Raw genomic sequence first — 922,746 nt, forward strand, 5'->3', positions numbered from 1 at the left:
GTTGAACTGTAAATCCTCGATCGCCTCTCGGGCGCTTCGGTTGGGCCTGTAACCGTAGCTGGTTTCCACGAAGTCCGCCTCGAAGATCGTTGACAGGATCTTGGCACAGGCCAGTTGCAACAGCCTGTCCTCAAGCGCCGGGATACCCAGCGGCCTCTCTTTACCGTTCTCCTTCGGAATGTAACATCGCCGCACCAGTTTGGCACGGTACCGCCTCTGTTTCAGTCGCTTCGCCTGTGCCTTGACGTTGGCCTCCAGGTTTTCCTTGTAGGCCTCCGCCGTCACTCGATCCACACCGCTGGCTGCGTTTTTGTTCAATTCCGCCCAGCAACTTAAAAGGAATCGGTAGTTCAGGCACCGGTACAGGTTCTGAAATCGGTGTTTTGCACGCTCTTTAGACTTAATTGCTATTCCCCGCAGTGAGGTTGGCTCGTATTTCTCCAGCCCGACTTTGTCCGGTACGAGTTTCCTTTGCGGGCTACGTACTTCCGTCAGGTCCTTCCCCATGTGATGGGCTTTCCCCACCTCTGAGTAGTATGCCTGATAAGACACCCCATCGGTATATAGAGGTCGGTCGGACGGCCGACTTTCCTCCCACCAGGGACTCAACATTTCAGCACTGTAGTGTACCATGCTTTTCCTGGAACCTTTGAGGCTTCCCGAGTTCTGCGACGCATCTCTTCCTGCATGCCACGGCCTGATGACTCCGGCGGACCTCCACATCCTCGCCAAATCGGATGCTTCTGTTTTGCCTTCGGCGCACGTTAAAACCCTCGGCGTCCGCAAGTTGCATTTCGAAGCTGTACCAGCACTTCAGGGTGCGCGATCACCCCTGCGGCCTACAGGATTCTCTGCCTACGCTTAGTCCATCTTGTTCGATACCCTCTTCTCCATTGATCGTTCAGTGGGGTGAGTCCTTCCGCGAATGGCACCGGTTTTTCCCGGGTCGCGGCTCGTTTCCAGCCGAAAAAAACATCGGCGTCCGACACTTACAATGATCGGTGAGTATCTCCGCCATGGACCCAAGGCTCGATACGGGTGGGTGGCTAACCCTTACAGAAAGCCATTACTGTCTTTCCTCCCGACAGGGACTTGCACCCTGCAAGATGCGCCGAGCTTTGCTCGGCGCGATAACGTAATCTTAAGGGGCTTTTGCGTAGCGGCAGCGCAGCAAAAATCCCGCTTAAAGCAAAGGTTATCTGCCACCTTTTATTTTTCTCTGAAAAAACTGTTTTATTTGATCATAATCGGTATCTTTTAAACTATTCGCGTATGGTTGCATAAAGGCTCTCCAATCTTCAGGTGTTATATTCAAGTATTCATGAACTACCGACAGATCCATGGAAACCATTAAAATGAGAAGTTGGTTTTTCTTGAAGCGGAAATAAGACACCTTACCATCTTTAATTAATTCAAATCCGCCACCTTTATATCCTGGACTGTTGGGTGGGTAATCAAATGCCTCAAATGATCCCCAAGGTGCATCTGAAATAATCATGTAATATAACTTACCTGCATCACCACCATTTACAATAAAATTGCCACTTTCATATTTCCAAGAGCTTTGTCCAATTGAGTGTTCACCGCCACCTTCACCTATCTTTCCTCGGTATTCATAAGCGTTTTTTTGAGAACATGCCATAATACAAACCAAACTAAAAATTATGATTATATGTTTGACCATTATTTACTTCAGACATATAATGGTTAATGATAAGCGGCGGCGACGAATTGCTTAAAGAACACCGCAATTTTAGTTTTTGTTTTTCAAATTTGTGTAGACATTTTTTCCGTCCGATTAATTAGTTGGTTAGGTGTCTTCATTATTTGAGACACCACATTTTAAATATCTGAATGCGTCACCATTTCTGGTGATTCCTTATCGTTTAATTTGTTAACCGCTTGAACAAATACTTTCTTTTAAAATTTGCATATTTAGAAATTTTATCGTTGCTTCTTCTCTTTTGATGTTGTTTTTCTTCATGATTTTTTCGATTAAATGAACTCCTGCATTATATGTGAAGTTCAGTTCGCCATTTATGATTTCTTTATCGTTGATGTACGAATGGTGTCTTGTTATTAACATTAAATTGATGCAGCCATCAATGGCTATTGTGATTAACAGTGCAGCAAAAAATTTCATCTTAGATTTCACTTTTGACACCTATTATTGATATTACTTAGACGTCTGATTTACATGTCATCCAACCGTATTCTAAGAAAGCAAATATAATTCCTTCTCTGCAAGAAATCTTTCAAATTGGACAAATACCTTATAATATCTATACCATAAAGCGTTTTGCTGTTTTTTACCTTTTGCAATCTATTACAAAAAACGTCTATTTTACGTCTCATTTTGGATGGATATATTGACGTCTATTTTACGTTCCATGATTAAAACCCACCATTAAAATCGCTCTAAATTATTGGTATAATATTCAAAATAATCGCCGGTAAATGTTCGCCAGATGATATCAACTTATCCAGGTGACTACGGAAAAAATGTTAGAATGGACACTATTAGTCAACATTCCGGGTAGATACTAAAACATAAAGGCCGCTTGACAAATTTTATCGGCCCTTTTCATATCGAGTGCAGATGATTCCTATAAAATCCAAGCGATAGTTGGTTTTGCAATGATACAGAGTACAACACCCGTATATCAAATTTGGCTTGATCCCAGATATATTTAATTTATCTATCTATCGGGCTAACCGGTGAATAGAGCATACGATATTTTCAGACAGCAACAAGACAGATTTATTCAATCCTAAAACCGATTTAACTGATGTGTAATGAAAAGGGGTTACTGAAAATAGGCTTCAATGGATACTACGGTGGGAATAGATGCTTTTGCTACGCGTGTAAAAATCTGCGAAGCCTTTTTACTGTGTGTTCGAAAATGAAGACCACCCGGGTGCCTATCGCCCCCAGGTGGTTTTCAACTTAGGCTATAGAAACATTTTCCCCGGATTCATCAGCCCCTTTGGATCAATGGTCGACTTGATCTGTTTCATCAAATCATACCCTTCTCCATGCTCCAGTTGCATGAACTTGCGCTTTCCGATGCCGATGCCATGTTCGCCAGTACAGGTGCCGCCCAACTCTACGGCCCTATGGACAATCGTATCATTGATTTCCTCCAGGGCCGTCCATTCCCGTTCGTCGGATGGATCGCCCACCATTACCACATGAAGGTTGCCGTCTCCGGCGTGACCGAAAACAAAACCCAAGGCTTTTTTCTCATCCAATTGCCGTTGCGAGAAGACAACCATCTCGGGATAGTCGGAGATGGGTACCGCGGCATCCACGATAATGGTTTCTCTTCCGGGAAATGCCCGGTGAATGGTCTCCCAGGCCTCGTGGCGCGCCCGCCACAACTCCCTTCTCTCTTTCTCCGTCACGCCGGTTTTAAAGGTAACGGCACCGCCGTCCCGGCACAGTTCTTGGGCCAGATCGGCGGTCTCTTTCAGGGCTGCCTCGCTGATACCGTGAAATTCACAAAACAGGGACGGTTTCTCTTCGATGCCGAGGCTCTTTTCCCGGTTCATCAGGGCGATGAGTTCCGGTGTGAGCAGCTCCAGTGCTGCCGGTTCCAGTCCCGATCCCATCAACACCGCCACGGTCTTTGATGCCGCTTCCAGAGTTTCGAATGTGACCGTCGCCGCCAAATGAACAACGGGGATGCCGGTCAGCTTCAACGTGGCTTCGGTCACCACGCCCAGCGTTCCCTCGGACCCGACAAAAAGCCGCGTAAGGTCGTACCCGGAAGAAGATTTGTGCGCTTTTCCGCCGGTATGAATCACTCTGCCGTCGGGGAGCACCACCACCAGCCGCATCACATAGTCTTTGGTGGCACCGTATTTGATGGTTTGCACACCTGAGGCGTTGTTGGCGATCATCCCCCCAATGGTGGCATCGGCACCCGGGTCCGGAGGAAAAAAAAGACCCGCCCGGGCGGCGTTTTTGTTGAGCGTTTTGCGAAATACACCGGGTTGAACATCTGCCTGAAGATCCGCCGGCCGAATGGCAATGATCCGGTCCATCCGGGTCATGTCCATAACCAAACCTCCCATCACCGGCAAAGGGTTGCCTTCGGTACTGGTGCCGGCTCCCCAGGGGGTCACGGGAATGCCCTGGGCATAGGTATAGACAAGTATGGCGGAGGTTTCCTCTGTTGTCAGCGGCCAGATGATACCAGCGGGCAGCTTGCCCTGGTGAGGAGAAATATCCTTGGTATGCATTTCACGATTGGACTGACCGGTGGAAAAGCGATCCGGTTCCACAAAAGCGCTTAGGGCGCCTATTTGTTGTTGGTTGAATTGATCCATGTTCTTCTCCCGGGAATCACTACTGCTTCAGTTCGTCTAAGCCTTCATACTCGCCGAGGCAATTCGGGTTGGCCAGGGCGTCGCGGTTGGTCACCGGCTTTCCGTGAATGACGTTGCGCACGGCCAGCTCCACCTTCTTCATGTTGATGGTGTAAGGAATCTCCTGCACCTGGATCACCTTGGCCGGCACATGGCGCGGGCTGCAGGCCATCCGGATGGTCGTCTTGATCTCTTTGATCAGCGCGTCATCCAGTTCGACGCCCTTGGCCAGGGTGACGAACAGAACTACCCGCACATCGTCGTCCCATTGCTGGCCGACCACCACGCTGTCCGTCACGGCCTCCAGCGATTCCAGGGCCGTGTAGATATCGGCGGTGCCGATGCGCACCCCGCCCGGATTGAGGGTCGCGTCGCTGCGGCCGTAGATGGTGATGCCGCCGGTCCTGCCGTTGACGCTGATAAAATCCCCGTGGGTCCAGACCCCCGGATACTTGGTGAAGTAGGCGTTCTGGTATCGCTCGCCGTCCGGGTCATTCCAGAAGTAGACCGGCATGCTGGGAAAGGCCGCTGCGCAGACCAGTTCGCCGGTTTCGTCGGTGACCGGCACACCGTCGTCGTTAAAGGCGTGCACCTTGAGCGCCAACCCGGGCCCCTGCAGTTCTCCGGCGTGGACCGGCAGCATGGGGTTGCCCAGGGCGAAACAGCCGTTGAGGTCCGTGCCGCCGCTGATGGAGGCCAGCTGCATGTTGGATTTGATTTCGCGGTAGGCGTACTCGAAGCCCGATACGGCCAGGGGCGAGCCGGTGGAGCAGATCATGCGAAGCTTTTCCAGGTTGCAGTCGCTGCCGGGCTTGTAGCCGGCCTCGTCCAGGGCCGAGATATACTTGGCGCTGGTGCCGAAAATGGTCATCCCAACCTTCTCGGCCAGCTTCCAGAGCACTTCCGGGCCGGGATAAAAGGGCGAACCGTCGTACAGCACCAGGGTGGTCCCCACGCCCAGGCCGCAGACCAGCCAGTTCCACATCATCCAGCCGCAGGTGGTGAAATAGAACAGCACGTCCTCACGCCGCAGGTCGCAGTGCAGGAGGTGTTCTTTGAGCTGGTTGGTCAGAATGCCGGCATGGCTCTGGACCATGCATTTGGGTTTGCCCGTGGTGCCGGAAGAATACATCACGTAAAGGGGATGTTCGGCCGGCACCTGCACGAATTCGATCTCGGCTGGCGTGTAGGGGGCCAGAAAAGACTCCCAGAAAACGGCGTTGGGCACCTTGGACAGATCCGGCTGATCGGTTGTGTAACCCACCACGACCACCTTTTCCACCATGGGAAGCTGCTTTAAGATGCCGCCCACCTTTTCGAGGCTGTCGAAGGATTTGCCGTTGTAGAAATAGCCGTCGGCCGTAAAGAGCACCTTGGGTTCGATCTGGCCGAAGCGGTCCAGCACCCCCTTGATGCCGAAGTCCGGGGAGGACGAAGACCAGATGGCGCCCAGGCTCACCGCGGCCAGCATGGCAATGATGGCCTGGGGCATGTTGGGCATGAATCCGGCCACCCGGTCGCCCTTCTGGACGCCGGCAGCCGCAAGGGCCTGGGCCATGCGGCTGACCTCGTCGTACAACTGCTTGTAGGTGTACGACACCAAAGACTGGCCTTCTCCCTGGAAAACCAGGGCCGTTTCGTCGTCCCGGAAGCGCAGCAGGTTCTCGGCGAAGTTCAGTTCGGCGCCGGCAAACCATTTGGCCCCGGGCATCTTGCCGGGATCGTCCACCACCTGGTCATAGGGCTTGCTGGCGATGATGCCGGCAAACTCCCAGAAAAGGTTCCAGAACTCAGGGATGTGGTCCACGGACCATTGCCACAGCTCCCCGTAAGTGGAAAGGGAAAGGCCGTGGCGCCGGTTGACCTCGTTCATGAAGCGCACCATGTTGGACTTCCCGGTAAAGGCCGCCGATGGCTGCCAGAGCTTTTTCGGATCGTTCATGCTGCCTCCTAAATAACGATTTTACGGGTTGGGCCAGATTTGATGAACTCGTAAAAAGTGCCCGGCTCGTCATGCCGGACTTGATCCGGCATCCAGAATGTATTTAAACAACTGGATTCCGGCCTTCGCCGGAATGACGATAGGATGGAATTATCGACTTTTTGCGAAACCATCAGATTTGTAATGAGAATAACAGCCATCAAGGCTGTCGTTCAAGTTCCTCTTTACTAAAATAGGCGTTATGCCTTTTTAAAATTAAAGAAGCGCAGGCTGCGCAAGGAAGCCCCTCCCCTCTCTATCAAAGAGGTTACGAAAAATGCCGAGCGGGACACCATCCTTCTGGCGCTAAAGGAATCGGGAAACAATAAGTCCGAGGCCGCCCGTCGGCTGGGTATACACCGAACACAGTTGTACAAAAAGTTACGCAAATATGGGTTGCATATAGGAAGCGTCGGCTAAAGTTAATGAGGATTATCCACTTTTCACCAGCAATTCCCGCCGGAAAGGAAGCTCCCTTAGCCGGACGCCGGTGGCCTTGAATATCGCATTGGCCACGGCCGGGGCCACCGATGGGAAAACAGGTTCACCCACTCCTCCGGCCTTGAGATCGTTTTCCGCAATGTAGACTTCAATTTCAGGTACTTCGGAAATGGTCAGCACCCGGTATTCGTCATAGTTGGCCGTCTTCACGCCGCCGTCCGAAAAACGGATCTTCTCATAAAACGCCGTGCTCAATCCCATAATCACCCCGCTTTCGGCCTGGGCCCGGATCGCGTCCGGATATACGGCGGTACCGCAGTCTATCGCGCAGACGATCCTGTGCACGCGGATGCTCCCTTTTTCTCCAACCGACACCTCGGCCATGTGGGCGGCAAAAGATTCAAAACATGCGGTTACGGCAACGCCTCTTGCACGGCCTTCGGGAACCGGCAAATTCCACCCGCCTTTTTCGGCTGCCAGGGATAGCACACCATGGGCCCTGGAGCCTTTTTCCATGTGCGCCAATCGGAACGCAACCGGGTCCTTGCCGGCGGCATGGGCCAGCTCATCCATGAAAGATTCCACGGCAAAAGCATTTACCGAGTACCCCACCGAACGCCACCATCCCACCGTAATGGGAAGGTCCACCATCGCATAGTTCACATTGAGGTTGGTGAAAGCATAGGGCATATCCCCGAGGCCATGAACCGCATCCGGGTCGATGCCGTTTTGCACCGCCTGGGGCATCAATCGGCTCATGACCGATGGGGCGGCCACCTTGTGCGACCAGGCAATCACCTTTCCGTCTTTATCCAACCCGGCCTTTATGTTGCATTGACTGGCCGGGCGGAACCGGTCGTTGGCGAAATCGTCCTCCCGGGTCCAGATCACCTTGACCGGGCGGTTCAGGCTTTTGGACAGCAATACCGAATCGACAACTGCATCCTGTTCTCCTCGCAAGCCGAAACCGCCGCCAGCCGGCAGGGTCATGACCTCCACCTTTTCGACAGGCAGGCCGGTAAGTTTGGCTGTGGTCGACTGGGTAGCGGTTTGCCCCTGAGTGGGCATCCATATCCGGCAGCGCGTTTTTTCCACGTGGGCGGTGCAGTTGATGGGCTCCACTTGGGCATGGGAGATGTAAGGCAGTTTGTACGACTGCGCTAAAGTCTTGTCGGCATTGGCCAAGGCCTTGGCCGTGTCGCCACGCTTTTCAGCCACGGCCCCCGATTTCTCAAGGTGGGCCTTGAAAACCGCATCGATGGCGTCATCATCGAGGTCTGGATGGGAAGCGCCGGACCACCTGACATCCAGCGCTTCTCTTCCCTTTATAGCGGCATACGTCGTTTCCGCGCATACAGCTACCCTGCCCTCCAGGGGAACTACGTTGACGACCCCTTTGACTGCCAGGGCCGCCTTCTCATCATAGGATTGAAGCGAGGCGCCATAGCGGGGCGGGCGGGCTACCACGGCGATGCACATGCCGGGCACGTTGAAATCCATGCCAAAAACGGTTTTCCCCATGACCTTTTCGGGAATATCCAGGCGCTTTCTCGGTGTGCCGATAATGCGGTACTCTTTGGGGGCTTTCAGGGTCGGATTTTCAGGCACCGGGCGCTTTGCGGCAGCCTGAGCCAGTTGCCCGTAGGTGAGGCTGCGTCCGTCCGGATGAAGGACCTTCCCTTCCCGGGCAACACATTTTTTCCCGTCAATCCCCCATTTCCCGGCAGCCGCCTCGACCAGCATCTGCCGGGCGGCGGCGCCGACCTTACGGAGAAGATCCCATCGATGGCGGATACTGCTGCTTCCACCGGTCGCTTGTGCATGCCACACGGGACTTTTAAAGGGCTCGGCGGCAAGGGCCATTTTTACCTGCACCGTTTCCCAATCCGCGTCCAGTTCATCGGCAATAATCATGGGGATGCCGGTATGGGTTCCCTGACCGAGATTGGTCTGGCCCACCCAGACAGTAACCGTGTCATCGGTCGAGATTTCCAGAAACGCATGGGGCTTGAACGGCAGCGATGAAGCGCCCCTTGCCAAAGATGCATTGAACAGGCTTATGGAATTTGAAAAAGTGGCAGCGGCAATCACCAGGCTGCTTTGCTGCAAAAACGTTCTTCTCGTCATTTCGCTTTTCATGGTCTACCCTCCTTGTTTGGCAGTCATTTCGGCAGCCAGTCGGATGGCCTTTTTCATCCTGGGATGCGAACCGCATCGGCAAATGACGTTATCCATGGCTTCAGCGATCTGTGCTTCGGACGGATTGGGAACCCGGGAGAGAAAATCGACGGTCTGCAGCATGATGCCGGGTTGGCAGTATCCGCACTGGGGCACCTGTTTTTCGATCCAGGCGACCTTGACCGGGTGATCGTCGGGCAAGCCCTCAATGGTCGTTATATCGCTTCCTTCAGCATCTTTAACAGAGACGACACAGGAACGCTGGGCTTCACCGTTGATGAGGACCGTGCACATGCCGCATTCGGCAATGCCGCAGGTGTATTTCACGCTGGTAAATCCCAGGTTGTCCCGCAGAACCCACAGCAATGGGGTTTCAGGAGAAACATCCACCTGCTTCTTTTCACCATTTACCGTTAACGTAACCATACGCCCTCCTTTGTTGTATGATGACAGGGTAGTATAACAGAGACGATCGCATCCGATCAAATTAGAGATTTATGAGGCCACTTCCTGTTTATCCACAGTTATTATGACCCGTCGCATTCGACTTCATTTTTGCTTGTCGATTTCGATCTCATTCTGCAGAACCCGGTAGGTTTGGATAGGGTAGTGAAACCCCTTAACTTCAATTGTGCCGACCTCCTTACAGGGAATTGATTCTTTAACCAGCGCCCATGTAGCGTGGGAAATATAAATTTCCCCGGGCTCACAAGCCTGTTCCAAACGTGATGCCAGATTGGTATTCAGACCGATGGCGGAATATTCCATAAAACCTTCCGATCCGTAATTGCCGACATTGGCCATGCCGGAGTGGATGCCGCATCGAATCTGAAACGGGAACTGGACGCCCTGATTCCACCATTTCTCTCGCAACAGGGTCATCCTTTGCTGCATTTCCATGGCCATATTCAAACAGGCTAATGCATCTTCTCGCACCCCTTTTGTATCCGGCGCACCGAAGATGGCGTAGATGCTGTCGCCGGTGAACTGCGGGATGGTGCCGCCCCACTTGCGGACGATCCGGGCCATCTCTCCCAGGTACTCGTTGAGCAGTCGCGCCACGTCCTCGGGGTCGGATGCATCGGTAAACTGCGTGAAATCCTTGATGTCGGAAAAGAAAAGCGTCAGCTTCTTTCGCTGGTGGGACAGTTCAGCCGTAAACTCCCCCTTGAAAATTTTCTCGGTCACATTCGGATCGATGTACTTTGAGATCTGCGCCTGGGCTTCATAAAGGCGTTGATTGGCTGCCTTCAATGCTTGCGTTCGCGAGGCGACTTTTTCTTCCAGCCCGTTTTTCAGATCGTTTATCGTCTCCCACTGCATGCGCATCAAACCGTAGGTCATCAGGAAACATAAGTAAATCGGACCGATGGAGTAGAAGCTGTGCACTTGAAGACCGAAAAAAGGAAGAACGATACCAAAAAGAAATCCGTAAAGGTCAAAACCGAAAAATGCTGCAAATGTAATCTTTCGTATCCGCTTTTCTATCAGGTTTGACGTCGTCTTGATTCCTTTATAGAGGATGAAAAGTGGACATACCAGCAGATAGATGTTGAAGCTGATGTACGGAATGAAAAGCGGACCATACGTGTGCTCCCATCCGGTGGGGGAGTGATATGTCGGCGGGGCGATCAGCAGATCGGTAAACACCAGAACGAGCAAGCAGCTCGTTATACACGCATAGATAAACCATCGGTGTGCGGCAATCGGAATCCCAGCCAAGTTCTCTTTCAATCGCTCATTACGATCGGAAATCTGAAGAATGTATTCGATTTCAATAATAAAACTTAAGACACCGAAAAAATAGGGCCACTTGTTCCAGAAGGCGGCCTGCGCCTCATTTGAAGAAAGATGGAGCATGCCACTCGCGCCGTTGGCCAGGGCCATTCCCAAACAGAGCGCAAAGAGGAGTCGGTTGCGATTTTCCCGCGCGTCCTGAAAAATTACGGCCAGGCTCAACATCAACAATAGGGCGAAAGCGATTATCGGGGGCAGGGCAAAAGGATTCATGACCGCTCAAACTCCCAATGGTCCGGTTTTCAAGATTTCCATGGATGCGTGTGGCAGACAAACAAGTGACCGGGCGGGAAGGCCTACGCGCCCTACAGCTTATTCATTATTCGGGCATTACGGCAAGCCATTTAGACATGGCCGGTGTCCGATCAAGTAAAAAAGAATTACCTGCACCGTAAAGCCCGGACAACAAATCCTTACCTACCACAATAGCACTATTTTTTCCAAAATCGAAGACTGATCGGTTGCACCTTGAATCTGCTCTCCTTACAAGAAGATGAAAATATTTTCGGGCTTAATCTGTCCATGTTATTTCCCTTTATGGATAGAAAGTCATTTACCCACACGCTTTGCAAGTTCCGCCGGATAGCGATCGCCGGAGACCTCGATCTTGGCGAGGGCATCATTCAGGTCTTGAATTTCTCCCTCAGTCAGCTCCACCTCCGCTGCACCCAGATTCTCTTCCAGGCGATGCATTTTGGTGGTACCGGGAATGGGAACGATCCATGGTTTCTGGGCGATTACCCAGGCCAGCGCGATCTGAGCCTGGGTGGCGTTCTTGCCGGTGGCGATCTCCTTGACCAAATTTACCAAGATCTGATTGGCTTCCAGGTTCTCAGGTTTGAACCGTGGCACGATGCTGCGGAAATCATCATTATTGAAGGTAGAATTTTTATCGAATCTGCCGGTGAGAAATCCCTTGCCCAGCGGACTGAAGGGAACAAAGCCGATCCCGAATTCTTCCAGGGTGGGCAGCAGCTCTTCTTCGGGCTGGCGCCACATCATGGAGTATTCGCTTTGGATGGCCTTGAGCGGCAAGGCGGCATGCGCCCGGCGAATCGTCTCCACGCCCGCTTCGGAAAGCCCCCAGTGTCTGACCTTGCCCGCTTTGATCAGTTCAGCGACCGCTCCGGCGACCTCCTCGATGGGCACCTTGGGATCGACCCGATGCTGGTTGAACAGATCGATATGGTCCGTCCTGAGCCGTTTCAACGATGCATCGGCGACTTCACGAATTCGCTCCGGCCGGCTGTCCTGCGGCTTGTGCGAGTCGCCGTCCTGGAAGCCGAATTTGGTGGCGATCACCACCTTGTCGCGCACGGGTTCAAGCGCCTCGCCGACCAGTTCTTCATTGGTAAACGGTCCATAGCACTCCGCGGTGTCGAAAAAGGTGACGCCACGGTCAACGGCCGTGTGAATCAGCGCGATCATTTCTTTCTTGTCCGCCGCCGGACCGTAGCCGAAGCTCATGCCCATGCACCCGAGCCCGAGTGCGGAAACTTCAAGTCCGCTATTTCCCAATTGTCGTTTTTGCATTGTATTCTCCTTCCTTAAATATCCAATAGCATGCTCCCCATCCATTCCACGATTTCCGGATCGCGATGATCAAGGAAGCTGATAATTGCCTTGCCAACGGCCGTTTCATTCATGCAGGCCGCTCATCTCCCTCATCTGCAGAAGACGGCGGGACCACCAGACGCATGCAAAACAGGCACCCAACCCCACAAACCCCGATCACCCAGCCCATGGGCCGGGGCGTGCCGTCGGCGAACGCGCCGACCAGACCGGAGCCGACGATCCCGCTTCCGTATTGAATGGCTCCGATCAACGCGGAGACGGCACCGGCGCGCTGCGGAAAGTCGGCCAGGGCGCCCGTGATGGAGTTGGCGACAACAAAGCCGGTCGTGGAGACGAATACGAACAGCGGCGCGACCAGACCCCAGAGCCCGCCCCAACCGGTGCCGGCGGCAAGCGCTGTGATCATGGCGGAAAAGGCCGCGATAACCGTGCCGATCAACAGCATACGGTCATAGCCGAGGTGAACCACCAGACGGGAGTTCAGGATGTTGGCGCCCATGATACCGATTACGCCGATGCCGAAGAGCAGGCCGTAAAACTGTGCCGGCACATGGTAGTAGTCGATATAGGCAAACGGTGTTCCTGCGACATAGGCGAACATCCCGGCGTAGAGGAAACCGCCCGTCCCCGCGTATCCCAGCAGACGGCGGTGGCGTATAAGCTCGGTGTAGCGCATCATCGCCAGGCCGAGGGATTCGTGGTTGCGCCTCACAACCGGCAGTGTTTCCGGTATGGTGAAGATCATCGCCAGGGTCACCAGTCCAATACCGACCAGGGTCCAGAATATGGCGCGCCAGCCTGCCATGGCAACGATCTGACCGCCCACCATCGGCCCGATGAGCGGGGCGATCGCCATCACGGTGATCAAGGTCGACAACATCTGCGCCGCCCGGTTGCCTTCGTAGAGATCGCGTATCATCGCACGGGACAACGCCACGCTGGCACAGGCGCCCAGGGCCTGGACCAAGCGCCAGCCGATCATTGCCATGGCATCTCCTGCGAGTGCGCAGCCGGCCGAGCCGACCACAAACAGGAACAAGCCGATGGCCACCGATATGCGGCGGCCATAGCGGTCACTGATCGCCCCCCAGAGCAGCTGCCCCAGACTGAAGCCGATGAGATAGCCGGAGATCGTGAACTCGACCATGCCTGCATCCGCATGCAGAGAGCGCCGCATCGCCGGCATGGCGGGCAGGTAGAGATCGGTGGAGATCGAAGCGAACCCCATGAGCAGACTCAGAACAGCCAGCACATACCAGCCCGGAGCGGCCAGCAGCGCAGTACTGGTGTCCCCGTGCGAATTTGGACGAATGGATTCAGACATGATAACCTTATTTCAAACTTTCCATAAATAAACACGCAAGCTTGTCAGTTGAAACAAATTATAATTCTCCACGGACAAATTCGGAATATCCGATCCTACCAGAATATTGCCTGTTCCTGCATGGACCATGGTTTTTTTAGGATACAATCATTCGAAATGTTGTCTAAAGCTAAAAATCAGGGCAACTTCACTTTCGGTGGCGGAGAGCCGGTACAGCCGACCTGCATAAAATGATTTGACTAACCGCACTTAGTTGTATACACAACATTAATATGACGTTTTCATATGATCGCAATAAATCTCTGGGGCATCTGGCCGGGCTGACAAGCCGGCTGCTGAGCCAAGCGCTTGCCACGCGGTTCCAGGCGGCGGATATTGACATGACCGCTGAACAATGGGGCGCCATTCTCGTGCTGTTGGACGGTGATGCCATAACGCAAAAGCAGCTTGGAGAGCAGCTATACCTTGAAAAGTCCAGTGTGAGCCGCTTGCTGGACGGTCTCGAGCGGCGTGGCTGGATTGTGCGAACCAAGGACCCGAAAGACAGCAGGCAAAAACTCGTAGCAGCGACGCCAAAGGTCCTGGAAACGGCCGAACGTTGCGCAGTCATCGCCACAGCCCTTCTGGAAGACGCCCAGCGCGGCATGACCGAGGAGGAGCAGCTGGTCTGCCGGTCGTTCCTGTCGCGAATCATCGCCAACCTGCATGAATTGACCGGATAGGCATACGATAAAAATGAGCTAAATTGTTGCATATACAACCTTTAAGGAGGCAAAATGACCGTGCAATCGATACTCGAAGAGACCCAAACCTTTCTGGAACATCTGGGTCTGAACGAAGAGCCTTTTGGTGTGTATTACGACGACGTCAAACCAAAAAAAGCCTTCGGCCCAAAAACCGGTGTACCCATCTCCCGGGAATCGGAGGAAAAAGGTCAGGTGGACATGCAGGAAGTAATGAAAACTTTCTCCTGCGTTATCGGCAACATCTGGCTGGCCAGAAAAAAGAAATGCGCTGCCTTTATTTCAACGGAAGAGTATGGATGTCTCGGTGGGGTTTTCTACTGTTCCATGATGAAACCCAACCTCAGGTTCATCGAACATTACGTGACAACGGGCTTTGAAGGGACACCCGTTCAAGGGGAGCGATACCTCCCCTCGCCCGAGTCCATGAGGAAGTTCCTTGAAAAGGTCGACCCCCGCAAAGCACCGGCAAAATACTGTATCTTCAAGCCCCTATCCTTATTTTCCGACAACGAGGAGCCCGAATTTGTCATCTTTTTTGCCCGGCCCGAAGTATTGACCGGCCTTTTCGTCCAAACGACCTTCACCACGGGAGAGGTGGACTGTGTGGCCAGCCCCTTCGGCGCCGGGTGTACCAACATCCTGGCCTGGCCGCTTTATTACAAGGAAAAGGGGCTGGAAAAAGCGGTGCTCGGCGGTTTTGACCCCTCGGCCAGAAAATTCCTAAAAACCGACGAACTGACCTTCACGGTTCCCTGGTCCCTGTATCAAAAAATGCTGAAGGCCCTGCCGGAATCCATGTTCAATGTCGACGGGGAATGGACGTCCGTACGAAAAAAAGTCGATCGCAGTGCAGCGGCCTGGGGAGAAAAGGAGTAAGCATGCCGGCTGTGTGCAGCACGTCTTCGTGGAAGGCTGCGGGACCATGGCGGCCGGCCAACCCATCGTTTCACTGATGAACCTTTCCACATTGGTGCAGGGCCATCGGAAAATTCATTCAGTTCAGCGAGATGCCTGAAAGCCGGCTGCAAATTTCCATGAGCTGATCCTGCCGGCTTTCGTCACAGGCAATGGGATCGGGCGGCTGCTGCCGCATGTGGTGGAAGTATTTGCCGCTGACGCAGGCCGCCGCGTCGCCGGAAACCGCAAGCCAGACCTGGGTGCGGCACCCCTCATCGAGATCATCCGGCGCATGGGGGCCGCCCATTCGGGTCGGCACCCAGCCCGGGTCCACCGCGTTGGAGAAAACATCCGGCCAATAACGCGCCACCGCAAACGCCAGGAGCAGGTCATGCAGCTTGGTTTCAGCGTAGGCTGCCGAGCTGTTCCACGAACGCCGTTTCCATTGAACATCCGAAAAATCCGCGTTTGCGCCACGATGCATACTGGAACTGAGGTAAACCAGCCGCTTGGGCCGCTGGATAAGTGCGGTCAGGATATAAGGCCCCAGGGTGTTGACGGCGAAATGGCGGGAAAGCCCGTCTTGCGTTTCAATGCGACGCGGTGCGCGATAATCGGTGCCGGCATTGTGAATGACGGCATCGAAACGACCGATCCGGTTGACCTGCTCGGCGATACCGCAGGTCTGATCGATGCTCGACAGGTCCCCGGTCAACACCGCTTCCGCTGCCGGCAGCCGGCGCCTTGCGTCGGCCTCACGCGCTGAATTCCTCGCATGTAAAACGACCCGGTGCCCCCGGGACACCAGCAACTCGGCAGCCAGGAACCCCAGGCCATCGGTGGCGCCGGTGATAAAAACAAGTGACATGACAATCGCCTTTTTAGGCGGCGAATCCGTCGATCTTTGCTTCGCCGCGTTTGATTATGGGGCCGAGGTCTTCACAACCCGTATCGTACCGGACATCCCGCGAATATATTCGCTCCCGGATACGGCATGTCCAAGGGTATACAACCCTGCCGCACCACCGAAACGTCCGTAAAACATCACGACGTCTCCCCAGGGCGCATAGTAGGCGAGCGTTCCAGTCTCATGCGCCGCCGCTTGCGGGGTGTCGGCGGTATCGAGCTTCTTTGGCGGATAGAAGATTTTCTCGTTGCTGCCGTAATTTTCCACTTCGATGCGCAATGGCAGCTGGGCGTAGAGGCTCTTTGCCGCCGCACTGTTGTTGAGTTCGAACACGGTGGTGTTTCCGTTTGCCGTTACACTCAGGTTCATAACCGCTTCAGTTTCCGGCATATTCGGTTCATCCTTTTCAATTCGTGCGCTGCCTGACATTTTTGCGATCTCCTCGATTCCGGTTACGTTGATGCCCAGCCGGTGCATTTCATCGCCGGCATAAAAATCCTTGTAGAGCATAAATACATCGCCCCAAGGTTCATAGTAGCTCAGCTCTCCCTTTTTCCCGTCATGATACGCCTCACGAGCGGTTACGTTCAGCTTTTCGGGCGGATAGAACATCCACTGGGCATCACGAAAATTGGTGAGGTCCAGCTCCAGCGGCAGTTGATCGTAGAATTCTTTTGCGGCAGCGGTGTCATATAGCCGAAAGGTTGCCGTGTGCCCCCTGGACGCAATCTTGACCTGCATTTCCGATAAGGGCAACCCATGCACCTCATCGGCGGGGGTAGTCGCTTTTCCCTCTTTATCTAAAAAAGCAACGAGCGTGAAAAGCATCAAGCCGGCCATAGTTACAGATAAAAGTTGTTTCACGGGGTTCCTCCTTTCAAACGCCACCAACTGAAAAACGGTGATGGGTTTTCATCCGGCATTACCGGCTCGCCGATTTCGGGTGTCAGAAGCCGGTATGATTGGTTTTGGCATGCTTCTGTCAGACGTTTGAAGGGCTCGTCCCAGGGATGATTGGCAATGGTGAACCGGCCCACATGGGCGGGAATCAAAGCTCGGGCACCAAGGTCTTGGGCGGCCCGGGCCGCCTCCTCCGGCGTCATGTGGATATAGGACCAGCGAGGGTCGTACTGCCCACAATCCAGGAGCACCAGGTCAAACCCGCGAAATACATCTCCGATCTCGGAAAAGTGCGGCCCGTAGCCGCTGTCTCCACTGAAAAAGATCCGCAGTTTTGGGGTCTGGATGGCAAACCCCGCCCAGAGCGTCTTATTCTCTTTGAACAGTCTGCCCGAGTAATGCCGCGCAGGCAGTACATGAACGGAGAAGTCCTTTCCCAGTGCGATCTCTTCCCACCAATCCCCCTCACGGATCGTATCCACGGGGTAATCCCAGTACTCGAAATACGTTCCGACTCCCAGGGGGCAGATCACCTGCTTCACCTTTGATCTGAGCGTCAGAACCGTAGAATAGTCCAGGTGGTCCCAGTGGTCGTGGGAGATCAGCAGACAGTCGATCTCCGGCATATCTCCGGCGGCATAGATGGTGGTGCCGTCGAAGGCCCTGTTCATAAACGAAAAGGGCGCCGCATGGTCGCTGAAAACCGGATCGATCAAAATTCGTTTGCCACCGATCTGGACGAACCAGGATGAATGACCCAGCCAGACCACGGCATCTGTTTCCGGGTTCAGCGCCTTCAAATCTGTCTTAACGACCGGTACCAGTGAATCCGGGATCAGCCGATCATTTTTGTCAAAAAAACCGCTCCAGATGACTGAAGCCAACCCGACATCTGTTGAGAACTTGGGCGTGGGTATCCGGTTTTGAAATTTTCCATCCCTGTAATTGGATGACCCCTGAATGCGGTCAAGGCGACCCCCTTGGGGAAGTTTGCCGAATCTGGGCTGGTCGAAAACGGTACAGGCGCCCAATGCGAGACAGATGGCAACGATCAGAAGAAAACCCAGTGTGGCAGTTAATCGTTTCCCCATATTCTACCTGTCCAAGTCAATGGTGACCTTGATGGTGCTCCCCAGATCCCTGACGGCCTGGATGTCAGTGCTGATTTGTCCAAGGATAACCAGGTCTGGATTCCCTGAAGAAGCCTCTTTCGTTTCAGTGAAAATCACAAAATCCCGGCCGGGAATCCAATAGGCCAGATCTCCGCTGCGATACCCTGCCTGCACATCTTTTTTTTCATAATGCATTGGCGCAAATCCGCCGCAATAATCGACTGGACCGCGGTTGAGGGAGACGGTCACAGGCAGCATCGCCGCCAGATCCCTGGCCGGGGCGGTGTTATGCAAAATGGCCGGAATCACGGTATTTCCGATGGTCAGTGTAATCTTGGTGCCGTTTTCATTAGAAGTCTTCGAGCCGGCATTCGAGGCGTGCACCGTGCTGCAGCCGGCAAATGAAAGCAGCATCAGCATAACTGCGGAAAAAGAGAGAAGCGATTTCATTGTTATCTCCTTTTGCGCCTTATATGGTATATCCTGGTTTTTTAAAAAGCGCATCCACTTTTTTGCGAATCAGCGGATCATAAACCTTCTCTTTCCAGTCTTTCGGGTCGATTTCTTCAATGGCGACTGAAATCGATCCTTCACCAGAACCGGTGATGTTGACAACGTCTTCAACGATGGCGTCGGTCAACTGCCTTTTTTTGTCTTCCGGCGTTCCGGCCCGGATTTTTACCGTAACATGCGGCATGTTTCTTCCTTTTCCTTTTTCACGATGGTAAAGATGCACATCTGATAATATTTTTTCACATGGAATATCCCGGCTTCTTGTAAAGGTTTTCCATGTTCCCCCGGATTTCCGGATCGTATACCTTCTCCTTCCAGTCACCAGAGGAGATCTCTTCGATGTCGACCGAAACCGATTCTTCGCCGGATCCGATGATACTAACAACATCTTCAAAGATGGCGTCGGAAAGCCGCTGCTTGATCTGTTCAGACCTTCCGGGCCAGAGCTTTACAATCACATGTACCATGTCGTTCTCATGGTACCCTTCCGAAGCGAACGTTTGACCCGTGTTTTCCTTTCCGGGAAGAACCATCCCCGTCAAATCGCACACGGCTAAGGTTCCCAGAGCGACCGCGCTTTTTTTGATAAAACCCCGGCGTGATAATTTATTCTCCATCCGTCGTCCTTTATCTTATTGTCAGGCGTTTCGCCCCATCGTGTACGCCTGTTCGAAAGCGGGGCTATCTTTGGCGGCGCCTTCGTCCCATGCTCCGGTAACGGCCATGACGCCTTTGTCTTTAACGCCGCTAAAACTCCTGGTGAAAACTCTCAGGCTTTCAACGGAGCTTTCCACCTGAGAGCTCCCACCGGCGCAGGAAACCGCGAAATAGACGTCTTTGTCCCGAATCATGGTGTAAATGGGGCACACCCTGTCGATGAAGACCTTCATCCGACCGTTCATCATGTGAAAATAGACCGGGGTGGCAAGCACCATGATGTCGGCAGCGAGCATTTTTTCGTGAATTTCGGCCATGTCGTCTTCCAGAACGCATGAACCTGGATTATGGATGCAAGCCAGGCACCCGGTACAGTGGTCGATATTTTGCTCCGACAGCCGGATTTTCTCCACATGGTGACCGGACGCCTGCGCTCCCCGCATGAACCTATCACAAAGCGCATCGGAGTTGCTGTTTGCTCTGGGGCTTGCCGAAATAATCAGTATTTTTTTGCCTGGGGCGTTGTTTCTTGCGGCCTGTGCTTCCGATGACAGGACAGTGGAGGCCATCCCCGCAATAAAAGGAGCTGCTGCCATGGCAACACCGGCTTTAAGAAAATCCCGACGTTCATGGGAGACAGCCGTTCGTATGTTACCCATGCGCTTGTTTCTGACCTCCATGTCCGACCTTCCTCATATCGTAGATCTTATTTCCTGCTGCTCAACACCTCGGTAAGGATATTGCGGGCGCTTTCGGCCTGGGCCTTGCCCACCTTGGCGCCCAGTACGGAGATGAAGCCGTTCATCTGAGCTTCGGTCAGGCCGGTATTCATGGCCGCGCCAAGGTGGAATCTCAGTTGCCCTTCGGTGCCGGTCATGTTGGCCAGGGCCGAAATGGTGGCCAATTCCCTGTCCTTATGGCTGATCACATCACGGACAAAAAGATCTGCAAACAGGTGTTCTTTCAGGAACATATCCATGGCGGGCGAGAAGACCTGCCACTTGGCCCCGGAAATATCTGTTTCCCTTCCGGCAAGTTTGGCCCTCACTTTGGCCCCGTAAGCGTCCCTGTTAAAATCCGCCGGAACGGGGCCGGCCTCTTTGCCCACCGTATCTTCGATGCCGTTTGCCTTCCGTTCGTCCACGACCCCCATAAAGGCGCCCATGGCGTTCAGGCTGCGGGGGAATCCCGTATAGGCATACAGGTGGACCAGGACTTCCTTGATTTCATTGACCGTCAGGCCATTGTCCAGTCCTTGATTCAATACCGGTTTCAGCCGGTCCATATCTCCACTGGCGGTAAAGGCCGCGATGGGAATGATGCCCTGCTGTCTTTGATCCAGGGATAGAACGTTTTCCTTATGTTTCTTTTCCAAACCCAGGGCTGCTCCCGGAATCGACAGGGCAATTGCGATGAAAAAAGAAATAACAGCTGATTTCATGGCGACCTCCTTATTTTCCAAGGTACTGCTCATCCGTGACCTTTTCCTTCCAGATGACGTTCTGGCCATCCAGAACACCGGTAAGGACCAGATGGGTCATGGGGGAGTCAGGCGTGGCACCGTGCCAGTGATCGATGTCGGGCGGGCACCAGACGGCGTCGCCGGTCTTGATTGTAACAATCTTTCCATCGCGCGTCCCGGTCAGGCCGACACCTGCGGTCACAACCATATGTTGTCCCGCGGGATGGAGATGCCAGGCGGTTCTGGCGCCGGGCTGAAACGTGACATAGGCCCCTGAGTAATGGGCGGTTTCATTGGAAGGAAACACCATATCCACCTGAACGTCACCGGTAAACAGGTTGTCCGGCCCTTTGAAAGACTTCTGGGTCCCGGCCTGAAATATCTCCTGTGTAGCCTTGCTTGAACCGGCATAGGCGGCTGTTGCGAAAAAAGTCAAAATAGTTGTTAGTATTGTTAGTTTTTTCATATTGTTATCTCCTTTTTTTTAAGGGAGGGGTATATTTATTGATATACGGGGAACACGCTGGCCTCCCCATAATCCTCGATGCGTTCCATGTTTTTCAACCGCTCCATATCTTCTTCAGAGATAGCAAAATCTACGTCCGCATTGTCTTTCATGTGGTCCGGCTTTGCGGTCTTCGGCAAGGGAAGGAGATCAAGCTGCAAGGTATAACGAATGCAGAGCCGTGGCACGGAAACGCCATATTTTTTCGCCATTTCGGCGATTTCCCCGTTCTTCAGGATCTCTCCGTGTCCAAAGGGAGAATAGGCCTCCACAAGCATGCCCTTTTCCTGAGAATATTGAATCAGCTCTTTGGGTGTGTTGCTGATATGTGCCAAAATCTGATTGACCATGGGTTTGACAGAGCAGGACTCGAGGATGTTATCGATGTCCGCTTTTTCAAAATTCGAAAGACCGATGGCGCGAAGTTTCCCGGCTTCATAGGCTTCTTCAAGTGCCCTCCATGCTTCGCGGTTTCCTTCAAAGTAAGGATCGGGCCCACGGAATTCCGTCCATGGATACGGACTGTGAATGATCATCAGATCAAGATAATCGAGCCCCATGGTTTTAAGCGACGTATCAATCGATTCAACAGCCTCTTTATAGGACTTTACTTCCGCCGCAAGTTTGGTGGTCACAAACAGGTCCTCTCTGTTTACACCACACGCCCGGATACCCTCTCCAACACCGGCTTCATTCCCGTATGCCTGGGCCGTATCAATATGCCGATAGCCGATTTCAACCGCATCCTTCACGGCCTGGGCGGCATTTTGATCGGGTATAAACCAGGTTCCAAGACCCAGTTTCGGGATTTCAATTCCATTGGACAGCGTATATGTTTCTTTCAGTATCATACTGTGACCTCCTTTTATTTGATTAAAAAAGGCTCCATGTTTACTGGTCTTACGGATCGTTATCTGCCAAGATTTTCGGTAAAAAAGGATTCCAGTTTGTCAAACGGTATCATATCGGTCCGGTCGTACAGATCAATGTGCCTTGCGCCCGGAACAATGACGAGTTCCTTTGGCTCGGCAGCCATTTTATAGGCATCTTCTGTGAAGTATCTTGAGTGGGCATTCTCGCCCATGATGAATAGAATCGGTCTTGGCGAAATCGTCTCGATGGTGTTCAACAAAGGGAAATTCATGAAAGCCATGTTGCTTGTTTGCGTAAACGGGCCGTGTGATCTTGGATGATGGCCACGCTCCATGGCGTAGTATTCCCAAAACTCACTCGAAATGGGATCCAGGCCTTCCGGAATGGAATCGGCCGCTTCACTAGGGAATCCCGGGGGCAACAACGGACTGCCGTTTTCAAAATCCTTCCAGCGCTGCTCTCCAAGCTGGTCGAGGGTTTTGCTGCGCTGTTCGTCAGGCATCCCGTCTTTCCACCCGTAGCGGATAACACGGCTCATATCGTACATGCTTGCCGTGGCAACGGCTTTGATGCGATGGTCTACCTGCGCTGCGGTGAGGGCAAATGCCCCGCTGCCGCAGATGCCGATCACGCCGATTCGGTTTCTGTCCACAAAGGGACGCGTCCCCAGAAAGTCCACGCCCGCGCTGAAATCTTCAACGAATATATCGGGCGAGGACACGTGTCTGGGCATACCGCCGCTTTCGCCATTGAATGATTCATCGAAGGCCATGGCGACAAATCCCCTTTCTGCCATGGTCTGGGCATAGATGCCGGCACCCTGCTCCTTGACGCCGCCATAGGGTGTGCCTATGAGAAGTGCCGGATATGTTTTGGATTTATCGATGGTTTTGGGCATATACATATCCGCGGCCACGGTGATTCCGTATCTGTTGGGATAGGACACTTTTTCTTGAATCACCTGGTTGCTTTTGGCAAAGGTCTTGTCCCATTTCTGGGCGCCGACCGTCATGGAAGCGCACCCCATGAAAAAAAGCGAGACCACAACCGCCAAAAGCGTTCGAATGTAGCAAGTCCGTGTTGACTTCATTTTCATATTAAATCCCCTTTCATTAAGAATAATTGTTATCAATTTAAACTTTATAATAATACCCGGACGGATGACTTTGAATACCTGATCCTGCCAATAGATTGCCTATTCCTGCATACAATTCTATTTTCGTGCGACTGCCCATGGACGGGATTCACTCCGGTCAAAAGAGTGGGTGTTCATGGTCTTTGCTATTGTGCAGTCACCTTGTCCATCTTATCCCCCGGGCGGTGAGAATAGTAATGGAAACACTACCGTGTTTGCGTTTTCACCTGCAGACATCGCAACCGTAACCCGTTAAGAACCGCTTGAGAAGTTGGTTGCGTTTTTCGTCATCGACAACAAGGATCGTCCAGGCCATGGCAGTGTCCTTGGCGTCGCCACAAACGCCATCGCGCTCATCTGTAGTATGATATTGTTTCGTGGGAATCGTAGAAATGGTTTTTGCACAAACAAATGATGACTGAACCGAAACAACGGAGAGAAGAAGGGTTGCAGGTAGAAGCCTGCAACCCTTCTTTTGGCTTTAGAAGCACTCTTTCAAGATTTTCAATATTTCTTCAGTAGTAAGCTTTTTATATCCGCCTTCCAGAATAAATGTAGACTCGGCAATCTTCGGAAGCATTTCTTCCGTTGCTCCAAGCGCTTTAAGCGACGTCACGATTCCACACTCTTTACAGAATGCCTCGAGTGCATCGATACCCTCTTTGGCAATCGCTTCTTTTGATTTTCCTTTAGCGGCAATTCCCCACACCTCAGTTGCAAAACGCGCGAATTTATCAACGCCATGGGGGTAAATGTGCCTGTAATAAGGAAGGGAGACTGCAGCAAGCCCCATACCGTGCGCACAGTCCGTATACGCGCCGAGCTGGTGCTCGATCATGTGAACCTGCCAGTCCTGTGCTTTGGACAGTCCGGTCATTGTATTTAATGCAAGGGTTGCATTCCACATGATGTTGCTGCGCGCTTCATAATCTTCCGGATCTTTCAATGCCGCACGGGCATTGTCGATTGAGGAACGAAGCAGCGCCTCGATGAGATAGTCGGTTGTATTGCAATCATCCCCGGTGAAGTACTGCTCCATCAGGTGGGACATGGTATCAAACACACCGCTGACCATCTGGTACCGAGACACCGTATAGGTGTACTCAGGATTGAGAATAGAAAATTTTGGGTATATATCAGCAGGAAAAACTCTGCCGGCCTTTATTTTTGTCTCTTCATTGGTAATCACCGAGCCGCCGTTCATCTCGGAGCCTGTTCCAACCATCGTAAGAATGGATGCGACAGGAACCGTTTTGTTATCCACCGGCTGGAATTGAAGCCAGTACTTTGTAAACGGATCGTCGTCGCAATAGGCGGAAACAGAGATGCCTTTGGCACAGTCGATGACGGAACCACCCCCAACGGCCAAGATAAGGCTGACATCATTCTTGCGGACCAGTTCGCAGCCTTCCAGCATTTTGCTGTATGTGGGGTTGGGCATAACACCGGAGAGTTCGACAACCTTTTTTCCCGCTTCATTCAGGGTAGCGATAACGTTGTCATAGATCCCGTTTTTCTTGATGGCTGTCTTTCCGTAAACCAGAAGAACCGTCTCTCCATACTGTTCCAATTCTCCTTTAAGGTTGGATAACGATTCTTTCCCAAAATGAATGGTCGTCGGATTATAGTAGGTAAAATCTAATTTCATGGTCATATCCTTTTTTATTTAAGTTGATTGTATTCCTCGTCCGAAACCGGTTCCAGCCATTCGTTAGATCCGCCCTCAGAAGGTACTTCCACGGCCACATGGGCAAACCAGCTGTCTTTGGCGGCCCCGTGCCAGTGCCTGGTTTCCGGCGGGATATTGACGACATCTCCTGCGCGGAGTTCTCTGGCCGGTTTTCCTGCTTCCTGATACCAACCGCGCCCGCCGGTCACCAAAAGGATTTGGCCCCCTTTGTGATGGACATGCCAGAAGTTGCGGCAGCCCGGCTCAAAGGTTACGTTGCCGATGATCACGCCTTCCAGGGAAAGCATGTTCAAATAACTTGTCCCTGTAAAATAACGGGCGAACGCTTCATTCAGTTCCCCTTTCGGGAAAATGCCTTCCCCGGTAAACGGGGCGTCCGCCTGGGTTCTTGATGCTGTTGACGTATCGGAATTGTTTTTTAATGAACACATAATACCTCCTTGGGTAACCAATAGTTTTTTTAACGATGTTGTTTTATTTCCTGGAAGATAATCCCATGGTCCTCAACCAGTCGCGGATGGCTGCCGGGGTAAGGCCGTCTCCCCTGTTGTAAGCACCGAATCCTTGTTTGACAGTCGCGTTCGGGCACAATGCTGCGATATCCTTCTCGAAGGAACCGCCCCCGCCGCCGCCATGGGTGTGAAACGAGATGACGGTCTTGTTTTCCAGATCCAAGCGGTCAACAAAAGAGGCCAGCGGTGGCGCCATGGTGCTGCACCAGATCGGGGTTCCCAGGAACACGACTGAATAAGACGTCATATCCGGCATGGCTTTCAGATCCGGCCGGAAGCCCGACCGGATTTCCTCCCTGGCCTGTTCCACCGCAGCCCTGTAGTCTGTGGTGTACGGCGGGACAGGTTCGATCTCAAATAACGTTCCGCCGGTTTCCTGCTTTATCATTTCGGCGATTTTTTTGGTGTTTCCGGACCAGGAATAATAGGCAATCAGAATATCGTTTTTCACTGTCGTTTTTTCCCTTTCACCTTATTTTGAGCCTCCAAAACCTGTTCAAGGACCCCTTTGGCGTTAAGCGCAACCTCAGGACCGCAACAGGCGTCAAGAACCGTCAGGAAATCATGGAGCTGTTCCGGGGTTATTCCATTGTTCAGGCTTATGGCATAATGCGACTGGAGCTGGCTGTTGACGCCTTTAATGTTTGCCAGAGCAGCAATGGTTGCCAATTCGCGTTCACTCCAGTCGAGCAAGTCGCGCTGAAAAATGTCGCCGAAAAGATGGGCCTTGAGAAACCGGTCAATGGCCGGGGCAAAATCGAATAGAGGGCCTGTGACCGCCTGTCCCACCAGTTTCGTTTGATTTTCCGTGCCGAACTCAAGGCTGCTTTTGTCGGCCGGCAAGGGGCTCGCTTCTTTGCCCACCTCGTCCTTGCATCCTTTTTCCTTGCGGGCATCCAATACAGCCATGAACGTGCCGATGGCATTCAGGCTTCTGGGAAAACCGGCATAAGCGTAAATCTGAACGAGAATTTCCTTGATTTCATTCACGGTCAGACCGGCATCGAGCCCTTTTTCAATACTCGCTTTCAGTTTGTCCAGATTTCCGCTGGCTGTAAATGCGGCGATGGGGACGATCGCTCGCTGTTTCGTATTGAGTTTTGTCTCCATTGTGTGTGCCTCCAATGTTATGCGTTTAACCCCATACTGAATATACGTCTCCACGAATTGGCTTTAAATGCCTGTTTCTGTCTAAATTTTGCCTGTTTCTGCTTCCGGGTGTGTTTTTGGTTGATTGAAAGCTTAATTGTTGTCTAATTTATGCTTAAATAGAAGGAGGAACGTTTCATGTCAAAACTGGTGGAACTGCTACAGAACTTTCCGGAAATCAACGACGGACTTTTCGAATCGGGGCTCAAAGGGGTTCGTCTTTTCAAAGAAACCAAGCCTCTCCCCCGACAGCCGCTGATCTATGATCCGGGGATCTGCATCATTGCCCAGGGTCAGAAAACCGGCTACCTGGGTGGCCGGACGTTTCAGTATGATGCCAACCATTACCTGGTCACCACCGTGACCATGCCCTTTGAATGCGAGGCCTTTGCAAGCCCCGAGAAGCCTTTGCGCGGCCTGTTTATCGATATCGACATGGCCCAGTTGAATGACTTGATCGGCCGATTGGGGCTGGAACTGGAAATCGAAAATCACCGTGAAAAGGGACTGCCCCGCGGGATTGGTCCGGCCGTCATGGACGACGATATGGCGGATGCGACAGCAAGGCTGGTCAAGTGCCTTCAGTCAGAGGTGGAAGCCGAAATCCTGGGTCCGGGCCTGGTTCGGGAAATTCTTTACCGGGCGCTTTGCGGCACTCAGGCTCCACTCCTTTATTCACTGGCCATGCACAGCGGCACGTTTTCCCAGGTGGCGCGCGTATTGAAAGTCATGCAGGACGAGTATGCCGGGAAACTCGACGTGGAAAAACTGGCCGGCAAAGCACGCATGAGCGCCTCGGCATTTCACCGGGCTTTTAAAGAGATCACATCGGATTCCCCCATGCAGTATCTGAAAAAAATCCGCCTGGCCAGAGCCAGGGATCTGATGATGCAGGAGAACTTGAAGGCCTACATTGCCGCCGACAAGGTAGGATACGAAAGCTCATCCCAGTTCAGTCGTGAATTCAAGCGCTATTTTGGTCAAAGCCCGGCAGAGATGATGAGAGAAGTGCGCGCTGCATGACGTGAAATAGATTTTGCTGCAGGAGCATCTATATAGCAAACCCACCTCGTGCCAATTCGTCTAAAGAATATTTCGAAATTCATAGAGGTCCAACTGAGAGCTTAACCTTTTAAGGGTATTTATTTGAATAATTGACACTATCCCAAAACTGTTGTTAACTTTATTTGTTCAACCTATTATTCCTAAAAGCCAAACCCATTGCAAAATCGGGACGGAAAACCACGGGTCTCAATAATCCCGTTGCGTCGCTGATATTCCTGAACTTGGGTTAACCTGAGACAGCCGGGCTGCCGACAGTGACATCGTCAAAGTCACTAGAGGAGCAGTTCGGCTTTTTTTGTTAGCGCACCAGGCAAAAAGATCTTATGAAATCTGAATAAAGGAGGGAGTAAAATGCCACAGCAAAACAAAGGAATGAAGAATCAATACGACGTTGTTGTGATCGGCGCAGGCATCGGTGGTTTGACGTGCGGTGCCTTCCTTGCAAAGGAGGGGATGAGCGTTTTAATAGCCGAACAGCAATCCAAACCCGGCGGCTACTGCACATCTTTCCTTCGCAACGGATTCACCTTTAATGTCGGATTTGACTTTTTCGTAGGAGCGGAAAGAGGTGGTATGTTTGATAAGCTGTTAGATGAATTGGGGCTTAAAGATGAAATGCAATTCGTTGATCTTGCTCCTCCCTCCAGGATTGCTGGCAGCGATTATAATCTTCCTCTGACACCTCTCGAAGATCTGGCCGCAGAGTTGAAGAAAATGTTTCCAGGTGATGTCCAAAATATTGATACGTTTTTTCAAGATTGCAAAGCCGTTACAAGCGAAATACTTGCATTGGCAGAGCCGTCCCCCGACTTGCTCGGTATTGGAGGGAAAATAGGAGTAATGATCAAATTTCTGTTCAAGTCTCCTAACGTCAAGAAGTATGGCGGGCAATCTTATCGAGAGGCACTTAAAAAGTATTTCAAAGAGCCGAAGTTGAGAGCGATTCTGGCCTCCCTCGACCATTATGATCCAGGATGGGCCGCCACGGAGCCAATGAAGGTAGTGGGTTTCCCCGCTTTTCAATATCCCAGGGGAGGATCTCAGGCATTGGCGGATGTTTTTTCCAATGGTGTGAAAAAGCACGGCGGGGAATTGGCCTTAAAGTCCACGATTACCAAAATCATGGTTGAGAATGGCAAGGCGGTTGGTGTGCAGCTCGGAGATGGCAGCAGGGTCAATGCACGGTATGTCGTATCCAATGTCGATGCCAGGCAGACTTTTCTACAGCTAATTGGCGAGAAATATCTGACCTCGAAGTTTGTAAAGGAATTGAACAATGAGCGCCTTTCGGCTCCCGTCTTACTGGTCTCTCTGGGAGTTGATATGGACCTTAAAGCGATGGGCTTTGACGGAACGTCAATCGTTTATAATCGCAGCGATAATGTCGATGATGTCTGGGGCGGTGATCCTGAGAAGTGCTCGCTTTGGATAATGATGCATTCACTCCGTGACCCTTCCCACGCTCCTGCGGGTAAGGCAACCGTTCAGCTTATGACACAATTTCCCTACAATTATATGGATTACTGGAAGAGAGAGATGAACGGCACGCGAGGTAAGGAATATTCAGAGATTAAAGATGCCCTGGCCAGCAAATTAATCGTCGCAGCAGAAGAGGTCGTCCCACAGCTTTCAAAACACATCGTATGCAAAGATATTGCTACCCCTCTAACCTTCGAGCGCTACACCTCGAATAGTGAAGGCGCATGCTATGGTTGGTTCCCTGGCCCGAAGGGTAAGTTGCGAAGTCAAAAAACGCCGATAAAGAACCTTTACCAGGCGGGGCACTGGACGTTCCCTGGTGGTTCAATATTTGCCGTTGCCTTGTCAGGTAGAAACGCTGCCCGTTTAGTTCTAAAGGATACGAGATAATGTTCCCGCATGAGTATCTGCAAAACAATGGAGACCCGATACCAATCTGCTCGGGTCTCCACATCGCTGCTTGTTAAGCCGCTGTTACGGCGATTTGCCGTGGAACGGCCTTTTCCGCCTTGGGCAGGGTCAGGCGCAGCACCCCGTCCTGGTGTTTGGCTTCGATCTTGCCCTGGTCGATGACCTCTGAAAGGGTGAACTGGCGGGAATAGCGTCCGATTTCAAACTCGATCAGTACGTCCGATTCATCCTTTTCCTCAAACGGTTTGACCTCTCCGGAAATGCTCAGCACATTGTCGTTCAAGTCGATGGCGATATCTTCGGAAGCCACGCCGGGCATGTCGGCCAGCAGCGTGATCTCTTTATCGTTTTCAAAGATATCCACGTCCGGCGTAAAGACCACGCCGGGGCGTGTCTGCTCGGCTGGTGCGGCCACTTCCTGTTTGTCTTTTACCTGAAGCTCTTTGGAATCGCTCATGGCTGGTCCCTCCTTTCAAATATCCAGGATTAATGGATGGTGATCTGTTTCGGCTTGGCCGCCTCGGCTTTGGCAATGGTTACCTTCAGCATTCCGTTGGCCAATTTGGCGTCCACCTTGTTCGCGTCGATATCGCCGGGCATTCCGATAGTACGGGAGAACTTGCCGGCTTCGCGTTCGCGGCGGTGATATCTGACGTTTTCCCCTTCGGAGGCAATCGTGCGCTCACCCGAAATGGTAAGTTTCCGGCCGACGGCCTGAATATCAAGAGCGTCAGCCTTGATGCCCGGCAGCTCGGCCCGGACATAATAACTGTCCGCATCTTCCGTGAGATTGATGGCCGGAAAGACGCTGGCAGGCCTCCAGCCCAGACCCGGCCTGCCAAGCAGACCCTGCGTCAAGCGATCCATCTGGCGGGACATACGCTCCAGTTCGGCGAACGGATGACGCCAACCCATTGTCGGATAATTCAAAATTCCTCTTGCAAACATGGCTGATCCTCCTTTTTTGGTGTTTTCCGTAGCAGGGCAAGGTTCCCCTGATTGTTTGCTCAATAACGTTTAGGCGCTCTGGATTTCGATTTGTCTTACATCCGCCTGCGGAGTCGCCTTTCTGGGCATGGTTACCATCAGGACACCCTTCTTGAAGGCGGCCGAAATGCCATCCTGGTCGGCATCTTCCGGCAGCGACAATACCCGCTGAAAAGATCCGTAGCTGCGTTCCATGCGATAGTAGTTCTTTTCTTTTTCCTCGGATTCCTGCTTCTTTTCACCCCGGATGGTCAATGTATCGTTGACAATCTCAACCTTGACATCGCTTTCATTTACGCAGGGCACCTCCACACAAACGGTGTATTCCTTGTCCGTGGCGCCCAGATCCAGAGTCGGCTTAAGCATGCCTTCGTTAAGGCGCGGCCGCAACGGGCGGTTGAAACTGAATGGCGACAACTCGAAGCCGCGAAGCGTCTGATCGAAAAGCCGGTCGATCTCCTGATGGAACCGGGCCAGCGATCCGCCAAGGACCGGGTGCCGACCATCAGCCGAGGACCGCTGGATCGGCACGGACTTGCCGGCATCCTCTTCTTCTTTTCTAAACCAGTTCCAGGGTGTCCACTTTTTCATACTCATGGCGTACCTCCTTTCCGATACATTACTTTTTTATTTTTATTTTATAGTAATTTTTTATTTCTGATTGTCAAGATGGCGATTTTATTTTTTAGCATTGGTGAGATGTTCTTTCAGGACATATTGATAAAGGTTAACCTGCATGACTTAGCGAACCTTTCAGGCTTGGGCCAAATCTTGAAATTCAGAATAATGGTTTTATATTTTATTACGAATATCAAAAATTGTATTTTAGTAATGCAACTGGCGGTGCAACATGGACGAATCGATCAAAAAAAAGGAAACCGACGCGCCGTTGCAGTCCACCGGGATTGCCGATCTTTTGGGTAAAAAATCGGTGCGGGCCACGTTTCGGCTTCACCCGACGGCGGTCGAACTGATGAGCATTATTGCCGCCCAACTGGGGTTAAAACAAAAATCGCTGTTTGATTACCTGATGGAGGATACGGATGCCCTGCACGCCGTTGCCGAATTGCGGCCGCCCGACACGAAGATTAAGGAACAGCGGATTCAAAAGACCTTTGTCGTCAGCCAGCGATCCTTAGCTGCACTGGATACAGTTGCCAAACACGCCGCGACTTCGCGGAACGACCTGATCGAAAAATCGATCCAGCGACTGCTGCCGGTTCTCGAAAAAGAGCGCCTCCGGCAGCGGAAGCGCACCATGGCATTGTCCCAAATCGCCGGGCATTTCAAACAGGGCAAGGCGCTTTTGGATGATGTCAGGGCAATGGTGGGAGAAGACGATTCGCTATATCAGTCCCTTGGCAGGGTGATGGATGCATATGGAAAGACCGTTGACGATATTCAGAAACGGATCGACAAGGGAAAACGCATATCCGAGTTTTCTCTTGATGCTTTGAAAGAGACCGACCGGAACTTCGAGTGAAAACACATCGAACGAATGGGCTTGGTTGAAATGATGGGCTTGAATAGATTTACGAAATCGAAAAACCTTAGGGAGGGAAAGCGAAATGCATGGCTGTGAAAACGAAAAAGTATTTGCTGGAATCCATCCGCCGGAGAAGGATACAACGGGATTTAAAAATCAGGAATCCTGGAAGAAAACGCTGGTGCTGCATGATTTTGGAGAAGCAACGGATATCGTCGAATTCGATCAGGTCCGGCCGGATCAGATTCCAGGGTACTGAGGCCCCTTTTTTCCTTATATTGTGGAAATACCCAGGAGTCTTCAAATGGCCAAAAGTTACTATGCCATACTGGGCATCTCTTCCATGGCAACCGCTGATGAGATCAAAGCTGCATACCGACGCCTGGCCAAGACCTATCACCCCGACTGTTATCAGGGCGGCAGCCATTTGTTCAGGCAGATCCAGGAAGCCTATCATGTTCTGGGAGATGCTGAAAGACGGCGCCAGTACGAAAGACAGATTCGTAAATCGCCCGTGCCAGAGGGTCCAAAGTCATACCCCGAGCCAGAGCCGCTGATCCCCAAAAACCGTTCGATAAAGCCCGAAGAAATCGCACCGATGCAAGCCTTTCAAACCTTTGCACCGTCACCTGAGCCCTTTTTTGATAGGATGTGGAGCAACTTTTCCAGCCTGCTTTCACCCGGATTTGGACGAACAAGAAAATTGACCATGGAAATACCCGTCAGCCGGGCGCAGGCACGGTGTGGTGGCACCATCAACATCTTTGTACCGGTAAAAGCTCGCTGTCCTTTATGCCAGGGGCACGGCCGCATCGGTGTCTATGCGTGCAGCAGGTGCGCGGGGGAAGGATCGATCTCGGGAGAAATGCCCATAGCCATTTCACTTGCCCCCGATATCCCAGACAACTATGAGGTAATGATCCCGCTGGATCGATACGGCATCCGAAACCATCGAGTTTCGATCATCTTTCGAATAGTCGAGCGTAAGCCCTTGTAGGCGATTGTCGAGCTTGCCGCAGATTCAAGGCAGGCGTCGTGGCGCTATGGTCGGCTATGCGCCGCGACGTCTAACGCCGAAGATGCGGCCAATGGTAAAATCAGATCGGCAATCCAGTAGGGTTTCGCCTTTTGAGAAGCAAAACCGCAAATAAATTCCCGAAACCATGAGTTTCGCATATTTTTCAAAAAAGGAGACACGCCTGCTTTAGAAAAGCCATCAATGCCTGACAACAGGCTTTTCAAGCAAGAAAAGGGCGCTTCGCATCCCCCTTTTTGCTCCACCTGGTGTACGGCTCACGTACCACAAGTCTCACGCTTTGGGTAACAGTCGCATCCAATCACGATGGATGCTGCTGCACGGCTTGCAGTTGATCCCCCATCCATAGACAATGTACTTTTAATTGACAAAAGTACGTACATTTGATTTATTTGGTTAAACAAACACAAAATTGCATCCTGCGGTCAAAGCATAAAGCGTATCGGTGGCATTACCGGTAATAATTCCGGTCTAAACGCGACTGTCTATGGATATAAAATTTTTCCAGTTGCAGGTATCTGCAAACCCCTGGCTCGCCAATCCCAAAGCGCACACCGGCCTGCTAAACGCTGATTTTAAATCAAATTGTCCAATAACACCCAAGGCGGGCAAATTTTCACGGGCAGATCGTGATGACATCAATCGATCCATTCGCTGAATTCAAGCTCCAGTATCGCTATAAAAAACGGCTTACCGGGGATAATTCCATTTTTCATTGGAGCGTTGTCATGAAGCAAACCCATATCGCTTTGCTGAGTATGGCGGTCTTTTTTCTTTGCGGTTGCGAAAGCGAAAAAATAAGTCCGCATGTGGTCGAGATGTCCGTCGAATTCACCTGGAAGGGCCTGAAGCCATGCGGTTGGGGCAATCCGGAGATCCGTATCGGCAGCGTACCGGGGGATACCAAATCTCTAAAGATCAGCATGTACGATCATGCCTACAGCCATGACCACGGGATCGTGCAGATGCATTACGCCGGAGAAAGGATCATCGCCAGGGACCGTTTTAAAAAGATCCAGGGGCCCTGCCCGGTTTATAAACCCGGCCGGTATGAGATCACGATCAAGGCGATGGATGCTGACGGAACGATCATCGCCATAGGAAGTTCGGTAAGGTCTTACCCGGAAGAGTGATGAAGCATTACAAAGGAGGCATAAAATGAAAATTCGGTTATTGAGATGCTCACAAATCGCTCTCTGCCTGTTGATCGCTATTATTCAGGTCGACGCCAGGGCGTGCACGACTTTTCAGCTCAAACATGCAGGCCAGGTGCTTGTCGGTAAAAATTACGATTGGATGGTGGAAAACGGTTTGGTTATCGTCAACAAGCGTGGAGTCTCAAAAACCGGGTATCAACCCACCGCGGAAAACTCCGGGCTCGATACACCGGCAGCCTGGACTTCAAAATACGGCAGCATTACGTTCACTCAATACGGTCGGGAGTTGGGTCCGGGTGGGATGAACGAAGCCGGTCTTGTCGTCGAATCCATGGGACTTTTCTGCAACACACCGAACCGAAAATATCCGGAACCGGATGACAGGGAATCCCTTCTGGCCGGGCAGTGGCGTCAGTACCAACTCGATAATTTTGCGACTGTCAAAGAAGTGATCGACAGTGATGCCACACTGAGAATCAGGCCACAAAAGGGAATTCACACCCATTTCATCATCAGCGACAGGCAAGGCAATTGCGCCACTATCGAATATCTGGACGGAAAAATGGTCTGTCACACAGGCGAGACATTGCCCTATCGTGCCTTAACCAACAACACCTATTCGCACTCACTGGACTACCTGAAGAAAGATACGATCCCTGAGCCGGACATGTACAAATCCATCGAGCGATTCATTCGCGCCGCTAAAATGGTCGAAGAATACAATCCGGAGACTTCGGCAGCACCCGTCGACTATGCCTTCAAGATCCTAAAAAGCGTCAGTTGGAGCATAGACCGGGAGTGGAAGGGCATTCCATATCAAAGCAACACGCGATGGAGCATCGTCTACGACCAGAAAAACCGGCTCATCCACTTCAAAACCCATGGCAATCCGGAGATGCGCAGCATCCGGTTGGATGCATTTGACTTTTCATGCAAAACGCCTGTTAAAGTACTCAACGTAACCGCTACCCTTTCCGGGGATGTATCGGGGAAATTCGTCGACTATACGCGGCAGGCCAATCGGGAATTGATTGAAGCCGCCTTCACCAAAACCGTCTTTTTCCCGAGATATTCTGCCAGGCAGTTGGATATCCTTGCCGATTATCCGGATACGTTTGGCTGTGAGCAATGAATGAAATAATCGCCTGTTTCAAGCTGGTATGCACTACTTGTCCACGTTTATCGCCAACTGGGATACGATGACCGTAGCAGAGATAAAACGGCGGCCAATTACCGTAAGGCCTATGGATTCGATCTGAAGCCCAAAGAGGTTGGATGTGCATAAAGGGATAAAAAAGGACATCGTCACCATCATCATTTTTTCCCTGGCCGCTTATCCCGTAGTCGTAATGGCCGCCCACTTCTCCCAAAGCTACGCAATTTTCCAGTCCCGGGGTCCCTCGTTGTCGCCACCCCGGCATCTGGAAATCGATGAACGATTTCTGGCCACCCCCGACGGGCAGCGATTGTATGCCTGGTGGCTGCAAACCGGTGATGCGAAGAAAACCGTCCTCTATTTTCAGGCCAACGGTACCAACATCAGCCAGAAAATCTTCCGGATAGAGACGTTCAAGGAGATGGGCGTCAACGCCCTTTTGATCGACTACCGGGGATATGGGAAGAGTACGGGCAGGATCAAACAGGAGCAGCATATCTATACGGACGGGCAGACGGCCTGGAACTACCTGGTTGACGAAAAACGGATCGATCAGGAGGATATCATCGTTTGGGGGCGATCTTTGGGCGGGGCTGTGGCGAGCGAGATCGCCAGGGGCAAAAAAATTGCTGCTTTGGTTCTGGAATCGACTTTCCTCTCCCTGGATACCGTTGCCCGTAGACAATACTGGTTTCTTCCGACAACCAGACTGCTGAAGTATCATTTCGAAAACGGCCGCAAACTGAAACAGGTTCGCGCGCCGGTCGTCATCATTCACAGCATGGAAGACGATTACGTTCCGTTCAGCCAGGCTCGCAAGCTGTACGAGGCCGCCTCGGAGCCTCGCTATCTGATTGAGACGACCGGCTCGCACATCGACAGCTTCGACCGTCAGTGGGCGTTTTTCGGTTCGTCAGCAAATCGCTCCGGCAACCGTCAGCAGGTTTTGTTCAGGGTGATGGAATCCATCGGTCTGGATACCTCATCGCCCACCAGACACACTACAAGATCTGACTGAGAAACAGCTTGGTCCGGTCGTGGGTGGGATTGGTGAAAAAATGCTCCGGGGTGCCTTCTTCCACGATGGCCCCGGCATCCATGAAGATTACACGGTCAGCCACCTCGCGGGCAAAGCCCATTTCGTGGGTCACCACCACCATGGTCATGCCTTCCTTGGCCAAAGTTTTCATGACGTCCAGCACCTCCCCGATCATCTCAGGATCCAGGGCCGATGTCGGCTCGTCGAACAGCATTACCTTGGGATCCATGGCCAGGGCACGGGCGATGGCCACCCGCTGCTGCTGACCGCCGGAGAGTTGATCCGGGTAGACATTGATCTTGTCGCTGATGCCGACCTTTTCCAGAAGGGCCATGGCTTTTTCATGGGAGGCGTCGCTTTTGCGCTTGCGAACTACTTTTTGGGCCAGCGTCACGTTTTCCAGCACGCTCTTGTGGGGGAACAGGTTGAAGGACTGGAACACCATGCCCACCTCGGCCCGCACCTTGTTGATATCGGTGCGCTGATCCAGGATATCGATGCCGTCGATGAAAATATGTCCGCTGGTGGCTTGCTCCAGCCTGTTGAGACACCGCAGAAAAGTACTCTTGCCGGATCCCGAGGGGCCGATCACCACCACCACTTCACCGGCCTTGATACTTGCGGTAACATCGACCAGGGCATTGATTTCGTGGGGAGCGTAAAAGGTCTTATATACATTTTTTGCCTGTATCACGATGTGGCCATCCTTCTCTCAAGATATTGCACGTACATGGAAAGGGTAAAGGTGAGCACCAGGTACAACAAGCCCAGAAGAATATAGACTTCAAAGGGCTGGAGTGTCGCCGTAACCGCTTCCCGGGCCGCCTTGGTCAACTCGCGGATGGCGATAATGCCCAAAAGCGAGGAATCCTTGATCAGACTGATGAACTGTCCGGCAAGGGGCGGCAGGATGCGGCGCATGGCCTGGGGCAAAATGATGTAGCGCATGGACTGACCATAGCTCATACCCAGGCTGCGGGCCGCTTCGGTCTGTCCACGGTGAATGGACTGGATGCCCGCCCGCACGATTTCCGAAACGTAGGCGCCGGCAAAGCAGGCCAGAGAGGCGACCCCGTACCAGAAGGCCGGGATCTGTCCGATGCCGTAGGACGCAAGCAGGTCGTTGATCAACGTCCCCAACACGAAGTACCAGATCAGGATCTGTACCATCAGCGGCGACCCCCGGATCAGTTCCACATAAACAATGGACGTCCATCGCAGGGCCGGGTTGTCGGAGATGCGCATCAATCCGCTGATGACGCCGAGGATCACGCCGAATATCGTGGCCATCACACTGATCTGCAGCGTGATCCACAAACCGATCATCAAAAGGCCGGCTTTCCATTTCTTGTAGCTGGCCAGGGTGTCGCCCGGGGAGATGAATTCGCCTTCGCTCACCTTCACGCTGCCGGCCGGTGCGGTGTAATCCTCCTCCTCGTCGAGTCCCTTGACGGTGATGATCGCCTTTTTGCCATCCTTTACGATGGAAGACACCTCCCCGTCGACGGTAGAGGTGACATCGATATCGTCCTGGTAGGCAAAGTAGATGGGGGTCCGGTTCCACCGCCAGTTATATGCGATCTTCTGGGAGGCATAATAAAACAGGCCCAGAAAAACCAGAACACCGAAACAGAAAATCATGACCCAGCGGTTGTAGTTGGCGGGCCTTCCTGTTATGCGCTGACTGTTTTCTTCACTCATGTTCAGATCTTCTTCCTGCCGGGGGTACCGGTCGTAGAAAAAAATGGGACCAAGCGATCCGGTCCGGACGACACAGGCCGGCCGTGGTTTACCGGCCGGCCTGTGTGTGGATCATGATCACCGATCGATCGTCGTCAGGATATTATTGGAGTTCTTTTTTCCAGTCGGCGCTCAAAATCCATTTGCTGTAGACCTTGTCGTAGAAACCATCTCCCTTGCACTGCCTGAGAAAATTGTTCAGCCAGTTGAGGAAATCGGGATCACCCTGGTTAATGGCCCATGCCAGCGGCTCATAGGTGAACGGCTTGTCCAGGAATACGGTCTTGCCCTTTCCCTGGCTGGAATAGAGGATGCCGATGAAAGGCAGGTCGTAGACCAGCGCGGCGGCCTTGCCGTTGATCACTTCCATGCCGGCCTCGGCTTCGGACTCGAAGCCTTTGTAGGTGGCCTTGGGAATCATGCGTTTGATGGCCTGCTCACCGGTGGTGCCCATACGGGAGGTAAGGATGTATTTGGGGTCGTTGAGATCCTTGTAGGATTTGACCGTGCCCTCGTATTTGTTGTTGAGGAGGATGGCCTGTCCCACGACGATGTATGGATCGGAAAAATTGACTTTCAGGTTTCTCTCCTGGGTAATGGTCATGCCGCCCATGATGATGTCGAATTTGTCGGTGACCAGGGCGGGAATGATGCCGTCCCAGGCAGTGTTCACGGGAACGAACTTGACGCCCATGGCTTTGGCCATGCGCCGTCCGAAGTCCATGTCGAAGCCGATAAATTCGCCTTTTTTGTTTGTCATTTCAAAGGGCATGTATCCGGATTCGAAACCAACCCGCAACTCGCCTCTTTCCAGGATCTTCTGAATATGGGATTTTTTGGCCAGCTCGATATCCGCCCCCAAAGCCGTCCCCATGCAAAAGGCTACTGCGGCGACAATTGCCAATGCGGTAAATAAACCTCTTTTCATACGTGTTCTCCTCCTTGATAGATTAAACAGAGCAAGACCGCTCCTCTGCGGCCGGTTCCACCGTGGCGTTACAACATCTAAAACGTCGGAATAAATTTCACTTCGGCCATTTAAAATGGGATTTGCCGTTCCTCAGAAAACCGAGGACCAAAAAGACAACTAACTTTTACAATAAGTTACGCACAAAGTAAAGTATTGATTGTTTGCCTCCGCATCCCTGCCGCAGCACCCTATCGGCACACTCGCTGAAAGCGGCGCAGCAGCCCTTCGCTGATCGGCGTCTCCCGGGCACCCTCCAGCAGGCCGCTGACCTCGCTTCCCTGGGCCGCAAGATCGTCGGTAAACCGCCGGATGTAACAGCGCAGCACCTCGGCATTGAATTCGGGATGAAACTGAACGCCCCAGGCGCACTCTCCCACGGAAAAGGCGTGATGCGGATCCATCTCGGAGGAGGCCAGAAGGGTCGCGCCGACCGGCAGCTGTACAACGCTCTGGGTGTGGCAGGCCTGGGCGTCGAAAACGTCCGGCAGCCCCTGGAACAGCCGGTCTGCCTTGGCCCGCCCGCTCAGTCGAACCGGCACCGTGCCGAACTCTTTTCCATTCGGGTTGTCTCCCACCACACCGCCCAGTGCGTGGGCCAGCAGTTGATGCCCGTAACAGACCCCCAGCACCGGGATCTTTCGGTCCACGGCGTCCTTGACCCAAAGGGCGGTCCTTTCGCTCCAGGGATGTTTTTCGGTAACCATGTCGTGGCTGCCGGTAATGATCACACCGCCCAGCGACGCCAGCGGCGGCAATTCTTCCCCGGCCTGGGGGCAAACAATATGGATGGGTCGCGATGCCTGGTCCAGGCGCCGGAGGAACCAGTCTTCGAAGTCGCCGAAGCGGGCCGCCATGTCGGGATAGGTGCCGCCGGTCTTGACAATCAGGATGGGTTTCATGGGCAAAGCAAATCCTTTGATTAAAGCCACTGTCAGTATCGATTCGTTTGGGTGTTGTCAATAACCGCCTGGCGATCGGACAGGACAACCGCATTTGGATTTATTTTCTGCTTTTCGCAGGCACGCCTGTATCGATACGAATTTCGAAACCGCTTTTCTGTATGTTGCATCGGTGTAGTGGCGGGGTTTATCCCCGCCTTTGAGGTTTATCCCTCCTTTGGGGTTTATCTCCGCCTTTTCTAACCGGGCGCGGATAAACCGCGCCCCTACGCTACGTCAAGTCAACAATATGGATACCCCCGATGATCGAAACATCCTCCCATCGATCCAGGAAACGTTTTTTTTACTTTATTTTCAAAATTCTATACAGCGGCTTATACCTCGCAGCACACGACAACGGCCTTGACTAAAGGCGCATCCGAAAGATATGAAAACAGACAAATCGTTTCCTTATTCTTGACGGATTCGTAAAAAGTCCCAGGCTCGTCATGCCGGACTCGATCCGGCATCCAGAAAATATTGAAAAGACTGGATTCCGGCCTCCGCCGGAATGACGAAAAAATGAAAGTGAGTACTTTTTACGCGTTCGTCATTCTTAAAGGAACCCTATCTTTTCAACACATCGATCACCTGCTCAGGAGGGCTGAATGCCGTTACCATCCAATATCCGCCTTGATAAAATGCTCGGACACCCGACGGTTGCCGACGCCGTCGCCGACGACAACCTGGAACTGAAAGAGAGAATTGCCTATCAGCCTCCGGCATGCGAGGTTTTCCGGCAGCCCTTCACCCTCCTGGAGACGGACGACCAATACCGTTTCGAGATTGACAAGGAGGCCAAACGACAGCTTGCCCACATCATCGGCAACACCGTCCAGCGGGTCAAAGGGAGTGACGACCTGAAGGATGGGGAAAAGGAGAACTACAGGCAGCCGCGCAATATCGGCATCGTCTTTTCCGGCGGCCCTGCCCCCGGCGGACACAATGTAATTGCCGGGCTCTTCGATTCAGCCAAGCGGGCCAACCCCCAAACGAAAATATTCGGATTTCTGATGGGACCCGACGGCATCATCAACGGAGACTGCGTTGAACTGACCCGGGAACTAGTGGACCGCTACCGCAATGTGGGCGGTTTCACCATGATCAAGACCGGCCGCACCAAAATCGACAACCGCGAGAAAATGGACTTCTCCCGGGAAACCTGCAAGCGTCTGGGACTGAACGCCCTGGTAGTGGTGGGCGGAGACGACTCCAACACCAACGCCGCTTTCCTGGCCCAGGAGATGTTCGACGACGGCATTCAGGTGATTGGCGTGCCCAAGACCATCGATGGCGACATCCAGGTCCGCGACGCCAACGGCAAGGTGCTGTGCGCCATGTCTTTCGGGTTCCACACCGCCGCGCGCGCCTTTTCCCAGGCCATCGCCAACCTGTGCACCGATGCCAGCTCCGATGTAAAATACTGGCATGTCTGCAAGGTCATGGGGCGGGTCGCCAGCCACCTGGCACTGGAGGTGGCCCTGCAGACCCACGCCAACATGACCCTGATCGGCGAGGATCTCGCCGACTACGTGGATAACGCCAGACTGGAAAAAGCCGCCGAACAGGGCGTGGTGGACTACACCGCATATGGCATGACCTTACGGCATCTTTCCCGGGTGGTCTGCGACGCCATCATGGACCGGGCCGCCGTGGGAAAAAATTACGGTGTGCTGGTGGTTCCCGAAGGCGTTCTGGAGTTCATCAACGAGATCCAGACCTTCATCATCAAACTCAACACCATCATTGCCGATTACAACAAACTGCACGACCGGGATTTCCACACCGCTTTTCTCACCCTTGAGGATAAACTCGAATACCTGCGCCGGCTGGTGCGGGGAATCCGCAAGGACATCTCCTACAATGTATGGAATGCCCGCGACGACGAACTGTTCAATGACATTCCCGCCTTTTTCCAGGAAGGCCTGCTCACCGAGCGGGACAGCCACGGCAACTTCCAGTTCTCCCAGGTCAAGACGGAAAAGGTGTTGCTGGACCTGGTCAAGGACTACCTCGGTCTTCTCAAGGAGAAGGGCCGCTACAAGGTCGGCATCGAGGAAGCCCAGTTCACCAAAACGTTGGAAAAAGGCGGTCTGGATCCCGAACTATACGGTCCGATCCTTTTCGAAAACTGGAAGCAGGCCCAATACCTGATGATCAGGCAAACCATTATTTCCAAAAAAACCCTGAAAGCGGCATTGGTCAAGGCCGACATTTTAGGCGACGAGGATTCCGTGCCGGCGCCCATCGAGACCATTTACGAGCAGTCGGTTCCCAAGTTCAAAACCCAGACCCATTTTTACGGCTATGACGGACGGGGAAGCGACCCCACGCGGTTCGACTGCATCTACACCTACAATCTGGGGCAGACCGTGTTCAGCCTGATCGCCAACGGCGCCACCGGGCAGATGGCCGCCATATTGAATCTGGAGCAGGATTTTGCCCGCTGGCGCCCCATCGGCATCCCCATCGCGCCGCTGATGCACCTTGAGGAGCGCAAGGGCAAACTGGAACTGGTGCTGGAGAAAAGTGTGGTGGACGTCAAGGCTCCGGCCTTCAGGGTCGTCAAGGCCTTTCGTGAGAAGTGGCTTGCCGCTGCCGCCGACGGAGACCACTACCGGCATCCCGGCCCGATCCGGTTTACCGGCAGCAGCGAGGAAGACCGCCCCATCACGCTGCTACTCAACGCCATGGCAAAAAATCTTGTTGAACCGGAAAATGAGACGGCCGGATAGGAGGGAATTTCTTATAGAAACGCTCCTATAGCTGCCCGGTTGTTTAGTTGGCTGGGGGGAACTGGATCAGTATCTTGTCCACGATTTTCTGCATCGCGGCGGCGGCATCCTGGGGGGTTTTATAGGTTCTGAACCGGTAGGTGCCCACGCCCCGCCACAACAATTGTCCGGTATCGGCCTTATGAATGTCGATGGTCAGGCGGCTTTCGTCGTATTGTCGGATACTGGTTTCGGTGCCGATGCCACCGTACCAGGGATGGTAGTACCCCCCGTAGCCTATCGTGGTGTGAGTGGTGTCGCTTTCGATCTTTCGCTCGACACCCAGACGATAGCTCAAATAAATCTCCGGCCTTTCGCTGGTACGGGAAATTCCCCGGTTTTCCAGGTTATTGCTCACTGCGGTACGGATTCGCTGGTCCAGCAAGGGATTGTCAATGCGAATATCCCCGGCCTGTGGCTGAACCGCTTCACGCCACTGCCAGGTGCCGTATCGCGAAAGATCCGATAAGGGATCGTAATCCTGGCTGACCTGGACATTGGTGCAAGCGGAAAGCAAAAACAGTACAATGACAATCGAAAACGCTCTCATCTCGTCCTCCCCCTGTCTCTTCACGGGTAAATTTAAAATAATGCAAAACGGATTCGATTGCAACGTGAGGGCGAGGTGATCGCTCCATTTAGATCAACCCACTGATCGAACCGGAAGCTGGAGAAGACGATTATGGACGCCATCAAGATCATCGCCTTGCCCCTGGGACCCTTTCAGGTGTTCACCTATATCCTGGCCTGTCGAAAGACCGGCGACTGCGCCATTATCGATCCGGCCGGCGACCCGACGGCCATTGTCGCTGCCCTTGCCCGGGAAAAGGGAACGCCCCGTATGATTCTCAACACCCATGGCCATCCGGACCACGTGCTGGCCAATGCGGCCCTGAAGGAAGAACTGGACGTACTGGTCTGGATGCACGCGGAAGACAGCGGTCTGTATACCGACGCACCAGGCGTCACCGAACTCGAGCAACAGACCGGACTCACCGTCGACACCACAGCGGACCACATGTTTTCCGATGAAGAACGAATCGTACTGGGGGAGGCCGAGATTCGGGTACTGCACACACCGGGACACACCCCGGGATCATGCTGTTTTCTAGTGGACGACCACCTGTTCACCGGTGATACCCTTTTTGTGGGCGACGTCGGTCGGACCGATCTGAAGGGCGGATCGCTGGAGCAACTGATCCACAGCATCGAGACCAAGCTTTTGGATCTTCCCGACAACACCTGCATCTGGCCGGGACACGATTACAATATCGATACGTCAATACCCCGAGTAGAAGCACCGACAACATTGGGTAAAGAGAAGCAGGAAAACCCCTACATCACGGATTTCATTCTTGATCCTTAGATTGACAAAAATGAAAACCGGTTGAAGGTATTACAACGCTACATTATCAAAATATCACGTGACATTGCAGATTATCAGTGTTAGCCACCGCCGAATAAATTTAAAAATGAGGTTGAAGCCTCTTTCTATTCCTTTAAAATCTGGAATTAACAAAAAATGCACTCGAAATCTGAAAGATATCGAATCATCTTATCCCGTATTGCGGCTGCCGCTGTTCTATTTTTCATTTTCACCACAAAAAGTGTGTGGGAAACAAAAAACGAAACAATAACCTTCTTTTTGTTCCTTATGGGTATGATTCTTGTTGGAATTGCCTCGTTGGGCAGAATGTGGTGTTCTTTGTATATTGCCGGCTACAAAGATGACAAATTAGTGACAGATGGGCCATACTCAATTTGCCGCAATCCTCTTTATTTTTTCAGCATGATAGGGGTGATTGGGATTGGGTGCGCTACGGAAACATTTACTTTTCCAATCGTGTTTATTTTCCTATTCGCGCTCTATTATCCATTTGTTATCAAAAGTGAGGAAAGAAGGCTTCAACAACTCTTTGGTTCAGTATTTGAGCGGTACTCGAAAAAAGTTTCTACTTTTTTTCCACGACTTTCCACTTTTTCTGAACCAGAAGAGTATGTTGTAAAACCTGCTGTGTACCGTAACCACATTTTCAGTGCATTATGGTTCGTTTGGATCGTAGGGGTGCTTGAAGTGATTGAGGGGTTGAGGGAAATCGGCGTATTGTCCTCTTTGTGGACACTTTATTAAACCATGATGGCGGGCCTTCAAATCAACCACAAAAATTTCGGAGATAATTCTAAAAATGCTCTGTGGTGTATTTCCGGAGCTTGGGTGTTGGTGATATTAATCGCCTTTGTCTCCATAAAAATACTGTAAACGTTCACAGGGTACCGCATCTTCTTTTTTCCCGGGCACTGATATGGTTGACAGTTGTCAAGAGAAAAAATAACTCCCTGCCAACTGTTTTTCAGCGGTCCTTGTCAGTGCTATGTTCCAGGGCACTCAAAGGAGCGGAACCAGAGTTGCGACGGTTGATCACTCTGATATTCGCGGATTGGATACCGCATGACATAGCTTCGTCGTGGAGCTGCCTCGGTCTTGATTCGGGAGTTCGGCCAAACGACCTATCCAATAGTGCCCTCGAGGGTTCTCCTGACCGTGGTTGCGCCCCTGTAACTGCCCTGGAACGTTGTTGGATTTGTTTGTTAAATGATCTCCGTTAGATTGTTGCCAGTTGTTCTTTGATTATCTGTTTGGGTTAGTTGTTTGCCGGTACTTCAATTTCATTTGCGATTGCCCACATGAATCCGCATAGTTCCCGTGCAATGGCCGTTACGACAACTTGTTTCGCTTTTCCTTTGTTCCATAGTCGACGGTAGCGAGAGCAAAGCCGGAGTTGCGCCTTCCACGAAATATCACAGACGGATTCTGGCAGGCCTTCTTGTCGTTTGAGCAATGCCCGGCTGACCCGGGCCGGCAGCCGATATGCCCAGGCTGCCTCGGTCAGGACACGGCGGACATGTCCATTTCCAGCTTTGGTAATCGGACCGCGCTTTGTTTTTGGACCACTGGAGTGCTCCGACGGCACCAGACCCAGATAGCTCATCAGTTCGCTTGGTGTTTGGAACCGTTTCAGGTCGCCGATCTCGGCAACGGTCGTGGCCGCCACAATTGTTGAGACACCGCGCATGCTCTGAAGTGCCTGAACAATTGGGTACAGCTGCCATTCGGGCAGTAGCTGTTGGATTTGTTCGGTCAATCGTTGTGCGCGTTCTTTGCATTGATTCACGGTGCCGATATACTCTTGCAGGACGACCTGTTGGGACTGATGAGGCATCTTGATGTCAGACAGCCAGCGCATATGGGCTATGCTCCACGGCGATCCACCCGTATAGCGGATCCCACTGCGAAGGAGGAAAGATAGCAGACGATGTTTACTTCTTTTCTCGTCATTTTTTACATCTTCCCTGGCTCGGGTCAAATCCCTGATGGCTTCGTCTTCGGCACGGGGAACGTAGACAGCGGTAAGGTTGCCGGAACGATGCAGACGGGCCAGCATCAGAGCATCGCGACGATCATTTTTGATTTGGTTTCCACTGGGCTTGGGAATCCTGGATGGTGCGACCACATCACAATCGAATCCCTGATCGGAAAGATGGCGATAGATCTGATAGCCACAAGGACCGGCTTCGTACACAAAGTGTAGTCGGTTGCCCGTGCTGACCAGTTTGCGAACGACCTTGTCCAAGGTGGAAAGAGTGCCATCGATTTTGCCATAATGACGCACTTGTCCTTTACGGCCTTCGTCAGCAATTGCGATATCAATGGAATTTTTATGGACGTCCATACCGATAAATGTGTTATGCTTTGTCATGACCTGCCTCCTTGATTTTGGCTCTGTGTTGGGGTTTATCAGACGACATCCAACATAACCCACGTTTGCAAGGATGGCAGGTTTTTTTATCCGGGATTGCTGCGGAGTCCAGCGAAAATCATCATGGCCGAGAATGGGCCCCTAAAAATGCTCGTCGGAGGTCATGATGGATTTTCGCGGGTTGCTCTCATAGATTCACCGTGTTGCTCGGTCTAAACTGTCAACCATTATGTCTTGAAGACTGACCATACGGCTGCGTCCCCGGCAGAACCTTCGACTATTGGCTAAAAGAGGACGTCTTCAAACGCAAAGGAACGGATTTCATTCTCGATCCGTAGCCCGCTGCCGCTGCCTTTCCCATTTCCGCCGCCGAACAATTGACAACCACCCAAATTATGTGTATATGCGCAATAAAAGGTTTTAACCAGCCATGTTCCATTGCAGCAGCTTTTCTCACTACAAAAAAGGAGGAAAAAAATGGCGAAAGTGTTGGTGATGAGATACGACAAAGGCAAAGTTCCCCCATCCGCCGTGACAGACGAGTTCAAAAAAACACTCGGTGGGGCGTTGGGTAAGTATCTGGAAGAAAATCCGCAGGTCAAATTCAACGGACTCTATGTCAACGAAGAGGGCACGGGAATCTGCGATTGGGAAGCGCCGGACGCACAAGCGGTTAAAAAATTCATCGACAGCGCTGGTGGCTCTTACGACGAAATCATCGCCGTAGACAAACTGCTGTAATTCGAAAGTATCAGGCTTACCAAAGGTCGTATCGCATAGCGGTGCGGCCTTTGTAATTTGTACTATACCGTTCGATCGAGCCGGTAAAGCACCGGAACGAGAATGAGCGCCCCCGCGAGCATCCAGGTCGGGCCGAAGATCCACAACCCCAGGGGAATGGCCAGGTAGTAGCAGCGCATGCCAATCGTATAATGCAGGCTGGCGTGATTGACCACCTCAACCACGAACTCATGGCTGGCCACGCCGACATGCTGGTCGGGAAGCCCCAACCCGAAGCCGGCGTGGTTGAAATAGCGGATGGCCAGGGTGAAATTGAAAAAGCCCAGAAAAAAGTCCACCGCCAGCAGCATCAGCTTGGCCACCCACAAGGTTTCGCTACGGGTGCCGACAATGTTTAGCGCATGGGAGATCTCCTGGAAGCCAGCTGGGCGCAACACCGTGTTGACAATTCCCAGCGCGATCAGGATCGCCGTGGAGGCCAGCAGGCTGGAGGCCATCACATGGTTCCTCAGGGTCTGAACGGCGAGGATGTCCCGGCGCTCAGCCATGATGGTTTCGACCCATTGCTGCCGCATCAGGTTGGTCATTCCAACGGCGGTGGTTTCGGGGCTGCGCTTCACTTTGATGTATAAGTGAAGATGGTACAAGCAAACCACCATAATGGAGATGCCCACTAAAATGGCTTCGTAACGGTTCATGGTCCCTCAAAGGGGGAGAAAAGGTGCGGGTCGGCCGGTTTGCCGACAGACAGGCGCGCAACACATATGCTCACCTCTTTTAGCATGTTGGCGTTGCCGGTTCAATGCAAAGCCTGCCGACAAGGCGATACACCCCGACAACATGTTGGCTTTGGAGTAAAGGTGAAAAGAGGGGATTCAGTGACAATTACGCACCCAATAACGATTCCGATTTCGATGTGGAGATGTTTGCAGCGTGTGCCGCATCGCTATCATCGCGAAACAATACGCCTGCCATGTGGCGGCCAGATTGGTCCGATAGCCCTGCCAGACAAAATCGCTATCGAAATCGGGATCGAGCTGTTACCTTTTGCACATTGCATAACGTTCCCTGTTAACAATTATGCCAAGGGATTAAGCGTAAGACAGGGGATGAGGACGGCCGGCTTACCCTCGGGATCCGGGAGGTGTCGGCCGCTGCCCCGGCGGCCTCACCCGATCACCGGCAGTTGAAGTTGTCAGGCACATCACAGCCTGTCCCGATATTCACCCGCAAGGCCATAACCTTGCGCGCCCTCATTCACCAACCCGGAGCACTGCCCGGATCGGTGAAACCGTGCGGGAACCCAATGCGGGTTCTGTTCGTCAGGATCGATCCGGCACCTCATCGCCGGTTTTCAAAAGATCTCGCGCGATGGCCTCTTTGTCCTGAATGCCGTTTTCGCTCACAAAAAAATCGATCAACCGCAGATCGACGGTGTCGTGGGAGTGGGTCACCAACTGATAGGAAATGTCATCGTGGGTATGGTCCACCACCTTGCGGTGGATCTGCTGATGGGACGAAGGACGGTGCGAAAACTTCAGCGTATTGGCAAACAGATAGATCGGCAGATGATTGAGATGGCACAGGCTCAGGATGTTGGCCGAACCCACGGCGCACACCACCTTCATGTCCTCGGTGATGGACAGCGCCTCCATAAACACCTTGTTGCTCTGCTCGATATAGTGGATCAGGCCGTACTCGGGAACGATCTCCATATCGATGTCCGCCTGAGAAAGGGATTTGATCAGACGCCGGGTCTTGGCCAGGTCCTGTTTGAGCACGATTACCTTGAAATTCTTATTCAGGTCTTTCCGTACGCGTTTGAGCATATTGGTCACATCGTGGCCGAGGGTATGCACGATGATCGTATCGCCTTCTTCGACGCAGGTCAGCCCGTGTTCGATCGCCTGGTGGACCTTGGTCTCGATCTTGGCGTGCTTGGCCTGCAAAATACCGATCGCCCGCTGCTTTACCTCTTCGATGGTTTCACCTCCCGCCTTTCGGACATCCTCTTCGAACTCTTCGATCAGATGGATCAGCGGAATCACCTTCGGTTCGGTGTTCTTGATGACTTCGGACAATTCAATATAAAGTGCCCGGGCCTCGTCCATGCTGCAGCGCACCGCGCGGATCGACTCCACGAAGGCTTCAAGGGCCATCATGGTGACCCTGGAGGAGCCCACGGTGTCCTCATGGTCCCGAATCAGGCTGCACAGAATTTTTTTGTCTTCCGGTTTCATAACGATATCCATAAATAGAGCATCAGATAGCCCGAGGCGATCGTCAGGGTGATCAGGGTGATGACCACGCTCTTGCGGGCAAATTCGATAAAACTGATTTCCTGTCCGAATTTCTTGGCCATCCCCACGGAAACGATATTGGCCGAGGCCCCGATCATGGTCAGGTTGCCGCCCAGACAGGCTCCTAAAGACAATGCCCACCACAGGATGTTGTTGGGGATGGGGTTGCTCTCCAGCATCAGCCGGACGATGGGGATCATGGTGATGGTGAACGGGATGTTGTCCAGAAAGCCCGAGACGATGCCCGACACCCACAGCACCGTCAGCACGATCACATAGGGGTTGTCCCCCACCCGCATGAAAATGTTGCGGGCGATCCATTCGATGACGCCTTTATGCTCCAGCACGCCCACCAGGATGAACAGGCCGGTGAAAAACAAAAGGGTGCTCCACTCGATCTCTTCGAGCATCTCTTCCACATCGATGCGCGTGATCACGAACAGAATCATGGCCACCAGCATGGCCACCACCCCGGGAGAAAGCTTGGTGACGGTCTGGGTGACGAACAGCAAAATAGCCAGACCCAGGCAGGCCAGCCCCTTGGTCAGGAAAACGGCGTCGATTTTTGTGTCCAGAAAATTGTAGCGAATTTTTTCCAGCAGCAGTTGCACCGAAAAAAGTTTGGCCAGACTGGTGTCGATGGGCTTGAATTTGTCCCGGTTGGTGGCCCAGAGGTAGACGATGGCCACCGCAAAGCAGGCCGTTACCGGCAGGGTGAGGTTGAGCATGAACTGGTTGAAGGTCAGGCCCACCTTGGAGCCGATGATGATGTTGGGCGGATCGCCGATCAGGGTGGCCGTACCGCCGATATTGGAAATGATGGCCTGGCTGATCACATACAACTTCGGGTCCAGGCCCATGCCGGCAGTCAGCTCGATGACGATGGGAACGATGATCAGCACCGTGGTCACGTTGTCCAGAAAGGCGGACAATACGGCGGTGACGATGGAAAAGAGGATCAGGATCTTGAGCGGGCTGCCCTGGGTCATCTCGGCGATCCGGACCGAAACGATGGTGAAAAATCGGGTTTTCCGGAGAATCGCCACAATGGACATCATGCCCAGCAGCAGCATGATGGTTTCGAAGTCGATGAACTCCACGGCCTGGTGTTCGCTGACCACGTGCAGGGTGATCAGCACCATCACGCCCAGCAGTGCAGCCACGGCCTTGTTGACCAGTTCGAAGGTCAGCGCCACATAAACGAGCAGGAAAACAACAATCGGTATCAGGGTTTCGTGCATGTACAGTCCTTCTTATCGGCGCCGACTCCGGCTGCCGAAAAAATTTACGCTTTGAACACAACCATCGGTAAAAAAACCGCTCTCCATGAGCGGTTTTTCATGGCCGATCGACAACTGGCGGCCGGGACATCACTCGGACGAATCCAGGGCATGCATTTTCAGGCAGGCGTCATTGACCCCCAGGTCGCAGGCCGACTTCAGCGCAAGGATTGCGCGCTGCTGTTCATGCAATCCCAGGTAGGCGGTTGCCTTAGCCATGTAAAGTGCACCCCAGCGAGGATATTTCTCTTCGAGGTGATCCATGTAGATGATCGCCATGCGCCAGTGGCGGTTACGGATGTAGCGGTAAGCCCTTGACAACTCCAGGGCCGGGGCGATGGCCGGTTCTACCACAGGCTCCAACTCCTCCTTCAGTGAAAAATTGGCCTCCTCCTTCTCGAGCGAATCGTTTCTGATTTCGGCTTTTGCAAAGTCCGTCAACGAGAGAGAACTCTTTATCTTGACCGTATAGGTCCGGCTTTTATCATCAACCGAATTTTCAAGCAATTCCGGATGGATGGCGTCCGCCACAAGGCAGAAGACCTCCATTTGACGGTCTGCATCGACCATCAACAGGCCCGCATTCGTCAGCCGGTCGGCTGACAAGCCGACGGCCTTTTGCTTGGCGCAATAAAGGGCCAGCGCCTGCGCCGTTTCGGAAGTTTCATTCAAACCGGCCGTATAGGAGCAGCCCGTCACGATCGCCATGGGCCGGTCACCGGTTCCTTCCCCGGCCAAAGCGATGCCCGGGGGCGGCACCGGCATCAGAACAACCAGGCAAACGGTTAAAAGCAAAATCGACCGCGTCATCGCGTCAATTCAGATGGACCGTCGCCTGAGGCCCGCTGACCAGCATGTTGTTGGTCAACGTGTTTTGGGCGGTTTCCATCTTGCTCCCGAAAAAAAGATTGTTGATCAATCCGTGTCCATAGGCGCCGGAAAGCGCCAGTGAATCATGGGGCAACGCATACAGATTGTGGCTGAAATCGCCATTGGCAAACCGATATTGGCGCCGACAATGCCGGTTGAGCGCGTCTTCAAGACCTGCGTCCCGAATCCTCGATTCGTAGTAGGCCTCATCGCGCTCAAGCTGAACAAACAGGTCCAACGGATATCCGGACCGTTTGGAGATCTGGATGCCCGATCGCAGTGCGTTCAACGCGGATTCCGAGCCACCGAACAAAACGGAAACGCTTTTCCAGGGTTTGAACACGGGTGATGTCATCAATACGGGAAAACTGGCGGTCCGGATAATTCGTCTGACCTTGGGTCCGATATATCCCAGACCGATTTTGGACGACAGATCACTGATACTGCGTGGACAGGACATGAAGTCAAAATACGTCGGAATATCCGGCAGGTCGCTGGCGGTTCTGTTTTTGGGGTAAAGGAAGTGCGGTTTCAACCCGGCTTCGGCGGCAAGGGCCCGGGCCCTTTCAGCCGCCGTTTCCGGGTCGTTTAAATAGGAACGATCCAGGTCGATCTGTACGGCTTCGTGGTCGAAGTACATCATGAAACGGATCGCATCCGGGATGTAGATCGTCAATTCCAGGTCCAGGGTCCGGCAAAAATAGATGGACTGCATCAAGGTTTCCCGGCCCAGCGGGGTATTTCTGAAAACGTGGAACAAATTGGCAAACATAACAATGATCCATCGGTGTAAGTTTGGCTCTTTATTGGTTCATGGGCATTTTCCGGCAGGTGGCATTTTAGTCACGATTGTTCGACGGGGTTCAGCACCTTGGTCGTTCCATTGCGCCGTAATTGGAGTTTGAACGTCGATCCGTTGTCGCTCCAGACTTGATGGATAAACCATTTTTGGGCCTCGCCGCTCTCGGTTTCCACCTTGAGTTCGACGGTGTTGGACATTTTGTCGACCTTCTCGATGACCGCGGAGTAGACATGCCCGTCTACGGTCAGGGACGGAGCGTCTTTGGCCAGGTCGATCACGACCGTGTCACCCTGGTCACCCTTCCAATGACCGGTCATCTGGGTTTGCAGATCCTGGGATCCGGCGCCGCTGCTACTGCAGCCGCTGAGGATCAACAGAAAAAAAAGTGGCAAAAAAACGATCAGGGTAAAAACCGGGGCATTCAATGGATGTCTCATGGAATTCCTCCTGTGGGTGTGAATCGGGTTTTGTGCCGGGCCGCTGCTTACGACAACGGCCTTGCGAAACCAATGGTTGGAAACGGTCCTGTAAAAAATTACGATTGAAAATGAATCCTTTGGGGCGACCCGGGGTTGGGTCTGCAAACGATCGTAAGGAATCGTCCGTTCAACAGATCAGGGATTGGTGGGCAAGGTACAACGGGGTGAAGGATTGCTGGCGTTCGCTGACCGGTCGCGGCATCGGACCGGCTTCAGGAATGAAAACAGCCAATGATTTTTTCGTTTTTATCGTCACCGGGTCGAGGTCCGGCAGGTCGGTTTCGGCCGATAGGGGGAGGCTCCAGCGATTGATCAAAAAATCGTTTCCGGTTGACAAGGGCGCATGCAGGCAGCCGGTTTTCGGACTGGGGGCAAACGGTTTGTGGTGATGGCAGCAGCCTTGGTGATGGCAACTGGAATCTTTAAGGGCGTGGTAGCCTCCTCCGGCCGTCCCACCCATGGTCGAACACTCGGCCATGACTCCCATCCCGGTGGTCAGCAGGGTCAGCAGGATGATCACCGGAAACCACTGCCGCAAGCCGTCCGCCCTTCGGCGGCGGGCATTCGCACGGGGTGGTTTGAATGGCTTGGAAAAGGAGTTCACGGTGTTCATCCTTCCCGTCATGGCAAGTTGTTGCCGGTGGCATCCCCGGCCGCACTCAAGCGACCGGGGACGGGGTCGGCTACCCAAAAAGTTCATTATCAATATCTATAAGTCTTAAATTGCCCATTTTCAAGCGGTGCTATTTTTGGCCATCATCCAGACGTGCCAGGGCCTTGAGCAGTCCCAGCGGAGACTGATGCATGGAAAGTTGCTGAATTGCAGCCATCTTTTTCTCATGCCGCTCGAACTTCTTCTTCATCCTGGCCTCGTAAGCCTCCTGGAGCGACTCCACCAGCTTGTCGAAATCGTAGGGCTTCTCCAGATATTTGAACGCGCCGAGCTTGGTGCACTCAACGGCCGAGTCCACCGTCGCGTGTCCGGTAAGCATGATGATTTCGATGAATTTATGATTCTGTTTGAGGATTTTCAGGACTTCGGTGCCGTCCATGCCGGGCATCTGCAAGTCGACAACGGCCACGTCGAAGCCGCCCTTCTTGGCTGCGGCGACGGCGTCGTCCCCGTTGTCTGCCGTCGTGACGTCGAAGCCCTTGATGGAAAGCCGTTCGGAAACCGCCTTCAAAAATTTGACTTCGTCGTCAACCAAAAGAATTTTTATCGTGTTGTCCGTTCCCATGGCATCCTCCGGCTGCTTAGTATGTTGAGTAAAGATGGCCCATGATGTTTATTTTGCATCTTTTTCGGCAGCAATGCAAAAGAATTCCTGCCCTCGGCCTCTTTGTGCTGTTCTAAAAAAATGAAAATTCAACCCGATTTTGTTTCCGTTCGTGTTTGGTGAATTTTCTCTTTCGCCGCCTTGATGGTCTTGCTCAGTTCTTCGATATCGACCGATTTCGACAAAAATGCGAAGGCACCCAGTTCCATGCATGTTTTTTTGTCGGCTTCCGATCCCTGGCTGGTCAACACAATCACCTCGATGGCCGGATGGGTCTCTTTTACCCGGCGAAGCACTTCGATGCCGTCGATCCCGGGCATCCTGAGGTCCAGAATCATCACATCGGGCTCGTCTTCCTGGTTCACCAGGTTGAGGGCGGATTCGCCGTCGTAGACCACCGCGGAATCCAGTTCTCTCATCATCAGACGCTTGGACAGGGTCTGCACATATTTTTTCTCGTCGTCCACCAGCAAAATCTTCGAGGGAACATCGAAATCCTGGCGCCGATAGACATCGGTCTGGTAATATCCCGGCCCCACCTTGGTCTCAACCGCGGTTGCCCCCGGCACCGTCAGGGCGATCTCCTTGAGTTCCTCTTCAAGACGACTTAGCCTCAGTACGTGCTTGTTAATGGTCAGGGTGACCAGTCCGTCCTTGACCTCCACCGTGACGTCATGGCCCTTTTTAACCAGGGCGATTTCCACGTTGGCGGCAATCATGAAATCGTCGACCGCGGACCTGGATGGACCGGCAAGCTTGAACACGGGATTGGCGATTGTTTGCTCGATCGTCATCGCGATGTCTTCCAGCGACGTTTTGTCGGTCGGCAGGCAAATGTCGTAAAGCGAAGGGCTCCACGGATCATATACACCGTGGAGCATATGCACCCACGCGGCAAATTGCACATCGTCCCGGTGGACAATCTTATTGGCCTCGGACGAGGAAATCTTCAGTTCCTTTTCAGCCGTGGCGACACGAAAGGTCATGTCCGCAATCAAGCAGATCCGAAGCACGTGGCTGATGTCCGTCGGAATCAATTGACCTGCAAAACCGCCGATAATCAAGGCGTCTTCGGCAAGGTAGGTTGCCAGGGCCATCCGCAGGTAAGCCAGCGAGCGCTCCCGTTCACGTGTCAGCCGGTTGAACACCGATACCTTGTCGGAAAAAACGCGCACGATTTTATTTTCGGGGATGCCGGAAAGACGGCTGGCCTCGGCAACGATGTCTTCATCGGTCAACTTTCGGTAGCCGGTACGCGAAGCGATTTCCTGGACGATCTGTTTCTCGTTGCAGTAACTGCCGCTGAACACGGTAATGACTGGCATGGATAACTCCTTTATTTAAGCTTCAACAAGTTTGCAATCGTTCAACAACGGACAGTTCGCTTCCGGGTTGTTCTCGTGAGCGATTCGATGAACGGCGACGATTCCTTTTTCCAGGGTCGGAAAGATATGATCCTTGCCGATTCTTTCGAGAAAGTGCGTGCGTTCGAAGACCTCCATAACCGCCTCGTTGACCCCGCACATGGAAATGTCGATGCCGTTGCTTCGAACCCGATCCACGATCAGCGACAAGGCCTCCTCACCCGATGAGTCAATATCGTTGATGCCCTGGGCAGCAATGAGAATATGGTTGAGTCCTTTTTTGGTCTGGATCATTTCGGTGATCGTATCCTCCAGGTAGCTGGCATTGGCGAAAAACAGCGGCCCGTCGAAGCGGACCAGGCTCACATAAGGGCACTCATCGAGATTATTGGTGGTCACGCAGCGCAACTCCTCATCCTCCGACCGGGACAAAAAGACCACCCTGGGGCGCATGCTTTTGTATAAGAAAACCCCCAGAGAAAGAACCACACCGATCATGATCCCCTTGTCCAGATGGGGGGCGAACACCAATGTACTGACAAACGAGATGATCGAGATGGCCCCGTCATACCACTTGGCCTTCCAGGCATGGATGAAACCCGAAACATTGAGCAAACCGATAACGGCCATCATGATGACGGCGGCCAACACGGCTTGAGGTAAATGATAAAGCAAGGGTGTAAAAAATAAAAGCACAATCACCACCGCCAGGCTGGTAAAAACGCTCGACAACCCGGAAACGGCCCGGGCCTGAAGGTTGACCGCCGAACGAGAAAACGAGCCGGATGTGGGATAGCTTTTACCGATGGACCCGAGAATATTACCGAGCCCCTGTCCGATCAACTCCTGGTTGGGATCCAGCCGCTGCCCGGTTTTACCGGCCATGGCCTTGGCAATGGCAATCGCTTCCATGAACCCCAACAGGGAGATAATCGCCGCATACGGCAGCAGGTGCAGCATGACGCCGACATTGATTTTTGGAACACTCAAGGAGGGCAACCCTCTGGGAATGGTGCCGACCACCGCACCGCCGCCCATCATTTTAAGCTTGGCCGTATCCAGCGTCTCGTTGCCGACTTTGACGCGCCACGTGCGCCCGTCGCTTTCAAGACCGGCAGGGACTTTGCCCTGCTCATAAAATTTTATGGAATCATCGTCCTGAATGACACCGGCAAAAAGGATGGCGCGCAACTGTTCGCGGTATTGGTGAACCTCTTCCTTCATATGGTTGATATTCAGGTTGGTCACCTCCAGCATATGCTCGGCATCCAGAACGCCGACTTCATCATGGCTCTGCTTGGCTTTATTGGATGCTTCGCCGAACTGGGTACGATCTTCGGCAAGAGGGGATATTGCCGTGAAGGCCCTGTTGAATTCCTCGATCAGGTGGCGGGCTTCGGCAGATTCTATGGCGTCGATACCGACAAATTGGTCATGCTGAAAACCCGTGGACCATGAGATCGCCGTGGTAATGATAACGGCCACGAGAACATTGGGAATTCGGGGCGACAGCCATTTGAGGCCGTACATGATGCCAAAGGCAAATGCGCCGATCAACAAGGTCGGCCAGTGGGTGTAATGGATCGCCGCTTTAACCACATTGATGATGGTCTCGTAATGGTGCGGTGCATTGTCCACATAAACGCCGAACATCTTGGAAAGCTGAGACGAGGCGATAATCAGGGCAGCGGCGTTGGTAAAGCCGTTGACCACAGGATGAGACAGAAAGTTCACTACCAGCCCCAATCGCAGGACGCCCAGAGACAGCTGAAAGATGCCGACCATCAGGGCCAGCAAAATGGCGTAGGCAATGTATCCGGGGCTGCCAATGGTGGCCAACGGTGCAAGGGAAGCCGATGTCATCAGTGACACGATGGCCACGGGTCCGGTGGCCAACTGGCGGCTGGAGCCGAACAAAGCGGCAACCATGGGTGGCAGAAATGATGCGTACAATCCATAATAGGCGGGCAGCCCCGCAAGCTGGGCATAGGCCATGGATTGCGGAATCAGGACGAGGGCCACGGTGAGACCGGATAGCGCGTCTAGCTGCAACGATGCCTTGTCGTAGTTTTTAAACCACGCCAAAAAGGGAAAAACCTTTACCAACATGTGCGACTCCTATACTTGAAAAATATTAACTTTCCGACAAAGATCCATTCCCGATTGTCATGGGCACGAAAATCTCCAACCGATCCGCTTTGCTGTCCCAGTCGATGGCGACACCGATGGATGCCGCCATGGTCTTGAGCAGGGCATCCGGAAAGCCTTCGAATCCTCCGGGCCCGAAGCCCGAAAAGAGGATTTTCCACCCCTTTTCATCCGTGCTCCCGACAACGGAAATCGTCAGCTCGCTGCCGGCGCTGATTTTCCTGAAGGCATTGGCCAGGGTTTGATATACGACGGCCTGCAGCAAAAACGGACAGGTGGCCACCATCGGCGCCGGTCCGTCATAGGGAAGGACATCGACCTTTCCGGCAAAGCTCAGATAGCTGGAGAGGTTGACCGAAAGATCCAGTACCTCCAGGATATCGACGGATTCGACGGGATGGTCGATGCTATGGGAAAAGCGGTTCATCTGCCGGATAACGGAAAATCCGCGCTGGATTTCCTCCACGATGCTTGCCGTGCAGTCTTTCAGCATATCCGGCGCAACCGGCGCCCCTGACGATGCCATGTCGGAAAGATCGCCAAGCAGCCCGGCCGTCTCGGAAATGATGGCCATCACATTTTTCAGCTCATGAGAGATAGAGGCGTTGACCCTGCCGAAAAAAGCCAGGCTCTCATATCCAAACCTGTCCACGGTGTCGTTCATTGGTTTTCCTCAGCCTGCGATATTGTTCTCGAACACGGTAGCCGATCCGATTCGGGCATCTATGGCAGCCTGGTATCAGGCATCGGGAAGCAACCGGTTCAGGGTTTCGATCAACTGTTCGATTTTGAGCGGTTTGGGCAGACATTCCCCGGCCGTAAGACACCCCGTTTCATAATCCGTACCGGATCCATGGCCGGTCAGGAAAACGAACTTCATCTCCGGGTCCACGGTACTTAGCCGGCGTTTCAATTCAACGCCCCCGATTCCGGGCATTTTTACATCCAATACCGCCACATCGAAGCGGTTTCCCGCCTCGACCTCAGCCAGGGCCTTTTCGCCGGAAAAAAAGACTTGTGTCGGAATGCCGCGCAGTTCGAGACGCTTGGATAGCATCAGGGCAAACTTTTGTTCATCATCTACCAATAAGACCTTCATGCTAAAGTTTCCTTTTCGGCATTGATGGGCAAGGTGACCACGAAGGTCGTACCTTGACCGATTTGGCTATCGACCGTAATGTTTCCATGAAGTTTCTGGACCAAACCATAGGTGATGGAAAGGCCCAGCCCGGTGCCCTGCCCTTCCTTTTTGGTGGTAAAGAACGGTTCAAAGATCTTTTTCAGGTTTGTTTCGGAAATGCCGCAGCCGTTGTCCCGGATGGACAACCGGACGTGTTCGGCACCATCCGCCCGGGCCTGGATATCCAGGAAACAGCCGTTGTCGATGGCCTGAAAGGCGTTGTTGACCAGGTTGAGAATAATCTGCTGCAGCTTGCCGCGATCGGTTTCGATCAGCGGCAGCGTGTCCGGAATATCGACGTGGATGGCAATATCGCGGTACTCGGCCTCCTTTTTGTGAAAATTGATCACATCGGTGACCATATCCTTCAATTTGATGGTCTGGTTCTGGACATCGAAACGCCGGGCAAATCCCAACAACTGCCGCGTAATGGTACCGCAGCGCTCCACGGCCTCGATAATGGAATCGATATTTTCCAGAAGCTCGGGATCGTCTTTGTAATCTTTTTTCAGGGTGAACAGGTCCTTCACATAACCGGCGGTTTCATTGATCAACGCCAAAGGGTTGTTGATTTCATGGGCCACCCCGGCGGCCAGTTGCCCGATGGATGCCAGTTGGCAGTTCTGCTCGGCCATGGCCATGGTTTTGGCCTTTTCGCTGTCGGCCTGGAAAATCTTGTTGACCATGAACGAAGAGGTCAGCGTGATCACGACGACGAGTACCAGTGCGCTTAAAAACAGAAACCAGTTGATCTGACGACGGAGATCCAGCCAGACCTTCATCATGCCGGCCTTCTTTTTGACCACCATGAGAATAAAGGAGGTCGGCACGATCTTGGTGGCAATGTAGGCGTAGCCGACCACGATCTGCTGACCGCTGGAATCTGTTTTCATCATCGAACGGGTTCGCTCGGCAAAGGGCGGCACGGCAATGGTCATGCGGTTCGAATCGCTTTTGTAGAACGTGGAGGGCGTCTGCAGCACCCCCTGGTGGTTGACGAGGAAGATATCCGCATGTTCCCCGGTTTTGTAAGATGAAAGCGTCTGGATGAGCCTTTCGGTTTCCAGCGTCGCCCGCACTACGAAAACGTGGCCGTCCGGCCGGGTGGATTTGACCGCCACCACGATATGGGGAACATCGCGATACCCGGAAAAAATCTCACTGACACAGGCATCGTTTTTAAGGCAGTCCTTGAACCAGGGCTGATCGCTGTAGTCCTTCCCCTCCAGGTTGAAGGGGCCGGCGTAGGCGACCTGGGTGCCGCTGTCGGCGATCACGCTCATGTCGGTCAGTCCGCCGAAACCCAACTTCAGATTCTGCAGCACCTCCCGCAATCGTCCGGGATCGGTCAGGCGGTCGTAGCCCATTTCGTTGACCGTGAACGTCAGGGCGGCCAGCCGTTCCTCCAGAAAAAACGTCACGGCACGTCTGGCATTGGAAGCCACACGCTCGGTGCGCAGCAGCGATTCGGTATCGATGGAACGCTGGATGAGTTGATAGTAGATGAGCGTGATGACGACCAGGGGAACCAGGGCCGTGGAGATCAGGATAAAGATTCCCATGCCCCAGATCTGCCGGTAATCCTGGAACGTGCGGTAAAGACTGAGGTGGTCTTCGCCATTCTGCTGAAAACGAGGCCAGACGGCGTTCAGAAAGCTGCTTTCTCCTCCCGTCATGGCGTTTGCTCCTCGAGTCGGTCCATGATGGCCAACAGTCGGTCGATGTCCAGCGGTTTGTTCATGAACGCATGGGCGCCCACCTCCATACACTGCTCCCGGTCCATCTCGGTGCCGTGGCCGGTCAGAATGATGACTGCGATCTCGGGGCGGCACGTTTTCATCCGTTTCAGCACCTCTGTTCCGTAAAGATCGGGAAGACGCAGATCCAAAATGACCATCGGGTAAAAATCCTGTTTGACACAATCGATGGCCGTCTGGCCGTCGTAGCAGACCTTGCAAACCATTCCGCGCAATTTGAGTCTTCTGGCCAGCATGTCCGCATAACGACGCTCATCGTCAACAATCAGTATATCAAACTGTTTCATTATGCAACCTTATTTTTGTTGACTGCCCGCTAAACATACTTTATATGAAACATATATATGACGAAGTTTAATTTGTAAACACTTTGTAACTCATTTCTTAAAATATGCAACGTTTCATCCTCATGGGAGGAGTTCGGAAATGGCCCCACGGAAAAAACGAATCCTGCTGGTCGATGATGAAGAAAAATTGATCCAATCCATCGCCCGGCGCCTAACTGTCCTGGGATTCGAGCCTTACACGGCAACCAGCGGCATGGCGGCCATCGACATGGTCATGCAGCAGCCCGTCGACATGGCCATTGTCGATCTTCAAATGCCCGAAATGGACGGACTGGTGACGATCACCAAACTCAAGGAGATCCACCCCGCGCTAAAAACCGTCCTGCTTACGGGCCATGGCAACGACAAGGTCAAACAGGCCACTGAATCGCTTAACACCCTCTATTTCGAAAAGGACGAGATGGGGGATTTTTGGAGTTTCATCAAAAAACTGAACACTGACGGCAACGTCGTGGTCATCCGTCCTCCGGAATCGGCGGGTGCCGTGGGCAACGCATCGGACCGGTTGGCGCCCAACGCAATCGAGATCCATTCCCCCCATCGCTATGCAGATGGCGGGCACGACCGTTCGACGGCGACAAGGGAAATCATGCATTCCGACGATTCCGCACATTTATGGATTGTCGGCGAGACGGTGGCCATGCAGGATTTGAAAAAAGCCATCGAACGGCTCGCACCGCTGGATTGCGCGATCATGCTGACGGGTGAGGACGGCACGGGCAAGGAACTGGCCGCACGGGTCATTCACGCCCGAAGCGGGCGCCAGCGGCAGCGTTTTCTGGCCATCGACTGCGGCGATCTGGGCAACGCGCAATTCGTACGCCAGTTGATCGGCAACGAAAACGGCGACTTGAGCGAGGCGCTTTTGTCACGACGCGGCATTTTCGGCGGCGACCCGGTGGGCAGCCTCTTTTTCGATCGCGTGGAAGCCCTGCCCCGTCCGATGCAGACGCAACTGCTCAAGGCCATCGACGCCATCGAACGCGCCAGGGCTGCCGCGGGCCAGACCGGCGCCCTGGATGTGCGCATCCTGGTCGCCGCGGAGTCCAATCTGGCCCGGATGGTCGAAAGCGGCCGTTTCGATGCCGATCTGTATGACCGACTGATCTTCTTCAACCTGGCCATTCCACCGCTGCGGGCGCGAAAGGACGACATTGCGCCCCTTTGCAGTTTCTTTTTAAAGAAAACCAGCGAGGACCTCGACAAACCATTGGAAAAAATCGCTCCTGAAGTCATCGACATCCTTTCGGATTACGACTTTCCGGGCAACGTCCGCGAGTTGGCCCACATTATCGAGCGGGCCGTCATCATGGCCGGCGGAAATGTGATCGAGCGGGAACACCTGCCGGCGCGATTTCTCGAAACGGCCGTAAAGGCCTCGCCAGCGCCGGATGAAAACTTCGCCACCCTGGCCCAGTTGGAAAAACGCTACATCGTTGATGTGCTGAAAGCCTGCGGCGGGAACAAGTCAAAAACCGCAGAGATATTGGGGATCAGCCGGGCGGCCCTGTGGCGCAAGTTGAAACAGATCAAATCCAGCGAAAACCCACCCCAATGACCCCTGCCGAATTTTCAATCTATTGCAAAAAGCAACGGTTGCTGTAATTTTTTGCAATATCTTTTAACTTATTAAATTTTAATTATATTTTTTTATATCAAGCAAAGTGTTGCAAATTGTAGCGGTACGGCAGGTTTTCACCCGGCGCCACTTCCGGCAAAAAAATATATTTTTTCAACAGGTTAAAACGAAAGTTCGGGGATTGGTATAAACGTTGCTCGAAATTTGCTGGTTTCACCTTAAAAACCATCAACCAAGGAGCGGCGATGACGATCCACCTGTGCATTCACGGAGATGTATTCACCAAAACCCGGAAAATTGTCGACTGGATGGTTTCGCGTACCGGTTGGCCGGTCGTTTCCGACCGCGACCTGATCGAAGCGGCCGGACACCGTTTCAACGTACCGGCAGGTCGATTAGAACGATGCATCAAGGCCCCCGACGGAATGTTGAATCGGTTGACCCACGGCACCGAACGCGCAAAAGCCTACTTGAACTCGGTCCTATTGGACAGGCTGGAAAAGGAACCGACGATATTTCATGGATCCATGGGACTGCCGATCACCAGACAATTGCCCCAGATACTGAACGTGCTGGTCACCGCCCGTCCCCGCTTTCGTTTGCAACGCGCCCTTCATACAAAATCTGTGAGCGAACGCCAGGCCCGACATATCATTGATCGTCGGGACAGAACGGATTTCCAGTGGCTGCGTCATACGTTCCGCAGCGACCCATTCGATGCCGAAGCCTACGATCTGGTCATCCCTTCGGACCGACTGGGCACCGAGACGGCAGGTTGTCTGATTCTGGAGCGTTTGATGCAGGCTGAGATTGCCGCATCCAACGACGCAACCGATTGGCTAGACGATTTTAAAATGGCGTCCAAAATTCAGGTTCTCCTATCCGAAGGCGGGTATCCGGTATCCGTTGCCGCACAAAAAGGCCACATCCGAATGACCGTCGATCGCCCGGTGCTCTTCCTCGATCGACTCGCGAAGAAGCTGGAACGACAGGTCAGCCAGATAGAAGGCGTTCAGCAGGTGGAAACCCGGGCCGGCCGCTATTTCTTCCAGGCCGACATCTATCGCCGCTGCCGATTCGACCTCCCTGCCGAAGTGGCTTTCAACTGCTTCACCCGCTGTCGCCAACACCTTCACGAAAATGCGGCAGCCGAATTTTCGGCATTGGCACAGCGGCCGCAGCGGCATGATCATGCCCGTCCCATTCAACAACTTGCCCCCACTGCATCTTCGTGACGCCAAGGACCTGCAGCTTCCCGCCTTTCGTCTTCCATACATCCATACAGCCATCCCGGCTGCCTCTGTTCGCACCGATGTATGGACGTTGACATCGCTTACGATCCAATTATACAACCCCCGACTGACAAGCCAGGCTCAGGAAAAAGTCCATGACGATCAGTATCCGAAAAAAAATAACGATCAGCTTCATCCTTTTCATCATGGTCAGCACGATGATCTGGTTTCTCAATTATTACAAATACCAACTGATCACCGAAAAGCTGCAGATCATCGAAAAAAAGGATCAGGTGTTCAACCTGATCCTCGAAGCACGACGTTTCGAAAAGAACTACTTCCTTTTTCACAATGCCGAAGATCTGACCCACTCCGTCGACTATGTCAAACAAGCCGAAGCACGCCTCCAGGAGGTTATCGCCGTTCATGGACGCTACACGCTGGAGCGTGATCTGGAAAAAAGGCACCAGATGCTGCAACAGTACCTCCATGCCCTGCAAAGCATCACGGCCAAAAGCGGCACCGAGCCCCTTTCTGCTGCGCAGGGCAGCGGTGCCGATGAAATCGCGCAGCATCAGAATGGTCGCATCCGCGATCTGGGACGCCGCGTGACCGACGACTTCGAATCCATCCTCAACCGGGAGCGCCGGTCGGTCATTCAACTGGTTCATGAATCCGGTTACTATCTTTACTTCGCATTAGCCGCGATTTTCGTGCTGACCTTCGGCATCGGCGTATTCGTCTATTTCAACATCAACAGGCCGCTTGAATCCATTGAAACCGCCATCCGTAAAATCGCAACGGGCACCTATGCCGGTATTCCGCCCATTTCCAGCGGCGATGTTTTCGACTCTCTGGTCACCAGCCTCAACCATATGATTCAGGAACTGAACCGGCGCAATGAGCAACTGATACAAAGTGAGAAGTTAGCCTCCTTAGGAACACTGACCTCGGGGGTCGCGCACGAACTGAACAACCCGCTGAACAACATTTCGACTTCGGTACAAATTCTTCTTGAAGAATGGGAAGAGGAAAACACGGAGTTCAAACACGAACTGCTGGAAGAGACCGAAAAGCAGATCGAGCGGGCCAGGGATATTGTCAAGGCACTGCTGGAGTTCTCCCGCAAGGGTGCATTCAACCCGAAACCAACGCAGTTCAAGGAACTGATCAACAAAACGATCCAGATGATCAAAGGCGATTTGCGGTCCGATATCAACCTGGAAATCAACGTTCCCGAGGATATTTGGGCGGATCTGGATGCCCAACGGATTCAACAGGTGCTGATCAATTTGATTCAAAATGGGTTGCAGGCCATGGAAGATGGCGGTAGCCTGAAAATCAGCGCCGAGCAGCCCGCGGGTGAAGACCGCTTTTGCTTTCGGATTGCGGATTGCGGTGTGGGCATTGAAAAGGATGCGCTGGGCAAGATTTTCGACCCGTTTTTTACCACCAAGCCGGATGGACGCGGCTCAGGCCTGGGCCTTTCGATCAGCCACGGCATCATTGAACAGCACAAGGGCCGCATTCTGGTGGAAAGCCGGCCCGGCGAAGGGACAACGTTTACCGTATGTCTACCCAATCGACTGACTTCGAAGATGGAAGCATAGCCCCGAAAGAGACCTTGCTGGTCGTTGAAGACGAGGACCTGGCGCGCAAGAATCTGATCCACATCCTCGATCGCGAGGGCTACGATGTCATCGGCGCGGAAAGCGGTGAAAAGGCGGTTGCACTGCTGAAAGAACGATCCGTCGACCTGGTCATCACGGACTTTAAGATGGGGCGGGTGGACGGCCTGCAGGTACTGGAGAAGTGCAAGGCCCTGCAGCCGCTGGTCGAGGTCATCATTGTCACCGGCTACGCCACCGTTGATTTGGCGGTCAAGTCCATGAAGGACGGTGCGTTTTACTATATCGCCAAGCCATACAAAATCGACCAGGTGCGCAAAATTGTCAGCGAGGCGCTGATCAAGCGCCGCCTTCAACTGGAAAACCAGCGCCTGCGAAAGGAACTGGAGAACAACCGTCCGATGCCGGCCCTGATCGGCAGAAGCCAGGCGATGGAGAAAATTCGAGAGACCATCCGGCAAGTGGCGCCGTCGGACACGAATATTCTGATCCTGGGGGAAAGTGGTACTGGAAAAGAAATTGTCGCCAAGGCCATTCACCTGCTCAGTAATCGCCGATCCAAGCGTTTTGTGGCCTTCAACTGCGGTTCGTTTACCGAGGAGTTGATGGCCAATGAACTTTTCGGCCACGAAAAAGGCGCCTTTACCGGCGCGGACCGCGAACACGCCGGCCTGCTGGAGGTCGCCAACGGCGGAACGGTATTTCTGGACGAAATCGGCGATATGCCGCTGACCATGCAGATCAAATTGCTGCGTGTCATGCAGGAGCGGGAACTGTTGCGGGTGGGCGGTGTCAATCCGGTTCCGGTGAATGTGCGCTTTCTGGCGGCGACGCATCGCGACCTGCACGAAGACGCACGCTCCGGTCAGTTTCGTCAGGATTTATACTATCGCCTCAACGTCATTACCATCCATATTCCGCCGCTGGCCGAACGCCGGGAAGATATTCCTTTGCTGGCCCAGCGATTTCTGGCCCGCATGGCCGGAGAAATGAACAAAGAGATTCATGGGATGGATAGCGAGGTGCTGGATCTGCTCACTCAGTATAGCTGGCCGGGCAACGTCCGTGAACTGGAAAACGTTGTTGAACGCGCGGTGGCGCTGACCACCTCCTCCTCCATCGGCGTGGAACAACTGCCCGCCCATGTTCGCAATCTCACCATCGAGACCTATCGTCGAACCGGGAATGCCATCCCCACGCTGGAAGAGCAGGAGAAACGATATATTGAATGGGTGCTGAAAAAGACCGACGGGAACAAGACCCATGCCGCCAGGATCATGGGCATCGATCGGGTTTCCCTGTGGCGCAAGCTCAAGCGTTATGGGTGGGATGAAAACTGAGCCCGGTAAGCGTTCACAGGGTGCCGCATCTGCTTCGTTCCCGGGCACTGAAGGTTGACCAAACCGTCTGCGTGCCCGGCGCCTCACATCTGCGGCACCCTGTAAGCACTTACTGATCAGGCAGTTGCGGTACATTGGGAATTTCAACCCCGTGAACGCGTGCGAGCCAGGCAGGCATCAAACGGTATAGGGCGTGTCAACGGCGCAATCGATTTCCTTGACACCGGGGATAGAAGACACCAGCCCGATGATTTTCTGGTAGAGGTCATCGCGAATCTGATCCTGTACCTGATGCTGGATTTCAGGGCCGGCGACGCCCGATGCTTTGATCTTCTGACCCTTGACCCGCAGGTGAACGATTCCGTCACGGCAACGAATATCCGCTTTGCAGACATCCTTGATGGCGACCTTGACGTGATTGGTAAGGGCCAGGTCCAAAAGCGCCGACGACGAAGCGGGTGTGGCCTGAAAGCTCTTGCCCGTTGCCGTCCGGCATACGATGTCGCAGGCATCGGCAACGGTCAGTCGGCCGATGTGAAGGACCAGGTCATACAGCCGGGGATCGTTCGCATCAATCCGGTAAATGCTTCGGTACCATTCGACGCGTTCCTCATCCTCCCGGTCGATCCGTGCGACGGCCACGTCACGGGTAATCTGTTGCCGCTGCATCAGCAGATTGATGCGCGCTTCCATGTCGGCAATTACCCGCACCTTGAGAACATGATCGATGCCGTCCAGAAGAATCTGCCCGGCAAACCCGTGATAAACCACATTGTCCTTGACCACGTGCTCCAGAAGGGCAGTCTGGATGCTGTCTATGAACCGCTGACGCACATGCGTGATCCGCTCCATCAGTCCAGGCGCATCGTGCAATGAGGCAAACAACTTTTCTTCGGGGAGATCGAACGTCCGGGACGCTTCGAGCAAAACCTCCTGGCTGATGCATTCATAACCGAGTCGTTTGGCCACAGCTTCGGCAATGTCCTTGCCATGGCTGAAACAACCCCGGGAAATGGTGATGATGGCCATGATCGGTCGCCCCGCTATATCCCGTAGAAGAAATAAAGAATCGTCAACTCCACGACCAGAAACAACAGGGTCATGACGACGCCCGCCTTGGCGTAGTCGACGGTCCGGTAGCCGCCGGGACGCATGATCAGGGCGTTGACCTGGTGGGTCGGCAGCACGAAGGTGTTGGATGCAGAGAGGCCGACCACGAGGGCGGCCATACGCGGGTCGGCACCGGCCATCATGGCCATGTTCATACATAGTGGAACCAATAGTACCGTGGCCCCCACGTTGGAGATAAACAGGGTAAAGCAGGAGGTCATGATTCCCACGGCAGTGAGAAGTACAATGGGCGACGGATGCCCCAACAGCCCGAGCACCTTGGTGGCAATGAAGGCCGCCGTCCCGGTTTTTTCAAAGGCCATGCCCAGCGGAATCAGCCCGGCCAGCAGAAAAACGGTCATCCAGTCCACGGCCCGATAGGCTTCATCGACACTGAGAACGCCGGTGACGATCATCCCCAGGGCCCCGGACATCAGGGCTACAGAGAGCTGGATTTTAAAGGCAATGATCTGAATCAGGGCCAGGGCCAGCCAGAAAACAGCCAGCTTGGCTTTTTTAGGCCTGAGGATTTCTCCTTCCAGAGGCGTGGCAAAGGTCAGCGCACGGGGCTGCGGCTGGTTTTTTACCAGATGGAAACGCTCCCAGGGGCCCTGTAAAAGCAGGGTGTCCCCCATGCTCAGGGCCATCTGGGTCAGCCCCGTGTAATAAATTCGATTGCCTTTGAACAAAGCGATCGGGTTGAGACTGTAATGGTCCTTGAAGTTGACCTCCCTCATGGTCTTGCCGATCAACTCCGAACGGGGCGAGACCACGGTTTCGGCCATGCCGGCGCTCGTACGCGCAAGGCTTTCGGCAAAAATTTCCATTCCGTCTTTCAACGTCCAGCCCAGTTCGCCAGCCATGCGCCGCACGTTTTTCTCTTTGCCGACCACGGCAATGGCGTCTCCGGCCTCGATTTCGTTGTGGCTGCGGGGAGTCAGGTTGATCTGCCGTTCTCCGGCATGGTGAATGGCCACCACCGTCAAGAGAAATTTCGATCGGATATGAAGTTCCTGCAGCGTTCGGGGACCGGCAAAATCGGAGGGTATGTCCAGTTCAAACGTGTTGCCCAGGGCCTTGTATTCTTCCATCAATGCCGCTGTCACGCCGCGATCGGTCTCGCCTTTGGCGGCCGGTAGAATAAATTTTCCGAATAGCAAAAAATAGATGATCGCGGTGATCAGCAAACAGATCCCGATGGGCGTCTGGGTAAACAGGCCGAACGGCGCCAGTTTTTCTCCTCCCAGCACCATCAGATCGTTGAGTAGAATCGTCGGACTGGCGCCCACCAGCGTCAGCGTGCCGCCGATAATGGCACAGAATCCCATGGGCATGAGAATCCGCGAGACAGGGATTTCCATGCGTTTGGCAATGCGCTGGGTCGCCGGCATGAACAGCGCCGCCGCGCCGATGTTCTGCATCATGGAAGAGATGACGCCCACGGCCCCTGAAATCAAGGCGATTACGCGACTTTCACTGTTGCCGGCCAGACGGATAATCGGGCCGGCAACCTGGTTCATCACGCCGGTTTTATCCAGCCCGGCACCGATAATGATTACGGCGATAATTGAACACACGGCGTTGCTGCTCAGGCCCACAAAGGCTTCTTTGGCAGAGATCAGGCCGGTCAGCGGCAGCATGACCATCATGATGATGCCTACGACATCCACCCGTACCCATTCGAACACAAAAAGGACCACTGCAAAGGTCAGCATGATGATGGTCAGAATCATTTCCGGGGTCATTCGACAAACTCCTCTTCTTCAATTGCCACCACATCGCAAACTGCGGGAACACCACCTACCTCTCGTTGCGAAACCAGTAACAGAGGCTGAAAGCAATCATGATCAATCCAACCGACAGAATAAAATGGCCGCTCATTTGAATTTCCCCCTTAAATCATGGAATAAACCAACAGCTCGCGTTTCGGCCGACTGCTCTCGGCAACACGGTCCATCGCAACCTGCGGCTGCTCATCGGCGATCACGAACTCGATGTTGTCATACTCGTTTTGCAGACTGGCCAAAGCCTGTTCCGGCTCATCGAATTTGACCACATGAACAAACGGAACCCTCTCGGCTTCGGCAGCTTGGCGGAAGTCCGCGGCATTTTTCTCCGAGATGGATCGGAATTCCTGGCAGAGTTTGTTGCGGGAGGTTGAAAACAGGCTGAAGGAATCGCAGGAAAGCGGGGCGCTGTTCAAGGCCAGGATCTCGTAGGACATCCGCCTGGCCATATCGACGGCATAGCCGATCACTTCATCGGAAAACATGCTTTCATGCCCCATGACGACCAGACGGCCTTCTATCCTGTCGACACGATTTTCGCCTGCGGCCGCGCCAGCCTCGATCATTTCCGCTGTCGACCGTTCCATCGTGTTGGCCTTCGGGTTGGCCACTGGTTCGGAAAGATCGGTCCGGGTGCCCTTTTTTGCCCTTTTAAATGGATTTCGCATGGGGTCACACCTCCTGGTTGATTTGGATTTCAACGAGCCTTTTTCACGAGCACGAGGGGAATGGCCAGCCTTGGCATTTCCCCTTTTGCCTTGCTGCGGATGTCAGTTGGATGCCGATCCGAACAGGGATCGAACACCGTCAGTACAATTTCGCCGTGCTTGCGGACATATCGCTCAATAATGGTGCCGGTCGCCCCGCCAGCCACCTCGCAGTGATACACGACAGGAGGATTCGGGCGGTCGGGAAGCCATTGCTTCAGTCGATCAGCGGTTTCGTTTCCCGGTGTCCCGTCCGCTTCAGGCACAGCGGTTTTCGCGCCAGCCGGCATCCCCTCCCGGGATATTGTCTTATGCCGTGCCGGAATTCTTCCTGTCCTTTCCTGGCGCTTGCCACTGCCCACGGAAGATGACGATTGCAAAATATGCAACACCTCCAACCGGGCCGCCATCCGCCTGCATAGCAACAGCGCGTAATCCAGCGCTTCCGGGTCGGGAGGCATATGATCGGTGGCAAAAAGAACGGTTTTCATCGGTCAATTTTTTTCTGTATTGATGCGACCTGCATCGGTTTTTGCTATATTGTACCTATCAATTCATATGCCATGAATTCAGGGCAAGAATAACATACTGTTATTTTATGTTATTTTTATTTTTCTCGACCGAAAAGAAAACAGGTGCGAAGTGTTGCTAAATGCAACGCCGAATTGACATTCACAACTATTTTATTTGTTTTCAGTAGGTTGTATTCTGTTACAAAAAATCGAATATCGTTGCATATCGCAACGGACAGGCTTTAATGACAAATGCATAAAACCGCCGACAGCACCTAAAAGGATATGACCGCCAGCCGTCGTTGCCGGGTGAAGTGGACTCACTTAAAGGAGACCCTATATGCGGATTTTCAAAAAAGAGGCGCCACCGGAAGTTCAGGAGCCGCAACCGTCTGAAATGGACCGGTTCCGAGTGGCGGTGCGCGAAGCCGGTATGCCCGCGGACGTTGTTGAGACCACCCTCAAAGAGATCGATCGAATCGCCAAAATGCCGTCCGGAAGCGCAGAGCACACCATCGGGGTCAACTACCTCGACTATCTGACCCACCTGCCCTGGAACCGGACGACCGAGGATTGCCTCGACCTTAAGACCGCCCGCCGGATTCTCGATGACGAACACGACGGTTTGCCGGAGATTAAAAGTCGTGTCATGGAGCACCTGGCGGTTAAAATCCTGCAGTCCGAGCGCCGGCACAATATCCTGGTTGTGGACGACGAAAAAATCACCCGCAGGAATCTTGAGCATGTGCTTTCCAGGGATGGATATCGGGTGAATACGGCGGCCAATGGATTGGAAGCCATCCAACGGTTGAACGAGCGCGCCTTCGATGTGGTCATCACCGACCTGAAAATGGAGCATGCCGACGGCATGCAGGTGCTCGATGCGGCTAAACGGAAAAATCCCCATACGGAGGTCATTGTGATCACCGGTTATGCAACCGTCCCTGCGGCGGTTTCGGCCATGCGCAAAGGCTCCCATCATTTTCTGGCCAAGCCGTTGAAGCTCGATGAAATCCGCAGCACGGTAAACAGCGCCTTGCAACCCAAACAGACCCGACTGGACCATCGTGGACCGGTGCTCTGCTTCGTAGGGCCGCCGGGGACGGGCAAAACCTCACTGGGGCAGTCCATTGCCAGAAGCATGCAGCGCCGGTTCGTACGCATCTCCCTGGCGGGAATGAAGGATGAAGCCCAACTGCGGGGACACCGGCGCAGCTATGTGGGGGCGCTGCCCGGACGCATCATCCAGGAAATCCGTCGCTCGGAAACCAGCAACCCGGTATTCATGCTCGACGAAATGGACAAGATCGGTCAGGAATTCAAAGGCGATCCAGCCGCAGTATTGCTTGAAGTGCTGGATCCGCAGCAGAACAGCCACTTCATGGACCACTACCTCGATCTGCCATTCGACCTGTCCAAAGTGATGTTTATCGCCACGGCAAATACCGTCGACGCCATCCCCGAGGCGCTTGTCGACCGCCTGGAGGTGATCGAATTGTCCGGCTACAGCGAAAAAGAGAAAACCCGGATTGCATTGAACCATTTAATTCCCCGGGCGATCGAGGAAAACGGCCTCGATCGCCGCGAAATCGGCTTTGATACCAATGCGGTGGCCCGAATCATTCGCGAATATACCCGTGAAGCAGGCCTGCGTGGCCTTCAGCGGCAAATCGCCAGCCTGTGCCGAAAAATCGCCCTCGAGCAAGTTGACCGTGAAAACGGCTCGTATCCGGTAACCGTCAACAAAGAAATGGTTGTCGAACTTCTTGGCCCCCCCCGCCATACATTTGAAGTCAAGCAGGCCAAAGACCGCGTCGGCGTCGCTACCGGTCTGGCCTGGACACGGACGGGCGGCGAAATCGTTTTTGTCGAGGCGACCAAAATGCGGGGGACCAATCAGTTGATTTTAACCGGCTCGCTGGGCACGGTGATGAAAGAGTCGGCCCAGGCAGCCATGAGCTACATCCGCAGCCACGCGGACCGTTTCAATATCCCGGATTCGTTTTTCGAAAAACATGATGTCCACATCCACATTCCTGCCGGGGCGATTCCCAAGGATGGCACGTCTGCCGGGGTGACCATCGCCGTGGCGGTGCTTTCCATGATTACCGGACGGCCCTGCTGCCGGGAGGTGGCCATGACCGGCGAACTGACGCTGACCGGTCGGATTCTTCCGGTTGGCGGGATCAAGGAAAAATTGCTGGCCGCCCACCGTGCGGGCGTTCGCACCGTGATCATTCCCGCCAAAAACAGTATCGATCTCGAAAGGATGGGTGAGGATATGAACACGTCCTTGACCATTGTCCCCATTGAGGACCTCTCCGATGCAATTGAAAAGGCCCTGGCAGCGGTTCCGTGAAAATTGAAGATTGAATCGTCTCCAATCGTTAGCTATAACAAACCAATGAAACCCCATCACTACGAAATGAGCCGAATCAAGCATCGGTGCGCATGAACGAGCCATCACTGTTATCATACCTGTCCATGCGGCTGCTCCGCTCGCCGGCACGGGTGTCGATTCTGGGGTTCGCTGTATTGATCGCCATCGGCACGCTGCTGCTGATGGTGCCGGCCGCATCCACGGGAACGTCCTTGGGGGTCATCGACGCCCTTTTCATGTCCACATCGGCCAGCTGCGTCACCGGCCTGTCGGTCCTGGATATTTCCCATGGGCTGACCCGCTACGGCCAGTTCGTGATCCTGGTCCTGATCCAGTTCGGCGGGCTGGGTATTCTGACAATTTCCACCCTGGTGCTCATGATGGTGAGAAAACGCCCGACCCTGTCCGGCCAGGCCCTGATCAAAGACACATTCACCTACGGTGAGGGCAAGCAGACCGCCTCTGCCGTCCTCAAAGCGATCTTCGTGACCGCCTTTTGCATCGAGGCGGCCGGGGCATTGGGTCTCTACCTACGCATGGCACCAGAAACGGGGTGGGGACGCGCCGCCTATCCGGCCGTGTTCCATGCGGTCAGCGCCTTTTGCAATGCCGGTTTTTCCCTTTACTCGGACAGCTTCGTCGGGTATCGGGAAGATTGGGCCGTCAATGCCATTCTGAGCGTCCTGATCATCGTCGGCGGCATCGGTTTCATTGTCATCGCCGACGTAAAAAAGCGCTTCATGGAGCGAAAAACTGTTGTCCGACGCCTGAGCCTGCACAGCCGGGTGGCCCTGACGGCCAGCGCCGTACTGATCCTTGTCGGGGCGGCGGCCATTCTGGTTATGGAATGGAACAACACCCTGGCCCCCTTAAGCGTGCCCGGACGAATCATGGCCGCCCTGTTCCAATCCATCACCGCCCGAACAGCCGGATTCAACACACTGGACATCGGCATCATGGCCAACGAAACACTGTTTTTTCTTTGCATCCTCATGTTCATCGGCGCCTGCCCCGGCTCCTGCGGCGGCGGCGTCAAGACAACCACCGTTTTCGGGCTCTGGGTGCTGGGCATCTCTCGTCTGAGGGGATACACGCATCCCCAGGTGTTCCGTCGGACCCTGACCGAGGCCAGCATTTCCAAAGCCACCAGCGTGGTCATGGTCAGCATGGCGGTGATCACCCTGGCGATCATGGTGCTGATGATGAGCGAGTTGGGCGGCTTCTCCCACACCCAGACCCGCGGCCGGTTTCTGGAACTTTTTTTCGAAGCCTTAAGCGCCTTCGGCACTGTCGGGCTTTCCACCGGCGTAACGGAAACGCTCTCTGAAATGGGCCGCATCACCATCGTCGCCCTCATGTTTATCGGCCGGCTGGGCCCCATGGTCATCGCCCTGGCCGTCAGTCGTGAACGGATCAGCCGGGTCCACTATGCAGAAGAAAACATCATGATCGGATAATCCAATGAAAAAACAGTTTGCCGTTATCGGACTTGGAAATTTCGGTTTTTATCTCGCCACCGAACTGTTTAAAAAGGGGCATGAGGTACTGGGCATCGACATCAACCCCAAGATGGTCCAGGAGATCCGCGATTGGGTCAGCCGGGCCGTCATCGCCGACGCCACCGACCCCCAGGCCCTGAAGGAGCTGGAACTGAAAAAAATGGATGCCGTGGTGATTTGCATCGGTTCGATCCTCAACAATTCCATTCTGGCCACCCTCAATGTCAAGGATCTGGGCGTCAAACGGGTGGTGGCCAAAGCCGTCAGCGAGGCCCACGGCCGCATCCTGCGCAAAATCGGAGCCGACGAAATTTATTTTCCGGAAAAGGATCTGGCCCTGACAGCGGCCCAACGGTTGGACAATCCCAATGTGCTCGACTACCTGCCTTTCATGGAAGGGTACAGTATCGTCCAGTTGGCGCCGCCGTCCTCCTTTACCGGCAAGAGTCTCATCCAACTGGATCTGATCAACCGTTTGGGCATACAGGTCATCGCCATCAAGGAACTGGTGCCCGAGAACGTGGTCCTGATTCCCACCGGCCATTTCGTTGTCAAGGAAAGCGATGTCCTGATTCTTCTCGGCCCCGACGATGCCTTGAACGGTTTGCAGGAGACATAGAAAAACCATGGGAAAAAATATCGGTTTCATATCGACGCGCTTTGCCGGAACGGACGGCGTGACCCTGGAAGCCAGCAAATGGGCGCAGGTACTGCGGTCCATGGGGCATAACTGCTACTGGTTTGCCGGCCAGTTGGACAAGGATCCGGCCATCAGCATGCTGGTTCCACGGGCCTTTTTCCAGGATGAAAAAAATCTTTGGATCAACGCCCGCATTCTCGGACACAAGCGCCGGGACGACATCGTAACCGATGCCATCCACGAAACAAAGGTGCTGCTCAAACGCCACATTCGGGAATTCATTCAGAAATTCGATATCGACCTGATCATTCCCCAGAACGCTCTGACCATTCCCATGCATGTCCCTTTGGGCATGGCGATCACCGAAATCATCGCAGAAACCCAGATCCCCACCATCGCCCACCATCACGATTTTTACTGGGAGCGCACGCGCTTTGCCGTCAACGCCGTCAACGACTACCTGCGCATGGCCTTTCCCCCCAACCTGCCGGGCATGGAGCATGTCGTGATCAATTCGGCGGCCCAGGAGGAACTGGCGCTGCGCACGGGGTGTTCTTCGATTATCATCCCCAACATCCTGGAGTTCGAACATCCACCGAAAACCTCCCCGGCCACGCGGTCTGCCATTCGCTCGGAACTGGGGTTTAAAGAAGAAGATATCGTCTTTCTCCAACCGACCCGCATCGTTCAGCGCAAGGGGATTGAACACGCCATCAACCTGGTCAGGGACCTGAACGATCCGCGCTGCAAACTGCTCATCTCCCATGAGGCCGGCGACGAGGGGTACGAATACGCCGAGTGGCTCCGGCAGGAAGCCCGGGAAATGGGCGTCGACCTGCGTATGCTAAACATCAGCATGCGGGACCCATGGAACGACACCGGCGCCGGGCACCCGGCTAAATCGCTGCTGGACATCTATCCCTGCGCCGATTGGGTCACCTACCCCAGCCTCTACGAAGGATTCGGGAACGCCTTCCTCGAAGCGGTCTACTTCCGCAAACCGGTCCTGATCAACCGCTATGCCATTTTCGTGCGCGACATCGAACCCAAGGGATTCGATCTCATCGCGATGGACGGTTTTTTGACCGAGAAAACCGTGAGCCAGGTCCGTGATGTGCTCGGATCAACGCAGAGAATCCAACGGATGGTGGAGCACAACTTTGAAATCGCATCCAGGCACTATTCCTACGGGGTGCTGCGCCGCTGGCTGAACACCCTCATGGTCAACTTCTTTGGATTCAAATCGGAAAATCAAATGGCCCAATGAATCTCTTCCGTCACATACGTCAGCGCCTGCTGTATAAAAGTGCGCTGAAAAATCGCCGGGATCGGATAAGAGATGAAAACCTGGCCCTGATCGATCATCTGATCGAAACCTTCGGAGAACAAATTCCCTACCTGACCAGTTATCGCCACAAACTGGTCCCGCTGATCCAGGCTGCCGGGCGTTACTTCGACAAACTGATCAATCTGATTCCCGGCCCCGTAGCCTTGGACCCGGATCTGTGGGACCGCGATCCGGTGGTTCATTCCATGTTTGTATCCGGAAAGGAGGCCGGCGGATTGATCGCTGCCAGCAAGCCGTTGCAGCGATTTTTTCGGGATTCGGCTGTCAATGCCGCTTGCGCGCTGCTCACCGCGCAAAAAAGAGAGAAAAGCGTTTCCGTATCGGAACAAACCGGTGAAATCTTTCGCCGGGACGTAATGAAAAAGGCCGTTTTTTTCGAAGGGCATCGAATTACAGCGCCTCGGGACACGTTGGCCAAGTCACGTCTTGAGGTTCGATATGGGTTGTTTTCCGATCTGTTCGCCATGGCGGCCGAGAAAATTTCCGAAATCAATGAGATGAAGGCCCGGTTGGAAGCCGAACACGACGAGTTGGCGGCAAAGATGGCTTTCTACGCCGAAGGAAGCGACCAGCAAAAAGAATTCGGCGTCATCCACGATGAAGTCGAAGGCAAAATCAAAACCCTCGGCAAATCACTGAGTTCGCCGGGGGATTACATTGCGCACCTGCGGGAATTGCTCCGTGAACCGGAACGTCAGATCTCAGCCGGATCCGTTTTTCTCAAACTGGATCGAATGGGGATCGTGGCGAACGATTCTTCAGCAAAAAGAATCGACGAGTTCTCGCTGGCAGAATTCGAATTGAGCAGCGGGAAAAAGTGGGTGGCCACCTGGGTCAGCGTCGGTCGGACGGCAGTGCCTGCCGGGCCGCTCCCCGACGGCGGGAAAGGAGGTTCAAGATGAAATCTTTGCGCATCGACTACAACGAATCCGATCAAGCCATCGAAGCCGTTGAAAAGGCCTTACCGGAGCCATGGGATTCCGTTTGTGAGAAATACGACAACGATGTCCATCGAATCTCGGACGTCGGCGACCGGGAGCCTTACACCGCAGTATATGCCTGCTACGACGAAAACAATCGGCCGGTTTACTACCTGGTGGAAGAGGATGCGGCCCTGATGAGAATGCGGAGAAAAACCTTTCTCGACAAACTGGGCCAAGATCGGAAATGAGTGCCGCCCCCGTTGCGGATAAATGGTATGAATTGCCAAAGGCCCTGGCCGGCAAATGGCGACCGCCGGCCCTTTGGCCCAAAGCGGCGGGTGGGAGCCATCGGGATTGACGGACCCCATCTTTGCCGGTGGATCGATGTTCCAGGAGCTTTTACCCGCCGTTGATTTTATTGCGCAGCTTGCCCGAACATTTGAACGTAACGACCTTGCGCTCGCGCAGGATCAGATCGGAGCCGGTGGCCGGATTCCGGCCCCGTCGCTTCTTTTTTTCCTTCACGCAAAATTTTCCAAACCCGGAAACGAGCACGTCGTCTCCACGTGCCAGCGTTCCCTTGATGATCTCGAGCAGGGATTCGACCGTTTCAATGGATTTCTTCTTGGTAAATCCCAGGTCGTTCACCTTCGCGACGATATCGTTCTTGGTCAATGCCATAGCGCCTCCTGAGCGTGCGGTTGCCGGTTGCCTGGCCGCATCTTTCCGGCAGGGAAGTCTTTCGAGCACGATCCGGTTACCCTTGTCCGTCGGTCTCCGGCTTGTCTTCGGGAATCACCCGGGCCACCTTTTCCATGATTGCGTCCACCGTGCTCATGATTTCGTCGATCTCCATTTTAAGCGTTTCATCATCCTTTTCGGCCATTTAGGTAAACTCCTTTAGTACTCGTTCATTTTCAAGCGTGTGCAGGTTCGCGACGAAACGACATTTCAGCGCGGATAATTACCGTGGTCGAAAACGTAATCGTAGCAGTATGCCTGGTATTCGCGGTCCACGGTGACCGCCGGCTCCGCTTCCGATTCCGAATCCACGGGTTTCTCCAGGTTCGCCAGCCATATTTTCTTGGCATAATCGTAGAGTACGTCCCGAATGAGTTCCGGCCGTTCGCTGACCTCCGGATTGTTCCCGACAAAACGCAACACGCCGTCGATTACGGTTTTGACGTTTTGGATATATTCGCTGGCATCCACACGACGCTCGGTTGCGAATTCCAGAAACCTGTCCAGCGTCGCTTTGGCGGTCCCCTCTACGGCATCAATACAATTCATATTTACCCGATCCTGTGCGCCGCTTCAAATCCGGTTCCCCCGCGAAGCGCCATGGGCTTCAAATTATCGCTTTGTTCAATAAAATCATACAGCTATTAAAAATATACGCAAGATCGGATGATGTCAAGCGCCAAAGGATGACCGCCCATGGCAACCGCATTTGAAGCCCGTATTATTGCTCTGACGTAGTTTAGGGGTGCGGTTGATCCGCTACCGGTTGACAAAGGCGAGGATAAGCCCTAAAGGCGGGGATAAACCTCGCCACTACGGCTATGCAACACACGGAAAAACGGGTTCCAAATCCGTCCGTTACTGGCTCAACCGGCCTACACCTCGGCCAGGACATCGTCGATTTCGTCTAAAAAGCGGCTGCGCACGTTGAACTGGCCTTTGCGGAAATTTGCGGAGGTGAGAAACAGGCAACGTTCCGCCCGGGTCACGGCAACGTACATCAGCCGCCGCTCTTCCTCCAGGTCCTCTGCGCGGTCCATGGACCGCCAGTGGGGAAACAGTTGCTCTTCGCAGCCGACGACGAATACCGTGTGAAACTCCAGACCTTTGGCCCCGTGGACCGTCGAAAGGTTCACGCCGGAAGACTCTTCCTCGTCTTCCTTGTCCTCTCGGACCAGGGCCGCCTCTTCCAGATATTCCACGATGGTCTCTTTTTGCGAGGCGGCATGGATCAACTGGTCGATATTCTCCTGCCGGACGGTGAAGTCCATGGAATTGGACCGGGTATAGTTTTCCAGGTGCTCCATGTAGCCGGTTTGGGCAATGGTGCGGGTAATGGCCTCGGCGGGCGACAAATCCCGAATCTCGTCCAGCAGGCCCAGCACCTGGCTGAGGCTGTTGTATAGTTTGGGCGTCAGCACCCGGTCTGCCACTGCCTGCCGGGCGGCCTCCTGCAGGCTCATGTCTCCTGTGCGCATCTGGGCGATCTTTTTCACCGTCCCGGGTCCGATGCCCCGTTTGGGCGTATTGAGGATCCTTTCGAAGGCCGTGTCGTCCTTGTTGAACACCGCCGCGGTGATGTAGCAGTTCAGGTCCAGGATCTCCACCCGGTCGAAAAACCCCTTTCCGCCCATCATATGGTAGGGAACCTGGGACCTGCGAAAGGCTTGCTCGAACGGCAGGGAACAGAATTTGGTGCGGTAGAGCACGGCCATTTTCTCGTAGGGGATGTTCATGCGATTAAGGCTGTGGATCTTGTCCGCCACCCAGAGGGCCTCCTCCTGGTCGGTATAGAACTCATGCGTCTCGACCACGCCACCCTCTTTGTCCGAAAAACAGGCCTTTTCCATGCGGCTTTCGTTGTGATTGATGACGCAGTTGCCCAACTGGACGATTTCGTCGGCACTGCGGTAATTTTGCTCCAGGCGGAAAATGCGCGCTCCCGGATATTTCTTTTTGAAGGAGAGAAAATGGCCGACGTTGCTCATGCGAAACGAATAGATGGACTGCCAGTCGTCGCCCACGGCAAAAAGATTTCCGTTCGTCAACAACAGGGCGGTGATCTCTTCATTGAGATCGTTGGTGTCCTGATACTCGTCGCAAAGAATGTAGGCGAACTGCTTCTGGTAGCGTTCTCGTACCGCATCATGGTCCCTGAGCAGGTTGCGGGTGAGCAGCAGAATATTGTCGAAATCCACGGCATTGGCTGTCTTGAGGACGGCCTCGTAGCGTTCGTACGCATCGATCAGACGAATATGGCCCTGCCGGGGGTGCTGATCGAAATAGGCGCCGGGATGTCCGCTGTTCTTGGCGTTGGATATCTGGCTCAACACCGCCCCGGTGTGTTTTTTATCGTAATTGAGGGCCAGCAGGACCTCCTTTACCGTCTTTTGCTGGTGATAGGCGGTAAACACCTGCAAAGGATTCGAGTAGCCAAGCAGGTGAGCATGTTCCTTCAGGATCTGGAAACAAGCGCTGTGGTAGGTCCGTACCCAGGGAAAGCGCTGCATCCCCATACCGGTCATGTGAATCAGGCGCCCTTTCATTTCGTCGGCGGCCTTGTTGGTAAAGGTGATGGCCAGGATTTGCTCCGGCGGCAGTCCCGATTCCACCAGGTGGGCGAATTTGGCGGTCAAGGTGCGGGTTTTTCCAGAGCCGGCACCGGCAACCACCAGGGCCGGCGAGCCGGTATGTTCCACAGCGGCTTGCTGTTGGGGGGATAACTGCATGGGAATTCCTCTCCTGAACGTCAATTGAACCGGTCACAAACGGCGGTTGCAAGGGCAATAGAGGTTGCGCCAATCAGGCGGTCCAAAAGAAACGGGTTCCCACAAAAAGGCTGGGGGAACCCGGAATGGTCAATGGAGCCACCGCGCGGACTCGAACCGCGGGCCTGCTGATTACGAATCAGCTGCTCTACCAGCTGAGCTACGGTGGCAAAATTGCGAAAATCCTACTATCATTCTGCCTTACAGATGGTCAAGCCGTTTCTTCAAGCCGGGTAAAAATACCCCAAGTGGATATATATGTCCGGTTCCCGCGATCCTGCGTGGGAAACCATGCCAACCAAAATAGAATGATGCCGAAAAACAATCAACCCTTTCCTGACTTCAGGAAAAACTGAATTTACCCGCAGACAGGAAAACCCGGCGTTCATCTGCGTTGCTTGACGAAGTCCGGATATAATTCTTGCATGCATTGCGGGCAGATACTGTGAGTGAACAGGGCTTCGGAATGTTCACCAATGTATGCTTCGACCTGGTGCCAATACCCTTCGTCATCCCTGATTTTTTTGCAGGATGCACACATGGGTATGATTCCTCTGAGAACCTTGATTTCGGACAAGGATCTCTTCAAATCTTTCCAGCGCCGAATCCAAAAAATCAACAAAGCAATCGAAAGGAAGAAAGATACCGTCAGCAACTCATCGATTTCAAAAAACTCATGATCCCATGAAATCTTAACAATTTTTTCCAAGATATCGAAAGTTGCTGAAAATGCATAAACAGTAACGCCAAACACTAAAATCAGAACGATTTCGAAAATCTGTTTGCGCCTGCTATCTTCTTCAGAAAGATTATCCTGCTGTATTTTCATGTTGGATTTTCCTTTTCGCCAACGATGGAGATTTCGGATAGCAAACCAAGTCCGCCAATAGTCCTTGGCCAAGTGCTCACTTTCAGCTCATATCCGAAATCCGAATCTTTTTTCGATGCAATGCGTTAAGCTGTTTTTTTGAGCAACTGAATAATCATTTTGTCTACCAGGACGATTGGAGCTGACTTAATTTTTTCCCCTAAAAAATTGGAAATTTTAAGTACGACATCAGAATCGAAAGCCATATCATAGTAGTCGAATATTGATTCAAACAGGTCATCTTCGTTTTTAAATATCCATTTTGCTGTAAAAAATTCTGATGTTACAATCGACAGGTCGCTGTTCATTATCGCTTGTTGAGCAAGTATTTTCTCATTATTTTCATTATGGAGAAATGCAAAAACCCTTTCTATTTCTCCTTCGATTACAGGTTCGATCACAAGAATATTTCCACTTTTTTTTAACACCCTTGCGGCTTCACGAAGGGCTTTCCGGCAATTCTGATGGTGCAATGAAAGCGTGAATATTACCCCATCAAAGAAATTATCGGCAAAATTCAGTTTTTCTCCAGACCCAACGCTAAAATCGACTCCCGGAATGTTGTCCCTGGCAATTTCAATCGCATTTTCATCCGGGTCTATCGCAACCAATAATTTGGTTTCTTTGGACAATAAAGCGGAAATGCGTCCAGTACCGCATCCGATTTCGAGAACCTTCTTATTCTTCAATTCTGAGTACTTAACGATATTTTCGTATATTTTTTGACCGCTGTACTCTTTCATAGGGTTTCTTTCAGGAATTCAAGCTGATCGGCGACGATGGTGGTGAACATTGGCTCCACATACGGTTGAAAGTGCCCGGTTTCATATTGTTTCAGGTGAACGTTGGGACATTTGGGGCACACATCGACAGCGGGCTTGGCTGGGGTTGTCATGTCTTGGGTTCCAACCTGAACGAGGACCGGTATCCTCAGTTCAGGCAATGCCCGAATGGGTGAATACAGACCGATAAACAGCGCAAAGCGCGCTGAAACCCGTCGATCGAACGGGTGACCGCCGGGAACGAGATTCAGATAGCCGGTCGACTCGCCGGGCGCATTCATCAGGGCAAGCCGGCCGGGCTCCGCGCTCGATAGCACGTAATGAGGCTTCAGCCCCAATATCCCGCGAAGCCCGTCATAAAACCCGTGAAGCGTTAAGGTAAGCAGTTTGGACAGGCTGCTTTGGCGCAGCGATGCAAAGCCGCTCAGGTGCGGTACCTGGGCGATAACGGCAGCGATATCCGGCGCCATGGACGCCACTTTGAGAACGTGCCCGCCACTGAGCGACGATCCCCACAAAACGATCTTTTTTTGATCAAGATTGGGCTGGCGGCGTGCAAATTCGATGGCGGACAGCCAATCTCGATGCTGCTTTCCGATGTCCAGCAGTTGGCGCGGCCGGCCATCGCTCTCCCCAAAATGCCGGTAGTCGAAAACCAGACAAGCATACCCGGCTGCCGAGAATCGCTCGGCATAGGCATCCAACCTCATTTCTTTAATGGCGGCCAGTCCATGCGCCATGATCACTGTGGGAAATGGACCTTCTCCTTCCGGAAGGAACAACCACGCAACGCATTTGAGGCCCTGCGACTCGAAATGGATCGTTTGTTTCATGGATTATCCAATTTCCTATGGCAGATACCTGTAATGGCCGGTGATTGGATACCTGAAGAGCATGTCTTCCAGTTTCGGGCCGCGGCCAATATTGTGTACAATCTTCGGTGTATTTGTTTTGGGGTTGTATTGGTCGGTTACTATTCCGATATGCGGCAGGTTTCCGGGAAGCATCCAGGTGACAAGGTCTCCGGGAATATAATCTTGAGGGGTATCCGTTACGCTTAATTCTTGACCATGCCGTGAAAAGAAAACCTGCAAATTGGGTACGCGCCGATGATCGATATTCGGGTCCGGTCCATTTAGCCCCCAGATTCGTTTGGAAGGATATTCAGAGAAATTCCTCTTCATATCGAGGTGAACCAACTCCTGCAAATCGATGCCCAGTTTCCTGTAGGACCGTATAACAACATCTGTGCATACACCGACATCTTCCGGGACATCTCCACCTGGATACTTGATGGCGTAATAACGGCCATCGTAAACCACCTGATGGTGGGTTCTCTCCAATGCAGCTTCAATCAATTCGTCAGTTGATATGGCAAGAGAGGATATGGGTTGTAGCAAAAATAATAAAATCAGGATTTTGGTATATCTTTTCATTTTTTCGCATCTAATCGCATTATCACGGTCGGTACCCCCGCAGGATTGAGTCCACCATCCTTGATGTCAGTAAAGCCAAAGTCCAGATATAGTATTTTAAGCGGACATATTACCGGACGCACTTTTAATGGAGCAACGCCCCCCACCATTATTTCGCCCACGGCAGAGCGTATTCAGGGTGTACCGCAGTGAAGAAGGGTAAAATGTAACAACGATATCAGTTTTTTCCAACCCCATCATGTTTAATCATTGATCATCCCCGCTTTATCCCTTAAAAACGGGCCACGTGAAGACTCCGGACAGGTGCCGACGTGTTTTGGGCGGCCCTGTCTCTATGCGATAGAAAGATCCAAGATATTGTTTACAGATCAAAATCAAGTAAAAATGGCATCCGAAAAGCTTGCAGCGGATATCGCAGCTCGCACGGGCCCTGTTGTTATCTCCGGTGTGGACGGCAGCGCCTGCGCCTATCTGGCCGAAACCATCCGCAGCCGGCTGCGGTCGCCGGTGCTGCTGGTGACCGAATCGGCCAAAATCGCCGAGCAGCGGCAGGCGGAAATCGATTTTTTCAGGGGAGAAACCGGCTCGCCGGCGGTTGTTTTTCCGTCCTATAATATTTCGCCGTTCAAATTCATGTCCTACCACAACGAGACCGCCGCCCGTCGCATCCGGGCGCTGTGGTCCCTGATCGAAGGCCGTCGCGAACTGGTGGTGACCACAGCGTCGGCCCTGCGCCAGCGGCTGATGCCCAAATCCGTGCTTACCGGATTCGCGGAATTGATCATCGCCGAAGAGGAAATCGAGCCGGACCGTCTGGTGGCCAATCTGGCGGCCGGCGGCTACACCCGCAGCGTCGTTGTGGAGGAACCCGGAGATTTTTGCGTCCGCGGCGGCATCATCGACATCTTTTCCCCGTTGTACGACCGCCCTTTGCGCATCGAGTTGTTCGGCGACTTTGCCGAAACCATCCGCTTTTTTTCGCCGTCCAGCCAGCGCAGCCAGGAGCATGTCAACGAAGCCGTGATTCTGCCGGCCCGCGAGGTGACCCTGGAAAAGGATCGCCTCAACGAAATCGTCGGCCGTTTCCGGGCTCGGGCCCTGGAGCAGGAACTGCCGCGCACCACCATGCGGGACATCGTGGAGCGCATCAAGCAGTGCGGGGTGTTTCCCGGCATCGAAAGCCTGACTCCGTTGATTTACGACCGCATGGACACCCTGTTCAACTATCTGCCGGACAGCGCGGTTATTGTTGCCGAAAACCCCGCCGGTCTGGCCGGGGCCGCCGAAAAAAGCGCCCAACTGGCCCAGGTCAACTACGAAAAGGCCTGCGACGATGGGCACCTGTGCGTGGAACCGTCGGACCTGTTTTTAAGCTGGACGGAAATCCAGGACGAAATGGACCGGCGGGAGTCCGTATCACTGGTTCAACTGGCGGTTTCGGGCAGCCAGGGCCGGCTGGTGATCGAGGCGGAAACAAGCGACAATAGCGACCTGGCCCGGGCCATGGACCAGGCCCGAAAAACCGAACAGCCGGCCGCTCCCCTGCTGCAGTGGATCGAAAGCCACCGGGATGCGGGCCATGCCATGGTCATCGCCTGCCAGACCCGGCGTCAGGGCGACCGTCTGGCATCCATCCTGGCGCCCCACGACGTCCGGCCGGTCTCCGGGGAACCCTTTCCCCGGAATCCGCTGGCGGGTCGCATCGCCATCTGCCAGGGGCGCCTGTCCACCGGATTCGTCTGGCCGGCGGACAGCCTGGCGGTGGCCACCGAAACCGAAATCTTCGGATCGCGAACCAAACGGCCCCAACGCTCGACCCAATCCGTGCGCACCGAACTGCTGGCCTTTTCCGACCTCAAGCAGTCAGACCTGGTGGTTCACGAAGAGCACGGCATCGGGCGCTACGAGGGGTTGGTCAAACTGAACCTGGAAGGCACGGTCAACGACTACCTTTTGATCGTCTACCGTGACGACGACCGGCTCTATTTGCCGGTAGACCGCATGGGCCTGATCCAAAAATACATGGGCGTCGAAGGCATGATGCCGGCCCTGGACAAGATGGGCGGCAAATCCTGGGAGCGCGCCAAGGAAAAGGTGCGCCAGTCGGCCGAAAAGATCGCCGGCGAACTGCTCGCCATCTACGCCAAGCGACGGGTCAACGCCGGTCACGGCTACGGCTCTGCCGACAGCCATTTCGGTAATTTCGAAGCCGACTTTCCCTACGAGGAGACCCCCGACCAGCTCAAGGCCATCGAAGACGTCCTCGCCGACATGCGCAGCCCGAGGCCCATGGACCGGCTGGTGTGCGGAGACGTGGGCTACGGCAAGACCGAAGTGGCCCTGCGGGCCGCATTCCTGGCGGTCAGCGAAGCCAAACAGGTGGCCATACTGGTGCCCACCACCGTTCTGGCCGAACAGCATTTCGCCACCTTCACCCAGCGCTTCGACGCCTACCCGGTCAAGGTGGCCTGCCTGAGCCGCTTCCGCACCAAGGCAGAGCAGCGCCGCATCGTCGAACAGATCCGGAAAGGCACGGTGGACATCGTCATCGGCACCCACCGCCTGCTGCAAAAGGATGTCGCCTTCGCCGACCTGGGGTTGTTCGTCATCGACGAGGAGCAGCGCTTCGGCGTCCGTCACAAGGAAAAAATCAAGCGTTTGCGGACCACGGTGGACGTGCTGGCCCTCACCGCCACGCCCATCCCCAGGACCCTGCACCTTTCCATGATGGGCATCCGTGACATCAGCGTCATCTCCACGCCCCCCGAGCAGCGGCACGCCATCGTCACCTACGTGTGCGAGTACGACGACACCGTGATCGGCGAAGCCATCCGCAGCGAACTGGCCCGCGGGGGGCAGATCTTTTTCGTGCACAACAATGTCAATTCCATCGAACGCATGGCCGCCTACCTCAAGCAGCGGGTGCCCGAAGTCCGCCTGGACGTGGCCCACGGCCAGATGGCCGAAGACGACTTGGAAAACGTCATGATGCGTTTCATGGCACGCGAGTTGGACATGCTGGTCTGCACCACCATCATCGAATCGGGCATCGATGTGGCCACGGCCAACACCATCCTGGTCAACCGCGCGGACCGTTTCGGCCTGGCCCAGATCTACCAGCTGCGCGGCCGGGTGGGCCGCTCGGACGAACAGGCCTACGCCTACCTGTTCATTCCCGAGGAGAGCCGGCTGGGCAAGGATGCCCAGAAGCGCCTCAAGGTCCTCATGGAACACAGCGATCTGGGCTCCGGCTTTCAGATCGCTATGAACGACCTGAAAATCAGGGGCGGCGGGGCCATTTTGGGGGCGTCCCAGTCCGGTCACATCGCCGCCGTCGGCTACGACATGTTCCTCAAGCTCATGGAAGAGGCCGTGGCCCAGTTGAAAGGCGAACCACTGACCGAGGGGCTGGAACCGGAAATCAATCTGCCCATGTCCGCCTATGTGGCTGAAGACTACGTGGACGATATCGACCAGCGGCTCTCCATTTACCGGCGCCTGGCCAAGCTGGGCAGCCTCAAGGACATTTCCGACATGAAGGCCGAACTGGTGGACCGTTTCGGCACCTTGCCGGAGGAGGCCGAGAACCTGCTGCTCAAAATCATGCTGCGGGTGCTTTCCGTGCGCGCCGGCGTCCAGCGGTTGGATATATTCGGCCAGCAGCTCGTCCTGGCCTTCAGCGAGGCGCACCAGCAGCGTCCCTTGGGCATTGTGGAAATGCTGACCGCCGGCAAGCAGCACTACCAATTCACCCCTGACCATCTGTTTAAGGCAACGCTCGCCAAAGGTCATCCCCGGGCATTGCTGGCCCAGGCCAAAAACATCTTGATCGAAATAGCGCAACATGTTAACTCGTGAACGTTTATGAGAAAAATATTTACAAGGGTTGCAATAAGTTATAAACGCGCTCGATCCTGGCTGGCGCCATCGCAACCATCGGTGGCCGTTGGTGCCAAGTGGATCATTCTGGGCGCACTGCTTTTGACGGCGGCCGCCTGCAGCCAGACGGACAGCACCTCGCCCCATGAGGCGGTGCTGATCCGCTCCGACCAACAGACCGTCACGCGGGCCCAGTTTGAGCGGGCCTTCGAAGCCGCCCGAATCGCCTACAGCGACGAGCGGGTCGTGGATCCCCGGGCCATCACCCACGCCCGTACGCGACTGCTCCACCAGATGGCCGAGGAGTTGATCGTCAACCGGCGGGCAGAGGAACTGGGGATCGTTCTGGAAGAGGCCGAACTGGAAGCGGCCATACAGAAAATCAAACAGGACTATCCGGAGGACGCTTTCGACGAGATGTTGCTGGAAAGCGCCATCCCCTATTCCCTGTGGAAGGAAAGGCTACGGGAACGGCTGCTCATGGAAAAGGTCGTGGACCGGGAACTGGTGCAGTCGCTGGAAATTACCGCCGGGGACATCGAAGCCTACTATAAGGCGCACGAAAAAGAGCTGGCCGCCAGAACCGAAGCATCACCGGAAACGGATCTGGAACGGCACATCGTGGAGCAGTTGCGGCGTCAAAAGGTGGAAGCCGCCTACCCCCAATGGATGGAGGGACTGCGCCAGCGCTACAAGGTGGAAATCAACTGGGAATTATGGGAACAGCTTCAACCCTCATACGCGAGGGATAAAGATAGCGCCGCCGGCTGATGCCCGGGCGGCATATGGGATAAAACACCATGGGAATCAAGTGCAGGCTTTCGCTGGCCGGTCTCGCCGGAACGCTGATGCTGGTATTCGCAGCCACGGCTACGGCCTCGGCGGCCGCCGAGGTGATCGACCGGATCGTCGCAGTGGTCAATGAAGACATCATCCTGCTTTCCGAACTGCGGGAACGCATGGAGCCCTTTGCCCAACGAATCCGCAGCCAGGGATACGACCTGGAAAAAGAGCGCAAGATGCTCTTTCAGGTTCGTGAGGAGATGCTCAATCGCCTGGTGGACGAAAAGCTTACCGATCAGGAAATCCAGCGCAACGACATCCAGGTGGACGAAGCGCAGATCGACAATACCATCGAAAATATCAAAAAGACCAATTCTTTCACCGACGAGGATCTGCGCCGCTTTTTGGAGCAGCAGAATATGACCATGGAGCAGTACCGCGACAAAATTCGGGAGCAGGTCCTGCGAACCCGCCTGGTCAATTATGAGGTCAAATCCAAAATCGTCATCACCGACGAAGAGATTCAGAGCTATTACGACAGCCATCCCGAAATTTACGGAGGGAAAACCTATTATCACCTGCGCAATATTCTCATGGCTGTTCCGAAAAATGCTACCGATGAAGAAAAGCAGACGATCAGAAATCGGATGGAAATCCTGCGGACCCGCATCCAGGAGGGAGAGTCCTTTGCCGATCTGGCCAGATCGTTCAGCCAGAGCCCCACGGCCAATGACGGCGGAGATCTCGGAGAATTCGAGATGGAAACCCTCTCCCCGCTGATCCAGGAGGCCATCGACGGATTGAAGCCGGGCGAAACCACAAAAGTTCTGGATACGGATCTGGGGCTGCAGCTGTTTTACCTGGAAGCCGTCAATCGAAGTGAAGGCAAGCCTATGGAGAGCGTCAAGGCGGAGATTCAGCAAAAACTGTTTACAGAAGTGGTGGACAAGAAATTCGTCTCCTGGCTCGATGAGCTGCGCAGTCAGTCGCACATAAAAATCGTCAATTAAAAACCGCCGGAACCGCGATGTTTGCCGTATCGTAAGGCCTGTTAATGGAATCCGAAAACAATCTGGAAACATTCGGGAGCTATCTGCAAAGCTTCCGGATCAAACGTGAATTGACCATTGAAGAGGTCGCCGCAAAAACGAGAATAGCGGCTCACTGCCTCAAGGCCATCGAGGCCGACGACCACGAGCATCTTCCACCGCCCGCTTACGTCAGGAGCTTTATCCGGACGATTGCCGACATCGTGGGCGCCAATGCGGACCTGGCGGTCAATCTCTATCGGGCCGACCTGAAGCAGCAGGAAACCACCCGCAAGCTGCAGCTCAGACGCCGGGCCAAGCTCGGTGCAGCCAAACGCACGCTGCTGGCGGCAGCACTCATCGTCGGCATCCTGCTGCTGCTCCGGTACACCGATATCGGAATGAGTCCGACGCCATCGGGTGAAAGCGCGACGACCGAGCGTTCATTTTCGCAGCCGGCTCCCGGCGAAGAATCGGAGGCGGCCGGCCGCGGCCTGGTGGCCGCAAAACCCCGGGAAAAGCTCAAGCTGAAAGTCATCGCTGTTGAGCAGACCTGGCTGAAAGTCATCGTTGACGGGCAAAATGCCAAGTCCTACAAATTGAAGGCCGAAGAACGCCTGGAACTGGAAGGCAGCAGCGATTTCAACCTGATGATCGGCAATGCCACCGCGGTGAAAGTTTTTCTCGACGACCGGCCGGTAAAGATCTTTGGCGGCAGCGATCAGGTGGTCAGTTTGAAAATCCCGTAACCGGCAACCGGTTGCAGCGAAAGATCGAACGTGTCATAACAACGGATCGGAAGCGAACAAGCCAACCCGCTCGACAACCCCCTAAACGTTATTAAGGGCCATGCAACAGGACCGGCAGAAAATCCTAACCGTCAGCGTCAAACGTCTTTTGCGCCGGGGTGCCACCAGCCGCCTTCGCAAAATCGTCAACAAAACCCACGGTGCCGACCTCTCCATTCTCTTTCGCAGCCTGCCGCTGCCCGACCAGCGGTTGCTGTTCGACATGATCGACGACGTCGAACAGAAAGGGATCCTTTTCAGCGAACTGGACGAGGATCTGTTCATCGAACTCATCGATGGTATGGATCCGGATGCGGTGGTAGGCATCCTGGAAGCCATGCCCAACGACGATGTCGCCGACCTGCTGAACCAGTTGCCCGAAGAAACCGCCAGCAGCCTGCTCGAGCGCATGAAAAAAGAGGGATCCGACGAAGTCGAGGATCTCATGCGCTTCGACAAGGACACGGCCGGCGGCATTATGAACACCGACTTCATCGCCCTGAATCAGGAAATCACGGCCAAAGAAGCCATCGAACAGATTCAAAAGGAATTCGCCGACGTCGAGATGCCCTTTTATCTCTATGCGGTGGATGAATACGGCAACCTGGTGGGGGTCTGCTCCTTGAGGCAACTGGTGGTGGTCAAGCCCTATACCCCGCTGAAAGCGTTCATGACCACCGAGGTCCTTTCCGTGCAGACGCACATGGACCAGGAAGAAGTGGCCAAGCTCGTGGCCCGCTACGACATTCTGGCTGTCCCCGTGGTGGATGACAGCAATCGTCTGGTGGGCATCGTCACCGTGGACGATGTCATCGACATTTTTCGCGAGGAGGCCACCGAGGACATCCTGAAAATGGCCGGTGTGGGCGAAGAGTTCGTGGAAACCAAGAGCATCTTCAAAAGCACCCGCATCCGCTTGCCGTGGCTCTTTGCCAGCTGCCTGGGAGGCATTTTCGCATTTTACGTGATCGGCCATTTCGAAGACAGCCTGAGCAGGATCACCTACCTGGCGGCCTTCATTCCGGTAATCATGGGCATGGGCGGCAATATCGGCACCCAGTCCTCGACCATCGTGGTGCGCGGTCTTGCCACCGGCCGACTCCATATCCGCGACATCTGGTCGGTGGTTGGCAAAGAACTGGCCATCGGATTCATCCTGGGAATGGTTTACGGGTTGTTGATCGGATCGGTGGCCCAACTGCAGTACAGCACGCTGATGCTGGCCCTGGCGGTTTGCCTGGCCGTAGTCTGCTCCATGTCCGTGGCCGCATTGGTGGGCTCCTGCGTGCCCATGCTGCTGGCCCGCCTCAACATCGATCCGGCCGTTGCCACCGGACCGTTCGTCACCACTTCCATCGACATCATCAGCGTCTATTTTTACTTTTCCATCGCCACCGGATTCCTCGGCATATAAACGACCATGTCCAGTTTGAACACCCCGGCCATTCTGCTTCGCCGGATCGAATACGGCGATTACGACCTCATCGTCACCCTGTTCACCCCGCAGGGGGGCAAGACCAGCGCCATTGCCAAGTCGGCCAAAAAAAGCGTCAAACGATTTTCGGGCATTCTGGAACCCTTTTCCCGCCTCGACGTCGTTTTGGCCAAAGGCCGCGGCAAGGGTTTGCCGGTTCTCCAGGAGGCGTCTCTCGAAGAACCGTTTTTCAAGATTCGAGAAGACATCGTCAAAACGGCCTATGCCAGCTACTGGTCCGAACTGGTCTACCTGTGGATGGCGGAAGGTGAACCCTTGGAACCCCTGTACCAGTTGATCCTGCATGTGCTGGCGGAACTGAATCGCGGCGGCACGCCTGTTGAAGTGCTGAGTATCCTGTTTCAGATGCGGTTTCTTTCCCTGGCGGGATTCCGCCCCAATTTCGACCATTGCCACACCTGCAAGAAAAATCTGGACCAGATTCGGGATGCCGTGGTGGTTTCGGACCCGGCCAGAGGCGGCATTGCCTGTCCGACCTGCATGGGTTCGTCCAACGACCGGCCCAGAATTTCAAAGGGCACGTTGAAACAGCTCAACTGGACCGACACGGGTGACCTGGAACGGGCCGCCCGGGTCCGTTTCACGGCAGCAGCCATTGCCGAGGGGCTGACATTTCTGGAATCTTTCGTCCCGTTTCATATCGGCAAGTCGCCGAAAAGTTTGAGGGTGCTGCGGACGGTGAGAAAGGAATTGGAGAAGCAAGTTTTCCGTTTTACGTGTTAAATCGACAATCATCCTTTGCTTAACACTTAACTCTCAACATATTTATTTTAATTGAAATCGTAACCATGAAACTCGGAAACCTCGCCCCTATTCTTGACAGTCAACCAATCACCGCCTCCGCCCCCTGCCGGGTCGACATCGGAGGCACCCTGGACATCGGGAGCTTCCACTATCCGTTGCGGCACCAAAAACCGGCAACGGTGAACCTGGCGCTGGACCTGCGCACGGAGGTCCGCGTGCAGGCCGGCAGCGACAGGCGCATCCGGATTGCCTCGGCGGGATTCGAGGACGCGGTTTTCGGTCCTGGGATGGCCCCTTACGACCACCCGTTGGGGTTGATGTTCGCCGTGGCCGACTATTTCGGCATCGAAGGGGTCCATATCCGCATCCGGTCCGCATCGCCGCCCAAAAGCGGACTGGGAGGATCCTCGGTGGCAGCCGTTGCCCTGATCAGGGCCTTGTCCATGGTCCGGGAGAAAATGGACGGCGAGGAAATGTCCCCCGACGGGACGGCCCTGCTGGCCCACGCCGTCGAACAGGGGGTGGCCGGTGTGCCCTGCGGATTGCAGGATCAGCTTGCAGCCGCTTTCGGCGGGGTCAATGCCTGGACCTGGACGGCCGATCCGGGGCGTTTGCCCTTCATCCGCCGGCCGTTGGTGACGGGGCAGGACCTGGATCGTCTCAGCCGCCATCTGCTGGTGGCGTACCTGGGAGTGACCCATGTTTCAACAGATGTCAACGGGACCTGGATCCGACAATTCATCGACGGCAGCCACCGAAAAGAGTGGGAGGAGATTGTCAGCCTGACCCAGACCTTTGCCGACGCCATCCAACGCCTGGATATGGACATTGCCGTCGAGGCCATGAACCGTGAAACGGCGATTCGCAAAACCATGACGCCCCGGGTGCTCGATGACCTGGGCGATCGCCTGGCAGCCGCCGCTGTCCGGTTCGGGTGCGGTGCCCGCTTCACCGGCGCCGGCGGAGGCGGCTGCCTGTGGGCCCTTGGCGATCCAAACAACCTGGCCGAACTGAAACCCAAATGGGAACGACTGCTTGACCGGCGATCTTCGGCGGGAATCCTCGACTGCCGGATCGACGCCGAAGGGGTCCGCTGAATGCCTTCAGACAGAAGCTTTTTTGATCAATACAGAAGTGTAGTGACTGGACTCATTCCCGCCTTTGTTTATCGGGCGCGGGTAAACCGCGTCTACGTTGCGTCAACGCAACAATACGAATTCTAAATGCAGCCCCCCTGGCACGAGCAAATCGCGCTCTTGTGAAATACGGGCGATAATGCTACGAAAGGCGTTTATCGGGCCGTGACTCCGGTCCAAAATCCCCGGGAAACATAAAGTTATAGAATAGATTGACTATCGATATTTACAATTGAGGAAACCCGCATGAATTTTCAGGATGTGATTCTCACAATGGACAGATTCTGGGCGCGCAAGGGCTGCGTCGTGGTTCAACCCTATGACCTGGAAGTGGGTGCCGGCACCTTTCACCACCACACCACCTTGAAAGCACTGGGACCCGAGCCCTGGAACGTGGCCTATGTACAGCCGTCCAGGCGCCCCACCGACGGCCGCTATGGAGACAACCCCAACCGCCTGCAGCACTACTACCAGTATCAGGTGCTTCTCAAGCCCTCGCCCACCAATGTCCAACAGCTTTACCTGCAGAGCATGAAGGCCCTGGGCGTGGATCCGCTGGAGCACGACATCCGTTTTGTCGAGGACGACTGGGAATCGCCCACGTTGGGCGCCTCGGGACTGGGTTGGGAGGTCTGGCTGGACGGCATGGAGTGTACCCAATTCACCTATTTTCAGCATGCCTGCAGCCTGGAGCTGTCTCCCATTTCCGTCGAATTGACCTACGGACTGGAACGCATCGCCATGTACCTTCAGGGAGTGGACAATGTCTACGATCTGAAGTGGAACGACACGGTCACCTACGGCCAGGTGCACCACCAGCAGGAAGTGGAGCAGTCCACCTACAATTTCGAGATTGCGGACGTGGAAATGCTGCTGGACCTGTTCAACAAGTATGAGGCCGAGGCCCAGCGGATCATTGCCGACGGGCTGGTCCTGCCGGCTTACGAGTTCACGCTCAAATGCAGCCATACCTTCAACCTGCTGGATGCCCGGGGCGCGATCAGCGTCACCGAACGAACCGGATACATCGGACGGATCCGCAACCTGGCCCGCGCCTGCGGCACGGCTTATGTCAAGCAGCGCGAAGCCATGGGATTTCCGTTGATTAATAGATAAGAGGTGATCATGGAGACTTTACTGCTCGAAATCGGTGCCGAGGAGATCCCGGCAGGTTACATTCAGCCGGCGCTGGACGCCCTGGCCGCAAATCTGCTGAGCCGTCTGGACACCGCCCGCATCGGCCATGGCCAGGCCCTTACCTGCGGCACGCCCCGGCGGTTGACGGTAACCGTGGAACAGGTAGCGCCCAAACAGGAAACCGTAACCGAAGACCTCATGGGTCCTCCGGAGAAGATTGCCTTCGACGAGGCGGGCAATCCAACAATGCCCGCCAAGAAATTCGCCGAGAAAGCGGGGGTGGCCCTCAAGAGCCTGAAAGTGGTCCAGACCGAGAAAGGCCGGTATCTGAGTGCCCGCAAAACCCTGCGCGGAAAGGCCACCGTCACGCTGCTCAAGGACATCCTGCCCGATGCGATTCTGGCCACCCCTTTCCCGAAAAGCATGCGATGGGCGGATCTTTCCATCCAGTTCGCCAGGCCCATCCAGAGCGTCGTGGCGCTTTACGGCACCAAGGTCGTCTCCTTTGCCCTGGACGGTAGCATCAAAAGCGGTCGCAAGGCCCTGGGCCATATGTTCATGAGTCCGGGAAAAGTCGCCATTGCCTCGCCGGACACCTACGAGGCCGCCATGGAACAAGCCAATGTCGTCGTGGACATCGACAAACGCCGAAAGATGACTGCCGCCGCAGTGGAAAAAACGGCCGTCTCCATGGGAGGGCAGGTATTGGCCGACGAAGAACTTCTGGACATCGTCACCAACCTGGTGGAAAAGCCCTTTGCCACCGCCGGCCGATTCGATGACGTCTTTTTAGAAGTACCCAAAGAAATTCTCATCACGGCCATGCGTGAACACCAGAAGTATTTTGCCGTGACCGATGCAGCCGGCAAACTCATGCCCGGTTTTATTGCCGTCAACAACACCCTCACCCGGGACATGAACCTGGTGGCCACCGGCCATGAACGCGTCCTGCGGGCCCGGCTTTCCGATGCCCAGTATTTTTACCGGGCCGACGTCAAGGTACCCATGGAAACCTGGGTGGAAAATCTCAAACGCGTTCTTTTCCAGGCCAAACTGGGCAGCTTGTACGACAAGGTGATGCGGGTGAAAACCCTGGCCGCGTGGCTGGCCGATGCCGTCAACCCCGCCGAAAAAGAGAAGGTGACCCGCGCGGCCCATCTGTGCAAAGCCGACCTGGTGAGCCAGGTCGTCGGCGAGTTCGCCAAGCTTCAGGGTGTGATGGGACGCATCTACGCCACCGTCGCGGGGGAGAACTCCGACGTGGCAGCCGCCATCGAAGAGCACTACCGGCCGACCCACAGCGGCGGGCGTCTGCCCGAGACGGAAACCGGCGCCCTGCTCTCCGTCGCCGAGAAGATCGACTCCATCTGCGGATGCTTTTCCGTGGGCCTGATTCCCACCGGCGCCGCCGATCCCTATGCCTTGAGACGCCAGGGAATCGGCATCCTGCAGATCATGAGAAGCCGCAACATCAACGTCTCCCTGGCCGATCTGGTGAATAAAGGGGTGGCCCTGTTCGCCGACAAGAGCACCGAGCCGGCGGAGAAAACCGCATCCGCAGTGCTGACCTTTCTTAAAAATCGCCTCGCCCGCCTGCTGGCCGACGAAGGACTGGCCAAAGACGTCATCGCCGCGGTGACCAGCGTTTCGGCCGAACGGATACCCGATGTGGAACGCCGGGTGGCGGCCCTGCAGAAACTCAAAGGGCAGGCGGGCTTCGATCCGCTGGCCGCGGCTTTCAAGCGTGTGGAGAACATCCTGAAAAAAGCGGATCTGGATCAAGATGCAGCGGTAGACCCGGACCGGTTTGCCCACGCTTCGGAAGGGGCGCTGCATGCCGCCAGCCAGACCGCCGCCGGTCAGGTAAAAATGCTTATGGAACAGGGGAATCTGGACAGCGCCCTTGGCGTTATCGCCGGCCTGCGCGAACCGGTGGATGCCTTTTTCGACGACGTCATGGTCATGGCCGACGACCCGGCCGTTCGCCGCAACCGTCTGGCCCTGCTGGCATCCATTTCGGCCATCTTTGGTCAGATTGCGGATTTCTCGCAGATATCGACCTGACCCGGCGCTGCCGATTGAATCGAACAATTGGAAATTGAGGCATTCAGGGAAAAAAAGTCGAACCACTAGATAATTCCTCAATTCCATAATCCCTCAATCCCTAAACTATTATGGAGGTGTTATGCCTTTCGATCCGGATAAGGATAAAGTTCTCAAAAAGTGGCAATGCCCGGAAACCGGCCTGGTGGTAACCATCAACCGCTATGACCAGGGAGAAGCCAAGGTGCAGATCGGCCCCCGCATTCTCAAAAAGAAGGACGGCAGCGACCGCGCCCCGGTCAAGGCCGGCCGTCTGACCATCGAGGATATCCTCTGGCTTTACGACACCATGGACGACATCAAGGACGAGTTGACCGACCTGCAGCGCCCCGATTGATTCATAACAAGTTATCACACCTGCAGGCAGACTCAGTCCATTGCGTTTGCCTGCAGGCATGATTCAAAATCTCCCCAAGGGGCCTCCATCCAGATCCAGCGGACCTGACCCAATTTGTAATGCATGTCTATGGTTCGAGATCAAGTTTTTGGCAAGGCCAGAGGGAGGAAGCTGTATAATGAATACCGCGACGACCGATAACGCAGTCCAAAAGCTTGATCTCGAACCATAGACAATGCCTGACCGCCGCGCTATTGTTAATCCCGTAAAAGGAAAAAAACCGCCGGACACCGGCTCTTTGGCCATTGTGGCGGCCACCGGGGCGGACCTGCGCCTGCTTGCCGAGCTGGCCAGGATCCCCGTGGTGGATCGCCGCAAGCTTTACATGAGCGACCTGCATGTCTGTGCGGACCCCGATAGCCAGCTTCGCTACAGCCTGATCGGCCCTTTGATCGGCGCCCCCTATGCGGCCATGATCGTCGAATCGCTGAAGGTCTGGGGCGTAAGTACGATCGTCTTTATCGGCTGGTGCGGGGCTGTATCCGGCGGCGTCAAGGCCGGGGATGTCATTTTGCCGGACAGCGCCATGGTGGATGAAGGCACCTCCGGCCACTACTGCGACCCTTCATGCCGGGTGGCGCTGCCTGCCCGCCAACTGGTGCATCAGGTTCGGCTGTCCCTCCAGCATCACGGCGCGTCTTTTCATGAGGGAGCCGTCTGGACCACGGACGCCATTTTTCGCGAAACCGTGGAACAGGTGAAATATTACCAGTCAAGAGGTGCGCTGGCCGTCGAAATGGAAATGTCGGCCATTTTTACGGTGGCCGCGTTTCGCGAAATGGAAGCGGCCGGAATCCTGGTAGTTTCCGATGAACTCTCCGATTACACCTGGCGCCCCGGCTTCAGAACCCCGCAGTTTAAAGCGGCCCGGGAGAGAGCCTGCCGGGCGGCGTTGACCCTGGCGAATGGAATTGCGACGGGGAACGGTGATCGGTGACCTGTGATCGGTGAGAACAAACGATCCGGTAGGGGCGAAAAATCTTACGCCCCTAAAGCCTTATTAAAAAACCAAAGCAGATGAAAAAATCCGACATCAACGAACTCGTCGACCTGTTGCATTCCTACAACCAGGCCTATCGCCAGGGCGCACCCCTGGTCAGCGACGCCGAATACGATCAACTGGTCGAACAATTGCGCGCCGTGGCGCCGGACCATTCCTTTCTCCAGGCCGTGGAACCCGAGCAGTTCCCCGGCCGCCGGGAAGTCCGCCACCCCGTGCCCATGCTTTCCATCGAAAAAGCTTACACCCAGGATCAACTGGAGCGCTTCGTGGCCCGGGTGCAAAAAGAGGCCGACGCGCTCGGCATCGGACCGGTCGAATACCGGCTGACTCCCAAACTGGACGGTCTGGCCGGCCGGGATGACGGCGACATCTTCGCCACCCGGGGCAACGGCGAAGTGGGCTACGAGATTTCCAGTGCTTTTGCCAAAGGCGTGGTTCCCATCGGCGGCCGCGGCCAGGGTGTGGGCGAAATCGTTGTGGTCAGATCCTATTTCGAGCAGCACATGGCCGAATTCTTCGAACACCCGCGCAACATGGTGGTGGGCATCGTCTCCTCGGACACCCTCAACGAAAACGCCAAACGCGCACTGGATGACGGCATGGTCCATTTCTACCCGTACAGCCAGGTCAAACCGTCGATCGTCGTTGACGGGAAAAAACTGATCGAACAGCACCGGCAACTGGTCGACGAAATTCTGTCCGGGGTGGATTATCCCACCGACGGAGTGGTTACCGAAGTCACCAACGAAGAACTCAAGCAGCGCATGGGTGCCACGGCCCACCACTACCGCTGGCAGATCGCCATCAAGACCAAGGGACAGACGGCCGAGACGACCGTTGTCGACGTTCAGTGGCAGGTGGGACGCACCGGCAATATCACCCCGGTCATGATCGTGGAGCCGGTACCGCTTTCCGGGGCCACCATCCGTCGCGTGACCGCCCACCATGCGGGCAACATCCGCGATTTGGGCATCGGTCCCGGCACAAGCATCGAAATCATCCGCAGTGGCGAAGTGATTCCCAAACTGGAAGCAGTCGTCGAGGCCAGAGGAGAAGTGCATCTGCCCGATACCTGTCCCAGCTGCGGCCTGCTCTTGAGCTGGCAAAACGATTTTCTCAAGTGCACCAACCAACACTGCCGGGCGCAGATCGAGCAGCGCATCAGCCATTGGTTCCGGATTCTGGGCAATGCCGACTGGTTCGGCATCAAGACCATTCAGAAAATTGTGGACAAGGGGCACGACAGTCTGGAAGCGGTCTACCGGCTGAACGAATCGGATTTCGGGGAAATGGGCTTCGGCCCCGTCCAGTCGAAAAACCTGGCCGAGGCCATCGCCATCAGTCGGACCAAGCCGGTGGAGGACTGGCGTTTTCTGGCCGCTTTCGGCATCTCCAACCTGGGCACCGGGGACAGCCGCAAGCTGCTGGCCCACATTCCGCTGGAAAACGTCCCCGCCATCGAGCCTAAAGACCTGATCGACATCAAGGGGTTCGGTGAAAAGACCAGCCAGAGCATTGCCGCAAGCATTCGTGACATGGCCGGCACCATCGTCCACATGCTGGACCTGAATTTCAATCTCCAGCGCACACCGCTGGTTGCCGATCAGGAAGCGGTGGACAGCCCCATTGCCGGCAAGGGCATCGTCTTCACCGGAAAAATGATTCACGGCGACCGTCAGACCATGCAGGCCCGGGCCAGGGAACTGGGTGCCCGGGTGCAGACAGCTGTCAGCGGCAGTACTGACTATCTGGTCTGCGGCGAGAAAGTCGGAGCCGCGAAAATGAACAAAGCCGGAAAACTGAAGGTGGCCATCCTCACCGAGGATCAGTATCTGGAGATGCTCGGCAATTCGTGAGAAGAGAAAAACGCTTTTCCCTGTCGCCACTGAAGAGCCCTTAACAGGACATTCTCCCATGCCCCTTTCCGATAAAACCGCCGCCGTGATCCTGGCCGCCGGATTCTCCTCGAGGATGAAAGTCTTCAAGCCGTTGATGAAACTGGGCGAACGCCGTGTGCTGGATCGGGTGGTCGATCTCTATTGTCGGGCCGGCATTGCCGACATCCGCGTGGTGGCCGGCCACCGCAGCGGCGAGATCCGGGCCGCCCTGGCCGGCCGCCCCGTGACCGTAGTCGAAAATCCCCTTTACGCCGACGGCATGTATTCCTCGGTGGTTGCCGGAGTAAAAACGCTGCCAAGAAACATCTCCTTTTTTTTCATTCATCCGGTGGACATTCCCCTGGTTCGCCCACACACTCTGACTTGGCTGCTGGATGCCGCCGGCAACGACCCGTCGCCGGTGGTCTACCCCGTCTTCGACGGGCGGCGGGGCCACCCCCCGCTGATCCGCAAGGACCTGGAGAACGCGATTGCCGATCATGACGGCCAGGGGGGGCTGAGGGCTCTATTGAGCCGTTTCGACGCCGAGGCCCGAGAAGTTCCGGTGGCCGACGAAGGCATATTGCTGGACCTGGATACCCAGTCCGATTACCAAAGCCTGACCGCCCGCTTGGAGCCCGGCAATCTTCTCACCGAAGCAGAATGCCGGGCGCTGATGCGCGACGTCCAGGGACTGCCTGCTGCCATCGTCCATCACTGCCGGCAGGTGGCCCGAGTGGCCCGGGCCCTGGCCGAGGCAATCAATGCCCGTGGCGGCAGCCTCGACATCGGCCTGATCGACGCCGCGGCCCGGGTGCACGATGTGGCCCGGCTTGAAAAAAACCATGCGCGGGCCGGCGCCCGCCTGCTGGAGGCGATGGACTTTGGCGACATGGCCGCCGTCGTTGCCGTCCATATGGAAATCCGGGTGACGCCCGAGGCCCCACTGGATGAAGCCCAGATCGTTCATCTGGCCGACAAACTGGTCGCCGGCCGCGCCGTCGTCGATCTGAACCGGCGGTTTGACGCCAAACTCGAAAAATTCGGCCAAGATCCGCAGGCCGCCAAGGCCATAACAAGGCGGCGCCAGGCCGCCCTGGACATTCAGGCCAAAGTGGAGCGGGCGGCCGGCAGTACCATTTCCCAACTGCTGGCACCCCTTCATGAAAACGCCGATACCGCAGGCAGGGATGGCTTATGAAAAACATCCTGACAAGCTGGCTGGCAGACGATGGTGAGAAAAAGATTTTTCTGCTGCGCCACGGATCGCTTCAAACCGCGGACAACGAAAAGCGCTTCATCGGCCAGACCGACCTGTCGCTGAGCGAAAAAGGACGCCGACAGGCCAAGTTCTGGAGCCGGCAGTTGATCGACTGGCCTTTAGACGCCATCTTTTGCAGCGATCTTCAGCGGTGCCGGGAAACCGCCGACGTGATCGCCCAAAAGAACCGTGCCGTCATCACGCCGCTGGCCGAATTCCGGGAAATCAACCTGGGCCAGTGGGAGGGAATGCGCTTCGATCAGGTCAAACAATTGTATCCCGATGCCTTTGCGCAGCGGGGCCGGGACATCGCCGGGTTCCGTCCGCCGGGCGGAGAGAGTTTCAACGACCTTCAACAGCGGGTGGTTCGGGTATTCGAGCGGCAGGTCGGGAGAAACGACGGCAACCTGCTTTTCGTTGGCCACGCCGGGGTCAACCGCGTACTGCTGTGCCATCTTCTGGGCATGCCGACGGCCAACCTCTTTCGCATCGATCAGGGACCAGCGGCCCTGAACATTCTCGATCGGCGGCCCGGCGGCATCCGGCCGCAGTGCGTGAACCTTCTTCCGGACCCTGATCTATGAAAGCCAGGCATGCAAGGTCCGGGTTCCAATGCCGACCGTTTCGATTGGATGCCGGCATCGTCGGCATTTGACCCCTCCCCTTTCCTGCCTTATTTTTCCAATCAGTGTCCGTCCGGAATTAGGCAAATTTGGTCCATTGATGTCATTCCCATGCAAGGCGGGAATCCATTATTTTCAAATAGTTATAGACTCCCGCCTGCGAGGGAATGACATGTCTGGAGACTCTTTACGAGCCCGTCAACCATGAGGTCCGATGGAATCGTTTCAACTGATAAAACCCTACCTGGCCGCCAACCGCTATCGGATTCTTTTTGGCCTGCTGTGCCTGATCGTCGTGGATCTGCTTCAATTGTTCATTCCCCGGGTCATCAAACGGGCGGTGGACGATCTGACACTCATGCAGACGGATCACAGCAGCCTGCTGGAAGATGCCCTGATCGTTGTCGCTTTGGGGCTGTGCATCGGTTTTTTCCGTTTTTTCTGGCGCCGCTGCCTGCTGGGAACGGCCCGCTTCACCGAAGAAGCGCTGCGCAACCGGCTGTTTTCTCATATCCAGACCCTGTCGCCGGCTTATTTCGACCGGATGCGCACCGGCGACATCATGGCCCACGCCACCAACGATATCCAGCAGGTGCGCATGGCCTCCGGAATGGGGCTGGTGGCTTTGAACGACGCGCTCTTTTTAGGATCGGCGGCCATCGGGTTCATGATTTACATCAATCTCGAACTGACCCTATACGTCCTGATCCCCATGCCCTTCATCGTAATCGGCACCCGCTTTTTCAGCCGGCGGATGCATCGCCGCTACAAGCGGGTACAAAACGCCTTTGCCGAGTTCACCGAAGCGGTCCGGGAACGGTTTGCCGGCATCCGGGTGATTTTGGCCTACAACGCCCGGGCAGGCGAAACGCGCGAGATCGCCCGAATCTCCAATGCCTACGTGCAGGAAAACATCGACCTGGTGAAAATCACCGGCAGCTTTTTTCCCCTGATGGTGATGCTCACCAACCTGAGCCTGGCCATCGTTCTGTTCCAGGGTGGCCGCGAAACCATTTTCGCCCGGATCACACCGGGCGATTTCGTGGCCTTCATCAGTTATCTGGGCCTGCTCACCTGGCCCATGATGGCCCTGGGATGGGTGACCAACCTCATCCAGCGCGGCCGGGCCTCCCTGGACCGGCTCAACGGAATTTTTCAGACCCGGCCGGAACTGCCCGAAGCCCCGGATGCCATCCGCCTTTCCGGATTCGAGCGCAGCCTGACCTTCGACAACGTCCGCTTTACCTACGATCCCCAGCGCGGACGGGTTCTGGACGGCATTGACCTTGAACTGGAAAAGGGTCGGACCCTGGGCATTGTCGGCCCGCCGGGCAGCGGCAAAACCACCTTGATGAATCTTTTGATCCGGCTGTACGATCTGGATTCGGGAAGCATTCGCATCGACGGCACCGATATCCGTCAGCTGCAGATCCAGTCCCTTCGCTCCCTGATCTGCATGGCCCCCCAGGAACCCTTCCTCTTCGCAGGCACCGTGCGGGAAAACATCACCTTCGGTGCAGGCGAGGTCTCTGAAAAAGAGCTGCACCGCGTCACCCGTTTGGCAGCGCTGGACACTACCATCGGTGAACTGCCCGACGGCTTCGACACCGTTGTCGGAGAAAAAGGCGTCATCCTCTCCGGCGGACAGAAGCAGCGGGTGGCCCTGGCCCGGGCCCTGCTCAACGAGGCTCCCGTCATGGTTTTCGACGATCCGGTCAGCCAGGTGGACACCCGCACCGCCGGCCGCATCGTGGCAACCCTGCAATCCATGTCGGGTAAAAAAACCGTGATCGTCATTTCTCACCGCCTGTCGGCCGTGCGCCATGCGGACCGCATCCTGGTGATGGACAGCGGGCGTATCGTCAGCGCTGGCAGCCACACCCGACTGATGGCCGAGGGCGGTTACTACGCCCGGGCCTGGCGCCTGCAGGAGATCGAAGATGCGGTTTGACTACGGATACGAGGAAGAAAAGCGCCTGGGAAAATCCTATGACTGGAAACTGCTGCGGCGGATGTTTTCCTACACCACCCCCCACCGCGCCAAACTGGCCCTGTCCGTTGTTCTGGTGGTGGCCATCACCCTGCTGGAGCTGTCGGTTCCCTATATCACCAAAGAAATCATCGATCGTCATATCGTTCCCCGGGAGCGCATCTCCGACGGCCGGGACGCGGCCGCAAAGAAGCCGGTGCAGCGTCTTCGGGTGGACATTAATGATCCGGTCGTCGCCAAGGTGGTCCGGCAGCGTCCGGAGCTGTTTCGTGTCGAAGACGGGTCTGCAACCATCGGTCTGAAAGACCTGACGCATCTCGACCGAAGCTCCCTGAGCCGGCTGCGCCACGAGGATTTTTCGGGCCTGCTGCGCATCGCCCTTCTCTTTCTGGCGGTGGTGGTGTCCATTTTCGGATTCACCTTTGCCCAGAACCTGATCATGGAGCTGGCCGGCCACCGGATCATGCACGATCTGCGGGTAACCCTCTACGGGCACATCCAGAACATGCCCCTTGGCTTTTTCAACCGCAATCCGGTTGCCCGTCTGGTCACCCGGGTGACCAACGACATCCAGAACATGCACGAGCTGTTCACCTCCATCATCTCCATGGTATTCAAGGACATGTTTCTGCTGGTCGGCATCGCCGTGGTTCTGGTGGCCATGGATTGGCGCCTGGCGCTGCTCAGCTTTGTGGTGACGCCGGCGGTTGTGGCAACCACCTTCGGATTTTCCCGCCGGGTCCGGGACGTATTTCGGGAACTGCGCATCAAGGTGGCCGAAATCAATACCCGATTTTCCGAAACCATTGCCGGTATCAAGGTGATCCAGACGTTCGGCCGGGAAAAGGAGAACTTCGACGCCTTTCGGCAAACCAACCACGAAAACTATCTGATGGGGATGCGCCAGATCAACATCTTTGCCGTTTTCATGCCCGTCATCGAGATGCTGGGCGTCACCGCCATTGCCATTGTGATCTATTACGGCGGCGGCCACGTGCTGGACCGCACGGTGAGCATCGGCGCACTGGCCGCCTTTATCGTCTATATGCGGATGTTTTTCCGTCCCATCCGGGACCTGGCCGAAAAATACAATATCCTGCAAAATGCCCTGGCCTCCGCCGAACGGATCTTCCTGCTTCTGGACACCGCACCCGGCAACGGGGCAGACTTACAACGGTCGCCAATCAAAGGGCCGCTGGATCGGATTCGTTTCGATTCGGTGTCTCTGGCCTACACCCCGGGAGAACCGGTCCTGAAAAATATCGATCTGACCATCGACGCCGGAAAAACCATTGCCGTGGTGGGCGCCACGGGATCGGGAAAGACATCTCTGGTCAACCTGATGGTGCGTTTTTACGATCCCACTGCCGGCAGACTTCTCTTTAACGGCATCGACGGCCTGAGGATCGCCCCCGAAGCGTTGAGACGCCGCATTGCCCTGGTCATGCAGGATCCCTTTCTGTTCACCGGCACCCTTAAGGACAATATCTTTTTCGCCGCCAACGGACTTACCGACGAGCAGCAGGCGACCATTTTGGAGACCTCCCGCTGCAAGGAACTGGTGGATCGTTTTCCGGACGGCCTGGACACCCGGATTACGGAGGGTGGCGCCTCCCTTTCCAGCGGCGAGCGCCAGTTGATCTCGGTGGCCCGCGCTTTTTCCATGGATCCGGAAATGATCATTTTGGACGAAGCGACCTCCTATGTTGATTCCCACACCGAAGTGCACCTGCAACAGGCCATCGCCAACCTGATGCGCGGGCGCACCTGCGTGGTGGTGGCCCACCGACTCACCACGGCCCGCAGCGCCGATCGCATCGTGGTGCTCAACAAAGGCGTGATGGTGGAATCGGGCAGCCACTCGGATTTGATGGAGAAAAGGGGCACCTATTACCGGCTCTATCGGTTGCAGGACGATTGAACTTACAGCCGCTGCCCTGCCTGGCAAACCGTACTTTGCACCCTCGGGCAACCATCGCCTGATTTTAAAATTGGTAGCGTTGCTGGATGGTTACCTCCTGTTAAAATGAATTTGGATGCGGTTCACACAGGCGACATAGGTCTTGCCAAAAGCGGCCCGACATGGTACGTTGACGGCGTTTTTCCCGATTCCCGGGGAAAGTTCGATCTTTCTGATCTTGCATCAATCCGACAATGATTCAAATCTATGCGTCAACCGTGCAGGGGGTCCTGTGGGTGGGCAACCGGACCCCGTCGTTAATCATTAACTTACTAAGGAGGATTGGATAGATGGCTTACGATGCGGTTAATATGGCGGACTGGCAGATTTCCGAAGCAGCCGAAGAAAACATGCCGACGCCGGAACAGTGGCAGGAGAAGCTGGGGCTCCAGAAAGAGGAAATGCTTCCCATGGGGCGTCTGGCAAAAGTCGATTTTCTGAAAGTCATCGATCGACTGAAAGACAAACCCGACGGCAAGTACATCGAAGTGACCGCCATCACCCCGACCCCCCTGGGTGAAGGCAAAAGCACCACCTCCTGCGGCCTGATGGAAGGTCTGGGAAAACGCGGCGTCAACGTGGGCGGTGCCCTGCGCCAGCCCTCCGGCGGACCCACCATGAACGTCAAAGGAACGGCGGCCGGCGGCGGCAACTCCCTTTTGATTCCCATGACCGAATTCTCCCTGGGACTCACCGGCGACATCAACGACATCATGAACGCCCACAACCTGGCCATGGTGGCGATGACCGCCCGCATGCAGCATGAGCGCAACTACAATGACGAGCAGCTCGCCCGCCTGACCGGCATGCGCCGCCTGGACATCGACCCCACCCGTATTGAGATGGGCTGGATCATCGATTTCTGTGCCCAGGCCCTGCGCAACATCGTCATCGGCCTCGGCGGCCGTTTTGACGGCTTCACCATGCAGAGCAAGTTCGGCATCGCCGTAGGCTCCGAGCTGATGGCCATTCTGGCCGTGGCCACCGACCTGGCCGACCTGAAAGAGCGCATCAACAACATTACCGTGGCTTTCGACAAATCCGGCAAGCCGGTCACCTGCCGGGACCTGGAAGTGGGCAACGCCATGGCCGCCTTCATGCGCAACACCATCAACCCCACCCTGATGTGCACCGCCGAGTACAACCCCTGCTTCGTGCACGCCGGCCCGTTTGCCAACATCGCCGTGGGCCAGAGTTCCATCATCGCCGACCGCGTCGGCCTGAAGCTGTTCGACTACCACGTCACCGAGTCCGGCTTCGCCGCCGACATCGGCTTCGAGAAATTCTGGAACGTGAAGTGCCGCTTCTCCGGCCTCAAGCCCCACGTTTCCGTACTCACCTCCACCATCCGCGCCCTGAAGATGCACGGCGGCGGCCCCAAGGTCGTAGCCGGCAAGGCCCTTGACGACGCCTATACCAAGGAGAACCTGGAACTGGTCGAAAAGGGTATCGAGAACATGGTCCACATGATCGGCGTTATCCGCAAGGCCGGCATCAACCCGGTGGTCTGCATCAACCGCTTCTACACCGATACCGACGCCGAATGCGCTATCGTACGCAAGGCGGCCGAGGCTGCCGGCGCCCGTTGCGCCGAGTCCAAGCACTGGGAGTTGGGCGGTGAAGGTTCCCTGGAATTCGCCGACGCCGTTATCGATGCCTGCGAAGCGGGCAACGATTTCGATTTCCTCTACCCGCTGGACATGAAACTGCGCGATCGCGTGGAAACCATCGCCAAAGAGGTCTACGGCGCCGACGGCGTGGATTGGGCTCCGGAAGCCAACGCCAAGGCCGAAATGCTGGAAAACGATCCCAAGTACGCCGACTTCGCCACCATGATGGTCAAAACCCACCTCTCCCTGTCCCACGACCCGGTCAAGAAGGGCGTGCCCAAGGGATGGCGTCTGCCCATCCGCGACGTCCTCATCTACTCCGGCGCCAAGTTCCTGTGCCCCTGCGCAGGTACCATCAGCCTGATGCCGGGCACCGGCTCCAACCCGGCTTTCCGCCGCATCGATGTCGATCCGGCCACCGGAAAGGTCACGGGTCTGTTCTAGAACGACCGTAACCGATTAAATCCACAACGGCCCGGGCGCATCGCCCGGGCCGTTTTTGTTCCAAATGATTGACAAAAATACAAAATCGCTCTTACAATGGGGGCCAGCCGATAACGCCGCAATCAGGGAAACCGATGGAAAATATCACCGACGACGCCATCCGCAAAAGCATCGAGTCCACCATCATCGAGACCTTCGACGCCATGATGTCCATGCCGCTGAAGGCCGTTGCAGAAGACGAATCCCCAAAATTCGATGCCGGCAAGACGATGGTCGGTGCCATCCATTTTGGCGGTGAAGTGGTGGGGGTAATGAGTTTTACGCTTACCGAAGACTTCGCCCGCACGGTCACCGCCGCCATGCTGGGCATGGAGGCGGAGGAAATCGAGGGAACGGAGGAAATCAACGACGTAATCGGCGAGCTGTCGAATATCGTTGCCGGAAACCTGAAATCGGAATTTCTCGATCAGGGACTGACCTGCGTCATCTCGACCCCTTCCATCACCTCGGGAAGCGATTTCAAGATCGATCCCATCAACATCGCTCCGCCGATTTCGTTCGTTTTCCAACATGCCGAGGAAATCGTCCATGTAGAGCTTTGCGTCAAGGAGGAAGTCGGCGCCAAGGAAGACATCAAAAGCGACCTGTCCAGCGAAGCGATCATGGAGCGGATCTCCGGTGTGGACATCAAGGCCGCGATTGTCAATTCGGTCATCGATGTATTCTACACCATGCTGGACATGGAGGTGGAGGCCATCCAGGAAGTGCCGTCCTCCTTCACCGAAGAGAATCGTACCGTGGGATCGGTGACTTTTGCCGGTGAAGTGGACGGGATGTTCAACATCCAGGTCAACGACAACTTCGGCAAGGCGATGACCGCCGCCATGCTGGGTATGGAGCCCGAAGAAATCGATAGCGAGGAAGAGGTTTATGACGTAATCCGCGAAGTGAGCAACATCATCGGTGGAAATCTCAAATCCAAATTTGTGGATGTCGGGCTCTCCTGTGTGTTGTCCACGCCCGCCATCACCAACGGCCGGGACTTTAAGGTAAGCCCCACCAATATCATCAAACCCGCGCGGTTCCTGTTTTCTCACAAAGACAGTGTCATCATTGTCGAAGCCGGCGTCAAACAGGATAAAACGGCCGCTACGCTTCCAGAACAGGCCCCTGAGGAGCATGTCCCTGCAGAAGAGGGAAAAGAGGCTGCCGCGGAAACAGTTGCTGCGGCCAGCGCCCCCCAGACAGCCCCATCGAATCAGGTCGATGAAACGGTTCCATTCAACAACCTCGATCTGGTGATGGATATCCCCTTGCAGGTAACGGTTGAATTGGGCCGTTCTCGCAAGCGCATCAACGATGTTCTCAGGATGGGACCGGGATCGGTGGTCGAGTTGGAGCAGATGGAGGGGGAGCCGGTTGACATTTTGATCAACGAGACGCTGATTGCCAAGGGTTTTGTCGTCGTGGAAAAAGAAAAATACGGAATCCGAATCAGCGAAATTGTCAGCCGCAAGGAGCGGATGAAGAGCATCCGCTGACTCACCGTGCCGGTCAATTCATATTGTTGTTGGCAACGATCTCTTCGTACAGAACCAGGTCCATCAGGCCCAACTCCTCGGCGGGAACCTTCTCCGAAAGCCGTTCGAGCATATTTCCCTGCGTGATTTCGAAATGAGGCATCAGCGCCACACTATCCGCCGTCAGGTTGACAACGGCATAGCTGTCTTTCCTGCCATGGCGCAGTACGTCGTCGATGGCCACATCCCAATCACCGGACTGGATTGCCCGACTGACAACGGCCTGGAGTTCTCTGAGGTTTCCCGGCCAGCGATGAGTGTGCATCCTGGCCAGGTGGGCGGCCGTGGGGCGTGGGAAAGTACCGCGGCCATCCCTCAGCGCCAGTCGTTTGAGGAAATATCCCACCAGGCTTCCGATTCTTTCGGGGCATTGCCGAAGCGGCGGGATGTGAACGGTGACCCCGCTGAGCAACGCACAAAGGTCCGGATGAAAGCTGCCCTCCGACACGCAGGATTCCAGCGGGCGGGTGGCCGTGGAAAAAATGGCCAGATGCCGTTGCGGTCCACCCGATCCTGAACCGGTTGCGAGAAATTTACGTTTCAACAAAGACAGCAATCGCTCCTGGAGCCCGGCAGCCAATTCATCGACGGCGTGAAAATAGAGCACCCCCTGATGAAAAAGACGGAAAAGAGAAAAGCTGCTGCGCTGCGGATGTACAGAAAGCTCTTGAATGCAGGGCGAATCTTCGTTTTCGCCAGGATCGGACAGCATCGGACAGTTGACTTTGATAAACGGGTATCCGCGCAAAAAAGAGCGGCTGTACAACAGTTGGATGACGGCTTCCTTGCCCAGCCCCTCTTCTCCGGAGACCACCAGACCGGGACTGGCGCTTCCCAGCGTTTCGATGATCCTGCCGAGAATAGCGGCATTGTCGTTGCTCATCAATGGCGTTACGTCGCGCATCATTGCGTCCAAAGGGTTCGGGTCTGAGTATCGTGTGGCCGGCTAAAACAGCCTTTTACTTCCAGGCCGTTGAAGGTTCGGCGATCCTGATCGGGTGGGACGTTTAATGGATTAAAATGATGGGATTCGCTGCAAAAAGCAACCCTTAATTAATATGTAAAAAATACGCCCAATATATACGAATAAAACGGGAAAAATACGCATAATCAAATCGTTAACGACCGCCTTTTTCCGGGTTTCGCCAATGGCATGGAGTTATTCCCGCATTTATGAGTACAATCCGTTTGCCGTTGACAGATGCCATTAAACATGATTTCTGAGAATCTCTCAATAATCGGTCGCTTGGCGTTCGTGCTCGGAAAAAGCGGTCATCCACGATGACACTGATCCGTGGCGCATCGAACCTTTAGAAAGGAGAAACCAATGAAAATTCTCGTCGGCTATGACGGATCCAACTCGGCCAAGGATGCCCTGGCTCTGGCGAAAAAACACGCCGGCGCTTTCGGAGCGGAGGTAATGGTCATCGCATCGCTCACCGGAGGAAGTGTCACCCACGCAGTGGAAGTGGAACACGCCACGGAAGACCTGGAATGGGCCAAAACGTTTTTCGATGACGACAATATCCCTTGCACAACCAAACTCCTGGTCCGCGGCATGACCCCGGGCGAGGACCTGGTCGACTATGCCGGCGAAAATGGAATCGATGAAATCATCATCGGCATCAAACGCCGTTCCAAGGTCGGCAAGCTGCTTTTCGGGTCCAACGCGCAGTATGTCATCCTCAAGGCGCCCTGCCCGGTGGTCACGGTAAAATAGCGTCTGCTTCCAAGTGTTTTTCTATCGACGAAAGGATGTTGCGTGATCGTTGCTGGCCTGACCGGCGGCATCGCCACCGGAAAATCGACCGTCTCTAATTTTCTTTCCGAAGCCGGCGCCCGAATCATCGACGCCGACAAGATCGCCAGAGAAGTCGTTGAGCAGGGAACCCCGGCCTACGACGAAATTCGTGCTTTTTTCGGAGAAGAAGTTCTGATGCCCAACGGCGATATCGACCGCGAACGTTTAGGAGATATCATCTTCAACGACAGCGACAAGAAAAAGCGCCTGGATGCCATTGTCCACCCGCGAGTCTTCGAACGTTCGGCAGTTCTGATCGCCGAAATCGCAGCCAGTGAACCCGACGCTGTCGTGATCCTGGACATTCCGCTGCTGCTGGAAGCGAACATGGATCGTGATCTTACGGAGGTGATCGTTGTTTACGTGCCCGAAACGATGCAACTTCAGCGGTTGATGGCCCGGGACGGCATCGACGAAAAGGCAGCCATGGCGCGGATCCGCTCCCAGATGCCCATCGAAGAAAAACGCAAACAGGCCACCTGCGTCATCGACAACAGCGGCAGCCGCTCCGCATGCCGGCAACAGGCCCTGAAAGCCCTTGACCGTCTCAGGCAAAAAGCAAGCGAACCCGGTTGACAACCGCCTTTCAATCGGCAACACTTGCATCGGCTTTCGAAAAACCTTAACCGTCCGTTTTCGTTTGACACTCTTCCCACCCTGCTTTATAGTAAAAAAAATTTTACATGCGAAGGGCTCTCGTGGACAAATGCCCGCCGTCCGATTAGGTAGAAAGTGTTCGAAACCACCCGTCTTGGTTCGATCTTGCCAGTGTTATGAACCCTCATTTCGGCAAACTGCAAGCAAAAACCACGGTCAGCGCATTCGTCGGAGATGTACCGGTGTGTAATGGTGAATACGGAGGTTGTCCAGCAATTCCATGCGACATTCAAATGCGAGCCGTAAACGGATTTGTGAACGTCATCTTCAGCTTTTAACGGAACTGTCCCGGGCTCTCGGGGAAAAAGACCGTTACACCCAGGCCCACGGGTATCGGGTTGCCCGGTATGCAATGCGTCTGGCAACCCGGCTGGGTTTTGGCCACCGGGAGGTGTGGGACGTGGGTATCGGCGGGCTGTTTCATGACGTGGGCAAATTGGCGCTCAGCGACCAGATCTTTACCAATCGGGAGACCCGGCTGCCTGCCGAACTCAAACGCGAAGTCCGCTGCCATCCGCTGATCGGCGCCGCCCTGCTCAAGGACATCGACTATCTCGAACCCGTCGTCGATCTGGTTCTGTTCCACCACGAGCGGGAAGACGGCAAGGGGTATCCGTTCGGCCTTACCGGCAGGGAAATACCGCCAGGCGCAAAAATTATAAGTATTTCCGACTGCTTTGACGCCGTAACCACGGACCGGCCCTACCAGAAGCGCAAATCGATTCGAGCGGCATTCGAGATCCTTCGAAATGGCTGCCGGCGCTATTTCTGCGAGGATTATGTGGAGACCTTTATCGAAGAGATCGAGGAAAACGGCATCGAGCTGGAAAACGGAACCGATCCGCTGCTGGCCGATGAACTTATCCGGTCGGCAACGGCTGGAGCCGGCACCATGTAAACCGCCATTTAAACACCGCGCTTGGGGAAAACGATGGGCAACGGGCCGTTTGCGGCCTGTTTTTTTTGGTCAAACGAAAAGAGAATCGAAACGTATGGATCGGCATTTTTTAACGGAATTGAAAAAACGGCGGACATTCGGCATCATCAGCCATCCGGACGCCGGAAAGACAACACTGACGGAAAAACTGCTCATGTTCGGCGGGGCGATCCAGATGGCCGGGGCCGTGAAGGCCAAACGGGCCGGACGCTACGCCACCAGCGACTGGATGGCCATAGAAAAAGAGCGCGGCATCTCCGTAACCACGTCGGTCATGAAATTCAACTACAGCGACTGCGAGATCAACCTGCTGGATACGCCCGGCCATCAGGACTTTTCCGAGGACACCTACCGGGTGCTCACCGCCGTGGACAGCGCCCTGATGGTGATCGACAGCGCCAAAGGCGTCGAGCCCCAGACCGAAAAGCTCATGGAGGTGTGCCGGATGCGCAACACCCCCATCATGACCTTTATTAACAAACTGGACCGGGACGGGATGACGCCACTGGACATTCTGGGGGATATCGAAGACAAGCTGCAGATCGAATGCGCGCCCCTTTCCTGGCCCATTGGCATGGGTAAGCGTTTTCGGGGTGTCTACAACCTCCATCAGCGGCAGCTTCACCTGTTCCAGCCCGGCGGCCAGACCCGCCACCAGGAGGGGATTGTAATCACCGATCTGGCCGATCCCCGGCTGGAGGAACTTTTGGGAAGCCAGGCCGAAGAGTTGCGCGAAGATGTGGAACTGCTGGAAGGGGCGGCCAACCCCTTTGAGCTGGACCAGTACCTCAAGGGCAGCCAGACACCGGTGTTTTTCGGCAGCGCCATCAATAATTTCGGGGTGCGGGAGATGCTGGACGCCTTTGTCGAGATGGCGCCCGGGCCCATGGCCCGCCCCACCACCACCCGCGTGGTAGCACCCGAAGAGGCGCAGTTCTCCGGATTCGCTTTTAAAATCCAGGCCAATATGGATCCGGCCCACAGAGACCGAATTGCCTTCGTACGGATCTGTTCGGGCAAGTTCACCCGCGGGATGAAGGTCTACCAGACCCGCATCGGCAAGCAGGTCACCCTGGCCAATGCGACCATCTTCATGGCCCAGGACCGCTCCCACGTGGACGAGGCCTACCCCGGTGACATCATCGGCATCCACAATCACGGCACGATCAGCATCGGGGATACGTTTTACGAAAAAGAGCCCCTCAGCTTCACCGGAATCCCCAACTTCGCGCCGGACCATTTCCGCCGGGTCCGCCTGAAAAACCCACTCAAGGCCAAGCAGCTGCTCAAGGGTCTCACCCAGCTGGCCGAAGAAGGGGCGGTCCAGTTTTTCCGCCCCCTGTCGGGCAACGACTATATCCTGGGCGCCGTCGGAATTCTTCAGTTTGATGTGACCATGGCGCGGCTCAAGGCCGAATATGGGGTGGACGCCGACTATGAACCGGTGTCCTTCGCCGCCGCCCGGTGGGTTACCTGCGAAGACAAGAAGCAGTTGGCCTTATTTGAAAAAGAGAAACAGGCCAGTCTGGCCAACGATTCCCAGGGGAACCTGACCTATCTGGCCCCCAGCCTGTGGCGCCTGGAAAACGCCATGGAGGAGTGGCCGATGATCGGTTTTCATAAGACCCGCGATCTGGCGGTGTAAATTATTAGAAAATTTCTTTATGGGTGAACTCGCTCACCTCGCGGCGTTTGGGTGCGCTGCCCGTTTTGGCAGGGTACCCCAGGGGAATCAGGGTGACCAGTTCATAGCCTTCCGGGACCCGTATCACCTCCCTGGCACGGTTATGGTCGAACAGGCCGGCAATGACCGTCCCTAAGCCCAGATGGTGGGCCATGAGGCAAAGGTTCTGGGTGGCCAGGCCCAGATCATACATCATCCATTCACCGAATTTTGTGGTTTCCAGATCCTTGTAATAACCCGAGACTTTGGTTCTGGCGCACATGGCCAGCAGCACGGGCGCCTGAACGATGGCCTTGACGGCCGGGTTGCCTTTGGGAGGAAACGCGGCCTGGAGCTGCTCTTTTATGGCCGGGTCGCGGATCACGACCACTTCCCAGCACTGGCAGTTGGTCCACGAAGGTGCCCAACGGATCGCTTCCAGGATCTGGTTCAGCGCCTCTTCCGGTACGTCCCGGTCTTCGTATTTTCGGATGCTGCGTCTGCCTTGGATGATCTCCAACAATTCCATCGTCTCAATCCCTCCTCAAAAAAATTCGGGCTGCCATCGGCCCAGACAGCCGCAACAGGAAATCATTCAGCCGATATTGAACTTACCTGACTCGATATAAGGCACATCCTCCACATCGATGGCGGCAACGATCTCCTGGTTGAGCCGCTTTTTCATTTCCGCAACAATGGGGCGCCGTTTATTGACGGTCATGGCAAAGGCCATGGTCTCTTCCATGAGCGTCTCCATGGGCGCCGCTTTGGTCATGATATGATGCTCCACACACTGCTCGGCGGTGAGCCGGGCCCCGGTGTACTGCATGGTTTCGACCATGTACCTGGGCATGGCCTTTTTCAAAAGGGCGTTCATTCCCGGCAGAAAGGGAATTCCCAGATCCACTTCGGGAAAACAGAAAAAACCGCGGTCCGAACGCATGAAGCGGAAGTCGAACGCGCAGCACAGAATGGCGCCGCCGGCAAACGCATGCCCGGAAATCGCGGCGATGGTCAACAAAGGATAGGTGGCGATGCGTTTGAACAGCCGATTGAGCAGATAAAAGAAATCCTTGGCCCGGGCGACATCTTTGTTTTGAATCACCGGAACCAGCCATTCCAGGTCGATGCCGTTGGAGAAAATCTTTTCGTGGGAAGAGGTCACCACCAGGGTGGTGGCTTCGGTATTTTCTTCGATATCGTCCAGCGTATCCAGAAAGGCATTGAGAAAATTCGGGTTGAACCGGTTTTCTCCGTCATTTAAGGTTACCGTCGCTACATGCTCGTTTACCGCGTACGACACCAGTGTCATCGTCTGCTCCTTGAATGTTCGGTTGTTGATCGAAGGTCGTCGAAGTCGTCAAGCCTTATATCAAGGCCGCGGCGCCGGAGCAAGTCAAAGGTGCCCCGGCAGCAGGGCGACTGCATCTGGCTTTCTTCTCCGAGTATTGCATCGCTGTAATGGCGGGGTTTATCCCGGCCTTCGGGCTTATCTCCGTTTTTGCAAACCGGGCGCGGATGAACCGTGCCCCCTAGATTACGTCAGAGCAAAAATACCGATTCCAAATGTGATTAGCCTGGCACGCGCGCACCATAAAAAAAGGCGGCCTTTAACAGGCCGCCTTTTGTTCATTCGATCCGCTCGATCAGGCGCAACAGGAACCTTTGGTTCCACAGCTGGTGCAACCGGCACCAAAATCGATGCCGCAGTCCAGCTTGAATCCGTACATCTGGAAATCCACTTTGATCGGCTGCGCTTTTTCCAGGAACTCCGTATTGACGATAAATTCAAAACCGTCGACGTCGAACTTCGTATCCGCTTCGGTAAGCTCATCCAGAGCCATGGCCAGGCCGGGGCCCCCTCACCCGCCCTCATTGAGGAAGATGCGAATGGGCTTGACCTCTTTCCCTTTGAAATACTCGGCAATCTGCTGAACTGCCGGCTGTGTGACTTCGAGCATGATGTCCTCCTTGAAAGTAAAAAATCGGTTCGTATTTCATTACGATCCGAAAACCGCCAAAAGGTTTCAAATGGTGACCTTAACCACGCTTATCGATTTTGTCAATCCCGATTCGAGTCTGCATTGACAGGCTCGAATCGTCCTGCCGCAGCGGGCAATACCCGGTTTGATTGCAGACGTGGTCGGCAAACCCCAGGCCGGCCTCTTCGTACAGGTTGTAGGCCGCATCGATGCCGGCCTCTTTCAACAACTCGATTTCATCCTCGTAGCGCACCGAGGCCACTACCTTTCCCTTAAAACCAAGGTCTTGCAGTTGCCCAACGGCAAACTTGCTGGTTTTCGGATTCGGTATGGCCAGCATGACCACCTGAATCCGGCTGTCCGCCAGGTCGATGCGCTCCCAGAAGTCGCTGTCGTAGGCATCTCCGTAAATAACATTCCTTCCGAGTTCCCGGTGCCTGCTTACGGTTTCCATGCAAAAATCCATCCCCATAACCACGTCTCCGTAGCGACGGGTCATTTCATCGTAGGCCGCCGCGCCGACGCCGCCCCTGCCGATGATGCCCACCTCGGCTTTGCCGGGATGGATGGGTTCGTCTTCCTTCAACCGTACGGCCGTTTCAAAGCGCTTCAGGCGGCCGGCCATCCGCGAATAGATCGTGTGGGCCGCGGCGTTCAGCGGTGCTGCCAGAACGAAGGTGAACGACAGCGCAATGGCAACGACCATCAGCCAGTCGCTGTGGATCCATCCCTTGGCGGCCCCGATGGATCCGACGATCAAACCGAATTCGCTGTAATTGGCCAGGCTCAACGAGGAGAGCATGGCGGTGCGGGAGCGCAGCTTGAATCGGGTGAGGATTCCGAAAAACAATACAGCCTTGAAGGGTATGGCCACAGCCAGCAGCAGCGCAGTTCCCAATGCGGTCCAGGTAGGTGTTCCCGAAATACCGATATTCAGGAAAAATCCGACCAGGAACAGATCCTTGAAACTCAGCAGGCGTTCGGCCAGTTCGGAGGCCTTGCCGTGATTGGCCAGAAGCATGCCGAATACTAGCGCTCCGAGGTCGCCCTTGAGGCCCACCTGCTCGAAGCTAGCGTATCCGGCAGCGGCCATCACGATGCCGAAGAGCATCAGCAGTTCACCGTGTCCGCAGCGGTCCATGAAGCGTTCCAGCAGGCGGCGCAGGACAAAAAGCGCCGCAACCAGAACCAGCGCCCACAGGGACGGCATTTTGCCGGTGGAAGCCGCCAGGAAGACGACGGCGACGATATCCTGCATGATCAAAATGCCGATAGCTATGGCGGCGTGGCGGGACGGCATCTCGTTTTTGGCCTCGAACACTTTTACCGCAAACACGGTGCTCGAAAAACTCAGGGCAAAGGCAACCAGCAGGATGCCCGGCAGGCTCAGCGAACGAAAATACGGCAGCGCGGCGACGGCAAGCCCAACGATTCCTGCACCGAGCACCGCCACCGTGATCAGCATGTGGATCGTAGCACCGGCCCACACCTCGGGTTTTCCCAGGCTTTTCAGCTTCAGCTTCAGTCCGATGGTGAAAAGCAGCAGCGTGACGCCGGCATCGGCGATATTTTCAAGGGTTTCACCGCCCTGGACGTCGAAATGGTTGAGGGCGAAACCGGCGGCAAGATAGCCCACCAGCGGCGGCAGGCCGATCCTGCCGGCAGCGGCGCCGAAAACAAAGGCAGCGATAATCCAGAGTGGCTCCATAACCAGGCGGGCTCCATCTTATAATGCGGCAGGCGAATAGCATCGGTTTTACGAACAGGTGTACTAAAGGATACGGCGACGGTAAACCTCCAGCGCGTCGGCGGCAAAGAGAACGAAAATCACCTTTTCGGGCAAATCGTGGACCGCCAGATAGGCACTGCAGGTATCCACGGCAATCTTGCAGGCATCTTCCATGGGGTATCCGTACACCCCGCAGCTGATGGCGGGAAAGGCAATGGATCGAACCCCCTTTTCCCGGGCCAGATCCAGGCTGTTGGTGTAGCAGTCCGCCAGCAGGCGTCTGTCTTCGGGCCGCCCCCGGTAGACCGGCCCCACCGTGTGAATCACATACCGGGCGGGCAACCGGTAGCCTTTGGTAATCCGGGCTTCCCCGGTGGGACAGCCGCCGAGGGTCCGGCATTCGGCCAGCAGATCCGGGCCGGCGGCGCGATGAATGGCGCCGTCCACGCCCCCGCCGCCCAACAGCGAGCTATTCGCCGCATTGACGATGGCGTCCACGGCCAGAGCGGTGATGTCGCCCTGGCGGGCTTCCAGGCGATCTTTCGGGTTTGTCGGGTTCATTGGCTTCCTCTTATTCACAAATCGTAAAGCGTCTCGTCCTTACTCGGCGGCCGGCGAACCGCCGACTTCACACCCTTTTTCCCGGGCAGCAAAAACGGGTCTTCACCCTCCAGCAGATCCCCCATCTCCGCTTCCACCTGCTCCGGGTCCTCACCGTTTTCCATGCGCCGCAGGGCCTCCTGCATGCTGTCGCCCAGCTCCATTCCGGTCATGTCGGTAAGCTTGCGCATGAGATTGGCGGCCTGACGGGGATCGTTCTCGTCGATGCGGTCCGCTTCGCCGGCCAGCATCTGCATGGCTTTTTCCATTTTGCCCTCATCAAAGGGCAGGTCCTCGCCGTCATCGCTCTCCTTGGCCTTGCCGGTGAAAGCGAATGCCGACATCTGCCGCTCCAGGGTGCGGGTCTTGCACCGCGGACATTTGGGTTTCTTGGTCGTGTTGATGGTGCGCGAAAAAAAGTTGAAAAGGGTGTTGCAGTCCGGGCAGTAAAACTCGTAGATCGGCATGTTCACTCCATCATCGATTCATATTTGATGCTAACAATTTGTTTATACGGTCAAACGGGGTTGATTGGAAGTAAGGAATAATAAAGCGCCCGGCCGGTCCTGTCAACGGTCCCCGAAGGCCTTGAAACCGGCGGACGACCGCAGTTGACTTGGTATCGGGCTTCTGGTATGGCAGCCTCCAAATTGAGCGGATTTCTAAAAGGCCCGATATCTGCATTATCTCTACCCCTGAAAGGAAAAGAAATATGGAAAGAACCCTGTCCATCGTAAAACCCGACGGCGTGGCCCGCGGCCTGATCGGAGAAGTCGTCAAACGCCTGGAGGCCAACGACCTGAAAATCATCGCCATGAAGATGATCCAAATGACCAAGGCCCAGGCCGAAGGATTTTATGCAGTCCACCGCGAGCGGCCCTTTTTCGGCAGCCTCACCGACTTCATGACCTCAGGACCGGCCGTGGTCATGGTGCTGGAGGGAGACAACGCCATTGCCCGCTACCGGGATCTCATGGGCGCCACCAATTACAAGGAGGCGGCCGAAGGGACCATCCGTCGCGATTTGGCCACCGATATCGAAAAGAATGTGGTCCACGGCTCCGATGCCCCGGAAACCGCGGCATTTGAAATCGGATACTTTTTCAACGCCTTTGAAATCAACCCTCGATGACCGTTGGCGTCACCCGGGAAAACATCGCCATTGTCCTGCAGCGGCCCCGGTATCCTGAAAATATCGGGTCCGCTGCACGGGCCATGTGCAATATGGGATTCCACCGCCTGATCGTCGTGGATCCGGGCATCTGGGACGAGGAACGGATCCGGCGGCTGGCCACCCACGCGGCGGGAGCCGTGGTCGACGGGATCGAGCGATTCGACGTTTTGTCCGACGCACTGGCGCCCTTCGGCCACGTGGTCGGAACCACGGCCCGACTGGGCGGGCAGCGGCCCGTTCTCAAATCTCCCGAGGTGCTGGCCGAAAAGCTCATCGACCTTTCCAGAAACAACCCGGTGGCCATCGTGTTCGGCTCGGAAGACCGGGGCCTGACCAACGAGGATTTGAAATACTGCCACCAGCTGGTCAACATCCCCACAACGGGCTTTACCTCCCTGAATCTCTCCCAGGCCGTCATGGTGATCTGCTACTGCCTTGCCACCGCCACCCGATCCGATCCACCCGCCTTTACGCCCCGTCTGGCCAAACGCATCGAACTGGACCGGATGTACGAGGAACTGACCGAAGCCCTGGTCCGGATCGAATACGTGCAGCCGGACAACCCGGACTACTGGATGTCGCGCCTGCGCCGCTTCTTTGCGCGCCTGCCGCTGCGGGCCGGCGAAGTGGGCATCATCCGCGGTATCTGCCGGCAGATTTTGTGGTATGGCAACCGGAGGTATGAGGAAGGATCGGTGGATGGGAAAACGATGGAGGATGGACGACCGCTTCGCTAGGATGAGGGAAGACATCCCTCATCCCTCATCCCTCGATCCCTTCACCTTACCGCAAGCCACCACACGACCCCCATCCAGCGTCAGCCGGTGGGTGATGCACGCCGGGATCTCCGTTTCATGGTGGGTCACGAACAGCAGGCCGGTATCGCCGCCGACACCGATGCCGGCCACCCGTTCGAGAACCTTTTCACGGTTTTTCGGATCCAGACCGCTGCAGGGCTCGTCCAGAATCAGCAGCTGCGGAGGCTTTACCATGGCCCGGGCGATGAGGATCATCTGCCGCTGTCCCTGGGAAAGCTGGTCGAACGGCGTTTGGGACAATGACGACAACCCCAGCCGCTCCAGCCAGTCGGCGGCCACGGTCCGCTGCACGGCGTCGCACCGGCGATACAGGCCCACGGAATCGAAAAAGCCGGAACAGACCACTTCCATGGCCGGCATCCGTTTCTGATAACCGCTGGCCAGATCGTGGCTGACCACGCCCAACCGGCGGCGAATTTCCCCCAGGGTCTGCTCCGCCCCTCGCGATTCACCGAACAGACGGATGGTATTGGCGTACACCTGCAGGCAATCTCCGGTAATCAGCTTGAGCAGGGTGGATTTGCCGGCGCCGTTGGGTCCGGTGATGGCCCAGTGCTCCCCTTTCCTTACCGTCCAGGTCAGCCGTTCCAGAATCACGGTTTCACCGTAACGCACTGTTACACTGCGCATGTCGATCAACGGTTCGTCACCGGGATTCGAAGGGCTCTGTCCGATTTTCGGAAGGGATATGGGTTTGGGCCGTTTTTTGGGTGGGGGGCTTGCGGTTTTGCTGCGTAAAAAATCGTCGGCAAGATTCACCATCGGCCCGGAGGCAGCGATCCGGCCGTCATCGAGGGTCAGCATGTGGGTGGTGGCGGCCAGCCTCTCCTCGGGACGGTGAACGACCAGCACCATGGGCAGGCCGGAAACGGCCAGTCGATCGAGCATGGCCGTCAACTCCCGCCGCCCCGACGCATCCAGGCCCTCGAACGGTTCGTCCAGGATCAGCATCTTCGGTCGGCGAATCAGCTCGCGGGCCAGGAGAATCCGGCTCATCTCACCGGTGGAAACGGCCATCAAGGGCTTGTCCAACAGCGCCTGCAACCGCAAAATTCCATGGATATCGGTCAGGTCCTGCCGCGTTCGACCGGCACCACAATCCCGGGGACGCTTTAAATCCAGCCATTGGCCCACGGTGGTGGCATCGTGGTAGCGGCCGGCAAAGCCCCTGGCATGGTCCAGACTTCTTTCGCGCAGCCACAACGCCCGGCGGGCATCGCTGGCCACGTAGGCGATGGCCTCCGTGGGCGCAGCACCATCTAAATGATGATAATGAATGTTGCCCCGAACGACGGGCAGCCGGCCGGCGATGGCTTTGGCGAGAGTGGTCTTTCCGGCCCCGTTGGGTCCGGCGATGACCCATTGATCCCCGGCTTCGATCCTCCAGGACAGGCCGTCGAACAGCCAGCGGTCCCGCAGCCTGACGCTGATTGCATCGACGGTGATCAAAGTGCGGTTCTTCTGGTTGTCCGGGCAATTGGCGTGCATGGAGCGGATCGATCAGGCGTCGTGAAGGGCACGGACCACGGCATCTCCCATTTCACGGGTACTGACGGCAGGGCCGCCGGCGGCGATGTCGGGTGTGCGAACGCCCTCTTCCAGCACCCGGGCCACGGCGACGTCGATGGCGTCGGCGGCATCACCGCGATCCAGGCTGTAGCGCAGCATCATGGCGGCGGAAAGAATCTGGGCAATAGGGTTGGCGATGCCCTGCCCGGCGATGTCCGGGGCGCTGCCGCCGGCCGGCTCGTAGAGGCCGAAACCGCTTTCGCTGATGCTGGCCGAAGGCAGCAGTCCCATGGAACCGGTGATCATGGCGCATTCGTCGGAGATGATATCCCCGAACATGTTGCCGCACAGCAATACGTCGAACTGGTGGGGATTTTTCACCAGCTGCATGGTGGCATTGTCCACATAGATATGGTTCAGGGTCACGTCCGGGTACTGTCTGGCCGTCTCGACGACCACTTCCCGCCACAGCACCATGGTGGTGAGCACATTGGCCTTGTCCACGGAGGTGACCCGGTGGTTTCGCAGCCGCGCGGCTTCAAAGGCGGACCGGGCGATGCGTTCGATTTCCCGGCGGGTGTAGACCATGGTGTCGAAGGCGCGTTCGTCGGGTCCGCTGCCTTCCCGGCCCTTGGGCTGGCCGAAATAGATGTCGCCGGTCAACTCCCGCACGCAGAGAATGTCGAATCCCTGCCCGACGATGTCGGGATGCAGCGGGCTGGCCCCGGCCAGGGCGGGGAACACCTTGGCCGGACGGAGGTTGCAGAACAGGTTGAAGTTTTTGCGCAAAGGTAGCAGCGCGCCCCGTTCCGGCTGCCGGGCCGGAGGCAGGGATTCCCATTTGGGGCCGCCCACGGACCCGAAAAGTATGGCATCGCTCTTCTCGCAAAGCTCCAGGGTGGCTTCGGGCAGGGCCTGGCCATGCCGGTCGATGGCGATGCCGCCCACATCCGCATTCGTGCAGGCCAGTTCAAAGGAGAACTTTTCCTGGGCCGCGGCCAGCACCTTGAGGGTTTCTTCCATCACTTCGGGCCCGATGCCGTCTCCCGGCAAAACAGCGATCTTGAACATATGCAACCATCCAGATTTATTTAAAATGTTATAGACAGGCGGCGATCATAAAAGGTTGACATCGCTTTGTCAACCGTTTGGATCGGTGCATTTTCAGTCTTCCAGGGTCGACAGGTCGCCATCGGGAAGCCCCAGTTCGCGGGCCTTGAGCAGGCGCCGCATGATCTTGCCGGCCTTGTTCTTGGGAAGATCGGTTTTAAAATCGATCTCTTTGGGCGCCACGGCCGGACCGAGTCTTTTGCGGGCGAACCCGATCAGTTCCAGCCGCAGTTCGTCGCTGGCGGCGTGTCCCGGCTTGAGGGCGACAAAGGCCTTGACCAGTTCACCGACAAGCGGGTGCGGCTTTCCGATCACTCCGGCCTCGGCAACGGCGGGATGCTGCATGAGGGCACTTTCCACCTCGAAAGGCCCCACCATGTGGCCGGAGGTCTTGATGATGTCGTCGGCGCGGCCCACGAACCAGAAATATCCGTCCGCGTCCCGCCTGGCCAGATCTCCCGTCAGATACCAGCCGCCGACGAAACACTTGCGGTAGCGCGCCTCGTCGTGCAGGTAGCCCCTGAACATGGAGGGCCAACCGGGCCGCAGGGCCAGCTCGCCCTGAACGTCGGGCGCATCGATCACCTCGACGGCATCGTTGCCGGTGCGCCGGACGATGGCCGCCTCGATTCCCGGCAGCGGCCGCCCCATGGAACCGGGTCGGATCTCCATGGCCGGGAAATTGGCGATCATGATGCCGCCGGTTTCCGTCTGCCACCAGTTGTCATGAATCGGCATGCCCAAGGCTTTTATCCCCCAGACCACGGCCTCGGGGTTGAGCGGTTCGCCGACGCTGTGAACCACGCGCAGATGTCGCAGGTCATATGTCCGGACCGGCTCGATCCCCATGCGCATCAGCCTGCGGATGGCCGTGGGCGCCGTGTACCAGACGCTCACTTTTCGGCCGGCCAGGATGTCGCACCACCGCCCGGCGTCAAAATCAGCCTCGTCGACAATGTTGGTGATTCCATGCAGCAGCGGCGACAGGATGCCGTAGGAAGTGCCGGTGACCCAGCCGGGGTCGGCGGTGCACCAGAAGACATCGCCGGGGTGAAAATCCAGGACGTATTTGCCGGTCATGTAGTGGGTGAGCACGGCGTTGTGGGCATGCAGCGCGCCCTTAGGCATGCCTGTGGTGCCGCTGGTGAAATGCAGCACAGCGATATCCTCGGGATCGGTATGCGGGATAGTGTAGGCTTCGGAAGCCTCGGCCATGAGCCGGGGCAGGGACAACAGGCCGCCTGCCCCATGGTCACTGGCATCCACCAGGAGCACATGTTTCAGCTTGGGCAGCCGATTCCTCAGTGGTTCCACCTTGCCGCGGTAGTCGGCCTCGGTGGTCAAAAGAATCCTGGCATCGCCTTTGCTCAGCCGCTGATAGATAGGCTCCGGGCCGAAAGCGGAGAAAAGCGGGCAGAAAACGCTCGTGTTTTTGAGCGTTCCCAGGGCCGCGATGTACAATTCCGGGATGCGGCCGGCCAGGGTGCAGACCGTATCGCCTTTTCCGAGGCCCAGTTGCCTTAGAATATTGGCAAAGCGGCTGGTCTGCGCTTTGAGATCGCCGTAGGTAACGGCCCGGGAAGTGTCGTCGCGGCCCAGCCATTGAAGGGCCACGCGGTTTTTACGTTCTCCGTCGGCATGACGGTCCACCGCTTCGTGGGCGATGTTGAGCCCCCTGCCCTCCGGCAGCCCATCCAGCTCGCTGCGCATGGCCTGCCAGGAAAACGTGTCCCCGGTTTTCTCGTAATCCAGCAGGTTCGGGCGCTGTGGATACGATTCGGGGTTCTTGTAAATGGGATTGAAGACCAACTTTGCAGTTTCCTCGGCAGTGTCCGGGTGTGATTGTCATTTGTCGTATTTCAACGTTAACAGCGCTTAGAAAAAGATTACCTTGCGCCAATCAATTCTGTCAATTTTTCAGATGGCGTCAGCACAATCCGAATAGCCAGTCGTTGACGGGGTCGGACAACCTCTCTATACTCGTTTCGCGCACACATCCGATTGACAGTTGCCATCATCGCCGATTTTTCGATGGGGAAAGGAAACACCGCCATGCGTAAATTCAGGCGGAAATACTATGACGTCTTTTCAAAATTCTATGACCGGTTTATCGCCCTGCACGCCACCGATCGGCAGGGCGTCTTGCGCGACGTTCTCGCCGAGGAAACCGGCGCTCGGCCCGGTGACCGGGTTCTGGACATCTGCACGGGTACCGGGGCAACCCTGGCATCTCTGGCGGATCGGGTCGGCAAGACCGGTCTGGTCGTGGGCCTCGATTTCTCTTCGGGAATGCTGAAGGCAGCCTGCAAAAAATCAAGGGACAACCATGAGGTCTGCCTCGTCCAGGCGGACTGCGCCCGCCTGCCGTTTAAATCCGGCGCCTTCGCTGCGGTCACCTGCTCCCATGCCTTTTATGAACTCAAGGGCGCCACGCAGGTCGACACCCTGGAGGAAATCAAGCGCTGCCTTGCGCCGGGAAAGCCCTTTTTAATGATGGAGCACGAAGTGCCGGAAAACAGGTTTGTGCGCCTGTTGTTTTATATCCGGCTGAGGTCCATGGGCCGGGAAAGAGCCACACAGGTCCTGAAGCATGAAAGGGGATTTTTAAAGCGCTATTTCAGCCGTGTCCGGCGATCCGTTACCATTACCGGCAAATCGAAGCTTTACATCTGCAGTTGACGGCGGTTCTTTCCAGATAAATCGTCAGAGTCGGCAGGATGAGAAAAACGACGAGATCTCATTTCTCCGAATTGAGAAAAACCTGCATGTAGAAGTGGTCCCCTGCCCTTACCGTTTTCAGCGGCACCATGGGGACCTTTTCCACCAGCTCTTCCGGTGAGGTTCGATTTTCAATGGCCGGGCCGAAGGGCGTTTCCTTCTTTTCGATTTCGACGATGGCCAGCCTGGCATCGGGTTTCAGCAGCCGCCTGGCCTCTTTAATAAATGCCGTCAATTGGGGCCGGGAAAGGGCATGGATCACAGTGGCGGCGTAGATCAGATCGGCGATGCGATCATCCAACCCATCGAGTTGGGCGATATCACTCTGGATCGCTTCGATGTTGCCGCCTTCGGTTTCCTCGGAGAGCTTTTCGATGAAATAGCTGTCCCGGTCAACGGCGTAAATCTTTCCCGATAAGGTGACCACCCGTGAAAAGATCCTGGACATATACCCCGTACCGCAACCGGCATCGATAATCGTCTGGCCCGGTTGAATGTCCAGGGCTTCGACGATGGTTTCCGTGTCAACCAGGCCTTCCGTAAACTTGCGCATGAAAAAGCTCTTTTTTTTCCGATGAAGCCGGACCCGGATCGGACTGTTCGAGCCTTCCGCGGCCCGATGTCGAAATTGTTCCTGGATGGAAAACCGAACGATCCGCCGCGCATCGTTTTGCAACAGGTACTGTTTTTCAAAATAATCCTGCAGGAAACGACTTGTCAACCCACATCAAGTCAACACCAAGCCCTTGACACCAATCGAAATATTTGCGATTCTATGCGCAACCTTCCTTTCATTTCCTTGAATCTATTTTCCTCAAAAGACGGGGCAGCTAAATGACGCTAACGAAAAATGAGATCGTCGAACAGATTCAGAACCAGCTTGGTTTTTCCAAAAATCGGTCCAAGGAAATCACGGAGACGTTGCTGGAAATCATGAAATCGACCATGGAATCCGGTGAAGATGTCCTTGTTTCAGGCTTTGGCAAATTCTGCGTAAAGGACAAAAAGGAAAGAAAGGGGAGAAATCCGGCCACCGGCGAAGATGCCATCCTGCCGGCCCGGCGGGTGGTGACGTTCAAGTGTTCCGGCAAGCTGCGGCAACGGGTGAATGGGGATTAGCATGCGCGGCCGGATTGCCGGTATAGGAAACGTTTTCCGAACGCTCAGGATCAACGCATCTTCTTTTGGCTGAGCCCCACCCCGACGATAACAGCCGCGGCGGCCCCACTCTGCAGCCCGTTCAAGGACTCTCCCATGGCCAGCCAGCCGATGGCTACGGCCGTCACCGGCACCAGGTTGATAAAGGCCGATGCCCGCGACGCCGGAAGACGGCTCATCGCCCAGTTGTACAGCCCAAAAGCCCCCAGGGTGACCAGCACACCGAGAAACAAAATGGCGGAAACCAGGGGCACCGTCCAGCAAATTCCCTTCCCGCTGAACAATAAGACCAGACCCGGCGAAAAAAACAGGCTTCCGGCAAGCACCTGAAGGCCGGTCAGCAGCCAGGGATTGTAGCGCCCGCTGAGCTGTTTGACCAGGATCATGTTCATGGCTGCACTGGCCATGGCGATCAGTTCCAGTCCGTTGCCCAGCAGCGGGTTGGGCGCCGAAGCGGTGCCGGCTCCTGACAGGCTCAGGACAATGACGCCGGCCACCGAAATGAAAAGGCCGGCAAACGTAGCCCTGCCTACCGGCTCGCCCAGCATGAGCCAGGCACCCGCGGCCACCAGAAGCGGCACCAGTGCGCTGATGACACCGGCCTGGGAAGAGGTCGTGTATCGCAGGGCGTTGGATTCCAGCAGAAAGTAAAGGCAGGGCTGCAGCAGCACCATGGGCGCCAGCCGTTTCCAGTCCCCCCGGCGATAGCTCGTCGTTTTCAGGCGGCCGGCAAAGGGCAGGATCACCGCCAGCGCAATGATCATGCGCAGCCAGACCACGGACAGCGGATGCATCGCCTGCACCGCCATCCGCATGGCGGCAAAAGAACCGCCCCACAATCCAACCGCGGCCAGCAGGGCCGCGAAGGGTAAAACCGACTGGATGTCGATCGGAGTCCCGGCGCCGGGTGCCAATGCTTTTTCCGTCGATGCTGCTTTCATACGATTTCCTTTTTCTGAATCAATTCCATCCTGAAAAAGGAGTATCATGCAGCCGTGGGGAACGATTGCAGAATGTTGCTTTTTTTACGCTGCCGCCAAGATTGATGAATTCGTAAAAAGTCGAAATTCTCATTTTTTCGTCATTCCGGCGCAGGCCGGAATCCAGTCATTTCAATGGTTTCTGGATACCGGATCAAGTCCGGCATGACGATGCTGCGACTTTTTGCGAGTCCGTCAAGATTGGGAGAGGTATTGCCCGGGGGTAGCCCCGGTATACTTGCGAAAGGTGTTGCTGAAATGGCTCTGATCGGAGAACCCCACGGCCAGGGCGGTCTGCACCGGTGCCAGGCCCTTGCGCAGCAGTTGCCGTGCCCGGTCGATCCGCCGCAGGGTGCGGAAAAGGTGCGGGGAGAAGCCGGTTTCGCGTTTGAAGACCCGCAGAAAATGGTAGCGGCTCAATCCCGCCTCCTGGGCCGCATCTTCGAGGGAAACCTTGCGGTCGAGGTTTGCGGACAGATAGTCCCTGGCACGCTCGATGGCGATGCCCTCCCTGCGGCTGTCGGTACGGGCAGGCTTGACATTGCCATAGTGGGTCACAAGATGCACCATGGCATCCATCACGGCGGTCTCTTTTTCCAACCGGCCGGCAGGCCCCTGAATCACCCGGCAGAGTCGCTGCAGGCGTTTCCACAAAAGCGGGTCCCCAACCACCATGCATGCGAATTCCGGTATGGCAACCGGTCTTCCCGTGATTTCGGCGGCAGCCGCGGCCATCCTTTTCATGTTGAAATAGATCATGCGATACGTCTGGCTGCCGCATGCGGGCACCCCGGAGTGAATCTGGCCGGGATTGATCAGGGCGACCTGCCCCGGCGACACCAATGAGTAGGATTTCTCCGGCCCGAGGCAGTATGCACCCCCGGCCATCATCATGCCGACGGCATAAATGCCGTCGTGGGCATGATTCGGAAACACATGCTTGCTGGCGGACACCTGGCAGATCTCCAGGTCGGCGATCTGCGCGTCCCGCCAGAAAATTACATTTTTCGCCGCTTTCATGATTGTACGCTTAACACGAATCGGATGCGAAGGCTTGTAAAAAATTGCTGTCGGGGCGAAGGACCGTTTGCCCAAATCCTGTTCACTTCTTGAGTTCGACCTTCACAGCCCTGCCAAGTTGTTCCATGGTGTATGGCTTTTTCAAATACTGCCCCACACCCAGCTTTTGCACCTTTCGAACCCGCTGTGTTTCGGAGTAGCCACTGGCAATAATGGCCTTTTGACCCGGATGAGAACCGATTATCTCTCGGTAAGTGTCAAGACCATCCATACCTGGATCCATAATCATATCCAGGACAACCAGATCGGCCGAATGAGAAGACAGGTATTCGACGGCCTTTTCGCCGCTGGATACGGCAGTGGTTCGATAGCCGAGTTCGGTCAGGATCATCGAGGCAATAACCCGTTGCTCTTCTACATCGTCTACAATAAGAATCGTTTCGCCGTCTCCCCGCAAATCCCTGATTGTCAACGGGTCGTGACGCTCTTTCTCGATGGGGTCGCGGGTTATCGGAAAATAAAGCATAAAACGGGTTCCGGTTCCCTCTCTGCTCTCGACGTCAATATAGCCTTTGTGGTCATCCACCGTTCCCCACACGACAGCCATACCGAGCCCCGTGCCGCTCCGGCCCATCTTTTTTTTGGTATAGAAGGGTTCGAAAATGCGGCTTAAATCATCAGACGAAATGCCCACACCCGCATCGGCAACGGTGAGAACTGCATAATCGCCTTCGGCAACCTCGCTGTACCCCCTGATCGGCAGGTCGACATACCTGTTTTGCGTGGACACGACAATAGACCCGCCGTTGGGCATTGCCTCCGCTGAATTGGATATCAGATTCATCACCGTTTTGGAAAGATGGACGGGAGACCCGGAAATATTCATCAAATTCGGATCGAGGTCGGTTTCGATCGTTACCGATGGATGAAACGACAGGAGTTTGCTGTGTTCGGGGCTGTCCAGGTAGTCCGAAACGATTGTATTCAAGTTTACGGTTTCCGTTACGACAACCCCTCTTCTCGCCAGGGTCAGCAGATCCTGTACGATCGCTGCAGCACGCTTGCCGGCATTCAATATCGTCTCGATCGGTTGTTTCATATCGCTGTCGGCGGACAAATTCATAAGCAACAGTTCAGGATAGCTGACGATTCCCGAAAGGATGTTGTTCAGATCGTGGGCCACTCCGCCTGCCAGCGTGCCAATGGCTTCCATCTTTTCAGCGCGGTGGAGGCGATACTCCAGTTGCTTCTTCTCCGTTTCCGCCTGTCTGCGCTCGGAGGCATTTAACGCCAGCGCAACCAGATCCGAGATGGAGCTGACAAATTGAATCCCATCGATTTGCCACTGCCTTTTCTCTCCCATCTGTTCGACGCAAACAACACCCACGACCTTGCCATGAACCAATATGCTCACGTCCAGCATGGAGACAATGTCGTATTCCGGCAGGTAACGCACAGCGAACTCTTTTGTTCTGGGGTCATTATAGGCATCCGGTGCACAGATCACCCGGTCACGATCCAGGGCTTCGAAATAGACGGGATTATCTTCCGCCAGCAGCTCACCACCACTGGAGTAAGAGGCCGAACTCAAGGAATAGCACTCCAGCAGTTCAATTTTTTTGTGGCTCCGATCAAACATCCACACACCGCACCGTTCCACACCCATCGTTTGGGCAGCGGTTTTCACGATAAGCCGCAAGGCATCGTTGACGTTGCCCAGGTAAATCGCCTCGTTTCTGGCCAGCCTGACAAGGCTGTCGTTCTGTTTTCGGAGTCGCCTTTCACTTTCCTGGAGGACCGTTTCAATTGTTCTGCGCTCCGTAATCTCTTTCTCCAGTTTCAGGGTCCTTTCCTTGACCCGCACCTCCAGATGGTCACGATGCCGGGCAAGGGCCTGTTCTGCTCTCTCGCGCTCTTCAATTTCTTCCTGTAATAAAACATTGACCTTTTCAGCGGCCTCCCTGGCGGCCTGAATTTCTTCTATGGATTGCGCTACGCTGTCGGCCATGTCGTTGAACGCCTGAGCCAGCTGCCCCATCTCATCCGAGGATTTTATTTCCAGGCGATGCCCCCGCTCCCCCCTTTGAAAACGCCCGATTCCCTGGATCATTCCGGTTATCTTTCCGGTAAGGGTGGCCGCCATCCAGATGGCAATAAAAATAACGATGATAATCATCAGCGAGGTGTAGAGCCCGAGGTCTCTGGCCGTACCCTTCAAAGTGCCGGCCATCGAGGCTTTGTTACGCTCCGATTTGGACTTCAGGCTAGACTGGTATGTCTTTTCGATGGCTTCGATTTCACGGGCTGTCCGATTGGCGGCCCGGTGAAACTCGTCCACATTGGCGCCAATGGTCACATATCCGAATCCCCGGGGGTGTTCTCCATATCGGCCTGTGGAATAGGGGATCGCCGCGGCGGTGGTCAGTTTCCACAAACCGCTCCAATAAATCAGAAACGAGCCCGATCCGCCATGCCGGGTCAAATTGTGCCATCCGGAACACTGAGGGGCAAAATTGAGAAACCGTCCGTCCAGGCCGATCAGGCCCGCTTTCGTCAGCGGCGCCGCCGGTTTCTTTTCCAGAGACTGCATCTTGAACCGGGGCGCATGTTCCAGGAACCGATGGATCGGCAATTGGCTCTTCTGCCAGCGGGTGTACAATTCCTCGTCGAGCCACGGTACGGCAGGTTCGCCCGTGGAAGGGTCGTATCCGACGATAAAATAGTCCCGGGGGTGGGAAATACAGCGCCCCAGGTAGTCCCACATAAAAGCATAATTGCCGCTGCCGGCATCCGATATGGGGGAGTACCGCGCTTCTGTTGGAATAATATGATCCGTAAATTCCATCACATGCACATGGTCAAGGGCCAGTGTGACGTACCCGGTTATCTTCCCGTTGTTTACCACCGGCGCGGCCCAGCGGATAATGCCCTCGAACCGCTTGCCGACAGGATTCTCTTTGCCGGCATATCCGGACGATTCGGGGGCAAAGGGGATTCCCCGCGCCTTGGCCCTGGCCCTGGTGTAAGGGCCGACCAGATGCCCCTTGACATAAGCCCCGATTACGTCGGACACGTAGATATCGCCGGGCTTGAGTTTCTTCAGGTCGCTAAAATACGTTTCCGCGCTGCAGTAAGTGTTTTCCTTTCCGCTGATGTCGCGCAGGCGGCTGTCCATGCGCTTTGAGGCGGTCACTTTGATTTTTTCATGTCCGGCAAGGTCGACAAACGTCATCTCCAGAAACAGCGGTCGGTGCTGAACGATTTCGCCCTCTTCCGGAAAGCGATAGTGAAAATCGGTACGGTTGTCCCGGTTCTGCGATATAACCGCAAGGCCATGTGCCGTCGATTGTCCGGAGGGGATCCAGGCTTGGCCGGTGTCATCCATCACCCACGGGTAATGATCGATTACCGGTCGGCTGTGGCGACTCAGAAATTTCCGATAGGCCGCTTCGGAAGGGGCTAAAGATGCGGCATACGCGATGTCCCGATCGCGATCGTATAAAAAGGCTGCCACGGCCCTGGCGGTGTCCGTTGTCAACCGTTCGATCGACTCCCTGGCCTTGACATCCAGGGCCCGAATCGAGTTTTCCGTGGATAGCTTCCCGATCTGTTCGACAACGGTCCTGCTTTCGGAAACCATCTCCCCCACCTGCCCTTCAACGGTTAACGCCAGGTGGGACACGGCCTCCCAGGCAAACCATGCCAGGGCCACAAGAGGCAGTACTTTGATAACGATAAAAATTGCGATGAGCTTATCTCGGATGCCGGGCCGATAGGGAATCATGGATTTCCTCGCGTTAAGCTCCCAGTAATTGAGGCGATCAGCGGATGGACCATATCAATTTTAGTATCGGCCTTTTTCATAAAACATGAACCAGGAAAATCGGCAGGTTATTTTAAGTTTGAATGGACGCTTTTGCGCGGATGGCCTCGGCCCAAACGATTCTTCGTACCCGTTCACGGGGTTGAAAGGCCCAATGTACTGCAACTGCCTGAACAGTAAACGTTTACAGGGTGCCGCAGGTGTGAGGCGCCGGGCACGCCGACGGTTTGGTCAACCTTCAACCGCCCGGAAACAAGGAAGATGCGGCACCCTGTGAACGCTTACGATCCTTCTGCCTTCGTCCAGGCAATAAGCGCTTGATTAATCGGAAGCGTTTGTTAAGACTTGGCCGGACGTTAACCGACACATGAAGAGGACCAGATGGGAACGGATGAAACGATCGCCGTAGAAAATTGGCACATGCCTCCCTTTTTCAAAAAGATGCCCGTCTCCATCGACAGGGGCGAGGGGGTCTATGTCTGGGACGAGGAAGGGAACCGCTATCTTGACCTGACCGCAGGCTGGGGTGTCACCTCCATCGGGCATGCCCACCCTGTCATTCAAACCGCCCTGGCGGACCAGGCCGCGCGCATTGTTCAGAATCCGAATTCCGGCCTGACTTACTCGCCGGCACGTTCGCGGCTTTTGTCGCTCATGGCGAAGATCCTGCCGGAAAACCTGACACGGGTATTTTTCTCCAACAGCGGCGCGGAAGCCAATGACGCCGCTATCAAACTTGCCCGAAAAATCACCGGTCGTCGAAAAGTGATCGCCACCACAGGCAGTTTCCACGGCCGCACCATCAGCACGGCATCGGCTACGGGCCAGGCCAGGCACCGCGAAAAGTACAATCCGCTCATGCCCGGTTATCTGTTCGTTCCGTTCGATGATCCGGAGGCGATCCAACGCACCCTCGACGACGATGTCGCGGCGGTCATCGTGGAACCGGTTCAGGGCGAGGGGGGCGTTCGCATACCGTCAAAAGGATATCTGAAGGTTGTCTCTCAAATTTGCCAGGCAAACGGCACGCTTCTGATCGCAGATGAGATCCAGACCGGTTTTTGCCGCACCGGCCCAATGTTCGCCATCGGCGAAACCGGGGCCCGGGCGGATTTTCTAACCATGGCAAAAGGAATCGCCGGGGGGTTCCCCTTCGGCGCATTCGCCATGTCCGAAGATCTGGCAGGCCGGGTGGAGGCCGGCGATCATGGCGGCACCTACTGCGGCAACCCGCTGGGTTGTGCCGTAGCCTGTGCGGTGATCCGGTACCTGGTCGAAAACAGTATCAGCGCCCATGTTGCCGAACTGGGGCAATATGCTCTCGATGAAATGCACACCTGGAGAAAAACCTGTTCCGGTGTCGTCACGGATGTTCGGGGCAAGGGCTTGCTGCTCATCGTCGAATTCTGCGATGAAGAAACGACGGCCAGGATTATGGAGGCGTGCTTATCCCAAAGACTCTTCGTCTGCCAGACCCAGGGCAATGGCATCCGCGTGTTCCCGGCATTGAACATTGGCCGTGAGCAACTGGAGGACGGGCTGGCCACACTCAGGCGGGCAATCGATATGGGTGCACAGAAAAAGGGCTGACAGCATCGTTTGCCGTGTTCTAACCCAACACGTCTTTTATCGCCTGACCCAACTCATTGATGCCCACGGGTTTTTTGATGTATTTGGCGGCACCCGCCCTGAGGGTCCGCTTGACATCTTCGGTCTCGGCGAAACCGCTTAAAATGATCGCTTTCTGATCCGGTTGGATTTCCTTGATCCGGTCATAGGTTTCCCGGCCGTTGATCCCGGGGTCCATGATCATGTCGAGAAGCAACAGGTCGATGCCGCCGTGTTCCCGGATATATTCGACGGCCGCCTCTCCGGACGATACGCAGCTCGTTGAAAAGCCCATTTTCTCTAAAATCTGGCAGGTGATTTCCTGCTGGTTTTTGGCATCGTCGACCACCAGGATGCGTTCTCCCTGTCCATAAACGCTCTCGATTTGAAACGGGCGCATTTCGCCTGCCGGCATCTCCCGAGTAACATGGCAGTAAATATCGAAGCGGGTGCCCTCGTTGCTGCAGACGATGTCGATATAGGCGCCGTGGTCCTGGACCACATTCCATACCAATGTCAGGCCAAGACCGGTACCGCTGCGGCCCATGACTTTCTTGGTGTAAAACGGTTCGAAGATCCGGTCCAGGGCTTCACGGTCCATCCCCGGCCCGTTGTCGGCCACAGTCAGTACGACATAGTCTCCTTTGGGAATGTTGCCATAGCCCTTTGCGGGGCGATCCAGGCAGCGGTTGGCCGTGGAGACCACGACCCGTCCGCGGCCTTCGATCGCCTCTGCGGCGTTGGATACCAGATTCATCACGGCCTTGCCGAAATGAAGCGGTGAGCCCTTGATATTGAGAATTCGATTGTCCAGGTTCGTTTCCACCCGGACCTTCGGATGAAACATCATCAGCTTCTTGTACTCCGGGGATCGGACGTAGTCTTCGATGGTGCGGTTGAGGTTCATCACCTCCTTTTCGATGGCCGCCCCCCGGGCCACGGTCAGCAATTCACTGACAATGGCCGCCGCACGCTTCCCGGATTCCTGAATCGTCTGGATCGGCCCGCGAAGTTTGCTGTCTTCGGGCAGTTCCATGAGAAGCAGCTCCGGATAGGAGACGATTCCCGAAAGAACATTGTTCAGATCGTGGGCCACGCCGCCGGCCAGCAGGCCAAGGGATTCCATTTTCTTCAGGCGGGCCACCTTTTCTTCATTTCTCTTGCGTTCCTTTTCTTCTCGCAACCGCTCCGAGATGTCTCGCAGAACGGCCAGGACGGCGGGGCCGGTCTTGTAGTGAATCTCGTTGGCATTGATTTCGACTGTGGATTGGCTGCCGTCGTCCCTTTCGATGCCCACGATGACTGAATTCTCGGTAACCGCAGGATCAGTGAAGGAATCGTAAAACTGGTTAAACCTCTCTTTGTCGTTCTCGGCAATCATGGCCGTGAAGTCTTCAATGGTCCAGCCGATGGCCGATTTGCCGAGCAGGGATCGGCAGGCAGGATTTTCGAAAACGGCCGTATCGTTCTGCTCCACGAGGATGCCGTCATTAACGAATCGGGTAATCGTACGGTATTTATCTTCGGACAGGATCTCATAAGACCTGCCGGCAACGATCCAGAGCACGAGAAGACTGAAGACAAAAAAGCCGTATTCCATAAAATATTGAAATGCCGGTACACCCAGGGCGGCCATGCCGTCATGGATGCCAAGCAGCGTCCAGATGGCAATGCCCGAAACGCAGGCTCCCTTGTAACGCTCGCCGGGGTCCTTGCACCTTAGCCAAATCGCGATCGCGCCCAGGCTCGACAAAAAACCGTACAATACGAAAAAAGCGCCGTATGGCCCTAAGTCCGGTTCGATGTATGGCTGCGCCAGGCCCGTAAAATGACGGGCAACGAATCGTTCGGCGATCAAAAGGTCTGTTTTCCAGATGAGAAGCATCAAAAACAGATGGAAGCAACCGGCAACCTGGTGATAGCGCCTGGCATCGACTTTAAAGTAGGCAAACGTAAATCCGTATAAAAATTGGATCAGGCAAACGACCGCTGTCCACTCCAGTCGGCCTGCCCACTGATTTGCCGGCCCCGGAGGGCAATTGTATTCGAAGAATACGCCAACGGCGTAGAGCATCGCCGAAAAGGAAATTCCCAGGCTCCAGCCATAAAGCGTAAATCTTGGTTTCTTACAAAGGAAGACTGCTTGAAGAACCACCATTACCAGAGCCAGTATGGCAACCGATAACGAGCCGGCGGATTGCAATACGATTTTTTCCACGTTCACTTCCTGTCCCTCGGCAACTTAACGTCCGAATTCAGATGCAGTTTCAGAAGAGATCTATCGCGAGCCGTCATTTATCGATTGGAGCGGTTTAAATCATTCTTTTTAAATCGCTCTTTTCATGATTCGTCAGTTACCCTATGGGCTTGAAGATTCGCATGGGAACCTGAATCGAAAAATGGGCAAAACCATGGAAAGAGGTCTTGCCCATCAAAATGATTCGAGCGGAAGGCGTTCCTTGGCCGTGGAATCTTAATCCCCTTATTTTAAAAAGATATCGGCAATTGGCGGTCGGGCTTTAACGAAATTTGAACACCTGAAGCCAAGCCATTCAAATCAGGTCCGAAAACAATTGATTCTTTCGAAAGAATCATATAAGCAAAAAGCAATTTCCGAACATTTTACGCATTCTACGAAAACACCCCAGGAGCATGGACGATGGGCCATACGAATGGAATGATAGAAAGCGAAAAAGGCGGAACATTGACCGCGATGCTGCAATCCATCGGCGATCACATCAGCATCATGGACACCGATCTGAACATCGTATGGGCCAATGATGTTGCCAAAGAAAAATTCGGCAACGAAATCATCGGCAAAAAATGCTACCAGGCCTACCACAATCGCTCAAAACCCTGCGAACCATCCCCTTGCATCAGCAAGCGAGCCATTGCCGACGGCAACATTCACGAGCATGACACCGAGGTGATCGATAAAGACGGCCGTATCATCTGTTTCCATTGCACGGCCAACGTGGCGTTGAGGGATGAAAACGGAAATCCGACGCGGATCATCGAAATTTCCCGGGACATCACCGAGTTCAAAAAGGCAGAGGCGGAAAAAGACCGGCTGATCGGGGAACTGCGGGAAGCGTCCGAGAAAATAAAGACCTTGAAAAAATTGTTGCCGATATGTGCCTCCTGTAAAAAAGTCAGAAACGACCAGGGGTACTGGCAGCAGGTCGAGGTTTACCTTCGCGACAATGCGGAAATTCTTTTCAGCCATAGCATCTGCCCCGAATGCTCCAAAAAGCTGTATCCCGATCTCGACAGTTAAAATGCACTTTTACCTAAACATCCGTTAATGACCTGCCAATAAAGAAATCAGGCAATTCTCTTTTTCAAACGCCAAGGCCATGCTTCAAGATAGATTTTGATATAATATCATATAGTTGTACTATTTGTCAGTTATCCTGCAGACTGGAGAATACATCGAAAGGATGTTGAGCGATGCTTTACAGCGACAGCGTAGAAGACTCACGGCTATATTTCCGCCTTGCCCTGGAGGAGATTGGCAAATTCGGCCTTCCCATAGACCCTCTGAATTATTGCATCTGGTATGAGTATTTCTCAGAACGAAACAGTGACCTCAACAGATTCATCGACAATTATCTGAAGCAGAACGGGACGTTTTCATCGGAAGTCAGCAGGAAACTATTCAATCAGTTTATATTGAATGGAAAAGAACCGCTGAACGAATTGGTCCAGAATGAACTGAAAAAAGTTTTTTCGAACCTTTTTCGTTCCATCGAGACGACCCATCAGACCTTTGCCGAATCCGGGAACAACCTCGACGCCATGAGCCAGACCCTGGATGCCGGCATCACCGAACCGGAAATCAATGCCGTCGTCGAGCAGATCAAAAAAGAGATCAAAAAACTGGAATCTTCCAGCGGTAATTTTCAGGAAGATATTCAACATGCCAATCGTGAGATCGAGACCCTGAAGGAAAAAGTTGCGCGCTATAAAAACGAAGCGACAAAAGATCCGTTGACCAAACTGGACAACCGCCGAAGCTTCGATAAAAAGATGAAAGCCGCCCTGGATGAAGCCAATAGAGAAAAAAGCTCGCTGTGTCTGGTCATCGCGGACATCGATTATTTCAAAAAAATAAATGACACCCATGGCCACCTGGTGGGAGACAATGTTCTGCGCATGGTTGCATCCACCATGAAGGAATCGATCAACGGCAATGATACATTGGCACGAATCGGCGGCGAAGAATTTGCCATTCTGCTGCCGCGCACACCTCTGGATGGCGCCGTGAAACTGGCCGACGATATTCGGGCGAGCTTCGAAAAACTCGATTTGAAAAAGAAAAGTACGGGTGAGAGCCTGGGCACGATCACCATGAGCTTTGGCGTTACGACCTATAAGCATTCCGAGGACGCAGATGAGTTCATCCATCGTGCCGACCAGGCGCTTTACCAGTCCAAGGAATCGGGAAGAAACAGGGTCACCGGTCAGTAATTTTCGAGAGCACCCTATCTTACGGTGAGCATCGGAATCGCTTTAAGAAGCTGCGCCGCTTTTGGCCTCACGCTAGAACGCTGGGCCGTTTTTTGTTGTTTCACGCAAAGGCGCTAAGAAAAAAAGACAAAATCAAAACATACAGGTCCTGATAGCAATATTCACTTGAAATACTGGCTCAAAACAACAGCCACAGTCGCCGTTACTGTAATCAAAAAACCTTTCGCGTTCTTTGCGGCTTCGCGTGAGCCTCATCTTTTCGCCCGAATTCGTATAACCGTAAAAATGATTGCAGCGGCTAAAACGCCTGTGACGACGACCAATTGAATCAATCGTAAAAGAAAATGGTCGATCAGTTGTTTGCCGCTATCGAGAGAACGATCAACGAGTCGGTCACCAATTGCCTCTATCTCGACCAGGGTCGCTTGCCGTTCGGATACGAGCGTTTCGATCAGTCGGGTCAGTTCAGACCTCAAGTCTTCGGTTGCGGCAAGACGTTCCTGTGTCAGATATACCAGGGTCGCCTTGCGCTCCTTGTCTACCTCTGACAACGTTGCGATTCTCTCTTTTTGGATGACGATCTGAAGATCGTGCATGAGATTTTCAACAAGGCCTGACGGATTCCACTTGTTCTGGATGTCTTCGGAAGTTGCGGCAGGTGGTGATTCTTCTTTTGTCTGGTAAGAGGCTTCCAGGCCAAACGTGGTTCCGGCCATCAATAAGATCATGGCAAGGGTGATGAAACTGAATTTATTTATCGAACGCATACTGTCTCCTTGTTTACGGTTTCTAAGTGCTCCTGTTCAAAATGTTGATTTCCTTTTCCTTGCCGCCCCGCACCTTCCCTCGTGAAAAGGTATCATCCATCGGACTTGCCAGCCATGGGGAGACGGCTGGGCACCATAATTGGACCTCAATTTTTAGATAGGGCAGATCGGAAGTTGGAAATAAAGCCAGAGGTGCTTTTTACCAGATAGCAGTGTTGTATATTGGAAGCATGATACAAATACGAATGGCTGTCAAATTCAAAGGCCAGGGTTCATGATACCAGTGGGCATACCATCAGCATCATCCGGCAGGTTTCAAAATGCCGGCAACGGCCGATGAAAGCCGAAACTGTCGATCGATCTTTTTGGAATCATCTACGCGTTCCAACAGGACCATCTGCAAGCCGTCGAGCTGCAGTTTTTATAGAAAAGTTGCCTCACGCTAAGACGCTAAGAAAAAAAATGGGCTTGATAACGATTCGAAATGCTGTGGCCGAATCTACAGCCAATATCACCCTTACTGAAATCAAAAAAAATCTTCGCGGCTTCGCGTGAGCCCTCCTTTTATCATCCTTCTTTGCGATTTTGCGCCTTCAAGTGAGTTTCTGGCATATGATTTGTTTACACTCTGTTTAGAGTATGCATTATTTCTGACTTCCATTCTATCATACTCTCACCTCCTCAGACCCCAGCACGAAATCAATAGCCTTTCGTGCTGGGGTCTTTTCCTTTAAAATCCGCATGCAAACGACATCGAAGGGGAATGTTGAGTAAAGGCGAAGATCTCTTTTCAGGTAGGTGACGGTTGTCATCAAATTTCTCATTGCATGCAAAAAATTATTGCACCTGCAATATTTCTATTTCGGTTGTGAGAACAGGCCTTGATTGAGTCCCGCCCTCCTTCGCGCTTTTTGCGGCTTCGCGCGGGGTCGGATCTTAGAGTATCTCCCGCAAAGACGCTAAGCCGCCAAGAAAAAACTAAAAAACGGCTTGGTCACAACTCGAAACACTGTGGCCGAATCGAAAGCCAAAATAGCCCCTACTGAAATCGAAAATCTCTTTGCACCTTTGCGCCTTCGCGTGAGACCTGTTTTTAACCGCCCTGAGGGTTCTCATTGGATGGGCGCTACATCCCGATCCACCTTCCAAGGTATCGCAATAGAGTATACGGCAATTCAAAAATCTGAACAAAAACGTTTTTAGGCCTGGGATTTACCTGTTTGCCAAGCTTGAAGTCAGGGCGAAACCGGGCTCCGCAATTCGGGCAGGCCATCAGGACCCCGCCTACGTCCTTGGGGAATCGCAATTGCTGGCCGCACTCGGGGCAGGTTCTGATTGTATTGTCTGTCATCTGTCGGTCCATTTCATAGCTGGTATCGCTGGTGGGGCGGTATACTTTTTCAGGTATTTATCTACTGGTATTTGCCGGATCTTATTTTGTCTCACGCAAAGGCGCTAAGATTAAAAAAATGAACGCGTTCATTTTTTTATTTTTGAGAGCTTACTGTAAATGCCCTATGCTTTTTCCGACAGGCCGTCGGTATCCATTTTTCCTTCGCGTTCTTCGCGGCTTTTTTGCCTTTGCGTGAGGGACAGCTTTCCTGAAAAGACTATGCAAAGCATATTTTCCGGTGTCGCGAAAGATTTTCCTGATCCGGCCAGAAACGCTCGGCCTCCGGCTTGAAAATGGGTCGATCCTCAAGGGTAAAGATATGCCCCGGAATATTGCTGTCGATGCGCACCCGCTGGGAAACTAAAACTTCGTATTGTTTGCCGACGCTCATCAGCCCTTCGTCGAAAGACCAGTGGCACAGCCGGCACAGGCACAGCCCGTTGCTTGGCAAATCATCATGGCTTTCGCTCCAGGGTACGATGTGGGCGGCCTCCACCACGGTATGACCTTCGGGTGTGCGCATACGGATTCCGCAAAATGCACAGCGATGGTCGTAGAGACTGACGATGGCCCGGCGGAACCCTTGGTCGCGAACCCGTTGGTTCTCCGGTGCTTCATCGGCAAAGCTCTCGGAAAGCTCTTTGATGCCGGCCACGACATCTTTGGCGTATGCGAATGCCGACAGGTTTACGAATGCCTGTTCGTGCAGCAGCGGCTGAATTTCTGGTGCGAAATAGGTTTGGATCAACACGGATCGCAGGATTTCCCTAGTCACCGGATCGACCAGAAATCCGAATAACGCATCATCCATCCGCGCACCAGTGAAATTCTTTCGCAACCAAACCATCGACGGGGTACGGAACGGGTCCGGAATGTTCAAACTCGAATTGGGAATCAAATGCCAAAAGCCGTCGCTCTTCATGAAAAAGTAGGGATAAGCCATGCTTGAACTTTTTCCGGGTGGCATAACCGCATTCCAATACCCGTTCCATGTATCGACCAGTTCAAATGAAGGCTCGATGAAATTCTCTGTGATCTGCCCCTGAGCGATCAGATCCATGATCGAAAGCAGGAGAAAGGGCTTGTGGGGCGCACGATGGCAGGTGGCAGCCGACCATCGATGGCGGCTTTTATCGGTGTTGAGGCGGGAAAACTTATTCAGGTATTCATCTACTGACATCTGATTGCATCCACGCGCCGAGACAGTTTCTGGACGATCCTTTTCATCTGGCTTGCGTCAATCCCCTCTTCCTCCTCCAGGTTCCAGTATTCCACAAACTCATCCGGATCTTTGGCAATCGCATTCAGACGGGTTTGCACCTTTTCGAGCCAGGCATCTTCATTCTCGCAGTCGTAGCTCAACACGCCGAGTTCGGTTTTCAGCGTATCGCACGCCTTCGCTGCATGAACGATAATGGCGTATGCTTCGTCCGACAGGTCATCGGTATCCATTTGCTCTGTCCCCATATGGCTGATTTTAGCTCGACTCCGAAAACATAAGAATACCCACCGCCTCGATCAATTATTGATAGGCGTGTACACCGCCTCGAGGACGGGCAACTCCCACTGATCCACTCTGATTCTATCCTGAAAACCTTCTGCGGGATCATCACGCTCACGCTTTAACAGTGCGACGACTCTCAATTCACCGATTTGATCTGCACGCCGGGACCATTTATCGGTGCCTTCTTGCGAGAGCCTGCTAACGCAGCAGCCATCCGCATCGTGTATTTCAATCCCGGAATTATTCAGATGAAAAGCAACTTTTTTTCCGGCCTCCAGGCGGGCCAATTGTTTGTGGATACGGTGGCCCCTGTTAAAACAACCGGCAAAATCCATATAAATTTCGCTCAGGCCGATCAGCTCGTATCGTTTGTTTTTAAATCCATTGCCGATGGCAGCATCAGCGTAGGTTTTGGATAGGGTAAAAGAGCCTCTGATTTCTTTTAGGAACGGGTTGGGGCGGATAGGGATTTTCATGAGGTGCAACGTCTCCTCAGCACGTGTCATACCCACATACATGACGCGTCGCTCCTCTTCCCATTCAGCCCTGTTTCTCTGCCCTGCCCAGTCGCCGTCCAGAATAAACACATGCGGGAACTCCATACCCTTGGACGAATGAATGGTGCTGAGAAATATTCCTTGTCCCAGAACCTTCTCCCGACGTTGTTCCGCCGTGAATTCATAGAATCGGTCGATGGCCCGGCTGACCGGAAGGACGCTGTCCGAAGTTTCGTCACGATAGTTGTCGAAAAACAGGTCGACCAACTGCCACCAGATGTTATGGTTTCGATTGGATTGGACACCATTGAGCATCTCTATCAATTCAGTGGCACGTAAGTTCATCTTCTCATTGGCGGTCAACAATTCCAGCACATGATGAACCTCTCTTACCCGGTGAAACGGCAACCCTTTTTCCAAGGTTGTCCGAATGGGATAACCGCTGTCTTCCAGAATCGATCGCACATTCGCCAAAGGCATTTTTGTCCGGCTGAGGATGGCGAAGTCATGCCACGCCAGGCTGGGATCAATCGTCCGCATGCGATCGATTTCAGCTTTTATGTAAGCCGCTTGATCTTGAGGATGATTTACGGAAACGATCTGCACAAGACCCTGTCCGACGGGGTCGATCAACGCCCACCGCCCCCCCGGCCGATTGGATTCTCGCCCGCCGTTGATGCGGATCGGGTGGTTGCCTTTCATACGGTCGTGGTTGACTCGGATCAGGGTATTCGCGGCCGAAATGATGTGCCTGCTGGAGCGGTAATTTTCAACGAGATACACCACGTCTTTGCTGTAGTCTTCCTGGAAGCGCCGAATAAAGCGGATGTTTGCGCCGCGGAACGTATAGATATTCTGATCGTCGTCGCCCACGGCCACTATGGCCAGCCGGCTGTCCTCCTCTGCAAGCGACCTGCCGGCAATGGCAGACACGAGGTCGTACTGATCCTCGTCGATGTCCTGATATTCGTCCACGAGGATGTGGCTGTATCCGGCCAGCAAACGATCCCGATGTTCATCGGCTTCTACGCCTGGAATATCCTTTTTCCCATTCAGCAATTTGACGGCATCCTTGATAATGCGGTCGAACTGGATGTTGTCCTGGCTGTATTCGGCAGCCATATCGCGAATGGAAATCCCGGCCAAGCGCATGGCAACGCCGTGATAGGTGGCGATGGTAACCGCATTGGCCACCTTCCCGACCAAGGCACGCAGTCGCTTTTTGAGCACCATGGCAGAGCTGTGGTTGAAACAGAGCACCAGAATCTGGCGCGCCGGTATTCGCTCCACCTCGAGTAAATAGGCACAGCGATGCACGATAACCATCGTCTTGCCTGATCCAGGGCCGGCCAAGATGAGCATACTGTCGTCCACAGGACGCCCCACAACCCCGATCTGAATCGGGTTGTGCAGGTTGTCGACGATCATACGGAAGGACTCGGCCGTCGTGGCCTTGTCCAGCAGTTCTTGGTCCCCTTCGAAATATTTATTGATGAATTTCACACGGCCTAAAGTGAAATAATCCAGAACAAGCGTCAACGCAGGGGCAATTTTTTCAAGGGCCAGGGTCGCATAGCGCATCATCACGTGGACTTGAAGTCTCTTTTCCTGGTAATGTACGGCCAACGGCTTATAATCACCCTTGCTGTAGTAACGTCCTTTGGCCATCTCTGCCAATCGCAGCGTCATGGCCTGCCTGAGAACGGCCAATCCACCCTGCAGTTCGATAACGTGCTGTTCGTGCAGGAACATCAGTGCACGCTCCATGGCCGGCAACACTTTTTTGACTTCGGTGCTCAGTGCCAGATCCGACTTGATCGCAGCCGACAGGTCGTCGCTGGTGAAAGTGATTTGTACGTTTCCCGTAACCTTGGCGCCGGTTTCTGCAGCCTGCTTGTTAACCAGTTCGATCAGCTTTCGTAATATTGCGTTGGCGACATTTTGCCGTAGAAAAATCGTTTTGCGGATGTTATCCCAGCTGCGTCTTAGCCTGACCCGGTAGTGGTGCCGATCCACATGGCCGATTTCAAAGCTGCCAGTCGACGCGGCAAAGCCTTTGCCGTCATAAGATATGCCTTTGATCAGCAACCTCAAAACGTCCGGGCTGGTCGGGCATCCCTCGTTGGTTAGTTTCTGGTTCAAGCGGCGGATATCCAGCTCGACCCAGTCTCCATTTTCCGCGTCAGGATCCTCGAGCTGCAACAGGCGGATCAGCTTGTCTTCGATTTCGCAAACCGCCTGGTACGTTTTACGGGCGTTGTTCTTGCCTTTTGGACGAAAGGTTGCCGACAACATGAGCCCCTTGTCGATCAGCCTGGCATCCGACATATCATGCAAGGCCGAAATGACGATCTGGGCGGCGGTCTGCCCGGTTTGCCGTTCCATAGCCTGGAGCGTTTCTTTTTCGGTAAACAGCGCCTCTGCGAGTTCGTCAGCCCGGATACCGCGATCTTTCGGGCTGTTGATGATCTGCTGCAGGATGCCGAGCCAGAGGTGTCTGGTTTGAGGTGCGATGTTGAGCCGGTTCATGATTTCTGTGGCCGCTTCGAACGAATCGACCAAGGGCTTGCCCTGGAAAGCTTCCGTAAGGTTATGGTTGCGTTGCAAGAAACCCGCTCGCTCTAACCAGGCGATGGAGGCCCTGATTTTAGTGTCCCGAAACTCGGGTTTCAGTTCCTTTATGTCGGCCCAATCTTCATCTCGGATGAGTTCGTCTGTGGTGACGATGATTTCGCCATTTTCGTTTCTTTTCTTGCGCCGTAAGGCCCGCAGTGTTCGAGCAATCTCCTTCCGCCTCACTTCCGACAAAGATCCCATGCTAAACTGCAGCTTTGCATCCTCCTCGTCGTATAAGAGAATGCAGCGTGCCGGTTTCAGGTCCCGGCCGGCACGACCGGCTTCCTGGATGTAGTTTTCCAACGATCCGGGCATACTGTAATGGATCACTAAACGGATATTTTCTTTGTCGATACCCATACCGAATGCATTGGTGGCACAAATGACGGGGGTATGCCCGGCGATAAAGGCGTCAATGATGCCGCGTTTCTCCTTTGAGTCGATCCCGGCGTGAAATGCCTCGGCTACCAATCCCTGATGGAGGAGGAATTCCCGGATTTCCTCCGTATCCTTGCGTGTGGAAGCATAGACGATGATGCCCCCCGGATCGTCGTTGGAATCCAGATGGTCCTGGATCATCTCGTGGGTTCGTTGCAATTTTTCCGCTTTTGAGAGGGGAACAACTTCAAAAGAAAGATTTTGCCGTTCGACACCGCCTTCGTAGAGCCGGAGGTCCTGGCCGAGTTCCTCACGAAAGTGGTTCCCGATCTCTTCGGCAACGCTTTTTTTTGCGGTGGCCGTAAAGCAGCCGACCGGCGGCACCGGCTGATTCTGCTCCCTGGCGAATTCCCGGATGAAGCGCGCTGCGTAGAGGTAGTCGGGCCTGAAGTCGTGCCCCCATTTGGAAAGACAATGCGCCTCGTCGAACACCCAACTGCCGATTTCGCGCTGTTTGAGAACATTGCGGACGCTGACGCTGCGCAGCTGTTCCGGCGAGATGTACAGAATGGCGGTATCCCCCAAACGGATTCTTTCGAAGATCTCTCCCCGTTCCGGTAGCGTCTGCAACCCGGAAACCGATTCGGCAAATAGCGTTCCCGTCTTTTTAATAAGGTTGTCTACCTGATCCTTCATCAATGCCTGCAGCGGAGATATAACGATGGTCAAGGTTCCACGGCGCCAGTAGCGCACCAACGCGGGCAATTGGTAGCAAAGTGACTTTCCGCCGCCGGTTGGGAGAATCCCCATGGTGGGCCGGTCTCCCATGCAGCCGCACACGATTGCCCGCTGTAGGCTCTCGCCTTTTTCCGTTTGTGGCGCTTCTCGGAACGAAGGGTAACCGAAAAATCGGGTAAGCTGACGTTCGGGATCATGGTTTTCCACACAAAATTTGCAGTCGTTTTCGCCGCAGGGAATTTCTCTCAACGCCTTAATGATGGCAGGGATTTCAGGAAACCGGTATCGGACCCAAGGGGGGAGCACTGAATTACCGCCGGCGACCTGTAACCAGGCCAGGCAGAACGCGACTGCCGGCCGTTTTGTGTCGTCTGCCAACAGGGATGGAATCGTTTGCTTAGCGGTATGGGTGCATACTTTTCCGGATGTCTGTCTGAAGAAAGTATTCAGGGCTGATTCCGGATCTTGAACGGAGTTTGCGGCGGACAGCAACGCAAAAACCGTGGATAGTCCTTTGCCCGAAAAGCCATTGAACGTACTATCCTGAAAGCAGTACCGGTATAAATCGATTAGTTCCGGGTTTTCCTTGGCCAGGCTTTGAAAACTTTTCCACTGGTCTTCAAAAACGGAAGCTGCAAGTCTGGCGTCTTCAACGGGATTGTTTATGGTTGCCCGAACCAGTTTATAATCCTTTACCAGGCGATGATAAGGGTTTTCGGGAAAGGCGATGGGAGACAGATAAAGGGTGTCGATCACCGGTTTTTCAAGAAAAGCGAGCCACGGAAAAGAGGCCTTCAGGACGGGAAAATCGTGCCCGAGCAGATTGTGACCCAAAATGAAATCCGCATCCTGGGCGATTTCTGCGAGCTGCTTTAATGTGTCCCGCGAGCCGGCGTTCTTCTTTTTTTCGAAAACGCGACCGTCGAGGATGGCACCAATGTGCCGAATCCTGCCCGATCGCGTCGTTTCCAGATCGAGCAACAATGTCTTGGATAGCAATTCAGAAAAGTCCATCTGCGAAACAGTCGTTGATAGACCATCCCCTTCTAATACGGATTCTAACGATTTTCATGTTGATTAAATCACAGGATACCATTCTGCTCTTGTCTCATATAGTCGATCAAACGAGTTATAAACTGATTTGGGTAGCTTGATTTCTATACACCCACAAGGACTTGGTGGATAACAGGTTTGAGATTCCCTTCTTTAACCAAATGAGGGATTTTCATTGGGCATTCACTCCATCCAGAAAGTAAGCGCCAGATATAGTTGCTTGCCTTGAAAACTTCTCCCATCGCTGGATCAGGTGTGCTGGTTTGGGCCTTAGATCAGCTCTTCGCGGGATCAATATTTTTGTATGGTGCAGGCCTTTTAAACCGTGTTGAAGCATTGGGCCATCAATTTCGTTTAGCAGGTCCTCTCGAATGACAATTCTGTAATCGGGACGGATACCAATAAACATGTTGTCGAAAGCGGCGTGGTGAAGCTTGCAAAGTGCGATGCCGTTGTTGACGACGGGATCACCACCCGGCTCATTATCAGGTATAATATGGGCAGCATCCAACAACTCCCTGTGCCTAAGCCGGCAAAAGGCACACTGGTCTTTGTAAGCAGCCAGGACTCGCTCTCTGAAACCCCTTTGATGAAGACGATGCTTCACGCCATAGGTGATATATGAGCGGCGAGCTTCATCATCAGAGTCGGCAATATAGGCTGCCGTGCCTAAATGTGGCTTCTGTCGCCGCAAGTAGGTCATGTCATCTACGGCGACCGTGAAAGTCAAATCACTTGGATTGTCTCCAACGATAAATACAGGCCAAACGGCGAGATATTTTCCGGGGATTATACCGTGAAAATAAACAAGCGGAACGTTATGCAATAGAGCGTTTCTTAAGCCGACATTTTCGTGGTGATCAGGATCTTGTCCTCGATAACGGTAAAGTAGAAATCCATCAGGATTGAAACTATCACTGTAAGGGCTTTTTGGAGATGTCGTAATGCTCAGCGGGATCTTCGGTAGGACTCTGGGCTTGAATATTCCTTGGGGGCCGACCAAAGGAACGCGCTGACCGTGATATACGAACCCTTCGGATAGCAGAGTGCGGGGCAGCACATCACCGTACTCGGTTTCGCGAGCTTTCAGCCAATCGAAAGCCGCCATTCTTACCTCGTTATCAATACCAATTGTCGGGTTATTCGACACTTTATGGTACCCTACAGAGGCCTAAAACAACTGGGAAATTACAGGGCGCCTTTGCCTCTTAAACTTCAGATTCTTCCATCTAAAATTAAAAGCATCACACAAAAATCACTTTCCACTCGTTCTTCGCGGCTTCGCGCCTTGCGTGAGCCTAATTTTACTCAGCTGCTGTGATGCAGTGCCGCCCTGGCCAAAAGAGGCTACCACGTCCCTTGTCAGATGGGGTCAAAAAGGACAGCGATTGGATTATTTTTTCTGCTTTTGGGTTGAAATGCGCCAGGGTGTTCGGCAAAAAATCGTTTCTGTTCCATTAACGTCCCAATCGTCTGTCCAATCAGTTACCCGGCGCATCAGGCCATTGAATCGTGGCCCGCATATTCACGGCAGCATCGGTTTGTTTCCCCTGGCCCCGGATCAAGGCACTGGAAAAATTCCAAACAGATGTAACGAGAAAATGTGCAAAATAGAAATAATATATATGGATTAGGGTGTCAACGTTGTTTGGATTCAGGCATAACCCGAAAATATAGTGAACATCATGATCTCACGCAAAGACGCTAAGAGTTTTAAATCAGTCGCGTTTGAAGCTGTTAACATAGGTCAGCACCATCTCCTCGATTTTTCCCTCTTTTTTTAATTGCAGAATTTTTTTGTTTATCCGGGGAATATAACGGACAAAGGGAGATTTTTTTGAAAATCCGATGCAGTTTTCGTTTGTTGCAATCGTCATGTCCAAAATCTCAATCCGATCGGACACCCCCAATCGATTGCTGATGGCAATGATATCGTACAGCTTGTCAATGCCATAATCGGCCCTTCCTTTTAAGATCATTTTGATGATCTGATCCAGTGAATTAACCTTTTGCAGATTCAGGTGTTCGGCGGAAAATCTATCGAATGCCTCCCCTTCACTCCGTCCCCTGACGGCAAGGCCTCTGTACCCAATTAAGTCTTCGCGTTTTTTAAAATTAAACGAATGTCCTCGCCTCACCAGCACCTTGGTGTCGTGGGTACCAAAAGGGATCGAATACGAGATGAACCTGGCACGCTCGGCATTGTAGAAAATCGGCGCAACAGCATCTATTTCCCCATCTTTAATATACTCCAGCAACCTCATCCAGGGTAATGGCACGGTTAGGACTTCAACGTTATAGTCCCTGAAAAGCAGTTTTATCAAATCGACGGCCGGGCCCTCCAATCCATCCTCTGTTTCATTTGCAAAGGCGTTCGCCATCGGTGCGGAAAAAAGAAGCCTTTCCTGGGAATAGGAAAAATCAGCTGAAAAGAGTACGATACATAAAATTAGGACATAAAAGTGGAATCCATAATTGGCAAATCCATCTTTTAACTGGATTCTACTTAATTGTGGAAGGACACGCATCCTTGGCCTCCCCTCTAATTTCAGATGATCGGAAAGGGGCTTTCTGTTTTCACCAGGTGCATAGAAATAATGTGCGAAAAAAGGATAAAATATGCGGATTCGCCTGTCAACGTTGTTTGGATTCAGGCATAACCCGAAAAACCAGTGAACATTATAATCTCACGCAAAGACGCTAAGATCTAAAGATCCTGACAAAATCAGTATTGGAATAACATGATATCCGTGTTATTGTGATTTCATGATAATTCGCTTCAAAAACAAAGCTACTGAAGATATTTTTAACGGCAGGGCCTCGAAGTCTGCAATGAAGGCCTGTCCAAAAACGTTGTGGGAAATTGCATGCAGAAAGCTCGATCAATTGGATTCCGTGGTGAATTTTGACGACCTTCGCGTCCCACCGGGCAACAGATTGGAAGCGCTTTCAGGAAACAGAAAAGGTCAATGTAGTTTTCGTATCAATAGCCAATACCGCATCTGTTTCATCTGGACCGAGAATGGTCCGACAGATGTCGAGATCACGGACTACCTCTAACGCATCATCGAGGACTAATAATGATTAGAATACCGACCCATCGCACACCGACCCACCCCGGAGAGATGCTGCTGGAAGAGTTTCTGAAGCCGATGGGCATCTCTCAGCGGGAACTGGCCAACGCGATAAAGGTTCCCTATCAGCGGATCAATGAAATCATCAATGGCAAGCGCGGCATCACCCCCAGCACGGCCCTGAGACTCGCCAAAGCGTTCGGGGTTTCATCGGATTTCTGGATGAACGTCCAGTTGCGCTGGGATCTCTATTTTGCCAAAAAGGCCGAGACTGCAGCCCTGGATGCCATCCAGCCGCTACCCCAGGCCCATATGGCAACAAATCCCATGGAGGCACAGCACTGATCCGGGTTGTATCGATTTCTATCTTTCGCGGCCATGGACCGCCCATAGAAGGTCCCGTAGTATTGTTATTTCGCTGCTTAAATGCCCTTGCTCGCGCCTTCGCGTGAGCCTATCCTTTCAAATGCCCTTCTTTGCCTCTTTGCGCCTTCGCGTGAGCCTTACATCAGGTGGTTAACAAAGGCTTCTTCCAGGAAAGGGAAGTCTTTTTTGGATACCCCAAAGCGGGCATAGACCGATGGCCATTCGGATAAAAACGTCTGCTTGAGGCGGTCGATGATCTGCCGGCCGTCTTCCGGGGGCAGGCCGAAGACCGGGCAAACGGAAAGTGCATTTTCCAGGGTCGCCCGGCGGCTGCCGTCCATGCCGACGCCCAGGGTAAGGTTGCGGGGCACACCCGGCCCCATATCCGGTTGAGGAACGACGTCGTATGCCGGTGAAAGCCGCCAGCCGTGACCGGGCTGGTGAATGAATCCGTGGTTGCGCAGATGATCGTCGGCATTGTTGCACAGGATATTGAAAACCATCCGCATGAAAAGCTGTTTCAGGTCTTCCGCCACATTCGGTGCCGCCACATACTTTCGCATCTGAACGGCGATCTCCTGGTAGCTACCGGTGTCGATCCGGTCGGTGGCCAGCAGGGTGGCGGCCGAGATAAACGGGATCGGGTCGCCCGAAGCGTCGCGGTCGAAGCGCTCGATCAAAAATACGTCCCGGTCGCCCACCGTCAGAACTTTCGAATCCGGCACATCAATTCGGCAGCGGGCGGCCAGGCGAAGGTTGGCGTGCTCGATCCGGCAGGTGTTCCACGCTTCACGCTCCCGGCCGAACTTGGCGATCCATTGGCGGCCGCCGTGCAGCGTGGGCGCCTTGGGTTGCGCACCACCCAGCGAGCTGCCGCGCAGGAGAAACCGGCGATGCCGGGGCGACAGGGCTTCCCCCTGATCGATCCGGTCCGCCGCCGCAATCATGTCCGCCAGGTCAAGGGTTGCGCCACGGGGCGGATAGTTTTCCCAACCGGGATCGATGGGAGCCGGTCCTTCTTCCAGGGAACGTCCGAACCCGAGGGCACCGGTTCGATTTTCCACCGGCAGAGCGGTGAGATATTCGAACTCTCCCGGAGAGCGGGGCTCGGCCGCCCGGTCCAACAGATGTCTCCCCCAGCCGTCCGGCGCCGCGTCCCGGATACCGCCGAACAGCGGGCAGGCAGGCGTGGAACGAAACAGGGTTTCTCCTAAAGGAAGCTGCACCGGGTCGATGGCCATGGCGTCCGGACGCTGAAGGTACTTGCGACCGTACTGGAACGTGGAAACGATCTGACGGCCGTCTTCGAAAATTGTCAGATAACCGCACGGCAACCACGTACCGCCCAGATGGATGAATACATAAGCACTGTTTTCTCTGGCCATGTTCACTCACCCTTCTTAAAATTCAAAAATTCAAATCCACCTTGCCGCTGGCAGGCCGTATGCGCCGGGTTTTCTCATGGCGCTCCCGGTCCAGAATGTTGCCCACCGTATCGTCTTCAGGACCGGCCAGGCGGGTCAGGTCGTTTTCCAGCCCCAGCGCCAGAAGGGCGGCGGCCAGCACGCCGAGACTCACCCCCGGGTCACCGGATTCAAGACGACCAAGTGTCTTGCGGGTCACGAACATGCGCCCGGCCAGGTCCTGCATGGTCATCTTGCGCCGTTTGCGGGCCAGCCGGATCTGTTGGCCCACTTCGGTCAGCTTCTGTTTGACGGCCAGGGGCAACCCGTCTTTCCCAAGCGTTTTGTGAGTCATATTATACCCATTTTGTTTAATTATGGGTATTAAATAACGCATTTTATTGGTTGTCAAGCGGTTTCGGCTATCGTTCCGGGTCACTGCATTTGGAAATGGGCTTTGTTCATCACCCCTCACCTCTCAAGGGGCGAGGGAGTGCGTGCCGGTAATTGCGGAATCTCCTCTGTCTCAGGCAAAGACGCTAAGAAAAAAGATAAAATCAAAATATTCTTTTCCTGACAGAAAAATTCACTGAAATGCTGTGGCCGAATCCAAAGCCGTAATTGCCGTCAATATAATCCAAAAAAACTTTGCGTCTTTGCGGCTTCGCGTGAGTCTTGCTTTGAATCGCCCTTCTTCCCCCCCATTGCATCCGATTCCCATTCATCCCCCAGATATGCTATGAAATACACGATGACAGCATAAAACAAGATTATAGTCGGAGGAAAAGGTGAGCACGAAAAAATCCAGAACAGCGGCCCGGTGGTTTTTCGGAATCCTTGCATGCTTCGTACTCATGATTGCAGCGGGCGGTTGGGCGCTGCTCAGGCAGAAAACGGTCGACGATTTTCTCGGAGAATATCCTTCAGGCGCAAAAGAAACCAAAGCGCAAATCATCAACGCCTCGGCCCCCAAACCCAATGTGATTGTGATCGTAGCCGACGATCTTGGCTATGGCGACATCGGCGCCTACGGAAACAAGGTGATCAAAACGCCGAACATCGATTCCCTTGCGGCCGGCGGCCTGCGGTTCACCAGCTTCTACGCCTGCAATTCAATCTGCGGCCCTTCCCGGGCCGGTCTGCTCACCGGCCGCTACCCGTTCCGCTCGGGAATTATCGGCAACACCTACCCCAAGGGCGAAGCCCTGGGAAAACGTGCGGCCAGACGTGCCGGGGTTCTTCTCAAGGAGCTGGGGGTGCTGGACATCCGTGAGGATTACGTGGCCCGTGGAATTTCGGAGCACGAACTGACTTTGGCCGAAGCCCTGAAAACCGCCGGCTACCAGACCGGCGTCATTGGCAAATGGCACCTGGGCGATTATTCCAGCGATCCGCGCTACAATCCGGTCCGACACGGTTTCGACAGCTACCTGGGGGTGCCTTACAGCAATGACATGCTACCCTTGCCGTTGTACCGGAACGAATCCGAGGTCGAAGCGGACATCGGCAACGACGAGGATCAGGCCCGTCTGACCGGGCTGTACACGGATGAGGCGCTTCGATTCATCAAAACGGCGGACGAACCGTTTTTCCTTTACCTGGCCCACACCTTCCCCCATCAACCCCTGTACGCCTCCGCAGCCTTCAAAAACGGCTCCAAAGCCGGCAGGTTCGGCGATGCGGTAGAAGAAATCGACTGGAGTGTAGGCCGCATCGTCGATCTTCTCCGAGAACGGAATATCGAGAAAAACACGCTGGTCATTTTCACCAGCGACAACGGCCCCTGGTACGAAGGCAATCCCGGAGTATTCCGCGGCAGAAAGGGCCAGAGCCTGGAAGGCGGCTTCAGGGTGCCGTTCATCGCCAGGTGGCCGGCAAGAATTCCCTTCAATGCCGTCTGCGAGGCCGCGGCCATGAACATTGACCTGTTTCCCACCCTATTCGAACTGGCCGGGTTGAAACTGCCGCAAGACCGCACGATCGACGGGCAGAATATGCTCGGGCTTTTAACCGGCGAGGATGACCACGACACCCACGAGGCGTTTTATTTTTATCATTACGACCAGCTCGAGGCTGTCCGCTCCGGCAAATGGAAATACTACCGGCGGGTGAACCGCTACACCTGGCCCATCCCCCTGGATGCGGCCAAAATTCCCAATCAACTGGGCAGAAAACAGATCGGTGACCGGTGGCCCCTGCTCTACGACCTTGAATTGGATCCAGGCGAATCCTACAACCTTCGCAGAACCCTCCCGGATGTTGCCGCGCAGATGGAAAAGCGGCTTGAATCGTGGGAAAAGGCCAATCAATCGAATTTGCGCGGGTTTGCTGAAGACCGAATGTAATGGTTAACCAGTGCCCGTCCAGAAATAGGAAAATTGGGTCGAGATCGAGGCGCACGAAAAATTTTACCGGAGTCATATGGTTGATATTTCGAGGATAAAATTTTTCGCGCAACAAAGATATCGGGCGAATTGGCCATTTCTGGATGAGCACTAACTATTTTCCCAATTCGCTTTTTATCGCCATGCCAACATCTTTGATGTTGTATGGTTTTCTGATGAACTGTCCCACGCCGATGTCCAGCGCTTTCTTCACACGCTCCGTTTCGGCAAAACCACTGGCGATGACCGCTTTCTGCCCGGGTCTGATTCTTAATATTTCTTCAAACGTTTCCAGGCCATCCATCCCGGGCGGCATGAGCATATCCAGAATCACCAGATCCGCTGTGTTTCTAATCAAATAGGATATTGCATCCTCGCCGCTCGATGCGGCGGCCACGCTATAGCCCAATGTAGAAAGAATATTCGATGCGATCTCTCTTTGATCGTCCAGGTCGTCGACAATCAATATCCGTTCGCCATTTCCCCTGAAATCGACTTCGTCCGGTCTTCGGGCGGCTGACGGGGCGTCATCCTGGCTTGCGGGAAAATACAGTTTAAAGCGCGAACCATTTTTCCCGTCGCTTTCCACATGGATATGGCCATGGTGATCCATGATCGTCCCCCAGACAACGGCCAGGCCGAGTCCCGTTCCGCTTCTGCCCATCACCTTTTTCGTGTAAAACGGTTCAAAAATTTTCTCCATGTCGTCCCTGGATATCCCCGAACCGGTGTCCGCAATCTCCAGCAGAACGCACTCGCAGTTATTTACCCCGTCAACATCCTCTAAACACGCTTCACCCGTTTGAATGTTCGCCGTCTTTATCCTGATCTGCCCCCCGTCCGGCATGGCCTCTGCGGCATTGGACACAAGATTCATCACGGTTTTGGACAGATGAACGGAAGAACCGGAGATCGGTTTCAACGGTTTCGCCAGATCCGTTTCTATGGTCATCTTTTTGTGAAATGACTTAATTTTCATGCATTCCGGACTGCCGAGAAATTGCGTGACAATGTCGTTCAGGTCAACATGTTCCTTGCAGGCCACACCCCGCCTTGCCAATGTCAGAAGGTCCTGGACGATAACGGCGGCCTTCTCACCCGATTTTTTGATGATCTGGATAGGCTTTTTTAAGGAACTTTCTTCCGGCAATTGCATTAGAAGAAGATCCGGATAGCTTACGATACCCGAAAGAATATTGTTTAGATCGTGGGCAACGCCTCCTGCAATGGTACCCATAAACTCCATTTTCTGGGCGTTCTCCAGTTTCTTTTCGAGTTCATAAAGATCCGTGACATCGCGTGAGATAATCACGCAGCCCGCTATCCGGTTGCCGGAATGTGCGTATGGCGTGCAAACAAGATCCATGTATCTGCGGCCAAGCCCCGGAAAACGAATCCAGGTTCTGAATTTGACCACCTGGCCGGAAAAAGCCCTGTCCAGTCTTTTCTTATGGATTTCGGCAGGAAAGATGTCACCCACAATATTCCAGATGTTTTTGCCGATCACTTGTATGCGGGATTTCTGCAGCACGCTGAGCGCCGCATCGTTAATGGCCTGATAGGTATAAGACAGATCGATCATTGCCATATGGTCGGTTGACGACGCCACGATTCTCTCGTATTTGCGCAGCTCCTCCTCGGCCTTCATTCGTATCTCGACTTCATTTTTCAGTTTTACGTTGGCCGAGGACAACTCTCGGGTACGCTTTTTTACTTTGATTCGAAGCGTCAGGTTGGTCAGGGCAAATAAGATCAATAAGGAGGCAATGCCAATGAGTGTGTACTTGATCGGGTTGGGCAGAATCCATTCCGTCGGTGCGACGAGCCAATGGTTCAGCGTCTGGCTGTAAAATGGGTCCTTTTCATCGTGCATCCGTTGCAGGTGACTGTCGATGACAGAAAGCAGGCCACTTCCTGAATCCTTTGGCGACGCAAATCTTACCTCGATGGGGTTGAACATGATCGACGTTTCCTGAACAGGAAAGTTGCCCTTGTTCTCGATACCATAAAGCCTGTTGACAACCCCGGCCTGGACCCGATTCGCTTCGATCAGTTCAAATACGACATCGTATCCATCCGCCTCGATGAATCGGCAATTCATATTGAATTTCGATGTCAGCTCTTTAATACCAAGAAAATGGATATCTTCCATTTTTACGGCGATCTTTTTTTGATCCAGATCCAGGATTGAACCGATGTCAGAGCCTTTGGAGACATACACCTGCCCCCAATTCGTAATTACCGTTTCATATGTAAAATCGTATCTCTTCGCCCGCTGTTTCGAATAGGCGATCGCGGTCATCAGGTCGATCTCGCCGGTCTTCAGCCTGTCGATGCATTCCGGCCAGGATCCATATACATAATCCAGGGTCCACTGCTCTTTTTCAGCGATGTGCTCCAGGATATCGACAAAGATGCCTTTCGCTTTTCCGTTGTTATCCATAAATACAAGCGGTTTATTATCATACAGCCCAACCTTGACCGTTCTGTCCGCCCCGGCCTCGGGCGCTGCCAGGAATTGGAGCAGCACCGACAGAACCGCAAAAGCGACCAGACCTTTTTTTAACTTTTTTATAAATACAACCTTTTGATAAATATACATATCCTTCTCCGAATGTCAGATCGTACCATATCTCCTCCTTTAAGGCGGGAACAGGAACCAGGCTAATTCGGCGGCAATTACAACATCAATGGTGGGCTGGTGGGCTTGATCGAGGAAGAACGGCCAGGGATCGGCTCTCGATGGCAACAGGCAGCGCCAGGAAGAAATCAATCAGGGCACAACATATTGCAGGGATATTCTTTTTCAATAGTACCAATTGAATTCTTTTAAGATACTCCTTCTTTTATTGTTCCAAAAAAGCCTTTTTGGAAGCCGAAAAGAAGGACATGCAAAGAGGCGAACCTATGTTGAGTCCCAAAGAAAAAGCCCCCAAGATTTTATCTTGAAGGCTTTCAAGGATTTAAAATCCAAAATTTTCTGGCGCGCCCGGCAGGATTCGAACCTGCGGCCTACGGATTCGAAGACAGGGACTTCGAGCTTTCTAACCTCCTCATTTTACAGTAACATACTGAAAGCATGGGATATACAATTTCTACATTTTTGCCGATTTTACACATTTTAGCTGTGTAAATTTGCTCACTATCTCAGAATTTTTTGCACACTAAATCAGAAAAATAGATTAATGCGAAATCAGAACGCAGAAAACCTGAGCGAATTGGTTAGAACAACTCGTCAAGCCAAATTCATTTTTATTTTTAAGCTTTTATCACCCCTATTAATGGATTTTTAGGCTAACGTTTTATGCCAGTGGTGATGGAACCTAATCCAATAGACACAATGGTTCGTGGTCTACTTTTTTCGAAACACTTTGGAAATTAGCCAGTTTAAATTAATGCCCATACCAAAAAAATTCGGTTTAAGCTCAAACGCATTTAACCATTTAGAAGTTTTTCGTTTTATATTTTTCGAGCTTTCGATTTCGGAGTTTATTAAAGTGTCGACAACCAAACAATTCTGCATTATACGCTTATGGACATCCTTTATTTCTACAGAATTTGGATAACCTTTCCCTCTAAGCCTTTGATCGATTATCGCCATTCTATTAAAAATTTGACTTATCATTCCGTGAAGATGTAAACGGCAAGACTCAAGCGCACCTTGAACCAAAATATTTCTCTCAATCGCCTTTAACCTTGTCGTCTCAATCAAATCACGACTACGCTTTTTGATGTACGCATCGATAAATCCATTCCAAAAAATGAGAACAGCAGACCCGGAATACTCAACTCCAGATATCGAAATAGAACCACCATAAACTTTTTTTATTTGTACACCTTTTGAATTAAAGAACATCCACGGATCAACAGCATCCTTTAGAATAGCCTTTGTCACCTCTTCTACATCGGCTTTAATTATTTCATTTAATGGTGATAATTTCATTGTCGTATTCTGTTAACGATGGGCAAATGGAGCGGTGGCTTATTACCGTCGGTCGCAATGTCTTGGTTATGGTTTGCTTTGCTTTGTCTAATTAAAAGCTACGTTGATATAAACACTAAATACTGCTCGACTACGAGTAGCTTTAAAAAGTGTATTTCAGCGGTAACCATGCTCTTTCTACGCCCACTTAAAGGATTTAACGATTGTTGGTTTAAATAAAAACTATAGTATCATTGAGATATTTTCGTGCATTTGATGCACTTTTTGTACAACGTTTCAATAATTACAAAATCCTTAGAGTTAATTCTATGTAATTCTGAAGATTCTATATGAACAAGTATTTTGGCTTTTGATCCTTCACGTAGAAGCATTTCCGTTTCATATATCGATGCGAAGTTATCGTAACTTCCAGAGTTGTATATTTTCTTCGTGCCAAGGTTAATTAGTCCTGAATCAGTACCTCCACCGGCTAACACAATGCCTGTTAAAATAATATCTTTACCTGAAAAATCTTCACCCGCTATGACCCTATCTATCATTTCACCGATTTCTATTTCGATTTGTTCCGCAAATGAGGGTGTGATAACGGTAATGATTAAGACAAGTATTAGTGAATTTATTTTGTGCATTTTCAATCTCTTTTTGGAATTATCTATAGTTTCTCTTCTTTGCTGAAGGTCTATATCACCATCAGCCCATTTGAGCTTTCCGCTTCAGCGTCGCCGCACATCTTGCCGTCTGATGAATATGATAGTTAAACGATATTTCAATGTAATTTCAGTTAAGCATATCGAACCAATTTTTAATTGTAGAGGAAAGAGTGCCAATTGTTGAAGCATTTCTATTTACCCAGCAAAAACCTCTTTGGATTAGGCTTTTACGCTGAGAAGGATCTGCCTTTTTAAGCTCATCCAAAAGATTTTCCAGTTCATTTCTTTCTTTTTGAGTAACTCCTTTTTCTTTGAGGGAATCATGTATACTTGAATAATCCCCCACTTGAACATTTGAGGATGTTACATCACCCAAAATTCCTTTGAAAGATTTGATATTATAAGTTACTGACCCAGCTTTATTAATTTCTTCAATAGAAAAGGACATTCCGTCACCTAAAATGCCTTGATTTTCAAGTTCTAAGCTCCAGTTTAATATTTCATTTCTGACTGAATCTAGTATTCTAAATATTTGAGACCGGTCAACGAGTAAAGTTGGTACCATCCCCAACCGGAATTGTTCGCTGTGTGAAAATAATTTCATGATCCAATCATGAGGGAGAGGAACTTGTAAAACTCCACCTTTTTCTTTTTCATGGATCAAAGACTCAAGCTCAGAAATAGGCTGTCCAATATCCCTTTTTGAGATTGCCTCCATGGCCTCCGAATTTTCCATAACTACTGGTATCCAGCCATTGTATGGATTCCATGCTTTCAATGAACCCTTTACATTGCGGTATGAAGGAATAATGGCTTCCTTTTGATAGCCTTTCATCTCAGAATCAATCCAACTTTTGAAATCATTGATTTTCAGTTTTTTCGCAACAACCAAAGCCTTTCTTAAAATATCTGAGAGGCGACTATTAGGGTTCATTGCTTCACTTTGGAGTTCAAGAACAAGTGATTTCATTTATTGTCCTTATGCGCTTAACAGTTTCATGTGTGAGGCGATAGGAATAGGCGTCTTTCCAACCAAGTTGTTAGCTATCGTTCATACCTTTTATCCATCTGACAATATCACTATAGTTCTTTAGATCCATTGCCCACTTAGTTGTGTTAATTGCATTAGCGAATTCTTTTGCATCTCGAGTAAAGAATGAAGTAGTTGCCAAAACCGACTTATTAGCACCTTCTTTTGTTTGAACTCCATATAGGTTCCTTACTATATCAACACGCACTGGGTTACTGACAGCATACCGCTTACATTCAATTATGTACTTAGATTTAATTCCTAGATCAGCCCTAATTGCTATAATGTCCCTTCCACCATCTCTGGTCTTCTTTGTGAGTTCAACCTTAAAGCCGTGTTTAGCGAAAATCTTTGCAATGATTTCTTCGAATTTTCTTGGACTAATTTGGTAAAGTATCCTCGGGTCTTTTGTAATTTCAGTGATAAGTGAAAAAGCACTGTAATTGAGATCCGTTATGATCTTTTGTTTTTGAGGAAGATATAGAAGAGATTGTTCGTTAAAAGAATATATTTTTTCATCAAGATCAAGGTCATCATCAAAATCAAATTCAATGTCATCAAACCCACTTAGTAATTCGCCGCCAGAGACAAAAACTTCACTATCATTCAACATCCCTATTGGGTATTCTGATGCTTCATATGTAATTTCAATTGTGTTTTCACAATTTGGACAGGTAAAAACTGAAATGCCTGAATAAAATGTTTCTGGTCCCATATTTCTTTCCTCTGAGCCATGGGAATCTACATATATATCAGCTCCAGAAACAAAAAAGCTACTGGTGCATCAATGTCGTTGAATTAAGAAATTGGTTTATACGCGGTGCTAAATTTTCGGCGACTTTTCTTTTTAAAGGCCCTCGGTTCGCTACGGCCAGGCCGGATCTCGTTTAACACACGTACGATTAGGTTTTGAAGTTTCGACACATTGTCACGTAGTAGATTTTGCATCCGGTTGAACAATACGACAATGTGGTGGCGCAGCATCGCCAATACATTGGTAACGTTGGCTTTGTACGAATAAAGGCGTCCGGACGAAATCGTTTTAATCCGGTCACTGACGCTCTGGATAAGAATGGCCGCGAAATTTTTGGTGAATACCTTGGCGTAAAAGTCCTGATAGACCGAATGAACCGTTTTGCCGCTGAAATTTTCGATTTGGATGCGTGACTTCATAATTTTATAGTCTTCTTCCACCGGCCAACGCTGGTGATACAAATCACCGAAAATCTCCACCGGGTACTTTCCCCGGTCGGTTAGCGAGGTGATCAGGACTTCGCTCTCGCCTGTTGGCAGATCTACCCGCACCAGGCGAAGTTTTAGCGGTTTTTTATCCAATTCGAATTCGGCGCATTTACGAGCCGAATTGGGAGTGCAGGATAATTTAACGATTCGGTCTGGCTCCCTGGATTGCAAAAACGCTTTGACAACTTTGAGTTTATTACACGATACACGGGCACAGACATTGGCGTTACTTGCCACGATAAGCTTGAACAGCCAAAAACTTTCATAGCCGCGGTCCAGCAGCATTAAGTCCTCTGGACCGAGATGAGCACAATGAGCGGCGGCCAGTTCTCGTTCGCCAATACATTTTGAGGTGATCGACGCGGCTACCGAAATATTGTTTAAAACATCGTATAATTGCGAGACGCGCGCTTTCGGGCAAGGATCGCCCTGTCGCCCATGCCATTGACCGAAATGTTCGACAACCGGTTTTGCCGTGGGCAGGGTGCACAGCGTACCGTCGGTAGCCAAAAGAAAGAACCCGTTCCAACGGTTTGGCGCAAAGCGCATTTGGCTCAGACGTACCAGATAATCGTTGAGTTCGATAAAGGCCATGTGGCTCAGCTTTTCTCGGGCTTTGGTCAATGCGCTTTTGGAAGCCAGGGGCTCGGCGATGTCCGACCCTTTCAGGTTCTTGTTAAGATGGTACAATTCGGTTTCATATGCCGCCGCGGGCAAATTGATCATGTAGTAAATGAGATTTTTAAAGGGCAAGGCCCGGTTGCGGGTAAAGTCTTCGGGCCGATTTTTAAATCGATTGCAGAAATCTTCGGATTCGATCAAATTTTTTAAAGATTCGATTATATCCGGCACAGTTCGGGCATTTCAGTCTCCATGCCAATTTCTCTTTTTTCCGCAATCATTTTTATCTCCTTTTGGGTTTTTGGGTTGATATATTTGGCAGCTAATATATCATTAATCATTCAAAAATACAATGGGTTATGCGTGGCTGAGGCTTAATTCAACGACATTGACTGGTGCATTTAGAACATTGAAATTCAGCTTCACCTGACAATTCCATTATTTGTCCTCCATAGAACAAGTAGACGTATGCTCCTTGCGCTCCACTGTAGGAAAAGCTTTGGCAATATGTTTTATTTCTCGTTACTACATAATCGATCAATTTCATTCAGCAACGCTATTACATCAGATCGCGCATGGGCAAAAAAATCAGCATTGGCTTCAGAATTATCATGAATTTTAGGGACCAACGCGAGAGCATGATCGTTATAGCCCGAATGCGTGGGTCCACCGATAGCAATTGCTTCAAATGGAACATCTATTTCACCAAAATAGCTTCCGCCAATATCCCCAACTCGTACTGGGCCAAAGGCAGAAAAGGTGCTATAACAACCAGAACTTCTTCCTTCTGTCGAACGCAAAACTCTTTCTCTAATTGCCTCGACATTGATATTTTGTTGTTGATTGTTTGAATAGCCTTGCTCAACTAAATGTTTCGCTTCACTCGGCCTAGTGGATAAGGATGATACTTGAAAGCGAATTCCGCCTTCTATTTCCGCTATTCCACCTAAAATGTGCAACAGAATATCAAGCATCTGCTCACGGGGTAGCGCGAACCACTCACCCTGCATTCTTTGTGCTTGTTTTTCTAACAGTTTATGAAACTCTCGTTCGAAATCTTCAGGATACTGACAGGTAAAAGCTGATAGCAAATCCAGTTTTGAGCCATTTCCAGTCTGCAGTTGACGTAAACGATCATGGGGGTTGGTGGTGGTATAACCCACCTTAAATAGATGTTGCCCCATTTCCTCAATAATATAGATCCAACCACCCATGTTATAACTCCTTCATTGCAATTAGAACCGAATGCCAGTGTCACGGGCGGCATGGTTCTCGCCGTCCTGTGAACACAGTTGTTACGTTTCCGACAGCTCAGAAACCACTCCTTGATCAGAAACGATTAAAATTCTTTGAAAATCATGCTTTTCTTGTATGTTCTTTATAGCCATAGAATAGGTTCCGCTATCCGCAAGCCAGTAATCATTATACAGCGCTAACCATTTTGGCCCCGAATGTGGAATGTTTTTGCATTTTAAAACTTTATCATGAATTCGATCTGCTAAGATTGCGACTGCGTTGCTGAGAATGTGGGCTTGAGAATTGTCATTTACGATCGCGCCAACAATCTTTTTATTTGAATGGCGCCTTTTTGGAATAAAGATAATCTTAATTTTATGACCCAATACACTTGTAGTTTGACTGCTACCTTCTTTTATTGGTTTTGCGAGTACTGATTCAACTAGTTTGAAGAGTTCTTTTTTGTATTTTCGAGCATTATTGACAGGTAAATGCAAAACCAGGAGTATATCAATATCCTGGGGCACTTTATTTTTAAGCTTTGAATCAAGTTCATTGCATAAGTTCACTCCGAATGTATCCTGAGTATTCCTGTTTTGCATTTCACCGTCCTCACCAAACACTACAGGTGACAACCTTGTGATTTCTACAGCAACTTTTTCACCGTTTATTGTCAAATAGATATCTGGTGGGTCTTCACCTTCCTGATATGTAACACCTTCTTTGCCAAGAAATTTTACCAACGATTCACTAACGAATATTTCATCTGGTTTAAGCGCCATTTAGCTCGATTCTTTGTGAAACGTAACGATTAAGAGTTGTTGCGGCGCACAGCCGGCGCAAAATGTTTAGTTGAAACTTAAAAATTATACTGAATTCTGCTTTTTGTTACCAAAGCACCAAAAATTACAAATTTGAAAATCTTGCCTATGAATGGAGCACTTCGAAAAGGCTAAAGCCATCCTACTATAACCTACTGTGTTGTCAACATTTTCAATTAAATTTGGTTCTGGATCGCCTTTTGCTGAAAATATTGCCAAGCTGTATAACATGTCTATCGCGGCACTTATATTGAATTCAATATAATAATTCGCGGTACTTATTTTGACGCTTTTTGAGCGTTTTGAACGGATGTATCATTGACTGTTTCAGAATCAAAAATTAGAAACTAACAGTTCCCTGCCATTGGTTTGCTTTCCCTTAGAAACCGTATATTTCAAATCAACCGACCTAATTCCAAACCCGCTGAACACGTCCCGAATTTCCGGATGATCATTGATGCTCAAGATGAACTGGCTCTTAATCCCGGCCAGAACGTCCGCCATCTGCTGATAGTCGGACAACTCAAGATTGTGCTCGTAAAACGGCGCCTTGTAGTAAGGCGGATCGCAATAAAACAGCGTCCCCGGCTTGTCGTACCGCCGGATAAAATCCTCCCAGGGCAGATGCTCTATCGTTACTCCTACCAGCCGTAAATGGACCGCAGATAGCTCCTCCTCCATGCGCAAAAGGTTGATGCGCGGTGCATGCATGGGAGCCGTGCCATAGACCCGGCCTTTGACCCTCCCGCCGAAACAAAGCCGCTGCAGGTAATAATAGCGGGCCGCCCGCTGGATGTCGGTCAAACCGCCGGCAGCCTGCTGGCGCTTCCAATCCTCGAACCATTCCCGCGACGAAAGCAACCATTTAAACTGCCTTAAAAACTCCTCCAAGTGGTTCTGCAGCACCCGGTAAAAAGCCACCAGGTCGCTGTCCAGATCATTGATCACCTCATATTTCGATTCCGGCTTTTTAAAAAACACCCAGGCCGCGCCGGCAAATACCTCGCAGTAGGCTTTATGCTCGGGCATCATATCGATAATTGTTTTCGCCAGTTTCGATTTCCCGCCAATGTACGCTAATGGGCTGTTCACGGCCGCCTCCTTGTGCATTCGAATCGACGTGTGATATTAAACCCGTGCGTTTGGTCCCTCCAGCGCACCGGGCCGTCTGATTTCAGATGTCTGGTTGTCCTCGAGCAGCCATTCGCCCCGGGGATGCTCCAACATCCACCGGGGCGGCCCAACCCTTCCTAACTCGACCTGGCGGCCTTCACCGCCGCCTTGAGCCGGCGCTTGAGATCCTTGTCGGCGTTCAGAGCCTTGTTGAAATGTTTTTCATTGTTCCGGGCGATCAAAAAGGTAACGCCCACACCGATACCGATTCCCAATAAAATCCATCCTGCTGCTGCCATTTTTCCCTCCTCTTGGTTGATGAATAAAACGCCTTTATTCAGGCCGTTTATAAATTTTTGCGCCCAGATTTTGCGTCCATCCAATCTCTTCGGAATACTGGGCGTACATGCTTTTGATGGCGGCCTCCAGGGCGCTCGAACGGCTCAGATTTGTCGGATTGACCCCATCCGTGCCATCGTCGAACCAATCCGCCTGGGCCATGATGTGGATCTCGTAGCTTTCCTCGTGATCGACGTCGCCCGTGTAACTTCCATCGACCCAAATATCTCCGCCGCTCGCGGACTGGGTTGCCTTTTGGATCAGGATTCCGAAAATCTGAGTGATTATTGATTCGTTGAATCGGGTCGCCTGGATGTAGGTCCCGTCAAGGACGAACGTTTGATTGACCGCATCCCAATGGTAGTCGGTCTTTTTTTCCTGATAGCAATAGGCATCGAATTCTCCCAAATTGATCGGCTCCGTCATGCCTAACGGGGTGTGTATCCGTAACTTCGATTGGCCCGTCCGCCATCGTTCCGCGTCGCACTCGACGTCCGGTATCGAACCGGGATGAACCGTTGACGATTGTTGATAATAGACCCAATGCTCCAGCCGCATGATTCCGTAATGCTCCTGGTTGATCCGATCCCGGAGTCGCCGCGTGTAAAAGAAAAAATTGGAGTCGGAGAGCGCCGGCGCATTCGCGCCCAAATCCACGTTAATCGAATAAAAAAGCGACCGCGTGTCGTTATAATCGGACGAGTTAAACGTCGGATTATACCAGACCCCTGACACATGGCTAGAGGCTCCCGCGCCCTCCATATATTCCGTGCAATAGGTTTCCGGCCATTCTCCGGATTGGGAAAGGGATTCATATTGCGTCATCTTGTATTCCCCGTCGTAATCGAACTCGGACGGGTATTCTCTCATCAAAAAATTAGAGTAGTTTAACAGATCGTCAGGCCAATAAACTGTCCCAGGCTGGCCGCCCCAAGAACCTGTCTGAAGCCCATCGGTATCCACCGTCTGGTAGACCTGCTGAGAATCCGGCCAGTCCTCTTCGAACCGCTCGAAAAAAAGTTCCAGATCGTCCGAAGAGGCCGGCCATGTGACCCCTTCCAGCGTCGCATCATGGGCATAGTCGTCGGTTCTCGGGTCCCAGACGATATAGGCCCCATCCTGGCCGTCAGCCGCGACAACGATCACAACGAACTGATCGCCGCATGCCCTCGGCTCTTGCTTAAAACCGATAACGGTCGCCTGGGCATCGGTACGATAGGGCTCCCATTTGACGATCACCGTGTCGCCATCCTCGAAGGCCGCAGCGTTGCAGGACATGTATTCAATGGGCACGTCATCCAGGGCGTTGACCGCGTTGATGTCCAGATCCTGGATGCTGCTGAACAGCGGATCGAAAACCACCCGGCAGGTATTTTGGATCTCGTCGATATTGTGGATCGTCGCGTATCGATAGGTCGGGCGCCATTTCTGGATGGCGGGCATGATGGCAAAATTCAGCATGGCGTCGGCCACCGGCAAGGTAAGGAAGGGAACGGCCTGCCCGTCCAGGGATTGTACCCAGACAGCGCCGTCATCGTAGCCCGGCCGGATGTTGATCCCGTTTTTCGCCTCGGCGCCGGGCTCGATGGTGCCGACCTCCCCGGTTAAGCCCTCGGTGAAATCCGCGCACCAGGCCGTGGTCCGATAGTCCATGTCTTCGATGATCGCATCCAGTTCGGCGATCCTTTTTTGAAGGGAGGATTTTCTCAATTGAAGTGCGGCCAGAATATTCGGATCGCTTTCTTCAGCGATTCGGGCATCTACGTTGGCCAGGGCCGCTGCGAGATGGCTGTGTTTTAATGCAGCCGCTGCGGTGTCATGCTTAACCTCGATGGTGTATTGCCCATCCCCGATCTCGTTTATGATCTCAGCTTTGCCCATCACCCGGCCTCGACCACATCGACGTATTGCCGCGTCGGTGACAGCAGGCAAACGATGCTGCCCACTGTCATCTCGTCAGACCCATAAACCGCAGTGTCTCCGGGCCGCAGATAGAAATCGGGCTTGGCGCATCGGTACTGCCGACGGCCGTCGGCCATGACGGTTTCGGTTTTGACGCCTTTCAGGGCGACTACGCTCGGTGAGAGATAGGTCCGGGTCCGGTAGCCCACCAGCGTCATGCTTTGGCTGTTCCCGCCGCGATCTGTCCGGTCGCTGTAATAATCGACCCGGATCAGCTCTTCCCGCAAAACCTCTTCGCCCTCGTCGACGGCCGCCATGTCGACCACGATCTCACCGTTCGGCCTGGCCGCGATTGCCGCAGCCGCCGCAGCCGTGTACACGATGGACAATGCAAGATAGGATGGCTCTCCCGTTCGCATCCGCAGCTGGAGCGATTTCAAACCAGATAAATCGTAGTCCTCCAGCCCGTCCGCCGCTCCGGTCATGCGCGCATGATATCGGTAGATCAGCAGCAGGTCGCCGTATTGGGCCATCCATTTCGTCAAATTCAGCGCCCCGGCGGTCGCTCCGAACAAAATTCCTGCCTGGCCGTTGGCGTTGCGAACCAGACCGCCGCCGGCAACGGCGGAAAGAACGAAGCCGGCACTTCCACCGACCTGCTTTTCGAAATTAACGCCGGCAGTCGCCCCGAAAACCATCCCGGATGGGGCACTCTGGAAAGACGAAACTGTTTCGACTCCGGGCGCGTCGTTCAATGTGAACCCGGCCGTTCCCCCGACGCCATCAAAACCGTCGGCGTAGACCACCGTGAAATTATCCCAGAGGCAATAGGTGTCAGTATAAGTGATGTCGCGGAACGTGAGATAAATCCAGATGTCATCGGTCGAGACCGTGCGGGTCCACATGGTTTGCCAGAAATAGCCGTTATCGTACTTTTCCAGCTTTAAACTGCTTCCCGTCCGCGTCACACGCAGGGTTGCAACGGTATCGTTGTTTGACATGATTCCGGTAGTTCCCGGCGACCCGGAAACCCAAAAGTTGGCCGCATAATCATCGCCATAGGCCCCGAAAAAACCATAGTTGTTCGAGTCCATATAAAGATAAATAAACGACCGCTGCGCCGTGGAAGAATGTTGGGAGAAGTCCAAATCAACGGTGAACTGGAAGTTGCCGATGAGTTTGTAGTTGGTCCGGACGTTGGCATGCCGCCCGGAGGTCGAACTGGCGAACTGCTTGAGCTGGTTGCCGGAGATCTCGGAAACGCCGTCGGCAAGGGACAGCACGGAGAGCGCGGCATTTTCATCCCAGAACGCCGCGTTGGGGGCGTCGCCGTCCACACCGCTGAAATCATCGTTGCCGTAAACTGCCATTATGCGTCATCAGCTCCGGTGACCGTGACAAACACCTTGATGACATCGTCATCAGAAATTCCGGTGACCGCCCCGCCGGTAAACTGCACCACCGGACCAAGGATGGCGCCGGAAGCGGCCTGATCGCCCTTGGTATCGTCGGATACCAGGGCCGCGCCGTAAATGGTCGCATCGGTGCCGTCCATCGTGAACTCGGCCTTGGAGGAAGTGTTGCTGATGGACTTGCCCGATACGCCATCCTCCGACCAGGCCGGCCGGGTGCTTTCGTCGTATCCGTCGGACTCGGTAAATCCGGGCGATGCATAGGTATCGGTTGCCACCGGTGTGTGATCGTCAGAAAACAGGAGGACATACCAGGCGGTTATCGGGGTGCCGCCCGACAATGACGCGTCAAGAACGTGGTTGATGAACTCGTCGGGGCAAAGGTTTTCTTCGATCCGCTCGGCCAGCATCTTGTCACCACGCCAATGCTGAACCACCCAACGGCTGCCGATGACAATTTTTTGATGAGAATTTTTCATTGGATAAATTTCTCCGAAAAATAGATGGTGATCCTGGAAACGCCGTCGCGGGCGGCTTTCAAGCCATAGATGTAGCCGATATAAACACCGTCCCAGTAGGAGACCCGGATCTGGCTGGCGTTTTCGAACAACGACCGGATAACGGCGATATCGGTATCGGACAGCCGGCATTCGGCAACCAGGGTGCGGTCGATCTCGCTGACGCCGTAGTGAGAAAGTACGCCGCCGCCGTCCAGGGTCTTGTCCCGGCTGATTCGGGCAGTGTTTTCATAGGTCGCGGTGAGCTGATAGTTGCGGATGCGCAGATGGCCGGCACTGTCGGCAGTGGTCTTGCTGACAAAAATCATGGCGCACCGCCAAGCAAAAGTTGATCGAGCCCCTCCTGGGTGGCCCGGATCTGAAGCCTTCTTAAAAATGTCCAGATAACCATCTCTATATCCGGCTCCATCCCATCGCAATTGACTGTGATCATGCTGTCCCCACGCTGAACAGCCTCGGCTTTTGCATCAACGTACTTGGCCTGGGCTTCGGTCAATTTTTTCTGGGATTCGAGGGCTTCGCGCTCAAGTGAAACTTGTTCTTTGAGGATGTCCTGTAAAAACCATTTCTCTGACATGGACCCTTCAAAGCCGGCCAGGTCGGAAAACATGCTGGAACTGGCGTCCGCGATGGCCGCAACGCTTTCGCCGGCGGCTTCAAAGGCTGCTTTCATAGTCTCGGCGTTGGCCTCGACCTCGGCGATATCGAGCTTGGCCTTGAACTCGATGGCTGTCTGAAGGGTTTCGGCTTGGGCCTTGACCTGGGCGATCTGTAGATCGGTTTCGATTTCGAGGCGTTTGACGGCGGGGATGGCCTCTTCGATCTTTTCCTTTGCATTGTCGACCTGGGCGGTGTCGACCGGTACGACAATCGTTTCCCACTGGCCTGTCTTCTCGCTGTAATATTCCAGCGTCTGCAGTTTTTTCTCTGCATCGGCCGTGTCGATATCGACGGCCTTTTCCTCTTCGACCAGGATGCCCAGTTCCCGCATCTTCTCGGTCAACTCGGCCGTGGAATCGACGGCGTCGTCCATGCTGTTGACCAGTGCCAGGTTATCTTCATAGGTGGTTTCTGCTGCATCCTCGGCCGCCTCGGCTCTTTCGGCCATTACCTGACTGAGCCGCTGCTCGACCTCGATGGCCTCCTGGCGGACGCGCTGGGCCTCTTCTTCTACCCCGAAGACGCCTGTGTATTTGTCGATGAATTTGAGTACGGACTGGGTGGCCGTGTCGACCTCGGGGACCAACTCGCGGTAAAGCGTACCGATCTCCCATCCAATGCCGAATGCGGCCGCCGCGCTACCAACTACCTTTAGCGCCGATGCGAGGCCGCCGGAACCCACCAGGGATGTGGTTAATTTGGCAACGGAACCGGTAGACAAAACATTGAGCACTCCGCCCATGCCCTTGATTGCTGTGGAAACGGTCGCAATCGGAACGGATATGGCCGTCACCGCTGCGCCGATGCCGGCAATATTCGCAGCGGTCGTTTTCGTGCCTTCATCGAGGGAGTTGAACCAGCCGATCAGATCGCCGATTCTTGCGGCAACGGCCACAAAGATCTCGCCGAGCCCTTTGCTGAAGTCGACCAAACTTTCCAGCGAATCCACCACCCGCTGGATACCGTCGCGCAGGCTGTCCGCATCGCCGAAATCGATGTCGTCAAACAGGCTCGTGATGAGATCTTTTATCTCTCCCAGCGAATCCAGGAAACCGGAATAGTCAACGCCCTCCAGCGCCTCGGGCAGGTTTTCTGCAATCTGTTCCAGCTTGGCTGCGATCCCATCGAGAAAATCGTTTAAGGCATCCAGGATCGGTTCGAAAGCGCCGGCGTCCACGGCATCCTCGAGGGCGTTCAAAACGGCCGTGATGCCATCGACCGCACCGGTACCGGCCGTCTGGAAGTCGTCGCCAATGGAAGAGGAAAGATTCTTGAATCCCTGCACAAGCCGGTTGACCGCCACCTCCGGGTCTTTCAACCGCTCGGCCACCTCTTTGGCGGCGGACCCGGTCGCGTTCATGGCCACGGCGGTGATCTCGGTCGATTTGCTCAGGCCGTCGAACACCTCCACCATGCGGGCGCTCTGCTCGATACCCACCAGCTGCTGGGTGACGAACAGCTTCTGCGGCTCGTCAATCGTCTGGAAAGCCCTGGCCACATCATAGAGAATATCCTTGCCGGACCGCAGCTGCCCGTTGGCGTCTTTTTGTGAAACGCCGATGGAGGCCAGGGCCTCCTGCACCGGTTTACTGTCGTCGATAAGTTTGAGCAGGCCGGTTTTCAGGGCCACGGCCGCCTCGTCGCCGGACCGGAATACCTCGATCACAGGGGTGACGACGCCGGCGGTCTCCTCCATGGAAAAACCCATGGTGCGGGCGATGGGAGAAATCCCGGCCATGCCCCGGCCGAGCTGTTCGATGTCGGTGGCGTAGTTGTTGGAAACCTCGTTGAGGATGTCGATCAGCCGCCGGGCATCCTCGGCCGGCGCCTTGAACCCCTTCAATGATGCGATCAGGATTTCGCTGGAGGCGGACGCTGCCAGTTCGCCGGCAATGACCAGGTCCATGCCGTCCTTGGCCAGGGTCATGGCCCCCTGGATATCGAAGCCGGCCTGTTTGTAGCTGGCCGTGGAACTGAGGACCGAGGCCGCCGACTCGCCGTATTCGTTGGACAGGCCCTTGGCACTGACCTTGGCGGTCTCCAGGGCCTGCACATTATCGCCGGCAACCTTTTTCAGTTCGGTGAAAGCGCTTTGAAGTTTGGAGGATTCGCTATAGGCATAGGCGATCCCCGCAGCGGCCATCGCCGCCAGTACCGCATCGAGTTTGACAACGGCGCTGGTCACAGCGGCGAACGGCTGGGCGATGTCGCGCACATTGCTGCCCAGACTGTCCATGTCCTGGCCCACGGCAGAAAACGTCGATCCCGTGCGATTGGTCGCCAGGATGAGCAGTTCGATTTTTTTGGTCAGGCTGTTGGCCATGGTTCAAGTCTTCAATTCTACCGCGCCATTTTTTTCCGGAACCGATGCCACAACATCCGCTCCGTCTCCGTCAGATACCCGTGAGGAAAAATATCGGGTATCACTTCGAAGAGAAATCGGTGCCCTCCGAATCCGCCTCCGGAGCACATGGTGAGGGCGTCCTGCACCCGAGGGGTGGCCCAGAGGCGTTCGATTCCCCCAGCGGCACATGCCCCAGGGAAGTCAGCCGATTGATGGCGTTGAACAATTTAAGAAAAGAATCGATGTGAAATTCAGCCAGTCGCACCGCATCGCTCTGCTCCAGCTTTACCGATGCGCACCCGAACTGCACATAGGCGATGGCCTTGGCAAGTGCGTCCGGAACGCTGGACCCGCCAAGACCCAAAGCCTCGAGCGCCGCCTCAATGGCCTCGGCGCCCTTGCCGTCGGCCAGCTTTTTGACCAGCCCTTCGAGATTCTTGTTGACGGCCACGCGCTGCTCGGCCCGATAAACTTCCGGGCCGGTCAGGTTCTGGACGACGATTACCGGCTTTTCGTCATCGTCGAAAAAGGCGGCCAGGGCCGGAACCGGCACCGGTTCTGTACGCCGCTCGTATTCCGTCGTTCGGTATTTTTCGATATTAAACGGCATGTCTCCTCCGGAACATTCTCTCTACGATGAGAACTCCACCGACGGTTTTTCGCAGTAAATGGTGCAGCTGATCTTGTTGGGATTGCCCGAAGGAAACTCCCGGTCGAACGCCAGCAGCCCCTGGGTCAGCATGTAGGGCAGCTTGTTGGCGTCCGGCCACCATTTGACGGTCACCGTCTGGTTTTTCTCCCGCACGATGCCATCGGTGATGCCGTCTTTCACGTACAGGGTAAAAGAGGCGTCGCCGACCGAGTCGGCCTTCATCGATCCGATGGCGCCGGAAACGCCCGATCCCTCGTAGACGGCGGTGCTGGATTTGGTGACGCCCATCTCGGCCGGTTTGAAATCGGCCACGTTCTGCTGAACCGTCAGGCTGGGTGTATAGAATTTGATGTACACCCGCTTGGCCGCAGGGCCGGTATGGATCGCCGGCAAGGGCGTATTGAATTTTATGTGGGCGTTTTTCTCAGCAGCCACTTCGGCGTAGCTGCCCTTGCCCACGTTGTGCTCCTCGAAGCCGGGAATGTCCGCATATTCGGCGTGATCATTGGGCGCCTGGTAGATCTCGGACTCGGCAATGACGGCGCTGGACTGGCTGTTCATGCGAACCTGTCCCAGTTCGACGGCATCCTCCGGGATCAGCGGCGGGCCGCCGGCGGCGCCACGGGTTTCTGAAAACTCGGTACCCTCGGTGCCCTCGACTTCGTCCAGGCCGCCAACGTCGGTCATGATGATTGACGAAATCTTGAAATTTTCGGTGGACGGCCGGGTCACCGCCTGGCTGCCGGCCGCAACAGAGTGCTCGACGCCCTTGGAATAGGCCGTAAATGCGGCCACGGTCACCGTGTCGTTGGCTGCGTTGGGAGAAAGCACCCGCTGCCCGGTCACGATCCCGTTGGGCCGCACGTCGGGCTCGTATCCCGAGCGCCCGCTCCACAGGGCGCCAAGGTTGAAACGCTGGTGGTCGCCCGAGTCGGCCATAACCGAGAAGTCGGTCAGGGTGCGACTCAACTCGACCGCTACCTTTCCTCGTTGAGATGATGACATTTCGATCTCCTTTGGTTCCACAAGGGATGCCGTCCGGCGGCCCTTGCGAGGTTATTTGCTACGAACTGGTGTACTCGGCTTCTATGCGATAGTTCAGGCCGTAAACGAGCAGCGGGCCGGAGGCCATGATCAATCGTTCCCGCACCGGCCACAGCTCTCCCACGTTCTCCACGATTCTGCCGATCAGCCGGTCCCGCACGGCCTCGATGATCAGGTGGCACGCCTCGGCGCCGTCCGCCCGGCTGCGGTGATTCTTGGCGATGAGCACAACCGTGAAGTTCATGGTGTGCTCGGCCAGGATTTCTTCCATCTTTCGGTCTTCGAAACTGGCCCCATCGTAAAGCACCCACAATGCCGGCAACCGCTTGGGATTGGTTTTCAATTCGTCGATATCCCCGGCGAACTGATCGACACCGCCGGCGGCTTCAGAAATGTCACCCAGGGCCGTGATGATATCGTCGATGCTTTCCTGGATCAGGGCGGTCAACTCCATTGGATCGACGCCTTTTCCCCTGCCCGGTTCAAACAGATCGATGGGCGCCCAGCCTTTCAGGTATTTGCTGCGCTCCTGGGGCCGGCGGGCATATTCGTCCATCCAGTTGGCCACCATGCAATGGGCCATTTCCATTGTCAGGCACTTGCCACCCACCACTTTTTCGTAAACCTTGCGGTGGAGTTTTTCGCCGCGCATCAATCGCGGCGGCTTGTTGGCGATAGAGGTGCCGGTGTAGGTGGGCGCGTCGCGCTCCATTTCTGCCATAACGCCGAAAAAACGCTCCACGGTTTTGGATTGGCCGTGATACGCCCATGCAAATATGGTCTGGATGCCCAAATTGCTGTAGATGCCGGAAAGACCGGCCTGTTCGAGATCGGTATCGAGGCCGGTGCCCTGGAAGTACTTGGATTTAAAGGCTTTGCCATTATCCAGATAGACCACGCGCGGGATCTTGCCCAGCATGAGGATCGCCCGGCGCAGCGCGACCGAAATGGCGACGGTGTTTTCCGTGGGGGCGATCTCCCAGCCGCAGGGCATGTTGGACCGCATGTCAAAAAACGTGATCAACTGCATCCGCTCGATCTTGCCGGTCCACGGATTCAGGATCTGGAAGTTGAGTTTATGGCCGTCGGCCACCAGGATGTCGCCCACGTTGATCAGTTCCGGATTGCGCTCGATGGAGTAGCAACAATTGTCGTTCCAGTATTTCTTGCCATGGCGCTGAAAACACCAGATGTCATAATTGTGGGCCTTGAAATCCATCAGCCAGCGCCGGTAGGTGTCCGGGCTGTGACCGTTGTCGATTCCCAGTTCGGCCATGCGATTCTTGGCTTTGCGGATGATTTCGGAAATCAAACGCTTGTTGGGATGCAGGGCGATCTGGAGGATGACGGTGGCCTGCTGGGCGGTGACGATGGATTTGCCGCGCCGCCACCGGCCCCGGCGGTCGGAAAGATCGCCGCCGGCCCGAATGGTGCGCTTCCAGCCCTCGATGGTTTTCCAGGAGACCGGTCCGACGATGGCGTGGATCTCCTCGAAGATCAGTCCGGAATTGTATGCCAGGATAAAATTGTCACGGGCCACGGCCTTGTTGCCATGACCGGCGGCGGCCAGGGTGCGGGTGTATTGCAAAAGCAGGTCGGTCTTGGCACTGAATACGGCTTTTTGCTTCTCGGTCATCGCCGGTACCGGCGTTTTCTCCGGTGCGGCCATCGGAAGGCGGTTCGTGGATGCCGCCGGCAGGTTGCAAACCAGTTCCCTATTATAAAGGAGGCGGATGTCCTCGGGCAGGCTGTCGACGGGGTAATGCTTGATCTTGCCACCACGGCCGGTTGATAAGTTAAATTTCCAGCCCTCCTTAAGCGCCCGTTTTCTGGCCGCCCTGACGGTCACGCCAAGCAAGTTTGATATTTCTTTTGCCGTGAGTGCCTGCATGATCAATCCTCGATAAAACGCCTCAACCGTTCGATGAACTCGATCACCTTTTTACGGTCGATCCCCTTGAAATTGTTTTTCTTGGCGGTAAAGAGTTTTTCCGTGATCGTCAGGAATGCTTCTACAAAGTCCTCGGGCAGTTCGCGTGCGGCCTGGGTGATTTTCGTTCCGGTCCGTTGGAGGGTGACACCCAATTTTTCGTTGACCAATTTCTTGACATGGGCGCCGGTGGGTTTTCCTTTCGGGGAGGTTTGGACGGCACGCTGCCAAACCTCGATCTGTTCTTCCGGTCCGGAAAGCTTCGCCATCGACCGGATCTGGCGTTCGTTTGATGGCAGGCAAAGAAACGGGCTGATATCCGAACCGGAAGGTGGATTTTGTAACCCATGGGTGACATTCTCGAACACATTGGCGGCATCGATCAATCGATAGGCGGTCTGCCTGGATATCCCGAACTTGGATTCCACATAGACCTCAAAGGTCGGATGGGTTTTGCGATAATATTTTTCCCCATGGATTTCCCGCAGTGCGAGGCCGCTGTCGAAGGGGCCTTTCATGCCTTCGAAAACGACCCTCTCAAGTTCCTCCAGACGGTTTTGTTCTTGCTCCGTCAATGGATCGACCACTTCAACTTCGCTGTTTCCCATGTTCACCACCTTTTTATGCGATACGGTTATCGATCATATGTTCAGGACAACCCTTCTTGCGCAGGTACGCCAGCACCCGTTCATCGTCCTCCTGGCCTCGTATGGTACGCCAGGTCGCCTCCATCGATGCGCCGGTAATCATCACCACGTCGCCGATGGAAATGTTATGTTCCCAAAGCCAGCTGGAGACCGCATTTCTAGCCATCAGGCCACCTTTTTCCTTTCGGGCCAGAATTTCTGACCCAGGCGCCGTTCGATAAAGTCCCGGATTTCCTGCGGCCGGCGCCTGCCGTTCACCACCTGCGAGATGTATTGCCGAGACACCCCCAGTTCGTCGGCCCAGTCGGACATCTTTTCGCCCTTGCGCAGGGCAATGGAACGGATGCGCCTGGCGGTAACTTTCCGGCCGATGCTTTTTTCATCGTCGCGGTCGTCTACATAAAGGGTGTAGGTGATTTTTCGTTTGCGGCTCATCTAAAGCTCCGATTCGATTCTGCGGACAATCCGATTTTTCTCCTTGATGTCCATTTTTGCCTTGGCCCATGAGAGCAATTTTTGTTCACGGTCGTCGACGATTCGAAGCCCCAACGGACGCGCCAGCGTCTCGATTACCGAACACCTCTCAACGGCGGCACAAAAAACGGGCAGCGCCTTCAAAGGGATGCTCCGGTTAAGTTCATTGGGATTGAGCCATTTTTCGAAGGTTTCGACGGTCAGGCGTTTGCAATTGCCACTGACCAGGCATACGCCGAAGCGTGCGGCCAAGTCGTTCATACGGTCCACGATCTGCTCTCGGGATAATCCGCATTCGCGGACATCGGTGTTCATGACCTGTTTGATCGGGCGGATCACATTCAGGGTGGGTTGGTCGAAGAGACCGAGTTGGATGGTGATGGGCTTGTTCATCTTGTCCGCCGATTCGATCCAGGTTGTCCGTTTTTTACGAAGACTCGGACATTGACATTCCGGGCTCATCTAAATTAGAGTAAGACCGTCGCTAACTTGTATAGCACTAAAAATAGTTATAGGCCCTATTTTTCGGTATGTCAACCCGATTTTTAGGTTCCTGCTAATTTTTCCAGCTCTTCCGACCTGTACCAATTACAACTTAATGGAATATTTGAAGAAAAAATGACAGTTCCTACTTCGAAAACCGGTTCCCACTTTAGTTCCGACTTTCATAAAGAAAGTGGGAACCCAGATTTCGGAAAAAGACTGACCTCAAAAAGAAAGCTTATAGGGTTGAGTCAGGATGCATTAGCCCTAAAAATAGGAACAAGTAAAAGCACTGTACAAAGGTATGAAAAAGGAGAGCTTCCAAAAGGCGACAAGCTTTTAGCATTATCTTTTACCCTTGATTGCTCATTAGATTGGCTACTTAAAGGCGAGGGAGGCCCAAGCGAGCCATTTATTGATGATGAAAAGGCACCTACCAACAACATCCACGACTCGCAAAATTTTCACATTATTCAGGAATTCGAAGATCAAGAATTCGCGCTGGAGATCAACCAGGCCCTCATGGTCATGGAAAAAACCTCCTTAAAGGAGTTTTACAAGCTGGGAGGGTATATCAAGGCCCTGTCGGGAAGCGGGATCGAGATACGTACTGATTATAGCGGTTCCCAGAATAAGCAATATGATTCCGATGTCTGGGATGGCACCGAACGCAGATCGGGGAAAGATCGTCGCAAAACAGTAGGTAAAACTGACGTCAACCCGGAATAATAATACTCTGCCAGGATAGGTAATCTAAAATAGTGCTCAATTATCATTGCTCTCCTTAAATAAACCTTGGTTCAGTAAAAATCCGGAATACTGTTTAAATTTCTGGCTGAACCTGTTTTTGTTTTGAAATCTCGAAAGGGTAACGATTTGCCCTAAAATTGGCTCATTTTTTAGCGAAAAGTTGGTTCCGGGTAATTCTTTTCAAACGCAGTATAGTTTTCTCTCCAACTATTTAATTCAAAATATTATTTATTTGATTCCGGACACAGATTGCTGGTTCCGGTTATAGTCACGAGCACAGATGGAAATGCCTGGAACCGGCGCGAAATCAATAAAAGGTTTTCTGAAGCGATCTATCACTTTTGGCATAGGATAGTTACAATTGGGAAGGCTGTTTTTCGATATTTGTGTTGTTACCGAACTCAATTGGTAAAAATCATGATCTTATGAGTGAATTCCAGCAAAACTATAGAGGGAAGGCCTTCAATATGAAAATCACACATATTTTCAGTTTTCTTGTCCGCCCGGAAAAAGGTCAGGAAGTGCAATCTGAAGTTGGAGGGACATCAATACCGCTCGAGGGCAATCTGTATTATATGCTATTGACTATATTTGAACGAGCAACTGAGGATTGTAAAATAGATATAACTTTTTTGCCAAGTGGGGATGGAATTCAATTCAACCAGCGTAGGTCCGAAATACTTGATGTAATCAAACATCGAGACATTAAGCATGCACAGCTCCTTGCAAAACACCTTCAGTCAGTAACGACAAAAAGATCAAAATTAGGATTGTTTTTTATCGTTCTTGGAAGAGATGGGGGGACAGAACGAATTTACTTGTCAAGGTTCCCTGCAGATTTTGGTATCGTTGCTGAAGAAACGCAGAACGAGTTACATGTCGAGTTGATTGAGCAAGTTTTTATGAAAAGCGAAAAAAGCTATAAAGCCGTTGTTTTTGACGGCACAAATGCAGACTCTGATTTTTGGATAGGGAAAGCGATCGACAAACAAGTCAACGACAATTCTGTTTCTATCTCAGGGTATTGGATAAAGGAATTCCTGAAAGCTGATTTTCGCACCACTTCAGCTGCAGGGACTCGCAGGTTAGCAAAAGCAATTATGGAAACCATCAATCAGACGAACGATCTTGAAATTAAAGAAGAACTCACATCCGCGGCAAGACTTTCAAGATCATTGGCTAATAAGATAATCAGCATGGATAACTTTGCTGATAAATTTGGACTTTCCGAAAAAACTAAGAATGCGCTAATATCAACACTTCGAAACAGGAATCTTCGTTTTGATCAATTTAAGTTTTCTACCAGTGAATTTAGGAAACATGTCAGATTCCGATCTCTTCAAATCAGCAACGGTGCGATTTTAACCGCTCCATTAAACAGTTTCGATCAATGCTTTACAAAGCAATGTATTGCTGATGATAGCGACGAATATTTATTTAGCACGCAAGGTACCATTGTCGATGATCGCTTAAGAGCTAAAAAATCATGAAGAGCTTACTGGAGTTATATACAAATCGATATAATAATATATTAGTCCCCGCCGCCAAAGGTATAAAAGGACTTCTAATTGATTATTTTGAGGACTTTGAAAGAATTGACCGAATTTCAGCTAGAGCAAAATCTATAGATAGGTTTATGCAAAAAGCTCAAAATGAAATTAACGGGAAACCGAAATACTCAGATCCATTGAATCAAATTCAAGATCAAATTGGTGCACGCATTGTTACATTCTATAAAAAGGATGTTGATCGTGTAAGCGAAGTAGTACTTAAATATTTCAGACATATAGAACTAACCTCAATTGTGCCTGATTCTGATGCCGAATTTGGATATTTCGGCAAACACTTTATTTTGATAATTCCTCCAGATGTGTCTGAAGCGGAAGTTTCCGGTTGCCCAAAATTCTTTGAATTACAGGTAAAGACTCTATTTCAACACTCTTGGAGCGAAGCGAATCACGACCTCGGTTACAAACCGAATTCAGATTTATCTTCGGAGATCAAAAGGAAGATCGCATTTACATCAGCTCAAGCATGGGGCGCAGACGAAATTTTCAACGATCTTTTTTTAAGAATGAACCATATAGAGAGCTGATTCTCGCGCCGCCGTATCAAACAATCTTTGGAAGCGATCCCAAAAATCAACCCAAAACTAAATCGTGCGAAAACGGGTCGGACCGCGCTAACCGACAGGAATTTAATTAGTAACGCTTAAAAATCACGCAATTTTTAGCCTTAAACGGCCCTTTTAATGCCAGCGCATAGATCTACCATGATAGTTTTACTTTAATATTTTAGAGCCATAAATAGGCATATTGGAGGTGACTTAAATGGGAAATTTAACAGTAGGTGAATTAAAAAAGAGACTCTCAGTTTACAAAGATTCTGCCAAGATATCGTTTGCCGGAGGATTGACTTTCTATCAATTGAAGACTTGGTCAGACAACGAACTCTTTGTTGAATTCAACGAACCAGAAGGTTATCTTTCAGACGAGTTTAGAAAGCGAAATCCTGGCGTCAAGGTTGTATTTATTGATCCCACCGGGGCAAACTGTAGCGCGTCTGGAATTATAGGTGATGTAGACGTTAGTGTAAGGTAATTAGTTATTGAGGCAGATTAACAGAAATGGGGCCATGCTAAGACCCACCGCCGAAGGATGTTAACAAGATGTCTATATAATATTCCCATGCAGCACGTAAAATGGACGTCTATTGATTATCAATTTTAGAGAATCATGGAAGAAGAAATGTACCCTGGCTTCGAATTACACTTTGAAATGACAATGAGATCATTCCTGGGAAATAAGGCGGATCATATTGCCGGTCAGGCGTATAGTCCTCAGGTTCGAAAAAAGTGGTATCGAAAAGCACTCCTAAAAGCCCAGAAGCAGATAATGTCTATTGATACATCCACATCCCATCGGGAGCAACTTAATACATGGTGTGAAGCGGCTTTAAAGGTCTTAGGAGAACGTAAATTAGATGAATATAAACTACTAATTTATTTGTTTCGTCTAATAAGTGCACTATTGGGATTTCGTGGTTTGAAAGGGGTAACTCTATATTCAGCATTTTTTTGGCAAAACAAAGGACAGTATTATACTGAGCAGCTTAATTCCGTTGCTGACCCAATGATTGATTATTATGATATTGAAAATTCCGTTTCTATAAGAAAAGAGCTCGTTAAAGAGCTAAAAGAGCGAGGCTTATCGGATTTTAAAATCGCACAAGTGTTGAACACAACGGAGTATCAAGTAAAAAAAATGAAAAATAATCTCTAACCTCGCCACGCACATGGCCTCGCAGTGGCGGGCCTCCTTGGCTTTGGCATAGTTTGGTCTTTAACTATTTTTTGCGGAGTCCGGAAACCCTGCTCGCATTGGTGGCGTTGTCCAAATTTCTGAGATAGTGTGCAAATATCGCAAAATATTTTGCGTTTTCAGGTCATTTTTCTGATTTTTAAAATTCGTCGAAAATCCGCTCCATACCCGCTTGTCAAAACATCACCACCACGCCAAAAACACCGACATTAAAGCATATCCATCCGAACCAGAATCCCATTGAATCCCGCCAAATCCCGTCAAATCCCGCCTATTCGTTTTGCTTAGATAGTGTGCGTGCGGTAAATGGATATAAATTTCCACGCTAAATCAGAATTATTCCCACGCTATCTCAGAAAAATACGGGCCTGCAAATACTGAACGCAAAAAACCTGTGCGAATCGTAATAAACGGATCGCCAGGCTGATTTAGCCGAGTTTTTGAGCTGAAATCCTCCCTAATAATTTGTGATCAACAGCTCCCTACCGGCGGTCTGCTTGGCCTTCGATACAGAATATTTCAAAACCACCGGTCTGATTTCGAACCGGCTAAAAACCTTCCGAATTTCCGGATGGTCGTTGATGCTCAAAATGAATTTGCCGTCTATGGTTGCGAGAACGTTGGCCATTTGCTTGTAGTCGCCGAGTTCCAAATTGTGCTCGTAATACGGCATTTTGTAATATGGCGGATCGCAATAAAACAGCACCTCCGGACGGTCATATTTGCCAACAAAAACGTCCCAGGTAAGGTGCTCGATGGTAACGCCGACCAGGCGAAGGTGAACAGCTGACAGTTCCTCCTCGAGGCGCAACAGGTTAATCCGAGGCGGATGCATGGGGCCGGCCCCAAACGTGCGGCCCTTAACCCGTCCTGCGAAGCAAAGACGCTGCGTGTAATAATAACGGGCGGCCCGCTGAATGTCGGTCAGGCCGCCAGCAGCTTGCTGGCGCTTCCAGTCCCCGAACCATTCTCGAGACGATAAAATCCATTTAAACTGCTTTAAAAATTCTTCGAGATGGTTCTGCAGCACCCGATAAAAAACGACCAAATCACTATCAAGATCATTGATCACTTCGTATTTCGAAAAAGGCTTTTTGAAAAACACCCAGGCCGCTCCCGCAAAGACCTCACAATAGGATTTGTGATCGGGCATCATGTCGATAATGGTTTGAGCCAATTTCGACTTACCACCAATATACGCTAATGGGCTGTTCACGGCCGTCTCCTTGTGTATTTGAATCAACGTGTGATATAGCCCTGATGCTTCACCCAAAGCATTGGGCCGTCTGATTTCAGATGTCTGGTTGAACCAAGGCAGCCATTCGCCCTGGGGATGTTAGCGCATCCACCAGGGCGGCCCAAACCTCCCTAACTCAACTTGGCGGCTTTCACCGCAGCATTAAGTCTGCGTTTGAGTTCCTTGTCGGAGTTCAGCGCCCGATTTATATATCTCTGGTTGTTACGGGCTACGAAAAAGGTTACTGCCACACCGAGGATAACCCCGGCGAGTAAAAATCCTGCTTCGATCATTTTTCTTTCGTTTGGGTATTTAACCCTCATCGCCAAACACCTAATGCAACCCGCAGCCAGACAGACTGACGCCGGTTAGTTGGGATGTTGATTCTCCGAGCGTGATCTCATATCCGCTCGATGGATCATTGTTTGAGTCAACCACAAATACATAAACAGTATTGTTGGTAGAAAAACCACCTTCTCGGACTGTAGCCGTAATTGATGAGTCGGACCAACTATCAATTGTGGCAATAGCGAGTTTAGTGCAGGATGTATAAATGGCATTGTTTCCGATTTCCACCCTGGCCGCTGCGTTATCTCCCGCAGCTATATAAATATCATCGAGGACATAGTTGTAGGTCGGATATGATGTTGACGCAAAATAGCCTGGAAAATTAATCCGGTCGAAACCAACGGCCATGTCACTTTCATCAAACCAAGCTACATCATGGTTTTCGTAGAATGTATGCCCGGATGAACTCACCGCTCCAAAAAACTCTCTCGACCCGGAATCGGTCGTTCCATTTCCTTTAAACCAAACAGACCACCTTACAGGCTCGTCCCACACCCACTGTTTGTTCGCTGCTGTGCTGCGCCCGGTGCCAGAACCCTGTCGTGGACTACCTTGGTCGTTAGAGTGAATGGTTTGCCAGTTGCCGCCACTATCAACTCCAGGCACCCACATATCCGGCTCGTTGTCCACACTCCAACCATCTGCGGTATAAAAAAACCATGCGTGTTTAACATTGGGAACCCCGTCGAGAGCTTCTTCTGTTGACGCCCCCGGCCACCTATAACCATCAGGCACATATGCAATTGATGATATGAATATTTCTATTTGGGTTGATCCAAAAATAAATCTATTTTGGACGGCCCCTGCCAGCCCGCAATGTCGGCTGCCCATATTGTTTGATAATGCAGGATCCGACCAGCCTTCACCGGGCCTCTGATTCCACGATCCCGTTACGGCAGCATCCGTGCTGCTAAATGTTTCATCATCTGACCCATCAGAAAAGTCGTCGAACAAGACAATTGTCGGTCCAGAGCCAAAGCTGGACCCGGATATCGTTATCTGCCGGCCGTTTTGAAACGTACCGCTTACACCCGTAATCGCAGGTGCAGCCATCGCCGAAGTGTATAAAAGACTAAAAAGAAGCGTCAGAAATATCCGTGTCATTTTCTATCCACCAATCTATGTGCATAGTCCCAGACCCAGCGTTAAATATTCTCACCCGAGCAAGCTGCCCTGTTTCGGTGCCGTCTATTGATTGTGTTCCTCCCGACCACGATGAGCCATCCGTTGACCACCAGACCTGAAATTCCGCGTTTCCTCCAGTTCCCTGTTTTACTCGCAATTTCCAATAAATTGTCGCTGGTGGGGAACTGATCTCGTTATAATTAATTTGCTTGGTCCCTCCGGTAGCCGTGACTTCCCAATCCTCATCATTTTGTATGCCGAGGATACCCAGTTGATTTGATGACCCGTCATAAAGCCTGACTGTTACTCCTGTACTGGAGTAGGATTCCGTAATACGCCACAGGAAAGCACAATATGTTTCACTTCTGGGCGTAACCGCTATTGATATATGCTCTCCCGCACCGAGTTCAATACACTCATCACCCTCCATGCTCAGCCCGGTAGTGCTGTAGTCATAATCAGGGGAACCAACTTCATCCGTCCAATCATCGTCATCTGCCTGTGTCTCAACTCCGTTTAAATGTACAAACGTTTGCCCACTCGCAACCGCCTGCCAACCACTGTCATAATAATAGCTGTCGCAGGTTTCCCACGAATCACCATCATAATAATAGCAATCGACCTCCGTGTCCCAATCCGCCCCGTCATAATAGTAGGTGTTAGCACAAACGACCGCTGCGAATAAGAGAATGGCTAATGCGATGAGTTTTTTCATTTTCCACCGCCATTAGGTATCATTGATGGAGGCACGCTGGTTTTAGCCTTTTCCTTTTTGGTCTCGGCAATTTGCTTCAGTTCTTTCCGCAGCACCGCCGCCTTGTTGCGTCGTTCGATGGATTCTTGCTTGGTGACTTTGAGAGATAGCCGCGTAATTAGAGATTTTAGTTGAACACTCTCGTCAAGCAACGCAGCGTGCTGAGCGGCAAGGTTCTCATACTTCAGTTGCCAGTTTTCTTCGGCCCATGCCGTGCCACAAAAAATCAGGAATACAATTAATACTCGAAACATATGTCCCCCGTTGCCGGACTGCCGATGCCTGTCCGGTCATCTGATAGAAAAAGACGGTTTACATTGCCGTCGCCGTTGACAATGAAAGCGCCGGATGCGCCTACCGCATTACCAAGAGCAGAAAGCACATTCGCCCCAAAGTCCGTCGAGTTGGGAACCGCATTGCCGCCCTCGGTAAGCGTATCAACTTCTAAAGATGTTCCAAGGTCGTATGCTCCAGATGCCATTTGATCAGGTCCAACGCCATCGTCCTCAATCATTGCTCCATCGAGCTTATCTGACCCATTATCCCACTGATTCGCTCCAACCGTAATATGCTTGCCTGTAGCAATTTCAAGGTCTTCTTCAAGGTTCAGATCAATTTTGATTTCCATCTGAGCGTCAGATTGGTCAACCAACCATGCGGTTGTGCGTGTGCCGCCGCTCATGTAAGTAGCCCAAATATCCGAGTCCTCGCTATCCTCGGTTGTCGTGATAAAATTGGCCCAAAAACCACCGGCCTCTTTGTCTGCGTTTTCGGAACCGGCACCGTCTGAATCGTTGAGGATCACATAAGGATCTGTGGAGGAATTCCAGATTGTGATATCATCTGGAACTTGAGCGTCAGTTACAGCGCCCTGCAAATCAGCCAAATCAAGCACACCTTCAAGGGCCGTTTCGAAACCCGCAATCGCCGCCATTGTCGCATAGTCTGCCGCAGTAACCAAAGACAAGCCGTTGGCACTCACAACATTTTCAGCCGACAACCCGGCTTCCGCCTCACTGGTCAAATAGGTGGCGTCGGTTGGCGCACCGGACCCACTTGGCCAAGAATCGTCAATGGCCTCGATCAGTTCGTTGAGCGTATCGTCGTCGGCATCGCCAAAGTTGGTATAGGAGTTTCCAGGAGTCAGATCCGTGAAGGCAGTATCACCAATGGCCGCCCCGGTCGCCATTGCCGTGACGCCGGTTTGTAAGATACTAATCGCTCCGGACACAGACACCGCCTCGATCCGGCTATCACCAACACCATCATAAATCAAAATTTGGGAGTTGTTCATGCCGGTGATTTCTGCCGTGATGCCGTCCAGAGTTGTATCGGACCCGCCAGCGCCCTCGACCGCTGTTTCCAGGGCTTGCAGGGCCGCTTTGATCGTCAAGTTGTCGTCTATCGTGCTGCCGTTGAACTCGCCCAGGTGGGTTGACCCTATGGCCACGCCCGAAAGAGTGACAAGATCGTCGGCCTGTAATGCGGCAACGGCAGCAGCCGCAGTGCCTGCGGCATCATACGATCCAGACAGGTCCGGAATATCACCTGCCTCAAGCCCGAATGTGACGGTGGCCCCGGAAAGATCCCAAGTGCCAGTGGGCGTCAGATCCAAACCATTTATGGTTGTCGTTAAAGTCAGCCATAAATCCCAAAGATCGTCCTGGCTAACAGCATGTGTGGTGTCCGCGTTGAAATTTCCCTCGGTAAAGGCTTCGTCCTGCACTTCTGCTGACCCTGCGGCTTGGGTATCCACACTAACCCATGCCGATCCAGACCACCGGCAGGTTACGACATCAGACCCGCCGCCCACGGTACAATCTGTTGCCCCGTCACCGTCCGTGACCTCGATCCGATCACCCGTTGTCGGAGATGTTGGCAGGGTGGCCACGGTGCATTGACCAATACGATAGGTAGTCCCTATAGCTAAATGCGTCACTCCTGCCTTGGTTTTGTACCCGGTACCGTCTTTTTCGAACGGGGACTCATCTCCCGGAGGCAAGGCCCATGCGTTGGTAACGCATATGGCCATCACGAGTAAAATTAGAGTAAAAAGTGCTTTTTTCATCTCACACTCTCCAGATAAAGGGTGAGCTGCTCACCTTCCCCGGGCGACGTCAGACCGACTGTCAGACCTCCATAAATCGACAAATATCCGCCGGACTCGGTGTAACTGGCCACCTTGACCAATTGGGCCGTCGTTGTGCTGCGGTCGGCGATGGTGGCACTTTCCATGGCATCGGTAAGGGTGACGGTGTACTGTCCAGATAGCGTGCCGATAGGCACCGTCTTGAGACGATATGAGTAAAGCCCGTTGACCAGCTTCTTGTCATCTCCATTCAGGTACGAAAACAGATCGAAGTTGGTACTCGAGGCGTCGGCCGTGAGATCTATTTTTACCAAGGCCTTGCCTTCCGCCTTGTTGTATTTGATAACGGAGGCGGCGATTTCCCATTCGGCCATCACAGGACCGGACGGTAGTGTAAAAAAGCATAATGCGATGAGTATCAGCAGCGTTCGTTTCATGACGGTCCTCCCTCAAGTTTATTTTGCTCGATCAATTTCCTGCTTTTTTGCATGTCGTCCAGAACACCGATCAGGGCCATGACAGCCGGGTCCGGCTTTGGGCGGCCGTTTCCGTTATGGTCAGTTTCGGTCATGTTGTTGCGAAAGGACTCGGTCGCCTGTTGATTTCCCAGCAGCAATGCGTTCGTGTGCCAGTGCAGCCGGGCGCGATACAAATCCAGACATTCCGCGACTCGAACATTCCCGCCATCTTTGGCTTTCAGATCCGCCTCCACCCATGCCGGACATCCGTCCTCTCCATTCCATGAGCGCTGCGGACAACCTTTTTTAAACTCTTTCAGTCCTCTGATGCACGGTGGTTTTCTCATCTTAATCCTTGGTTGCGGCAATGACTTCCTGGTAGTACGGAGGCGAAACCGAGCTAGTAGAAAACGGGTTGCTGCCTTGAGCCCCGCTGCTGATATAAGTTCTATCAAGGGTGGTCAGATCAGATGGCTTTTTCCATGCGGTTGCTCCGGATCCGGAAGCCACGGTTACCTCCTCGACAAAGGCCTCATAATTTTCCGTATCCGCTCTTATGGCTTTCAATGTTTCCGGATCGGTCGCATGGTAATCATAAATAAACATGGTGTGCCGGTGATCATTCAAATCATGGCTGTGCCCAGCTTGCGGATTGATATCTCCTCCGCTGCCGATATCCCCTGTTGCGGCATAGCAGAGCATGGCGTTGTCCTGCCAGTCGTCTTTACGCGTCCATCCGGTCGGCGCGGTATTTTGCCCGAACGCCGCGATACAGGTGCCGGCTTCGATATCTCCGGCGATACGGGCCGCTGCCTCTGCGGCATCGCCGGCTATCCTTGCTGCGGTTTCCTCGTCGGACGCAGCCTCGAAATACTGCAGCCACCGGTCCATAACCCGGAACGCCCAATTGAAATATTGGAACGGCGGTTTTTCCAACTTCAGCCAACCGGCCAATTTTTTGGCGCCGGATGGCTCGATAAATTTATCCGGGTCATCATCGGTGATCCACTCCAAATGCCCGGTTGTCGGTTTATCCGCCACGTTTTACTCCTTTTCTCAATTCACTTCTGCATTTTCGATCCCATTGACTGTCGGCGTTTCCGTCCAGTTTACCGTTGGTCCGGATGCGGCCTCCTCATCATAAACGTAGGCGCCTATGGGCCAACCCTCCGTGTCCATGCTTCTCGCGTCGATAATGATCTGATCCGGATCGGTGTCGTGGAACACTGTATCCGGTCCAAAAGCAAAGTCCCAGGGAATTGGATACGACTGCCCTTGGATCGTCAGTGTTGCGATATTGCCGCTCCCGAGATCCGCGCCCTGATCTATCAAAACGGTGCTGCTGGATGTCAGCCTGAAATCTCCTGCCGCCATATTACTAAGATAGGGATTGCCTACAGTATTCGTATCTGCAACTTGGCCCTGCAAGCCATTGTTGGTGAAACTGAGATCCGACCCGGCATCGGTTGTGTTGTCGTAAAGCCGCACAAAAATGCCGGTAGTATCCGGATCATAAGCGTGATTATTCCCTTGAATTATACCAGTTCCCGCGTCATCCAAATTGTCCCGTTGGCTCATAAAACGATAATCGGTCCTATTCATTCTGGCTTCGATTATCAGATTGTTACGAATCTTCGGCCCCTGCTCAAATTGATCTGCGTTGCAAGCCCACTTAATTCCCGAGTATGAGTAAGAGGTAGAAGGAAACCCACCCGCATATGTCCACCCAAGAGAAGCATCTTCGGTTGCGGGCCTATAGATGGTGTTGTTAAAAGCCCACATATTGACAAAATCGTCATGGCTCCCATTTTTTACTGCCGCATAGTTGATTCCCGAAAACTGGATGGTGTCCAAAATATTGGAAAAAACATATCCATTTATCACATCGAGCCCATTTAGCTCGAACGTCCCATCAAAAGCTTGCGAAACGTTAATACCCATCCCGCAATTTTTTACCCGGTTCCCATAAACAAAAAAGTTTGCCGGATCGTAACCAATAGAAATGCCGCCAGCGGTACCCCAATCTTTATCGTCAGCGTGGATATTGAGAACATTATTAAACCTGACAATAATTGGGCCTTCTGCCGTCAAGGCGGCATCACCTTTAATGTCTATGCCTATCCTATGATTCTGTTGATACCAAATATCGCGTACGATATTATATTCAACCAAAGCGTTGCGAACATCGTTCAAGTACATTCCCACCTGATTATAATCTGTGCTTTCCGCGTGCAGGTAGTTGAATGAGATAATTAGATCATCGACGTTATCAAGGCCCATGTGAGGCAAAACGGTGTAGGTATTATTGGGAGCCAGCTTTCCGATGTCATATAGATTGTTACCGTTATATCGACTCCCACCAATCGTCAGGTTATCCACAAAATCGTCTTGGCTTCCGGAGTTGGATTTTAAAACGGAAATGCCACGACCCATTAATGAGTAAAACGTACTGTTTGTGATTGTGCTCGTGTCTACGTTTCCATCATAAAGAACTCCGCTCACCGTCCGGTAAAACGTGCAATTATCGATGTCGATATTAGTAGCTTCGTTGGCGGTCGTACCGTAAATATAGATCCCCGAACGAAAAACCTTTGCGTCGCCACCGTTGGGAGAGCTGCCACCCACCGGGTCCGTGGTGGATGTCCAGGCAGTGGTCTGGCCATCGAAATCGATGTTTTTGAAAATAAGAAAATCCTCACCGGTCACATAGATGCAGCCACGATAATGGGATAGATCGTCGTCACTATCCAGACTCCAATAACCATCGGGCGCGGAGGCGTCGTAGGCGCTTGCATTTCCATCATACGTTACAGGATTGCCGGACGTGCCGCTATTGGGAACCGAAAACATTTCGGTGAAAGCCCCAGTAAAAATCACCGTATCGCCAGCCAGATCGGCAAAATTCCCCGTTCCAGCTTCCACAGTAGATTTGCTGGCACGGTTGGCGTAGTCGTCGCCGGATCCGTCACCAGCACTCGATTGAGCAGCCCAAAAATTGGCCGCGAAAACTGGCTGAACGGTAACGAGATAAACAAGCAGATATATGAGATATCGTTTGATCATTAGATGGGCACCTTAACGCTCACACGCGGCATCATATAGAGAAAGACATCGCCAGTTCCGCCACTACCATCAACCTGCAAAATAATGGCAACCCTGCACACGTCATCGCCGGCCGTGGTGGGTTTCACCAATGTCTGTAAGCCGCCCCCGGTCGTACCGGCATACAGGGGCTTGCCTTCATCCTGGTTGCCCGTCAGGGTCGTAAACCCATCCCGCCGCGCAAGCATACCCTCCACGCGCACCGTGATACTGTTTCCGGTTGTGGCCGTGGAAACCGCCACGCCAATCATGGGAAAGGTTTCCTTGTCCGTAGCCGTGACATCGGCGTCGAAAAGAAAGATGCGGCCGCCGTCATTCACACCATCGTTTTTGAAATAAACCTGGGGGAATCCGGAAAAACTGGCCAGATTGATATCCTCGCCGGCGGTCAGGGTGAGATAATCCACGGCCATATATTCGCCATCGGAAAGACTGCTCAGCGTGCCGGTGACGCCGGCCGCAACATACCCCTGGGCTTCGGCTTCGGTGGCGATCTGCGTGTTGGTCACATCCTCGAGCTTGCCTTCGTCATCAAGCTCCGATTCTTTCAAAATCGGCCCGTCGTCGGGATCCCATTTTCTCCACACCCCCTGGGTGGAGAAATCGTCGGGCCGGATAATGTCAGGGCTTGATTCGGCATCTGTGCCGTCCGCATCGAAGAGGAAGACTTGATAGGTAACCGTTGTGCCGCTGATGCTCGCCCTTACTGCCACGTCTCCATCGGAGAGATTCTCGTAATTCGGAGACCCGTAGCCCGTAATGTCCAGGGCGTCCAGGGCGCCGACGCCGCCGCCGGTCAAAGACGTTACGCCCCAAAGGTTGGCCGCCTGCCCTTGGGTCGCTACCAAAAGGATCAGCAAAGAAAAAATTGAAAGGATTTTTCTCATTTTAATAGTCCTTGAAAGTTATTCCGCCCGTGTCCTTGAAAGCGATGCCGCCCGTGTCCTTGAATGAAATAGCCACCCTTTCGGATGTCATCTGGATATAGGCCAATTCTCCGCCGGATGTCGGGTCGTCCACATCGCTGAATCCGTTGACCGTCGGATCGTCCGGATCGAAGCCGAAAGCGTTGGTGGGCGAAAAAATGATCGCCAGAAAATTCACCTCGACGCCGGCGGCCGACACCTTCTGCATAAGGTCGTAAACGAACTGGCTGATATCGCCATCGATTGGTTCGTCCGCATATAGATCGACCTGCGCCGGGTAGACCTCGACCACCCGGATGGTCTCGGCCTGGGAAATGATCCGCCAGACGCTGATGATATCTTCCAGCGTTCCCCGGCTGACCAGTTGCCCGCAACGCGCCTTGAGGAGGATGCGGTAAATGGCATCGCTCCAGCCGGCCCTGGGCGTGCCCACGATCCGGCCAATGCCGTCCAGCTGGGCGCCCTCGGAGTCGTCGATGCTCAGGCGCCCAGTCAGCGACGCAACGGCATCCTCCACCCCCTGCACCGGTTGCCCGTAAAGCGCCTGAATCAGCGCGGCAATATTCGGGCTGTGCCGGTACTGCATCAACAGCCGGGCCTGGGCGTCGGCCGTATGCGTGGTGATTGGAACAATCATGATGTCGTCACCGTGATGTTGCCGTGGGTCCAGGAGGACATCTCAACATCACCGCCCGACCCGTCGTCGATGTCCACGTTGTCGTCGCCGGTCGGTCCGGAATCCGTGCCGATCCTCACCGTCACATCGGTGATCCCGGCCACTTGGGCCAGCTGGGCCACCAGGCTCGGATAGACCACGATGTCCACTCCGGCGCCCAGATCATTTCCCCATTCCACCAGCAGATCTTTGATGACCGCATCGCCGTTGTCCGGGTAGTCGTCGTCAACCGTCAGGTCCAGCTCCAGGTAAATCGGGACCAGCACCGGCCTGGAAAACCGGCAGGTGTGGGTATAACCCTGGCTGTCCACCACATCCACGGATATATCGCCGTGAGGGCGAATGCCGGCCGGCTTGGCTTTCAGCATGAGCGTATCCGCAATCTCCTGATCCCGGTCGGTGACGCCCCCGGCCTGATAAACCACCACGGCAATCGATTTGGCCGGGATGCCGCGGGCGTCCGTTTCCAGCGTGTAGTTCTCGAACACGCTGCAGTGCTCGATGGCGGCTTTGGTGGTATCCTCGTTCAACGCCAGAATGGCCTTGCGGATCGCCTCGGTCGGCCCGGCATGGGATATCTGCAGGTTGTCATTTCTGCGAATTCTCAGCTCCGCGTCGGTTTCCAGGTCGCGCCCCTCGACGGCCGCGTTGGGATTGGTGACGCTGTCCAGCCCGGAAATCGGTGTGTCGATGTTGGTCAGCGCCCCGGCAGACACGGAAATGGGTCCGGTTTCGGTGGCGATGCAGTCCACCGTGGCGCTGCCGCCGGAAAGGGTCGCCTCTTCTTCGGTTTCGAAAGTCACATCCGGCGCACCGTCTACCGAGAGGACCGTTCCTGCCGGAACCACGGTGCCGTCGGTTCCGGACAGGGTGACGCCGGATATCCGGCTGTACGCCGCCGGCAGCCGGGTATGGGCCGTGATCGATGCACAGTGGTCCAGGCTGATGCCGTCGGCCGAATCCGGATACAGGGCGTTGTAGAGATCCTGCAGCGCCTCCCAGAGCAGGGCCTCGCGCTCGGCGAAAATACTTTTCAGCTGGCCGAACACGGATGGTGCGGTCGTGTTGATGTGCACCCCGAACGCGGCCCGGAGAGCGCCCTCGATCTCCGCTTCGCACTCGTTGATGGTTTTAAGGACAAACCCTTGCGCTGTCAGGCCGCTCATGGCACCACCTCTTCGAAGTAGATCTGCTCGCCTTCCTCATTGATCGCCCCGAACGCCACTTTCAGCTGCCGGGTCCGGGAATCCGCCAGCAGATCAAACGCAGTCAGCTCAACGATGCCCGGCGTATTGATAATGACCGATTTGAAAATGCCATCCAGCACCACCGGGTTGGATTGCTTCACGAGAACTTGCTGCAAATAGGGTACGCCCTCGCGCAGGTCCCGGAACCATTCACCCATCCACGTCTTCAGCCGCTGGGCCAGGTGTTGCTCGATGGCGTCGCCTTCGGTCACCTTGGCCAGATCGCGGTTGGAGACGATCAGATCCCAATTGCTGTCCAGGGCCAGGTCCACTATTCGAGGTCCCCCTTACCGGTCAGCGCCCCGCCCAGGCTGTCCAGAAACGTGCCAGGTGTGGCATTTCCGTTGGCCGTGATGTGGTCAACGATAGCCGTACAGATCACCTGCCACTGTTGCTCGAGGATCGCCTTCTCATTGACGTCCAGCATGCCGCCCGGAACCGTGGCGGCAATCGCCGCCGCCACTTCCGAACCCATCTGGTTGCCGTTCATCGCCATCGCTATGTCCTCTTGATCGTTGCCAGCCGGCTGCGGTCATCCTGCAGTGCTGTGATGGTCGTATGGTAAAACGGCATGGCGCCCGCCGCCGTTATTACCCTCGCATCGATCAGATGTCCGATGAGGCTGTCCACGATGGTGAGAAATTCCTCCGACGCGCCGGAAATGGAGATTTTCCCGGAAGGTTCCATCTCGATGCGCATCTGATTATTTTGCAGCACCGTATTGGCGGCGCTGGTATCGGATAGCGGGTTGCCGAACGGTCGCAGCCCGGGAATAAAAATCGGATCCTTGATATGATGAATCCGGGCATCGGACGGCGCTACGATCTGTCCGCTGCCGGCCAGCCAGGCGTCCAGACTGCGGTCCGCGAACACCAGCATGCCCAGGTCGCCGGATGCCACCGGAAGATGCAGGTAGGCACTGCCCCCCGCCGCCGACGGCCACTGCACCGGCACGTCCGTGATCACCGGAAGTTCCGCCCGGCCGCTGTCTCCTTCGGAAAGTTTCTGAATATACTGTTTTTTGAAAAGCGGCTTGACGTTGGCCTTCTGAGCAGAATGATCGTATTTTTCGATGCGGGCGGGAAGGCACACGCGCAGGTCCAGCATCTGGCGCCGGATAGCGTCCATGATGACTTTGGCCATCGTCTTGCCCGCTTTTCCGCTCATAGGGTCACCGCCACGCCTTCAGCGTACCAGCTCTGGCCGTGGGTATCGCCGACGAAGTCCACCGCCTCCAGTTTGTACAAACCGTTTACGGATTGATTCTGATCACATTGAATTTTTACCAGTCGGCCCGGTGCGATGCCGGGAAGAATCAGGGCCGTGAACTCAATCCCGGCCGTTCCTTCGTTGACATCGCGCAGCACGGGCACGCCCACCAGCCCGGTGGCGGGCGTAAGCAAAACAGCCTCTGCCGGCAGGGCCTGGTTTTTGGGCAGCACCTGCAGCGTGTTATTCTGGATCGACCACTCCAACCCCTGGTTTTTGGTCAGCCGATCCATCGCGTCTTTGCTCATTTCGGATAGCACGTCACCGCGCTCCGTTTTTTTGGACTCGATCCCGATCATGGAACCCAACGCCACTTTGCCCTGTTCGACGAACGACTTGGCCACATCCTGCATGATGGCTTTCATGTCCGTGCCCGCCGCGTAACTGCGGTCCACGTGCACGCGCCGGATTGCATTGCGGCCGTCCCCGCATTCGATGGTGGTCACCCAGTCGGCGCCCTGGCGGGAAACGTAGGCGCGGGCGACGTCGCCGACGTAGAGCGTTTCCAGGCGGTCCCCGTAACCGGCCTCCAGCATCACGAACGCATCCTCTTTGCTCACCATCGCCCGCGAATTTTTCGATAGGTTGTACAGGGTGATTTTGGCCGTGTTGGGAAAGCTTTCCGAGTTCTTCTCGATCTGGAACACCGTGCGCAAACCAGTAATCTTGAGGGCCTCGCCGCTTTTGCGGCTGCCCAGGGTAACGGCGCTATTGCGTTCGAAAAGCCGATCACTCATCCTCGGCCTCCACATAGATCAGCTTGACGTCCTGGCCGAAATTCTCCCGGTCCGGCTCGCCGTATGTGTCGACGAAGTTGACCACGAACAGCCGCCCCGGGGGGAATGCGGCGTCGGAATAATGGGCCAGCAGGTCCACACCCAGGCGAACGGCCCGGCCGGCCAGAAGAACCGTCTCGTCGGCGGCCAGCAGGTCCAGGAACCAGGCATCGGCCCGAGTGTTGTACCGCAGCCGGAATCCGTACACCGTGCCGTCCAGTTCGATGTTGAAACTCTGGTAGGGCGTATCCGCCGCAACGGGTAATGCCACCAGGCCCATTACTCATCTCCAACAATCAGTTGATAAAGCCAGCTGGCGTACTTTTCCTCGGCGTCGCTCAGCGTCGAGGATTGCTGCCGGCCGGCCTGCTTTTCGGAAGATCCCAGATCCCGCGTATCCTCGCTCAATGCCTCCCTGGGCACCGCCACCGTCTCGCTGTTGACGATCCGGACTTCCCGGAAGGAAGCCGAGAAAACCAGCGCCCCGGCATTTTGCGCCGTGCGCAACGGAGAAAACCGTTCCATCACCATGTTCGTAAATGTGGCCAGCCCCGACACGATGGTCAGCAAAACTTTTTTCTCGTAAATTTCCTCGAATACATCCAGGGCCGCCCTGGCCGGCTTCGGCGATGCGGCCACCATGCGATTGCCCAGGATAACCGCCGCCGCCGTGGCCACGGTTTTCGCCGGTCCGGAAAAAATCCCGCCCACGATGCCGGCGGCATTGCCGATCATGGCCGTGGTCAGGTTGATGGGCGAATCGCTCACTGATCCATCGATGTTCAGCGTCCGGCCCTTTTGGATGATGTGGTCCGAGATCTCGGAACCGTCCTCCACCGCGTGGGCCGTGGCATGGGCGTCAAGGGAAAACCGCTCGCTGTGCGTGCAGTCCACCTGCAGCAGCACGCGTTCCGCATCGCCGGTGTTGTACTGCAGGGTCAGCCGGCGCGGAAAAAAAACGGTATGAATGCTTTCGAAGGCCATGATTCACTCTGCCGTTGCCGGCTCCAGATATCCGGAAGCGTCCTGGAGCATTCGCTGAATACCATCCGACACGCCGCTTCTCACCGCGCCGGCCACTTCCGATGCCGGCGTGCCTTCAGGGACGCTGACGTTGATGGGCGCATTGACGTTAACACGCTGCCGGTTGTTGACAATGCCGGCAGTGGAGGCAGGCGCATCGCCCGGCCCCATGCCGAATAGCGAAAAAATATCTTGTATCTTGCCGCCCATCCATTTGGCGCTCGTCTCCAGCGGATCGTCGATAAACTTCGTTACTGCTTCGATTTTATCTAGGATGGGCTGTAGAATCTCCTTGATGATAAAATCGTAAATGCCTTGAAAGATCTTAAAAAGCTTATCCTTCCATTCGATTGCTTTTAACCGAACCGTCTCGAATGCCTTCTTGAAGTTCTCAACGAGCAACCCGGTAATGGACTTGTCTCCCTGGATGTATCGATAGATATCCTCGAGCACCAGGGTGATGCCCGCTGCGGCTGCGGCGATGGCTGCCGGAACCCATGCGGCCGGACCCAGGGCGGCCAACCAAGCGGTGATGGCGGACAGGCGCACCGCCGCCAGCGCCCGCACGATGGCACCGAGCCCCATCAAGACATTGGCAATGGCAGAACCGGCCCAAACCGCCATGAACAGCCCGCCTGCGATCCCCGCCAATCGCATGGCCCGCTCCAACCCTCCGAAGCGGTCGACCAGATCGGAGAGAATAATGTAGAGCACCCGGCCGACATCGATCATGCCCCGGATAAACTGGGTCAGCGCGCGGATCGCCCCTTGCAGGTTGGCCTTGATGATCTCCCGGTGCGTCGCCACCCACAGGCGGAACTGCTGCAAGCCCCGTATCATCATGGGCAGCAGGCCCACGCCCACGGCATTCTTGATACCCACCAGCACCAGCTGCGCCCGGGTCATTTCGTCATTGAACGTCTCGGCGTTGCGGGCATCCGCCTCCCCGATCACGAAGCCCAGGGAGCGCGCGTCGGCCCGCATCTCCCGCAGGGCTGCCCCGCCGTTGCGCAGCATGTTGACCATGCTGACGCCTTCGGTGTCGAACAACTTGAAGGCCAGGGCCACCCGCTTGCTGGGGTCTTCGATTCGCGCCATGCCGTCGGCAATGTCCTCGAGCAGATCGGCGCTTTTTCTCACACGTCCTTCGCCGTCCGTGACGACAACGCCCAGCTCCCTGAGGGCGTCCTTGGCCACGCCGGTGCCCTCGGCAGCCTCGGCCGCCCGGCGGGTCATGCGCTGGAGGCCGGTGTCGAAGTTGGTCTGGGCGATGCCGGACAGCTCGGCGGCATAGCGCAGCTCCTGAAGCGCCTCGACGTTCACTCCCAGCTTGTCGGCCGTCTTGGCCGCCTGGTCGCCAAAGCCGGCCACCTGTTTAGTCAGGCCAACTAGGAGCCCGGTACCCGCCGTTACCACCGCGCCCAAACCAAAAATCATATGCTTTGCGCTTCGGACCCCTTTTTCCAATTTATTGAGGTCTTCGTCTTTAACGTCGAAGCCGATGCTGACGAACAGATCGCGGATCTTCATGATTGTTTGCCCCTGCGGTTATCGACCGCCCACCGTTCGGCCTCGGACTGGATGTCCAGGGCCTCGTGGGCGTCGGCCAGGTCGCACAGCGACCAGTGGGTCTCGATCTCTTCCAGTGTGGTGATCCGGGCCGCCACCGGACGCCACAGATACCAGTTTACGTTTGTGGGTCCGGGGTCATAGCCGCCAGCCTGGCCACCAGGTCCCTGGCGGCGCCGGACCATTCGTCGAAAAAATCCGAGTACTCCGCTTGCAGCGCCGCGCCGACCACCTTGAACAGGTGCGGCAGGCGCCCCTTGAAAATCGAATCGAAGTTCCGGGACACTTCTCCGCGTCCCTTGCAGATCGCCTGGGAGAGAAGATCGTCCACGATGCCTTCGACCTCGTTTTCGTCGATACGGTCGCACAGCGCGCCCATTATTCTGGAAATGTCCAGGTCGGCATCCATGAGGCTTTTGAAATTGGCCTTGGCACCGTCCGCCACGGCCCCGGCAGGTGCGCCCACAATCTTGAAGATGCGCAGCAGCAGCTTCATGGACTGCTTGGGCGGCATCTGGTGAAACGTGTACTCATGGTCATCGATGATTTTTACGACGGCTTCTCTTCCCATCAGTTACCTCCCACGGTGAACTCGGCCAGCGCGCCCTTCAACGTCCACTCGCGTTCCCCCGACTCCTTTCCAAACTCGCTGCCCGCCTGCCGGATCACGGTCCCCTCGGGCATGGCATACAGGGAATACCCGGAGCTGTCCTTCACCACGCATGAAAGCAACGCATCTGACTTCTCATAGGCGGAAAGAACGCCGTTGTCCTGTGATGTCTGTGGCAACGTGATCTTAATGGCGCCCAGGGTGTTCAGGTTTTTGGTCCGGGTCGCCTCGCCGGACGTGCCGGCCGAAAACGACCAGCTGTCCTCGTCGCGTCCGACCACGACCTTGTTCCAGCTCTTGATGATCGATCCGCCTACGATCAGGCTCACCTGGTCGGGGTTGTAGGTTTTGGTCTCCATGATGCCTCTCCTCGTTTTCTATGTCCTATCGCCTATAGCCCGATCTTTACAGTGTCAGCTTGCCGGCGATGCTCACCTTGTGCACCGCGTAGGCCAGCGTGGCGGCGAACTCCACGTCGTTGAGAAAACGCTGGGCCTTTTCCAGCGGGTCGAGGGCGTCGATGTCCGGCATGGTGATGTCGACGGTGCCGGCCACGAGAAAATCGGCGTCAACAGCTTTTTGCAGCCGGTATCGCAATTCGGTCTCAATCACCGTCAAACCCTGCACGGTAAAGGGAATCTTGTTCGCGTTGATCAGCTTCAAGTAAATACCCTCGGCGATGCGCGCCTTGAGCCAGTCGCACCCGCGAATGGTATCGATGTACTCTCCGGATGCCATGACGCCTTCGCCGGAAATGATATTCACGCCGGCCACGGTTTCGTAAAAATTGGCGCTCTTGGCTTTCAGGTTGGTGACGGCGGTGGTGGTCAGATCGTCGGCCGTGATCCCGGAAAGCTGTTTGAATTTCCAGGTGATGGATCCGGGGTCCTCGGGCAGGCAGCGTCCCAGCCAGGCCCCTTCCGGATAATTGGCGTGGTCGGCGCTGTACATGATCGCCGTTCGGTCGTAGGCCGCCGCCTGAAGGGTGGAAGCGATGTCCGTGTCCGCACTGGTGATCATGGCCGCTTCTGCGATGCAGGCGATGAAGATCTTGTCGCGCGGCTCGATCCAGGCCGCCGCCGCCGCGATATCGGCGATCTGATCGGACTCCTCGCCGTCGCGGGTAAGCATCAGGGCGTACCAGTCGCCATGAGCCTCCTGCATGGCCGACAGTTCGTCTCCCAGGGTCTCGGCCGTATCGTAGCGGCCGATAACGATCTGCTCGGGCCGGATGTCCTGGCCGAACAGGGCCGCCGCCGCTTTCCATTGCTCCGTGGTCGTCTCGAAGTCGGCCTCGATCGCCTCGATGGAATTGTAAACGCGGTACCGGTCGGTGGTTTCTCCCTCGGTGAATTCGGCATTCGCCAGCGGCCCGAATACCAGCGGCGTGCCGAATCCGGCCTGGGTGATCTTGGCCGTCTCGCGGGTGATGTTGACTACGACAATGTCGTTCAGTTGGGTTCCCATGATTTACTCCACCTCGATGGTTATGGTTTGGTCGCAAACGCCGCTGGAGATGCCCACCTTGTGGATTTCTCCCGGCGTATCGGTTGCAGCCTCGGCCCAGGCGATGAAAATGTCGATCACCGCCCGGCCTTCGTGCTGGGTGTCCATCAGCGCCGTGATGTCGCGCGGGCCGTCATGGCCCCACACGGCAAACCCGGCTTGCCTTAGGGTCGTCTGGTGGGTCGGCAGCTGCAGGGCGTCTTCGACCGCAACCGCCATGACCAGGGCATTGTCGCCGAAAGTGCTCACGCTCAGCGTAGCCAGCTTGCGCAGGGCATGGGCAAAGGTGTCCTCGGCATCCCACCGCTGCTCTCCCGGACCGGTGGACTGCGGTCCGGCAATGATGTCCAGGGAAGCAAACGGCGCATTCGGACGCTGGCCGCCCTCATGCTCCCAGATGACCGTGACGCCGGTTAAAATCGCCTGAATCCAGGCGTGCAACGCGTTTTCCCGTGCGGTGCTCAGCCGCTGCATTATTGCTCCTCGACGCGCATCAGCCGCGCCTTGTAGTGCGGCTGGTTGAACGGGGTCCAGTCCTCGACCGCCTGGACTTCGTATTCGATGCCGTCTCCCCGCTTGACAACATCCCCGTTCTCCAGGGCGAAGGCGGTGTAAATCTTGAGCGGCTGTCGTTCGCGGTCGCCCTCGGGCAGCTGCTGCAGTTCCCTGCCGGACAGCGGCTGGATGTTGCCGGAGGCCGAATGATCGGTGGCCGTGCCGTCCACCCAGCGTCCGTTCACGTAGCTGCCGGCGGCCTTTCGGGTGACGGTGATGGTTTCAACGGCCAGCTTCATAGTTTTACCTGGTGGTTGATGGCATCTCTTAAATGGCCGTCGTCGTTGAGCGGCTTAGGTTTGGTGCGGCCGCGCCGGATCTTGGCAGCCTTGACCGAGTCCGCGTTTTCAACATAGGGCTCGCCGCCGGCCAGAATTTTATTAACGACCTTGCCAACAAACCAGATCCCGAGGCGGTTCAAAAACGTCTTCTGATTTCGCTTGCCGGTAACGATGTCCACTTTGGCCTTATCCACGATCTTGCGGACATTCTCTTTCTCTTCGTCCAGCGTCGAACGCAAAAACGAGCGCTTCGGGATCGTGACGTCGTGATTCTTGCCGGCCCGGTCGGTCCCGAACTCGTTGGCCCCGGCGATGATCACCATTTCGGAATTCTTCTCGCCGAAAACGCCCACATCGACACGGCCGTGCAGCTTTTTCACCTGCCGCTCGAAATCCTCCATTCCGCTGTCGATGATCGTCACGCTCATGGTCTCACCGTCATGATGCCGGCCACCGTGCAGCGCCGCAGCCGTTTGTACTCGCGGCCGTACTTGGTTTCGTCCAGGTCATCGGCGTTGCTCCCTGGGACGGCATAGGTGGTGGAAACGTCGCCGGTTTTCTCGCTGGCCACCGCAGGTCCGGACTCGGATTTGGCGATCATGGACAGCTTGTGGGCCGCCAGGTAGCGCTGGGCCATCTCCTGTTTCGCCCCCCAGGCCGATTCGGTGATCAGCGTCGCCACATCGGCCAGGATGAGGTCCCAGGAAGCCTGGGACGCCCCATCCAGTTCGGGCGCGATGGCCAGCACGTTGGCTGCGTTGGTGTCGGACACTTACGCCTCCGCTTTTTTCTTCTCGATCTCGGCGATCTTTTCCAGCTGATCGTCGATGGCCGCCAGCACGGTCTTGCGCTGGCTGCCGGATGCCTCGAAGGACCGGTATTCTTCCAGTTTGGCCACATCCGTAGTTCCATCGACCAGCTCGACGAAATCCTTGGCCGTCAGGTCGTCAAGGCTCACCGTTTCGGTGGTCTCGGTCGGCTTGCCCACGGGAACCAGGAAGTTTCCGTAATGGTGTTTCCAGTCCTCTTCTCCGGCGGTTTTCAGGACCGCCTCGAAGATTTCCGGATCCACGTTGTTGTTGCCGGGATAAAAAGATACCTCACCACGGGCCTTGCCCTTTTTCCAGGGCAGATGGGTCAAAGTCGGGCTTGTGTTAACGACGATCATGTCACCCTCCTGTAAAACGGCCCCGGCCAGACGCCGGGACCAGTGTCTGTCGAAATTTCGGTTAGATGCCGGTGAAAAAGAGAAACGCCAGCGGATAGCGAACCACCACGCCGCCGATGCGCGACTCTCCGGGCACGATCATTTCCAGGCCCTTTTCCTGGGCCGGGTAAACGGTCAGTTCCATCGGGATGCGCAGCTCGAAATTCTCGCGGGATTTCTCGTAGATCACCGCCCCGTCCTTGGTGCCGGAAACAAAGGCGTTGTCCAGCTCGCCATACATGGGCTCGATGGTTTTGAGACCGAACTTGTCGGACTTGGAAAGGATGAACTCCAGAATCGTCACATCGCTTTGCGCGCTGCGCGGCGTGCCGGCGATCAGATCGTACTGCTCGTTGGGCAGCAGCATGGTGTCCGCCTCATGCACGCCCTTGGATTGGCTTCTTACCTTGGCGGTCATGAGACGGACGTCGGTAATGATTTCGTCCGGGGTCTTGCTCGCCCAGTCGGGCGTGCCGGCATCGCCGTTTAGGGCCGCCAGCGTGGGAATGCTGCTGTTGGTCAGAAAGCCGGGAATGCCGCTGGCCGAATGGCCGGTCCAGGCAATGGCGGATTCTTTCTCACGGATGCCGCGCCGCTGGGCCGCAGCCTTTTCCGTTTCCAGGCCCACGCCGGCCATCATGGCGGCCCGAATTTCCTGTCGATTGTAGCCCACGGCGATACCCAGGGAACGAACCGGATGGGACACGCTCTTGCCGTAAACATCGGCACGGGGCAGGTCCTGGCTGTAATCGGAAATGATTTTTGCCATGCCCACACGGTCGTACATGATGTACGTGATGGTTTCGGCGCCGGGGTTGTCGCGGTTGGACACCGGGATCAGGTAGCGGTACTTGAGTTCCCGCTCCTTGTAACGGTAGATCTCGGCTTCCACCGCTTCGAGCTGGCGCGCCGTGAACAGCGCGGCGTTCTGATCGATGGCGTCGAGAAAGACTCTCACTGCGTCAATGCGAATCATGATTTCTCTCCTCGCTAAAAATTCAAATCGGGCTGGCCGGTTAGGTCAGGTTGAGATCCAGCAGGGCCAGCTCCCCGGCCGCCGCGTCGGTAACGAACTTGGCGTTGGGCAGGGCCACCGCATCGGTGCCGTCGGCATCGCTGCGGAACGCGCCCAGCTGCTCGCCGGCTCCGGCAACAAAGCGGACGAAAGCCGCGCTCTCGGCCGTTACCTCGTCTTCCACCGGAACCCATACGCGGCCTTTTTTGATCACCGGCATGACGTCGCCGTCGGCGTAACCTTCGTCCTGTGGCTGGGTATGGCTGCGCACAACCACGCCCAGGCCCACCAGGCCGGTCACCTCCCCAGTGGCATCGGGCAGAACGGCCAATCCTTCACCGCTGCCCTTGGTGACGAACACGCCGAAGGGAACGGTGTCCCCATGTTCGTTGGTGTAAGTGATGATGTCGGACGGGCCGATATCGGCAATTTGCCCGGCGAGCCCGACGGCCATAGACGATCTGACTTCTGTCTGCATGATATACTCCTCGGCGTTGCGGTTTAGAGTAAAACTACCGGGCTACGATCATTCGTCGGCGCCGTCGAACAGCGCGTCGGACTTTTTGATGAACTCGGCGCGGTGGTCGACTTGTCCCGCTGAGCTGGATTCCTTGGCATCCGAAATGAACCGGGCCAGCGGCTGATCCGCACCGTCCTTTTTGGCAGCCTCCAACAGCTCGACCACCGCGTCGAAACGGGCGTTGATGTAATCGTCGGACTTCTCATCGGCCTTGAAATCCGGCGCCTGTTTCTGGATCACGGCCACCTTCACGGCCTTGTCGTCCAGACCATCGGTTTTGATTTCCAGCTTGCCGGCGACCGCCTCCAGGGACTTGCGGTCGGCAATGATGGCCTGCACTCGCTCTCCGGCCGGATCGCTCAGGGCTTCCACATCGGCTTTGAGCTTTGTCTGTTCAGCTTCGAGCGTATCGATCTTGGCCTGGGCCGCTTCGTTTTTCTTGCCCATATCGACAAGCTTGGCTGCCTGGGCCTTGATCACGTCAACGGCTTCGTCCAGCTTGGCGGACAGCCGGGAAAGAACGCTCTGGGCTTCTTTGGGCACTTCGGCCTCGATGGCATCCATCGTGAAACCATCAAGCTTCAATGCTTTGCGGATGAACGTAAACATGGGGATTTCCTCCTTTTGATCGAGTTTGAGTTTTACTTTCTCACCCGCGCGCCCCTTGGCCACGATGGCCACATGGTTGTAGCGGATGTTCTTTTGAACGGCGTCGTAATGGCCCTCGGTCTTGTGCTCTCCTGCAATCGGTTCGACATCTGCATCGTACCCGCAGGACAGCTCCACGCCTTCGCCCCGGGCATGCATGTCTCGGGCATACTGGATAACGGCCTTGTCGGTAATTTTCACCCGGCATTTGACCACCTCGCCGTCGTGGGTGATATTCTCACCAGTCACCCCCACCTGCAGACCACGAATATTTTCCGTGGTGACCAACTTCTCTTTGGGATGCAGGAAGGTGATGGGCTGCATGGCCAGCGTGGCCAGGGATTCGTCGGCAAACACTGCCTCCGGCGGACGCAGTTCGCGGGTCAGCTTTCCATCGTCGTCGTGGTAGTCGAACACGCCACTGCGGGTGACGAACGCATCGCAGACCAAATAGCCCTCGGGCGTGATATCGAAAGCGCTCGTCTTGCGGTCCAGCCGGATGGTGATCAGGCGATGGGTTTTCATGCGGCCTCCTTGACCTTGGCCTGGTATTCGATAAATTCGTCCAGCACCGGCTCCGCCGAACACCGGCACTGAAAATCGTCGCCGGGATGGCCGGTCTCCGGCGGATCGTCCCAGCGGAACCTATTGCCGTCTTTGCGCAGGTGGGAGGCCCGGTCCGCGCCGTCCTTGGTCGACCGCCAGATATACTCCTCGACCCCGGCTTCGACCTGGCGCAGTTCAGTCAACTTGCCGTTGAGTTTACTCACCTGGTCGCGGGCGATGAAGCGGGCGCGTCTTTTTGTGGTGTCCAGCTTTTGCCGGATCGCTTTTTCGATGGTCCGCGTACTGTCGCCTGCCTCTACCCGGGCCATCACCAGGGTCTGGATATCCTTGGCCCCCTTTTCGGTGATATCCTTGATCATGCCGGTGTTCTGCAGCACGAAGGCTTCCAGCTTCGGTCGCAGCCATTTTTCCTGGCGCAGCACCGGTATGCCCAGCACCGCTTCGAACTGCCGGTCCACCTGGTTGCGGTTGAATTCGCTGGTGCGGTCGGCAAACTGTTTGGCCACTGCACCGGCCGCCGCGTCCGTCACCCGGGTGGCCACATTCAGGCGAATGCCGTCAAACACCTCGCCGATTAGGTCGCCGTAGCCGACGTCAAGGCGGAAGGCTTTGCCGTCGGCCCGCAAATCGCTGTCGCGGGCCGCAAGTATTCTCGGCAGGGCGGCAGGCAGGGCTTTGCTCACTTCGTCGAAAAATGGGGCTGTCACGCGCAAAATGGCCGCAAAATAGGCCCGCTCGATGGCCCTGGGGTGCAGCTGCGCGGGCGGGCGCCGTTTTCTCGGCATGCGTTTGCCCGCCGCCTGCATAACGGCCCGTCGGGCACGGATGGAAGCTTGCTTTTGGGATGGTGTCATTCGTCACCTCCCCGGTCGTCTTCTTCCTGCGAAACTTTCTCCACCCCGTCCTCATCCGCCTCGGTCGACACCGTGGTCTCCATGCTGTAGCCGTCGGCGCCGAAGCGGGATACGGCCACTTCCTCGGGAGTGAGCACCTGGTTCAGGATGTAGATCTGGTCGGTTTCGGCCACGGTCTTGCGCGTGTCGGCCTTTTCCTTGTCCGTGGGCTGCCACAGGGGCGCGAACTCGAACGACCACCCCCCCGCCGGGGCCTTTTTCTCGGCCCGCAGCAGCTCGATCAGGCACGTCACCGGACCCCGCAGATGCTTTTGCTGGTAAGCCTTGATCCGGTCGTAGTAATTGCGCGTGGTCTCGTCGGCTCCGGACAGGGTGCCCAACTGCTGGCCGAACAAGCGCGTCTTGGGAATGTCCGACGCGGCCGACACCAGGTCCATGTACTTGTCCAGCAGGTCCACCAGCCCGGTGATGGGCGTCTGCATCTTGTCGAACTCTTCATTCTCACCGATCAGGGAAACGCCCAGGGAGGACATGTTCGAAACGGCGTACTGGATGCGCGCCTGCAGCGTGGCCTCCTCGCCGTTGGCGATCATCTCGGCCAGGTTGGGGATCTTCAGCGTTTTGGTGATAAAATCCTGGAAGAGAACGGCCACGGCCTGAATGCTGATGCCGAACTGCTTGAGCTGCTCGTTGATGGCAATGATCACGGAATCGTGCCAGCCGTTGTTCTGGATGCGCAGCCGGTCCGGCAGCCAGGCCCCGTCGAAACGGATCACCCGGGATTCGTGGATCACCGCGCCCGAACTTATGGGCGCCGCGTTGGCGGCCTGGAGGCGATAGGTCTCGGGCAGCCCGAAATTGGGCGCCAGCGGGTCGTCGTACAGTTTGGCCTGGGACAGCTGCCAGCGGTCCAGCACGGTCAGCGAGCCAACCCGCTTGATGCTTTTTGCGTTGAGCGGTTCCTCGGGGTCCTGGCCGTCCGTTGCTCCGACGATGACCACCGCCCCGCCGTGCAGCCGGGAAAGACGCAGGGCCTCCTCGAAGATCTGCCAGGCCTTCAACTCCTCCATGCGTCGAAGGATGCGGGCGCCTTCCTCCGGATCTTCGATGGCAAGATTGATCCGCTGTCGGCAGGCATCCTCGGGCAGGGCGTTGACGATCCGGCGAGGCAACCAGAAAAAGCGGTATAGCTCGTCCAATTCTATCTGGCTCAGCACCAGTCCGCCCATGAAGCGGGTTCGCTGCAGTGGATCTTTTGAGCCGCCGAATCCGGAATAGGCGTTCACGTACACATCGTGCCGGGTATGGGTCGGCTTTCCGCTGCGGGCCTCGAAGGCGGCGATTTTGCGATCCAGGTCCGTCATGCCACCATCCTCCACATCATGTTCCCGAGCCCGCGTATGCCGCGCTTCTTGATCGCATCGGCCACGGTTCCCATGCTGCCGCGCTGTAGCAAGGATACAGCGCCCTCCAGTCCGTCCGGGCCGTCGTCGTTGACGTTTTTATTGAGCAGATAGATGAGCTGCTCCACCAGGCGGTCCTGGTCGCTGTGGCCCTTGCGGAAACGCAGCTTGCCGAACTCCACCAGGTAGGAAAGTGTGCCGATGATCCGGGCCTCCTTGTTGGTGCTGTGCACCTGCGGCCGCCACGGCAGATATCGCCCGGTCTCCTTGGCGTAATTCTGGATCGCCTCGTGGAGAAAATCGTGGAACATGTTCTCTTCGATCCCCACCGGACCGGAATATTCGTCGTGTTGGCGGTAGGCGGCGGCGAACATCTCTGACGGGCTCGCGTGGCGGATCCAGGCGTGCAGCACGTAAAAGATCATGGTTTTGCGGTCCAGGCCAACGGTGATGCAGGCCTTATAGTCGTTGTTCTCGCCGCTCTTGGCGCTGGGGTCGGTGAAGCTGGCCGTGCGCAACTCCAGGCCGGCGATCTCCTCGATTTCGTAATAGGTGAACCAGGTCTCCGGGAACGGAGAATTCTCGGCGCCGGTGAGGTTACGCATCTCGGCATTGAAGTCCACCGTGCCCATCTGCCGCTGCTTTTTCTCCAGGCGTTCGGCCGGCCACAATGCCGGCCACAGGGGCCGCTGGGTCGGCTTGCCGTAATCGATCCAGCAGTCGTAAACCTTGGAAACGTAAAGCTTCTTGCCGTCCTCGTCCTTGGCGGCGATCAACTGGGAAATAACGCTTTTGGGATGGAAAAGGTTGCCGACCATGTTGGCCGTGTAGCCGGTTCCCATGCTGCCGATCACGGCCCGGATCAGCCACCGCTTTCCCTTTTCCACCTGTTTGGGATTCTCGACGTTCTCGTCGTTTTCGAAATCGTCGATGATGGCCCGGTCCGGCCGGTGCTGGCGGTTTTTCAGGCCGCGCACCTTCTCGCTGCGCCCCCGGGCCAGCACCCGCACGCCGTTGGCCGTGGTGAAATCGTTTTTCTTCCAGACCTTGCCGATGAAATCGCCGAAGTCGTGACGCAGGCGCGGGTTGTCCTCCAGTTCCAGACGGATCGGCAGGGTAAAACCGCTGGCCTGGTCGTTGGTGTCCGACACGATCAGGATAAACCAGCGCAGCTGGTAAACGATGTCGTGGATCGGCAGGCCCAGGGTGAAAAACGTTGACTTGGCGTGCTCGCGGGGAGCGCCCAGAAGAACCAGGGCGTCCCGTATATCGGTCAGCTCTTCCCACTCCTCGTGGCATTCGGCGAATTCTGACGGAAAATAGTGGGGCAGATAGGTCTTGAAAAAGTACAGCAGGTCGTACTCGGCGCGCATCTTGCGCTCCGCCTGTTTTTCCGGCGTGTCGTTTTCGAACGGCGAGACGGACTCGGCGATCCAGGCTTTCAGGTCGTCGGCCCACCGGTCGAAACTCAGTTCGGTCAGTTTAGGACGCTTGCGCATGCTGCTCCTTGAACCGGTTGACAATCACGTCGAAATTTCTCGAAAAAACCTTCAGCCCCTGTGGATCGACGTCCTTGAGCGTTTCCGCGATGAATTCCATGTCTTCCAGAAAGATTTTCGGGCGGTCGACCTCCACGATTTCGACGGCATCCTTTTTCTCGCTGTCCATCTGCAGCTTGACCACCTTCAGGGCCGCATATGCCTTCTGGGGGTCCTTGGAATCCACCGCCTTTTTGAGCATGGCGTCTCGCAGTTTGACGAGCTGCTCCTTCAGGGTGCGCTTGTTTTTCAGGTGCTCGACCCGCTTTTGCCGCCAGTTGCTCTCCTTGGACCAGCGCTTTAGCTGGGTAACGGAAACCCCGGTGGCCTCGGAGACCTGTTCGTAGGTCTTGCGCGCCTCCACGTACAGGTCCTCGGCCTCGAACCGGATCTGGAGGTCAATTTCCTGTGCCATTGATTTCCCGAATCCGTTCCAGGGTCCGCTCCAGGGCCTTCAGGCTCATAACCAAAGCCAGCCGCTGCAGTCTGTATTTCAGCAGGTATTTAGCCATCCTTACGCCCTGAAAGATTGGTCGCCATAACGCCCAACTCCTTGACCAGGTCGACCAGCATGCCGGTCACCTGGTTCATGAGGATGCGGTAGCCCTGCCACAGCCGCCAGATGGCGTAAAACGCCACGACGTTGACGGTAAGGCTCAGCAGCAGGGCCGCATCCTTGCTGCCGGCGACATCCTTGATCCAATGCCAGTTCACGAACGGCTCATCTTGTGCTTGAGCGCGCTGGTCTCGGCCACGTCCCTGGCCGTTTCGCTTTGCCGCTTCAGGTCGGCGGAAACATCGAACATGTCCAGGGCGCGCTCGAATTCGTTGGCCGTCTCGTTGTCTACCCGGCCCGACGACAACAAACGGCTGGCCGTTTCCATGAACCGGCTGGCCAGGCGATCCCTGGGCGTCTCTTCCCGGTGGATTTTCTCGCCGCCGTCTTCCAGCGCAATCATGAGCTGATCCAGCCGGGTATTCAGGGCCTGGGCCAGGTCCTCGACGGACTGCTCGATACGCGACAGCTCTCCATAGTAGCGGCCGTTGGTGCCGAGATACTCCAACACCGCGCGTTTCAGATTTTGGATTTTCTGGATGCTTTGCCGCGTCATCTTTCCTCCTCGACGAAAAGTATGATTTATCCGCGAATGGCCTTGATAGCCCCTTCGATAAGTCCCGTTTGTGTGTCGCCTGATTTGGCCCGCTTCTCCTTGCCACGATCCCAGGTGGCCACGCCGAGTATGGAAAGCCACCCCACCCAGACCCATTGGGGCACATCCGGCACGGCCTTGCCCAGTGCGGGCAATGCGAAGTAAATCAGCAGCACGGCCAAGGGAAACGTGAAACCGTTGAACGGCCGCCAGGTATACTGGGGCCATTTTTCGCTTTTGCTTTCGGCCTGCATGGTCTGGTTGACCGACGCCAGTTTCTTGGCCTCGATCTCTTCCAGCCTGGCCTCGTGTTCCATTGCCTTGACCTGCAGTTCAACCATCAACGCCGGATCAGCGGCAATTTTTTCGGCCACGGCTTCGATGGCGACCTCCGGACCGTCACCGGTAACGGCGCGCATCAAGCCTTCCAGGATAGTTCCGGATCCGGGAAGAAACAGGTTGGCGGCCATTGGGGCCACTACTTTCACGCCATCGATGATCTTCTCGAGTACGTTGCTCACGACAACCTCCTATTCGGCCAGGCGGTTCAGCCATCCGGCCAGGAACCGCTGGTTGCCAAGTCCGTAGTAGTAATTCCCCGCCTCGATCCGCAGGGCCATGAGCAGGGCCTGCGGGTGTTTGAACGAGTTGACTGCACTAGCGGTTACCGGACCCAGAATAGAGTCGACACGCAAACCGGCGCCGAAGCGGTTGGCCGCCTTTTGAAGCAACAAAATAGTCCTTGCGACCCCGATGTTAACGCTCAAATCGAACGCCTTGGCCGCGATGCCGGAGTTTTCGATCTGATCGAATCCGGGTGTGTTCCAATAGTCGCGCCGGTAGATGTCGATGGCTTGCTTCCGGGTCAACTTCGAAATGGAAAGATGAGGATACGCTTTTTCCGAAATTCCATACTTGGTTTGGCCGCCCGGATCTTTCGAATCGTTGACGTAGCCGCCCTCATGAGCCAGAGTTTTTTCGATGGCGATCCCAAAATTCGAAGGCATTACACTTCTCCAAAAAAGCCGGAAACAAAACCTCGTTTATGATGGCAATCATAGAAGCGGAAAACAGGAAGGATCAATAGGTCGAGGGCACTACTGTCCCACTACGCGGGACAGTAGTTGGTTTTGGAGATGTTTTTGATCGAAAATCAGGTGAAATTGGGACGGTGGGATGGCTTTTTATAGCTTGGAAGGTTCTTTTTTCGTATTTTTTGCATGTCTTCAACGCTTAGGACCGGTTCCAAATCCCCTCCGGATCGCTCGGAGAAATCCTCCGCCGGAAGTACCGCGCCCGCACGCTCCCTGCGGTTGAAATTTCTCTCGTCCCCTTGATCTATTTCATCAGCCAACTGGTATGCGACCTTCCGAAGATAATTGTGCTTGGTCAAAGGCAGATCCCTGGGTGGGCGCTGGATAACCCGTTCCATTGCATCGGCCCACGCCATGATCTGGTTGGCCCGGGCCGGGCTCCGGTCCCACTGGATGCTCGCATCGGCCACCAGGTCTTTCAGCTCCTTCAGCAGCTTCAGGGCCTTTGTCCAACTCAATCCGCGCCCGGACGTCGGCCGGAAAAGCGCCAGGTAGGGAATCGCCCGGCGGCTCACTTCCGTGGGCAGTTCGGCAACGATGAGCATGCACTGACGGGCATTGGCGTCGTTCGACCATGCCTCGGCGCTGTGAACCGCGCCACATGAAGGGCAGGTCAACTTCACGGATTCATCTCCCAGGTGTCTATCGGGAGGTTGTACTGCTGGATCACGGTGTTGAGACGAATCCAGTATTTACGGTCCGACTTTTTTTCGAGGATGAGCACGACTCCGGCACGCCGTCCGGTCTGGATGGAGTAATACAGGGCCTGGCCGATGGATTCCGCCCATTTGTTTCCAAAGTCGAACTCGATGGCATGGGAGGCGGTCAGACAGTCGCAGCGGGTGCGGTCCGCCAGTATCACCTCCGTTTCGCCGCCTTGTGCGTCGCACCATCGCTGCTGGTACCAGCTTTCCGGTTGCTGTCTGGCGGCGATCACGGCGGAACAAAAAGAGGCATAAACGGCCAGGGCGACAACCATCATGGTCAGTCTGAATATCATTGTTTGCTCCCTTTCGAGAAAAATTTATCGCACGAGCGCTTGCCCGGCGGTGGCTTATCAGGATCGTCATCGGCCCATTTCTTCCAGACCGTGCAGTAGGCCCACAGTCCGACCGGTCGCCGCTTGAAGCTGTAACCACCGCAGTGCATGCAGATCTTTTTATCTATTTTGCACGGTATGTCCAAGTTATTAAGCGGGTGTAATTGCCTACGTAAGATCCAACCGCTCAAACGGTCCAAGATGCTCCCGAATTAATTTCATTTCGGGGGAATGGTTGAAGTAAATATCGAACACAGCATCACCGTGCCACATCTTCAAAACCTTGACGCATTGGATTGGGGCATCGCGGCATTTTCCCCCGCCTGGATTCTGTTTGCGGCCCAATCTGGTTCATTCTTAACCATTTCTGTGATCGAGCACGGGTTGCCGTTAAAATCGTGATAAACCTTTTCCAGATCCATATTCACCTCCGGGTAGTTACCGACTACAGTGATGATTGTTGAACAGATGCGCCTCAAGATCGACCTCGCTGTCGAATACTTCGGCGCATCCGTCACAAATCCATTTAGGCTCCCAACCTTCGCAACAATCGGTGCCGTAAGCGGGGGCGCATGGATCTGGATTCTGGTCGTGGAGGCATCGGTTTGATGGCCTATCCCAATACACACAACTATCGCAATTTCCTTCCATTTTAATCTCCAAAATTAGCAGCCGAAACAGCGCCCATCACCCAACTCGAAAACCTCAAATCCATAGTGCTCTCCGAGTGGGTTATTGTTGCCTGCTGTTACGGCATCGGTTTCAGTTTCAAACATCGCCAGATCCCCATCATCGTTCTCGACCATCGGAAGTACGCTTCCGTTTTGATGGTTGAGTATGACGAAAAACGGTTTTTCAATCATGGTTCTAAATCCTCCGATTTTAATGTTGGCCAAGGTAGCTACCGACCTTTGTTTGCCGCTGCTTCGAGCAGCGCCCTATCTCCTTCTGACGGATCTATGTCTTTATAAAGCCAATCTTTTAAAACGCTAAAATCGACACCGGATTTATCCGAAACCTGCCGTAGGCACCCCTGGAGATCGTAAAAACCGACAATCAATTTGAGACCGTCTTTGATCGGCCGGCCATGTGCAATCCCGCAGAACCAATTTCGTTTTTTGGTTTTTGCGTGTCGCACATGGCATAATCCGGTTGATGATTCATATCTATCGACAATATATATTCTCCCGTCCATAGCCTCAAAGTGTTGGCCTTTTTTGAACAATTTTATCTGCACCAATCCAGATTCCAGCCACTTCTTTTTTTCAACAGGATCGTTGCATCGTTTTGAGTACATATCCATGTTCTAAATCCCCCGAATAGCTAATCTTCGTTAGGTGTTAAATCGTCAACGGACAAAAAAGCATATCCGTAATAACCGCACTGGGACTGGTCTTTACAGCATACATTTACGTCAATCAGTTCATCGTCGTGCGCGGCAAAAGTCGCATCGACTGTCAATTCTCCACCACATTTTGGACATTTCATTTTTCTACCTCCATTAGGTTTTTAGTCATACGATTTACCGAAGTTGATTTTCATCAATAGCAGCCAATAATCGCTTAACCGCCCGGTCGGCAAGATCATCCGGTCTTTCGTAGAATTCGAACTCTTCATGAATAGGAGGCGGCGCCCAAACGATTTCCCCTTCCTGCGCAGATTCAGCGACCTCGACGATGATCTTCTTCAGGTCGTATTCCAGCATCGTTCGTTGGCTTTTGTCCATTGCTACCACCGTATTCCAATGGAATAATTACGCGCCACGACGCCGGCCTCGAAAACAATGGCCGTCACCTGGAACACCTCTCTCCATTCGGGATCGAGCATGCCCGCAATCAACCAGCTTGCCGCCAGCGTCGAGCCCATATAAATATCCACCGCCTGGTGTGACGGATGACTGCCCAGAACACCGTTGCGCTCGAGGAAATCGTCGTTCGATGCGATCTCGTGCGTCTGCATCCAGTCCGCACAGTGAACCGCCGTATAGGCTGCCTGCCGATAGGTGTCGGCCCGGGTCCAACCTTCGAACGGGTGGGACGCGCAGCCGGCCATGAAAAGCAGTTGAAAGACAACGATAAGTAATGGTATCCATCGTCTTGCCATGATAGCCGTCTCCTCAGATTGGTTGTTGTGGAGCCCTGGTCGGCGCTGCAACGCCGTCCAGGGCAATTTTGTTTAAGGCTTTTGGCTTTTGGAAATTAAAATATCCCGCGATCCACCAAGCTCCCGGCAATCCTGTCGGGAGATGGACGATCATTTTCCACAAGAATATCGAGCAGCCGACATTCCGGACACCCGTCCGGATTTGGATAAAATATCTCTCCGCACCGGGTGCAGCGAACCTTTATCTTGTCTGCCGGGATTCGACAGGGAGCGAGCGGGCCGATGATGTCCATGTGGTTCATTCCTCCGATCCTTCCAAAACGCAAACCACCCCGTCATCCAACCGTATGGTGATATGCCGCGATATGGTTTGCAATGTGCGATAGACGGCGCTGCGGCTCATGCCGAGTTCGTCCTGGATTTTTCTCACGGTGATGCGTGGGTGTTCCTGGAGCAAAAGCACCATTCGGACGGTATTTCTGATCGCACTGGCCATTAAATATCCGCTATTCCTGTTCGCTATGAATTTTTCAACTCGTACGAAAACAGGGCTTTCTTGACTCTCTCCGTTCCCAGCCGCGCCAATGCCGCGTCATTGAATTGTTCAACGCGGTCCCAATCGACGGTCTCCTTGGCGATCCGGATCGCCTGTTTCATCCCGGCTGCCTTGAGCTTTTCCAGCATGCCCTTGATCCGCTTCACGCGCGTTTCATCCTTGATCATGACCGAGCCGGCAGCCAGATCGGCACGCTCGCCGGCGCCAAGAATGTCGAACCGGTAGGCCTTAACCACTCTCTCGAGCCGGTTTTCGAGGCTGGACAGAACCTTCTTTTCCCGCTCGATATCGGCGCCGTACTTCTTTTTTACGGCTTCGATTTTTTTGGCGGCCCTTTTGGCAGCAGCGTCCCGCGCCGCAATCGCCCTGGAGATGTCCTCCAGGAGCGCGTTTGCGATGGCGGCTTTATCTTCTTTGCTTTTACTCATCTCGGGCCTCCAGTTCGAGCTGCATCTGCCCCAGGTATTCCGGCAGGCTGATTTTCCGGATCTTGGCGATGCGGGACAGGATCCCCAGGGCGCGCTTTTTGTGCTTTTCGCAGTACGCCCTGATCTCACTGTCACTGGCCGCCAGCCAGTATCCGCCGTTCGTGGAGGATACCTCGCTGCAGATGGCCATCCCGGTGGAGCGCAGTTCGGTAATGATTCTCCTCAGCGCCTTGGTTCCGTTGATCCTGTGGCTGTAGGTCTGTCCGAACACGTCCTCGTACAGCGCCCCCATGCCGATTTTTTTGTTCGGGCCGACATGCTCGATCATGATCCGGATCAATCGGTTCTTGGCATCTTCCAGTTCTGCACTGGTCATTCGTTTGACGCCCATGACACCATCCTCCTATGTTAGTCGTACAAAAAGCGGCAGCTCGCATCGTAGGCCGCCTCGAAACCGGCGCCCACCGGCCGGTACAGTTCGTCGCGAAGGTCGCGGGGAAGCCGGATATAGCACCGGTAACAGAATGCCCGGCCCCGCTTTTTCTGCCGCTCACATTGACATTGCTCGCTCTTTAGCGCGTCGATATAAAAGAGCTTTTCGTCCCTTTTTGTCCGGCTTTCTCTTTTTCGGTTCATTGATTTTGCCCTCTCCGGGAAACCCGTTGCGCTGCTCGTAGTTCTCGCGGCTCAGCACCGTCACGGCACGGTTTTCGAACTCGTCCACCTTGATCACCACATCTATGTCCGGGTGCCAGTAGATGGCAAAGATCCGGTACGGGCTCCCATTCTCATCGTAAAGGTTACGGCACGGATGCACCGGTACCGATTCTTTCAATATCCTTTTAATAAGGCGCCTGTTCGGCCAGTTCCCGACCCGTTCCAGCCAGTTTTCGCAAAAGTGCTCCGACAGCCGGATCAACATCGGGACGTCTTCTTTTTGGCTTGACACACCCGGGCCTGGTGGTAGCTCAAGGCCGCTACCAGGCTGTGCAGTTGCTTGGCGTTCAGCCACCGATAGGATGCGACCGGACGGCCATCCTTGTTTTTGAACATGCGCTGCGCCATCGCATCCACGTAAGATTCCATGAGCCCAAGCTCGTTGCGGATGGCCGTAATCTTGCCGATCAACCGATCCTTACTGCTGGCAGGCCTGTTGAATTTCCGATGGGGCACAAAACCTAACTTCTCGAAATGCTCCATCGCTTCAGTGAGCATAGCCTGGGTCAGATGCCTGGAAGAGGTAACGCCCAAACCTTCAAGCAATGCCGTTCTTTCAAGCTTCGTCATGCCGGTTTTACTGACAGCCGTGTTGAACAGTTTGACCTGCCCTTTACTGATAAAGCCCATTTTGATCCTCCGTTAACTGTTCGTCGGTTTCCTTCCTCCTCGCCGAATCGACGACATCGATACCCAGGCGTGGCTGTTCGATGATGTAAGCCAGGGGCCGGGTCGATGCCGATCCGCAGTGAGGACAGCGGCCGCTGACCGGATTCGGGAACACGGTCTCGCAGTCGAAGCACAATGAGGCATGCTCCAGCTGGATACCCGGCCGCATGGCCTCGACCGCTTCAAACGACGGTTCGGTCTGTTTCCGCAGACGAATCAGTTTTCTCATCAGGCACCTCCTGCCCGGTTTTGGTGTCTATGATTACCGGCTGAATCCCACGGTAGCCGGAAAGTTGCGATTTTTCCTCCAGCGCTGTTTTTTTTTGTTTGTACCGCTGGATGGAATAGGCGCGACTTCCCACTCCGACCCGCAGCAGATAACGCTGATAGGGGATATAGTTTTTTGGATCACGGAAGAGATCCACCGTTTCGATTACGACGGAAACTATCGGATTCATTGCTTCACTTCCCGGCGATCACCGCCATGTCGGCGATGGCCGCCTGTCCCTTGTTGATGGCAATCTGAGCGGCCGATAACGCCGCTTCGGCCTCTTTCTGCTTTTCCCGCAGCCGCCGCAGCTTCTCCGCGTTCTCCTCGTTTCTCACCAGGTTGGGGCCTGGATCTTTGATCATCCGATATCTCGAGGGCTTATTATTGGGCATATCGATCCGCCGCAGATTCCCGCGCCTCACCAGAAATCGAAGGTATTCCTTGGCCGTGATTTCCGAAACTTCGCAGTTGGCCACCAGGTCGCTGGCCATGATGTTTTCGGTCCGATTGGCCCGGATCAGCCTGAGCATGCAATTTGTCTTGTCCGCAGGACGCACGCCATTTTTTATGCCCTGGTATCTGTAGATCCCCGGCCGCACCCGCACGACTTCCTTGCGTTTCATGAAATCGCGAATGGTTCTGTAAACGGGGCGCTTCTCTTGATCCGACACCAGGTCGAGCCGCGCCGCGATCTCCTGAATCGAAACCTCATCGCGATCCTTCAGCTCGATCTGCATGATCTCCCGAACTCTCTGGGCAAACGATTTCGGCATGAAAATCCCCTTATTTCTTGGCCCAATGGATGGCCGACTTGATGGCGGCGCCGGCGATCTCCGGCGTGATGACATCGCTGTTTTTCGCGTTGGCGTACTGGATCGCGTACTGCACAGCCCGTTTGACCAAACGGAAGTTGCCGTCGGACGTATTCTTGGTGCCGGTTTTGTGCAGAATGGCGGCCACGTCCGCATTGATCTTGACTCCGGCGGCCTCCTTGGCGAAGATGATCACGTCGCTGTGTTTCATGGGGGAAAACATCACCGGATCGAATGTCAACGTCCATCCGCGTTCATTGGGCTGCATGAAAGGGATAAGCTTGCGCTCGCCAATCAGAATGAACGGACAAAGGCTCGCTTTCGTAAAATCGCGCATCAATTCGAGATGCCCGTTTTTAAGCCGGTCCACCTCGTCGATGAAAATTACCGCGTCCCGATTTTCAAAAAGGTAGTCCATGATATCGCGGTAACATCGCCCTTTTCGGTTCCCGACATTCTCGATACCAAGCTCCCGACACAGGTCCCGCAGGAATTCGAGTTCGCTGGAACGCCATATCCACGTGGAAGGAAGGTAAACCGTGTTGGGGTGATTGGCGTAATACCATTTAGCCGCCTCGCTCTTCCCTAGTCCGGCCCCACCGCAGATCATCCCGAAACAACCTTCACCGGTATCCATCTGGATATCTTCCATCATCATTAGAACGTTCCGGACATTCTGGGTTTGGATAAAAACCGAGTTGGACATCTTTAATCCTGACATTGGGACTCCTTTCATTTGTATTTATTTTCACCGACGCCCTCACATCGCATCCGCGATAACCGCTTCTTTCTTGCGAACCTCTTCCCAATAATCGTTCTTCTCAAGGCTGCGATACGCCGGTGTCTGCTCGAAATACCGCATAAACGCCATCCACTGCTTCGGGATCATCACCCCCCGGGCGTCAAGGCGCACCAGCTGCTCGTACCGGTCCGGTTCGTCCATTCGATCCAGGTCGGCGAAAACGTTCACCGGCTCTTTTTCCTGGGATTCGAAATACTCGGCCGCTTCCTGCTCGATGCGTTTCTCTTCTGCGGCGGTGAGCTGTTTGGGCGCGGTTTCCCGGTCGATCTTCAGGGGGCCGGTGGGCGTCACGCCTTCGCGCAGCAGCTGCTGACGGTGGGCCGGCAGCACCTCTTTCTCCAGCAGCATCTTCGATAGTCCGCTGGCCAGCTTGTACTGGTGATTCTTGATAGCGATCTGCTGCTCAAGCTGGGCCACATCCTCGGCGGTGCCCAATTGCTTGGCCGCCGGGTGGGTTTTCTCCTGTTCGTAGGCGATACAGATAAATTCTCCGTCTTCGTATACGGCGATATAGCTCGGGTCCTGGAGATCGTAGCGGATCTCCACCTTGTGGTGGCGTCCGTACAGATCGTTGTGGTAGTAAAAGCGGCCCATATGGGAGATGCGGCTGGCCCGGATTAGGGCGTCTTTCCGGGCCCACATCAGGGCGGTCAACGCCATCGGGTCGACGCCTTCACCGCGACCGGGCTCGAACAGGTCAACGGGTGCCCATCCCTTCAGGTATTTGCTGCGTTCCTGCGGCCGCCGGGCGTATTCGTCCATCCAGTTCGCCACCATGCAATGGGCCATTTCAATGGTCATGCATTTGCCATCCATGATTTTTTCGTAAACCTTGCGATGGAGTTTTTCTCCGCGCATCATTCGCGGCGGCTTGGTGGCAATGGAGGTCCCGCTATAGGTGTCCGAGTGCCGCTCCATCTCGGCCATCGTGCCGAAAAAGCGCTCGACCGTTTTAGACTGCCCGTGGTAGGCCCAGGCGAAAATGGTCTGGATTCCAAGATCGCTGTAAATACCGGACAACCCGGCCTGTTCGAGGTCGGTCTCCAGGGCAGTCCCTTTGAAATATTTGGCCTTGAATGCCTTTCCGTTGTCCAGGTAGACCACGCGCGGGATCTTGCCCAGCATCAGGATCGCCCGGCGCAGGGCCGTGGAGATGGCTGCGGTGTTTTCGGAAGGGGCGATCTCCCATCCACAGGGCATATTCGAACGCATGTCGAAAAACGTGATCAGCTGCATCCGGGTCGGCTTGCCGGTCCACGGATTGAGAATTTCGAAATTCAGCTTGTGCCCGTCTGCAACCAGGACATCGCCCACGTTAATCAGTTCCGGGTTGCGCTCGATGGAATAGCAGCAGTTGTCGTTCCAGTATTTTTTACCGTGCCGCTGGAAGCACCAGATGTCGTAATTGTGGGTCCTGAATTTCTCGATCCATCGCCGGTAGGTATTCGGGCTGTGCCCGTTGTCGATCCCCAGGCCGGCCATGCGCTTCTTGGCCTCCCGGATCACCTCGGCGATGAGGAGTTTATTGGGATGCAGCGCCACCTGGAGGATGATCGTGGCCTGCTGCGCGGTGATGAGGGTCTTTCCTTTATGGGCCTTGCCACGCTTATCCGCCAGGTTCCCGCCGGATCGCACGGCCCGTTTCCATCCTTCTATGGTTTTCCAGGATACCGGCCCGACGATCTCGTAAATTTGCTGAAAGATGAGACCGCCGTTGTACGCCAGCATGAAGTTTTCACGGGCCGTGGCCTTGTTGCCGTGTCCGGCGGCGGCCAGGGTGCGGTTGTACTGCAGCAGCAGGTCGGTCTTTGCGCTGAAGATTTCCTTTTGCTTCTCGGTCATGGCCGGCACCGGTGTTTTCTCCGGCGCAACGGCGGGAAGGCGGCTGCCGGATGTCTCCGGCAGGTTGCAGACGCGCTCCTTATTATATAAGAGGCGGATATCCTCTGGGAGATTGTCTACCCGGTAATGTTTTGCCGGTCCACCTCGCCCCGAAACGAGATCATATCGCCACTTCTCGTTCTGAGCCCGTTTATTGACAGCCCTGACGGTGACGCAAAGCAATCCGGATATCTCTTTTGCCGTGATCGCCTGCATATCAGCCCTCGATCAACCGTCTCAACCCGTCGAGCATATCCAGCATCTTCTTGCGGTCCACGCCCACAAACCGGTTCCGCTTGGCCTCGTAGATACTCTCCGTGATAGTTTTGAAGGCGTCCCGGAACGTTTCCGGCAGATCTTCCATCACGTTCTTGATCTTGCCGCGCAGGGTCTCGCCGCCGGTCTGGCCGCGCATGGCCTGTACCGCCCAGATCACATGCCGGGCCATGACGGTCTTTTCTTCCATGTCTCGGGCGCGATCAATCGCCAGCTTCCAGGCCCTGGGTTGTTCTTCCGGTTCGAGTTTGGTCAGCGGCCGCACCAGCGCCTCTTTTTCTGGGAAAAACGGAAACTCAATGTCCGCATTGCGGACATTCTCGACCACCTCGACGCCGGATGTCAGCTGGTAGGAAGTGGATCGGGCGATGTCGAAACGGTCCTTGACGTATTGTTCCCAGCTGTCGTGGGTGGTGCGATACAGTTCGCGCTCCTTGATTTCCTTGAGGGCCAGGCCGACCTGCATCCATGTGACCAGGTTGTCCTCGACGATTTTTTCGAGTCGGTCCCGGTCTGCCCATTCATCCCTGGTCAGCTGCATCACATCCATAGTTCCGTTTTTCATGCCCACCACCTTTTTATGCGTTACGATTGTTGATTAAATTTTCCGGACACCCCTTCTTCCGCAAATACGCCAGCACGCGCGCATCGTCGGCCTGGCCGTGAATCGTGCGCCAGGCCGCCTCCATCGATGCGCCGGTGATCATCGCCACATCGCCAATGGAAATGCTGTTCCTGTAAAGCCAGCTGGCCGCGCTATCCGGTTCTATCGGGGTCGGCATCTCTATCCCTCTATGGAAATGATGGAAGGAACAACGGCACCGGGAATGCCGACGAGATGTTTTGCGACGGCCAGGCAGCCCTCGCAGCCGCATTGGCATCCGAAAAGGATGTCGACATAGAGCCCGTCCGACTTCCCGCACAGGATCCCCGAAATCCCTTCGTACAGCTTTTTCTGGCAATCGCCGCACGGGACGCTCCAGGGAGAATCTTCAGGAAGATCGTCTCCACGGTCTTTTTCAGAAAATTCCAGCACGTTTACCGAATCGCAAATGGGACATTGGTTGATGATTCCGATCATGATCGCACCTCCTTGGTTGTGGTTTCAGACCAGAACGTCTGTCCCAGTCTGGCCTCGATGAAATTCCGGACTTTTTTTGGCGTACGCTTACCGTTGACCACCTGCGAAATATATTGCCGTGAGACGCCCAGCTCGTCGGCCCACTCGGACATCTTTTCACCCTTCGCCAGGGCGATGGAACGGATACGCCTGGCGGTCAGTTTCCGGCCGACCGTTTTTGAGTTGTCGTTTTCGTCTATATATAGAGTGTAGGTGATCTTTCTTCTGCGTGTCATTTACAGCTCCGATTCCAGTTTTCTTACCGTTCGGTTGTGCTCCCGGATTGCCATCTTGGCTTCGGCCCAGGAGAGTAGTTTTTGTTCATGATCTCCGATAACCCGATTTCCGATTGGCCTGGCCATGACATCGAGCACGGAACATTTCCCCACCGCTGCACAAAAAACCGGTACCGCCTTCAGGGGAATCTGCCGGGATGGCGCGTTTGGATTTAGCCATTTTTCGAAAGTCTCAGTGGTCAGCCGCTGGCTGTTTCCATTGGTGAGGCAGACTCCGTAGGCGTCGGCCAGGTCATTCATCTTGTCGACAACCTGGTCGCGGGACATCCCGCTGCTGAGAACGTCTTTATTCATGACCTCTTTGATTGATCGGGTCACATTCAGGGTGGGCTGATCGAAGAGTCCGCGTTGGATGGTGATGGGTTTATTCATCTTGTCCGCCGATTCGATCCGATTTGTCCGGTTTTTGCGATTACTCGGACATTGACATTCCGGGTTCATCTAAATTAGAGTGAAACCGGTGCTAACTTGTGAAGCACTAAAAATGGTTATAGGGCAATTTTTTTGGCCAGTCAAGTAATTTATTGGTTCCAACTTTATTTTTGACGTAATTTTTTAAACTGTTCTATAAGTTGTTGAGACAATAGAAAATATATGTCTGTTCCCACTTCGAAAAACGGTTCCAGCTTAAGTTCCAGCTTTCAAAATGAAAGTGGGAACCGAGAATCGTTTCATTTTAGACTTAAAAGAAAGCGAAAAGAGTTAGATATTAGCCAGCAAAAATTGGCTGATATGATAGGTGTTACTAAAAATACAATTCAAAGTTGGGAAAGATCTACATTTCCAAAAGGCGACCACTTAATTACGCTTTCGACAATATTTTCTTGTTCTACGGATTGGCTGCTTAAAGGTGAGAATGATACCAATGGAAGCCAAGTGGCATATATAGACTATGCCACGCAGCTTGTGTATGAAGTAGAAAAGGAGGTGAAAACTAAATTGAACGACAGCCAGCGCAAGGCGGTGGTTGAAATTTTGCGCAAAGAGATCGACAGGCGCAACCAGGAATCCAAGGATCAGATCGCCAAGCTATTAACATCGTTCATAGTTCGTGACTGAAAAGGAGAGTGGTGATGGAAGATCTCAGGGGCAAGCTAAGAGAGGCAATTGTCAGGAACGCGGATAAAGCGGAACCAACTATTGAAAAGGGTCATGTTGCCGTCGGCAATGGTAATATTCAGGCTGGTGGAGATGTTAATATTTCCAATAATGAACGAAAAGTAGAACGGGTTAACCGCCTTCCGGAATGTGATGACATCGATGCCCGGCAAAAGAAATTTATACAGGACAAAATCTATCAGCTGGCCGACCGCGATGTTAAAAAGGGCGCGGATACAGGTAAGGCCCGGTCTTCCTGGTGGTCACGTCTTAGAAACAAATTCTATGTAAATTCATACACCTGCCTGAAACAATCCCAGTTCGACGACGTAATGAAATGGCTCGACCAGCAGGTTGGAATGACCAGGTCGAAGCTTCGCAGAACCGACAAATCCACCTGGCGCAAGGAACTTTATACGGCCCTTAATGCAAAAAAAAGCCAGCTTAAAAAAACAAAAGAATGGCTTTACGATCAGGCCTATGAAATCACCGGAAAACGTGTTACATCCCTTAAAGACTTGAACGATACCAACCTCAAAAAACTGCATCAAATTCTTTTCAGCCGTTACAAAGGTGTGGGCTCACGCAAAAAAATCCGCTAATATTGTTGATTTTAAAGGAGGCCCATTTTATGCAATTTTATTCAATAGAAAATAAAAACGATATTGGTATATCAATTAAAACAATTTCAATCGTCTCAGTGTTTATTTTATTATTTTTAGGGTGTGAAACTATCGTCGAAACAGAGGTTAGCCTGCAAGATCTTTTAAATTCAAAAACAAAAATAATCAGTGGAGACCTTTATGTTGAAGTGGCTGCTTGCGCCAGCCACGAAGATTCTCGCAAACCTTCTAATGCTGCTGTTCAGGCCCAACAAACAATTCCGATAATTTTCGAAGGTGCTGAATATATAGAATGTTTTTCAAAAAGTTTTGATTCTTTCGCGCATTTTAAAATTCCTATAGTTATCGACAAAGATATTGATGGAAAATTTGCATCCAATAAAAACGTAAATATCATTTCTAATAAAAATAACTTATTATGGATTGGGATACCACCAGGAATTAAGAAAAAGATGGAGAATTTCAAAGAAGAAAGTTTTGGCGCGACTTCATTCGATCTCAAAGTTAACGTTATGATAAATAATGATACGGGAAAAGATCATCCTTTTAAAGTGGTATCCGCCTATATAGATGGTCATCCATACGTTTATGGTGATTTGACGTCGCACAAAAACAGTAAATTTCTTGTTACATTATCCGACGTATCGGTAGACCAAGCTTTGAAAGATGGAAGGGCTTTAGTTTTGTTGCATTGATAGATAATGGCAATTTTTCTGTTATCAACGGAGGCTGAAAATGGCGAACTGCCAGTCCTGCAACTCCGAAATATCCCCCGGGAGCCGCTGGTGCTCCATCTGCCACACCAACCTTAAAGATCCTTTAATCGGCCGACTCGCTTCCCCAGGAAGACGCCTTGGCGCCTATTTTTTAGATGTGATAATATTTGGGTGTTTAATTGGGTTTTCGATAGTACCGGTCGCCGGAATAATTGCCCATGAAGAATTATCCGACAACCAGGTCATTGCTGTGCTTATCTGTGGAATGTTGTTTTTTGCTGCGGTTCTTTGGACACTCATATTGTTTAGAAACGGGCTGACCCCTGGTAAGAAATTCCTTGGCATTAAGGTTATCAAAGAGGATTGCGGCCGCGCTGGCTTTATTACCATGCTGATACGGGAGGTGATCGGTAAATCAATATCGAGCCTAATTTTTTCTTTGGGATTTTTATGGATACTTTTTGACCGTGATAATCAAGGCTGGCACGACAAATTAATGAACACCTATGTAATACAACCGGACAATCAAAAACAGCTCGTCAAAGCTCAAGATAGTATTTAACAGATCACGACGCTTCCACGCTATCCATTTTTCTGAGATAGCGTGGAAATCTGCCGAAAAATTTTTCAAAATCCACCCATATTTCTGATTTATCAAAGCTCACCATTTTCGACCTGCAGCACAGTACCACGTCAACGCACAAAATCATACAAACCCGCGCCAACAGTGAATCAACGCACCACATCTGTACCCAAAAAGTGCCACAAAAAGACCATCAAATCCAGTAAATCATATTGCTGAGATAGCCTGGTCCCCCATACGAAACTATCAACAAGGGATGGGGTAAGGTGCCCGAATGGGTCTTTGTAAGCAATGCTGGGAATCCATTGGATATAAATAGCTGGAGAAGGCGGGTCTTTTACAAGGCCATTGAAAAGGCAGAACTCAGAAAGATTAGGGTGCATGATATCAGGCATACCTATGCGAGCTTGCTGATTCAGGCAGGTGAATCATTGGCGTATGTTCGGGATCAGCTCGGACACCATAGCATCAGCGTCACCGTTGACATCTATGGGCATCTTACACCAGGAGGGAATAAAGCAGCAGTTGACCGCCTTGATGATTCAACTCCGGAGCAACCATCCGCAACCTATGCGCAACCAACGAAAAAAGGGGCAACCAGTAAATGGCTAACCCCTTGATTTTATGGCGCGCCCGGCAGGATTCGAACCTGCGACCTACGGATTCGAAGTCCGGCGCTCTATCCAGCTGAGCTACGGGCGCGAATGGCCTTTTAAGGCAACGTAGGGTTACTTCTTTATACCATCCCAATGCGGGGCACAACCCCTTTTAGGGATTTCAATGAACGCCAGACATCGAACGTCCAACTACGAACAAGGCATGCTGTCGTTTTTGACCATTTTGAATCTTCGAGAAAAAAAGGCCCGGAACCATCGAACGGTTCCGGGCCTCGTTTGTCAGGATTCAACCCAAACCAGGCTTGGGTTTAACTGCCTTTATTTGGCTGCCGCGCGGGCTGCTGCCAGCCAGCCATCCCAGGTGGCTTGGTTTTTGGAAATCCACTCAGCCACGTGGCGCTCGATGTCCTTCTGGGACTTTTCACCCTCGTTCATGCGGGTGTTCTGCTCGTTGATGTCGATCAGCGGCAGGGTCAGTACTTCAAAAAATTTCTTCGCCGCCGGATTCTTGGCGATGAACTTCTTGTTGGCGACAATTCGGATGTCGGAGACGACGAACCCGAGTTTGATCGGATCGGTTACGGCCCCTTCCACGCCGGAAACGGTCATTCTCTCGACGGCGGCCTTCTGGGAGTCCTTGGGGATAATCTCGGGAACGTTGATCCACATGACGTCCTTGCCGGGTTTCAGCTTGAAGATCGTCCAGTTGGGAGCCCAGGTGTAAAAGAAGATGGGCTCACCGCTTTTGTAGGCGCCCAGGGCAGCAGCCATGCCGGCTTCGTAAGAAGCCTTGACCGGATTGACGTACTTGTCCAAGTCATACACGGCCATGTGGTGGGCAATTACGTTTTCGCAGCCCCAGCCCGGCGGGCAGGCGGTCAGATCGGCTTTGCCGTCGCCGTTCTTGTCAAAGGCCTTCATGACTTCGGGACGTTTGAAATCGTCCAGGGATTTGATGTTGAATTTATCCACTTCCCTCTTGGACACCAGATACCCCTGCAGCCCGCCCGCTTTGACGACATATCCGTACTTGCCGGCCTTGTCGTAAAAGTTTTTCGGCAACTGGCTGTCATGGTTGGGGAACCAGCCATTGGTCCAGTAATCCACATCGCCAAGGGCCACCGATTTGTAGAAAATGGGATTCTGCAGATCTTTGGGGGCTTTGGCCTTGTAGCCGAGTTCTTCCAGTCCACGACGCACCAGGGCTTCCTGGAAGAAACCGGTATTCCAGGTGGCGCGTGCCGGCTGAACCGTTACGCCTTTGCCCGGCATGTCCGAAGCGGCCATCACCGGCGGGGCGATCACTGCCAGACTGACTGCAACACAGCAAACGAGTAAACTTTTCCACACTGCTCTCATAACTCCTCCTTGTTTACGGTTAATTTCTCTGAGCCATGGACTGCGTAATGCGGTCCAGAACAATAGCGATCAATACAATTCCCAGCCCGCCGATGACGGCGCGCCCGATATCCAGGGTGTTGAGTCCCAGAATCACCGGCGATCCCAAACCGCCGGCGCCGATCAGCGCGGCGATCACGACCATGGAAAGGGCCATCATGATGGTCTGGTTCAACCCTGCCAGGATCGTCGGCATAGCAAGTGGAATCTGCACGCGGCGCAGCACCTGCCACCGGCTGGCGCCGAAGGCCTCGGCGGCCTCCACCAGCTCGGGATGGACCTGCCGGATACCGAGACTGGTCAGCCGGATGATGGGGGGCAGGGCGAAAACGATGGTTGCCAGCACCCCGGCTACATTGCCCACGGAAAACAGCATCACGATGGGTACCAGGTAGACGAAAGCCGGCGTGGTCTGCATGGCGTCGAGCACCGGCCGGAGAGAGGCTTCGAACCGGTCGCTGCGCCCGGCCATGATGCCCAGGGGGACGCCGACGATGGCGCAGAAAACCACCGAGGAGAGCACCATGGCCAGCGTGGTCATGGTTTCGGCCCACAGCCCCAGCAGCCCGACGAACGTCAGGGTCACGGCTGAGAAAATGGCCAGGCCTTTTCCCGAAAAGCGCCATGCGGCCAGGGTAATCAATGCGATGATGATGATCGGATGAATCCAGTTGAGCCCGGCGTCGAATCCGTTCAGGGTGACTTCCACCGGCCACTTGAGGGCCTGGAAAATATCACGGTAATTGTCGACCAGCCAGTCAACGAAATGCGTTACCCAAGCATCTAAGGGAATTACTGAATCTTGAAACATAATCGGTTACCATTTTGTTTTGGTTGTGCGGTTATAATGAATCCAATCAAACCATTTTTCATGCGGTCGCGGTCTCGACCTGTTCATCGAGGCTCTCTTCGGCCCGATGAAGGGTTTTTAGAAAGCGGTTTTTGGAAACCACGCCTTTGTAGACGTTGTCGTCATCCACGACCGGCACCGGCCAGCTGTTGGACGCCACCAGCGGCAGGATGTCCTGCATGGAGTCGTTGATGTTGACCGCTTTGCCGTTTTTGATGAAGGCCTGCTCGAGGGGGCTGTCGGAGGCTCCGTTTTCCATGCATTCCTGAAGCGTTTCCGAAGAGACGATCCCCAGAAAGCGCCGGCGTGGATCCAACACATAGCCGTGATCGCGGTCGCTTCCGCTGAGCAGTTCGTGGGCGGTCCGCAGACTTCCGGTTTTGGTTACGATGATGGTGGGATGAGTGTCCCGGAGAATGTCGCCGGAAGAGATCACGTTGGTGGGGTCGACACCCCGGAAGAAGGCCCGCACGTAGTCGTCGGCGGGATTTTGAAGAATCTCTTCGGGTGCTCCCACCTGGATCACCCGCCCGCTCTCCATGATGGCGATGCGGTCTCCGATCCGCAGGGCCTCGTCGAGATCGTGGGAAATAAAGACGATGGTGCGCTTCTGCTCTTCCTGCAGCTTGAGGAGTTCGTCCTGCATTTCGGTTCGGATCAGCGGGTCCAGCGCCGAAAAGGCCTCGTCCATGAGCAGGATGTCCGGATCCACGGCCAACCCCCGGGCGAGTCCCACGCGCTGCTGCATGCCGCCGGAAAGCTGGCTGGGATACGATTCCTCCCAACCGGCCAGGCCGACCTGATCAAGGGCGTCCTTGGCCCGCGCGTATCGTTTTTCCTTCTCGATGCCGGCCAGTTCCAGACCGAAAGCCGCATTGTCGATGACCGACAGGTGAGGCATCAGGGCGAAGGACTGAAACACCATGCTCATGTTGTGGAGACGAAACTTGACCAGTTCCTTTTCGTCCATCTCGACGACATTCTTGCCGTCAACCAGCACCTTGCCCGCCGTCGGTTCGATGAGCCGGTTGAGCATCCTGACGATGGTGGATTTGCCCGAGCCGGACAGCCCCATGATCACGAAAATTTCTCCAGCTTCGATGGAAAAGCTGGCATTGTCCACGCCGACGGTCATGCCTGTTTTTTCGAGGATGGACTCCTTGTCTCCCCCTTTTTTGAGCATTTCCATGGCCTTACCGGGCTGATTGCCGAAAACTTTGTACAAATTCTCTACTACGATTTTTTCCATACGGTTCGATTCCCTCAAAAGGCGTTTGGCGCAATTTGAGCCTTTCTGTTAATTTGAGCTGACCTCTCTGTCGAACGAACTGGTTTCCAGAAATGGCGCGGCATCGATGGCCTTGGCCTCCATGAGGACCACCAGGCGCTGGAGAACGCTCAATATCAGCATCTGTTCCCACTCCTGCAGGCCGGTAAACCGCTCGACGAAAGTCTCCTGCATCAAAGGGGGTGCATTTTCGATGGTCTGCCGACCCAATTCGGTCAGACGCACCAGGCTGCGCCGCTTATCGTTCTCACTGCGCTTGCGCGTCAGCAGTTCACGTTTTTCCATCCGCTCCAGAATGCCTGTCACGGTTGCCTGGCTCAGGCTTACCGCAGTCGCGATTTCACCGGGCGTAATTTCGTTCCTGATCGCGATTTCCCGTAAAATCATGAGCTGCGGACCGGTCAGCCCGACCCGTTTGACAAGCTTCTTCGAATTCATATCAATGGCGCGGATGATTTTTCGAAGCGCGATCATCACTTTGTCGCTGATGATCGAATCGCCGGGGATGATCGCAGAAGGATCGGTCTCCATTTTATTTTGCATTCTAAATTTTTCTCGTTCAATAGAAACCGGTTCGCCCGCATAAAAATATTTTGTTCACTAAATAAAAATGTCTGGAAGCGAACCCTCTACATTCAAAGAGAACTACAACTACCATGAAAAAGAGGGTTTTTCAAGGAAATTTCCAATAAACGTGCTGAAGGGCTGCCCAGCCTATCTTTACTGATGAAAATAAAAATCGGCACCATCGCGGGAAAAATACATTTAGTATTGAAATGATTTAAAACCACCGTATCGTAGTAAAAAGGTGGGGTCTGGATGAGATACACCGGTATCGGGCAGTTGGATGGCCGGAGACGAGGGGTGCAAACCTTGCGGTGCCTCAAAAAAAATGCAAAAGCCATTGCAACCCTCGAGCTGCAATGGCTTTTGTTGTTTTGTGGGGTGAGTGATGGGACTTGAACCCACGACCCTCAGGGCCACAACCTGATGCTCTACCAACTGAGCTACACCCACCATAAGAATCACTCTGATTAACAAATCGTTTTGCCCATTTCAACCCCAATTTTGACGGCGTCGTTCGAAAAATGACTTTTTCCGCTTCTATCGAATTCAACCGCCTCGTTCATATCGACCGGACTTTGGCGGCGGCGCTGAATCGGGTCCATAGGTATTGACCCCAAAGCCCTTGTACTATAAACTTCGATGGTTTTTTGTGTGTTCATCAACCATTAAAATTTCGATCCTGACGAGGTAGTGACTTGACCCGATTTCATGTGTTCGTAATCAGGGCCATCCTGGGGGCCGGATTTGCCGTGCTTCTCTCGCGGATGTTCTACCCCGATGCCAATCTCGTTTACGTGGCCGGACTGGGCATCATTCTGGTGGGGCTGGCCTATTTCGCGGAGTATCTTAGAAACCGCAAAAAAAACTGATGCTTCCGTAAAAGGGCCGATACCTGCGCACCGCGTTCGTCCCTCGTCACGACGGAGAGCCTTACGCCTCGGGACTCGCAACCCTTCTTTTCCCGTCCGGTGTTTAGCGGGAGGCCTCAGCCCTTTTAAAAAACCATTTTAAACCGGATGCCCCTGGATCGGGTCCGGGGCAGGATTATCGAGTCCGGCACGACGCGATCAACGGATTCAGTCGCCGAAAAAAAGACTTCGCCATGAAGGAAAAAAGCTCCGGAGCAAAACCATCGTGAAACAGATTATTCTCGGTACCGCGGGACACATCGACCACGGCAAAACCAGCCTGATCAAAGCCGTTACGGGCACCAACACCGACCGCCTCAAGGAAGAGCAAAAGCGCGGCATCACCATCGAACTGGGGTTCGCCTCCCTGGACCTGCCCGGGGGTCAGCACCTGGGTATCGTGGACGTGCCCGGCCATGAAAAGTTCGTCAAAAACATGGTGGCCGGCGCCACGGGCATCGATATTGTGGCCATGGTGATCGCCGCCGACGAGGGTGTCATGCCCCAGACCCGGGAGCACATGGAGATCTGCACCCTTTTGGGGGTACGGCATGGCATGGTGGTACTGACCAAAATCGACATGGTGGACGAGGAGTGGCTGGAACTGGTCACCGAAGATATTCGCGAATTCACCATGGGAACCTTTCTGGAAGAGGCCCCTGTCGTTCCGGTCTCCTCGGCCACCGGCGAGGGCATCTCCCGCTTCATCGAGCAACTGGACGCCCTGTGCAAAAACGTGCCGGAGCACACCAGCACCGGCCTGTTCCGGCTGCCCGTCGACCGCGTCTTCTCCATGAAAGGCTTCGGCACGGTCATCACCGGAAGCCTGATTTCGGGCCGGATCGGCGTCGGGGAGAGCATCATGATCTACCCCGGCACGACAGTCTCCAAGGTCCGGGGAATCCAGGTGCACAACCAGGGCCGGGAGTTCGCCGAGGCCGGCATGCGTACGGCCATCAATTTCCAGGGCCTGGAAAAAACCGCAATCAACCGCGGGGACATCCTGGCCCGTGAAAACACGCTGGTTCCCAGTTACATGGTGGACCTGGAGATGCATTTTCTTTCCAGCAACAAAAAACCCATCAAGAACCGCACCCAAGTCCGCTTTCACACCGGAACCAGCGAAATCATGGGCAACCTGATTCTGCTGGACAGAGAGGAACTGGCTCCCGGCGAGACATGCGTGGCCCAGATCCGCCTGGACGAGCCAGTCAGCCTGGTCCGCGACGACCGCTTCGTGGCGCGCAGCTATTCGCCCGTGCGCACCATCGGCGGCGGCAAGGTGATCAACCCCATCCCCGTCAAGCACAAACGCTTCCATCAGGATGTCGTCGATGCACTGAAAAGCCTGGCCGAAGCCGATCCCGAAGGCATCATCGACCATCAGGCCCACATGGCCGGACCGGCCGGCGTGACCTTCGCCGAACTGCTGCTGATGACCAACCTGCCGGCCAAGGCCCTTGACGCCACCATCGCGAGCATGCTCAACAGCCAGACCATCGTGCTGGTGGACAAGGAAAGCCGACGCTACGTGCACCAGGAGACCTTCGACGACTTAAAGCAACTGAGCCGGACGGTGCTCGAAACCTACCATCGCGAAAACCCGCTCAAAACAGGCATCTCCAAAGAAGAGCTGAAGTCCAAGTTCCCCCACGACGCCGGCGGCAAGCTGTTTACCCTGGTGCTCAACCGGGAGATCAAGGACAACGGGATCGTGCTGGAAGATGACCGGGTCCGCCTTTCGAACCACGAGGTCTCCCTGCAGGTGGATCAGCAGGAACTCAAGCAGCAGATCCTGGATGTCTACCGGCAAAGCGGATTGACGCCGCCTTATTTCAGGGAGATCGTCAAGCAACTGGACGTGGAGCCCAAACCGGCCAAAGGAGTGCTGGAACTGCTGATCGGCGAAGGGGCCCTGGTCAAGGTAAAGGAAGATCTTTATTATGATCGACCCACACTCGAGAATTTGAAGCAGAAGCTGGTCGACCACATCGTCGCCAAGGGAGAAATCTCCACCCCGGAATTCAAGGATATGACTGGAGCTTCCCGAAAATATGTGATACCTTTAATCGAACATTTCGATGCCACCAATGTCACAATCCGGGTGGGAGACATCCGCAAACTCAGAAAAAGGCAATAAAACCGCTGCCGGCGCAGAACCGCCGGCGGCTCGACCGTTATCGGAGATCAGCCGTCATGGGAAACGAAGCCAAGGGATTCGAGTTCAGAAAGTTCGCCACACCGCGCATTATCGGAGGAATTGTCATTGCCATCGTCGTACTGTGGGCCCTGATCCTCATCTTCGGATCCTCGGATGTTCCCTCTTCCAGACAGACTGACAGTGAGCACGCTTCCCCGACCGTAGCCACCGGACACGAGGCGGAAAGCGAAGCCCCCGCTGTCCACGAAGCGGCCGCTTCCCACGAAACCGGGACGCAACCGGAATCGCAGGCCGCCGGCCACGGCGAAACCTCCGGCAAAACGGCCGCCGTTCACCAGACCACCGACAGCCAGGCGCACCAGGCCACGGCCTCCCATGACACGGCGCCGGCCGGCGAGACGAAAGTGCATTCGCAGACAACGGCCGCTGCAGAGCGCCACGAAACCGCCGCCAACAGTCACGCGGCCAGCGGCGCGGCTGCCGAGTCGCACGAAACCGCCAACGGCCATCCGGCTCCTGTCCACACGGCAACCCATAAACCCCAGCCCAAGGGCGTGGCCTTTGTCGAGGCATCCATCAAGCCGCTGCAATACGAACTGGAGGAGCGCTGGTGGGGTTGGCGGCCCAACGACATCATCAACGTCACCGACAATGTCAACAATTTCCAGATGGGCGTTCTGGAAGTGACCCGGCGCACCACCGTGGCCCTGGCAGAGCGCATCTCCCGGACGGGCACCACCGACTCCTTCGACGAGAACCTGGAGCAGGCCATGAACTGGTTCATGGTCAAAGCCACCAGCTACTGGTTTCCCTCGGCGGAGTCCAAATACCGGGAAGGACTGGAAGAGTTGGAAGCGTACCTGGAGAAACTCAAAGCAGGCAAAGCCACCTTTTACACCCGCACGGACAATTTGATTCCCCTTTTGGCCTCCTTCGAGGACCTGCTGGGAAGCTGCGACGAGAATCTGGTCAAGCGGATCAACGAGGACGGTTCGCCGGTGAGCTTCTTTGCCGCGGACGACTACTTTTTCTACACCCAGGGCGTGGCCAGCGCCATGGGTACGGTGCTTGAAGCCGTGCACCACGATTTTCTGCTGACTTTAGAGTCGCGCCACGGCACCGAACTGTTGCACCACGCCATCGTCTCCTGCCAGCAGGCTGCGGAGCTGGATCCGTGGATCATTCTGGACCGCGACCTGAGCAGCATCTTCGCCAACCACCGGGCCAACATTGCCGCACCCGTCAGCCATGCGCGGTTTTATCTGGGGCAGTTAATCAAGACGCTGTCAACCTAAACCCCGCAGAAGGGGCCTCTTGCGGCCCAGACCTTTGTTCTCGCTCTGTCGAAATCCTCAACGTAGCGCTCTACGCCTGTGGAACATCCCGTGGCTTTTGCGGGGCGGTTTCGACTATCGTTGCGACCTCCGTCTGAATCACAAGACACCCCTTCTTCCCAGACGAACGGCGTTCCACAGGTAGCTTAAAACCACTTGTTTAGCGGAGCGCCTTCAGCCTAAACCGCTACAGCCGGTCCACCTACTCCAGCATGATCTGGACCACACTCTCCATAAACCGCATGCCCCGCCGGGTCAGCCGGACCTGCTCTGCCGACGCATCGATCAGTCCCTCAGCGGCAAGTTGCGCCGCCTGTTTCCCGAAAAGATCATTAAAATCGGATTGGAAGCGTGAGGAAAAGAGTTTCGTGTCGATGCCCTCGGTCTGCCGCAGGCCCAGGTATACCGCTTCGAGGATCTGTTGCTCCCGGGTGAGTGTTTCCCGGCCCGCCTCGGGAGAAGCCCCCCGCTGCAAAGCGTCCATGTACTCGTCCAGCGTGCTGCAGTTCCACCGGCGTGTCGCCCCCGACAGGCTGTGGGCATTCGGGCCGAACCCCATGTAATCAACAAAATTCCAATACTTGCGATTGTGTCGGGAGCGCAGGTCGAGTCGCTCCGTTTTACAGACGCGGGCGTAATTGGAAATTTCATATTGTTTGTAACCGTGGGCTTCGAGGAAATCGGCCGTGGCGGAAAACAGATCGCCGGCAATGTTTTCGTCCAACGGCCGGACCCGCCCTTCCTCCACCCACCGCGCCAGAGGGGTTCCGGCTTCGATGGTCAGGGTGTAGCAGGACAGGTGTTCCGGGGCCAGTTCGACCACCTTGGCCATCTCCGCTTCCCAGGCCTTTCGGGTCTGTCCGGGAACGGCGTAGATCAGGTCCAAGCCGACATTGTCAAACCCGGCGTCCCGGGCGTGGCGATAGGTGGCGATGCCGGTATCGGCGCTGTGAATGCGTCCCAGAAAGGACAGGATATGGTCGTCTGTGGATTGCAGGCCGATATTGAGCCGATTGACGCCGGCCCGGCGAAATGCGTCCAGATCCAGCCGGCCGACGGTTCCCGGATTGACCTCCAGGGTCACCTCGGCGTCTTTAGTTACCGCAAAGCGGGCGTGGACCTCATCCAGAATCCGCTCGATCCGGCGGGCGGACAACAGCGACGGCGTTCCCCCGCCGAAGTAGACCGTATCGGCAAGGGATATCCGGTGCCGCTGCATGTCCATCTCGGTCGGCAGCGCCTTCACAAAGGCATCGATGCGGTCCAGGGCGGTGACGGAGTAAAAATCGCAGTAGGGGCATTTGGCCCGGCAGAAAGGGACGTGGATGTATATTCCGGCGGGCTGGGCGGTCATGGTTTAGAGTTTCGGGTTCAGGGTCTAGAGTTTAGCGTTTGGGGTTGTAGGCTCAGGGTTTAAGGTTCTTCAACCAGAAACGCTAAACCCTAAACCAGGCAACCGGTTCCTCAGCCGCCCCCCCGCCCCAATTCCAGCCCAAGATCCAGGGCCTTCTGGTTCATCTCCAGAAAGCCCGAAGGAATGCGCGTTTCGAGCACCTTCATGATCGACTTGGGTCGCACCAGGTCGGTCAGGCCCACCACCGCGCCCAGCATGCAGATGTTGAACACGATGGGTTTGCCGATCTTCTCCATCACGGTCTCGTACATGGGCAGTTGGTGCTGGCGGGCGTCCACCTTGAGCTGGGGCTGCACATAGCGCGGATCGGTGAGCAAAATCCCGCCGGGGCGGATGATGTCGCAAAACTTGTTGTAGGCCTCCTGGGTCAGGCACACCAGTACGTTGGGCTGGATCACCTTGGGAAAATTGATCGTACTGTCCGAGACGATCACATCCGAGCGCGTGGCTCCGCCGCGGGCCGCCGCACCGTAGGCCTGGGTCTGCACCGCCTCCAGTCCTTCGTGCAATACCGCAGCCTCGGCCAGGACGATCGCGGCCGTGATCACTCCCTGGCCGCCCGATCCCGAAAATACCATTCTACATCGTTCCATCTATTTTCCCCCCATGGCCCGCTCGATGATTTGACTGTACTCGCTGCAGTATTCCGGACGATCTTCCTGAACGAAGATGCCCCGCTCGATCAGATCCGGGTTCTCGGCCTTTTTCTTCGAACCGATGGGCGTGGTGATCTCTTTCATGCGCTTCATCATCTCCACCGCGCTGCCCAGTTTGTTCTTGCGGCCGAAGTAGGTCGGACACTGGCTCATGATCTCCACCACCGAAAAGCCCTCGTGAACGACGGCCTCGCGGATGATGTCCGCCATCTGCGTCACGTGATAGGTGGTGGTGCGGGCCACGAAGGTGGCCCCGGCCGCTTTGGCCATCTCCACCACGTCGAACCCCTGGTCGATGTTGCGGTACGGCGCCGTGGTGGCCATCATGCCCGGGCCGGTCAATGGAGAGTACTGTCCGCCGGTCATCCCGTAGATGCGGTTGTTCATCACGATGGCCGTCATGTCGATGTTGCGCCGGGCCGCGTGGATGAAGTGGTTGCCACCGATGGACAATGCGTCCCCGTCGCCCATGGGCACGATCACGTTCAGCTCCGGCTTGCTCAGCTTCACCCCCGTGGCGAAGGCCAGGGCCCGGCCGTGAATCGTGTGCAGGGTGTGAAAGTCCATGTACCCCGAGATGCGCGACGAGCAGCCGATGCCCGACACCATCACGATCTCGTTGCGGCTCATGCCCAGCTTTTCCACCGCGCGGATCAGCCCGTTGAGCACGATCCCGTGGCCGCAACCCGGACACCACAGGTGCGGAAAAAACCGCTCGCGGATATAATCCTCGACTGCCATCTATACCCCCTTGCCCTTGATCAGGCGCAGTATGTTCTTGATGTCCGTGGGCGTGATGAAGCCCCCGTCGATGCGGTTGGCCAGAAACACCCGATCGGGATGCTTCACCGTACTTTTGACCATCTGGCACACCTGGCCCATGTTCATCTCCACCACCACCGTGGTTGCGGCATCGTTGCAGTACTGCCGGATCACGTCGGCCGGAAAGGGCCACAGGGTCTGCAGTTCCAAAAGCCCGATCTTCTGTCCCCGCCGGCGCAGGCTCTCCACGATGTGCAAAGCGCTTCTGGCCGACGAACCGAAGGAGACCAGCACCGTCTCGGCGTCCTCCAGGTAAAAGGTCTTGTAGTGCGCCATGCGCTCCACGTTGTTTTCGATCTTGTCCACGATGTGGCGCAACAGCCCGTAAACGATCTTGGGATTGTCCGAGGGAAAGCCCCACATGTCGTGCACCAGTCCGGTCACGTTGTAGCGGTGCACGTCCCCGAAATCGCTCATGGGCAGCCGGCCGTCCTCCCGGGGCAGGTAGGGATGGTAGTCCACCCCCCCCTTGACCGCCGTGCGCAGCCGCTCCACCAACGGGATCTCTCCGGGCTCGGGAATCGTAAGCTTTTCGCGCATGTGACCCACCACCTCGTCGAACAAAAGAACCACCGGCGTGCGGAAGGTCTCGGCGATGTTGAAGGCCTCCACGGTCATGGCGAACACGTCCTGGTGGTTGGAGGCCGTCAGGCACACGATGCTGTGGTCCCCGTGGGTGCCCCAGCGCGCCTGCATCACGTCCCCCTGGCTCACGTGGGTGGGCACCCCCGTGGAAGGACCGCCGCGCTGCACGTTGACGATCACGCAGGGGATCTCGGCCATCACCGCGTAGCCCAAGGCTTCCTGCTTGAGGGAAAAGCCCGGTCCCGAGGTCGCCGTGAGCACCTTGTGACCGGTGAGCGACGCCCCGATGATGGCGCACATGCTGGCGATCTCGTCTTCCATCTGGATGAACTTGCCGCCCTTTTGGGGCAGTCTTGCCGACAGATGCTCGGCGATCTCCGTGGACGGGGTGATGGGATAGCCGGCGAAAAAGTCCAGCCCGGCGTACAGCGCCCCTTCCACGCAGGCCTCGTTGCCCTGGATGAATTTGATTTGTTTACCCATTAGGTACCTGCCTAAAGTTGTGTTCTTTTGATTGGATTATCGGCACCGAAAAAAGCTGAGGTCGGATATCGGAGGTCCGAGGACTGAGATCGGAAATCCGACTTTCGTCTTCTGACTTCTGTCCTCTGTCATCCGTCCTCCGTCACCACCTCGATGGCCAGATCCGGACAGCGCAGCTCGCACATCCGGCAGGCGATGCAGTCTTCCAGACGAACCGCCACCGCCTTGTCCTCCTTGTCCAGTTCCAGAACCTTCTTGGGGCAGAATTCTACACAGATGCCGCACCCCTTGCACCAGTCCCGGTTGATCCGGTGCGCCTTCAACTTTGGTTTTGCCATAACTTCCCCTATATGTTTTCTGCTTCCAGCGCGACGTGGGTAACGCCGCTTCGATTTGCCGCCCTCTTAAAAGCTGGGCCGGTCCTTGTCAAGAGATAGTGGGGATGGAATCGAATATTTCGCATTTTCTGACGAATGCTATGCAAGCGAATACCATTTTTTGCGCTCCTCCCGCAAGCTCTGCCCGGGATGTCTCCCCGGAATGCTACCGAAATCCGGGAATAGTCCGAGCCCTGTCCACGTTGGTATCATCGGTCGGCAGCGTCGATTCTTGAATGATCGGATAAAACCGCTGGTTTCAAAAACTGGAAGCGGAGTCGGTCTCCTGGGGAAATATTTTTCCGGGATTGAGGATGTTGTGGGGATCCAGCGTCCTTTTGAGCTGCCGCGATAGGGCCAGGGTGGGCGCATCGAGGTTGAGGCCGATGTACGGCTGTTTGGCCAGGCCGATGCCGTGTTCGCCGGAGATGCGCCCGCCGAGTTTCACCGTGGCCTGGAAGATGTCGTCCACCGCCCGTTCCATCTTGGGGACGTCCGCCTCGCCTCTTGTTCCGCCCATGACATTGACATGAATATTGCCGTCGCCGGCATGGCCAAAACTAACGATGGGCAGATCGTAGCGCCGGGCCGTCTTCTGGATGGAGTCGATGATTTCCGGGATCCTGGATCGTGGAACGACGATGTCCTCGTTCATCTTATAGGGGCTGATGCTGCGCAGGGCCGGGGAAACCGCCCGCCGGGCCCGCCACAACTCTTCCTGTTCGTCCTTTTCCCGGGCAAGCCGAATCTGCAGGGCGCCGTTTTCCGTGCAGACACGGCGCACCCGTTCCATGGGTCCGGCGATGCAGTCGGCATCGCCGTCCACCTCGATCAGCAAAAAGGCCTGCGCTTCTGCCGGCAGGCCGACGGGGGCATAGCGCTCCACGGCCTGCAGCGATGGAGCGTCCAGAAACTCGAGGGTGGTGGGAACGATGCCCCGGCCGATGACATCCGATACCGTGCGTGCTGCCGCGGCCATGGATCCGAAAGCGGCCGTCAGAGTCTGTTTGGCTTCGGGAAGGGGCAGCAGCCGCAGGGTGGCCAGGGTGACCACGCCCAGGGTGCCTTCCGAGCCCACGAACAGGGTGGTCAGATCGTAGCCGACGACGTCCTTGGCGCAGGCCGAACCGGTGTGGATCACCTCTCCTGAAGGAAGCACAACTTCCAGCCCGCGCACGTAATCCCGGGTCACACCGTATTTTACCGCGCGCATGCCTCCCGAATTTTCTGCAATGTTGCCGCCAATGGTGGAAAAGGTATAGCTGGCCGGGTCCGGGGGATAAAACAGCCCCTTTTTCTCCACGGCGGCCTGCAAATGCGCCGTGACCACAGCCGGCTCCACCTCGGCCACCAGGTTGTCGGTATCGATGGATCGAATCCGGTTGAAGCGGTTCATGGCCATCACCAGTCCGCCGGCCACGGGCAGCGCCCCACCTGAAAAGCCCGATCCAGCTCCTCTGGGGACCACCGGAATCCTATGGGTGTCGGCCAACCGCAGAACGTCGGCGACTTCCTGCGTCGTTCCGGGAAAAACAACGGCCTCGGGCAGATATTGGGCCCGGGTCGCATCGTAGGCATAGCAGAGGCACTCCTCCTGAGCGTCGGTAAAATGGTCGGCGCCGACGATGTCCCTCAATGCATCTTTATGGCTGCTTTTCATAGGCATGGCAGTGCTGACCATCCTTGTTGATGGGTTTGAATGTTGCAGCAAGCATGGCAAGAGTCATCGCAGCGATCAACAAAAAAGTGACGGCACCGTAAAAAGCCCGATATCCGCGTTACGCTTCATCCCTTGTCACTGCGGAGTACGTTCAGGTACGCCTCACTCCTCGGGATTCGCAAGCCTTGATATCGAACTTTTTACGATGCCGTCTGAAAACCGGCATTTTGCGAATAAGTAATAAAACAGTTAGCGATTCCGGATCTCTTCCAACGTCTGCTCGAAATGCGCTTTCAGCGGGCCGCCGCATTCGATGGCCTGTCCGGCCGCTTGCAGGGCTTCATCCCTGCGGCCCTGCTCCAAAAGCACCTGGGCCAGGTTGTTGAACAGGACTCCCTCGCGGGGAAATTGTTCGATGGCAGCCCGAAAGTGCGCCTCGGCAGATGCCAGGTCCCCCGACCGGTACAGGCACACCCCGATCCCCACCGTTGCCGCCAGACTGTCCGGCCAGCGTCCCAAGGCGGTGCGATATGCCGGCAGGGCGATTTTCCAGCGCCCCATGCGCTCCAGGTGGCTCACGGCCGCCAGGTAGTCCGTTTCTTTGGCGGTAGCCGGCAGCCGCGACGGCGGCAGCACCAGCATTCCCCAGAAGCCGCTGCGGGCCCAGGTTCTCTCGAAGGTTGAAAAAGCGGTAGGCTTGAAGGGTGTGGTTCCCGAATGCAGGATCACATCGCCGGCGGCGGCGTCCCATCCGACGACAACCGCATAATGCCAGAGGGGAATCCATGAAAGGCCGAGGTTCTGGAGGACGACAACGGGGTGGCCGGCGGCAACTTCGTCGATCAGGTCCGCGGGTTCGGCCAGCAGGCAGGCGATTCTGCCATGCCGCCGAACGGCAGCGATCATGGCCGACTGCAGGCTGCCTTTGCGGGAAGGCGTGAAGACTTCAACGCTCAAATCCTGGGGCGAAACGCTGACTCCGCTCCAGTTCAGGGCCATGGCCAGGGCGGCCGGGCCGCACTGATGCACCTTTTGAGGATAAAAAGGGATTTCAGCAATCAGATAGGGATCGGGCAGTCTCCCCTCGGGCCGGGGCCATCCGATGCCGGTCCTGCCGGCGCAACCGGACAGCACAACAGCCAGGACCGCAACGACGAGCAGGCGCATCGAAGCCGCCTTCACCGTTTCGATCCCGGCTGGCTGGATTTAGATGCGCTTTTTCTTAACAAAGGGAAAAAGATCCGTATATCCCATGATATCGGTAATCAGAAGAATCACGAAGATGACGATGGAAGCGATGAGAATCGCGCCAAGGGCATCCCCTCCCGCCGGCAGCTGCTCGATCCGGTCAGCCAGGCGGACGACTTCGGCGTCCGAAAGGCCGGCGACGCGGGCGGTCGCCTCTGCCGGATCGATCCCCTGGGAGACCAGGACGTCAACGACATCCTGCCGCGCCAGAAAGGTGCTGACCTGTGCCCGGGCAGCCTCGACCCGGGCCGCGTCCAGGACAGTCTCCGTGGGGATCATCCTGGCCAGTACGGTCTGGCAGGGGGAGCAAAGAACCATCATGAAAATCGCCATGAAAAGACTGACCGGCTTTAGCGCTTTCCTTACTTTTCGCATCGTTACCTCTCCTCTTTTCTGCGTCCGCCATCAACCGGGCAGACGCCGGTGTAAAGGGACGCACCTGCAGCTTTTTTTTTTGAAAAAGGCAGCCGTCGTTTCGGGGGTGGACGTCTGCCCGGCACCTCCTGAAGTCAGGCTTCTAGAAGCCATAAAGCCTTAAAAATGTCAAGCTGCATCCATGGCAGGTGCAGCATGACATTTAAAAGGAACGGATGAATGCCAAATGTAAAAATACAAAGGTCAATTGATGGATTCAATCGATTAGACAGGACAGTCGAGCATCATCGAATTCACGGGAAAATGCTACCTTCTTATAACTATAATTACTAAAATAGCTATAATATATAAATTTTAAATACGATTATTTAACAGATTTTTATAGTTTTTATAGTTTTTATATTTTTTTTCTTGACAACGAAAATCAATCATGGCTTATATAGTTCAAGACCTGTAAAAGATGCGCAATCGCCCCGCTCCCTGTTCTCGCCCCGCTATCGCCGTACATTCTTTTCGACTGCGAACACGTTCACTGCCATAGGGACATTAATAGACCAATCAATACGGTTCACCGAACTTGACGCTCGGGCAGGTCTGACCGCTTTGCAACCATACGCGATTGAAGGAGGGATTGAACATGGAGGACACACTCACCGTCTTCAAGGCCAGCAAGTATTGCAATGTTTCCTCGAAAACCATCATCAATTGGATCGAGGCCGGTCACATCAAGGCCTATAAAACCGTTGGCGGACACCGCCGCATCAAGCGCATGGACATGGAGAATTTCATGCGCCGCCAGGGCATCCCCATTCCGGAGGCGGAGGGTGCCGACGAACGCCACCGCATTCTGGTGGTGGACGATGACCCCATCATCGTTGAAACCATTGTTCAGGCTTTGGAGGAAGACGAGTTCGACTATGAAGTGATCAGCGCTTCGGATGGTTTCGAGGCCGGCTTGCAGGTCAACCACTTCCATCCGCACCTGATGATCCTGGACATCATGATGCCCGACATCAAAGGCAATGAGGTCTGCCGAAAGATCAAATCCAACGAGGACACGCGCGATATCAAGATCATCGTTCTTTCCGCGTATCTGGATGAGGAAAAATTCAAGGAAATGAAAGACCACGGTGCCGATGTATGTTTCTCCAAACCCCTGCCCCTGCCTCAGCTCAAAGAGGAGGTGGCACGACTGCTGGAACTGAAATAGACGCCCGCGACGGGTTTCGGCCATAAATAAGGAGGCGTAACATGAAACTCAAGGAAGCGCTTGAAAAAAAGAAATTTGTGGTCACCTCGGAAGTCCAGGCCCCCATGGGCGACGATGATCCCGAAGCGCTGGTGGAGAACCTGAAGCGGGTTCGCGGACGCATGGACGGTGTCTCCATTGCCGAAGTGGAGCTGGAAGGCGTGGTCGGCGATAGCATCCGCACCTGCGAACTGCTCAATGCCAATCGTTTCGATGCCATCTATCAAACGACGACGAGGGACAAAAACCGCATCCAATTGCAAAAGGACCTCACCTTGGCCAACGAATCTGGCGTGGAAAACCTGCTGGTATTTACCGAAGACTATCGTATCTCTGGCGAAAGCCTCCAGGAGACCATGTTCTTCCACGTGGATTCGGGCAAGCTGGCCTCGGTGCTGGAGCATCTGAAAGATGGAAGAACGGTGGATGGGAAACAACTGGAAAAGAATATAGAATTCATCATGGGCTCCGGAGTGGAATCCGTCTGGGGCAAGAATGTGCCCAAGCAGGGCATGCAGGAGATGGAGACCATGCGCGAAATGGGCACCGGCTATTTCCTGACGACTCCCATTTTCGACCTGGACCAGTTCCAGAAGTTTCTCAAACAGGTCAAGACATTTGACATCCCCGTGATCGCCGAAGTGATGCTGCTGAGAAACGCCGCCATGGCCCGCTTCATCAACCGGCACTTCAAGGCCGGCCTGATCCCGGATTGGGTGGTCCAGAAGCTGGACAAGGCTCCCGACAAGAAAAAAGCGAGTATCGAACTGTTCGCCGACACCATCAAGGGGCTGCGCGATATCTGCGACGGCGTACACATCATTACTTTGGGGGGGATCGATAAGATACAGCCCTATTTAGACGCAGCCCGCATCAGGTAGATAGCCGTTTCGTCCGAAGGCTGAAGGATTTTTTCGAAAGAGATGTTTTCCCTATAAACCACAGCCCTCAGCATGAAAAACTATTCTTTCCCGGGAACACCGCCGTGGCCCGGGAACCTTGCATCGTAAACTACAGAACGCTCAGCCTGCAGGCTGCATCCGCCGGCCCTTTTCGATCATCCCGACGGTATCCGGTTATTGGCCGGCCCCTCTCACGCGAATCGCTCATCCGTTGCGTCGTCAAACGGCACCAATCCGGCAAAACTACGGCCGAATGGCCGAATACATCGGCCGTTTCGCCTTTAGACTGAAGATGGAAAGTCGGAAATCAGAGGAGATACACACGCCAACTGTCTTCTGAACGCTGACTTCAGTCTAAACGCCTTCAGCCTAAAAACCTAATAACGGAGGTTCGAACCATGCCCCAACCGATCGAACTCGACGACCTGGAATGCGAATTCAAGGACGAGGTATTGGAAAAGGTACCCGATGCCCTGCTGGACTTGTGCATGACCTGCGGGACCTGCACGGGGGGGTGTCCGGCGTCGGGGCTGATGGACATGGACCCGCGCAAGCTTCTACGCATGGTCAACCTGGGCATGGACGAGCAGGTGAAAAAATCCAATTGGGCCTGGGTCTGTACCATGTGCGCCCGCTGCGTCAATGCCTGCCCCATGAAAATCAACATCCCTAAACTGGTCTACAGCATGCGTGGATCCTGGCCCCGAAATAAACGGCCCAAGGGCATCCGGGGTTCCTGCGACCAGCACATCCGTGCCGGCAACGCCATGGGTGTTCCCACCGACGACTTCATCTGGACCGTGGAAGACGTGGCCGAAGAGATCCGCGAAACCCAGCCCCAGTTCAAGGACATACAGGTTTCCGTGGATCGGGTCGGCGCCCATATGGCCATTAACCAGAATTCCCGCGAACCGGTCACCGAACCGGACGAGTTGAGTCCGCTGTGGAAAATCCTGCACCTGGTCGGCGCCGACTGGACCTACCCCTCGGTGATGTGGGCCGGGGAAAACTACTGCCTTTTTCTGGCCGACGAAGAGGGCTGGCGCTACATCATGGAGGAGTTCGTCGACCACATCGACAATACCCTGGGCTGCAAGCTGGTGGTCAATACCGAGTGAGGTCACTCCTACTTTGCGATCCTGGAAGGATTGCGCAAATTCAACATCTCCCACAAGTTCGAATTCACCAGCATCATCTCTCTTTACGCCGGGTGGATCCGTGACGGCAAACTGCCGGTCAACAGCGACTGGAACCGGGATCTGAAAATTAAATTTACGGTCCAGGACCCCTGCAACATCGTGCGTAAAACCGAGCGCCAGACCATGGCCGATGACCTGCGCTTCGTGATCAAAACCATCGTTGGCGAGGAGAACTTCGTGGATATGGTGCCCTGCGGCGTCAACAACTACTGCTGCGGCGGCGGCGGCGGAGCGCTCCAGGGCGGTTTCCCAGAAGAACGACGGGCCTACGGCAAAATCAAATTCGACCAGGTCATGGCCACCGGCGCGGATTACGTCATCGCCCCGTGCCACAACTGTCACAGCCAGATCGAGGATGTGGGACACCACTATGGCGGAAATTACCGCGTGGCCCATATCTGGACCTTCATGTGCCTGGCCATGGGCATCCTGGGCGAAAACGAACGCAAATATCTGGGACCGGATCTGGCGGATTTCGGGCTGTAAACGGAGGTCGGAGGTCGGAGGTCGGAGGTTGGAGGTTGGAGGAGAGAAGTCGGAATTCGGACTTCGGACCTCAGCCTTCCGACTTCTGACCTCGAAACGCTGACATCTGACTTCGGAATTGGAGGATACATATAATGGCGAAGCAAACTATCGGTTCTGTATTGGTCGTCGGCGGCGGCATCGCCGGTATCCAGGCCTCGCTGGACCTGGCCGATTCCGGATACCACGTCGTTCTGGCTGAACAGCGTCCGGCCATCGGCGGTGTCATGGCCCAGTTGGACAAAACCTTTCCCACCAATGACTGCTCCATGTGCATCATTTCGCCCAAGCTGGTTGAGGCCGGACGCCACCTGAACATCGACCTGTTCACCATGACCGATGTGCTGTCGGTCGAGGGCGAAGCCGGCAGCTTCACCGCCACCTTACGCCAGCGGCCGCGCTTCATCGACCTGGAAAAGTGCACGGCCTGCGGCGAATGCAGCAAAGTTTGCCCCATCGACGTGGCCAATGATTTCGACCAGGGCCTGCGCACCCGCAAGGCCGCCTTCAAACGCTACCCCCAGGCCATGCCCAGCGCCTATGCCATCGAGAAGAAAGGCACGGCGCCCTGCAAGGCCGCCTGCCCGGCGAATCCCAGCTTCCAGGGCTGTGTGGCCCTTATGGCCCAGGGAAAATACAAGGAGGCCTTCGAGTTGTTTCGCAGCGAACATCCCTTTCCCGGCGTCTGCGGACGGGTCTGCCACCATCCCTGCGAGACGGCCTGCACCCGGGCCAGGGTAGATGCCCCCGTGTCCATCATGGCCCTGCATCGCTTTCTGGCCGATTGGGCCCGGGAAAACGGCGTCCAATTCATCCCCGAAAAAAAATCCCGCCGGTCTGAAAAAGTGGCCGTGGTGGGCAGCGGGCCGGCAGGCCTGGCCTGCGCCTACTTTCTGGCCATCGAGGGGTTTGTTGTGACCGTGTTCGAAAAAAGGAAGGTATTGGGCGGCATGCTGACCCTGGGCATTCCCGCCTATCGCCTGCCCCGCGATGTCATCGACGACGAAATCGCCGTGCTGCGGGAACTTGGGGTCGATTTCAAAACCGGTGTGGACCTGGGCCATGACGTCACCATCGGCCAGTTGCGCGATCAGGGGTTCAACGCCTTTTTCATGGCCATCGGTTCCCAGGAGTGCAAGCTGCTGGGCATTGAGGGCGAAGACTACACGGGCGTGTGGCCCGGCGTGGACTACCTGCTGCGCGTCAATTTGGGCGAAAAGATCGACCTGGGCGACCGCGTGGCGGTAATCGGCGGCGGCAACGTGGCCATGGACGCCGTGCGTACGGCTCTTCGCAATGGGTCAAAAGCACCCTTTATCATCTACCGCCGCAGCGAGGCCGAGATGCCGGCCAGCACCGAGGAGATCGCTGAATGCCGGGAGGAAGGCATCGAGATCATGACCCTGACCAACCCGGTGCGGGTCGTTGCGGAAAAAGGTCGAGTTACGGCCGTCGAATGCATCCGGATGCAATTGGGCGACCCGGACGACTCGGGACGACGCCGGCCGGAACCGATCCCCGGCTCGGAATTCACCATCGATGTGGACGCGGTGGTGCCGGCCATCGGCCAGGAATCGGACTGGGCCTGCCTCACCGACGAGTGCGCCTGCACCCTGAGCGATTGGGGTACCATGAACGTGGACCCGGTTACCCTGCAGTCCGAGGACGCCGACATCTTCGCCGGCGGCGATGCGGTCAGCGGACCGGCCACCGTCGTGGAGGCCATTGCCGCAGGCAAGCGGGCCGCCGAATCGATCCGGCGGTTACTCAGCGGCGAAGACCTCAAGGAAGGCCGGGATGGCGAATGGGCCATGGTGGAGGATGTGGATCTCTCCACGGCCGTGCCCATCAAACGCCAGGCCATGCCCATGGCCGCATCCGATGCACGCCGGGCCACCTTCGACGAGGTTCAACTGGGCCTGGACGAAGCGATGGTCCGACAGGAGATACAGCGCTGCCTGGCCTGCGGCGTGTGTTCGGAGTGCTACCAGTGCGTATCGGCCTGCCTGGCCGGAGCGGTTTGTCACGACATGACGGAACAGATCCGGACGGTTGAAGTTGGCGCCGTCATCCTTGCGCCGGGCTTCGCACCCTTCGATCCCTCCATTTACGAGGCTTACAGTTACGCCGGACACCCCAACGTGGTCACCAGCCTTGAGTTCGAGCGCATCCTGTCGGCCTCCGGCCCCTACGAGGGCCATCTGGTGCGGCCCTCGGACGGCCAGGCGCCCAGGAAAATCGCCTGGCTGCAGTGTGTGGGTTCCCGGGATCTGAACGCCTGCGACAACGGCTACTGCTCGTCGGTCTGCTGTATGTACGCCAACAAGCAGGCCGTCGTCGCCAAGGAGCACAGCGAGCGCGAACTGGACACGGCCATCTTCCTGATGGACCTGCGCACCTTCGGCAAGGATTTCGACAGATACGCCAATCGCGCGCATGAGGACCAGGGCGTGCGGCACATCCGCTCGCGCATCCACTCGGTCTTTCCCGCCGAGGGCGACCGGCTGCGCATCGTCTATGCCACCGAAGGGGGCAACAGCGTCGAGGAGAATTTCGACATGGTGGTCCTCTCCGTGGGTCTGGCACCCAACCCCGATGCCGTGGCCCTGGCCGATCGGCTCGGCATCGAACTGAACCATTACCGCCACGCCCGAACCGACTGCCTGACGCCGGTGAACACCAGCCGCGAGGGCGTCTTCGTTTGCGGCGCCTTCCAGGAACCCAAGGACATCCCGGCTTCGGTGATGGAGGCCTCGGCGGCGGCGGCGGCGGCATCCGGCCTGCTGGTCGATGCCCGCTGGAGCCTGACCCGCAAACGACAGCTCCCTCCCGAACTGGACGTCTCCGGCCAGGGGCCGCGCATCGGGGTGTTCGTATGCAACTGCGGCATCAACATCGGCGGCATCGCCGACGTGCCGGCGGTGCGCGACTATGCCGCCGGACTGCCTCACGTGGTTCACGTGGAAGACAACCTGTTCACCTGCAGCCAGGACACCCAGGACCATATGAAACAGATCATCAAGGAAAAGGGCATCAACCGGGTGGTGGTGGCGTCCTGCTCTCCCCGAACCCACGAGCCGCTTTTTCAGGAAACCATCCGGGACGCCGGCTTGAACAAATACCTGTTCGAGATGGCCAACATCCGAGACCAGAACACCTGGGTGCACATGAACAACCCGGACCGTGCCACGGCCAAGGCCAAGGACCTGCTGCGCATGGCGGTGGCCAAGGCGGCCCATATCGAGCCCCTGCATCAGGTGAGCCTGGCTATCGACAAGACCGCCCTTGTGATCGGCGGCGGCGTGGCCGGCATGGAAGCGGCCCTGGCTCTGGCCGACCAGGGCGGCGATGTGGTCCTGGTGGAACGATCCACCGAACTGGGCGGCGTGGCCAATCAGCTCAACGCCACCTGGCAGGGCGAACTCATCGCCCCATATCTGGCAGCCGCCGTCGAACGTGTGAAAACCCATCCACGCATCCGACTTTTTCCGGCTACCCGGGTTGTCAGAACCGGAGGCAGCATCGGCAATTTCGCTACGACCCTGCAATCGGTCAACGGCAGCCAGGCGGAAACGCAGGTGACCCACGGCGCCACTATCCTGGCCACGGGGGGCGGTGAATATCGGCCGTATCAGTACCTGTACGGCGAGCATCCCGACGTGCTCACCCATCTGGACATGGACGCGGCCATGGCCCACCGGGACAAACGCCTGGCCCGGGCCAAAAGTGTGGCCTTTATCCAATGCGTGGGATCCCGGGACGACAAGCGCCCATACTGCAGCAAAATCTGCTGCACCCACAGCCTCAAAAGTGCCCTGGCGGTCAAAGCCCTGGCCCCCACGAAAAAGGTGACCATCCTCTACCGCGACATCCGCGCCTACGGCTTCCGGGAGGACCTGTATAAACAGGCCCGGGAGGCCGGCATCATCTTCATCCGCTACGAACCGGAAGCGCCGCCCCGGGTATCCGCCGATGCCGACAACCGCCTGGTCCTAGACGTCACCGACCACGTGCTGCGCCTGCCGGTGCGCCTGAGGCCCGACCTGCTGGTGCTGGCAACGGGCATCGTGCCCAATGCCAACCGGGAGCTGTTCGAAATGTTCAAGGTGCCGGTCAATGCCGACGGCTTTCTGGTCGAAGCCCACGCCAAGCTGCGGCCGGTGGATTTTTCTTCCGAGGGCATCTTTCTGGCAGGGCTGGCCCATTACCCCAAGCCCCTGGAGGAAACCATCGCCCAGGCCAGGGCGGCCGCCGCCCGGGCCATGACCCTGCTTTCCCGGGATGCCATCATGGTGGGCGGGGTTGTCGCCACAGTGGATACCGGCAAGTGCGCCGCCTGTTTGACGTGCCTACGGGCCTGCCCCTACAACATCCCCCGGGTGGACGAACACAGCCACGCGGTCATCGATCCGGCCATGTGCCACGGCTGCGGCACCTGCGTGGCCGAATGCCCGGGCAAGGCCATCAGCCTGGCCCATTTCACCGATGAGCAGATGATCGCCAAAATCGAAGCCCTGTTTCTGGCGGCTTGAGTCGGAAGACGGAGGACGGAGGACAGAATTCGGAGGACGGAAAACAGATGACAGAAGGCGGAGGACCGACCTTCGAATTAAGGGATTCGGGAATTGGTCGAGCGGCTTCCAGCCGCGACCGCTTTCAAACCGGTGAACAGTGATCGGCGATCAGTGAACGGAAAACCCCAAACCCTGAACCCTGAACCCCAAACCGCTAATAATGGAGGAACCATGACCGCTACTGCCGTTACCCCCCAGATCCTGGCCTTCTGCTGCAGGTACTGCTCCTATGCCGCCGCCGACCTGGCCGGCTCCATGCGCCTGGACTACCCGGACAGCGTCAAGATCGTGCAGGTGCCCTGCACGGGGCGGGTGGACGTGATCCACCTGCTCAAGGCTTTTGAAGCCGGCGCCGACGGCATTTACGTGGCCGGCTGACTGGAAGGCGAATGCCATTTCCTGGAAGGAAATCGACGCACACGCAAAAAGGTTGACTGGATGAGAAAAACGTTGGAAGAAATCGGCATCGACAGCTCACGGGTACAGATGTTCAACCTCTCCTCGGCCATGGCTCCCGAGTTCGCTCGCATCGCCCGGGAGATGACGGAAACCGTATCCGAATTGGGGCTGCTGACAGATTCATAAAAAGTGATAAGGCTTTTTTATGGACGTCTCCCAAGCTCATGAACTGACCACGGTACTGGATGCCATGGCCGACGGCATCTACATTGTCAACGACGATCATGTGGTCGAATTTATGAACAAGGCCATGATCCGGGTATTTGGTGACGGCGTAGGCAAAAAATGCCACCAGGTGATCAACCATACCCCCACCCCCTGCCCCTGGTGCCGGGCCAGGGAGGTCTTCGACAATCGACGCAACGTCCACGAAGAGGTTTACGTGCCTTTGGTGGACAAAACCTACGATCTGCTGGAGATCCCGATCCACAACAATGACGGCAGCGTCAGCAAGCTGAGCATTTACCGGGACATCACCCACCGCAAGGACCAGGAGTACCGGCTCAAATCGTCTCGGGAAAGTTTTCGCAGCCTTTTCGAGCATGTCGCCGTTGGCGTTTACATCAGCAGCAAGGAGGGCAAGTTCCTGGACGCCAATCCGGCTCTGCTGGACATGCTGGGATATGAGAACAAAAATGAATTTCTCGACCTGGATCTGGCCCGGGAGATCTATCTCAAGGCCGAGGAGCGGACCCGTTTCCAGCAGATGATCGAAAAAAACGGTCGGGTCATCGACTACGAAGTGGATTTTCGCAAAAAGGACGGCACCCCCATCACCGTGCTGCTCACGGCCCACGTGCGCTACGATCCCCAGGGCCAGGTGCTGGGCTACGAAGGCATCTGCGTGGATCAGTCCCAACGCCAGAAAATGGAACGCGAGCTGAAAAAGGCCCACGATTTTCTCAACAACATCATTCAGAGTTCACCCAATGCCATCATAGGCACCGACATGCGCGGCAACATCATCATCTGGAACCAGGGCGCCGAAGAGACCTTAGGATACCGCGCACCTGAAACCATCGGCGCCATGAACGTGGTCGAACTCTATCCCGAAGGCATGGCCCGCAGAGTGATGCAGATGATGCGAAGCGACGACTACGGCGGGCGGGGAAAGCTGCGTGCCTACCCCATGACCTTCCGGACCAAGGACGGCCGGTCGGTGGAGGGCAGCCTGTCGGCCAACATCATCTACAACGATGCCGGCCGGGAAATGGCGTCGGTAGGCATCTTCGTGGACCTGGAGGAACAGCTGCACATGGAGCGCAAGCTGCATAAGACCCAGGAGCAGCTTTTACAATCGGAAAAGCTGGCCGCCATGGGCCGGCTCACCTCCCAGATCGCCCACGAACTCAACAATCCGCTTTACGGGATCATGAATACCCTGGAACTGATGAAATCAGAAATTCCGGTGGGCAACAAGCGCCGCAAACTGCTGGACATGAGCCTGTCGGAAACCGTGCGGGTCACCGACATGCTGCGCAAGATGCTCTCCTTTTCCAAGCCAGATCAAGAGGAGCGCACCCCGGTGGACATCAACACCATCCTTGACGAAATTCTCCTGCTGCACGAAAAGCAGCTGTGGGAGCACTCCATCAAGGTGGCACACCACTTCGCCGAGGGGCTCGGCAAGGTCAACGCCTCCAAGAACCAGCTGCGTCAGGTATTTTTAAACCTGATCTCCAACGCCCGTGACGCCATGCCCGAGGGCGGGCGACTGACCGTGGCCACCGAGGGCGACGACTATTTCGTGCACGTCACCGTGGCCGACAACGGCGTCGGCATTAAAAAAGAGCATCTGGACCTGATCTTCGAGACCTTTTTCACCACCAAAACCGACAGCGTCAAGGGCGTGGGCCTGGGCCTGTCTGTCTGCTATGGATTCATCAAGGACCACGGCGGCGACATCAAGGTGGACAGCCGGACGGGTGAAGGTACCACCTTTACCATCTCCCTGCCGGTTTGTCGCCAACCGTTGCCCACCGCATAGAACGTTTTCAGAACAGCAGCAGCGTTTCGCCCTTTTCCGGCATGTAAAAATGCCGTTTCTCATCAATGAGATTGCCCCGGTTATAAAGCAGGATCGCTGCAATCCGATGCCTTTTCGACCTCATGTGAAGTTGATCTATCGGCATGTTCATTTCTGGCAGTCGCAACTGATGTTGCCGGCAATGATTTCCTTCCAGTCATCAAGCACATCGTGCGTCCAGCAGTCGTCGGCCCCAGCAGCTTCGCGCATGGTCAGGGCCAGTATGTAAGCCAGTTCCTTGACCGTAGCGCCGGCCTCAAGCGCGCCCTTGAAATGCTTCAGCACACAGGGTTTTGAGCGCCCCTTGATGGAAAGGGCAAAACAGATGAACTGATATGTTTTCTCGTCGATCGTGCGCTTTTGTTCGTACAGCGCGTCCATCTGGTCCAGCATTTCTGCAAATTCCGGAAAAAACTCGGCAAGCATTCGCATAACTATGCATCCATTCGTTATATTGCAGCGGCGAATCCGAATCGGATCCGCATGCATCAATCAAAGTAGAAGCCCGAGGGGTAATCGGCAAGCCGGGTACGATTTTCCGGTTCCATTACGCTTCAAAAAGGTCTGATTCCACCAACCGACACAACATCTCGTATGGCTTCTGATTATTTCATCCATCCGATAACTTCTTCCTTTTTGGGAATCTTTCCTACCGATTTGACGTCGCCGTCAACCACCACAGCCGGCGTGCCGAAAACCCCATAACCGGCAATTTCCATAACGTCGGTCACTTTTTCGACGGTGGCGTCGACGCCGCTTTCGGCAACGGCGTCCATGACAATCTTCTCGGTCTGTTTGCATTTCGGGCATCCCGGCCCCAGTACTTTTATCTCCATATCTTTCTCCTTTCATAGTTCACGGTTCACCGTTCACGGATCGTTATCCCATGATACTTCCGAAAATCAGGCCGCTGACGGTGGCCATGACGACCACCAATGCGACGAACGCCACCGTCTTTTTGGTTCCCAGCACACTGCGGATCACCAGCATGTTGGGCAGGCTCAGGGCCGGGCCGGCCAGAAGCAGGGCCAAAGCGGGTCCCTGGCCCATGCCTGCACCGATCAACCCCTGCAGGATGGGTACTTCGGTGAGGGTGGCAAAATACATGAAGGCACCCACCACCGATGCGAACAGGTTGGCCCACAGGGAATTGCCCCCCACCAGGCCGCTGATCCATTGGGAAGGGATCAGGCCTTCGGATCCCGGACGGCCCAGCAACAGGCCCGCTACGAGCACGCCAGCCAGCAAAAGGGGCATGATCTGCTTGGCGAAATCCCATGAGGCCGTAAACCAGGACTCGGTTTCCCCGCGGGTGGTGGTCAGCAGGGTGACAAACGCAACCAGACCGACGGAAAAGGCGATCATCGGCAAATGGGGAAGCGCCAGGGCCGGGATCAGTACGACCACAGCGGCGATGACCAGCTTGTATACCTTCACCCGCATCCAACGCACCATCAATATGCCCAACAGGAGCGCGAACCCGCCGGCCAGCAGCCACTTTACGGCAAACACGGCCGACCAGAAGCCGCCCGCCTGTTCCGGACGGCCCCAGGTTGCGGAAACCAGCAGCCCGATCATGGCGGCGAACAGCAAGGTGGTTTGCCACAGGGGCCGTTCTACTTCAGGCGCGGGCATGTGCATGGCTGCTGCCGCTTTGGCCTCTTCTTCCCGCCTGAACATCAGATGCATGAACAGGCCGATCACCACACTGAAGACAACCGCGCCAACGGCCCGCGCTGTGCCGATTTCGGGCCCCAGAATGCGGGCGGTGAGGATGATGGCCAGCACGTTGATGGCCGGTCCCGAGTATAAAAAGGCGATGGCCGGCCCCAGTCCGGCGCCCCGCTTCCAGATGCCGGCAAAAAGCGGCAGCACCGTACAGGAGCATACCGCCAGTACGCTGCCGGAGACGCTGGCGACACCATAGGAGAGCACTTTGTTGGCGCCGGCGCCCAGGTATTTCATTACCGCTCCCTGGGAAACGAAAACCGCTACACCGCCGGCGATAAAAAACGCCGGCACCAGGCAGAGCAAAACGTGCTCCTGGGCATACCACTTGGCCAAAGCCAACGATTCGATCACCGAACCGGTGAAGCGCGTGCTGTCCACCGGCAGAAAGAAGAACAGCAGGAAGCCGCCGACGATCCAGGCCAATGGTTTCCAGATCTCTTTCCAGTCGATCAGGCTGGGTTCCTCGGGTTCGACCGCGACATCCGAGGGTTGGACGTTGCTATTGGATGAGGCCACGGATAGGGTTTCGCTCATGATACGTTGCTCCTGGATTTTTCCGGGTTCCTGCTGTCAGCAGGTGCCCAAGACGGTCATTGTTTTCTTATATCGTGATTTATTCATATAAAAGAGACAAAAAAAATCAGTTCCTGTTCAGGATCTGGAAGCGATCGATCCCCTCTATGCCGTCCATCAGTGTGCTGATCTCGTCCGCATCGTTCAGCCAGTGGCGCAGATTTCCAAGAATCGACGCGGCGTAAGGGCTCTGTCGGCCGTCGGCCAGGGTGTAATTGACCCACAGTCCGTCCTTGTGGGATGCGGCCAGCCCGGCATCCTCGAGAATCTTCAGGTGCTTGCTGGTTGTGGACTGGGCCGTGCCCAGGGCAGTCTGCAGTTCGCATACACACATGGAGCGACGCTCCAGAATCTTGAGAATTTTTACCCGGGTGGGATCGGAAAGGGCCTTCATGACCCGGACAAACTCTTTCATACAACCTCCATATCGCTTTTTTGGAATATATAGGCCTCACAGGCGGGATTGTCAACGGAAAAAAACATGAGGCCTGAAGCGATGCTGTTGATGCACGCTTACCGGTTGACCGGTCGATGGCGGCAAATGGCCGGGACGATCCGCTTCGCAATGCGGCGCAGCGGCCGGAATTTGAAAAAGCGGATCAGGCGGCTGAAACCGCCCATGACCCGGCCGATCTCTTTTTCGATGGAGGGCTCGACCCGGCAAAAGGAGATGATGCAGCGTTCCGGCCGCAGGTCGTCAGGAAAAAGGCAAGGCCCGACACCGTTTGCAAGAAAAATGCAGTCGGAAGGGAAAAAGTCTTCGCTGGAGAGGCAGGCGGCAATGGCCGGTTCGAGCTGCGGCACCATGGCCAGAATGTAGACCAGATCCCACTCGGTGACGATATCGGCCGGGCGAATGTTGCGGCAACACAGCCCCTGGCACCGGTCCACGCACGCTTGCAGCAGGGGGACTGCCTTTTCGCTCAGGGCCTGCTCGGCGCGCCGGATTTCTTTGCAGATCTCCAGCAGCCTGGCCCGTTCATCGGCTTCCAGTCGGTCGATCTTCTTTTTGGCGGCCCTGAAGCTGTAGTCGAGTCCCATGGGGTTCTCTTTTTAAGGCGCAAAGCAAATACGCTAAACCAACTTCGCTTTACTTCCCCCTCACCCTGTCCCTCTCCCTAAGGGCGACGGAACGTTTTCACAACCTTGGTCAAGAAATGGGAAAATCCTCATTTTTCTACCAGTGCCCGGTCGAAACGGTAATGTCAATGCCGTTGAAAATGGGTAGCTGGAGGTTCAGGCCAAGGCCGCAGCGAGGTTGAAACCGGAGGCGTAGCAGCGCTACGTCGAGGATTTCAGCCGAGTGAGAACGCCGGCCTGGGCCGCCAGATGCCAATTTTTATCGGCATTAGATGAAGCGTTTCATTATTTCGTCAATCATCTGGTCCACATTCTCCGGCCCGATGCCATACTGCCGGCAAAAGGCATCGACCTTGGCCCGCCGCTTCGGGCTTTCCAGGTCGGCCACCCGGCTGAAGATACCCAGGCGCCGCCCCACCTGGAACAGGCACTGGTCCTTGGGGTCCAGGGCCAGAAAGCCGTCCAGCACGGCCAGGATGCCCGGTTTGGCATCGGGCAGACGGCCTTGCACCTCTTCGAACAGGTTGAGGATGTGGTCGCTGACGATCATGCTTTCGATGCCGTCGAGGGTCTCGATAAACAGGCGGATCTCGCGGACCATTTCGAGATCGTTGAGTTTGATAAATTGTCCGGAACGCTGCAGCTCGGCCAGGGGGATCCCGCCGGGGATGGCCAGGGTGCGCAGGCGGATGAAATCCGGCTTGATCTGGTTCAAGGCGTCGGCGGTTTCAAGGGCATGGTCGCGGGAAAGGTCGCGCCCCCCCAGGCCCGGCATGACGTATTCGGACAGTTCCATTCCGGCCTTTTTCGCCTTTCTGCCGGCTTTGATCTGGGTCGATTTGTCCACCCCTTTGCGCATCTGCTTGAGGACAGCATCCGAACCGGACTCCAGGCCGATGTGAATCCGGTTTAGGCCGGCTTCGCGCATCGCCTTTAAATGGTCATCGCTGATGCGGGCCACGGTGTGGGAGCGCGCGTAAGAGGTGATGCGCTCGACCCAGGAAAAACGGGATCGAATGTGGCGCAGAATTCGGATCAGGCTGTCGGGCCTGATGACCAGACTGTTGGCGTCCTGGAGAAAAATGGAGGTCATGCCGCCGGCGAACCAGTTGAATGCCGCGGCAAACGCCTGCTGGTCGTGTTCGGCCAGGTTTTGAGCGTGCAATTCGATTTCCTGGTGGGAAATCCGCCCCTGCCCGTCGGCAAGCTTCCTCAGACGGTCCACATGGTGGTGGACGTCATCGATGTCTGCGATGACATGGTCTTCGGGTCGAACGGAAAACCGCGTCCCTTTGTAAACTGGACAGAAGGCGCAGCGGTTCCAGGGACAGTTGCGGGTCACCCGGATCAGCAGGCTGCGCGCCTCGCTGGGCGGTCGTATGGGGCCCTGCTCGAAACCGTGGTAGCGCTCCCGTTTTTCGGTTTTCGGTGTCATAACGATCATTCTCCTGTACCATAGCGATGCGTTTTCCTGTATACCTTGCCATCCAATAAAATGGAACTCCATTGCCATCATGTCAAAGATTGACCTTCATTCTCCTTTGACAACCATCGACAGCATGCCTTATGGTAGCTTTTTTGGAATGATGACCCATAGGAAGTGTTGGTGAATGTTCAGAAAACTGCTTTTTATCCTTTTTGCCCTGGTCTTTGTGGCCATCTGCACAGCCGGGCTGTTCTACATGCACCTGATGTCCTGGGCGGATCGGCCGGCGCAAACAAATGCCGCGGAAAAGCTGTTTACCGTCGCTCCGGGACAGGGGTTGGGAAAAACCGCTGATGCGCTGCGACAGGAAGGGCTCGTTTCCGACGCCCTGCGTTTCACCATCCTGGCCCGACTCAACAAGCAGGACAAACAGATCAAGGCCGGAGAGTACATCTTCTCGCCTGCCATGACACCCAACGAGATCCTGGGCCAGATGGTGGAAGGCAGGGTTCACCTGTACCGGGTCACCATCCCGGAAGGGTTCAACATGGTTCAGATCGCGGCCACGGTGGCCGCAGCCGGCCTTTCTACGGAAGCGGACTTTCTGAAGACGGCCCGCGATCCGAAAACGGCCGAATCGCTGAATATCCAGGCCAAAACCGTTGAGGGCTACCTGTTCCCCGACACCTACTATTTTCCCCGGGGATTGGACAGCGCCACCATCATCGCCACCATGGTCAAGCAGTTCGAAGCCGCTTTCCGGCCCGAATGGCGCCAGCGGGCCGAGGCATTGGGACTGAGCGTTCACGAAGTGGTCACCCTGGCCTCGATCATCGAAAAAGAGACCGGCGCTCCCGAAGAGCGCCCCCTGATCGCCTCGGTGTTTCACAATCGCTTGAAAAAGGGCATGCGCCTGGAGACCGACCCCACCGTGATTTACGGCATCCCCGATTTTGACGGCAACATCAAGCGGCGGCATCTGGAAACCTACACGCCGTACAACACATACAAAATAAAGGGACTGCCCCCCGGCCCCATTGCCAGCCCGGGTACTCTGGCCATCGAAGCAGCCCTCTATCCGGCCCAGTCGGACTACCTCTACTTCGTTTCGAAAAAAGACGGCACCCATCACTTCTCGAAAACGCACCAAGAACACAAAGCTGCCGTGAGAAAATACCAGTTGCGGAGGAAAAAGCGCTGATCATGAAAGGCTACGTTCAAATCTACACCGGCGACGGTAAGGGCAAAACCACCGCCTCGTTAGGACTGGCCCTGCGGGCGGCCGGTGCCGGCCTCAGGGTTTACATCGCCCAGTTCATCAAATCCGGCGACTACAGCGAAATCAAGGCCCTGGCCCGCTTTGCGGAGACGATCACCATTGAGCAGTTCGGCCGGGGCCGGTTTATCAAAGGGAAGCCTGCACCGGAAGATGTGGCCGCCGCCCGAAAAGGACTGCAGGCGATCCGCAGCGCCCTGGATTCTGGTGATTACCAGGTGGTGATCATGGAAGAAGGCAATGTGGCCGCCGCCTGCGGCTTGTTTGCCGTCGATGAGATCCTGGATATCATGGCCGGAAAACCGGAAAATGTGGAACTGGTGATCACCGGCCGCAACGCCGATCCCCGCGTCATCGAAAAGGCCGATCTGGTCACCGAGATGAAAGCCGTCAAACATTATTATGAGGCTGGGGTGCCGGCACGGGTCGGGATAGAAAAATAATAAGCGTTCACAGGGTGCCGCAGATGTGAGGCGCCGGGCACGCAGACGGTTTGGTCAACCATATCAGTGCCCGGGAAAAAAGCAGATGCGGTACCCTGTGAACGCTTACAGGTTAGGCAGTTGCAGCACATTTGGCATTTCAATCCCGTGAACGCATACGAAAAATAGATACCATGCACTTGGACTCACCCGGTAACAATCAGAATTATACAGCCCCCTGCCTCGCCGTCTTCGGCACCGGATCGGATGTAGGCAAAAGCGTCATCGGCGCAGCCCTGTGCCGGGTGTTCGCCGACCGGGGTGTACGGGTGGCGCCTTATAAAGCCCAGAACATGTCCAACAACTCCGGTGTCACGCCCGAAGGGCTGGAGATGGGCCGGGCCCAGATCGTCCAGGCCGAGGCGGCCGGCATCGCCCCCCACGTGGACATGAACCCCATCCTGCTCAAACCCACCAGCGACGTGGGTTCCCAGGTGGTGCTCCTGGGCGAGGCCATCGGCAACCAGACGGCCATGGCCTACCACCGGGAAAAGACCCGTCTGGTTCAAGCCGCCAACGCGGCCCTGGATCGGCTGCGCCGACGATACGACCTGATCGTCATGGAAGGCGCCGGCTCCTGCGCGGAAGTCAATCTCATGGACCACGACATCGTCAATTTCTCCGTGGCGGAACACGCCGACGCACCGGTGATACTGGTGGGAGACATCCACCGCGGCGGAATTTTCGCGCAACTGGTCGGCACCCTGGAATGCCTGCCCCGAAACTATCGAGACCGGGTGGCCGGATTCATCGTCAACCGCTTCCGGGGCGATCAACGGCTGTTCGCCGACGGCGTTTCCTGGATCGAAGAGAAAACCGGCCGGCCGGTTTTCGGGGTGCTGCCCTGGTACGATCACATCCGCATCGATCCGGAAGATTCGGTGGTCATCGAACGTCCTCGCTCGGTCTCCCCCGATAGGGACGGAAAACCGGCCGTGGCCGTCATCCGCATTCCCCACATCTCCAATTTCAGCGATTTCGACCCGTTGGCGGACATTAATGGCCTGCAGCTTCATTTTTTGGAGACACCCCAGGATCTATCGGCCTTTGCGGCTGTGATCCTGCCCGGATCCAAAAACACCCGCTTTGATTTGAACTGGTTGAAAACCAGTGGATGGCAGTCCCGCCTGGACGCCTTCTATGCCGAAGGCGGCCACGTTACCGGGATTTGCGGCGGCTATCAGATGATGGGAACAAGGGTTCATGATCCCGACGGTCTGGAAGGTCCGCCGGGCGAGACTCCCGGGCTCGGTCTGCTACCTGTGGAAACCGTCCTCCAGGCGCCTAAGACCACAACGCTGACCCGCTTTTCCTGGGACGGCATCGAAGGCACCGGCTATGAAATTCACATGGGCCAAACCCGCCGGCAAAAAGGGCGGGACCTGCTGTGCATCGCCGAGCGCAACGGAAAGGCGGTGGATGACGCCGACGGTTGCCTGACGGACGACCGGCGGGCCATGGGTACCTATGTCCACGGCCTGTTCGACACACCGGATCTGATCCGCCGGTGGCTTGAGGCAGTGGGCCTGAAAGGCATCGATGTACCGGCCACCGGTGGACTGGCCGCCAAACAGGAGCAGTATACCCTGCTGGCCGAGCATTTTCGGCGGCATATCGATGTGGATCGGATTGCTGCGCTTATGGGTATCGATTGGGCGTAAATACCAATACCGACTTCGATGAAACCGCAAAACGTGGAAGCGGCGTCCTCCCCGCGATATGTTCCGGCCCCATCGCTGCGGGGACGCCGCTCCTACGACGCATTGGAGTACTTTGCATCAGTTAAAGTTGATGGACTTGTAAAAAGGGCCAGACTCGTCATACCGGACTTGATCCGGTATCCAGGACATATTTACAAGACTGGATTCCGGCCTCCGCCGGAATGACGAAAAAATGGGACTTGATACCTATTACGAAACCATCAAAGTTCAATATTCAAAAGGCGAGTTTTAAATCAATTGCAATGATCAAATCTAAAATCTCTAACAATTCTAAAATTCTCATCCTCGGCGGCTGCCGCAGCGGCAAAAGTTCTCAAGCCCTGCAACTGGCCGAGAACATGGGGCCGCGCCGTATCTTCGTGGCGACCTGCGTGCCCCATGACAAGGAGATGCAGCGCCGGGTGGACCTTCATCGGCATGAACGCGGTGACAGTTGGACCACCCGGGAAGTTCCCCTGGATCTGGCCGGTACCATCCGCAAGACCGGATCGTCGGCCGATGTGATGCTGGTGGACTGCCTGACCCTGTGGTTGAGCAACCTGCTCATGGAAAACGATGATGAGGCCCGAATAAAAGAATCGATCCGCGACCTGGCCCAAGCCGTGGGTTCGGCGGCCTGCGGGGTGATCCTGGTTTCCAACGAGGTGGGTGCCGGCATCGTTCCCGAAAACCGGCTGGCCAGGCACTACCGGGATCTGGCCGGATGGACCAATCAGGCCATGGCCGCCGTATGCGACCGGGTGGTGTGGACCGTAGCCGGTATTCCCGTGACCATCAAGCCTTCTCCTCAGGAGTGCGCCCCATGAATGCGCTGATCGCCTCGCTCCAGTTCATCAGCGCCCTTCCGTTGGGAAGACCGCGCCCCTTCGATCCAAAGGGCATCATCGCCGCCTTCCCCCTGGCCGGTCTGGCCATCGGCCTGGTGCTGGCCATCTGCGACCGAATCTTCGTTGCCTTCTGGGCGCCACCGGTGGCCGGCGTTCTGGACACGGTGCTGCTGGCCGCCGTCACCGGGGCCTTGCACCTGGACGGGCTGGCCGACATGGCCGACGGTCTTTACGGACGCCGCGAACGCGAAAAAGCCCTGGCCATTATGAAGGACAGCCGGGTGGGTGCCATGGGGCTGGTGGCCGTTGCCTGTGTTCTGCTGACCAAGAGCGCGGCGCTGGGCCATGTGGATCACGCCCGCTTCCTGGCCTTGGTCCTGGTCCCGGCATACGCGCGCTCGGCAATGATTTTCGGCATCCATTTTCTGCCCTACGCCCGGGGTAGGGAGGGTACCGGCAGCCCCTTTTTCGAAACGCCCTTGGCGGCCAGGGATTTCATCTTCGTCGCCGTGCCGGTGGTGCTCTCCCTGTTTCTCGGGTGGCGCGGCCTGCTGCTCAACCTGGTTTTCGTCCTGGGTACGGCCGGTCTGATCATCCTGTACCGCCGCAAACTCGGCGGCATCACCGGCGACCTGCTCGGCGCCATGACCGAGGTTCTGGAAGCCGCTCTCTTCCTGGCGGTGTGTGTGAGAGGAGCCCCATGATCGGCGGCCACGGCGGCAACATCTACCAGTTGGCCCGGCGCCTGAACTGCGAGCCGTCCGATATCTGCGACATGAGCGCCAATGTCAACCCTTTAGGCCCCATGCCTGAGCTGGTCGAGCATTTGAGAGAATGCCTGCCGGCCATGGCCTCCCTGCCCGAAGTGGACGCCGGAACCATGGTTAGGGCTTTTGCCGATTACCATGGCATCGATCCGGCAACCGTGACGGCGGGCAACGGCACCACCCAGTTGATCTACCGCATTCCCCGGGCCTTTGGCGTCAAAAAAACCCTGGTGATCGGTCCCACCTATGCGGACTACCAGGACGCCTGCGCCATGCACGGGGTGGCCTGCGAGCATTTGATCTGCCGGGAAGCAGACGATTTCATCCCCGACATGGATGCCGTTTGCCGGTCGGCGGCTTCAGCCGGTCTGGTCTTTTTGTGCAATCCCAATAATCCCACCGGTGCGATGGTCGCCAGAGAAGCGATTGCCGACTTGTGCCGCGCCCTTCCCGGCACGGTTTTCGTCGTCGACGAATCCTATCTGCCCTTTGCACCACATCCGGAAGAAGTCACCCTGATTGGCTCGGACCTGCCCAACCTCATGGTGCTCAACTCCATGTCCAAGGCATTCAGGATCCCCGGCCTGCGCATCGGTTTTGTCAAGGCGCCGGCAAACCTGCTGGAAAAACTCAACGCCTTTGCCCTGCCCTGGTCGGTCAACAGCCTGGCCCAGGTTGCCGTCCAGTGGCTAATGACCCACCCGGATGCCGTGGAACCGTTTCTGGCCGCCACCCGAACCATGATAGAACACGAGAAAGGACGAATAGAAGAAAGTATCCATCAGAAGAATGGTGTCCGATGTTTCCCTTCGGCCACCTCCTTTATTCTCATGCATCTGCCCCGGGGGCTCAAGGCGGCCGCGGTATGGGAACATATGGCCACCCAACGCATCCTGATCCGGGACTGCGCCAATTTTACCGGCCTGTCCGACGAATTCATCCGCATCTCCATGAAAAGCGAGGACGAAAACCGGCGGGCCGCCGACCTGCTGATCGAGCTGTTCCACGACCACCATATCCAAAGGAAGGTCCATGGGAACTGAAGCATTGGTCCTGGCCTTGACCGTTGCCGTGGTGCTGGACCTGTTGCTGGGCGATCCGCTGTGGCTGCCCCATCCCGTGCGCTGGATGGGCAAGGCCATCAATGTCCTGGAACCCCGTTTCCGGCGGCTGAATCTCTCAGTCCTTTACTCCGGAGCACTGATGGCCGCCGGCCTGGTTCTGGCCGTATGGATCGGATGCCTGCTGCTGGTCGCTCTGGCCGCGAAGCTGCATCCCGTAGCCGCCGTCGTTGTCCAGACGCTGATGATCTATACCTGCATCTCGGCTCGCGACCTTCGAGACGCCGCCCTGGCGGTGGCCAAGGCCCTTTCGGAAAAAGGCCTGGCCGCCGGCCGCCGAGCCGTGTCCATGATCGTGGGCCGGGAAACGGATCGTCTGGACGAAACCGCCGTAACCCGGGCAGCGGTGGAAACCGTGGCCGAGAACCTGGTTGACGGATTCGTATCCCCCCTGTTCTTTTTCGTACTGGGGGGCGGCCCGCTGGCCATGGCCTACAAGATGATCAACACCCTGGATTCCATGATCGGGTACAAAAACGACCGCTACCTGCTTTTCGGCCGTTTTGCCGCCCGTCTGGACGACGTGGCCAACTATCTGCCCGCCCGCATCAGCCCCCTGTTCATCGCCCTGACCGCCCAGTCGATCGACAGGACGGGACGAATCGCCTTGTCCACCGCCTGGCGTGACGGGCGCGCCCATGCCAGCCCCAATGCCGGCTATCCCGAGGCCGCCTTTGCCGGCGCACTGGGGCTGTGGATGGGCGGCCCCAATTTTTACCACGGTCGGTTGGTGGACAAACCGGTTATCGGTAAAGGCCTTGCCGACGCCCGGCCGGTTCATATCCGTCGGGCCTGCCGGTTGATGCTGGCCACGGCGATGCTGGTTTTCATGGCCGCCGCGGTGGCGGTTTTGCTGTTGGCAGGATTTTGCTAACAACGTAATTAGGAATCCGGAAATCAATACTCAAATCACAAAATCCAAATCTCAAACAAATCCCAATTTCCAAATCTCAAATTCCAAGTCATCGGTGTTTTGCCCGTTTGAGATTTGATGATTGTTTTTTGGAATTTATTTGAAATTTGGTGCTTGTCATTTGTGATTTGAAAGGAAAGCACGCCATGCCCAACCAAGGCAACCCAAAGCATTTTTTTCCCCCATTGACCACCGTCTGCAAAAACCGGTTCCCCTTTCCCGTTGCCTGCCCATCCTTTGTCTATCCGGCGGGATACGAAGAGAATGTGTGCCGCTTGGCCCCCTTCGTGGACGAGATTCAACTGCTCTTTTTCGAAAGCGAGCCCCGAAGCCTTCCCACGCCGGCGTTAATACAGGAACTTTCGGATCTGGCTGCCAGCCACGACATTGCCTACCATATTCATCTGCCCTCGGATATCTATCCCGGCCACCCCGACCCGGACGAACGCCGGCGGGCCGTGGTAGCCATTCATACGATCATGGAACGCTGTCAGGTTCTCTCTCCCTCCACGTTCACGCTGCACCTGGAACGCAATCCCGCCGGCACCGAGAATCTGCCGGTTGAGCGTTGGCGTCAATACCTGCTCGAAAGCCTGGAGCGCATGCTGCCGCAAAAGACGTCACCAGGGAAAATCTCCGTGGAAACCCTGGACTACCCCCTGGAATGGGCGGCACCTGTCATCGAGGCCATGGACCTTTCCGTCTGCATGGACATGGGCCACCTTCTGGTGCACGGTGAAGATCTTCAGGCTTTTTATGAAAACTGGAAAGACCGCATCACCGTCATCCATCTTCACGGGGTTGACGGAAGCGAGGATCATCTGGCCCTGGACAGACTGTCCGACGAGCGAATGAGAACGGTTCTTGGGCTTCTGCAGGCGCTTAAAAAGGTGGTGGTCATAGAGAATTACTCCTACCCACGGTTGAACGCCTCGCTGGCCTGCCTGGCTGAGGGCTGGTCCAGGACAGCGAACAAAGGGATGTAAATGGCCCAGAGCACACAAAAAGTGGAACTGCTGGCGCCGGCCGGTACGCCGGAGAAGCTGGAAATCGCCATTCACTATGGCGCCGATGCGGTCTACCTGGCCGGCAAGGCCTTCAGCCTGAGAAATTTCTCGGCAAATTTCTCGCCGGATGAAATGCTGGCGGCCCGACGGCTGACCCGTGAACATAACGTACGCATGTACGTGGCGGTGAACGTCTACCCGCGGGACAGCGAGGAGCAGGCCATCACCGACTATCTATATTTTCTGAAAACCGTTGAACCGGATGCCCTGATCGTCGCCGATCCCGGCATCTTTGTCCAGGCGCGGCGGCAGTTGCCGCAGACCCCTTTGCATGTGAGCACCCAGGCCAACACCACCAGCAGCGCCACGGCGGCATTTTGGAAGGAACTCGGCGCGGTGCGGGTCAACGCTGCCCGGGAACTGAGCCTTGAGGAGATCCGGCAGATGGTTTCCCGCAGCGGCATGGAGGTGGAGGCCTTTGTCCACGGGGCCATGTGCATGGCCTACTCGGGACGCTGCCTGCTGTCCAGCTATCTCACCCAGCGGGACAGCAACCGCGGCATGTGCAGCCAGCCCTGCCGCTTCCACTACACCGTCATGGAACAGACTCGGCCCGGTAAACATTTTCCCATCGCCGAGGACTCTCGGGGCGCCTATCTTTTCAACTCACGGGATTTGTGCATGATCGAACATCTGCCTGCGCTGATCAATGCCGGCATCCGTTCCTTCAAGATCGAAGGACGCATGAAAAGCGTTCACTACCTGGCCGGGGTGGTCAAAGTCTATCGCGAGGCCATCGATGCCTGGTACAGCGATCCGCAAGCCTTTCGGGTGCAGGAGCACTGGCTGACCGAATTGGCAGCCATCAGCCACCGGGGATACTGCACCGGTTTTTATTTCGGTGATCCGGACCAGACCGCGGCCAATCTGGACAACCTTGTCCTTCCCGGCTACCGCTTCGTGGCCCAGGTGATCGGGCCGGCGGCCCATGGCGGCGTGAGGGTGCGGGTAAAAAACAAAATCGTTGTCGGCGAGCAGGTTGATGTTCTCTCTCCCGGCGTCGCCGCCCGGCGGGACGTGATCCGAAAAATTACGGACGAATACGGCATTTCCCGGCCCCTGGCCCAACCGGGAGCAGAGGTGATTGTCCATCTCGATACGCCTCCCGAGCCGATGGACCTGATCCGCCGCCCGGAGGAAGAAGAGGAAACAAAAGGCTCATGATCGTCGTTGCGGACAACCTGCGAATCACCCTGCCGAACATTGGCAAAGCCGTGGACCTGCTGGATCCGGAGCCGATCCGGCAGTTGGCCGAAGCCTGCAAGGCTGCAGGCGCCCGGGCCATGGATATCAACAGCGGCCCCCTCACCCGCAACCCCGCCGAGAAAATGACCTTCCTGGTTCGCAGCGTAAAGTCGTGCGTCGATCTGCCACTGGTGTTGGATACCACCAACCCCGATGCCATGGCCGCGGGACTGACGGCCTGCAACGGCCGGGCGACCATCAACGGGGTCTCCCTGGAACCTGAGAAGTTGAAGCGCATCCTGCCCCTGGCCCGACAGACGGACGCCGACCTGGTTGCCTATCTCCTGCGTCCCGACGGCCACGTGCCGGCAGACGCCGCCGGACGCATGGAGGCCGCCGTGCAGCTATTCGCCGAATGCGAGAAAGCCGGCATCACTCCGGACCGGCTGATCTTCGATCCCATCGTGGCGCCTCTAACCTGGCAGGACGGCAACCGCCAGAACATGGCGGTGTTGGAAACCATCCGAACCCTGCCCGATCTGCTGGGAACGCCCGTTCGGACCATGGCCGGCCTGTCCAACCTGACCACCGGCGCCCCCGATGCCGCAGCCCGCAAACGCTACCAGCAGGCCTTTTTGCCCATGCTGGCCGCCGCCGGAACCGACCTCATCCTGATGAACGTCCTCGACCCGGATCTCATGCGCACCATCGAAGCCTGCCGCAACATTACCGCTGAAAGCATCTTTTCCTGGCGGTGAGGATAGGCCCCGCCAATTGGAAATATTGGATGGGTAGGCAAATCAACTGAATTTGATTCGAGACTTGACTCAGATCTAGTTTATATTCTAATTGAGCATTGTCGTTTGAACCACCAAGCACCATGCACTTTGGGCAGAACAGGATTTTTAATGGCGTTCACCCGAAATTTTCACCGAAAACTCAACTTCGCTTTCACCCAATGCCATGGGATTCTCGATGACAACAGCCTTCGCATTCATATTCTCAGTTACAATATCGAAGCCAAGGGGATGAAAAACATCCGGGAGATCGCAGACGCCCGCAAACTCGACAATGCATCGAAAATCACCGTCAAAGGACTTCTCGAACTGTCCGAACTGGCCAATGAACGTGCCGCCGGCAAAGACGGCTTGCTCGCCATTGTCGTTCCCGACAACCCCATGTTCGAAAAAATGGCTGAACTTTACGGTTATGCGATCGGTGATCAAAAAAAAGAGACCCGCAGCTTTCGCGATCCAAGAGAGGCCCTCGCCTGGCTGGGATACGAAGGGAACGATATCGAAAAACTTCTCCGTTTCATGAGAAGGCATCAGGTGTAAAAACGCCTTTTGTCTATCATGAAAACATGCCAAAAAAAAGAGATAATTCTATTTTTGCGAATCATCCGTCTTTAGACAATGCGCTGCGATGGTCTTGTGTCGGGGGATCTTCGTCCAGTTTGTATTCAGGGAATGGTCACCACCAGTTTGCCCCGGGTATGTTTGGTTGCCTGCTGGCGATGTGCATCGGCAATTTTTTCCATTGGGAGTACGTCGTGAATGACCGGCTTTACCACGGCTGTCTCAACCCATTGACGCAGCGTTGCCAAATCTCTGATGTCCGGTCGAACAATTACCAATCGAGCGCGCTTTCCGGGGGTATCCTTCGTACGGTCCACCGCTGCAATGACTTCAGGGCGTAGCACGGTTGACACCCAGACACCATTCTCCGAAAGGACCGGCTCCACGGTCTCGAAGAGCCGGTTCCCGAAAACATCGAAGAAGATATCAAAGGTCCTGCGGCTGTTGGTGATGTCGGTCTGATGGTAGTCATAGCAAATGTCAGCGCCCAGGGTTTTAAGGAGGGTGTGGTTGACGGTGCTGCCCATCGCGGTAACCGTCGCTCCAAAACGTTTGGCGATCTGTACGGCCATGCTGCCGACACCGCCGGAGGCACCGTTAATACAGACCTGCGATTCAGCCCGGATTCCACCCTCATCGCGCAGGGCCTGCATGGCGGTTAAAGAGACCAGAGGAAGTGCCGCCGCTTCCTCAAATGACAAATTATCCGGTTTTTGACTGAATTGATGCACCTTAACGGTAATGAATTGAGCGCAGGTGCCCCCTCCCCAGCCGTCAAGCATTCCGTACACGGGCAGGCCCGTTTCGAAGCCTTGCACCTGGCTGCCTTTACCGACAATTTCACCGGCGAAATCAAACCCTGTCCGCATGGGAAAATCGTTTCCGGTCCGTTCTTTAAAATAGCCCTTGCGAATAAATATATCCTTTGGATTGATCGCCGCGGCCTTGACCTTTATCAGCACTTCGTCTTCCATTGGGGTCGGGGGGTCGATATCGGTGATCTCAAGCACGTCAGCGTCACCAAATGAACGAAACACAACTGCTTTCATTTTTAAATCTCCTGATCGACCGGTTTAATCGCGAATGGGTGATACATACTAATCCCTCATCAAGCTTACGAGCCTCTCTTTAAGCCCGCCTTCCAACATGGTTGCCTTTTGGGTTTTAACATCCACCATCACGAAAGTAACCTCGGCGTCAGCTATCACATGTTCATCTTTTTTATTCTTGACTTGCTGATACAAGATTGCCGATCGGCTTCCCCATTTCTTCACATTCGTTTCCACCATCAGCAGGTCATGGAGAAAAGCAGGCTGCCGAAAGTTAATGTTGATATTTACAACTGTTAAAACAAATCCCTCCTGAGCTAGAACTTCAAGCCCCATTTTATGATCAAAAAGCGCCCAACGCGCCTCTTCTAAAAACTCCAGATAACGGGCGTTATTGACATGGCCAAATACATCCATGTGGTATCCTCTTATCATTATTTCAGTGGCGCCCATTATCTCTCCATTTTAATGTTTTTTTAAAAAAGGGCATTGGTTACCACAAGTCAGTCGGCAAGCTGAACCGTTCCGGTTCCTTTGGCAACCAACTCACGATTTTGGTTGAGCATCAACAGATCGAATTCGATCTGGGTGTCCGCCACTTGCTCATGAATTTGTTTAACCACTCCTGAGCAGGTCAAGGTGTCTCCCGGAACAGCGCTTTGGAGAACTCTCCATTCCAGTCGCAGGATGTCTGCACAATGATGCATCCCATTTTCCAGAAGTTGAGCGAAATAATTGCCGATCAATCCACGTTGGACAACCACGTCGGGCAGCCCTTCATCTCTTGCCTTCTGGCGGTTGTAATGGATGACATGCCGATTCCATGTTATGGCGCTGTACATGAAAATTTGTTGATAATCGGGTTTGATCACCAAGCTTTTCAATTCCGTCCCAACCATCCAGTTTTCTTTTTTTATGCCTTGCTGTTCCATGATCGACTGTAACTATCGGCGTTTAATGAAAGTGGTCACCTCTCTGGCCGCCAACTCATTCATTTGTTTGTAAAAGCAGGTTTCATGGACGATAAAATACAAGCGGCCTCTTTTTCCCTGCTTGGTATAAATATCAGTAATTTTAGATTGAACGATTATTTTATCCCCGGGTTTGAAACGGATGAAATTTTCAAACACGCTTCCGCCGCCCACAAGCTTTCTGGCCGGTATGGGGATCGCCGCTTCGATCGGCGATCCGTCCAGCTGGAGCTGCTCGGGAGGAACGTCTTCAAACCCGAATGCCTGCCCGAACAAGGGCGGTGCGACGATCGATTTGAACCGTGTCCCTTTAGCATATTCTTCATCGTAATAGAGCGGATTGGGGTCACCGATGGCTTGAGCAAATCGTCGGATATCTTTCTTGGTGACCAGATATTCTCTTCGTTTTTCCACTCCGATCAACTTGAAGGCAGCATCCGGTATATCATCATTCATCTATAGTTTCTTCTTTCAACCGATTGGAACTGAACGTTATAGATCGCCAATTGCCTCGCTCAGCTCAGGCAGAAACTCGAGTATGTCGGCTTCGATGCCCACGTCGGCCACCTGGAAGATCGGCGCCTTGACGTTCTTGTTGATGGCCACAATAAACGGAGAGCCCTTGATCCCGCCCATGTGCTGGAAGCTGCCGGAAATCCCGCAGGCCAGGTACACCTTGGGCTTGACCGTCTGGCCGGAAGTGCCCACCTGGCGGGATTTTTCCAGCCACTTGGCATCCACGATGGGACGCGAGCAGGATACCACTGCGCCCATGGCCTCGGCCAGTTCCTGGGCGATTTCGATGTTCTCTTCGTCTTCGATGCCGCGGCCCACGGATACCAGCACGTCTTCCTTGGTGATGTCCACGTCACCCACTTCGGCTTCCACGATTTCCAGGAAGGTGCGTTTGGCCGAAAGGTCGCCCGCATCGCCAGATTTGTCTTCCACGCTGCCGCCGGCGGATTTGCTCTCGTCCGGAGCGAAGGCGCCGGGACGCACGTTGATCACAGCACCGTTGGAAATGTCGGCGCTCACGTGGGTGCTGACCATGCCGCTGTACTCCTGGCGGATGACCTTCAGGGTGCCGCCGTCGGCGCCTTCGATGTCGACCGCGTCCGAGACGAAGACCGAATCCAGCTTGATGGACAGGCCGGGACCCAGGTCCATACCGAAGGTGTCGTGAGGCATCAGGATGATGGCATCAGCCGGCAAAACATTGACCAGCAGTTTGCGCACCACCTCGGCGTTGGGATAGGCCAGCGCCTCGTTGCTGTATTTGAACACCTTGGGATAGGTGGCGGCCACTTCGTCGGCCACCTTGTCGCAATCGGCGCCTGATCCGGTCACGATGGCCGTTACGGCCGCACCGGCATCGATTTTCCTGGCCGCGTTTACCAGTTCCAGGGCCGAATCGTCGGCCACACCACCCTTGTGTGTAATGTATGCATAGATATCCGCCATTATTTCAACCCTCCTTTGGCCTTCAAGAGTTCAATCAGCTTGGCAACGATCTCTTCGGTGCTGCCTTCCAGCATCTCGGCGCCCTCGCCCAGTTCAGGCACGAAGTAATCCAGGCGCTTTACCTTGGCGCCATCGGCGCCCACGCTGGACGCGTCCACGCCCAGGTCGCCGGCGCCCATCTCGGGGATCTCCACCGAGGCCACCTTGCGGATGCCGCGGATACCCACGTAGCGCGGTTCGTTGATGCCGGTCTGGATCGACAGCACGCAGGGCATTTCGATGCTGTTCATCTCCTGGTTACCGCCCTCGATCTCGCGGCCCACCTTGAGCTTGTCCCCGTCCACCTCGACCTTGTTGACCAGCGAGGCGTAGGGGTAGTCCAGCATGGCGGCCAGCATGCCGCCCACTTCGCCGGCACCGTCGTCGGCCTGGGCGCCGGTGAGGATCAGGTCGTACTTGCCCTTTTCCACGGCCGCCTTGAGCAGCGTGGCAATTCCTTTACCGTCCGAGCCTTCGAAGGCGTCATCGCACAGCAAAAGTCCGTTGTCCGCGCCCATGGCCATCTCGCGGCGCAGCACCTCTTCGGACTCGTCGTCGCCCACGGTAACCACCGTAACACTGCCGCCCACGTTGTCGCGGATCTGAATGGCCTCTTCCACCGCGTAATTGTCCCATTCGTTGACCGAGTAAACCAGGTCGTCGCGTTCGATATCGCTGCCGTCGCCGTTGACTTCGATCTCGTTCTCAGCGGTATCGGGAACCCGTTTCACACAAACTAAGATTTCCATTGTGATACTCCTATCTCAGGCAATTAAAATAAAAAGAAGGAACACCTTTTCCTTGTTTCAATCGTTCAAACACCTTTTCATCATCGGTTTTCCGGTGATCAGTATGGAAGTCATAGCCAACGAATAAATGATTAAAAATGTTATCAGTGCAGGATGATACTGATGGTAATGATCATAGATCAGTCCTGCACTGTATGCACCGATTGCGGCTCCACACGATTGACCCAGAGAAATAATGCCCAGCAGAACACTGAATGACTTCAATCCGAAGAACTGACCCACAGCCAGCGGCTGAAGCACAAGGATCCCCCCCATCCCAAAACCAAAAATCATTGCATAGATCCAAATTGTCAAGTTACTTCCCACGTTCAATAGGATGAAGATACCCAGGCACTGCAGAAGATAGCTGCTCGTGACGACCCATCGAATTGGAAACAGATCCGCCATTTTACCAAAACAGAACTTTCCGATACCTCCCATACCGGATGTCAGACCCAACGCAGCTGCTGCCAATCCATAAGAAATTTCCTTTTCAGCCATGATGGCGACCTGATGCTGCAATACGGCCATTTGGGCCATCGCACCCAAAAAAAAAGTAATAACGATACCCCAAAAAGATGACGTTAATAACGCATCTTTGAACGCAAGACTGTCTTTGGTCCTTTTTCCGAAGGGTATCTTTTCCGGAAAAACTGGTTCACTATCATCCGTTTTTTCACGAATTATGAAAATCGATAGCGGGATAGCAACGACCCATATCAGAATGCCCAGAAAGACGAATGAAATACGCCAACCGTAATTCACGTTAATGTGACCGATTAATGGGGCATAGACGAACCCACCTGCCGACAGGCCCATATAGGCCAAACCAATGGCTGTTCCTCTATTTCGCTCAAACCATCCTGCGATAACCGTACTTACCGGTATATAACCCATTGCCACCAAGTGGACAGCCAGCAATGCATACAAAATATATAAATAAAGAATATCCTGGATGAAGCTTATCAGGACAAAACACAAGCCTGCACCACTGGCACCGAACAACATAACCTTTTTGGCACCGATCGACTGTACCAGACGGCCAATAAATGGTGATACGCACCCATTGACTAAAAGGTAAATTGAAATGGTAAGTGCAATCGCCGAGCGACTCCATCCGAATTCATTCTCGAGAGGTTTGATGAACACACCAAAAGAGTAAAAACCTGAGCCGGCAAAACAAAAAAGAATGATGAATCCGGCAGCTACGACATACCATCCGTAATAAGAATTCGTTTTCGAGGTTTTCACATTGGCCTGTTCGTTTTCAACCAGTTGATCTGATGCTTGACCGAGCCAACCGATACGTTGATCGCTTGACCCGTCACCCCTGAAGATTCATCGGAGGCCCGAAACAACGCCAGGTTAACCACTTCTTCGGCATATAGAATTCGTCCCATTGTGGTATGTGTTGTTTCGAGCTCTTTAATATTTAATAGTTTTGCTTTCTTTCTCCGCTCCAATTTTTAGGCGGGTTAGCAACTTCTCCGTGCGGACGGGCCCGAGACAAATCGAATTGACGGTGAATCCGGATTTTGCATGATCAAAATTGACGGCTCTGGTAAGTCCGATCAACGCATGTTTGGAAACGCAATAAGCCGAGGCATAGAAAAAGCCTTTCTTGCGCGCCGAAGATGAGACATTGGCGATACACCCATATTTTTGAGCAACCATCATCTTTGAAAATGCATTTGTCAGCAGATAGGGAACATTTAAATTCAGAAAAAGACTCTTCTTTCAAAATCAATCGTCAAATTCTTCGATTGTTTTGGGATTTTAGCTGCTTCCGATTCAAATGTTGTTCACGAGGATGTGAAGAGTCTTAAATTCAGATTTGACCGTCTCAACCAGTGAAGCAACGCCTCTTGACTTCCAAGATCAACGCTCAAGCCGGGCGAACGGACGCTAGTCGGTTTCGCGAATGGCTAAGAGAACAGTGATCAATCCATCCTGAACGGCATCGTTATCTTGATTAATCAGTTCCTTTTTAAAGGTTAGAATTCCCCTTCTTCCATCGGACGTTTCACGCATTTCTTCGACAGTTTGTTCTACATGGATAGTGTCACCGATAAACACGGGTTTTTTGAAATTCCAATTGATATTCAGCAGGGCAATAATACTGTTTCCGGTGAGAAAAGAGGTAAGTCCTGCCTGAAAAGCGATGCCTATCATTCCGTGAGCAATCCGTTTCCCGAAAGCTGTTCCCTTGGCGTATTCCTTGTCTATGTGCAAGCTGTTATGGTCCCAGGTCAAATTTGAAAAGTTTACAACATCCGTCTCGGTTACGGTTCGGGCTTTAGAAATAAATTTCTGTCCTTGGGAGAAATCATTAAAATAAAGTGAATCAAGCATCTATTTTCTCATTGTTTTAATTTAAAATCATTAAGATTTTTTTCCACGGCGCCCGTTGTTTAACTATTCTTTCGATTCATTTAACTAATATTCTGACCTCCACGGAATCTTCTTCTTTTTGAATAATTGCATAAAAAAGAAAATCCATAATATCCTCAGTATACGATGGCAACGCTTGCGCGTTCTACTATCATGGCCATGAAGACAAATATTCTTTGATTGTAGTATGTTGTCGCAAGCGGGACACGGCTTACGACCGGTCCCGCGTCACGACCCAGACCAGCATTGAGGTATCGGCGATGGCTAATTTTCGCCTATTGGGGAGCTAATTTTACAGCATTTCGTTTTTCCAACGCCTCCACTTCTGATTCCGTGTAGCCCAGATCCAAAAGCACTTCACGGGTATGTTCACCGATGCGCGTTCCGCATCCGGCCGGGGGATTTTCCATCTTGAAGCTGGCAAACTGGACCGGTGTACGGGGCAGGATGCCAGTGTTGCCGCTCCGGAACGTGTGTTCGAATATGAATTCATTGGCCCAGGCTTGGGGATCTTTCGTCACTTCGGAAAAATGCTTGACTCTTTCATAGGCAATGTCCGCCGCATCCAACAATGCGGCCCAATCTTCGGAGTCTTTCGATAAAAAAGTGGTTTTGAGGATCTCATACAGCGTTGTGTTATTTTTAATCATAGCAGCCTTGGTGCTGAAGCGGTCGTCAGCGGCCAATTCCGGCCGATCGATCACTTTTTCGCAGAATACCGGCCAATATCGTTCATGGGCCAGGATGGACACAAGAAGCCATCTGCCGTCCTTGCATTGATAGGTATGCCCCACAGGATTGGTCGGCCGCGACAGGTAGCGCGGGAAGGTGTCACCATATTTCTCTTGGGTGGAGGTAATCATGCAACTCGTTCCAAAAATGGCGCTGCCGAAAAGGGAGATGTAGACTTTGTCGCCCTTTCCGGTTCTTTCCCGGCGATACAGTGCCGCACAAATACCGCCGGTAAGGGTTGCCCCGGTGATGTGGTCGCCGAAACCATACGGCGCGGTAAGGGGCACATTGTACTCGGCCGGGACAAAATCGATCATGGCGCCGCTGCGCGCCCAATAGCAAACCACATCGAATCCGGCCCGTTCGGAATCCGGTCCTTTCTCGCCGTACCCCAGCAGGTGGCCATAAATCAGGCGTGGGTATTTCGGGGCCAGGTCTTCATAGGAAAGATGAAGTCTATCCAAAGCATCAGGGCGGAAATTGGTCACAAAAATATCCGCTTTGGAAAGCATGCGATCCATGATTTCCTTTCCCTCGGCGGTTTTAATATTCAACGCAAGAAATTTTTTGTTGAGATGTTCCAGATCAAAAAGCGGATTTTCATCGGGATTGCATGGCATATTGTAGTTCATCCCGTAATAACGCCAAACATCACCTTCGATTTTCTCGACTTTTACAACATCGGCGCCCCAGTCGGCCAGCAGCTTTCCTACTGCCGGCGCGGCTACGAATTCGGAAAAATCCACGACACGAACACCCTTCAACGGCAGATCATCATTGCGCATTTCATTTTACTCCTGATTCAATTGGGTACAAACACGATTCAGCGGTCAAGTGGCTTATAAGAATTGTATTATTGATTTTTCAGGACAGCGATCACGCAGGTCCCCGTCGCCGTGGCGAGCTTATTGCCGGCGGCATCGCTGAGGATTCCGTCGGCCACCCCGATTTTCCGGGAAAGATGGACGATGCGCCCCTCGGCGGTAAGGGTTCCATTATCGGCAAACACGGGTTTGAGAAAATGGAGTTCCAACCCCACCGTGACGACATACAAACCGGCTTCGAGAAGAGAATGTATGGCAAAGCCCGTGGCCGCATCCAGGATGCTCGCGGAGACACCACCCTGGACGATCCCTGAGCTGTTCAGATGGTTCCGATCCGGTTCGGCAACAACCTGTACCATCCCCTCTTCTGCATGGGCGATGCGCATGGCCATGGTTTTAAAAACCGGTGGATCCGGAAGCTCTCCGGTTACCCGTTTTCGTAGATACGCCAATCCTGATAGATGCGAAGGAATCATTTGTTTTGATCAGGTCTCTAATTGAGGGAACCGAACCCCTTGCCTTCCCGGATCAATTGTTCAAGTAGGGGGGCCGGGGCAAAATCGTCGCCTAACTGTTCCTGAAAGGCCTTCATCCGATCAAGAATTTTGTCCAACCCCACCAGGTCCGCGTAGAACATGGGACCGCCTCGGTACAGCGGCCACCCGAAGCCTTTGACCCAGATCACGTCCAGGTCACTGGGCCGATGGACAATCTTCTCTTCGAGGATTTTGGCGCCTTCGTTGATCATGGGATAGATGCAGCGTTCAAGAATCTCATCGTCGCCGATCTTTCGGCGGACAATCCCCTGTTTCTCGGAAAATTCGACGATCAAATGGTCGATCTCAGGTGCCGGTTCGGGCCGGTGGCTTCCCGGAGCGTAGTTGTAGTATCCCTTGCCCGCTTTAATCCCCAATCGTCCGGATTCGCAAAGCAACTCACGGATCGTTTCGCTGCGGGAATCCTCACGGCGCCATCCCAGATCGTTGCCAACCAGATCGTACAGGGCGAATGGCCCCATGGGGAAACCAAAATCGAAAAGCACCCGATCGACCTGTTCCGGCAAGGTCCCTTCGAGGATCAGGCTGTCGCACGCCCGCTTGCGTTGAAAGTACATCCGATTGGCGGCAAATCCATTGCAAACGCCCACCATCACGGCAATCTTCTTCAGTCTTTTGGCCAGGGCCATGGCAGTCGCCAGAACCGTTTTGTCGGTCTTTTGCGCCCGCACGATTTCGATCAACCCCATGACATGGGCCGGGCTGAAAAAATGAAAACCGAGGACCGATTCAGGCCGTCGGGTCCGGGCCGCAATCTCGTCGACATTCAGATAGGAGGTGTTGGTGGCCAGAATGGCGTCCGGCTTGCAAATGGAATCGAGCTGAGAAAAAATGTTCTGCTTGAGTGCCATCTCCTCATAGACCGCTTCGACCACCAAATCCGCATCCGCCAAATCTTCAATTTGGGTGGTACCGGCAATGCGGCCCAACCGTTGGTCGATTTCGCTGTCGTCAATTTTTCCTTTGGCTGCCGCCGCCGTGTAATGCTTGCGGATGCCTGCCAGCGCCTCATCCAGCAGTGCGCCTTCGGCCTCCACAATGGTGACGGGAATGCCTGCGTCGATCAGACTGATGGCGATGCCACGGCCCATGGTACCGGCGCCGACAATTCCAGCGGTTTGAATCTGCCGCACGGGCGTTGTCTTCTCGATATCGGGGATCTTGGCCGCCGCCCGTTCGGCAAAAAAATAGTAGCGCTGGGCAGCGGACTGATCGCCGGCCCTGAGTTTCAGAAACAATTCCCGTTCGAACCGACAGCCCTCGGCAAACGGAAGTCGGACGGCGGCTTCCACCGCCTTGATGCAAGCTTCGGGGGCCTCGAAACCGCGACGGGACTTGGCGATCTGCCGTCGATAGTCTTCGAAAAATTCGGGTTGTTCGCGAATGGCATCGATTTTATCCGTCATGGCACTGACACGCACCAGCGGCTTGCCTTCTTCCAGCACGCGATGGGCAAACGCTAAGGCGGCATCGGCCAGATCGTCTTCGACGACCGCATCGATCACACCTTCGGCAAAAGCGGTTTGCGCATCCATCGGATCGCCGGCCAGGATTCTGTTCAACGCCTTTTCAGGGCCGATCAGCCGCGGCAGACGCTGGGTTCCCCCGGCGGCCGGTATCAATCCCAGCTTGACTTCAGGAAGTCCCAACTTGGCCGAAGATACGGCCACGCGAAAGTGGCAGGCCAGGGCCGTTTCCATGCCCCCGCCCAGGGCGGTGCCGTGAAGAGCGGCGATAACGGGTTTGTCGCTTTGGTCGATGCGATTGAGCGCGTCCGGCAGATGTGGTTCCACCGGCGGTTTTCCCATCTCCTTGATATCGGCCCCGGCGCAGAAGGTGCGCCCCTTGCAAATAATGACGATGGCGCGGATCTCATCGTCACTGACGGCCAGGTCGATGCCGTCGGACAATCCCTTGCGCACGGGGTACCCCAGGGCATTGACCGGTGGATTGTCGATCCAGAGCATTCCCACCGACCCGATTTTTTCCAGCGATACCGCTTCGGTAATGGTCTGCATGCTGATTACTCCCGATGAAAGTATAATTGAAGCTCCCACGCGGGGCATGGGAGCGAGGTGTGGTTTACTGAAGTTTCACAACAACCGTTTGACTCAACTTCTCTTCCCGTCCGTTGCATCAATCAGGAAAGCCTTTCGATGATCATCGTGCCGGACATCCCCTGGGCCGCACACAATGTGATCAGCCCGTAACGCAAATCTTCGCGTTCCAGTTCGTTGAGCATGGTGGCCAGCAGGATACCACCGGTGGCGCCCAGGGGGTGGCCCATGGCAATGGCGCCTCCGTTGACGTTTACCTTCTCCTCGGGAATGCCAAGAGTTTTCATCCATGCCAGAGGCACGCTGGCAAAGGCTTCGTTGATTTCGAAGCGATCGATTTGATCAAGGGTCAGGCCGGCGCGCTTCAGCGCCAGGCGGGTACCGGGGATGACGCCGTCAAGCATCTCGGTGGGATTGACGCCCCAGTTGGCGTTGGACAGAATACGGGCCCTCGGCTTGAGACCGAACTCTTTGGCTGCGTCCCCCGACACCCACAGGGCCATGGAAGAGCCATCGCAGATTCCGGAGGAAGCGGCGGCATGAATTACGCCGCCCTCTTTGAACGGCCTCGGGAGGGCGTTGATCTTCTCGGCCGTGGTTCCCGGTTTGATGTTGCTGTCCCGGTCCAGCACCTGAGGATTGCCGTCCTGATCGGTGTAGGCAATCGGAATGATTTCGTTCTTGAATTTTCCGGCTTCCGTGGCAGCGTGGGCCTTCTGCTGGCTTCTCACCGAGAACGCGTTGATCTCTTCCTGGGAGATGCCGTACTTCTCGGAAATGATCTCCGCAGACATTCCCTGGGGAACGATCTTGTACTTTTCGCGGATCGCATCGGTGATCGCCAGGCGTGCCGGGTCGTTGCGATCCGACCCCAGAGGCACCCGGTTCATGTGTTCTCCGCCGCCGGCCAAAACAACATCGTAATCTCCCACCCGGATGGAAGCATTGGCAAAGGCGCTGGCCTGCAGGGAGCCGGAACAAAATCGGTTCAGGTGAACCCCGGATGTCGTTACGGGAAGCTTGGAGGCCAGCACGATCCAGCGGGCGATATCCTGGGCCTGCTCCTTGACCGCGATGGTGGTTGAGTAAATCAGGTCTTCGACCTTCTCGGGCGGCACGGAGGGATTGCGGCCAAGGATTGCATCGACGAGCATGGCCCCCAGCGAGGTCGGGTGGATTTCGGCAAATTCGCCAATGAATCCTTTTTTGGGTCGGCTCAAACGTCCGCGGCCGGTGCGAACCGCGTCGATCAGATAACAATCTTGCATGGGTTGTCTCCCTTATTCGTGGAAAAATTAACGGATATAAGCGGTAAAAGGAACAGGCCCTTCAATCCTATCGCTTTTTCTTGGCTTTGATTTCATCCAGCATCTGGCATACGGCAGCGTAGTGCTCTTGGGTCTGACAGCTCTGCTGGAAAGCGGCGGACTCGTATTCCAACGTCTGCTGCATAGTCGACTGACTTCCATGACGCAGCAAACGCTTGGACATCTGCAGCGCCCATGCCGGCATTCGTGCGATTTCCTCGGCCATGGATTGGGCCTCGTCGAGCAGTTTCTCAGGGGGAACGACGCGGTTGACCAGGCCAAGACTCAGGGCTTCGTCGGCGTCGATCATCCTTGCCCGGAAAACCAGCTCGGCCGCTTTTCCCGATCCGATCAACCGCGGAAGAAAATAAGAGCTGCAGAATTCCGGAGTGACACCCAGTCTGGCAAATGCGAAACTAAACCGGGCTTTGGTGGAGGCGATGCGGATGTCGCAGATCAGCGGCATGGTTGCCCCGAAGCCGACGGCCGTCCCGTTGATGGCGACAAGAATCGGCTTGGAAAAAGTCATCAGCGTCCGGGGAAGACGCAGGCGGTGGGAGGCATCCTGCGATCCTTCCCGGGTAAACGTTTCATAGCGTTCTTTCAAGACGTTCAGGTCGATGCCGGCACTGAAGGCCCGCCCGCTGCCGGTCACGACGAGAACACGCAAATCCGGGTCCGTTTCCGCCTGCAAGAAGAAATGCAGCAATTCTTCGCGCATCTCGTCGGTGAGAATATTGAGCACCTCGGGCTGGTCAAGATACAACGTCTGGACATGACCGCTGCGTTCGATTCGAATCGTTTGATAATCCATCGATTCTCTCCTCAGGAAGAATGTTTCAGATGCTCATGAACAAAGGCACCTGATCTTCGAGTTCGGCAACGATTCGTTCACGGTGGAATTCCGATCCACCGAGGTCGAACTCCATTGACTTGGTGCGCAGGTGATACAATCCCACATCCATTTCCTCGGTGAATCCGATAGCGCCGTGAATGGTGATGCCGTCGATGCACATCTGTTCATAAACCGTGTTGGCCTTGACCTTCGCCATCGATACCAGGGTCTTGCATGGCTCGCCGATGTTGAGGAGGGACGCCGCTTCATACACCAGGTTCTTGAGCCCCTCGACCCAAATAAAGTCATTGGCCAGTTTGTGCTGAATCGCCTGCAGGGAGCCGATGGGTTTGCCGAACTGAATTCTCTCCCTGGCATATCGGCTGGTCAGATCCAAAACCGCCTGGGCGCCGCCGGACATCTCCGCGCACTTGAGAACGGTTGCATACTGAAGGAGGTATTCGACGATTTCCCATCCGGTATCCGACTGTCCCAGGATATCGGTATCGGAAACCTGCACGTTTTCGAATATCACTTCGTATTGCTGATTGCCCGCGCCGGTGGGAATCATGGTTTTTTGAATGCCGGGCGCATTCGCGTCGACGATGAAGACGCCAATCCCTTCGCGCGGATCGTTTCCGTTTCCGGTGCGGGCCACCACCAGAAAGTTTTCGGCGGCGTTGGCAAAGGGCACGAACAGCTTGGTTCCGCTCAGAACATAGCCGTTGCTTTCCTTGACCGCCGACATTTCAATGTGTTCCGGTCCATAATCTGCCGCCGCTTCCATCAGGGCCAGGGTCCATATCTGTCCGTCCACGATGGCCGGCAGCAGTTTCTGTTTCTGTTCATCGCTGCCGAACTGCATGATTGGCAGGGCACAGAGGACCACCGTGGCAAAAAACGGCGACGGCAGCAATTTGCGTCCCGCTTCTTCCATGAAAATCATCAATTCGATATATTCGCCCCCCATGCCCTCATACGCTTCGGGAACGGCTAGCCCCAGATAGCCGAGTTCGGCCAACTGGTCCCATAGTTTGGGATCATATCCCCGGGCATCGACGGCAAGTTCGCGAACCCTGTCCGAGGGGCATTCTTTTTTAAGAAACTCCTGGATCGACTTTCGCAACAACGCCTGACTCTTTGACCAACCAAAATCAACCATGTCATCCCCCCATCAATATGCTTTCGGCAACTGCAACGCAGACCTGCCGATAATGTTTCGCTGATTGTCCGTGGTGCCGCCGGCGCTTGCGTATCCCGTCCAGCGGTAATAGAGTCGCTCCACCCGTCCTTGAATCTTGGACCACTTGCTGTCGACCAATAGGGGATCCACCTGCGTATAGGCGCCGATGATCTCCGTTCCGATCTTCGACAGCTGGTCATTGATCATGTCCCGGAAGGCCTTGTCCCTGGGCGGCTCCCAACGGACCTTTTTCCCTTTGCTCATTTTCCAGACGGTTTCATAGGCCAGCACCTTCAAGGTTTCTATTTCTATGGCGACGTCGGCGAGTTTCTGGCGAATAGCAGGCCTCTTGATGGCGCCGGTCTCTTTCGCATATTGGACCATCTCATCGAACAGGCGTTTGCTTTCGCCCAAAGCGACCAAGGCCTGGTTGCCCCTTTCAAAAGCCAGGGAGAGCATGACTTGGCGCCACCCGTCGTCTTCAATCCCGACGAGGTTCGTTTCCGGGACACGAACGTTATCGAAAAAAACCTCGTTGAAAATATGCAGCCCGAAAAAACTCTTTATCGGCCGTATGGTCACACCTTCGCTTTTCATATCGACAGCCAGGAGGCTGATGCCGTCGTGCTTCCTCGGGGCATCGGGGTCGGTGCGAACGGCAAGCCAGCACCAGCGCGACCGATGGGCGGCGCTGATCCAGACTTTCTGGCCGTTGACGATATACTCATCGCCTTTTTTTTCTGCGCGGGTGGAAAGGTTGGCGAAATCACTGCCGGCATCCGGTTCACTGTATCCCGTGCACCAGACGCCGTCGGCCTCCCCGGAGGAGATGAGCGGCAAATGCTTTTTCTTCAGCTCCTCCGATCCATACAGCATGATGGACGGCCCGACCCACCGGATCCCACTGACGCCCATGCCGTATCCGGGAATACCCCAATAACCGACCTCCTCCAGATAGACGGCCTGCTCCCAATCAGAGGCGCCCATCCCGCCGTATTCCTCCGGCCAATTGATCGTCAGCCACTTTTTTTCCGACAATTTTTTGGCCATCGACATGGCAAACGCCCACTCCTCGTCATAGTGTTCCTCCAGGTAAGGGACCTGATCCAAGGGCAGGTTCTCCTTGACGAATTGCCGGATCTCCTCCCGCAACTTGCGTTCTTTTTCTCCAAACTGAAAATCCATAATGGTTCTTCTCCTTTTGGTGATGCGCTCAACCGCAAGATGTCAATCAAGCGTCCGTATTGCTCTTGACGACGCCCTCTTTTTCAAGGTTGTCGATGGTGCTTTGATCTAATCCCTGTTCGCTCAAAATTTCGCGGCTGTGCTGACCCGGCCGGGACGGCAGCCGCCGCAGGGTTCCCGGCGTCATAGAAAAGCGTGGAACGACACCGGCCTGAACCGATCGGGTACCGTCGACATCGATCTCTTCATGGATCATTTTTCGGTAAACGTACTGACGGTTGCTGCAAACCTCTTCCATATCGAGGACCGGTGCATAGCAGACCTCCTTGTCGTCAAGCAGGCGATCCCATTCGGCACGGGTCCGTGTTGCGAAAATCGACTGGAGCGTCTCTACCGTCTCGCCGCTGGTATCTTCCTTGCGGTCGATCAGGTCCTCCCGGTCGAGCAGCCGGCAAAGGGTTGCCCAAAACTTGGGCTCCAGCGCTCCGATGGTGATATACTCGTCGTCCTTCGTACGATAGATATTGTAGCAGGGGGTGGCGCCCAGGTTGCGGTATCCCTGGCGCACCGGTGCTTTGCCGGCGTTCGAATACTCCAGAAAGGCCAGCGGATTGAGCGCCAGGGCGCCATCGGTCATGGAGACGTCGATATGCTGACCATTGCCGGTCTGCTGCCGGTGATACAGCGCCGCCATGATCGAAAAAGCGGAAAGCATGCCGCCGCCGGCGATATCGGAGACCTGGGTGGCGAATATCACCGGTCCCGTATCCTTTCGGCCGTTGAGGTGCAGAAGGCCCGCCGTGGCCGCATAGTTGAGATCGTGGCCGACACGCAGCCGGTCGGGCCCGTCCTGGCCGTAGCCGCTGATCGAGCAGTAGATCAGGCCGGGGTTGGTTCTTTTAAGCGTGGGATAATCTATTTCCAGCCGTTCGGTAACCCCGGGTCGGAAGCCCTCGACGAACACATCCGCATCCGCTACCAGCCGGTAGAGAATTTTCCGTGCGCGCTCGTCTTTGAGGTTCAGCGCCATACTGCGCTTGTTGCGATCCACGTAGAAATTCTTTCTTCGCGGTCCCAACGCCGGTCCGGAAGGCTGTTCGACCACGATCACATCGGCACCCAGGTCCGCCAGCAGCATGGTTCCGAAAGGCCCAGGCAGCATGCGGGTCAGGTCGACAACTTTCAGCCCGTCCAAAGGTCCGGCCGGTTTTTGCCGATTTTTCTCGCTCATCGTCGATCCTTTGTTATTTCCGGTTGAATCCCATTCTCAGGCCGCCGTCCAGACGGATAGACTCCCCATTGAGATAGGTGTTTTCGATGATGTGACAGGCCAGTTTTGCGAATTCGGACGACTTGCCCAAACGCGCCGGAAACGGCACCTGTTTGGCCAGGCTTTCGAGAATATGTGGCGGGTTCTTGGCCAGCAGGGGAGTATCCATGATGCCCGGCAGAATCGACATGACCCGGATGCCGTTGTTGGCGAATTCCCTGGCCAGCGGCAGGGCCATGGAGACGATGCCGCCCTTGGTGGAGGCATAGGCCGACTGTCCGATCTGGCCGTCAAAGGCCGCGATGGAAGCGGTATTGATGCATACGCCGCGTTCGCCCTCTTCGTTGGGCGTGTTCTCCATCATCAGCGGCGCCGCCGCCCGGATCAGGTTGAACGTTCCGATGAGGTTGATGTCCACACGGGTGGTGAACCACTCCATGGGCATGATCCCTTTTTTGCCCGATATCTTCATGGATCCGCCTAGTCCGGCGCAATTGACGATCACATGAACCGTTCCGAACTGCTCTTTGATCTTCCCGATGACCGTTTCTACAGCTTCGGTTTTAGATACATCCAGTTGAAAAAACGAACCATTGTCCCCGAGTTCGTCGGCAAGGGCCTTGCCTCTCTCCTCGTTCAGGTCCAGGATGGCCACCTTCCCACCGGCGGCGGCAATGGCCCGTGCGGTGGTTTCGCCCAGTCCCGAGGCGCCGCCGGTAATAGCGACGATACTGCCTTTGATATCCATATTTCCTCCTTGTTCGATGATCGCTTAGTAGTTGAGACAGGTTCCCTGCTCTGCCGGCCTTAGGGCCGGCGGTTCGTTCCTTCGGCAAAACGTTTTTTCAGCGGGTTCTCCGCCTAACGCAAAAACTGTTTAAAGGGGTCGTAAAGCCTGAGAATATAGAGTTCTTCCTGACTTGGCGCCTCCATGGCTGTCAGATGCTGGCTGACGACCAGATCCCACCCCACATGGGAACGAATTTTTGCGACCGCTTCCTCGGCATTCGCAAAACCCGTCGGACCGGAGGTGTAGTAAGTTGTCAGCACGAGTTCCTCTTCTCCAGGCGGCTTTTCGAAGATGCCGTAATCGGTCGCCACGCAGCGTACGTTCGTTCCCGGCGAGGTGATATAGTCGACATTCTCCTTGAATTTCCCTTTTCCCAGGTAGGCGGTTACCACCACGGCTTTGGAGTTGGTGGCCACATCATTGCCGCCGCCCGAACCCAACAGGTGCATCTTGCCGGGGATGCAGGTGGAATTGAAGTTGGCCAGCCGGTCCACCTGGGCAGCGCCGAGGGATCCGAGGTTCATTCCGTTGGGCACCATCTGACCGAGAATGTTCAGGATATCGGAGGTCATGATGCAGGTCGGCGTGTTCTTGAAATTAAAAATATAAGGATCTCCCGGACGGGGTTCATATCCGTAATAACCGACCTCGGCCATGATCTGCACGGCATGGCCCGTATCCTGCAACTTGTGCGATGCCAGCCAGGCCGATAGATTGGCGGCCCCGACGCCGGCCAGGATGTTTTTCAGCTTCAGTTCCCGGACCAGTTCGGCCTGTTTGCGGGCCGCGGCAACCAGCATCATTTCAGAACCGAGAAAAGAATCCGCTCCGACGGGAAGTTCCCCATGCCTGTCATTCTCTCCCAATTCTCCTGTTGCGGCGGACAGGGTTTCCTCGAACCACACGTTGGCTTGGGCCTTTCCTCTCAGCCGTTTGACTCTTTCCGCACCCAGTTTTTCGATAAACGCGTCATGGGTCTCGCACGAGAGAATCCATTCGTCGATCCATTCGATCAGTGCTTCTTTTCCGCGGCGGGCGGCCCAATTCACCTCGTACATGTACTGGTAATCTTCGGCGTACTGGGTCAATTCGGGTACGCCCACATTGGTAACCCCTCTAGGATGGCTGCCCATGGGCAGTTCGACAACGGCCTTGACGATACTGGCCGGTATTTTTACCAGATGGTTGTTGCGCCTGAGGTAGTCGGTGGATACGATGGCATCGGTGGAGAGAATTACACCCTCTTTGGCCGCGTATGGCCCCAAAGCGCTCTCCCCCAAGGGGGCGGTGATGATGGCATTGCCCGCACAATCGCAGGCGGCCACATGGATGAGGCTGATGTCCGGTCGATAAGCGGACACCAGCCCCACCTTGTCTTTCGAGCCAAAGGGGTCGTCAATTTCCTGGAACGTTCCTGCCGCCTGGTTGTCCGCAGCCATCGTGGTGCCGACCATGGAACGGGTCACCAGAAAAGGCAGCCGCAGGGCGCCGGCCAGAAGGCGTTCAGCATAGCTCAGAATGCTCCAATGCTCGATTTCCACGGCACCGGAAAGCCAGGCCTCGTTGACAAAGGGGTTGGGCGACGGTGAAGGCCACAGGTCGCCGACCAGGGTCGTGACGACTTTTTTCAGCATGCCACCCAAAAAAAGGGCCACACACGAATCGGCGAAGGAAAGCATGGCAATTTCGAATTGCGGGTCTTTCTGCCAGTATTGCCGGATTATTTCGTGCATGAGCCCGTATGGACGAGAATTGGTATGGGCCATGTGGATCTTCTGTCCGGGGCGAATATGATCGGCAATGGCTTCGGCCAGAGAGACCCGTTTGTCTGCATCGCATTGGGGCAGATTTCCGAGAAACCGCCGCTGCAATAATTCGCGATAATCCGCATCCATGGGTATTGCTCTTTCTCTTTTGCGGTTGCTTTATTATTTGCGTTCGACCACCATGGCAATGCCCTGGCCGCCGCCGCCGCAGATGGTCTCCAGTCCGTATCGGACCTTGCTCCGGTTCATTTCGTGCAGCAGGGTCACCATGCGCATGACGCCGGTGGCGCCGATGGGATGGCCCAGGGAAATGCCCGATCCGTTCACGTTGACCTTGTGGTCCATATCTTCTTCCGATACGCCCATCAGCTTGGCATCGGCCAGCAGTTGAACGGCAAAGGCCTCCTGGATTTCGATCAGATCCATGTCGTCGATGGTCAGCCCGGCTTTGTCCAGGGCTTTGTTCACGGCCGCAGGAACCGCCGGATAGGTCAGGGTCGGATCGGCGCCGGCGACTCCGAAAGAGGTTACCGTCGCTAAAGGCGTGAGCCCCATGTCCGCTGCTTTCGAACGCGTCATCAGAACAATCGCCGCAGCGCCGTCGTTCTCTGTGGAAGAGTTGCCGGCGGTACAGATGCCATCCGGATAGACGGCCCGCAGCTTTGAAAGCTTATCCATAGAGGCGTCCGGACGGGGCGGTTCGTCGGTATCGACGATGGTGGTCTGTCCTTTTTTGCCCGGAATTTCGACGGGGACGATCTCGCCTTTAAACCGGCCGGCCTGGATGGCTCCGCAGGCTTTCTGCTGGCTGCGCAGGGACCACCGGTCGGCCGCTTCACGGGTGATGCCCTCTTCCTTGGCTGCGATCTCGGCCCAGGACATCATCGAGTTGAGTTCTCCGAACCGTTCGATGGGTTGGGACATGACCCGGGCCCGTTGGATACGGTCGAAAAGCGGCAGGCCCCACATGGGCAGGGCACCGTGGCCCCGGGGCATGAATCCGAATTTGGGATCGACTTTTCCACCCAGGCCCTTTTTGACATACTCGCCGGGGATGTAGAGTTCCGCACGGCTCATGCTTTCGATGCCTCCAGCAACGGCGATGTCGGCATAGCCGCAGAGGATTTTCATGGTTGCAAAACAGATGGCATCCAGACCCGAGCAGCAGCGGCGGTCCAGGGTGATGCCTGTGGTCTCCACCGGCCAGTCGGCCGCCAGCAGGGCCATTCGGGCGATGTTGACCGATTCGCCGTTCTGATAAGACTGGCCGATAATGACGTCGTCCACGGTCGCCGGATCGACCTTGGCCCGCTTGACCGCTTCGTTTAAGACCAGGGCGCCGAGCCGATAGGCCGGAAGATCGGATAGTCCACCCAGATAGGCCCCGATCGGAGTTCTTACCGCACTTACGATTACGACATCTTCCATTTTTCCCTCCACGCGTTTCGGGTCGTTCCGAAACCGGTTGTGAGCTGTTTTAAATATCTATTCGCTTTTCGCCCATCGGCAGCGGATGGATTCCGCCTGGTCCATGATTTTACGGAAATACTCGGCTACCGGCAGCGACTGTTTGACCAGACCGGCGGCCTGCCCGCAAGCCCACACGCCACCGTCCAGATCGCCTTTTCGATAGGCCTCCAATCCGCGTTCGCCTTTCATTTTGGGGAGGATATCCTCCAGGGGGGCGCAAGCTGTTTCCAATTCCAGCACCTCCTGCGCCGTACGGTTGTTGAACGCGCGAACGGGCTTCTTGACGGAATTGAGCAGCAGGCAGGTCGAGGTTTCGTCGGCAGCGATCAGCGCCTTTTTGAAGCTTTCATGGATGGGGCATTCCGTGGTGGCCATCAGCGCCGTACCGATGACGATGCCCTCGGCGCCCATGGCAAAAGCCGCCATCAGGGCACGCCCATCCGTGAAACCGCCGCCGGCCACTACCGGGATGGAAACCGAGTCGATCGTCTGGGGCAGCAGCACCATGGTGGTGACCCCTTCGGCGCTGGGGTGTCCGCCGCATTCGGTTCCAACGATGGTGAGCATATCCACACCCATTTTCTCCGCCTTGACGGCATCCTTGCGTCGTGCGCATTTGTGCATGTGGATCCGCCCGCCGCGCTTCAGGCGTTCGAGGTATTTTTCGGGGCTGTTGCCCGCCGTCTCGACGATCGTCACGCCTTCGTCATCGATGGCATCCAGCATATCCTCCACCGAAAAGGGGCGCAGGGAGGGGAACAGGTTGATATTTATAGCGAAGGGCTTGTCGGTTAGTTCCCTCACCTTTCGAATTTCCGCACGCAGGTCTTCTTTGGAAGCGAAGGTCGCCGAAGTGATAATTCCCAAACCTCCGGCGTTGCTGACTGCCGCAGCGAGTTCCGCCCGGCTCAGCCACTGCATGGCGCCGCCAATGATCGGCAGTTCGATGCCAAGAAGTTTGGTTACTCTCGTTTCCCACATGGTTTTTCTCCCGTTGGGCTGATTCCTGATTCTAAGTCTTTTCACTATATGCGTTCATGATTCATGCTGCAGTTGAGCCGACTGCATCATCTTCTACCGAATCCCATGCGCAAGGCGCCGTCCAGCCGGATCGATTCACCGTTAAGGTACCGGTTGTTAATGATGTGAAGCGCCAAAGCGGCGTATTCTTCTACCTGTCCGAGCCTCGAAGGAAAGGGCACCTGCTTGTTCAGCCGCTCTTTGGCCTCCGGAGGGAGCGTTCCGAGAAGGGGCGTGTCGAAAATACCCGGCAGAATCGTCATCACACGGATGCCGGTGTTGGCGAATTCCCGAGCCAGGGTCAGGGTCATGGAAACGATGCCACCCTTTGAGGCCGAATAGGCCGCCTGGCCGATCTGGCCGTCGAAGGCGGCGATGGAGGCCGTATTGATATAAACGCCTCGTTCCCCACCTTCATCAGGAGGATTTTCGCTGATGAGGGCAACCGTTGAACGGACCAGGTTAAAGGTTCCGACCAGGTTGACATTGACGATATTGGGGAACCATTCCGGAGCGACCAATCCTTTCTTGCCAAGGATGCGGGTGGAACCACCGATGCCGGCGCAACTGGCGACAATATGGACGGTCCCGAAAGCGTTGCGGACCTGCGCGACAGCGTCGTCCACCGATGTGTGATCGGCGACATTGGCCGGCACGAAGATAGTTTCGCCGCCGAGTTCCGCGGCAGCCTTGGCGCCGTTTTCGGCATTCATATCGAAAAGAGCCACCTTGGCTCCGGATTGGACCAATGCCTGGGCCGTGGCCTTCCCCAATCCGGAAGCCCCGCCGGTTACGATTGCAACTTGATTCTCGGTTTTCATAAAAACTCCTTTTCAAAAGATGGAATTTTATTTTGATAATATATTTTATAAAATTTTATATCAAATAAGTTTCCGTTCGGCAATTGAATATTTTAAATTCCTATAAAGATGATGAGAAAACGGTAAGCGCTTTGAAAATCTGCTTCTTGAAAGAGCGTATCACGGCAACTGCGGATTCACATGAAAAGACGGTAGCAAAAATTCGGTTATCAACCTCACGCGTGACAAGATTGTTTCGCATCAATTACACCATCATGCTCGACAGCCAAAGCGCTAGCTGCGGAAATATCATGACCAGAGCCAGGCACAGGCCTTGGAGCAGAAGGAAGGGTACGATTGCCACATAGATGTGGGCCATGGTTACGGAAGGCGGCATGATACCCTTCATGATAAACAGGTTCAAACCGAAGGGCGGGGTGAGATAGCCCATTTCCATGTTGATGACAAAGAGAATGCCGAACCACAGCGGATCGAAACCCAGGTCTATGATGATGGGAACGAACAGCGGCCCGCAAAGCATCACAATGGCAGCGGGATTCAGGAACATCCCGAGAATGAAAAAGATCCCCTGCATGAAAATAACGATCCACCAGCGCCAGATATCCAGCCCCGTCAATGCTTCGTTGATGACATCGTGAATTCCGGCCACGGCAATAAAATGAGAAAAGCATGAAGCACCCATGATGATCCACATAATCATTGCGTTCGTGGATAGTGTGGTAACCAATGCCTTTTTGACATTCGCATAGGTTGCCCTGCCGTAGGCCGCCATACACAAGAAGGCGCCGAAAGCACCGATACCGGCAGCTTCCGTGGGTGTTGCAACCCCGGTGTAAATCAGACCGAGAACGAGGAATATGAGCAGCACAGGTAAAGCAAAGCCCTTGAGCGCAACGATTTTTTCCCGAAGCGAAAAGGATGTATCCACGGGCGGCCCCATCTCCGGTTTGATCCAGCAATAGATGGAGATATAGCCGATATACAAAAAGATCAGCAGGATTCCCGGCAGTACGCCTCCCATAAACAGCTTTCCAACCGAAACTTCGGCGACGCCCGCATAAACAACCATGATAATACTCGGCGGTATCAGGATTCCCAGCGTTCCACCAGCCATGATGCTTCCCAGCACCATGGACCGGTCGTATCCCCGCTTCATCATGGAGGGTGCGGCAATCAGCCCCATGGTTACGGTGGCCACGGAACTGATGCCGGACATCGCACCGAAAATACCCGAGATCACCACCGTGCCCGAGGCGAGACCACCCCGAACCTTTCCCGCCCACCGGTAGATGATCTCGTACATGTCATCGCCCATTCCGCTGCTCTGCAGGAAGTTGGCCATCAGCAGAAACAAGGGAATGGCGATGTATATGAAATTATTGCTGTTTGCAAATGTGGTACTGACCACCATGTAAAGGCCGGACCAACCCCAGACATAGATGGTTCCAAAAATCGCAAGCCCCGACATCGTAAAAGCAATGGGAAACCCCAGTGCAAGCAAAAGAAACATGACTACGAGAATCGCGAAAGACAGCATCAAAACATCCATCAGGCGCCCCTCCGGTACGTGGCTGTGTATTTACGTATCGCCTGCAACCGGTAATTGCAGACCGATACACGAGATCTATTTGCTATTTTCTTCGATAAGAACTTGAATATTTTTGATGTACCTTGCAATAACCTGCAAGAGCAGCAACAGGCCGCCCAGCGGTATCATCAACCATACCGGCCAAAGAGGTAAAGCGGCAATCGAGTCCGAGCGCTTCATGCTCGAAAGCACTCTCCAGAATTCGTCTCCCCCGAGCCAGATGAGTATGACACAGAGAAGAACGGTAAGCGAATAGGTTACAATTTCAACCCAGGCCTGGGTTTTCGGTGTCATGTTGGGATAGAATAAATCGACGCGGACATGCCCGTCCCGCAACAGGCAATACCCACCGGCCAGCATGCTGATGGCGCAAAACATGTATTGCGTCACTTCCATGGACCAGAAAGTAGGGGCGTCGAAAAAATAGCGAACGATCACTTCGTAAACCACGAGCAATGTAAGTAACACCAGAATGCCGGCGGATACGACCTCGGTGATGAACGTGTTGATGGATGCAATGATTTTCGAGATTCCGTCCATGAATTTCAACGTCTCCTTTTCACGTTAAACCCACCCAATCCGGATCATTTTGTGTTTGCGCAACAAAAACAATAAAGGACGTTGCACGAACCGGACGAATCGATATCAAATGACCGGGATTGGGCGGTCTCAAAACATTTATTTTTTGGACTTCAGAAAGTCCTGGATTAACTTCACCTGCTTGGCACAGTTTTCGGAACGCTTGGCATGCTCTTCGTACAACCCATTGGTCGCTTCATGAAATTTTTTCTGCTCCTCTTTGGACAGTTCTATGGTTTCCACCCCATGCTTATTGTTAAAGGCTGCGATGTTATAATCCTGGGATTCGCAGAAGATAAACGAAAAATACATCGCTTCTTTTCCAGCCTGTTTCAACGCCATCTGATTTTCTTTCGACAACTTTTCCCAGGTGCGCTTACCGACAAACAGGTCTACGAACCCCGGCGAATAAGGGGGAGGAGAAGTCACATAACTGACCACTTCGTGCAATCTGTATGCTTTGGTGGCATAAATCGGAAAAATCAGACCATCGATGGTGCCCCGCTGTAATGCAATATATTGCTCGGCCGGTGCCAGATTAACGGGAGTCGCGCCTAGTTTTTGGGCAACAGCGCCCAGCATTCCTGCGGCTCTCAGCTTTTGCCCTTTCATATCCTCCAGGCTTTTTATCGGGGTTTTCGTCATGATGCCGAAACGTCCGGCCGCAACCGGGGCCAAATAGTAGAAATCGTATTTCGCCGAGGTTTCCCTCCAGAATTCGAGATATCCGGATTCCCAAAATTCGAGAGCTTCCACCGAATTCTTCCATGTATAAGGCAAATAAGTGCCGAAAGCTTCCTGGACCGTTCCGGAATAGTACAAGAGACTTGCGATGCCGATGTCGATCATCCCCCGTTCAACAGCCGTCAGCAATTCTTTCGCACCGGATAGCTGACCGGGAGCATATACTTTAACTTCAACCTCTCCATTGGTATATTCTTTTACTTTTTCCGCCAAATAGTTACTGGTTTGTCCTGCGATACCATTCAACGGGTAGATGCATTGCAGTTTCAACGTCGTTTTCGCCAATACGGGTTGAAGCCAGAATAAACAAATCGACATTGCCAGAACGATCACCACTGCATTCTTTCTCATTTTCCTCTCCTTTTTCGATTAGGGCTTGATTGGGCTTACGGTAAAAACTCTTCATCTTTCATTTGGAAAACGATCAAATAAAGGCACAGGGTCAAAAATATACGAGCCGAACACTCCCTAATTGCCGTTTGGATATGGTGTAGCGGCAACCTAAAAATCCTTGCGTCAATCATCTACCGCCAGTCGCACTGCTTAAAAAATCGTAAAGCTTGAGCCGATTGGCTTTTCCACTGGCAAGCATGGGCATCTCATCCAAAAAAATGACGTCGCGGATCTTCTTATAAGGAGCGACGCGACCGTTGACGAAGTCCATGATCTCCTTCGCCGTTGCCGTCGCGTCGTTTTTCAATTGAACGAAAGCGATGGGCAGTTCACCGACAACCGGGTCTTTTTTCCCGAGAACGACACAGTGCTTGACGTCACAATGGTCGAATAATACATTTTCGAGCATGCTCGGCGCGATATTGTACCCCTTGTACTTGATCAGCTCTTTCTTTCTTCCCGTTATATAGAAAAAGCCGTCTTCGTCCATTTTTCCGATATCGCCGGTATACAGCCAGCCATCCCGATATGCACTGGCGGTGTCTTTGGGTTTTCCGAAATAGCCTTGGGTCACGGTCGGCCCTTTCTGGATCAACTCGCCCTCTTCACCAACCGGCATCTCCGTGAGCCCGTCAACCGGATCGACGACCTTGATCCAAGTAAATGGCACGGGAACGCCGACCGACACGCTCTTCTTAAAGCCGTTTCGATTGGCAAAATTCTTTGTCGACGTCATCGTACCTTCGGTGAGCGCCCAGGCCTCGCTAATTTTACCACTGATGCGCTTTTCGAATTTTTCGGTCACGGCTTCGGGAACGGTCGAACCACCGACGGCCCATGTACGTATGCACGAAATATCCTGAGTTTCGATATCCGGACGCGACAGGATCGTCGAAAGCATCATCGGCGCGCCGCCGCCAAAGGATATTTTGTAACGTTGAATCATATCCAGCATCGAGTCCATATTGAAAACCGGCAAATGGATAAGCGGCAGCGCAGACATGAGCGGGTACATCAGGCGGCCCAAAAACCCCATCATATGCGTCCACGGAGGCACCGAAAGAATCCAGTCGATTCCATGGCGCAAGGGAAAGTCCCAGTCCGTGGAAAGGTCCTTTTCAAGATTCGTGAACTTCAAAAGCCCGTCGGTGTCCTGAACCGGGAATTGACCTGTGAGCGTCGATCCGTAAACAATGCAGGCCGAAACGACATTGTAATGGGAAATCATGACGCCTTTTGGATAGCTCGTCGTCCCTGAGGTATATAGAATGGAGTAAATATCCTTTTTCGGCTCGATTGTGGGCTCGATCAGGCTGTCATCCGAAAAAATGTCGCAAAAACCGTAAAACGGTGATTGGTAATCTGGGGATTCTTTTTTTAGCAAAGAAAGTTTCAGTTCCTGGTCGTGTGAAAAAACGATAACGCTTTCCATGGCCGTTTTTTTCTCATCGACCAGATCCCGAATCACTGGCAGCAATTCATCCGAAACAACAACGACTTTGGCTGCGGTATCGTTAAGTTGATACGCGACTTCATCTTTGATCAGTAAGGAATTGCATCCCACGTAAACGGCGCCGACCATGCTGATGGCAATAATTGCGACGGCTACCTCGGGACAATTGCGGGCATAAACGGCCACCATGTCGCCTTTTTTTACTCCCATCTTATTCTGCAATCCTGATGCAAACCGCTCACACAGTTCTTGAAATTCCACGTAGTTAACAATGAAATTTTCAGGTTCGTAAACCAAGGCGGTTGTCGATGGATAATACCTGGCGGAAGACCTCAGCCCCCAGTGAGCCGGTATTTCGGGGAGAACATATCCTGCATCGAGGGATCTTTTTATTTCCTCAGGGTACGCTGCAAACCATCGCGCGTTTTTTATTTCATCGGAACCGGTACGCATGGGTCACTCCTTAAAATTGTCGGATTGCTCGTTACGTTCTCTCGGCAAGTGGATGTATCGTTTCAGGAGGCTCTTTATTATCATCGATCCATTTGTATAAATATTGCCATTTTACTTATTTTGCCCCGTCTACGTTTATGGCTCCAAAAATTTTTAGTATGGAGAAAGAAGAGGGGATTATGCCGCAAAGTAGGTTGAATTTCCAAAAAAATGGGCAAACGGCGGTGTTCTGGAAGGCAGCATTGGATATGTTTTTCCGCTTAAAAATCAAAGGAGACCGTCCCCCTAAAATCATCGGAAACAGATAGAATAAAAGCCCCTGAACCTATAACTTTTCGACCTGAATGTTTTTTATACAATATTTTATAAAATTTAATATAAAAAAGATTATTTCTTGTCAAGTCTATTTTTAATTTATTTATCCCAATTGCTATTTAGGGTTTCCTGAATTAAAGATAAACACTTGAAATACTATACATTTTATGGTATTGAGGATCGAGCTAAATGCAAATATAACCACGCTTTACCCCTCAAAACCCTTGCACTTTTCTCGGTCCTATCATGTATCGACATAATCAAAAGCAGCTGGAATTCGAAACTTTCGAATTGCCTTTCGGCGGAAAACTGCGAAGCGACAATCGCTGGGTGAAATTAGCCAAGTTTATTCCATGGGGTCAGTTCGAACCGGCCTACAGTAAATCGTTGACCAACTCCGGTTTGGGCCCTCCGGCCAAATCGGTAAGAGTCGCCTTGGGCGCCCTGATTATCAAGGAGCGCTTGGGAACCAGCGATGAAGAGACGGTAGAACAGATCCGGGAAAATCCGTATCTCCAATACTTTTTAGGCTACAAGGCCTATGAGGACGAAAAGCCCTTTGATCCGTCCCTGTTCGTATACTTCCGCAAGCGGTTTGGCAAAAAGATGCTGGCCAAGATCAATGAGTCGATTGCCCGCAAGGCACTTGAACAAGAAAAACAATCGAAAGACCGTTCCCAAACCAAAAATGACGATGATTCCACGCCTACAGGTGGAGGTAGTGAAAACCAGGGCAAATTACTTCTGGATGCCACATGTACCCCCGCGGATATTACTTTCCCAACCGACCTCAAGTTGTTGAATACCGCCCGGGAGAAGAGTGAAGGGATCATTGATATCCTACACAGTCCATTCAAGGGGAAATATCCCAAACCGCGTACCTACCGTAAGTTAGCCCGCAAAGCGTTTCTATCTGCAGCCAAAAGCAAAAGATTGTCAAAGAGCAAGAGGCGTAAGGCCATTCGGAAACAGTTGGGATATCTCAAGCGCAACTTGAAAAGCATAACCAAGCTATCCCAACGAACGCCGCTAACGAAGCTCAGTCCCCGTCAGTACAAAGAGCTGCTGGTCATTCACGAAGTCTATCGCCAGCAGCAATGGATGTATGACCAGCATGAAAATCGTATCGATGATCGCATCGTCAGCATCAGCCAACCCCATGTGCGTCCGATCAAACGGGGTAAGGCCGGTGCGGCTACCGAATTTGGTGCCAAGATATCGGTCAGTCTCATCAATGGCATTTCATTCGTGGACCGCATCAGTTGGGATGCCTTCAATGAATCCGGGGATCTGATCGATCAGATCAAGGCATTTCGAAAACGATTTGGGCACTATCCGGCATCGGTTCATGTGGATCGGATTTACCGTAACCAAGATAATCGCCGGTTCTGCAAGAAACATGGAATCCGCCTTTCGGGTCCCCCGCTGGGCCGGCCACCGGCCGCTGTCGAGATACAGAAAGAGATCAAAAAGCAGGTCCGTCAGGATGAGCTCGATCGGATCCCGATCGAGGGAAAGTTCGGCCAGGGCAAGCGGCGCTTCAGTCTATCCAGAATCATGTGTAAGCTGGCAGTGACATCCGAGACGGCGATCGCGGTATCCTTCATCGTCATGAACTTGGAGAAATGGCTGAAAGGCCTTTCTTCTCTCTTTTTTACTTCCTCGTTGCTGTTCATGGTCCATATCAGAGTGCTTCAGAGACGATTTAACGGGCTTTTGGGTCGATTAGTCGGTAAATATTTTCAGGCTAAAATGCACCTGTCACTGTTGAGAGGGTGAATTTACCCATGCTAATGCGGCATCTTTACTAATTCAGGAAGCCCTATTTATGAATAGTATTCAATAAAATTTCAGCGGTTTTTGCGCAGCAGAAAATCGATTGGCTGTATGTTAAGCCGGCAATATCGCTCTATTGCCCACCGAAACTTATATTTTAACCGTTCAGGCTGCATACGCACTCAAGCAGGGGATCGGGTTGTCAGTTTTTTTGTCTAATAGAAGCAGGCAGCCTCATGACTGCCTGCGGAACAGATCAGCCTTACTTGGGCATGGAAAACACATCGTTGAGAGGTTCGACATCTTCTGTCCATACCGCATTCCATTCCTCAATATCGATAACCGGTGTGGTTCCCACAATCTCTTTGAGATATGAAATTTGTTGGTCGTTCATGGGATATTTGGAAATCTGATCCAAGGCGTAAGCTGCCATATCGGATACATATAACCCGAAAAGCTGGTTAACGGTCCTCTTATGAATATCGTTGTTGTTTGCACCTTCGAGAATTAGCTGACCGTAAACGACCACTACAAGCATATGGCCGAGGTTAAGCATATAATCCATCTGTCTTTTGAGTGCTTTTTCAATGGGGCACTCCAGAAATAATTTTTCTAAAATTTCGACCTGTTTGTAGAGTTGAGCAACGTTGGGCATATCCAGATATTTTTTATAGGTTTTGCTGTAATCATTAAACTGGATCGATGCGATGCTTCCATATGTCTGATTAAAAAGGTTGTTGTCATCACAAAGGTCCACTCGGACGGGAATATCGGGATATTCTTTATGGTTGCTGAAAAAGCTTTGAATACACTTGATAACAAGGCTCATATTCACATGCGCCGTTCCTTCTAATCGTGGCGGCCCCTGGATATCTCTTGTTGCCGTTTCGGTATAGGTATCTTTTTCGAAAGCCTTGGCCGAAGCGGCATCGAGGATGTTGGTCATCACCTTAACGCCTTCAAGGCCCGTCTTCATTTTAACGATCGGATTATAAAGAAGATATCTTCTGTCTTCGGATGAGCTGCACCGAAAGTAATCGCAAGCTCTGTAAACATACAGACGCATTCCGAGAAGACGCAGGTACGCTTCTGAATAGAAACGGCGGATATGAACCATATCGGTAACTTTTTTACCGTAGAGAATACGGTTATATGAATGACGCAGGGATTCATAGAAAGAGTGCGTGCAGATACCGATAGGTGAAACGCCAACCATGAACTTGCCGATATTGATAGCGGCCAGGGCTTCTTCCCATGCTTTCTTACCGAAAGCGTAAACATCCTCTTTAGGAACGGGATAGTCTACAAGACGATATTCGCCGACATAGCCTGATCCATAAGTTGACGTTCGAATTCTTTTAACATCGTTATAATGCGGATGCTGTGAATCCGCAGCAAACATCACCCACTCATCCACGGTATCCTTAATTTTCGCAAATGTCGTTGTGATGGCGACGTTTGAAAAACCGATGTAATATTTGGAGCCGTCAGCACGATAATTGCCGTCCGGCAATTCCGAAATACACATTTCGTTCGAGTACAGGTCGGCGCCGTGCTCCTTTTCTGAAATACCATAGGCGAAGATACGGCCTTCTTTAAGTTTTTGCGCGGCCCATTTCTGAACCTTTTTGTTCGTTCCCATCCAGATGGGAGCAAGACCGAGCATGGTGACTTGGAATGGATAGCGGTTGCCGATCCCATAGAAAGCGAGAAGTTCGTTGAACTCGGTAATCCGTCTTAAATCGAAATAAGAGTTTTCGTCACCGTGTTCCTTAGGCGTAAGCAGACGGGCAAAAATTTGATTCTTCGCCTGAAATTTCAGCATGTCATAACAGACTTTATAGTCCGCGTCATCCTCGTTGAGGTTGTCCAAGCCTTTGTCTTCATAGTACTTTATGACTGACCTGAACATCTCCTTCGTTTCGTCATCATGATGTTCACCGGCATAGGTCTGTGGATTTAAGAGATAATTGGCCCCCATATCGTTCCTCCTTTAAATTCATGGCTTATGCGGAAAACCATCATGCATTTTTATTTCTTTGAGATTGGCAATAATGGTTTACTCATTAGCGTTTGGTAAAAATGTCAGTTCTTGCCTATCCTCTTTTTCTGCCGGTAAATTTTGACTTGTTTTTTATTTCAGTGTGTTTGGGAAAGCGTTCAAACTTCTATAAAAGATAACATCTAAGCCCCTCTTCCTCTCGAAGCGTTTCCAGGCATTGATTGCAGGAGATGCAACTCGCCCTTTCACTGCCACCGTTAAGCCAGCGATTGGGGAGATCGGGTTCGCGGATCAACGGCCGGCTCAATGCAACAAGGTCGGCATCGCCGCAGCAGACGATTTCATCCATTAACGACGGTGTTTTCATTCCACCGACGAGGATGATCTTCGCCCTTTGCATTTTTTGTCGGAAGGCTCTGGCGAACCTGCGGTGATATGCTTCATCAGCGACAGTTCCAATCCGCTTACGGGCCTCTGGAATCCGTTCCGCCCGCCAGCCAATGTCTTCGGGATCCCGGGTAATCGTTTCCCACATGCCACTGCTGATCTCCAGAGCGGCATAACCGGATTCCTCGAAAATTTCTCCGAGTTCGAGCGCCTCGGCAAGCTCAATGCCTGATTCCAAAAAATCGCAGGCATTCATTTTAACCAACACAGGAAAATCCATGCCAATTAGGTCTTTGGCCTGCCGAATGATCTCTGTCATAATCCGGGCCCGATTCTCCGTTTTCCCTCCAAACTGATCTTTCCTGTGGTTGGTATGGGGCGAGAGGAAAGAACTCAACAACCAGCCGTGCGCGGCATGAACCTGAACAGCGTCGAAGCCGGCTCGCTTCGCGTAACCAATGGCAGCAGCACTTTTTTCGATAAAGGCTTCGATCTCATGGCTTTTCATCTCACGCGGCATTCTTTCAGTAAAAGGCTCAAGAATGGGCGATGGTGCAACCGGTTGACGATCGACGGTGGCAGGCAACTGCCTGCCGGTATGACCGATCTGCAATGCCACCTTACAGTCATTGCCGACCCCATGAATCGTTTCGGGTATCTGTTTTATGGTTTCCAGGCAGTCTGCACGGTCGACAGCGATCGTACGAGGCAGCTTCCCATCCTCTTCAGGGTACGTCAAACCGGTTATGATCAACCCTACGCCCCCGTTGGCCAACCTTTTGTAAAAATCGAAATAAAGTTGTGTCGGTTTGCCATCCGGATCGGCCTTGGCTTCGTATGTCGCCGAACGGACGAGTCGATTTTTCAATGACATCGAACCTATCATGGTAGGCGAAAATAGATGAGTAAACTGGGTGGCCACAATAGTTAATTCCTGTGAAAAGAGAAGTATTTATCAGTTTTTCCGTCACAGCGTGCAGCGCAGCAACGATGCGTCCCTGCTCTTACAACGTTACGACCCTAACATTTTTCAGGCTGCCAACCATGTGTTCCATATTGGATCGGACAGGAAGCGCTCTGTTCATGGAAAGCTTTTTTTCACGTAAAATATTTTATAAAATTTTTTGTAAACATTGCTAAGTTATTATTGAAGGCTTGTCAAGACAAATCTTGAAAACCTTCTACGTATCCTCTATTTTTCGTTTGAGTTACAAATAGTTAAATCATTCCTGATAAAAAATGGGGAGGGGAAGGAAGGTGACGACATGTTTCTCTCATGTGCGCATGGCGTGAAACAATTTTGTCGTAAAGTTGGGAAGGCGTTTGAGCTTCTATAAATGATGACAATCGCTGCTATAATCCGGGCTTGATTGTCCGTTGTCCCTCCAGATTGAATTTACAAGGACACCACCCTACCGTTTTTCAGACTGTCAATCATATGTTCCATACCGGATCGAATGTGTTCACGAACGAGTTGAATGGTTTTTTTTTCATCCTTTTTGCTAAGATACTGCAACATATCCCGATGGTCTTTTATTATTTTTTTAATCCGCTCTTCAGAAACGTATTCCGCTCTGTACTTTAAATAGATACGTTCCATAACCGTCTCGAGAAGATCGACCATGACCTGATTTCCTGATGCCTTGGCTATCGTCAAGTGGAAAGAGGCATCTGTCAGCATCATTTTTCTCCGATTCGTCGGTACCGTACTGTCCTTTTGAAGCCGAAACGACTCTCGAATCGCTTCAACTTTATCTGCAGTTAATTTATTGATCGAAATCGGAATCAAATAAACCTCTAACGCCTCTCTTGCCTGATATAGTTGCCTGGCCTCGGTTTCGGTTATTTCAGCAACGAAAAAGCCCTTGTTCTGCTCATATCGGACCAGTTTTGCATTTTCCAACCGGTGTAATGCCTGCAGCAAGGGGGTCGTGCTCACATTTAACTGCCGGGCCAAGTCCTGAAGGATCAGTTTCTGCCCGGGAGAAAGATCCTGATTGTACATCATGGTCTTTATCTGGGTATAAAGCGTCTCAATGGATTTTCTTTTGGAAGGGCCTTTTTTCCGGGGTTTGCTCTGGGATTCTACGGTTGCAGTTGCTCTCATTGCTCGTTCACCTGATTAAATATCATTTATAATATATTTTATAAAATTTGATAAATGCGCAAAAAATGGACCACCTGTCAAGCCGAATTATTGAATTGTAAAAATTCAGTCTGAACCTGTGCAGCCTGATTTTGCCGTTTGTCAGGTAAAAAACTTGATTTAGCCATAGATCATTTTTAGATTGGACGTTACTTCACTTTTCCGCCGGCCTCATGAAACCGCTGCGTGATTGTGTCGGTCAGTTCAGCGGCGGTATCGAGCAACTCGGCCACGGCATCCTGACCGTTTTCACGGGACTGGGCGGCCCACTTGCGGTAATCCTCGGCGTGATGATCGTTGTGCTGGATCCAATGGTCCAGTAATTTGACGAGCTTTTCCGGAAAAGATAGCGCCCCGTGGCTGTGGGTGTGGGTGTGATCGTGGTCATGGTCATGGTGGTGATCGTGATCGTGGTGATGATGATCGTGTCCGTGGTCGTGATCATGGTGGTGGGACATTTGCATTCTCCTGTGCGCTTGGGTGAATCGCCGAATCCAGCCTGCCGTCCTTTTTTCTCAGCTTACACAATTTATGCCCCCGCGATCCCGAAGTCAACCACCCGATGTCGCGGTTTTTTCAATCCGCTCTTGCCTATGAGAGCGATGGCAGCTAAAACCGAAACCATCGGCAAGGCACCGCTTCTATACAACGGATCTGGGACACGATGGGCAACCGCAAACCTTTTAAAATCCGAACCCTGATCGCCATTACCGCCCTGGTGGGCCTTTTCTCGGGCGCCACGGCGGGCGCATTTCTGGCCCTCACCCGGGACCTGCCCCAGATACGGGAGTTGGAAAACTTCGAACCTTCGGCCGTCACCCGCGTCTATTCGGCCGACGGGGTGCTGTTGTCCGAACTGTTTCTCGAAAAGCGGATACCGGTTCCCATCGATCAGATGCCCGCAGCCTTGAAAAAGGCCCTCATCGTGACCGAAGACCGCCAGTTCTATTCCCACAGCGGCATCGATCTTAGGGGCATTCTTCGTGCCATCGTCAAGGACATCATGGCCGGACAATTTGTCGAAGGGGCCAGCACCATCACCCAGCAACTGGCCAAAACCCTGTTTCTGACGCCGGAGAAAACCCTTGGCCGCAAGATCAAGGAAGCCCTGCTGGCCATCCAGTTGGAGCGGCGCTATACCAAGGGCGAACTGCTGGCCCTGTATCTGAACCAGATCTATCTGGGCAGCGGAGCCTACGGCGTGGAGTCGGCTGCCCGGCTGTTCTTCGGCATACCCGCCTCCCGGATGAACCTGGCCCAATGCGCCCTGATCGCCGGACTCCCCCAGGCGCCCTCCAGATTCAGCCCCCTGGTCAATCCCGATCTGGCCAGAAAGCGGCGCAACCTGGTCCTGACCATCATGCGCAGCCAGGGCATCGTCAACGAGACGCAGTACCGGCAGGCCATTTCCGAACCGGTGACGGTCGGATCGCCCCAAAGGGTCCAGGGAAGCGCACCTTACTTTCTGCAGTATATCAAACCAGCCTTAGAAGCGGCCGTCGGTCCCGACCTGTTGTACAAAGGTGGTCTGACCGTGCATACCACCTTGTCCCACCGTTTTCAGCAGGCGGCCGAGCAGGCCGTAAAGACGGGGATTGACGATCTTTACAAACGAACGTCACAGGGTAAAGAGAACAGCGTTCCGCCCCAGGGGGCACTGGTTGCCCTGGACGTGCGAACCGGCGGCATCCTGGCCATGGTCGGCGGCAGGGATTTTTCCGAAAGCCCCTTCAATCGTGCGGTGGATGCCAGGCGGCAGCCCGGATCGGCCTTCAAACCCATCGTTTACGCCCTGGCCATCGCCCGCGGCTTCACCCAGGCCAGCCTGGTGCTGGACGCACCGGTGGTTTTCAAGGGAGGGCCGGACAACGCAGACTGGCGGCCGGAGAACTATTCGGGCCACTACCTGGGCGAGATGACGTTGCGCCGTGCATTGGCACTTTCCAAAAACATTCCGGCCGTCCGTCTGGCGGAACGGTTGGGGCCGTCGGACCTGGTGCAGTTCGCCCATAAAATGGGCATTCAGACGCCCCTTTCACCGAATCTGTCCCTTGCTTTAGGGACCGCCGGCACCCATCTGCTTGAACTGACGGGGGCAATGTCCGTCTTTCCCCAGGGAGGCAACCACATCGCCCCCTTCGGTGTCGCCGAAATTCTGGATCGGGACGGCGACGCTCTCTGGCGGGCCAGGCCCGCCGTCCGTCCGGTTCTCACCACCGTCCAGGCGGCCATCATGGTGGACATGCTCCAGGGGGTGGTTCAGGAGGGAACCGGAAAACGGGCCCGTCGATTGAACATGCCCGTGGGCGGCAAAACCGGCACCACCAACGATTTCAAGGATGCGCTCTTTTTGGGATTTTCTCCGGAAGCAGCCTGCGGGGTCTGGGTGGGTATGGACGATGCGTCGCCTTTGGGCGACAGGGAGACCGGTGCCCGGGCGGCCCTGCCCATCTGGATCGATTTCATGGCTGCCACCCGTCCGGAATCAACACCGCTTTATTTCGATATCCCGGATGGCACGACTAAAATTTTCATGGATCCCGTCACCGGCCGCCGGGTGAATGAAACCGAGAAAAATGCGGTCCGGGCCTTGTTTGCAAAGGGGACGGAACCGTCTAAAAAATAGGTTTATTTACGTTTTATGGGTTCCTTTGAAGTCGAGTTTCCGGCGGGCTCGTAAAAAGGCCGAGATCAAGGCTTGCGGGCCGCGACAGCGAGCGTGAGCGAGCGAACGGAAAATCGATCTTCCTCCTTTCGGCGAACATTTGTGTTCCATCCTGAGAATACCGCAATCGCGGGTGCCGAAGGCAGCGTACTCTGGCGTACGCCGCAGTGACGAAGGATGGGTGTAACGCCGATATCGGCCTTTTTACGAGTCCGTCAAGTTTTGACGGCACGGGCAGGGAGGACAATCTTCCGTTTCTCGGGGTCGCTCTGCTGGCGGTAGAACGTGGCCGTATGGCCGATAAGGCCCACCATATCACAATTGACGGCCTTTTCCAGCTTCTGGATCATTGCCGTCTTCTTCTCTTTTTCCTTGAATTCTACAAATTTCACCTTGACCAGTTCATGGCGATCCAGGGCCTCATCCATGGCCTTGACCAAGGTCGGCGAAAAACCCTTTTGCCCGACGAATACAACCGGTTTGAGGGAATGGGCCAAACCCCGAAGAAATCGTCTCTGGAAACCTTTTATTTTTTCCATGCTAACGTCGCCGTATACGCTGGTGGATCGAATTCACTTTGCCGGCCATTTCATCTACCTTTTCCTTGATATTGGCGACATTGGCATCCGTGCTGATGAGGATGCTCTCGATGGAATCCACGTCGGAAATCAGCTTTGCGCAAGCCTGCCTCGTCTCCTGGATCGTGCCGTTCAGGTAAAACAGAAAACCGGTCACAGCAATCATCCACAGTGCCATTACGTAAACTTTCCACTCTCTTTTCACATGAGCAGTAAAATTGTCCATGTTTTTTCCTTTTTTCCCGGGCAGTGATGCGTTCCATCCGGTGACTGCAGTTAACGCCTTTTCATTTGGAACGGTACCGGTTCTGCCGGCACATTTCAAGTCATTTATCGGCAAATTGTCTTTACTCAGGGAGTATGGTAAAAACGATGCATTGACGATACCAACCAAAAAGGATCTGCCATGACAATCCAGGAAGAAAAGAGAGACCGTTTTGCCGGCAGCGACGGCAAGAGTATTTTTTATCGCCGATTGATTCCGGAAAAGCCGCGCTTTCGGGTTGTCGTGTCCCACGGTCTGGGCGAGCATTCCGGGCGCTATGGCAACGTAGCCGAGGCCTTATTCCCCATAGGAGCATCCCTTTGGATCCTTGACCATCGGGGCCACGGCCGAAGCCAGGGAAAACGGGGCCATGTCAGCAATTTTGGGGACTATGTCAGTGATTTGAAAACCATGGTGGCCATGGCCGCGGCCGAGGGCAAGGGCAAGGGCGAAAAAATGATTCCGACCCTTGTACTGGGTCATAGCATGGGCGGTTTGATCGCCCTCTCCTATGCCAGGCAATACCCGGAAACGATCGATGGCCTGGTCGTTTCTTCTCCCCTTCTCGGTGTGGAGCCACAGCCTCCAGCCGCCCTGCAGGTGATTGTCCGCCTCTTATCGGTTCTATGGCCGACGCTCTCCTTGAGCAACAAACTGGACCCGACCTTCATCAGCCACGACAGCGACCAGGTGGACGCCTATGTGCAAAGTTCTTGGGTGCATGACAGAATCACTGCCCGGTGGTTTGTCCAGTGTATGGCCGAGATCCAGCGAACCGTCGCCGCCCCGCAGGAAATCCGGGTGCCCGTTCTCATGCAAATTGCCGGAGACGATCATCTGGTGGACTGCCAGGCGTCCCTGTCCTTCTTCAACGCATTGACGGTATCCGACAAAACGTTGTGCCACTACGAAACGCTTTACCACGAAATTTACAATGAGAAGCTCCCGGACCGGGAAAAGGTACTGGCAGATTTGAAAAAGTGGATCGGCGAGCGATTTGTGTAGCCCTTCCCCGGCTTGGTTCAATGCGCTACAAGGCAGGCTCGTCAAGAGACGTATTTCCGACGGCTTCGTAAGAAAACCAAGATCTCCCGCTAAACATCAGACGGAACAAGAAGGCTTGCGGCCCGCGATAGCGAACGTGAAGCGAGCGAACAGAAAATCGATCTTCATCTTTACGGCGAACATTTATGTTCCATCCTGAGCAAGGAGACGTAATTTGGCGTACGCCGCAGTGACGAAGGATGAAGCGTAACGCCGATATCGGCCTTCCGACGAAGTCGTCAAGTATAGATCAGGTTGAGGTTGATTGGCGGATACTTCCTCACCCCGGGTTTGGGCAGTACATGTTCGGTACCGACGGTAAGCCAGTTCACGTCGGGATTGATCTCCCGCAGCTTACCGTCGTCCGGCGGTCTGGAGTGGTCGGTATAGGCATAGGTAGCCAGAAAGATGCAGACATTGTATTTGCCCTTTTTGGCAATGACGTAGTTCTTCTTGAACGTCCGGGGAGACATCCGCTGGGAATCGGCGATCTGCCGGATCTCGTCATTGGAAAAACGCATCAGAGCGGCTTTGGACACGCCGCGTTCGGAAATTCGATACAGGGCACGGGATTCGCTGCTGCCGGCATAAACCGTGGAAATGCAGGGAATGCGCTTTAAGTACTGGGCCGCCACCATGGCAGCCGTGCGGCGCCCGCCCACCATCACCGGCATCCCATAGTACTCGAAAAGTTTGCGCTGAACCACTTCGGCGTATTTGTCTCCCTTCTCGTACAAATCCTTGGAGATATAGCGAAGGCTCTGGGCCAGGTCCTCGGCGGCATCGGCAATGGGCCAGTCGATTCTCACGTGAAAATGCGTCAGGCTGTAGCGGTTCGCGGACAGGGTCGTGGGGTCGCGTTGGATGAGCAGCGCGTAATCCACCGGCAGCAACACATTGAGAAAGTCGTAAAACTGCGCGGCATCCAGATACTTGTGCGTCCGGTCGAACTTCTCGGGAAGCGGCAGGGACTTGGATTGCAGCAAGTTGGTCTTGGTGGGTTTGTTCACATCGAAAAAGCGGATGTATTTTTTGTGCGCCGCGGGGATGACATCCTCCACGAAAATGACGAGGAAGGTTTTCTGGCTCTCGTACTCGATGCCGGGAATTCTGGCCCGGGGTTTGAGTTCCCGTTTTTCGATGAAGGGATACGGCAGCTTACGGTCTGTGAACTGCCGGTAGGACTCGATCAGCGCGTAGTTCAGCATAAACTGATCCAACTCGTCCCGATACAATTCGTAGTAGGATCTCCGTAAACGGTTAAACTGACTGAGTTCTTCTCTAACACTCCAGAAGGCCAATGCGACTCCCCTCGAGGCGGATTGGGGGTTAGGGCTCGCGCAAAAATAACTTCACATTTTGAAAGCCGACGCATCCCACCCGCCTTCGTTGTGAAAATGCGACATATTCCCAATATGCCTTGCATTTTCACGCCTTGTCGGCTGGGCGCCTAAGCTACCAAATCTGTGAACTTATTTTTGTGCGAACCCTTAGCAACTGCAGTGGGTGCGATGCTTAGTGTTGTTTTTATTAATTAACACAAACAAATAGGAGGGTCAACGGTCTGTGCCGCTTTTTCCGTTGAGTTTTTCGAGCCACCGATAAATGGCGTCGCGAAAACGAATCGTCAGGAAGGCCACCAGCGCCGTCACTGCAAAAACAACGGCAAATACCACGTAGTTCTTTTTGAATAAAAAGTCTCCCTGAAGGCTCAGCAACAGCGTGCCCGGTATGCGCCCGACGGAAGCAATGATTAGAAAGACCTTGAGAGGAATCGCGGTGATGCCCAGAAACAGGCACAGATAGTCCTTGGGAAATCCGGGAAAAACGAACAGGATGAACATGACGATGACCCCCTGCCTCTTGGCCAGGTGATCGAATCGCTTCAGGGTGGGATCGGGAATCCATCCTCTGACGTAGCGCTTCCCGAGAAATCTGCCGATGCCAAAGTTGATCCAGGAACCCAAAGACAAAGCCACCGTCGAATAGAGAAATCCCTTGAAGCTGCCAAAAAGATAACCGCCGATAAATCCGGTGGCCTCACCGGGCACCGGTGCGATGATGACCTGAAGGATCTGAATCCCCATGAAGGCAAGGGGCGCGCCGTCGCCGAAAGCGGTGACCAACTGCTCGATCCGATCACGGTCCGCAAGAAAACGATAAGCCGTCATCAACCCGCTGGCGATCTCATGGCGGAACAATACACCCAGCAGAAGGGCAGCCAGCGTGCCACCGGCGACCCAGTACCGTTTCCTGGCGATTAGTTTTTTCAAAGGATCATCCGAGGCAGTCGCTTGCCGATTTACTTTTAATGAACTCCCAAAAAGTCGCATTTCCGACGGATTCGTAAAAAGGCCGAGATCGCTCCAGTGACGAAAGATGAAGCGTAACGCCGATATCGGCCTTTTTACGAATCCGTCAATTTTCGGTTCAGCGGTCTGTCAGTGCAGCCACACCAGGCAGTTCTTTTCCTTCCAAAAATTCCAGGGATGCACCACCGCCGGTGGAGATGTGGGTCATCTGGTCCGCCAGACCGGCCTTTTCCACCGCCGCCGCAGAATCGCCGCCGCCAATCACTGAAATGGCACCATTGCGGGTCGCCTCGGCCATGGCGTTGGCCACGGCATAGGTGCCGGCGGACGTTGCGTCGATTTCGAATACGCCCATGGGTCCGTTCCAGACGACGGTGCGGGCGTCGCCGATAATCTTCTGAAAACACGCCACGGTTTCGGGACCGATATCCAGGCCGAAATGGTCAGGGGCTATGGCATCGACTGCCGTCGGGACCAGTTCTCCTAAGGTGCGCGCTGAAAAATCGAAGCGGTCGCTGCAAATGCAGTCCACCGGCAGCACCAGTTTGTCGCCGCCCTTCTCCATCAGGGATAGGGCGAGGTCCAGCTTGTCCGCCTCCACCAGGGAGTTGCCAATCTCCAGTCCCCGGGCCTTGAAAAAGGTATAGGCCATACCGCCGCCGACAATCAGGCGATCCACTTTGGGCAGAAGGTTGTCAATGACATCGATCTTCCCTGAGATTTTGGCGCCGCCCAGAATGGCCACGAAGGGCCGTTCGGGCTGCTGCAGAGCATCGCCCAGATAGGCGATCTCCTTTTCGATAAGCAACCCCATGGCGCAGGGCGAGATGTAGCGGGTGACCCCGGCAGTCGAGGCGTGGGCCCGGTGGGCGGTCCCGAAAGCGTCGTTGACATACTGATCGCCAAGGGCGGCCAGAGATCGGGAAAAGCCTTCGTCGTTATCCGTCTCCTCTTTGTGGAACCGCAGGTTTTCCAGCAGCAGCACGTCGCCTGAGGAAAGGGCACCGGCGGCCGATTCGGCGGTGGGTCCGACACAGTCGTCGGCAAAGGCAACCGGCTTTTGCAGCAAAGCTTGCAGGGCTTCGGCGCACGGTTTCAGGGACAGTTCCGGCACCCGCTTGCCTTTGGGGCGTCCCAGGTGAGACATCAGAATCAGTGCGCCGCCCTTTTCGAGAATGTACTGGATTGTGGGCAAGGCGGCCCGCAGCCGTTTGTCGTTGGCCACACGCCCGTTTTCCAGAGGAACGTTGAAATCTACCCGCATGAGCACGCGGCGACCCTTTAAGTCAAGATCGGAGACAGTCAATTTCGCCATAATATGCTCCTTCCTTGTATGATTTTTTATTCAATTGCGGAGTCAGACGATTTCGTCAATTTTACTTTTTGGACTGTTTTTTGGCAGCCAGCGCTTTTTTGCGGGACCAGCGTTCGAAGAAGCCCACCGTACCGGATTCGTAGGCCCGGTCCACCATCTCCTCGCGAACGGCGATCCCGCCCTTTTCCTTCATGGCTTTTCTCAGGCACTCGGTCTTGTAGACACAGACCATACAGGACTCCGGGGTCTGTCTCAGACCGGCTTCCCCCAAGGGAAATACGGCTTCCAGATCTCCGAAGCAGGGAGGAAATTTCTGGCGGTTTACGGTCATGAGGTTTGTCTCTTTCCATGGGAGAGGGCTTCGCGGCGATCCACTTTTATCCCGGGTGCCTGTCCCATTCGCCGATCTTTACGGCGGCTACCGGTCTTGGAGGTCGGCTTTGATTCGGGCCACGTGGCCCTGGTCGGCAAAGCTGTAATAACCTTCCCGGCCGATGATCAGGTGTTCGTGAACGGTAACGTCCATCAGGGCGCAGGCCTCGATCAGTTTCCGGGTGATGGCCATGTCGTCCGGCGAAGGTGCCGGGTCGCCGGAGGGATGGTTGTGTGCAAAAATCACGGCGGCGGCACCGTGGGCCATAGCGGCTTTGACCACTTCCCGGGGGTAGACCGCACTTGCGGTCACTGTCCCCGTAAAAAGGATTTCGTCGGCGATCACCCGGTTTTTGGCATCCAGGTAGATGGCCATGAAACACTCCTCTTTTTTACCACGAATGGTCTGCTCGAGATAGTCGAAAAGGGCCTTGGAGTGGGTGAGCGCCTGCTTGCCTTCGATGTGCCCCTTCAGGTAGCGCCGGCATACGGCCGGTACCAGCTTGATGCCGAAAAGATTGATCGGGCCGATGCCCGGCACCCGGCACAGATCGGCCGGTTCGGCGTCCAGAACCCCCTGCAGGGTCTTGAATTGTTTCAGCGCGGCTTTGGCCGCATCCTTGCAGTCCTTTTGCGGCGTGGCCAGAGTAAGCAGCAGCTCGATGACCTCGTAGTCGTGGAAGCCGTCCAGCCCGGATTTGAGGAAACGATCACGGAGGCGCTTGCGATGTCCGGCACCCTTGTGCGGCATCTTTTTGGTATCCTCTGTCATCGTTCCTCACTCCTCTGCACCAATACTGCTTCAGAGCGATTATCGAGCTTGCCGTAGATTCAAGGAAGAGGTGTTGCCGCTTTAATAAGCTATGCGGGAACGCCTCTGACACCGAAGATGCGGTAAGATCGGCAGTCGCTCAATTTTCGTCCAACTCCTGCTTTAGATCCCGCGTCATCAGCTGGTGCAGCGCCGTTTTGGGATCCAGGTCGTCGTAAAGCACATGGTAGACGGCATGGGAAATGGGCATTTCCACTCCCAGCTTGCGGGACAGGTTGTAGACCGAGCGTGCGGTTTTCACCCCTTCGGCCACCATGTGCATCGCCGCCAGCAGGTCATTGAGTTTTTTTCCCTCGCCGATCTGCTTGCCGATGGTGTGGTTGCGGCTCAGGTCGCCGGTACAGGTCAGAATCAAATCGCCGGCGCCGGCCAGCCCGGTAAAGGTTCTCGGCTGGGCCCCCATGGCCAGCCCCAGCCGGCGGATCTCCACCAGGCCGCGGGTGATCAGGGCGGCACGGGTATTGAGTCCCAGCCCCAGCCCGTCGATCACCCCGGCAGCGATGGCAATCACGTTTTTCACGGCCGCGCCCAGTTCCGCACCGACGACATCGTCGATGGTGTACACCCGGAAATAGGGTGTGGCGAAGGTCTGCTGAACCAGGGCGGCCGTATCTGTGTTTTTGGAGGCCGCCGTCACCACGGTAGCCATCTTGCGGGCCACCTCCTTGGCGAAGCTGGGTCCGGTCAGGATGGCCAGCCGGTCGTCGGCAAGCCCAGGAATCACCTCTTTCAGCACCCCGGACATGGTCAGGTGGGTCTGGTTTTCGATGCCCTTGGAGGCGCTGACCACCACCGTATCCGATCCGATGGCATGGCCGCAGCGCTCCATGGTCTGGCGGGTAACATGGGAGGGCGTCACCACCAGCACCAGCTTTTTGCCGGCCACGACCGATTCCAGATCGCCGCTGGGACGAAGGTTGTCGGACAGCCTGACGCCGGGCAAAAAGCGCTGGTTCTCCTTTTCCTCGACCATCTGCTGCCGCACTTCATCTTCGTAAACCCAATGGTCAACGGCAAGGCCTTTATCGGCCAGCAGGTTGGCCAGGGCAGTTCCCCAGCTCCCGGCGCCCACGACGCCGATGGGAAACGCTGTAATCTCCTCGTTGGTTTTCATCTTCGCTGTTCCCTTGAAGGTTTAACCGACGCTTTCAGAACCGTTGCCGGCGTCACCGTTTTCTTCTTCCTTTTCCGCCAGTCCGGCAGCGCTGACCACCCGTTCGCCCGGCGCCAGATCGATCAGCCGCACCCCCTGGGTGTTGCGGCTGATCACCGATGTGCCGGAAACCGGGATGCGGATCAGTTTGCCTGTATTGGTGACCAGCATCAGGTCGTCTTCGTCATGAACCAGAATAATTTTGACGACCTGACCATTGCGGTCGCTGGTTTTGATGGTGATCACCCCTTTGCCGCCCCGCCGGTGAATGGGGTATTCGTCGATGGAGGTCCGCTTTCCGTAGCCGTTTTCGGTCACGGCAAACAGAGTTTGGCCATGCTGCAGCACCTCCATGGCCACGATGCGGTCGCCCGGGGACAAACTCATGCCGCGCACGCCGCGGGCAATCCGGCCAGTGGGACGCACGTCCGATTCGTGGAAGCGGATGGACTTTCCTCCGGCGGTTCCCAGAAATACGTTCTGGGTGCCGTCGGAAAGCTTGACGGCAATCAGTTCGTCTCCCTCGGCCAGTCCCAGTGCAATGATGCCGCCCGTCCGGGGACGGGAAAAGGCCATCAGATCGGTCTTTTTGACCGTTGCGTTGCGCGTGGCCATGAGGACGTGCAGGCCCGGCTCAAATCCGGGAACGGCCAGAACCGCGGTCATGTGCTCGCCCTCGGTGAAATCCAGCAGGTTGACGATGGCCTTGCCCCGGCTCTGACGACCGGCCTGGGGGATGTCGTAAACCTTGCACCAGTATACCTTCCCCAGATTGGTGAAGAAGAGAAAATAGTGGTGGGTGGAGGCCACGAACAGGTGGGAGACATAATCCTCTTCCTTGGTGCCCATGGCGGTCTTGCCTTTGCCGCCGCGCCTTTGGCTTTGATACAGGGTAATGGGATTGCGTTTGATGTAGCCGGTGTTGGTGATGGTCACCACCATGTCTTCCTCGGCGATCATGTCCTCGATGGTCAACTCGCGGGTGTCGGTAAGAATCTCCGTGCGGCGCGCATCGCCAAACTCTCCTTTGAGGATGTCCAGCTCGTTCTTGATGATGCCCAGCACGAGCTGTTCGCTGCCCAGGATCTCTTTGAAACGGGCGATATCTTTGAGCACGGCCTCGTACTCTTCGACAATTTTGTCCCGCTCCAGGCCCGTAAGACGCTGCAGGCGCATGTCCAGAATCGCCTGGGCCTGGATCGCGCTGAGGTTGAACGCGTTAATCAGGCGCTCTTTGGCTTCCGGCGGTGTTTTGGATTCTCGGATCATCCGGACCACTTCGTCCAGATTGTCCAGGGCCACCTTCAACCCTTCGAGAATATGGGCCCGGGCCTCGGCCTTGTTCAGATCGTAGCGGGTGCGTCGGACGACGACTTCCTTGCGATGCAGGACAAAATTCTCCAGAATCTGCTTCAGATCGAGAATTTCCGGACGGTTGTTGACCACCGCCAGCAGAATGATCCCGAAACTGCTGGCCATCTGGGTGTGCTTGTACAACTGGTTGACGACCACGCCGGACATGTGGTCTTTTTTCACGCCCATGGCGATGCGCATGCCCCGCCGGTCGGACTCGTCGCGCACATACCGCAGACCCTCGATCACCTTATGCTTCATCAGTTCGGCGATCTTCTCGATCAGCCGCGCCTTGTTCACCTGGTAGGGAATCTCGGTGACGACGATGGTTTCCTGTCCGGTTTTCTTGTCTTCCTCCACGTTCACCCGCGCACGCATACGCACGATGCCCCGGCCGGTTTCGTAGGCGTCCCGGATGCCCTGGATCCCGTGAATGACACCGGCGGTGGGAAAATCCGGGCCCGGAATGTGGGCCATGAGTTGCGCGCAGGTAATTTCCGGATCGTCGATCAGGGCCTTGATGCCCTCGATCACCTCGGCCAGGTTGTGTGGCGGAATGTTGGTGGCCATGCCCACCGCGATTCCGGACGACCCGTTGACCAGCAGCGCGGGAAACTTGGCCGGCAGCACCGACGGCTCCTCTAAGGACTCGTCGTAGTTGGGGATGAAGTTGACGGTTTCCTTGTCCAGGTCCTCGAGCATCTCGTGGGCCAGGCGCATCATGCGGACTTCCGTATACCGCATGGCGGCGGCCGGATCACCGTCGATGGAACCGAAGTTGCCCTGGCCGTCCACCAGGGGGTAGCGCATGGAAAAATCCTGGGCCAGGCGGACGATGGTGTCGTAAACCGCGCTGTCGCCGTGGGGATGGTATTTACCGATCACGTCACCGACGATGCGGGCCGATTTTTTATACGGCTTGTTGTAATCGTTTTTCAGGTCCCGCATGGCATACAACACACGGCGGTGAACGGGCTTGAGCCCGTCACGCACATCGGGTAGCGCCCTGCCGATGATCACGCTCATGGCGTAATCGAGGTAGGATTTCTTCATCTCGGCTTCGATGCTGATCTCGGGGCTCTGTACAACTTCGCTTAGGTTGTCGTTCATGTTCTTAGGTTCGTCCTTGCTTTGACCTTACCGCCAAACCGCCGGGCCGTGTACCGGCGCGGCCGCCTGTCCGGTCAGGGTTGGGAGTGTTCGATCAAATTCTGGTAACTGCTGTGGTAAATCTCGGTAAATGTAAGAAAGGCGGTGGCGATCAGGGGCCCGTAGATAATGCCCAAGATGCCGAAAAGCTTCAGCCCGCCGATGATGGACAAAAAGACCAGCAGGGTATGCATCTGAACCCGTTTTCCCACCACCTTGGGTTTCAGAATATATTCCACGCCACCGGACAGCAACAGATAAAATATCAGAAAAAAAAGTCCGGTGCCGATGCGTCCTTTCAAAAAAAGAAAAATGACGGTTGGGACAAACACCACGCCGATGCCGATAATCGGCAAAAAGGCCAGAAGGGCCATGATGACGCCCCAAAGAAAAGCCGATTGCAGGCCGAAAATCCAGAACAACGTGCCGCCGGCCAACCCCTGAATGACGCCGCAAAGGCCGTTGCCGATGAGGATGGCGCCGGCCATGCCACTAAACTTTTCAATCAGCCGCTCGTCCTGCTCCTCGGGCAAGGGGGACAGATCCATGAGAAATCGCACCAGTTTCGGACCGTCGATGAGCAGAAAAAAGATGACCAGCAGCATCAGAAAAAAATTGACCAGGAAAGAGAACGTGTTGGAGGCAATGGCCCGGGCCTGGTCGTAAAGAAACAGGCCCACGACCCTGCCGATATCGGAAATGGTGTTTTTCAGTTCCTCACCGGTAATTTCGATGTCAATATTGGCCAGCAGCGGATTGATGCGTTCCAGCATGGCGCTGTTGGTAAAATGGGCGGTAACGAAGCTGGACAGGGCCGGGCTCCTGGCCAGTTGCACCAGTTCGTAGGCCTCCTGGGTCAGCACCCCGACGAAGAAGACAATAGGAACGAACAGAATGAAAAAAATCAACATGCAGGTCAGAAAAGAGGCCATGCCGGGACCGATTTTCTCAAAGGACGCGATCTTGCGGTAGACCGGGTAAAAGGCGCCGGTGACCACCGCCCCCAAAACGATGATGGAAAAAAAGGGCGACAGCAACCACCCCATGAGATAGATGGAGATGATAAAACAGGCCAGAAAAAACCAAAGTATCCGATTTTGGGAGGTCCGATCCTCCATGGCTCCTCCGGAATCCGGCCGCGGCGGCAACCGGCCAACGGAAAATCGGGGGTTGCGGTAAAACAGGCCGCCTCAAAGGGACGGCCGGCAGTTATTTTCGCGATTCGGATGCGGTGTTTCGGTTTACCGGCACAGGGCCCAACGAAATCTGCGCAAACGCCTTGGCTAAACGAAGAGGAGGCATTTGCGCAGAAATGATAACGAACGCGTCAGACTCGGACGGTCGGATGTCGGTCGAAATTGCCGTTGAAAAAGAGAAACGACGGCTTACTTGCTGACGATGGCACCGGCGAAAAGGTAGAGCAGTATCTCATAGACAACGACCGGTACGTAGCTGCCGGCCATACCGTAGATAATGCCGCCGCCGATAATGGCAGGCACCATGGTAAACACCAGAATACCCAATTTTCTGCTGATATCCATACTCGACCGTCTCCTTAAGCCGGTGTTGCGCCATCGCTGGCCAGAGCGTTGATTCCGTTTGCCTTAAGCGATCTTTCTCTATCAATAACATATGAAAAAGTAAAGAAAAAAATCACTTTTCGACCACCATCGCCATCCCCATGCCGCCGCCGATGCACATGGTGATCAGGCCAGTGGAATAGCCTTTTCGTTTCATGTGATGCATGGCGGTCACCATCTGTCGGGCGCCGGTGCAGCCGATGGGGTGGCCCAGGGAGATGCCGCTGCCCAGTTCGTTGGGGCGGTCAGTGGCGATGTCCAGTTCACGCATGCAGCCAATGGCCTGGGAGGCAAAGGCCTCGTTGAGTTCGATCATGTCGATGTCGGCCAGGGTCATGCCGGTGGCGGCCAGCAGCTTATTGACGGCCGGAACCGGTCCCAGTCCCATGTAGGCCGGATCCAGACCGCCGGAGCGGAAGGCTTTGATTTTGACGATGGGCTCCAGCCCCAGATCGGCAGCCTTCTCGGCGCTCATCAGCAGAACGGCGGCCGCACCGTCGTTGATACCCGAGGCATTGCCGGCCGTCACGGTGCCGTCTTTTTTAAACGCCGGTCTCAGTTTGGCCATTTTTTCCATATTGGTGTCCATGGGGCGTTCGTCGGTGTCCACAACGATGTCCCCCTTGCGGGACTTGATGGTCACGGGCACGATTTCTTCGGCGAACAGCCCCCCGGTGATGGCGGACCGGGCGCGGTTGTGGCTGAGAACGCCCAGTTCGTCCTGTTCCTGACGGCTGATATTATAAAGGCTGGCGATGTTTTCGGCGGTCATTCCCATGTGGTATCCGTAAAAAATTTCGTACAGGCCGTCGAAAACCATCAGGTCGTAGATGTCGCCGGTACCGGTAAGCTCCATTCGATGTCCCCAGCGGGCCTTGGGCAGTGCCATGGGCGCCAGGCTCATGTTCTCCATGCCGCCGGCCAGCACCACATCTGACTCCCCGGTCATGATGGCAGAAGCCCCTAAAGCGATGGCCTTCAGGCCGCTGCCGCAAACCTTGTTGATGGAAAAGGCCGGCGTCTCCTTGGGAAGCCCGGCGCGAATCATGGCCTGCCGGGCGGGGTTCTGGCCCTGGCCCGCCTGGAGCACATTGCCCATGATGACTTCATCGATGGATACCTTGAGCGCATCGTCGGACCAGTCCATGGCATTTTTTTCCAGTTCGATAATCCCCTGGTCTTTCAAGGCCTTTGGTGCCGCCGCCTTCAGGGCGTCGCTGGGATAGGGCGCAATGCCGGCTCTTTTCACGGCTTCCTTCATGACGGTGGCACCCAGATCCACCACCGGGACACTCTTCAGGCACCCCCCGAACGATCCCACTGCAGTCCTGGCTCCGCTGACAATGACGACCTCTCTCATTGCGTTTTCCTCCTGTTGTTGATTCTTGTCGGTTCAACTGATATGCATGAATAGTAAAATCGATTGTTTTTCAAACCGAACGGTTTTGCTCATTATCACAGAATCCGCGAAGGTGTCCAACACGAAATGAAACGCCGCCTCTTTGCACCGGCCGTCCTTCTCATCGGCCTGCTGAGCGCTCAGGTCGTGGCCACCGCCCACGTCTACCTCTCCAATCTGGACCTGCTGCAGACCACCGAGACGGTGATGCGCGCGGGCTACCTGGTCGTTCCCAACGCCGTTGTCGCCCAGCGGCTCGGTTCGCTGGCCACCGCCATGGCCGGGGGGCTGTTTTTTACCCTGAGCATCGGTGCCGGCCTCTCGTTGGCCACCCTGGGTGCCGTATGGCTCTGGGACCGGGCCTTCCAGCGCCGCGTCAAAGCCACTTTCGCCTGTCTGCTGGTGTGGGCCTGCGGACTGATCGTCGTCAACGGCAACGGCTGGAACCTGGTGGCCACCACCTACTGGGTGGTGGTGCCGCTGGTGACGGCCGTCGCAGCCATCCAGTTGCTGCCGCCCCGAACGACCCTGCTTTCCCCCCTGGGCGTCTTGTGGCCGGTATCCGCCGCCATCGTTCTGGCCCTGCTCTGGGGAATGGTGATGGACCGTCACATGTTCACCAATATCCGCGACCATCTGCTGCTGGGCAACCGAGCCGGGCAGGCCGTCACCGCCGCCTACTACGCCTATACCCTTTTCCCGGCCGAGGCGTTCAAATCCCTGGAGCAAAAACAGATCCGCACCTGCGTGCTGGACCGTTCCCTGCCCCGATCCCTTCGGTCGCAACTCGAACGTGAGCTTCGCTCCCGGGACTATCTGCCCGTGGCGGCCGGCCATCCGCCCGATCTGACCATTGCCCGGAACAGCGAGTCGATGCAACTGGATCTGATCAGTGGGCATCGAACCGTGTTTCAGGTTTCCGAAAAAGAGCTGCTCACCCGTCCCGACGAGGTGCTGACCCGCTATTCCCGGGAACTTGACCGCGACGGCATGTTCCGGAAACTGACCCTGACCTGCCTGCTGCTGGGCTTCCCGCTGGTCCTGTTTGCATTCCTGTTCAGCCTGCTGAGTTGCCTGCCGGATCTTTTTCTGACCGTCAACCTGTCCAACGTCATCGCGGCCGTCGTCTGTATCCTGGTGGGCGGCATCCTGCTGGTACCGGTCTACCAGGGACATTCCGCTCCCCTGGCAGCCAAGGATTCCGCCGCGGCCCTTTCCGCCGCTTCGGCCACCGCACGCATTGCGGCCCTGCGGCAGGCCTGCGATGACCGGCGGGACGTTTTCAGGCAGGCCCGGAAACAGGGGCTCGAAAAAAGCCCCCATGTGGCCGTACGCTACTGGCTGGCCCGCAGCCTGGCCTATTCGAAACGTTCGGGCGCCCGCGCCATGCTGCTCGACCTTGCCGACGACCCGGTCCCCGTTGTGGCCTGTCAGGCGCTGTGGGCCATGGGGCAGCGCAAGGATCGGCAAGCGATCCCCGAAATCGTCAAACGCATCGACGCTTCTTCCCACTGGTACATCCAGATGTACGCCTATCGCGCCTTGAGGACACTGGGATGGGTTCAGCCCGAATCTCCACAGCTTTTCTACTGAAATCGCTGCTGGCCGTGGTCGTCGCAGAGGCAGCGGCCACCGCCCTGGCTGCCGTTGTTCCGCTGCCCCGGCTTTGGCTGATTGCCGCGACCCGGACGGTGCAATTGGCCGCGGTATTAATCCTGGCCCGCAGGCAAACCGGAGGATGGCAAATGCTGGGACTGGACCGCATCACCCTTGTCCCAGGCATTCGACACGGGTTGATCTGGTCGGCCGGTTTCGCCGCGGCCGCCGGGCTGATGTTTCTGGGCCTTTTCATGGCCGGCGAAAATCCCCTTGCCATGATCCGCTCGCCGCTGCCGGCGTCCCCGGCGGACAAGGCGCTCTTTTTCTTCGTGGGTGGAATCGTGGCACCGGCGGCCGAAGAAGCGGTCTTCCGCGGGTTGATTTTCGGATACCTGCGACGCTGGGGACTTATTGCGGCCATCCTGATCTCCACCCTCTTGTTCGCCGCCTTGCACTTGCCGACCATTCCTGTCACCCAGATATTAGGCGGCGTGGTCTTCGCCATAGCCTATCATACCAGCGGCAGCCTGGTGACGCCCATCGCAATCCACACGCTCGGCAACCTGGCCATTTTCACCCTCTCCCTAATCGCGGCTTGACAGTTTCCGACTGTTTTAATAGCATTATTTTCTGATGCTTTTGCCGACATATGTTGAATACGGATCTCCATTTCAGTCGGAGACCTCATCCCGGATATTTTGTGAATTCAAATGAGCACCGAAAAAAAAGACAAACAACATACCGGATTGGCCACTCTTTTCGACGGAGTTGAACTCAAAAGCTTTTTCATCAATTACCTGTGGTTCATTATCGCCGTCGAAATCCTGATTTTCCTGGTATGCTTTCTGGGCAATCTGGGCCCGGAAAAAGGCCCCTTCCCCTGGAAGTTCTACTTCTATGTGTCCTTTATCACGCCGGTAGCCATCACCTTCCTGCTGGGCGTTTTCATCCTGGGCTTCAACCACTTCATTTTCGGCAACACGCCGGTTCCGGGCGAAGATGGGGTGATGGGCGCGGATGTGGACGAAAATCGATCCAAGCTGTTTCAGTTCAACCTCTTTCTCACCCACATGAAAAAGGTGCCCTTTTTGCCGGCGCTGTTCACCCTGGTCGCCTGCACGGTGCTGTTTTACAAATTGGACGCCATTTTCCTGTTTATCTTCAATGCCGGGGAGAAAATGGTCACATACAGCCTGATCGCCTGCGGCGTGCTGCTGGCGGCGGGCCTGATTTTCGGCATCGCCTGGATCGTGAGCAATTACAAACTCAGCAAAAAGCATATGGAGCACGAGTACCGTTACCGCAACGACGTCATGGACAAACTCGGTTTTCTCATCATGGAAGACGATACGGTCATCGACAAGAACGGCAAGCTGATCAGCCAGAAGCAACCGCTTTTGCCGGAATCCCAGCAGTTGTCCGAAGAGCGGGAAACCCTCAAAATTATGCCCCCGTCCAAATAGCCGGGCCGTGATCGGGCGGCCAGTTAGAATCACTGCGAAAGCGATGCAAACGAGCCTTTCCCGTCTTTATCCACGCCTCGCGCCACTTCGTCGTTTGACGGTCAATGAAAACGGATTTGCCGTCAACCCGGTGGCGGCCACCATCTTTTTGGGGCTGGTGCTTATCGTCATCACCTACTCGGTCCTGGATCAAAGCGGAGCCTTACACCGCCTGGGCCCTTACGGACCGTTGCTGCCCATGCTGGTCATCGCATGGCTGCTGGTGGGGATCTACTTTGTTGCCAAGCGCCTCAAAAGGCGATCGGCCCGGATCCGTATCAAGGGACCGCTCTTCATGCGATCGCTCATGGACGACTGCCTTGAACGGACCTGCGGTATGCTGAAAAAACGTCTCGAAGCTCCCGAGATCTCTTCCACCCGGATTCTCAACGACATCCTGACCGACAAGATGCTGCACATCTGCACCACGGACTGCCTCCGCTTTTCCGACATCCGCCGGCAAATTGAGGGCAGCGGGATGAAAGGCACCCGGGACCTGGAATTCTCCTGTCTTTTCCAGACGGAGGTGGAGTACGGAAAACGGGAACTGCCCGGCGAAATCCGCCAAGTCGCCGACACCGTGGCCCGCAGCCGACCGGATCTCGAAGAACTTCTGGAACGGCTCAAAAATGCCCATCGCAACCTTTGCGCGGGCACGGGAGATATTCTGACGCTCCTGCCGCCGGACCCCAAAAAGGTGGAACGCCTTCGCGCCGACCACCGCTACCGTCCGCCGACCCCGCAACGAGCAAAACGCATGGCCTTCGCCCTGGAGACTCTAGCCTATCTGAAAGCCACCCGCCACGAAAACGTCAACCCCATGGACCGCAGGCGCTATGACACCGTGGCCGCCGAGATCATCCCCTGGCTGGCCGACGCCGTCAACGTTTACAAGAGCGCCTGGCAGGATCTGGTGGATGCCTACGAAGAGCCGCGCCACGATCACGAAAATCCCTAATCGACCGGAACCGTCCATGTTTGCCTTGAGCCAGGAAGCGCTTTACGAAGAGGAGATCAAAAAAAGCCGTTTCATCGTCAAGGCCGCCGGCGTTTCCAGTCCCGAGGCGGCCATGGCGTTTCTGGAAAAGGTGCGCGAAACTCGGGCCACGCACAACTGCTGGGCCTATCGCATCGGCCAGGAATACCGATTTTCCGACGACGGCGAGCCCGGGGGAACCGCGGGCAGGCCGATTTTGAACGCCATCGAAAAGCAGGACATCGATGGGGTCGTGGTGGTGGTGGTCCGCTATTTCGGGGGGATCAAACTGGGCGCCGGCGGACTGTCCCGCGCCTACGGCGGATGCGCGGCCAAATGCCTGCAGCAGGCCAAACTGGAGCGAATCGTCCCCAAGGCGCAAGTTCACTTGCAGGTCGGGTTCGACCATATCGGCTCCCTGTACGCCATCATCGACCAGTTCGGCGCGATCAAACTCGCGGAAACCTACACGGACAGCGGCCTGGACATTCGGCTGCAGATCGATCGGGCCAAACGTCAGACCCTGGTCACGGCGCTGGCCGACGCCAGCGGAGGCAGCATCCGGTTGCTGGAGGGATGCTAACCCGCAACGACGCTTTATTTTCCCCTTTTTTCTACCTTGTAACGCGCAATGGTTTTTGTTAGACATATCCGGAGCAACAATCTGGCTCATAGATGATTAATATTAAAGGGAAAGGTAGTGCCCCATGAAAAAGCCGTTACTGTCCACGTGGGAAGGGTGGTCCGACCAACTGATGAACCTGATTGGGGAACATGCAGATGCGCCTACCGAGCTTGCCCCTTTCAAAGCGCTGCTGGGATGGAAAGGTCTTGTGGTTTGGGACGATAGCGTTGATCCAGTGGATCTGCTGCGCGCCTATATCGAAAAGGTGGCCCAGGAATCCTGCGGACAATGCACGCCCTGCCGGGAAGGCACCCAGCGGATGAACCTGATCATGAACCGGATTTGCGAAGGACAGGGACAACCGGATGACCTGGCTGAGGTCCGTCGGCTGGCATGCTTTATCTCCGAATCGGCCCGCTGCGGTGTGGGCCGATGCCTGGCCCCGCCGACCCTGGAAATCATGGACCGCTATGCCGACGAATTCGCCGCTGCGGTGAAGGAAAAACGCCGCAGCGAACCGCAGCTGGTCGAAGCGACAGTTACGGCACCTTGCATCAGTGCCTGTCCCTCCAACGTCGATATTCCCGCATACGTCGAAGGCATCCGCATGGGACAATTCGACGAGGCCCTTGCGCGCGTAAGGGAAGACTGCCCCATGCCGGGCACCATCGGCCGGGTTTGCGTTCGCCCCTGCGAGCAGAATTGCCGGCGCGGGCTGCTGGACGAGCCGATTTCCATCCGCGCCCTGAAACGGTTTCTGGCCGACAACGAGATCCGCACCGGCGCCAAGCCGTTAAAGCAGCCGCCCGCCGAGTTCAAATCCGATAAGGTGGCCGTCGTCGGCGCTGGCCCGGCGGGGCTGGCGTGTGCCTACTATCTGGGGACCATGGGCTACCGGACCACGATTTTCGAAGCCCAGGAAAGGGCCGGCGGAATGGCCACCTACGGCATCCCCTCCTATCGGCTGCCCGAAGATATCATGGATTACGAGGTCGCCCGGGTGGAAGAAATGGGCGCCGAGATCCGCTATGGCGTGAATGTCGGCGAAGACGTCACCGTGGAGGAGCTGGGCCAGCAGGGATACAAAGCCGTATTTTTGGCCGTGGGCGCACCGGAATCCTCCAAGATGCGCTGCGAAGGCGAGGATGCCGGGTACGAATGCTTTTTGACCGGGATTCATTTCCTGGCCGAAGTGTCCCGGGGCCGGCAGCCGGTGGAGGGGAAAAAGCTGGTGGTCGTGGGCGGCGGCAATGTGGCCATGGATTGTGTCCGCTCGGCCCTGCGCACCGGCTTTACCGATGTGAACCTGCTCTACCGGCGCACCGAGGCCGAAATGCCGGCCGATCCTCAGGAAATCGTGGAGGCCAAGGAGGAAGGGGTCAAATTCCATTATCTGGTCGCGCCCGTCAGCATCGTGCACACCGACGGGAAAGTCTCCGGATTGGAGGTCCAGCGCATGGAACTGGGCGAACCGGACAAATCCGGCCGTCGTCGACCCGTGCCGGTGGAAGGCTCCAATTTCGTGATCGAATGCGATGCGATCATACCGGCGGTGGGACAGATCTGCGTGGTGGACTGTGTGCTCCCCGAAGAAAATAGCCTGACGGCCTGGAAAACCCTCATCGTCGACCGCATGACCTTCCAGACCCGCACCCCCTCCGTTTTCGGCGGCGGGGACTGCATCACCGGCCCGGCCACGCTCATCGCCGCCCTGGCCGCAGGGAAGAAGGCCGCCAAATATATTTCTCAATACATCGAAGGCGGCTCCTGCCAGCCGACCGTGCCGGACGTCCTGCAAACCCTGGTCAATGGCAGCGGCGTATTCGAGCCGGATGAGAAATTCCCCTTCTGCGGCATCACCCACAGCGCCCACCCGCCGGTCCTGCCCGCCGAAACGCGGATCGACGATTTCAGTGAAGTGGAGGGCTGTCTGAGCCTCAGCCAGGCCATTGCCGAGGCGGACCGCTGCCTTCGCTGCTATCGTATCGCCGTGGCGGTCCGATAGCCCCGTTGAGAAAATGACAACCGGTCAGGCATTGGGAGGTTAGCCGGCAGCGCCCTGCCCCGATGCCTGACCGAATCCTGCCTGCATGATCACCAGGATTGCCGACACGGCCTGATTGCAATAGCCCGCCAGCGGCGTCTTGAGTTCTGCGTGTTTTCGGATTTTATTCAGACCGTCTAATCCGCAACCTACCGACATACCCCACATGCTTTGCGTTATCCTCTCAACGTAAAAAATAACACTCACATCCACTCAATGATTCTACTGACAATAAGGTGTGTATAGAAACCGTTTGCGGTTGCCGGTATTGTTGAAAATCTCTTCTTTTACGGTCGGCTGGCAAAACAGAAGAAGACTAGGCGGCGTATCGAAGGTCATGGAGACTGGGACAAAAAGGCCTTGTCATATACCTCGCGAAAGCTCCGTATGGTATCTTTGTCGAGCCATCTCTCGATGTTTTGACGAAAGGATTCGGTCTTTCGTTCCTTCAACAAAATGGCGTTGATTCGATCGATGATCGCCCTTCCGGATTCCGTTTTCGAGCAGCCGACACAGGCTGGCTGGAAGGTTCGCGACTCGTCGATTTCAAGGCTGCAAAGGTCTTTCAGGGTCGTTTGCCTCGCATTGAGATCGTAAAGAGATACTGGTGGGAATTCGATGAGATAGCGGCCAGGGGCGTGCTGGTCTCCGAAAAGATCGACTCGAATCTTTCGATAAATTCATTTCGATCCGCGTCGTCTTTGAAAATAGACTTTTGTTCAATACCACGGATGATCAGGTGGTAAAGCGCGCCGGGTGCATCGATGCGGGATTGACGGGGCATGTGTGTCTTTTTACAAGTTGGCTCTGGTTCTGTCAATTTATATATTTATGGATGTCCCTAATTTTACTAACAAATTGACAAAACAAGGTTTCACTGGCATTTTCTGTTTTATTGGAATAATTTCAGTTGATACCATTTCGAAAGGAGTCCCTATGGAAACAGTAATAAAAGAACTTCGGGATCATATCGCGATCCTACGATTGAACAGTGGTCGTGCGAATCCAATCAGTTCGAAATTGGTTGATGAGTTATCAAAGGCACTAGTTGAGATAAAAGGTGTCGCAAGCGGATTAGTACTTTGTGGCGGGGATAAATTTTTTAGTGCCGGCTTCAACCTGCCTGAACTGTTGACGTTGGATAGACAAGCAATGGGCAATTTTTTTGAAAGGTTCAATCATTTGTGCATGGAACTGTTTACTGTTCCCATCCCTACAGTTTGCGCTCTGTCCGGTCATGCAGTAGCTGGCGGTAATATTCTCGCGCTGGCATGCGATTACCGATACGCGGCAGCCGAAGACAAAAAGATCGGCCTGAACGAAGTGAAACTGGGTCTTCCGGTCCCCTACCTGGCAGATATGATGCTTCGTCACATCATCGGCAATCGCTATGCTACGCATATGATCTACAGCGGCGAGTTTATGACTTTTTCAGATGCCAAAATTGTCGGTCTGGTCGATGTAATCGGCTCAGCAGATGAACTTGAAGACTTTACGCTGGACCGTCTTTCCCGGATTGCAAACCTTCCAAACCAGGCATTCTCGGCCGCCAAAGCCAACAAAGTTGAACGGATAAAAAAAAGGTATGAAGAATACTACCAATCCAAAAACGATGAATTCCTTGATTGTTGGTTCAGCGATCCAGCTCAGAAGAACCTTCGGGAAGCCGCTGCGAAATTTTAACAAAAAGGAACAAAAAGGGGACAATCTATATTCCTTATTATGTATTGACAGAACCGCGAACAGTCTCATTTTTTGCATTTGACGATCCCGATAGTAACCGCACATGTCCAGAAATCGCCCTAAACGGCGTACCAATTGAGGACACGCCATGAACATTGTCTTTTTGTCCCCTCACTTCCCAGAACACTATGCGGCCTTTTGCAGTCAGCTCAAAACTGCCGGGGCCATGGTCCTGGGCGTTGCCGACGCTCCTTACGAAGTCCTTAGCCCTACCGTTAGAGAGGGCCTCACCGAGTATTACCGTGTGGACGATATGCACGACTATGATCAACTGGTACGCGCTTTAGGGTTTTTCACGCACAAGTACGGAAAACTCGACCGGTGTGAATCTCTCAACGAATACTGGCTGGCCACCGAGGCGCGCTTGCGGGACGACTTCAACATCATGGGGATTCGTGGTGACCAGATCGATGCCATCCGACGCAAGTCGGAAATGAAGAAACGTTTCCGCCAGGCGGGTGTGCCGGTTGCCCCCGGCCGGGTGGTCAATGACCTTGCCGAGGCCGAAGCCCTCATTGCCGAGACCGGTTACCCGGTGGTTGCCAAACCCGATGCCGGCGTGGGGGCCTTGGATACCTTTCGTCTGAACTCGGACGACGACCTTGCAGCACTCTTCGCGGCCCCCATGCCTACAGACTATATCCTGGAAGGCTTCGTGGAAGGCACCATCGTCAGCTTTGACGGCCTGGCCGATCGGGAAGGCGAACTGGTTTTCGCCACGGCGCATACCTTCAGCCAGGGGATCATGGAAACGGTCAACGAGGGACGACACATCAGCTACACCTCACTTCGGGAAATTCCACCCCGCCTGGAAGAGCTGGGACGACGCTGCGTTGCAGCCTTCGAGGCGCGCGAACGCTTCTTCCACATCGAATTTTTTCATCAGGGCGGAGAGGACTATGTAGGTTTGGAGATCAACATGCGCCCACCAGGTGGGTTTACAACCGATATGTTCAACTACGCCTGCGACATAGATATCTACCGCACCTGGGCCCGCCTGTTGGTCCATAATGAACGGACGCTGGATTACGAGCGCAAGTACCATTGCACCTATGCCAGTCGCAAAGACGGCATCCCGTACCGAAACAGCCATGCAGAAATCATGGCGTGTTTCAATGTCGAGATCGTAAATGTGTTCAGCGTACCGGGGGTCTTCAGCAGTGCTTTGGGGGATGTGGGATATATCTTCCGTTCAGAAGAGATGGGGCGGGTGCAGGAGATCACGGACTTTATCCACGCAACGCAGTAAGAAAGAGAACAACCAATGCATATCGAAGAGCACCGCTGGCACAGCCCGCACCTGGGACGCGAGATGTCCCTCAAAGTATATGGTCATTGGGGTCGCCCCCTGATCGTATTCCCCTGTTCTCGGGGGCGTTATTTCGACTATGAGGGGATGGGAATGATCGATGCCATCAGCGGTTTCATTGATGCCGGGCGTGTCAAGCTCTTCTGTGTTGACAGCATCGATGCAGAATCGTGGTATGACTTCAGTGTGGTACCCGCGGTGCGCAACGCCCGCCATGAAGCCTTCGATCACTATGTCACAGGCGAGGTAGTGCCTTATATCCGCACCCATTGCCAGGACCCTCAGGCGAACATTCTGACCAATGGCTGTTCCATGGGTGCCTACCACGCCGTCAATTTCTTCTTAAAGCATCCAGACATCTTCGGCGGAACCCTCGCCCTGAGCGGCCTTTACCGTTTGGATCGCGCCGAGTTCGGATTGCAGGGTCACGAGCTTGAACCCGTTTACTTCAACTCCCCGTTGACCTATCTGCCGGGCATTGACGACGGCGTCATCCTGGATGCTTACCGCCGCAGCCAAATTGTGATCTGCTGCGGCCAGGGTGCATGGGATGAAGAGGCCCTGGCCGATACCCGCGACATGGAACACATCCTTAAGACCAAGCAGGTGCATGCCTGGATCGACATCTGGGGATTCGATGTCAACCACGATTGGCCCTGGTGGTTCAGACAGATGAATTACTTCTTGGACAAACTGACTTGAGCCTGACCGACAACATGCGCTGAGTCGCTAAAATGGCTTAAACCGCCTTTTTCGGCTCTAAAAACATCGATTTAAGACCGAAAAATGGCCTTGTTTTTGACCTGATCCTGCGCCAATTAGTCATCCAGCTTGGTCCGCCCCCTTCTATACAATCATTGAGCATTCACAGCGAAAACTGGCATGTCCCCACAAGCTGCCTGTTCGCACCCCAACCCGTTGCATCCTTCTGAAAGCAAAAGGAAAAGCCCCTGCAGAAGTATGGACTGCAGGGGCAGATACACTACCGTTTCTTACTGGTTGAAGTTATTAATGCGGTCGAAAGCAAAACACCACGGATTCCTACATGGATGAACCGAGCTTTGCCTTGTCTTTGCCTCAGCAGAGGTGAGTTCGGCTCTGAAGGAGCCGCAAACCGTTAGTACCTCGGTTTCACCCGGGGAACTCTATGCTTTTGGGAAAATTTCATTTTGGCAACCACGCCGGCATGGTCGGAAGGCCACAAACCGTTGGGAGTCATGTCTTTACCATCGTCACCAACTACGATGGATTTTACCTTCTCGATTTTATAGCCATTTGGTCCAACAAAAATATGATCAATCCGCGTAGTTAACTCAGCAGTAGGGTCACTTACATATTCATCGAATCCGCTGGTGTATCCGTCATCATATTTTTTCTGTAGCAGCCAGGAATCCAGGTACCCGGCTTCAACAGCCTGCATGTAGGGTGGAACATAGTCCAGCCCCTCATATGAGCCTGATTCATCGTCTGGAGAACTGTTGAAGTCACCAACCATGATGACCTGTTTTGGACCCCAAAAAGGTAGATAGCCGATTGTTCCTAACAATTCCTGCATCTGCAAATTCTGAAAGTATCTAAAAACACTACCCGGTACACTTCTAATTTCAAGGTGGGTATTCACAAAGCGGAATGCCTCTCCTTTAATATTCAAATCAACTACAAGGTAACCACGTGTGAATGCAACCGGTGTTCCGCCGACGTCTAATCCAAGTTGAGCCGCGTAGTTACCTTTCACAACAAGCTGTGATGCCAATGGTCTCTTTACCAAGATCATATCGTGGTCTACCAACCTTACATCAGAAAGTCCGGTTTTTGATTGCATATCCACCATTGGCAATTCGATGTCTGCATTGGTTACGGCATATGCGTCATAATACAAACCTCGTGCTTCCAGAGCGTCATTTAGTACCGTATAGAAATCGATGAAGACGTCTGTTGCCTGAGTTGGATTATCTGAGAAAGAATCACCAGGCGTCTGTGTGTAGTATGTCGAGGCCTCTTGTATGCCAATAGCATCAGGTTTGGTCTTGAGAACCTCATCGGCAAGGGCTTCGGCTCGATCATAAAAATTGGTGTCCTGTACTGTTTCAAATACCGCTGCAACAACGTATGGTATTGAACTAGGATTCGTCTGTGCAGCCTCTACAACCCTAAAAATATCAGCGCCCAAATATAGATTTCTGGTCATCACCTTTACTTGGGTTTTGTGGTTGCCGCCTTTTTTAGCAATTGCCGAAGAAAGAGGACAAATTAGGCCAGCGACCACAAACCAAATCAGCATTAATTTTAATTTATGTAATGAATTCAACATAATGACATCCTCCTTTGGCATACATTTTGAGAAGTCAAACACCGCCGATAGAACTAAGCAAAAGCTGCTTGGACAAATCAAACGAAGCAAGGCTTCACTATGGAAATTAGGCGTTTTGAAGAAGACAGTCTAAAAAGATGGAATGAAAATTTTTACCACGGCTTCAAAAAAAATTGCAATGCCAAAGATGTCAATTGTATGTGAGCATTGGTCTCCCTAATGAATAATCAAGTAGGATGGTGTCCCAACAGTCTTTTTTCATCATCTGACCCCATTGAATTGGCAAATATGAATCGGCGGTTATCAAACCTGAAAGCATGGGGTCAAGCAAGCATTTTTTCGATCCGACCGCGTCGCCTGGGTAAGACTTGAGTGCGGCCTGCCGCCCCGCACGACCGCTGAAAATCAGAAAGCCATAACTTTGATCGACAAATAGGTTGACCGGTATTGTTCGACAACAAGCCGGACCTGGGGAATCCTGGGGTTTTTTTGCATTTCCAACCCAAAAAAGTCACAAGCTTGACTCCGAAAGCTTTGTAGCGAAACCGGCCAGGTTGGAAGTATGGTTGGAATCCAATATTTACAGGCATTAAAAAAAGGCACTTAAAATTACTTGTAAGCGCCTTATTTTATTCATGGTAGCGGGGGCAGGATTCGAACCTACGACCTTCGGGTTATGAGCCTCTTTGATAGTAAATTCAATAAGTTAATATAAATGCTGTATTGACGGGCTTTCCCTTAGATTCCCAATTGTTAAAATTATTAAGTGCTACGAGTACTTCCTTTCAATAATCGCAATAGCCGCAATCATAGAAAATCAAAGTGTCCCAAATCCGTCACAGGTTCTATCGATGTCTTCCGTGGGATTGACGCCTAAAAATATTGTCAAATTGCACCATCCTCAGACATCAAGTCGCAGTGTGTACCACCAGCACCCCGCTCCCCCCTATGACGATCTGCCCTTCTGTCACGATATGCCAACCAGGTCAGTTCCCATACCCTGTCCGGATCTTGATGTACGATCGGTGTGGCCCTGCCTTCGCGCACGTTTTTACCACCGTGCCAGATTGTAATGACAGCAACACGGTTTTCCATCCAGGTAAATGGATGCGTTGGTCTTTCATCAATCAAAAAACCCCTGTAAATTCATCGAAAAATGGTTCTATTTAGAGGTTAAGGCCTAATCCACTTAAGGGAATCACATAAAGTGCGTATACAATAACATTACGTATCTCGCGGATATCATTGGAACGTGTTCCACAAGTATGGACCTCTTTTTGCCATGACAACGATACCAGATTAGCCTACAACGAACTGTTCAATTATGACAAATATAAAAGTATCGTGAAATAAAAGTTACAAGCTTTTCTATACTATAGGATCGTAACTTTTAAGTAGGAGGTGGAACCAACTGATTGTATAACTGTACCCAGTTTACTCTAATGTTATGATGGAGATATAATTTTATTTCTTTTACAAAGTCATGGTCATCTTGACTTAATAAATATAATAAATATTGATAATCTTTGTACTGTTTTGAATTTATATTTAAGCAGCCATATCTTAGCAAGTCCTGAATTTTGTTTTCACAACCACAACGTAAACAATAGCCTTCAATTATTCCATCTTCTTCATCAGCATCAATAACTTCTTTATGTGATTGAACCATACAAATTGGACATCTAATTTGTGACTCATGACATCTAGAAATAAATTTTCTTAAATTTTCTAGGATGTTAATATCAATTTCTTTCAAGAAATACAATGGTATTCCACAATGTGCACAATGTTTATTATTCTTATCATTTGATAGTTTGCATTCAGGGCATCGAATGTTAATCAGTTCACCGCATCTGGAACAAAAATTTTCATTTATTTCTAAAGGCTTTTTACATTTAGGACATTTCCCCTCCTGAATATAGCCGAATTCCTCAAAAATTAGACTTGTCGAATAGAAAATATATTTTGCTTCCAATGAAGAAACGAATTCATCTTTCTTGGAGTCAAGATGAGTGCATTTATTTCGAATAATAATATACAGTTTAAAATCGATTGTTTTTGTTATTATTGGGTCAATATTTAAGTAATATTTAACATGTTTGAACAAATTTAACTTGCTATAACAGAATGAATATGTCATTTGCCCTAAAGTATATTTTTCAACATCATCGCGATTAACTCTCTCCTCTTGTTGTTTTTCAAATTCAAAGAATAAATCCTTTACAGAGTCTTCTGCTTTGGTCTTTATTTCATTATAGATATTCTTTATTAAATGTTCTAATATAGAACCACATGTTCTAATTGATTCTTCATAGTGACCTTCTGCAAGGTTTCTCTTCGCTCTTTGAATCTCTTTCGAATATAGCTCAGAACTCATTTCATCACCATTGCTTGTAATAACTTCCATTAAAAATAATATTGTGGCGGAATCACAGTTGTAGAACCACGAATCAATATCGTCAGTATGAACAAAAATTTTATTTTTAGTATAATGACTTGTTTCCTTGGCTGAAGCCATGGAAATGAGTCATTTTTATCCCGGCCACCGCATCACTTCATCAATAACCGGCTCCGAACGGGCAGGGTAAAATGATCGTACCCAAACCATCCCCGCCTCCTACCTCGCTCCCCCTACCCTCTTCGAACTCTCTCACTGTTGCAGCAGCCACCCATGCATCCCGCATATCTTTGGGACCAGGCGAACAGGCAGAAAAATCGCCATCTATGCGGACATCCGTGTTGCCTTGAAGTAGTGTATAAGAGGCGGTAGGAAACACCTCATGAATCGTAGCAAGTCCCTCAAGGGCTCCATATAGACTGAAACCAAGCTGCATCCATTCCGGGGCTTCATCCTTCAGGGGTGTCCACTGGGGGTTGGCGATTCGATGTGCGCTAATGACGACTTCACAGTGCCGGCCGTTTCCCTTTTGGGTAGTTCGCTCTTCCCATTGTCTTCGGTTGCCGCTCCAATACCACTTTCGAGGTGATACCAGCGGCATTCGTGGAGCATCGATACCAACAACGACTTGGCCGGATCCAGATAATCGCTGCACCAAACCGATAGTATCTGCCTCAGCGTTTGGAAACCAGCCGGATTCGACTAAGGAGCCGGCATTGTCGAGGACAGCATAGCAGCAGTTCCGGCGGATTTGGATGTCGAAGCCAAGATACATATTACACAAAAGAAGATGCAGATATCACAATTCACCTTTGAAAGCCTTATCGAGGATACTTGGGAGCATAGCATCCAGTTCAACAGCTGATTTGGCTTGGAGGATTTTCAGCGCATCTATCTTGTTTTGGAGTTCATCAAGAGCATCGACAATACGTTGTTGCTCTTCTATTGGAGGAAAAGGAATGACGAATTGCCGAATAAAGGTCAGATTTAGATTTCCTTGAGAAAACCCTCTACCAAGTGTTCGCTCTTTTGATGCTCGTGCTCCATAAGGCGAGTTTAGCCAGTGTACCAAAAACTTGCGATTTATAAATGAATTTAGTGGCTTTATTAGGCATAAACTGACATAAATTGCAAAATCAATACTCCTATCAATCAACGCAGTTTCACCTATACCTGCCCCAACCCGGGTCATTAATATATCCCCAAGTTCGGGTTTTACTTTCGCCACATAACTCTCATAATCATCCTGGGAGACGTATCGGTGTACTTCAGGAATAAATTTATAGGGTTTCACATTCTGGGCAGACAGAAAAATTCGTCCATTGTCGGTATACATCGGCGTTTGATGAGTGCCATCTGTCACCGAATGGCAGATGTTTTCTAATCTAATCCATGTGCTTTGAGGGGGTAAAATAAAAGGAATTTCTTCATCACAAATGGTAGGCAGATGAGGTGGTTTCCTTATTACCTTACTATCTACTAATGTCTGTTTTTCTTGTTTTAGTTGCTCTATTGTATCTCTGACAGGCGTATCATTAGGGGAACTAAATTTTCGGGTTTCAAAAATTGTTCTAAAAGCGGCGACCCTAAAATTATCAATCGTTTGTCTGGTATTACCTCGTAATTCTTTTGCTTCTTCCACCTTCCCAGCCAGCCGTTCTATTTTTGCGACTATGCGACGTTGTTCAGATAGAGGAGGGAGAGGAATCTCATAAGCAAGAACTTGTTGTGGCCTGATTGCTGCGTAGTTAGTTGACCCCTGGGCTTTGACCTGGTCTCGAAAAAATGGGGTCCTAACATAACAATCGAGAAAACCGCCCTCTATCTTGTCAGGATTCAAACTATAGAGAAAATAATGGCTACTGACTATAGCCTCATCAAGTTCAGGTGGCACGATTCCAAACCCACCAACTTTCGCATCTATTTCAGCCACTAGTAGTTCACCAGCACGACAAACTTGTTGCTTTTTGGTCTTTATTGTCAAGCCTTCAACTTCGTCACGAAGCACTATTCCCTTCGCATGCAACTGAACACGGCAGCGCTTGTATTTTTCTGTGTCGTCAATCTCAACAAACTCTTTTCTATGCTTTACTACTTGGCCGAGATTGATTATTGGCCATCCATTTTCGGTATGGCTCATTGGCATTCCTTCCCAAGTTCTGTTCTGAGTTCCTCCATAATCTTGATAATGCGATGTTCCTTTTCCAAGATGTTAGCCGCAAGTTTATCTGGAGGGAGGTGTTCTAAAGCCTCGGCGCTGTTAGGGTTTTTCTGGTCCAGATTACAAGAGAAAAGATTACCATCGGTATCGTATTTCAGAACATCACCGGCATCAACACTCCATGCATGGTCGTTCTCTTCACGGCTGTCTTTTTTGAACCAGGTGATACAATTGACGAATTCCTCGAATTGCATGGGTTTGGTTTTGGTATAGTTTTTTCGGCCCTCTGGTAGGGGGATTTCGTAATACCAGATGGTCTCAGTCAGGCCGGATCGGTCAAAAAACAACAGGTTGGTGGGGATACCGGTATAAGGTGCAAACACCCCGTTCGGTAGCCTCACGATGGTATGTAGATTGAACTCTTTTAGCAGATTCTCTTTAATGCGAGCGCAGACACCATCACCAAACAACGTACCGTTTGGCACAACGACAGCTGCACGCCCTGGCTTACCATTGTTTCTTTCCGGTCGTTTGAGCAGGCGCATGTGGAGTTGAAGAAAAAGAAGCGCTGTTTCAGATGTTTGAAGGTCATCGGGAAAATTGGATTTTATGCCGGTCTCTTCCTCACCGCCAAACGGAGGATTGGTCAGGATGACATCAACACGGTCCTTATCACCGATTTCCTGAACCTTGACGTTGAGGGAATTGTCGTAGGTGATGTAGGGATATTCCAAGCCATGAAGCAGCAGGTTCATCTGACACAGCATATAGGGCAAGGGTTTGGCCTCCTGGCCATAGATAGACCGCTCGTGAAGGATGTGCCTGTCCTTTACACTATGGCATTGCTTACCGAGATGGGTGTATGCCTCCACCAGAAAGCCGCCGGTACCGCAAGCAGGGTCCAGGACGCTTTCTCCAAGTTTGGGGTCGCTGACCGCCACCATAAACTGAACCACCGGTCGCGGTGTATAGAACTCACCACTATCCCCGGCCGCATCACGCATTTCCCGTAGCATCGTTTCATACAAGTGGCTGAGGGTATGGATTTCCTCCGACGAGTTGAAATGAATGCCGTTGACCTTATTAATCACATCGCGAAGCAGGTAGCCGCTAACCATACGGTTTTGGACACCCTGGAATACATTGGCGATAACATCCCGGCGGTTGCGCCCATTTGATGAATGAAGCGAGCGCAGATAAGCGAGAAGCCCGATTCCTTTCTTGCCATCGGGCCGCATAGCCTCATCCTGATTTACAAAACGGATCAGATCGTCGCCTGTAAAACCGTCCTCTGGAGCAGCCCAATCCCGCCAGCGGTATGGTTTTTCAATGTCCGGTTTGTATTTATCACCAGACAGCTGGGCTTCTTGCTCCCGGAGTTGCTCCATGTCATCCAGAAACTTGAGAAACATTATCCAGGTGAAAAGGGGTAGACGGTCCAGGTCGCCATTCAACCCTTTGTCCTTACGCATGATGTCTCTGGCGGATTTAATGAGTGAACCGAGTTGTTGTGCTGTGGTCAGTGGTTGGGGGGCTTTCTTCGCTTTTCGTCCTCTTGGCATTCTCTGGTGTCGCTCCTGGCTCAATCAGCGGCTATTCTTTATGCCGCGTACAGTTCCTGTTGAAGTTCGTTTACGGCATCCCTTAATATTTCCGGTCCGCCAAACAGTTGGATGATTTCACCCACATTGCCTCTGTCAGAAATGGGAGGCCCCTTCAATACATCAGGAAGGGTGAACTCGGCAATGCCGTATTCGGTGTATTTGTTGAGCAGGTCTTCAAGCACTTCACGGGCTTTCGGTGCGTATTTGTCAAAAAAATCTTTCCGGTCCTTGCGCAATCGGTCCGCTCTCTCCCGCCGTGTTCGAAGCGGGGCGTTGAACGCCACATGACACAGCAGGTCAAACGGGTCCGCTTCGGGTTGTTTGGTCTGTCTCATCAGTTCATCGAACTCAATTCCTTTTTCAGCCAAGCCCTCAATGATTTCTTTTCTATCCACCGGATTCGCCCACTTCTGGCGCAGCTCTGCAGCAGTAGGATAGACGTTCCTGACCTTGTCTGCCGTGTAATCCGTGTATTTTACAACACGCAACTGCTTACCATCGGCATCGAGTTCATAGACGAGTTGAGCGGCAATTTCGACGGAACCATCGTCCACATAAAACTTTCTACGATAACCCTCTCCCGGCGGATCGGCTATCCGCGGCTGGTCATCAATAATGCCCGTTTCCATCTCCATTGAATCCGAGGGCTTTTCAGGCTGGACAACCTCGATTTCCGTGGTCTCTCCCTTTTCATCAATGGTTTCCTCCTTGACCCAAACAGGGTCGCCATCGAAGTCAGGGTCAGCAAAATGTCTGGTTGCGCTGCCGGTATAATCCAGAATGTTGAAATAGTATTTACCATAATCGTCACGGACACGCGTGCCTCGGCCGATGATTTGCTTGAATTCCGTCATCGAGCCAACCACGCGAACCAAGGCGACATTCTTGACCATCGGAGCGTCCACACCCGTTGTAAGCAATTTAGATGACGTCAGAATGACTGGTGTGGGCTTTTCCAACTCCTGAAAACGGCTCAAGTGTCCTCGGCCAATCTTGCCTTCGTCAGATGTCACGCGGCATACATAATCGGGATAATCCTTCACCAAATCAGCATTCAGATTGTTCAGCGCCCGGCGCATTTCATCAGCGTGTTCTTGGTCAACGCAAAACACCAAAGTTTTCCCCAAGCGGTCGCCAGTCTTTTTCATAAAATCGGCAAGATGTTTGGCGATGGCCTCCGTACGTACCCGTAGAGCAACGATTTTCTCAAAATCCTTGGTATGGTATTCCTCATCTGGAATCTCACGACCATAGCGGTCCAACTCGCCTTTACTGGGCCTCCAACCGGCAGCATCGACGGTGGAAACAACCCGATGAACTCGGTAAGGAGCCAGAAACCCGTCATCTATACCATCCCGCAGGCTGTAAGTATAAATCGGATTGCCAAAGTATTTGTACGTGTCGCGATTATCCTGGCGCAGCGGTGTGGCGGTCATGCCCAGTTGGTGGGCCGGTTCAAAGTATTCGAGGATTTCACGCCAGTTACTTTCATCGCTAGCGCTGCCACGGTGGCACTCATCTACGATAATCAAGTCGAAAAAATCAGTCCCGAATTCACGATACAACCCCGGTCGGCGTTCATCTCTTGCCAGCGACTGATACAGAGCAAAATACATCTCACGGCTTTTCACAAACTGGCCGTTTTCTATTTTATGTCGAGCCTCGCCAAATGGAGTGAAGGTTTTATCCTTAGGGTCGTCAACGAGGACGCTCCTATCCGCAAGATAGAGAATTTTAGGACGCTTGTATTCACCCAAACGGTTCCAGCGGCTTGACCATAGTTTCCAGCAGATCTGAAAGGCGACCAGTGTTTTGCCTGTCCCGGTCGCCATGGTGATGAGAACGCGCTTCTTGCCCTGGACAATCGCTTGAACGACGCGATTGATGGCTATCTCCTGATAATAACGAGGCCTACGTTTGGCCTCCAGATAAGAAGCGGTCAATAGTCGCGTAGTTTGCTCTTCAGTAAGTCCCTGGCTGGCTTTCTGGCGATTCCATAGGTCCGATGGTCTTGGGAAAGCACCCAGTTTGGTTTCTTTGCCTGTCAGGAAATCAATCTCGATTATTTCGGTGCCGTTGGTGGCATAGGCGAAGTTGAGCCCAAGGATTTGCGCGTATTCCTTGGCCTGTTGCAGACCGTCGCCGGCCGATTTGTAATTCGCTTTGGCTTCAACGACGGCTATGGGAAAATCACGGGTGTACCGGAGCAGATAGTCGGCACGTTTCTGTTTTCCCCTACGGATTTTACCACCGGATACGATAATGCGGCCATCGGTGAAAGTGCGCTGCTCCGTAAACGAATGGGGTTCAGAGTCCCATCCAGCATTAATCAATTTTGGCAGAATGAATTTGCGGCAAGTATCGGCTTCTGTGAGGCCAGTCATTACAACCCCCCTATCCCCTTTCGCAAAACACAAAACACCAGGGTTCAAAATCACATCACTATTTATGGGTTGAACTGGAATTGTCTAAAGATTCGATACGTTACCAAACTATCTCGTTACAATCAAATTTAAAACACAGTTTGGTTGACTCTGATATAAGAACTCGTCCTTAATGTTCAGTATCTTTCGGCGGATATGGGTCATTTCCCGGAGCAATGGTGTCTTTGCTTCGGATTTTTCCATTAATCCCCTTTACAGTAAGTTCCCCTCCACCACTGGTTTTCAACATACCCTTTGCCTTACCAATGGCCTCTTTCTGTGTTGAATGGACGCTCGAAGCTCTTTCTGAATCATTGCGCTTGTTGACCCATTTTCCGTCGTTTCTCTTGTAAATAGTACGGTCTCTACCTTTGCTCACTGTTTTTCTCCAATTATTTTGAAGTTATGGATTCAAACACCATAGAGCAATTCTGCCAAATCTTTATTGTTAAAACTTAAAGCGTCTGCAATCTTCTCAATGGAAAGACCATTTTCAGAAAGCAGGTTCACCGCCTTGTTGATTAATTGCGGATTCTCGACCGGAGGTTCCGCTGGTTCTTTTTTACGCATATTTTGTTTATTCATATTCATGAAAGCACGCCTGTAGGTTGCCTCAGAGATGCAGCCAATCTTTTTCGCACGATGTAATAACGCCGCTATGGAGACCTTCCACCGCTTTTTCAACTCAATAAAGTGCCCCCAATCTCCCCAGTTCATTCGGCGTGGACATTCAGGGAGAAAAGAATCGAGCGGCAATAAAAAAGCACTGGCGAAGGCGTCCGCCTGTCGTTCAAGCTCTTTATTCCCTGGAATCACATCAGCATGCATTAACAAATGCCCCAACTCATGGGCCAAATCAAACCGACTGCGGCTTGAAGAACCTTTGTCCGAGCTAAGAAAAATGCAAGGGCGGCCTGAATTCCAAAGAGAAAACGCATCAAGTCGTTCAGAATGGCCAGGAATCAGAAAAATGAGCGCTCCATGGCTTTCAAGCAGATCCACCATATTTTTGATAGGTCCTTTGCCGAGTTTCCACTTCTCCCTAACAGTTGTTGCATATAGTTCGATTTCATTAAATTTTTGAAGGTGCTTTTTTACAGCGATGTTTGAAATATCTTCAGATGGAAACTCAACATGTTCTTCAAGAAATTGTACCAACTCGATTAATAAAGTTCCTGCTGCAAGGACTCTATGCCTTTCTTGTTGAGAAGAAGTTCTAAGGCTTCTGAAATGACAAATATCAGTCGGTATCGGCTTAGCATCGCTTACCTTATGCTTAAAAAAATCAACTGGCACTCCAAGAGTCCAGCTGATTTTAACCAGTGTTTCTTTGTTTGGCCGAACGCGTCCGCTTTCAAATTGAGTGACTGCGCTCGGTGTGATTTCCAGCTTTTCAGCAAGCTCTTTTTTCTGGAGCCCTCTGAATTCCCGAGCAAGGGTTAATTTTGCCGGACTGAATTGGTTAAGTGTGCTATAAATCGCCCCCATTTGTTTTTTCCTCTTTCTTTCTCGGCTTCAAGCGAACAGTCGCAGGTTCAATAGGTGCTTCTTCAGGGAGTTCTTGAGTTGAGGATGTAAAAAGATCCAGATTGTCTGTTTTCCACAATAATTCAGAATGTCCCCAATTCATGATTCGTCCGTTTTCCTCATGTATCGGTACACATAGATAAATTGAACAGACACCATCATTGGGATTCCCGATATGGGCCAGTACAATGTTTAATTCATCAATGCCTCGACATGTACTGGGGCCATCATTTTCGAAGCCGGGTAAAACCATCTGTATAAAATTAGACCGCGCCAATTGTCCTGCGGCCCGATTGTTGTTGGGAAATGATGTAGCGATATCCTGTCCTGGATCAGTTCCAACTCTATGGCAGGCAAGAATACATGAACCAATTTTCAACCTGAAGTCAGGTCGTTCTCGAATCAGCTCTATCGGAGATTCTTCTGGTTCAGCGGTAGCTTTTAGCTCGTGGACACAAAACCAATACAGATCATGTCCAAAAGTGCTGTTATTGCTTCCCGTCGCTGTATCGTAAGCATCTATAGCGGTGTCATATGCTTTTTGAACAGCATTAATAAAAAGGTTTCGGATTTCATCTGGAATTTCATTCCTCAGCCGTTGAGCAAAATCTTTCATTGTTTCTCCATCAATACTGAGTTGAAGCAAATCTGCATTAATGGCAGATTAATAGCAGACAAAATGCGCAATTTCAAGACATAAATTAAGTGAAATGTAATTTTATCGGTTAATATTTAATCATAAACAAAACTTTTGGGTTACCGAATTGGACAGCGCTGTCCAGAATTAATGGTCACCGGTAAGGGTATCGTGGTCGGACTGAATTTTCGGCCCATATCTATCGTGACAACCTCCCAGTATATGTGGGAGAAGCTATTCCGCCATTTTTTCTTTATAGCCGCCACCACCCCTTTCCCATAGCCCACATCGTCCAACCGTCCAATACGCCTTCATTGTCCAGTCCTTAAACAGCAATCCGTTCCATCTGAAGCACCCGTCCATCCAGGGGCTCACGGCCGGCATATAGCGGCGATTATTTAAAGGGTAAATTTATCAAGAAAATGGTGAGTATCTGATGATGAATTGGATAGTTACGCCGTTTTTCAGGCCAAAATAGTGTAACCTGCGAAATCGATTTGGGAGTTTTATCGGCAGGAATAGCGCCGAGAAAACCGTAGCTCAGCCAATCATGAACCGTATCAGGGGCGGCTTGTCATTGCGACAGGTCGCCTTTTCCATTTCAAAACCAAAGGAGACCGTCATGTCAAGAATCGTAGAGCTCTGCCAACTCGTTGCCCGTGCCATTAACCACGACACTTGGGACATCCCTAAAATAAGCGACGGTGATCGGTGGCGGAATATCGAGAATCCCAACTTGGTTGAAAATCCCAACCGTGTCAATGGTCATGACTTTTTCGAGGATGCCATTTTCCGCGCCAAACGAATCATGGAAAGACGGGGATGGAAGACGGAACTCACCGACACCCAGGAGCAGTGTCACGAGCACCTGATTTACCAGCATTTTCGGTTGAGGTGCTGGAAAAATTCATAACCAAACTGAAACAAGCATTGAGGGCAGTTGCTGTTATTTTCCACCAGCGGCTGTTTTTTTTATTGAAAGGAGGCCCATCGTTGAAACAGCTATCCGTCAAACCCTACGTGCAGCGGGACCTCTTCCCCGCATCATCCGACCCGCCAGTCAGCCGATCCATTTCCGTTTACCGCGTATCCCTGGTCAAAGACGAATCCGTATCCTTTGGGAACGTTCGGCTTGCCAATTCCCAAGAGGCCCAGGCTTTGATTCAGAACCTAATTCTGACCAAAGGACAGCCCGATAGAGAGCAGTTCGTCGTGACCTTGCTCAATTCCAAGAATGAAATAATCGGACTGAATATCGTGTCCGTGGGAGGCCTTTCCTCGGCCCCCGTTCATCCTCGCGAAGTCCTGAAGCCCGCTATCCTGGCCAATGCCGCAGCAATGGTTCTGGCCCACAACCATCCTTCCAACGATCTCGAACCATCACCCGATGACATCAACGTTACCAAAAAAATTATCCGGGCGGCCGAAATCGTCGGCATCCAGGTCCACGAACACCTGATCATCAGCATGGAGGACGACCGCTACTACAGCTTTGCCGATCAAGGCATCATCGCCCGGATGTATGCCGATCTTGCCTGATCCCGCCTCTAATATCGACCGCGCAGATTATACGGATCATTAGTATCCACAAGTCTCGTGGTAAATTCTCTACCCGTTCGCTCAATCTTCGGTATCACATCGTTACTATCCAGCCTTGGGCGTTCGTTGAGCACCCCGCCTTGATAGAGCTTGGGTTTCATTCCCTTCGGCCACTTCTTTTTACGTTTTCCCATTTTTCATTCCCCCTTGTGCTTCTGTTCATTTGCAGGACTGGAGCCTGGTAGACTGTACTGAATGGTCGGCCAGCGCTCCTACCTATCCAAAGGTCAGATAAACGGGAGGGGTATTAAGTCCTGTGTGGTGCGTACCATGGTTAAAAGAACAATCCTTCTAATCCAAACTCATAGTTCTTTAAAAAAGCTGTGGCAACAACGACAATCACTTATCAGCAGAAGCATTAGGCTGTAACTGATCAAGTTGATACATGCTCCGGTTCCAGTCCGTAGGCAACCAGAGTCCACCTTCTTCTCTTGGTGTATAATCACTAAGCCATGATACAACATCATCTCCATCACGTAAGTGAAGCCTGCAATCGCGAAGTCGGTTTTCTTGTCTCTTAACATCCTCTGTAAAAAGGCTTGAAGTTACTAAAAGCGAATGATCAACATCTGCTCGGCGCGCGGCACCGATGACAGCGTTAACGATATCCAACCCAATGCGACGTGTTCGTGCATATCGCTTGCATTCAATCAAGTACTTAGTCTCTACGCCCAATTCGTCGACCCTAATGGCGATTAGGTCTGCGCTCTGATTGCGAACCCGACCGGTGAGATCGACAATAAAGCCTCTACTTGATAGAATCTCAGCAACCATCTTTTCAAATGCTTCCCACGCCATCTGGTCGATAACTTCGGGATGTTTTTTTAGCCACAAAATGTACTCTGTATAAACCTCTTTGACTGATGTTACCAGATTCGTCGAAAGCTTTGCTATCCGCGGTCGTAATTGATCCCAAGCAACCAGAAATAAATTGACATATTCAGGATCAGGTGATCTATCCCAAAAAACGTTTTTGATAAAATCTTCGAAACTCACCGCATCTCGAAAAGGCATCCAATCAATGTCCTGATCGCGTACTAACTCGTTCTTAGCGTAAATGAGAAGAGACTCATGAAGTTCCTCTTTGGTAACATGAATATTGAAATAAGGATGAATATATTTAGCAACCACCCTATAATTGGCATCATTAATTTTATCCGCTATATTTAGTGATGGTTCCAAGAACTTCCGCCATAATAGTCGTAGAATTGGGGCACATACTTCTCTACGCATATCTTCCTTTCGGAATTTAAAATCAGAAGCTCTTTTTCCGATTTGATTAAGTTCTTTTTCAATCTCTTTATAGCGCCCAGGGTTGACCATAAAGACCTCCTTAAAGCTCCTTATGCATTTAATGTAAAGCTGTGTGGCTGCGTGGTTAATGATGAGTTCAATTTGAAACGGATTGCCCAATCAACATAAATATTAAGCGAAAACCATGAAAATTCAAAAGCATTTTGCAAGGTATTTAGCTACATGGACTACTAACCCACCAAACCTTATCACCGCCCGATCTGATTCCACCATAGCCCCCCTATAATCCACTTTCCCAACCCCAGGCGACCCCGTCAACCAGTCAGGTCGCCTTTTTTGCGTCTAAAAAAAGGAGGTCCGCTTATGTCCTACACACCCGAACTGTCCCTAAAATCATCCTGCATACTGCGCCGTATCGCTTGGGCTCTCGGCATTCCCATGACCCAGGCTATCGGACGCGTATTCGAGCACCTGCCCCGCATCTTGGACAGGAACATGGTCTGTGAGGCCTGCCGGGATAAAAGCCGGTGCCCCCAGTGTGCCTTCTGCAAAAGCAACCAACAATCCACAGAAAGGAGGTGATCCACACCACTTGAATCCGCATCGCTATTTCCGGTGACACCCGTCACCCTTCCATCCATAGGCTCGGTCATTTTGGCCGGGCCTTTTGTTTTTCTGAAAGGAGAAAATCCATGAAAAGAGAAATCCTCGAACAACCTTTTGGCCCAGAGCAGATCAAGCAGCGTGAAGGCAACTTCGGCAGAATGCTGGACTACATCGAAGGGCACGAAGTAACGGGAATTGGACGATGAGGACGATGATTACTGGACGATCATTAACAAACGTTGGTAAACGTGAACCGACGACCCCATAAGAAAGACGAAATCATGACATCAAAAGCAATGGAAACGATCAGGTGTCCTGCCTGTGGTTCCCAGCAGAAAATTGAGTTATATGAGACAATCAATGCCATGGATGATCCTGGCCTGGTTGAAAGACTACTGGCCGGTGAAATCAATTTGTTCACATGCGCCAGCTGCGAGCACCGAGCCCGGGTAGAAGCACCATTGTTGTTCAACGATTTGAAAATAGGGTTGAAGATTCAGTATTTTCCGGCGATATTGTTGGACAAAGATCCTGAAAACCTTTGTAAACAGTACTTTGGGATGATGACCGAGATGAAATCCTTTCAAAAGGAATTCGACTTTATGGCTAAATCGTTTAGGAATCAAAGCATCTATATCGTATTTTCAATGGAAGAGATGGTCGCTCAAATCAAGTTCCGAGCACTCCTCTACAAAAATAAAAGCTGAAACAGTGCCCGGACAGTGCTGTCCAATACGGCAAATCGTCCAAGGCAACCGTCCGGCTCAACTTGTTGGATACTAAGCCGATAATTGAGTCTGGACGGTTTGGACGATGAAACGATGCAAGACCTCATAAACGTATCATGGAGTCAGAACCCAGCAAAAAAAGCGAGCGGTGAAGAGATGACACAGGAATGGACAGTAAACGATCAATTTTTCCCTTTTGTCTGTGAAAGCTGTGAAAAAGAACTTGAAGACCATGAGATCATCCGATCAGCAGGATCGTATGGCTATGTAAATCTCACGAATGGTGAATTCACCTATATTGGTCTGATTTGCCCAATGTGCAACCATATCACGCTCCAGAAATATAGATCCAACTCCATCAAAACCGAGATGGATGACTTATTCTTCGCTCAGCAGGCCTATATCGCTTTCATGCCGGATGAATCGATTGAATTGTTTACCAAAGAGTGTAACGATTTGTTTTTAGTTCCAGACAAGACGCCACAATTAAAAGCTATCGATTATCCTATTGATCTGATTGACCAACATTCATCTAAATGGCCGTATAATAAATTCCTTTATAGAATTAGTGAAGACGACTTAGAGGTCATCATAAATTGGGAAAATAAAAATAATAGGAAAATCCTACCAAGGATTATATCTACCATTTCACCTTACCACAAGACAGAGTGTCTAATATCTTATTTGGATGATCCGGAATCAGAATATAGCAATCCGATTAGCGCAGAAGAGATCTATCTAATTCTATTCCACCTGGCGAGAGATAAATATCTTTACGCAGAAGAGACGACGATTACAGAAGAAATATTTAACAACCTTTCTATTCATTTTGTAGTTAATCGCAATTATAGTTATCCTGATGATTTTAAAAATATCTGCACTGACATACTAAATGAATATTTTCAGAAAAGAAGCAATTTTGATTTTGAACAAACATGGAAGAAAGATTTTTTAGATAAATATATTAAAAAACTTTTTTATAAAAAAGGGTACTACAGATCAGACCAATATTACAAGGATAAGCAAGAATTCGAAAAAATCCATGGAAAAGTTTTCAAAGGTCCTTATAAAAAGATAGATGAATCGCAACAGTCAGAGATCATGACCTGCCAAAAAGTTGTCACACAGATTGGTATAGAACCGATAGAATTGAGTAATTACATTTCCAGTGGTGACCTTCCCGCATATTATGGCAATCATGTTTATTATGATCCTCAAGAAAATGTAACACAAAGTGCTTTCATTGATCCAGAGAAATTTCTCTATTTGAGCTCGGAAGTCGATGAATTGTTATGGAGGCATCCGGAGCTTAAGCATAGTGTATCAACCAGTCCAAATGAGAACGAGCTTTCTTCTGAAGACAAGGATGCTGTTGAATACGAAAAGGTTGAGTATGAAAAAAAGAAATGGGATGAATCGCTCAAAGCAGCTGTCGCTATAGGATTCGAGTGCGCTAAAAATAGCCCAGTGTTTAATGTTGAAACATTGATCAGCAGCGTTGATAAGATATTTCCAAACCTTCCCGTTTCAAGTATTGAGACCATCTGGAGATCTCTTCCAGGCAATAATCGAAATGGTGATATTGATTGCATCTCAGGCTATTTATTAGAACGTAAAAATTTAGAAAGAAATCATTATAAATCAGCAAAAAGCAATGATGGGGTTAAACGAAACATAAAAAACAGAAGAAAAAAAAGAAAAGAATTGTTAAGTTCAATAAAGACCGCGATTGATTTTTCTTTATATATTTTTAATGAAGACAAATCTATGCGTAACGAAGATATTGATAAAATGCTACAATCAATGAACAAGTTGTTAACAACCGGTGCCATGATGAAAATCAGAGATGCACTTCCAGAAAAATATCGTAGAGGCAGTGGTGAATATCAACGCAAGAAAAAAGATGATGAAGACTTTTATGCATTAAATGAATAATGCATAAACACTCAATCCAAATAGTTCTATCTATCCTTCACAACCTTAATCAATAAGGTTCGTTTCTTTACCTCCTCCTGTTGCCTTACTACGTTCGGATAAAGGCATTTTTTATCAACCATTATTATAGGAGGACAATGCCATGAGTAAAGTTAAGTTGGGTTTCAGGGAGTGGACCAAGTTCAGTGTGAATTGCTGTTCGGGATGCTCCAACAATTGCAGGTATTGTTATGCCAAGGGGATGGCCGTTCGATTTCGACAGTTGACCGTCGAGGAGTGGCCGCTGGAGCGTATCCGTGAAAAGGATGTCATCAAACCGCAGAAGTCCTATGACGGTCGCGTGATGTTTCCATCCTCGCACGATATCACTCCGGCCAATTTGGATGCCTGTATGACGGTAATCGGCAATCTGCTGGGTGCTGGCAATGAGATTCTGATCGTCTCAAAGCCTCGGTTTGAATGCATCGACCGGATCTGCAGGGAATTTCAGGCCGCCAGCGACCTTTGCTGTAGCACCGCAACGGGTGCTGGCTTCACCGTCCGCACTTTATATACAACCACAGGACAAGAGCTTTTCATCTTTAAGCGCCCGATAATTTTCAATGGAATTTCTGACCTTGTTACAAAGCATGACTTTGCCGACCGAGCGTTGGTCGTGACCCTGCCGCCAATCAGGGCAGAGAGTCGACGTCCCATGTCTGAAATCAAAAGAGAATGGCAAACCTTACGTCCCTATGCCTTGGGTGCACTGTGCGATGCAATAGTGGAAGCCCTGAGAAACTACGATCATGTCCATTTAGATCGTGCACCACGCATGGCCGACTTTGCCAAGTGGGTGGTGGCGGCAGAACCGGCGCTGCCCTGGGAACGGGGTCAATTCATGGTAGAATACGAGAAGAATCGTCTCGAATTGATCGAAGTGGCCATTGAGTCTGATCCAATCTCCCTTTCGGTCATGGAGATGATGAATCGATTGGAGGGCAATAAGTGGACTGGAACGCCCACAGGCCTGCTCAAGGAATTGGCCGGTTATGTCCCAAACAACGGTGCCAGGAAAAAGAATTGGCCGCAAGCACCGAACATTTTTACCAACCGCCTCCGCCGTGTTCAGACTTTCCTGAGGGCCAAGGGGATCGAGGTCGAGCATACCAAATCCGGTAAGCGTCGCATTACCCTGAAGATGTGGAGCCAAGGGGCTTAGGCTCATCTCCGCCTAAATTTACCGAGAGCTCTGCCGGTGTAATCCGGCGGGGCTCTTCATTTATCTATTGGGTTCGCGCCTAGTTCGCGATCCATTCAACCACTTTTTGCCAACAAGGAGAATTTCATGAAGACAGAACAGATTGCTGTATTTCCGATGGTTGAAGCTTTCCAAGAACCCTGCAGTCAGTCTCACGAGCCGAAAGGTCTGGGCCAGACTGATTCCAAAGGGCGATGCTCACTCATGATCCACAACGATGCCGGCGAGGCATGCACAGCCACGTCCTCGTTGATCGTATCCGCCAGCCGCAAGACGGATATCCCAGCCCATTACAGCGACTGGTTCATGGAGCGACTGCGGCGGGGACACCTGATGGTCAATTTCCCGATCAAAAGGTACATCTCCTTTGCCCGGACCCGCCTGATCGTCTTCTGGACTAAAAACCCGCTGCCCTTGATGCGACATTTGGACGAAATCGATGCCAAGGGCCTCAACTATTATTTCCAGTTTACCCTCAACGATTACGAGCAGGAAGGCTTAGAGCCCAACGTCCCGCCTTTGGCTGAACGGATCGACACGTTTAAAAAGATTTCGGACCGGATCGGCAAGGAAAAGGTCATCTGGCGTTTCGATCCACTGATACTGACCGACACCATCGACCGGGAGCGGCTCATCGGCAAGATCTGCTCGCTGATGCAGGCACTGGCTGGTCATACCGAGAAAATGGTCTTCAGTTTCCTGCATCCGGCCACACACAAAAAGGCCGAACGGAAGCTTGAGAAAGCCGGAATCAACGCCAAGAGCTTTTCGGATGACGAAAAAGCCTATGTGGCCTGGCATATCGCGGAGATGGCCGCTGAGAACGGCATTCAGGCGGCCGCCTGTGCCGAGGCAATGGATCTGGCACCTATGGGTATAATCCGGAACAAATGTATCGATGACGGGCTTATCCGGCGGCTTTTCAGCCATGATCATGAATTAATGGCGTTCGTCAACGACGGCAATGGCCTTTCGGACAAGGGCCAGCGTCCGTTGTGTGGCTGCATACCGAGCATCGATATCGGCACCTACGATACCTGCCGGCATTATTGCCGCTATTGTTATGCCAACGTGTCCGAAACCGCAGTCGAAAACAAGCTCAAACGCATTTCCCCCACCGGAGAGTTGCTTGTGCCGCCTGTTGCGGACTGATCCAACATCGGATGGATTTTTGACCAAGAGCCCTGCCGGCTGATCCGGCAAGGCTCTTCTTTTACCCAAGGGTTCTTCGTTAGCGCGAACCCATATAATCGTTTTTTTCTCATTAAGGAGGATTTCATGAAGATAGAACAGACTACCGTGCCCCCGACTGTCGATGCTTGCCAACTCACGTGCCCACAAGCCAAAGTAACTTTGGCTCCCACTGAGACCGATTCACGAAGCCGTGTTCCGATCATCGGCAAAGACGATGATGGTGGGAGGCCCACGGCAATCCATCCCGGTGAGCTATGCGCGAAATTCAGAGAAGAGAGAAGCCTCTTTGGATATACACCGCACGTTTTGAAAAGCGGTATCCAGAAATATGGCCGGCGCAATAAACTCATGAACGGCTTGTGGTGCCTGGTCGAGATGGACCTGTTCAGCCTGTTGGAATGGGATGGACCGACGCTCGAGGCTTATCTGAAGGAACATCCCGGCGAATCCCGGATCAATGTCCAGCGGTCAGCACAGCGATTACGCACGAATATGGCCAACCGCCTGGTGGTGATGATGTCCGAGGAAGTCAGTATCTCCGCATGGTGGATGCCGATAAAGATGCTGGACCTGTATCAAAAATGGTGGGCGACGCGTGATACCCCTGAATCGCGAAAGCACCTGGTGGACATATACCGGTATTTACTGTCCCAGCGCATGATTCGGCTCATCAGCGATCTGCATTCAGTCTACCTGATTCCGCCGGATTACGTTAAACCCAAACAGATGAACGATTTGGTCCGGATACACAGGGGCATAAAAACGTTGCACCCTGCTTTATACACCGATCAGTCAAGTGTCGGGGAAATTGATTGGGATTTGGACGATTATCCGGCAAACCTTCGCCCCTGCATCGAGGGCATCGTCTACAACCTCGAAGCCGGCAGCGATCATGTATTTTTCTGGATCAATCAACTGTGCGACCGCGAGCGACGGGACGGCGTCGGGGAATATCAGTACCTCAAGGCGGTCTGGTCAGTGCTGCATCGGTTTATCGACCGGCATCCCGGACAAGAGTTCGTTCGGGAAAGCATTTCTGCCTTGGAATGGTTCTTCAAGAAAATGACCCATCAGGAAAAGCCGATTTACCTGTACCACGCGATCCTTTTATTGGTTCGAAGGCAGCAGATTGATTGGGAAGCAAAGGCCCCACACATCGACACTCCGATTGCTGAGGTAGAAAGTCTGTACGCTTTTCACCTCGCCGGCAGAAAGAGGCCGATGGATGACTATATCCTGGACCTCCACACCCGTCGCGGCAAGCGAAGTGGGAATTGCCTTGAAAACTTTGCCATGGAGGGGGCGTATATTGAAAGAGAAAATGTCGATTTCCTCCGGCCGGAGTATCGCGAGATTTACGTGACGTTAAAGCAAGAGCTGGATCTTTATAGAAATAAGGGGTTGGAGGAACAGCAGAAAAGATGGCCCCTCAGGAAGTTGGCCTGCCGGGTCGGCGTTCCGATTCAGTCGCTGTCTTCAACGGCCATGGCCCGAATAAAAAAAGCCCCCCATGCCAAGCTGAAAACGGCGGTATACAAAAAGCCGGTCCATATCGTTGGAGACCTTGTCTACAAAGGCCCGTACACCTTCGACGTTCCCCGGTTCATCAACAACCTGAGATTCACCTATGCCTTGCAGGTGTTGGAAGAAAGGCTAAGTCTGCCTGAATGGCTGAGGGCGTCATTGCCTTGGCAATGCATCGACTATGATGGCAATGATGGGTATTTCCTGGCGGCGCCGAATGTTGGCAAAACGGGCTCCATTCCCTTCAAAATAGCGTCTTCGAAGCTCGAGGCGAACGTACCCGTGGTGACAAAGGGTGGTTGTGTCAGGCGGGTTGCGGATATTGAGAGCAACGGGCAGATGACGAATGAAGCCAAACGAATAGTTTTGCAGCATCTGTATTTCAGATTTTTGCTGGGCATAGGCGATTCGGGTACCCATCAAATCCTCATTCGAGAGGACTACAAAACCTCCGGAAGATTTCTGGCCGGCGTAGATATCGAAGAGCGGCGCGGGGTCAAGGAAAACGGTTCACGTTTAGACCATCTGTTCAAGAAGGCCCCGTCGAAATTCCAAAGATCGATGTATGCGCCTGTAGTCGACCAAATCAGAGCGATTGGCCATCATCACTTGGACCCGGATACTTTGGGCAGGTTGAGTGCCGTGGGGATCGACCCGGAAAGCGTGAAGAAAAACATCGGGGTCTGGGAAGGCCTGAAGCCTTTCTGATCGATACCGAACCTTTGAAAGCTTTGATAGAAGGCATTCCGACCGCCGCCTGAATCGAGGATATGGATTTGGAGCCTAATATTAGCCCGAAATCAATGCATCGATGACGGGCTTCTCAGGTGGCTTTTCGTCTGTGATGCGGATACCTCTCTATGAGGAGTTGTTTCTGCCGCCAGACGCAGCCTGATGCAACGAGGCATTACCGTCCATAAACACCGTCCGGCTCAACCTTCTGAATATTCGTTAAATTGTTGGATCTGGACGGTTGGACGGTGTTTTTTCACGAAACCTTCTTTTTCTGCCCACCGTAAGCCCCGCCCACCATCTTCGATTTTCCACAAGCATGGATAACTTATTTTGATCATTGACAGATTTGCTTAGCAACGGTTATCGTGCTCGGAATGTCATGCCTTATCCTTTTTCAAAATTATTACCAGGAGCACCATAATCATGAACAAGCTTGAGCTGATCCAGGCATTGAAGGACGCCACAAACCTTTCTAAATCCCAATCTGCCGCTGTTGTGGACATTTTCTTCAATGGAATGGCCGATGCCCTGGCCTGCGGTGATCGGGTGGAAATCCGCGGGTTATGCTCTTTTTTTGTCAAGGAATATGGTGCCTACATCGGGCGGAATCCGAAAACCGGCAAAAAGGTAAAAATTGCGCCAAAGAAGCTTCCGTTCTTCAAGCCGGGCAAGGAACTGAAGGATCGGGTTGATTTGTAGATCCCGTATAACACAAGGACAGACCACAATATAAAATGAAAAGGAAACAAAAACGAAAAGGCGATACCAACCAATCGTCTGCTGCATCCGCATACAAGAGAGGCGAGTATCTGTATTTCGAAAAAGGTGATCCTGATACCGCACTCAAATATTTCATAAAAGCTGCCAAGGCTGGATGTGCAAAGGCGTATGGAGAGATTGGGATAATCTTGCATCGCGAGAAGAATGAACCAGACGAGGCAGAAGAATGGTTCATAAAGGCTGAACGATCGAATTCTTTATTTCCAGCCGCACGATACGAATACGGAATGTTGCATTATCTGAGCAAGGACGATTGGGAAACTGGACTGAAATACTTGCTTGAATCTGCAGACCAGGGATTTGAACTGGCCTATGGTGATATCGGAAGCATCGTTTATATGTATAAAGAAAAAATAGATGAAGCGGAGGAATGGTTCAAAAAGGCGGAACAATCCGATTGCCTCTTGGCTCCAGCTGCCTATTATTACGGGCTATTGTTATGGTTGGGAAAAGATAAATGGGAAGACAGTTTCAAATATTTCAAAAAATCAGCTGAAGAAGGATTTGAGCCTGCTTACGGTCAACTTGGTACGATTCTCTACCTGGAAAAATTCGATATTGATGAAGCGGAAAGATGGTTTGAAAAAGCTGAAAAGGCTGATTGCCTTGATGCCCCGCAAGCACATGATTACGGAATGCTATTGATTGAAGAGCGGGGCGAGACAGAGAAAGGCAAGAAATATTTGAAAATAGCTGAAGAGGACGGTTACTTTTAAGGAAACGGTGGGCAAGAGGCAATATACGGAGTTAACCCAAAACTCACACTGGAGGCCACATGACCAAAGCTGAACTTATCGAGAAAATCGCCAAAGATGCCGACATTCCCAAAACCACCGCGAAGGCGGCATTTGATTCCGCGCTGGACGGTATCAAAAAGGGCCTCAAGAAAAGGAACAGCAAGGTCACCCTGGTCGGATTTGGGACCTTTAAAAATGTTTATCGGAAAACTCGGATGGGCCGTAACCCCCAGACGGGTGAAAAGATAAAAATCAAAGGGCGCAGTGTAGTTACTTTCAAACCAAGCAAGAACCTTCCGTAGCGACCTACTATTCTGTCATTCAGGGAGGACCATGTATCTGGTCCACTTTGTTTGGCAAGCGCTTCATCTTTCCATTACATACATGTAACATCTTGCTATTGTTTGTTTTTTTCAGCATATGGCAAGAAAGCTGTAGTTTTAGGAGAACCGTTTTTCGTGAGATAGCCTGAACATAAACCTGGTTACAAAAATAAGGCCCGCTTGATACGAGTTCGCGAGCTTTGCACAGTTGCGGCAACAGATAAAATGATACACGCTTGATCCATAACAGAAAAACGTGGTCGTATTCATCCTGATCATCGGTGCAGAAATTATTGAAGTCGGGCGTCGCTTCGAAGAATTTTAAACTGATTGATTGTACTGCCTGCTTGTGCAACAAAGGCAGCTTGCCTTGCTCGATGTCGCCATTTTGAGTCTTTTTTCGAAAAAAACTGTTGATATTGTATAAGAGGACCCATGATCGAAGAGCTGAAACTTAACCTGTTTCGCATTGAAATTCCGCTGCCCAAAACTCCGCTCAAATATTTGAACGCCTATGTGGTTCGGTCGGCAGAGAAAAATCTGCTCATCGATACCGGTCTGAACCATGAGGCCTGTCTAACCGCCATGCGAAGCGGTCTGAAAGAGATCGGGGTTTCACTGGACCATACCGATATTTTCATTACCCACCTGCATGCTGATCATTACAGCCTGGTTTCCCAACTGGCCACGCCGGCCACCCGGGTATGGTTCAACCGGCCGGACGCGGAAATTGTGGAGTCCTGGGACGGCCTGGAGTGGATGTTCGACTATTCCAGCAGACACGGGTTTCCCGTGGACCGTTTGCGCCCGGCCCTGGCCGCCCATCCGGCCAGCAAATTCGGGTCCGAGTGGAACCCCGAATTCAAGATCATTGCAGATGGGCAGCAGCTTCAGTACGGCGATTATACCTTTATATGCGTCGAGACTCCCGGTCATACCCTGGGACATACCTGCCTGTACGAAGCGGAAAAGAGAATCCTGATTTCTGGGGATCATCTTCTCCTCGACATCACCCCAAATATTACGTGCTGGGCGGATGACCGCAACCCGCTGGGCAGCTATCTTAAGAGCCTGGAAAAGGTGGTCGAACTGGATGTCGACCTGGTATTGCCCGGCCACCGCCGGCTTTTCAACGACCACCGAGGCCGCATCCAGGAACTTCAGGATCATCATCAGCGCCGGCTTAACGAGGTGATGAATATCTTGGACGGCTCAACCTTGTGCGCCTATGATATTGCCTCGCTGATGACCTGGGACATCCGAGCCGCGTCCTGGGATCATTTCCCCGTCGTTCAGCAGTGGTTTGCCACGGGTGAAGCCATCGCCCACCTGCGCTACTTGGAGGAGATGGGGCAGGTGGAGCGGCAGACGCATGACGGGGTCATCCAATTCCATAAAACAGAACGGACGCTTGAAGCAGAATACCTGACGACTGGGCAGGTGAGTAATTCGCAATAGGGTGCTTCACGTATAAAATTGTCTGCGTTGTCAATGCCACCACTACCGTGATAAATCGCAATCTGGGGTAAGGATATCCTCCTCAGAATATAAAGCCTTTGCAGCCCTCTCTCGAACTGCTTTTCAAACTTGGCATTATCCACCTCCCAACCAGTGCAGCGTTTGTGTAACTAAAATTTTAAAAAACGAGTCACAAAGCATTTTGATCAAGGTACTCGGCCCTGAGTGTTCGGGGACGTGAGGGTTGAAATTTATGCTCATATGACGAAGAATGAAGCCTTCACCGCCCTCGACACGATGGTTTTCGGCAACCAATCTACAAAAAATTGAATGAGTACGACGTGACAACGCCTCGTCATTATTCCCAATTGATCGAATTTTCTCCGAAAAACCAAAAATAGAGCATGAGGGAGCGCCAACCGAAACAAATATAATGCAAATGCAATATTTTTTTTTGCGTACGACGAGTTATAAATAACGATCATCAATTTCCCGAAAAATTATTTTTGTCTCTATCAATGTTTCCCCTCTGTTTAGTTTTCATGCGGGTTTAAAAGAAGATGTCCCAGCACAAAATGTGAGGGATTTCGTGCTGGGACATCAGGAGGTGAGAGTATGATGGAGTGGAAATCATGAATCTTCCATCCTCTCAGCTAAATAAATACAAATCACATGCCAAAATGGCCAGGAGTCGCAAGCGGTCCAGGTGGTGAACCTGTTTAACGCAGGAAATTTTGAACGCAACCACTATCGGGGGCGTACCTATACGCAGGCAAGTATCTAATAAGTGTTTTCAATCCATCTGATCGCTTCCGCACGCTGATTGTACCCAGATACCTTTGTGTGGTCGAAAGATTTGCGTGTCGGAGGATAGCTTTTGAAATAATTTCAATAGGTATGCAGGATTGATATACAAAAGTTTCCTAATGCCGACGTAGATCATACGGTCTGAGTTTGACACCGACCATTTTACCAGATTTGATCACCATGATTCTGGCTGCTTCATAGGAAGCCAGAAATTGCCGTCATGGTGGGTGGAAACCATCGCCCTGTTCAGCCTGGTTGCAATCCTCGATTTAACACCACTGCCTGATCACACTGGCGCATTGCTTGCTCGTCAAGTCGGGGCTTCCATATTCGCAGACGAAACCGTTCCTAACAGGAAGGTTGCGTTACCAAGCGTTACCTAATGGGGGGCGAAGTTTATGGAAAACTCTTTTTTCGACCGTCAATCAAGGCGATTGGTATCTCCGCAAAGGAACACCACATTATGGCTATGTGCTCATCGGGTATTAAACGCGATCTGTACTATATGGACCATGGACTCGCTATTTTCGGCATGATTTTTGTTTATTTTATCGAACAAGTTGAATGGTGAGATTTACCAGGCCAGCATTTTCTTTCGCCGGTCACCAGCGCCAAATCAACCAACTCATGGAAAGAGGTCGATACGATGAAAGAGCCGTCACCGACGATTGAATTTTCACCCATTGGTATCATTCGTACTCCATATGAGAATCAAGCCCCTTATCAGCCGATAGTTGAGGATCAGGGCGAATTTCGTATCGAGGTGTTTCCCGCCTACAGTGATGGCCTTTTTCAACTGGCCCGATTTCATTACATCTATGTGATCTGCCAATTGCACAAATCCACAGGCGTCCATTCTCTATCTATCAAACCTCCCTGGACAACCGATACGACAGTGGGAATTTTTGCCAGCCGTTCCCCCAAGCGACCCAACCGGATCGGACTAAGTATCGTACGTCTGGAGCGTATTGAAGAAAACGTACTACACACCTCCGGGATTGATGTTTTTGATGGAACGCCTCTTTTGGACATCAAACCCTATATTCAAGAACTGGATGTCAAACCGACAGCGAACTATGGGTGGCTTGACGATCTTGATGACCGGGACCACTTGATGCTTCACATCAAAGGAATTGCCCACGAATCGTAAGGATGGACTGCTGCCTGGGCGCTTTCGGCTCCTGACCACAAAAAAACCATTTTCGCTAATTAGGCACCCTATGTTCACATTAATATATGGCAACCATGAATTGGAAAAATTTAAAAACGGTTGATTTCCATACATAAGATCCGCGACCATGCCTAATAATCGCTGGAGCAACGTAAGCACCGGTTTGGAAAAACTGTAGCGGAATGCAACGCCCGTATCGTCAGGAGGAATCGCAAGATTAAACGCGATAAATTCGTCATCGAAAAGGATTTTTCGACCTGGAAACCATGAGAAGAGGTCCATAATGGAAAAACGCATCCGGACACAGATTAACCGTCCTTCCCAGATGGGAACATTGGATGTGCAAGGCAAGTCCCTGGTTGCCAGCATTCGCCAAACGGATACCCGCACGACGCCTCTTCATAAAACACCCCTCGAGTACTTTACCATACCATACCTGGCGTAGCATTTCCCCACAATTTTTTCGATTGGGTACGTCCATGGAAATCGTAACGACACATAAAGGAACTGATTTGGATGCGCTGGCTTCCGTCGTTGCGGCGCAACTGTTGTTTCCGGAATCGATTGGCGTTCTTCCCCAATCCCTGAATCCCAATGTTCGGTCGTTCATTTCTCTTCACAGAGATCTGTTTGCCTTTTCTCGCTCATCAGAAATCGATGTCCGTCGCGTCACACGTCTCATCGTCGTCGATACCCATCAGTGGTCACGGTTGGACGGCCTACAGCAACTCAAAGAAAAAAAAGACCTCGAACTCCTTTTGTTCGATCATCACCACGGCGATACCGACCTTAATCCAACTTGGGAATACCGGGATTCCGTAGGCGCCAATATCACCTTGATGCTACGGCAACTGAAAGACACACAAACAAAGCTGGCACCAATTCATGCCAGTCTCTTTCTGGCCGGGCTCTACGAAGACACTGGAAACCTGACCTTCTCTTCGACGACGCCCGAAGATGCCCGGGCCGCGGCGTTGTTGTTTGAAAGCGGCGCCGATCTGAAAATTCTCAGCGCTTTCGTCACCCCGGCATACAGTAAAAAACAAAAAGATCTGTTGTTTGACATGCTTCGGACCGCAAACCGGTTAACGCTGAACGACTGGGTGGTCAGTATCAATCAGCTACGGGTAACAGAACATATCGACAATCTGGCGATTTTGGTTCAGATGGTCAGACAAGTCTTGAATGTGGACGCCGCATTCGGCCTTTTCCTGCTTGACAATGACCGGTGTCTAATCATCGGACGCAGTACGACCGACGACATCAACGTCGGTGCAATCATGCGCTGCATGGGCGGCGGAGGGCATCCCGGCGCCGGCGCCGCCATGATCAAGGCGGTCAATCCAGGGGTCCTCGTGGCATGGATACGCATCTTGATCAGTGGAGAGAGTCGGGTGGCAGGGCAGGTTCAAGATTTGATGACCGTGCCTGTCTTCACTCTGATGCCGGAAACACCCATGGAAACGGCATTGCAAGCCCTCCGGAATCGAGGGATTCACGGGGCTCCTGTAGTGGACGGAGATCGGCTGCTGGGGATAATTTCGATGCGTGATCGGAGGCGTTTGAAAAAACCTGGGCAATACCGGCATGCTGTAAAGACCTTCATGAGCCAACCTGTCCACACGATCTCGCCGGACAAAAGCCCGGCGGCAGCGGCCCACCGGATGGTGAAACACGACATCGGACGATTGCCAGTGGTGGCGGAGGGGAAACTGGTCGGCATCCTCACCCGATCCGATGCCATGGGGCATTTTTACGGACTTTGTCCCCTCGACGGCCATCTTGGCCCTGTCATGACAAACCCTGTGTACAAAAATGCGGCACCATGAACAGCTTCTATGAAATCTGTGCGGGCAAAAACAATTGCGACGCTTCCACATTGGAGCAGACCATCCAGTTGGCGGTGGAAATCGCCCGCGAGGGCCGGGAAGGACGAAAAATAGGTACACTTTTCGTGGTCAGTGATAAAAAAGCGGTCCTGAAGCGATCACGGCCGCTTATCCTCGACCCCTTATATGGACATCCGGAACAACGGAAAAGACTGTGCGATCAGGATGTGCGCGAAACCGTTAAGGAACTTGCGCAGCTGGACGGAGCTTTTATAGTTTCCGGAGACGGAGTGGTTGTATCAGCGGCCCGCTACATCAACGCATCTTCCAGACGCATTGATCTGCCCCTGGGTCTTGGAAGCCGGCACGTGGCCGCTGCCTCCATCAGCCGCGACACGCGGGCAGTCGCGGTGGTGGTTTCCGAAAGCGCCATTGTCCGTGTTTTCAACGATGGCCGTCTAATAGCGGAAATCATTCCCGAAGTATGGCTTTTCGCTCAGGAAGCGACCAAGATCAAAAGCCCGCGGCTTGAAAGAACCATTGGGGACGTGAAAATCATCGCCGAAACCCTGGAAAAATACAACCCCACGAATTAAACCGTGGGGTAACTATATCACACTAAACCGTTTTAAGCGGCAACTTCAAGACCGATCCGCTCTAAATGAACACCCTTCATTTCCTCCTTGAACCTGCTGCTCACAGATGCAAATCAATTATGGCATGAATGTTGATAATTACGTTTGCCAGGTCAATTGGAATCAAGTGCGCGATTCTGCAAAATGGATCAACCGAGAACAATGACAGTTAAGGAATGCTTTCGTTTTTTAAGTAAAGGAGAGGCAAGCAAATGGAAAAACGGGATGTGATCATTATTGGAGGGGGACCAGCTGGACGTACCATCGCTCATATGCTGCATCAACTCGGTCAGGGCTTGTCCGTCACACTGATCAAGGATGAAAAAATAAATGTAAACCGTTGCGCGGTGCCCTATGGCATCCCGGATCAAATGCCTCTGGAGAAATTTCAGATACCCAATTCGCTGGTAACGGATTTCGGTACCGAGCTGGTCGTTGACCGGGTGACTGAGATCAATACCGAAAAAAAACAGGTTTCCACGGCCCATGGTGGTGTGTACGCGTACAACCACCTCGTATTATCAACCGGCTCACGGCCCCTTATCCCGCCGATTCCCGGAGTGGAGAGTGAAGCAATCACCCCCGTACGATCTCTTGAGGACTTGTCTGCCCTGCGGCGGTTGGCCGCAACCGGCAAACGCGCCGTGGTGGTCGGCGGTGGCTATATCGGCATCGAAGTCGCGGTGGTGCTGCGGCAAATGGGGCTCGCTGTGACCGTGGTGGAAATGCTTCCCTCCATCCTCATGGCAACGACTGAGCCCGAATTCATTCAATTGGTGAACGATGAATTGGAATGCAAAGGGCTTCGCCTCCTGACCGGGGAGAAAGTGGTCGAATTCATCCATTCAGCCGAGGACCAGATATCTGTAAAACTAGGCTCCGGGAATGCGCTGCCTGCGGATTTTGTGGTTCTCTCGGTGGGTGTGGTTCCCAACATGACGCTGGCAGCCGAAGCAGGCATCCGCACCAGTCCGTTGGGCATCTGGGTGGATGAACAGTTGCGTACCGATGCCCAAGATGTTTACGCTTGCGGAGACTGTGCCCAAAAGAGGTCTTTGGTCACCGGAGAACCAACCCGCGGGGAGTTCGGGACCAATGCGGTTTTCATGGCGCGCACCGTTGCCCGCAACATCTTGGGACAGCAGAGAACTGATCCCGGCGTCCTCAATGCCAATGTCACCGCCGTGTATGATTACAGCCTTGGCTCCGCCGGACTGACCGAACAGATGGCCAAAGACGCCGGTTTGGATGTCCTCACGGGCTATTCTGAGGTATTGAGCAAATACCCCATGATGCCCCAGGTGGATACCATCCGAACCAAGCTGGTGTTTAACCAGAAAAACCGCAGGCTGATCGGTGGCAGCGTTCTGCGCAAAGGAAATTGTTCGGCCCATAATATCGATTTCATCTCCTTTGCCATTCAGATGGGCGCAACCATGGACGATCTTCTGAACTATCAGTATGCCACCCATCCGGAGCTCGCTGCAAAACCGTCCGACAATATGTACGTGTTTGCAACCAAAGACGCCCTGGGAAATGCGTAACCGACGAGTCCTGCCCAGCTACCGATAGAATCATGAGGACGGGTGGAAGCGACGGCGCCAATCGCACGACAAAAAGTAACTTTCTGGCGTTTCTTTGGCATGCACTTTTTTTGGCGTTTGTATCCACGTTTATCGACGTCAACACCATCCTCTCCTCTTTTATTTTGAAGATTGGCGGCTCAGGCACTCATGTGGGCATCCTTACAGGCGTCTCGATCGGACTACCTTGATAACCCAGCTCTTGTTTGCTGGATTCCTTGCAGGACAAAAGCACAAAAAGCCGTTTTTATTTTTGGGGTTTTATCAGCGGGTTTTTGCGCTGTCGGGCATGGGCTATACCATTGCCGGTTCAAGTGATCCCACATAGCTTTTTACGTTGGTATTTTTCTGGATCGGAATCTTTTCAGTCAGTGGCGCTTTGGCTGGTATCTCCTATACAGATATTCTCGGGAAAAGCCTTCCAATGCCTTCTGCGCAGGTATCAGCGGTGCGCTCAGTCTGACCAAGGTTCTCTTCCCAATCGCTGCCGGGGTGCTGATCCAGGTCTTCACGTTTACAATCATTTTTACCGCTACCGCATTGTTTTTAGCGGCGTCCCTATGGTTCATTGTACAAATACGGTGCCCCCATCGGCTCAATAGCTAAACCGTGACAATGTCTCCACTAATTACGCGTCCTTATGTTTCCCCATAATCGTTGGAGCGACACCTGGCAGCTTCTATCGTTCTACTGCTCCGTTACTTTGCGTTACTTACCTTGGTTTTTACGAAAGAAGTAACGTTACTCACCCATCCCCATCATGTCATCATCGAAAAACCCACTTGAAGCTTAGTCTGTAAGCTCAATAACCATCTAATAATAAATAAAAATTAATCTTTGTTCCTTTATCGCCGATTGGCACATAATTTGATTTACCCTATGGTAAATGCAAAGTGATGCTTCGGGGGCCCCATTACTTTAGCATTCAAACCGGCACTTGGAGGAGTTCTCTACCCACACCGATGCCATCCAGACTGTTTTGGATGGAAAAGAAAGGAGGCAAGGGAAATGTATAAAAAAATTCTGTTTCCCACATGTCTGAAGCCTTATTGCGATCACATTTTCAAGTATGCTCTCCAATTGGCAAAAGACAATGATGCCAAACTGTGGATCTATCATGGACTTGGCCGTCTGAAAATAGATCAGGAGCAGGTAGAGGAAGCCATTAAAGATGCCGAAGCCAAAGTCCAAACATCCTATGCTGACAAGATGAAGGAACTCGGCTTTACCAACTACGCTATAAACATGTCCGACGGCGATGTGGTCACCGAGATTACCAAACTGGCTCGAAACATGGCTGCCGACGTCATGGTAATGGGGACCTCCACAGATGCCCCCATAGATTTAGGTGATAGCTCCAACGTAGAAACCTTTGGAGAAACCGCCAAAGAGATCCTCTTGTTGGCTCCCTGTCCGGTTACGATCATTCCGCCGGCTCTGGTTCCCGGTCTTGGCTAAACAAAAAGCTATAAAGGATTATAATTTCAACGAGTGTCAAATCACTGCAAGGGAGAATGTCATGAAAGCAAAAAATTGCTGTAAAACAATGGAAATGGAACTGACTGGATGGAAGGCGATAGTTTACGAGATTACCCGAAAAATGGAAGCCCTTCCAGGCGGCAAAAGGGAGGAAATTCTGCCGAACATTGAAGACCTGCACATCCTCATTACAGAGATGGACGACCGTATCGATCAGATCCGGGCAAACTGCACCCCGGAAACCGGTATGGATGACATTAAGACGGATAGAGAGGCCTTCAACGCCGCCATCTCGACGCTGCGTGTGACCACAGAGGAAGCAATGAAAGGGCTCGGCGGCGGCGACTTCGGCGGATGATAATTCAAGATCCAGGGGCGACAACGGCTATCGTTGTCGCCCCTGACTGTGTAGTTGATATTTAAACTCTCACGCTTTTCCGACATCTATAATTGTCTTAGGGGCACCGGTTTCAAAAAAATCACATTCTCAGAGGAGATATATTTTATGATAACCGTTACTGAAACGGCCACCCAAGAGCTTATCGATTATTTTAAAGAAAAAGATTTTTCACCTATCCGCATATTTTACAATGCTGGTGGCTGAGGCCCCCCGTCATTTGCGCTGGCTCTGGACGAGCACAAAGAAACAGACGAAATCTTCAAAGTAAAGGATTTTATCTTCATCGTCGAAAAAGCATTGGTGGATACCGTGCAACAGATCACCATCGACATGACTGCAAGAGGGTTCACGGTGACCGGCGCGTTGGTACCAAGCGCCCCTGGTTGCTATCCATGTGCCTGAACGCGCAACCACCACGTGAACGACCTTTTGTATCAAGTGACGTGCTACACCTGCATAGCAGGAGGTATCAGGTTGCCCCCTTGAAGGGGGCGTTATCGTAGGGAAAGCCCCGTTGGGGCTTGGTTTCAATCACATACTCGAAATCCAGTTCCATTTGTTGTTTCTCAAATGCCTCTTGCTGGCGAATATAGGTTCGTATGGTTTCTTCATCTAAACCCACTGTGCTTACACAGTATCCGCGAGACCAAAAACTTTTCGGCGTCGTTTGGCCTTTCCGATACATATACCGGTGGATGCGTACAGCACTTTTGCCTTTCAAAAAACCGATCGTGAAGGGGATGCTGTATTTGGGAGGGAGGCTCAGATACATGTGCACGTGGTCGGGCTTTAATGTACCCTCCAGTATTTCGGTCCCTCTTTGGCGGCACAGATCCTTCAATGTCTCTCCGACCAAACGCTTGAATTTGCCGTATCGCTTTCGTTTCCGGTACTTCGGGGCAATCACCAAATGGTATTTACAATCCCAACGTACATACGATAAACTTTTCAAATCATGCATAGGTTCTTCCTCCTTTAAGTCCCTACGGGGCTTTCCCGGTGGAAGAACCTATTTTCTTTCTCGCGGGGCCGGTAGAACCTTTCCGCGTCCACCACTAAAAGTGTTGGCTTAATGCCAGAGTTAACGTAAAGCCGAATTCTCTCAGAAAATTATGGTAAAAACCTTACTGAGAGCACCTACTGGTGATAGGCAAGATCGCCGCCGCTTTGTTCGATACTTGATGGAAAGAAAATTGGATGCAAAGCTTTCGTTGAATAATGGATATCAGCATTGGTTTCAACGGAGGCAATGCGACAAATGATGGATTATTCATGCCGGGTTAATGTATGCGAATTGTGAAATACCATTGAGCATGAGTTCGTGCTATGCTCCAATACTCAAATTCAGGTGTCTGGCCTGCCAATCGAAATTCGCGATCCTTCCAGTAATCTCTATCTACCGTTTTCCGGAGAGAACTCGCGCGTCGAGCGTCGCAAGAAGTCAAACAAGTGGAAATTACTGCGGCTTTTGAAATAATTGGAATGGAATAAAATCGAAGTCGGCCGAGAAATTGGCTTAGCCTTACATCAACATGAAAATAGTTGAAGAAATAAAATATGAGCTATAATCGAAAGTTGTGTTTAGGAAGGTAGGTGGTGTATCCCCGGTTGATTGTTCTCGAGGCAATTAACCGGCCAACGATTGGAAAGGATACACGCACCATGAGCAAAGATAACGTAGTCGAGCTGAAAAAACCAGATGTCTTTGTAAACGATCCTATCTCCGAGTGGGCTACAAAACGCCAGCCCAATTTGAACAGGCCATGAAATCAGCGGTTTGCTTTTAACCGTGTCTATTTTTTTGGGAAAAGTCCACTGGTCTCAGGAAAGAAAAGATATTAAGACAATAAATTTGGGCAGGATTCTTCCCCGATCTTGCCAAATTATCCAATTCTTGGGCCACAGTCTGTGCCGGGCCTATGTATTGATTTTTTACAACCTGTCAGAAAGCCTAACACCCATTAGGACGAACCATATTTAGATATTGACAAAAATACTCAACAAAAAATTGTTGATAGAATCGTTGAGGCCCTGGTACACCTTTTGCCTAATAGAGCCTGAGGATGTCCAGCAATAAGTGAAGTGATGAAAGCGCTTACCAACACTCTATATGGAGGTAAACGATGAGTATTCGGAAGCAGTTTCTGAAAAGCAAACCGGTGTGCAAAGTTACTTTCAAGATTCCTAAAGAGATCGAAGGGGAAGCAACATTGGCACATGTGGTTGGCGATTTCAATGACTGGTCAACTTCGGCGACACCTATGAAACGGTTGAAAAATGGTGGATTTAGCGTAACCGTCGATCTGGAAACCGGACGACCCTATCAGTTCCGCTATCTGTTGGGCAAGGACTCTTGGGAAAACGATCCTGATGCCGATGGTTATGTTCCGACTCCATTCGGTGACAGCCTAAATTCGGTAATCAGCTTATAGCCTTAGGACTGTTTCCTTAAATTTTGGGTGCTTATACAGGGACTATGGTTTGGGTTGCATAATAGAGGTAGTGTTTTGCCTTCTCCAAAGGTGAAAAAATGGCAAATGTTTTGATCATAGACGACAATACAACCACAGCAGCCATTCTGAGGATAACCTTATCACGGCAACTGCACATTGTCGGACGGAGTGAAGATATAAGGGATGCAATCAATCCAGTCGACGTCTCCGGACCTGATCTTGTATTGATCAACCAAGCCTTTAAAAATAGTTCAGGTTGGGAGATCTTCAATTATCTGAAACAGATCAAGCCCAATTTGCCAGCCATAGTATATGTACTGGAGCACCCTACCACTTCGGGAGCACAATGGGTATGCAAGGTCGTTGAGGCGGTATTATCAGAAATCATGAGCGACAACGAAAATACCCTCTTTTTTGGCACTTAGCAGTTTGAGGAGCCCTGAAATTAAGAATGGACAAACCCCTGCCAAAAGACCTTTCCTGCCTCTATCCACCGCGTACCTGATTTGCCATGTAAATTTTTCCGATGATTCGAGGGGAGCATCTATCGCAAAATTTGACAAAAGGTGCAATTCGGCAACTACTCTGGAACGTTCCGATCCAGCGGTAGCGCTTTTCGCCGACCGCTGGAATCGGTTAGCTATAAATTCTTTACTTTGGAACTTTGCTCAGCGGAATATCCAGCGCCTTCGCCACACCTTCGCCGTATGCCGGGTCGGCCTTCAGGCAGTTGCCGATGTGGCGGATTTTGATCATTTCCGGTGCATCACCCATGGCCCGGGCAGTGTTGCCAAACAGCGCATCCTGTTGCTCCTTGGTCATAAGCCGAAATAGCTTTCCCGGTTGGGTATAGTAGTCGCTGTCATCATCGCGGGCGTTCCAATGGTCAGCGGCTCCGCTCAATGCCAGAGGCGGCTCGGAAAAATCGGGCTGTTCCTGCCATTCACCATAACTGTTGGGCTCATATCCGAGTGTTGAGCCATAGTTGCCGTCTACCCGCATCTGGCCATCACGATGATAACTGTGAAAGGGGCAGCGAGCCCTATTCACCGGAATGAGGTGATGGTTGACCCCTAACCGGTAGCGCTGAGTGTCACCGTAGGAAAAAAGCCTTCCTTGGAGCATCTTGTCGGGGGAAAAGCTGATGCCCGGCACCACATTGGCTGGATTAAACGCCGACTGCTCGACCTCGGCAAAGTAGTTTTCCGGGTTCTTGTTAAGCTCCATGACTCCCACCTCAATTAGGGGAAAATCCTTTTTGTACCACACCTTGGTCAGATCAAAAGGATTGTAGGGGTGTTTGGTAGCCTGTTCCTCGGTCATGATCTGGACGAACAGAGTCCAGCGAGGAAAATCGCCTTTTTCGATGGAGTAATAGAGATCGCGTTGATTGCTCTCGCGACATTTACCGATTACGGCCTCAGCTTCCGCATCGGTCAGACACTTGATCCCCTGCTCCGTCTTAAAGTGAAACTTGCACCAGAAACGCTCATTGTCGGCGTTGATGAAGCTATAGGTGTGGCTGCCATATCCGTTCATGTGACGAAAGGAAAACGGAATACCCCGATCACTCATCGTAATGGTTACCTGGTGCAGGGCTTCAGGCAGGGATGACCAGAAGTCCCAGTTGTTTTTGGCGCTTCGCAGGTTGGTACGCGGGTCCCGATGAACAACATGGTTGAGATCCGGGAATTTGAGCGGGTCACGGAGAAAGAAAACCGGCGTGTTATTGCCCACCATATCCCAATTGCCCTCCTCGGTGTAGAATTTGAGCGCAAAACCACGGATGTCGCGCTCGGCGTCTGCAGCACCGCGTTCTCCGGCAACGGTGGAAAAACGCGCGAACATTTCAGTTTTTTTGCCGATCTCGGAAAAGATCTTGGCGCGGGTGTATTTGGTGATGTCTTGGGTTACGGTGAAGGTGCCATAGGCCCCGGAGCCCTTGGCGTGCATCCTCCGTTCGGGGATCACCTCCCTGTCGAAATGGGCCATTTTTTCCAGATACCAAACATCCTGAAGCAGTTGGGGGCCGCGAGGCCCGGCAGTCATGACGTTCTGGTTGTCTGTTACCGGAGCCCCTGCGTTGGTGGTAAGTTTTTTCTTATCGTCTTTCATTAAAATTCTCCTTTTTCACTATTTGGTTTCGTTCTGGTAACGCCAATCGTTTATTCTCCATCTGGGGTAACGACAAAGCCGCTTTTCCCAAGACCGGTTGCCGATGAGGTCCCGGCAATTCTCGCAAGATAGGAATCACCCAGCTTCTCGATATGCCCACCAATGTTGTCGAAATAGTTCATGTGGGCCTGTTCTTCATCGATAACGGTCTCGAAAATTTTCATGGTCGTACTGTCGCCGTTTTCCCGGCAGATCTGAAGGTATCCGTTATATGCATCGACCGTGTCATCCTCCAATTTGGTATCGAAAGGGAAGATGCCATTGACTTCCTGGCCCTTGATTACCTTGGCCGCCAACTCGGAGGTCGGCTCTCCACCAAGTTCCTTGATGCGTTCGGCGAACATTTCCGCGTGCCGCATCTCATCGATGGCGATCAGTTTGATCTTGGCTGCCAGTTCGCCGTAGTCCATGTCGTCCAAGTTGTAATGCTGATTCATGTACTGGCTGATGGCATGCAACTCCATGGCCCGGGCTTGATTCAGCGCTTCGATCACTTCTTTTCTTCGTTCATCTTTTGTTGGATTTGCCATTTTGTTCTCCTTTTTATTGTGTTTCTCGGTTGAAAGTTGCAGCATCAAATGTTGCCATCCCTGTAATCAGGTCCACTTTTTAGCCATACCGCCAGCACCATGCCCAGCATGGCAAGGCATTCCATGTCCAGATAAGCATCGGCATGATTCTCGAACAAAATCGTGCAGTCAGCCGGGAATTCTTCGTCCTGGTCATTGAACAGCATTAACAAATTAACCTTGGGTAGCGCTGGAAAATTGATGGATAGGTCACAGCTGAATGGTGCGTCAGCTGGCTGACCTTCCAGGACTTTGCATGCTTCCTTCAGATCATTCAAAGTTCCGGAGAATGTTTTACTAATGGGTTGCTCCGCAGTATTCCTGAACCCGCCAGCATAGGGCGCCGCGTCCTTGAAACTGTGGTACCTGAGCCACTCGTTGGCCGCTGGCGGCTCTTGTTTGGGACATAAAAGCAGATATTTACACAAGATGACGCTAACCGCATGGATGGGCCGCCTTCCCTCTGCGTCTAGTACGCCTTTGCTCGAGACGCGATGTGGAATACCGTAAAATGGGATAATCGCCGTATCTCCATCTATCTCAATACCGAGGCGTTTGCCTGCGAGACTCAGATCGATCGCAGATACTTCAGTGAGGTAATTTTTATAAATTTTGTCGAAAACCGGTGCTTGTTTCATAACGCCTCCCCGTTACCACAATCTCCAAAGGACCTTTTCTCCCTGTTTTTCGCCTCGTACCTTTTCCATATGCCGAAGCGTGGCAAATTCGCGCTCCAGATCTTTGAGTTGTAGGTCTGAACCCAATTCGACGAGCAATTGTGCAGGCTCCATGGCTCCCTTTTCTTCCAGAAGCTTCAACATCTGCGATTGAATCGGCGTCAGCGTGCGCTTTTTCCCAGTGCTTTTCTCGAAGTTCTTGGCACTGTGAACTGCCCATGGATCACAGGTTTTCAAAGGCGAGAGCACGATCATGCAGCAATCCTCGCAAAGCGTTTTTCCAAGATGTTCATGCTCGTCTCCGGGCTTGATATCCTGCTTGCAGCGATCACACTCCATTTTGACCTCCAGTGTTGGCGTTGTTCAGTTCGTCCATCAGGTATAAGGCACAATAGGCTGCTGTGGGTCCGCCACCGATGAGAATCGCTACACCCGCGGCTTCCAAAATTTCCTCGCGGCTTGCGCCCAGTTGCAGGGCTCCCTTCACCTGTTCACGCAGACATGGCTCACAGCGCAATGCAGCTGTTACCGCCACCATCATAAGCTTCTTCGTTTTCGCGTCCAAGGTGCCGTCACTCGTCGCAGCTGCTTGCAGGCCACGAAAAGCCTCCATTACTGACGGGAGTCCTTCTTCAAGGGATGCAAGGGCATCTGTCAATTCCGGTTTCATATGATAACCTCCTAAAAAAATGGACCACTATGGTTCGCATTTATGCGATGGCCTTCGTGGTCCATGGTTATAAATGTGCTGCGCTATCAATAATTATTTGTGATGGATCAAAAGGAATTCAGCCGACTCAAGAATATTGAACCGGTGCTCTTGCAATGCCTTGAATCGAATTGCCTTGTTTGGTCCTAAGTCATACACTTGTCCGGCTATCGTCACTTCTATTTTCCCGGAAAGCACCATACACACTTCAGCGGTGTTTTCATGCCGCTCTGGCTCCCAAATTTTCGGAACGCCTTTTTCTGCCCTAACGTGGTAAATCTCGAAGTCTGGGAACCATGTGTGGGAAACGTTGATCCCTTTTTTTTTGAATGTGTTCAGGGTGCCTTGCTCGCACTGGGCGACCTCGGCGAGACGGATCAATTCGCTCGAAGACAGGTTGAAAACAAGGCTCAAGGATTCAATCGTGTCTAATGTGGGATTGCCGCAACCGCCTTCGATCTTCATGATCGTCGCTCTTGTCAAGCCGGCCTTCTTGGCCAACTGGTCAGCGGTTAGGCCCCGTTTCATGCGAAGGGTACGGACAACCGAAAAATCAAATCGTGATAAATTTGTCATCAATTATCCTTGCTCTGAAATGTTAATTGTAATAACCATTTTGTAAAATAAAGTCAACTCCTCGATGACCGCCCAATATTGATGGAACCATTTTTGAAGAAAAGGCTATTTTAGTGGACAAATCCATTGCAAACAAAGTCTCCCATAAAGCTGATCCGATTAAGAAGGAATATTTAACAAGCTGCAAACGCTTTGATGGTAGTTGGAGTTTGACTGGTGACCCGATGCAATGGTTGCGAAATTAACTCCTGCCTTTTATCCGCCATTATAGAAAAAAATAATTATTTTCGATGATCATATCAAAATTTCAAATTTCCGAATTGACTTTATGAGCAAATGCTATTAAACTTTTAAAATCATTTCTAAAAATCAACCCCTTAACAGATATTGATTATTCACGATTTAAAAAAGGAGAGCTGATGTTAAGACAACCTTGGAGCCCGTATTTAGCCGGTGGCTTGACGGGTGTGCTGCTCGTATTGTCAGTGTGGGTCGCAGGCAATTTTTTCGGAGCTTCAACCACTTTTTCCCGTAGCGCGTCGGTTATTGAGGAAGCCGTCGGCATCAATACCTCGAAGATAGAGTATTTTACAACCAGCAAGGGAAAATACGGTCCAGGCTCGTTGCCAAATTGGCAATTGATGTTTCTGGTCGGCATTATTATCGGTGGATTCGTAGCATCAAAATTATCTGGGGATTTTCGCATTCAAGCAGTTCCTGACATGTGGCAGGAACGCTTCGGACCCAACCCGGTGAAGAGGGCCGTGGTTGCCATTATCGGTGGAACAATTGCGTTGTTCGGCGCCAGGCTTGCCGGTGGCTGACCCAGCGGCCATGGACTGAGCGGTCTGGCTCAGCTTTCGATCAGTGGATTTGTCGCATTGGCAGCCTTTTTTATCGGTGGCCTGATTTCCGCCAATCTGATGTACGGTACACAAAGGAAATAAACATGAGTCTGATTTACGGCATTGTTACAGGCATTCTCTTCGGCTTTTTACTGCAGAAAGGACATGTCCTGAGGTACGATAAACAGGTTGGGGCTTTACGATTGATGGATATGACCATTTTCAAATTCATGTTGAGCGCTATCATAGTGGCGGCAATCGGCATCTATCTTCTTAAAGACCTTGGCCTGATTCAACTGAGTATGAAATCAACGTCCATCGGTGCACAAGTCATCGGTGGCATGCTTTTTGGTATTGGATGGGGCCTGCTGGGCTATTGTCCGGGAACAGCTGCCGGTGCTCTCGGTGAAGGCCGTATTGATGGCCTGTGGGGCATTTTGGGTATGTTGTTAGGGGGTGGGATATATGCTTCGGCCTTTCCGTTTATGAAAGCATACGTTCTCCCGTTAGGCAACTATGGAAAAGTCAGCCTGCCGCAGTTGATTGGTATCAATCATTGGATCGTGATTCTGGTAATCGCTGCGTTTTTAATTCTATTGTTCCGTTTTTTCGAGAAGAGAAACCTATAAACTATCTTTATTACTTTCCTATAAAAAGGATCGCTGTCTTAGTTTCCAGTTAATGGCACATCAAAATCGAAAAGATGAGATGGTAATTGTGAGTGTTAAAAAATGATACAGAAAGGGGGAATGAATGGCAAAGAAGAAATTCAAACATATATGTGAATGCACCAACTGTGGAAATGAAGCTGAAATGGTTGTTACCTGCACATTAGCCGAAGAAAGCAACAAAGATGTTAAGCCAAAAATTGTTCCGAAGGGGGAAAGTAAAACAAAAGGTCATGCAGTTTGTTCACACTGTGGTGGGGAAGCCGACATCTGGCTCGATGTATAGCCAATCGCAGTCAAACAAACAACTCTCTTGAACAAAGAGGAAATCAATAAAAAAGGAGGCATTGATGCCGGAAGAAGCTGAAGTCGGGTGTGCCCGACCAACTGGAGGGCCGGTGGGAGAGCCGGTCGAAGAAACGGTGGAGGAAAAAAGCAAACCCGATGCAAAGGAGATATCAATGATTCACGTGGGAGAAAAAGTACCGGATTTCGTGGCACCGGGATATCAACAAGGCAAATTTATCAACGTTAAACTGTCCGACTATCTTGGCAAGTGGGTGCGGCTCTGTTTCTACCCGGGCGATTTCACCTTCGTCTGAGCCACCGAAATTTCTGCGGTCGCAGAAAAATATCCGGAATTCCAAAAGCTGGGGGTTGAATTGCTTTCCATGAGTATCGACAGCATGTTCGTCCACAAAATGTGGGATGATCACGAGTTGTCCAAAATGGTCGACGGCGGGGTGCCCTTTCCCATGCTCTCCGATGCCGGTGGAAAAATTGGTCGTTTGTACGGTATCTTCAACGAGGCAGCCGGCGTGGAAAACCGGGGCCGTTTCATCATCGATCCGGATGGCGTGTGCCAAGGGTTCGAGGTGCTGACGCCGCCGGTGGGCCGTAATGTAATGGAAAGTATCCGGCAGGTGCAGGCCTTCCAACTGGTTCGTGAAACCATGGGCGGGGAGGCGACGCCTTCGGGATGGCGCCCAGGCAAAAAGACCTTGAAGCCCGGGCCAGATCTGGTGGGCAACGTCTGGAAGGAATGGAAAACGGAGATGGCATTCGACTGATCAGTTTCCCTTCTTCCTACCCAATCATTATTTTGCAGCGAGGCTGGGATATCAGACAGATATGGCACTTCTTATCTTAAATATTCCAGCCTTTTAAAAATAAACGAAAGGAAGGGACTATGCGCTGGAAACAATTCTTCACTCCGGCAAAATCGATTTCTGCCGAGGAAGCCAAAATGTTTATGGCAGAAAAGTCTCAGGACGAATTCAATTTGATAGATGTCCGCCAGACCAAGGAGTATGAAGCCAGCCATATTCCAGGTTCCAAACTGATCCCCATTGCCGATCTGGATAAACGGCTTGACGAGATCGACCCGTCAAAGCCGACCCTGGTCTACTGCGCTGTCGGCGGGAGGAGCCGTGTAGCGGCTCAAATGCTGTCAGGCAAGGGGTTTGATAATGTCATCAATGTTAAAGGCGGCATCAAAGCATGGGACGGTCATTTTGCCGTGGGGACCGAAGAACTGGGTCTTGAGCAACTAACCGGAAAGGAATCCATCGAAGAGACGCTGGTCGCGGCATATTCACTTGAGGCAGGACTGCGTGACTTCTATCTTTCCATGAACGAAAAAGTTCGTCAGGATGAAATAAAAAGGCTGTTTCAAAAGCTTGCCCAAATCGAAACCCTGCACCAAGATCGAATATTCGATGAGTACCTTCAGGTTAGCGGAAGCCAGGTAAGCCGTGAAGAATTCGAAAATGACCTTGTGATCAATGCCGTAGAGGGGGGCTTGACCACGGATGAATACATCCAGATGTTCAAACCGAATTGGGATTCCGCGGTTGACATCATCTCGCTGGCCATGTCCATTGAAGCCCAGGCCCTGGATCTCTACACCCGCGCATCGGAAAGAAGCAAGGATCCGCGAAACGCAGCGGCGTTGAAAAAGATCGCGGAAGAAGAACGGGTGCACCTGGAACAACTGGGTAAACTCATGGATGAAAGGATTTAAACGTGGGTAAACATCTGGTTCTTATCGGTGGCGGGCATGCCCACATGGTTACCCTGGCGAAATTGCATACCTTTGTTGAAAAGGGCCACCGCGTCACCGTTATCGGACCGTCGGACCATCATTACTACTCGGGAATGGGGCCGGGGATGCTTGGCAGGACTTACACACCGACTGAGATACGGTTTGCAACCCGACATGTCGTGGAAAAGCAAGGGGCGGCGTTTATCCGGGAAAAAGCGGTCGAGATTCTGGCCGGGGAAAAGAAAGTGAAACTGGCTTCTGGAGAGACGGTTGGCTACGATTTCATTTCCTTCAATGCCGGGAGTCATGTGCCTCGCCTTGATTTGCCCGAGGATGCCAAGGATGTCTATGCGGTCAAGCCGATTGAAAGGCTGATGGAAGCTCAGGCGCGCATCCTTGAATCAACCGCGCAAAATAAAATCAACATCGGCATTCTGGGGGGCGGACCTTCTTCAGCTGAAGTCTCCGGAAACATATGGCAGCTTGTACGGGATGCCGGCGGTACGATGCCGCACATCACGATTTTTGCCGGCAAACGATTCATGTCGCGTTTCCCCGACAATGTCCGTTCCAAAGTTGAGCGATCACTCACACGGCGGGACATAAAAATCAACACCAGCGGATACGTGAAATCTGTTCAATCAAGGAAGCTGACGCTATCATCCAATGAAACACAAACATTGGATCTCATTTTTCTGGCCGTCGGCGTCAAACCGAACCCCATATTCAACAATTCGGGACTGGCTACGGGCCCAGATGGCGGACTGCGTGTCAACGAATTCCTTCAGAGCGTCGATTATCCGGAAATGTTTGGGGGCGGTGATTGCATTTATTTCGAAAAACAGCCCTTGGACAAAGTTGGTGTTTATGCGGTCCGGCAGAATCCGGTACTGTATCATAATCTCATGGCCGCTCTGGAAGATACACCGATGCAAGCATTCGATCCAGGTGGCGATTATCTACTCATTTTTAATCTGGGTGGCGGAAAAGGGGTGTTGCGAAAACGCAGGTTGTTGTTTGGGGGTAAAATCGCCTTTACGGTCAAAGATTATATCGACCGCAAATTTATGAAAGAATTCCAGGCTATCGAATAATTCATCGTCCGTCTGAGAACCGTTAACATTCGACAATGAGAAACCATGGGATTTTGGTGTGAAACAAATTAAGAATTGGTCTGCATTACACTTTTTGGCATCTTTGGGCGCAGGGGGAATGTCGGTTACTTTTTTTATGTATCTTTTGTTTTGGGTACCACATCCTGGCAAACCCATTCCAGTTTTTAATGACTGGCTCTCATACATACAAACAGCTAGTCTTGGAAAGCAAGGAATGATCCTTCTCGGACTTATTGGAATTCTTGTGTTCGGATGGTTTCATTTCAGATGGTTGATTCTGAATTTTGTTCAGTATCGGATATTTAAATCAAATGGAGGCGTTAAAGAAATCATCGGTACTAACGCGCACACCCAACTTATGGCGATGCCATTGACTTATGCGATGAGTATTAACATCTGTTTTATTATCGCAGCCATTTTTATCCCCGGTCTATGGGGGGGCATAGAATGGCTCTTTCCCGTTTCGATAATGCTTTTTCTTATAATCGGTATATGGGCAAGTCGTATTTACCTGGATTTCTTTAGCCACGTCCTGCAACACGGCAGTTTCGATCATACAGCCAACAACTCACTGAGCCAGCTGCTGCCCAGCTTTGCCTTTGCAATGATCGGTGTTGGGCTCGCTGCCCCGGCCGCAATGAGTCATAACGATGTGGTCATCGGAACAAGCTATTTGTTGTCCATTTTCTTTACTACAGGTGCTTTATTCTTGGGCATGATCAAATTGGTTATCGGGATGAACGATATATTCAAACAAGGCGTATCACGGGCTTCGTTGCCCACACTTTGGGTGGTTATACCGATATCGACTACGGCAGGCATTGCCATAATGCGGTTAAGCCACGGTCTTCATACGTTGGAACTCGGTCACGGGGCATCAAACTATATTTTGCTGGCAATCATTTTTTCAATTCAAATTGTATTTTTTCTTATGGGTTGGGCTGTCATGAATCGAATGAATTATTTCCATGCACTGCTAAACCACCAGGAGGACACACCTGTTACTTTTGCTCTTATTTGTCCCGGCGTAGCTTTCGTTGTAATGGGGCATTTCGTTTTGAACAAGGTTATCACAGTTAGCGGAATTATTTCTAAATTTGGATATGTATACATTGGCTTTTCCTTTCTATTGATTGCTTTGCAATTCATCACAGGCTGGTTGTTGCTCAGGCTTGCACGAGAACAGCTCAAACGGTCATAGCTATCAATGAGGCACAATGACAAATTTGTTGGTTTTTATTAAGAAATATCTGCATTGGCTGATCATAGCAGTGATTATCGCAGGACTTTTAAATTTGAAAATTTTTGGAGGTCTTGAGGTTTCCAAAACCCTGCTGGTGGGTATTGTTGTTTTTTGGGTAATTTTTCCTGTCATGGTCAATACAGACTTTGAAAGGGTCTTTGCTCATTTTAAAGAGCCTCGACCTGTATTCTGCTCACTGATGCTTAACTTTATAATCTCCCCGGTTATCGCATGGGGTGTGGCCCACTTTTTTCTTGCCGAATATCCGGACTTATCGATTGCCCTTCTGGTCATTGCCTTATTACCAACAAGTGCTATGAGCGCAGCGTGGACGTCCTTTTCAGGCGCACGCATGTCAACAGCATTATACCTGATACCAATCAATTTACTTTTCGCAGCCTTTATCGGGCTACCGTTTATTCTTCCCCTTTTTTCAGGAGATAATTTTAGCATTGATAAATTTCTGATCATTAAAAATATCTTAATGGTTTTTTTAGTACCATTGGTTCTTGGCGATTTGACAAGAAGACTGTTAATTTGGACCAAAGGGCAAAGTGTATATCAGGAAAAGATTAAGCCACAACTTGGTGGCATTTCTGCTATTGGTGTTTTAACTCTTTTGTTTTTGGTCATATCATTGAAGAGAAATCTGATTCTACTCGACAACATTGGGATAATTTGGACCATTCTTGTGCCGGTAGTGATATATTATGGTTTGATGTATCTGTTCGGTGTAGGCTGGGCGCTCTTACTTGTTAGCAGGAGGGCTTTGCCTGGTAATAAGGCCGTTGTTATTGTTTATACATCGGTGGCTCGCCACGTCAATATTTCCATGGCGGTCATTTTAAGTACATTCCCCATGGAATCAGTGCCCATGATGATACTGCTGCTTATTGTCGGGTATATTCTTCAGGTTCCTTCTCTGGCCGTATATGCGCAGCATCATGGCCGTAAAATGGTTGGCATGGTTTCTTGTCCCTGATTTTAGATTATGAAATGCTTTCCGGTATAAAATTCTGATGATTTTTAGCAACATGAAGATACTTCAAGAGCGAACGATAAATATATAACGCGTATTGGAGTATGAATTATTTTTTCAAAAGTCTGTTAAAAAAATTGACTGTGGTGACCATAGGAAAGTGACCAGAAAAAGGGGAAAATTATGTCCTTGGTAAATGCAACTTGTATAGAAAAAACTTACCAAGTTGGTGATATTTCGGTAAGGGCCATCCGGGGGATCGATTTCACCATTGATCCGGCATCTTTTGTCTCATTTGTCGGACCTTCCGGCAGCGGTAAAAGCACGCTGCTCAATATGATCGGCTGCCTTGATCCGCCAACAGCGGGTTCCTTAACGATTATAGGGCAGGACATTACCATCATGGATCGAAAGCAAGCTGCGCATTTCAGGGGGGAGCACATCGGATTTGTATTCCAGGACTTCAACCTTATTCCCGTTTTGACAGTCTTTGAAAACGTGGAATATCCGCTTCTCATGGTTCAAAACTGGCCGACAAAAAAGCGAAAAGCGAGAGTGAACAGTCTGCTCGAAGCTGTCGGCATGGGAGATCAGGGCAATAAATATCCGAGACAGATTTCTGGAGGACAAAAACAGAGAGTAGCCGTTGCCCGAGCTTTGGTCACAAATGCCAAGGTGGTATTGGCTGATGAGCCGACGGCAAACCTTGACGGGGAAACAGCCAACCGGATCATCAGCCTAATGAAAAAAATGCGTGATGAATTTGGAACAACGTTTATTTTCTCCACCCATGACCCAAAAGTGATGCAGAGCGCTGAAATTATATTTACCCTTGAAGACGGGAAGCTCTTGAAACGGCGGAACGATAATGGAGGAACAAATGATTAACATTATAAAAATTGCCGCCCGTAACCTTCGCCGCTATTTGCGGCGGACGATCTTGACATCAGCGTTAATTGCTCTGGGCGTTCTGGCGGTGTTGCTATTTATTTCGATAACAGGATCTTTCAAAAGCATGATGATCGGCCAGATCACCGACTCCATGATAGGGCACCTGCAGATCCACCGTAAAGGTTATTTGGCCTCCATCGACAATTTGCCGCTTAACCGTAATCTCAATCAGCCGCAGGTTGCCAAGGTAAAAGAAGCGTTAAATGAGATTGATGCGGTTGAATCTTATTCCATGCGTATCAAGCTTGGAGCCATGTTCAGCAATTTTACCGAGACTACCAATATCCGTTTGAACACAGTTCTGCCAGACCAGGAAGTCAAGACCGTTCCCCTGCTTCCCGAACGAATAATTGAAGGGAAAAAAAGAGAAGTTTTCATTCAAAGAGGCGAAATCCTGATTCCTGAGTTGATCGCCAAGGGCATGAAAGTCAAGGTTGGCGACAATGTTGTGCTCGTAGCCAATAACAAGGATGGGTCGGTAAACGGGAAAACCTTCGTTGTCAGCGGTGTGCTTGAAGGCATTTCTGGACCAGGAGGCCGGGATGGGGTTATTCACCTGGAAGATGCCAAGGAACTGCTTCGAATCAATGATGTTGAAATCAGCGAGATAGCTGTCCGATTGAAAAGTATGGATCATCTCCCACGGGTCTTCTCGACCCTCAAAGATGAGCTCGAATCGTTGAAAAACAAAGAGGGTAGTCCAGTATTCGAGGTACATACATGGCAGAATTTGTCACCCTTTTACAATATCGCCCGAATGATTGATCTCATGACTTTCTTTATTAAAATCATGCTGGTGGCCATCGTTTTGGTTAGCATTATGAATGTGATGATCATGGCGGTTTACGAGCGGATCAACGAAATTGGAACCATTGCCGCAATTGGGACTTTGCCGGGTAAAATTATGGCTCTTTTCGTAACCGAGGGCTTTCTGCTCGGCGTGCTTGGAACAGCGGTTGGAACATTAATCAGCCTTATCAGCATTGCCGCAATCAATGCCATGGGGTTGACCTTTAATTTCGGGCGACAATCAAACCTGGTATTGGCCCCGACCATAGCGGCGGGAGATGTCATTATAATCGTGCTTGTTGTTATCGGCATCGCTGTCGCAGCAAGCCTACAACCAGCATTTAAAGCCGCAAGAATGGATCCAATAACCGCTTTGCGCCATGTATGAAGGAGGCATACCCCATGATCTACGGCAGCGTTTTATCACAACCCTTGAAGACAGTTCTCAATCTTATGGTCCAAATGGTGTTGGCTATACTTTTGGCCATGCCGGCTGTTGCCATTGACGGCAATAAAATACTGCTTCAGGTTGATCGCAACCTCCAGCCTGAATCTTATGAAATGTACCGTAAGCTCATTAATATCGAACCGGATGGCAATAAAAAAGAGTATGTTCTTTATACGGTAAAAAAGGGTCAGGACAAGATGGTCGCGCTTTTTCTTTCCCCAGCCAGTGAAAAAGGGAGAGCAACCCTTCGGTTGGGCGACAACATGTGGCTCTATATTCCCAGCGTAGGCAAACCACTACGCATCACGAGCCTCCAATCGGTAGTCGGTGGTGTTTTCAACAATTCGGACATCTTGCGCTTAGACTATAGCACTGAATATGATGCTGCCATGATTGAGGAAACCACCGATACGTTCTTACTTAGCTGTAAGGCCAAAACGGCTACAGTCGCATACGATCGGTTGAAAATGGTTGTGGACAAAGATACCCTGGTCCCGCTTTCCATCGAATGCTATGCCGCCAGCGGCATGCTGATAAAAACTTTGTATTATAAAGAGATTAAAGATTTTGGTGGCGATCTGCGTCGGCCGTCGATCCTTGAAACCGACAGCCCCCTTTATAAAGGGTACAAATCTGTAATGCTGTACGCTAAAATCAAGAAAAAAGAATTTGCCGATGAGGTCTTTACCCTGAACTATCTACCCAGGGTTGACGAATTGCGATGAGAACCAGAGGCGGCCGGACAGTATGCGGTGCCTTGTTTTTCTATGCCAGCTTAATTCTCTTTTTGTTTCCCTTAAACGCTATTGCTTCAGGAGAATACAGCTTTGATGTTGAGGCGTTCGAGTCAAAACCATTTGAATGGGGCGGCTACGCGGAGGCCAAGTTCGAGCATTTTCAACTGAATACGGACAGTGCGTTCTATCGCCTAAATTTCCATAAAGATCCCTGCAGCACTTTAAATCGCTTAACAGGTGCCCTTCAATTGGAGGGCAGTTATCGGAAGGGCATCGCAGCTTTCAATGCGGTGCTGAGGGCCGAAGCCGTTCAGGATGATATTGATTGGTCGGATAGTGCTGATGTGTATGAAGCCAACCTGAGCCTGAAATCAACGCCGTTTGTAACTGCGGATATCGGGAAAAAGGTTTTTAAGTGGGGTAAGGGATATGCATGGAATCCGGTGGGGTTTATTGATCGGCCCAAAGATCCCAACAACCCCGAGGAAGCATTGGAAGGCTATTACGCTGCTGGCGTTGATTTGATCAAGAGTTTAAACAGCCCTTTACAGACTGTCGCGCTCACCACTGTAGCCCTTCCAGTGTGGAAAGATGTCAATGAAGATTTCGGTGTGTTGAATCATGTAAATCTTGCGGCTAAATTTTATATGCTTTACAGAAATACTGATATCGACTTGGTATTCTTCAGTGGCGGCAGCCGTTCCACGCGTTATGGCATCGATTTTTCGCGAAACATAGCTGAAAACTTTGAGATCCACGGTGAATTTGCATATCTTACCGATATTAAAAAAACCAATATCTCTGAAAACGGAATGTTAATTCAAAAAGAGCACACCACGAACAGATACCTGCTCGGTCTACGCTACCTTACCGAAAGCGATATTACCACAATCATTGAATACTATCATAATGGAGCGGGATTTTCAGAGTGGGAATTGGAGCGTTTTTATCGATTGGTTGACGATGCAAACGCACAATGGCTCAACACCGGAGCAGATACTCTTTTCCAGAATGCTAAAAATATTTCAAACATGGGATATGGTAGCCCCCAGGTGGGTCGCAATTATCTGTACCTGAAGATCAATCAGAGAGATCCATTCGATATCCTCTATTTCACGCCAGGTGCAATCGCCATTGTGAACCTTGATGACCAGAGCTATTCCATAAGCCCTGAAATGCTTTATACGGGTTTTACCAACTGGGAAATCCGATTGCGATATACTGCATTAGGCGGTGATGATTTTACTGAATTCCATGAAAAACAATACAGAAACAAAATAGAGCTCCGAGTGCGATATTATTTTTAAACTTGGCATTTATCATTAAAAAACTATGCGAAAATGAAAAAATATTTGAGTTCGCCGTGATCCTTGATGCCTAAATTACCTCAGAGAATTAAAAGGAGGATGCAATTACCACTTGAATATAGCAGAAATTTAGATAAAATTGTCTAAACTATTTTATCAGCACAATTCATTAATTGGAAAAAGGAGAAAAATATGAAAGCACGTGTGACCAGCCAATGTATGGGAGATCGCAATTGCAACAAGCTGTGCCCCGAGGTGTTTCAGTATGACGAAGATCAACTTCTCTCTGTGGTCCAGTTTGAAGTGATTCCGGAAAAATATGAAGATGTTGTGCGTCAGGCCGCCGATGAATGCGGTGCCGATGCCATAGAAATTGAAGAATGACACTAAATCACGATATTTTGATAAAGGCAAGGAATGATATATGGGTAAATTCCGAGACAGCCAGACCGCCCGCAATTTGATGTTTTCTTTCGCCGGTGAATCCCAGGCACGCAATCGTTACACTTACTTTGCCCGCCGGGCATTGGAAGAGGGATATGTTCAGATTGCATCGATTTTTGAGGAAACTGCGGGGCATGAATGCGAACATGCCCTGAGATTCTTTAAATTTTTTAACGGCGGAGAGATGAATGTTACAGGCAGCTTTCCATCAGGTGTGGTCAGGGGCACATACGAAAACTTGCTTGCAGCCGCCGAGGGTGAACGCTTTGAGCACAGTCAACTCTATCCTGGGTTCGCAAAAACTGCACGAGATGAAGGATTTGAGCGTGCGTCTGATACCTGGGAAGCCATCATTGTGTCAGAACGCCAGCATGAAAAACGATACCGGGACCTTGCTGAAAATTTGCAGGCCGGGCGTGTCTTTGTTCGGGAAACGAAAAAAGTATGGCGGTGCCGCAATTGCGGTTACCTTAATACGGGAGCAAACGCTCCGGAAAAATGTCCAGCCTGCGTGATGCCCCAGCGTTACTTTGAGCTTTTGGGTGAGAATTGGTAACCCAACCAACAAAAGATAATAACCAACTATAAAGGAGTAAAAAATGGCGGAAAGGTATGAGGTCTACAAGTGTGAAGTTTGCGGTAACATCGTAGAGGTCCTTTTTGGTGGAGCCGGAGAATTAGTCTGCTGTGGGCAACCCATGAACAAGCTGACCGAAAACACCGTCGATGCAGACAAAGAGAAACACGTACCAGTGATCGAAAAGATTGACGGCGGGTACAAGGTCAAGGTCGGCAGCGTTCCCCATCCCATGGAAGAAAAACATTACATTCAGTGGATTGAACTTATTGCTGACGGCAAATCCTACTTTCAGTTCCTCGAACCGGGTCAGACACCCGAAGCGATGTTCCTGATCGAAGCGGCATCAGTCTCCGTAAGGGAATACTGTAATCTGCATGGATTGTGGAAAGCCTAAGCGCATGTTTGAAACGTAAAACCCATTCCCCCGCGAACGGGTGCTGAAAAATGCTCAAATGCTTTCATTTTGACATATGTGAGCCGCTTTTGAGTGTTTTTCCACCTTGTAATCATGATCAACCATTTTCAAACTCGTGCCAAGTAAACATCGTTCGGCCTTGGCGGCGGCATGAAAATGGCCCAGGACTATGGCCGTGAGATTGCTGAAAAGATGACCTGAATAAAGTATGATGACGTTCCATTAACCACCTACGATTCGGAATCGAGAGGAGGAGGATTATATGTCCACACCCCAACATTGCCCCGGCTATGAAAGTTTCAAAAATCTAAAATCCTTTATTTGTAAATGCCCTGAATGCGGCGAAAGCAAGGAAATTTTTTCCGACGAATTCGACAAGACCCATACCTGCGCCAAATGCGGCAAACCCATCGATTTCGATCAATGCGCCTATGAAGCCGGAGCCTGATCCATTGGCTGATACCGTCTGTCTGTAATTGTTCATCTTTTTTCAACGTGCCGTCCCGTCGTAAACACAACGAGCGACGGGCTCGGCACAATAACCGTACACCTATGAGCCGAGTAAGCAGATTTTTTTCTGAGAATCCATTTTTCGGCAGCCCCCTTTGTCTTCTATTGGCTGCTGACACCTGTTATAGGAGAAATTTGTCTGGACGTTGTTAGTTGATAGACAGATCATAACGTAAAAAAGCGAAAACCTGCATAACTGCTATGAATAACCATGCTATCTGTAGTTTAAATCGTATAACATTACAATAACATACCACAGGTCTCACCTGCCCTTCCTGCGCCGTCGGTTCCCACCCTTTTACCATCCCGGTCCATCCTAAGTCGGATCTATCCAATCCAGGAATAATGTATCCTTTGTATCTATAGGAGGACATGTTTTTTTGCCCTCAAATTCAATTTACGGAGGATATTTCCATGACAATTCCAAGCAAAACCACTTTCAGTATCGGCGACACCGCCAAAATGAGCGGGGCCAGCCAGAAACAGATCCGTCACTGGGAGGCCAAGGGCTACATTCCTGAAGCCATCCGAGTCGTATCCGGTGATCGGGCCTATCGTCGGTTCACACTGGGTCAAGTTGAGGCCATCGGCAAGATAAAGGCCTATTTGGATGAAGGATACACCCTTTCGGCCGCCGCGCAAAAAGTAAACGGCACCGACATATCCAAAAAGGAGGGCCGGAACCATGCATAATCTGACCGATAAAACCTGCCCGCTGATGGGCAATACCTGTTTGCTGAAGGGATGCACGTTTTTTAATGAACGACTGGACGGCTGTGAAATCAGCATCTTGAACTACAATCTGTATCAGCTGAAAGAGCACATCAAGGCTCAACTGGCAAATGCCAAAGGAGCCGGCCAATCCACAGCGCCGGCCTACCCGAGAGCACCCGGTGGTTCGGGTTATCCGCTGCCGGTAAGGTAATGATGTAACGGGTGTGGGTTAGGGCCGGAAACGCGATCCGTCCTGAACAGGTGCCTCTCCACCTCCACCTGCACCCGTTTTTCAAGGGAGAAAATCCAAATCAAGGAGGACTTATGACAAATGAACATTCGCAAACGCACCATTGATGCTGAAATTTCCTCAGCCGCCGACGAAAAATCCGCATCCACCAACCTTCCCCGAAGAAAGGAATCCAGCCTGGGTGGTAATGGTCATTGAAACCAGAAACCCGGCTGCTGATCGAATCCTTTCGCCTCATTACCCGGAACATCCATCAAGGCGGTAAAATCTGGATGAATCAATCCATCCAAAAACGGGTAAAGTGGCTGTTTCGTGAGTACGGCATCACCCGCCAGGAAATCATCGAATACCTGAAATGGGAATTCGAGCGTCGGCACATGCATCGGCGACACGATCCGAAAAAATCCTGCTTGCAGACCTACGTGCTCACCTTTTGCTATTACGGTGTCCTGTCAATGGTCAAGAAGTGCAAAAAATACCTTGGTAGGACATCCTCGGTTACAAAGGGTCAAAAAAAGGATGGGAAAAAAATAGAGGAACGTTCGGGAGCTTCCTACGAACCCTACGAAAAGAACGGCATCGAGGAGTTGCTCGAACTCGATAGCCCGGAGGATTTGTTGATCGGAAAGGAACTGATGCAGATGGCCCTGGACCATTTCGGTCAGGACGACCTGGCAGTCTTGTTAGGTGCCAAAGATCGTGATGCTGTCGCAACGAAACTGGGCATCACATACGACACCTACCAGAAACGACTGGAACGGAAGCGCCGGCGCTTCAAGAACATCCTGCAGCAAGCCGATTACCTCGACTGATAAAGCCATCCGATTTTACGGGCTCGGCCGTGCGGGAGATACATCATCCTGTTCCAGTCGAGCCCTATGCTTTCCCAAGCTACGTCACCCTTCCTATCGGCACACTTTCGCAGCGTATAGCATCATCTTGTGAAAGCCATCCGCCAGCTTTCCGGAGTGATAGAAACCGAGTGGCCCGCACTCCTCGAAGAAGCCTCTGGCTTTATCAAAACCATTGCCCTGAAAAAGGGCAGACCTCCATGGTCTACTGAAGCTGCGGGAAACAGCTTTCCTGGCCTATGCGGCCAGACCGCACTACCGTCTTGGCCCCGTTCACTCTCACCGGTTACGGGCCAAGCCGGAAGTAAACAAGATTTTCTACAGGCACGGATTCGAGCTGAGCGGCGCTAGCTGGACGGTTTTCCATGCGATCGGTCTTACTGGACGGGATACTCGTGGAACCCGTCATGCTTGAGTGACTCACCGAACATGCCGGGCTTACTTGTCGGGTCAAGCAATTCCGGCTGCCTTATCTCAGGCGAAGCCAAGAGAACGACAACCGGCTTCCCGTCCCGGTTGTACACGATTGCTACGGTCCTGAAATACAGACCTACATTAACCGGGGCCATAAACTCATCGCAATCGGGTCCGGGGAACTTAAATTTGCAGGCCAGGCCGAACTGTGCCGGATCGTGGATGGAATTTACCAGCAAGGCGTCAAGGTTCACTTTCTCGGGTGCACTGAATTCGAAAAGATTGCTTACACCCCTGTCTATTCCGCCGACTCTACCACCTGGAACCGCACAGGGGGCGCCGGCCGCATCTTTTACTGGAACCCGAACAGAATTGGCTACAAGAAGCTGGACAAAATCGCTTTGGGCGATAAAACGCCCAAGCGGTTGGTACAATATCATATTAGGGACTATCTGTTCCGTGATCAGCTGGAAGATTACTTGTTTCAGGAGCTGAGACTGTCAATAGACGATCTAACTGGCGAAAACGCCTTGTTCAATAGGGCCTTGGCCAATATCCACTATTTCGTCCTTTTTGAGGAGTGGGTAAACCGCAAACACAAGGAGCTGGGTTTCACCTTTTAAAAAAAGCGCAGCTAAATGTGCGTTATTCTCGGGGCGGTCTCCATTGGGGGCCGCCTTTCTTTTTGCAGCATCTCCTTAATCGAGCCTCAAACTTGGAGTCTTCGCACCTCTTTATGAAGAACATATTGATAATAAGGCAAATAATAATTGTTTTAAATTTAATTTGAAAAAGGGAGAAGAAGATATGAAGAAAAACAACTACGGTGCCAGACAGTGGGCACCCAATTACGCTAATTGCTGTACGGGCTGTTCGCACAATTGTATTTATTGTTACGCCAAAGCAAGAGAAGTATATCGGTTCAAACGGTTAACAGAGGCAGATTGGCCACTTGAACAGGTTCGGATGCACGATGTTGAAAAGAAGAGAAAAAAATTGTCCGGCAGAATAATGTTTCCAACCACCCATGATATAACGCCAAATAATTTGGATGCTTGTATGGTGGTGCTCGGAAAGCTGCTTGAAGCAGGCAATGAAGTCCTCGTTGTCAGCAAACCGCATTTTGATTGCGTAAAGAGAATTTGTGATGATTTTGAACGATACCGCGATTTGTACGAGATTGATGTCGATGTTAATCGTCAGTACAGAATTATCTTCAGGTTCACTATCGGTGCTTGCGATGATCAAATATTGTCTTTCTGGGAGCCGGGTGCACCATCGTATTCGGAACGTAAGGCGTCACTAAAGCATGTATATCAACGTGGTTTCCAAACGAGCGTCAGCGCTGAACCGATGCTGGATACGGCAAACATAGACGCGCTTATCAGCGATCTCTCTCCATTCGTAACCGATAAGATATGGTTAGGGAAATTGAATCATTTAGGACCGTTAAAGAAAGGCGCAGACCCATATTTGATGCAGGAGATTCGAAGAATTGAGCGGGGACAGACGGACGCTTCAATCAAGGCGATATACCGGAGATACAGTGACAACCCAATAGTTGAATGGAAGGATAGTATCCAAAGGGTGGTCGGTATATAGATCGTCAGCTGAGACCATAGTGATTATGGGGGAATCTCAAAATCGGGATTTCCCCATTTCTATTTGAAGGCAAAGCGGAGTTACAAACTGAGACTAAGACACCAGAATTTATAGAACAAATAAATGATATGGCCATTTTATGTGCCTGTCATTTCATTTAACAAGGAGGAAGGAACCATGAGGACAAAGCAATTTTCAAAATCATTAAGTGTGGCGCTGCCATCAGAACATTTCGACCAGATTAAAAAGATAACCGATGACCTGCAGATTTCAATGGCACAATGGATTCGTGCAGCGGTTGAAATGGCCCTTCAAACCAAAGGAGAGACGCTTCAGTGAAGGTGCTCGGAGACAAAGGGATCATGTTTCGGACGTACCCAGTTGTGCCGCGAAAGCGCGTGAAATTCGATCCCGATATTCCAGTTGAATTCACTGAATTTGGGTCCGGTATTCCAACTTTTCAGTGCTTGGGTGGATACTTCACCCATCATTCCTATCGTTTACTGGATTTTTTCGTCAGCCATTGGTTTGAAATTGCCCGTCGGAATTGGACATTAAAATTCGGTGGTCAATACCCATCGAAACTATCCGGTGATAATTTGGAAAAACTTAAATTGCTCACACCCATTTTGAATATGGCCGGCAACGGATCGTTGGACCTGGAAAAAGACCTCGTCGGATTGTGTCATGCCATGAATGATTATGTGGTGATCGATTCGATTTCAGACCGAGTCATGAGGTCTCACCCATCATTGAAAAGACTATCATCCGCGGAGTTGTATAATGTGATCGACAGGACGTCCACGGCCAGATTGAAAGTCAATTATTCGGTCCGTACGATTAGAGCCAGTAAAAAAAATAGACAGTTCCTTGGATACAGCAATTGGTCGAATCTTGGTACTGATCAACAATTCAGTAAGCTTTTAGATTACCGGCTACTGGATGAGGTCAAAGGCGCCGATGGCAGAATTCTGGAGAGAGTCTACAAATTCGGTTTCATGAATCCATTGGGCCTGGCCATGATCCATAACACGATCTGCGGTGGCTCCTGGTCAATCAATCCGGTGCTATACCAGCTATCGGCGGATGCCCAGCTACTGTATCGTTACTTAATCATCACTGGATCAAGGACGAAAAATCATACCGCCGATTTTCTGGCTCATCGTCTGGCATGGCGAGAAACACAAAAATCACGAATCATTCAGCGTTTGAAAGTCTTGTTTGAAGAGGTACATGACGCTGGTCTTATTGAAAGTTACGAAGCAGTTGAAAGTCAGCAATACGGTTGTCTGTTTTCCTATAAGAGACTGAGCAAAAACACCAAAAAAGAACGATGCTAAAAAGGCAAGTTAATGGATCGGATTTAATCCAGAAAAAACCTGACTTAATCCTGATTAGATCGATCTTAAACCTATTTTTTGAATGTAAGTTTATGAAATTAAACTGAAATTAGATGTTATAATAATATATATAAATATATATAATCTAAGGTCAATTGAAATCCACCTAAAGGTGGCTTTCAACCGACCAAATAATTAGTCTAAGTATATTATCTATTATGTAATATAAGCTCATATGATAGCTAATAATATGAGCTTTTAAATTAGCAAATATTCAAACAGAAAAATAATTACGATGAATTCGTATTTGTACTGGAGGAAATGAAAGATGATTACCGAAACTTTTTTAAACGGCTGCTACGGCCTGCTTTTTGGTCCAAGCAACACCCAGTTGGAAATGTCCGATTATCGAGATTTATTGACATTTTTCGAACAGTCGAAAAAACATTTTTACGAAGGAGATTTGCCGGTTGACATGATGAACAAACAGCAACTCATCCAAAAGGCATGCGAACACATGATCAACGGTGGAACAATGGTCGAATTGATTACATCAATCTCGGTTTCAGAAAAATTTAAAGAAAATATTTCATTGATTAAGTTATACGAATCAGGTCAGTTGAATGAACCGGATCATGGGCAATGGAAAAGAACAATACAAAAGCTGATTGCTTTCTGTAAGTTGAACGCTACATACAAACAATTCGATAAATACCGCGAAATCGTGAGGGACGGAACGTTTGATACAATTGATGAGGTGATTAACGAATTTGTCGATATCGTAAAGACTGCTTCTTCGACAGTTGCAGATTATGAATTGAAGACGCGGTCCGATCTGGTGAGTTCATTTAATACCAGATCCGATGGTGTTGATTCAATCATCTGCGAAATTAGAAAGAAATACTCAAAGACCAATGTGGTTCCCAGCGGAATACCGGAATTGGATACCGAATTTCTGAATGGCGGTTTTCAGCCCTCACGGGTTCATCTGTTTGGTGGCACATCCGGTAGTGGCAAATCGGTCTTACTTATGAATTTTGCTAAACGCGCGGCAATGATGACGCCCCCTTCGCCATTTGTCATAGGCTCCGAATCTTTTGGTATGGACGATACACCGGAAAGAGTCTTTCTCTACGTCACTATGGAAAACTACGTATACGAAACGTGGGTCCGTCTATATTGTTCGCTATTCAATAAAACCAAAGAGGAAATGCTTCATGGACTATCAAGTGGTGATCTAACGCCAGAAAGCATAAGGGCAGAGATCAATGAATTGATGGCGCCATACAACTCGTCAATACAAATCGAGTATTTCCCGGCACATTCAATATCACCAGCTACCATATCGTCTTTGGTCGGTAAGTTGAATGAAAATCCTGATCAGAAAACAGTAAAGTCAGTCTACATTGATTATTTAGATTTGATGGTACCCGATGAACGGAAAGAATTTTACCGCCTTGAGCTGGGAGAGATAATGTCTGGCTTGAAATCGATAGCAGCTAATTTCGAGATACCCATCATCACAGCCACCCAGTTGAACCGTGAAGCCTATCGCAAGGGAAAAGGTGCAGAGATAGGGTCAGATATGATATCCGAATCGATCCAAAAGCTCTTTATCGCGGATTTTAGTGCTATGATGTATTGGGATAACCCTACGGATAAAACTGGTTCTCAGGACGTTTATATGCCGCAGAAAGTCATCTTAAAAGTTGATAAGAATCGAGATGGAAAAACTGGTAAAACGCATATTTATATGAACTATCCGCAGTCACGGTTTTTGACTCAGCAAGAGCATGTAGATGAATATCAGGTGTTGTTAAAGATATAAATCTTAAGATGAGTGAATGCTTTGGCCGTTACATGAGAAGTGCTCGTATGCAAGAAAAATAACCGGTGACTGGATCTCGTTCTTGGGATTTAGACCGCGCTTTTGATTGTTCCAAATTTTCGCACTGAAAAGAAAATTCAAATATACGCAGTAAACTGCGTTTTTTAGGAGGATTTCACATATGCACAACACCTTCACATTAACAAGCAAGACCTACATCGATCTGGAGCAGCCAGACATTTATCAGCGATTCATACGGGAATATTTGGAGCTGCTTCGGTCAAAGCTCCAAAGATCCAAGGTCATGGATCAAAATGGCGATTTGCGTAAAATCCGATATTCATGCGGCCAAGCTCATGACCCTCGGAACCCGAACTGGAAACCATTTAAGTATCTGGAGCAAATTTGCCGTAAACGGGGATACGATGACATGGAGGCGCGAGAGGTGATTGAAGAACAGGATTAACGGTAATCGGTTCCGCACCACCTCAGCTCAGCTTAGTCCTGCACTGCCACAATCCTTATAGGATAACCTTTTTTTTGATGAAGATCCTGCAGGCCTACACTTATGTCTTCCAACTTAATGTGCGACGTAACAGTCTTGCTCAAGTCAAGCCTCCCTGCTGATGCTAACTTGAGAACTTTTTCTATTTCAAGGTTTTCAAAAGCATAACATCCAAGAACCTCCCACTCACGCCTTACAAATATTCCCGTATTAGGCATGGCTACTGGCGCCGCTCCCAATCCACCCATTAAAGCACGGCCACCCGGTCTCAAACAATTTACTGCCTGCAACTGCGATTCCGGCACTCCAACAACCTCTAAAGAGATATCCACGCCATCTCCGGTGATCCGCTTTATTTCTGCTACTGCATCTATTTTTCTTGAGTTTATCACCTCATCTGCTCCGAAAAGTTTTTTTGCTCTCTCACAAATATAATCGTCCACATCTACCCCGATGATCATACCCGCCCCATACATCCGTGCAATTTCAACGGCATGAATCCCCAGACCTCCCAACCCGAAAACCGCAACTGTATCCCCAGGTTTCATACCAGACCGTTTACTGATCATGTGAAAAGGTGTCGCTACGGCATCTGTTGCGGCAGCTCCTTGATCAAAAGGGATATTATCTGGCAGCCTAATCAGTGCGCTGGAGGCAGTCTTTACATATTCTGCATAAGCGCCATCATCCGTCACTCCTATCATACTCCTGTTCGGGCATATCGACGGTCTTCCCGTTAGGCACTGATAGCATTTCCCGCAAGGCGTAGCAAAATTAGCGCATACCCGGTCCCCCACTTTGTAGTCTTTTACCTCGGACCCTACCTCACAAATTATTCCTGCCGTCTCATGCCCTAAAATGGTTGGGAATTTTGGCAAAATTGATGATCCATCAATGAAATGTATGTCTGAACCACAAAGCCCCGTTGCCTTGATGTCTATCAAGACATCCCGCGGTCCGATCTCTGGGATGGGTACAGTCTCTAGTTTCAAACCATCTACAATCTTCTGTGTGGTCTTGTGCAAACGTAATGCTTTCATTGCGCCTTTCATATCCTAATTCTCCTTGCTCAAATTTGTTTATTCTCTCAACTTTAAGTGCATTTTTCCGTTGATGCCTCTGCGTTATTCATTAATTCTTTTATTTTATCAAATAGTTTTGTTTGAGAATGCCCTATTGAAGTGTTGTTTTATTTCATTACTGAAGGCAGCCATAGAGATACCCAAGGGAAAAGAATAACAAGAACTAGTACAGCCAAATCGGCAAATACGAATTTCAAAGCACCTTTTGCAATCACAGTGAACTCCACATCCGGCATTACACCCTTCATAACGAAAAGGTTAACTGCAAAGGGAGGAGTAATAACTGCCATCGCAAGGTTTATCATAAAGGCAACCCCAAAAACGACAGGATCAAAATCTAGTGCTTTGATGACGGGAAGAAAGACTGGCGTAAGGATAATTATCAGTGCACATCCTTCTATAACGAACCCTCCCACGAAAATAACCATCTGGATGGCGACCATGATTAGTAAAGGATGAATCGGCAAACCAACTATTAATGCTCCAAGCTTTTGTGGAATCAGTTCAACCGCAAATAGTTTACTCAAAAGCGATCCACCGATGATTAACAACATAATCATACAACTGAAACTTGTCGTAGTGGCTAGTGCATCCATAAAATCAGAAAGATTTATCCTTTTAGTTATAAAAGCAACAATAATGCTAGTCGAGACTCCTAGCGCAGCTGCTTCAGTCGGTGTAGCAATGCCCCCATAGATTGAGCCTAAGACCACAATTACTATTATAACAGGCACAATAAGCCCTTTAGACAACTGATATTTTTCGGTCCAACTGCTTGATTCTGAGGTAGGGGCAAGATCCGAGTTCATTCGGACGAGAACAATAACTTCAAGGATCATTAGAGCACTTAAAAGTATTCCCGGTACAATGGCGGCGCTAAACAGTTTGCCTATCGATTCTTCAGCACAAACCGCATAAACAATCATATAAACACTTGGTGGGATAACTGGCCCCAACGCGCCGGCAGCAGACACAACCCCGCAAGAGAGGCCTTTATCATACCCGAGTTTGATCATTGAGGGTGCCGCTACCGTACCAATCGAGGCTGTAGTTGCCGTACTCGAACCACACATGGCTCCGAAAATGCCGCAAGCTCCAACACTGGCTGCAGCCATAGATCCGGGAACCCTTCCCAGCCACTTATGCACGGCCATAAATAAATCTTCACCGATTCCACTCTTGAGGAATATCAGACCCATCAATACGAATAGCGGGACGGTTGCTAGTGACTGGTTTGCAGCCATTGAGTACATGTTTTCGTCTAATATCGATAGGGCTACGTCTACACCTACGCTCATGCATAGACCTCCGAAGCCTATTGCGAGCAATATAAACGCAACAGGTAGTCCCGTACACATCAATAATATCATTAAAAAAACAAAGACTAATGCCGTAACAGCCCACATATTACGCCTCCTATCAAAGCATTCAGATTATTTAATAGAAATAATTTATGAATACTTAAATATTCATTCTTATAATATTATTATATATTCATAAAATCATCTTTATTAATATATGCTGCAACTAAAACATCTTAGGACCAGATACCGACTTGTAACCGAAAAGTTGGCTACCATAACTGATTAGCTTAACAACAAGAACAAAGCATAGTCCCAGACAGCCAATGAACATTGTGATATCGACGGGTACCTGGGGTATTCCTACCGGGCCGGATGATACCCTGCCTACTTGCAATGAGTCTATAATACGTATCCAAGATTGACGTGTTATTAAGATAGAAAGTCCAAGCATAATAAGGCGATTAATTATATTAAGAATGAGTTGTGTTTTTTTACTGAAGCGAACAATAAACATATCGACAGTAACATGGTCTTCACGTAATTCAGTATAAGCTATGGCTAAATATGTAAACCCCACCATAAGATATGTAGAGATGTCATAGGTCCACAAAAAGGCATTGTTAAAAAAATATCGGAGTATCGTATCAACCGTTATAATTATCATCAACCCAGCAATGGCAAACATTCCAATCCGCCCCAATACAGTTACCGAATAAATAATAATTTTATTGAATTTTTGTATCATTTTAGGGTGCCTTCCTAAACTTGAGTTGCCAAGAAAAAGAGTAAAGAATGAGTCTCCTAAATTTTCAATTTCAGACTATCTTTGTATGATTAAATATCGAACGGTAATGAGCGTGTTTAACAAATTACAGTGGTTAAAGCAAAGCTCTATTTTACTGCCTGTTGAAAATCATTTTTTTCTACCCCAAAATATTCCTAAACATGGCCGTAAAAAAATTTCTACCACTAAATCTAATTTTTCGGTAGTTTGTCCTCTGTTTCAACAACCTGTCAGGAAATAAATTTTGATCCAAATGGTATTGTGAAGCAGCTTAAAAATATCGGCGAAGGATGATAGTGCATAATCGTTATAACATGACGAAGAAATTATCAGCATGAAATTATCAACAGTCAATGAGCCTTTTTAAGCTATATGATACCAAGCAAATAGACACTCTATCTTCCATCTGCGACCGTAGTGCCCCAATACACCCCCGTTCTAAGTTCTATACTTCTTGAGGTTGTCTATGCGGTGAATTCATTTCAATTCCATAACACTTGCGAAATTTTCATTAAATAGAAAGCTATCATGAAATTTCACTATATAGCTGAGCCGTACCTTGTACCTGCACCTGAAATAATGCGAAGTTTGATTTAACGACCGTGACAAAGATATCTACTTGTTATTGGAAAAAATGTTCAGAAGCGACAACTTATTTATTTAAGACTTTTATGGTTTTATTTTTTGATGGTTTATGTATACTGTCGCTTTAGAAGCAAAATGGTTGCCAATTACGCAAATTATCAAGTCCAAATATTAAAGCCGCTACAGCTATTTTAATGCTATATAGGGCAATTCAACCTTGCCTCCATGGGACAGGGAAATGTAATCCCCTTATAATGGTAACAAAAGCGGGCCTCCATAGAATCCATTCTACTAAAAGTTGAAATACAATGGCATTTCTCATTATTTTTAATGCCCCGAAAGTAAATAAAATCATATCTTAGAACGATCCGATGATGTCCATGCAACGTTGTGTTTACAAGCCTATCATACTTACGGTAAATTTTTCCAATCTCATAGTTTTTTCTCCGGCAACGTTCAGAACAGAACTTCATATTTTTCGTAACAGTAGGATCTCACCGGCCCCGTCACCTGAGATGCAGAATTTTGATTGGAACGTATCTCAAAAGGAGTAGTATTGCATCAACGACAAATTGTCCCGTAACTAATACAAATTAATTACAATACGAAGCGACTCTTTAATAATACGAAATAATTAAAATTAAATACATTCATAACATCTTGAATATGCAGTACAATCAGTATGGAGTTCACAAAAGAACAATGGGAATGGTTATAGCCCATTATCAAAGCTTCAACGCCAGTAAAAGATACCAGAGGGCGACCGGCAAGAGATCCACGCGATGTTCTCAATGGTATACTGTGGATAATGCGAACCGATGCATCATGAAACGAATTACCCCAGAGGTATCTGCCGTAACCGACATGCCATCGACGTTTCCAGCAATGGCTTCGCAGACGCATTGCCATTGAGCTGGTCGAAGACCTTAATGAACACGATAAGATCGATATCCGTGAAGTGTTCATTGAAGGTGGCTTCGTTCCGGCAAGAAAAAGGGTCTTACTGTAGGCAAGACAAAGCGTGAAAAAATCACCCAAATCAAGGCAATCAGAGACTCTGCAGGTGTTCCTGTCGCCGCCCATGTGGAAAGCGCTTGGCCACACGAGGGAAAGCTTGTCGATGATACGATTGACAGAAGTTTTATCGAATATGCGCCGGACAAGCTGGTTGGAGACAAGGCTTACAACAGCAATAAACAGGACGACAGGTTCCTTGACGAGCGCGTTGTTGAAATGATTGCCCAACATAGTAAAGGCCAGAAAAAACAGAAAATTTAGGACGGCAGGAAACTCAGACGCTATCGACGTAGATTGAAGGTAGAGCGTCCTTTTGCCTGGCTTAATAACTTCAGGAGGTTGATTGTCTACTACGAATACCATGTAGAGAATTTCCTGGGTATGGTTCAGCTAGCTTGTGTCAAAACACTACTTCGGTATTTTTGAAAAAGGTTCTAATTTGATTGTTTTTCCGGTAACTTCTTCTTCCTTTTAACTAAAACGGGCATGTCCACTCTTTCTAATAATAGCCTAACGTATTGATTTTAGGAGTTTGTTTCCGGTTTTTGTTCTCAAAAGGTGTAACCCTTGCGGGTTGTGAATCTCCCCGCATCTTCGGCGTTAGCCGCCAAGGCGCATGGCCGACTATAACGCCACGACGGCTGCCTTGCATCTGAGGAAAGTTAGACAATCGCCTACTTTCGGATTTAGAAACAATTAGACAATAGCGTTGTGGGTTGGATTTTTTAAATAATAAACTTTTGTGGCGCCAATGGTTTCCCTTTCCAAAAATCAGGGTCATGGGGAGGCACCAGATGCGCACCCATAATGCTCATAGTTCGGAAATGATAGATATTTACCATTGAGGCAGGAATATCATAGGCCAATCCTGGTGGAATTGAGGCAGTCAAATTTTCCAAAGTATAGCAGGCATCTTGCGCCAGGATAAGACTTTGTCCATCACTGGTTCGAACAAATATCGACTGATGTCCTACTGTATGACCAGGAGTAGGAAAAAGCACTACGGTGGAATCGCCAAAAATATCCAACAACCCGTTTTTCGGTTGAATATTTACCGTATTAATCATTTTGAAATCTTCAGGAATGTAGGCCGTCTTTTTTCCTGTTGCGATTTGTTTTTTAATCTCGGAAAGTTCGTCTTCTTGTATGTATACTGGCACTCCGGTTCCCGATAAATCTTCTAGAGCTCCGCAGTGGTCTAAATGACCATGGCTCATGATTACGGCCTTGAGATCTGCAGGTTTTAGTCCAAGTTTTTTTATTTGGACCTTAAATGCTTCATGTGGTTTCATTACAGGGGTATAAGCGTCACAGATCGCTTTTCCCCAGTATTTTTCCGGGTCAATGGCGACAGCAGCGTTGTTGCCTGTGTCGAAGGCAATCCATGAAGAGCCATGGCGGATGAGGAAAAAGGGAACGGGGACGTCAAACGGTACTCCAATCCGTGTATTTTTGAGCAGGTACTGGGTTTTTGTTTTTAGCACACCGCAGTGAAATGCATATACGTCCACATCTGGAGCACTATCGAGTGCATGAGCTTTAAAGGTTAACATCTGCGAGAGACCAATTGCTCCCAGTGCATATCCACCAGTCTTAAAGAAATCCCTCCGATTTAAATTCATATCGTACCCCTTTCTTTAGATCAAACGGTTATATGAATCTACAAAAAGGTTTAACGTGACTCTATTTTTCAGGATAATACTTGTAGATCACTTTAAGGAGTTTTTTGACCAACCCGTTTTCTGCGTCACCATATTTTGCCACCCAGTTTTGGCGAACCGATTCCGTGGCAGCCTGTAGCCTTGCTCTCTCTTGAGGTGTAATCTCGATGAGCTCTACTCCGGCTTTTTTTAGTACTGCTGGAGTAGTTTCATTCCAATATTTGCTCTGTGCTTTCGCATAATGGTTGCGCATATCTTTGCCGGCTTGCATCATGATGTCCTGGATGTTCTGTGGTAACTCATTCCATGTTTTTAGATTAGCCCATATATGGATTCCGGGGCCTCCTAAGTTTACTCTAGAGGCATACCTAACTACTTCATATGAACGATGGGAAATTTGTGAAGCTTCAGCTAGTGACACACCATCTATAATTCCTGATTGCAAAGACGTATACATATCCACAACCGAAATTGCTACTGGTATAGCATCCAAAGCAACCAATGTTTGATTAAGAACGCCACCAGGAGTCCGCACTTTACAACCCTTTATGTCCTCCAGCTTTCTTATCGGCCCCCATTTTTTGGTTGTCCAGATTCCATAAGGTTCCAACAAAGACCCGGCGATGTAATGAACACCTTTTTTGTGGTAGTACGCCTGCAACCCAGCAGATAGCATCTCGTCATGCATCTTAAAATATGTATTGTGATCCTTTCCAACTACATCTATAAGATAAGGTAGTTCTTCTATCGTTGCCAGAGGCAAGGTATCTTTCTCGTATGACGTTGCACCAGGAGAAAAACTTACAATGCCATCCCTCGTAGACTCGTAGTGATTAGCGCCCTTAATTAAAACCTGCCCAGGAAATAGATCGAACTTGACATCGCCTTTTGAAAGCTCTTCTACTCGATTAGTCCACCAAAAATAGAAATTTTCGTTATGCCAGGAACCAGGAGATTCCCAACTGGGATAACGGAAATTATACTTTGCTTCGGCTCTTGCTTCAGAAAAGTTTATTGCCAATAACATCACAAACATTATACCCACCGCCAGTGCGATTGTTCCGTCAAACTCAAAATTATTTCTTCGGGTTTTCTTGATCTTTACCTTATCGACCATGATGCATCCTCCATTTTAAATTATTAATATTTGTTGAAACGGCAACATTTATACTTTTGCATCTCACTCCTCTCTTTTAAGGTGTTAAGTCTAGCTTTCCGAAATTTTCCAAAGAAGAGAGAATTTTCATTTATTAGGAATTTTGGAAAAAAAACCTCGATTCATACCATCGTGGAATTCTTTCATATTAACATATAGAGATCTGTCGACCGCGGATAGTCTCCTCATGAGTTGATGAAATATGCTAAATGAAACTAAAACGTAGGCACTCTCCTTAAATAAATCTCCTCGATTTAGTTTCATCCTCATAATCCTTTCTAACACTTATTAGGATTATTCATGCTAATCTCAAAATTTTGATGTCTTTTAACGATGCGTACGAAACAACTAGTTTACGGTCCTTCGCGTTCTCGTAAATCGCGTCTTTTCACCTTGCCGGTGGTTGTTTTTGGTAATTCAGACAGAAAATCAACCTCTCTTGGATATTCGTGCTTGGCAAGCCGCTGCTTTACGAAAGTCTTTAGTTCAGCCTTGAGTGCATCACAGCCCCGGAATCCTTCTCGCAAGACTATGAAGGCCTTAGGAATCTCACCACGCACTTCGTTCGGGATTCCGATAACAGCAGCCTCCAGAACAGCTTCGTGTTTCGTGAGGATGTCCTCAATTTCAGACGGTCCAATTCGATAACCTGAAGAGATGATTATGTCGTCTTTTCGGCTTACAAATACGAAGTATCCGTCTGCATCCTTGACCCCCAGGTCCCCGGTCAGCATCCAGTTCCCTTTAAATTTCTCTTTTGTGGCCTGAGGATTTTTCCAATATTCTTTCATTACAACGGGATTCCCATCTAAGGAAGCGACGGCGATTTCACCCTGATTTCCAGGAGGCAGTACACTGCCGTTCTTATCCAAGATCTCGACTTTAAGCCCAGGCACCGCTTTTCCAATATTAAACTTGTATTCAAAGTACCGCTGGCAATTGACCGTCAGCAAAGTAGCCTCTGATTGACCGTACATTTCATGCACCACTGTTTTAGAACCAAAAGTTTTTGAAACCCACTTCGGCAAGGCTTCCCCGAAGGATTCCGCCCCACTTGCCAGCACGCGTAAGGATTTTAGGGCATATTTTTGCTCTGGATTTTCAACTTGCCGCATCATTCTAAGAGCCGTTGGTGGAATGTATAGAATGCTCAAACCATAGTCTTGAATCAGTTGAAACGCTTTTTCGGCCTCGAACTTTCCGCCGCTCATATAGGTCAAAAGAGGCTTCCCATAAAACAGGGCAGGGAAGGCCAAGTCGAATAGGGGACCAGTCCATGCGAAATCGGCGGGATTCCAGAATACATCCCCAGGTCTAATTTCCCCGTTGCATAAGGCTGCAAAATGGCCCGGGCCTCTAAAGATATAAGCATGCTTTTGAATCACACCCTTTGGATCTCCCGTTGTACCGCCCGTATAAATCAAGACCAAATTGTCATCGGCATTGAGCACCGCCATCTGAAATTGCTTGGGCATGCCTTCAATTGCCTGGTCAAAGGTTACTTCATCGTCTTGCATTTCAGCATCCCCTACCACAATTATCTGTTTCAGGCTCGATATATGTGTTTTGATACTTCTCAAGGTGTCTATGGTACCCACCTCGACAATAGCGACTTTGGCAGCACTGTGTTTTAAGCGATACTCCAATCCGTCCGGTCCGAAAAGGACTGTCAGTGGCACTGAAACAGCGCCAGTTTTCCAGATCGCAATGTTTGCAAACAATGTTTCAGGTCTCTGGGACATGCAGATGGCCACTCGATCACCTGGTTTGACCCCGTTGTGACTGAGATAATTGGCCAGCTGGTTAGTAATATTTCTCATCTGCCAGAAGGTGAATTTTTCCTTGTTTCCCAAGAAATCTTCATGAAATATTGCCACCTTGCTTTTGTCATCAGCATGGGCATCACACACATAAAAGGCCGCATTCATTTCAACGGGGATTTCCCACTTGAAATTCTCACAAAGCGAATCCCAACTGTCGTACTTATTATCGTAGTGATAGTAACATCCATGCTTATCAATCTTTTTCACGATATCTTCTTTCTTTTCTATAGGTTAATTCGCCATATATTGTATTATTAAGCGGATTTCTGCATTGTATAAAATCTTTTTGGTCGACGCATAACTTTTTTAAGGACAAACAGATCTAAGATGCAGCAGGGGATAAATGCCCAAAAAGCAAGGGTTACCTTGGAATAAATAGCCGAAAACGCTCTATCAATAATTTTCGTTAGACTGGCTTTTTCCATAAGTCCCATTAATTGGGAATACAGAAGGCATGAGAAACATCCGAACTCGATTTTTTGTATGTTTGCAACCCGTTGAAGCAGGTGAGTTGCCGGGCGAGTGTGGACCAGAGCGATAGATACAATCAGCGTGAAAGACATTATGCCGGTAAATGCTATAAGCGATTTAAATCCGTCACCCTTTGCATCGACTGCATTCAGTGAAGAAGCGTCGGTCAAACCGATTGACATGAGAAAGGCTCCAAGCGTGGGTTCAATAGATAGAATCATTTGGTCAGAGTAAAAACATTCAACAAGGTGAATAAAGCGCTTTGAAAATCGATTCAACAACTTCTACTCCTTTAATAACGCTTTGGTCTAAAAGCCGCCTATGAAATTCGACCAAATTCCCCTTTCGACACTCCCGAATAGCGTTAAAATTATGAATTATGCAAGGAATATGGAATTTATTCAGGTTATGACAGCAATTCTTGTGCCTAATCGTTGATTCTCAACATTACTTATTTAAATGATTATTCTTTTTTATTTTACAAGTGGAATTTCGGTAAATCGTACGGTGCAATATCGCACCAATTTAATCTTCCAACCCAATGTCTGTTGGCAAGTAATTTTACTAAATAAATCGCTAAAACAGTTAGTTGAACTGTGGTGTGGTCTTTGGCGACTCGAGATTATAGCAAGAAGCAATATCGCTAAATGGTTTTAAAGAATTTATAATATGTAGATATAATAAATAATTTACATAAATAATTGGAAAATATGTTATATCTTAGATACGATTACGGTGCAAATTTGCGCCAACCTGTAAGGATGACTCTATGCGTCCAACAAAGATAAGCGTAGTCATTTATTCAGGTTGCAATTGGTTCAATCAAAATTGGCATAATTCTTGTTAGAGCTTAGAATGTGCAAGGCACTTCTGGATAGCGAATTTATAGACTATATTTTTTTAATTGACACGACTTTGCAGGGCCATTTCAATCCAGGTTTTAACATCTGGAACAAATTGAAGCAGTGTTTCAACCTTTCAGTCTCACTTTGATCTTTGAACTATCGGCACCTGCGCTTTTCGAAAACCAAAATTTTTAAAGTAAGGAGAACAGATGCAATACGAAAAACTTTACCATGATTTTAAGTGGGATGACTTCTGTGATGAACTTTTTGACTGGGACTGGAGAAAACAATTCAATATCGCCCAAGCGGTGTTGGATCGCAATACGAAAGATCCCAAAAAAATCGCATTGTACCACGTCAAACAAAAACTCGATGTCAACGTGTTCACATTCGGAGATTTGAGGAGTCTCACCAACAAGTTCGCTAATGCTTTGCAATCCCTGGGATTAAAAAAAGGTGACCGGGTAGCGAGGTTACTGCCTCGAATACCCGAAACCTATGTCAGCTTCTTGGGCACCTGGAAATCGGGCATGGTCGATGTGCCGCTGTACACGGCATTCGGGCCGGACGCAATCGCCTATCGAATTCAAGACAGTGAAGCCAAGGCACTGATCACTGACCAAAGCAACCTCGATAGGCTTACTTCGATTTCCGATCTTCTCAAAGAGATCCAGGTGATTGTGGTGAACCCTGAAAGCGAGAACCCGTCAGAAACAACAACGACAGATTTCGGCAAATTGATAAAGGAGGCCGATGATGCCGATCTAGAAGTCGAAACCACTACCGATGACCTTGCATTATTGGTTTATACGTCGGGGACAACCGGGCCTCCCAAGGGGACTACCATTTCTCACAACGCGATCCTGTCCGTACTGCCCTATGCCAAATACTGCCTCGACATTCACGAAAACGAAATGTTCTGGGGTTTCGCAGATCCAGGGTGGGTCTATGGGTTACTTTCTGCTGGCAGTGCTCCGATGGCACTTGGCGCGGCGCTGGTCGTATTTGAGCCCGGTTTCGATGCCGAAAGCTGGTACCAAACAATTGCCAAGTTAAAAATAACAAACTTTACTGCGGCTCCCACAGCTTTCAGGGCAATTATGGCATCCGGTAAGGCGTTGGCCGAAAAATACAAACCCCGATTCCGATATCTTTCATCCGCCGGTGAGCCGCTAAATCCTGAAGTGATTCGTTGGTTCGAATCCGAATTTGGAACGCCGATTCGTGATATGTACGGTATCAGCGAGGTCTCCATGGTAATCGGCAACAACCCCTGCTTTGGGATAAAATCGGGTTCGTGCGGAAAACCGATTCCCGGATTTACAGTAAAACTGAAAGGCGAAAACGGCTGCGATTGCAAAGACGCCGAAATCGGTTCCATCTGTGTGAAGCAAAACGATCACTTTATTTCCAACGGGTACTGGGGGCTCGAAGAAAAGTACCGTAAAAGCTTTGTTGACGACAACTGGTTCGATACCGGCGATCTTGCCTACCGGGATGAAGACGGGTACTACTTTTTTGTGGGCCGCAAAGACGATGTCATCTCAAGTTCCGGCTATCGGATCGGGCCGTTCGAGGTAGAAAACTGCATAATCGAGCATCCTGCTGTGGCCGAATGTGCGGTGGTCGGCAAGCCGGACACCCTTCGCGGCGAAATCGTGAAAGCGTTTATCGTTTTGAACAAGAATTATACCGCCTCCGAAGCGTTGAAAAAGGATGTGATCGAGCTGTGTAGAGATCGCTTGTCCAAACATAACTACCCGAGAGAAATAGACTTTATAAAGGAATTACCCAAAACGAGCAGTGGAAAAATACAGCGAAGAAAATTAAGAAAGTGAGAAATATATGAAATTGCATGGGAAAGTGGCTTTGGTCACCGGCGCATCGCGAGGAATTGGCAGAGCGATCGCCATTGCCCTGGCAAAAGAGGGGGCTTTCGTTGCCGTGAATTACGTCAGCAACCCGAGTGCCGCCCAAGAGGTGGTTCAGTTGATCGAAGCTGCCGGATCACAAGCTGTGGCCATTCAGGCCGACATCTCCGATCTCGATGCGGTTGAGAAAATGGTCGCTTCGGCAATCAAAATAAAGGGTGGTATCGACATTCTGGTAAACAACGCCGGTGTCTGGCGGGGAGGCAAGCTGCATAAGCTGGAACCGGCTGATTGGGACAAAGTCTTGGATGCCAACCTGAAAGGGATGCTGGCCTGCACCCGTGCGGTTCTGCCGGCGATGCTGACGAAAGGCAGCGGAAAAATCATCAACATCTCATCTGTGATCGGCATCGTCGGCTATCCCGGGGATACCGTATATGGCACGTCCAAGGCTGGAATCTTCGGCTTCACCAAATCCCTCGCCAAAGAGGTCGCGAAAATGGGTATTAATGTAAACGCCGTTGCACCCGGTATCATATCCACCGATATGAACAGCGCCCTGGATATGGCAACGCGGTCTCGGCTGATCAAGAGTATTCCGATGGGAGCGCTTGGAAAGCCCGAAGATGTCGCCGAGGTGGTCTGCTTTCTTGCCTGTGGAGCCTCATACGTGACCGGGCAGGTGTGGACCGTGGACGGCGGCTATACAATGATGTCATGAGGAAACGAAACCATGTTTGATGCCATAAAAGGAATTAAGGTGCTGGATCTCACCCGGCTGACCCCCGGCGCATATGCAACCAAACTGATGGCGGAAATGGGTGCGGAAGTGGTGAAAATAGAGGATACGGGCAACGGAGATTATATGCGCATTGTCGGTCCGATGTACGATGATGCAAGTGTCTGGTATTACGCTGTGAATGTCAGCAAGAAATCCGCCTGCCTGAATCTGAAAACCGCCGAGGGCGTGGATATCTTCAAAAGGCTAGTTGAAGATTATGACGTTCTGATCGAAGGATTCAGGCCGCGTGTCATGGGCCGTCTGGGGCTGGGATATGAAACGCTCGCCGAAATCAATCCACGCCTGGTTTATTGTTCCCTTACTGGATTTGGTCAAGACGGGCCGTTCAACAGGCAACCTGGCCACGATATCAACTATATGGCGATTGCCGGGGCATTGGGACTCACCGGACTGAAGAACGGACCGGTGGTTCCTCCAGGATTGCAGGTGGCGGACATGGGTGGTGCAGTCATGGCGGTCGTCGGGGTCCTGGCGGCCTATATCGGCGCCCTTAGAACTGGAAAAGGAAGATACGTCGATATCTCCATGACGGATACGGCTTTGTCGCTGATTCCCCTTGAAATGGCCGAATACCTGGCTTCGGGAAAAGCACCGGAGGCCGGGCAATCCTATTTCAACGGCGGGGAAGCCTGTTATGCGGTATATCCAACCAAAGACGGACGGCATGTCTGCATGGGAAACAGGGAAGAGAAATTCTGGAAGACGTTTTGCCGGATTGCCGAGCGCCCCGATCTTGAAGAGTTGCAATTTTCCACCGATGAACAAGCCTTTCAAAAAATCGGAGCGTTTTTCGGAACCAAGACATTGAACGAAGTCGTCGCCTTGTTCGAGAAAGCCGACACATGCATCACTCCCGTTCTGAGGCTTAACGAAGTGCCGGACCATCCCCAGATCAGCGCGAGAGAAATGATCGTTAAAAATGATAAAGAAACCGGACTGCCTCCCTTTATTGCGTGCCCGATACGGTCCTCCGGGAAAAACGAACATGTTTATCGACCGGCACCCAGGCAGGGAGAACACACCCGAGAGGTGCTTGCCGCCGCCGGTTATTCTGGGAATTTCATCGAAAAAGCCATTTTAGACGGCGTCGCCAGATGATTCTCTTTGAAGAAGGCGAAGGGGTCTATCGGAGCGCAATCGTTATCTAATTTGCACATAAGGAGTTGAAAATATGATAATATCATCAGAAGCGTGGGTTGATCGACAACTCGCCATGAAAAAAAATATCTATATGGGTGGGGAACTTGTCGGCAGAGACCATCCCCTCATTGTGCCAGGCAGGAATGTGATCGCCATGACCTATGACATGGCTCAGGATGAAAAATACAAAGGCATCATAACGACCCAATCCCACATTGATGGCAGCGAAATCAACCGTTGGTGCAATCTGCATCAAAGTGTGGAAGACCTGCTGGCCAAACAGAAGTCCACCCGGTGCGGTATCCACAATTGCGGGTTTTGCATGCAGCGGTGCATGGGCAATGACGGCCTGAATGCCCTGTATGTGGTAACCAAAGAGCTGGACGAGAAATACGGGACCGATTATCACGACAGGGCCAAGGCGTTTGCGGCCTATTTCCAAAGGAACGATATTACCTCCGCCCTTGCCCAAACGGATGTCAAGGGCGACCGGTCAAAAAGGCCCGGCGCCCAGGATGATCCGGATCAATATGTGCGGGTCGTAAAAAAAACAAAGGAAGGCATTATCGTGCGTGGTGCCAAGGTCCACATTACCATGGGACCTTACGCCGATGAGATTATCGTACTGCCTACGCGGGTAATGACCGAAGCTGAAAAAGATTATGCGGTGGCCTTTGCCGTGCAGGCCGATACCGAAGGCGTTTATCTGATCAACAGGGCATCGGCACCCAGGGCACGAAAAAAATTCGAAGCGCCCATGAATAACTATGGCAGTTCGGACGCCGTGACGATCTTCGACGACGTCCTGGTTCCCTGGGAGCGGGTTTTCATGTGCGGTGAGTATCAGGAGGCCGGTCGGCTGGCCCTGTTGTTTGCCAATTATCACCGACATGCCTATTGTGGCTGCAAGCCCGGCGTTACCGATGTAATCATGGGCTTCACCCAATTGGTTGCACGTTACAGCGGCATTGAAAAAGCCCAGCATATTCGTCAGGAAACCGCCGATCTTATCGCCGTTGCCGAACTGGTCTATGCCGCCGGTATCGCCAGTTCGGTTCAGGCCACAAGATCGTCATCGGGGGTAATGATTCCCAATCCGATATACTCCAACGTGGGCCGGCGGCTGGCCGGAGAGAACATCTACCACGAGCACAATATCCTGGTGGCTGTAGCCGGAGGCCTGCCGGCGACATTGCCGTTCGAAGAGGACTTTATCAGCGAAAAAACAGCGCCTTTTCTTGAAAAATATCTGAAAAGAAAAAAAGGCGTCTCTTCCCAGGATATTCATCGCTGCTTTCGGAGCATCTCCGACTTGACCTGTTCGGCATGGGGCGGCGTATGGCAGATTGCCGGCGTACACGGTGGCGGTTCGCCGATAATGGAAACCATTGCCATTTTAAGCAATTATAACATTGACCAAAAGGTCGACATCGCAAAATTTCTTGCAGGAATCAAACAGAACGATAAAATGGAAGATGAGCTATTTTACGGTGAAAAGAGCGATTTGAAAATGTTCAAGGATCATTTGAAGATATTCAACTCTTCCCAGTCTGTTTCACAATAGATCCAAAGCTGAGTGCCCCGTCCGCGAAGACGGACGAATGCCATCATATTGATGAATGGGGCATTTGGCAACGGGTGGTACCTTCAAGATGGAGGCATGCCTTGAGATCCTATGATTTAGAAACTGTCAGAGTCGATGAGAATGAATCTGTGGCAACTATTACCATAGACAATCCACCGGTGAATGCCATAACGGAAAAAGTCCTCGATGATCTGCAGCAGGCCTTTGAAATTGTAGAGGATCAGGAAAATGTTCGTGCCGTAATTTTAACCGCCCAAGGTTCACGATCCTTTGTCGCCGGCGTCGATGTAAATATCTTTTCGAGAAAAGACATTTCGGGTCGACGCGACTTCATTTCAAAAATTCATAAGACTTTCAGGATGATCGACCATTTCCCAAAACCGTTAATCTGCGCGATCAACAGTCATGCCGCCGGAAACGGCTGCGAACTGACAATGGTTTGCGATATCCGGATCGCCAACGAGGAGGCAACCTTTACATTCCCTGAATGCAAGTTCGGTGTCGTGTCCGCAGGGGGCACGACCCAGAGGCTTCCACGATTGATTCCACAGGGAAAGGCGCTTTACTATTTATTCACCTCCGAAAAGATGAAGGCCCGGGAAGCCCATGAACTGGGATTGGTCGATTTTATTAAACCGCTGGAAGATCTCATTCCGTTTGCAGCAAAAATCGCCCACAAGATCGCAGAAAATTCACCGATAACCGTCTCTGCTGTAAAAAAACTCGTCAAGCAGGGGCGAAATCTTCCAATGAAGGTTGCTCTGCAAGAAGAACTCAAACAAGGCATTGAGAGTTGTCAAACATCAGATTTTTTAGAGGGAATTACTGCCTATCTTGAAAAGCGCGTTCCCATATTCAAAGGTTGCTGAATAAAAAAGAAAGGTGGAATCATTGCTATCGATAGATGCCATCCGAAACGTTAAACGCGTACATCACCTTAAAATCGGCGATACTCTAAAAGATGTTTGTGACCTGATTACGAAGCACTCTTTCCAGGAGGTCCCGATCATAGACAGCAGGGGGCATGCAACGGCGACCCTGGATGTCTTCAGGCTGATTCGTTATCTGGTACGAACTGCTGATAAAGAGAATGATATGGTTCCGGAATGTTGTGTGCGCCACAGGCTTAATACGATCGACAGGGAGGAATCGATTCATAACGCCGCCTATTTTCCAGTAGACCGCTTTGTTCTGGATTCCGAGGATAAATATATCGGCCTGCTGACCCGTGCCGATGTAATTGGCGGGCTTATCAAGGAACTGGAGGTCTATAACTATATCTTTGACCAAATTGAGCCGGGCATAGGGATTTTGTCAAAAGATGAGCAGCTGCTTTACCAGAATCGAAAATTCGAAGATACCCTCCAAACCGATAAAAAAAAGACAGGTACCATTCCATTAAAGGAAATATCTTCGGTCATCCCGCAGTCGGCCGACGTATGGGGGAATGTCCCGGTACGCTATCATTATAACAAGGCCGGCTTTAAGGGTATTTTAGAGTATTTTCCCATTCTCATAGAAAAAAAGTATTTTGGAACTTTAATCATCCTTTATGGTGATCAAAAAACTCAACAAAGTGATGTCGTAACCTCCCCGCATCCGGCATTCAGGGAAATGAAAGAGTGGAAGGAGGTAAGGGAAGCTTTCCCCAATATCGTGATTTCGGACCCCAAGATGGAGCAGGTGGTTCGCTTGGCATTAAAAGCGGCCAGAATAACGTCCAATGTGCTGATTACAGGGAAAACCGGCGTCGGGAAAGAGATTATTGCCGAAATTGTCCATCGTATGGGGTCACGTGCTGACCGCCCTTTGATAAAAGTAAATTGTGCTGCCATTCCAGAAAGTCTGCTTGAATCCGAACTGTTCGGGTACGAAAAGGGGGCGTTTACCGGTGCGGTCGAAAAAGGAAAAATCGGGCTGATCGAGGCGGCTGATCAAGGAAGTTTGTTTCTAGATGAAATCAATAGCCTCCCGATGAATCTTCAAGCGAAGCTATTGCGATTTTTGCAAAACCAAGAGTTTTACAAGCTTGGCGGCACCCGTCCACACAAAGCGGATGTTCGCATCATCGTTGCTTCAAATTGGGAAATTAAGAAGCTGGTCGATCAAGGAGACTTCAGAGAAGATCTTTACTATCGGCTATGTGTTATTCCCATCCATATACCGGAACTCAAAAAAAGGCCGAAAGATATCATCCCGCTTTCCATGTTTTTTCTGCAAAAATACAATGAGTTGTACAATTTGGATAAACAACTCAACGATGCGGCCTACAATCAGCTGTTGGGATATGATTGGCCTGGTAATGTCCGAGAGTTGCAGCATCTCATCGAGCAGCTTGTGGTATTAACCGATACAGATGTAATCGATTCAATTCATCTCCTGGAAGACAAAAAAAATGATGAAAATGCTAAACAGAAGATAGAAATAAATATATTGAGGCTCATTCCGTTGAAAGAAGCGCATGAGTTGCTGGAGCAGGCTATTTTCAAGGAAGCGCAGAAACAATTTAAATCGGTTCGGGATATCAGCAAGAAACTTGAGGTTCACCACTCTACAGTCGTTCGTAAAATTAATCAACTTAAAAAAAAGCAAAACAATTTCCAATTGATGTCAAAACATATGTGAAGTAAAATTTCCATGGGAGACCTTCTTTGCGATAATGCTCCAACACAATGAATTGGCTCCCCTTATCAAATTTTTATGCAAATATGAGCCAGCCAGTTTTTTCTACCACCTAAACACGCCAAAAAGAGAAGGAGAGAAATGAAAATCGAAGGACACACTGTTGTGATTACCGGCGGCGCTTCCGGACTCGGAGAGGGATGTGTAAGAAATTTTACGGGGAAAGGTGCCAATGCGGTAATCCTGGATCTTGATGAAACCCGGGGAAATCAGATTGCATCGGATCTCGGTGCGGCTGCGTTATTTTGTAAAACCGATGTAACGGATCCAAAATCGGTACAACAAGCAATTGATATGGCTATGGACCGTTTCGGTGTGATTCATATTGCAGTAAACTGTGCCGGAGTTGCAACACCCTCCAAAGTGTTGGGCAAACATGGTCCAATGGCCATCAAAACATTTGATCAGGTCATTCGTATCAATCTGATCGGCACAATGAATATTATTCGGCTTGCTGCTGAAAAAATGACAAGAAATGAACCGAACTTGGATGGTGAAAAGGGCGTGATAATTAACACCGCGTCTATCGCAGCATTCGACGGTCAGATCGGACAGGCAGCATATGCGGCATCCAAAGCAGGCATTGTAGGGATGACGCTTCCTATCGCCAGGGAATTTACCAATCATGGAATCCGTGTAATGACGATTGCACCAGGATTGTTTGAAACTCCGATGCTTGCCGGTCTGCCTGAAAAAGCGCAACAATCTCTGATTGCCTCGATTCCATTTCCAAAAAGGCTAGGCAAACCTTCAGAGTTTGCACAATTGGCAACGCAGATTATTGAAAATCCAATCTTAAACGGAGAGACAATTCGGCTGGATTCAGCCATTAGGATGGGAGCGTAATAAATTTTTCAATGACAAGGACCTTTGCAATGAACTTAAATACACTCAACTATGAGAAAAAACAAAAAATTGTATTAATTGGGATAAATCGTCCAAAGTATATGAACGCGCTCAACAGTGAAGTGATTGCTGAGCTCGGACAGGCTTTTGATCATGTTGCCGCAGATGAAGATGCATCTGTTGTTATTATTCACGGAGGAGAGAAGGCGTTTGCAGCAGGGGCGGATATTAAAGAAATCAGCAATCTATCAACACCGGTTGAGGCTCATCGGTTCGTTTCACGAGTTCACCACCTTTTTAATAAAATAGAGAATTTCGAAAAACCGGTCATTGCAGCAGTAAGTGGGGTAGCGTTGGGTGGCGGATGTGAATTGATACTGTCATGCGATATTCGCATTGCGGCAGAAAATGCATTTTTTGGTGTTCCAGAAATAAACATTGGTGTCATTCCTGGAGGTGGAGGCACTCAACGTCTGCCAAGGCTTATCGGTATAGGCCGGGCTAAGGAGTTGATTTATTCCGGAATTCCTATCGATGCTAAGGAGGCACATCGTATTGGCCTCGTTAACAAGGTGGTCCCTGTTGAAGAGTTGTTGGATTCAACTGAAGCAATAGCAGCAAAATATGCAAACCAACCGGCCTTTGCGTTAAAAGTGGCCAAAATGGCTGTAAACGATGGGATTAATATGGATCTTGGCTCTGCGCTTTCCTATGAACAACGATGTTTCGAACTTCTTTTTTCAACGGAAGACCAGAAAGAAGGCATGCGGGCCTTTATCGAAAAGAGATCTCCAGTGTTCAGTGGAAAATAGCGATTTTCGTTTAGATTGATTTTTAATTGGTTATATTGCGGAGGGCATGATGAGAAAAGTTGCCGTTGTGGGTGTTGGCCACACTGATTTTACAGCAGGTTCGTCAAAAACACAGCTCGAATTAATGTCAGAAGCATCTATGGATGCCATCATCAGCTCAAATTTGAAACCGGAAGATATCCAGGCAATATTTTGCGGTAACGTTCTTGGAGATTTTTCCGAGGGCCAAGGGATGATCCAATCATATCTTGCTGACAACATAGGGTGCTTTAACGTACCGGCCAGTAGATTTGAAGGCGCTTGCGCTTCGGCCACCATGGCCATAAGGGATGCTTTCCTGTGGGTTGCTTCCGGTTTCTACGATATCGTCCTGGTCGGTGGTGTTGAAAAAGCGACTACAATGGGAACCCCTTTGGCGACGCGAACTTTTGCAATGTTCCATGATTCCCGGTATGAATATCCGGCGGGTTTTACCTTTCCAGCTTTCTTTGCCCTGCTTACGCATTTGTATGCGGATAAATACAACTTGCCACTGGAAAAGCTGAAGGAACAAATGGCACAAGTAACTGTGCAATCCCACCAGTATGGCCTTAACAACCCTCATGCACAGTTTCGCAAAGAGGTAACCGTCGAGAAGGTATTGAACAGTTTCATGGTTTCCACCCCACTACAATTATTGGACTGTTGCCCGTTTTCAGATGGTGCAGCCGCTGTTGTATTGGCCTCCGAGGAAGCGGCCAAAAAACTGACTGATAAGCCGGTGTATATTGCTGGTGTCGGGCAAGCCTCTTCCGGAAAACTTAGTTCTCAGTATAAAGCTCTACCCCGTTTGAAAGCAAGAGAGGTTTCGGTCAAACAGGCTTACGATATGGCTGGAGTAAAACCGGAAGACATTGATGTCTGTGAACTTCACGATTGTTTCAGCATTGCAAGTATCATTGCTGCAGAAAGTCTTGGATTCTCAGAATTTGGAAAGGCAGGGGAACTTTGGGAAAAGGAACAGACCAAAATCGGTGGTAAAATACCGATTAATATTTCAGGTGGACTCAAATCGAAGGGACACCCCATCGGTGCGACTGGTGCTTCTCAAGTATATGAAATTACACGCCAATTGAGAGGGGAACTGGTCGACCAAAGTCGCCAAGTTGAGGGTGCCAAAGTTGGACTAGTCGATACCCTTGGCGGTGACGGTGTGATTGTGAATATAGTGTTGAGAGCTGAATAATTAAGCATCGTAAGGAGTTTAAAATGGAGCAGGTTTTGAGTTTTCAAAAATACAATAGCGCACTTAAAAAAAATAGGCTGTTGGGCTTGTCTTGTAAGGAATGCGGAACTGTTACATGTCCTCCTAAAATGGTTTGTCAGGAGTGTGCCGGCGTGGACCTTGAAGTTGTTGAGTTGTCTGGTATGGGAAAAATTGTTACCTTCACGACAACTTATGTTGCTGCTGAAGGAAAAGAAGCAGAAGCGCCCTATACCATAGCCATGATTGAACTGGATGAAGGTGCCTGGATCGCCGGAAACCTGATTGATATCGACCCATCAGAAGCCACCATGGATTTGATAGGAAAGCGAGTAAAGATCGGTCATAAGGTTTTTCCTGGTGATCGTTTCTCTGGTGGAGAATCAACGCGCCCACTATTTAGTTTTGTCAAGTAAAAATAATCAAATTACAACTGTTATTTAAATAATCACTGCGTTGCGTTCGATTTTGGAGTTGGAGACACCTCGCACCGGCAACCCTCTTACTGGATCGGGAGACGGTAAGGAAATGGTTTTTAGTAACGGCTCCATGTAAGCTTGGTAATTTGGTATTGGCATCAAGAATCACCTTTGATCTGGAATATAGAATTCATTTCCTTTCCCGTTACCTATCCACCCGCTCCTTCAACTCCTTCCCCGCTTTAAAAAACGGCAGCTTCTTCGGTTTGATCTTGACCAGCTCACCGGTTTTTGGGTTCCGTCCGGTGTATCCATCGTATTCCTTGACGAAAAACGAACACAATCCCCTGATTTCAACACGGTCTCCTTTGGCCAGCGCGTCGGCCATTCCATTGAAAAAGATATCCACAACGGTGGCGGCTTGTGTTTTTGACAGGTAGGTGGCGTCTCTTAAGGTCTGGATCAGCTCAAGCTTGTTCACGTGTTCGGCGTTCCTGATTGTGGGTTTGCGTGGGAATTGAAAGAGAGGATTTTGGGCAGAATAGCCCTGGCGTGGTGATTGTGTCAAGAAATTAGTTGGTTATAGGTGATTGTTATGTTTAAAATCAAAAGAGATCGGCAGGATCATAAATCCGGGAGGTCTATGATATGAAATTCGTGATTTGAGATTTGCGAGGATTATGCGTTCTCATAATGGATGATATCAAACTTACCCATCGGTTCAAATTGAAAAAAATTTGCCGAATTACAGATTTCCATAAGTCTAAAGCCATCGAAAAACACCAAAATCATTGACATTTCAATGAATTATTCCTAAAAAGTGTTTTGGGGTAATTTTCATAACGGACCATCGATTCCATGTTAAGGCATGATGTACAAATGGTTTGTTAATCTATTCTTAGAGCATTTAATAAAATATCGGTTTAGGCACCTATGAAAAAAAATTATTGATATTTATGCACTCCAACTAATCCAGTGAAGCGACAGGTAATCATGATATGGATGTTTTTAAATACCGCGATGACATTGTAGCCAATTATCGTTCCTTCACCACCAGCTTTACAAAAATCAAAGCAGATGACATCAAACAATATGTAACACACCGATATGACTCAGGCTATTATTGGCCAGCACCACTCATTCAGCTAAACCCATCGTTTGTCTCCAGTCAAACAGTTGAGCAGCTCGTTTCTCAAGGGAAGCTACATCGAACATGTCAGGAAATTTTTCGATTTGGGAGAGATCCAAATTCCCCTGGTGTGTCCGCCCAGCTTTACAAACACCAAATGGATGCAATCGAGATTGCCAAGCGAGGGGAAAGCTACGTTTTAACGACTGGCACCGGGTCTGGCAAATCTTTAGCCTACATGTTGCCTATTGTTGACTGCATACTCAACACAAAAGGAAATTCTTCGACTGGGATCAAAGCTATTATCATCTATCCAATGAACGCGTTGGTTAACAGCCAAAAGGAGGAGCTGGACAAATTTTTCGGACACTATAATGAAAATAAGCCTGTTACTTATGGACGATACACTGGCCAGGAGAGCCAAGAAGAACGTCATGCCATGGCGGCGACTCCGCCTGACATCATTTTGACCAACTTCATGATGCTGGAGTTGTTGATGACCCGCCAGGACGAATTGGACCGCAGCATCATGAAAGCGGCTAAGGGAATTGACTTCTTGGTTTTAGATGAATTGCATACCTACCGCGGACGACAAGGGGCGGACGTTGCAATGCTTGTTCGACGGGTCAGGGAGGCCCTCAATGCAGATGTTCAGTGCATAGGAACCTCGGCGACCATGGCGAGTGAAGGAACATTACAGGCGCGTAATGAAGCTATCGCTGAAGTAGCCAGCAAAATGTTTGGAACGGATGTAAAGCCTGAAAATATCATCACGGAAACCCTGCAAAGACAAACACCGCATACCGAAAAACCGTTAGGCACAACTCTCTCCTCATCCATCCATGCAGGAATTGCAGAATCACTATCTTTCAAGAAATTACGGGAACATCCGGTGTCTGCATGGATTGAATTGACCCTGGGAATTGAGAAGGAGGAGGATCGATGGGTTCGAACTCGGCCGCAAACCATTCAGGATGCATCCAAAAAACTGTCCGATGATAGTGGGCTTCCAGCAGAAACGTGCGAAACGTTCTTGCGCGATTTCCTACTCACCGCCTACCAATGCCGTGATAATAAAGGCAACCCATTATTTGCGTTCCGATTGCACCAGTTTATTTCCGGGGCCAATACCCTTTTTTCAACTTTAGAGCCTGTGGGGAATCGTCAGTTTGATTTGTCTGGCCAGCAATACCTTCCTGGTGACCGTTCCAAACGATTTTTCAGCGTCCATTTTTGCCGCCAGTGCGGGCAAGAATATCATCCAGTTTGGTACGGTGTTAAAAATGGGGAGACCCATTTGACGCCTCGGGATATAGATGATCGGTCCCATGATGAGGAAGATTCTGATTTTGGGTTTTTTATGTTTGATCAGGATCATGTATGGGACGATGCTGTAATCGAAAATTATCCCGAAAACTGGATCGAAGAAATCAGAGGAACCATTCGTTTAAAAAGTAATTTCAAGAAATATCAGCCCAAAGGCGTGTATGCTGAACCAAGTGGAAAACTTACCGGCGGTGGAAATCACGGATGGTTCATTCCAGGCAGTTTCAGGTTTTGTTTGAATTGCGGTGTTTCCCACGCGGCGAGGGGAAGGGATGCAATCAGGGTTACAGGATTAAGTGGTGAGGGTCGTTCTTCGGCGACAACCGTCCTGGCGGTATCCGCACTGACTTATATGCTGGAACAGGATTCTGATTTAGCGCAAGAAGCTAAAAAGTTGCTCGGATTCACGGACAATCGCCAGGACGCTTCTCTGGGGAGAGGATGCCAATGCGATAGGATCTATAAAAGAAAAAGATTATCCTGATCTGATCGAAAGCCTACTACAAGTTCTGAAATCATACGGTCTAATCGAAGAAGTTGAAATCAATCGCCAGTTAAAAGGATACCAGCTGATAGGTGAGTTTCTTCAGTGGCGTAAATGAATGGTCGGATACAACGTTTCGATCTCTGCCTTAATGAGATCAGCCGTGGTGCCCAGGGTACCAATATCTTTGCTGTCGTCAATACATACACCAGGGCGGCACAATGGAGTGAGTTGTCGGCGGAATCCAGTTTTCGGCTGTCACGGGTTGGCGGGAATATTTTGGGGATGCTGCAGTAATTAGCCCGAGGTGGCATCTGTTTTTGGACAAATGATCCGGCAGCCAATGGAGGAAGCCGGATCAGATCAACAGTTACTTTCTATCTATTGCGACGGATACAGAGTGTCAGCGGTGGTAATCATCGGTTTTTACATCAAACCAATCAATAACCATTCCTAATAAAACAATATATTGTTATCATGTCGCTTGACACTTCCACATGTTGTGCTTATTTATAATGCGGAAATACCCATAACGGGGTACTGAAGTCGCTATCTGCATTTGTCATCTCTCCTGAAAATCCCCTCAGCCCCGTACTGATATATCGTTCTAACCAATCAGAAAGGACAGACCAATGGCAAGAAGAGGCGTGTATCATATTACCCCCAACTCCGGTGGCGGTTGGGATGTCAAGAAGGAAGGCAATCAAAGGGCTTCAGGCCACTTTGACAGAAAATCGGATGCTATCAGCAGGGGAAAAGGGCTTGCAAAGAACCAACCCCTCGGCCAAATCAAAATTCATGGCCAGGATGGAAAGATTCAGACTGAACACACCTATAAGAAAGACCCCTACCCGCCGAAAGGATGATTAATGCCCGTATTTATTTCTCATCGGAGTATTGATACCGAACGTGCTTTGACAGTTCACCAATATCTCACGAATAGAGGCGTGAAGTGCTATATTGACAAACTCGATGACGCTCTTCAATCCACTGATGATATCACAAATGTCATTTTGAAGAGAATTAGCCAATGCAGCCATATGATGGCTGTTGCATCCGAATATACGCAAGGATCATGGTGGGTTCCATTCGAGCTTGGTGTTGCTACTGAATCAGATAGACGCATTTCATCCTACAAAGCGACCAACGTAAATTTGCCTCAATATCTTTCAAAATGGCCAATCCTATCAAGTCAGTATGATCTGAATAAATTTATCGAGAATTACAAGCGTGACAATAGTGTCGCATTCAGCGAAAGCCGTGCCACATATCAAGATATTAAATCCGCCGATCAGTTCCATCGACGGTTAAAAATTGATATTGGTCAAAGATAAAGGAGGATTATGGGCTATCATCCAAGTAGTCAGTTGGGTTTGGGAGGCTTGTTCCCCTATGTGGAACCAATTAAACGCAAGGTATTTATTAGTTACCACCACAAAAATGATCAATCGTGGTATAATCATCTATCATTTGTGTATTCGAACGATTTTGATCTTTTTTACGATAATTCAGTGGAACGTAAAATTGACAGCACCAATTCTGAATATTTAAATAGGAAGATCAGGGAAGAATACATATTCGGGACATCGGTGACCATCGTTCTTTGCGGCTCTGAAACGTGGAAGAGAAGGTGGGTGGATTGGGAGATCCATGCCACCCTACATCACGGCCATGGTTTGTTAGGGATTGCACTTCCTTCTTGTGCTAAAAATTATGAAGGGAAAAATATTGTTCCGGATCGTCTCTATAAGAATTTGGTAAGTGGGTTTGCCAATTTCATGGTATGGGATGGGAATCCAGATACCTTGAAGGCAAATATTGAAGCGGCTGCCCAGAATTCATCAAGGAAAAGTCTAATTGATAACAACGACATTAAGATGAAACGCAGCTCATCATAGAGAGGTAAAAATGGCTGCCCCAACAGGCCTCAAGAAGGTAACCGCCACAATCAAGACTCCATTCCTGGATATCCAAGGGGAATGGCAACCCGACGAGAGCGAGCAGCAAGCTGCCTGGGAATTGTATGTTGAGCTTGTAACCCGCATTGCCGTCCAGGAGCTTAAGCCGGGAGAAGGGTTACTACGGGAGGCTTTGACTTCCTTGTATCAACTTTTTGGCGAGACCAGGCGTATTCTACGAAGTTATGGTCCAGTCGTAGCCACACCAAAAGGGAGTGGTAAGTGGTCCTTCGGTAGCATTGCTGTCACCCTTCTGAATTCCGCAATCCGACCTGTCCTTGCAAAGTGGCATCCCCTGCTGATGACGTATGAAAATCAGCGTGGGCAGGCCGTTTCTCCAGCAGATCATGAAATGAAATGGGAACACAACGAAGAGTTGAGAGGCATTCTTACCGAATTGCAAACAACGTTAAGGGCGTATTCACAGTTATTAGCTGAGGCTGCCGGTATCCCCCCGATTGCTTAATCTCTCATACATAATGTAATGTCTGTTATCCTTAAATGACCAAATCACCAAAGCCCTCACCGCCCTGAAAAAATCCAAATTCCGCTTCCGGTTCAAATTGACAGACAAGGACCATCAATACATCCAGAGCAAGGGCATCGACACCATCCGATCCCACGCCTTTGATTTCATCACCGAAGATTAGCACCGGCGTTTCCCAAGAATGATGGCAAACGGACGCCGATGAGGGGCCATCCTGTTTTTATTGCCCAACATGCGACCGCCACCTGCTGCCGGGGGCGTCTTTGGAAATAGTTCGGGATTGAAAAAGGACGGCCGTTGACAGAGGATGAAATCGGGTTTGTGGTGGGGTTGGTGATGGGGTGGATTGGAGAGCAGACTCAAAGAGTTTAGCGAAAAGCTAACATTTCCTCATTTTTCACAGCTAACTGCGTTTTTTCATTTGGTCCTTTACCTCGAAATACTTGGGTTCATTTCGATTTATTCCCTTTTTCGAGGGTTGCCCTACCCTACTTTAACGATCCATTTCTTTGGAATCACTCTGAGTTACTTAAATTTTTAGCGCTATTGTTGGGTATAATGTTGGGTATTAAATTAGAAAGCATTAAAAAAGGCACTCACAATTCCTTGTAAGTGCCTGATTTATTTTATGGTAGCGGGGGCAGGATTCGAACCTACGACCTTCGGGTTATGAGCCCGACGAGCTACCAGACTGCTCCACCCCGCATCAATTTGTAAAAGAAGAAAATAGACTGTATTGCCGAAATTGTCAATAGGGGAATTTAAAAATCTGTGAACGGCTATCAAAGCTCAAAGAAAAATCATCGCCTTGGCTATATCAATTGTTTTTCCTGTCAATTATCGATTTTCCGATTGGATTCTAAAGCCTTACAGTTCACTGATCACTGACCGCCGGCCTTTTCTATCAACTCCCGAATAAACGCCGGCGGACGCACGACCTTGCCCTGCTTGTTGATAAAGGCATGCCGGGTGTAGCCGGTGGTGTGGGTGACGGAGCCGTCCTTGCTGGTGATGGTGTAGTCGAACTGCATACCGGCCCGGAACTCCGTATTGAGGGTCGCGTTGATGATGATGATGTCGTCGTAGCGCGCAGGGGTGATATATTTGCACTTGACTTCGGAAACGGGCAACATCAGTCCCTGGTCCTCAATCTTCTGGTAAGGCAGCCCCAGATGGCGGAACAGTTCGGTGCGGCCGATCTCGAACCAGCGCAGGTAATTGGCGTGGTAGACGACGCCCATGGTATCCGTGTCGCCGTAAATGACACGGTATGAGGTTGCGTGGGATATCGCGTTCATGATTCCTGGTTTTCAGTTTCTGGTTTCGCGGTTGGCTGTTCGCTCTGAACTTTCACCTTTGAGCTTTCAGCTTGCTGGCCGTTCACTGAACCTCCAATTCCCCATCCAACACCGCCTGCAACTCCTCGTAATTCGTCGTCACCGCAAACTGGGGAAACTCGTCGATCACATTCTGGGGCGGACGAAAGAGGATGCCTTTATCGGCTTCCTTGAGCATGGTGACATCGTTGTAAGAGTCACCCATGGCCACGACCCGGTAGTTCAGGGATTTGAAGGCCTGCACCACCTTGCGCTTGCCGTCCTTCTGGCGCAGGGTATAGCCGGCAATGGCCCCGCTGTCGTCGATGGTCAGGCTGTGGCACAACAGGGTGGGCCAGCCCAACTTCTCCATCAGTGGCCGGGCGAATTCGACGTAGGTGTCGGAGACGATGATCACCTGGGTGCGTGCCCGCAACCCGTCGAGAAATTCCCGGGCGCCGGGCAGCGGATTCATGGTGGCGATAACGTCGGTAATGTCCTTGAGCTTGAGCCCGTTGGTATCCAGGATGGACAGGCGCCGCTTCATCAGCACGTCGTAGTCGGAGATGTCGCGGGTGGTGAGACGCAGTTCTTCGATGCCGGTGCGCTCGGCCACGTTGATCCAGATTTCCGGTACGAAAACCCCTTCCAGGTCGGAGCAGATGATATCCATGTTTTTCCTTTTTTCAGTGGCCGTTTTGATCTTCTATCCTCACCACCATCGGCTCGCCCGCAACTACATCCAAAGCGCTGATTTCGGAAAGCGCTCGCCTGACGTCCTTTTCCCGGGCGTGATGGGTGAGCATAACCACCGGAACCGAACCGTTGGTTTTGCGCCCCTTCTGGTGGACATATTTGAGGCTGATGGCGTATTTTCCTAAAATTCCGGCAATGGCGGCCAGGACACCGGGCCGATCCATGGCATCGAAGCGGAAATAGTAGTTGGTGACGATGTCGTCCATGGGCCTCACGGGGATGGCGCGGACCTTGTCGGTCTGGAATCCCAGCACCGGTACCCGGCCGGCGCCGTTGGAGGCCAGGTTCCTGGCGATATCGGCGATGTCCGACACCACCGCACTGGCCGTAGGCATCATCCCCGCCCCGTGGCCGTAGAGCAGGATGTCTCCCACCGCATCGCCGGACACGCTGATGGCGTTGAGCGTTCCGTTGACGTTGGAGAGCATGTTGTCGAAGGGGATCATGGTGGGATGCACGCGGGCCTCCACTGCCTGGCCGTCGAACTTAGTGATGGCCAGCAGTTTGATGCGGTAGCCGAATTGGGCGGCAAACTCGATGTCCATGGGCGTGATCCGCGAGATCCCTTCGATGTAGACATCGTCGAAATTGATCTGCATGCCGAAAGCCAGGGCCGCCAGGATGGCCAGCTTGTGGGCCGCGTCAAATCCTTCCACATCCAGGGTGGGATCGGCCTCGGCATAGCCCTTGGCCTGGGCCTCGGCCAGAGCCTTTTCGAACACCACGCCTTCGTCGGTAATCTTGGAGAGGATATAGTTGCAGGTGCCGTTGAGAATTCCGGTCATGGCGCTGATGCGGTTTCCCACCAGCGATTCGCGCACCGTTTTGATGATGGGCATACAGCCGCCCACACTGGCCTCGTAGGCCAGATCCACGCCCTTTTCGGTGGCGGCCGAGATGATGGCATTGCCGTGCTTGGCCAGCAGGGCCTTGTTGGCCGTGACCACGTGCTTGCCTGCGGCGATGGCGTCGAGCATCATCTGCTTGGCGATTCCCTCGCCGCCGATGGTTTCCACCACGATGTCCACCTCCGGGTCGGCGATGGCCTTGGCCGCATCGGGGATCATCACGCCAGGGGCAAAAGCGATGCCCCGGTCGGTTTCAGTGTCGATGTCCGCAACATATTTCAGGTTGAGGTCACAGCCGACGCGGTCTTTGAGGATGTCCGCGTTTTCCAGCAGCAGGCGGGCCACTCCTGTTCCCACCGTGCCGCATCCTAAGATGGCGATGTTGATCGGTTTCATTGGTTCTGCTTTCCCGCTGGTTTTTTCAATCAATAACAGGTCAATCGAAAAGGCAATTTCTTATGAGGGGGTCCCATAAGTCAATAGAAATCTGTGAACGCTGATCACCTCACCATGCGCCGCGCCAGATGCCAGGCCATGGCGGCCACCACCAGCACCCCGAGCAGCAGGATCGACCACAACACGATGCGGCGGGTCGGCACCGGTTTGGGCTCCGGCGAAAGGCGCCGGGGGCCGCCCAGAATAATTTTTGCTTTCTCCGGCGTTACCCAGCGTTCGATCCCCTGTTCGTGCCGCCGGCCGATGCCCTCGAACAGGGCGGCCACATTGACTTTCAGGGGCACGGCCCGGGCGCTGCCGAAGGCGATGGTAAACGGCCCGTTGCCCCTGGCGATAAAAAAGAGGTCGTGGGGACGGTAGGAGATTTCCAGGCGGGGGATGCTCCTGCCGATGGTGCTTTCCGGATCATCGACGGTCAACCGCCAATTCCGGTCCATGGTCATGGAAACGGACAGTGGATCGCTGACCAGGGACGTCCCATCCAGGTCGATCCGATAGAACAGGCCCCGGGTGCGCCTTTTCCAGTTGCCGTTGGCATCACCGCGCGATTCCAGCAGGGCCTCGGCCATGCTGTTGGCCTGGTCGAAAATCAGGTTCACCCGGTCCACCGGAAAAGCGCCGGCGGTCCGATATTCGAAAACACCCGGCGAATCGGGCAGCGGCCTTCCCTCGACCTTGCGCACGGCCCGAATGGCCTTACTGCCCTCCTGATGAATCCGTCCCAGGATGCGAACCGGGCGAATGGCCGGCCCCGAATCGAGTTGACGCAGGCGCAGGTATCGTTTGGCGGTGCGATCCAATTCAATGACATTGCGCAGCAGGCGATGACCGCCGTATCGGATATCGGCAACGGTCGCACGGGGCTGCACCGGGGTCCATGCGGCCAGATCGTCGCTGGCATCGATCCCGACGGTCGACATCCAGTTCTTGTCCAGTTGCGGCCATTCCAGCTGTAGCCGGGCCAGGCTGCGCCGCAGGGGGCTCAGGTCGATGAGATAGGTCCGCACGGCTTGTGACGGTGAAGGGGTTAACTGGGGATCGATTTGGACAATGGCCCCGTCCGGTCCGGTACGCACGTGAACCCGATAACCGCCGGCCTCGGAAGCCGGGGGGTCGGAAACGGGGAAAAACGCCAGCGAACGCCAGGGCGGCTCGGCATCCCGGGTCCGGGCGTAGCGGATCATGTGGGGCACCGGCTCGCCGGCGGCATTGAAGACGCGTAGATCACCAAGATCCTTGCGAAAAGCGTCCCGATACACCTGCCCGGGCAGGTCCATGGCGGCGATGGCCGTTCCCTCCGGCAATTGGACCCGGACGCCGTAGGCAAAATCGTTCATTTGCATCTTTGCCGAAACGGCGCACGGCACCAGAACCACCGCCAGCAACACCCACAGCCATCTTTTCATGATTCTTCTCCTTTCGATTGCAGCGGAGGCAAGGGGGTAAAATATCCCACCACCAGCATCAGGCCGCCAACCGCCAGAAAGGATACGATCCGGGAGACGGTTCCCGATCCCGACAGGTCCACAACGAACAACTTGACCACCACCACGGCCAGCAGGCCGGCGCCGGCAAACCAGAGTGCACGCTGCTTAAAGCGGTTGGCCGTGACCATGCATCCCAGCGACAGCAATCCCCAAAGTACGGAAATGGCCGCGTGGAACAGGTCGGAATGAAACAGGGCGTGGCCTTGATAGGCAATTTCGCCAAAGTGGTGAACACAGCGAGCCACGGAAGCGGTGAGCCAGAGAAAGCCGCCCGTCGCCACAGCGCCCCATAAGACGGTTGCCGGCAGTTCGGCCGCCGGCGCTGTTGGTTCTTTTGCCGTTCTCAGCACCCAGAAGCAAGCCACCAGCAGGGCGATGACCTGCACGATGTCCAATGGATTGAGCAACGGCAGGTAGGGCAGCGGCCGGGGATCGCCGTTTTGGACCGTAGCGGCCACAGTCCAGGCAAGCAGCCAGACGACCAGCAAAAACGGCAGCCATCCGTGGTAGGCCGCCGCCCACTGGCCGAAGGGCCAGGCAGTACGCCCGCGCAGCCGCATCAGGGCGACAGCGGCAAGGGAGGGAACGGCCCCCCAGGCCAGAAAAGACCAGACAGGCGCACCTGCGGCCAGCCGGTCCAGCAGCCAGCCCGCCTCCCAGGAAACCAAAGCCAGCGCCAGCAAAACGCCAGCCACATGCCAGACCTGCGCGATCTTGTCCTTCCAGCCCACTTCCATGCATCGCAGCAGAAAGAGGTGAATGGCAAACAAGACCGGCCATACAATCAGCCACCAATCCTGGAAAGGATGCCTGAAATTGTGGCGGTGGGTCAAGGCCGCGGCAAACGCCCCCATGATCGGCAGAAGGCCCAAAGCGGGCCAGCGCAGCATTTTCCAATCGATGCGGCGGTACAAAAAGCCCATAGCCAGGGCGCTGACACCGAAAAATGCCAGAGCGGCGCTCAATTCGTGGCGACGGCTCAACCGGCGATCGATCTCGTGCAGTCCCGTACCGAACCACCAGAGCAGGCCCCAGGTCAACATCAGGGCGGCAATGGGTCTTTCGATGCGGTGCAGCCGATCCTGCCAGCGTTCCAGAATCCAGGCGCTGAACAGCCCCGAGAGGCCTATCAATATGCCGCCCAGCAGGCGGCTGTCGATCACGGCGGCATTCCCGCCGCCGCTGCCGGTACCCATGAAAAAAAGGACGCCAGACCCGATTTGAAGCAAAAATCCGAATCCCCGGGCAGTCCAACGTCGCTGGCGCACCCCGATCCAGACCAGGCCGGCCCCTTCCAGGCTCCAGGCCACTGCCGTCCAGCTTCCGGACAGGGCCAAGGGGATGGCCAAGCTGCCGAAAATCACCCCCAGGGCCAAAAACGCCTCCACCAGCGGGCCTATCTCCGCATGGCGCCGCCGCCACAGGGCCGTTGCCAGGCCGGTATAGACCAGGCCCATGGCCACGGCGCTCAGGGCCAGGCCGAACTCCATATTTTTGACCATCCCCACCTGCAGGCTGAACACCACCAGGGGCATGCCGAAAACCAGGGTGCCGTCCACATACCCCTTCAGTCGGGGCGGCTGCCGCAGGGCGAACAGCACGGCCATGAACAGGTAAAAAAGGAAAAACAAAACCAGAAACGGTTCGGTGGTGGCAAAATGGCGGGGGCGGTAGTACTCCAGCCCCCAGGCGGAGCCGATGCCGAAGGTGAAGACGAACCCCAACAGGTTGAGCCAGCGCCAGGCCCTGAACCAGGCGATGCCGCAGATGCCGGCATTGAGCACGGCATAATAGGCGAAGAGCATGACGTGGCTGCCCGTTCCCGTGGAAAGCAGCACCGGGGCCATGAAGCCGCCGGCGGCGCCCAGCACGGCCATGGAAGCGGCATTTTGCAGCACCGCCAGCATGCCGGAAAAGACCACCAGCCCCACCATGACGCCGAAGGTAAGTGTCAGGGGCACCATGTGAAACAGCCGGGCGGCGGCGAACAGGGTCAGATACATTACGCCGATGCCGCCGCCCTGAAGGGCCACGGCATAGCCGAATCGCGAACCGCGCAGCCGCCAGCCCAGGATCAGCAGGCCGATTCCGGCAACAAACGCGGCCGCCAGGCGGATCTCCAGCGGCACCATGTCGCGGGCCGCGGCATATTTCACCAGGAAGGCGAAACCGAAAAGCAGCACCACCACACCGACCCGCACCATGAGATTGCCGCCGAAAAGAAAGCCCCGGATGGAATCGCCAAGGCCGGGCGACGGCGGTTCCGGCGACTCGACAATCGGCGGTTTTTTGGGAGGTTGGATGTCGTCCGGAGGCGCATCGGCCAGCTCGATTTCCAGGGAGGGTATATCGTCGGCTGCCAATGATTCTTGCTTCGCGTCCAGGGGCAGCTTGACAAAGGGAGCCGTTGCGGGTGTCTCAGGCTTTGCGGGTGCGTTGGGTGCGTCAGCCGCGCGGGCCTCAGGGGCCGACTGCGCAATACCGGCATCCGACGTTTGCTCCGACCGCTGCATCTCCACAGCCTTCAGGCGCTTTTCCAGGGCCAGCATCCGGTTGCGCTGATTGATGGCCGCAGCCGCCAGCAGGCCGATGGTGCCCCCCAGCAGAAAATCGCCCCGCCCATATAGATAGAAGCTCCCGGCGACGGCCCCGATCAATCCTAGAACGATATAGATCATTTCCCATCCCTTCTTATTAAAGTCGATGCATCCCATCGATCTGCCGGCCGGCCAACAAAAGACCGCGGCCGCAACAGCCGGCTGCATTCGGCATCATACGCGAGCCGCCGGTCAAGTCAACGTCAGCAGCCTCGGAAAACCGATAGGCCGTTTGCCTTCGGGTCCGGACTGCATTATTTTCTTTATCGACCGCTCCCGTGAATGTTTAAATCGGCAAAAAGGAGGCCGGATGCCCGCCCAACCCCTGGCACAACACTGCGCCGCAACGATCCTGGAGAACTTTTGCGACCACCAGGAACGTTTCCGACAAATCACTCAGCGGGCTTCCGACCTGTTTAACAGCCGCCAATGGGCGCAGATCCGATCGGACACTACCGAGCGGCTGAACCTTTACGCGGCCAGCGTCCAGCGGGTCGAAGGCGACATCCGCCGTATCCTGAACATGCGGGTCGCGGAAACCAGCCTGTGGGCCGAAGCCAGGATCGACTATGCCGCGCGAATTGCCGGCCGTGAAGACCGGGAACTGGCCCAGACCTTTTTCAATTCGGTCACTCGCCGCATCCTGGGCACCATCGGCGTGAACCGCCGGATCGAATTCGTGCAGAACGACTGCGCCGATTCGCCTCAGCTTTCCGCCGACCCTGTTCACCAGGCCTATGCCCTTGCCGACGGGATCGCACCGGCAATCGATCGGCTCCTGAAGGATTTCGCAGAACTTGCCTGGAACCGGACAGGCCTGAAACAGTCCTTTCCACAAGTTGCAGCGCGCATCGAAGCTCGCCTTCAGAATACGCAGATCCACATCCCGACGGCCAATATCGAAATACTCCGCCCGGTTTTCTACCGGGGACAGGGCGCTTATCTTATCGGCCGCATTCTGGCCGAAGGGCAGGTTCTCCCGCTGGTCATGGCACTTTTGCATCCACCTGGCGGTGTGGTCGTCGATGCCGTGCTGATGGACGCCGACGCGGCCAGCGTGGTTTTCTCCTACACCCGCTCGGCCTTTAAAGTCGATGTGAAGCGTCCCGGCCAGTTGGTGGCGTTTTTGCGGTCCATCCTGCCCGCCAAGCCCGAAGCCGAATTCTACTCGGCCATGGGATTCTTCAAACACAGCAAAACCCTGATCTATCGTGAAGTTATCCGGCATACGGCCCAGTGCACCGAGGAACTGTTTTCCATCGCGCCTGGCAAACCGGGCATGGTCATGGCGGTTTTCGACATGGCCGGTTTCGGAATGGTGGCCAAGGTGATTCGCGACCGTTTCGACAACCCCAAAAAAACCACCGCCGAAAAAGTGATGCAGCAATACGATTTCGTATTCAGCCATTACCGGGCGGGACGGCTCATCGAAGCCCATGCCTTCGAAGGGCTGGACTTTGACCGCTGCTGGTTTTCCGAAGATCTGCTGGACCATCTGACCGCCGAAGCGGGACAGACGGTTCACATAAGAGGCCAGCGGGTCATCATCGACCATGCCTACCTGGAACGCCGGGTTACGCCTCTGGACATTTATCTTCAAGAAGTCAGCACGGATAAGGCAGCGGCAGCGGTTGTCGATTTCGGCAACGCCATCAAGGATCTGGCCTTTGCCAATATTTTCGCCGGCGACATGCTGCTGAAAAACTTCGGCGTCACCCGCCATGGGAGGGTGGTCTTCTACGACTACGACGAAATCGTACCGCTGACCGACTGCCGGTTCCGCAAAATTCCCAAAGCCCGGTCGTACATGGAAGAGATAGCCGACGAACCCTGGTACACGGTGGATGAAAACGACGTCTTTCCGGAAGAGTTCTCCCGTTTCTTGGGATTGTCGGCCGAGTACCGGGAGCAGTTTCTGTACAGCCATACCGATCTGTTGGAGCCGGCCTTCTGGATATCCGTTCAAAAAGAAATCCGGTCGGGCGCCTTGCGCCACATCCGGCCGTATCCGCCCCGCTACCGGTTGACCCCTTTGCAGAAACCCCTTTAGCCCCGGGTCGCTTTGGTCCTGAATCGCTCCTGCTTTTGCAACGTTGGGGTTTACATTGCTTCACCGTGCATTATCTTGTTGCCAATCCAGCGCACTCACCCGGACGAAATCGGGCGGAAAAACCGGCCGGTTGAACCGATCCCGTCCGGGCGCCGCCAATAAAAACCGGCTGACTAAGTTCTCACCGGCAGCCATTTCTCATTCTTAACAGATCCACTTCGACTTTACTCATTTTCAGGTTGTCCGCAACGGATGCCGCTCCACCAACCGTCTCGACAACCTTTCGTCAGCAAAAAGGAGGACTCTATATGAGCGACACCCCGTCCAACAGCGGTCTTGTCATTCACGCACCGGTACCCGATTCCCATGCAGAAATATTGACCCCGAAGGCCCTGGCCTTTATAGAATCGCTTTGCCGGCAGTTCGAAGCCCGCCGGCGCGAGCTTCTGGCCCAACGGGAAAAGCGGCAGGCCGAAATCGACGCCGGCCGCATGCCGGACTTTCTGCCTGAAACCCGATCGATCCGCGAAGGAGACTGGCAGGTGGCCCCGGTGCCCGGGGACCTTGCCGACCGCCGGGTGGAAATTACCGGTCCCGTGGACCGCAAGATGGTAATCAATGCCCTCAACTCCGGGGCCAAAACTTACATGGCCGACTTCGAGGACAGCCACAGCCCCACCTGGGCGGCCACCATCGACGGCCAGATCAACCTGCGCGACGCCATCGGCCGAACCATCGAATTCACCAGCCCCGAGGGTAAAAAGTATCGCCTCAACGATCAGACCGCCACCCTCATCGTGCGGCCCCGCGGCTGGCACCTGGTGGAAAAACATGTCACCCTCGACGGGCAGCCGGTTTCGGGCAGCCTGTTCGACTTCGGCCTGTTCTTCTTCCATAACGCCAAAAATCTGCTGGCCCGCGGTAGCGGCCCCTACTTTTACCTGCCCAAGATGGAAAGCCACAATGAAGCGCGCCTGTGGAACGACGTTTTCGTTGCCGCGCAAAAGGCCCTGGACATCCCCACAGGCACCATAAAAGCCACGGTGTTGATCGAAACCATCCTGGCCGCCTTCGAAATGGACGAAATTCTCTACGAACTCAAAGAGCACAGCGCCGGGCTCAACTGCGGACGGTGGGACTACATTTTCAGCTTCATCAAACGCTTTAAAAACGTTCCCGACTACCTCTTCCCGGACCGGGCCCAGATCACCATGACCCGCCACTGCATGCGGTCCTACTCCCTGTTGGCCATCCGGACCTGCCATCGCCGGGGGGCCCATGCCATCGGCGGCATGGCCGCCCAGATTCCCATCAAAAACGATCCGGAGAAAAACCGCGAAGCCCTGGACAAGGTCCGGGCGGACAAGACCCGTGAGGCCACCGACGGCCACGACGGCACCTGGGTGGCCCATCCCGGTCTGGTTGCCATCGCCAAAGAGGAGTTCGACAAGGCCATGCCCACCCCAAACCAGATTGACCGCTTAAGGGACGATGTAGCCGTATCTGCGGCGGATCTACTCAAACTGCCCGCGGGCAGCATTACAGAAGACGGCATGCGCACCAACATCAGCGTGGGAATCCAGTATATGGCCAATTGGCTTTCGGGGCTGGGATGCGTGCCCCTGTATCACCTCATGGAGGATGCAGCCACAGCCGAGATCTCACGAGCCCAGCTCTGGCAGTGGGTTCACGCCGAGGCCGCTTTGGACGACGGCAGAGCCATCACACCGGATCTGTTTCGCGCCATGCTGGAAGAAGAAATGGAAAAAATCGAGTCGGAGGTGGGGTCCGAGAACTTTCGCAGGGTTGCATACAGACAGGCCGCCAAGCTTTTCGAGGAGATTATCACCGCCGATACCCTGGCAGAATTTCTGACGCTCAAGGCCTACGACCACCTTGAGGGATAGCTCTTTTATCGGATTGCAATCCGAGTCAACCACTCATATCGAGGGAGGATAAATGAAAACAATCGAAGAAAAAGCCGAAGAGATCTGTGACCGACTGACCTGCCATGAAGTGGTGCCCGACGAACGCGAGGAACTGGAAGCCCATTGGGCCAACGATCCCCGTTGGAAAGGGGTGGTTCGCCCCTACACCGCCGAAGACGTGCTCAAACTGCGGGGCAACCTGAAAATCGAGTACACCTTTGCCAAGATCGGTGCCAAACGCCTGTGGTACCTGATCAACCACGAAGATTACGTACCGGCTTTGGGGGCCTTGACCGGCAACCAGGCGGTGCAGCAGGTGGAGGCCGGCCTGAAGGCCATCTACCTGAGCGGCTGGCAGGTGGCTGCCGACGCCAACCTGGCCGGCGAGATGTACCCGGACCAGAGCCTTTACCCCTCCAACAGCGTTCCGGCGGTGGTGCGACGCATCAACAACGCCCTGCGGCGGGCCGACCAGGTCCAGGTGCTGGACGGCCGCAAAAACGGCCCCTACTGGTTCGCCCCCATCGTGGCCGACGCCGAGGCCGGTTTCGGCGGGCCGCTCAACGCCTTTGAGTTGATGAAGCAGATGATCGAAGCCGGCGCCGCCGGAGTGCACTTCGAAGACCAGCTCTCCTCGGCCAAGAAATGCGGCCACATGGGCGGCAAGGTGCTGGTACCCACCCAGGAGGCCGTGGCCAAGCTGGTGGCCGCCCGCATGGCCGCCGATGTCTGCGGGGTGCCCACAATTGTAGTGGCCCGCACCGATGCCGATGCGGCCAAGCTGATTACCAGCGACATCGACGAGCGCGACCGGCCGTTTATCCTTGATCAGCCCCGATCCAGCGAGGGCTTTTTCTACATCGAAAACGGAGTCGAATCCGCCATCGCCCGTGGGTTGGCCTACGCGCCCTATGCGGATCTGGTCTGGTGCGAAACCTCCAAGCCGGATCTGGATCAGGCCCGCCGCTTCGCCGAGGGAATCCATGAGAAGTTTCCCGGCAAGCTGCTGGCCTATAACTGCTCTCCCTCCTTCAACTGGAAGGCCAATCTGGACGACGCCACCATCGCCGGATTCCAGAAGGAGCTGGGGGCCATGGGCTACAAGTTCCAGTTCGTCACCCTGGCCGGCTTCCACGCCCTGAACCTGGGAATGTTCGATCTGGCCCTGAACTATCGCAAGACCGGCATGCTGGCTTACTCCCACTTTCAGGAAGAGGAGTTCCGCTTCGGCAAGGAGGACGGCTATATGGCTACCACCCATCAGAAATTCGTGGGCGCCGGCTATTTCGACCGGTTGATAGACACCATCAGCGGCGGAGTCTCCTCTGTGGGCGCCATGTCCGGCAGCACTGAGGAGGAGCAATTCTGACGGTTACCTGCGTTCGAAAGAATACGACAGACAAGAATGGGGGCGCCGGAATTCCGGCGCCCCCATTTTATTACTTCATCGTGCGTGGATCCAGCAGATCGCGATCCCATCGGCTTCATCCATCGCCCATTTGCTGACGGAAAAAACCTATGCGACTTTACATCCGCAGGCACACTGGTTGTTTTTCATCTGGCATACGGATTCATGCTCTTTGCCGCGCATGCACGCATCGTATGCGGATTGACAGTCCATATAACAGCTTTTGATATCTTTTGCAGTCGTTCGGCTCATAGTTCACCTCCCGGTTTTTTATTGGGTGATCGTATGGTGTCTTGACGTGGTCTGCCCGTCGCCGGGCATTACGAAGACAACATAATCATCGAGCACCAAAAATAAACGGAACCTTAGGTGAACCGTGCTTGCCGAATCTAACCGACAAAATAATGGGCCGCGTACAAGGCCATCAAGCCGAAGGAAATCATCACCCGATAAATCGTGGGGTTTTTCTTTCTGGCCTGCTTGCGGCGGTCTTTCAGTACCAGGGCGATTCGGGCCGGATTCTGATCGTATGGTGTGGCGACTCTGGGTGCAATCATGGTTTCCTCCTGAGATAGCAATTGTTTTTCGAATTCTACCTCAGGTTTTACAATGACCGTGCCACGCATTGGGACAAGCGTCTTATCAATTTTTAATGCGTTGAATTATCATCGAAAAAAAATGGCGGACATCGCATTGGACCCATTTTCCCCCGCTTTGCCGACATCGCCCAACCGTGCCACTTCTGGCATGGGCAGCCACATTACAGATTCAACCTGTTTTTATCACAGCGTTTTTAGATGGTACGTCACAATTGACGCGGTACGCGCCTTTTGTGACATACATGGCGTGAATCAGCCGATCCCGTGGGCTTTCATCTTTCTTTGAAGGGTTCTAAGGCCGATGCCCAGGGCCCTGGCGGTCCGGGTCCGGTTCCAGCGATTTTCGGCCAGCGCGGCGGCGATGTGGCGCTTTTCGTAGGCTGCCACGGCCTCGGGCAGGGCCATGGCACCGTTGACGGCCGTTTCCTCCGGCGGTTCAACGGGTGCAAGGGAGGTACTGCCGGCAAGATCCAGCCGCTTAAGGGTCACGAACCGGTACAGCACGTTCTGAAGTTCGCGTACGTTCCCCGGCCAATGGTAGTTCATCAGGGTATCCATGATTCTGCCGGTCAGGGTCGGCCTGATTTTGCGGTCGTAGGCCTTTAGGAAATGATCGACCAGCAGCGGGATGTCCTCCTTGCGTTTTCTCAGCGGCGGCAGATGAATGGGAATCACGTGCACCCGGTAAAAAAAGTCGCTGCGCATCTGTCCCGTCTTGACCAGCTCGGTCAGGTTGCGGCTGGTGGCCGCAATGATTCGAAAATCGGGCTTTCGCACCCTACTGCCCCCCACGGGCGTATACCCGCCGCCTTCGATGGCCCGCAGCAGCTTCACCTGAAGGTCCGGCTTGATCTCCCCGATCTCGTCGAGAAACAGGCAGCCCTTGTCGGCCTCGTCCAGCAGCCCCTGTTTGTCCGCATCGGCACCGGTGAAGGCGCCTTTTTTATGGCCGAAGAATTCGCTTTCCAGCAGATTCTCGGGAATCGCGCCGCAGTTGACCGGAACGAAGGCGTGGTTCTGCCGGGCACTCATACTGTGGATGGCCCGGGCGACCAGCTCCTTGCCGGTGCCCGACTCGCCGTACAGGATGATATTGGTGTCCGACGAGGCGGCCATGAGCATCAATTCATAGATCTCCTGCATGGCCGGGCTCTTGCCCACGATGTCGCCGAAGCGCTGCCTTTCCTCGATGGTGCTGCGCAGGCGGATATTCTCCTCGCGAAGGTGGGCTTCGCTGTCGCGCAGCGCCTCTTCCATGCGCTTGCGCTCGTCGATATCGGCGATCATGGCCTGGCAGTACACCGAGCGGTCCGACAGTTGCACCGGCACGTTGATGCTGTAGTACCAGCGTTTGTCCTTGGGATTTTTCATCTCGAAGCGGACCCGCCGGCCCTCGAAAACCTGCTCGGCCACACACCACAAACAGGGTGACGATCTTCCGTGAAGGGCTTCGTAGCAGGGCCGCCCCGTGGCATCTTCGCCGATGCTGCGGATCAGGTTTTCGTTCATGAAGCGAATGCGATAGTCCCGGTCGATAAAATAGACGGACCCTTCGTAGCCCTCCAGGATGGCGCTGTAACGTGTTTCCCGGTCCCGCAGTTCCAGTTCGGTCTGTTTCAGGCGGGTAATGTCGATAATCGAGGTGATGCTGCGTCCGGTCTCGCCCAGCATCCCGACCTTGATGAAGGTGAATTTAACCATTTGGTTGCGGTCGAGAATCCGGCACTCGTATTCGGCGGGCGCGGCGCCTTCCTCAGATCGTCTGGCAAAATGGTACCGGGTGACCATCTTGCGGTCGCTGGGATGGACGAAGTCGGTCCATTTCATCCGTTTTTCGATCTCCCGGCAGGAGAATCCGGTGAGTTCCTCGAACTTGGGGTTGGCCATGGATATGGTAAAATCCTGTTCGACGATCACCGCGGGCGCGCCGGAATGGCGGAAGATATTGCGGTAGCGGTTTTCGGCGGCCGAGAGGTCCTTACTGCGCTTTTCCACCTGGTGCTCGAGATGGAACTGGTATTCGTTTAGCTGCTCGGCAATTTCCTTTTCCCGGGTGACGTTCCTGACAATGGCAATGACTTCGTCGGCGGTACATCTCACCAGCCGGGCTTCGTAAAAACAGTTCTTCTGACCAAAGATCAGCGTGTAGTCGATGGATTGCACCAGACCGCTTTCGAAGGCCGATTCGAGTGTAAAGACGAAACGGGATGCGGTGGATTCCGGCATGACATCTTCGATGCGTTTGCCCAGGTAATCTTCCGCCGGCAGGTAGAGTTCACTCACCTGGCCTTCGAAACTGCGGAACACATGGTCGCGTCCGATGCGGATGATCATATCCGGAATGGCATCGACAATCGCCCGGTAGGACATGGTTTCCAGGCTGCAGTGATCGGATTGCATGGGCCTCCTTGACACCCCGTATGGTTCAATAAAGCGAAATGAAATCGTGCCACACCCGTCGCAGTATGTCAATATTGTCGCAGATACCAATTCGGATAGCGTCGCGGTCTCTTCTTGCCGTGCTCAAAATCCGAATATAAAGATCGGTTATTGCGTTCGAATAAATTTGAAGCGTTTTGTTCTGTGAATATCAATTTCAGATAATAAAGTGCTCACTTTTATGTTTCTTTTTTGCATCAAACTCACCTGAAATGATTGCTTTCGAAAATATAATAATCCCTTTTTTAAGTTATACCTTGATTTTTTTTTCATAGTGTTAATAATGGAGAAACACAACTTACCATTCATCATTTATCTATTAAAAAGGAGACACGAATGCCAGCTAAAAAGAAAGTGGATGGGGACAAATTAATCAAAATGGCTGAAAGCGGAAAAAACCAGAAAGAGATCATGAAGGCGTTCAAGTTCAACACTGCGGCGCAGTTTAAATCGTATCTGCTCGATGCATATATGAACGCTGGCAAAGTTCCGGAAGTTAAAACCGGTCGTGGCAAAGCCAAAGCCAATACGAGTAAGGAAGTGGTGATCAGAAAAACAGGCAGTGCGGTGATTTCAAAAGCATTGATCGACGAAATGGGTTTTAAAGAAGGCGACAAGTTTGTCGTCCGTAAAACCAAATCGGGGATATCTTTGAAGCAGATATAACCTGAATGCAGCGATTTCGATTTCAGGACTCGTTCATAAGCTTCCTGGAAATAAAAATGCAGGTCTTTTAACAGGCCTGCATTTTTATTTTTAACCGTACTTGAAAAAGTTCCCTTTGTCCAAACTACCGCTTTTTTATTCTGTCATTTTCCTTGAGCCAATCGTTTAAAATCGGATATGGATGTCACTTCGTATCGTTTTATAATAGAAATTTTTGTCAGGACTTGAAAACGCTTTTACAAAGCCGTTACAACTCTTCCGGCGTAAACGCCACGACCCCATCGATGGAGGCCGCATCGGCAAGCAGCATCACCAGCCGGTCCAACCCCAAGGCATTGCCGGCGGCCGGCGGCATGCACGCAAGGTCCCGTAAAAAGGGTTCGGCGGGGGGGTAGGCACTGCGCCCCAGCTTTTCGCGGGTACAATTTTCGGCGGCAAAGCGCTCACGTTGCTCTTTCGCGTCGGTCAGCTCGCTGAAGGCGTTGCACAATTCCAGCCCTGCAATATATAGTTCGAACCGTTCGGCAACCGATGGATCTTCCGGTTTACGCCGCGCCAGGGCGCCGCAGGCGGCCGGGTAATCGTAGAGGAATACCGGCCTTGCCAAGCCGAGCTGCGGTTCGATATCGATGCCCATGACTTCGTCGAAACAATCGCGTTCCAGAGCCTGACCGGCGGTCATCCCCCCGAAACGCCGGAAGGCCGCATCCACGGTGAGACGCTCCCAGGGAGGAGAGAGATCCACGGCATGGCCCTGGTAAACCAATCGGGGGCTGCGGTCCAGGCGGCCTAACACAAAGCCGATCAATTCCTCGCACTGGCGCATCAGGTCCAGATAATCCCAACCCGTGGCATACCATTCCAGCAGGGTCATTTCCGGAAGATGACGACCGCCGCGTTCGCCTTTGCGAAAACAGCGGCAGATCTGGAAGATCCGCTCGCAACCGGCGGTCAGCAATCGTTTCATGCACAGTTCCGGCGAGGTGTGCAGGAACCAGTCTCCCGATTCCTGAGCATCGATGTGGGCTTCCGGTGCCGGTGCGGGAATCCGTATGGGGGTTTCTACCTCCAGAAAACCCTCCCGGACAAAAAAGGCCCGCACGGCGTCGATCGCACGGGCCCGCAAATGAAGGTTGGATTGGATGTCGGCTTGTCGGCGAAGGGCCATGGCGCTTTTGCAGGAAGGGCCGCGTCTCTGGTCTTCGTTTCCCGTGAAAAACGTCATTGCGGTGTCTGGCTTTTCTCCTCGATCACATCCCGGGCTCGATCCTGGAGATAAACCTTGTCATAGGCGGCGACGTCGGCCTCCTCGTACCAGTCTCGCCCCTGGCTCTGGCAGGCCGCACAGGCGTTGCGGGGAATGTGAACGGCCAGCACATGCTTTTTCCCCCGGGCGGCGGAGTCGATTCTCAGGGCACCGCCGCAGTTGTCGCAGACCCGCACCGTCTCCTTTTGATGCTCGTGGATGTTGTCCGTATCGTAGTAAATATTGCGGTCCCGGTCGATGAACGTGTAATCCGCCCGATACATCTCTCCCAGGTAGCGCCGCTGCTGCCAGTTTTCCAGCACCTTGTCGCATGTCTTTTCCACCCAGCGGGTCACCTCGGGGGCCTGGCGAACCCGGGCCGGATTGTAATCAGGCTCTTTGAGATGGCTGAAATCCATCCCGGCCATGGCCAAGATGATGCCGGCATTCACATAGGGCAGCGCGCCTTCGATGGCGTAGCCGCCCTCCAGTACCGCGATGTCGGGTTTGAGCATGTCGGTGAGCCGGGCGTAGCCCTGGGCCGAGAAATTCATGTTGGTAATGGGATCCGAGTAATGGTTGTCCTGCCCGGCGGAGTTGACGATGACCTCCGGCTGGAATTCGTCCAGGATGGGCAACACCACTTCGGAAATGGCATGCAGGATTCCCTCTTCGGAGGTGTTGGGCGGCAGCGGGATGTTGATGGTGGTACCCGCCGCATTGGGTCCACCCAGTTCACTGAGGAAACCTGATCCGGGATACAGTGTGCGGCCATCCTGGTGGATGGAAATGAAGAGGGTGTCCGGGTCGTGCCAGTAGATGTCCTGGGTTCCGTCACCGTGGTGGCAATCCGTATCGACGATGGCCACCCGCTTGATGCCGTAAGCCTGGCGCATGTACTCGATCATGATCGCTTCGATATTGACGTTGCAAAATCCCCTGGAACCATGGACCACGCGGTTGGCATGGTGGCCCGGCGGCCGCACCAGGGCGAATCCGTGCTGCACCTTCTTGTCCATCACCGCCATGGCGACGGTCTTGGCCCCGCCGGCACTGATGAAATGGGATTCGGTCATGACGGCCCACAGGTCCGGTACGCAAAAATGGACCCGCTGCACATCTTTTTTGGTCACCAGGTCGGGCTTGTATTCGACGATGCCTTCAATATCGAGAATGCCCTCTTCGAACACCTGGTCCTGGGTGTAAAGCAGCCGTTCTTCCCGCTCAGGGTGGGTTGGACTGATGGCCCAGTCAAAGGCGGGGAAGAAGACCAGTCCGATTTTGTTTTTGGCGCGCAGCATAGCGGGTCCTGGTTTGTTGGTTTGGGGTTTGGCGTTTATGGTTTTGGGTTGTTTCCATTCAAGGTTCACCGTTCACTGATCACTTTTCCCCGGTCCTCTCTCATACAAAACGATTGTCCGTAAACTTCTCGGTGACTGGATCATAACCGTGAATCAGCCCCGGCTTGACCTGGGCCCTCACCCGGATGTTTTTTCCGGTGGTGTAAAAACCGCGCACCATATTAAAGGACATGGCCTCGATGACTTCCAGTTCCAGGTGGTCGGGGTTGGCACCCCTGGCAATGGCCTTGCGGCGCAACAAATCGAGGGCGTCGTTCACGGCATCTTCCTGGCTGTAGTTCGAAGGAATGGGCTGCGTGAAATTCTCTTCCGGTGCGGCCGCGATTTCCCGCTCCGTATCGGCAAAAAGGGCCACTTCGCAGGTGGTGCGGGCCAGGCCCGCGCCGATGGCATTGGCCACCGTCCAGCGGGGAACCACCTTGACCCGGTTGTCGCTGAAACGCTCCAGTCCTTTGGCAAACCAGGGGGCCGGTCCGCCCAGCACCAGAATATAGCGGGGTTGCAGGCGACTGCCTTCCCAAAGTTCGTGAACCGTATAGACCGGCTTGGCATTGATGCGCGCGATCATGCGATCGGCTTCTTTCAGAATCGTCCGGCAGGCCTGTTCGAAAACCCGTTCGGCCGCATCCTGAACGTCGGTCCCCAGAGCGTCCGCGATCGTCTGCATCCCTTCCTTCGCCTTGTCCAGGTCGCCGTTTTCGCCGAGTCCCAGCAAAAAGATGGCATCCGTAGGCGTCGGCACCGGTCCGCCGTAAGCCATGGCTACCCCCAGGCGATCGGGACCAATGTGAATCCGTCCGTCCACGACCCGCACGGCGCTGTCTCCGCCGATACCGATGGAAATCGTATCCAGCGAACGGATCAGGGTCTTGTGGTCGCCGATGCTGATCCCCAACGGATCCAGCAGCGGCACGCCGTTGACCAACACCGCCATATCCGTGGTGGTGCCGCCGATATCCAGCACCAGGCACTCTTCATCTTTTGGAGCAAAAGCGACCGACCCCATCACGCTGGCCGCCGGGCCGGAAAGGATGGTCTGGGCCGGATGGTCGATGGAGGCTTCGAAACGCATATTGCCGCCGTCGGGCTTAAGAATGCGGATGGGCACCTTGAGCCCTTTCTGGGCCAGCGAGTTAAGGACGGCTTCAAAAAATTCCTTGTGGATGGGATAGATGGCTGCATTTAAAAAAGTCGTGGCTATGCGGCGCGGAAAGTTGAGCAGACCGGCAACGCGATGCCCTAAAAACACCTTTTCGAACTGATCGCCGATCTGCTCGCCGATGGCCAGTTCGTGGGCCGGATTGCGGGTGGAGAATTTGGAGACCACTCCCACGTGACGGATGCCTTTTTTCTTCATCTCCTCGGCCACCGCACTTACCTGATCGGCATCGATGGGAGCCACTTCGCGTCCCCGGTGATCAATGGCACCGGCCACGGGGAAGTAGTGCTCGCCCGTGCGGAACAGTTCGGGGTCCATTCCCGGCCCGGAAGAAACGATCATGCCCACTTCCGGAATTCGCTGCTGCACGACGCGGTTGGTGGCCAGGGTGGTGGACAGTACCGCCCGGCGGATTTGATCGGGATCGATGCCTTCGGTAATCTGTTCCAGGCCCTTCAGCACGGTGGCAAACAGGTCCACCGGATTGGTGGGCACCTTGATCTGTCGCACCAGCCCTTCCTGCCCGAGAAGGACCACATCCGTATGGGTACCGCCGACGTCCAGCCCGATGATCATAGCGCCATCCTGATTGGAGTTTAGATTTCACTGTGGGAACGGGAGGCTTAGACTATCTAAAATCAGGGTCGGTGTCAACACTAGCAGCGGGTCCAAAAGCCGCTAAATGCAAGAATTTTTTAAACCTTCCAAGCGGACCGGTCGGACGGTGTCCCGGCTCTGGGGCTGCCGATCAGCCATGGCGCCATGTGTAAAATACTATTGACTATCTCCAAGGGCCTGGGATAAATGTTTTCGTTTACGCATAGATGACGAATCAGTAAAAGGCGTTAAACCAATGAGTCAACCCAGCATCCAACTGATCCGTGGGTTCAAAGACATTCTGCCCGGCGAAACCGAACTGTGGCAGCACATCGAACGCACGGCCATCGACCTGTTCGAAGATTTCGGTTACCGCGAGATCCGCATCCCCATCATGGAAAAAACCAACCTGTTCGCCCGCAGCATCGGGGAAGATACGGATATCGTGGAAAAGGAGATGTACACCTTTACCGACCGCGGGAAGGATCTGTTGACCCTGCGACCCGAAGCCACGGCATCCATCTGCCGGTCTTACATCCAGCACAAGATGTACGCCCAGGACCCGGTCCGCAAATTCTACACCATCGGCCCCATGTTTCGGCGCGAACGGCCCCAGAAAGGCCGCTACCGCCAATTTTACCAGATCGATGCGGAAATTTTCGGCGTGGCCGCGCCTTTCGCGGATGTGGAGTTGATCCTTTTGCTGCGCACCTTATTCGAACGTTTAGAAGTGACCGACACCACGGCCCATGTCAATTCCCTGGGCTGCCCTGTCTGTCGTCCCCGCTTTAAGGAAGCCCTGACCGGCCTCCTGGACGCCGCGGCACCCGTTTTGTGCAGCGACTGCCTGCGCCGCAAAGACCGTAATCCGATGCGGGTTCTGGACTGCAAGGTCCCCGGATGCCGGGAGGCCATGCAAGGGGCGCCTTCGATCATCGACTACCTGTGTGACGATTGCCGCGCGCATTTTGCCACGGTCACGGATACATTGGCCCAACTGGGCGTACCTTTCGAAGTGGACAAACAGTTGGTCCGCGGACTGGACTACTACACCCGCACCGCTTTCGAAATTCAGACCGGAGCTTTAGGCGCCCAGAGTGCCGTGGCCGGCGGGGGACGCTACGACGGACTGGTCGGATCCTTGGGGGGCCCCGAGATCCCGGCCATCGGATTCGCCATCGGTTTCGACCGCCTGGCGGAAATTGTTGCGGCCACATCGCCGGTGGCCGTCCGCCCCCCGCAACTGTTCATCGCCGCCCTCGGCGAAACGGCGCGGGCCAAAGCCTTCCAATGGGCCACCACGCTGGGAACCGCGGGGATTGGCATTGCCATGGAATACGGCGAAAAAAGCCTCAAGGCCCAGATGAAGCAGGCCAACCGCCAGGGTGCCGGACAGGTGCTGATCGTTGGAGAAAGCGAGTTGCAGGCCGGCAACGCGGTGCTGCGGAACATGGCCGACAAGACCCAGGTCGAAATTCCCATCGAGGGCATCGTTGAAAAGCTGATTCAGACGTTCGCCTGAACCGACACCTAATATAATTTTAAATTGCTGTTCGAAAGGAGCATTCCATTGGCTGATATTCTCGGCGACATGAGAAGAACCCATCACTGCAACGCCTTGAGTGCCAAAGATATGGGGCAGGAAGTCGTCCTGATGGGCTGGGTCCTGCGGCGGCGGGACCACGGCGGGGTGATTTTCATCGACCTTCGCGACCGCGAGGGAATTACCCAGGTAGTTTTCAATCCGGAAATCAATCCGGAGGTGCATGCCAAAGCCCACGCCATTCGCAGCGAATACGTATTAGGCGTTCGCGGCAAGGTGGAGCCGCGCCCCGACGGCATGGTCAACCCCAAGCTGCCCACCGGCGAAATCGAGGTACTGGTGGACAAACTGAAAATTCTCAATGCGGCCAAAACGCCACCCTTCCTGATCGAGGACAAGGTTGACGTCTCCGAGGCCATCCGCCTGAAAAACAGGCACCTGGACCTGCGCCGCCCGCCTTTGCAGCGCAATATCATTACCCGGCACAAGGCCGGCGCGTCTGTGAGAAATTTTCTCAACGCCAACGGATTTCTCGACATCGAAACACCGGTGCTCACCAAAAGCACACCAGAAGGCGCCCGGGACTACCTGGTCCCCAGCCGGGTCAATGCCGGGCAGTTCTATGCCCTGCCCCAGTCGCCGCAGTTGTTCAAGCAGTTGTTGATGATCTCCGGATTCGACCGCTACTACCAGATCGTGCGCTGCTTTCGGGACGAGGACCTGCGGGCCGATCGCCAGCCCGAATTCACCCAGATCGATATGGAGATGTCCTTTGTGGGAGAAGAAGACCTCATGGCGATCAGCGAAGGCATGATGGCCAACCTGTTCGACGAAGTCCCGGGCCGATCCCTGGGCCTTCCCTTTCCCCGGCTGACCTATGCCGAAGCCATGGACCGCTATGGCCTGGACAAGCCCGACACCCGCTTCGGGCTGGAACTGGCCGATGTCTCCGACATCGTGGAGACTTCCGGGTTCAAGGTCTTTTCCAGTGTGGTTAAAAAAGGCGGTATCGTCAAAGCCCTCAACGCCAAAGGGTGCATCGACTTTTCTCGAAAGGAGATCGACGACCTCACCGAATTCGTGGCGGTCTACCGGGCCAAGGGCCTGGCCTGGATCAAGGTGCGCGAGGATGCCTGGCAGTCTCCCATCGCCAAATTCTTTACCGACGAGGAGAAGGCCAAACTGGCCGAACGCATCGACATGGCCCCGGGAGACCTGGTCTTTTTCGTGGCCGACCAGCCCAAAGTCACCAACGAGGCCTTAGGCCATCTGCGCAACCATATAGGAAAAAAGCTGGGTCTGATCGACGAAAACGCCTTCAATTTCGTCTGGATCACCCAATTTCCCATGTTCGAATACGACGAGACGGAAAAACGCTACCAGGCGCTCCATCACCCCTTCACCGCCCCTTTGGAAGAGGACTACGACAAGCTGGAAACCGATCCGCTGGCCGTTCGTTCCAGGGCCTACGACCTGGTGCTCAACGGTTTCGAAGTGGGCGGCGGCAGTATCCGTATACACGACATGGACCTGCAGCAGCGGGTCTTTGCAGCCCTGGGCATGCAGCCGCAGGATTACCGGGAAAAATTCGGCTTTCTGCTGGACGCCCTGGAGTCCGGGGCACCGCCCCACGGCGGCATCGCCTTCGGGTTCGATCGTCTGGTCATGCTGCTGTGCGCCGAACCGTCCATCCGCGACGTCATCGCCTTCCCCAAAACCCAGCGGGCGGCCTGCCTGCTCACCAACGCACCGTCGGAAGCGGCCAAGGCTCAGTTGGACGAACTCTCCTTGAGGCTCAAACTCACGCTTACCGATGCCCAGGAGAAGGCCAACACAGACGAATAGAAGAACGTTGAACATCTGATGAAATGAACGTCCAACATCGAACGTCCAACATCGAATTTTGAACAAGGTGTTGCGCCGTTATTGAGGTGGTGGAATGATCTCGCCATTCGATGTTTAGCGTTCGATGTTCAATGTTCGGCGTTCTTGATCGTTCCATTTATGTTCCATCCTGAGAATACCGCCATCGCGGGTGCCGAAGGCAGCGTACTTAAGGGTACGCCGTAGTGACGAAGGATACGCGTAACGCCGATATCGGCTTTTTTACGAGTCCGTCATTCTTGACACCCCCCCTCCGATCCACTATCTGTGTACCATTTCACCCTTGACACCGACCGGCCGTTGAGCAACCTGTAGCCGGAACCGGTTTTCGTGTGCACCCCTTATCAAGGAGCCCAGATGACCGCAAAAAACGAAGTACAACTCGCCGACCTGCGCTGCCTTTGCGATCCTTCCATGTTCAATTTCAAAACCACCGCCGATGTCGATCCGCTGGATCAGGTGATCGGCCAGGAGCGGGCGGTGCGGGCCATCACCTTCGGCCTGGAGATGCAGAGCAGCGGATACCACATCTTCGTTACCGGTCCGGAGGGGACCGGGAAAACCACGATCGTGCAGGAAATCGTCCGCAAGGCGGCCATAACGCTGCCCTCACCGCCGGACTGGGTCATGATCAATAATTTCAAGGATGAATACCGGCCGCGGTCCCTGCCGTTGACCCCGGGGCAGGCCGTCCGTTTTGCCAAAAGCCTCAACCGGCTGGTCAGCGATCTGAAGATACGCCTGCCCAAAACGTTCCAGGCCGATCCGTTTCGTGAGAAGGTCAATGAAATCCAGAAACGCTACGGCGAACGGAAAAAGGCACAGTTCGAAACCCTGGACCGCTCAGCCCGGGAAAAACATCTCAAGGTGGAAAAGACGCCGTCCGGCTACCAGACCGTTCCCATGGACGGCGAAGAGCCTTTTACCCAGGAAGCCTTCGAAAAACTCCCTGAGCAACAGCGCGCCGCCATCGAAGAGACCGTGCAAGCCTTCCAGGAGGAGATTCAGACGGCCATGCTTGAAGTCAGCCGGATCAATCAGGCCCAGCAGAAGGAAATTCAGCAGTTTGCGGGAGAATCGGCCCGCTTCGTGGTTAAAAACCGAATGGATCTGATCCGCGAGGATTATCGGGATCAGGAGAAAGTGCTCCGGTTTCTGGATGAAATGCAGGAGGACATGGTGGACAATGTGGGGCTCTTTTTGCCCCAGCAAAAAGAAGGCAACGGCAATGAAGTGCCGCCCGACACCCTGGAACTCTCCTTGAACCGCTATAAGGTCAATGTACTGGAGGACCGCAACGGTCTTGAAGGTGCCCCGGTGGTGTTCGAACCCAATCCCACCTACCAGAATGTATTCGGGCGCATTGAGAAGAAGGCCTTTATGGGCACCCTGGTCACCGACTTCACCATGGTGCAGTCAGGCTCCCTGCTCCAGGCCAACGGCGGCTTTCTCATCCTCGAGGTGGAGTCCGTGTTGACTCATCCACAGGTCTGGGAATCCCTTAAACGGGCCCTTCAAAATAAACGGCTGTTCATCGAAGATATGACCCGCGACATGGGACTGGGTACCGCCTCTCTCCGTCCGGAGCCGGTGGAACTGGACGTGAAGGTGATTCTTCTGGGGGGATACGAGCCGTTTCAGCTTCTCCAGAACTACGACTCCAAATTCAACAAAATCTTCAAGGTGCGTGCGGATTTCGACTACGAAGTGGCCCGAACCGATGAAACCGTTCGGCTCTACGCCCAGTTTATCGCCCGGGTCTGCCGCGACGAGGGACTGCTGCCGTTTACGGCCGACGGCGTCTCGGCCGTCGTCGAATATGGCGAAAAAGCCATCGACAGCAAAAACAAGCTCTCTTTGCGCTTCGGCAGCGTCGTTGCGGTGATTAAAGAGGCCGATTACTGGGCAAAAAAAGAGAATTCCGAACTGGTGACATCGGCCCACGTGGTCAAAGCCTTCACGGAGCATCGCTTCCGCTACAATCTCTATGAGGAGAAAATCCACGAAAACTATGTGGACGACACCATCATGATCGACGTGGCCGGCGAGGCCGTGGGCCAGGTCAACGCCCTGGCCGTCTACCAGATGGGCGAAATCGCCTTCGGCAGGCCGTCACGCATCACCGCGGAAACCTACATGGGCAAACCCGGCGTCGTCAACATCGAACGGGAATCCAAGCTTTCCGGCAAAACCCACGACAAAGGAGTTCTGATCCTCTCGGGATATTTAGGCCGTACCTTCGCCCAGCGCTACCCCCTGAACCTTTCCATCAGCCTGACCTTCGAACAGAGTTACAGCGGCGTAGACGGGGACAGCGCCTCGTCCACGGAATTGTATGCCATCCTTTCCAGCCTCTCCGGGATTCCCATCCGGCAGGGCATTGCCGTTACCGGATCGGTGAACCAGAAAGGTCAGGTTCAGGCCATCGGCGGCGTCAACCAAAAAATCGAGGGATTCTTCGACGTGTGCCGCAGCAAGGGGCTTACCGGCGGCCAGGGCGTCATGATCCCGGCGGCCAACGTGAAAAACCTGATGCTCAAGAAAAGCGTCATCGCCGCCGTCGAAAAAGGGGAGTTTGCCATCTGGCAGGTGGCGACCGTGGAAGAAGGCATCGAAATTCTCACCGGAACGCCAGCCGGCACCCCCGACGCTGAGGGAAATTTCCCGCAAGACACCGTGTACGGCCGGGTGCAGAAAAAACTGGAGAACTACCTGAAGCAAAGCCTGAAGCTGAAGAAAGCCGGGGAATCGTTCGACAGTTGAAGGGCAAATGGGCACCCGATTTCAGTTATCGAATTGAAAGCGTCGACGCCATGACAGACCGAAACCGTGATGAAATCGACAGAAGGGTCATCCGGGATCTCAAGACACGCTCGACCCCGGGAATCGTCTTCTACGTTCTGCTCGCCCTGTTGATTCTAATTTCGGACGATTTCTACCATCGCCAACCGAATGTCTCGCTGGCGTTCTTTGCATCGATTCTCGGTATCTGCTTGTTCCGGCTGATCCATCTCCCGATTTACAGATGGACAGACGGCACCCAGGGACAGCTGAACCGGGTCATTTTCTTTGCCAGCGTATTGTTGACGGCAATGATCTGGGGCTTCTTTTTTGTTCGCTTCATGACCCTTGATGACGAGCACACCGCCAAACTGCTCATGGCCATCTGCACAGCCGGGCTCAGCGCCGGCGGTGTTGTCGCCTTCGTACCCAACCTGGGATTGTCGGTGGTCTTTAACTTCTCCATGCTGGTTCCGACCGTCGCCGTCATGATTGTCCGGCAAATCAACCTGCCGCTGGCCCTTTCCATCCTATTGTTTTCCATCTACCTGGTAATGATGACCTTAAGGGCCAATCGGGAATATTGGAAAGCGTTGGAAAACGAACTTCTGTTGATCGAGAAAACAGAGGAATTGAATACGCTCAGCCGCATCGACGATCTTACCGGCCTCTACAACCGGCGCCATTTCGACGAACGTCTCGACCATGAATGGAAAAAGGCCGAACGGGTTCAACGCCCGCCGACCCTTTTGCTGTGTGACATCGACCACTTCAAGCAGATCAACGATCAATACGGCCACCAGGCCGGGGACGAATTTCTGAAACTGACGGCAAGCCTTCTAAGAACCGTATTCAAACGGAATACGGATCTGGTGGCCCGTTATGGCGGCGAGGAGTTCATCGTACTGATGACCGACATCGATCCGGACTCCGCCTATGGACTGGCAGAGGAAATGCGCCGCCGAATGGCCGAGATACTGATGCCTTACAAAGGCCACAACATCTCGGCCACGATGAGCATCGGCGTCGCCAGCGACACCCCTGCCAACGCAACGCGGGAAAGCCTGATTTCCAGAGCCGACAACGCGCTCTACCAGGCCAAACAAAAAGGCCGCAACCGAACGGAGATGGATCGATCCGGCAGTTTCCGATAGTCTCCCACCTTTCTCACCGCCGTCTATCGACCGCACCTAAAATGAGGAAACGAAATCGCCGGCCTATCTTTTGAAAAGGGCAATGGGCGACGGGCACAAATCGTTCATCTCCGCCAGATCCGCCGTGGCGCAGTACCCCATGGAGAGATACCCCCGGTCAAGGCCCATCTGGGTAATGACCTGGATGTGGGTGTGGTAGAACCAGTTCCCGTTTTCGTGAAAATCGCCGATCTTGGCAAAGGGTTCGCCGGCGGCAAAAGTCTGCCCGACAGCCGGCAGGCGGGTTTTGCACAAATGGCCATAAAAACTGTAGAACGTTTCGAAACGGTCGCCGGCATGCTGCAGCAGCACGTAGCCGCCGTAATTGCCCTCCCCGCTCTCGTATCCGCTTGCGGTCACCGTGGCATTCAAAGGGGCATGCAGCGGAGTTCCCAAGCCGACGATCACATCCAGGCCCAAATGGATGAATCGCTGATCGACCACCATCTGGGGGCAATCCCCCAGCAGGGTGTCCCGATTCTCCAGGTAAGGGGCAAATCCCCAGCTGTAGGTCGTTCCCATCTTTTCGTCGAGAACTTTTTGAAACCCTTTCTGATCCCGGACATCCAGGCCTTCGAGAAGCGGGCTATTCGGTGAAAGATCCGCAACGAAGGGATCGCCGGTCAGGTTGTCGAATACCGGACGATGGTCGATCTTCTCGTTGTACAGCATGAACGGGTAGTACATATAGGATCTCCTGATCAGGACAATGCAAAGTCCGTCGTTTTCAGTAAACCGGCCACCGGCACCACCGGCCGGCCGGCGGGATCTTCCTTCACCGTCTCCGGCCAGGCAAAATCCGGAGCCATGGCGGTGAAGTATGAAAGATCGTAGGGCAGCAGCTTGACGGAGAGCGCCTCATCTTTCCCCACGATGGTGGAAGACAAGCCGAAATCCACCTCGCCCAGAATGGTGCGAATGATGTAGCGGGGAATTTCGCGCCCGCTGCCTTCCCGGCGCACCCGCGTGGCGATGTCGACCACGTCGTACAGGGCCACTGGATTGTCCCGGTTCCAGCGCTCCTGGACCGGCAGCCCGGCCACGTAGAGGTGGTGGAACTCGATGCCGGCTTGGCGGCAGGTGTAAGCCAGCAGGTGGATGGCCTCGGCCGTATCGTTGATTCTACCCAAAAGCGGGGTGTTGGCATAAACGGTGATGCCCCTGTTGTTCAGTTGGCGGGCCAGCCGGGTGTGCTCCGGCCGCAGCTCGTCGGCGGTCAGAAACTGGGTTTCGATTTCCAGGCGCAGGGGGTTGACCATGGTCAGCCGGTTCATGGCCGCCAACTGGTCGATAACCGCCGGGGTGAAGCGCTCCGGCTGGTAGTTGAAGGCCAGGCTTCGCAGCCGCACCGCATTCACATGCGGGGTCTCTTCCAGAGCCCGCACGATGCGGCGGATTTGGGAAACAGAATCGACGGCATCCGTTTTCGATACGACAACCACATCGGTGATGCGCTCGTCGCCGCGAATATAGTAAAGGTCCTCGTCCATGGCATCGGCATCGATCTCCACCCGGGTTTCATGGACCCGCGACAGGGTGGCGGAACCGGTCTGGACAATCGACGGGGCGATCCCGCCGCATTCGGTTAAGAGCGGCAGGACCGCATCGGTGGTTTCCGGTTGGGGGGTCATGCCGCCGCCCAGGCGCAGGGGGCGCGGCCCCAAAAAGAGCGATTCGTCCCCAATCTGGGCCATGTACTGGATGTCGATGGTGCCCTCTTCGTTGACCCGGATGTTTTCCAGTTCGTTGGCGATGGGGGCGAATTGTTTGAAATAGTCCGGCGTGTAGGGGCTGCGGATCCAGATGAAATTGTCGTTTTCGGCCACCGGTTCCACCGCCCATCCGCTGGAATTCCAGTCCATCTTGCCGATGGGCGTGGCCGTGCAGATGCGCGGAATGACGCGGTCGGACAGATGCGCCCGCAGATAGCCGCCCGCGGCCAGTCCTTTGGAGATCGGCGCCCAGTAAACCGTGTTGCCGTGAATGGGGCTGCAGGGGATGTAGATGTAGTGCAGTTCGGCCCCGGCCCCCCGCAGCAGACTGAACAGGCGCACCAGTTCGGGCCCCTGGTCGTTGCAATCGTTCAAAAAGGGTGTCTGAACGTAGACGGCGATGCCACTTCTCACCAGATCGGAAATGATCTCCAGGCTCTGGGGCGAGATCTCGTCGGGGTGGATGAAATGGGTGGCCACTTCCATGCGCTTGCCGCGGTCCTGAAGCTCGAGATTTTTGCGTTTCAGGTAGCGCAGCAGTTCGCCGTCGTCCGACAGAAACATGTGGGGATAGTAGGCGATGGACCGGGTGGCCAGCCGCAGGCACTGGACATGCTTCACTTCCATGAGCCCGTCGATGGCCGTGGCCATGTTTTTGCGGTTCATGAAGGGATCGCCCCCGGTGATCACGATCTCCTTGATGCTCGGAGAATTGGCCACATGCTCGATGGCCTTTTGCACGTCCGCCGGGGTGGGATTGGCCTCGTTGCGAGACTCTTTGTGCTTGCGGAAACAGAAGCGGCAATAGACCGGGCAGCTCATATTTAAAAGGAAGATGACCCGGTTTTCATACATCTGCTCCAAAAGCCCCTGATGGAACTGGCCGATCCAGGTATTGGTGTGTCCGGCGGGATCCAGTTCTTCCAAAAAGGGCATGTACTGGTAGGCCACGTCTCTGGAGACCCGCATCTGACGGATGGTATGCATTGACAGGCGCACCGGATAGGTATCGAGCACCGCCTGCATGTTCGCCCGGTCTCCATCGGCCAGCCGGGTGTTGGTCACCTTTTCCAATTGCTCGGTGGAACGGATGGAGAGGAACCGTTCGCCGGGCAGGATGACTTCCAGGATGGCCATCAACAGCAGATGCGGCAGCTCGACATCGTTGATGACGATCGGACCGGTACCGTCCGCTTTGCCCAACTTCGCCAGCAGCTCGGCAAAAAATCCGTCGGGCCGGTCGGGATAACCGCAGGCCTCCAGCAGCCGGGCGACCTTGGCCTGTCCTTCCCCGGCTTGAATGATCCCGTAAAACGAGGGCCCTACCAGGGATTTGACGCCATAATGGTCGAGGAAATCGTTCAAGGCGGCAACCAGGCTCTCCAAGGTTACCTGAATCTCTTCCCCCGAATGCTCAAAAACTACGTTTAATTCGGTGTTACGTTCCAACATGCCCCACCCCCTGCAATGCTGAATTAAAATTAGGAATTGACATTCGTTTGCAAACCTGCCATATTAACTATTATAGTAATACTATTTCTATAATAGTACGATTCTAAATCCCCCAAAACGCAATGTCAAAAGGAAAATACTATTTTTCAAAATCCCTGGAAAAGGGGTTGAAGATTCTGTCCCTGTTCGATGGGGAAACCCCGGTACTGACCCAGAGCGAAATCGCCAAAACCCTGGGATTGAACATGACCTCAACCTATCGATACATCAACACGCTCGAGGAATTGGGGTACCTGGAAAAAGACGCCAAGACCAAGGAAATCCGTCCCACCGTATTGTGCCTGTTGCTTTGCAACAACCTGATGCGGGCCACTGACCGGATGCGCTTAATCCAGACGGTGGTGGATCGGGTCCATGGGGAAAACAATATCAGCATCGACGTGGCGCTGGTGGTGGACGATACCTTAAGACGCCTTTATCACCGGGAGGCGGAGGAAACCCTCACCTACAGCCTGCCGGACAATTCTCAAAACTGCCTGCACAACACGGCTTTGGGAAAAGCCTACCTGTGCTGCCTTCCCGAAGACGAGATGCAGGACCGGGTCGACAAACTGGTGTTGACCGCCAAAACTGAAAAAACGATCACGACAAAAAAAAGACTGCTGTCGGAACTGAGAGCAGCCAGGCAGCGAGGTTACGCCACGTCGGATGAGGAGTATCTTTCCGGCCTGCTGGCCATCGGCGCACCGCTGATCGACCCCATCAGCAAAAGCGCTGTAGGAGCGGTTTCCTTCGATTTCTCGGTGCTGCAGCACCGGGCAGACGAAATCGTCATCCGGTATGCCGACCAGATCGTCCAGACGGCCAAGTTATTGTCCGAACTGCTGCCGGCGCAAAAAAACGGCCGTACAATAGCCGGCTTGACAATTGCAGACTGAGCGGGTAGGGTTTTCTAAACCCATCCATTGATTACCCATTTACCCGGGATCGAGCATTCATGAAATCTGATAGCTGGAAACCATGGGCGTTGCTGGCACCGTCCATGACCGCCGTTCTTTTACTTCTCGTCATACCGGTGTGTTTTGTCGTCGTATACAGCTTCTGGCTGCGCGCGCCAAGCGGGGCGGACATACCGGCGTTTCAGCTGGGAAACTACGCCAAGTTTTTTGAAGATTTCTTTTATCCGAAAATTCTCATCCGCACCATTCGCATCGCCTTTCAGACCGTCATTCTGTGCGTAGTCATGGGCTACATTCCGGCCTATTTTTTCTACCGCAGCGAAAGCCGCTACAAAAAGATTTTTCTTCTGCTCATCATGCTGCCCTTTTGGGTCAGCTTCATCATCCGCACCATGAGCTGGATCAACATCATGGGCGATTCGGGCTTGATCAACCATGTTCTCATCAAGATCGGAATAATCGACACGCCCTTTTCCATGCTCTACAACGAATTCACGGTTCTCATGGGCCTGATCATGTACCTGCTGCCCTTCATGGTACTCAACATCTATGTCAGCCTGGAGGGCATCGACAAGAGTCTGCTGGAAGCGGCCCGCTGCATGGGCTGCACCGAATGGCAGGCCTTTCGGGAAGTGACGCTGCCGCTCAGTCTTCCCGGCGTCAGCGCCGGCTGCCTGCTGGTCTTCGTGCTCACCGCCGGCACATACCTGCCGCCAATGATCCTGGGCGGCCCGGGCAACGATATGATCGCCAACCTGATTTTCAAACGGGTGATCGGTACGCTGGACTGGCCCTTCGGGTCAGCCATCAGCGTGATCCTGCTCTCGCTGCTCTTTATCATCGTCTGGACCTACAACCGCTATCTTGGGATCAACCAGATCTTCAAGAGTTTTCAGGGGAATTAGACCATGAAACAGTTCTCTCCGGGATGGACGCTGATCCGGCTCTACACGATCATCGTTTACGTATTCCTGTTCGCGCCCATCGTCGTGGTCATCGTGCTGGCCTTCAATCCCAAGCAGTTCGGCATTTTTCCCATGGAAGGCGTCAGTTTCCGCTGGTTCGTCAAGCTGGCCCAGAACGAGTCGATTATCGAAGCCTTTAAAAACTCCCTTGTCCTGGGTTCGTGCACCGCCGCCATCGCCACCGGCATCGGCATCATGGCGGCCCTGGCCTTCATCCGCTTCGAGTTCCCCGGCAAGAATACCCTCAACACCCTGCTGCTCTCGCCAATCATGATTCCGGAGGTGGTGCTGGGCGTGGCCCTGCTCCTTTTCCTGCGCTGGCTGCAGCAGCCCAAGAGTTTCGCCCTGCTGCTCATCGGCCACGTGGTGTTGACTTTGCCCTACGTGCTGTTAATCGTCCAGGCGCGCCTGGTGGGCATTAAAAAAGAGTATGAGGAGGCAGCCAAGACTTTAGGGGCCAATGCTTTCCAGACCTTTCGGGACGTCACCTTCCCGCTGCTGCTGCCCGCCATTCTGGCTGGTGCGCTGTTTTCCTTTACCATCTCGTTCGATGACATCACCGCAACCCTTTTCTGGGCCACGGCACGCAACCAGACGGTACCGGTAAAAATCTTCAGCATGCTGAGAAATTCCATCAGCCCGGAAATCAACGCCCTGGGGGCCGTCATGATCGTGCTGACCATCGCCACCCCGCTGTTGGCCGGCTATCTGTCCAGAAAATTCTCAAAGTTCAAACCCTAACCCGAAAACCCAAAGCTGAAAGGAGAACCCATGGCCATCGTAACTACAGACAAACTGGATCGCGCCTATGAGGCGTACAAAAACGGCAAGCTCAGCCGGCGCCGCTTCCTGAAATACCTGGGTCTGGCCGGCGCATCCATCGGACTGGCCGGCGCTCCCTTTGCCGGAGCCGTCAGGAATGCCTGGGCAGCCAAATCCATCCGATTCGACGGCTGGGGTGGCTCGGTCTCCGAAGCCTTCCGCGAAAATGCCTTCAAGCCGTTTACCAAAGCCACCGGCATCGAGGTCATCGACGGCGAATTCGGCGACATGAACTCGTTTCTTACCCGCGTCAAGGCTTCCTTTCCACCCGGAGGAGAGTTCAACATCGCTCATTTGAGTGCGGTGTTCGACTATGCCCGCTACACCGACCTGGGATTCTCTTCGGTTCTGGACGAATCCAAGATTCCCAACCTGGCCAATGTCATGAAAGCCATGATCAAGCCGCTGCGGGAGATCACCAAGGGCACCCTGTCGGCCGTTCCCTACGACCTGGGCCAGACCGGCATCGCTTACAACACCAAGCACATCAGCAAGGAAAAGGCCGAAAAACTCGGTGCGTCGCTGCTGTGGGATAAGAGTCTGAAAGGCAAACTGGGCAGCTGGGGCGGCGATTTTCGGACCAACATGTGGTATGCGGCCCTGCACACCGGCCAGAGCCCCAACAACATGACCGATATGAAGGCCATCTGGGAAGCGCTTCGCGAACAGCGCGGCCTGATGAAAAAATACTGGGCCTCGGGCGCCGAACTGATGAGCCTGCTGGCCAACGAAGAAATCTATGCCACCGTGGCCTGGTCCGGGCGCGTGGCAGCCCTGCAGCAGGAAGGCCACCCCATCGGGTATCTTTCACCCAAGGGTACCTACTCCTGGATGGAATACCTGTATGTACTCAAGGGAACCGACATGGAAGTGGCCCAGAAGCTGCTCAATTTCATGCTGGAGCCCGCCGCTGCCATCGCCGTGGCCGAAGGCCAGAATTATCCGCCCAGCCTCGATCCCTCCAAGGTCAAGCTGACTGACAAGATCAAGAAGATGCCGGCTTTCGACCCCACCGGCAAACTGGAGGGCTACCTTTTCGCCAACCCGGCCTACTGGAATTCCCATCAGGTGGAGTGGACGGAGAAGTGGGATAGGATAAAAGCGGGTTCGTAAAAATTTAAACTTCCAAGTTTTTCGTCATTCCGGCGAAAGCCGGAATCCAGTCCTTTCAATTGATCATGGATGCCGGATCAAGTCCGGCATGACGTGTATGGTATTTTTACGAGGCCATCAAGTCCTGGCAGATAAAAAATCCGATCATCGGACCGTTGTCCGGCACCGGTCCGATGATCATAAACAAGCATAACAGGGAGACAGGCGAACGTGGCTACCGGCAACAAACCGCCCATGGTACAGTTCAAAGGCATCATGAAACGCTTCGGTAAAGTTGTGGCTGTCGAGAAGATGGACTTCGATATCGAAGAGGGATCGTTGGTAACCCTTCTGGGGCCTTCCGGCTGCGGCAAGACCACCCTTTTGCGAATGGTGGCCGGGTTGGAGGAACCCACCGAAGGGGATATCCTCATCAAGGGCAAACGCATCAACGACACGCCCATCCACAGACGCAACCTGGGCATGATTTTCCAGAACTACGCCCTGTTTCCCCACAAGACCATTTTCGACAATGTGGCCTTCGGCCTCAAATACCGTGACGTCTCCAAAAACGAGATCGAGAAGAAGGTCACCCGGGCCTTAGAAATGGTGCGCCTGCCCGGTGTGGAGAACCGCATGCCCAGCCAGTTGTCCGGCGGCCAGCAGCAGCGCATTGCCATGGCCCGCGCCATCGTGATCGAACCGGACGTCCTGCTGATGGACGAACCGCTGTCGGCACTGGACGAGAACCTGCGGGAGGAGATGCGCCGCGAGGTGGACAACCTCCAGCAGATGCTGGGCGTCACCACCATTTTCGTCACCCACGATCAGCGCGAAGCGTTGAGCATGTCCGACAAAATCCTGGTCATGAAAGACGGTCGCAAGCAGCAGGAGGGCGGTCCCGAATCCGTGTACAACGAACCGGTCAACCACTTCGTGGCCGGCTTTCTGGGCCACTCCAATTTCATTTCGGGAGAAGTCGTGGAGGTGGACGACAGCCACGTTCATGTCCGGATCGAAACCGGCGACATCCTTTTCGCGGAAAACAAAGGCGGGTTCTCCAAGGGCGACGCGGTGGAAATGATCGTGCGCGCTCAGCGTTTCGATGCCTTTCCCAAAGAGGAATTCAAACCGGTTCAGGGATTGAACCACTTCGAGGGCCGCATCAAAGACCGCAGCTACATGGGTGGCGAGGTCAGCTACTTCATCGAACTGGCCGCCGACCGGGAAATCCACATCATCAGTATGATGCGCACCCGCCTTTACAAAATCGGCGAGGCGGTCAGCGTCCAGGTGGCACCGCATCACTGCCACCTGATCCCGGCGGAATAAAACCGGCGCGGTTACCGCCTCAACCGTTTCTTCCAAACCTGAAAACAGCATCCGCCGTTTTCAGATTGTAATGAACTCGCAAAAAATCGTTTTTTCGGACAGCGTCGTAAAAAGTTTGAGATCAAGGCTTGCGAATCCCGAGCACTGCGGAGTACACATGGGTGCTCCGCAGTGACGAAGGATGAAGCGGTTCGCCGATATCGGACTTTTTACGGCGCTGTCAAGTTTTGCTTTTGAGGAGCCAAACGATGCTTACACTGGAAGGCCTCGAAAAAGGATTTTCCGAGCGTTATGGTGACCGCATCGTCACCATCGATTCCTACACCCAGGGAGAACCCACCCGGCTGCTGGTAGGCGGCATAGGAAGCCTGCCCGGCCCCACGATGAAGGACAAACGCAGCCATTTCGAAGCCCGTTTCGACCATGTTCGCAAGTTGCTGACCCGCGAACCCCGCGGGCACCGTGGGATCATGGCGGCGGTGGTGACCGAACCGGTCAGCGACAACGGCGCTTTCGGTCTCTTCTACATGGATGCCCGGCGCTATCCCTACCTGTGCGGCCATGCCACCATCGGGGCCGTTGCCACCCTGATCGAAGTCGGGGCATTGAAAGCCGAAGAGGGCGACACGGTGATCACGGTAGACACCCCCTCCGGGCCGCTGGATGCCCATACCCGCATCCGTGAAGGGCATGTGGAATCCGTGGCCATCGACATGGTGCCCTCGTTCGTTCTGGAAACGGATCGAAGCATCGATGTCCCCGGATTCGGCACGGTTCCCGTCGACCTGGTCTGCGTGGGCGGTTTTTTCGCCATGGTTTCGGCCCGCAAGATCGGCATCGATCTGATACCGGCCAACAGGGGCCGATTGGTATCCCTGGGAATGGACATCATCGACGCCGCCAACCGATCCGTCAATGTGGTCCACCCCGAGCGGCCGGAAGTGACCACGGTGGATGTCACCGAATTCTACGACGAGGACCCGCAGACCGGAAACGGCCGGGGTGTGGTGATCTACGGCGAATCTCACATGGACCGCTCGCCCTGCGGCACCGGCACCACGGCCAAGATGACCCTGCTGAACCACCACGGCAAGCTCGATCCCGGAGAGACTTACCGCAATGCCGGCCCCCTCGGTACGGTGTTCGAAGGACGGATCGTAAAGAAAGTGGCCATCGGCCAATTCGACGGCATCGTGGGTCAGATCCGAGGCAACGCCCAGATTACCGGCTACCACCAGTTTGTGGTGGACGATGCCGATCCGTTCCCCGAAGGGTTTTTGTTGTAACGGAAAATAGCCTTCGGACCCTTTTGCACTAACGAAAAGAAAGAAGTCGGTATGCCTTCCCCCCTCTTCTCACCTGACCTCATTTTCTTCAACGGCGCCATCGCCACCCAAAATTCCGGGCAGCCCTTCGCCCAGGCCGTAGCCGTCGGAAACGGTCGAATCCTGGCCGTTGGAGAAGACAACGACATCCTGAAACTGGCCGGAGCCGGTACCGAAAAGATCGATCTTGACGGCCGTCTGGTGGTGCCGGGATTCATCGACACCCATATTCATTTTTATGAATGGGCCCTCAACCGCCAGGGCCTCAGGCTGGATGACCTCACCTGCATCGAGGATCTGGCTTCGCGGTTGCAGCAGGCGGCCGCAAATCAGCCGACCGGCCGGTGGATCATGGGCCAGGGTTGGAACGAAACCGACTGGACGGCGCCGCGCATGCCCACCCGCGATGTGCTGGACAAGGCCGCGCCCGATCATCCCGTGCTGCTGTGGCGCTGCGACCTGCACCTGGCGGCGGCCAACTCGCCGGCCCTGAAACTGGCCGGAATCGATGCCGACACCCCTGATCCCCCGGAGGGCCGGATCGAGCGCGATGCCGCGGGTAACCCCACCGGCATCCTGCGGGAACTGGCCATCAATCTGGCCCGCGATGCCGTGGCCCCGCCGGATTCCGATCAAATCATGCGGGCCTTTGCAGACGCCACCGGCGCCCTGCATCGTCGGGGCGTTACCGGCATCGTCGATGTCCGGCTGATGAACGACAAGGACGGCGTCAGCGCCCTGCAGACCTTCCAGAAAATGGATGCCACCGGCGACTTGGCATTGCGCTCCTGGGTGAGCCTGCCGGGCGAGCAGTTGGACGCCATTATCGGTCTGGGCCTGCGCACGGGATTCGGCGGCGACCGGCTGCGCATCGGCCACGTGAAGTATTTCTCGGACGGCGGCATGGGCGCCCGCACGGCCTGGATGATCGATCCCTTTTTAGATGCCGAATGCGGGATGCCCCTGATGGATATGGACTGCCTTGCCAACGATGTGGACCGGGCCGACGCGGCCGGTCTCTCGGTGATGATTCATGCAGTGGGCGACCGGGCCAACCGCGAACTGATCGACCTGTTCGAAAATCTCGAATCCCGACGGAACCGTTCCGGACGCCCGCGACCGGCCATTTCCCACCGGATCGAGCACGTCCAGATGATCCGCCCCGAAGATGCCGACCGCCTGGGCCGCTTGCATCTGGCCCTGTGCGTGACGCCTTCCAATATGGTTTTGGACATGAACCTCATCGATGCAGCCGTGGGTGAAAAAGGCCGCTGGTGCTATGCCTTTCGCCGCCTGCTGGACACCGGTGCCCCGGTCATGTTCAGCTCGGACTGCCCGGTATGCGACCCGGCACCGCTGCCGGCCATCCACGCCGCGGCCACCCGGCAGCGCAGCGACGGCACCCCGCAATCCGGCTGGCACCCGGAAGAGCGGATTACCGTGGCCGAGGCCCTGGCTGCCTATACCGCCACGCCGGCGAAGGTCCACCAGGCTAACGATCTGGGCGTGATCGCACCGGGGAAAAAATCCGACCTGGTAGTTCTCAGCGAGAATATTCTTGAAATTGAGCCCTCCCGAATCTCCGAAACCCGGGTCGATATGACGGTTTTCGGCGGGAGGATTGTCCATCGAGAAATTTGACGACGCAACCCATAAGGAACACCCATGCCGAAAACCGCCGAACGTCTGACCCGCTTTACCGAGTCCGTCATCCGTGAGATGACCCGCGTGGCCAATCAATATGACGCCATCAACCTCTCCCAGGGGTTTCCCGACGCCGATCCGCCGGCCGAGGTGCTGGCCGCCGGGAAACGCGCCATGGCCGAGGGGCCGCATCAGTACGCCATCACCTGGGGGGCGCCGCGCTTTCGCAAGGCCCTTGTGGACAAGCAGCGGCACTGGATGGGAATCGACCTGGACGCCGACGCCCATGTGGTGGTTACCTGCGGCAGCACCGAAGCCATGATGACGGCCATGATGACGGCCTGCAATCCCGGCGACAAGGTGATCGTCTTTTCTCCCTATTACGAGAATTACGGCGCTGACACGATCCTCAGCGGGGCCGAACCGATCTATGTACCTCTGCACCCCCCGGATTTCAATTTCGAGCCGGCCCAATTGCGCACGGCTTTCGAAAAGGGCCCCAAGGCCATCGTGTTGTGCAACCCGTCCAATCCCTCAGGGAAAGTATTCTCCCTCGAAGAGCTGCAGACCATCGCCGACCTGGCCAGGGAGTTCGACGCCTTCGTCATCACGGACGAGGTTTACGAACACATCGTCTACCCGCCCTACCGCCACCATTACATGGCCGCCTTGCCGGGCATGTTCGAACGCACCATTTCGTGCAGTTCCCTGTCCAAAACCTACAACATGACCGGCTGGCGCCTGGGATATGTAATCGGCCCGGAAGCTGTGATCGCAGGGGCCCGCAAGGTGCACGATTTTCTCACCGTCGGCGCCGCGGCCCCCCTTCAGGAGGCGGCCGTGACCGCCCTGGAACTTCCCTTGAGCTATTACGAGAATCTCACGGCGGACTACACCCGCAAGCGGGATCTGTTTCTGGGATACCTGGACGAAGCCGGACTGGCTTATACCCAACCCCAGGGTGCTTATTATGTGATGGTGGACTGCAGCGAATTCGGCGTGGCCGACGACAACGAATTCTGTCGCTGGATGGCAGAGAAGGTGGGCGTGGCAGCCGTCCCCGGCTCCAGCTTCTTCCACGAACCGGTGAACCACCTCATCCGGCTGCACTTCTCGCGGTCCGAGGAAATTCTGGCCGAAACGGGAAAACGGTTAAAAAGGCTCAAATCGCTCATATAGCAGCGCTTTCATCCTGGCCGCGGAAAGGATTGCGGGCCATGGCCGTTAAACCAGGCACTGCGATTATTCTCTATCTGAAACGTCCTCGGCCTGCTCCTGCTTTTTGCGCAAAATATATCCGGTATCCGGCAGGATATGGGCAAAGGCCTGCCCGTAAATCTCCCAGATGGTCACGAACAGGGCCGCGATGATCGGACCGATGATCACGCCCACCATCCCGAACATGAAAATGCCGCCCATGGTGCCGAAGAAAATCATCAGCTCGTGCATCTGGGTATCTTTGCCCACCAGAATGGGCCGCAACAGATTGTCCAGGCTGCCGACGACCAGACCGCAGAAGACCAGCAGGCCCACGGCCTTGCCGATGGCGCCCCCGAATCCCAATATTGCCGCGGCAGGCAGCCAGACAACGGCCGTTCCGACGCTGGGAATGATGGAGAGCACCACCATGATCACCCCCCAGAAGGTGGCACTTGGAATACCCACCGCCCAGAAAGCCAGACCGGCCAGCCCCCCCTGGAGAATACCGATGACCGCGGTGCCTTTCAATGTCGCCCGGGTCACCGAGGTGAACCGTTCCAGCATCTGCTGCTCCTCCTTGTCCTGTAGGGGAAGGTAGTAGAGTATTTTCTCCAGCAGTTTCTCTCCGTCCATCAAAAAGAAATACATGGTGTAGAGCCAGACGAAGAGCATGAAAAGCAGGTTGACGGCGCCGACGGCCGCTGACGAGAGGTTGTTGACCAGAAACTGGCTGATGCCGCCCACCAGTTCGCCGGCCTTGCGCAGGATCAATTCGCTGTGCGGGGCGATCTTATCGTAGTAGGGAATGGTTTCCAGAAAATGGTTGATCCCGCCGGGCTGGTTGATTTGGGTTTTCACCCAGGGAACGGCCGACTGGCTGACCTTGATGGCCTGACCGGTGACAACCCCCGTGAGAACGCCCAACGGCACCACGACCACGATGACGATCAGCACCAGCGTAAGCACCGAGGCCAGACTGCGCCTTCCCTTAAGCGCCGTTTCCAGCCAATGATAGATGGGCCGGGTCAGGGCCGCAAAGATACCGGCCAGAAAAATCGCCATCAGAAAAGACCGGATCATGGAAAGAAAAACGGCTGAAATAAAGACCACCAGTAAAACGACGACAAAACCGTTTACCCGTTCGTTGCTGTTACTCATGACTGTTTCGCTCCCATCTGGTTGGCGGCGGATACAAACCTTGGGGACATTGTCCCTCTGGTATGAACAAAGGCGATCTTATCCTAAAAAACGCGGAAGGACAAATCCGTCGTGACGCTGACGGATCGATTGATGCAGGGCAAGTGCGTTTGGCGATGAATCGTCTCTTGACCGCCATCCGGTTTCTGGTAAAAGGAGACCTTTGTCCTTCTTGATGGAAATGAAAAGAGACGCCGATGCCCGAAATCCCTTCAACCCCAGACCGCCAATCGCCGGCCGGTGTTTTGTTTGCCTTTTTTGCGTTCCTCATCTGGGGGTTGAGCCCCGTTTACTGGAAGGCCCTTGGCCAGGTGGACGCCCTGGAAATCATCCTCCATCGGGTGATCTGGTCATTTGCCTTTCTCATGCCGCTGGTGTGGTTCGGCCGGCAGTGGAACGATTTTAAAAACGCGTTGAAGCGCCCTCGAATCATGGGCATTTTGCTGGTCACATCGATTCTGGTGGGTGCCAACTGGTTGATCTACATCTGGGCAGTCAACAACGGCCGCGTGCTCCAGGCCAGTTTGGGCTACTACATCAACCCGCTGGTCAACATCGTCCTGGGAATGATCTTTCTGGGCGAACGGCTGCGGCGGGCTCAATCCGTTGCCGTAGCTCTGGCGACACTGGGCGTACTCAATCTCGCCTTCCGCTACGGGGTCTTTCCCTGGGTCTCCCTGGCCTTGGCATTCAGCTTCGGCTTATACGGGCTGGTGCGTAAAGTGGCGGCCGTCGGACCTCTGGCCGGCCTGACCGTGGAAACCCTGCTGCTCACGGTTCCTGCCGGCCTGTGGGTATTTCACCTTCACCAGAACCATACGGGTGCTTTCTTGAGATCCGGCGGTCATATCGATCTGCTGCTGATGGGCACAGGGGTTCTGACGGCGACTCCATTGCTGCTGTTCAATCTGGGGGCCAAACGCATCACGTTGGCGACCCTGGGCTTCATTCAATACACAGCGCCGACCGGTATGCTCCTTTTGGGAATCACCATGTTCGATGAACCCTTTACCCGCATTCAGGCGGTAACCTTCGGACTCATATGGATTGCGCTGGCCATTTATTCGTGGGACACGGTGAGGATTCATCGCCAACGCCCCTCCCGTTGATCGAAATTTTTCCGGTCCGCCGACTCCAAGAAGGGGCGGATTGTGATTTTTATCAAGAATCCAAATAAGTTGACAGGTTTGATGCCGTGTGGTAACAATTTTTTGATATCTGCTTTGCCGGTTTCCTCGAAATCCATCGCAAGGCCGCCGGAAACGACCCGCAAAAAGGGGTTTTCATCAAACAAGGCGAACGGGAGATAACTATGGATGGTCGCCAGAAGCCTGATCCGCAGCAGGAAAACAAGAACGACCTGAACGACGATGAGATCATCGACCTGACCCATGTAGTTGACGATGCGGCCAACGATGACATCATCGACCTGACCGAGGTTCTGGAACAGCCCGATCCCTCGCCGACAACGGACGGGGATAACGATGAAACGCTGCCCCCTCCGGAAGATGCCGTACCGGCCGATGCGCCCCTTGAACCCGCTGCACAAATCGATGACGACATTATCGACCTCACCGATATGGCCGATATGACCGCCGCGCCGGAAGCGCCTGCCGCCGATTCGTCTTCCAAGGCATCCGAAGACGAACCGGATGATGGGATCATCGACCTTATGGACGTGGCCACTACGCTCGAGACCGAAATCAGTGCAACCGAAGACGAAGCCTCCCAGCAGACCCAGGAAGAATCAAAGCAACCGGCCGAAGAGGAAGAAGAGGTCATCGATCTGCTCGAGGTCGCCGAGGCTCCCCAGCCCGAGATGGTTCAAAACGAGCCGGAAATCCCGGACACCACAGCTATAGAAGAATCCCAGCCGGAAGAAGAGGAAGAGGAGGTTATCGATCTGCTCGAAGTCGCCGAGGCTCCCCAGCCCCAGATGATTCAAGACGAGCCGGAAATCCCGGACACCACGGCTATAGAAGAACCCCATTCGGAAGAAGAGGAAGAGGAGGTTATCGATCTGCTCGAAACGGCCGACATTGCCCAGCTCCAGGCTGCCGAAGACGAGGCGGATGACGAATTCCCGGATCTGGAAAGCAGGGCTGACATGCTGCTGAAGGATACGGACAAACCCGTGGATTCCGAAACACCCGAGGAGGCTGCCGAAACCGCAGGCCCCGATGCCGACTTCAGCCTTTTTGAAGCGGAACCGGCAGCCGAAGAAACGGGAGCGTCCGAACCTTTTGAGCCGGTGGGTGCGACGGTCGACGAACCGGACAGTGGTGCCATGTTCGTGCCGGCCACACCCCCTGAAACGCCGGAGGTCGAAGAACCCCTCTCTCTTACCGATGAACAGATCGAAGCGGCCCTGACACGGACAATCGAAAAGATTTACGGTGAAAAAATCGAACAATTGATGCTTCAAACCATCGAAAAAACCGTCAAACGGGAAATCGAGAAAATCAAGACTGCCCTGCTCGATGACAGCGACGGCATGTCCGGGTAGCCGGGCGCGCCTTTGGCATCAGTATAAAACAGCGTACACTGGGGATTATCGACTAATCCCCTTTTCCATTTTTTTGCGGCCTGGTATCGGCTACCGGGCCGTTTTGTACAAGGAGCACGATCCCCATGAGTCGCGATTTACTGGACAAGAGTTATTCCCCCGAAGAAGTTGAAAAGCGCTGGTACAGTTACTGGGAAAACGAAAAACTGTTCGCCGCGGATGAGAGCACGATCCGGAAGCCCTATTCCATTGTCATCCCGCCCCCCAATGTCACCGGCGTTCTGCATATGGGGCATGCGCTGAACAACACCATGCAGGACATCATGTGCCGCTACCGCCGCCTGAAGGGCGACAGCGTCCTGTGGATGCCGGGAACGGACCACGCCGGCATCGCCACGCAGAACGTGGTGGAGAAAAAACTGGCAGCCGAAGGCACCGACAGGCATGCGCTGGGAAGAGAGAAGTTCATCGAGTCGGTGTGGGAATGGCGCAAGCAGTACGGCAGTGCCATCATCAACCAGCTCAAGCGGCTGGGCGCCTCCTGCGACTGGGATCGGGAGCGCTTCACCATGGACGAAGGGCTCTCGAAAGCGGTGCGCAAAGTCTTCGTCCAGCTTTATGACGAGGGATTGATCTACCAGGGGGACTACATCATCAACTGGTGCTGCCGCTGTCATACGGCCCTGTCCGACCTGGAAGTGGAGCACGAAGAGCTGGACGGCAACTTCTACCACATCCGCTATCCCTATGCCGATGGCAGCGGGTCGGTCACCGTGGCCACCACCCGTCCGGAGACCATGCTGGGGGATACGGCCGTGGCCATCCACCCGGAGGACGAGCGCTACGCCGACCTGTCCGCCACGGCGGTCATCCTGCCGCTGATGGACCGTGAGATCCCCATCATCCGGGATACCTACGTGGACCTGTCCACCGGCACCGGCGCCTTGAAAGTCACTCCGGCCCATGACCCCAACGATTTTGAAATCGGTAACCGCCACGGTCTGCCCAGTGTCAAAGTGATAGCCGACGACGGCACCATGACCGAAGAAGCCGGTCGGTTCAAGGGGTTGGACCGCTTCGAATGCCGCAAGGCAGTGGTGGAAGCCCTGAAGGCCGAGGGCCTGCTGGAACGGATTGAACCCCATCGCCACAGTGTGGGGCACTGCTATCGATGTAAAACCGTGGTCGAACCCAACCTCTCAAGGCAGTGGTTCGTCAAGGCCAAGCCTCTGGCCCAAAAAGCCATCGAAGCGGTGGAAACCGGAAAAACCCGAATCATACCGGAGTCCTGGACGAAGACCTACTATGAGTGGATGTACAACATTCGCGACTGGTGCATCTCCCGTCAGATCTGGTGGGGGCATCAGATTCCGGCCTGGACCTGCCAGGGCTGCCGCAAAATGATCGTGGCCATGGATGCCCCGGACATCTGCCCGGACTGCGGTTCCACCGACCTGGTGCAGGAGACCGACGTGCTGGACACCTGGTTCAGTTCGGCCTTGTGGCCCTTTTCCACCATGGGTTGGCCGGAGGAAACACCTCTTCTCAAAACCTACTATCCCACCTCGGTGCTGGTCACCGGGTTCGACATCCTCTTCTTCTGGGTTGCGCGCATGATGATGATGGGCATCCACTTCATGAAAGAGATCCCCTTTCACGATGTATACGTGCACGCCCTGGTCCGCGACGAAGAGGGCAAGAAGATGAGCAAATCCAAGGGCAATGTCATCGACCCGCTCAATGTCATCGACCACTACGGCACCGACGCCTTTCGCTTCACCCTGGCCGCCTTTGCCGCCCAGGGCCGGGATGTCAAGATGAGCGAAAAAAGAGTGGAAGGCTACCGCCATTTCATCAACAAATTGTGGAATGCCGCCCGCTTTTCGTTGATGCACCTGGACAAAGGCTTTGACGCCATTGAAGAGAAAAACCTCTCCCTGCAGGACCGCTGGATCGTCTCCCGCTTAGATGGCGTCGTCAAACAGACGGAACAGGCCCTGGACGAATACAAATTCAATGAAGCCGCCGGCGCAGTGTACCAGTTTGTCTGGCACGAGCTGTGCGACTGGTATCTGGAGGCCATCAAACCCACCTTGTACGACAAGGAGGGCACTGCCGCCAAAACCGCCAGCCTGTCGGTCCTCTGGCATGTTTTCAGGGATGCCCTGATCCTGCTGCATCCTTTCGCACCCTTTGTCACTGAAGAAATCTGGCATGCCCTGCCCGGAACCGAGGGCTCCATCATGAAAGCGGCCTGGCCGGACCGGGTCATTCCGGGCAGCGATCCGGATGCGGAAACGCAGATGCAGACCGTCATGGCGGTGATCACCGGCATCCGGAATGTACGCGGCGAAATGAACATCTCCCCTTCCACGGCCCTCACCGTGGCGGTAAAACCGGAAAATCCGGAAACCGGCCTCGTGGTGGAAAGAAACCGGGAGATGATCGAGAACCTGGCCCGCCTCGACGGGATGACGGTGGATGCGGCCATGGAAGGCCCCAAAGCAGCGGCCACGGTGCTGGTTGGCGGTGCCACGGTGTTTGTGCTGCTGGAGGGCATCATCGATTTTGCCCAGGAGCAGACGCGCCTGGAAAAAGAGATCGGCAAACTGACCAAGGAACTGGCCGGGATGAACAAAAAGCTGGGCAACGAGGACTTTCTCGGCAAAGCCCCCGCCGACGTCGTGGCCGGCGTCCGAGAAAAACATGCGGCCAAGCTTGAAAAACAGCATGCATTGGAAGCCACATTGGAACGCATCAAGGCGATGATGGAGTAAGGTCCGAAGTCGGAGGACAGAAATCAGAGATCGGACATCCGACCTCCGTCTTCCGTTCAACCACAAGACGGTATCGCATGAGAATTCCGAAGGAATGGACGATGCGACGCTGGCATAGGAAACCACCATGCACACCATCGAAGACCTGATCCAACTGGCCCTCAGGGAAGACATCGGGCCCGGCGATATCACTACGGACAACCTCGTGGAAGCGGGGGTGTCCGGATTTGGAATCCTTTTGGCCAAACAGGACCTTGTCATCGCAGGTTTGGCGGTAGCCGAAACCGTTTTCAAAACGCTGGATCCCAAGATCGAATTCACGGCAAGCTTCACCGACGGCCAAAAAGTCCGTTCGGGAAACACTGTCGCCACCCTAAAAGGGTCTCTGAAAGCCCTGCTGAAGGGCGAACGCACCGCCCTGAACTTTCTGCAGCGCATGTCCGGCATCGCCACTCAGGCCAACGATTTGGTGGCCAAGGTCGCCGGAACGAACGTAAAACTGGTGGACACCCGCAAGACCACACCCGGCTGGCGGGAACTGGAAAAATATTCCGTGCGCATGGGCGGCGCCCACAACCACCGCATGGGACTGTATGACGGTGTGCTGATCAAGGACAACCACATCGCCGTCTGCGGCGGAATCGCCAATGCGGTCAAAAAGGTCCGGCGGGAGATTTCTCACCTGGTCAAGGTGGAGGTCGAGGCTTCCAGCATGGAAGAGGTCGAAACGGCCCTGGCCGCCGGAGCGGACATCATTATGCTGGACAACATGGACCTCGACCAGATCGGTCAGGCCGTGAGGTTGATCAACAAAAAAGCTCTGGTGGAAGTTTCCGGCAACGTCACCGGCGAGCGCCTTGCGGATCTGGCCCGCACCGGTGTGGACCTGATCTCCATGGGCGCCCTGACCCACTCGGCCGTAGCCGTGGACCTGAGCATGAAGATCGAATCGAATTGAAAAAGCTGATTTCTCAACGCGCCTTGCAGCAATCGATTCAAAGATAGTGGATTTGGCAAGGCCAGAGGGAGGAAGCTGTATTACAACATACCGCGACGACCGATAACGCAGTCCAAAAGCATTATCTTTGAATCGATAAAAACATGATTCCGATTCGCGACACCACCCCGTCCAAATCCGTGCCGATCGTCAACAACACCATCATCGGCATCAACGTGGTGTTTTTTCTGGTTCAGTTGGCCCATGGGCAGGCCCAGGACCATTTCGTCTACCTTTACGGCCTGGTGCCGGCCAAGTTCACCGTGCCCCAGGTGTCGGCCTATTTCTCGCTGGGCCAGAAGATCCTGTCCCTGTTCACCTTCATGTTCCTTCACGGCGGGTTCATCCATCTGATTGGAAACATGTGGTCGCTCTTTATTTTCGGCGATAATGTGGAAGACCGCCTGGGTTCGGCCCGCTATATCGTTTTCTATCTGTTGTGCGGTCTGGCCTCCGGCCTGATCCATCTGCTGTTCAATGCCCACTCCAACATCCCCACCATCGGCGCCAGCGGGGCCATTGCCGGCGTTATGGGAGCCTATTTCATTCTCTATCCCGGTTCGCGCATCCTCACCCTGATCCCCATTGTCTTCATCCCCTGGTTCGTCGAGATTCCGGCCTTCTTTTTCCTGGGGCTCTGGTTCGTTCTGCAGTTGTTCAACGCGGCGGGGAGTTCAGGCCAGGCAGGTGGGATCGCCTGGTGGGCGCACATCGGAGGATTCGTTTGCGGCATTCTTTTTCTCAAGCTGTTCGACCGCATCCCCTCTGCAGGCATCAGCCAGCGCATGCGTCCCGAAAGAAAACACTCCCACCGTTTCCAGGTGGTCAAGACCAACCGCGGCAGGGAGGAAGCCAATCTTTACGGCACCCTTATCATCACCCAGTACGAGGCCCTGGTTGGCGCCCGCAAGCTGATCACCGTCCCCTGGGGCATTCAAAATCGTCTGTTCAACGTCATCGTGCCACAGGGAATCGAAGACGGGCAGGTGCTGCGCCTGAAAGGGATCGGCCGCCCCCGGGGCGACGGCACTCGTGGAGATATGATGCTCAAGATCAAGATTCAGCACGTCTGATCCGGGAGTGGCGCACGCCGGCCATTCGGTCGGACATGATCCCTTAGTCCTGTACAACCATACTTTCGGGCAGGGTAATATTTATTTTTTCTTTTTGAACGTTCAGAAAAGCCGTCTTGAACAATGTTTTGCCGTCCAGCGTATTGACCGTTACGTCAGTAAGCGCAATGAAATCGTGGGCGCTGACCATAAAGTCGGTCAAACGGGAATCGGCGAACATGGCAATATCGCCGATAATCATGAATTGATCGGTATAGATGCGAACTTTAGTTCTGTCCTGGTTCTCTTCCGTCATGGAAGCCTCCTATAAATGACTTTCGGCGCAATGGTAACTTTTTGGACATGCTTCGAGCATCTGCTGGCGCCGGCACTTTTTTACTCAACAGATCCGTCTTTATCTCGGCACTTGCCTGACGCAACTTAACCTGTTTTGCATTCCCCTCTCGAAATAAAATCGCAAAATCGTCACCAAAACAGCAACCGACAGTTTTGACAGAAACCGCCGGTAGCCGGTTTTGACGATCACAACGGCGCCTGTTTGTTACACCATAACGGCTTCTTTTAAAAGAAAAAGTGTACAATCCCCTGATCAGGCCAACAATCCTCCATCGCAGGTAATGCAGGTCCCCGTGGTATAGGATGCCGTATCGGAGACCAGGTACAGCACCGCGCCGGCCATTTCGTCCGGTTCCGCATGGCGTTTCAAGGGGATCTGGGCAACCACGGTTTGATAAATTTCCTTGTTCTGCATGAGAACGGATGAGAATTGGGTATCCGTGAAACCGGGCAAAAGGGCGTTGACACGAATTTTGTGGCCGGCCAGTTCCTTGGCAAAGGCCTGGGTCATGGTGATCAGTGCCCCCTTGGTGATGGAATACACTCCCTGAAACGCGGCCGGCCGGATGCCGTTGACCGACGAGACATTCACCACCGAAGCCTTTCCGGCCGCCTTCATCAGCGGAATGGCCTTCTGGATCATGAAAAAAGGGCCTTTGAGGTTTACATCGACCGTCTTTTGCCAGGCGCTCTCGTCGATGGCGGCCAACTCGCCAAAAAATGGGTTGGTGGCGGCGTTGTTGACCAGGATGTCCAATCTTCCCCACCTTTCGTCGATCTTTTCGAAGAGCGCGCCGATTGCGTCGAGATCACCCATGTTGCAGGCCATGGCGGTGGCTCGGCCGCCCTTTTCACGGATGCCGGCGGCGACCGTTTCCAGGTTTTTCTGATTGCGGCTCACCAGAATCGCCTCGGCCCCGTATTCAGCCAGCGCCTCAGCGATGGCCCGGCCAATTCCCCGGCTGGCACCGGTCACTATTGCAATTCTTTCTTCCAGATCGAATGATACCATGCGTACTCCTTTTTTCCCTTAGGGTTCGCGCAGAAATAAGTTTGCAGATTTGGTAGCTTAGGCACCCAGCCAACAAGACGTGAAAATGCAAGGCATATTGGGAATATGTCGCATTTTCACAACGCAGGCGGTTGAGATGCATCGGCTTTCAAAATGTGAGGTTGTTTTTGCGCGAGCCCTTAGTATTCACTGGATACCATAACCCTTGATGCCGCCTTCTCCAGAATCCCCACCGCCAGTCCCAGCATTTCGAAGCGCTTGTCGGTAGTCTGACCGTGGTAAAACCGGTAGTAGATCTGTTGGGCGATCACCGCCAGGCGGAACAGCCCAAAGCAGTAATACCAAGCAAAGTTCTCGACAACGATGCCGGTCTTCTCTTCGTAATAAGCCACGATCTGCCGTCGGGTCAGCATGCCGAGAGCGTCGGTCGGCATCGTCGCCACCAGCTTGAATTCCTCGTTGTCACCGGATTCGATCCAGTATGCCAGAGAAGCGCCCAAATCCATCAACGGATCGCCGACGGTGGCCATCTCCCAGTCCAGCACGCCAATGATTCTGCCCGGTTCGGCGGGATCGAGAATCACGTTGTCGAACTTGTAGTCGTTGTGAATCAGCGCCGGTTTGGGATGATCCTGGGGCATATTGGCCGCCAGCCAGGCCATGACCGCTTCGAAGTCCGGCACGTCGCCGGTGCGGGCATCCCGATATCTTGCGGACCAGCCCTGAACCTGCCGGGAAACATAGCCTGCGGGATTGCCCAACTCCGCTAGGCCGCACTTTTTGTAGTCAAGGCGGTGAAGCTCGGCCAGCACATCCACCCACCGCCGGCATAGGCGATCAGCCCACGCTGCGTCGAATTGCTGGTCTTCGGGCAGGTTTTTTCTCAAAATAACACCTGACAGTCGTTCCATCACGTAAAAGGGCACATCCATGACCGCCGGATCATCGCAATAGGCCAGCGGCGACGGAACATAGGGAAATACGGGGGCAAGTGACCTTAGGATGCGGTATTCCCGGTTCATGTCGTGGGCGCTGCGGGCTTTTTTCCCGAAGGGAGGACGCCGCAGCACCAGTTCCGTGGCCCCCACGGTAACCAGGTAGGTCAGGTTGGAATAGCCGCTGTGAAACTGACGGATGCTTACCGGACCGTCCAAATCCTTTACGTTCGCCTTCAGGTAGGTCGCGACGGCATCCACATCCAGGGATTCTCCCCGGCGCACCGCCTGGGCCTGGTCCATTTTACTCGTGCGTGTACTCATGGGTTCCTTTCTTGCAATAGGCACGGATCATGGCAATGACGAAATCCGCGTAGGCTTCTACCGTAATCTCGCGTTGGCGATATTTCCAGCGCTTCAGGTACCAGTCCTGCAGCAGCGCTTTGATGGCGGCGGCGACCAAAAGTGGGCCATCGATGGCAAAGACGCCCCGCTCGACACCGCGATTCAGGATATCCGCGAAGATGGCTTCGGTCTGCAGTTCCCCGGCAATGGCGCGCTTGCCCTCCTCGGCGTGGAAAAAGCGAGTTTCCATGTAGGAGAAGAAAAACCACGGTTGAAGAACTTCCGATAAATAAAGGTGGCTGCGCACGGCGGTTTCCAAGGCAAGGACCGGATCATCCACGTGAACCAGCTCTTCCGTCATCACCCGCGCGACGATGGCCCGGCCCTGCTCCTGGATCAGGGTCAGCAACTCCTCCTTGTTCTTGAAGTAGGCGTACAGACCGCCCGAGGACATGCCGCTTTCAGCGCACAGATCGCGCAGGCTCATGGCATGGAAACCCTTGCGGTTGGCCAGTTTCAAGGTCGCTTTGAAAATTTTCTCCAGGTTTCCGACCGCCACTTTCTCCTTTTTGATGCGGATGGTGGCGGCCCGGCTGGCAAAAATCTCGCGGCAGATGTCCTCGGTGGAGACTGCTACCCGCTTTTCGAATTCCTTGAGGTTCATAGGCTTAGCTGATGGCTCATGGCGGATAGCCGCCTTTGAGCTTTGAGCTTATTGGGTTCATTGGACTTGTTGGGCTTGTAGTTTTCAGTTCACCGTTCACGGATCTCTGTCCACCGTTTTCATCCCGGCAGATTCAACGCCGCCTTTATCCCGCCCTCGGCATGGGACCGCAGGATATGGCGGGCCACCGACATCTTGTGCACCTCGTCGGCACCGTCGTATATGCGCGCGGCGCGCTCGTGGCGGAAAAAATAGGCCAGCACGGTGTCGTCGGTCATGCCCAACCCCCCATGCACCTGCAGTGCCCGATCCACGACCCGCTGCATGGTGTTGGCCACCACGAATTTGATGAAGGAAATTTCGTGCCGCGCTGCCTTGGCGCCTTCCTTTTCGATCTTCCAGGCCGCGTGCAGGGTCATCAGCCGGGCGGCCTGGATCTCGGCGGCGCACTCGGCGATCCAGGCCTGGATGATCTGCTTGGATCCCAGGGTCCGTCCGTCGGGAGAAATCTTGCGGGTGTTGGCCCGTCGACACATCAGGTCGAAGGATCGCTGGGCGATGCCCAGCCAGCGCATGCAGTGGTGAATGCGTCCGGGGCCCAAACGCTCCTGGGCGATGACGAAGCCGTGCCCCTCGGGTCCCAGCAGGTTGCTTTGGGGAACCCGGCAGTTCTGATAGAGAATTTCTCCATGGGAAGCGTAATCGGTGCCCCGATGTCCCATCACCGGAATGTTGCGCACCAGGTTGAAGCCCGGCGTGTCGGTGGGCACGATGATCATGCTGGCCTGCAGGTAGGGCGGCGCCTCGGGATTGGTGACGGCCATGACAATGGCAAACGCGGCGCCGTCAGCCGAAGTGGTGTACCATTTCTGTCCGTTGATGACGTAGTCTTCGCCGTCTTTTTCGGCCGTGGTTTCCATCATCACCGGATTGGAGCCCGGCATGTCCACCTCGGTCATGGAAAAGCAGCTTCGAATCCGCCCGTTCACCAGCGGCTGGAGCCATTTGGCCTTCTGTTCCTCGGCCGCGTATTTATGCAGGATTTCGATGTTGCCGGCATCAGGGGCCTGGCAGTTGAACACGTAGTGCCCGATGGGAGAACGCCCCAACACCTCGGAAACCAGACCGTGCTCCACCAGATCCAGTCCCATGCCTCCCAACGCTTTGGGGTGGTTGGGTGCCCACAGCTCCATCTTCCGGACCATGCTGCGCTTTTCTTCCAGCACCGGAAGAAGATCCACGAACTCGTGGTTGAGAAATTCCGGCTCAAGAGGGATCAGTTCCTTTTCTACGAATTCATTGATCATCTCCAGGATGACCTGCATTCTTTCCGAGATGGCAAAATCCATGGATCGACTCCTTTGATCGAAGGTTGTAGGGTTCAACGGTACGTCACCAGACCTTCGCCGGCCGGCGGCGCCAGGTGCCCCTTTTCGTTGAAGGTGTCAAGGCCGGTGCGTCCCCGGCTGAATTTAAAACGGGTTATGGATGCGTTGACCAGTTGCCAGGAAAGTGCGATAGCCATTTCCGGTGCCAATCCCAGCACACGGCCAACCATGGCGGCGATGGGGCCGCCGGAAGTAAAAACCGCCACACGGCCGCCGCCAGGACAGCCGTTCAACATTTCCTGGATGCCGGCGGCCGCCCGGCTGCAAAAACCTTCCCAGGAAGGAAGGGCGTCCAGGCGGTCACATCCCGATGCCCATCGGGTCATTACGCGGCCGAATACGTTTTGAAAGATCCGCCGGTCCGAAAGCATATCACCGACCGCTTTACCGAAAACCGGGTCCTCCTCCAGGATAATTGGTATCAGGGTGCGAAGAACGGTTTCGTAGTCGTACTCATCGAGCACCGGGTTTTCCGAAGGCCGGGGCATCGCAATACCGGCCTGTCGGTAACTTTCGGCCATTTCGGCGGCGGTTTGCCGCTGCCGCCGCAGCGACCCCGACCAGCATGCATCGAAGCGGATGCCGGCGCCCGCCATAAATCGGCCCAGCACCCGGGCCTGACGGCGGCCCAATTCCGACAGGTCGTCGTAGTCGGCGGCGCCGAAGGAGGCCTGGCCGTGGCGAATCAGATAGAGTGTGCCCATTACGTGAATCTTCCGTTGTGCCGTGAAAAATGTTGGCTCGTTTCGCCCCTCTATAGAATCCGGCCACCCGGCTGTCAATAAAAATATAACGAACGTTCGTTTTTTTATTGCCAAGGCGAATTTTTATGGCTATAGGGAAATCAACCATCACGATGAGGAAACCATGGCATTTTCGATACTGGTGTGCATCAAGGCGGTCCCCGATATGTCTTCCGGCCAAAAGCTGGTGGTCGACGGTAACCGGATTGTGCAAGCGGACATCGCCTGGTGCATGAACAGCTATGACGCCTGCGCGCTGGAGGCCGCATTGGCCATCAAGGACGCGGATCCCCGGGTCACCGTGGACGCTATTTCGGCAGGGACTGAAGTTGTCCGGCCGGTCATCCGGCGGGCCATGGCCATGGGCGCCGATGCCGGAATCCATCTGCTTTTAGAAGCCGATGAATGCATGTCTTCGGAGACTGTGGCAGCAACAATCGCCCACTATACCGAGGGAAAAAGTTACGACCTGATTCTTGCCGGCGCCATCTCCGAAGATCTCATGCAGGGAATCACCGGCCCCATGATCGCCGCTGAACTCGACAGACCGTGCGCTGCGGCGGCCATGGCCATCGACCTGGATTTCTCGAGCAGATCGATAGATGTCTCCTGCGAAATGGAGGGCGGTATGTCCGAACGAATCCGTATGGCCCTGCCGGCCCTGGTGACGGTGCAGACCGGCGGCTGGCAGCCGCGATACCCGACGCTTTCCAATACTTTGAGATCCCGCAAGCAGCCGATCCAGCGCGTGGAAGCGGGTATGCCTGAAGCCTGCTCCGGAGCCATCCGGACGATAGGCCTGGCACCCCCGCCGCCGGTGTCGGCCTGCCGGATCATCGAAGGGACGCCGGCCGAAAAGGCGGACAGGCTGCTGTCGCTGTTCAGCGAAAAAGGATGGCTGAGATGAAGAATTCAGAATCAAGGCATCATCAACTTCTGTTTATTGTCGGCGAAACCATCGACGGCCAGCTTTCAACCGGTACAAAGAGCCTTGGCCAACAGGCCTTGAAGCTGGCCGAGCAGTTGGAATGCCGGGCAGTGGCGGTACTTATCGGATATCGAATCGGGAAATCCGCCGACCAATGGTCCCGAATGACCAGGCTGCCCGTCGTCGCGCTGGAAAACGAGCGCTGCCGCTATCCCAACCCGCACCTGGCCGCTTCGGGTCTGGAGTCGCTGGCGAAGGAATACATCCCTTTGGGCATCTGCTTTCCCCACACCATGCGGGCCTGCCAGGCGGCGGCCACCCTGGCCTGGCGCCTTGGGTCTCCTTGCATTGCGGCGGTGGAATCCGTTGAGAAAAACGCCGGAGCCGTCGTTTTACAGCGCTCGATTCACGGTGGCCGTTTTTACGCAACTCTATCGGCCGACCGGTCGCCGGTGGTTCTGACCGTCATGCCGGGGCTGTTTTCCGGCTCGACAGCCGCGCAACCGGCGGCATCACCACCCGTGGAAATCAGAACACTTGAAAGCGGGGGCGACCGTTTTATTCCCCAGTCCATGGAAATATCCGCTCACTCTGATCAGGCGTTAGAAAAGGCCCGGGTGGTCGTGGCAGGCGGTCGCGGCTTGGGAGATGCCGAGGCGGTCAGTGCGCTGGAAGCGGTAGCGGACATATTCCAAAATTCGGCCGTGGGCGGATCCCGGGGAGCCTGCGACCTGGGCTGGCTGCCCCACTCCCGGCAGATCGGGGAGACCGGCCGCACCGTGGCCCCGACCCTCTATCTGGCCTGCGGCATCTCCGGCGCCCCCCAGCATCTGGCCGGCATGCGAGAATCGCAGACCATCGTGGCAATCAATACCGACAATGCGGCAGCCATATTGCGCCAATCCCACTTCGCTGTGATCGAAGACCTGAGAACTTTTCTGCCACTGCTTGTAGAGCGGTATCAGGGAAAAATGACCAAAGGAGAAACCCATGAAGATCGATGACGTCAAACGAATTCTGGCAATTGGAGCCGGCACCATGGGGCATCAGATCGGTTTTCTATGCGCCCTGCACGGATACGATGTGGTCGTCTACGATGTAAATGACGACTTCCTGGCCGCCGCCCGCCGGCGGGTGGATCGGCTCGCCGACCGGTTTATTGCCAGAAAACGCCTTGCAGAAGAACAGAAAGAATCGTTGCTGGCACGCATGGCATACACCAGCGATGCCGAAGCCGCCGCTGCCAAGGCGGACATCGTCACCGAATCGGTGCCCGAGGACCCGGCGCTGAAAGGCAAAATTTTTGGCCAGTTCAACCGCCTGTGTCCGGAGCGCACCATCTTCACCACCAACACGTCGAGCCTGGTGCCCTCCATGTTCGCCGAGGCCACCGGGCGTCCGGACCGCTTTCTGGCTTTTCATTTCCACGACATCCAGCTCACCGACGTGGTGGATGTCATGCCCCATCCCGGAACTTCGCCGGAATCGCTGGAACTGGTGCAGGCCTTTGCCCGGCGTCTCGATCAGACCGTCATTCTGCTGGAACGGGAGAATTTCGGATACGTCTTCAACGCCATGCTCAGCGACCTGTTTAAATCGGCGCTGACCCTGGCCGCCAAGGGGGTGGCTGCCGTGGAAGATATCGACCGGGCCTGGATGGGCGTCCTGCAGGCGCCCATGGGTCCCTTCGGCATGATGGACAGCGTTGGGTTGACCACGGTCTGGAAGATCAGCGACTACTGGGCCAAGGCTACCGACGACGCCCAGTTGGCTGCCAACGCCGCCTTTTTAAAGGTGCTCATCGATGACGGCCGGCTGGGCAAAAAGAGTGGGGCGGGGTTCTACAGCTACCCGAAGCCGCTGTTTCAGCAGCCTGGTTTTTCGAGTCAGAAGTCGGGGGACTAAGGTAAGAAGACGGAGATCGGAAGTCAGAGGGCGGATGTCGGAAAGGCGGTCAATTTAAATTGAGGGATTGGGGGATTGAGGAATTGAGGAATTGAACGTGCGGCTTTCGGCCGCCCTCTTCCCTCTTCCCTCTTCCCTCAGTCCTCTGTCTTCTGACCTCCGACCTCAGTCCTCCGTCCTCAGTCCTCAGCCTTCAATAATCCGATGATCGCCCTCATATAAGCCGGCAAATCGTCCGGCGTACGGCTGGTGACCAGGCGGCCGTCTATCACGACCTCCTCGTCCACCCAATCGCCGCCGGCGTTGACCAGGTCGTCCTTTATGGAGAAATAGGAGGTCAAGTTGCGGCCGCGCACGATGTCTGCGGAAGCCAGCATCCAGCCGGCGTGGCAGATGGCCGCCACCAGTTTCCCGGCCCGGTCGAATTCCTTGACCAGGTTTACCATGGCCGGGTAGCGGCGCATGTGGTCCGGGGCGTATCCGCCGGGGATCACGACCCCGTCGAAATCTTCAACCGAAACCGCGTCGGCGGTGGTGTCGACTTTGGCGGGCAGACCGGCCTTGCTGTGGTAGGTCTCTGCGCTGCCCGATCCCACCACGGTAACCTCGGCCCCGGCCTCTTTGAGCCGGTAGTAAGGGTACCAGAATTCGAATTCGTTGTAGAAGGTCTCCACCAGAATCAGGATTTTTTTTCCGTTGAGTTCCATCCTATCACCTTCCTTGTTGGATTGTTGCTGCCACCGAAAAATAGGAAATCACCGGTGTTGATGGTTGCGAACGCAACACCTTGGTCTTCTCTGCGCGCATGTAGGGGCGAAAAATTTTTCGCCCCTACTCCACCTCTGAAGGAAAAATACGTCTGGTGACTTTTTGCAGGTCAATCAATGACAAAAATAATACGGTTTTCTAGTCTTTCAACGTCAGCCGCACGGACTCGACAATTTTTATCGGGTGATAGGATCGTTTGGCCTTGGCCAGGCCTGGAATTCCCATGTCGCTCTCTTTGTTCAGGTAGGTATAGCCATTGAAAAGCATGCTCGCGCAGGAGTTGTCAAAATACTGGTAGAGTCCTTTAATGCTGCTGAAGGCCTTCTCGTATTGCAGGGTTGCCATATCCCGGGTCAATGGGGCCGAGATCCCGAAGGCGTTCACCTTTCCGTCGATGCGCAGCAGGATGCCTTTCACTCCCAAAGCGTCAAAGTGCGTCAAGGTGTTGATGGCTGCCTGCTTTTCGCAGGCAAGGTCCATTTGATCGTCGGCGTCGCAGTCGCGCTCCCGGCACCACTCCTCTAAGAAGACGAGGCAGTCTTCCACGCTTTGCGCGGCAATGGGTTCGACGACCACCTTGCCCGCATCCACGTAGTTGCGCTGGAACTGCTTGATCAGGTTGCGCTTTTTGGAATAGCGGTTGCCCTTGAGCTGGGCCAGATCGTTCACCCGGTAAACGTAGTCGTCGTAAGCACCATGGCCGGAAACTTCGAAATGGCGTTCGACGCCATCGCTTCCGAAATGGTCCACGTAGGACCGGGGAACGAACCAGTACTGGTTGTATCCAGCCTCGCGGGCCAGCACCGCCAGTTCCTCGGGTTCGAACATGCGTTTGGGGGAAACGGGAAGCAGCAGATGACGGTTCTGTTTTTCGGTTTTAAACTCTGCGGCCACCACGAAGGCATCCTGGTACGTTGCACCGTATGGCTTGTACTCGTTGTTGCTCCAGGCAATGATGGAGGAAAGGGCGTAAGCACAAAGTTCGTAGCGCTGGTTCTCGAAATAGGGACGATATCTGTTAAAATCCGGGGCTGTGAGCTGGGTAAAATTCATTGTCTTTTCTTGAGCATGGGCAAAGCATCGGCCATGGGATCAAAGCCCAGCGGCCGATAAAATGGATGCGTTTTCCTTTCTGCGATCAATCCGATCCAGCCGATTCCGTCGGCTTCGAGGCGGGCCACCAGGGTCGCCACCATACGGGAGCCGACGCCCTGCCTGCGAAAGGAGGGATCCACGGTGATGTCCTGGATGTAGGCGTCGCTGATCCTGTCACTGATGGCACGGCCCATGGCAACGATGGTGCCCGCCTGCCGCGCGACCAGAAAGCAGTGGCTGCCGGCGACGATGCCGCGTACAAGATCCGGATCGTCAGCCTCATCCTTCCACCATCCCGCATGGCGATACAACTGAATCAGGCGGCCGATTTCAGCCGAAGTCGGGGTTTGAAGAAACGAATAGTCAATCATGGTAACCAAAACGGGTACAGCCAAAACAGCCAGGGGCCATTTAACCGAATCCGGGTTCAATAAATATCAGGAGATGGAATTGTCGAATATACAGGACACCTTGTTTCTGCCGGCCTGCTTCGACCGGTACATGGCCTGGTCGGCCCGCTGGACGAAACTGGCGATCTTCTCCTCCTGGAAGTACTGAGTAACGCCGATGCTGATGGTAATCCTGACGTCGGGCCTGCTGCCGTCGGTAAAGTCTTCGGAACTGACGGCGGTCCGCAGACGCTCGGCCACCGTCCTGGCTTCATCGCCATCGGTGTCGGGGAGAATAATGGTGAATTCCTCACCGCCATACCGGTAAGCTGTGTCCATCTTTCGCAGGCAGGATCTGATCACCCGGCCGAGTCGCACCAGAATCTTGTCTCCCTCCAGATGCCCGTAACTGTCGTTGTACTCCTTGAAATTGTCGATATCTAGAAGGAGCAGGCTCAGCTTGTGCTCGTAGCGATTGCAGCGCTCGATCTCGCCTTTGAGCTGGGAGTAAAAATGCCTGGAATTGTAAAGCTGGGTCAGACCATCGGTGATGGAGAGCTTCTTGAGTTCGTCCAGCATCCGAATCCGCTCATGGTTGAGGCTTCGCTCCTTGAGCACACGTTTGAGCCGCAGGAGAAGCTCTTCAAAGCGCACGGGCTTGAACACGAAATCGCTGGCCCCTTTGCTGATGGCCTCTTCGTAAGAGTAGTCGGTGCTGTAGCCGGTCATGACGATCACATCGCTGTCCCCTTTTCGCTTGATGTGATCGGTCAGTGCCAAACCATCCATACCGGGCAGCATGATATCTGTAATTACGACTTCGACGCTATTGGTGGTCAGCACGTCCAGGGCCTCTTCGGCGCTGGAGGCCACCGTGGAAACGTACCCGGACATCTCGATGAACTCGTGCATTGCATCCCGAATCGAGAGATCGTCGTCGACGATGAGAATATGTGCTGTCATAAAACCGTTTGTCTATCACCCTCAAACCGCTTGCGGATACCGGTTGACACGCCCGAAAACGATCTGATATTAATATAAATTTTTAGCAACTTGAAGATTATAACCACATTGATATCCGGTGTCAACCGACGGTTGCCGCCGGGTTCGATCGAATCGTTAAGATCATGAAAAACATACGCAACTTCAGCATTATCGCCCACATCGACCATGGCAAATCGACCCTCTCCGACCGCTTGATCCAGTCCAGCAAGATCATCTCGGACCGGGATTTCAAGGACCAGATTCTGGACACCATGGACATCGAAAGGGAGCGCGGCATCACCATCAAGAGCCAGACGGTGTGCCTGCCATACACGGCCAAAGACGGCAAGAGCTACCATCTGAACCTGATCGACACACCTGGGCATGTGGATTTTACTTATGAAGTCTCCCGGGCCCTGGCCTCATGCGAAGGCGCGCTCCTTTTGATCGATGCCAGCCAGGGCGTGGAGGCCCAGACCCTGGCCAATCTTTATCTGGCCCTGGAGCACGACCTGGAAATCATTCCGGTCATCAACAAGATCGACCTGCCCTCGGCGGATATCGAACGGGTCAAGGGCCAGATCGAGGAGGATCTCGGTCTGGACCCGGAAACGGCCATTCTCGCTTCGGCAAAGGAAGGACTGGGCATCGAGGACATCATGGAGGCCATTGTCGAGCTGCTGCCTCCTCCCACCGGCGACGCGGACGCCCCCTTGCAGGCCTTGATCTTCGACTCCCACTACGATGCCTTTCGGGGCACCATCGTCCATTTCCGCATCAAGCAGGGAACCATCCGCCCCGGGGACCGCATCCGCTTCATGTCCAACGATGCCACCTACAAGGTCGAGGAGGTGGGCGTCTTCCAGATCGTTCGGGTGCCTCAAAAAGAACTGTCCGCCGGCGAAGTGGGGTACATGATCGCCGGCATCAAAACCGTCAGCGACACCCGCTGCGGCGACACCATCACCCATCACCGCCAGCCCTGCGACAAGCCCCTTCCCGGCTTCAAAGAGGCCAAGCCGGTGGTTTTTTCCTCCATCTACCCGGTGGCCTCGGACGGCTACGAGGACCTGACCGTTGCCATGGAAAAGCTCAAGCTCAACGACGCCTCGCTGATCTATGAAAAGGACAGCAGCGCCGCGCTGGGCTTCGGCTTTCGCTGCGGTTTTTTAGGTTTGCTGCATCTGGAAGTGGTCCAGGAGCGTCTGGAGCGCGAATACGACCTTTCGTTGATCCTCACAGCCCCGTCGGTGCGCTACCGGCTGGTCATGAACGACGGCGAGGAACTGGTCATCGACAACCCGGCCCTGTACCCCGATCCCACCACCATCGAGTACGCCATGGAGCCGTATATCAAGGCAACCATCATCGTCCCGGACCGCTACATGGGTGCCGTGATGAAGCTTTGTTTAGAGCGCCGGGGCATCAACAAGAACTACCAGTACCTGACCAACGACCGCCTGGAAATGATCTTCGAGTTGCCCCTGGCAGAGGTGATCTACGACTTCTACGACAAGCTCAAATCCATCACCCAGGGCTACGGCTCCTTCGACTACGACCTGATCGAATATCGCCGGACCGATCTGGTCAAGCTGGACTTTTTGATCAACGGCGAACGGGTGGATGCCTTGTCCATGCTGATCCACCGGGACAATGCGGTGGCCAGGGCCCGCGTGGCCTGCAGCAAGCTCAAGGACGAAATTCCGCGCCAGATGTTCAAAATCGCCATCCAGGGGGCCATCGGCGGCAATATCATCTCCCGCTCCACGGTGTCGGCATTTCGCAAGGACGTCACCGCCAAGTGCTACGGCGGAGACATCACCCGTAAGCGCAAACTTCTGGAAAAACAGAAAAAAGGAAAAAAGCGCATGAAAATGGTGGGCCAGGTGATGCTGCCCCAGTCCGCCTTTCTGGCCGTTTTGAAAACCGATAGCGAATAAAAGCGGTTTTCAACCGCTTTAATGAGTAACAACAAGTTACCTTCGCAATGGAAATCGGCATCGAAATCGATAGACGGATCGACGACGATCCAATCGATTTGGATTTCGAGACCGATTTTGAAGGGTTCTCAAAAGAGTGGATTAACCGCCATCGACAAGGCCTAAAAAGCCCTTAACTTAATCCGTACCGACTCAAAACGGATTGGAATGTTTGATCCGACAACCACCAAATTGCCAGGCGGTTTCGTCAAAAGCCCGAGATCAAGGCTTGCGAGCCCTGAGAATACCGCAATCGCGGGTGCCGAAGGCAGCGTATCTTAAACACTCCGCAGGGACGAGGGGCGAAGCGTAAAGAAGATATCGGGTTTTTCACGGAGCCGCCCAGTAGAGGTAAAATATGGGCTTTACCATCGCACAAAAAATTTTCGACGACCATCGCATAGGCACCCCGGATGCGGACGTTCATGTCCTTCGCCTGGATGCCGTTTTCTGCCATGAAATCACCACGCCCCCGGCCATCGTGGATCTTCAGCAGCGCGGCAAGGACCGGGTGTTCGACCCGGCACGCATCAAGGTGGTCATCGACCACGTTTCGCCGGCCAAGGATTCCAAAACCGCCATGCAGGGCAAGATCCTGCGGACCTGGGCCCGGCGCCACGAAATCAAGGATTTTTTCGACATCGGCGCCAACGGGGTCTGCCACGCCCTTTTCCCGGAAAAAGGTTTCGTGCGACCGGGCTACACGGTGATCATGGGCGATTCGCACACCTGCACCCACGGGGCCTTCGGCGCCTTTGCCGCCGGCGTGGGCACCACCGATCTCGAAGTCGGCATTCTCAAGGGCTGCTGCGCGTTTAAAAGCCCGGCGACCCTGCGCGTCAACCTGACCGGCACCCTGCCCCGGGGCGTTTTCGCCAAGGACGTGATCCTGTCGGTCATCGGCCGCATCGGGGTCAACGGCGCCACCAACAAGGTCATCGAATTCGGCGGCCCCGTGGTGGCGGCCATGGATATGGAGTCGCGCATGACACTTTGCAACATGGCCATCGAAGCCGGCGGCACCTGCGGCATCTGCGAACCGGATAGGGTGACGGTGGACTACCTGTGGCCCTTTATCCGGGACGAATACGACACGCCGGAAGCGGCCCTGGCCGATTACGGACGCTACCTGCCGGACGAAGATGCCGACTACGATCAGGTCATCGAACACGATGTGTCCGATCTTTCCCCAATGACGACCTTCGACTACCGGCCGGACAACGTCAAACCGGTGTCGGCCATGCGCGGCACGCCGGTGGACCAGGTCTACATCGGCTCCTGCACCAACGGACGCATCAGCGATCTGCGCATTGCGGCCAGTGTTCTGAAAGGCAAGCGCGTCAGCGATTCGCTGCGGGCCATCGTCTCGCCGGCCACACCGACGGTTTACAACCAGGCGCTGGAAGAAGGACTCATCAAGATCTTCATGGAAGCCGGTTTTTGCGTGACCAACCCCACCTGCGGGGCTTGCCTGGGAATGAGCAATGGCGTGCTGGCCGAAGGCGAAGTCTGCGCGGCCACCACCAACCGCAATTTCAACGGCCGCATGGGCAAAGGCGGCATGGTCCACCTGATGAGTCCGGCCACGGCGGCAGCCACGGCCATTGCCGGTACGATCGAAAACTCACCGCTTTTCGAAGGTTAGGAGTCACCCATGAAAACATTCAACGGTAAGGCCCTCTTTCTGGACCGTTCGGACATCAACACCGACGAAATCATTCCGGCCAAATACCTGACCGAAATTACCCGCGATGCCCTGGCCCCCTATCTGCTGGAGGATCTCAAACTGGAGGGATTCGATCCCTCGCAGGATATCGCCGACAAGCAGGTCATCGTCACCCGGGCCAACTTCGGCTGCGGCAGTTCCCGCGAACACGCTCCCTGGGCTCTTGAAGTCAATGGGATCAACTTGGTGGTGGGCGAAAGCTTCGCCCGAATCTTTCGCCAGAACATGTTCAACTGCGGCATGATGGCCGTGGAACTACCGGCCGAAACCATCAACCGACTCTTTACCGCCTTCGCCGGCCGACAAACCAGCGTAGAAACCGATTTCGACGCCCGGATCATCACCTTTTCCGCCGACGGGCAGTCCGAAACCGTACCCTTTTCCATCTCTGGCTTCGATGCCGATCTGGTGGTTGCCGGGGGGTGGGTTGAATACGCGGACGCCAACTACTGATGCGCTGTCCGGCGCTCAACGGCATCTTGGGGCCCAGGCCGGCGTTCTCACGCCGTTGAAATCCTCAACGTAGCGCTGCTACGCCTTCGGTTTCAAAGTTGCTGCGGTCTTGACTGACGCAGATCCCACGTTGCGGGGAGCCGCAATCTACCATTTATCGCCGGAAGCGATCCTGGTTTATAGTTCATAGTTACGGCTTTCCAATTCACCGATCACTGTTCACCAAATCACTATGCCATTAAACGCCTACATTACCTTGGCCCTTTTGCTGGTATTGTTCGTTTTGCTGATCAAAACGAAAATCCCGGCACCGGCCATTTTTATCGGAGCCCTGGCCGCGGCGCTGACGCTGAACCTGGCACCGGCCGAGGAACTGCTGAAAGGGTTCAGCAACCAGGGCATGCTCACCGTGGCCGTGCTCTTCATGGTGGCCGCCGGGATGTACGCTACCGGTGCCATTACCATGATCATGGACAAGCTCATCGGGCTGCCAAGGTCCGTTTTCGGCGCTCAAATGAAAATCCTGCCGCCCATCGCCTTCGGGTCCGCATTTCTCAACAACACGCCCCTGGTGGCCATGATGATTCCGGTCATTCGGGATCTTTCCCGGGCCAGCCGCCTGCCGGCACGGCAGCTTTACCTGCCGCTCAGCTTCGCATCCATCTTAGGCGGTATGTGCACGATTATCGGCACCTCCACCAATCTGGTCATCGCCGGTCTGGTCATGGAAGCCATGGCCAAAGGCAGCGGCGGTTCGTCGGCCCTTCGCGATCTCAACATGTTCGACCCGGCCCCGGTGGGCGTGCCCATTGCGGTTGTCGGCATCGGGTTCATGATCCTGGCGGGACGCTTTTTTCTCTCTCCGCCAAAGGACGATAAAACCACCGATGTGGCCCTGCGGCACTATACGGCGGAGTTCGAAGTGCGGGAAGGGTCGCGCATCGTCGGACGTACCCTGGAAGAGACGGGCATCGCCAGTGCCGAAAACGTCGACGTAATCTACATTCGCCGGGGCAACAGGCTCCTGACCAACGATTTGATGCATGAGGAACTGGCCGCAGGAGATCTTCTCTCCTTCTCGGCCGACGTCACCGCCATGGTAGACCTGTGGCGCACCAATGCACTGGTCCCCCACCTGACGCTGAACCCCATGGAAACCGAGCGCCATACCCACCACCTAGTCAAGGCTGTAGTATCTCGCCAAAGCAAGGCTGTGGGCAAGAAGATCCCTGACATTTCAGGAGACGTAAACACCTGCCAGTACAAATTCGTGGCCATTTCCCGCGACGGGAAACCGGTGTCCGGTCCGCTGGAGGAAGTGACCATCGAAGCCGGCGACAACGCGGTTCTGGAAGTCAACGACGATTTTTTCTACGAGTGCCAAATCGAGCATGACTTCGCCCTGACCAAGGCCCTGGACGGTTTTCATCTTCAGCGCACCGACCGGGCAGTGGAAGCCAGCCTGATTACCCTGGCCATGGTGGCGGTCGTGGCCTTGGGCTGGATGAGCATGCTCAACGCCAGCCTGCTGGCCACCGGCGCCATGATCGCCACCGGCTGCCTGACCCTGCGTACGGCGGCCCGCAGCATCGACTGGGGAACCCTGGTGGTCATCGCCTGCGCCATCGGCCTGGAATCGGCGGTCACTCGCAGCGGACTGGCCGAGCAGATTGCCGGAATGCTCACCAGTGTGGGCCGCGACAACCCGTATATGGCCCTGGCAGCGGTATTCGTGGGCTGTTCATTCATGACCAACGTGATTACCAACAATGCCGCCGCTGCCTTCATGTTTCCCATCGCCCTTTCCACGGCCGGGAAACTGGGCGTCAATTTCATGCCCTTTGCCATCACGCTGATGATCGCGGCCTCCTGCGCGTTTATCACGCCTACAGGGTATCAGACGAATCTCATGGTGTGGCATGTTGGCGGGTACAGATTTACCGACTACACAAAGATTGGTGCAGTTCTGACGCTGATCGTAATGGTTATGACGATTGTTCTGGCGCCGCTGATTTACGGGTTTTGAGCTGCGTAATGGTTGAATCTTCAAGGAGTTGATCCTATGCCAAAGATCGAAATGATTTTTAGTCACGAATCTGCTTCTGGTGGAAAAGGCGAGCTTGGTATTGACGAAGGCGGCAAACTCTATTGGAACGAAAAAGCCGTCGTTACTGAGCAACAGGTTAAATTATCGTGGTGGGTAAATTGTGCGATTATCGTCGGAGGATTCGCTACGTTGATAATCGCAGTGTTTGAAGTGCTTATGTACTTTAAACCAAGTTCATGAGATTCCTTAAGCCACTATTCGGTTTCATTTCAAGGGAAAACCTCGCAGGCTATCTCATTTATCTCATGGTGTGGGGAGCGGGCCAGTACAAGTTCACCGACTATACCAGGATCGGCTTGGTCCTGACGCTGATCGTAATGGCCATGACGATCTTTCTGGCGCCGCTGATCTACGGATTTTAGGACTCTATTTCACCGTTCACCGTCACAACTGCGCGTCCATAGCCCTCCAGGGCTTCGGCCATGACCGCGGCCATCTTTTTCATGTGACGGCGCACCTCGGCACTGTCGCGACCCGGATAATTGCGAAAAGAGATGAGAATGCCGTTCAAGGCCGCAAAGTAGGTATGGGCCAGGGTGCGTTTGTTTCCGCCTGCGCCGCAGTGATCGAGCACCCGCTCGAACAGGTCCAGGACCGAGCGGGCAGCCCGGTTGAGCTTTTCAAGCGGTTCGCCGCTCAGGCGGCCGTCGAGCATGAAGTGGGTCATCATGCGAAAATAGTGGTCGTTCTCGGTGAGAAAAGAGATGAATTCTAAACCGAATGCGGTCAGGTCGGTGATTTTTCCGTCGGAAATGCGCGCATCCACCCGGGCAATGATCTTCCGGGTCCCTTCCACGAAGGCTTCCACGAAAAGGCTTTGCTGATCCGGAAAGTAGCGGTACAGCGAGGAGACCACGATGCCGGCCTCGCTGGCGATATCCCGCATGCTCACCGCCTCGAACGGCTTGCGGCTGTATACCCGTTCGGCGGCGCCCAGGATGACTTTCCGGCGCTCCCGTCGCTCCTGTTTTCTCTGCTCGGCAAATGTGGTCGCAGCGGTTGGCATGCTGGCAGTCTCTCAAGATTTTGGCAGGTTCATAGAAAGTAACCAATTCCATTTTTTCGTCATTCCGGCGAAGGCCGGCGCACGTAGTGAAGCTTTAGCGCTATCCAGTCTTTTCTATATGTTCTGGATACCGAATCAAGTCCGGCATGACGCTTCTGCGACTTTTACGAGAAAATCAAATTCTGATTCTATCCTGGTCTGTTTGAATCATGGCCGCCGCTATATCCTGATAGGCGTGAAAAAGCCGGTGGCAGAAGCGATCCCACCGCGCGCAGTTTTTCTCTGCGGCCAATCCTGGTTCGAACAGACCGGGACCGGAAAGAATCGCGGCTATTTCCTCCTGGAATTCCTTTACCCGGTCTTCCGGTGCCCCGGCAAGAATGTCGGCGACAAAGCGGTCGGGGGCATACCAGGCCGAGGCACCCGCAAGATCCCGATAAACCTGGGCCAGCAGAACGTTGCGCGGCCCTTCCCACAGTTCGTTGACCGCTGCATCGCGATAAAGCCGTGGCAGGGCCGAGAAATCCTCCATCACCCCGTGCCCGCCGAACAGGCTTATGGCCAGGCGCAGAACATCCGGGGCATCGAAGCTGGTGGCCATTTTCTGGAGCATGATCAGTTCTCGAATGGCAAACCGGCGCCGCTTCAAATCGTCAGACTCCTTTGCATCGGCTCCGCGGACAAAACCGCCGGGCAGCGCCAGGATGTCTGCATACAGCTTGAAAGCGCCGGCCAGGGTGCGTTTGGCAGCCTTTTCGATGGTCTTCAGTTGGCCGGCAACCATGGGCATGTGTCCGATGGTAAATCCGAACGCCTCCCGAAACTCGCAGTACCGGGCTGCCTCCCGCCAAGCGCGCATCATGCTGGCACCGCCGGAAAGCCCGACCGTGAGGCGCGAGTAGGTGAGCACGATGCCGATCATGTTGGCCAAGCCCCTTTCCAGCGGCCCCACCGGATATGCCAGGGCGCCGTCGAAAGTCATTTCCGCGGTGGTCAATTCGCTGGTACCCATCTTCCATTTGATGCGGTCGATGATGAACCCGTTGCGGCGTTCCCGCACCTTGTCGCCCGGCAGCCAAGATGGCATCACAAAAAGCCCCACCTTTTCGGAATCCATGGGCTTGGCCGTTACCATGGCATAATCGGCATGGGTGGCCGAGCAGAAGAATTTGGTACCGTATAGTCGCCACTGGCCGTTTTCCCGGCGCGCTTCGAGCAGGTTTGCCTTGACGTCCGAACCGCCCTGGATCTCCGAAAGGTACTGGGCTCCAATGGCAAAATGGCCGTTTTCGCCCTCTTTGCAGTGGTTCAGTATCGCCCGGGTTTCGGGTGTGTCGGCAAAGCGATCCAGCACGGCCACCATGCCTTCGGTACAGGTCAGCGGACAGGAGATGCAGGCCTCGCCGTTCTGGTAAATCAGGTACATCTTGATGAAACGTACCCATGGATGCGTCTTGTCCGAAAACAGGGCTTCGCCGAACACCTCCTGTTCCATCGCCTCGGTTTCGTTGGGCCTCACGATCCGGTCGATGCGGTTGTTGTGGCCGTCATAGTGCATCATCCAGGGTCGTTTTTCCGGCCAGGCAATGGCTTCCGCCATCTTGCGCCACCGGAAAGAGACCTTTTTTGAAATCTCTCTGGCGGCAGCACCAACCTCGGCGGCATGTTCCCCGGTAAACACACGCACCGCCTTCCGGGCAAAGGGATCTTCGGCATAAAAATCGCAGTTTTCCCTCCAATCGAGAAATGGGTCGAAGCTGTACGGGTTCTTGGAATCGGGATAGCTCATGGTATCTCCTTTGATGAACATACAGGAAGTTCCAGACTCGTCATATCGGGCTTGACCCGGTATCCAGAGCTCTCTGATATGAGATTCACATTTTTCTATAGAGAACGCTGTTCTCTATTAGGCACTATTGTTCTGGGCAGTCAATCTTCGATTTTGTCGGAAAGCACTCCTGCATCCAGCCGATGCTTCCCTCCCAGAGGTAATGGCGCACGCCCTACCCTGCTTTAACTGCTGTGGGCTTTGACTTTTTAGTGTCCCCCTCGGCCAATGGTTTCCGGTTCAAAAGCCAAAAAAGGCCTTGACTTGTTTCGGGAAAAGGGTTTATAAACCGCACTTCTTGAAACGGACGGACCGTCTTTTTCGGGAAAACCGCCGAGGTAGCTCAGTCGGTAGAGCAGGGGACTGAAAATCCCCGTGTCGGCAGTTCGATTCTGTCCCTCGGCACCAATGAAATTAAGGGTTTGCAGCGATTGCTGTAAGCCCTTTTTTCGTTTGGTTGCGGATAGGTTGCGGATGGTCGTAATCTTTACCAATTTGATCCAGTTGCTCCACCTCCCCTGACGCTTGATTTGGCAACCAGTGATAGTAGGTATCTATGGTGATCTTTATAGAAGCGTGACCCATCTGTCGGGATACATGTGATTTGTCAGGTGGTATGAAACCAGGCGGGAAATGGCGGGAATGAACGGGAAAAGTTGGGAAATGTTATGATTTGGCGGCGTTGGGTGTGCGTGGGCGGTGTGTTGTCGATAAAAATCAAGAATGAACCCAAAATGGCGTTTTGAGGCGTTTTGACGGGCGGTTTGAGACCAGGGCGGTATCTACCCTTATTTATTAAAATAGATATAAACACGCGTTGAATGGCACTTTTATGGCTGTTCAACCTGGTCGGGCGGCGGCAACGTCCGGATCGAAAGCCGGAAATAAAAGGAAATGGGTCCATTTTAGCGTCAACTGTATTTTTTTTGTAAAAATTTCAACGGATAATGATATTTTTTGGATTTTCGAAAGCCGGAAATGAATTTTCCGATTTTATTGAAGATGAAGGTTCGGATTTTTGCCTTTGCAAAGCTTCAAAATACGAACAAATGAGCGTGACCGTGAATCGTCCGAACAAGTTTCAAAAATCATAGTTATGTCATGATTCGAATAGTATTCCATTTTCCAACCACACCTCTCCTTGTTATATCGTTGCAGGGATTCTAAATCGTTTTCATTCCCGCCCGTCGATAACAATAGCCATTCATACTGGCCGGCAGCGCCTGTGTTATGGGATCTGTTTGCGTCGGCGAATTCAGTGTAGGAATACTGGTTGATGGTTGAAAGGCCGATGCTGTTTGCCAGGTTTTCGTATTCGCCAGACTTGCTGTCATCTATATATAAAGGATTTACGGCGCTCGGGTAGCGAACCATTGTTACTTCGGCAAACGATACGCAAATAAAAAAAGCAAGGTTAAAAACCGCTGCGAGAATCAAGATTTTTTTTAAATTCACGTCAATCACCTTTTGAAAATTATTAAAAAAAGCAAAGCATGGGCACGGAACGCATGATCAAATAAATAGTATTGCCTACGCGGTACCAAATGGAATGCGGCCATCCCTTTTCGATTGGCGCTTGCCCAGGCAGATCGTCGTTGGCCCAGGCAAGCGCTAATCTTCCCCCGACGCTTTGCGTCTATCTTCGCCACCACGGCGGTTCTCTCCGTTATAATCTTCATCCCGTTGTCGGCGCTCGCCTTTACGCCGTTCGTACTGGCCTGTTAATGATTGCACTTTAAACCGTATAAAATCGTTAACCTCAATTAGCGCTTCGGGTTTTAATTCTTCCAATTTTAACATCTCATAATTGATATCTCTGGCCAGGTCTTTTTGCTTAAATCGTTCGATGATGATCGAATGGAGAGGTTTTTCGGCGTTCGTATCATCTTTATTCAGGGCCTTATCTTTCAGATAGGTTTCCCCCTCTCCGGTTAGGAGCCAGTTTAAATCCACTGATTTGTTACCAGCCCATTTGATTAATATATTTATATCAACGGTTCCTCTTCGAATCTTATTTGAAAGATTTTTTTCCGATATTCCAAATATTTCCGAAGCCATCTCTTTTTGAGAAAGTCCACTGATTGATTTCATCCGTTTGATTATTGCTTTATAATCTACCATTACGTGGATTTATATTGACAAGGTAACATTATCGTGGATATAAAAGCAATATCTATATACGTCTATTAAATAGATACGCCGCCAAATAGCCCAAAGGAGCATTCTAAATGACCATCACCGTCAAAGGCCCCATGACCCCAGACGACATCCAATACATACTGAGGAGAAAGGGCATTACGCAAAAAGAACTGGCGGACCGATTCGGTGTTAACGAAATGTCCGTTTCCAGGGCCATATCCGGCAAAATGACATCCGAGCCTCTAACGAAGAAGATCGCCAAGGTGCTCGGCATAAGTCACAGGGATGCCTTCCCTGGGTATTACCGGAAAGACCGGCCCCGCAGGGGGCGGAAGCCGTTGGCCGTCAACCAATAAATTAACGTATATCAATATACCCTATCACTGGCAATGTCTAAAAAGCACCGCAAACCAGACAAGAATCATCGACAGGAATGTCTTTTCGATTATCTTCGCACCCTGCAAACACATCGCCGGGAAAGCCGGGATACCGAAGGAACAATGAACATCCGGGAACGGCTGCGGATGTCGATGAACCGGGCAATCAAGAACAGCCCCCTATCCCGTGCGCAGATCGCCGGGGAGATGAGCCACCTGCTGGGCGTGGATATAACCAAAAGTCAGATCGACGCCTGGACGGCCGAAAGCAAAGACAACTACCGTCCTCCCGCCGAATACATTCCGGCTTTCTGCCGGGTGACCGAATCCAACGAACCCATCGAAATCCTCACCGAGACCGCCGGGATGTTCAGTATGCCGGGGCCGGATGCGCTGCGGTCGGAGATCCAGAAATATGCGGAGATGGAGAGCAGGGCGCGGGCGGAAAAGCGGAAGCGGTTGGTGTTTCTGGAGGAGATGGAAAACAAACGGTGATCAGTGAACCGTGAACAGTGAACTGAAAGGAAGGACCATGTCAAAAAGAGGAAATCCGTTGTTCAAGCAGACTTCTCCGGTCGAGCCGGAAATCGTCGATGATCTCGATGCCGACATCATCCCGTTGAACGAAACCTTTCCGGGTGAGGAAAAGCCTCTGTCGGTTAGGGAGAAGAAACGCCTTACCGAACTGGAGGATGTCGTCACCCGCAACTTCAAGGCATTTTATGAGGTCGGGTGTGCTCTCCGTGAGATCAATGACACCATGCTTTATCGGGAGACCCACACCACATTTGCAGATTACTCTAAGGATTTATTCGATCTGGCGAGGGCCAGAGCTTATCAAATGATAGAAGCCGCGGATGTAGTTGACAGACTTCTTTCCTACAGCCCGGAAATCAAGAATGTCCAAAATTTTGGACAAAATCCACCCCTACCACAAAATGATGCCCAGGCACGCGCCCTGGCCAAATACCCTGAGGAAAAACAGATCGAGATCTGGCGCCAGGCGGTAGAGACCGCCGACGGCCGGATCACGGCGTCCCACATCAAGCGGACGGCCCGGGCGATCCATGGCGAAAAGGTGAAAAAGACAACCCAGCGGGCCAAGCGCGAAGCGCCGGGAATCATGATGAGCGACACCTTCCGCAAGGCGTTCGACGCGATGATGGACGCCATCAACGAGGAGCGGAGCCACGACTGGCAGAACACGGACCGGGAAGAGGTTTTGCGGCATCTGCGTGGTTTGGTGGAGGCCGTTTCGGCGCCATTGTAAATCCGAGGGTTGATAATGGATCACTGCCTTACAGTCAATAAAATCGCTGAATATTTGGGCCGATCTCCGCGCATGGTGAGAATGCGGGCCAACAGGGAGAACTGGCCCACCGTTTACCAGAACGTCCGCGGCGGCCCGCGCCAGTTGTTTCTGGCGTCTATGCTGCCCGACGACGTTCGCTGCGCCATCCACCAGGACCCATCAGCCTGCACGGCGGCAGGCTTCGCTCGCGGCATCGCCGTGAACGCCGAACGAATGGCCGCGGAAAGAGCCCGCAGAGAGGCGCGGGAGGCCGGACTGGCCGCATACAACGCCCTGCCTCAGGAGCGCCGGGACGAGGCCGACGCCCGGCTGGCCATACTGCAGGCCCGCGACGCATTCCTGGAAGCCACCCGGCTGCCCAAGAAAAAGGGCACTCTCCTTTATATAAAAGAGATCAAGTCGGGCACGGTCAATATGCCCGAAGATATGGCGTCCGCCATACCGCGCCGCAAAGGCAAGATCGCCCTGTCCTGGTCCACCCTGTGCCGCTGGGAAAAGGCATATAATGAACAGGGCCGGGCCGGACTGGCCGGCGGGTACGTGAGCAAATCCACCACGTCGGTGCCCGATCACATGCAGCGCTTCGTCCAGGGAATGATCATCGATCATCCCCATGTCTCAATCGCGATGGTCATGCAGGGGCTGGAGGCCCGCTTCGACGGCCAGACAATACCCAGCACATCGGCGGTGCGGCGCTACGCCAAACGCTGGAAAGACGAGAACGCCAGCCTGCTACTCTACATCACCAATCCCGATGAATGGAAAAACCGCACGATGTTCGCCTTCGGCGATATGGACGAACAGGTCGAGCGGCTCAACCAGTTGTGGGAATACGACTCCACTCCCGGGGACGTGATGCTGACCGACGGCCGCCACACCCTGATCGGGGTTGTCGACGTCTACTCGCGGCGGGCCAAACTGCTGGTCTCGCCCTCGTCCAAAGCCGAGGCGGTGGCAGCGCTGACCCGGCGGGCCATCCTGGACTGGGGTGTGCCCGAAATCGCCAAAACCGACAACGGAAGCGACTACGTATCCAGGCATATGGTGCGGGTTTTCAACGACCTGGAGATCCGGCAGGTGCTCTGTCCACCTTTCACCCCCGAGAATAAGCCGCACATCGAGCGGTTTTTCAAAACCTTCTCTCACTCCATCGTCGAACTACTGCCCGGCTACATCGGGCACAGCGTGGCCGACCGCAAGGCCATCGAAGCCCGGCGGACATTCGCCCAGCGCCTCATGAAACAGGGCAGCGACCCGGTGGAGATCAACCTGTCCTCTGAGGAACTGCAGACGATCTGCGACCGCTGGACCCGCGCCATGTACCACCACAACCCGCATAGCGGCCTGGATGGGCAAACGCCTTCCCAGGCGGCCCGCGAGTGGACCGGTCCGGTGCGTCGGATCGGCGACGAACGGGCGCTGGACATCCTGCTTTCCCCGGCGGCATCGAACGGCGGCCTGCGGGAGGTGACCAAGAAAGGCGTCAAGGTCGACGGCCCCTATTTCATCGCGCCGGAGCTGGCCGGCCACGAGGGAGAAACCGTGCGGGTGCTGCTGGACCGCACGGATTTCGGAACCATCTATGTGTTCGCCCAGGACGGGGCCTACATTTGCCGGGCGATCAACCCGGAGCAGACCGGCCACGACCGGGCGGAGATCGCGGCCAAGGCCAAGGCGATCCAGAAACGGGTGATCCGGGAGGCGGCGGCCGAGGCCAAGAAGCTGGCACGGGAAGCAAAAACGCGATTCATCGCCGAGGAGATCCTGGGGTACCGGGAGACGCAGATCGCCAACATCGTGGAGATGCCGCGATCCACCGAGGAGTACGCCACGCCCATGCTGGAAGAGGCGGCCCGGGCCGTGGAGGATGTACGGCGGCGGGAGATGGGGCCGCAGCCCATCGCCATCACCGAAGACGAGGAGAAACGGGCAGAAGCGGTGATCCAATTGGCGGACAAGCAGGGACGTCGTACCTTGCCAGCATCGGATTGGGAAAAATACGAATTTCTCACCCAGGACCTGGTCGATGGGAACGATCTGACCGACGCGGAGCTGGCCTGGATGAAGCGTTACGAGATCTTTTTGGAGACAGGAAAATTCGAAGCTAAAAGCTGAACGCTCAAAGGAGAGTCAATATGAATTTCAAACCGACGCATATCATCATCCACTGCAGCGCCACCAGCGACAGCGGTACGGTTTCCTGGCAGGCGATCCGCCGGTACCACACGCAATATCTCGGGTGGTCGGATATCGGCTACCACTACGGGATCGAGCTGGTGAACGATGCCTACGACATCCTGGTTGGCCGCATGCTCACCGTGCCCGGCGCCCATTGCCGGGCCGGCGGGATGAACATGAAATCCATCGGAGTCTGCGTGGTCGGTGACTTTGATCTGGCGGAGCCGAAACCGTTGCAGATCGGGCTTGCGAAGAAACTGGTACGGTCCTTACAGCAGATTTTCCGGGTACCGGCGGTCAACGTCCTTGGCCACCGTGAAGTGGAATCGCGCAAGACCTGCCCCGGCGCCATGTTCGATATGCGGGCGTTCCGGGAGGCGCTGTGATGCATCGCAAAAAGCTTACCGTAAAGGATCTGCCCAAGGATGTGCTGGTGGAGGTGGTCAGAGAACTGGATATGGACGTACCTGAAGAGAAGATCGCGGCGGCCATCATCGAGACGCGACTGAACCGGGGAATGCGGATGGCCATGAAGCATGACGAACTCATGGCAGAGGCCAAGACGATCCGGACGAAAAAAAAGCGACGTTCGTTGGAGATCGAGGCCCGGCGGAATGGAATCAACGCGATGACATTTTACAATTCTGCGAAAAAACTGGCGGGGCAGTACGGCCTGCTGGAGAAGTATTTCAGTGATGAAAAAGAGGTGGCCGGGGCGGCGACCCCGGCCTGAGTAGAACACGAACTGACAAAAGGAGGCTATCACATGAAGCATGAAATGGCAATGACCACGAACATGAAACGCCTTTTCCGGTATCAGCGTCCAGCTGTCCGCATCGATGGTGGACATAGCCTCCTTGATTCGTTCTTTGAGTTGTTTCCGGCTGGACGATTGCCAATATAGAACGCAACGGCACTGTTTGAGGCTCCATGCCGGATGCTTCTTTTCCATGCGGATGATATGGTTGGCCAGGTTGAACTCGGAATGAATCAGCCAAAGTGTCCTTGAAAGATCGAAATATTCACCGACTGCCGGCGCTTTTGGTGGACACTTTTCGGCTTTTCCGTAGTTCGGGCAACCCTTGGGGTGATCCGGATATGGCATCCGGCACCACACCGGGTCGCGATCTCGAAACCGTTGGCCCGCAGTTCGGCGATTACCGTGTTGACCGCGCACACGTCGGCGGAATGCATGATCTTCCGTGTCCCGTGCCAGCCGCCGTCGCAAAGCAAACTGTGAACCCGCCGAAGCCGGTCGCTGTTCTCGATTTTTGCGCAATGAATGGCCATGGTCACATCTCTCCCGATAGGTCCCAGCCTTCGCGCTGCGCCTGTTTCCGCAGCGCCGTGATGATCTTATATAATTTGTGATCCGGCACCCATTCGATGCGGTCGGTTTTGCAGATCCGAAGTGCCAGTTTGTGGGCATATTTCCATGGTTTTCCGCCAATGGTGAGCAGTGCCTCAATTTTCTGCAGCTGAAGATGACGGTCGACCTTTCCAGGCCGGCCCGGATAGCTGCCGGGTGCGCCGGATCGCCGCCGCCGCGCCGCCTTGAAACCGGAACGGTGCAGGTGCTCCAGCACACGCGCCCGCCCCAGGGCGGTCAGCTTCGCCGGAGAGGACACACCGGCCACCTGGAAAAGCATGGCCCGGTAGGTGTCATCATCCAGGCCCAATTGCTTTTTCGCGATATGGATCTTGGCTAAATCCCGCTGCCGTTGGGTTTTATTTCTCATCCGCCATCAGTATCCAGAAAATTGGCTGCTCATCAGGCAATCCGCGCCACCGGACCACGACGCCCGCGGAGGGGCGTTTCGCTTATCCCAACTTGTCGGCGATTTTCTTCTCGTCGATCTCGTACCAAAACTGATCCTTCTCCACCCGGCGGCATCCGATCAGATCCAATCGTTCATCAGTCCATGTATGCAATTCCTCACGATTGACAGTCTCCTTGACGCGCAGAGCCATAGCGAAGCCCATCTCCTTGATGCGTCCCAACACCATTTTCCAGGTGGTTTTTGTTTTTGGCTTCAGCTCCTTTGACCGTCGATAACCGAGACTGCCAAAGTCCAATTCACGAGAGCGTTTGGTTTTGAACAATTCTGCCTTGTTGTGCTCGGCGAAAGCCAGTAGCCCGCCCTCGATAGAAGCCAGACGAGCCTGCAGCGGCGCCGCCTCGACCTCTGTCTCGGCTTTGATGCGGTCGATACGGTCATTCATATAGTTCTCCAGATCGGCGATCCCCCGTTTGGTCACGGCAATTTCGGCCATAGCCGCATTGGCCGCCGACAGGTCTTTTATTGGATATAAATTGTTCGGTTTTACTCTTCCCATGGATACCTCCTTACAATTTCATCTTGATTAAAAACGCAATTAACGCCGACTCAAGGCACTTTAAAACCGCCAGCATCCGTCGGGCCGTATCCACCGTGATGCCGCCGGGCGAGTCGTACTGCAGTTGAGCCAGTCGCTCCACAAACTCCCCGATGTACGGCACGGCGCCGATGCACGCCCCGCGGATCAACTTGTTGCGGCTGGAAGAGGAATTGTCCGCAGTGCATCTGCGTTTGGTGAAGGTCAACATCGAACATCTGCCCTGGGAGGATTTTATCCGGCGCTACGACAAACCCGGGACGCTATTTTATTGCGATCCACCTTATTATAAGAAGCCGTTTTACGCACACAATTTGAAACTGGAGGATTTTCAGCTCATGGCAGAGGTGTTGGCCGGGATCAAAAGTAAGTTCATTCTGAGTATCAACGACCACCCGGACATCCGGGACGTGTTCAAGGAATTTAAAATCAGGCCTGTCAGTCTGAAGTACACGGTGTCGAAAGGGAGGCAAATGAAGGGAAAGGAATTGGTGGTTATGAATTGTTGATGGACGGTGGCAGGATAGCCTTTTGGCGTTGTTCTAAATTAAGGGGAAGTATACCTCATCCATAGTAAGGCTCCAGCATTGGGTTCTTAACCGGTTTCCTTTGAGATAACCGCTTGAGATGTGATCGTGTACCAGCATCCTCAATGAAATGGTCTTCGGCTCGAAAGAAGAACCGCCTCGCTTTGTACACTGGAAAAAGGAACAAAGATTTCAGGGTCAATTGCGGTTGCCTCGGATCAACAGGCTATGCACATCGCTGGGAGGTCGTATGAGACACTGTTCGTATCCGTGGTAATGCTGCTTTTTCTCTTTCTTAGGGATCGTAGTCACCATCTCGATTGGGAGAGCGGTTGATCCCTTTGTAGTACTATCGGCTGTTGAAAGGTTAAGAATTGCGGCTGACTGCCACAGATACAGATTAAAGATGTCAGTCCGGTTATCCGCCGATGGCGGACATGCGGTCGCTGACCTTATCTGTCAAGGTGTTGCTCAGATGATGCCGTTCCTGCTTGCGGCGGGCAGCCTGGATAAATATCTCCTCCAGATCCCGGTCTGTGCATCCTTTGCGAAGGGGGCCGATGAGATCGATTTCCTCGTCAGAAAGAAGACAGGTCCGCAACCGTCCCCTGGCGGTCAGCCGCAATCGGTTACATTGGCTGCAGAAATTGTGGCTGATGGCTCCTATGATCCCGATCTCTCCCTGTGCACCAGCCAGACGGTATCGTTCAGCCGGTCCGTCTAACGGCTTTCGTGATACGGGTGTGAGCGTGCCGAGCCTGTAGATCCGCTCCAGAATTTCGTCCCGAAAAATCCGGCGGCTGTAATCGGGCCCCACATTGCCGACCGGCATATATTCGATAAAACGCACATGAAACGGATAGTCGAAGGTGAGACGCGCCAGATCGACTACCTCGCTATCGTTGATACCGCCCAGAACCACCGCATTGATCTTGATTGGGTCGAAACCGGCCCGATGGGCTGCCATGATGCCGGCCCAGACCTTCCGGAATCTGTCGCGTCGGGTGATCCGCATGAATGTTGCAGGGTTAAGCGTATCCAGGCTCACGTTGATACGCTGGATGCCGGCCTTTCGGATCTCGTGCACCTGCTCTGCCAACCTGACCCCGTTGGTGGTCAGGGAAACGTCACGCAACCCTTCCATTACCGCCAGTTTTTCGAGGAAACCAGTAATTCCTTTTCTCACCAGCGGCTCACCCCCGGTGACGCGCACCTTGTTGATGCCAAGCCCGATCCCCACACGCATGACCCGCAGAATCTCTTCGTAGCGCAGGATATCCTCGTGCTTCAACCGCGGCACCGGAGTTCCTGGAACGCAATAGATGCACCTCAAGTTGCAGCGGTCAGTGACTGACACCCGCAGGTAACTTAGCTGCCGCTGGTAGCGGTCCGTCAATACCTGCCGGCTCATGTGCAAGCCTCTTTTTTCGAAGGATAAGCCCATGCATCTGGTATGGCCACTTCTTCGGGAGCCGTCTTCTGCCATCGAAAGCGAATCTTTGCACCTCCGTAAGGGCACTGGTCCACGCAACGCAGGCACATGATGCACTCGGCCATTGGGATTTTCGGCGACACCCCTTGCCTCAGGGCCTCCCTGTCGATAATTCCGGTGGGGCAGATATCGGCGCATCGCATACAGGAGAATTTTTTGCACTGCCGAGCGCCGATCACGATCTTGATCAGGCCGATACGCGCCGCCAGGGCCAGTACGGCGCCCACCGGACACAGGTATCGGCACCAGCTCCGGCGCTCGCCCACTTCGAGGGCGGCAACGAGCGGGAAGAAGGCCATTTGGGCGCCGTTGAGAACACCGTTGGGACCATAGGAACGGCACAGGCTACCAATGGGGCAGATCGTGCAAAAAGGCTGAAATCCCAAACCCGCACTGGTACCCACCGCCCCTGCCAATACCCCATATTTGATCATGCGGCTTTTAAGAAAACGGGGCAGCCCGAACTTCGGCGTCACCTTGCCGACCAGGTCGAGAAAAAATCCGAAAGGACAAATCCAACCGCAAAATACGCGCCCCAGTAAAAGGGTCAGCACCATGAGAACAGCTGCCGATCCGAGACCAATCAGCCACAGCGTCCGGGAAGCAGCCAGGTTCTGCAAAAAACCGGCCGGACACTGCAGGCTGACCGAACCGGCCCGGAAATAGCAGAAGGTACCGATAAAAACCATCACTAGCAAGAAAAAGGATAGCGCTTGAACGGGCCAGCGCAGGAGCTTGATCCAGCCCAAGGCCTTTCCCCGGGTCAATTTCAGCGCCTTTTCCGGGCACTGTTTTACGCATACCGGGTCGCCGTTGCATAGATCGCACTTTTCGATCCTGCCGGTCACCGGGTCCTTTAACGGCGCCGCTTCCGGACAGGCAAGGGCACACAAACCGCAGTCCGTGCAAAGGCGCCGGTCGATGCGCACGATTCCGTCCTCGCCTTTTTGGATGGCGCGGGTGGGGCAGACCTCCAGGCACAGAGGGTCTTGGCAGTGCTGGCAATAAATTACAAAATTCTTTCCGTCCTTCTCTGACGTCAGGACACGGATGGCTGCAGCCGCCGGTGTGGCGTCCAAGGGATGTCGGTTGGCACAGGCGGTTTCACATTCGCCGCAGCCCGTGCATCGCGCCGGGTCGAACAAAATCACCGGAGGCCGGCGGGGCGGCTTTGTCTTCCGGGAATGTGGCCGCAAGTCGGCTATTGTCATCGTTGTTTCGGATCTGTTTTGTCTATCCAGCATAAGGATCCCGCTGTTTTGAGTTGCACATGGCCTGGTACCAGGATTCAGGCGTTTCTTTGTGCGTACTGGCGCTGCCGGCACAAATGACAGGTGTCCATGTAATCCCTGGTGTGATGCCCCAGACGCTCGCGTACGAAAGCTACCACCGGCCCGGAAACAAAAGGTGCGCCACAAATCGTGCAGTTTCGGGTCTGCTGCTGTATCCCCATTTCTATGGCTAGGCAGCGCAGCCCCCGGATCAGATCCCTGCAACTGACCCCTTCAGGACAAACCTCGGTGCCGGCATTGCAGCCGGTGCAGCACCAGATCACCGGTTCCTGATACAGGTCGTCCTGTGTCACTGCTCGGCGAATGATCCCGCGGGGAGACATCTCCCATCCGAAATTGGGGTACATCTCGCCCATGGGGCAGACCGCCACACACTTGCCGCATTCTATGCATCCACGGGCACCCGAGGCCGTCAGGATGGCTTCCATCTTCTCCTTTATCGATCCGGACATGCGCCCTCTCTGGCAATTTCAACTGCACAGGCCTTGAACTCCGGCACGTTGGAAACCGGATCCAGCGCATTGTTGGTCAACGCATCGGCCGGCGCTTCGTGGAAATGAAAAGCCGCGAATATGGTCCCCTCGGCAACCTTCGGAACCACCCGGGCCGTAGTCGATATAGCCCCGCGCCGCGTTTCAACCCGGATGCGATCCCCGTCACAAATACCCCGGCGCTCCGCGTCCTTTGGATTTACCTCCACAAAGGGCTTATCCACCTCGCGGTGAAGCGACGGCGAACGTCGAGTCATGGTACCGGTATGGTAATGACAGAACATTCTTCCGGTGATGAGCACCAGCGGATAGTGCTCATCCGGCGCCTCCTGCGGGGGGCGGTATTCGGGCACCACAAACAGCCCTCGGCCCCGCGAAAACCGCTTTTGGTGCAAAACCGCTGTTCCTGGATGGTCGAAATCCGTGCAGGGCCAATGAAGTCCCTTGTACTGCAGCCTCCTGTAAGAGATTCCGCCATACGACGGCGTTAGAGATGCGATCTCGTCCATCACCGCAGCGCTATCGGCATAGTTAAAATCCAGGCCCATCGCCCGCCCCACCCGACAGAGAATCATTAAATCGTCCAAGGCTGAGCCTGGTGCTTGCACCGCTTTCCGGAGACGCTGCACCCTTCTCTCTGTGTTGGTAAAGGTCCCCTCTTTCTCGGCAAAACAGGCCGCTGGTAGTACCAGGTCGGCCAGACGGGTAGTGTCGGTGTGAAAGATATCCTGAACCACCAAAAAATCGAGGTTCTCCAGGAATTCGATGGTATGCCGTCTATCGGGATCGCTCATCACAGGATTCTCGCCCATGATATAAGCCGCCCGGATCGGGCTATCATCGGCGGCCATAGCCGCAGTCACGGTCATGCCGGCTTCTTTCGGAAGAGCAGCGCCCCAATGCGCCTCAAAACGCATTCGCACCCAATCATCCTCAACCTTCTGGTATCCGGGCAGAACATCCGGCAACCCTCCCATATCGCAGGCTCCCTGGACATTGCACTGTCCTCGCAGAGGGCAAATGCCGGCATGGGGCCTGCCCACCTGACCGCACAGCAACGCCAGATCACACACCGCATACACGTTGGCAGTGCCGCACGCATGTTGGGTGATTCCCATGCAGAAAATGATCATAGCCGACGGTGCCTGAGCATACGCCTCGGCTACATGGCGGATCAGTTCTGGAGCCACGCCGCAGATCTGTGCGGCCCGCTCTGGCGGCCAGTCGTCCAAGTATGCGGCCAGCTCGGAGAACCCTTCAGTTCGCTGCTCGATAAACGCCCGGTTTTCCAATCCGCTGGATAGGATATGATGCATCATGCCGCTGAGCAGTGGAATGTCGGTTCCGGGCCGCAGCGGTAAATGGAGATCGGCGTTTTTTGCCATTTCCGTGGTCCGCGGATCTATGACGACCAGTTGGGCTCCTTTTTCCCTGGCCCTGTACAGCTCACCCATGGCAACGGGAAAGGTTTCGGCGGCATTGGATCCGACGGCCAAGATGAAGTTGGTCCCGGCAAAATCCGCGATGGGATTGGTCATGGCGCCGCTGCCCAGAGCGTGGCCCATGGCCGCCACTGTGGGGCCGTGGCAAAGGCGCGCACAATGATCCACGTTATTGGAGCCAAGGCCGATACGGATCAGCTTCTGAAACAGGTAATTCTCCTCGTTGGTACAGCGGGCCGAACAAAGACCACCCACCGCCCGGGGACCGTACCGATCGACCGTCTCTCTTAGCCGAGTAACCAGTAAGTCGATGGCCTCGTCCCAGGAAATTTCATGGAAGCATCCGTCCTTTTTCAACAGGGGAGCGGTCAACCTCTCCGGGTGATGAATAAACTCCCTGGCCGTCCAGCCTTTGATACACAAAGCGCCCTTGGAAACGGGATGCCCCCGGTCCGGAGAGCAACCTACCACTTGGCCGTTGCGAACGGCCAAAATAAGACCGCAGCCGGTACCGCAATAAGGGCAAATCGTTTTTACGAAATCAGGTCCCATGGCTTTTCCTCAAGGGAATCGGTCCAGTCGGGAATGGAAATTCCGTGCGATGGCTCATCTATATAGTTGGAAAGTAGCGGCGATAACCGTTCCCGCTCTGTCCCCGCCTCGTAGTTATAACTTCGGCGCAACGCGTTTCGCATGGGAAGCTGCAGCAACATCAGAGGGATACCCACCGGGCAGGCATCCTCGCAGGCCCCACAAGCCACGCAGGCATCGGCGACGTGCATGGACCGCATCAGATGGAAGGTGAGCATATCCGGCGCGATTTCGCCCCGCTTTACCCACACGTCCTGCTCGAGTTTACAGGTATCGCAGATGCAAACCGGGCAGGCATTCCGGCAGCCGTAACACTTGATGCACCGAGAAAACGCCTCCCGCCATCTTTCCAAACGGACCGGGCGGTCCGCCCCCAGGTATTGGCGAACCGTTTCGCTCTGTGACAAATCTACGCCCACCGCCTTTTCGCCCGCATCCACTCGAGACGGCCAGGGACGCTGGCAGAGGCATTGTTTCGCCTGGGCTTCCGAGCAGGCTACGCCGATCAGGTGCAGACGCCCGGGATCGATTCGGTTGCGCTTGCCCAGTTCGATCAGGGCGCGTTCGTCACATCCTCGGCACACTACCGCCAACCGGTAGTCATCCGATTCCCGGGCCATTACAGTCACCGCAATTTTGGCCAGGACCCATTTGGGCTCCAGCACCAGTATACCAACCGCGTCGGGGGTATCGAAGACCCGCGGTATTACGCCGGCATCATCGGCGGCCAAGCCCAGAACCCCTTTTACCGTGTTCCGTTCCAGTAGGTTTCTGGCAATCTTGCGGACCGTATCAAGCGTCATCCACACAACCTCCAATCACGACGCCCTTGGCATCCGACACCCTCCGCGTAAGGGCGGGCAGTATCTCTATTCGCTGTGAAAAGCGTCGCATCAGTTCGGCGAACTGGTACCCTTCATGGGCGGTACCAAAGCTGGTCAACAACCTTCCCGCACCGATTCCCACCGTTTCAAGTAGGGTGGCTGCCATCGCCATGCGTTTGGCGGCGGCATGGTTGGCCCGGTTATAACGGCAGCCGCCCAGATGACAGCCGAAAACCGCCACTCCTTCCGCCCCTTCCGAAAAAGCCTTGAGGATGATGTCCGGATCAATGGATGCAATGCATTCCACCTCAACGCAGCGAAAGCCCACCGGCATCAACAGCCGCTTCCGTCCGGCATCGTCCGCACCGATCCCGGAACACCACCGGCAGGAAAAAACCAGAATTTTGGGACTGGCGGTACCCCGCGTTCGTTCCTGCAGCGTTTTTTCTGTGATACAGGCTTTCATTGGTTGGCAGCACTCCCTTGGGTATCCGCGCAACGGCATCGAAGCGGCCTGCCGGCAAAGGCGTTCTCAACGATACGTGCCATCGAGATGGATGCCATTTCAGGCAGCGCGGCACTCTGATTGGGACAGACCGCTGCACAGCTGCCGCACCCCATGCAGCGCACCGGATTTACCACAGCCCGCAAACCCTCTTTCGTTTTCTCTAAATGACAAGCGTCAAAGGGGCAGGCCGCCATGCAATTACCGCAGCCCGTGCAGGTCTTTTGGGACACCTGCGCACAGGCAAAACGGGTGCCCTGAAACCCGATCAGCCCGGCAGCCCTGTACTTTGGACGTGAAACCAGATCCAGCGCTTTGGCCGCCGCAGCCCGGCCCTGGGTAAGGGCGCCATCAACCATCACCGGCCAGCGTGCGGACCCGCAGACAAACAGACCCGGAACTGTGGTTTCAACCGTGTGCAGAAAGGACTGAACCGTGTAAAAACCGTGGTTGTCCGCCGAGAGTGGAATAGCACGATTTTCCCGCGGCTCCAGAGGCGTGGCGAGCACCACGCGCTCCGCTTCAATCAAGCGTTCCTGGCCGGACAGGGCATCTGCAACCCTTACTCCAGCGACCTTGTCGTTGCCTTCAACCCGGGGTGGGTCATCCGGATCAAAGCGGATGAACCCTACTCCGGCTGCCGTCGCACGGCGGTACAACGCCTCTAGGTGACGGCCGGGGCTCATGACGTCGCGGTGAAGGATGGTCACGTCTACTTTGTTATCGGATTCTTTAAGACGGATGGCGTTTTTAAGGGATGCCGGACAGCAGACAGCGGAGCAGTATGGACGAGCCTGATTTCTGACGGCCACACACTGGATGAATACGGTGTCCCCGGCCGGTATACTGTCCTTGAATATCTTCTCCATTTCAATGCCGCTGATCACACCGGCCAGCTCTCCGTAGCGGTACATTCCACGGGGCAATACAGGCTTTGCGCCGGTTGCCACGATGATGGCTCCGGTTTCAAGACGTGTCTCTCCGTTCTTTCCAGAGAGAAAGACCTCGAAGTTCCCGGCGCTGCCTTTGATTTTGTCCACCCTGGTGCCGAGATGTACTTGGATGTTGGGATCCGTCCGAATCACTTCAATCATCGGTTCCTGGATCTCCTCCGTGGTCCGATCCCCCGGCGCCACCCGCGAAAGATAGTTGAGCATGCCGCCCAGTTTTCCGGTGGATTCCACTATCGCTACCGGAACACCGTAACTTCCCAGAGCGACGGCAGCGGCCATTCCGGCCGGTCCGCTACCGATGACCAACACGCGGGGATAGATCTCGATTTCCACCTCCGGAGAGGTCTGGCGATGACGTAGCGCGGCAATTCCCATGTGGACCAGGTCTGCAGCTTTGGCAGTTGCTTCTTTCGGCTGATCCGCGTGAATCCAGGCGCACCCCTCGCGAATATCGGTGATCTTCACTCTTCCCGGATCAATTCCGTGGGCGGCGAGGCGGTCAACCAATTCATCGCCCCGGGCCAGGGCCGAACATCCAGCAATCAGGATCCTTGACCCGTTATCGGCTCCCATTTTTCGAGCCAGGTTTACCAGCGAATCGCCGAGGCACAGGGCGTCACAGACTTCTACGCTGTCCACCCTACCGTCATCGGCCAGCTGCAGTTGCAGCCGATCGAAGTCCACCACGCCATCGATTTCTCCAAGGCAGCGACACAGCAGGCATGCAACGGTATCGACAAAGGTCATCGGAGCACCTCCGTTAGCATCTCCATGGCCACTGCCGATCCTTGTATGGCGGCCATCTCCACATCAGCAGGAACCTTGCAGAAACCGCAGCTTAGAACATTCCGGGCGCCCTCTTCCACGAAACTGCCAGTCGAAACGCCAGTAGCTTGTGCAATTTCGGGGCAAACGGGTCGCAGACCGCCGTTGAGCACCACCAGATCGAACCGTTCCATGGCCGGCGTCTGCATAAGTGTGTTTTCGTATTTCACGGCGATCCCGTCGCCACCGGGAAGGGGGTAAACCAGCCCCGGTCGGGCGCGGATCATTTGGATGCCTTCGGTCAGCGCTTTATTACGGAAATAAGTTTCGTAGCCGCGTCCCTCGGTACGCATATCGGTATAAAAAATCACGCACCGGACATCGCCATTGCGGCGCCGGACCCAGCGGGCTTGTTTGAGGGCATGCATGCAGCAGACCGCACTGCATTGAGGCTGCGACCGCCGATCGCGCGCGCCGGCACACTGGATGAACGCCACCTGCGCGGCTGGCCGTCCGTCGTGACAACGGACCCGGCCTTGGTTGGGACCGGCCTCGGCGATCCAGTTTTCAAAAGCCAGGGCATCCATGATGTCCGGGTGGCTGCCGGGCCCCAATTCCGGAGCATTTGATAAAGCGGCTACCTCGAAACCCGTGGCCCATACCACCCCTTGAACCCGAATCCGTAACCCCTCAGATTGTCGATGCAGATCGATGGCGCCAGTGGGACAGGCGACGATACAAAGACCGCAGTTGTTGCAGCGCGCAGCGTCGATCCGAAAGGCTGGCGGATAAATGTGTGGGTCGGTCAATGCCACCGCATCGTTTTGGCATACCGGAGCACACCGCCCGCAGCAAATGCAGCTATCCGGATCAATGGCATTGGGTGTCTGATGAAGCACCGCGGTCCGGAAACCGTCACCGGATTCCAGTTCCACGACAGTGGTCCAGGTGTGAACGGTTATCCGGGGATGGCGCTGGCAGAGACGAACCTCGGACCAGACCGGGCAGAAGCCACAGTGATCTGTGGGGTAGAGTTTATCGAGACGTACCGTCCAGCCGCCCAGTTCGCCGTTGCGCTCCACCAGGTGAACATTCCGGCCGGCCCGTGCCAGGTCAAGGGCAGCGCTGATGCCAGCAACCCCTCCGCCAACCACCAGGATGGAATCCTCGACTTCACCGGTTTGAAGGGGCAGGTTCATTGATCCGCATCCTCTTTACCGCCCACACCATGGTTTTGGGCAATTTTTTTCAGACGCTTGCCGAACCAGGTTGTAAAATCGTCCTGTTCGAACTCATAGGGGCCAAGCCGGTTCTCCGGACGCATGGCAACCCGTCTTTGCGGGGCCGGGTAGCGCTTCGCGTCCTCATAAACCACTTGCACCGACAGCGGCTTGGTGGGACAGCGGCGCACACAGGCGCCGCAGCCGTTGCAGCGGTCGGCAATGACTACCGGATACCGACGTTTTTCCAATTTGATCGCCTTGGCCTCACAAACCCGGTAGCAGTCCTTACAGCGTTTCTTCTTCTGCCAGGCCAGGCAGACATCCTTGTCGATGACGGCGACGCCTATATCGACTTCTTCCTTTGGAACTTTGGCAATGGCACTCGTGGGACATGCCCGGACGCATTCCATACAAAAAATACAACGGCTCGGATCGAGCACCGGTGTACCGAAGTTAGCGAGTCCCTCCAGAATCGAAGCCGGTCGGAGCGCATTGGTCGGGCAGGCGTCGATGCAGCGGTAGCACCGGGCGCAGTTCTTCAAAAATTCGCCTTCGATCAGGGATGCCGGCGGTCTGGGCAGCGTCTTGGCATTGCCGCTTTTCAGCAATCCGAAAAAAGTTCCGGAAACAACGGCACTGACCAGAAAATGGATAAATTTTCTGCGAGGAGTTTCCATGGAGCGTCACGAAATCCGTACGTTTGGTTGTCGCTTGTACCCAATTTTCAGTTGTAGCTCACGGGGCCACGCCATCTAGCGCAGCCCCGCTTTTTATCTCATCTGTTAGGCCGCCGCCTGCACATCGTCGATTGCGAACTCAAGCCCTAGTTCCTTAAGGGTCGCTTCCGTAGGAATGCCGTTGTCGTCCCAGCCAAAATAGGCATAGTAGTCGTCCTGCACCTTTTTCATCTCGGCGGGAGAGAAAACCGATCCCTTTTTCGGTCCTTCCGGAAGCGGCTCCGTCAACATCCGCTTGGGCAAGGAGTCGTCCTTGCGACTGGTGCCCTCCCTGACGTTGAAACACCGTTCAAGCGTCCGAATGCGGCGAGCGGTGGCCATCAGTTCGGCCTCGTCCATATCCCAGCCGCAAAGAGGATTGAGCATGTCCACAAACATTTTGGGAGCCCAGTAGCCACCGATAAAAGAACAGATCACCAGGGAGTTATGCAGACAACGCTGAGCTTGTCCGGCCGGGCTGTTGCCTTCGTGATGGTCCCCACCGCAGGTCCCCATGGCATAGCTGACGCCGCGAGGTTTGTCGCCGCGCGGATCATGGGCTGCCATCTCCTTGCCTTTGACCACACAGGCGAAATCCGCCGCGTTACCGCCCAGTTCCTTGGCCATGGCGGAAACCCCTTGGGCCAGGAATTTTCCGGCCTGGCCTTCTTTGTAGGCGATCTTTCGGATCAGCTCGATTACGGCTTCACCGTCACCCCACTCAAGGGTCATGCCGTCAAATTTTTCGGGTGTGAGCAGTCCTCGCTGGAACGCTTCCATGGCAAACCCGATACAGCCGCCAGCAGAGATGGAATCCAACCCCATAGCGTCGCACAATTCGATGGCGGCCATCATCAGGTCAAAATCAGCCAGTCCCAGGTTGCTGCCCAGCAAACCGCCGGTCTCATACTCCGGTCCTTCGGCAATAAGGCCATTATAGTCCCCTCCACGAATGACCCCGAGCTTCATGCAATGGTTCGGGCAGTTATAACAGGCGCTATGTTTTTTCCAGAACCGGCGGTTGGCCTGTTCGGCGCCGATTTCCTCGATGTCCGGATACCAGGTCGTCTGGTAGTTCTTGGTAATCAAGGATCCGGTGACATGGTGTTTAAGCTCCAACAGGCCAGCAGTTCCCCATCGTTTGATGCCCTGCCAGCCTTCCTTTTTGATGGAAAACTGCTTGTTGGCCTCGGCTGCCTTGTGAAAGACTTCCCGGTCCACCACCGGCACATAGCGGGTTCCCCGTATAGCAATCGCTTTGAGCTTTTTGTTGCCCATCAAGGCGCCGGTACCGGTCCGGGCCGCAGCCCGGAACCGCTCCACCATCACCGCTGCATAGCCCACCTCGTTTTCCCCGCCGGGTCCGATGGAGGCCACCTTGACATAAGGGTCTTTGACCTGTTCGAGAATCGTCTCCTCTGTCACATGGGTGTCTTGGCCCCACAGTTTGCCGGCGTCTTTGAACTGAACGCTGTCGTTGCGAACATACAGATAGATCGGCTTTTTCGATTTGCCGGTAATCAAGATGCCGTCCCACCCGGCCCATTTGAGTTCGTTGCCAATAAAACTACCGACCTCGGCGTGGCTTAAAAACCCGGTATATGGGCTCTTATTTACGAAGCTGCAACGCGTCGATGCGCAGGCCGTACCGGAAAGGGGCCCCACACCCATGAAAATCGGGCTGTCTGCGGCCATGGGATCGTGCTTGGGCTTAAGCCGTTGGAACAACAGATAACTCCCCATTCCGGCCCCACCCAAGTATCGCCGACAGGTATCCGCATCAATAGACAAGGTTTTGTACGTTTGAGAGGTCAGATCGACTTCTAGAATTCGTCCAAAATGACCGCCTTTGGGATTTGCCATGATCAGGACCTCCTTTCGCCGTTTTCGTTAGGGTAAAACATGCTGTTGATCAGATCTTCACCGGCCTCCACCGGCGTGACGTTTCGATAAGACTGGTTTACCCCGAAACCGAGCTTATTTGCCATCAGGCAGGGACCTACGGGATTTCCAGCCTGCGCCTCACAAGCCTTCACGCACTCGGGATCGCCACCGCACAGGTCACACATCAGCGGCAATCCATTTTCCTCGTCCCTTCGAATGAATTTTGATGGGCAGGCTTCAATGCATTTGTTGCATTTGGCACCGAGACAGAGCTTTGCATCTAACTTGATGCCGTTGGTCTTGGGATCCTTCTCGATGGCCTTGGGTGTTGTGGGGCAAGCTTTGATGCAAGGCGCGTCGTCGCAGTGCCAGCAGATCACCGGGACATCGACCACCCCCTTGTGCTTATAAACGTGAATCCGCGATTTGGCCGGCCACACCACTCCTTCGTGATGCAGGCTGCAGGCGTATTCACAAGCCCGGCACCCGACACAGTTCTGACGCTCAGCAAACAGATATCTCATCTCGGGTTTTGGTTCTACCGGTTCAGCCGCAGCCGCCTGCCTGGTCGTTCCAAGCGTGGTTGAAGCCAGGGCGATCCCCGCCATTGTTCCGGCACCTTTCAGAAAGCCTCTCCGACTTGTCTTTTTATCCAGGAAATTGTCTTTCCCAGGATTGATCGCTTTCTTCTCCATCCATTACCTCCTTCCCAAAAAGGGTCTATATTATCTTCCCCTCCCGTTTTCTTTGCCGCCCTCCCCGACTGGCCGGATGCTCGGCTCTTCACCGAACAACGAAACCGGCGTTTTCTGCGGGAATGTAGACGCGGTAAAAAAACGCCTGTTGGAGCATGATTAATAAATATCAGGGAGAAGATAGCCCGACAATTCGGGGAATCACCCATTTGGGGATAGGTAGTATTACCTACAGGGGCTATTGTCCGGACGATCCCAGGCAGACTCAAATGAAATTACAATGGGAAAATATTGGTTTACTCAGGCGGGTTTTATTCGGAAGTATATCCTTTGCGAATGGCGTACTTAACAAGATCGGCAAGGCTTTTGAAACCCAATTTCTTCATGATGCTGGCCCGGTGGTGTTCAACGGTCCTGGTGCTGATGCACAACAAGTCTGCGATCTCCCGGTTTTGCACCCCTTCAGCGATCAGTTTGAGGACTTCGGATTCGCGAACCGTTAGTGGCTTGGTGTCCAAACTGCCACCGGTTTGCACCAAAAAAACCAAATCGTCGGTCAGATCCTGCTGTAAAAGAGGCGACAAAAATTTTTTACCCTGACGAACAGTCTTCACGGCCAGAAGCAGTTCGCTGTCCGAATCTTCTTTCAGCAGGTAGCCGTCAGCGCCTGCGGCAAAGGCGTGGTAAATGTATTCTCGATTCTTGTGCATGGAAACGACCAGCGTACGAACAGGAGGATACATTGACCGTATTTCACGAACCGCTTCAATCCCTCGCAACCGGGGCATGGCCACATCCACCAATACCATATCCGGAGTCGCGCGTTGAAGCAGTTTCAGCAATTCCAAGCCGTCACCAGCCTCGCCGATCACCTCCAGATCCGGTTGGCTTTCGATCATCATTCGTAGACCCCGGCGCATGAGAATGTGGTCGTCCGCCAAAACGATGCGGTAAGATACCATACTATTTTTCTTTCTCGATTATGGGGATAGTCAACCGGATGCAGGTGCCGCAGCCGGGTCGGGTTTCAACGTCAAGCTGACCGCCGAGCATACGGGCGCGTTCGCCCATAGTGACGAGTCCAAAACCATCGGCGGGGGATTGCCGTCGGCGTACTCGAGCCAGGGTCATCCCCTTTCCGTTGTCGGCAACTTCACATCTCACGGCCTCCGGTGTACGCTTCATGGTTAAATGAACTCGGGATGCATTGGCGTGCTTGTATACGTTGTTCAAGGCCTCTTGAAAAATCCGGTAAATCATGAGTTGGGCATCCCGGCGAAAAATATGATCGACATTATCCAGTTCCACGGAAAACTCGAAATTGAAATACCGGCTGAACTCCTCGAACAGCCACCTTAACGCCGCATTGAGTCCGAGATCCTCAAGGACCGCCGGTGTCAGATCGTGACATAGCCTTCTGACGTTTTTGATGATTCCAGATATGTATTTAAGCGTTTGCTCGCAGTCCTCACGCAGTGCGTCCTGCGCCGGCTCCAACTTCATCTGAACAGACCGTATCTGTAGTCTCAGCAGAGCTAAAGACTGGCCGAGTTCGTCGTGAAGAGCCCGAAAAATCCGGTGGCGTTCCTCCTCCTGAGCTTTGATCAGTTTCGAGGACATGTTGCGCAGCTCCCAGGTGGTTTTGAGCACGGCTTGATCGGCCTTCTCCCGCTCCACAGACAAGGCCAGCATATTGCCCACATTCTGGAGAAAATCGATGTCGGTCTGGGAAAACCGCCGCTGCTGAGTGACATGGGCCCCGATCAAACCAAAATGGTTGGATTTCTGCCCAATCGAAACCATCAGGCTGTTCACTATACCGAGTTTCTTGAGCAGAGGGAACGCATCCCGGAAATGCCGCTCTTCATTCGTATCGAAAATCATCATCGGCATATCCAACGGAACCGTGCACCGGAAACGGCAGGAGGGTTCGTCTCTGTTTAGTACCCCTTGGCAAAGGGCCTTTTTGCCGCCGTAAGCTCGCAACCGGTAGCCGTCATCGTCGTCCAAAAATTCTAAAATCAGGCAATAGTCCACCGACAGTACTCGGGAAACCATTTCGGCCGCATCGTCGAACAGGTGATCGCAATCGGCGCCCGAAAGCGCCAGCTGACCGATATCGGCAACCGCTTTCTGCTGGCGGACACGGGAATCGAGTTCAGCCTCGGTGCGCTTCATCTCGCTGATGTCCACGGAAAGTCCGGCCACCCCTACGATTTTGCCTGCATCGTTATAGAAGGGGAATTTCTCGGTTCGCAGCCAGCGTTGCGAGTCGGTTATATGGGTTGTTGTGATGTTACGTTTTGGTCTGCCGCTTTCGATTACCTCCCTGTCGTCCTCCCAATAGGCGGTAGCCATCTTAGGATCGGATGTAAAATCAGCAACCGATTTTCCAATGATCTCCCTCTTGGATAATCCGACAGCCTCAGCATAAGCGCTATTGACCTGAATAAAACGGTTCTTTCTGTCCTTGAAAAAGACCATGGCGGGAACAGCATCCAGCAATCGTTCCCACTTCTTACGAAGCCGCTTTAGTTCAATTTGGTCTTGTATTTCTTGCAAGATGCGCTCTCCACAAAGCCCTGAAGTCGATGCTATCCGATATTGCCCGTGATCTTACAAACTGGTTTCCTTTTATAGTGACAGTTTACGAATACTAATCCTTTACCTCCATCTATCGAAAACTGGTAAGCGCTTTTATGATTCGATTTTTCGCTATACCTGGTGACCTAATGGCAAAACGCATACCAGGGTTTAAACGCTTATATCTGTAGAAGTTTTTTGAATATTTTCGTCAATACCTAAATGCGGTCAGTTTCGTTGAGTGTTATGATCTCTGACAGGTTGTAAAAAAGATAATACATTGACAGACACCGACTGCGGGCTCAGAAAAGCTTAAGTCGGGCCGGCATGTTCGAATCCCAAACAAAGAATCTATAGAAGTCGTAGATCTGCATTCCATAAATGGGGCCAGCTATCGAATAACTGGTGGACATGGTGAAACGATTTAGAATGGCCCTTGAGCCTCGCATAAAAAAGCTGTCACCGAACGATACCTTGTAAGGGGTAAGGCTCTGAACGGACTTTCAATATCACCCCTTGCAAGTTGACATAATGACTGAACCCGGACGTCTATATCCGGCAAAACCCCTTGATAGGACGGGGTTTCGCCTGCCGCCGACTTATTCTTCCAATCGTCCTTGCGAAATTCGCAGAATCACCATCCCCGGCTGAAGCTTTCACAAGCGCAGTTGTCCATCGGGAGGCTACTTTCAGAGGCCAGGTGTCCAGAGCATCCAATTAGTCAAGGTAATTTATCTTGGTTTAGCATCCTTTGTTTTCTTGTAGGGAAAGATCTTGTGACAGGGATCTTGTCTAATTTTCTGATTCAGAGCGAACCCTTGGGAAGTGAGTATAACTGAAAAAATAGAAAAGTATTAATACGAAGGGGGTTGGATAAAACTTTGTTTGTGTATGCAAATTCATATAATTGAAATTATTTAATTAAGTCACGGCATTGTTAGACGATAATACAATTGAGAACTGATACTACTGTCGCTGATCTGTAAAGTGTTCTGAATAATTTTAATTGGTTTGAATTCAATGGGATATGTCGCGGTCGACAAATTGAAGCAAGGCATGGTTCTTGATGAAAGTGTCTATGACATTAACAGTCGTTTGCTCCTATCAAAAGGGCAAAAAATATCTCAGAATCATGTAAGGGTGCTTAAAATATGGGGAGTTTCGAGAGTTAGCGTCATCGGAAAAGAAAAAGAAGAGGATGAGGAGACTCCGTCGGTTGATGATAAAAACACAAAACTGATAAAAGAATCCATCAACGTCCTTTACAAAAATGCGGACTTGACCAATCCAATCTTTAAGCAAATCTACATAAGCGCCCTGGTTCATCGACTGAAAGGCACATTTGGTAGCCTGCCCGAACAAACCCCAAAAAATCGCATGGGTGGCACTGATTTAAAGAAACCCGAGAAAATAAGAAGGCAGATCGATGTAACGGATATCAAGCTACCCGAAGCCCCAACTGTCATATCAGAGCTCAACCAGGTTATTGACGACCCGCTCACTACTTCCAATGACGTCGCTCAGGTTGTAAACAAGAGTCCCAGCCTCGCCGCTATGCTATTAAAAATTGTCAACTCGGCATATTATGGATTTCCTTCCAAGATTGATCGCATATCTCGCGCCGTAACCATCATTGGAACAAAAGAGATCAGCGGACTGGCCCTTGGCATCTGCGTGATGCAGGCGTTCAAGGACATTCCCGAAGGAGTCCTGAATATAAAGGCCTTTATGCGCCATAGCTTGGTTTGTGGAATGATATCGCGGATATTGGCCGCAAACAACAATATGCCACAGACTGAACAAATGTTTGTATCCGGCTTATTGCATGATATCGGCAAATTGATTGTGCACAAGTATTACCCGAATCACGCAAAAGCCTGCATGGAATTGGGGGCTTCTTCAGATAGATCCATATTTCAAACCGAAAAAATGGTTCTCGGATTGAATCATCAGCAAATCGCCAAGCTGCTATTAAGCAAATGGAAGCTTCCCAATGAAATAATAACAAATATTATCTACCACCACGAACCCGGCAAGGCGCCGGATCCCAAAAAGTCTGGCATCATACACATCGCAGATATCATCTCCCATGGACTTGGTATTGGAAGCAGCGGGGAGAGATCAATACCTAAAGTCGACCATCCCCTTGTGGATGAAATTGTCAACTCAAGAGACAGCATCAAACTGGTTATCCGTCAGATTGTTCATCAATTTGGTCCGATGGACGCCATTTTTAGTGATTGAAGATCAGGATATGGTTTATGACCGCCGATAAAAAAGCGATAGGGGGTGCGGATCCCAAAGAAGAACGGATGCGGCATATCCACAATGCTATAGAGCTTGCCTTAAACTTAGGTGATTTTCAAAAAGAAGTGGATAGTGAATGCACTCCTGACAAGGTTGCCAAGGAATCGCTCAAACGTATCGACAGTATAATTCAATTCAATTCCAGTGCCATCTATCTTGTGAACGAACAAACCTCCGATTTAACAATTTCCGCCTTCACTCCTGACAATGAAAGATCTTCCCTGGAAAATGAACTGGAATTTATGATCGATGAAGGATTTGTCGCTTGGGCCTTACGTGAAAGACGAGGGGTCATGTTGAATTCGAAGGACGACAGCCATACCGTTCTTCTCCATGTGATGGCAACCTATTCTCGCATCCGAGGGCTGTTTATCGGGATTTTACCGTCTCATTTTTCGCGGCTTCACGATGCCTCACTGGAAATGGTATCCATAATCCTTCGAAATGCATCCAACTGCATCGAAAGCTTGATTTATTCGTCTGTGATGCGAAAGCAACAAAAGGAATTAGAAAGAGAGGTGGAGCGGAAAACACGTCAACTGGTTCGTTATGAAAAACAGCTGATATCTGCCCAAAACATGGAAGCCATCGCTGCGTTGGCCGGAGGAGTGGCTCACAAGTTCAATAATGCACTTCAAGTTTTAATGGGCAGCATGGACCTCATATCCATGGTAGCCCAGGATAACTCTAAAATTCTGAAACAAATTAAACGTACCCGTCCAACTATAAGACAAATGGCGGATTTAACCAATAAGCTTACCGCCTATGCACGCGGAGGTACATTCATTGCCAATCAAGTCATTTCTATTGGTGCACTTTTTAATGAAATCTTGCCCGCCGTTAAACGTTCTATCAAGGAGACGGTGGACTTGACGGTTGAGTTGGCCGATGATTCGGTGCTGGTGGATGTTGATACGATGCAGATGCGTACGGTAGTTTTATCAATCGTTACTAACGGCGATGAGTCTATCATTGATAAAGGATGCATTAAAATCAGCAGTCAACTTTTTCCATGGAAAGATGTGCCAGAAAAAGTCCAAGTGGAACTGACACCTTGGGATTATGTATGCGTCAGTTTTCAGGATAACGGTGTAGGTATGGACAGCAATACGTTGAGGCGTCTATTTGAGCCTTTCTATTCAACAAAATTCGAAGGAAGAGGATTGGGTATGGCTGCGGTATCCGGCATTATCAGACAACATAAAGGCTGGATTCATGTGGCATCTCAAGTCTCCAAAGGAACCAACGTCCAGATTTATCTGCCAAAAGCTTCATGATCGCACTTATAGACATCTTAAAAACAGCAATTGCAGGTTAAGATCACTTCCAATCAAGTAGGCCGTATCGGTCAAGAATTATTTTTAGTTGACCGCTCTTTCGTAGTTTGACGATGCCGTTGCTTAATTGTTGAGCAAGTAACGAAGATTCTGGCAGAACTGGTGAAAAGGCAATATAGATATAGGCTTGTTCCAGGTCGTAACCGGCTGCTTTTATACTGTCTATCACCTCAATCTCTTTCGCAGTATAACGAATGGCAGCCTCATTGCCGACGACCACATCAATACGTTTGCAAAGCATTTTTCTCAGATTCTGTTGTAATGGATTTGACCCCGAAACAACCTGAACTCTTTTTTCATCACAAGCATATTTCTCGATGTAGTCGTTTAGCCATTTCCTGTAATCATAACCATCGATCACACCAATAGTGATATTTGCCAGGGAGGATGAGCCTTCAAATTGCCACTGACAGTCTTTGCGAACATAAAAAGAAAGTATATTTCTAGCTAACTCTTCATCAGGAAACACAAGACCTTTGCCGTCTTCTTTAGACGCGCCGATGGCACCAGTATATTGACCTGAGAGAGTTCCGGAAATTGCGCGCTTCCAGGGAACGTTTATGTATGTCACGCTATGGCCGTGGGCTTCAAACACTGTACGAGCTATATCAACAATGTAACCTTCTTGGTTACTGCCAATTTTAATATTAAATGGGGGCCACGGGTCGGCTACTAAGACGATCTCTATTGCCATTGAAGGTTGGCACAGAATGAAGACGGCAACCAGAGGTAAGAGGAACCTAACCAGCACGATACTTTGCTCCGGAATTGTAGACAAATCATTTTGAACTTAATTCCTACTACGAAAATGTTATCTGCAAATCTTGATAAAAACAAGCGAATTCTATATTTCCAAAGCATGATGAACGGCTGGCTAATAAGGTTTTTTGCCCAAGCTTAAACATAAGTCCTTGAATATATTTTTATCAAAGCAACCCTTATTAAAAACTTCATTTTTTATCAACATCATTGCATCAAAAGGTTTTTTCTTTTTCCGATGCATCTTTTCGCTATTTGTCAGGCTATCGAAACTATCGATCAACCCGACTAACTTTCCCTCAAAGGAAATGTTGGCAATTCCTCGAGGATATCCATTACCACTAAGCCGTTCATGATGTTCAAGAATCCCAACAGCTATTGAGGAGTCGATGTTCTCGTTTTGTTTAACAATATCATGACCAATGGCAGGATGCGCCTGATACTCTTGATATTGAGGATCGGGTAATCTGCCTTGATACGATACCAACCCTTTTGGCAGTTTGGTTACACCAACATCATGAAGCAATGCACAAAGGCTGATCCGTTTTATATCGTCTTCCCGAAACTGATTATTCAGGCAGTACAAGAGTGCGAGCGTCAATACATTTACGGAATGATTCACCAATGGATACCCAGCATAGTTGATTTCATGGAAATCTTTTAAAATACCTGAAGCCGTGGAGTACCCTTCATACATTATGTCGATTGTTTCTGGTAATGATTCGATTGATGTCTCAACAGGGCCAGAAAAGGTCTCTGATACAATTTCGCAAAGTGTCATTTTTACATCGTTGATCTCACCACTATTTATCTTTTCCAGCAACGTCTTTTTAAGCTCTTTCTGGACTTAATTGGTAGCATTTATTTTATCATCTATGTGAATATATAGATTCGGATAATTGTCTATTGTGTATTGTGTTTTATCAATTTTTTTGTTAGCCGGCTTGTAAAGGACATATCCAGTTTCCTGATTTAAAATATAAAGTGGTATCTCATAATAGTTCGGAATTTGTGTTTTTCTGGCAAGAAGGTATTTATCCATAAATAAATTCCATTTTTTTCAACACTCGATAACTATATTCCCACACTGCATTAATGAGTAAATGACCGTACCAACTGAGTCATCGGTCAATGTATTAAAAACCTTTAGAAACAATTAGGTTAGGCCTAAATTAACAGTTGGGTAGTTTGAGAGGAAGTCGGCCTACATCGCCAGTAAATGCTGGTAGTATCTGCCCCATTGAACGTTGTGGCGAGCCGAGAGGCTGAAAAAGTGATAGTTGTCACTAAGATTTGGTTGTTTGGTGTGATTCAATCGGAGTCGCAAAGATTCAGGGTGCCATTGATGGGAATCGTTAACTCATCGAAAAACAGCTTCGATCTGTCTTTTCATTTTTCTCGGTTCTTTAAGAATAAATTGTTCTATCGAACCTTGTCAAACAGTTAGGGCTTCACCTATCGCAGTTAGTATCGAAAACCATGGAAGGATGGTTTTTAAATGGAATTCAGAATAGATACAGTCACATTGTTGTTAATTACCCTCCTGAAAATTATCCGTAAATATGGTGATCAATCCTTTTGGGATCTAATCTCTTTTTTTTCTTAGAATTGTTTTGGGGGAACGCTGCTTGCTTTTCAAACATAAATCGTTGCCTTTTTTTTCTACTGCGAAAAGGGCGGTTTCCTCCAAATCCAATGCATCCACGAGTTTCTTGGGAATGACAAGGCTGCCGCGACTATTGATTCCGACGATGTTGTTCACTTTTTTTTCCTTGGTTCCCTTCTTTATGGAAGGCACCTTTTCCAAGGCTACGAGAGCGTCCATATACGCGACTTTAAGGGCACCCAACGATTTAAACCCGAATTGTTGCATGATCTCTTTACTGGGCTTCCCCATTTCAATTGCCTGAGCCAGGGCGTTGTGATCGACCAAGCGTTTTCGAGCCATCATAGTTCCTTTGCCATAATTTCGTTATCAGGTGTTGTGATTTATTGTTGTATCAATGTTCATTCAAAACAGCGCCTAATCTCTTCTTCTAAACGAAACGCCTCCTTTAGCACGGAAAATCCGACTTTGAATTGGAAAGGATCTTAGCTCCGATAGTAGCGAGGGTTTTCATGATCTGGAGCTCTTCAGAGGTCAGCTTAGCGGGGTTACACCTGGGTGCGATCGGGGGCGCCGATCATCCTGATAACCTTTTGCTGCTCCAAACATTCATCAGCACATTTTTGGCAGAGGTCCACATAGCGGCTGTCTGCGCTTCCGAAAGGATTATCGGCCCAAACCTTTGTCACTGCCTGTCTGTCCATACCTCCCTGTGCACACATTTCACATTTAGTCACGTACAACCCCTTGATTGTGCTATTGGCCGGTTTTTCACAGCCCATAAAATATCAGGAAAACTTACCCATAAGTCACGGATTATGGTTTTAGCCACCTGCTACGGAAAAATCAAATACTAAAAGGGGCTTTGCCTACGGAAATCGAATCCATAAACAAATAAGTCATTAGGTTGACATAATGAGCAAATGTCATTTATATTTCTATATTAAGTACAGGAATTACAAGTCGAATTGGATTGGCCTATTATGAGACGCATTTTTTTATTTATTTGTTTGATATTTATTTTTTTCACGTCTGTAGGCATTTCACAAACAATTGAAGACATAACTTTAATGACGGAACTGTTCCCTCCATACAATTTTGTGGAAAATGGGAAATTAATAGGATCTTCTGTTGAATTGATGGCATTGATGCTTCAGAGAATGGAATCGCGTAAGACTGTAGATGATATCAAGATATTGCCCTGGGCACGAGCATATAGGATTGTGTTAGATCAAAAAGATACCGCCCTATTTGCTATGACCAAAACAGAAAAAAGAAAAAATCTTTTTAAATGGGTAGGTCCAATCTCTTCCGCAAAAAATGTACTTATTGCTAAAAAGGAAAAGAAAATAAGAATAAGTTGCCCTAAAGAAATAAAAAAATATAGGATCGGCGTTGTCCGTAGGGATGCCGGTGAGCAACTTGTTATTGAGAAAACCGGATTAACTAAAAATGATTTAGATAGGGCTACAAATGCTATTTCAAATATAAAAAAACTAGCTATGAATAGGATTGATCTTTTTGCTTATGATGAAAATGTTGTAAAATGGATAATGAAAAAAGAAGGTATTAATCCTGATGGTTATGAAACAGTATATATTCTTGATATAGGCTTACATTTCTTTGCTTTCAATAAAAATACACCAGCCTCATTAATAAATCGAATGCAAAATATTCTTGATGAAATAAAAAGTGAAGGTGAGTATGATAACATAATGAAAAAATATCATTTATCTATAGGTAGGTGATTTTCTGATTCTTGGCTAATAGGTATCTATAGAAAAAATGATGGAAGGGAGATTGATTAGATTAAATTCAGTATAGACTTAGATGCACTGTAAAATACGATCCTCACGATAGTCAATTCAGTAAAGGCCTTATGGGAAACTTGAGCGTATGGTATTGGTACCTGTAATCAACGGCATGACGTAAACTCATCGCTTATAGGTACTCAGTCATATCGGTTTAAAGACCCAAGAGATATCACCTTGGATGAATCATTCATGCACGGCTTGGGGTGCCATATTCAGTCGATTGGTCTGGAACTGGAGCGGATCAATGACGGGCTTTACGGCGAATAACCACCAGCAGGTAAGGGTGGCCCGGCCAGCGAAAGGTACTGGCCGAGCCTGCCAACATTAACGCTACGCTAAGGGTTAGGCTGACTCTTAAAATTTAGCTTGGCAATGATCGGCATGTCAACCGCCCTGGGGAAATGCGGGGCGGTTTTTTTAGTGGTGGAAAAAAATGGGTAAGACCTCGGGCCAGGAGGTCTTACCCGTTAAGAAGGAGAGGAGGTAAGGAGGTTGGGGTATTCCCAAGATGCCTGCTATAGTTTACAGCATTCATTGTGCCAAAATTGTAAAATTTAATATATCGGACAGTTACAGATTTTTCGGCATATTTTTATGACATATTTGTAAAAATAGACCCCCTAAAATTGCGAGATTGTAATAAAACAGTCGCCCTGGAAACAGGCCATTTTTTATTGACGGGCAGAGGATAGCCTGTATGATGGAGGCAACTCATTCATATGAAGGCATTTAAAGAACTATGAATACAGTATGGCCCTTCTCTGGGGCGGGCGTAAACAAAATTAACACCCTTTCGACACCGTGCTTTTTTTGAATAGAATATCCTCTCGAAGGTGATCCATGAAAGCCCACATTCACGATATAGTCAAAATCATCGTCAAGGACAACCCTGATTCCACCAGCGATGAGACCAAAGATATGATTGCATTTGCAACCGGCGCCTACATTCGCCAGCTATCCAAAGATATCGCCGAGGAATATCCTGACTTTGGGGTCGATGGAGTCGAAGAGATGGTTGCATTGGTGATAAAATGTCTAATGGCTGGTGTTGATGCGGAAAAAGTGTTCAGGGAGATAATTCTTCGGGAGGGTTTTTATTTTCATAGTTGATAGTTATGACATAATGTTTACAATACTTTTGGGTGCGCTCAAAAAAAGAGGCGAGACCGCTTTAATAACGGTCTCGCCTTAATTTTGAGGGATAGAGATTCAGATCAGGACAGTCACTTCCAGTTCAATGAATGGGATCGCCCTCTGTAGTAATTTATATCGGCATTCTACGGAAAATATTAAGCCCCGTGATTGGTGAACGCACCGAGAAAAGCCCTGGGGAACCCGGGGCGTCTCTTTCATGGCTCTTGGGAAACCGGGGCCATTATTTTATAGTTGCGTTACTTGTGCGTACCCAGAAAGGGGCGGCTAAATCTTGTGAAACGTAAATGGATACATTGCGATCCGGCCATCTCCCCAAACGTGTGATTGATAACAGCTACCTGGAGGCATTGTGGGTAAGAACACCCACCCATCCGCCAGACATGGCTAAAGGTATTTAAGGCGTATTTAAGGTAGGATTTACGCGGTTTCAAACCGCCCGTCAAATGGTTTCAAACCATGTGTCAAATTACAGAATGGTCGCATAAGTATGCCTTAGGTCGTGGATTCTGATCCTTCGAAGTTCGGCCTTTTCGCACAATTTATAATGCACCCTGCCCCTCAAATTCCCAGGATCTAAGGGTTCCCCTACTTCATTTACAAAAACCCATTCTGGTAATTTCGACCACCCATACTTAAGTTTATGCTCTTTTCGTTGTGTCCTCAATTTATTTAGTACGCTGGATAGGTGAGGGGTCATTTGCACGATTCTGGTTTTACCGTATTTAGGTGTGGTCAGGTTACCTTCCACCAGACCTCGCTTTATCTCAATAATGCCGTTACGAAAATCTATGTCGGACCATCGGAGTCCCAACCCTTCACCAAGTCTCATGCCAGTTCGTGAGAGAGTTAAAAAGAACGGATAGTACCAAGCAAACTGTTTTTCACATGTCGTCAGATATATCTCAAGTTCATCGGGTTTATATGGGGAGATCTCTTTCCCAAGTATCTGATCTTTTGCATTTAAAATCTTATCAAGACGGCTTGCAGGATTGGTCTTTACAAGTTCATCCTCAATTGCCTGAGTAAATAAGCCAGATAGAGCAGCTTTGATCCTTTTGACCCTTCCAAGAGTAAGCCCATCCGGGTTCCGATCACTTTTGATCTTTTTGAAAAGAAACTGCTTTATCTCAACCCTTGTGATTTCATGAAGACCCTTTTTACCAAATTGGGGCTTGAGGTGTTTATCCACTATGGATTTGTAGCCACGGTAAGTTGACGCCTTAAGTGCCGTCTTAACGTAGCCTTCAAGCCATTGGTCTGCATATTCCTTGAAAGAAATTGTAGGCTCCTTCTTCTCAAGAAGATGCAACCGACCAAGGATTAAAGAGGCTTCGATCTTCTGTGCAGCTTCCAGAGCAACCCTCTTGTCCCTACCTACCTTCTTAGCTTTCCGCTTACCTTGGTGATCAATGTAGATCCACCACTCACCGGACCCCTTTACCTTCTCCCGTACCTTTACTCCCATATATTGCTCCTTTCGATGGTGTGTGGACACCATCCTAGCAGATGATTCTGCAAATGTCTAGGGTGTTGTTATAAAAAGAAAAACACCCCACATCCTTGATTGGATGCAGGGCTTGCTTACCGTAAATAAAGTAGCCCCCCAGGGGGGGGGAGTCCCCCAGGGGGTATGGGGCATCCTGAGCATATCGAGTGCCCCCTATGGATACCCCGTACACAAATTTTCCAGAATTCTCTGGGGTGAGGCTTTTGGCCTCCCCCAAGTATAATTTGGATTTAGGTGTAGGAGTGTTGCCAGAGCATAGGTACACCACCGACACCCTGGCGACACCCCCGGTAAGTGAAAATGTTATTTGTTATTAGTGGGTTGGTAGATGGGGTGTCGAGGGTGTAGCTATTTGCGGGTAAAATTCTTTATACAGGACACGTGGGCGTGCCTGTTAAAAGTACACATACTCTTCAAGAACTTTAGTGCAAAATGGGTACACCACCGCCACCCCAGCCTGGTTTTAGTAGCAATATCATTGAGATAGGTAAGAAATGATAGGTGCACCCCTTGCTACACCCTCGACACCCTCATGAAGATTTACCTAGTGCTCATCCACAGGAATAACTACCTGTAATAAATAAGAAACGCGCATTTTGTAGTGGTTTTTCTCTTCTCTTTGTAGTATATTGAAAGTCGCCAAACAACCAATATCACTACAAAAGAAAGAAAGGAGCCGATCACAAAATGCGCGAAAAATGGCAAAAACAGATGCCCCTGATGCCTCAGATCAAAGACCACGCCCAAGCAAAAGAACTTACAGCTATCAGTGGTATCATCGATGCTCACCCTATCATCTGTGATCGCGTTCTTCAAGATTTGAACAAGGGCAAGCTGGTGGCCTATCGAACTGGGGCTGACGGCATGAGCGCCGACCAGGTACTGCGTTGTGCTATCGTCAAAATCCTTTTCGGTTTTACGTATGATGAACTGGCATTTCATATTGTCGATTCGCAGGCATTGAGTTGGTTCTGCCGGATCGGTATCGCCGACAAGGGATACAAAAAATCCGCCCTGAACAAAAATATCAAAGGCATATCGGACGCCACCTGGGAACTGATCAATGCGGATCTTTTGGGATATGCGAAGCAAAAGGGCATTGAAAAGGGCCGACAGGTCCGGGTCGATTGCACGTGCGTTGAAACTCACATCCATCATCCCACCGACTCCAACCTGCTGTGGGATGGTGTTCGCGTGTTGACGAGGCTGCTGAAGCGCTTCCGGGATGAATCGGGGATCACAGTTCCTGACTTCCATAACCATACCCGTGTTGCCAAACGACGGATGCTGGCGGTGATGAATGCCAAACGGAAAAACAAGCGTAAGGTTGCCTATGTGGACCTGCTCAAAACCAGTCGCAAAGTGGTTGGGTACGCTCATAAGGCAGTCGCTGCGATCAATGCCGGTGCGACCTGCGACCCGCTGGTCATGACGATTGGCTTCCAGATCGAACATTTTGTCGATCTGACCCGCAGGGTGATCCACCAGACCGAACGCCGGGTTCTTCATGGAGAAACGGTCGATGCCAAAGACAAAGTAGTATCGTTGTTCGAGCCACATACCGATATCATCGTCAAGGATAGGCGCGATACGCTGTTTGGTCACAAAATCTGTCTGACCGGAGGCGCGTCGAACCTTATTTTGGACTGTGTCATCACCGAAGGCAATCCGGCCGACGCCGACCTGACGATACCGATGCTTGAGCGGCAAAAACAAATTTATGGCCGCTATCCCCTCAAGGCCAGCTTCGACGGCGGTTTTGCATCCAAGGAAAACTTGAAGCGAGCCCAATCGCGTAAGATCAAAGACGTCTGCTTTGCCAAGAAACGAGGTCTATCTGAAACCGACATGTGCCGCAGCCAATATGTGTATCGTCGATTGCGCCGCTTTCGAGCGGGTATTGAATCCGGTATCTCCTGGCTGAAGCGTTGCCTTGGCCTGACCCGCTGTACCTGGAAAGGATGGGACTCGTTTAAATCCTATGTTTGGTCTTCGATTGTGGCCGCCAACCTGCTGACCATCGCCAGGGGAAAAACAGCCACTTGAGACCTTAATCGATTCCGCATCGTGAAAACTGGTTGAACAAGTGCGCTTGCATTAAGCCGATTTCGGTAAATTAGCCACAAACCGATGTAGCGATGGTGAGAAAAATCCTGCCGAGGATTTTACCACTCTATTTTTTTGCGACTCGGCTCTGAAAATTACCATTTATGGATCGACACTAGCTACGTACTCCACGTAGCTGCCGACCCTTTGGTAGCCAGTTCGAATATGTCTGTATGGCAAATTTGGGAGATGGTATTGGTACCTGTATCGACATCGAAACCGATGTGGGACTGACGTCGGATGGATATCTGCAATCGGGGTCAACCTGCACAGGTTGGAGAAAATGCAGGATTCTTTCGTTCCAATATTTTCCAAATGCTTATTTGGAAAAAGGGCACCTTAACTTCCCGCCGGTAAAATATCAATCAGGCATTGATTTGCTCCACCTGCTATCGATTTTTTAAGGATTGATGTTCCTCCCAATCTGCGAATACACTGGTGATCAAATTCCATGGTAGCCTTGCAGACTTCAAGATCGTCATTGTGCCCATAGCCGATTGGGCACTCCAAAAATTTAAACTCGACTTTACGTTCATTTTTTCCAGATACTAACATTGAAGTCAAAAAGGTCCAAAATTCTTAAATACTCTTTAGCTATTTCAACATAATCGGTTCGCTCCTTAACGTTATAAAGACCCTGCCTTACCAGCATATTGGCGCAAGTTCTGAAGTTCAGTCTCAGTAACCAATATCCAAAAGAACCCAGAAGTCCTATAGGCCTTGCTATGGCTCCCATTCACCTAAAGTTGCCCGTCAATCTTTTGTATTCAACTTCTGGGTCTGGATCATCTCAAAAAAGTGGACACACCGAACAGCCAAGTTGTATGAGGCAACAGGAGGTGTTCCACCATGGGAAAACGATTTGACAAAGAATTTAAAATCGAAGCGGTGCGACTGGCTTCGGAGCCAGGCAACACACAGTCCGAAATCGAACGCGACCTTGGCATCAGCCAAGGCATCATCAGTCGCTGGAAACGCGAGTTGCGTAATGATGGCGACCAGGCGTTTCCAGGTAAAGGCCGCCTCAAGCCAGACGACGATGAGTTGCGGCGTCTCAAGCGTGAAAACGAGCGACTTCGGCAGGAACGTGACATCTTAAAAAAAGCCGTGGCCATCTTCTCGGAGGACCCGAACAGATATTCGGGTTCATAGACGGGCACCGCACTCTTTGGAGTGTTGAGAAGATGTGCCGGGTTCTTTCGGTGTCTCGCAGCGGTTATTACCATTGGCGCAACCGTCCCGAGAGCAAACGGGCGATTGAGAATCGGCGCCTGGACGTTCACATCAAGGCCATTTTCAACAGACATAAAAGGCGCTGTGGCAGTCCGAAAATCACGGATGAACTCAACGACATGGGATTTCCAGTCAGCAAAAACCGGGTTGCCCGCAGAATGAAGGAAATGGGGCTGCGTTCGATCTATCGGCGCAAATATCGGACGACCACCGATTCGAAGCACTCCTATCCGGTCGCGAAGAATCTGTTGCAGCGCGATTTTACGGCGGACGGCCCTGATAAGACGTGGGTGTCGGATATCACCTATATCGCTACCGCACGTGGCTGGCTCTACCTGACGGTCTTTATCGATCTGTTTTCCCGTATGGTGGTCGGCTGGGCGCTGAGCAGTTCTTTGAGCACGGAAATGGTGCTTACAGCGCTTGCCCGCGGGATCCGCAAGCGTCGCCCCGGTCCCGGATTGATTATCCATTCGGATCGCGGGGTTCAGTATGCGTGCAAGGATTTTCGAAAAGTGTTGAATAAGCATGGTTTCGTTCAAAGCATGAGTCGCAAGGGCAACTGCTGGGACAACGCGGTGGCCGAGTCTTTTTTCGGCATCATCAAATCGGAATTGATTCACCATGAACGCTTCAAGGGGCCTCAAGACACCTTGAGGGCAATATTCGAGTACATTGAGATCTATTACAATCGGAAACGCAAACATTCTACATTGGGCTACAAAACCCCAGCCCAATTCGAACAGACCATGAAATCAGCAGTTTGCTTTTAACCGTGTCTACTTTTTTGGGGAAAGTCCAGTCTGATTCTTGTTTACCAAATCCCGAAATCAAACCGAGGGACCGTAAAAGGAGTGAATCGAAAATGCGGACGAATAAATTGCCTTTTAAATTTGGATTACCATCAAGGTAAAACATTCGACGCAACTCTATGCACTTTTTCTCCGGTGGTGGGAACTCCAAGCCCAAAAAATTTTGGTTATCTGAAACAGCCATAAGAATTACCTCTCTTTCTTTATATAAAGATAAGGCCAAGATGGCGCAGAAGGAATAAAATAATATAAAAACTAATACTTATAAGTAGATGGTCTGGGTAGGAAATCCGAAATTCAAATTAAAATCAAGATACGCAAATGGATACGCGGCGATCCGGCCAGCCCCGAAAACGTGTGTTTCCGTCTATCTGACAATTTTGTTCTAAAACGGTATTGGTACCTGTACCGGGGCCGAAGTCAGTTCCGGCTTCACGAAATGTGGCTATCTGTAATATGGCTGGTATAGAAATTGGTTGAAGAATCACACATGATAGTAGCATGAAGTAGTTAGGCACTGAATCTTTGATCGGTCGTATAATATACAAATTTTTATGGATTAATTCGAATTAATTTACGACCAAAAGTATCACGCCTTGGTATGCATTGATCTTCCTGAACGTTGAATTCAAGTTTACTTTTCTCTACTATATTTATGGCATACCTTCCATGAGTAGTCTTGCACATATGACTTTCTAAAGGAATTAAAGTAATATTCTTTTCTTCTATTTCGATTTGTCCTTTTTCTGTCGGCCTTGTTTCAATTTTCTCGACATCGTAGGCGATTATATAAGTTCCATCTTTGCTGAATTTAACAACGCTTCTTAAATAATCTCCAGTCATATCTTGTGTCCAAATTCCTATTAAATCATTTAGTTGAATATTATCGTCTTTGCATAGGGCACTTTCGACTGCTAAGAAAGACAGAAAAATAATTGTTACAAACGTAATTTGGGATATTAACTTCATGTGCGTTTCCTCCCGCTAATTGTCGAAATTATGTACCACGTCCATAGAACGTGGTCCTGATTGGTCAAATTTCAAAGCCTATTCACCCCATGCTTTCCTCATAAACTCATCGGTATTGAAGATATAATCTCTTGCATGTGTAGCCTTACCAAACTTGAGGGTGATCACAGTCACCCCCCTAAATTGGACCTTCTTGCCGTCCTTGTTTATATTATTTTCTACAAATTCAACTGTGACGACATTTGTTCCAACAAAATCGAGTATGTTTTTTACACAGACGTTTTTCGGTGTGAAATAAATCGTTGGAAATTGATCTAAGAATTTTTGGAACCACTCTTCAATAGCATGTATGCCTTTATATTCCCCGCTCGCAGATATGTCTCCGGGATAGATCCAGGTAGCGTCATCCCGCCAGGTAGCAAGGAAGGTTTTGATGTCTCTGTTGTTTAACAAGTCGTATGAGGAAGTAACCTTACTCTTGGCGATTAGTGCTCCGATCATGGCACTCTCCTTTGTATGAATCGATTAAGGTTCTTCGGAAGGGTCAGTCTAAGAACAGATTGTCAGTTATCTGATTATGTTTGTAGGCTCTGCTGATTAACTTTATTCTATCCCCATCAATTTCATTGTGGCAGCAGCCCCTGATGCAAGCTTCAATGAATATCGAAAATCCGGTACGCCATAAAAGACCATGTATAGATTTGCAATTGCTTCGTTTGCCTCACCAGCTTTAGTTTTATCATATTTGAATATCGTAATAGCTGTAATCCCATCATCCCCATCAGGATACGTATATGGACCAATCATTTCTACAAAATCAGGAAGTGGTTGCACCTTAAGAAAACGTTTACCTAATTCATTAGCGGATTCTGTAGTCCATTTTGAAATGCCTATGGTAATCATTCCATTTACCTCCTCTAATTTTCAGATTTTCTTTTTGATGTAGGCATTTATGCAAATTTTTATATTTAGAGGCACCACCTCCTCTCAGTTAAAACAAAAAAGCCGAACTGCTCCGTAAGTGACTTTGACGATGTCACCCTCGGCAGCCCGGCTGTCTCAGACTAACCCAGATTCAAAAATATCAGCGACGCAACGAGATCATGGAGACCCGTGGTTTTCCGCCCCTATTTTGCAATGGGTTTGGCTTTTCACGAAAAATAGATTGGACAAATGAATTTAACAACGGTTTTGGGATAATGTCAATTATTCAATTTTGGGAATAGATGGTTTTGAGCGACCGCACTAAAGCAAAAGTCAAAATACGGATTAGTAAATGGATACATGGCAATACGGCCGACCCTGAAAACCTGTATTGCCATCTATCTGACAGAATTGTCACTTTGTGGTAATAGCAGAACCAAATCCGGATATGGGGCGAATTTGATTTTTAGAGTCCGGGTGTTCTGCATCCTTGTGCGACATCGCTAATTATGGCACAAGTTTCGATTTAAATGGGGTGACACTTTTTCGGGTTTACGGATGATGATCATCCGTTTGCGCTCCATCCATTTCCTGGCCGATACGCGCCATGCGGTCGGATCGATCTCATTTTTCCCGGCACGCTGAGAGATGTCAAGGGCCAGATCAAAGATCCAGTCATACGCCTCCTTTCGTTGACGTTTCGTACAGCGCAACCGCGATGACGAAAAATAAGCCCGGCAGGCGTTCTTGCCGGACAGGCTGCGCCGGGGAAGGTGGTTCCATGCATGAGCGGCGTTGTCCACCTGCAGGGCCAGTTCCTTTCTCGTATCGGCGGCGTGCTTCCATTTCCTCAACCAGGTTTTCACCTCCCCCTGGCTGTGTTCGATGGCCCCGTTGTAGCTGGGCGTGTAAAAGGGGCTGTTGATCGGGATGACCATATGTTCTTCCAAAAGCGCGTTCACAGACACATGGTTCAGGTTGCCGGCGTTGTCCCGCTTGATGAACAGCGGTGGTCCGAAGCGGCAAAAGTGCCGGGACAGATGACCGGCGATCTCCTCCCCGCAGGGTTCGGCCGAACCGGTCAGGGGTGCGAACTTGTAACGGGAGCACAAGTCCTGGACGTTCTGGACATGGCAATCCCGGTACTCCAGACCGTCCATTGCCCATGACAGATCCGGCTTCAGCCAGACCACCTGGCACGGCTTTGCGTTGGTGGCCGACCGAACTTCCCGGACCAGTTCATTCAGTTCCCTGCGGGAGATGCTCTCGGCGTGGGCGTCATGAAGTCTACCGGTACCGCGGCTGCGTTTGCGGCCGTGATCCAGATCCCGGATCTGTTGCTTCAACCCGGCCAGATTCAACGGCCGAACCTTTTTCGGGCCGCGTTTTTCCAAGGCAGAATGCCCGCTGGCAATCCGCTGTTTCCAGCGCATCAGGGTTCGATAGCGCAGCCCCACCTGGGCCGCACAGCAGGCATACGACAGCGAGAATTTCGTTTTGGCATCCTCGATCATGGCCACCGCCTGTCGGATGCGCTCATTTTTTTTTCGCCCGGTCGCTGCCGGTTGAAGGAAGCTTGAGATCCATCAGCACGTCCTTGAGTGCCATTTTGTGGTTCAGCAGGTCGATCTGCCGGTTGGCTTCCCCGAGCTGCTTCTCCAGCCATTGGCGATGGTCGTCGGCAGGGTGCGGCGGTCGTCCCGGCAGCTGGTCGGTCACACTGTCCAGAAGGGCGGACAGTCCCCGCTGCTCCCACTTGTAGAACGTTTTGCGTGAGACCCCCAGGCGGTCGGCGGCCTGGCCGGCAGTCAGCAGGCCGCAGCGGACCTTCATGATCATCTCGGCTCTGCGCCGCGCCGTCTGACGGGTCGATGGTTGTTTGGCCATAGGTGTCCTCGCCTATCCGGCCGCAGCTGCCTTCTGGATCGATTGGAGACGCTTTTCCAACTTGCCGGGTTCGCTCAGCTTCTTTTCGATCAGCCGTGACAACCGCTGGTTGATCGGCGGCAGCGGATCCTTCTTGTTTGGGTCCAGGGCCTTGAGCATCCCCTCGATGGCCAGGTTCTGCCACTGCCCCAACAGCGTCGGGCTGATCGACAGTTCCTGACACACCTGGGCGCTCGTGCGGCGCTCGCTCCAGATCGACAACACGGCCGTAATTTTCTGCTGCGGATCGAATACTCTGCGGATTCGTTGGTTTGTCTTCATGATCTATATCCTTTCTTGCATCGTACACAAGTTCTTTTTCGTGACTGGCTTCGTCTACCAGCATCCTGACCTTACCCTTTTCGGCACGGATGACCACCGACTGGCCGCCCATGCGGCCGACCATGTAAAACGGATCCACCGGTCGACCCCGGAGGGCCAGCTCCAGCACGTTCTCCTCGAGGCCGCGCTGCAGGGTCTTTTTCAGGTCGTGGGCGATCTCGAAAAAGCGATCGGCCGGGCAAAGGCCGCCGATGCCCTGGTGGGGGCGCTTGTGGTTGTAATAGTTGATCCAAAAAGAAGTCCGTTCCACCGCCTGCGCGAAGCTGTCGAACTGCGCCCGCTGAAGGAACTCGCCCAGGATCGATTTCCAGAAGCGTTCGATCTTGCCCAGCGTCATGGGATGATGGGGGCGGGAACGGATGTGTTTGACGCGGTCTTTTTTCATCTCCCGTTCGAAGCGGGTCTTGCCGCGCCAGTTCGTATACTGGCGACCGTTATCGGTGAGCATCTCTTTGGGAACCCCGTACTCGGCCACGCCCCGGCGGTAGGTCTCCAGCACGTGCTCGGCGGTCTGGCTGCGGTACAGTCCCAGGGCGGTGATGTAACGGCTGTAGTCGTCCATGAAGCCGATCAGGTAGGCGTTACGACCCGCCAGGCGGAAGGTCATGATGTCGCTCTGCCACATCTGGTTGGGACGGGCGCGTTCGAAAAACCGGGGCTTGGGCGGATTCCTTACCGGTTTGCGTTTCGCCTTGTTCACCATCCCCTTTTCGGATAAGGTTTTGTGGACGGTGCTCTGGCTGGTGGGAATCAGGAAAAACCGTTTGAGAACGTCGGCGATGCGCCTGGCACCGTACTCCGGATGCGACTTCTTGACGGCGATCGCCCGTTCCTGGATCTCTGGCGTTACGGAAGGCTTGCCGCCCGGCCGAGGCTTCGGCGTCAGCCCTTCGACACCGCCTTGCCGGTAGGCGGAAACCCAGCGCTGGATCGAGTGTTTGCTGATGCCGAACTCCGTGCTGATCAGTGCGGCACTGTAGCCTTCCTCCAGGAAGAGCTTGACGATCCGGAGGCGGAACTCGACGGGGTAGGCCAACGTCCGTGAAGAACGTTTCCTATCCCCTCCGGCTTTCCGTTTTTTCTTTTTCATTGGGTGATCTCCTTTCTGTGTAATTGGTTTTTACACTCAGGAGTGTCACCCCATTTTTTCAATTTCGGTGTGCCATTAACTGGAAATTAGGACAAAAATGAAAATGATATTTTCCGTTTTTGGACTATTATTACTTGCTTTGATTGGTATCTACTATTTATTTAATCCAGAGACAAAAGACCTCAATGATGTTGAGAGAAAAAAATTAGGCGGTACATACATTAGGCTTTCAAACGGTATCACGCACTATAAATTAGAGGGACCAGATAATGGAGAGTTAGTTGTTCTTGTTCACGGAGGGACAGTTCCACTATGGACCTGGGACAAACAAATTCAACCACTAAAGGAACAGGACTATCGAATCCTCAGATATGACATGTATGGCAGAGGATATTCGGACCGCCCTAACGTAGTATATGACCAACAGTTATATCGGGCACAACTTTTGGAACTGCTTGATAAACTTGGATTAAAAAAACCATTCGACTTGATAGGATTATCCCTTGGCGGAGGAATTGCCACTACTTTTACTGCCCATCATCCTGAAAGAGTTCGAAACCTTGTTTTAATCTCACCACTGATTAATGATTTCAAAGTTCCTTTTTTTGTTCAAATACCTATCGTTAGAGAATTCATTACACGATTGGCAGGTATTAAGATAATAACAAATCGATTTATTTCTTTGTTTGAAGGTAGTCCAGAGGCCAAAAAATATTTACAGCTATTTACAGAGCAAACGACTTACAAGGGATTCCAAAGGTCTCTATTATCCATGCTCAGAAACGATGCTATCTCTGGAGATTACAGCCCTTCCTATCAGAGCGTGGGTGAACAAGATAGAAAAGTGTTTTTAATCTGGGGAAATGAAGATGAAGAAGTCACTAAGACCATGATTGATCGAATTAAATCCTTGATGCCCGATCTTGAATTCAAACCAGTTGAAAAAGCTGGCCATGGTGTTCTTTTTCAAAAACCGTATGTTATCAATGAGTTGATCACCCGTTGTTTAAAATGAAAATAAAAACTGATCTGCCCATTCTGCCGACAGTCTGACATCCAAGACAATCCGGTAAAGACAGAGTGCCCTTCCTGTTATACGGCATTCGAGATTGATGACCAGAGCGAATGCGTGCTCGTTGATATGGAGCTATTCAAGATACCAAACCTGTCGATTCATAATCTGGTCACATGAGTAAATTTTCGTCCATCAAAAATTTTACCAGATAGAGGTTAACAGGGGCAGGTACGGGAGAATCTGAGCTATGTGAATATTTGGTGGCGATAAGGTGTAAGGGGAATGGTTGTTGTGTTGTGCGTTAGCCAGTGCGGACTATAGCGGTTGGCAACCGTGCTCTTCAAAACTTCAAGTATTGTTATGGCTGGTTCTATTCGTGAGGGCTGATATACCTTAATATCTAAATCAGTACCTGCCTTTAGGGCACCTTCGACAACAGTTGTCCAAAAAACCGCTTTGGTCCCCTTTGGTATGACCAGCACTTTCACATCTGCGAAAACTGTTGATGAAACGGATAACAGGACGGCCAGGAATACAACCATTGTTCGAATCAGGAGTTTATTCATGGGGGAACTCCAGTTCAGATTGGCTTCTCCTCAATCTTCAGATTGTCTTTTTTTGTTTCGCACGCAGTTATTCTCTTGAAGGCAATGGTGTTGGTTTAGGAGGTTTAGGTTTGCCACCGGGAGGTCTGCCAGGAGGGCGCTGTCCTGGAGGTTTGCCCGGAGGCCTTATTCCAGGGGGCCTGCCTGCCGGAGGCGTGACTACTATTATGCCACGACTGTATCCATCGTCTTCTTCATCCTCCTGAATCTCATCTTCTTCTTCCGCCCGACGTTTTTCGGCCTCTATGCGTTCGGCATGCCTCTCCGCATGTTCAAGTTGTTTTTGCTGAATGTATTCATCCGCTTCTTTGACGGACTCTTCGACCATCTGGTCATATGCCCGACGGTGCTCATCAGTTGCCTGAGCATCTATGTGATCTATTGAGCTCATAAAAACGAGTACGATTATCATTGACCAGATTCTCACAGTCAATCTCCTTGGGTTGTGCGCAAAAAGACGATGTACCTAAGTTTGTCCGCCCTTTTTAAGGAACGTAGCAAACTTTTTATCTTCAATCATAATGTGGTCAAGCAGCCAATTTTTGATGAGTTTTATGACTTTAGTATTTAAAATAAGCTTCCCTTCTTGTGTTCCTCTTAAATATGAGTAAATCATAGTGCCAAAATCCTTATGCTTTCGACAGTGTTTTTACTATATCAGGGTAATTAATTTTTTCCAGATATTCTTCTTCAAACCTAAAATGTGTTAGTGCATATTCATGCATGGCGACTAAGGCTTCTCTGCAGATGTCATTGTAATCTAAATCATTTTTATTTAGCATGCGTTCGTGCCTTTTATTAGAGATTTCAATCCATTTTTTGTGTTGGTTACCGGGACTTCTACAAGGTTTGGGTGGTCCCGCAAGATCTCTTTATCGCGCAGGGCGCTGGCGTCGATAGTAAGATTATCTGCCCAAACAAGGTCTCGCTTGGGGGGCAGACATCTGAAAGTGACGGTTGCGCCGATGCGTCGGTATGCCTCGGTGAGAATGGCCTCCACCTCCGGCATATCGCACTGGTCTTCACCGATATGCCACAGGCCAATGACGAACATGTTCTGTTCACCTCCGGCAACGGCAGCGACGGGGTACAGACACAAGCAAATGGCTATGCCGCACACGATCAAGCGTTTCATTGAATAGAAACATACCACACCCTATGAAGAGCCACAACCGAAGGCTTAAGTGGCAATTGACGCGGTTTCAAACGGGGTGTAAATTGGTTTCTAAATGGAGACATAAAGATGAACAGATTCCAGGCAATGGCACAGATAATGGCGGTTTTGTGTGAAAATAGTCGCCTGCAACCCGGGAGTCCGGAATACAGGGCGGCAAGGAAAATCGTCTCCAGGAAAATTGACCAGCTTGGTCCGAAAGTGGCCTTGGAACAGGCCATAAAATGGAAGGGGCATATCCTGGATCAAGCCAGGATCGAGGACATGATTGAAGATTTGAAGGAAAAGTTCCCCTACCTCAATTTTTGACAACTCGCCGGCATCCCGCATCGTCCACTGTAGTTAAAGGCTTCCTGGTCTGGCATTTCACCCTGGCGTAACTTTATTTGGTTCGGTTTACCGTTCTGTTCTATTTTGATATATTATTTATTTAGCCTCCCTGCTTTGCGACAACAATCATTCAAATGATGATATACTGGTCGTCCGTTTCGTTTGATTTTCCGCCATTTTGAGATCAGTTTGAATTGAACCTTCATGAAAGGCTGATTCCATGCCCTCGGGCCGTAGAAAACGCAAACTGAGCGCTATTCTCAGTGCCGATGTAAAAGGGTATAGCCGCCTTATGGGAGACGACGAGCTTGCAACAGTTGACACACTAAAAGAATACAGGAAGGTTCTGGCAACCCATATCGACCAGTACAACGGCCGGGTGGTCGACTCCCCGGGAGACAACCTGCTGGCCCAGTTTTCAAGCGTTGTGGATGCAGTGGAGTGCGCGGTTGCAATACAGGGGGATATCAGCGGAAGAAATACTGCGTTATCTGTAAATCGTAAAATGGAGTTTCGTATCGGGATCAACCTTGGAGATGTTATCGAGGATGGGGACCGCATTTACGGCGATGGAATCAACATTGCGGCCCGGATAGAAGGCATTTCCGAAGGCGGCGGCATTTGCATCTCCGGCACTGCCTATGACCAGGTCAAGAACAAGCTAAACCTGGGTTTTGAATTCCTCGGAAAACAAACCGTCAAGAATATTTCCGATCCTGTGAGGGTATATCGAATTCGGCCTGAGTCCAAAACCAGCGGCGAGGCACCTGGTCGGAAAAGGAAAAAATCGGGTCTGTGGCGAAAAGCGATTCTGTATGGGGTTTTTATCCTGACGATTACAGGTGTTGCGTGGGCGATTTTGATTTTTTTTCTTCATTCAAGTCCTGAAGATGTCGCTTCCGTTGAGAAAATGATGTTTCCCCTGCCCGATAAACCTTCAATTGCCGTGTTGCCCTTCGTCAACATGAGCCGCGATCAGGATCAGGAGTACTTCGCCGACGGAGTCAGTGAAAACATCATTACAGCCCTTTCCTATATTCCCCAAATGTTCGTCATCGCCCGCAACTCGACTTTTACATACAAAGGTAAACCGGTTAAGGTCCAGCAAGTGAGCGAAGAACTTGGCGTTCAGTACGTCCTGGAAGGAAGCGTCCAGAGGTCCGGCGACAAAATCAGGGTAACGGCCCAGTTGATAGATGCCACTAACGGTCACCACCTGTGGGCAGAGCGCTATGATCGGGAACTGAAAGATATTTTTGCCCTGCAAGATGAAATCACACTGAAAATTCTCACTGCCCTGCAGGTCAAGCTTACCGAAGGTGAGCAGGCCCGACTGTGGGGTACGACGGACAACCTTGAGGCTTGGGGCAATGTCATCAAAGGAACTGCCCTTTTTGAGCAGTTTACAAAGCAAGGCAACTCCAGGGCACAGCAGTTCTTTGAACGGGCCGCAGCGTTGGACCCGAATTGGGATATTGCCTGGACCATGTTAGCCTGGACGCACTGGGCCGAAGCAGGTATCGGATGGGGCGAGTCTCCTGCCGAATCTATCCGGCAAGCGATTGAATTTGCTGAAAAGGCCGCAGCGATCAATAACACCCTGCCTGAGGTTAATTCACTCTGGAGCAATATCTACCTGGCCCAGGGGGAGTACGATAAGGCCATTAGTGAGGGCGAGAAGGCAATCGCCCTTGGCCCCAACAATGCTTTATGTCATATCCTTTTGGCGTATACCATGACCGCTGCGGGAAGGTTCGATGAAGCGATCGAACTTGCCGAAAAAGCCATGCGCCTCAGTCCCTATAGCCCGGCCTGGTATTTAATGATGATAGACGATGCCTACCGAATGGCCGGTCGTTATGAAGAAGCGCTTGCCATAGGAAACCAACACCTGGATCGTTGCCTTCAAGGCGAGTGCGAGCCCTTCACGGCGCATATGGGCCTGGCAGCGACTTACATTGGTCTTGGCCGAATAAAAGAGGCTCGAAGTCACGTCTCAGAACTATTAAAAATAATGCCCGACCTTTCCTTGGACAAAGCGCGAAACATGTTCTCATTCAAAGACCCGGCCCACGTGGAACGCTGCCTTGACGCCCTGCGCCGAGCCGGACTGCCTGAATGAGTTAACGATCATTTTGGGGTCTGATCGTAATCTCATGTTTTCGGCATTAAAAAAGGTCGATTAAGGTGATTTCGGCCGCCTGTTTTCAGTATTTTTCAAAACATAACAATGTGATACTGCAACTCCTTTTGAGACCCATTTTTTTGGATAGCCATGGTGCACCCCTCTTGCCATGATTTTTTTCACTGACCCGAGCTGCATCCATCCAAACATTTGAAAAAAACGTGATTCGAAAGCTAATCTCAACACATTACAGATGCACCAGTCTGATCGCTACCCCAGTATTTTGTATTTGCCTTACAACCTGACATGCCAAGTTGATCGATATCTTACTGATTTCTTTGGACTTTTTTTCCATCGCATCGCTGCCGAACAATTGATGCCGCAAAGATGACATTAACAGCGATTGTCAATTTGGTTTAAAAGAAGTAATTTATTCCTGAAAAATAAGCGAATCAGCACTGTCAAAACATCGGCGGTAATAATGGTCGGAACGCCACTGCAAAAAAATCTGAAAAATAGAATTCGTCATCTCGAAACAAGAGTCAACGTTTTGGAGAAGACTAAGAATTACTACAGAGCCTTCTTCGATCATAGTTTGTATGGTGCGGTTATCCTTGATCCTGAAACGTTGCGGCCTATCGAATTCAATGATCAGGTATGCAAACAACTGGGCTATACCCGTGACGAATTCGCCCGGCTACGCCTGCCTGACATCGAAGCAAAGGAAAAGACCGAAGAGACGCGGGCGCATATTCAGAAGGTATTTAAAGATGGTTCCGATGACTTTGAAACGCTGCAACTGACAAAACAGGGTGAAATCATAAATGTTCAAGTTACAGCACAGGTAATTAATATTGAAGATCAACAAGTTTACCACTGCATCTGGCGGGATATCACCCAAAAGAAAATAGCGGAAGAAACGATTCGCAAGAGTGAAAAGCATTACCGGCTGCTCACAGAAAACGCGACCGACACGATATGGATGATGAGCCTTGACGGCAAATTTCTTTACCACAGCCCTTCGGTCCAAAAGCTACGGGGCTATACACCATCGGAGGCCAATCAAATCACCCTGGAGCAGACATTGACGCCCGAAAGCATGTCATTCGTTCGAGGTATTTTCCAGGAAGAAAGCAACAAGCCCTTAGAACAGCGATGGGCGGACCGGACCATAGAACTGGAAATGTATCGGAAAGATGGCACCACTATTTGGGTGGAGGTGTCCGTAAGGGCGGTAATGGATGAAAACGGCGATGTTACAGGCCTGCAAGGCAGCACGCGTAACATAGAAGAACGGAAACAGGCGGAAATTTCCTTGCTTCGGTCTGAAAAAAAATGGCGAAACATTCTCGTCAACACCCCCCAAATAGGCATTTCCTTAAATTCAGATGCAAAAATAATATTTGCCAATGAACATTTTCAAAAACTGACCGGCTGGAAGGATAAGGAAATCGTCGGGCAGGATTGGATTGACATGTTCATTCCCGAAGCCATACGGGAAGAAATCCGATCTGTATTTGACCAAACCATGAGTCAGAAGGAGGCTCTTGAATTCTCAACCTATGAAAACGAAATTCTTACAAGATCCGGGGAACTTCGTCATATCGGCTGGTCAAACGCTTTTACAAAGGATGCACATGGAAAAATTCTGGATGTCACTTGCCTGGGCGTCGATTTAACGGAACGCATCCATGCCGAACAGGCGTTGAAAGAGGCCAAAGAAAGATTTCAGGTTCTCGTCGAGAAATCTCCAATGGGGCTGTCTCTGATTGATCAAAACGGACATTATAAATATCTAAACCCAAGGTTTGTCGAAATGTTCGGGTACTCCATAGAGCAGATTCCTACAGGCAACGATTGGTTTAAGAGGGCTTTTCCAGATGAAAAATACCGCAGCCTGGTCGTTGATTCCTGGATAGAGGACAAGCAAAATTATGGTGTCGGTGAATCCCGCCCGAGAACCTATATTGTCACATGCCATGACGGTTCAAAAAAAACCGTCAACTTTAAACCGGTGACACTGCGTTCTGGAGATCAATTTGTAATTTACGAGGATATCAGCGATAAAATAAAACTTGAAGATCAGCTCCGCCAAGCGCAAAAAATGGAGTCCATCGGCACTCTGGCCGACGGGATCGCCCATGATTTCAACAATATTTTAACACCTCTGCTGGGATATGCCGAACTGCTTAAGGTAGATTTGCCGGAGGGCAGCCCGTTGCAGCAATATGTGGATGAAATCCTTCGTGCGACCTTGAGATCAAAAGATCTTGTCAAACAGATCTTAACATTTAGCCGTCAATCAGCCCATGAAGTGATGCCCGTTCGCCTCCAGAAGATATTGAAAGAGGCGCTCAATTTGTGCAGATCGACAATTCCTTCCAATATCGAAATTGATTGGAATGTTCGGGATGACTGCGGCTTGGCAATGGCGGACGCCATCCAGATCCACCAGATCGCTATGAACCTGATCACCAATGCATACCATGCCGTAGAACCTGCCGGCGGAAAAATATCCGTTGAACTCAAAGAAGTCGGAATAGAAGGTGGTGACGCTATCAGCAGTTTACTGAAGCCAGGCCGGTACGCCCTGCTTTCAGTTTCTGACACGGGCTGCGGTATTGATCCGGAAATAATGGACAAGATCTTCGAACCCTATTTCACTACAAAAGAGAAGGGAAAGGGAACCGGCCTCGGGTTATCCCTGGTCTACGGCATCATAAGAGAGCATAATGGCGATATTAAAGTATACAGCGAGTTTGGGAAAGGGACGACCTTCAATGTATATTTACCATTGATAGAAGAAGCCGTTGAGACGTTTAAACCGAATCCCGTTGAAATGGACATGAAGGGAAACGAGCGAATCTTGCTGGTTGACGATGAAGATGCGATCGTGCGGCTTGAAAAAAAGCAATTAGAGCGGCTCGGTTACCATGTAGCCTCCTTTATCGCCAGCCCCGACGCCCTGGAGGCCTTCAGATCCGCTCCCGAAGCCTTTGACCTCGTGATCTCGGACATGACGATGCCTTATATGACAGGCGACCAACTGGCCAAGGAGTTAATCGAAATCCGACCGGACATACCCGTTATTATATGCACCGGTTTCAGCGAAAGGATTAATCGGAAAAAGGCTGCGGCCATCGGGATCAAAGGCTTCCTGATGAAGCCCGTCGTCAATTCCAAAATTGCCGAGATGGTCCGCAACGTCCTGGATGGAGCCAAAAAGAATACCCATGGGAGATTCATGGCCACATAAAAAAAGGCATCTAAGGTTTTCTGACGATATCAAGAGGGCGTACGCACTCGATCCCAGTAAAATTGTGGAGTTTGGGGGACGGCTAATCTCTTTTTTTCCTGAGGATCGTTTTAGGGGGACGTTGCTTTCTTTTTAAACATAAATCTTCGCCCTTTTTTTCTACGGCAAAAAGGGCCGTTTCATCCAAACTCAATGAATCTACCAGTTTTTTGGGAATGATAAGGCTGCCGCGACTGTTGATTCCAACGATGTTGTTCACCTTCTTTTCCCTGGTACCCTTCTTTATGGACGGCACCTTGTCCAATGCTACAAGAGCGTCCATATAAGCAACCTTAAGGGCGCCCAAAGATTTAAACCCGAATTGTTGCATGATTTCCTTGCTGGGTTTTCCCATTTCGATTGCCTGAACCAAGGCGTTGTGATCGATTAACCGTTTACGAACCATCATCGTTCCTTTACAAAAATTTCATCCATCAAATATTGCGATTTGTTGTTGTATCAATGTTTACATTTTTACGCAAAACCTCTCGCGGGAGAGCGCAGCTTATCCCTCCCGGATCTGCAAGCGAGGTTCGGAATGCTTTAAAAAAGTCGCATTAACAGAAAAAACGGTACGTATAATACCGTTGGGTTAATGTCAATTGTGGAAGAAAAAAAACGCTGGTATTGGCTTAATAGTGGTCCAGGGCGGGATCCTCGAGCTTGGATGCCTGTTCAGTTGAATTTTAGGCAATCATTGCTGCGCATCATTTTGATAAGGAACTTCTTTCCACTATAATTTCTTTATGTTATTGAAAACACCGCGAGCCGGAAAAATACGCGACGGAAAGACCGTGAGCACAAAAAATTCCATCTATTTTTGCTTGTGCGGCCTGAAAACGATAAAATTGCAAAGTTTGCAGATGTCGAAGCCGGGGTAGGTTTCTCCCGTTCGGGGGAAAGACGGACCGCCATCACGAACCGTTCGCTCCAGCATCCAATGAACCGTAGGTTCTACATGATCTCCGGGCCACACCCAATTGATTTCGCTCTGTTCGGTTTTGCCGGCGGTTTTGCTGCTGCTGCACATGGGGGTGATGTTTGGTTTGGCCGTAACGTGGCACTGGACGCAGCCATGGCAGATCGAGGAGTTCATCGTCATGATCATCTCGAAGGGATGTACGTCATAGGCCGCACACCAATCGTTGCCGAGGTGATAGGCCTGAAGAACGTCGCAGACGCCATGAACCACATCCGGTTTAAAGGGGGCCTTGTGCAAAGGGGCGGTGGCAAAGGCCAGCAGCCCTTCAGGGAGACGTTTTTTGGTGCGGACGAATCTTTCAGCCTGATCCCAGCTTTTCGTATATTTCAAATGACTCTTTATTTCGGCGTCGTCCAACTCTTTCCACCCCATCACGTACTTGGCGTTGGAGCATCCGGTCTCATGGCTGGTTCCCAATAGTATATCACCGCGCATTCGGGATGCGGCGATGAAATGGCAGAAGGTATAGGCGTGCATGGCCGTCTTGTACTCGTTGTTGTTTTTGAAGTCCTCAATATCATCTTCGGAATAGAAGTACTTTACGGCCACCGGATAATAGGTCGTTTTGAGAAGATTTCGCAACGCAAAAACAATGTCTGCATTGCTGAGGACACCGCTATTTCGGTCTGCGTTGTCCAGAAGCGCTTTGGCCAAAGCGACATCATCCAGATACATCTGGCTATTGATGGGAGTTGCTATTTCACGGGCTGCCGGAGCGGGATCGTATGCCATTTTCAATCCTCCTTTGATGGGTATGAATTGACGTTGTTACAGGTCTTATTGGAACATGGGAATAGTTGATTTAACCGAGAATCAAATGTCATGCCGTTTTGCGTATTTCTCGAAAAAATTATATCTAATTGTAATTTTATAAGAAATTGATCTCTAAATGGACTGACAGGTATTTCTTACATGCTTGCGTGGGTGCGTTGTGTCTCTTATGTAATAACCAAAGGGTGCAAATCGTTCCGCATTCACCACGGCGTTGGATGAAAGGTCGTGGGCTTTCTGATGCCCGGCGTTCATGTTCAGTTTTGAATGATATAAAAGGGTAGGCGAAGGATATCTCAATTCAGCAGTTCAACATTGTCCGATATGGCCAGTTCATTGAATCGCACAACGATATGATCCGACAGGAAATCCACCGCTTTCGAAGATGGGCTCGGGGCTTTGATCAGTGTGACCACGGCCGAAGGCAATTCCGGGAATCCGTCCGCCGGCCCGAGAATCCGGACGCCCCTGGAAAGTGTGTTTCGGCCGACCGGTGCAATGGCCAGACCCCCTTTCACCGCAGCCAGAAGGGCAGAGGTGCTGGGACTGGTGAACGCAATACGATAGTTTCGATTCTGGCCGTCAAGGGATTTAATGGCCCACTGGCGATAAATGCATTGGTTGTCGTAAACAGCAATCGGCAGCGGTTCCTGCTCATGGGTTAGATGCTTATTGGACGTTATCCAGACAACTGGCTCGTGATGGATGGTCACACCGCGTTGCGGAACTTCGCTGTTGATTACCACGGCGAGATCAAGCTCTTTTCGATCGACTGCCGCTGCCAGTTGGGGGCTTGGATCGCATAAAACATCCACCTGAACCTGAGGGTAAACGGCTGTAAACCGGGACAGGACTTCCGGAAGCATTCGGTCGGAAAAGTCGTACGGTGCTCCCATGCGCACACGGCCTGAAATTTCCGGCCGTGAAACTGCAGCAATGGCTTCATCATGGAGGCTTAGTATCCGACGGGCATAATGAAGCAAAGTCTGTCCCTCGGGGGTGAGCGTCATCGATCTGCCGTTGCGAAGAAACAACGGTTTTCCCACCGCCTCTTCCAATCGCTTCATCTGCATGCTCACGGCGGACTGGGTGCGGTGCACCATCAAAGCCGCAGCTGTATAGCTTTCCGAATCGGCCGCGGCTATAAATGTTCGCAGCAAATCTGTGGATAATTCCAATTCAACACCAAATACATCAATTTATTTTATGTTTCGCATAAAAACAATTCATTTCCCTTATAGTTTTGTATGACTTATCTTTCTCTAAAAGTCAACAGGAGGGAATAAAATGAGATTTTTCGGAGACGCACAACCCAGTCATTTATCCATCAAATTGTTTGTTTTGGTTAAAATTCATCCCGGACCAAATGAGAAAAGATCAGTCGCTATGGTTGATGCTTTAGAGCGGGATGAAGGGGTTATCTTCTGAAGCACCCAGAACCACAAAAAATGAGTCATCATAGAGAAAACTCCGAATTTTCCGAAACCGGTGAAGGATGCTACACTCGAGGATTTCTTGCGCAACTACTGGTGCCCACATTACGATGCGTGTTTGGTGGAAGCTGCGGCTTTAAATCTTGACCTGGACTGCAGCCGGTGTGGCTATAAAGATGCCATCGTACCGGATGTCTCTTTTGAATGTGTTCTCCCATAAACATTTATGAAGGCGGCAATATCAAATGCGAATTGCCAATTCAACATAGGAGGCGTCATAGTCTGGGATATATCACCTCAGGAGAGTTCAGCTCTCTTTACAGTTGTTTATCGATATGGCGCATAATCAAATACAGGGTACCGGCACTTCCATGGTTCTGCAAGCTTAGTTCGATTTCACACGCGCCACCAAAGGGGATCGATACCGGCACTGTGCGTGTTTTCCTGTCGTACCGCACCGTCAACGAAGAAAAGGTAAACTGCCAGCTTGGTGGTCGAAGGGAATTCGTCATACCGCTGAACGAGTGGTTCTACGGCGCCTTCGCCCAATAGGATGACAGCCGCTGCAAGGTCCGTGCAACTCCCGCAGCTGTTTTTGGACTCGGCAAGAAACAGGTCTACGAGCTTTTCCGGCAGCCTGCTCAACCACTTTCCGGCTGCGACATCCGACAGTTTTTCCGCCCTGCTGCGTTCGGTTTCGCTTCGGGCCTCAACGAACCGGCGGGCAGACAGTTCTTCCAGGCGCTGCCGGATGCCAGGCAATGCTTTGTCCGCTTCCCACGTCTTTTCCACAATCACCTTGTTGCTCTTTGGGAAACGGATTTTGCTCACATCTTCGTTCAACCCGACGCACACGGAACCAGCCTTAGTGCGGCCTTGTTCGAGTTTCGACCAATGATCAATGTTGGAGAGATATACGTACGGACGGCGATAGATCCAGATGCCGGGATCCTGCTCGCTGCGCATGCTGATAATATAGCGCAGTCGATCCAGTTCCCAGTTGAGCAAAGGTTTGATATACAGTCGCCCTTCCCTTTTCACAAGTTTTGGCTTCCACTGCTTGACGACTGTTATACAGCCGGTTTTAAGGTCTTTTACACAAAGTTGGATCCGATCGCTTTTCACCTTTACCCGCGTGGGTTTGCCACCCATAAAGGGAATGATCCCGCCCCCGGAAACGGAGTAGCGGTACTCGCGTTTGAAATAGGCGATCCGATCGCCGGTCGAACTGACAACCGGAGTATAGTGAAGTGTGGCTGCATGCAGGGTTCCACTCACTACCAGTGAGATGAAGATAATAGCAAGAGAAGCCATCATGCTTTTTAGCATCGCAACTGGTCTCTAATTTTATCGGGCATCATGATCTCACAGGATTGAGAACCGTTTCTTGCACTGCTGAATGCGATCCTCCCTTGGCTCGGCACAGGCTGCCGATTTGAAGTTAGAGGATCTGCTAAAACCTTGATGCCGAAATCCGATTGCGGTGGCGTCTTCGTCCGGTGATGATAGCGGTCTTGCAAGCAGCCAGTCGCCGGTCAATCGATGCCATTGAGCCAAGCCAACGCCTCTTTGTTGGATCGGAAGGCCCGATTCGCGATGGGGTGGCGCTTTACTTCAGCCAATGATGCGTACATTCGAGCAAGTCCGTAAAGCAAATCGCTGGATCCGACGAAGGCTGACTTGCCGCCCGGCCGCATATCCGAGAGGCTTTTGGCGGCATCGATGATTATCGTTAAATCGCTGCTGGGCAGATCCGTGAAGTCTCCTTCCAGAAAGTCCCAGAGTATTTTGGTGGTGATTTCGGTCTGGTAGAAGGATTGGAGTGCATCGATAATATCGGACGCGATGATCCTGCCCGAAAACCGGATGGTTGTCTGGTCGAGGGCTTTATCGATTGTTATGTCAAAGTTCGCCATTTGACTGCCGTTTGTTGCCGGAATGGTATTATTTGTTACATCAATTCATTCAATGTTCAAGTTTTTTTGCTTTTTCGTCGGTACCGACGAACTGATCGTAGCGAAATCCACGGCAACGGCGCAACATAATTGCAAGGACCGGACAAAGATTATTTTTCAGTAATCTTCGTGTCATCTTCAGCTAAGAAAGATACGGTATGGTTAGATTATGAAAAAGGAGTTCAGAAGAACTCTGGAATTTTTCCCCTTCCTCCTTCCCACAGAAACCGGACTGCCTTGAGCGGCCCGGTTTCTCTCTTGACAAGCCGAGATTCTTTCCGTCGGCAAATCTGTTATGGGAAAAAAACACGTTAAGAGATGCGCAGCCACGGTCGATAAACAATTTCAGGTGGGTAAGGAGATTTCTTGAAACACTCGAATCTAATAAAACCGCAGGTTTCCGATGACAAATAAAAACCTGGATCCAATTTTCGACCATTTTTACGTCGCAAGGCAGCCTATTTTCTACAATCGCAATAGGATATGGGGCTATGAACTCTTGTTTCGCGCCGGCCCCGAAACCAAAAATGCCGAGATTTCCGATCAGGATCTTGCCACGCTCAGCGTCGCCTCCTGCGGTTTTATTAAATCCCAGGAACTTTCCGACCAGTCCAAAAAAATTTGCATCAATTTTACGGAAAAACTCATTTTGGAGGGTGCGCCGCGTGGATTGCCGCCCACCGTTACGGTCATTGAAGTCCTTGAAGACATCACTCCCACGGATGAACTCGTTCAGACGTTGATCGAACTGAAGCAAGACGGGTATCTTGTTGCCATCGACGATTACGAAGGCAAAGAGCTGCAAAAGGAATTTCTTGATCTCGCCGATATCGTCAAAGTCGATATCCTGGGAAAAGACCTTGACCAGATAAAGGCCATCTTTTCTTCGCTTGAGGGCAATCGATCCATAAAACTTGCCGAGAAAGTAGACAACGAAGAAATCATAACCCATCTTGAGCAGCTTGGGTGCGACCTGTACCAGGGGTATTTTTTTGCAAAGCCCGAAACGTTGGAAGGACGGTCGCTTCGTTCTACCGAGGTTTCAAAATTTCGCATTTTGCAGGCATTGGCAAATCCATCTTTTCCTGCCCATGAAATGACAGAAATCATCGAGGCGGATCCAAGCATAACGTATCGACTGCTTCGCCTTCTCAATACACCTGCATTCGGATTTTCGATCAAAATCACATCCATTCGCCATGCCATCCTTCTGTTGGGCAGCAAACGGCTGAGCTACTGGCTTCGCATGGTGGTTACATCCGATTTGATGGGGAAGAATAAAACGCCCGAGCTTTATCGGATGGCACTCACCCGTGGACGAATATTGGAAGAATTGTGCAAAGACGGACAAATACAGGTCGCAAGCTCAGAGACCATGTTTCTTTTCGGGATGCTGTCCCTGATCGAAGCCATGCTGGGGGTTCCTCTGGCCAATATATTGGAAGAACTTCCGCTTAGCGAGGACTTAAAGGGAGGCTACCTGGATCGGGGATCGACATATTCGAAATATCTTGAGTTGCTTTCGGCGGTCGAAAACGTGCGTGCGTCCAAGATCGAAGCGTTATCCCGGGAACTGAATATCGATAGCGGCATGGTGGCCGATGCATCGGTCCGGTCCATGGCCTGGGCGACCTCGTTGTTCAGCCAAATTTTGTAGTTTTGAACGATCGAGGCTTCATCGATCAGGCGCAATCGAAATAATCTCAAAATCCATAATCCCAGAATCCAATTGACATCGAAAATACCCTTCCTTATACTGCCGCCATTCCTCCAATGTTTCTTGTAAACGCTCACCAGTAAGGACTTTAAATGGCTTATACCCGGGAACTTTTTCCCAAACTCAACTTTGTCTATACGCTGGCGACGGGGACCCTGGACGACCAGCCCCTGATGATTCACCTGATGAGCTTTTATGCGGAATCGGAAGATTATGAGGTCATCCGGGAGTTGCTGGACACCCGAGGACTTCAAAACGTGGAAGGATTGACCGTTCGCGGGATGATCCGGGCGGCCGAGACCCAAAAAAAACTTTTTCCGGGCAGGGATTTCCGCGCCGCTGTGATAGTCAATTCGGCCGAGTACAGAAAAGGCGTGGAAATTTATTCATCGCTGGCTAACACAAAAAAGCTGCAAATCAAACCGTTTGAAAACGGATTGGACGAACCGCTGGTATGGCTCGGCTATAACAAAGAGAACAGGATCAAAATCAAACGTTTCATCAGCCGGCACACGCCCCTCAGGCAGCAGCACCACCCGATTCCCGTTGAGGTGTAACCCCTTCCCTTCCATTTTGTACGGTTGCCAGTCCCAGCTTTCGCCCGCATAAATCTTCAATTCCGTTTCTCCAAACTGGAAAGGAGAACAAACCTGCTCACCGACGCTAATGATCTACATAGGGTTTCCTTTCCGCTAAAAAAAATCGGAACCGGAGCTGAGGGGTGCATGGAAGGCGGCCACAAGGGTTGTGATCACCTGGACATTGAACTGTCCGTTGCGGTGCTCCGGTTAATTATAAAGTAAGAACCATATAAGAAAGATCAAGGCATCGACAGATCAAATGTCAACCTTTTCACCGGCTGGCCTGGGCAGGCGGGATGGACAAATCCGATTTTTCCTGATCCCCTGCCGTTGATCCTTTTTTGTATCAATCAAAACGGTTATGGAACGGTAAAAAAGACTTACAAAAAATCCACACGAGAACGGGGCCCCCAATGGGCCCCGCCTTCCCATGAATCGCACCAACAGATGTTGCTGGTCAACGTTGAATGACAGAGCAGGACCTGTGCCAACGGATAGATCAAGCCGCAACCTTTTTATTTTTCATATAATTTCAAATTTTTTAGACAATGAGTGGTCGAGAATATTTGCTGTTTTGTGCACATATAAAAGTAAAGGTTCTTTAAAAACATGATCGCTACGAACAGCCGACTTTCTGATACCTTACTTACTTTTAAATGTCAGATGGAAAAGCGTTCGACGATTCCACCCCCTTTTGGATCACCATGCGTTGTGATATTTTCATTTTCTGAGAGATGAAAACTTGGTACATTCCATCAGTACCCAAGCCTGCGTAGGCGAAACGGATCGAAGAAGGAGCGAATGATGGCCGGTGGCTGGTCCCGGGACGGCGCAGTACAGGAACAAATCGATGCCAGTGTGGCGGACTCGGTCAAACAGGCCAGGAGCCGCCTGCCGGCCGGCGAGAGCCTGACCCACTGTGAACAGTGCGAGGAAGCGATTCCGGAGGCCAGACGCAAGGCCATTCCAGGCGTTCGCCTGTGCGTGGACTGCCAGTCGGAGTTGGAGAAGCAACAGACAATTTTCTCCGGATACAACCGCCGCGGCAGCAAAGACAGCCAACTGCGATAATCGTATTCAGGATGGTGTTGCAGGGTTGCCCACAACGATTTCATCCTTACAATTTTTTGGGAGTTCGTAAAATTTATGGCAGACTTTTTATCGAGTCTGTTGTATAGAAACAACTTCGATCAAAATTTACAGGCCAGTAGCTCGAATTGGTAGAGCACCGGACTCCAAATCCGGGTGTTGGGGGTTCGAGCCCCTCCTGGCCTGCCACCTTGAAACAGGGAACCTGAGTATCGCTCGGGTTCCCTGTTTTTTAGGCAAGCCAGGCAGGTTCAAATAATCTACGATTGAGATCGCACTTCCCGCTGATCGCCGCTTTAATTCATACAAAAAACGAATTTCATTCAGTTGAAAAATTCCATGCGGAAACAGCTAAAGTTTTTTCCAAAGACGACCAATACCAACCCAAAAGAACAAGTACATCGGATTTCAATCTTACTCAAACGAGGAGGTTCGGGCATGCTGAACCGGTTAACCGTCAAAGGCAGGATGTATATTATCAACATCGCCATCCTAGTGCTTTTTGTCACCATGTTGGTATTTTCCGTTCGCAACAGCAACGGAGTCAAAGATCTCGGTTTGAAAAAAATCGGCGAAGTAATGCTGGAGGACCAGAAAGCCCGCATTCAGCTCGCCAACCACTCCGCCGCCCTGATGGCCGAAGCTGCCGTCAAGGGGGTACAGGACGAGGAAAGCGTCAAAACAATCGTTCGGAACATGGTTGATAAAATCATATATGAGAAGGACCGATCCGGTTACTTTTTCGTCTACGAAGGGACGGTGAATGTCGCCTTTCCGGTTAAGAAGGAAAATGTGGGCAAGGATCTGGGCGGCCTGGCGGATAAAAACGGCGTCAGGGTGATCCAGGAACTGCGTGACGCCGCCAAAGCCGGCGGCGGTTTCGTCCAGTACATCTGGCCCAAACCGGGCGCCGGTGAGCAGCCCAAACTCTCCTACGCGGAAATGATTCCTGGCACCAACTTGTGGATCGGCACCGGTGTCTACATCGACAACATCGAGGCCTACAAAAATCAGATGGCCGAAGAGATCGGCGTCATGGTGTCCAAGCGAACAACGACCATGGGGATCGTTTCGGGTGTGATTTTCGCCGCCATCATCGCCCTGTGCCTGTTCATCGCCTTTGGCATCGTACGGGCATTGAAAGAAATGATCGTAAGTTTCCAGGATATCGCCGAGGGTGAAGGGGACCTGACCAAGCGCATCGCTATCCAATCCAAGGACGAAATCGCCGAACTGGCCGGCTGGTTCAACACCTTTTTGGAAAAGCTCCAGACCATGATCAGAAAAATCGCCGACAACTCCACGAAGGTCGATCAGTCGTCCACGGAGTTGTCAGATATCGCCAGTGTAATGTCCTCCGGAGCTTCCGAGACCTCGACGCGTGCAAACAATGTGTCCGTGGCCGCCGAAGAGATGAGTTCTAATTTGAACAATGTAGCCGCGGCCATGGAGCAGTCCTCCACCAATACTTCCATGGTGGCTACCGCCTCCGAGGAGATGACCGCCACCATCAACGAAATTGCCCAGAACGCCGAAAAGGCCCGGTCCATCTCCGATCAGGCCGTACAGAAAGCCGGGGAGGCGTCAAACCAGATGGATGAACTGGGACAGGCAGCCCAGGACATCGGCAAGGTGGTAGAAACCATCACCGAAATTTCCGAACAGGTCAACCTGCTGGCCCTGAACGCCACCATCGAGGCGGCCCGGGCCGGCGAGGCCGGCAAGGGCTTTGCCGTGGTGGCCAACGAGATCAAGGAACTGGCCAAGCAGACCAGCGAAGCCACCCTGGAGATCAAGCAGAAGATCGAAAACATCCAAGGCAGTACCGACGGCACGGTGCAGGGCATCAACGAGATCTCCGAAGTGATCGCCAATGTCAACGACATTGTCGGCACCATCGCCACGGCCGTGGAAGAGCAGAGCGCAGCCACCCAGGAAATCGCCAACAACATCGCCCAGGCAACTCAGGGTATCCAGGAAGTCAACGAAAACGTCAACCAGAGTTCTACGGTGGCGGCAGAGATCACCCAGGATATCGCCGTGGTCAACCAAAGTTCCGCCGAGATCGCAAGCAGCAGCGACCAGGTGAAGGTCAGCGCCGACGATCTTAAACGGATGGCTACCGAATTGAACACGATTGTCGGCAGCTTCAAGATATAAACTATTAGGGAAAAGAAGGGTCGTTTCGATTGAAGGGAGTAGAAAACAAGCAAACCCTTAAAGCCAACCCCACAGCTAACGAGAAGGACGCTTCCAGTTGCAGGGAGGCCCACCTGAATTTGGCCCAGATCCTGGAAGGCAACCCGATTCCCACTTTTGTGGTCAATGCGCAATGCAGAATCACCCACTGGAATCGGGCCTGCGAACTGCTGACCGGCATCCCGGCATCCGAAACACTCGGGACCACCAGGCATCGCGACGCTTTCTACTCCCATAAAAGAGAACTAATGGCTGATCTGATCGTCAATCGAACCTGTTCCGACGATCTTATCATGGCTTACGGCGGTAAAGTCAAAGACTGCCGCCATACCTGGAACGGCTACGAGGGAGAGGATTTTTTCCCAAAGCTGGGTGAAAACGGAAAATGGCTCTTTTTCACCGCCGCGCCGCTCACCGATGCCGACGGGAATATCTCGGGGGCCATCGAAACATTTCAGGACATCACCGACAAACGAATGGCCGAACAGGAACTGCGCGCCAGCGAGTCGCGATACCGCCAGCTTTTTGAGTCGGCCAACGATGCCATCTTTCTTCTCAAAGACGGTTTCATCGTCGACTGCAACCAGAAGGCACTGGCTCTGTTCAACAGTTCCCGGGAAGTGATGACAGGTCTTTCGCCTTTAGACCTTTCACCGCAATACCAGGCAGATGGGATATTGTCCGAGGACGAAATCAGTCGAACACTTGAACTGCTGCAGCAGAATAAACCTCAATTTTTCGAATGGCGTTTTCTCAGAAAAGACGGGTCCCGATTCGATGCCGAAGTCAGCCTGAACCGTTTCAATATCAATGGTTCTCTCTACGGACTATCCATCATCCGTGATATCTCCCTGCGCAAAAAGATGATTCGTACCATCGAAGAGCGCCAGTTTGCCTTAGATGAGAAATCAACCTACCTGGAGAAGGTCAACCAGGCGCTCAAAGCTTCGCTCGATCATCGCGAGGTGGAAAAGCGGGCCGTGGAAGAAAACATGCTGGTCAACCTGAAACGATTTGTGTTTCCTTACCTGGGCGAACTGGAAACCTGCAAACTCGGTTCGGAGGCCCGGGCCTACCTGAACATCGTCCAAACCAATCTCAACGACATCGTTTCCCAGTTTTCCAAAACCATTTTTTCCAAGTACATCGACCTTACTCCCACGGAAGTACGCATCGCCGATTTTATCCGTGAGGGCAAAAACTCGAAAGAAATTGCCGACATGCTGGCTCTGTCCCCCAGTTCCATTCAATGGCATCGGAAAAATATCCGCCAAAAACTTGGATTAACAAATAAAAAACTAAATCTGCAAACCTACCTGAACTCCCTCTCCGAATAAGGGCACCTCCAATACAGGGTGTTTTTTGCCCCCATTTTACACCATTTAAACCATCGTTAAGTCTTTTCTCGATGCGGCGATATCAGCAATTGAACGGCCAATTGAATTTGCCACGATACCGGCTGCGATGGCGAGACCAGAAGACAGGGTCGGTCATGCGGCGACAACGAGCAGAGGAAAGGAGCGACCATGTTGGTACAAAGTGCTACCGATGAAACCGTGAAACCCATTCTGGACGGGCTTCAGGGAATCAACCGGTATCTGGCCATGATCAACAACCGGCTTGAGATGCTTTTACTATCGGATCTACCGGACTATGTCATGACGGATCTGGTCAAGGTTTACCAGGCCGAAGAGGAAGCCAGTCAGATCGTGCGAAGTTTGAATATCTATTGCCATAAAACCTTTTAATATCCTCAACCTTAATTAACAAGGAGCGTTTGAAATGAAAATCAATCTGCATTCTATTTCCTCCAAACTGATTCTCGGCGGTCTCGCGGCCGTCCTGGTTCCGCTGATTATCGTAGGGTATCTTTCCTTCGCCAAGGCGCGGACCGCGCTTATGGGTCTATCCAAACATCAAGCCTCGGGAATTGCGTCGGATCTGGCCCGTATGACACATGATATCATCGAATCCGAAATCAACAAAGCCAACGCCCTGGCCAACCAGAAACGGATTATCCAACTCAGCGGTGCCGTCGCCGATTTCGGCATCGAGGCAAACAAACAGCCGATCAGCGATATGTTTGCCGACCTGGGTCGCCAGTTCCGTAACATGGGGAGCCACTACCAGGGGATCTTCCTTACCGACACCCGCGGTGAACTCTACACGGGCGTGCTCGAAAGCGGCAAGGAGTATACGGGCTCCAATATCGGCAACCGCGACTATTTTATGGCCGCCAGGGATTCGGGCAGACCCGTTCTGAGCGACCTCGTTATTTCCAATAGTACGGGCAGACCCATTGCTGTTGTCTGTGCACCCATAGAGACGGACGGAAAATTTACGGGCACCTTCGGCCTGGTGATCAAGGCGGAATATTTCTCAAGCGTCATCTCGAAACGCAAAATCGGGGAAACCGGCTACGGGTATATGATCGACAACAAGGGCATCATTCTGGCCCACCCGAAGACCGAGCATATCCTCAAGCTGGATGTTACCAGCATCGGAGACATGGCCTCGATTAACAAGCACATGCTGGCCGGTGAGACCGGTGTGGAAGAATACGTCTTCAAAGGTACTCCGAAAATCGCCGGGTTCGCTCCGGTTGGCGTCAACGGCTGGTCCATCGGCGCCACCCAGGACTCCGCGGAGTTTCTGGCCGCCTCCAACGCCATCCGCAATGCCAATATCGTCATCGCGATCGTGGCCGGCCTGATCGTGGCCGTGCTCGTTTTTTTCTCCGCCCGGGCCATCGTCAAACCGATCAATGCCGCCGTGGCCGGTCTCAAGGATATCGCCCAGGGCGAGGGTGACCTGACCATGCGCCTGGAGGCTACCACCAAGGATGAGGTCGGCGAACTGGCCCTCTGGTTCAACACCTTCATCGAAAAACTCCAGGGCATCATCAAGGACATTGCCGGCGGGGTCGAGACCCTCTCCTCCTCTTCCACCGAACTGTCGGCCATCTCCGAGCAGATGACCCAGGGAATTCAAAATGTCACCGACAAGTCCAACACCGTTTCCGCTGCTGCCGAGGAAATGAGCGCCAATATGAACAACGTGGCCGCCGCCATGGAACAGTCCGCCACCAACACCAACATGGTGGCCACCGCCTCGGAAGAGATGTCCTCCACCATCGGCGAGATTGCCCAGAACGCCGAAAAGGCGCGCAGTATTTCCGACGAAGCGGCCCACAAGGCCTCCACCGCATCGACCAACATGGACCAGTTGGGCAACGCGGCCAACTCCATCGGTAAGGTGATCGAGACCATCACCGACATCAGCGAGCAGGTCAACCTGCTGGCCCTGAACGCCACCATCGAGGCGGCCCGGGCCGGCGAGGCCGGCAAGGGCTTTGCCGTGGTGGCCAACGAGATCAAGGAACTGGCCAAGCAGACCGCCGAGGCCACCCAGGACATCAAGGACAAGATCGAAGGCATTCAGGGGACCACCACCACCACGGTGGGCCAGATTGCCGAGATCACCCAGGTGATCAATGACGTCAACGACGTGGTGGCCAACATCGCCACGGCCGTGGAACAGCAGTCGGCAGCCACCAAGGAAATCGCCACCAACGTGGCCCAGGCCTCCCAGGGCATTCAGGAGGTCAACGAAAACGTCAACCAGAGCAGCACGGTCTCCGGGGAAATTTCCAGTGACATCGCCGGGGTGAGTGTTTCCATGAACGAGATGGCCACCAGCAGCGGCCAGGTCAACCTCAGCGCTCAAGAACTATCCAACCTGTCGGAAAGCCTCAAGCAGATGGTGGATCAGTTCAAAGTATAAACCGGATTTCGGGCAGCGGGGCATGGTCTGCGACCGCTCGCTGCCCGGCCAACAACGTAAGGACGTTGACATGGAAACAGCATCCAAACCGACCGAGGCATCCGTCAGCATCAATGTAAGCCTGCTCAATTCACTGATGAACCTGGCAGGAGAACTCGTACTATGCCGCAACCAGCTTTTGCAGGCCATCAACAGCGACGACAGGCGGCTTCTGGAAACCACCGGCCAGCACATCGACCTGGTCACCTCCGAAATCCAGGAGCAGATCATGCGAACCCGCATGCAGCCTATGGGCTGCCTTTTTAACAAGCTTTCTCTCCTGGTCGGCGAACTTGCCGGCGAGGCCGGCAAACAGGTCGGGTTGTCCTTCGCCGGGGAAAAAGTCGAGATGGACAAGATCCTCATGGACGCCATGGAGGCGTCCATGATGCAGTTGATTCGAAACACGGTAAAGTATGGCATCGAGACGCCCGAAATCCGTAAAAATCGGAATAAGCCCAATCAAGCCGCCATGGAAATTTCGGCCCGGCACGAAGCCGGCCATGTCGTCATCGATATCGTCGATGACGGAATCGGCATCGATCCGGACGCCATGGTTCGCCGGGCCGTCGACAAAGGGTTGATTGTCGAGCAACAGGGCTTCGAAGTCGCTGCCGAAGCGGAAAAGACGCATCTTCTCTTTCTGCCGGGTCTTTTCGACGAAGGAGAAGAAACCGGCGAGTTCTGCCGGTTCGCCGGCCTGGACACGGTCAAGACCGATTTGGAAAAGGTGGGCGGTGTTGTCGATGTGAATACCCATCCGGACCGGGGCACGCAGGTACGCATCAAGCTCCCCTTAACACTCTCCATCATCCCCAGTCAGATTGTCCGATTGGGGGAAGAACGCTTTGCCGTCCCCCAGGTGAATCTGAATGAACTGCTGCGAATTCCTGCCGACCAGGTCAAACACATGATCGAGACGGTCGGAGGAGCTGAAGTCATCCGGCTGCGGGGGGAACTTTTGCCGGTCATCGATCTGGCCGGCGCTCTGGGAATCGAACGGTCCTTTGTTCATCCGGCGGATGGCCAGAGGTATCCCGAACGCAGGCTTTCCATTGCCGACCGAAGATCCAAAAATCATTCGATTCCCGAGTCAACCTACGAAGGAATGGAGCGGCGCGAGGAGACCGACCGCCGCCGGCACCCGGACAGCGCATTGAATATTGCAGTGGTGTCCACCGGAAAAATCAAATACGGTCTGGTTGTCGACGCCATGAACGACTCTGAAGAGATCGTGGTCAAGTCTCTGGGCAAGCATCTCAAGGGCTGCCGCGGGTTTGCCGGGGCCACCATCATGGGCGACGGCAAGGTCGCCCTGATTCTGGATGTGGCCAGCATCGGCGAAATGGCCGCCCTGCGCACCTGCAACAAAACGGAAGCCGTTGTGGAGGACAAGACGACTCATCTTGAGAAAAATGCCGGCTCCCAGTCCTACCTGTTCTTCTCCAACTCCCGAAAAGATCGGCTGGCCGTTCCTCTGGACACGGTGGCCCGCATTGAAAAAGTCGACGCCGAGGCCATCGAAACCGTCGGCGGCAGCCGGGTGCTCACCTACCGGGGCGGCAGCCTGCCGTTGATCGCCCTGGAAGACGCCATCTGCATCGACCCGCTGCCGGAAAAAGACCATTACCAGGTCATCTGTTTCAACGTCGACGGCAGGGAAGTGGGCCTGTTGGCCGCACCGCCGGTCGATGCCGCCGATGTGGCGGTCGAACTGGATACACGGACCCTGAAGCAGTCCGGTGTCATGGGATCGGCCGTGCTGATGGACCAGACCACCCTGATTCTCGATATCCAGCAGGTTGTCAAAAACGCCAGACCCGAATTTTTCCACGAGGAGTAAACCGATGAAACCGACCAATAGTGCAAAACACGCTGCGTTTTCTGAATACGCGACTTTCTACCTCAAGGATGCCCTGTGCGGGATCGCACTGGATGCCATCCAGGAAATCAACAAGCCCTCCGACCTGACCATAGTTCCCCAGGCGCCGGACTATGTGATGGGCATCGTCAACCTGCGGGGAAAAATTGTCACGGTGATCGATACCGGCAAACGGTTGGGGCTGAACCCCATCGATGCCGGTGAAAAAATGCGGACCATCATCGTAAATGACGGCGACGAGTCCGTTGGCCTGATGGTCGATCAAATCGCCAATGTGATCAAGATCGAACCGGATGGCACGGAAGCGCCGCCGGCCAATATCGGCAAGGTTCCCGGCAGGTGTTTCGATGCAGTCTACAAAACGGAGGATCGCCTGGTCGGACTGTTATCGCTGGACTCGCTCGTCCAGCGATGATGGACCGGAAAAAAACATAATTGCATAAAAGCGGCGTCCCGCAGCGATAAGAGGAGAATGATCGCGGCGGGACGCCGCACCTGCAAAAAAAGCACCCGAAAGCGACATCCCACTCTTTTTAGCTCCGCAGTTGACCCCTGCCGGTGAGATGCAGTATAAATAACGCGTTTCATCATCTTCCGGACCGCATCCGCCAATGAGAATCAAGAACATCGCCAACAACTATTGCTACCGACACCTGTTTCCCCGGGCCGGGTTGCTGCTGGTCAGGCTGCTCTCCCGAACCTACCGGTACGAACTGGTGGATGAACAAAACGAGCAGCAAACGCTGGATGCTTACGGCAGCGTGGTCTACGCCTCCTGGCACCAGCGATTTTTCCCGGGTATCACCCTCTTTGCCACCCGTAAACCGATTGCCATCATGATCAGCCAGAGCCGCGACGGCGAGATGATCGCCCGGGTGGTGGACATGCTGGGGTGGCGGCCGGTGCGCGGTTCGTCCTCCAGGGGCGGTTCCCGGGCATTAAAAGAAATCCGCACCCTGACCCGCCAGGGATTTCGCATCGGCCATATCGTCGACGGGCCCCAAGGTCCCTTCGGCGTCGTCAAGCCCGGCCTGCTCGTCATCGCCCAGTTCGCCGGGGTGCCCATCGTGCCGGTCATCACCTCTGCCGAACGGCGCTGGACCTTCAATAGTTGGGATCGTTTCATGGTGCCCAAGCCGTTTTCCAAAATTGTTGTCCGTTTCGCCCCTCCCATTTTTGTCCCCCGCCGTCTGGATGCCGAGACATTCGAAGCCCTGCGTCTGGATATCGAAAAAAAGATGAAAGCGTACTACGCCCAGACCGATGACGGGTGGAGAAGGCCGAACGCCTGAAAGCGATCGTATCCGTGAACACACCCATCCTCCTCCCGGACCGGCGCTTCCATCCATAAGCAAAAGCTACCGTCAATCCCCAATGCAGCACCAACCCTTCCCCAACGTCAAAATGATGACACGGATGAATCTTCCGCACGCCTTTTCATATTAATATAATCTTAAAATAACAACGAGTTAAAATACTATTTGACCTATCGGCATGTAATTTGCTGAGAACCCTCGCTAAAGGATGTAGAGAATAAAACCGACGGTTTTGGCTGTCAGACCTTAAACCGATGCAGGCCGCGTGCGACCCATAGAACCGGCATTTCGTATGCGCGTGGTGTTGGTCGATCCAATCCCGGATACTGCCGTACGTAAAGTTTTCGTTAAGGGTTCCGGAGTTGCCGATGATTAAGCGCTTATTTGGAAAAATTTCAAGCAACGGTGGTCTTGTCGGCTTTTCCAGGTCCGAGGGGGGCCTGGCTCTGGCCCACGTGCTTCCGCAAACGGGATCGAAACCGCGTTTGACGGTTTGCGATTTTCTCACCAGCGAATCCATCGACGGCCGACTTCTTCTGAGTGATGGCTGCCGGAAACGCGGACTGGAATCCTGCCCGGCGGTCTGTGTTATGGAGATAAATTGCTATCAACTTCTTCAGGTTGCGCCTCCCGATGTGCCCGCCAACGAATTGCGGGAAGCGATCCGCTGGCAAATTGGCGATCTGATCGATTACCCCCCGGAAGAAGCGGTTGTCGATCTATTCCACATCCCCCGCGGGAATCAGCGGCAAAGAGCCAGAACCGCCTATGTTGCGGCTGCCCATCGGGATCGGGTAGAAGAGCGGGTCGGCTGGATGCGGGAGGCTCGCTTGAAAATCCGGGCGATCGACATTCCCGAACTTGTCCTGTCCAATCTTCTCAACCATATTCCCGATACCGGGCGCAGTGTGGGGTTTCTCTATTTTGAAGCCGACTCCGGGCTGATCATTATTTCCAGCGGCCGGGAGCTGTGTCTGGCCCGCAACCTGCCTTTTGGCACCAGCAGTCTGATGGTCGAGGCCAGCCGCCTGGAGCCGACCGTCAATGCCATTGCTCTGGAGATCCAACGCTCGTTCGATTTTTACGAAAGGACTTTCGCACAGATGCCCGTGGGTTCCCTCGTCGTTGCCCCCCAGGAATTCGACACGGATGCGCTTCTTACCGGCTTGCACACATCCCTCGGCATCGATGTCTCGATGCTCGATCTGCAGCAAATCGTCGAATACCCCGATTCGCTGCCTTCCCATGCCGGGCGCTGTCTGCTGGCTATCGGTGCCGCTTTGCGCACTGAAGAGGTCGGCACATGACGCAGCAAATCAATCTATACCAGCCCGAACTGTTCGAAAAGCGCGTCCCCTTTTCCGCGACCCGAATGGTTTGGGCCCTGGCGGCGGTTCTCTTTCTGGTTGCAGCTGCCGGTGTCGTATGCCATTTGCGGTTGTCCGGTCTCACTTCCGATCTTGGCCGTCTGCAGGAGCGCCAGGATGCCGCCATCCGGCAGATTGACGATTACAAAGACCGCTATCCTCCTCGGTCGCCCGATCCCGACCTGCTGAACAAGGTGGAAGAGATGGCCAACGTGCGGCAGGCCAAGCTGATGCTTCTGCAGTTGTTGACCGGAAGCCAGTTGGGCAACCGCATCGGTCTTTCCGAACACCTTGTCGGTCTGGCCCGCCAGGATCTTTCCACGGTATGGCTGCGCCGAATCCACCTCAGTGCCGGCGGCGATCAGTTGCTGCTCGAAGGCAGCAGCACCCGCGCAGCGGATATTCCCCTTTACCTGCAACGGTTGACCGAACAGGAAATTTTTGCCGGTCGCGAGTTCGAACGTCTGCAACTGAACCGGGACGAAAAGGCCGGGACAATCGTCGATTTTCTATTGCAAACCACCCGTGAGGACGCGTCATGAAGGCCCTTGCGGAAAAATTCCGACTGTTGGCCCACTGGCTCGATGCGCGCAGTCCGCGTGAAAGGGTCATGCTTTTCTCAGCGGTCCTGGCCGTCGGGCTATTTTGCTGCTACACCCTCTATTTCTCACCCCAAAAGATCAATCGAGCGGGGATCGAGGCGCAAATCGCCGAATTGAACGCCACGGTAGCCGCCCTGCACGGCCAGGCCGAAGCCATCAAGGCCCAGAAGCAGACAGACCCCGACCGGGAACAACGCGCCCGTCAGGCGCGGTTGCAAAACGAGTTGGAACGTCTCGACCGCCGACTGAAGGCCTTGACCATCGACCTGATATCCCCCCGGGAAATGGCAAAGGTGCTGCGCGACCTGCTGATCCGGCAGGAAGGGATGAAGCTGGTGCATCTTGAGAATTTACCGGCTGAAGATTTGTTTCCCGCGGCTGAAGATAAGAATGAAGTCGATGGCGCAAAAGGTACCCATCTCTACCGCCATCCCGTACGCATCGTCTTTTCCGGCACCTACCTGCAAGTGCTGGAGTACTTGCGGTCGCTGGAAAAGCTTCCGCGCAAACTGTTCTGGGATGATCTGGAAATCGTCGTGGATGACCATCCCCGGGCCGAAATATCACTTACGGTGCATACCCTCAGCCTCAGAAAGGGGTGGATCGGTGCATAGTCGCTTGCAAAGTTGGATCGTTGCCGGCGCGATGCTGCTGGTTGTCGGCAGCCCGGTCTTTGGCGGGGAACCGTTGAGGGATCCGACCCGGCCGCCCGCGACGGGTTCGGGAAAGACCATTCAGGACGGGCAAAACCCGTTGAAATGGAGACTGACCGCCACCATCATCGGTCCCGAACGCCGGGTAGCCGTCATTAACGACCGGGCCTTGCAGATAGGCCAAAATATTGACGGTGCCGTATTGGTGGCGGTGGAAGCCGGCAGCGCCCGTTTGGTTCACGGGGGAAGGGAAATGCAATTGAGGCTGCATGAAATGGCGGTTAAACGAACGGTGAGAAAAACACCATGAAACAAAAAAACGCGCGAAAGCAAATGACCGGAAACCCGTTTCTCTGGTTGCTGGCCGGATTGGCCGCAATGATACTGGCTGCCGGTTGCGCACCGACACCGCGAGGAGATGGCCCCCTGACCAGTTTCGAAAAGGAACTGGATGCGCTGGGACCGCCAGCCGAACCGCTTCCGGAGGAAGTGGCGGCGGCCCTTATGCCCGCAGAGCCCCGGGTGGAAGGGATTGCTGAAGGGGCAGCGGAACCCCGTTTCGACGTTGCCGTCGAGAACGTACCCGCCCGGGAGTTTTTCATGGGCCTGGTGGAAGGCACACCGTATAACATGGTGGTTCATCCGTCGGTGACCGGCACCGTTTCCCTCGATCTCAAGGCGGTCACCATTCCCGAAGTCATGGAGATCATGCGGGATGTTTATGGCTTTTACTCCCGCTGCACCCACACCGGATTCCAGGTCTTGCCGGGCGTCATGCAAACCCGGGTGTTCTACGTCAATTATCTCAACCTCGTGCGCAAGGGATTGTCTCAAACCCGGGTCAGCTCGGGACAGGTCAGCGAAACCAGCAACAGTGAGGATTCCGATGGTTCCCGGTCGGATCGGAACAGACAAGCCTACGATACCATGGTTTCGGGAAGCCGCATCGACACCGAGTCCAAAGCCGATTTCTGGACCGAATTGAACGCTGCCCTGCGCACCATGATCGGCCAGGAAGAAGGCCGCCGAATCGTTGTCCAACCCCAGGCCGGTGTCGTGGTGATTCGCGCCTTACCGGACGAATTGCAGGAGGTCGAACGCTACCTGGCCACCATCCAGGGCAACCTCACGCGGCAGGTGATCCTGGAAGCCAAAATTCTAGAGGTGGTGCTGGGGGATGGCTACCAGGCCGGCATCAATTGGACGGCCATGATCGACGACGTTACCGTGGCCCAATCCCGGGGCGACATCTTTGCCGACAACGGCATGGCCAATATTATCGGCAGCGACGGAGACGCCATCTTTTCGAACCTTGCATCCGGAGCGTTCGGCGGCGTTTTCAGCGCCACCATGGATTTTACCGACTTTCAGGGGTTCATCGAACTGCTCGAAACCCAGGGCGACGTGCAGGTGTTGTCCAGTCCCCGCATTGCCACGGTGAACAACCAGAAAGCGGTGATCAAGGTCGGTTCCGACGAATTTTTCGTCACCGATGTCTCCAGCGACACCGTAACCGGTACCACCACGACCACCTCTCCAGATATCACCCTGACACCGTTTTTCTCCGGAATCGCACTGGATGTGACGCCCCAGATCAACCCCCGTGGCCAGGTGACGCTGCACATCCATCCCACGGTCAGTGAGGTTACCGACCAGACCAAGGATATCACCGTGGCCGGGCAGACCCAGAGCCTGCCCCTGGCCTACAGCACGGTGCGGGAATCGGACAGCATCGTTTCGGCTGCCAGCGGGCAGGTGGTGGTCATCGGCGGACTGATGAAATCCCAGCAGCAGAAGCGCGACGCCGGCGTACCGCTTTTAGGCCGCCTGCCGGCAATCGGCAGCCTTTTCCGCCAGACCCAGAGCATCGCCCGCAAAAGCGAATTGGTCATTCTTCTTCGCCCGCTGGTGGTTGAATCCGGCAGTTGGGAACGGGCACTGAGTGATTCCCGGCAGCGGTTCAGGCAACTGGGCGCCGATTTGGACACCGAGTGGCGTGGGGGTAAATTCGCCCGGCCCGCACGTTGAAGACCAGCTCGACGCAGGAATTTGTGGATCAGTTGAACATGTCGAGAAATAAAGACAAAAATCGAATCGATCGGATGCCAAACGACCCGGATGGTGGCTGTCCTACAGCGACGTCTTCCCCGGCAGCCGGCTGCAGCGGGCGCTGCGGCCTTGTCTGCCTGACCCTGGTTTTGGTGCTGGCTGCCGGCACCGGCGTTGCCCGGTGGAACGGGGACTCTCTTTGGTCGGCGGCGGGGCACATGATCAGCCGTACCGTGGCGATCACCGCTCCTGCCGTTTCCGTGGCCGACGCCGCGGTTCGGCAAGACCCTTTATCGATGCCTGTCCAGCCCCTTGCCGTTCAAGATCGAAGTCCCGAAAGCATAAACGAACCGCCAATATCGACGGCGGAAAAATGTCTCCCGAAGCTGGAAGAGCTCTATCTTGTCCAGGTTGGCGACCAACTGCGGGTGGCGGCGGCGTTTTCCCGGATGCCGGGATACCGGCTGTTTCGACAGGACCGGGGCAAGCGCCTGGTCCTCGAACTGCCGGAAGGGACAACGGTCCCTTCGCTGCCCGATGGTGCAACGCCGCCGATGTTGAGAAAATTGACCCGCGAAACCCTCGGCGGGCGGGTGCAACTGGTGTTTTCCTTTGACCGGGTCTGCCGCTGCGAGGAACAGGAACTCAGGAACAATCCCGACGGAGAAGGCCGGGCACTGCTTTTCGCGGTTCGGCCCGAACCGGTGGCCGGCGGTCCGACTGCCGCACCCGTGAATCCCTCGCCGGCCGAGACGCCCGGCCCCGCTCCCGTCGTCCTTTCGGACACCGGGCAGGCGACTGTTTCGGCATCCGCCCCCCCTGTCAAAACATTCGTCCGCCAGGCGGTTCGAACCACGGATCGCCAACGTGCCGGAGATCTTTACCGGGAAGCGATGGCCGCCTTTCAAAGGGGACGGCCCGGCAAAGCGGAACAGGCGTTGCGGGCGGCCCTGAACATGGATCCGGGGCACGTGGGTGCGCGGGACGCATTGCTGCACCTGCTCAGCCGCCTGAATCGCCGGCAGCAGATCAAGGCCCTGTTGGCCCAAGGGGTGCGCCAAGCGCCCGATCATCTGCCCTACCGTGTCCGTTTTGTCCGCATGCTGATCGACGACGGCGAACTGTCCCGGGCACGGACGGAACTGTCGCGCGATCCCCTGCCCCCCGCTGCAGAGTCACCGGAACTGCACGCCTTGTCGGCAACGGTGAATCTGCGCCAGGGTCAATATCAGGATGCGGCAGAAATCTATCGGACCTTGTTGAAAGTTCAACCGGACAAGGCCGTCTGGTGGATGGGCCTCGGCATCGCACTTGAAAGGAACGACGCCTTTGACCGGGCCCGACAAGCCTATGACCAGGCGCTGCGCCATGACGGATTGTCCGACAACCTGGAAAATTTTATCCGCCGGCGCCTGGCGGCGTCGGGCAGCGGTCAGGCCGGGCAGCCGTTGGCCGGTCGGAATCCTGACGAGGATCGATCATGACCGTACGCAAAAAAATCCGCATCGGCGAACTGCTGGTGCAGCACCGCATCATCACCGACGAACAACTGCGCACGGCGTTGGCGGAGCAGAAGCGGTCCGGCAGCAAGCTGGGACATACGCTAGTGGAACTGGGCTATCTCAGCAAAGCCGGATTCCTCCAATTTCTCGCTCAGCAGTTGCAGGTTCCCTACATTGATCTGAAGCGATATCAGATCGAGGAAGAGGTCGTCCGCCTGCTGCCGGAAATTTATATCCGCCGTTTCAGGGCCCTGGTGCTGGCCGAGAAAAAAGACGGGCTGCTGGTCGGCATGGCCGATCCCACCGACATCTTCGCCTTTGACGAATTGCGCCGTATTTTGCAGCGCCCCATCCATTCGGCCGTGGTCGGCGAAGACGAACTGCTGGACATCGTCGATCGCATCTACCGGCGCACCGACGAAATCAGCCATATCGCCGGTGAACTCAGCGAAGAACTCAGTGAAGGCGGCATCGACATCGAGTCCCTTCTGATCGACAGCGAAACCGAAGACGCACCGGTGGTGCGCTTGATTCGCACGCTGTTCGAAGATGCCGTCCAAATCGGCGCATCGGACATCCACATCGAACCGGACGAATCGGTATTACGCATCCGTCAGCGCGTTGATGGCCTGCTGCACGAACAAGTCATGAAAGAAAAACGCATCGGCGGGGCCTTGGTGTCCCGGCTGAAGCTGATGAGCGGCCTGGATATCTCCGAACGGCGGCTGCCACAGGACGGCCGTTTCAACATCCGCGTTCGGGGGCGCAGCATCGATATCCGGCTGTCCACCATGCCGCTGCAATACGGCGAGTCGGTGGTTATGCGTCTGCTCGACCAGACCGGCGGGGTGCTCGAACTGGAGCAGATCGGCATGTCAAAAGACATGCTGGGCCGGTTTCGCAACCTGATTCACAGGCCCCACGGTCTTGTGCTGGTTACCGGCCCCACCGGCAGCGGGAAGACCACCACCCTCTACGGAGCCCTGAACGAACTCAACGACCCCGCCAAGAAAATTATCACCGTCGAGGACCCGGTGGAGTACCGCCTGCCGCGTATCAACCAGGTACAGGTAAAAAGCCGTATCGATCTGTCCTTCGCCCGGGTGCTGCGGTCCGCCCTGCGGCAAGACCCCGATATCGTCATGATCGGCGAGATGCGCGACCAGGAGACCGCCGAGATCGGCCTGCGCGCGGCCATGACCGGCCATCTGGTGCTTTCCACCCTGCACACCAACGATGCCGTGAGCACCGCCCTGCGGCTGATCGACATGGGCGCCGAAGGGTTCGTGGTGGGCAGTTCTCTTTTAGGCATCCTGGCCCAGCGTCTGGTGCGCCGCATCTGCGAGCGCTGCGAGGAAAAGGACCCGCTCAATCTTCGGCAGCGCAACTGGGTGGAAGCCATGGTGGGCCCCAAGGCACGGCAAATACCCTTCAAACGCGGCGCCGGCTGCCCCCGCTGCCACAATACGGGCTACTACGGCCGGATCGGGGTTTTTGAACTGTTGCGCATCGACACGCCCCTGGCCGATGCGCTGCGGCATGGCGACAGCGCGGAATTTGTTCGCACCGCCCGCAGTCAGAAGGGATTCAAGCCCCTTTCCATGGCGGCATTCGAATACGCCTTCCAGGGAATCACCAGCATGGAGGAAGTAATGCGCCTTTCGGGGCAGATCGATGAATCCGCCAGTGTAACGGATATGACAGCCGCAGTGGAAACCGCCGAGGAGAAAGTCCATGCCGCGGTTTAAGTACCATGCGCGCAGCGCCGCCGGAGCACTGGTGGAGGGCGCCATGGAAGCGGCCAGCGCCAGCGTGGTGGCCAACCAACTCACGGCGGGCGGCTCGGTCCCGTTGCGGATTGCCGAAGAGGCAGCCGCATCCACCAGCGCTGCGACCCGAAAATGGCAATTGGGCGGCCAGCGCGTCAATGCGGACGACCTGATCCTGTTCTGTCGCCAGATGTACAGCCTGGCCAAGGCCGGCGTGCCGCTGCTGCGCGCCTTGCGCGGCCTGGAGGATTCTGCCGGCAAACTGGTCATGGTGGATACGCTCTCGGCGATTCAGGAGGATCTGGAATCCGGCCGGGACCTGACCGGCGCATTGGGACGCCACCCCGATGTCTTTCCACCCCTGGTGGTCAACATGATCCGGGTCGGCGAAAGCAGCGGAAAGCTCGATCGGTCCTTCGACGAAGTCGCCAACTACCTGACACGGGAAAAACAGACCGCCGACCAGATCAAGTCCGCCCTGCGCTACCCCAGCTTCGTTCTCGTGGCGATTGCGGTGGCAGTCACCATCATCACGCTTTTTGTCATCCCGGCCTTCGAGAAACTGTTCAGTGCCCAGGGCGCCCAACTGCCCCTGCCGACCCGGATTATCCTCGGCATCTCCAATTTCGCCGTTTCGTGGTGGTGGGCGATTCTGATCGGCCTGGCGGCGGTCTTTTTCGCCTGGCGGGCCTGGGTTGCCACCGAATCGGGTCGATTGATCTGGGATCGCTTCAAGCTGCACATCCCGGTCGTCGGCGGCATCATCCATCGGGCCACCCTGGTGAGATTCGCCCGCGGCTTCGCCATGGCCTTCGGCGCCGGCGTGCCACTGATCCAGGCCCTGGGCCTGACTGCCCGGGCGGTGGGCAATCAGTTCGTAGCCAAGCGCCTGGACAAGCTGCGGCGCGGCGTGGAGCGCGGGGACACCCTGACCCGCAGCGCCGCCGCCAGTGAAATGTTCACCCCGTTGGTGCTTCAGATGCTGTCCGTCGGTGAGGAAACCGGATCGGTGGACAGCATGCTGCTGGAAGTCGGCGATTTCTATGCGCGGGAAATCGATTACGATATCAGCCGCCTGTCAAGCGCCATCGAACCGATCCTGATCGTTGTTATCGGGGCCATGGTGCTCGTGCTGGCTCTCGGCGTGTTTCTTCCCATGTGGAACATGGCGACCGTCATGCGCGGGGGGTGAGAAATGCCGTGAAACCGAAAACGGAGGTGCATCGCCGGCGCTGGCTGCTGAGGCTTTTGGAATGGGGGGTGCTGGTCTGCGTCATCGCCCTGTTGGCTGGGATGTTCTTAAACCGCATGGGACGGGCCCAGGCGGAAATCGAACGCCGGAATTTTCTGTCCACGGTCAGGGCCATGCGGGCGGCGGTCCTGCTGCAGTCGGTGGTCCGGCCCAAAGACGCAGCTCCCGGCGGCAATCCGGCCGCGGTCTACCGCGAGCAGTTCGGCTTGCTGCCAACCGGCTATGTGGGTCAACTGGACCGGCCGGACCCGGCATCAGTGACCGGCGGCGGCTGGTATTTCGATACCGGCAAGAGGCAATTGGTTTACCGGGTGCGTTGCGAGCGCTATTTCCGGTCCAGCTTGAAAGGGCCGCCGCGGATGCGGCTGGAGATGGTCGCTAAAGAGGATTTCCACCATTTGACTGTGAAGATGCTCAACGATGGAAAATGGCTGGTCGGAGAGAAAAAGTAGCGGACCGAAGAAACGGTTTAATCTGAATCGAGCCGTTGTTCGATTCAGTCGACTCTTGGGTGGATATACAAAACATGGAAAATGAATCGCAATGCAAGGAGAAGAAAATGAGTAATCAAAAAGGTTTTACCATGATCGAACTGGTTGTCGTCATCGTGATTCTCGGCATTCTGGCGGCGGTGGCGCTGCCGAAATTTGTGGACATGCGAACCGAGGCGGCTGAGGCCCAGGCCAACGGCGTTTATGGCGCCGCCCAGGCGGCTACGGCCTTGAATTTTTCGGCCGGACTGGTCGGCAAAGCGGTTGCGGAACGACCGGCCTACGACTCGTCCACTTGTGCAACCGGAGAAATCGATGACGGGACTTGCCTGTTAAACGCGCTGGAGGAAACGCCCGACGGCTGGACGGCGTCGGGCAGCACCATTTCAACGACCATTGGCTCGACCACATACACCATTACGGTAACAGCCGAAACAAGCACTGCCAAAGCAGCGCTGACCAAAAGCTGGTAAGGATCCGATGATTTTGGTGCAGAAGGCCGATCCCTGGTGTTCGGATTGTCACTTGAACACCGGGGGCGCTTTTGGTGTTAAGCCTCATGGTTTCACCCTGGTCGAATTAATCGTCATCCTCGTAATCGCCGGTATCCTGGCCGTAGTGGCGATACCGCAAATGTTCGACGCCACGGCCTTTAAAAGCCGGGGTTTCTATGACGAGGCGGCCGGTGCGGCCCGCTACGGGCAGAAGCTGGCCGTGGCCAGCGGGTGTTCGGTGCAATTGCGCTTCTCCGGCAGCGGATTCGCCCTGTATCAGCGGCAAAGCTGCGGCAGCGGGGCCTTCAGCAGATCCGTTCCCAGACCCGAGGACAGCGGCAGTGCGTTCGCCGCCAGCGCGCCGTCCGGCGTGACCCTCTCCGCCACGGCATCGACCGTCATTTTCGACAGCCTGGGACGGGCGATGCCGGGTGGCGTCACGGTTTCCGTGAACGGGCGCAGCTTCCGGATCGACGGGGAAAGCGGCTACGTGGAGGACCTATGAAACGGGTCATCCGTCCAAAAAACGATCGGGGCTTCACCCTGGTGGAGCTGATTATCTCCATGGTGGTGGTGTCCATCGCCCTGGGCGGCGTGCTGATGGTGATGAACTACACCATCTGGCACAGCGCCGATCCCATGCTTCAGCACCAGGCAGTGGCCATTGCCGAATCCTACCTGGAGGAGGTGCTGCTGCACGCCTACAGTGATCCGGACGGCGGCGGCGAGTCGCTGCGCAGCCTGTTCGACGACGTGGACGACTATGACGGTCTGTCCGATACGGGCGCCAGGGACCAGAACGGAAGCGCCATCTCCGGTCTCGAGGATTATACGGTCACCGTCGATGTCGCCGGCGGCGTGCTGAGCGGCGTCGCCTGCAAGAAAGTGACGGTACGGGTCAGCCACCCGGCCAACGTGGATTTGACGTTGAGCGGCTATCGAACCAATTACTGACGAAACCGTAAAATTGATGGTCCCGAAAATAGTACCAGACCCGTCATGCCGGACTTGATCCGGCATCCAGAAGAAATTGATACAACTGGATAGCGCTAAAGCTTCACTACGTGCGCCGGCCTGCGCCGGAATGACGAAAAAATGAAAAGTCCGACTTTTTGCGATTTCACCAAAAACGAACCGCACAAATCGAAACAATGAAGCAACGGTTCCCCCCAACATGCGGCCAACGCGGCTTCACCCTGATCGAAATGATCGTGGTGATCGTGATTATCGGCATTCTGGCCGCCATGGGAGGGCTGTTCATTTCCCGGCCCATCGAAGGCTATGTCGACCTGGCGCGGCGAACCGCCCTGGTGGATGCCGCCGAAAACGCCCTGCGCCGCATGCAGCGCGACATCCGACAAGCGCTGCCCAACAGCGTCCGCATCGATTCGGGCGGACAGTGGCTCGAAATGCTGCACACGACCGACGGCGGCCGCTACCGGGCCCGGGGACCGGGCAATATCCTGGATTTCACCCAGGCGGACACGAACGGTTTCGATGTACTCGGTGCGCTGTCTGCTGCGCCCGACGTCGGCACTGCCCTTGCCATCTATAATCTGACCGCCACCGGCAGCGTCTGCAATGCCTACCTGGGCGACAACCGGCGCGCGGTCTCGGGCGGCACCCTCACTTCCATCCAATTTTCCCCTGCGTCCCCCTTTCCATTTTCGTCCCCCTATCAGCGGTTTTATCTGGTGGACGGCCCCATCAGCTACAGGTATAACGCAGCCGCCGGAACCCTGGAACGCTATTCAGGCTACGCCATTTCAACTTCCCAAAGCGCCCTGCCCGGCGTGTCGCCCAGCACGATGGCCGACCATGTCAGTTCGTGCACCTTTACCTACGATCCCGGCACGCCTCAACGCTCCGGCCTGGTATCCCTTCGGTTGACGCTGACCGACGACGGCGAGAATATTACCCTGTTGCACCAGATCCATGTGGAGAACGCGCCATGAATCCCCTCGAGTCCCGAAACGGGTTTTCCATCGTCACCGCGATCTTCATCCTGCTGGTGCTGGCGGTGCTGGGAGTATTCATGGTCACGCTGAGCGGTGTGCAAAGCCGCACCTCGTTGTGGGCCCTGCAAGGCGCCAGGGCCTATCATGCCGCTCGCTCCGGACTGGAATGGGGCGGTTCTCAAGCTGTGGTCAACAACGCCTGCAATGCCTTGTCGACTTTGACGGTCAACGGCTTCACCGTGACCCTGGGATGCCAGGCCGAAGGGCCCTTCACCGAGGGGGGCCAGTCCTATTTCGTTTATCGCCTCTCTTCACTGGCCGAATGGGGTTCCTACGGCAACAACATGTACGTTTCGCGACAACTTTCCTCAAGGGTAACGGGGGCGGCGCCATGAAACGGATCAGCGTTAGCAACGCTCCCGGCCTGTGGATTCTGGTCGCACTATTTATCGGCGCGGTGGCACGGCCTTGTCCGGCGGCGACGGAAACAGTTCTGGATACGTTCAGTACCGTCAGCTACAGCAACCAGGACGGCACGGCCAGCTGGAGTACGGACTGGTTGGAGGAAAATGACGACAACGCCCCGGGATCTGGATGGATCTCCATCCATTCAGGGTCCGACAGCCTTCGCATCAGGGGAGCGAACCACTCCAGTTCGGTCGCAATCCGCCGGGGAGTCGATTTGTCCCGAGCTACATCGGCGGTGTTCAGCTTCGATTACGATCGGACCCCATTTAATTCCTGGTGGGACAGCCTCACCGTAGAAATTTCCGACAATGGCGGCAGCACCTGGGATACAGTGGTGACGATCGGCTGGCTCGGCAGTACATCGGGATCATGGAACGACGATATTTCCGCTTATCGGTCGGCCGAGACCTGGATCCGATTTGTGGCTTCCGGATCGCTTTCACCCAACGAGCGGGTCTATATCGACAATGTCCGCATTGCCTACGAGGTACCGGACGCAGCGCAACTGGTCGCCCACTACGCCCTCGAAGGCGACGCGACCGACAGCAGCGGTAACGGCCACAACGGCAGCAGCCAGGGCACGGTCGCCTATCAGCGCGCCAAGATCTGCGATGGTGTCCAACTCGACGGCAACGGTTACCTGACGGTGCCCGACAACAGCGATTTCGACCTGCCCGATGCCTTGACGATGATGGCCTGGATCCATCCCGACACGCTGAGCGTAGCCGATCACACCGAGGGGCTTTACTGCTTCCTGTCCAAAGACACCAATTCCGAATTTCACGTCCAGAGCGACGGCGCCTTGTACTGGTGGTGGCAGGACGACAACCTGACCACCCCATCCGGCGTGATTGACGTCGATGTCTGGACCCATGTTGCGTTCGTTTATTCCCGCTCCGAAGGCAGTGCCCGCGTTTTTGTAAACGGCGTCCAAATTGCAAACCAGGCCTACAATTCTGCATTTCCGGTCAACAACGATTCTCTCTATATTGGAACCGACATCACCACCGGCGGCGGGGAAGTATCGGCACGCCGTTTTTACGGCAGCATCGACGAAGTGCGGATTTATGACGGGGCGCTGACCGAAGCACAGGTGGTCGAACAGATGAACGAAACCGACCCTTGTGCGCTGCCCACCCCCCTGGCCGAGTGGCGTTTCGACGAATGCGCCTACGAGGGATCGGCCCCGCTGGCCGAGGACACCCAGGGCAGCTACGATCTCGTGGCCCAGGGAGTAGTCGAGAGCGAACCGGCAGGCGTGGTCGGCAGGGCCGCCATGGCGGATCGTTCAACCGATTATTTCCTGGCCGGCACGGACGTTCCCATGACCGGCGACTGGACGGTCAGCACCTGGTTCCGCATGCCTTTCACCCACACGGAGGGGTCGCGCTATCACGTGCTGGGGGCCATGGCCGGGGGTGGCAACGACCTGATGTGGGTCGACCGGAACGCCAGTTACCGTTGGGGCGGTTGGGCCAATTCCGTCTCGGCAACGGGCAGCTTCCGCTTCTCGACGCTGGGTGACGGCTGGCACCACATGGTGCTAATCGCCGCAAGCGGGCGTACCGATCTTCACATCGACGGGGTCTTTACGGACAGCATTTCCCTGCAGCCGTCCGGCGACCTGCATTATGTGGGCAACTCCTATGAACAAGCCGGTGGGGAAGAAGGCTTCCGCGCCGATCTGGACGAATTTCTTGTGTTCAGCGGCGCGCTCAGCGCTGACCAGATCCAGAGCCTCTACCAGTTACAGTCGGCGGGTCTCAACCTGGACGGAACGACACGGGAAGAGATTCTCTGCGCCGCGGCCATCGATCACTACGAGATCGTTCACGACAGCGCGGCCCTGACCTGCGTGCCCGAAACGGTCACCGTGCGCGCCTGCATCGATGCCGACTGCACCGAACTGTACGCCGACGATATCACAATCGACCTGTCGCCGGCCGGCTGGATCGGCGGCGACAGCCAGACCCTGAGCGGGGGCAGCGGGACCTTCCGGCTGCGCCACACCACTCCGGAAACGGTGACTCTGTCGGTGAGCAGCCAGAACCCGTCTGCGGACAACGCGAGCCAATGCGTGGACGGCTCGGGCGGCTCCTCCTGCAGCCTGATGTTTTACGAGGCGGGTTTCATCTTCGACGTGCCGGACATGACTTCTTGCAGTTCGGCCGAGAATATCCGCATTGCCGCGGTGCGGGCCGATGCGACGGGCGAGCAGTGCGTCGGCGACGACAGCTTCGCAGACACCACCCGCATCGTCTATTTCTGGTCCGGCTACCAGGAGCCGGCAACAGGTACGCATACCGTTTCCGTCAATGGCGGCGCCGTGGCCGGCGCAAGCCCGGGCACCGCTGTTTCGATCTCCTTCGACGCCCAGGCCGAGAGCCTGCTATCCGTAAGCTATGACGATGCCGGTCGGGTGGAGTTGTCGGCGCGCTTCGACGGCACCGGCGACGAGACCGGCCTGACCATGGTTGGCAGCGACAGCTTCGTTGCGGTGCCCGATCACCTGGAGGTCACCGCCACCACGGACGGCACGACCGCACTGGACAATACCACGTCCGAAGGCGATCCCCACTGGCCGGCGGGAGAGGATTTCGTCGTTGCCGTGAGCGGGGTGTGCGCCGACGGCAGCGTGACGCCCAATTTCGCCGCGACGACGAACTTCAGCGTTGCCGCGGCAAACCCCGCCCCCGGCGTGTTCAGCGGCGGCCCGCTGGCGGAATCCGATTACGGCGGCGGCACGGTCACCGGCACCGCCGCCTACAGCGAGGTGGGCACCGTAACCCTGAAAGCCGAGGTCAGCGACTACCTGGGCACCGGCATCGACATCACCGGCACCGCCGTGGTCGGCCGATTTACACCGTACAGTTTTGCAGCGTCGCCCAACAGCCCCGAATTCGCCCCTGGCTGCACCACGGGCGGTTTTACCTATATCGGCCAGCCTTTCGCGTACACCGTCTATCCGGCGATCACCATTACCGCGCTCAATAAAGACGGCGACACTACGGAAAATTATACCGGGGACTGGTGGAAAATCGCCGACGCCACGCTGACCGACAAAACCTACGCCGCCGAAACCGGCACGCTCGACCTGTCCAGCCTTCCTGCCGGCGACCCGAGCATCTCGGATCTGGGCGGCGGTGTCGGACTGCTGACCTTCAGCGACGGCGGCGGGCTTTCTTTCGTGCGCAATGACACGCCCGACGCGCCCTTCGATGCCGAGATCAGCCTGTCCATCAATGTTCTGGACGCCGACGGCATCGCCGCGACGGCCAATCCCGTGACCTTCGGTGCCGCCAGCGCCGGCAACGGCATCGCCTTTTCCGGGGACGGCAAACAGATGTTCTGGGGTCGGCTGACCCTCCAGAACGCTTACGGATCGGAGCGCGTACCCCTGGCCATGCCCTTCAGGGCCGAAACCTATGACGGTACGGCGTTCGTCGCCAACACCTTAGGTGACTGCACTTCCGTGGCGCTCAATCTGCTCAGCCTGAGCAACGCAAGCGGTACGGTGACCGCCGACAATCCCATCACGGTGGGCTCCGGGAGCAGCAGCGCCAGCCTTTCCAACCCGTTCACGGCCGGGGATGAAGGCCTTGTGTTCAGCGCGCCCGGCTCGGAAGGCTATATCCAGGTACAGGTCGATCTGTCCTCCCTTCCCTGGCTGCGCTACGACTGGGATGGAGACGGCAGCCTGGAAGGGCCGTCGGCACGGGCGACCTTCGGGGTCTACAAAGGCAGCCAACACCACATCTACCTCCGCGAAACCTATCGCTGACCCAACTCGCCATAAAAATTGCCATCGACTTGTCTATAGCACGGTCTTGCTTTGACTTACCGGGCCAATATGCTAATAATGAGAGCCATCTATGGGGCGACGGCTTTGGGCGGCGAGCCGGTTCGCCGCCGATCCATGAAAATCCGGATGTGGAGAATCTCGATATGAAATTCACGTGGACAACCCTACTAATAGTGGCACTGATCGCAGGATGCTCGGGCATCCAGGTCAGCCAGGACTATGACCCGGCAACGGGTTTCGGTTCTCTGGAAAGTTTTCGATGGGAAACGACGGTTCAGGAAAGCACCGGCGATCCGCGCCTCGACAATCCGCTGCGGGACAACCGCATCCGCAGCGCGGTGGAACGGGTGCTGAAGGAAAAGGGCTTTGCCCCGTCGGAAGGCGCAGGGGCGACCTTTTTGATTCGCTATCGGGAGACACTGAATAAAAAGCTCGAATCCGCTGGCGGCATCGGATTCGGCATCGGCAGTTACGGCCGCCACGGCGGGGTCGCCATCGGCACCGGCAACAACTTGCGAGAAACCGAGGATGCTTCGCTGATCATCGATTTTCTGGACCCCGAATCGAAAACCCTGCTCTGGCGCGGCACCGGGACCCGGCGTTTCAAAGAATACGACGACCCGGCCAAAGCCAGCCGGGACATCAACCAGTTGGTTGAAAAGATCCTTGAACAATTTCCCCCGAAAACCTGACGACCACCGACCGTCGTCCACACAAGCGCTCCCTTGGGACGGATCAGGGAGGACCATTGAGCCTGTTCTTCGATAAACGCGACCGCGATCTTCTGAAAATCGTCAATACTGTTCGATCCCGATCCACGCCGCAAACCGTGGGACGCAAGGGATTGTATCCCTGGTTCCATCCCCACGGCATCAAGGAACTGTCCGAATCCCGGGGGCTGCGCATCGCCTACTCCGTCGTCCATCTTTTCGAATCGCTGGAAGCCGGGGACCTGGAGGATCGTCTCAACGCCCTGCGCAGCCTGCGCGACGAAGTCCTGCACGCCTCTGCCGGCAGCATGCCCAAAAATGCAGCCCGGGTGCTGTTGTCCATCATGAAAGACCTGGTGCGAACCCACGGCAACGAAACCGAACAGCTCAAACTGGCCCACGATTTCAGGCGGGTGGCCAGCGGCAAGCCCAGCGTCATCAGAAAAATGCTGCACCGATATCACCTCCTCGAAATGCCGGAGGAGTGGAACCAGCTCGCCTTCGACGATCATGTCCACGACATCAACACCAAGGGCCGCAAATCGATCTCCCATCTGGTCATGGATGCCTGGATCAAAGGCATCCGCCGCCTGCGGGTCATCTACTACAACTACATCGACTCCCCGTCGGCCGCCGAACTTCTCGAAGCGGCCCAGATCATGGGCGTGGACGTCCGCATCGGCATCGAGTTCTCGGCGCGCTTCCGGGGGCAGTACATCCAGCTCATCTGGGTCCCGCGCGGTTTTTCCGACCCGCAGTCCTTCCTCTGTTTTCTGGCGGAAGAACCGGTCCGGCGGTTGATGGATCAGGGCCGGGCCGTCACAAGCTACCGCCAGCAATACATTCTGAAAATGCTGGATTCTTTTAACCGCAGGCATCGAACGGGCATCAACGCCGACCTGGATATTGACCTGCACCCGCTGGATGCCAACGATTTTTTGCGGTTTGTGCGGCCGGGGCAGCCTTCCATCCTGCACCTGGCCAAATACATCCATACCCGGCTGCTGCCGCTGATGCGCGAAAAAATGGATGGCCTGCGAAAGGCCTACAAAAGCGCCGACGGGAAAGAACGCAAGCAAATAGAGTCCCGGGTGCAGCGAATGAACGAGCTGGATTCGGAAGTCATCGTACAGCGGTTTTTAAAACCGTCGGCCAATCCGGAAATCCCCGACCCCAACCGGGTCATCGAGGACCCCGAAGCCCCGGAACTGCTCTCTTTAACCCCCAGGCAGCTTCTGGACCGGGTCACCCATCTGCAGGCCGGGTACCGGATCACCCTGAACCTGACCGATCTCCTGCCCGAAGATGTGGTGGAAATTCTCTATGACTGTGAAGGCCTGGTCAACCGGCTGGAAATATTCAACCTCAAGGACTATACATCCGGAAAAACGGCTCACATCAAAGAAATCAGCGAACTGCAGCTCGCCCTCAATGAAAACAACACCATCAACTTGAAGCGGCTGATCCGCGGAATTATCGGCAGGCTGGCCACCGGCGACCCCTTTCCGGGGAAATCGGAACGGATCGAAAAGCTGGGGATTATCCTCCACGACATTTCCGTCTTTTCGGCCATGTACGGCTCCATGCATCTCGAGCCCCGCATCGGCAGCGACTCCACCGGCCACTCCAGCCTGATGTACGGTATGGGACTGGCCATCATGGATACCCTCCCTTCCGATGCCCGCCGGCTGTGCAATCGCCGCAGCCAGGAGATGCGCGAAGATGCGTCCTGCCCGATGGACCTCTCCGCAAACAGCCCCCCGAAGGCCATGCGCAGCATCATTCCATTCAGGATACCGGTCTACAAACGCATCACCCATATTCCCTATACCAGTCCCATCGGGTCCCGGGGCATTTACCAGCGGCTGGCCCACCATCTGCCTGTATTGGGGCGGCTGGGGAAAACCCGTCAGTTGGACTGGCTTGTCCAGCCCCACCTCACCCGTATGGATCCGGAAGGCAACATCGTCACCCTGGGCGGCATCTCCGACCGATCCGAGAACTGCCTGAGCCTGGAAAGCGAACCCACTGTTGAACGGACGCGGGTTTCGCCATTCTACCTGAACAGCAAGCTCGTCAACGGGTTGAAGATTCTCATGGGCTTCATTCCCGCTTTTCTCTCCTTCTACCTGACCAACTCCTGGTGGGTGTTGGCGTATCTGGGAGCCTTCATCTGGTTCGGAATCACGGGGTTGAGAAATATTGTCCAGTCGGTGCTGGGCGGCGGCGGCTTCCGTCGCACACCGCTTTTAAACTGGAAGGATTATGTGAACTGGATCCGGATATCCGACTCGCTGCTGTATACCGGATTTTCGGTACCCCTGCTGGACTATTTGATCAAAACGCTCCTTTTGGACCGCTTCATGGGCATCACCACAACGACCCATCCTATTACCCTGTACACGATCATGGCCATTGCCAACGGCTGCTACCTGTCCAGCCACAATCTTATCCGGGGACTGCCCAAAGGGGCCGTTTACGGCAATTTCTTCCGCAGCCTTTTGTCTATCCCCATCGCCGTGGCGTTCAATACGCTCATCGGCACCCTATTGGGGATGTTCGGTGTTGCGGCCGTTGACGCTCACCTGCAAAAATGGGCCGCCGTCATATCCAAAGGGGCGTCGGACACCGTGGCCGGCGTCATCGAAGGGACGGCCGACCGGTTCGCCAACATCAAAACCCGCTTCCAGGATTATGCCCATACCCTGAACCAACTGTTTCATATCTACAGCGAATTGGAAGCCCTGCTGCCCGAATTGAACGTCGGGGAAACCCTGGAGGCCATCGGCAACGACCGCAAGGAGGTCCATGCCGACGCCAGGGATCTGGAAAAACTCATTATCATCGGGTCGTTGGATTTGCTCTATTTCTGGATGTACCAACCCCGTGCCCGCACGGCCCTCAAGTACCTGACCCAAACGCTTTCGGACGAAGAGAAACGGATTCTGGCGGACTGCCAGGCCATCTTGAAGCGGGAACGGGAAATCAGTCAGATGTTCATCGACGGGGTGATGGGAATGGATTTCTCCAAGGGACTCTCGTTTTACCTGCAGTGTTGGCCGGGTTATCTGAAAATCACGGACAGGCTGTTGAAACCGGCAGACGCTTCGGAAAAGGCGGCCTGACCGGCTGGCCGGCCGCAACCGCCAAGCGGCGGACATCGGCTTTCAGATAAAGGTGATCATTGATCTTCTGGGGGCTTGCTCCAAAACCGCCACCATTCGGTCCGTTCCCATTGCCAGCCCTTGTCCTTCATACACTGGCGGATCAGGCGCATCTCGTCATACTGGTCGTAGGTATCGGGTTCGTCGCGAATGCCTTCCCGGACCCACTTTTCACAGGCTTCATGGTCGATGGTCCACTCCCGGTCGCTTTTCTCAGGGTGGTAGGGTTTATGGGTACAGGAGACAACAACCAATGACATTGCCGCTATCGCCAGCCAGATAATTCTCTTTTTCATGGCTTTGCCTTTTTTTCAAGTTCCTGCGAGATCAGGGCGGGAAGGTTTCCGATTTGTCGGTTTTGGATTCGCTTTCCGTTCAGGAACACCGAAGGCGTTCCGGTTACCCCTACTTGTCGACCGTTGGCGACATCTTCCGTGATGATCTTTTGAATCTGTTCCGAGGCCCGGTCCCGGTTAAATTTTTCCATATCCAGATTCAGGCCGGTGGCAATTTCCGTGATCTTCTCTTCACTGAGCTGATCGTGATTTTCCAGCAGCAGGCCGTGAAACTCCCAGAATTTTCCCTGGTTGCCCGCGGCCAGGGCTGCCGCGGCCCCCTGATTGGCAAGGGGATGGCTGGAAAGCGGGAAATGTTTGATCGCATAGTTGAGATCGTCGGGATAGATGTCCAGCAACTGGTGGGTAAAACGCTCCAGGCGCGCGCAGTACGGGCACTGGTAATCGTCGAAGACTACGAGGGTGACGCCGGCATCCTTCGGTCCCTTGACCGCCCTGCCCGTCAGGTCGATGGCGTAAATCCGGCTGAATTGGACAATGTTGATCCGGGCCGGTTTTGCCGCGGTGAGTACCAGGCGGTCTTCGGGCTGATAGGCAATCCGGTCGAATCGCCCATCGAGGGGAATGCGGTCCAAAACGGCCTTATCTTCGGTCGAATAGATCAGCACCGCCTCGGGGGTGAGAAGAAAAACCAACTCTGCGGCTGGATCGGCGGCAACATCCAGAACGGTCCCGTCGATATCGGCCTTGAGAATGCTTTTGTATTCGAAGGCCGCCTGCAATCCGGCCGGAGCCAGAATGAGCATGATCACTATAATCCACTTTACACGCTTGAACATAACCCTCCTTGCCATCAGATGTTCCGTCATTCCGGCGGCTTTTCCGCCCGGTCGATCCCTCTTGAACCCGACCATTGCCAGCGAATTGAATAATGATCAAGAATACAACGAAAAAGTGGCCCGGTGCAAGTTGCACGGCCCACTTTTCTTTTTTTAATACGCGTAGAATCAGCGTCGTTATCATATAGCGTAGAGGCGTAGTTCACCCGCGCCCAAACCGACAAAGGCGGGGATAAACCCCACCACTACATTCGTACCACGCACAGAAAACCCCATGAGCATCCCGTAGTTCCACAAGCATGGGCGAACTGGATCAGGCGCTGAACGTCAACTTGGTGCCGGACATATTCAGGACGAAACTGTCCGGCATCTCTTTTTCGATCATTTGAATGGCCTGTCGACCGGTACAGTGGGTGGGAACGATGTAGGTCGGGTTGACAGCCTTCAGCGCATCGATGGTCGGCTGGATCACCGTGTCCACATCCATACCGGAAAGATGAAAGCCGCCCATGACGGCCATGACCTTATCCACGCCGGTAACCTCTTTGGCATGGGCGACGGTATTGACAATCCCGGCGTGGGCGCATCCGGAAAGCACGACCAGCCCTTTGCCCTTGACGTTGAAAACGATGGCCGAGTCGTCGTCGAAGGGATCCTGCTGCTCCTGGCCGTCGATTTCACAGTACAGATTGGGCGCCCCCTTTTCAAAGGCCGTAGTCCGGGGTATCTGTCCCAGAAAGGCTCCGGCATGGTCGAGCATGGCATAGGGCTGCTCGGTATCCACCACGGCCGCCCCGGCACTTTCCGCCTTCTCACGGGTAAAGGCTGGGAAAATGAGTTTAAAATCATCTGAAATCTTGAGAAAACGCGGATTCCTGAAGGCTGCCGGATGCAGCACCAGGGGAACATCGGTCTTGCCGGTGCGTTTCACCAGCTCATGAATACCGCCAACGTGGTCCAGGTGGCCGTGGGACAACGCCATGGACTCGACACGGGTGAGATCCGCCCCAAGGGCATCGGCGTTGAACGCCGCCCCATGCTCCGAGAAACCGAAGTCGAAAAGCATGCAGCGGGACGCCTCTCCTTCGGTCACCGTTACCAGCGAGGAAAAGCCGTGCTCGGCCAGAATGCTGTTTTTCACCTCCAGGCCCACCAGCGGCATGGCCCGCTGAATCACCTCGCTGTTGTCCTGCTGCGTCAGATCGATGGTATTGTCCTGCAGCGTCAGAATTTCGACCCGATCCACTTCTCTGAGATCAATCGTGCTCATCCTCTCTCCCCTATTGCGGTTTCAGTTTAGTCGTCAGTACCTTTTGGGCAAATGCACACAAGCATTTATCCCGGACGAGCAGAGATGTCAAGATCCGCGAAATAACCGCAATTGTTCTTGACCCTGGAGTGTGCGTACCCGTGCCGCTGGCAAGTAGCTGCTGGCAGGCAAACGTTTTCGAGGCGGTCTGGACGGTCATGTATCCATTTACGAATCTGTAAAATTGAATTTTTGAAATGCGGAACAGCTTTGTCCTTAAAATCTGTAAATCGGAGAAAAATTAGTGGGCCACAAGATATTGGGTTGAATGATGTTCAACTTGATAACAAGCATGAATTCCTGAAAATCGACACTGTTGTCCGCATGCTTGCCACCGTTTAAAATATTCATCGTGTGCCTATATCTTCGCCAGCAGGATCGATCAACTCGAACCCCATCTCACGCAGTTTTTGTTTGAGATGGGATATATTTTTGGATAGAAGGTAAGGAAAAACAGCCCATCTACCCGGCCGCCATTGCCGGTAGACTAGGATCGATCCGAAAGGGATATTCTCTTTGATCATGGCGTTCACAATATTCCCCATCTCAGTGAAATCTTCATCAACCACAATGCCCAGCAAGCTGCCGGGTTCTTTGATTCCCAGAACTCGGATGAAGGCATTCAACAGGTCCCGATCCGATATGATTCCCATCAGGGCATGATTTTCATTCACCACTGGAAAGGCGCCGACCCGTTTTTTTTCCATCAGCAGCAGTGCATCCTGAATGGTCGACGAAAGAGAAAGATAAATTGGATTGTGCGTCATCACATTTTGAACACGAACCGATGTCTGTACTTCCGCGTCGGTCCCACGGTCACCGAATTCATGGAAATATGTCGATCCCAGGGCACTGCGCAAATCCCGATCGCTAATCATTCCGACGAGTACATTGTCCGCTTGAACCACCGGCAGATGACGGCACCGGTGACGGATCATCAGGGCCCTCGCTCTGGCGATGTCTTCTTTGGGTTCGATGGTGATAACCTTGGTGGTCATAAAATTATGGACAAACATAGGCACCTCCATGCGTTTTCGGCGGTTTGCCAAATCATGCTTCGAACGGAATGCGGAAATGGCAGATACCATCTACCGCTGTCATTACAATTTTCATCCCACTGTTTTTAAATATTTTTATCATCGCGGTGTTCGTACTGAGGACGTCCGCCCAGAACCCTTTCAGGGAGCGCTCCCGGGCCAGCCTGACGAGCAACTGGAACAAATAGGTGGATATGCCAAGACGCTGGTAGGATTCATCCACCACAAAGGCAAGCTCCGCCCACTGGCCGTCCGGATCCAGGAGGTATCTGGCCTCGGCGATAATCACGCCCTCTCCGGGTGCACCGACCACACCTACAATGGACATCACCTGACTCCAATCGACATTGACGTAGGTCTGCATGCGGGTATGCGGCATAGCTTGCAGGGTAGAGAAATAGCGGTAATAAACCGCCTCGTCAGAAAAACGGTAGAATAGCCGTCGCATATCTTCTTCGTCCGAAGGTCGAATGGGCCTGAAACGCACTTCCGCACCGCCCTTGAATTTCCGACACGCATTGATCTGTAAAGGATAAGAGTGGGCGCTTTCCGGTAGGTAAATCTGATCTGGATAGAGAATGCGTTCGGCCTTGGCCGCGCCAATCAGATCGACACGATCCTCGGGATGGGCTATTTCAATCAGGGCCTGTGCTCTTTCGCGCAGGGTGAGTCCCTTGAGGCTGGCCACTCCAAATTCAGTGACCACAAAGTCCACGCCCTCCCTGAAATCGAATCGGTTTTTCAATCCCTCAATGGAAATGGTGATGTTGGGCCTGCCTTCGGCGGTTCTGCTCGGAAACCCAAAAATGGTGCAACCCTCATTCGAAATCTGGGATCCACTGATCAAGGCCAGGACTTCGGCGGGACCGCTGGCGATATTTCCGAGTCCCGTATGCAACGCAATCCGACCGGTGATATCCACCTGCCGGGCGGCGATAATGGAGACGAAACGGGGATTGAGACCTATATTGAGCGGGTCGAAGACTTTGTCCACCGGTTGGAATTCGATAAGCGGATTTTGTTCTATCCATTTCAGGAGGCATACGGTGCCGAAGGCATAGGAGGCAATCGATTTCCTTCTGAAACGCTCCTTGTAACGGTTGGTTACTGCCCCGCTGTTGACCAAGTCCATCAGGGCATCACTGAAGAATGGGGAGTGAATCCCGAGATGCTGTTTGCCGGTCAAGCGCCGGCCGACCGCTTCGAACAGGGGCCCGATGGAAAAAGCGAGACAACTGCCATCCATGATCAGCGGTTCCATGTTCGTGGCGATCAGATCGAATACCGGATCGACCATTGGGCGTTCGAAGGTAACCGGTGGCATATCGGATTCGACCAGCATGTCGAAATCGGAAATCGGCACAAAAGTATCGCCAAGGGTACGCGGCACCCATGGATTGATTTCACCGACTGCCAGGGACGCCTGCTCCATGGCAAGCCGGGCCACATCAACGGAGACGCCCAGGCTGCTGAAACCGTTGGGGTCCGGAGGCGTGATCTGAACGAACACCGCATCCACGCGGATTTTGCGTTTTTCCAGCAATGCGGGAATGCGCGACAGATAGCATGGGATCAGATCCACGTGACCGGCGGCAATGGCCTCATCGGCCACCCATCCCGAGAAAAAGGTCTTCAATCTGAATTTGTGACTCTGGAGATTCTTCAGTGAGATCGCATCGGCGAGGCTGAGCAGCTGGATTAATTCAAGATCTTGAAGATTTGAAGACTGTGTGACCATTAACTGGTTTACGAGGGTGCGGGGTTCGGCGGGGCCGGTGGAGAGGAACACACGCATGCCGGGACGCAGTCGCTGGATGACGGCCTCTGCTGAAACCCGCTTTTGCTTCCAATCCATTGCGCACCTCCATGATGGAACATGCAGACCGGAAACGCCGTTGGCGGAACGTATCATTATCAAAGCAGACGATCAGCGCACGCGTGGAGGAAGGAAGAACGTTCGGAAGAATGTACGGGCAGCTTCGTACGTACCCGCTCAAACCGAATTTGTGTTGCCTACTTAAGGGATGTTCCCATAAATGTTACGGAAACCATCTACATATCGTGTGCTTAAATCAAGAATAGCATACGCGCTTCATTCGTCAAGATGATACTGGAAGGCCGGTCCACTGATAGACGATGGAACTTGAGTCAACTAAGCTACCAGGAAAAGACAGTCATATAAAACATGTTGTACAGGGTCATTTTTATTTGATATTGCAGGATAGTCGAATCTATCAAAATCAATATCAGTTCTAACTCTGATAACGATTACAATACTCTTAAGTTTTCCATACGTCCACCTTCGGACTGGCTATTCAAAGGTCTGTAGCTACTCCCGTTGCATGTTTGTTCACAAGTGATAGGCTTCGGTTCCTGGCAAGGCTCGAGCGGAAGATATATTGCGGGCTTGAGAGGTTGAGGGATTCCCATTTCAACCAATTCCGGAACCCCTCAATCCCTTATATCTAACTCGTGATCTGCGTGTTCGTTCACAAGTGGCAGATTTCGGTTCCTGGCAAAGATCGAGCGAGTTGGCAACCGGAGGCGCCCCGAAGGAAGTGCCCTTGGGGTGAATAGTGGGCCTATTTCGAGGATTGCCTACGAGCGAGCACGCCGCCAGGGATCGAAAGATGCCGCTTGTGGATGAATGCTATTTGGCGTTCAGGTGGCTGTACTTCTCCAGATATCTTACCGGCATATTCAACGCATCCCGCCGGAAGGGCTCAGCCAGCACTTCTTCTCCGCCCTGAACGATGGCGTTGATCACGCAGGGACGGTTGGAGGCAATGGCTTCCCGGACGGCGTCTCCGACCTGGTCGGGATGGTCCACCCGGATTCCCAGCGCACCCATGTCCTCGGCCACCTGGGCATAATCGGGGTTGTCCGGCAGGTTGGCGCCCACGAAGCGATTGTCATAGTAGTCGATCTGGTTCTTCTTCTCGGCCCCCCATTCGTAATTGGTGGCCACGATGGCGATCACCGGGATGTTCTCCCGCACGGCGGTCATCACCTCGGCGATGCCGCTGATGCCGTAAGCCCCGTCTCCCTGGAAGGCGATCACCGGGGCATCGGGTTGGGCAATCTTGCAGCCCAGGGCCGCGCCGTAGGCAAAGCCGCAGTTGCCCCAGGAGAGCGCGGAAATGTGCTGCCGGACGCCCTCGAACTTCAGGTAGCTGTTGATCATGGATGAGTTGTTGCCGATGTCGGTGGTGACGATGCTGTTCGCCGGCAGGGCGCGGGTCCACTCCTGATGAAACCGCCGCGGATGCATGGGGGCGCTCTGATCGCTGGCGCTCCAGTTGTCCAGTTCATCGTCCCAGGTATTTTTCTCGCGCTGCACGTCTTCCAGGCGTCCGGCATCCGGTTGGCGATCCGGGGCCATCTCTTTGATCCGCGCCAGCAGGAGCGTGGTAAATTCCTTCACATCACCGCAGCTGTATACATCGGCCCGTTTGGACAGGCCCAGTGCGTTGATGTTGGTGTCACACTGGATCAGCCTGGCGTTGTCCGGCCAGTAGGTTATTTCGTATTGGGGCAGCGTGCCGAACGGTCCTAAACGCGTGCCCAGGGCGATGACCACGTCGGCCTTTGCGATGGTTCGCATGGCCGCCTTGCTGCCGCAGTATCCGATGGGACCGCAGGCCAGTTCGTGACCGGCGGGAAAGGTGTCGTTGTGCAGGTAGGAGTTGACCACCGGCGCCGTCAGGGTTTCGGCCAGAAGACGGACCGCATCCGCGGCATCGGCCTGGGCGACGCCGCCGCCGGAAACGATCACCGGGTATTTGGCTTTGACGATGATGTCGGCCGCTTTTTCCAGATCCTGCAGGGAGCCGGCGCCCCGCTTGATAACGGGCGTCTCGTAAATCTCGTCTTCGCAGACGCCATAGAAAAAGTCCCTGGGAATGTTGAGCTGGGTGGGACCGTTGAGATTCTTGGCCATATAGAACGCGCGCCGAGCCAGTTCGGCCATGCGCTGGGGCTGGTTTACCCGAACCTGGTAGACGGTCTGACGCTCGAACATGGCCATCTGGTCCAGTTCCTGAAAACCGCCCGTGCCGATCCCCATGGAACCGGTTTCCGGGGTCAGAGCCACTACCGGGCTGTGGGCCCAGTAGGCCGCTACCATGGCCGATACGAAGTTGGCCGCGCCGGGGCCGTTCTGGCCGATGCAGCACTGGGGTTTGCCGGTCACCCGGGCCAGGCCGTCGGCGGCATGGGTGGCCGCCTGTTCGTGGGCCACGGGGATGAATCGGATGCCCGCTGCGGGAAAAAGATCCAGCGCATCCATGTAAGCCGAACCGACGATGCCGAATACGTTTTCAACACCTTCAGCCACCAGGGTTTCCACCAGCGCCTCGCTGGGCGTCATTTTCTGCTTTGCCATGGGTTTCACTCCTTCATACTGTTGTAGTTTTCAGCCCTTCGATCAACTGCTCCACCGCATAATGGAAAATTCGGTGATGCTCTTCTCCTTCCAGAACCGTGTCCTCCAGTTTTTTAAACTGGGTCAATCCGTGCAGCGCACCCCAGAACATCACGGCCCATTTTTTTGAATCCACGGACCGGAACCGGCCGTCTTTGATGCCGGCATGGACGAACTGCTCAATCAACTCAAGGATGCGGCTTCCTTTACGGTCGATGCGCTGCTTCATCTCAGCGCCCAAAATCACTGTAGGGGTGGCCAAAAAATAATTGATAATGTCAAAATAGTCCTTGTGTTCATTGCTGAATTCCAGGTAAGCGCTGCCGGTCCGGCGAAGCTTCTCGTCCGGCGGGAAATCTTCTCCTCCGATGGCATCGATGGTTTTAAAAAGAATGTCCAGACCCTCTTCCTGCAGCCAGTAGAAGATCTCCTCCTTGCTCTGGTAATAGAAGTAGATCGTGCCGACCCCCAGCTCGGCCTTGCGGGCGATCTGGTTAATGCTGGTGGCCTGAATGCCCTTTTTGAACAGGAGATTTCTGGCCGCCGTAAGGATCTGCCCCTTGCGGGCCTCTTTTTCCCTTTCGCGTCTCTCTTTCAATCCCATCGTGTCATTCGCCTATGATCGATGCTAACCCAAAATATCCATTCCGAGGATGAACTTCTTTATTCATTCACCGGCTGGCGGCCGAATGGTCAACTGGCCGTCGGCCAAGAGGTAACCGAACCATGGCCGCTGGCGTTTCATGTGGCAGTGCCCGACCGGGCACCAGCGCACCGGATCGGACTCCGGCACGCGCACTCGGCCTCCGTTCTCCCGGGCTTTTCTTCTGGCCCAGCGGTCGGCCGCCTCCTCATCGGGCGCATACCCGCCGTGATACTGGGTCCTGCCCACGCAATGCAGATATCCGTACACCAGTTCAAAGCGTTGTTCCGAAGTACTCAATGCTCCAACTCCGATTGGAGCTGCCGGGCCATGCGCCGCTCGTAAAATCCTGGCGCCAGCCGGCTGACCCAGTACCCCAGCTTACCGACAGCGGTGAGCACCAGCAGGTCTTTTTCTCTCTCGGCACCGCGAAAAATAATTTCGGCGGCGTGCTCCGGTGTATCCTGGCGGCCGATACGGGACTGGGGATGGCGGGTGACCTCTCCGTCGCCCCCCAGCGCCCGATCCTGCAGATTGGTTTTGATAAAACCGGGGCAGACCACCATGACGTGAACGCCCTTGTCCCGCACTTCGCTGCGCAACGAGGTGAACAGGCCGTGCATGGCGTGCTTGCTGGCGGCATACCCGGTGCGTCCCAGCAGCGGCGCCAGGCCGGCGATACTTTCGTTGGAAATGATCAATCCGCCTCGCCGGATCAGGCTGTCGATGGCGGCCTTGGTGCAGTAAAGGGCGCCGAAAAAATTGACCGCCATGACCCGCTCGTAAACTTCGATGCGGGTTTCCACAAAGGCACTGCGCTGGGTGATGCCGGCATTGTTAAACAGCACATCGACACCGCCAAAACGCTCGATTACGGTTTCGATGGCCGCCTCGCAATCCGCGCGCCGGGTTACGTCGCACCGCCGAGTCATGACCGGGTAGCCGGCCTCGACGAATTCCCGTTCGCATTGCTCAAGCCGGGTTTCGTCCATATCCAGCAGGGCACAAATCGCCCCGGCCCTGGCGAACCGCCAGGCCACGGCCAGTCCGATACCACTGGCCCCTCCGGTGACGACGACGACCTTGTTGTCGAATGATCGCTTAACCACTACTATGTCTCCCTCTATCAAGACCCATCCAGATTCTGGTTGGCGCTATTTATAGCCGACAGTCTACGTCATCTCCCTGTTCCGCCTCCGGCAGCGGTCGCCGGGTGAAGATAAAGGCCGTGGTCAGCCCGGAGATGATGTGCCAGACGCCCCACCAGGCCACCAGAATGGCCATGCCGCCCAGGCCGTCGAAAAAGTTGAACACCAGAACCAGCCCCAGGGCCGAATTCTGAATTCCCACTTCGATGCAGGTGGCCCGTGCATCGCGCTCGGGAAGCCTTGCCAGACGCCCGGACCAGTAACCCAGATTCAGGGCCAGCAGATTGTGGACAAAGACGGCAAACATCACCAGCCCCACATAACGGAGAAAATTGCTCCAGTTGGCAGCCAGAGCCCCGCAAACGATCAGGATAAAGAAGAGCAGCGAGAAGATTTTAAAGGGGCGGCGTACGCGGTCGGAAAGGTTGGGGAACATGCGCCGCATGACCTGTCCGACGATCAGCGGGATCCCAAGAATGACGAAAACCGTGACGAACACGTCCATGGGGCTGAGGCTGACCTGGCGAAGAATCTCGGCGGTGGCGGGATTGAGACCGCCCCATATGGACAGGTTCAGGGGGGTCATGAAAATGGCCGCAATGGTGGAGATGGCCGTCATGGAGATGGAGACCGCACAGTTCCCCTTGGCCAGGTAGGTCATGATGTTGGATACGTTGCCGCCGGGACAGGCCGCCACCAGGATCATCCCCAGGGCCATGGAAGGATAGGGCCGCAGCACCAAGGTCAAAAGGAAGGTGAATGCCGGCAGCAGGATGAACTGGGCCAGCAGACCGATGCCGGGCGCTCTTGGAGAGAACAGGATGCGCTTGAAATCTTCCAGCTTTAAATCCAGGGAAACGCCCAGCATCATCAGGCCGATGGCGGCATTGATCACCATGAGCCCCTGGGGGTTGAAGTTGAGCCTGACTTGATCGATGGCGAACGGATCCATGCGGGTGTCTCCTCAGTTGTCGTTTGAAGCAGATGCCAGAGGTCAGATGACGGAGGACAGATTTCTGACTTCGGATTTCAGATGCCTGCAGTGAGTCTGTTCAAAGGCGGCAGGTTGAGGTTCAGACCAAGGCCGCAGGAGAATTGCAACCGCAGGCGCAGCAGCGCTACGTTGAGGATTGTAATTCTCTGAAAGCGCGGATATTGACCTCAAGATGCCGCCTCTGAATGGACACGCTATGCTTTGTAAGCCCCCACATTGGCCAACGCCATACTCCCCGGGCTGACCGTCGTCGGATCGGTCATTACGTTGATGCAGCAGGTTTTTCCCGACGCGAAGGCGGCTTCCAGGGCCGGCTGGATATCTTCCGGCTTTTCCACCAAAAACCCTTTGCCGCCAATGGCTTCAACCATCTTGTGGTAGTCTACCGGTCCGATGAGGGTGCCGGCCTCGATGGCATGCCCGATGCGGATCTCCTGGCTGTGGCGAATCATGCCCCAGCCCAGGTCGTTGCAGATCACCACCACGATGGCAAGCCCTTTGCGGATGGCGTTCTCGAACTCCATGAAGTTGAATCCGATGCTGCCGTCGCCGTTGATCAGCAGCACCCGCTGGTCCGGATATCTCCATTTGGCGGCAACAGCATATGGCAGGCCCACACCCAGGCTGCCGAAAATGCCGTAGTCCAGATAGCGGCCCGGCGTTTTCACCGTACGGGTCATGCCCATCCAAGTGGTGGTGTCGCCACCGTCGGCCACCACGATGTCGTCGCCGCGGTCCATGAAGCGGTCCACCTCGCGGGCCAGGCGCAGGGGGTGGATCGGGGTGGCGTCGCTTTCCCATTGAGCCTGGCTGGGTGCCTTGCCGTCGGCATCGGCCTTGCGCAGGGTTTCGATCCAGCCGGCAAACCGCTTGCCGAGGCTGCCTGCAAGGCCCTTGTCGGCGATCATCGTGTTGCAGACGCCCAGAAAGGCCTTGAGGTCGCTGACGATGGGCAGGTCGATGTGGCGGTTGCGCCCGATCTCTTCGGGCAGGATGTCCACCTGCACCATCTTCGCCGCCGGGTTGAACACGTCACCGAACATGTAATACAAGGAAATGCGCGTGCCGAGCACCACCACCAGATCGGTTTCCAGGTAGGCGGCAAACGCCCCGCCGGGCCGGATGGCCAGCGCCCCTTCGAAGCACTGGGGGTGCGTGTCTGGAATGGTGCCACGTCCGGACAATGTGGTAAAAATCGGCAGTCCGGTCTGTTCGGCAAAGGCGGTCAGCTCCGCTTCCGCCCCGGCCTGCCAGACGCCGGTGCCGGCAATCACCACGGGCTTTTCCGCCGCGTTGATCATCTCCAGCATCTTCTCGGCGCCGGCCAGGTCCACCGGCTTGGATTCGATTACGGTTTCGATTCTCTTGGCGGCCTCTCTTTCGATGACCGTGTTGAGCACATCCACCGGAAATTCGAGGTACACCGGACCGGGGCGTCCGCTGCCGGCGATCCGGAAGGCCATGTCCACGAATTCCAAGACCCGCTCGGTTTTCTGGCAGACCAGCGTCTTTTTCACCATGGGGGCGATGACCGGATCCTGGAACATGTCCTGGAGATCCAGTTTTTCCTTATGCTCCAATCCCACGCAGCCGGCAATCAAAACCATGGGCGTATTGGAGAAAAAGGCGCTGGCCACGCCGGTCAGAGCGTTGGTGAAACCGGGACCGGCAGTCACCATGGCCACGGCCGGTTTGCGGGTCATCTTGCCCCAGGCTTCTGCCATGAATAAGGCGGCCTGTTCGTGACGGGTGTCGAACAGGGTAATGTCGGTATCTTCCAGAAACTGATAGATGGGGGTGATGTGACCTCCGCTCAACGTAAATATGGTTTCCACCTCTTTTTCGACCAGGGCCTCTGCCACAAGCTGTCCACCGGTAACGGTCGTCATGATCCTATCTCCTCATAATGCATTGTAGTATTCGGTATTTGGTATTTGATAATCGGTGTTCGTTCAGAAATGGGCAAATTTGGTCGAGATCAAGGCGTGCGAAAAATTTGACCACAGGCATATAGTTGATATTCCGAGGATCAAATTTTGAGCACAACGCCGATATCGGGCAAATTGGCCCGTTTCTGGATGAACACCTATAGTTCCATGAGTTGTCCACCGGTAATATTTATCGCCTGGCCGGTCATATACGAAGATCGGTCAGAGGCCAGAAACACCACCAGGTCCCCCACTTCATCCGGCCGGCCGATGCGGCCCAGGGGGATGGTCTTGCACATTTCTGCCTCGCGCTCTTCGATGGTGGAATCGAAAAATTGCGCTTCCAGTCCGAAGCGCCACTTCTCCAGATCCGTGGCGATCTGGCCCGGGCAGATGGCGTTGACGCGCACCCCGTTGCCGGCCAGTTCCGAGGCCATGACCTTGGTCAGCATGATCACCCCGGCCTTGGCGACAGCGTAGGCCCCATTGAACAAAGGGGGCGTCTTGCCGGCCCGGGAAGCCGTGTTGATAATGGTTCCGCCTTCAAGGATCATCATCGGCAGCAACGCCCGACTCACCCGGAAGACGCCATGCAGGTTGACATCGATGGTTTTCATCCAGGCAGTCTCGTCGTAGGTGTGCACGGCATTGGGAACCCCGAAGGAAGCGCCGGCGTTGTTGACCAGGATCTGAATTTTTTCGAACCGTTTGGCAACGGCGTCAACCATCCGGGCGATGCTGTCCGAGTTGGTGACATCCAGATTGACCGCCATGGCATCCACACAGTGGTCCCTGACGATCTCGGCGACGATGTCGGCCATTTCGTTTTCCGTACCGGTTTTTACGGCCAGTTCCGGATCCGAATCCGGGCCAAGGTCGGCAATGACAATGTTGGCTCCTTCGGCCGCAAGCTTGCAGGCCACGGCATACCCGATGCCGGACCGTTTGCCGGCCCCCGTTACCACGGCAGTTTTACCGGAAAGCATCTTTCCCATGTTTCCTCCTGATCGGCAAATTTGAATTCAAATCGATTGTCGAGCGGTGTTCGATTTTTGATAACTACTCCAGTTTCGAAATCAGGTCAACATGAATTTTATCAACCATCAATTTTAAATTGGTAATCGCCGCAAGTTTAGTATAATAGCAGCAAATATTGTCGCCACCTCACTTTTTTAAAGGATATGTCGATGGAAAAAATCGTTCCAAAGCGCATGTTTTTTACCCGGGGCGTCGGCTACCATCGGAACAAGTTGCAAAGTTTCGAACTGGCCCTTCGCGATGCAGGGGTCGAGATTTGCAACCTGGTTACCATCTCCAGCATCTACCCGCCCCAATGCAAGATCATCCCTAAAACCGAAGGGTTGAAAAACCTGGTGCCCGGCCAGATCACCTTCGTGGTCATGGCCCGGCAGGAAACCAACGAACCGTCCAGACTGGTTCATGCGGCGGTGGGACTGGCCCGTCCGATGAACAAGCAGCAGTATGGATACATCTCCGAGCATCATGGCTACGGCCAGACGAGCCGCCAGTCCGGCGACTTCGCCGAAGACCTCGCCGCCACCATGCTGGCCTCCACACTGGGCTTCGAACTGGATCCGGACAAGGCCTGGGACGAGCGCAAGCAGTTGTATATCGCCGGCAAGGACCGCCAATTTGTCAGTCGCAGCATCGCCAAGGCCGCCCACGGCCACAAGGACGGCCTGTGGACGACTGTCGTGGCCCTGGCCGTCATGCTGCTGGTATAAAAGGATTTAAAATGAGCAAGGACTCGCTGTTCAGGCATGCACCGGATATCGTGCCCCGGAAAATCGGCAAAGGGATGAGCATTCCCGACCTGGTGGGCCTGATGGGCCGCACCTGCTTCGAAGCGCGTAATGTGCGGCGGGCGGCCGAGCTGTTCCAACGCATGGTCGACCAGGAGGATACGATCTGGCTGGGCATCGCCGGGGCTGGAATCGCCGGCGGCATGGGCGGTATGGTGATCTCTTTGATCGAAGCCGGCTTCGTCAATGTGATCTGTTCCACCGGCGCCCAGGTGTATCACGACCTGCATTTTGCCTTTGGCCTGCCGGTCAAATCCATTCATCCCGATTGGGACGACGACCGCCTGCGCCGCCATGGCGACACCCGCATTTACGATATCGGCATCCGCGAGAAGGAAACCCTGGAGGCCCAGGATAGCCTCATCCGCCGATTCGTCAGGGAGCGATACGAACGGCTGCACCCCGACCCCATCAGCTCATGGCAGTTCAATTACGAATTGGGTCGATGGGTCGCCGATACCGCGCCCCACCCCGAACTGAGTTTCACCGTGGCGGCCGCCCGCTGCGGCGTACCCATTTTCTGGGACTCGCTCGCCAACCACTCCATTGCCATGAACCTGGTCCGCACGGACCATGAGGGCTTTCCCATCCAGTTGTCCGCCCAGCAGGATATTCTGCACTCGGCGGCCATCGCCTTCAGCGCCGAGCAGACCGGTTTCGTGGAACTGGGCGGCGGCGGCCCGAAGAACTTCATCCAGCAGACCGGCCCCACCATCAGTCAGATCCTGGGCATCGATTTCGAGGGCGCCGATCGGGGGATTCAGATCGGCACGGCCGTGGAGCGGGAAGGCAGCCTCTCCAGTTGCACCTTCGGCGAGGCGGTCACCTGGGGCAAATATCAGCAGGCTGACGAGGCCAACCTGGTCCAGGTGTGGGGCGAGTACAGCATCATTTTTCCCCTGCTGGCCGCCTACATTACCGACCGCTGCGCACCGCGGGACACCACCGATCTTTGCTCCCGGATGAAGGACATGGCAGCCAAACTGGAGTCCGCCCGATGACTCCCCATGCGAAGCCCTATCTGGGGCTCCCGGAAGAACTGTGCGATCTGGAAACCGCCCGGGTGGTGATCGTGCCTTTCGGCTACGAGGGAGGCGTTTCCTATGGTAAGGGTGCCGCAGCGGCTCCGGATGCGGTGTTAAATGCCTCGCAATATCTCGAGCTTTACGACGAGGTGCTGGATGACGAGCCCTGCCGGGTTGGCATCGCCACTCTGGAGCAACCGGAAATCCCCGCCGAACCGGAAGCCATGTGCGAAACATTGGCGAAAATGACCGGGGAGCTGCTCGACAGGGGAAAATTCGTTGCCGTAATCGGCGGCGACCACTCCATCACCAGCGGTTATGTCCAGGCTTTGGCCGACCACCACGAGGAATTCGGGGTCCTGCAGCTCGACGCCCATGCAGACCTTCGCGACACCTACGAGGGCAGCCCCATGAGTCATGCCTGCGTCATGGCCCGCATCCGCGAAATCACACCGCACACCCTGCAAATCGGCATTCGCAGCCTTTCGGCCGAAGAAGCCCGTCTTGCAAAGGATCGGAACCTGTCCCTGTGCACCATGCACCGCTTCCGCAAAAACGGATTCGATCTCGACGCCGCCCTGCAGCGCCTGCCGCAGCATCTGTTCATCACAGTTGACGTGGACGTCTTTGACTGGAGCGTCATCGCCAGCACCGGCACCCCGGAGCCGGGGGGCATGCTGTGGGACGAATGCATGGACCTGCTTGCAGCCGTTTTCCACAATAAGACGGTCATCGGCTTCGACGTGGTCGAACTGGCCCATCGGGACCACGATTCCAACTCTCCTTTTGCCACGGCTAAGCTGATCTACAAAATGATCGGCATGCGCTTTTGCCGCTGACCACGGATATCGCTTCTTGAGATTGCAGTCATCCAGATAAAAAGATTGAATCCTCGACCCGTTTGGAGATAAGGTGGGCGTTTTGTTGGAACTGATCTTAATTGACGGTCCGCAATCCGACGCCCGCTTTCAGGAAAGCTGTATTAGGACGGCCCGCAAGCAGGACAGCAACATTTTCCAGGTATCTTTTTATCGATGGATGGCGATACTGCCCATAATCGGCCTGTGGCCGTTTTCGATTTCGATGAAACCCTCATCGATACCGATGTGGCCTATCAGTTCCTCAACGCGTTTATCAAACGCAGTAAGATCCGGCGGATCGCCTTTGGCCTGCTCATGCCCGTGCTGCTGCCGTTTTTGTTGAATCCCAAAAGCCGGTCCGTGGCCATGAGTGTGATTCTGTGGTGTGCCACTTTTCCCCTGCATGGTAAAACCGGTCCGGATCTGTTTCGCGCATTCGCCCCCAGCTTCTGGCAGGAGCCGATAAACGGCCGCTTTTACAACGAGGGTCTGGATGCCCTGACCGCCCACCACCGGTTGGGGCACCGCGTGCTGATCGTTTCCGGATCTCCCCGGCAGCTGGTGGCAGCCGTGCTCAAAAACAAGCCCATCCCTCCGGTGGAAGTCTTCGGGTCTCAGGTCGCCCCTTTCCTGGGAGGACTCGTTTACCGGCACTACTGCATGCGGGACGGCAAGATCCGCCTCGCCCGGAAAAAAGGTATCCTGAACGGCGGATGGGATTTCGGCTACACCGACAGCGCCTATGACATCCCGCTGCTGTCCCAATGCCGGCACCGATTCCTCGTCAACCCGTCGCCGCGGACCGCCCGCAAAGTGAAAAAGGCAATGAAAGACCGGGTGACCGTGCTCAACTGGTCCGACACGTCACCAACCGCAACCAAAGGAAAACCATGATGACGATTTACGAATTTCTCGAATCCAACGACATCGCTTACGAACGCCACGATCATCCCCCGGTTTACACCTGCGAAGATGTCAACCGTCTGGTCCCTGCCCTGCCCGGCTGCAAGACCAAGAACCTGTTCATCTGCGACAACAAGGGCAAAAAACATTTTCTCGTGACCGTACCCGACGAAAAATCCGTGGATTTGAAATCCCTGGGAGAAGCGCTGGAGGTAAAACGGCTGCGCTTTGCCTCGGCTGACCGCCTGGAAAAGCACCTGAAGCTGGAGCCCGGGGCGGTAACCATTCTGGGCGTGATGAACGACACGGCCGGCAACGTGTCCGTGGTAGTGGATCAGGCCATCTGGGACGCCGATGCCCTGCAGTGCCATCCGCTGGTCAACACGGCCACGTTGGTGATCTCCCTGAACAATCTGCGCAAATTCCTGGATGCCGCCGGCCACCCGGCAACGGTAATGGATGTGCCGGCCCGCGATTGAGAAAAGGATGAGAAAAAAATGAATTCTTCTGATAAACGGACCGGCATCGCGGATATGGCCCCGGATACCGTGGCGCTGATCGGCGTTCCTTTCGACGAGTACTCCAGCTTTATGCGCGGGCCGGCCAAGGCCCCGGCAGCCATCCGACGGGTGCTGCACAACGGCGCGTCCAATCTTTTCGCCGAAAACGGAATCGACCTCGAGGGCCATCCGGGATTTTGCGATCTTGGGGACCTGACCCTTCCCGAAGGCGAGGATGCCATTGCCGCCATTCAGGCGGCCATCGCAAAACTCGCATCGTCCAAGGCGCGCGTCCTGGCCCTGGGCGGCGACCACGCCGTCACCTTTCCGATAGTGGATGCCTTGGCTACTGTCCACGAAGGGCTGTCCATTTTACACTTCGATGCCCACCCGGATCTTTACGAAACCTTTGCGGGCAGCTGCTTTTCCCATGCCTGCCCCTTTGCCCGCATCCTGGAAACGGGTCGGGTCGACCGTTTGGTCCAGGTGGGCGTCCGCGGAATGAACGACTTGCAGCGCAGGCAAGTGGAAAAATACAGGGTGACCTGTATCGAGATGAAAGACTTCCGGCAGGACATGCCCATCGAGTTGAAAGGCCCGCTTTATATCTCACTGGACATGGATGTGCTCGACCCGGCCTATGCACCGGGCGTGTCCCACCACGAACCCGGCGGCATGGCGACGCGCGATGTTCTCAAGCTGATCCAATCGATCCAGTGCCCCATCGTGGGTGCCGATATCGTCGAATACAATCCGGATCGGGATGTGAATGAAATGACGGCCGCCGTGGCGGCCAAGTTTCTGAAGGAACTGGCCGGCATCATGCTTCAGCAAAGCGTCACCGGCCACTTTTAATCAAGGAGGGGACGATGAACCCAAAACGGACGGCCATCATCATTGGTGCGTTTCTGCTTCTCACGCTCGGCGGCTGCGCCACCATCGGGCAATTGATCCAGAAACCCGAGATTACCTTCGACAGTCTGGGGACCCGGGACATGTCCCTGCTGGATGGAACCTTTCTCTTCCGGTTCAACGTGTCCAACCCCAATCCGGTAGGCGTGCATCTGGGCGACATCCTCTACGATCTGGACATCAACGGCAAACGCCTGGTCAGCAGCCAGCTCTCCCATGGGATCGACCTGGCGGCATCCGGCACCTCTCCTTTGGAAATCCCGGTCACCATCAACTACCTGGACTTTTTCAATTCCCTGGCACAAATGGCGGGCACCGACCAGTTGGATTACCGCCTCAGCGGGTCCGCGGCCGTGGGACCGTTTCGCATACCCTACAGCTCATCCGGCAAACTGGATGTCCCCAAGCTGCCGGACATCACCGTGGACAATATCAAAATCGACAGCTTTTCTCTCACCGGCGCAAAACTGAAGCTGACCCTGGGAATGAAAAACCCCAATGCCTTTGCCATGAAAATGGACGGTCTGGAGTACGCTGCCCGGTTGGGCGATGTGAAGCTGGCGGAGGGCAAAGCCAACATGAACACCGCCCTGGGCGCCAATGGCCGTTCGCTGATGGACCTGGACCTGAACCTGAACTTTCTGGAGCTGGGCCGCAGCGCCAGAACGCTTCTTTCGGGATCTTCCGCGCCCTGCCGGCTTACCGGGAACATGCTCACGAACACCCCGACGGGCACGCAAAAGATTCCGTTTGCGTTCGATGGGAACGTACCTTTCACCAAATAAAGGGGAGAAACAAACATGGTTTCCGGGGTCAGTTCAGCTTTGTACCGCTACGCGCCATTTCTGAGAATTCCGGCAATACCCGACATAAAGGAATGGACAAGGCTCGCCGTTTGATCAAAATAGGGTCTTGCAATTCATAGCAACATACGTTATGTAACGAATGTTGTCTTTCAATCATTCATAAATCCAAAATGTTGCGAAGGGCCGAAAGAATATGCCTCCCAAACAACGCTTCAGTCCCGAAGATGTCATTGAAGCCGCATTTCAAGTGGTTCGCAAACAGGGCTGGGAGGGCTTCTCGGCTCGCACAATTGCCAATGAACTCAATTCATCGACGCGCCCCATCTACGATTATTTCAATTCGATGGAAAACATCGAAGCGGAGGTTGTCAAAAAAATACTGGCCCACTTTGTCGATTTCCTGAGTCAGGAGCGGACGGGTGACAAGTGGCTTGACCAGGCTCTGGGATATGTACTTTTCGCAAGTCAGGAAAAGCATCTGTTTCGCTGCATCAACGATGAAAAACATACTCCCTTTCAAAGGCAGTTTGCCAGGCAGCATTGGGTCAAACTGGGAGAGGAACTGGCATCGGATGATCGATTCAAGGCGTTGCCGATTGAGTCTAAACACAAGATCCGCGCAGCAAGGTGGATCATGATCCACGGCTTATCCTATCTCATCAGCAACGGTTGGTTTAAAACACCGATAACGGAAGATTCTATCCTGGCAGAAGAAATGGGCTATTCTCTGGCCGAATTTCTGAGAAAAGTAAACCGCGGATTATATGAAGAATTCAAAGAGTAGCCGGCTGAATGAAGAAGGGATATTTTTTTAGGATTAAAACAACAGATGTAATGTAACGGTCGTTTTCTTAAAGTGTGTATTGGAGGTTCGACATGAGGGGCGATCAATCCAGTATCACTGCGGAAAATAATGCGCTTCTCAGGGCCCATGAGGCGATGCGACATGAAAGCGAACGGATCTGCTACGATCCGTATGCCGTTTATTTCATGCCGGACCGCATCCTCTCTTCAGCAGACAGAACCGATCAAATCGAGATCACCATTGCGGATTGGGAAACCCATTTCCCGGGCGTCTGCAATTCCATCCTTGCCCGCACGCGGTTCATCGACGACTGTCTTGAAGAAGCGCTCCAAGATGGCATTCAACAACTCGTCATTCTCGGTTCCGGATACGATACCCGGGCATTTCGATTCAGAGCCATCAGAGAAAGGGCGACGGTTTTTGAACTCGATCACCCGACCACCCAAAAGAGAAAACTGGCGATCATTCAAAATCACCTGGATTGGAATGCATCATCCATCCGGCACATTCCCATCGATTTCGCCAAGGAAGAACTTTCCGAAAAATTGTTTTCCTGCGGCTACAAGGACCGATTGAAAACCCTGTTTATCTGGGAGGGGATTACCTATTACATCTCCGCATTTGCCGTCGATCGGACGCTTGATTTCATCAACCGTCACGCCCCATCCGGAAGCGTCATCGTTTTCGATTACTTTCCACCCGCGGTCGCTGACGGGACAACACGCTTACCGGAAGCCAGGGCGCTGCGCGAAGGATTGAAGCGCATCGGAGAAGAACTCCTGTTTGGCATAGAACCGGATCAAATCTTCGCGTTCATGGAAAAACGCGGTTTTCAGGTCGTGAGAAATCTCGCCAGCAGGGATTACCAGCAAGCCTATTGCAAACGCAGAAACGTGTCCGACATGTTCCTTTTCGTTCAGGCAACGGTTTCCCGATAAAGCAGGCGTATCCATACCAACCAAAGGGGGAGCAATGAAAAAGAAGATTCAGCTGCACACCATGTCCGTTTGGATGCTTTTCTTGATAGGTGTATTATGCGCCAGCATCTCCTTGGCTGCCGGTCCCAGGAAGGGCGGGACCCTGCGGTTCGGTACCGAAAATGACTTTGCCGGGTTCGAGGTTCTCCAATCAAGCTCTCGCCTGGCCATCAACGGTTCAATCGCCGCCAACACCATTATGGAGCCCTTGTTCCGCATGGACAACGAAGAACACCTGATTCCTGTGCTCGGCCTGAGCGCAGCGCAAAGCGAAGATGGAAAGACATGGACTATCAACCTGCGTAAGAACGTCAAGTTTCATGATGGCACGGTATTTAATGCCGATGCGGTCGTACATCACTGGAACCGTCTTTTAAACCCGGAAAACAAATTCCGTGGGCGGGCCGCGATGGGACCCATCGTCAGTGTGACAAAGTTGGACGAATACACGATCCAGTATAATTTGAAACATCCCTGGCTTCCTTTTAAACGGGTGATCGGCAGCACGCGGGGATTGGTCCAACTCATTCCATCGAGCAAATCCGTTGAATCGGGCAATCAGAACCGCGCCCCGGTAGGCACCGGCCCGTTCAGGCTCAAAGAGTGGAAATCAGGAGACGCGTTCACGGTTGTAAAAAATCCCGACTACTGGGAAAAAGACGTTCCCTTTCTCGACGAAATCGTTTTCAAACCCATGACCGATTCCCAGACCCGCTACGCCAGCCTGCAGTCCGGCCAGGTGGATATCATCTGGATGGACCGGGGCAACCTCATCAACAAGGCGAAAGCGGACAACTCGCTCAGGGTTTACACCAGTGAAGACAACGGCGCTGAAATCTTTATCCTCAATACATCGGTCCCGCCACTTGATGACGTCAATGTGCGCCGGGCACTGGCCCATGCACACAACCAGGAACGCCAGGTTGAAATGGTTTACAAAGGCAGTATTCCGGTAGTTCACCATCCCTTCGGGAGCCAGTGCGCATGCAGCAGCGACGGGTATCGCGCATACAACCCGGACAGGGCCCGCAAGCTATTGGCGGGATACGGCCAGCCGGTCGAACTCGAGGTGCTGCACAGCAGTTCGAAACGGGGCCGGGACACGGGGGAGATCACCCAGCGGCTTTTCAAGGATGTGGGGGTGACGGCGAATCCGGCAGGGTTCGATTTCGGCCCGGTAATCAAAAAAGTACTCAGCGGACAATACCAGGTATCCACATGGCGGATTTCATCCCGCCCGGATCAGGGACCGGCGCTGTTTTTATCGCTCCATTCGAAAAGCCGGGCCAATTTCTCCCGGTATAAAAATCCCGAGATGGACAAATTGCTGGTTGCCCAGCGCTTGGAAACCGATCCAGACCGGCGAAACGAAATTCTCTGTAAGATCGCCCGGCTGATCAACGACGATGTCCCTTTTTTGTACCGTGGCGGCATGCGCAGCCATGTGATTGCCAGCAAAAATCTTGAAGGACTCTCGTCGATGAAAAATGGCATTGTACGCTTGGAGTCGGTATGGTTAAACAAAGAAGAATCCGGAAAATATTGAAAATCCGTTGCAGGTGATCTGACCCATGCAGATACTCGGCAAAAAAGCGTTGCGATTGGTTATCGTAGTTGTCGCCGTATCTGTGCTCACCTTCCTGATGATCAATCTCCTGCCGGGCGATGTGGCCCATGTTGTTGGGGGCGAGGAAGCCACGCTCGAGGATATCCAGGCTATACGCAAAAAGATGGGGCTCGATCAGGGCATTGTCGTCCGCTATTTTACCTGGTTGAAAAATGCTGCCTCAGGCGACCTGGGCGAATCCTACCTGACCCATGAACCTGTGGTTGATATGATCATCGCCAGATTGCCCGTCACCATTGAGCTGCTCATCATTTCTCAATGCATGGCCCTGATGCTGGCCCTTCCTTCAGGCATCGTCAGTGCGTACCGCAGCAATTCGATGATGGATCGCCTAGTAAACGGGATTGGGTTTGCGACCTTGTCGATACCCAGCTTCGTGATGGCGCTTTTAACCATCTATCTGTTTTCCATCAAACTTCGATGGCTGCCGGCCACAGGCTATGTACCCCTTTCAATCGACATAGGCACGAACCTCAAATCCTATGTTTTGCCCGGGTTGAGTATTGCCATGATCGAGTGGGTCGTATTGATGCGCGTTTTGCGCAGCGACATGATCACCACACTTGGACAGAACTATATCCTCATGGCCAGGGCCAAAGGGCTTCCAGCTTGGCGGGTGCTCTTACAGCATGCACTTCGGCCATCTTCATTTACTCTGATCACCGTCCTGGGCATCCAGATAGGCCGCCATCTGGGTGAGGCCGTGATCGTCGAAACCATATTCGCCCTGCCAGGGATCGGACGGTTGTTGATCGACTCCATTTATGCACGCGACTACCAGATGGTTCAGGGCTGCGTCCTTTTGATTACCGTGGGGTATGTTGTCATCAATTCATTCGTGGATCTGCTGTACGCGGTATTGGATCCACGGATTCGCACGGAAGGCGGCCATGCAGGATAAAACAACCGGCAAACGGCTGGGCTTTACTTTCTGGATATCCATTGCCTGGATTGTTCTGGTGGTTTTGTCCGCATTGACCGTCAGCTGGTGGACCATTCCCGCGCCCGACAAAATGGATTGGGACCATCTCAGCGCCCGTCCCGGAACAACTGTCCGCGAAACAATCCTTCAAAACAGCAGCGCTGCGAAAAAAACACCTTACACGTATTGGCTGGGCACGGACACCATGGGGAGGGATCAGGTCTCGCGGATCGTTTACGGTGCGCGCATCTCGCTTTCGGTCGGTTTGCTGGCACCGATGATCGGTCTGCTGATTGGCGGACTTTTAGGTTGTTTGGCCGGCTATTTCCGTGGACCGCTGGAATCGACCATTGTCGCGGTCATGGACATCGTTCTGGCCTTTCCGGGGCTTGTCCTTTTACTCGCTGTTACGTTTTACCTGGGAGCCAGTCTCCAAAACCTGATCTTCTCTCTCGGGTTCCTGACGATTCCGGCCTTCTGCCGTGTTGCCCGAGCAAAAACCCTGGCATTGAGCAATCTGGAATTCGTTCAGGCAGCCCGCCTGACCGGTGCCGGGGACATGGCCATTCTGCTGCGTGAGATCATTCCCAACGTGATCGTTCCGGTTGCGATCTACGGGTTGCTGGTCGCTGCCTTCATGATCATGGCCGAGGGTGCGTTGAGTTTCCTGGGGTTGGGGATACCCGCGCCTACGTCGAGTTGGGGGGGCATGATTGCCGAAGGCAAGGAGGTGCTCGACGAATCGCCGCACGTCAGCATGATACCCGCAGCAATGATGTTCCTTACGGTGGTTTCTTTCAACCTGCTTGGGGACAGCTTGCGAAGCTATTTCGAACGCGGGAAACGCCAGATATGACAAATGGCAATGAAATGCAGCCGCTTCTGGAAGTGAAAGACCTGCAGGCCCTGCTGCCTACGCATCGCGGGCTCGTGAAAGCCGTGGACAGGGTCTCTTTGCGCCTGCAACGGGGCAAAACCCTTGGCATTGTCGGTGAATCAGGATGCGGCAAGAGTATGCTGGCAAGAGCCATTATGGGGCTTTTGCCCACCGGTTCCATTGTTTCTTCGCAATCCATCGTAACCTTCGATGGCCGAAACTTGGTTGGCATGAAAAAAGCGCAGCTTCGTCAAATCATCGGACGGGAAATTGCCATGGTCTTCCAGGACCCCATGACGTCGCTGAATCCGGTGATGAAAGTCGGCCGGCAGATTGCCGAAGTCATAAGCTACCATTTAAAAGAGGGTAAAAGAACGGCTCGCAAACGTGCCGTCGCCCTTTTGGATCTTGTGGGCATTCCTATGGCGGACCAGCGTGCCGATCAATATCCCCACCAGCTTTCCGGCGGCCTGCGGCAGCGAGTGGCCATTGCCATCGCCTTGGCCTGTGAACCCAAGCTGTTGATTGCCGACGAACCGACAACGGCGTTGGACGTGACTGTCCAGGCGACCATTCTTGACCTACTGGCCTCGCTTCAACAGGAAAAGCGGATGGCAATGATTTTGATCACCCATGATTTCGGTGTTGTGGCCGGACGTACGGACGAAACGGCGGTGATGGTTGCCGGTCAGATTGTAGAATATGCGGCCACCGGCGACCTCTTCAGGCAGATGCGCATGCCGTATACACGTGCTCTGATGGCCGCGATTCCGCGCCTGGCGAATCGCCCCCATACAAAGCTTAGGACCATTAATGGGCAACCGCCGGATATGGTTGATTTGCCGTTGGGGTGCCGTTTTGCATCACGCTGCTGGAAGGCTCAGCCTTTGTGCAGGGGAAAAGAACCGGCATTAAAACGGATAAACGGTCGTGGCCATAAGCTGGCATGCTGGTATCCATTGGAAAGCGGGAAAAACGCTTGAAAAACGAAAAACTTCTCACCGTCAACGATCTCACCGTCGAGTTTCGCATCGGCAGACGCAGGAAGATAGAAGCGGTCGCCGGTGCGAGCCTTGATATCGGAGTCGGTGAAACGCTCGGACTGGTAGGTGAATCAGGCTGCGGCAAATCGACGATTGCCAGGTCGATTGTCGGTCTTCAAAAAGTGAAGAAAGGCAGAATTATCTATTCAGGGCAGGATCTTTTGCAGTGCACGAAACAGCGGATGAAAAAAATCAGGCCACAGGTTCAGATGATATTCCAGGATGCGGTCGCATCGTTGAATCCGGGCAGAAAAATCGGCAAGTCCATTGAAGAACCGCTGCGCGTAATCGGATGGGCAGACCGACAGGAAAGAGGGCATCGAACACATGAAATAATGAAGGCTGTGGGTCTTGATCCCGAACAGATGGCTTCGCGCTATCCCCATGAGTTTTCCGGCGGTCAATGCCAGCGCGTCAGTCTTGCCAGGGCATTGATTCTGCGCCCACGCCTGTTGATCTGCGATGAACCGGTATCCTCTCTGGATGTGTCGATACAGGCTCAGATTCTTAACCTGCTGGAAAATATGAAACGGCGCTTTGAGCTGACCATGCTTTTTATCTCCCACGATCTGTCCGTTGTGAAGAATATCAGCGATCGTGTGGCAGTGATGTACTTGGGCAAAATTTGCGAGATCGCAAGCTCAGAAGAACTTTATCGCTCTCCACGGCACCCTTATACCGCTCTGCTGCTCGCATCCGTCCCGGAACCCGATACAGCACCCAAAAAGCAAAAAAAGGGCACGTTCCATGGTGAAATTCCATCTCCTGCCGAACCGCCGCCGGGCTGCCGTTTCCACACACGCTGTCCGAATGCCAAGGATATTTGCATTGAGGTCGAACCCGAGTTGAAACGCTTTGCCGGTGGGAGGCAGGCGGCATGTCATTTCCCGCTATGACAATAGCGGTAATCGTTCACAGGGCACCGCATCTGCTTTGTTCCCGGGCACTTGGAGGTTGACCAAACCGTCTGCGTGCCCGGCGCCTTACATCTGCGGCACCCTATGAACGATTACTGATCAGGCAGTTGCGGCACATTGGGCATTTCAACCCCGTGAACGGGTATGCAAAATCTTCCGTTTCAGTTCGATGGAAATGTTCCGTTTGCCAGATAAAAAGGAGTGGACTTATAGATATTCATTTCGATCTTCTCTTCGACAGATTGTAAACGGCTATGATTACAACGCCCATACAACCCGCGGCAACAATTAGGATCAATAGTCGCCAGAAAATATGGTCGACACGTTCTTCTGCAGATCGGTTGAATTGGTCAAGCACCGTCGAGATCAATGGTATACCCGTTTGATCAACCGTTAATATTATTTGGTTAAAATCGGACAGGACAGCCTGAAGGGTTTCGATGGCTTTGATATAGTCCGCCATGGTAACAGGCTCTGCCGATTCGCCCGTCTCGAAACGCGCCAGCAAGGCATCCGTGGAAGCGACCAAATCGCTTGCCGCAACAGTTGTTTGCTGCAAACTCTTCAGCGTAATGTCAGCTTGCCTGAGCGTTGCCTGTACACCCGTGTTGACATCATGGATCGCAGCAGCCTTGTCATCGATCGCATCGAGTATCGCCTTGCGTTCTTCAGAGACTTGCTGAGGTAATTTCTCAAGTAAAACCGCATAGCGATCCGCTGTTTGCTTCAAACCGGAAATATCCGTCAACATTGTCTTCATCTCAGGTTGTACGATCAAATTCCTGTAGACCAGTTCTGCCTGGGAACCCATGATCAGCTGCATCTTGGCCAGCAAAAACATGGCGCGTTCAACGGTCATGCGCACATCGTCAACAGCCTCTGTAGCTTCACGTATGGGCGCCAGCAATCCGCCGGGCTTCTGAATATTTTTCAAATTGGGTTTTGTGCCGATATCGCCGAAGTCGCTGAAGGTAACGTAATCAACAAATACCTGCTCCGGATGGTTTGCATACCAATCATTGATCAGGTCCCGGAACTCCTGGCGCTGTTCGTGCGTCATGACTTTTGCGGCAAGTTCCCATGCATCCACCTCCATTGTTTTAAACGCCTCCACCATGATTGTGGCAGGTTTTCCGAATATTTGGGGACGCCAATACTCCTCCCAGACCATCCGATTCAACGTTGCCGTCACCACAAGATCCAGCAGCGCGGGACCCGGATTCGGTCCGGCTGCGGTTTCCACAACAGCCGTTATGGAGTACACTTTTCTCCGTGCCGCATTCAATCTGGCCTGGTCCGTTGGAATCGCCGCTTCCAACCGCACTGCGGCCTGCCCGACGATGGCAATATACCGGTTCGCATAGCTGATTACAGCCGCCTGTAATTCTTCCTGCGTCATTTGACGGGAATTTTCAGGCATTCCCGATGTGGATGCCCGATCTTCTGCTGCCCATGCCACATATGAGATATTCATCAAAATTAAAAAGAAAACGATGAGCGCATAAGAGAAACGGATAACGATTGTTTTCATTTCAACAAACTCCCCATGCCCAGCCGTTCTGCCGGAACGGGGCCATGTTCATCTGCTGGCGATGAGATCACCAATGTTTTCGGTATCGGATTGCTGCGGCGATGCAATGCGACTCTATTCAGGGGTGGCTCTGTTGTTCGCCCCCTCCTCCGAAGGGGTTTTAAACCTCAGGCAGGATTCGTTGGGAACGGTTTCGCTGCGAAGCAGGTATCCCGCCAGTGCCCACTCCGTCATCCGATGCCGACCATTCACTTCGAAATGGGCCCTGACACTCCAATAGTATCGGGTCCCGGGACTTAGCGACCGGGTTATCCGATGCTCGGTGGCGGCCAACCGATCCTGCACATAAACAAGTTTGCCCGTACTTTTGGTGACGGTTCGCCAGATCCGGATTTCATAATTCACATGATCGACGCGTGCATATTCAATCGGGGGCAACGGGGCTACGAGCGCGATGTCGAGCGGCTGCCATCGAAAGGTGGGGGTTAGTGAATCCACTTCCACGAATTCGGTGACCAGGGAATACCATTTTTTCCGCACCACCGGATAGTCGGGAACCAGGCCAACCAAAGCCGGTTTGCCGCATCCGGTTGCCGCTGCCGCCAACACACCCGCCATAATCAAACAGAGCCACCATGCGGGCAATCTATTCGAGATTGCCATTATTCCACTCCAACGGATAGACCAGAAAGAAATCGTCGATGATTTTTTCTGCCAGTTCGGGCACACAAGTCCTGAATTCATCGACCAGATCGGACCCTTCGTGATCCGCCCAGTCTGCGAATGTTCTTTCTTCATCACTCGCGCAGATGAAGTGCTCATCCATCAGGACGACACTGTCTTTCGAACGGATGAGTTGCACGCGGATCCGAATGAATGTATCCATGGGGGGGTTGATGCTGTATATCCCGCGCAGCCCGGTTTCCTCCACGCTGATTTCCAATCGCGCATCGATATCACCCACTTTCGGATCGGTATGTTGGGCCAAACCCTCTGCGGGGGGTGTAATCGGTGTTTCCGGCCAGAGAACGAATTGCAGGGTTGTTCGCGAATTGCCCACATCGATCAGGCTGTTTACAAATTCTTCACGCAGCCCCATCTGCCTTAGATTATCCGTCGCAATTTCCAACATGGCCTCGGCGCGCTCGACATCTTCGGCGGGAACGGCCGTTGATACGCCGTGAATGCCGCCGGCGACGGCACAAAATGGTGAAGCGAGCAAGCCGATGTAGGTACCGCCCGGAACGGGCGAGGCGAATCCGAGCATCACCGGCATGGCGGCACCGAATACGACTCCCCGTTTGACCCCGCCCCATACCCCCTTGGCCGGGAGGAGAACATCGGTTTTCGATTGGTCTGGCGTTAAACAGACGCCGACCGTCGATATCCCGGACCGAATGCCTTCGAGTGATGCGGGTTCCATTACATAGATGGCCGGCGTTCGTGCACATCCTGCCGCCATTATCAAAAGAGACAAAAAAGGCATTACGGTAGACAGCGTCCGGTTTTTATAGACCGTGTATTTTTTTCTCAAACCGGATGGCATTTCAGCATTTTTCGTTAGCAGACTTTGTTGCAGGCATGAAGCCATTTTCTCTCGATAGGATAAGAAAACGAGCTGCTATTTTAAAAGAAAAGCCTTAGATAAAGCTGCAAGCCGGCATAGTTGAATTCGACATTCCCTTTCAGATCAATTCCAGGCCAGTCTTCATCCTCCGCTTCCAGCCGAATTCCCAGTGTGTCGAATCCCAACCCAATGCCTACATGGGTCCAGGGGTTATATTCCAGGGCGGTTCGAAACTCCATGATCGATCCCTTGAAATTGTCAATTTCAACATAGAATACCTGAGCACCGGTTCTGATGAACCACCGAGGGTTCAGTGCAACATCCATTCTCAGTCCGAATACCGGCAGCGGGGCGGTGAAGTTTTCCTGCCCCTCTTCATCGAGAAGACCTCTGGACTTGATACCAAAATCGATAGGCATTACGTAGAATCCGATACCGGCGGCCAGATCGATTCTGTCGTCCTGAAAAAAGGAGTAGGTGTAGGCCAGTTCATAAATGTCGAGGTCGAAAAAGGCCTCCACTCCCGTTTCGGCCAAAATGGTTATCCTGTTGCCATCGTCATCCTCGATGGCAACATCTTCAGTAATCTGACGGTTTCCATTACGCCTGAATGAAAACCAGGTGAAATCCAGCCGATGACGCTGGTTCTGTGTAAACCGCCATAGCGCGTCAGCGCGAAAGACCGTGTTCGTCGACTCCAAACCAAGCGCCTCTTCTACATCGACATCCACCCCCAAACCGGTTCCCAAACGGACGCTGCTGTCCACGGCGGTGAGAAACACACCGACATCGACACTAAATTTTTTCCAGGGATTTTCCTGAAGGTTCGAGTCGCTGGCCATAGCCGCATGAACTGCCAGCAGCTGGACACCGACCAAGATTAGAATCAGGCACCTGCGCACAAGGCTTTTCATCGGCTTTTCCCTGATTGTTATTTGTATGGTGGTGGGTAGAACCATCCTTTAACGTAGACGATTGGGAAATACAAGCGCGTGTCGTCCCACAATTTTCCAAATAACCTTCTAAGCCTCATCGCATTGGCCGTGTTTCGATATCATTGATTAGGCGTATAGCTGAACTTCTGACCGCCGATGGAAGCTTCGTACATCAACCCGCCAGTGGCGTGCACGAATACAGCCATCCCTTTGATATAGTTCGTTGGCGCCTGGGTTCCGGTGGCTGGACCGGCGCTGGCTCCGGCGGTAGCGCCACCCGTACCGGCTTTGGCCTGGACGCCGGCGGTAATGGCCACGGCCGACACACCCGCATCGAATTCGAAACTGCCGCTGGTAAATTCATCACAGGCGCGCTTGTCCTGAAAGAAGATGATCTGGCTGAACGCCTGTCCACCAGCCTGGAAACCGATGGAAGCCCTGATCAGGCGGGTCGTCCCGGTGACAGCGCCGTTGACATATACCTTTCCGTTGCCATAAGCGCCGCCGACCACGAACCCTCCCTTACCGATCATTGGAAAGACCGCGTAGCCATAAGCGGATTCGAAAAATGGCTTAACGGCGTCCGATTGCCTGAAAATTTCGATCGTTTTGGTGTAATTGTCGGCATGGACGGTGTTGACGACAGCGAAGATCAGAACCAGAAAAACGGAAATAGCAATTGATCGGTATGTTTTCATCATTTTCTACTCCTTATTAGTTGGTTGGCACAGTTAGTATCAGTGCGTCCGTTTCACTTGTTCCTCTTTTCTGTAGTGGTGAAGAGAGCAAGCCGATGTAGGTACCGCCCGGAACGGGCGAGGCGAATCCGAGCATCACCGGCATGGCTGCACCGAATACGACTCCCCGTTTGACCCCGCCCCATACCCCCTTGGCCGGGAGGAGAGCATCGGTCTTCGACAGGTCTGGCGTCAAGGAAACGCCAACCGTCGATATCCCGGATCGAACGGTTTCGAGTGACGCGGGATCCATGATATAGATTGCCGTTGTTCAGGCACAGCCTGCCGCCATCATTGAGAAAAACAAGAGGAGGATCACTACAGATGTCACCGACAATCGAACAATCGGAAGTTTTTTTCTCAATTCGATTGGCATCGTGGCATTTCCTTCTCCGCGAGGCATCTCTATTTTCCAGGAGGCGGTTCCCACTCGACAAACTGAACCATCTCGAAAGGAACCGGATCGCTGGAGACCCACAATACGGCCCGCAACCCATCCGTAAAATAGGGATCGCCCGTCAAATTGTACCGCGGCGTTTGCATGGGGGCCGCGCCGACGCCACCAATTAAGGCGAACCGTTCCAACCCCTGAGAATACCACAGGTCCTGAATCAGGTAACCGCGGGTTTCATCCACATCCGGATCGATTTTATGGGTGACGATGGTTTTGGCGGTAAATCGCACGCCGATGTCACGGCTGATCTGCCCCACCCAAACGAGTTTGTTTTTGAACTTTACCGGCGCCAACCACAGACGCAGGTGGTTGCGTTCATGAATCCTGTCCCGCGCCTTCTGAAGGGCGATATCCTGGCCTCTGCCGAAAAGATAAAGAGAACTGACAGGAGAATATCGATAGCGACCGCCGGAAAAAAAGGCCATCGCGGTCTTCCAGGCGGATTGGGTGGTGACGACCTCCGTTTCATCCCAACCGGCGCGCATGAAGGCATGATAGACATCATCACCGTCACCGATGACGACCAAGTTGAGAGGATCGCCGTTTTCGGAAGCCTTTTTGTTGGTGGTGCAACAGGGTATCTTTTGAATATACCGAATAAATCTTTCCTCATCGTCCAGACTCTGCCAGGCACTGGCAGGGTAAATCCCCTTGAAATCGATCGTCCGATGATCGATCTTTATGCCAGGAACCGGAATGAAGAAGGTAAAGGCCCTGACCTCACCGTCTTCACCAACCAGGTCGAGTGCAAACGATTTGGTCCCCTCGTCAAGGTTGGTGAACACGTACCCGGCTCTTTTCATGCCCGGATGGACGTAAATATTATGGCCTTTTGAGAAAAAATAACGATCCATGCGCTTCCTGGCACCGGCGTTTAAGCTGGAATGGCTGATAAATGCGGCCTCATGGGAGGTGTAATACATGGGATCGATACCGATGGGTAAAAACCAGATGGCTTCTTCATCCTGGTTGTCGATCTCGATCCAGACGGGCTGGATGTTGTGTCGGTAAAGGTCGACGCCGAATATCTGCAGGGCCTCCTCGGAACTGGGGACGGCAGTGGTTACCTGTACATGGTTTATGGTCTGGGTCTGTGCGCGCTTCAGTAAAATCGACTCGCTCGATGGAGTCGGATGATACGTAGCGCATCCCTGAATCGCCACAAGCAATAAAAAAAGGATCGACAGATAGCGATAAATACCCACTGGATTCAACTTTGGTTCTCGTCGTTGCATGAGCCTGCCCACCGTTGGCTGATTGGGTTCAACGATCCAGCATCATTTCTCTTCTTTCGGCAACCGGTCTTTCCCAGGGTTCGAATCGAACTTCATCCAGCGATACGGGTTCGTTGGAAACCCATACCACGAGACACATACCGTCGGTAAAATAGACCTCATCGTTCAGACTGTGGCGGGGGTCGGACAGGGTGGCCACCTCGGATATCCGAATATAACCATATTGCAGCAGACTCTGCGCGTACCACAAATCCTGGAGCAGATAATCGCGGGCTTCGTCCACGTCTGGTGCTATGCGAAATTGTTCGACGGCAGTCCGCCGGATGATCCTGCTGATCTGTCCGACCCAGACCGGTTGCCCGTTGAATGTATATGGACTCAACCACAAACGTAACTGATTGCGTTCGTTCAACGTCGAGCGCGATTTTCGGAAGGCGGCGTCCTGAGCCCGGTTGAAAAGGTAAAGCGACAGCACCGGCTGGTAGCGAAACTCCCACGGCAACTGCGCCAGCAGGTCATAGGAAGCGGCAGCAGCGGTTTCATCCCAACCGCTGCGCAGCAATGCATAGAGGATATCAGCACCTGTACCGACGATGACAACATTGATCGGGTCCGCATTGTGGATGGTGTCCTCACCGGTCGTGCAGCAGGGCAGCGCCGAGATGAGGTCTTTAAATGCCCGGGAGCTGTCAACATCGATCTTTTCGTGGTTCGCATACAGCTTGTCGAAATCGACTTCCTTGTAATCCACCTGCAAACCGGCAACCGGTATCAGAAAGGTGAACGTCCGGACCTGTTGATCCTCGCCGACCACCTCTACGTTGAAGGCTTTGGTTCCCATTTCCAGGTTCGTAAAAACGAATCCCGAACCAACCGTTCCCGGATTGATGGGCTTGCGCATGGCATGCCGGTAAAAAAACCGGTCGATGTTCTGTGTCGCTGCTTTAGTGTGACCGGCATGGTATAAATAGGCCACTTCCAACGGCGAGAAATAGTCGCGGTCGATACTCACCGGCGCAAACCACATGCGATGGCCGGTGTTGTTTTCGATCTCGAGCCAGACCGGCTGGATTCCTTTTTTGTAAAGGGAAAGCCCAAACACGGACCGGGTTTCTTCCTCACTGAGTACGGTTGCCAGGACACGCACGCCGTTTTGTGTTTTGACGATTGCCCGTTCACGAAATGGATGGTCGTCCAAAAGCCGCGGGTGATAAGCGGCACATCCCAGCAGCACAAAAAACGTGAGAAGACATGCTGCAAGGATACGCAGGCATGCAGGCAAATCAGCCTCGATCCAAATGTTCTCAAAACGGTTCATCGGTTATCAGCTCACAAACCGCGCCATCATCTTAAAAATAGAAATCGATCATTACCGTTCCAAACGAGTTGTCCGTATCGGTTTTTTTCTGACCCGGGCAGGGTGGCGGCAGACTCTCTTCGACAAGGATGTCAGAAGTTCGAATGATAGCGAGTCGTATGGAAAACAGATCATAATAGTGATAATTAAGACCGAGCAATCCGGAAAAAACAAAATCTTCCCGATCAACCTTTCGATCATCTCCGGTAATCATGCTGCCGTCATACATTACGGAATACAGAAGGCCCATTCCACGGCCCCCGACAATCAATTCAACACCATGCGGCGATGCAGCTGCCGGTTTGGGTATGTGCGCTGCCTGAAAAACGCCGACACCCGGTGGTGCCGGCAACGAATTGAACCCTTCCTGCATGTTCCACCCCACGCGAAATCCGATTCCCAGTTCAATGGCGGTCATCAGATTCCCGAAAAGAACGGTCGGCCCGAGATAGAGATGTCCGGCCCAATCGTTGGTATAGGTACCTGCTTGAACAAGACGCCAAAGGTGTTGATAGGCCAGATTTACAATTGGCTCGGTATCTCGCTGGGTGTGCCACCCTTGTGGATCTTCCCCCCATCCCCACGCGCTGTGCAAGAACTCCTGGACATCCCCGGCACAGGATTCTTCGCCCAGCAGGCCCGCGGTAATCTGGAAATTTCTGGCGGTTTGACGGTTAAAGCTCTGCCAGTTCAAGGTGTAGGTCAACGTACCGGCATAGGGCAGGTCTCCCACCGGCGGGTCGGGATTGGTGATATCCTCGGGTGTGATCATGATCTGCCCGATTCCCTGGCCAAAACGAACGATCGAGTCCCGATCGCCAAGCGTGGGAACGTGCTTTCCGATCCATTTGCAGAACGTTGGTGCTACGGTCTCTTCCCAACTTCCGTAGCGGGTCGTATGGTATTGAATACTCCATCCATTGGTAAAATTGCTGTCCCGGTTCCAGATGATATCGTTGTCAATCTCCAGGCGGAGCGTGCCGCTATTATACGGGCTGTCAAGATAGAACGTTTCGTCCCCGGCCAGGCATTCAACAACAAGAAGCAAGGTCGCTGTAAATATAGTCAGGAGAAATTGCATAATTATACATGGGTTGACGCCATTTATCAACGGATGGGCATAGCGTCATGCTCAGAAATAAAAGCGGATACCGATGCCACCCTCCAGGTCGAATTCTGTATCCGGAGTGAGATTCATGATCGGCACCAGTTCGGCAAACGCACCCAAGGAACCCCCTCCGAATACATATTCCAGACCGAACGGGATGCGCACGCCAAATTTGTTGTCCTTCTTCTCGCGTTTCACCCAGCGAAGACCACCCCCGACATACACCGGCAGCTCTCCTTGCTGAGTTTCGATCAGTTGGTGGAAATGAATCAGGTAGTCGGCATAGATGTGAAATTCATTGTCGCCGCTGGTCTTCCACCCAACGCCACCATCGATGGCATTGCTGGCATCAAGCATATATTTACCCGTAATCCCGGTCGGTTCGCCGGCAATAATGCCCAGGCCAAACCTGCGCTGATCAGCCGCCAGGGCTGACGTGGCAAGCAGTATGAAGAAGAAAAACAGAATCCATGCTTTTACTTTCATCGATACACTCCTTCGTTGGATAGGATAGGTCGCATGCCAGCAGACCGCTTGTGGGCTTGATGGAAATCTTTTAAACCAAACCTTCCGGCAACTTCCGTTACTTTGATTTTTCATAACTGAACTTCTGACCGCCAACGGTGGCCTCGTACATCAACCCGCCTTTGGTGTGCACAAATACAGCCATCCCCTTGTGGTAACTGGTTTTGGCCTGGGTTCCGGTGGCCGGACCCGCGCTGGCACCGGCCGTGGCGCCCCCGGTGCCGGCCTTGGCCTGCGCACCGGCGGTGATGGCCACCGCCGAGACACCGGCGTCAAATTCGAATTCGCCGCCGGTGAACTCGTCGAAGGCGCGCTTGTCCTCGAAGAAGATCAGCTGGCTGAAAGCTTGCCCACCGAACTGGAATCCAATGGTGCCCTTGAACATCTTGACCGTGCCGGTGGGCACGCCCTGGGCATAGACCTGGCCGGTGCCGTAGGCCCCGCCGACGCCGATGCCGCCCTTCCCGATGGTGGGAAACACCGCATAGCCATAGCAGTTCTCGAAAAACGGTTGGGTCGCCTCGGCTTTTTTGAATACCTCGATTGTCGCGGCATACTTGTCGGCATGGGCGGTATTGTAGCCAGTCAGACTTAGAACCAAAAAAACAGCAATTAATAGCGTTCGATACAGTTTCATCATCTTCCTCCTTTGTTGGTATAATGATTATTTGGCACAGGTAATCGATTTCATCCAAACCTGCTCAATTGGTCGGGACCGTAATCACTGGGGCCTCCGCTTCCTGCTTGCCCCTCTCGGTGAAGGAGAAAAGGATCATCAGAAAGTTGAACATGGACTTGGAATGAATGTCCCGATCATCGATCCAGAACCAGTAGTCCCGGTAATGAACGGCAGCAAAGGCTGCGTCGGGTTTCGACGCGCCATTTTTAACATGAATCCAGGGCCGCGAATGGGTTTTATCCAGCCCTTTGCGTTGCCACGCTTCATCCATATAAAGTCCGGCCATATCCTCGGGCGGCGTTTCGATGCCGGACGCGAAGGCGGTCATGATCTGCAGCATCGACCGGCTCAGGACGGCGATCTCATTAGCGTCCAGTGCGAACTTTCCGTGCACCACCCTGAACGCATTTAGATGGGTGTCCACAGCGAGCAGTCTCTTCAATTGACGGAGATCCGCTTCGGCGGTTGCGTGGGTCGGTGGTCGAAAAATAATCGTCAGATTGACCCCGGCTTCCGTATTTTTTGCGCGCATGGCAATCCCATCCGCCGCATAGACGCGTCGAAACAGATCCACCAATTTATCGAATACGGGGTCTGCATTGTTCCCGCCAACCGACCGGTATCTGCTATTGTCGATACCGTTGATGCTTTGGATGCAAATCCGTAAAATCGTGTCGGTCGGATATTCGCTTTGAATCAGCAGCAGAATCGGCGCCAGTGGGAGCGGCTTTACCAGAGATCGTGCAAATTTTTCTCCCATGAGGGGACTATACGTGATGGTCGGTCGATCGGTGTACATGCCGCGCCCACCGATGCTTTGGGTCTGGCCGCCATTCCATGCAAAACCCAGTTCGATCTCACTTTCCAAGGCATACTGGTTGATCACGGACGCCACATCCATGAATACCGGTGCATCCAGATATCGCGTTTTCAGCAGGTTGAGGAGTGTTTGGCGTTTCCATGATTCCGAAATGGCGGACACATAATCGAAACGGTCGCGATCGATGGTCGCCGGACCGATGGCGGTGCATCCACCAACGAGAAAAACGATCACGACCATCCAAAGACCCGTTTTCACCAACTGCTTCCATATCTTTATGGATTTTTTATGAGGAATTGACGTGATCCGTTTCATGATGATTCGATTACCAATGGTACTGTAAATATACCGTGTTGTAGTTGCTCCCTCCGGAGATTCGTCCAAAGGCCGAAGATGTCGAAAAGATCCCGCTGCGATGATGAATGCTGTATCCCAGCCAGAGATCCTCCATCCATTGGACACGGAAAAGCTTCCCCAAGTCCAGGTCGATTGAGAAGTCCAGAAAATTGAGCAGTTGGCTGGATCGGTACCCTTTCTCCTGCATGTCTTTTTCTTCCAGGTAAGGAATCCGATCCAGATACGATAAGCCCTCCGCAAAACCCAGACGCCACGGAGTGGGCCATTTGATCGTGTAATAAAATTTAACCGCCAGAACATATTCGGTGGATCGGTCCTGCACGTCCGATGAATGGTGATGAACGAGTCCCGGCGTCAGATAGGTGGCGATCGGCAGGGTAAACAGCTCGTCGGCAAGGGGAACGCCGAAAAAAACCGAGGTGAGTTGATTGTTGTATGGATCGCTCTCGGTATTTCCAGTCACAATTTCTCCCAGATTGGATTCGGTTCCCCATCCATGGGCCAGACGAATATACGGTCTCGATGCCAGCGTATCCACTGGCTCCGTTTTATCATTGAAAAACCCGATCCCCAAAAACGCTTCGGCCTGCGTGGAGTCGTCGACGAAAGAGATGTTCCGGGTGTCGGAATCCAGAAAGAGAATGCTGCCCCTTCCCAGAAGATATAGGTTTCGCCACACGTGAAAACGGATGTCCGCGGCGATCTGGGTGTCCACGGCGCTGCCCGGTCTTTCTCTTCCCAACCCGTAGTATCGGTTGTTGAAATCGGCGCTCTTCCATCGAAAGCGAGCTGAAGGCCTGAATTCCCAGCGCCCTTGTTCCCACTTGAAACCGGGAACCAGATTGGCATGCCAACGGCCGCTTTGATCGCTCAACAACTCGGCGTCCAGATGGAACCAATCCGTGAAAAGGTAGGTGAACTGGCCGCCCACATCCAGGCCGGATTCTCTTATCTCGTTCTGATACTCCTTGGGAATGTCGAAGAAACGGTATCTGGCAAAGGGGCTCAATTGCCATTTCTCGGTCTCCCAAACCCTGTATCCGAATTCGAGACCATCGATAAAAAGCGGACCGTTCTCGTAAAAGATCAGGGGCACAACATCGTTAACCGTGCTTTTGTTTGCATCGAATGGGATGGTCGCCGACCGGATGCCCATTGCGAGCCCCCACTTCTCGGGGGCATCGACATGGTGTTGTCCAACTGTTTTCTCCTCACAGCGCCCATCGTGGCCCATGAGAATGAGAAGCGATATCAACAGACTCAAAAAAATGGGTTTTAATTGTTTACCGATGATTATCTTTTTGCACACTTTCATACGATTTTGCCTTGCGATTCAGATGGGATCAAAAAAATTTGGGGAGCACGAAATTGGCTTGGAGCCGAAAGCGAAACCCTTCCGGTCCGGTGTCCGGCGAATCGGCCCAATACCCCACCCCGGCCTGCAGGCTCACCGGGAGCTTGCCCATGTGGACAATTTTTGCAAGGGAGGCGGTGATCGGCACGGACCATTGCTCAGCCTCCCAGTCATAAGTGCTTTCGAGCTGAAATGCAATGGTGTAGGCGGTCGGCGTCGTGAACGCCACGAAAGGCTGTAAAAAGCTGACGTTGACGTCCCGGCGGTCGCTGTCGCCGGCATAGGACCAGTTGTGGTTGGCAAGCATCCCGATTGTCCACGATCCGCGCATGGTAAGGGCAACCATCGCAGGCCCTGCACTCCATTTTTCCGAACCAAGAAGGTCGTCGGTGGCTATCGGCAGCATCAATATGGGACCGACGCCCCAGATAAAACCGCCGGGTGCAGGGTCGTCGGGAGAAAAAAACAGGCTCAGGCTGAGGTCGCCCAGGCCGAACTGGGAACCTGACCCCGGTGCGATCTCGTCTTGATAGGTGATCGGCAGAATCGTTCGTGTGATCAGGTTCCAGTCGTCATTCAAATTAAAAGGGATTACCGGTTGAAGATTGGTCTGCAGCCGCCAGCCGTCGTCCTGTAAGCCGATGTCGTGATCGTAGGTCATTTGAATGGGAATCGTCATCAGTTCCGCCACAGGATTGGTCAGTTCCTGGGCAAGTTCGGCGTCCGAACCTCCGGGCGCGTTCTCCGCCAGGGCAAGCCCGGCCGGTGTAAAGGCGACCAAAAGCGCAAGAAGAAAAGCAAAGATCGGTATTGAATCTCTCATCTCAACTCCTTTCTCTGGCGGAAATCGGTTAAAAACGCCACGAAAGACCCAAAATAAGCCCATCCTGCGAAACATCGTACAAAAAATCGTCTTCATCGTAGTCAACATCCAGGTAGCGGTATCCAAGCGTTGTGGAAAACATCGCCGTCCATTGGTAGCCCAAGTTGATCATTGCGTCCCACATGAAATCCGATCCTATTCCCAAGCCCCCGAAAATCAGGGACCCGCTGACGAAGAACCTGGATTCGCCCAAGGGCATCAGGCCTTTGATGCCGACGATCGGGTCCACCCAGTTCTCCCGGTTGGTGCTTTCCCTTGCAGACAGTAGGCCGGCATCAAGTTTCAGGGACGCGTCCACGGACCAGTAGCGCAGCCCGGCCATGCCGTCCAGAAATGCGCCATCCTGGTCGATCAGACGGTAAAATCCGGCCGCCGAAACGATCCAGGTTTTTGTCCGGGAAGTGAGCTTCGAGAAAAATGGACCGGGGGTCGCTTCATCGTCTTCGATATCCGAATAATTGATGTCGGCCACAACACCGTAGCGCCCCTTGAAAGCCTCGCCAACCAGGGAGAAGGAACTGTTGATGTTGCCAAGGATGTCATCATAAAAATCGATGTCGACCTCTGCGGCCGGCAAACCCGGCTGGGTCGCCAGATCTCCTTTTTGACCGGATAGCCAGGCATACGGTGCTATCTGAAATTGCCATTTGTCATCGGCGCCGGATTCTGCATTAACCGGCAAAGCCAGAAAAAGAACAAAAAGTACTGCTCCCATCCACGCTGGAACAATCTTAATTAAAAGGCGAATCATTTTAACCTCCTAAAATGCTTCCTGAATGCCGACGTAAATGCCCTCGTTGTCTCCATTGCCGATGGCCGCATCGATACGGAAATTGATCTTCTGGTCGGAGTTGAGCATGTACCGGAAGCCGACGCCGCCGCTGTAGTAGAGATCTTTGGTGATCAGTTCCTCCAATTCGTCATCCCACAATTTGGCCAGGCCGCCAAAAGCTACGAAACCGATTTTCTCTGTAAATTGCCACCTGATTTCAGCTTGGCCGGATAGCAGGGTGCGGCCGGAAACCTCTCCGGATTTGAATCCTCGCAAATCGCTCTGCTGCCCGAGGCGGGATTTGTCCGAGTAGGGCGTGTCCTCCGTACCGGTGCGGCCATAGGCACGCAGGGCCAGGACGTGCGTCTCGGTGAGGCCGATGTAGTGGTTTACAGCGAGATCGGCTACGGCATAATCCGTTTCATTGCCCCAGGCCTCGGGTTTATAGTAGCCTTTGACTTCGACCAGCGTTCCGGAAGAGGGGTAGTTGACATTGTCCCGGGTGTCGTAACTGATCACCGGCCCGATCCCCGTCGTGGTGGAATCCTCCGCCCCCACCAGATCCAGGTAATCGCCATCGGCAGGGGTGTCGGGATCGTAGCTGACGTCGACCACCAGCGCCTGCCCGCCGATATAAACATTATCCCATACCCGGTAAGTGAGCAGACCCAACGCGGCTATGGCACCCGTGGAGAACTCAGCCTCACCACCCCAGGGAATGTCGTACTCGTTGTTGATGTTTGCCCTGAAAATGCCGAAATTGCCACGAATCGTGTCATGGTAAAGGTACAGGCTGCTCAGCAGTCCATAGAAATAGGAGTCGGTGTTCGTGTACGCCCCGATCGCCTGCACGCTGGATCGCGGATCCTCCGCACGCCAATCGCCGATGTCGAAGAAATACATCCCCGCCGCTCCCAGGCCGCTGCCGATATTGGGATTGGAGATAACGATGGGAGCAAAGGCGAAGTTTTTTCCCCGATCAGGCTTTTTCTGTGCATCCGGAATTTCCTGTGCGTCTGCGCCAATGGTGAAAATCATGGGGAAACAGAAAAGCAGGCAAAGCAATAAGCAGGTTCGCATCATGGTTGGGTCCTTTGGTATTCACCAGCGTTTACATTCGTAATCAAAAGCCTGCCCTGCAACAGTTATCTCTCATTCACCAGACAGTGCCTCGGCCTCTGCCTGGCAATCACGAGATGGCTTAAGACCTTGTGCGCGAGCTTTCTCGTACTCTTTCTTGGCCATTTCCAGATCCGCGCAAAACTTTGGATTGGCGTGCAGTTTTGCGACAACGGCGGCGCCCATGAAACGGCCTTCCACCACGTCACTGTGCCAGTGCACATTGCAGATGATCCGGCTTTCGCCGAACGCCCGCCCCCGGGCGAGGATGGCATCGGCCCGGTCCGGAGCAATCTCCGTAAGAATAAGAGCCCAGGCCCAGCCCAAAGCCGTATGCCCGGAGGGATAGGAACCGTCCTTTCTCAACTTCTCTTCCTCTTCCGGTGTACAGATGGTTTCCCCGTTCACCATGAAAGCGCGCTTGCGCTGGTAGTGCTTCTTGGCGGTGTACGTGGAGAGTCCCGCATCGGCCAGGGTGCGGCGAAGCAGCATGTAAAGATGCGGGGTATCCGCTTCAGTGATGGGAATTCCCAGGGCGCAGCTGAAGGTGTCTGCTGCTTCCGGAAACCTCAGTTCCGCATCCCGGGTTGCGACCGTCCAGCGCGGCGTGCCTCGCAGAGCCTGGCTTTTTCGGCTTACCTCTTCGTCCAGTGAACGCGCAGCCGAGCCTTCGGCCGGAGGCGGCGGAAGAAGTGCCAGGCTGTTGGGGAGCGCTTCCGGTTTTAAATACCCCGCCAGAACTCCGGGCATGATCTCCGGTACAGTGTCAGGGCCTTGCTTTTGAAAGCCGGCACAGCCGATCATCATTCCCACGCATATAAGCGCTATTACGATTGGCCAATTTTTAATAAAACCGAAGCGGGTCGACATGATGACAAACCTCTTTGTTTACTTCAGTCCCGTCTCGATCAGTGCATCAAGGCAGCGCTTGCTAACCTTTTTTTTGTTTTTGGCAATACAGTCCAATAGCCGTCCTTCACCCACGGGAACGTCGGCGCAATACTTCTCCAGGTCGTCTTCGCATTCGTAGGCCGCATAGGCCAGGGCGGAGATTGCCCGCTCAAGCAGGACCGCGGCATCGAACAGGGCAAATTCACATTTTGCGCTCAATTTATCCTCGTGGGCGTACAGGCAGGCCAGCACCCGCCCCTCGCCGGGAGTAACGCCCTTGCAGTAGCTTTCCAGTTCCACTTTGCACCCATCCTTAACGGTTTGGGTCAATGGATCGGTGGCAAAAGCCGTGGCCGAAATCATCATTACTGCCGTCAGTGCAACCAAGATTTTCAAAGTTCTGATCATGACTTTCTCCTTTGTTGGGTAGAACCGACCACTACCCTTGTGGTTTTTCTGTGGATAAACAATAAATTAGTCTATATCGCCGGGAACGGCGGCACTCGCTTCCTGCTCGTCGGGATTCCTGATGTCGAATACAACCTTGTGCAATTGCCCTTCCGTGAATTTGAATTTACCCAGATCGGCATATTCCTCATTTACGGGCATGCCTTCATCGCGGCCAATATCGAAGGTTTCATGACCGGTATAAGCACCATAGACGGTCGCCGTGATGTCCATTTCTCCCACTTTTTCATCGTTGATAAACAATTCGACGGTGGATGGGCCGTTGAGCCTTGGCTCCTTCATGGTATGTTTTAGGGTGATTTTTACATCTCCATGGGGAATTTTTACATCAACGTCGAAGTCGTGCCAGTAAAGGCCAAGGGTGGAGTAGCTGTATCTGAGTTTTCCGTCTTTGATGAACAGCGCCTGTCCACCGATATGCTCACCAACCGCATAAATAACACCCTGGGTCGTGTCATCCGCAGTGATGTAGGCATTGACCTCATAGTTGGTGGATTTGATCTCGGGTCCTGCCAACTCGGGCACCCGATAGACATTGGTTGTCAGCTCCCAATGCCTTTTTGCAGCCCGCTGCGGATTGGATTCCGGTTGCAGCATCCTTCCTAATGAACCGCCGATCGGATATGCATCGTACTTGTCAGCCTCTTCCCAGAACAATTTTTCCAGTGCTTTTACTTTTTCGGGGTACTGATCGGCCACGTTAACCTGCTGTATGGGGTCTTCATCGATATGATATAATTCCCATTCAACGTTTAGCGGATCAAAGTTTGCCATGGCCGAGGGATCAAGCGACCAGGGAATACGATACGGTTTCCCGCAGAGGGACCATCCTTCTTGGTATAACCCCACAAAACCGGTCATTTCAAAATACTGGGTGGGATGGTTGGTTTTTGCCTCCGGGTCGTTCCAGGCGTATGTGAGCGATTTGCCCGGATAAGGTTTTCTCTTCTGACCGTTCACATAGTCGGGGGCCGGAACGCCGGTGACCTCGAGAATGGTGGGAACGATATCCGTGACATTCTGAAATTGCCTTCTCCATTCGCCTTTGGCTTTGATGGCCCTGGGGTATCTTACGGCCGTGGCGGACATGGTCCCTCCGAAATGGGAAGCCATCTGTTTGGTCCACTGAAACGGGGTTGAGGATGCGTAAGACCAGGCTACTGAATAATGGTTGTTCATATGAGGACCGCCCCATTCATCGATGCCGCCAAATTCTTCAAGCTTTTCCAGTTGCTGCTCCATGGTCAGCGGTGGAAAGCCGTTCTGCATCAACAGCTCGGAGAATGTTCCCGTGGGCGTTCCTTCGGCGGTACAGCCATTGTCGGCGGTGAGATAAATAACCAGGGTGTTGTCCAGCTCACCCATTTCCTCAATGTGCTCGATGACCCGTCCGATATGATGATCGACATGTTCCAGAAAGGCGGCATTGACTTCCATTTGCCGTGACAAATAGGCTTTTCCCGCCTCGCTGTAGGAATTCCACTCGGGAATGGATTTTGGCCAATCAACCATTTTTGCATCTTCAGGAACCAGACCCAGTTTCTTCTGGCGTTCCAGTTGCTGTGCCCGGTATGCATGCCACCCTTCGTCAAACTTCCCCTTATATTTGTCTCGCCATTCCTTGGGGACCTGGATGGGGCCATGAACAGCGCCCGGCGTGTAGTACATAAAGAAAGGCGCATCCCTCAGGCCTTTCCAGTTGTCGAGCCATTTGATGGCCTGGTCGGCCATACCGTGCGACATATGAAATTTGGAGCCGTCCGCATTGGTTTTCGGGGTTTCAATTGCGGTGGTGTTTTCATAGAGCAAAGGGTAGAACTGGTTGGTCTCACCGCCCATGAATCCCCAGAAATACTCAAACCCCCACATGCCTGTCGGCCAGCTTTCAAAAGGACCGGCAGGCGAGGCCTCTTCCATGGGCGTATTGTGCCATTTGCCGAATGCTGCCGTGGCATAACCATTGTCCGTTAAAATTTTCGCAATGGAGGGCGTACTGTAATCGATTTGCGAATTGTAGCCCGGATAACCGGTGGCGAACTCGGATATGATCCCGGTCCCGATCTGGTGAATGTTATAGCCGGTCAACAGCGAACCCCGGGTCGGCGAACAGACTGCGGCCACAGACATGTGCGTGTACCGGATGCCTTCATCTCCCAGACGGTCGAAGGTCGGTGTGCGCATGACGCCCCCAAAGGATGTAGCACTGGAATAACCGGCATCGTCAAGCATAACAATCAGTACATTGGGTGCCCCGTCGGGAGCTTTTTTCTGGCCGACAAAATCGGGTTTCGAGTCGGCCAGTGTTTTGCCCTGGACGCCTTTCCATTCCTCTTTCGGATAGGGAATGGCGTTGCCGTCTGCAACTTTTTGATCAACGACCACCGGATTGCTCTCCTCACTCTTTTGACTGACATCCGCCTGATTGCAGGACACAATGAAGAGAATGCCTAAAAAGAAAATTGCGGTCTTCAATACTTTCATCATGCCTCCTTAATGGTATAACTTCTCTCGAACCGTTGATTCCTGTATTGGAGCAGCAATATGTCACACGTTAATCTAACCGTGGCCTATAGAGCATTAAGCTATTGTCAATTCCTGGGATAACCCGCGGCAGTTATTTGACCAATTCGATTTTTCCGGGTCGCCAGGTTTTATCAAACCATGGGTCTAAGGGACCATACAGGCGCAGGACCGTAAACCAACCCTTTCCGGGCACGGTCGGCACCCAGTTGGATTCCTTGCCTACCGGCGGCTCGGGCCCGAACCAGATCGTCGTGCTGCCATCGGCGTTGGCCACGACGTCACCGCTCTGGCTGCTGACGCTTGGGAACTGCGTACTCGGCGTCTGCAGCAGGGAGCGGGTCTGCGGGTCGTAGTTGACGAAGGACCAGAAGTCCTTTGCCGGGATGCCGGCCGGCAGCGTCAACGAATAGTTCTTCGAGCCGTCAAGGTAGTTGCCGTCGGCATCCAGGGCTGCGACCGCGTACTGCGAGCCGACACCGACGATCTTGATCACCATGGCCGGGGTCACCGCCGTGTACCCGTAGTGAAACATTGTCCTGGCATCGAGATCGCGTGCGCCGCTCTCGCGCAGGAACTCGTGACTGCCGCCGACAAAGGCGTTGAACCAGGCCGAGTCCTTGTAGTAGTAAGCACGCGGATCGCGCGTACGGAAAGAGATGGCACGCGCCGTGGCATTGGAAACGGCCGCCGCCTCCTCGAGAATACCCCGCATCCGCGCGTCGGGCGAGAAGGGCCGGCCCTTCTCGATCCCGATCGCCGCCAGCAGGCCGAGAATCTCGGGGCTGAAGGCCGCGGCGGGCTCCTCGTCGATCACGGCCCGGGCCTCTTCATAGAAATGGATGTCGTTGGCATGGATCGTATTGTGGAATCGCCCGGAGGTGTTGACGAATTTCATCTCGGCAGCGTCGGCCGTCTCGCCTAAGGGGTAGACCTTGATCAGCTTCTTGGCTGCGTCGATGGCGGGTTGAGGATCCCCATCGACCAGAAAACCCCGCCAGAACATCAGGTTCTTATAGGTCGGTGAGCGGTAGGTGAAGTATCCCTCGGGAACCTCGCCCTCCCAGCCGGGAGGCAGGTAGAGGTAACGGCCCCCCGCCCCCTTGTCCGGTCCGGCGTTGCCCATGTCGGAGACGTAGCGGAAGAAGTGGTCATTGACCATGCCCAGGGTATTGGGCGGACTCTCGACAACGACCGGGCCGTTACTTAGGTCGAGCAAACCGCCGATGTAAACACTCTCTGTGTTGGGTGTCAGGTAGAGCGCCCGCGCATCCAGCAGCGTCTCGGTAATCGAGATGGCGCCGTTGCGATCGACGCCGACGCTTGCAATGCCTTCGAGCATCGCTTCGAGCGAGGCGGCCGGGCACACGGAGAGAAACGCCTCCACGCCCCGGAGAAAGTCGAGATTATCGTAAACCAGGTCGACGGTCTCCGGCGTGGGAAAGCCGTCGAAGAATTCGAGGGTGCCGATGCGGGTCTCGACGCGGTCGGGGGTGGTGATCGACACGGGGATGTCGGTGGCCATTTTGGGCCTGGCACCTGCCGCGGCCACGGCCGGGATATCCTCGAGGCGCTCGACCTCGCCGGGTCGCCACGTCTTGTCGAACCACGGTTCGAGGGGACCGTAGAGCCGCAGGATGACGCTCCAGCCCTTGCCCGGCACTGTCTGGATCCAGTTGCTCTCCTTCCCTTCGGGGGCCCTCGGTCCGAAGTAGACGTCGGTGGAGCCGTCGGCATTCGCTACGACGCCGCGCTCGCTGTTGAGGCTGGGGAACGGCTGGTCGGTCTGCAGCATGGACCGGGTCTGGTTGTCGTAGAGCACCAGCGACCAGAAATCCTTCACAGGTACGTTCTTTGGCATGCGGATCCGATAGGTGTAGCCGCCGTCCAAAGCCCGGCCCTCCGAGTCGACCGTGGCTCCTGCGTACTGCGATCCCACGCCGACCATCTTGGCGGCCATGGCCGGCGTAATGCCGGTAGCGTAGTAGAAGAAGAGTGTGCGTCCATCCAGCAGGCGCACGCCATTGACCTCGAACTCGTGGCTGCCCCCGATGAAGCCGGTCTTCCAGGCGCTGTCCTTGTAGTAGAAGGACTCGGGATCGCGGGTTTTGAAAACAATAGCGCGGGCCGTCGCGTTGCCCACGGCGGCCGCATCCGTGAGAATGTCGGTCATGCGGGCATCCGGCGCAAAGGGTTTGCCCTTCTCAATGCCGACGGCGGCCAGCAGGCCGAGGAATTCGGGATCGAGGTCACTGACAGATTCTTCCTGGAGGACGGCATGGACTTCCTTGAAAAATGTTATGTCGTTGGCATGGACGGTGTTGAATGAGCGGCCCGACAGGTTGACGAATTCCGTCGCCGGGGGAGTTTCCCGGCTCGCCAGTGGATAGATGCGGGTGTTCTTCTTCAGGTTCGCCACCGCCGGCCCTGGATCGCCGTCGACGAGGAAGCCGCGCCAGATGAGCCAGTTGCCGAAGGTCCGCGAGGTGAACGTGTGGTAGCCCTCGGGCACGTCGCCGTCGTAGCCCGGCGGCAGGATCAGGAACTTTCCGCCCTGTCCCTTGTCCGGACCGGTGTTGCCCAGATCGGTCACATGACCGAACCAGAAGTCATCGAGGATGCCGAGGGTGTTCGGCGCGCTCTCCACCACCATCGGCCCGTCCTTCAGGTCGAGCCAGGTCACCGCGTAGACGCTCTCGGTGTTGGCCGTCAGGAACAGCGTTCGCGCATCCATCAAGGTTTCGAAGATACCAACCTTGCCGTTGACGCAGCCCATCTCACGCAGGCCCTCGCGCATCGCGTGGAGCGAGGCGATGGGCAGGCCGTCGAGAAACGCTCGCACGCCGCGCTGGAAATCGAGATGGTCGTAGACCTTGTTGACGGTCTCCGGGCTCGGATAGCCGTCGAAGAACGAGAGGGACCCCAGGCGGGTCTCGACGTGGTCGGGGGTCAGGATGGATGCCGGGGTCGGTTGGTACTCGACTGGCGTCATTTTCGAGGACTTCGTCTTGGTGCAGCCAGCCAATGCCAACACTGCCAAAATGATAAGCAGCGTCATGAATCTAAAAATTTTCACGTTTCACTCCTTTATTAAATTGGTCATTGACTTAGTACTTCGATGAGCGGCGCTCCGGTAGCGCCGGAAGGCGCTTTTATCCTCAGGTACTTTGAAAGCGTCAATGCAATGTCAACGGTCTGCACCTCTCTGAAAACGGTTCTGGCCGTCAGGCCGTTGCCGGAAAAAATGATCGGGACAAAGGTGTCATACCGCCACGGCGAGCCATGGGTGCTGGCCACCGTCAACCCTTCGAACTCGGCGACGAACCATTGGGGTTCCAGAACCAGGTAGATGTCGCCTGAGCGTTTCGGGTTGAAGTTGCGAAGGATCTGCCGGTACAAGCGGGTATCCGGCATCTTCCCCTCGATCAGGTCGATGCTCGGCACCGCATAAGCCACACCGTCGAACGTTGTAAGCTCCGCTGCGATGGTTCGGGACACCTCGTCCACATCCAGCTTATGTTTCCGAAGGACATCGTGATCCAGATACAGGTACGGATGCTCAAAACCCGAGACCAGTTCCTCGGCGATGCCATACTTGGCTTTGATGGTTTCGATGGCCTTTTCCTTGTCCAGCTTGTCGGCTTCGAAGATCCGAGCATTAATGCCGAACTCGTTGAGCTGGGCCGGGGCCTCGGCCGCGCCGTGATCAGCGGAGAGCACGATGAGGGTGTTGTCGAGGCCGATCTGTTGGTCGACAAAGGCCAACAGTTCGGACAGGGTTTTATCGAGGCGCAGCAGGTTGTCTTCGCTTTCCAGGCTGCCGGGGCCGAAGATGTGCCCGATGTAATCCGTGGAGGAAAAACTGATGGAGAGGTAATCGGGAATCTCGTCCTGGCCCAGTTCTTCTCCGACCATCAGGGCCTTCGCGAATTCCAGGGTAAGTTCATCCCCCGCCGGGCTGACTGTCAGCAGCGAAGTAAACAGCTTGCCGTCGGCCTTGCCGAAGGGATGCGGGAACACAACCCCATAACCGGGAAGATTGGTTTCCCAGGGCATGTCATCGAATTTGCCATACGTGTATGTGGATCTGTCATGAATCAGATCCCAGTTCGTATCGGCATAGGCCAGCGCAAGCTTTTTCCGGTTCCACGCCTTTACCCACCCGGGGTAGGCATCGTAATAGTACGTGCTGGTCACGAACTCCCCTTTGGCCTTGGAAAACCAGAAGGCTTTGCCGGCGTGGCCGGCCATGGGTACCGCCCCCCGGTCCTTGACCGAAACGCCGAAGATCTTTGCCTTGCCGTGGGTGCGCAACGCCAGTTCGTCACTGAAGGTGGTGGTCAGGATTGCTGCTGGGGATCGGCCGTCGGTGCCCGCCACCTTCTGGGTGGGATCCATCTCGTTGTCCTTGTCCACGCCGCCGCCCTCGCCGATGAGTGCATAGCGGTCGTCTTCTATGTTGTAGACCGCCCGTCCGAGTTCCTTGTCGAACCAGATGTTGGCGATCATGCCGTGGTCGGCCGGATCCGCTCCGGTGGCCAGCGTCGCATGCCCCACCACAGTTTCGGTATTGGCATGGCGGTGATGGGCGTTTTCATATACGACGCCGTTCTCGTAGAGGTATTTGAAGCCGCCTTCTCCCAAACGGTCGTAAACCGATGTGGGCATGTCGCCCCTCAACTGATCGACTGTGATCTGAAGAATCAGTTTTGGCGATCTTGTTGGATTGACCCGACTATGGGTGGTTGCCGCTGCCAGTAAAAAGGGGGCGAAGCTCACGACAAATAGTAACAGTGCCTTTCCCGGTCTGGGCGCCATAGTGACCTCCTTGTCGTAAAAAATTTCAAATTTGACTTTTTCATGGGCTCGCAACCCAAAAAACTTCAAGAGCCTTCAAGGATCTCCCTTCGCAGCCGGAACATTCGAACGTCGTAATTTCAGCCGTTTATTACCGGCAGGTCGTTCATACTCTCAAGATCCTTTTAAACCTGCATACGTTGTCAATGCCTATTATTAAATGAAGCAAAGCGGCCAAGCGTCTAATTCCGATTAGCATCCATTTTTAACGGTTTCGGTCAACTGGTCTGCGGCAAATGCTTTGGTCGCAATCATCATTGCTGCCGCCAATGTAATCCACATCCTCAACGTCTTGAACATAACGATTTCCTTTTGGATTTTCTCTTTCCCTCTCGAATAAAGTGGGTTAAGCATCACGGCGCCATGGTTGCATCGCGCCAATGCGCTCTTTGATCTCCTCTTCCAGACCTTGCTTCAGCTCCTCATATTCGCTGGAGCGTTCCAGGGCCTGATCCTGTCCGGATTGCCTCCAATAGGCCAAGGCTTCCGTACATTTCTGGTAGTCATCGCAAAGGGTTTGAAAGGACTGGCTGCGCGTGTACATTCGGCGCAGATTGTCCTTCTCGGAAGGGAATCGCTCTAAAATCAAAAACAGACCTGGATGGATTACAGACATAGATCACACCAATGGTTCAGTTATGGCATAGAAAGTTGATCCCGCTGGAAATCTGTGTAATAGTGAAATTCGTTTTTAAACACCTATTATAGGATAAGCTATACATAGTTTTCACCTTCCCCCGAACTTAAACTTACAAAAAATGACTTAGAATCATGAAAACGGAGAGATCGGTGAGCCCGTCGACGGTTTCGGTGGATGACTTTGGATTCTCGCCTTCGGCCATTTCCGGGCAGACGAATCGTATTCTGGACTCACCCGAGTTCAAGGCCACGGATGCCCAACGCGCATTCCTGCAATACGTCGTCGAGAAAACACTGGCCGGGCATGCGGATGCAATCAAGGGATACACGGTCGCCACCGAGGTGTTCGGGCGGCATGAAGACTTCGACCAGGCCACCGATCCCATCGTGAGCATTCAGGCCAACAAGCTTCGCCGCGCCCTCGAACGCTATTACCTGGTGGCCGGGCAAAACGATCCCATCCGCATCGATATCCCCAAGGGTTCCTATGTGCCGACGTTTCAAGCCCTCGCCCCACTCAGCGTGGAAAAACCGCCACCCATAAGCCGAAAGATTGCCGCCATCCATGACAGCGGCTGGCCGACAATCCTGGTTCAGTCGTTCGAGAACCTGACCGGCAACCGGGATCTGGAATATCTGGGGATCGGCCTCGCAACCGAAATCGCCCTGGAAATCACACGCTACCAGGAGATACGGGTGCTGCGGCAAAGACCGGATGGCAGGCAACGACGCGCCTCGGATATCGGCGTCCGATTCGTACTCTGCGGAAGTATAAAAACGGATGCGACCGGCCTGAAGGTGATCGTCAACCTGGTCGATGGGCCGACAGGGTTGCACATCTGGGTGGATTCCCATCGAACGGATCTCAATCCTGCCGAGTTGATTTCTTTCGAGGAGCGCATTGCCAGTACGGTTGTCAGCAAGATCACCTGTGAAGATGGAATCGTTGTAAAGACGCTGGCCCCTGAATCTAAGAAAATACCCCCAGAGGAACTGACAACCTACCAGGCCATGCTCCGCTTTTACCGGTATTTAATCGACTTTTCCCCGGAGAACTTCCTGAACACGTTTGCCGCACTCGAGCAGGCGTGCGCCAAAGAGCCGGAGTGCGGACTGGCATGGAGCATGCTCGCCCGCCTCTATTCCCTCAATTACAGCCTTGAATTGTTCGACCTTGAAACCCCCATAGAAGAAGCCGCAGCCTTTGCCGAAAGATCAGTAAAGCTCGATCCGGCCAACCAAAGGGTCAGAACGATCATGGCATTCATTCTGTTGTTTAAAAATGAACTGTCTGCCGGGCTGGCCGAGGTCGACCACGCCCTGCGATTGAATCCGAATTCCTTGGTTTTCGGTGAAAATATCGGATATCTGATGACCCTTTTCGGCGATTGGCAAAGGGGACCGGCACTCATCAACGATATCATCGAACAGAACCCGTACTACAACGTCAGCGCTCACTACGCCCTGTGGGTCGATTGGGTCCGACAGGAGAAATACGACCGGGCATACGAAGAGACCCTCTATTTCAGAAGACCGACGCTATTCTGGGACCCGCTGCTAAGGGCCGCAAATCTGGGTTTGCTGGGAAGAATCGAAGAGGGGGTGCAGGCGGGCAACAATCTGTTGCAATGCAAACCCGATTTTTCCAAACGCGGCCGCACGTTAATCAGGCATTATATCAAATTCGATGAGATCGTCGAAAGGGTGATCCTGGGATTGGGAAGGGTCGGCGTCGATGTCTCATAGAGGAAGAGGAATACCAACATGCCGTTTTTCAAGATAGAGACAAACCAGCAAGTAGACGATGCGACAACCGGCGATCTTCTCAAAAAAGCCTCCGCAATGGTTTCACAGATGCTAGGCAAGCCGGAAAAATTCGTGATGGTTTCCATCGACACCGACAGACGGATGGTGTTTGGCGGAGATGGTGAACCGGCTGCATTCGTGCAATTGAAAAGCATCGGACTGCCGACGGACCGGTGCGCCGAGTTTTCCGGAAAAATCTGTCAGTTTCTCAACGACGAATTGGGAATTCAACCCGACAGGGTGTTTATCGATTTTAAGGATGCGGCGCGGAATCTGTTCGGATGGAACGGGAAGACGTTTTAGGCCGACGGTGAATATCGGAGATAAAGGCAAGCTAAATCCCATTAAAGGCCATCTCGGACCGCTCCAACCGTTAACGCATTACCACGCTTGTCCCACGGTGATGTACGTGTAGGTATCCTCCGGGCCGCGAGCGACATCCACGCCCAACCACAGGCCTTCATCGGGCATGAACAGATACCGGCCGCCGATGCCCCCGGAGACGATGTCGTCCTGGGTTTCGAAGGCCGCATCATCGCCGCAGACCCTGCCGATTCCGGCAAATCCCAGTACCGCCCATCGCGCCAGGATATCCCAGCGCAGTTCCACCCCCGCCATGCCCACCCGTTTTCCCTGGTAGCGCAGCGCCGGGATACCCCGCATGGTCACCCACGGATAGGCATAAAACGGGGGTCGGCCATCCACCGCCGAGCCTTCCAAACGCAGTCCAAGCACGAGTTGCGGTAACAGTTGATGAAAGGATAGGATCTTGAGATTACCACTCCAGTAGTTGTAGTCGCCGCCAAATGCTTCATCGTACCGCCAGGCTGTCAAGTCAAACAATTGTCCGCGGTTGGGCGTGAAGACATTGTCCCGTCCGTCAAAACTGAGCGCTGCAGCGATGCCGACGTTTTCCGAAGAGATGTCCCCGATGGCAATTCCGGTATCCACGTCAGGGGTGAAATCGAACGTCGATTCGGTTTCCAGGTAAAGAAGTTTGCCGCCCAGAAAAAAACGGGTGTCTCCAAACCGGAATTTGAGGTCCTGCAAAATGCCAAAGCCTTTCAGGTCGAAATCCAGCGGCCGGTCAAGGATGTAGTACGTGGATTTCACATCGGCATAGGTCGCTGCACCCGCATAGCGAATCGTGTCTTGGCGCCAGGATGACGAGTGCCCCACGGCGCCAAACCAGGTGTCATTATCCGTGTAGCCACCCGCCACACCGGTGATGTCCGGCGGGGCTTTCTGACCCTGCCTGCCGGAGGCAACCGATTGCGGCGTATGCATCGATGGCATCGCTTCTGTTTCGACGCCCTCTTTGTGGGGATGGATGTAGCAAAGCGCCATCCCGAGGCCGTATCCAAAGGCCGGTTCTGTCAGGAAGATCGGCAGCGGCAGCCATTTGCCGGACGAACGGGATTTGTCGCCGGCGTCTGGCGCCTTCGAACCTTGCGATTCGGTCTGCGACGATACCGGGAGGGTCTTCTCCGCACCCGATGGCGCAGCGTCCGCTGCCAAGGCCACTGTTCGAAGCAGTAAAAGCAGGCCAATCACCAGAAGCCGATACACCACCGTCTGGCGGTGCCATCGATGGTTGGTGTTTTTCCGACGCATGGCAAGAACCTCTTTGTCTCGATGACCTCTATTTTTTTCAGTAGCTAACGACACCCATGCCATCCATTGCCTCATTTGGAAATAATGCCCATTGTCTCCCGATCAATCCAGCTGCCGTTTCTCAGGCGAACCGCGTTTAAAATCCCCTGACCCTTTTTGGTCTCACTTCCGCGATTGCACCGAAGTGTGTATTCGAACATATAGTAGGCTTCTGCCTGATGCTCAGGAACGAGATCGGCAATGCCGATGATGTTCAGCTTTGTGTTTTCCACCAGGCACGATCCGGGATCTGCGATCACCTTTTTTTCCAGATACGCTTTAATCGTCGCTTCGTCCAGGCCCGCTGACTCCGCTGCAGGGGTTACCGTTGCCCACAATGCTGAAGCGAGCAGGATTGCCAGCATACAGACAAAATAAAAACGAGTAGTTTTGACGTTCATTGCTGCACCTCCTGCACGGGGTCATTCTATGGGTTTGAAACTGAATTTCTGGCCGCCGACGGACGCTTCGTACATCAGCCCCCCTTTGGCATGAACGAATACAACCATACCCTTGTAGTAGCTGGTTTTGGCCTGGTTGCCGGTGGCTGGACCGGCGGTTGCACTGGCCGTGGCCCCCTCGGTGCCCGCTTTGGCCTGAACGCCGGCGGTAATAGCAACTGCGGACACGCCGGCGTCAAATTCGAATTCACCGCTGGTGAACTCATTGTAGGCGCGTTGATCCTCGAAGAAGATCACCTGGCTGAAAGCCTGCCCTCCAAATTGGAAGCCGATGGTGCCCTTGAACATTTTGACGGTGCCGGTGGGCGCCTCCTGCACAAACACTTTCCCGGTGCCGTATGCCCCACCGATACCGATGCCGCCCTTGCCGATGGTGGGAAATACGGCATAACCGTAAGCGTTGTCGAAAAAGGGCCTGACTGCATCCGATTTCTTAAAAACGGCGATCGTGTCAGTGAACTCGTCAGCATGGACAAAATTGACACCCCATAGCACAACCGCCAAAACAACAAGTAGCCCACTCCATCGATATGGCTTCATATCGGTTCCTCCTTTGTCTGTATTTGGGTTATCGTGGACGCATTTCGTTTTTCCGGCGATGCCACCATGCGGAAGGCATTCCGGAAAGGCTCTCCCGGGCCGGATTGTTTTCGCTGGAGAAGGGGAACGCTAAAAAAAGCATCGTAAGTAAAGCTGTAACCCCATGTAATCAAAATTAATTTTACCGTTAAAGTCGACACCCGGCCAATCCTCGTCTTCGGCTTCGACGCTGACACTCAAGGTGTCAAATCCCAGACCGATCCCCACGTGCTTCCACGGTGCGTATTCCACGGCGGCATTGGCCTGAAGGACATGCCCGACGAAATTCTCGTATTCCAGGTAAAACGCCTGGACGCCGGAACGGAAAAACCAGCGGGGCGCCAAAACCACATCCATGCGTAATCCGAGGACTGGCAGAGGGGCGGTAAAATCGGCATTCCCTCGTTCTTCGACAAGACCGCTTACCGTAAACCCTACATCGATGGGCATGAGATAAAGTCCCAGTGAACCCGCCAAATCGATTCGATCGTCCTGAAGGAAGGAATAGCTGTAGGCAAACTGGTAAATATCCAGATCGAAAAAAGCACTGACTTCGGTACCGGCATCGACGGTAACCGGATCGCCGTTTACGTCCTCGAAGGTAAATTCCTGACCAATACGGCGGGAGCCATCCCTGTTGAGGGAAAACCAGCTGAGATCGAGGCGGTGGCGCCGGTTGTCGGTAAACCGCCACAGGGCGCCAACGCGAAAGACGGAATTGGATGAATCCAGTTTAAGCAGGTCCTCTACATCGATGTCGACGCCGAGACCCGTTCCAAGCCGGACCCCGCTATCCACGGCGGCCAGAAAATACCCCGCTTGAATGCCGAATTTCTCCCAGGGTCGGTTCTCCCATGACGTTTCAGCCGCCACGGTTCCATAGGGGGATAACAATGCGATAGCGAGCATGGCCATCGGCACCTTGTTCAAGAAAGAAAATTTCATTTTTTTCCTCCTTTGAATCTAATTGTTAATCGTAAAATCACAGAACCGTCTGATTCCCATCCCGGATATTCTCCGAACATATCGTGATCTTGGATCTTTCCGGATTCAAATGCAGTTCCAACTGGGGAAAAGCGAATTGCAGGCCTTCCCGATCGAACCGGATCTTGGTCTTCTCGATCAGATCGCAGCGGGTGACCCAGTAGTCCTTATTGTCCACCCAGCAGCGCGCTCCAAACTTCACGCAGTTTTGGGCCAGATCGAGGGCGTATACGACCGGCCCCGGCTTCGTCTTGACCCTTGGATCTTCGATCATCACCGACTCCAGCACCTGTTTGGCCCGAATGATATCCTGATCGTAGCAGAGGCCGACATCGATTTTTACACGGCGCGTCTCGGTGAAATGGTAGTTGATGACGATGTCGTCCAGAATCTTTCGATTGGGCACGAAAAAGGTTTTTCCGTCGAAGGTTCTCAGGCGTGTGTTCAGGAAGGTAATGGCTTCCACTTTCCCCAACAGGTCACCGGTCTTGATGGTATTACCCACTTTAAAGGGCATGGATGGTAAATACGGCCGCAGAAAAACCATCAAACCGATGCCTGCCAAGGCAATGATGCTCAAAAAACGAAAAACGTTGGCCGGTTTGGCACCGTACTCAACTGCCGCGGCGGTTATCACAATCATGACCAGCAGAAGATGCACGGCACTGCATAGCATGGCGCTGAAGGCCGTTTTTGGCAGCATGCGGCGCAGAAGCTGGTCGATCCAACGAATGACATACAGCCCGGCAATCAAAACAGCCAAAGAGAGCGCCATGTGGGTGCCATGCTGGCTCATCACCTCTCCGAGGCTTTGCATCCGGCCCAATATACCCTGCAAGGTTGGCATGGTCGATCCACTCCAGAAGGTGTGATGGATTTGCGTTGCCATAACGGTCGGCAGCAAGATCAATAATTTGCCGGTCCCGGCCATGTTTGCATGCACCGCTGCCGCATCTGGTCGAACATGAAAGCGGTTGCGCGGACCCGCCTTAATCAGCCCCACCAGCGCAGAACGGAACCGCAGACCCGCTTCCATCGCGTGCTCCCCTTCAGTTGCCAACGGGGTGCCCACTGGCGGGCACCCCAATGGCATGCACTCAATGTACCTCGACGGTGACCTTGGGAATATGTCCGGTAAACCTGGAAACCCTCTCGGAGCCGATGGTTTCCACCACCGGCGTTGCCAGATCGATGCCCACATCGGCGGTTTCGTCCGCCGAGAATATCATCGGCTGGGTGCGGGGAATGCGGCCTTCGCCGACCTTTTTCCCATCCACATAGAGCGTTCCCGTGCCGCCCTTAGCCAGGCCGCCGCCGTCATAAGCGAAGTCGAACTTGATCTTATGCTTGCCGGGCGTCAGCTTCTCTTCGGCCGCCACGGTGAAACGCTGCAGGCCGAGGAAGTTGTAATCGTAGGCCGGCACGCCGTCGTTGACATACAGCGCCCAACCGCCGAACCGTCCGCCCTGGACGATGACGGCCCCGTGGGCTCCGCTGTCGGGCACCTCCACTTCGGCGGTAATGGTTTTGGACTTGTTCTTGATGTTGAGAAAGACGTTCTCGGTCATGCCGGTCATGCCCTCGGCCAGGGTCAACGACGTGCGGCCGGCCATTAGGTCGGGGCGCCCGGCCAGGGCTGCATTGACCCGCTCAACGACACGGTCGTCGATGGGCAGCACGTAGTTCTTCTCGGCCTCTTCCATGAACAGATCCTGCAGCTTGGCCAACAGGTCCGGATACGCTTTGGACAGGTCCTTCACCAGGCTGAAATCGCGGCGCGTGTCGTACAGTTCCCAGATGTCCTCGGCGAGTCCGCGACGGGGCTTCATTTCCCAAGGTGCCCTGTGGATGGTGCGGGCGAACCAGCCTTCGTGGTAAATGGCCCGGTTGCCGAACATCTCGAAGTACTGGGTGGTGTGCCGGTCCTTGGCCTTGGCGTCGTCGAAGCTGTAGACCAGGCTGGTGCCGTCCATGGGTCGCTGGGCCACACCGTTGACCATCGTGGGTTCGGGCAGGCCGGCCGCCTCGAGGATGGTCGGGGCCACGTCGATCACGTGGCTGAACTGGGTGCGAAGCTCACCCCTGGTTTGGATACCTTTGGGCCAGTGTACGGCCATACCTACCTTGGTGCCGCCGTGATCCGAGGCCACCTGCTTGGTCCAGGTGTAGGGCGTGTCGAAAGCCACGGCCCAACCGGCGGCCATGTGAGGGTAGGTCTCGGGTCCGCCCCACTTGTCCATGACCTTGAGCATGTCGGCCACCTTCTCCTGCACCCCGTTGAAGTAGGTCATTTCGCTGAACATGCCGTTGCGACCGCCCTCGGCGCTGGTGCCGTTGTCGCCGTAGACCAGGAAAATCAGGGTGTTGTCCAATTGGCCGACATCTTCGATGGCCTGGACCACGCGGCCGATCTCATGGTCGGTCATCTCGACATAGGCCGCAAACACCTCCACCTGGTGGGCGAACAGTTTTTTCTCGTCCGCACTCAACGCGCCCCATTCGGGAATGGCTTTTGGCTTAGGCGCCAGCTGCGTCCCTTTGGGCACGATGCCTCGTTGGATCTGGCGGGCCAGGATCTGTTCCCGCAGCACATCCCAGCCCTGGTCGAACCTGCCCTTCCAGCGGGCGATCCACTGTTTGGGCACGTGGTGGGGGGCGTGGGTGGCGCCCGGCGCATAGTAGACGAAGAACGGTTTATCCGGCGTTAAGGCCTTCTGGTAGCGGATCCAGGCCACGGTCTGGTCGGTCATGTCGTTCAAAAAGTGGTAATCCGGATTCTCGGGCAGTTCCACCGGATGGGTGCCGTCATAGATGTATGGAGCCCACTGGTTGGTTTCGCCGCCGAGAAAGCCGTAGAACTTGTCGAATCCCTGGCGGGTGGGCCAGCGGTCCAGGGGACCGGAGACGCTGGCCTCCCAGGCAGCGGTCTCGTGCCACTTGCCGAAGGCGCCGGTACTGTATCCGTTGAGGCGCAGCATCTCGGCCACCGGGGCGACGGTGTTGGGGATGCTGCCGGTATTGCCGGGAAAAGCCGTGCCGGTCTCGATGATGCCCCCCATGTTGTTGGCGTGGTGGTTGCGGCCGCTTTTGAGGGCCGCCCGGGTCGGCGAACAGACCGCCGTGGTGTGGAAATTGTTGTAGAAAAGCCCTTCACCGGCCAGGCGGTCGAAGGTGGGGGTGGTCACCGGCCCGCCGAAGGTACTGGTGCCGGCGAAGCCCAGATCGTCCACCAGGACGACCAGCACGTTGGGCGCTCCGTCCGGCGCCTTGACCTGGAACCGCGGTGGCGGCGTGGCCTTGCGAACATCGAGCACCGTGCTTTCGGGATAGACAGGATCCGCGATCGGCAGCACCGTGCGGTCAATGGCCCCCTGGTGGGATGCTGCGATTGCTGGTGTGGCCAGCAATAGAACAATGATACAACCTATAGCAGCATGGACAGTTTTCATCGAGTTGCCCTCCTTTGAAATGAATGGTTTACAATCGTATGTTTTAGAAATTGAACCGGGCGCCCATGAGCGGTCCGCTTAGGCGCACCTTTTGAATGACTTCGTCATCATTGTCCCACTCCATATGGCGGTATCCGATCATGACGTCGAACCAATCCATGAAGGAATACCCGATGCCGCCGAAGAGCGACCAGGTCAGGTCCGAATCGCCCGTGCCAATGTCTGCGTAGAAGGGGATGAACCAGTTGCCGCTGCCGAGGAAAATTTCTCCCCGGACGCCGCCGACCCCGTTCCAGGCATCGCCGTCTTCCGTAACGCTGCCGGACCGGGTAAAGAACTGTCCGGTGCCGGGGCCGTCGATATCCGCTTCCAGGTCCCAATCCACATCCTGCTCCATCCACAGGTAGCGCAGGCCGGCCACCAGATCCATCTTCAGGCGAGGACCGTCGATGGCCTGGTAGCCGGCGCCGAAGGTGGTGATGAAGCTGGTTACATCCACGTCCACGTCGGCACCCACGCTGGTGCTGGCTTCGGGGACGCCAAAATCGATGCTTTTGAGTTGGTTCTCCTCGGAAGAAACTTCCATGAAGATAAAATCCGTCGTGAACGACCACTTGCCTTTGCGGGCCATGGCGGTCACGATCAGTGCGAGATCCAGGTTCTCCAGGTAGTCGTCGGGTTCGATTTCGATTTCCGGTTCTCCGGTACTACCGTTAGGGGCCGCCAGCTTCAGGTCCATCTCGATGGTTGGCGCCCACAGGTAGGGCTGCAAGGTAAAGTGCCATCCGCCCGAGTCATCCGCCGCGATTGTTCCCGGTGCCGATGCCGCCAGAAGGCATGCCCATGTGACAGCAATCACCACGGTTCTCACCCTCTGAAAGGCGGTTACACCCATTTCGCACTCCTCCTCACTGTATCGGGTTAATTGCTTTCAATGACGACATCCTGTTTTCAGGCAACCGATTGGCGTGCGTTTTCGATGGTCTCAACCCCGGTCGATTCGCGGATGATATCGAATCGGATTTCCGGAGGCTCTTCGGCCATTTCGATCACCATGAGAATGCGCCGGTAGGCATCCGACTTAAGATGCTGCAGCACAAACTCATCGCTGGTCCAGCGTTCCTCGATCATGATGGCGCGGACGTCGTCTACGCCCCTGTAAAGTCTCGAGAAAATGCAGTTGGGTTCGAACTGGACCTGGGCACTGACGGCCCCGAGAATATCGAGCGCCTCGCTCTGTTTGTTGATTGGGATCAGCATGCGAATGGTGGAGTGCACGGCGAAAGATTGTTTCTGCTGGTTCGGGTGGTCCATGTGCACGCCTCCTTGGCCTGTAGGAATAATGCGTCTTGCCAATGGGCTCTTTCTGAAAATTTGGTTTCACCGATTGGGGGATTCCGGTTCCACCGGCAACGGCATGCGAAATATCCTGACAAGGCCACCGGCACCCAGATGTCGCCCCACCACCGACAACAGGTTGTATCCCAGCAAGGCACCGGACAGGCAGATGATGGTGACCCACACATGATACATGTCCGCCCGGCGAAAGAGGTTCCTCAGGGCAGGGCCGAAGCCGCCGTACTCGTGGCGCGCCTCGAATCCTTTCTCAAGGAGCAGTACGACGGTAACGCCCAGAGAATAGATAACGGTACGCAACAGCACGTCCACCCAGGCCGGCCGGGCTCGCACCCAGGCGCCCAGCGATACGTGTTCGAGAATCAGCACCACTTTGGAGAGGACCAGCGCACCGACGACAATCATCGACCAGTTCGATGCGGCAATCCGGTACTCGGCCAGGATCAGTGTTTTGATCAGCAGCATGGCGGCGATCCAGGCCGCGAAATAGGATGCAGCGATCCCCATCGCTTTGATTTCGTCTTTTAGCTTCTCCCGCCAGCCCATCGGCAGCCTCCTCCCGTGTTTGTATCACTCGGCAGCACCGCATCAACGAGCGTCATTGTTTTTCAACGGAAATGGCGATCATTTCGGTGATCTGGAACAGGACCCGTTCGCCTACCTGATGCCGGCTCAAATCGATGTCGTCGCGCACGGGAAACGTTCGGGTGCGGCCGTCCTTGAATTTCAGTTTAGCGGTACGCATGACCGGGTCAATGGCCACGACCGTTGCAATCATGCGTACGGTTCCGGCCACCAAGCCGCCCGGCTGAGCCCCCCTGGCAGCCAGTGCCACGACCCCTGCCGCGCCGTCCGGCATGGGTTCGACCTCTTCCGTGTCCATATAGCCGAGCGACGTCAATGCCTTGCCTTCAGGCACCACGGTACTCTCTTCGATGAGGCCGACGACCAGTTCTTCGGTCACGTGGGCTTTGACCAGGTCGCCCACGCGGATCTGGTCGAAGTTGACCGCCTGGGGTCCGACCGCAATATGCTTTTTCTCCCCGTCGGGTCCCAACAGCACCACCGTGCGACGGGTGTAGTCGATATCGGTAACGCGTGCGCTGATCTCCACCGTGTTGACCATAACCCCGCCCGGCACGCCGGTTTCGAAGGCAGCCGAACTACCCCCTTTGGGTGATGGGGGCGGCGGCGGCGTCGTACAGGCGGAGAAGATCAATGCAGCGGCCAACATCACGGCCATGGTCCGGCAGACAATCACTTTTTGTGAGAAATAACCATTCGGGTAGGGTTTCATCCGTTCTATCCTCCTTTTTGAGCTGATTGAATGGATTGTGCTGATTCGCATTCGGTTAGATTTTCCATAGATATCATATACTTTTCATCCTGCCGGGATCGTCACCAACGGCAATCCCTCTTTGCCTCCTGTCTCTGTGAGCGAAAACAACATCATTAAAAAAGCGAAGGTCCGTTTGGATCGGAAATCCCTTTTGTCAATCCAGAACCAGTGGCCTTCGTAGTAAACCGCCGTATACGCGCTCACCGGCTTATCCGGCCCGGTTTGTACCTGGATGAGTTGCTTATAGTGCGCCGCTTCATCCACCGGCGGCGGCAATGCGGAAGGCGTCAGTCCATCGGCCACGTGCTCGGCAGGCACATCGATCTGGGCGGCCAGATCGACCATGATCTGGAGAATCGATCGGGTCAGGATGGCGATTTCACCGTCATCCTGGGACAAGAGCCCATAGGTCACCTTGAACTCCTGCCTGCTGGGATCCAAACCCAGTAATTGATGGATCTCTATACGGGCGTCCACGATCTCCTGCGATTCAATTTGTCGATGGAAAAACAGAACGGTGGTTTCCTTTGCTGCCGTGCCTTTGAGGATGCGCATGCCAACTGCACCGGATTTCTGCGTCTTGCGCAACAATTTTACCAATCGGTAAAATTCCGGGTCGCCCAAACGTTGATCCGTCCCGGCGGCCTGTCGGCTGCGAAAGCCGTTTACGGATTCCACCACGATGGGGAAGATGATATCCGCCGGCCATCCTGCCTGGAGCAAAAACAACAGTGATTTCGGCGGGATGGGAATCATGAAATTGTGATTGAACTTGGCGCCCGTGATGGGGGCATAGGTGATGGTCGGACGGTCGGTGTATTTTCCAGACGTGCCCAAGCTAAGCAGATCGCCCTGAGTGGCCGAGTCCGATGAGAGGCTACCGCCGAGATTGACCGAGCCTTCGAGCGTGTATCCGCTGACAATGGAGGCAACCTCTACGAAGAGCGGCATGTCTGCATATCGAAGCTTGACGATGTTGAGCAGGGTCTGTTCTTTCCATGAATCAGCAATGGCGGTGTTGTACTCGAATCGGTCGCGGGGCACGGTTTGGGGGCCTACATGTGTGCAGCCAACCCAAAAATTCAAGGATAAGAGTACAATAAGGAAGTACTTCATGGATTGCTCCACCTTTCAAACCCATGGTTGTTTCTTCCATTCGCGAATCCGGTCAAAACATTGAACGGGGGCTAAAGGGATACTTGCCGGCATTCGCGCCTCACACCGAAAATGGCGACAGGGATCCTCATGTTGACTGGAACATGCCCCCCTTGGGAAACGGGCTCGTCGCAGGTGTGCTTGGGTTCCAACCCAAGCTGAAACCCCTTCAAGATCCACGTGGTACCATCGGGCTCACGATTCAATGGTCCGCAGTACACAGACATGAATTCAGTCGATGTTTCAGCGAATTGTGTGCCAGGAATTGAGGAAGGGACTTTGAACTGTATAAAAAATTGAAATTATGTTAAATTTAAAAGATCCGACAGATGACAAGAGGTTTAAAAAAAGGGGGGCTGCCTGTATTTCGGCTTGACTGCCGATATACAGGCGCTATGCCGATGACTTGCGGATGCCCAGCTTCTTCATCTTCGATTGCAGGGTGGTGCGTTTGAGACCCAGCAATCCGGCGGCACCCCCCGGCCCCGACAGGCGCCAGCGGGTTTGCTTCAAAACGTCTACAATGTGCCGGCGTTCCAATTCTTCGAGGTTAAGGGTTTCAGGCACCGCCGCACCATTGGTCCCATTGGGCGGATGCACCTCCAGCGTTCTGCCGCTGCACACGATCAGGGCCCGCTCGATCACATTGCGCAATTCCCGGATATTTCCCGGCCAGGCGTAGCGCTGCAGTTCGTCCATGCACCGGCGCGGCATCTCGTCGATGCGCCGGCCCATCTTGTTTTCGTACTTTCGGATAAAAAACCACACCAACGGGGGAATATCTTCCCGACGCTCCCTGAGGGGCGGCAGGTGGATGGGAAACACGTTCAACCGGTAGTAGAGGTCCTTCCTGAATTTTCCAGCATCTACCTGCCGGGCCAGGTCCTTGTTGGTGGCTGCGATCACACGGACATCGACCTGGATCGACCGGGAGGAACCCAGGCGTTCGAATCTGCCCTGCTCGAGCACCCGCAGCAATTTGGCCTGCACGTCCAGGGGCAGTTCGCCGACTTCGTCCAGAAAGACGGTGGCCCCGTCGGCCATCTCGAAGCGCCCGGTCATGCGGGTCAAGGCGCCGGTGTAGGCCCCTTTTTCACGGCCGAACAGTTCGCTTTCGACCAGCGTGGCCGGCAGGGAGGCGCAGTTGACCGTCACCAGGGGGCGGTCCCGACGGTCGCTCAGTCCGTGCACGGCCCGGGCCAGCAACTCCTTGCCGGTGCCGGTCTCCCCTTCGATCAGCACCGTGGCCTCGGTCCGGGCCACCTGCTCCGCCTGGGACAGCACCTGTTTCATGACGGGGCTGCGGCTGACGATCTCTTCATGCACGTGCTGCAGTTCGATCTCTTTGCGCAGTTGAATATTTTCTTTTTCCAGCCGGCGTTTGAGTTGGTTGATCTTTTCCAGCTGGTCAAGAATCCGCTTTTCTGCCTCTTTCCGATGGCTGACGTCCCTGGAAGCACCCATCATCCGAACCCCCTGGCCATGGCTGCCGGGCATCCGCCTTCCGCTGGCCTGGATCCAGCGGATCCCGCCATCGGGAAGCACGACCCGAAAGTCGATGTCGAGCGGCTTGCCGGAATCCATGGCGGCTTGCACGCCGTTCTCGACCCGTTCGCGGTCGTCCGGGTCGATTCTGCTGTTGAAACGGGCATAATCCAGCGATTCGTCCTCGTCGAACTGGAACAAGGCCCTGAGCTGGGGGGTCCCCCAGACGTACCCGGTATCCGCCTCCATGACCCACAACCCAACCCCGGCCGATTCGGTGGCCGCGCTCAGCCGCATTTGACTTTCACGCAACTGCAGGTCGCTGCGCTTGCGGGTCAGGGCATTGGCAAAAATCTGGGCGACCAGCCGGAGATTCTCCAAAACCGGTTGCTGCCAGGTTCGCTCCGCCTTCAAGGTGTCGAATGTCAGGATCCCGATAAGCGGGCCTCCCCCGGCCGACAGGGGAATATTCACCGACGACTGGACACCGTAATGGCGCCGCGATTCCACGTCGCGGGCCGCCTCGGGGGGCATGCTTTCGGTAAATACAACCAACTCCTCGCCACGCAGCAGCCTTTCGAATGCCCAGGGAAAGGCCTTCCGGGCGTCGATGCCAACCGGATGCGCCGGGCCCTCGGGTGGGCTGTACAGGTGGGTGATGGTCATAAAATGGGGCGAATCCTCAGACCACTGCCACAAAGAGGACAGATCCACCCCCAGGCAGTCGCAGATCTGCCGCTGGGCATCCTCAATCTGGTCGTCGATCCGGTCGGCAGGCAAATTCACGAATTGGGTTGAAATCTTGGCGATCAAGGATTCGAATCGCCGTATATGCGCCACCCTCGTCTCGGACTGCCTGCGGGCCAGGGCATTGGCGAAAATCTCGGAGATCAGGCGAAATTTCTTGAGAATCGGATCCGGCCAGGATCGTTCCGTTTTCAAGTCCTCGAAACTTAAAATGCCAATTAGCGGGCCGCCGCCAGCTGTAAGTGGGACACCTACGGATGATTTGATTCCATATGTGCGATAGGACGCGATGTCGTATTTGGCCTCTGGCGGCAGATCACTGATGTTAATGGCAACCAGGCTTCCTCTGGAAAGCTGCGCGAATCTCCATGGAAATGCTTCATGTGCATTGAGACGGTCTGGAGGAACTGGACCGTAAGGCGGGGGTGGGCTATGCAGGTGGGTTAAAACTAACGATTCCTGTTTTTCGTCCAACCACTGCCACAATGAAGACAAGTCTACATCCAGGCATTCGCAGATGCGTCTTTGGGCGTCTTCGATTTCGGCGTCGATCTGATCGGCCCGCAAGTTGACGAATTGGGCCGAAATGTCGGCCACCAAGTCCTCGAAACGCCGAAAGGACGCCAGCTGCTCTCCAGCCTGCTTGCGGGCTAGTGCATTGGCGAAAATTTGGGCAATCAGCTGAAGTCTGGCCACAATCGGTTCCGGCCAGGAGCACTCCCGATGCATACAGTGAAAATCCAGCACGCCGATGGTCGGACCGCCGCCGGCGGAAAGCGGGATCGCCAATGATGACCTGGCTCCGAGTTGACGACGTGACTCGGCATCGCGTGCGGCTTCCGGGGGCATGTCTTCTGTGGGCAGCATTACCAATTCGCCGCGCAGGACCCTCTCCAGCACCCAGGGAAAGGCTTCCCGGGCATCGATGCCCTTGCCTATCAACGGGGTTTCCGGCGGCCCGTATAGATGGGTCACGGTGAAAAAGTCCGGTTCCCCGTCTGACGGTTGCCAAAGGCCGGACAGGTCCACATCTAAACATTCGCAAATGCGTCGGTGGGCGTCTTCGATCTGGGGGGCGATCTGGTCAACCGGCAGATTGACGAAGATTGTAGAGATGTCGGTTATCAAACGCTCGAATCTCCGGAGGGACGCCACCTGTTCCTCGGCGTGCTTACGGTTGAGGGCGCTGGTGAAGACCTGAGCCACCAGATGGAGGCGTCGGACGACAATATCCGACCATGTCGTCTCTTGAATGAGCCTGCCGAATGACAAGGCACCGAGAACTTTCTGACCGGCCGATAAGGGAATTACATAGGAAGACTTGACCCCCCAGTTCATGAGGGATTCGCGATCACGCTGCGCTTCCGGAGGCATGCCTGCAAGACTTTCGATTACGACTGTTTTCCGTTCCAGAATCTGACCCAACACCCATGGGAAAACCTCGCGTGCATCAAAATCGTCATCCGGAAGATACCCCCCGGAGACGTCGTATACGTGCGAAATCCGCAACTGACCGGAGGTTGCTTCAGTCAACTGCCAGAGCACCGACCGATCGATGCCGAGGTGATCACAGATCCGGCCTTGGGCATCGACAATCGCCGCATCGATTTGGTCCATGGGAAGGTTGACGAAATCGGCGAAAACTTCGGTCACCAGCGCTTCGAACTGTCTGCGGGATTCCAGCAGGTCCACGACGCCGGATTCCACCCATGTCTCCGGGATGTTGACACAATCGCGATGGATGTCCGGGTTGTCGTCAACAATCAATATTTTGGTGGAATCAGTATTTTTGTTCCGCTTCACCGAAAACCTCCATGGGGCGATAGGGCAGTTCGATGGTAAAAGTGGTGCTCCTGCTGGCTGCGGTCAGCAATCTTTCCCTTTCGCAGGCGGCCAAGGCGCTTTTGATCCCTGATGCGTGGATTTATGGAAGATATTTACCACATGGACGGCATACCAGCAAGGTGCCCGGAAATCGACAGCATGCCCATATTTCGGCAAAAAACCCATAAACATCCTGTCCAATGGAATTCGTATATACAAGAACTTTATGTAATTACATCTTGTTATGGCCGGCGGATTCCCTTGTTTCCGAAACAATGGGTAAAGAGAAGTTTCATGAAGACTGATCTTTCTTCTTGTTTTGTGGTCATCCTTTTGATGCTCTGGAAACAGACCCTGGACATTTCCTATTTGCGGATGAAGACGACCTCATATGTTTGTCCGTAGGCCGCCTGGTAATAGATTCCCATGAGGGCGTCTTTATCCGGTTGGTACAACAAGGTGTAGGTCGAACCGGGATATCCGCTGTCACGCAGCTCTATTTCTGTTTTGAGATAGCCCTTTACCGTCGAGGCCTGAGCACGGTGGACGTTGACGGTACGGGGATTGTAGTAGGCCGCATCCATGCGGCCATCCGGTGCCACGCTGCGGATGTCGATCACGTAACCGCCGTCCGTACGCTGCCACTGGCCTTTCAGCGGCCGGAAGTCATCGGCGAACGATAGAGATGCACAGACAGCCCCAATCAACAGGAAAACACACCATTGGAGATACACAGCCGGATTCACTTGTTGTTGCATGAGCGGCTCCTCTTCAACTAAAATTGCAGTCAACATGCAGGTTATTGGGGTTGACCTCGCCGGTCAACCAACTTTTTGGGTGACTTCCCGCCTACCCTTCAGGCAAAAGGGAGACAAATATATCCATCAAGACGGTACGATTGAAGTCAAAAAAGAGGCGATCCTGACACTCATAGACCTTCCCAGTCATAAAGGCGAAGCTGCATGATTCATCCGGAGCAGTGCTCAATCCAGTGTAAATTGGATCATGATCGGCATTACAAGGAAGGGCTTGATCCCCCAGCATCGCAAGGTTTTACGATCCACCTCCGGCGGCAAATCGTCGACACGTTCGATAACGGCATGGTTGCCGTCTAAAACCTGCGACAGGATCCAGGGAAAGGTCTTTTGAGCGTCGAAAAGCGTGTCCGGGAAGAACCCCCCCGCCGGAAAGATCGTGAATGGGAGACAGATGCGACGCTGGGCCTTTTCGATGGCCGCATCGGCCCAGTCAACGGGAAGGTTGATAAATTCGGCATACATTTCCGTCAGAAGCATCTCGAATTGCAGGCGTTCTTCCACGTCGTGGGTCGATGCGTGATTTACGGTTGTCATGTCATCTGTTTCGGCATGCGTGTTTTGGGTTATCTGTCGGGAAGCGATCTTTCTGTGATTCTTTACTTAAAACTGGGTGATCGCCTACGATGCCGATTCGGATATGACCGTTCAGGGCATTCAGATTCCCTTGTCCCGCACGCGCGGATCGTGCTTCAAACGCTCCTGAATGCCCCGACCCACTTGCCAGGTCCGTGAGAAATCGGACCAGAAGGCATCGTTTTCCGACTTCCAGTCAGAGCCGAAGCGTTCGTCGAAATACTCTCCCAGTTTGTCGAAGAGCAGTTTCCAGGGCGGCTTGCCGGCTGCCCGGGCAGCCAGCAATTCTTCGAGAAGGTCGTCCAGTTCGGCCAGGGTCTCCTTGGGAAGATAGGCGATGGCCCCTTTGCGGATGGACGCCATGAGGGTATCCGGGTTGACGGCGTGGGCGGTCAGCATGACCGTGGGGATCTCTTGAGCCACGGCCTCTTCCAGCAGTTCCAGCCCGTTAACTCCCATGATATCCAAAATGGCCAGATCGTAACTGCCGGTACGGATCTTCTCCGATGCGCCGGCATAATCGCTGGCCACGTCCACTTCGGCCATGTCCAGAATATCCTGGATGGTCTCCAGGATGTCCGCTTCGTCGTCCACCGCCAGAATGCGTTTGCCATCCAGATAATTCTTCTCTTCCGCCATGGGTCCTTTTCCTTTCCGATCCATTGATTCAGATTCCCTGTTCAGACAATTCCTCCGGCTGCTCGAAGACCAGAGGCAGCGTCAGACGGAAAACCGCTCCCGGCCCGCGGTCGCATTTCACTGTAATGTCTCCCCCCATCCGGCGGGCCAGAATCCGCGCGCCGGCCAATCCCAGGCCGTGACCGGTCCTGGACAGCATCGTGCACGGTTTCATGCGCGTATAACGCATGAAAATGAACTCCCGGTTCTCCTTTTCCACTCCGGGACCGTCGTCCACCACCTCTACCAGCAGACGATCCTCGACGCAGTCCATGCCAATCTCTATACACTGACGGCGATGCTGGAATGCATTTTTAATCAGGTTGCCCACAATCTGCCTGAACTTGGCCAGGTCCTGGCATAGCTGAGCCTGGCCGGCACTGTCGCTGCAGGCAATCCGGATGCCGCCCCCGGCCAAAAGGGCCTCCCGCTCGGATGGCGATGCAGCGCCGCCCAAATTCTCCCAGAGACCGGCGTCCACCGATTCCAGCGTTTCCATCAACACCGCGTTGACCGTATCCAGTGCATTGAAATGGCAGCTCTGGAAGCAACAAGCGTCGGACCGGCCCACCTCCAGCAGATCCGCAAGCAGGCTGCGCGCCTTTTTGGAATTGCGCAAGGCGCGGTCGAGCGTTTTCTGTTGGCGTCCGGTCAACGGTCCATATTTGTCCGTCTTTTCCAGAAGCATGCGGACTGCGGTTTCGATAACGGCAATGGGGTCTTTCAACTCGTGGATGAGAAATTCCACATCGACATCACTAAAAAACCGGCCTTGGGCGTCAGGATGCTTGCTGTCTATCATCTTCCGTTCTTCAGTCATGGCTCACAGGTTACCGGTCCGAAACCGGATCTGCATGCGGGTGCCTCCGGACGCCTCGCAATCCGCCCGGCTGCGGCAATGCTCACATTGATCGATATCACCGGGGCAAAGGTCGGCATCCAAAGGAATGTAGCGGCACCGCTGTGAAATCATGCGTGTATCGAATCCGTAGCGCTCGGAGAAGATGGTCATCCGCAGCAGATCGAATCCCTTGCCTCCGGCATTGAAGTCATACGGTGCACGGGTTGCATAAGTCAGCGGCTCTCCGGCGGCAAAATAGTGATTGAAGATCAATCGCTGCTTTTCCTCGGTGATGCCCACACCCCGATCCTCGACTTCGAAAACGGGTCCTTTTTCTCCATCTCTCACCACCACCGTCACGCGTCCTCGATCCGGTGTGTTTTCGATGGCGTTTTTGACCAGCCCTTCCACGATTTTCTGCATCACTTCCATTGGCAGCCACACCGGGGCGACCGGCTCCAGGCGCGTATCCAGCCGGATGCGGCGGTGGGCAAAACGGGGTTTGATTTCCTCCAGATATCGGCGAACCATTCGATCCAGCGTTATTTCAACACTGGGCAGATCCGCTTTTCCGAACTCCCGGTCGATAATCTTTTGGATTTCCTGGGGCAATCGGGTGCTGCCCGGATCCGTTTCAGCCAGCGTTACCAGCATATCACGGCAGGCGTCGAGGAGGAAAGAGAGCATACCGTGAGCCCGGTAATCCTGCTCCCGCAACATGTCCCCGATTTCGTACTGCATGTCCAGCAGGCGTTGAAGGTTGCGCCGCGCCCGGGCCATAATTCGCCGATTCCTGTCATCGGCCGAATCCGGGGCCAGCCGTTTTTCCAGCAGGCCCAGTGAAGCCGAAAGCACCGAAAGCGGGGTTTTCAGTTCATGGGAAAGGTGATGAATCACCTGTTCCTTGGCGCGGTTGAGTTCTTTTACATTGTCGTAGGTTCGCTGCAGGGCCTCGTTGATACGGGCGTTTTCGATGGGCAACGCCACCAGATTGGCCACTGCCGAAAGCAGGTCCACATCGGCATCGCCAAAGGCGCTCTCCTTTTTGTTTACCGCGCACAATACGCCGATCATGCGATCCTGCACGCGAAGGGGCACATCCAGCATATTTTTATGATGGAACTGGGCCTGCCTGTCCACTTCGCCGTAAAAATAGGGGCTTTGGGAAGTGTCGGAAACGATCAGCGGTCGCCCGGTCCTGTAGACCTGTCCGGCCACACCCTTGTCCATGGGAAAGCGGATCTCCTGCATCTTGCTGCTGGTTTCCCGGTCGTCGTAAGCCGCCACCGGAATGTAGAATTCACCGGCCTTTTCATCGATTAGAATCACCATGGCGCCGTCAACGCGAATCAATTGCTGGACCTGGCGGGTGATGTAGGCCAGCATCGGTTCCAACTGGGCGTAGCGGTGCAGGGCCTGGGCAACACGAAACAGGGCCTGGTTGGTCTGCTCAGCCCGCTTGCGGGCGGTCACGTCCCGCAAGGTGATGACTTGGCCGGCCGGGCGGTCGTCTTCATCGTAGAAAATCGCCCCATCGACAACGATGTCCAGCAAACGCCCGTCCTTGGTCAGTCGCCGGGTTTTAAAGGAATGGAGCACCTGGTCGGCAAACAGCTTCTTGATGCCCTGCCGGGTGTGCTCTTTTTCCGACTCGGGAACAAAAGGAATGCGCCGGCCCTCCAACTCGGCCAGTGTCCAGCCGAAAACCCGTTCGAACGCCGGATTGAGATAGGAGACCGTGCTGTCCAGATTGAAAACGAAGACCGGATCGGGCAGAAATTCCAGAAACGCCCGGTAGCGCCGTTCGGCCCGGCGACTGGCCCGATAGAGGTCGTGGGAACGTTTCTGGGAAGCCTCCAGTTCCCGCTGGTCGGCAATTTTGCGGGTAACGTCACGGGCCACCCCCTGAAAGCCGGTTTTCCTGCCCTGGCGGTTGACGATCAGGCTGGCCGATATCTCCAGGATCCGCTGTTCACCGTCCTTGCGAATAATTCTCCAGATGATGTCTGCCGGGATCTGGCCGGATTCGAACAGCCGATTGAAAACAGTGTAAGCATAGAGCGCATTTTCCGCGTCCATGAATTCCCGGTAGTTGCGTCCCTGGATTTCTTCGGCGGAATAGCCGAAAATGTGACACAGGGCGTTATTGAAGAACCGGAAATTGCCTTTCAGGTCGGTTTCGTAAAACCCGTCGGCCACATCTTCGAGAAACACCCGGAAACGTTCCCGGAACGCATCTTCGGCGTCCTTGGCGGGATCGGGTTTCGAGGAATCGGCAGTCATAAGGAAGGCTGCCGGTTTCAGGAAGCGATGTCGGAGTTTTCGAGGATACCGAACTTCTCGGAATCCAGCAGGTTGACACCGTTTTCCTGCATGACCGCGATGGCCCTGTCATTATCGGAAAACCGGAAGATCATGACCGCCCGCTGGCTGCTTTGTCTCAAAAAGGCATACATGAATACCACCTGGATATTGGCATCCAGAATCGGTTTGAGCACCACGGCCAGTTGACCGGGACGATCCTCGATCTCGGCGGCGACAACTTCGTTCACCATGGCGGGAATATGCATCTCCATGAGCAACTGGCGGGCTTTGGTCACATCGGAAACCAGCAGTCGCAACTGACCGAAGGCGCCGGTGTCTACGAGATTCAACGCCCTGAGGTTGATGCCCGCATTTCCAAGTGCATGGGTCACCTCGTAAAGACGGCCCGGTGAGTTTTCGATGGAGACGACGATCTGTTTCAGCTTTTTCATGGCCCCTCCCCTATAGAATACCGCCCACCCGGATTCGGCGGCAGTAATAGCCGCTGTCGGTCAGGCACGAAGGTTGAACGCCTGGCGGCAATACCGTCCGAAGCGTTTGACAACAATCCAATAATATTGCTATTTTTTATCGTATACGATCGCAAAAAAGCACGAATTCTGTCAAGACCCAACCCAAGGTGAACCTATGAAATTCATCGCCATATTTGCCTTCTGCGGCCTTTTTTTGGGGATGCCTGCCGTTTCGGCGGCATTGACCGCGGAAGAAATTCTGCTGCTCAAAGAAAACGGCGTCTCCGAGACGACCATTCAGATGATGCTGGCAAGCGAAATCCGGGCGCAGTCCACGGGTTATGCAAATCCTCAAGAAACCATGGGCGTGAAAACCATCCGGCGGCCGGACGGCCGGAAAGCCATCATCTACACGACCGGCCGGGGGAACCGCGACGATAAGGATGCCGAGGAGCGCCTGAAAGAAGAACGGGCCTGGGAGATGCTGCGCCACCTTATCGTGGACACGCGGACGGTTGAGGACTGAGAAGCGGGCCGAGAACAGCACCGATGGAAGCGGGATGAAGGATGAGGGACGAAAAGCAGTCATGCACTCTCGAATTTCGTTGAAGCCCCCGGCTCACGCCTCGTCTATCATCCATCTTCCCTCATCCCTCAGCCCTTTTCCCGCTCCTCCCGTCCCCAACAGCCGCGATCATCTTCCGGAGATGGCTTTCAAAGGCCTTCAATTCATCACCCAACTTCCGGGACAAATTTTGGGCTTCGTCAAACGCCTCCCGGTCTGCTGCCTGTTCCAACTGCAAGGCGGCATCCGCCGCGTCATCGACCTGGAAATTGCGGGCCATACCCTTCAAGGCGTGGGCCGTTCGGCGCAGCAGCTCCCGGTCCTTTTTGTCGATGGCCCGGTGGATGGTGTTCACCATGGGCGGATAATCGCTGATGAACATATCGGCGACGTCCTTGAAAAAGTCGCTGTCGTTGTTGAACGCGGCCAGAAGCGCCTTCAGTTCGCCGCCGTCGTCGGCAGACACCGGCAAGGCTTTTGAACCTTCCTGCTCCGGGTCTTTTTCGAACAGGGGAACCACCCGACGGATGGTTTCGATCAGAGAAGCGGAGGAGATGGGTTTGGAAACGTATTCATCCATACCGGCATCAATGCAGCGTTCCCGGTCGCCTCGCATGGCATGCGCCGTCATGGCGATAATGGGCACATGGCGGCCGGTGCCTTTTTCCAGTTCGCGGATCCGTGCCGTGGCGGTCAAACCGTCCATCTCCGGCATTTGAACATCCATGAGCACCACGTCGAAATCGTGATGGGCCAGCGCATCGATGGCCAGTCGGCCGCTTTCGACGATGGTAACCCGGCAATGCCAGTTTTCAAGCAGCCTCCGGATGAATTTCTGGTTGAACGGCGTGTCCTCGGCAACGAGAAGATCGAGCGGGGGCAATGTGAGATCCGGACCGAGGCTGCTTCTGCCTTCGGGCATTTGAAAACCGGGCTCATCGGCGTATAGCGCCTGGATAATGGCATCCAGCAGGTCCGACGGGCGGACCGGTTTGGTCACCGTAGCACAGGCACCGGCCTCCTGGAATCGGTCCGTCTCTTTCACCGTTTTGGTTGTGAGCATGACGATGATCCGAGCCGGTTTTTCGGCTGACGCCTGGATCGTTTTAACCAGGGAAAGCGCTCCCGGCCGGGCAAGGTCCGAATCGATCAATACCAGTTCGAAGCCGGTGCCATTATTATTCTCTTTTTCCAGCAGCGCCCTCGCTTCCTTCACCGAGGCTGCCGGTCTCGGCACCGCTTTCCAACTGGCCAGCATCTCGCACAATATTTTCAGGTTGGTCGCATTGTCGTCGACCACCAAAACGCGCAGACCGGTGGGATCGATCTCGTCCGGCAAAACAGTGCCGTCGATGGCCATGAATTCCTCATCCACATCGAAATCGACGGTGAAATGGAAGATGCTGCCCTTGCCCAACTCGCTCTTGACGGCGATTTGCCCCCCCATCAGCTTGACAAGCTGGGACGATACGGCCAGTCCCAGCCCCGTTCCACCATACTTTCGGCTGGTGCTGCCGTCCGCCTGTCGGAAAGCTTCGAAAATCAGGGCCTGCTTGCCGGTGGCGATGCCCACGCCGGTATCCCGGACCGCTACCTGCAATACCAGCCGGTTGCCCTGAATGGACTTTTTTTGGGCCAGAACGACAATCTCGCCGGAATCGGTAAACTTGAGGGCATTGCCGACAAGGTTGAGCAGGACCTGGCGAAATCGGTGGGCATCTCCGAACAGGCGGTCGGGGACATCCGGTGCGACACGGTAGGCCAGTTCAAGGTCTTTCTCATGGGCTTTCACGGCTAAAATCTTCAAGGCCTCACCGAGAAAATCCCTCAAATTGAACGCCGAACGTTCCAATTCCAGTTTTCCAGCCTCGATTTTGGAAAAATCGAGGATGTCGTTGATCACAGCAAGTAGGGAGTAGGCCGCTGAATGGACCACTTTGAGGTCTTCCCGCTGCTCGTGGGACAGAGAGGACCCCAGCAGCAGCTCCACCATGCCGATGATGGCGTTGAGCGGTGTCCGGATCTCATGGCTCATGTTGGCCAGAAATTCGCTTTTGGAGCGGCTGGCTGCCTCGGCGGCCATCTTCTCCTGCTTTAAAGCGTCGGCCTGGCGGCGGCGGGTCACATCCCGCAAAATGCCCCGGTAACCGGCGTTCACGCCCCCCTGGCCTCGAATAGGGGAGACCGAGGTCTCCACCCATCGCAGCGCACCGTCCTTGCGAACGATGACAAACCCCAGGTCTTTGGTAGCCCGGCCCGTGCGGTCGACCTTGTTAAATACGCCGATCACCTTTTCCGTCTCCGCAGGTGTCAGCAGCCGCCGGTAGTCCAGCTGCCGGAGCTGGTCGGCCGGATATCCCGTGATTCTTCTAAAGGAATCGTTGAAAACGGCAAATCGGCCTGTCGGTTCGATCTCATAGTAGCCGTCTTCGATATTCTCGATGATCGTACGGTGCTTCTCTTCAACGCCGGCCAGGGCCTCATCCGCTTCCTGCCGCTGTCGAAGGGTGTGCGCCACGTGGGATCCGAAAAATACGAAAAAACAGATGACCAGCAGCCGACTGAGCACCTCATCCATTCCCGGATGGAAAAACCTGTAAAAAAAGGTGCCGTTGGCAGTGGTCATGGCGAACAGCAACGAATCGACGATCCAGTAGACGCCCACCACGGTAACGCTTAAAATAAAAACGCTGCTTTCCAATCGCCGCGTACTGGTCTGTTCCCCTGACTGGAGCGGTCTTCGCATCTCTTTACGGGAATCTTTCATCGGTGGGGTTTCAGCCTTATGAATTGCATTCCCCTCTTGCCCTTGCGGGCGATGGTACTCGGGTTCTTAGGGGTTCATGGCTCAGGAAAGAATTTCCTCGATCTTCCGGGCCAGTTGGTTGAGGTTGTAAGGCTTTTGAATAAAACCGTCGCACCCTTTCTTCAAGATGGATTCAGCCTGCCCCTCGATGCTGTACCCGGAGGAAAGAATCACACGAACATCGGGACTGACGGCTTTAATCCGGTCATAAACGATTTCACCACCCAGGTCCGGCATGATCAGATCCAGGATCAGCAGCTTGATGCGATCCTTGTTTTCCTCGAACACGCGCAGGGCCTCTTCACCGCCGCCGGCCAGCAGCACCTCGTAGCCCAGTTCGTTGAGCATGGCCTTGTCGGCATTGAGTATGTACTCTTCGTCATCGACCACCAAGATGGTTCCCGATCCTTTTTTCGGAAGTTTGTCCGAAGAGATGACCCGCAGTTTGTCCTGCGTCTTTGGCTTTTCGAGAATGCGGGCCATGGGGAGATAAATGGAAAACGTAGTCCCAAGGCCCACCTTGCTGTCGACCTTAATGATCCCGTGGTGGCGTTTGATAATCCCGAACACCGAGGCCAGGCCCAGACCGGTTCCCTCTCCCATGGGCCGGGTGGTGTAAAATGGTTCGAATATCCTTTCGATGGTTTTGGCGTCCATCCCCGATCCGGTATCGGCCACGTCGATTCTTACGTATCTGCCAGCAGCCAGGTGGTAGGGTTTGACAAAAGCGTCGTCCAGGCTGATCGGAGACGCGGAAACGGTCAGGGTTCCCCCGGCGGACATGGCATGCCAGGCGTTGACGTACAGATCCATTAAAGCCAGCTCGATCTGGGCGGCATCCACTTCCGCCATGATCGGATCTTCCTCCAGACGGCAAACCACATGAATTTCTTTGCGGGTGCGGGCAAACATCCCGGTAGAGGCCTCGATAATGCTGTTGACGTCCAGCAGATCGAGGGAATAGCGCCCCCCTTTGGCGAAACTGAGCAGTTGGCGGGTCAGATTGGCGCCGCTGTCGATGCAGCGTTCCATGCCGGCCAGTTCATCATACCCGGAGTCTCCGGGGGATTTGTCCTGGATCAGAATCGAAATGTTCCCCTGGATACCCATCAGCAGGTTGTTGAAGTTGTGGGCAATTCCACCGGCCAGGTTCCCGATGGCGTCCATCCGTCGAACATGCTGCAACTGATACTCCAGGTTGCGCTGGTCGGTGACATCCGTGATCAGAAGAATCGTCGTGTCCGCTTCCCCCTTCACCGGGAAACTGCGGATGACTACTTGACGGCCGTTGAGTTCCAAGGGCCGGGTCAGTCCAACCGTTGGTCGCTCCCCTTTGTCGTCCTCCAGCAGCCCTTCGATGCGTGGTCTGTCCGCCTCGTTGAAAAGTTCCCGGGGTTCGGCGGAAAGCAGGTTTTCCAAGGGGATGCCGAAGAGCTTTACCGCTGCGGTATTCGCATATACCACCCGCCCGGTATAGACTTCGACGATCCCCTCGTTCATGCTTTCTAAAATGGTTTCCAGGTGGCGGTTGCGGCCGAGCAGCTCCTTGGTCATCCGCCGGGCGTAAACCGGAATGCCGTCCATCGACGCGATACCGCGAATTTCGTGTTCCGTGATCGATTTGGAAGGGTCGTTGGCGTCCTCGATGGCGGCCAGCACATGTTTCCCCATTTGGCCGAAGGGACCCTTGGCGATGCATGCATTCACCCCGATTTCCCTGAAATCCAGATCCATTTCGGCAACTGCGGCCGAAATGATCGCCAGGTAGCAACCGCGCATGTGCTCCATGGTCCGAATGATCTGACAGAGTTTGTCGCCTCCGATCTTGGGGATGATGAGGTCGACGAAAACGATGTCCGGACGATAACGGGTAAGCAAACTCAAGGCACTCAGGCCGTCTTCGCAGGTTTGAACTTCATGGCCTTTCCCCTCGAGAAGATTGGACAGGAATTTGAGGATCATTCTGTTGTCGTCGACCACCAGTATTTTCTTTTTCATGGATTTTCCGTCTTTCAGCGACCGCTTTTGCAATTGGAAGAATCGGCAGGCACAACAGCCATCTCGGGCCACTGCGACAAAGATGATGCCTCGAAACGCGTTGTTGGATAATGTTCTTTCAGGTCAACCGATTATGCACAGGCAACCGGTAACGGTCAAGCAAATTATGGTGCCAGGACGGACGGTTTTCGGTACTGGTTTTTAATTGACAACCTTCCTTCGGCCTCCTAAATAGAGTATCATCTAAAAAAATCGCAACCGGCTGGCCTTTGGGGAACTGAAACGGATTGTTGAAGGCGGCTCACCCTATTTTCTCAAAAGAGACCTTTTTCATATGGATTATGACGATACCATAGAGGAGTCACAGCGCTACCTGCGCCTGGCGCTGTCCTTTCTGGGCAAACACTGCCTGCCGACCGACCCGCTGAATTACTGCGTCTGGTATGAATATGCGTCCGGAAAAAACGAGGACCTCAACGCGGCCATCGACGAATACCTGAAGAGCGAGACCACATTTTCCAAAGAAACCATCCGAAATCTTTTCGATCTTCATATCGCCGGCAGCGAAGAAAAGGTAAACAAACTGGTTCGGGAGGAATTGAAAAAGCTTTTCATCGAAGTCATCGGTGCGATCCAGACCACTAACGAGCATTTTTCCGAATCCGAAAACAATCTGGAAGCGATCAATGACACCTTGAAACCGAGCCTGTCCGAAGCCGACATCGAGAAAATCGTCAATCAGATTAAAGATGAAATCGGCCGATTGGAAGCTTCGAGCGCCTCTTTTAAAAACCAGCTCAACCAGGCCACCCGTGAAATCGAACGTTTGAAGGCCAGAATGGCCCGCTACCGCAAGGAAGCCTTCCTGGACCCATTGACCGGGATCGCCAACCGCCGGGGGTTTGAAAAGAATCTGATTCAGGCCATCGACAAGGCCGACAACGAAGGCGACTCCCTTTGCACGATCATGGCCGATATCGATCATTTCAAGCGGATCAACGACACCCACGGCCATACGGTGGGAGATAATGTCATTCGCATGGTGGCCATGACCATCAAAGATGCCATCAAGGGAAAAGACCTGGCCGCACGCATCGGCGGTGAAGAATTCGCCATCCTGCTTCCGGATACCCCTATTGACGGAGCCAAGATCCTCGCCGAAAAAATGCGTCTCTTGTTTGAACAGCTTGACCTGAAAAAGAAAAACACCGGGGAGCGTCTGGGCAAGATCACCCTCTCCTTTGGTGTGACCAGCTATAAAAACAACGAATCTGCCGATAGCTTCATGAACCGGGTCGACCAGGCCCTGTATCAATCCAAAAAGACAGGCCGCAACAAAGTTACCGGCCTTTAGTTAGCCGTATTGGTGGGCTGCTGCCCGGCCCATGCTGCCGCACACAAGCACCATGGGATCGGGTCAATCTTTCCTATGGAGGGCGATTCCATGCACCCAAGCCTGACGGATCACCTGAAAACCGAAATCGCCGCGTTGCGGGAAGCCGGCCTGTACAAGGACGAGCGCGTCATCACGTCGGCCCAGCAGGCCGCCATCGTGGTAGGCGGCGAGAAGACCGTACTGAACTTTTGCGCCAACAACTATCTGGGGTTGTCCAACCATCCCCGCCTGGTGGAAGCCGCCCGCTCGGCCCTGACCACCCATGGCTTCGGCATGTCCTCGGTTCGCTTCATCTGCGGCACCCAGGATATCCATAAGGATTTGGAGGAGCGGATCAGCCGGTTTTTGGGCACCGAAGACACCATCCTTTACAGTTCCTGCTTCGACGCCAACGGCGGCCTTTTCGAAACCCTGCTGGGCGAAGAGGATGCGGTGATTTCGGATGAATTGAACCACGCCAGCATCATCGACGGCATCCGTTTGTGCAAGGCCAGGCGGTTTCGATACAAAAACAACGACATGGACGATCTCGAGCGTCAGCTGGAAGCGGCCGCCGCCTGCCGCTATCGCCTGATCGCCACCGACGGGGTCTTTTCCATGGACGGCATCATCGCCAATTTGAAAGGCATCTGCGATTTGGCCGACCGTCACGATGCCCTGGTCATGGTCGACGACTCCCATGCCGTCGGCTTCATCGGCGAACACGGGCGGGGAACGCCGGAATACTGCGGCGTATCCGACCGGGTAGACATCCTCACCGGCACCCTGGGAAAAGCCCTGGGCGGCGCCTCGGGGGGATATACCTCCGGCCGCCGGGAAATCGTTGCCTGGCTGCGCCAGCGCTCCAGACCCTATCTGTTTTCCAACTCCCTGGCGCCGGTAATCACCGCCACCTCCATCGCCGTGCTGGATCTGCTGGAAGAAAATTCGGAACTGCTGGGGCGCCTTTCGGAAAACAGCCGCTATTTTCGCGAGAAAATGGAAGCGGCAGGATTTACCCTGGTGCCCGGCCAACATCCCATTATTCCGATCATGCTCGGTGACGCTGTTCTGGCCCAGAGAATGGCGGCCCGCATGCTGGAAGAAGGCATCTACGTGGTGGGATTCAGCTTTCCGGTAGTCCCCAAGGGCCAGGCCCGCATCCGCGCCCAGATGTCCGCCGCCCACACCAGGCAGCACCTGGACCGGGCCATCGATGCTTTTATTCGTGTCGGCCGGGAACTTTCGGTGATCGAATAAGGACGGCTCCATAAAAAGGACGATATCTTCGTTACGCTTCGTCCCTCGTCACTGCGGAGTACCTATATGTACGCCTCATTCCTCGGGTCTCGCAAGCCTTCATCTCGACCTTTCAACGAAGCCGTCTGAGAAGCGACTTTTACAGGACTCTCGATAAAGAAAGTTGGGAAAGGTGATTCAATGAAAACCATGAAAGCCCTTGTCAAACAAAAAACCGAAGCCGGAATCTGGATGGACGAGGTGCCTTTCCCGAGTATCGGCCACAACGATGTACTGATCAAGATCGTCAAAACCGCCATTTGCGGGACGGACATCCATATCTACAACTGGGATGCCTGGGCCGAAAAAACCATCCCTGTCCCCATGGCCATCGGCCATGAGTTCGTGGGCATCGTCACCGAAATCGGGAGCGAGGTCCGCGGGCTGAAAGAGGGAGACCGGGTATCGGCCGAGGGCCACATCACCTGCGGCCACTGCCGCAACTGCCGTGCAGGCAAGCGCCACCTGTGCCGCAATACCATCGGTGTCGGAGTCAACCGCCCCGGGTGCTTCGCCGAGTACATCAGCGTGCCGGCCTCCAATGTCTTCCGGGTGCCGGCCTCCATCGAGGACGACATCGCCGCCATCCTGGATCCCTTCGGCAATGCCGCCCACACGGCCCTTTCCTTCGATCTGGTGGGAGAAGACGTTCTGATCACCGGCGCCGGCCCCATCGGCATCATGGCCGTGGCGATTGCCCGTCATGTGGGCGCCCGGTTCGTCGTGATCACGGACGTCAACGACTACCGTCTGGCCCTCGCCCGGCAGATGGGCGCCTCGGCCGCCATCAACGTGACCCAGGCATCCATCGTCGACACGGAACGGGAGTTGGGGATGAAGGAAGGCTTCGATGTGGGACTGGAAATGTCCGGCAACATCCAGGCCTTCCGGGACATGCTCCAGGTCATGAACTACGGCGGCAAAGTCGCCATTTTAGGCATTCCCACCGGAGAAGTCTCCCTGGACCTGACCCGAATCATCCTCAAGGGCCTTGTTCTCAAAGGCATCTACGGACGTGAAATGTTCGAAACCTGGTACAAGATGACCAGCATGCTACAAAGCCACCTGGACATCACCCCGGTGATCACCCACCGCTTCTCCGTGGACGACTTCCAGCAGGCCTTTGACGTCATGCGCTCGGGGATGTCGGGGAAGGTGATCCTGGATTGGCAGTGAAAATCATCACCCTTCTTTTCTGAATTTACCATGCCTTAAAAAATGGATCGTCTGTTCGATAACCTCCGGGCCGTTCATGATGAAGCCGTGGCTGCGGTGGACCACCAGAAAGTCGGCCATCTCCGGCAGCCGGGCAGACGCCACCGACACCTTGCCGTCATCCGGTCCCGGCATTCGGATGGAAAACCAGGGCTCCAGGGAGCGACCGCCGGTGATGATGCCCACCGGCACATCCACCGGTTCCAGGCGAATGGGCAACGCATCCGCCGACGTTCCCAACTGCTGACCCGCCGGCCCCATGACCCAGCGGTAGAGAAAAAATTCCTTGAGAAGGTCGGCGATTTCGCTTCCCCGGTTGGGCGGGCTGAGCATCACCACCCGGCTGCCCGGCGGCAGTGAGTGGTTCTGCAGGTAATGCCGCACCAGAATGCCTCCCAGCGAGTGGGTCACGAAATGGATGGGCGCCTCGGGGTTCTTGGATCGACACGTTTCAACCGCCTCGGCAACGACACCCAAACTCAGGGTTTCGATGTCGGCCCCGGTGGAGGGATAATCCAGATTCACCACCGCGTAGCCGCTATCTGCCAGATAGCCGGCCATTTTGGACATGGACCGGCAGCTGCGCCCCATGCCGTGCAGGAGGATGACATGGGCGGTAGGGGTCTTATCGGGAACAATCATTTCCGCGGAAAAAGCCGTTGCGCAGCAGCAGACGAAAATCATTGTCAACAAACCGGCTTTTCTTTTCATCGGGCACCCTCCTTTTTTAATTTCGGATTTACATGCCATAATTTCAGGACCCTTTCCCGCAGCCCATTGGCCGTCACGTTTACGGGGTCGATGGGAAAACCCGCCACAAGCTCAACACGGGACCAGAAGCGCCGGGGCAGGCAGGCCATGGCATGACCGTTTTTGTGGCTGAAAAAGCTGCCCCAGAGGCCTTTAAGGGCCATGGGCACCACCGGTACGGGATTGCGGGCCACGATCCGCTCGATGCCGCGCTTAAAGATCCCCAAACTGCCATCGCGGGTCAACTGCCCTTCGGGGAAAATACAGACTACTTCGCCTTTTTCCAACGCCTTGGCAATTTCGTCAAAAGCATTCTTCAAACCCTTCGGATTGGTGCGGTGCGAAGCGATGGGAATGGCCCTGGCCGCCCGAAAAACGAAGTTCAGCAGGAACAGGCGGTAAATGGGTTCGTAGATGACAAACCGCACCGGCCGCCGGCAGGCGCCGATGATCAGCAGCGCATCCATGTAGCTGACATGGTTGCAGACCAGCACGGCCGGGCCTGTTTCGGGGATGCGGTCCAGGTCCCGGTGCCGGAAGCGGTAAAGGGTATGGGTGATGGCCCACACCAGAAAACGCATGGCGAATTCGGGAACCAGCCAGCAGATATACAGGCCAACGGCCGTGTTGGCCAGGGCCAGCAGCAGGAAGAAGACCGGGATGGATACACCGGCAACTCCAATGAGAACGGCCCCGGCCACCGAAGCCAGCACCATGAACAGGGCATTTACGATGTTGTTGGCGGCAATCATGCGGGCCCGCTCCTTTGGCCGGGTGCGGGTCTGGATCATGGCGAACAGGGGCACGATATACAGCCCGCCGAAAACGCCGATCATGACCACGTCCATCATTACCCTCCAGCTGCCGCTGACCGCCAGAAACCGGGTCAAAGACAGGAGTTCCTGGGATTGCGGCAGGCGGCAGGCCCAGAAAAGATCCATACCGAAAAGACTCAACCCGAGCGACCCCAGGGGCACCAGCCCCAGTTCCACCTTTTTGTCCGAAAGGCGTTCGCAAAGGATCGACCCGATGCCCACACCGATCGAAAACAGGGTCAGCAGCAGGGTGACCACACTCTCGTCGCCCATCAGCACGGTTTTGGTGAAATTGGGCAGTTGGGTCAGATAGGCGGCCCCCAGCAGCCAGAACCAGGATATTCCCAGGATGGACTGGAAAACGGAGCGCTGCCGGCGGGCATGGCCGATGGTCCGGAAGGTTTCGCAGACCAGGTTCCAGCGGACGGTCAGATTGGGCGAGTGAACGACCGTAGGTGGGATCTTATGGCTGGCCCACCAACCGATCAGGGCCACACCCACCAGAACGAACCCGATGGTCTGCGTTCCATTGGGAAGCTGAATCCACACTCCGCCGCACAGGGTGCCGAGCAGAATGGCAATGAAGGTGCCCATCTCCACCAGGGCGTTGCCGCCCACGATCTCCTCTGATTTCAGGTGCTCGGGCATGATGCTGTATTTGACCGGACCGAAGAACGCAGATTGGGAGCCCATGAGAAACAGAAGACCCAATAGCAATACGGTGCTGCCAGTATAGAAAGCCAGCCCGGCAACTGCCATGATGGCGATCTCCAGCATTTTGATCCTGCGAATCAGCAGCGATTTTTCCATTTTGTCGGCAATCTGGCCGGCCGTTGCCGAAAAGAGGAAAAACGGCAGGATGAACAATCCTGCGGCCAAATTGATGATCACGTCCGATGAAGCGCCAAGCTGGCGGCTTGCCGTGAAGGCGATCAGCAGCATTAAGGCGTTTTTAAAAACATTGTCGTTAAACGCGCCCATGAACTGGGTCCAGAAAAACGGTGCGAAGCGCCGACTGTACATCAGCTCCAGCGGTCCCCGTTGCCCTTTCGCAGCGAATCCGCCGCCCTTTGACGTATTTTCGGCCCAATCGTTTCGAGTTGCTTGTCCCGTTTGCGAAATTCTCTTATGCATGGCTTCCCCCTGATCCTGATTAACAATGGCCTTAGGCCCGAATACGTTTTCTTTCATCAAAACCCATGCCGTCTCGCCGGAAAGAATTTAACAATCTAATATTATAGATATTCCTTATTTCTTGACCGGTATGCTGACTAACAGCCAAGACAAGGGATTGTTCATTAATTGTTTATATGCTATGCAATTTATGATCATTCGCAAAAACTCGGGAGCAATCTGCCAAATCCGCCATGGAACGACTCAAGCCGACCGAACGCCACTTTTTTTCTTTGGTTCACCAGGCCGTTTACGCCAATCCGTTCAGTGACCGCCGCGACCGGGTAGACTTGGAGATCGCCGGCTTTTTTGCCGATGCAGACGAAGATCGGGGATTTCAGAAAACCATCTCCCAGGTCCGCGCCCACATCGGCCGACTGGAGAACGAGAATCGCGCCGACATCACCCGCTATGGCGAAGCGGATCGCAAGCTATTGACCAATTCTTTTTTGTTTGACCTGTTCCACCGTTTCGTGGAGCGCTTCGATCAGTTGATCGTGGACCAGCTTCAGGCGGGCGACCGATCGCTGCCGGTTCCGTTCTATGGAGAGGCGAAGGATCAGTTGATGGCCTGGGGATTCAATCGCCATGAAGCCCTGCGCTATCTGGCCATGTGCTACCAGCTGCGTCGGGCGTTTTTTTTCATCGATAAGGGTCTGAAAGGACGCAGCAAAAGCATGCGCAGGCTTCGGGAGAGTCTGTGGAACAACGTGTTCACCCATGACATGGATCTTTACCACCGCTTTTTGTGGAATCGTATGGAGGACTTCTCCACCATGCTTCTGGGCGCCACGGGAAGCGGAAAAGGCACTGCCGCCAGCGCCATCGGACGGTCGGGCTTCATTCCTTTCGATGAGAAAAAGGGCTGTTTTGCCGAAAGCTTCACCCGTTCGTTCATTGCCCTGAACCTTTCCCAGTACCCGGAGTCGCTGATCGAATCGGAATTGTTCGGCCACCGCAAGGGTGCTTTCACCGGTGCCGTCGACGATTTCGAGGGCGTTTTCGACCGCTGCAGCCCTTTTGGTGCCATCTTTCTGGACGAAATCGGAGAAGTCGGGGAACCGATCCAGATTAAACTGCTGCAGGTGATTCAGGAACGCATCTTCAATCGGGTGGGGGGCCATCGTTCAAGACCATTTCGTGGGCGGGTGATTGCAGCCACCAACCTTTCCGAGGAGCAGTTGCTCGATGGCAAGGCCATGAGAAAAGATTTTTTCTACCGACTATGTTCAGACCTGATCGTCGTTCCCTCACTGGCCCAGCGGATTGGGGAAGATCCGGGTGAACTGGACGATTTGCTCCAGGTGGTAATCCAGCGAATTGTCGGCGAGCCTTCCGAAGAACTGACGCAGTGGGTGAAAATGCAAATTCGCAGGGCCCCGGGGATCGAATATGCTTGGCCCGGCAACGTACGGGAACTGGAGCAGTGTGTGCGCAGAATTCTGTTGAAACGGGAATACGCCCCGCTGTCCGGTCAGGCACCGCCGGATCTGGCAGCGGAACTAACGACAGGGTTGCAACATCAGAGCCTTGATGCGAAGAGTCTTGTGGGTGGCTACTGCTTCTTGCTGTACCAGGCGCATCAAACTATCGAAGCGGTAGCCCGCATCACCGGACTGGACCGCCGCACGGCAAAAAAACACATCGAAAACGGCCGGCAGCGATTCCTCCCGGAGGAATAGACAGATGACAAAATCCGCTCGACTGCTTTTGAAAACCTATGGAATTGTTGCCCTGGTACTGATGTTCATTGGATTTGCCGGCCTGTTCAGTAAAAGATTCGGCATTCGCATCCCCATCGTATCCTCCACTGTGATCCCGGTCCTGCATCGCCACGCCGTTTGGGGCGAAACCCTGCGGGGACGAGCCATCCTGCTGGGAGGTGAGGAGTGGTTTTTCCTGATCGTCTTGGGGATCGTCATCCTGTTGGGAATATTCGCCGCCTTTTTGTACCAACGGACAAAATCCGCTGAGAAATAAACCGATTCAGGATTTCAGGATTTGGGAATTCAATCCTGCCGTACAAACAACAATATCGTAAACTGGAAACGGCCGGGCAAACGCTCCGGCCGTCTCTTTTTTTTCTTAATGCTTTTTTACCGCAGGATCGGGGGCTGAAAGCCACGCCGCCAAGTCTCCGATCCCTGAATAATTCGATTCGCATTTCAACCCTCCAGCGTTGGAGGGCTGCCATCGGTTCTCCGATCTCAGCCTTTGATCACCCGCGGCGTCAGCATCTGGTGCTGGGGGCAGATGGACTTGGGGTTCTGGTACACACTGCCTGCAAAGGCGGCCAGATAGCGTCGAATTTCGGACATCTTGACAACTTCGTCCACAAACCCTTTGCGGGCGCAATACTGGGGCCGGGAATTGTCATGGTATTCCTGGGCCATCTGGTTCATCTTGTCGATCACCGGTTGCAGCGGTTTGCCGGCATTCTTCTCCTTGACCAGACGGCGGGAGAAACTGGCGGCAGCGGCGGTTTCACCGTGCATCACGTAAATCTCCGTAGTGGGCACCCCGAGGGTCAGGGCATTGTGCCGGTTGGCCGTGGGCCCGCCCATGACATAATGAGCCGCCGCAGTTCCTTTTCGCAGCACCACCAGAATCTGGGGTACATCGGTGGACTGAATCGAATAGATGAGGCTCTGGCCCAGTCCCAGCAATTCGGCCTTCTCGGCGATGTCGCCCACGTCTATGCCGGAGGTATCCTGGAACCAGATGATGGGCACCCGGTCGCGGCCGCAGAGGGTAACGAACTCGTTCATCTTGATCAATCCCTGGCGATAGAGCTTGCCGCCAATCCCGGGATAGTCTGCATATTCGGGATAGCCCTCCCCCAGCCAGCCCTGCCGGTTGCCGATGACGCCCATCAAAAAGCCGTCGATCTTGACCAGGCCGGTATAGATTTCCGGTCCGTAATCGGGTTTGAATTCCAAGTGTTCGGATCCATCTACGATGCGTGCCAGCACCTGATCGAAATCGTAGATCTGCTTCTGGTTCATGGGCACCAGGCGGTAGATGTCTTCCGCGGGAAAAAGCGGTGCTTTGGGTTCGGCCACCCGGAAAAACTTGGGTTTGTAGCCCGGAATGTCCTGCATGTATTCTTTGACCCCGTCGAGCACCTGGGTTTCCTCTTCGTAGACATGGCGGAAAAAGCCCGTGGCGTCGTAATGGACTTCGACCGATCCCGGTGGCTTAGCCTTGTATTGCTTGGCCGCGTTAATCAGCGCCTCGGCCCCTTCCTCGTCGAAATATCCCTTGGGAGACATGCCGCTGAGGATTCCGCCGCCACCGACAGCGATGTTGCAATTTTTATGGGCGAACAAAATCGTGGGACTGATTCCCTGGTAGCCGCCGCCGGCCGGGTTGGTTCCGTATATGGCGGCCAGGATAGGAATGCCCGCCTGGTTCAGCTCCGCGTGCCGGAAGAAGGTGGTTCCTCCGCCGCGCCGGTTGGCGTAAAACTTCTCCTGTTCGGTGAGCTTGACGCCGCTGCAATGCACCATCCAGACCAGGGGGATATTCAGCCGCTTGGAAAGATTGGTCACCCGGAGAATGTTTTCCGCCTGGCCCGGCAGCCAGGCACCGGCCAGCACCTTGTTGTCGAATCCGATAATGACGGCCCATTTTCCGGAGATCTTTCCGAGCCCGTCGACTACGTTGGTCGTGCCCTCCTCGTTGTCTTCCGGATTGTAGAGGGTGTGCAACGGGCACCAGGTTCCGGGATCCACCAGATAATTGAGCCGCTGCCAGACGGTCATCTGGCCGCGGGCATTGATTTTCTCTTCGGAGAACCCGGCCTGTTTGACCTTCTCCGCCTCTTTTTTCAGCAGCGCTTCAAGCTCCTTGATCTGGTTGACATTTTCTTCAGCGCTCTTGATCTGCCCGGCATTCAACTCCCGGCCGAAGGCCGGCATTTTCTCGAAATACGGTCTCATGGTTTCACTCCCGAATCGTTTTTACGGCATCCTGAAAATTGCGTTATCTACAAGCCCTTGCGTCTTAGCCAAAAAGGGCCTTTCATCCTTACACCGCATTCTTCGAAATTCGCAAGTCTTGTCTCATTTTTTTCCGAATTTAAACACGTGGTAAGCTTTGAATCGATCATTCGTCCCGGGTCCAAAGCCCCCTTTTCATCAACACATCCCGGAGCACCCGTAGGGCGGTGTTTACCGTGGGAATCCCGCCATAGGTGAAGGTCTGAAAAATCACCTCCGCAATTTCGGCGGGCTTGCATCCCACGTTCAAGGCTGCCTCGATATGCAACCTGAGTTCTTCGGGCCGTGACAATACGGTCAGCACGGCGACGGTCACCAACTGCCGCGTGGGATGGGGGATCTTTTCCCTTGCATACAGCTTGCCGGTAATGAAAAGAGACAGATCCCTGCCCAGTTCCTTATCAAAGTCCCGCCACAGTTCGAATGGCTTTTCTCCCTCGACACCAGAAAAATACAGCGCACCGGTCGCCTTTGTTTTTTCTAGAATATCCTCACCCATGAAATTGACTCCTTTTTTAAACCCACGAAAAAAAAGAAAGCCTTCGAACGATACCATATCGAAGGCTTTCTCTGGTTGAACATGAAAATCATGCTTTTTAAACAAATCCCATCAGCCTCGGCAGCCACAGAACGACGTGGGGGAAAAATGTCATCAGCAAAAGAACAAAAATCTGAATGGCGATAAAGGGCGCTACCGCCTTGGATACATAAATCAGATCCCGGTTGGCGATGGCACCGGTGATATATAGGCTGACCCCCATGGGCGGTGTACAGTATCCGATGGCCAGGTTAACGGTCATCACCAGCCCGAAATGCATCCAGCTAATGCCAAAAGCGTCCAGCATGGGCAGAAATACCGGTCCCAATATCATGGTGGCCGAAATGATGTCCATGAACATCCCTACAACCAGCAACAGCATGTTCATTGCGATCAGGAAAACAAACGGGGAGGTAATGGCCGACAAAACGGTTTCCGTAATTCTGCCGGGAATATCCTCGAGGGTCAGCAGGCGGCCGAAGCAGGTGGCCCCGGCGACGATAATCAAAAGGGTGGCCGAGGTGACTGCCGAGTTGACGGTGATTTGCTTTACCTGACTGAATTTCATCGACTTGTGGATGAACAATTCCACGATAAAGGCGTATACGCAGGCGACCACGGCGGCTTCGTTGGCGGTAAATACGCCGGAGAAAATACCGCCGAAAATGATGACCGGCAGCATCAAAGACCAGAAGCCTTCCTTGAACACCGCCAGCGTCTCTTTAAATGACGGGATCGGCTTGCGCACGATCTCTTTTTTATTCTTGAAAAAGAAGAACGAGTACACACATACCAGCGCCATGATCAGTAGGCCAGGGATGAATCCGGTCAGAAAGAGCCCTTCCAAACTGACGTTGCTGATCATGGAATAAAGGATCATACCGATGCTGGGCGGTATGATCACGCCCAGGTTGGGCGATGTGGTCATCAGTCCCAGCGTGTATTTTTCGGGATAGCCATTGTCCAGCAGGGCGGGGATCATAAATCCGCCCAGGGCCACCACCGTGGCGACCGTGGAGCCGGAAATGGCGCCAAACAGTCCGCAGGCCAGCACACCGGCCATTCCCAGTCCTCCTGGAAGCCAGCTGACCAGCGCATTGGCCACCTTGATCAATTTTTCGACGATGGATCCGGCGGTCATGATATTGCCGCATAGAATGAAAAACAGCACCACCACCAGAGCAAAATTGTCCATACTTCGGAACATGGTTTGAAAAAGGAGAAGCAGGGGGATGTCAGTGAAAAAAAGAAATCCGAGAACGCCGGTGAAAAACAGACACATGAAAACAGGAATGTAGGTAGCCATGCATCCCAGCAATATCAACAGGATAATAATGTCACTCAACTCCATAAAGGTGCGTCTCCTTGCTATTTTATTCCTGCGACCTCAAAAAGGGATCAGTCGTCTGCCTGCGGTGATGTCGCATCCTGATAAATGACCTGCGCGGTTCTTATAAACATCAACAGGCCTGTCAGTGGCAGGATGGCGTATAAATATACCAGCGGGATCTGAAGAATCAGCGTTTTTTGAAACGTCCGGGCCTGTAAGGCGGCCATTTGCCAACCGTAAACCATCATCATCACTGAAAAAATAAGAATCACGAGGTTGCTGAAATAAGTCAGTGGCACTTTCAGTTTGGGAAGCAACTGAACCGAGGCATCGATTTTGATCATCGAGCGGTTCTTCACAGCCGAACAGCACCCGATAAATGTGGTGTATATGATGACCTCCCGTACCAGTTCTTCCGACCATGCAAGGGTGTAGTTGAACCCATAGCGAAGGACCACGTTGAAAAATAAGGCCACCAGCGCCACCATGACACTGACAAAAAGAGTCCAATCTTCGAAGGTGGTCAGAATCTTGTCCAATCTGTTTAGAACCTTGCCTGTCATCGAAATGCCTTTTTCTAGCGGTTAGCGATGGTGTAATGAGCAACCGTTTTTTGTGCGGACGTTCACTATACAAAAGGGGGTTTCACCATTAGAAACCCCCTTTTGTCAAGATGTATTGATGAGCCTATTCCGTATATCCCATGAAATCCTGCACCTCTTTCAAGTAGTTGGCCGGCCGGTAGGTATCACCGGGATAGAGTTTGTTGATCTCGCCGGCGTATTTAACATGAGCGGCATTGCCTTTGCTCTTGATCCAGGCAAGATCCTCTTCAGGCAGCGTGTAAAAAAGAATTCCGGATTTGGAGGCTTTGGCAATCTCAACCGCCTCCTGAATCTTGGTTTGCTCACGGATTTGGGCGCAAACGTCATGTACAACCGCCTTGAAGGTGGTCTGCAGATCTGCGGGCAGTTGGTTAACCCAGGCCTTGTTAAAAATCCAGATAAAAAGTCCCTGGGCATAATCCAGGTAGGTGTAATATTTACAAACCTCGAATTTCTTGGTGATGTTGCACACCATGGGGGTATGGTCCAAACCGGTGATCACCCCTTGTTTTAAGGCGACCGGCACGTCCGGCCACGGCATGACGACCGGATTGAATCCGCACTCTTTGTAAAAAAGCTGGTTTACGGCAGCCTCGGCGGTACGGAATTTCACCTTTTTGGCTTCCTGGATGTTTCTAACCGGCGTGGTGGTCGCCCAACCGTAGTTTCCGTATCCGGTAATGTCCAGCCCCATAATGCCCTGGTGATCCATGGCCATCATATAGTGGTCGAACAACTTTCCGGATCCGATAAACTTGTCCAGTTTGTCGAACGAGTTGATTAAAAAAGGCAGGTTGATCAACCCAAAGCGGGGCCCCAGGTTGGTGGCGGCCACAGAACTGACGCCCATTCCCTGGATGGCCCCCATCTGTAGTTGATTGAGGACTTCGACTTCCCCGCCAAGCATAGAGAACGGCTTAAAATCGAGATAAATCTGACCATTGGTACGTTTCCACAGCTCGTCGCGCATGGCAAATCCGGCATATACGCCTTTAATTACGGGATGGGACACATTGGAGACGATGCATTTGTATTTTGCACCGGATGGATCGAAATCGGGTTTCCATGCATCCAAAGACGGTTTTTTTGCAAATACGGGACTGAACCACAATCCAATAACCACCAAAATCACCCATCCAATTACCATTTTTCTGTTACGAATCATCCGGCCCCTCCTTTGATTCCCCTCTGTTCCAAGAAAAAAGCTCCCCTTGTTAAGCTACATACCAGCTACTTAACAGCCACTAAAAATTTAAGTCAAGCAAAATTTTTAAAGGCCATTCAACTAATGAAAGCCGATAATATGATGTGGAGTGTGTATGCACGTAAGTGTTCTTTTTTATAGAAACAATATTGAAAAGTCAAAGGATAAAATAGAAACAGGCCTGGGGCATCAGCAAGGCTGGGGAAGAGCGCAAAAAAAAAGGCCCTGCTGAAACAGCAGAGCCCTTAAAGAACAGACAAAAAAATCTTTTATTTTTCGGCGTCGGAAGGCTCGGGATCTTTTTTGGTATCTTCCGATTCAATTTTCTCAGCGCTATCGTCTTGCTTCGAATCGGCGGGGGGGGCGGCAACTTCTGCCTCTTCCGTTTCAGCAGGAACATCTTCGACCGGGATAGAGGCTTCGGCCTGAACTTCCTCTTCTTTCGGTTGGTCGTCAGTGGCACCAACCGGAGCGGAGGGTTGGACTTCAACCGATGTGTCCGCTTTCTTTTTGGTTTTTTTCTTCTTGGCCGGTTTGGCACCATCCGAACGAACCAGCTCAACCAGCGTCATGGCGGCGGTATCCCCGGGACGCCGACCAATTTTTATCATCCGGGTATACCCGCCGTTAAAGGTTCCGAACCGTTCGGAGGCTTCTTCGAAAAGCTTATGGACCACGTCTTTTTCACGAACGATGGACATGGCCAGACGTCGCGCGTGTAGATCGCCTCGTTTGGCGAGCGTCACGATGTGATCGGCCCATCTGCGAAGCTCTTTTGCCTTTGCATCGGTTGTCTTAATGCGATCATGTTTAAACAAGGAAGTCACCATGTTGCGAAACATCGCCTGCCGGTGACTGGTGGTACGATTGAGTTTGACACCGCTTTTTCTATGTCTCATTGGAACCTTTACTCCCCTTCTTCGACTGATTCTTCAGGCGGGACAAAATTATCGAGCTTCATCCCCAGCGAGAGCCCCATCTCGGACAGGACTTCCTTGATTTCATTTAGCGATTTTCGACCGAAGTTCTTGGTTTTGAGCATTTCGGTTTCAGTTTTTTGTACAAGTTGGTAAATTTTCAGGATTTCGGCATTTTTTAGACAATTGGCGCTTCTAACGGAAAGCTCAAGTTCCTCAACGCTGCGGTACAGATTGTCGTTAAAAGAGGGCTTTTCCTGATCCTCGTCACTGTCGGTAGACTGTGGTTCGGCATCTTCATCGAAATTGATGAAAATGCTCAGTTGTTCCTTGAGAATTTTCGAACCATAGGCAACAGCGTCTTCGGGAGTCACGCTCCCGTCTGTCCAAACTTCCAGGGTCAGCTTGTCGTAATCCGTGCGCTGGCCGACGCGGGCATTTCCCACTACGTAGTTGACGCGTTTGATCGGCGAAAACACCGCATCAATGGGTATCGTTCCGATGGGTGCATCCTCGTCCTTGTTGGCCTCCGCCAGCGAGTATCCCTTGCCCACTTTCACAACCATGGTCATGTTCAAGTCGCCTTCGCCGGTCAGGGTGGCGATATGCTGATCAGGATTCAACACCTCCACATGCCCATCGTCACTGGTAATGGCACCGGCGCTGACGGGTCCTTCACCAGACGATTCTAAGCGGATTGTGCGCGGTGTGGCGTCGTCCATCTTCAATCGAACCTCTTTGAGGTTCAAAATAATCTCCGACACATCCTCAAGCGCACCGGGAATGACACTGAACTCATGCTCAACGGAATCGAACCGGACAGAGACGATGGCCGCGCCATACAATGAAGAGAGGATCGTTCTTCGCAAAGAATTTCCAAGGGTGATACCGAAGCCCCTTTCCAGTGGCTCGCATACAAACTTGCCGTATGCCTCGGTACTGCTAACGCGAACTTTGTCCGACTTGATCATCTCACGCCAGTTCATGTACATAAGTTCGTTTTTAGACATCACGTTTTCTCCAGAAGGGAATTTTTAAACCAATGCAGTTCAGCATTCAGGACCACAGCGCTTTATGCGGTCCCATGCTACGCATTATTTGGAGTAGAGTTCGACAATTAGCTGCTCCTGCATCGGCAAGGTAAGGTCTTCGCGAACCGGAAAGTTTTTTACTTCTCCTTTAAACTTCTCTTTTTCGACAGCAATCCACGGAGGAAGCCCTCTTCTGATCACTGCATCCAGCGAGTCCACGATTGCCTGTACCTTCTTGCTTTTCTCGGTCACTTCTATGGTATCGCCGATACTGACCAGGTACGAAGGGATGTTGACACGTTTTCCGTTGACCAGAAAATGGTTGTGACGGACAAAGTGTCTCCCCTGGGTCCGCGAATTGGCGAAACCCAACCGGTAAACCACGTTGTCCAAACGCCGCTCCAGAAGAACAAGCAGGTTGGTACCGGTAATACCCTTTTGCCGGTCAGCTTTCTTGAAGGTCAACCGGAACTGCTTTTCGGAAAGTCCGTAAGTATTTTTTACCTTCTGTTTTTCACGGAGCTGAATGCCGTAATCAGACGGTTTACCGCGCCGACGCTGCCCATGTTCTCCAGGAGCGTAGCCCCTGCGGTCAAATGCGCATTTGTCGGAGTAACAGCGGTCCCCCTTCAAAAACAATTTCATATTCTCACGTCGGCATATCCTGCAGACGGATCCTCTATATCGTGCCAATTCGTCCTCCTTTTGAATCAGACCGGTTCATGGCGTATCGATGGTAATCGCCCGGACGGTCCGCGGTTACACCCGTCTTCTTTTGGGTGGCCGGCAACCGTTGTGGGGAATGGGGGTTACATCCTTAATCATTACGACGTTGAAGCCCGCGGCTTGGAGGGCGCGAAGTGCAGATTCTCGACCGGCTCCCGGCCCTTTTACGTACACTTCGACGCTTTTCATTCCGTGCTCCATGGCCTTTTTGGCTGCATCTTCAGCGGTTAGCTGAGCCGCAAAGGGAGTGCTTTTTCGCGATCCCTTAAAACCGTGAATACCTGCACTTGACCAGGAAACGACGTTTCCCATGGCGTCAGTAATGGTAACGATGGTATTGTTGAAAGTAGACTGGATATGAACAACTCCGCTGGAGATGTTCTTTCTTTCCTTTTTTTTCGTCTTGCTTTTTCTCGGCATTTAACTGTTCCCGTCAAATGATAATTACTTTTTAGCGGCGCCTTTTTTCTTGATCGCAGACCGTTTGGGCCCTTTTCTAGTCCTGGCATTGGTGCTGGTCCGCTGCCCGTGCACGGGCAAGGATCTCCGGTGTCGAAGTCCACGGTAACAGCCCAGGTCCATGAGCCTTTTGATGTTCATGGAAACTTCGGTACGAAGCTCCCCTTCCACCTTGAATTCGCTGTCGATCACTTTGCGAATGCTGTTGATCTCAGCTTCGGAAAGATCGTCTGTGTTGGTATTGGGATCGATTTTGAGTTTTTCAAGGATCCGATTGGAGCTTGTTCTTCCAATACCGTATATATAGGTCAGACCGATTTCTATCCGTTTGCGTCTAGGTAAGTCTACACCAGCGATTCTAGCCAAAGCTCAACCTCCTCTAACCTTGCCTCTGTTTGTGTCTTTTGTTCTCACAGATAACCCGTACTGTTCCTTTTCGCTTGATGATTTTGCATTTGCTGCAAATCTTCCTGACGGATGCCCTGACCTTCATTTGTTGACTCCTTTATGTGGTGTGGCAAAGGTTTTTCTAATTATTCGGAGACCCTATGCCACAGTACGGTTGGTACCGGCTACTTTGATCGATAAGTGATGCGGCCGCGTGACAGATCGTAAGGGGATAGCTCCACCGTAACCTTGTCTCCTGGCAAAATTTTGATGAAGTGCATCCTCATTTTACCGGAGATATGGGCCAAAACCTGGTGTTTGTTTTCAAGTTCGACCTTGAACATCGCGTTTGGCAGCGTCTCCAGAACGATACCTTCGACTTTGATGGCCTCTTCCTTTGGCATTCGAATCTCCCGCGTTGATCACTGTAAAGTCTGAAACTGTTGCATTGCTCCCATTCCCTCCTTGAGAGCAACAACGTTCTTCTCTTCTATCGCCTTCCCCGGATGCCGCCTTTTTTCAAAAAACCCTCATAATGACGGGTAAGCATGTGCGATTCCATCTGTGCCACCGTATCAATCGCCACACCCACTACAATCAGCAACGCCGTTCCCCCGAAATAGAACGGAACGTTGAATCGGGTAATCAGAATCGAGGGCAACACACAAACTGCGGATACATAGATGGCACCACCCAGGGTAATCCTCGTCAGCACACGGTCGATGTAATCGGCAGTCCTTTTTCCCGGCCGAATTCCAGGAATGTACCCACCGTTCTTTTTCATGTTGTCGGCGACATCCACCGGGTTGAAAGTCACCGCCGTATAAAAGTAACAGAAAAAGAATATAAAAGCGACATACAGCAACTCGTAGAAAGGATTGCCCGGACGCATCGCGTCGGCGATGCTCTTCATCCAGGGGATAGTGATAAAACTGGCGATTGTCGCAGGAAACATGATGATGGAAGAAGCAAAAATCGGCGGAATCACGCCGGATGTGTTGATTTTGAGCGGCAGATGTGTACTTTGCCCACCGTACATGCGCCTTCCAACCACCCGTTTGGCATATTGAACGGGTATTCGCCGTTGTCCCTGCTCAACAAAAATAATGAAACCAACCACCGCCACCATGAGTAAGCCCAGCACGACCAGCGCGAAGATATTCATCTCTCCGGTGGAAAGCAACCGGAAGGTATTCATGATTGCCGACGGCATGCGTGCGACAATGCCGGCGAAAATGATCAGCGAGATGCCATTGCCGATCCCACGTTCGGTGATTTGCTCTCCCAACCACATAATAAAAGCGGTTCCGGCGGTCAGGGTGAGGACCGTCATCAGCCGGAATCCCCAACCGGGTGCCAGCACGATGGGTGCTCCGCCGGGCGAGGTCATGCTCTCCAGGCCCACGCTGATACCGAAGCCCTGGATGATACTCAGGATGACGGTGCCGTAGCGAGTATACTGGGTTATTTTCTTGCGTCCCTGTTCGCCCTCGTTTTTCAGGCGCTCAAGGTGGGGAATGACCACAGTCAGCAATTGCAGAATGATGGAAGCGCTGATGTACGGCATAATGCCCAGTGCGAACACGGAAAGTTGCTCTAAAGCGCCACCGGAAAACATATTGAAGATACCAAAGATGGTGCCTTCCATTTTGGCGAAAAAAGAGGCCAGAGCGACGGTATCGATTCCCGGCGTCGGTACGTGGACGCCGATCCGGTATACAAAGAGCAGCGCCAGTGTATACAGGATGCGTTTTTTAAGTTCGGGAATCTTGAAGATGTTTCCGAATCCGCTGCCAACCATAATCAGATGACCTCAATCTTTCCGCCGGCCGCTTCTATTTTCTGCCTGGCGCTTTCGCTGACTTTGTTGATCCGAACCGTAACGGGAATCTGAACGTCCCCCTTACCGAGGATTTTAATACCATCGCGGTCACCCTTGACGAGACCGCTTTTGATAAAAGCGACTTCATCGATGATCGAATCCGCTTCGAAGCGATTCAAATCCTGAACATTAACGATGGAAAAAACCTTTTTGAAAGGGTTCTTGAACCCGCGTTTGGGCAACCGTCGATGAATGGGCATCTGGCCGCCTTCGTAGCCGGGACGCACACCGCCGCCGGAGCGGCAGTTCTGTCCTTTGTTTCCACGTCCCGCGGTCTTTCCGGAACCCGAGGCCACTCCACGACCCACTCGCTTTCTATTTTTCCGCTGACCCTTTTCGGGCGCCAACTCGTTGAGTCTCATCGATTATTTCTCCTCGGCAACCACCAAGTGGGATACCTTTGCCACCATTCCCTGGACGGAAGGGGTATTTTGCAGTTCGACGGTGCGATTGACTTTGGTCAACCCCATTCCCCGAAGAACCTTGCGGTGTTTTTCGGGCCGTCCAATCATGCTTTTTACCAACGTGATTTTCAGCATACCGCTCATCGTTCGAATTCCTTATCTTATATCCTGGACCTGAAGTCCCCGCCGTGCGGCGACGGATTCGATACTCTCCAGTTGTTTAAGACCGTCAATAGTGGCCTTTACCACGTTGTGGGGATTGTTTGTTCCCATGCACTTGGTGAGAATGTTCTGCACCCCCACAGCTTCAAGAACAGCGCGAACGGCACCGCCGGCGATGACGCCGGTACCTTCCGAGGCGGGCTTGAGCATCACGCGCCCGGCTCCGTATTTTCCGACCACCTTGAAGGGCACGGTTCCTTCGGTTAGAGGAATCTTGACCATCGTTTTCTTGGCTTTTTCGACCCCTTTCCGAATCGCTTCGGGAACTTCACCCGCTTTGCCGAGACCGAACCCGACGCTGCCCTCGCCGTCTCCGACGACGACGATGGCACTGAAGCTGAACCGACGTCCGCCTTTGACGACTTTGGCGACCCGGCTGATGTGAACGACTTTATCGATCAGTTGGTTTTCTTCGGTATCTTGCTTGAACAAAGGTCTGCCTCCTTACCTGATATGATCTAAAAATCCAACCCCGCTTCGCGGGCTCCATCGGACAGGGCTTTGATGCGTCCATGATAGAGGAAACCGTTGCGATCAAAAACGACTTTTTTAACGCCTTTGTCCAAGGCCCGCTGGGCAAGCAGTTTTCCGGTAAAAACCGCCTGAGCGACTTTACTTTCGAACTTTGGCTGATCTTTAACCGCCTTTTCGTTGCTGCATGCAGCCACGATGGTTCTACCGGTGGTGTCGTCGATAACCTGGCCATAAATGTGTTTGGTGCTTCGAAAGACGCTGAGTCTGGGCCTGTCGACGGTACTTACAATTTTCTTGCTTACTCTCTTTTTACGTTTCAGCCAAATCTTTTTCTTTTCGATTGTTGAGCCCATTTTCCATTCCTTTAACGGACGCTATAGTTCGACCCGCCCCACAAAAGGAGCCGGACCTCGTCGGCAGATGCTATTTGGTACCGGTCTTACCCGCTTTTCGCTGGATATACTCTTCGGCGTATTTAACCCCTTTGCCCTTGTAAGGCTCAGGTTTTCGAAGCTTTCTGATCGAAGCGGCAGTCTGTCCAACGCGTTCCTTGTCGATACCGGTAAGTCGGATCACATTGTTTTTGTCTACAGTGGCATCGATGCCGTCGGGAAGCGGGAAATCGATGGGATGAGAATACCCGAGGTTCAAGACAATTGATTTGCCTTTCATTTCCGCTCTGTAACCGATTCCATTGATTTCCAGGACACGCTCGAAACCTTTGCTGACCCCATCGACCATGTTGGCCACGAGGCTGCGTGTCAACCCTTGCAGGGAGCGATTTTTACGGTCTTCCTGCTCGATGGTCACGAAAATCGTATTGTCCTTGATCTCCAGATCGACCGCCGGGTGAAGGGTCCGCGTCAACGTGCCTTTTTCTCCCTTGACCACGATAACTCTATCTTTGTAATCCACGCTGGTCTTTTCCGGGATCGTGATAACTTTTTTACCTACTCGCGACATTTAACGCACCTCTTGTTTACATCCTGTCAAAAGCCAGGGTTGGTTCAGGATACGGGGCAGCGGCAGCCATCTGCTTATAACGGCTACCACACCGTGCACAGCACCTCGCCGCCGATGTTTCTCTCTCTGGCCGCTTTGTCGGTCATCACACCCTGCGAGGTGGACATGATGGCGACGCCCATTCCGTTGTACACCGGTAGGACCGATTTCGCGTTAAGATAGGTCCGCCGGCTGGGCTTGCTGAGCCGTTCGATATTGATAATGGTGTGCTTCTGGGCGGCCGTATATTTGAGATAAACGCGCAGAATGCCCTGTTTGTCATCGGCGATGAACTTGTAGTTCCGGATATAGCCCGATTCTTTAAGAACCTTGGCGATCTCCGTTTTTATCTTTGAACCGGGAATATCCACACTGTTGTGTTTGGCCTTCCCTGCGTTTCTGATACGGGTTAGCATATCGGCAATTGGATCGCTCATCACTGTTTCCTAATTCTGATTGGTTATTCGGATATCAATTGGTGATTACCAACTGGATTTTACGACCCCGGGGAGTCTTCCCTGAGAAGCCAGGTTACGAAAGCAAATTCGGCAGATGCCAAACTTCCTGATAAAGCCCCGCGGCCTTCCACAAATGGGGCACCGGTTGTAGGCCCTGACACTAAACTTGGGTTTCCGTTTTGCCTTTTGTCTGAGTGATGTCTTCGCCAATGCTTTCTCCTTGTAACCACCGGGCTGTATTAGTTCTTAAAGGGCATCCCCAAAAGTTTGAGGAGTTCTTTTCCCTCGTCGTTGGTTTTGGCCGTCGTGACGATGCTGATGTTTAACCCTTTAATTTTATCGATTTTGTCGTAGTCGATTTCAGGAAAAATCAACTGTTCCTTAATTCCAAGCGAATAGTTTCCTGCGCCGTCGAAGGCTTTGCCGGAAATCCCGCGAAAGTCTCTGACGCGGGGCAGCGCGATGTTGATCAGCTTATTAAGAAAATCGTACATCCGGTTCTTTCGCAGGGTGACCATGCAACCGATGGGCATCCCCTCCCGGAGCTTAAACGCCGCAATAGATTTCTTGGCTCTGGTTACCACTGGCTGCTGCCCGGATATCTGCTTGAGTTCTTCCACAGCGGAATCGATAATCTTGATATTGTGGATCGCTTCGCCCAATCCCATGTTGACCACGACCTTTTCGATCCTCGGCACCTGCATCGGGTTCGAATAATTGAACTTTTCTTTTAGCTTAGGCACCACCGTTTCGTGGTAGTATGCTTTCAGTTGTGACATGGTATTCCTCTTTGAGAGCCTTGTACGTATCCGTCCTTAGGCATCTATGATTTCACTGCATTTCGTGCAGATGCGCACCGTTTTGCCATCGTCCAGGGTTTTCTTTTTTACCCTTACGGGCTCAATGCATTTATTGCACATCAGCATAACGTTGGACCAGTGAATCGGGGCTTCGCTCTCGAGTATCCCACCCTGCCGGTTCTGGGCATTGGGCTTCGTATGTCGCTTCACGATATTGATATTCTCGACGAGGAGACGATTTTTCTTTTTGATGACCTTTAGAACCTTGCCGACCTTGCCTTTATCTTTACCGGCGATGATCTTCACCTTGTCATCTTTTTTGATTGGGATAGAATCTCTGATCATTTCTTTTCTCCACAGAGCGGGCCTGGTATTACAGCACCTCGGGTGCCAGTGACACGATTTTCATAAATCGTTTGGCGCGCAGTTCGCGGGCCACGGGACCGAAAATACGGGTACCCAGAGGTTCACGCTGGTTATTGATCAACACGGCGGAGTTGTCGTCAAAACGGATGTAGGACCCATCGGGCCGCCGGATTTCTTTCTTGGTCCGGACCACGACGGCCCGCAGAACGTCGCCCTTTTTGACTTTGGCATTGGGTATGGCTTCTTTTACGGTAACGACGATGATGTCTCCAATGCCGGCATACCGTCTTTTGGAGCCCCCCAGAACTTTGATGCAATATACCGCACGCGCACCCGAGTTGTCCGCCACCGTCAGTTTTGTTTCGGCCTGAATCATGTTTCTCGTCCTTTATGGCTATACGGCTTTTTCGATAATCTCGGTAACACGCCACCGCTTAAGCTTGCTGATCGGTCTGGACTCGGTAATCATCACCCGGTCTCCGATGTTGCAGATGTTTTCCTTGTCATGGGCGGCAAATTTGTTGCGGCGACGAATATATTTCTTGTACAGCGGATGCTTGACCAGCCGCTCCACCTGAACCACGGCGGTTTTGTCCATTTTGTCGCTAACCACGGTACCAATAAGTTGTCTTTTTATTCCGCGAGTTTTCATGACCGTATCTTAGTCTTCTTCTTGGGGTTGGTTTTTGGCGTTCAGCACAGTTCTCAGCCGGGCAATATCCTTTTTGGTCTCCCCGATCTTTTTCGGATTTTCCAGTTGCCCGACTTCATGCTGAAACCGCAGATTGAACAGGGTTTCTTTCAACTCGGAGATCTTCTGCTGAATCTCTTCGGTACCGAGTTCCCTGATTTCACTGGCTTTCATTATAGCTCGCTCCTCTCCACAAACCGGGTTTTTACGGGCAGCTTGTGGGCCGCAAGGCGCAACGCCTCCATGGCCATCTCCCGGCTGACTCCGGTCATTTCGTACAATACGCGTCCGGGACGGATTACGGCCACCCAGCCTTCCGGGGCGCCTTTTCCTTTACCCATTCGTACTTCGGCAGGTTTTTTGGTATAAGGTTTGTCGGGAAAAATCCGAATCCAGATCTTACCACCCCTTTTGACGTGCCGGGTCATAGCGATACGCGCTGCCTCGATCTGCTTCGAGGAAATTTTTCCGCAATCAATGGCCTGCAGTCCGAACTCTCCGAAATTCAGGTCGCTGCCCCTGTAGGCGGCCCCCTTCATTCTTCCCTTCTGACTTTTGCGATATTTGACCTTTTTAGGGCTCAGCATTTCTTGTCTCCCACGAGCTTAACCGCGTATTTCGGCTTGGTCTTTTTTAAGAATTTCCCCATGGAATACGAATACTTTGATTCCAACGATTCCATAGGTAGTGCGGGCTTCGGTGATACCGTAGTCAATGTCCGCACGCAGGGTGTGCAAGGGAACCCGGCCCTCGCGATACCATTCGGTACGGGCCATTTCCGCTCCACCAAGGCGGCCTGAACAAATAATCTTGACGCCTTGGGCCCCGAAGCGCATGGCAGAGGAAACGCCTCTTTTCATGGCTCTTCTGAAGGCTACGCGTCGTTCGATCTGCATGGCGACGTTTTCGGCAACCAACTGAGCATCCACTTCCGGTTTCCTTACCTCCTGGATGTCAATCAAAACTTCCTGGCTCACACGGCCTTCGAGCTGTTTTTTGAGCTTTTCGATCTCAGAACCCTTTTTCCCGATGACGATACCGGGACGGGCGGTGAAGATCCGAAGTCGAACCCGCCGAGTGGATCGCTCGATTTCGATTTTTGCTACGCCGGCATGATGGAGTTTTTCTTTGATGAACTTTCTGATCTGGTAGTCCTCAAAGATGTAATCCGAGTATTTCTTGCCTGCAAACCACCGGGATTCCCAAGTCTTTACGATTCCCAGCCTCAGTGAGATAGGGTTGACTTTCTGGCCCAAACTATTCCTCCTTACTGTACGGAACCTTCTGCTAACACAACGGTAATATGAGCGGTCTTTTTAAGTATCCGCGCCCCTCTGCCCCTGGCCCTCGCTTTAAAGCGCTTCATGGAGGGCCCCTGATCGACGATCAAATTGCTGACAATCAGATCGTCCACGTCAATACTGGTGTTCTGGTCTGCGTTAGCAACAGCGGATCGAACGATTTTTTCGACGATGCCAGCGGATTTCTGCGGCATGAATTTCAGTGCGTTAATAGCCGTCTCCGCGGGTTTCCCTTTGATGGCATCGACGATCATCCTCACTTTCTGAGGAGATATGCGCACATATCGTTGTGTAGCTCTGACCTCCATTTAGGGCCTTCCTTTTCTATCGTTTAACCTTGGATTTCCTATCCGCTGCATGTCCATAGTAGGTCCGCGTCGGAGAGAATTCACCCAGTTTGTGTCCAACCATGTTTTCCGTGACGAAAACGGGTAAAAACTTCCTGCCGTTATGCACTGCCAGGGTAAGGCCGACCATTTCCGGCAGGATGGTCGAGCGACGCGACCAGGTTTTGATGACCTGGTTGCTGCGGGAGCCCTGGGCTTCGTTCACTTTCCTTAATAATTTCTCTTCGATATAAGGACCTTTTTTTAACGAACGTGGCATGATTTCTCCTGCTGAATTGCCGTTTCAGGCCGAGCGGTCTGCAATTATCGATCCGCTCGAAAAGGGTTGCGCTATTTCGTTCGCCGTTTGACGATGAAGCGATCGGTACGTTTATTTTTGCGGGTGCGGTAGCCTTTGGTTGGCACACCCCAAGGCGAGCAGGGGTGCCTTCCGCCGGACGAACGCCCTTCGCCGCCGCCCATGGGATGGTCCACCGGGTTCATGGCCACGCCACGAACCTTGGGTCGGCGCCCTTTCCAGCGATTGCGTCCCGCTTTACCAAGCGATACGTTCTCATGAGTGACATTGCCCAACTGCCCGACGGTAGCCTTGCAATTGAGCAGAACCATTCGAACCTCTCCCGACGGTAGTTTGACCAGCGCGTAGCGGTCCTCTTTAGCCATCAGTTGGGCAAAGGTTCCTGCGCTGCGGACAATTTGCCCGCCCTTGCCGATGCGCAACTCGATGTTGTGAATGTGCGTACCCAGCGGAATGTTGGCCAATGGCAGGGTGTTTCCGGGCTGAATGTCCGCATCCGGTCCAGACATCACGGTATCGCCCACGGAAAGTTTAAGCGGGGCGATAATGTACCGCTTTTCTCCGTCGGCATAGTACAGCAGGGCGATGCGGGCAGAGCGGTTGGGGTCGTACTCGATGGTTGCGACCTTCGCCGGTACGCCGTCTTTGTCACGTTTAAAATCGATGATACGGTAGTAGCGTTTGTGTCCACCACCGCGGCGCCGACTGGTAACGCGCCCGTTGGCATTGCGGCCACCAGTCTTTTTAAGAATCCGAAGCAGACTTTTTTCGGGAGTCGTTTCGGTAATTTCTTCAAATCCGGGATAATTCTGGAAGCGGCGCCCCGGACTGGTCGGTTTCACTTTTTTTACTGCCATCGTTAACCTCCTGGTGTCTAAACACCTTCGAAGAAATCAATACGTTCACCGGGCATCAGGGTCACAATGGCTTTCTTCCAGTCCTTGCGTTTCCCAAGAATCCGACCGCGTCGCTTGATTTTGCCTCTGATATGCATGGTGCGCGTCTTGGCCACCCTGACATTGAATATTTTCTCAACGGCCCGGGCAATCTCGACACGATTGGCGCTGCGATCCACCTCGAAGGAGATCTGATTGCTTTCCTCTTTCTGGATATTGGTCTTTTCGGTGATAACGGGTCTTTTAATGATATCGTACTGATTCATCAGGCCAGCCTCCCCTCTATCCCTTCGATCGCCGGCTGAACAAGTACCAGCTTGGGGTATTTCAGGATATCATAGACATTCAGGCCCTGTGTCCGAAGGACCTTTACGCCGGGAACGTTGCGGGAGGACATTTCCAGCCGTTCGTTTTTCTCACCGGTTACAATCAGCGCTTTTTCCGCATTTAGCCCTTTGACGATTCCGGCGAAAACCTTGGTCTTGATTTCTTCCAGTTCGAACCGATCCACTACAACCAGCTGCTGTTCCTGAACCTTGCTCGTCAACGCCATTTTCAACGCCAGCTTGCGGACTTTTTTGGAAACCTTTTTCGAATAGTCCCGGGGATCGGGCCCGAATACGACGCCCCCTCCACGAAGGACCGGAGACTTGATGTCACCCTTACGGGCACGACCGGTGCCCTTTTGCCGGTAAAGCTTGTGTCGGCTTCCCTTGACATCTGAGCGTCGCTTCACCGATGCCGTACCCGCCCGTCTGGCATTTAGCTGAGCCGTGACAACCTGGTGCAGCACGCTCTTTTTTACCGGAACGTTGAAGATTGCATCATTCAACTCGGCTTGCGAGACGACATCTCCATCTACATTTATTACATCCACAACAGCCATAATGTTCCTCGTTAACTGGCCTTTTGCCAACACATGGGTGGAAGGAGAAAAATCCTGTCACCATTGCTGTGGCCTGAAGATCCCGCGCTAGGCAAACAGGATCTTGTTTATCGTTACGATGCCCGAACGGCTCCCGGGAAGGGGGCCTTTAAGGAGTATAAGATTCTCTTCGGGACGAATATCTACGATTTCCAGATTTCTGACCGTCTTGGTGTCTACCCCGTAGTGTCCGGGCATCCGCTTTCCCCGGATGACCTTTGCAGGCCAGGCGCTGCAGCCGATGGAACCGGGCGTCCGTTTGCTATGGGAGCCGTGGGTCATCCGCCCGCCGTTGAAGCCATGCCGCTTCATGACCCCGGAGAAACCCCGCCCCTTGGTGGTTCCGGTGACATTGACCTTCTCGCCGATTGCGAAAATTTCAGGGCCGATGGGCTGACCCAAGGTGTAGTCTTCCGGATTATCCACACCCACTTCCTTGAGCGTTTCGAAGCAGGTGTCGCCGGCTTTCTTGAAATGGCCTTTAAGCGGCTTGTTGGTGTTCTTTTCTTTTTTAGATCCGAATCCCAACTGGAGGGCTTTATATCCGTCGGTCTCGTCTTTCTTGATCTGGGTGACCACGCAAGGGCCAACCTGCAAAACGGTAACAGGGATGTATTGCCCGTTGTCCCCGAACATGGATGTCATGCCCAGTTTTTTTCCTACCAGTCCTTTACACATCTCTCGTATCCCGTGTTAAAGTTTGATCTCCACATCGACGCCAGGAGACAAATCCAGCTTCATCAGCGCATCCACGGTCTGCTGGGTCGGCTCAAGAATGTCCAGTAGCCGCTTATGGGTCCGCATTTCGAACTGCTCCCTGGATTTTTTATCCACATGGGGAGATCGAAGGACACAGTATTTGTTGATGGTCGTCGGCAATGGTATGGGGCCGACAACTTTGGCACCGGTCTTCCGAGCTGTGTCGAAAATATCACTGGCCGATTGATCCAGAAGCTTATGATCGTAGGCTTTAAGCCGGATCCTGATCTTGGAGTTCATTATCATCGTTATCGACTCTCTTTTTATTCGATTATCTCGCTGACGACACCGGCACCCACCGTGCGTCCGCCTTCGCGGATCGCAAAACGAAGCTCTTTCTCCATGGCGATCGGCGTGATCAACTCGGCCGTAATGGCAACGTTATCACCGGGCATTACCATCTCTACGCCTTCCGGAAGATTCAATATGCCCGTCACGTCCGTCGTCCGAAAATAAAATTGCGGACGATATCCGTTGAAAAACGGCGTATGCCGGCCGCCCTCTTCCTTGCTCAGAATGTACGCCTCGGCCTTGAACTTCGTGTGCGGCGTGATCGATCCAGGCGCACTCACCACCTGCCCGCGCTCCACCTCGTCGCGCTTGGTGCCGCGAAGCAGCACGCCGATATTGTCGCCCGCCTGTCCTTCGTCAAGCAGCTTGCGGAACATCTCCACGCCCGTACACACCGTCTTGGTCGTCTCGCGGATACCCACAATCTCCACGTTGTCGCCCACATGGATGATCCCGCGCTCCACACGACCGGTCACAACCGTTCCCCGACCCGAAATGCTGAACACGTCCTCGATCGGCATCAGGAACGGTTTGTCCACATCGCGCTCCGGCTCCGGAATATAACTGTCGATCGCATCCAGAAGCTCGAAAATGCACTTGGCGTCTTCCGAATCCGGATCATCGCTCTCCAGCGCCTTGAGCGCGCTGCCGCGGATGATCGGCGTGTCGTCTCCAGGGAACTCGTACTTGTCCAGAAGCTCGCGAAGCTCCAGCTCCACCAGCTCGATCAGCTCTTCGTCGTCCACCATGTCGCATTTGTTTAAAAAAACCACGATGCGCGGTACACCCACCTGACGGGCCAACAGGATGTGCTCGCGGGTCTGCGGCATCGGGCCGTCGTCGGCGCCCACCACCAGGATCGCCCCGTCCATCTGGGCGGCGCCGGTGATCATGTTCTTGATGTAGTCCGCATGGCCCGGGCAGTCCACATGCGCGTAATGGCGAGTGGCCGTCTCGTATTCCACGTGGGCCGTGGCGATCGTGATCCCGCGCTCTTTTTCTTCAGGCGCCTTGTCGATCTGATCGAACGGAATAAAATCCGCCATCCCCTTCAACCCGCTCAACTTCGTGATCGCTGCCGTCAGGGTCGTCTTGCCATGGTCAATGTGACCGATGGTCCCTACGTTTACGTGCGGCTTCGTCCTCTCGAATTTTTCCTTCGCCATCTCCCGGCCCTCCTGTTAACGGGGAGTATCACCCCAACAAGGCAAAAGGCTTTGATCGTCAGGCAATTGGCGGACCTGAGTGGCGCTCAAAACCTAGTGCAGATAATAGTATATATGGATGTAAATCGTTACCAGCGGTAGTGGGCAAATGCCTTGTTGGCTTCTGCCATCTTGTGCGTATCCTCTCGCTTTTTCACCGATGCGCCGCGGCCATTGGCGGCATCCATCAACTCACCGGCCAGTCTGGCACCGAAGCCTTTTTCGCCACGTCCGCGCGCATAGCTGATCACCCAGCGAATGCCAAGGGCTGTCCGCCGTGAAGGGCGGATTTCGGTCGGCACCTGATAAGTAGAACCACCGACACGACGGGATTTGACCTCGATCATGGGTTTGACATTTTCCAGGGCTTTTTCGAAAACCTTCAGCGGATCTTCATTGGTTTTCTCGCTGATAATATCGAAAGCCCCGTACAACAGTCCTTCAGCGGTACTTTTCTTTCCGTCGCGCATGATGGAGGCGACGAATTTCGAAACCAGCTTGCTGTTGTATTTGGCATCGGGAATAATGACCCGCACCGGCACTTCTCTTCTTCTGGGCATAACTCACACCATTTTCAGTTAAAATTCAAAACTCGCCCGGCCTATTTGGGCCGCTTGGCACCGTATTTGGATCGACCCTGACGTCTCCCGTCGACGCCCAAAGTATCCAGGGTTCCGCGAACGATGTGATAGCGGACACCCGGTAAATCCTTGACCCGGCCGCCACGGACCAATACGACGGAGTGCTCCTGCAGATTGTGGCCGATTCCAGGGATATAGGCGGTTACCTCCACACCGGTGGTCAGACGAACCCTGGCGACCTTACGCAAGGCCGAGTTGGGTTTTTTGGGCGTCGAAGTATACACACGGGTACAGACACCTCTTTTCTGAGGTGCACTTTTCAAAGCCGGCGTGGCCTTTTTCTTTTCGACCCGTTTCCGGCCCTTACGCACGAGCTGGTTGATTGTTGGCATAGCAATCCCTTTAGTAGTTCAGTTGCATCAATTTTCTTCGCGCACAGAAACCGCTTATGTATATTTTGCTTTTTTGTTTGTCAAGGAAATTTTTAAACACGTTCCCAAGCTATCATTCGCCATCACTGGCCGTTACGGCAATATCGCGGTACCGGGTAACGCCCGTTCCCGCCGGAATGATCCGGCCCATGATGACGTTTTCTTTCAGGCCCCGGAGTTGGTCCTCGGCTCCGGCAATGGCGGCATCGGTCAGCACCTTGGTGGTCTCCTGGAAGGAGGCCGCCGAAATAAAACTGTCCGTGCTGAGCGACGCTTTGGTAATCCCGAGGATCAGCGGTTCGGCGATGGCCGGCTTGCCGCCTTCGGCGACGATGGCCTCGTTGGCCTCTTCAAAGTTGATCTTATCCACCTGCTCCTCCAGAATGAAATCGGTATCGCCGATGTCCACCACTTTGACCCGCCGCATCATCTGACGCACGATCACTTCGATATGCTTGTCGTTGATGCGCACACCCTGGAGTCGGTAGACTTCCTGGACTTCATCCACCAGGTACTTGGCCAGGGCCACCTCACCCTTGATCTTGAGAATATCCTGGGGGTTGGCGGCACCGCCAATAAGTGGCTCTCCCGCCCGAATGTAATCCCCTTCGTAAACGTTGATATGCTTGCCTCTGGGAATCAGGTATTCTTTCTTTTCGCCGACGTCTACCGGGGTGATGGTAACCCGCTGTTTTCCCTTTTTCGTGGCCTTGGCAATGGAAACGTACCCGTCGATCTCGCTGAGCACCGCCACCTCTTTCGGCTTGCGAACCTCGAACAGTTCGGCGACCCGGGGAAGACCGCCGGTGATGTCCTTGGTCTTGGTAGTGGCCCGGGGAAGCTTGGCGATAATGTCGCCGGCTTTTATCGGATCACCCTCTTCGACCATGACGACAGCATCCACCGGGAGCATGTAGCGCGCCATCCCCGACCCTTTGGTCAGTTTGGCGGTTTTGCCGTCCGCGCCTTTGATGGAAATCCGCGGACGTTCTTCAGCGGTTTTGGATTCGATCACCGTACGGCTGGATTTACCGGTCACCGGGTCCACTTTTTCCTGGATAGTCTTGCCCGGAATCAGGTCTCCGAATTTGACGGTACCGGCGGTTTCGGTAAGGATCGGGGTGGTAAACGGATCCCATACGGCCAACAGATCTCCGGGACTCACTGCCTGACCCTCCTGAACCACGATGTGGGCGCCGTAAATAACCGGACAGCGCTCGCGCTCCCGTCCGGTTTCGCCGACAATGGCAAATTCGCCGCCCCGGCGGTTCATGACAACCAGTTCGTTATCGGCATTTTTAACCACATTGAGATCGACGAACTTGATCTTTCCAGCCGTGCGGGCACGGATATCGGCCTGCTCGACCCGTCGACTGGCCGTACCGCCGATGTGGAAGGTCCGCATGGTCAGCTGCGTTCCCGGCTCCCCGATGGACTGGGCTGCCAGAATCCCCACCGCCTGGCCCATTTCGACTGTACGACCGTGAGCCAGGTCCCGTCCGTAACATTTGGCGCAAACGCCGTATTTGGTACGGCAGGTCAACACACTGCGAATCAGAACATTGTTCACTCCAGCATCTTCGATCTTCCGGGCATCTTTTTCGTCGATCTCCTTGCCCTCCGGAACGATGACTTCATCGGTAAAGGGATCCAGGACGTCGGTGACCGTGGTCCGGCCCAGGATTCGTTCGCTGAGGCGTTGAATCACCTCTCCGCCTTCGAGCAGCGGTTCGACTTCGACGCCCATGGTCGTGCCGCAGTCATCCTCGACCACGGCACAGTCCTGGGCCACGTCGGCCAAGCGTCGGGTCAGGTAACCGGAGTTGGCGGTTTTCAGCGCGGTGTCGGCAAGTCCCTTGCGGGCACCGTGGGTGGAGGTGAAGTACTGGAGCACGGAAAGCCCTTCCCGGAAATTGGCCTGAATGGGCGTTTCGATGATCTCGCCGGAAGGTTTGGCCATCAGGCCACGCATTCCGGCCAGCTGCCGCATCTGGTCCTTGCTGCCCCGAGCGCCGGAATCAGCCATCATATAGATGGGGTTGAAACTTTCCGCCACCATCGGATTTCCGGATTCATCCAGACGGACGTTGCCGTCAGCGTCTGTCAGCGTCTCCACCTTCATGGCATCCATCATCTCGTTGGCTACGTCGTCGGTGGCCTTGGCCCAGATGTCCACCACCTTGTTATACTTCTCCCCTTGTGTGATGAGGCCTTCGGTGTATTGTCGTCCGATTTCGCTGACCTGGGAATCCGCCTGTTTGAGAATATCCCATTTCTTTTCAGGAATGATCATGGCGTCGATGGCAATGGACAGCCCGCCCTTGGTGGAGTACTTGTATCCGATATCCTTGAGCCGGTCGGCCAAAATGACCGTGGCTTTCGGTCCGAGATTACGATAGACATAATCGACCAGACCGCGAAGAGCCCCCTTGTCCATCACCTTGTTGATGGTTTCGAAAGGAATTTCGGGTCGGCGCTCCATCACCTGAAACAGGTGGTATCCCGATCCGTTGGCGAAAATCGCGGAGATTTCGTTTTCCGAGAGCTGAAACAGGGCTTCGACATCTTCGGCTTCCGCACCGAACACCCGCACGAACTCTTCTCTTTTAAGCAGCCCTATCTCGCCGCCGTTCTCTTTGTCCCGGCTTTCTGAATACTGTGCCACGAGACCTGAAAAGTCTTCTCCGGCCAGCGCCGCCTTGGAAATCTTGGCCATAGTCTTCTCATCCTTGACCATGATGTGCCGCAGCCGGACCACTTCCTCCTTGGGCATGATTTCCCACAACAGAATTCGGCCGACAATGGTTTCCACCCGCTTGCCATTGATACGAACCGTGATGCTGGCGTGCAGATCGACCGCCCGGTCGTCGTAAGCGACACGAACTTCTTCCGGATTGGCGAATATCTTGCCCTCGCCGATGCAACCCTCTTTTCCCCTAGTCATGTAGTACAATCCAAGTACGATGTCCTGACTGGGAACGATGATTGGGCTGCCGTTGGCCGGGGAAAGGATGTTGTTGCTGGCCAGCATAAGTACACGGGCCTCAATCTGGGATTCGACAGAAAGCGGAACATGCACAGCCATCTGGTCCCCGTCGAAGTCGGCATTGAAGGCTGTACATACCAGCGGGTGCAGTTGAATGGCCTTGCCCTCGATCAGCGTCGGCTCGAAGGCCTGAATTCCCAACCGGTGCAAAGTCGGTGCCCGGTTAAGCATCACGGGGTATTCCTTGACGACTTCGTCGAGTGTATCCCATACTTCCGGAACTTCTCGCTCGACCATCTTCTTGGCGCTTTTTACCGTGGAAACTAAGCCCTTTTGCTCCAACCGGTAGTAGACAAAAGGCTTGAACAGCTCCAGGGCCATCTTCTTCGGCAGGCCGCACTGATGCAGTCGCAGGTTCGGCCCCACGGTAATGACCGTACGTCCGGAGTAGTCCACCCGTTTTCCCAAAAGGTTCTGACGAAAACGACCCTGTTTGCCCTTGAGGGTGTCGCTCAAGGATTTGAGGGGCCGCTTGTTGGTTCCGGTAATGACCCGGCCGTGGCGCCCGTTGTCGAAAAGCACGTCCACGGATTCTTGAAGCATGCGCTTTTCGTTTCGTACGATGATCTCGGGCGCCTTCAGGTCCATGAGTCGCTTGAGCCGGTTGTTGCGGTTGATGACCCGCCGATAGAGATCGTTGAGATCGGATGTGGCAAAGCGTCCACCTTCAAGGGGCACCAGCGGTCTCAGGTCGGGCGGCAGCACGGGGATGACGTCCATGACCATCCAGACGGGCTCCAGGCCCGATCGCATGAAGGCGTCCACAATTTTCAGCCGTTTCGAGAGCTTCTGCCTTTTGGCGACGGAGTTGGTGGCCCGGATGTCCTTTCTCAGTTCCTGGTAGAGCTCGTCCAGTTCGATATTTTCAAGCAGGGCCTTGACGGCTTCCGCTCCGATGCCGGCTTCGAAGCTTCCGGCACCATAAGTTTCCAGGGCCTCATGGTATTTTTCGTCGGACAGCAGTTGACCGCGGGAAAGGGCCGTATCCTTGGGATCGATGACGATGTAGGAATCGAAGTAAAGAACCTTCTCCATGTTTTTTAGAGTGATGTCGAGAAGGTTGCCGATTTTGCTGGGCAGACTTTTTAGAAACCAGATATGGGAAACCGGTGTGGCCAGTTCGATGTGGCCCATGCGCTCTCGGCGGACCTTGGACTGGATTACTTCCACGCCGCACTTTTCGCAGATCACGCCCCGGTGCTTCATGCGTTTGTACTTGCCGCAATTGCACTCGTAATCCTTGGTTGGTCCGAAAATCTTGGCACAGAAAAGGCCGTCACGCTCCGGCTTGAATGTCCGGTAATTGATGGTCTCCGGCTTTTTTATCTCGCCGTGGGACCACTGTCGGATCTGGTCCGATGAGGCCAAAGAGACCTTGACGCCGGTATAACGCCTGGGATCGGTCGGTTTCGAAAAAAAATCATATAGTGTTTCCATAACTGTTTCCTTTATCGTCGTTACGGATGATCAAAAAATCGTTGCCCGATGGTTCGCTGTCGGTCCGGTTACTCCTCCAAAAGGGTCACATCCAGCCCCAGGCTCTGAAGCTCTTTGGTGAGCACCTTGAACGATTCGGGGATACCCGGCTCCAAAACGTTCTGCCCCTTGACGATTTTCTCGTACATGCGGGTACGTCCCGCCATGTCGTCGGATTTTACCGTGAGAAATTCCTGCAGGGCATGGGCGGCGCCGTAGGCCTCCATGGCCCAGACCTCCATTTCGCCCAACCGCTGACCGCCAAACTGGGCTTTGCCACCCAAAGGCTGCTGGGTAACAAGAGAATAGGGCCCGATAGAGCGGGCGTGGATCTTGTCGTCGACAAGGTGGTGCAATTTGAGCATGTACATGGTGCCGACAGTGATTTTCTCTTTGAAGGCCTCTCCCGTATGGCCGTCATACAGCGTTGTCTGGCCGGTGGGGCTCAATCCCGCCTCGGTCAGCAAGTTCTTGATCTCTTCCTCTTTGGCACCGTCAAATACGGGTGTCGCCATGTGAACGCCACCACGGTAGAAAGCGGCAAAATCCTTGATTTCCGTGTCACTCATCTTTTTCAGGTTGCCGGCAGCGCCTTCGAAAATCGCGTCCAACTTCTTGCGCAGATCCTGCACCTTGCTCTCTTCGAGCAAGGCGTTGAGCTGGTCGCCCAGTCCCTTGGCCGCCAGGCCCAGGTGAATTTCAAGAATCTGGCCGACGTTCATGCGGGACGGAACCCCCAAGGGATTGAGCACCATATCGACCGGATTGCCGTTGGCGAAGTAAGGCATGTCTTCGATGGGCAGAATCCTGGAAACTACACCTTTGTTGCCATGGCGCCCGGCCATCTTGTCCCCCACGGAGAGTTTGCGCTTCATGGCCACATAGACTTTGACCATTTTGATCACGCCGGGGGGCAGTTCGTCGCCCTTCTCGAAACGCCCCAGCCGGGCTTCGAACTCTTCCTGGCAGCGGGCCACCTGGGCGCGGTAGGCGTCCAATACCTGATGGACCTTCTCTGTAAGAACGGCGTCGTCAAAAAGCAGTCCCTCCAAATCGGCCACGGGGATGTCGGACAGGATGCCCGGTTCAATGGCGGTGTTCTTGGCCAGAAGAACCTTCTTGCCCTTTTTCAAGGAAACCGAACACTTCTCACCGTCCAGGAGCGACTCCAATTGAGAACGCACGCTTTGGCCGATAATTTTGATCTCGTCGTTCTTGTTCTTCTCCATCGCCGCCATTTCGGCTTTTTCGATGGCATGGGTGCGTTCGTCCTTGTCAACGCCCCGGCGGGAGAAAATTTTGGCATCAATGACGATCCCCTCGACACCCGGCGGAACCCGAAGCGAGGTATCCTTGACGTCACCGGCCTTCTCTCCGAATATCGCTCTGAGCAGCTTCTCTTCGGGAGAAAGTTGGGTTTCACCTTTGGGGGTGATTTTACCGACCAGAATATCCCCCTGATTCACTTCGGCACCCAGACGGATAATACCGCTGTCGTCCAGATTCCTCAAGGCCTCTTCGCCTACATTGGGGATATCGCGGGTAACCTCTTCCTTACCCAGCTTGGTGTCCCGGGCCACCACTTCGAACTCCTCGATGTGTACCGAGGTATAAACTCCATCTCTGACCAAACGTTCGCTGACGAGAATCGAGTCCTCGAAGTTATATCCGCCCCAGGGCATGAAGGCCACGGTGACATTTTTACCCAAAGCGAGTTCTCCCTGCTCGGTGGCGGGGCCGTCGGCGATAATCTCGCCAGCGTTCACGAACTGGCCTTTTTTGACCATGGGACGCTGATTGAAACAGGTGTTCTGATTCGACCGGACGAATTTGTGCAGGTTGTAAATGGTTACCTGTTTGTCGTGACCGGCTTCGGCAGAATCGTGCCGCAGAACGATACGCGAAGCGTCCACATCGACCACCTCACCGTCGCGGCTGGCCACAATGGTTACGCCGGAATCGCGAGCCACCACCCCTTCGATGCCGGTTCCCACCAGCGGCGCCTCGGCCTTGATCAGCGGAACGGCCTGGCGCTGCATGTTGGACCCCATCAGGGCGCGGTTGGCGTCGTCATTCTCGAGAAAAGGAATCAGGGAAGCGGAAACACTCACCAACTGATTGGGCGAAATATCCATCAGTTCGATCTTTTCCCGCTCGACCATCATCAGTTCGCCGGCAACCCTGGAGGTCACCGTCGGATTGATATACTGGTTGTTCTCGTCGATGGGCGCATTGGCCTGGGCGATGGGGTGATCCTTTTCCTCGAAGGCGCTGAGAAATTTGACGTCCTTGGATACCGTGGCGTCTTCGACAACCCGGTAGGGCGTCTCGATAAAGCCAAAATCGTTGACCTTGGCGTAAGTGCTCAGAGAAACGATGAGTCCGATGTTGGGACCTTCCGGCGTTTCGATGGGGCAGATGCGCCCGTAGTGCGACGGATGCACATCGCGGACCTCGAACCCGGCCCGTTCACGGGTCAGACCACCGGGTCCCAGAGCGCTCAGGCGGCGCTTATGGGTGGTCTCGGACAGGGGGTTGGTCTTGTCCATGAACTGGCTGAGCTGGCTGGTCCCGAAGAACTCTTTGACAACCGCCGAAACCGGTTTGGGGTTCACCAGGTCATGGGGCATCAGGGCATCGACTTCCTGCAGGCTCATACGCTCCTTGATGGCCCGCTCCATGCGCACCAGACCAATGCGGTACTGGTTTTCGAGCAGTTCGCCGACGGCCCTGACCCTGCGATTGCCCAGATGATCGATATCATCGACCACACCCTGGGTGTCGCGCAGTTCGACCAGCGTTTTGGCCGTCAGCAAAATGTCTTCTTTGCGGAGCGTTCGCACATTGACCGGCGTATCGATGCCCAAACGCAGATTGATCTTGAGCCGCCCCACACCGGACAGGTCGTAATAGGAAGACTTGAAAAAGAGATGATCCAGAAAATCCTGGGCAACTTCGGGGGTGGCCGGATTTCCCGGTCGCAGCAGCCGGTAGATCTCGATCAACGCTTCCTCTTTGTTGGCAACCTTGTCCAAAAGAAGGGTCTTGCGGATGGAGTCGCTGCTGGAGGCCCCGTCGATGAAAAGCAGTTCGAAGGCTTCGACGTGGGCATCTTCCAGTTGTTTCAGAAGGGTTTCGTCAATGACGTCTCCGGCCTGGGCAATCACCGCCTCGGTCTGCGGGTCGGCGATGGAAAAGGCGACGGATTTGTCAAGCAAGTCCTCGCGTTCGATGGGAACCCGGGTAATTTTTCCCGCCATCTGCTTGAGGGCCCGCTGGGTGAACATGCGACCTTTCTTGACGATGATTTCGCCGCTTTCCGGATCGACCACATCCTTGCTGGCCCGGGTACCCTTCAATACTTTCGGGGCGACCTCCCGGTAGTACTCGCTCTTTTCGAAGGTGATTTTCTCGGTGTTGTAGAAATAGCTCAAAAGATCCTCGGTGGAATACCCGAAGGCTTTGAACAGTACGGTGACGGGAAACTTTCTCCGGCGGTCGATCCGGATGTAAACGATGTCCTTGGGATCGATCTCCAGGTCGATCCACGATCCCCGAACCGGGATGATCCGGGAACTGTATATGATTTTCCCGCTGGAGTGGCTTTTGCCCTTGTCGTGGTCGAAAAAAACGCCTGACGAACGATGGAGCTGGCTGACGACAACACGCTCGGTTCCGTTGATGATGAACGTTCCCTTGTCGGTCATCAAAGGAATGGTGCCGAAATAAATCTCCTGTTCCTTGATGTCCCTGATATTGGATACACCGGTGTCTTTGTCCAAATCGTAGACCACCAGCCGCACGGTGATGCGCACCGGCAGCTCGTAGGTCATTCCGCGATGAACACACTCTTCCTCGCTATGCTTGATCTCGGCAAATCGATAAGACACAAACTCCAGAGAAGCACTGCCCGTAAAATCCTTTATGGGAAATACGGACTTGAAAACCGCCTGCAAACCGATGTCCTCCCGCTTTTCGGGGGGCACGTTCATTTGGAGAAATCGCTGATAGGAATCGCGCTGCATTCCAATCAGATCTGGGATTTCTACAATTTTCTTGATTTTGCCAAAGCTTTTTCTAATTCTCTTGTTCGCCGTTGGTCTTTTCGACATGGCAACTCCGATAAATGATTTAGGAATATGAAAATGGGATCAAAGGATTTCGCACCTTTGCACCCCATTTCCACATTCAATACTTTTTAAAATAAATAAAGGATATTGCATACCTTTTGGCGTCTAGCGCCAATATCGGATTACTTCAGCTCCACCTGGGCGCCGGCTTCTTCGAGTTGGGCCTGGATCTTTTCGGCCTCTTCCTTGGGTACGCCTTCCTTGACCGGTTTGGGTGCTTCATCAACCAAGGCCTTGGCTTCTTTCAGGCCCAGACCGGTGATGGCGCGAACCTCTTTGATCACGGCGATCTTTTTGTCACCGGCAGCAGTCAGAACGACGTCGAATTCGTTTTTCTCTTCAGCGGCTGCAGCACCGCCGGCATCTCCGGCGGGCCCGGCGGCCATCATGGCAACAGGAGCGGCTGCGGAAACACCGAATTTCTCTTCCATCTCCTTCACCATCTCGGAGAGTTCCAGAACAGACATATTTGCAATAAATTCAATTACATCTTCTTTAGTAATATCAGCCATTGGGTTTTTTCCTCCAGTACAATTTTCGGTCTTTAAAAAATATCGATTGTTGAAAGCTTAAGATCAGGCCTGGGCTTCTTTCTGGTCCTTGATCGCCTGAAGCACGTTGACGAATCGCCGCGGCACGTCAGCCAGAGCCGTGACCAACGAGGTCGGTACGGCATTCATGGCGGAAAGCACCTGTGCCAACAGAACTTCTCGTGACGGCAGGGAAGAAAGCGCCTTGATTCCCTCGGGATCGATGATCTTGCCGTTAAGGACGCCACCTTTTATTTCGAACTTTTTGTTTTCCTGGACGAAATCGGCGAGCACCTTTGCCGGCGCCACCGGATCGTCCTGGCTCAGGGCGATGGCGCTTGGCCCTGTGAACTGATCCTTGATCAGGGCGACGTCGTTGCCTTCCGAAGCGCGAACGAGAAGCGAATTTTTCACCACCTGGTATTCGGTGTTGGCCTCTCTGAGTTTGCGTCTCAGGACGTTCATCGCTGCAACGTCAAGCCCCTTGTAGTCGGTCAGAATAACGAGGGTTGACTTTTCAAAGCGTCCCTGAAGGTCTTCGGCGATCTGCTTTTTCTTGTGAATATCCAATGTTTGATTACACCCCCTTCCTTAAACTGCAAAAACCGGAGGACACTTGATGGCTTGATTTCCGGGAGGTCCTTCTGAAACAATCGTATCGACTGCAATCATGCTGTCGGAAGGGCTCATGAAACAATCCAACTCCGTCTCGGCAGGCCGGTATGTACCGATTAAACACGCAGTCCCTTTTCCTAACGGGGCTTGGTGAACCTACAGTCTTTGACAGTGTGATCGTACAGGCCGTTTTAAACCTGCGGTTATAATAAAAAGATCTTGCCGCTATGAAAACAAGGAGGCCTGTGGCGCTCCTATTTCCCCAGGTCCTTGACCAGGGCGGTATCGATTTTGATGCCGGGCCCCATGGTGGTGGACACGGCAATCCCTTTCAGGTAGGTTCCTTTGCTGGAAGACGGTTTCAACTTCAAAATGGTTTCAAGAAATGCGGTGATATTCTCAATGAGTCGCTGCGAACCAAAGGAGACTTTTCCCATCGGGGCGTGTACGATGCCCGCTTTTTCAACTCGAAATTCGATTTTACCGGCTTTGAGTTCCTGAACCGTTTTGGCAACATCGAAGGTCACCGTTCCGGTTTTGGCGTTGGGCATCAAGCCTCGCGGTCCGAGGAGCCGACCGATCTTTCCAACGGTGCCCATCATGTCCGGGGTCGCAATGGCCTTGTCAAAGCCGAACCAGCCCTCTTTAATCTTTTCGACCAGATCTTCGTTACCGACGAATTCGGCTCCGGCTTCCCTGGCTTCGGCTTCCTTTTCACCCTTGGCAAAAACAAGTACCTTGACCTCTTTTCCAAGGCCGTTGGGCAGAACGACGGTCCCGCGCACCATCTGGTCGGCATGCCTGGGATCGACCCCGAGGCGAACAGCCACGTCTACGGTCTCGTCAAACTTGGCATAGGATGAAGAGATGGCAGCATCGATCGCTTCGGTGAAATCGTAACGCCGGGCTGACTCGATCTTACTGGATGATTCCCTGTATTTTTTACCATGCTTCGGCATCTTCGTTCTTGCTCCTTGCAAATGATTCGCTTAGCACCCTCTCTGTGCGCTGGCGCCCGAATTGCGGCGTCGAAACGCGCAGGCGCTGCCGGGTGGCTATTTTATATCGATCCCCATGCTCCTGGCGGTTCCACCGATAATTTTGCAGGCCGCCGCCAGATCGTTGGCGTTAAGGTCTTCCATTTTAATTTTCGCAATCTCCTCAACCTGGGCCATGGTTACGCTGCCCACACGATCCCTTTTGGGGTCGCCTGCCCCCTTGGCCACTTTGGCAGCCTTCTTTAAAAGGACGGCGGCCGGCGGCGTTTTGGTGATGAAGGTAAATGAGCGGTCCTGGAAAACGGTAATGACCACCGGGATGATCATACCGGCATCGTTAGCCGTACGCGCATTGAATGCCTTGCAAAAATCCATGATATTGACACCATGCTGCCCGAGGGCCGGGCCGATGGGAGGAGACGGGTTCGCCTTGCCTGCTTCGACTTGAAGCTTGATTTGAGCCATTACCTTTTTAGCCATTGTTCGATCATTTCCCTTGAAAATCGTTGAATTGTATAAGCGTTACCATCCGGGCCGCCAGCCGTGCGGCTACAACTTGGTGACTTGGACAAAATCCAGTTCAACCGGTGTGGATCGGCCGAAAATACTCACCAGGACCTTGATCTTTCCCTTTTCGGGATTGACTTCCTCAACGGTACCGTTAAAGTTGGTGAACGGCCCGTCGATGACGCGGATCTCGTCCCCGGTTTCGAAGAAGTATTTCGGTTGTGGCTGGTTTTTGCCCGCCTCCATCCGGTTGAGGATGGTGTTGGCTTCTTCTTCCGTGATGGGAGTCGGCTTTTCCCGTCCCCCAAGAAATCCGGTAACTTTCGGTGTATTGTTCACGATGTGCCAGGTTTCGTCGTCAAGTTCCATTTTGACGAGAAGATAGCCGGGGTAGAACTTTCGCGAAGAGGTCCTCCGCTTGCCCTTGACCAGTTCGACGACCTCTTCCGTCGGAACGAGGACTTCATCGAACTTGTCCGGGTTGGGCGAAGAGGCAATCTTTTCCTCGAGAGATGCCTTTACCTTGTTCTCGAATCCCGAATAGACATGAACAATATACCATTTTTTGGCCACGATAACCGCTCCTGCGCTATTGCAATACTGCTCGGATCAGGCCGGACAGACCCGCATCGACCACCCCGAGAAACAGCGAGATGATCGCCACGATAACCAAGACAACCACTGTGGACCCCATGGTCTGTTTTCTGGACGGCCAGGTGACTTTCTTCAGTTCGACCTTGACCTCCCTGAGGAACTGGAGCGACTTGTCGATAACATTCTTTTCCTTGGCGACCGTAGGCTTGCTAACCGGGGTATAGGTTTTCTTCACCACCGGCTTTGCCTTCGCCTGATCACCAGGGGAATTGGGATCCAGATCGACTTCGTTCGCAGATTGCGTTTTCTTAATCTTTCTTTTTGGATCTTTCTTTCGAAGTAAGCGTCCCATCACACCCCGTTATGCGAAAAGGCGGAACGCCGCAATCTCCAATGAGGTCGCGATGTTCGTCACCATTATATAAAACATCGAAAATTGTGGCAGGCCAGGAGGGATTCGAACCCCCAACACCCGGATTTGGAGTCCGATGCTCTACCAATTAGAGCTACTGGCCTGCATCAAATCCACGACACACAAAGCGACAGGTGTTACTTGGTCTCTTTGTGCGGCGTATGTTTCTTGCAAAAACGGCAGTACTTGCTGAACTCCAGCTTGTCCGGCGTCGTGCGCTTGTTTTTGGTGGTTGTATAGTTCCTGCGCTTACACTCCGTGCAGGCCAGTGTTATAATAATTCTCACTTGAAGGCACTCCTTGCAGTCCTATTCGATTATCTCGCTGACGACACCGGCACCCACCGTGCGTCCGCCTTCGCGGATCGCAAAACGAAGCTCTTTCTCCATGGCGATCGGCGTGATCAACTCGGCCGTAATGGCAACGTTATCACCGGGCATTACCATCTCTACGCCTTCCGGAAGATTCAATATGCCCGTCACGTCCGTCGTCCGAAAATAAAATTGCGGACGATATCCGTTGAAAAACGGCGTATGCCGGCCGCCCTCTTCCTTGCTCAGAATGTACGCCTCGGCCTTGAACTTCGTGTGCGGCGTGATCGATCCAGGCGCACTCACCACCTGCCCGCGCTCCACCTCGTCGCGCTTGGTGCCGCGAAGCAGCACGCCGATATTGTCGCCCGCCTGTCCTTCGTCAAGCAGCTTGCGGAACATCTCCACGCCCGTACACACCGTCTTGGTCGTCTCGCGGATACCCACAATCTCCACGTTGTCGCCCACATGGATGATCCCGCGCTCCACACGACCGGTCACAACCGTTCCCCGACCCGAAATGCTGAACACGTCCTCGATCGGCATCAGGAACGGTTTGTCCACATCGCGCTCCGGCTCCGGAATATAACTGTCGATCGCATCCAGAAGCTCGAAAATGCACTTGGCGTCTTCCGAATCCGGATCATCGCTCTCCAGCGCCTTGAGCGCGCTGCCGCGGATGATCGGCGTGTCGTCTCCAGGGAACTCGTACTTGTCCAGAAGCTCGCGAAGCTCCAGCTCCACCAGCTCGATCAGCTCTTCGTCGTCCACCATGTCGCATTTGTTTAAAAAAACCACGATGCGCGGTACACCCACCTGACGGGCCAACAGGATGTGCTCGCGGGTCTGCGGCATCGGGCCGTCGTCGGCGCCCACCACCAGGATCGCCCCGTCCATCTGGGCGGCGCCGGTGATCATGTTCTTGATGTAGTCCGCATGGCCCGGGCAGTCCACATGCGCGTAATGGCGAGTGGCCGTCTCGTATTCCACGTGGGCCGTGGCGATCGTGATCCCGCGCTCTTTTTCTTCAGGCGCCTTGTCGATCTGATCGAACGGAATAAAATCCGCCATCCCCTTCAACCCGCTCAACTTCGTGATCGCTGCCGTCAGGGTCGTCTTGCCATGGTCAATGTGACCGATGGTCCCTACGTTTACGTGCGGCTTCGTCCTCTCGAATTTTTCCTTCGCCATGTTTACACCCTCCCATTGATGGACAGTTTCCGGCTATTTCTTTTTCGTTTTCAACTTAAGGTAAAAATGGAGCCCACGATCGGAATTGAACCGATGAACCTCTTCCTTACCAAGGAAGCGCTCTACCGACTGAGCTACGTGGGCTTTGATTGGCAACAAACAAAAAAATACAACGGCAGGCAAATAATGATCGGCGTCGATAGTGATGGAGCGGGAGACGAGGCTCGAACTCGCGACATTCAGCTTGGAAGGCTGAAGCTCTACCAACTGAGCTACTCCCGCGTCAATACTCCGGCTAACGAATAACGCGTCTCGATTGTCATTGCTGATCGTCTGAAATACAGCAAGGAGCAAGCCATTGTAGTACGGTAGCGATCTTTTTGTTTGCAGCGATCTCCTACAAAAACTTACTAAAATGGTGGTGGGGGGAGGATTTGAACCTCCGAAGGCGTCGCCGACAGATTTACAGTCTGTTCCCTTTGACCACTCGGGAACCCCACCTTAGTATCAGCTCTAAACGCTGGAGCCAGCGGAGGGACTCGAACCCCCGACCCACTGATTACAAATCAGTAGCTCTACCAACTGAGCTACGCTGGCGAACAATGCTATAAAAGAACGAATCAATCATGCGGCTGAAACGCCCTATAACCGGCACGATTGATTGAAACGATGTCTTTTACACAAGTTGATTTCTTTTTTCAAGTAAAATTTAGCCTGAATCCACATTTTTTAACCGAACATTGACGGGCATCCCATCACCAACTATTGACAAAAGCAAACGCCAGTGTGTAAAGACGCTACAAACAAGCGGCTTTGCATTGACCTGCCGCAAAAACAATTAACGGCAAGAGGACGAACCCGTGGTTTCCTGTTTAACAAGAACGCTTATTTGCTGTGCGCTTATTTTTCTGTCCAGTTGTTCCCATATGACCCAACCGGGCAGAACCGAAAACGCCGCCCTTCCCGAATCCGAAGCTCCCGCCCCAACCGCTGAAATCACCGCAACCGAAAATGACGCCATATCCGAAGCACCGGATAAATCACAGGACCTAATGGCCAGCGCAGATGAAGTCATAGGTACCGACGTGCCGGCTCAAAAAGATTCCGAGGAAAATGAGGGTATGCCGCTGCCCGCAGCCGGAATCGAGTCACCGAACAACCACACAACTGCAACGGCATTGCTGGACAGTGCCATTCAGCAGCAGTTGGACGAGGCCCTGGATTTCTGCGAAGCCGCCCAAGTGTTCTGGCAGAACGGTGAACTGGAAAACGCCCTGGACGCGCTGGACAAGGCCTACTCTCTGATACTTACCGTCGAGCCGGACGACCCCGCCAAAATGGTCCAGCAGAAAGAGGATCTGCGGTTTCTGATCTCCAAGCGTATCCTTGAAATTTACGCCTCGCGAAACATTGTTGTCAACGGCAACCATAATGCCATTCCCCGCGAAATCAACGCCAACATCCAGAAAGAGATCGACCGTTTTGTAATCGGCGGGGAGAAACGATTTTTTATCGAATCGGTGAAGCGCTCCGGCATGTACCGCCCCATGATCTTGAAAAAACTGGAGGCGGCCGGTCTGCCCCCTGAACTGTCGTGGCTGCCGTTGATCGAAAGCGGCTTCAAGGTCAAGGCGCTCTCCCGAGCACGGGCCCTGGGACTATGGCAGTTTATTCCTTCGACGGGGTATAAATTCGGGCTGAAACGAGATCAGTATATCGACGAACGCATCGATTTCGAAAAATCGACCGATGCGGCCATCGCTTACCTGAAGGAACTGCACAGCATGTTCGGGGACTGGTCTACGGTTCTGGCAGCCTACAACTGCGGCGAGGGACGGGTTCTGCACGTCATCCGGACCCAGAACATCAATTATCTGGACGACTTCTGGGATCTTTACGGCCGACTGCCATTCGAAACCGCCCGCTACGTGCCCCGCTTCCTAGCGGCCCTGCACATTATCGAAAACATGGAAAAATATGGCCTGTCCGATATCGAGCCCTATCCGCCCCTGAAATTCGAAACCGTGGATGTCCAGCGCCAGGTCAATCTGAAAGACATCGCCCCTGCTTTGGGAACCACACTGAACACCCTCAAGGAGCTGAACCCGGAGCTGCGTTACAGCGTGCTGCCGGCCCGCAAGTATACCCTGCGGGTTCCAACCGGCAAAACCGACCTGCTTCTGGCATCCATCGACCAGGTACCGTTGTCGACCCCGCCGCGGCCAGCGTATGTCTATCACCGCGTTCGACCGGGCGACACCTTGTCCACCATTGCCCGGCGCTACCACACCAGCGTCAGAAAAATCATGTGGGCCAACAACCTGAAGCGCTCCAGCTACATCGTGGCCGGAAAACGACTGAAGATCCCGCAACGGGGAATGGTGGTTACCCATGCGACGCCCCGAACGGCAACCCGCGAGGAGTGGAACCGCAAACATGTGGTAAAAAGCGGCGATTCCCTGTGGATTATCGCCAAACGATATGGTACGACCACCCAGAAAATTCAGGAGATGAACCATCTTTCCTCCACCCGGTTGAGCATCAATCAGGTGCTGACGGTTCCATCCAAAGCACCGGTGGCGGAAAAAGAGACTCAGGGAGGCAACGGGACCTATTACGTACAGCGGGGCGACAGTCCCTACCTGATCGCCCGCCGGCATAATATCCCGTTGAATCGTTTCCTGAAGATCAACAACCTGACACCCCGAAGCACCATCTATCCGGGTCAGTCGGTGCGCATCGAATAACCTATCCATCGCCCCCGTAGCTCAGGGGATAGAGCATCGGATTCCTAATCCGTGCGCCGCAGGTTCGAATCCTGCCGGGGGCACCAATAAAAACAGCGAGTTATAACCGTCTATCTATTTCGCCAGAATCGGCCTTCTTCATTTTATCCAACTATAGTCCAACTTTTTGCACTATTTCCAGCCTTTGTGGCCGGCTCTGTGAATTGACATCAGGTTTGAAACCACCTGGGATTTGCCGGGATTCGGTGGGAATTGATGGGATATCGACCGAGAAAGACTTTTTCGGATTCTGAGTTTGATTTTAGTCTTTATGGCCGGTTTTTGATCGGCGAACTGAAAACGGCCTGAGAAAACCCCAGGCCGCCATAAATTTACCTATCTTATTCGGTTTAAATCTACTGATTAAATTTGGTGCTTGCTTTTAAAAGATGCCCTTAGTGGGCTAAACAAACTTTTGTGAAGCTTTAAACAATAGCCACCCGCCGATTTTGACGAATATTTAACCTCGTATCTGCTTACCCTGCTCGCGTTTGCTAATTGCCGGTAAAGGTTAAAATCTTGCGGATCAAGAACTTTCTGCAAAAAGGTCTCTCTGTCTATGTGCTTTGTATGGTGCACACCGTGTTTGGCGCCTAATGCCTCGGCGCAATGAACGATTTCATAGAATAGTGTCGTAATTTTCCAATCAAAATAATCGGAATTGAAATTACTGCTTATGTCCTTGAAAAACCTATGATTAATGTCCGACTGCCTTTTATGCTCCGTAAGATTGGGCATCCTCATGGCCTCGCGTATAAACCAACTCAGAACCAGATGGAGAACTCTCATGCGTTTCCATAAATGGCTCTACTCTTAAATCAAAATAGTATCCATTATATGTAACGGGTAACGTCCCATAAGGTCCTGTATATATTTTATTTTCAAGCTCAAAATCCAAATCGTCAGTAAATGTGCAGACAATGATATCTTTTTTTTCATTGTCGACCTTTAGCCAAACACTGTGAACACCGGGTTCTTGCTTGCAAAACTGACGATAATTGGTCTTAAAGTCGGACAGCATCGTATTCACCATTTCATTGGGCTTGTTATCCTGCTGTTTTATGAATTTATCATAAGCAAGATTTACACCAACAATTACTATGTGGACGCCGTTTGCATTTGATGCCAATTCCTGCCCATAATCAATTCTTTTGGGTCCATAATATCGATCCAGGTAAAGCAATGCTTGAGTGTCAATTACATTATGCATTAATCTTCCCAGCTACTTTCGTGACAATTTTTTGGCGTTCATTGGCCTTTTCAATAAGCCAATTGCCAATTGCCCTTGCTGTTTCGGGTTCCAGTGCAAGACCAAAAATCACATCTCTTATAATAGAGTCATCCGATTCAATTTCAATGGGAGGCTCTTTCAACCTTCCATCTTGCTGGACTTCATATGTCTGTTTTCGTGGGATAGGTGCCCTTTCGGACCACAGATTGGCAATAACATCTCCCTGCGAATTTAGGCCACCATGTACACCAGCTATCGAGTAGACTGCATAATTTTGTGAAATTTTATACCTAAATGAAACTTTACGCGTACCTTTTTCTTCAGACATAGAAAGTCACCATTCAGATCTTTAATTTTTGGTGTGTATGTGCATTTGTGAGAATAATTGTGGAATGAGGTCGCCTCTCGCGCCAAATGTAAAGCGTAACGGGTTAAGAAGCTGATGAACCCTTAACAGGAAGTCTTTGAAATAGTCAATACTTTTAGGGCCTGCTATACCATTTATACAAAGCGTCATAAGTAATTGCGCATAGATTTTAGCTTAACCCTTGAAACACGGACTTTTGGTGATGCTGATTCGCATTTATATTGGACGCTGTGTATAGCTACGATGAGTTAGTGGCCATCGGCATCCGGATTTATAACCGAACAAACAAAGGTCTCCGGTTTCCCAGTGGCCGCCCTAAATATATTGATACACCATCTTATAGTGGCTTCACCGCCGCCATCAACCGCCCCTCCAACTCCACCCGATGATTCAGCGACGCAGCATATGGATAATGTGGGTATGGAAGTTTTCAACGAATTATAATGCTATTCTATAAGCTCCACAACAATCCGCTTATTGATTTTACCTGATACGGCCGCCATGAGTGTGCGAATGGCCTGGATATTCCTTCCCCTTATACCAAGGATCTTGCCTATGTCTTGTTTGGCCACAGCCAGCTCCAGGACGATGGTGTGAGCACCATCGGTCTCTCTCACAGACACCTGGTCTGAATAATCAACCATATGCTTTGCAATTTCAGCTAATAGGATCTTCATCAGTTGTCACTTAAACCTTGGGATTTTCGGTTACTCTCGTGCACAATCTCCGGAAACTCACCATCCTTGCAAACCAGGCCTTCTAACGGTTCATCGAACTCCACAGCAAAGCCATCAGGATCGCTTCGAGTCACTTGGCCAGTTACCTGGATAATGTTGTCAAATTTGAATAGCGGAAACTCGAGCGTTATCGCCTGATTCAGGGAGACCCTTCGCGGTGTCTTCACAAACAGTCCACCGGCACCGATGTTCTTTATTACATCCCGGTGTGTTCCCTCTTTGACGGTATACTGAACAATGATATAGGCCGTGCGGCGAGGATACTCTTGCCGATTGGGGATCTTCATTTCAAAGGCTCCTACGAGTTGATTTTATCTCTCAACTTGCCGGAGCACCTGAATGTCACTATCCTGCGAGGACACAACATCATCTCTTGGCCAGTGGCGGGATTACGACCTTTGCGTTGATGTTTTTCCTGCACGCAGAATTTGCCGAACCCAGAAACCAAAACATCTTCACCTGATTCGAGGGTTGCCTTGATGAGTTCAATTAAGGATTCAAAAAGTTCAGTGGACTTCGTTTTGGAGAATCCCAAATCAGATTGGAATTTATCAATGATACTTTTTTTGGTCAGAGCCACGCGTGGATCTCCGTTCAGTATGGAATCAGCAATATCATATTTGGCCAGAGTTAGGCGGATATAACTACTTTTGTCAAGGGGTTAATATATAGTGTTCACGGTACATGGAGAAGGGATTATAGATGGTTCGCCGCTAAAAAGCGGCTAAAGAGGATTAATGAACGGCCAGTTGAGGAGTTACGATTGAATATATATGGGAATAATATCCCGATATTTCAATAATAAGCTTTTTTTCCTATATAAATAATAGAAATATCCAATTTGTATTTGATGATTTCTTATAGTTAATGACCAAAAGGGACACCCAATTGGACTGATCGGTCATTTCTGAAATGTATTGAATCTCACGTTCCCTAAATCCGGGCAGGACCTCCTTTCAGGAGGCCTGCCCGGTAACCCTGCCTGCCACATCTGTAAAATTTTCGAAACGCCTGCCAAGATGTACAGCACAGCAAGGGCAATTGCTATTCTATTTCCCCTTGGTGATTCATCAATACCGCATAGTGAGTGATATACCCAGTCACTACATTGTAAACTGTCATAGGCTCATGACCGGCAGCGTAACAGATCAGACGCAGATTTCATCTGCCGTCTGCATCTGTCTTGTTCGACGATTTCCATATCACTATGAAAACGACAAACCAAACGAATATGCTGGCAACAAAAGTGGCTTTTCTTTGGCACGCCAAACCTGCTAAGCAGACAACAGCACCAACCCCAGTGGCCCAAGCGGTCGCAGTGATAATTCGTGATTTAATGAGCTTTCTCATAGAATTTTACCCAAACCCTTGTCACCGCTTGGCTGTCTATGCCTCCTTGTGCATACATTTAGTCACGTCCATCAACCCTGTGCCTGTTTGATGTGGTAATTCTCTATCAACATTCTGAACATATTTTTTAATTTTTCCCTTAAGATAGTTCACTGTAATCTGATCATACCCAAGCCATCTAAAAGCCTCATCTATATCATCGACAAACACGTTAACATTCAGATTGCCTAAACGAAGCGTGTGGGCAAAAATCTCCGCTACCATTTTGTGCTTGCCAGCGTTGATAAGAATTGCGTAACGGTAGTCTCTGCCCGCATATTCCTCGATTTGTATCTCGCACGCTTGTTGCAGCCCCTGAAAGGTTATCTTGTCGGATTTCTGAACAGTGCGACAATCAAGCAGTCCTCTTATTAGTTTCCATTCCTTCATCTCGATTTGAGATGTCAAAACGTGGATGTACAAGTCATGGTCATCGACAATGCCGTGGCCAAACGTATACGTAAAGTTGCACAATGGATAATAGTACCGCTTAAAAGCCATTGAGTGTTAAGATTTAAAATTTGAAAGTGGTAAATTGTGAAATATATCCCAAAAATATACAAAGCGCGCACGAAACTGTCAATATCAGTTCGGTCAGCTTTTCGAGGTGTTTTGCAATCGGCCTCGAGTCGGGGCACTATCTGCCGATGGTTTTTATTGAAGGCAAACCAGATTCCACGGCCAAAGAACACGTTCCACTCAAAGAATTTGGCAGGATCCAATTCCCCGGATCTTGCCTTTTTTCCCTTAAGTCTTTTTGGAAACATACGATACCTAAGTGGATTGAAATGATTTCTTATTGACTATTTATGATGGAAAGGAGTCCGCCATGGCAGACTGTGAATGTTTACCAACATGTCCATTTTTCAACGACAAGATGGCCAATAAACCTGGCACCGCTGATATGTTCAAGAAAAAGTATTGCCTGGGCGATAACACTGATTGCGCCAGGCATATTGTTCTGAAAAAGCTAGGCAAGCCAAAGGTGCCTGTAGATCTTTACCCGAGTCAAAAAGATGTAGCAGAGAGGCTCATTGCCGCAAACTAAATCTGCTTAGCTCTGGGGCGGAAGCAGGAAACCTAAGGTTCGGAGTGTTCCATAACATCCATCCTCCATCGATAATTTTACGTTCTGTAGAGAGGAATCCGGATGGAAATAGAAAATGCACAAAAATTTTTTAAGAAATTCGAAAAAAGAGAGGGGGAACTAAAAGGCGGGATTAATATATCTACAACATCAACTGGTTAGTTTTCTATAGATTGATTTCAATTCTTTTTTCCGCTTCGGGACAGTGTTCCTATGGATGCCACAAATTTTAGCCAAATCAGAATCGGATATTTCTGGATCTCTACGCATTGCATCAAAAATTGGCTTTATTTTTATATATTGGGGTTTCTCAAACTCCTTGGAGAGCCTGTCAAAAGTCAACTTAATATCCAATTGCATCCCGGTGCTACTGTCTTTTGGAACTATTTGAGGCCTGTTCTCCACCAGTTCATCTATGCTCAAAGTACCATCATTAAACTTATGCTTTTCTGTGCGACATTTTTCTTTATAATTTTTTAAATCGTTTTCAAACTCTCCAGGTAGGCATCTAAAAACACCAGCGATTGCATCACTAAAAAGTTTTGCCTCTTGGGTGTTCTTCCCCTGAAGAATCTTGCCGATTTTTATTTGATCATGATCCGGCAAACCAATATCTTCGATGAAGGATTCAAGTGGAGGAGCTCCTTCTCTACTCTTTTTGATACTTAGGGCTATCGACATATCGGCTTCAGATTCAATAAGGTCCTCATCAACTCTATTATTTTTAGCGATCAAACCTACTTGAAGTAATGCAAACAATTCTTCCCTAGCTTTTGGATCCTTTTCTATCACAAGATCAATGATGTAATGGCCGTATATTTCCTTTCTGAGCCGATAATTGAGCGCTCGAGTCCATATTCTAAATGTAGTAATTGCCTCCACAAGAGTACGGTGATACTCTTTAAGCTGATCAAAAGGCACACCCTTTTTCATCCAGCCCTTTGCATCAAATGCAAGTACATGTGGTTTTATCCAATCAGGAAGGTACCTACCGCTGAGACGGAATTTCTTTTTTGTTCTGGGTAGGAGCTTCTTAGGAAAAACTATTGTTAGAGAAAGTAAGTGAAAAGGCAATTCCTTAAGGTGAAAACCGTCCGCCTGTATAATCGCATCATCAATAGACTTAATATCAGGATATTCTTTTCGGGCGAGTTCAAAAAGCTCTTGAACACGTGCGGCTTCCCATATTGGAATCCGGGTTTCGTAATAATCTATAAGTTTCAAGTCGAATACACCCCTGCAGTGTATCCTGGATACTTGATCCGGGGAGGGCCGGCCCAGGAAAGCCGGCTTTCGAGCCGTCGCTCTATCCCCGGAAAAAAGGGGCCAGGCTGTGCCGAACTGACCGGTTGAGCTGGCCGGTCATATGTTCTGCAATAGCTTTTCAGATTCGGTGATCGTCCAAATCCTATGCCCCACATTATATTTCAGTCAGATTCGCCGAATCGCTGTAAGGAATGATTGCGCCGGTTGATTTGGTCTTCCAAGCAGACTCACGGTGGGCAGCTTCATAAGCCAAATGCTTTGCCGGAAATTTGCGTGCCACTCTGGCAATAATCTTGACCTCTTCTTCAGAAAGAGGTTCAGCTTTGCTTTCATCTGCATTTCTGATAGCGTCAACCAATTCGCGATAATTATTTAGCTGTGGTCCGTGAGGTAGCGCTGCATAAGTGGCTCCCGTCATACTTCTTCCAAGTTCCCGATGGGCTACCATGTCAGCAAACCAAGTATATTTTGCATCGTAAAGCAACATGTCTCCATCTTGGAGGAATGCGGAACCGAGTTGCTTTTCAAATTCCATCATCACAAGCTTTACTCTTTCCAGAGAGAGCACCCTGTTGCCTACATAAAAATTTCCCGCCTTCTGGCCACCAAAGGCGCTTCTAAGCAAACGATCCATCGGTTTTGTCTGTATGATGCCGAGTTCCCACCGTTTAATACTCGATATTCCCAAACCGGTCATTTTGGCGAGTTTCTTCTGGCTCCAACCTAAACGTTTCCGGTTTTCTTTCATTTCGACGGATGTCAACAGGCCAACCTTTTTCTTGTAGGCTTCCGCTATTGCAAGCTGTGCTTTCGCGGCCTGGTCAATTGTTCCAATCTCAATTCCGCATTCCCTGCACACATATACGTCAATCTCATATTCAATGTGCTCGCCGCGGAAGGTCGTCTCCTTTACAACCTTTTGGGCTTTCAGGTCATTGTGCCCCCTTGGGCATCTAATGTCTTGAATATCCATCTTATTTACCTCCCCCTTCTTACGGTTTTGTGCTGATGCAAAGAGACAATGTAGAGAATGTCACCGTTTATAACGAATTTGAAATATGCCTCGCATCCGAACCGTGCACTGTTCCATCTGAAGGCAAAAAGATCTAAGTCCTTGATTTGATCTTCATATGATTTTTCTGGCGGCCGCCGTCCAACATAATCCTTAGGTCTGATTTCGTCCAATATTTCGGAGAGAATATCTGTCAATTCGGATATCAGGTATCCAAGATCAAATGCATCTGATGCTAACGCGGCCAGATTAATTGTAAGAATTTTGTTTTGAGAGACTGAGTCCTTTGCCTGGGATAACTTTAGATCTAACTCCCGAAACGATGGTCTATCCATTTCCCTCCAATTCCTTGGGTACCAATTGATACCGTCTAAGTCGATTATGGTACCAATTGGTACCGATGTCAACACCATTTTTTGCTATGCGGCAAAATTGAAAAAACACCTACAGGACTATGGCTCTCCTGTTATTTTAAAACCTCCAGCTTTGCTTTTGCTGGTCTTCCTAGTGTCTCCACCAGCTTATTCACCGCATTCCGCTTGATGTCAGGAGCAAGATGGCTGTATCGCATGGTGGTCGATATGTCCTTGTGACCCATGAGTTCCTGAACCGTCTGCAGGCTCTCTCCACCCATAACAAGCCAACTGGCAAAAGTGTGGCGGAGGGTGTGAAAAACAACCTTCTGGCGATGATCGGTGATTCCATCGTTCAGTTTCAATTCATCCACGGTCCGGGCAAATACTGGTGACACTCTGGTCTGGATTGTGCCCCGCTTCTGGATTGTAGAAGGCTTCAGCTTGCGTTTCTTTTTCCCTTCGGTTGGTTTTCTACCACCCGGCCAGGCCGGGAAGATCAATCCCGGTTTTTTGTCGGCAACGGTCCACCACTCTTCGAACATCGCCTTGATGGGTTCAGTAATATAGGCATGACGGGTACCGCCTTTGCTGTCCCGAACGTGGATGGTGCCGGCTTCGAAATCCAAGTCAGACAATTCCAGGGAGGCAATCTCTTTGAACCGCAGGCCGGCGTAAAGGCTGAGAACGCATTGACACCAAAGCTGGATGGATTTCTTTTTGACGGCATCCAGCAGCGCCTTTGCCTGATCCTGGGTCAGGAATGCAACCCGCTGGTTGGATATCTTCGGGAAATCGACCTTGGGGAAATCGCAGTCATGGTGCCCCCACCCCTTAGTCTTTCTGAAAATGGCACGAGTCAGTTGAAGGCATTGGGTAATGGTGCCTGGGGAAAGTTTTTGCTTTTTGAGGGAGGCCTTCAGTCGTTCCAAATCAAAAGGGGACAGATCCTTGATCGGGGTGTCTTTGAATCGGGGTTCCAGATGTTTTTCGTACCGGTTTTTGTCATCACGATACGACTTTTTATTGTTCTCCGACCATTCGAGAAAAAGATCGGCCATTTCGCCAAAGGTGACGGCAGCTTGCCTTTCAGCTTCTGCCATCTCCGCTTCAGCCTTCTTGGCCGCGGCCTCCACTTCCCGCATTTCTTTGATTGACTGAGGGGAAACACCCTTTTTAATGTTTTGGACGATCTGACCGCGGAGGGTTGCAGCTTCGCCGGCCGTCATACCATCGGAAAGCCATCCCAGGGCCTCGAAACAAGGTTTGCCTTCCCGCCTGTAATAGATCTCGAAATATTTGTCCTTCTGGCGCCTGAATGTCCTGGTGGGATGCTCCCGGTATCGAACGCCCGGATGTGTCGATTTGATCCATTTGACTGGCATCGGACCCCCTTCCGTGTGTCGGAGAATCCGAAAGTTGTCCAACTTTAGTCCAACTTTTTTACGGTTCCCCCAACTTCCCTGATTTTCTTAACCGCCATAACAGGCTTGTTTTTATAGTCTATTAGAACTTGAGGGAAAGTCAAGGAAAGTTGAAATAACGTATTCCTAATCCGTGCGCCGCAGGTTCGAATCCTGCCGGGGGCACCAATAAAACCACAAAAAACCAGCACATTAAAGGCGATCAAGACAAACTTTGAGAGCCTTTAATTTTTAGGTGTCAACACAGGGTCAACTTTTTAACCGATTTACACTCCATCCGTTACACAGAAGCACCTTCCGCTCCGAATTGGTTTCCGCAGAACCATGCCCCTTCTTTTTTAGGACCCAGGAGTTATGACCGGCTGCTCACAAAATCAGACCACCATTATTGACTCAATTATGGGTTAATGCTAACAATCTTTGCGATCCATCCTGCGTCAAAAACTCCAAATCATTTATGGTTGTTTCCATTAGACTGCAAGGTCAATCCCAACAAGTCGGGAATCCGACACAGGAGGTAACATGCAACGAATTCAGTGGATAGCGATTGTTTCTCTGGCTTTTATCATTTGTTCCTGTGGGGGCCTTTTGTACAATGCACAAACTGGAAATATCGAACTTATGGAAAAGTCACTGGAGCATGGTACTTCGATCGAAAAAAAGAACCAGGCAGGAAGCACTGCATTGATCATAGCTGCGTACAGTGGGCAAAATGAAGCAGTGGAATACCTATGCAAAAACGGAGCGAATGTGAATGCTCAAGCGAACAATGGTACGACAGCGTTAATTAGTGCTCATCCACAGGAATAACTACCTGTAATAAATAAGAAACGCGCATTTTGTAGTGGTTTTTCTCTTCTCTTTGTAGTATATTGAAAGTCGCCAAACAACCAATATCACTACAAAAGAAAGAAAGGAGCCGATCACAAAATGCGCGAAAAATGGCAAAAACAGATGCCCCTGATGCCTCAGATCAAAGACCACGCCCAAGCAAAAGAACTTACAGCTATCAGTGGTATCATCGATGCTCACCCTATCATCTGTGATCGCGTTCTTCAAGATTTGAACAAGGGCAAGCTGGTGGCCTATCGAACTGGGGCTGACGGCATGAGCGCCGACCAGGTACTGCGTTGTGCTATCGTCAAAATCCTTTTCGGTTTTACGTATGATGAACTGGCATTTCATATTGTCGATTCGCAGGCATTGAGTTGGTTCTGCCGGATCGGTATCGCCGACAAGGGATACAAAAAATCCGCCCTGAACAAAAATATCAAAGGCATATCGGACGCCACCTGGGAACTGATCAATGCGGATCTTTTGGGATATGCGAAGCAAAAGGGCATTGAAAAGGGCCGACAGGTCCGGGTCGATTGCACGTGCGTTGAAACTCACATCCATCATCCCACCGACTCCAACCTGCTGTGGGATGGTGTTCGCGTGTTGACGAGGCTGCTGAAGCGCTTCCGGGATGAATCGGGGATCACAGTTCCTGACTTCCATAACCATACCCGTGTTGCCAAACGACGGATGCTGGCGGTGATGAATGCCAAACGGAAAAACAAGCGTAAGGTTGCCTATGTGGACCTGCTCAAAACCAGTCGCAAAGTGGTTGGGTACGCTCATAAGGCAGTCGCTGCGATCAATGCCGGTGCGACCTGCGACCCGCTGGTCATGACGATTGGCTTCCAGATCGAACATTTTGTCGATCTGACCCGCAGGGTGATCCACCAGACCGAACGCCGGGTTCTTCATGGAGAAACGGTCGATGCCAAAGACAAAGTAGTATCGTTGTTCGAGCCACATACCGATATCATCGTCAAGGATAGGCGCGATACGCTGTTTGGTCACAAAATCTGTCTGACCGGAGGCGCGTCGAACCTTATTTTGGACTGTGTCATCACCGAAGGCAATCCGGCCGACGCCGACCTGACGATACCGATGCTTGAGCGGCAAAAACAAATTTATGGCCGCTATCCCCTCAAGGCCAGCTTCGACGGCGGTTTTGCATCCAAGGAAAACTTGAAGCGAGCCCAATCGCGTAAGATCAAAGACGTCTGCTTTGCCAAGAAACGAGGTCTATCTGAAACCGACATGTGCCGCAGCCAATATGTGTATCGTCGATTGCGCCGCTTTCGAGCGGGTATTGAATCCGGTATCTCCTGGCTGAAGCGTTGCCTTGGCCTGACCCGCTGTACCTGGAAAGGATGGGACTCGTTTAAATCCTATGTTTGGTCTTCGATTGTGGCCGCCATGGACTTTCCCCAAAAAAGTAGACACGGTTAAAAGCAAACTGCTGATTTCATGGTCTGTTCGAATTGGGCTGGGGTTTTGTAGCCCAATGTAGAATGTTTGCGTTTCCGATTGTAATAGATCTCAATGTACTCGAATATTGCCCTCAAGGTGTCTTGAGGCCCCTTGAAGCGTTCATGGTGAATCAATTCCGATTTGATGATGCCGAAAAAAGACTCGGCCACCGCGTTGTCCCAGCAGTTGCCCTTGCGACTCATGCTTTGAACGAAACCATGCTTATTCAACACTTTTCGAAAATCCTTGCACGCATACTGAACCCCGCGATCCGAATGGATAATCAATCCGGGACCGGGGCGACGCTTGCGGATCCCGCGGGCAAGCGCTGTAAGCACCATTTCCGTGCTCAAAGAACTGCTCAGCGCCCAGCCGACCACCATACGGGAAAACAGATCGATAAAGACCGTCAGGTAGAGCCAGCCACGTGCGGTAGCGATATAGGTGATATCCGACACCCACGTCTTATCAGGGCCGTCCGCCGTAAAATCGCGCTGCAACAGATTCTTCGCGACCGGATAGGAGTGCTTCGAATCGGTGGTCGTCCGATATTTGCGCCGATAGATCGAACGCAGCCCCATTTCCTTCATTCTGCGGGCAACCCGGTTTTTGCTGACTGGAAATCCCATGTCGTTGAGTTCATCCGTGATTTTCGGACTGCCACAGCGCCTTTTATGTCTGTTGAAAATGGCCTTGATGTGAACGTCCAGGCGCCGATTCTCAATCGCCCGTTTGCTCTCGGGACGGTTGCGCCAATGGTAATAACCGCTGCGAGACACCGAAAGAACCCGGCACATCTTCTCAACACTCCAAAGAGTGCGGTGCCCGTCTATGAACCCGAATATCTGTTCGGGTCCTCCGAGAAGATGGCCACGGCTTTTTTTAAGATGTCACGTTCCTGCCGAAGTCGCTCGTTTTCACGCTTGAGACGCCGCAACTCATCGTCGTCTGGCTTGAGGCGGCCTTTACCTGGAAACGCCTGGTCGCCATCATTACGCAACTCGCGTTTCCAGCGACTGATGATGCCTTGGCTGATGCCAAGGTCGCGTTCGATTTCGGACTGTGTGTTGCCTGGCTCCGAAGCCAGTCGCACCGCTTCGATTTTAAATTCTTTGTCAAATCGTTTTCCCATGGTGGAACACCTCCTGTTGCCTCATACAACTTGGCTGTTCGGTGTGTCCACTTTTTTGAGATGATCCACCAACCTGCTGACCATCGCCAGGGGAAAAACAGCCACTTGAGACCTTAATCGATTCCGCATCGTGAAAACTGGTTGAACAAGTGCGCTTGCATTAAGCCGATTTCGGTAAATTAGCCACAAACCGATGTAGCGATGGTGAGAAAAATCCTGCCGAGGATTTTACCACTCTATTTTTTTTGCGACTCGGCTCTGAAAATTACCATTTATGGATCGACACTAATTAACGCAGCATACTATAATTTTTATGATGTTGCTAAAATACTGATCAGATACAATGCAGACAAGACTATTAAGGATATGCATGGAAACACAGCCTACGATTATGCTTCGCAATACGAATATACCCGGATAATGAACCTGTTGAAGGACGAATAGCGGCAACGTCGTTAACGCACAGGAAAGAGGCCTCAGTGAGGTACCTTACAAATAAATCAGGGCTGATGTAATCCAATTCCCGATATATAGAACTTGACTGATCCCTATTTCCGGGACTGGTTCAGCGCAAAAGCTGCAAGCTGATAGTGCAGCCTTGGGAGAGAATAGCAGTCTTGCTCCCTTAGATTTTAAGCGCCCATCCGTTTAATCTACGCCCAAACTCAAATCTATTCAGGACCAGGACAATCAGCATCGCAAGGCAACCAGCAATACACGCCGAAATAAATTTAATCTTATCCATTTTGCCCCCTTGGTATTGAATTTATCCCTCCGGTTTCACTGTTAAAATTCGAGCCTGACATGAAATGTGTAACTCATTCGATTCGAAATTTTCTCCATGTGCCAACTGGTCAGTTATCAATTCAGCAATCCACATGCCAAATTTATTTTTATCATAAATACTATGGTTTATCTTTTTTAAAGAGGAGTTTTCCGAATTGAGAATCAAAATATTGAGCGAATTGACCTAAAAATTATAACCTTTTTTACATAATTATCGAGAAAAGAAGCGAGAACGCAGAAAATCGTCGGGTCAATTCACTTATAGGGACAACCTCTCGAACGGTCCATGTCCCCGACAGGGTAAAAGCCCTGTTTGAAGCCAATGGGGTGAAAGCGACAATAGAGAAATACAGCCGAAATTCGAGAGTCAGGAGGGAATCGGAATTTCGATCCGCAGAAAAAAGATGCCGGGCCACCTTTCGTCAGCCCGGCGAAAAGAAGATAAGGAGGTTAACACGGTAGTATAGGTTCAGCGACTCCGTGTTGCATTCCGGTACAGGCTGAACCTTGCCGAGGTACGATCTCAACATTATGGAGTTGTAATATTTTCTTTCGGGGGTATCTATATCAGACCGCAACGGAACCTCATCAAACCTCAATCGGATCCAGAGTTCTCTTTTGAATCACCCTGCTTCGCACCTATTTAGGTTCCAGGGCCATCTGAACGACAATACCTGTTCAAGGTGCCATATTCAAAATCGGTATTATATTAGGTTATCAAAAACCGAAAACCATCGATACATAACAGACCGCCCGGAAGGAGGTATGACCATGACCGATACGAATTCAATACCGGAAACCGCTATCGATCCCGTTTGCGGCAAGACTTTCGACCCTCGCAGCATCCGCATTTTTTCCAGTGACGACAAGGGCACCCATTATTTCTGTTCGCAGGATTGCAAGCGACGGTTCGACTCCGCTGACACCAAATCCAAAAAAGGGTTCTGGGCAAAGTACACCGACCGCCTGAAAGACACCCATTGCACGCGGACGCCGCCCGAATGCACATAATCGACCGCACCGTCGCCGGTGTTTCTCCATTTCTGCTGCCTTGATGAAAGGAAGCGCAAAACGGCGACACGATTTCGATACGCTTTTCCCGGTCAAGATCGATCCCAATCGATCTTGACCATTTTTTTAAAAGGATGCAGGGGAATGGAGTGCGAAGGCCGGCTATCGTCGGTATACCGCAGGGATTGGAGGGGACGGTTCTTTCGAACCCGTCAGCAATCAGAGTGTTAAAATTCGGGGCCGATCCGTGCCGCCGAGGCATTTTAGTACTCCTAATTACGAACAGGTGTACTAAGCGAACGAAGCGTTTTCTGAAATCCGCTCTTCGATGGGATCGTCGAACATCACGGCAAAGCCCCTGTCATGGGAACGCACCACGGTCCCCATGACGTTGGGCCGCCGGTCGAAAGCAATGATCGGGAACCGGAGACTGATCCGCTGGCCGCGCTCAACAGCCCGATGGGAATGGATATAGATGCCGCCGGCGCTGACATTGGCGATCAAATCCCGATAGGTTCCGGACTTAATGGTGTACTTGGCGGTGTACAACGCCGGATGACGAGGGTATTGACGTTTTTCCGCTTTCGAATTCATTTGCCACCACCTTCTGTTTCATCGTGTGAATACCCGATTTCCCTTCAGCACACCTTATTCCTACCGGGTCGAGCGATTTCGATCAATAAAAAATTTAATCCGTTGGTAGTAAAGGCAAATTCTGCTACAAAGCGGGCGTTTCCGAATCGCTGCGTTGTTCGAAAGCTTCGTTATGCAAAACGTTACTTTTTCATAAGAATGATCATATGCCTGCAAAAAACGAACCCGATGCCGTTTATCTGTGCCAGGTCGGTCCCCACGTGTCCTGCGGGGCCTGCTGCGGGCTGTATAATGTCGCCGATCCATCGCAGAAAAACCTGGAGGCCCTGCTGACGCGCCGCACTCGCTGGTTTGCCGAAGTACCCCGCACCGTTTCCGGAATCGATGCCTTTTGCGACCGGGTGACAAGCGCCGAGCCCGGCAAGCGACCGTTTCCAGATTTCCACCACTGCCCGTTTCTGGGCATGATCGAAGACGACGGCCGCCGGGTGGGCTGCCTGCTGCACCCGCTGGCTGCGGGAAATTCGGGGTTGGATTGGCGGGGGCTGAGCTACTACGGCGGCATGGCCTGCCGCACCTATTTCTGCCCCAGCGTCCGGCAACTGCCGGCCCGCTGGCTGGCCGCCGTGCGCCGGAGCATGGACCACTGGTACTTTCACGGCCTGATCGTTACCGAACGGCGCCTGCTCACCGAATGGTTCACGCAACTGGAAAAACGCCTCGGGCGGGTCATCAAGTCCGAGGATTTCTCGTCCGAGCCAGCGGCTAAAGTTTTGCGGAATGCTTTTATCGCCTTGAAAAGCAAATGGCCTTTCCGGTGTCCGGATGCACCGGGGGGCGTCTGCAACTACTTTTTCGAGGATGGTCAGTATCAGCGGCCGGAAGTAAAAATGGGAAAAAATAAGATGTCCTCTTCACGCTTCGGCGCCATTTTCCGGGAATTGGATTCGGGATTCTCATCACCCTCGGAGGTCAAAGCCGCCGAGGAAAAAATCGAAGCGATGTTGACAGCACTGGTTACAGCAGTTCCTCGACGGGGGTATAAATCAACCCGAAGGCCTCGGCCACAGCCTTGTAAGTCACCTTGCCGTCGATGACGTTGGCGCCCTTTTTGATCTCCTCGTTGGCCTGCATGGCCCCCTTCCAGCCCCGGTTGGCAATCTGCAAGGCATAGGGCAAGGTGGCGTTGGTCAGCGCCAGCGTCGAGGTCTTGGCCACCGCTCCGGGCATGTTGGCCACGCAGTAGTGCACCACCCCGTCGATCACGAAGGTGGGATCGTTGTGGGTGGTGGCCTTGGAGGTCTCGAAGCAGCCCCCCTGGTCGATGGCCACGTCCACCAGCACCGAGCCGTTCTTCATGGTCTCGAGCATGTCGCGGGTCACCAGCTTGGGCGCCTTGGCCCCGGGAATCAAAACCGCCCCGATCACCACGTCGGCCTTTTTGACCAGCTTGCGGATCGTCGCCGGGCTGGACATCAGGGTGAAGCAGTTGGCCGGCATCACGTCGCTTAAATAGCGCAGCCGGTCCAGGTTCATGTCCAGCAGGTACACCTTGGCCCCCAGACCGCAGGCCATCTTGGCCGCGTTGACCCCTACCACGCCGCCGCCGATCACCACCACCGTGGCCGGCTCCACGCCGGGCACTCCGCCCAGAAGAATGCCGTGGCCGCCCTGGGTCATCTCCAGGTACTTGGCCCCTTCCTGGATGGCCATGCGCCCGGCCACCTCGCTCATGGGCGTCAGCAGCGGCAGGCTGCCGTCGGCCTTCTGGATGGTCTCGTAGGCAATGCACACGGCCTTGCTATCGATCAACGCCCGGGTCTGGGGCTCGTCGGCGGCCAGGTGCAGGTAGGTGAACACGATCTGCCCCTCCCGGATCAGATCGTACTCCGGTGGCAAAGGCTCTTTGACGTGCATGACCATGTCGGCCGCAGCGTAAATCTCCTTGGGGGTGGCGACCATTTTGGCTCCGGCCCGGGTGTAGGCGTCGTCGGTAAAACCGCTGCCCGCTCCGGCATTTTTCTCCACCAGTACCTCGTGCCCGCTCTTGACCATCACCTCCACGCCCGCCGGGGTCATGCACACCCGGTTCTCCTCCGACTTGATCTCCTTGAGTATTCCGACAATCATGTTTCCTCCCTTTTGCATGCAGTTAGGATTGAAAACTCCCGCCCAGCTTTGCTCGGATCACCTCTTCCAGGGTTGGCGAACTGTTGTCTTGGTATTCATAGCGTACCCGGATCACCGGCTTGTCCACGGCAACCAGGGCCGCCAGATCGATGGGGGTTGCCGACAGCACCAGATCACATGGGCATGCATTGATGGTCTCCTCCAGGTCCTTGATCTGCCCGGAACTGTACCCCATGGCCGGCAGCAAGGTACCGATGTGACTGTAGGCCGAAAAGGTGTCTACCAGGCTTCCCTTGAGATAGGGGCGCGGGTCGGCCAAAGATGCGGCGCCGAAGCGGCGGGCGGCGATGACACCCGCCCCGTAGGCCATCTCTCCGTGGGTCAGGGTGGGCCCGTCCTCCACCACCAGAACGTGCCGGCCTTTCACCTGGGCAGGGTCATCCACCCGGACTGCGGAGTCGGCCAGAATGATCATCGCCTTCGGATTGTGCTGTTCGATGGTCTTGCGGACCTGCTCCACCTTCTCGGGTTCGGCGCTGTCGACTTTGTTGATCACGGCCACGTCGGCCATGAGAAGATTGGTTTCTCCTGGGTGGTAGCGGGTTTCGTGGCCCGCACGGTGGGGATCGAACACTACGATGTGGACGTCCGGTTTGAAAAACGGGGTATCGTTGTTGCCCCCGTCCCAGACGATCACGTCGGCCTCATTTTCCGCTGCCTTAAGAATCAGGCCATAGTCGACGCCGGCATACACCGCCGCGCCCATGTCGATGATCGGTTCGTACTCCTCGCGCTCCTCGATGGTGCAGCGCTGGCTGTCCAGATCGTCGCGGGAGGAAAAGCGCTGCACGATCTGTTGGGTGAGATCGCCGTAGGGCATGGGATGCCGGACGCAAGCCACCCGCCGGCCCATCTGCTGCAGGATCCGGATGATTTTGCGGCTGGTCTGGGATTTTCCGCAGCCGGTGCGCACCGCGCACACGGAAATCACTTTGCGGCTGGAGGTCAGCATAGTGTAAGGGGCGCCGATTATGATGAAATCGGCGCCGGCGGCGGTAGTCAGGGAAGCCTTGTGCATCACCTCTTCGTGGGTAACGTCGCTGTAGGAAAAGGCCACCAGGTCCACCTTGTGCTTTCGGATCAGTTCGACGAGCCGGCTGTCCCTGTGGATTGGGATGCCTTGGGGATATTGCTTTCCTGAGAGTTGCGCGGGATAGATGCGGCCGTCGATGTCGGGAATCTGGGTGGCGGTGAAGGCAACCACGCGGTATCGCGGGTTGTCCCGGAAGTAGACGTTGAAGTTGTGAAAATCCCGGCCCGCGGCCCCCATGATGATCACGTTCTCCACCACTCGGCACCTCCCTTGATCGTCAAAGGATTCAATAACCGATTATACCAGCGTCCTGGCAAAAAGAAAGGATCAAAGTGAAGGGAACGCCACGATCAGGCCGTTGCTTCTTCGTACCCCGAAGCCAGGGCATCCATCAATTCCTTGACGGAAACGATCTCGTTGACGCGAAAGGCGTTGGCGCCCGCAAAAGCAAAGCCGCTGGTCAACTTGCCGCGCCGGGCTTGGGCCAGAGCCATGCCGATACAGTAGGGGCTTTTTTCCGGATCGCAGGTCTTGATGCAGTGGTAGGGGCATCGAAAAGGACGCCGGATGCCGGCGGCCACATCCGTCAGAAAGCCGTTTTTCAAGGCTCTGCCGGGAAGTCCCACGGGGCTTTGGATCACTGTGAGGTCCTCTTTTCGAGCATCGACGTAGGATTGCTTGAAGGCCGGGTCCGCGTCGCACTCGTGGGTGGCGACGAAGCGGGTGCCCATCTGGACGCCGCTGGCCCCCATTTCCAGGAACCGCCGGATGTCGTCACCATCGTAAATGCCGCCGGCGGCGATCACGGGAATGGTAACGCCGTGCTCGGCGCGCACCGTTTCCATCGCGGCGACGACCTCCGCGACCAGGTTTTCCAGGCAGTACCGGGGATCGTCCAGTTGATCAACCTTGAATCCCAGGTGCCCGCCCGCCTTGGGGCCTTCCACCACAAAAGCGTCGGGCAGGTAGCGGTAGCGCTGGAACCAACGTTTGCAGATCAGGGCCGCGGCACGGGCCGAGGAGACAATGGGTACCAGGCGCGTGCGGTCCCCTTTTTTGAGGAAACCGGGCAGATCCAGTGGCAGGCCGGCACCGGCGAAAATGATGTCGATTTTTTCGGCGATGGCGGTTTTCACCAGTTCGGCAAAATGGGTCAGGGCCACCATGATATTGACGCCGATGATCCCGCGGCTTTTTTCCCGGGCCGTTTGGATCTCCCGGGTCAGGGCACGGCAGTTGGCCGCCAGTCCGTTGGTGGCGACATCTTTTTCGGTAATGCCGGCCATGGCGCCGGCGATCACCCCGATGCCTCCGGCATTGGCCACCGCGGAGGCCAGGCCGGACATGGAAATCCCTACGCCCATACCGCCCTGGACGATGGGCAGGCGGCTGACCAGATGACCGATTTTGAGTTCAGGCAGTTTCATGGATGCACCGTTTTCAGATCCTTTTGGCGTTGTCGAAGGCAATCGGATGAAGAAAGTGTATCCATAGCCAGATAATGAATAAGTAACAATCGGGAAAAGGAGGTATGACAAAAGTTTTACAGTGACTCAAACCTTAGATGGCTGTTGGAAAAACACAATTAAAAAAGCAGAGCCCGAATCGGCTCTGCTTTCATCTCCAAACAATCGATGCTGCCTTTCAGTCTGTTGCATCCATGATGACTACAGCCGTTTTTTCTCGAAAAGAGCAAAGAAGCCGATCACAAGGACCGTGAACCCGAAAATGACAATCCAGTGATTGATTCCCAACAGTTGCGGAACCGTAATTTTACCAAGATTCCCGATCGGTTCAATATAGGTCTTCAACAATGGGTAGGCCCAGGCGTGTATTGCACCTCCTGCAAGCATTCCCAGGATTCCCCAGGCCGCATCGGTCCGACCTTCGCCCAGTGCTCCGCCGGCCGTACCGGGGCAATAACCCAATATGGCCCAGCCGATGCCAAATAACGCGCCTCCTATCATTTGCGCACCGAGGGATGTTCCCTTGAGATTGAGGGTTATCAAACCAAAATCCTTGAGCAGGTAGATACCCACAGCGCCGACTACGATGGCGCTGAGCATGAATTTGAAAATGGTCATATCTTTGAGTCGCAACGCGCCAACCTGCTTGTCAAACCGAAGTACTTCGGCCCGTTGCAGCAGAATCCCGAATAAAACACCGGTAATTAATCCATAAAGCAGGCTCATGATGCCACCTCCTTGTTATTGACGGTCGTATACCAGTTTTGCGGTGATCAGCCCGAAGAGGAAGAAAAATGCAAGTGCAATAAAACCGCTGACGGCCATTTGCGACAGACCGCTCAATCCATGGCCACTGGGACAACCGCCGGCCAGGCGAACACCGAATAAAGCGACGGCACCGCCGGTAAAAGCCGCAGCCGCCCTTTTATAGGGATTACTGCCAAACCGTTCGGCCCACATTGGCGGCACCGGCACATACTTAAAACTGCCACTCATTGTAGATATCACGAAGGAACCCAAAAGGACCCCAATAACAAACATCAATTGCCAGTTGGGAAGGGAGCCCGGCCCGTATTTTCCTCCTTTGGTGGTAAAATAATCGAAACGGTTGGTATCCACCCCTGCCTTTTCTTCGATGAACGCCGCGCTGCGTGAAAAAGTGGTGGATGCACCCATGAATTGACCGGCTACAGCCACTGAAACGACGAGCAATACGCCAGCCAATGCACCTGAAATATATGGATTCCATGATTTTATCGACATAGCTAACCTCCAAAACATGTGGATTGTCTAATTTGTTTTTTTGGATAGAACCGGAGTTGCCGAGAAGGTTACAGATTCAATACCGGTTTTCTCCAGATTTGGCGTGGCTTTGAATGGATTGGGTGTCTTATCGTAGAAGAATTCAAGAAAAAGGCCGACCACAAATCATGTCATCGGCCTTTAGGGATTCGGGCAGGCTACATGTACTTGTCCCGCAGCAGGGTCAGTCGGGTCAAATACCGCTCCCGGTAGGCCAGACCCTTCTGATTGGAGATGTCGTAAAACAGATAGTCGATATAGGGCCGCAAATCGATGCCATAGCGATTGAATTTCTCGTCGTTTGCCCGATCGACGACCAGGATGGAGTAATAGTTTACCAGCATCCGGATTTTGGATTCCCGGCGCAGCAGATAACTTCTTCCCCCAAGGGTGTTGAGAAAATAGCCGGCATAATCGTAGAGCCGTTCCAGGGAAAGCGGCTTCTCGTCTCCCGGCAAAGCCCCACGGCATTCGACGATCCAGGCGTAAAACACCGCCATGGCCGGTTCCAGGACCCGATCTTCCGATGCCAGGATGTCGCCGGCCAGGGTGAGGGCGTCTCTGCCCAGAACCCGGTAAAAATGGGTCACATTTTTCACCAGGCGGAACATGTCCTTCATTTCGGCGATGTTGACGGGCGGGTCGGCCAAAAGTTTTTTGGCGCACTGTCTGAAGAACCCGGCACTGCCTTCTTGGATCTCCCGGCTGGCAAAATAGCTGCGGCCGTCCAGGTAATTGAAAAAGGATCGCATCTGCCCTTCGACCTTGTCGCAGTCGACCGGCAGGGTATCGGCATCCTGTTGCGGGGCCGGGGTGCCGAACACCGTGGGAAACACTTCGTCATCGGGGCGTCGCTGGCGTTCGGTTTCCAACTCGGCCCGCATTTCGTCCAGGTCGGCTTCCATTTTGCGGATGACCTCGACGCATTCGTTCTGGGCCTGTTGGCGAACGATGTCCATCTGTTCCCGATGCCAGCGTTTGACCATGAAAAAGGTCACCAGACCGGCAATAATCAGGGCAAAAACAACGGCAACGGTGGCAAGGGTCCTGTTCGTGGAATTCACATCGATCTCCTTTTAGGCTTCCGTCCGGGTGGTGGTACGATTCGGGCCAATGTCGGGCCGGCGGCAGTCGTCCTTCGGCCATCCAGTATGGCTGCAGCCTCGGCCAGGGCGGCTTCGGCTTCCTCCAACCGGGCCGCGAAACGCTCCCGATGGATACGGGTCAGTTCGCCGGCGCCGGTGGCCTCGACCAGATGCCGGCTGCCGACGGCACGCCGGCCCACATGGGTGACCAGCATGCTCAACGCCAGCATGGCCCAACGCCGGTGGCTGTCGGCCGAAACCGCATCGGGAATATCGCCGCACAGGAATTCATAGCAGACCGGCGGGCGCCCCGCAACTAGGGTGCAGCCTTTCGGGGACAGCCAACCGCGCTTTTTATCGAAAACGGCCTGGGGCGAAAAGCGGCGAACGACCCGTTCCAGAAAAGCGCTTTGTCGGCTTTCCTCACAAAAATGAGGCCGGCAGCAAACGTGCCGGCAGACGGAACAGGCCGGCTGGCAGCGCTGCTCCATCTGCCGTTGAACCCGCTGTTCGAAGTCGCCGTACCGATCGACCATCGAAGCGATTTCTGCCTGGCTTGTACTACCGTTCCGTATCATCGGTATCTCTTCTTAAGTGCCCCCCGCCACGCGAACAATAGCCCAAGCCAGAAGCAGGGCGAAGTCGATCTGCAGCAGCCGCATGCCCCGCCGCCGAAGCCGCCAGGGCGGCAGTGAAAAGGCAACCACGAAACCGCCGGCTGCAAACAGGGGCGTGAGGACGGCCAGGTTGGCCGGATGCCAGTTGGCCACCAGGGACGCCACATACAGGTAGCCCACCCACGCCAGGCTCAGCGCCTTGAGCCGACGTGGGCCCCGCAAAAGGGCGTGGGCTATAGCCGGTAGCACCAGCAGGCTGGCAAAAGGCCCGAAAGCCATTTGTCCGCTGCCCGAAAACAACGGTGCAAAGGGCACCCGGATACCGGCCCCCGTGAACACCGGCAGGACCAGGGCATTATAGACGGCTCCAAGCAGGCCGTTCAGGTCCACCCCCAGCATCCAGTTCAGCATTTTTTGAATCGGTTCGGTGGCATCGACGCTGGCAAACAGGTAGCGAACCAGGTTGGCGCCGGCTTCCATGATGCCACCATTGTCCACGGCCACGCCGGAACCCAACAGCGGATGGCCGTGAGCCAGGTTCATCAGGCCAACGGGAACCTGGGCCAACCCCAGGAGCGGTAGCAGAACCATCGCACCCGCCAGCGGCTTGTCCATGACCATTTCCCGAAACATCAGCCATCCGTGCCGGCGGATCATCACCACCAGCAGCAAAAGAACCATTACCGCAGACAGGGCGATGCTCATGGCATTGGAATCGATGGAGAACAGGATGCTGACGAAAAAAAGCCGCAGGTCCCCGGGTTGATGCTGCTCCAGCAGACGATAGATCAAGACCAGTGAAAAGGCAACGGCTGTGGCGCCAATCAGTTCCGCGGTGGGCCACAGGCCCAGCCAGACCAGACGGGGCATGCTCAGCACCAGCAGGGCCACAGTCAGGGCCATGGGCGGCCAGGCATACCGGCGGGCCAGCGCATAAGTGCAGCATCCGATAGCCAGGTAGGCCAGCAGGCCGAACCCGCAGGCCCGGGCAGCCAGGCCAAAACGGGCGGTGTGAAAAAACAGGGCCGGGGCGTTGAGAACGGGTATCGATCCGGCCTCGGCCAAGGCCTCCTGGCCGCCGCTATACCCTCCGGTTAGAAACTCCGGCGGCATTGGATTCGACGGGAGAAACGCCATTTTAGGATCGCCGAGAACCACCACGCCCAGCATCAAAAGCCCTGCCGTCAGGATGATCCAACCCGGCAGGATTTCCCGGCGAATCATCCCCCGCACCGCGTCCATGCCGGTGTGCACCCAAGGAAGCCATCTTCGACCGCAAACCAGAACGGCGGTCAGAAACGCCCCTTCCATGATCGCTCCGGGCCAGGGCGACCCGACCAGCAAGCTGCACTGGTGAATCAAGGAGAGAAGCACGAAAACCGTCACGACGGCCCCGGCGTAAGCTTCGGCCAGCGTGTAACCCTTTGACCGGAGCCACGCGAATCCCGCCATGACAAATAGCATCGTCTCGGCGATCAGGCCCAGCGCAATGCAAGCCGTCAATGCCAGCCGCCTTTGTCCGCAATTTTAACGTTCAAGGCCCGAATCATTTTGCGCGCGCCTCTTTCTCCGCCTTCTGGGCCTTGAGATGTTCGACGATCTCCTTCATGAAATCCCGCATGTTGCGGGCCAGCCGTTCGCATTCCGGGCAGTATACCTTGCGGAACATCTTTCCGTGGACATCGTTCTGGTGCCAGTACCAGTCGATGTAAGGCGTTCCCTTGCAAAATTTTTTGCCAGTGTACTGGGCGATGGGACACCCCACGCAAATCAGCGGGTAAAAGATGCGGCAGGGCGGGCAATCCAGCACACCGCCGTCGGATCGCTCGCCGGCGATGATCCGCTCCCACTTGCGGACGGAAGCCTCCATGATGGTGATTTTGTTCATTGCTCCAGCTCCTTCCAGAAGCGCCTGTGGGTATGCAGACAGCCTTCCAGGATGGCTTTCAGGCGTCCAGGTTTGGCCTTTGCCGCCATGGCCTCCACATCGGTTTGGGTTCGGCCTGTCAGCTCGTCGATCATGGCCAGGGCCGATTCGGTCAGGGCCTCGGCGTTGTATCCCCCTTCCAGGCAAAAAACGGCCCGGCCCCGGCAGGTTGCTTCGGCGATGTCCAGGATCAGCCGGGTCAATCCAGCAAAGCCGGCCGGCGTCACCCGCATGCCGCCCAGAGGATCGTCAATGTGAATATCGAAACCGGCGGAAACCAGGATCATCTGCGGCTTGAATGCTCGGGCCACGGGCACCAGTAACCGCCGATAGATAGCGGCAAACTCGCCGTCCCCGCACCCCTTGCTCAAAGGCACGTTCATGGTGGTGCCCTCGCCCGGTCCAAGGCCGGTTTCGGTAAGATGCCCGGTGCCGGGGTAGTGGGGGAATTGGTGCGAAGAGAAAAAAAATACGGACGGATCGCGTTCGAATACGTGCTGGGTCCCGTTGCCATGGTGCAGGTCCCAGTCCACCACCAGGACACGCTCCATTCCCATGAAGGTGCGGGCCGCCATGGCGCCGACGGCCACATTGTTGAAAATGCAGTAGCCCATGGCCCGGCTGCGTTCGGCGTGATGCCCTGGAGGACGGGCCAGCACCAGCGCATTGGCCAGCCGCCCTTCGACGACTTGCCGGATGGCTTCGATGGTCCCGCCGACAGCTAGCCTCGCCGTCCGCCATGAACGCTCGCAGGTCAGCGTATCCGTGGACAGGGACGATGCGCCCTGGGTTGCGGTGGCCCGCACCCGTTCCAGGTAGCTTGGGCGGTGCACCAGCAGGATCTGCTCTTCGGTTGCCTCTGGCGGTGCAACGGTGACAAAATAACCGTCTCCGATCGTCTCCTCCAGTTTCCGGTAAAGCATCTCCAGTCGGCGGGGGTGGTCCGGATGGCCCTCGTCGGTCACATGCTCCAGGTAGGCAGGGTCCCATACGATGCCCGTGGGTTTCATCGCCGGGGCCCTTTCTGAAGGCTCTCTTCCTTCGGTTCGGGAACCGTCAGGACGCAGCAGGGGGCGCGGCGCAGCAGGGTCTCGGTGGTCGAACCCGATATCCAGCGTCCCAACCTGGTCGAGCGATGCACACCGACAACGATCAGATCGGCCGCCTGCTGTTGCGCGATGCGCAGTATCATCTCCTGGGGTACGCCGGGTTCCACGGTGACGTCAATGGCGTCGGCGTGGGAAAACCATTGCTGCGCCTGTTCCTGCAGTTGGCGTTTAAACCGAAAGTTCTGCACCTGCTGGCTCTCGCCGTAGGAAGCGGCGTCACCGTCGCTTTCCGGCGGCATGGCCACAGGGCTTTCCAGGGTGTGCACCAGATGCACCCTGGCGCCGGAATCGCTTTGAACCATCTCCAACAGCGGCCCCAACCGCTGCCAATACCCATGGCCGTCGCAACTGACGACCGCCTGCCGGATACCATCCGTACAGTTGCGATTTTCGGCGTCGTCAGTTTTGACCACCAGCATTGGACGGTCCAGTTGGCGTGTCAACCGCTCCACCACCGTACCGACAAAAAGCCGCTGAAATCCGGAAACCCCGTGGCTGGCCGAAACCACCAGCGCCGGCGGCAGACTGTCCACGAAAGCGGTCATCTGCTCCACCGGGTCGCCGAAGCGCACCACTGCCTCCCAGGGTACGGGAGCCCGGGCCATCAGGTCAGCGATCTTTTTCCGGGCTGTTTCGGTGTGCCGGGACAGGTCCCCGCCCCGCTCGAAGACCGCGGTGGCATGAGCCCCGTCCTGGGGATGGTGCACCGCGTGAATCAGATAGAGCGGCAGTCCCGCCCGCCGGGCCAGTGCCACGGCGCGGGAAACCACCAGAGAACTGAAGGGGGAGAAATCGACCGCACAAACGATGGCCTGGATGCGAAGCGGCATGACGGGAATCCTTGTGCTGTAGATCCGGGAAAGGCCAATTTTTAAAAGACATGATCCGTATTGGAGCGCATGTCGGAAGAATCGCGAACAACGGTCGATCCGGATGACTGGATCGCAGTACCTGAACAGGTTGTCGCTTGCCGTGGATATCGTGGCTGAAATTCTGCTTCATTAGTTTAGGAAAAAGCCGACAAACCTGTCAATGCGAATCCACAGGGCGATGCAAATACGGTTGCCCTGCTGCCACCGGAGTTTTAATTTGAACTGACACGCAATTGGGTTTAAAATAACAATCATTATTTTACGTCCATCAATTTGGATGCACTACAGATAGGAGCTGTCATGATCGAAGCCATTGCCAATCTGCTCAAGGTGCTCAACTCGGAGACCAAGCCGGGCCAGATTTCCCTGGCCCTGTGCCTGGCCATGATCGCCGGGTTTACGCCGGTATTGTGCCCCCACAACCTGCTGGTGCTGCTGCTGGTGCTGGTACTACGGGTGAACCTTTCCGCCTTCCTGCTGGGGTGGGCCTTTTTTTCGGGGGTGGCCTACCTGCTGGACCCGCTGTTCCACCGTATCGGCTTGGGCATCCTCACCGCCCCTGCCCTCACCGCGCTGTGGACCGGCTGGTACAATACTGCCTTGTTTCGCCTGGACCGGCTGAACAACACTGTCGTCATGGGAAGCCTGCTCTTTTCCCTGGCGGCCTTTATTCCCGCTTTTTTCCTTTTCAACCTGCTGATTCGGCGCTATCGCGATCATCTTCTCGCCTGGGTGAGAAAAAGCAAGCTGATGAAGGCCCTGGAGGCCAGTAAATTCTACAGCGTGTATCAATCCGTGTCCGGATGGAGAGGAGGTGCCGCATGAAAGGATGGATTCGCTGGAAGGGCCTGATCGCCTTTGTGGTCGCCGTGGTGACTATCGTCCTGGTGTGGTTTCTGGCCGTAGATGCTGTGGTGCGCCGGGTCATCGAAACGGCGGGCACCCGTGTCGTGGGCGCCAGGGTGGATCTGGCCGCCGCTGACCTCTCCCTGTTTCCCACCGGATTGACGCTTGTCGGTCTGGAAGTCACCAATCCGGATGCCCCCATGGAAAACACCGTGGAAGTGAGGAAAATGACCATGGACCTTGATCCCGGCTACCTGATCCGGCGCAAGGTGATCGTCAACAACCTGCAGGTCGAGGGACTTGCCTTCAACACGCCCAGAAAAGCGTCCGGCGAGGTGCCGGAACTGGCCCGAAAAAACCGTGAGAAAAAAGAAAGACAACTGTCCGAAGCCGCCAAGGCGGGCGTGGAAAAGGTTTGCGGATCGTTCAGCATGCCTTCCCTTTCTCAGCCGGACGTGGAAGCGATTCTGGCAAAAGAGTCCCTGGACTCCATCGCCACGGCCAAGGAATTGGATCAGGCGCTGAAAGCCGAACAGGCCAAATGGGAAAAGGAGCTGGAGCGGCTGGCGGACGAAAAGACCCTGGCCGAATACAAAACGCGCATCGAAAAGATCAAAGGCGGCGGCGGCTCGCTGGGCGCGATTTTAGGGGCCGCCGGAGAGGTCCAGCAGTTGCAGGCCGACATCAAAAAGGACCTGGATCGGCTGAAAGCGGCTAAAAAGACCTTCACCACCGATTTCAATGACTACCAGGCCCGGGTGCGCAATCTGGCCAATGCGCCGGCCAAGGACATCCAGCGTCTCACGAACAAGTACAGCCTTTCTCCCGAGGGCCTGTCCAACATGAGCCAGTTGATCTTCGGCCAGCGGCTCTGCGGTTGGGTTCAAACGGCATCGGACTGGTATGCCAAGATCGAACCTTACCTGTCCAACGTTTCCGTCGGCGGGGAAGGAAAGCCGGAGGAGCAAACCCCCTTGCGGGGCAAGGGCAAGAACATCCGTTTTGCCGAGACTCCGCCCATGCCCGATTTTCTCGTTCGCAATCTCAAGATCGATGCCGCGCTACCCGTGGGCAAGCTGACCGGCAAAGCGGAAAACGTCACCCTGGACCAGCACATCCTGGGCCGCCCCATGACCTTTGCCTTCCTGGGCCGGGAGATGAAGCGGATCGCTTCGCTGAATCTGTCCGGAACCGCAAACTACGTGAAACCGGACGCCCCCAAAAACGATGCGAAGCTGACCGTCAAGGGTTTGGGATTGGAGAATCTGTCTCTAATCGACGACAAAGTCCTTCCCCTGGTCCTGCGTCAGGCCACCGGCAATCTGAATCTGAACCTGGAAACGGTGGGCAATGTTCTCGATGCCGCCCTCAAGGCAAATTTCAGCAGCGTCGAATTCGATGCGCAGGCCGCCGGAAAGGCGGCCATGGCCGAGGCCCTGCAGACGGCCCTGTCGGGGATCGACCAATTTTCTCTGACCGCCGATATTGCCGGCACCCTTCAGGCCTACACGGTGGACATCTCCTCGGATCTCGACAAAGTCCTGAAATCCGCCGTGGGCCAACTGGTCAAAAAAGAGGTTGCCAAGTTTCAGGCACAGCTCGAGCAGAAGATCTCAGCCCGGCTTCAGGGCCCCATGCAGCAGGCCCAAAGCAGCCTGTCGGGTCTGGGCGACATCGAAACGGAGCTGACCAACCGGTTGAACCTGGGGAACAATCTGCTCAAAGGACTGAAGCTGCCGTTTTAAATGGTCCCGGACATCGTGAGTCATGCAACCTCATCTTCGTATACGGTCTTTGATTGTCCCGATCTTAATTCTGCTCGTCGTCTTTGAAAGCGTTGGACTGGCACAGGATTACGGGATCTCCCTGATTGTCGGTCAATTGACCGAGGAGAAATGGGAGGATGCCATCCTTCCCGATGCCGATTATGCCGATGCCACGCTTGGGGTGATGGCCGGATCATGGACGCCGTTCCGTTTTTTCGACGACAAGCTTTCCTGTGAGTTGGAGGCACAGATCGGCAAATACTTCGGGGACCAGGATCACTGGGAATTCAATCTTCCCGTAATCGCATTGCGCTGGCACCGGTTTCCCTGGGACCGCTATCTGGCCAACACCATTGCCTGGGGAATCGGCCCCTCATACGCCACCGAGGTCCCGTATGTCGAGCTGGAAACCAACGACGGCAGCAGCCGTTGGCTGATTTACTGGTATGGGGAGTTGACTTTTGCTCCGCCGGTTGCGAGCTGGGAATTGCTGCTGAGGCTTCATCATCGATCCGACGGTTTCGGTTCCGTCGCCGAAGACGGCGGCTCGAACGCTGTTTGTACAGGATTGCGCTATCGGTTTTAGCTTGATCGGCCTCAAAGGCAGGATCAGCCAGGGAGTTTTTATTTTATCCACTTCTAATCATTGATCAGCCATCGCAACAACCTGATTTTACGTATCCATTTTATCGACAATATTTGTCAGAGAACCTTCATTTTTTGGCAATATCTCGAACAAGCAGCCCATCAACATCCCGTAACTATTTGAAAATTTGCATATTTTATTATGGCAGGTTTTTTGCTTCTTCTCTCCTTGAGATTCTTTTCAGACCTTGAGTCTTCAAGGAGGAAGCGTCATGTTTATACCCAATTATTTTTACCCAAACGATGAATGCACGCGAACAAAATCTGACAAGTCGCTCCATCGAATACTCTCTGTAGTACCTGAAAGCATGGTTAGAAAAGGGAAGACGAGCAAATGTTTAATATATCCTGTAAGGGTAATTAAAAAACTTTGGACACATTGTGGGGGTGGCGCCCTCGGATCTGGATAGGTTTGTGTCGATTGTTATCCAAATTAGCTTGGTTTTGGTGACATGATGGCAAGCCAATTACAAAAAACACTCAAATCCGGTGGCAGGTTTGCAAGCATCGAAAGACCTCGCGATTAATACTTTCGAATTGAAACGAATCGCAAATCCAAAGGGTTGATGCCGGATGAATTTATATTCGACGCCATTAGTGAAGCTTGCCGCGGTTCACAAAGAACAGCGCAGAATAAATCGGCTTTGATTTTTCAGGAAAATTGTAACCTTATTACGATTCCAATAAGCGTAGTTTTTCTCTTCGCTCCGATAGCCCCGAAGATTCTGGAAGCAAACGATCGTTATTAAGAACCAACCCCTCCCTTTCGATGGTATCCACGCCCTCTGCTGTAATTTCGAACCCGCCGGTTTCCGTTCGAACGATTAGCTTTCTTTCCTTTAGATACCAGATATGGAAGTCCAACGTCTCTCCGGGCCATTCCATCAGATTTTCCAATTGAACGATCCCTACGCCGGAATTGGATGGATCTTCCCGTCGTTTGGTATATAATATGGAGAGAATTGTTCTGCGGATATGCTGATCCGAACCGAAACCTTCAGATTTGAAAGCTTGGGCAATGGCCTTCCACTGTTTGTTCTTTGATGGTTCGTACTTGGCGTCATATGCTGCTCTTGTGACAGGGTTGGATAGAATCTTATAGGCGTTGGTTACTGTTTCGAATTTCTCGATATCTCCAGTTTCATCGTTATCGGTATGGTATTTTTTAGCCAACAACCGATATACTCTTTCAATTGTTTCCGAATCAGCATTGGAACTGATCTGCAGGTTTTCATAGTGATCACAAAATGTTTTATCTAACATTTCAGGTCCTTTCTGCTTAGTGGAATCGTTCTTTCGAGCAATGGTACCTGTGAAGCAATAGTCGAAACAAAGTTACATCAAGTAGTACCGAACAATTAAAGCAAATTGCGCGCCACTTAATTTTTCCCTTTGACTTCTTTTATGTTGTCTCTCGATCCTCCTCCCTACCAAACCCGCAAGACTTCTCAACTTTTTTAGTCAAGTTTGCAAGATATGTACGCTACACGCAGAAGACAATTGGGAAGTAATTCAACTCTCATTATTACCTTTTTTTCATAATTTTAAAGTCTGCTGGGTCTCGATTTCTGTGGGGCATTTTGTGCGAAATACCATTTTTCCGAAAATATTTATTTTTTTGCGTGCTGAACATACTGCAGATAGCGATATACAAAATTCGCTTTTCTGAAAAGCCATTATATTCTCTTCATATTGTTTTTATTATATTATTTAATTTTTATGTGAGTCCAATCTCTCTTTTTGATTCCAATTTTGCTTTCCTTACCATATCATCGCCGGCCTCATCTTTACTATCTGTTCTGTTTTTTGGCATGCTACATGCTTAAAGTTAAAGTAGGTTTGGGAAAAACGTCCCAATTATGAAATTGAATGGGCAATATAGAATTCTAAATGCTGAAAGGATGCTCATTCCACATCTTAAAGGAAGGGAGGTGAACACGCGGCGTAGAGGGGTTTAAAAGTTTAGGGACACAAAAGATTTTAAGTTGGAACCCGGAACCATTTCTTAAAACCAATTTTAAAGGAGAATGAAAGTGAAAAGACTGATTGCATTTTTCAAGGAAGAAGATGGGCTGGAGACTGTTGAGTACGGAATCATTCTTGGCCTTATTGTTGCCGGAACAATAGGTTTGGTCGTTACGATTGGCAACTGGGTAAACACTTCTTTCACAAATGTCAGCACTGAGTTGACTGCTAATCCGCCAAATTAATATTTCAACTCAAAGTAATTTTTCTTTCCTCCGAATGTAGCAGAATTCGGAGGACAGAAATAATCAAATTAAAGGTATTAGACTACTTTTGCCAAAGGAGAAAGAAAGTGAAAAAACTGATTGCATTTTTTAAAGAAGAAGATGGGCTGGAGACTGTTGAGTACGGAATCATTCTTGGCCTTATTGTTGCCGGAACAATAGGTTTGGTCGTTACGATTGGCAACTGGGTAAACACTTCTTTCACAAATGTCAGCACTGAGCTGACTGCTAATCCGCCAAATTAATATTTCGACTCAAAGTAATTTTTTCTGTCCTCCGAATGTAGCAGAATTCGGAGGACAGAAAAAATTAAATTAAAGGCATTATACTACCATGACATTAACACCTTACATACTTGTATCCGCGGGGATATCGATCGCTGTGGTAGAAGACCTAAGACGTCAGAAAATACCTAATGTTGTCACTTATTCAATGATGCTTTTTGGTATAATTTTTCATATCGTTAATGCAGGCTTAGCTGGTCTGATATTTAGTATCGAAGGCATGTTCGTGGGAACAGGTATTTTTATCATTCCATATCTATTAGGAGGTATGGGTGCAGGGGATGCTAAACTAATGGGAGGCGTCGGAGCCATTTTAGGGGTCACCGGCGTTATCATTGCTGCTGTAATTTCTATTCTATTAGGTCTGATTTACGCAATTATACTTCTTTTGATCAATTGGAGCTTCGGGCGGTCTTTTCTCAAGAGATCCTACACAACATTAAAAACATTTCTCTTCACAAAGCAATGGGTTCCAATTCCACCCCCAAAAGGAGAAAAACAACCAGTGTTATGTTACGCACTGCCGATTGCAGTGGGAACATTGTACACCGTTTATATAAAATTTACCGGCAGCGGCTTGATTCAAGATCTGCTGGGGTTTCAGTTTGTCATTTAACTATCGAAGGAGGCCCATCATGGGTAGATGGAAAGCATTTATACCGATCGCATTGGCATTGGTGATCGCAGTTGGTGGAAGCGTCTTTCTGTACAAATGGTTGAAAATTAAAACTGCTCCTAAAGAAGTGGTGCAAAAGGTGGAGTCTGAAGCCGTAAACGTGGTTGTCGCGGTTGTGGACCTGCCTTGGGGAACCAAGATCCAGAAGGAGATGCTCAAGACCGCACCTTTCCTAAAGGAAAGCCTCCCCAATGGGTATCAATCCGACCCCAACAAACTCGTGGGTCGGGTGGTGATCTCACCGCTTCAGGCAACTGAGGCGGTGCTGGAATCACGCCTGGCTCCCGAGAACGTCACTGTCGGCGGCGTCTCAGCCGTTATCAAACCGGGCATGCGGGCCATCGCCGTGAAAGGCAATAAGATTATCGGTATCTCGGGATTTATCAAACCCGGCAATCGGGTGGACGTGCTGGTTACCCTGAAGGATCCCAGAAACAAATCGGAAACGACCAAAATGGTCCTGAGCAACGTTCTGGTCCTGGCTACCGGCACTGAAATTCAGGAAAACCAGGACGGCAAGGCGAGCCCAGTGGACGTATACACCCTGGAAGTGGATCCCGAGCAGGCTGAACGGCTGGCCCTTTCGGCTGCCGAAGGCAAGCTGCAGTTCGCCTTGCGAAACAACATGGATATGGAAACCGTACTCACCAAGGGGGCCACAATTCCTAAGACACTTGCTTCACTGCGAGGGGCCGACCCCAAAGTCAAGACGCCGACAAAGGTCAAAACCTGGGTGCCCCGAAAACGCAGCCTTACCGTTGAAACGATCAAGGGGGATAAAGTCGGCAAACAGAAGTTCAATCTCTGATTCTAATTGAAGGAAAGGGGTATCCGTTATGCTTCTGGTTAAACAATCAAAAAACCTTCGGGCGGCAGTCCTTGTCACAATATTGATCCTATTAATGGTGGACATATCGTGGTCGGCCGAGTTGCTGATGGCTTCACAGACTCACACGGTAAAAAAGCTAAATCTTCTTGTGGGGAAGTCCATCGTCCTGAAGAGTGAGGCTTCCGCCAAACGAATTTCCATCGCGAACCCGGATATTGCCGATTTCGTGTTGATCTCTCCCAATGAGGTGTACATTACCGCCAAGAGCGTCGGGACCACGAATATGACATTGTGGCAAAAGCAAGGTGGCTACCAGGTTTTCGATTTACATGTCGGGTTTGATGTTTCCTTATTAAAACAGGATCTCAACCAAATTTTACCCGAAGAAAAAGACCTTCGTGTGACAGCAGCAAAAGATTCCATCACCCTTTCTGGAAGGGTTTCCGATGCAGCCAACCTCTCCCGGGTGCTGACCATAGCTCGTTCCTACGCTCCGGGAGGCAAGGTCAACAACTTGGTCGAGGTCCGCGGCGTCCAGCAGGTCATGCTGGAAGTTCGTGTCGCCGAAATGCAGCGCAGCCTGGGCAAACGCATGGGAGTCAACTTCAACTATCTGAGCCAGAGCGGCAATTACGGTTTCAGCTTTTTAGGGGGGCTAAGCGGGCTCAACGAGGATGGTGAATTGATATTCAGTGACTCGGTCAATGCGCTTTTCGAGTTCACCAGCAACGGCACTAACTGGATGGGCTTCATCGACGCACTCAAATCAGACGGATTGGTTAAGGTCCTCGCCGAACCCACCCTTATCGCCATGAGCGGGGAATCCGCCTATTTTCTGGCCGGCGGAGAATTTCCCATCCCAGTGCCCTCGGGTGATGGCGACATCACTATCGATTACAGGGAGTTCGGAGTGCGCCTGGCTTTCACACCAACGGTTCTGTCTGGCAACAAAATCAACATTCGGGTAGCGCCTGAGGTATCCGAACTCGATTTCACCACCGCAGTACAGTTTGAAGGGTTTGTCACCCCGGGTCTATCGACTCGAAAAACGGAGACTGTGATCGAGTTGGCCGATGGCCAGAGTTTTGCCATCGCTGGGCTTCTCAGGGATACGGCCAGGGATACGATCGATAAATTCCCTTTCTTGGGAGATATTCCTGTGTTAGGTGCGCTGTTTCGCAGCCGATCCTACCAGAAAAATGAAACCGAGTTGGTCATTATCGCCACTCCCCATTTGGTAAAGCCCCTAGACATGAAAAATCAGACCCTGCCAACGGATTTCTATACTGAACCCAACGATGCGGAATTCTATGTTCTGGGGGTGATGGAAGGAGAAAACACGGGCAGTCCGACGAACCTTATTGGTGATCTTGACGGGGAGTTCGGACATGCCATGCCGGAAAAAAAATAATGCGCCATTAACAAATCATCGATCAGCGAGGAAAAACCATGTTGATGAATCTATCTAAAACAATTGTTGCGACTATCATTGCGATCGGACTTGTGGGATGCGCCCAATTCAATATGAATGATATCGACACGCCGTTGGAAAAAAACTGGGGCCGATCCTTCGAATCCGCCAAATACAACCAAATCCTTGATCCGGAATCCGAAGAAAACCTAGATCCAATAGAGGGTCTGGCAGGCTCGAAGGCAGAACATATTGTGGATTCTCATATCGGTTGTGGTGAAGGCAATGCCTCGAAAAAGAATGAGAATTGATATCTGATTCTCGATGAAACGCCATCCGATGATACATAGATTTTTGAGGAGATCCCTTTATGAATAGCAGCCATAAAATAAAAATATTTCAAAACGAGCATGGTGGCTCTCTTATTGAATTCGCCATTGTCATGCCTCTACTTCTCGTAATTCTTTTCGCTATCATCGAGTTCGGCATTCTATTATATAACCAAGCGGTAATCACCAATGCCAGCCGCGAAGGTGTTCGATTCGGCATCGTCGCCCGGGCACCAAGGTATACCACCGAGGAAATCGATACATACGTAACTTCCTTTTGCGACAACAATTTGTTGATAACTTTTGGTGGGTGGACAGCCCCTACGGTGACGGTGAATTTTGACGAAGGGCAGGATTTTGGCGACCCCCTGTCGGTTCAGATTCAGTGGCCCCACACATTCCTCGCACTACCGAATCTTCCCGGTGTCGGACTCTCTAATCCGATGACGCTCTCAGCTTATACGGTGATGAACTATGAGTAAGCATAAAAAAAAGGCATATAAATTAGTGCGGCGTTGTCTCCCGCCCAGAGTTAATAACCAGAATGGTGCGGTGTTGATATTCGTGGCCGTCGCGCTCGTTGCATTTCTGGCCTTCACAGCCCTGGCCATCGATATCGGCCGGTATATGGTTGTTCGCAATGAATTGCAAAATATTGCTGACGGTTCGTCATTGGCTGCTTGCGGTGTATTAGGAAGTATTTACCAGAATATGCCGTCGACGCAACAGCCCAACTATGTGTGTGGCACCAACGACGCGGATACTATTAAAGCGACGGCCGTGACGCTTGCCTCCAAAAACAGAGCGGGAGGGTTAGATAATATCGTCATACTTCCAGAAGATGTTATGATTGGGCAGTGGGATGGCAATTCCTTTACCCAAACTAATGATCAACCGGATGCTGTTAGAGTGATTGCGCGTCGTGATTCAAATGCCAACAACCCAATAACTACCTTTTTTGCCAGAATAATAGGCATCGATACCATGGACGTCTGGATGGATGCCACCGCGGCATTGACAGGGCAAAGCACAACGGAACCGGGGGAACTGGAACTCCCTATCGGAATATCAGACTATTTTTATCAAGATGGAAATTTTTGCAACGATTTCATAGTGTTCAATCCAACCAACGACCCTGATTCCTGTGCGGGTTGGAATAGTTACGATATATATCCGCCCAATGACAATTTACTCCGAGAGATTCTTAACGGTGATCCGAGCAGCCCCGAAACTACAGCTGGAGAAACAGAATTCAATTTTATCGGTGGCAATCTGAGTAATCCAACTTTTGACGCTCTTCTTATGCTCTTCAAGCGGAAAGGCTATGATATTGATCAGAACGGCGATCCAGTAGCAACTGAAACCACCTATGACGAAGACGGAAACCCCGTAGAAGTTCCAACAACTGGATCTTTGTCTGAAGACGATGGTGATGTGGTCCCGATAGCAGAAGATGGGGAGCCGCTTTATGGTGAAGATGGAAACATTCGTACGGATGATGAGGGAACGCCTCTAGAGCAGGCTCTTTATCCAGACGGGACACCAAGAAATCTCCACCGATGGGAAACCTCCGTCGTGGTTTACGACGGTGGCGGTACATGTGAAAACCCAAACGATTCATTAACAATCTTAGGCTACACGAGGGTTGTCATGACCAATGTCGAGACGGCACCGGAAAAGAGAATCGAAGGCGAAATATTGTGCGATTTGTTTTCCGAATACCACACAAGGGGCGGTGGCGGAGAGTATGGTGTCAAAGGAACAATACCAGGACTGGTCGAATAGACAGCGTATCAGGCAGGCGCCAATGGAGAAAAAAGATGATTGATCAAAAGCCTTCCATAAGCATCAGGTTGAGAGACAGGCAAGCCCAGAAAGCACTGGAACATATCGTTCTGAGCGCAGGCAGGTATCGCACCTCATCTTCCAAGGAGCGTCCTGACCTTCTGATAGTTGAATTGACCGATAATTTCGAAGCCGAGTTCAGCCAAATAGAATCCTTGCTGCAAAATAATGCGATCGGTGAGGTGTTCGTCACAGCGGCACAGCATGATACGGCCCTGCTGCGGCAGGCCATGCGTGTCGGCGCCAAGGAATTTCTCTCCCTACCCATTGATGAAATAGAAGTCAATAATGCCCTGGATGCATTTCAGAAACGCCGCAAGCATGCCACAGTAAACGAACAAGCAGCCCATAATGGGAAGATTATCCACATGATGGGTGCTAAAGGGGGCGTAGGCACAACCACCGTGGCCGTCAACCTGGCGATGATGCTCGCAGAATTGAAAAATGCCGGCTCCATTGCCATGGTGGACCTCAACACCGTGTTTGGTGAAATCCCGTTGTTCTTGTCAGTCAAGCCCAACTATCACTGGGGTCAGATCGCCAAGAATATGAATCGCCTTGACACCACCTTTCTGCTCAATGCCATGGCCAAACATACTTCGGGTCTGCATATCCTCCCCTCCCCCAGTTATTTGAACGGGCATCCGCCGGCAACACCCCAAATGATGGAGCAACTGTTGACCGCAATGAAAAAGACTTTTGACTACATCATAGTGGATGCCGGCTTGTCTTTGGAAGGACCGGCCTTAAAGACGATCGAGATGTCCGATCAGGTAATCCTGATTTCTCTTTTAAATCTGCCCTGTCTGAACAACACCAGAAATCTTCTGAAGTCCATGATCGGGTTGGGGACTGTCCAGGAAGGCCAGATCCGCATCGTGATCAACCGTTATCTGAAGAATGCGGACATATCTCTCAAGGAAGCAGAGGAAAGTATACGCAAGGAAATCTTCTGGAATATCCCCAACGACTACAAGACATCCATGTCGGCCATTAACCGGGGTGTGCCCCTATACGAGGTTTCTCCCCGGGCAAACATCAGCAAGAGCATGGCGGGATTTACCGACACCCTGATCAGCGGCGGCAAGCGAAAAGCCCCCAAAAAAAGCTGGCGTCTGTTTGGACGCTAAACCGTAGATATCGAAGCCGATAGAAAGATATAGGCATATAAGGAGGAAATCATTGTGGATACCAACATTATACCGCTGACGGATATGATGGAAACGGATGACAGGAACTTATTGCCCGATGAATACTTCGAGCTAAAAAGTCAAATCCACGACCGTTTGCTCGATCTGGTTGACCTGTCTATTCTGGATCGCGTTGAACCGGATATGCTCAAGCCGGAGTTGCGGTCGGTGGTTCAAAAAATTCTGCAAGAAGACCTCAATACAGTTCCTTTGAATGCCGAAGAAAAGGAAAAGCTTTTTATTGAAATCCTCGACGAAGTTTTGGGCTTCGGCCCGCTGGAACCCCTGCTGCAGGACCCAACCGTCTCGGATATCCTGGTCAACACCTATCAACAGGTGTACGTGGAACGTTTCGGCCGTCTGGAAGCCACAGACGTACGCTTCAAAGACGACGAACACCTGCGGAAGATTATCGATAAAATTGTTTCGGCCGTGGGCCGTCGCATCGATGAATCGTCGCCTATGGTCGATGCCCGTTTGCTGGACGGTTCCCGGGTCAATGCCATCATACCGCCCCTGGCCTTGGACGGCCCGATGCTGTCCATACGGCGCTTTTCCGTCGACCCATTGGAACTGGAAGATTTGATAGAATTTAAAACGCTCGTTCCCCAGGTAGGTGAGTTTTTGAAAGGGATTGTTAAATCTCGCCTGAACGTTCTCATTGCCGGTGGAACCGGAAGCGGGAAAACCACTTTCCTCAATGTTCTCTCTCGTTTTATTCCATCCAAGGAGCGCATCGTTACCATCGAAGATTCGGCGGAACTACAACTAAAACAACAGCATGTTGTTCGTCTGGAAACCCGCCCGCCCAACATCGAAGGCAAGGGAGAGGTCACCCAGCGGGATCTGGTGATCAACAGCCTGCGCATGCGGCCTGACCGCATCATATTGGGTGAGGTCCGCGGCAAAGAGGCCTTCGACATGTTACAGGCCATGAACACCGGCCACGATGGCTCCCTGACCACCATCCACGCCAACTCCCCCAGGGACGCGCTGATGCGGCTTGAAACGATGGTAGCCATGGCCAACTTCGAAATTCCCAGCCAATTTCTGCGCCGTTATATCAGTTCCGCCATCGATGTGGTGATTCACCTGGCCCGCTTGACGGACGGCTCGAGAAAACTGATCAGCCTTCAGGAAATCACCGGCATGGAAGGCGACACGATTACCACTCAAGAGGTTTTTTCTTTTCAGCAAAAGGGTATTGATTCGGCCGGCAAAGTCAGGGGCCAATTCGCTTTCGGCGGTGTACGGCCAAAGTTCATCGAGCGGTTTCGAATGGCAGGGATCAACGTCTCACCAACCTTGTTCGATCCTTCCAACATCACGGAGGTTTGAAACGAAAGGGCTTGCTATGAATATCCTGTGGATCAGTCTAATTTTATTTACCCTTACACTTCTTGTACTGGAATTATCGATCTATGCCTACCGCAGCTTCATGCATCCGGACCGGGCTGAAACGCTTCGCCGGCTTCGGCAGGGCGTCGTTGAGGATAAAGGTGGGCAGGCCGAAAATATTTACAAAAAAAACACATTGAGTGAAGTACCGTTCATCCACCGCATTCTTTCCGTCACTCCCGGAATTGATCGATTGCAACTAATGATGAATCAGGCCAACGTAGAATTTACGTTGGGATTTCTAATCCTATTAAGCATGGCCTTGGGGTTGATAACCTTTTTACTTTGCCAGATGGTTTTGAAAAATTTTGTTCTAACGCTATTGCTCACAACTTGTACGGCTGGCTTGCCGCTGCTCTATGTTAGATCGAAGAAAATCAAGCGAATGGCTCATTTTGAAAAGCAACTTCCGGAAGCTCTGGGGCTGATCGCAAGGGCACTCAGGGCTGGCCATGCCTTTACAAGTGGAATGAAACTCGCTGCTGATGAATTTAGCGATCCACTCGGTCCTGAGTTCGCCGAAACCCTGGATGAGATCAATTTCGGCCAAAGTGTCGCGGAAGCCCTAAAAAATCTTGTCCGTAGGGTGGACTGTCCCGATCTGAACTTCTTTGTCGTCTCAGTGATTATGCAGCGGGAAACCGGTGGGAATTTGGCCGAAATCATCGATGGACTAGCCCATCTGATACGCGAGCGATTCAAGTTTAGGGGGAAAGTACGGACGCTGACCGCCGAGGGAAGATTATCAGCAGTGGTCCTGTATATCCTTCCGGTCCTTTTAGCTGGATTTCTTTTTCTTTTCCACCCGGATGTCGTTGCCCCGCTACATGAAGATCCGGTCGGCAGAATGCTGGCCTCAATCATGATTGGGCTGATGGTTTTAGCTTATTTTATGATCAAACGGATTATCAAAGTGGAAGTTTAGAACATTTCCTCAGGAGGATAAAAAAAATGATTTTATCAGACGAAAATATCATAATGTTAATGGCATCCTTGGCGTTTGTCGTACTCTGCCTCCTGAGCATGGGCATTTTGATATATATAAGGAAAAAACGTTATCAACGTTCGGTAATAAAAAAAATTCAAGCAACCGATGACGACTGGAGTGCAATCGAAAACCACAATGAGTCATTAGATATATCTGGTGCTAACAAATCTAAAAATTTTTTTCTCAATATACTAAGCATGATCGGCTTAAAAACGAATCCTAACAGATCTGGAGAGGAAGCCGACATCAAAATCAAATTCTTACGAGCAGGCTTACGAGGCAAAAATATCCCAACCATATTTTGGGGTGTGAAGTTTCTTTTGGCTATCGGCTTGCCGGTTTCGTTTATAATATCCGCGTTTCTGTTTTTCCCGGACATGAAAAATCAGGCCGTACTCTGGATCGCTATCTTTTTATCTTTGCTTGGGCTTTATCTTCCTGACCTCTGGTTGAAACTCAAAACGTCCAAAAGAAAGGATAAAATTACCAAGGGATTTCCGGATGCGCTCGATCTGCTGGTTGTTTGCGTTGAAGCGGGTATGGGGCTGGATGGAGCTATAAATCGTGTAGGGAAGGAATTGGAATTAAATCAACCGGAGTTAAGCGAAGAATTCAACGCGTTAAATTTGGAGTTGCGGGCAGGAAAGGCTCGGCCAACAGCCCTTAAAAACCTGGCGAAACGGACGGATATTGATGATGTGAACAGCCTGGTAACGGTTTTGCTCCAGACCGATCGTTTCGGAACCAGTGTGGCGAAGGCTCTGAGAGTATTTTCGGATAGTTTCAGAACTGCACGATACCAACGTGCTGAAGAAGCTGCCGCCAAAATGGCCACCAAACTCCTCTTCCCACTGGCTGTATGTATTTTCCCGGCCATGTTTGTCGTAATTTTAGGGCCAATTTGTATTACGATCTATCGTGTTATGATCAATCCCTCATAATGTGATGCTGCAATAGGAATAACTATGAAAACATATCATTTTCGTTTGCCGAATAAGATGAGTCTGTTCCTTTTATTGATTATGGTTGTGAGCTTGAGCATGTCGGGTTGTGCCACATCAAATAAAATCGGAGTATCCAAACCCAAAAAACCTTTTTTTTCAGCTAACAACAAGATGGATAGTACACCGGAACCCGCACTGAACCAGACACTCCCGGATATGACCAGCAGGGACCTGGAAGAATTGGGGGACCGTCAATTCGGCAGCAAAGACTATTACCTGGCCTTCCTTCAGTATGGCAAGGCGTTGAAACTCGATCCGGACAACGTTCGTCTTTACTGCAAGCAGGGATTGGTTCTGCTGCAAACAGCCAAATATGAAGATGCCGTCAAATCCTTTCAGGAGGCTGTGAAGAAGCAACCGAGGTACGCCGCCGCCCATGAAGGCATGGGCACGGCATTTTTCAGGATGGGCCAATACCAGCTGGCCATCCTCTCTTTTGACAAAACCCTCGAACTGAATCCCGGATCCTGGGAAGCCCGAAATTATCTGGGCAACATCTACGATATTCAGAAGCAATACGACAAGGCCTCGCGGGAGTATGCGGAAGCCATTCTGCTCAAACCGCAGGATGGCTTGCTCTACAACAACCTGGGCGTTTCCCTGTCCCTGGCCGGACGCTACGAAGAATCCATCAGCACCTTTAAGCGGGCACTGCGCACCAACGGCCCGAAAGATAAAATTTACAATAATCTCGGATTGGTTCTTGCCCGTACAGGCCGCTACGACGGGGCTTTGGAAGCCTTCAGACAAGGGTCCAACACCGCCCGGGCTTACAACAATTTAGGCTGCGTACTGATGGCTCAGGGAGAATATCAGAAAGCGGCCCAATCGTTCAACCAGGCCATCGCATCCAGTCCGAAATTCTACGAGAAGGCCTACGAGAACCTGAAGAAGGTGGAGATGCGAAAATTCTATTAGGAGCACCGCCATCCATCTTCAGTAGCGGCCATTTTTGTTGCATCATACCCGATGCATTCCTGTCCAGGAGATACACCATGAAAAAAAAACAAAAACCTGTCGAACCCCCGAAAAGCGCAAGATGGATGCAGTACCTCGAGATGGTCGGGGATGGCCTTGCCGCAGCTGGTAAACCGGCGATGATCACCATGTTCGGTTTGGTTTGCATCTGGACCGTCGCCCGGGTGATGGAAGCCCTGCATGGAAATCCGGTTCTGGATATGACCCTCACCAACTGGTTTGGTTTGATCGTTTGGGTCCTGTTATCGGTGTGGATGACCGGATTGGCAGTCGCCTCTGCTCGGGAGTATAAGAAAATCGATAACAAAAAGGCTTTCTGGTTTGCCTGGGCCCTGTTGGGTGTCATTGTCCTGCTTCTTTCTTTCAGTATAGAAGGCTTTTACAACGCATCGGCGGGCTTATTGGCGCTTCTGGCAGGATCTCCCGAAACGTCCCAACAGAATCTCTTTCTATTGGTGAAATTTCATCCGCTCAACCCTCTGCTGGCATTCAATCTGATTATCTTTAAACTCACGGGGATTTCCTGGGGCATCGAATCGATCGCGCCCTTTGTCTGGAGTTGGAAGGCACTCTTTGTCTTTTTCGTCTGGAGTTGCGCCCTTGGAATCGTTCTCCTGATGCGCAAGGACAACTGGGGGGCCAAGGCATTCCACCTCTCCCTTGCGGTTATGGGAGTCGCCGCTCTGATCGTTTTTAAATCGATCCACAAGCCGACAGCCGAGATCCTGATTGTCTTCCAGGCGGCGGTTCCGATGTTGTTACTTTTTCAGGTTCTGCTGTTCTATGCATCTGCCAGAACGCTTGTAATGGACGGCAAGGGAAAACCAGCCGCCCCGGCGTCCCCTGAATATTCTACGTCCGGGGAACACCAGCAGGACGGAAATTCAACCCAACGGACAATCGGCCTTCCTCCTGCGGCTATCCGGCTGGCCGTATTCATCGTATTGATCCTGCCGATACTGGCCGATCTGCAGGGCCGATATCAGCTTTCCATGGCATCTGCCCGCATCGTTGCCGAAGTGTCGGAGAATCAGGCCCCAGCATCACAAAAAATGGTTGCGGTTGCCCCCATCAGTGTTCGAAGCGGACCGGCCATCGGAGACGATGTTCTCGGAATCTTGCCCAAGGGGACGCGTATTACTGTCACAGATGAAAAATTCAACTGGGCGAATATCGGGAAAAACAGATGGATCCCCGTGAAGTTCCTGCGGCCGCTGACGCCGCATAAAACGGCATCATCATGACTTCAGCGTAAGGGATAGTGTTTTTTGTGGACACGTTTTCAATCACGGCAAGGATTCATAAGCAAAGAGGTTACAAAATGAAAAAGTCGATCGCAGCTTCCGTGAAAGTATCGGTAATTATCTGCACAGCGGCTTTCCTGTTTTCGGCCTGCACCTTGTTCCAGGGCAATGAAGGCCGCAACCGGACCGCATTTTCCCAACAACCATCCATATATCACGGAAAAATCAGCACCAACAGCGATGAATCCAGGGATCACTATTCCATGGGCTGCGTGTTTCAGGAAAAAGGCAAGCATCGTTTGGCCGTTGCGGAGTTTGAAGCCGCCGTGCAGACCGATCCGGACAACGCAATGGCCTACAACGCAAAGGGGATTTCACTGGACAGGATGGGAGAATATTCCAAAGCACAAACCGCCTATCTTGCGGCCTTGGCCATCCATCTAGACCGGTCCGATGTTCTCAACAACCTTGGTTATTCCTATCTTCTGCAAGCCCGTCCCGAGCTGGCCGTCGACTATCTTACCAGAGCCGTGGCCCTGGATCAGGAAAACGAACGTTACCGCAATAACCTTGGTGTCGCTTATGCCCGAATCGGAGACCACGAGGCCGCCCTCCAGACGTTCCTGGCCGCGGGTGATAAGGCCCGGGCCTACTCGAATATGGGCCGCCTATACTACCGCGAGGGGGATTACGACCGCGCCGCCCAGCACTTTTCCATGGCATCGGCATTGAAACCGTCGGACACTGACAGCGGCAACGGTCTTATCGCCGCCACCAGCCTCGCCCGGATCCATGAGGAAAAGCAAGAAATGCTCGACAATACCGAGGAAAAACGTCAAGGCCTGGAAGAAGACGATCTCACGGCCCGCTATGATGCGGACGGCTTTACCACCATCCCGGCCGGTGCCATTGAAGACCCGGAGATCATCGAAATTGAACCGGCATACATGGCGATCCTAAACGAGAAGACCGAAGATCGGAACGATCAACCCATCTACACCGTCTCCCTGGCCGAGTTCGGCAGCGCTGAAGGCCAGAACGCTGCCATCCGGAAGACGATGGAGGTCGAACGCAATGGGATAATCCACGAATCCAGGGCCCCGGAACTGTTGGGCCTGGATGGGACCGACATTCAGCGCCAGCCCATGCGCCGAGTCAAGATCGAGGTCTCCAATGGCAATGGTTTACGGCACATGGCCAGGAACGTAGGCACTTACCTGACCGGTAAAGGTTTCATTCTGATGTACCTCTCCAACGCAGACCACTTCAACCATGTGGGAACCAGCATCTATTACACAAAAGAAAATGCTGAAGAAGCCTACCGCCTGTCCCAGGAACTTCCGGGCCTGCAGACCCTTGAAGAAGTTCAGGATATCAGGAATGGAAACGCCGGTATCCGTGTGCGTATCGGCAGGGATCTCACGAACCATTTGAGTCTGTTCGAAATGGGGTAATGCCTTCGTGTTCATTGCTGAATCTTTTCATATAAAAAAATCATGAGGATCGACCCGTTCAAAGTATGGATGAAGATACTAAATCATATCGTTAAAGGAGGTTGAGATGGTTAACCGTGAAATGCGTCCGTTTTTGGCAATTCTTCTCTTCGTGGTGGTTACACTCTTTTTTGCCGGCAGTGTTCAGGCAGAAGAAAAACAGTATTATGTGGGAATCGGGGGCAGCTACATGTTTCCCAATTTTGACTATGAGGATGTTGTTGATTGGGACAGTTATGCATGGGGGATTAATGCGAAATTTGGGTATCGGCTCGCCCGTACGCTGTATCTTCAAATGGATGTCGATTATGTCCTTCCCATCGATGGAGTCCTGAAATCCGACGATTCCGTCGGTGGTGATGTAGAAATCCTGACCGGTATTGTCTCTTTGAAAGGGTATTTCCCAAGGTTCACGATGATAAAGCCGTATGTTATCGCTGGAGCCGGAATCATGCATTACAACGTAGATTATAACGATGAGGCCTATGCCGTAGCCGATGCCAACGGGTTTCAATTACCGGATGATGAAGAAACCTCTTTATGCTTCAAAGTCGGCGGCGGTGTGGACTTTCTTATCCATGATTCCGTCTCCTTCGGAATCGAAGGCAACTACACCGGAGGGATGGAAGAGGTCGACGAGGTTGAATACATCACTATCGGCGCAGGCTTTAACGTTTATTTTTAGTTTTGGTTTGCCGACTGCCATTTAAAATGGCCCGGAAGGACATCATGGAAGTCAATCTTAAAAAAACAAGCAGCGAATCTGTAAGGCCACTGTTCACACCCGAGGTTTCCGACAGTTTGAGCGGTTTGGATATCCCCGACACCCTGGTGGAAGATCTGATCCTCAGGCGGCTTTACACAACCGGAACCAACAGTTTAAAGGCGCTGAGCCAGGCCCTGAAGCTCTCCTATTCGGTTGTACAGGAAATTTTCGAACGGCTCCGCAAAGAGCAGTTCTTTGAAATTAAAGGCATGCAGGACCGGGATTATATCTTCACGTTGTCCGGCAAAGGCCAGGAGTTCGCCAGGAAGAGTTATGAGATGTGCCGCTACGTCGGACCGGCACCGGTATCACTCGACGCCTATCGAAATGCGGTCATGGCGCAGAAAGGCAAGGTCAGCGTAAATCGATCCAGCCTCCGTTCGCTATTTTCCGACCTGGTGCTGACCGACAACCTCCTGGATCAACTGGGACCTGCCTTGAATTCCCAGAATTCCATCTTTTTGTATGGCTCTACGGGCAACGGCAAAACAAGTCTCGCGAGCCGCATGGCCAGGATCTATGACGACGTCATTGCCGTTCCCTATGCGGTGGAGTTCGACCGTCAGATCATTGTGGTCTATGATCCGGTTTTCCATGAACGCGTGGATACGGCGGTCCAGGCGATAGACCCCCGCTGGGTGCTGTGCCGCCGGCCGTGTGTAATTGTCGGGGGGGAATTGACGGCAAATATGCTGGAATTGAAGATGGACGAAAGCACCGGTGTGTATGCGGCGCCGCTGCAGATGAAGGCCAACAACGGCATGTTTGTCATCGATGACTTCGGGCGTCAGATCCTTTCACCGGAGTATCTGTTGAACCGATGGATCGTACCGTTGGACAGACGCGTCGATTATCTGAGCCTGACCTATGGGGTAAAATTTGAAATCCCTTTCCAAGAGACGGTTGTGTTTTCAACCAACTTTGATCCGTCGAAGCTTGCGGATGAAGCCTTTTTGAGACGGATTCAGAATAAAATTTATGTGGAACCGGTGGGCCCCGAAGTATTCGACCAGATTTTTATCCGTGTCGTGGAAAACAAGAATTTAAAAAGCGAGCCCGGCAGTTCCAAGTTCCTTCGAAACCTCTGTTCCGAATTGATGGGCAGGGAGCTTCGGGCATGTTATCCGGATGACATCATCACCATTATTGAGGCAATCTCCGCTTATGAGGAAGTTCCGGTTTTGATTAGCAAAGACAACCTGAAACGAGCGGCAGACATTTATTTTACCCAGACGCTTACGGTTACAGATACCTAAAGCAGGCGTTTCGCCTTTGTCGAAAAATAGACGAACGCTATGATTTCAGTAGGTTATTTTCAGTTTTCTGCCTCAAAAGGTCAAATCAAGGATTTGCGAATACGAGATTTCTTGCGAATGATCGATTTGAATCGGAAAAGCTGTCTTTTCACCCCCCACTCCTACTTATTTTCTTCACTCGATAAGCAGGGTAGTGACTTTGAGGATATCTATCGGTGATCAATTTGCGTAGAACAATTTTTTTCCTAATTCTCGTCGGGATTCTATCCTCCCTTGTTCACGCTGCAGGTATGTATCACATCGGAAAAGACGAAGGCGGCGTCTATATGGATACCGATCAAGACGGATCATGGTACATCGATCCAGACCATATTCGGGATTTCTCCATAGGAGAGGCCGGAACGTATACCATCAAAGCGGATAGCAACGGCACCTTCCTTATTACCTCCAAGGGGAACAAATATTACATCAACCGCAAGGCACAGGAACGATGGGAAAACGAATTACAGACGTTTAATGAAAAGCAGCGTCAGAAATTAAATGAAACCCAGGTGAATCTGCTGGACGGCAACCATGTGCTGATTCCGGTGACTTTAGGATATGGTAACAATGAACTGGAAATCACAATGCTTTTGGATACTGGCGCGAGCATTACGGTCCTCCACCGGAATGTTGCCGAGAAACTGAACCTGAAAAGCATCAGTAAGGCCAAACTGATGATCGCAGGGGGCCAAGTCCTGGATAGCGACATCGTAAAATTGGATTACGCGAAAGTGGGCCCGATAAAGAAGCAAGGATTTGAGGCCAGTGTGATTCAACATACAGGCCCCCCAACACCCTACGAAGGATTATTGGGGATGAATTTCCTGAAGGGGTTGGATTATCGGATCGATTATGAACGGGAGCGAATTCTTTGGAAACCGTAAAATCCCAACAATTATACTTATGCCCGTGAACCACAATACAATTCAAGTCATCAATTCGGCAATTGTGAAGCTCTTGCGTCCCCTTATCCGCATGGCAATGAAAAGAGGCATCTCCTATGGGCACTTCTCTTCATTGGTCAAATGGGTATTTTACGATATCGCTAAAAATGATCTTACAATCAAAGGTAGAAAGCAGACCCAATCTCGCATTTCCGTATTAACAGGGTTCTCGCGAAAGGAAGTCAAACATCTATCGGAGATCGATCCCCCATCGAGTCAGAAAGTGTTTGACCGAAACAATCGCTGCGCACGTGTAATATCCGGGTGGCGAAGAGAAACCGACTTCGTTGATAAAAAAGGAAAACCGATCATTATACCCATTTACGGCAAAGGTACGACATTTGATACGTTGGTAAAAAAATTCAGTGGCGATATACCCACTCGGGCGATAATGGATGAATTGCTTCGAGTCGGTGCTGTACAACTGGAATCGGAGCAACGTCTTCGTTTGATTACGGATGTATTCGTGCCGACTTTGGACGAAGTCAGCAAATTCCAAATATTAGGCACTGATGTCGGATTATTAATCTCGACGATAGAAAACAATATCGAGTTTGGAATTAAGCAACCATTTTTTCAGAGAAAAGTGTATTATGACAATGTTCCCGATGAAGTTATTCCAGACATAAGAAGAATGTCTAATAAGTCTGCACAAATACTTATAAACGACATGGACAGATACATCGCAATTAATGATCGCGACGTTAACCCCAAACTTGAGGGATCAGGGCGCAATATTGTGGGTATCGGAATTTACTATTTTGAGAAACCATATAAAAATTTTTACGAAGATTAGATCCCATTTTATCAGAATGAAAAATTATACCTAACTAATCATTTAGTCTATTTGAAAACTGATCAAAAGATCCAGGTTAAGTTATGATTATTTTTCCTTTCTCACTTTTAATTCTAATCTTAGTTTGCATATTTCTATATTCTCCAAGTGGAATAAGATATCATGTAAAATTTTATACAAGGCTCTATTCCAGACTTTTAAATTCGAGGATATACCATAAAGATGCCATGACTTATCTCGTAATTTTCTATTTGAATAGCGCACCCGAATGGAAATGTAACTATATGAGAGGCAGGCTAATAGAATACTTTAAAAGTTTTGATCAATTTATTCTAAATATAACTCTTTTCCATTATAGTATTCATCCTTGGCAACAAAACTGGCAGACCGATGTACTGAACAAGAAGATATCCATAGATAGTATAACAAATAATGTTAAAAATTATTTAACGATCTATAAAAAGAAGTACCTTATCACAGAATTTAACCAAACAATAGAACATCAACCTATATTTACTGATTTAAATTTTAAAATCGCAAAAAACCTAATCGGATTTACAGAAAAAATTTATGATATGGAGATAATTTCTGATAATTTATGCTTTAATAAAAATCTTGACATCTTGAAAGAAGAAATAAATTTTTTAGATGGAATCATTCAGAAACAAAAAATAATTAATCAATTCACATAAAAAATATTTTTACGCATATTAAATTCATAAATTTTGTCCGTTCTATTGCAGTTTCTCCTATAATTTCCAAGTACCATACCAATATTTATCGAGAACATTTTGGCGGCAACCCGAGGGCAAATTCAGCACTTCTTTGGACCCAAATTTCCAGATCCGGCTTCTTATTCTCACCCTCAAAAGAGACCATGACCCATCCCTTCATCGGCCGACCGCTTGTGTCGAATTCTCTGGCCTCGGGGAGGGTTAGATATTTTTCGTAATTCTGGGGGCCCACGCGAACGATTAGGTCATTGCTTAGAACCCCACAGGCCATGTTGCCATGCAGGAGAAAGCCAACTCCGCCGAACATTTTTTTCATGGTAAAACCTGGCTTTTCTCTTAAAAGCGCTTCCACTTTCCCGGCAAGGTGCTCATTGTATGCCATGCGATTTCATCCTTTTGGCTGCTGTCGGAAAGTTCATTCGTAAGTTATCAAGTTCAGGCTTATTCCCTGCGGATCCTTTATTACACAAAAACGGCCAACCTTGGGGATATCGGTAGGTGGGAGAATAACCTCTCCGCCCAAGTTTTCGACCCTTTTGGCAGAGGCTTCAACATCATCAACGGTGATGTATGGATCCCAGCAGGGGATAACGTCGTCGGAAACGTTTCCATCCTTTAGCATCATGCCGCCAAGCATGGTTCCTTCTTTATGAATCAGCAGGTATGGGTTGCCGTATATGTTCTCTGTTTCAATAAACGTCCAACCAAGCAGCTCACCGTAAAATTTCTTTGCAGAATTCAGGTCAGTTGTTATCAACTCGTTTAGACTGAAATGACCGTGTTTCCTTGAGTCCAATCCGATTCCTCTCTTTTCAATACTTTGCGAAATGTTGTTTCCCCGACATCATCCAATTCTTGACGGATTCGTAAAAAGTCCGAAACCGCAAGTTGGCGTCCATTCCGGCGCATGCCGGCGCACGTAGTGAAGCTTTAGCGCTATCCATTCATTTCAACACCTTCTGGATGCCGGATCAAGTCCGGCATGACGAGTCTGGGACTTTTTACGAGGCCATCCAATTCTTATTTCTTCAGACTTTTCCCGATACTCCAGGCTTTCCCGAGATTTTCTCCAATAGACCAATACTGGTTGTCCGGCATTGTCAATGTGAAGGGGTTGACCTTTTTGATATCCAGCATGTTACCCGTCATATATTTTTCTTCAGTAAAAACCTCTTTCGGCTCTCCGATGTAAAGCGTATTAAACGGAAGTTTAACGGCATCAAACAAAGATAATGAAATAGAGACGGGGCATTCTTGAATGAGTGGTGCTTTGTCCAACTCACCAAAGAAAACGTTGAAAAGGCCGGACTTGTCTGTCTTTTTGCCGGAGACCAATCCACAATAATCCGTTTCTTCGATTAACGAAACATCAGGGATGTTAATACTGAATTCTCTGTTTTCGTCTATGCCCTTATTGGTATGATGCGGCCCTAACGCTATGGCAACCAGAGGAGGCTTGAAATTGACTCTTGAAACCCAACCAACGGCCATGAAATTTGCCTTTCCATCCACGACAGACCCTGCCAGGACCATGGGCATGGGGTATAAAAAAGCAGCTCCGGCATCAATTTTGATCTTTTCCATAGTATGCTCCTCAGTATAAGCTTTTTTAGGTTTCACCAAAATTGCGATAGCGTAAAGCTCGGCCATGATGATTCTTGGGTCTTATCGACTGCATCTACTGGTTTGATGGGCTCATTTCCTGGGCCTCATTCCAGGAATAAACATCGGGGTCCGCTGCCGATAGGCGACGTACGCTTCACCAAACCGCTTTACCAGCTCCGGTTCCTCGATGGCTTTGAGCTCCGATACGTTTGCCAGGATATAAAGCGGCGTGAAAAAGACGACAAGGGAGAGCGACTTGATGGCGAATCCAATCCCGAAAAGGAGGATAAAGACGCCCGTCAACATCGGGTTCCGGGCAAATCTGTACGGTCCGGTTGTGACAAGCTCAGGCGGAGGATTGAACGGAACCGGCGTCCCTTTCACCTTGAGGAAGTGAAGCGCTGACCATGCCATCACGCCGGTACCCACGAAAATGAATATCACCGCAATAAACCAGGATAGTCCTTCTGGCAACGGCCATGGAAGAGAGAGCCATCGATCCGTATGCATGGCCAGTGTCACGAAAAGTCCGGTGAACACCCCGAAAAGGATAAATCCGACCGGGGTGAGCAGCATTCGCGTCTTTCTGGTCCCTTTCGCTGCGCGATAAAGGAAATTAATCCAACAATCACGGATGCCCATATTTCGCCCTATTTCAGATTGCCGCTTAACTCCCTATGGTTTCATCTTAAACCTGAAATAGGTTAAAGATATCTGAATAAATCTTTTGTTTCCTCAAAATATGTTTCAACGCCAATTTCCTTCATGCGCGTATTCATCTGGCGCCATCGCTTTTCCAGATGAGGATCGAAATTCGTTTTGCTACAAGGGAATTCGTCACATTGAAAACAAAAATCCACTCCCTTGTCCTTATAGCAATTGACGACACCACAATTCGGATATTTGCATGTACCCTGCCGGCAACCCTTACAGTCCGGGTCAGTAAAATAGGCGAGCATTTCTTTAAATTGCGGATAGTTCGTAAATACTGGAAGAAATTTTGAAAAACGTTCGGCATAAATATCGAAATTTCCGACCAATTCTTGAATCTTTTTACTATGAAAAGCAATTTCTCCTTTTGTAAAGGCGAAACACTTACGGCAGCTTACAATGTCAGCCCAAATTTTCAACAGAAAGCTGAACTTTGAATCCTCATAGCCGGGCCAGATTTTTCAGACGAGTCAGCACCTCCCAAGAAAAGGCTTCGCTCTGGCAGGGGAAGATTGCGTTGTTGGTAAAAATGGGGTCGGCTTCCAGATCGTAGCGCGAAGCGGCGACCGCGTCGGCCCACATGGGCGTGTGAGGGATGGGCGTGTAATGGGCGATCACCGGGGTAACCCCGGCCCGCTTGACCACCGCAATGGATTCCTCGACGCCGGCCGCCCGCTGCCCGGGCAGGCCGGCCAAAAGATAAGCGCCCACCTGGTCGGCACGAAATCCTGCGGACTGGAGATGTCTCACCGCCCGCAAGAACTCCGCTTCGGTTACCTTTTTGTCCATCGAGCCGCGCCGGTCAAAGGCCGTGGTCTCCAATCCCAAACGGATGGTGTGGAAACCGGCCCGGAACATCAAATGCGCCAGGGGTTCGGTGATTTCACGAATATGCAGGGCATTGGGAGTATGCAGCCGGATGTCCATGCCCGCGGCGATAATCTTCTCCAACAGGGGGATGGCGTGGCGGTCGGCGTCAACCAGCAGGGCGTCGTCGTAAAATGCAAAATCCCGCGCGCCATGATTCGTGTGCCAATACACCATCTCCTCTACCACCGATGCCGGACTGCGCCGCTTCATCCGGGGCTGCAAGCGGTGGGAGGCGCAGTAGGCGCATCGGAAGGGGCAGCCTAATGAAGTGAGAACCGGTGCATGAACCAGGCGGCGTTCCAGATCCAGGACCGGCCGGGGGAATGAATCCAGGCCGTTGGGGTCGAAGTGCGGTTCCGGCGACCAGCCGGTGAGTTCAGACACCATGGACAAAATCTCGTTTTCGCCCGGCCCGGTGACCAACCGATCCGCGCCACTGGTTTGCCGGGCGTGCTTGCTGCACAGCGTGGCATAAACCCCGCCCAACACCACCGGCACGTCGTGCAGGGCCGATTTGACCAGAGCGATGGTTTCCCGAACCCCCGGATACCAGTAGGTCATCAGGGAGGTGACCAGCACCAGATCGACCGGCGGCAGGGCCTTCAGATCCCGGACAAACCAATCCGGATCGATGCCGTAGCGGCTATAGGTCCGCGGAATGTCCGCCAGTCCCGGCGGTTTGGCAATGGTGGTTTTGCGATACGGCCCGCGGCCGCAGCGCGCCGAAGGTGAAGAAGATTCCGGCGCCGAGGGGTGAAACCGGTCCAGGCAGTCCAGGTAGGAAACCTTGGCCCCATGGTCCCGCAGGATGCCGCCGAGGGTCATCAGCCCCAGGGGCTTGGCCCAGAAGTCATACGCCGCGAAATCGTGAATCCAGGGGTTGATTAGAAGAATGTGGGGGGCGTGGGGGGTTGTCATGTTGATACTTATGATGGACTCGCAAGGAGCAGGAAATCGCGAGTTTTCGTCATTCCGGCGTATGCTGGAATCCTTTCATTTCAATACATTCTGGATGCCGGATCAAGTCCGGCATGACGAGCCTGGGACTTTTTGCGAAATCATCACTTTTGCTTGAGGAAACATTTTCTTTTAAAAGTATAGCCTTATTTAGTGCCTTTCCAGAAATAGGCAAATTGGGTCGAGATCGAGGCGCACGAAAAATTTTACCACAGGTATATGGTTGATATTCCGAGGATAAAATTTTTCGCGCAACAAAGATATCGGGCCAATTGGCCATTTCTGGATGGGCACTATATGGCGTCCGGGAAATACGTCATGGATATCTTCTTCAACTCCCGCTGGCTGAACAGCAGGGTGTAGGTTTCCACGCCCGCTTTTTCCGACATCTTCCGGGCCGTTTCGCGGCAGTCTTCCTCACTCTTGCCATGAATCATGGTGTACAGGTTGTAAGGCCAGTCTTCAGCGGGGTCGCGGCGGTAGCAGTGGGAGACAGCCCGAAAGGATGCCATGATATGACCGACCTCTTCGATGCGGTCCTCGTCCACCTGCCAGGCGGTCATGGCATTGGCCTGGTAGCCGGATTTCTGATGGCGCAGGGTAGCGCCAAAACGACGGATGACCCCTCGTTCGGTGAGATCTTTCAGGGTTTCGATCAGGATCTCTTCCGGGATGCCGATTTCCTCGGCCAGGGCCTGGTAAGGCCGGGATACGATTGGGATGTCCCCCTGAATGGAGGCGATTACTTTCTTCTCGAGATCGGTGAGCATGAGCGTTTGGTTATCCACTTTTTTACGAATTCGTCAATGTTCGGGAAAGAGTTCATGGATTTTTTCTTCACTGGCCCCGCAAACACCCCGCTCGGTGATAAAACCGGTAACCAGGCGCGCCGGGGTGACGTCGAATGCGAAGTCCGCCGCCGGACTGGTTTCCGGCGGCACCAGTACCCGGGTGAGCTGCCCGTCGGCCAACCCCTGGATGTAGCGCACTTCGTCCGGACTGCGCTCCTCGATGGGAATCTCCTTCACACCGTCGGTCATGGTCCAGTCGAAGGTCGAAGACGGCAGGGCCACGTAAAAGGGAATCCCGTTGTCTTTGGCCGCCAGGGCCTTGAGATAGGTGCCGATCTTGTTGGCCACATCCCCGGTGTGGGTGGAACGGTCGGTGCCCACGATCACCATGTCCACGCGTCCGTGCTGCATGAGATGGCCGCCGGCGTTGTCGGTAATCACCGTGTGGGGCACGCCGTGCTTGCCCAGTTCCCAGGCCGTGAGCCGGGCGCCCTGGTTCAAGGGCCGGGTTTCATCCACCCACACGTGCAGATCTACACCGCGGTTGAAGGCTTCGTAGATCGGCGCGGTGGCCGTACCGTACTCGATGCAGGCCAGCCAGCCGGCATTGCAATGGGTGAGAATATTTACCGGCCCCCGGTCTTTCTCGTGGCGGATGGCTTCGACGATTTCGGCCCCGTGCACACCGATCATGCGGCAGTTCTCCGCCTCCTCCTCGGCAATGGCAGCAGCTTCGTCGCGGGCGGCGTCGATGCAGGCCTCCACCGATCCAGCGGTTCGGACAATCGCGAGCACCCGGTCTACGGCCCAGGCCAAGTTCACGGCAGTGGGCCTGGCGGCCTTGAGCCGCCGGCATTCCTTTTCGATGAACGCCATAGGATCGTTTTTCAATCCGGCGTTCAAGGCGGCAATCATCACGCCATAGGCGCCGGTGGCGCCGATTAGGGGCGCACCTCGGACGAACATTTCTACAATGGCATGGATGACTTCGTCCACCTGGGTCAGATCGGCGACCACGAAGCGGTGGGGCAGCTGGCGCTGGTCGATGACCTTCACCGTGGTACGGTCGTCATCCAGCCATATGGGACGGATCTGATTGCCGTCGACGAGCATGGAGTCTTCCTTTTTCTACAGTAATTGACAGCGATTCCAGTCGAGCGAACCGCAGGCAAGGCTTACCACAAAACGGACGGATTGAAAAGAAAAGGGCCGCCGGCGAACCAATGCGACTCTGCCCATAAGGACCGAACAGTTTATCTTGACATCAAGACTTATCGTCTTACCGTAAATTTCTAGAGTCCTGATCTCAGTAAATAAGGGAGCGATTGCAAACCTATTATCTCGCCATAAAGATAAAAAATGGAGGTGCTCCATGGCCCCGATCAATGACAGCATGGCCGTTGCCGGCATTCACCATATTACCGCCGTGGCTTCATCCGCCGCGGAAAATTTAGACTTCTATACCGGCGTCCTGCAACTGCGCCTGGTAAAGAAAACCGTCAATTTCGATGATCCGTACACCTATCACCTATACTACGGCGATCAAACGGGTCGCCCCGGCACCATCCTGACCTTCTTTCCCTGGGAGCAGGTTCGTCCGGGCACGCCTGGCGCCGGATCGGTGTCAGCCGTGGCATTTGCCGTTCCTCCGGGAGCGTTGAACCACTGGTGCGATCACCTGACAGACTGCCGGATCCCTTTTGACGAGACTGCCCGTTTCGGCGAGAACGTGATCCATTTTACCGACCCCCATGGCCTGCCCCTGGAACTCGTCGCACAGCCGCCGGCCCGCGACGAACAAGAAGCTTCGGCAGAACCTGAAATCGAAACCGCGATCCAGGGATTTCACTCGGCCACGGTGCTGCTGAACCGCATGGAAGATACCGAAGCACTAATCGCAAAGGTGATGGGGATGGTTCCGGTCGGGCGGGAAGGCAGCCGATATCGGTTTGCCATGGACGACCTGAAATCCGCAGGCCAATTGTTCGATGTGGTCATCGACCCCTCAGCCCCGCCGGTCCAGCCCGGCGGCGGCACGGTGCACCATATCGCCTTTCGCACCCGGGACAGCCAGGAGCAGATCAAATGGCAGGCAAAGCTTCGCGACCATGGCCTACAGGTAACCGAGGTCCGCGACCGCAAGTACTTTCAATCCATCTACTTTCGTGAACCGGGCGGGGTGCTGTTCGAAATCGCCACCGACCCTCCCGGATTCACCGTGGACGAAGCTCCCCACAGTCTGGGAAGGGACCTCAAGCTGCCCGGCCAGTATGAACCGTTGCGAACGGACATCAAGGCAAAACTGCCTTCGCTGATGCCAGACTGAAAAGCGCTTTCGTGTATTACTCCTCGGTATAGTATACACCCGGGATCCAGCTTTTTTTCAGTTTGGCCGTCTTGTCCCCCGGATCGGCCGTTTCGTCGATGAATTTGAAGTTGTGCTTGCCGATGCGAATGAGATCGCCGTGAGATAGCTTATGGCGTTCGATAGGCTCCCCGTTGACAAAGGTCTGGTTGGTGCTTTCCAGATCCTGGATAAAATGGTCTTTTCCGCCGGGAGCATCCGCGTTGGGGAGAACTTCGATGCGGGCATGCTTCTGACTGGCCAGCATGTCGTCGATGAAAACGTCGCTGTCCGTCTTGCGCCCGATGCGAATTTGGGATTTGTCCAGCGGTATCCGTTTCAGGGTCAATCCTTCGTGGACCAGAACGAGCATGGCCATTTTCCTTCTCCCATGGTTGACGAATTCGTAAAAACTTCGAAATTATCATATTTTCGTCATTCCGGCGCAGGCCGGAATCCAGTTGTTTCAATATGTTCTGGATGCCGGATCAGGTCCGGCATGACGAGTTTGGTACTTTTTTACGAATCCGTCGGAAATGCGATTTTTTACGAGTTCATCATGCTTTAATCACAATCGTTTCAGGCAATCGTCTATGGCCTTGGCAACGTCGGCAGCGGAATCATAGCGTTTCCGCCTGTCCTTGGCCAGCAGTTTGTTGACCAGGGTTCTGACGCAGGGCGGGATGTCCTCGGCCACCTTGGTCAGCGGTTTGGGGCGGCTGTTGGCGATGGCATACAATACCGCGCTCATTGAATCCCCCTTGAAGGGTTTGGTTCCGCTGAGCATTTCATAGAAAACGATCCCCAGGGAGAAAAGGTCCGACCGGCCGTCAAGCCGCTTGCCGTCCACCTGCTCCGGGCTCATGTAATTCGGGGTGCCCAGCACCACACCGGTGCGCGTCTGGGAGGCATCCATCACGTGGGCAATGCTGAAATCGGTGACCTTGACCCGTCCGTCTTCCAGCCTCATGATGTTGGCGGGCTTGATGTCGCGGTGAATCACGCCCTGGGTGTGGGCGTAGTCCAAAGCGGCGGTCACGTCCGCCATCACCGCCAGCACCTCGGGGACCGGCAGCAAGTGCCCCTTGATGCAAACCCAGGTCAGGTTGTCGCCCTTGAGAAGTTCCATGGCAATGTAGGCCATGTCGTGCTCTTCGCCCACATCGTAGATGGAAACGATGTTGGGATGGGACAGGTTGCCGGCGGCCTCGGCTTCCCGGAAAAAGCGGTTCTTGACGTCGGGCAGTTCGGCCGGCTCCACCTCGGCATATTCCAGCGTCTTGATGGCCACCTCGCGGTTGATCTTGGGGTCGCGTCCCAGATAAACCGTGCCCATCCCCCCGCGCCCGAGTTCCTGTAGAATTTCGTAACGGCCGAAGGTGGGTTTGGCGTCGCCGCCAGCCATCATCAGCGGCTTTTCTCCCCTCGCCCCCCCAACCAGCGTGTTGTCCAGTTCTGCGAATCGCTTGATGCGCTTGTTCACATCCCTGTATGTACCGGCCGACCGGATGTGGCGGTAAATGTCCAGAGCCTTGTTGAACATCCGCTTGCGCTCGAAATCCAGGGCCAGGTTATACAGCAGATGTTTGACGCTGCGATCCTTTACCGGACACTGCATGAACTTTTCGTGGGCCATATCGAGCATGCCCTGGCCCTGGTAGGAAAGTCCCTGGGTGGTAAGGGCCTCCAGCTGCGCCGCCTGCATCCGCCGCGAGGCGACGGTAAGCTGCAGGACGAGAAAACCCACCACGGCCAGGGTTGCCGGGGCCATCACCTCGACCTTGTAGCCATATCCCAGCAGCAGGCCCACGGCGGCAGCATACCAGGTCGCCAGAAAAATCAGCAGAATGCCGGCCCCGAGCCTCAGGCTCACCCGGGGAATGACCAGGGCCAGAAAAGTGGCGAAATAGAGTACCACCCCGATTTCCAGGATCCGTGTCCACGACGGCCGCGAGATCCTTTCTGGGGACAGGATGTCAGCCAGGGCGTCGGCCATGACCTCGACTTCCGGCGACCGATCGTTCAGCCCCATCCGGAAAACCCGGGCCAGCGGTTGGGCGGTGATCCCGATCAGCACGATCCGGTCTTTGAATACCACGGGGTCGATCTCCCCGTTGACGATTTCGGAAAATGAAAACCGCCGCTGCCGGGTCCAATCTTCGTCATGGATCACCGGGATGCGATAGGCATCGTCGGCGACAAGATCGATCTTACCGGCGTTAAGGTGGGGTTGGCCGAACAGATCCAGCCCCACGGCCAGGTCCTTCAGACGTGCTCCCGAGGATTTGAGCGCCAGTTGCAGGGCAAAGGCGGGCAGCAGGCGTCCCTGGCAGGCGATCAGCAGCGGCAGATGCCGGATCCGGCCATCGTCGTCTTCATTCAGGTTGAGGTACCCTAAAGCGCCGGCTTTACCGGCCAGGTTGGCAAAAGGTGCGATCACCCGATTTCCCATGGGCGGTCCCTGGAAACCGGCACCGATGGCACGAAGCGCCTCCTGCTGCCTGCCGGATGCCACAGCAGGCAGGACCCGCGGGTTCAGGGAGTTGACGATCACCAGGCCGGACGGATCGACGGATTCCACATCGGCCGGCGCATCCATGGAAACGTAGAGCGGCAGCACTGCGTTGCGGGTCCGGCGAACGGCCTCAATGAGGATGGCATCCTGATCCAGGCGGGTTTCCAGCGTGGCCAGCAGCTCGTCGAACCGCGCGGTTGTGGAACGGTCTCCGTTCCATTGCGGGTCGGCCAGTTGCCTCCGCATTTCCTGGACGACGGCCAGGCCCTCGCCACGGTCCGGCTGGGTGTAGAGCAGGCATAACCCGACCGCGGCGGCATTGTTTTCGGACAGCAGATTCAACAGTTCGGCGATGCGCGACCGGGGCCAGGGCCAACCGCCAAACTGTTCGATGCTGCGGTCATCGATGGCCACAATGGCAATGGGCAGGTCTTCCGGGTGTCCGACCCGACCGGCCCAGAAATCGAAGTTGCGGTTTTCGACAGCGGTCCAGGGGGCAAAAGAGGCAACCATTGCTATCAAAACCAGAAGCGTCAGCAAAACAATCTGGATCAATGGGGTGGTGAGTATCCTTTTCAGCATGTTCGCTTCCGATTTTCTCCCGGACTGCCGGCGATCTGTATCTCAAAAGCCCACCGCCCGTATATTCCATGACACACATGCGGCAAAGCGCCGATCCGCGGACCGCTCATTCGCCGGCACCGCTGCAACGCCTTCATTCCTGCATCGCCGCCTATCAATTAACCATCGGTTCGGTTTCGGTTATCTTTAATAGCGTTATCGCATCGCTTATCGAACCATCGAATATCATGCAAAATCAATGCAAATTTGGCAAGAGCGCCGGCATCGATTTTTTCGCACGGAGAATTGACGCAAAGCGGCTACCATTTTCTCACGTCACCGAACACCCGCTTAGTAGGTAATTTGATGAAGCCCCCTCCGAAGGGGGCGAAAACCCAAACCCATGAACGCCGAACATCGTACGTCCAACATCGAACTTCGAATTTGGTATTCTATCGTTCTTATAAAGATTAAAGCCTTTTTTAACAGACCGCACCTACGATTGGTGATTCTTTTAAACCGATTGACGGAGCGAAGCGATCTCCGCATTCGACGTTGGACGTTCGATGTTCAATGTTCGACGTTCAGATAACCATTCGCCGATCGAGTGTCTCGCCGGACCGGTCCGAACCACTTCGGATCGCTCGGGCACAGCCGGAGTTTTAATTTACTGAAATCATTTTTATTTTGATGTGATCACACGCGGCAGGCCAACTGCAGGAAGCGTTGAATCGGTTCTGGAAACAAGGGATCTTGACGCTCCCCAGGCGATGCACTGGATCGCGAGTGAGCATGAATGACAGGGTGTGGAGGCAGGTTCGAAAAGGTGTAAGCGTTCACAGGGCACCGCATCTGCTTTGTTCCCGGGCATTTGAAGTACGGAATAGTACGTCTGCATGCCCGGCGCCTCGCATCTACGGCAGCCTGTAAACGCTTACCGTGCGAGGGATTGAAATTCATTGGGCGCTTCAACCCCGTGAACAGCTACGAAAAGGTTATTCCGGACAATCGGAAATAAAAAACGATTCCATCACCTGTTTAAACGATTCTCCGCGCCAGGTGGAATCCGGACGGGTATCGACGGAAGTCAGAATATCGCCGTGCACGAATGGAAGAAAATCCGAAATACCCGGCAGGACCACTCTTGCCACAGGAAACTGAAGCACCGGGTGGGTGAGGTCCACAACGATGAAATCGGTTTCAAGACTTTTGCAGATCTTTTTGATGGCTTCGATTTCCGACAGGATATCCTCGCTTTGGCGATCCCTGAAGGCAACGGTCTCCCCTTCTTCGAGAAAGGAGATGTCCTTTTGAGAGATGCAGCACTTGAACAGCAGGTACAGATTGGAGACGCGCGAGCGATGCACCACCGGCCGGTCCAGATCAGGCCGGGGCACGGACAGGGTGCCGCGGCCCTGCATGTATTCGGTCAGACAGCGGCTCAGCGCTTCTTCCATATTAAAGGCAACGCCGGGCACGAGAATCTTGTGCTCCAGTCTTCCCGGCGGAAGGTTGTGATTGATGAAAAGCACCCCAATGCTGGGAAATCGGCCGTCCATGGAGAAGTCTTTTACAATGACCTCCACGTTCTGGCTTTCGTAAAAGGCCAGCATGGGCGCCAGACGGCCATTGTTCAAAGTTACCTTGTCGATGGTTGGGACCCGCTGCTCGGGTTTGATGATCTGGATCTGGGTGTGCCGTTCGAACACTTCGCAGGTGGCCTGGACAATGGCCTCTTCAAGGGTGTTTCCGGCGGCCATGCCGTTGGACGCGTTGATATAGGTAACGAAATTGACGGGCACCTTGACGGTTTTGTCCCGCACTACGGAATATCCGTCCACCCAGTGCCGGGCCATCCGGCTGTCTTTGATTCTGTCGATATCCACCGAACTCAAATGGGGCTGGTGGCGCAGCAGGGTTTCGATGGTCAGGCAGTCTTCTTTCAGGTCGTCCTGGTAGCTGTTGACATAGCCGTCCAGCCACTCGAAATTCAAAAAGCGGTTTACCTGCCGGCTGTAAAGGGCGGGCATGTTGAAGCGCACCTTTTCTTCGAATGCCTGAAAAAACAGCCCTCCGCTGAAGCGCTCGGCCAGCTCGGCATGGGCGCTGGCCTGGCACAGCGCCGGCGTCAGTCCTTTGCCCTGGCACTGCAAGTCAATGGCGTCGATCCCGATCTGGGACCAGTGAATCCGGTCCGAAACCGTAAAAGGCATATAGCGGATATTGTAGCTCAGCCGATCGAAACCGGCGGTAATATTTCGGACGGTGTTTTCCGGTGTGTCGGTTTTCCCGAATTCGTTGCGAACGTGGTTCTTGAGATTCATGGGGTACTTTCCAAATGGATTGAAATCGATGGTGGTTACAGCTTCCCTTTTTTAATGATTGCCACCAGCAGCCACAAGCCCATGATGGCGGCGGCCAGAAATCCGATGATGCCGATCAGGGAGATGCCGTAAAACAGCGGCGGGGTTTTGGAGATGACGATCAGGGCCGATCCGATGATCAGCGCGGCGATGATGATCGCAAAAGAGACGCGGTTGCTGATCTGATCGTGGGTGTGAAGCATCTTCTCCATGTTTTTCAGTTCCAGCATGAAGGTCAGCTTCTTCTGGCGGATGGTGCGGGTGATCTCCAACAGGTCTTTGGGAAACTCCTGTATGAAATCCAGGTACTGGGCGACGATGCTCAGCGCATCGCTGCTCAAACGCCTGGGAGAAAACCGGGAGAGTTTGACCTGCTTGATGAACGGTTCGGCGTGGGCGATCATGTCGAAGTCGGGATCCAGTTCCAACCCCACCCCCTCTACGGTGCTGATGGCTTTCATCATCAGAAAAATCTCCGGGGGAATTCGCATCCGATGCTGGGCGGCCAGTTCGAGCATGTTCTGCAGCAGCTTGCCGACATGAATGTCCTTCAAGGGCCGGTAAAGGTGTTCGCCCATGAAATCGGCCACGTCCTTGCCCAGTAGGCGCATGTCCGGCTCTTCGTCCCAGAGGGTTAGTTTGAGCAGCACCCGGGTGGTGCGCGGTTCGTCACGGCGCACCACGGCGTCCACCAGTTCCACGAAGGCCTCTCGCGTGGCGCGCTCCACACTGCCCATCATACCGAAGTCCAGCAGGCAGATAACGTTCTTGGGCAAGACGAACAGGTTGCCGGGATGGGGATCGGCGTGGAAAAAGCCGTGCTCGAAAATCTGGGTCAGCAGGATATCGGCCCCGCGCCGGGTGATCAATTTGCGGTCGTAGCCGTTGTCATCGAGGCGATCCAGCAGGGAAACCTTGACGCCGTCGATGAACTCGGTGGTCAGAACCCGTTCGGTGGTGGCTTCCCGGTACACCTTGGGGATGTATACCGTATCGTCGTGGAGAAAAGATCGGGCCACCCGCTCCATGCTGGTGGCTTCCAGGGTGTAGTTCATCTCCTTTTCGATGGAGCGGGCGAATTCTTCGACGATTTTGACCGGCCGGTGGTGGGCCAGCTCCTCGATGTGGCGCTCGGCCAGGGTGGCCAGGTGGAGCATGATCTCCAGGTCCACCTCCACAATTTTGCGGATCCCCGGCCGCTGCACCTTGACCGCCACCTCCTCACCGTCCTTGAGCCGGGCCCGGTGAACCTGCCCGATGGACGCCGAGGCCAATGGCTCGGGATCCAGATAATCGAAAAGGCTGTCGACCGGTTGGCCGGTTTCGTCGCGGATAATGCGGGTGACGTCCGAAAAGGGAAACGAGGGGACTTTGTCCTGAAGCTTGGCCAGCTCGCGGACGAAATCTACGGGCACCAAGTCCGGACGGGTAGAGAGGATCTGGCCCAACTTGATGTAGGTCGGCCCCAGTTCCTCGATGGCCATCCGGACCCGCACCGCCCTGGAGAGGCGTTCCATGCGCTCCTTGCGATTTCGGGAAATCACCTGCAGACCGATCTCGATATACTGGTCGATCTTCAGCAGCTCGATGATATCTTCGAAACCGTATTTGAAAAAAACCCCCAGAATCTGGCGGTAGCGGTTCAGGTTCCGATAGGTGCGGCCGAAAACGCCGATTTTACGTATGCTGATCATCCGGCCAGCATCAGGACGCAGAATCGTCGCCCTGACTGCTGATCAACTTCTTCAGGTCGCGGATCTCTTTTTTAAGGCCCTTGAGGTCGTCCTGGGTGACCACGTCGGCTTTTTTGAGCAGGTCTTTGACGCTCTTCTCGACGCGCTCCTCCAGCTTCTTCTGGGCATCCTCATAGCGGTCTTGCAGTTCGTCGATGAACTTGCGCCCTTCTTTTTCGGTCATCTTGCTCTGCTCGGCCACTTCTTTGGCCAGATCTTCCACCTCGTCCCAAGCCTTAAGGGCCAGGCCGACGCCGGCAAGCATGCTTTTTCTAACCAGATCGAACATCAGAATCTCCTTTTTCATGAATGGGATCGGAACTGCATCGAAGTCGGGAACATTGTTGGCAAATCTACCACATGGCATCTTTATTGGCAAGGCGTAGCGCGTCCTTTAAAACCGGACAACCGCCGTTGGATCGGAGATTGTAATACGGGATTGCCTTTACCCCTCACCCTACGCTTCGTCCCTTTGGGGATCGTCCTTGGATATTTTTAAGACAGGGGGTAAGGATTGGATTCGATGGCAATAGCGAATCGGTTACGGGGTCCGACTGCGATACCGATACCGATGGAGGGGATGTTCGCACCGGTTTCTACCCTTGACTGTTTTTCATAACTAGCTTAACAAGCTGTGAATCGTTCGAAAGCAGGCTGCCGTGCCCCCTCCTGCGGCCTGCATAATTAGCACGTCCGAAGACGCTGAAAGGAGTTTTGCACTATGCCCGTATCCATCGCAATGGCCGGCAAAGGAGGAACTGGAAAAACCACCGTATCCGGCCTGCTGATCAAATATCTGGTTGACCGGGGAAAAGGCCCGGTGTTGGCAGTCGATGCCGACGCCAACGCCAACCTGAACGAAGTTCTGGGCCTGGAGGTCACCGACACCCTGGGCCATGCCCGCGAGGAAATGAAAAAAGGAAGCGTCCCCAGCGGTATGACCAAAGACGTCTTTATATCCATGCGTATGGAACAGGCCATCATGGAACAGGCGGGGTTCGACCTGGTGGTCATGGGCCAGCCGGAAGGGTCCGGCTGCTATTGTGCCGCCAACACCCTGCTGACCGGATTTCTGGAAAGGCTCTCCGGCAACTACCCTTATGTGGTCATGGACAACGAGGCCGGCATGGAACACCTGAGCCGGCTGACCACCAAGAATGTGGAAGTGCTGCTGATCGTTACCGACACGTCCAGGCGAGGCCTGCAGGCAGGGCTGCGCATCCACAAGCTGGCCAATGACTTGAACCTCGGGGTGACCAAAGCCTATATCATCGTCAACCAGGCCAAAAATGACCCCACCGGCGAGGTCAAAACAATGATCGACGAGGCGGGGCTGGAACTGGCCGGAGTAATTCCGGAAGACGAACAGGTCTATGAATACGATCTGGAGGGCCGCCCCACAATCGAAATCGACGCAAATAACCCGGCGCTGAAGGCCGCCTACTCGATTTTCGACCGGGTCATTCCCTGAAATAAGAACCATTTCAGTACAGGGACCCGGCGCCCTATTGTGCAGCAACGGCCGTTGTAAGCGCTTGCCAACCCGATCGCCCGGATTCACGGGAGAAGGAAGCCTATGAAAAAAACCGGCTACTTGCACGACAACAGGTATCTGCTCCACGATACGGGACCCTACCATCCGGAGATGGCCGAACGCCTCACCGCCGTTTACGAGGGCATCAAGGCGGCCGGTCTGCTGGATCAGCTTATCCTCATTCCGGCCGTCCGGGCCGATATCAAGTGGATCGAAGCGGTACACGATCCGAGATACATTCGCCGCTTCGAAGAGGTCTGCCTGTCCGGCAACCGCACTTTCGACTACCCCGACAACCAGATGTGCGTCGACACCTACGAGACGGCGTTCCTGGCGGTGGGGGGGGTTCTGGACGCCGCCAGACGGATCATGGAGGGAGAACTGGACAACGCCTTTTGCGCCGTCCGGCCTCCCGGCCATCACGCCGAGTACAATCAGGCCATGGGGTTCTGCTACTTCAACAACGTGGCCATAGCGGCCCGCTACCTGCAGATGGAATTCGGCATCCAGCGAGTCGGCATCGTTGACTTCGATGTCCACCATGGCAACGGCACCCAGCACCTGTTCGAAAAGGACCCCACGGTCTTTTACTACTCCATCCACCAGCATCCCTCCTTTGCCTTTCCGGGAACCGGCCGCGAATTCGAGGCCGGCGTCGAAATTGGTGCGGGATTCACCAAAAATTCTCCCGTGCTGCCCGGCCAGGGAGACGACATCTACCGAAAACTGCTGCAGAGCGACCTGCTGCCGGTCTTCGAACGCTTCAAGCCGGAGGTGCTTCTCGTCTCCACCGGATTTGACGGCCATGAGAGCGACGACATGTCCGATGTCTCCCTCACCACCGAAGGCTACTCCTGGATCATGGAAACGATTATGCAACTGGGCCGCCAGTATGCCGACGGCCGGGTGCTTTCGGTGCTGGAGGGCGGCTATTGCCTGGAAAAGCTCGGGGAACTGGCAGCCAACCACGTCAGGATTCTGCTGGAAGGATAAGGGCACCATTGGCAAAAAAAGAATGGCTTTTCCGTGTCACTTCTCAATTCGTGAGCACGAAATAAAGACATAACGATTGGAGGATACAACTATGTTCGTAAGCCGCTCCATGGTTTCGGAAGTCATTACCATCGATAAAGACGCATCCGTTTTTGAGGCCCAGGAGAAGATGGCTGCCAAAGGCATCCGCCACCTGCCCGTTGTCGACGCCGAAAACGTTCTGATCGGCATCGTCACAGACCGGGATGTCCGCAGCGCCATGCCCTACGAGCTGCTCAAGGAGAAATGTGATCCCAGCAAACGGGAGGAACTGGCCCGGATGAAGGTGGAAGAGATCATGACCCGCAACCCCAAAACCATCTCTCCCATGTACACCATCCAGGACGCCCTGCTGATGATCCAGAAAGAGCGGGTGGGCGCCTTTCCCGTTGTGGACGACGAGGGCAAACTCAAAGGGATCCTGTCCGTCCGGGATCTTTTGCGCGCCTTTATCAATGTCCTGGGAATCGGTCAGCCCGGCACCCTGGTGGGAATCGAAGTGGAAGAGAAGGTGGGCCAGTTGAAAAGGATCGTCGACGCCATCACCGAAGAGAACATCTCGTTCGGCAGCGTTCTGGTCGCACGGACCTGGGAGGAGGGCAAGCGGGCCGTGTTTCCCTATCTGCTCACCAACAATGTCGCCAGAATCAAAAAGAAGCTGACGGGTATGGGGTACACATTGATCGACCCCATGGATTGGTACCTGGACCAACTGCCGAAAAAATCGTAGCCGTCCGGTCGCAGCAATTCTCCAGGCCATGACATCCAACCCTTATCAGGATCTTTACATTTACTACGTGTCGGGAAAATTCCGACCGCCCCGGAATTTTAATCCCGACCACTACATCGGCACCTGGGAAGAGGGAGACTTCTCTTTTCTCTTTTTTACCCGACCAAACCCGACCCTGGTCGAGAAAGCCGTTGCTGAACTGCCCGGTCTGTCGTTGATCGACCATTACCACATGACCTACGATCAGTGGCAGGGTGGTGAAATCGTGCCCTGCGACATCGGTCCCTTTACCATCGCCCCGCCTTGGAACACACCGCCCGACGGGCTCCCGGCCGCGACCATCCTGCTCGATCCGGGCGTCGTTTTCGGCACCGGCACCCACCCCACGACCCGCGACTGTATGGAGGCGCTGCAGATGGCCTTTGACGACGGGCAGATCCAAGCCGCCCTGGATCTGGGTACGGGGACCGGCCTGCTGGCGCTGGCGGCCGCCCGGTTGGGCTGTCCCAAAGTTCTGGCCACCGACCTCACCCTGCTGGCCAGCCAAACCGCACAAAGAAACGTTCGCCTCAATGGACTGACGGACCGAATCCTTGTGGCGCAAGGGGATGCCGAGAAATTTATAGACTTTACGAGCGACCTTGTGGTATCGAATATCCATTACGATGTCATGAAAAACCTTGTCCGATCCGCGGGTTTTCTCAACAAGAAGCGCTTCATTCTGTCCGGACTGATGCGCAGTGAAGCCGCACGTATCGAGTCGGTGCTGGCCGATCTCCCGGTGGAAATCTTTTGCCGCTGGGATCAAAATGGTATTTGGCACACCTTTTACGGTGCAACCGTTTGACGACGCGGTTTTAAAAAGGGCAGACCATGGTCATTACGTGCTGGGGCTCCAGAGGATCCATACCTGTCTCCGGGAAATCGTACATCAAGTACGGCGGCGATACGACCTGTATCGACATCCGTACCGAAAGCGACGATATCATTATCGTGGATGCGGGAACCGGCATCCGGCGGTTGGGCAATCATCTCATCGAAGAAGGCCGCTATCGTTACAACTTTCTGCTCACCCACGGCCACTGGGACCATCTGATGGGGTTTCCGTTCTTCAAACCCCTGTTTCTTTCCAAAACCGAAATTCACATGCATCGGGCGCCGTTCCACAAGAAATTCATGGAAAGCATGTTTTCAAAGGTCATGGCGCCGCCCAACTTCCCGGTTCGGTATATCGATCTCAAAGCCAAAATCGTCTGGGAGGAAGGCCACCCTGCGGAATTTACGATCGGATCGGCTACCGTGGTACCCATCCCCATCAGCCACCCCAATACCGGAAAAGGGTATAAATTCATCGAAAACGGGAAAACGTTCGTTTTCATCACCGACAACGAACTCGGGTTCGTTCATCCCGGAGGGCTTCCCTTTCAGGACTATGTCGATTTTTGCACCGGCGCGGACCTGTTGATCCACGATGGAGAATACACCGAAGCCGAATACGCAAACCTCATCGAATGGGGGCACTCCTCCTATACCGATGTGTTGAATCTGGCGTTTCAGGCCGGGGTCAAGCGACTGGGGCTGTTTCATCTCAACCAGGAGCGCACCGACGACCAGGTAGACGCGATCGTCGATCGCTGCCGGCAGATCATCGCCGAAAAAGGCGAGACGCTGGAGTGCTTCGCCGTTGGCACGGATATGCAATTCAGGCTGTAGGCTTTTTATGATGATCGACCCCAACATGCTTTCCGACCCCATCGAGCGCGCAGCCGATATCCTCTCCCAGGCCAAATCCGTGGTCGCCCTGACCGGCGCCGGCATTTCCGTTGAAAGCGGCATCCCGCCCTTTCGTGGCAAAGGCGGCCTGTGGGAAAAGATGGACCCCATGGAAGTCGCCCACATCGACGCCTTCATAGAGAACCCCGAGCGTGTCTGGAACCTGCTCATCAAGGAGATGAAAACGGTCCTGGACAGGGCCCGGCCTAATCCCGCCCACACCGGCCTGGTGGATCTGGAACGCCTGGGAAAGCTGGCAACAGTAATCACCCAGAATGTGGACGGCCTGCATCAAGCGGCGGGCAGCAGTGATGTCATCGAGTTCCATGGAAATTTCGCCTGGCAGCGCTGCACGGAATGCGGGCAGCTTCACCCGACCGCCGAGGTCGATATCGCCCGGATCCCACCCCAATGCGACTGCGGCGGAATACTGCGGCCGGACTGCGTATTTTTCGGTGAGATGATCCCCACCGAAGCCATGGTCCGATCCCAGCAAATTTCCTCGGGCTGTGACGTGATGCTGGTCATCGGCACCTCGGCCATGGTCCAGCCGGCGGCCAGCATGCCTTTCATCGCCCGGGAAAACGGCGCCCGAATCATTGAAATCAACCCCGAGCCGACGCCACTGACCGGCCGCATCAGCAACCTGCCCCTCATGGGCGACGCAGGCCGCATCATGCCCCAATTGGTCGAGGCGGTTAAAGAGCGGCTGGATTCCCCTTAAGAACGCTTGCCCACCACACCCGATGATGACTGTTCAACCGCTTCGCAGGATCGACTCATGACACCAACAGACAGCGACCGCTGGGTGAAAACCGTCACCCTGCCCCCCCCTTCACTGGAAGACAACACCGCCGACGCCGATCGCCTGGAAGCGGCCTTGAAAAAGGCCCTGAAAACGCCGACCGTCAATATTTCTCCGGACCTGTTGAAAACGATCCCCGACCGGATGCGAGCATGGAATTTTCGTGCGAAGGCAGTGGTGTTCAAAGATGTTTCGGGGAGGGGGATGCTGGTCCACCTGGCGCCGCCCGACGCGGCCGAGGCCCTTTGCGGTCTGGCCATCGATCTGGGCACCACCCGGGTGGTGCTGCGGATCGTCGATCTTTCAACCGGCGGGCACCTTGGCGAAACGGTGTTCGACAACCCCCAGATTGCGGTGGGGCCCGACGTGCTGGCCCGCATCCATCATGTGGAAACCCCCGAAGGACTGGAACGGCTCAACCGCCTCATCGTCGAAGGCATCAATGCGGAAACCGAACGCCTTTGCGAGCGTTGCGCCATCGGCAGGGAGAGCATCCACCTGGCATCCGTGGCCGGCAACACGGCCATGACCCATCTGCTGCTGGGATTGAATCCGCGCTGGATGATCCGGGAGCCGTACATCCCCGTGGTGAACCGTCCCGACGTGGTCCGGGCGGCCGAACTGGGCCTTGATCTTCATCCCCAGGCCCGGGTGCTGGTGTTCCCCAACGTGGGCAGCTACTTCGGCGGCGACCTGATCGCGGGGATTTTGCACTGCGACATGGATCAAAGGGAAGAGACGGCCATTCTGGTGGATGTGGGCACCAATGCCGAGGTGGTGCTGGGCAACCGCCACTGGATGATGGCCTGCGCCGGTGCGGCCGGACCAGCGCTGGAAGGCGGCGTCACCCGCATGGGAACCACCGCCGGGCCGGGCGTCATCGACCGCATCGCCATCGATCCGGAGACGCTGGAATTTCAGATTCACACCATCGAAGATCAACCGCCCCGCGGCATCTGCGGGTCCGGCGTCATCGATCTGGCCGCGGCCCTGTTTCGCTCGGCCGTGGTGGACATTCGCGGCAAGCTGGTTCCCGAACGGTGCGGGGATCGCTTTTCCATGCGTGACGAGCTGGGCCATCTGACCCTCGTCCCCGCCAACCGGTCGGGCACCGGCGAAGATCTTTGCATCTCCCAGGCCGATCTGGACAGTTTGATCCGCTCCAAGGCCGCCATGTACACCATTCTGGAAACGATAACCGACAGTGTCGGCATGCAGCAAAACGACCTGGATACCTTTTTCGTCGCCGGCACCTTCGGCGCCTATATCGACCCCGTATCGGCCATTACCATCGGCATGATCCCCGACCTGCCCCTCGAACGATATCAAAGCATCGGCAACAGCTCCCTGGGCGGCGCTTCCCGGGTGCTGGCAGAGCCGGACTGCTTCGACCGCATCCATTCGATCCGCGACAGCATCACCTACATGGAGCTGAACGTAAACCAGGATTTCATGAACCGGTTTTCCGCGGCCAAATTTCTGCCCCACACCGACACCGCGCGGTTCCCGTCGGTCACCGTTCCCTGAATCTCGTCAATGCTGGTTCTGGACGGCCTCCATGGCATCGAGACGGCATCCGCATCCGGCCTTGGGCGCATTTTCCACGTTCGCCTCCAGGGCGTAGCTGACCGCCGCCTGCATGATCCGCTCTTTGATCCCCGAAGGCTCCGTCAGCCCCATGCGCGCCAGATAGGGCCACAGCGCCTCATCCGGTTTTTTGAGCAACTGCCGCAAAACGGCCGGCGCCAGCCGAAGCTTGCCCGAGGCCGCCTTGCGCTGGAGGTCTTTCAGGGCTTTTCCGATGACAATCTCCTCCTCGGTGAAATCCGAACCAAAGGGAAACGCGCGGAAAAACCGCTGACGCCGATAGGGTACCAGCAGCTTTTCCAGCCGCGCGGGGGTGTTGTGACGAAATGCCTCAGGAATTCGGTAGTCGCGGGAGATTTTACCGGTTTGTTTGGCCTGGGCCAAAAGACCTTCCTGAAACCGGGAATCGGCGATGTTGAGCATGGCCTTAATGACCTCTTCATCGCTTTTGCCCCGCAGATCGGCGATGCCGTATTCGGTCACCACGATATCCCGCAAGTGGCGGGGGATGGTGACGTGGCCGTAGTTGAAAACAATATTTGAAAGCACCTTGCTACCCTTGCAGCGGGTGCTGCGAATCATCATGATCAGCCGCCCGTCGTCCAAGGCATGGGCCATGGAGACGAAATTATACTGGCCGCCCACACCGGAAATGACATTGCCGCACTCCAGGCAGTCCGAGGTCACGGCGCCCAGCAGGGTCACCATCATGCCGGCGTTGACGAATCGTCCATCCTTACGCTGCAGGCGCCGAAGCCGTTCGTCGCCATAGAGCTGGTTGACCTTGTTGACGCCGGTCATGCAGAACAGCTTGCGTTCGCGCTCGCTCATGGCATTGAGGCTGTCGTAGAACTGCCGCGGGCCGATGAAAAAAGCGGCCTGGCAAACGGTGCCGTTTTCCAGCCGGGTTCCCAGGCAATCCCGGGCCACCCGCTCCCGGTTCTCGGCTCTGGAAAGATCAGCCGGCCAGGAGCGTGTGTGGTTCCGGATGGTATCGCCGGCAAGGGACAGGTCACTTCGGAAAATGCCGAACCGCTGAAGCCAGTCGAAATCCGCCTGGCCGAGTTGCGGCGAAATCGCCCCTTTTTCGATAAGCCTGTCCAAAACGCCGGGATCGATGGTTTCTTGGAGCGTGCCGTCGTTGACCAGGCCCTGGATAGTTTCGTCTTCGTACACTTTGCGTTTGACGATGCCGCTGCGATACAACTGCATGAAGACGTCCACAAACATTTCCGTGGCACCGTAAAGCCCCTGTTCGAACATCCCCCGGCCGCCGATGCGATCCACCAGATCGCCGTTGCGATCCTCGATGCCCGCATCCGCCAATAGTTCCCGATAGGTTGCGTTGTGCCGGTGGCGCATGATCAGGCTTTCGGCAATGCCGTCGCCCAGGGACCCGATGCCGATCTGCAGGGTTCCGCCGTCTTTGACCAGGGAACTGACATGAGCGCCAATCATGTGATCGGCGGTGGCCACCGCCTGTTTCGGGACGCTGAACAGCGGAAAATCGTACTGCGGGCTGTCGATGACCAGGTCGTAGACGTCCGGGGTGACTTCGGCATCGCCGTACATGAAAGGCAGATTGGTGTTCACCTGCCCGACGGTGACGATCTTTCTACCGGATCGGCGCACGTTATCCAGATGGTCCAACAGTTCCAGAGGCAGATCCGCATTGCAACTCATGGAATAGCGCGTTTCGCTGCCCATCCGGCGCTTGGCGATCAAATTGCCCATGACGTTGAGCCCGCGGTCCAGAATATCGCGGATCACATGGGTGTAGTTGGAGGAGATATAGTTTCGCTGGGCCGCTTCATTTCCCAGGTAGCCGCCGGCCTTGACGAAAAATTCGGAAACCGTCACGTTGGACGGCAGGTTATTGCTGCGCAGATCCGCCACATAGTCGAATTCCACGAAACCATCCCAGAGTCGTTTCGCAATGGGGGCCATGAATCGCTGTTCCAGTTCTCCCGAGCATCGCGGGCGTTCCAGGGAAAGGGCCGTCAAAATCGTCAGTCGGATTTCAGGATCGGATTTGGCGCGACGGTAAAGAGCGTTGACCAGATGGTTGGGCTTGCCCAGTGCCAGCGGCATGCCGAATACGATGGTTTTTCCGACGGTTTCGACGATCCGATCGACACACTGCGAAACCTCGCTGAAATAAATCGGCTTTTCTTTGATCATGGCGGCATCCTCTCCCGGAAAGTGTGAACATCGACAACCCTGTGGCTGCCCGAAGCGACTTTTGCGTGCATCTCTTTTTAGAGGATAAGGTCCTAAAAAAATATCGGCAGGGCGCTCATTTTGTGTCTGGGTGGAAAACGGGAATAGGATTAGGTCGAACGCCTAGAGAAGAATTCATTCGATTTTCTGGCGCTGATCCCAGTCGATGGCGCAGCGCATCAATTCGGCGGAATTCTTGAGTTGCAGTTTTTTCTTGATGTTCTCCCGATGGGTACCGACGGTTTTCACGCTAACATGCAGCATCTCGGCAATTTCCTTGCGTCCGAAGCCCTTGCCGACGAGCTGAAAAATTTCCATCTCCCTGTCGGACAGACACTCCAGGGGATTTTCCGAGGCGTTGGCGGGCTTGAAAATAATCTTGCCCAGCAGGGTTTCCACCATGGCTTCGCTGGCGTAAATCCGCCCTTCCAGGACCTGGTGAACGGCCCGGACCACCCTGCCGGTGACCTCCTGCTTGTTGATGTAGCCCAGTGCGCCGGCACGCAGCACCCGTTCGGCAAAAATCGATTCGTCGTGCATGGAAACCACCAGGATGGGCATGAACGCAAACTGCGCGTTGAGCATGTGAATCAGCTCCAGTCCGGAAGTATCCTTCAAGGTGATGTCCAGGATGACGACATCGGGTTTGGTTCGCTTGATCTCCCGGACCGCATCGCCGACGCTCTCGGCCTCTCCGCAGACCGTCAGGTCTGGCTCCTCGTTAATCAGGTGCGAGAGCCCTTTTCGAAAAATCGGGTGATCGTCTACGATAAAAACTCTGGATTGATGGTGCATCGCACTATGGTTCCCTTGGGTTCCCGCCGGGTGACGGTCATTTCGGCTCCGATTCGGTTGGCACGGTGTCGCATGGTCCGCAGTCCCAGACCGTCACCCTGCTCCGCGTCCTCGGCAATCCCGATGCCGTCGTCGGCGATCGTCAGGGTCAGCACCCCGCTTTCTGTGGACATGCCGATGGCGATCGCTTTCGCCTTGCCGTGAACCAGGGCATTGTTCACCGCCTCCTGGACAATGCGGTACAATTGCGTGGCAACGGCGTGTTTGCGGATACCGATTTCACCAGACAGATCGAGCGTAAAGACAACGCCAAACGCCCGTTCGGTATTCTTCTTTAAATTCTCCAATGCATTCGACAGGCCCAAGTCGTCAAGGTCGACGGGGCACAGCCCCCTGCCCAGCGCACGGGTTTTGGCCGTGGCCTGGTTGACGAGGGCGGAAATTTCGGCGGAAAACTTTGCCTGGGGGTGGCCTTCTTTTGAAAGCCGCCGCTGCAGCAGTTCAGCCATGGCCTCCACCCCCACCAGATGGGCGCCCAGATCGTCGTGCAGGTCCTGGCCGATACGCCGGCGCTCGTTTTCACGGATGGAGCGGATACGCTGCTCCAGTTCGCGGTGCTCGGTCACGTCGGTGATGGAGGCAATGCTTTTGTCGCTGCCCGGGATCATGGCCACGGTAAAAAAACAGGTTCGCAGGCGACCGTCTTTGATGCGCACCCGACATTCGTAATTGCGCGGCGCAAGATGGGGAAACTCGCGCCTTAAATAATGATAGCGGAGCATGCGTTCCACATCCACTTCGGCAATCAGCCGGGTCCAGGACATCCGCCCCTCTACCTGGCTGCGGCGGTATCCGGACAGTTTCTCGAACTCTTCGTTGGCCATGGCGATGGTGGTATCCTGCTCCATCAGCAAAAAGGCCGTGCCGGTGTTTTCGACAATGGTCCGATATATGCGGTCGCTGCCGTGGCCAAGGCGGCCGGTGCCGCGCCGCCTGGCGCGATAGCCGTAACCGAATCGTCTTTTGAACTTCGGCAATCCAATGGGCAGCCCGCAGGATGGGTTATCAGTGGCGTTTTTTCTCATTGTTTCCATTTGGCCGAATCGGTTCATTGAAAGTATTCTTACCGAATCATCGGCCCGTTTTCGGCAACGCCTCCGCTTTTAGTCGATTTCTTATTATTTCTCAAGCGTTAAGCCTTGAATAATCCGGACGCCCGAACCCCACTTATGGGGCGTTTCGGCCGCCTTTTCATACCGGTGGATTTTTTGTTTACCTATTGGTTTCAGAGCGTTGCCCTCTGACCAAATAAAACCTTGAAAGGTTTTGTGCATTATGATAGTCGATTGTCTTATTTTCTACCCCCGTTTTACTCAAAACCAATTCCAAAAAGGATCGATACCACATGACGTCTAAGAAACAGCGGTTGTTTGCTTACGGTCTGGCAATCCACCTGTTGCTGGTCGGCATTATCTGTTATGCCGCTTTCCCTACCCAGACGCCCGATGAGCCCATCCGGATCATGTATCAGACCAATGCCGGGAAAGTCCTTTTTGAACACCACACCCACACCGATGCATTCGGCTACGGGGCCGCGTGCTTCGACTGCCACCACCATCCCAGCGATGACGAGGCCGCCTTGATCGCCTGCGGTCAATGCCACCAGGGACCCGCCGAAGACGGCGGGCAGCCGGAAGTCTGCCTGGATTGCCACGACGAAAGCGATATCGAGGATACGGAGATGAGTTCGCGTGCGGATGCGTTTCACACGCAGTGCACCGAATGTCATGAGCAGTTCGGAAAGGGCCCGCCGTCCGGCTCCGAGAACTGCTCCGCATGTCACGTCCTGTAATTGAAGCCGGCAGTACCGATGGATCGGCTGCGACGATTCATTTCCCTGCGGCCCTAAAAAAAGGTTGAGCTATGCGTAAACGATCATTTTTCGGTCTTTCCAAACCCTCTTTCCACTACGAACTGGCAACCGATAGCTTTGCCGATCCGGTGACCATCCCGACACCGGACACCCTGACGATTTACATCAAACAGGAGCTGAAGCGGACGGGCGACCTGAAGGTGGGAACCGCTGTAAAAACAGGGCAGCGGTTGACGTTGGCCGCAGGCGAGGGTGCCAGCGCCATTGCCCCGGCATGCGGTACCATTTGTGCGGTCGAACCCTTTCTGGCCGATTACGGCAGGACCTGGACCGCGGTGACCATTAAAACCGATGGCGGCAACGATCTGGATGCCGAATTCTCGGAAGCCAGCCAGACGCCTTCTTTGGAAACCCTTGCACGCTACCTGACCGCCTGTCCGGGAGAACCGGACATCGCTCCGTTGATGGACGAACGCAACCCCGTAAAGACCATCGTCATCTACGCCGGGAATGCAGACCTGCTCATCGATACCGGCCTGTACGTTTTCAAGAAGAAAACCGCGGCTGTAAATGAGGGCATCGAGATTCTGAGAAAAGCCACCGGCATCGAAGACATCGTCATCGTGGTGCCGGAAGAGAGCGTTCAGAACTACTCGGGGCACCTGGATGCACGGATCCATCCGCTTCCGTCACTCTACCCTTATGCCCAGCCCCTGATGGTCCTTTACCATCTTACCGGCCGACTGCCGGATGAAAGCGGCATGGCGTCCATGGGCGTCCATTTCATGCGGGCGGAAGCCGTAGCGGCCATCGGCCAGGCATTTACCGAGGGCCGACTGCCCGTCGAAAAAACCGTCGCCGTCATCGACAAAAGCGGCAAAAAACATCTGGCCCGGGCACGGATCGGCACGCCGGTCGGTGTCTTGTTGAAGCGGTTCGGCGTGGAGGTCAACGCTCACGACAAAATCGTCTTCGGCGGTCCCATGACCGGAAACGCCATCTACAGCGAGAACCAGCCCATCGGCCCGGATACCGACGCCGTCATGGTTCAAGATAAAAGCGTCATCCCCTTTTACAGCGACTATCCCTGTATCAACTGCGGTGATTGTATAAGCATCTGCCCGGCCAATGTGCCGGTGAACCTGCTGGTCCGTTTTCTGGAAGTCGGGCAGTACACCGAAGGCGCCGACCTTTACGACCTCTACTCGTGCATCGAATGCGGCCTTTGCAGTTATGTCTGCCCCTCCCGCATTCCGATTTATCAGTACATCAAACTTGCAAAATACGAATTAGGCCGGATCACATCTGCGGAGGAAATTGATGAACAGTAAGAAGACGCTAATTGTTTCCCACGCGCCGTTCTGGCACGACGGCAGCGGGGTTCCCGAGCGAAACTACCATACCATCATCGCCGCCCTTCCCGCTGCAATTGTCGGGATTGCCTATTATGGGGCTCCGGCCCTTGGCGTCATCAGCCTGGCCATATCCACGGCAATCATTTGGGAACTGCTGTTCAACACCATCAGCAAACGACCCATCACCGTTGGGGACGGCAATGCCGCCCTGGTCGGCCTGCTGCTGGCCATGGCACTGCCTGCATCGGCCCCCTGGTGGCTGGTTGTGATCGGAACCTTTCTCGCCATTGTCATCGGTATGCAGATTTTCGGCGGCATCGGCGCCAATCCATTTAATCCGGTTGTTCTTGCCGTTGCAATTCTGATGGTTTCCTATACAAACCATCTCGACTTCGATGCCGGTCTGGTCAATTTCTCCCTGAGCTTTCCGTCCGCCACCGATCCATTGGCAGCGTTGAAGGCCTTCGGCCCCGCCGCAGTCGCGGGCTTGAATCCCGTAGCCCTGTTCATGGGCAAACAGGTGGGAGGCTTGGGAAGCACCTGCGGGCTGGCCCTGACCATCGGCGGGATCTACTTGATCCTGCGCGGAATCATCCGCTGGGAAGTCAGCATCGCCTTCCTTATCGGCATATTCGTTTCCGCTCTGCTTTTCAACATGGCCGACCCGACCCGCTACGCCTCGCCGGTGTACCATCTGCTGACCGGTTACACCCTGTTCGGGGCCTTTTTTCTGGCTACCGAATCCACGACTTCACCGGTTAACTTCATCCCCATGCTGATCTACGGCGCTTTAGGCGGTGTCATGACGGTACTGATCCGCAACATCGGCGCCTATGTGGACGGCGTGGTCTTCGCGATTCTCCTGATCAATCTGATAAATCCGCTGGTCGACAAGATCAGACCCAAGGCGATTGGAAAGGTGGCGTAACATGGGTGAAATGATCAAAATGGTGGTTGTTCTGACCGTATTGAGCGTCGTCTCCGGCGGCAGCCTTGCGTGGTTGAAGGATTTCACCGAACCAAAAATCGAAAACCAGGTCATGAACCTGGTCAAAGGACCCGCCATCCGACAAATGCTGAGCGAAGCCGAGAATGATCCCGTGGAAGACCGCTTTAAAATCCAGAAAGGCGAAGAAGAGCACACCGTCTTCGTGGGCGTCTTCGGCGGCTCTGCCGATACGGTGGTGGTCGAGTCCAGTGCCAATGGCTTTGCCGACAAGGTGGGGTTGGTCGTGTCCTTCAATATGTCTGACAACACCCTTCGCGGCGTTGCCGTGACGACGAGCAAGGAAACCCCCGGCTTGGGTGCCAGGGCCAAGGACGATCCCAGCTTTACCGCCCAATTCAAGGGCCAAAGCATCGCCAAACCCTTCGGTGTCACCAAGGACGGCGGCCAGATCAGCGCCCTGAGTGGAGCCACCATCACCTCCCGGGCCGTGTGCACCGGAGTCAACAGTGCCGTCAAGACCTACAACGACCTGAAACCGCAAATCGAAGAACAAATCAAAGGCATGGGCAAATAAAGGAGTTAGCGCAATGGCCAAATCGATCGCGTCTGAATTTACCAAAGGCCTATGGAAGGAAGTTCCGCCTTTTCGTCTGGTCCTCGGCCTTTGTCCGACATTGGGCGTCACCACCTCCCTGAAAAACGGCATCGGCATGGGGCTGGCCACCACCTTCGTTCTGCTCTGCTCCAATATCCTGGTATCGCTCTTGAGAAAAGTGATCCCCGCCAAAGTGCGCATCGCCTGCTATATCATTATCATCGCCACTTTCGTCATCGTGGTCGAGCAGATGATGGCGGCCTTCGCCTACGGCCTTTTCATGGATCTCGGCGTCTTCATTCCCCTGATCGTGGTCAACTGCATCGTCCTGGGCCGCGCCGAGGCTTTTGCCTCCAAAAACGGAGTGTTCAAGTCAACTGCCGACGGATTGGGTATTGGTCTTGGGTTCACATGGGCACTGGGACTGTTGGGAATGGTTCGTGAATTGATCGGTACCGGTTCCCTCAAAGGAGATGTGTTCGGGCTGATTCACTGGAATTTCCAGAATATTTTTGGTCCCTCGTTCGAACCCTTCGGTTTTGCCGTTCAGGCACCGGGCGCATTTGTGCTTCTGGGTTTGTTGCTCTGTGCGATGAACCTGATCCCCAGCAAATAGATCGAGGAGCGAAGCTACCATGGAATATATCGAAATCATCGTCGCCACCATTTTCGTCAACAACATCCTCTTGGCGCAATTTCTTGGAAACTGCCCGTTTCTTGGCACTTCAAAAAAAATGGAGACCGCCCTGGGCATGGCCATGGCCGTCATCTTTGTGCTGGTCATGGCCGGCGGGATCACATGGCTCATCTACGCCTATCTGCTGGTGCCGTTCAAACTGGTCTTTTTGCGCACCATCGCCTTTATCCTGGTCATCGCCTCACTGGTACAATTCGTGGAGATGTTCCTGAAAAAAAGCATTCCCGGCCTTTACGCCGGCCTGGGAATCTTCCTGCCGTTGATCACCACCAACTGTGCGGTTTTTGGTGTCTGCGTGCTCAATATCGACAAGGAACTCGATTTTTTGCCGGCCATCGTTACCTCTTTCGGCTATGCCGCCGGTTTCGGTCTGGCATTGATCTTATTTGCCGGTCTGCGCGAACGCGTCCTTTTGGCAAGGGTTCCCAAGCCCTTGCAGGATACGTCTATCGCGCTGATCACCGCCGGTATCATTTCCCTGAGCTTTTACGCCTTCCGGGGAATGGTATAGCATCGGACGCCCGACGGAAAGCAGCACGCCTATAAAAATTTAAAGCCGTTTGGAGCGCAGGGGTTCCAAACGGCTTTTTCCCAGCAGTAACGATCGCAAGATCGCCCCCTACCAAAATCGTTTCCAACAATCAGGATTTGGGAAAAGGAGGTTTTCGTGACCGTCGCTATTCTTGTTATGCTTGGCATTGGCGCGACCTGCGGCATCATCCTCAGCGTTGCATCCAAAGTCTTTTATGTATACGAAGACCCGCGCATCGGTGAAGTGGAGTACTTCCTTGCCGGCGCCAACTGCGGCGGCTGCGGATTCGCCGGCTGCGGAGCCGCAGCCGTGGCCATCGTCGAAGGCAAAGCCAAACCGGGTATTTGCGTGGCTGCCGACTCCGAAGCCGCCGTCAACATCGCCAATGTCATGGGCGTGGATCCGGGAACGGCCGAGCCCATGAAATCGCTCAACGCCTGCAGCGGCGGTGATCGGGCGGCAGACAAGTTCGTCTACAACGGCGCCATGTCCTGCTCCGCCATGTCCGCGCTGTACGGCGGCAAACGGGTCTGCTCCATCGGATGCATGGGCATGGGCGACTGCATCCAGTCCTGTCAGTTCGATGCCATTCATATGGGCCCTGATGGCTACCCGGTCGTCGACGAGTCCTACTGTGTAGGCTGTGGTGCCTGCGAGGCGGTCTGTCCCAAAGGCCTGCTCTCCGTAAAAACCATGTCCCAGCGCCTGCTGGTCTTCAATCAGGATGACCAGGCCCTGGCCCCCTGCCAGCAGACCTGCCCGGCCGAAATCGACATTCCCAGATACATTCGCCTGATCAGGGAGGGCGACTACGAAGGCGCCGTCCACACCATTCGGGAACGCAATCCGCTGCTGCTCTCCTGTGGCCGGGTCTGCCCGCACCCCTGCGAAGAGTACTGCCGCCGGGGACTCGAGGATGAAGCCGTTTCCATCAACCAGCTCAAGCGTTTCGTAGCCGACTACGAAATGAACAGCGGCCGGCGCTTTCCCATCGCCTGCGCCCCGGACACCGGCAAACGTGTCGCCATCGTCGGCGGCGGACCGGCCGGCGTAAGCTGCGCCTATTTTCTCAGGCGCCTGGGGCACCATCCCACGATCTACGAAGCCATGTCCAAACTAGGCGGCATCACCCGTTACGGCATTCCCGAATACCGCCTGCCCGACAAGGTACTGGACTGGGAAATCGAGGGCATCCTCAATCTTGGCATCGACGTGCACTACAACACCCGCATAGGAGAAGATTTTACCATCCAATCCCTGCGCGATGAGGGCTACGAGGCGATTTTCATGGGGATCGGCGCCTGGAAGGACTACACCTTGGGCATCAAGGGAGAAGATCTCAAGGGTGTCTGGCAGGGCATCAACTTCCTGTCTACAGTAGCCGATCACCCGGAAAAGAGAATTTCTGTGGGCCGGCGGGCCGCTGTAGTTGGAGGCGGCAACTCGGCCATCGACTGCGTGCGCACCCTGCTGCGCCTCGGCTGCGAGGAAGTTTACATCGTCTACCGCCGGACGCGCAAGGAGATGCCGGCTAACGAAGTCGAAATCGTGGCCGCCGAGCACGAGGGCATCAAGTTCCAGTTTCTGGCCGCGCCCACCCGGGTGATCGACGACGGTCAGGGCAATGTCAAGGGTCTCGAATACCTCCAGATGGAGTTGGGGGAACCCGATGCCAGCGGCAGGCGGCGGCCGGTTCCCGTGGAGGGCTCCGAGACCATCCTCGATGTGGACATGGTCATTTCTGCTATCAGCCAGCAGCCTGAAATTTCCTTTATGGAAAATGAAGCCGACAAGGAGAACATCGAAATCACCCGCTGGAACACCTTCGATAACGATCCGGAGACCCTGCAGTGCAGCGTCCCCTATCTGTTCACCGGCGGGGACGTGGCCACCGGCCCCTCTTTGGTGGTGGACGCCATCGGCGGCGGGCGGCGGGCGGCTCGATCCATTCACCAGTACATCACCGGCGAAGAGGTGCAAGGCAGCCCGAAATCGCTGCGCAAGCAGCATATTTCCGAATCATTGTTCGATAGCGTGCCCGGCGTGATCCCCTCTAAGCGCACACCCATGCCGGAATTACCTGTAGCCGAACGGATCGACTCCATGATCGAAGTAGACCAGGTCATCAGCGAGGCCGACGCCAAACACGAATCCAACCGCTGCCTGAACTGCTGCCGGGTCTGCTACAATCCGGATGTTGTCAGCATCGCACCGTCCATTGAGGCGTGCGAGGAAGGCAGCAGAAACGCCGCTTAGCCGGCAAACGACAACATACAAAACACTGCTGCCTCGAAAGAAAATACCCGCGGCAGCATTCTCGTCTTTTCGCTCCCATGCTGTGCGTGGGAGCGCCAATTGCCCGGTACAGGTTCCCACGAGGAGCATGGGAACCAGATGGCTTGAGTTTCGTAAAAAACCGTATAAAAAAGGGTCGCCATACCGGCGACCCTTTTTTATATTGAATGTAATTGATCGGTTGACTGCGGAGACTTATCCCTCCGCCTTTTTTTCGAGTTCATCCAACTTATCGGGCTCCGATACAGCGATGTCCACCAAGGCTTTGGGGATGGAACTCTGCTCGCACATCGTCCGGATCTCTTTTTCCACATCGCTGAATTCCATGATTTCACGAATGGACTCGATATAGGCGAGCATATCGTCCGACGAAATATCTTCCAGCGCGGGTCCTTCGGCCTCTTTCTTCTTTCTCGCCGCTTCTTCTTCGGCCAGCCGCTGTTTTTCCTTGAGTTCTGCCTCCATGGCCTTTTTGGCGGCGTCGATGTCACCCTGATCGACCTTGGCCATTTCAATGATCAATTCTTCGGAAACTTCATTTTCAAGGAGATGCTTGACTTTTTCCTCATCGGACTCGTCTTTTACCGCCTCGAGCAATTTGGCGACCCTTGCCCGTTCTGCCAGTTCCTGCTTGATGGCTTCCTTCACCTGATTCAGTTTTTCATCGGTTATTTCCATGGCGTCGATAATAACACCGGAATCCACTTTTTCCCCAAGGAGCATACGAATACCCCCGTCACCGGGCAGGCCTTTGGCCTTGGCAATCAGCAAGTCAAGCTTGGTCTTTTCGACAAAACGGATCACTTGCGGTCTGCGCTCGGGGCTCCTCAGTTCCGGCCAGGTCCCTCCGATGTCGTCGAGGAGCTTCGTCGTTGCACCATACGGGTCTGCGACATCCTCAAGCGTAAATGCCCCGATGGCCGCGTTGAAGTCCTTCAACATGGGCTTGCCGGCTTTACGTGCTTTATCCACGGCCCATCTCAACTGAAGCAGATTGCCCCCATGACGGGACACGTTGTATCCCACGTTGTCCAGTTCCCCCGCAATCTGCTGAATCGACGCTTCCAGCTTGTCCCCGGACAGATCCTGTGGGTTGATCGCGAGAATATTCTCCTCGATTGACAGCCAGAGCGGCTTTTTTTCTGCTGCGTCGTTTTTTGCCATTTTTCCTCTCCTTTCTATTGGTGGTAACCGGCTTAATATCGTCTAAAGTCAATTTTCGGTGGTTACAGGTCTTTGTTTTTCTTTGGGGGAAGATATCGGCCAATATTCGTTTTGACGGCAAAGTTTATAGATGCCCATAGGGGAGAGTCAAGAAAAAAAGAACTCTTTTCTGAAGTTGGCAAATCGTTTTCTTCCCGTTAGCGGAAAAGGAAAATCGTGGCCGTTTATCGAACCTGTTTCTCCAAGGTCTCGATGTCGGTGTCGGTCAGCAAGTCTGCAAAGCGTTTCCCGCCACGACTTTTCTTTTTGTATAGCGCCACGCAGGTATCAACGATATCAAGAACGTCCTGTTCGTTAAAAATACCGGGCAGTTCCCTGGCCAAACGTGGATGTCTTCCCAGCTTTCCACCCAGCAGTACCCGATAGCCTTTGGCCTTTTCATCCAACGTCCCGGTCGGACAGGCCAGAATGCATTTGCCGCAGGCCATGCAGCGCTGGCTGTCGACGGCCACCGTTTCGTCGAGAACCATAGCGTCGTCCGGGCAAACATCGACACACGCTTCGCAGCCGCTGCAGGCTTGATCGGTAATCGTCGGCATCACCGCACCGATGATGCCGATGTCCTTGATCTGCGGCTGCGAGCAGGCATTGGGGCAATCGGCCACGGTCACCCGAAATTCGTGGTGGAACTTGAGATTGTCCCCCACCTGTTCTTTTAAAAAGGAGAGCAGATTCGCAGCTTGCAGAACCTGCTCCAGGCTTTTGAGCAAATCATCGGAAATCACGCTGCGGTTCGGACATCCGTTGGAGCCGAAGCAAGTGTCGAGTTGGTACCCTTTGACTTCGGCGGCCATGCCGCTTAGGTATCGTTTCTGGGTAGTTTTGACGGCCTCGATGTCGACCACCGTGCTGCCATCATCTGCTGCCTCTCTCTCCACCCGGGATCTCACTTTTTTACGGACAAAAAAAGGCACCTTCTTAATAGCCGCTTCGGCTTCGGCCGTCCATCTCATCGGTAATCTCCTCGATTATATAAAGACTCCGGTAACGGTTGCCGGAGGCGGAGTCTTCGGTAAATTAATAGTTTATTGACAGCTTGACCGGTTATCGAATTCTTCTGCCGAGGCCCCGGCGCGATGTCTCTTTTTTTTAAGATTGAACGGGAGCCAATTCCCTGAATTTAGAAATCAATGCACCCATGTCAGCTGGGATGGGCGCCTCGAGGGTCAGGGGCTTTCCGGTTTTGGGATGAAGGAAAGACAGCTTCCAGGCGTGCAGCATCTGACGGGTAACGTCCCTTAAGCCTTGGGCCATCCTGGGGGCTGCCGATGCCAGCCGCTTTTTTTCGCCGCGGCGGCAATAGACCGGATCGCCGATCACCGGATGCCCCATGGCATGGCAATGCACGCGGATCTGATGGGTTCGTCCTGTGCGGATATCCACTTCCAGAAGCGAGGCGCCAACAAAGGACTCGCGCACCTTCCAATGGGTGAGTGCCGATCGCGGGGCGCGGGTGGTCACCGACATTTTCTTGCGATCCACGGGATGCCTGCCGATGGCCAGATCGACCGTTCCTAAATCGCTTTCGGGTACCCCATAAACCAGCGCCAGGTAACGCTTGCGAACCTGTCTGGACTTGAACTGGGCGGCCAGATGCTGCATGGCCATGCCGTTCTTGGCCGCCACCAGCACACCGGAGGTGTCCTTGTCCAGCCGATGGACGATTCCCGGCCGCAGGCTGCCGGATATTCCGGAAAGATCGGGACAGTGGTGCATCAGGGCGTTTACCAGGGTCCCACCAATATGCCCCGGAGAGGGATGGACGACCATTCCCGGCGGCTTGTCGATAACAACCAGTTCGGAATCTTCATAAAGAATATTCAGAGGGATCTTCTCGGGACGAAAATCGGGTGCTTCAGGTTGCGGGATGGTACCCGAAACCATCTCCCCGGCTCTCAGAACATAGCCGGGTTTTTTTCCCAGACCATTCACGGTGATCAGTCCCCGGCGGATCAATGTGGCGGCAAAGGAACGGGAGCAGGATTCGACTTCAGCGGCAACAGCCGCGTCCAGGCGAAATCCGGATCGGGCGGCAGCCACTGTGAAACGGAAACCGTACGGAGGGGAAGGCATGGGTGAAATCTAAACGGTAAGGGCCCTAATGGCTTCAGGCTTCGCCGGACTTGAACAGGGCTTCGATCTCCTTGACGATGGCCTTTTCGCTTTTGTTTTTGGCCATGGCCAGTTCCTTGACGAGAAGATTCTGGGCGGTATCGTAAAGCTTACGTTCGCCAAAGGACAGGTCTTTGGTGTGCTTAAGCAGGGAAAGATCCCGGAACACCTCGGCGACCTCGAACAGGGAACCGGTTTTGATCTTCTCCATGTACTCGCGATATCGCCGGTTCCAGGTCTGGTTGTCCATGGGTTGTTCATGCCGGGATTGCATTACCTCGAAAATCTTGGGGATGTCCTTTTTGCGGATGACATCCCGCAACCCCACCGATTCCACATTCCAGGTAGGGATCATGATCACCATGGCATTTTCGATGATCTTCATGATGTAGAAATCATGCTCTTCGCCGTTGACGACTTTCGTTTCGATGGCTTCGATGCGTCCGACTCCGTGGGCCGGGTAGACGGCAAGATCCCCAACCTTGAACTGTTTTTGGGATGAGGCGCCTTTCGCGCTTTCGTTAGCCGATTTATCTGCCATGTGGGTACCAGTGATCAGGGGTTAAGGCCACCTTCGGGCTTTGCTTTTCCATATGGAAAAAAGTGATGCAGGCATCGAAATGAATCGTCTGTTCCAGGGGATGCATCTCCGGTGCCTGCCGGATGAAACCCATAATAACCATATGGAATAGTGAAATATACCATTGCAACCATTAATAATCAATAAAAAAAGGATTGGCGCCGGCTGGCGCCAATCCTTAATGTCGAACATATAATGCGGATCAAGCCCGCGGTTGTGACTACATCAGGAAGGGTACCATCAGCAGGGCCACAACGTTGAGGATCTTGATCATCGGGTTAACGGCCGGGCCGGCGGTATCTTTGTAGGGGTCGCCTACGGTGTCGCCGGTAACGGCGGCCTTATGGGCATCGGAGCCCTTGCCGCCCAGATGGCCGTCTTCGATGTATTTCTTGGCATTGTCCCAGGCGGCGCCACCAGTGGTCATGGACAGGGCCACGAACACGCCGGTAACGATGGAACCGATCAACAGACCGCCCAGGGCGATTTTGCCCAAAAGAAAGCCCACCAGCAACGGAGCGACCACAGGCAGCAGCGCGGGAACCAGCATCTCTTTGAGGGCGAACTTGGTGACGATGTCCACGCATGCACCGTAATCCGGTTTGGCGGTACCTTCCATGATTCCTGGAATTTCGCGGAACTGACGACGAACTTCCTCAACCACGGCGCCACCGGCATTACCGACGGCCTTCATGGCGATGGAAGCGAACAGGTAAGGCAGCAGACCACCGATGAACAGGCCGATGATGACGTTCACGTCGGACAGATCGAACTTGATCGCCTTCTCGGCACCATGCATCTGAAACTCGATCACGTAGGCAGCGAACAGAACTAGGGCGGCCAGACCGGCGGAACCGATGGCGTAACCCTTGGTAACGGCCTTGGTGGTGTTGCCAACCGCATCCAGAGGATCGGTTACGGCACGCACGCTCTCGTCCATCTCGGCCATTTCGGCGATACCACCGGCATTGTCGGTGATGGGGCCGTAAGCATCAATGGCGATGACCATACCGGTCATGGAAAGCATGGACATGGCGGCCATGGCGATGCCGTACAGGCCGGCAAAGTTGTAGGCCAGCAGGATCGAAAGGCAGATGGCCAGTACCGGTGCGGCAGTCGCCTGCATGGAGACGGCCAGACCGGCGATGATGTTGGTGCCGTGACCAGTGGTGGAGGCGTCGGCGATGCTCTTCACCGGGCTGTAGATACCGGTGTAGAACTCGGTAATGATCACGATGACAACGGTCAACACCAGGCCGATCAATGTGCAGTAGTAAATGTTAATGGCAGAGATCGTACCCAATTCGCCCATGAACTTGGCACAGGCATAGTAGAAGGCGATGGCCGCCAGAATGGCGGAGCCGAACATGCCTTTGTACAGGGCACCCATGATGTAACCGCCGGAGCCCAGACGGACGAAGAAAACGGCGATCATGGAGGCGATGATGGAGATGGCGCCCAGGATCAACGGGAACTCGGTGGCCATGGGAATTTTGGGGAACAGCAGGTGGCCGATCAACATGGCGGCCACGGCGGTGACGGCATAGGTCTCGAACAGGTCGGCAGCCATGCCGGCACAGTCACCCACGTTGTCGCCCACATTGTCGGCGATGGTGGCCGGGTTGCGGGGATCGTCCTCGGGGATGCCCGCTTCGACCTTACCCACCAGGTCGGCGCCAACGTCAGCACCCTTGGTGAAGATACCGCCGCCCAGACGGGCGAAGATGGAGATCAGGCTGCCGCCGAAACCGAGGGCGACCAGGGCGATGACGTCATGGGTCGCGGTATAGTAACCGGCCACGGAGGTCAGGGCCAGACCGGCAACGATCATACCGGTCACGGAGCCGCCTTTGAAAGCCATGGCCAGACCGGCGGACATGCCTTTTTTGGCCGCTTCGGCCGTACGCACGTTGGCCAGTACGGAAACGCGCATGCCGATGTAGCCGGCCATAAAGGAAGCCACGGCACCGATCAGGAATCCAATGGCGGTCTTGGCGCCCATGGTGAACATAATAACGGCAAAAATAATGATACCGGCAATACCCATGCTCTTGAGCTGACGGTTCAGGTAAGCGATGGCGCCTTCCTGGATGGCGCCGGCGATGGCCTGCATTTTTTCGTCACCGGCGGGAGCGCCTTTGACGATTCCCGCGAGGATGATAGAAAAGAGTACTCCAGCAACACCGACCAACGTACACACGAGCGGTATGTTGTTCATTACAACTTCCATTCTTTCCTCCATTCAGTCGTTAGCGTGAAATCAAGGTTTTTTATTAAACCGATTCATGGCTTCCCTTGCGCCTTCGCAAAGGATCGTTTCGACGGCCGCGATGGCCCGTGACAGAAATTCGTTCAAAGCAAGGCGCTGATTCGCATCGAAATTGCCGAGAACGTATTCCACCACCCCAATATCGGCTTCGGGCCGTCCGACACCCATTCGCACCCTTACGAATTGGTCGGTCCCCAGGGCATCGATCAGGGACCGCAATCCATTGTGTCCTCCATCCCCCCCTTTCTCTTTGATTTTCAATCTTTCATAAGCAAGGTCAATGTCATCATGGATGACGACCATATCCTCGCATGGAATCCCTTGCGCTTGCAGGACATCGCGTACCGGGCCGCCGGAGCGGTTCATATAGGCCAGGGGCTTGGCCGCCAGCACGGGAATACCGGCGATATTTCCTTCGGCGATTTCCGCCTGGATCGGGCTTTTTACGGAGACCAACCGGTGTTTTTGCACCACTCGGTCAACCAGCTGAAACCCGATGTTATGGCGGGTCAGGGTGTACGTCGGGCCAGGATTGCCGAGCCCGACGATGAGCATCGTTCTGCCGTGTGTCATTACATCGCCGGCAGCCAGCGCCCTTCGGTGATCGGCTGCCGGTTCATCCGGCTATTCGGCTGCAGGTTCTTCGCCGGCTTCGGCGGCTTCTTCACCCTCTTCAGCCATCTCTTCCTCTTCTTCGCCTTCCACTTCCTCTTCTTCAGCCTTGGGACTGAGAATGGTCAAAATGGTAAAGTTGACCTCCGCCGACACCTCGACATCCCCTTCCAGTTGGACGTCTTCCACGTGAAGGGAATCTCCGATGTCCAGGTCGGTGATATCGACGGCGATTGTTTCCGGAATCTGATCGGGCAGGCAGAAAACTTCCAGTTCGCGGCGGATGATCTGCAGCATGCCGCCCATCTCCACGCCGACGCACTTCCCAGTCGTTACCACGGGAACCATGACCTTGATTTTCTGATCCATGGACACCCGGTAAAGATCCAGATGCAGCAAGTTGTGTGAAACGGGATGCTTTTGAATCTCTTTCACCATGACGTTGGTGGTGTCGTCGACACCATCGATATCGAGTTTCAGCAGTTTCTGGGCCACGGCCCCGCTCTTGAAAATGGGTTCCAGGTCCAACTTGTCGATGGTCAGTTTGACCGGTTCGGTATTGGGGCCATACAAAATAGCGGGGACCTTTCCCTCCCGCCGCAGGGCCCGCGAAGGTCCGTTACCCACGGTCTCCCGCAGGGTTGCTCTCAGGTTCATTATTTCCAACGATCTGTTCCTCCTTAAAGAATATTACACGAACAGGGATGTCACCGAATCCCCGGTGTAACTTCGGATAATGGCCTCCCCTACCAGATTGGAGATGGAAAGCACTTTAATTTTATTGCAGGTCGCCGCCTTTTCGTTCAGCGGAATGGTGTCCGTACAAACAATGCTGGTAATCGGCGAAGCGTTGATACGGTCCACCGCCGGTCCGGAAAGCACCGGGTGGGCGCAGCAGGCATGAACCTCTCTGGCACCACGTTCAACGATGGCATTGACTGCTTCGGTAAGGGTACCGGCCGTATCGATCATATCGTCCTGGATGATGACGATCTTGTCTTTCACGTCGCCAATCACCGCCATGGCCTGGGCCTTGTTGGGTGCCGAGCGCCGTTTGTCGACGATGGCCAGTCCGGCATTCAGCCGCTTGGCGAACGCCCGGGCACGCTCCACGCCTCCGGCATCCGGCGAAACGATGACCAGGTCTTTATTGAAATTGGCCTTGATGTAGTCCAAAAGCACCGGGGCCGCATAGAGGTTGTCCACCGGAATATTGAAAAAACCCTGGATCTGACCAGCGTGCAGATCCATGGTAATCACCCGCGTCGCTCCGGCTGTCGTCAGCAGGTCGGCCACCAGTTTGGCGCTGATGGGCACCCGCGGGGCAACTTTTTTGTCCTGCCGGGCATAACCGTAATATGGAATGACAGCGGTGATCCGCCTGGCCGAGGCTCGTTTCAGCGCATCCACCATGAGAAGCAACTCGACCAGGTTATCGTTCACCGGGTCGCAGGTGGACTGAATGACGAACACATCCTTGGTCCGTACATTTTCATCGATTTCTATCTGGATCTCGCCGTCGCTGAACCGCTTCACCACGGCGCCGCAAAGGGACATATTCAGGTATTCGGCGATTTTTCTCGCCAGATCCGGATTCGAGTTACCTGCAAAAAGACAGAGGCTTCCGTTTTTTGGTGTCACTTTCTGAACGCTACTCCTGTTTCTTTGGGTTGGCTGGGGCGGGAGGATTCGAACCTCCGAATGCAGGAACCAAAATCCTGTGTCTTACCACTTGACGACGCCCCAGCAGGTTACGCCGGCCGCCTCACTTCTTGCTCAGGCAATAACCGGCCGGTGGATCAAAAGATCCGCGACATAAAGCGTCCAGTTTTGACTCCGCTGATTGTCACACAAGGCTGAATACGCTGATTTGGCTCGTCCGGGCGTCTCAAAAAGTCCGAACACGGTCGAGCCACTGCCGGACATCATGGCCCCGGCCGCTCCATGTGCCAGCAGCAAACGCTTTATCTCTTCAATGACCGGAAACGCCTTGGCGGTCACGGGTTCCAAATCGTTGACCAGATGTTCAGCGACGTTGAAAAACCGGCCTTTAAAGTGAAATTTTCTAAGTTTTTTTTCGTCTTTTGTCAATCTTAAATTCAGATTTTTATAGACCCAGGCAGTGGATACGGCCACGTTGGGATAGACCAGCAGGGCCGTCCAGGAAGTCAGATGGGAAAAGGGCTCGAGCCGGTCGCCGATACCGGTTGCCAACGCCGCACCCCCCTGGATGAAAAAGGGAACGTCGGCGCCGAGGCGCCCGGCCAGCTCCATGAGCGCCGCTGTGGAAAGAGGGTATCCCCGATGGCGGTTCAGGGCCGTCAGTACGGCGGCGGCATCGCTGCTGCCCCCCCCGAGTCCCGCACCCACGGGAATCTTTTTGTCGATCTGGATGGTCAAACCGGATACGGAGGGAAAGGATTCGTGAATTGCGGTTTCCATAAACAGGCGGGCCGCTCGGTCCGCCAGGTTGGAGGCATCTTCGGGAACATCCGGGTGGCCACAGATGACATGGATGCCCTGTTTTGCAGGTGTCAGCGTCAGGTTGTCGTACAACGCCACGGGGCACATGAGGGAAACGAGTTCATGAAACCCGTCGGGGCGCCTGCCGGTGACGCGTAAAAAGAGGTTGATCTTCGCCGGCGCCTTCACGCAAAACGGTTTTGTGATCAGTGGCGGCTGCGTCGGGCTACCTCTTTGCCTTCACGTAATGGATGCGCAGGTCGTAGAGGATATTCTTGAGCATGGCCGCTTCGTCGGTGTCCAGATTCCCCCTGGTCTTCTCTTCCAGCATGGAAAGAATGTCAATGGTCTGTTTGGCCAGCGGCAGATTCTCGGACTTCTCTCCGGTCATGGGATCTTCCATCATTCCCAGTTGAACCAGGGCCGACGAATTCAGCGAAAAAATGAAAGTAGCGAAATTGATCGCGGGCAACGGTGCCTGGGCGCCCGAACCTGCACTATCTGTTTTGGTCTGTTTTTCATCGGTCATGGCGAACTCCTTGGCCGGTTTTTTTCGAAGCGGTTAAAATTCTAATGGCGTAACGGTCTTAACCAGGGAAAGTTGGCGCATCTTTTCAACGACGTCCTCGGGAATCGGGGTGTCGGTCGTCAGAAAGACAATGTTGCGATCCCCCTCTTCCTCCTGCCCCACCTGCATTCTGCCGATGTTGATTTGATGCTGGCCCAACGTCGTGCCGATTTCACCGATGGAGCCGGGTTTGTCGATATTCTGGATCAGGGCCATGTGGCCTTCGGGGATCATTTCCAGACGAAATTTGTCGATCTTGACGATCCGCGGGTCTTTCTTGCCGAAAATCGTTCCCGAAACCACGCTCTCCATCTCGGTGCTGATCGCCCGGACGGTAATCTGGTTGACATAATAATCCGATTCGGCGCTGCTGGTCTCCGTCACCGTAATGCCCCTTTGCTGGGCCATGACATGGGCATTGACGAAATTCACGTCGTCTTTGACCACGGGTGTCAGAATGCCTTTGAGAACCGCAGTGGACACGGGCGAAAGATCAATCCCCTTGAAATCCCCGCAGAATTCGATGACCACCTCTTTGATGGGCCCCCGCACCAGTTGGGCCTGAAGACACCCCATGCGATCGGCCAGGGTCAGATAGGGGCCGATTTTTTCCAGCACTTCTCCAGTCACCGAAGGCATGTTGACCGCATTGACCACCGTTCCTTCGGTCAGGAAATCGATGATCTGACGGGCGACGGCTACGGCCACATTGGTCTGGGCCTCCCGGGTGGAGGCACCCAGATGCGGCGTGCAGATGACCCGTTCGTGTTCGACAAGCGGGCTTTTGCCCGGCGGTTCGGTTTCGAAAACGTCCAGGGCTGCACCGGCAACCCTGCCGGATTCGAGGGCCTCGTACAGGTCGCTTTCGTCTACGATTCCGCCCCGGGCGCAGTTGACGATCATCACGCCGGGCTTCATTTTCTCGAATGCCGCCTTGTTCAGCATTCCAATCGTATTTTTCAATTTGGGGACGTGCACGGTGATATAATCGGCGCGTTCGTACAGGCCGTCCAGATCGACGCTTTCGAAGCCCGCCTTCTGAATCTGCTCCGGGGTGACGAAAGGATCGTGGATAATGACGTTCATCCGCAATCCGCGGGCACGGTCAGCCACGATGGCGCCGATTTTCCCGAACCCGATGACGCCCAGCGTTTTGTTGAATATTTCACGGCCCTGCAGCTTTTTTTTCTCCCAGCGGCCCTGCCGCAGCGAGGCGGTTCCCGTGGGGATGTTGCGGGTCAAAGAGAGCATCATGGCAATGGCGTGTTCGGCAGTCGTGATCACGTTTCCCGTTGGCGTGTTCATGACCACAATCCCGCGCTGGGTCGCCTCCGGGATATCCACATTGTCCAGTCCGATCCCTGCGCGTCCGACCACTTTGAGTTTCGATGCAGCCTGCAGAAGATCTTTGGTGACCTTGGTGGCACTGCGGATGACCAGGGCATCGTATGAGGCGATAATCTCCTTGAGGGCGTCCGGTTCCAGCCCCGTTTTCACATCCACATCGATGCCTGCCGCTTCCTGAAACATGCGAATCCCGTCTTCACCCAGATTGTCGCTTACAAGAACCTTCATCATGCACTTCCTTATTGTGACGATTGATAAATTCCGCTTATCGTTGACAAGGCCCAAAGCTGCCGTACTATTGGCATCCGCTGATGCCGTCGATAAAAAATCAACGCGTTTGGTGGTAATTACCCACAGGGATGGCCGGCAAAAAAGGCCAAAAGACATATGGCTTTTGGATAGGAGCGCATTTTAGTGAAAACCGAAGGAACATTCAACCCATATTTCAAAGCCCGATTTCAGAACCAGGGGGCCACGGCAGCCCGCTCGTTCTCCAATATGGGCCGCCAGGTAACGCTGTAGTGCATTTCCGTCTCATGGTATCTGGGGGTGAAAACCGCCACGTAAAACGATCCCGGTAGATCGGGGAAGGTTTCGACCCACAAAAGGTCCTCCACCTTCAGGTCGAAATCCGTACATACGCGTTTTCCCAGGCTTTCCGCACAGCTGGTTTTAAAAATTCCCCCCTCTTTGCGCAAGGCCAGCACAGCATGGGGTCGAATGTGAGGATGCGAAGGATCGGCCGATGACAGGTCGATAATTTTCACCCTCCAGGCACATCCATGGGTCGACGTCGCACCGGGATCCTCTTTGCGCTCCAGCATGTACGTTCCGTCGAAAACAATCATGGGGGTCTCTTTTCGTTACTGGCACGACCGATAGAGAAATGATCCCGTGCTCCGTTTGTACAATCGCCGTCCCGCTGGGATCATCTGCATCATAATGCCTGCTACCGGCGTTGACAAGACAATTGACGACTTCGTGAAAAGGCCTATATCTGCGGTAAGCGTATCCATAGTCAGTACGGAGTACCTTTATGTACGCCTTCTTCCTCGGGACTCGCAATCCTTCTTGTCCCGTCTGGTGTTTAGCGGGGGGTCTCGGTCTTTTCACGAAGTCGTCTGAAAAGCGATCTTCCACAAGGCTGTCGCAAATGATCGCAGGCCGTCTTGACCGCCAGCCGTCATTTTGTTATTGCCCCCTCTTTGATAAAGAAACAACCCACAGCTTGAGAAAATAAGGGAGCCCATCATGCTCATTACTGAAATCCTGGCCAGAAACGCCAGAGTGTACGGTCGGGAAACAGCACTCATCGAGAGGGCGCCAGAAATCGGCCGCAGGGTGGAAATCACCTGGGAAGCCTTTGACCACCAGGCCAACGCCATTGCCCAGGCCCTCATGGCCAGGGGGATTCGCAAAGGGGATCGCGTCGTCCATCTGATGATGAATTGCATTCAATGGCTGCCGACCTATTTCGGCATCCTGAGAACAGGCGCCTGGGCCGTGCCCTTAAACTTTCGCTTCGTGTCCAAAACCATCGCCAACTGCACCCATACCGCCGAAGCCAAGGCCTTTATTTTCGGTGAGGAGTTTATTGACCGGGTCGAGAAAATTCGGGATCAAATCAAGAGAAACGTGCAAACGTTCATTTTTACGGGGCCTGAAAAAATGCGCCCTTCCTGGGCCGAGTCGCTGGAACAACTCATCGCCGAGTATCCGGGCATCGACCCCAATGTGCCCATCGATATTTGTGACGATGCAGCCCTTTATTTTACCTCCGGCACCACCGGCACCCCCAAGGCCACCCGGCTGACCCACCGAAATCTGGAACACGCCTGCTATGTGGAAAACCGCCACCACAACCAGACCCACGCCGACAACTTTTTGTGCATCCCTCCTTTGTATCATACAGGTGCAAAAATGCACTGGTTCGGCAACTTCATCGCTGGCGCCCGAGCCGTAATTCTCAAGGGCATCGAACCGCGTTGGATATTGGAAGCCATTTCCGAAGAGCAGGTAACCATCGTCTGGCTGCTGGTACCCTGGGCCCTGGACCTGCTGTTTGCCATCCAGAGCGGAGACCTGAAAACAAAGGATTACAACCTGGACCAGTGGCGCCTGATGCATATCGGCGCCCAGCCGGTTCCATCGAGCCTGATCAAGCAGTGGCACAAGGTCTTTCCCGGCCATCAGTACGACACCAATTACGGACTGACGGAGAGCACCGGTCCCGGCTGCGTGCATCTGGGTCTCGAAAACATGCATAAGGTGGGGGCCATCGGCGTTCCCGGTTTCGACTGGGAAGTTCAAATTGTCGATGACCAAATGAAGCCGGTTCCTCCGGGAAGCCCTGGAGAACTGGTTGTCAAGGGGCCCGGTGTCATGAAGGAATATTACCGCAACCCCGAAGCCACGGCCGACACCATCGTAGACGGCTGGCTGTTGACCGGGGATGTGGCCCGCCAGGATGAGGAAGGTTTTATCTGGCTGGTGGACCGCAAAAAGGATGTCATCATTACCGGAGGAGAGAACATCTATCCTGTGGAAATTGAAGATTTTCTCATGGGCCATCCGAAAATTATGGATGCGGCCGTGATCGGTTTGCCGAGCCTGCGCCTGGGAGAAATTGCCGCGGCCATCATCAATCCAAAGCCCGGCTGCGAATTGACCCGAACGGAAGTAGAGGATTTTTGCACCGCACTGCCCCGCTACAAACGTCCCCGCAAGACTATTTTTGGGGATGTTCCGCGAAATCCCACCGGTAAAATCGAAAAACCGAAGCTTCGCAAACAATACGGCGGCCAGGCGGAGAGTTTTAAACCGGAGAATCGTGAGGAAAAATAAAATCGCTCGGGGATGGGGGAAGGTGAACAACCAATGGGCAGGCTGTCAATCTCAGTGTTAAGTGTTAAGTGGTTAAGTTTTAAGCGAGGCTAAAAAATCGATTTTATAGATCGAAAGCATTCCTCTGCTTAATCACTTAACACTTAACACTTAACACTGTTTTTTATCTATTTCTCTTTATCTTTCACTTCTTCGAAATCGGCATCGACCACGTCATCGTCAGGATTGGCGGCCCCGGCGCCACTGTCGGCACCGGCTTCGGTCCCCGGACCGGTCGCACCGGCGGCGCCGGCTTCGGAAGCCTGCTTGTACATGGCTTCTGCCACCTTGTGGGAGGCCTGGGTGAGCGCTTCGCTCAACCGCTTGATCTCCTCGACATCGTCGCTTTCCATGGCCTTTTTGAGATCCGCGGAAGCGCTTTCGATATTGCCGCGCGTTTCGGCATCCACCTTGTCGCCAAGATCCTTCAGCGATTTTTCAGTGGTATAAATCAAGGTATCGGCGTGGTTGCGTGCCTCGACCAGTTCCCTTTTCTTCTTATCTTCGTCCGCATGCAGCTCGGCATCCTTGACCAGATTGTCGATCTCCTCTTTGGAAAGCCCGCTGGAGGCGGTAATCTGAATGGACTGTTCTTTGCCGGTAGCCGTATCTTTGGCGGACACATTGACGATACCGTTGGCGTCAATGTCGAAGGTCACCTCGATCTGGGGGACGCCGCGGGGAGCCGGCGGAATGCCCACCAGTTCAAAACGGCCCAGGGTCTTGTTGCTGGCGGCCATCTCGCGTTCGCCCTGAAGCACATGGATGGAAACCGCCGGCTGATTATCCGCCGCCGTAGAAAAAACCTGGCTCTTGCGGGTCGGGATGGTGGTGTTTTTGTCGATCAGGCGGGTCATTACGCCGCCCAGGGTTTCGATACCCAGAGAAAGCGGGGTCACATCCAGCAGCAGAACATCCTTTACATCCCCTTTGAGTACACCGCCCTGGATTCCGGCACCCAGCGCAACCACTTCGTCGGGGTTGACGCCCTTGTGCGGCTCCTTGCCGAAAATCTTTTTGACGCGTTCCTGAACGGCCGGCATGCGGGTCATGCCGCCCACCAGGATCACCTCGTCGATATCGCCACTGGAAAGCCCGGCGTCCTTCACCGCGGTCCGGCAGGGGGCGTCCAACTTGTCCAGCAGGTCGGCGACAAGACCTTCCAGCTTGGCCCGGGTGATTTTAACGTTGAGGTGTTTGGGGCCGCTGGCGTCCGCGGTAATAAACGGCAGGTTGACATCGGTTTCCATGGAGGAAGAGAGTTCCATTTTGGCCTTTTCCGCCGCTTCCTTAAGCCGCTGCAGGGCCATCTTGTCGCTTCTCAGGTCAATGCCCTGATCTTTTTTGAATTCGTCGGCCAGATAGTCGATAAGACGAAGATCGAAATCCTCGCCGCCCAGGTGGGTATCGCCGTTGGTGGCCTTGACCTCGAATACCCCTTCGCCGATTTCCAGGATGGAGATGTCGAAAGTTCCGCCGCCGAGGTCGAAAACGGCGATCTTCTCTTCGCTGCGTTTGTCCAGGCCATAGGCCAGCGAAGCGGCCGTGGGTTCGTTGATGATACGCAAGACATTGAGGCCGGCAATCTTGCCGGCGTCCTTGGTGGCCTGGCGCTGGCTGTCGTTGAAGTACGCCGGCACGGTGATGACCGCATCGGTAACGGACTCTCCCAGATAGTCCTCGGCGTATTTTTTGATATGCGCCAGAATGAAAGAGGAGATTTCCGCCGGGCTGTGCAGCTTACCCCGCAAATCGATGCGCACGTCTCCGTTTTCCGCCTCTTTGATTTTGTAAGGAAGGATTTTAAGGTCTTTCTGGACCTCAGCAGAGCTGAACTTTCTACCGATCAGCCGTTTGACGGCGAATACGGTGTTCTCCGGGTTGGTAATGGCCTGGCGTTTGGCGATCTGTCCAACCATTCGCTCACCGCTTTCGCTGACGGCCACGATGGATGGGGTGGTCCGTCCGCCTTCGGGATTGGTGATGACCTTGGCGTCTCCACCTTCCATAATGGCCACACAGGAGTTGGTGGTCCCGAGATCGATTCCGATAATCTTGCCCATTTGATGTCCTCCTTACCTTCGACGGTATTTATAGTGCGATAAATTTATGCTTGGGTATCGACCGCTTTTTCGTTCGGCTGCCCATTTTGACTGTTTTTCGACACAACCACCATGGCGGGACGCAACAGCCGATCATGCATCAGGTATCCCTTTTGGAACTCCTGAACGACCGTGTTGGACGGATGATCGGACCGCTCCTCCTGGCTCATGGCCTGGTGAAAGGCCGGATCGAACGGCTCGCCCATCGCCTCGATGGGTTTCACATGATGCTTTTCGAGAATTTTGGTAATCTCGGCCAGCGTCAACGCGACCCCGTCAACCACGCCCTTGTCATTCTGGTTTTCGGGTGAGGCCGAAGCGATGGCCCGTTCCAGGTTGTCCACCACGTTCAGCAACTGACGGATCAGGTTTTCGGTGGCATATTTTCTGACGTCTTCCATTTCACGCGAGGTTCGTTTCCTGACATTGTCCAACTCGGCGGCCATCCGGAGCATGCGGTCGTGATGATCATCGGCCTGCGCCCGGGCCTCGGCCAACTTCTCCTCGAGCTCCTTTAAAGATTTTCCATCATGCTCGGTTTTTTCTGCAGCCTCTTCTTGAACTGCAGCTTCGGGGGCCTCGCTTTGTGGATTTTTCTCGTTTTCGTCCTCGATCACGATTTTCTTCTTCTGTGCCATCGGCTCCTGTCTCTCCTGATTTCACTGGCTGTAATCCTCTTTGCGGTCGGTGGGCGCCCCATGGCCTGGAACCACTTGAATTTTAAGCTGTTGACTTCCATGGGGACCCGCAAAGTTGACAGAAAATAAGACCGGATGATGGCTTGTCAAGGAATCGGTGGGTGTTGTTCTAAGAATAATAATCGATTGTAAATTTGATGGGTTGAATCGGAAAAAGAGATCAAACGAATGGCGGGTGAAATGGTTGTGCACCCCCCGTCGAACTGATCCGAAAAATCGAGGCCACCGTGTGACCGGGATCGATCCACGACACAGACCGCATCCCTTATCGCTGCTTCCTTCCGGACCTGACGAGGTTCGAGACTGTCTGTTGCGCGGCGGCCGGTCAAAGCGACCTGATTTTCTCGGGATTAACCCTAAGGGGGGAATTCGGCCCCGCATAAAGCGGATTTCGGGTAAAGGGCACCGCTGGCTCCCCGCCTAGCACAACCGGGCACCCTATAATACGATCCACAGCCACTTTTCAAGAGTTAAGTGGACGCCCCTTTCAACGGCCGGACTCCATAAGCCCTGCGGTATTGACTTACCGACGGGCATGCAATAGATCAAAGAAAACCTTAAACCGGGAGGAAACGAAATGGTGCGAAACGCTGTTGCGATTATCTTGCTGGCGGCCCTGGTAACGACGGCCGGCTGTGCGGCCTTGATCGTCGGGGCCGGGGCCGGGGCCGGCGTCTACACTTGGGTCAAAGGAGAATTGATTCGTTCGTATGCCAAGAATTTCGATACGACCGAAAAAGCGGTCATCCTGAGCTTGGAGTATCTCAAAATCACCATCGAAGAGAAAAACCAGACCGGTAGCGAGACGACCATAAAGGCCCGTCAGAGCGAAGGTTCGCCGGTTACGGTAACAATCCGGACCGTCCGCTACGACATGACCGAAGTGGCCGTCCGCTGCGGCTATGTCGGCTATTGGGATCGGAAAAATGCCGAACTGATTCATGCCACCATCCTCAACTATATCTGATCGCAAATCACTTGCGGCCACAGTCCGTCGGACACTGGTCGCCCACAACATGCTGGACTCCGGAGATCGGGTGCTGGTGGGGGTTTCCGGGGGTCCGGATTCAATGGCGCTGCTCCACCTGCTGGTCAAGCCGCCTTTTGCCGACAAAATCGAATTGGGGGTGGCGCATCTCAACCACTGCCTGCGGGGCGAGACGGCCGAAAAAGAGGCGGATTTCGTGAGCCGGGAAGCGGCAGCCCTGGGTGTCCCCTGCCATGTCGGCCGGGCCAGGGTTGTCAACGTCAAACGCAAACTGGGCCTTTCCCTGGAAGAGGCGGGTCACCGGGTGCGCTACGCCTTTTTTAACAAGGTCATGGCCGAGAGGGGATACAACAAGCTGGCCCTGGGCCACCATATGGACGACAATGCCGAGCAGTTGCTGCTGGCTTTATTGCGCGGCACCGGGCCGCGCGGATTGGCGGGCATCGCTCCGACAAAAGAAAACCGCATTATCCGCCCCTTAATCCACGCCCGCCGCGCACAAATCGAAGCTTACATAGAAGCTGAAAACATTTCCGGCATGCGCGACGCATCCAACGATGACGCCAGGTTCCTGAGAAATCGGATTCGACACGATCTGTTGCCGTTGCTGACATCGGCCTACAATCCACGCATCGGGGAGCACCTCAATCGCTTGGCTGATGTTATGCGAACGGAAGAGTCCTGGATCGGGGATCTGGTAGCGCAAGAATACCCGAAAACGACAATCGGTCGTAAAAAAGACGAGGTAGTCCTTTCCGTAGACCGCCTGCGGACAATTCATACCGCCCTGATGCGCCGCCTGATCCGGGCGGCCATAGAAGAGGTCGCCGGCAATCTGCGCAGGATCGAATTTTCCCACATCCATGCCATCAGCCGGCTGTTGACCGGCAGCGACGGCAAAGAGTGCCATCTCCCCGGCGGACTTCGCGCCCGGCGGATCGGCGACCGGTTGACGCTTTCTGTCGTTCCCCATCATCGGCGCAGATCCGCGGCAGCAAAGACAGAAAAGGCCACTTGGATCAAAAAGGTCCTTGACGGGCCACTTCCGGAAAATTTTGAAATCCGGGAAATGGGGATCGGGTTGAGATTCTCCTTTTGTTCCCGCGGTCATTTGCCGCCATGGACGGCCATAGAACCGAACCGCGCATATCTGGATTTCGACCGCCTTGCCCTTCCGTTGACCGTCCGTCGACCGGCGCCCGGTGACCGGTTTTGCCCTTTGGGTGCCGGCGGCCGGCAGAAGTTAAAAAAATTTTTCATCGACCATCGGATCGCCCGTCGGGACCGATCTATATCCGCGATACTGGCGGATCGACGGGGCATCGTCTGGCTGATCGGCCAGCGCATCGACGAGCGCGTAAAAGTGACCTCGCGGACGTCGCAAATTCTCAACATCGAATTTTTCTTGCTTGACACCCGATGATGGTTAATATGATCCTAATCTGTGCGGGTCCGGGAGGTGGGCCGGTACGAAACCGAATGCAGGAAACTGTTAGATTCCAAAAAGCGTCGCGAGGAGGAAATCGCTCTTGAATCCATTTTATAAGAACCTGGCCCTGTGGCTGGTCATCACCCTGATGATGGTCATGCTGTACAATTTGTTCAATCAGCAGCAGCTCACCCAGAACGACATCAGCTACTCCGAATTTTTAGCCATGGTGGAAGCCGACCGGGTGTCCGAAGTCACCATTCAAGGCCAGGAGATTCGCGTTACAGATCTCAATCGCAGCCACTTCAAGATTTACGCCCCCCAGGACCCCGCTTTGATCCAGCGACTGAAAGACAAAGGCGTAACGATCAATGCCAAACCGCCGGCCGAATCCCCCTGGTACATGTCCGTTCTGGTCTCCTGGTTCCCCATGATTGTCCTCATCGGCGTGTGGATATTTTTCATGCGCCAGATGCAAAGCGGCGGCGGCAAGGCCATGTCCTTCGGCAAAAGCCGGGCCCGCCTGCTTTCTGATCAGCAGGAGAAGGTGACCTTCGAGGATGTGGCCGGCATCGACGAGGCCAAAGAGGAACTGGGAGAAATCGTTGACTTTCTGAGAGACCCCAAAAAATTCACCCGCCTGGGCGGCCGCATTCCCAAGGGCGTTTTGCTCATGGGGCCTCCGGGCACCGGTAAAACTTTGCTGGCCCGGGCCATTGCCGGCGAGGCCGGCGTTCCTTTTTTCAGTATCAGCGGCTCCGACTTCGTGGAAATGTTCGTCGGTGTGGGCGCCTCGCGCGTGCGGGACCTGTTCGTTCAGGGCAAGAAGAACGCCCCCTGCATCATTTTCATCGACGAGATCGATGCCGTCGGACGCCACCGCGGCGCCGGGCTGGGCGGCGGCCATGACGAGCGTGAACAGACCCTCAATCAGCTTCTCGTGGAAATGGATGGATTCGAATCCAACGAAGGCGTCATCCTCATTTCGGCTACCAACCGTCCCGACGTACTGGACCCGGCCCTGTTGCGTCCCGGACGTTTCGACCGCCAGGTCGTGGTGTCGCTGCCCGACATCAAGGGCCGGGAAAAAATCCTGCGGGTGCACATGAAGCGCACCCCCATCGCTTCGGATGTGGATCCTGTGGTGCTGGCCAAAGGTACGCCCGGTTTTTCCGGTGCGGACCTGGAAAACCTGGTCAACGAAGCGGCCCTGCTGGCTGCCAAACGCGACAAGGAACGGCTGGACATGATGGATTTCGAGGACTCCAAGGACAAGGTCTACATGGGCCTCGAAAGAAAATCCAAGGTAATCAAAGAGGAGGATCGGCTCACCACGGCCTACCACGAGGGTGGACATGCGCTGGTGGCCCGCTTCATTCCCGGAACCGATGCGGTCAATAAAATCACCATCATTCCCCGCGGCCGGGCCGCCGGCGTTACCTGGTTTCTACCGGAAGAACGGGATTTCCGTTACAAGGATCAATTGGAAGCCGAACTGGCCATCGCCTTCGGCGGCCGTGTGGCGGAGGAGATCGTTTTCAACCGCATCAGCACCGGCGCCGCCAACGACATCAAGAAAGCCACGGAACTGGCCCAGCAGATGATCCGCAGTTGGGGCATGAGCGAGGCCCTCGGTCCGCTCTCCTTCGCCAAAGACGAAGAACAGGTGTTCCTGGGCCGGGAAATCGCCCAGCATCGCGACTATTCGGAAGAGACGGCCAGAAAAATCGACAGCGAAATCAACAACCTGGTAACACAATCCTATGAACGGGCCAGGTCCGTACTCACCGAGCACCTGGACGTGCTGCATAAACTGGCCGAACAACTGCTGGAAAAAGAGACCATTCTGGGCGCCGAACTGGACGAACTGATCCGCCAGGTGAGGCCGGGGATTCAGCTTCCCGAGAAAGCCGCCGACAGTCAAGAGGCCGGTGACAATGCCGACAGGCAGGAACCGGAAACATCCGGCGAATCCGGTGAAAAGGAAGAAAAGACCGGCAGCCAAACGGATCCGCCGGCCGACGATACTCCCCGTTCAACGGACGAAGAGGAAGCTCCAAAGTCGTGACCGCCCCGTCACGGGCTCCCCGGTTTCCGGATAAACTCAGCACAAAATCGGCATGAAAAACCTCCCCAAAACTTGTATTGGGGAGGTTTTCGTTGCAACCTAGCCGAAGCCAAACGCCGAAAGAACAAGGAGATATCCGTTGCGCGCATCCACACAGACGACCAGGCTCACCTGCGGCCCGCATACCCTTGAATTGGGCACCAAAACTCGGATCATGGGCATCGTCAATGTGACCCCCGACTCCTTTTCCGACGGAGGGCATTTCTTCTCACCGGACCGTGCCGTGGCCCAGGGTCTGCAACTGGTGGACGAAGGAGCCGATATCCTCGACATCGGGGGAGAATCCACCCGCCCGTTTTCGGATCCGGTGAGCGAATCGGAAGAACTGAAGCGCGTGGTTCCGGTGATCGAACAACTGGCCGAACGGGTGGCCGTTCCGATTTCCATCGACACCACCAAGGCCGCGGTAGCCCGCCAGGCCGTCGCCGCCGGAGCGACCATCATTAACGACATCAGCGCCCTGTGGTCAGACCCGCAGATGGCCGCAACCGCCGCCGAATGTCGGGTTCCCCTGGTACTCATGCACATGAAAGGCACCCCTAAAACCATGCAGGTCGAACCGGTTTACGAGGACCTGATCGCCGAAATCAAAGCGTTTCTGTCCAAGGCCATGGCGCAGGCGCTGGCCGCCGGCGTGGATCGTTCCGCCATTATTCTCGACCCGGGCATCGGATTCGGCAAAACCGTTGACCATAATCTCCAGATCATTCGAGACCTTGACAGCTTTCGCGAATTGGAAGCCCCCCTGTTGGTCGGTGCCTCCCGAAAAGCGTTTATTCGCCATCTGCTCAAGGAAAAGGAACAAGAGGAGCCGGAACCGCTGTCCACAGAAGTGGCCCGGGGCACCCAGGCTGTGGTGGCAGCCTCCGCCATATTCGGCGCGCACATTGTCCGGGTGCATGATGTCGCCCGTACCCGTAACACCCTAACCCTCATCGATGCGATTCGGTCTGCATAATCCCAATGGTATCTTCATCGTCAACCCCGCGACGTTCGGCCGGCAGATGGATCCGGTGGCTGCTTCTTCCCCTGGTTCTCGGTCTTGTGACCCTGGCCCTGATCGTCCGGACAGAGAAACAGGAGATGGAGATCGCCATCGATGTCTCTTTTACCAACCTTGCCGACGACCTGCTGCTCATAGACGCGTCCAGCCAGATCGTCCGCCTGTTGGTTGCAGGCCGTTCTTCCGACTTCGATACCGTGTCTCCCACGAACATCTCGTGCAAGCTGGATCTTGCCGGCCTGCGAGCAGGAAGCCACAAACTGCCGATAGAACCGAGCGATGTGACTCTGCCCAAGGAAGTGAAACTGAAGGCCCTGCTCACGCCTTCCCTGAATATCCACCTGGAGCCGGTGGTCCTGAAAACCGTCGATGTCGTCGCCGTGCTGGAAGGCAACGTTGCACCGGGATACGCGGTCACCGCCGTAAAGCTGGAACCGGACCGTGTGGTTCTGAAGGGAACAGCAGGATCGCTGGCCGATATCGAAACGGTCAAAACGCACCCCATCAATCTGGAAGAAGCTGCGGAATCGTTTAAAAAGGAGGTTCCCCTCAACCTCCCGGAAGCCATCGGCGTGGATCCGCCCCTGCGGATTGTCGTCGCCCGGGTGGAGGTCACCGAGCGTATCGTCACCCGGGTGCTGGAAAACGTCCCTGTCTCGGTTAGAGGCGCTTTGGCAAACTATCGTATTGAACCGCAAACCATCATGCTGACGGTCAGCGGACCGGAAGCCGCCGTCAATGCACTCGAGTCCAATATGGATTTTTCCGTCACCGTGGATTTAAATGGGCTTGCTCCGGGGCGCCACATGCTCAAGGCAGCCATCCACCTGCCTGTGGGCACGACCCTGACCCGTGTCGATCCTGAACATTTCTCCGTAACCATCAACTAGTAGACCGGAGTCCAATATGTTATTTGTCATCGATGTAGGCAACACCAACACCGTTATGGGCATTTATCGGAACGACACGCTGGTCAAGGATTGGCGCATCCGCACCGAACGAAAAACGACCGAAGACGAATTCAATGTGATCGTTGCCAGCCTGATGGCTACGGGAGGAATCGACACCGGCGCGATTAAACGAACCATTATCTCCTGTGTCGTTCCCCCGATGGTAACCATATTGGATTCCTTTTGCCGCAAATATTTGGGGCATACTCCCCGTTGGGTGGATGCCCGTTCGTATACCCGCATGCCGATCCTGATGCACAACCCGTCGGAAGTAGGGGCCGACCGGATCGTCAATTCCGTTGCCGCCTATCGTAAGTATCGTCAAAGCCTGATCATCATCGATTTCGGAACCGCCACGACATTCGACGTCGTCTCCGGGAAGGGGGAATATCTGGGCGGGGCCATCAGTCCCGGTATCATGATCGCCTCTGAAGCCCTGTTCCGGGAGGCCTCCAAGCTGCCTAGGGTGGAAATCTTCGAGCCGCCCGAAAATGTCATCGGAAAAGACACGATCAGTGGAATCAAATCGGGAATCATTTTCGGCTACGCCGGACTGGTTGACGGAATTGTAGGGCGTATGAAGGAGCAGATAGACCCGGTCCCTCTGGTGCTGGCCACGGGTGGGTTGGCACCGCTGATGGCCAACGTCGCCACCTCCATCGATCATGTGGAGTCCGATTTAACCCTGGAAGGGCTGAGAATTATCAGCCAGGAAATGGAATAACAAAACGTCAGGCGTCCTGTTTTTCCCTGCAATGGGCCAAATACCCGACAAACCCCTTGACGCTGTTCAGCAGAAAGCCGCGCTCCCGCCCCCGAACCTCGGGCGGCAGTTGTTTGAATCCCTTCAGGTTCGGATCCTTGTACAGCATCAGATCCACCAACCCTTCGTAATCCTGCTGCAAGTCCGAATTCCCTTCGTTTAACGCCGATCCCAGAGTCTTTTTCCAAAAGAGGAGTTGATCTCGGTGTCTGGCCAGCATGCGCATCCCGTCGTTTTGCAGGCCGAAATGGCCGTAGCAGATGGTTTGTGGGGAGGCCGCCATGATCCGGTCGATGCTTGCCAGTGATGTTTCCAGAAAAAATCGGGGCGGGGTGGCCGGACGCAGGTATGGTTCCGTCGAGGCAAGGGGCAGGCAAACGCCGCCGGCTTCCCCGGCAAAGAGACAGTCGGCGGCGGCAATGGCATAGTGGTGGGGCGAGTGGCCGGGGGTGTCCAGCAATTGAAACGGTGCTGCGGCCAGGTCGCTCTCGGTTGCTATACTCGAGGGGGCGACCGGCAGCATGCGTCCATAGGCGCGGGCGGTGTCCCCCAGCATCTTTAACGTCCCCTGCCACAACCGTTCGGGATCGACGATATGGGCAGCGCCTTTGGGATGGCAGATCACGGGCGTCTCGGCAAACCGGCGGGCAAGATGCCCGATGGCACCGGCATGGTCGATGTGAATATGGGTCAAACAGATGTAGTCGAGGTGCGCCACCCCCAGATTATCAAGCGCACCGGAGAGCTGCGTCACGGTAACGGCTGGTCCCACATCCACCAGGTAAACGGCATCCGGCCCCTTGACCAGCCAGGCGGCGATGAAATTATCAAAACCCTCTATAGGAGGCGCCAGAACGATCTGGTAAAGCCGGGGGGCGAGATGATGGATTCGATAGCTGCCGTCAACTGTCACAGATCAATCCATTCCCATTTCCTGTTCGAGTTGGCTGATGCGTTCCTTTAAAACCTGTTTTTCCTTTTCCGGCAAGGCCGGGTCGGCTATGCGCCGCTTCAGCCCCAAAAGGACCATCTCTTCTCTGTATTCCGTACAGGTATATTTTCCGGCAGAACTCATATCTTTGCACACCAATTAACGGGTTGACAGCGGATCAGGCCATGCAATCCTTGTAGGCTTGGTAAAACATACCGTGGTCGGCCATGGCACGCCGCAGGATCTTGTCGAAATCGGAAATGTTGTCCACATTCACGACCAGGTTGACGCTTTTTTGAAACGCCATCATCTGGTCCATGGTTCGAAAACGGCGGGTGATCATGGCTACGAAGATTTCTCGGCGCATGGCCATATTAAGCCGTTCCAGGTAAATCAATACACCGTTGGCATCCGGATTCTTGGCATCGAAATATTCATCGACAACGATGAGGTCGTAATTGTGGTAGCGCATCGTCTTTAAGGCTTCGCGGCCGTTTTTGACGTCGGTGACGTGGTATTCCAAAACATCCAGCACCGGCATGATGGCCTTTTTGATCATTGGGTCCGATTCGCATAGCAGCGCGGTTTTGCCTTCCTCTTCCACAAAATCGAAAGGCTTGTCCGACGCATCGTAGCCCTCGGCTTCGTCCTCGTCAAACGAGAAAAAATCCTCTTCGAAGTCCTGCTGATGGGATGCATCGTCATCCTTCGCTGCAGGCGATACGCGGATGCGGTTTTCGCATTTGGGGCATTTCAGGAAGGCCGCCTTGTCTTTGGGAAGCTTTTCGTCGGCAATCTTGAATTTACTCTGGCAGCTTTCACAGATAATTTCCATGATTCTCCCACCGAACCTTTGAATGATTCCGATTTATCGTTTTGCGCCCGATCCCCTGAAGCATTTTCATGGATCTCGACGCTTGCGAACCACGCCCGATTGCAATATCGGGCACAGCCTTTTCATTGCAAATATTATTCTTTATCGTAATGGCGGTCAATTTCCAGGTTGTCGATATCGGTGGTGGATTCGCCCCGCGCACTCTTGACCTTATCGATGCCGCGGCCGGCCACACCTTTATGAGATGCATAGGCCATGGCGGTCTCCTGGGTGATCAACCCCTGTTCGTAAAGCCCGACGATGTGATCGTCGAAGGTGGTCATGCCGAAAGGCCGGCCGGCTTCCATGATCTCGTAGAAGGTCTTGCCCTCGGATTCTCCGTTGAGGATGGCGTCCTTGACCCGAAGATTGGTCCCCAGAATTTCGAAGGCCGCCACCCGCCCCCCGCCGATCTTGGGCAGCAGCCGCTGACCGACGATCCAGCGCACCGTATCGGCCAGCCGGATGCGAACCTGCTTTTCCTCCTCGTTGGGAAACATGCCCAGAATACGGTTGATGGTCTGCCCGGCATCCACGGTGTGCAGGGTCGTCAGCACCAGATGTCCGGTTTCGGCGGCATTCAGGCCGATTTCCACCGTTTCACGGTCACGCATCTCGCCCACCAGAATCACCTTGGGGGCCTGGCGCAGGGCGGCCCGGAGCCCACTTGAGAAGGAGTCGAAATCGGCGCCCAGTTCCCGCTGGTTGAAGGTGGCCTTCTTGTGGGGGTGCTGGTATTCGATGGGATCCTCCAGGGTCACGATGTGGACCGAGCGGGCTTCGTTGATCTCCTCTAGAATCGCCGCAAGAGATGTCGATTTACCCGAACCGGTGGCTCCGGTGACGAAAACGATGCCGTTGAGGTCTTTGGCAATTTTGTAGAACGTATCCGGCAGATTCAAGTCCCGGATAGTAGGGATCTTGGATTCCAGTTTTCTCAGTACGATGGAGTAATGGCCGGTCTGCGAGAAAATGTTGACCCGAAAGCGGGCTTTTCCGGGCAGGGAATAGGAAAGGTCGCAGGATCCGGTTTTAATCAGGGTTTCCGTGAGGCGCCGGTCCTGGCTGACCAGGTTCAGGGCAAACGTTTCGGTCTGAAAGGGAGTCAGCTCCTTGATGTCCGGTTTGATCTCCACCGGCACCAGTTCGCCGGAGCTTTCCACCTGCAGGGGCTTGCCCACGGTGAGATTGAGGTCGGATACGTTGCTGTGGGAGTCCAGCATACGGGTCAGGATGTGATCGACTTCCTGCTTTTTCATGATTTCCCTCTGCTTGCAGTCATCGGGTCCGAACCGCTTCGGTTAGGCCTCGGTGAAATCCGTTGGCGGCGACTTGAGCAGCGGCCGGAAACGGCCCTTGTCGTTGGCCTTGGTGTAGGCGTCGTCGGCGGAAATGCGCCCTTTGTTGTAAAGCTCCATGATGGCATCGTCAAGAAGCTGCATGCCGTACTTTTTACCCGTCTGCATCATGGAGGGCAACTGATGGGATTTGGATTCCCGGATCAGGTTGCGTACGGCAGGAGTGGCGATGAGAATTTCCAGAGCCGGCACACGCCCCTTCTTGTCGATGCGTTTGAACAGGGTCTGAGAAATGATGGCCCGGATGCCGTCGGCCAGTGTGGAGCGGATCTGGGCCTGCTCCTGGGCTGGAAACACCTCCACGATGCGGTCCACGGTTTTGGGTGCACTGGTGGTGTGCAGGGTGCCGAACACCAGATGGCCGGTGGCGCTGGCTTCGATGGCCAGGGAAATGGTTTCCAGGTCCCGCATTTCACCCACCAGGATGATGTCCGGGTCCTCGCGCAGGGCACCGCGCAAGGCGGCGCTGAACGATTTGGTGTGCAGGCCCACCTCCCGGTGGTTGACCAGACATCCGCGGCTTTTATGGACGAATTCGATGGGATCCTCGATGGTGATGATGTGATCGCTGCGGCTCCGGTTGGCCACATCGATAATGGCGGCCAGGGTGGTGGACTTGCCCGAACCGGTCGGTCCGGTAACGATGACCAGTCCCCGGGGAAGCGACGCCAGCTTGGACATCACCGGCGGCAGCCCCAATTGCTCGGCGGTCAGGATGGTGCTGGGGATTTCGCGAAAAACGGCCCCAATACCGTTTTTCTGCATGAAATAATTGGCCCGGTAGCGGGCCAGTCCCGGAATTTCGTATCCGAAATCCACGTCGCCGGTCTCTTCAAACAGCTTAACTTTATCTTCCGGCGTGATCTCGTATAGCATTTTACGAAGATCGTCGTTATCCAGCACCTTGTATTTAACACGCTCGATATCGCCATGGATCCGCAGCGCCGGCGGTTGACCGGACAGCAGATGAAGGTCGGAAGCGTTCTGCTCGTGCATGAGCTTGAAAAAAGCATCGATCTTGGCCATAAAGGTCTCCCGGTGTTGGTTGAGGTCAGTGCTCGAAAACCAGATGTCCGCCCCGGCCGGTCGTGGCGGGTATCCTGCTTTTCGGCATTACTGGTTGAGCACTTTAATTTTGGTGTCTTCCGCATCCAGGGCGTCCATGCCCTCTTTGCCGATCTCCAGCAGCTTGGTGTGGGCGTCGATGATGGCCTGAATCTGCACTTCGATCTGCACGCGCTGGCGCTTGAGTTCAGCGATGTCTTCGTGAAGCTGCGACAGGCGGCTGTGGGCACGATTGAGAATTTTTTCCGCTTTGACCTCCGCATCGGCAATAATGATTTCCGCCGATTTGCGGGCATTGTCTTTCATCTGCTCGAGGACTTTCTGGGAATTGAGCATGGCCCGCTTAAACGTCTCTTCGCGTTCCTTATAGCCCTGTTTTTCCAACTTCAGGCGACGAATCTCCTCTTCCTGCCGTTTGGTGGTTTCCTGAACGGCTGCAAACGCGTCGGCCGCCTGTTCCAGAAAACGGTCCACCTCACGCACATCGAACCCCCGGAACCGGACCTTGAATTGCTGCTGTTGAATGTCCAACGGAGTCAATTTCATGGTTTTGGTCCTCTCCTCGAGAAGAATTAAATCAGAGAAGCAGCCATTCGCATCAGACTGTTCACGACAAAGGCGCGCAGAAAAATGACAACCAGAAAAACGACGATGGGGGAGAAATCGATTCCTCCGTAGTTGATCGGCAGCCTGCTGCGGATCGGATAGAGCACCGGTTCAGTGACATTGTTGATGAAACGGACGATGGCATTGTACGGATCCGGGTTGACCCATGAGAGGACGGCTCGAATGATGACCACCCACATGAAAAAGAGCAGCACCACATCCATCACCTTGGCCGCTGCCATTAAAAAATATCCTACAATATACATTAAATCGCCTTCCTTCGGGTCTAATGGTTTATCCCGCACGAACGGTTGTGCAGTTGCGATAGGGGAAAAATAAGATCTTTTCCTCCGATAAGTCAAGGTTTTTCATGGGGTTGGAACAACAGAGGGGTGTTGGCGCACGCGGAATTGAACGCCTGCGGGAGTAAAAGAAACGGTCAACATCCAAACTGCGATCCTGCCGTTACCCACCTGCAATCATGGGGAGCGGTACGATCCGAGAACCGTCCGTAACCGGGGTGGAGGCAAAATGCGGGCGGGAGACCAGCCGGCCGTCAAGTTTTACCACGGCATAGTGGTAGTCGGCCGCCACGTCATCCAGAAGGTCGGCCACCGTCATGCCCTCTTGCCAGGCAATCGCTATGTCGTCGAGATAAACCATGCCAAAAGAGTCGACATTGTTAAGTCAAAGATTAAAATCGCATGGATATGAATACGACAACATTCATTAAATTAACACTTTACCACTTAAAACTATTTTACCCCGTTTTCCGCCAATACAGCCAGCACTTCGGGGAAATCGATCCCCAGCCGTTTGACGGTTTCCACAGTGGGAATCCCGTCGGGTGTCCATCCACGACGCTGGTAGACCGCATCCTTCAGGGTTTCGTATTGGGCCTCGCGCCTTTTTCTCAATTCGGCGACCTTCCATGGAGTCTCTTTGCCGGCAATATCCAGGCCGTATTTTTCCGTCAATTCGGTGTCGTAGCGCTCCTGACGCGACACGTATTCTTCCACGGTCACCGGCCCTACGGCGCGATAGGGAATCGTGTCGTGCTCCCGTCTGCCGTAACCCATCTTCAGGTTGAAGATGCGCTGGAAATTGTAGACCGCCTCGCTCATCGAGATAAGGTCTTCGGGCGAGACTTTTCGGCCGGTAATTGCCGTGAAGTACTCGGCATACCAGCCCACATGCTTCATCACCTTGGCGGGTTCGGGCGTATCCTTGTTGTCCTCGGGGACGATGTCGTTCCACGGCAGCTTGCACAAACCGCAAAGGCCGAACCAGGTACGGAACATGGGAAACCAGTGCAGGGCCTCTGCCTTCTGTTCGAATGTGGGCATGAAATTGTGAACCATGTCCAGAAAGATCAGCCAGGCCTCGTCATGCTGGGGACCTTTCAGGGCCAGACCGTAGCCGCCCTGCTGGGCCAGGGATTCTTTGGTCATGTACTCGGAAAATTCCAGGCCCTTGGATTCCATACCAATGTCCTGCAAAAAGGCGGCATCTGCACCGAACCTTTCGGCGAAGATGATCTTCATGCGCCGGATGCCCTGTCCGACAATGGCCCCGAATCCTTTGCCCTGAGCCATCTGGTGGACCAGTTCAAGGGCATTGAGCCTGTTGCCGAAGGAAAGATCCATGCCATCGGTATGGTCGGTGGTGATCAACCCACGTTCGAAGCACTCCATGACAAAGGCGATCGCCGTTCCCACGCTGATGGTGTCCAGTCCGTATGCATCACAGTAAAAATTGAGTTCCAGGATGGTGAACGGATCGAAAATTCCCAGATTGGAGCCGCAGCCGGCAATAGTTTCGTACTCGGGACCATCGACGAAAACCTTCTGCCCCTTGTATGCGCCGGTAAAGGGTACAAAATCCCTGACGCCGTGGGCGCAGGCCACTGTGCAGCCTTTCCAGCAGCCGTCGAAGCCCGGATCGAAAAGTTTTTCGTAGGCCTCCCGACCGATGAGAAAGGCACCCGGGTCTGAACCGTATTGAAAGTTTTTGTTGGGCAACAGATCGAAGTCATTCATGATCGGCACCAAATGGGTGGTACCGACCCGGGCCATTTCATTCTGTTTGGGGTCCAGGGCCACGAGTTCCCTGGAGTAGCATTTGCTTACGGTCCTGAGCGCTTCAAGATCCGCCGGATGGTTCGATTGCAGGGAAACCTTGTCCCAGCGGGTCACCACCGCCCGAAGGCCTTTGTCGGCAAATACGGTGCCCATGCCCCCGCGGCCGGCCTGTTTGTAACGAACCTGTTTGCGGCCATTGTCGTACCAGGAAAAATTGAGGCAGCCGATCAGGGTGTTGGACGCCCCCGGTCCAGCGGAGACCACGGATATTTCGATCTTTTTATTTTTGGCCAATCGATCCGTGAGCGTCCGGGACAAACCGTATGCGTCTTCCGGCAAACCGGTCATTTCGAGGATCTCGACTTTATTTTCGATGCCGTCGATGACCACGACCGCCTCGCCTTTCGCTTTTCCGGTGATGCGCAGGGCGTCAAAACCTGAAAACTTCAGATAGGGTCCAAAATAGCCGCCCACATTGGAGTCCATCACCGAACCGGTCAAAGGTGAGATCGACGTGACGATACTCTTTCCCGACCCAGGGTATCCGGGAGTTCCTCCCATGGGTCCCGAAGAGATGCAGAGGGCGTTTTCAGGATCATTCCATTTGCTTTCTCCGCTGACCGCCTGCCACAACAGCCAGAGGTCGAATCCCTTCCCACCGATAAGGATTTGTTTGATTTTCTCCTCGATGGTGCCGATGGAAACGTTCTCCGAAGAAAGATCGATGTCGAGGTACTGGCCGGTATAGCCCTTCTCGACCTCCCGGCGCTGGTAGGTCATGGTTTTCAGCGTCTTGGCATGAATCGGTTCCATGGGATATCTCCTTTTTGTTCTATCGGAATAAAAACTGACGGGTGGCTTGAGGCCGATCCATTCGAGGCAAACCTATGCCGCCCGGTTTTCCATATAGTGGTTGAACCGCAAAACGTGGGCTTCGGCCAACTGCCTGGCCTTTTCCGTGTCCCTGGCTTCGACGGCAGCCACGATTTGGTCTAAATCCGCTAAATTTTCGTTCATCTCCCGCTCTTGCATGGACAAAAAACTTTCATAATACTGATCGATATTGTCGTGCACAGTGTGATGCAGGGAAACGTACACCGGATTGCCGGTCATTTCGGCCAGGGTCAAATGAATCCGTTTGTCCACATCCACGAATTCCTTTTGGAAATCGGTGCCCTTTTCGGCGAATTGCCGGGCTTCTTCCAGCAACAGCTTCAGGCGCAGGACATCTACCGTGGTGGCACGTTCGGCCGCCAATGCCGATACCCGACCCTCCACGCCCACGCGAAACTCGGACAGATGCCGCAAGGAGACTTTCTGGTACCGAATCAGCAGTGCCAGGCTTTCGCTAACTTGATCATAGCTGATATCCTGCACTACGGCACCTCCGCCGACCCCCAGTTTGATCTCTATCAGCCCCTTGTGCTCCAGCACCCGCAGGGCCTCACGCAACGTACCGCGGCTCACCTGAAGCATATCCTTGAGTTCCCGCTCGGGAGGCAGCATCTCGCCTGGGGCCAGTTTGCCGGACAAAATGGTTGCTTCGATCTGCTGGACCACATCCTGGAAAATCCGATTCTGTTTAGCAGCCTTGAACATTCTGTTCCCCATCACTGTCAATCGGTCATCTGTGTGGATCTCACCGATCATTGATCCGTGCGCAAACCAATGGCGAGAGGATCAAGTCAACCTTGTAATGGTTTAACCATTATCTTTAATGGCTAAACCATTACAAAGATTATTGTCAAGGATAATCGGTTCACCGGCAAGAAACCGCTGCCCTCTCCAAGCCTTTTTATATATCCGGCAAGATTTCCCTTGACACCGCAAAGGGGTAGACCATAGGTGAAATGGTCGTCACGACACCAACCTAAAAGAGAGGAAAACAATGTTGAACGATAAGAAAATCGGCATGGTCGGAACCGGCAACATGGGCAAGGCGCTTATCGACGGCCTGATTGCATCGGGTACGGCCAAGGCTGGAAACATCATCTGCTCCGATGCCAGCGAACAACAGTTGGCCTCCGTTCGGGAAAAATACGGCGTTGAAACCACTACGGACAACATCGCCGTTGTGAAAGCAGCCGACATCGTCATATATGCCATCAAGCCGCAAATCATGGCCTCCGTTCTCAAGGAAACCGCCGATTTTCTGGATATGAGCAAACTGATCATCTCCATTGCCGCCGGTGTCCCCATGGCCGCCATCGAATCGCTCCTCAACAAGGAACTGCGCCTGATCCGGGTCATGCCCAACGTCGCCGTGGCGGTAAAAGAGGGCGCCACGGCCATTGCCGCCGGCGGCAAGGCCACCGAAGAAGACATTCAGTTGGCCTTGGCCATCTTCGACTCGGTAGGCAAAACCATCTTCCTGAAAGAAAACTACCTGATGGATGCCATCACCGGCCTTTCCGGCAGCGGACCGGCCTATATTTTCATGATCGTGGATGCCCTGGCCGATGCCGGTGTCAAGATGGGCCTCTCGCGAAAAGACGCCCGGGTGCTGGCGTCCCAAACCATCCTGGGGGCGGCCAAATTGCTGCTTGAAACCAAAGCCCATCCCGGTGAACTCAAAGACTCGGTGACGTCGCCAGGTGGTACGGCCATCGCCGGGTTGCACACCCTGGAAAAAGGCGGTCTGCGAACGACATTGATCAACGCCGTGGAAGCAGCAACCAACCGCTCCAAGGAACTGGGGGAGGCCATGATCAAAAATTTTGCCAACGGCCAGACCCAGCCCAAATAGAAGAACCTCCCGACGTTCAGTCCTTGCCCAATCCAGGATGGATGTTTAGGATAAATGGTGTGTGGCACCATTTCGGAAAATAAAAATGAGACTGCAAAACGACAATTATCGGGACAGGCTCTGGATTTTTGTTCGAATTGGCCTGGGAGTGGTGTTCCTGTTTTCCTGTGCCGGCAAAATTGCCGACCCCCGGGCCTTTATGGACATTGTGACCCACTACCGGCTACTGCCGCCGCAACTGGTGTGGGCCACAGCCGTGTTTCTCCCCTGGGTCGAGGCGCTGTGCGGACTGGCGCTGGTTTTCGGCCGCTTTGAAAAAGGTGCGGCACTGCTGGTGAGCGTCATGATGGTCGTTTTTATCGCCGTCACCCTTTACAACGGTTATCGGGGGTTGGACGTGGCCTGCGGCTGCTTTTCCGTTTCCGCCAAAAAGCCGTCGAATATCGCGCTGAACACCCTGCGTGATCTTTTCATTTTGACGGCCGGCTTATGGGTCCTTTTCTATACCCACCGCCTCCACCCCCAAAAAGCCAGTTGACGCATCCTTTTTTGTAACCCCGGGCAAGCGCCGCGGCTCAACAGGAAAAACGATGACAACACCACGATGCCAACAGCCCCAGAGGGTCGACTAACGACATGTTCACAGAATCGATATCCTATCCAGCAGCCCTTGTGGCGGGCCTGCTTTCTTTTTTTTCCCCGTGTATACTGCCGCTGATTCCGGCCTACTTTACGTTTATTACCGGGCTTTCTTTGGACGAACTGACCGGAGCCCAGAGTCGGCGGATCCGCCTTCGGGTGATCGGCGCCACCTTGAGTTACGTCCTTGGTTTCTCTTTGGTTTTCGTTCTCATGGGCGCTTCGGCATCATTTATCGGCAAAGCCATTTTTAACTATCGGGACACCATACGTATCGTCGGCGGCATTCTGATCATCCTGCTGGGGGTTCATATGACCGGGTTGATCCGCTTTCGTCCTCTCGAATTCGAACGGCGGCTCGAAATCCGCAAAAAGCCCCTGCATTTTTTGGGCACTTTTTTCGTGGGTATGGCTTTCGGCGCCGGTTGGAGCCCATGCATCGGTCCCCTTCTGGGATCGATCCTCATTGTGGCGGGCAATCAGGACACCGTGGCCGACGGCATCGGATTGCTGTCCGTTTACGCCGCCGGACTGGCTATCCCGTTTCTGCTGCTCTCGGTATTTGTCAATTCCCTTTTGTCCTTTATAAAAAAGGCATCCTGGTCGATAAAATACATCAACATCACCGCAGGTGCGCTGCTGCTGATATTAGGCCTTCTGCTGGTAACCGACAAATTGGCGCTGATCGGCGCATAGGAAAAAGTCACCATGAAGAAAAGATGGAAACAAGCAAGTGTTTTTGTGGCCCTGTTGATTCCCCTTTTAATTGTTGGCGTCGATATCGCCGTCAGCGCCCGGGCTGCCGACGGCGGCATCCAGTGGCTCTCCTACGCCGAGGGCCGACAGCGAAGAGAGGCTGAAAACAAGAAGGTCTTTTTGGTCTTTAACGCGGATTGGTGCCGATACTGCCTGAAAATGGAAAAAGAAACCTTCCAGGACCCCAGCGTGGTTGCCTACGTCAACCGAAATTTCGTGCCCGTCAGCGTCAACTCGGACAAGGAACAGGCCATTGCCGATAAATTCAATGTCCGGGGGCTGCCCAGCACCTGGTTTATTTCTGAAACTGGGGAAAGAATCGGCAGTCGTCCAGGTTTTATTCCCGCCGACGAGATGCTCCAGATTCTCAAATTCATCGGTAGCGACAGTTACCGCTCCATGAGTTTTCAAACGTTTGTCAAAAAGAAGAAATGAGACCGGCCGTTTTCCGATAAATGGATGTGGATGCTCATCCCGATCCGGGTGTCCCGCGGCGGATCAGGCGAATGAGGGTTGAAACGGTAACGACAAGAGAGAGTGCTCCCAGCATGCAGGGAATCCAGATGTAGCCGCTGTATCGGGGGGTATCTAAACCTGCGGCCACACCGGTAATGCTGAAGAGCAGCACGACCACGGCGAAAACAAGCGTCAGCAACATGGAGAGTTCGGTGTCGTACCAGGGGATGAAGGCCTTGCGGAAAAGCAGGTCGCTTTTGGATTTTTCTTTCATATCAGCTCCGGAGCTGCCAAGCGATGAAGATTGAAATGCCTGAAAAAACGACCCCGCTGCGGCATGTTGTCCTTTTCGTTGCAGCCTTGGCCGCACTTTTCATCGGAGGATGCGCCGTGGCGCCCAAAACCCTTACCATCAAGGGAAACCCCACCCCCATGATGGAAAACGCCATTTTGAAAACCGCCACGGGAGCGACGATTTCGCGCCGGCAGCTGATCGACGAGCTTGCCGGGTTCCGGGTGGTTTATGTCGGCGAAAGCCACACCAACGTCTCCCACCATACCATTCAACTGGAAGTGATCCGGGAACTTCGCAAAAAAACGCCCGATCTTTCCATCGGCATGGAAATGTTCGACACCACCTATCAGCCGGTTCTGGATCGCTGGACGGCCGGCGAACTGGACGAAGACGAGTTCTTGCGGCAAACCCACTGGTATGCCAACTGGCGCTTCCCCTTCGATCTGTACCGCGATATCCTGCAATATGCAAAAGAAAACCAGATTCGAGTCATCGCGTTGAACCTCCCCTTTCACATTCCCGCCAAGATCCGAGTGGGAGGAATCGCCAGTTTGGGGGAACAGGATGCCAAATACCTACCGGCATCCATCGACACCACCAATACCGAACACCGTACCTACCTGGAAAAAATTTACAAGCTCCACGCTTTTCGCGGCAGGGACAACTTCGAATTTTTCTACGAGGCTCAGTGCGCCTGGGAGGATGCCATGGCCGCCAAAGTGGACGAATACCTGGGAGCGGGAAAAATAGTGGTCCTGGCGGGAAACGGGCACATCATCCGCAAATTCGGCATCCCCGACCGGGCCTTTGCCCGCACCCGGGCCCCTTTCGCCACCATTTACCTGGCGGCGGTAGGCAGCGAAGCCGAACCCTCCTGGGCTGACTACATCTGGGTTACTCCGGACCAGCCCATGCCACGCATGCCAATGATGCCCAAAGGAATGAAAAAGCCGAAATAAGTGGCGTCCAGGTTATAAGCCCGAGATCAAGGCTTGCGATTCCCGAGGAACGGAGGCGTATCTGGAATACTCCGCAGTGACAAGGGGCTAAAGTGTACCCGTGCGCATCCAGATGGGGTGAATTTTGGTTCAGACCAAGGCCGCAGCGAGGTTGAAACCGCAGGCGTAGCAGCGCTACGTTGAGGATTTCAACCGAGGAAGAACGACGGCCTGGGCCAAAAGGCGCTCCATCTGGATGTGCACGCTTACCCGCATTTGGTAAACCCGCAGAAGTGACACGTCATACACCCCTCCTCGAAACTGACCGTCTGCCCGCATTCAGGGCAAACCTCGCCAATCAGACAGCCGCCCTTTCGTTTCGTCCGTTCGTCTTTTAAATAGCGCTTCTCCAACACCCGGGCGATGGCATCGGGAATGGAGAGGACCAGGCCGCCCTTCTGGAAAACGGGGTGCTCGCCGCCGATGCCCTTGAGCTGTTCGACCACCTTGTCCACCGTCACCCCGGAGCGAAACGCCAGGGAGACCAATCGTCCGATGGCCTCGGTCTTGGCGGTGGTGGAGCGGCCCGACTTGCCGATGGTGGCAAACACCTCGAAGGGCTTGCCATGGTACTCGGTCACCGTGACGTACAACTGCCCCAATCCGGTCTTCACCCGGGTGGTGAAACCGTCCAGGGTGTCGGGTCGCTTGCGCACGGCCGTCATGAAGGCGTCTTCTTCTTTTTTTGCCGACGAAAAGGAGAGTACCTGATTCTCCTTGCTGCCATCCCTGTAAATGGTCACCCCTTTGCAGCCCAGTTGCCAGGCCAGATCGTAAATTTTGCGAACGTCTTCCACCGTCGCGTCCCGGGCCAGGTTGACCGTCTTGGATACGGCGTTGTCCGTGTGATTCTGGAAGGCCGCCTGCATGCGCAGATGCCACTCCGGAGAGATATCGTGGGCGGTGACGAACACATTTTTGATGTCTTCGGGGATTCCGTCCATGTGGGCAATGGTTCCGGCACCGGCGATGTCCTCCATCAGCGCTTCGGAGTAAAAGCCCTGCTGCCGGGCCACCGCTTCGAAATACGGATTGACCTCCATGAGCTTGTCGTTGTCCATGACGGTACGCACGAAGCTCAGGGCAAAAAGCGGTTCGATGCCCGACGAGCAGTTGCTGATGATGCTCAAGGTCCCGGTGGGCGCGATGGTCGTGGTGGTGGCATTGCGATAGGCTTTTTGGCTGTCGCCGCCAAAGCAGCTCTTCTCCCGGTTGGGAAACGTCCCGCGCTGCTTGGCCAGTTCAAAGGAGGCCTTGTGGGATTCGGCCTGGATGAACCCCATCACCTCCTCGGCCACTTCCAGAGCCCGCTCACTGCTGTAAGGAATTTGCAATTGAAACAGCAGATCGGCAAATCCCATGATCCCCAGGCCGATCTTGCGGTTGCCCTTGACCATGCGGTCGATTTCCGCCAGGGGATAACGGGACATGTCGATGGTGTTGTCCAGAAAGCGCACCGCTGTCCACACGGTCTCTTTGAGGGATTCATAATCGATACGGGCCGCGTCCGCACTGCCGGTCACGAACTTGGCCAGGTTGATGGAGCCAAGGTTGCAGGCCTCCATGGGCAACAGCGGCTGTTCGCCGCACGGGTTGGTGCTTTCGATTTCTCCGAGTTCGGGGGTGGGGTTGTCGCGGTTGATGCGGTCGAGAAAAACGATACCCGGATCACCGTTTTTCCAGGCCTGTTCGACCAGGTCCGCATACACTTGCCGGGCATTGAGTCTGGCAACCGGACGACGGTCCCGGGGATCGATCAGATCGTATTCGGCATCGGACTGCACCGCCTCCATGAACGCCTCGGTGATGCCCACGGAAATGTTGAAGTTGTTCAGCTCGGTATTGGCGGTTTTGCAGTGAATGAATTCCATGATGTCCGGATGATCGACCCGCAGGATAGCCATGTTGGCCCCGCGCCGGGTACCCCCCTGTTTGACCTGTTCCGTAGCGGTGTTGAAAATCTTCATGAACGATATGGGTCCGGAGGCGATTCCGCCGGTGGTCCCCACCATGGAATTCTTGGGGCGCAGCCGGGAAAAGGAGAAGCCGGTGCCGCCGCCCGACTTGTGGATGACGGCGGCATTTTTCAGCGAAGAGAAAATGCCCTCCATGCTGTCTTCGACGGGCAGCACAAAACAGGCGGCCAACTGCCCCAGGCGCCGGCCGGCATTCATCAGGGTTGGCGAGTTGGGTAAAAACCTGAAATCCGTCATCAGGTTGTAGAAGGTTTCGGTGACTTTCCGGATGTCGGCATTTTCATCGTAATTCTTCTCTGCCTTGGCGATGTGCCGGGCCACCCGGTGAAACATCTGAGCCGGCGTCTCCTGGATCCGACCGTCGATATCTTTTTTCAGATAGCGGCGTTCCAGTACGGTTTTGGCGTTGGGAGAAAGGTCGATTCCGTTTCGCACGAACATGTCCCGGGTCAGCCGGATCGCGCCGCCGGCATCCAGACCGTATTCGGCCAGTTTGGCCTTGATCATCTCGTCCACCATGGGAGAAGTGATGTGCTTGAGGTCCATGCGGTCGATGGTGGAACGGATGAATCTGGCAATCTCCTCGGCCTGGCTTTTGTTAACGGCATTGGCGCCGATGAGGCTCTTGCAGAACACCTGGTCGTCCCAGACATGGGTGTTCAGGTCCACGTTTCCATCGTCGACGATGAGAATTTTAGATTTCTGAGTCATTTGAAATTACGGCTCCATTGATCGGTAAAGGTATTTTTCGGCGATTGATTTCGATTGCGGTCTGGCGGCGTTTGGCATCCAACCCCCCGGCCCACGTCAAAAACCGCCCGAACCGCTGGGTTGCCGGCAGGTGGCTTTTTTCTGCTGTGGGGATCCGGCACGGCACACGGGGAAATGAGGATCTGCCATTGTCTGGATTGAACCGTGGAAGTTGTCGATGCCGCAACACAACCGTACCGGTGTATGAACACCCATTCTCACACTATATATAGTATGTCAAGCCGCTTTTAACACAACATCTGCTCTCGGACGGTTTTCGACGGGTGCCTCCATCCAGAAAAAATTTGGCCCGGGCACACCGTTGGGACCTGTTTTTTTCTGCAAACACAAGTACTTGGACACTGGACTCGCGATCAGCCAAAGCCACTACATATGGAAAAAGTCGCTTGACAGACAACTACATCTTGTTGTAATTTACCCATCACAGCCTTGCTGCCCATAAGGCTGGAATTCCATCAGATTTTCGGAATGACCGATGTGTTCCACACCTTGAAAAAATGCCGGATGCGGCATTTTTTCGTCGTTTGAATCAACCACAACCCAATAGCGCTTCCGAGGAGAGCTTCGTGATCGAACAAATCAAAAAGCGTGACGGTCGGATTGTTGAATTCGATTCCTCCAAAATCACCGCAGCCATTGCCAAGGCCGGCCAGGCCACAAACGAATTCGGGGAGCGGGATGCCAAGAAGCTGACCCTGCGTGTTCTCACCCTGGCCCATGAACTGCGGCTGGGCGCCTCTCCCGAAGTGGAGGAAATCCAGGACATCGTGGAGCGGGTCCTGCTGGACTCTCCTTATTACAAAACCGCCAAAGCCTATATCATCTATCGGGAACAGCACGCTCAGATCCGGCGCATCGCCACCGAGGCCCAGGTGGACCTGGTGGAACACTACATCCGCAAACTGGATTGGAAGATCAAAGAGAACAGCAACATGTGCTATTCCCTCCAGGGACTCAACAATTATATCTCCTCGGATGTCACATCGGAGTACTGGCTGAACAAAATCTATCCGCCGGAGATCCGGCGGGCCCATGCCGACGGCGATTTGCACATCCATGACCTCAGCCTGCTGTCGGTCTACTGCGTGGGCTGGGATCTCACCGATCTGTTGCGCAACGGTTTCAAGGGGGTCGAGGGCAAGGTGGAAAGCGCCCCGCCCAAACACCTGCGCTCGGCGCTGGGCCAGATTGTCAATTTTTTCTACACGCTACAGGGGGAAGCGGCCGGGGCCCAGGCCCTGTCCAACTTTGACACTCTGTTGGCACCCTTTATCCGTTACGATAAGCTGAGTTACTCGAAGGTCAAGCAGGCGCTTCAGGAATTCGTATTCAACATCAACATCCCCACGCGGGTGGGGTTTCAGACCCCGTTCACCAACATCACCATGGACCTGTGCGTACCGGCCACCCTGAAAGACCACCCGGTGATCATCGGCGGCAAGGAGAAAAAGACGACTTACGGTGAATTCCAGGTCGAGATGGACCTGTTCAACCGTGCTTTTGCCGAGGTGATGATCGAAGGCGACGCCAAGGGCCGCGTCTTCACCTTCCCCATTCCGACATACAACATCACCAAGGACTTCGACTGGGACAACGCCAACCTGGAAACCGTCTGGCAGATGACCGGCAAATACGGCATCCCCTATTTCTCCAATTTCGTCAACTCGGACATGTCCCCGGAAGACGCCCGCTCAATGTGCTGCCGCCTGCGGCTGGACAACCGCGAACTGCTCAAGCGCGGCGGCGGCCTTTTCGGGGCCAACCCGCTGACCGGTTCCATCGGCGTGGTGACCATAAATCTTCCGCGCATCGGCCACGTGGCCAAAAACGAATCCGAATTTTTCGGCCTTCTCCAGGACCGGGTGGACCTGGCCATCGAAAGCCTGGCCATCAAACGCAAGGTGCTGGAAAAGTTCACCGACAAGAATCTGTATCCCTACTCCAAATTCTACCTTCGCGATATCAAGAACCGGTCCGGCGTCTACTGGAAGAACCACTTCTCCACCATCGGCATCGTGGGCATGAACGAAGCCTGCCAGAACTTTTTGGATGCGGACATCACTACCGGCCAGGGCCAGGCCTTTGCCGTGAAGGTCATGGACAAGTTGAGAGCCATGATTGCGGAAATCCAGGACCAGACCGGCGACATCTTCAACCTGGAAGCCACCCCGGCCGAAGGCACCTCTTACCGCCTGGCCATGATCGACAAGAAGCGCTACCCGGACATCCTGTGCGCAAATGAAGACGATTTCAAGAAAGGCGCCGTACCTTATTACACCAACTCCACCCAGTTGCCGGTAAACCACACCGACGACATCTTCGAAACCCTGATGCTCCAGGACGATCTGCAGACCAAGTACACCGGCGGCACCGTCCTGCACCTGTTCCTCGGTGAGCAGGTAACGGACATCGAAACGGTCAAGTCCCTGATCCGAAAAGTGTCGGGCAACTATCATCTGCCTTACTTTACCCTGACGCCGACCTTTTCGGTCTGCCCGACCCACGGCTATCTGAACGGTGAGCAGACCCGCTGCTCCCACTGCGACCGTGAAACGGAAGTGTACTCGCGGGTGGTGGGATACCTGCGGCCGGTGAAGCAGTGGAACGACGGCAAGCAGGCGGAGTACTGCCGGCGAAAAACCTTCAAGGTAAATCTGGAGGAACCAGGCGTTGCCGCCGCCGTGTTGATGCAAGCCGAAGAGACCTGCAACCCTGCTGAAGAGAACCCATCGGAAGCTTTGGATCCGGTTTGTAGTGACGATGCTCTGCAGCAATTGCGTTCGGTCTAGCCGAGCAGTAATCGTCCCATGCTTATGGCCGGCCTCCAGAAAAACTCGTTTATCGATTACCCCGGTAAAATTAGCTGCGTTCTCTTTACCACCGGATGTAATTTTGTCTGCCCGTACTGCCACAATGCCGACCTGGCCCGTGGCGAATACCCGCAGCGATTAGGCCTGGATGAAATCACCGCCTTTCTACGATCCCGCCGGGGAATGCTCGAGGGAGTGGTCATCACCGGGGGCGAGCCCACCTTGCACGACTGGGTTGTCGACCTGTGCAAGGCCATCAAATCCCTGAACTACCCTGTCAAACTGGACACCAACGGCAGCCGCCCCGATGTGCTCGACCGCCTTTTTCAAAAGGAGTTGATCGATTTCGTGGCCATGGACATCAAGGCACCACTGGAGGTCTACGGTCCCTTTTGCCGTACCCCCCGCATCCATGAAACGCTGACGGAAAGCATCCAGCTTATCATGGGATCCGCTCCGGACTATGAATTCAGAACCACCTGTGCCGCACCTTTCGCCACACGCGAAACCATCGAAGCCATCGCCCGAACCATCGAAGGCGCCCGATGCTATGTGCTGCAAAGGTTCAACCGGCGCGCCGCCTGTCTGGACCCCGAATTCAACCGTCGGCAGGATCCGACCATTTATGAAGATGAGATGAAGCGATTCCAGACCCTTGCCAAACCCTTTGTCCAGCGTTGCATCATCCGATAGAAGATTTTGCCCCCCTGCCTTAACTTTTAATCCCGTCCTGGATCCAATTGCGGATTCTGCACAGGCCGGTTACGACCTTTTCCCGTACATACTCCTTTCAGTGTCTGAATGCCACCCGTTACAATTTTCAATAAAAATATTTTTCAAATAAATACAAAATCATAGGCGCCTCCAGAGCACCATTCGGATCACATGGCAAGCCACTTGCTGATACCGGGTCAAATTTCCTTACGGAAGTGTGCGTACTTTCCGCACGATCAAAAACCAACCGGAGAATTGCTTTCGACCATGATATTGCATAGACTTCGATCCAGAGTAGAAATCCTAAGCGCCCTGATTGTACCAGCCATCATTTTCTTCACAGCTTTGTATTCCATGGCAGCCGATGTCACGCTGGCCTGGGACGCCAACGACCCCGAACCCGAAGGCTACCGGGTCTTCGTACGGGAAAGCGGCGCCAGCTACAACTACGCCAACCCCATCTGGGAAAGCGATGCGGCCAGCGAGACCACCTGCACCCTGATCGGCCTGACCGAAGGCACGACCTACTATTTTGTGGTTCGGGCCTATGAAGGCGATCTGGAAAGCGCCGACTCCGAAGAAGTGAGCTACACGCCGGCCGCCGCCGCGGTTAACCAGGCACCGGTGGCCGAAGCCGGCGGCAGCCAGAGCGTCTACGAAGAAGCGGCCATAACCCTGGACGGCTCGGCTTCCAGCGACGCCGACGGCAGCATCGCGAGCTACCTGTGGGCGCAGACTGGCGGAACCGCGGTTGCGCTGAGCAGTGCCGCAACGGCCCAGGCTTCCTTTACCGCCCCCATCGTCGACCTTGCCGGAGAAACCCTGACCTTCAGCCTGACGGTAACCGACGACGAAGGCGAAAGCGACACGGATACCGTCACGGTCAGCGTACTCAAGTCCTCGAGCACCGACGTGGACGGTGACAACGTACCCGACGTGCTGGACCTTTTCCCCAACGATCCTGCGGAATGGGCCGACAATGACGGCGACGGCATCGGCGACAACGCCGATACCGACGACGACAACGACGGCATGAGCGACACCTGGGAAGAAAATTACGGCCTGGATCCGCTGACCGACGACGCCGATCTGGATGCCGACGGCGACGGCGTGACCAACCTGGACGAGTACAGCGCGGACAGCGATCCGACAACCGTGCCGGGCAACACCGCACCCGATGCACCGACCATCGAAGAGGTCTCTCCGGCCGAAACGGTTTCGCTGACCCCGGTACTGGTGACCGCGGCCTACTTCGATGCCGACAACGACGCCCACTTCAAATCCCAGTGGCAGATCAGCACGGACAGCGATTTCGCCACCCTGATCCTGGACAAGACCAGCAAGGTTCAGCTGACCGCCTACGAAGTCGGCAAGATGGTGCTGGACGTCGATACGGTCTACTACTGGCGGGTGCGCTTCATCGACACGGACAACGGCGTCTCCGAGTGGTCCGAGACCGCCACCTTCACCACCATTGCCCCGGAGACGGCCGGCGATGCGGACCTCGACGGCATCCCCGACAGCCAGGAAGTGGATGCCGCCGCGGACGTCAATGAAGACGGCGTGGCCGACAGCCTGGAAGGCGACATCATGAGCCTCAATACGGTGGAAGGCCAGACCATGGTGGGTGTGGAACCGTCCTCCGACGGGATCACCCTGGTTTCGGTGGAATCCATCGCTTCCGATACGATCTCCGACCCGTCGGTGAAGATGGGTTTCGGGCTGATCGGATTCCGGTTGTACCTGGCCGACGGCGTGACCACGGCCACGGTGAAGATCTCCTTTAACACCCGCGTGCCCGCCGATGCCCAGCTGTACAAGTACACCGAGGAAAACGGCTGGCAGGTATACGCCAATGCCGTGTTCGCGGCCAACCGCAAATCGGTGACCCTGTTGCTGGAAGACGGTGGCGCGGGCGATGAGGACGGTGTGGTCAACGGCGTGATCGTGGATCCCTCGGGCGTTTCCTCAAGCACGGTTGCCAACGAAGACAGTGCATCGCTGTCAACGGGCGATACGTCTTCCTCTGGCGGCGGCGGTGGAGGAGGATGCTTTATTTCCTCCACACTCGTTTCCACCGATGGATCCACTCCCGAGATTAAACAAATCTGGTTGCAGTTCAGACAAACCATCGAGCGTTTTTGGGCGGCAATGATCCGATGGTCCGCAGCCAACTAAAAATCGTCCAAAGGAGAAAGCAGTCATGTATATTGATCGGGAAAAAGAGGGGGCGGTCGCTGGACGGATCGTCAAGGAGCGGCGATCCGGAATCGACCGCCGCATGCTTACCTATGATTACTACATTCCCGAACGACGGATCCCCTGGGATCGAAGGCAGGGAAACCAATGCCAGGGAGAGTGGCACAACAGGCGGAAATCCGCCTGAGTACACCTGTTCATAAATACGGCGACGCACCGAGGTTGTTGCTGCGCCCGGATCGCAAGGCGCGAGAAGCGTGAATAGCCAAAGCCTATTCACGCGCCGAGCAATACCGCGAGCCGGGATGCAGCGGCAATCGAATGCCATCGAATTTATGAATAGGTGTACAATGCGAAGGGTGCGCTCTCGTTCAATGCTGAAGGGAGAGCAATTGCTCTCCCTTCAGTCGTCCTCCATGCCCGCCTTGCGGTACAGGTCGAAAAAGTGATGCGTGGGGCCGCAACCCTTGCCCAAGGGAAAGGCATGTGCAATCGCGCCGCTGATATACACTTTGGCTTTTTCCACCGCTTCGAAAAACGACTCTCCGCGCGCCATGTAGGCTGCAATGGCCGAAGAAAAGGTACATCCGGTACCGTGGGTACTGCGCGTTTCAATCCGCTCACTCTCCAGCAAACGGTAATGCTCTCCGTCGAACAGCACATCCGTGGCGCCTCCCGCCCCTAAATGCCCGCCTTTGACCACCACCATCTTTGCGCCCAGGGTCGAAATCTCACGGGCCGCCGCTTTCATGGCATCGATGCTGTCGACGCACCTGTCCAGCAGGGATTCGGTCTCGGGCAGGTTGGGGGTCACCACCCGGGCCAGCGGAAAAAGATGCCGGACCAGTGCGGCCCGAGCATCGGGCTGTAACAGAGCGTATCCGCTCTTGGAGATCATCACCGGATCGAGAATTACCGGAGGCAGCCCATCGATGCTATTGAGGGCCTCGGCAATGGCTTCGATCAGGGCAACGCTGGCCACCATGCCGATTTTGACGGCATGAATGGCAAAATCGTCGAAGAGGCAGGTAATCTGGTCGTGGACAATCTGCGGCCGCATCTCCTGGATGTCGTAAACTTTTTGAGTATTTTGGACGGTTATTGCCGTCACGGCGCTGGTGCCGAACACGCCCAGGGCCTGAAAGGTCTTCAGGTCCGCCTGAATTCCGGCCCCTCCAGACGAATCGGAGCCACCTATGGTCAGTGCTACACGCATGGTCTTTATTCCTCTCGTTTCGGTACCCACGCGAACCCGGGGTCGCGGTAGAAAAAAATGAACCTATTTCGGACGCCGCCCGTTGTCAACGCCAACTTCTCCGGTAAATCCTGTCAAAAACAGCCCACCTTCTACAAAGAGGATCAGGGCAGCCTGAGCGTATATTGGATTTGTTTAAAAAAACATACAGGTTTTCGCCGACTTGCCGATAAGAAAACTGAAACGCCTGGTTGACATATCCTTATGGCGGTAGTGCCGAACGGTATAATTCAATCACGGCGAAATGCGGAGACCATTGAGCCTTAAAAAATGATGGCAATCGATCGATGAGATTCAATTCACTCAATCCTGGCAAACCCATGGGCAATTCCGGCGGGGCGGCCGGCATCGTCATCGTCCTGGTCCTGATTCTGGCCATGGCTGCCGGCGGGGGATACTGGGCTTACAGCAAATACTATAAAATAGAGCCGCCGCGCACCAAACTCGCCTCGATGAAGGTCAAGGAGGAACTGGTTCAATTCACCTACGACCGTGTATCACGGGCCCTGCACTACAACCTTATCACCACAGACGACATTGTGGTGATGATGGACAAGGAACTTAAACGACTGCAGCGCATCTCCAAAAAATTCCCCGACCAGAAAGGGATCGTCGATCCCCAGATCGAGGAGTTGACCCGAGCACGGAAGCGCCTGGCAACGGCGTTGAAGGAAGTCACCGCAGCCATCGAAAAAATTTACGTCACCTGGCTGGTGGATCATTCCAAGGGAACCGGCCAGATCAAATCCCGCAAGGGAACACTTACCCGCAAACTGGCCGATGCCATCCGCGGCGAATCCGTGCTGATTGGCCGTATCCGCACCAACCCCGACGCTTCATCCTGATTCATCTTTGAAAATCGGACTAAATCGCTTCATGGATCATGGATGGACGCCGGACGTGTGAAAAGCCCGAGATCAAGGCTTGCAAATCCCGAGGAATGAGGCGTATCGTTAACACTTCGCAGTGACGAGGGATGAAGCGCAACGTAGATATCGGGTTTTTCACGCGTCCGGCAGTAGCTAACGGTAAGTACGATAATCCACGCCGTATTTCTTCGCCTTATAAGCAAATTTGCGCACCGTGGTCTTGAGAACTTCCGAAGCCAGCGTGATGTTGCCGCGGGTGTTTTTCAGGGCGTCGATAATCATCTCTTTTTCTAAGGCGGCCACGGCATCTTCCAGGGAGAGATCCGGCAGGGTTCCGCTTTCCTTGCCGGTCTGCAGGGTGGGCGGCAGGTGGTAGCTGTGAATGGCACCCTCCTCGCACAACAGCACGGCCCGCTCGATACAGTTTTCCAGTTCGCGGACATTGCCCGGCCAGTGGTACGCCATGAGCATGTCGATGGCAGGGGTCGAAAGCCGCTTGACTTCCCGTCCGTTCTCCTCGGCGTAACGTTCAAGAAAAAAATCGGCCAGCAGCAGGATGTCGGTTTTACGCTCCCGCAGCGGGGGCATGTAGATGGGAAACACGTTGAGACGGTAGTACAGATCGCCCCGGAAAGTATCCTCTTCCACGGCCTGTTCCAGGTTCTTGTTGGTGGCCGCGATAATGCGTACGTCCACCTTGAGGGTCTTGTGCCCGCCGACCCGTTCGAACTCCCTTTCCTGCAGGACTCGCAGCAGGCGGACCTGGACGTCGGGCTCGATGCTGCCGATTTCGTCCAGGAAAATGGTTCCCTTGTGGGCCAGTTCGAAACGGCCCATTTTCTGTTTGACCGCGCCGGTAAAGGCGCCCTTCTCATGGCCGAAAAGTTCGCTTTCGATGAGGTTGTTTGGAATGGCCGCACAGTTGACCTTGACGAAAGGTCCCTTGGAACGCATGGAGTTGTAGTGGATGGAGTTGGCCACCAGTTCTTTGCCCGTTCCGCTTTCGCCGCGAATCAGCACGGTGGCGTTGCTGCGGGACACCTGGCTGATCATCTGGAACACTTCGCGCATCTTGTTGCTGTTGCCGATGATGTTGTTGATCCGGTATTTGTTCTCCAATTCGTCGCGCAACCGCTTGTTCTCGTCCCGCAGGGCTTCCTTTTCCAACTGAATGGTTTCCAGGTTGATGGCGTGGCGGGCGATCATGGTGGCCACCACGGAGAGCAGTTTGGCGCCCTGCTCCAGCGGGTATTCCGGATCGTAGACCCGGTCCACACTCAACGCGCCCACTACCCGTTTACCCTTCTTTACCGGAACGCAGATGAAAGAGATTTCCCCCATGCCTTTGATCTTGCGGGATGCGGTTCGGTTGAGAAACAGCGGTTCTTCACTGATCTTGGGGATGGCCACGGCCTTGCCAGTCTCGATCACCCGACCGATGATGCCCTCGCCCAGTTTGTATTTCACCCGATCAATGGCACTTTTGGAAAGGCTGTGGGCGACTTCGATGCTGATTTCATTTCTCAAGGGATTGAGTATGGAAACCGTCCCCCGCTCCATCTGCATGTTGTTTGAAAGAATGTCCAGCACCTTGTACATGGATTTTTTGAGATCCAGATGTTCGTTGAGTGCATTGGATATTTCATAAAACAGGGTTACCTGTTGGATGGCGTTCATTTCCATGTTTGTCAAATGCTCCTTCGGTTGAATACAACTTTTGTAGATCGGGGTGCTCAATACAACATTTTTGTAATCTTTGGCAAGGGTTTAAAAGGGATTGAGGGTTCAAGGGAAACCCAATCGAATGGAAAATCTTGAAACTTTGCCATTCACCTTTGTTGCGTATGCTTTTTTGACCGTGAATCGTTATTTGCCGACAACACATCAATATCATCATAGCCCCCTCGAATCCTCGACTCCTTGAACCCTTTCTTGAAAGAAAACACCGAACTCGCTACAGTGCATTTATGATTCTGCATATCGACATGGATGCCTTCTTTGCCTCGGTGGAACAGCTCGATCATCCCGAACTGAGAGGCAAACCGCTGGTCGTGGGCGGGGATTCCGGACGGGGTGTCGTAGCGGCGGCCAGCTACGAAGCCCGCCGCTACGGCATCCACAGCGCCATGCCCATGTTCATGGCCAAACAGCGCTGTCCCCAGTTGGAGGTGGTTTCTTCGCGCAAAGGCCGCTACGGCGAGGTATCCCGGACCGTCATGGCCATTTTGAACCGCTATTCTCCGGTGGTGGAACAGGTTTCCATCGACGAAGCCTACCTGGATGCGTCAGGGTGCGGCCGCCTGCACGGCCCTCCCACCGTTATGGCAAGGGCCATAAAGGCCGACATCCGGGAATCGGTGTCACTGACCTGCTCTATTGGCGTGGCCCCGTTGAAGTTTCTGGCCAAAATCGCCTCGGATATGAACAAACCCGACGGTCTGACCGTCATCGCTCCGGAATCCGTCCCCGAATTCATCGCTGGACTGCCAGTGGAAAAAGTGCCCGGCGTGGGCAAACAGGCCTTTCAGCAGCTCAAACGGATGGGAATTCTGACGCTGGGAGATGTGGAAACCCGAAAAGCTTCGTCGCTGGTGGAACGGTTGGGAAAATTCGGCTATCGGCTGGCGGACCTGGCCCATGGACGGGACGAAACCAGCGTCTGTCCCCATAGCCCGACCAAGTCCATATCCACGGAGAAAACCCTGTCCCGCGATACCCGCGACCGGGAGCAATTGATCCTGCACCTGTTGTCCCAGAGCGAGGAAGTAGGTCGCCAGCTCCGTCGCCAGGGCTTTTTGGCCCGCACGATCACCCTGAAGCTGAAAAACAGCGATTTTCGGCAGATCACCCGCAGTTCTACCCTGGATCGTCCCACCCACGCATCGGAAACCATTTATGAGGCGGCCCGCACCCTTTTGGTTCGCCAGACCATTGACCAGTCCATCCGGTTGATCGGTGTCGGGGCGTCGGCATTGATTGCCGATACCACACCGCAGCAGACATCTCTGTTCGCCGATACCATGGTCCACAGCGATGATTGGGGAAAGGTGGACCAGGCCATAGACCGCATCACCGAACGCTTCGGCGCTTCGGCGGTGTGTCGGGGAAGCCTGGCGGAGACGAAAGACTGAAGGCGCCGAGGACCGGATCAATGCTCTGGTTGTACCGCGGTTTTCGCCTTTCTGCCGAAAGGGATGCCCAGTCTTCTCATCCGTGCCCGCAACGTCGAAGGGTGCTCCTCAAGCAATTCGGCCGCCCCGCCTTGGCCTTCGATCCGCCCCCCCGCATAGGCGAGCGCCTGCTGGATATGGGAAGCCACCACCTGGGAAAGGGGATCGGGCCGTTGCGCCTTGCGTGATACGGAGCTTGCGGCGCACTCGATTTCGGACTCGAAGGGCTCGATGACCAACGGCCCCGTGTTGTGGAGGATCAAGGCCCTTTCGACGAGATTCTCCAGCTCCCGGACATTGCCGGGCCAGGGATAGTTCTCCAGCCAGTGCAGGGCGGTCCGGTCGATTTCGGTAATGGGGAGCTTGTTCATGGCCAGCGATTTGATTTTTACGAAATGGCGCAAAAGCGGCTCAGTGTCCTGCCTGCGCTCGCGCAGCGGCGGGATGCGGATGGGAAAACCCGGATCCTGAAATACAGGTCCCGGCGAAAGCGGCCCTCTTTGACCAGGGCTTCCAGATTGCGATGGGTGGCGGCGACGATGCGGGGATTGACGGCAACCGGATGGCTTCCGCCCACACGATTGATCTCCTGCTCCTGAAGCACCCTCAACAGCCGCACCTGGATCTCGTTGGAAAGCTCGCCGATCTCGTCCAGAAACAGGGTGCCGCCGTGGGCGCGCTCGAAATACCCCTTGTGCCTGTTGATCGCGCCGGTAAAAGCGCCTTTTTAATGGCCGAACAACTCGGAGTCCGCCAACGTGGGCGATAGCGAACCGCAATTGACGGAGACGAAAGGCATGCGGTTTCTCCTGGATCCGGCGTGAATGGCACGGGCGATCAGTTCCTTGCCGGTTCCAGTTTCGCCCAAGAGCAGGACCGGGTTATCCAGGGCGGCCGTTCGATCGACCTGTTCGATGACCGGCTTCAGCCCCAGGTCCCCTCCCACAACCGGCCGGATCGTTGCTCTGGATAATTCGTTTTTCAGCATCCGGTTGTCTTCGGCCAGAAGGTCCCGCATCCGCTGGAGTTCTTTGAAGCGCATGCCGTTCATGAGGGCCAGGGCCAGCGGTTCGTTCAAGGCCGTCAACAGGTCCACCTGTTCCTGGTTGTAGCTGTGGTGCCGGTAATTGGCCACCCTGACAATCCCCGTCAGCCGCCCGAGGTCCTAGCCAAGGCCCTGGAAGCCGCCGCGCTCGAAACGGACCAGGGCAACTTCGTCCTGCTTTCCCGGGAAAAGGCGATGTTGGCCGAAAAGCTGGCCGGTTTCATGCCCGACCACCTGGGCTGCTGCTACTTTAGCGTGGTGCGAGGAGAAGCCATGGAGGCCGCCTGCAAGCTGGCCCGTGGAGTGACCGGCAGGCCGAACCTGGTGTCCGTGGAGGGCGCCTGGCACGGAGATACCGGGTTCGCCCTGAGCCTTTCGCAGCACGCCCAGAAGCATCTGTTCGAACCGTTGATCCCCGCGGTGGATGCGATTCGGTTCGACGACCGCGCCGCTGAACAGCTTTAGAAAGGATCTTAACTGGCAGACCATATAAAGATTCGGCAGACTTGGCTGAAAGGCAAACGGCTTTTTCCCCGGCAGGTTGCTTCTGCGTGAGCCGGACGCAAGTTCGCCGGATTCTTTTCTACTGTCGGAATGCTATCGTTTTACACCAAAAAGAATAGCGTTCCGGGATGGGGGAGCGTTTCTTGTGGTACGACTGGACTCAGAAAGGAATGACCCTCTCATCTCCATCCAAATCCTCGTCATCATCGTCAAGATCAAAGGGCATCATTTCGCCTGCAAGATCAAAAAAGACACCCAAGGACTCAGAGATATTTTTTACAATTCGGCTATGCGTTTCCTTTTCATCAAGATCTTTTGCTTTCGACATTGCCTTCAAGGAAACGGTTAGTTCTTTTGATAAACCTTCCATTATTTTCTCAAGATCCATCGGGCCTCCTTTTCATCTGTTACGGCGAACAGCGATAATGTTGGGGATATATTCCATTCGAAACGCTCTGTCCAACCAATACAATTCTTCAGCGGAAATCAAGAAAATACAAAGCCGATGCCCGATGCATTCAAATCACCCGAATCCGCTTCCACTTCCCCTGCCTGAATCGCCAGAACGACACCGCAAACAGCGATAAGACGTAGAGGGTCAGCGTGATCCAACAGGCAACGAGGCCCATGTGCAGATAGGCGATGATGACGGTCAGCGGCACAATCATCACCAGAAGGGTCGTCACCCCAACGCTCCACATGATGAAACCGGTGTCGCCGGCGCCTTTCAGGACACCGAGGAAGGTGAAATAAAGGGCGTCAAAGACGATGAAAAGTGCCATGATGCGCAGCACGACCGTGCCTTGTTCCAGCAGTTGCCCTTGTTCTGGGGACAGGAAAAGCCCCAGCACCGGCCCGGGAGCGAAAAGAAACACCGCAACCAGGCAGGCGATATAGGCCATGAGCACGATAACGGTCTGCCGGGTGAAATCAAGGGCGCTCTGCACATCGTCCCGACCCAGGGATTGGCCGACCAGGGTGGACAGCCCAAGCGAAAAGCCCACGGCGGGCATGAAGGCGACGGACTCCAGGGAAAAGGCGATATTGCTGACGGCCAGTTCTACCTTACCCAGACGCCCGACGGCAAAAATGAAAAAAGCAAACGAAAACACATCCATGGTGAACTGCAGCGATGCCGGTGCACCTTTTCTCAAAATACGTCCCAAAAGCTCCCTGTCCATCCGGCGGCTGCTCAGCAAATGGTACTGTCGATCATTGGTTTTGTTGAAGATCATCCAGGCATAGAGAAGCGTGATCAGGGTCCAGGCGCTGACCGTGGCGATCCCGGCGCCGCGGATGCCCATTTCCGGAAACATGCCGACTCCGTTGATCAAGGCGTAATCCAAAGGGATGTTGAAAAGCATCCCGATGATAGTGATGATCATCACCGGGCGGGTCCTGCCACGTCCCGAAAAAAAGCAGGAAAGGACAATGCCGGCCACGTGGATGCTGCCGCCCAGGCAAAGAATACGGAAATACTGGCGTTCCAGAAGTTGAACTTCGGGCGCGTGGCCGCCCAGACGGAAAAGCGGTCCGGCAAAAAAGGAAATGCATGCCAGCAAAACAGCCGACAGCAGGGCAACATAGAGACCTTGCCAGATGCAGGGACCGATGCGATGGTGGGCACCGGCGCCGGTGTACTGGGCGATGAAAATATTCAAATAACCAGTGATGCCGGTAAAAATGGTCAGAATGAGGAACGAGGCCACCCCGGCCGGCGTGGCCGCGGCAATGGCGTCTATATCGTAGTTGGCCAGAAAGACCCGGTCGGTGAATTCCATGACCGTGACGGCCGCCATGGATAGTACCAGCGGAAGACTGACGGAGAACAGTTGCCGATAACGATTAAGGTGCTGGCGCATGGCGGTTCCTTATGAGAAGGGCTTCTTTTCGGTTTTGGATAGACTTTCCCTGATGAAGCTGCCAGCATTAAACCATTCTCATCATGATTGCAAATGCCTGACGCCGAGACGTCAAGGCAACCGAATTGTGAATTGCGGCTTTTTTGCCGTCAAAAAGCTAAAAATGCATATAGTCAATAATGATGAAACCGTAAAAGTTCGAAGTTCTCATCATTTCGTCATTCCGGCGCAGGCCGGCGCACGTAGTGAAGCTTTAGCGCTATCCAGTCTTTTCAATACCTTCTGGATGCCGGATCAAGTCCGGCATGACGAGTCTGGCACCTTTTACGAGACTGCCAATAATAAAAAGGAGATATAAATGCAACGTTCCGGATACATCGCTACCCGTAAAGACAGCCTTCTTCTGATTGTCGATATCCAAAAAGCGATGCTGAAAGCGATCGGATCCTGGAAGGATGTCGCCGGCAAAACAAAACAGCTTATCCTGGCTTCAAATGCCCTCAACATTCCAATTTTATTGACGGAGCAATACAGGAAAGGGCTCGGCGAAACGCTCCCGGACCTGATGCAGGAAATCGATACACCACAGGTGTTTCACAAGGAGCATTTCAGTGCCTGCCTTGAAAGTGAATTCATACCAACCGTTCAGTCATTCAATCGCAAGAAAATCGTAGTGGTCGGAATGGAAACGCATGTGTGCGTACTGCAAACCTGTCTGGATCTTATCAAGAATGGTTTTCAGGTTCATCTGGTAGCCGATGCCGTTGCGTCCCGTGTGAACGAAAATCGAAACATCGCCATCGATATAATGAGGCAGGCCGGCGCCGTGATTGCCTCAACTGAAATCGTCATTTTTCAGTGGGCCTTGCGTGCAAACACCGACGATTTCCGGAAGATTCTACCGATCGTCAAATAGGCAGGATAAAAAAAGTAAAGAACGTTCTTTTTTTCATTTTCTGTTGGACCATTTTACAGAGTCCTTAACTGCACGGATTGCGCTGACCCAAATGGTTTCGTTTGATATCCCGATGGATAGCGTTTTTACCCCGAACCTGCCAATATCCTCATCCCATTTCTCCTCACTCTCCATCCGCCCGCTTTCCTCCGACATCGGTCCTCCTACCCGGCCGAAATCGCCTTACCCGCCGACGGAATTGCTGCAACGAAGAGTCCTCGGCTTCACGCCCGTATCGCAGGTCAATATACAGGCCGGCTATCTTCTCCACATCCTGTTTCAGGTCCGGAGCCTTTCCCGATACCCAGGCGGCATACGCCAGCGGTCCCTGGTGCGGGGCTTTGGGCAGGCCAACCCGTGCCGTCTTTTTGAGAAAGCGGGAATAGATTTTCAGCGCCTTGTCTTCGGAGGACGGTTTGCGTGTACGCCGGCCCAAACGGCCGGCAAAAATGCAAACAGCGATGAACAGGGCCGGCAAAACCATGACCACGATCCAGCCGCCCTGCCGACCAAGAGATATTCCCAGCCGTTTCATGAGGGCCAACTGATCTTCGGCGGAAAACCCCATGAACCACATATTCCAGCGGATGTTCACCGCTTCCCAGGTCATTTCCAGCATGTCGATCCAGTTGGTTTGCCACCAACGCTTGCCGAGCCCAAAGGAGCCTTCCAAACTCCCTTGCGCCAGGGCACGTTCCAACCCTTGATCGATGCGTTCGGGAGCCACGGCGAAGGTCGGATCCACGCGCACCCACCCTTTTCCCGGCAGCCATACCTCGCACCAGACATGGGCATCGGACTGGCGCACGGTAAAAAAGCCTCCCAGTGCATTCCATCGTCCGCCCTGGTAGCCGCCCACGATCCTCGCCGGCACGCCGGCAGCCCGCATCAAAACGGCATAACCGGCCGCAAAATGCTCGCAGAACCCCTTGCGGCTGGAGAATAAGAAATCGTCGATGGCATCCGGCCCCAACCGGTCCGGCCGCAGGGTATAGGCGAAACCGTTTTCCCTGAGAAAAGCCAGGCCGGCGTCCACAATTTCCACGGGTGCGGTGTATTCTCGGACCCACCGTTTGCCTAACGCAAGGGTCAGGGGATTTTTCCCGTCGGGCAGATCAAGGGTGGTTGGATCGGGAAGTCCGGCCGGCGCCTGCCGATAATCCAGAAACGAGGCGGCGCCATAGCTGAATCGTTGGCGGACTGGGCGGCGGGTGACCAGCGTGTGGTCTTCCATGATGGTGGCCACGGGATTGGCCGTCACCGGCAGGTCCAGGGCAAACAGGTGCCGATAGCCGTGGGGCTCGAGAATCACCGTATAGCGGGCCAGGTCTTCACCGGCGATACTGTTTTGGCGCTTTTTGGTATTGCGGGCCGGCTGCCAGGTCCGACCGTCGAACCGCTGAAAAACGATGCCCCGCCAATACAACCGGTTGACGTCGGGAACCGCCGAATCGAAGGAGACCGAAAAAGCCGGCTCGTCATCCAGTGCCAACCGGCTGACGTCACCGATGCGCATGATCCCGGAAAATCCCGAACGGCCCTGCCGGGCCCACGGAGCGCCCCAGAAGCTGCCCGACAGCCTTGGAAACAGCAGGAAGAGCATGGCCATCAGCGGGATCGCCACCAATATCAGGCGGCCGGACAACCGCAACTGCCTGCCCAGGGCCCCATCGGGTTCGTTGACATGAACTAGCACGCCGGTGGTCACCCATACGGAAACGAACAGGTAGAGGGTCATGGATAGGTTTTCAAAGACGAACAGGCTGGTAATGGTCAGAAAATAAGCCAGAAAGACGGTAATCATGCTGTCCCGCCGGCTGGCGACCTCCAGCGGCTTGATGCCGGCCATGACGGCCAGAAGGGCGATGAAGTCGCCTCCGTCGAACCGCAGCCCGGCAGAGACCAGCACAGCGGACAGGCCGACCATGAATATAACGATGCGCATCACTCTGGAGACCGGCGGCCGGTTGCGTCTTTCCCGGATCAGCACATAGGCCCAGGCAAACACGCACCAGAGAACCGCCCATGCAGGCAGTTGGAGCACCAGGGGCGCCATGGCCACGGCCAAGGCGAGGGTCAGCGGGCCAAAGGGCTGTTTCGACATGGGTCACCCCTTCCCATACAGGGCCAAGGCGCGCAGACACCGGTCCCGGTGGACCCGGCCCCTTCCGGCGGCAATTTCGGTCTGCCCGGAAAGCTTAATACCCACCCGGCAGCGCTGGCGGTGTCCCTCCAGTACGTGATAGCAGAGGATGGAGAGTTTGCGTTCGATATCGCCCCCCCGGATCGCATTTAAATCCAGCATCCAATCGGCACCAGCCAGGCCATCGAAGGTTTTGACGTGCAGCCCCTGCCCCCGCGAATAGGCTTGCCAGTGGATGCGCCCCGGCGGGTCGCCGGCCTGGTAGTTCCGCAGGCCCTGAAAGTCATCGACGCCCGCCGCAGGAAGGGCCTCCCCTTCGCCGTAAATCGATGCAGTGCTGGCTATCGTCAGCGCCGCGAAAACCGGTTTGGGGTAGACCAGGCACTCCAGATCGGTTTCGATGCGCGACCAGGCCCGAAACAAGCCGGTGGGATATTCGGAAACGATGCGCAGCCGCCCGGGTTTCAACACTCCCCGGCGCACGGTGGGCACGGGCACCGATACCTGCGTCCGCCTTCCGGGTTCGGCATCCTGCGCAACGGTTTCCCGGGTGTTGAAATACCAGCGCAGGCCCTTGCGCTGCCGCCCGGCGGCGTCGATGGTGATGTCGATCATCGCCGGCTCTCCGGCAAAGGCGGGCGCGGCCGTTGCCGCAATCAGGCGCAAGCCGTGAAGCATGCCGTAGGTGTGCATCATGGCCGTGAGCATTACGCTGCCCAGCAGAAAGGTCAGCAGAAAACCGAGGTTGTTGTTGTAGTTGATGGACCCGACCAGCATGGCGCCCAGAACTGCCAGGAAAAGCATCCCGTAGCCGGTGGGCAGGATATAGATGTTGCGCAGACCCAGGGAGACCGGAAGGGTATGGACGCCCACCAGCCGATAAAAAGTGCGGGCAATGGCATGGGTCATGAAACCGGTACCTGCTGAAAAAGGGTGTTGAGCCGTCGGGCCGGAATCTCCGTCAGGTCGTCGCGGGATCGAAGGCGGTGGCCCACCACCGGGATCAGAACGGCCTGGAGGTCTTCGGGCAGCGTATAATCCCTGCCGCTGATGAACGCCCAGGATTTGGCGGCGTGCATGAGCGCCAGACCCGCCCGCGGCGAAAGCCCCATGTGAAAGTGGGTGCCCGAACGGGTAAAGGCCAACAGATCCTGTAGATAGTCCAGAAAGGCATCGGATACGTGAATTGCATCGACCTGTTTCTGAAGGGCCAGCACGTCCTTCGGGGTCAGGCACTGCCGGGTTTCGGCCAGGGCCTGGCGTTTGGCCGGATCGCCGACCAGCAGTTCGCGCTCGGCCGCGCGGTCCGGATAGCCCAGTTCGATGCGCATGAGAAAACGGTCCAGCTGGGACTCGGGGAGGGGAAAGGTTCCGGAAAGCTCCATGGGATTCTGGGTGGCAATAACGAAAAAAGGATCGGACAGCCGGCGGGTTTCCCCGTCGCTGGTCACCTGTCCCTCCTCCATGGCTTCCAGCAGGGCGCTCTGGGTTTTGGGCGTGGCGCGGTTGATTTCGTCGGCCAGCAGCACCTGGGTGAATACCGGCCCCGGATGAAAAACGAATCCGCCCGTGTTGCGGTCGAAAACCGAGCTTCCCAGGATGTCGCCAGGCAGCATGTCGCTGGTGAACTGAACTCTTCTGAACTCCAGGCCCATGCAACGGGCAAGTACCTTGGCCAGGGTGGTCTTGCCGATCCCCGGAATATCTTCGATGAGCAGATGCCCGCCGGCAAACAGGCAGGTCAGCGCCATTTTGATCTGCTCCTGCTTGCCCAGCACCGTGTGGCCGATCTGGTCGACGATATCGTTCAACTGCGTCTGCATGTCCATATGATGAGCACCTGTTTGCATGTCACTTGATCTAAATTTTTGTTGGAACCGTTCTACACGTCCTTTTAAACGTCAATAATATAAATACCGATCCTTGCGGAATCCAGTTCATATATCGGTCTTTTCCTGTCAGACTGCAGGGATTGGACTGAAAAAGGAAAACTGAGATCCCACCACTTAATTACCCCAGAACAACAATAGAAAAAATGTCTTATTGTTGAATCAATTTCCCAATATTCTCCGGGCAGAAGGATCTTCCTTCATTCAAACCATCTGTTATTTTTATACATAAAAGCTTTTGAAACTTCTGGCATGTGTGTTGCTGTATCATATTTAAGATCCGTGAAACTCCTAACCACAACACCAATTATAGAAAACCTTCATAAAGCAGAGACAGCGGACATCAGAGACAACGGACATGAAGGTTACCATTTGAAAAAGAGGGTTTTCGGAGTCAAACGGATCAAGTTTCTCGAGTGTAAGTGCATCTCATTGAAAAACTGCACAGCGGGAAACTACAATTGATGAAGGCAAGCCTGAAATACGGCTTGCCTTCCAATTAAACTTAAAACGCGGATCATGAAACGTTCGTTGATTTTTAACAAGTCTGGATCAGTAAAGTGTACTGCATGATCTATTACTGTATCCAATTGAATTTAATCGTACGCTGGATCAACTAATATTTGATACCGAGTAAAGATATATGAAAATAGTAATGCAAATCCCACCCCATAATAATTATTATCGCCGAAGTGGAATGGATAGACGCCGGTTCATTTATGCCTCTCATATCCCCGAGAGGAGATCTGGAAAGGAAAGAAGAATACATACCCTGACCATAAACACTTCAATTTCACGGCAACTGAACTTTAGATCGAACCAGAAGCCAAAATAGGGCAGTTTTAATTCTCGCCTGAATCTTTTATCTGCCAGGTGCATGTCCAATTACTTCCCAGCTTGCCTGTATCAACTGTTGAATGTGAAAAAATCTTTTTCAATAAGCCAACCCTTGTAAAACACGACAAAGAGCATTCCTCGTCCGAAAATCGCTATTATGTATTTGGCCGCACCAACCTGGGTCGATTACTTTTAGCCGTTTTCACGGTTCGCGGTGAAAAAATTGTACCTGTTCACAGGATTGAAATGCCAAGGAATTCCAAACCCACGCACAGTAAGTGTTTACAGGGTGCCGTAGATGCGAGGCGCCGGGCATGCAAACGTAGTCTTTCGTACTTCAAAGGCTCGGGAACAAAGTAGATGCGGTGCCCGGTGAACACTTACAAAAAAAAATAGAATCATTTACACAAGAGAAATGACGGAGTCAGAAACGGCACTTTATCTGGCTCGGGGCAGGCGAAACGCGCGTGGTTTTTCTCACGATTCGATCATCCTCTTTAACATGCGGATCTCTTCGGCCCATCGGTCACTGTCCGGGGTTTCCAGGATCAGCGGCATGCCGTCGAAGCGGGGATCGTTCATGATCCGGCGAAAGACGTCTAGGCCAAGGGTGCCTTCTCCAAGGCTGGCGTGGCGGTCCACGCGGCTGGCCAAGGCCTTCTTGTCGTCGTTCAGGTGAACGCCCTTGAGATAGGAAAAGCCAACCACCGCATCGAATTCGGCCAATGCCTGCTCGTAGCCCGCCGGCGTAATCAGGTCGTAGCCCGCCGAAACCGTGTGGCAGGTATCCAGGCAGACGCCCACCCGCTGTTTATCTTCGACGCGGTCGATAATGGCAGCCAGATGCTCGAAGCGATGGCCCATGTTGGTCCCCTGCCCGGCCGTGTTTTCAATGACGGCGGTCACACCGGAGGTCTGCTCCAGGGCCAGGTTGATTGACTCGGCGATACGGGCCAGGCAGGCCTCTTCTGTGATTTTGTTGAGATGGCTGCCCGGATGAAAGTTGAGAAACATCAGGCCCAACTGCTCGCAGCGCTGCATCTCGTCGATGAACGCATTGCGCGATTTTTCCAATCCGGTCTTCTCGGGATGACCCAGGTTGATCAGATAGCTGTCGTGGGGCAGGATCCGGTCCGGTGAATATCCGGCGTCGGCGCAGTTTTTCTTGAACTTGCGGATGGATTCGGCGGAAAGCGGTTTGGCCTTCCATTGCCGCTGGTTTTTGGTGAACAGCCCAAAGGCCGTGGCCCCGATTTTTTTGGCGTTCAATGGAGCGTTTTCCACGCCGCCACTGGTAGATACGTGGGCACCGATATATTTCATGGTTTTCCTATTCAAATTGCAATGGATGGAAGTCAAAAAGGCTTTCGAGCATCTTTTCGCAAGGTTTCGGCTGGTAAAATATTACAGGTCTGAGTGCGCTCGTCGAAGACGACCAAAGCCTGGCCGGCGTCAAGCTGCCTTCGAACCATGGCCACATTTTCCTCCAGCGATCCCCTGGTGTAACCCGAATCGGTCCCGTGGCGGGTAACGAATTCCTCGATGAGCCCGCGAAGCGCCTCGGTACTCAATTGCCGATAGGGAATGACCAGCATCTCTTCACGGTCAGCCATCAAAATCTTCTCCCCTGGGACGGAAAACGGGCGTCAGCCTCCTGCCGGCATAGGCCTTGCCGGTTTTTCTGATAGCGGCCAGCATTCGGGCGACTTTATCGAGGTCCTTATGCCCCGGCGAGGCCTCCAGCCCAGAACTGGCGTCCACGGCCGCAGGCAAAGCAGCCCCGATTGCGTCGGCGACGTTGTACGGGGTCAGACCACCGGCCAGTACCAGCGGGTGACGCGTTCCGAAATCCCGGGCCGCACCCCAATCCCATACCATGGCATTGCCCCCGGGCAAAGGGCCTTTGGCACATTCCACCAGAAAGGCATCCGCACGGTAGGCCGCGGCATCGTTCAACCCTGGCGTGCCGTCCACGAAAAGGGCCTTGATGACGCCGACCCCCTCGTTCAGCAACCGCAGGGCCAGATCCGGCGTCTCCCGCCCGTGGAGTTGAGCCATGGAAAGGCCGCATCGGATCACCCGCTCCATGACAACATCAAAGGAGGCGTTTACGAAAACCCCAACCGCGGCCACCGTTGGCGGCAGGGCCGCCACGATGGTTCGGGCCTGCTCGACCGTGACATTGCGCGGGCTTTTCGGGAAAAAGACCAGGCCGATGGCATCGGCCCCCAGATCGGCACAGTCCCTTGCCTGGCGGGGTTGGGTCAAGCCACAGATCTTTACTTGAGGTGTCACTTCATTTCCCCCTCACGCTGACTCTCCCCGTAGGAGCTGGTCATGCCTGGTTCCCATGCTCCAGCGTGGGAACCCCCAGCCCCGGTCGAATAAAAGACATCGACGCTCCCACGCAGAGCGAAGGAGCGAGTTGTAAGGAAGGTCGCTAATTGCTATGGGTGCCCGCCGCCTTCAGTTCTTCGATGAATCGGGCCGAATCTTCAGCGCGCACGATGCTCTCGCCCACCAGGAAATTGCGGATACCGAAGGACAGGTTCCGGCGCACATCGTCGGGTTCCGATATGCCGGAGGCCGCCACGGGCAGTTGGCCGGGGCCGAGCTGCGAAACCAGTTCCATGGCAACGGCGATATCGGTTTCGAAGGAATTGAGATTGCGATTGTTGATGCCCACCAGGCGAACGTCCGAGGCGGCGACGATGCGTGCCTCTTCAGGGGTGTGAATCTCCACCAAGGCGTCCATCCCCAGTTCGCGGCACAGGGCGTACAGTTGATCCAGCTTTTCCCGGCTGAGAATTCGAACGATGAGCAAAATGGCATCGGCACCGGCAGCGGCCGCTTCGTATACCTGGTAGCGGCTGATGATGAATTCCTTTCGCAGCACCGGCAGCCCACAGGCGGATCGTGCCGCCCGGAGGTCGTCGAGATGCCCCTTGAAAAAGGTGGCATCGGTAAGCACCGAAACAGCCGCCGCACCGCCTTTTTCATATTGGCGGGCTGCACCAGCGGCATCCAGATCCGCACGAATGTCCCCCTTGGATGGTGAGGCCCGCTTGATTTCGGCAATGATATTGACGGCGGCTCCTTTCCGTGAAAGGGCCTCGTAAAGCGACCGGAAATCCTTGCGCTGCCGGGCCACCTCCTCCAGTCGGGCTTCGACGACGACCTTTCTTGCCCGGGCAATGTCTTGCCCTTTTTGTTCGATGATCCGGTTGAGAAAATCTGTCACCATGAGACTTTATTTACCCATTTTCCTGCGTATACTCCACCAACGCCTCCAATTTTTCCATAGCCGCTTTGCTGTCGATGGCAGCCTCGGCCTTGACGACGCCCTCTTTCAAATCATCCGCCTTCTCACAGGCCACCAGGGCCGCGGCGGTATTGAGCAGCACCACGTTGCGTTTTGGGCCTTTTTCTCCCTCCAGAATCTTACGGGTGATGGCCGCGTTCTGCTCGGGGTCGCCGCCGCTCATCTCCTCGGGCTGGGCCAGTTGCTCGAAATACTGCTCTGGGTAGATATCATAGGTACGAATCCGGTCCGCTTCCAGTTGGGAAACCCGCGTGGGCGCACACACGGAAATTTCGTCCAGTCCGTCGTGTCCGTGGACAACGAAGGCGCTCTTGGCGCCCAGCAGACGCAGAGCCTCGGCGAACATCTCGGTGAGGTGGGGAGCGAAAACGCCAAGCAGTTGGCAATTGGCACCGGCCGGATTGGTCAACGGTCCCAGCATATTGAAAATGCTGCGCAACCCAATTTCCGTGCGCGCCTTCATGGCATGGCGCATGGCGCTGTGGTAGAGCGGGGCGAAGAGGAAACCGATGCCGATCTCCTGAACGGCCTCTTCCACCACTTCCGGATCGGTGTCCAGTTTAACCCCCAGGCTTTCCAGGACATCGGCGCTGCCGCACTTGGAGGAAACGCTGCGGTTGCCGTGCTTGGCCACAGTCACCCCGCATCCGGCCACGACAAAGGCTGTCGTGGTGGAAATATTGAAGGTTTTGAGTCCGTCACCGCCGGTTCCACAGGTGTCCACCACCGGCGAGGTGGCCGCCTGGATGCGGTGGGCCTTTTTCCGCATGGCCCGGGCCGCACCTGCCAGCTCTTCGAAGGTTTCTCCCTTGGTGGCCAAAGCCGCCATCATGGCGCCCACCTGGGCATCCGTGGTCCGACCTTCGAAAATCTCCGACATCATTTCGGCCGTCTGGACTTCGGTCAAATCGGTTCGACTGATAACTTTGGCCAGATGTTCTTTAAACATGATCGTTTATCTCCCTAAATATTGTGTTTAGCAATGAATCCATTGCCAATCCCGTCGCCAGCGGTTTCGTAAGAAGCCCGAGATCAAGGCTTGCGAGTCCCGAGGAGCAAGGCGTATTGGTCATACTCCGCAGTGACGAGGGATGAAGCGTAACGCCGATATCGGGCTTCTTACGGAACCGCTAATTTAATGAAATTGCGCAGCAGCCTTTTGCCCACCGGCGTCATGATGGATTCGGGATGGAACTGAATCCCCTCGGTCACGTGGTCCCGGTGTCGGATGCCCATGACTTCCCCATCGTCGGCGGTGGCGGTCACTTCCAGGCAGTCCGGCAAACTCTGCTTTTCCACGGCCAGGCTGTGGTAGCGCATGGCCTGGAAGGCCTTCTTGATGCCGCCGAAAATTCCTTTTCCGTCAGCAGTAATGGCCGACGTTTTGCCGTGCATCAGACGCTGGGCGAAAGTTACATTGCCGCCGAAGGCATGGGCGATGGACTGGTGTCCCAAACAGACGCCGAGGATGGGAATCTTTCCCGAAAATCGCCGGATGGTCTCCAGCGAGACGCCGGCGGACTCAGGCCGGCCAGGCCCCGGCGATATCACGATGGCCCGGGGGGCCATCCGTTCGATCTCGTCCACGCCGATCGCATCGTTTCTCCGGACGGCCACCTCTTCTCCGATCTGTTTCAGGTATTGAACCAGGTTGTAGGTAAATGAGTCGTAATTGTCTATCATCAGGATCATGGTAAACCTCCTTTTCGTCTTGGGCCGTACAAAACGATGGTCGACGAAAGGAATTGGGTTATCTACGCTTGTCCGTTGCCCTGGCGGGTCAACTCCAACGCCCGCTGTATCGCCATGGCCTTGTTGACGGTTTCCAACCGCTCGGTTTCCGGCTGGGAGTCGGCCACAATGCCGGCACCGGCCCGCACGGTGAGAACGCCATCGGCGACACAAGCCGTCCGGATGGTAATGGCCAGATCCATGTTGCCGCTGAAAGAGACGTACCCCACCGCCCCCCCGTAGGCACCCCGCGGGCTCTGCTCCAGTTCGTCGATGATCTCCATGGCTCGCACCTTGGGCGCCCCGGAAAGGGTTCCGGCCGGAAACGAAGCCCGGAGCAGGTCCCAGGCATCGACATCGTCTTCCAGATCGCAATTGATGTTTGAAACCAGGTGCATCACGTGGGAGTAGCGCTCCACCACCATCAGATCCGTCACCTGCACGGTTCCGGTTCGGGCCACCCGGCCGAGGTCGTTGCGGCCCAGATCCACCAGCATCAGGTGTTCTGCCCGCTCCTTTTCATCGGAGAGCAGTTCCGAGGCCAGGGCACGGTCCTCCTGTTCGCTGCCGCCCCGGGGGCGCGTGCCGGCGATGGGCCGCAGGGTGGCCACCCGGTTTTCCAGCCGGACCATGGTTTCCGGTGAGGAGCCTACCAGGGCCATCTCGTCAAAACGGAAAAAGTAGAGATAGGGAGACGGATTCACGTAGCGCTGGGCGCGATAGACTTCGAGAATGTCTTCCGGCGCGGGGCATTGAAAGGGCTGGGAAATGACGGTCTGGATAACATCTCCCTGTCGGATATAATCCTTTACGGCGACGACCCGGTCCCTGAAGGCCTGTTCCTCCAGCAGCGGAGCGATGACCGGGCTGCCGCCGGAAGGCTGAGCAGGTGCCGCTGTCGGCCCGCCCATGCGGCGTTCCATGGCGTCCAGCCGCGTCACGGCATCGGTATAGGCCTTGCCCGGATCCTGGCCGTCCTCGGTAAAAGCGATGGCCACGCAGGTCATGGTGTTGCGGATGTTGTCGAAAATCAGCAGTTCGTCGCAGACCATAAAATGGGCCAGGGGTGCGTCTTCGGGCAGCCGGTTGGGAATTCGCTCGAAAAAAGAGACCATCTCGTAGGTCAGATATCCCACCAGACCGCCCCAGAACCGGGGAAGTTCGGGCATTTCCGCCGGGCGGAAGCGGTTCATTAAACCGCGCAGGGTGGCCAACGGATCGCCGTCGTGGGGATGATTTTCCGTTTGCCCATTTTCGGAAATGGTCACTCGGTCGGAAAAAATCCGTACATCGGCCCGCGCCGAAATGCCCAGGAAGCTGTAGCGGCCCCATTTTTCGCCGCCTTCCACACTTTCCAGCAGGAAAACCGGTTCATCAGGCCCCTGCCCTTTGGCATCGCAGCATTTTTTCAACAGGGAAACCGGTGTTTCCATATCCGCCAGAATTTCCCGGCACACCGGAATCACGTTGCAGGCGCGGGCCAGGCGTTCGAACCGCTCCGGGTCGGGAAACGCTTTCAGTCGCATATCTTTTCCTCTCCGCCAACAAAAAGGGCCGTGACTCTCTCCACGGCCCTGCATCGGTGATCGCAGGCATGGATCACTGTACCCGCGATGGCTTGTTTTGTCTGATCGGAACGGATCAGATCCCGCGGGCATGCACGAGCCGCCAAAGCTGCCAACGCCAAGTCCCTGGCAGCAATACGTCTCTGTTTTGCATGTACGTCGATCGATCCATTTGACAACCCTTAGGTAAAAAGTTGAATCATGTGTAAGGGCTTTTGAACCGGGTGTCAAGAACTTTTTGTTCCTATGGATAGAAACGTTCTAAAAGTATCCGATTTGGCAGGGAACTTGCTGAAACCAGATGTGACCGCCAGCGGAATAACTCTGGTTCCTTCGGTCCAAACCAGGGAAAACGGCTGTCATTTGGCAGACGCACGGGAAAAGCAGCCTGCTGCTTCCCGGTTGGGGTTTCGGCAATGCGGTTGGATATGTGCACAAAAGGAACCATTTCGTGCAAAAATTGCATTCGTTACGGATTCCGGACGATAGGAGGCCCTCTATGAATCGTAAAATCCGCCTCCTGGTGGTGGAAGACGATCCCAATGTATCCACGGTGCTGTGCGCACGCCTGGAAAGTCTGGGCTATGAGGTGGCCGCTACCGCCGAGACGGGGCTGGAAGCCATCGGAAGGTTCTACCGGCATCATCCCGACCTTGTCACCATGGACATCCTGCTGAAGGGCGAGATGAACGGCATCGAAGTCGCGGCCAGGATTTCCGAACGCTCGGATGTACCGATCATCTATATGACCTGCCTTTCTGACCGGAAAGTGTTCGAACGTGCCATTGCGACCAATCCTTACGGCTATATCATCAAACCATATGAAATCAACGAACTGCGCTCCGCCATCGAAATTGCCAGGGTCAAATACCAGGCGGCTGTTGAGCAAAAGGCGTTGATTGCCCAACTGCAAAAAGCCCTGGACAAGGTCAAGACGCTAAGCGGCCTTTTGCCCATCTGCGCCTCCTGCAAGCGGATTCGCAATGACGACAATCAAACCTGGCAGGCCATCGAAGAATACATCGCCGACCATTCCAACGCCGATTTCACCCATGGAATCTGCCCGGAATGCGCCCGCCGACTTTATCCCGATTTTTACAAAGAACGCAAGTAGCTGCCAGTCCTACAAATTCTATTCAACCGGATCAAGTCAAGCCGGATTCTTATCGTGGCTTGGCTTCGAATGGAAGGATCCTGCAATTGAGGGATATCGATGGCAGCCCGACTTTCGCTGTTTTCCCCGTGAAGCCCAATCCAAACACAGATAGGACCCCCGGTCCAAACGCGGTTATGCCAGGATGACCGCGTTTGGCTGTTGACAGCCGGTGCATTCCGGCTGACAATGAAGCCATGAAATTCGACACCTTACAGTTGGAAACGATGCCCGCGTTGTCGTCACCGACAGTGGTCGTCGGCTTGCGGGGATGGGGGAACGCCCTGGAGGTCGCCTCTGCCATGGCCACCTTTATAGTCGATTCACTTGATGGGAAAGCCGTGGGCCGTATCGATTCCGATGCCTGCTATCGCTACGACGAAAACCGGCCGGATGTGCGCATCGAAGACGGTCGGCTGAAATCGATCCACGCTTCGGGGGGCAGTTTTTTCGCTGTAAAAAGTGACTCCGATCAGGGCGATCTGCTGATCCTGGTCGCCGACGAACCCAGCCTGAACTGGCAGCGCTTCTGCAAGGATCTGGCAGATCTGGCCCTGAATATGGGTGCCCGGGGAGTGATCAGCCTGGGCAGCATGTTCGACAGCGTCCTACACACCGATCTGATCATATCGGCCTTCACGACCGGCGACGATTACGCCGAGATTTTCAACCGGCACAGAGTGCTTCCCATCAACTACCAGGGTCCCAGCGCCATACACACCCTTATTCTGGACGCATGTGCAAAAAGGGGTCTGCCGGGAGCCAGTTTGTGGTGCCACTGCCCGGCATACCTGCAGGGCATCGTCCATCATGGCATGCTGATCCAACTGGCGCGGGTCCTTTCCGACATGGTATCGGTTTCTCTGGGTACCCAAAAACTGGAGTCGTTGTGGAATGCTCTGGAAATCCAGATTCAGGAACTGATCGCCGACAACCCCAAGCTCGAGGGGATCGTGGACCAGATCCGCAAGAAAAAACGCCGGGGCGCTATTCAAAATCGGGAAGATACAGAAAACAAACAGGCTGATGTGATCCGCCTCAAGGATTTTTTCGATCCCTGACGCCGCCCGAAACCGGGAGACCGCCCCCCCCTTTAAAGCCTGTGAACGATTGGCTTGTCATCTACGTTGATGTCGATGCCGACGGTATCGCCGGTTTTAAAGCCAACCCGCCTGAATTCCTGCACCACCGCTTCATGGCGGTCCACATACCAGTAGACGCTCCACAAGGGGTTGCGAACCGTGTCGATCCCATAAGCGTCGTGGCTGCACAGGTTGATGCGAAACTTGTCCTTGGCGATGAGGGTATCGGCCTCGGAAATAAAAATGTCGATCTGATACAGGTTGTGGTGCAGGGCTTTGGACAGTTCGGCCTGCAGTTCCGGTGTATCGTCCAGGTAGTGGTTGGCAATCTGATACAGTTCCACCGGGTCCTGAATAGTCAGTCCCAAAACGGCGTAGCGCTGGTGGCGCAATGCGAATGCCTCCATATCGGCCTGATAGGCCTCGATCGATCGGATGATCCGGGAAATATCCATATCCGCCGGCGCTGCAGATTCGTTTACCAACTCCTCGCACTGTGAAATGATATCGATGTAAAACGCCTTGTTGTCCATCACGTAAACCGGCCGCTCCCGATAGTTGCGACGCTTGCGGATCCTGCGGATGCCGTCCAGCACAATGGACCGCCGGCTCTCCTCTTCATCCAGGATTTCGATGTTGGAAATATCCTTGGCCTGCACGACATGGATGTCGCCATCGGCCGAAACGATGTATTCGATTTCGCAGCGGAAGCCCAGATGTCCCTGAATGTCCTTGGACAACTGCACCAGCCGTCGGTCATGGGGAGTGCGGGTAATGTAAGGCTCGCTCTGCACTTTGTGGATGCGGTCCCGGCAGTAGCCGAACTCCCAGTAGCGGTCGATCATCTTGGCCATGACGCTGGCCCCGTCGATAAACGGCATGACGATCACCCCCATCTGGTCGAGGTCCAGTTCGGGGGCGCGGTTGAAATGCTGCTGTCTGGCGATGCAAAGGTGCCGGCTGGTTGCGGCAAGCTTGATCATCTTGTTGCGGGCATACCGGATGCCACCCACATCGGCATAGGTTTCCAGCGAATCGAAGGTTCCTCCCTTGAAGCAGCGTTCTTGCGGATGGGCGCTACGGGCGATCACTTTGAAGCTTTCCCGGTGTTTTTCCAGAAACTTCTCCAGTGCCTCGAAATTCTCGTTTTCAAAATCCTCGGCAGGCAGATAAATAAAATCGGGAACGGCGAAACCGGCCTGCTTCAACTTCTTCAGCAATTCGGCTTTTTCGGGGAACGCTTGACGCATCCTTTTTCTCCTGAATTCGATCCGGTCACACTCGGGTGTTCGGGCGATTGAAAAAAACAGTTCATAATAACCGGCTTCCGGTTTCATCGAAATAAAAAAACCGGGAGGGTTCAATTTTTACCGATACCTTCGGGTTTACCTATTGACATTTTTTGCCGACGTCTTTAATAAGAAAAACCGACTGATCGTTCGGTTGGTTTTTTATCCGACAGGTACCACATGTCCAAAAGAAATGCAATCCTTGCCGCCGCCACGCGGCTCTTTTCCCGCAACGGATTCAAAGGGACGGCCATGGCCGAGTTGTCCGCCGCTACCGGTGCGGCCACCGGCACCATCTTCCATCATTTTAAGAACAAGGAAGCCCTTTTTCTACAGGTCTTAAAGGACGTGAAGGAAGATATCGTCGACCAGTTCGACCGCCATCAGAAGACCCGGTCGGTCCGCAACGGCATGGAAATGGTTGAGGCGGCGGTGGCCTTCTATCTTCACCTGGCAGCAACCATGGAACAGCAATTTCTGATCCTGCACCGTCACTATCCCTATCAGATGGCTGAAACCAGCCCGGTTTGCCGAAACCATCTGGAGGCCATTTACACCTGTCTGTTGGACATTTTCGAAGAGGGAATTCAGGCGGGAACGGCCGATGGATCGGTTGCAGTGGACGATCCGCGTAAAACAGCCATGGTTCTGTTTGCCATGGTCGACGGCATCGTACGGCTCAACACCTACCGCGTCTACGATGCCGGCACCCTTTACGACAGCCTGATGGCCACCTGCCGCAGGCTTCTGACTAAAGGCTTGTAGACCGCCATGGAGCGCACACCACAGCTGCCCGGCAGTCTCTTTTGGCAAAGGCTGCTGCCCATTTTGGAATCGCTGTCCGGTTACGGTAGACGGCAGTGGAAAAGCGACCTGTTTGCCGGTCTGACCGTAGCCCTGGTGCTCATTCCCCAGTCCATGGCCTACGCCCAGTTGGCCGGCCTGCCGGCTTATTACGGCCTGTATGCCGCCTTTCTGCCGCCAACCATCGCGGCGCTGTTCGGTTCCAGCCGACAGCTGGCCACCGGACCGGTCGCAGTGGTATCTTTGATGACCGCCGTTGCCCTGCAGCCGCTGGCCGCAGGCGGGAGCCCGGCTTTTATCGGATATGCAGCCCTGCTTTCCATGATGGTGGGGCTGCTCCAGTTCTGCCTGGGCATCCTGCGGCTAGGGCTGGTGGTCAATTTTTTATCCCATCCAGTGATCAACGGCTTTACCAACGCAGCCGCCATCATCATCGCCACGGGGCAGCTCTCCAAGCTGTTCGGCGTCGCCGTGGACTCGGGCGCCAATCACCTTCAGACGGTGGTTCAGGTGATGCAAGCCGGCATGAACTACACCCACTGGCCGACGCTGATGATGGCCCTGTTCGCCTTCGCGGTCATGGCGGGCCTTAAGAGGATTTCCCCGCGCATTCCAGGTGTACTGGTTGCCGTGGCCGCAACCACACTGATCAGCTGGGCCGCCGGTTTCGAACAGCGGCATACCCAGCCCCTTGCGGCCGTGGCGGATGCCGACCTGCGCAGCCTGATCGTGCACTTCAACGCCGAAACCAACCAGATTGAAAAAATGGGAGAAGAGCGCACCCAAATCAATGCCCGGCTAACAGAAGCCAAGGCGGACGGCCACCGCCTCATCGCCATCGAAACGCAGCACGATCTGGACCTGTTGAACTATCGCATGGCATTGAAAAATAAGATTGTCCGGGACCATCGCCACCGAATCCGGGGCCTGCTTTTCGAACCCGGCAGAGGCGAAGACGGCGCGGTGCGCCTTTACAGCCAGGGCAACCGCCCTTCGTATCTGGAAAAGATTGATGGAATCTGGCGGTTGGAGGTCGGTCGGCGGCCGCTGGACACCGCCGCCCTGCCTTTCACCAGCGGAGGAGCCGTTGTCGGTGCCATCCCCACAGGGCTTCCCGAGTTCAGGCTGCCTGCCGTGGACGGCCACAGCGTTCTGGCCCTGATGCCATCGGCAGCCATCATCGCCCTGCTGGGATTCATGGAGGCCATCTCCATTGCCAAGGCCATGGCCGCCAAAACCGGCCAACGCATCGACCCCAATCAGGAACTCATCGGCCAGGGGCTGGCCAATGCCGTTGGATCGCTGTCCCAGAGCTATCCCGTGGCCGGGTCGTTCTCCCGCTCGGCCGTCAACCTCCAGGCCGGCGCCGTTTCCGGTTTTTCCAGCGCGATCGCCAGCCTGGCCGTGGTAGCGACCCTCTTTTTCTTCACACCGCTGCTCTATCATTTGCCCCAGAGCGTGCTGGCGGCCATCATCATGATGGCTGTGGCTGGACTGATCAACGCCAGAGGCTTCGTTCAAGCCTGGAGGGCCCAATGGTATGACGGCGCCATCTCCATCGTTACTTTCGCATGCACCCTGGTCTTCGCCCCACACTTGGACCGCGGCATCCTGGTCGGCGTGGGGCTCTCCTTGAGTGTATTTCTCTACCGCAGCATGCGGCCGAACGTGGTGGATCTTTCTCTGGGACTGGACAAGACCCTCCACGATGCCATCACCCACGGTCTGAGAGAGTGCCGCTATATCGACGTGGTGCGTTTCGACGGCCCGCTTTTTTTCGCCAATGCCAGCTACCTGGAAGACCAGATCCGGCTGCGCCGGAAAATGAAGCGCTCCCTCAAGCACATTATCATTGACGCCGAAGCCATTAACGATATCGACGCCTCGGGCCAGGAGTCCCTTTCTCTGGTGGTGAGTCGGGTGAGAAGCGCCGGCATCGACATCTCGCTGTGCAGCGTTCACGAACCGGTGATGCGGGTGCTGCGAAGAACCCATCTTTTCCATAAAATCGGTGAAGACCATTTTTATCCAACTTTCAAACAAGCAATTCGAGCCATTCACGAGCAGACCCATCGGGGGGGAAGCGAAAAGAACTGCCCCCTGACTTCGGTTCGGACCCTTGCATCCACCCGTGAATTCAAAGGAGCCTGACGATGTCTGTGATTGCCATTTTCAGCGGACGCTACTGCAGTGCCGACGCGGTCATCCAGGATGTCATCGACAGTACCGGCCACCGCCTGATCACCGACGACCGGATTGTCCAAAAGGCCGCCGAGGCTTCGGGCATCCAGGAAAGCAAGATCCGGCGCGCCTTTTCGGCCAGGACCTCGGTTTTCAACACGTTCACCCACGAAAAGGAGTTGTCCATCGCCTGCCTGCGCAAGGCGTTGGCCGTCGAACTGGATGGAGGCCTCGCCCTTGTCGATGGGTTCTGCGGCCTTTTGATTCCGCCAACCGTCAGCCACGTGTTGCGGGTATGCATTATCGCCGAAATGCCGTATCGCCTGGAACAGGCCGAAACCATCGGGAAGCTGACCCGCAAAGAGGCCCTGAAGCAAATCCATGCCGCCGATGCCGACAGCAGCGCCTGGACTGACGCCCTGCTTTCCGTCAAGGACCCATGGGAAGCCAGCCTCTACGACATGGTCATTCCCATGAACCGCATGGATGTGGCCCGGGCGGGCGCACTGATCGAGGAAAACCTGATCAAGGATGCCGTTCGCCGCACCAGTGCCTCTTCTCAGGCCCAGAAAGATTTCCTCCTCGCGGCCGCCGTCGAAATGGAATTGTGCCGGGCAGGCCACGACGTCTCGGTCACTGCAGAAAACGGAGCCGTGGTGCTGACCATCAACAAGCAGGTACTGATGTTGGCCCGTCTGGAGGAGGAACTCAAGGCCATCGCCGGAACCCTTCCCGGGGTGGAATCGGTATCCACCAGAGTGGGTAAAAATTTTCACGAGGCAACCATCTATCGCAAACATAATTTCGAAGTCCCTTCCAAGGTGCTGCTGGTGGATGACGAGCGCGAGTTCGTCCAGACCCTGTCCGAACGGCTCCAGCTGAGGGACATGGGCTCGGCGGTGGCCTACGACGGCGAATCCGCCCTGACCCTGGTCAAGGAGGATGAACCCGAAGTGATGATTATCGACCTGAAAATGCCGGGCATCGACGGGATGGAGATTCTCAGGCAGGTGAAAGCCACCCGGCCGGAGATCGAAGTCATCGTCCTCACCGGCCACGGCAGCGAAAAAGACCGCCAGCAGTGCATGCAGATGGGCGCCTTCGCCTATCTGCAAAAACCGGTGGACATCGACGAATTGAGCGCCACCCTGAAAGAAGCCCATGAAAAGATTCGGCAGGTCAAAGCGTGACGGATTCGTATAAACACAGGACCTTATGATGAGCATCCTGTCCAAACTCAAGCCGCGTTTCTGGGACCACCTGGATTCGGCCTCCGGACCGGAAAATCGGCAGTTCAGCTTCCGGCGCAAGTGGCTGATGATCGTATCGTTTACCACGGTGGTGACGCTTACGCCGCTTTTTGTCATGGCCCTGATGGACTACCGGCTTACCCGCCAGGCGTTTGAAAATGAGGCGAAAATGGCCGTGTCCCGTGCGGTCTCCAACACCTGGCGCAGCATTTCCTTTCTCCTTTCCCAGCGCAGGGCAGCCCTGGTTTTCATCGCGCGGGACAATGGCCTGGACGCGCTGACCAAACCCGGACGGTTGGAAATCCTCCTGGATCGGCTGCAGCAAATCATGGGCGGATTTGTCGATTTGGATGTGGTGGACGCAGACCGCAATATTCGGGCCTGTGCCGGATTACATGTCGGGGCCGGCAGCCGTCTGGAGCCGGGCAAATGCTTCGATCATGCGGTTGCCAACGGATTTTTCATCAGCGATGTAACCAAAAATTCCGGACAGAACCATCAACTGGTCATCGCCATTCGACAGCGTCTAAGCGACGGCGGATTTTTTGTGTTGCGGGCAACCCTGGATGCCGATCTCTTCGACGTTCCGGTGTCCCAACTGGCCATGGACGGGCGCGACGATGTCTTTATCATGAACCGGCAGGGCGTGCTCCAGACACCGTCCCGACATTACGGACCGCGCTTTGAGAAAATTCCCCTGCCCATACCCGAAGAGATCGACGGAACCCGCGTTTACCAAACCGTCGAACGGGACGGGCGCCCCGTGCTGGTGGGCATGGCCCCCATTGCCGACAGCCCCTTTGTACTGCTGATGATCCGCCAGCAGTCGGATATCATGGACCTTTGGTTCAAACCGCGAATGCACCTGATCGGATTCCTGCTGTTCAGTGTTGTCCTGATTCTGGCCTCCATCGTGGGCGTAGCCACCTACCTGGTCAACCGCATCCACGCCGCCGACCAGCGCCGGGTCCATGCCCTGCACCAGGTGGAATACGCCAACAAGCTGGCTTCCATCGGACGATTGGCCTCCGGGGTGGCCCACGAAGTCAACAATCCCCTGGCCATCATCAACCAGAAAGCCGGTTTGATCAAAGACCTGCTCACCATCAGGGGCGAGCAGACCGGCAACGAAAAACTGATCGGACTGGTGGAGGCCGTGCTTGAATCGGTAAAGCGCTGCGGGACCATCACGCGCCGGCTGCTGGATTTTTCGCGGCACATGGAGGCATCCGTGGAAACGGTGGACATCGAGGCCGTCATCCGCCAGATTCTGGCGTTCCTGGAGAAAGAGGCCGAACGGCGCAACATCGCCATATCCGTATCGACCCGGGAAAGAATTCCGGCCTTCGAAAGCGATCTGGGAAACCTCCAACAGATCTTTCTCAATCTGATCAACAACGCCTTTGCCGCCATGCAAAACGGTGGACGACTGGATATCTTCATCCGACGCCATGAAAAGGACCACATCTCTGTGGCGGTGGCCGACACGGGCCACGGCATCCCCGAAGCGGATTTGAAGCGGGTCTTCGAACCTTTCTTTTCCACCCGGGAGGGCCACGCGGGAACCGGTCTGGGCCTGTCCGTCACCTACGGCCTGGTATCCGAAATGGGAGGCACAATCGCCGTCAAAAGCAAGCCCAACCGGGGCACCTGCTTCACCGTGACCCTGCCCTTGACACCGCTTTTGTCGTCATCGGCCAAAAACGGCGATGACAACGGCCCATTACCGAAAGAAGAAAAACCATGACCGACGAATCCCGCTTGCTGGCTGTCGATGGGGTGCGCTTTTTCGGGGAAATGTCCGCCTCGGTTTCCCACGAAATCAAAAACGTGCTGGCCATCATCAAGGAAAACGCCGGTCTGCTCCAGGACATGCTGGCCATGAACGCCAAGGGCATTCCCCTGGACCCGGAACGGTTGACTCGGCTGGCACAGTCCATCGATCGCCAAGTCGCCCGAGGAGACGGTGTTGTCCGGAACATGAACCGGTTTGCCCACAGCGCCGACCACGCTTCGGAAACCGTGGATGTGCATGAGACGATCGGGTTCGTCATCAACCTGGCAGCCCGCCTCATCGTCATGAAAGGACGCCCGCCGCAATTCGAGGCGGCGACGGCCCCGTTGACGACGGTCACCAACCGGTTTTTTTTAGAGCGTCTGATATGGGCCTGCCTGTGTCGAGCCATAGAAGCATGCGCCTCTGAAGGGACGCTCTCGATAGTTGCGGAGAAAACCGATGCTGGCGTCCGAATTCGTTTTCAGGGTGTGGCAGAAGATTTTTTTACCGCCGGTGCGCCATTTCCGTCGCCGGGGGAAGCGACGGTCTGCCGGATGCTCGGCGCCCGATTGAGCGCCGATGAAAACGCAAAAGAAATTGTTATTGTTTTAAGTTAACCGCCCTAACCGCCCCGCCGCATATCCGGTTCTAAAAGACGGGCTTGCACCAGGGCAATTCGAAAGGAGTACCCCATGACGGAAAGAGTATTGCTGGTCGACGACGAAACGGAATTTCTGGAGATCATGGCCGAACGCATGCGTGCCCGGGACATGGAGGTCACCACATCCACTTCGGCCACCGAAGCGCTGTCGCTGATCGCCACCGAATCCTACGATGCCGTGATCATGGATTTCATGATGCCAGAAATGGACGGCATCCAGGCCCTGAAGGCCATCAAGGAGAAAAAGCCGGAAATGCAGATCATTCTACTCACCGGCCATGCGACGGTCCAAAAAGGCGTCGAGGCCATGAAAGCCGGCGCCATGGATTTTGTGGAAAAGCCGGCGGACCTGGACGCCCTGTCGGAAAAAATCAAAAAGGCCCACCATAAAAAGGCGGTCATCGTTGGGAAGCAGAGTCAGGCAAAAGTGATTGAAATGTTAAGAAAATACGGAATGTAAAACCAACCGGTCACCAAGATCGATGGGGTTGCAAAAAGTCGCGTTCCCGCCTTTGGGGAGGCAATCGGCCTCCCCGGGGCAATGACCGTACGCCACTTTATCGATCCCGATCCGCCGTTCCGGCGGCCAGCACTTTGGCCTTCATCAGGTCGAAGACCGCTGCCCCGGACACAGCAGCCTCGGATTCTCCGGCAGCTACGGCTTTGAAACGGTCGAAGCGCTCTTTGTCCCGGCTGCTGACCGGCCCTTCCAAACAGGTCAAAGAGTCGTGCACCAGGCTGTAGATCACCAGGGGCCCGAGGGTCATCTCGCCTCCCGGCTTTTCAGAGACACGCCCGTAGATATCGTGGTGTTTTATCGCGAAAGCCTTGGGTGCCGGCACCATCCCCAGCAACTCGGCCAGCAGCATCAGGCTCTCCTGAACGCCCTCGGCATACTCGTTTTCCAGGGATGCGGACCCATCGGCGGCAATGGCGGCGATATCGGACTCTGAAAAACCGAGATCCAGTTCGGCGATACAGATCTTTTGAATCTCTTTCAGGGAAGCCTCTTTTTTAGACACCACCACATCCTTGTCGTTCAGAATTTTAATGGCGTTGCGGATGCTGACCATCTCCTTGACGGTGGGACTTTTCCTCATCACCACATCTTGCACCGTGGTGTCGTAAATGGTCAGGTCGTTGTCCAGCACCAGGATGCGCGTTTTCTCCGATTCGGCGTTTTCCAGATACAATTCCAGATCGCGTTCCTTTTCCCGATGCCATGGAAAAAAAGCCATCAATTTGGCGAGCAGCGCCTTGTCGATGCGTTTGCCGCTGTCCACCGGACCGATCATGGCAAGAATGGATTGGGTCAGACGATCGATCTCGATTTTGCGAAGCAGGTTTTCCTTGAATGACATCCGGTTTCTCCTTTTGTATGCGTTCACAGGGTACCGCATCTGCTTTGTTCCCGGGCACTTGAAGGTTGACCGAACCGTCTGCGTGCCCGGCGCCTCAAATCTGCGGTTCCCTGTAAACGCTTACCGATCAGGCAGTTGCAGCAAATTGGACATTTCAACCCCTTGAATGCGCACCTCCTTTTTATGGGCGACACGTTCAACCTGGTAACTCCGACAAGCGGCTGCAATTTGAGGATTGACATCTGCATCGAATATTCATAGAATTCACCGCTGTTATTTAGAAGGCCTGCCTCTTTCCCGTTGTGACGACCCGTATATAAGCCCTCATGCCGGCCTGCTTTGGAGTCGGCCCTGCACTGCAGCGGCGACGGGTGAAAACAAGGACCGATTTTTAAACTGGCAGAGAGACAACCAGCCCGGGTGCTACAGGGCTATGGGACCGGTTTGTTATTTCATTACGTTGAAATCGGGCCGTCAGGCAAGACAAATGTTGCGCCGCCGTGGAAATTCAAGGACGGATCGGAACCCGACGCACACCTGATTCGGAAAGCTGCGGGCCTTTTACGGAGAGAAAGGAGCTGATATGGAAGATTTCGTCACCCTCACCTACAACGGCCATCAGATGAAACTGCCTGTGGTTACCGGCAGCGAAGGGGAAAAAGCGGTGGACATCTCCAATCTGAGGGCCGAAACCGGTTTCATCACCCTGGATCCCGGCTATGCCAATACCGGCAGTTGCCTGAGCGCCATCACCTACATGGACGGGGAAAAAGGCATCCTGCGCTACCGCGGCATCCCCGTCGAACAACTCGCCGAAAAAGCCACCTTCAAGGAAACGGCCTACCTGCTGATCAACGGCCGGCTGCCCAACCGGGAGCAGTTGACCCGTTTTTCGGTGATGCTCAACGACAACAGTCTGGTTCACGAGGATTTGAAAACCTTTTATCAGAACTTCCCCCGGGCATCCCACCCCATGGGAATTCTCTCCGCCATGGTCAATGCCCTGCGCAGTTTCTATCCCGAACTGGGCACGCTGGAGGAGGAGATCACCATTACCATGACCCGGCTGCTGGCCAAGGTACGCACCATGGCCGCCATGTCCTACAAGATCTCCCGGGGCCACAGAGTGGTTTATCCCCGTCCGGATCTGACCTACTGCGAAAACTTTCTCAATATGATGTTCGACACCCCGGTCAGACCCTACGAAATCAACCGGGCAGCCGTCAATGCCCTGCGGGTGTTCTGGATTCTGCACGCTGATCATGAGCAGAACTGCTCCACCTCGGCCGTGCGCATGGTGGGCAGCGCACGGGTCAACCTTTACGCCGCCATCTCTTCGGGCATCGCGGCCCTGTGGGGCCCCCTGCACGGAGGCGCCAATCAGGCGGTTATCGAAATGCTCACCACCATCCAGAACGAAGGCGGAAATTACCACAAAGCCATCGAGCGGGCCAAGGACAAGAACGATCCCTTCCGCCTGATGGGCTTCGGCCACCGGATCTATAAAACCTACGACCCGCGGGCCAAAATCATGAAAAAAATGTGCGACGAACTGCTGGACTCGCTGCAGATCGACGACCCGCTGCTGGACATCGCCAAAGAGTTGGAGGAAGTGGCCGTCAAGGACCCCTACTTTGTCGATCACAACCTGTACCCCAACATCGACTTTTACAGCGGCATCGTGCTTCGGGCCATCGGCATTCCCACCAATATGTTCACCGTGATGTTCGCCATCGGGCGACTGCCCGGTTGGATCGCCCAGTGGAAGGAGAGCATGGACGACCCCAAATGGAAGATCAGCCGGCCCCGCCAGATCTATGTCGGCGAACGGGAATACGATTTCGTGCCCATTCATGCCCGACCTTAGCGGATCACTCGCCGGCGTTTTATGAATTCGAAGGCGGCTGCCCGGGACGTTGTGCAGTCGCCTCCCGAAAGGCTCGAACCATCCTGCGATCCCGCTCCACCTGTACCAGATAACCGGGAAAACCCTTGAGAAAAAAGAACAATACGGCCGCGAAAGCCAGCGGAAAAATAACGCAGTCGAACAGATATCCGGCGATTAGCTGAAAGGTGGTTCCCGCCAGGCTTTTGGCCTGGGCGCCCAGGTAGGTTTCCAATTCATGCAGCCTTTTTTTCAGGTACCCGTAGCGTTCCCGTAGCCCCTGGGCCGATTGAAGGGAGGAAGCGTCGCCGGATGTTTCGCCGGCATCTCCGGTGGCGTCGCCATCCAAAAACGTCAGACTGACCTGGTTGAACGTATCATAGGATTCCTGGATCAGCGGACGGGTAAGGGCGTCCGACAACCAGGAGGCGGATAGAACCGCAAGGGGAAGAACGAGATAGAGCAGCACCGCCACAAAACCGCAGGCAGCGGTCATGGATTTGATGATCCGGGCGATCACCCTGCGGCGTGGGAAAAGGCCTTGAACTGCGGCCAGCAAAAAAAGCAGAAAAAAGACCAGCGTCAGAACCCAGTGGTCCACCAGGGTCACGCCGTCCAGGGCCAGGCGGGTGATGAGCAGGATAGTCCCCCCGGCCAGCACGGTCTTCCAGGCGATATTGACATAATCGTAAACTGACTGCACCAGGTCGCCAACCTCGAAGCTGAAACCGATTCCCACCTCGGACCCTTCGATCACCGCCAGACCGCTTTTGACCGCTGACAACACCAAAAACCCTTCCAGCGCGCGGTCGTAGGATTCATCCAGGTAACGGTGATTGGTTCGGGACAGCTTTTCCAGGCCGACATATTCCAGGCCCCGGTCAGCCATTCCGGTGATGGCCAGCACCATGCCGGCAAGGGCCGCCAGTACCAGCAGCATCGTTGAGATTTTGGCCCTCAAGAAGATCCTCCTTTTAAATGGCGCCATGCCGCCGGCGTCAGGCAGAATGGCTCCGTAGCGCTTGGATTTGTTTTGACAGCCCCGCCGATCTTCACCTAAACTGACGGTAACAAAAGGCAACATCCATTTTTATCGTTGCCGGCCTTTTTTTCAACCGCAAATCGAGTTTCATCCGTTTCATCTGCCCTGCAGATGCGCTGGAGGTAAATTTATGCTGGTAAAAGAGATTATGACACCAACGCCCATCACCGTGACCGGCAGTATGGAAATTATAGAGGCGGCCAGGCTCCTGCTGGAAAACCGTATCAATGGCGTACCGGTGGTGGATGACGCCGGAAAACTGGTGGGAATTCTGTGCCAGAGCGACATCATCGCCCAGCAGAAAAAACTGCCTGTGCCTTCGCTGTTCTCATTTCTTGACGGCTATATCAACCTCAGTTCCATGAAAGGAATCGAAAAAGAAGTCCGCAAGATTGCCGCCACGGCCGTCTTGGACGCCATGACCCCGGATCCGGTTTCTGTCTCGCCGGATTCGACCATCGAAACCGTGGCGGCCCTGATGGTGGACCACAATTTCCATACCTTGCCGGTAGTTCAAGACGAGCGCCTGGTGGGTGTAGTGGGAAAAGAGGACATCCTGAGAACCCTGCTGCCGCCGGATCGTGAATGAAAATCCTGCTGGTCTATCCCTATTTTATCGACCGCCGCATCAACGAAGAGGACGTCAGCGCCATTCCCATGGGGCTTTACTACGTGGGCGCCATGCTGCTGGCCAACGGGTACGCAGTCGAAATCCTCAATGCCTGGGACCTGGGCACAAACCCTGATCGTATTTACCGGATTCTGGACGACAAACGGCCGGACGTGATCGGTTTTTCCATCCTGCACGCCAACCGCTGGGGCGGCATCGACATTGCCCGCATGGTCAAGAAGGTCAACCCCCAAGCCCATGTGGTATTCGGTGGCGTGGGCGCTACCTTCCTCTGGGAGCATTTTCTCCAACACTTTTCCGAAATCGATTATGTGGTCCGGGGGGAGGGCGAAACCAGTTTTCTGGAACTGGTCCGCTACCTGGAAAAAAAAGAGACGGCGGCCCCAGACCACATCGCGGGGCTGGCCTTCAGAAAAGAAGGCCGACCCTGCGCCACCGAAGACCGCGAGCCGGCAGCCGATCTGGACAGCCTGCCCATGCCCGCCGATTATTTCACCTTTCAACACCTTTCCCTGACCCGGGGCTGCCCGTCCGGATGCACCTTCTGCGGTTCGCCGGCCTTCTGGAAACGCCGCACGCGCTTTCACAGCGTCGACTACTTCATCTCCCAGTTACAGCGCCTGGTCAGCAGGGGAATCCGTTTTTTCTTCGTATCCGACGACACCTTCACCCTCAAACCAAATCGGGTGATCGAGATCTGCCGCCGGATCATCGAGCTCAAGCTGGATATCACCTGGGCGGCCATCTCCCGGGTGGACTGCGTGGATGGGGAAATGCTGGCCTGGATGCGGCGGGCGGGATGCACCCAGATCAGTTACGGGGTGGAAAGCGGCAGCCCGAAGATCCGGGCGCTGTACCGCAAAAATATCAGTGACGCGGACATCTGCCGGGCCTTTGCGTTGACCGTTCGCTTCGGTATCATGGCCCGGGCCTACTTCATCTACGGCGCGCCGCAGGAGTCCGATGCCACCATCGACGAAAGCCTGGATCTGATGCGCCGAATCCGGCCCCTGTCGGCCATTTTCTACATCCTTGACCTGTTTCCCGGCACGGAATTGTACGAACAATACAAACGGCGAACCGGTGCTACCGACGACATCTGGCTGGATCGGGTGGAGGATATTCTCTATTACGAAACCGACGAGACATTGGATAAACAACGTGTACTGGAATTCGGGCGGCGGCTGCGGGAAGGCTATTTTGCCATGCTGCCGGAATTTGCCGCAGCCATCGAACTGGAAGAGGACCCGGCCCTGTTTCCTCTGCACGCCGATTTTTTATCCCGGCTGGCCCTGACCTTCAGCCACGGCGATTACGTCGCCAATCCGGCCATCGGCGATCGTCTGCCCACGGCGATCCGGCTTTTCGAGCGCGCCCTGTCGTACCACCCCGACCATCGGGCATTTTGGGGCCTGGGGCTCGTCTATCAGCAGTTGCAGCGATGGGAAGATTCAGTTGAAATCCTGCTGAGGGGTATCCGGCACTATGCTGCCAGCGCCGACCTGCGCATGGCCCTGGCCAACAGCCTGATGCGTCTGGGCCGTCCCCTCGAAGCGCATGAACACCTGCTGCCTGTCGGGGACCATCCACGAGCCATGGAAATGCTGGTTCACTGCTGCCGGTTGTTAAAAGATCACGAGGGAGAAAAAACCTGGCTCGACCGGTTGAAAGCTGCCGCCCAAGCCAAATCGCCCTGAGTGAACTCCCGGCGCCCCTCCTCCGACTTCAGCCGTCCGTCTTCTTCCTTCAGTCCTTCGTCATCCGACTTCAGCCTTGCGCCCGGCCGCAGCAGCTCCCGGGGCCGGCGCATCCGGCATGGCCCGGGGAAGAGCCACAGCAGGCGGTATCTCCTGGCCCTGGCATGGCATTAGAGGCGGTGCCGGAAAGGGACGAATGGGCGGACATCAGTTTCTTGAGGTTGCTGCTGCCGCACTTTTCGCACTGAACGCTGGTTGTCTCGTTGAAAACCAGCATCTCGGCCACATGGCCGCAGTCGGCGCACAAAAAATCGAACAGTGGCATGCCGTATCTCCCTTGTTTCTTATGGCTTTTGGCATGGGTTCCCACACAGGAGCTTGGGGACCAGTCATGCCAGTTGATAACCATTTGTATTTATGTCGGATTCGTAAGCAGCCTGAGATCGAGGCTTGCGAATCACGAGGAACGAGGCGTACCTGAACGTACTCCGAAGTGACGAGGGATGAAGCGTAACGAAGATATCGGGTTGCTTACGAATCCGACTCGTCAGTGGGAACATTCCCCGATCTGAACCCCATGATGATGCCCGCAAACCTGGCTCGGTTCGAACACCGGCAGGTTGCCGGCTTTGATCAAGAGGGCATTTTCTTTTACGCTGCCTTCAACGGCCCGGTAAACGGTGATGCCGTCGTTGTTGAGTTTTTTCAGGGCCCCGCCGCCGATCCCGCCGACAACGACACCGTCCACCCGACGCCCGCCCAACGCGGACATGGGGTTGCAGTTGCCGTGCTGGTGATCCTGATCGGGATTTTCGAAAACCTCTACGGAATCCCCATCGACGTCGATAAACACAAAAAAGGGCGCCGATCCGAAATGGCCATGGACGACGCTGTCCAATCCTTTATCTTCAAGTACCGGAAATGCAATTTTCATTTTCGTGGATCTCCTCATTAAATCCTAACCCTGGGCTGGCACAACATTGAACTGTTGTTAATGAAAAACGTTCGTGGCAATCAGGAAAACGTTATGCATCGAAAGCCACGATGGCAACCATCGGTTACCATGTATAGCCCAAAAAAAAAGGCGCTTCAAGCCATACATGGCTTGGTCCCCCACCCGGCCGTCGGACCGCCACAGGAGGCACTGGAATCAAAGATGTTGTTGCCACCGTAGCATCGGTATGCTATATATTGCGGAAATTATTAATCTTGGAAAAAACCTGATCAAAGTCGAATGCCCCAATCCGACTTATCCATCTCATACCCCCAGCCACCAGCGGAACTTCCCCGCAGCGATATCCGACGACCTGTCAACCGGACCGTTTCCGCCACCATAGACGGCGCACCGCTTTCCGACCGGACAGGCCACTGGCCGCAACCAACCCACGACATTCAGGAGGTGCGATGATTTCGCTTTCGAGCGGCAAACGAAAAATCTTTGTGCTGGACACCAACGTCATTCTGCACGACAGTTCCTGCATCAACCAGTTTGACGAACACGACATTGTCATCCCCATTGCCGTCATCGAAGAGTTGGACCGCTTTAAAAGAGGCAAAGAAATCCTGAACTGCAACGCACGCGAATTTGCCAGGTCCCTGGACGCTTTGACCGGCGACCGCATCTTCAACGGCGGGGTGCCCATCGGCCCCGGCAAAGGCAAGATCACCGTCTGCCTGGACCGGGAATTCCACAACAAACTCAAAACAAACTTCTCTCCGGACAAGCCCGACCACCATATTCTCAATGCGGCCTTTCACATCGCCCACGAACACTCCTTCGACCAGGTCTTTCTGGTCACCAAGGATGTCAACCTGCGCATGAAAGCCAAGTCCATCGGCCTGATGGCCCAGGACTACAATACCGACCGGGTCCAGGCACCGGCTGACATTTACAAGGGAACACGGGTGGTGGAAAATATCCCCGCCGAGGTCATCGACCAGCTTTACAGCAAGCCCTTCGAGCTGGACGCAACCTCGCTGGAGGTTTCCGAAACGCTGCTGTCCAACGAATATCTGATCCTGAAAAACGGCAGCAAGTCCGCCCTGGGGGTATTTACGCCCCAGACCCGGTCCATCCGGCGCATCGACTCGAGAACCTGCTACGGCATCCGCCCCCGCAACGCAGAGCAGTGTTTTGCCATGGATGCGCTGACCAACCAGGACATCCCCCTGGTGACCATCACCGGCAAAGCCGGCACCGGCAAAACCCTGCTGGCCCTGGCCGCCGCCCTGGAAAAACGCCGCTACTACCGCCAGATCTTTATCTCGCGGCCCTCGGTTCCGCTGAGCAACAAGGATATCGGTTTTCTTCCCGGGGATATCCAGTCCAAACTGGACCCCTACATGCAGCCGTTGTACGACAACCTCTCGGTGATCGAAAACAGCCAGAACGGCAAAAACGGCAACGGCCAGGGGCGACGGGTAAAGGAACTGCTGGACGAAGAGAAGATCGTCATCACCCCGTTGAGCTATATTCGCGGCCGCAGCATCGTGAAGGTCTTTTTCATCGTCGACGAAGCCCAGAACCTGACTCCCCACGAGGTCAAGACCATCATCACCCGGGCCGGCGAGGGCACCAAGATCGTCCTCACCGGAGACATCTACCAGATCGACCATCCCTACCTGGACAGCCAGAGCAACGGGTTGAGCTACCTCATTGAAAAGATGAAGGGCCAGCCCCTGTACAACCATATCAACCTGGAAAAAGGCGAACGCAGCGAACTGTCCGATTTGGCCATCAGCTTGTTATAGTTGAATGGGGCGGAAAGCCGAAAGGGTTTGGCAGGGTCGCAAAGACGCAGTGGCAATCATTCCTTGAATGGTGTAAAAGGCCGGTTTATGCAATGCCCCAAATGTGGGTTTGAACAGGCAGGCGACAACGTCGAGTGCATCAGTTGCGGCATCGTTTTCGCAAAGTGGACGCCTCGACAAGCCAAGTCATGCGGACACGAGTCGATCCGGCCGGCTGAGGATAACGAAGAAACCAAAGAAGAGAACTACGGAGTTGCGGCACAACTCCTGTTTCATGTTCCGGCTGAATTCAACCCTGTCTCATGGGGTGCGCGTCTGATATTGTTGACCATTCTGGCCGTATGGGGAACCAAGTTCATATTTACTCCGCTCATTTCGGATTATACCATGAACAGCTTCTGGCACCTGGTGAATCTCCCCTTTCACGAGGCCGGTCACATTTTTTTCCGCCCCTTCGGTCGGGTGATCACCTCACTGGGGGGCAGCTTGATGCAGGTGCTCATGCCGGTCGTCTGCCTGCTGGTGTTTTTGATCAAGACCCGCGATCCTTTCGCCGGTTCCGTAGCCTTGTGGTGGACGGGCCAGAACTTTATTGATATCGCCCCATACATCAATGATGCCCGCTCTTTGAGTCTACCCCTGCTTGGTGGCAACGTGGGCTATTCATCTCCATATGGATTTCACGACTGGGAGTTCATTCTCAAGGAAACCGGGCTGATTCGATTCGATCATACCATTGCGAGGCTGTTCCATGCCACGGGGACGATCCTGATAATCACGGCGATTTTCTGGGGTGGATATCTGCTGGTTAAACACATGCGCATATGGAAGAACCAGGAGAATCGATAACAGGACCCATCCCTGATAAATGGAGAAGAATCCGAACCCCATGCCAACAGAAAAACAACCAGACAAAACCGATGACCGGGTGAAAGCCGCCATCGATGCGCTGACAGCGCTTCCTTTCGTTTCCGATCCCCTGCCCGGTATCGGCGGAACCATCAAAGCCACGCCGGAGCACTTCGTGGTGGAAGAGATCCTTCCCTACACGGCCTGCGGCCAGGGGGAGCACATCTACGTGACTTTTCGCCGCAGCGGATGGAATACCGCGGATGCCGCCCGCGCCATCCAGCAACGCCTGAAGCTGGCCCCAACGGACGTGGGCTATGGGGGCCGCAAGGACAAAACCGCGGTGGTCGAACAGACATTTTCGCTGCGCTGCGGAGAAAGCCGGCCACTGGCGGAAATCGAACGGGCACTGGCCGAGCTTCCCTTTGAAATTTTAGCCATCGACCGCCACCGCAACAAGATCAAAACCGGCCACGTAGCCGCCAACCGCTTCACCATCGTGGTCAGCCAACCCGAGCCGAACGCCCTGCCCGGTGCCCAGGCCATTGCCGAACGGCTCGCGAAGACCGGCATCCCCAACTTTTACGGCCCCCAGCGCTTCGGCCACGGATGGCAAAACGTCAAACGGGGATTCGCGCTCTTCCGGCCGTTGAAAAAAGTCCGCAAGAACCCATTCATGGTTTCGGTGGTCCAGTCTACCCTGTTCAACATCTGGCTCAAACAGCGCATGGAAACGGGCGGCTACGGGCAGTTGCTCAAGGGCGACATCGTCAAGAAAACCGACACCGGCGGTATGTTCACAGTCGAGGATCTGGCCATGGATGCCCCGCGCTTCGAAAACGGCGAAATCGTTTACACCGGCCCGATCTATGGCTTTAAGATGAAACCGGCCGCGGACGCGGCCGGGGAGATAGAAGCGTCCTTGCTCGCCCAATTCGGCCTTTGCGCCGAAGATTTCCGCCCCTTGCGTTCCCCGGGTTCCCGGCGGCCGGCAATATTGCGGCCCGACGAGCTCGAAATCGGCGAATCGTCGGAAGGCCTGCGGTTTACGTTTACCCTGCCCTCGGGTGCCTATGCCACCATGGTCTTGCGCGAGTTCACCCGATCCACGTGACGGTTGCCCTCATGGAAGACCATAACCACCGACCCTTACCGGAGGCCACTATGCCCAGACAGTTGATCAGCTCAGGATCGCCTTTCGAAAAACCCATCGGCTTTTCCCGCGCCGTGCGTGTGGGCAACGCCATCTCCATCTCGGGAACCGCCCCCATCGCACCCGGCGGCGGAACTGCCTTTCCCGGCAATCTTTACGAGCAGACCCGCACCTGCATTACTATTATCAAAGATGCTATCGAGAAAGCCGGCGGCCGTTTAGAGGACGTGATCCGTACCCGCATCATGCTCACTGACATCGACCGCTGGCAGGAGGCCGCCAGGGCCCATGGCGAATTCTTCGGCGAGATCCGTCCGGCCTGTACCTTCGTCCAGGTCAGCCGTTTCATCGATGAGGACTGGCTGGTGGAAATGGAGGCAGATTGTGTGGTGGTAGAGCCAGGGCTATAGAGAATCGATCATCATCCCTCAACACAATTCCAGCTCCTCGATCTTTTGGCTCTCTGAATCCTGGAATCCTTGGATTCCTTGAACCCACCTCCGTTCTGTCTTAAATTGGATAATAATAACGACGACTCCCTGAGGAACCATTTACGCTATGCCGAATCCCATCGACACTTACTGGCAGTTGAAGCTGGAGCGTTGCCAACACGCCCTGGGAAAAAACAATTTCGATGTCTTCGTTGCCTCCGATACCAAAGCGGCCGGAGAGGTTTTCCGGGATCGAATTCGACCCACGATCAACGTTAAAACGGTCTCCTGGGGCGATTCCATGACCCTGAAGGTTACCGGTGTGATGGACGACCTGCGGGCCGAACCCGACATCCGGACAATCGAAACCTTCGATCCGCAGATAACCCAGGAAGAGCGTATCGAGCGCCGCCGCCAGGCCCTGCTGGTCGACCTTTTTCTGACCGGATCCAATGCCGTCACCGAAACCGGCATACTCGTCAACTTGGACATGGTGGGCAATCGGGTGGCCGGCCTCACCTTCGGCCCGAAACAGGTAGTGCTGTTCATCGGCCGCAACAAGATTGTACCGACCGTCGCGGATGCCATGCAGCGGGTCAAGCAACTGGCCGCCCCGGCCAACGCCATTCGTCATCCGAACCTGAAAACACCCTGCATGAAAACCGGCGCCTGCATGGACTGCAGCAACCCGGACCGGATCTGCAACACCTGGTGCATCACGGAGAAATGCTTCCCCAAGGGCCGGATCAAAATCATCCTGATCGATCAGGACCTCGGGCTTTAGCCCTACATTAAACAGGAAGATTCCCATGCCCATCCAAATGCGCATCTACACCATCAATCGCGGCGCCCTGGACGACTTTGCCAAAGAGTGGAAAAAGACCATCAAACCACTTCGTGAAAAGCTCGGCTTCACCATCCCTGCGGCCTGGACCCTGCCATCGACCAACCAGTTCGTCTGGCTGATACAGTACGACGGTCCGAAATCCTGGGAGGATCTGGATCGGGCCTATTTCTCGCACCCGGACCGCCTGGCCATGTCCCCCAATCCGGCCAGGCACATCGCCCGCATGGAAGAGTATTTTATGGATCCGGTGACCTGACATGAACGAAGTGCCGAACCGCCCGATCAGCAGATTTCCACTTCTATTGCTGGCTGCCCTGCTCGCCCTCCAGGCCTATGCCCCGGCCGAAGCCCCGGCCGAAAATTTTGCGGATCTCCGCCAACAAATGGTTCGGTATCAGCTCAAAGGGCGCGACATCGTGGACGCACACGTGCTGCGTGCCATGTCCGTCGTGCCCCGCCATCGTTTCGTGCCGGAGAAGTTGCGGGCGATGGCCTACCAGGATACCCCCTTGCCCATCGGCCACGGCCAGACCATCTCCCAGCCCTACATCGTGGCCCTGATGTCCCAACTGCTGGCTGTCGAGCCCGGTCATCGGATCCTGGAAATCGGCACCGGCTCCGGCTACCAGGCCGCCGTGCTGGCCGAAATGGGCGCCTCGATCTACTCCATCGAGATCGTTCCCGAACTGGGCCGGCAGGCCCGAAAGGCCCTCAATCCCCTGGGATATGAAACCATTCATCTCAAAATCGGGGACGGCTACCAGGGATGGCCCCAACACGCTCCTTTCGAAGGCATCATTGTCACCTGCGCCCCTACCCGCATCCCCGAACCGCTCAAAACCCAACTGGCCGAGGGAGGCCGCATGGTGATCCCCGTCGGCCCTCAGAATCACCAGCAGTTAGTGCTCTTGACCAAAGAACACGGCGAGATCAGACAGGAAAAAGTCGTGGATGTCCGCTTTGTCCCCATGGTGGATGCGTCGGGCAGGACCTATTGATGCCGAGCTGGACGGCCCGAACGTAGGCTGAAAAACAGGGCCTGCCCCGCTTGCGGTAAAGTCGGGAGATATCCTCGAAAAGAAGCTTGCGCATGGCGATGGGAATCTCAAGTTGGACCCCCATGCCCAACCGGCCCCGATTGCAGATATTCTTCGGATTGATGCCGGGAAAGCGTCTGGCGTCGGTGGCGGTAAAGCCGGCCGATGCAAGGGCGGCCCGGATCGCCTTTTTCATGGCAGCGTGGCGCCCGCCCACATAGGTGGCAAGGCTTTCGTCCCTGCATCCGTGAATGGTGACCACCGTGCGCGAATTTTGTGCGATAAACCGGCCCACCGGCTCGTCGAATTTTCTGCTGGAGATGTGCAGGCCCGCGTTGCCCGAGGGCTTCAGGCCGCTGAAGGTGTAAAAGGTGTGCCACTGCCCGGCCACCGCGTCGGCAACCTCGGTTGTTCCGGGTTCGATGCCACCGCCATGAATAGCCATGATGGCGATGCCGGAAAGACCGCGGCGCACCCGGATGCGGTAGTCGACACCAAGCACCTCATTTTTCTGCAACGCTGCAAATGATGGGTAGGACGGCATGGCGTCCCCCTTGGGAGCGGCATAATTACAGGCAAGTAATCCTCGGGTGATGTCCAAGCGATCCGGAACGGTTCGGGCCGGTCCGGCGAGACATTTAATCAGCAAATATTTCTGAACGTCGAACAGTGAACATCGAACTTCCAACGTCGAATGCGGAGATCACTTCGCTCCGTCGTTCACTAATAAGAATTCCCTATCCCTTTTTACCGTCTGTGAAGCGGGGTTTCAAAAAAATTTTGAAAGACAACATGCCTTGTTCGAATTTCGAAGCTGGACGTTCGATGTTCGATGTTCATGGGTCTGGATTTCCGTCCCCTTCGGATGAGCCTTATCAAACCACCCGCTCTATGGGTGATCGGTGATTTACATGCCCATATAGGCTTTCCTGACCTCATCACTCTTCATCAGTTCTTTTGCCGATCCGGACTGAACGATGCGGCCGGTCTGAAGCACGTAACCGCGATGAGAAATCTCCAGTGCCTCCTGAACCATCTGTTCGACCAGCAGGACCGTCGTACCCTCCGCGTTCACCTGCACGATGGTTTCCATCACTTTTTCCACAAGCGACGGCATGAGCCCCAGCGACATTTCATCGAGCATGAGCAGTTCCGGCCGGGACATCATTCCCCGCGCAATGGCCAGCATCTGCTGTTCGCCGCCGGAAAGGGTTTCCGCCTTCTGGTTGGCCCGCTGACGCAATACCGGAAACAGCGTCAGAACCTCCTCCTCGCGCCGGACGATTTCCCGTTTATCCTTTTCGATGAATGCCCCCAAAGAGAGATTCTCGCTAACGGAAAGCTTGGGGAACAGCCGCCGGCCTTCCGGAACATAGCTGATTCCGCGACGAATGGTACGTGAAGCGGGCAGACGCGAGATGTCTTGGTCCTTGAACCGAACGGTCCCCTTTTCCGGATGCAAGAGTCCGCAAATGGTGCGCATCGTGGTGGTCTTGCCGGCGCCGTTGGCTCCGATAATGCAAACCATCTCTCCCCGGAACACCTCGAGTGAGACACCGTGCACGACGGGCACGCCGTCATATCCGGAATGGATTTCGTTTACGCTGAGAAAAGGTTTCATCGCTTGGCTCATTTTCATGCTACGGATAATTTGTATTCGTTCACGATGATTTCATCTTCCGGCTGAACTTTGCTCCCAGGTAGGCCGCCACCACCCGTTCGTCGCGGATGATCGTCTCGGGCGGCCCTTCGGCAATTTTCTTGCCGCCGTCCAGCACCACCAGCTTGTCGGCAATGGGCATAATCGCTTCCATGATGTGCTCCACCACCAGCAGGGTAAGTCCTTTGGCCTTCAGGTGAGTGATCAGTTCCACCGACTCCCTGACTTCGGTCGAAGTCAGACCGGCCATGGCCTCGTCGAGCATCAGCAAACGTGCGCCGGTGGCCAGGGCCCGGGCCACTTCCAGCCGTTTCTTTGTGCCGATGGTCAGACTGCCGGCCCGCTTGTCGCAAAAGTCCTCCAACCGGCATAAGCTGATACACTCGTTGGCCAGAGCCCGGGCCGCCGCCGGTTTGCGATGGCGCAGAAACGCCCCCACCATGACATTGTCGGTAACGGTCATCTCCTGCAGCGGATGCACCACCTGGAAGGTACGCACTGCGCCCAGCCCCGCCGTGCGGCAGGCGGGGCTGCGGGTGATATCGACGCCGTCGAAATGGATGGTGCCCGCGGTGGGTCGGCAAATCCCGGAGATGCAGTTGAACAACGTGGTCTTGCCGGCGCCGTTGGGACCGATGAGACCGACGATGCTGCCCTCTTCGATGTCAAAGGTCACATCATCGTTGGCGATCAGTGATCCGAAGGCCATGCTTACGTTGCGAACGGATAAATATGCCACGACGTTCCCCCCTTTAGCGGTGCCGGCGCCGACCGATGGCGTTTAAAATACCCATGATCCCCTTGGGCTGGCGGACAACCACGACAACGATCAGCAGTCCGAAGACGATCAGGTCCACACCGCCGCCAAGACCACCCCACAATGCCCTTGAGTATTCCTGCAAGGGGATGAGCACGGCTGCGCCCAGCAGCGGCCCGGCCAGGGTGCCCAGTCCGCCAAGGATGGTGATCAACACGAACTTCATGGACATATCCAGGCTCATGACCATGGACGGGTCCACGCGCAGGTTGTACTGAACGAAAAAGGCGCCGCACAGGGCCGTGAGAAATGCGGAGATGGCGATGGCGGCCAGCTTGACGCGGGTGCTGTCCACGCCCAGGGATTCGGCCGCTTCCTGCCCTTCCCGTACGGCCCGCATGTAGTAGCCCAGACGGTGGGATTCGATCCAGCGAACCGTTCCGAAGACGATGGTAAACAGGATCAGGGCGCCATAGTAGTAAAAGCGTTTGTCCTCGTACCACATGAAGTTGCGCCAGCCTTCATCCACCAGCGGGTAGTCCAGCCCCAGGGCGCCGCCCACCCAGTACCACACCATGAAGAGGCGGTTGAAAATCTCCACGATGGCGAAAGTGGCGATGGCGAAATAGTGGCCCGAAAGCTTGAAGCAGGGATAGGAGATGGCCATGGCCACCAGCGCCGCCAGCAGCGCTCCCAGGATTACGCCCGGCCACGGCGCCAGGTGATAGGTGACCACGGCCATGCCGGCGCCGTATGCCCCGATGCCGAAGAATACCGAGTGCCCGAAGGAGGTCTGGCCGCAATAGCCTCCCAGGATATTCCACGCCTGGGCCATGGCGGCGAACAGCAGGATCAGAATCATCACGTGCTGGGTAAAGCTGCTGGCCAGTATACCGGGGACCAGCGGCAGCACCGCCAATATCAGCAAAAGCAAACCCCAGAAGGTATCCCCACGTTTCATTTTCTCACCATCCGAATAATCCCTTGGGACGCAGCAGGACAACGACCAGGTAAAGCCCGAATACCGCGACATACTTGAATACCGGCGCAATGTAGAAACCGGCCAGCGCCTCTACCAGGCCGATGAGCAGGGCTGCCAGCAGGGTGCCGGAAATACTCCCGAACCCGCCCATGGCCACGATGACGAAAGCGATCAGACCGAACAGGGTGCCCACCTCCGGATGGACGGCCAGGTGGGAGGGCAACAGACCGCCGGCGATGCCGACGCAGGCGCCGCCCAGCCCGAAAACCAGCAGGTAGATCCGTTCGGTGTCGATCCCCATGAGTTCGGCGGCCTCCTTGTCCATGGCCGTTGCCTGAATAGCCCAGCCCAGCCGCGTGCGGCTCATCAGCAGGTACACGCACCCCACCACCGCCATGGAGACGATGCCGATCACCAGCTGGGGCACCGGCAGGATCAATCCGGCCAGGGTCAGCGTTTTGCCGCCCAGCCAGGTATCGGACAACAGCCGGAAGTTGGGGGAAAAGCGGTTCAGGCAGACGTTCTTCAACACCATGGAGAGCCCGAAGGTCGCCAAAAGCGCCGACATGGCCGATTTGCCGATGGTGTGTTTAATGATCAGCCGGTAGGTCAAGGCTCCGACGATAAACACGAAGGCCCCGGCGGCAACCATCGAAATCAGGGGGTCCACCCGCAGGATAAAACCCAGCCAGTAGCTGACGTACATGGCCACCATGAGAAATTCTCCATGGGCGAAATTGATCACGTCCATGACCCCGAAGATGATTCCCAGGCCGACGGCCACCAGGGCATAGAGCATCCCGCTCATCAGGCCGTCCAGCAGTACTTGCATGAAAGTGGTCATCGCTTCACTTGTTTTGATGAATTCTCAAAAAGCCGCATTTCCGTCGGATTCGTACAAAGCCCGAGATCAAGGCTTGCGAGTCGTGAGGAACGAGGCGTACTTGGCGTATGCTGTAGTGACGAAAGATGAAGCGTAACGCCGATATCGGGTTTTGTACGAATTCGACGGTTAAGGTTCCCGGCCGGCAGCCCCGGACCCGGACTACCGGCCTTTTGGGAGCCAGATGATTCAAACGGGCTTACCGGGCAGTCCAGGCTGCCATGGGAAAAACGACTTCTGTGTCGGCCAGGTCGGTCGGATAGATGCGCTTGTAGGAGCCTCCCTGGAGCTGGGTAATCAGGCTCTTGGCCTTGATGTTCTGGCCGCCAGGTGCAAAAGCGACCTCCCCACCCAGGGAAAGCGGAGATTTCCAGGTATCGGCATGCAGGGCTTCAGCCACGACTTTATAGTCCAGGGTCCCGGCCTTTTCGATGGCCTGGGCCAGCACGAACATGGCCACGGCTTCCTGGATGCTGTCGCTGTCAAACGGCACGCTTGGATTGGTTTTCTGTTTGTAGATTTTCTCGACGGCAGCCACGGCGGGCATCAGTTCGGCAAACTCGGGAGAATATCCGGTCCCGCCCATGAAGTAGTTGGCGTCATCGCCCAACTGTTTGGTGATGACCGGATCCTGGTAACCGGTGCAGTAGTTCAAGGCCGCCTGGGGCAGCCATTCCATCTGCTTCATGGTGCGCACCCACAGGGTGTAGTCGCCGCCCAGGCAGGCGCCGAAAACGACATCCGGATTTTTGGCCTTGAGGGTCTGCACCTCGCTGTTCAAGTTGGTGGCGCCGGGGCTGAAAGCCACGTCGGCGACGACTTCGAATCCGCCTGCTGCGGCGGCCGCCTTGCCTTCGTCGGCGGCATGCTTGCCGAACTCACTGTTCTCGTAAATCAGTCCCACGGTTTTAAGATTCGCCTTTTTCATCTTTTCGAGCCAGTGCATCACCTCGACGAACTCCAGGGACTCGGTCTGGTCGGTGGGCGCCATGCGGAAAAAATAGCTGAATCCCCGCTGGGTCAGGGCAGCCGAACTGGAGCAGCCGCACATGAACAGCTTTTTCTTGCGTTCGGCAACGAAACTGGCCGGCTTGGTCACCGCACTGTTGTAGCAGCCGATAATGGCGTACACCCCCTCCTGGTTGAACAGCCGCTCCGCCTCGGCTTTGCCCACGTCGGGCTTTCCCTGATGATCGGCGTGCACCAGCTCGATGCGGGTGCCATCCAGGATTCCTTCCTGTCCGGCCAGCGGGACCTGAATATCCGGGTAGCTGTTGTTGATCACTTCCACGGCCGTTGCCACCGAGGCCTGGCAGCGCTGGCCGGCCAGGGCACACGAACCGGTCAGGGGAAAAAGCGTGCCGATCTTGATGACCTTGTCCGCGGCCGTGGCAGGGATGGAAATGCAGAGACTTGAAATGCCGATGACGACTGCAGCAAACAGAAAACCTCCTCTTCTCATGATCTCTCTCCTTATAAAATCGGTTGGATGGAAATGACAGCAACACAAAGAGGCTTAGCGAAGGTCGTGCCACCCCATGGAAGCACCTTCAACAAGGACCTAATTGTTATTTAATCAATAAGTTAGAAGAAATGGGGATGCATTTTTGTACCGTTACGACAGGGGATGGGTGTGTCCACGGCTTTTACACGGTGTAAACGAACAGTACCCACCCAAACGAAGTTTTTCAAATTTCGCGGACTGGACAACCGGTTTGGTGAAAGTGAGCGGAGAAGTCAGGCCTCGCCATTTGACATATCCAGATGTACCGGTTATGTCCGCTTGAGACTGACAAGATAAAAAGGAAATCCATGGGCCGACGGCCAAAATCGCAAGAGGAGATCGAGGACTTCAAGAACAAGCTTCTTGACGTTACCTTACGGCTGATCACCCAAGACGGATATGAAGGTTTCAGTATCCGGAAATTGGGACCCGAGGTCGGGATTGCCCCCAAAACGGTCTATAACTATTTCAGAAGCAAAGAGGAAATTTACCTCCATATTATTACCAAGGGCTTTGAGCTTTTATATGAAGCGCTTTCGAAACACACCCGCCAGGAGGAAGATCCCTTTAAAAAGCTTGAAGCGATTGCCGCCGCATACATCTGCTTCGGTCTCGAGCAATCCAACTATTACGATCTGATGTTTACCTGGCATGTCCCCAAATACAACGATTTTAAGGGAACGGAATTGGAGCCCCTGGCGTTTACGGAATTGCAGACCGCCTTGAAATCGTTCGATCTTCTACTGCAAACGGTTGAACAGCTTGCCCAGCGATATGGTTGCATTCCAAAAGAAGATGCCCGGGTGCAGGCCATCCAGTTGCTTGCATCCATCCACGGCATTGTCGCACTGAAAAACAGCACCATTCTCGATTATGTTCATGATGACGTAGACGCAATCATCGGTCCTTTGCTGAAAGGCATTCTCAAGCCATTCCGCCCCATGGATTAAACGGATTGTGCAGGTCACTGCTTTCATCTCTGCTTACGATTGGCCATCCTAAAAAAGTACCCGTCCACCGGGTTGAAATGCCCAATGTGCCGCAACAGCCTGATCTGTAGTCGTTCACAGGGCGCCGCAGATGTGAGGCGCCGGGAACGCAGACGGTTGGGTCAACCTTCAGTGCCCGGGAACAAAGCAGATGCGGTACCCTGTGAAAGCTTACCTAAAAAACGCTTGACTTTACCATGAACGGTGCTACGGTGAAATTAATGTAACGCCGTTACCCAAATATCCTTCCTGTGAAAGAAAAGCGAAATGAAGTTCAATTTATTGCTTTATGTTCTTTCCGTAAAATTGAAAAGGGCTGCAAAGAAGAATGCCCGCTTCATGAAATTCATCCGAGACAAAAAACTGAAACTCGGCATCCGAACGGCCGATGGGAAATCCGGCCGTCAATATACGTTTTCGAAGGGCAAAATTTTATCCGGGTCGGGGCTGCCGGAAGATCCCGATTTCGTCATGGTCTGGTCCGATGCGGACACGGCCTTCAAAACGATGTCCAGCACCAACGAAGAGGCGGCGGTTGCCGCTCTGACCGAAAAGAAGCTCCAGGTGGAAGGCGATCTCAAGGCGTTCATGTGGTTTTCCAGGGCCATTGATATCATGATGGGAAAAGCCTGAAAGCCTGTTTGAGAAATCTGAATCAGGGAGGGGAAGATGGAAGCCGTTACAGCAAAAATAAATGGTGAAGAAAAACCGATCGGCCTGGAGCCGTTTGACAAGGAATGGCCGGTTGGCGAATCCGCCATGACGGAAAACCCTTCCCCTTTTCCGCGCATCAACCGGTTCCGGAAATTCGCCTGGGACATGGAGTTTACCGTCGATCACCAACGGGCCTGCCTGGTCACCGAGGCCTACCGCGAAAACGAGGACAAACCCCAGATCGTCAAATGCGCCCTGGCGTTAAAGCATGTACTGGCGAATGTCCCCATAACGATTTATAAAGACGAGCTGATCGTTGGGGAAATGGCGGCGCCCATCAAGTCCGCGCCCATATTTCCTGAATTTTCCTACAACTGGGTCATGGATGAGATGAAAAATCATCCCTGGAAAGACCGGCTGCACGACAATTACTATATCACCAAGGACGCCGAAAAAAAGCTGACTGCGCTCGAGAGCTACTGGAAGGGCAATACGGTAGAAGAGAAAATCATCGCCCGGCTGTCCGAGGACGAAAAGAAGGGAACCAACCTGGGACGGGGGCTCTATCTTCTGAATCTTTACATGTTCGGCGGCGTGGGACATTTGCAGGCCAACTACGAGAAGCTTTTTGCCCTGGGCTATGACGGGATCAGAAAACAGGTGCAAAAAAAGTTGTTGTCCCTCGATCCAACCTTTCCGCAAGATCTGGCCAAAAGGGACTTCTACCAGGCGGAACTGATTGCCCTCGACGCCGCAACCAAGTATCTGAAACGCTACGCCGCCCTGGCCCGCGACATGGCCAAAAATGAGCGGGACGAATCCTGGAAACGGGAGCTGCTGAAGATCGCGGACAATTGCGACTGGGTGTCCGAAAGCCCGCCGAGGACGTTCTGGGAAGCATTGCAGCTCTGGTTCATGGCCACCACCATTTTACTGATCGAATCCAACGGCCATTCCGTATCCTTCGGCCGGTTCGACCAGTACATGTATCCGTTCTATCGCCGCGATATCGAAAGCGGCGAAACAACCAAGGAAGAGATCCAGGAACTGATCGAGATCATCTTCATCAAGGATTTGTGGTGGACCAAGCTCCGGGACCGGCTGACGGTAATCCCCAACTCCGGCCGGGGCATGGGGGGAGACAGCCTGACCGTCGGTGGCGTGGACAAGGACGGCAACGACGCCACCAACGATTTAAGCTATATGGTCCTCGATGCCCATGCCCACACCCGTTCGGGTGTTCCCTGGCTGGCGGTTCGCTTTCACAAAAACACGCCTTGGGAGTTCAAGGTCAAAACCATCAACAACATCCGCATCGGCACCGGGCAGCCCAAACTGTTCAACGACGAAGCGGCCATACCGGCATCCCTGAAAGCCGGACGGACCCTGGAGGACTCCCGCAACTATCACGTGGTGGGATGCGTGGAGATCGATGCCGGCGGCAAGGAGTACGGCTGGCACGATTCGGCATATTTCAATATCGCCAAGGTGCTTGAACTGGCCATCAACGACGGCCGCTGCATCGGCTGCGGTGCCCACTGCCCCAAATGGGACGACTGCGGCGGTGCGGGAAAACGCCTGGGACCCAGAACCGGCAGCCTGGCCGATTTCAAATCCTTCGACGAGGTAAAAACCAGCTACGACCGGCAGATGAAATACTGGGTGGATCAGATGATCGCCGGCACGGAGATCATGGACCTGGTGCACCAGCAGCTCAAGCCCCTGCCCTATCTTTCGCTGCTCACGGACGACTGCATCGAGCGGGGCTTAGACGTGACGGCCGGCGGTGCGGTCTACAATTTCACCGGTCCCCAGGCGGTCGGGGTCGGTACGGTGGCGGACGGGTTTGCCACGATCAGGCAACTGGTGTTTGAAGAGAACAAGGCAACCGGCAGGGATCTTCTGGATGCCTGCGAGAAAAACTGGAATGGATACGAGGCCCTGTATGCCCTGGTGAACAGCAAAAAAGTCCACCATTACGGCAATGACGACGATTATGCGGACGAACTGGCGAAATTCGGCGTCGATACCTACTGCAAATATGTGGAGGGCCGCCCCAATTCCCGAGGCGGGACCTATCTTCCGGGCGTGTACTCCGTTTCCGCCAATGTCGGCCTCGGCCTGGTGCAATGGGCGTCCGTGGACGGCCGCAAGGCCATGGAGCCGGTATCCGACTGCCTGGGCCCTGTCCACACCCAGGCCGGGTCCCATGACATCAAAGGCCCCACGGCCATCGCAAAATCCGTGACCAAGCTGGATCACGTCCGGGCCGGCAACGGGACCCTGCTGAACTGGAAGTTCACCCCCGAATGCCTGAAAGGCGATGTCGGCAGGGACAACCTCATCTCTTTGATGGATGTCTATTTCGAGAGAAAAGGGATGCACAGCCAGTTCAACGTCGTCAGCAGGGAGACCCTTGAGGATGCCCTGGTCAACCCGGAGAAATACAAGGACCTGCTCGTCCGGGTGGCCGGATACAGTGCCTTTTTTGTCGAGCTGAGCAAGCCGTTGCAATACGATATTCTGGGCCGAACGGAGCTTTCCATGTAACATGCCGTTTTCCTTTTTATGGTTCTCCGAAAAATTCAAACGGAGCGTAGCGAAGATCCGGAATCCAGGAAGATCCCTGGATGCCTCCGGATGGGGTCCGGGGCAGGCTAATCAAGTTCTGCATGACGAGCATGGGACGATTTGCGAGTCCATCTTTTTAAACTTTTTAGAAGCGACAATGAGCAACCCGCCAGACAGTCCCACTCTCCACGAAGACGCACAGCCACGGCATGCGCATGGAGAAGATCAGTCCGAGAAACACGGTCTGGTTTTCAATATCCAGCATTTTACCATCCATGACGGGCCGGGCATCCGCACGGAAGTCTTTTTGAAGGGATGCGCGCTGAGCTGCAAATGGTGCAGCAACCCGGAAAGCATCAGCGCCAGGCAGGAGCCCGGCGTATACGCCTCACGCTGCATCGGCATCGACAAATGCGGGTATTGCCTCAAGGTTTGCAGCCAGTGCGACCAGGGGGTTTTTCTCAGCCATGACAACAAAATTACCGGGATCGATCCGAGGCTTTGCACCGGATGCATGCAGTGTGCGGATGAGTGTCCGGCCGATGCCATTGTGGTCTGGGGCAACAAAATGTCCGTCGAGGAGGTGATGGCCGAAATATTGGACGATCTGCCCTTTTACGAAAAATCGGGGGGCGGGGTTACGATTTCAGGTGGAGACCCGTTGATCCAGTGGCCGTTTACCCTGAAAATCCTGAAACAATGCCGGCACCACCAGATCCATACCTGCGTCGAAACCGAGCTTTACTGCAATCCGTCCATCCTGGACGCCATCTATCCCCATACCGATCTTGTCATTACCGACATCAAGCATATGAATTCCGACAGACATCGGCAATACACCGGGGTGGAGAACGCTCGGATTCTCGACAACATCTGCAAGACCGTCGAAATGGGAAAGGCGCTGATCATCCGCATACCGGTCATCCCCGGACACAACGACAGCCACGAAAATATCCGGGAAACCGCAACATTCATATCGGAGGAACTATCCAACCAAGTGATGCAGGTTCAACTGCTCCCCTACCGTCCTTTAGGGCTTGAAAAATACGCATCCTTGAATCGGAGTTATCCTCTTTCTGATCTGCAAGCCTATGATATTCGGAAACAAAAAAAAGAGCTGGACCATCTGGTTGAATTGATGTGCCTGCAAGGCGTTCCCGCTGTTGTCGGCAGCAGCACTCAAATTGTGTAAGGAACGTAGGTTTTCAACATTAAAGAGGGTCGATCAAGACCTTTTTAGCTGCTTATTTTAGCTCTTTCTTCTAAACCTCAAGTTTATTGCAGGCGAGCCCATTTCATTGAAGGATAGTACAGGTTTCAGAGCAGCCCGGTTTCGTCGGATAGCCTGTACAAATCTTGAATCCCACAAAAATTGCGGAGGGGCTGCCAAAGGGCATCTATCACAACGATTGACAGGGATCGCGGACGCAAGGTACTCTCAATGAACTACCCCGCAGCAGAACTGACGGGGTATCAAAACAGCTCTAACTGTGCCTGTTGAATATTCGAAGCAAAGCTTCGGGGAATTTAACTCCAAGGGATTAAACGTCTTTCAACATAACTTGGTTTTGCTTGATTTTGGCTGAAAATTATATTGGATAGATAGGATATGCCCCTTGAATTGCACTATCTATATCTGAAATGAAGTTCCTATGAATGATAAAAATAAAATTTATCACTACCGATTATATTGCACAACAATTGTGGCAGTATTTCTTTTTCGTCCGTTACCTTTATATGCACATACCGGTGGAAGTTTAGGTGGCTTTGGTTTTATTATATTTTCTTTTTTTTCATTTTTTCTGCCTTTCTAAGCTCGCTATTTAAACGCATTCTCTATGTTCCTGCAAAAGAAAGAGGAATTATAAAAGATTTATCGACCTATATAATGATCGGCGAGTCTGCGTGCATAATATCTCTTTTCATTATTGCTGCAATCCTGGAATCAATTCTTGGTTTTTCATCCGGAGAATCTATCCTAATAATTTTTGCTGTCATTTATTTTATTTTGGCAATACTTATCAATTCATTCCTTTTTCAAAAGGAAAACCAAAAGTATTTTGATACAATCAAAAGTGTTCCTAATTTGTTAAATGCGACGTTAATTTCACTCTTTTCGCCGGGGATTTGTATTGTTATCATCATATTGGTTTCAACCTAATATGCCGAAAAAATTATTTCACAAAGGGCACCTACGCCCTCCGACAGTGGTAAGCGATGTTGCTACCACAAACTTATCAAAGGACAAAGAAGTTGGGTCATGACCGACTTTTTGCCTTTTAACAGAATACGCACCCCATAGGATTAAGTGGCTTCAGGTAAATAAGTAGATAGAGCGATGCAGATACTTCCGACAAACCTGTTAGCCAGGAATGCTTGGAATTTGGTCGATCTATATGGGATCAAGCCAAATTTGAGAGTCGAGTATTGCACTTTGTATCGGTGCAAAACAGCTATCGCCTGGGTTTACTGAAATAATCTGCACTCTGATATGAAAAAGGCAGCTAAAAATTGTCAAGTGGCCTTTATATTTTAGTATCTACTTGAAATGTTTGGTAATAGTGTTTATTTTAACAATTTTTTCTTAGTTCCCTGGATAAGTTGACATTATCTATCGAACGAGTACCGCAGTTTTATTTTTATATAATACCAATATGTTAAAACGTTTTTAATGGTGACTTTTAATCGTGGCACGTAAAATAGGCGACTATATACCCACCCTAAATTGGACGTAAAGTAGAAGATTTTTGTAAAAGATGAAAAAAGGCAAATAATGGCGAAATTCTTTAAGGTTACGATATTATGTGGCATTTTTCCAACTTGAAGGAATTTTTAAAGAGAAGGAACTATATTTGCAGGCTTAGAATACGGTTGGATGGCACGTAAAATAGACGTCTAAGTAGTATCAATGTTATATATAGAAAAAATTTGAGAAATTGACTTGTGACTAAGAACAAAGGAATATATTATTTAGCTATTATTCTTTATGCAATTTTTTCATTTTTACTTCTGTTATCTTATAATGAAAAAGTATTGATTGGTAACTATTATATTTATGTTTCAAGAAATGGCAATTTTTACTATGGCCTAATAAGTTTTTTTCTTGGCTACTACATTTTTCTTGAATTACATTATGGAGAAAGCTCTTATTTCAAAAAAAGCAATCCTAATAGTCGCGATCTATTTTTTGCTTTTTTTGGTTCATTTTTATTGATATTGACTGTTGTTATCACAGCTAAGAGTCTTTTTGTTTTGGCCTATTTTACAATTTTTGGATCTCTTATAACTCTCATTTTCTCATGGACCTTTGGATTGATAAAATCCCGTTAAAAAATTTTTGAATTTATAATCTCATGCTTTACGCGGATTATGGCTTCGCTGCCGATCTGCCACATCCGGTAAGCATGGCCGTTATCACAAAATCCCTATAATTACAGATTAGGTCTATCTATCGCAGCTCTTTCATTCCAACCAAAACGTTTGTTACGTATAGCAATACCATATCTTCAACGCTGCAATCTTTTGAATTGTTCCCGGCATACTCTTCAATGTTTCAGGATGCATTTTCGTTGACAAGAATGACCTTGCGGTGCGGGAAGGGGATTTCAATATTGTTAGCATCCAGGGCTTTTTTAACTTGTTCCGGTACGGAATAAAGCACATCGAAGTAGTGAGCACCGTCGCAGAACGGGCGTACGAGAAAATCCACCGAACTGTCGTTCAACGTTTCCACTTCGACGAAGGGCGCCGGGTCTTTCAGAATATGCGGATGATTGGCCAGGACTTCGTCGATCACCTTACGTGCCGCGTCCGTATTTTCACCGTATGCGATGCCGAAGTGCATGTCCACACCACGCACTTCGTGGTACGAGTGATTGATGATCTGCTCGCCCCAGATCTGGCTGTTCGGAATAATAATTTTCTGGTTGTCGAAGGTTTGCAGGATCGTAGTGAACATATCGATTTCCGTTACCTTGCCAAAACGGCCGGCCGCATCGATAAAATCACCCACCTTGTAAGGACGAAATATCAAAAGCATCAAGCCCGCGGCCAGGTTCGACATCGCCCCCTGAAGCGCGAGCCCCACCGCAATACCTGCCGCACCGAGCAAAGCTACGATCGAGGCTGTCTGCACACCGAAACGATTGAGTATGGCAATAAAGACAAAGGCGAGGACTACGTAACGGGCGACACTGCCTAGAAAACGAAACAGCGTATCGTCGAGTCTATCGTATTTTTTGCTGATACCAAGGACCAGATTGTAGATTCGATTGGATATCCAGATGCCAATCAGGAGGATGAGGATAGCGAGGAGAATGTTTGTCGCCCATTGGATGACGATGGGCATGTATTGAGAAATATTGATTTGTTCCATGGTTTCTTTCATAAAGTCAGTCCTTTTTCGTTTGGCTTCGGGTCTCGGTTATACAGTGCTATGACCAGTGTGGATCAGGTATCACGTCCTTATCGCCAACAGATGGGGATTCAATTTAACCTATTGTAAATTTTTTAAATATTACTAAAAGTGCCATCTGGCAAAAAATGAACTTATAAACGATAATCCGAAAAAGCAACCGGGAAAAAGTAACGAAACCTTACCACCATGTTGATCGAATCACAGATAGATTGAGACCTCTACACGACAGAAGCGGACAATCCACAAAAATCGTTTCGCTCCCTGAGCGCATGATGGTATAGGGGGGCATCGTTAAAAACCGTGTTGAGCGCTAAAAGGAAATCGGAATGGATATCGGATTGATTCTGCTGCAGGTCGTAGCCCTGTTCATGGCCCTGACCTTTCATGAATTCGCCCACGGCTGGGTGGCCCGGCGCCTGGGCGACCGAACGGCAGAAACCCAGGGCCGCCTGACCCTGAACCCCAAGGACCACATCGATCCTTTCGGCACCATTCTTCTGCCGGCCCTGCTGATCCTGATGAAATCCCCGGTGGTTTTCGGCTGGGCCAAGCCGGTGCCCATCAATCCGCGCAACTTCAAGGATCCCCGGCGGGGCATGATGTGGTCGGCCCTGGGCGGTCCGCTGATCAACCTGTTTCTGGCCTGCCTGCTGGCCATTGTCTTCAAAGCCCTGCTGATGGTTGGGGTCAATATTCGGGGACTACTGATCTTTCTGCTCATCGCCATTCAGCTCAACGTATTTCTGGCGGTCTTCAACATGATCCCCATCCCCCCCTTGGACGGCGGCCGGGTGCTGGTCGGTTTGCTGCCGCCGAAACAGGCCTATGCCTACAGCCGCATCGAGCCCTACGGCTTCATGATCGTCCTGGCCTTGATGTACTTCAACGTGCTGGACCGGTTCGTCTTCTACCCGATCCAGATGATTTTACGATTGTTGGGAATCGGCTGACCGGGGCAACGATACGGTTGCCGTCGTGCCTTCACCCGGGGTGCTGGCCAAATCGATGCTCCCACCGTGGGCATCCACGATGGCCTTGCACAGGCTGAGGCCCAGGCCGTAGCCGCCGGTTTTTCGTGACCGGGAAAGATCCGGCCGGTAGAAGGGCTCGAACAGATGGGACAGCTCCGAAGCGGGAATCCCCTCGCCCTTGTCTGCCACGACGATGTCGATCCAATCCTGCCTGGTTGCTACGGCAATGGACACCGCCGATCCGTCTTCGGGCGTGTGCTTCAGGGCGTTTTCCAGCAGATTGCGCAATACGGTCTTGATTTTCTCGGGATCGACCACGGCCGACACTTCAGCCAATTCACCGATGACCACCCCCGGCTTGATGTCTGCAAATCCAGCCACAAGGGAGCGGATCAGTTCGCCCATATCCACGGATTCGAGGTTCAGCACGGCAGCGGCATGGCGCATTCTGGCCGATTCCAGGATGCTGGTGATCATGGCTTCGATTTCGGCCAGGTCGCTGCTTAAAGACTCCCGCATTTCCGTATCCTTGAGAAATTCCAGCTGCACCTTCAAACGGGTAAGCGGGGACCGGAGTTCGTGGCTGACGTCCAACAGCAATTGCTCCTTGCTGCGCAGCAGGCGGTCCAGCCTTTCGGCCATGGCGTTGAAGGCGTCGGCCAGATCGCAGAACTCACCGGCACCGGACCGGGGAATGCGATGGTCCAATTTTCCCTTGCCGGCCTGATCCACGCCTGCCTTGAGGGTACGCAAGGGGTTTAGTGTTCGGCGGATAAACCAATAGGCACCGCCGAGAATGAGGGCCAACGTTAGTGCCATACCGGCCAGAATCCAACCCGCCTCTTCGCCGTGACGCACATCCCGAGGGGCGATGAAAGTCAGTTCGCCGCCGCCATGGAAGATCCGAACAAAATGATGCCCCTTTGAACTTCCCACCCATATGCCGGGGGAGCGCTGGCGCACCCACGCCCGATTCGGATTGAAAAATCGCGGCGGCGGGCCGGTTTGCCAACTCCCATCCTCATGTGCGTAGGATATCGTCATACCGGTGCGGCGGGCGATTTCGAGGGCACGCGCCTCATCCGGCGGGACGCCGAGATCGTCGGTCAGGTATTCGACGTACAACAGCAGGTTACGCTCCAACGCACCTTTGCTGTGCACCCGGATCGCGATGAAACCGACGATCACCGTGAATGTAATGGCCATTCCGGCAATGAGGGTGACGATCAAAAGGCGGGTGAAAACAGAATGAAACAGGCGTTTAGCGGGTCGCAGCGTCATCGTCCGACTCCTGGCCCACAAACATGTAACCGGTTCCCCAAATGGTTTTGATGAACTGCGGGTGTTTGGGATCGTCCCCCAGCTTCTGGCGCAGGCGGCTCATGGTGATGTCCACCACCCGGTTGAAGCATTCGCTGTCGATGCCGCGTAAGGTCTGCATGATCTCATCGCGGTCCAGGGTCCGGCCGGCATGCCGAACCAGCAGATCCAGCGCGGCGAATTCGGTGGTTGTCAGGGACACCTCCCGGCCATCCATGAAAACACGGCGGCGGTGAAAGTCCATGGTCAATGCTCCGAAGCGCCGCAGCCGGTCTTCTCCGGTGTGCCTGGACCGGCGCAGCACGGCCTGGATGCGGGCCACCAGTTCGCGGGGTTCGAAGGGTTTGGGCAGGTAGTCGTCGGCGCCCAGTTCCAGCCCCACCACCTTGTCCGTGACGTCTCCCCGGGCAGTAAGCATGATGATGGGCACGGCACTGAATTCACGGATGCGCTTGCAGACATCGAAGCCCGACATGCCGGGCAGCATGACATCCAGGATGATCAGATCCGGCGCGACCGTACGGATTTTTTTCAGGCCCTCGTCGGCATCCGCGGCCGAAAAGACGTCGTAGCCGAAGTCCTTCAGAAAGCGCTTGAGCAGACGATTGAGCTTTTCGTCGTCATCGATGACAAGAATCGTAAAGGCCATGGGAATGACTTTCTTCTGTGGTTCGCCAGCTTGCCACTTTGGGTAGCATTTTTCAGGATGAAAAAAAAGCGCCGCATGCCGCCAGCAGCATCCGGCCGGGCAAGGGCGCACCGGTGCGGGAGCCATCGCACCGAAACGCCCTTACCTTTTTGGCTATCGCCAACCGAACCGGCAGACGCCGGACGCGCGATCTTCGATCCGTTCGGCGATCTTTTCCCGCTGCTCGGGGGTCAATGTCGCATGGAAAGCAATCAACCGTTCGGCCACGAAATCGGCCATTTCTTTAAATTGCAAAATCTTTTCGTCAATTTTCTGGTCTACGATATCCCTGTCGATGACCTCCTGACGCACCATATCGGCCAACCCCTGAAGCCGGGTCTCACGATCCGCGTGCATGGCCTTGGCCTTGTCGGCGATCTCTCCTGCGATTTGCTCCAGATCGGCCTTTTGGACTTCGGTCAGATCCAGACGGGCGGAGATGCGGTCGGTGACCGCCGCAAGGTCGAACTCGTCGAAATTGCCCGGGCAATGCCCGTGCTTGCAGGCGGCCACGCCAAAAACGAGAAATAACGCGGCCAGAGTACCAGTGATTAAAATGATTTTTTTCGGCATGATGTCCTCCTTGGATATTCCAGGTTTGGTTTTGTTGGAATGCTGGCGCCATCGTTGGCGGAACTGTATTCCCGGAAAGGAAAAAGTGCTTTTCAGAGGGGTATCGCTTTGTAACAAATTGTCGCGGCGCGGTTCCGGTTCTGACGGCCGCCGAAGCCATCTGCCAATAATTTCGACAGCCACGCCATTATCATTCTTAAGTCCCTGTCAGAACAACCGAATAATAATAAATGCGCACCCCGTTAATCGAATCGCATAGAACGGTGTGCGATAAATGGCGGCCGCTCCGTGGCCATGTATCCTTTGCATCCATCAACCCATCCTGCCGAGACGAGAACAAGGGATGGCCAAAATGAACTATCTTGCAAAATGGCTTTTGGTATTTCTGGCAATTGGCTTCGGTCCGTTTTCCACGTCCATGGCCCAGGAAAGCGAAATCCTCTCGCCCGTTGCCCAAAAAGCCCGGGCGATTGTCGAGGCGGCCTGCGATTATATAGGCGCTCATTCGAATGACATGCCTGCCGTGCAACATGTTCTTCGAAACAATCCAAGGTTCTTTGACCGGAAAAACGCCCTTTATGTTTTTGTTCATCGCTATGATGCAGCCCGCAAGGAGGCCATCGTCTGTGCGCATGGAATCCGTCCCGAATTGATCGGTAAAAACATGTGGAATTTGAGAACCCCGAACGGCCGGCTGCTTTTCCATGAAATTGCCCGCCTGGTCGAAAAAGATGGCGAGGGGTGGATCGAATACGACTGGTTGAATCCTTTCGCCGATCGATTGCAGACCAAGCTTTCTTATGTAAAGAGAGTTCTCCTCGGAGACGGCCGCAAGATCTGGGTTGGATGTGGATTATGGAAGGAAAACTGACGGGAGGAATACCGGTTTGTCCATAAGAAAGAAAATCATCACCACAGGCGCGGCTATTTTTCTTGTTTTCGTCTGTCTTGCCCTGATGAATATCTGGACCCACCGGGCGGTTCTTTCCAATCAGCAGATTCGCGATGCCGTCGACAAACGACTATCCGACATCGAAGAATTCGAAAGGTGGAAGAACACAGCCATCCAAATGGTCTCCGAAGCCGTTGCTACGGGCCATGTTCATACATATGCAAACGCACCGTTCAGTCCACCTGTCGGTCCATTCGTTCAAGAGGGTGCACTCATAGAGAAAGCCGGAAAATCCCTGATCGGCCTTATCGTGGAAAAAGAGAGCACCTCCGGGAAAATAGAGAAGACCTTTGAACGGTTGCGAATAGAAATCAACGATCTGTACTACCGTTTGGATGAGAGGATCTCAACGGTACTGGCCAAGGCGCAATTCGATCAGGTATTGGGGCAAGAAGCTTCAGAGCAGAACGCATTGGCGCCGTATGTGTTGAAAAGCCTCAACCAGTTGACCCTGGTTTTTCAGAACAGTCTCATCTCCAGGAATTTTTCAGAAGAAGACAGGGGCTTGGTGGCAAAGAACCAGCGATTCCTTTCATCCCAACTGCATCTGATAGACCCGGATGGGACCATCGGCGCCCTGTTCGAAAAGCTGTTCGATCGATTTAAAACCCTGGATGCATTCATTCTGGAGTCGAGAACGTCATTGGAAGGGTTTGACACCCGGATCGAACAGGCGAAGGCCGCTTTTGAAAAGGCGGTTGAAAGCACTGAAGTTCAATCCATGGCTGCCAGCGCTCAATCCGACCTCGACGAGGCCAACAGAAGGCTTGAGGAAGCCAGCGGATTGAACCTCACCGTTGTTGTCGTTTTTCTGTTTTTCGTGCCTCTCTTTTTGATTACCATCGGCATTTTCGGGCTGGACACGATCATTGTCGATCCCATCACCGCGCTTATGAAAGCCATGAAACACGTGGAAACCGGCAATTTCGACGTTACCGCTCCGGTGGGTGCCCAGGATGAAATCGGCAAATTGGCAAACGCGTTCAATGTCATGGCAAAAGAGATCAATACCAAGATTGCCGAAATGACGCACTTGAACCACGTCCTTCAAAAGAGCGAGGAAAAGTTCCGGCTCTATATGGAAAATACTCACGATGGTGTCCTGATTGTGGACGACGATTTCAAATTTGAATACGTCAACTCGCAAATGAGCCATATTCTGGGATATCCCCTGGAAGAAATCATCGGGCAGGACTACAGGTATTTTATCGACGAAGAAAGCGTCCGCCTGGTTGCCGAGCGCCATCGGCTCAGACGAAAAGGCGTAGACGTCCCATCCCGATACGAATTCACCATCGTGCGCAAAAATGGCGAAAAAAGGAATGTGCAAATCAGTGTCGGTGTCACGAAAGATTCCAATGGGAATGAAAAATCGGTCGGCACCCTGTTGGATACCACCGATCGCAAAATCGCGGAGCAGGAAGCGCAGCACTTGCGCAATCAACTGATCAATATCATCAACTCCATGCCTTCCATCCTGGTTGGCGTGGACAGCGACGGCAACGTCACCCAGTGGAACAAGACTACTCAACGATGTACGGGTATCAGCGCTTCGGAAGCTGTAGGGAAATCCCTTCCCGAGGTGTTTCCGCAGATGGCCTCCGAGATGGAGAAAATTAAAAAAAGCGTCGAAACGAAAGAGATTATTCAGGAACTCAGCCGACCCGGTTTTCTGGAGGACGACAGCGGCTACGAGGATCTGACCATTTATCCGTTGACATCCAACGGCGTCCAGGGCGCCGTGATTCGGATCGATAACGTCACGGAAAAAGTCCGCATGCAAGAAATGATGATCCAGAGCGAAAAAATGCTGTCTGTAGGCGGGCTCGCCGCGGGCATGGCTCATGAGATCAACAACCCTTTGGCCGGCATGATCCAGACCGCCGGTGTCTTAAAGAACCGGCTCTCCCGGCCGGACCTGCCGGCCAACTGCGAGGCCGCCGATTCGGCCGGCACCAGCATGCAGGCCATCGTCGCCTTCATGGATCGTCGCGGCATCCCGCGGATGCTGGACAACATGCTGACTTCCGGCCAGCGGGCCGCCGGGATCGTGTCCAACATGCTCAGTTTCGCCCGGAAGAGCGAATCGGCCTTTTCCACCCACAACCTTGTCGAACTGATCGATCAGACCGTGGATCTGGCCGGAAGCGACTATGACCTGAAGAAAAAATACGATTTCCGCCAGGTGGAGATCCAACGGCAGTACGCCTCGGATGTGCCGCCGGTGCTCTGCGAAGCCAGCAAGATTCAGCAGGTCCTGTTGAATCTGCTACGCAACGGCGCCGAGGCCATGCAGGAAATGGCGGGAAACGGAGACGGGTACCAACCGCGCTTCATCCTGCGGCTGAACCACGAAAAGGAAGCAGGCAAGGTGCGCATCGAGTTGAAAGACAACGGCCCGGGCATGGATGCGGCGACTTGCAAGCGCGTTTTCGAACCTTTTTTTACGACCAAGCCAACCGGAGAGGGTACCGGGTTGGGGCTTTCCGTTTCCTATTTTATCGTCACCGAAAACCATGGCGGTGAAATGAATGTTGAGTCCGCACCGGGTAAAGGGACAACGTTTATCGTTAAACTGCCGCTGGAGCCCAAAGAGCCGTTACGTCGTCACACCTCGCTTTTTGGTTCGTAAGTCACCATGCACTCATTTTGTCATATCCGCTTATCAATAATACTCAAACGGATCTTTTGTGTCATTCCCGCGAAAGCGGGAATCCAGAAATCCCATGACCTTCCTGGATTCCGGATCTTCACTACGCTTCGTCCGGAATGACGAACCTGGAAACCCGGCAAAAAACGGTAACTTGAGCTTTCAGAAGCCCCCTTTTCAAAAACCGGTCCGTCAACCGATCACCGAAAAGCTCGAGTCGGTATTAATTTCCCGGTTGCGGCTGTAAAAACCGACGTTGAGATTTCTCCGGGTGTACTTCAGATGAAACTGAACCGGATCCATATCGTGATCCTGGCCCTTTTCGCAGGCCTCGATTAATTCCGTCATCATGGCGCCGACCACCGGGGCGTTCTTGTATTGGTTGCCGCTGGTACCCACGGCCATGTAAAACCCCGGCAGGTCGGATTTATCGTAGATCGGAATCCAGTCGTCGCTGCAGTCGTATAAATCGACGACACCCTGGTACTGGTTGGGGATCGACAGGTTCGAAACCCGCATGGATTCCCGCATGACCATGCATTTATACTGGTCGGTAAAGTTGAGGTCGTAGTTGTCCGGATCATCCACCCATAAGCGGGGATCGCATTCGGGGTCCTCGCTGCCGATGAGAATATTGTTGCCGACTTCCGGGCGGGAATAACAGCCGACGTCGCCGTCGGAAAGCATGTAGCCGTCCCGCTCCCAGTCCAACCCCTCGGGGGCCGGTACATGGGCGACCTCCTGCTTCATGGGGCGGGTCTTGATGTTCATGGCGTCTTCGACGCCGGCCATGCAGTTGACAATGTGGGAATGGGGACCGGCCACGTTGACCACCACCGGCGCCTCGATCTGTGTGCCATTGGCCAGCTGTACACCGGCCGTGCGGCCGTCTTTTTTCAGAATTTCGGCCACCCGGGCATTGAAGAGAAATTCGGCACCTTTGGCCCGGGCCGCCACCATGAGGTTGTGGGTCGAGAGTTTGGGGTCGGAGATATAACCGGATTCGGGGACCCAGATCGCCCCTGGAATCGTTTCGCCGGTGGGCTGGCCGAATTCGGGGTCGTCCAGCCATTTCTGGGGAAAATAGCTGGACAGGTTCGCATTGGGCAGGTAGCGATGAATCTCCTCGGGTGGAACTTCCAGATAGCTGACGCCAAAATCGTCCAACGCCGCTTTCACCCGGGAAAGGTTATGGTTGACGGGCGTCTTGATGACCAGGGCGCCGACGTTTCGGTAGGCGGCCAACCCGTCGGGATCCCGCTTCTCCAGATATTTGGGCCAATCCAGCCAGTAATAATAGCCCTCTCGGGCCATGGCCACGCCCTCGGTGGTGGAGTAATGGAACCGGATAATGGCGCAGGAGCCGCTTGTGGATCCCATGCCGGCGTCGGCCAGTTTGTCCACGTTCAGGGTTTTGTACCCCCGTTTGGCCATTTCGAAAGCCACGGCGCATCCAATGACGCCCGCACCGATGATGACCGCATCAACCTTTTGATTCATCGCTCTCCTCCTTTGATAATTTCAATGGCCACTAATTAGACGATTCCTGCGCCAATGACAACCAAAGAGGAGCGCCTTTTTCCGATTCTGCTGCAAGCCGGTGCAGCCCCAAAAAACTATGCCGCATTTTTCTCAATTTAAAATGCGGCATAGATAACGAATTGGCAACAACAATCGCAGAAAGGGAAGATGTCTCACCGCTCTTCCAGAACCTCTCCTCGCGTGCTGATGGTCACCTGTTTGGAAGGCACCTGGACACCGGCCTTTTCCATCCCCTTTTTCACAATGCTGGGAAGGCCCGAGCAACAGGGCACTTCCATGACCACGGTGGTGACGCTTTTGATCCCGGCGGTTTTAAATATCTCGGCAAACCGGTCGATGTATTCCTGAGCGTCGTCGAATTTCGGGCAACCGACCATCACGGCTTTGCCGTCCAGATAATCCTGGTGCAGCGTGGGGAAAGCCACGGGCACGCAATCGGCCACCACCAGAAGATCGGCACCTTTCAAAAACGGCGCAGTGGGAGGAATCAATCGGATCTGAACCGGCCAATGCGACAGCGCGGATTCCGAACGGTCCATGGTTTTAGGAATATTGGCCTCCCGGCAGCCGCTTGCCGGGGCAAAACTCTGAATCTGGGTGGAGGGGCAGCCGCATGGCAGCTTCTCTTCCGTTGCATAGTCCTTTTGCTCCTCCAGATGTTTTTCCACGGCCGCTTCGTCAAAATCCTCGGCCTCGCGTTGGACGATCTTCAGGGCATTTTGGGGACAGTCTCCGATGCAGGCCCCCAGGCCGTCGCACAGGTTGTCCGAAAGCACCCTGGCCTTGCCGTCGATGATCTTCAGAGCCCCTTCCGCACAGGCGATGACGCAGTTTCCGCAGCCATCGCAACGCTCTTCGTCGATTTCGATGATTTTTCGGTTTACTCTCATGATTTCCTCTAATTGAGTAATGACCTGCGGGCCTCTTCTCTTCCCGCATCAGTCAGAAATTTTTTTGCGATAATGCTTTCGATCTTTTCGGGAGCGATGCCGTTTTCCTTCTTGGCGTCCTCCAGGTTGGCGATCAGGTCCGCATCGTAGAGCACTTTGAAGTTGAGGGTTTCTTCCTCGCGGGAGTGGTGATGGTGGCCGACGATGTCGCAGACTTCATCGACCAGCGGCGCCTTGGCCCCCAGCCGCTCCAGAATTTCGCGGGCCACCGCCGGACCTTCCTGCTCCTGATACCTGGCCGCGCTGCTGTCGTACTTTTTCTCGGCCAGAACGATGCCGATATCGTGCAGGTAGGCGGCACACAACACCACCGCCGGATTGCCGCCCTCGGCCCGGTTGATGCGTTCCGCATGGCGGGCCACCCGCATGGCATGACCGATGCGCCTGAAGTCGCTTTTGAAATAGCGCTTCATCTCGATGGCAACCCGGTCCTTGAGCAGATCTTCCTTCTGCTCCAAAAACTCCTCCGGCAGGGTGCCGATGCACTGCTCGGCATACTGACAATACGCCGCACAGCCGAAATCCATATTCGGATTGACGAAGCGATGCTGGCATTCGGGGCATTTGCGGGCCGTGTCATCCTTGAAGAACTCCACGCTGGCACCGCACTGCGGGCACGGCACCTCGTAAATGGCACCGGGCTTCCAGTAGAGGGTATCCTGTCCGGGACATTTCATGGCAGCGCTCCTTTACCGACCGTTTTCGGTTGCCGGCTGCCGGGGACTTTCCCCGACAGCCGTCTCTTTTAATTATAGGTTCGAATATAGATTTTTACAGGGTTTGAGATCGCGTTTTTTGGCAAGGCCAGAGGGAGGAAGCTGGTTTTGGCATACCGCGACGACCGATAACGCCGCCTAAAAACGCGATCCCGAAGCCTGGACTTAGCCCAAAATGGCCTTTAGATCCCCTTCTGCTGTCCCAATCGGCATGATGTTGAAATTCTTCACCAGCACATCCAGCACGTTGGGCGTAATGAATGCAGGCAGGCTGGGGCCCAGTCGAATGTCTTTTATCCCAAGGTGAAGCAGGGAAAGCAGGATCACACAGGCCTTCTGCTCGTACCAGGAGAGAATCATGGAAAGCGGCAGGTCGTTGACCCCGCACTCGAAGGCGTTGGCCAGGGCCACGGCGATCTGGATGGCAGAGTGGGCGTCGTTGCATTGGCCGATGTCCAGCAGGCGCGGAATGCCGCCGATGTCGCCCAGGTCCTTGTCGAAAAAACGGAACTTGCCACAGGCCAGGGTCAGCACCACACAGTCCTCGGGAACCTTTTCCACGAATTCGGTGTAGTAGTCACGCCCCGGTTTGGCGCCGTCGCAGCCGCCCACCAGGAAGAAGTGGCGGATGGCCTTGTTCTTGACCGCTTCGATCACCTGGGGAGCCACGCCCATGACCGCGTTTCTGGCAAAACCGACCATAACCTGCTTGCCGGGCACATCTTTCGTGAACCCGGGCAGTGCCATGGCTCGCTCGATGGCCGGGGTGAAATCCTTGTCGGCGATGTGGGTCACACCGGGCCAGCCCACCAGGCCGGTGGTGAAAATGTTGTCCTGATACGTTTCTCTGGGCTTCTGGATACAGTTGGTGGTCATGACAATGGCCCCGGGGAAAGCGGCGAACTCCTTGGCCTGGTTCTGCCACGCCGTTCCGTAATGGCCGTAGAAGTGCCCGTATTTCTTCAGTTCCGGATAGCCGTGGCAGGGCAGCATCTCACCGTGGGTGTACACGTTGATGCCTTTGCCCTCGGTCTGCTTGAGAATCGTCTCCAGGTCCTTGAGATCGTGGCCGGAAACCAGAATGGCCTTGCCCTTCTTCGCCCCTAAAGGTACGGCCGTGGGCACGGGATGGCCGTAGGTACCGGTGTTGCCGGCATCCAGCAGTTCCATGGCTTTGAGGTTCACCTCGCCGCATTTTAGCGCCAGGCCCACGTATTCGTCCGCGCCAAGGGTATCGTCGAGCGTGGCGGCCAGGCCTTCATAGATATAGGCATAGACGGATTCATCTTCCTGGCCCAGAATCCGGGCATGGTCGGCATAGGCGGCCAGGCCCTTGATGCCGTATACGATCAGCTCCCTTAAGGAACGGATATCCGGGTTGACCGAGGGATCGGCTTGGATGCCCACTTTCTCGCCCTGGGCCACCAGGCCGGCCTGATCGCCAGCCGGTGTAAAAGTCGCCGGACCGTCGGCAAAGGCCGCACTGCCGCCGGCCGCCTGGACCTTGGCCTTGAGGGCCTCGCGGTGTTTGACGGCCTCGTCGATCAGGGTGACGAAACGGGCCGGGTCGAAATCCACGTTGGTCAGGGTCGAAAAAATGGCCTCGCAGGCAAACTGGTTGACCGCAGGATCGCTGACACCGACCTTGGTGCCTTCCACTGCCACCTGGGCGATGCCCTTGGTTGCATGTATAAGAAGATCCTGAAGGGCCGCCACTTCGGGCTGTTTGCCGCACACGCCGATTTTGGTGCATCCTTCGCCTTTGGCCGTCTGTTCGCATTGAAAACAAAACATGATGTCTCCTCCTTGGTGTCGGTTGGTTACGATATGGCTTCGGTTGTTTGTTGCCGTTGTCATCGCTCTCTTTTCGTTTAGCGTTTGATTGCTTTTTACCGGTTCTTGATTCAAATGCCCTTGACCTGAGTCAAAATTTTCTATTTTTTTCATTTCCCTTTTGGGCGGCTGCCCTGCATGATCAAGGAAACCGCCTTGACTGGGGATAAGCATCCGGGCTATCGGTGAATGTCGAAAACACAAGATCTTTTGAAATAATCACCCAATACCGGCAGTTGCCGACCGGCGCAGGCCGAGGACAGGGCAGAAAGGAAGCCATCATCCAATGAATAAGAGCATTCACCGGGTTCTGTTGGCGGCGCCGCTCTTCAAGGGACTTTCGGAACAGCAGTTGGATGAAATCGGAGCCATCGCTATCGATAAGCCCTACCAGCGTGGAGAGTCCATCTTCATGGAGGGGGATGAGGGCAACGGCTTTTACATTGTCGCCGAGGGCCAGGTAAAAATTTTCAAGACCTCTCTGGAAGGCAAGGAGCAGATCCTGCACATCTACGGGCCGGGCAATCCCTTCGGCGAGGTGCCGGTTTTTTCCGGCTCCCGCTTTCCGGCCAATGCCATGGCCCTGGTCAAAAGCCGGATCCTGTTCTTGCCCAGGGATGCCTTCGTTCGGTTGATCGCCGAGCACCCCTCGCTCTCCATGAACATGCTGGGCGAGCTGTCCATGCGGCTGCGCCAGTTCACCGTCCAGATCGAAAACCTCTCCTTAAAGGAGGTTCCATCCCGCCTGGCCTCCTACCTGACGGTGCTGGCCGAAGAGCAGGGAAGCACGGACCGGGTGGATCTGACCATCTCCAAGGGGCAGTTGGCCAGCCTGCTGGGCACCATTCCGGAAACCCTTTCACGGATTTTTGCAAAAATGAGCGTTCAGAACCTGATCCGGGTGGACGGCAGGCAGATTCATCTATTGGACATGGCCGGCCTGGAAGACCTTTCTGTGGCCGGCAAGCTGGAGGAGGAGTGACAACGGCGGTTCAGCCGCAGGGCCGGAACCCTTGACGGCAAGCCGCCGAAAGCTGCCGCACGGTTTTCTCCGGGCAGCCGCCCGACCACACGGCCCCCAAAACGGCAACGCCCCAAAACCCCATGGCAGCGGCGGTGGCGATCCGCCGGCCGTCCACCCCGCCCAGGGCCACGACCTTGTGGCCGGTTCCGGAAAGAAAACGCTTCAATGCCCCAGTATCGAATGCAGCCAGGTAATCTTGTTTGGAAATGCTGTCGAAAATCGGACTGAGAAAAATGTAGTCGAACGCGAAGGCGTCCTGCGTGATGTCATCGATCCTATGGAAGGAGGAGGAAATGCTACAATCCGGCCGTTGTTGCCGGAGGGACTGAATCGTTCGCCAATCCTGTCGGCGCCGGCTTTCCGCAAAATGAACGCCCTTGAGCGCAAACTGGTCGATCAGGTCCGGGTGGCCGTGAACCATTATGCGGCCGTGCAGGCCGCCGGGAATCCGTTTCAGGTAGGCGACCAGTTTTTCGTGGCTGTATCCGGGTTTTCTCAGGTGAAAGACAGCCGACGACTGTTTTAAGATGCTGCCAACCACCCGGGGTTCGTCGAGGAACTCTTTGGGAGGTGAGATGACGATCAACTTCATTGCCGCGCCGCTTTTATTTTTTCTCCATCTTCTGCTTTAACTTCTTCTCGATCTCGGCAAACAAGTCCTGTTTCTTTTGTGCCTGCTGGGCCTTGATGGACGCCACCTTCTCCTGCATGACGTCCTTGCCCTGCTTGAATTTTTTCAGTTCCTGTTCCAGGCGGCTCTCTTCGGTGTTCCGGGGCAAATTTTCGATGGCCAGGTGATCGCCCACCACCAGCCGGTCCTCGAATCCGCTTTTGACCGTGTCGACAATGGCCAGTTCCTTGAGCCGGTTGAGCAGGTAGCTGCCCTTTTCGTCCGAATAGTCCAGCAGACGACAGACCGCCGCCAGAGACGGCGGTGCTCCCTCCCGGTGGTCGAGCACTCGCACGGCGGAGACAAACAGGTGGGCGGTGCTATACAAATCGTTCATTTTCATGGTGGTGGATTCCCGTTTTCCGGCATTGCGATTCAGACCCAATTTCTTGACATCAACTGACAAGGAGAGTAACATTTGCTTTTGAATTGTCAAGCGGCAACTGGCCTGCACTTTCCGGGGTCGATCAATCCTGAAACCACTATTATTCAAATAAGTTAATAGGGTATTGCACGGTATCGGCCGGCCGATGAAGACCGTGCGGTACACAGAATCGGGAGAGGAAACCATGACAGAAATTATCGATGTCACCGCAAGAGAAATCCTGGATTCCAGGGGCAACCCCACGGTGGAGGTGGAGATGATGCTGGCCTGTGGCGCCAGGGGCCGGGCGGCGGTCCCTTCGGGAGCTTCAACGGGAAAACGCGAGGCCCTTGAACTGCGCAATACCCGCGCCAAGCGTTACGGCGGAAAAGGGGTGGTGACGGCGGTGAAAAATGTCAACACGACCATTGCCGATGAGATCCGCGGTATGGATGCCGCCGATCAGATGACCCTGGATGCCTGCATGCTGGCGCTGGACGGCACGGCCAACAAGTCCAAGCTGGGCGCCAATGCCATCCTGGGGGCTTCCATGGCGGCGGCCCGGGCCGCGGCCAACGCCTTCGGCCTGCCCCTGTTTCGCTATCTGGGCGGCGTCAATGCACGCATTTTGCCGGTGCCCATGATGAATGTCGTCAACGGCGGGGCCCACGCGGCCAACAACCTGGACATCCAGGAGTTCATGATCGTGCCCTTCGGCGCAAAAACCATTGCCCAGGCCATCCAGATGGGCGCCGAAACTTTCCACGCCCTGAAAAAAATCCTCAAGTCCAAGGGATTGAGCACGGCCGTGGGAGACGAAGGCGGCTTCGCGCCGGACCTGAACTCCAACGAAGAAGCCCTGGGATTTATCATGCAGGCCATCGAGGCGGCCGGCTACACGCCCGGCAAGGACATGGGGCTGGCGCTGGATGTGGCGGCCAGCGAATTGTACGCCAAGAACAAATATGTTCTCAAAGGGGAGAACAAATCCCTGACGGCCCTGGAAATGGTCGACTACTTCGAGAATCTGGTCGAGAAGTATCCCATCTTGTCTATCGAGGACGGTCTGGCCGAGCAGGACTGGGAAAACTGGGCTGTACTGACCGAAAGGCTGGACGAATACATCCAGATCGTGGGCGACGATGTCTTCGTCACCAATCCTTCAATCTTCGCCAAGGGCATCGCGGATGGCATCGCAAACTCCATTCTCATCAAATTGAACCAGATCGGAACGGTCAGCGAGACCCTGGACGCCATCGAGATGGCCAAGCAGGCCGGTTACACAACGGTGATCTCCCACCGCAGCGGCGAGACCGAAGACGCCTTTATTGCGGACCTGGCCGTTGCGGTAAACAGCGGACAGATAAAAACAGGGTCCATGTCTCGGTCGGATCGCATTGCCAAGTACAACCAGTTGATCCGTATCGAAGAGGCCTTGGGCCAGGGAGCCCAGTTCGCACGGGATATTTTTGTCGGCGACTGATCGCCGTTTCTTAAATGGAGAATGCTACCCGCAATGGATCCGTGTCAATGATGACCATAATGAGGATAGGACCGAAGAGACCGGTATGGGCGGCCTGTCGCATGGCCGCCCTTTTCTTGTGGTTCACCGCAGTCGTCCAGCCGGTCCCATCCGATGCTTACGTCCTTGAAGGTCCCCACGTTCTGCAACTCACCGCCGAAGCCATGGGCACCATCGCCACCCTTGAGCTTGAGCAAAAATTGCTGATCTATCCGCAGACGCCGGAAACCGCGCCTGCCGTCTACGACGAAACCACCATTTACGCGATGCCCGAACGGTTCCGCTCGGACATCGTCTCCGGTACGATCCAGCGCACACATCTGGTGTTCGGCGATACATCCATCACGGTAATCGACGGCCGCATGTCGGTCGGCGGCGATCCCTTCGACACCTATCAGGAATTGCTGCGAGCCCGGACCCGATGGCGCCTGATGCGGACGCTCAACCGGTTGGGCGTGGAAACGGCCATTTGCAGTCTGGGGCGGGTGGACGAGACGGTGGTGTTCGTATTGGGGGCTCGGTATCCCGATGAATCGGCCTCTCAACTGGCCATCGACAAAACGACCTTTCTACCCGTCCGCCTGCTGCTGGTCGACCAAAAAACAGATGAAACCGGCAGCCGGCTGGAAATTTTCTACCGCGGCTGGAAAAAGCTTCAAAGCGGGTGGTTTCCGATGCAAGTACAATTTTACTTGGACGACCGCCTTGTCCGGGAGATCCGGGTGGCGAGCCTGCGCCTCAATCCCTCCATCCCGGCGGAAACGATGGATCCGGAAGCACTGAAGGCCTCGGTTGCCGCCAGCGCTCCTGAAACGCCCGGGGAACAAAAACAGCAGGCGGTCGAGGCGGTGCAGAAAGGAGTCCAGGATTTCAGGAAAAAATTTGAATAGCCGGTTTTCCAAAACAGGCAAATATGGTACACGCTTCGCAACTGAATCGTACTGAGCAAAATCGCCTGAAAAAGCTGCACGAAAAAACAAAACTGTTTATTTGACTCATATTTATTACATATTTGCATGAAACGAGGCCGAGGTTTGATCTATGGGGTATGACACCAAATATATTTTCGTTACCGGGGGAGTGCTCTCCTCTCTGGGCAAGGGACTGGCATCGGCATCCATCGGGGCCCTGTTGGAAAGCCGCGGGTTGAAGGTCACCATTCAGAAGCTGGACCCTTACATCAACGTGGATCCGGGCACCATGAATCCCTTTCAGCACGGGGAGGTTTTCGTCACCGACGACGGCACTGAAACCGACCTGGATTTAGGGCATTACGAGCGTTTCACCCACGCCAAGCTGGGCCAGGACAACAACTTCACCACCGGAAAAATTTACCACAGCGTCATCACCAAGGAGCGCCAGGGAGAATACCTGGGCGGCACGGTGCAGGTGATTCCGCATATCACCGACGAAATCAAGGAGAGCATTCGTAAGACCTCCGCGGACGTGGACGTGGTCATCGTCGAGATCGGCGGCACCATCGGCGATATCGAAAGCCTTCCCTTTCTGGAGGCCATCCGCCAGTTCAAAAACGACGCCGGCAAGGACAACGTCATTTACATCCATTTGACCCTGGTGCCCTACATCGGCACGGCCGGCGAGGTGAAGACCAAGCCCACCCAGCACAGCGTCAAGGAACTGCGCAGCATCGGCATCCAGCCGGACATCCTTTTGTGCCGCACCGACCGCCTGCTAAGCCCCGACATCAAGGCCAAGATCGCCATGTTCTGCAACGTGGGCCCCGACGCGGTCATCACGGCCAAGGACGTGGCATGCATCTATGAAGTCCCCCTTTGTTTCCACGAAGAGGGCCTGGACAACAAGATTGTCGAACTGCTCAACATCTGGACCCGTGCGCCCCGCCTGGAGGATTGGGAAACGCTGATCCGAAAGATGAACGAACCGGTTTACGAGGTCACCATCGCCATCGTCGGCAAGTACGTGGACCTTACCGAATCCTATAAAAGCCTCAACGAAGCCCTGATCCACGGCGGGATCCCCAGCCAATGCAAGGTCAACCTGAAATTCGTGGACTCGGAAACCATCGACGCCAGCTCCTGCAGCCTGAGCCTGGAAGGTGTGGACGGCGTGCTGGTTCCCGGCGGTTTCGGCTCCCGCGGCGTGGAGGGCAAAATCTGTGCGGCCCGCTACGCCCGCGAAAACAAGATCCCCTATTTCGGCATCTGTTTAGGCATGCAGATCGCCGTCATCGAATTTGCCCGACATCTGGCCGGGCTGGAAAAGGCCAACAGCACCGAATTCGATACGAATACCCCGCATCCGGTGATCTATCTTATGGAAGAGTGGTTCGACGACAAATCCGGCACCATTGAAAAACGGGACATCCACTCGGACAAAGGGGGTACCATGCGGCTGGGCGCCTATCCCTGCAAACTGGAAGCCGATACGGTGGCCCACCGCGCCTACGGCACCGAAACCATTTCCGAACGCCACCGCCACCGCTACGAATTCAACAATGCCTACATGGATCAGCTCAAGCAGGCCGGACTCAGGATCTCGGGCCTGGCCCCCTCCGGAGAGTTGGTGGAAATCGTGGAAATCGAAGACCATCCCTGGTTTCTGGGATGTCAGTTCCACCCGGAGTTCAAATCCCGGCCCATGACCCCCCATCCCCTTTTTCGCAGTTTTATCGCTGCAGCCCTGAAATACTCGGGCAACCGGGAGATTAAAAAATAAGCTTTCTGTTCCGGAATCGGAACTTCTGCACACATACAGGTTCAAGTCATCGGGTAGTAAACCTGAAGCCATAGCTGCCTGTAGCGTCTATCCTTCCTTAAAATATACTTCTTTGCCTTTTTTATTAAGTTCCCGCCGATTCCGTCGATAATGCAAGTGAACAATATTTATTTTTATTCTACAATACATTTTATCATAATCGTTTTACCAAGGAGCCCTGTTATGAAACTCAACCTGCAGTCCATCTCGACCAAATTGATCACAGGCGGTATTCTGGCCGTCCTGATTCCATTGATCGTCGCCGGATGGCTTTCCTATTCCAAATCCCACGACGCCCTGCTGGGGCTTTCCAAGGATCAAGCCGCTGGGATTGCGTCGGATCTCGCGAGAATGACGCGAAATATCGTCGATGCAGAACTCGATAAGGCGTCAACCATGGCCAACCAGAAAAGGGTCGTCGAACTTGGCCAGGCAGTCGACAATCTCGGTGTGGAAGCCAATGAATTGATGATCGATGAGATGTTTGCCGATCTTACGCGACAATTTAGCAGCATGGACAGGCATTACCAGGGCGTTTTCATTTCGGATGCCAAGGGTGAACTCTACACGGGCGTATTGGAAGGCGGCAAGGAATATACCGGCGTCAATATCGGCGATCGAGACTATTTCATGGCCAGCAAAAATTCGGGGAAATCGGTATTGAGCAATCTTACGATCTCAAAAAGCACGGGTAAACCCATCGCCGTTGCTTGCGCACCGATCCTTACGGCCAACGGAAAATTTCTCGGCACCTTGGGCCTGGTGATCAAGGCAGACTTTTTTACGGAAATCATCTCGGGTCGTAAAATCGGCACGACCGGCTATGGTTTTATGATTGATCGGACCGGCGTCACCCTGGCACACCCCAACCCCGATTTTGTGCTCGATTTAAATCTGGCGAAGCTCGAGGGGATGGAAACGATCACAGGCAAGATGATGGCTAATGATTCTGGCGTGGAAGAATACGTTTTCAAGGGAATCCATAAAATCGCGGGATTCGCCCCGGTGGGCCTCAACGGCTGGTCCATCGGTGCCACCCAAAACGCTGAGGAGTTCCTGGCGGCGTCCAATGCCATTCGAAATTCAAATGTCGTGGTAACCTTGGTGGCCGGTCTGATCGTGGCCGTGCTCGTTTTCTTCTCCGCCCGAGCCATCGTGCGCCCCATCAACGCCGCCGTTGCCGGTCTTAAAGACATCGCCCAGGGCGAGGGCGACCTGACCATGCGCCTGGAGGCCACTGCCAAGGATGAGGTCGGCGAACTGGCCCGCTGGTTCAACACCTTCATCGAAAAACTCCAGGGCATCATCAAGGACATTGCCGGCGGAGTCCAAACCCTCTCCTCCTCCTCCACTGAGCTCTCCGCCATCTCGGAGCAGATGACCCAGGGCATCCAGAACGTTTCCGAGAAGTCCAACACCGTTTCCGCTGCTGCCGAGGAAATGAGCGCCAACATGAACAACGTGGCCGCCGCCATGGAGGAGTCGGCCACCAACACCAACATGGTGGCCACCGCGGCCGAGGAGATGTCCTCCACCATCGGAGAGATCGCCCAGAACGCAGAAAAGGCCCGGAACATTTCCGACGAAGCGGCCCACAAAGCCTCCAACGCATCGACCAACATGGACCAGTTGGGCAACGCGGCCAACTCCATCGGTAAGGTGATCGAGACCATCACCGACATCAGCGAGCAGGTCAACCTGCTGGCCCTGAACGCCACCATCGAGGCGGCCCGGGCCGGCGAGGCCGGCAAGGGCTTTGCCGTGGTGGCCAACGAGATCAAGGAACTGGCCAAGCAGACCGCCGAGGCCACCCAGGACATCAAGGAGAAGATCGAGGGCATCCAGGGAACCACCACGACCACCGTAGGCCAGATTGCCGAGATCACCCAGGTGATCAACGATGTCAACGACGTGGTGGCCACCATTGCCACGGCCGTTGAGGAGCAGTCGACGGCCACCAAGGAGATCGCCAGCAACGTGGCCCAGGCCTCCCAGGGCATTCAGGAGGTCAACGAAAACGTCAATCAGAGTTCCACGGTTGCCGTAGAGATTTCCAGCGACATCGCCGGCGTGAGCACCTCCATGGACGAGATGTCCACCAGCAGCAGCCAGGTCAACCTCAGCGCCCAGGAGTTGTCCAACCTGTCGGAAAGTCTCAAGAACATGGTGGATCAGTTCAAGGTGTAAACATAAAAGGGAGCGATTGGCATCGTCCCTTGATTTCGATCGATTGGATGCATCGGTAGATCGATGCGCGATTAAAAACAGGCGGAAGCCGTTCAAAGCAACGGCTCCCGCCTGTTTTATCGTGTTTGGCTAAACCTACTATTACATATTACAGCGATCTGCCGATTTCCTCAGCCTCGCTTTGGGCCAGCATGAGGTTGCGCGGCGTTTTGGCATCTCCGATGACATGCACCTCCAGCCCGCGGCGGTCCAGCAGTTGCTTGACGTCCCGCATCGGCGTCATGGCCTCGGCCACCACGACGCTATCGAAGTTTTCCAGGGTCACAGGATTGCCGGCGGATGTAAAAACAACGCCGTCGTCGGTAAAGGTCTTGACCGCCACCTGCTTAAAAAGGTGTACGTTCCGCCGTTTAAGCCGCTCCCTGAGGTAGAAGCGGTCGTTGCTGGACATCTCATCGGCAAAATGGCGTTTGCGGTTGAGCAGGGCCACCTCGCGCCCCTTTTCCGCCAGAAAGTCCGCCGTCACCAGTCCCGCCTGCCCCCCGCCCACGACGATCACCCGGTCGCCGACAATTTTTCCATCCAGCACCTCGGTCACCGTACACAAATCCATTTGGGTGGTAAACAGCCCCTTGATGATGGGCATGTCCGGCAGGCTGCCCGACGCCAGCACAACCGTATCCGGATTGACGGTATCCAGCAGTTGCTCGTCCACGGCCGTGTTGAGCTGCAGAGACACGCCAAGACGCTCGATTTCGCTATTGAGAAAATCGACGATGTCCATGATCTCCCCCCGGCCGGGTACCCTTGCGGCCAGTCTCAGCAGACCGCCCACGAAGCCTTTCTCTTCGGCAACGGTCACACGGTGTCCGCGCATGGCCGCCATGCGGGCCGCGGCCAGGCCGGCCGGTCCGGCCCCCACCACAAGAACGGTTTTCGGGGCAGCCGCCTTTTCGTCTCCATTCATCAAATATTCCCGCCCCACATCGGGATTGACCACGCAGGAGCCGGGCTCCAGGGCCAAAACGGCGTGAATGCAGCCCAGGCAGCAGCCGAGACACGGCCGGATGGCCTTCAGGTTGCCGGCCCGGGCTTTTTCCGGCAGCATGGGGTCGGCGATCAGGGCCCGGCCCATGGCCACCACGTCGGCCCGCCCCTCTTTCAAAATGCGGTCGGCCAGTTCCGGACTCTTGACGCGCCCGACGCCGATTACGGGAATGTTCACCACTTTTTTCACGGCTTCGGCCAGGTGCACGAAACAGCCATGTTCCACGTACATGGAGGGGATGGTCAGTTGTTTGGAGCCATAGACGCCGGCCGACACGTGCAGGTAGTCTGCGCCTTTTTCTTCCAAAATCGGTGCCAGGCGCAGGGCATCGTCGAGGGTCCAGCCCCCGTCGATGTAGTCCTCACCGTTGATCCGCAGCCCTACGGGAAAATCACTGCCGGCCTTGGCCTTGATGTCCGCCAGCAGTTCGAGAAAAAAGCGGATGCGATTTTCGAAGCTCCCTCCGTAACGGTCCTGGCGATGATTCGAGTTGGGAGCCAGGAACTGATTGATCAGGTAGCCGTGGGCACCGTGAACTTCCACGAAATCGAAGCCGGCGTCCCGGCAGCGCCGCGCAGCATCACCGAAAGCGGCCACCAGTTCGGCAATCCCCTCTTCGCTCAGCTCCTTGGGGACCCCCTTGACTACCGCCGGTGCCGGCAGGGGCGACGGCGCCACCTTGCGATCGTGGTAGGATTGGCGCCCACCGTGCATCAACTGCATGCCGAAGCAGGTGTCGAAGGACTTGACCGTATCGACCATTTTCTTCATTGACGGAATGCAGGCATCGTCCCAAAGGGCGGGAAGACCGGGCAATTCAAGACCGGTGGGATGCACGCCGCCGCCGCCTACCAGAATCATGCCGGCCCCGCCTTTGGCCCGCTCGGCCAGGTAGCCGGTCAACTGGTCAGTGACATGGTTGTTTTCGTCCACGCCGAAATTGATGCTCATGGCCGACATGAGAAGCCGGTTTTTGGCCTGCATCCGTCCAATCTGGATGGGTGAAAAAAGATGCTTGAGGATGGTCATGGGAAGTCTCCGGAAAAAGGGTGACGAATAAAAGTAAAACCGGTCGGTCTTAAACCTGAACAGGGGATATACACGTTTTGCATGGCGGCGTCAAACCCCGGCCAATCCAGCGATATCCGCTGAGGTCAGGATACGGTTACCCATCGGATCCTGTTCGGCGATCCTCAGCATGGCCTTGGCCACGGTGCTGGCATGGATAGGCCGGTAACGTTTTGGAATCAAATAGGAAGTCCGGCGTCCCAGTACCTGCCCCAGGGCCTCCCCAAGGCGGAACTCTGGTCTGTTTCCCAGCAGGAGAGAAGGTCTGAAAATGCTGACACTGTCGAATTCCAATGTCAGGATAGCCGCCTCCAGTTCACCCTTGACCCGATTGTAAAAAAGTCGCGCGCCGGGATTGGCCCCCATCGCCGAAACCAACAGAAAATGCCGGCACCCTTGGTTTCGGGCCGCCTGGGCCGCGGTCAGCGGGTAGTCAAAATCCACCCGGCGGAAGGCTTCGCGGCTACCGGCTTTTTTCATCGTCGTGCCCATGGCGCAAAGAACCAGATCGGCAGCCACTTGGTCGCGCCACTTTTCAGGCCGCTCGAAATCAACCAATCGTGAATCCAGCTTCGCAGCTGCCTCTACATTTTTTATCGCTGATCGGGTCAAGGTCACGACCCGGCCACAGAATTCTGCGTTCAACAAGCCGTCCAGCAGATAACCGCCCACCAACCCGGTCGCCCCCAACAATAAAACGGTGCGCTTTGGCATCCTTCTTCTCCAGGTCAGGATTTAAGGTCGAATTTATTCTGTCTTGTTTTCCAACCGCGAGTCTGCAGACAAAAATGCATTGACCGCCTCCCAATAGTCCGGCGAGGTCTCAATGGTGTTGTGGTCGGTTCCTTCGATACGCACCGCCGTGGTCGGACCGCTCCATACCCGGCGCAGATTTTCGGCAAAGCGGGGCGGCACGATCTGGTCATGGGAAGCGGTGAGGAAAAGAGCCGGTGTGACAATATCCGGCGCCAGGACGGCCGAATCGAAGCGGTGCCGGAGGAGCCATTTTACCGGAAAAATCGGATAGTGGGCCCTGGCCACGTTGACCAGTGAATCGAAGGGGGTCACCAGAACCACGCCTCCGACCCGGCGGCTTGCGGCCACGTGCACGGCCACTCCCGAACCGAGACTACGCCCCATGAGCACGACATGGGAGGGGTCGATGCCTTCGGAGGCGATGACCCGATCAAAAATGAAAAGGGCATCGTCGCAAAGGGCACGCTCGGATGGACGGCCCTGGCTCTGGCCGTATCCGCGGTAGTTCATGAACAGAAAGGATCGGGCGGTAAAACGGCCGAGATCAGCGAAGTTCAGGGAGACGTCCTCGGCGTTGCCCCCATAGTAGACGATCAGAGGATGGTTTGCATCGATCCCGTTGTTGAAGAACCATCCGGTGAGAGTAACGTCGCCGTGCTTCAACCGGATCTCGCGGTCGGCATAGCGGGACAGGTTTGCCGACGCGGTGGGCTGGGGAAAGAAGATCATCTTTCCCTGGAACAGATAGAGCAGCAGGCTGCTGCCTACGAACAGCACCACCAAACCCTGAACAATCCCAACAATCATTTTACCCATTCTCCAAAATCCAGTTGGCATGGCACACTCGTACGCCGGCTGCAACGGACTCGCGGGGGACCAGCAAAGAAATACGAAACGAAGTGGTGCTGATTCCAAACACTTCGATTGCGTTGTTTTTAAGCAGTTCTATGGCTTCGATCAAGGTTACATTGGTTCGATTGAGCCCTTCCCCGATGAGAGACAAGGCTCCCAAATGGTCGTCGAAGGCGATGCTTGCACCCAACTCTCGAGCCAGGTTCGTTTGGATTGCATCCCACCCATAGATATTGGTTGATGATACTACGAAAGTGGCCCGCGGCGAAACCGTACTCCCCTGGGTTCGGGTGACATGAACCTCTTTCACTGGCACCTGCTCGTTTTCCAATATCTCCAACGCCCGGTTGAAATCGGATAGGACCCGGCTGCCACGGATGCGCACCCGAACAATCTCTTTTTCGCTGACCACCGCCTGCACGCCGACCACCTCGCCCGGGGCGAATCTGCGCACTACCGTTTCTCTGTTCCGATCAAAGGTGCTACGGGCGTAAATGGCGATCTGCTTCTCTTTGGCGAACTGGACAGCCTGGGCGTTGAGTACTTTGGCCCCGGCGACACTCATCTCCTGCATCACCGGATAGGAAAGTTCCGGAAGGTGCCGAGCATCTGCTACGGTGGAGGGGTCGCTGGTATATACTCCGTCCACGTCCGAATAGATCTCGCAACGATCGGCATTGATGGCAGCTGCCAGTGCAACTGCCGTGGTATCCGAACCACCGCGGCCTAAGGTAGTGATGTCCCGCCGATAGCTGACTCCCTGGAATCCGCCCACCACTACGATTTTGCCAGCCGCCATCTCATCCAATACCCGGAACGGCCGTACTTCGATTACCTGGGCGTCGTTGTGCCGGTGGTTGGTGATGATCCCGCACTGGGAACCGGTTAAAGAAACCGCCTGGGCACCCAGTTCACTCAGGGCCATACACAGTAGGGACATGGTGATGCGCTCGCCGGTGCTGAGCAGCATATCCATCTCCCGCCGGGGCGGTCGCGGTGAGACCTCGGCGGCCATCTCCACCAGGTGGTTGGTGGTTTTGCCCATAGCCGAAACCACGACGGCCACACCCACTCCCTTGGCCTTCACATCGGCGATAATACGGGCCACCCGCTTGATCTTGTCCATGTCGGCCAGACTGCTGCCGCCATATTTTTGGACGACACAGGTCATGGGCTTTTCCTTAAAACAAGTATTTGATCAACACAAAACTGCCCACCAGAAGAACGGTAAAAACAACCGCCAGCAGATTGAAGTAACGGTCGATGAAACGCTGGATGCGCGGCCCGAAGAGATAGATCAATCCGCCGACGAGAAAAAACCGTGCCGAACGGGAGAACGCAGATGCCAGGACAAAGACGGTGAAATCGATCTTGAACATGCCGGCAGCGATGGTGAACACCTTGTAGGGTATAGGCGTAAAGCCGGCGATGCCCACTGCCCATGCGTCGTAGGTCTTATACAGGGTTTCAATGTAGGCCACTTTCTCAGTCAGACCGTAAAAATCGACGATGCGGCTGCCGATCGAGGCCATGAACTGCCAGCCGATCAGGTACCCTAGGCATCCGCCGAAAATGGATCCGACGGCACAGACCAAGGCGTATTTGAGGGAGCGGTCCGGCCGGGCCACGCACAGGGCGATCAGCAATACGTCCGGCGGAATGGGGAAAAAGGAGGATTCGGCAAAGGCCAGCAGAAAGAGGGCCCAGGTGCCGTAAGGGGTA

Annotated in this window: 886 protein-coding genes, 13 tRNA genes, 2 other RNA genes, 4 pseudogenes and 2 riboswitches (2 of these 907 running past the window's edge); of the genes and pseudogenes, 361 read left to right on the plus strand and 544 right to left on the minus strand. The window is 53.8% G+C overall.

The features are described 5' to 3' along the window. The 5 genes from ltrA to GN111_RS08020 form a co-directional block, all read right to left on the minus strand. Positions 1–507: the beginning of a group II intron reverse transcriptase/maturase gene (gene ltrA / locus GN111_RS08000; protein ID WP_176603279.1), read on the minus strand. Its footprint begins 864 nt before the window's first position; 507 of the gene's 1,371 nt are visible here — the first part of the coding sequence; its start codon is at positions 505–507; its stop codon lies off the left edge, out of view. Between the two features lie 688 nt (positions 508–1,195). Next, a complete protein-coding gene (locus tag GN111_RS08005; RefSeq protein WP_155303257.1) occupies positions 1,196–1,684 on the minus strand; it encodes a hypothetical protein in 489 nt (162 codons plus the stop codon). 210 nt (positions 1,685–1,894) lie between these two features. Beyond that, positions 1,895–2,155, minus strand: coding sequence for a hypothetical protein (locus GN111_RS08010; RefSeq protein WP_155303258.1), 261 nt, complete (start codon positions 2,153–2,155; stop codon positions 1,895–1,897). 797 nt (positions 2,156–2,952) lie between these two features. Beyond that, on the minus strand, positions 2,953–4,332 hold the full coding sequence (locus GN111_RS08015) for an FAD-binding oxidoreductase (protein ID WP_155303259.1): 1,380 nt from the start codon (positions 4,330–4,332) through the stop codon (positions 2,953–2,955). 19 nt (positions 4,333–4,351) lie between these two features. Next, positions 4,352–6,313 carry an acetoacetate--CoA ligase gene (locus tag GN111_RS08020; protein ID WP_155303260.1) on the minus strand — a complete coding sequence of 654 codons (1,962 nt, stop codon included), beginning with the start codon at positions 6,311–6,313 and terminating at the stop codon, positions 4,352–4,354. A gap of 297 nt (positions 6,314–6,610) precedes the next feature. Here GN111_RS08020 and GN111_RS33855 point away from each other — a divergent pair, with 297 nt between their 5' ends. Next, positions 6,611–6,772: a helix-turn-helix domain-containing protein gene (locus GN111_RS33855; RefSeq protein ID WP_269433848.1), complete on the plus strand. Its 162-nt coding sequence runs from the start codon at positions 6,611–6,613 to the stop codon at positions 6,770–6,772. A gap of 12 nt (positions 6,773–6,784) precedes the next feature. Here the strand turns inward: GN111_RS33855 and GN111_RS08030 are convergent, their stop codons facing one another. The 5 genes from GN111_RS08030 to GN111_RS08050 all read right to left on the minus strand — a co-directional run bounded on the left by GN111_RS08030 (position 6,785) and on the right by GN111_RS08050 (position 13,667). Then, the gene (locus tag GN111_RS08030) at positions 6,785–8,932 is read right to left on the minus strand and encodes a xanthine dehydrogenase family protein molybdopterin-binding subunit (RefSeq protein WP_155303261.1); all 2,148 of its coding nucleotides are present in this window, start codon (positions 8,930–8,932) and stop codon (positions 6,785–6,787) included. Between the two features lie 3 nt (positions 8,933–8,935). Then, positions 8,936–9,397, minus strand: a complete 462-nt coding sequence (locus tag GN111_RS08035) for a (2Fe-2S)-binding protein (protein WP_155303262.1) — start codon at positions 9,395–9,397, stop codon at positions 8,936–8,938. A gap of 123 nt (positions 9,398–9,520) precedes the next feature. Next, positions 9,521–10,981, minus strand: coding sequence for an adenylate/guanylate cyclase domain-containing protein (locus GN111_RS08040; protein WP_155303263.1), 1,461 nt, complete (start codon positions 10,979–10,981; stop codon positions 9,521–9,523). A 336-nt stretch (positions 10,982–11,317) separates the two neighbouring features. After that, the gene (locus GN111_RS08045; protein ID WP_155303264.1) at positions 11,318–12,301 is read right to left on the minus strand and encodes an aldo/keto reductase; all 984 of its coding nucleotides are present in this window, start codon (positions 12,299–12,301) and stop codon (positions 11,318–11,320) included. 109 nt (positions 12,302–12,410) lie between these two features. After that, entirely contained in the window at positions 12,411–13,667 is a 1,257-nt protein-coding gene (locus tag GN111_RS08050; protein ID WP_155303265.1) for a multidrug effflux MFS transporter, read from the minus strand. A 272-nt stretch (positions 13,668–13,939) separates the two neighbouring features. On the opposite strand from GN111_RS08050, the gene GN111_RS08055 reads away from it, so the two are divergent. Beyond that, a complete protein-coding gene (locus GN111_RS08055; RefSeq protein ID WP_155303266.1) occupies positions 13,940–14,389 on the plus strand; it encodes a MarR family winged helix-turn-helix transcriptional regulator in 450 nt (149 codons plus the stop codon). A gap of 54 nt (positions 14,390–14,443) precedes the next feature. Continuing rightward, positions 14,444–15,289, plus strand: a complete 846-nt coding sequence (locus GN111_RS08060; protein ID WP_155303267.1) for a DUF169 domain-containing protein — start codon at positions 14,444–14,446, stop codon at positions 15,287–15,289. A 118-nt stretch (positions 15,290–15,407) separates the two neighbouring features. Here GN111_RS08060 and GN111_RS08065 read toward each other — a convergent pair whose 3' ends face one another. From GN111_RS08065 to GN111_RS08135, 15 genes are all read right to left on the minus strand, one after another. After that, complete coding sequence (locus GN111_RS08065; RefSeq protein ID WP_155303268.1) at positions 15,408–16,178, minus strand: SDR family NAD(P)-dependent oxidoreductase; 771 nt, start codon at positions 16,176–16,178, stop codon at positions 15,408–15,410. A gap of 54 nt (positions 16,179–16,232) precedes the next feature. Then, positions 16,233–17,081: a cyclophilin-like fold protein gene (locus tag GN111_RS33330; protein ID WP_197740512.1), complete on the minus strand. Its 849-nt coding sequence runs from the start codon at positions 17,079–17,081 to the stop codon at positions 16,233–16,235. Next, complete coding sequence (locus tag GN111_RS08075; RefSeq protein WP_155303269.1) at positions 17,078–18,208, minus strand: MBL fold metallo-hydrolase; 1,131 nt, start codon at positions 18,206–18,208, stop codon at positions 17,078–17,080. The genes GN111_RS33330 and GN111_RS08075 overlap by 4 nt, the downstream gene beginning before the upstream one ends. A 3-nt stretch (positions 18,209–18,211) precedes the next feature. Then, the gene (locus tag GN111_RS08080; protein WP_170302190.1) at positions 18,212–18,679 is read right to left on the minus strand and encodes a cyclophilin-like fold protein; all 468 of its coding nucleotides are present in this window, start codon (positions 18,677–18,679) and stop codon (positions 18,212–18,214) included. Between the two features lie 19 nt (positions 18,680–18,698). Further along, positions 18,699–18,926, minus strand: coding sequence for a tautomerase family protein (locus GN111_RS08085; RefSeq protein WP_155303271.1), 228 nt, complete (start codon positions 18,924–18,926; stop codon positions 18,699–18,701). A gap of 55 nt (positions 18,927–18,981) precedes the next feature. Continuing rightward, positions 18,982–19,359, minus strand: a complete 378-nt coding sequence (locus GN111_RS08090) for a tautomerase family protein (protein WP_155303272.1) — start codon at positions 19,357–19,359, stop codon at positions 18,982–18,984. Between the two features lie 21 nt (positions 19,360–19,380). Continuing rightward, complete coding sequence (locus tag GN111_RS08095; protein WP_170302191.1) at positions 19,381–20,079, minus strand: flavodoxin family protein; 699 nt, start codon at positions 20,077–20,079, stop codon at positions 19,381–19,383. A 26-nt stretch (positions 20,080–20,105) separates the two neighbouring features. Continuing rightward, positions 20,106–20,840 (minus strand): carboxymuconolactone decarboxylase family protein, encoded by a 735-nt coding sequence (locus GN111_RS08100; protein WP_155303273.1) that lies wholly within the window; start codon positions 20,838–20,840, stop codon positions 20,106–20,108. Between the two features lie 10 nt (positions 20,841–20,850). After that, positions 20,851–21,327 carry a (R)-mandelonitrile lyase gene (locus GN111_RS08105; protein WP_155303274.1) on the minus strand — a complete coding sequence of 159 codons (477 nt, stop codon included), beginning with the start codon at positions 21,325–21,327 and terminating at the stop codon, positions 20,851–20,853. A 35-nt stretch (positions 21,328–21,362) separates the two neighbouring features. After that, entirely contained in the window at positions 21,363–22,217 is an 855-nt protein-coding gene (locus tag GN111_RS08110) for an aldo/keto reductase (RefSeq protein WP_155303275.1), read from the minus strand. Between the two features lie 59 nt (positions 22,218–22,276). Then, the gene (locus GN111_RS08115; protein ID WP_231715701.1) at positions 22,277–23,335 is read right to left on the minus strand and encodes an alpha/beta hydrolase; all 1,059 of its coding nucleotides are present in this window, start codon (positions 23,333–23,335) and stop codon (positions 22,277–22,279) included. Positions 23,336–23,855: 520 nt separating this feature from the next. Further along, entirely contained in the window at positions 23,856–25,022 is a 1,167-nt protein-coding gene (locus tag GN111_RS08120) for an iron-containing alcohol dehydrogenase (protein ID WP_155303276.1), read from the minus strand. Positions 25,023–25,036: 14 nt separating this feature from the next. After that, positions 25,037–25,495, minus strand: a complete 459-nt coding sequence (locus GN111_RS08125; protein ID WP_155303277.1) for a cupin domain-containing protein — start codon at positions 25,493–25,495, stop codon at positions 25,037–25,039. A gap of 43 nt (positions 25,496–25,538) precedes the next feature. Next, positions 25,539–26,027 carry a flavodoxin gene (locus GN111_RS08130; RefSeq protein WP_155303278.1) on the minus strand — a complete coding sequence of 163 codons (489 nt, stop codon included), beginning with the start codon at positions 26,025–26,027 and terminating at the stop codon, positions 25,539–25,541. Next, positions 26,024–26,686: a carboxymuconolactone decarboxylase family protein gene (locus tag GN111_RS08135; RefSeq protein ID WP_155303279.1), complete on the minus strand. Its 663-nt coding sequence runs from the start codon at positions 26,684–26,686 to the stop codon at positions 26,024–26,026. Before GN111_RS08135 ends, GN111_RS08130 begins: the two co-directional genes overlap by 4 nt. A gap of 177 nt (positions 26,687–26,863) precedes the next feature. On the opposite strand from GN111_RS08135, the gene GN111_RS08140 reads away from it, so the two are divergent. Beyond that, positions 26,864–27,748 carry an AraC family transcriptional regulator gene (locus GN111_RS08140; protein ID WP_155303280.1) on the plus strand — a complete coding sequence of 295 codons (885 nt, stop codon included), beginning with the start codon at positions 26,864–26,866 and terminating at the stop codon, positions 27,746–27,748. A gap of 178 nt (positions 27,749–27,926) precedes the next feature. Then, positions 27,927–28,043, plus strand: a riboswitch (cyclic di-GMP riboswitch). Positions 28,044–28,141: 98 nt separating this feature from the next. Further along, entirely contained in the window at positions 28,142–29,659 is a 1,518-nt protein-coding gene (locus GN111_RS08145) for a phytoene desaturase family protein (RefSeq protein WP_155303281.1), read from the plus strand. Positions 29,660–29,732: 73 nt separating this feature from the next. Here GN111_RS08145 and GN111_RS08150 read toward each other — a convergent pair whose 3' ends face one another. From GN111_RS08150 to GN111_RS08160, 3 genes are all read right to left on the minus strand, one after another. Beyond that, entirely contained in the window at positions 29,733–30,137 is a 405-nt protein-coding gene (locus GN111_RS08150; protein ID WP_155303282.1) for an Hsp20/alpha crystallin family protein, read from the minus strand. A gap of 29 nt (positions 30,138–30,166) precedes the next feature. After that, complete coding sequence (locus GN111_RS08155; protein WP_155303283.1) at positions 30,167–30,628, minus strand: Hsp20/alpha crystallin family protein; 462 nt, start codon at positions 30,626–30,628, stop codon at positions 30,167–30,169. A 69-nt stretch (positions 30,629–30,697) separates the two neighbouring features. Then, positions 30,698–31,264 (minus strand): Hsp20/alpha crystallin family protein, encoded by a 567-nt coding sequence (locus tag GN111_RS08160; protein WP_155303284.1) that lies wholly within the window; start codon positions 31,262–31,264, stop codon positions 30,698–30,700. A 253-nt stretch (positions 31,265–31,517) separates the two neighbouring features. Between GN111_RS08160 and GN111_RS08165 the strand changes: the two genes are divergently transcribed. From GN111_RS08165 to GN111_RS08190, 6 genes are all read left to right on the plus strand, one after another. Then, positions 31,518–32,150: a hypothetical protein gene (locus GN111_RS08165; protein WP_155303285.1), complete on the plus strand. Its 633-nt coding sequence runs from the start codon at positions 31,518–31,520 to the stop codon at positions 32,148–32,150. Between the two features lie 85 nt (positions 32,151–32,235). Further along, positions 32,236–32,412 carry a hypothetical protein gene (locus GN111_RS08170; protein WP_155303286.1) on the plus strand — a complete coding sequence of 59 codons (177 nt, stop codon included), beginning with the start codon at positions 32,236–32,238 and terminating at the stop codon, positions 32,410–32,412. A 45-nt stretch (positions 32,413–32,457) separates the two neighbouring features. Then, on the plus strand, positions 32,458–33,150 hold the full coding sequence (locus tag GN111_RS08175) for a DnaJ domain-containing protein (protein WP_155303287.1): 693 nt from the start codon (positions 32,458–32,460) through the stop codon (positions 33,148–33,150). A 767-nt stretch (positions 33,151–33,917) separates the two neighbouring features. After that, the gene (locus tag GN111_RS08180) at positions 33,918–34,322 is read left to right on the plus strand and encodes a hypothetical protein (protein ID WP_155303288.1); all 405 of its coding nucleotides are present in this window, start codon (positions 33,918–33,920) and stop codon (positions 34,320–34,322) included. 25 nt (positions 34,323–34,347) lie between these two features. Further along, on the plus strand, positions 34,348–35,478 hold the full coding sequence (locus GN111_RS08185) for a linear amide C-N hydrolase (protein WP_155303289.1): 1,131 nt from the start codon (positions 34,348–34,350) through the stop codon (positions 35,476–35,478). Between the two features lie 145 nt (positions 35,479–35,623). Further along, positions 35,624–36,520 carry an alpha/beta hydrolase gene (locus tag GN111_RS08190; RefSeq protein WP_155303290.1) on the plus strand — a complete coding sequence of 299 codons (897 nt, stop codon included), beginning with the start codon at positions 35,624–35,626 and terminating at the stop codon, positions 36,518–36,520. Here GN111_RS08190 and GN111_RS08195 read toward each other — a convergent pair. The 4 genes from GN111_RS08195 to GN111_RS08210 form a co-directional block, all read right to left on the minus strand. Next, the gene (locus tag GN111_RS08195) at positions 36,504–37,235 is read right to left on the minus strand and encodes an amino acid ABC transporter ATP-binding protein (RefSeq protein WP_155303291.1); all 732 of its coding nucleotides are present in this window, start codon (positions 37,233–37,235) and stop codon (positions 36,504–36,506) included. The genes GN111_RS08190 and GN111_RS08195 overlap by 17 nt on opposite strands. Further along, positions 37,232–38,242 carry an amino acid ABC transporter permease gene (locus GN111_RS08200; RefSeq protein WP_155303292.1) on the minus strand — a complete coding sequence of 337 codons (1,011 nt, stop codon included), beginning with the start codon at positions 38,240–38,242 and terminating at the stop codon, positions 37,232–37,234. Before GN111_RS08200 ends, GN111_RS08195 begins: the two co-directional genes overlap by 4 nt. A gap of 142 nt (positions 38,243–38,384) precedes the next feature. After that, positions 38,385–39,209: a transporter substrate-binding domain-containing protein gene (locus GN111_RS08205; protein WP_155303293.1), complete on the minus strand. Its 825-nt coding sequence runs from the start codon at positions 39,207–39,209 to the stop codon at positions 38,385–38,387. A gap of 230 nt (positions 39,210–39,439) precedes the next feature. Beyond that, positions 39,440–40,150 (minus strand): glutamine amidotransferase, encoded by a 711-nt coding sequence (locus GN111_RS08210; protein WP_155303294.1) that lies wholly within the window; start codon positions 40,148–40,150, stop codon positions 39,440–39,442. A gap of 647 nt (positions 40,151–40,797) precedes the next feature. On the opposite strand from GN111_RS08210, the gene GN111_RS08215 reads away from it, so the two are divergent. Beyond that, positions 40,798–42,924, plus strand: coding sequence for a 6-phosphofructokinase (locus GN111_RS08215; protein WP_155303295.1), 2,127 nt, complete (start codon positions 40,798–40,800; stop codon positions 42,922–42,924). A 43-nt stretch (positions 42,925–42,967) separates the two neighbouring features. Here GN111_RS08215 and GN111_RS08220 read toward each other — a convergent pair whose 3' ends face one another. Next, positions 42,968–43,513, minus strand: coding sequence for a DUF4136 domain-containing protein (locus GN111_RS08220; RefSeq protein ID WP_155303296.1), 546 nt, complete (start codon positions 43,511–43,513; stop codon positions 42,968–42,970). A 132-nt stretch (positions 43,514–43,645) separates the two neighbouring features. Between GN111_RS08220 and GN111_RS08225 the strand changes: the two genes are divergently transcribed. Together GN111_RS08225 and GN111_RS08230 are read left to right on the plus strand one after the other, a co-directional pair. Then, entirely contained in the window at positions 43,646–44,329 is a 684-nt protein-coding gene (locus tag GN111_RS08225) for an MBL fold metallo-hydrolase (RefSeq protein ID WP_155303297.1), read from the plus strand. A gap of 156 nt (positions 44,330–44,485) precedes the next feature. Then, positions 44,486–45,094, plus strand: a complete 609-nt coding sequence (locus GN111_RS08230) for a methyltransferase family protein (RefSeq protein ID WP_155303298.1) — start codon at positions 44,486–44,488, stop codon at positions 45,092–45,094. A gap of 511 nt (positions 45,095–45,605) precedes the next feature. Here GN111_RS08230 and GN111_RS08235 read toward each other — a convergent pair. Next, on the minus strand, positions 45,606–46,721 hold the full coding sequence (locus GN111_RS08235; RefSeq protein WP_155301902.1) for an IS110 family RNA-guided transposase: 1,116 nt from the start codon (positions 46,719–46,721) through the stop codon (positions 45,606–45,608). 477 nt (positions 46,722–47,198) lie between these two features. On the opposite strand from GN111_RS08235, the gene GN111_RS08240 reads away from it, so the two are divergent. Continuing rightward, positions 47,199–47,462, plus strand: a complete 264-nt coding sequence (locus tag GN111_RS08240) for a nickel-binding protein (RefSeq protein WP_155303299.1) — start codon at positions 47,199–47,201, stop codon at positions 47,460–47,462. Between the two features lie 62 nt (positions 47,463–47,524). On the opposite strand, the gene GN111_RS08245 is transcribed toward GN111_RS08240, so the two are convergent. The 14 genes from GN111_RS08245 to GN111_RS08310 all read right to left on the minus strand — a co-directional run bounded on the left by GN111_RS08245 (position 47,525) and on the right by GN111_RS08310 (position 61,206). Beyond that, positions 47,525–48,160, minus strand: coding sequence for a DUF599 domain-containing protein (locus GN111_RS08245; protein WP_155303300.1), 636 nt, complete (start codon positions 48,158–48,160; stop codon positions 47,525–47,527). A gap of 624 nt (positions 48,161–48,784) precedes the next feature. Continuing rightward, positions 48,785–49,702, minus strand: coding sequence for an IF-2B domain-containing protein (locus tag GN111_RS08250; RefSeq protein ID WP_170302192.1), 918 nt, complete (start codon positions 49,700–49,702; stop codon positions 48,785–48,787). Beyond that, positions 49,699–51,003: an ArsB/NhaD family transporter gene (locus tag GN111_RS08255; RefSeq protein WP_155303302.1), complete on the minus strand. Its 1,305-nt coding sequence runs from the start codon at positions 51,001–51,003 to the stop codon at positions 49,699–49,701. Before GN111_RS08255 ends, GN111_RS08250 begins: the two co-directional genes overlap by 4 nt. A 129-nt stretch (positions 51,004–51,132) precedes the next feature. Next, positions 51,133–51,852, minus strand: coding sequence for a hypothetical protein (locus tag GN111_RS08260; RefSeq protein WP_155303303.1), 720 nt, complete (start codon positions 51,850–51,852; stop codon positions 51,133–51,135). Between the two features lie 4 nt (positions 51,853–51,856). Then, the gene (locus GN111_RS08265; protein ID WP_155303304.1) at positions 51,857–52,684 is read right to left on the minus strand and encodes a universal stress protein; all 828 of its coding nucleotides are present in this window, start codon (positions 52,682–52,684) and stop codon (positions 51,857–51,859) included. Between the two features lie 71 nt (positions 52,685–52,755). After that, the gene (locus GN111_RS08270) at positions 52,756–53,151 is read right to left on the minus strand and encodes a hypothetical protein (protein WP_155303305.1); all 396 of its coding nucleotides are present in this window, start codon (positions 53,149–53,151) and stop codon (positions 52,756–52,758) included. Positions 53,152–53,320: 169 nt separating this feature from the next. After that, positions 53,321–53,797 carry a hypothetical protein gene (locus GN111_RS08275; protein WP_155303306.1) on the minus strand — a complete coding sequence of 159 codons (477 nt, stop codon included), beginning with the start codon at positions 53,795–53,797 and terminating at the stop codon, positions 53,321–53,323. 139 nt (positions 53,798–53,936) lie between these two features. After that, complete coding sequence (locus GN111_RS08280; RefSeq protein ID WP_155303307.1) at positions 53,937–54,431, minus strand: response regulator; 495 nt, start codon at positions 54,429–54,431, stop codon at positions 53,937–53,939. A gap of 128 nt (positions 54,432–54,559) precedes the next feature. Next, positions 54,560–55,795 (minus strand): response regulator, encoded by a 1,236-nt coding sequence (locus GN111_RS08285; RefSeq protein ID WP_155303308.1) that lies wholly within the window; start codon positions 55,793–55,795, stop codon positions 54,560–54,562. A gap of 15 nt (positions 55,796–55,810) precedes the next feature. Then, positions 55,811–57,943: a SulP family inorganic anion transporter gene (locus GN111_RS08290; protein WP_155303309.1), complete on the minus strand. Its 2,133-nt coding sequence runs from the start codon at positions 57,941–57,943 to the stop codon at positions 55,811–55,813. Positions 57,944–57,968: 25 nt separating this feature from the next. Next, a complete protein-coding gene (locus GN111_RS08295; protein WP_155303310.1) occupies positions 57,969–58,646 on the minus strand; it encodes a sensor histidine kinase in 678 nt (225 codons plus the stop codon). 75 nt (positions 58,647–58,721) lie between these two features. Beyond that, entirely contained in the window at positions 58,722–59,081 is a 360-nt protein-coding gene (locus GN111_RS08300; RefSeq protein ID WP_155303311.1) for a response regulator, read from the minus strand. Further along, entirely contained in the window at positions 59,078–60,838 is a 1,761-nt protein-coding gene (locus GN111_RS08305; protein WP_155303312.1) for a sensor histidine kinase, read from the minus strand. The genes GN111_RS08300 and GN111_RS08305 overlap by 4 nt, the downstream gene beginning before the upstream one ends. Beyond that, positions 60,835–61,206, minus strand: a complete 372-nt coding sequence (locus GN111_RS08310; RefSeq protein ID WP_155303313.1) for a response regulator — start codon at positions 61,204–61,206, stop codon at positions 60,835–60,837. The genes GN111_RS08305 and GN111_RS08310 overlap by 4 nt, the downstream gene beginning before the upstream one ends. A 139-nt stretch (positions 61,207–61,345) precedes the next feature. On the opposite strand from GN111_RS08310, the gene GN111_RS08315 reads away from it, so the two are divergent. The 4 genes from GN111_RS08315 (at position 61,346) to GN111_RS08330 (ending at position 67,045) form a co-directional block, all read left to right on the plus strand. Then, positions 61,346–62,824, plus strand: a complete 1,479-nt coding sequence (locus tag GN111_RS08315; RefSeq protein ID WP_155303314.1) for a sigma-54-dependent transcriptional regulator — start codon at positions 61,346–61,348, stop codon at positions 62,822–62,824. A 266-nt stretch (positions 62,825–63,090) separates the two neighbouring features. Next, positions 63,091–64,080, plus strand: a complete 990-nt coding sequence (locus GN111_RS08320) for a cytidylate kinase-like family protein (protein ID WP_155303315.1) — start codon at positions 63,091–63,093, stop codon at positions 64,078–64,080. Between the two features lie 152 nt (positions 64,081–64,232). Continuing rightward, positions 64,233–65,687, plus strand: coding sequence for a HAMP domain-containing sensor histidine kinase (locus GN111_RS08325; RefSeq protein WP_155303316.1), 1,455 nt, complete (start codon positions 64,233–64,235; stop codon positions 65,685–65,687). After that, on the plus strand, positions 65,648–67,045 hold the full coding sequence (locus GN111_RS08330; protein ID WP_155303317.1) for a sigma-54-dependent transcriptional regulator: 1,398 nt from the start codon (positions 65,648–65,650) through the stop codon (positions 67,043–67,045). The genes GN111_RS08325 and GN111_RS08330 overlap by 40 nt, the downstream gene beginning before the upstream one ends. 177 nt (positions 67,046–67,222) lie before the next feature. Here GN111_RS08330 and GN111_RS08335 read toward each other — a convergent pair whose 3' ends face one another. From GN111_RS08335 to GN111_RS08350, 4 genes are all read right to left on the minus strand, one after another. Beyond that, positions 67,223–68,074, minus strand: a complete 852-nt coding sequence (locus tag GN111_RS08335; protein ID WP_155303318.1) for a cytidylate kinase-like family protein — start codon at positions 68,072–68,074, stop codon at positions 67,223–67,225. 14 nt (positions 68,075–68,088) lie between these two features. After that, positions 68,089–69,900 (minus strand): SLC13 family permease, encoded by a 1,812-nt coding sequence (locus GN111_RS08340; protein ID WP_155303319.1) that lies wholly within the window; start codon positions 69,898–69,900, stop codon positions 68,089–68,091. A gap of 149 nt (positions 69,901–70,049) precedes the next feature. Next, complete coding sequence (locus tag GN111_RS08345) at positions 70,050–70,610, minus strand: hypothetical protein (protein ID WP_155303320.1); 561 nt, start codon at positions 70,608–70,610, stop codon at positions 70,050–70,052. A 29-nt stretch (positions 70,611–70,639) separates the two neighbouring features. Next, on the minus strand, positions 70,640–71,140 hold the full coding sequence (locus tag GN111_RS08350; RefSeq protein WP_155303321.1) for a universal stress protein: 501 nt from the start codon (positions 71,138–71,140) through the stop codon (positions 70,640–70,642). Between the two features lie 361 nt (positions 71,141–71,501). On the opposite strand from GN111_RS08350, the gene lon reads away from it, so the two are divergent. The 6 genes from lon (at position 71,502) to GN111_RS08380 (ending at position 78,199) form a co-directional block, all read left to right on the plus strand. Continuing rightward, positions 71,502–73,520, plus strand: a complete 2,019-nt coding sequence (gene lon, locus GN111_RS08355) for an endopeptidase La (RefSeq protein WP_155303322.1) — start codon at positions 71,502–71,504, stop codon at positions 73,518–73,520. 92 nt (positions 73,521–73,612) lie between these two features. Further along, complete coding sequence (locus GN111_RS08360) at positions 73,613–74,998, plus strand: TrkH family potassium uptake protein (RefSeq protein WP_155303323.1); 1,386 nt, start codon at positions 73,613–73,615, stop codon at positions 74,996–74,998. A 4-nt stretch (positions 74,999–75,002) separates the two neighbouring features. Next, positions 75,003–75,659, plus strand: a complete 657-nt coding sequence (locus tag GN111_RS08365; protein WP_155303324.1) for a potassium channel family protein — start codon at positions 75,003–75,005, stop codon at positions 75,657–75,659. A gap of 7 nt (positions 75,660–75,666) precedes the next feature. Further along, a complete protein-coding gene (locus tag GN111_RS08370; RefSeq protein WP_155303325.1) occupies positions 75,667–76,947 on the plus strand; it encodes a glycosyltransferase family 4 protein in 1,281 nt (426 codons plus the stop codon). Beyond that, a complete protein-coding gene (locus tag GN111_RS08375) occupies positions 76,944–77,930 on the plus strand; it encodes a hypothetical protein (RefSeq protein WP_155303326.1) in 987 nt (328 codons plus the stop codon). Before GN111_RS08370 ends, GN111_RS08375 begins: the two co-directional genes overlap by 4 nt. After that, complete coding sequence (locus tag GN111_RS08380; protein ID WP_155303327.1) at positions 77,927–78,199, plus strand: hypothetical protein; 273 nt, start codon at positions 77,927–77,929, stop codon at positions 78,197–78,199. The genes GN111_RS08375 and GN111_RS08380 overlap by 4 nt, the downstream gene beginning before the upstream one ends. Positions 78,200–78,350: 151 nt before the next feature. Here the strand turns inward: GN111_RS08380 and GN111_RS08385 are convergent, their stop codons facing one another. From GN111_RS08385 to GN111_RS08420, 9 genes are all read right to left on the minus strand, one after another. Further along, the gene (locus GN111_RS08385) at positions 78,351–78,632 is read right to left on the minus strand and encodes an integration host factor subunit alpha (protein WP_155303328.1); all 282 of its coding nucleotides are present in this window, start codon (positions 78,630–78,632) and stop codon (positions 78,351–78,353) included. A gap of 76 nt (positions 78,633–78,708) precedes the next feature. Next, complete coding sequence (locus GN111_RS34175; RefSeq protein WP_269433826.1) at positions 78,709–78,837, minus strand: hypothetical protein; 129 nt, start codon at positions 78,835–78,837, stop codon at positions 78,709–78,711. Positions 78,838–78,902: 65 nt separating this feature from the next. Then, positions 78,903–79,241: a hypothetical protein gene (locus GN111_RS08390; protein WP_155303329.1), complete on the minus strand. Its 339-nt coding sequence runs from the start codon at positions 79,239–79,241 to the stop codon at positions 78,903–78,905. 326 nt (positions 79,242–79,567) lie between these two features. Continuing rightward, positions 79,568–81,421, minus strand: coding sequence for an ATP-dependent helicase (locus GN111_RS08395; RefSeq protein WP_155303330.1), 1,854 nt, complete (start codon positions 81,419–81,421; stop codon positions 79,568–79,570). A gap of 133 nt (positions 81,422–81,554) precedes the next feature. Beyond that, positions 81,555–81,630 (minus strand) — tRNA-Thr (locus GN111_RS08400). Positions 81,631–81,845: 215 nt separating this feature from the next. After that, positions 81,846–82,289: a hypothetical protein gene (locus tag GN111_RS08405; RefSeq protein WP_155303331.1), complete on the minus strand. Its 444-nt coding sequence runs from the start codon at positions 82,287–82,289 to the stop codon at positions 81,846–81,848. A 125-nt stretch (positions 82,290–82,414) separates the two neighbouring features. Then, complete coding sequence (locus tag GN111_RS08410; protein WP_155303332.1) at positions 82,415–83,071, minus strand: class I SAM-dependent methyltransferase; 657 nt, start codon at positions 83,069–83,071, stop codon at positions 82,415–82,417. After that, positions 83,068–83,943: an alpha/beta hydrolase gene (locus GN111_RS08415; protein ID WP_155303333.1), complete on the minus strand. Its 876-nt coding sequence runs from the start codon at positions 83,941–83,943 to the stop codon at positions 83,068–83,070. Before GN111_RS08415 ends, GN111_RS08410 begins: the two co-directional genes overlap by 4 nt. 15 nt (positions 83,944–83,958) lie before the next feature. Further along, the gene (locus GN111_RS08420) at positions 83,959–84,546 is read right to left on the minus strand and encodes a DUF1287 domain-containing protein (RefSeq protein ID WP_155303334.1); all 588 of its coding nucleotides are present in this window, start codon (positions 84,544–84,546) and stop codon (positions 83,959–83,961) included. A 384-nt stretch (positions 84,547–84,930) separates the two neighbouring features. On the opposite strand from GN111_RS08420, the gene mfd reads away from it, so the two are divergent. From mfd to cobC, 14 genes are all read left to right on the plus strand, one after another. Further along, positions 84,931–88,404: a transcription-repair coupling factor gene (gene mfd / locus GN111_RS08425; protein WP_231715702.1), complete on the plus strand. Its 3,474-nt coding sequence runs from the start codon at positions 84,931–84,933 to the stop codon at positions 88,402–88,404. A gap of 6 nt (positions 88,405–88,410) precedes the next feature. Next, positions 88,411–89,196 (plus strand): SurA N-terminal domain-containing protein, encoded by a 786-nt coding sequence (locus GN111_RS08430; RefSeq protein WP_155303336.1) that lies wholly within the window; start codon positions 88,411–88,413, stop codon positions 89,194–89,196. A 29-nt stretch (positions 89,197–89,225) separates the two neighbouring features. Beyond that, positions 89,226–90,218, plus strand: coding sequence for a peptidylprolyl isomerase (locus tag GN111_RS08435; protein ID WP_155303337.1), 993 nt, complete (start codon positions 89,226–89,228; stop codon positions 90,216–90,218). Between the two features lie 44 nt (positions 90,219–90,262). Beyond that, entirely contained in the window at positions 90,263–90,985 is a 723-nt protein-coding gene (locus GN111_RS08440) for a helix-turn-helix domain-containing protein (protein WP_155303338.1), read from the plus strand. A gap of 100 nt (positions 90,986–91,085) precedes the next feature. After that, positions 91,086–92,438 carry a magnesium transporter gene (gene mgtE / locus GN111_RS08445; RefSeq protein WP_155303339.1) on the plus strand — a complete coding sequence of 451 codons (1,353 nt, stop codon included), beginning with the start codon at positions 91,086–91,088 and terminating at the stop codon, positions 92,436–92,438. 6 nt (positions 92,439–92,444) lie between these two features. Then, on the plus strand, positions 92,445–93,242 hold the full coding sequence (gene recO, locus GN111_RS08450) for a DNA repair protein RecO (RefSeq protein WP_155303340.1): 798 nt from the start codon (positions 92,445–92,447) through the stop codon (positions 93,240–93,242). 65 nt (positions 93,243–93,307) lie between these two features. Continuing rightward, complete coding sequence (locus tag GN111_RS08455; protein WP_155303341.1) at positions 93,308–94,360, plus strand: GHMP family kinase ATP-binding protein; 1,053 nt, start codon at positions 93,308–93,310, stop codon at positions 94,358–94,360. A gap of 285 nt (positions 94,361–94,645) precedes the next feature. After that, the gene (glyQ, locus tag GN111_RS08460; protein ID WP_155303342.1) at positions 94,646–95,515 is read left to right on the plus strand and encodes a glycine--tRNA ligase subunit alpha; all 870 of its coding nucleotides are present in this window, start codon (positions 94,646–94,648) and stop codon (positions 95,513–95,515) included. Positions 95,516–95,524: 9 nt separating this feature from the next. Continuing rightward, positions 95,525–97,600: a glycine--tRNA ligase subunit beta gene (gene glyS, locus GN111_RS08465; RefSeq protein ID WP_155303343.1), complete on the plus strand. Its 2,076-nt coding sequence runs from the start codon at positions 95,525–95,527 to the stop codon at positions 97,598–97,600. Between the two features lie 121 nt (positions 97,601–97,721). Continuing rightward, positions 97,722–97,976 carry a hypothetical protein gene (locus GN111_RS08470; protein ID WP_155303344.1) on the plus strand — a complete coding sequence of 85 codons (255 nt, stop codon included), beginning with the start codon at positions 97,722–97,724 and terminating at the stop codon, positions 97,974–97,976. 235 nt (positions 97,977–98,211) lie between these two features. Then, positions 98,212–98,973 carry a nucleoside phosphorylase gene (locus GN111_RS08475; RefSeq protein WP_155303345.1) on the plus strand — a complete coding sequence of 254 codons (762 nt, stop codon included), beginning with the start codon at positions 98,212–98,214 and terminating at the stop codon, positions 98,971–98,973. A gap of 80 nt (positions 98,974–99,053) precedes the next feature. Then, a complete protein-coding gene (locus tag GN111_RS08480; RefSeq protein ID WP_155303346.1) occupies positions 99,054–100,895 on the plus strand; it encodes a BRCT domain-containing protein in 1,842 nt (613 codons plus the stop codon). A gap of 58 nt (positions 100,896–100,953) precedes the next feature. Then, on the plus strand, positions 100,954–102,117 hold the full coding sequence (locus tag GN111_RS08485; RefSeq protein ID WP_155303347.1) for a DVU_1551 family NTP transferase: 1,164 nt from the start codon (positions 100,954–100,956) through the stop codon (positions 102,115–102,117). Next, positions 102,114–102,761 (plus strand): alpha-ribazole phosphatase, encoded by a 648-nt coding sequence (gene cobC, locus GN111_RS08490; RefSeq protein WP_155303348.1) that lies wholly within the window; start codon positions 102,114–102,116, stop codon positions 102,759–102,761. The genes GN111_RS08485 and cobC overlap by 4 nt, the downstream gene beginning before the upstream one ends. Here the strand turns inward: cobC and GN111_RS34395 are convergent. Next, positions 102,756–102,917 carry a zinc finger domain-containing protein gene (locus GN111_RS34395; RefSeq protein WP_353740197.1) on the minus strand — a complete coding sequence of 54 codons (162 nt, stop codon included), beginning with the start codon at positions 102,915–102,917 and terminating at the stop codon, positions 102,756–102,758. The genes cobC and GN111_RS34395 overlap by 6 nt on opposite strands. A 97-nt stretch (positions 102,918–103,014) precedes the next feature. Between GN111_RS34395 and GN111_RS08500 the strand changes: the two genes are divergently transcribed. The 4 genes from GN111_RS08500 to fliN all read left to right on the plus strand — a co-directional run bounded on the left by GN111_RS08500 (position 103,015) and on the right by fliN (position 110,345). Further along, the gene (locus tag GN111_RS08500; protein WP_155303349.1) at positions 103,015–104,751 is read left to right on the plus strand and encodes an ABC transporter ATP-binding protein; all 1,737 of its coding nucleotides are present in this window, start codon (positions 103,015–103,017) and stop codon (positions 104,749–104,751) included. Beyond that, a complete protein-coding gene (locus tag GN111_RS08505; protein WP_155303350.1) occupies positions 104,741–106,711 on the plus strand; it encodes an ABC transporter ATP-binding protein in 1,971 nt (656 codons plus the stop codon). The genes GN111_RS08500 and GN111_RS08505 overlap by 11 nt, the downstream gene beginning before the upstream one ends. Before the next feature lie 329 nt (positions 106,712–107,040). Further along, positions 107,041–108,804 carry a formate--tetrahydrofolate ligase gene (locus GN111_RS08510; RefSeq protein WP_155303351.1) on the plus strand — a complete coding sequence of 588 codons (1,764 nt, stop codon included), beginning with the start codon at positions 107,041–107,043 and terminating at the stop codon, positions 108,802–108,804. Between the two features lie 134 nt (positions 108,805–108,938). Next, positions 108,939–110,345, plus strand: a complete 1,407-nt coding sequence (fliN, locus tag GN111_RS08515) for a flagellar motor switch protein FliN (protein ID WP_155303352.1) — start codon at positions 108,939–108,941, stop codon at positions 110,343–110,345. A gap of 13 nt (positions 110,346–110,358) precedes the next feature. Here fliN and GN111_RS08520 read toward each other — a convergent pair whose 3' ends face one another. After that, positions 110,359–111,291: a sigma 54-interacting transcriptional regulator gene (locus tag GN111_RS08520; protein ID WP_155303353.1), complete on the minus strand. Its 933-nt coding sequence runs from the start codon at positions 111,289–111,291 to the stop codon at positions 110,359–110,361. A 420-nt stretch (positions 111,292–111,711) separates the two neighbouring features. Between GN111_RS08520 and GN111_RS08525 the strand changes: the two genes are divergently transcribed. The 4 genes from GN111_RS08525 to GN111_RS08540 all read left to right on the plus strand — a co-directional run bounded on the left by GN111_RS08525 (position 111,712) and on the right by GN111_RS08540 (position 115,424). Continuing rightward, positions 111,712–112,104 (plus strand): universal stress protein, encoded by a 393-nt coding sequence (locus GN111_RS08525; protein ID WP_155303354.1) that lies wholly within the window; start codon positions 111,712–111,714, stop codon positions 112,102–112,104. Positions 112,105–112,146: 42 nt separating this feature from the next. After that, positions 112,147–112,761: a dephospho-CoA kinase gene (gene coaE, locus GN111_RS08530; RefSeq protein ID WP_197740513.1), complete on the plus strand. Its 615-nt coding sequence runs from the start codon at positions 112,147–112,149 to the stop codon at positions 112,759–112,761. A 301-nt stretch (positions 112,762–113,062) separates the two neighbouring features. Further along, positions 113,063–113,740, plus strand: coding sequence for an HD-GYP domain-containing protein (locus GN111_RS08535; RefSeq protein ID WP_155303355.1), 678 nt, complete (start codon positions 113,063–113,065; stop codon positions 113,738–113,740). 94 nt (positions 113,741–113,834) lie between these two features. Further along, positions 113,835–115,424, plus strand: a complete 1,590-nt coding sequence (locus GN111_RS08540; protein WP_155303356.1) for a peptide chain release factor 3 — start codon at positions 113,835–113,837, stop codon at positions 115,422–115,424. Positions 115,425–115,428: 4 nt separating this feature from the next. On the opposite strand, the gene GN111_RS08545 is transcribed toward GN111_RS08540, so the two are convergent. From GN111_RS08545 to GN111_RS08570, 6 genes are all read right to left on the minus strand, one after another. Further along, the gene (locus GN111_RS08545; RefSeq protein ID WP_155303357.1) at positions 115,429–115,971 is read right to left on the minus strand and encodes a nitroreductase family protein; all 543 of its coding nucleotides are present in this window, start codon (positions 115,969–115,971) and stop codon (positions 115,429–115,431) included. Between the two features lie 66 nt (positions 115,972–116,037). Further along, the gene (locus tag GN111_RS08550; protein WP_155303358.1) at positions 116,038–116,754 is read right to left on the minus strand and encodes an enoyl-CoA hydratase/isomerase family protein; all 717 of its coding nucleotides are present in this window, start codon (positions 116,752–116,754) and stop codon (positions 116,038–116,040) included. Positions 116,755–117,088: 334 nt separating this feature from the next. Next, positions 117,089–117,286: a hypothetical protein gene (locus GN111_RS33860; RefSeq protein WP_155303359.1), complete on the minus strand. Its 198-nt coding sequence runs from the start codon at positions 117,284–117,286 to the stop codon at positions 117,089–117,091. Positions 117,287–117,482: 196 nt separating this feature from the next. Further along, entirely contained in the window at positions 117,483–119,132 is a 1,650-nt protein-coding gene (locus GN111_RS08560; RefSeq protein WP_155303360.1) for a cation:proton antiporter domain-containing protein, read from the minus strand. A 63-nt stretch (positions 119,133–119,195) separates the two neighbouring features. Beyond that, a complete protein-coding gene (locus GN111_RS08565; protein ID WP_155303361.1) occupies positions 119,196–119,714 on the minus strand; it encodes an O-acetyl-ADP-ribose deacetylase in 519 nt (172 codons plus the stop codon). A gap of 14 nt (positions 119,715–119,728) precedes the next feature. Beyond that, a complete protein-coding gene (locus tag GN111_RS08570) occupies positions 119,729–120,220 on the minus strand; it encodes an FmdB family zinc ribbon protein (RefSeq protein WP_155303362.1) in 492 nt (163 codons plus the stop codon). A gap of 245 nt (positions 120,221–120,465) precedes the next feature. Here GN111_RS08570 and ndk point away from each other — a divergent pair, with 245 nt between their 5' ends. Both ndk and GN111_RS08580 read left to right on the plus strand, forming a co-directional pair. Further along, a complete protein-coding gene (ndk, locus tag GN111_RS08575; RefSeq protein WP_155303363.1) occupies positions 120,466–120,885 on the plus strand; it encodes a nucleoside-diphosphate kinase in 420 nt (139 codons plus the stop codon). After that, positions 120,882–121,664: an RNA methyltransferase gene (locus GN111_RS08580; protein WP_155303364.1), complete on the plus strand. Its 783-nt coding sequence runs from the start codon at positions 120,882–120,884 to the stop codon at positions 121,662–121,664. The genes ndk and GN111_RS08580 overlap by 4 nt, the downstream gene beginning before the upstream one ends. An 18-nt stretch (positions 121,665–121,682) precedes the next feature. On the opposite strand, the gene GN111_RS08585 is transcribed toward GN111_RS08580, so the two are convergent. From GN111_RS08585 to acsA, 3 genes are all read right to left on the minus strand, one after another. After that, the gene (locus tag GN111_RS08585; RefSeq protein ID WP_155303365.1) at positions 121,683–123,233 is read right to left on the minus strand and encodes an ATP-binding cassette domain-containing protein; all 1,551 of its coding nucleotides are present in this window, start codon (positions 123,231–123,233) and stop codon (positions 121,683–121,685) included. Positions 123,234–123,245: 12 nt separating this feature from the next. After that, positions 123,246–124,325 carry a 3-isopropylmalate dehydrogenase gene (gene leuB / locus GN111_RS08590; protein WP_155303366.1) on the minus strand — a complete coding sequence of 360 codons (1,080 nt, stop codon included), beginning with the start codon at positions 124,323–124,325 and terminating at the stop codon, positions 123,246–123,248. A gap of 93 nt (positions 124,326–124,418) precedes the next feature. Then, a complete protein-coding gene (acsA, locus tag GN111_RS08595; protein WP_155303367.1) occupies positions 124,419–126,173 on the minus strand; it encodes an acetate--CoA ligase in 1,755 nt (584 codons plus the stop codon). 243 nt (positions 126,174–126,416) lie between these two features. Here acsA and GN111_RS08600 point away from each other — a divergent pair, with 243 nt between their 5' ends. Then, positions 126,417–127,043, plus strand: a complete 627-nt coding sequence (locus tag GN111_RS08600) for a class I SAM-dependent methyltransferase (protein ID WP_170302194.1) — start codon at positions 126,417–126,419, stop codon at positions 127,041–127,043. Between the two features lie 58 nt (positions 127,044–127,101). On the opposite strand, the gene GN111_RS08605 is transcribed toward GN111_RS08600, so the two are convergent. Then, positions 127,102–127,803, minus strand: a complete 702-nt coding sequence (locus GN111_RS08605) for a class I SAM-dependent methyltransferase (RefSeq protein ID WP_331457709.1) — start codon at positions 127,801–127,803, stop codon at positions 127,102–127,104. A gap of 113 nt (positions 127,804–127,916) precedes the next feature. On the opposite strand from GN111_RS08605, the gene GN111_RS08610 reads away from it, so the two are divergent. After that, positions 127,917–128,201 (plus strand): integration host factor subunit alpha, encoded by a 285-nt coding sequence (locus GN111_RS08610; protein WP_155303370.1) that lies wholly within the window; start codon positions 127,917–127,919, stop codon positions 128,199–128,201. 50 nt (positions 128,202–128,251) lie between these two features. On the opposite strand, the gene GN111_RS08615 is transcribed toward GN111_RS08610, so the two are convergent. Next, positions 128,252–129,181 (minus strand): DMT family transporter, encoded by a 930-nt coding sequence (locus tag GN111_RS08615; protein ID WP_155303371.1) that lies wholly within the window; start codon positions 129,179–129,181, stop codon positions 128,252–128,254. Between the two features lie 46 nt (positions 129,182–129,227). Here GN111_RS08615 and GN111_RS08620 point away from each other — a divergent pair, with 46 nt between their 5' ends. After that, entirely contained in the window at positions 129,228–129,389 is a 162-nt protein-coding gene (locus tag GN111_RS08620; protein WP_155303372.1) for a hypothetical protein, read from the plus strand. Positions 129,390–129,415: 26 nt separating this feature from the next. Here the strand turns inward: GN111_RS08620 and GN111_RS08625 are convergent, their stop codons facing one another. Both GN111_RS08625 and GN111_RS08630 read right to left on the minus strand, forming a co-directional pair. Further along, positions 129,416–130,240, minus strand: coding sequence for an AraC family transcriptional regulator (locus tag GN111_RS08625; RefSeq protein ID WP_155303373.1), 825 nt, complete (start codon positions 130,238–130,240; stop codon positions 129,416–129,418). Between the two features lie 82 nt (positions 130,241–130,322). Next, complete coding sequence (locus tag GN111_RS08630) at positions 130,323–134,024, minus strand: GAF domain-containing hybrid sensor histidine kinase/response regulator (RefSeq protein ID WP_155303374.1); 3,702 nt, start codon at positions 134,022–134,024, stop codon at positions 130,323–130,325. Between the two features lie 420 nt (positions 134,025–134,444). On the opposite strand from GN111_RS08630, the gene GN111_RS08635 reads away from it, so the two are divergent. Continuing rightward, on the plus strand, positions 134,445–135,653 hold the full coding sequence (locus GN111_RS08635) for an aspartate aminotransferase family protein (RefSeq protein WP_155303375.1): 1,209 nt from the start codon (positions 134,445–134,447) through the stop codon (positions 135,651–135,653). 19 nt (positions 135,654–135,672) lie between these two features. Here the strand turns inward: GN111_RS08635 and GN111_RS08640 are convergent, their stop codons facing one another. Continuing rightward, on the minus strand, positions 135,673–137,889 hold the full coding sequence (locus GN111_RS08640; RefSeq protein ID WP_155303376.1) for a response regulator: 2,217 nt from the start codon (positions 137,887–137,889) through the stop codon (positions 135,673–135,675). Positions 137,890–138,330: 441 nt separating this feature from the next. On the opposite strand from GN111_RS08640, the gene GN111_RS08645 reads away from it, so the two are divergent. Next, on the plus strand, positions 138,331–138,948 hold the full coding sequence (locus GN111_RS08645) for a PAS domain-containing protein (RefSeq protein WP_155303377.1): 618 nt from the start codon (positions 138,331–138,333) through the stop codon (positions 138,946–138,948). A 173-nt stretch (positions 138,949–139,121) separates the two neighbouring features. Next, positions 139,122–140,141, plus strand: a complete 1,020-nt coding sequence (locus GN111_RS08650; protein WP_155303378.1) for a GGDEF domain-containing protein — start codon at positions 139,122–139,124, stop codon at positions 140,139–140,141. A gap of 251 nt (positions 140,142–140,392) precedes the next feature. On the opposite strand, the gene GN111_RS08655 is transcribed toward GN111_RS08650, so the two are convergent. Continuing rightward, entirely contained in the window at positions 140,393–140,908 is a 516-nt protein-coding gene (locus tag GN111_RS08655; RefSeq protein ID WP_155303379.1) for a hypothetical protein, read from the minus strand. Between the two features lie 336 nt (positions 140,909–141,244). Between GN111_RS08655 and GN111_RS08660 the strand changes: the two genes are divergently transcribed. After that, a complete protein-coding gene (locus GN111_RS08660; protein WP_155303380.1) occupies positions 141,245–141,463 on the plus strand; it encodes a hypothetical protein in 219 nt (72 codons plus the stop codon). A 1,055-nt stretch (positions 141,464–142,518) separates the two neighbouring features. On the opposite strand, the gene GN111_RS08665 is transcribed toward GN111_RS08660, so the two are convergent. From GN111_RS08665 to GN111_RS08685, 5 genes are all read right to left on the minus strand, one after another. Continuing rightward, the gene (locus GN111_RS08665; RefSeq protein WP_155303381.1) at positions 142,519–143,481 is read right to left on the minus strand and encodes an HNH endonuclease; all 963 of its coding nucleotides are present in this window, start codon (positions 143,479–143,481) and stop codon (positions 142,519–142,521) included. Continuing rightward, positions 143,472–143,753, minus strand: a complete 282-nt coding sequence (locus tag GN111_RS08670; RefSeq protein ID WP_155303382.1) for a hypothetical protein — start codon at positions 143,751–143,753, stop codon at positions 143,472–143,474. Before GN111_RS08670 ends, GN111_RS08665 begins: the two co-directional genes overlap by 10 nt. 66 nt (positions 143,754–143,819) lie before the next feature. Next, complete coding sequence (locus tag GN111_RS08675) at positions 143,820–149,048, minus strand: RecQ family ATP-dependent DNA helicase (protein ID WP_155303383.1); 5,229 nt, start codon at positions 149,046–149,048, stop codon at positions 143,820–143,822. Positions 149,049–149,259: 211 nt separating this feature from the next. Continuing rightward, entirely contained in the window at positions 149,260–150,195 is a 936-nt protein-coding gene (locus tag GN111_RS08680; protein ID WP_155303384.1) for an HNH endonuclease, read from the minus strand. A 610-nt stretch (positions 150,196–150,805) separates the two neighbouring features. Further along, the gene (locus tag GN111_RS08685; RefSeq protein WP_155303385.1) at positions 150,806–151,615 is read right to left on the minus strand and encodes a substrate-binding periplasmic protein; all 810 of its coding nucleotides are present in this window, start codon (positions 151,613–151,615) and stop codon (positions 150,806–150,808) included. A gap of 304 nt (positions 151,616–151,919) precedes the next feature. On the opposite strand from GN111_RS08685, the gene GN111_RS08690 reads away from it, so the two are divergent. Next, positions 151,920–152,147 carry a type II toxin-antitoxin system RelE/ParE family toxin gene (locus tag GN111_RS08690; RefSeq protein ID WP_331457723.1) on the plus strand — a complete coding sequence of 76 codons (228 nt, stop codon included), beginning with the start codon at positions 151,920–151,922 and terminating at the stop codon, positions 152,145–152,147. Between the two features lie 20 nt (positions 152,148–152,167). Then, complete coding sequence (locus GN111_RS08695; protein WP_155303387.1) at positions 152,168–152,506, plus strand: HigA family addiction module antitoxin; 339 nt, start codon at positions 152,168–152,170, stop codon at positions 152,504–152,506. 158 nt (positions 152,507–152,664) lie between these two features. Here the strand turns inward: GN111_RS08695 and GN111_RS08700 are convergent, their stop codons facing one another. Continuing rightward, on the minus strand, positions 152,665–153,912 hold the full coding sequence (locus tag GN111_RS08700; RefSeq protein ID WP_155303388.1) for a type II toxin-antitoxin system HipA family toxin: 1,248 nt from the start codon (positions 153,910–153,912) through the stop codon (positions 152,665–152,667). A 22-nt stretch (positions 153,913–153,934) separates the two neighbouring features. Then, on the minus strand, positions 153,935–154,285 hold the full coding sequence (locus GN111_RS08705; RefSeq protein WP_155303389.1) for a helix-turn-helix transcriptional regulator: 351 nt from the start codon (positions 154,283–154,285) through the stop codon (positions 153,935–153,937). 433 nt (positions 154,286–154,718) lie between these two features. On the opposite strand from GN111_RS08705, the gene GN111_RS08710 reads away from it, so the two are divergent. After that, positions 154,719–156,275 (plus strand): sulfatase family protein, encoded by a 1,557-nt coding sequence (locus tag GN111_RS08710; protein ID WP_155303390.1) that lies wholly within the window; start codon positions 154,719–154,721, stop codon positions 156,273–156,275. A 154-nt stretch (positions 156,276–156,429) separates the two neighbouring features. Here the strand turns inward: GN111_RS08710 and GN111_RS08715 are convergent, their stop codons facing one another. The 22 genes from GN111_RS08715 to GN111_RS08820 all read right to left on the minus strand — a co-directional run bounded on the left by GN111_RS08715 (position 156,430) and on the right by GN111_RS08820 (position 179,285). Then, positions 156,430–158,916: a response regulator gene (locus GN111_RS08715; RefSeq protein ID WP_155303391.1), complete on the minus strand. Its 2,487-nt coding sequence runs from the start codon at positions 158,914–158,916 to the stop codon at positions 156,430–156,432. A gap of 750 nt (positions 158,917–159,666) precedes the next feature. Then, complete coding sequence (locus GN111_RS08720; RefSeq protein WP_155303392.1) at positions 159,667–160,257, minus strand: hypothetical protein; 591 nt, start codon at positions 160,255–160,257, stop codon at positions 159,667–159,669. A 230-nt stretch (positions 160,258–160,487) separates the two neighbouring features. After that, complete coding sequence (locus GN111_RS08725) at positions 160,488–160,886, minus strand: hypothetical protein (protein WP_155303393.1); 399 nt, start codon at positions 160,884–160,886, stop codon at positions 160,488–160,490. Positions 160,887–161,034: 148 nt separating this feature from the next. Next, a complete protein-coding gene (locus GN111_RS08730) occupies positions 161,035–161,877 on the minus strand; it encodes an AbiTii domain-containing protein (protein WP_155303394.1) in 843 nt (280 codons plus the stop codon). Positions 161,878–161,947: 70 nt separating this feature from the next. Further along, a complete protein-coding gene (locus GN111_RS08735; protein WP_155303395.1) occupies positions 161,948–162,652 on the minus strand; it encodes a restriction endonuclease in 705 nt (234 codons plus the stop codon). Positions 162,653–162,735: 83 nt separating this feature from the next. After that, entirely contained in the window at positions 162,736–164,031 is a 1,296-nt protein-coding gene (locus GN111_RS08740) for an IS4 family transposase (protein WP_155302645.1), read from the minus strand. A gap of 281 nt (positions 164,032–164,312) precedes the next feature. Then, positions 164,313–165,014, minus strand: a complete 702-nt coding sequence (locus tag GN111_RS08745; protein WP_155303396.1) for a GIY-YIG nuclease family protein — start codon at positions 165,012–165,014, stop codon at positions 164,313–164,315. An 81-nt stretch (positions 165,015–165,095) separates the two neighbouring features. Then, positions 165,096–165,818 carry a hypothetical protein gene (locus tag GN111_RS08750; RefSeq protein WP_155303397.1) on the minus strand — a complete coding sequence of 241 codons (723 nt, stop codon included), beginning with the start codon at positions 165,816–165,818 and terminating at the stop codon, positions 165,096–165,098. Between the two features lie 372 nt (positions 165,819–166,190). Continuing rightward, positions 166,191–166,949: a DNA adenine methylase gene (locus GN111_RS08755; protein ID WP_197740515.1), complete on the minus strand. Its 759-nt coding sequence runs from the start codon at positions 166,947–166,949 to the stop codon at positions 166,191–166,193. A 158-nt stretch (positions 166,950–167,107) separates the two neighbouring features. Beyond that, the gene (locus GN111_RS08760) at positions 167,108–167,269 is read right to left on the minus strand and encodes a hypothetical protein (RefSeq protein WP_155303399.1); all 162 of its coding nucleotides are present in this window, start codon (positions 167,267–167,269) and stop codon (positions 167,108–167,110) included. 34 nt (positions 167,270–167,303) lie between these two features. Continuing rightward, a complete protein-coding gene (locus GN111_RS08765) occupies positions 167,304–169,190 on the minus strand; it encodes a hypothetical protein (protein WP_155303400.1) in 1,887 nt (628 codons plus the stop codon). After that, entirely contained in the window at positions 169,190–170,581 is a 1,392-nt protein-coding gene (locus GN111_RS08770) for a hypothetical protein (RefSeq protein ID WP_155303401.1), read from the minus strand. Before GN111_RS08770 ends, GN111_RS08765 begins: the two co-directional genes overlap by 1 nt. Continuing rightward, positions 170,581–171,102, minus strand: a complete 522-nt coding sequence (locus GN111_RS08775) for a hypothetical protein (protein WP_155303402.1) — start codon at positions 171,100–171,102, stop codon at positions 170,581–170,583. The genes GN111_RS08770 and GN111_RS08775 overlap by 1 nt, the downstream gene beginning before the upstream one ends. After that, the gene (locus GN111_RS08780; protein WP_155303403.1) at positions 171,099–171,449 is read right to left on the minus strand and encodes a hypothetical protein; all 351 of its coding nucleotides are present in this window, start codon (positions 171,447–171,449) and stop codon (positions 171,099–171,101) included. Before GN111_RS08780 ends, GN111_RS08775 begins: the two co-directional genes overlap by 4 nt. Continuing rightward, positions 171,446–174,124, minus strand: a complete 2,679-nt coding sequence (locus GN111_RS08785) for a phage tail tape measure protein (protein WP_155303404.1) — start codon at positions 174,122–174,124, stop codon at positions 171,446–171,448. The genes GN111_RS08780 and GN111_RS08785 overlap by 4 nt, the downstream gene beginning before the upstream one ends. Positions 174,125–174,224: 100 nt before the next feature. Beyond that, positions 174,225–174,755, minus strand: a complete 531-nt coding sequence (locus tag GN111_RS08790; protein ID WP_155303405.1) for a hypothetical protein — start codon at positions 174,753–174,755, stop codon at positions 174,225–174,227. Positions 174,756–174,776: 21 nt separating this feature from the next. Next, entirely contained in the window at positions 174,777–175,802 is a 1,026-nt protein-coding gene (locus GN111_RS08795) for a hypothetical protein (RefSeq protein WP_155302570.1), read from the minus strand. A 58-nt stretch (positions 175,803–175,860) separates the two neighbouring features. Further along, entirely contained in the window at positions 175,861–177,732 is a 1,872-nt protein-coding gene (locus tag GN111_RS08800; protein WP_155303406.1) for a phage tail terminator protein, read from the minus strand. A gap of 2 nt (positions 177,733–177,734) precedes the next feature. Further along, positions 177,735–178,379, minus strand: a complete 645-nt coding sequence (locus GN111_RS08805; protein WP_155303407.1) for a hypothetical protein — start codon at positions 178,377–178,379, stop codon at positions 177,735–177,737. A gap of 13 nt (positions 178,380–178,392) precedes the next feature. Beyond that, a complete protein-coding gene (locus GN111_RS08810) occupies positions 178,393–178,584 on the minus strand; it encodes a hypothetical protein (protein WP_155303408.1) in 192 nt (63 codons plus the stop codon). Beyond that, positions 178,584–178,853, minus strand: coding sequence for a helix-turn-helix domain-containing protein (locus GN111_RS08815; protein WP_155303409.1), 270 nt, complete (start codon positions 178,851–178,853; stop codon positions 178,584–178,586). The genes GN111_RS08810 and GN111_RS08815 overlap by 1 nt, the downstream gene beginning before the upstream one ends. Continuing rightward, a complete protein-coding gene (locus GN111_RS08820; RefSeq protein ID WP_155303410.1) occupies positions 178,854–179,285 on the minus strand; it encodes a hypothetical protein in 432 nt (143 codons plus the stop codon). A gap of 225 nt (positions 179,286–179,510) precedes the next feature. Here GN111_RS08820 and GN111_RS08825 point away from each other — a divergent pair, with 225 nt between their 5' ends. From GN111_RS08825 to GN111_RS08845, 5 genes are all read left to right on the plus strand, one after another. Then, positions 179,511–180,104 (plus strand): helix-turn-helix domain-containing protein, encoded by a 594-nt coding sequence (locus tag GN111_RS08825; RefSeq protein ID WP_155303411.1) that lies wholly within the window; start codon positions 179,511–179,513, stop codon positions 180,102–180,104. A 488-nt stretch (positions 180,105–180,592) separates the two neighbouring features. Then, entirely contained in the window at positions 180,593–181,615 is a 1,023-nt protein-coding gene (locus GN111_RS08830; RefSeq protein WP_155303412.1) for a hypothetical protein, read from the plus strand. After that, entirely contained in the window at positions 181,612–182,220 is a 609-nt protein-coding gene (locus GN111_RS08835; RefSeq protein ID WP_155303413.1) for a GTP pyrophosphokinase, read from the plus strand. Before GN111_RS08830 ends, GN111_RS08835 begins: the two co-directional genes overlap by 4 nt. A 235-nt stretch (positions 182,221–182,455) precedes the next feature. Then, positions 182,456–182,725, plus strand: a complete 270-nt coding sequence (locus tag GN111_RS08840) for a hypothetical protein (RefSeq protein WP_155303414.1) — start codon at positions 182,456–182,458, stop codon at positions 182,723–182,725. 135 nt (positions 182,726–182,860) lie between these two features. Continuing rightward, positions 182,861–183,406 carry a hypothetical protein gene (locus GN111_RS08845; RefSeq protein ID WP_155303415.1) on the plus strand — a complete coding sequence of 182 codons (546 nt, stop codon included), beginning with the start codon at positions 182,861–182,863 and terminating at the stop codon, positions 183,404–183,406. A 496-nt stretch (positions 183,407–183,902) separates the two neighbouring features. Here GN111_RS08845 and GN111_RS08850 read toward each other — a convergent pair whose 3' ends face one another. The 62 genes from GN111_RS08850 to GN111_RS09155 form a co-directional block, all read right to left on the minus strand. After that, the gene (locus tag GN111_RS08850; protein WP_197740516.1) at positions 183,903–184,718 is read right to left on the minus strand and encodes a DNA adenine methylase; all 816 of its coding nucleotides are present in this window, start codon (positions 184,716–184,718) and stop codon (positions 183,903–183,905) included. A gap of 95 nt (positions 184,719–184,813) precedes the next feature. After that, the gene (locus GN111_RS08855; RefSeq protein WP_155303416.1) at positions 184,814–184,975 is read right to left on the minus strand and encodes a hypothetical protein; all 162 of its coding nucleotides are present in this window, start codon (positions 184,973–184,975) and stop codon (positions 184,814–184,816) included. Between the two features lie 40 nt (positions 184,976–185,015). Continuing rightward, positions 185,016–186,134, minus strand: coding sequence for a hypothetical protein (locus GN111_RS08860; protein ID WP_155303417.1), 1,119 nt, complete (start codon positions 186,132–186,134; stop codon positions 185,016–185,018). Further along, on the minus strand, positions 186,103–186,870 hold the full coding sequence (locus tag GN111_RS08865; RefSeq protein ID WP_155303418.1) for a hypothetical protein: 768 nt from the start codon (positions 186,868–186,870) through the stop codon (positions 186,103–186,105). Before GN111_RS08865 ends, GN111_RS08860 begins: the two co-directional genes overlap by 32 nt. Next, complete coding sequence (locus GN111_RS08870) at positions 186,867–187,163, minus strand: hypothetical protein (protein WP_155303419.1); 297 nt, start codon at positions 187,161–187,163, stop codon at positions 186,867–186,869. The genes GN111_RS08865 and GN111_RS08870 overlap by 4 nt, the downstream gene beginning before the upstream one ends. Next, the gene (locus GN111_RS08875; RefSeq protein ID WP_155303420.1) at positions 187,148–188,977 is read right to left on the minus strand and encodes an autotransporter outer membrane beta-barrel domain-containing protein; all 1,830 of its coding nucleotides are present in this window, start codon (positions 188,975–188,977) and stop codon (positions 187,148–187,150) included. Before GN111_RS08875 ends, GN111_RS08870 begins: the two co-directional genes overlap by 16 nt. Beyond that, on the minus strand, positions 188,974–189,435 hold the full coding sequence (locus tag GN111_RS08880; protein WP_155303421.1) for a hypothetical protein: 462 nt from the start codon (positions 189,433–189,435) through the stop codon (positions 188,974–188,976). Before GN111_RS08880 ends, GN111_RS08875 begins: the two co-directional genes overlap by 4 nt. After that, positions 189,432–189,803, minus strand: a complete 372-nt coding sequence (locus GN111_RS08885; RefSeq protein WP_155303422.1) for a hypothetical protein — start codon at positions 189,801–189,803, stop codon at positions 189,432–189,434. Before GN111_RS08885 ends, GN111_RS08880 begins: the two co-directional genes overlap by 4 nt. Before the next feature lies 1 nt (position 189,804). After that, complete coding sequence (locus tag GN111_RS08890; protein WP_155303423.1) at positions 189,805–190,497, minus strand: hypothetical protein; 693 nt, start codon at positions 190,495–190,497, stop codon at positions 189,805–189,807. Positions 190,498–190,512: 15 nt separating this feature from the next. Next, positions 190,513–192,519 (minus strand): right-handed parallel beta-helix repeat-containing protein, encoded by a 2,007-nt coding sequence (locus tag GN111_RS08895; RefSeq protein WP_155303424.1) that lies wholly within the window; start codon positions 192,517–192,519, stop codon positions 190,513–190,515. Next, the gene (locus tag GN111_RS08900) at positions 192,519–193,445 is read right to left on the minus strand and encodes a hypothetical protein (RefSeq protein WP_155303425.1); all 927 of its coding nucleotides are present in this window, start codon (positions 193,443–193,445) and stop codon (positions 192,519–192,521) included. The genes GN111_RS08895 and GN111_RS08900 overlap by 1 nt, the downstream gene beginning before the upstream one ends. Position 193,446: 1 nt before the next feature. Then, positions 193,447–194,121: a baseplate wedge 1 family protein gene (locus tag GN111_RS08905; RefSeq protein WP_155303426.1), complete on the minus strand. Its 675-nt coding sequence runs from the start codon at positions 194,119–194,121 to the stop codon at positions 193,447–193,449. Continuing rightward, entirely contained in the window at positions 194,118–195,326 is a 1,209-nt protein-coding gene (locus GN111_RS08910; protein WP_155303427.1) for a baseplate J/gp47 family protein, read from the minus strand. Before GN111_RS08910 ends, GN111_RS08905 begins: the two co-directional genes overlap by 4 nt. Beyond that, positions 195,323–195,679, minus strand: a complete 357-nt coding sequence (locus tag GN111_RS08915; protein WP_155303428.1) for a contractile injection system sheath initiator — start codon at positions 195,677–195,679, stop codon at positions 195,323–195,325. Before GN111_RS08915 ends, GN111_RS08910 begins: the two co-directional genes overlap by 4 nt. Then, a complete protein-coding gene (locus tag GN111_RS08920) occupies positions 195,679–195,897 on the minus strand; it encodes a hypothetical protein (protein ID WP_155303429.1) in 219 nt (72 codons plus the stop codon). Before GN111_RS08920 ends, GN111_RS08915 begins: the two co-directional genes overlap by 1 nt. Before the next feature lie 8 nt (positions 195,898–195,905). Further along, positions 195,906–196,574, minus strand: coding sequence for a Gp138 family membrane-puncturing spike protein (locus GN111_RS08925; RefSeq protein ID WP_155303430.1), 669 nt, complete (start codon positions 196,572–196,574; stop codon positions 195,906–195,908). After that, complete coding sequence (locus GN111_RS08930) at positions 196,571–197,413, minus strand: phage protein (protein ID WP_155303431.1); 843 nt, start codon at positions 197,411–197,413, stop codon at positions 196,571–196,573. Before GN111_RS08930 ends, GN111_RS08925 begins: the two co-directional genes overlap by 4 nt. After that, positions 197,406–197,732 carry a phage baseplate plug family protein gene (locus GN111_RS08935; RefSeq protein WP_155303432.1) on the minus strand — a complete coding sequence of 109 codons (327 nt, stop codon included), beginning with the start codon at positions 197,730–197,732 and terminating at the stop codon, positions 197,406–197,408. The genes GN111_RS08930 and GN111_RS08935 overlap by 8 nt, the downstream gene beginning before the upstream one ends. After that, positions 197,732–198,436, minus strand: coding sequence for a phage baseplate protein (locus tag GN111_RS08940; protein WP_155303433.1), 705 nt, complete (start codon positions 198,434–198,436; stop codon positions 197,732–197,734). Before GN111_RS08940 ends, GN111_RS08935 begins: the two co-directional genes overlap by 1 nt. Positions 198,437–198,439: 3 nt before the next feature. Next, complete coding sequence (locus GN111_RS08945; protein WP_155303434.1) at positions 198,440–200,005, minus strand: phage tail tape measure protein; 1,566 nt, start codon at positions 200,003–200,005, stop codon at positions 198,440–198,442. Next, the gene (locus GN111_RS33335; RefSeq protein ID WP_170302195.1) at positions 200,002–200,142 is read right to left on the minus strand and encodes a DUF6889 family protein; all 141 of its coding nucleotides are present in this window, start codon (positions 200,140–200,142) and stop codon (positions 200,002–200,004) included. Before GN111_RS33335 ends, GN111_RS08945 begins: the two co-directional genes overlap by 4 nt. A gap of 20 nt (positions 200,143–200,162) precedes the next feature. After that, complete coding sequence (locus GN111_RS08955) at positions 200,163–200,615, minus strand: phage tail assembly chaperone (protein WP_155303436.1); 453 nt, start codon at positions 200,613–200,615, stop codon at positions 200,163–200,165. Then, a complete protein-coding gene (locus tag GN111_RS08960) occupies positions 200,615–201,013 on the minus strand; it encodes a hypothetical protein (protein ID WP_155303437.1) in 399 nt (132 codons plus the stop codon). Before GN111_RS08960 ends, GN111_RS08955 begins: the two co-directional genes overlap by 1 nt. Before the next feature lie 46 nt (positions 201,014–201,059). After that, complete coding sequence (locus GN111_RS08965; protein ID WP_155303438.1) at positions 201,060–202,121, minus strand: DUF3383 family protein; 1,062 nt, start codon at positions 202,119–202,121, stop codon at positions 201,060–201,062. Between the two features lie 3 nt (positions 202,122–202,124). Next, positions 202,125–202,634, minus strand: a complete 510-nt coding sequence (locus GN111_RS08970; RefSeq protein WP_155303439.1) for a phage neck terminator protein — start codon at positions 202,632–202,634, stop codon at positions 202,125–202,127. Further along, positions 202,634–202,954: a hypothetical protein gene (locus tag GN111_RS08975; protein ID WP_155303440.1), complete on the minus strand. Its 321-nt coding sequence runs from the start codon at positions 202,952–202,954 to the stop codon at positions 202,634–202,636. The genes GN111_RS08970 and GN111_RS08975 overlap by 1 nt, the downstream gene beginning before the upstream one ends. After that, positions 202,951–203,424, minus strand: a complete 474-nt coding sequence (locus tag GN111_RS08980; RefSeq protein ID WP_155303441.1) for a hypothetical protein — start codon at positions 203,422–203,424, stop codon at positions 202,951–202,953. Before GN111_RS08980 ends, GN111_RS08975 begins: the two co-directional genes overlap by 4 nt. Then, positions 203,421–203,768: a DUF4054 domain-containing protein gene (locus GN111_RS08985; RefSeq protein ID WP_155303442.1), complete on the minus strand. Its 348-nt coding sequence runs from the start codon at positions 203,766–203,768 to the stop codon at positions 203,421–203,423. Before GN111_RS08985 ends, GN111_RS08980 begins: the two co-directional genes overlap by 4 nt. Continuing rightward, positions 203,769–204,164 (minus strand): hypothetical protein, encoded by a 396-nt coding sequence (locus GN111_RS08990; protein WP_155303443.1) that lies wholly within the window; start codon positions 204,162–204,164, stop codon positions 203,769–203,771. A 61-nt stretch (positions 204,165–204,225) separates the two neighbouring features. Then, on the minus strand, positions 204,226–205,179 hold the full coding sequence (locus tag GN111_RS08995) for a DUF2184 domain-containing protein (protein WP_155303444.1): 954 nt from the start codon (positions 205,177–205,179) through the stop codon (positions 204,226–204,228). Between the two features lie 40 nt (positions 205,180–205,219). Continuing rightward, complete coding sequence (locus tag GN111_RS09000; RefSeq protein ID WP_155303445.1) at positions 205,220–205,696, minus strand: structural cement protein Gp24; 477 nt, start codon at positions 205,694–205,696, stop codon at positions 205,220–205,222. A gap of 48 nt (positions 205,697–205,744) precedes the next feature. Then, positions 205,745–206,911, minus strand: coding sequence for a DUF2213 domain-containing protein (locus GN111_RS09005; RefSeq protein ID WP_155303446.1), 1,167 nt, complete (start codon positions 206,909–206,911; stop codon positions 205,745–205,747). Further along, positions 206,908–207,807, minus strand: coding sequence for a phage minor head protein (locus tag GN111_RS09010; RefSeq protein ID WP_155303447.1), 900 nt, complete (start codon positions 207,805–207,807; stop codon positions 206,908–206,910). Before GN111_RS09010 ends, GN111_RS09005 begins: the two co-directional genes overlap by 4 nt. After that, complete coding sequence (locus GN111_RS09015) at positions 207,804–209,171, minus strand: DUF1073 domain-containing protein (protein WP_155303448.1); 1,368 nt, start codon at positions 209,169–209,171, stop codon at positions 207,804–207,806. The genes GN111_RS09010 and GN111_RS09015 overlap by 4 nt, the downstream gene beginning before the upstream one ends. Beyond that, positions 209,168–210,709: a hypothetical protein gene (locus tag GN111_RS09020; protein WP_155303449.1), complete on the minus strand. Its 1,542-nt coding sequence runs from the start codon at positions 210,707–210,709 to the stop codon at positions 209,168–209,170. The genes GN111_RS09015 and GN111_RS09020 overlap by 4 nt, the downstream gene beginning before the upstream one ends. Continuing rightward, positions 210,693–211,163, minus strand: a complete 471-nt coding sequence (locus GN111_RS09025; protein WP_155303450.1) for a hypothetical protein — start codon at positions 211,161–211,163, stop codon at positions 210,693–210,695. Before GN111_RS09025 ends, GN111_RS09020 begins: the two co-directional genes overlap by 17 nt. 89 nt (positions 211,164–211,252) lie before the next feature. Continuing rightward, entirely contained in the window at positions 211,253–211,462 is a 210-nt protein-coding gene (locus GN111_RS09030; RefSeq protein ID WP_155303451.1) for a hypothetical protein, read from the minus strand. Continuing rightward, entirely contained in the window at positions 211,459–211,860 is a 402-nt protein-coding gene (locus GN111_RS09035; protein ID WP_155303452.1) for a hypothetical protein, read from the minus strand. The genes GN111_RS09030 and GN111_RS09035 overlap by 4 nt, the downstream gene beginning before the upstream one ends. Before the next feature lie 26 nt (positions 211,861–211,886). Further along, entirely contained in the window at positions 211,887–212,420 is a 534-nt protein-coding gene (locus GN111_RS09040; RefSeq protein WP_155303453.1) for a 3TM-type holin, read from the minus strand. Positions 212,421–212,429: 9 nt separating this feature from the next. Continuing rightward, positions 212,430–212,906: a glycoside hydrolase family 108 protein gene (locus tag GN111_RS09045; RefSeq protein ID WP_155303454.1), complete on the minus strand. Its 477-nt coding sequence runs from the start codon at positions 212,904–212,906 to the stop codon at positions 212,430–212,432. Positions 212,907–213,052: 146 nt separating this feature from the next. Continuing rightward, positions 213,053–213,616, minus strand: a complete 564-nt coding sequence (locus GN111_RS09050) for an HI_1489 N-terminal domain-containing protein (RefSeq protein ID WP_155303455.1) — start codon at positions 213,614–213,616, stop codon at positions 213,053–213,055. Next, entirely contained in the window at positions 213,613–213,993 is a 381-nt protein-coding gene (locus tag GN111_RS09055; protein WP_155303456.1) for a hypothetical protein, read from the minus strand. The genes GN111_RS09050 and GN111_RS09055 overlap by 4 nt, the downstream gene beginning before the upstream one ends. A 314-nt stretch (positions 213,994–214,307) precedes the next feature. Then, positions 214,308–214,454 (minus strand): hypothetical protein, encoded by a 147-nt coding sequence (locus tag GN111_RS09060; RefSeq protein WP_155303457.1) that lies wholly within the window; start codon positions 214,452–214,454, stop codon positions 214,308–214,310. Positions 214,455–214,697: 243 nt separating this feature from the next. Beyond that, complete coding sequence (locus tag GN111_RS09065; protein ID WP_155303458.1) at positions 214,698–214,895, minus strand: hypothetical protein; 198 nt, start codon at positions 214,893–214,895, stop codon at positions 214,698–214,700. Positions 214,896–214,933: 38 nt separating this feature from the next. Then, positions 214,934–215,335: a hypothetical protein gene (locus GN111_RS09070; protein ID WP_155303459.1), complete on the minus strand. Its 402-nt coding sequence runs from the start codon at positions 215,333–215,335 to the stop codon at positions 214,934–214,936. A gap of 219 nt (positions 215,336–215,554) precedes the next feature. Continuing rightward, on the minus strand, positions 215,555–215,758 hold the full coding sequence (locus tag GN111_RS09075) for a hypothetical protein (protein ID WP_155303460.1): 204 nt from the start codon (positions 215,756–215,758) through the stop codon (positions 215,555–215,557). A 2-nt stretch (positions 215,759–215,760) separates the two neighbouring features. Then, on the minus strand, positions 215,761–216,135 hold the full coding sequence (locus tag GN111_RS09080; RefSeq protein ID WP_155303461.1) for a hypothetical protein: 375 nt from the start codon (positions 216,133–216,135) through the stop codon (positions 215,761–215,763). Positions 216,136–216,433: 298 nt separating this feature from the next. Then, the gene (locus GN111_RS09085; RefSeq protein WP_155303462.1) at positions 216,434–216,631 is read right to left on the minus strand and encodes an HTH domain-containing protein; all 198 of its coding nucleotides are present in this window, start codon (positions 216,629–216,631) and stop codon (positions 216,434–216,436) included. Between the two features lie 23 nt (positions 216,632–216,654). Next, positions 216,655–217,119, minus strand: a complete 465-nt coding sequence (locus tag GN111_RS09090; RefSeq protein WP_155303463.1) for a host-nuclease inhibitor Gam family protein — start codon at positions 217,117–217,119, stop codon at positions 216,655–216,657. Then, positions 217,112–217,510, minus strand: a complete 399-nt coding sequence (locus GN111_RS09095) for a hypothetical protein (RefSeq protein WP_155303464.1) — start codon at positions 217,508–217,510, stop codon at positions 217,112–217,114. The genes GN111_RS09090 and GN111_RS09095 overlap by 8 nt, the downstream gene beginning before the upstream one ends. A gap of 17 nt (positions 217,511–217,527) precedes the next feature. Continuing rightward, complete coding sequence (locus GN111_RS09100; RefSeq protein ID WP_155303465.1) at positions 217,528–217,755, minus strand: hypothetical protein; 228 nt, start codon at positions 217,753–217,755, stop codon at positions 217,528–217,530. 279 nt (positions 217,756–218,034) lie between these two features. After that, a complete protein-coding gene (locus GN111_RS09105) occupies positions 218,035–218,466 on the minus strand; it encodes a phage protein GemA/Gp16 family protein (RefSeq protein ID WP_155303466.1) in 432 nt (143 codons plus the stop codon). Next, positions 218,450–218,734 (minus strand): hypothetical protein, encoded by a 285-nt coding sequence (locus GN111_RS09110; protein WP_155303467.1) that lies wholly within the window; start codon positions 218,732–218,734, stop codon positions 218,450–218,452. Before GN111_RS09110 ends, GN111_RS09105 begins: the two co-directional genes overlap by 17 nt. Continuing rightward, the gene (locus GN111_RS09115) at positions 218,688–218,963 is read right to left on the minus strand and encodes a hypothetical protein (RefSeq protein WP_155303468.1); all 276 of its coding nucleotides are present in this window, start codon (positions 218,961–218,963) and stop codon (positions 218,688–218,690) included. Before GN111_RS09115 ends, GN111_RS09110 begins: the two co-directional genes overlap by 47 nt. A gap of 4 nt (positions 218,964–218,967) precedes the next feature. Continuing rightward, positions 218,968–219,549 carry a hypothetical protein gene (locus tag GN111_RS09120; protein ID WP_155303469.1) on the minus strand — a complete coding sequence of 194 codons (582 nt, stop codon included), beginning with the start codon at positions 219,547–219,549 and terminating at the stop codon, positions 218,968–218,970. A gap of 10 nt (positions 219,550–219,559) precedes the next feature. Continuing rightward, positions 219,560–220,309 carry an AAA family ATPase gene (locus GN111_RS09125; protein WP_170302196.1) on the minus strand — a complete coding sequence of 250 codons (750 nt, stop codon included), beginning with the start codon at positions 220,307–220,309 and terminating at the stop codon, positions 219,560–219,562. A 39-nt stretch (positions 220,310–220,348) separates the two neighbouring features. Continuing rightward, complete coding sequence (locus GN111_RS09130) at positions 220,349–222,487, minus strand: Mu transposase C-terminal domain-containing protein (RefSeq protein ID WP_155303471.1); 2,139 nt, start codon at positions 222,485–222,487, stop codon at positions 220,349–220,351. A 1-nt stretch (position 222,488) separates the two neighbouring features. Further along, positions 222,489–223,112, minus strand: coding sequence for a hypothetical protein (locus GN111_RS09135; protein ID WP_155303472.1), 624 nt, complete (start codon positions 223,110–223,112; stop codon positions 222,489–222,491). Between the two features lie 13 nt (positions 223,113–223,125). Continuing rightward, positions 223,126–223,329, minus strand: coding sequence for a hypothetical protein (locus GN111_RS09140; protein ID WP_155303473.1), 204 nt, complete (start codon positions 223,327–223,329; stop codon positions 223,126–223,128). A 2-nt stretch (positions 223,330–223,331) separates the two neighbouring features. Then, the gene (locus tag GN111_RS09145; RefSeq protein WP_155303474.1) at positions 223,332–223,628 is read right to left on the minus strand and encodes a hypothetical protein; all 297 of its coding nucleotides are present in this window, start codon (positions 223,626–223,628) and stop codon (positions 223,332–223,334) included. After that, positions 223,625–223,903, minus strand: coding sequence for a helix-turn-helix domain-containing protein (locus GN111_RS33645; RefSeq protein WP_197740517.1), 279 nt, complete (start codon positions 223,901–223,903; stop codon positions 223,625–223,627). The genes GN111_RS09145 and GN111_RS33645 overlap by 4 nt, the downstream gene beginning before the upstream one ends. Then, the gene (locus GN111_RS09155; RefSeq protein ID WP_155303475.1) at positions 223,904–224,335 is read right to left on the minus strand and encodes a hypothetical protein; all 432 of its coding nucleotides are present in this window, start codon (positions 224,333–224,335) and stop codon (positions 223,904–223,906) included. A gap of 222 nt (positions 224,336–224,557) precedes the next feature. Between GN111_RS09155 and GN111_RS09160 the strand changes: the two genes are divergently transcribed. From GN111_RS09160 to GN111_RS09180, 5 genes are all read left to right on the plus strand, one after another. Beyond that, on the plus strand, positions 224,558–225,022 hold the full coding sequence (locus GN111_RS09160) for a helix-turn-helix domain-containing protein (protein ID WP_155303476.1): 465 nt from the start codon (positions 224,558–224,560) through the stop codon (positions 225,020–225,022). 14 nt (positions 225,023–225,036) lie between these two features. Further along, a complete protein-coding gene (locus GN111_RS09165; RefSeq protein ID WP_155303477.1) occupies positions 225,037–225,663 on the plus strand; it encodes a hypothetical protein in 627 nt (208 codons plus the stop codon). Between the two features lie 29 nt (positions 225,664–225,692). Next, positions 225,693–226,379: a DUF7424 family protein gene (locus tag GN111_RS09170; protein WP_197740518.1), complete on the plus strand. Its 687-nt coding sequence runs from the start codon at positions 225,693–225,695 to the stop codon at positions 226,377–226,379. Between the two features lie 40 nt (positions 226,380–226,419). Next, complete coding sequence (locus tag GN111_RS09175) at positions 226,420–226,962, plus strand: RDD family protein (RefSeq protein WP_155303478.1); 543 nt, start codon at positions 226,420–226,422, stop codon at positions 226,960–226,962. A gap of 287 nt (positions 226,963–227,249) precedes the next feature. Continuing rightward, the gene (locus GN111_RS09180) at positions 227,250–227,603 is read left to right on the plus strand and encodes a tyrosine-type recombinase/integrase (RefSeq protein ID WP_155303479.1); all 354 of its coding nucleotides are present in this window, start codon (positions 227,250–227,252) and stop codon (positions 227,601–227,603) included. Between the two features lie 5 nt (positions 227,604–227,608). Here the strand turns inward: GN111_RS09180 and GN111_RS09185 are convergent. From GN111_RS09185 to GN111_RS09210, 6 genes are all read right to left on the minus strand, one after another. Further along, positions 227,609–227,685: transfer RNA gene (locus GN111_RS09185), tRNA-Arg, on the minus strand. 233 nt (positions 227,686–227,918) lie between these two features. Beyond that, positions 227,919–228,959, minus strand: a complete 1,041-nt coding sequence (gene proX, locus GN111_RS09190) for a glycine betaine/L-proline ABC transporter substrate-binding protein ProX (RefSeq protein WP_155303480.1) — start codon at positions 228,957–228,959, stop codon at positions 227,919–227,921. A gap of 19 nt (positions 228,960–228,978) precedes the next feature. Continuing rightward, positions 228,979–229,809: an ABC transporter permease gene (locus GN111_RS09195; protein ID WP_155303481.1), complete on the minus strand. Its 831-nt coding sequence runs from the start codon at positions 229,807–229,809 to the stop codon at positions 228,979–228,981. 58 nt (positions 229,810–229,867) lie between these two features. Next, positions 229,868–231,097: a glycine betaine/L-proline ABC transporter ATP-binding protein ProV gene (proV, locus tag GN111_RS09200; RefSeq protein ID WP_155303482.1), complete on the minus strand. Its 1,230-nt coding sequence runs from the start codon at positions 231,095–231,097 to the stop codon at positions 229,868–229,870. A gap of 48 nt (positions 231,098–231,145) precedes the next feature. Beyond that, a complete protein-coding gene (locus tag GN111_RS09205) occupies positions 231,146–231,679 on the minus strand; it encodes a MarR family winged helix-turn-helix transcriptional regulator (protein WP_155303483.1) in 534 nt (177 codons plus the stop codon). A 398-nt stretch (positions 231,680–232,077) separates the two neighbouring features. Beyond that, positions 232,078–232,153 (minus strand) — tRNA-His (locus GN111_RS09210). Between the two features lie 245 nt (positions 232,154–232,398). Between GN111_RS09210 and GN111_RS33340 the strand changes: the two genes are divergently transcribed. The 3 genes from GN111_RS33340 (at position 232,399) to GN111_RS09220 (ending at position 236,067) form a co-directional block, all read left to right on the plus strand. Continuing rightward, a complete protein-coding gene (locus tag GN111_RS33340) occupies positions 232,399–232,572 on the plus strand; it encodes a hypothetical protein (RefSeq protein WP_170302197.1) in 174 nt (57 codons plus the stop codon). Between the two features lie 265 nt (positions 232,573–232,837). After that, a complete protein-coding gene (selB, locus tag GN111_RS09215) occupies positions 232,838–234,751 on the plus strand; it encodes a selenocysteine-specific translation elongation factor (protein ID WP_155303484.1) in 1,914 nt (637 codons plus the stop codon). 56 nt (positions 234,752–234,807) lie between these two features. Then, the gene (locus GN111_RS09220) at positions 234,808–236,067 is read left to right on the plus strand and encodes a DUF2333 family protein (protein ID WP_155303485.1); all 1,260 of its coding nucleotides are present in this window, start codon (positions 234,808–234,810) and stop codon (positions 236,065–236,067) included. Between the two features lie 241 nt (positions 236,068–236,308). Here the strand turns inward: GN111_RS09220 and hemW are convergent, their stop codons facing one another. The 8 genes from hemW to GN111_RS09260 all read right to left on the minus strand — a co-directional run bounded on the left by hemW (position 236,309) and on the right by GN111_RS09260 (position 243,726). Continuing rightward, complete coding sequence (hemW, locus tag GN111_RS09225; RefSeq protein WP_155303486.1) at positions 236,309–237,460, minus strand: radical SAM family heme chaperone HemW; 1,152 nt, start codon at positions 237,458–237,460, stop codon at positions 236,309–236,311. A gap of 110 nt (positions 237,461–237,570) precedes the next feature. Continuing rightward, positions 237,571–238,113, minus strand: coding sequence for a 2-oxoacid:acceptor oxidoreductase family protein (locus tag GN111_RS09230; protein ID WP_155302721.1), 543 nt, complete (start codon positions 238,111–238,113; stop codon positions 237,571–237,573). Next, complete coding sequence (locus tag GN111_RS09235; RefSeq protein WP_155302720.1) at positions 238,114–238,917, minus strand: 2-oxoacid:ferredoxin oxidoreductase subunit beta; 804 nt, start codon at positions 238,915–238,917, stop codon at positions 238,114–238,116. Continuing rightward, on the minus strand, positions 238,918–240,066 hold the full coding sequence (locus GN111_RS09240; RefSeq protein WP_155302719.1) for a 2-oxoacid:acceptor oxidoreductase subunit alpha: 1,149 nt from the start codon (positions 240,064–240,066) through the stop codon (positions 238,918–238,920). 128 nt (positions 240,067–240,194) lie between these two features. Further along, positions 240,195–240,404 (minus strand): 4Fe-4S dicluster domain-containing protein, encoded by a 210-nt coding sequence (locus GN111_RS09245; RefSeq protein ID WP_155303487.1) that lies wholly within the window; start codon positions 240,402–240,404, stop codon positions 240,195–240,197. Between the two features lie 298 nt (positions 240,405–240,702). Continuing rightward, positions 240,703–242,109 (minus strand): FAD-binding oxidoreductase, encoded by a 1,407-nt coding sequence (locus GN111_RS09250; protein WP_231715703.1) that lies wholly within the window; start codon positions 242,107–242,109, stop codon positions 240,703–240,705. A gap of 243 nt (positions 242,110–242,352) precedes the next feature. After that, positions 242,353–243,270: a PA2778 family cysteine peptidase gene (locus tag GN111_RS09255; protein ID WP_155303488.1), complete on the minus strand. Its 918-nt coding sequence runs from the start codon at positions 243,268–243,270 to the stop codon at positions 242,353–242,355. 39 nt (positions 243,271–243,309) lie between these two features. Beyond that, positions 243,310–243,726, minus strand: coding sequence for a PA2779 family protein (locus GN111_RS09260; protein WP_155303489.1), 417 nt, complete (start codon positions 243,724–243,726; stop codon positions 243,310–243,312). A gap of 637 nt (positions 243,727–244,363) precedes the next feature. Between GN111_RS09260 and GN111_RS09265 the strand changes: the two genes are divergently transcribed. The 6 genes from GN111_RS09265 to GN111_RS09290 all read left to right on the plus strand — a co-directional run bounded on the left by GN111_RS09265 (position 244,364) and on the right by GN111_RS09290 (position 254,621). Next, a complete protein-coding gene (locus GN111_RS09265) occupies positions 244,364–244,936 on the plus strand; it encodes a response regulator (protein ID WP_155303490.1) in 573 nt (190 codons plus the stop codon). 41 nt (positions 244,937–244,977) lie between these two features. Then, positions 244,978–245,856, plus strand: a complete 879-nt coding sequence (locus tag GN111_RS09270; protein WP_155303491.1) for a methylenetetrahydrofolate reductase — start codon at positions 244,978–244,980, stop codon at positions 245,854–245,856. Between the two features lie 419 nt (positions 245,857–246,275). Continuing rightward, the gene (locus tag GN111_RS09275; RefSeq protein WP_155303492.1) at positions 246,276–247,562 is read left to right on the plus strand and encodes a (Fe-S)-binding protein; all 1,287 of its coding nucleotides are present in this window, start codon (positions 246,276–246,278) and stop codon (positions 247,560–247,562) included. 134 nt (positions 247,563–247,696) lie between these two features. Then, positions 247,697–252,133, plus strand: coding sequence for an FAD-dependent oxidoreductase (locus GN111_RS09280; protein ID WP_155303493.1), 4,437 nt, complete (start codon positions 247,697–247,699; stop codon positions 252,131–252,133). A 213-nt stretch (positions 252,134–252,346) separates the two neighbouring features. After that, the gene (locus GN111_RS09285) at positions 252,347–252,760 is read left to right on the plus strand and encodes a hydrogenase iron-sulfur subunit (RefSeq protein ID WP_231715704.1); all 414 of its coding nucleotides are present in this window, start codon (positions 252,347–252,349) and stop codon (positions 252,758–252,760) included. Between the two features lie 19 nt (positions 252,761–252,779). Beyond that, a complete protein-coding gene (locus GN111_RS09290; RefSeq protein WP_155303494.1) occupies positions 252,780–254,621 on the plus strand; it encodes a PAS domain-containing sensor histidine kinase in 1,842 nt (613 codons plus the stop codon). A gap of 147 nt (positions 254,622–254,768) precedes the next feature. Here the strand turns inward: GN111_RS09290 and GN111_RS09295 are convergent, their stop codons facing one another. The 6 genes from GN111_RS09295 to GN111_RS09320 form a co-directional block, all read right to left on the minus strand. Further along, positions 254,769–255,092 (minus strand): carboxymuconolactone decarboxylase family protein, encoded by a 324-nt coding sequence (locus GN111_RS09295; protein ID WP_155303495.1) that lies wholly within the window; start codon positions 255,090–255,092, stop codon positions 254,769–254,771. Between the two features lie 173 nt (positions 255,093–255,265). Beyond that, on the minus strand, positions 255,266–255,496 hold the full coding sequence (locus GN111_RS09300) for a thioredoxin family protein (RefSeq protein WP_155303496.1): 231 nt from the start codon (positions 255,494–255,496) through the stop codon (positions 255,266–255,268). A 43-nt stretch (positions 255,497–255,539) separates the two neighbouring features. Next, positions 255,540–256,925, minus strand: a complete 1,386-nt coding sequence (locus GN111_RS09305; protein WP_176603283.1) for a permease — start codon at positions 256,923–256,925, stop codon at positions 255,540–255,542. 106 nt (positions 256,926–257,031) lie between these two features. After that, positions 257,032–257,379, minus strand: a complete 348-nt coding sequence (locus GN111_RS09310; protein WP_155303497.1) for an ArsR/SmtB family transcription factor — start codon at positions 257,377–257,379, stop codon at positions 257,032–257,034. Between the two features lie 98 nt (positions 257,380–257,477). Next, positions 257,478–258,005 carry a hypothetical protein gene (locus tag GN111_RS09315; protein ID WP_155303498.1) on the minus strand — a complete coding sequence of 176 codons (528 nt, stop codon included), beginning with the start codon at positions 258,003–258,005 and terminating at the stop codon, positions 257,478–257,480. Between the two features lie 307 nt (positions 258,006–258,312). After that, positions 258,313–259,479 (minus strand): radical SAM protein, encoded by a 1,167-nt coding sequence (locus GN111_RS09320; RefSeq protein WP_155303499.1) that lies wholly within the window; start codon positions 259,477–259,479, stop codon positions 258,313–258,315. A 175-nt stretch (positions 259,480–259,654) separates the two neighbouring features. Here GN111_RS09320 and mltG point away from each other — a divergent pair, with 175 nt between their 5' ends. The 11 genes from mltG to GN111_RS09375 all read left to right on the plus strand — a co-directional run bounded on the left by mltG (position 259,655) and on the right by GN111_RS09375 (position 270,166). Beyond that, the gene (mltG, locus tag GN111_RS33865) at positions 259,655–260,671 is read left to right on the plus strand and encodes an endolytic transglycosylase MltG (protein WP_155303500.1); all 1,017 of its coding nucleotides are present in this window, start codon (positions 259,655–259,657) and stop codon (positions 260,669–260,671) included. 2 nt (positions 260,672–260,673) lie between these two features. After that, positions 260,674–261,189 (plus strand): cob(I)yrinic acid a,c-diamide adenosyltransferase, encoded by a 516-nt coding sequence (locus tag GN111_RS09330; RefSeq protein WP_231715705.1) that lies wholly within the window; start codon positions 260,674–260,676, stop codon positions 261,187–261,189. A gap of 173 nt (positions 261,190–261,362) precedes the next feature. Continuing rightward, positions 261,363–262,889 (plus strand): cobyric acid synthase, encoded by a 1,527-nt coding sequence (locus tag GN111_RS09335; protein ID WP_155303502.1) that lies wholly within the window; start codon positions 261,363–261,365, stop codon positions 262,887–262,889. Positions 262,890–263,191: 302 nt separating this feature from the next. Continuing rightward, positions 263,192–263,755: a bifunctional adenosylcobinamide kinase/adenosylcobinamide-phosphate guanylyltransferase gene (cobU, locus tag GN111_RS09340; protein ID WP_155303503.1), complete on the plus strand. Its 564-nt coding sequence runs from the start codon at positions 263,192–263,194 to the stop codon at positions 263,753–263,755. Further along, positions 263,752–264,480, plus strand: a complete 729-nt coding sequence (cobS, locus tag GN111_RS09345) for an adenosylcobinamide-GDP ribazoletransferase (RefSeq protein ID WP_155303504.1) — start codon at positions 263,752–263,754, stop codon at positions 264,478–264,480. The genes cobU and cobS overlap by 4 nt, the downstream gene beginning before the upstream one ends. Continuing rightward, entirely contained in the window at positions 264,477–265,586 is a 1,110-nt protein-coding gene (locus GN111_RS09350; RefSeq protein ID WP_155303505.1) for a pyridoxal phosphate-dependent aminotransferase, read from the plus strand. The genes cobS and GN111_RS09350 overlap by 4 nt, the downstream gene beginning before the upstream one ends. Then, complete coding sequence (gene cbiB / locus GN111_RS09355) at positions 265,576–266,538, plus strand: adenosylcobinamide-phosphate synthase CbiB (RefSeq protein WP_155303506.1); 963 nt, start codon at positions 265,576–265,578, stop codon at positions 266,536–266,538. The genes GN111_RS09350 and cbiB overlap by 11 nt, the downstream gene beginning before the upstream one ends. 185 nt (positions 266,539–266,723) lie before the next feature. Next, on the plus strand, positions 266,724–267,563 hold the full coding sequence (gene cbiR, locus GN111_RS09360) for a cobamide remodeling phosphodiesterase CbiR (protein ID WP_155303507.1): 840 nt from the start codon (positions 266,724–266,726) through the stop codon (positions 267,561–267,563). Beyond that, positions 267,564–268,808: a peptidase U32 family protein gene (locus tag GN111_RS09365; protein ID WP_155303508.1), complete on the plus strand. Its 1,245-nt coding sequence runs from the start codon at positions 267,564–267,566 to the stop codon at positions 268,806–268,808. Beyond that, positions 268,805–269,587, plus strand: a complete 783-nt coding sequence (locus GN111_RS09370; RefSeq protein WP_155303509.1) for a dihydropteroate synthase — start codon at positions 268,805–268,807, stop codon at positions 269,585–269,587. The genes GN111_RS09365 and GN111_RS09370 overlap by 4 nt, the downstream gene beginning before the upstream one ends. A gap of 150 nt (positions 269,588–269,737) precedes the next feature. Continuing rightward, positions 269,738–270,166, plus strand: coding sequence for a hypothetical protein (locus GN111_RS09375; RefSeq protein ID WP_155303510.1), 429 nt, complete (start codon positions 269,738–269,740; stop codon positions 270,164–270,166). A 125-nt stretch (positions 270,167–270,291) separates the two neighbouring features. On the opposite strand, the gene GN111_RS09380 is transcribed toward GN111_RS09375, so the two are convergent. The 27 genes from GN111_RS09380 to GN111_RS09510 form a co-directional block, all read right to left on the minus strand. Beyond that, positions 270,292–271,236, minus strand: a complete 945-nt coding sequence (locus GN111_RS09380; protein WP_155303511.1) for an NADP-dependent oxidoreductase — start codon at positions 271,234–271,236, stop codon at positions 270,292–270,294. A 48-nt stretch (positions 271,237–271,284) separates the two neighbouring features. Next, on the minus strand, positions 271,285–271,689 hold the full coding sequence (locus GN111_RS09385; RefSeq protein ID WP_155303512.1) for an acyl-CoA thioesterase: 405 nt from the start codon (positions 271,687–271,689) through the stop codon (positions 271,285–271,287). Between the two features lie 50 nt (positions 271,690–271,739). Continuing rightward, entirely contained in the window at positions 271,740–272,135 is a 396-nt protein-coding gene (locus GN111_RS09390; RefSeq protein ID WP_155303513.1) for a hotdog family protein, read from the minus strand. A gap of 45 nt (positions 272,136–272,180) precedes the next feature. Further along, positions 272,181–272,663, minus strand: a complete 483-nt coding sequence (locus GN111_RS09395; RefSeq protein WP_155303514.1) for an FAS1-like dehydratase domain-containing protein — start codon at positions 272,661–272,663, stop codon at positions 272,181–272,183. Between the two features lie 36 nt (positions 272,664–272,699). Further along, positions 272,700–273,668: an electron transfer flavoprotein subunit alpha/FixB family protein gene (locus tag GN111_RS09400; RefSeq protein WP_155303515.1), complete on the minus strand. Its 969-nt coding sequence runs from the start codon at positions 273,666–273,668 to the stop codon at positions 272,700–272,702. Further along, positions 273,668–274,456, minus strand: a complete 789-nt coding sequence (locus GN111_RS09405; protein WP_155303516.1) for an electron transfer flavoprotein subunit beta/FixA family protein — start codon at positions 274,454–274,456, stop codon at positions 273,668–273,670. The genes GN111_RS09400 and GN111_RS09405 overlap by 1 nt, the downstream gene beginning before the upstream one ends. A 57-nt stretch (positions 274,457–274,513) precedes the next feature. Continuing rightward, the gene (locus GN111_RS09410) at positions 274,514–275,746 is read right to left on the minus strand and encodes an MFS transporter (protein WP_170302198.1); all 1,233 of its coding nucleotides are present in this window, start codon (positions 275,744–275,746) and stop codon (positions 274,514–274,516) included. Continuing rightward, a complete protein-coding gene (locus GN111_RS34400; protein ID WP_155303518.1) occupies positions 275,743–275,958 on the minus strand; it encodes an SDR family oxidoreductase in 216 nt (71 codons plus the stop codon). The genes GN111_RS09410 and GN111_RS34400 overlap by 4 nt, the downstream gene beginning before the upstream one ends. Further along, positions 275,921–276,217 (minus strand): SDR family oxidoreductase, encoded by a 297-nt coding sequence (locus GN111_RS34405; protein WP_353740201.1) that lies wholly within the window; start codon positions 276,215–276,217, stop codon positions 275,921–275,923. Before GN111_RS34405 ends, GN111_RS34400 begins: the two co-directional genes overlap by 38 nt. Positions 276,218–276,400: 183 nt before the next feature. Next, the gene (locus GN111_RS09425) at positions 276,401–276,847 is read right to left on the minus strand and encodes a MaoC/PaaZ C-terminal domain-containing protein (RefSeq protein WP_155303520.1); all 447 of its coding nucleotides are present in this window, start codon (positions 276,845–276,847) and stop codon (positions 276,401–276,403) included. Between the two features lie 314 nt (positions 276,848–277,161). Beyond that, positions 277,162–278,403 carry a CaiB/BaiF CoA transferase family protein gene (locus GN111_RS09430; protein ID WP_155303521.1) on the minus strand — a complete coding sequence of 414 codons (1,242 nt, stop codon included), beginning with the start codon at positions 278,401–278,403 and terminating at the stop codon, positions 277,162–277,164. 68 nt (positions 278,404–278,471) lie between these two features. After that, entirely contained in the window at positions 278,472–278,894 is a 423-nt protein-coding gene (locus tag GN111_RS09435; protein ID WP_170302199.1) for a PaaI family thioesterase, read from the minus strand. Positions 278,895–278,935: 41 nt separating this feature from the next. Further along, a complete protein-coding gene (locus GN111_RS09440; RefSeq protein ID WP_155303523.1) occupies positions 278,936–281,017 on the minus strand; it encodes a 3-hydroxyacyl-CoA dehydrogenase NAD-binding domain-containing protein in 2,082 nt (693 codons plus the stop codon). 122 nt (positions 281,018–281,139) lie between these two features. Continuing rightward, entirely contained in the window at positions 281,140–282,324 is a 1,185-nt protein-coding gene (locus tag GN111_RS09445) for a thiolase family protein (protein WP_155303524.1), read from the minus strand. Between the two features lie 67 nt (positions 282,325–282,391). Beyond that, positions 282,392–283,177 carry an enoyl-CoA hydratase/isomerase family protein gene (locus GN111_RS09450; protein ID WP_155303525.1) on the minus strand — a complete coding sequence of 262 codons (786 nt, stop codon included), beginning with the start codon at positions 283,175–283,177 and terminating at the stop codon, positions 282,392–282,394. 25 nt (positions 283,178–283,202) lie between these two features. Next, positions 283,203–284,360: an acyl-CoA dehydrogenase family protein gene (locus tag GN111_RS09455; protein WP_155303526.1), complete on the minus strand. Its 1,158-nt coding sequence runs from the start codon at positions 284,358–284,360 to the stop codon at positions 283,203–283,205. Between the two features lie 12 nt (positions 284,361–284,372). Next, a complete protein-coding gene (locus GN111_RS09460) occupies positions 284,373–285,566 on the minus strand; it encodes an acyl-CoA dehydrogenase family protein (protein ID WP_155303527.1) in 1,194 nt (397 codons plus the stop codon). 46 nt (positions 285,567–285,612) lie between these two features. Beyond that, entirely contained in the window at positions 285,613–286,797 is a 1,185-nt protein-coding gene (locus GN111_RS09465; protein WP_155303528.1) for a CaiB/BaiF CoA transferase family protein, read from the minus strand. Positions 286,798–286,810: 13 nt separating this feature from the next. Next, positions 286,811–287,584, minus strand: coding sequence for an SDR family NAD(P)-dependent oxidoreductase (locus GN111_RS09470; RefSeq protein ID WP_155303529.1), 774 nt, complete (start codon positions 287,582–287,584; stop codon positions 286,811–286,813). A gap of 113 nt (positions 287,585–287,697) precedes the next feature. Beyond that, positions 287,698–289,521, minus strand: a complete 1,824-nt coding sequence (locus GN111_RS09475) for a CoA-transferase (RefSeq protein ID WP_155303530.1) — start codon at positions 289,519–289,521, stop codon at positions 287,698–287,700. A 33-nt stretch (positions 289,522–289,554) separates the two neighbouring features. Continuing rightward, entirely contained in the window at positions 289,555–290,820 is a 1,266-nt protein-coding gene (locus tag GN111_RS09480; RefSeq protein ID WP_155303531.1) for a thiolase family protein, read from the minus strand. A 57-nt stretch (positions 290,821–290,877) separates the two neighbouring features. Continuing rightward, positions 290,878–291,843, minus strand: a complete 966-nt coding sequence (locus tag GN111_RS09485) for an NAD(P)H-dependent flavin oxidoreductase (protein WP_155303532.1) — start codon at positions 291,841–291,843, stop codon at positions 290,878–290,880. 86 nt (positions 291,844–291,929) lie between these two features. Beyond that, positions 291,930–292,703, minus strand: a complete 774-nt coding sequence (locus tag GN111_RS09490) for an SDR family NAD(P)-dependent oxidoreductase (protein ID WP_155303533.1) — start codon at positions 292,701–292,703, stop codon at positions 291,930–291,932. A gap of 244 nt (positions 292,704–292,947) precedes the next feature. Beyond that, on the minus strand, positions 292,948–294,252 hold the full coding sequence (locus tag GN111_RS09495) for a TRAP transporter large permease (protein WP_155303534.1): 1,305 nt from the start codon (positions 294,250–294,252) through the stop codon (positions 292,948–292,950). Between the two features lie 75 nt (positions 294,253–294,327). After that, positions 294,328–294,831: a TRAP transporter small permease subunit gene (locus GN111_RS09500; protein ID WP_155303535.1), complete on the minus strand. Its 504-nt coding sequence runs from the start codon at positions 294,829–294,831 to the stop codon at positions 294,328–294,330. A gap of 138 nt (positions 294,832–294,969) precedes the next feature. Then, positions 294,970–295,965 carry a TRAP transporter substrate-binding protein gene (locus GN111_RS09505; protein ID WP_155303536.1) on the minus strand — a complete coding sequence of 332 codons (996 nt, stop codon included), beginning with the start codon at positions 295,963–295,965 and terminating at the stop codon, positions 294,970–294,972. 169 nt (positions 295,966–296,134) lie between these two features. After that, positions 296,135–297,913 carry a class I adenylate-forming enzyme family protein gene (locus GN111_RS09510; RefSeq protein WP_155303537.1) on the minus strand — a complete coding sequence of 593 codons (1,779 nt, stop codon included), beginning with the start codon at positions 297,911–297,913 and terminating at the stop codon, positions 296,135–296,137. A gap of 561 nt (positions 297,914–298,474) precedes the next feature. Here GN111_RS09510 and GN111_RS09515 point away from each other — a divergent pair. Then, complete coding sequence (locus GN111_RS09515) at positions 298,475–300,007, plus strand: IS5 family transposase (protein WP_155301859.1); 1,533 nt, start codon at positions 298,475–298,477, stop codon at positions 300,005–300,007. A gap of 259 nt (positions 300,008–300,266) precedes the next feature. Here GN111_RS09515 and GN111_RS09520 read toward each other — a convergent pair whose 3' ends face one another. From GN111_RS09520 to GN111_RS33345, 4 genes are all read right to left on the minus strand, one after another. Continuing rightward, complete coding sequence (locus tag GN111_RS09520; protein ID WP_155303538.1) at positions 300,267–301,985, minus strand: acyl-CoA dehydrogenase family protein; 1,719 nt, start codon at positions 301,983–301,985, stop codon at positions 300,267–300,269. A gap of 187 nt (positions 301,986–302,172) precedes the next feature. Beyond that, on the minus strand, positions 302,173–303,315 hold the full coding sequence (locus GN111_RS09525) for an oxidoreductase (RefSeq protein WP_155303539.1): 1,143 nt from the start codon (positions 303,313–303,315) through the stop codon (positions 302,173–302,175). A gap of 474 nt (positions 303,316–303,789) precedes the next feature. Then, complete coding sequence (locus tag GN111_RS09530; RefSeq protein ID WP_155303540.1) at positions 303,790–304,500, minus strand: GntR family transcriptional regulator; 711 nt, start codon at positions 304,498–304,500, stop codon at positions 303,790–303,792. A 188-nt stretch (positions 304,501–304,688) separates the two neighbouring features. After that, positions 304,689–304,997, minus strand: a complete 309-nt coding sequence (locus tag GN111_RS33345) for a DUF8180 domain-containing protein (RefSeq protein WP_170302048.1) — start codon at positions 304,995–304,997, stop codon at positions 304,689–304,691. Between the two features lie 206 nt (positions 304,998–305,203). Between GN111_RS33345 and GN111_RS09540 the strand changes: the two genes are divergently transcribed. Then, positions 305,204–307,165, plus strand: a complete 1,962-nt coding sequence (locus GN111_RS09540; protein WP_155303541.1) for a penicillin-binding protein 1A — start codon at positions 305,204–305,206, stop codon at positions 307,163–307,165. A gap of 254 nt (positions 307,166–307,419) precedes the next feature. Here GN111_RS09540 and yhbY read toward each other — a convergent pair whose 3' ends face one another. Both yhbY and GN111_RS09550 read right to left on the minus strand, forming a co-directional pair. Next, the gene (yhbY, locus tag GN111_RS09545) at positions 307,420–307,743 is read right to left on the minus strand and encodes a ribosome assembly RNA-binding protein YhbY (RefSeq protein ID WP_155303542.1); all 324 of its coding nucleotides are present in this window, start codon (positions 307,741–307,743) and stop codon (positions 307,420–307,422) included. 1 nt (position 307,744) lies between these two features. After that, positions 307,745–308,176 (minus strand): hypothetical protein, encoded by a 432-nt coding sequence (locus tag GN111_RS09550; protein ID WP_155303543.1) that lies wholly within the window; start codon positions 308,174–308,176, stop codon positions 307,745–307,747. A 12-nt stretch (positions 308,177–308,188) separates the two neighbouring features. Between GN111_RS09550 and GN111_RS09555 the strand changes: the two genes are divergently transcribed. After that, positions 308,189–309,052 carry an alpha/beta hydrolase gene (locus GN111_RS09555; protein WP_155303544.1) on the plus strand — a complete coding sequence of 288 codons (864 nt, stop codon included), beginning with the start codon at positions 308,189–308,191 and terminating at the stop codon, positions 309,050–309,052. A gap of 278 nt (positions 309,053–309,330) precedes the next feature. Here GN111_RS09555 and GN111_RS09560 read toward each other — a convergent pair whose 3' ends face one another. From GN111_RS09560 to GN111_RS09600, 10 genes are all read right to left on the minus strand, one after another. Beyond that, positions 309,331–310,299 (minus strand): hypothetical protein, encoded by a 969-nt coding sequence (locus GN111_RS09560; protein WP_331457710.1) that lies wholly within the window; start codon positions 310,297–310,299, stop codon positions 309,331–309,333. A 348-nt stretch (positions 310,300–310,647) separates the two neighbouring features. Further along, positions 310,648–311,364, minus strand: coding sequence for a TVP38/TMEM64 family protein (locus GN111_RS09565; RefSeq protein WP_170302200.1), 717 nt, complete (start codon positions 311,362–311,364; stop codon positions 310,648–310,650). Between the two features lie 157 nt (positions 311,365–311,521). Continuing rightward, the gene (locus tag GN111_RS09570) at positions 311,522–312,718 is read right to left on the minus strand and encodes a phosphoglycerate kinase (RefSeq protein WP_155303547.1); all 1,197 of its coding nucleotides are present in this window, start codon (positions 312,716–312,718) and stop codon (positions 311,522–311,524) included. A 61-nt stretch (positions 312,719–312,779) separates the two neighbouring features. Further along, positions 312,780–313,049, minus strand: coding sequence for a hypothetical protein (locus GN111_RS09575; RefSeq protein WP_155303548.1), 270 nt, complete (start codon positions 313,047–313,049; stop codon positions 312,780–312,782). Between the two features lie 87 nt (positions 313,050–313,136). After that, positions 313,137–313,862 (minus strand): RadC family protein, encoded by a 726-nt coding sequence (radC, locus tag GN111_RS09580; protein WP_155303549.1) that lies wholly within the window; start codon positions 313,860–313,862, stop codon positions 313,137–313,139. Positions 313,863–314,001: 139 nt separating this feature from the next. Continuing rightward, positions 314,002–315,036 carry an NAD(P)H-dependent glycerol-3-phosphate dehydrogenase gene (locus GN111_RS09585; RefSeq protein WP_155303550.1) on the minus strand — a complete coding sequence of 345 codons (1,035 nt, stop codon included), beginning with the start codon at positions 315,034–315,036 and terminating at the stop codon, positions 314,002–314,004. 21 nt (positions 315,037–315,057) lie between these two features. Beyond that, complete coding sequence (gene gyrA / locus GN111_RS09590; RefSeq protein ID WP_155303551.1) at positions 315,058–317,538, minus strand: DNA gyrase subunit A; 2,481 nt, start codon at positions 317,536–317,538, stop codon at positions 315,058–315,060. Between the two features lie 74 nt (positions 317,539–317,612). Next, positions 317,613–318,695 carry an AI-2E family transporter gene (locus GN111_RS09595; protein WP_155303552.1) on the minus strand — a complete coding sequence of 361 codons (1,083 nt, stop codon included), beginning with the start codon at positions 318,693–318,695 and terminating at the stop codon, positions 317,613–317,615. 267 nt (positions 318,696–318,962) lie between these two features. Beyond that, entirely contained in the window at positions 318,963–319,118 is a 156-nt protein-coding gene (locus tag GN111_RS33350) for a hypothetical protein (RefSeq protein WP_170302201.1), read from the minus strand. Positions 319,119–319,230: 112 nt separating this feature from the next. Further along, entirely contained in the window at positions 319,231–320,517 is a 1,287-nt protein-coding gene (locus tag GN111_RS09600; protein ID WP_155303553.1) for a thiolase family protein, read from the minus strand. A 126-nt stretch (positions 320,518–320,643) separates the two neighbouring features. Here GN111_RS09600 and GN111_RS09605 point away from each other — a divergent pair, with 126 nt between their 5' ends. From GN111_RS09605 to GN111_RS09630, 6 genes are all read left to right on the plus strand, one after another. After that, positions 320,644–322,149: a HEAT repeat domain-containing protein gene (locus GN111_RS09605; protein ID WP_155303554.1), complete on the plus strand. Its 1,506-nt coding sequence runs from the start codon at positions 320,644–320,646 to the stop codon at positions 322,147–322,149. Continuing rightward, a complete protein-coding gene (locus GN111_RS09610; RefSeq protein ID WP_155303555.1) occupies positions 322,113–322,754 on the plus strand; it encodes a CPBP family intramembrane glutamic endopeptidase in 642 nt (213 codons plus the stop codon). The genes GN111_RS09605 and GN111_RS09610 overlap by 37 nt, the downstream gene beginning before the upstream one ends. A gap of 111 nt (positions 322,755–322,865) precedes the next feature. Then, the gene (locus tag GN111_RS09615; protein ID WP_155303556.1) at positions 322,866–323,618 is read left to right on the plus strand and encodes a hypothetical protein; all 753 of its coding nucleotides are present in this window, start codon (positions 322,866–322,868) and stop codon (positions 323,616–323,618) included. Between the two features lie 43 nt (positions 323,619–323,661). Continuing rightward, a complete protein-coding gene (locus tag GN111_RS09620) occupies positions 323,662–324,615 on the plus strand; it encodes a hypothetical protein (protein WP_155303557.1) in 954 nt (317 codons plus the stop codon). Between the two features lie 16 nt (positions 324,616–324,631). Further along, complete coding sequence (locus GN111_RS09625) at positions 324,632–325,216, plus strand: IMPACT family protein (protein WP_155303558.1); 585 nt, start codon at positions 324,632–324,634, stop codon at positions 325,214–325,216. Positions 325,217–325,340: 124 nt separating this feature from the next. Beyond that, positions 325,341–327,263 (plus strand): FAD-dependent oxidoreductase, encoded by a 1,923-nt coding sequence (locus GN111_RS09630; protein ID WP_155303559.1) that lies wholly within the window; start codon positions 325,341–325,343, stop codon positions 327,261–327,263. A gap of 39 nt (positions 327,264–327,302) precedes the next feature. On the opposite strand, the gene GN111_RS09635 is transcribed toward GN111_RS09630, so the two are convergent. Then, complete coding sequence (locus tag GN111_RS09635) at positions 327,303–327,461, minus strand: hypothetical protein (protein ID WP_155303560.1); 159 nt, start codon at positions 327,459–327,461, stop codon at positions 327,303–327,305. 406 nt (positions 327,462–327,867) lie between these two features. Then, the gene (locus GN111_RS33515) at positions 327,868–328,086 is read right to left on the minus strand and encodes a hypothetical protein (RefSeq protein WP_176603284.1); all 219 of its coding nucleotides are present in this window, start codon (positions 328,084–328,086) and stop codon (positions 327,868–327,870) included. 152 nt (positions 328,087–328,238) lie between these two features. On the opposite strand from GN111_RS33515, the gene GN111_RS09645 reads away from it, so the two are divergent. The 3 genes from GN111_RS09645 (at position 328,239) to GN111_RS09655 (ending at position 331,056) form a co-directional block, all read left to right on the plus strand. After that, a complete protein-coding gene (locus tag GN111_RS09645; RefSeq protein ID WP_170302202.1) occupies positions 328,239–328,985 on the plus strand; it encodes an enoyl-CoA hydratase/isomerase family protein in 747 nt (248 codons plus the stop codon). Positions 328,986–329,133: 148 nt separating this feature from the next. Then, a complete protein-coding gene (locus tag GN111_RS09650) occupies positions 329,134–330,294 on the plus strand; it encodes an ATP-grasp domain-containing protein (RefSeq protein ID WP_155303562.1) in 1,161 nt (386 codons plus the stop codon). A gap of 15 nt (positions 330,295–330,309) precedes the next feature. Beyond that, positions 330,310–331,056 (plus strand): esterase family protein, encoded by a 747-nt coding sequence (locus tag GN111_RS09655; RefSeq protein WP_155303563.1) that lies wholly within the window; start codon positions 330,310–330,312, stop codon positions 331,054–331,056. A gap of 415 nt (positions 331,057–331,471) precedes the next feature. On the opposite strand, the gene GN111_RS09660 is transcribed toward GN111_RS09655, so the two are convergent. From GN111_RS09660 to GN111_RS09695, 8 genes are all read right to left on the minus strand, one after another. Further along, the gene (locus GN111_RS09660) at positions 331,472–332,665 is read right to left on the minus strand and encodes an endonuclease/exonuclease/phosphatase family protein (RefSeq protein WP_170302203.1); all 1,194 of its coding nucleotides are present in this window, start codon (positions 332,663–332,665) and stop codon (positions 331,472–331,474) included. A gap of 1,390 nt (positions 332,666–334,055) precedes the next feature. Continuing rightward, on the minus strand, positions 334,056–335,183 hold the full coding sequence (locus GN111_RS09665; protein WP_155303565.1) for a zinc ribbon domain-containing protein: 1,128 nt from the start codon (positions 335,181–335,183) through the stop codon (positions 334,056–334,058). 679 nt (positions 335,184–335,862) lie between these two features. Beyond that, positions 335,863–337,203: a restriction endonuclease subunit S gene (locus GN111_RS09670; protein ID WP_155303566.1), complete on the minus strand. Its 1,341-nt coding sequence runs from the start codon at positions 337,201–337,203 to the stop codon at positions 335,863–335,865. Further along, complete coding sequence (locus tag GN111_RS09675; protein WP_176603285.1) at positions 337,200–338,786, minus strand: class I SAM-dependent DNA methyltransferase; 1,587 nt, start codon at positions 338,784–338,786, stop codon at positions 337,200–337,202. Before GN111_RS09675 ends, GN111_RS09670 begins: the two co-directional genes overlap by 4 nt. 38 nt (positions 338,787–338,824) lie before the next feature. Then, entirely contained in the window at positions 338,825–341,212 is a 2,388-nt protein-coding gene (hsdR, locus tag GN111_RS09680) for an EcoAI/FtnUII family type I restriction enzme subunit R (RefSeq protein ID WP_155303567.1), read from the minus strand. Between the two features lie 169 nt (positions 341,213–341,381). After that, positions 341,382–341,630, minus strand: coding sequence for a DUF2188 domain-containing protein (locus GN111_RS09685; protein ID WP_155303568.1), 249 nt, complete (start codon positions 341,628–341,630; stop codon positions 341,382–341,384). A gap of 32 nt (positions 341,631–341,662) precedes the next feature. Then, entirely contained in the window at positions 341,663–342,739 is a 1,077-nt protein-coding gene (locus GN111_RS09690; protein WP_155303569.1) for a helix-turn-helix domain-containing protein, read from the minus strand. After that, on the minus strand, positions 342,723–343,394 hold the full coding sequence (locus tag GN111_RS09695) for a hypothetical protein (RefSeq protein WP_155303570.1): 672 nt from the start codon (positions 343,392–343,394) through the stop codon (positions 342,723–342,725). The genes GN111_RS09690 and GN111_RS09695 overlap by 17 nt, the downstream gene beginning before the upstream one ends. 643 nt (positions 343,395–344,037) lie before the next feature. Between GN111_RS09695 and GN111_RS09700 the strand changes: the two genes are divergently transcribed. Together GN111_RS09700 and GN111_RS09705 are read left to right on the plus strand one after the other, a co-directional pair. Further along, positions 344,038–344,328 carry a hypothetical protein gene (locus GN111_RS09700; RefSeq protein ID WP_155303571.1) on the plus strand — a complete coding sequence of 97 codons (291 nt, stop codon included), beginning with the start codon at positions 344,038–344,040 and terminating at the stop codon, positions 344,326–344,328. Positions 344,329–344,408: 80 nt separating this feature from the next. Continuing rightward, positions 344,409–344,954: a JAB domain-containing protein gene (locus GN111_RS09705; RefSeq protein ID WP_231715706.1), complete on the plus strand. Its 546-nt coding sequence runs from the start codon at positions 344,409–344,411 to the stop codon at positions 344,952–344,954. 8 nt (positions 344,955–344,962) lie between these two features. On the opposite strand, the gene GN111_RS09710 is transcribed toward GN111_RS09705, so the two are convergent. Both GN111_RS09710 and GN111_RS09715 read right to left on the minus strand, forming a co-directional pair. After that, positions 344,963–345,148: a hypothetical protein gene (locus GN111_RS09710; protein ID WP_155303573.1), complete on the minus strand. Its 186-nt coding sequence runs from the start codon at positions 345,146–345,148 to the stop codon at positions 344,963–344,965. Between the two features lie 205 nt (positions 345,149–345,353). Further along, complete coding sequence (locus tag GN111_RS09715; RefSeq protein WP_155303574.1) at positions 345,354–346,337, minus strand: restriction endonuclease; 984 nt, start codon at positions 346,335–346,337, stop codon at positions 345,354–345,356. Positions 346,338–346,631: 294 nt separating this feature from the next. Between GN111_RS09715 and GN111_RS09720 the strand changes: the two genes are divergently transcribed. From GN111_RS09720 to GN111_RS09795, 17 genes are all read left to right on the plus strand, one after another. Further along, positions 346,632–346,850: a hypothetical protein gene (locus GN111_RS09720; RefSeq protein ID WP_155303575.1), complete on the plus strand. Its 219-nt coding sequence runs from the start codon at positions 346,632–346,634 to the stop codon at positions 346,848–346,850. A 110-nt stretch (positions 346,851–346,960) separates the two neighbouring features. Further along, positions 346,961–347,080, plus strand: a complete 120-nt coding sequence (locus tag GN111_RS33870; RefSeq protein ID WP_231715707.1) for a Rad52/Rad22 family DNA repair protein — start codon at positions 346,961–346,963, stop codon at positions 347,078–347,080. A 75-nt stretch (positions 347,081–347,155) separates the two neighbouring features. Continuing rightward, positions 347,156–347,581, plus strand: a complete 426-nt coding sequence (locus GN111_RS09725; RefSeq protein WP_155303576.1) for a CpXC domain-containing protein — start codon at positions 347,156–347,158, stop codon at positions 347,579–347,581. 114 nt (positions 347,582–347,695) lie between these two features. Further along, positions 347,696–349,537 (plus strand): hypothetical protein, encoded by a 1,842-nt coding sequence (locus GN111_RS09730; protein WP_155303577.1) that lies wholly within the window; start codon positions 347,696–347,698, stop codon positions 349,535–349,537. A 262-nt stretch (positions 349,538–349,799) separates the two neighbouring features. Then, a complete protein-coding gene (locus GN111_RS09735) occupies positions 349,800–350,738 on the plus strand; it encodes an AICE element replication initiation protein (protein ID WP_155303578.1) in 939 nt (312 codons plus the stop codon). 126 nt (positions 350,739–350,864) lie between these two features. Next, the gene (locus GN111_RS09740; protein WP_197740519.1) at positions 350,865–351,929 is read left to right on the plus strand and encodes a DUF1848 domain-containing protein; all 1,065 of its coding nucleotides are present in this window, start codon (positions 350,865–350,867) and stop codon (positions 351,927–351,929) included. 126 nt (positions 351,930–352,055) lie between these two features. Then, positions 352,056–354,203 carry a hypothetical protein gene (locus GN111_RS09745; RefSeq protein WP_155303579.1) on the plus strand — a complete coding sequence of 716 codons (2,148 nt, stop codon included), beginning with the start codon at positions 352,056–352,058 and terminating at the stop codon, positions 354,201–354,203. 450 nt (positions 354,204–354,653) lie between these two features. Further along, positions 354,654–354,929 (plus strand): HU family DNA-binding protein, encoded by a 276-nt coding sequence (locus GN111_RS09750; RefSeq protein ID WP_155303580.1) that lies wholly within the window; start codon positions 354,654–354,656, stop codon positions 354,927–354,929. A gap of 35 nt (positions 354,930–354,964) precedes the next feature. Beyond that, entirely contained in the window at positions 354,965–355,726 is a 762-nt protein-coding gene (locus tag GN111_RS09755; RefSeq protein ID WP_155303581.1) for a tetratricopeptide repeat protein, read from the plus strand. A gap of 59 nt (positions 355,727–355,785) precedes the next feature. Beyond that, positions 355,786–356,049, plus strand: a complete 264-nt coding sequence (locus GN111_RS09760; RefSeq protein ID WP_155303582.1) for an HU family DNA-binding protein — start codon at positions 355,786–355,788, stop codon at positions 356,047–356,049. A 456-nt stretch (positions 356,050–356,505) separates the two neighbouring features. Beyond that, positions 356,506–357,528: an MBL fold metallo-hydrolase gene (locus GN111_RS09765; RefSeq protein ID WP_155303583.1), complete on the plus strand. Its 1,023-nt coding sequence runs from the start codon at positions 356,506–356,508 to the stop codon at positions 357,526–357,528. Between the two features lie 1,453 nt (positions 357,529–358,981). After that, a complete protein-coding gene (gene tsaA / locus GN111_RS09770; RefSeq protein ID WP_155303584.1) occupies positions 358,982–359,485 on the plus strand; it encodes a tRNA (N6-threonylcarbamoyladenosine(37)-N6)-methyltransferase TrmO in 504 nt (167 codons plus the stop codon). A gap of 500 nt (positions 359,486–359,985) precedes the next feature. Continuing rightward, positions 359,986–361,335, plus strand: a complete 1,350-nt coding sequence (locus GN111_RS09775) for a CBS domain-containing protein (RefSeq protein WP_170302204.1) — start codon at positions 359,986–359,988, stop codon at positions 361,333–361,335. Continuing rightward, a complete protein-coding gene (locus tag GN111_RS09780) occupies positions 361,332–361,931 on the plus strand; it encodes a DNA integrity scanning protein DisA nucleotide-binding domain protein (protein WP_155303586.1) in 600 nt (199 codons plus the stop codon). The genes GN111_RS09775 and GN111_RS09780 overlap by 4 nt, the downstream gene beginning before the upstream one ends. Before the next feature lie 251 nt (positions 361,932–362,182). Next, a complete protein-coding gene (locus tag GN111_RS09785; protein ID WP_155303587.1) occupies positions 362,183–363,514 on the plus strand; it encodes an NAD(P)/FAD-dependent oxidoreductase in 1,332 nt (443 codons plus the stop codon). A gap of 1,047 nt (positions 363,515–364,561) precedes the next feature. Further along, a complete protein-coding gene (locus tag GN111_RS09790; protein WP_155303588.1) occupies positions 364,562–365,011 on the plus strand; it encodes a universal stress protein in 450 nt (149 codons plus the stop codon). 61 nt (positions 365,012–365,072) lie between these two features. Beyond that, positions 365,073–365,390: a hypothetical protein gene (locus GN111_RS09795; RefSeq protein ID WP_155303589.1), complete on the plus strand. Its 318-nt coding sequence runs from the start codon at positions 365,073–365,075 to the stop codon at positions 365,388–365,390. Positions 365,391–365,982: 592 nt separating this feature from the next. On the opposite strand, the pseudogene tnpA reads toward GN111_RS09795, so the two are convergent. Beyond that, positions 365,983–366,393 (minus strand): annotated as a pseudogene (tnpA, locus tag GN111_RS09800) (IS200/IS605 family transposase); the annotation flags it as partial. 1,162 nt (positions 366,394–367,555) lie between these two features. On the opposite strand from tnpA, the gene GN111_RS09805 reads away from it, so the two are divergent. After that, positions 367,556–367,864, plus strand: coding sequence for an isoamylase early set domain-containing protein (locus GN111_RS09805; protein WP_155303590.1), 309 nt, complete (start codon positions 367,556–367,558; stop codon positions 367,862–367,864). Positions 367,865–367,962: 98 nt separating this feature from the next. Further along, on the plus strand, positions 367,963–368,310 hold the full coding sequence (locus GN111_RS09810; protein ID WP_155303591.1) for a response regulator: 348 nt from the start codon (positions 367,963–367,965) through the stop codon (positions 368,308–368,310). A gap of 226 nt (positions 368,311–368,536) precedes the next feature. On the opposite strand, the gene GN111_RS09815 is transcribed toward GN111_RS09810, so the two are convergent. The 6 genes from GN111_RS09815 to GN111_RS09840 all read right to left on the minus strand — a co-directional run bounded on the left by GN111_RS09815 (position 368,537) and on the right by GN111_RS09840 (position 372,591). Next, entirely contained in the window at positions 368,537–370,000 is a 1,464-nt protein-coding gene (locus GN111_RS09815; protein WP_155303592.1) for a catalase, read from the minus strand. A gap of 50 nt (positions 370,001–370,050) precedes the next feature. Then, positions 370,051–370,590 carry a bacterioferritin gene (locus tag GN111_RS09820; protein WP_155303593.1) on the minus strand — a complete coding sequence of 180 codons (540 nt, stop codon included), beginning with the start codon at positions 370,588–370,590 and terminating at the stop codon, positions 370,051–370,053. Positions 370,591–370,634: 44 nt separating this feature from the next. Continuing rightward, a complete protein-coding gene (locus GN111_RS09825) occupies positions 370,635–371,267 on the minus strand; it encodes a DUF3786 domain-containing protein (protein WP_155303594.1) in 633 nt (210 codons plus the stop codon). A gap of 12 nt (positions 371,268–371,279) precedes the next feature. Continuing rightward, positions 371,280–371,645 (minus strand): hypothetical protein, encoded by a 366-nt coding sequence (locus GN111_RS09830; protein WP_155303595.1) that lies wholly within the window; start codon positions 371,643–371,645, stop codon positions 371,280–371,282. Beyond that, positions 371,635–371,976, minus strand: a complete 342-nt coding sequence (locus GN111_RS09835; RefSeq protein ID WP_155303596.1) for a carboxymuconolactone decarboxylase family protein — start codon at positions 371,974–371,976, stop codon at positions 371,635–371,637. The genes GN111_RS09830 and GN111_RS09835 overlap by 11 nt, the downstream gene beginning before the upstream one ends. Before the next feature lie 93 nt (positions 371,977–372,069). Beyond that, complete coding sequence (locus GN111_RS09840; protein ID WP_155303597.1) at positions 372,070–372,591, minus strand: helix-turn-helix domain-containing protein; 522 nt, start codon at positions 372,589–372,591, stop codon at positions 372,070–372,072. A gap of 419 nt (positions 372,592–373,010) precedes the next feature. Here GN111_RS09840 and GN111_RS09845 point away from each other — a divergent pair, with 419 nt between their 5' ends. From GN111_RS09845 to GN111_RS09970, 25 genes are all read left to right on the plus strand, one after another. Next, the gene (locus GN111_RS09845; RefSeq protein WP_197740520.1) at positions 373,011–373,415 is read left to right on the plus strand and encodes a YeeE/YedE thiosulfate transporter family protein; all 405 of its coding nucleotides are present in this window, start codon (positions 373,011–373,013) and stop codon (positions 373,413–373,415) included. A 125-nt stretch (positions 373,416–373,540) separates the two neighbouring features. Continuing rightward, entirely contained in the window at positions 373,541–374,065 is a 525-nt protein-coding gene (locus GN111_RS09850; RefSeq protein ID WP_155303599.1) for a DUF6691 family protein, read from the plus strand. Between the two features lie 124 nt (positions 374,066–374,189). Beyond that, entirely contained in the window at positions 374,190–374,390 is a 201-nt protein-coding gene (locus tag GN111_RS09855) for a hypothetical protein (protein ID WP_155303600.1), read from the plus strand. A 64-nt stretch (positions 374,391–374,454) separates the two neighbouring features. Beyond that, positions 374,455–375,174 carry a thioredoxin-dependent peroxiredoxin gene (gene prxU, locus GN111_RS33875; RefSeq protein WP_231715708.1) on the plus strand — a complete coding sequence of 240 codons (720 nt, stop codon included), beginning with the start codon at positions 374,455–374,457 and terminating at the stop codon, positions 375,172–375,174. Between the two features lie 119 nt (positions 375,175–375,293). Next, positions 375,294–376,127 carry a rhodanese-like domain-containing protein gene (locus GN111_RS09870; protein ID WP_155303603.1) on the plus strand — a complete coding sequence of 278 codons (834 nt, stop codon included), beginning with the start codon at positions 375,294–375,296 and terminating at the stop codon, positions 376,125–376,127. A 2-nt stretch (positions 376,128–376,129) separates the two neighbouring features. Beyond that, positions 376,130–377,242 (plus strand): NAD(P)/FAD-dependent oxidoreductase, encoded by a 1,113-nt coding sequence (locus tag GN111_RS09875; RefSeq protein WP_155303604.1) that lies wholly within the window; start codon positions 376,130–376,132, stop codon positions 377,240–377,242. Between the two features lie 58 nt (positions 377,243–377,300). Further along, complete coding sequence (locus GN111_RS09880; RefSeq protein ID WP_155303605.1) at positions 377,301–378,464, plus strand: TsoY family (seleno)protein; 1,164 nt, start codon at positions 377,301–377,303, stop codon at positions 378,462–378,464. A gap of 16 nt (positions 378,465–378,480) precedes the next feature. After that, entirely contained in the window at positions 378,481–379,488 is a 1,008-nt protein-coding gene (locus GN111_RS09885) for an arsenic resistance protein (RefSeq protein ID WP_155303606.1), read from the plus strand. Positions 379,489–379,668: 180 nt separating this feature from the next. Further along, positions 379,669–380,373 carry an ABC transporter ATP-binding protein gene (locus GN111_RS09890; protein ID WP_155303607.1) on the plus strand — a complete coding sequence of 235 codons (705 nt, stop codon included), beginning with the start codon at positions 379,669–379,671 and terminating at the stop codon, positions 380,371–380,373. Beyond that, positions 380,366–381,613 (plus strand): ABC transporter permease, encoded by a 1,248-nt coding sequence (locus GN111_RS09895; RefSeq protein ID WP_155303608.1) that lies wholly within the window; start codon positions 380,366–380,368, stop codon positions 381,611–381,613. Before GN111_RS09890 ends, GN111_RS09895 begins: the two co-directional genes overlap by 8 nt. Before the next feature lie 14 nt (positions 381,614–381,627). Next, positions 381,628–382,398 carry an outer membrane lipoprotein-sorting protein gene (locus GN111_RS09900; protein WP_331457711.1) on the plus strand — a complete coding sequence of 257 codons (771 nt, stop codon included), beginning with the start codon at positions 381,628–381,630 and terminating at the stop codon, positions 382,396–382,398. After that, entirely contained in the window at positions 382,395–383,717 is a 1,323-nt protein-coding gene (locus GN111_RS09905) for a hypothetical protein (RefSeq protein ID WP_155303609.1), read from the plus strand. Before GN111_RS09900 ends, GN111_RS09905 begins: the two co-directional genes overlap by 4 nt. Positions 383,718–383,909: 192 nt before the next feature. Continuing rightward, the gene (locus GN111_RS09910) at positions 383,910–384,101 is read left to right on the plus strand and encodes a ferredoxin (protein ID WP_054696032.1); all 192 of its coding nucleotides are present in this window, start codon (positions 383,910–383,912) and stop codon (positions 384,099–384,101) included. Between the two features lie 40 nt (positions 384,102–384,141). Continuing rightward, a complete protein-coding gene (gene rbr, locus GN111_RS09915; protein WP_155303610.1) occupies positions 384,142–384,717 on the plus strand; it encodes a rubrerythrin in 576 nt (191 codons plus the stop codon). 43 nt (positions 384,718–384,760) lie between these two features. Further along, positions 384,761–385,135 (plus strand): desulfoferrodoxin, encoded by a 375-nt coding sequence (locus GN111_RS09920; protein WP_155303611.1) that lies wholly within the window; start codon positions 384,761–384,763, stop codon positions 385,133–385,135. 283 nt (positions 385,136–385,418) lie between these two features. Next, on the plus strand, positions 385,419–385,604 hold the full coding sequence (locus tag GN111_RS09925; RefSeq protein ID WP_155303612.1) for a hypothetical protein: 186 nt from the start codon (positions 385,419–385,421) through the stop codon (positions 385,602–385,604). Positions 385,605–386,080: 476 nt separating this feature from the next. Then, positions 386,081–386,359, plus strand: coding sequence for a MerR family transcriptional regulator (locus GN111_RS09930; protein WP_170302205.1), 279 nt, complete (start codon positions 386,081–386,083; stop codon positions 386,357–386,359). Continuing rightward, positions 386,352–386,591, plus strand: a complete 240-nt coding sequence (locus GN111_RS09935; RefSeq protein ID WP_155303614.1) for a hypothetical protein — start codon at positions 386,352–386,354, stop codon at positions 386,589–386,591. The genes GN111_RS09930 and GN111_RS09935 overlap by 8 nt, the downstream gene beginning before the upstream one ends. 233 nt (positions 386,592–386,824) lie before the next feature. After that, positions 386,825–387,442, plus strand: coding sequence for a hypothetical protein (locus GN111_RS09940; protein ID WP_155303615.1), 618 nt, complete (start codon positions 386,825–386,827; stop codon positions 387,440–387,442). A gap of 671 nt (positions 387,443–388,113) precedes the next feature. Continuing rightward, positions 388,114–388,518 carry a hypothetical protein gene (locus tag GN111_RS09945; RefSeq protein WP_155303616.1) on the plus strand — a complete coding sequence of 135 codons (405 nt, stop codon included), beginning with the start codon at positions 388,114–388,116 and terminating at the stop codon, positions 388,516–388,518. Positions 388,519–388,702: 184 nt separating this feature from the next. Further along, positions 388,703–389,497 carry a radical SAM family protein gene (locus tag GN111_RS09950; RefSeq protein WP_155303617.1) on the plus strand — a complete coding sequence of 265 codons (795 nt, stop codon included), beginning with the start codon at positions 388,703–388,705 and terminating at the stop codon, positions 389,495–389,497. Positions 389,498–389,674: 177 nt separating this feature from the next. Then, on the plus strand, positions 389,675–389,836 hold the full coding sequence (locus GN111_RS09955; protein WP_155303618.1) for a hypothetical protein: 162 nt from the start codon (positions 389,675–389,677) through the stop codon (positions 389,834–389,836). Next, the gene (locus tag GN111_RS09960) at positions 389,833–390,837 is read left to right on the plus strand and encodes a hypothetical protein (RefSeq protein ID WP_155303619.1); all 1,005 of its coding nucleotides are present in this window, start codon (positions 389,833–389,835) and stop codon (positions 390,835–390,837) included. The genes GN111_RS09955 and GN111_RS09960 overlap by 4 nt, the downstream gene beginning before the upstream one ends. Positions 390,838–391,165: 328 nt before the next feature. Further along, positions 391,166–392,665: a DnaB-like helicase C-terminal domain-containing protein gene (locus GN111_RS09965; protein WP_155303620.1), complete on the plus strand. Its 1,500-nt coding sequence runs from the start codon at positions 391,166–391,168 to the stop codon at positions 392,663–392,665. A 181-nt stretch (positions 392,666–392,846) separates the two neighbouring features. After that, positions 392,847–393,131, plus strand: a complete 285-nt coding sequence (locus GN111_RS09970; protein WP_155303621.1) for a hypothetical protein — start codon at positions 392,847–392,849, stop codon at positions 393,129–393,131. A gap of 32 nt (positions 393,132–393,163) precedes the next feature. Here the strand turns inward: GN111_RS09970 and GN111_RS09975 are convergent, their stop codons facing one another. From GN111_RS09975 to GN111_RS10015, 8 genes are all read right to left on the minus strand, one after another. Further along, positions 393,164–394,222: a zinc-binding dehydrogenase gene (locus GN111_RS09975; RefSeq protein WP_155303622.1), complete on the minus strand. Its 1,059-nt coding sequence runs from the start codon at positions 394,220–394,222 to the stop codon at positions 393,164–393,166. 137 nt (positions 394,223–394,359) lie between these two features. Then, positions 394,360–395,658, minus strand: coding sequence for a TRAP transporter large permease (locus GN111_RS09980; protein WP_155303623.1), 1,299 nt, complete (start codon positions 395,656–395,658; stop codon positions 394,360–394,362). Positions 395,659–395,779: 121 nt separating this feature from the next. Then, positions 395,780–396,301, minus strand: a complete 522-nt coding sequence (locus GN111_RS09985) for a TRAP transporter small permease subunit (RefSeq protein ID WP_155303624.1) — start codon at positions 396,299–396,301, stop codon at positions 395,780–395,782. 1,221 nt (positions 396,302–397,522) lie between these two features. Further along, positions 397,523–398,305 carry a hypothetical protein gene (locus GN111_RS33880; protein ID WP_231715710.1) on the minus strand — a complete coding sequence of 261 codons (783 nt, stop codon included), beginning with the start codon at positions 398,303–398,305 and terminating at the stop codon, positions 397,523–397,525. Between the two features lie 362 nt (positions 398,306–398,667). Further along, positions 398,668–399,564, minus strand: a complete 897-nt coding sequence (locus GN111_RS10000) for an N-acyl homoserine lactonase family protein (RefSeq protein WP_155303626.1) — start codon at positions 399,562–399,564, stop codon at positions 398,668–398,670. 61 nt (positions 399,565–399,625) lie between these two features. After that, the gene (locus tag GN111_RS10005; RefSeq protein WP_155303627.1) at positions 399,626–400,720 is read right to left on the minus strand and encodes a TRAP transporter substrate-binding protein; all 1,095 of its coding nucleotides are present in this window, start codon (positions 400,718–400,720) and stop codon (positions 399,626–399,628) included. Positions 400,721–401,112: 392 nt separating this feature from the next. Continuing rightward, positions 401,113–402,789: an acetate--CoA ligase gene (locus tag GN111_RS10010; protein WP_155303628.1), complete on the minus strand. Its 1,677-nt coding sequence runs from the start codon at positions 402,787–402,789 to the stop codon at positions 401,113–401,115. 47 nt (positions 402,790–402,836) lie between these two features. Next, positions 402,837–403,331 carry a TIGR00366 family protein gene (locus GN111_RS10015; protein WP_170302206.1) on the minus strand — a complete coding sequence of 165 codons (495 nt, stop codon included), beginning with the start codon at positions 403,329–403,331 and terminating at the stop codon, positions 402,837–402,839. Positions 403,332–404,107: 776 nt separating this feature from the next. Here GN111_RS10015 and GN111_RS10020 point away from each other — a divergent pair. The 10 genes from GN111_RS10020 to GN111_RS10065 all read left to right on the plus strand — a co-directional run bounded on the left by GN111_RS10020 (position 404,108) and on the right by GN111_RS10065 (position 415,295). After that, positions 404,108–405,736, plus strand: a complete 1,629-nt coding sequence (locus GN111_RS10020) for an acetate--CoA ligase (RefSeq protein WP_155303630.1) — start codon at positions 404,108–404,110, stop codon at positions 405,734–405,736. Between the two features lie 7 nt (positions 405,737–405,743). Beyond that, positions 405,744–406,490, plus strand: a complete 747-nt coding sequence (locus GN111_RS10025) for a 3-oxoacyl-ACP reductase family protein (RefSeq protein ID WP_155303631.1) — start codon at positions 405,744–405,746, stop codon at positions 406,488–406,490. Between the two features lie 12 nt (positions 406,491–406,502). Further along, positions 406,503–407,669: a CaiB/BaiF CoA transferase family protein gene (locus tag GN111_RS10030; protein ID WP_155303632.1), complete on the plus strand. Its 1,167-nt coding sequence runs from the start codon at positions 406,503–406,505 to the stop codon at positions 407,667–407,669. A 73-nt stretch (positions 407,670–407,742) separates the two neighbouring features. After that, entirely contained in the window at positions 407,743–409,275 is a 1,533-nt protein-coding gene (locus GN111_RS10035) for a 4-hydroxyphenylacetate 3-hydroxylase family protein (RefSeq protein ID WP_197740521.1), read from the plus strand. 101 nt (positions 409,276–409,376) lie between these two features. Then, on the plus strand, positions 409,377–410,165 hold the full coding sequence (locus GN111_RS10040) for an enoyl-CoA hydratase/isomerase family protein (protein ID WP_170302207.1): 789 nt from the start codon (positions 409,377–409,379) through the stop codon (positions 410,163–410,165). Positions 410,166–410,187: 22 nt separating this feature from the next. After that, on the plus strand, positions 410,188–411,921 hold the full coding sequence (locus GN111_RS10045; RefSeq protein WP_155303634.1) for a sigma 54-interacting transcriptional regulator: 1,734 nt from the start codon (positions 410,188–410,190) through the stop codon (positions 411,919–411,921). A 138-nt stretch (positions 411,922–412,059) separates the two neighbouring features. Continuing rightward, positions 412,060–412,824, plus strand: coding sequence for an SDR family NAD(P)-dependent oxidoreductase (locus tag GN111_RS10050; RefSeq protein WP_155303635.1), 765 nt, complete (start codon positions 412,060–412,062; stop codon positions 412,822–412,824). 29 nt (positions 412,825–412,853) lie between these two features. Then, a complete protein-coding gene (locus GN111_RS10055) occupies positions 412,854–413,636 on the plus strand; it encodes an enoyl-CoA hydratase/isomerase family protein (RefSeq protein ID WP_155303636.1) in 783 nt (260 codons plus the stop codon). A gap of 46 nt (positions 413,637–413,682) precedes the next feature. Next, positions 413,683–414,861, plus strand: coding sequence for a thiolase C-terminal domain-containing protein (locus GN111_RS10060; protein WP_231715711.1), 1,179 nt, complete (start codon positions 413,683–413,685; stop codon positions 414,859–414,861). Positions 414,862–414,884: 23 nt separating this feature from the next. After that, entirely contained in the window at positions 414,885–415,295 is a 411-nt protein-coding gene (locus GN111_RS10065; protein WP_197740522.1) for a Zn-ribbon domain-containing OB-fold protein, read from the plus strand. A 208-nt stretch (positions 415,296–415,503) separates the two neighbouring features. Here GN111_RS10065 and GN111_RS10070 read toward each other — a convergent pair whose 3' ends face one another. After that, positions 415,504–415,779, minus strand: a complete 276-nt coding sequence (locus GN111_RS10070; RefSeq protein ID WP_155303637.1) for an HU family DNA-binding protein — start codon at positions 415,777–415,779, stop codon at positions 415,504–415,506. A 517-nt stretch (positions 415,780–416,296) separates the two neighbouring features. Here GN111_RS10070 and GN111_RS10075 point away from each other — a divergent pair. The 6 genes and pseudogenes from GN111_RS10075 (at position 416,297) to GN111_RS34410 (ending at position 420,955) form a co-directional block, all read left to right on the plus strand. Beyond that, on the plus strand, positions 416,297–418,237 hold the full coding sequence (locus GN111_RS10075) for a DEAD/DEAH box helicase (protein ID WP_155303638.1): 1,941 nt from the start codon (positions 416,297–416,299) through the stop codon (positions 418,235–418,237). A gap of 632 nt (positions 418,238–418,869) precedes the next feature. After that, positions 418,870–419,103, plus strand: a complete 234-nt coding sequence (locus GN111_RS10080) for a DUF2188 domain-containing protein (protein ID WP_155303639.1) — start codon at positions 418,870–418,872, stop codon at positions 419,101–419,103. 3 nt (positions 419,104–419,106) lie between these two features. Continuing rightward, a complete protein-coding gene (locus tag GN111_RS10085; protein WP_155303640.1) occupies positions 419,107–419,571 on the plus strand; it encodes a toll/interleukin-1 receptor domain-containing protein in 465 nt (154 codons plus the stop codon). Positions 419,572–419,580: 9 nt separating this feature from the next. Continuing rightward, on the plus strand, positions 419,581–420,135 hold the full coding sequence (locus tag GN111_RS10090) for a TIR domain-containing protein (RefSeq protein ID WP_155303641.1): 555 nt from the start codon (positions 419,581–419,583) through the stop codon (positions 420,133–420,135). 10 nt (positions 420,136–420,145) lie between these two features. Next, positions 420,146–420,661, plus strand: coding sequence for a hypothetical protein (locus GN111_RS10095; protein WP_155303642.1), 516 nt, complete (start codon positions 420,146–420,148; stop codon positions 420,659–420,661). A gap of 97 nt (positions 420,662–420,758) precedes the next feature. Continuing rightward, positions 420,759–420,955: pseudogene (locus GN111_RS34410) on the plus strand (DUF4186 family protein). Positions 420,956–421,311: 356 nt separating this feature from the next. Here GN111_RS34410 and GN111_RS10105 read toward each other — a convergent pair. The 6 genes from GN111_RS10105 to GN111_RS10130 form a co-directional block, all read right to left on the minus strand. Beyond that, positions 421,312–421,388, minus strand: a tRNA-Met gene (locus tag GN111_RS10105). Between the two features lie 175 nt (positions 421,389–421,563). Further along, positions 421,564–421,980, minus strand: a complete 417-nt coding sequence (locus GN111_RS10110) for an acyl-CoA thioesterase (RefSeq protein ID WP_155303643.1) — start codon at positions 421,978–421,980, stop codon at positions 421,564–421,566. An 82-nt stretch (positions 421,981–422,062) separates the two neighbouring features. After that, complete coding sequence (gene thrH, locus GN111_RS10115; protein WP_155303644.1) at positions 422,063–422,671, minus strand: bifunctional phosphoserine phosphatase/homoserine phosphotransferase ThrH; 609 nt, start codon at positions 422,669–422,671, stop codon at positions 422,063–422,065. A gap of 13 nt (positions 422,672–422,684) precedes the next feature. Next, complete coding sequence (locus GN111_RS10120; protein WP_155303645.1) at positions 422,685–423,998, minus strand: homoserine dehydrogenase; 1,314 nt, start codon at positions 423,996–423,998, stop codon at positions 422,685–422,687. Positions 423,999–424,102: 104 nt separating this feature from the next. After that, entirely contained in the window at positions 424,103–425,464 is a 1,362-nt protein-coding gene (locus GN111_RS10125) for a DUF3999 domain-containing protein (protein ID WP_155303646.1), read from the minus strand. Continuing rightward, positions 425,461–428,223, minus strand: a complete 2,763-nt coding sequence (locus tag GN111_RS10130) for a DUF2339 domain-containing protein (RefSeq protein ID WP_170302208.1) — start codon at positions 428,221–428,223, stop codon at positions 425,461–425,463. The genes GN111_RS10125 and GN111_RS10130 overlap by 4 nt, the downstream gene beginning before the upstream one ends. Before the next feature lie 229 nt (positions 428,224–428,452). On the opposite strand from GN111_RS10130, the gene aceK reads away from it, so the two are divergent. From aceK to aceA, 3 genes are all read left to right on the plus strand, one after another. Continuing rightward, on the plus strand, positions 428,453–430,192 hold the full coding sequence (gene aceK / locus GN111_RS10135) for a bifunctional isocitrate dehydrogenase kinase/phosphatase (RefSeq protein WP_170302209.1): 1,740 nt from the start codon (positions 428,453–428,455) through the stop codon (positions 430,190–430,192). Positions 430,193–430,500: 308 nt separating this feature from the next. Next, a complete protein-coding gene (aceB, locus tag GN111_RS10140; RefSeq protein WP_155303649.1) occupies positions 430,501–432,099 on the plus strand; it encodes a malate synthase A in 1,599 nt (532 codons plus the stop codon). Positions 432,100–432,151: 52 nt separating this feature from the next. After that, on the plus strand, positions 432,152–433,489 hold the full coding sequence (gene aceA / locus GN111_RS10145; RefSeq protein WP_155303650.1) for an isocitrate lyase: 1,338 nt from the start codon (positions 432,152–432,154) through the stop codon (positions 433,487–433,489). A gap of 428 nt (positions 433,490–433,917) precedes the next feature. On the opposite strand, the gene GN111_RS10150 is transcribed toward aceA, so the two are convergent. Both GN111_RS10150 and GN111_RS10155 read right to left on the minus strand, forming a co-directional pair. Then, positions 433,918–434,085: a hypothetical protein gene (locus GN111_RS10150; RefSeq protein ID WP_155303651.1), complete on the minus strand. Its 168-nt coding sequence runs from the start codon at positions 434,083–434,085 to the stop codon at positions 433,918–433,920. A 294-nt stretch (positions 434,086–434,379) separates the two neighbouring features. Beyond that, positions 434,380–436,527 carry a sigma 54-interacting transcriptional regulator gene (locus GN111_RS10155; RefSeq protein WP_155303652.1) on the minus strand — a complete coding sequence of 716 codons (2,148 nt, stop codon included), beginning with the start codon at positions 436,525–436,527 and terminating at the stop codon, positions 434,380–434,382. 375 nt (positions 436,528–436,902) lie between these two features. On the opposite strand from GN111_RS10155, the gene GN111_RS10160 reads away from it, so the two are divergent. Next, entirely contained in the window at positions 436,903–437,232 is a 330-nt protein-coding gene (locus tag GN111_RS10160) for a hypothetical protein (RefSeq protein WP_155303653.1), read from the plus strand. Positions 437,233–437,479: 247 nt separating this feature from the next. Here GN111_RS10160 and epmA read toward each other — a convergent pair whose 3' ends face one another. From epmA to GN111_RS10175, 3 genes are all read right to left on the minus strand, one after another. Further along, a complete protein-coding gene (gene epmA, locus GN111_RS10165; protein ID WP_231715713.1) occupies positions 437,480–438,457 on the minus strand; it encodes an EF-P lysine aminoacylase EpmA in 978 nt (325 codons plus the stop codon). Then, positions 438,454–439,779, minus strand: a complete 1,326-nt coding sequence (locus GN111_RS10170; protein WP_155303654.1) for a histone deacetylase family protein — start codon at positions 439,777–439,779, stop codon at positions 438,454–438,456. Before GN111_RS10170 ends, epmA begins: the two co-directional genes overlap by 4 nt. Before the next feature lie 100 nt (positions 439,780–439,879). After that, on the minus strand, positions 439,880–441,574 hold the full coding sequence (locus GN111_RS10175; RefSeq protein ID WP_155303655.1) for a hydantoinase/oxoprolinase family protein: 1,695 nt from the start codon (positions 441,572–441,574) through the stop codon (positions 439,880–439,882). Positions 441,575–441,851: 277 nt separating this feature from the next. Here GN111_RS10175 and hisS point away from each other — a divergent pair, with 277 nt between their 5' ends. From hisS to GN111_RS10195, 4 genes are all read left to right on the plus strand, one after another. Then, positions 441,852–443,117, plus strand: a complete 1,266-nt coding sequence (gene hisS, locus GN111_RS10180) for a histidine--tRNA ligase (RefSeq protein WP_155303656.1) — start codon at positions 441,852–441,854, stop codon at positions 443,115–443,117. A 48-nt stretch (positions 443,118–443,165) separates the two neighbouring features. After that, a complete protein-coding gene (gene aspS, locus GN111_RS10185) occupies positions 443,166–444,983 on the plus strand; it encodes an aspartate--tRNA ligase (RefSeq protein ID WP_155303657.1) in 1,818 nt (605 codons plus the stop codon). Between the two features lie 396 nt (positions 444,984–445,379). Next, the gene (locus GN111_RS10190) at positions 445,380–447,785 is read left to right on the plus strand and encodes an AAA family ATPase (RefSeq protein ID WP_155303658.1); all 2,406 of its coding nucleotides are present in this window, start codon (positions 445,380–445,382) and stop codon (positions 447,783–447,785) included. Between the two features lie 50 nt (positions 447,786–447,835). After that, complete coding sequence (locus tag GN111_RS10195; protein WP_155303659.1) at positions 447,836–448,957, plus strand: GGDEF domain-containing protein; 1,122 nt, start codon at positions 447,836–447,838, stop codon at positions 448,955–448,957. A gap of 63 nt (positions 448,958–449,020) precedes the next feature. Here the strand turns inward: GN111_RS10195 and GN111_RS10200 are convergent, their stop codons facing one another. Both GN111_RS10200 and GN111_RS10205 read right to left on the minus strand, forming a co-directional pair. Then, positions 449,021–449,683 (minus strand): peptidoglycan DD-metalloendopeptidase family protein, encoded by a 663-nt coding sequence (locus GN111_RS10200; protein ID WP_155303660.1) that lies wholly within the window; start codon positions 449,681–449,683, stop codon positions 449,021–449,023. Positions 449,684–449,697: 14 nt separating this feature from the next. After that, positions 449,698–452,160, minus strand: a complete 2,463-nt coding sequence (locus GN111_RS10205; RefSeq protein ID WP_155303661.1) for a radical SAM protein — start codon at positions 452,158–452,160, stop codon at positions 449,698–449,700. Between the two features lie 122 nt (positions 452,161–452,282). Between GN111_RS10205 and GN111_RS10210 the strand changes: the two genes are divergently transcribed. From GN111_RS10210 to GN111_RS10245, 8 genes are all read left to right on the plus strand, one after another. Further along, positions 452,283–453,098 (plus strand): IclR family transcriptional regulator, encoded by an 816-nt coding sequence (locus tag GN111_RS10210; RefSeq protein ID WP_155303662.1) that lies wholly within the window; start codon positions 452,283–452,285, stop codon positions 453,096–453,098. Positions 453,099–453,157: 59 nt separating this feature from the next. Continuing rightward, positions 453,158–454,024: an ABC transporter permease gene (locus GN111_RS10215; protein WP_155303663.1), complete on the plus strand. Its 867-nt coding sequence runs from the start codon at positions 453,158–453,160 to the stop codon at positions 454,022–454,024. A 3-nt stretch (positions 454,025–454,027) separates the two neighbouring features. Further along, a complete protein-coding gene (locus tag GN111_RS10220; protein ID WP_155303664.1) occupies positions 454,028–454,825 on the plus strand; it encodes an ABC transporter permease in 798 nt (265 codons plus the stop codon). Between the two features lie 30 nt (positions 454,826–454,855). Continuing rightward, the gene (locus GN111_RS10225; RefSeq protein ID WP_155303665.1) at positions 454,856–456,019 is read left to right on the plus strand and encodes an extracellular solute-binding protein; all 1,164 of its coding nucleotides are present in this window, start codon (positions 454,856–454,858) and stop codon (positions 456,017–456,019) included. Between the two features lie 210 nt (positions 456,020–456,229). Continuing rightward, complete coding sequence (locus GN111_RS10230) at positions 456,230–457,330, plus strand: ABC transporter ATP-binding protein (RefSeq protein ID WP_231715714.1); 1,101 nt, start codon at positions 456,230–456,232, stop codon at positions 457,328–457,330. Positions 457,331–457,578: 248 nt separating this feature from the next. Next, on the plus strand, positions 457,579–458,616 hold the full coding sequence (locus tag GN111_RS10235) for a proline racemase family protein (protein WP_155303666.1): 1,038 nt from the start codon (positions 457,579–457,581) through the stop codon (positions 458,614–458,616). 51 nt (positions 458,617–458,667) lie between these two features. Continuing rightward, the gene (locus GN111_RS10240; RefSeq protein WP_155303667.1) at positions 458,668–460,296 is read left to right on the plus strand and encodes an amidohydrolase; all 1,629 of its coding nucleotides are present in this window, start codon (positions 458,668–458,670) and stop codon (positions 460,294–460,296) included. Positions 460,297–460,320: 24 nt separating this feature from the next. Continuing rightward, a complete protein-coding gene (locus GN111_RS10245) occupies positions 460,321–461,478 on the plus strand; it encodes a pyridoxal phosphate-dependent aminotransferase (protein ID WP_155303668.1) in 1,158 nt (385 codons plus the stop codon). Positions 461,479–461,541: 63 nt separating this feature from the next. Here GN111_RS10245 and GN111_RS10250 read toward each other — a convergent pair whose 3' ends face one another. Continuing rightward, positions 461,542–462,657 (minus strand): AI-2E family transporter, encoded by a 1,116-nt coding sequence (locus GN111_RS10250; protein ID WP_155303669.1) that lies wholly within the window; start codon positions 462,655–462,657, stop codon positions 461,542–461,544. 236 nt (positions 462,658–462,893) lie between these two features. Here GN111_RS10250 and rarD point away from each other — a divergent pair, with 236 nt between their 5' ends. The 5 genes from rarD to GN111_RS10275 all read left to right on the plus strand — a co-directional run bounded on the left by rarD (position 462,894) and on the right by GN111_RS10275 (position 470,049). After that, positions 462,894–463,805 (plus strand): EamA family transporter RarD, encoded by a 912-nt coding sequence (gene rarD, locus GN111_RS10255; RefSeq protein ID WP_155303670.1) that lies wholly within the window; start codon positions 462,894–462,896, stop codon positions 463,803–463,805. Positions 463,806–464,008: 203 nt separating this feature from the next. After that, positions 464,009–465,202 (plus strand): hypothetical protein, encoded by a 1,194-nt coding sequence (locus tag GN111_RS10260; RefSeq protein ID WP_155303671.1) that lies wholly within the window; start codon positions 464,009–464,011, stop codon positions 465,200–465,202. 125 nt (positions 465,203–465,327) lie between these two features. Next, positions 465,328–467,979 (plus strand): valine--tRNA ligase, encoded by a 2,652-nt coding sequence (locus GN111_RS10265; protein ID WP_155303672.1) that lies wholly within the window; start codon positions 465,328–465,330, stop codon positions 467,977–467,979. Positions 467,980–468,106: 127 nt separating this feature from the next. Further along, positions 468,107–468,937: a carboxylating nicotinate-nucleotide diphosphorylase gene (nadC, locus tag GN111_RS10270; RefSeq protein WP_155303673.1), complete on the plus strand. Its 831-nt coding sequence runs from the start codon at positions 468,107–468,109 to the stop codon at positions 468,935–468,937. Positions 468,938–469,080: 143 nt separating this feature from the next. Next, complete coding sequence (locus GN111_RS10275; protein WP_155303674.1) at positions 469,081–470,049, plus strand: rhomboid family intramembrane serine protease; 969 nt, start codon at positions 469,081–469,083, stop codon at positions 470,047–470,049. Between the two features lie 43 nt (positions 470,050–470,092). On the opposite strand, the gene GN111_RS10280 is transcribed toward GN111_RS10275, so the two are convergent. The 6 genes from GN111_RS10280 to GN111_RS10305 form a co-directional block, all read right to left on the minus strand. Beyond that, complete coding sequence (locus GN111_RS10280) at positions 470,093–470,344, minus strand: DUF6812 domain-containing protein (protein WP_155303675.1); 252 nt, start codon at positions 470,342–470,344, stop codon at positions 470,093–470,095. 294 nt (positions 470,345–470,638) lie between these two features. Next, entirely contained in the window at positions 470,639–471,397 is a 759-nt protein-coding gene (locus tag GN111_RS10285) for an SDR family oxidoreductase (protein WP_155303676.1), read from the minus strand. Between the two features lie 179 nt (positions 471,398–471,576). Then, complete coding sequence (locus tag GN111_RS10290) at positions 471,577–472,656, minus strand: phosphotransferase family protein (RefSeq protein ID WP_231715715.1); 1,080 nt, start codon at positions 472,654–472,656, stop codon at positions 471,577–471,579. After that, entirely contained in the window at positions 472,637–473,341 is a 705-nt protein-coding gene (locus GN111_RS10295) for a TetR/AcrR family transcriptional regulator (protein ID WP_155303677.1), read from the minus strand. The genes GN111_RS10290 and GN111_RS10295 overlap by 20 nt, the downstream gene beginning before the upstream one ends. Positions 473,342–473,460: 119 nt before the next feature. Beyond that, entirely contained in the window at positions 473,461–474,690 is a 1,230-nt protein-coding gene (locus GN111_RS10300) for an acyl-CoA dehydrogenase family protein (protein WP_155303678.1), read from the minus strand. Positions 474,691–474,722: 32 nt separating this feature from the next. Then, positions 474,723–475,433 carry a histidine phosphatase family protein gene (locus GN111_RS10305; RefSeq protein ID WP_155303679.1) on the minus strand — a complete coding sequence of 237 codons (711 nt, stop codon included), beginning with the start codon at positions 475,431–475,433 and terminating at the stop codon, positions 474,723–474,725. Between the two features lie 163 nt (positions 475,434–475,596). On the opposite strand from GN111_RS10305, the gene GN111_RS10310 reads away from it, so the two are divergent. The 3 genes from GN111_RS10310 to GN111_RS10320 are packed head-to-tail and all read left to right on the plus strand — an operon-like array spanning position 475,597 to position 478,305. Next, the gene (locus GN111_RS10310; RefSeq protein ID WP_155303680.1) at positions 475,597–476,379 is read left to right on the plus strand and encodes an electron transfer flavoprotein subunit beta/FixA family protein; all 783 of its coding nucleotides are present in this window, start codon (positions 475,597–475,599) and stop codon (positions 476,377–476,379) included. After that, positions 476,376–477,404: an electron transfer flavoprotein subunit alpha/FixB family protein gene (locus GN111_RS10315; protein ID WP_170302210.1), complete on the plus strand. Its 1,029-nt coding sequence runs from the start codon at positions 476,376–476,378 to the stop codon at positions 477,402–477,404. Before GN111_RS10310 ends, GN111_RS10315 begins: the two co-directional genes overlap by 4 nt. Beyond that, positions 477,391–478,305: a 3-hydroxyacyl-CoA dehydrogenase gene (locus tag GN111_RS10320; protein WP_155303682.1), complete on the plus strand. Its 915-nt coding sequence runs from the start codon at positions 477,391–477,393 to the stop codon at positions 478,303–478,305. The genes GN111_RS10315 and GN111_RS10320 overlap by 14 nt, the downstream gene beginning before the upstream one ends. Before the next feature lie 179 nt (positions 478,306–478,484). On the opposite strand, the gene GN111_RS10325 is transcribed toward GN111_RS10320, so the two are convergent. The 4 genes from GN111_RS10325 to GN111_RS10340 form a co-directional block, all read right to left on the minus strand. After that, positions 478,485–479,012, minus strand: a complete 528-nt coding sequence (locus tag GN111_RS10325; protein WP_155303683.1) for a type 1 glutamine amidotransferase domain-containing protein — start codon at positions 479,010–479,012, stop codon at positions 478,485–478,487. A gap of 199 nt (positions 479,013–479,211) precedes the next feature. Continuing rightward, positions 479,212–480,126 (minus strand): DUF2156 domain-containing protein, encoded by a 915-nt coding sequence (locus GN111_RS10330; RefSeq protein ID WP_155303684.1) that lies wholly within the window; start codon positions 480,124–480,126, stop codon positions 479,212–479,214. Then, on the minus strand, positions 480,123–480,539 hold the full coding sequence (locus GN111_RS10335) for a GNAT family N-acetyltransferase (RefSeq protein WP_155303685.1): 417 nt from the start codon (positions 480,537–480,539) through the stop codon (positions 480,123–480,125). The genes GN111_RS10330 and GN111_RS10335 overlap by 4 nt, the downstream gene beginning before the upstream one ends. A gap of 66 nt (positions 480,540–480,605) precedes the next feature. Further along, entirely contained in the window at positions 480,606–481,520 is a 915-nt protein-coding gene (locus GN111_RS10340; protein WP_155303686.1) for a GGDEF domain-containing response regulator, read from the minus strand. A gap of 164 nt (positions 481,521–481,684) precedes the next feature. Here GN111_RS10340 and lepA point away from each other — a divergent pair, with 164 nt between their 5' ends. The 6 genes from lepA (at position 481,685) to GN111_RS10370 (ending at position 488,168) form a co-directional block, all read left to right on the plus strand. Then, a complete protein-coding gene (gene lepA, locus GN111_RS10345; RefSeq protein WP_155303687.1) occupies positions 481,685–483,481 on the plus strand; it encodes a translation elongation factor 4 in 1,797 nt (598 codons plus the stop codon). A 397-nt stretch (positions 483,482–483,878) separates the two neighbouring features. After that, entirely contained in the window at positions 483,879–485,165 is a 1,287-nt protein-coding gene (locus tag GN111_RS10350) for a 3-isopropylmalate dehydratase large subunit (RefSeq protein ID WP_155303688.1), read from the plus strand. Positions 485,166–485,174: 9 nt separating this feature from the next. Then, the gene (locus GN111_RS10355; RefSeq protein WP_155303689.1) at positions 485,175–485,699 is read left to right on the plus strand and encodes a 3-isopropylmalate dehydratase small subunit; all 525 of its coding nucleotides are present in this window, start codon (positions 485,175–485,177) and stop codon (positions 485,697–485,699) included. A 232-nt stretch (positions 485,700–485,931) separates the two neighbouring features. Continuing rightward, a complete protein-coding gene (locus GN111_RS10360; protein ID WP_155303690.1) occupies positions 485,932–487,725 on the plus strand; it encodes an SLC13 family permease in 1,794 nt (597 codons plus the stop codon). 36 nt (positions 487,726–487,761) lie between these two features. Next, positions 487,762–487,986 (plus strand): hypothetical protein, encoded by a 225-nt coding sequence (locus GN111_RS10365; protein WP_155303691.1) that lies wholly within the window; start codon positions 487,762–487,764, stop codon positions 487,984–487,986. Beyond that, on the plus strand, positions 487,983–488,168 hold the full coding sequence (locus GN111_RS10370) for a hypothetical protein (protein ID WP_155303692.1): 186 nt from the start codon (positions 487,983–487,985) through the stop codon (positions 488,166–488,168). The genes GN111_RS10365 and GN111_RS10370 overlap by 4 nt, the downstream gene beginning before the upstream one ends. Here the strand turns inward: GN111_RS10370 and GN111_RS10375 are convergent. Both GN111_RS10375 and GN111_RS10380 read right to left on the minus strand, forming a co-directional pair. After that, the gene (locus GN111_RS10375; RefSeq protein WP_155303693.1) at positions 488,165–488,812 is read right to left on the minus strand and encodes a TetR/AcrR family transcriptional regulator; all 648 of its coding nucleotides are present in this window, start codon (positions 488,810–488,812) and stop codon (positions 488,165–488,167) included. The genes GN111_RS10370 and GN111_RS10375 overlap by 4 nt on opposite strands. A 175-nt stretch (positions 488,813–488,987) precedes the next feature. Then, complete coding sequence (locus GN111_RS10380) at positions 488,988–490,601, minus strand: acyl-CoA dehydrogenase family protein (RefSeq protein ID WP_155303694.1); 1,614 nt, start codon at positions 490,599–490,601, stop codon at positions 488,988–488,990. Between the two features lie 371 nt (positions 490,602–490,972). Here GN111_RS10380 and GN111_RS10385 point away from each other — a divergent pair. Continuing rightward, positions 490,973–491,048: transfer RNA gene (locus tag GN111_RS10385), tRNA-Phe, on the plus strand. Between the two features lie 585 nt (positions 491,049–491,633). On the opposite strand, the gene GN111_RS10390 is transcribed toward GN111_RS10385, so the two are convergent. Continuing rightward, positions 491,634–492,095, minus strand: a complete 462-nt coding sequence (locus GN111_RS10390; protein WP_155303695.1) for a hypothetical protein — start codon at positions 492,093–492,095, stop codon at positions 491,634–491,636. A gap of 156 nt (positions 492,096–492,251) precedes the next feature. Continuing rightward, positions 492,252–492,761 carry a helix-turn-helix domain-containing protein gene (locus GN111_RS10395; RefSeq protein ID WP_155303696.1) on the minus strand — a complete coding sequence of 170 codons (510 nt, stop codon included), beginning with the start codon at positions 492,759–492,761 and terminating at the stop codon, positions 492,252–492,254. 107 nt (positions 492,762–492,868) lie between these two features. On the opposite strand from GN111_RS10395, the gene GN111_RS10400 reads away from it, so the two are divergent. The 6 genes from GN111_RS10400 (at position 492,869) to GN111_RS10425 (ending at position 497,379) form a co-directional block, all read left to right on the plus strand. Beyond that, complete coding sequence (locus tag GN111_RS10400) at positions 492,869–493,135, plus strand: helix-turn-helix domain-containing protein (protein WP_155303697.1); 267 nt, start codon at positions 492,869–492,871, stop codon at positions 493,133–493,135. A 144-nt stretch (positions 493,136–493,279) separates the two neighbouring features. Continuing rightward, positions 493,280–493,651 (plus strand): hypothetical protein, encoded by a 372-nt coding sequence (locus GN111_RS10405; protein ID WP_155303698.1) that lies wholly within the window; start codon positions 493,280–493,282, stop codon positions 493,649–493,651. Positions 493,652–493,688: 37 nt separating this feature from the next. Then, positions 493,689–494,426 (plus strand): hypothetical protein, encoded by a 738-nt coding sequence (locus GN111_RS10410; RefSeq protein ID WP_155303699.1) that lies wholly within the window; start codon positions 493,689–493,691, stop codon positions 494,424–494,426. Between the two features lie 15 nt (positions 494,427–494,441). Further along, on the plus strand, positions 494,442–496,583 hold the full coding sequence (locus tag GN111_RS10415) for a DDE-type integrase/transposase/recombinase (protein ID WP_155303700.1): 2,142 nt from the start codon (positions 494,442–494,444) through the stop codon (positions 496,581–496,583). 20 nt (positions 496,584–496,603) lie between these two features. Continuing rightward, positions 496,604–497,032 carry a peptidoglycan recognition protein family protein gene (locus GN111_RS10420; RefSeq protein ID WP_155303701.1) on the plus strand — a complete coding sequence of 143 codons (429 nt, stop codon included), beginning with the start codon at positions 496,604–496,606 and terminating at the stop codon, positions 497,030–497,032. Beyond that, the gene (locus tag GN111_RS10425) at positions 497,032–497,379 is read left to right on the plus strand and encodes a hypothetical protein (protein ID WP_155303702.1); all 348 of its coding nucleotides are present in this window, start codon (positions 497,032–497,034) and stop codon (positions 497,377–497,379) included. The genes GN111_RS10420 and GN111_RS10425 overlap by 1 nt, the downstream gene beginning before the upstream one ends. Positions 497,380–497,636: 257 nt before the next feature. Here the strand turns inward: GN111_RS10425 and GN111_RS10430 are convergent, their stop codons facing one another. The 5 genes from GN111_RS10430 to GN111_RS33355 form a co-directional block, all read right to left on the minus strand. Continuing rightward, on the minus strand, positions 497,637–497,936 hold the full coding sequence (locus tag GN111_RS10430) for a hypothetical protein (RefSeq protein ID WP_155303703.1): 300 nt from the start codon (positions 497,934–497,936) through the stop codon (positions 497,637–497,639). A 2-nt stretch (positions 497,937–497,938) separates the two neighbouring features. Beyond that, positions 497,939–498,385, minus strand: a complete 447-nt coding sequence (locus GN111_RS10435; protein WP_155303704.1) for a gp16 family protein — start codon at positions 498,383–498,385, stop codon at positions 497,939–497,941. A 19-nt stretch (positions 498,386–498,404) separates the two neighbouring features. Further along, positions 498,405–498,469, minus strand: an RNA gene (locus GN111_RS10440) — hammerhead ribozyme type II. Further along, positions 498,468–498,983 carry a host-nuclease inhibitor Gam family protein gene (locus GN111_RS10445; protein ID WP_155303705.1) on the minus strand — a complete coding sequence of 172 codons (516 nt, stop codon included), beginning with the start codon at positions 498,981–498,983 and terminating at the stop codon, positions 498,468–498,470. Before GN111_RS10445 ends, GN111_RS10440 begins: the two co-directional genes overlap by 2 nt. A gap of 10 nt (positions 498,984–498,993) precedes the next feature. Beyond that, a complete protein-coding gene (locus tag GN111_RS33355; protein WP_170302212.1) occupies positions 498,994–499,233 on the minus strand; it encodes a hypothetical protein in 240 nt (79 codons plus the stop codon). Between GN111_RS33355 and GN111_RS10450 the strand changes: the two genes are divergently transcribed. Next, complete coding sequence (locus GN111_RS10450) at positions 499,205–499,531, plus strand: DNA adenine methylase (RefSeq protein ID WP_170302213.1); 327 nt, start codon at positions 499,205–499,207, stop codon at positions 499,529–499,531. The genes GN111_RS33355 and GN111_RS10450 overlap by 29 nt on opposite strands. Positions 499,532–499,967: 436 nt before the next feature. Here GN111_RS10450 and moaA read toward each other — a convergent pair whose 3' ends face one another. The 13 genes from moaA to GN111_RS10515 form a co-directional block, all read right to left on the minus strand. Further along, positions 499,968–500,960, minus strand: coding sequence for a GTP 3',8-cyclase MoaA (moaA, locus tag GN111_RS10455; RefSeq protein WP_155303707.1), 993 nt, complete (start codon positions 500,958–500,960; stop codon positions 499,968–499,970). Continuing rightward, a complete protein-coding gene (locus tag GN111_RS10460; protein ID WP_170302214.1) occupies positions 500,957–502,252 on the minus strand; it encodes a 4Fe-4S dicluster domain-containing protein in 1,296 nt (431 codons plus the stop codon). The genes moaA and GN111_RS10460 overlap by 4 nt, the downstream gene beginning before the upstream one ends. A gap of 77 nt (positions 502,253–502,329) precedes the next feature. Next, the gene (locus tag GN111_RS10465; RefSeq protein ID WP_155303709.1) at positions 502,330–502,785 is read right to left on the minus strand and encodes a 4Fe-4S dicluster domain-containing protein; all 456 of its coding nucleotides are present in this window, start codon (positions 502,783–502,785) and stop codon (positions 502,330–502,332) included. Further along, positions 502,770–504,818: a formate dehydrogenase subunit alpha gene (gene fdhF / locus GN111_RS10470; RefSeq protein WP_155303710.1), complete on the minus strand. Its 2,049-nt coding sequence runs from the start codon at positions 504,816–504,818 to the stop codon at positions 502,770–502,772. The genes GN111_RS10465 and fdhF overlap by 16 nt, the downstream gene beginning before the upstream one ends. Further along, complete coding sequence (locus GN111_RS10475; RefSeq protein ID WP_155303711.1) at positions 504,800–505,660, minus strand: 4Fe-4S dicluster domain-containing protein; 861 nt, start codon at positions 505,658–505,660, stop codon at positions 504,800–504,802. Before GN111_RS10475 ends, fdhF begins: the two co-directional genes overlap by 19 nt. After that, positions 505,650–506,147: a hydrogenase iron-sulfur subunit gene (locus GN111_RS10480; RefSeq protein WP_170302215.1), complete on the minus strand. Its 498-nt coding sequence runs from the start codon at positions 506,145–506,147 to the stop codon at positions 505,650–505,652. Before GN111_RS10480 ends, GN111_RS10475 begins: the two co-directional genes overlap by 11 nt. Then, positions 506,144–507,886, minus strand: coding sequence for a CoB--CoM heterodisulfide reductase iron-sulfur subunit A family protein (locus tag GN111_RS10485; RefSeq protein WP_155303713.1), 1,743 nt, complete (start codon positions 507,884–507,886; stop codon positions 506,144–506,146). The genes GN111_RS10480 and GN111_RS10485 overlap by 4 nt, the downstream gene beginning before the upstream one ends. Continuing rightward, complete coding sequence (locus tag GN111_RS10490; RefSeq protein ID WP_155303714.1) at positions 507,883–509,103, minus strand: FAD-dependent oxidoreductase; 1,221 nt, start codon at positions 509,101–509,103, stop codon at positions 507,883–507,885. Before GN111_RS10490 ends, GN111_RS10485 begins: the two co-directional genes overlap by 4 nt. Continuing rightward, the gene (locus GN111_RS10495) at positions 509,100–509,804 is read right to left on the minus strand and encodes a 4Fe-4S dicluster domain-containing protein (RefSeq protein WP_155303715.1); all 705 of its coding nucleotides are present in this window, start codon (positions 509,802–509,804) and stop codon (positions 509,100–509,102) included. Before GN111_RS10495 ends, GN111_RS10490 begins: the two co-directional genes overlap by 4 nt. Before the next feature lie 105 nt (positions 509,805–509,909). Continuing rightward, positions 509,910–511,706 carry an aldehyde ferredoxin oxidoreductase family protein gene (locus GN111_RS10500; protein ID WP_155303716.1) on the minus strand — a complete coding sequence of 599 codons (1,797 nt, stop codon included), beginning with the start codon at positions 511,704–511,706 and terminating at the stop codon, positions 509,910–509,912. A gap of 2 nt (positions 511,707–511,708) precedes the next feature. After that, complete coding sequence (locus GN111_RS10505) at positions 511,709–512,422, minus strand: 4Fe-4S dicluster domain-containing protein (RefSeq protein WP_155303717.1); 714 nt, start codon at positions 512,420–512,422, stop codon at positions 511,709–511,711. A 311-nt stretch (positions 512,423–512,733) separates the two neighbouring features. Continuing rightward, the gene (locus GN111_RS10510) at positions 512,734–513,384 is read right to left on the minus strand and encodes a response regulator (protein ID WP_155303718.1); all 651 of its coding nucleotides are present in this window, start codon (positions 513,382–513,384) and stop codon (positions 512,734–512,736) included. 1 nt (position 513,385) lies between these two features. After that, on the minus strand, positions 513,386–514,984 hold the full coding sequence (locus tag GN111_RS10515; RefSeq protein ID WP_155303719.1) for a PAS domain-containing protein: 1,599 nt from the start codon (positions 514,982–514,984) through the stop codon (positions 513,386–513,388). A gap of 1,077 nt (positions 514,985–516,061) precedes the next feature. Between GN111_RS10515 and GN111_RS10520 the strand changes: the two genes are divergently transcribed. Next, positions 516,062–517,249: an HDOD domain-containing protein gene (locus GN111_RS10520; protein WP_170302216.1), complete on the plus strand. Its 1,188-nt coding sequence runs from the start codon at positions 516,062–516,064 to the stop codon at positions 517,247–517,249. Between the two features lie 17 nt (positions 517,250–517,266). Next, on the plus strand, positions 517,267–518,589 hold the full coding sequence (locus GN111_RS10525) for a sensor histidine kinase (protein ID WP_155303721.1): 1,323 nt from the start codon (positions 517,267–517,269) through the stop codon (positions 518,587–518,589). Between the two features lie 43 nt (positions 518,590–518,632). Here the strand turns inward: GN111_RS10525 and GN111_RS10530 are convergent, their stop codons facing one another. The 3 genes from GN111_RS10530 to GN111_RS10540 form a co-directional block, all read right to left on the minus strand. After that, positions 518,633–519,343: a substrate-binding periplasmic protein gene (locus GN111_RS10530; protein WP_155303722.1), complete on the minus strand. Its 711-nt coding sequence runs from the start codon at positions 519,341–519,343 to the stop codon at positions 518,633–518,635. Positions 519,344–519,523: 180 nt separating this feature from the next. Then, positions 519,524–520,231, minus strand: coding sequence for an HD-GYP domain-containing protein (locus GN111_RS10535; RefSeq protein ID WP_155303723.1), 708 nt, complete (start codon positions 520,229–520,231; stop codon positions 519,524–519,526). Positions 520,232–520,993: 762 nt separating this feature from the next. Then, complete coding sequence (locus GN111_RS10540; protein WP_170302217.1) at positions 520,994–521,341, minus strand: hypothetical protein; 348 nt, start codon at positions 521,339–521,341, stop codon at positions 520,994–520,996. Positions 521,342–522,084: 743 nt separating this feature from the next. Here GN111_RS10540 and GN111_RS10545 point away from each other — a divergent pair. Continuing rightward, the gene (locus tag GN111_RS10545) at positions 522,085–522,762 is read left to right on the plus strand and encodes a substrate-binding periplasmic protein (protein WP_170302218.1); all 678 of its coding nucleotides are present in this window, start codon (positions 522,085–522,087) and stop codon (positions 522,760–522,762) included. A 906-nt stretch (positions 522,763–523,668) separates the two neighbouring features. Further along, positions 523,669–523,938, plus strand: a complete 270-nt coding sequence (locus GN111_RS10550) for a hypothetical protein (RefSeq protein ID WP_155303726.1) — start codon at positions 523,669–523,671, stop codon at positions 523,936–523,938. Positions 523,939–524,449: 511 nt separating this feature from the next. On the opposite strand, the gene GN111_RS10555 is transcribed toward GN111_RS10550, so the two are convergent. Next, on the minus strand, positions 524,450–525,448 hold the full coding sequence (locus GN111_RS10555) for a tyrosine-type recombinase/integrase (protein ID WP_170302219.1): 999 nt from the start codon (positions 525,446–525,448) through the stop codon (positions 524,450–524,452). A 729-nt stretch (positions 525,449–526,177) separates the two neighbouring features. Here GN111_RS10555 and GN111_RS10560 point away from each other — a divergent pair. Beyond that, positions 526,178–527,536: an ISNCY family transposase gene (locus tag GN111_RS10560; RefSeq protein ID WP_155302183.1), complete on the plus strand. Its 1,359-nt coding sequence runs from the start codon at positions 526,178–526,180 to the stop codon at positions 527,534–527,536. 909 nt (positions 527,537–528,445) lie between these two features. After that, positions 528,446–529,602, plus strand: a protein-coding gene (locus GN111_RS10565) for an IS3 family transposase (protein WP_231715477.1) whose coding sequence is annotated in 2 segments (ribosomal slippage) — positions 528,446–528,704 and positions 528,704–529,602 — 1,158 coding nt in all. Because the reading frame shifts where the segments join, the coding sequence is not laid out codon by codon here. A 591-nt stretch (positions 529,603–530,193) separates the two neighbouring features. Here GN111_RS10565 and GN111_RS10570 read toward each other — a convergent pair. The 7 genes and pseudogenes from GN111_RS10570 to GN111_RS34415 all read right to left on the minus strand — a co-directional run. Next, positions 530,194–530,610: a hypothetical protein gene (locus tag GN111_RS10570; RefSeq protein ID WP_155303728.1), complete on the minus strand. Its 417-nt coding sequence runs from the start codon at positions 530,608–530,610 to the stop codon at positions 530,194–530,196. Between the two features lie 78 nt (positions 530,611–530,688). After that, on the minus strand, positions 530,689–531,111 hold the full coding sequence (locus GN111_RS10575) for a nuclear transport factor 2 family protein (RefSeq protein ID WP_155303729.1): 423 nt from the start codon (positions 531,109–531,111) through the stop codon (positions 530,689–530,691). Between the two features lie 102 nt (positions 531,112–531,213). Next, positions 531,214–531,513 carry a hypothetical protein gene (locus tag GN111_RS10580; RefSeq protein WP_155303730.1) on the minus strand — a complete coding sequence of 100 codons (300 nt, stop codon included), beginning with the start codon at positions 531,511–531,513 and terminating at the stop codon, positions 531,214–531,216. 138 nt (positions 531,514–531,651) lie between these two features. After that, positions 531,652–531,768: riboswitch (cyclic di-GMP riboswitch) on the minus strand. 269 nt (positions 531,769–532,037) lie between these two features. Next, positions 532,038–533,048, minus strand: coding sequence for a hypothetical protein (locus tag GN111_RS10585; RefSeq protein WP_155302137.1), 1,011 nt, complete (start codon positions 533,046–533,048; stop codon positions 532,038–532,040). 22 nt (positions 533,049–533,070) lie between these two features. Continuing rightward, complete coding sequence (locus GN111_RS10590) at positions 533,071–533,421, minus strand: helix-turn-helix domain-containing protein (protein ID WP_155302138.1); 351 nt, start codon at positions 533,419–533,421, stop codon at positions 533,071–533,073. Between the two features lie 12 nt (positions 533,422–533,433). Beyond that, on the minus strand, positions 533,434–533,742 hold the full coding sequence (locus GN111_RS10595) for a transposase (protein WP_155302139.1): 309 nt from the start codon (positions 533,740–533,742) through the stop codon (positions 533,434–533,436). Between the two features lie 283 nt (positions 533,743–534,025). Then, positions 534,026–534,892: pseudogene (locus GN111_RS34415) on the minus strand (DDE-type integrase/transposase/recombinase); the annotation flags it as partial. A 97-nt stretch (positions 534,893–534,989) separates the two neighbouring features. On the opposite strand from GN111_RS34415, the gene GN111_RS10605 reads away from it, so the two are divergent. After that, positions 534,990–535,907, plus strand: a complete 918-nt coding sequence (locus tag GN111_RS10605; protein ID WP_155303731.1) for an alpha/beta fold hydrolase — start codon at positions 534,990–534,992, stop codon at positions 535,905–535,907. Positions 535,908–536,152: 245 nt separating this feature from the next. Here the strand turns inward: GN111_RS10605 and GN111_RS10610 are convergent, their stop codons facing one another. The 3 genes from GN111_RS10610 to GN111_RS10620 form a co-directional block, all read right to left on the minus strand. Continuing rightward, positions 536,153–536,473 carry a hypothetical protein gene (locus tag GN111_RS10610; RefSeq protein ID WP_155303732.1) on the minus strand — a complete coding sequence of 107 codons (321 nt, stop codon included), beginning with the start codon at positions 536,471–536,473 and terminating at the stop codon, positions 536,153–536,155. Positions 536,474–536,540: 67 nt separating this feature from the next. Beyond that, positions 536,541–536,939: a hypothetical protein gene (locus GN111_RS33520; protein ID WP_176603286.1), complete on the minus strand. Its 399-nt coding sequence runs from the start codon at positions 536,937–536,939 to the stop codon at positions 536,541–536,543. Positions 536,940–537,287: 348 nt separating this feature from the next. Beyond that, positions 537,288–537,647 carry a hypothetical protein gene (locus GN111_RS10620; RefSeq protein WP_155303733.1) on the minus strand — a complete coding sequence of 120 codons (360 nt, stop codon included), beginning with the start codon at positions 537,645–537,647 and terminating at the stop codon, positions 537,288–537,290. Positions 537,648–537,755: 108 nt separating this feature from the next. Between GN111_RS10620 and GN111_RS10625 the strand changes: the two genes are divergently transcribed. From GN111_RS10625 to GN111_RS10635, 3 genes are all read left to right on the plus strand, one after another. Continuing rightward, positions 537,756–537,995: a hypothetical protein gene (locus tag GN111_RS10625; RefSeq protein ID WP_155303734.1), complete on the plus strand. Its 240-nt coding sequence runs from the start codon at positions 537,756–537,758 to the stop codon at positions 537,993–537,995. 241 nt (positions 537,996–538,236) lie between these two features. Beyond that, positions 538,237–540,138: an adenylate/guanylate cyclase domain-containing protein gene (locus tag GN111_RS10630; protein ID WP_155303735.1), complete on the plus strand. Its 1,902-nt coding sequence runs from the start codon at positions 538,237–538,239 to the stop codon at positions 540,136–540,138. 484 nt (positions 540,139–540,622) lie between these two features. Further along, positions 540,623–543,397 carry a hybrid sensor histidine kinase/response regulator gene (locus GN111_RS10635; protein ID WP_155303736.1) on the plus strand — a complete coding sequence of 925 codons (2,775 nt, stop codon included), beginning with the start codon at positions 540,623–540,625 and terminating at the stop codon, positions 543,395–543,397. Positions 543,398–543,479: 82 nt separating this feature from the next. Here the strand turns inward: GN111_RS10635 and GN111_RS10640 are convergent, their stop codons facing one another. From GN111_RS10640 to GN111_RS10650, 3 genes are all read right to left on the minus strand, one after another. Further along, positions 543,480–543,791, minus strand: a complete 312-nt coding sequence (locus GN111_RS10640; protein WP_155303737.1) for a hypothetical protein — start codon at positions 543,789–543,791, stop codon at positions 543,480–543,482. 459 nt (positions 543,792–544,250) lie between these two features. After that, positions 544,251–545,150, minus strand: a complete 900-nt coding sequence (locus tag GN111_RS10645; protein ID WP_155303738.1) for a DUF169 domain-containing protein — start codon at positions 545,148–545,150, stop codon at positions 544,251–544,253. Positions 545,151–545,485: 335 nt separating this feature from the next. Next, positions 545,486–546,349 (minus strand): LysR substrate-binding domain-containing protein, encoded by an 864-nt coding sequence (locus tag GN111_RS10650; protein WP_155303739.1) that lies wholly within the window; start codon positions 546,347–546,349, stop codon positions 545,486–545,488. A gap of 127 nt (positions 546,350–546,476) precedes the next feature. Here GN111_RS10650 and GN111_RS10655 point away from each other — a divergent pair, with 127 nt between their 5' ends. Next, entirely contained in the window at positions 546,477–546,617 is a 141-nt protein-coding gene (locus tag GN111_RS10655; protein ID WP_155303740.1) for a hypothetical protein, read from the plus strand. A 401-nt stretch (positions 546,618–547,018) separates the two neighbouring features. Here the strand turns inward: GN111_RS10655 and GN111_RS10660 are convergent, their stop codons facing one another. Continuing rightward, positions 547,019–547,951, minus strand: a complete 933-nt coding sequence (locus GN111_RS10660; RefSeq protein ID WP_155303741.1) for a hypothetical protein — start codon at positions 547,949–547,951, stop codon at positions 547,019–547,021. A gap of 206 nt (positions 547,952–548,157) precedes the next feature. Beyond that, positions 548,158–548,538 carry a hypothetical protein gene (locus GN111_RS10665; RefSeq protein WP_155303742.1) on the minus strand — a complete coding sequence of 127 codons (381 nt, stop codon included), beginning with the start codon at positions 548,536–548,538 and terminating at the stop codon, positions 548,158–548,160. A gap of 442 nt (positions 548,539–548,980) precedes the next feature. On the opposite strand from GN111_RS10665, the gene GN111_RS10670 reads away from it, so the two are divergent. From GN111_RS10670 to GN111_RS10805, 28 genes are all read left to right on the plus strand, one after another. Next, positions 548,981–550,234 carry an EAL and HDOD domain-containing protein gene (locus GN111_RS10670; RefSeq protein WP_155303743.1) on the plus strand — a complete coding sequence of 418 codons (1,254 nt, stop codon included), beginning with the start codon at positions 548,981–548,983 and terminating at the stop codon, positions 550,232–550,234. 152 nt (positions 550,235–550,386) lie between these two features. After that, positions 550,387–550,851: a hypothetical protein gene (locus GN111_RS10675; RefSeq protein ID WP_155303744.1), complete on the plus strand. Its 465-nt coding sequence runs from the start codon at positions 550,387–550,389 to the stop codon at positions 550,849–550,851. A gap of 825 nt (positions 550,852–551,676) precedes the next feature. Continuing rightward, positions 551,677–551,946 (plus strand): DksA/TraR family C4-type zinc finger protein, encoded by a 270-nt coding sequence (locus GN111_RS10680; protein WP_269433830.1) that lies wholly within the window; start codon positions 551,677–551,679, stop codon positions 551,944–551,946. 130 nt (positions 551,947–552,076) lie between these two features. Continuing rightward, a tRNA-Trp gene (locus tag GN111_RS10685) sits at positions 552,077–552,153 on the plus strand. Between the two features lie 249 nt (positions 552,154–552,402). After that, entirely contained in the window at positions 552,403–554,124 is a 1,722-nt protein-coding gene (locus GN111_RS10690) for a methyl-accepting chemotaxis protein (protein ID WP_155303745.1), read from the plus strand. Positions 554,125–554,153: 29 nt separating this feature from the next. Further along, entirely contained in the window at positions 554,154–555,500 is a 1,347-nt protein-coding gene (locus tag GN111_RS10695; protein ID WP_155303746.1) for a PAS domain S-box protein, read from the plus strand. Positions 555,501–555,689: 189 nt separating this feature from the next. Further along, positions 555,690–555,911 carry a hypothetical protein gene (locus tag GN111_RS10700; RefSeq protein WP_155303747.1) on the plus strand — a complete coding sequence of 74 codons (222 nt, stop codon included), beginning with the start codon at positions 555,690–555,692 and terminating at the stop codon, positions 555,909–555,911. 34 nt (positions 555,912–555,945) lie between these two features. Further along, positions 555,946–557,946, plus strand: coding sequence for a methyl-accepting chemotaxis protein (locus GN111_RS10705; protein ID WP_231715716.1), 2,001 nt, complete (start codon positions 555,946–555,948; stop codon positions 557,944–557,946). Positions 557,947–558,016: 70 nt separating this feature from the next. Beyond that, complete coding sequence (locus GN111_RS10710) at positions 558,017–559,828, plus strand: chemotaxis protein CheA (RefSeq protein ID WP_170302221.1); 1,812 nt, start codon at positions 558,017–558,019, stop codon at positions 559,826–559,828. A gap of 4 nt (positions 559,829–559,832) precedes the next feature. Beyond that, complete coding sequence (locus GN111_RS10715; RefSeq protein ID WP_155303749.1) at positions 559,833–560,282, plus strand: chemotaxis protein CheW; 450 nt, start codon at positions 559,833–559,835, stop codon at positions 560,280–560,282. 196 nt (positions 560,283–560,478) lie between these two features. Then, positions 560,479–561,159, plus strand: a complete 681-nt coding sequence (locus GN111_RS10720; protein ID WP_155303750.1) for a lysophospholipid acyltransferase family protein — start codon at positions 560,479–560,481, stop codon at positions 561,157–561,159. Between the two features lie 392 nt (positions 561,160–561,551). Next, on the plus strand, positions 561,552–562,490 hold the full coding sequence (gene pilM / locus GN111_RS10725; protein WP_155303751.1) for a type IV pilus biogenesis protein PilM: 939 nt from the start codon (positions 561,552–561,554) through the stop codon (positions 562,488–562,490). Next, complete coding sequence (locus GN111_RS10730; protein ID WP_155303752.1) at positions 562,487–563,092, plus strand: hypothetical protein; 606 nt, start codon at positions 562,487–562,489, stop codon at positions 563,090–563,092. Before pilM ends, GN111_RS10730 begins: the two co-directional genes overlap by 4 nt. After that, positions 563,089–563,766 (plus strand): type II secretion system protein M, encoded by a 678-nt coding sequence (locus tag GN111_RS10735; RefSeq protein WP_155303753.1) that lies wholly within the window; start codon positions 563,089–563,091, stop codon positions 563,764–563,766. Before GN111_RS10730 ends, GN111_RS10735 begins: the two co-directional genes overlap by 4 nt. Then, complete coding sequence (locus GN111_RS10740; RefSeq protein ID WP_155303754.1) at positions 563,759–564,115, plus strand: hypothetical protein; 357 nt, start codon at positions 563,759–563,761, stop codon at positions 564,113–564,115. The genes GN111_RS10735 and GN111_RS10740 overlap by 8 nt, the downstream gene beginning before the upstream one ends. Next, a complete protein-coding gene (gene mshL, locus GN111_RS10745) occupies positions 564,112–565,833 on the plus strand; it encodes a pilus (MSHA type) biogenesis protein MshL (protein WP_197740523.1) in 1,722 nt (573 codons plus the stop codon). The genes GN111_RS10740 and mshL overlap by 4 nt, the downstream gene beginning before the upstream one ends. Positions 565,834–565,871: 38 nt before the next feature. Next, positions 565,872–567,338: a tetratricopeptide repeat protein gene (locus GN111_RS10750; protein WP_155303755.1), complete on the plus strand. Its 1,467-nt coding sequence runs from the start codon at positions 565,872–565,874 to the stop codon at positions 567,336–567,338. Next, a complete protein-coding gene (locus tag GN111_RS10755) occupies positions 567,335–569,104 on the plus strand; it encodes a GspE/PulE family protein (protein WP_155303756.1) in 1,770 nt (589 codons plus the stop codon). The genes GN111_RS10750 and GN111_RS10755 overlap by 4 nt, the downstream gene beginning before the upstream one ends. Further along, positions 569,091–570,317 carry a type II secretion system F family protein gene (locus GN111_RS10760; RefSeq protein ID WP_155303757.1) on the plus strand — a complete coding sequence of 409 codons (1,227 nt, stop codon included), beginning with the start codon at positions 569,091–569,093 and terminating at the stop codon, positions 570,315–570,317. The genes GN111_RS10755 and GN111_RS10760 overlap by 14 nt, the downstream gene beginning before the upstream one ends. Positions 570,318–570,325: 8 nt before the next feature. Next, positions 570,326–570,829, plus strand: a complete 504-nt coding sequence (locus GN111_RS10765; protein WP_155303758.1) for a hypothetical protein — start codon at positions 570,326–570,328, stop codon at positions 570,827–570,829. 107 nt (positions 570,830–570,936) lie between these two features. Next, entirely contained in the window at positions 570,937–571,341 is a 405-nt protein-coding gene (locus tag GN111_RS34180; protein ID WP_155303759.1) for a type II secretion system protein, read from the plus strand. 7 nt (positions 571,342–571,348) lie between these two features. Then, positions 571,349–571,867 carry a prepilin-type N-terminal cleavage/methylation domain-containing protein gene (locus GN111_RS10775; protein WP_155303760.1) on the plus strand — a complete coding sequence of 173 codons (519 nt, stop codon included), beginning with the start codon at positions 571,349–571,351 and terminating at the stop codon, positions 571,865–571,867. Beyond that, positions 571,864–572,316 carry a prepilin-type N-terminal cleavage/methylation domain-containing protein gene (locus GN111_RS10780; protein ID WP_155303761.1) on the plus strand — a complete coding sequence of 151 codons (453 nt, stop codon included), beginning with the start codon at positions 571,864–571,866 and terminating at the stop codon, positions 572,314–572,316. Before GN111_RS10775 ends, GN111_RS10780 begins: the two co-directional genes overlap by 4 nt. Before the next feature lie 197 nt (positions 572,317–572,513). Then, complete coding sequence (locus GN111_RS10785; protein WP_155303762.1) at positions 572,514–573,317, plus strand: PulJ/GspJ family protein; 804 nt, start codon at positions 572,514–572,516, stop codon at positions 573,315–573,317. Next, positions 573,314–573,715 (plus strand): pilus assembly protein MshP, encoded by a 402-nt coding sequence (locus tag GN111_RS10790; protein WP_155303763.1) that lies wholly within the window; start codon positions 573,314–573,316, stop codon positions 573,713–573,715. The genes GN111_RS10785 and GN111_RS10790 overlap by 4 nt, the downstream gene beginning before the upstream one ends. Beyond that, on the plus strand, positions 573,712–577,569 hold the full coding sequence (locus tag GN111_RS10795) for a LamG domain-containing protein (protein WP_170302222.1): 3,858 nt from the start codon (positions 573,712–573,714) through the stop codon (positions 577,567–577,569). The genes GN111_RS10790 and GN111_RS10795 overlap by 4 nt, the downstream gene beginning before the upstream one ends. A gap of 164 nt (positions 577,570–577,733) precedes the next feature. Continuing rightward, a complete protein-coding gene (locus GN111_RS10800; RefSeq protein WP_155303765.1) occupies positions 577,734–578,282 on the plus strand; it encodes a DUF4136 domain-containing protein in 549 nt (182 codons plus the stop codon). A gap of 56 nt (positions 578,283–578,338) precedes the next feature. Next, positions 578,339–581,425, plus strand: a complete 3,087-nt coding sequence (locus GN111_RS10805; RefSeq protein WP_155303766.1) for a hypothetical protein — start codon at positions 578,339–578,341, stop codon at positions 581,423–581,425. Positions 581,426–581,481: 56 nt separating this feature from the next. Here GN111_RS10805 and GN111_RS10810 read toward each other — a convergent pair whose 3' ends face one another. The 13 genes from GN111_RS10810 to GN111_RS10870 form a co-directional block, all read right to left on the minus strand. Beyond that, positions 581,482–581,760 (minus strand): hypothetical protein, encoded by a 279-nt coding sequence (locus GN111_RS10810; RefSeq protein ID WP_155303767.1) that lies wholly within the window; start codon positions 581,758–581,760, stop codon positions 581,482–581,484. Continuing rightward, the gene (locus GN111_RS10815) at positions 581,757–582,599 is read right to left on the minus strand and encodes a DsbA family protein (protein ID WP_170302223.1); all 843 of its coding nucleotides are present in this window, start codon (positions 582,597–582,599) and stop codon (positions 581,757–581,759) included. Before GN111_RS10815 ends, GN111_RS10810 begins: the two co-directional genes overlap by 4 nt. Before the next feature lie 313 nt (positions 582,600–582,912). Then, complete coding sequence (locus GN111_RS10820; RefSeq protein ID WP_155303769.1) at positions 582,913–583,869, minus strand: MBL fold metallo-hydrolase; 957 nt, start codon at positions 583,867–583,869, stop codon at positions 582,913–582,915. 255 nt (positions 583,870–584,124) lie between these two features. Then, positions 584,125–584,259, minus strand: coding sequence for a hypothetical protein (locus tag GN111_RS34420; protein ID WP_197740524.1), 135 nt, complete (start codon positions 584,257–584,259; stop codon positions 584,125–584,127). Continuing rightward, positions 584,256–584,924: a CBS domain-containing protein gene (locus GN111_RS10830; protein ID WP_170302224.1), complete on the minus strand. Its 669-nt coding sequence runs from the start codon at positions 584,922–584,924 to the stop codon at positions 584,256–584,258. Before GN111_RS10830 ends, GN111_RS34420 begins: the two co-directional genes overlap by 4 nt. A 34-nt stretch (positions 584,925–584,958) precedes the next feature. Then, the gene (locus GN111_RS10835) at positions 584,959–586,800 is read right to left on the minus strand and encodes a bifunctional acetyl-CoA hydrolase/transferase family protein/GNAT family N-acetyltransferase (protein WP_170302225.1); all 1,842 of its coding nucleotides are present in this window, start codon (positions 586,798–586,800) and stop codon (positions 584,959–584,961) included. A gap of 795 nt (positions 586,801–587,595) precedes the next feature. Further along, positions 587,596–589,329 (minus strand): sulfoacetaldehyde acetyltransferase, encoded by a 1,734-nt coding sequence (gene xsc / locus GN111_RS10840; protein ID WP_155303772.1) that lies wholly within the window; start codon positions 589,327–589,329, stop codon positions 587,596–587,598. Between the two features lie 13 nt (positions 589,330–589,342). Then, positions 589,343–589,972 (minus strand): TetR/AcrR family transcriptional regulator, encoded by a 630-nt coding sequence (locus GN111_RS10845; RefSeq protein ID WP_155303773.1) that lies wholly within the window; start codon positions 589,970–589,972, stop codon positions 589,343–589,345. A gap of 63 nt (positions 589,973–590,035) precedes the next feature. Beyond that, positions 590,036–590,311 (minus strand): hypothetical protein, encoded by a 276-nt coding sequence (locus GN111_RS10850; RefSeq protein ID WP_155303774.1) that lies wholly within the window; start codon positions 590,309–590,311, stop codon positions 590,036–590,038. Next, positions 590,308–591,120 carry an SDR family oxidoreductase gene (locus tag GN111_RS10855; protein ID WP_170302226.1) on the minus strand — a complete coding sequence of 271 codons (813 nt, stop codon included), beginning with the start codon at positions 591,118–591,120 and terminating at the stop codon, positions 590,308–590,310. Before GN111_RS10855 ends, GN111_RS10850 begins: the two co-directional genes overlap by 4 nt. A 49-nt stretch (positions 591,121–591,169) precedes the next feature. Continuing rightward, positions 591,170–592,111, minus strand: coding sequence for a bile acid:sodium symporter family protein (locus tag GN111_RS10860; RefSeq protein WP_155303776.1), 942 nt, complete (start codon positions 592,109–592,111; stop codon positions 591,170–591,172). A 236-nt stretch (positions 592,112–592,347) separates the two neighbouring features. Then, positions 592,348–594,042 carry a thiamine pyrophosphate-binding protein gene (locus GN111_RS10865; RefSeq protein WP_155303777.1) on the minus strand — a complete coding sequence of 565 codons (1,695 nt, stop codon included), beginning with the start codon at positions 594,040–594,042 and terminating at the stop codon, positions 592,348–592,350. 197 nt (positions 594,043–594,239) lie between these two features. Further along, on the minus strand, positions 594,240–595,076 hold the full coding sequence (locus GN111_RS10870; RefSeq protein ID WP_155303778.1) for an SDR family NAD(P)-dependent oxidoreductase: 837 nt from the start codon (positions 595,074–595,076) through the stop codon (positions 594,240–594,242). 192 nt (positions 595,077–595,268) lie between these two features. Here GN111_RS10870 and GN111_RS10875 point away from each other — a divergent pair, with 192 nt between their 5' ends. The 14 genes from GN111_RS10875 (at position 595,269) to GN111_RS10940 (ending at position 608,057) form a co-directional block, all read left to right on the plus strand. Continuing rightward, positions 595,269–595,826, plus strand: a complete 558-nt coding sequence (locus GN111_RS10875) for a pyruvoyl-dependent arginine decarboxylase (protein WP_155303779.1) — start codon at positions 595,269–595,271, stop codon at positions 595,824–595,826. A gap of 11 nt (positions 595,827–595,837) precedes the next feature. After that, the gene (locus GN111_RS10880; protein ID WP_155303780.1) at positions 595,838–596,905 is read left to right on the plus strand and encodes a deoxyhypusine synthase family protein; all 1,068 of its coding nucleotides are present in this window, start codon (positions 595,838–595,840) and stop codon (positions 596,903–596,905) included. Next, the gene (gene speB / locus GN111_RS10885; protein ID WP_155303781.1) at positions 596,902–597,768 is read left to right on the plus strand and encodes an agmatinase; all 867 of its coding nucleotides are present in this window, start codon (positions 596,902–596,904) and stop codon (positions 597,766–597,768) included. Before GN111_RS10880 ends, speB (GN111_RS10885) begins: the two co-directional genes overlap by 4 nt. Positions 597,769–597,963: 195 nt before the next feature. Then, positions 597,964–598,683: a haloacid dehalogenase-like hydrolase gene (locus tag GN111_RS10890; RefSeq protein ID WP_155303782.1), complete on the plus strand. Its 720-nt coding sequence runs from the start codon at positions 597,964–597,966 to the stop codon at positions 598,681–598,683. Beyond that, positions 598,680–599,171, plus strand: a complete 492-nt coding sequence (locus GN111_RS10895) for a prolyl-tRNA synthetase associated domain-containing protein (protein ID WP_197740525.1) — start codon at positions 598,680–598,682, stop codon at positions 599,169–599,171. The genes GN111_RS10890 and GN111_RS10895 overlap by 4 nt, the downstream gene beginning before the upstream one ends. 18 nt (positions 599,172–599,189) lie before the next feature. Further along, positions 599,190–600,047, plus strand: coding sequence for an agmatinase (gene speB / locus GN111_RS10900; RefSeq protein WP_197740526.1), 858 nt, complete (start codon positions 599,190–599,192; stop codon positions 600,045–600,047). A gap of 14 nt (positions 600,048–600,061) precedes the next feature. Then, positions 600,062–600,889, plus strand: a complete 828-nt coding sequence (locus GN111_RS10905) for an LEA/WHy family protein (RefSeq protein WP_155303783.1) — start codon at positions 600,062–600,064, stop codon at positions 600,887–600,889. A 214-nt stretch (positions 600,890–601,103) separates the two neighbouring features. Further along, on the plus strand, positions 601,104–601,694 hold the full coding sequence (locus tag GN111_RS10910; protein WP_155303784.1) for a TetR/AcrR family transcriptional regulator: 591 nt from the start codon (positions 601,104–601,106) through the stop codon (positions 601,692–601,694). Between the two features lie 92 nt (positions 601,695–601,786). Beyond that, on the plus strand, positions 601,787–602,653 hold the full coding sequence (locus tag GN111_RS10915; protein ID WP_155303785.1) for an SAM-dependent methyltransferase: 867 nt from the start codon (positions 601,787–601,789) through the stop codon (positions 602,651–602,653). Positions 602,654–602,687: 34 nt separating this feature from the next. Further along, the gene (locus tag GN111_RS10920; RefSeq protein ID WP_155303786.1) at positions 602,688–604,238 is read left to right on the plus strand and encodes an ABC transporter substrate-binding protein; all 1,551 of its coding nucleotides are present in this window, start codon (positions 602,688–602,690) and stop codon (positions 604,236–604,238) included. Positions 604,239–604,263: 25 nt separating this feature from the next. Further along, positions 604,264–605,220 (plus strand): ABC transporter permease, encoded by a 957-nt coding sequence (locus GN111_RS10925; RefSeq protein WP_155303787.1) that lies wholly within the window; start codon positions 604,264–604,266, stop codon positions 605,218–605,220. Beyond that, positions 605,210–606,097 carry an ABC transporter permease gene (locus GN111_RS10930; RefSeq protein WP_155303788.1) on the plus strand — a complete coding sequence of 296 codons (888 nt, stop codon included), beginning with the start codon at positions 605,210–605,212 and terminating at the stop codon, positions 606,095–606,097. The genes GN111_RS10925 and GN111_RS10930 overlap by 11 nt, the downstream gene beginning before the upstream one ends. Further along, on the plus strand, positions 606,094–607,101 hold the full coding sequence (locus tag GN111_RS10935; RefSeq protein WP_155303789.1) for an ABC transporter ATP-binding protein: 1,008 nt from the start codon (positions 606,094–606,096) through the stop codon (positions 607,099–607,101). Before GN111_RS10930 ends, GN111_RS10935 begins: the two co-directional genes overlap by 4 nt. Then, a complete protein-coding gene (locus tag GN111_RS10940) occupies positions 607,098–608,057 on the plus strand; it encodes an ABC transporter ATP-binding protein (RefSeq protein WP_197740527.1) in 960 nt (319 codons plus the stop codon). Before GN111_RS10935 ends, GN111_RS10940 begins: the two co-directional genes overlap by 4 nt. A gap of 238 nt (positions 608,058–608,295) precedes the next feature. On the opposite strand, the gene GN111_RS10945 is transcribed toward GN111_RS10940, so the two are convergent. The 22 genes from GN111_RS10945 to GN111_RS11055 form a co-directional block, all read right to left on the minus strand. Beyond that, a complete protein-coding gene (locus GN111_RS10945; RefSeq protein ID WP_155303791.1) occupies positions 608,296–609,609 on the minus strand; it encodes a hypothetical protein in 1,314 nt (437 codons plus the stop codon). Between the two features lie 114 nt (positions 609,610–609,723). Then, the gene (locus tag GN111_RS10950; protein WP_155303792.1) at positions 609,724–610,272 is read right to left on the minus strand and encodes a hypothetical protein; all 549 of its coding nucleotides are present in this window, start codon (positions 610,270–610,272) and stop codon (positions 609,724–609,726) included. Further along, positions 610,256–611,032 carry a hypothetical protein gene (locus GN111_RS10955; protein WP_155303793.1) on the minus strand — a complete coding sequence of 259 codons (777 nt, stop codon included), beginning with the start codon at positions 611,030–611,032 and terminating at the stop codon, positions 610,256–610,258. The genes GN111_RS10950 and GN111_RS10955 overlap by 17 nt, the downstream gene beginning before the upstream one ends. 203 nt (positions 611,033–611,235) lie before the next feature. Then, the gene (locus GN111_RS10960; protein ID WP_155303794.1) at positions 611,236–612,090 is read right to left on the minus strand and encodes a hypothetical protein; all 855 of its coding nucleotides are present in this window, start codon (positions 612,088–612,090) and stop codon (positions 611,236–611,238) included. 140 nt (positions 612,091–612,230) lie between these two features. Then, complete coding sequence (locus GN111_RS10965) at positions 612,231–612,812, minus strand: lipid-binding SYLF domain-containing protein (RefSeq protein ID WP_231715717.1); 582 nt, start codon at positions 612,810–612,812, stop codon at positions 612,231–612,233. A gap of 13 nt (positions 612,813–612,825) precedes the next feature. After that, positions 612,826–613,101, minus strand: a complete 276-nt coding sequence (locus GN111_RS10970) for a hypothetical protein (RefSeq protein WP_155303795.1) — start codon at positions 613,099–613,101, stop codon at positions 612,826–612,828. Positions 613,102–613,253: 152 nt separating this feature from the next. Beyond that, positions 613,254–614,537: an LssY C-terminal domain-containing protein gene (locus GN111_RS10975; RefSeq protein ID WP_155303796.1), complete on the minus strand. Its 1,284-nt coding sequence runs from the start codon at positions 614,535–614,537 to the stop codon at positions 613,254–613,256. Between the two features lie 28 nt (positions 614,538–614,565). Beyond that, entirely contained in the window at positions 614,566–615,819 is a 1,254-nt protein-coding gene (locus tag GN111_RS10980) for an LssY C-terminal domain-containing protein (RefSeq protein WP_170302227.1), read from the minus strand. Between the two features lie 67 nt (positions 615,820–615,886). Continuing rightward, positions 615,887–616,942 carry a lipid A deacylase LpxR family protein gene (locus GN111_RS10985; protein ID WP_170302228.1) on the minus strand — a complete coding sequence of 352 codons (1,056 nt, stop codon included), beginning with the start codon at positions 616,940–616,942 and terminating at the stop codon, positions 615,887–615,889. Between the two features lie 84 nt (positions 616,943–617,026). Then, positions 617,027–617,488, minus strand: a complete 462-nt coding sequence (locus GN111_RS10990; protein ID WP_155303799.1) for a hypothetical protein — start codon at positions 617,486–617,488, stop codon at positions 617,027–617,029. A gap of 97 nt (positions 617,489–617,585) precedes the next feature. Then, on the minus strand, positions 617,586–618,167 hold the full coding sequence (locus GN111_RS10995; protein WP_231715718.1) for a lipid-binding SYLF domain-containing protein: 582 nt from the start codon (positions 618,165–618,167) through the stop codon (positions 617,586–617,588). 61 nt (positions 618,168–618,228) lie between these two features. Further along, positions 618,229–619,284 (minus strand): hypothetical protein, encoded by a 1,056-nt coding sequence (locus GN111_RS11000; protein WP_155303800.1) that lies wholly within the window; start codon positions 619,282–619,284, stop codon positions 618,229–618,231. Between the two features lie 67 nt (positions 619,285–619,351). Then, a complete protein-coding gene (locus GN111_RS11005) occupies positions 619,352–620,698 on the minus strand; it encodes a MipA/OmpV family protein (protein WP_155303801.1) in 1,347 nt (448 codons plus the stop codon). Positions 620,699–620,726: 28 nt separating this feature from the next. Beyond that, complete coding sequence (locus tag GN111_RS11010) at positions 620,727–621,560, minus strand: transporter (protein WP_155303802.1); 834 nt, start codon at positions 621,558–621,560, stop codon at positions 620,727–620,729. A 28-nt stretch (positions 621,561–621,588) separates the two neighbouring features. Beyond that, a complete protein-coding gene (locus GN111_RS11015; protein ID WP_155303803.1) occupies positions 621,589–622,371 on the minus strand; it encodes a hypothetical protein in 783 nt (260 codons plus the stop codon). A 9-nt stretch (positions 622,372–622,380) separates the two neighbouring features. Further along, positions 622,381–623,475: a BamA/TamA family outer membrane protein gene (locus GN111_RS11020; protein ID WP_155303804.1), complete on the minus strand. Its 1,095-nt coding sequence runs from the start codon at positions 623,473–623,475 to the stop codon at positions 622,381–622,383. 69 nt (positions 623,476–623,544) lie between these two features. Continuing rightward, the gene (locus tag GN111_RS11025) at positions 623,545–624,261 is read right to left on the minus strand and encodes an acid phosphatase (RefSeq protein ID WP_231715719.1); all 717 of its coding nucleotides are present in this window, start codon (positions 624,259–624,261) and stop codon (positions 623,545–623,547) included. Positions 624,262–624,399: 138 nt separating this feature from the next. Continuing rightward, entirely contained in the window at positions 624,400–624,810 is a 411-nt protein-coding gene (locus tag GN111_RS11030) for a cysteine rich repeat-containing protein (RefSeq protein ID WP_155303806.1), read from the minus strand. 66 nt (positions 624,811–624,876) lie between these two features. Continuing rightward, on the minus strand, positions 624,877–627,354 hold the full coding sequence (locus GN111_RS11035) for an arylsulfatase (protein ID WP_155303807.1): 2,478 nt from the start codon (positions 627,352–627,354) through the stop codon (positions 624,877–624,879). Positions 627,355–627,484: 130 nt separating this feature from the next. After that, on the minus strand, positions 627,485–630,466 hold the full coding sequence (locus GN111_RS33655) for a DUF1254 domain-containing protein (RefSeq protein WP_197740529.1): 2,982 nt from the start codon (positions 630,464–630,466) through the stop codon (positions 627,485–627,487). 23 nt (positions 630,467–630,489) lie between these two features. Then, positions 630,490–632,208 carry an alkaline phosphatase family protein gene (locus GN111_RS11050; protein WP_155303808.1) on the minus strand — a complete coding sequence of 573 codons (1,719 nt, stop codon included), beginning with the start codon at positions 632,206–632,208 and terminating at the stop codon, positions 630,490–630,492. 385 nt (positions 632,209–632,593) lie between these two features. After that, complete coding sequence (locus tag GN111_RS11055) at positions 632,594–632,863, minus strand: hypothetical protein (RefSeq protein ID WP_155303809.1); 270 nt, start codon at positions 632,861–632,863, stop codon at positions 632,594–632,596. 173 nt (positions 632,864–633,036) lie between these two features. On the opposite strand from GN111_RS11055, the gene GN111_RS11060 reads away from it, so the two are divergent. Next, positions 633,037–634,632, plus strand: coding sequence for a hypothetical protein (locus tag GN111_RS11060; protein WP_155303810.1), 1,596 nt, complete (start codon positions 633,037–633,039; stop codon positions 634,630–634,632). A gap of 18 nt (positions 634,633–634,650) precedes the next feature. After that, positions 634,651–634,995 (plus strand): phenylpyruvate tautomerase MIF-related protein, encoded by a 345-nt coding sequence (locus GN111_RS11065; protein WP_155303811.1) that lies wholly within the window; start codon positions 634,651–634,653, stop codon positions 634,993–634,995. Positions 634,996–635,073: 78 nt separating this feature from the next. On the opposite strand, the gene GN111_RS11070 is transcribed toward GN111_RS11065, so the two are convergent. From GN111_RS11070 to GN111_RS11125, 12 genes are all read right to left on the minus strand, one after another. Then, positions 635,074–636,306 (minus strand): BamA/TamA family outer membrane protein, encoded by a 1,233-nt coding sequence (locus GN111_RS11070; protein ID WP_155303812.1) that lies wholly within the window; start codon positions 636,304–636,306, stop codon positions 635,074–635,076. A gap of 71 nt (positions 636,307–636,377) precedes the next feature. Beyond that, positions 636,378–636,746, minus strand: coding sequence for a hypothetical protein (locus GN111_RS11075; protein WP_155303813.1), 369 nt, complete (start codon positions 636,744–636,746; stop codon positions 636,378–636,380). Between the two features lie 21 nt (positions 636,747–636,767). Next, complete coding sequence (locus GN111_RS11080; RefSeq protein WP_155303814.1) at positions 636,768–637,346, minus strand: lipid-binding SYLF domain-containing protein; 579 nt, start codon at positions 637,344–637,346, stop codon at positions 636,768–636,770. A gap of 129 nt (positions 637,347–637,475) precedes the next feature. Further along, positions 637,476–638,330, minus strand: a complete 855-nt coding sequence (locus GN111_RS11085; RefSeq protein WP_155303815.1) for a hypothetical protein — start codon at positions 638,328–638,330, stop codon at positions 637,476–637,478. Positions 638,331–638,367: 37 nt separating this feature from the next. After that, positions 638,368–639,405: a mechanosensitive ion channel family protein gene (locus GN111_RS11090; protein WP_170302229.1), complete on the minus strand. Its 1,038-nt coding sequence runs from the start codon at positions 639,403–639,405 to the stop codon at positions 638,368–638,370. 61 nt (positions 639,406–639,466) lie between these two features. Beyond that, complete coding sequence (locus tag GN111_RS11095) at positions 639,467–641,818, minus strand: arylsulfatase (RefSeq protein WP_155303817.1); 2,352 nt, start codon at positions 641,816–641,818, stop codon at positions 639,467–639,469. 43 nt (positions 641,819–641,861) lie between these two features. Beyond that, complete coding sequence (locus GN111_RS11100; protein ID WP_155303818.1) at positions 641,862–642,713, minus strand: hypothetical protein; 852 nt, start codon at positions 642,711–642,713, stop codon at positions 641,862–641,864. 56 nt (positions 642,714–642,769) lie between these two features. Further along, positions 642,770–643,132, minus strand: coding sequence for a putative quinol monooxygenase (locus GN111_RS11105; protein WP_155303819.1), 363 nt, complete (start codon positions 643,130–643,132; stop codon positions 642,770–642,772). Between the two features lie 66 nt (positions 643,133–643,198). Beyond that, a complete protein-coding gene (locus tag GN111_RS11110; protein WP_155303820.1) occupies positions 643,199–643,720 on the minus strand; it encodes a hypothetical protein in 522 nt (173 codons plus the stop codon). A 52-nt stretch (positions 643,721–643,772) separates the two neighbouring features. Further along, complete coding sequence (locus tag GN111_RS11115) at positions 643,773–644,471, minus strand: hypothetical protein (RefSeq protein ID WP_155303821.1); 699 nt, start codon at positions 644,469–644,471, stop codon at positions 643,773–643,775. 84 nt (positions 644,472–644,555) lie between these two features. After that, a complete protein-coding gene (locus GN111_RS11120) occupies positions 644,556–645,557 on the minus strand; it encodes a hypothetical protein (RefSeq protein ID WP_155303822.1) in 1,002 nt (333 codons plus the stop codon). Positions 645,558–646,061: 504 nt separating this feature from the next. Beyond that, positions 646,062–649,703 carry a sigma 54-interacting transcriptional regulator gene (locus tag GN111_RS11125; protein ID WP_155303823.1) on the minus strand — a complete coding sequence of 1,214 codons (3,642 nt, stop codon included), beginning with the start codon at positions 649,701–649,703 and terminating at the stop codon, positions 646,062–646,064. Between the two features lie 32 nt (positions 649,704–649,735). Between GN111_RS11125 and GN111_RS11130 the strand changes: the two genes are divergently transcribed. Continuing rightward, complete coding sequence (locus tag GN111_RS11130; protein WP_155303824.1) at positions 649,736–649,912, plus strand: hypothetical protein; 177 nt, start codon at positions 649,736–649,738, stop codon at positions 649,910–649,912. Between the two features lie 177 nt (positions 649,913–650,089). Here GN111_RS11130 and GN111_RS33660 read toward each other — a convergent pair whose 3' ends face one another. From GN111_RS33660 to GN111_RS11160, 6 genes are all read right to left on the minus strand, one after another. Continuing rightward, positions 650,090–650,482 (minus strand): hypothetical protein, encoded by a 393-nt coding sequence (locus GN111_RS33660; protein ID WP_197740530.1) that lies wholly within the window; start codon positions 650,480–650,482, stop codon positions 650,090–650,092. 225 nt (positions 650,483–650,707) lie between these two features. Continuing rightward, positions 650,708–651,076: a hypothetical protein gene (locus GN111_RS11140; RefSeq protein ID WP_155303825.1), complete on the minus strand. Its 369-nt coding sequence runs from the start codon at positions 651,074–651,076 to the stop codon at positions 650,708–650,710. 120 nt (positions 651,077–651,196) lie between these two features. Continuing rightward, the gene (locus tag GN111_RS11145; RefSeq protein ID WP_155303826.1) at positions 651,197–651,754 is read right to left on the minus strand and encodes a response regulator; all 558 of its coding nucleotides are present in this window, start codon (positions 651,752–651,754) and stop codon (positions 651,197–651,199) included. Positions 651,755–651,782: 28 nt separating this feature from the next. After that, positions 651,783–652,613, minus strand: coding sequence for a sensor histidine kinase (locus tag GN111_RS11150; protein ID WP_155303827.1), 831 nt, complete (start codon positions 652,611–652,613; stop codon positions 651,783–651,785). A gap of 3 nt (positions 652,614–652,616) precedes the next feature. Continuing rightward, a complete protein-coding gene (locus tag GN111_RS11155; protein WP_155303828.1) occupies positions 652,617–654,917 on the minus strand; it encodes a sensor histidine kinase in 2,301 nt (766 codons plus the stop codon). 17 nt (positions 654,918–654,934) lie between these two features. Continuing rightward, positions 654,935–655,390, minus strand: coding sequence for an amino acid-binding protein (locus GN111_RS11160; protein WP_155303829.1), 456 nt, complete (start codon positions 655,388–655,390; stop codon positions 654,935–654,937). 196 nt (positions 655,391–655,586) lie between these two features. On the opposite strand from GN111_RS11160, the gene GN111_RS11165 reads away from it, so the two are divergent. Further along, complete coding sequence (locus tag GN111_RS11165; protein ID WP_155303830.1) at positions 655,587–655,937, plus strand: hypothetical protein; 351 nt, start codon at positions 655,587–655,589, stop codon at positions 655,935–655,937. Between the two features lie 121 nt (positions 655,938–656,058). On the opposite strand, the gene GN111_RS11170 is transcribed toward GN111_RS11165, so the two are convergent. Both GN111_RS11170 and GN111_RS11175 read right to left on the minus strand, forming a co-directional pair. Continuing rightward, positions 656,059–658,743: a response regulator gene (locus GN111_RS11170; RefSeq protein WP_155303831.1), complete on the minus strand. Its 2,685-nt coding sequence runs from the start codon at positions 658,741–658,743 to the stop codon at positions 656,059–656,061. A gap of 81 nt (positions 658,744–658,824) precedes the next feature. Then, positions 658,825–660,780 carry an ATP-binding response regulator gene (locus GN111_RS11175; RefSeq protein WP_155303832.1) on the minus strand — a complete coding sequence of 652 codons (1,956 nt, stop codon included), beginning with the start codon at positions 660,778–660,780 and terminating at the stop codon, positions 658,825–658,827. Positions 660,781–661,114: 334 nt separating this feature from the next. On the opposite strand from GN111_RS11175, the gene GN111_RS11180 reads away from it, so the two are divergent. The 3 genes from GN111_RS11180 (at position 661,115) to tdh (ending at position 664,630) form a co-directional block, all read left to right on the plus strand. Beyond that, a complete protein-coding gene (locus GN111_RS11180) occupies positions 661,115–662,134 on the plus strand; it encodes a GGDEF domain-containing protein (RefSeq protein ID WP_155303833.1) in 1,020 nt (339 codons plus the stop codon). Between the two features lie 90 nt (positions 662,135–662,224). After that, positions 662,225–663,415 (plus strand): glycine C-acetyltransferase, encoded by a 1,191-nt coding sequence (gene kbl / locus GN111_RS11185; RefSeq protein WP_155303834.1) that lies wholly within the window; start codon positions 662,225–662,227, stop codon positions 663,413–663,415. A gap of 180 nt (positions 663,416–663,595) precedes the next feature. Beyond that, positions 663,596–664,630: an L-threonine 3-dehydrogenase gene (gene tdh, locus GN111_RS11190; RefSeq protein WP_231715720.1), complete on the plus strand. Its 1,035-nt coding sequence runs from the start codon at positions 663,596–663,598 to the stop codon at positions 664,628–664,630. A 6-nt stretch (positions 664,631–664,636) separates the two neighbouring features. Here tdh and GN111_RS11195 read toward each other — a convergent pair whose 3' ends face one another. Continuing rightward, entirely contained in the window at positions 664,637–665,380 is a 744-nt protein-coding gene (locus GN111_RS11195) for an alpha/beta fold hydrolase (protein ID WP_197740532.1), read from the minus strand. Continuing rightward, positions 665,377–667,368: an MFS transporter gene (locus GN111_RS11200; RefSeq protein WP_155303835.1), complete on the minus strand. Its 1,992-nt coding sequence runs from the start codon at positions 667,366–667,368 to the stop codon at positions 665,377–665,379. The genes GN111_RS11195 and GN111_RS11200 overlap by 4 nt, the downstream gene beginning before the upstream one ends. Before the next feature lie 233 nt (positions 667,369–667,601). On the opposite strand from GN111_RS11200, the gene GN111_RS11205 reads away from it, so the two are divergent. Further along, positions 667,602–669,089 carry a sigma-54-dependent transcriptional regulator gene (locus tag GN111_RS11205; protein WP_155303836.1) on the plus strand — a complete coding sequence of 496 codons (1,488 nt, stop codon included), beginning with the start codon at positions 667,602–667,604 and terminating at the stop codon, positions 669,087–669,089. Between the two features lie 4 nt (positions 669,090–669,093). Then, a complete protein-coding gene (locus tag GN111_RS11210; RefSeq protein ID WP_155303837.1) occupies positions 669,094–669,387 on the plus strand; it encodes a hypothetical protein in 294 nt (97 codons plus the stop codon). 227 nt (positions 669,388–669,614) lie between these two features. Here GN111_RS11210 and GN111_RS11215 read toward each other — a convergent pair whose 3' ends face one another. The 52 genes from GN111_RS11215 to GN111_RS11470 all read right to left on the minus strand — a co-directional run bounded on the left by GN111_RS11215 (position 669,615) and on the right by GN111_RS11470 (position 706,345). Continuing rightward, complete coding sequence (locus tag GN111_RS11215) at positions 669,615–671,348, minus strand: acyl-CoA carboxylase subunit beta (RefSeq protein ID WP_155303838.1); 1,734 nt, start codon at positions 671,346–671,348, stop codon at positions 669,615–669,617. Positions 671,349–671,514: 166 nt separating this feature from the next. Continuing rightward, positions 671,515–671,907: a carboxymuconolactone decarboxylase family protein gene (locus GN111_RS11220; RefSeq protein WP_155303839.1), complete on the minus strand. Its 393-nt coding sequence runs from the start codon at positions 671,905–671,907 to the stop codon at positions 671,515–671,517. A 97-nt stretch (positions 671,908–672,004) separates the two neighbouring features. Further along, positions 672,005–673,297: a TRAP transporter large permease gene (locus GN111_RS11225; RefSeq protein ID WP_155303840.1), complete on the minus strand. Its 1,293-nt coding sequence runs from the start codon at positions 673,295–673,297 to the stop codon at positions 672,005–672,007. A 47-nt stretch (positions 673,298–673,344) separates the two neighbouring features. Then, the gene (locus tag GN111_RS11230) at positions 673,345–673,839 is read right to left on the minus strand and encodes a TRAP transporter small permease (RefSeq protein ID WP_155303841.1); all 495 of its coding nucleotides are present in this window, start codon (positions 673,837–673,839) and stop codon (positions 673,345–673,347) included. 124 nt (positions 673,840–673,963) lie between these two features. After that, complete coding sequence (locus tag GN111_RS11235) at positions 673,964–675,046, minus strand: TRAP transporter substrate-binding protein (RefSeq protein WP_155303842.1); 1,083 nt, start codon at positions 675,044–675,046, stop codon at positions 673,964–673,966. A 308-nt stretch (positions 675,047–675,354) separates the two neighbouring features. Next, positions 675,355–675,984, minus strand: coding sequence for a 50S ribosomal protein L17 (rplQ, locus tag GN111_RS34590; protein ID WP_155303843.1), 630 nt, complete (start codon positions 675,982–675,984; stop codon positions 675,355–675,357). An 8-nt stretch (positions 675,985–675,992) separates the two neighbouring features. Then, a complete protein-coding gene (locus GN111_RS11245; RefSeq protein ID WP_155303844.1) occupies positions 675,993–677,012 on the minus strand; it encodes a DNA-directed RNA polymerase subunit alpha in 1,020 nt (339 codons plus the stop codon). An 84-nt stretch (positions 677,013–677,096) separates the two neighbouring features. Then, entirely contained in the window at positions 677,097–677,726 is a 630-nt protein-coding gene (gene rpsD, locus GN111_RS11250) for a 30S ribosomal protein S4 (protein ID WP_155303845.1), read from the minus strand. Positions 677,727–677,792: 66 nt separating this feature from the next. Further along, positions 677,793–678,179 carry a 30S ribosomal protein S11 gene (gene rpsK / locus GN111_RS11255; RefSeq protein WP_155303846.1) on the minus strand — a complete coding sequence of 129 codons (387 nt, stop codon included), beginning with the start codon at positions 678,177–678,179 and terminating at the stop codon, positions 677,793–677,795. 24 nt (positions 678,180–678,203) lie between these two features. Beyond that, entirely contained in the window at positions 678,204–678,584 is a 381-nt protein-coding gene (rpsM, locus tag GN111_RS11260) for a 30S ribosomal protein S13 (RefSeq protein WP_155303847.1), read from the minus strand. Positions 678,585–678,597: 13 nt separating this feature from the next. Continuing rightward, a complete protein-coding gene (gene rpmJ, locus GN111_RS11265) occupies positions 678,598–678,711 on the minus strand; it encodes a 50S ribosomal protein L36 (RefSeq protein WP_083456323.1) in 114 nt (37 codons plus the stop codon). Positions 678,712–678,790: 79 nt separating this feature from the next. After that, the gene (gene infA / locus GN111_RS11270; RefSeq protein WP_155303848.1) at positions 678,791–679,009 is read right to left on the minus strand and encodes a translation initiation factor IF-1; all 219 of its coding nucleotides are present in this window, start codon (positions 679,007–679,009) and stop codon (positions 678,791–678,793) included. 86 nt (positions 679,010–679,095) lie between these two features. Further along, a complete protein-coding gene (gene secY / locus GN111_RS11275) occupies positions 679,096–680,406 on the minus strand; it encodes a preprotein translocase subunit SecY (RefSeq protein WP_155303849.1) in 1,311 nt (436 codons plus the stop codon). A gap of 2 nt (positions 680,407–680,408) precedes the next feature. Then, on the minus strand, positions 680,409–680,849 hold the full coding sequence (rplO, locus tag GN111_RS11280) for a 50S ribosomal protein L15 (RefSeq protein WP_155303850.1): 441 nt from the start codon (positions 680,847–680,849) through the stop codon (positions 680,409–680,411). A gap of 3 nt (positions 680,850–680,852) precedes the next feature. After that, complete coding sequence (gene rpmD, locus GN111_RS11285) at positions 680,853–681,035, minus strand: 50S ribosomal protein L30 (RefSeq protein ID WP_155303851.1); 183 nt, start codon at positions 681,033–681,035, stop codon at positions 680,853–680,855. A 12-nt stretch (positions 681,036–681,047) separates the two neighbouring features. Next, positions 681,048–681,545 (minus strand): 30S ribosomal protein S5, encoded by a 498-nt coding sequence (rpsE, locus tag GN111_RS11290; RefSeq protein ID WP_155303852.1) that lies wholly within the window; start codon positions 681,543–681,545, stop codon positions 681,048–681,050. A gap of 26 nt (positions 681,546–681,571) precedes the next feature. After that, on the minus strand, positions 681,572–681,940 hold the full coding sequence (gene rplR / locus GN111_RS11295) for a 50S ribosomal protein L18 (RefSeq protein ID WP_155303853.1): 369 nt from the start codon (positions 681,938–681,940) through the stop codon (positions 681,572–681,574). A gap of 70 nt (positions 681,941–682,010) precedes the next feature. Then, entirely contained in the window at positions 682,011–682,550 is a 540-nt protein-coding gene (gene rplF / locus GN111_RS11300) for a 50S ribosomal protein L6 (RefSeq protein WP_155303854.1), read from the minus strand. An 83-nt stretch (positions 682,551–682,633) separates the two neighbouring features. Further along, positions 682,634–683,026: a 30S ribosomal protein S8 gene (rpsH, locus tag GN111_RS11305; RefSeq protein WP_155303855.1), complete on the minus strand. Its 393-nt coding sequence runs from the start codon at positions 683,024–683,026 to the stop codon at positions 682,634–682,636. 45 nt (positions 683,027–683,071) lie between these two features. Next, the gene (locus GN111_RS11310; protein WP_155303856.1) at positions 683,072–683,257 is read right to left on the minus strand and encodes a type Z 30S ribosomal protein S14; all 186 of its coding nucleotides are present in this window, start codon (positions 683,255–683,257) and stop codon (positions 683,072–683,074) included. Between the two features lie 29 nt (positions 683,258–683,286). Continuing rightward, positions 683,287–683,826, minus strand: coding sequence for a 50S ribosomal protein L5 (gene rplE, locus GN111_RS11315; RefSeq protein ID WP_155303857.1), 540 nt, complete (start codon positions 683,824–683,826; stop codon positions 683,287–683,289). A 36-nt stretch (positions 683,827–683,862) separates the two neighbouring features. Further along, a complete protein-coding gene (gene rplX / locus GN111_RS11320) occupies positions 683,863–684,192 on the minus strand; it encodes a 50S ribosomal protein L24 (RefSeq protein ID WP_155303858.1) in 330 nt (109 codons plus the stop codon). Positions 684,193–684,220: 28 nt separating this feature from the next. Beyond that, positions 684,221–684,589, minus strand: a complete 369-nt coding sequence (rplN, locus tag GN111_RS11325) for a 50S ribosomal protein L14 (RefSeq protein ID WP_155303859.1) — start codon at positions 684,587–684,589, stop codon at positions 684,221–684,223. 18 nt (positions 684,590–684,607) lie between these two features. Then, on the minus strand, positions 684,608–684,865 hold the full coding sequence (gene rpsQ / locus GN111_RS11330; protein WP_155303860.1) for a 30S ribosomal protein S17: 258 nt from the start codon (positions 684,863–684,865) through the stop codon (positions 684,608–684,610). 9 nt (positions 684,866–684,874) lie between these two features. Beyond that, positions 684,875–685,078: a 50S ribosomal protein L29 gene (gene rpmC, locus GN111_RS11335; RefSeq protein ID WP_155303861.1), complete on the minus strand. Its 204-nt coding sequence runs from the start codon at positions 685,076–685,078 to the stop codon at positions 684,875–684,877. Further along, on the minus strand, positions 685,078–685,491 hold the full coding sequence (gene rplP / locus GN111_RS11340; protein WP_155303862.1) for a 50S ribosomal protein L16: 414 nt from the start codon (positions 685,489–685,491) through the stop codon (positions 685,078–685,080). Before rplP ends, rpmC begins: the two co-directional genes overlap by 1 nt. 18 nt (positions 685,492–685,509) lie before the next feature. Further along, the gene (rpsC, locus tag GN111_RS11345; RefSeq protein WP_155303863.1) at positions 685,510–686,160 is read right to left on the minus strand and encodes a 30S ribosomal protein S3; all 651 of its coding nucleotides are present in this window, start codon (positions 686,158–686,160) and stop codon (positions 685,510–685,512) included. 11 nt (positions 686,161–686,171) lie between these two features. Then, positions 686,172–686,513 (minus strand): 50S ribosomal protein L22, encoded by a 342-nt coding sequence (rplV, locus tag GN111_RS11350; protein ID WP_155303864.1) that lies wholly within the window; start codon positions 686,511–686,513, stop codon positions 686,172–686,174. A gap of 16 nt (positions 686,514–686,529) precedes the next feature. Then, entirely contained in the window at positions 686,530–686,811 is a 282-nt protein-coding gene (rpsS, locus tag GN111_RS11355) for a 30S ribosomal protein S19 (protein ID WP_155303865.1), read from the minus strand. Between the two features lie 71 nt (positions 686,812–686,882). Beyond that, positions 686,883–687,707, minus strand: a complete 825-nt coding sequence (gene rplB / locus GN111_RS11360; RefSeq protein ID WP_155303866.1) for a 50S ribosomal protein L2 — start codon at positions 687,705–687,707, stop codon at positions 686,883–686,885. 17 nt (positions 687,708–687,724) lie between these two features. Then, the gene (gene rplW / locus GN111_RS11365) at positions 687,725–688,012 is read right to left on the minus strand and encodes a 50S ribosomal protein L23 (RefSeq protein ID WP_155303867.1); all 288 of its coding nucleotides are present in this window, start codon (positions 688,010–688,012) and stop codon (positions 687,725–687,727) included. After that, the gene (gene rplD, locus GN111_RS11370; RefSeq protein WP_155303868.1) at positions 688,012–688,632 is read right to left on the minus strand and encodes a 50S ribosomal protein L4; all 621 of its coding nucleotides are present in this window, start codon (positions 688,630–688,632) and stop codon (positions 688,012–688,014) included. The genes rplW and rplD overlap by 1 nt, the downstream gene beginning before the upstream one ends. Positions 688,633–688,719: 87 nt before the next feature. Beyond that, positions 688,720–689,349 carry a 50S ribosomal protein L3 gene (rplC, locus tag GN111_RS11375; protein ID WP_155303869.1) on the minus strand — a complete coding sequence of 210 codons (630 nt, stop codon included), beginning with the start codon at positions 689,347–689,349 and terminating at the stop codon, positions 688,720–688,722. Between the two features lie 15 nt (positions 689,350–689,364). Continuing rightward, positions 689,365–689,676, minus strand: a complete 312-nt coding sequence (gene rpsJ, locus GN111_RS11380) for a 30S ribosomal protein S10 (protein ID WP_435050932.1) — start codon at positions 689,674–689,676, stop codon at positions 689,365–689,367. 17 nt (positions 689,677–689,693) lie between these two features. Next, positions 689,694–690,887, minus strand: coding sequence for an elongation factor Tu (gene tuf / locus GN111_RS11385; protein ID WP_155303870.1), 1,194 nt, complete (start codon positions 690,885–690,887; stop codon positions 689,694–689,696). 128 nt (positions 690,888–691,015) lie between these two features. Continuing rightward, positions 691,016–691,486 (minus strand): 30S ribosomal protein S7, encoded by a 471-nt coding sequence (gene rpsG / locus GN111_RS11390; RefSeq protein WP_155303871.1) that lies wholly within the window; start codon positions 691,484–691,486, stop codon positions 691,016–691,018. 41 nt (positions 691,487–691,527) lie between these two features. After that, entirely contained in the window at positions 691,528–691,899 is a 372-nt protein-coding gene (gene rpsL / locus GN111_RS11395) for a 30S ribosomal protein S12 (protein ID WP_155303872.1), read from the minus strand. Between the two features lie 112 nt (positions 691,900–692,011). Then, entirely contained in the window at positions 692,012–696,421 is a 4,410-nt protein-coding gene (rpoC, locus tag GN111_RS11400; protein WP_155303873.1) for a DNA-directed RNA polymerase subunit beta', read from the minus strand. 68 nt (positions 696,422–696,489) lie between these two features. Beyond that, positions 696,490–700,572, minus strand: a complete 4,083-nt coding sequence (gene rpoB, locus GN111_RS11405; protein WP_155303874.1) for a DNA-directed RNA polymerase subunit beta — start codon at positions 700,570–700,572, stop codon at positions 696,490–696,492. 140 nt (positions 700,573–700,712) lie between these two features. Beyond that, positions 700,713–701,102 (minus strand): 50S ribosomal protein L7/L12, encoded by a 390-nt coding sequence (rplL, locus tag GN111_RS11410; protein WP_155303875.1) that lies wholly within the window; start codon positions 701,100–701,102, stop codon positions 700,713–700,715. Between the two features lie 63 nt (positions 701,103–701,165). Then, positions 701,166–701,690, minus strand: coding sequence for a 50S ribosomal protein L10 (gene rplJ / locus GN111_RS11415; RefSeq protein WP_155303876.1), 525 nt, complete (start codon positions 701,688–701,690; stop codon positions 701,166–701,168). 299 nt (positions 701,691–701,989) lie between these two features. Then, on the minus strand, positions 701,990–702,694 hold the full coding sequence (gene rplA / locus GN111_RS11420) for a 50S ribosomal protein L1 (protein ID WP_155303877.1): 705 nt from the start codon (positions 702,692–702,694) through the stop codon (positions 701,990–701,992). 96 nt (positions 702,695–702,790) lie between these two features. Continuing rightward, positions 702,791–703,213, minus strand: a complete 423-nt coding sequence (gene rplK / locus GN111_RS11425; protein ID WP_155303878.1) for a 50S ribosomal protein L11 — start codon at positions 703,211–703,213, stop codon at positions 702,791–702,793. A 69-nt stretch (positions 703,214–703,282) separates the two neighbouring features. Beyond that, positions 703,283–703,813 carry a transcription termination/antitermination protein NusG gene (gene nusG / locus GN111_RS11430; RefSeq protein ID WP_155303879.1) on the minus strand — a complete coding sequence of 177 codons (531 nt, stop codon included), beginning with the start codon at positions 703,811–703,813 and terminating at the stop codon, positions 703,283–703,285. A 16-nt stretch (positions 703,814–703,829) separates the two neighbouring features. Beyond that, positions 703,830–704,186 (minus strand): preprotein translocase subunit SecE, encoded by a 357-nt coding sequence (gene secE / locus GN111_RS11435; RefSeq protein WP_155303880.1) that lies wholly within the window; start codon positions 704,184–704,186, stop codon positions 703,830–703,832. An 87-nt stretch (positions 704,187–704,273) separates the two neighbouring features. Next, positions 704,274–704,350, minus strand: a tRNA-Trp gene (locus GN111_RS11440). A gap of 33 nt (positions 704,351–704,383) precedes the next feature. Further along, a complete protein-coding gene (rpmG, locus tag GN111_RS11445; protein WP_155303881.1) occupies positions 704,384–704,533 on the minus strand; it encodes a 50S ribosomal protein L33 in 150 nt (49 codons plus the stop codon). A 21-nt stretch (positions 704,534–704,554) separates the two neighbouring features. Continuing rightward, on the minus strand, positions 704,555–705,748 hold the full coding sequence (tuf, locus tag GN111_RS11450) for an elongation factor Tu (protein ID WP_155303870.1): 1,194 nt from the start codon (positions 705,746–705,748) through the stop codon (positions 704,555–704,557). Between the two features lie 67 nt (positions 705,749–705,815). Then, positions 705,816–705,892 (minus strand) — tRNA-Thr (locus GN111_RS11455). A gap of 62 nt (positions 705,893–705,954) precedes the next feature. Continuing rightward, a tRNA-Gly gene (locus tag GN111_RS11460) sits at positions 705,955–706,030 on the minus strand. Positions 706,031–706,164: 134 nt separating this feature from the next. Next, positions 706,165–706,249, minus strand: a tRNA-Tyr gene (locus tag GN111_RS11465). A 20-nt stretch (positions 706,250–706,269) separates the two neighbouring features. Continuing rightward, positions 706,270–706,345: transfer RNA gene (locus tag GN111_RS11470), tRNA-Thr, on the minus strand. Between the two features lie 524 nt (positions 706,346–706,869). Between GN111_RS11470 and GN111_RS11475 the strand changes: the two genes are divergently transcribed. Both GN111_RS11475 and GN111_RS11480 read left to right on the plus strand, forming a co-directional pair. Then, complete coding sequence (locus GN111_RS11475; RefSeq protein ID WP_231715722.1) at positions 706,870–708,495, plus strand: LysM peptidoglycan-binding domain-containing protein; 1,626 nt, start codon at positions 706,870–706,872, stop codon at positions 708,493–708,495. A gap of 10 nt (positions 708,496–708,505) precedes the next feature. Continuing rightward, positions 708,506–708,581 (plus strand) — tRNA-Arg (locus GN111_RS11480). A 668-nt stretch (positions 708,582–709,249) separates the two neighbouring features. Here GN111_RS11480 and GN111_RS11485 read toward each other — a convergent pair. The 6 genes from GN111_RS11485 to GN111_RS11510 form a co-directional block, all read right to left on the minus strand. After that, positions 709,250–709,744: a hypothetical protein gene (locus GN111_RS11485; RefSeq protein WP_155303882.1), complete on the minus strand. Its 495-nt coding sequence runs from the start codon at positions 709,742–709,744 to the stop codon at positions 709,250–709,252. After that, positions 709,737–710,093, minus strand: a complete 357-nt coding sequence (locus GN111_RS11490) for a hypothetical protein (protein ID WP_155303883.1) — start codon at positions 710,091–710,093, stop codon at positions 709,737–709,739. The genes GN111_RS11485 and GN111_RS11490 overlap by 8 nt, the downstream gene beginning before the upstream one ends. 485 nt (positions 710,094–710,578) lie before the next feature. After that, the gene (locus tag GN111_RS11495; protein ID WP_155303884.1) at positions 710,579–710,809 is read right to left on the minus strand and encodes a KH domain-containing protein; all 231 of its coding nucleotides are present in this window, start codon (positions 710,807–710,809) and stop codon (positions 710,579–710,581) included. Continuing rightward, positions 710,809–711,156: a PilZ domain-containing protein gene (locus tag GN111_RS11500; protein ID WP_155303885.1), complete on the minus strand. Its 348-nt coding sequence runs from the start codon at positions 711,154–711,156 to the stop codon at positions 710,809–710,811. The genes GN111_RS11495 and GN111_RS11500 overlap by 1 nt, the downstream gene beginning before the upstream one ends. Before the next feature lie 11 nt (positions 711,157–711,167). After that, a complete protein-coding gene (locus GN111_RS11505) occupies positions 711,168–711,449 on the minus strand; it encodes an integration host factor subunit alpha (protein WP_155303886.1) in 282 nt (93 codons plus the stop codon). A gap of 806 nt (positions 711,450–712,255) precedes the next feature. After that, on the minus strand, positions 712,256–712,648 hold the full coding sequence (locus GN111_RS11510) for a hypothetical protein (RefSeq protein WP_155303887.1): 393 nt from the start codon (positions 712,646–712,648) through the stop codon (positions 712,256–712,258). Positions 712,649–713,087: 439 nt separating this feature from the next. On the opposite strand from GN111_RS11510, the gene GN111_RS11515 reads away from it, so the two are divergent. Further along, positions 713,088–713,306, plus strand: coding sequence for a hypothetical protein (locus GN111_RS11515; RefSeq protein WP_155303888.1), 219 nt, complete (start codon positions 713,088–713,090; stop codon positions 713,304–713,306). Positions 713,307–713,495: 189 nt separating this feature from the next. Here GN111_RS11515 and GN111_RS11520 read toward each other — a convergent pair whose 3' ends face one another. The 4 genes from GN111_RS11520 to GN111_RS11535 all read right to left on the minus strand — a co-directional run bounded on the left by GN111_RS11520 (position 713,496) and on the right by GN111_RS11535 (position 717,361). Then, positions 713,496–714,569, minus strand: a complete 1,074-nt coding sequence (locus tag GN111_RS11520; RefSeq protein ID WP_155303889.1) for a hypothetical protein — start codon at positions 714,567–714,569, stop codon at positions 713,496–713,498. A gap of 196 nt (positions 714,570–714,765) precedes the next feature. After that, positions 714,766–715,584: a type II TA system antitoxin MqsA family protein gene (locus GN111_RS11525; RefSeq protein WP_155303890.1), complete on the minus strand. Its 819-nt coding sequence runs from the start codon at positions 715,582–715,584 to the stop codon at positions 714,766–714,768. Positions 715,585–715,589: 5 nt separating this feature from the next. After that, the gene (locus GN111_RS11530) at positions 715,590–715,958 is read right to left on the minus strand and encodes a hypothetical protein (RefSeq protein WP_155303891.1); all 369 of its coding nucleotides are present in this window, start codon (positions 715,956–715,958) and stop codon (positions 715,590–715,592) included. 131 nt (positions 715,959–716,089) lie between these two features. Continuing rightward, entirely contained in the window at positions 716,090–717,361 is a 1,272-nt protein-coding gene (locus GN111_RS11535; RefSeq protein WP_155303892.1) for a tyrosine-type recombinase/integrase, read from the minus strand. Positions 717,362–717,922: 561 nt separating this feature from the next. Here GN111_RS11535 and GN111_RS11540 point away from each other — a divergent pair. Together GN111_RS11540 and GN111_RS11545 are read left to right on the plus strand one after the other, a co-directional pair. Beyond that, on the plus strand, positions 717,923–718,210 hold the full coding sequence (locus GN111_RS11540; protein WP_155303893.1) for an ankyrin repeat domain-containing protein: 288 nt from the start codon (positions 717,923–717,925) through the stop codon (positions 718,208–718,210). Between the two features lie 120 nt (positions 718,211–718,330). Next, positions 718,331–719,683, plus strand: a complete 1,353-nt coding sequence (locus tag GN111_RS11545) for an ISNCY family transposase (protein ID WP_155303894.1) — start codon at positions 718,331–718,333, stop codon at positions 719,681–719,683. Here the strand turns inward: GN111_RS11545 and GN111_RS11550 are convergent. Continuing rightward, positions 719,680–720,836, minus strand: a protein-coding gene (locus GN111_RS11550; RefSeq protein WP_231715477.1) for an IS3 family transposase whose coding sequence is annotated in 2 segments (ribosomal slippage) — positions 719,680–720,578 and positions 720,578–720,836 — 1,158 coding nt in all. Because the reading frame shifts where the segments join, the coding sequence is not laid out codon by codon here. The genes GN111_RS11545 and GN111_RS11550 overlap by 4 nt on opposite strands. Before the next feature lie 201 nt (positions 720,837–721,037). On the opposite strand from GN111_RS11550, the gene GN111_RS34425 reads away from it, so the two are divergent. Together GN111_RS34425 and GN111_RS11560 are read left to right on the plus strand one after the other, a co-directional pair. Further along, complete coding sequence (locus GN111_RS34425; protein ID WP_155303895.1) at positions 721,038–721,280, plus strand: ankyrin repeat domain-containing protein; 243 nt, start codon at positions 721,038–721,040, stop codon at positions 721,278–721,280. 1,113 nt (positions 721,281–722,393) lie between these two features. Beyond that, entirely contained in the window at positions 722,394–722,633 is a 240-nt protein-coding gene (locus tag GN111_RS11560) for a hypothetical protein (protein ID WP_155303896.1), read from the plus strand. Between the two features lie 291 nt (positions 722,634–722,924). Here GN111_RS11560 and GN111_RS11565 read toward each other — a convergent pair whose 3' ends face one another. Then, entirely contained in the window at positions 722,925–723,227 is a 303-nt protein-coding gene (locus tag GN111_RS11565) for a PilZ domain-containing protein (protein ID WP_155303897.1), read from the minus strand. A gap of 206 nt (positions 723,228–723,433) precedes the next feature. On the opposite strand from GN111_RS11565, the gene GN111_RS11570 reads away from it, so the two are divergent. Beyond that, the gene (locus GN111_RS11570; RefSeq protein WP_155303898.1) at positions 723,434–724,324 is read left to right on the plus strand and encodes a hypothetical protein; all 891 of its coding nucleotides are present in this window, start codon (positions 723,434–723,436) and stop codon (positions 724,322–724,324) included. Here the strand turns inward: GN111_RS11570 and ald are convergent. The 11 genes from ald to GN111_RS11625 form a co-directional block, all read right to left on the minus strand. Then, positions 724,245–725,357 carry an alanine dehydrogenase gene (gene ald, locus GN111_RS11575; RefSeq protein WP_155303899.1) on the minus strand — a complete coding sequence of 371 codons (1,113 nt, stop codon included), beginning with the start codon at positions 725,355–725,357 and terminating at the stop codon, positions 724,245–724,247. The two genes, GN111_RS11570 and ald, sit on opposite strands and share 80 nt — an antisense overlap. Before the next feature lie 22 nt (positions 725,358–725,379). Further along, on the minus strand, positions 725,380–726,708 hold the full coding sequence (locus tag GN111_RS11580; RefSeq protein ID WP_155303900.1) for a cyclic 2,3-diphosphoglycerate synthase: 1,329 nt from the start codon (positions 726,706–726,708) through the stop codon (positions 725,380–725,382). Positions 726,709–726,800: 92 nt separating this feature from the next. Continuing rightward, positions 726,801–727,877, minus strand: coding sequence for an NAD(P)H-dependent flavin oxidoreductase (locus tag GN111_RS11585; protein ID WP_155303901.1), 1,077 nt, complete (start codon positions 727,875–727,877; stop codon positions 726,801–726,803). A gap of 240 nt (positions 727,878–728,117) precedes the next feature. Next, positions 728,118–728,642, minus strand: a complete 525-nt coding sequence (locus GN111_RS11590) for a YeeE/YedE thiosulfate transporter family protein (RefSeq protein WP_155303902.1) — start codon at positions 728,640–728,642, stop codon at positions 728,118–728,120. A gap of 15 nt (positions 728,643–728,657) precedes the next feature. Next, positions 728,658–729,179: a YeeE/YedE thiosulfate transporter family protein gene (locus tag GN111_RS11595; protein WP_155303903.1), complete on the minus strand. Its 522-nt coding sequence runs from the start codon at positions 729,177–729,179 to the stop codon at positions 728,658–728,660. A gap of 197 nt (positions 729,180–729,376) precedes the next feature. Then, positions 729,377–730,282 (minus strand): hypothetical protein, encoded by a 906-nt coding sequence (locus GN111_RS11600; protein ID WP_155303904.1) that lies wholly within the window; start codon positions 730,280–730,282, stop codon positions 729,377–729,379. Next, entirely contained in the window at positions 730,279–730,881 is a 603-nt protein-coding gene (locus GN111_RS11605; RefSeq protein ID WP_155303905.1) for a hypothetical protein, read from the minus strand. The genes GN111_RS11600 and GN111_RS11605 overlap by 4 nt, the downstream gene beginning before the upstream one ends. Positions 730,882–730,893: 12 nt before the next feature. Beyond that, positions 730,894–732,423 (minus strand): hypothetical protein, encoded by a 1,530-nt coding sequence (locus tag GN111_RS11610; RefSeq protein ID WP_155303906.1) that lies wholly within the window; start codon positions 732,421–732,423, stop codon positions 730,894–730,896. A gap of 43 nt (positions 732,424–732,466) precedes the next feature. Beyond that, positions 732,467–732,808: a hypothetical protein gene (locus GN111_RS11615; protein ID WP_155303907.1), complete on the minus strand. Its 342-nt coding sequence runs from the start codon at positions 732,806–732,808 to the stop codon at positions 732,467–732,469. Continuing rightward, positions 732,805–733,857 (minus strand): histone deacetylase family protein, encoded by a 1,053-nt coding sequence (locus GN111_RS11620; protein WP_155303908.1) that lies wholly within the window; start codon positions 733,855–733,857, stop codon positions 732,805–732,807. The genes GN111_RS11615 and GN111_RS11620 overlap by 4 nt, the downstream gene beginning before the upstream one ends. After that, positions 733,854–734,786, minus strand: a complete 933-nt coding sequence (locus GN111_RS11625; protein WP_155303909.1) for a universal stress protein — start codon at positions 734,784–734,786, stop codon at positions 733,854–733,856. Before GN111_RS11625 ends, GN111_RS11620 begins: the two co-directional genes overlap by 4 nt. A gap of 342 nt (positions 734,787–735,128) precedes the next feature. On the opposite strand from GN111_RS11625, the gene GN111_RS11630 reads away from it, so the two are divergent. Genes GN111_RS11630 through GN111_RS11640 form a run of 3 tightly spaced genes read left to right on the plus strand, consistent with a single transcriptional unit; the run spans position 735,129 to position 738,026 of the window. Beyond that, complete coding sequence (locus tag GN111_RS11630) at positions 735,129–735,653, plus strand: TIGR03546 family protein (protein ID WP_155303910.1); 525 nt, start codon at positions 735,129–735,131, stop codon at positions 735,651–735,653. Next, a complete protein-coding gene (locus GN111_RS11635) occupies positions 735,650–737,419 on the plus strand; it encodes a TIGR03545 family protein (RefSeq protein ID WP_170302230.1) in 1,770 nt (589 codons plus the stop codon). Before GN111_RS11630 ends, GN111_RS11635 begins: the two co-directional genes overlap by 4 nt. A gap of 22 nt (positions 737,420–737,441) precedes the next feature. Then, positions 737,442–738,026 carry a hypothetical protein gene (locus tag GN111_RS11640; protein ID WP_155303912.1) on the plus strand — a complete coding sequence of 195 codons (585 nt, stop codon included), beginning with the start codon at positions 737,442–737,444 and terminating at the stop codon, positions 738,024–738,026. Positions 738,027–738,757: 731 nt separating this feature from the next. Here GN111_RS11640 and GN111_RS11645 read toward each other — a convergent pair. Further along, positions 738,758–739,348, minus strand: coding sequence for a J domain-containing protein (locus GN111_RS11645; RefSeq protein WP_155303913.1), 591 nt, complete (start codon positions 739,346–739,348; stop codon positions 738,758–738,760). Positions 739,349–740,118: 770 nt separating this feature from the next. On the opposite strand from GN111_RS11645, the gene GN111_RS11650 reads away from it, so the two are divergent. From GN111_RS11650 to GN111_RS11745, 20 genes are all read left to right on the plus strand, one after another. Further along, on the plus strand, positions 740,119–740,295 hold the full coding sequence (locus tag GN111_RS11650; RefSeq protein WP_197740533.1) for a Flp family type IVb pilin: 177 nt from the start codon (positions 740,119–740,121) through the stop codon (positions 740,293–740,295). Positions 740,296–740,402: 107 nt separating this feature from the next. Next, entirely contained in the window at positions 740,403–740,579 is a 177-nt protein-coding gene (locus GN111_RS11655; RefSeq protein ID WP_197740534.1) for a Flp family type IVb pilin, read from the plus strand. 88 nt (positions 740,580–740,667) lie between these two features. Further along, positions 740,668–741,234 carry an A24 family peptidase gene (locus GN111_RS11660; RefSeq protein WP_155303916.1) on the plus strand — a complete coding sequence of 189 codons (567 nt, stop codon included), beginning with the start codon at positions 740,668–740,670 and terminating at the stop codon, positions 741,232–741,234. Between the two features lie 19 nt (positions 741,235–741,253). After that, the gene (cpaB, locus tag GN111_RS11665) at positions 741,254–742,102 is read left to right on the plus strand and encodes a Flp pilus assembly protein CpaB (RefSeq protein ID WP_155303917.1); all 849 of its coding nucleotides are present in this window, start codon (positions 741,254–741,256) and stop codon (positions 742,100–742,102) included. 28 nt (positions 742,103–742,130) lie between these two features. Continuing rightward, a complete protein-coding gene (locus GN111_RS11670; protein ID WP_155303918.1) occupies positions 742,131–743,534 on the plus strand; it encodes a type II and III secretion system protein family protein in 1,404 nt (467 codons plus the stop codon). A gap of 38 nt (positions 743,535–743,572) precedes the next feature. Next, complete coding sequence (locus tag GN111_RS11675; protein WP_155303919.1) at positions 743,573–743,845, plus strand: hypothetical protein; 273 nt, start codon at positions 743,573–743,575, stop codon at positions 743,843–743,845. A 59-nt stretch (positions 743,846–743,904) separates the two neighbouring features. Beyond that, the gene (locus tag GN111_RS11680; RefSeq protein ID WP_155303920.1) at positions 743,905–744,345 is read left to right on the plus strand and encodes a TadE/TadG family type IV pilus assembly protein; all 441 of its coding nucleotides are present in this window, start codon (positions 743,905–743,907) and stop codon (positions 744,343–744,345) included. Then, positions 744,338–745,648 carry a pilus assembly protein TadG-related protein gene (locus tag GN111_RS33360; RefSeq protein ID WP_170302232.1) on the plus strand — a complete coding sequence of 437 codons (1,311 nt, stop codon included), beginning with the start codon at positions 744,338–744,340 and terminating at the stop codon, positions 745,646–745,648. Before GN111_RS11680 ends, GN111_RS33360 begins: the two co-directional genes overlap by 8 nt. Positions 745,649–745,683: 35 nt before the next feature. Continuing rightward, positions 745,684–746,838: a CpaE/TadZ family protein gene (locus tag GN111_RS11690; RefSeq protein WP_155303921.1), complete on the plus strand. Its 1,155-nt coding sequence runs from the start codon at positions 745,684–745,686 to the stop codon at positions 746,836–746,838. Between the two features lie 54 nt (positions 746,839–746,892). Beyond that, positions 746,893–748,236, plus strand: coding sequence for a TadA family conjugal transfer-associated ATPase (locus GN111_RS11695; RefSeq protein WP_231715723.1), 1,344 nt, complete (start codon positions 746,893–746,895; stop codon positions 748,234–748,236). Positions 748,237–748,252: 16 nt separating this feature from the next. Then, complete coding sequence (locus tag GN111_RS11700; RefSeq protein ID WP_155303922.1) at positions 748,253–749,221, plus strand: type II secretion system F family protein; 969 nt, start codon at positions 748,253–748,255, stop codon at positions 749,219–749,221. Positions 749,222–749,247: 26 nt separating this feature from the next. Continuing rightward, entirely contained in the window at positions 749,248–750,225 is a 978-nt protein-coding gene (locus GN111_RS11705; protein WP_155303923.1) for a type II secretion system F family protein, read from the plus strand. Between the two features lie 174 nt (positions 750,226–750,399). Beyond that, entirely contained in the window at positions 750,400–751,206 is an 807-nt protein-coding gene (locus tag GN111_RS11710; RefSeq protein WP_170302233.1) for a tetratricopeptide repeat protein, read from the plus strand. A 77-nt stretch (positions 751,207–751,283) separates the two neighbouring features. After that, entirely contained in the window at positions 751,284–752,510 is a 1,227-nt protein-coding gene (locus GN111_RS11715) for an SH3 domain-containing protein (RefSeq protein ID WP_155303925.1), read from the plus strand. A gap of 77 nt (positions 752,511–752,587) precedes the next feature. Then, positions 752,588–753,964 carry a LytR C-terminal domain-containing protein gene (locus tag GN111_RS11720; RefSeq protein ID WP_155303926.1) on the plus strand — a complete coding sequence of 459 codons (1,377 nt, stop codon included), beginning with the start codon at positions 752,588–752,590 and terminating at the stop codon, positions 753,962–753,964. Between the two features lie 106 nt (positions 753,965–754,070). Then, the gene (locus tag GN111_RS11725; RefSeq protein ID WP_155303927.1) at positions 754,071–754,688 is read left to right on the plus strand and encodes an outer membrane beta-barrel protein; all 618 of its coding nucleotides are present in this window, start codon (positions 754,071–754,073) and stop codon (positions 754,686–754,688) included. A gap of 44 nt (positions 754,689–754,732) precedes the next feature. Then, a complete protein-coding gene (locus tag GN111_RS11730) occupies positions 754,733–756,025 on the plus strand; it encodes a DUF8689 domain-containing protein (RefSeq protein ID WP_197740535.1) in 1,293 nt (430 codons plus the stop codon). 326 nt (positions 756,026–756,351) lie between these two features. Then, positions 756,352–756,951, plus strand: coding sequence for a retropepsin-like aspartic protease family protein (locus GN111_RS11735; RefSeq protein WP_170302234.1), 600 nt, complete (start codon positions 756,352–756,354; stop codon positions 756,949–756,951). Then, positions 756,920–757,807 carry a DUF6502 family protein gene (locus GN111_RS11740; RefSeq protein WP_155303929.1) on the plus strand — a complete coding sequence of 296 codons (888 nt, stop codon included), beginning with the start codon at positions 756,920–756,922 and terminating at the stop codon, positions 757,805–757,807. The genes GN111_RS11735 and GN111_RS11740 overlap by 32 nt, the downstream gene beginning before the upstream one ends. A 284-nt stretch (positions 757,808–758,091) precedes the next feature. Continuing rightward, positions 758,092–758,499: a hypothetical protein gene (locus tag GN111_RS11745; RefSeq protein ID WP_155303930.1), complete on the plus strand. Its 408-nt coding sequence runs from the start codon at positions 758,092–758,094 to the stop codon at positions 758,497–758,499. An 85-nt stretch (positions 758,500–758,584) separates the two neighbouring features. Here the strand turns inward: GN111_RS11745 and GN111_RS11750 are convergent, their stop codons facing one another. The 8 genes from GN111_RS11750 to mtnA form a co-directional block, all read right to left on the minus strand. Beyond that, positions 758,585–758,923 carry a TfoX/Sxy family protein gene (locus GN111_RS11750; protein WP_155303931.1) on the minus strand — a complete coding sequence of 113 codons (339 nt, stop codon included), beginning with the start codon at positions 758,921–758,923 and terminating at the stop codon, positions 758,585–758,587. Between the two features lie 33 nt (positions 758,924–758,956). Further along, entirely contained in the window at positions 758,957–759,337 is a 381-nt protein-coding gene (locus GN111_RS11755) for a VOC family protein (RefSeq protein WP_155303932.1), read from the minus strand. 224 nt (positions 759,338–759,561) lie between these two features. Beyond that, the gene (locus GN111_RS11760; protein ID WP_197740536.1) at positions 759,562–760,191 is read right to left on the minus strand and encodes a flavin reductase family protein; all 630 of its coding nucleotides are present in this window, start codon (positions 760,189–760,191) and stop codon (positions 759,562–759,564) included. A gap of 45 nt (positions 760,192–760,236) precedes the next feature. Beyond that, a complete protein-coding gene (locus tag GN111_RS11765; RefSeq protein ID WP_170302235.1) occupies positions 760,237–760,722 on the minus strand; it encodes a methyltransferase family protein in 486 nt (161 codons plus the stop codon). 128 nt (positions 760,723–760,850) lie between these two features. Next, on the minus strand, positions 760,851–761,276 hold the full coding sequence (locus GN111_RS34430; RefSeq protein WP_197740537.1) for a DUF3795 domain-containing protein: 426 nt from the start codon (positions 761,274–761,276) through the stop codon (positions 760,851–760,853). 22 nt (positions 761,277–761,298) lie between these two features. Beyond that, positions 761,299–762,645 carry a B12-binding domain-containing radical SAM protein gene (locus GN111_RS11775; RefSeq protein WP_155303934.1) on the minus strand — a complete coding sequence of 449 codons (1,347 nt, stop codon included), beginning with the start codon at positions 762,643–762,645 and terminating at the stop codon, positions 761,299–761,301. 332 nt (positions 762,646–762,977) lie between these two features. Next, positions 762,978–763,472, minus strand: coding sequence for a siroheme decarboxylase subunit beta (ahbB, locus tag GN111_RS11780; RefSeq protein ID WP_331457714.1), 495 nt, complete (start codon positions 763,470–763,472; stop codon positions 762,978–762,980). 15 nt (positions 763,473–763,487) lie between these two features. After that, on the minus strand, positions 763,488–764,588 hold the full coding sequence (gene mtnA, locus GN111_RS11785; protein WP_155303935.1) for an S-methyl-5-thioribose-1-phosphate isomerase: 1,101 nt from the start codon (positions 764,586–764,588) through the stop codon (positions 763,488–763,490). Between the two features lie 259 nt (positions 764,589–764,847). Here mtnA and GN111_RS11790 point away from each other — a divergent pair, with 259 nt between their 5' ends. Next, the gene (locus tag GN111_RS11790; RefSeq protein ID WP_197740538.1) at positions 764,848–765,801 is read left to right on the plus strand and encodes a ring-cleaving dioxygenase; all 954 of its coding nucleotides are present in this window, start codon (positions 764,848–764,850) and stop codon (positions 765,799–765,801) included. Positions 765,802–765,817: 16 nt separating this feature from the next. Here GN111_RS11790 and GN111_RS11795 read toward each other — a convergent pair whose 3' ends face one another. The 5 genes from GN111_RS11795 to GN111_RS11815 all read right to left on the minus strand — a co-directional run bounded on the left by GN111_RS11795 (position 765,818) and on the right by GN111_RS11815 (position 773,280). Next, positions 765,818–766,198 (minus strand): FHA domain-containing protein, encoded by a 381-nt coding sequence (locus GN111_RS11795; protein ID WP_155303936.1) that lies wholly within the window; start codon positions 766,196–766,198, stop codon positions 765,818–765,820. Between the two features lie 189 nt (positions 766,199–766,387). After that, complete coding sequence (locus GN111_RS11800) at positions 766,388–768,916, minus strand: CHASE2 domain-containing serine/threonine-protein kinase (protein ID WP_155303937.1); 2,529 nt, start codon at positions 768,914–768,916, stop codon at positions 766,388–766,390. A gap of 974 nt (positions 768,917–769,890) precedes the next feature. After that, positions 769,891–771,219 (minus strand): YcaO-like family protein, encoded by a 1,329-nt coding sequence (locus GN111_RS11805; RefSeq protein ID WP_155303938.1) that lies wholly within the window; start codon positions 771,217–771,219, stop codon positions 769,891–769,893. Between the two features lie 35 nt (positions 771,220–771,254). Further along, the gene (locus GN111_RS11810) at positions 771,255–772,952 is read right to left on the minus strand and encodes an ABC1 kinase family protein (protein ID WP_155303939.1); all 1,698 of its coding nucleotides are present in this window, start codon (positions 772,950–772,952) and stop codon (positions 771,255–771,257) included. 10 nt (positions 772,953–772,962) lie between these two features. Continuing rightward, positions 772,963–773,280, minus strand: a complete 318-nt coding sequence (locus GN111_RS11815; protein ID WP_155303940.1) for a phasin family protein — start codon at positions 773,278–773,280, stop codon at positions 772,963–772,965. 432 nt (positions 773,281–773,712) lie between these two features. Between GN111_RS11815 and GN111_RS11820 the strand changes: the two genes are divergently transcribed. The 7 genes from GN111_RS11820 to GN111_RS11850 all read left to right on the plus strand — a co-directional run bounded on the left by GN111_RS11820 (position 773,713) and on the right by GN111_RS11850 (position 780,392). After that, entirely contained in the window at positions 773,713–774,462 is a 750-nt protein-coding gene (locus tag GN111_RS11820; protein ID WP_155303941.1) for an ATP-binding protein, read from the plus strand. A gap of 105 nt (positions 774,463–774,567) precedes the next feature. Then, positions 774,568–775,518: a histone deacetylase family protein gene (locus tag GN111_RS11825; protein WP_155303942.1), complete on the plus strand. Its 951-nt coding sequence runs from the start codon at positions 774,568–774,570 to the stop codon at positions 775,516–775,518. Positions 775,519–775,609: 91 nt separating this feature from the next. Beyond that, positions 775,610–776,287, plus strand: a complete 678-nt coding sequence (locus tag GN111_RS11830; RefSeq protein ID WP_155303943.1) for a CBS and ACT domain-containing protein — start codon at positions 775,610–775,612, stop codon at positions 776,285–776,287. A 28-nt stretch (positions 776,288–776,315) separates the two neighbouring features. Further along, positions 776,316–777,134 (plus strand): 50S ribosomal protein L11 methyltransferase, encoded by an 819-nt coding sequence (locus GN111_RS11835; protein ID WP_155303944.1) that lies wholly within the window; start codon positions 776,316–776,318, stop codon positions 777,132–777,134. A 26-nt stretch (positions 777,135–777,160) separates the two neighbouring features. Further along, positions 777,161–778,000: an MBL fold metallo-hydrolase gene (locus GN111_RS11840; RefSeq protein ID WP_155303945.1), complete on the plus strand. Its 840-nt coding sequence runs from the start codon at positions 777,161–777,163 to the stop codon at positions 777,998–778,000. Positions 778,001–778,007: 7 nt separating this feature from the next. After that, positions 778,008–778,784, plus strand: a complete 777-nt coding sequence (locus GN111_RS11845; RefSeq protein WP_231715724.1) for an SIR2 family NAD-dependent protein deacylase — start codon at positions 778,008–778,010, stop codon at positions 778,782–778,784. 57 nt (positions 778,785–778,841) lie between these two features. After that, entirely contained in the window at positions 778,842–780,392 is a 1,551-nt protein-coding gene (locus tag GN111_RS11850) for an ASKHA domain-containing protein (RefSeq protein WP_155303946.1), read from the plus strand. 6 nt (positions 780,393–780,398) lie between these two features. Here GN111_RS11850 and GN111_RS11855 read toward each other — a convergent pair whose 3' ends face one another. The 3 genes from GN111_RS11855 to GN111_RS11865 form a co-directional block, all read right to left on the minus strand. After that, entirely contained in the window at positions 780,399–782,633 is a 2,235-nt protein-coding gene (locus GN111_RS11855) for an acetyl-CoA hydrolase/transferase C-terminal domain-containing protein (protein WP_155303947.1), read from the minus strand. Between the two features lie 174 nt (positions 782,634–782,807). After that, complete coding sequence (locus GN111_RS11860; RefSeq protein WP_155303948.1) at positions 782,808–783,467, minus strand: response regulator; 660 nt, start codon at positions 783,465–783,467, stop codon at positions 782,808–782,810. After that, positions 783,437–784,552 (minus strand): PAS domain-containing sensor histidine kinase, encoded by a 1,116-nt coding sequence (locus GN111_RS11865; protein ID WP_170302236.1) that lies wholly within the window; start codon positions 784,550–784,552, stop codon positions 783,437–783,439. Before GN111_RS11865 ends, GN111_RS11860 begins: the two co-directional genes overlap by 31 nt. A gap of 320 nt (positions 784,553–784,872) precedes the next feature. On the opposite strand from GN111_RS11865, the gene GN111_RS11870 reads away from it, so the two are divergent. The 7 genes from GN111_RS11870 to GN111_RS11900 all read left to right on the plus strand — a co-directional run bounded on the left by GN111_RS11870 (position 784,873) and on the right by GN111_RS11900 (position 791,724). Further along, the gene (locus GN111_RS11870; protein ID WP_155303950.1) at positions 784,873–785,319 is read left to right on the plus strand and encodes a cytochrome c3 family protein; all 447 of its coding nucleotides are present in this window, start codon (positions 784,873–784,875) and stop codon (positions 785,317–785,319) included. Positions 785,320–785,390: 71 nt separating this feature from the next. After that, on the plus strand, positions 785,391–786,671 hold the full coding sequence (locus GN111_RS11875; protein ID WP_155303951.1) for a 4Fe-4S dicluster domain-containing protein: 1,281 nt from the start codon (positions 785,391–785,393) through the stop codon (positions 786,669–786,671). Then, the gene (locus GN111_RS11880; protein ID WP_176603287.1) at positions 786,661–787,623 is read left to right on the plus strand and encodes an RnfABCDGE type electron transport complex subunit D; all 963 of its coding nucleotides are present in this window, start codon (positions 786,661–786,663) and stop codon (positions 787,621–787,623) included. The genes GN111_RS11875 and GN111_RS11880 overlap by 11 nt, the downstream gene beginning before the upstream one ends. Position 787,624: 1 nt before the next feature. Continuing rightward, a complete protein-coding gene (gene rnfG / locus GN111_RS11885; protein WP_155303953.1) occupies positions 787,625–788,218 on the plus strand; it encodes an RnfABCDGE type electron transport complex subunit G in 594 nt (197 codons plus the stop codon). A 13-nt stretch (positions 788,219–788,231) separates the two neighbouring features. Further along, positions 788,232–788,855 (plus strand): electron transport complex subunit RsxE, encoded by a 624-nt coding sequence (gene rsxE / locus GN111_RS11890; protein WP_155303954.1) that lies wholly within the window; start codon positions 788,232–788,234, stop codon positions 788,853–788,855. Between the two features lie 19 nt (positions 788,856–788,874). Beyond that, on the plus strand, positions 788,875–789,447 hold the full coding sequence (locus tag GN111_RS11895) for an electron transport complex protein RnfA (protein WP_155303955.1): 573 nt from the start codon (positions 788,875–788,877) through the stop codon (positions 789,445–789,447). A 156-nt stretch (positions 789,448–789,603) separates the two neighbouring features. Then, positions 789,604–791,724: an FAD-dependent oxidoreductase gene (locus tag GN111_RS11900; protein ID WP_176603288.1), complete on the plus strand. Its 2,121-nt coding sequence runs from the start codon at positions 789,604–789,606 to the stop codon at positions 791,722–791,724. Positions 791,725–791,958: 234 nt separating this feature from the next. Here GN111_RS11900 and GN111_RS11905 read toward each other — a convergent pair whose 3' ends face one another. The 13 genes from GN111_RS11905 to GN111_RS11965 form a co-directional block, all read right to left on the minus strand. Next, on the minus strand, positions 791,959–792,927 hold the full coding sequence (locus tag GN111_RS11905) for a hypothetical protein (protein WP_155303956.1): 969 nt from the start codon (positions 792,925–792,927) through the stop codon (positions 791,959–791,961). A gap of 224 nt (positions 792,928–793,151) precedes the next feature. Further along, positions 793,152–793,940 carry a 4Fe-4S binding protein gene (locus GN111_RS11910; RefSeq protein ID WP_155303957.1) on the minus strand — a complete coding sequence of 263 codons (789 nt, stop codon included), beginning with the start codon at positions 793,938–793,940 and terminating at the stop codon, positions 793,152–793,154. Positions 793,941–794,076: 136 nt separating this feature from the next. After that, positions 794,077–795,060, minus strand: coding sequence for an RluA family pseudouridine synthase (locus tag GN111_RS11915; RefSeq protein WP_155303958.1), 984 nt, complete (start codon positions 795,058–795,060; stop codon positions 794,077–794,079). A 34-nt stretch (positions 795,061–795,094) separates the two neighbouring features. Continuing rightward, entirely contained in the window at positions 795,095–795,640 is a 546-nt protein-coding gene (locus tag GN111_RS11920; protein ID WP_155303959.1) for a CarD family transcriptional regulator, read from the minus strand. 259 nt (positions 795,641–795,899) lie between these two features. After that, positions 795,900–797,897 carry a sodium-translocating pyrophosphatase gene (locus GN111_RS11925; protein WP_170302237.1) on the minus strand — a complete coding sequence of 666 codons (1,998 nt, stop codon included), beginning with the start codon at positions 797,895–797,897 and terminating at the stop codon, positions 795,900–795,902. 42 nt (positions 797,898–797,939) lie between these two features. After that, positions 797,940–798,521 carry an aminoacyl-tRNA hydrolase gene (gene pth, locus GN111_RS11930; protein WP_155303961.1) on the minus strand — a complete coding sequence of 194 codons (582 nt, stop codon included), beginning with the start codon at positions 798,519–798,521 and terminating at the stop codon, positions 797,940–797,942. Positions 798,522–798,572: 51 nt separating this feature from the next. Continuing rightward, positions 798,573–799,217 carry a 50S ribosomal protein L25/general stress protein Ctc gene (locus tag GN111_RS11935; RefSeq protein WP_155303962.1) on the minus strand — a complete coding sequence of 215 codons (645 nt, stop codon included), beginning with the start codon at positions 799,215–799,217 and terminating at the stop codon, positions 798,573–798,575. A 33-nt stretch (positions 799,218–799,250) separates the two neighbouring features. Further along, positions 799,251–800,201 (minus strand): ribose-phosphate diphosphokinase, encoded by a 951-nt coding sequence (locus GN111_RS11940; RefSeq protein ID WP_155303963.1) that lies wholly within the window; start codon positions 800,199–800,201, stop codon positions 799,251–799,253. A 30-nt stretch (positions 800,202–800,231) separates the two neighbouring features. After that, a tRNA-Gln gene (locus GN111_RS11945) sits at positions 800,232–800,306 on the minus strand. A gap of 30 nt (positions 800,307–800,336) precedes the next feature. Continuing rightward, the gene (gene ispE / locus GN111_RS11950) at positions 800,337–801,212 is read right to left on the minus strand and encodes a 4-(cytidine 5'-diphospho)-2-C-methyl-D-erythritol kinase (RefSeq protein ID WP_170302238.1); all 876 of its coding nucleotides are present in this window, start codon (positions 801,210–801,212) and stop codon (positions 800,337–800,339) included. Positions 801,213–801,249: 37 nt separating this feature from the next. After that, positions 801,250–801,552 carry a DUF1844 domain-containing protein gene (locus tag GN111_RS11955; protein ID WP_155303965.1) on the minus strand — a complete coding sequence of 101 codons (303 nt, stop codon included), beginning with the start codon at positions 801,550–801,552 and terminating at the stop codon, positions 801,250–801,252. Positions 801,553–801,585: 33 nt separating this feature from the next. Next, a complete protein-coding gene (gene serA, locus GN111_RS11960; RefSeq protein ID WP_155307989.1) occupies positions 801,586–803,166 on the minus strand; it encodes a phosphoglycerate dehydrogenase in 1,581 nt (526 codons plus the stop codon). A 230-nt stretch (positions 803,167–803,396) separates the two neighbouring features. After that, positions 803,397–803,786 (minus strand): hypothetical protein, encoded by a 390-nt coding sequence (locus GN111_RS11965; protein WP_155303966.1) that lies wholly within the window; start codon positions 803,784–803,786, stop codon positions 803,397–803,399. Between the two features lie 403 nt (positions 803,787–804,189). On the opposite strand from GN111_RS11965, the gene GN111_RS11970 reads away from it, so the two are divergent. Then, on the plus strand, positions 804,190–805,782 hold the full coding sequence (locus GN111_RS11970) for a class I adenylate-forming enzyme family protein (protein ID WP_155303967.1): 1,593 nt from the start codon (positions 804,190–804,192) through the stop codon (positions 805,780–805,782). A gap of 167 nt (positions 805,783–805,949) precedes the next feature. Here GN111_RS11970 and dnaK read toward each other — a convergent pair whose 3' ends face one another. The 3 genes from dnaK to ffs all read right to left on the minus strand — a co-directional run bounded on the left by dnaK (position 805,950) and on the right by ffs (position 809,050). Beyond that, a complete protein-coding gene (gene dnaK / locus GN111_RS11975) occupies positions 805,950–807,884 on the minus strand; it encodes a molecular chaperone DnaK (protein ID WP_155303968.1) in 1,935 nt (644 codons plus the stop codon). A 44-nt stretch (positions 807,885–807,928) separates the two neighbouring features. Further along, entirely contained in the window at positions 807,929–808,561 is a 633-nt protein-coding gene (gene grpE, locus GN111_RS11980) for a nucleotide exchange factor GrpE (RefSeq protein ID WP_155303969.1), read from the minus strand. Between the two features lie 244 nt (positions 808,562–808,805). Next, positions 808,806–809,050: signal recognition particle sRNA large type (gene ffs, locus GN111_RS11985), an RNA gene on the minus strand. A gap of 148 nt (positions 809,051–809,198) precedes the next feature. On the opposite strand from ffs, the gene GN111_RS11990 reads away from it, so the two are divergent. The 6 genes from GN111_RS11990 to GN111_RS12015 all read left to right on the plus strand — a co-directional run bounded on the left by GN111_RS11990 (position 809,199) and on the right by GN111_RS12015 (position 815,843). Next, positions 809,199–809,588, plus strand: coding sequence for a DUF3568 family protein (locus GN111_RS11990; protein ID WP_155303970.1), 390 nt, complete (start codon positions 809,199–809,201; stop codon positions 809,586–809,588). Beyond that, on the plus strand, positions 809,563–811,032 hold the full coding sequence (tilS, locus tag GN111_RS11995) for a tRNA lysidine(34) synthetase TilS (protein WP_155303971.1): 1,470 nt from the start codon (positions 809,563–809,565) through the stop codon (positions 811,030–811,032). The genes GN111_RS11990 and tilS overlap by 26 nt, the downstream gene beginning before the upstream one ends. Before the next feature lie 106 nt (positions 811,033–811,138). After that, positions 811,139–813,106: an ATP-dependent zinc metalloprotease FtsH gene (ftsH, locus tag GN111_RS12000; protein WP_155303972.1), complete on the plus strand. Its 1,968-nt coding sequence runs from the start codon at positions 811,139–811,141 to the stop codon at positions 813,104–813,106. Between the two features lie 139 nt (positions 813,107–813,245). Then, on the plus strand, positions 813,246–814,124 hold the full coding sequence (gene folP, locus GN111_RS12005) for a dihydropteroate synthase (protein ID WP_231715725.1): 879 nt from the start codon (positions 813,246–813,248) through the stop codon (positions 814,122–814,124). 5 nt (positions 814,125–814,129) lie between these two features. Further along, positions 814,130–815,059, plus strand: a complete 930-nt coding sequence (locus GN111_RS12010; RefSeq protein WP_155303973.1) for a CdaR family protein — start codon at positions 814,130–814,132, stop codon at positions 815,057–815,059. A 16-nt stretch (positions 815,060–815,075) separates the two neighbouring features. Continuing rightward, the gene (locus GN111_RS12015) at positions 815,076–815,843 is read left to right on the plus strand and encodes a type III pantothenate kinase (RefSeq protein ID WP_155303974.1); all 768 of its coding nucleotides are present in this window, start codon (positions 815,076–815,078) and stop codon (positions 815,841–815,843) included. Between the two features lie 7 nt (positions 815,844–815,850). On the opposite strand, the gene GN111_RS12020 is transcribed toward GN111_RS12015, so the two are convergent. The 10 genes from GN111_RS12020 to GN111_RS12060 all read right to left on the minus strand — a co-directional run bounded on the left by GN111_RS12020 (position 815,851) and on the right by GN111_RS12060 (position 824,396). After that, a complete protein-coding gene (locus tag GN111_RS12020) occupies positions 815,851–816,795 on the minus strand; it encodes an MBL fold metallo-hydrolase (RefSeq protein WP_155303975.1) in 945 nt (314 codons plus the stop codon). 3 nt (positions 816,796–816,798) lie between these two features. Then, positions 816,799–816,957, minus strand: a complete 159-nt coding sequence (locus GN111_RS33365) for a hypothetical protein (protein ID WP_170302239.1) — start codon at positions 816,955–816,957, stop codon at positions 816,799–816,801. A gap of 34 nt (positions 816,958–816,991) precedes the next feature. Then, the gene (locus GN111_RS12025; protein WP_155303976.1) at positions 816,992–817,648 is read right to left on the minus strand and encodes a zinc-ribbon domain-containing protein; all 657 of its coding nucleotides are present in this window, start codon (positions 817,646–817,648) and stop codon (positions 816,992–816,994) included. A 134-nt stretch (positions 817,649–817,782) separates the two neighbouring features. Then, positions 817,783–818,946: a type IV pilus twitching motility protein PilT gene (locus GN111_RS12030; protein ID WP_155303977.1), complete on the minus strand. Its 1,164-nt coding sequence runs from the start codon at positions 818,944–818,946 to the stop codon at positions 817,783–817,785. 42 nt (positions 818,947–818,988) lie between these two features. Next, positions 818,989–820,071 (minus strand): type IV pilus twitching motility protein PilT, encoded by a 1,083-nt coding sequence (locus GN111_RS12035; RefSeq protein ID WP_155303978.1) that lies wholly within the window; start codon positions 820,069–820,071, stop codon positions 818,989–818,991. Between the two features lie 87 nt (positions 820,072–820,158). Then, positions 820,159–820,656 (minus strand): DivIVA domain-containing protein, encoded by a 498-nt coding sequence (locus GN111_RS12040; RefSeq protein WP_155303979.1) that lies wholly within the window; start codon positions 820,654–820,656, stop codon positions 820,159–820,161. 26 nt (positions 820,657–820,682) lie between these two features. Further along, positions 820,683–820,982 carry a YggT family protein gene (locus GN111_RS12045; RefSeq protein WP_155303980.1) on the minus strand — a complete coding sequence of 100 codons (300 nt, stop codon included), beginning with the start codon at positions 820,980–820,982 and terminating at the stop codon, positions 820,683–820,685. A gap of 199 nt (positions 820,983–821,181) precedes the next feature. Then, positions 821,182–821,379 carry a sulfur carrier protein ThiS gene (gene thiS, locus GN111_RS12050; protein ID WP_155303981.1) on the minus strand — a complete coding sequence of 66 codons (198 nt, stop codon included), beginning with the start codon at positions 821,377–821,379 and terminating at the stop codon, positions 821,182–821,184. A gap of 92 nt (positions 821,380–821,471) precedes the next feature. Then, the gene (locus tag GN111_RS12055; RefSeq protein WP_155303982.1) at positions 821,472–823,610 is read right to left on the minus strand and encodes an aldehyde ferredoxin oxidoreductase family protein; all 2,139 of its coding nucleotides are present in this window, start codon (positions 823,608–823,610) and stop codon (positions 821,472–821,474) included. A 72-nt stretch (positions 823,611–823,682) separates the two neighbouring features. Further along, complete coding sequence (locus tag GN111_RS12060; protein ID WP_155303983.1) at positions 823,683–824,396, minus strand: FadR/GntR family transcriptional regulator; 714 nt, start codon at positions 824,394–824,396, stop codon at positions 823,683–823,685. A 289-nt stretch (positions 824,397–824,685) separates the two neighbouring features. Between GN111_RS12060 and proC the strand changes: the two genes are divergently transcribed. From proC to GN111_RS12080, 4 genes are all read left to right on the plus strand, one after another. Beyond that, positions 824,686–825,543 (plus strand): pyrroline-5-carboxylate reductase, encoded by an 858-nt coding sequence (gene proC / locus GN111_RS12065; RefSeq protein WP_155303984.1) that lies wholly within the window; start codon positions 824,686–824,688, stop codon positions 825,541–825,543. 85 nt (positions 825,544–825,628) lie between these two features. Beyond that, the gene (locus tag GN111_RS12070) at positions 825,629–826,081 is read left to right on the plus strand and encodes a MauE/DoxX family redox-associated membrane protein (RefSeq protein WP_155303985.1); all 453 of its coding nucleotides are present in this window, start codon (positions 825,629–825,631) and stop codon (positions 826,079–826,081) included. A 98-nt stretch (positions 826,082–826,179) separates the two neighbouring features. Then, positions 826,180–826,878 carry a cytochrome c biogenesis CcdA family protein gene (locus GN111_RS12075; protein WP_155303986.1) on the plus strand — a complete coding sequence of 233 codons (699 nt, stop codon included), beginning with the start codon at positions 826,180–826,182 and terminating at the stop codon, positions 826,876–826,878. 12 nt (positions 826,879–826,890) lie between these two features. Continuing rightward, on the plus strand, positions 826,891–827,373 hold the full coding sequence (locus GN111_RS12080) for a thioredoxin family protein (RefSeq protein WP_155303987.1): 483 nt from the start codon (positions 826,891–826,893) through the stop codon (positions 827,371–827,373). Positions 827,374–827,407: 34 nt separating this feature from the next. Here GN111_RS12080 and GN111_RS12085 read toward each other — a convergent pair whose 3' ends face one another. Further along, positions 827,408–827,668 (minus strand): hypothetical protein, encoded by a 261-nt coding sequence (locus tag GN111_RS12085; protein WP_155303988.1) that lies wholly within the window; start codon positions 827,666–827,668, stop codon positions 827,408–827,410. A 35-nt stretch (positions 827,669–827,703) separates the two neighbouring features. Between GN111_RS12085 and GN111_RS12090 the strand changes: the two genes are divergently transcribed. Continuing rightward, positions 827,704–828,648, plus strand: coding sequence for a ChaN family lipoprotein (locus GN111_RS12090; protein ID WP_170302240.1), 945 nt, complete (start codon positions 827,704–827,706; stop codon positions 828,646–828,648). A gap of 245 nt (positions 828,649–828,893) precedes the next feature. Here the strand turns inward: GN111_RS12090 and GN111_RS12095 are convergent, their stop codons facing one another. Further along, on the minus strand, positions 828,894–831,374 hold the full coding sequence (locus GN111_RS12095; RefSeq protein WP_155303990.1) for a vitamin B12-dependent ribonucleotide reductase: 2,481 nt from the start codon (positions 831,372–831,374) through the stop codon (positions 828,894–828,896). A gap of 626 nt (positions 831,375–832,000) precedes the next feature. Between GN111_RS12095 and GN111_RS12100 the strand changes: the two genes are divergently transcribed. The 4 genes from GN111_RS12100 (at position 832,001) to GN111_RS12115 (ending at position 837,344) form a co-directional block, all read left to right on the plus strand. After that, complete coding sequence (locus GN111_RS12100; protein WP_155303991.1) at positions 832,001–834,223, plus strand: ribonucleoside triphosphate reductase; 2,223 nt, start codon at positions 832,001–832,003, stop codon at positions 834,221–834,223. A gap of 18 nt (positions 834,224–834,241) precedes the next feature. Continuing rightward, positions 834,242–834,937 carry an anaerobic ribonucleoside-triphosphate reductase activating protein gene (locus GN111_RS12105; RefSeq protein ID WP_155303992.1) on the plus strand — a complete coding sequence of 232 codons (696 nt, stop codon included), beginning with the start codon at positions 834,242–834,244 and terminating at the stop codon, positions 834,935–834,937. Positions 834,938–835,225: 288 nt separating this feature from the next. Beyond that, complete coding sequence (locus GN111_RS12110; RefSeq protein WP_170302241.1) at positions 835,226–837,136, plus strand: fibronectin type III domain-containing protein; 1,911 nt, start codon at positions 835,226–835,228, stop codon at positions 837,134–837,136. Between the two features lie 25 nt (positions 837,137–837,161). Further along, positions 837,162–837,344, plus strand: coding sequence for a hypothetical protein (locus GN111_RS12115; protein WP_155303994.1), 183 nt, complete (start codon positions 837,162–837,164; stop codon positions 837,342–837,344). Positions 837,345–837,560: 216 nt separating this feature from the next. Here the strand turns inward: GN111_RS12115 and thiD are convergent, their stop codons facing one another. Continuing rightward, positions 837,561–838,373: a bifunctional hydroxymethylpyrimidine kinase/phosphomethylpyrimidine kinase gene (gene thiD, locus GN111_RS12120; protein WP_155303995.1), complete on the minus strand. Its 813-nt coding sequence runs from the start codon at positions 838,371–838,373 to the stop codon at positions 837,561–837,563. A gap of 326 nt (positions 838,374–838,699) precedes the next feature. On the opposite strand from thiD, the gene GN111_RS12125 reads away from it, so the two are divergent. Continuing rightward, positions 838,700–839,257: a hypothetical protein gene (locus GN111_RS12125; RefSeq protein WP_155303996.1), complete on the plus strand. Its 558-nt coding sequence runs from the start codon at positions 838,700–838,702 to the stop codon at positions 839,255–839,257. A 177-nt stretch (positions 839,258–839,434) separates the two neighbouring features. Here GN111_RS12125 and nifA read toward each other — a convergent pair whose 3' ends face one another. Further along, entirely contained in the window at positions 839,435–840,958 is a 1,524-nt protein-coding gene (gene nifA / locus GN111_RS12130; RefSeq protein ID WP_155307991.1) for a nif-specific transcriptional activator NifA, read from the minus strand. 290 nt (positions 840,959–841,248) lie between these two features. On the opposite strand from nifA, the gene dinB reads away from it, so the two are divergent. Continuing rightward, entirely contained in the window at positions 841,249–842,412 is a 1,164-nt protein-coding gene (gene dinB / locus GN111_RS12135; protein WP_155303997.1) for a DNA polymerase IV, read from the plus strand. Positions 842,413–842,429: 17 nt separating this feature from the next. Here dinB and GN111_RS12140 read toward each other — a convergent pair whose 3' ends face one another. After that, the gene (locus tag GN111_RS12140) at positions 842,430–842,855 is read right to left on the minus strand and encodes an AAA-type ATPase lid domain-containing protein (protein WP_155303998.1); all 426 of its coding nucleotides are present in this window, start codon (positions 842,853–842,855) and stop codon (positions 842,430–842,432) included. Beyond that, positions 842,840–843,502 (minus strand): annotated as a pseudogene (locus tag GN111_RS33905) (sigma-54 factor interaction domain-containing protein). The gene GN111_RS12140 and the pseudogene GN111_RS33905 overlap by 16 nt, the downstream one beginning before the upstream one ends. A 63-nt stretch (positions 843,503–843,565) precedes the next feature. Here GN111_RS33905 and GN111_RS12155 point away from each other — a divergent pair. Then, positions 843,566–843,961, plus strand: coding sequence for an aminotransferase class III-fold pyridoxal phosphate-dependent enzyme (locus tag GN111_RS12155; protein WP_170302242.1), 396 nt, complete (start codon positions 843,566–843,568; stop codon positions 843,959–843,961). Positions 843,962–844,160: 199 nt separating this feature from the next. On the opposite strand, the gene GN111_RS12160 is transcribed toward GN111_RS12155, so the two are convergent. After that, a complete protein-coding gene (locus GN111_RS12160) occupies positions 844,161–844,388 on the minus strand; it encodes a hypothetical protein (RefSeq protein WP_155304002.1) in 228 nt (75 codons plus the stop codon). Between the two features lie 130 nt (positions 844,389–844,518). Beyond that, positions 844,519–845,862, minus strand: coding sequence for an MATE family efflux transporter (locus tag GN111_RS12165; RefSeq protein WP_155304003.1), 1,344 nt, complete (start codon positions 845,860–845,862; stop codon positions 844,519–844,521). Here GN111_RS12165 and GN111_RS12170 point away from each other — a divergent pair. Further along, a complete protein-coding gene (locus GN111_RS12170) occupies positions 845,861–846,220 on the plus strand; it encodes a hypothetical protein (RefSeq protein WP_155304004.1) in 360 nt (119 codons plus the stop codon). The genes GN111_RS12165 and GN111_RS12170 overlap by 2 nt on opposite strands. Then, positions 846,221–846,778 (plus strand): isochorismatase family protein, encoded by a 558-nt coding sequence (locus tag GN111_RS12175; RefSeq protein ID WP_155304005.1) that lies wholly within the window; start codon positions 846,221–846,223, stop codon positions 846,776–846,778. It begins immediately after the preceding gene. A gap of 163 nt (positions 846,779–846,941) precedes the next feature. On the opposite strand, the gene GN111_RS12180 is transcribed toward GN111_RS12175, so the two are convergent. The 3 genes from GN111_RS12180 to GN111_RS12190 are packed head-to-tail and all read right to left on the minus strand — an operon-like array spanning position 846,942 to position 850,789. After that, a complete protein-coding gene (locus GN111_RS12180; RefSeq protein ID WP_155304006.1) occupies positions 846,942–848,921 on the minus strand; it encodes a transglutaminase TgpA family protein in 1,980 nt (659 codons plus the stop codon). A gap of 3 nt (positions 848,922–848,924) precedes the next feature. Beyond that, entirely contained in the window at positions 848,925–849,869 is a 945-nt protein-coding gene (locus GN111_RS12185) for a DUF58 domain-containing protein (protein WP_155304007.1), read from the minus strand. After that, complete coding sequence (locus GN111_RS12190) at positions 849,866–850,789, minus strand: AAA family ATPase (RefSeq protein ID WP_197740539.1); 924 nt, start codon at positions 850,787–850,789, stop codon at positions 849,866–849,868. The genes GN111_RS12185 and GN111_RS12190 overlap by 4 nt, the downstream gene beginning before the upstream one ends. A 933-nt stretch (positions 850,790–851,722) precedes the next feature. Between GN111_RS12190 and GN111_RS34435 the strand changes: the two genes are divergently transcribed. Then, complete coding sequence (locus tag GN111_RS34435; RefSeq protein WP_170302243.1) at positions 851,723–852,046, plus strand: BrnT family toxin; 324 nt, start codon at positions 851,723–851,725, stop codon at positions 852,044–852,046. Between the two features lie 117 nt (positions 852,047–852,163). Here GN111_RS34435 and nfo read toward each other — a convergent pair whose 3' ends face one another. From nfo to GN111_RS12230, 7 genes are all read right to left on the minus strand, one after another. Further along, positions 852,164–853,009, minus strand: a complete 846-nt coding sequence (gene nfo, locus GN111_RS12200; RefSeq protein ID WP_155304008.1) for a deoxyribonuclease IV — start codon at positions 853,007–853,009, stop codon at positions 852,164–852,166. Between the two features lie 32 nt (positions 853,010–853,041). Beyond that, complete coding sequence (locus GN111_RS12205) at positions 853,042–853,299, minus strand: YheU family protein (RefSeq protein WP_231715726.1); 258 nt, start codon at positions 853,297–853,299, stop codon at positions 853,042–853,044. After that, positions 853,292–853,981: a phosphoribosylanthranilate isomerase gene (locus GN111_RS12210; RefSeq protein WP_155304009.1), complete on the minus strand. Its 690-nt coding sequence runs from the start codon at positions 853,979–853,981 to the stop codon at positions 853,292–853,294. Before GN111_RS12210 ends, GN111_RS12205 begins: the two co-directional genes overlap by 8 nt. Before the next feature lie 145 nt (positions 853,982–854,126). Next, positions 854,127–854,930: an indole-3-glycerol phosphate synthase TrpC gene (gene trpC, locus GN111_RS12215; RefSeq protein ID WP_231715727.1), complete on the minus strand. Its 804-nt coding sequence runs from the start codon at positions 854,928–854,930 to the stop codon at positions 854,127–854,129. Positions 854,931–854,940: 10 nt separating this feature from the next. Further along, positions 854,941–855,957 (minus strand): anthranilate phosphoribosyltransferase, encoded by a 1,017-nt coding sequence (gene trpD / locus GN111_RS12220; protein WP_155304010.1) that lies wholly within the window; start codon positions 855,955–855,957, stop codon positions 854,941–854,943. Positions 855,958–856,127: 170 nt separating this feature from the next. Beyond that, positions 856,128–856,700, minus strand: a complete 573-nt coding sequence (locus tag GN111_RS12225) for an anthranilate synthase component II (protein ID WP_155304011.1) — start codon at positions 856,698–856,700, stop codon at positions 856,128–856,130. A 62-nt stretch (positions 856,701–856,762) separates the two neighbouring features. Beyond that, positions 856,763–858,265 (minus strand): anthranilate synthase component I family protein, encoded by a 1,503-nt coding sequence (locus GN111_RS12230; protein ID WP_155304012.1) that lies wholly within the window; start codon positions 858,263–858,265, stop codon positions 856,763–856,765. A 538-nt stretch (positions 858,266–858,803) separates the two neighbouring features. On the opposite strand from GN111_RS12230, the gene GN111_RS12235 reads away from it, so the two are divergent. After that, a complete protein-coding gene (locus tag GN111_RS12235) occupies positions 858,804–859,418 on the plus strand; it encodes a response regulator (protein ID WP_155304013.1) in 615 nt (204 codons plus the stop codon). 194 nt (positions 859,419–859,612) lie between these two features. Next, entirely contained in the window at positions 859,613–860,518 is a 906-nt protein-coding gene (locus tag GN111_RS12240; protein WP_155304014.1) for a PAC2 family protein, read from the plus strand. A 32-nt stretch (positions 860,519–860,550) separates the two neighbouring features. Here GN111_RS12240 and GN111_RS12245 read toward each other — a convergent pair whose 3' ends face one another. After that, a complete protein-coding gene (locus GN111_RS12245; RefSeq protein ID WP_155304015.1) occupies positions 860,551–861,789 on the minus strand; it encodes a hypothetical protein in 1,239 nt (412 codons plus the stop codon). 219 nt (positions 861,790–862,008) lie between these two features. Here GN111_RS12245 and GN111_RS12250 point away from each other — a divergent pair, with 219 nt between their 5' ends. From GN111_RS12250 to GN111_RS12275, 6 genes are all read left to right on the plus strand, one after another. After that, positions 862,009–862,593, plus strand: coding sequence for a TetR/AcrR family transcriptional regulator (locus GN111_RS12250; RefSeq protein ID WP_155304016.1), 585 nt, complete (start codon positions 862,009–862,011; stop codon positions 862,591–862,593). Between the two features lie 6 nt (positions 862,594–862,599). After that, positions 862,600–864,783 carry a SulP family inorganic anion transporter gene (locus tag GN111_RS12255; protein WP_155304017.1) on the plus strand — a complete coding sequence of 728 codons (2,184 nt, stop codon included), beginning with the start codon at positions 862,600–862,602 and terminating at the stop codon, positions 864,781–864,783. A 2-nt stretch (positions 864,784–864,785) separates the two neighbouring features. Then, positions 864,786–866,003: a response regulator gene (locus GN111_RS12260; RefSeq protein ID WP_155304018.1), complete on the plus strand. Its 1,218-nt coding sequence runs from the start codon at positions 864,786–864,788 to the stop codon at positions 866,001–866,003. A 25-nt stretch (positions 866,004–866,028) separates the two neighbouring features. Next, the gene (locus tag GN111_RS12265; RefSeq protein ID WP_155304019.1) at positions 866,029–867,810 is read left to right on the plus strand and encodes a sensor histidine kinase; all 1,782 of its coding nucleotides are present in this window, start codon (positions 866,029–866,031) and stop codon (positions 867,808–867,810) included. Then, the gene (locus GN111_RS12270; RefSeq protein ID WP_155304020.1) at positions 867,807–868,457 is read left to right on the plus strand and encodes a sensor histidine kinase; all 651 of its coding nucleotides are present in this window, start codon (positions 867,807–867,809) and stop codon (positions 868,455–868,457) included. Before GN111_RS12265 ends, GN111_RS12270 begins: the two co-directional genes overlap by 4 nt. A gap of 75 nt (positions 868,458–868,532) precedes the next feature. Then, a complete protein-coding gene (locus GN111_RS12275) occupies positions 868,533–868,961 on the plus strand; it encodes a response regulator (RefSeq protein ID WP_155304021.1) in 429 nt (142 codons plus the stop codon). A 97-nt stretch (positions 868,962–869,058) separates the two neighbouring features. On the opposite strand, the gene GN111_RS12280 is transcribed toward GN111_RS12275, so the two are convergent. Next, entirely contained in the window at positions 869,059–869,862 is an 804-nt protein-coding gene (locus GN111_RS12280; protein ID WP_155304022.1) for a hypothetical protein, read from the minus strand. Between the two features lie 583 nt (positions 869,863–870,445). On the opposite strand from GN111_RS12280, the gene GN111_RS12285 reads away from it, so the two are divergent. After that, positions 870,446–871,729 carry a citrate synthase gene (locus tag GN111_RS12285; RefSeq protein ID WP_155304023.1) on the plus strand — a complete coding sequence of 428 codons (1,284 nt, stop codon included), beginning with the start codon at positions 870,446–870,448 and terminating at the stop codon, positions 871,727–871,729. A gap of 19 nt (positions 871,730–871,748) precedes the next feature. Here the strand turns inward: GN111_RS12285 and GN111_RS12290 are convergent, their stop codons facing one another. After that, complete coding sequence (locus GN111_RS12290; RefSeq protein ID WP_155304024.1) at positions 871,749–872,708, minus strand: hypothetical protein; 960 nt, start codon at positions 872,706–872,708, stop codon at positions 871,749–871,751. Between the two features lie 211 nt (positions 872,709–872,919). Between GN111_RS12290 and GN111_RS12295 the strand changes: the two genes are divergently transcribed. Together GN111_RS12295 and GN111_RS12300 are read left to right on the plus strand one after the other, a co-directional pair. Next, positions 872,920–873,378 (plus strand): CBS domain-containing protein, encoded by a 459-nt coding sequence (locus GN111_RS12295; RefSeq protein WP_155304025.1) that lies wholly within the window; start codon positions 872,920–872,922, stop codon positions 873,376–873,378. Then, the gene (locus GN111_RS12300) at positions 873,375–875,117 is read left to right on the plus strand and encodes a B12-binding domain-containing radical SAM protein (protein ID WP_155304026.1); all 1,743 of its coding nucleotides are present in this window, start codon (positions 873,375–873,377) and stop codon (positions 875,115–875,117) included. Before GN111_RS12295 ends, GN111_RS12300 begins: the two co-directional genes overlap by 4 nt. 70 nt (positions 875,118–875,187) lie before the next feature. On the opposite strand, the gene GN111_RS12305 is transcribed toward GN111_RS12300, so the two are convergent. Further along, positions 875,188–875,442 carry an FmdB family zinc ribbon protein gene (locus GN111_RS12305; RefSeq protein WP_155304027.1) on the minus strand — a complete coding sequence of 85 codons (255 nt, stop codon included), beginning with the start codon at positions 875,440–875,442 and terminating at the stop codon, positions 875,188–875,190. Positions 875,443–875,664: 222 nt separating this feature from the next. Beyond that, the gene (locus tag GN111_RS12310; protein ID WP_155304028.1) at positions 875,665–876,051 is read right to left on the minus strand and encodes a NifB/NifX family molybdenum-iron cluster-binding protein; all 387 of its coding nucleotides are present in this window, start codon (positions 876,049–876,051) and stop codon (positions 875,665–875,667) included. Between the two features lie 470 nt (positions 876,052–876,521). Between GN111_RS12310 and GN111_RS12315 the strand changes: the two genes are divergently transcribed. The 7 genes from GN111_RS12315 to GN111_RS12345 all read left to right on the plus strand — a co-directional run bounded on the left by GN111_RS12315 (position 876,522) and on the right by GN111_RS12345 (position 882,146). Next, complete coding sequence (locus GN111_RS12315) at positions 876,522–877,868, plus strand: PhoH family protein (RefSeq protein WP_155304029.1); 1,347 nt, start codon at positions 876,522–876,524, stop codon at positions 877,866–877,868. Between the two features lie 87 nt (positions 877,869–877,955). Continuing rightward, the gene (locus GN111_RS12320; protein WP_155304030.1) at positions 877,956–878,717 is read left to right on the plus strand and encodes a zinc ribbon domain-containing protein; all 762 of its coding nucleotides are present in this window, start codon (positions 877,956–877,958) and stop codon (positions 878,715–878,717) included. A gap of 40 nt (positions 878,718–878,757) precedes the next feature. Then, entirely contained in the window at positions 878,758–879,831 is a 1,074-nt protein-coding gene (gene truD, locus GN111_RS12325; protein WP_170302244.1) for a tRNA pseudouridine(13) synthase TruD, read from the plus strand. Positions 879,832–879,881: 50 nt separating this feature from the next. Continuing rightward, positions 879,882–880,280, plus strand: coding sequence for a RidA family protein (locus GN111_RS12330; protein ID WP_155304032.1), 399 nt, complete (start codon positions 879,882–879,884; stop codon positions 880,278–880,280). Positions 880,281–880,428: 148 nt separating this feature from the next. Next, positions 880,429–881,085 carry a lactate utilization protein gene (locus GN111_RS12335; RefSeq protein ID WP_155304033.1) on the plus strand — a complete coding sequence of 219 codons (657 nt, stop codon included), beginning with the start codon at positions 880,429–880,431 and terminating at the stop codon, positions 881,083–881,085. Positions 881,086–881,110: 25 nt separating this feature from the next. Next, complete coding sequence (locus GN111_RS12340) at positions 881,111–881,404, plus strand: NIPSNAP family protein (protein ID WP_155304034.1); 294 nt, start codon at positions 881,111–881,113, stop codon at positions 881,402–881,404. Position 881,405: 1 nt separating this feature from the next. Then, entirely contained in the window at positions 881,406–882,146 is a 741-nt protein-coding gene (locus GN111_RS12345; protein ID WP_197740540.1) for a protein-L-isoaspartate(D-aspartate) O-methyltransferase, read from the plus strand. Here the strand turns inward: GN111_RS12345 and GN111_RS12350 are convergent. From GN111_RS12350 to GN111_RS12375, 6 genes are all read right to left on the minus strand, one after another. Next, positions 882,079–882,729, minus strand: coding sequence for a poly-gamma-glutamate hydrolase family protein (locus GN111_RS12350; RefSeq protein ID WP_155304035.1), 651 nt, complete (start codon positions 882,727–882,729; stop codon positions 882,079–882,081). The genes GN111_RS12345 and GN111_RS12350 overlap by 68 nt on opposite strands. A 363-nt stretch (positions 882,730–883,092) precedes the next feature. Continuing rightward, the gene (locus GN111_RS12355; RefSeq protein WP_197740541.1) at positions 883,093–883,806 is read right to left on the minus strand and encodes an ABC transporter ATP-binding protein; all 714 of its coding nucleotides are present in this window, start codon (positions 883,804–883,806) and stop codon (positions 883,093–883,095) included. Positions 883,807–883,846: 40 nt separating this feature from the next. Beyond that, positions 883,847–884,584 carry an ABC transporter ATP-binding protein gene (locus tag GN111_RS12360; RefSeq protein ID WP_155304037.1) on the minus strand — a complete coding sequence of 246 codons (738 nt, stop codon included), beginning with the start codon at positions 884,582–884,584 and terminating at the stop codon, positions 883,847–883,849. 13 nt (positions 884,585–884,597) lie between these two features. After that, positions 884,598–885,563 (minus strand): branched-chain amino acid ABC transporter permease, encoded by a 966-nt coding sequence (locus tag GN111_RS12365; RefSeq protein ID WP_155304038.1) that lies wholly within the window; start codon positions 885,561–885,563, stop codon positions 884,598–884,600. A 4-nt stretch (positions 885,564–885,567) separates the two neighbouring features. Beyond that, positions 885,568–886,428 (minus strand): branched-chain amino acid ABC transporter permease, encoded by an 861-nt coding sequence (locus GN111_RS12370; protein ID WP_155304039.1) that lies wholly within the window; start codon positions 886,426–886,428, stop codon positions 885,568–885,570. 238 nt (positions 886,429–886,666) lie between these two features. Beyond that, entirely contained in the window at positions 886,667–887,929 is a 1,263-nt protein-coding gene (locus GN111_RS12375) for an ABC transporter substrate-binding protein (RefSeq protein WP_155304040.1), read from the minus strand. A 350-nt stretch (positions 887,930–888,279) separates the two neighbouring features. On the opposite strand from GN111_RS12375, the gene GN111_RS12380 reads away from it, so the two are divergent. From GN111_RS12380 to GN111_RS12395, 4 genes are all read left to right on the plus strand, one after another. Then, positions 888,280–888,921: a TetR/AcrR family transcriptional regulator gene (locus tag GN111_RS12380; RefSeq protein WP_170302245.1), complete on the plus strand. Its 642-nt coding sequence runs from the start codon at positions 888,280–888,282 to the stop codon at positions 888,919–888,921. Positions 888,922–889,299: 378 nt separating this feature from the next. Continuing rightward, positions 889,300–889,593, plus strand: a complete 294-nt coding sequence (locus GN111_RS12385; RefSeq protein WP_170302246.1) for a hypothetical protein — start codon at positions 889,300–889,302, stop codon at positions 889,591–889,593. A gap of 36 nt (positions 889,594–889,629) precedes the next feature. Continuing rightward, positions 889,630–892,164 carry a (2S)-3-sulfopropanediol dehydratase gene (gene hpfG, locus GN111_RS12390; RefSeq protein ID WP_155304043.1) on the plus strand — a complete coding sequence of 845 codons (2,535 nt, stop codon included), beginning with the start codon at positions 889,630–889,632 and terminating at the stop codon, positions 892,162–892,164. Between the two features lie 178 nt (positions 892,165–892,342). Further along, the gene (locus tag GN111_RS12395) at positions 892,343–893,377 is read left to right on the plus strand and encodes a glycyl-radical enzyme activating protein (RefSeq protein ID WP_170302247.1); all 1,035 of its coding nucleotides are present in this window, start codon (positions 892,343–892,345) and stop codon (positions 893,375–893,377) included. 2,361 nt (positions 893,378–895,738) lie between these two features. On the opposite strand, the gene GN111_RS12400 is transcribed toward GN111_RS12395, so the two are convergent. After that, positions 895,739–896,572 (minus strand): mechanosensitive ion channel family protein, encoded by an 834-nt coding sequence (locus tag GN111_RS12400; RefSeq protein ID WP_155304045.1) that lies wholly within the window; start codon positions 896,570–896,572, stop codon positions 895,739–895,741. Positions 896,573–896,928: 356 nt separating this feature from the next. Between GN111_RS12400 and GN111_RS12405 the strand changes: the two genes are divergently transcribed. Beyond that, on the plus strand, positions 896,929–897,552 hold the full coding sequence (locus GN111_RS12405; RefSeq protein ID WP_155304046.1) for a site-2 protease family protein: 624 nt from the start codon (positions 896,929–896,931) through the stop codon (positions 897,550–897,552). On the opposite strand, the gene GN111_RS12410 is transcribed toward GN111_RS12405, so the two are convergent. The 3 genes from GN111_RS12410 to GN111_RS12420 all read right to left on the minus strand — a co-directional run bounded on the left by GN111_RS12410 (position 897,529) and on the right by GN111_RS12420 (position 900,154). After that, positions 897,529–898,854 carry a HAMP domain-containing sensor histidine kinase gene (locus tag GN111_RS12410; RefSeq protein WP_155304047.1) on the minus strand — a complete coding sequence of 442 codons (1,326 nt, stop codon included), beginning with the start codon at positions 898,852–898,854 and terminating at the stop codon, positions 897,529–897,531. The two genes, GN111_RS12405 and GN111_RS12410, sit on opposite strands and share 24 nt — an antisense overlap. After that, positions 898,835–899,542, minus strand: a complete 708-nt coding sequence (locus tag GN111_RS12415) for a response regulator (RefSeq protein WP_155304048.1) — start codon at positions 899,540–899,542, stop codon at positions 898,835–898,837. Before GN111_RS12415 ends, GN111_RS12410 begins: the two co-directional genes overlap by 20 nt. 153 nt (positions 899,543–899,695) lie before the next feature. Further along, on the minus strand, positions 899,696–900,154 hold the full coding sequence (locus GN111_RS12420; protein ID WP_155304049.1) for a Spy/CpxP family protein refolding chaperone: 459 nt from the start codon (positions 900,152–900,154) through the stop codon (positions 899,696–899,698). Between the two features lie 352 nt (positions 900,155–900,506). On the opposite strand from GN111_RS12420, the gene GN111_RS12425 reads away from it, so the two are divergent. Beyond that, positions 900,507–901,025, plus strand: a complete 519-nt coding sequence (locus GN111_RS12425; RefSeq protein ID WP_170302248.1) for a cache domain-containing protein — start codon at positions 900,507–900,509, stop codon at positions 901,023–901,025. Between the two features lie 16 nt (positions 901,026–901,041). After that, the gene (locus GN111_RS12430; RefSeq protein WP_155304051.1) at positions 901,042–903,738 is read left to right on the plus strand and encodes a PAS domain S-box protein; all 2,697 of its coding nucleotides are present in this window, start codon (positions 901,042–901,044) and stop codon (positions 903,736–903,738) included. Positions 903,739–903,948: 210 nt separating this feature from the next. Here the strand turns inward: GN111_RS12430 and GN111_RS12435 are convergent, their stop codons facing one another. From GN111_RS12435 to hcp, 4 genes are all read right to left on the minus strand, one after another. Then, positions 903,949–905,256 (minus strand): NAD(P)/FAD-dependent oxidoreductase, encoded by a 1,308-nt coding sequence (locus GN111_RS12435; RefSeq protein ID WP_155304052.1) that lies wholly within the window; start codon positions 905,254–905,256, stop codon positions 903,949–903,951. A gap of 194 nt (positions 905,257–905,450) precedes the next feature. Continuing rightward, positions 905,451–906,188 (minus strand): ATP-binding protein, encoded by a 738-nt coding sequence (locus GN111_RS12440; protein WP_155304053.1) that lies wholly within the window; start codon positions 906,186–906,188, stop codon positions 905,451–905,453. 8 nt (positions 906,189–906,196) lie between these two features. After that, complete coding sequence (locus GN111_RS12445; RefSeq protein WP_155304054.1) at positions 906,197–906,925, minus strand: HD domain-containing protein; 729 nt, start codon at positions 906,923–906,925, stop codon at positions 906,197–906,199. Positions 906,926–907,129: 204 nt separating this feature from the next. Beyond that, a complete protein-coding gene (gene hcp / locus GN111_RS12450; RefSeq protein WP_155304055.1) occupies positions 907,130–908,758 on the minus strand; it encodes a hydroxylamine reductase in 1,629 nt (542 codons plus the stop codon). Between the two features lie 325 nt (positions 908,759–909,083). Here hcp and GN111_RS12455 point away from each other — a divergent pair, with 325 nt between their 5' ends. Further along, positions 909,084–909,779 (plus strand): Crp/Fnr family transcriptional regulator, encoded by a 696-nt coding sequence (locus tag GN111_RS12455; RefSeq protein ID WP_155304056.1) that lies wholly within the window; start codon positions 909,084–909,086, stop codon positions 909,777–909,779. A gap of 10 nt (positions 909,780–909,789) precedes the next feature. Here the strand turns inward: GN111_RS12455 and GN111_RS12460 are convergent, their stop codons facing one another. Together GN111_RS12460 and GN111_RS12465 are read right to left on the minus strand one after the other, a co-directional pair. Next, positions 909,790–910,413: a thiamine phosphate synthase gene (locus tag GN111_RS12460; protein WP_155304057.1), complete on the minus strand. Its 624-nt coding sequence runs from the start codon at positions 910,411–910,413 to the stop codon at positions 909,790–909,792. Positions 910,414–910,426: 13 nt separating this feature from the next. Then, entirely contained in the window at positions 910,427–910,834 is a 408-nt protein-coding gene (locus tag GN111_RS12465; protein ID WP_155304058.1) for a hypothetical protein, read from the minus strand. A gap of 226 nt (positions 910,835–911,060) precedes the next feature. On the opposite strand from GN111_RS12465, the gene eno reads away from it, so the two are divergent. From eno to GN111_RS12485, 4 genes are all read left to right on the plus strand, one after another. Beyond that, positions 911,061–912,338 (plus strand): phosphopyruvate hydratase, encoded by a 1,278-nt coding sequence (gene eno / locus GN111_RS12470; RefSeq protein ID WP_155304059.1) that lies wholly within the window; start codon positions 911,061–911,063, stop codon positions 912,336–912,338. A gap of 101 nt (positions 912,339–912,439) precedes the next feature. Then, a complete protein-coding gene (locus GN111_RS12475) occupies positions 912,440–913,267 on the plus strand; it encodes a hypothetical protein (RefSeq protein WP_155304060.1) in 828 nt (275 codons plus the stop codon). A gap of 151 nt (positions 913,268–913,418) precedes the next feature. After that, positions 913,419–915,074, plus strand: coding sequence for a CTP synthase (gene pyrG, locus GN111_RS12480; protein ID WP_155304061.1), 1,656 nt, complete (start codon positions 913,419–913,421; stop codon positions 915,072–915,074). 222 nt (positions 915,075–915,296) lie between these two features. Continuing rightward, positions 915,297–917,300, plus strand: coding sequence for a methyl-accepting chemotaxis protein (locus tag GN111_RS12485; protein WP_155304062.1), 2,004 nt, complete (start codon positions 915,297–915,299; stop codon positions 917,298–917,300). 148 nt (positions 917,301–917,448) lie between these two features. On the opposite strand, the gene GN111_RS12490 is transcribed toward GN111_RS12485, so the two are convergent. The 5 genes from GN111_RS12490 to GN111_RS12510 all read right to left on the minus strand — a co-directional run. Then, positions 917,449–919,377, minus strand: coding sequence for an oxidoreductase (locus GN111_RS12490; protein WP_155304063.1), 1,929 nt, complete (start codon positions 919,375–919,377; stop codon positions 917,449–917,451). A gap of 90 nt (positions 919,378–919,467) precedes the next feature. Further along, on the minus strand, positions 919,468–920,130 hold the full coding sequence (locus tag GN111_RS12495) for an NAD(P)H-binding protein (protein ID WP_155304064.1): 663 nt from the start codon (positions 920,128–920,130) through the stop codon (positions 919,468–919,470). Positions 920,131–920,163: 33 nt separating this feature from the next. Further along, the gene (locus GN111_RS12500; protein ID WP_155304065.1) at positions 920,164–920,979 is read right to left on the minus strand and encodes an alpha/beta hydrolase; all 816 of its coding nucleotides are present in this window, start codon (positions 920,977–920,979) and stop codon (positions 920,164–920,166) included. Position 920,980: 1 nt separating this feature from the next. Next, on the minus strand, positions 920,981–922,195 hold the full coding sequence (locus tag GN111_RS12505) for an aspartate kinase (protein ID WP_155304066.1): 1,215 nt from the start codon (positions 922,193–922,195) through the stop codon (positions 920,981–920,983). A 10-nt stretch (positions 922,196–922,205) separates the two neighbouring features. Further along, positions 922,206–922,746 carry the 3' portion of a YqaA family protein gene (locus GN111_RS12510; protein WP_155304067.1) on the minus strand. Its footprint extends 41 nt past the window's final position, so 541 of the gene's 582 nt are visible here — the last part of the coding sequence; its start codon lies beyond the right edge, outside the window; the stop codon is at positions 922,206–922,208.

Source organism: Desulfosarcina widdelii (assembly GCF_009688965.1).
Taxonomy (GTDB): Bacteria; Desulfobacterota; Desulfobacteria; order Desulfobacterales; family Desulfosarcinaceae; genus Desulfosarcina; species Desulfosarcina widdelii.

Coding starts and splice junctions, on each gene's coding strand:
- GN111_RS10465 (WP_155303709.1), bottom strand. CDS start 502,785: ATGTCCGGATCGATAAAGGAGAAGATGGAAGCCATCCTGACGGCCTCG.
- GN111_RS12015 (WP_155303974.1), top strand. CDS start 815,076: ATGTTATTTGTCATCGATGTAGGCAACACCAACACCGTTATGGGCATT.
- GN111_RS09930 (WP_170302205.1), top strand. CDS start 386,081: ATGACAATTCCAAGCAAAACCACTTTCAGTATCGGCGACACCGCCAAA.
- GN111_RS09075 (WP_155303460.1), bottom strand. CDS start 215,758: ATGGACAAAAGCCAACGAACGATGCTGGAATACGACCTGAAGAAGATC.
- GN111_RS11035 (WP_155303807.1), bottom strand. CDS start 627,354: ATGATGAAAGTATTGAAGACCGCAATTTTCTTTTTAGGCATTCTCTTC.
- GN111_RS12110 (WP_170302241.1), top strand. CDS start 835,226: ATGATATTGCATAGACTTCGATCCAGAGTAGAAATCCTAAGCGCCCTG.
- GN111_RS09585 (WP_155303550.1), bottom strand. CDS start 315,036: ATGAAAACCAACGAGGAGATTACAGCGTTTCCCATCGGCGTCGTGGGC.
- GN111_RS08345 (WP_155303320.1), bottom strand. CDS start 70,610: ATGCGAAATCCATTTAAAAGGGCAAAAAAGGGCACCCGGACCGATCTT.
- GN111_RS09555 (WP_155303544.1), top strand. CDS start 308,189: ATGACAATCCAGGAAGAAAAGAGAGACCGTTTTGCCGGCAGCGACGGC.
- GN111_RS09405 (WP_155303516.1), bottom strand. CDS start 274,456: ATGGAAATCTTAGTTTGTGTGAAACGGGTTCCCGATACCGCTGAGAAC.
- GN111_RS10875 (WP_155303779.1), top strand. CDS start 595,269: ATGGAAAAAATCGTTCCAAAGCGCATGTTTTTTACCCGGGGCGTCGGC.
- GN111_RS11605 (WP_155303905.1), bottom strand. CDS start 730,881: ATGATACGGAACGGTAGTACAAGCCAGGCAGAAATCGCTTCGATGGTC.
- rarD (WP_155303670.1), top strand. CDS start 462,894: ATGCCCGAAATCCCTTCAACCCCAGACCGCCAATCGCCGGCCGGTGTT.
- GN111_RS09890 (WP_155303607.1), top strand. CDS start 379,669: ATGTCCTTGGTAAATGCAACTTGTATAGAAAAAACTTACCAAGTTGGT.
- GN111_RS12160 (WP_155304002.1), bottom strand. CDS start 844,388: ATGGATCTTGAGAAAATAATGGAAGGTTTATCAAAAGAACTAACCGTT.
- GN111_RS12270 (WP_155304020.1), top strand. CDS start 867,807: ATGACCGACGAATCCCGCTTGCTGGCTGTCGATGGGGTGCGCTTTTTC.
- GN111_RS08705 (WP_155303389.1), bottom strand. CDS start 154,285: ATGACTCACAAAACGCTTGGGAAAGACGGGTTGCCCCTGGCCGTCAAA.
- epmA (WP_231715713.1), bottom strand. CDS start 438,457: ATGACGTTTTTCACGGGAAACGAAGACCAGAGACGCGGCCCTTCCTGC.
- GN111_RS09125 (WP_170302196.1), bottom strand. CDS start 220,309: ATGTCAGGATTAAAGATGTCCAACTCGGTTTTTATCCAAACCCAGAAT.
- GN111_RS11840 (WP_155303945.1), top strand. CDS start 777,161: ATGGTCATTACGTGCTGGGGCTCCAGAGGATCCATACCTGTCTCCGGG.
- GN111_RS11865 (WP_170302236.1), bottom strand. CDS start 784,552: ATGAGAAAAAACGCCACTGATAACCCATCCTGCGGGCTGCCCATTGGA.
- GN111_RS11075 (WP_155303813.1), bottom strand. CDS start 636,746: ATGAACGTCAAAACTACTCGTTTTTATTTTGTCTGTATGCTGGCAATC.
- GN111_RS10795 (WP_170302222.1), top strand. CDS start 573,712: ATGAAACGGATCAGCGTTAGCAACGCTCCCGGCCTGTGGATTCTGGTC.
- GN111_RS10925 (WP_155303787.1), top strand. CDS start 604,264: ATGCAGATACTCGGCAAAAAAGCGTTGCGATTGGTTATCGTAGTTGTC.
- GN111_RS09320 (WP_155303499.1), bottom strand. CDS start 259,479: ATGACACCGAAAACCGAAAAACGGGAGCGCTACCACGGTTTCGAGCAG.
- GN111_RS10435 (WP_155303704.1), bottom strand. CDS start 498,385: ATGAGAAATAAAACCCAACGGCAGCGGGATTTAGCCAAGATCCATATC.
- GN111_RS11860 (WP_155303948.1), bottom strand. CDS start 783,467: ATGCACCATCAATCCAGAGTTTTTATCGTAGACGATCACCCGATTTTT.
- GN111_RS08560 (WP_155303360.1), bottom strand. CDS start 119,132: ATGGAGCCACTCTGGATTATCGCTGCCTTTGTTTTCGGCGCCGCTGCC.
- GN111_RS10990 (WP_155303799.1), bottom strand. CDS start 617,488: ATGAAAGTAAAAGCATGGATTCTGTTTTTCTTCTTCATACTGCTTGCC.
- GN111_RS09710 (WP_155303573.1), bottom strand. CDS start 345,148: ATGGGAAAACGTAAAAAGAAGTGGCCGAAGGGAATGAAACCCAAGCTC.
- GN111_RS33870 (WP_231715707.1), top strand. CDS start 346,961: ATGAAAAGAGAAATCCTCGAACAACCTTTTGGCCCAGAGCAGATCAAG.
- ald (WP_155303899.1), bottom strand. CDS start 725,357: ATGATTGTCGGAATACTCAAGGAGATCAAGTCGGAGGAGAACCGGGTG.
- GN111_RS08075 (WP_155303269.1), bottom strand. CDS start 18,208: ATGGGGAAACGATTAACTGCCACACTGGGTTTTCTTCTGATCGTTGCC.
- rplO (WP_155303850.1), bottom strand. CDS start 680,849: ATGAGACTCAACGAGTTGGCGCCCGAAAAGGGTCAGCGGAAAAATAGA.
- GN111_RS08735 (WP_155303395.1), bottom strand. CDS start 162,652: ATGGGACCAGAAACATTTTATTCAGGCATTTCAGTTTTTACCTGTCCA.
- GN111_RS08520 (WP_155303353.1), bottom strand. CDS start 111,291: ATGATGCGCGACGTAACGCCATTGATGAGCAACGACAATGCCGCTATT.
- GN111_RS10120 (WP_155303645.1), bottom strand. CDS start 423,998: ATGAAACCGATCAACATCGCCATCTTAGGATGCGGCACGGTGGGAACA.
- GN111_RS09065 (WP_155303458.1), bottom strand. CDS start 214,895: ATGATTGAAAAACCGTTTTTCGTCATACTCAACCATCAAAACGGAAGC.
- xsc (WP_155303772.1), bottom strand. CDS start 589,329: ATGGCAAAGCAGAAAATGACGCCCAGCGAGGCGCTGGTGGAAACCCTG.
- GN111_RS08825 (WP_155303411.1), top strand. CDS start 179,511: ATGACAGTTCCTACTTCGAAAACCGGTTCCCACTTTAGTTCCGACTTT.
- GN111_RS12415 (WP_155304048.1), bottom strand. CDS start 899,542: ATGGCCTTTACGATTCTTGTCATCGATGACGACGAAAAGCTCAATCGT.
- GN111_RS08210 (WP_155303294.1), bottom strand. CDS start 40,150: ATGAAACCCATCCTGATTGTCAAGACCGGCGGCACCTATCCCGACATG.
- GN111_RS10620 (WP_155303733.1), bottom strand. CDS start 537,647: ATGAAACGCTTGATCGTGTGCGGCATAGCCATTTGCTTGTGTCTGTAC.
- rplL (WP_155303875.1), bottom strand. CDS start 701,102: ATGGCTGATATTACTAAAGAAGATGTAATTGAATTTATTGCAAATATG.
- GN111_RS11615 (WP_155303907.1), bottom strand. CDS start 732,808: ATGAACAAAATCACCATCATGGAGGCTTCCGTCCGCAAGTGGGAGCGG.
- GN111_RS09740 (WP_197740519.1), top strand. CDS start 350,865: ATGAAGACAGAACAGATTGCTGTATTTCCGATGGTTGAAGCTTTCCAA.
- GN111_RS33645 (WP_197740517.1), bottom strand. CDS start 223,903: ATGACACGCAGAAGAAAGATCACCTACACTCTATATATAGACGAAAAC.
- GN111_RS12395 (WP_170302247.1), top strand. CDS start 892,343: ATGAGCAACCCGCCAGACAGTCCCACTCTCCACGAAGACGCACAGCCA.
- GN111_RS10245 (WP_155303668.1), top strand. CDS start 460,321: ATGCCGAAAACCGCCGAACGTCTGACCCGCTTTACCGAGTCCGTCATC.
- GN111_RS10575 (WP_155303729.1), bottom strand. CDS start 531,111: ATGATCGGAGCACTAATCGCCAAGAGTAAGGTTACTTCCTCATACGAC.
- GN111_RS11750 (WP_155303931.1), bottom strand. CDS start 758,923: ATGGCATACAATGAGCACCTTGCCGGGAAAGTGGAAGCGCTTTTAAGA.
- GN111_RS08540 (WP_155303356.1), top strand. CDS start 113,835: ATGGATCGGCATTTTTTAACGGAATTGAAAAAACGGCGGACATTCGGC.
- GN111_RS09120 (WP_155303469.1), bottom strand. CDS start 219,549: ATGCCGAAATCGTTTGCCCAGAGAGTTCGGGAGATCATGCAGATCGAG.
- GN111_RS12410 (WP_155304047.1), bottom strand. CDS start 898,854: ATGACGCTGCGACCCGCTAAACGCCTGTTTCATTCTGTTTTCACCCGC.
- GN111_RS09790 (WP_155303588.1), top strand. CDS start 364,562: ATGTATAAAAAAATTCTGTTTCCCACATGTCTGAAGCCTTATTGCGAT.
- GN111_RS11055 (WP_155303809.1), bottom strand. CDS start 632,863: ATGTCTGTAATCCATCCAGGTCTGTTTTTGATTTTAGAGCGATTCCCT.
- GN111_RS11895 (WP_155303955.1), top strand. CDS start 788,875: ATGGAATATATCGAAATCATCGTCGCCACCATTTTCGTCAACAACATC.
- GN111_RS08480 (WP_155303346.1), top strand. CDS start 99,054: ATGAAAAAATCCGACATCAACGAACTCGTCGACCTGTTGCATTCCTAC.
- GN111_RS08615 (WP_155303371.1), bottom strand. CDS start 129,181: ATGAAAGCAGCATCGACGGAAAAAGCATTGGCACCCGGCGCCGGGACT.
- GN111_RS10680 (WP_269433830.1), top strand. CDS start 551,677: ATGATGGCCGGTGGCTGGTCCCGGGACGGCGCAGTACAGGAACAAATC.
- GN111_RS33860 (WP_155303359.1), bottom strand. CDS start 117,286: ATGGCTCTGGATGAGCTTACCGAAGCGGATACGAAGTTCGACGTCGAC.
- GN111_RS08090 (WP_155303272.1), bottom strand. CDS start 19,359: ATGGAGAATAAATTATCACGCCGGGGTTTTATCAAAAAAAGCGCGGTC.
- moaA (WP_155303707.1), bottom strand. CDS start 500,960: ATGAGCCGGCAGGTATTGACGGACCGCTACCAGCGGCAGCTAAGTTAC.
- GN111_RS10330 (WP_155303684.1), bottom strand. CDS start 480,126: ATGAATTTTACCCAGCTCACAGCCCCGGATTTTAACAGATATCGTCCC.
- GN111_RS09310 (WP_155303497.1), bottom strand. CDS start 257,379: ATGAAAGAGTTTGTCCGGGTCATGAAGGCCCTTTCCGATCCCACCCGG.
- GN111_RS08015 (WP_155303259.1), bottom strand. CDS start 4,332: ATGGATCAATTCAACCAACAACAAATAGGCGCCCTAAGCGCTTTTGTG.
- GN111_RS08795 (WP_155302570.1), bottom strand. CDS start 175,802: ATGTCATCATCTCAACGAGGAAAGGTAGCGGTCGAGTTGAGTCGCACC.
- GN111_RS10590 (WP_155302138.1), bottom strand. CDS start 533,421: ATGGCCAAACAACCATCGACCCGTCAGACGGCGCGGCGCAGAGCCGAG.
- GN111_RS10760 (WP_155303757.1), top strand. CDS start 569,091: ATGCCGCGGTTTAAGTACCATGCGCGCAGCGCCGCCGGAGCACTGGTG.
- GN111_RS08410 (WP_155303332.1), bottom strand. CDS start 83,071: ATGAAAGAGTACAGCGGTCAAAAAATATACGAAAATATCGTTAAGTAC.
- GN111_RS09610 (WP_155303555.1), top strand. CDS start 322,113: ATGGGTTCAGCCCGAATCTCCACAGCTTTTCTACTGAAATCGCTGCTG.
- GN111_RS10505 (WP_155303717.1), bottom strand. CDS start 512,422: ATGGAGAAGAAAGCGATCAATCCTGGGAAAGACAATTTCCTGGATAAA.
- GN111_RS12365 (WP_155304038.1), bottom strand. CDS start 885,563: ATGAAACGTGGGGATACCTTCTGGGGTTTGCTTTTGCTGATATTGGCG.
- GN111_RS10635 (WP_155303736.1), top strand. CDS start 540,623: ATGGTCGGAACGCCACTGCAAAAAAATCTGAAAAATAGAATTCGTCAT.
- GN111_RS09700 (WP_155303571.1), top strand. CDS start 344,038: ATGTCAAGAATCGTAGAGCTCTGCCAACTCGTTGCCCGTGCCATTAAC.
- GN111_RS10325 (WP_155303683.1), bottom strand. CDS start 479,012: ATGGAACTCAACGGAAAAAAAATCCTGATTCTGGTGGAGACCTTCTAC.
- GN111_RS09935 (WP_155303614.1), top strand. CDS start 386,352: ATGCATAATCTGACCGATAAAACCTGCCCGCTGATGGGCAATACCTGT.
- GN111_RS10225 (WP_155303665.1), top strand. CDS start 454,856: ATGGCCATCGTAACTACAGACAAACTGGATCGCGCCTATGAGGCGTAC.
- GN111_RS10095 (WP_155303642.1), top strand. CDS start 420,146: ATGGCTGCCCCAACAGGCCTCAAGAAGGTAACCGCCACAATCAAGACT.
- GN111_RS12275 (WP_155304021.1), top strand. CDS start 868,533: ATGACGGAAAGAGTATTGCTGGTCGACGACGAAACGGAATTTCTGGAG.
- GN111_RS10190 (WP_155303658.1), top strand. CDS start 445,380: ATGACCGCAAAAAACGAAGTACAACTCGCCGACCTGCGCTGCCTTTGC.
- GN111_RS09835 (WP_155303596.1), bottom strand. CDS start 371,976: ATGAAACCGGAATTGACAGATGCCCTTGCATCCCTTGAAGAAGGACTC.
- GN111_RS08350 (WP_155303321.1), bottom strand. CDS start 71,140: ATGAAAACCGTTCTTTTTGCCACCGATCATATGCCTCCCGACCCGGAA.
- rpoB (WP_155303874.1), bottom strand. CDS start 700,572: ATGTCGAAAAGACCAACGGCGAACAAGAGAATTAGAAAAAGCTTTGGC.
- GN111_RS12310 (WP_155304028.1), bottom strand. CDS start 876,051: ATGAAAATTGCATTTCCGGTACTTGAAGATAAAGGATTGGACAGCGTC.
- GN111_RS08310 (WP_155303313.1), bottom strand. CDS start 61,206: ATGAAACAGTTTGATATACTGATTGTTGACGATGAGCGTCGTTATGCG.
- GN111_RS09690 (WP_155303569.1), bottom strand. CDS start 342,739: ATGGGGGCGATTTATAGCACACTTAACCAATTCAGTCCGGCAAAATTA.
- GN111_RS08145 (WP_155303281.1), top strand. CDS start 28,142: ATGCCACAGCAAAACAAAGGAATGAAGAATCAATACGACGTTGTTGTG.
- GN111_RS11720 (WP_155303926.1), top strand. CDS start 752,588: ATGAAAAAGTCGATCGCAGCTTCCGTGAAAGTATCGGTAATTATCTGC.
- GN111_RS09280 (WP_155303493.1), top strand. CDS start 247,697: ATGGCGAAGCAAACTATCGGTTCTGTATTGGTCGTCGGCGGCGGCATC.
- GN111_RS12460 (WP_155304057.1), bottom strand. CDS start 910,413: ATGAAGTTGATCGTCATCTCACCTCCCAAAGAGTTCCTCGACGAACCC.
- GN111_RS08800 (WP_155303406.1), bottom strand. CDS start 177,732: ATGCAGGCACTCACGGCAAAAGAAATATCAAACTTGCTTGGCGTGACC.
- GN111_RS09675 (WP_176603285.1), bottom strand. CDS start 338,786: ATGCCAAGAGGACGAAAAGCGAAGAAAGCCCCCCAACCACTGACCACA.
- GN111_RS10110 (WP_155303643.1), bottom strand. CDS start 421,980: ATGAACGCGATATCCCACGCAACCTCATACCGTGTCATTTACGGCGAC.
- GN111_RS11560 (WP_155303896.1), top strand. CDS start 722,394: ATGACCGATACGAATTCAATACCGGAAACCGCTATCGATCCCGTTTGC.
- GN111_RS10545 (WP_170302218.1), top strand. CDS start 522,085: ATGACGGAACTGTTCCCTCCATACAATTTTGTGGAAAATGGGAAATTA.
- GN111_RS10500 (WP_155303716.1), bottom strand. CDS start 511,706: ATGGCAAATCCCAAAGGCGGTCATTTTGGACGAATTCTAGAAGTCGAT.
- GN111_RS10305 (WP_155303679.1), bottom strand. CDS start 475,433: ATGGGCACACTCTATCTGATTCGCCACGGCCAGGCCTCCTTCGGCGCC.
- GN111_RS33880 (WP_231715710.1), bottom strand. CDS start 398,305: ATGGTATTCGTAGTAGACAATCAACCTCCTGAAGTTATTAAGCCAGGC.
- GN111_RS12180 (WP_155304006.1), bottom strand. CDS start 848,921: ATGTCGAAACAGCCCTTTGGCCCGCTGACCCTCGCCTTGGCCGTGGCC.
- GN111_RS09170 (WP_197740518.1), top strand. CDS start 225,693: ATGCAATTTTATTCAATAGAAAATAAAAACGATATTGGTATATCAATT.
- GN111_RS09900 (WP_331457711.1), top strand. CDS start 381,628: ATGATCTACGGCAGCGTTTTATCACAACCCTTGAAGACAGTTCTCAAT.
- GN111_RS12350 (WP_155304035.1), bottom strand. CDS start 882,729: ATGCCGTCCTACCCATCATTTGCAGCGTTGCAGAAAAATGAGGTGCTT.
- GN111_RS08285 (WP_155303308.1), bottom strand. CDS start 55,795: ATGCCAGTCATTACCGTGTTCAGCGGCAGTTACTGCAACGAGAAACAG.
- GN111_RS08085 (WP_155303271.1), bottom strand. CDS start 18,926: ATGCCGCATGTTACGGTAAAAATCCGGGCCGGAACGCCGGAAGACAAA.
- GN111_RS11200 (WP_155303835.1), bottom strand. CDS start 667,368: ATGCATAAGAGAATTTCGCAAACGGGACAAGCAACTCGAAACGATTGG.
- GN111_RS08550 (WP_155303358.1), bottom strand. CDS start 116,754: ATGACACTGGTGTCGTACGCGGTAAACGAGCATGTAGCGACGGTAACC.
- GN111_RS12475 (WP_155304060.1), top strand. CDS start 912,440: ATGGCCGCCCTTTTCTTGTGGTTCACCGCAGTCGTCCAGCCGGTCCCA.
- GN111_RS12445 (WP_155304054.1), bottom strand. CDS start 906,925: ATGAAATGTCCCGGACAGGATACCCTCTACTGGAAGCCCGGTGCCATT.
- tsaA (WP_155303584.1), top strand. CDS start 358,982: ATGAAAGAGCCGTCACCGACGATTGAATTTTCACCCATTGGTATCATT.
- GN111_RS10090 (WP_155303641.1), top strand. CDS start 419,581: ATGGGCTATCATCCAAGTAGTCAGTTGGGTTTGGGAGGCTTGTTCCCC.
- GN111_RS10310 (WP_155303680.1), top strand. CDS start 475,597: ATGGCATTTTCGATACTGGTGTGCATCAAGGCGGTCCCCGATATGTCT.
- GN111_RS09430 (WP_155303521.1), bottom strand. CDS start 278,403: ATGCGCAATGATGATCTGCCGTTGAAGGGTGTTCGTGTCGTGGATTTT.
- GN111_RS11570 (WP_155303898.1), top strand. CDS start 723,434: ATGCCTGCAAAAAACGAACCCGATGCCGTTTATCTGTGCCAGGTCGGT.
- GN111_RS12235 (WP_155304013.1), top strand. CDS start 858,804: ATGAATCGTAAAATCCGCCTCCTGGTGGTGGAAGACGATCCCAATGTA.
- GN111_RS11675 (WP_155303919.1), top strand. CDS start 743,573: ATGTTGATGAATCTATCTAAAACAATTGTTGCGACTATCATTGCGATC.
- GN111_RS10895 (WP_197740525.1), top strand. CDS start 598,680: ATGATGACGATTTACGAATTTCTCGAATCCAACGACATCGCTTACGAA.
- thrH (WP_155303644.1), bottom strand. CDS start 422,671: ATGGATATCATCTGCTCCGACCTGGAAGGGGTTTTCGTACCGGAAATC.
- GN111_RS08100 (WP_155303273.1), bottom strand. CDS start 20,840: ATGAAATCAGCTGTTATTTCTTTTTTCATCGCAATTGCCCTGTCGATT.
- GN111_RS09130 (WP_155303471.1), bottom strand. CDS start 222,487: ATGCAGGCGATCACGGCAAAAGAGATATCCGGATTGCTTTGCGTCACC.
- GN111_RS08855 (WP_155303416.1), bottom strand. CDS start 184,975: ATGATCGAAGCAGGATTTTTACTCGCCGGGGTTATCCTCGGTGTGGCA.
- GN111_RS12125 (WP_155303996.1), top strand. CDS start 838,700: ATGAGATTCAATTCACTCAATCCTGGCAAACCCATGGGCAATTCCGGC.
- GN111_RS10665 (WP_155303742.1), bottom strand. CDS start 548,538: ATGGCGAACTTTGACATAACAATCGATAAAGCCCTCGACCAGACAACC.
- mtnA (WP_155303935.1), bottom strand. CDS start 764,588: ATGCTCGTCGACGGCAATCAGATCCGTCCCATATGGCTGGATGACGAC.
- GN111_RS11970 (WP_155303967.1), top strand. CDS start 804,190: ATGCTCATTACTGAAATCCTGGCCAGAAACGCCAGAGTGTACGGTCGG.
- GN111_RS10530 (WP_155303722.1), bottom strand. CDS start 519,343: ATGGCAATAGAGATCGTCTTAGTAGCCGACCCGTGGCCCCCATTTAAT.
- GN111_RS11660 (WP_155303916.1), top strand. CDS start 740,668: ATGACATTAACACCTTACATACTTGTATCCGCGGGGATATCGATCGCT.
- GN111_RS09445 (WP_155303524.1), bottom strand. CDS start 282,324: ATGCAAGATTGTTATCTGATCGACGCGGTTCGCACCGGCCGCGGACGT.
- GN111_RS09885 (WP_155303606.1), top strand. CDS start 378,481: ATGACAAATTTGTTGGTTTTTATTAAGAAATATCTGCATTGGCTGATC.
- GN111_RS11110 (WP_155303820.1), bottom strand. CDS start 643,720: ATGGGCTGGCGGGAGAAGCTAAAAGACGAAATCAAAGCGATGGGGATC.
- GN111_RS10025 (WP_155303631.1), top strand. CDS start 405,744: ATGAAATTGCATGGGAAAGTGGCTTTGGTCACCGGCGCATCGCGAGGA.
- GN111_RS12060 (WP_155303983.1), bottom strand. CDS start 824,396: ATGTTCAAGGCTGCTAAACAGAATCGGATTTTCCAGGATGTGGTCCAG.
- GN111_RS11485 (WP_155303882.1), bottom strand. CDS start 709,744: ATGCATAATGTAATTGACACTCAAGCATTGCTTTACCTGGATCGATAT.
- mfd (WP_231715702.1), top strand. CDS start 84,931: ATGGCATCCGAAAAGCTTGCAGCGGATATCGCAGCTCGCACGGGCCCT.
- GN111_RS08885 (WP_155303422.1), bottom strand. CDS start 189,803: ATGAGAAAACCACCGTGCATCAGAGGACTGAAAGAGTTTAAAAAAGGT.
- GN111_RS10585 (WP_155302137.1), bottom strand. CDS start 533,048: ATGATCGAGGATGCCAAAACGAAATTCTCGCTGTCGTATGCCTGCTGT.
- GN111_RS12260 (WP_155304018.1), top strand. CDS start 864,786: ATGTCTGTGATTGCCATTTTCAGCGGACGCTACTGCAGTGCCGACGCG.
- rpmD (WP_155303851.1), bottom strand. CDS start 681,035: ATGAGCGGTATGCTGAAAATCACGTTGGTAAAAAGCATGATTGGACGG.
- GN111_RS08610 (WP_155303370.1), top strand. CDS start 127,917: ATGACGCTAACGAAAAATGAGATCGTCGAACAGATTCAGAACCAGCTT.
- GN111_RS11510 (WP_155303887.1), bottom strand. CDS start 712,648: ATGAAGGAATGGAAACTAATAAGAGGACTGCTTGATTGTCGCACTGTT.
- GN111_RS08110 (WP_155303275.1), bottom strand. CDS start 22,217: ATGATACTGAAAGAAACATATACGCTGTCCAATGGAATTGAAATCCCG.
- GN111_RS11150 (WP_155303827.1), bottom strand. CDS start 652,613: ATGACTGAAGAACGGAAGATGATAGACAGCAAGCATCCTGACGCCCAA.
- GN111_RS09745 (WP_155303579.1), top strand. CDS start 352,056: ATGAAGATAGAACAGACTACCGTGCCCCCGACTGTCGATGCTTGCCAA.
- serA (WP_155307989.1), bottom strand. CDS start 803,166: ATGAAGGTTCTTGTAAGCGACAATCTGGGTGAAGACGGGATTCGCATG.
- GN111_RS08865 (WP_155303418.1), bottom strand. CDS start 186,870: ATGAAAAAACTCATCGCATTAGCCATTCTCTTATTCGCAGCGGTCGTT.
- GN111_RS10830 (WP_170302224.1), bottom strand. CDS start 584,924: ATGTTTGTCCATAATTTTATGACCACCAAGGTTATCACCATCGAACCC.
- GN111_RS09720 (WP_155303575.1), top strand. CDS start 346,632: ATGTCCTACACACCCGAACTGTCCCTAAAATCATCCTGCATACTGCGC.
- GN111_RS08955 (WP_155303436.1), bottom strand. CDS start 200,615: ATGGGAAGAGAAGCCGTCGTAAAAATCATCGATGACCATGAGTACACG.
- GN111_RS09850 (WP_155303599.1), top strand. CDS start 373,541: ATGAGTCTGATTTACGGCATTGTTACAGGCATTCTCTTCGGCTTTTTA.
- GN111_RS12420 (WP_155304049.1), bottom strand. CDS start 900,154: ATGCCGAAAAAAATCATTTTAATCACTGGTACTCTGGCCGCGTTATTT.
- GN111_RS10160 (WP_155303653.1), top strand. CDS start 436,903: ATGCCAGCTAAAAAGAAAGTGGATGGGGACAAATTAATCAAAATGGCT.
- GN111_RS08790 (WP_155303405.1), bottom strand. CDS start 174,755: ATGCCGTTTAATATCGAAAAATACCGAACGACGGAATACGAGCGGCGT.
- kbl (WP_155303834.1), top strand. CDS start 662,225: ATGCACCCAAGCCTGACGGATCACCTGAAAACCGAAATCGCCGCGTTG.
- GN111_RS12255 (WP_155304017.1), top strand. CDS start 862,600: ATGGAGCGCACACCACAGCTGCCCGGCAGTCTCTTTTGGCAAAGGCTG.
- dnaK (WP_155303968.1), bottom strand. CDS start 807,884: ATGGGCAAGATTATCGGAATCGATCTCGGGACCACCAACTCCTGTGTG.
- GN111_RS11500 (WP_155303885.1), bottom strand. CDS start 711,156: ATGAAGATCCCCAATCGGCAAGAGTATCCTCGCCGCACGGCCTATATC.
- rplB (WP_155303866.1), bottom strand. CDS start 687,707: ATGGCAGTAAAAAAAGTGAAACCGACCAGTCCGGGGCGCCGCTTCCAG.
- rpsJ (WP_435050932.1), bottom strand. CDS start 689,676: ATGATAATGAACTCCAAGATCAGGATCCGGCTTAAAGCCTACGATCAT.
- GN111_RS10200 (WP_155303660.1), bottom strand. CDS start 449,683: ATGTACTACCCGTTCATGCTGTACAACGAGAAGATCGACCATCGTCCG.
- GN111_RS10365 (WP_155303691.1), top strand. CDS start 487,762: ATGCCAAAGATCGAAATGATTTTTAGTCACGAATCTGCTTCTGGTGGA.
- cobC (WP_155303348.1), top strand. CDS start 102,114: ATGAAAAACATCCTGACAAGCTGGCTGGCAGACGATGGTGAGAAAAAG.
- GN111_RS11175 (WP_155303832.1), bottom strand. CDS start 660,780: ATGAAAAAGAAAATACTGGTGGTCGACGACAACAGAATGATCCTCAAA.
- GN111_RS12385 (WP_170302246.1), top strand. CDS start 889,300: ATGAAATTCATCCGAGACAAAAAACTGAAACTCGGCATCCGAACGGCC.
- GN111_RS11145 (WP_155303826.1), bottom strand. CDS start 651,754: ATGGCGGAAGAGAAGAATTATCTGGATGGCAAACGCATTCTGGCGGTG.
- GN111_RS09060 (WP_155303457.1), bottom strand. CDS start 214,454: ATGGATCTGGAAAAGGTTTATCACGATTTTAACGGCAACCCGTGCTCG.
- GN111_RS12095 (WP_155303990.1), bottom strand. CDS start 831,374: ATGACTCAGAAATCTAAAATTCTCATCGTCGACGATGGAAACGTGGAC.
- GN111_RS33365 (WP_170302239.1), bottom strand. CDS start 816,957: ATGAGTTCTGCCGGAAAATATACCTGTACGGAATACAGAGAAGAGATG.
- GN111_RS10430 (WP_155303703.1), bottom strand. CDS start 497,936: ATGGCCATTCATTGCGCAAAAATCGAGAACAGCGACCGGCTTCGGCGG.
- GN111_RS12285 (WP_155304023.1), top strand. CDS start 870,446: ATGGAAGATTTCGTCACCCTCACCTACAACGGCCATCAGATGAAACTG.
- GN111_RS09490 (WP_155303533.1), bottom strand. CDS start 292,703: ATGAAAACCGAGAATCAAGTTGCAATCGTAACCGGCGGGGCTTCCGGA.
- GN111_RS10425 (WP_155303702.1), top strand. CDS start 497,032: ATGCATCGCAAAAAGCTTACCGTAAAGGATCTGCCCAAGGATGTGCTG.
- GN111_RS08430 (WP_155303336.1), top strand. CDS start 88,411: ATGAGAAAAATATTTACAAGGGTTGCAATAAGTTATAAACGCGCTCGA.
- GN111_RS12035 (WP_155303978.1), bottom strand. CDS start 820,071: ATGGCCAAGATCGATGCTTTTTTCAAGCTCATGCACGAGCAGAACGCT.
- GN111_RS10235 (WP_155303666.1), top strand. CDS start 457,579: ATGCTTACACTGGAAGGCCTCGAAAAAGGATTTTCCGAGCGTTATGGT.
- GN111_RS09825 (WP_155303594.1), bottom strand. CDS start 371,267: ATGAAACAAGCACCGGTTTTCGACAAAATTTATAAAAATTACCTCACT.
- GN111_RS11195 (WP_197740532.1), bottom strand. CDS start 665,380: ATGAAAAGAAAAGCCGGTTTGTTGACAATGATTTTCGTCTGCTGCTGC.
- GN111_RS08500 (WP_155303349.1), top strand. CDS start 103,015: ATGGAATCGTTTCAACTGATAAAACCCTACCTGGCCGCCAACCGCTAT.
- GN111_RS10710 (WP_170302221.1), top strand. CDS start 558,017: ATGGAAACAGCATCCAAACCGACCGAGGCATCCGTCAGCATCAATGTA.
- rpoC (WP_155303873.1), bottom strand. CDS start 696,421: ATGGAAACACTATATGATTTTTTTTCGAAACCGACCGATCCCAGGCGT.
- GN111_RS10970 (WP_155303795.1), bottom strand. CDS start 613,101: ATGGATCCCGCGTCACTCGAAACCGTTCGATCCGGGATATCGACGGTT.
- GN111_RS12490 (WP_155304063.1), bottom strand. CDS start 919,377: ATGACCATCCTCAAGCATCTTTTTTCACCCATCCAGATTGGACGGATG.
- GN111_RS08545 (WP_155303357.1), bottom strand. CDS start 115,971: ATGGAATTGTTGGAGATCATCCAAGGCAGACGCAGCATCCGAAAATAC.
- GN111_RS09765 (WP_155303583.1), top strand. CDS start 356,506: ATGATCGAAGAGCTGAAACTTAACCTGTTTCGCATTGAAATTCCGCTG.
- hsdR (WP_155303567.1), bottom strand. CDS start 341,212: ATGACTGGCCTCACAGAAGCCGATACTTGCCGCAAATTCATTCTGCCA.
- GN111_RS09480 (WP_155303531.1), bottom strand. CDS start 290,820: ATGGAAGATGTCGTAATCGTAAGTGCGGTAAGAACTCCGATCGGGGCC.
- GN111_RS12495 (WP_155304064.1), bottom strand. CDS start 920,130: ATGCCAAAGCGCACCGTTTTATTGTTGGGGGCGACCGGGTTGGTGGGC.
- GN111_RS08770 (WP_155303401.1), bottom strand. CDS start 170,581: ATGGCAGTTTACGGCAACGATGATTTCAGCGGTGTGGACGGCGACGCC.
- GN111_RS12330 (WP_155304032.1), top strand. CDS start 879,882: ATGCCCAGACAGTTGATCAGCTCAGGATCGCCTTTCGAAAAACCCATC.
- GN111_RS08235 (WP_155301902.1), bottom strand. CDS start 46,721: ATGACAAAGCATAACACATTTATCGGTATGGACGTCCATAAAAATTCC.
- GN111_RS09515 (WP_155301859.1), top strand. CDS start 298,475: ATGTATCGACATAATCAAAAGCAGCTGGAATTCGAAACTTTCGAATTG.
- GN111_RS08305 (WP_155303312.1), bottom strand. CDS start 60,838: ATGACGGGAGGAGAAAGCAGCTTTCTGAACGCCGTCTGGCCTCGTTTT.
- GN111_RS11835 (WP_155303944.1), top strand. CDS start 776,316: ATGACATCCAACCCTTATCAGGATCTTTACATTTACTACGTGTCGGGA.
- GN111_RS10400 (WP_155303697.1), top strand. CDS start 492,869: ATGACCATCACCGTCAAAGGCCCCATGACCCCAGACGACATCCAATAC.
- GN111_RS08245 (WP_155303300.1), bottom strand. CDS start 48,160: ATGAACCGTTACGAAGCCATTTTAGTGGGCATCTCCATTATGGTGGTT.
- gyrA (WP_155303551.1), bottom strand. CDS start 317,538: ATGAACGACAACCTAAGCGAAGTTGTACAGAGCCCCGAGATCAGCATC.
- GN111_RS12025 (WP_155303976.1), bottom strand. CDS start 817,648: ATGGAAATTATCTGTGAAAGCTGCCAGAGTAAATTCAAGATTGCCGAC.
- GN111_RS12435 (WP_155304052.1), bottom strand. CDS start 905,256: ATGAATCAAAAGGTTGATGCGGTCATCATCGGTGCGGGCGTCATTGGA.
- trpC (WP_231715727.1), bottom strand. CDS start 854,930: ATGGTGACAGATTTTCTCAACCGGATCATCGAACAAAAAGGGCAAGAC.
- GN111_RS08630 (WP_155303374.1), bottom strand. CDS start 134,024: ATGATTCCCTATCGGCCCGGCATCCGAGATAAGCTCATCGCAATTTTT.
- GN111_RS11915 (WP_155303958.1), bottom strand. CDS start 795,060: ATGCCTTCCCCTCCGTACGGTTTCCGTTTCACAGTGGCTGCCGCCCGA.
- GN111_RS11050 (WP_155303808.1), bottom strand. CDS start 632,208: ATGGCGCCCAGACCGGGAAAGGCACTGTTACTATTTGTCGTGAGCTTC.
- GN111_RS08290 (WP_155303309.1), bottom strand. CDS start 57,943: ATGTTGGTAAAGGTTTTTCCCTTTTTGGCGTGGTTTAAAAACTACGAC.
- GN111_RS12355 (WP_197740541.1), bottom strand. CDS start 883,806: ATGAAACCTTTTCTCAGCGTAAACGAAATCCATTCCGGATATGACGGC.
- GN111_RS33360 (WP_170302232.1), top strand. CDS start 744,338: ATGAGTAAGCATAAAAAAAAGGCATATAAATTAGTGCGGCGTTGTCTC.
- GN111_RS08775 (WP_155303402.1), bottom strand. CDS start 171,102: ATGAAAAATTCTCATCAAAAAATTGTCATCGGCAGCCGTTGGGTGGTT.
- GN111_RS08570 (WP_155303362.1), bottom strand. CDS start 120,220: ATGCCGATCTACGAGTTTTACTGCCCGGACTGCAACACCCTTTTCAAC.
- GN111_RS10220 (WP_155303664.1), top strand. CDS start 454,028: ATGAAACAGTTCTCTCCGGGATGGACGCTGATCCGGCTCTACACGATC.
- GN111_RS10910 (WP_155303784.1), top strand. CDS start 601,104: ATGCCTCCCAAACAACGCTTCAGTCCCGAAGATGTCATTGAAGCCGCA.
- GN111_RS08880 (WP_155303421.1), bottom strand. CDS start 189,435: ATGAAACGAACGCTGCTGATACTCATCGCATTATGCTTTTTTACACTA.
- GN111_RS09605 (WP_155303554.1), top strand. CDS start 320,644: ATGAAACGCCGCCTCTTTGCACCGGCCGTCCTTCTCATCGGCCTGCTG.
- tuf (WP_155303870.1), bottom strand. CDS start 705,748: ATGGCGAAGGAAAAATTCGAGAGGACGAAGCCGCACGTAAACGTAGGG.
- GN111_RS08675 (WP_155303383.1), bottom strand. CDS start 149,048: ATGGACTTTTCTGAATTGCTATCCAAGACATTGTTGCTCGATCTGGAA.
- GN111_RS08970 (WP_155303439.1), bottom strand. CDS start 202,634: ATGCAGCGGCTGAGCACCGCACGGGAAAACGCGTTGCACGCCTGGATT.
- GN111_RS11735 (WP_170302234.1), top strand. CDS start 756,352: ATGGATACCGATCAAGACGGATCATGGTACATCGATCCAGACCATATT.
- GN111_RS09775 (WP_170302204.1), top strand. CDS start 359,986: ATGGAAATCGTAACGACACATAAAGGAACTGATTTGGATGCGCTGGCT.
- GN111_RS11875 (WP_155303951.1), top strand. CDS start 785,391: ATGCGTAAACGATCATTTTTCGGTCTTTCCAAACCCTCTTTCCACTAC.
- GN111_RS09350 (WP_155303505.1), top strand. CDS start 264,477: ATGATCGGCGGCCACGGCGGCAACATCTACCAGTTGGCCCGGCGCCTG.
- GN111_RS10955 (WP_155303793.1), bottom strand. CDS start 611,032: ATGGAACCCGCATCACTCGAAGGCATTCGGTCCGGGATATCGACGGTC.
- thiS (WP_155303981.1), bottom strand. CDS start 821,379: ATGGTTTATCTCGACGACATAGCGATTGCCTGGCAAGAGGGCATGACG.
- GN111_RS10890 (WP_155303782.1), top strand. CDS start 597,964: ATGGATGGCGATACTGCCCATAATCGGCCTGTGGCCGTTTTCGATTTC.
- GN111_RS08455 (WP_155303341.1), top strand. CDS start 93,308: ATGAAACTCGGAAACCTCGCCCCTATTCTTGACAGTCAACCAATCACC.
- GN111_RS08435 (WP_155303337.1), top strand. CDS start 89,226: ATGGGAATCAAGTGCAGGCTTTCGCTGGCCGGTCTCGCCGGAACGCTG.
- GN111_RS08760 (WP_155303399.1), bottom strand. CDS start 167,269: ATGGCAGCAGCAGGATGGATTTTATTGGGAATCGGTATCGGTGTGGGC.
- GN111_RS11115 (WP_155303821.1), bottom strand. CDS start 644,471: ATGAAACCCTACCCGAATGGTTATTTCTCACAAAAAGTGATTGTCTGC.
- GN111_RS10420 (WP_155303701.1), top strand. CDS start 496,604: ATGAATTTCAAACCGACGCATATCATCATCCACTGCAGCGCCACCAGC.
- GN111_RS10295 (WP_155303677.1), bottom strand. CDS start 473,341: ATGAACCTCAAGGAATTCGAAAAGCGGGTAGCAGTCTCCACCGAGGAC.
- GN111_RS08250 (WP_170302192.1), bottom strand. CDS start 49,702: ATGAAACCGGAAGACAAAAAAATTCTGTGCAGCCTGATTCGGGACCAT.
- GN111_RS09650 (WP_155303562.1), top strand. CDS start 329,134: ATGAACATTGTCTTTTTGTCCCCTCACTTCCCAGAACACTATGCGGCC.
- GN111_RS12185 (WP_155304007.1), bottom strand. CDS start 849,869: ATGACCCATGCCATTGCCCGCACTTTTTATCGGCTGGTGGGCGTCCAT.
- GN111_RS10810 (WP_155303767.1), bottom strand. CDS start 581,760: ATGAAAAAGAGAATTATCTGGCTGGCGATAGCGGCAATGTCATTGGTT.
- GN111_RS10570 (WP_155303728.1), bottom strand. CDS start 530,610: ATGAAGTTAATATCCCAAATTACGTTTGTAACAATTATTTTTCTGTCT.
- GN111_RS10690 (WP_155303745.1), top strand. CDS start 552,403: ATGCTGAACCGGTTAACCGTCAAAGGCAGGATGTATATTATCAACATC.
- GN111_RS10930 (WP_155303788.1), top strand. CDS start 605,210: ATGCAGGATAAAACAACCGGCAAACGGCTGGGCTTTACTTTCTGGATA.
- GN111_RS11800 (WP_155303937.1), bottom strand. CDS start 768,916: ATGCTGAAAAGGATACTCACCACCCCATTGATCCAGATTGTTTTGCTG.
- GN111_RS08265 (WP_155303304.1), bottom strand. CDS start 52,684: ATGTTTGCCAATTTGTTCCACGTTTTCAGAAATACCCCGCTGGGCCGG.
- GN111_RS08365 (WP_155303324.1), top strand. CDS start 75,003: ATGAAAAAACAGTTTGCCGTTATCGGACTTGGAAATTTCGGTTTTTAT.
- GN111_RS09845 (WP_197740520.1), top strand. CDS start 373,011: ATGTTAAGACAACCTTGGAGCCCGTATTTAGCCGGTGGCTTGACGGGT.
- GN111_RS10050 (WP_155303635.1), top strand. CDS start 412,060: ATGAAAATCGAAGGACACACTGTTGTGATTACCGGCGGCGCTTCCGGA.
- GN111_RS10340 (WP_155303686.1), bottom strand. CDS start 481,520: ATGACAGCACATATTCTCATCGTCGACGACGATCTCTCGATTCGGGAT.
- GN111_RS11815 (WP_155303940.1), bottom strand. CDS start 773,280: ATGTTCGATCTGGTTAGAAAAAGCATGCTTGCCGGCGTCGGCCTGGCC.
- GN111_RS08440 (WP_155303338.1), top strand. CDS start 90,263: ATGGAATCCGAAAACAATCTGGAAACATTCGGGAGCTATCTGCAAAGC.
- GN111_RS10860 (WP_155303776.1), bottom strand. CDS start 592,111: ATGGATCCGTTCGCCATCGATCAAGTCAGGCTCAACTTCAACCCCCAG.
- GN111_RS08315 (WP_155303314.1), top strand. CDS start 61,346: ATGGCCCCACGGAAAAAACGAATCCTGCTGGTCGATGATGAAGAAAAA.
- GN111_RS10240 (WP_155303667.1), top strand. CDS start 458,668: ATGCCTTCCCCCCTCTTCTCACCTGACCTCATTTTCTTCAACGGCGCC.
- GN111_RS10935 (WP_155303789.1), top strand. CDS start 606,094: ATGACAAATGGCAATGAAATGCAGCCGCTTCTGGAAGTGAAAGACCTG.
- GN111_RS12045 (WP_155303980.1), bottom strand. CDS start 820,982: ATGTATATTGTAGGATATTTTTTAATGGCAGCGGCCAAGGTGATGGAT.
- GN111_RS08160 (WP_155303284.1), bottom strand. CDS start 31,264: ATGAGTATGAAAAAGTGGACACCCTGGAACTGGTTTAGAAAAGAAGAA.
- GN111_RS12265 (WP_155304019.1), top strand. CDS start 866,029: ATGATGAGCATCCTGTCCAAACTCAAGCCGCGTTTCTGGGACCACCTG.
- GN111_RS09485 (WP_155303532.1), bottom strand. CDS start 291,843: ATGTGGGAAACGAGAGTAACCAAACTTCTTGGCATCGAACTGCCGATC.
- GN111_RS09375 (WP_155303510.1), top strand. CDS start 269,738: ATGGCGTTCACCCGAAATTTTCACCGAAAACTCAACTTCGCTTTCACC.
- GN111_RS09220 (WP_155303485.1), top strand. CDS start 234,808: ATGGGAAACGAAGCCAAGGGATTCGAGTTCAGAAAGTTCGCCACACCG.
- GN111_RS08510 (WP_155303351.1), top strand. CDS start 107,041: ATGGCTTACGATGCGGTTAATATGGCGGACTGGCAGATTTCCGAAGCA.
- GN111_RS11530 (WP_155303891.1), bottom strand. CDS start 715,958: ATGGATAGACCATCGTTTCGGGAGTTAGATCTAAAGTTATCCCAGGCA.
- GN111_RS09655 (WP_155303563.1), top strand. CDS start 330,310: ATGCATATCGAAGAGCACCGCTGGCACAGCCCGCACCTGGGACGCGAG.
- GN111_RS11700 (WP_155303922.1), top strand. CDS start 748,253: ATGAATATCCTGTGGATCAGTCTAATTTTATTTACCCTTACACTTCTT.
- GN111_RS10625 (WP_155303734.1), top strand. CDS start 537,756: ATGAACAGATTCCAGGCAATGGCACAGATAATGGCGGTTTTGTGTGAA.
- GN111_RS09365 (WP_155303508.1), top strand. CDS start 267,564: ATGGCCCAGAGCACACAAAAAGTGGAACTGCTGGCGCCGGCCGGTACG.
- GN111_RS12280 (WP_155304022.1), bottom strand. CDS start 869,862: ATGTCATTCAAGGAAAACCTGCTTCGCAAAATCGAGATCGATCGTCTG.
- hisS (WP_155303656.1), top strand. CDS start 441,852: ATGAGTCAACCCAGCATCCAACTGATCCGTGGGTTCAAAGACATTCTG.
- GN111_RS08715 (WP_155303391.1), bottom strand. CDS start 158,916: ATGTATATTTATCAAAAGGTTGTATTTATAAAAAAGTTAAAAAAAGGT.
- GN111_RS08185 (WP_155303289.1), top strand. CDS start 34,348: ATGAAAATTCGGTTATTGAGATGCTCACAAATCGCTCTCTGCCTGTTG.
- GN111_RS11020 (WP_155303804.1), bottom strand. CDS start 623,475: ATGATGCGAACCTGCTTATTGCTTTGCCTGCTTTTCTGTTTCCCCATG.
- GN111_RS11620 (WP_155303908.1), bottom strand. CDS start 733,857: ATGAAACCCACGGGCATCGTATGGGACCCTGCCTACCTGGAGCATGTG.
- GN111_RS09070 (WP_155303459.1), bottom strand. CDS start 215,335: ATGGATATGTACTCAAAACGATGCAACGATCCTGTTGAAAAAAAGAAG.
- GN111_RS09370 (WP_155303509.1), top strand. CDS start 268,805: ATGATCGTCGTTGCGGACAACCTGCGAATCACCCTGCCGAACATTGGC.
- GN111_RS08170 (WP_155303286.1), top strand. CDS start 32,236: ATGCATGGCTGTGAAAACGAAAAAGTATTTGCTGGAATCCATCCGCCG.
- GN111_RS12010 (WP_155303973.1), top strand. CDS start 814,130: ATGGTATCTTCATCGTCAACCCCGCGACGTTCGGCCGGCAGATGGATC.
- GN111_RS08005 (WP_155303257.1), bottom strand. CDS start 1,684: ATGGTCAAACATATAATCATAATTTTTAGTTTGGTTTGTATTATGGCA.
- GN111_RS11880 (WP_176603287.1), top strand. CDS start 786,661: ATGAACAGTAAGAAGACGCTAATTGTTTCCCACGCGCCGTTCTGGCAC.
- GN111_RS08200 (WP_155303292.1), bottom strand. CDS start 38,242: ATGAGTGAAGAAAACAGTCAGCGCATAACAGGAAGGCCCGCCAACTAC.
- GN111_RS10370 (WP_155303692.1), top strand. CDS start 487,983: ATGAGATTCCTTAAGCCACTATTCGGTTTCATTTCAAGGGAAAACCTC.
- GN111_RS08700 (WP_155303388.1), bottom strand. CDS start 153,912: ATGGCCAGAGAAAACAGTGCTTATGTATTCATCCATCTGGGCGGTACG.
- GN111_RS08115 (WP_231715701.1), bottom strand. CDS start 23,335: ATGAAAATGAAGTCAACACGGACTTGCTACATTCGAACGCTTTTGGCG.
- GN111_RS34420 (WP_197740524.1), bottom strand. CDS start 584,259: ATGAATATTTTAAACGGTGGCAAGCATGCGGACAACAGTGTCGATTTT.
- GN111_RS08125 (WP_155303277.1), bottom strand. CDS start 25,495: ATGTGTTCATTAAAAAACAATTCCGATACGTCAACAGCATCAAGAACC.
- GN111_RS09395 (WP_155303514.1), bottom strand. CDS start 272,663: ATGAATGATGATATACCGGATGCTGCCTTCAAGTTGATCGGAGTGGAA.
- GN111_RS08240 (WP_155303299.1), top strand. CDS start 47,199: ATGGCGAAAGTGTTGGTGATGAGATACGACAAAGGCAAAGTTCCCCCA.
- rpmC (WP_155303861.1), bottom strand. CDS start 685,078: ATGAAAGCCAGTGAAATCAGGGAACTCGGTACCGAAGAGATTCAGCAG.
- secY (WP_155303849.1), bottom strand. CDS start 680,406: ATGGTTGGCAGCGGATTCGGAAACATCTTCAAGATTCCCGAACTTAAA.
- GN111_RS10205 (WP_155303661.1), bottom strand. CDS start 452,160: ATGTTGGAACGTAACACCGAATTAAACGTAGTTTTTGAGCATTCGGGG.
- GN111_RS11030 (WP_155303806.1), bottom strand. CDS start 624,810: ATGATCAGAACTTTGAAAATCTTGGTTGCACTGACGGCAGTAATGATG.
- GN111_RS08685 (WP_155303385.1), bottom strand. CDS start 151,615: ATGCGTGTCCTTCCACAATTAAGTAGAATCCAGTTAAAAGATGGATTT.
- GN111_RS08765 (WP_155303400.1), bottom strand. CDS start 169,190: ATGGGCAAAGCTGAGATCATAAACGAGATCGGGGATGGGCAATACACC.
- GN111_RS08940 (WP_155303433.1), bottom strand. CDS start 198,436: ATGGCCTTCGAAAGCATTCATACCGTTTTTTTTCCGCGCCGGCTGACC.
- GN111_RS08860 (WP_155303417.1), bottom strand. CDS start 186,134: ATGACACGGATATTTCTGACGCTTCTTTTTAGTCTTTTATACACTTCG.
- GN111_RS11630 (WP_155303910.1), top strand. CDS start 735,129: ATGATCGAAGCCATTGCCAATCTGCTCAAGGTGCTCAACTCGGAGACC.
- GN111_RS12090 (WP_170302240.1), top strand. CDS start 827,704: ATGCCTGAAAAAACGACCCCGCTGCGGCATGTTGTCCTTTTCGTTGCA.
- GN111_RS09715 (WP_155303574.1), bottom strand. CDS start 346,337: ATGGTCAACCCTGGGCGCTATAAAGAGATTGAAAAAGAACTTAATCAA.
- GN111_RS12225 (WP_155304011.1), bottom strand. CDS start 856,700: ATGATCCTGATGATAGACAATTACGACTCATTTACCTACAACCTGGTT.
- GN111_RS12370 (WP_155304039.1), bottom strand. CDS start 886,428: ATGACCACTTTCATGCAAGTACTGCTGGACGGCCTGATGAGCGGGATG.
- GN111_RS10605 (WP_155303731.1), top strand. CDS start 534,990: ATGAAAATGATATTTTCCGTTTTTGGACTATTATTACTTGCTTTGATT.
- GN111_RS09025 (WP_155303450.1), bottom strand. CDS start 211,163: ATGGCACAGGAAATTGACCTCCAGATCCGGTTCGAGGCCGAGGACCTG.
- GN111_RS09335 (WP_155303502.1), top strand. CDS start 261,363: ATGCACTTGGACTCACCCGGTAACAATCAGAATTATACAGCCCCCTGC.
- GN111_RS33355 (WP_170302212.1), bottom strand. CDS start 499,233: ATGTTGACCTTCACCAAACGCAGATGCACTGCGGACAATTCCTCTTCC.
- GN111_RS11595 (WP_155303903.1), bottom strand. CDS start 729,179: ATGTCGATAAAATCATGGAATCCATATATTTCAGGTGCATTGGCTGGC.
- GN111_RS12425 (WP_170302248.1), top strand. CDS start 900,507: ATGAACTATCTTGCAAAATGGCTTTTGGTATTTCTGGCAATTGGCTTC.
- GN111_RS11740 (WP_155303929.1), top strand. CDS start 756,920: ATGAACGGGAGCGAATTCTTTGGAAACCGTAAAATCCCAACAATTATA.
- GN111_RS08830 (WP_155303412.1), top strand. CDS start 180,593: ATGAAAATCACACATATTTTCAGTTTTCTTGTCCGCCCGGAAAAAGGT.
- GN111_RS09250 (WP_231715703.1), bottom strand. CDS start 242,109: ATGCCTATGAAAAGCAGCCATAAAGATGCATTGAGGGACATCGTCGGC.
- cpaB (WP_155303917.1), top strand. CDS start 741,254: ATGGGTAGATGGAAAGCATTTATACCGATCGCATTGGCATTGGTGATC.
- GN111_RS11705 (WP_155303923.1), top strand. CDS start 749,248: ATGATTTTATCAGACGAAAATATCATAATGTTAATGGCATCCTTGGCG.
- hpfG (WP_155304043.1), top strand. CDS start 889,630: ATGGAAGCCGTTACAGCAAAAATAAATGGTGAAGAAAAACCGATCGGC.
- GN111_RS08835 (WP_155303413.1), top strand. CDS start 181,612: ATGAAGAGCTTACTGGAGTTATATACAAATCGATATAATAATATATTA.
- GN111_RS09020 (WP_155303449.1), bottom strand. CDS start 210,709: ATGCGCAAGCGTCCTAAACTGACCGAACTGAGTTTCGACCGGTGGGCC.
- GN111_RS08810 (WP_155303408.1), bottom strand. CDS start 178,584: ATGGCTAGAAATGCGGTCTCCAGCTGGCTTTGGGAACATAACATTTCC.
- GN111_RS12190 (WP_197740539.1), bottom strand. CDS start 850,789: ATGGACATGCAGACGCAGTTGAACGATATCGTCGACCAGATCGGCCAC.
- GN111_RS09080 (WP_155303461.1), bottom strand. CDS start 216,135: ATGGCAAGACGATGGATACCATTACTTATCGTTGTCTTTCAACTGCTT.
- GN111_RS09455 (WP_155303526.1), bottom strand. CDS start 284,360: ATGGTTGATTTTGGTTGGTCAAAGAGTCAGGCGTTGTTGCGAAAGTCG.
- GN111_RS12300 (WP_155304026.1), top strand. CDS start 873,375: ATGAAAATCCTGCTGGTCTATCCCTATTTTATCGACCGCCGCATCAAC.
- GN111_RS10870 (WP_155303778.1), bottom strand. CDS start 595,076: ATGGGAAAGATGCTTTCCGGTAAAACTGCCGTGGTAACGGGGGCCGGC.
- GN111_RS10315 (WP_170302210.1), top strand. CDS start 476,376: ATGAAGAATTCAGAATCAAGGCATCATCAACTTCTGTTTATTGTCGGC.
- rplA (WP_155303877.1), bottom strand. CDS start 702,694: ATGCCGAAGCATGGTAAAAAATACAGGGAATCATCCAGTAAGATCGAG.
- GN111_RS08360 (WP_155303323.1), top strand. CDS start 73,613: ATGAACGAGCCATCACTGTTATCATACCTGTCCATGCGGCTGCTCCGC.
- GN111_RS11935 (WP_155303962.1), bottom strand. CDS start 799,217: ATGAACCTGAGAGCAACCCTGCGGGAGACCGTGGGTAACGGACCTTCG.
- GN111_RS10150 (WP_155303651.1), bottom strand. CDS start 434,085: ATGATTGCACCCAGAGTCGCCACACCATACGATCAGAATCCGGCCCGA.
- GN111_RS08980 (WP_155303441.1), bottom strand. CDS start 203,424: ATGAGCGTGACGATCATCGACAGCGGAATGGAGGATTTCGAGCGGCAG.
- rpsS (WP_155303865.1), bottom strand. CDS start 686,811: ATGCCACGTTCGTTAAAAAAAGGTCCTTATATCGAAGAGAAATTATTA.
- GN111_RS10380 (WP_155303694.1), bottom strand. CDS start 490,601: ATGAGCTATCCCGATTCCAAGAACCCGTACAGCTTCGACCCATTTCTC.
- cbiR (WP_155303507.1), top strand. CDS start 266,724: ATGCCCAACCAAGGCAACCCAAAGCATTTTTTTCCCCCATTGACCACC.
- GN111_RS11130 (WP_155303824.1), top strand. CDS start 649,736: ATGGTAAAAGTGGTGCTCCTGCTGGCTGCGGTCAGCAATCTTTCCCTT.
- GN111_RS09110 (WP_155303467.1), bottom strand. CDS start 218,734: ATGAGAAAACTGATTCGTCTGCGGAAACAGACCGAACCGTCGTTTGAA.
- GN111_RS10080 (WP_155303639.1), top strand. CDS start 418,870: ATGGCAAGAAGAGGCGTGTATCATATTACCCCCAACTCCGGTGGCGGT.
- GN111_RS33515 (WP_176603284.1), bottom strand. CDS start 328,086: ATGCCCCGTCAATCCCGCATCGATGCACCCGGCGCGCTTTACCACCTG.
- GN111_RS08405 (WP_155303331.1), bottom strand. CDS start 82,289: ATGAAAATACAGCAGGATAATCTTTCTGAAGAAGATAGCAGGCGCAAA.
- GN111_RS09670 (WP_155303566.1), bottom strand. CDS start 337,203: ATGAGCCATACCGAAAATGGATGGCCAATAATCAATCTCGGCCAAGTA.
- GN111_RS09295 (WP_155303495.1), bottom strand. CDS start 255,092: ATGCGAATGCTTGCCGAGTTTTTTCCGGAATTTGCAGAAATGCTGGAC.
- GN111_RS10735 (WP_155303753.1), top strand. CDS start 563,089: ATGAAGGCCCTTGCGGAAAAATTCCGACTGTTGGCCCACTGGCTCGAT.
- GN111_RS10170 (WP_155303654.1), bottom strand. CDS start 439,779: ATGCTGCGCGCCAAAAACAAAATCGGACTGGTCTTCTTCCCCGCCTTT.
- GN111_RS11010 (WP_155303802.1), bottom strand. CDS start 621,560: ATGAGAGATTCAATACCGATCTTTGCTTTTCTTCTTGCGCTTTTGGTC.
- rplP (WP_155303862.1), bottom strand. CDS start 685,491: ATGCTGAGCCCTAAAAAGGTCAAATATCGCAAAAGTCAGAAGGGAAGA.
- rplN (WP_155303859.1), bottom strand. CDS start 684,589: ATGATTCAGGCCGAAACAAAACTGACGGTGGCGGACAACTCGGGTGCG.
- GN111_RS08020 (WP_155303260.1), bottom strand. CDS start 6,313: ATGAACGATCCGAAAAAGCTCTGGCAGCCATCGGCGGCCTTTACCGGG.
- GN111_RS10300 (WP_155303678.1), bottom strand. CDS start 474,690: ATGGATTTTGCCATCTCGGAAAGAATGCAGGTCATCCTGGAGATGATC.
- GN111_RS11805 (WP_155303938.1), bottom strand. CDS start 771,219: ATGAATCTCAAGAACCACGTTCGCAACGAATTCGGGAAAACCGACACA.
- GN111_RS09615 (WP_155303556.1), top strand. CDS start 322,866: ATGAGCACCGAAAAAAAAGACAAACAACATACCGGATTGGCCACTCTT.
- GN111_RS11905 (WP_155303956.1), bottom strand. CDS start 792,927: ATGGCAAAAAACGACGCAGCAGAAAAAAAGCCGCTCTGGCTGTCAATC.
- rpsG (WP_155303871.1), bottom strand. CDS start 691,486: ATGCCCAGAAGAAGAGAAGTGCCGGTGCGGGTCATTATTCCCGATGCC.
- GN111_RS08635 (WP_155303375.1), top strand. CDS start 134,445: ATGGGAACGGATGAAACGATCGCCGTAGAAAATTGGCACATGCCTCCC.
- GN111_RS08565 (WP_155303361.1), bottom strand. CDS start 119,714: ATGAACCCGACAAACCCGAAAGATCGCCTGGAAGCCCGCCAGGGCGAC.
- GN111_RS10815 (WP_170302223.1), bottom strand. CDS start 582,599: ATGTTCAAGCGTGTAAAGTGGATTATAGTGATCATGCTCATTCTGGCT.
- GN111_RS11140 (WP_155303825.1), bottom strand. CDS start 651,076: ATGACAACCGTAAATCACGCATCGACCCACGACGTGGAAGAACGCCTG.
- GN111_RS10030 (WP_155303632.1), top strand. CDS start 406,503: ATGTTTGATGCCATAAAAGGAATTAAGGTGCTGGATCTCACCCGGCTG.
- GN111_RS10880 (WP_155303780.1), top strand. CDS start 595,838: ATGAGCAAGGACTCGCTGTTCAGGCATGCACCGGATATCGTGCCCCGG.
- GN111_RS12455 (WP_155304056.1), top strand. CDS start 909,084: ATGAATAAGAGCATTCACCGGGTTCTGTTGGCGGCGCCGCTCTTCAAG.
- GN111_RS10920 (WP_155303786.1), top strand. CDS start 602,688: ATGAAAAAGAAGATTCAGCTGCACACCATGTCCGTTTGGATGCTTTTC.
- GN111_RS08785 (WP_155303404.1), bottom strand. CDS start 174,124: ATGGCCAACAGCCTGACCAAAAAAATCGAACTGCTCATCCTGGCGACC.
- GN111_RS10700 (WP_155303747.1), top strand. CDS start 555,690: ATGTTGGTACAAAGTGCTACCGATGAAACCGTGAAACCCATTCTGGAC.
- rsxE (WP_155303954.1), top strand. CDS start 788,232: ATGGCCAAATCGATCGCGTCTGAATTTACCAAAGGCCTATGGAAGGAA.
- GN111_RS11540 (WP_155303893.1), top strand. CDS start 717,923: ATGCAACGAATTCAGTGGATAGCGATTGTTTCTCTGGCTTTTATCATT.
- GN111_RS08900 (WP_155303425.1), bottom strand. CDS start 193,445: ATGAGAAAAATCCTTTCAATTTTTTCTTTGCTGATCCTTTTGGTAGCG.
- GN111_RS08660 (WP_155303380.1), top strand. CDS start 141,245: ATGAAAGCCGAAACTGTCGATCGATCTTTTTGGAATCATCTACGCGTT.
- GN111_RS12500 (WP_155304065.1), bottom strand. CDS start 920,979: ATGATTGTTGGGATTGTTCAGGGTTTGGTGGTGCTGTTCGTAGGCAGC.
- GN111_RS09495 (WP_155303534.1), bottom strand. CDS start 294,252: ATGGATGTTTTGATGCTGTCTTTCGCGATTCTCGTAGTCATGTTTCTT.
- GN111_RS08845 (WP_155303415.1), top strand. CDS start 182,861: ATGGAAGAAGAAATGTACCCTGGCTTCGAATTACACTTTGAAATGACA.
- GN111_RS08065 (WP_155303268.1), bottom strand. CDS start 16,178: ATGTCACTTGTTTTTATCACCGGCGCCACCGATGGCCTGGGGTTCCTG.
- GN111_RS11830 (WP_155303943.1), top strand. CDS start 775,610: ATGTTCGTAAGCCGCTCCATGGTTTCGGAAGTCATTACCATCGATAAA.
- GN111_RS11625 (WP_155303909.1), bottom strand. CDS start 734,786: ATGCCGCTTCGCATCCAGGCCATCGTTTGTGCGGTCGATTTCTCCCCC.
- GN111_RS10475 (WP_155303711.1), bottom strand. CDS start 505,660: ATGACGCTTGATACGGTCCGCAAGATTGCCAGAAACCTACTGGAACGG.
- GN111_RS09725 (WP_155303576.1), top strand. CDS start 347,156: ATGACATCAAAAGCAATGGAAACGATCAGGTGTCCTGCCTGTGGTTCC.
- GN111_RS09785 (WP_155303587.1), top strand. CDS start 362,183: ATGGAAAAACGGGATGTGATCATTATTGGAGGGGGACCAGCTGGACGT.
- GN111_RS08725 (WP_155303393.1), bottom strand. CDS start 160,886: ATGCACAAAATAAATTCACTAATACTTGTCTTAATCATTACCGTTATC.
- GN111_RS10210 (WP_155303662.1), top strand. CDS start 452,283: ATGTCAAAAGGAAAATACTATTTTTCAAAATCCCTGGAAAAGGGGTTG.
- GN111_RS09630 (WP_155303559.1), top strand. CDS start 325,341: ATGAAAAAGCCGTTACTGTCCACGTGGGAAGGGTGGTCCGACCAACTG.
- GN111_RS09100 (WP_155303465.1), bottom strand. CDS start 217,755: ATGAACCGAAAAAGAGAAAGCCGGACAAAAAGGGACGAAAAGCTCTTT.
- GN111_RS33660 (WP_197740530.1), bottom strand. CDS start 650,482: ATGCAACAACAAGTGAATCCGGCTGTGTATCTCCAATGGTGTGTTTTC.
- GN111_RS11475 (WP_231715722.1), top strand. CDS start 706,870: ATGCCGCTGCCCGCAGCCGGAATCGAGTCACCGAACAACCACACAACT.
- GN111_RS09230 (WP_155302721.1), bottom strand. CDS start 238,113: ATGGAACGATGTAGAATGGTATTTTCGGGATCGGGCGGCCAGGGAGTG.
- GN111_RS08585 (WP_155303365.1), bottom strand. CDS start 123,233: ATGCACGCCAATTGCCCGGACAACCAGAAGAACCGCACTTTGATCACC.
- GN111_RS08670 (WP_155303382.1), bottom strand. CDS start 143,753: ATGGATACCGATGACCTGTCGGACGAAGCATACGCCATTATCGTTCAT.
- GN111_RS10715 (WP_155303749.1), top strand. CDS start 559,833: ATGAAACCGACCAATAGTGCAAAACACGCTGCGTTTTCTGAATACGCG.
- GN111_RS08975 (WP_155303440.1), bottom strand. CDS start 202,954: ATGAAGCTGGCCGTTGAAACCATCACCGTCACCCGAAAGGCCGCCGGC.
- GN111_RS10630 (WP_155303735.1), top strand. CDS start 538,237: ATGCCCTCGGGCCGTAGAAAACGCAAACTGAGCGCTATTCTCAGTGCC.
- GN111_RS09530 (WP_155303540.1), bottom strand. CDS start 304,500: ATGAGAGCAACTGCAACCGTAGAATCCCAGAGCAAACCCCGGAAAAAA.
- GN111_RS09985 (WP_155303624.1), bottom strand. CDS start 396,301: ATGATACAAAAATTCAATAAAATTATTATTTATTCGGTAACTGTATTG.
- GN111_RS10130 (WP_170302208.1), bottom strand. CDS start 428,223: ATGATCTATATCGTTCTAGGATTGATCGGGGCCGTCGCCGGGAGCTTC.
- GN111_RS09465 (WP_155303528.1), bottom strand. CDS start 286,797: ATGAGCGAGAAAAATCGGCAAAAACCGGCCGGACCTTTGGACGGGCTG.
- GN111_RS10415 (WP_155303700.1), top strand. CDS start 494,442: ATGGATCACTGCCTTACAGTCAATAAAATCGCTGAATATTTGGGCCGA.
- GN111_RS09005 (WP_155303446.1), bottom strand. CDS start 206,911: ATGAAAACCCATCGCCTGATCACCATCCGGCTGGACCGCAAGACGAGC.
- GN111_RS10125 (WP_155303646.1), bottom strand. CDS start 425,464: ATGAAAAGATGGCTGTGGGTGTTGCTGGCGGTGGTTCTGGTGCCGTGC.
- GN111_RS12085 (WP_155303988.1), bottom strand. CDS start 827,668: ATGAAAGAAAAATCCAAAAGCGACCTGCTTTTCCGCAAGGCCTTCATC.
- GN111_RS09955 (WP_155303618.1), top strand. CDS start 389,675: ATGAGGACAAAGCAATTTTCAAAATCATTAAGTGTGGCGCTGCCATCA.
- GN111_RS11745 (WP_155303930.1), top strand. CDS start 758,092: ATGAGAGGCAGGCTAATAGAATACTTTAAAAGTTTTGATCAATTTATT.
- GN111_RS10820 (WP_155303769.1), bottom strand. CDS start 583,869: ATGAGCACGATTGATCTCAGAGAAGTGGATCGGGTCGAAATTCTGACG.
- GN111_RS08300 (WP_155303311.1), bottom strand. CDS start 59,081: ATGAAGGTCTTATTGGTAGATGATGAACAAAAGTTTGCCCTGATGCTA.
- GN111_RS08695 (WP_155303387.1), top strand. CDS start 152,168: ATGATTAGAATACCGACCCATCGCACACCGACCCACCCCGGAGAGATG.
- GN111_RS10445 (WP_155303705.1), bottom strand. CDS start 498,983: ATGGGAAGAGTAAAACCGAACAATTTATATCCAATAAAAGACCTGTCG.
- GN111_RS11215 (WP_155303838.1), bottom strand. CDS start 671,348: ATGAGACCGTATTTCGAGAAAATGCCGGCCTTCGGCCGGGAGTTGAAT.
- GN111_RS08420 (WP_155303334.1), bottom strand. CDS start 84,546: ATGAAAAGATATACCAAAATCCTGATTTTATTATTTTTGCTACAACCC.
- GN111_RS08820 (WP_155303410.1), bottom strand. CDS start 179,285: ATGAACAAGCCCATCACCATCCAACTCGGTCTCTTCGACCAACCCACC.
- GN111_RS12105 (WP_155303992.1), top strand. CDS start 834,242: ATGCTTATGGCCGGCCTCCAGAAAAACTCGTTTATCGATTACCCCGGT.
- GN111_RS11670 (WP_155303918.1), top strand. CDS start 742,131: ATGCTTCTGGTTAAACAATCAAAAAACCTTCGGGCGGCAGTCCTTGTC.
- GN111_RS08370 (WP_155303325.1), top strand. CDS start 75,667: ATGGGAAAAAATATCGGTTTCATATCGACGCGCTTTGCCGGAACGGAC.
- GN111_RS12375 (WP_155304040.1), bottom strand. CDS start 887,929: ATGAGAAGAGGAGGTTTTCTGTTTGCTGCAGTCGTCATCGGCATTTCA.
- GN111_RS09440 (WP_155303523.1), bottom strand. CDS start 281,017: ATGCAGACCATTACCGAAGCGGTATCGCTGGAAAAAATCGGGTCGGTG.
- GN111_RS10550 (WP_155303726.1), top strand. CDS start 523,669: ATGAAAGCCCACATTCACGATATAGTCAAAATCATCGTCAAGGACAAC.
- GN111_RS12440 (WP_155304053.1), bottom strand. CDS start 906,188: ATGAGAGTAAACCGAAAAATCATCGAAATCGACGAAGAGCGTTGCGAT.
- GN111_RS09795 (WP_155303589.1), top strand. CDS start 365,073: ATGAAAGCAAAAAATTGCTGTAAAACAATGGAAATGGAACTGACTGGA.
- GN111_RS09380 (WP_155303511.1), bottom strand. CDS start 271,236: ATGAAAGCAGTTGTGTTTCGTTCATTTGGTGACGCTGACGTGCTTGAG.
- GN111_RS11825 (WP_155303942.1), top strand. CDS start 774,568: ATGAAAAAAACCGGCTACTTGCACGACAACAGGTATCTGCTCCACGAT.
- GN111_RS10280 (WP_155303675.1), bottom strand. CDS start 470,344: ATGACGGAAGAGAACCAGGACAGAACTAAAGTTCGCATCTATACCGAT.
- GN111_RS09975 (WP_155303622.1), bottom strand. CDS start 394,222: ATGAAAGGCGCAATGAAAGCATTACGTTTGCACAAGACCACACAGAAG.
- GN111_RS10865 (WP_155303777.1), bottom strand. CDS start 594,042: ATGACGACCGTTACCGGTGGACAGCTTGTGGCAGAGGCCCTGGTCGAA.
- GN111_RS08135 (WP_155303279.1), bottom strand. CDS start 26,686: ATGGAGACAAAACTCAATACGAAACAGCGAGCGATCGTCCCCATCGCC.
- GN111_RS08255 (WP_155303302.1), bottom strand. CDS start 51,003: ATGCACGAAACCCTGATACCGATTGTTGTTTTCCTGCTCGTTTATGTG.
- GN111_RS11990 (WP_155303970.1), top strand. CDS start 809,199: ATGGTGCGAAACGCTGTTGCGATTATCTTGCTGGCGGCCCTGGTAACG.
- GN111_RS09090 (WP_155303463.1), bottom strand. CDS start 217,119: ATGAGTAAAAGCAAAGAAGATAAAGCCGCCATCGCAAACGCGCTCCTG.
- GN111_RS11005 (WP_155303801.1), bottom strand. CDS start 620,698: ATGAAAGTGTGCAAAAAGATAATCATCGGTAAACAATTAAAACCCATT.
- GN111_RS10640 (WP_155303737.1), bottom strand. CDS start 543,791: ATGGGAAAACCCAGCAAGGAAATCATGCAACAATTCGGGTTTAAATCT.
- GN111_RS10260 (WP_155303671.1), top strand. CDS start 464,009: ATGGATGGTCGCCAGAAGCCTGATCCGCAGCAGGAAAACAAGAACGAC.
- GN111_RS08225 (WP_155303297.1), top strand. CDS start 43,646: ATGGACGCCATCAAGATCATCGCCTTGCCCCTGGGACCCTTTCAGGTG.
- GN111_RS09920 (WP_155303611.1), top strand. CDS start 384,761: ATGGCGGAAAGGTATGAGGTCTACAAGTGTGAAGTTTGCGGTAACATC.
- GN111_RS11565 (WP_155303897.1), bottom strand. CDS start 723,227: ATGAATTCGAAAGCGGAAAAACGTCAATACCCTCGTCATCCGGCGTTG.
- GN111_RS10905 (WP_155303783.1), top strand. CDS start 600,062: ATGAACCCAAAACGGACGGCCATCATCATTGGTGCGTTTCTGCTTCTC.
- recO (WP_155303340.1), top strand. CDS start 92,445: ATGTCCAGTTTGAACACCCCGGCCATTCTGCTTCGCCGGATCGAATAC.
- GN111_RS08895 (WP_155303424.1), bottom strand. CDS start 192,519: ATGATCAAACGATATCTCATATATCTGCTTGTTTATCTCGTTACCGTT.
- GN111_RS33345 (WP_170302048.1), bottom strand. CDS start 304,997: ATGTCCCACCACCATGATCACGACCACGGACACGATCATCATCACCAC.
- GN111_RS10215 (WP_155303663.1), top strand. CDS start 453,158: ATGAAATCTGATAGCTGGAAACCATGGGCGTTGCTGGCACCGTCCATG.
- GN111_RS09000 (WP_155303445.1), bottom strand. CDS start 205,696: ATGCAGACAGAAGTCAGATCGTCTATGGCCGTCGGGCTCGCCGGGCAA.
- nadC (WP_155303673.1), top strand. CDS start 468,107: ATGCACACCATCGAAGACCTGATCCAACTGGCCCTCAGGGAAGACATC.
- GN111_RS09760 (WP_155303582.1), top strand. CDS start 355,786: ATGACCAAAGCTGAACTTATCGAGAAAATCGCCAAAGATGCCGACATT.
- GN111_RS08470 (WP_155303344.1), top strand. CDS start 97,722: ATGCCTTTCGATCCGGATAAGGATAAAGTTCTCAAAAAGTGGCAATGC.
- GN111_RS09045 (WP_155303454.1), bottom strand. CDS start 212,906: ATGCCTTCGAATTTTGGGATCGCCATCGAAAAAACTCTGGCTCATGAG.
- GN111_RS08080 (WP_170302190.1), bottom strand. CDS start 18,679: ATGAAATCGCTTCTCTCTTTTTCCGCAGTTATGCTGATGCTGCTTTCA.
- GN111_RS10480 (WP_170302215.1), bottom strand. CDS start 506,147: ATGAAAGCCTGTATCACAGAAAAAACGCTGCAGGAACGAACGCGGGGT.
- GN111_RS11760 (WP_197740536.1), bottom strand. CDS start 760,191: ATGGCCGAGCTTTACGCTATCGCAATTTTGGTGAAACCTAAAAAAGCT.
- GN111_RS11775 (WP_155303934.1), bottom strand. CDS start 762,645: ATGACAACCCCCCACGCCCCCCACATTCTTCTAATCAACCCCTGGATT.
- GN111_RS08105 (WP_155303274.1), bottom strand. CDS start 21,327: ATGAAAAAACTAACAATACTAACAACTATTTTGACTTTTTTCGCAACA.
- GN111_RS10950 (WP_155303792.1), bottom strand. CDS start 610,272: ATGGCAATCTCGAATAGATTGCCCGCATGGTGGCTCTGTTTGATTATG.
- GN111_RS08385 (WP_155303328.1), bottom strand. CDS start 78,632: ATGGCATTGACCAAGAACGATATCGTCGCGAAGGTGAACGACCTGGGA.
- GN111_RS08680 (WP_155303384.1), bottom strand. CDS start 150,195: ATGGCGGCTTTCGATTGGCTGAAAGCTCGCGAAACCGAGTACGGTGAT.
- GN111_RS10460 (WP_170302214.1), bottom strand. CDS start 502,252: ATGACAATAGCCGACTTGCGGCCACATTCCCGGAAGACAAAGCCGCCC.
- GN111_RS09645 (WP_170302202.1), top strand. CDS start 328,239: ATGGAAACAGTAATAAAAGAACTTCGGGATCATATCGCGATCCTACGA.
- speB (WP_197740526.1), top strand. CDS start 599,190: ATGAATTCTTCTGATAAACGGACCGGCATCGCGGATATGGCCCCGGAT.
- GN111_RS08645 (WP_155303377.1), top strand. CDS start 138,331: ATGGGCCATACGAATGGAATGATAGAAAGCGAAAAAGGCGGAACATTG.
- trpD (WP_155304010.1), bottom strand. CDS start 855,957: ATGTTTAAAGAACATCTGGCCAAAGTTATCAGTCGAACCGATTTGACC.
- lon (WP_155303322.1), top strand. CDS start 71,502: ATGCGGATTTTCAAAAAAGAGGCGCCACCGGAAGTTCAGGAGCCGCAA.
- GN111_RS10580 (WP_155303730.1), bottom strand. CDS start 531,513: ATGATTACCATAGGCATTTCAAAATGGACTACAGAATCCGCTAATGAA.
- GN111_RS09390 (WP_155303513.1), bottom strand. CDS start 272,135: ATGGTTGGGACGGAATTGAAAAGCTTGGTGATCAAACCCGATTATCAA.
- GN111_RS11680 (WP_155303920.1), top strand. CDS start 743,905: ATGAATAGCAGCCATAAAATAAAAATATTTCAAAACGAGCATGGTGGC.
- GN111_RS09270 (WP_155303491.1), top strand. CDS start 244,978: ATGAAACTCAAGGAAGCGCTTGAAAAAAAGAAATTTGTGGTCACCTCG.
- GN111_RS08910 (WP_155303427.1), bottom strand. CDS start 195,326: ATGAGCGGCCTGACAGCGCAAGGGTTTGTCCTTAAAACCATCAACGAG.
- GN111_RS09240 (WP_155302719.1), bottom strand. CDS start 240,066: ATGGGTAAACAAATCAAATTCATCCAGGGCAACGAGGCCTGCGTGGAA.
- GN111_RS10785 (WP_155303762.1), top strand. CDS start 572,514: ATGAAGCAACGGTTCCCCCCAACATGCGGCCAACGCGGCTTCACCCTG.
- GN111_RS10720 (WP_155303750.1), top strand. CDS start 560,479: ATGAGAATCAAGAACATCGCCAACAACTATTGCTACCGACACCTGTTT.
- GN111_RS12340 (WP_155304034.1), top strand. CDS start 881,111: ATGCCCATCCAAATGCGCATCTACACCATCAATCGCGGCGCCCTGGAC.
- eno (WP_155304059.1), top strand. CDS start 911,061: ATGACAGAAATTATCGATGTCACCGCAAGAGAAATCCTGGATTCCAGG.
- GN111_RS08415 (WP_155303333.1), bottom strand. CDS start 83,943: ATGAAACAAACGATCCATTTCGAGTCGCAGGGCCTCAAATGCGTTGCG.
- cbiB (WP_155303506.1), top strand. CDS start 265,576: ATGGGAACTGAAGCATTGGTCCTGGCCTTGACCGTTGCCGTGGTGCTG.
- GN111_RS11080 (WP_155303814.1), bottom strand. CDS start 637,346: ATGAAGCCATATCGATGGAGTGGGCTACTTGTTGTTTTGGCGGTTGTG.
- GN111_RS10085 (WP_155303640.1), top strand. CDS start 419,107: ATGCCCGTATTTATTTCTCATCGGAGTATTGATACCGAACGTGCTTTG.
- GN111_RS11765 (WP_170302235.1), bottom strand. CDS start 760,722: ATGCTGCTCACCCCGGTCGGATTTATCCTTTTCGGGGTGTTCACCGGA.
- GN111_RS11155 (WP_155303828.1), bottom strand. CDS start 654,917: ATGACTGCCGATTCCTCGAAACCCGATCCCGCCAAGGACGCCGAAGAT.
- GN111_RS09175 (WP_155303478.1), top strand. CDS start 226,420: ATGGCGAACTGCCAGTCCTGCAACTCCGAAATATCCCCCGGGAGCCGC.
- rplF (WP_155303854.1), bottom strand. CDS start 682,550: ATGTCGCGAGTAGGTAAAAAAGTTATCACGATCCCGGAAAAGACCAGC.
- GN111_RS08745 (WP_155303396.1), bottom strand. CDS start 165,014: ATGGGTGGTTGGATCTATATTATTGAGGAAATGGGGCAACATCTATTT.
- GN111_RS08325 (WP_155303316.1), top strand. CDS start 64,233: ATGACGATCAGTATCCGAAAAAAAATAACGATCAGCTTCATCCTTTTC.
- GN111_RS10520 (WP_170302216.1), top strand. CDS start 516,062: ATGGTTCTTGATGAAAGTGTCTATGACATTAACAGTCGTTTGCTCCTA.
- GN111_RS11920 (WP_155303959.1), bottom strand. CDS start 795,640: ATGGCAGATAAATCGGCTAACGAAAGCGCGAAAGGCGCCTCATCCCAA.
- mgtE (WP_155303339.1), top strand. CDS start 91,086: ATGCAACAGGACCGGCAGAAAATCCTAACCGTCAGCGTCAAACGTCTT.
- lepA (WP_155303687.1), top strand. CDS start 481,685: ATGAAAAACATACGCAACTTCAGCATTATCGCCCACATCGACCATGGC.
- aceK (WP_170302209.1), top strand. CDS start 428,453: ATGCCCGCCCAACCCCTGGCACAACACTGCGCCGCAACGATCCTGGAG.
- GN111_RS10670 (WP_155303743.1), top strand. CDS start 548,981: ATGACAAATAAAAACCTGGATCCAATTTTCGACCATTTTTACGTCGCA.
- GN111_RS09400 (WP_155303515.1), bottom strand. CDS start 273,668: ATGGCGGATATCTATGCATACATTACACACAAGGGTGGTGTGGCCGAC.
- GN111_RS09165 (WP_155303477.1), top strand. CDS start 225,037: ATGGAAGATCTCAGGGGCAAGCTAAGAGAGGCAATTGTCAGGAACGCG.
- GN111_RS10560 (WP_155302183.1), top strand. CDS start 526,178: ATGCGCGAAAAATGGCAAAAACAGATGCCCCTGATGCCTCAGATCAAA.
- aceB (WP_155303649.1), top strand. CDS start 430,501: ATGAGCGACACCCCGTCCAACAGCGGTCTTGTCATTCACGCACCGGTA.
- GN111_RS08620 (WP_155303372.1), top strand. CDS start 129,228: ATGCAGCCGTGGGGAACGATTGCAGAATGTTGCTTTTTTTACGCTGCC.
- aceA (WP_155303650.1), top strand. CDS start 432,152: ATGAAAACAATCGAAGAAAAAGCCGAAGAGATCTGTGACCGACTGACC.
- proC (WP_155303984.1), top strand. CDS start 824,686: ATGTTGAACGATAAGAAAATCGGCATGGTCGGAACCGGCAACATGGGC.
- GN111_RS09575 (WP_155303548.1), bottom strand. CDS start 313,049: ATGACCGTAAACCGCCAGAAATTTCCTCCCTGCTTCGGAGATCTGGAA.
- GN111_RS12030 (WP_155303977.1), bottom strand. CDS start 818,946: ATGAAAAAGCAGGAAGTCGATCACATCCTGACCCGTATGCTGGACTCC.
- fdhF (WP_155303710.1), bottom strand. CDS start 504,818: ATGGGACCTGATTTCGTAAAAACGATTTGCCCTTATTGCGGTACCGGC.
- GN111_RS08340 (WP_155303319.1), bottom strand. CDS start 69,900: ATGACCCCGGAAATGATTCTGACCATCATCATGCTGACCTTTGCAGTG.
- GN111_RS09290 (WP_155303494.1), top strand. CDS start 252,780: ATGGACGTCTCCCAAGCTCATGAACTGACCACGGTACTGGATGCCATG.
- GN111_RS12175 (WP_155304005.1), top strand. CDS start 846,221: ATGCAACGTTCCGGATACATCGCTACCCGTAAAGACAGCCTTCTTCTG.
- GN111_RS09510 (WP_155303537.1), bottom strand. CDS start 297,913: ATGCGTACCGGTTCCGATGAAATAAAAAACGCGCGATGGTTTGCAGCG.
- GN111_RS10960 (WP_155303794.1), bottom strand. CDS start 612,090: ATGAAAAGCCTTGTGCGCAGGTGCCTGATTCTAATCTTGGTCGGTGTC.
- speB (WP_155303781.1), top strand. CDS start 596,902: ATGACTCCCCATGCGAAGCCCTATCTGGGGCTCCCGGAAGAACTGTGC.
- GN111_RS11515 (WP_155303888.1), top strand. CDS start 713,088: ATGGCAGACTGTGAATGTTTACCAACATGTCCATTTTTCAACGACAAG.
- GN111_RS11545 (WP_155303894.1), top strand. CDS start 718,331: ATGCGCGAAAAATGGCAAAAACAGATGCCCCTGATGCCTCAGATCAAA.
- GN111_RS09830 (WP_155303595.1), bottom strand. CDS start 371,645: ATGGAGTGTGATCGCTGCAAGCAGGATATCAAGCCCGGAGACGAGCAT.
- GN111_RS11925 (WP_170302237.1), bottom strand. CDS start 797,897: ATGAACAACATACCGCTCGTGTGTACGTTGGTCGGTGTTGCTGGAGTA.
- leuB (WP_155303366.1), bottom strand. CDS start 124,325: ATGTTCAAGATCGCTGTTTTGCCGGGAGACGGCATCGGGCCCGAAGTG.
- GN111_RS10705 (WP_231715716.1), top strand. CDS start 555,946: ATGAAAATCAATCTGCATTCTATTTCCTCCAAACTGATTCTCGGCGGT.
- GN111_RS10655 (WP_155303740.1), top strand. CDS start 546,477: ATGAGATTTTTCGGAGACGCACAACCCAGTCATTTATCCATCAAATTG.
- GN111_RS10155 (WP_155303652.1), bottom strand. CDS start 436,527: ATGCAATCCGATCACTGCAGCCTGGAAACCATGTCCTACCGGGCGATT.
- GN111_RS12345 (WP_197740540.1), top strand. CDS start 881,406: ATGAACGAAGTGCCGAACCGCCCGATCAGCAGATTTCCACTTCTATTG.
- rplK (WP_155303878.1), bottom strand. CDS start 703,213: ATGGCTAAAAAGGTAATGGCTCAAATCAAGCTTCAAGTCGAAGCAGGC.
- GN111_RS08395 (WP_155303330.1), bottom strand. CDS start 81,421: ATGCAGTTATCCCCCCAACAGCAAGCCGCTGTGGAACATACCGGCTCG.
- GN111_RS08165 (WP_155303285.1), top strand. CDS start 31,518: ATGGACGAATCGATCAAAAAAAAGGAAACCGACGCGCCGTTGCAGTCC.
- GN111_RS09010 (WP_155303447.1), bottom strand. CDS start 207,807: ATGACACCATCCCAAAAGCAAGCTTCCATCCGTGCCCGACGGGCCGTT.
- GN111_RS11715 (WP_155303925.1), top strand. CDS start 751,284: ATGAAAAAAAAACAAAAACCTGTCGAACCCCCGAAAAGCGCAAGATGG.
- GN111_RS34425 (WP_155303895.1), top strand. CDS start 721,038: ATGGTGAGAAAAATCCTGCCGAGGATTTTACCACTCTATTTTTTTTGC.
- GN111_RS10020 (WP_155303630.1), top strand. CDS start 404,108: ATGCAATACGAAAAACTTTACCATGATTTTAAGTGGGATGACTTCTGT.
- GN111_RS08390 (WP_155303329.1), bottom strand. CDS start 79,241: ATGAATTGTATTGATGCCGTAGAGGGGACCGCCAAAGCGACGCTGGAC.
- GN111_RS09540 (WP_155303541.1), top strand. CDS start 305,204: ATGGGCAACCGCAAACCTTTTAAAATCCGAACCCTGATCGCCATTACC.
- GN111_RS09460 (WP_155303527.1), bottom strand. CDS start 285,566: ATGGATTTTCAGTTTGGAGAAAAAGAACGCAAGTTGCGGGAGGAGATC.
- GN111_RS08330 (WP_155303317.1), top strand. CDS start 65,648: ATGTCTACCCAATCGACTGACTTCGAAGATGGAAGCATAGCCCCGAAA.
- GN111_RS10320 (WP_155303682.1), top strand. CDS start 477,391: ATGAAGATCGATGACGTCAAACGAATTCTGGCAATTGGAGCCGGCACC.
- GN111_RS09755 (WP_155303581.1), top strand. CDS start 354,965: ATGAAAAGGAAACAAAAACGAAAAGGCGATACCAACCAATCGTCTGCT.
- GN111_RS08320 (WP_155303315.1), top strand. CDS start 63,091: ATGACGATCCACCTGTGCATTCACGGAGATGTATTCACCAAAACCCGG.
- GN111_RS12250 (WP_155304016.1), top strand. CDS start 862,009: ATGTCCAAAAGAAATGCAATCCTTGCCGCCGCCACGCGGCTCTTTTCC.
- GN111_RS08335 (WP_155303318.1), bottom strand. CDS start 68,074: ATGGCCATCATCACCATTTCCCGGGGTTGTTTCAGCCATGGCAAGGAC.
- GN111_RS12040 (WP_155303979.1), bottom strand. CDS start 820,656: ATGAAATTGACTCCGTTGGACATTCAACAGCAGCAATTCAAGGTCCGG.
- infA (WP_155303848.1), bottom strand. CDS start 679,009: ATGCCAAAGGAAGAGGCCATCAAAGTCGAAGGTATCGTTCTGGAGACG.
- GN111_RS11065 (WP_155303811.1), top strand. CDS start 634,651: ATGCCGTTTTTCAAGATAGAGACAAACCAGCAAGTAGACGATGCGACA.
- GN111_RS11790 (WP_197740538.1), top strand. CDS start 764,848: ATGGCCCCGATCAATGACAGCATGGCCGTTGCCGGCATTCACCATATT.
- GN111_RS09660 (WP_170302203.1), bottom strand. CDS start 332,665: ATGTTGAATTCATTACATAAATTAAAATTAATGCTGATTTGGTTTGTG.
- GN111_RS10265 (WP_155303672.1), top strand. CDS start 465,328: ATGAGTCGCGATTTACTGGACAAGAGTTATTCCCCCGAAGAAGTTGAA.
- hemW (WP_155303486.1), bottom strand. CDS start 237,460: ATGACCGCCCAGCCCGCCGGAATATACATCCACGTCCCTTTCTGCCGG.
- GN111_RS09840 (WP_155303597.1), bottom strand. CDS start 372,591: ATGACAAATTTATCACGATTTGATTTTTCGGTTGTCCGTACCCTTCGC.
- GN111_RS12245 (WP_155304015.1), bottom strand. CDS start 861,789: ATGCGTCAAGCGTTCCCCGAAAAAGCCGAATTGCTGAAGAAGTTGAAG.
- GN111_RS09265 (WP_155303490.1), top strand. CDS start 244,364: ATGGAGGACACACTCACCGTCTTCAAGGCCAGCAAGTATTGCAATGTT.
- GN111_RS09015 (WP_155303448.1), bottom strand. CDS start 209,171: ATGACGGACCTGGATCGCAAAATCGCCGCCTTCGAGGCCCGCAGCGGA.
- GN111_RS10645 (WP_155303738.1), bottom strand. CDS start 545,150: ATGGCATACGATCCCGCTCCGGCAGCCCGTGAAATAGCAACTCCCATC.
- GN111_RS10750 (WP_155303755.1), top strand. CDS start 565,872: ATGTCGAGAAATAAAGACAAAAATCGAATCGATCGGATGCCAAACGAC.
- rplR (WP_155303853.1), bottom strand. CDS start 681,940: ATGGGCTCAACAATCGAAAAGAAAAAGATTTGGCTGAAACGTAAAAAG.
- tuf (WP_155303870.1), bottom strand. CDS start 690,887: ATGGCGAAGGAAAAATTCGAGAGGACGAAGCCGCACGTAAACGTAGGG.
- GN111_RS10915 (WP_155303785.1), top strand. CDS start 601,787: ATGAGGGGCGATCAATCCAGTATCACTGCGGAAAATAATGCGCTTCTC.
- thiD (WP_155303995.1), bottom strand. CDS start 838,373: ATGCGTGTAGCACTGACCATAGGTGGCTCCGATTCGTCTGGAGGGGCC.
- GN111_RS10335 (WP_155303685.1), bottom strand. CDS start 480,539: ATGATTGACTATTCGTTTCTTCAAACCCCGACTTCGGCTGAAATCGGC.
- GN111_RS08580 (WP_155303364.1), top strand. CDS start 120,882: ATGACCGTTGGCGTCACCCGGGAAAACATCGCCATTGTCCTGCAGCGG.
- GN111_RS08815 (WP_155303409.1), bottom strand. CDS start 178,853: ATGAGCCGCAAACGAAAAATCACCTACACCCTTTATGTAGACGACCGC.
- GN111_RS10405 (WP_155303698.1), top strand. CDS start 493,280: ATGAACATCCGGGAACGGCTGCGGATGTCGATGAACCGGGCAATCAAG.
- GN111_RS11955 (WP_155303965.1), bottom strand. CDS start 801,552: ATGACCGATGAAAAACAGACCAAAACAGATAGTGCAGGTTCGGGCGCC.
- GN111_RS10675 (WP_155303744.1), top strand. CDS start 550,387: ATGGCTTATACCCGGGAACTTTTTCCCAAACTCAACTTTGTCTATACG.
- GN111_RS08270 (WP_155303305.1), bottom strand. CDS start 53,151: ATGAGACATCCATTGAATGCCCCGGTTTTTACCCTGATCGTTTTTTTG.
- GN111_RS09750 (WP_155303580.1), top strand. CDS start 354,654: ATGAACAAGCTTGAGCTGATCCAGGCATTGAAGGACGCCACAAACCTT.
- GN111_RS10195 (WP_155303659.1), top strand. CDS start 447,836: ATGACAGACCGAAACCGTGATGAAATCGACAGAAGGGTCATCCGGGAT.
- GN111_RS11855 (WP_155303947.1), bottom strand. CDS start 782,633: ATGATCAAAGAAAAGCCGATTTATTTCAGCGAGGTTTCGCAGTGTGTC.
- GN111_RS10555 (WP_170302219.1), bottom strand. CDS start 525,448: ATGGGAGTAAAGGTACGGGAGAAGGTAAAGGGGTCCGGTGAGTGGTGG.
- GN111_RS09145 (WP_155303474.1), bottom strand. CDS start 223,628: ATGATCGGAATCATCAACCAATGTCCCATTTGCGATTCGGTAAACGTG.
- GN111_RS10965 (WP_231715717.1), bottom strand. CDS start 612,812: ATGATGAAAACATACCGATCAATTGCTATTTCCGTTTTTCTGGTTCTG.
- GN111_RS09810 (WP_155303591.1), top strand. CDS start 367,963: ATGGCAAATGTTTTGATCATAGACGACAATACAACCACAGCAGCCATT.
- GN111_RS11025 (WP_231715719.1), bottom strand. CDS start 624,261: ATGCCCGGAGTTCTGGCGGGGTATTTAAAACCGGAAGCGCTCCCCAAC.
- GN111_RS09505 (WP_155303536.1), bottom strand. CDS start 295,965: ATGAGAAAGAATGCAGTGGTGATCGTTCTGGCAATGTCGATTTGTTTA.
- GN111_RS11730 (WP_197740535.1), top strand. CDS start 754,733: ATGGAAGTCAATCTTAAAAAAACAAGCAGCGAATCTGTAAGGCCACTG.
- GN111_RS10355 (WP_155303689.1), top strand. CDS start 485,175: ATGAAAACATTCAACGGTAAGGCCCTCTTTCTGGACCGTTCGGACATC.
- GN111_RS09300 (WP_155303496.1), bottom strand. CDS start 255,496: ATGGAGATAAAAGTACTGGGGCCGGGATGCCCGAAATGCAAACAGACC.
- GN111_RS11640 (WP_155303912.1), top strand. CDS start 737,442: ATGCAACCTCATCTTCGTATACGGTCTTTGATTGTCCCGATCTTAATT.
- GN111_RS09115 (WP_155303468.1), bottom strand. CDS start 218,963: ATGAATCCGATAGTTTCCGTCGTAATCGAAACGGTGGATCTCTTCCGT.
- GN111_RS09055 (WP_155303456.1), bottom strand. CDS start 213,993: ATGATATTCAGACTGACCATGATGGTTGTCGCCCTGGCCGTTTATGCC.
- GN111_RS08870 (WP_155303419.1), bottom strand. CDS start 187,163: ATGTTTCGAGTATTAATTGTATTCCTGATTTTTTGTGGCACGGCATGG.
- GN111_RS11635 (WP_170302230.1), top strand. CDS start 735,650: ATGAAAGGATGGATTCGCTGGAAGGGCCTGATCGCCTTTGTGGTCGCC.
- GN111_RS09255 (WP_155303488.1), bottom strand. CDS start 243,270: ATGCGCCTGCTCGTCGTTGCGGTCCTGGCTGTTGTGCTGTCCGGTTGC.
- GN111_RS11590 (WP_155303902.1), bottom strand. CDS start 728,642: ATGAGCCTGCTTTATGGATTAATTACCGGTGTTTTATTCGGGATTCTG.
- GN111_RS11965 (WP_155303966.1), bottom strand. CDS start 803,786: ATGATTGTTTTCGACGGAACGTACATGCTGGAGCGCAAAGAGGATCCC.
- GN111_RS11710 (WP_170302233.1), top strand. CDS start 750,400: ATGGATAGTACACCGGAACCCGCACTGAACCAGACACTCCCGGATATG.
- dinB (WP_155303997.1), top strand. CDS start 841,249: ATGATTCTGCATATCGACATGGATGCCTTCTTTGCCTCGGTGGAACAG.
- GN111_RS10005 (WP_155303627.1), bottom strand. CDS start 400,720: ATGGTCGATAAGGTAAAGATCAAGAAAACCCGAAGAAATAATTTTGAG.
- GN111_RS12485 (WP_155304062.1), top strand. CDS start 915,297: ATGAAACTCAACCTGCAGTCCATCTCGACCAAATTGATCACAGGCGGT.
- GN111_RS11495 (WP_155303884.1), bottom strand. CDS start 710,809: ATGAAGATCCTATTAGCTGAAATTGCAAAGCATATGGTTGATTATTCA.
- GN111_RS08155 (WP_155303283.1), bottom strand. CDS start 30,628: ATGTTTGCAAGAGGAATTTTGAATTATCCGACAATGGGTTGGCGTCAT.
- rplW (WP_155303867.1), bottom strand. CDS start 688,012: ATGAATCAGTACGATATCATTAAAAGACCCGTTATCACCGAAAAGACC.
- GN111_RS08215 (WP_155303295.1), top strand. CDS start 40,798: ATGCCGTTACCATCCAATATCCGCCTTGATAAAATGCTCGGACACCCG.
- GN111_RS11795 (WP_155303936.1), bottom strand. CDS start 766,198: ATGGCCATGCTCGTTCTGGTCCACGAAGGATTGACCCTGAAACGGATA.
- GN111_RS08150 (WP_155303282.1), bottom strand. CDS start 30,137: ATGAGCGATTCCAAAGAGCTTCAGGTAAAAGACAAACAGGAAGTGGCC.
- GN111_RS09625 (WP_155303558.1), top strand. CDS start 324,632: ATGTTTGCCTTGAGCCAGGAAGCGCTTTACGAAGAGGAGATCAAAAAA.
- GN111_RS11090 (WP_170302229.1), bottom strand. CDS start 639,405: ATGGAAGCGGGTCTGCGGTTCCGTTCTGCGCTGGTGGGGCTGATTAAG.
- nfo (WP_155304008.1), bottom strand. CDS start 853,009: ATGAAATATATCGGTGCCCACGTATCTACCAGTGGCGGCGTGGAAAAC.
- GN111_RS09905 (WP_155303609.1), top strand. CDS start 382,395: ATGAGAACCAGAGGCGGCCGGACAGTATGCGGTGCCTTGTTTTTCTAT.
- GN111_RS08180 (WP_155303288.1), top strand. CDS start 33,918: ATGAAGCAAACCCATATCGCTTTGCTGAGTATGGCGGTCTTTTTTCTT.
- GN111_RS08055 (WP_155303266.1), top strand. CDS start 13,940: ATGACGTTTTCATATGATCGCAATAAATCTCTGGGGCATCTGGCCGGG.
- GN111_RS08945 (WP_155303434.1), bottom strand. CDS start 200,005: ATGAAGATCCGCGATCTGTTCGTCAGCATCGGCTTCGACGTTAAAGAC.
- GN111_RS12115 (WP_155303994.1), top strand. CDS start 837,162: ATGTATATTGATCGGGAAAAAGAGGGGGCGGTCGCTGGACGGATCGTC.
- GN111_RS09160 (WP_155303476.1), top strand. CDS start 224,558: ATGTCTGTTCCCACTTCGAAAAACGGTTCCAGCTTAAGTTCCAGCTTT.
- rnfG (WP_155303953.1), top strand. CDS start 787,625: ATGGGTGAAATGATCAAAATGGTGGTTGTTCTGACCGTATTGAGCGTC.
- tilS (WP_155303971.1), top strand. CDS start 809,563: ATGCCACCATCCTCAACTATATCTGATCGCAAATCACTTGCGGCCACA.
- GN111_RS08875 (WP_155303420.1), bottom strand. CDS start 188,977: ATGAAAAAAGCACTTTTTACTCTAATTTTACTCGTGATGGCCATATGC.
- GN111_RS12165 (WP_155304003.1), bottom strand. CDS start 845,862: ATGCGCCAGCACCTTAATCGTTATCGGCAACTGTTCTCCGTCAGTCTT.
- glyQ (WP_155303342.1), top strand. CDS start 94,646: ATGAATTTTCAGGATGTGATTCTCACAATGGACAGATTCTGGGCGCGC.
- GN111_RS12380 (WP_170302245.1), top strand. CDS start 888,280: ATGGGCCGACGGCCAAAATCGCAAGAGGAGATCGAGGACTTCAAGAAC.
- GN111_RS10755 (WP_155303756.1), top strand. CDS start 567,335: ATGACCGTACGCAAAAAAATCCGCATCGGCGAACTGCTGGTGCAGCAC.
- GN111_RS10775 (WP_155303760.1), top strand. CDS start 571,349: ATGATTTTGGTGCAGAAGGCCGATCCCTGGTGTTCGGATTGTCACTTG.
- grpE (WP_155303969.1), bottom strand. CDS start 808,561: ATGGCACAGAAGAAGAAAATCGTGATCGAGGACGAAAACGAGAAAAAT.
- GN111_RS12230 (WP_155304012.1), bottom strand. CDS start 858,265: ATGCGACTGAAAGCGTTTCCCGACCCGGAGCGGTTCGAACGCCTGGCC.
- GN111_RS08625 (WP_155303373.1), bottom strand. CDS start 130,240: ATGAAAGCGGCGAAAAATGTAATTTTCTGGCGGGACGCGCAGATCGCC.
- GN111_RS08295 (WP_155303310.1), bottom strand. CDS start 58,646: ATGAACGACACCGTGGACAGGTTTGGATATGAGAGCCTGGCTTTTTTC.
- GN111_RS12070 (WP_155303985.1), top strand. CDS start 825,629: ATGAGACTGCAAAACGACAATTATCGGGACAGGCTCTGGATTTTTGTT.
- GN111_RS09970 (WP_155303621.1), top strand. CDS start 392,847: ATGCACAACACCTTCACATTAACAAGCAAGACCTACATCGATCTGGAG.
- cobS (WP_155303504.1), top strand. CDS start 263,752: ATGAATGCGCTGATCGCCTCGCTCCAGTTCATCAGCGCCCTTCCGTTG.
- GN111_RS11220 (WP_155303839.1), bottom strand. CDS start 671,907: ATGGGTGAGGATATTCTAGAAAAAACAAAGGCGACCGGTGCGCTGTAT.
- GN111_RS11690 (WP_155303921.1), top strand. CDS start 745,684: ATGATTGATCAAAAGCCTTCCATAAGCATCAGGTTGAGAGACAGGCAA.
- rplE (WP_155303857.1), bottom strand. CDS start 683,826: ATGTCACAACTGAAAGCATACTACCACGAAACGGTGGTGCCTAAGCTA.
- GN111_RS08930 (WP_155303431.1), bottom strand. CDS start 197,413: ATGAGTGATCGGCTTTTCGAACGCAATAGCGCCGTTACCCTGGGCAGC.
- GN111_RS08120 (WP_155303276.1), bottom strand. CDS start 25,022: ATGAAATTAGATTTTACCTACTATAATCCGACGACCATTCATTTTGGG.
- GN111_RS11180 (WP_155303833.1), top strand. CDS start 661,115: ATGGATTATGACGATACCATAGAGGAGTCACAGCGCTACCTGCGCCTG.
- GN111_RS09425 (WP_155303520.1), bottom strand. CDS start 276,847: ATGCTTGATTCACTTTATTTTAATGATTTCTCCCAAGGACAGAAATTT.
- GN111_RS12400 (WP_155304045.1), bottom strand. CDS start 896,572: ATGAAAGAAACCATGGAACAAATCAATATTTCTCAATACATGCCCATC.
- GN111_RS34175 (WP_269433826.1), bottom strand. CDS start 78,837: ATGGCCGAAAAGGATGATGAAACGCTTAAAATGGAGATCGACGAAATC.
- GN111_RS11205 (WP_155303836.1), top strand. CDS start 667,602: ATGGAACGACTCAAGCCGACCGAACGCCACTTTTTTTCTTTGGTTCAC.
- GN111_RS11085 (WP_155303815.1), bottom strand. CDS start 638,330: ATGAAATTTTCTTTCTTGAACAAGGTGCCGATGGCCATGCTCGCTATC.
- proV (WP_155303482.1), bottom strand. CDS start 231,097: ATGGAAAAAATCGTAGTAGAGAATTTGTACAAAGTTTTCGGCAATCAG.
- GN111_RS08990 (WP_155303443.1), bottom strand. CDS start 204,164: ATGATCGTCGTTAACACAAGCCCGACTTTGACCCATCTGCCCTGGAAA.
- GN111_RS09620 (WP_155303557.1), top strand. CDS start 323,662: ATGCAAACGAGCCTTTCCCGTCTTTATCCACGCCTCGCGCCACTTCGT.
- GN111_RS08960 (WP_155303437.1), bottom strand. CDS start 201,013: ATGGAGACCAAAACCTACAACCCCGACCAGGTGAGCCTGATCGTAGGC.
- rplQ (WP_155303843.1), bottom strand. CDS start 675,984: ATGAGACATAGAAAAAGCGGTGTCAAACTCAATCGTACCACCAGTCAC.
- GN111_RS08220 (WP_155303296.1), bottom strand. CDS start 43,513: ATGAGAGCGTTTTCGATTGTCATTGTACTGTTTTTGCTTTCCGCTTGC.
- GN111_RS11645 (WP_155303913.1), bottom strand. CDS start 739,348: ATGTTAGATAAAACATTTTGTGATCACTATGAAAACCTGCAGATCAGT.
- GN111_RS09695 (WP_155303570.1), bottom strand. CDS start 343,394: ATGAAAGATTTTGCTCAACGGCTGAGGAATGAAATTCCAGATGAAATC.
- GN111_RS09560 (WP_331457710.1), bottom strand. CDS start 310,299: ATGCTGAACTACGCGCTGATCGAGTCCTACCGGCAGTTCACAGACCGT.
- GN111_RS10250 (WP_155303669.1), bottom strand. CDS start 462,657: ATGAGTAACAGCAACGAACGGGTAAACGGTTTTGTCGTCGTTTTACTG.
- rpsK (WP_155303846.1), bottom strand. CDS start 678,179: ATGCCGAGAAAAAGCAAGACGAAAAAAAAGGAAAGAAAGAACATCTCC.
- GN111_RS08380 (WP_155303327.1), top strand. CDS start 77,927: ATGAAATCTTTGCGCATCGACTACAACGAATCCGATCAAGCCATCGAA.
- GN111_RS09470 (WP_155303529.1), bottom strand. CDS start 287,584: ATGGATATCAAAGGCAGTATCGTCGCTATTACCGGCGGCGCCTCGGGA.
- GN111_RS08535 (WP_155303355.1), top strand. CDS start 113,063: ATGCGACATTCAAATGCGAGCCGTAAACGGATTTGTGAACGTCATCTT.
- GN111_RS08920 (WP_155303429.1), bottom strand. CDS start 195,897: ATGAACGGCAACCAGATGGGTTCGGAAGTGGCGGCGGCGATTGCCGCC.
- GN111_RS10730 (WP_155303752.1), top strand. CDS start 562,487: ATGACGCAGCAAATCAATCTATACCAGCCCGAACTGTTCGAAAAGCGC.
- GN111_RS11850 (WP_155303946.1), top strand. CDS start 778,842: ATGACACCAACAGACAGCGACCGCTGGGTGAAAACCGTCACCCTGCCC.
- GN111_RS09780 (WP_155303586.1), top strand. CDS start 361,332: ATGAACAGCTTCTATGAAATCTGTGCGGGCAAAAACAATTGCGACGCT.
- mshL (WP_197740523.1), top strand. CDS start 564,112: ATGAAACAAAAAAACGCGCGAAAGCAAATGACCGGAAACCCGTTTCTC.
- GN111_RS08095 (WP_170302191.1), bottom strand. CDS start 20,079: ATGGAGGTCAGAAACAAGCGCATGGGTAACATACGAACGGCTGTCTCC.
- GN111_RS08995 (WP_155303444.1), bottom strand. CDS start 205,179: ATGATTCGCATTGACGCAGTGAGAGTCTTTCTCGACGCCATCGATCAG.
- GN111_RS10945 (WP_155303791.1), bottom strand. CDS start 609,609: ATGAAAACAATCGTTATCCGTTTCTCTTATGCGCTCATCGTTTTCTTT.
- GN111_RS08965 (WP_155303438.1), bottom strand. CDS start 202,121: ATGGGAACCCAACTGAACGACATTGTCGTAGTCAACATCACCCGCGAG.
- GN111_RS09135 (WP_155303472.1), bottom strand. CDS start 223,112: ATGAAAAACGGAACTATGGATGTGATGCAGCTGACCAGGGATGAATGG.
- GN111_RS10595 (WP_155302139.1), bottom strand. CDS start 533,742: ATGAAGACAAACCAACGAATCCGCAGAGTATTCGATCCGCAGCAGAAA.
- GN111_RS11160 (WP_155303829.1), bottom strand. CDS start 655,390: ATGAAAAAGCTGAAACAGATCGTCGTCTCCATCGAAAACTCACCGGGC.
- GN111_RS09095 (WP_155303464.1), bottom strand. CDS start 217,510: ATGGGCGTCAAACGAATGACCAGTGCAGAACTGGAAGATGCCAAGAAC.
- GN111_RS12075 (WP_155303986.1), top strand. CDS start 826,180: ATGTTCACAGAATCGATATCCTATCCAGCAGCCCTTGTGGCGGGCCTG.
- secE (WP_155303880.1), bottom strand. CDS start 704,186: ATGGGACGCTTACTTCGAAAGAAAGATCCAAAAAGAAAGATTAAGAAA.
- GN111_RS08260 (WP_155303303.1), bottom strand. CDS start 51,852: ATGACGCGGTCGATTTTGCTTTTAACCGTTTGCCTGGTTGTTCTGATG.
- mltG (WP_155303500.1), top strand. CDS start 259,655: ATGTTCAGAAAACTGCTTTTTATCCTTTTTGCCCTGGTCTTTGTGGCC.
- GN111_RS11810 (WP_155303939.1), bottom strand. CDS start 772,952: ATGATCAGCATACGTAAAATCGGCGTTTTCGGCCGCACCTATCGGAAC.
- GN111_RS12205 (WP_231715726.1), bottom strand. CDS start 853,299: ATGGCTGACCGTGAAGAGATGCTGGTCATTCCCTATCGGCAATTGAGT.
- GN111_RS09245 (WP_155303487.1), bottom strand. CDS start 240,404: ATGGCAAAACCAAAGTTGAAGGCGCACCGGATCAACCGGGACTGGTGC.
- GN111_RS10375 (WP_155303693.1), bottom strand. CDS start 488,812: ATGCCAACCGCTGCGACCACATTTGCCGAGCAGAGAAAACAGGAGCGA.
- GN111_RS08050 (WP_155303265.1), bottom strand. CDS start 13,667: ATGTCTGAATCCATTCGTCCAAATTCGCACGGGGACACCAGTACTGCG.
- GN111_RS09730 (WP_155303577.1), top strand. CDS start 347,696: ATGCAAGACCTCATAAACGTATCATGGAGTCAGAACCCAGCAAAAAAA.
- GN111_RS12170 (WP_155304004.1), top strand. CDS start 845,861: ATGGCGGTTCCTTATGAGAAGGGCTTCTTTTCGGTTTTGGATAGACTT.
- GN111_RS11725 (WP_155303927.1), top strand. CDS start 754,071: ATGGTTAACCGTGAAATGCGTCCGTTTTTGGCAATTCTTCTCTTCGTG.
- GN111_RS09980 (WP_155303623.1), bottom strand. CDS start 395,658: ATGTGGGCTGTTACGGCATTAGTCTTTGTTTTTTTAATGATATTATTG.
- GN111_RS11165 (WP_155303830.1), top strand. CDS start 655,587: ATGAAATTCATCGCCATATTTGCCTTCTGCGGCCTTTTTTTGGGGATG.
- GN111_RS11910 (WP_155303957.1), bottom strand. CDS start 793,940: ATGAGATGGACGGCCGAAGCCGAAGCGGCTATTAAGAAGGTGCCTTTT.
- GN111_RS08650 (WP_155303378.1), top strand. CDS start 139,122: ATGCTTTACAGCGACAGCGTAGAAGACTCACGGCTATATTTCCGCCTT.
- GN111_RS08375 (WP_155303326.1), top strand. CDS start 76,944: ATGAATCTCTTCCGTCACATACGTCAGCGCCTGCTGTATAAAAGTGCG.
- GN111_RS12465 (WP_155304058.1), bottom strand. CDS start 910,834: ATGAAAATGAACGATTTGTATAGCACCGCCCACCTGTTTGTCTCCGCC.
- GN111_RS11170 (WP_155303831.1), bottom strand. CDS start 658,743: ATGAAAGATTCCCGTAAAGAGATGCGAAGACCGCTCCAGTCAGGGGAA.
- GN111_RS09925 (WP_155303612.1), top strand. CDS start 385,419: ATGTCCACACCCCAACATTGCCCCGGCTATGAAAGTTTCAAAAATCTA.
- rpsL (WP_155303872.1), bottom strand. CDS start 691,899: ATGCCAACAATCAACCAGCTCGTGCGTAAGGGCCGGAAACGGGTCGAA.
- GN111_RS10285 (WP_155303676.1), bottom strand. CDS start 471,397: ATGGTATCATTCGATCTGGAAGAAAGAATTGCAATAGTGACCGGTGCC.
- GN111_RS09635 (WP_155303560.1), bottom strand. CDS start 327,461: ATGTCGGTAGGTTGCGGATTAGACGGTCTGAATAAAATCCGAAAACAC.
- GN111_RS10975 (WP_155303796.1), bottom strand. CDS start 614,537: ATGCAACGACGAGAACCAAAGTTGAATCCAGTGGGTATTTATCGCTAT.
- GN111_RS09815 (WP_155303592.1), bottom strand. CDS start 370,000: ATGAAAGACGATAAGAAAAAACTTACCACCAACGCAGGGGCTCCGGTA.
- GN111_RS09805 (WP_155303590.1), top strand. CDS start 367,556: ATGAGTATTCGGAAGCAGTTTCTGAAAAGCAAACCGGTGTGCAAAGTT.
- GN111_RS33350 (WP_170302201.1), bottom strand. CDS start 319,118: ATGGATATCAGCAGAAAATTGGGTATTCTGGTGTTTACCATGGTGCCT.
- GN111_RS11225 (WP_155303840.1), bottom strand. CDS start 673,297: ATGGAGTTGAGTGACATTATTATCCTGTTGATATTGCTGGGATGCATG.
- GN111_RS10350 (WP_155303688.1), top strand. CDS start 483,879: ATGGGCTTTACCATCGCACAAAAAATTTTCGACGACCATCGCATAGGC.
- GN111_RS11535 (WP_155303892.1), bottom strand. CDS start 717,361: ATGCCAGTCAAATGGATCAAATCGACACATCCGGGCGTTCGATACCGG.
- GN111_RS09035 (WP_155303452.1), bottom strand. CDS start 211,860: ATGACGCGGCAAAGCATCCAGAAAATCCAAAATCTGAAACGCGCGGTG.
- GN111_RS08060 (WP_155303267.1), top strand. CDS start 14,444: ATGACCGTGCAATCGATACTCGAAGAGACCCAAACCTTTCTGGAACAT.
- GN111_RS12320 (WP_155304030.1), top strand. CDS start 877,956: ATGCAATGCCCCAAATGTGGGTTTGAACAGGCAGGCGACAACGTCGAG.
- GN111_RS10075 (WP_155303638.1), top strand. CDS start 416,297: ATGGATGTTTTTAAATACCGCGATGACATTGTAGCCAATTATCGTTCC.
- GN111_RS09475 (WP_155303530.1), bottom strand. CDS start 289,521: ATGGATGCGGATTATCGCGAATTATTGCAGCGGCGGTTTCTCGGAAAT.
- GN111_RS08840 (WP_155303414.1), top strand. CDS start 182,456: ATGGGAAATTTAACAGTAGGTGAATTAAAAAAGAGACTCTCAGTTTAC.
- GN111_RS10610 (WP_155303732.1), bottom strand. CDS start 536,473: ATGAATAAACTCCTGATTCGAACAATGGTTGTATTCCTGGCCGTCCTG.
- GN111_RS09450 (WP_155303525.1), bottom strand. CDS start 283,177: ATGGATTATCAAACGATTCGAATCGAACGCAGCGGTCATGTCCAGACG.
- GN111_RS10510 (WP_155303718.1), bottom strand. CDS start 513,384: ATGGTATCTTACCGCATCGTTTTGGCGGACGACCACATTCTCATGCGC.
- pth (WP_155303961.1), bottom strand. CDS start 798,521: ATGACACACGGCAGAACGATGCTCATCGTCGGGCTCGGCAATCCTGGC.
- GN111_RS09600 (WP_155303553.1), bottom strand. CDS start 320,517: ATGAGAGAGGTCGTCATTGTCAGCGGAGCCAGGACTGCAGTGGGATCG.
- GN111_RS08475 (WP_155303345.1), top strand. CDS start 98,212: ATGCCTGACCGCCGCGCTATTGTTAATCCCGTAAAAGGAAAAAAACCG.
- GN111_RS09205 (WP_155303483.1), bottom strand. CDS start 231,679: ATGCAAAATAAAATGGAGACCGATCCTTCTGCGATCATCCCCGGCGAT.
- GN111_RS08805 (WP_155303407.1), bottom strand. CDS start 178,379: ATGGGAAACAGCGAAGTTGAAGTGGTCGATCCATTGACGGAGCAAGAA.
- GN111_RS11585 (WP_155303901.1), bottom strand. CDS start 727,877: ATGAAACTGCCTGAACTCAAAATCGGTCATCTGGTCAGCCGCCTGCCC.
- yhbY (WP_155303542.1), bottom strand. CDS start 307,743: ATGGAAAAAATAAAAGGTTTCCAGAGACGATTTCTTCGGGGTTTGGCC.
- rpsQ (WP_155303860.1), bottom strand. CDS start 684,865: ATGAAAACTCGCGGAATAAAAAGACAACTTATTGGTACCGTGGTTAGC.
- GN111_RS10175 (WP_155303655.1), bottom strand. CDS start 441,574: ATGATCATCGGGCTGGACGTCGGCGGTACCCATACGGATGTGGTCCTT.
- GN111_RS11490 (WP_155303883.1), bottom strand. CDS start 710,093: ATGTCTGAAGAAAAAGGTACGCGTAAAGTTTCATTTAGGTATAAAATT.
- GN111_RS12315 (WP_155304029.1), top strand. CDS start 876,522: ATGATTTCGCTTTCGAGCGGCAAACGAAAAATCTTTGTGCTGGACACC.
- nifA (WP_155307991.1), bottom strand. CDS start 840,958: ATGAACGCCATCCAACAGGTAACCCTGTTTTATGAAATATCCAATGCA.
- GN111_RS12405 (WP_155304046.1), top strand. CDS start 896,929: ATGGATATCGGATTGATTCTGCTGCAGGTCGTAGCCCTGTTCATGGCC.
- GN111_RS11870 (WP_155303950.1), top strand. CDS start 784,873: ATGACGTCTAAGAAACAGCGGTTGTTTGCTTACGGTCTGGCAATCCAC.
- GN111_RS09855 (WP_155303600.1), top strand. CDS start 374,190: ATGGCAAAGAAGAAATTCAAACATATATGTGAATGCACCAACTGTGGA.
- rbr (WP_155303610.1), top strand. CDS start 384,142: ATGGGTAAATTCCGAGACAGCCAGACCGCCCGCAATTTGATGTTTTCT.
- rplC (WP_155303869.1), bottom strand. CDS start 689,349: ATGTGTAAAGGACTGGTAGGAAAAAAACTGGGCATGACATCCATGTTC.
- GN111_RS10065 (WP_197740522.1), top strand. CDS start 414,885: ATGGAGCAGGTTTTGAGTTTTCAAAAATACAATAGCGCACTTAAAAAA.
- GN111_RS08045 (WP_155303264.1), bottom strand. CDS start 12,301: ATGCAAAAACGACAATTGGGAAATAGCGGACTTGAAGTTTCCGCACTC.
- GN111_RS10995 (WP_231715718.1), bottom strand. CDS start 618,167: ATGATGAAACTGTATCGAACGCTATTAATTGCTGTTTTTTTGGTTCTA.
- GN111_RS10845 (WP_155303773.1), bottom strand. CDS start 589,972: ATGGGATTGAAAGAGAGACGCGAAAGGGAAAAAGAGGCCCGCAAGGGG.
- rplV (WP_155303864.1), bottom strand. CDS start 686,513: ATGGAGGTCAGAGCTACACAACGATATGTGCGCATATCTCCTCAGAAA.
- pilM (WP_155303751.1), top strand. CDS start 561,552: ATGATTAAGCGCTTATTTGGAAAAATTTCAAGCAACGGTGGTCTTGTC.
- GN111_RS11820 (WP_155303941.1), top strand. CDS start 773,713: ATGCCCGTATCCATCGCAATGGCCGGCAAAGGAGGAACTGGAAAAACC.
- GN111_RS10800 (WP_155303765.1), top strand. CDS start 577,734: ATGAAATTCACGTGGACAACCCTACTAATAGTGGCACTGATCGCAGGA.
- GN111_RS08905 (WP_155303426.1), bottom strand. CDS start 194,121: ATGATTGTTCCAATCACCACGCATACGGCCGACGCCCAGGCCCGGCTG.
- GN111_RS09105 (WP_155303466.1), bottom strand. CDS start 218,466: ATGGGCTTTATCAGTAAAGGGCAGGTCAAACTGTTCAACACGGCTGTC.
- GN111_RS08040 (WP_155303263.1), bottom strand. CDS start 10,981: ATGAATCCTTTTGCCCTGCCCCCGATAATCGCTTTCGCCCTATTGTTG.
- rpsH (WP_155303855.1), bottom strand. CDS start 683,026: ATGAGCGATCCAATTGCCGATATGCTAACCCGTATCAGAAACGCAGGG.
- rpmJ (WP_083456323.1), bottom strand. CDS start 678,711: ATGAAGGTCAGGGCATCCGTCAGGAAGATTTGCAGCAAATGCAAAATC.
- GN111_RS08750 (WP_155303397.1), bottom strand. CDS start 165,818: ATGGCGCTTAAACCAGATGAAATATTCGTTAGTGAATCGTTGGTAAAA.
- GN111_RS34180 (WP_155303759.1), top strand. CDS start 570,937: ATGAGTAATCAAAAAGGTTTTACCATGATCGAACTGGTTGTCGTCATC.
- GN111_RS11845 (WP_231715724.1), top strand. CDS start 778,008: ATGATGATCGACCCCAACATGCTTTCCGACCCCATCGAGCGCGCAGCC.
- GN111_RS09950 (WP_155303617.1), top strand. CDS start 388,703: ATGAAGAAAAACAACTACGGTGCCAGACAGTGGGCACCCAATTACGCT.
- GN111_RS10525 (WP_155303721.1), top strand. CDS start 517,267: ATGACCGCCGATAAAAAAGCGATAGGGGGTGCGGATCCCAAAGAAGAA.
- GN111_RS11210 (WP_155303837.1), top strand. CDS start 669,094: ATGACAAAATCCGCTCGACTGCTTTTGAAAACCTATGGAATTGTTGCC.
- cobU (WP_155303503.1), top strand. CDS start 263,192: ATGATCAAATCTAAAATCTCTAACAATTCTAAAATTCTCATCCTCGGC.
- GN111_RS10275 (WP_155303674.1), top strand. CDS start 469,081: ATGATTCCGATTCGCGACACCACCCCGTCCAAATCCGTGCCGATCGTC.
- GN111_RS09085 (WP_155303462.1), bottom strand. CDS start 216,631: ATGGCCAGTGCGATCAGAAATACCGTCCGAATGGTGCTTTTGCTCCAG.
- GN111_RS10410 (WP_155303699.1), top strand. CDS start 493,689: ATGTCAAAAAGAGGAAATCCGTTGTTCAAGCAGACTTCTCCGGTCGAG.
- GN111_RS08205 (WP_155303293.1), bottom strand. CDS start 39,209: ATGAAAAGAGGTTTATTTACCGCATTGGCAATTGTCGCCGCAGTAGCC.
- GN111_RS08600 (WP_170302194.1), top strand. CDS start 126,417: ATGCGTAAATTCAGGCGGAAATACTATGACGTCTTTTCAAAATTCTAT.
- GN111_RS09330 (WP_231715705.1), top strand. CDS start 260,674: ATGAAAGGCTACGTTCAAATCTACACCGGCGACGGTAAGGGCAAAACC.
- GN111_RS09315 (WP_155303498.1), bottom strand. CDS start 258,005: ATGGGACTCGACTACAGCTTCAGGGCCGCCAAAAAGAAGATCGACCGA.
- GN111_RS12080 (WP_155303987.1), top strand. CDS start 826,891: ATGAAGAAAAGATGGAAACAAGCAAGTGTTTTTGTGGCCCTGTTGATT.
- GN111_RS11095 (WP_155303817.1), bottom strand. CDS start 641,818: ATGAAAACTGTCCATGCTGCTATAGGTTGTATCATTGTTCTATTGCTG.
- GN111_RS09140 (WP_155303473.1), bottom strand. CDS start 223,329: ATGCCGACCCCGATAGAACCGGATAGCGCGGCCAGCTGGCTTTACAGG.
- GN111_RS09665 (WP_155303565.1), bottom strand. CDS start 335,183: ATGGCTTCAGCCAAGGAAACAAGTCATTATACTAAAAATAAAATTTTT.
- GN111_RS11525 (WP_155303890.1), bottom strand. CDS start 715,584: ATGGATATTCAAGACATTAGATGCCCAAGGGGGCACAATGACCTGAAA.
- tdh (WP_231715720.1), top strand. CDS start 663,596: ATGAAAACCATGAAAGCCCTTGTCAAACAAAAAACCGAAGCCGGAATC.
- rplX (WP_155303858.1), bottom strand. CDS start 684,192: ATGATCAGAGATTCTATCCCAATCAAAAAAGATGACAAGGTGAAGATC.
- GN111_RS09305 (WP_176603283.1), bottom strand. CDS start 256,925: ATGAGCGAAACCCTATCCGTGGCCTCATCCAATAGCAACGTCCAACCC.
- GN111_RS08485 (WP_155303347.1), top strand. CDS start 100,954: ATGCCCCTTTCCGATAAAACCGCCGCCGTGATCCTGGCCGCCGGATTC.
- GN111_RS11105 (WP_155303819.1), bottom strand. CDS start 643,132: ATGGACCACCCGAACCAGCAGAAACAATCTTTCGCCGTGCACTCCACC.
- GN111_RS08505 (WP_155303350.1), top strand. CDS start 104,741: ATGCGGTTTGACTACGGATACGAGGAAGAAAAGCGCCTGGGAAAATCC.
- GN111_RS08690 (WP_331457723.1), top strand. CDS start 151,920: ATGAAGGCCTGTCCAAAAACGTTGTGGGAAATTGCATGCAGAAAGCTC.
- fliN (WP_155303352.1), top strand. CDS start 108,939: ATGGAAAATATCACCGACGACGCCATCCGCAAAAGCATCGAGTCCACC.
- GN111_RS12295 (WP_155304025.1), top strand. CDS start 872,920: ATGCTGGTAAAAGAGATTATGACACCAACGCCCATCACCGTGACCGGC.
- GN111_RS08175 (WP_155303287.1), top strand. CDS start 32,458: ATGGCCAAAAGTTACTATGCCATACTGGGCATCTCTTCCATGGCAACC.
- GN111_RS12335 (WP_155304033.1), top strand. CDS start 880,429: ATGCCGAATCCCATCGACACTTACTGGCAGTTGAAGCTGGAGCGTTGC.
- GN111_RS10060 (WP_231715711.1), top strand. CDS start 413,683: ATGATGAGAAAAGTTGCCGTTGTGGGTGTTGGCCACACTGATTTTACA.
- GN111_RS10790 (WP_155303763.1), top strand. CDS start 573,314: ATGAATCCCCTCGAGTCCCGAAACGGGTTTTCCATCGTCACCGCGATC.
- GN111_RS09235 (WP_155302720.1), bottom strand. CDS start 238,917: ATGGCAGTCGAGGATTATATCCGCGAGCGGTTTTTTCCGCACCTGTGG.
- GN111_RS10495 (WP_155303715.1), bottom strand. CDS start 509,804: ATGGAAACTCCTCGCAGAAAATTTATCCATTTTCTGGTCAGTGCCGTT.
- GN111_RS08140 (WP_155303280.1), top strand. CDS start 26,864: ATGTCAAAACTGGTGGAACTGCTACAGAACTTTCCGGAAATCAACGAC.
- GN111_RS08280 (WP_155303307.1), bottom strand. CDS start 54,431: ATGGGAACGGACAACACGATAAAAATTCTTTTGGTTGACGACGAAGTC.
- GN111_RS10660 (WP_155303741.1), bottom strand. CDS start 547,951: ATGCTAAAAAGCATGATGGCTTCTCTTGCTATTATCTTCATCTCACTG.
- GN111_RS09385 (WP_155303512.1), bottom strand. CDS start 271,689: ATGGGCGCCACTGAAATAATGATAAGAGGATACCACATGGATGTATTT.
- hcp (WP_155304055.1), bottom strand. CDS start 908,758: ATGTTTTGTTTTCAATGCGAACAGACGGCCAAAGGCGAAGGATGCACC.
- GN111_RS10055 (WP_155303636.1), top strand. CDS start 412,854: ATGAACTTAAATACACTCAACTATGAGAAAAAACAAAAAATTGTATTA.
- GN111_RS08035 (WP_155303262.1), bottom strand. CDS start 9,397: ATGGTTACGTTAACGGTAAATGGTGAAAAGAAGCAGGTGGATGTTTCT.
- GN111_RS09520 (WP_155303538.1), bottom strand. CDS start 301,985: ATGGGGGCCAATTATCTCTTAAATCCACAGACCTATGCCGGTGAACAT.
- GN111_RS11245 (WP_155303844.1), bottom strand. CDS start 677,012: ATGTCTAAAAACGAACTTATGTACATGAACTGGCGTGAGATGATCAAG.
- GN111_RS10485 (WP_155303713.1), bottom strand. CDS start 507,886: ATGACCTTTGTCGATACCGTTGCATGCCTGCTGTGTCGCTGCCTTGGA.
- GN111_RS11230 (WP_155303841.1), bottom strand. CDS start 673,839: ATGACAGGCAAGGTTCTAAACAGATTGGACAAGATTCTGACCACCTTC.
- GN111_RS08655 (WP_155303379.1), bottom strand. CDS start 140,908: ATGCGTTCGATAAATAAATTCAGTTTCATCACCCTTGCCATGATCTTA.
- GN111_RS10780 (WP_155303761.1), top strand. CDS start 571,864: ATGAAACGGGTCATCCGTCCAAAAAACGATCGGGGCTTCACCCTGGTG.
- GN111_RS09895 (WP_155303608.1), top strand. CDS start 380,366: ATGATTAACATTATAAAAATTGCCGCCCGTAACCTTCGCCGCTATTTG.
- rplD (WP_155303868.1), bottom strand. CDS start 688,632: ATGGCTGTTGTGGATGTAATAAATGTAGATGGAGATGTCGTCTCGCAA.
- GN111_RS08935 (WP_155303432.1), bottom strand. CDS start 197,732: ATGGGCCTGGTGGCATTACCCGTTGCGGCGGATACGCCCTACCAGAGT.
- GN111_RS12055 (WP_155303982.1), bottom strand. CDS start 823,610: ATGGAACCGATTCATGCCAAGACGCTGAAAACCATGACCTACCAGCGC.
- GN111_RS09155 (WP_155303475.1), bottom strand. CDS start 224,335: ATGAATAAACCCATCACCATCCAACGCGGACTCTTCGATCAGCCCACC.
- GN111_RS10835 (WP_170302225.1), bottom strand. CDS start 586,800: ATGGATTGGAAGCAAAAGCGGGTTTCAGCAGAGGCCGTCATCCAGCGA.
- radC (WP_155303549.1), bottom strand. CDS start 313,862: ATGACAGAGGATACCAAAAAGATGCCGCACAAGGGTGCCGGACATCGC.
- GN111_RS08030 (WP_155303261.1), bottom strand. CDS start 8,932: ATGAAAAGCGAAATGACGAGAAGAACGTTTTTGCAGCAAAGCAGCCTG.
- GN111_RS09965 (WP_155303620.1), top strand. CDS start 391,166: ATGATTACCGAAACTTTTTTAAACGGCTGCTACGGCCTGCTTTTTGGT.
- GN111_RS12505 (WP_155304066.1), bottom strand. CDS start 922,195: ATGACCTGTGTCGTCCAAAAATATGGCGGCAGCAGTCTGGCCGACATG.
- GN111_RS10395 (WP_155303696.1), bottom strand. CDS start 492,761: ATGGTAGATTATAAAGCAATAATCAAACGGATGAAATCAATCAGTGGA.
- proX (WP_155303480.1), bottom strand. CDS start 228,959: ATGAGAGCAGTGTGGAAAAGTTTACTCGTTTGCTGTGTTGCAGTCAGT.
- GN111_RS12305 (WP_155304027.1), bottom strand. CDS start 875,442: ATGCCACTGTTCGATTTTTTGTGCGCCGACTGCGGCCATGTGGCCGAG.
- GN111_RS08730 (WP_155303394.1), bottom strand. CDS start 161,877: ATGAAATCACTTGTTCTTGAACTCCAAAGTGAAGCAATGAACCCTAAT.
- GN111_RS09195 (WP_155303481.1), bottom strand. CDS start 229,809: ATGTTTCAAGATTCAGTAATTCCCTTAGATGCTTGGGTAACGCATTTC.
- GN111_RS10360 (WP_155303690.1), top strand. CDS start 485,932: ATGCCATTAAACGCCTACATTACCTTGGCCCTTTTGCTGGTATTGTTC.
- GN111_RS09870 (WP_155303603.1), top strand. CDS start 375,294: ATGCGCTGGAAACAATTCTTCACTCCGGCAAAATCGATTTCTGCCGAG.
- GN111_RS09500 (WP_155303535.1), bottom strand. CDS start 294,831: ATGGACGGAATCTCGAAAATCATTGCATCCATCAACACGTTCATCACC.
- ndk (WP_155303363.1), top strand. CDS start 120,466: ATGGAAAGAACCCTGTCCATCGTAAAACCCGACGGCGTGGCCCGCGGC.
- pyrG (WP_155304061.1), top strand. CDS start 913,419: ATGGGGTATGACACCAAATATATTTTCGTTACCGGGGGAGTGCTCTCC.
- GN111_RS10000 (WP_155303626.1), bottom strand. CDS start 399,564: ATGAATTTAAATCGGAGGGATTTCTTTAAGACTGGTGGATATGCACTG.
- GN111_RS09570 (WP_155303547.1), bottom strand. CDS start 312,718: ATGGCGAAATTGACTGTCTCCGATCTTGACTTAAAGGGTCGCCGCGTG.
- GN111_RS09595 (WP_155303552.1), bottom strand. CDS start 318,695: ATGGAGGATCGGACCTCCCAAAATCGGATACTTTGGTTTTTTCTGGCC.
- GN111_RS09260 (WP_155303489.1), bottom strand. CDS start 243,726: ATGCGAAAAGTAAGGAAAGCGCTAAAGCCGGTCAGTCTTTTCATGGCG.
- GN111_RS08720 (WP_155303392.1), bottom strand. CDS start 160,257: ATGAAATTATCACCATTAAATGAAATAATTAAAGCCGATGTAGAAGAG.
- GN111_RS08525 (WP_155303354.1), top strand. CDS start 111,712: ATGAAAATTCTCGTCGGCTATGACGGATCCAACTCGGCCAAGGATGCC.
- GN111_RS08665 (WP_155303381.1), bottom strand. CDS start 143,481: ATGTCAGTAGATGAATACCTGAATAAGTTTTCCCGCCTCAACACCGAT.
- GN111_RS11100 (WP_155303818.1), bottom strand. CDS start 642,713: ATGGGTGTAACCGCCTTTCAGAGGGTGAGAACCGTGGTGATTGCTGTC.
- GN111_RS08925 (WP_155303430.1), bottom strand. CDS start 196,574: ATGAGCGGAAAAGCGGGCAAGACGATGGCCAAAGTCATCATGGACGCT.
- GN111_RS10490 (WP_155303714.1), bottom strand. CDS start 509,103: ATGAACCTGCCCCTTCAAACCGGTGAAGTCGAGGATTCCATCCTGGTG.
- GN111_RS10035 (WP_197740521.1), top strand. CDS start 407,743: ATGATAATATCATCAGAAGCGTGGGTTGATCGACAACTCGCCATGAAA.
- GN111_RS08230 (WP_155303298.1), top strand. CDS start 44,486: ATGCACTCGAAATCTGAAAGATATCGAATCATCTTATCCCGTATTGCG.
- GN111_RS09820 (WP_155303593.1), bottom strand. CDS start 370,590: ATGGCAAATCCAACAAAAGATGAACGAAGAAAAGAAGTGATCGAAGCG.
- glyS (WP_155303343.1), top strand. CDS start 95,525: ATGGAGACTTTACTGCTCGAAATCGGTGCCGAGGAGATCCCGGCAGGT.
- truD (WP_170302244.1), top strand. CDS start 878,758: ATGCCAACAGAAAAACAACCAGACAAAACCGATGACCGGGTGAAAGCC.
- GN111_RS11015 (WP_155303803.1), bottom strand. CDS start 622,371: ATGATTCGCCTTTTAATTAAGATTGTTCCAGCGTGGATGGGAGCAGTA.
- GN111_RS11070 (WP_155303812.1), bottom strand. CDS start 636,306: ATGCGTCGGAAAAACACCAACCATCGATGGCACCGCCAGACGGTGGTG.
- GN111_RS11235 (WP_155303842.1), bottom strand. CDS start 675,046: ATGATTCGTAACAGAAAAATGGTAATTGGATGGGTGATTTTGGTGGTT.
- GN111_RS09910 (WP_054696032.1), top strand. CDS start 383,910: ATGAAAGCACGTGTGACCAGCCAATGTATGGGAGATCGCAATTGCAAC.
- GN111_RS08780 (WP_155303403.1), bottom strand. CDS start 171,449: ATGATTTTTGTCAGCAAGACCACTGCCGACAGTGCCGGCCATCTGCGC.
- GN111_RS10290 (WP_231715715.1), bottom strand. CDS start 472,656: ATGAGTACACGCACGAGTAAAATGGACCAGGCCCAGGCGGTGCGCCGG.